This is a genomic window from Sphingomonas larreae, from assembly GCF_051400595.1.
Taxonomy (GTDB): Bacteria; Pseudomonadota; Alphaproteobacteria; order Sphingomonadales; family Sphingomonadaceae; genus Sphingomonas.
In genome coordinates this window covers 55746-970941 of record NZ_JBLFFI010000001.1, presented here as the reverse complement: position 1 = coordinate 970941, position 915196 = coordinate 55746, and the positions used below count along the sequence as shown (strand labels likewise).

General features: G+C 69.3%; 788 protein-coding genes, 8 tRNA genes, 1 other RNA gene, 8 pseudogenes and 1 other annotated feature (2 of these 806 only partly in view). Of the genes and pseudogenes, 457 read left to right on the top strand and 348 right to left on the bottom strand.

Annotated features, from left to right (window positions below; genetic code table 11):
- From ptsP (ACMGDM_RS04295) to ftsH, 5 genes are all read left to right on the top strand, one after another.
- Positions 1 to 411: the 3' end of a phosphoenolpyruvate--protein phosphotransferase gene (ptsP, locus tag ACMGDM_RS04295; RefSeq protein ID WP_436802872.1), read on the top strand. 1857 nt of this gene lie to the left of the window's left edge; only the last 411 of its 2268 coding nucleotides appear in the window; its start codon lies off the left edge, out of view; the stop codon is at positions 409 to 411.
- Positions 412 to 525: 114 nt separating this feature from the next.
- Positions 526 to 1407 (top strand): helix-turn-helix domain-containing protein, encoded by an 882-nt coding sequence (locus ACMGDM_RS04290; RefSeq protein WP_436802871.1) that lies wholly within the window; start codon positions 526 to 528, stop codon positions 1405 to 1407.
- Between the two features lie 301 nt (positions 1408 to 1708).
- A complete protein-coding gene (locus ACMGDM_RS04285; RefSeq protein ID WP_436803624.1) occupies positions 1709 to 2572 on the top strand; it encodes a YbgF trimerization domain-containing protein in 864 nt (287 codons plus the stop codon).
- Positions 2573 to 2579: 7 nt separating this feature from the next.
- Positions 2580 to 3578, top strand: coding sequence for a tRNA lysidine(34) synthetase TilS (gene tilS / locus ACMGDM_RS04280; RefSeq protein WP_436802870.1), 999 nt, complete (start codon positions 2580 to 2582; stop codon positions 3576 to 3578).
- Between the two features lie 64 nt (positions 3579 to 3642).
- Positions 3643 to 5625 carry an ATP-dependent zinc metalloprotease FtsH gene (gene ftsH, locus ACMGDM_RS04275; RefSeq protein ID WP_436802869.1) on the top strand — a complete coding sequence of 661 codons (1983 nt, stop codon included), beginning with the start codon at positions 3643 to 3645 and terminating at the stop codon, positions 5623 to 5625.
- A gap of 370 nt (positions 5626 to 5995) precedes the next feature.
- Here the strand turns inward: ftsH and ligA are convergent, their stop codons facing one another.
- Positions 5996 to 8137, bottom strand: coding sequence for an NAD-dependent DNA ligase LigA (ligA, locus tag ACMGDM_RS04270; RefSeq protein ID WP_436802868.1), 2142 nt, complete (start codon positions 8135 to 8137; stop codon positions 5996 to 5998).
- 91 nt (positions 8138 to 8228) lie between these two features.
- Positions 8229 to 8660 (bottom strand): RrF2 family transcriptional regulator, encoded by a 432-nt coding sequence (locus ACMGDM_RS04265; RefSeq protein WP_436802867.1) that lies wholly within the window; start codon positions 8658 to 8660, stop codon positions 8229 to 8231.
- Between the two features lie 45 nt (positions 8661 to 8705).
- Here ACMGDM_RS04265 and ssrA point away from each other — a divergent pair.
- Positions 8706 to 9046, top strand: a transfer-messenger RNA (tmRNA) gene (gene ssrA, locus ACMGDM_RS04260).
- Between the two features lie 58 nt (positions 9047 to 9104).
- Here the strand turns inward: ssrA and ACMGDM_RS04255 are convergent.
- The 4 genes from ACMGDM_RS04255 to ACMGDM_RS04240 all read right to left on the bottom strand — a co-directional run bounded on the left by ACMGDM_RS04255 (position 9105) and on the right by ACMGDM_RS04240 (position 11682).
- Positions 9105 to 9995: a bestrophin family protein gene (locus tag ACMGDM_RS04255; RefSeq protein WP_436802866.1), complete on the bottom strand. Its 891-nt coding sequence runs from the start codon at positions 9993 to 9995 to the stop codon at positions 9105 to 9107.
- Positions 9992 to 10282 (bottom strand): hypothetical protein, encoded by a 291-nt coding sequence (locus tag ACMGDM_RS04250; protein WP_436802865.1) that lies wholly within the window; start codon positions 10280 to 10282, stop codon positions 9992 to 9994. Before ACMGDM_RS04250 ends, ACMGDM_RS04255 begins: the two co-directional genes overlap by 4 nt.
- 201 nt (positions 10283 to 10483) lie before the next feature.
- A complete protein-coding gene (locus ACMGDM_RS04245) occupies positions 10484 to 10645 on the bottom strand; it encodes a hypothetical protein (RefSeq protein ID WP_436802864.1) in 162 nt (53 codons plus the stop codon).
- 248 nt (positions 10646 to 10893) lie between these two features.
- On the bottom strand, positions 10894 to 11682 hold the full coding sequence (locus ACMGDM_RS04240; RefSeq protein WP_436802863.1) for an SDR family oxidoreductase: 789 nt from the start codon (positions 11680 to 11682) through the stop codon (positions 10894 to 10896).
- 638 nt (positions 11683 to 12320) lie between these two features.
- On the opposite strand from ACMGDM_RS04240, the gene ACMGDM_RS04235 reads away from it, so the two are divergent.
- Positions 12321 to 12872, top strand: a complete 552-nt coding sequence (locus ACMGDM_RS04235) for a CHAP domain-containing protein (protein ID WP_436802862.1) — start codon at positions 12321 to 12323, stop codon at positions 12870 to 12872.
- A 19-nt stretch (positions 12873 to 12891) separates the two neighbouring features.
- Here ACMGDM_RS04235 and msrB read toward each other — a convergent pair whose 3' ends face one another.
- Entirely contained in the window at positions 12892 to 13413 is a 522-nt protein-coding gene (gene msrB / locus ACMGDM_RS04230; protein WP_436802861.1) for a peptide-methionine (R)-S-oxide reductase MsrB, read from the bottom strand.
- A 91-nt stretch (positions 13414 to 13504) separates the two neighbouring features.
- On the opposite strand from msrB, the gene ACMGDM_RS04225 reads away from it, so the two are divergent.
- From ACMGDM_RS04225 to ACMGDM_RS04170, 12 genes are all read left to right on the top strand, one after another.
- A complete protein-coding gene (locus ACMGDM_RS04225) occupies positions 13505 to 13777 on the top strand; it encodes a hypothetical protein (protein WP_436802860.1) in 273 nt (90 codons plus the stop codon).
- Between the two features lie 54 nt (positions 13778 to 13831).
- Positions 13832 to 15094, top strand: coding sequence for a glutamate-5-semialdehyde dehydrogenase (locus ACMGDM_RS04220; RefSeq protein ID WP_436802859.1), 1263 nt, complete (start codon positions 13832 to 13834; stop codon positions 15092 to 15094).
- Entirely contained in the window at positions 15091 to 15351 is a 261-nt protein-coding gene (locus tag ACMGDM_RS04215) for a CopG family ribbon-helix-helix protein (protein ID WP_436802858.1), read from the top strand. Before ACMGDM_RS04220 ends, ACMGDM_RS04215 begins: the two co-directional genes overlap by 4 nt.
- Before the next feature lie 43 nt (positions 15352 to 15394).
- Positions 15395 to 15790 (top strand): type II toxin-antitoxin system RelE/ParE family toxin, encoded by a 396-nt coding sequence (locus tag ACMGDM_RS04210; protein WP_436802857.1) that lies wholly within the window; start codon positions 15395 to 15397, stop codon positions 15788 to 15790.
- Complete coding sequence (locus tag ACMGDM_RS04205; protein WP_436802856.1) at positions 15787 to 16425, top strand: nicotinate-nucleotide adenylyltransferase; 639 nt, start codon at positions 15787 to 15789, stop codon at positions 16423 to 16425. Before ACMGDM_RS04210 ends, ACMGDM_RS04205 begins: the two co-directional genes overlap by 4 nt.
- A gap of 9 nt (positions 16426 to 16434) precedes the next feature.
- Complete coding sequence (rsfS, locus tag ACMGDM_RS04200) at positions 16435 to 16833, top strand: ribosome silencing factor (protein ID WP_436802855.1); 399 nt, start codon at positions 16435 to 16437, stop codon at positions 16831 to 16833.
- Between the two features lie 292 nt (positions 16834 to 17125).
- Positions 17126 to 17548: a 23S rRNA (pseudouridine(1915)-N(3))-methyltransferase RlmH gene (locus ACMGDM_RS04195; protein ID WP_436802854.1), complete on the top strand. Its 423-nt coding sequence runs from the start codon at positions 17126 to 17128 to the stop codon at positions 17546 to 17548.
- A gap of 4 nt (positions 17549 to 17552) precedes the next feature.
- Complete coding sequence (locus tag ACMGDM_RS04190) at positions 17553 to 18536, top strand: murein hydrolase activator EnvC family protein (protein WP_436802853.1); 984 nt, start codon at positions 17553 to 17555, stop codon at positions 18534 to 18536.
- A 159-nt stretch (positions 18537 to 18695) separates the two neighbouring features.
- Positions 18696 to 20057 carry a S41 family peptidase gene (locus tag ACMGDM_RS04185; RefSeq protein WP_436802852.1) on the top strand — a complete coding sequence of 454 codons (1362 nt, stop codon included), beginning with the start codon at positions 18696 to 18698 and terminating at the stop codon, positions 20055 to 20057.
- Positions 20054 to 20575: a disulfide bond formation protein B gene (locus ACMGDM_RS04180; RefSeq protein WP_436802851.1), complete on the top strand. Its 522-nt coding sequence runs from the start codon at positions 20054 to 20056 to the stop codon at positions 20573 to 20575. The genes ACMGDM_RS04185 and ACMGDM_RS04180 overlap by 4 nt, the downstream gene beginning before the upstream one ends.
- On the top strand, positions 20572 to 21105 hold the full coding sequence (locus ACMGDM_RS04175) for a demethoxyubiquinone hydroxylase family protein (protein ID WP_436802850.1): 534 nt from the start codon (positions 20572 to 20574) through the stop codon (positions 21103 to 21105). The genes ACMGDM_RS04180 and ACMGDM_RS04175 overlap by 4 nt, the downstream gene beginning before the upstream one ends.
- Before the next feature lie 11 nt (positions 21106 to 21116).
- Entirely contained in the window at positions 21117 to 21569 is a 453-nt protein-coding gene (locus ACMGDM_RS04170; protein ID WP_436802849.1) for a hypothetical protein, read from the top strand.
- A 137-nt stretch (positions 21570 to 21706) separates the two neighbouring features.
- On the opposite strand, the gene ACMGDM_RS04165 is transcribed toward ACMGDM_RS04170, so the two are convergent.
- The 5 genes from ACMGDM_RS04165 to ACMGDM_RS04145 all read right to left on the bottom strand — a co-directional run bounded on the left by ACMGDM_RS04165 (position 21707) and on the right by ACMGDM_RS04145 (position 27860).
- Positions 21707 to 22450 (bottom strand): MauE/DoxX family redox-associated membrane protein, encoded by a 744-nt coding sequence (locus ACMGDM_RS04165; protein ID WP_436802848.1) that lies wholly within the window; start codon positions 22448 to 22450, stop codon positions 21707 to 21709.
- Positions 22451 to 22666: 216 nt separating this feature from the next.
- Positions 22667 to 23674: a glycosyltransferase family 4 protein gene (locus ACMGDM_RS04160; RefSeq protein ID WP_436802847.1), complete on the bottom strand. Its 1008-nt coding sequence runs from the start codon at positions 23672 to 23674 to the stop codon at positions 22667 to 22669.
- Between the two features lie 200 nt (positions 23675 to 23874).
- Positions 23875 to 25464: an alpha-amylase family glycosyl hydrolase gene (locus ACMGDM_RS04155; protein WP_436802846.1), complete on the bottom strand. Its 1590-nt coding sequence runs from the start codon at positions 25462 to 25464 to the stop codon at positions 23875 to 23877.
- A gap of 279 nt (positions 25465 to 25743) precedes the next feature.
- A complete protein-coding gene (locus ACMGDM_RS04150; protein WP_436802845.1) occupies positions 25744 to 26502 on the bottom strand; it encodes an arginyltransferase in 759 nt (252 codons plus the stop codon).
- Between the two features lie 116 nt (positions 26503 to 26618).
- The gene (locus ACMGDM_RS04145; RefSeq protein WP_436802844.1) at positions 26619 to 27860 is read right to left on the bottom strand and encodes a threonine ammonia-lyase; all 1242 of its coding nucleotides are present in this window, start codon (positions 27858 to 27860) and stop codon (positions 26619 to 26621) included.
- A gap of 126 nt (positions 27861 to 27986) precedes the next feature.
- On the opposite strand from ACMGDM_RS04145, the gene ACMGDM_RS04140 reads away from it, so the two are divergent.
- The gene (locus ACMGDM_RS04140; protein WP_436802843.1) at positions 27987 to 29669 is read left to right on the top strand and encodes an amidohydrolase; all 1683 of its coding nucleotides are present in this window, start codon (positions 27987 to 27989) and stop codon (positions 29667 to 29669) included.
- A 22-nt stretch (positions 29670 to 29691) separates the two neighbouring features.
- On the opposite strand, the gene ACMGDM_RS04135 is transcribed toward ACMGDM_RS04140, so the two are convergent.
- From ACMGDM_RS04135 to ACMGDM_RS04120, 4 genes are read right to left on the bottom strand one after another with little or no spacing between them, the layout of a single operon-like run.
- Positions 29692 to 30174 carry a DUF4142 domain-containing protein gene (locus ACMGDM_RS04135; RefSeq protein WP_436802842.1) on the bottom strand — a complete coding sequence of 161 codons (483 nt, stop codon included), beginning with the start codon at positions 30172 to 30174 and terminating at the stop codon, positions 29692 to 29694.
- A 14-nt stretch (positions 30175 to 30188) separates the two neighbouring features.
- Complete coding sequence (locus tag ACMGDM_RS04130) at positions 30189 to 31274, bottom strand: alpha/beta hydrolase (protein WP_436802841.1); 1086 nt, start codon at positions 31272 to 31274, stop codon at positions 30189 to 30191.
- 58 nt (positions 31275 to 31332) lie between these two features.
- Entirely contained in the window at positions 31333 to 35448 is a 4116-nt protein-coding gene (locus tag ACMGDM_RS04125) for a translocation/assembly module TamB domain-containing protein (protein ID WP_436802840.1), read from the bottom strand.
- Complete coding sequence (locus ACMGDM_RS04120) at positions 35448 to 37436, bottom strand: autotransporter assembly complex protein TamA (RefSeq protein ID WP_436802839.1); 1989 nt, start codon at positions 37434 to 37436, stop codon at positions 35448 to 35450. The genes ACMGDM_RS04125 and ACMGDM_RS04120 overlap by 1 nt, the downstream gene beginning before the upstream one ends.
- Before the next feature lie 127 nt (positions 37437 to 37563).
- Here ACMGDM_RS04120 and ACMGDM_RS04115 point away from each other — a divergent pair, with 127 nt between their 5' ends.
- From ACMGDM_RS04115 to ACMGDM_RS04105, 3 genes are all read left to right on the top strand, one after another.
- Positions 37564 to 37731, top strand: coding sequence for a hypothetical protein (locus tag ACMGDM_RS04115; RefSeq protein ID WP_436802838.1), 168 nt, complete (start codon positions 37564 to 37566; stop codon positions 37729 to 37731).
- A 210-nt stretch (positions 37732 to 37941) separates the two neighbouring features.
- The gene (locus ACMGDM_RS04110) at positions 37942 to 40632 is read left to right on the top strand and encodes a TonB-dependent receptor (RefSeq protein WP_436802837.1); all 2691 of its coding nucleotides are present in this window, start codon (positions 37942 to 37944) and stop codon (positions 40630 to 40632) included.
- Between the two features lie 292 nt (positions 40633 to 40924).
- On the top strand, positions 40925 to 41182 hold the full coding sequence (locus ACMGDM_RS04105; RefSeq protein WP_436802836.1) for a hypothetical protein: 258 nt from the start codon (positions 40925 to 40927) through the stop codon (positions 41180 to 41182).
- A 45-nt stretch (positions 41183 to 41227) separates the two neighbouring features.
- Here the strand turns inward: ACMGDM_RS04105 and ACMGDM_RS04100 are convergent, their stop codons facing one another.
- The 3 genes from ACMGDM_RS04100 to ACMGDM_RS04090 all read right to left on the bottom strand — a co-directional run bounded on the left by ACMGDM_RS04100 (position 41228) and on the right by ACMGDM_RS04090 (position 43357).
- Positions 41228 to 41446, bottom strand: a complete 219-nt coding sequence (locus ACMGDM_RS04100) for a hypothetical protein (protein WP_436802835.1) — start codon at positions 41444 to 41446, stop codon at positions 41228 to 41230.
- A 71-nt stretch (positions 41447 to 41517) separates the two neighbouring features.
- Positions 41518 to 42240 (bottom strand): phosphocholine cytidylyltransferase family protein, encoded by a 723-nt coding sequence (locus ACMGDM_RS04095; protein WP_436802834.1) that lies wholly within the window; start codon positions 42238 to 42240, stop codon positions 41518 to 41520.
- A gap of 10 nt (positions 42241 to 42250) precedes the next feature.
- Positions 42251 to 43357: an inositol-3-phosphate synthase gene (locus ACMGDM_RS04090; protein ID WP_436802833.1), complete on the bottom strand. Its 1107-nt coding sequence runs from the start codon at positions 43355 to 43357 to the stop codon at positions 42251 to 42253.
- 129 nt (positions 43358 to 43486) lie between these two features.
- On the opposite strand from ACMGDM_RS04090, the gene ACMGDM_RS04085 reads away from it, so the two are divergent.
- Positions 43487 to 44356, top strand: coding sequence for a CDP-alcohol phosphatidyltransferase family protein (locus ACMGDM_RS04085; RefSeq protein WP_436802832.1), 870 nt, complete (start codon positions 43487 to 43489; stop codon positions 44354 to 44356).
- An 86-nt stretch (positions 44357 to 44442) separates the two neighbouring features.
- On the top strand, positions 44443 to 44985 hold the full coding sequence (locus ACMGDM_RS04080; protein WP_436802831.1) for a superoxide dismutase family protein: 543 nt from the start codon (positions 44443 to 44445) through the stop codon (positions 44983 to 44985).
- 174 nt (positions 44986 to 45159) lie between these two features.
- Here ACMGDM_RS04080 and ACMGDM_RS04075 read toward each other — a convergent pair whose 3' ends face one another.
- Positions 45160 to 46710: a spinster family MFS transporter gene (locus ACMGDM_RS04075; RefSeq protein WP_436802830.1), complete on the bottom strand. Its 1551-nt coding sequence runs from the start codon at positions 46708 to 46710 to the stop codon at positions 45160 to 45162.
- Between the two features lie 276 nt (positions 46711 to 46986).
- On the opposite strand from ACMGDM_RS04075, the gene ACMGDM_RS04070 reads away from it, so the two are divergent.
- The 4 genes from ACMGDM_RS04070 to ACMGDM_RS04055 all read left to right on the top strand — a co-directional run bounded on the left by ACMGDM_RS04070 (position 46987) and on the right by ACMGDM_RS04055 (position 51851).
- Complete coding sequence (locus ACMGDM_RS04070; RefSeq protein ID WP_436802829.1) at positions 46987 to 49056, top strand: prolyl oligopeptidase family serine peptidase; 2070 nt, start codon at positions 46987 to 46989, stop codon at positions 49054 to 49056.
- Between the two features lie 118 nt (positions 49057 to 49174).
- Positions 49175 to 50731 carry a sensor histidine kinase gene (locus ACMGDM_RS04065; RefSeq protein WP_436802828.1) on the top strand — a complete coding sequence of 519 codons (1557 nt, stop codon included), beginning with the start codon at positions 49175 to 49177 and terminating at the stop codon, positions 50729 to 50731.
- Positions 50728 to 51111 (top strand): response regulator, encoded by a 384-nt coding sequence (locus ACMGDM_RS04060; protein ID WP_436802827.1) that lies wholly within the window; start codon positions 50728 to 50730, stop codon positions 51109 to 51111. Before ACMGDM_RS04065 ends, ACMGDM_RS04060 begins: the two co-directional genes overlap by 4 nt.
- Entirely contained in the window at positions 51108 to 51851 is a 744-nt protein-coding gene (locus ACMGDM_RS04055) for a Crp/Fnr family transcriptional regulator (RefSeq protein WP_436802826.1), read from the top strand. Before ACMGDM_RS04060 ends, ACMGDM_RS04055 begins: the two co-directional genes overlap by 4 nt.
- 148 nt (positions 51852 to 51999) lie before the next feature.
- On the opposite strand, the gene rplA is transcribed toward ACMGDM_RS04055, so the two are convergent.
- A complete protein-coding gene (rplA, locus tag ACMGDM_RS04050) occupies positions 52000 to 52692 on the bottom strand; it encodes a 50S ribosomal protein L1 (protein ID WP_436802825.1) in 693 nt (230 codons plus the stop codon).
- Between the two features lie 4 nt (positions 52693 to 52696).
- Positions 52697 to 53128, bottom strand: a complete 432-nt coding sequence (gene rplK / locus ACMGDM_RS04045; protein WP_132909404.1) for a 50S ribosomal protein L11 — start codon at positions 53126 to 53128, stop codon at positions 52697 to 52699.
- A 478-nt stretch (positions 53129 to 53606) separates the two neighbouring features.
- Between rplK and ACMGDM_RS04040 the strand changes: the two genes are divergently transcribed.
- A complete protein-coding gene (locus tag ACMGDM_RS04040) occupies positions 53607 to 54401 on the top strand; it encodes an AraC family transcriptional regulator (RefSeq protein ID WP_436802824.1) in 795 nt (264 codons plus the stop codon).
- A 57-nt stretch (positions 54402 to 54458) separates the two neighbouring features.
- On the opposite strand, the gene nusG is transcribed toward ACMGDM_RS04040, so the two are convergent.
- The 6 genes from nusG to ACMGDM_RS04010 all read right to left on the bottom strand — a co-directional run bounded on the left by nusG (position 54459) and on the right by ACMGDM_RS04010 (position 60281).
- Positions 54459 to 54995: a transcription termination/antitermination protein NusG gene (gene nusG / locus ACMGDM_RS04035; RefSeq protein ID WP_436802823.1), complete on the bottom strand. Its 537-nt coding sequence runs from the start codon at positions 54993 to 54995 to the stop codon at positions 54459 to 54461.
- 17 nt (positions 54996 to 55012) lie between these two features.
- Positions 55013 to 55210: a preprotein translocase subunit SecE gene (gene secE, locus ACMGDM_RS04030; RefSeq protein WP_436802822.1), complete on the bottom strand. Its 198-nt coding sequence runs from the start codon at positions 55208 to 55210 to the stop codon at positions 55013 to 55015.
- 276 nt (positions 55211 to 55486) lie between these two features.
- Entirely contained in the window at positions 55487 to 55726 is a 240-nt protein-coding gene (locus ACMGDM_RS04025; protein WP_436802821.1) for a hypothetical protein, read from the bottom strand.
- A 94-nt stretch (positions 55727 to 55820) separates the two neighbouring features.
- Positions 55821 to 55896 (bottom strand) — tRNA-Trp (locus ACMGDM_RS04020).
- 61 nt (positions 55897 to 55957) lie between these two features.
- Entirely contained in the window at positions 55958 to 58273 is a 2316-nt protein-coding gene (locus ACMGDM_RS04015; protein WP_436803623.1) for a putative bifunctional diguanylate cyclase/phosphodiesterase, read from the bottom strand.
- Positions 58274 to 58529: 256 nt separating this feature from the next.
- Positions 58530 to 60281, bottom strand: a complete 1752-nt coding sequence (locus ACMGDM_RS04010) for a fatty acyl-AMP ligase (RefSeq protein WP_436802820.1) — start codon at positions 60279 to 60281, stop codon at positions 58530 to 58532.
- Here ACMGDM_RS04010 and ACMGDM_RS04005 point away from each other — a divergent pair.
- From ACMGDM_RS04005 to ACMGDM_RS03985, 5 genes and pseudogenes are all read left to right on the top strand, one after another.
- On the top strand, positions 60268 to 60918 hold the full coding sequence (locus ACMGDM_RS04005; RefSeq protein ID WP_436802819.1) for a RecX family transcriptional regulator: 651 nt from the start codon (positions 60268 to 60270) through the stop codon (positions 60916 to 60918). The two genes, ACMGDM_RS04010 and ACMGDM_RS04005, sit on opposite strands and share 14 nt — an antisense overlap.
- A gap of 89 nt (positions 60919 to 61007) precedes the next feature.
- Positions 61008 to 61580: a cold-shock protein gene (locus tag ACMGDM_RS04000; RefSeq protein ID WP_436802818.1), complete on the top strand. Its 573-nt coding sequence runs from the start codon at positions 61008 to 61010 to the stop codon at positions 61578 to 61580.
- Positions 61577 to 62074 (top strand): DUF192 domain-containing protein, encoded by a 498-nt coding sequence (locus ACMGDM_RS03995; RefSeq protein ID WP_436802817.1) that lies wholly within the window; start codon positions 61577 to 61579, stop codon positions 62072 to 62074. Before ACMGDM_RS04000 ends, ACMGDM_RS03995 begins: the two co-directional genes overlap by 4 nt.
- 99 nt (positions 62075 to 62173) lie before the next feature.
- The gene (locus tag ACMGDM_RS03990; RefSeq protein WP_436802816.1) at positions 62174 to 62569 is read left to right on the top strand and encodes an NADH:ubiquinone oxidoreductase subunit NDUFA12; all 396 of its coding nucleotides are present in this window, start codon (positions 62174 to 62176) and stop codon (positions 62567 to 62569) included.
- Positions 62570 to 62772: 203 nt separating this feature from the next.
- A pseudogene (locus tag ACMGDM_RS03985) lies at positions 62773 to 63006 on the top strand (DUF2155 domain-containing protein); the annotation flags it as partial.
- 35 nt (positions 63007 to 63041) lie between these two features.
- Here ACMGDM_RS03985 and aat read toward each other — a convergent pair.
- The 4 genes from aat to ACMGDM_RS03965 all read right to left on the bottom strand — a co-directional run bounded on the left by aat (position 63042) and on the right by ACMGDM_RS03965 (position 66335).
- Positions 63042 to 63767, bottom strand: a complete 726-nt coding sequence (gene aat, locus ACMGDM_RS03980; protein WP_496047870.1) for a leucyl/phenylalanyl-tRNA--protein transferase — start codon at positions 63765 to 63767, stop codon at positions 63042 to 63044.
- Positions 63764 to 64471: a ParA family protein gene (locus ACMGDM_RS03975; protein ID WP_436802815.1), complete on the bottom strand. Its 708-nt coding sequence runs from the start codon at positions 64469 to 64471 to the stop codon at positions 63764 to 63766. Before ACMGDM_RS03975 ends, aat begins: the two co-directional genes overlap by 4 nt.
- Positions 64472 to 64567: 96 nt before the next feature.
- Positions 64568 to 64954: a YajG family lipoprotein gene (locus tag ACMGDM_RS03970; RefSeq protein ID WP_436802814.1), complete on the bottom strand. Its 387-nt coding sequence runs from the start codon at positions 64952 to 64954 to the stop codon at positions 64568 to 64570.
- An 85-nt stretch (positions 64955 to 65039) separates the two neighbouring features.
- A complete protein-coding gene (locus ACMGDM_RS03965; RefSeq protein ID WP_436802813.1) occupies positions 65040 to 66335 on the bottom strand; it encodes a DNA polymerase Y family protein in 1296 nt (431 codons plus the stop codon).
- A gap of 306 nt (positions 66336 to 66641) precedes the next feature.
- On the opposite strand from ACMGDM_RS03965, the gene ACMGDM_RS03960 reads away from it, so the two are divergent.
- The 28 genes and pseudogenes from ACMGDM_RS03960 (at position 66642) to ACMGDM_RS03825 (ending at position 95955) form a co-directional block, all read left to right on the top strand.
- Positions 66642 to 66968 (top strand): Mpo1-like protein, encoded by a 327-nt coding sequence (locus tag ACMGDM_RS03960; protein ID WP_436802812.1) that lies wholly within the window; start codon positions 66642 to 66644, stop codon positions 66966 to 66968.
- Positions 66969 to 67014: 46 nt separating this feature from the next.
- Positions 67015 to 68004 (top strand): cysteine synthase A, encoded by a 990-nt coding sequence (locus ACMGDM_RS03955; RefSeq protein ID WP_436802811.1) that lies wholly within the window; start codon positions 67015 to 67017, stop codon positions 68002 to 68004.
- Between the two features lie 40 nt (positions 68005 to 68044).
- Positions 68045 to 68365, top strand: a complete 321-nt coding sequence (locus tag ACMGDM_RS03950; RefSeq protein ID WP_436802810.1) for a hypothetical protein — start codon at positions 68045 to 68047, stop codon at positions 68363 to 68365.
- A gap of 633 nt (positions 68366 to 68998) precedes the next feature.
- A complete protein-coding gene (locus ACMGDM_RS03945; protein ID WP_436802809.1) occupies positions 68999 to 69499 on the top strand; it encodes a division/cell wall cluster transcriptional repressor MraZ in 501 nt (166 codons plus the stop codon).
- A complete protein-coding gene (rsmH, locus tag ACMGDM_RS03940; RefSeq protein WP_436802808.1) occupies positions 69499 to 70476 on the top strand; it encodes a 16S rRNA (cytosine(1402)-N(4))-methyltransferase RsmH in 978 nt (325 codons plus the stop codon). Before ACMGDM_RS03945 ends, rsmH begins: the two co-directional genes overlap by 1 nt.
- A gap of 2 nt (positions 70477 to 70478) precedes the next feature.
- Positions 70479 to 71108: a hypothetical protein gene (locus tag ACMGDM_RS03935; protein WP_436802807.1), complete on the top strand. Its 630-nt coding sequence runs from the start codon at positions 70479 to 70481 to the stop codon at positions 71106 to 71108.
- On the top strand, positions 71105 to 72817 hold the full coding sequence (locus tag ACMGDM_RS03930; RefSeq protein ID WP_436802806.1) for a peptidoglycan D,D-transpeptidase FtsI family protein: 1713 nt from the start codon (positions 71105 to 71107) through the stop codon (positions 72815 to 72817). The genes ACMGDM_RS03935 and ACMGDM_RS03930 overlap by 4 nt, the downstream gene beginning before the upstream one ends.
- Before the next feature lie 10 nt (positions 72818 to 72827).
- A complete protein-coding gene (locus ACMGDM_RS03925) occupies positions 72828 to 74243 on the top strand; it encodes a UDP-N-acetylmuramoyl-L-alanyl-D-glutamate--2,6-diaminopimelate ligase (protein ID WP_436802805.1) in 1416 nt (471 codons plus the stop codon).
- 43 nt (positions 74244 to 74286) lie between these two features.
- Positions 74287 to 75657: a UDP-N-acetylmuramoyl-tripeptide--D-alanyl-D-alanine ligase gene (locus ACMGDM_RS03920; protein WP_436802804.1), complete on the top strand. Its 1371-nt coding sequence runs from the start codon at positions 74287 to 74289 to the stop codon at positions 75655 to 75657.
- Positions 75658 to 76728, top strand: coding sequence for a phospho-N-acetylmuramoyl-pentapeptide-transferase (gene mraY / locus ACMGDM_RS03915; RefSeq protein ID WP_436802803.1), 1071 nt, complete (start codon positions 75658 to 75660; stop codon positions 76726 to 76728). It begins immediately after the preceding gene.
- A 55-nt stretch (positions 76729 to 76783) separates the two neighbouring features.
- The gene (gene murD, locus ACMGDM_RS03910) at positions 76784 to 78256 is read left to right on the top strand and encodes a UDP-N-acetylmuramoyl-L-alanine--D-glutamate ligase (protein WP_436802802.1); all 1473 of its coding nucleotides are present in this window, start codon (positions 76784 to 76786) and stop codon (positions 78254 to 78256) included.
- Entirely contained in the window at positions 78253 to 79467 is a 1215-nt protein-coding gene (locus ACMGDM_RS03905; protein WP_436802801.1) for an FtsW/RodA/SpoVE family cell cycle protein, read from the top strand. The genes murD and ACMGDM_RS03905 overlap by 4 nt, the downstream gene beginning before the upstream one ends.
- On the top strand, positions 79464 to 80624 hold the full coding sequence (murG, locus tag ACMGDM_RS03900; protein ID WP_436802800.1) for an undecaprenyldiphospho-muramoylpentapeptide beta-N-acetylglucosaminyltransferase: 1161 nt from the start codon (positions 79464 to 79466) through the stop codon (positions 80622 to 80624). The genes ACMGDM_RS03905 and murG overlap by 4 nt, the downstream gene beginning before the upstream one ends.
- On the top strand, positions 80621 to 82039 hold the full coding sequence (gene murC, locus ACMGDM_RS03895; RefSeq protein WP_436802799.1) for a UDP-N-acetylmuramate--L-alanine ligase: 1419 nt from the start codon (positions 80621 to 80623) through the stop codon (positions 82037 to 82039). The genes murG and murC overlap by 4 nt, the downstream gene beginning before the upstream one ends.
- Positions 81994 to 82920, top strand: a pseudogene (gene murB / locus ACMGDM_RS03890) (UDP-N-acetylmuramate dehydrogenase); the annotation flags it as partial. The gene murC and the pseudogene murB, both read left to right, overlap by 46 nt.
- A 219-nt stretch (positions 82921 to 83139) precedes the next feature.
- A pseudogene (locus ACMGDM_RS03885) lies at positions 83140 to 84108 on the top strand (D-alanine--D-alanine ligase); the annotation flags it as partial.
- Complete coding sequence (locus ACMGDM_RS03880; protein ID WP_436802798.1) at positions 84105 to 85079, top strand: cell division protein FtsQ/DivIB; 975 nt, start codon at positions 84105 to 84107, stop codon at positions 85077 to 85079. The pseudogene ACMGDM_RS03885 and the gene ACMGDM_RS03880, both read left to right, overlap by 4 nt.
- 24 nt (positions 85080 to 85103) lie before the next feature.
- Positions 85104 to 86363, top strand: coding sequence for a cell division protein FtsA (gene ftsA, locus ACMGDM_RS03875; RefSeq protein ID WP_436802797.1), 1260 nt, complete (start codon positions 85104 to 85106; stop codon positions 86361 to 86363).
- 117 nt (positions 86364 to 86480) lie between these two features.
- Positions 86481 to 87992 carry a cell division protein FtsZ gene (gene ftsZ / locus ACMGDM_RS03870; protein WP_436802796.1) on the top strand — a complete coding sequence of 504 codons (1512 nt, stop codon included), beginning with the start codon at positions 86481 to 86483 and terminating at the stop codon, positions 87990 to 87992.
- Positions 87993 to 88294: 302 nt separating this feature from the next.
- The gene (gene dapB, locus ACMGDM_RS03865; RefSeq protein WP_436802795.1) at positions 88295 to 89023 is read left to right on the top strand and encodes a 4-hydroxy-tetrahydrodipicolinate reductase; all 729 of its coding nucleotides are present in this window, start codon (positions 88295 to 88297) and stop codon (positions 89021 to 89023) included.
- Positions 89020 to 89685, top strand: a complete 666-nt coding sequence (gene nth / locus ACMGDM_RS03860) for an endonuclease III (protein ID WP_436802794.1) — start codon at positions 89020 to 89022, stop codon at positions 89683 to 89685. The genes dapB and nth overlap by 4 nt, the downstream gene beginning before the upstream one ends.
- A 10-nt stretch (positions 89686 to 89695) precedes the next feature.
- Positions 89696 to 90082: a hypothetical protein gene (locus ACMGDM_RS03855; RefSeq protein ID WP_436802793.1), complete on the top strand. Its 387-nt coding sequence runs from the start codon at positions 89696 to 89698 to the stop codon at positions 90080 to 90082.
- 36 nt (positions 90083 to 90118) lie between these two features.
- Positions 90119 to 90195: transfer RNA gene (locus tag ACMGDM_RS03850), tRNA-Arg, on the top strand.
- Between the two features lie 286 nt (positions 90196 to 90481).
- Positions 90482 to 91426, top strand: coding sequence for a cytochrome c oxidase subunit II (gene coxB / locus ACMGDM_RS03845; RefSeq protein WP_436803621.1), 945 nt, complete (start codon positions 90482 to 90484; stop codon positions 91424 to 91426).
- A complete protein-coding gene (gene ctaD, locus ACMGDM_RS03840) occupies positions 91423 to 93948 on the top strand; it encodes a cytochrome c oxidase subunit I (RefSeq protein ID WP_436802792.1) in 2526 nt (841 codons plus the stop codon). Before coxB ends, ctaD begins: the two co-directional genes overlap by 4 nt.
- Positions 93945 to 94346, top strand: a complete 402-nt coding sequence (locus ACMGDM_RS03835) for a hypothetical protein (protein WP_436802791.1) — start codon at positions 93945 to 93947, stop codon at positions 94344 to 94346. Before ctaD ends, ACMGDM_RS03835 begins: the two co-directional genes overlap by 4 nt.
- Entirely contained in the window at positions 94343 to 94903 is a 561-nt protein-coding gene (locus tag ACMGDM_RS03830; protein ID WP_436802790.1) for a cytochrome c oxidase assembly protein, read from the top strand. The genes ACMGDM_RS03835 and ACMGDM_RS03830 overlap by 4 nt, the downstream gene beginning before the upstream one ends.
- Positions 94900 to 95955: a c-type cytochrome gene (locus ACMGDM_RS03825; RefSeq protein ID WP_436802789.1), complete on the top strand. Its 1056-nt coding sequence runs from the start codon at positions 94900 to 94902 to the stop codon at positions 95953 to 95955. The genes ACMGDM_RS03830 and ACMGDM_RS03825 overlap by 4 nt, the downstream gene beginning before the upstream one ends.
- A gap of 45 nt (positions 95956 to 96000) precedes the next feature.
- Here ACMGDM_RS03825 and ACMGDM_RS03820 read toward each other — a convergent pair whose 3' ends face one another.
- Entirely contained in the window at positions 96001 to 96654 is a 654-nt protein-coding gene (locus tag ACMGDM_RS03820; RefSeq protein ID WP_436802788.1) for a sulfite oxidase-like oxidoreductase, read from the bottom strand.
- Between the two features lie 36 nt (positions 96655 to 96690).
- Between ACMGDM_RS03820 and ACMGDM_RS03815 the strand changes: the two genes are divergently transcribed.
- From ACMGDM_RS03815 to ACMGDM_RS03780, 8 genes are all read left to right on the top strand, one after another.
- The gene (locus tag ACMGDM_RS03815) at positions 96691 to 97326 is read left to right on the top strand and encodes a uracil-DNA glycosylase family protein (protein WP_436802787.1); all 636 of its coding nucleotides are present in this window, start codon (positions 96691 to 96693) and stop codon (positions 97324 to 97326) included.
- Positions 97327 to 97497: 171 nt separating this feature from the next.
- Positions 97498 to 98631, top strand: a complete 1134-nt coding sequence (locus ACMGDM_RS03810) for a Gfo/Idh/MocA family protein (RefSeq protein ID WP_436802786.1) — start codon at positions 97498 to 97500, stop codon at positions 98629 to 98631.
- A gap of 10 nt (positions 98632 to 98641) precedes the next feature.
- Entirely contained in the window at positions 98642 to 99454 is an 813-nt protein-coding gene (locus ACMGDM_RS03805; protein ID WP_436802785.1) for a glucose 1-dehydrogenase, read from the top strand.
- Positions 99447 to 101252 (top strand): glycoside hydrolase family 15 protein, encoded by a 1806-nt coding sequence (locus ACMGDM_RS03800; protein ID WP_436802784.1) that lies wholly within the window; start codon positions 99447 to 99449, stop codon positions 101250 to 101252. The genes ACMGDM_RS03805 and ACMGDM_RS03800 overlap by 8 nt, the downstream gene beginning before the upstream one ends.
- Before the next feature lie 279 nt (positions 101253 to 101531).
- Entirely contained in the window at positions 101532 to 104084 is a 2553-nt protein-coding gene (locus tag ACMGDM_RS03795; protein ID WP_436802783.1) for a TonB-dependent receptor, read from the top strand.
- Between the two features lie 305 nt (positions 104085 to 104389).
- The gene (locus ACMGDM_RS03790; RefSeq protein WP_436802782.1) at positions 104390 to 106258 is read left to right on the top strand and encodes a PAS domain-containing sensor histidine kinase; all 1869 of its coding nucleotides are present in this window, start codon (positions 104390 to 104392) and stop codon (positions 106256 to 106258) included.
- Positions 106259 to 106265: 7 nt separating this feature from the next.
- Positions 106266 to 107450 carry an acyl-CoA dehydrogenase gene (locus ACMGDM_RS03785; protein WP_436802781.1) on the top strand — a complete coding sequence of 395 codons (1185 nt, stop codon included), beginning with the start codon at positions 106266 to 106268 and terminating at the stop codon, positions 107448 to 107450.
- Positions 107451 to 107539: 89 nt separating this feature from the next.
- Positions 107540 to 107851 carry a DUF6496 domain-containing protein gene (locus ACMGDM_RS03780; protein ID WP_436802780.1) on the top strand — a complete coding sequence of 104 codons (312 nt, stop codon included), beginning with the start codon at positions 107540 to 107542 and terminating at the stop codon, positions 107849 to 107851.
- 65 nt (positions 107852 to 107916) lie between these two features.
- Here the strand turns inward: ACMGDM_RS03780 and ACMGDM_RS03775 are convergent, their stop codons facing one another.
- Positions 107917 to 108525, bottom strand: a complete 609-nt coding sequence (locus tag ACMGDM_RS03775) for an NAD(P)-dependent oxidoreductase (RefSeq protein ID WP_436803620.1) — start codon at positions 108523 to 108525, stop codon at positions 107917 to 107919.
- A gap of 55 nt (positions 108526 to 108580) precedes the next feature.
- Here ACMGDM_RS03775 and ACMGDM_RS03770 point away from each other — a divergent pair, with 55 nt between their 5' ends.
- The 5 genes from ACMGDM_RS03770 (at position 108581) to ACMGDM_RS03750 (ending at position 115719) form a co-directional block, all read left to right on the top strand.
- Positions 108581 to 109015 carry a winged helix-turn-helix transcriptional regulator gene (locus ACMGDM_RS03770; protein WP_436802779.1) on the top strand — a complete coding sequence of 145 codons (435 nt, stop codon included), beginning with the start codon at positions 108581 to 108583 and terminating at the stop codon, positions 109013 to 109015.
- Positions 109016 to 109074: 59 nt separating this feature from the next.
- Positions 109075 to 110169, top strand: a complete 1095-nt coding sequence (locus ACMGDM_RS03765; protein ID WP_436802778.1) for a Gfo/Idh/MocA family protein — start codon at positions 109075 to 109077, stop codon at positions 110167 to 110169.
- Positions 110166 to 111179, top strand: coding sequence for an SMP-30/gluconolactonase/LRE family protein (locus ACMGDM_RS03760; protein WP_436802777.1), 1014 nt, complete (start codon positions 110166 to 110168; stop codon positions 111177 to 111179). Before ACMGDM_RS03765 ends, ACMGDM_RS03760 begins: the two co-directional genes overlap by 4 nt.
- A 352-nt stretch (positions 111180 to 111531) precedes the next feature.
- Positions 111532 to 113982 carry a TonB-dependent receptor gene (locus tag ACMGDM_RS03755; RefSeq protein WP_436802776.1) on the top strand — a complete coding sequence of 817 codons (2451 nt, stop codon included), beginning with the start codon at positions 111532 to 111534 and terminating at the stop codon, positions 113980 to 113982.
- Between the two features lie 339 nt (positions 113983 to 114321).
- Positions 114322 to 115719 (top strand): Gfo/Idh/MocA family protein, encoded by a 1398-nt coding sequence (locus ACMGDM_RS03750; protein ID WP_436802775.1) that lies wholly within the window; start codon positions 114322 to 114324, stop codon positions 115717 to 115719.
- Between the two features lie 236 nt (positions 115720 to 115955).
- Here the strand turns inward: ACMGDM_RS03750 and ACMGDM_RS03745 are convergent, their stop codons facing one another.
- The 9 genes from ACMGDM_RS03745 to ACMGDM_RS03705 all read right to left on the bottom strand — a co-directional run bounded on the left by ACMGDM_RS03745 (position 115956) and on the right by ACMGDM_RS03705 (position 126051).
- Positions 115956 to 116261, bottom strand: a complete 306-nt coding sequence (locus tag ACMGDM_RS03745) for a helix-turn-helix domain-containing protein (RefSeq protein ID WP_436802774.1) — start codon at positions 116259 to 116261, stop codon at positions 115956 to 115958.
- Positions 116262 to 116410: 149 nt separating this feature from the next.
- Complete coding sequence (locus ACMGDM_RS03740) at positions 116411 to 116593, bottom strand: YbdD/YjiX family protein (RefSeq protein ID WP_436802773.1); 183 nt, start codon at positions 116591 to 116593, stop codon at positions 116411 to 116413.
- Entirely contained in the window at positions 116590 to 118638 is a 2049-nt protein-coding gene (locus tag ACMGDM_RS03735) for a carbon starvation CstA family protein (protein ID WP_436802772.1), read from the bottom strand. Before ACMGDM_RS03735 ends, ACMGDM_RS03740 begins: the two co-directional genes overlap by 4 nt.
- Positions 118639 to 118703: 65 nt before the next feature.
- Complete coding sequence (locus ACMGDM_RS03730; RefSeq protein ID WP_436802771.1) at positions 118704 to 119453, bottom strand: DUF2243 domain-containing protein; 750 nt, start codon at positions 119451 to 119453, stop codon at positions 118704 to 118706.
- 110 nt (positions 119454 to 119563) lie between these two features.
- Complete coding sequence (locus tag ACMGDM_RS03725) at positions 119564 to 120742, bottom strand: Gfo/Idh/MocA family protein (protein ID WP_436802770.1); 1179 nt, start codon at positions 120740 to 120742, stop codon at positions 119564 to 119566.
- Positions 120743 to 120770: 28 nt separating this feature from the next.
- Positions 120771 to 122033: a Gfo/Idh/MocA family protein gene (locus tag ACMGDM_RS03720; RefSeq protein ID WP_436802769.1), complete on the bottom strand. Its 1263-nt coding sequence runs from the start codon at positions 122031 to 122033 to the stop codon at positions 120771 to 120773.
- Positions 122030 to 123163, bottom strand: a complete 1134-nt coding sequence (locus ACMGDM_RS03715; protein WP_436802768.1) for an FAD:protein FMN transferase — start codon at positions 123161 to 123163, stop codon at positions 122030 to 122032. The genes ACMGDM_RS03720 and ACMGDM_RS03715 overlap by 4 nt, the downstream gene beginning before the upstream one ends.
- Before the next feature lies 1 nt (position 123164).
- Positions 123165 to 124481, bottom strand: a complete 1317-nt coding sequence (locus tag ACMGDM_RS03710) for a Gfo/Idh/MocA family protein (RefSeq protein ID WP_436802767.1) — start codon at positions 124479 to 124481, stop codon at positions 123165 to 123167.
- 163 nt (positions 124482 to 124644) lie between these two features.
- A complete protein-coding gene (locus ACMGDM_RS03705) occupies positions 124645 to 126051 on the bottom strand; it encodes a 3-keto-disaccharide hydrolase (protein WP_436802766.1) in 1407 nt (468 codons plus the stop codon).
- 232 nt (positions 126052 to 126283) lie between these two features.
- Between ACMGDM_RS03705 and ACMGDM_RS03700 the strand changes: the two genes are divergently transcribed.
- The 6 genes from ACMGDM_RS03700 to ACMGDM_RS03675 all read left to right on the top strand — a co-directional run bounded on the left by ACMGDM_RS03700 (position 126284) and on the right by ACMGDM_RS03675 (position 135790).
- The gene (locus ACMGDM_RS03700) at positions 126284 to 127024 is read left to right on the top strand and encodes a FadR/GntR family transcriptional regulator (RefSeq protein ID WP_436802765.1); all 741 of its coding nucleotides are present in this window, start codon (positions 126284 to 126286) and stop codon (positions 127022 to 127024) included.
- 303 nt (positions 127025 to 127327) lie between these two features.
- The gene (locus ACMGDM_RS03695; RefSeq protein ID WP_436802764.1) at positions 127328 to 130399 is read left to right on the top strand and encodes a TonB-dependent receptor; all 3072 of its coding nucleotides are present in this window, start codon (positions 127328 to 127330) and stop codon (positions 130397 to 130399) included.
- 73 nt (positions 130400 to 130472) lie between these two features.
- Entirely contained in the window at positions 130473 to 131657 is a 1185-nt protein-coding gene (uxuA, locus tag ACMGDM_RS03690) for a mannonate dehydratase (protein ID WP_436802763.1), read from the top strand.
- Positions 131654 to 133066: a glucuronate isomerase gene (uxaC, locus tag ACMGDM_RS03685; protein WP_436802762.1), complete on the top strand. Its 1413-nt coding sequence runs from the start codon at positions 131654 to 131656 to the stop codon at positions 133064 to 133066. Before uxuA ends, uxaC begins: the two co-directional genes overlap by 4 nt.
- Positions 133063 to 134460, top strand: coding sequence for a mannitol dehydrogenase family protein (locus ACMGDM_RS03680; protein WP_436802761.1), 1398 nt, complete (start codon positions 133063 to 133065; stop codon positions 134458 to 134460). The genes uxaC and ACMGDM_RS03680 overlap by 4 nt, the downstream gene beginning before the upstream one ends.
- 55 nt (positions 134461 to 134515) lie before the next feature.
- Positions 134516 to 135790, top strand: coding sequence for an MFS transporter (locus ACMGDM_RS03675; protein WP_436802760.1), 1275 nt, complete (start codon positions 134516 to 134518; stop codon positions 135788 to 135790).
- Between the two features lie 191 nt (positions 135791 to 135981).
- On the opposite strand, the gene ACMGDM_RS03670 is transcribed toward ACMGDM_RS03675, so the two are convergent.
- From ACMGDM_RS03670 to ACMGDM_RS03655, 4 genes are read right to left on the bottom strand one after another with little or no spacing between them, the layout of a single operon-like run.
- Positions 135982 to 136320 carry a protealysin inhibitor emfourin gene (locus ACMGDM_RS03670; RefSeq protein WP_436802759.1) on the bottom strand — a complete coding sequence of 113 codons (339 nt, stop codon included), beginning with the start codon at positions 136318 to 136320 and terminating at the stop codon, positions 135982 to 135984.
- Positions 136320 to 137393, bottom strand: a complete 1074-nt coding sequence (locus ACMGDM_RS03665; protein ID WP_436802758.1) for a M4 family metallopeptidase — start codon at positions 137391 to 137393, stop codon at positions 136320 to 136322. The genes ACMGDM_RS03670 and ACMGDM_RS03665 overlap by 1 nt, the downstream gene beginning before the upstream one ends.
- Before the next feature lie 19 nt (positions 137394 to 137412).
- Positions 137413 to 138198 carry a hypothetical protein gene (locus ACMGDM_RS03660; protein ID WP_436802757.1) on the bottom strand — a complete coding sequence of 262 codons (786 nt, stop codon included), beginning with the start codon at positions 138196 to 138198 and terminating at the stop codon, positions 137413 to 137415.
- Positions 138199 to 138211: 13 nt separating this feature from the next.
- Complete coding sequence (locus ACMGDM_RS03655) at positions 138212 to 139201, bottom strand: hypothetical protein (RefSeq protein WP_436802756.1); 990 nt, start codon at positions 139199 to 139201, stop codon at positions 138212 to 138214.
- A gap of 282 nt (positions 139202 to 139483) precedes the next feature.
- On the opposite strand from ACMGDM_RS03655, the gene ACMGDM_RS03650 reads away from it, so the two are divergent.
- Entirely contained in the window at positions 139484 to 140470 is a 987-nt protein-coding gene (locus ACMGDM_RS03650) for an aldo/keto reductase (RefSeq protein ID WP_436802755.1), read from the top strand.
- On the top strand, positions 140467 to 141327 hold the full coding sequence (locus ACMGDM_RS03645) for an NAD(P)-dependent oxidoreductase (protein ID WP_436802754.1): 861 nt from the start codon (positions 140467 to 140469) through the stop codon (positions 141325 to 141327). The genes ACMGDM_RS03650 and ACMGDM_RS03645 overlap by 4 nt, the downstream gene beginning before the upstream one ends.
- Positions 141328 to 141340: 13 nt before the next feature.
- On the opposite strand, the gene ACMGDM_RS03640 is transcribed toward ACMGDM_RS03645, so the two are convergent.
- Both ACMGDM_RS03640 and ACMGDM_RS03635 read right to left on the bottom strand, forming a co-directional pair.
- Entirely contained in the window at positions 141341 to 141724 is a 384-nt protein-coding gene (locus tag ACMGDM_RS03640; RefSeq protein WP_436802753.1) for a hypothetical protein, read from the bottom strand.
- A gap of 211 nt (positions 141725 to 141935) precedes the next feature.
- Positions 141936 to 142997: a phosphatidylinositol-specific phospholipase C1-like protein gene (locus ACMGDM_RS03635; RefSeq protein ID WP_436802752.1), complete on the bottom strand. Its 1062-nt coding sequence runs from the start codon at positions 142995 to 142997 to the stop codon at positions 141936 to 141938.
- 194 nt (positions 142998 to 143191) lie between these two features.
- Between ACMGDM_RS03635 and ACMGDM_RS03630 the strand changes: the two genes are divergently transcribed.
- The gene (locus tag ACMGDM_RS03630; RefSeq protein WP_436802751.1) at positions 143192 to 146425 is read left to right on the top strand and encodes a glycoside hydrolase family 2 TIM barrel-domain containing protein; all 3234 of its coding nucleotides are present in this window, start codon (positions 143192 to 143194) and stop codon (positions 146423 to 146425) included.
- 981 nt (positions 146426 to 147406) lie between these two features.
- Positions 147407 to 149929: a TonB-dependent receptor domain-containing protein gene (locus ACMGDM_RS03625; RefSeq protein ID WP_436802750.1), complete on the top strand. Its 2523-nt coding sequence runs from the start codon at positions 147407 to 147409 to the stop codon at positions 149927 to 149929.
- 9 nt (positions 149930 to 149938) lie between these two features.
- Here the strand turns inward: ACMGDM_RS03625 and glf are convergent, their stop codons facing one another.
- The gene (glf, locus tag ACMGDM_RS03620; RefSeq protein WP_436802749.1) at positions 149939 to 152311 is read right to left on the bottom strand and encodes a UDP-galactopyranose mutase; all 2373 of its coding nucleotides are present in this window, start codon (positions 152309 to 152311) and stop codon (positions 149939 to 149941) included.
- Positions 152312 to 152490: 179 nt separating this feature from the next.
- Between glf and ACMGDM_RS03615 the strand changes: the two genes are divergently transcribed.
- The 3 genes from ACMGDM_RS03615 (at position 152491) to ACMGDM_RS03605 (ending at position 155830) form a co-directional block, all read left to right on the top strand.
- Positions 152491 to 154323 carry a family 1 glycosylhydrolase gene (locus ACMGDM_RS03615; RefSeq protein ID WP_436802748.1) on the top strand — a complete coding sequence of 611 codons (1833 nt, stop codon included), beginning with the start codon at positions 152491 to 152493 and terminating at the stop codon, positions 154321 to 154323.
- Positions 154324 to 154410: 87 nt separating this feature from the next.
- Positions 154411 to 155394 (top strand): methyltransferase, encoded by a 984-nt coding sequence (locus ACMGDM_RS03610; RefSeq protein WP_436802747.1) that lies wholly within the window; start codon positions 154411 to 154413, stop codon positions 155392 to 155394.
- A gap of 22 nt (positions 155395 to 155416) precedes the next feature.
- On the top strand, positions 155417 to 155830 hold the full coding sequence (locus tag ACMGDM_RS03605) for a VOC family protein (protein ID WP_436802746.1): 414 nt from the start codon (positions 155417 to 155419) through the stop codon (positions 155828 to 155830).
- A gap of 63 nt (positions 155831 to 155893) precedes the next feature.
- Here ACMGDM_RS03605 and ACMGDM_RS03600 read toward each other — a convergent pair whose 3' ends face one another.
- Positions 155894 to 156487, bottom strand: coding sequence for a cysteine hydrolase family protein (locus tag ACMGDM_RS03600; RefSeq protein WP_436802745.1), 594 nt, complete (start codon positions 156485 to 156487; stop codon positions 155894 to 155896).
- Positions 156480 to 156908: a hypothetical protein gene (locus ACMGDM_RS03595; protein WP_436802744.1), complete on the bottom strand. Its 429-nt coding sequence runs from the start codon at positions 156906 to 156908 to the stop codon at positions 156480 to 156482. Before ACMGDM_RS03595 ends, ACMGDM_RS03600 begins: the two co-directional genes overlap by 8 nt.
- 160 nt (positions 156909 to 157068) lie before the next feature.
- Between ACMGDM_RS03595 and ACMGDM_RS03590 the strand changes: the two genes are divergently transcribed.
- Positions 157069 to 159042 carry a glycoside hydrolase family 2 protein gene (locus tag ACMGDM_RS03590; RefSeq protein ID WP_436802743.1) on the top strand — a complete coding sequence of 658 codons (1974 nt, stop codon included), beginning with the start codon at positions 157069 to 157071 and terminating at the stop codon, positions 159040 to 159042.
- A gap of 153 nt (positions 159043 to 159195) precedes the next feature.
- Here the strand turns inward: ACMGDM_RS03590 and ACMGDM_RS03585 are convergent, their stop codons facing one another.
- Positions 159196 to 159399, bottom strand: coding sequence for a hypothetical protein (locus ACMGDM_RS03585; protein WP_436802742.1), 204 nt, complete (start codon positions 159397 to 159399; stop codon positions 159196 to 159198).
- Positions 159400 to 159893: 494 nt separating this feature from the next.
- Here ACMGDM_RS03585 and ACMGDM_RS03580 point away from each other — a divergent pair, with 494 nt between their 5' ends.
- A complete protein-coding gene (locus ACMGDM_RS03580) occupies positions 159894 to 160538 on the top strand; it encodes a PilZ domain-containing protein (protein ID WP_436802741.1) in 645 nt (214 codons plus the stop codon).
- Here ACMGDM_RS03580 and ACMGDM_RS03575 read toward each other — a convergent pair.
- From ACMGDM_RS03575 to ACMGDM_RS03565, 3 genes are read right to left on the bottom strand one after another with little or no spacing between them, the layout of a single operon-like run.
- Positions 160528 to 160902, bottom strand: a complete 375-nt coding sequence (locus ACMGDM_RS03575; protein WP_436802740.1) for a response regulator — start codon at positions 160900 to 160902, stop codon at positions 160528 to 160530. The genes ACMGDM_RS03580 and ACMGDM_RS03575 overlap by 11 nt on opposite strands.
- Positions 160899 to 162995, bottom strand: coding sequence for a sensor histidine kinase (locus tag ACMGDM_RS03570; protein ID WP_436802739.1), 2097 nt, complete (start codon positions 162993 to 162995; stop codon positions 160899 to 160901). The genes ACMGDM_RS03575 and ACMGDM_RS03570 overlap by 4 nt, the downstream gene beginning before the upstream one ends.
- The gene (locus ACMGDM_RS03565; RefSeq protein ID WP_436802738.1) at positions 162992 to 163603 is read right to left on the bottom strand and encodes a response regulator; all 612 of its coding nucleotides are present in this window, start codon (positions 163601 to 163603) and stop codon (positions 162992 to 162994) included. Before ACMGDM_RS03565 ends, ACMGDM_RS03570 begins: the two co-directional genes overlap by 4 nt.
- A 333-nt stretch (positions 163604 to 163936) precedes the next feature.
- On the opposite strand from ACMGDM_RS03565, the gene ACMGDM_RS03560 reads away from it, so the two are divergent.
- Entirely contained in the window at positions 163937 to 164356 is a 420-nt protein-coding gene (locus ACMGDM_RS03560; RefSeq protein ID WP_436802737.1) for a hypothetical protein, read from the top strand.
- 9 nt (positions 164357 to 164365) lie between these two features.
- Here ACMGDM_RS03560 and ACMGDM_RS03555 read toward each other — a convergent pair whose 3' ends face one another.
- The 5 genes from ACMGDM_RS03555 to ku all read right to left on the bottom strand — a co-directional run bounded on the left by ACMGDM_RS03555 (position 164366) and on the right by ku (position 172347).
- Positions 164366 to 165247, bottom strand: a complete 882-nt coding sequence (locus ACMGDM_RS03555; RefSeq protein ID WP_436803619.1) for a transglutaminase family protein — start codon at positions 165245 to 165247, stop codon at positions 164366 to 164368.
- A gap of 47 nt (positions 165248 to 165294) precedes the next feature.
- Positions 165295 to 167766 (bottom strand): circularly permuted type 2 ATP-grasp protein, encoded by a 2472-nt coding sequence (locus ACMGDM_RS03550; protein ID WP_436802736.1) that lies wholly within the window; start codon positions 167764 to 167766, stop codon positions 165295 to 165297.
- Positions 167767 to 167839: 73 nt separating this feature from the next.
- Positions 167840 to 168520 (bottom strand): hypothetical protein, encoded by a 681-nt coding sequence (locus ACMGDM_RS03545; protein ID WP_436802735.1) that lies wholly within the window; start codon positions 168518 to 168520, stop codon positions 167840 to 167842.
- Between the two features lie 213 nt (positions 168521 to 168733).
- Complete coding sequence (gene ligD / locus ACMGDM_RS03540) at positions 168734 to 171244, bottom strand: DNA ligase D (RefSeq protein ID WP_436802734.1); 2511 nt, start codon at positions 171242 to 171244, stop codon at positions 168734 to 168736.
- Positions 171245 to 171441: 197 nt separating this feature from the next.
- Positions 171442 to 172347, bottom strand: a complete 906-nt coding sequence (ku, locus tag ACMGDM_RS03535) for a non-homologous end joining protein Ku (protein WP_436802733.1) — start codon at positions 172345 to 172347, stop codon at positions 171442 to 171444.
- 117 nt (positions 172348 to 172464) lie between these two features.
- On the opposite strand from ku, the gene pdxH reads away from it, so the two are divergent.
- The 4 genes from pdxH (at position 172465) to ACMGDM_RS03515 (ending at position 175229) form a co-directional block, all read left to right on the top strand.
- Complete coding sequence (gene pdxH, locus ACMGDM_RS03530; protein WP_436802732.1) at positions 172465 to 173046, top strand: pyridoxamine 5'-phosphate oxidase; 582 nt, start codon at positions 172465 to 172467, stop codon at positions 173044 to 173046.
- Positions 173043 to 173996, top strand: coding sequence for a cation diffusion facilitator family transporter (locus tag ACMGDM_RS03525; RefSeq protein ID WP_436802731.1), 954 nt, complete (start codon positions 173043 to 173045; stop codon positions 173994 to 173996). Before pdxH ends, ACMGDM_RS03525 begins: the two co-directional genes overlap by 4 nt.
- A complete protein-coding gene (locus tag ACMGDM_RS03520) occupies positions 173996 to 174802 on the top strand; it encodes a PhzF family phenazine biosynthesis protein (RefSeq protein ID WP_436802730.1) in 807 nt (268 codons plus the stop codon). Before ACMGDM_RS03525 ends, ACMGDM_RS03520 begins: the two co-directional genes overlap by 1 nt.
- Before the next feature lie 187 nt (positions 174803 to 174989).
- Positions 174990 to 175229: a hypothetical protein gene (locus ACMGDM_RS03515; protein WP_436802729.1), complete on the top strand. Its 240-nt coding sequence runs from the start codon at positions 174990 to 174992 to the stop codon at positions 175227 to 175229.
- A gap of 437 nt (positions 175230 to 175666) precedes the next feature.
- On the opposite strand, the gene ACMGDM_RS03510 is transcribed toward ACMGDM_RS03515, so the two are convergent.
- Entirely contained in the window at positions 175667 to 176485 is an 819-nt protein-coding gene (locus tag ACMGDM_RS03510) for a DUF4336 domain-containing protein (RefSeq protein ID WP_436802728.1), read from the bottom strand.
- Positions 176486 to 176587: 102 nt separating this feature from the next.
- Here ACMGDM_RS03510 and ACMGDM_RS03505 point away from each other — a divergent pair, with 102 nt between their 5' ends.
- The 3 genes from ACMGDM_RS03505 to ACMGDM_RS03495 are packed head-to-tail and all read left to right on the top strand — an operon-like array spanning position 176588 to position 179576.
- Positions 176588 to 177709, top strand: coding sequence for an 8-amino-7-oxononanoate synthase (locus tag ACMGDM_RS03505; RefSeq protein WP_436802727.1), 1122 nt, complete (start codon positions 176588 to 176590; stop codon positions 177707 to 177709).
- Positions 177706 to 178329 carry a dethiobiotin synthase gene (bioD, locus tag ACMGDM_RS03500; RefSeq protein ID WP_436802726.1) on the top strand — a complete coding sequence of 208 codons (624 nt, stop codon included), beginning with the start codon at positions 177706 to 177708 and terminating at the stop codon, positions 178327 to 178329. Before ACMGDM_RS03505 ends, bioD begins: the two co-directional genes overlap by 4 nt.
- Entirely contained in the window at positions 178326 to 179576 is a 1251-nt protein-coding gene (locus tag ACMGDM_RS03495; RefSeq protein WP_436802725.1) for an adenosylmethionine--8-amino-7-oxononanoate transaminase, read from the top strand. Before bioD ends, ACMGDM_RS03495 begins: the two co-directional genes overlap by 4 nt.
- A gap of 140 nt (positions 179577 to 179716) precedes the next feature.
- On the opposite strand, the gene ACMGDM_RS03490 is transcribed toward ACMGDM_RS03495, so the two are convergent.
- From ACMGDM_RS03490 to ACMGDM_RS03475, 4 genes are all read right to left on the bottom strand, one after another.
- Positions 179717 to 181021: an MFS transporter gene (locus tag ACMGDM_RS03490; protein WP_436802724.1), complete on the bottom strand. Its 1305-nt coding sequence runs from the start codon at positions 181019 to 181021 to the stop codon at positions 179717 to 179719.
- Between the two features lie 217 nt (positions 181022 to 181238).
- Positions 181239 to 183008, bottom strand: a complete 1770-nt coding sequence (locus ACMGDM_RS03485; RefSeq protein ID WP_436802723.1) for an alpha-amylase family glycosyl hydrolase — start codon at positions 183006 to 183008, stop codon at positions 181239 to 181241.
- Positions 183009 to 183067: 59 nt separating this feature from the next.
- Entirely contained in the window at positions 183068 to 185551 is a 2484-nt protein-coding gene (locus ACMGDM_RS03480) for a TonB-dependent receptor domain-containing protein (RefSeq protein WP_436802722.1), read from the bottom strand.
- A gap of 174 nt (positions 185552 to 185725) precedes the next feature.
- Positions 185726 to 186721 (bottom strand): LacI family DNA-binding transcriptional regulator, encoded by a 996-nt coding sequence (locus tag ACMGDM_RS03475; protein ID WP_436802721.1) that lies wholly within the window; start codon positions 186719 to 186721, stop codon positions 185726 to 185728.
- A gap of 507 nt (positions 186722 to 187228) precedes the next feature.
- Between ACMGDM_RS03475 and ACMGDM_RS03470 the strand changes: the two genes are divergently transcribed.
- Positions 187229 to 187483, top strand: a complete 255-nt coding sequence (locus tag ACMGDM_RS03470) for a hypothetical protein (RefSeq protein ID WP_436802720.1) — start codon at positions 187229 to 187231, stop codon at positions 187481 to 187483.
- A gap of 337 nt (positions 187484 to 187820) precedes the next feature.
- Here the strand turns inward: ACMGDM_RS03470 and ACMGDM_RS03465 are convergent, their stop codons facing one another.
- The 7 genes from ACMGDM_RS03465 to cyoA form a co-directional block, all read right to left on the bottom strand.
- Positions 187821 to 188351, bottom strand: a complete 531-nt coding sequence (locus tag ACMGDM_RS03465) for a response regulator transcription factor (RefSeq protein ID WP_436802719.1) — start codon at positions 188349 to 188351, stop codon at positions 187821 to 187823.
- Positions 188348 to 189646: an ATP-binding protein gene (locus ACMGDM_RS03460; protein WP_436802718.1), complete on the bottom strand. Its 1299-nt coding sequence runs from the start codon at positions 189644 to 189646 to the stop codon at positions 188348 to 188350. Before ACMGDM_RS03460 ends, ACMGDM_RS03465 begins: the two co-directional genes overlap by 4 nt.
- Before the next feature lie 147 nt (positions 189647 to 189793).
- Positions 189794 to 190477 carry an SURF1 family protein gene (locus ACMGDM_RS03455; RefSeq protein ID WP_436802717.1) on the bottom strand — a complete coding sequence of 228 codons (684 nt, stop codon included), beginning with the start codon at positions 190475 to 190477 and terminating at the stop codon, positions 189794 to 189796.
- A complete protein-coding gene (gene cyoD, locus ACMGDM_RS03450; protein WP_436802716.1) occupies positions 190474 to 190878 on the bottom strand; it encodes a cytochrome o ubiquinol oxidase subunit IV in 405 nt (134 codons plus the stop codon). The genes ACMGDM_RS03455 and cyoD overlap by 4 nt, the downstream gene beginning before the upstream one ends.
- On the bottom strand, positions 190878 to 191510 hold the full coding sequence (gene cyoC / locus ACMGDM_RS03445) for a cytochrome o ubiquinol oxidase subunit III (RefSeq protein ID WP_183921149.1): 633 nt from the start codon (positions 191508 to 191510) through the stop codon (positions 190878 to 190880). The genes cyoD and cyoC overlap by 1 nt, the downstream gene beginning before the upstream one ends.
- A gap of 5 nt (positions 191511 to 191515) precedes the next feature.
- Positions 191516 to 193516, bottom strand: a complete 2001-nt coding sequence (cyoB, locus tag ACMGDM_RS03440; protein WP_436802715.1) for a cytochrome o ubiquinol oxidase subunit I — start codon at positions 193514 to 193516, stop codon at positions 191516 to 191518.
- 7 nt (positions 193517 to 193523) lie between these two features.
- Positions 193524 to 194663: a ubiquinol oxidase subunit II gene (gene cyoA, locus ACMGDM_RS03435; RefSeq protein ID WP_436802714.1), complete on the bottom strand. Its 1140-nt coding sequence runs from the start codon at positions 194661 to 194663 to the stop codon at positions 193524 to 193526.
- A gap of 113 nt (positions 194664 to 194776) precedes the next feature.
- Here cyoA and ACMGDM_RS03430 point away from each other — a divergent pair, with 113 nt between their 5' ends.
- On the top strand, positions 194777 to 196099 hold the full coding sequence (locus ACMGDM_RS03430; RefSeq protein ID WP_436802713.1) for an MFS transporter: 1323 nt from the start codon (positions 194777 to 194779) through the stop codon (positions 196097 to 196099).
- Positions 196100 to 196841: 742 nt separating this feature from the next.
- Here the strand turns inward: ACMGDM_RS03430 and ACMGDM_RS03425 are convergent.
- From ACMGDM_RS03425 to ACMGDM_RS03410, 4 genes are all read right to left on the bottom strand, one after another.
- Positions 196842 to 198632: an ATP-binding cassette domain-containing protein gene (locus tag ACMGDM_RS03425; protein ID WP_436802712.1), complete on the bottom strand. Its 1791-nt coding sequence runs from the start codon at positions 198630 to 198632 to the stop codon at positions 196842 to 196844.
- A gap of 448 nt (positions 198633 to 199080) precedes the next feature.
- Positions 199081 to 200421, bottom strand: a complete 1341-nt coding sequence (locus ACMGDM_RS03420; RefSeq protein ID WP_436802711.1) for an HlyD family type I secretion periplasmic adaptor subunit — start codon at positions 200419 to 200421, stop codon at positions 199081 to 199083.
- 1 nt (position 200422) lies between these two features.
- Entirely contained in the window at positions 200423 to 202180 is a 1758-nt protein-coding gene (locus ACMGDM_RS03415; RefSeq protein ID WP_436802710.1) for a type I secretion system permease/ATPase, read from the bottom strand.
- Between the two features lie 78 nt (positions 202181 to 202258).
- Positions 202259 to 204538: a TonB-dependent siderophore receptor gene (locus tag ACMGDM_RS03410; protein ID WP_436802709.1), complete on the bottom strand. Its 2280-nt coding sequence runs from the start codon at positions 204536 to 204538 to the stop codon at positions 202259 to 202261.
- An 88-nt stretch (positions 204539 to 204626) separates the two neighbouring features.
- Between ACMGDM_RS03410 and ACMGDM_RS03405 the strand changes: the two genes are divergently transcribed.
- Genes ACMGDM_RS03405 through ACMGDM_RS03395 form a run of 3 tightly spaced genes read left to right on the top strand, consistent with a single transcriptional unit; the run spans position 204627 to position 206822 of the window.
- A complete protein-coding gene (locus tag ACMGDM_RS03405; RefSeq protein WP_436802708.1) occupies positions 204627 to 204938 on the top strand; it encodes a hypothetical protein in 312 nt (103 codons plus the stop codon).
- A gap of 20 nt (positions 204939 to 204958) precedes the next feature.
- Positions 204959 to 206482 (top strand): PepSY-associated TM helix domain-containing protein, encoded by a 1524-nt coding sequence (locus tag ACMGDM_RS03400; protein ID WP_436802707.1) that lies wholly within the window; start codon positions 204959 to 204961, stop codon positions 206480 to 206482.
- Complete coding sequence (locus ACMGDM_RS03395) at positions 206475 to 206822, top strand: DUF3325 family protein (RefSeq protein WP_436802706.1); 348 nt, start codon at positions 206475 to 206477, stop codon at positions 206820 to 206822. The genes ACMGDM_RS03400 and ACMGDM_RS03395 overlap by 8 nt, the downstream gene beginning before the upstream one ends.
- Before the next feature lie 159 nt (positions 206823 to 206981).
- Here ACMGDM_RS03395 and ACMGDM_RS03390 read toward each other — a convergent pair whose 3' ends face one another.
- The 4 genes from ACMGDM_RS03390 to ACMGDM_RS03375 all read right to left on the bottom strand — a co-directional run bounded on the left by ACMGDM_RS03390 (position 206982) and on the right by ACMGDM_RS03375 (position 212539).
- Complete coding sequence (locus ACMGDM_RS03390; protein ID WP_436802705.1) at positions 206982 to 210374, bottom strand: chromosome segregation SMC family protein; 3393 nt, start codon at positions 210372 to 210374, stop codon at positions 206982 to 206984.
- A gap of 29 nt (positions 210375 to 210403) precedes the next feature.
- The gene (locus ACMGDM_RS03385) at positions 210404 to 211162 is read right to left on the bottom strand and encodes a thioredoxin domain-containing protein (protein WP_436802704.1); all 759 of its coding nucleotides are present in this window, start codon (positions 211160 to 211162) and stop codon (positions 210404 to 210406) included.
- A 190-nt stretch (positions 211163 to 211352) separates the two neighbouring features.
- Positions 211353 to 212030 carry a DsbA family protein gene (locus tag ACMGDM_RS03380; RefSeq protein WP_436802703.1) on the bottom strand — a complete coding sequence of 226 codons (678 nt, stop codon included), beginning with the start codon at positions 212028 to 212030 and terminating at the stop codon, positions 211353 to 211355.
- Positions 212027 to 212539 (bottom strand): DUF721 domain-containing protein, encoded by a 513-nt coding sequence (locus ACMGDM_RS03375; RefSeq protein ID WP_436802702.1) that lies wholly within the window; start codon positions 212537 to 212539, stop codon positions 212027 to 212029. Before ACMGDM_RS03375 ends, ACMGDM_RS03380 begins: the two co-directional genes overlap by 4 nt.
- 26 nt (positions 212540 to 212565) lie before the next feature.
- On the opposite strand from ACMGDM_RS03375, the gene mutY reads away from it, so the two are divergent.
- The 3 genes from mutY to nudC are packed head-to-tail and all read left to right on the top strand — an operon-like array spanning position 212566 to position 215827.
- Positions 212566 to 213609 (top strand): A/G-specific adenine glycosylase, encoded by a 1044-nt coding sequence (gene mutY, locus ACMGDM_RS03370; RefSeq protein ID WP_436802701.1) that lies wholly within the window; start codon positions 212566 to 212568, stop codon positions 213607 to 213609.
- Entirely contained in the window at positions 213606 to 214964 is a 1359-nt protein-coding gene (locus ACMGDM_RS03365; RefSeq protein WP_436802700.1) for a serine hydrolase domain-containing protein, read from the top strand. Before mutY ends, ACMGDM_RS03365 begins: the two co-directional genes overlap by 4 nt.
- On the top strand, positions 214961 to 215827 hold the full coding sequence (gene nudC, locus ACMGDM_RS03360) for an NAD(+) diphosphatase (protein ID WP_436802699.1): 867 nt from the start codon (positions 214961 to 214963) through the stop codon (positions 215825 to 215827). Before ACMGDM_RS03365 ends, nudC begins: the two co-directional genes overlap by 4 nt.
- Positions 215828 to 216314: 487 nt before the next feature.
- On the opposite strand, the gene ACMGDM_RS03355 is transcribed toward nudC, so the two are convergent.
- Entirely contained in the window at positions 216315 to 218438 is a 2124-nt protein-coding gene (locus tag ACMGDM_RS03355; protein ID WP_436802698.1) for a S9 family peptidase, read from the bottom strand.
- A 70-nt stretch (positions 218439 to 218508) separates the two neighbouring features.
- Complete coding sequence (locus tag ACMGDM_RS03350) at positions 218509 to 219417, bottom strand: prephenate dehydratase (protein ID WP_436802697.1); 909 nt, start codon at positions 219415 to 219417, stop codon at positions 218509 to 218511.
- 105 nt (positions 219418 to 219522) lie between these two features.
- Between ACMGDM_RS03350 and ACMGDM_RS03345 the strand changes: the two genes are divergently transcribed.
- Positions 219523 to 220224: a c-type cytochrome gene (locus tag ACMGDM_RS03345; protein WP_436802696.1), complete on the top strand. Its 702-nt coding sequence runs from the start codon at positions 219523 to 219525 to the stop codon at positions 220222 to 220224.
- A gap of 185 nt (positions 220225 to 220409) precedes the next feature.
- Here the strand turns inward: ACMGDM_RS03345 and ACMGDM_RS03340 are convergent, their stop codons facing one another.
- From ACMGDM_RS03340 to ACMGDM_RS03330, 3 genes are read right to left on the bottom strand one after another with little or no spacing between them, the layout of a single operon-like run.
- Positions 220410 to 221294: an LOG family protein gene (locus ACMGDM_RS03340; RefSeq protein WP_436802695.1), complete on the bottom strand. Its 885-nt coding sequence runs from the start codon at positions 221292 to 221294 to the stop codon at positions 220410 to 220412.
- A gap of 49 nt (positions 221295 to 221343) precedes the next feature.
- Positions 221344 to 222003, bottom strand: a complete 660-nt coding sequence (locus ACMGDM_RS03335) for an extensin family protein (protein ID WP_436802694.1) — start codon at positions 222001 to 222003, stop codon at positions 221344 to 221346.
- Positions 222000 to 222704, bottom strand: a complete 705-nt coding sequence (locus tag ACMGDM_RS03330; protein WP_436802693.1) for a DUF4328 domain-containing protein — start codon at positions 222702 to 222704, stop codon at positions 222000 to 222002. The genes ACMGDM_RS03335 and ACMGDM_RS03330 overlap by 4 nt, the downstream gene beginning before the upstream one ends.
- 138 nt (positions 222705 to 222842) lie before the next feature.
- On the opposite strand from ACMGDM_RS03330, the gene ACMGDM_RS03325 reads away from it, so the two are divergent.
- The 5 genes from ACMGDM_RS03325 (at position 222843) to ACMGDM_RS03305 (ending at position 228808) form a co-directional block, all read left to right on the top strand.
- Complete coding sequence (locus tag ACMGDM_RS03325) at positions 222843 to 223994, top strand: phosphoserine transaminase (RefSeq protein WP_436802692.1); 1152 nt, start codon at positions 222843 to 222845, stop codon at positions 223992 to 223994.
- Between the two features lie 109 nt (positions 223995 to 224103).
- Entirely contained in the window at positions 224104 to 225681 is a 1578-nt protein-coding gene (gene serA, locus ACMGDM_RS03320) for a phosphoglycerate dehydrogenase (protein WP_436802691.1), read from the top strand.
- Between the two features lie 224 nt (positions 225682 to 225905).
- Positions 225906 to 226295, top strand: a complete 390-nt coding sequence (locus ACMGDM_RS03315; protein ID WP_436802690.1) for an endonuclease domain-containing protein — start codon at positions 225906 to 225908, stop codon at positions 226293 to 226295.
- Entirely contained in the window at positions 226292 to 227395 is a 1104-nt protein-coding gene (locus ACMGDM_RS03310) for an ATP phosphoribosyltransferase regulatory subunit (protein WP_436802689.1), read from the top strand. The genes ACMGDM_RS03315 and ACMGDM_RS03310 overlap by 4 nt, the downstream gene beginning before the upstream one ends.
- 123 nt (positions 227396 to 227518) lie before the next feature.
- On the top strand, positions 227519 to 228808 hold the full coding sequence (locus ACMGDM_RS03305; RefSeq protein ID WP_436802688.1) for an adenylosuccinate synthase: 1290 nt from the start codon (positions 227519 to 227521) through the stop codon (positions 228806 to 228808).
- Positions 228809 to 228856: 48 nt separating this feature from the next.
- On the opposite strand, the gene ACMGDM_RS03300 is transcribed toward ACMGDM_RS03305, so the two are convergent.
- The 6 genes from ACMGDM_RS03300 to ACMGDM_RS03275 form a co-directional block, all read right to left on the bottom strand.
- Positions 228857 to 229312: a hypothetical protein gene (locus ACMGDM_RS03300; RefSeq protein ID WP_436802687.1), complete on the bottom strand. Its 456-nt coding sequence runs from the start codon at positions 229310 to 229312 to the stop codon at positions 228857 to 228859.
- A gap of 81 nt (positions 229313 to 229393) precedes the next feature.
- Positions 229394 to 230461, bottom strand: a complete 1068-nt coding sequence (aroC, locus tag ACMGDM_RS03295; protein ID WP_436802686.1) for a chorismate synthase — start codon at positions 230459 to 230461, stop codon at positions 229394 to 229396.
- 287 nt (positions 230462 to 230748) lie between these two features.
- Complete coding sequence (locus ACMGDM_RS03290; protein ID WP_436802685.1) at positions 230749 to 231291, bottom strand: GNAT family N-acetyltransferase; 543 nt, start codon at positions 231289 to 231291, stop codon at positions 230749 to 230751.
- Complete coding sequence (gene fabI, locus ACMGDM_RS03285) at positions 231284 to 232075, bottom strand: enoyl-ACP reductase FabI (RefSeq protein WP_436803618.1); 792 nt, start codon at positions 232073 to 232075, stop codon at positions 231284 to 231286. The genes ACMGDM_RS03290 and fabI overlap by 8 nt, the downstream gene beginning before the upstream one ends.
- A 28-nt stretch (positions 232076 to 232103) precedes the next feature.
- Positions 232104 to 233054 carry a YihY/virulence factor BrkB family protein gene (locus ACMGDM_RS03280; protein ID WP_436802684.1) on the bottom strand — a complete coding sequence of 317 codons (951 nt, stop codon included), beginning with the start codon at positions 233052 to 233054 and terminating at the stop codon, positions 232104 to 232106.
- Between the two features lie 5 nt (positions 233055 to 233059).
- Entirely contained in the window at positions 233060 to 233995 is a 936-nt protein-coding gene (locus ACMGDM_RS03275) for a DnaJ C-terminal domain-containing protein (protein WP_436802683.1), read from the bottom strand.
- 179 nt (positions 233996 to 234174) lie between these two features.
- Here ACMGDM_RS03275 and ACMGDM_RS03270 point away from each other — a divergent pair, with 179 nt between their 5' ends.
- The 5 genes from ACMGDM_RS03270 (at position 234175) to queE (ending at position 239210) form a co-directional block, all read left to right on the top strand.
- Entirely contained in the window at positions 234175 to 235368 is a 1194-nt protein-coding gene (locus ACMGDM_RS03270; RefSeq protein WP_436802682.1) for an aspartate aminotransferase family protein, read from the top strand.
- A gap of 144 nt (positions 235369 to 235512) precedes the next feature.
- Entirely contained in the window at positions 235513 to 236430 is a 918-nt protein-coding gene (argF, locus tag ACMGDM_RS03265) for an ornithine carbamoyltransferase (RefSeq protein ID WP_436802681.1), read from the top strand.
- A 198-nt stretch (positions 236431 to 236628) separates the two neighbouring features.
- The gene (hslO, locus tag ACMGDM_RS03260; protein ID WP_436802680.1) at positions 236629 to 237540 is read left to right on the top strand and encodes an Hsp33 family molecular chaperone HslO; all 912 of its coding nucleotides are present in this window, start codon (positions 236629 to 236631) and stop codon (positions 237538 to 237540) included.
- Positions 237541 to 237877: 337 nt separating this feature from the next.
- Entirely contained in the window at positions 237878 to 238576 is a 699-nt protein-coding gene (queC, locus tag ACMGDM_RS03255) for a 7-cyano-7-deazaguanine synthase QueC (RefSeq protein ID WP_436802679.1), read from the top strand.
- Position 238577: 1 nt separating this feature from the next.
- Positions 238578 to 239210, top strand: coding sequence for a 7-carboxy-7-deazaguanine synthase (queE, locus tag ACMGDM_RS03250; RefSeq protein WP_436802678.1), 633 nt, complete (start codon positions 238578 to 238580; stop codon positions 239208 to 239210).
- Between the two features lie 72 nt (positions 239211 to 239282).
- Here the strand turns inward: queE and ACMGDM_RS03245 are convergent.
- The 4 genes and pseudogenes from ACMGDM_RS03245 to lipB form a co-directional block, all read right to left on the bottom strand.
- Positions 239283 to 239396: pseudogene (locus ACMGDM_RS03245) on the bottom strand (PEPxxWA-CTERM sorting domain-containing protein); the annotation flags it as partial.
- A 515-nt stretch (positions 239397 to 239911) separates the two neighbouring features.
- A complete protein-coding gene (locus tag ACMGDM_RS03240) occupies positions 239912 to 240595 on the bottom strand; it encodes a hypothetical protein (RefSeq protein ID WP_436802677.1) in 684 nt (227 codons plus the stop codon).
- Between the two features lie 228 nt (positions 240596 to 240823).
- Complete coding sequence (locus ACMGDM_RS03235; protein WP_436802676.1) at positions 240824 to 241072, bottom strand: hypothetical protein; 249 nt, start codon at positions 241070 to 241072, stop codon at positions 240824 to 240826.
- A 90-nt stretch (positions 241073 to 241162) separates the two neighbouring features.
- A complete protein-coding gene (gene lipB / locus ACMGDM_RS03230; protein ID WP_436802675.1) occupies positions 241163 to 241837 on the bottom strand; it encodes a lipoyl(octanoyl) transferase LipB in 675 nt (224 codons plus the stop codon).
- An 81-nt stretch (positions 241838 to 241918) separates the two neighbouring features.
- Here lipB and ACMGDM_RS03225 point away from each other — a divergent pair, with 81 nt between their 5' ends.
- Together ACMGDM_RS03225 and ACMGDM_RS03220 are read left to right on the top strand one after the other, a co-directional pair.
- On the top strand, positions 241919 to 242734 hold the full coding sequence (locus tag ACMGDM_RS03225) for a hypothetical protein (protein WP_436802674.1): 816 nt from the start codon (positions 241919 to 241921) through the stop codon (positions 242732 to 242734).
- Positions 242731 to 243474 (top strand): hypothetical protein, encoded by a 744-nt coding sequence (locus ACMGDM_RS03220; RefSeq protein ID WP_436802673.1) that lies wholly within the window; start codon positions 242731 to 242733, stop codon positions 243472 to 243474. The genes ACMGDM_RS03225 and ACMGDM_RS03220 overlap by 4 nt, the downstream gene beginning before the upstream one ends.
- Here ACMGDM_RS03220 and ACMGDM_RS03215 read toward each other — a convergent pair.
- The 3 genes from ACMGDM_RS03215 to ACMGDM_RS03205 are packed head-to-tail and all read right to left on the bottom strand — an operon-like array spanning position 243447 to position 245360.
- Positions 243447 to 244037: a GNAT family N-acetyltransferase gene (locus ACMGDM_RS03215; RefSeq protein ID WP_436802672.1), complete on the bottom strand. Its 591-nt coding sequence runs from the start codon at positions 244035 to 244037 to the stop codon at positions 243447 to 243449. The two genes, ACMGDM_RS03220 and ACMGDM_RS03215, sit on opposite strands and share 28 nt — an antisense overlap.
- On the bottom strand, positions 244028 to 244867 hold the full coding sequence (gene hemF / locus ACMGDM_RS03210) for an oxygen-dependent coproporphyrinogen oxidase (protein WP_436802671.1): 840 nt from the start codon (positions 244865 to 244867) through the stop codon (positions 244028 to 244030). The genes ACMGDM_RS03215 and hemF overlap by 10 nt, the downstream gene beginning before the upstream one ends.
- 34 nt (positions 244868 to 244901) lie before the next feature.
- Positions 244902 to 245360 carry a tRNA (cytidine(34)-2'-O)-methyltransferase gene (locus ACMGDM_RS03205; protein ID WP_436802670.1) on the bottom strand — a complete coding sequence of 153 codons (459 nt, stop codon included), beginning with the start codon at positions 245358 to 245360 and terminating at the stop codon, positions 244902 to 244904.
- 182 nt (positions 245361 to 245542) lie between these two features.
- Here ACMGDM_RS03205 and petA point away from each other — a divergent pair, with 182 nt between their 5' ends.
- The 5 genes from petA to ACMGDM_RS03180 all read left to right on the top strand — a co-directional run bounded on the left by petA (position 245543) and on the right by ACMGDM_RS03180 (position 249649).
- The gene (petA, locus tag ACMGDM_RS03200; protein WP_436802669.1) at positions 245543 to 246127 is read left to right on the top strand and encodes a ubiquinol-cytochrome c reductase iron-sulfur subunit; all 585 of its coding nucleotides are present in this window, start codon (positions 245543 to 245545) and stop codon (positions 246125 to 246127) included.
- Between the two features lie 13 nt (positions 246128 to 246140).
- On the top strand, positions 246141 to 247427 hold the full coding sequence (locus tag ACMGDM_RS03195) for a cytochrome b (protein WP_436802668.1): 1287 nt from the start codon (positions 246141 to 246143) through the stop codon (positions 247425 to 247427).
- 30 nt (positions 247428 to 247457) lie between these two features.
- A complete protein-coding gene (locus ACMGDM_RS03190) occupies positions 247458 to 248300 on the top strand; it encodes a cytochrome c1 (protein ID WP_436802667.1) in 843 nt (280 codons plus the stop codon).
- A gap of 130 nt (positions 248301 to 248430) precedes the next feature.
- A complete protein-coding gene (locus ACMGDM_RS03185) occupies positions 248431 to 248961 on the top strand; it encodes an adenine phosphoribosyltransferase (RefSeq protein ID WP_436802666.1) in 531 nt (176 codons plus the stop codon).
- Between the two features lie 112 nt (positions 248962 to 249073).
- The gene (locus ACMGDM_RS03180; protein WP_436802665.1) at positions 249074 to 249649 is read left to right on the top strand and encodes a hypothetical protein; all 576 of its coding nucleotides are present in this window, start codon (positions 249074 to 249076) and stop codon (positions 249647 to 249649) included.
- Positions 249650 to 249653: 4 nt separating this feature from the next.
- On the opposite strand, the gene ACMGDM_RS03175 is transcribed toward ACMGDM_RS03180, so the two are convergent.
- Positions 249654 to 250286, bottom strand: a complete 633-nt coding sequence (locus tag ACMGDM_RS03175) for a DedA family protein (RefSeq protein WP_436802664.1) — start codon at positions 250284 to 250286, stop codon at positions 249654 to 249656.
- A 79-nt stretch (positions 250287 to 250365) separates the two neighbouring features.
- Here ACMGDM_RS03175 and ACMGDM_RS03170 point away from each other — a divergent pair, with 79 nt between their 5' ends.
- A complete protein-coding gene (locus ACMGDM_RS03170) occupies positions 250366 to 251160 on the top strand; it encodes an aldo/keto reductase (protein ID WP_436802663.1) in 795 nt (264 codons plus the stop codon).
- Between the two features lie 175 nt (positions 251161 to 251335).
- Here the strand turns inward: ACMGDM_RS03170 and ACMGDM_RS03165 are convergent, their stop codons facing one another.
- Both ACMGDM_RS03165 and ACMGDM_RS03160 read right to left on the bottom strand, forming a co-directional pair.
- Complete coding sequence (locus tag ACMGDM_RS03165; protein ID WP_436802662.1) at positions 251336 to 252745, bottom strand: UdgX family uracil-DNA binding protein; 1410 nt, start codon at positions 252743 to 252745, stop codon at positions 251336 to 251338.
- 192 nt (positions 252746 to 252937) lie between these two features.
- Positions 252938 to 254191 (bottom strand): putative DNA modification/repair radical SAM protein, encoded by a 1254-nt coding sequence (locus ACMGDM_RS03160; protein ID WP_436802661.1) that lies wholly within the window; start codon positions 254189 to 254191, stop codon positions 252938 to 252940.
- Between the two features lie 65 nt (positions 254192 to 254256).
- Here ACMGDM_RS03160 and ACMGDM_RS03155 point away from each other — a divergent pair, with 65 nt between their 5' ends.
- Positions 254257 to 255537, top strand: coding sequence for a hypothetical protein (locus ACMGDM_RS03155; protein ID WP_436802660.1), 1281 nt, complete (start codon positions 254257 to 254259; stop codon positions 255535 to 255537).
- A 233-nt stretch (positions 255538 to 255770) separates the two neighbouring features.
- On the opposite strand, the gene ACMGDM_RS03150 is transcribed toward ACMGDM_RS03155, so the two are convergent.
- Entirely contained in the window at positions 255771 to 256910 is a 1140-nt protein-coding gene (locus ACMGDM_RS03150) for a Gfo/Idh/MocA family protein (RefSeq protein WP_436802659.1), read from the bottom strand.
- A gap of 110 nt (positions 256911 to 257020) precedes the next feature.
- Here ACMGDM_RS03150 and ACMGDM_RS03145 point away from each other — a divergent pair, with 110 nt between their 5' ends.
- The 8 genes from ACMGDM_RS03145 (at position 257021) to ACMGDM_RS03110 (ending at position 264998) form a co-directional block, all read left to right on the top strand.
- Complete coding sequence (locus tag ACMGDM_RS03145; RefSeq protein ID WP_436802658.1) at positions 257021 to 257398, top strand: c-type cytochrome; 378 nt, start codon at positions 257021 to 257023, stop codon at positions 257396 to 257398.
- 17 nt (positions 257399 to 257415) lie between these two features.
- Positions 257416 to 258456 (top strand): sugar phosphate isomerase/epimerase family protein, encoded by a 1041-nt coding sequence (locus tag ACMGDM_RS03140; protein ID WP_436802657.1) that lies wholly within the window; start codon positions 257416 to 257418, stop codon positions 258454 to 258456.
- Between the two features lie 47 nt (positions 258457 to 258503).
- Positions 258504 to 259811: an MFS transporter gene (locus ACMGDM_RS03135; RefSeq protein WP_436802656.1), complete on the top strand. Its 1308-nt coding sequence runs from the start codon at positions 258504 to 258506 to the stop codon at positions 259809 to 259811.
- Complete coding sequence (locus ACMGDM_RS03130; protein ID WP_436802655.1) at positions 259808 to 260737, top strand: hydroxypyruvate isomerase family protein; 930 nt, start codon at positions 259808 to 259810, stop codon at positions 260735 to 260737. Before ACMGDM_RS03135 ends, ACMGDM_RS03130 begins: the two co-directional genes overlap by 4 nt.
- Positions 260738 to 260792: 55 nt before the next feature.
- A complete protein-coding gene (locus ACMGDM_RS03125; protein ID WP_436802654.1) occupies positions 260793 to 261362 on the top strand; it encodes a gluconate 2-dehydrogenase subunit 3 family protein in 570 nt (189 codons plus the stop codon).
- The gene (locus ACMGDM_RS03120; RefSeq protein WP_436802653.1) at positions 261359 to 262198 is read left to right on the top strand and encodes a sugar phosphate isomerase/epimerase family protein; all 840 of its coding nucleotides are present in this window, start codon (positions 261359 to 261361) and stop codon (positions 262196 to 262198) included. The genes ACMGDM_RS03125 and ACMGDM_RS03120 overlap by 4 nt, the downstream gene beginning before the upstream one ends.
- 24 nt (positions 262199 to 262222) lie before the next feature.
- The gene (locus tag ACMGDM_RS03115; protein ID WP_436802652.1) at positions 262223 to 263905 is read left to right on the top strand and encodes a GMC family oxidoreductase; all 1683 of its coding nucleotides are present in this window, start codon (positions 262223 to 262225) and stop codon (positions 263903 to 263905) included.
- A 61-nt stretch (positions 263906 to 263966) separates the two neighbouring features.
- Positions 263967 to 264998 (top strand): LacI family DNA-binding transcriptional regulator, encoded by a 1032-nt coding sequence (locus ACMGDM_RS03110; protein WP_436802651.1) that lies wholly within the window; start codon positions 263967 to 263969, stop codon positions 264996 to 264998.
- Positions 264999 to 265152: 154 nt separating this feature from the next.
- Here the strand turns inward: ACMGDM_RS03110 and wrbA are convergent, their stop codons facing one another.
- Positions 265153 to 265755, bottom strand: a complete 603-nt coding sequence (gene wrbA / locus ACMGDM_RS03105) for an NAD(P)H:quinone oxidoreductase (protein WP_436802650.1) — start codon at positions 265753 to 265755, stop codon at positions 265153 to 265155.
- A gap of 138 nt (positions 265756 to 265893) precedes the next feature.
- On the opposite strand from wrbA, the gene ACMGDM_RS03100 reads away from it, so the two are divergent.
- The 3 genes from ACMGDM_RS03100 (at position 265894) to ACMGDM_RS03090 (ending at position 268524) form a co-directional block, all read left to right on the top strand.
- On the top strand, positions 265894 to 266781 hold the full coding sequence (locus ACMGDM_RS03100; protein WP_436802649.1) for a LysR family transcriptional regulator: 888 nt from the start codon (positions 265894 to 265896) through the stop codon (positions 266779 to 266781).
- Positions 266782 to 266842: 61 nt separating this feature from the next.
- The gene (locus ACMGDM_RS03095) at positions 266843 to 268126 is read left to right on the top strand and encodes a Xaa-Pro dipeptidase (RefSeq protein WP_436802648.1); all 1284 of its coding nucleotides are present in this window, start codon (positions 266843 to 266845) and stop codon (positions 268124 to 268126) included.
- Between the two features lie 44 nt (positions 268127 to 268170).
- A complete protein-coding gene (locus tag ACMGDM_RS03090; RefSeq protein WP_436802647.1) occupies positions 268171 to 268524 on the top strand; it encodes a DUF3140 domain-containing protein in 354 nt (117 codons plus the stop codon).
- A gap of 16 nt (positions 268525 to 268540) precedes the next feature.
- Here the strand turns inward: ACMGDM_RS03090 and ACMGDM_RS03085 are convergent, their stop codons facing one another.
- Entirely contained in the window at positions 268541 to 269743 is a 1203-nt protein-coding gene (locus ACMGDM_RS03085; RefSeq protein ID WP_436802646.1) for a putative hexosyltransferase, read from the bottom strand.
- A gap of 275 nt (positions 269744 to 270018) precedes the next feature.
- Between ACMGDM_RS03085 and rpsL the strand changes: the two genes are divergently transcribed.
- From rpsL to ACMGDM_RS02950, 27 genes are all read left to right on the top strand, one after another.
- On the top strand, positions 270019 to 270390 hold the full coding sequence (rpsL, locus tag ACMGDM_RS03080) for a 30S ribosomal protein S12 (RefSeq protein WP_029936467.1): 372 nt from the start codon (positions 270019 to 270021) through the stop codon (positions 270388 to 270390).
- A gap of 43 nt (positions 270391 to 270433) precedes the next feature.
- Positions 270434 to 270904, top strand: coding sequence for a 30S ribosomal protein S7 (rpsG, locus tag ACMGDM_RS03075; RefSeq protein ID WP_132909132.1), 471 nt, complete (start codon positions 270434 to 270436; stop codon positions 270902 to 270904).
- 107 nt (positions 270905 to 271011) lie between these two features.
- On the top strand, positions 271012 to 273105 hold the full coding sequence (gene fusA / locus ACMGDM_RS03070) for an elongation factor G (protein ID WP_436802645.1): 2094 nt from the start codon (positions 271012 to 271014) through the stop codon (positions 273103 to 273105).
- A gap of 217 nt (positions 273106 to 273322) precedes the next feature.
- Positions 273323 to 274519, top strand: coding sequence for an elongation factor Tu (gene tuf, locus ACMGDM_RS03065; RefSeq protein ID WP_436802644.1), 1197 nt, complete (start codon positions 273323 to 273325; stop codon positions 274517 to 274519).
- Positions 274520 to 274786: 267 nt separating this feature from the next.
- Positions 274787 to 275095, top strand: a complete 309-nt coding sequence (gene rpsJ / locus ACMGDM_RS03060; protein ID WP_007406109.1) for a 30S ribosomal protein S10 — start codon at positions 274787 to 274789, stop codon at positions 275093 to 275095.
- Between the two features lie 292 nt (positions 275096 to 275387).
- Positions 275388 to 276140 carry a 50S ribosomal protein L3 gene (gene rplC / locus ACMGDM_RS03055; RefSeq protein ID WP_436802643.1) on the top strand — a complete coding sequence of 251 codons (753 nt, stop codon included), beginning with the start codon at positions 275388 to 275390 and terminating at the stop codon, positions 276138 to 276140.
- Between the two features lie 2 nt (positions 276141 to 276142).
- The gene (rplD, locus tag ACMGDM_RS03050) at positions 276143 to 276757 is read left to right on the top strand and encodes a 50S ribosomal protein L4 (protein ID WP_132909136.1); all 615 of its coding nucleotides are present in this window, start codon (positions 276143 to 276145) and stop codon (positions 276755 to 276757) included.
- Positions 276750 to 277064: a 50S ribosomal protein L23 gene (locus tag ACMGDM_RS03045; RefSeq protein ID WP_132909137.1), complete on the top strand. Its 315-nt coding sequence runs from the start codon at positions 276750 to 276752 to the stop codon at positions 277062 to 277064. Before rplD ends, ACMGDM_RS03045 begins: the two co-directional genes overlap by 8 nt.
- A 1-nt stretch (position 277065) precedes the next feature.
- On the top strand, positions 277066 to 277899 hold the full coding sequence (rplB, locus tag ACMGDM_RS03040) for a 50S ribosomal protein L2 (RefSeq protein WP_183921114.1): 834 nt from the start codon (positions 277066 to 277068) through the stop codon (positions 277897 to 277899).
- On the top strand, positions 277899 to 278174 hold the full coding sequence (gene rpsS, locus ACMGDM_RS03035) for a 30S ribosomal protein S19 (RefSeq protein ID WP_132909139.1): 276 nt from the start codon (positions 277899 to 277901) through the stop codon (positions 278172 to 278174). Before rplB ends, rpsS begins: the two co-directional genes overlap by 1 nt.
- A complete protein-coding gene (gene rplV, locus ACMGDM_RS03030) occupies positions 278174 to 278551 on the top strand; it encodes a 50S ribosomal protein L22 (RefSeq protein WP_132909140.1) in 378 nt (125 codons plus the stop codon). The genes rpsS and rplV overlap by 1 nt, the downstream gene beginning before the upstream one ends.
- Complete coding sequence (gene rpsC, locus ACMGDM_RS03025) at positions 278551 to 279258, top strand: 30S ribosomal protein S3 (protein ID WP_183921113.1); 708 nt, start codon at positions 278551 to 278553, stop codon at positions 279256 to 279258. The genes rplV and rpsC overlap by 1 nt, the downstream gene beginning before the upstream one ends.
- A gap of 11 nt (positions 279259 to 279269) precedes the next feature.
- Positions 279270 to 279704, top strand: a complete 435-nt coding sequence (gene rplP / locus ACMGDM_RS03020) for a 50S ribosomal protein L16 (RefSeq protein WP_022687059.1) — start codon at positions 279270 to 279272, stop codon at positions 279702 to 279704.
- A gap of 1 nt (position 279705) precedes the next feature.
- Positions 279706 to 279912 (top strand): 50S ribosomal protein L29, encoded by a 207-nt coding sequence (gene rpmC, locus ACMGDM_RS03015; protein WP_183921112.1) that lies wholly within the window; start codon positions 279706 to 279708, stop codon positions 279910 to 279912.
- Positions 279913 to 279925: 13 nt separating this feature from the next.
- Positions 279926 to 280198, top strand: a complete 273-nt coding sequence (gene rpsQ / locus ACMGDM_RS03010) for a 30S ribosomal protein S17 (protein ID WP_132909143.1) — start codon at positions 279926 to 279928, stop codon at positions 280196 to 280198.
- A 222-nt stretch (positions 280199 to 280420) separates the two neighbouring features.
- Positions 280421 to 280789, top strand: coding sequence for a 50S ribosomal protein L14 (gene rplN / locus ACMGDM_RS03005; protein WP_022687056.1), 369 nt, complete (start codon positions 280421 to 280423; stop codon positions 280787 to 280789).
- A complete protein-coding gene (gene rplX, locus ACMGDM_RS03000) occupies positions 280789 to 281106 on the top strand; it encodes a 50S ribosomal protein L24 (protein WP_436802642.1) in 318 nt (105 codons plus the stop codon). The genes rplN and rplX overlap by 1 nt, the downstream gene beginning before the upstream one ends.
- Entirely contained in the window at positions 281099 to 281686 is a 588-nt protein-coding gene (rplE, locus tag ACMGDM_RS02995) for a 50S ribosomal protein L5 (protein WP_436802641.1), read from the top strand. Before rplX ends, rplE begins: the two co-directional genes overlap by 8 nt.
- A gap of 35 nt (positions 281687 to 281721) precedes the next feature.
- Positions 281722 to 282027, top strand: coding sequence for a 30S ribosomal protein S14 (gene rpsN / locus ACMGDM_RS02990; protein ID WP_028966611.1), 306 nt, complete (start codon positions 281722 to 281724; stop codon positions 282025 to 282027).
- Positions 282028 to 282036: 9 nt separating this feature from the next.
- Positions 282037 to 282447 (top strand): 30S ribosomal protein S8, encoded by a 411-nt coding sequence (gene rpsH / locus ACMGDM_RS02985; protein WP_132909147.1) that lies wholly within the window; start codon positions 282037 to 282039, stop codon positions 282445 to 282447.
- Positions 282447 to 282980, top strand: a complete 534-nt coding sequence (gene rplF, locus ACMGDM_RS02980; RefSeq protein ID WP_132909148.1) for a 50S ribosomal protein L6 — start codon at positions 282447 to 282449, stop codon at positions 282978 to 282980. Before rpsH ends, rplF begins: the two co-directional genes overlap by 1 nt.
- Positions 282977 to 283327 (top strand): 50S ribosomal protein L18, encoded by a 351-nt coding sequence (gene rplR, locus ACMGDM_RS02975; protein ID WP_132909149.1) that lies wholly within the window; start codon positions 282977 to 282979, stop codon positions 283325 to 283327. The genes rplF and rplR overlap by 4 nt, the downstream gene beginning before the upstream one ends.
- A 3-nt stretch (positions 283328 to 283330) precedes the next feature.
- Positions 283331 to 284080: a 30S ribosomal protein S5 gene (gene rpsE, locus ACMGDM_RS02970; RefSeq protein ID WP_436802640.1), complete on the top strand. Its 750-nt coding sequence runs from the start codon at positions 283331 to 283333 to the stop codon at positions 284078 to 284080.
- 5 nt (positions 284081 to 284085) lie between these two features.
- Positions 284086 to 284265 carry a 50S ribosomal protein L30 gene (rpmD, locus tag ACMGDM_RS02965; RefSeq protein ID WP_132909151.1) on the top strand — a complete coding sequence of 60 codons (180 nt, stop codon included), beginning with the start codon at positions 284086 to 284088 and terminating at the stop codon, positions 284263 to 284265.
- A 96-nt stretch (positions 284266 to 284361) separates the two neighbouring features.
- Positions 284362 to 284895: a 50S ribosomal protein L15 gene (gene rplO / locus ACMGDM_RS02960; protein WP_132909152.1), complete on the top strand. Its 534-nt coding sequence runs from the start codon at positions 284362 to 284364 to the stop codon at positions 284893 to 284895.
- A 260-nt stretch (positions 284896 to 285155) separates the two neighbouring features.
- Positions 285156 to 286502, top strand: a complete 1347-nt coding sequence (gene secY / locus ACMGDM_RS02955) for a preprotein translocase subunit SecY (RefSeq protein ID WP_436802639.1) — start codon at positions 285156 to 285158, stop codon at positions 286500 to 286502.
- A gap of 40 nt (positions 286503 to 286542) precedes the next feature.
- Entirely contained in the window at positions 286543 to 287190 is a 648-nt protein-coding gene (locus tag ACMGDM_RS02950; RefSeq protein ID WP_436802638.1) for an adenylate kinase, read from the top strand.
- On the opposite strand, the gene ACMGDM_RS02945 is transcribed toward ACMGDM_RS02950, so the two are convergent.
- On the bottom strand, positions 287153 to 287380 hold the full coding sequence (locus ACMGDM_RS02945; protein WP_436802637.1) for a hypothetical protein: 228 nt from the start codon (positions 287378 to 287380) through the stop codon (positions 287153 to 287155). The genes ACMGDM_RS02950 and ACMGDM_RS02945 overlap by 38 nt on opposite strands.
- Before the next feature lie 515 nt (positions 287381 to 287895).
- Between ACMGDM_RS02945 and ACMGDM_RS02940 the strand changes: the two genes are divergently transcribed.
- The 19 genes from ACMGDM_RS02940 (at position 287896) to ACMGDM_RS02850 (ending at position 310885) form a co-directional block, all read left to right on the top strand.
- Complete coding sequence (locus ACMGDM_RS02940) at positions 287896 to 288141, top strand: hypothetical protein (RefSeq protein WP_436802636.1); 246 nt, start codon at positions 287896 to 287898, stop codon at positions 288139 to 288141.
- Between the two features lie 190 nt (positions 288142 to 288331).
- Complete coding sequence (gene rpsM, locus ACMGDM_RS02935) at positions 288332 to 288700, top strand: 30S ribosomal protein S13 (protein ID WP_132909157.1); 369 nt, start codon at positions 288332 to 288334, stop codon at positions 288698 to 288700.
- A gap of 101 nt (positions 288701 to 288801) precedes the next feature.
- The gene (rpsK, locus tag ACMGDM_RS02930) at positions 288802 to 289191 is read left to right on the top strand and encodes a 30S ribosomal protein S11 (protein ID WP_019516037.1); all 390 of its coding nucleotides are present in this window, start codon (positions 288802 to 288804) and stop codon (positions 289189 to 289191) included.
- A 92-nt stretch (positions 289192 to 289283) separates the two neighbouring features.
- Positions 289284 to 290348: a DNA-directed RNA polymerase subunit alpha gene (locus ACMGDM_RS02925; protein ID WP_436802635.1), complete on the top strand. Its 1065-nt coding sequence runs from the start codon at positions 289284 to 289286 to the stop codon at positions 290346 to 290348.
- A gap of 258 nt (positions 290349 to 290606) precedes the next feature.
- Positions 290607 to 291029 (top strand): 50S ribosomal protein L17, encoded by a 423-nt coding sequence (rplQ, locus tag ACMGDM_RS02920; RefSeq protein ID WP_436802634.1) that lies wholly within the window; start codon positions 290607 to 290609, stop codon positions 291027 to 291029.
- A gap of 321 nt (positions 291030 to 291350) precedes the next feature.
- The gene (gene guaA, locus ACMGDM_RS02915; RefSeq protein ID WP_436802633.1) at positions 291351 to 292904 is read left to right on the top strand and encodes a glutamine-hydrolyzing GMP synthase; all 1554 of its coding nucleotides are present in this window, start codon (positions 291351 to 291353) and stop codon (positions 292902 to 292904) included.
- Positions 292901 to 293932: a subclass B3 metallo-beta-lactamase gene (bla, locus tag ACMGDM_RS02910; RefSeq protein WP_436802632.1), complete on the top strand. Its 1032-nt coding sequence runs from the start codon at positions 292901 to 292903 to the stop codon at positions 293930 to 293932. The genes guaA and bla overlap by 4 nt, the downstream gene beginning before the upstream one ends.
- Before the next feature lie 87 nt (positions 293933 to 294019).
- Complete coding sequence (locus ACMGDM_RS02905; protein WP_436802631.1) at positions 294020 to 294778, top strand: 3-keto-disaccharide hydrolase; 759 nt, start codon at positions 294020 to 294022, stop codon at positions 294776 to 294778.
- A 75-nt stretch (positions 294779 to 294853) separates the two neighbouring features.
- Complete coding sequence (locus ACMGDM_RS02900) at positions 294854 to 295096, top strand: DUF6894 family protein (protein WP_436802630.1); 243 nt, start codon at positions 294854 to 294856, stop codon at positions 295094 to 295096.
- A 166-nt stretch (positions 295097 to 295262) separates the two neighbouring features.
- The gene (locus ACMGDM_RS02895; RefSeq protein WP_436802629.1) at positions 295263 to 297146 is read left to right on the top strand and encodes a Tad domain-containing protein; all 1884 of its coding nucleotides are present in this window, start codon (positions 295263 to 295265) and stop codon (positions 297144 to 297146) included.
- Positions 297143 to 297727, top strand: coding sequence for a TadE/TadG family type IV pilus assembly protein (locus ACMGDM_RS02890; RefSeq protein WP_436802628.1), 585 nt, complete (start codon positions 297143 to 297145; stop codon positions 297725 to 297727). The genes ACMGDM_RS02895 and ACMGDM_RS02890 overlap by 4 nt, the downstream gene beginning before the upstream one ends.
- Positions 297718 to 298419 (top strand): TadE/TadG family type IV pilus assembly protein, encoded by a 702-nt coding sequence (locus ACMGDM_RS02885; protein ID WP_436802627.1) that lies wholly within the window; start codon positions 297718 to 297720, stop codon positions 298417 to 298419. Before ACMGDM_RS02890 ends, ACMGDM_RS02885 begins: the two co-directional genes overlap by 10 nt.
- 159 nt (positions 298420 to 298578) lie before the next feature.
- Positions 298579 to 301017, top strand: a complete 2439-nt coding sequence (locus ACMGDM_RS02880) for a TonB-dependent receptor plug domain-containing protein (RefSeq protein WP_436802626.1) — start codon at positions 298579 to 298581, stop codon at positions 301015 to 301017.
- A gap of 43 nt (positions 301018 to 301060) precedes the next feature.
- Positions 301061 to 301137 (top strand) — tRNA-Arg (locus ACMGDM_RS02875).
- A 345-nt stretch (positions 301138 to 301482) separates the two neighbouring features.
- Entirely contained in the window at positions 301483 to 302373 is an 891-nt protein-coding gene (locus ACMGDM_RS02870; RefSeq protein WP_436803617.1) for a hypothetical protein, read from the top strand.
- Positions 302374 to 302384: 11 nt separating this feature from the next.
- On the top strand, positions 302385 to 302846 hold the full coding sequence (locus tag ACMGDM_RS02865; RefSeq protein ID WP_436802625.1) for a hypothetical protein: 462 nt from the start codon (positions 302385 to 302387) through the stop codon (positions 302844 to 302846).
- 40 nt (positions 302847 to 302886) lie between these two features.
- Entirely contained in the window at positions 302887 to 304029 is a 1143-nt protein-coding gene (locus ACMGDM_RS02860; protein ID WP_436802624.1) for a hypothetical protein, read from the top strand.
- Positions 304030 to 304128: 99 nt separating this feature from the next.
- Positions 304129 to 309120, top strand: a complete 4992-nt coding sequence (locus ACMGDM_RS02855) for a hypothetical protein (protein ID WP_436802623.1) — start codon at positions 304129 to 304131, stop codon at positions 309118 to 309120.
- A gap of 70 nt (positions 309121 to 309190) precedes the next feature.
- Positions 309191 to 310885, top strand: a complete 1695-nt coding sequence (locus tag ACMGDM_RS02850; protein ID WP_436802622.1) for a GH39 family glycosyl hydrolase — start codon at positions 309191 to 309193, stop codon at positions 310883 to 310885.
- A gap of 307 nt (positions 310886 to 311192) precedes the next feature.
- Here the strand turns inward: ACMGDM_RS02850 and ACMGDM_RS02845 are convergent, their stop codons facing one another.
- Positions 311193 to 311975 carry a 3-keto-disaccharide hydrolase gene (locus ACMGDM_RS02845; RefSeq protein WP_436802621.1) on the bottom strand — a complete coding sequence of 261 codons (783 nt, stop codon included), beginning with the start codon at positions 311973 to 311975 and terminating at the stop codon, positions 311193 to 311195.
- Positions 311976 to 312169: 194 nt separating this feature from the next.
- Between ACMGDM_RS02845 and ACMGDM_RS02840 the strand changes: the two genes are divergently transcribed.
- Both ACMGDM_RS02840 and ACMGDM_RS02835 read left to right on the top strand, forming a co-directional pair.
- The gene (locus ACMGDM_RS02840) at positions 312170 to 312373 is read left to right on the top strand and encodes a hypothetical protein (protein WP_436802620.1); all 204 of its coding nucleotides are present in this window, start codon (positions 312170 to 312172) and stop codon (positions 312371 to 312373) included.
- 204 nt (positions 312374 to 312577) lie between these two features.
- Positions 312578 to 314092 carry a S10 family peptidase gene (locus tag ACMGDM_RS02835; protein WP_436802619.1) on the top strand — a complete coding sequence of 505 codons (1515 nt, stop codon included), beginning with the start codon at positions 312578 to 312580 and terminating at the stop codon, positions 314090 to 314092.
- 188 nt (positions 314093 to 314280) lie between these two features.
- On the opposite strand, the gene ACMGDM_RS02830 is transcribed toward ACMGDM_RS02835, so the two are convergent.
- On the bottom strand, positions 314281 to 314787 hold the full coding sequence (locus ACMGDM_RS02830) for a MarR family transcriptional regulator (RefSeq protein ID WP_436802618.1): 507 nt from the start codon (positions 314785 to 314787) through the stop codon (positions 314281 to 314283).
- 26 nt (positions 314788 to 314813) lie between these two features.
- Here ACMGDM_RS02830 and ACMGDM_RS02825 point away from each other — a divergent pair, with 26 nt between their 5' ends.
- Entirely contained in the window at positions 314814 to 315953 is a 1140-nt protein-coding gene (locus ACMGDM_RS02825) for a branched-chain amino acid aminotransferase (protein WP_436802617.1), read from the top strand.
- A 36-nt stretch (positions 315954 to 315989) separates the two neighbouring features.
- Positions 315990 to 316064, top strand: a tRNA-Gln gene (locus ACMGDM_RS02820).
- Positions 316065 to 316220: 156 nt separating this feature from the next.
- On the opposite strand, the gene ACMGDM_RS02815 is transcribed toward ACMGDM_RS02820, so the two are convergent.
- The gene (locus tag ACMGDM_RS02815) at positions 316221 to 316826 is read right to left on the bottom strand and encodes a hypothetical protein (RefSeq protein WP_436802616.1); all 606 of its coding nucleotides are present in this window, start codon (positions 316824 to 316826) and stop codon (positions 316221 to 316223) included.
- A gap of 108 nt (positions 316827 to 316934) precedes the next feature.
- On the opposite strand from ACMGDM_RS02815, the gene ACMGDM_RS02810 reads away from it, so the two are divergent.
- From ACMGDM_RS02810 to ACMGDM_RS02800, 3 genes are all read left to right on the top strand, one after another.
- Entirely contained in the window at positions 316935 to 317594 is a 660-nt protein-coding gene (locus ACMGDM_RS02810) for a response regulator (RefSeq protein ID WP_436802615.1), read from the top strand.
- Positions 317591 to 318886 (top strand): ATP-binding protein, encoded by a 1296-nt coding sequence (locus ACMGDM_RS02805; protein WP_436802614.1) that lies wholly within the window; start codon positions 317591 to 317593, stop codon positions 318884 to 318886. The genes ACMGDM_RS02810 and ACMGDM_RS02805 overlap by 4 nt, the downstream gene beginning before the upstream one ends.
- Before the next feature lie 76 nt (positions 318887 to 318962).
- A complete protein-coding gene (locus ACMGDM_RS02800) occupies positions 318963 to 319943 on the top strand; it encodes a glycoside hydrolase family 43 protein (RefSeq protein WP_436802613.1) in 981 nt (326 codons plus the stop codon).
- An 8-nt stretch (positions 319944 to 319951) separates the two neighbouring features.
- Here the strand turns inward: ACMGDM_RS02800 and ACMGDM_RS02795 are convergent, their stop codons facing one another.
- From ACMGDM_RS02795 to ACMGDM_RS02785, 3 genes are all read right to left on the bottom strand, one after another.
- A complete protein-coding gene (locus ACMGDM_RS02795; RefSeq protein WP_436802612.1) occupies positions 319952 to 320782 on the bottom strand; it encodes an aldo/keto reductase in 831 nt (276 codons plus the stop codon).
- Positions 320779 to 321747, bottom strand: a complete 969-nt coding sequence (locus ACMGDM_RS02790; protein ID WP_436802611.1) for an SDR family oxidoreductase — start codon at positions 321745 to 321747, stop codon at positions 320779 to 320781. Before ACMGDM_RS02790 ends, ACMGDM_RS02795 begins: the two co-directional genes overlap by 4 nt.
- A gap of 414 nt (positions 321748 to 322161) precedes the next feature.
- Positions 322162 to 324039, bottom strand: coding sequence for a methyl-accepting chemotaxis protein (locus ACMGDM_RS02785; protein WP_436802610.1), 1878 nt, complete (start codon positions 324037 to 324039; stop codon positions 322162 to 322164).
- 200 nt (positions 324040 to 324239) lie between these two features.
- Between ACMGDM_RS02785 and ACMGDM_RS02780 the strand changes: the two genes are divergently transcribed.
- Together ACMGDM_RS02780 and ACMGDM_RS02775 are read left to right on the top strand one after the other, a co-directional pair.
- Positions 324240 to 324641, top strand: a complete 402-nt coding sequence (locus ACMGDM_RS02780) for a hypothetical protein (RefSeq protein WP_436802609.1) — start codon at positions 324240 to 324242, stop codon at positions 324639 to 324641.
- 88 nt (positions 324642 to 324729) lie between these two features.
- A complete protein-coding gene (locus ACMGDM_RS02775) occupies positions 324730 to 326763 on the top strand; it encodes a TonB-dependent receptor (RefSeq protein ID WP_436802608.1) in 2034 nt (677 codons plus the stop codon).
- Between the two features lie 246 nt (positions 326764 to 327009).
- On the opposite strand, the gene ACMGDM_RS02770 is transcribed toward ACMGDM_RS02775, so the two are convergent.
- Entirely contained in the window at positions 327010 to 327201 is a 192-nt protein-coding gene (locus ACMGDM_RS02770; RefSeq protein ID WP_436802607.1) for a hypothetical protein, read from the bottom strand.
- A 118-nt stretch (positions 327202 to 327319) separates the two neighbouring features.
- Here ACMGDM_RS02770 and ACMGDM_RS02765 point away from each other — a divergent pair, with 118 nt between their 5' ends.
- On the top strand, positions 327320 to 327529 hold the full coding sequence (locus tag ACMGDM_RS02765; RefSeq protein WP_436802606.1) for a hypervirulence associated TUDOR domain-containing protein: 210 nt from the start codon (positions 327320 to 327322) through the stop codon (positions 327527 to 327529).
- A 245-nt stretch (positions 327530 to 327774) separates the two neighbouring features.
- On the opposite strand, the gene ACMGDM_RS02760 is transcribed toward ACMGDM_RS02765, so the two are convergent.
- A complete protein-coding gene (locus ACMGDM_RS02760) occupies positions 327775 to 328530 on the bottom strand; it encodes an arylesterase (RefSeq protein WP_436802605.1) in 756 nt (251 codons plus the stop codon).
- 20 nt (positions 328531 to 328550) lie between these two features.
- Between ACMGDM_RS02760 and ACMGDM_RS02755 the strand changes: the two genes are divergently transcribed.
- From ACMGDM_RS02755 to paoC, 5 genes are all read left to right on the top strand, one after another.
- Positions 328551 to 329222 (top strand): ABC transporter ATP-binding protein, encoded by a 672-nt coding sequence (locus ACMGDM_RS02755; protein WP_436802604.1) that lies wholly within the window; start codon positions 328551 to 328553, stop codon positions 329220 to 329222.
- Positions 329213 to 331717 (top strand): ABC transporter permease, encoded by a 2505-nt coding sequence (locus ACMGDM_RS02750; protein WP_436803616.1) that lies wholly within the window; start codon positions 329213 to 329215, stop codon positions 331715 to 331717. Before ACMGDM_RS02755 ends, ACMGDM_RS02750 begins: the two co-directional genes overlap by 10 nt.
- Before the next feature lie 241 nt (positions 331718 to 331958).
- The gene (gene paoA / locus ACMGDM_RS02745) at positions 331959 to 332609 is read left to right on the top strand and encodes an aldehyde dehydrogenase iron-sulfur subunit PaoA (RefSeq protein WP_436802603.1); all 651 of its coding nucleotides are present in this window, start codon (positions 331959 to 331961) and stop codon (positions 332607 to 332609) included.
- A complete protein-coding gene (locus ACMGDM_RS02740; RefSeq protein ID WP_436802602.1) occupies positions 332606 to 333574 on the top strand; it encodes an FAD binding domain-containing protein in 969 nt (322 codons plus the stop codon). The genes paoA and ACMGDM_RS02740 overlap by 4 nt, the downstream gene beginning before the upstream one ends.
- A 4-nt stretch (positions 333575 to 333578) precedes the next feature.
- Positions 333579 to 335798 (top strand): aldehyde oxidoreductase molybdenum-binding subunit PaoC, encoded by a 2220-nt coding sequence (paoC, locus tag ACMGDM_RS02735; RefSeq protein ID WP_436802601.1) that lies wholly within the window; start codon positions 333579 to 333581, stop codon positions 335796 to 335798.
- Between the two features lie 34 nt (positions 335799 to 335832).
- Here the strand turns inward: paoC and ACMGDM_RS02730 are convergent, their stop codons facing one another.
- Positions 335833 to 336105 (bottom strand): hypothetical protein, encoded by a 273-nt coding sequence (locus ACMGDM_RS02730; RefSeq protein ID WP_436802600.1) that lies wholly within the window; start codon positions 336103 to 336105, stop codon positions 335833 to 335835.
- 67 nt (positions 336106 to 336172) lie between these two features.
- On the opposite strand from ACMGDM_RS02730, the gene ACMGDM_RS02725 reads away from it, so the two are divergent.
- From ACMGDM_RS02725 to ACMGDM_RS02705, 5 genes are all read left to right on the top strand, one after another.
- Positions 336173 to 339370: a TonB-dependent receptor gene (locus ACMGDM_RS02725; RefSeq protein ID WP_436802599.1), complete on the top strand. Its 3198-nt coding sequence runs from the start codon at positions 336173 to 336175 to the stop codon at positions 339368 to 339370.
- 194 nt (positions 339371 to 339564) lie between these two features.
- On the top strand, positions 339565 to 340275 hold the full coding sequence (locus ACMGDM_RS02720) for a SapC family protein (RefSeq protein ID WP_436802598.1): 711 nt from the start codon (positions 339565 to 339567) through the stop codon (positions 340273 to 340275).
- The gene (locus tag ACMGDM_RS02715; protein WP_436802597.1) at positions 340272 to 341297 is read left to right on the top strand and encodes a cupin-like domain-containing protein; all 1026 of its coding nucleotides are present in this window, start codon (positions 340272 to 340274) and stop codon (positions 341295 to 341297) included. The genes ACMGDM_RS02720 and ACMGDM_RS02715 overlap by 4 nt, the downstream gene beginning before the upstream one ends.
- Positions 341294 to 342793 (top strand): tryptophan halogenase family protein, encoded by a 1500-nt coding sequence (locus ACMGDM_RS02710; RefSeq protein WP_436802596.1) that lies wholly within the window; start codon positions 341294 to 341296, stop codon positions 342791 to 342793. The genes ACMGDM_RS02715 and ACMGDM_RS02710 overlap by 4 nt, the downstream gene beginning before the upstream one ends.
- A 106-nt stretch (positions 342794 to 342899) precedes the next feature.
- Complete coding sequence (locus ACMGDM_RS02705; protein WP_436802595.1) at positions 342900 to 344708, top strand: chloride channel protein; 1809 nt, start codon at positions 342900 to 342902, stop codon at positions 344706 to 344708.
- A gap of 219 nt (positions 344709 to 344927) precedes the next feature.
- Here the strand turns inward: ACMGDM_RS02705 and ACMGDM_RS02700 are convergent, their stop codons facing one another.
- Positions 344928 to 347999 (bottom strand): TonB-dependent receptor, encoded by a 3072-nt coding sequence (locus ACMGDM_RS02700; protein ID WP_436802594.1) that lies wholly within the window; start codon positions 347997 to 347999, stop codon positions 344928 to 344930.
- 236 nt (positions 348000 to 348235) lie between these two features.
- Here ACMGDM_RS02700 and ACMGDM_RS02695 point away from each other — a divergent pair, with 236 nt between their 5' ends.
- The 3 genes from ACMGDM_RS02695 to ACMGDM_RS02685 are packed head-to-tail and all read left to right on the top strand — an operon-like array spanning position 348236 to position 352290.
- On the top strand, positions 348236 to 348925 hold the full coding sequence (locus ACMGDM_RS02695; RefSeq protein WP_436802593.1) for a SapC family protein: 690 nt from the start codon (positions 348236 to 348238) through the stop codon (positions 348923 to 348925).
- On the top strand, positions 348922 to 349929 hold the full coding sequence (locus ACMGDM_RS02690) for a cupin-like domain-containing protein (protein ID WP_436802592.1): 1008 nt from the start codon (positions 348922 to 348924) through the stop codon (positions 349927 to 349929). Before ACMGDM_RS02695 ends, ACMGDM_RS02690 begins: the two co-directional genes overlap by 4 nt.
- A gap of 18 nt (positions 349930 to 349947) precedes the next feature.
- Positions 349948 to 352290, top strand: coding sequence for a glycoside hydrolase family 95 protein (locus ACMGDM_RS02685; RefSeq protein ID WP_436802591.1), 2343 nt, complete (start codon positions 349948 to 349950; stop codon positions 352288 to 352290).
- 165 nt (positions 352291 to 352455) lie between these two features.
- Here ACMGDM_RS02685 and ACMGDM_RS02680 read toward each other — a convergent pair whose 3' ends face one another.
- Positions 352456 to 354126 carry a glycoside hydrolase family 43 protein gene (locus ACMGDM_RS02680; protein WP_436802590.1) on the bottom strand — a complete coding sequence of 557 codons (1671 nt, stop codon included), beginning with the start codon at positions 354124 to 354126 and terminating at the stop codon, positions 352456 to 352458.
- 175 nt (positions 354127 to 354301) lie between these two features.
- On the opposite strand from ACMGDM_RS02680, the gene ACMGDM_RS02675 reads away from it, so the two are divergent.
- From ACMGDM_RS02675 to ACMGDM_RS02635, 9 genes are all read left to right on the top strand, one after another.
- Positions 354302 to 355504 carry an alpha/beta hydrolase-fold protein gene (locus ACMGDM_RS02675; RefSeq protein WP_436802589.1) on the top strand — a complete coding sequence of 401 codons (1203 nt, stop codon included), beginning with the start codon at positions 354302 to 354304 and terminating at the stop codon, positions 355502 to 355504.
- 466 nt (positions 355505 to 355970) lie between these two features.
- Positions 355971 to 358994, top strand: coding sequence for a TonB-dependent receptor plug domain-containing protein (locus ACMGDM_RS02670; protein ID WP_436803615.1), 3024 nt, complete (start codon positions 355971 to 355973; stop codon positions 358992 to 358994).
- A 116-nt stretch (positions 358995 to 359110) separates the two neighbouring features.
- On the top strand, positions 359111 to 359827 hold the full coding sequence (locus tag ACMGDM_RS02665; protein WP_436802588.1) for a GntR family transcriptional regulator: 717 nt from the start codon (positions 359111 to 359113) through the stop codon (positions 359825 to 359827).
- Between the two features lie 93 nt (positions 359828 to 359920).
- Positions 359921 to 361321 carry an amidohydrolase family protein gene (locus ACMGDM_RS02660; protein ID WP_436802587.1) on the top strand — a complete coding sequence of 467 codons (1401 nt, stop codon included), beginning with the start codon at positions 359921 to 359923 and terminating at the stop codon, positions 361319 to 361321.
- Positions 361318 to 362652, top strand: a complete 1335-nt coding sequence (locus ACMGDM_RS02655) for an MFS transporter (RefSeq protein WP_436802586.1) — start codon at positions 361318 to 361320, stop codon at positions 362650 to 362652. The genes ACMGDM_RS02660 and ACMGDM_RS02655 overlap by 4 nt, the downstream gene beginning before the upstream one ends.
- A 17-nt stretch (positions 362653 to 362669) precedes the next feature.
- Positions 362670 to 363914: an iron-containing alcohol dehydrogenase gene (locus tag ACMGDM_RS02650; protein ID WP_436802585.1), complete on the top strand. Its 1245-nt coding sequence runs from the start codon at positions 362670 to 362672 to the stop codon at positions 363912 to 363914.
- Positions 363915 to 363931: 17 nt separating this feature from the next.
- Positions 363932 to 365398, top strand: coding sequence for an NAD-dependent succinate-semialdehyde dehydrogenase (locus tag ACMGDM_RS02645; protein ID WP_436802584.1), 1467 nt, complete (start codon positions 363932 to 363934; stop codon positions 365396 to 365398).
- Positions 365395 to 367506 carry an outer membrane protein assembly factor BamB family protein gene (locus ACMGDM_RS02640; protein WP_436802583.1) on the top strand — a complete coding sequence of 704 codons (2112 nt, stop codon included), beginning with the start codon at positions 365395 to 365397 and terminating at the stop codon, positions 367504 to 367506. Before ACMGDM_RS02645 ends, ACMGDM_RS02640 begins: the two co-directional genes overlap by 4 nt.
- Positions 367506 to 367955: a c-type cytochrome gene (locus ACMGDM_RS02635; protein WP_258047720.1), complete on the top strand. Its 450-nt coding sequence runs from the start codon at positions 367506 to 367508 to the stop codon at positions 367953 to 367955. Before ACMGDM_RS02640 ends, ACMGDM_RS02635 begins: the two co-directional genes overlap by 1 nt.
- Positions 367956 to 367997: 42 nt before the next feature.
- Here ACMGDM_RS02635 and ACMGDM_RS02630 read toward each other — a convergent pair whose 3' ends face one another.
- Positions 367998 to 368774 (bottom strand): enoyl-CoA hydratase, encoded by a 777-nt coding sequence (locus tag ACMGDM_RS02630; protein ID WP_436802582.1) that lies wholly within the window; start codon positions 368772 to 368774, stop codon positions 367998 to 368000.
- Positions 368771 to 369958 (bottom strand): CaiB/BaiF CoA transferase family protein, encoded by a 1188-nt coding sequence (locus ACMGDM_RS02625; protein WP_436802581.1) that lies wholly within the window; start codon positions 369956 to 369958, stop codon positions 368771 to 368773. Before ACMGDM_RS02625 ends, ACMGDM_RS02630 begins: the two co-directional genes overlap by 4 nt.
- 161 nt (positions 369959 to 370119) lie before the next feature.
- Between ACMGDM_RS02625 and ACMGDM_RS02620 the strand changes: the two genes are divergently transcribed.
- On the top strand, positions 370120 to 372048 hold the full coding sequence (locus tag ACMGDM_RS02620) for an outer membrane protein assembly factor BamB family protein (RefSeq protein WP_436802580.1): 1929 nt from the start codon (positions 370120 to 370122) through the stop codon (positions 372046 to 372048).
- An 11-nt stretch (positions 372049 to 372059) separates the two neighbouring features.
- Positions 372060 to 372398, top strand: a complete 339-nt coding sequence (locus tag ACMGDM_RS02615) for a c-type cytochrome (RefSeq protein ID WP_436802579.1) — start codon at positions 372060 to 372062, stop codon at positions 372396 to 372398.
- Positions 372399 to 372587: 189 nt separating this feature from the next.
- On the opposite strand, the gene ACMGDM_RS02610 is transcribed toward ACMGDM_RS02615, so the two are convergent.
- From ACMGDM_RS02610 to ACMGDM_RS02590, 5 genes are all read right to left on the bottom strand, one after another.
- On the bottom strand, positions 372588 to 374534 hold the full coding sequence (locus ACMGDM_RS02610; RefSeq protein WP_436802578.1) for a sialate O-acetylesterase: 1947 nt from the start codon (positions 374532 to 374534) through the stop codon (positions 372588 to 372590).
- 106 nt (positions 374535 to 374640) lie between these two features.
- Positions 374641 to 375093, bottom strand: coding sequence for a YaiI/YqxD family protein (locus ACMGDM_RS02605; protein ID WP_436803614.1), 453 nt, complete (start codon positions 375091 to 375093; stop codon positions 374641 to 374643).
- A 63-nt stretch (positions 375094 to 375156) separates the two neighbouring features.
- The gene (locus ACMGDM_RS02600; protein ID WP_436802577.1) at positions 375157 to 377283 is read right to left on the bottom strand and encodes a patatin-like phospholipase domain-containing protein; all 2127 of its coding nucleotides are present in this window, start codon (positions 377281 to 377283) and stop codon (positions 375157 to 375159) included.
- A 110-nt stretch (positions 377284 to 377393) separates the two neighbouring features.
- Positions 377394 to 378470 (bottom strand): hypothetical protein, encoded by a 1077-nt coding sequence (locus ACMGDM_RS02595; protein ID WP_436802576.1) that lies wholly within the window; start codon positions 378468 to 378470, stop codon positions 377394 to 377396.
- 285 nt (positions 378471 to 378755) lie between these two features.
- Positions 378756 to 378830: transfer RNA gene (locus tag ACMGDM_RS02590), tRNA-Thr, on the bottom strand.
- Positions 378831 to 378916: 86 nt separating this feature from the next.
- On the opposite strand from ACMGDM_RS02590, the gene ACMGDM_RS02585 reads away from it, so the two are divergent.
- The gene (locus ACMGDM_RS02585; RefSeq protein WP_436802575.1) at positions 378917 to 379066 is read left to right on the top strand and encodes a hypothetical protein; all 150 of its coding nucleotides are present in this window, start codon (positions 378917 to 378919) and stop codon (positions 379064 to 379066) included.
- 45 nt (positions 379067 to 379111) lie between these two features.
- Here ACMGDM_RS02585 and ACMGDM_RS02580 read toward each other — a convergent pair whose 3' ends face one another.
- The gene (locus ACMGDM_RS02580) at positions 379112 to 380911 is read right to left on the bottom strand and encodes an aminopeptidase P family protein (RefSeq protein ID WP_436802574.1); all 1800 of its coding nucleotides are present in this window, start codon (positions 380909 to 380911) and stop codon (positions 379112 to 379114) included.
- 155 nt (positions 380912 to 381066) lie between these two features.
- Here ACMGDM_RS02580 and ACMGDM_RS02575 point away from each other — a divergent pair, with 155 nt between their 5' ends.
- On the top strand, positions 381067 to 381636 hold the full coding sequence (locus ACMGDM_RS02575) for an HNH endonuclease (protein WP_436802573.1): 570 nt from the start codon (positions 381067 to 381069) through the stop codon (positions 381634 to 381636).
- Positions 381637 to 381673: 37 nt separating this feature from the next.
- A complete protein-coding gene (locus ACMGDM_RS02570) occupies positions 381674 to 382102 on the top strand; it encodes an EF-hand domain-containing protein (protein WP_436802572.1) in 429 nt (142 codons plus the stop codon).
- 211 nt (positions 382103 to 382313) lie between these two features.
- On the opposite strand, the gene ACMGDM_RS02565 is transcribed toward ACMGDM_RS02570, so the two are convergent.
- Positions 382314 to 383270, bottom strand: coding sequence for a UDP-glucuronic acid decarboxylase family protein (locus ACMGDM_RS02565; protein WP_436802571.1), 957 nt, complete (start codon positions 383268 to 383270; stop codon positions 382314 to 382316).
- On the opposite strand from ACMGDM_RS02565, the pseudogene ACMGDM_RS02560 reads away from it, so the two are divergent.
- Positions 383269 to 383841 (top strand): annotated as a pseudogene (locus ACMGDM_RS02560) (acyltransferase family protein); the annotation flags it as partial. The gene ACMGDM_RS02565 and the pseudogene ACMGDM_RS02560 overlap by 2 nt on opposite strands.
- Positions 383842 to 384022: 181 nt before the next feature.
- Positions 384023 to 384430, top strand: a complete 408-nt coding sequence (locus ACMGDM_RS02555; RefSeq protein ID WP_436803654.1) for a hypothetical protein — start codon at positions 384023 to 384025, stop codon at positions 384428 to 384430.
- Here the strand turns inward: ACMGDM_RS02555 and ACMGDM_RS02550 are convergent.
- Entirely contained in the window at positions 384384 to 385568 is a 1185-nt protein-coding gene (locus ACMGDM_RS02550) for a glycosyltransferase family 2 protein (RefSeq protein WP_436802570.1), read from the bottom strand. The genes ACMGDM_RS02555 and ACMGDM_RS02550 overlap by 47 nt on opposite strands.
- Positions 385569 to 385854: 286 nt before the next feature.
- On the opposite strand from ACMGDM_RS02550, the gene xrtV reads away from it, so the two are divergent.
- Positions 385855 to 386745 (top strand): exosortase V, encoded by an 891-nt coding sequence (gene xrtV, locus ACMGDM_RS02545; RefSeq protein WP_436802569.1) that lies wholly within the window; start codon positions 385855 to 385857, stop codon positions 386743 to 386745.
- Positions 386735 to 387430, top strand: coding sequence for an exosortase-associated protein EpsI, V-type (epsI, locus tag ACMGDM_RS02540; RefSeq protein ID WP_436802568.1), 696 nt, complete (start codon positions 386735 to 386737; stop codon positions 387428 to 387430). The genes xrtV and epsI overlap by 11 nt, the downstream gene beginning before the upstream one ends.
- A 6-nt stretch (positions 387431 to 387436) precedes the next feature.
- On the opposite strand, the gene ACMGDM_RS02535 is transcribed toward epsI, so the two are convergent.
- A complete protein-coding gene (locus ACMGDM_RS02535) occupies positions 387437 to 387688 on the bottom strand; it encodes an XrtV sorting system accessory protein (RefSeq protein ID WP_436802567.1) in 252 nt (83 codons plus the stop codon).
- Between the two features lie 87 nt (positions 387689 to 387775).
- Between ACMGDM_RS02535 and ACMGDM_RS02530 the strand changes: the two genes are divergently transcribed.
- Entirely contained in the window at positions 387776 to 388621 is an 846-nt protein-coding gene (locus ACMGDM_RS02530; protein ID WP_436802566.1) for a SurA N-terminal domain-containing protein, read from the top strand.
- A 311-nt stretch (positions 388622 to 388932) separates the two neighbouring features.
- Here the strand turns inward: ACMGDM_RS02530 and ACMGDM_RS02525 are convergent, their stop codons facing one another.
- From ACMGDM_RS02525 to ACMGDM_RS02510, 4 genes are read right to left on the bottom strand one after another with little or no spacing between them, the layout of a single operon-like run.
- A complete protein-coding gene (locus ACMGDM_RS02525; protein ID WP_436802565.1) occupies positions 388933 to 389742 on the bottom strand; it encodes a CpsD/CapB family tyrosine-protein kinase in 810 nt (269 codons plus the stop codon).
- A 2-nt stretch (positions 389743 to 389744) separates the two neighbouring features.
- On the bottom strand, positions 389745 to 391217 hold the full coding sequence (locus ACMGDM_RS02520; RefSeq protein ID WP_436802564.1) for a GumC family protein: 1473 nt from the start codon (positions 391215 to 391217) through the stop codon (positions 389745 to 389747).
- On the bottom strand, positions 391214 to 392425 hold the full coding sequence (locus ACMGDM_RS02515; RefSeq protein ID WP_436802563.1) for a hypothetical protein: 1212 nt from the start codon (positions 392423 to 392425) through the stop codon (positions 391214 to 391216). The genes ACMGDM_RS02520 and ACMGDM_RS02515 overlap by 4 nt, the downstream gene beginning before the upstream one ends.
- On the bottom strand, positions 392422 to 393036 hold the full coding sequence (locus tag ACMGDM_RS02510; RefSeq protein ID WP_436802562.1) for a polysaccharide biosynthesis/export family protein: 615 nt from the start codon (positions 393034 to 393036) through the stop codon (positions 392422 to 392424). The genes ACMGDM_RS02515 and ACMGDM_RS02510 overlap by 4 nt, the downstream gene beginning before the upstream one ends.
- 148 nt (positions 393037 to 393184) lie before the next feature.
- On the opposite strand from ACMGDM_RS02510, the gene ACMGDM_RS02505 reads away from it, so the two are divergent.
- The 6 genes from ACMGDM_RS02505 to ACMGDM_RS02480 all read left to right on the top strand — a co-directional run bounded on the left by ACMGDM_RS02505 (position 393185) and on the right by ACMGDM_RS02480 (position 399247).
- The gene (locus ACMGDM_RS02505; protein ID WP_436802561.1) at positions 393185 to 394624 is read left to right on the top strand and encodes a tetratricopeptide repeat protein; all 1440 of its coding nucleotides are present in this window, start codon (positions 393185 to 393187) and stop codon (positions 394622 to 394624) included.
- A 66-nt stretch (positions 394625 to 394690) separates the two neighbouring features.
- Complete coding sequence (locus tag ACMGDM_RS02500; RefSeq protein ID WP_436802560.1) at positions 394691 to 396106, top strand: undecaprenyl-phosphate glucose phosphotransferase; 1416 nt, start codon at positions 394691 to 394693, stop codon at positions 396104 to 396106.
- On the top strand, positions 396096 to 396881 hold the full coding sequence (locus ACMGDM_RS02495) for a WecB/TagA/CpsF family glycosyltransferase (RefSeq protein ID WP_436802559.1): 786 nt from the start codon (positions 396096 to 396098) through the stop codon (positions 396879 to 396881). Before ACMGDM_RS02500 ends, ACMGDM_RS02495 begins: the two co-directional genes overlap by 11 nt.
- A gap of 4 nt (positions 396882 to 396885) precedes the next feature.
- Complete coding sequence (locus ACMGDM_RS02490; protein WP_436802558.1) at positions 396886 to 397434, top strand: hypothetical protein; 549 nt, start codon at positions 396886 to 396888, stop codon at positions 397432 to 397434.
- A gap of 353 nt (positions 397435 to 397787) precedes the next feature.
- On the top strand, positions 397788 to 398300 hold the full coding sequence (locus ACMGDM_RS02485) for an FxDxF family PEP-CTERM protein (protein ID WP_436802557.1): 513 nt from the start codon (positions 397788 to 397790) through the stop codon (positions 398298 to 398300).
- Positions 398301 to 398488: 188 nt separating this feature from the next.
- Complete coding sequence (locus ACMGDM_RS02480; protein ID WP_436802556.1) at positions 398489 to 399247, top strand: metallophosphoesterase family protein; 759 nt, start codon at positions 398489 to 398491, stop codon at positions 399245 to 399247.
- A gap of 31 nt (positions 399248 to 399278) precedes the next feature.
- On the opposite strand, the gene ACMGDM_RS02475 is transcribed toward ACMGDM_RS02480, so the two are convergent.
- The 4 genes from ACMGDM_RS02475 to ACMGDM_RS02460 form a co-directional block, all read right to left on the bottom strand.
- On the bottom strand, positions 399279 to 399806 hold the full coding sequence (locus ACMGDM_RS02475) for a CAP domain-containing protein (RefSeq protein ID WP_436802555.1): 528 nt from the start codon (positions 399804 to 399806) through the stop codon (positions 399279 to 399281).
- Positions 399807 to 399905: 99 nt separating this feature from the next.
- The gene (locus ACMGDM_RS02470) at positions 399906 to 400544 is read right to left on the bottom strand and encodes a L,D-transpeptidase family protein (RefSeq protein ID WP_436802554.1); all 639 of its coding nucleotides are present in this window, start codon (positions 400542 to 400544) and stop codon (positions 399906 to 399908) included.
- A complete protein-coding gene (locus ACMGDM_RS02465) occupies positions 400541 to 401209 on the bottom strand; it encodes a PEPxxWA-CTERM sorting domain-containing protein (protein ID WP_436802553.1) in 669 nt (222 codons plus the stop codon). The genes ACMGDM_RS02470 and ACMGDM_RS02465 overlap by 4 nt, the downstream gene beginning before the upstream one ends.
- 107 nt (positions 401210 to 401316) lie before the next feature.
- On the bottom strand, positions 401317 to 402228 hold the full coding sequence (locus ACMGDM_RS02460) for a LysR family transcriptional regulator (RefSeq protein ID WP_436802552.1): 912 nt from the start codon (positions 402226 to 402228) through the stop codon (positions 401317 to 401319).
- Between the two features lie 84 nt (positions 402229 to 402312).
- Here ACMGDM_RS02460 and ACMGDM_RS02455 point away from each other — a divergent pair, with 84 nt between their 5' ends.
- From ACMGDM_RS02455 to mmsB, 6 genes are all read left to right on the top strand, one after another.
- On the top strand, positions 402313 to 403854 hold the full coding sequence (locus ACMGDM_RS02455) for a CoA-acylating methylmalonate-semialdehyde dehydrogenase (RefSeq protein WP_436802551.1): 1542 nt from the start codon (positions 402313 to 402315) through the stop codon (positions 403852 to 403854).
- Between the two features lie 22 nt (positions 403855 to 403876).
- Complete coding sequence (locus tag ACMGDM_RS02450) at positions 403877 to 404374, top strand: hypothetical protein (protein ID WP_436802550.1); 498 nt, start codon at positions 403877 to 403879, stop codon at positions 404372 to 404374.
- Positions 404375 to 404388: 14 nt separating this feature from the next.
- Complete coding sequence (locus tag ACMGDM_RS02445; protein WP_436802549.1) at positions 404389 to 405534, top strand: acyl-CoA dehydrogenase family protein; 1146 nt, start codon at positions 404389 to 404391, stop codon at positions 405532 to 405534.
- Between the two features lie 180 nt (positions 405535 to 405714).
- Entirely contained in the window at positions 405715 to 406758 is a 1044-nt protein-coding gene (locus ACMGDM_RS02440) for an enoyl-CoA hydratase/isomerase family protein (protein ID WP_436802548.1), read from the top strand.
- 11 nt (positions 406759 to 406769) lie between these two features.
- Entirely contained in the window at positions 406770 to 407546 is a 777-nt protein-coding gene (locus ACMGDM_RS02435; protein ID WP_436802547.1) for an enoyl-CoA hydratase, read from the top strand.
- A 166-nt stretch (positions 407547 to 407712) separates the two neighbouring features.
- Positions 407713 to 408591: a 3-hydroxyisobutyrate dehydrogenase gene (gene mmsB / locus ACMGDM_RS02430; protein ID WP_436802546.1), complete on the top strand. Its 879-nt coding sequence runs from the start codon at positions 407713 to 407715 to the stop codon at positions 408589 to 408591.
- Between the two features lie 255 nt (positions 408592 to 408846).
- Here mmsB and ACMGDM_RS02425 read toward each other — a convergent pair whose 3' ends face one another.
- The 7 genes from ACMGDM_RS02425 to ACMGDM_RS02395 all read right to left on the bottom strand — a co-directional run bounded on the left by ACMGDM_RS02425 (position 408847) and on the right by ACMGDM_RS02395 (position 419117).
- The gene (locus ACMGDM_RS02425) at positions 408847 to 411501 is read right to left on the bottom strand and encodes a M1 family metallopeptidase (RefSeq protein ID WP_436802545.1); all 2655 of its coding nucleotides are present in this window, start codon (positions 411499 to 411501) and stop codon (positions 408847 to 408849) included.
- A 381-nt stretch (positions 411502 to 411882) separates the two neighbouring features.
- On the bottom strand, positions 411883 to 412695 hold the full coding sequence (locus ACMGDM_RS02420; protein ID WP_436802544.1) for a tryptophan 2,3-dioxygenase: 813 nt from the start codon (positions 412693 to 412695) through the stop codon (positions 411883 to 411885).
- Positions 412695 to 413888, bottom strand: a complete 1194-nt coding sequence (gene kynU / locus ACMGDM_RS02415) for a kynureninase (protein WP_436802543.1) — start codon at positions 413886 to 413888, stop codon at positions 412695 to 412697. Before kynU ends, ACMGDM_RS02420 begins: the two co-directional genes overlap by 1 nt.
- A 302-nt stretch (positions 413889 to 414190) precedes the next feature.
- Positions 414191 to 415735, bottom strand: a complete 1545-nt coding sequence (locus ACMGDM_RS02410) for a DHA2 family efflux MFS transporter permease subunit (protein WP_436802542.1) — start codon at positions 415733 to 415735, stop codon at positions 414191 to 414193.
- Positions 415736 to 416047: 312 nt separating this feature from the next.
- Entirely contained in the window at positions 416048 to 417235 is a 1188-nt protein-coding gene (locus tag ACMGDM_RS02405; protein ID WP_436802541.1) for an HlyD family secretion protein, read from the bottom strand.
- Positions 417232 to 418665 (bottom strand): efflux transporter outer membrane subunit, encoded by a 1434-nt coding sequence (locus tag ACMGDM_RS02400; RefSeq protein WP_436802540.1) that lies wholly within the window; start codon positions 418663 to 418665, stop codon positions 417232 to 417234. Before ACMGDM_RS02400 ends, ACMGDM_RS02405 begins: the two co-directional genes overlap by 4 nt.
- Positions 418653 to 419117 carry a MarR family winged helix-turn-helix transcriptional regulator gene (locus ACMGDM_RS02395; RefSeq protein WP_436802539.1) on the bottom strand — a complete coding sequence of 155 codons (465 nt, stop codon included), beginning with the start codon at positions 419115 to 419117 and terminating at the stop codon, positions 418653 to 418655. Before ACMGDM_RS02395 ends, ACMGDM_RS02400 begins: the two co-directional genes overlap by 13 nt.
- A gap of 129 nt (positions 419118 to 419246) precedes the next feature.
- Here ACMGDM_RS02395 and ACMGDM_RS02390 point away from each other — a divergent pair, with 129 nt between their 5' ends.
- Entirely contained in the window at positions 419247 to 422117 is a 2871-nt protein-coding gene (locus ACMGDM_RS02390) for a M16 family metallopeptidase (protein ID WP_436802538.1), read from the top strand.
- Between the two features lie 10 nt (positions 422118 to 422127).
- Positions 422128 to 422427: a hypothetical protein gene (locus ACMGDM_RS02385; protein ID WP_436802537.1), complete on the top strand. Its 300-nt coding sequence runs from the start codon at positions 422128 to 422130 to the stop codon at positions 422425 to 422427.
- Positions 422428 to 422538: 111 nt separating this feature from the next.
- Here the strand turns inward: ACMGDM_RS02385 and ACMGDM_RS02380 are convergent, their stop codons facing one another.
- Entirely contained in the window at positions 422539 to 423675 is a 1137-nt protein-coding gene (locus ACMGDM_RS02380) for an AI-2E family transporter (protein WP_436802536.1), read from the bottom strand.
- 168 nt (positions 423676 to 423843) lie between these two features.
- Between ACMGDM_RS02380 and ACMGDM_RS02375 the strand changes: the two genes are divergently transcribed.
- Entirely contained in the window at positions 423844 to 424455 is a 612-nt protein-coding gene (locus tag ACMGDM_RS02375) for an MSMEG_1061 family FMN-dependent PPOX-type flavoprotein (RefSeq protein ID WP_436802535.1), read from the top strand.
- A gap of 35 nt (positions 424456 to 424490) precedes the next feature.
- Here ACMGDM_RS02375 and ACMGDM_RS02370 read toward each other — a convergent pair whose 3' ends face one another.
- The 3 genes from ACMGDM_RS02370 to ACMGDM_RS02360 form a co-directional block, all read right to left on the bottom strand.
- Positions 424491 to 425564 carry a 5-(carboxyamino)imidazole ribonucleotide synthase gene (locus ACMGDM_RS02370; RefSeq protein ID WP_436802534.1) on the bottom strand — a complete coding sequence of 358 codons (1074 nt, stop codon included), beginning with the start codon at positions 425562 to 425564 and terminating at the stop codon, positions 424491 to 424493.
- Complete coding sequence (purE, locus tag ACMGDM_RS02365; protein ID WP_436802533.1) at positions 425561 to 426016, bottom strand: 5-(carboxyamino)imidazole ribonucleotide mutase; 456 nt, start codon at positions 426014 to 426016, stop codon at positions 425561 to 425563. Before purE ends, ACMGDM_RS02370 begins: the two co-directional genes overlap by 4 nt.
- 78 nt (positions 426017 to 426094) lie before the next feature.
- Positions 426095 to 427093: an LLM class flavin-dependent oxidoreductase gene (locus tag ACMGDM_RS02360; protein ID WP_436802532.1), complete on the bottom strand. Its 999-nt coding sequence runs from the start codon at positions 427091 to 427093 to the stop codon at positions 426095 to 426097.
- Between the two features lie 268 nt (positions 427094 to 427361).
- Between ACMGDM_RS02360 and ACMGDM_RS02355 the strand changes: the two genes are divergently transcribed.
- From ACMGDM_RS02355 to ACMGDM_RS02335, 5 genes are all read left to right on the top strand, one after another.
- Positions 427362 to 428027: a pyrimidine 5'-nucleotidase gene (locus ACMGDM_RS02355; protein WP_436802531.1), complete on the top strand. Its 666-nt coding sequence runs from the start codon at positions 427362 to 427364 to the stop codon at positions 428025 to 428027.
- Positions 428024 to 428851, top strand: a complete 828-nt coding sequence (gene dapD / locus ACMGDM_RS02350) for a 2,3,4,5-tetrahydropyridine-2,6-dicarboxylate N-succinyltransferase (RefSeq protein WP_436802530.1) — start codon at positions 428024 to 428026, stop codon at positions 428849 to 428851. Before ACMGDM_RS02355 ends, dapD begins: the two co-directional genes overlap by 4 nt.
- Positions 428852 to 428932: 81 nt before the next feature.
- Complete coding sequence (locus ACMGDM_RS02345) at positions 428933 to 430228, top strand: carbohydrate porin (RefSeq protein ID WP_436802529.1); 1296 nt, start codon at positions 428933 to 428935, stop codon at positions 430226 to 430228.
- A 176-nt stretch (positions 430229 to 430404) separates the two neighbouring features.
- Positions 430405 to 431370 carry a class II fructose-bisphosphatase gene (glpX, locus tag ACMGDM_RS02340; RefSeq protein ID WP_436802528.1) on the top strand — a complete coding sequence of 322 codons (966 nt, stop codon included), beginning with the start codon at positions 430405 to 430407 and terminating at the stop codon, positions 431368 to 431370.
- Positions 431371 to 431488: 118 nt separating this feature from the next.
- The gene (locus ACMGDM_RS02335; protein ID WP_436802527.1) at positions 431489 to 432106 is read left to right on the top strand and encodes a CPBP family intramembrane glutamic endopeptidase; all 618 of its coding nucleotides are present in this window, start codon (positions 431489 to 431491) and stop codon (positions 432104 to 432106) included.
- A gap of 18 nt (positions 432107 to 432124) precedes the next feature.
- On the opposite strand, the gene ACMGDM_RS02330 is transcribed toward ACMGDM_RS02335, so the two are convergent.
- The 5 genes from ACMGDM_RS02330 to ACMGDM_RS02310 all read right to left on the bottom strand — a co-directional run bounded on the left by ACMGDM_RS02330 (position 432125) and on the right by ACMGDM_RS02310 (position 439081).
- Positions 432125 to 432886 (bottom strand): ABC transporter permease, encoded by a 762-nt coding sequence (locus ACMGDM_RS02330; protein WP_436802526.1) that lies wholly within the window; start codon positions 432884 to 432886, stop codon positions 432125 to 432127.
- On the bottom strand, positions 432883 to 433812 hold the full coding sequence (locus tag ACMGDM_RS02325; protein ID WP_436802525.1) for an ABC transporter ATP-binding protein: 930 nt from the start codon (positions 433810 to 433812) through the stop codon (positions 432883 to 432885). The genes ACMGDM_RS02330 and ACMGDM_RS02325 overlap by 4 nt, the downstream gene beginning before the upstream one ends.
- 131 nt (positions 433813 to 433943) lie before the next feature.
- Positions 433944 to 434660 (bottom strand): DsbA family protein, encoded by a 717-nt coding sequence (locus ACMGDM_RS02320; RefSeq protein WP_436802524.1) that lies wholly within the window; start codon positions 434658 to 434660, stop codon positions 433944 to 433946.
- Positions 434657 to 436021: a M48 family metalloprotease gene (locus ACMGDM_RS02315; protein WP_436803613.1), complete on the bottom strand. Its 1365-nt coding sequence runs from the start codon at positions 436019 to 436021 to the stop codon at positions 434657 to 434659. The genes ACMGDM_RS02320 and ACMGDM_RS02315 overlap by 4 nt, the downstream gene beginning before the upstream one ends.
- Before the next feature lie 369 nt (positions 436022 to 436390).
- On the bottom strand, positions 436391 to 439081 hold the full coding sequence (locus ACMGDM_RS02310; RefSeq protein WP_436803612.1) for an Rne/Rng family ribonuclease: 2691 nt from the start codon (positions 439079 to 439081) through the stop codon (positions 436391 to 436393).
- Positions 439082 to 439513: 432 nt separating this feature from the next.
- On the opposite strand from ACMGDM_RS02310, the gene ACMGDM_RS02305 reads away from it, so the two are divergent.
- The 5 genes from ACMGDM_RS02305 (at position 439514) to thyA (ending at position 446041) form a co-directional block, all read left to right on the top strand.
- Positions 439514 to 440452 (top strand): N-acetylmuramoyl-L-alanine amidase family protein, encoded by a 939-nt coding sequence (locus ACMGDM_RS02305; protein ID WP_436802523.1) that lies wholly within the window; start codon positions 439514 to 439516, stop codon positions 440450 to 440452.
- Between the two features lie 70 nt (positions 440453 to 440522).
- A complete protein-coding gene (locus tag ACMGDM_RS02300) occupies positions 440523 to 443024 on the top strand; it encodes a penicillin-binding protein 1A (RefSeq protein ID WP_436802522.1) in 2502 nt (833 codons plus the stop codon).
- Positions 443025 to 443146: 122 nt separating this feature from the next.
- Positions 443147 to 444274 (top strand): peptide chain release factor 2, encoded by a 1128-nt coding sequence (prfB, locus tag ACMGDM_RS02295; RefSeq protein ID WP_436802521.1) that lies wholly within the window; start codon positions 443147 to 443149, stop codon positions 444272 to 444274.
- Positions 444275 to 445018 carry a class I SAM-dependent methyltransferase gene (locus ACMGDM_RS02290; protein WP_436802520.1) on the top strand — a complete coding sequence of 248 codons (744 nt, stop codon included), beginning with the start codon at positions 444275 to 444277 and terminating at the stop codon, positions 445016 to 445018.
- Between the two features lie 126 nt (positions 445019 to 445144).
- Entirely contained in the window at positions 445145 to 446041 is an 897-nt protein-coding gene (gene thyA, locus ACMGDM_RS02285) for a thymidylate synthase (RefSeq protein ID WP_436802519.1), read from the top strand.
- A gap of 23 nt (positions 446042 to 446064) precedes the next feature.
- On the opposite strand, the gene ACMGDM_RS02280 is transcribed toward thyA, so the two are convergent.
- On the bottom strand, positions 446065 to 447126 hold the full coding sequence (locus ACMGDM_RS02280; protein WP_436802518.1) for an SDR family oxidoreductase: 1062 nt from the start codon (positions 447124 to 447126) through the stop codon (positions 446065 to 446067).
- A gap of 101 nt (positions 447127 to 447227) precedes the next feature.
- Between ACMGDM_RS02280 and ACMGDM_RS02275 the strand changes: the two genes are divergently transcribed.
- From ACMGDM_RS02275 to ACMGDM_RS02245, 7 genes are all read left to right on the top strand, one after another.
- Complete coding sequence (locus ACMGDM_RS02275; RefSeq protein WP_436802517.1) at positions 447228 to 447608, top strand: winged helix-turn-helix transcriptional regulator; 381 nt, start codon at positions 447228 to 447230, stop codon at positions 447606 to 447608.
- 165 nt (positions 447609 to 447773) lie between these two features.
- Entirely contained in the window at positions 447774 to 449453 is a 1680-nt protein-coding gene (locus ACMGDM_RS02270) for a thiamine pyrophosphate-binding protein (RefSeq protein ID WP_436802516.1), read from the top strand.
- Positions 449454 to 449771: 318 nt separating this feature from the next.
- Positions 449772 to 450251, top strand: coding sequence for a dihydrofolate reductase (locus ACMGDM_RS02265; RefSeq protein ID WP_436802515.1), 480 nt, complete (start codon positions 449772 to 449774; stop codon positions 450249 to 450251).
- Positions 450252 to 450290: 39 nt separating this feature from the next.
- Positions 450291 to 451217, top strand: coding sequence for a bifunctional riboflavin kinase/FAD synthetase (locus tag ACMGDM_RS02260; RefSeq protein ID WP_436802514.1), 927 nt, complete (start codon positions 450291 to 450293; stop codon positions 451215 to 451217).
- A gap of 24 nt (positions 451218 to 451241) precedes the next feature.
- On the top strand, positions 451242 to 454067 hold the full coding sequence (gene ileS / locus ACMGDM_RS02255) for an isoleucine--tRNA ligase (protein ID WP_436802513.1): 2826 nt from the start codon (positions 451242 to 451244) through the stop codon (positions 454065 to 454067).
- Entirely contained in the window at positions 454064 to 454576 is a 513-nt protein-coding gene (lspA, locus tag ACMGDM_RS02250; RefSeq protein ID WP_436802512.1) for a signal peptidase II, read from the top strand. Before ileS ends, lspA begins: the two co-directional genes overlap by 4 nt.
- Positions 454569 to 455036 carry a DUF3035 domain-containing protein gene (locus ACMGDM_RS02245; RefSeq protein WP_436802511.1) on the top strand — a complete coding sequence of 156 codons (468 nt, stop codon included), beginning with the start codon at positions 454569 to 454571 and terminating at the stop codon, positions 455034 to 455036. The genes lspA and ACMGDM_RS02245 overlap by 8 nt, the downstream gene beginning before the upstream one ends.
- 253 nt (positions 455037 to 455289) lie before the next feature.
- Here ACMGDM_RS02245 and metC read toward each other — a convergent pair whose 3' ends face one another.
- Both metC and ACMGDM_RS02235 read right to left on the bottom strand, forming a co-directional pair.
- A complete protein-coding gene (gene metC / locus ACMGDM_RS02240) occupies positions 455290 to 456483 on the bottom strand; it encodes a cystathionine beta-lyase (protein ID WP_436802510.1) in 1194 nt (397 codons plus the stop codon).
- Positions 456480 to 457376, bottom strand: a complete 897-nt coding sequence (locus tag ACMGDM_RS02235; RefSeq protein ID WP_436802509.1) for a sulfurtransferase — start codon at positions 457374 to 457376, stop codon at positions 456480 to 456482. The genes metC and ACMGDM_RS02235 overlap by 4 nt, the downstream gene beginning before the upstream one ends.
- A 74-nt stretch (positions 457377 to 457450) precedes the next feature.
- On the opposite strand from ACMGDM_RS02235, the gene queF reads away from it, so the two are divergent.
- The 3 genes from queF (at position 457451) to ACMGDM_RS02220 (ending at position 461620) form a co-directional block, all read left to right on the top strand.
- Positions 457451 to 457897, top strand: coding sequence for a preQ(1) synthase (queF, locus tag ACMGDM_RS02230; protein ID WP_436802508.1), 447 nt, complete (start codon positions 457451 to 457453; stop codon positions 457895 to 457897).
- 123 nt (positions 457898 to 458020) lie between these two features.
- A complete protein-coding gene (locus tag ACMGDM_RS02225; RefSeq protein ID WP_436802507.1) occupies positions 458021 to 460294 on the top strand; it encodes a glycosyltransferase family 4 protein in 2274 nt (757 codons plus the stop codon).
- Between the two features lie 45 nt (positions 460295 to 460339).
- Positions 460340 to 461620: a glycoside hydrolase family 130 protein gene (locus ACMGDM_RS02220; protein ID WP_436802506.1), complete on the top strand. Its 1281-nt coding sequence runs from the start codon at positions 460340 to 460342 to the stop codon at positions 461618 to 461620.
- 153 nt (positions 461621 to 461773) lie between these two features.
- Here the strand turns inward: ACMGDM_RS02220 and ACMGDM_RS02215 are convergent, their stop codons facing one another.
- Positions 461774 to 463729, bottom strand: coding sequence for an OPT family oligopeptide transporter (locus tag ACMGDM_RS02215; protein ID WP_436802505.1), 1956 nt, complete (start codon positions 463727 to 463729; stop codon positions 461774 to 461776).
- A 436-nt stretch (positions 463730 to 464165) separates the two neighbouring features.
- Between ACMGDM_RS02215 and ACMGDM_RS02210 the strand changes: the two genes are divergently transcribed.
- Positions 464166 to 465452, top strand: a complete 1287-nt coding sequence (locus tag ACMGDM_RS02210; protein ID WP_436802504.1) for a homoserine dehydrogenase — start codon at positions 464166 to 464168, stop codon at positions 465450 to 465452.
- 37 nt (positions 465453 to 465489) lie between these two features.
- On the opposite strand, the gene ACMGDM_RS02205 is transcribed toward ACMGDM_RS02210, so the two are convergent.
- The 3 genes from ACMGDM_RS02205 to ACMGDM_RS02195 all read right to left on the bottom strand — a co-directional run bounded on the left by ACMGDM_RS02205 (position 465490) and on the right by ACMGDM_RS02195 (position 468037).
- Complete coding sequence (locus tag ACMGDM_RS02205; protein ID WP_436802503.1) at positions 465490 to 466008, bottom strand: hypothetical protein; 519 nt, start codon at positions 466006 to 466008, stop codon at positions 465490 to 465492.
- Positions 466009 to 466390: 382 nt separating this feature from the next.
- Positions 466391 to 466729 carry a DNA primase gene (locus ACMGDM_RS02200; protein ID WP_436802502.1) on the bottom strand — a complete coding sequence of 113 codons (339 nt, stop codon included), beginning with the start codon at positions 466727 to 466729 and terminating at the stop codon, positions 466391 to 466393.
- 57 nt (positions 466730 to 466786) lie between these two features.
- Positions 466787 to 468037 carry a multidrug effflux MFS transporter gene (locus ACMGDM_RS02195; protein ID WP_436802501.1) on the bottom strand — a complete coding sequence of 417 codons (1251 nt, stop codon included), beginning with the start codon at positions 468035 to 468037 and terminating at the stop codon, positions 466787 to 466789.
- Positions 468038 to 468147: 110 nt separating this feature from the next.
- Here ACMGDM_RS02195 and ACMGDM_RS02190 point away from each other — a divergent pair, with 110 nt between their 5' ends.
- A complete protein-coding gene (locus tag ACMGDM_RS02190; RefSeq protein ID WP_436802500.1) occupies positions 468148 to 469104 on the top strand; it encodes an isopenicillin N synthase family dioxygenase in 957 nt (318 codons plus the stop codon).
- Between the two features lie 235 nt (positions 469105 to 469339).
- On the opposite strand, the gene ACMGDM_RS02185 is transcribed toward ACMGDM_RS02190, so the two are convergent.
- The 5 genes from ACMGDM_RS02185 to hflK form a co-directional block, all read right to left on the bottom strand.
- Complete coding sequence (locus ACMGDM_RS02185) at positions 469340 to 469858, bottom strand: phosphoribosyltransferase (protein ID WP_436802499.1); 519 nt, start codon at positions 469856 to 469858, stop codon at positions 469340 to 469342.
- Between the two features lie 148 nt (positions 469859 to 470006).
- Complete coding sequence (locus ACMGDM_RS02180; protein WP_436802498.1) at positions 470007 to 471641, bottom strand: helicase HerA-like domain-containing protein; 1635 nt, start codon at positions 471639 to 471641, stop codon at positions 470007 to 470009.
- 175 nt (positions 471642 to 471816) lie between these two features.
- Positions 471817 to 473355 (bottom strand): Do family serine endopeptidase, encoded by a 1539-nt coding sequence (locus tag ACMGDM_RS02175; RefSeq protein ID WP_436803611.1) that lies wholly within the window; start codon positions 473353 to 473355, stop codon positions 471817 to 471819.
- A 111-nt stretch (positions 473356 to 473466) separates the two neighbouring features.
- On the bottom strand, positions 473467 to 474342 hold the full coding sequence (gene hflC, locus ACMGDM_RS02170) for a protease modulator HflC (protein ID WP_436802497.1): 876 nt from the start codon (positions 474340 to 474342) through the stop codon (positions 473467 to 473469).
- Entirely contained in the window at positions 474342 to 475457 is a 1116-nt protein-coding gene (hflK, locus tag ACMGDM_RS02165) for a protease modulator HflK (protein ID WP_436802496.1), read from the bottom strand. The genes hflC and hflK overlap by 1 nt, the downstream gene beginning before the upstream one ends.
- A gap of 72 nt (positions 475458 to 475529) precedes the next feature.
- On the opposite strand from hflK, the gene ACMGDM_RS02160 reads away from it, so the two are divergent.
- From ACMGDM_RS02160 to ACMGDM_RS02145, 4 genes are all read left to right on the top strand, one after another.
- Complete coding sequence (locus tag ACMGDM_RS02160; RefSeq protein WP_436802495.1) at positions 475530 to 476474, top strand: Mrp/NBP35 family ATP-binding protein; 945 nt, start codon at positions 475530 to 475532, stop codon at positions 476472 to 476474.
- Between the two features lie 237 nt (positions 476475 to 476711).
- On the top strand, positions 476712 to 477158 hold the full coding sequence (locus ACMGDM_RS02155; RefSeq protein WP_436802494.1) for a CoA-binding protein: 447 nt from the start codon (positions 476712 to 476714) through the stop codon (positions 477156 to 477158).
- Between the two features lie 58 nt (positions 477159 to 477216).
- Positions 477217 to 477483 (top strand): hypothetical protein, encoded by a 267-nt coding sequence (locus ACMGDM_RS02150; protein ID WP_436802493.1) that lies wholly within the window; start codon positions 477217 to 477219, stop codon positions 477481 to 477483.
- 105 nt (positions 477484 to 477588) lie between these two features.
- Entirely contained in the window at positions 477589 to 478986 is a 1398-nt protein-coding gene (locus tag ACMGDM_RS02145) for an amino acid permease (protein WP_436802492.1), read from the top strand.
- Between the two features lie 64 nt (positions 478987 to 479050).
- Here the strand turns inward: ACMGDM_RS02145 and ACMGDM_RS02140 are convergent, their stop codons facing one another.
- The 3 genes from ACMGDM_RS02140 to acnA all read right to left on the bottom strand — a co-directional run bounded on the left by ACMGDM_RS02140 (position 479051) and on the right by acnA (position 483992).
- Positions 479051 to 479602, bottom strand: a complete 552-nt coding sequence (locus ACMGDM_RS02140) for a DUF4142 domain-containing protein (protein WP_436802491.1) — start codon at positions 479600 to 479602, stop codon at positions 479051 to 479053.
- Between the two features lie 81 nt (positions 479603 to 479683).
- Positions 479684 to 480952, bottom strand: coding sequence for an MFS transporter (locus ACMGDM_RS02135; protein WP_436802490.1), 1269 nt, complete (start codon positions 480950 to 480952; stop codon positions 479684 to 479686).
- A 352-nt stretch (positions 480953 to 481304) separates the two neighbouring features.
- A complete protein-coding gene (gene acnA / locus ACMGDM_RS02130) occupies positions 481305 to 483992 on the bottom strand; it encodes an aconitate hydratase AcnA (protein WP_436802489.1) in 2688 nt (895 codons plus the stop codon).
- Positions 483993 to 484183: 191 nt separating this feature from the next.
- Here acnA and ACMGDM_RS02125 point away from each other — a divergent pair, with 191 nt between their 5' ends.
- The 6 genes from ACMGDM_RS02125 to queA all read left to right on the top strand — a co-directional run bounded on the left by ACMGDM_RS02125 (position 484184) and on the right by queA (position 488611).
- Positions 484184 to 484738 (top strand): hypothetical protein, encoded by a 555-nt coding sequence (locus tag ACMGDM_RS02125; RefSeq protein ID WP_436802488.1) that lies wholly within the window; start codon positions 484184 to 484186, stop codon positions 484736 to 484738.
- A gap of 232 nt (positions 484739 to 484970) precedes the next feature.
- On the top strand, positions 484971 to 485210 hold the full coding sequence (locus tag ACMGDM_RS02120) for an exodeoxyribonuclease VII small subunit (RefSeq protein WP_436802487.1): 240 nt from the start codon (positions 484971 to 484973) through the stop codon (positions 485208 to 485210).
- Positions 485207 to 486115, top strand: coding sequence for a polyprenyl synthetase family protein (locus tag ACMGDM_RS02115; protein ID WP_436802486.1), 909 nt, complete (start codon positions 485207 to 485209; stop codon positions 486113 to 486115). Before ACMGDM_RS02120 ends, ACMGDM_RS02115 begins: the two co-directional genes overlap by 4 nt.
- Before the next feature lie 5 nt (positions 486116 to 486120).
- Positions 486121 to 486627, top strand: a complete 507-nt coding sequence (gene coaD, locus ACMGDM_RS02110) for a pantetheine-phosphate adenylyltransferase (RefSeq protein ID WP_436802485.1) — start codon at positions 486121 to 486123, stop codon at positions 486625 to 486627.
- Positions 486628 to 486843: 216 nt separating this feature from the next.
- Positions 486844 to 487560: a peptidylprolyl isomerase gene (locus tag ACMGDM_RS02105; protein WP_436802484.1), complete on the top strand. Its 717-nt coding sequence runs from the start codon at positions 486844 to 486846 to the stop codon at positions 487558 to 487560.
- A gap of 25 nt (positions 487561 to 487585) precedes the next feature.
- Positions 487586 to 488611 (top strand): tRNA preQ1(34) S-adenosylmethionine ribosyltransferase-isomerase QueA, encoded by a 1026-nt coding sequence (gene queA, locus ACMGDM_RS02100; RefSeq protein WP_436802483.1) that lies wholly within the window; start codon positions 487586 to 487588, stop codon positions 488609 to 488611.
- A gap of 158 nt (positions 488612 to 488769) precedes the next feature.
- On the opposite strand, the gene ACMGDM_RS02095 is transcribed toward queA, so the two are convergent.
- The 7 genes from ACMGDM_RS02095 to ACMGDM_RS02065 form a co-directional block, all read right to left on the bottom strand.
- Positions 488770 to 489141, bottom strand: a complete 372-nt coding sequence (locus ACMGDM_RS02095) for a response regulator (protein WP_436802482.1) — start codon at positions 489139 to 489141, stop codon at positions 488770 to 488772.
- Complete coding sequence (locus tag ACMGDM_RS02090) at positions 489134 to 491425, bottom strand: PAS domain S-box protein (protein ID WP_436802481.1); 2292 nt, start codon at positions 491423 to 491425, stop codon at positions 489134 to 489136. The genes ACMGDM_RS02095 and ACMGDM_RS02090 overlap by 8 nt, the downstream gene beginning before the upstream one ends.
- 119 nt (positions 491426 to 491544) lie before the next feature.
- Positions 491545 to 492399 carry a transglutaminase family protein gene (locus tag ACMGDM_RS02085; RefSeq protein ID WP_436802480.1) on the bottom strand — a complete coding sequence of 285 codons (855 nt, stop codon included), beginning with the start codon at positions 492397 to 492399 and terminating at the stop codon, positions 491545 to 491547.
- A gap of 368 nt (positions 492400 to 492767) precedes the next feature.
- Positions 492768 to 493172, bottom strand: coding sequence for a hypothetical protein (locus tag ACMGDM_RS02080; RefSeq protein WP_436802479.1), 405 nt, complete (start codon positions 493170 to 493172; stop codon positions 492768 to 492770).
- Positions 493169 to 493933 (bottom strand): spermidine synthase family protein, encoded by a 765-nt coding sequence (locus ACMGDM_RS02075; protein ID WP_436802478.1) that lies wholly within the window; start codon positions 493931 to 493933, stop codon positions 493169 to 493171. The genes ACMGDM_RS02080 and ACMGDM_RS02075 overlap by 4 nt, the downstream gene beginning before the upstream one ends.
- Positions 493930 to 494211, bottom strand: coding sequence for a hypothetical protein (locus ACMGDM_RS02070; RefSeq protein WP_436802477.1), 282 nt, complete (start codon positions 494209 to 494211; stop codon positions 493930 to 493932). The genes ACMGDM_RS02075 and ACMGDM_RS02070 overlap by 4 nt, the downstream gene beginning before the upstream one ends.
- Before the next feature lie 24 nt (positions 494212 to 494235).
- Positions 494236 to 494442, bottom strand: a complete 207-nt coding sequence (locus tag ACMGDM_RS02065; RefSeq protein WP_436802476.1) for a cold-shock protein — start codon at positions 494440 to 494442, stop codon at positions 494236 to 494238.
- Between the two features lie 864 nt (positions 494443 to 495306).
- On the opposite strand from ACMGDM_RS02065, the gene ACMGDM_RS02060 reads away from it, so the two are divergent.
- A complete protein-coding gene (locus ACMGDM_RS02060) occupies positions 495307 to 495525 on the top strand; it encodes a hypothetical protein (RefSeq protein WP_436802475.1) in 219 nt (72 codons plus the stop codon).
- Positions 495526 to 495652: 127 nt separating this feature from the next.
- Here ACMGDM_RS02060 and ACMGDM_RS02055 read toward each other — a convergent pair whose 3' ends face one another.
- On the bottom strand, positions 495653 to 495967 hold the full coding sequence (locus ACMGDM_RS02055) for a hypothetical protein (RefSeq protein WP_436802474.1): 315 nt from the start codon (positions 495965 to 495967) through the stop codon (positions 495653 to 495655).
- Between the two features lie 85 nt (positions 495968 to 496052).
- Entirely contained in the window at positions 496053 to 496307 is a 255-nt protein-coding gene (locus tag ACMGDM_RS02050) for a hypothetical protein (protein ID WP_436802473.1), read from the bottom strand.
- Between the two features lie 381 nt (positions 496308 to 496688).
- On the opposite strand from ACMGDM_RS02050, the gene ACMGDM_RS02045 reads away from it, so the two are divergent.
- Both ACMGDM_RS02045 and ACMGDM_RS02040 read left to right on the top strand, forming a co-directional pair.
- Positions 496689 to 496895 (top strand): cold-shock protein, encoded by a 207-nt coding sequence (locus tag ACMGDM_RS02045; protein WP_436802472.1) that lies wholly within the window; start codon positions 496689 to 496691, stop codon positions 496893 to 496895.
- A 98-nt stretch (positions 496896 to 496993) separates the two neighbouring features.
- Positions 496994 to 497203, top strand: a complete 210-nt coding sequence (locus ACMGDM_RS02040; protein WP_436802471.1) for a hypothetical protein — start codon at positions 496994 to 496996, stop codon at positions 497201 to 497203.
- A 173-nt stretch (positions 497204 to 497376) separates the two neighbouring features.
- On the opposite strand, the gene ACMGDM_RS02035 is transcribed toward ACMGDM_RS02040, so the two are convergent.
- The gene (locus ACMGDM_RS02035; RefSeq protein ID WP_436802470.1) at positions 497377 to 497553 is read right to left on the bottom strand and encodes a hypothetical protein; all 177 of its coding nucleotides are present in this window, start codon (positions 497551 to 497553) and stop codon (positions 497377 to 497379) included.
- Positions 497554 to 497830: 277 nt separating this feature from the next.
- Here ACMGDM_RS02035 and ACMGDM_RS02030 point away from each other — a divergent pair, with 277 nt between their 5' ends.
- The 4 genes and pseudogenes from ACMGDM_RS02030 to ACMGDM_RS02015 all read left to right on the top strand — a co-directional run bounded on the left by ACMGDM_RS02030 (position 497831) and on the right by ACMGDM_RS02015 (position 500273).
- Positions 497831 to 498118, top strand: a complete 288-nt coding sequence (locus ACMGDM_RS02030; RefSeq protein WP_436802469.1) for a hypothetical protein — start codon at positions 497831 to 497833, stop codon at positions 498116 to 498118.
- A gap of 461 nt (positions 498119 to 498579) precedes the next feature.
- Positions 498580 to 498897, top strand: coding sequence for a hypothetical protein (locus ACMGDM_RS02025; protein ID WP_436802468.1), 318 nt, complete (start codon positions 498580 to 498582; stop codon positions 498895 to 498897).
- A 708-nt stretch (positions 498898 to 499605) separates the two neighbouring features.
- A pseudogene (locus ACMGDM_RS02020) lies at positions 499606 to 499720 on the top strand (S-adenosylmethionine:tRNA ribosyltransferase-isomerase); the annotation flags it as partial.
- 124 nt (positions 499721 to 499844) lie between these two features.
- Complete coding sequence (locus ACMGDM_RS02015; protein WP_436802467.1) at positions 499845 to 500273, top strand: hypothetical protein; 429 nt, start codon at positions 499845 to 499847, stop codon at positions 500271 to 500273.
- Positions 500274 to 500942: 669 nt separating this feature from the next.
- On the opposite strand, the gene ACMGDM_RS02010 is transcribed toward ACMGDM_RS02015, so the two are convergent.
- Entirely contained in the window at positions 500943 to 503219 is a 2277-nt protein-coding gene (locus tag ACMGDM_RS02010) for an NADP-dependent malic enzyme (RefSeq protein ID WP_436802466.1), read from the bottom strand.
- 39 nt (positions 503220 to 503258) lie between these two features.
- Positions 503259 to 503738 carry a methylated-DNA--[protein]-cysteine S-methyltransferase gene (locus ACMGDM_RS02005; protein WP_436802465.1) on the bottom strand — a complete coding sequence of 160 codons (480 nt, stop codon included), beginning with the start codon at positions 503736 to 503738 and terminating at the stop codon, positions 503259 to 503261.
- A gap of 247 nt (positions 503739 to 503985) precedes the next feature.
- Between ACMGDM_RS02005 and mutS the strand changes: the two genes are divergently transcribed.
- On the top strand, positions 503986 to 506562 hold the full coding sequence (mutS, locus tag ACMGDM_RS02000; protein ID WP_436803610.1) for a DNA mismatch repair protein MutS: 2577 nt from the start codon (positions 503986 to 503988) through the stop codon (positions 506560 to 506562).
- A 148-nt stretch (positions 506563 to 506710) separates the two neighbouring features.
- On the opposite strand, the gene ACMGDM_RS01995 is transcribed toward mutS, so the two are convergent.
- Positions 506711 to 507838: an aspartyl/asparaginyl beta-hydroxylase domain-containing protein gene (locus ACMGDM_RS01995; RefSeq protein WP_436802464.1), complete on the bottom strand. Its 1128-nt coding sequence runs from the start codon at positions 507836 to 507838 to the stop codon at positions 506711 to 506713.
- Positions 507839 to 508043: 205 nt separating this feature from the next.
- Here ACMGDM_RS01995 and stbB point away from each other — a divergent pair, with 205 nt between their 5' ends.
- On the top strand, positions 508044 to 508751 hold the full coding sequence (stbB, locus tag ACMGDM_RS01990) for a StbB family protein (protein ID WP_436802463.1): 708 nt from the start codon (positions 508044 to 508046) through the stop codon (positions 508749 to 508751).
- A gap of 142 nt (positions 508752 to 508893) precedes the next feature.
- Positions 508894 to 511638 (top strand): [protein-PII] uridylyltransferase, encoded by a 2745-nt coding sequence (locus tag ACMGDM_RS01985; RefSeq protein WP_436802462.1) that lies wholly within the window; start codon positions 508894 to 508896, stop codon positions 511636 to 511638.
- A gap of 6 nt (positions 511639 to 511644) precedes the next feature.
- On the opposite strand, the gene ACMGDM_RS01980 is transcribed toward ACMGDM_RS01985, so the two are convergent.
- The 3 genes from ACMGDM_RS01980 to ACMGDM_RS01970 all read right to left on the bottom strand — a co-directional run bounded on the left by ACMGDM_RS01980 (position 511645) and on the right by ACMGDM_RS01970 (position 514984).
- Entirely contained in the window at positions 511645 to 511794 is a 150-nt protein-coding gene (locus ACMGDM_RS01980) for a hypothetical protein (protein ID WP_436802461.1), read from the bottom strand.
- A gap of 161 nt (positions 511795 to 511955) precedes the next feature.
- On the bottom strand, positions 511956 to 513347 hold the full coding sequence (nhaA, locus tag ACMGDM_RS01975; protein ID WP_436802460.1) for a Na+/H+ antiporter NhaA: 1392 nt from the start codon (positions 513345 to 513347) through the stop codon (positions 511956 to 511958).
- Positions 513348 to 513619: 272 nt separating this feature from the next.
- Positions 513620 to 514984 (bottom strand): helix-turn-helix domain-containing protein, encoded by a 1365-nt coding sequence (locus tag ACMGDM_RS01970; protein ID WP_436802459.1) that lies wholly within the window; start codon positions 514982 to 514984, stop codon positions 513620 to 513622.
- A gap of 106 nt (positions 514985 to 515090) precedes the next feature.
- Between ACMGDM_RS01970 and ACMGDM_RS01965 the strand changes: the two genes are divergently transcribed.
- The 13 genes from ACMGDM_RS01965 to ACMGDM_RS01905 all read left to right on the top strand — a co-directional run bounded on the left by ACMGDM_RS01965 (position 515091) and on the right by ACMGDM_RS01905 (position 529235).
- On the top strand, positions 515091 to 516617 hold the full coding sequence (locus tag ACMGDM_RS01965; RefSeq protein WP_436802458.1) for an acyl-CoA carboxylase subunit beta: 1527 nt from the start codon (positions 515091 to 515093) through the stop codon (positions 516615 to 516617).
- Positions 516618 to 516659: 42 nt separating this feature from the next.
- Positions 516660 to 516944 (top strand): hypothetical protein, encoded by a 285-nt coding sequence (locus ACMGDM_RS01960; RefSeq protein ID WP_436802457.1) that lies wholly within the window; start codon positions 516660 to 516662, stop codon positions 516942 to 516944.
- Positions 516941 to 517156: a hypothetical protein gene (locus ACMGDM_RS01955; RefSeq protein WP_436802456.1), complete on the top strand. Its 216-nt coding sequence runs from the start codon at positions 516941 to 516943 to the stop codon at positions 517154 to 517156. Before ACMGDM_RS01960 ends, ACMGDM_RS01955 begins: the two co-directional genes overlap by 4 nt.
- Positions 517153 to 517590 (top strand): methylmalonyl-CoA epimerase, encoded by a 438-nt coding sequence (gene mce, locus ACMGDM_RS01950; RefSeq protein ID WP_436802455.1) that lies wholly within the window; start codon positions 517153 to 517155, stop codon positions 517588 to 517590. Before ACMGDM_RS01955 ends, mce begins: the two co-directional genes overlap by 4 nt.
- Complete coding sequence (locus ACMGDM_RS01945) at positions 517583 to 518368, top strand: enoyl-CoA hydratase-related protein (RefSeq protein WP_436802454.1); 786 nt, start codon at positions 517583 to 517585, stop codon at positions 518366 to 518368. The genes mce and ACMGDM_RS01945 overlap by 8 nt, the downstream gene beginning before the upstream one ends.
- Before the next feature lies 1 nt (position 518369).
- Positions 518370 to 520715, top strand: a complete 2346-nt coding sequence (gene scpA, locus ACMGDM_RS01940) for a methylmalonyl-CoA mutase (protein WP_436802453.1) — start codon at positions 518370 to 518372, stop codon at positions 520713 to 520715.
- Positions 520716 to 520873: 158 nt separating this feature from the next.
- Positions 520874 to 521236, top strand: coding sequence for a lysozyme inhibitor LprI family protein (locus tag ACMGDM_RS01935; protein WP_436802452.1), 363 nt, complete (start codon positions 520874 to 520876; stop codon positions 521234 to 521236).
- Positions 521173 to 522231, top strand: a complete 1059-nt coding sequence (gene bioB, locus ACMGDM_RS01930; RefSeq protein ID WP_436802451.1) for a biotin synthase BioB — start codon at positions 521173 to 521175, stop codon at positions 522229 to 522231. The genes ACMGDM_RS01935 and bioB overlap by 64 nt, the downstream gene beginning before the upstream one ends.
- A gap of 94 nt (positions 522232 to 522325) precedes the next feature.
- The gene (locus ACMGDM_RS01925) at positions 522326 to 524323 is read left to right on the top strand and encodes an ATP-binding protein (RefSeq protein WP_436802450.1); all 1998 of its coding nucleotides are present in this window, start codon (positions 522326 to 522328) and stop codon (positions 524321 to 524323) included.
- An 80-nt stretch (positions 524324 to 524403) separates the two neighbouring features.
- Positions 524404 to 525909 carry an efflux transporter outer membrane subunit gene (locus ACMGDM_RS01920; RefSeq protein ID WP_436802449.1) on the top strand — a complete coding sequence of 502 codons (1506 nt, stop codon included), beginning with the start codon at positions 524404 to 524406 and terminating at the stop codon, positions 525907 to 525909.
- Positions 525909 to 527303 carry an efflux RND transporter periplasmic adaptor subunit gene (locus tag ACMGDM_RS01915; protein ID WP_436802448.1) on the top strand — a complete coding sequence of 465 codons (1395 nt, stop codon included), beginning with the start codon at positions 525909 to 525911 and terminating at the stop codon, positions 527301 to 527303. The genes ACMGDM_RS01920 and ACMGDM_RS01915 overlap by 1 nt, the downstream gene beginning before the upstream one ends.
- Entirely contained in the window at positions 527293 to 528027 is a 735-nt protein-coding gene (locus ACMGDM_RS01910) for an ABC transporter ATP-binding protein (RefSeq protein ID WP_436802447.1), read from the top strand. The genes ACMGDM_RS01915 and ACMGDM_RS01910 overlap by 11 nt, the downstream gene beginning before the upstream one ends.
- On the top strand, positions 528027 to 529235 hold the full coding sequence (locus ACMGDM_RS01905) for an ABC transporter permease (protein ID WP_436802446.1): 1209 nt from the start codon (positions 528027 to 528029) through the stop codon (positions 529233 to 529235). The genes ACMGDM_RS01910 and ACMGDM_RS01905 overlap by 1 nt, the downstream gene beginning before the upstream one ends.
- Positions 529236 to 529349: 114 nt before the next feature.
- Here the strand turns inward: ACMGDM_RS01905 and ACMGDM_RS01900 are convergent, their stop codons facing one another.
- The 6 genes from ACMGDM_RS01900 to ACMGDM_RS01875 form a co-directional block, all read right to left on the bottom strand.
- Positions 529350 to 530024 (bottom strand): nucleotidyltransferase family protein, encoded by a 675-nt coding sequence (locus ACMGDM_RS01900; protein ID WP_436802445.1) that lies wholly within the window; start codon positions 530022 to 530024, stop codon positions 529350 to 529352.
- The gene (locus tag ACMGDM_RS01895) at positions 530011 to 530934 is read right to left on the bottom strand and encodes an XdhC family protein (RefSeq protein WP_436802444.1); all 924 of its coding nucleotides are present in this window, start codon (positions 530932 to 530934) and stop codon (positions 530011 to 530013) included. Before ACMGDM_RS01895 ends, ACMGDM_RS01900 begins: the two co-directional genes overlap by 14 nt.
- Before the next feature lie 302 nt (positions 530935 to 531236).
- Positions 531237 to 533441 (bottom strand): xanthine dehydrogenase family protein molybdopterin-binding subunit, encoded by a 2205-nt coding sequence (locus ACMGDM_RS01890; RefSeq protein ID WP_436802443.1) that lies wholly within the window; start codon positions 533439 to 533441, stop codon positions 531237 to 531239.
- A gap of 30 nt (positions 533442 to 533471) precedes the next feature.
- Positions 533472 to 535715: a xanthine dehydrogenase family protein molybdopterin-binding subunit gene (locus tag ACMGDM_RS01885; RefSeq protein ID WP_436802442.1), complete on the bottom strand. Its 2244-nt coding sequence runs from the start codon at positions 535713 to 535715 to the stop codon at positions 533472 to 533474.
- Positions 535712 to 536677 carry an FAD binding domain-containing protein gene (locus ACMGDM_RS01880; RefSeq protein ID WP_436802441.1) on the bottom strand — a complete coding sequence of 322 codons (966 nt, stop codon included), beginning with the start codon at positions 536675 to 536677 and terminating at the stop codon, positions 535712 to 535714. The genes ACMGDM_RS01885 and ACMGDM_RS01880 overlap by 4 nt, the downstream gene beginning before the upstream one ends.
- Positions 536674 to 537183 carry a 2Fe-2S iron-sulfur cluster-binding protein gene (locus ACMGDM_RS01875; RefSeq protein ID WP_436802440.1) on the bottom strand — a complete coding sequence of 170 codons (510 nt, stop codon included), beginning with the start codon at positions 537181 to 537183 and terminating at the stop codon, positions 536674 to 536676. Before ACMGDM_RS01875 ends, ACMGDM_RS01880 begins: the two co-directional genes overlap by 4 nt.
- Positions 537184 to 537304: 121 nt before the next feature.
- On the opposite strand from ACMGDM_RS01875, the gene ACMGDM_RS01870 reads away from it, so the two are divergent.
- A complete protein-coding gene (locus ACMGDM_RS01870; protein ID WP_436803609.1) occupies positions 537305 to 538270 on the top strand; it encodes a glycerophosphodiester phosphodiesterase in 966 nt (321 codons plus the stop codon).
- Complete coding sequence (locus ACMGDM_RS01865; RefSeq protein WP_436802439.1) at positions 538270 to 538548, top strand: hypothetical protein; 279 nt, start codon at positions 538270 to 538272, stop codon at positions 538546 to 538548. Before ACMGDM_RS01870 ends, ACMGDM_RS01865 begins: the two co-directional genes overlap by 1 nt.
- Before the next feature lie 322 nt (positions 538549 to 538870).
- On the opposite strand, the gene ACMGDM_RS01860 is transcribed toward ACMGDM_RS01865, so the two are convergent.
- The 16 genes from ACMGDM_RS01860 to ACMGDM_RS01785 form a co-directional block, all read right to left on the bottom strand.
- On the bottom strand, positions 538871 to 539164 hold the full coding sequence (locus tag ACMGDM_RS01860) for a GCN5-related N-acetyltransferase (RefSeq protein WP_436802438.1): 294 nt from the start codon (positions 539162 to 539164) through the stop codon (positions 538871 to 538873).
- 10 nt (positions 539165 to 539174) lie between these two features.
- The gene (gene lpdA, locus ACMGDM_RS01855; protein ID WP_436802437.1) at positions 539175 to 540575 is read right to left on the bottom strand and encodes a dihydrolipoyl dehydrogenase; all 1401 of its coding nucleotides are present in this window, start codon (positions 540573 to 540575) and stop codon (positions 539175 to 539177) included.
- A 19-nt stretch (positions 540576 to 540594) separates the two neighbouring features.
- Positions 540595 to 541089 carry a DUF1877 family protein gene (locus tag ACMGDM_RS01850; RefSeq protein ID WP_436803608.1) on the bottom strand — a complete coding sequence of 165 codons (495 nt, stop codon included), beginning with the start codon at positions 541087 to 541089 and terminating at the stop codon, positions 540595 to 540597.
- 21 nt (positions 541090 to 541110) lie between these two features.
- Positions 541111 to 542358, bottom strand: a complete 1248-nt coding sequence (odhB, locus tag ACMGDM_RS01845; RefSeq protein WP_436802436.1) for a 2-oxoglutarate dehydrogenase complex dihydrolipoyllysine-residue succinyltransferase — start codon at positions 542356 to 542358, stop codon at positions 541111 to 541113.
- Positions 542359 to 542437: 79 nt separating this feature from the next.
- Complete coding sequence (locus ACMGDM_RS01840; RefSeq protein WP_436802435.1) at positions 542438 to 545410, bottom strand: 2-oxoglutarate dehydrogenase E1 component; 2973 nt, start codon at positions 545408 to 545410, stop codon at positions 542438 to 542440.
- Between the two features lie 124 nt (positions 545411 to 545534).
- Positions 545535 to 546425, bottom strand: coding sequence for a succinate--CoA ligase subunit alpha (sucD, locus tag ACMGDM_RS01835; protein ID WP_436802434.1), 891 nt, complete (start codon positions 546423 to 546425; stop codon positions 545535 to 545537).
- 66 nt (positions 546426 to 546491) lie between these two features.
- A complete protein-coding gene (locus ACMGDM_RS01830; protein WP_436802433.1) occupies positions 546492 to 546788 on the bottom strand; it encodes a GIY-YIG nuclease family protein in 297 nt (98 codons plus the stop codon).
- Positions 546789 to 546841: 53 nt separating this feature from the next.
- Positions 546842 to 547807: a malate dehydrogenase gene (gene mdh, locus ACMGDM_RS01825; RefSeq protein WP_436802432.1), complete on the bottom strand. Its 966-nt coding sequence runs from the start codon at positions 547805 to 547807 to the stop codon at positions 546842 to 546844.
- 126 nt (positions 547808 to 547933) lie between these two features.
- Positions 547934 to 549028, bottom strand: a complete 1095-nt coding sequence (gene zapE, locus ACMGDM_RS01820) for a cell division protein ZapE (protein ID WP_436802431.1) — start codon at positions 549026 to 549028, stop codon at positions 547934 to 547936.
- A gap of 338 nt (positions 549029 to 549366) precedes the next feature.
- Positions 549367 to 550149, bottom strand: coding sequence for a succinate dehydrogenase iron-sulfur subunit (locus ACMGDM_RS01815; protein ID WP_436802430.1), 783 nt, complete (start codon positions 550147 to 550149; stop codon positions 549367 to 549369).
- A 116-nt stretch (positions 550150 to 550265) separates the two neighbouring features.
- Positions 550266 to 550757, bottom strand: coding sequence for a VOC family protein (locus tag ACMGDM_RS01810; RefSeq protein ID WP_436802429.1), 492 nt, complete (start codon positions 550755 to 550757; stop codon positions 550266 to 550268).
- Positions 550757 to 551536 (bottom strand): VOC family protein, encoded by a 780-nt coding sequence (locus tag ACMGDM_RS01805; protein ID WP_436802428.1) that lies wholly within the window; start codon positions 551534 to 551536, stop codon positions 550757 to 550759. Before ACMGDM_RS01805 ends, ACMGDM_RS01810 begins: the two co-directional genes overlap by 1 nt.
- On the bottom strand, positions 551533 to 552264 hold the full coding sequence (locus tag ACMGDM_RS01800; RefSeq protein WP_436802427.1) for a DUF1428 family protein: 732 nt from the start codon (positions 552262 to 552264) through the stop codon (positions 551533 to 551535). Before ACMGDM_RS01800 ends, ACMGDM_RS01805 begins: the two co-directional genes overlap by 4 nt.
- A complete protein-coding gene (locus tag ACMGDM_RS01795; protein ID WP_436802426.1) occupies positions 552261 to 552962 on the bottom strand; it encodes a glutathione S-transferase family protein in 702 nt (233 codons plus the stop codon). Before ACMGDM_RS01795 ends, ACMGDM_RS01800 begins: the two co-directional genes overlap by 4 nt.
- 166 nt (positions 552963 to 553128) lie before the next feature.
- Positions 553129 to 553257 (bottom strand): hypothetical protein, encoded by a 129-nt coding sequence (locus ACMGDM_RS01790; protein WP_436802425.1) that lies wholly within the window; start codon positions 553255 to 553257, stop codon positions 553129 to 553131.
- On the bottom strand, positions 553235 to 553666 hold the full coding sequence (locus tag ACMGDM_RS01785; protein ID WP_436802424.1) for a VOC family protein: 432 nt from the start codon (positions 553664 to 553666) through the stop codon (positions 553235 to 553237). Before ACMGDM_RS01785 ends, ACMGDM_RS01790 begins: the two co-directional genes overlap by 23 nt.
- 140 nt (positions 553667 to 553806) lie before the next feature.
- On the opposite strand from ACMGDM_RS01785, the gene ACMGDM_RS01780 reads away from it, so the two are divergent.
- From ACMGDM_RS01780 to ACMGDM_RS01740, 9 genes are all read left to right on the top strand, one after another.
- Positions 553807 to 554424, top strand: a complete 618-nt coding sequence (locus ACMGDM_RS01780; RefSeq protein ID WP_436802423.1) for a winged helix-turn-helix transcriptional regulator — start codon at positions 553807 to 553809, stop codon at positions 554422 to 554424.
- Positions 554425 to 554482: 58 nt separating this feature from the next.
- The gene (gene cobS, locus ACMGDM_RS01775; RefSeq protein WP_436802422.1) at positions 554483 to 555487 is read left to right on the top strand and encodes a cobaltochelatase subunit CobS; all 1005 of its coding nucleotides are present in this window, start codon (positions 554483 to 554485) and stop codon (positions 555485 to 555487) included.
- A 6-nt stretch (positions 555488 to 555493) separates the two neighbouring features.
- Positions 555494 to 555796 (top strand): nucleotidyltransferase family protein, encoded by a 303-nt coding sequence (locus ACMGDM_RS01770; RefSeq protein WP_436802421.1) that lies wholly within the window; start codon positions 555494 to 555496, stop codon positions 555794 to 555796.
- Positions 555780 to 556127: a HepT-like ribonuclease domain-containing protein gene (locus ACMGDM_RS01765; protein ID WP_436802420.1), complete on the top strand. Its 348-nt coding sequence runs from the start codon at positions 555780 to 555782 to the stop codon at positions 556125 to 556127. Before ACMGDM_RS01770 ends, ACMGDM_RS01765 begins: the two co-directional genes overlap by 17 nt.
- Positions 556127 to 557953, top strand: a complete 1827-nt coding sequence (cobT, locus tag ACMGDM_RS01760) for a cobaltochelatase subunit CobT (RefSeq protein ID WP_436802419.1) — start codon at positions 556127 to 556129, stop codon at positions 557951 to 557953. The genes ACMGDM_RS01765 and cobT overlap by 1 nt, the downstream gene beginning before the upstream one ends.
- The gene (locus ACMGDM_RS01755) at positions 557950 to 558216 is read left to right on the top strand and encodes a ribbon-helix-helix domain-containing protein (RefSeq protein WP_436802418.1); all 267 of its coding nucleotides are present in this window, start codon (positions 557950 to 557952) and stop codon (positions 558214 to 558216) included. Before cobT ends, ACMGDM_RS01755 begins: the two co-directional genes overlap by 4 nt.
- A gap of 56 nt (positions 558217 to 558272) precedes the next feature.
- Positions 558273 to 560687, top strand: coding sequence for a TonB-dependent receptor (locus ACMGDM_RS01750; RefSeq protein WP_436802417.1), 2415 nt, complete (start codon positions 558273 to 558275; stop codon positions 560685 to 560687).
- A 19-nt stretch (positions 560688 to 560706) separates the two neighbouring features.
- Positions 560707 to 561390 carry a Fe2+-dependent dioxygenase gene (locus ACMGDM_RS01745; protein ID WP_436802416.1) on the top strand — a complete coding sequence of 228 codons (684 nt, stop codon included), beginning with the start codon at positions 560707 to 560709 and terminating at the stop codon, positions 561388 to 561390.
- Positions 561391 to 561467: 77 nt separating this feature from the next.
- Positions 561468 to 561523 (top strand) — a sequence feature (sul1 is cis-regulatory element that is thought to sense ions involved in sulfur or methionine metabolism; They are found in Alphaproteobacteria).
- 56 nt (positions 561524 to 561579) lie between these two features.
- Positions 561580 to 563070, top strand: a complete 1491-nt coding sequence (locus ACMGDM_RS01740) for a SulP family inorganic anion transporter (RefSeq protein WP_436802415.1) — start codon at positions 561580 to 561582, stop codon at positions 563068 to 563070.
- A gap of 256 nt (positions 563071 to 563326) precedes the next feature.
- On the opposite strand, the gene ACMGDM_RS01735 is transcribed toward ACMGDM_RS01740, so the two are convergent.
- A complete protein-coding gene (locus ACMGDM_RS01735; protein WP_436802414.1) occupies positions 563327 to 567955 on the bottom strand; it encodes an NAD-glutamate dehydrogenase in 4629 nt (1542 codons plus the stop codon).
- 44 nt (positions 567956 to 567999) lie between these two features.
- Positions 568000 to 569238, bottom strand: coding sequence for a PAS domain-containing protein (locus ACMGDM_RS01730; RefSeq protein ID WP_436803607.1), 1239 nt, complete (start codon positions 569236 to 569238; stop codon positions 568000 to 568002).
- Positions 569239 to 569390: 152 nt separating this feature from the next.
- Between ACMGDM_RS01730 and ACMGDM_RS01725 the strand changes: the two genes are divergently transcribed.
- The 4 genes from ACMGDM_RS01725 (at position 569391) to ACMGDM_RS01710 (ending at position 571375) form a co-directional block, all read left to right on the top strand.
- Positions 569391 to 569466, top strand: a tRNA-Thr gene (locus tag ACMGDM_RS01725).
- Between the two features lie 94 nt (positions 569467 to 569560).
- Positions 569561 to 569845: a hypothetical protein gene (locus tag ACMGDM_RS01720; RefSeq protein ID WP_436802413.1), complete on the top strand. Its 285-nt coding sequence runs from the start codon at positions 569561 to 569563 to the stop codon at positions 569843 to 569845.
- A gap of 7 nt (positions 569846 to 569852) precedes the next feature.
- On the top strand, positions 569853 to 570680 hold the full coding sequence (locus ACMGDM_RS01715) for a hypothetical protein (RefSeq protein ID WP_436802412.1): 828 nt from the start codon (positions 569853 to 569855) through the stop codon (positions 570678 to 570680).
- A gap of 83 nt (positions 570681 to 570763) precedes the next feature.
- Entirely contained in the window at positions 570764 to 571375 is a 612-nt protein-coding gene (locus ACMGDM_RS01710) for a site-specific integrase (RefSeq protein WP_436802411.1), read from the top strand.
- An 860-nt stretch (positions 571376 to 572235) separates the two neighbouring features.
- Here the strand turns inward: ACMGDM_RS01710 and ACMGDM_RS01705 are convergent.
- Positions 572236 to 572424 (bottom strand): hypothetical protein, encoded by a 189-nt coding sequence (locus tag ACMGDM_RS01705; RefSeq protein ID WP_436802410.1) that lies wholly within the window; start codon positions 572422 to 572424, stop codon positions 572236 to 572238.
- 7 nt (positions 572425 to 572431) lie between these two features.
- A complete protein-coding gene (locus ACMGDM_RS01700; RefSeq protein ID WP_436802409.1) occupies positions 572432 to 572728 on the bottom strand; it encodes a chemotaxis protein CheB in 297 nt (98 codons plus the stop codon).
- Positions 572729 to 573072: 344 nt separating this feature from the next.
- On the opposite strand from ACMGDM_RS01700, the gene ACMGDM_RS01695 reads away from it, so the two are divergent.
- Positions 573073 to 573249: a hypothetical protein gene (locus ACMGDM_RS01695; protein ID WP_436802408.1), complete on the top strand. Its 177-nt coding sequence runs from the start codon at positions 573073 to 573075 to the stop codon at positions 573247 to 573249.
- Positions 573250 to 573365: 116 nt separating this feature from the next.
- Here ACMGDM_RS01695 and ACMGDM_RS01690 read toward each other — a convergent pair whose 3' ends face one another.
- The 3 genes from ACMGDM_RS01690 to ACMGDM_RS01680 form a co-directional block, all read right to left on the bottom strand.
- Positions 573366 to 574145, bottom strand: coding sequence for an SDR family NAD(P)-dependent oxidoreductase (locus ACMGDM_RS01690; RefSeq protein ID WP_436802407.1), 780 nt, complete (start codon positions 574143 to 574145; stop codon positions 573366 to 573368).
- A gap of 294 nt (positions 574146 to 574439) precedes the next feature.
- On the bottom strand, positions 574440 to 575846 hold the full coding sequence (gene phoA / locus ACMGDM_RS01685; RefSeq protein WP_436802406.1) for an alkaline phosphatase: 1407 nt from the start codon (positions 575844 to 575846) through the stop codon (positions 574440 to 574442).
- Positions 575847 to 575900: 54 nt separating this feature from the next.
- Positions 575901 to 578666, bottom strand: coding sequence for a TonB-dependent receptor (locus tag ACMGDM_RS01680; protein WP_436802405.1), 2766 nt, complete (start codon positions 578664 to 578666; stop codon positions 575901 to 575903).
- Positions 578667 to 579383: 717 nt separating this feature from the next.
- Between ACMGDM_RS01680 and ACMGDM_RS01675 the strand changes: the two genes are divergently transcribed.
- Positions 579384 to 580712: an MFS transporter gene (locus ACMGDM_RS01675; protein WP_436802404.1), complete on the top strand. Its 1329-nt coding sequence runs from the start codon at positions 579384 to 579386 to the stop codon at positions 580710 to 580712.
- A gap of 268 nt (positions 580713 to 580980) precedes the next feature.
- Here the strand turns inward: ACMGDM_RS01675 and ACMGDM_RS01670 are convergent.
- Positions 580981 to 581424 (bottom strand): annotated as a pseudogene (locus tag ACMGDM_RS01670) (ROK family protein); the annotation flags it as partial.
- Positions 581425 to 581806: 382 nt separating this feature from the next.
- Between ACMGDM_RS01670 and ACMGDM_RS01665 the strand changes: the two are divergent.
- The 4 genes from ACMGDM_RS01665 (at position 581807) to ACMGDM_RS01650 (ending at position 587564) form a co-directional block, all read left to right on the top strand.
- Positions 581807 to 584554, top strand: a complete 2748-nt coding sequence (locus ACMGDM_RS01665; protein WP_436802403.1) for a TonB-dependent receptor — start codon at positions 581807 to 581809, stop codon at positions 584552 to 584554.
- Positions 584548 to 585678 carry a hypothetical protein gene (locus tag ACMGDM_RS01660; RefSeq protein ID WP_436802402.1) on the top strand — a complete coding sequence of 377 codons (1131 nt, stop codon included), beginning with the start codon at positions 584548 to 584550 and terminating at the stop codon, positions 585676 to 585678. Before ACMGDM_RS01665 ends, ACMGDM_RS01660 begins: the two co-directional genes overlap by 7 nt.
- 219 nt (positions 585679 to 585897) lie before the next feature.
- Positions 585898 to 586980, top strand: coding sequence for a DNA polymerase IV (gene dinB, locus ACMGDM_RS01655; RefSeq protein ID WP_436802401.1), 1083 nt, complete (start codon positions 585898 to 585900; stop codon positions 586978 to 586980).
- Entirely contained in the window at positions 586977 to 587564 is a 588-nt protein-coding gene (locus tag ACMGDM_RS01650; protein ID WP_436802400.1) for an alpha-ketoglutarate-dependent dioxygenase AlkB, read from the top strand. Before dinB ends, ACMGDM_RS01650 begins: the two co-directional genes overlap by 4 nt.
- A 66-nt stretch (positions 587565 to 587630) precedes the next feature.
- Here the strand turns inward: ACMGDM_RS01650 and ACMGDM_RS01645 are convergent, their stop codons facing one another.
- The gene (locus ACMGDM_RS01645) at positions 587631 to 588533 is read right to left on the bottom strand and encodes an NAD(P)/FAD-dependent oxidoreductase (protein WP_436802399.1); all 903 of its coding nucleotides are present in this window, start codon (positions 588531 to 588533) and stop codon (positions 587631 to 587633) included.
- Between the two features lie 107 nt (positions 588534 to 588640).
- On the opposite strand from ACMGDM_RS01645, the gene ACMGDM_RS01640 reads away from it, so the two are divergent.
- Positions 588641 to 589093 carry an Rrf2 family transcriptional regulator gene (locus tag ACMGDM_RS01640; RefSeq protein ID WP_436802398.1) on the top strand — a complete coding sequence of 151 codons (453 nt, stop codon included), beginning with the start codon at positions 588641 to 588643 and terminating at the stop codon, positions 589091 to 589093.
- Between the two features lie 264 nt (positions 589094 to 589357).
- On the opposite strand, the gene ACMGDM_RS01635 is transcribed toward ACMGDM_RS01640, so the two are convergent.
- The 8 genes from ACMGDM_RS01635 to ACMGDM_RS01600 form a co-directional block, all read right to left on the bottom strand.
- The gene (locus tag ACMGDM_RS01635) at positions 589358 to 590383 is read right to left on the bottom strand and encodes a potassium channel family protein (RefSeq protein WP_436802397.1); all 1026 of its coding nucleotides are present in this window, start codon (positions 590381 to 590383) and stop codon (positions 589358 to 589360) included.
- A gap of 250 nt (positions 590384 to 590633) precedes the next feature.
- On the bottom strand, positions 590634 to 591623 hold the full coding sequence (locus ACMGDM_RS01630; RefSeq protein ID WP_436802396.1) for an alpha/beta hydrolase: 990 nt from the start codon (positions 591621 to 591623) through the stop codon (positions 590634 to 590636).
- Positions 591624 to 592001: 378 nt separating this feature from the next.
- Positions 592002 to 592808, bottom strand: coding sequence for an SGNH/GDSL hydrolase family protein (locus ACMGDM_RS01625; protein WP_436802395.1), 807 nt, complete (start codon positions 592806 to 592808; stop codon positions 592002 to 592004).
- Positions 592808 to 593959 carry a glycoside hydrolase family 76 protein gene (locus ACMGDM_RS01620; RefSeq protein ID WP_436802394.1) on the bottom strand — a complete coding sequence of 384 codons (1152 nt, stop codon included), beginning with the start codon at positions 593957 to 593959 and terminating at the stop codon, positions 592808 to 592810. The genes ACMGDM_RS01625 and ACMGDM_RS01620 overlap by 1 nt, the downstream gene beginning before the upstream one ends.
- Positions 593959 to 596745: a TonB-dependent receptor gene (locus ACMGDM_RS01615; protein WP_436802393.1), complete on the bottom strand. Its 2787-nt coding sequence runs from the start codon at positions 596743 to 596745 to the stop codon at positions 593959 to 593961. Before ACMGDM_RS01615 ends, ACMGDM_RS01620 begins: the two co-directional genes overlap by 1 nt.
- Positions 596746 to 596783: 38 nt before the next feature.
- On the bottom strand, positions 596784 to 598508 hold the full coding sequence (locus tag ACMGDM_RS01610) for a class I mannose-6-phosphate isomerase (RefSeq protein ID WP_436802392.1): 1725 nt from the start codon (positions 598506 to 598508) through the stop codon (positions 596784 to 596786).
- Positions 598495 to 599424: an ROK family protein gene (locus ACMGDM_RS01605; RefSeq protein WP_436802391.1), complete on the bottom strand. Its 930-nt coding sequence runs from the start codon at positions 599422 to 599424 to the stop codon at positions 598495 to 598497. The genes ACMGDM_RS01610 and ACMGDM_RS01605 overlap by 14 nt, the downstream gene beginning before the upstream one ends.
- Positions 599421 to 600758: a sugar porter family MFS transporter gene (locus ACMGDM_RS01600; RefSeq protein ID WP_436802390.1), complete on the bottom strand. Its 1338-nt coding sequence runs from the start codon at positions 600756 to 600758 to the stop codon at positions 599421 to 599423. Before ACMGDM_RS01600 ends, ACMGDM_RS01605 begins: the two co-directional genes overlap by 4 nt.
- A gap of 259 nt (positions 600759 to 601017) precedes the next feature.
- Here ACMGDM_RS01600 and ACMGDM_RS01595 point away from each other — a divergent pair, with 259 nt between their 5' ends.
- The gene (locus ACMGDM_RS01595; protein WP_436802389.1) at positions 601018 to 602205 is read left to right on the top strand and encodes an ROK family transcriptional regulator; all 1188 of its coding nucleotides are present in this window, start codon (positions 601018 to 601020) and stop codon (positions 602203 to 602205) included.
- Positions 602206 to 602495: 290 nt separating this feature from the next.
- On the opposite strand, the gene ACMGDM_RS01590 is transcribed toward ACMGDM_RS01595, so the two are convergent.
- Positions 602496 to 603926, bottom strand: a complete 1431-nt coding sequence (locus ACMGDM_RS01590; protein WP_436802388.1) for a glycoside hydrolase family 125 protein — start codon at positions 603924 to 603926, stop codon at positions 602496 to 602498.
- Between the two features lie 173 nt (positions 603927 to 604099).
- Here ACMGDM_RS01590 and ACMGDM_RS01585 point away from each other — a divergent pair, with 173 nt between their 5' ends.
- The 5 genes from ACMGDM_RS01585 to ACMGDM_RS01565 all read left to right on the top strand — a co-directional run bounded on the left by ACMGDM_RS01585 (position 604100) and on the right by ACMGDM_RS01565 (position 612408).
- Positions 604100 to 605551 (top strand): glycoside hydrolase family 125 protein, encoded by a 1452-nt coding sequence (locus ACMGDM_RS01585; RefSeq protein ID WP_436802387.1) that lies wholly within the window; start codon positions 604100 to 604102, stop codon positions 605549 to 605551.
- A gap of 383 nt (positions 605552 to 605934) precedes the next feature.
- Positions 605935 to 608616 (top strand): hybrid sensor histidine kinase/response regulator, encoded by a 2682-nt coding sequence (locus ACMGDM_RS01580; RefSeq protein WP_436802386.1) that lies wholly within the window; start codon positions 605935 to 605937, stop codon positions 608614 to 608616.
- A gap of 398 nt (positions 608617 to 609014) precedes the next feature.
- On the top strand, positions 609015 to 611138 hold the full coding sequence (locus tag ACMGDM_RS01575; RefSeq protein ID WP_436802385.1) for a putative bifunctional diguanylate cyclase/phosphodiesterase: 2124 nt from the start codon (positions 609015 to 609017) through the stop codon (positions 611136 to 611138).
- Between the two features lie 54 nt (positions 611139 to 611192).
- Complete coding sequence (locus ACMGDM_RS01570) at positions 611193 to 611432, top strand: hypothetical protein (protein ID WP_436802384.1); 240 nt, start codon at positions 611193 to 611195, stop codon at positions 611430 to 611432.
- Positions 611425 to 612408: a GGDEF domain-containing protein gene (locus ACMGDM_RS01565; protein ID WP_436802383.1), complete on the top strand. Its 984-nt coding sequence runs from the start codon at positions 611425 to 611427 to the stop codon at positions 612406 to 612408. Before ACMGDM_RS01570 ends, ACMGDM_RS01565 begins: the two co-directional genes overlap by 8 nt.
- Before the next feature lie 123 nt (positions 612409 to 612531).
- On the opposite strand, the gene ACMGDM_RS01560 is transcribed toward ACMGDM_RS01565, so the two are convergent.
- From ACMGDM_RS01560 to ACMGDM_RS01550, 3 genes are all read right to left on the bottom strand, one after another.
- Positions 612532 to 613803 carry an NAD(P)/FAD-dependent oxidoreductase gene (locus tag ACMGDM_RS01560; protein ID WP_436802382.1) on the bottom strand — a complete coding sequence of 424 codons (1272 nt, stop codon included), beginning with the start codon at positions 613801 to 613803 and terminating at the stop codon, positions 612532 to 612534.
- A 10-nt stretch (positions 613804 to 613813) separates the two neighbouring features.
- The gene (locus ACMGDM_RS01555) at positions 613814 to 614131 is read right to left on the bottom strand and encodes a 2Fe-2S iron-sulfur cluster-binding protein (protein WP_436802381.1); all 318 of its coding nucleotides are present in this window, start codon (positions 614129 to 614131) and stop codon (positions 613814 to 613816) included.
- A 117-nt stretch (positions 614132 to 614248) separates the two neighbouring features.
- Positions 614249 to 616693 (bottom strand): TonB-dependent receptor, encoded by a 2445-nt coding sequence (locus ACMGDM_RS01550; RefSeq protein ID WP_436802380.1) that lies wholly within the window; start codon positions 616691 to 616693, stop codon positions 614249 to 614251.
- Between the two features lie 214 nt (positions 616694 to 616907).
- Here ACMGDM_RS01550 and ACMGDM_RS01545 point away from each other — a divergent pair, with 214 nt between their 5' ends.
- The 3 genes from ACMGDM_RS01545 (at position 616908) to ACMGDM_RS01535 (ending at position 618759) form a co-directional block, all read left to right on the top strand.
- Positions 616908 to 617303, top strand: coding sequence for a hypothetical protein (locus ACMGDM_RS01545; RefSeq protein WP_436802379.1), 396 nt, complete (start codon positions 616908 to 616910; stop codon positions 617301 to 617303).
- A 108-nt stretch (positions 617304 to 617411) separates the two neighbouring features.
- Complete coding sequence (locus tag ACMGDM_RS01540) at positions 617412 to 617741, top strand: UrcA family protein (protein ID WP_436802378.1); 330 nt, start codon at positions 617412 to 617414, stop codon at positions 617739 to 617741.
- A gap of 172 nt (positions 617742 to 617913) precedes the next feature.
- Positions 617914 to 618759 carry an MBL fold metallo-hydrolase gene (locus ACMGDM_RS01535; RefSeq protein WP_436802377.1) on the top strand — a complete coding sequence of 282 codons (846 nt, stop codon included), beginning with the start codon at positions 617914 to 617916 and terminating at the stop codon, positions 618757 to 618759.
- Here ACMGDM_RS01535 and ACMGDM_RS01530 read toward each other — a convergent pair.
- The 17 genes from ACMGDM_RS01530 to ACMGDM_RS01450 form a co-directional block, all read right to left on the bottom strand.
- Positions 618756 to 619700 carry a Vgb family protein gene (locus ACMGDM_RS01530; protein ID WP_436802376.1) on the bottom strand — a complete coding sequence of 315 codons (945 nt, stop codon included), beginning with the start codon at positions 619698 to 619700 and terminating at the stop codon, positions 618756 to 618758. The two genes, ACMGDM_RS01535 and ACMGDM_RS01530, sit on opposite strands and share 4 nt — an antisense overlap.
- 8 nt (positions 619701 to 619708) lie before the next feature.
- Complete coding sequence (locus ACMGDM_RS01525) at positions 619709 to 620602, bottom strand: sterol desaturase family protein (protein ID WP_436802375.1); 894 nt, start codon at positions 620600 to 620602, stop codon at positions 619709 to 619711.
- A gap of 94 nt (positions 620603 to 620696) precedes the next feature.
- A complete protein-coding gene (locus ACMGDM_RS01520) occupies positions 620697 to 622280 on the bottom strand; it encodes a tetratricopeptide repeat-containing sulfotransferase family protein (RefSeq protein WP_436802374.1) in 1584 nt (527 codons plus the stop codon).
- A gap of 13 nt (positions 622281 to 622293) precedes the next feature.
- Positions 622294 to 623223, bottom strand: coding sequence for a response regulator (locus ACMGDM_RS01515; RefSeq protein ID WP_436802373.1), 930 nt, complete (start codon positions 623221 to 623223; stop codon positions 622294 to 622296).
- On the bottom strand, positions 623210 to 624673 hold the full coding sequence (locus tag ACMGDM_RS01510) for a hybrid sensor histidine kinase/response regulator (RefSeq protein ID WP_436802372.1): 1464 nt from the start codon (positions 624671 to 624673) through the stop codon (positions 623210 to 623212). The genes ACMGDM_RS01515 and ACMGDM_RS01510 overlap by 14 nt, the downstream gene beginning before the upstream one ends.
- On the bottom strand, positions 624670 to 626454 hold the full coding sequence (gene atzF, locus ACMGDM_RS01505; RefSeq protein WP_436802371.1) for an allophanate hydrolase: 1785 nt from the start codon (positions 626452 to 626454) through the stop codon (positions 624670 to 624672). The genes ACMGDM_RS01510 and atzF overlap by 4 nt, the downstream gene beginning before the upstream one ends.
- The gene (gene uca, locus ACMGDM_RS01500; protein ID WP_436802370.1) at positions 626451 to 630062 is read right to left on the bottom strand and encodes an urea carboxylase; all 3612 of its coding nucleotides are present in this window, start codon (positions 630060 to 630062) and stop codon (positions 626451 to 626453) included. Before uca ends, atzF begins: the two co-directional genes overlap by 4 nt.
- Positions 630062 to 630688, bottom strand: a complete 627-nt coding sequence (locus tag ACMGDM_RS01495) for an urea amidolyase associated protein UAAP2 (RefSeq protein WP_436802369.1) — start codon at positions 630686 to 630688, stop codon at positions 630062 to 630064. Before ACMGDM_RS01495 ends, uca begins: the two co-directional genes overlap by 1 nt.
- A 10-nt stretch (positions 630689 to 630698) precedes the next feature.
- A complete protein-coding gene (locus ACMGDM_RS01490; protein WP_436802368.1) occupies positions 630699 to 631508 on the bottom strand; it encodes an urea amidolyase associated protein UAAP1 in 810 nt (269 codons plus the stop codon).
- A complete protein-coding gene (locus tag ACMGDM_RS01485) occupies positions 631505 to 632296 on the bottom strand; it encodes an ABC transporter ATP-binding protein (RefSeq protein WP_436802367.1) in 792 nt (263 codons plus the stop codon). The genes ACMGDM_RS01490 and ACMGDM_RS01485 overlap by 4 nt, the downstream gene beginning before the upstream one ends.
- Positions 632293 to 633111 (bottom strand): ABC transporter permease, encoded by an 819-nt coding sequence (locus ACMGDM_RS01480; RefSeq protein ID WP_436802366.1) that lies wholly within the window; start codon positions 633109 to 633111, stop codon positions 632293 to 632295. The genes ACMGDM_RS01485 and ACMGDM_RS01480 overlap by 4 nt, the downstream gene beginning before the upstream one ends.
- A 174-nt stretch (positions 633112 to 633285) precedes the next feature.
- On the bottom strand, positions 633286 to 634383 hold the full coding sequence (locus ACMGDM_RS01475; RefSeq protein WP_436802365.1) for a putative urea ABC transporter substrate-binding protein: 1098 nt from the start codon (positions 634381 to 634383) through the stop codon (positions 633286 to 633288).
- A gap of 166 nt (positions 634384 to 634549) precedes the next feature.
- Positions 634550 to 635491 carry a LysR family transcriptional regulator gene (locus ACMGDM_RS01470; protein WP_436802364.1) on the bottom strand — a complete coding sequence of 314 codons (942 nt, stop codon included), beginning with the start codon at positions 635489 to 635491 and terminating at the stop codon, positions 634550 to 634552.
- A gap of 114 nt (positions 635492 to 635605) precedes the next feature.
- Complete coding sequence (locus tag ACMGDM_RS01465; protein ID WP_436802363.1) at positions 635606 to 636217, bottom strand: hypothetical protein; 612 nt, start codon at positions 636215 to 636217, stop codon at positions 635606 to 635608.
- Between the two features lie 44 nt (positions 636218 to 636261).
- The gene (locus ACMGDM_RS01460) at positions 636262 to 637242 is read right to left on the bottom strand and encodes a sterol desaturase family protein (RefSeq protein ID WP_436802362.1); all 981 of its coding nucleotides are present in this window, start codon (positions 637240 to 637242) and stop codon (positions 636262 to 636264) included.
- Between the two features lie 166 nt (positions 637243 to 637408).
- Positions 637409 to 638479 carry an alkene reductase gene (locus tag ACMGDM_RS01455; protein ID WP_436802361.1) on the bottom strand — a complete coding sequence of 357 codons (1071 nt, stop codon included), beginning with the start codon at positions 638477 to 638479 and terminating at the stop codon, positions 637409 to 637411.
- A gap of 32 nt (positions 638480 to 638511) precedes the next feature.
- Positions 638512 to 638985, bottom strand: a complete 474-nt coding sequence (locus ACMGDM_RS01450; RefSeq protein WP_436802360.1) for an AtaL-like protein — start codon at positions 638983 to 638985, stop codon at positions 638512 to 638514.
- Positions 638986 to 639087: 102 nt separating this feature from the next.
- Between ACMGDM_RS01450 and ACMGDM_RS01445 the strand changes: the two genes are divergently transcribed.
- On the top strand, positions 639088 to 639981 hold the full coding sequence (locus ACMGDM_RS01445; RefSeq protein ID WP_436802359.1) for a LysR family transcriptional regulator: 894 nt from the start codon (positions 639088 to 639090) through the stop codon (positions 639979 to 639981).
- A gap of 120 nt (positions 639982 to 640101) precedes the next feature.
- Here the strand turns inward: ACMGDM_RS01445 and ACMGDM_RS01440 are convergent, their stop codons facing one another.
- The 3 genes from ACMGDM_RS01440 to ACMGDM_RS01430 all read right to left on the bottom strand — a co-directional run bounded on the left by ACMGDM_RS01440 (position 640102) and on the right by ACMGDM_RS01430 (position 647462).
- Positions 640102 to 645873 carry a hypothetical protein gene (locus tag ACMGDM_RS01440; RefSeq protein WP_436802358.1) on the bottom strand — a complete coding sequence of 1924 codons (5772 nt, stop codon included), beginning with the start codon at positions 645871 to 645873 and terminating at the stop codon, positions 640102 to 640104.
- A 380-nt stretch (positions 645874 to 646253) separates the two neighbouring features.
- The gene (locus ACMGDM_RS01435; RefSeq protein WP_436802357.1) at positions 646254 to 646589 is read right to left on the bottom strand and encodes a hypothetical protein; all 336 of its coding nucleotides are present in this window, start codon (positions 646587 to 646589) and stop codon (positions 646254 to 646256) included.
- A 9-nt stretch (positions 646590 to 646598) separates the two neighbouring features.
- A complete protein-coding gene (locus tag ACMGDM_RS01430; protein ID WP_436802356.1) occupies positions 646599 to 647462 on the bottom strand; it encodes a TrmH family RNA methyltransferase in 864 nt (287 codons plus the stop codon).
- Positions 647463 to 647518: 56 nt separating this feature from the next.
- On the opposite strand from ACMGDM_RS01430, the gene ACMGDM_RS01425 reads away from it, so the two are divergent.
- Entirely contained in the window at positions 647519 to 647782 is a 264-nt protein-coding gene (locus ACMGDM_RS01425; RefSeq protein WP_436802355.1) for a hypothetical protein, read from the top strand.
- A gap of 4 nt (positions 647783 to 647786) precedes the next feature.
- Here ACMGDM_RS01425 and ACMGDM_RS01420 read toward each other — a convergent pair whose 3' ends face one another.
- The 6 genes from ACMGDM_RS01420 to ACMGDM_RS01395 all read right to left on the bottom strand — a co-directional run bounded on the left by ACMGDM_RS01420 (position 647787) and on the right by ACMGDM_RS01395 (position 653564).
- Positions 647787 to 648065 (bottom strand): UvrB/UvrC motif-containing protein, encoded by a 279-nt coding sequence (locus ACMGDM_RS01420; protein ID WP_436802354.1) that lies wholly within the window; start codon positions 648063 to 648065, stop codon positions 647787 to 647789.
- Between the two features lie 37 nt (positions 648066 to 648102).
- Complete coding sequence (locus tag ACMGDM_RS01415) at positions 648103 to 649755, bottom strand: Na+/H+ antiporter (protein WP_436802353.1); 1653 nt, start codon at positions 649753 to 649755, stop codon at positions 648103 to 648105.
- 292 nt (positions 649756 to 650047) lie between these two features.
- On the bottom strand, positions 650048 to 650602 hold the full coding sequence (gene dcd, locus ACMGDM_RS01410) for a dCTP deaminase (protein ID WP_436802352.1): 555 nt from the start codon (positions 650600 to 650602) through the stop codon (positions 650048 to 650050).
- Positions 650603 to 650824: 222 nt separating this feature from the next.
- Positions 650825 to 652138 carry a sensor histidine kinase gene (locus ACMGDM_RS01405; RefSeq protein WP_436803606.1) on the bottom strand — a complete coding sequence of 438 codons (1314 nt, stop codon included), beginning with the start codon at positions 652136 to 652138 and terminating at the stop codon, positions 650825 to 650827.
- A 52-nt stretch (positions 652139 to 652190) separates the two neighbouring features.
- The gene (locus ACMGDM_RS01400; RefSeq protein ID WP_436802351.1) at positions 652191 to 652910 is read right to left on the bottom strand and encodes a response regulator; all 720 of its coding nucleotides are present in this window, start codon (positions 652908 to 652910) and stop codon (positions 652191 to 652193) included.
- Positions 652911 to 652958: 48 nt separating this feature from the next.
- Positions 652959 to 653564 carry a hypothetical protein gene (locus tag ACMGDM_RS01395; RefSeq protein ID WP_436802350.1) on the bottom strand — a complete coding sequence of 202 codons (606 nt, stop codon included), beginning with the start codon at positions 653562 to 653564 and terminating at the stop codon, positions 652959 to 652961.
- Positions 653565 to 653642: 78 nt separating this feature from the next.
- Here ACMGDM_RS01395 and ACMGDM_RS01390 point away from each other — a divergent pair, with 78 nt between their 5' ends.
- The gene (locus tag ACMGDM_RS01390; RefSeq protein WP_436802349.1) at positions 653643 to 654314 is read left to right on the top strand and encodes an isochorismatase family protein; all 672 of its coding nucleotides are present in this window, start codon (positions 653643 to 653645) and stop codon (positions 654312 to 654314) included.
- 31 nt (positions 654315 to 654345) lie between these two features.
- Here the strand turns inward: ACMGDM_RS01390 and ACMGDM_RS01385 are convergent, their stop codons facing one another.
- Together ACMGDM_RS01385 and ACMGDM_RS01380 are read right to left on the bottom strand one after the other, a co-directional pair.
- Positions 654346 to 655035, bottom strand: coding sequence for a glutathione binding-like protein (locus ACMGDM_RS01385; RefSeq protein WP_436802348.1), 690 nt, complete (start codon positions 655033 to 655035; stop codon positions 654346 to 654348).
- Positions 655032 to 655193 (bottom strand): hypothetical protein, encoded by a 162-nt coding sequence (locus tag ACMGDM_RS01380; RefSeq protein ID WP_436802347.1) that lies wholly within the window; start codon positions 655191 to 655193, stop codon positions 655032 to 655034. Before ACMGDM_RS01380 ends, ACMGDM_RS01385 begins: the two co-directional genes overlap by 4 nt.
- 32 nt (positions 655194 to 655225) lie before the next feature.
- Here ACMGDM_RS01380 and ACMGDM_RS01375 point away from each other — a divergent pair, with 32 nt between their 5' ends.
- On the top strand, positions 655226 to 656068 hold the full coding sequence (locus ACMGDM_RS01375) for a helix-turn-helix domain-containing protein (RefSeq protein WP_436802346.1): 843 nt from the start codon (positions 655226 to 655228) through the stop codon (positions 656066 to 656068).
- Positions 656069 to 656087: 19 nt separating this feature from the next.
- On the opposite strand, the gene ACMGDM_RS01370 is transcribed toward ACMGDM_RS01375, so the two are convergent.
- Positions 656088 to 657323: a TetR/AcrR family transcriptional regulator gene (locus ACMGDM_RS01370; protein WP_436802345.1), complete on the bottom strand. Its 1236-nt coding sequence runs from the start codon at positions 657321 to 657323 to the stop codon at positions 656088 to 656090.
- Positions 657324 to 657466: 143 nt separating this feature from the next.
- On the opposite strand from ACMGDM_RS01370, the gene ACMGDM_RS01365 reads away from it, so the two are divergent.
- From ACMGDM_RS01365 to rimM, 8 genes are all read left to right on the top strand, one after another.
- The gene (locus tag ACMGDM_RS01365) at positions 657467 to 658738 is read left to right on the top strand and encodes an acyl-CoA dehydrogenase family protein (RefSeq protein WP_436802344.1); all 1272 of its coding nucleotides are present in this window, start codon (positions 657467 to 657469) and stop codon (positions 658736 to 658738) included.
- A gap of 64 nt (positions 658739 to 658802) precedes the next feature.
- On the top strand, positions 658803 to 659861 hold the full coding sequence (locus tag ACMGDM_RS01360) for a phosphotransferase family protein (RefSeq protein WP_436802343.1): 1059 nt from the start codon (positions 658803 to 658805) through the stop codon (positions 659859 to 659861).
- Between the two features lie 14 nt (positions 659862 to 659875).
- Positions 659876 to 660673 carry an SDR family NAD(P)-dependent oxidoreductase gene (locus ACMGDM_RS01355; protein WP_436803605.1) on the top strand — a complete coding sequence of 266 codons (798 nt, stop codon included), beginning with the start codon at positions 659876 to 659878 and terminating at the stop codon, positions 660671 to 660673.
- Positions 660674 to 660718: 45 nt separating this feature from the next.
- Positions 660719 to 663376 carry a valine--tRNA ligase gene (locus ACMGDM_RS01350; protein ID WP_436802342.1) on the top strand — a complete coding sequence of 886 codons (2658 nt, stop codon included), beginning with the start codon at positions 660719 to 660721 and terminating at the stop codon, positions 663374 to 663376.
- A gap of 424 nt (positions 663377 to 663800) precedes the next feature.
- Entirely contained in the window at positions 663801 to 665327 is a 1527-nt protein-coding gene (gene ffh, locus ACMGDM_RS01345) for a signal recognition particle protein (RefSeq protein WP_436802341.1), read from the top strand.
- A 97-nt stretch (positions 665328 to 665424) separates the two neighbouring features.
- Positions 665425 to 665814: a 30S ribosomal protein S16 gene (rpsP, locus tag ACMGDM_RS01340; protein ID WP_436802340.1), complete on the top strand. Its 390-nt coding sequence runs from the start codon at positions 665425 to 665427 to the stop codon at positions 665812 to 665814.
- Between the two features lie 71 nt (positions 665815 to 665885).
- Complete coding sequence (locus ACMGDM_RS01335) at positions 665886 to 666038, top strand: hypothetical protein (RefSeq protein WP_436802339.1); 153 nt, start codon at positions 665886 to 665888, stop codon at positions 666036 to 666038.
- A gap of 25 nt (positions 666039 to 666063) precedes the next feature.
- Entirely contained in the window at positions 666064 to 666507 is a 444-nt protein-coding gene (rimM, locus tag ACMGDM_RS01330; protein WP_436802338.1) for a ribosome maturation factor RimM, read from the top strand.
- Between the two features lie 241 nt (positions 666508 to 666748).
- Here rimM and ACMGDM_RS01325 read toward each other — a convergent pair whose 3' ends face one another.
- Complete coding sequence (locus tag ACMGDM_RS01325; protein ID WP_436802337.1) at positions 666749 to 667657, bottom strand: NAD(P)/FAD-dependent oxidoreductase; 909 nt, start codon at positions 667655 to 667657, stop codon at positions 666749 to 666751.
- A 52-nt stretch (positions 667658 to 667709) separates the two neighbouring features.
- On the opposite strand from ACMGDM_RS01325, the gene ACMGDM_RS01320 reads away from it, so the two are divergent.
- The 6 genes from ACMGDM_RS01320 to ACMGDM_RS01295 all read left to right on the top strand — a co-directional run bounded on the left by ACMGDM_RS01320 (position 667710) and on the right by ACMGDM_RS01295 (position 673313).
- Positions 667710 to 667997, top strand: coding sequence for an AbrB/MazE/SpoVT family DNA-binding domain-containing protein (locus tag ACMGDM_RS01320; protein ID WP_436802336.1), 288 nt, complete (start codon positions 667710 to 667712; stop codon positions 667995 to 667997).
- Positions 667998 to 668002: 5 nt separating this feature from the next.
- Positions 668003 to 668368, top strand: coding sequence for a type II toxin-antitoxin system VapC family toxin (locus tag ACMGDM_RS01315; RefSeq protein WP_436802335.1), 366 nt, complete (start codon positions 668003 to 668005; stop codon positions 668366 to 668368).
- Positions 668365 to 669093 (top strand): tRNA (guanosine(37)-N1)-methyltransferase TrmD, encoded by a 729-nt coding sequence (gene trmD / locus ACMGDM_RS01310; protein ID WP_436802334.1) that lies wholly within the window; start codon positions 668365 to 668367, stop codon positions 669091 to 669093. Before ACMGDM_RS01315 ends, trmD begins: the two co-directional genes overlap by 4 nt.
- Positions 669094 to 669097: 4 nt before the next feature.
- Positions 669098 to 669484 carry a 50S ribosomal protein L19 gene (rplS, locus tag ACMGDM_RS01305; RefSeq protein ID WP_132910575.1) on the top strand — a complete coding sequence of 129 codons (387 nt, stop codon included), beginning with the start codon at positions 669098 to 669100 and terminating at the stop codon, positions 669482 to 669484.
- 432 nt (positions 669485 to 669916) lie between these two features.
- On the top strand, positions 669917 to 672154 hold the full coding sequence (locus ACMGDM_RS01300) for a S9 family peptidase (RefSeq protein ID WP_436802333.1): 2238 nt from the start codon (positions 669917 to 669919) through the stop codon (positions 672152 to 672154).
- 85 nt (positions 672155 to 672239) lie between these two features.
- A complete protein-coding gene (locus ACMGDM_RS01295) occupies positions 672240 to 673313 on the top strand; it encodes an aspartate-semialdehyde dehydrogenase (RefSeq protein ID WP_436802332.1) in 1074 nt (357 codons plus the stop codon).
- 159 nt (positions 673314 to 673472) lie between these two features.
- Here the strand turns inward: ACMGDM_RS01295 and ACMGDM_RS01290 are convergent, their stop codons facing one another.
- A complete protein-coding gene (locus ACMGDM_RS01290; RefSeq protein ID WP_436802331.1) occupies positions 673473 to 674081 on the bottom strand; it encodes a YitT family protein in 609 nt (202 codons plus the stop codon).
- Between the two features lie 119 nt (positions 674082 to 674200).
- Here ACMGDM_RS01290 and ACMGDM_RS01285 point away from each other — a divergent pair, with 119 nt between their 5' ends.
- Together ACMGDM_RS01285 and ACMGDM_RS01280 are read left to right on the top strand one after the other, a co-directional pair.
- Positions 674201 to 674647, top strand: a complete 447-nt coding sequence (locus tag ACMGDM_RS01285; protein ID WP_436802330.1) for a GFA family protein — start codon at positions 674201 to 674203, stop codon at positions 674645 to 674647.
- Positions 674628 to 675389, top strand: a complete 762-nt coding sequence (locus ACMGDM_RS01280; protein WP_436802329.1) for an alpha/beta fold hydrolase — start codon at positions 674628 to 674630, stop codon at positions 675387 to 675389. Before ACMGDM_RS01285 ends, ACMGDM_RS01280 begins: the two co-directional genes overlap by 20 nt.
- Positions 675390 to 675505: 116 nt before the next feature.
- On the opposite strand, the gene ACMGDM_RS01275 is transcribed toward ACMGDM_RS01280, so the two are convergent.
- On the bottom strand, positions 675506 to 676357 hold the full coding sequence (locus ACMGDM_RS01275) for an ABC transporter permease (RefSeq protein WP_436802328.1): 852 nt from the start codon (positions 676355 to 676357) through the stop codon (positions 675506 to 675508).
- Between the two features lie 61 nt (positions 676358 to 676418).
- On the opposite strand from ACMGDM_RS01275, the gene ACMGDM_RS01270 reads away from it, so the two are divergent.
- The gene (locus ACMGDM_RS01270) at positions 676419 to 677150 is read left to right on the top strand and encodes a GcrA family cell cycle regulator (RefSeq protein ID WP_436802327.1); all 732 of its coding nucleotides are present in this window, start codon (positions 676419 to 676421) and stop codon (positions 677148 to 677150) included.
- 107 nt (positions 677151 to 677257) lie between these two features.
- Here the strand turns inward: ACMGDM_RS01270 and ACMGDM_RS01265 are convergent, their stop codons facing one another.
- Positions 677258 to 678124 carry an outer membrane protein gene (locus tag ACMGDM_RS01265; protein WP_436802326.1) on the bottom strand — a complete coding sequence of 289 codons (867 nt, stop codon included), beginning with the start codon at positions 678122 to 678124 and terminating at the stop codon, positions 677258 to 677260.
- 129 nt (positions 678125 to 678253) lie between these two features.
- Between ACMGDM_RS01265 and parE the strand changes: the two genes are divergently transcribed.
- From parE to ACMGDM_RS01250, 3 genes are all read left to right on the top strand, one after another.
- Entirely contained in the window at positions 678254 to 680245 is a 1992-nt protein-coding gene (gene parE, locus ACMGDM_RS01260; RefSeq protein WP_436802325.1) for a DNA topoisomerase IV subunit B, read from the top strand.
- Positions 680242 to 680901 carry a YoaK family protein gene (locus ACMGDM_RS01255; RefSeq protein WP_436802324.1) on the top strand — a complete coding sequence of 220 codons (660 nt, stop codon included), beginning with the start codon at positions 680242 to 680244 and terminating at the stop codon, positions 680899 to 680901. The genes parE and ACMGDM_RS01255 overlap by 4 nt, the downstream gene beginning before the upstream one ends.
- Positions 680902 to 681197: 296 nt before the next feature.
- Positions 681198 to 682754: a winged helix-turn-helix domain-containing protein gene (locus tag ACMGDM_RS01250; RefSeq protein WP_436802323.1), complete on the top strand. Its 1557-nt coding sequence runs from the start codon at positions 681198 to 681200 to the stop codon at positions 682752 to 682754.
- 209 nt (positions 682755 to 682963) lie between these two features.
- Here the strand turns inward: ACMGDM_RS01250 and ACMGDM_RS01245 are convergent, their stop codons facing one another.
- Positions 682964 to 683266: a UrcA family protein gene (locus ACMGDM_RS01245; protein WP_436802322.1), complete on the bottom strand. Its 303-nt coding sequence runs from the start codon at positions 683264 to 683266 to the stop codon at positions 682964 to 682966.
- 266 nt (positions 683267 to 683532) lie between these two features.
- Entirely contained in the window at positions 683533 to 684195 is a 663-nt protein-coding gene (locus tag ACMGDM_RS01240; protein ID WP_436802321.1) for an RBBP9/YdeN family alpha/beta hydrolase, read from the bottom strand.
- A 193-nt stretch (positions 684196 to 684388) separates the two neighbouring features.
- Here ACMGDM_RS01240 and ACMGDM_RS01235 point away from each other — a divergent pair, with 193 nt between their 5' ends.
- The 6 genes from ACMGDM_RS01235 to ACMGDM_RS01210 all read left to right on the top strand — a co-directional run bounded on the left by ACMGDM_RS01235 (position 684389) and on the right by ACMGDM_RS01210 (position 687951).
- Positions 684389 to 685123, top strand: coding sequence for a TlyA family RNA methyltransferase (locus ACMGDM_RS01235; RefSeq protein WP_436802320.1), 735 nt, complete (start codon positions 684389 to 684391; stop codon positions 685121 to 685123).
- Positions 685124 to 685199: 76 nt separating this feature from the next.
- Complete coding sequence (locus ACMGDM_RS01230; RefSeq protein WP_436802319.1) at positions 685200 to 685754, top strand: TspO/MBR family protein; 555 nt, start codon at positions 685200 to 685202, stop codon at positions 685752 to 685754.
- A 23-nt stretch (positions 685755 to 685777) separates the two neighbouring features.
- Entirely contained in the window at positions 685778 to 686056 is a 279-nt protein-coding gene (locus ACMGDM_RS01225) for an accessory factor UbiK family protein (protein ID WP_436802318.1), read from the top strand.
- Between the two features lie 31 nt (positions 686057 to 686087).
- Positions 686088 to 686594 carry a type III secretion system chaperone family protein gene (locus ACMGDM_RS01220; protein ID WP_436802317.1) on the top strand — a complete coding sequence of 169 codons (507 nt, stop codon included), beginning with the start codon at positions 686088 to 686090 and terminating at the stop codon, positions 686592 to 686594.
- Positions 686595 to 686600: 6 nt separating this feature from the next.
- Positions 686601 to 687389, top strand: coding sequence for a pyrroline-5-carboxylate reductase family protein (locus ACMGDM_RS01215; RefSeq protein WP_436802316.1), 789 nt, complete (start codon positions 686601 to 686603; stop codon positions 687387 to 687389).
- Between the two features lie 142 nt (positions 687390 to 687531).
- A complete protein-coding gene (locus tag ACMGDM_RS01210) occupies positions 687532 to 687951 on the top strand; it encodes a lysozyme inhibitor LprI family protein (RefSeq protein WP_436802315.1) in 420 nt (139 codons plus the stop codon).
- A 42-nt stretch (positions 687952 to 687993) separates the two neighbouring features.
- Here the strand turns inward: ACMGDM_RS01210 and ACMGDM_RS01205 are convergent, their stop codons facing one another.
- Positions 687994 to 688458 (bottom strand): Lrp/AsnC family transcriptional regulator, encoded by a 465-nt coding sequence (locus ACMGDM_RS01205; RefSeq protein WP_436802314.1) that lies wholly within the window; start codon positions 688456 to 688458, stop codon positions 687994 to 687996.
- A gap of 114 nt (positions 688459 to 688572) precedes the next feature.
- Here ACMGDM_RS01205 and ACMGDM_RS01200 point away from each other — a divergent pair, with 114 nt between their 5' ends.
- Positions 688573 to 688785 (top strand): DUF6356 family protein, encoded by a 213-nt coding sequence (locus ACMGDM_RS01200; protein WP_436802313.1) that lies wholly within the window; start codon positions 688573 to 688575, stop codon positions 688783 to 688785.
- Between the two features lie 594 nt (positions 688786 to 689379).
- Here the strand turns inward: ACMGDM_RS01200 and ACMGDM_RS01195 are convergent.
- Positions 689380 to 689523 (bottom strand): hypothetical protein, encoded by a 144-nt coding sequence (locus ACMGDM_RS01195; RefSeq protein WP_436802312.1) that lies wholly within the window; start codon positions 689521 to 689523, stop codon positions 689380 to 689382.
- Between the two features lie 148 nt (positions 689524 to 689671).
- On the opposite strand from ACMGDM_RS01195, the gene ACMGDM_RS01190 reads away from it, so the two are divergent.
- Together ACMGDM_RS01190 and ACMGDM_RS01185 are read left to right on the top strand one after the other, a co-directional pair.
- The gene (locus tag ACMGDM_RS01190; RefSeq protein ID WP_436802311.1) at positions 689672 to 689986 is read left to right on the top strand and encodes an I78 family peptidase inhibitor; all 315 of its coding nucleotides are present in this window, start codon (positions 689672 to 689674) and stop codon (positions 689984 to 689986) included.
- Between the two features lie 204 nt (positions 689987 to 690190).
- A complete protein-coding gene (locus ACMGDM_RS01185; RefSeq protein WP_436802310.1) occupies positions 690191 to 693337 on the top strand; it encodes a S8 family serine peptidase in 3147 nt (1048 codons plus the stop codon).
- Positions 693338 to 693385: 48 nt separating this feature from the next.
- Here ACMGDM_RS01185 and ACMGDM_RS01180 read toward each other — a convergent pair whose 3' ends face one another.
- The 3 genes from ACMGDM_RS01180 to bglX form a co-directional block, all read right to left on the bottom strand.
- Entirely contained in the window at positions 693386 to 694348 is a 963-nt protein-coding gene (locus ACMGDM_RS01180) for a 2OG-Fe(II) oxygenase (RefSeq protein WP_436802309.1), read from the bottom strand.
- A 73-nt stretch (positions 694349 to 694421) separates the two neighbouring features.
- Positions 694422 to 697496, bottom strand: a complete 3075-nt coding sequence (locus ACMGDM_RS01175) for a TonB-dependent receptor domain-containing protein (RefSeq protein ID WP_436803604.1) — start codon at positions 697494 to 697496, stop codon at positions 694422 to 694424.
- Between the two features lie 310 nt (positions 697497 to 697806).
- Positions 697807 to 700101, bottom strand: coding sequence for a beta-glucosidase BglX (gene bglX, locus ACMGDM_RS01170; RefSeq protein ID WP_436802308.1), 2295 nt, complete (start codon positions 700099 to 700101; stop codon positions 697807 to 697809).
- A gap of 116 nt (positions 700102 to 700217) precedes the next feature.
- Here bglX and ACMGDM_RS01165 point away from each other — a divergent pair, with 116 nt between their 5' ends.
- The 3 genes from ACMGDM_RS01165 (at position 700218) to ACMGDM_RS01155 (ending at position 705904) form a co-directional block, all read left to right on the top strand.
- On the top strand, positions 700218 to 701237 hold the full coding sequence (locus ACMGDM_RS01165) for a LacI family DNA-binding transcriptional regulator (protein WP_436802307.1): 1020 nt from the start codon (positions 700218 to 700220) through the stop codon (positions 701235 to 701237).
- The gene (locus ACMGDM_RS01160; protein ID WP_436802306.1) at positions 701234 to 704380 is read left to right on the top strand and encodes a TonB-dependent receptor; all 3147 of its coding nucleotides are present in this window, start codon (positions 701234 to 701236) and stop codon (positions 704378 to 704380) included. The genes ACMGDM_RS01165 and ACMGDM_RS01160 overlap by 4 nt, the downstream gene beginning before the upstream one ends.
- Before the next feature lie 84 nt (positions 704381 to 704464).
- On the top strand, positions 704465 to 705904 hold the full coding sequence (locus ACMGDM_RS01155) for a glucoamylase family protein (RefSeq protein ID WP_436802305.1): 1440 nt from the start codon (positions 704465 to 704467) through the stop codon (positions 705902 to 705904).
- A 232-nt stretch (positions 705905 to 706136) separates the two neighbouring features.
- On the opposite strand, the gene ACMGDM_RS01150 is transcribed toward ACMGDM_RS01155, so the two are convergent.
- From ACMGDM_RS01150 to ACMGDM_RS01120, 7 genes are all read right to left on the bottom strand, one after another.
- Positions 706137 to 708038, bottom strand: coding sequence for an alpha-L-fucosidase (locus ACMGDM_RS01150; protein WP_436802304.1), 1902 nt, complete (start codon positions 708036 to 708038; stop codon positions 706137 to 706139).
- A gap of 141 nt (positions 708039 to 708179) precedes the next feature.
- Positions 708180 to 710531 carry a GH92 family glycosyl hydrolase gene (locus ACMGDM_RS01145; protein WP_436802303.1) on the bottom strand — a complete coding sequence of 784 codons (2352 nt, stop codon included), beginning with the start codon at positions 710529 to 710531 and terminating at the stop codon, positions 708180 to 708182.
- Between the two features lie 137 nt (positions 710532 to 710668).
- Complete coding sequence (locus ACMGDM_RS01140) at positions 710669 to 712102, bottom strand: glycoside hydrolase family 125 protein (RefSeq protein ID WP_436802302.1); 1434 nt, start codon at positions 712100 to 712102, stop codon at positions 710669 to 710671.
- 139 nt (positions 712103 to 712241) lie between these two features.
- On the bottom strand, positions 712242 to 714761 hold the full coding sequence (locus tag ACMGDM_RS01135) for a glycoside hydrolase family 3 C-terminal domain-containing protein (protein WP_436802301.1): 2520 nt from the start codon (positions 714759 to 714761) through the stop codon (positions 712242 to 712244).
- A complete protein-coding gene (locus ACMGDM_RS01130) occupies positions 714758 to 717352 on the bottom strand; it encodes a beta-mannosidase (RefSeq protein WP_436802300.1) in 2595 nt (864 codons plus the stop codon). Before ACMGDM_RS01130 ends, ACMGDM_RS01135 begins: the two co-directional genes overlap by 4 nt.
- Positions 717352 to 719685 (bottom strand): beta-N-acetylhexosaminidase, encoded by a 2334-nt coding sequence (locus tag ACMGDM_RS01125; RefSeq protein ID WP_436802299.1) that lies wholly within the window; start codon positions 719683 to 719685, stop codon positions 717352 to 717354. The genes ACMGDM_RS01130 and ACMGDM_RS01125 overlap by 1 nt, the downstream gene beginning before the upstream one ends.
- Before the next feature lie 270 nt (positions 719686 to 719955).
- Positions 719956 to 722739 (bottom strand): TonB-dependent receptor, encoded by a 2784-nt coding sequence (locus ACMGDM_RS01120; protein WP_436802298.1) that lies wholly within the window; start codon positions 722737 to 722739, stop codon positions 719956 to 719958.
- A gap of 373 nt (positions 722740 to 723112) precedes the next feature.
- Here ACMGDM_RS01120 and ACMGDM_RS01115 point away from each other — a divergent pair, with 373 nt between their 5' ends.
- A complete protein-coding gene (locus tag ACMGDM_RS01115; protein WP_436802297.1) occupies positions 723113 to 723850 on the top strand; it encodes a GntR family transcriptional regulator in 738 nt (245 codons plus the stop codon).
- Positions 723850 to 726738 (top strand): beta-galactosidase GalA, encoded by a 2889-nt coding sequence (gene galA / locus ACMGDM_RS01110; RefSeq protein ID WP_436802296.1) that lies wholly within the window; start codon positions 723850 to 723852, stop codon positions 726736 to 726738. Before ACMGDM_RS01115 ends, galA begins: the two co-directional genes overlap by 1 nt.
- 188 nt (positions 726739 to 726926) lie before the next feature.
- Here the strand turns inward: galA and nagE are convergent, their stop codons facing one another.
- From nagE to ACMGDM_RS01080, 6 genes are all read right to left on the bottom strand, one after another.
- Complete coding sequence (gene nagE / locus ACMGDM_RS01105) at positions 726927 to 728627, bottom strand: N-acetylglucosamine-specific PTS transporter subunit IIBC (RefSeq protein WP_436802295.1); 1701 nt, start codon at positions 728625 to 728627, stop codon at positions 726927 to 726929.
- Positions 728624 to 731098 carry a phosphoenolpyruvate--protein phosphotransferase gene (ptsP, locus tag ACMGDM_RS01100; RefSeq protein ID WP_436802294.1) on the bottom strand — a complete coding sequence of 825 codons (2475 nt, stop codon included), beginning with the start codon at positions 731096 to 731098 and terminating at the stop codon, positions 728624 to 728626. Before ptsP (ACMGDM_RS01100) ends, nagE begins: the two co-directional genes overlap by 4 nt.
- A 29-nt stretch (positions 731099 to 731127) precedes the next feature.
- Complete coding sequence (gene nagA / locus ACMGDM_RS01095; protein WP_436802293.1) at positions 731128 to 732297, bottom strand: N-acetylglucosamine-6-phosphate deacetylase; 1170 nt, start codon at positions 732295 to 732297, stop codon at positions 731128 to 731130.
- Positions 732294 to 733352: an SIS domain-containing protein gene (locus tag ACMGDM_RS01090; protein WP_436802292.1), complete on the bottom strand. Its 1059-nt coding sequence runs from the start codon at positions 733350 to 733352 to the stop codon at positions 732294 to 732296. The genes nagA and ACMGDM_RS01090 overlap by 4 nt, the downstream gene beginning before the upstream one ends.
- Positions 733353 to 733423: 71 nt before the next feature.
- Entirely contained in the window at positions 733424 to 734158 is a 735-nt protein-coding gene (locus ACMGDM_RS01085) for a copper homeostasis protein CutC (RefSeq protein WP_436802291.1), read from the bottom strand.
- On the bottom strand, positions 734158 to 735177 hold the full coding sequence (locus tag ACMGDM_RS01080) for a glycosylasparaginase (RefSeq protein ID WP_436802290.1): 1020 nt from the start codon (positions 735175 to 735177) through the stop codon (positions 734158 to 734160). Before ACMGDM_RS01080 ends, ACMGDM_RS01085 begins: the two co-directional genes overlap by 1 nt.
- A gap of 181 nt (positions 735178 to 735358) precedes the next feature.
- Here ACMGDM_RS01080 and ACMGDM_RS01075 point away from each other — a divergent pair, with 181 nt between their 5' ends.
- The gene (locus tag ACMGDM_RS01075) at positions 735359 to 738397 is read left to right on the top strand and encodes a TonB-dependent receptor domain-containing protein (protein WP_436802289.1); all 3039 of its coding nucleotides are present in this window, start codon (positions 735359 to 735361) and stop codon (positions 738395 to 738397) included.
- 231 nt (positions 738398 to 738628) lie between these two features.
- Here ACMGDM_RS01075 and ACMGDM_RS01070 read toward each other — a convergent pair whose 3' ends face one another.
- The 6 genes from ACMGDM_RS01070 to ACMGDM_RS01045 form a co-directional block, all read right to left on the bottom strand.
- Complete coding sequence (locus ACMGDM_RS01070; RefSeq protein ID WP_436802288.1) at positions 738629 to 738922, bottom strand: hypothetical protein; 294 nt, start codon at positions 738920 to 738922, stop codon at positions 738629 to 738631.
- An 89-nt stretch (positions 738923 to 739011) separates the two neighbouring features.
- Positions 739012 to 740259: an N-succinylarginine dihydrolase gene (locus tag ACMGDM_RS01065; RefSeq protein ID WP_436803603.1), complete on the bottom strand. Its 1248-nt coding sequence runs from the start codon at positions 740257 to 740259 to the stop codon at positions 739012 to 739014.
- A gap of 2 nt (positions 740260 to 740261) precedes the next feature.
- On the bottom strand, positions 740262 to 741281 hold the full coding sequence (locus ACMGDM_RS01060; RefSeq protein WP_436802287.1) for an arginine N-succinyltransferase: 1020 nt from the start codon (positions 741279 to 741281) through the stop codon (positions 740262 to 740264).
- The gene (locus tag ACMGDM_RS01055; RefSeq protein WP_436802286.1) at positions 741278 to 742480 is read right to left on the bottom strand and encodes a hydrolase; all 1203 of its coding nucleotides are present in this window, start codon (positions 742478 to 742480) and stop codon (positions 741278 to 741280) included. Before ACMGDM_RS01055 ends, ACMGDM_RS01060 begins: the two co-directional genes overlap by 4 nt.
- Positions 742481 to 742517: 37 nt before the next feature.
- Positions 742518 to 743009: an RNA pyrophosphohydrolase gene (locus ACMGDM_RS01050; RefSeq protein WP_436802285.1), complete on the bottom strand. Its 492-nt coding sequence runs from the start codon at positions 743007 to 743009 to the stop codon at positions 742518 to 742520.
- Between the two features lie 488 nt (positions 743010 to 743497).
- Positions 743498 to 744499, bottom strand: a complete 1002-nt coding sequence (locus ACMGDM_RS01045; RefSeq protein ID WP_436802284.1) for an alpha/beta hydrolase — start codon at positions 744497 to 744499, stop codon at positions 743498 to 743500.
- A 57-nt stretch (positions 744500 to 744556) separates the two neighbouring features.
- Between ACMGDM_RS01045 and ACMGDM_RS01040 the strand changes: the two genes are divergently transcribed.
- From ACMGDM_RS01040 to ACMGDM_RS01030, 3 genes are all read left to right on the top strand, one after another.
- Entirely contained in the window at positions 744557 to 745606 is a 1050-nt protein-coding gene (locus ACMGDM_RS01040; RefSeq protein WP_436802283.1) for a histone deacetylase family protein, read from the top strand.
- A 156-nt stretch (positions 745607 to 745762) separates the two neighbouring features.
- Complete coding sequence (gene purF / locus ACMGDM_RS01035; RefSeq protein ID WP_436802282.1) at positions 745763 to 747220, top strand: amidophosphoribosyltransferase; 1458 nt, start codon at positions 745763 to 745765, stop codon at positions 747218 to 747220.
- A 5-nt stretch (positions 747221 to 747225) separates the two neighbouring features.
- Positions 747226 to 747933, top strand: a complete 708-nt coding sequence (locus ACMGDM_RS01030; protein WP_436802281.1) for an SDR family NAD(P)-dependent oxidoreductase — start codon at positions 747226 to 747228, stop codon at positions 747931 to 747933.
- A gap of 146 nt (positions 747934 to 748079) precedes the next feature.
- Here the strand turns inward: ACMGDM_RS01030 and ACMGDM_RS01025 are convergent, their stop codons facing one another.
- Positions 748080 to 749291, bottom strand: coding sequence for a class I SAM-dependent methyltransferase (locus ACMGDM_RS01025; RefSeq protein ID WP_436802280.1), 1212 nt, complete (start codon positions 749289 to 749291; stop codon positions 748080 to 748082).
- A 10-nt stretch (positions 749292 to 749301) separates the two neighbouring features.
- Positions 749302 to 750642 carry a cryptochrome/photolyase family protein gene (locus tag ACMGDM_RS01020; RefSeq protein WP_436802279.1) on the bottom strand — a complete coding sequence of 447 codons (1341 nt, stop codon included), beginning with the start codon at positions 750640 to 750642 and terminating at the stop codon, positions 749302 to 749304.
- Positions 750643 to 751078: 436 nt separating this feature from the next.
- Here ACMGDM_RS01020 and hisI point away from each other — a divergent pair, with 436 nt between their 5' ends.
- The 4 genes from hisI (at position 751079) to ACMGDM_RS01000 (ending at position 754291) form a co-directional block, all read left to right on the top strand.
- On the top strand, positions 751079 to 751459 hold the full coding sequence (hisI, locus tag ACMGDM_RS01015) for a phosphoribosyl-AMP cyclohydrolase (RefSeq protein ID WP_436802278.1): 381 nt from the start codon (positions 751079 to 751081) through the stop codon (positions 751457 to 751459).
- Positions 751456 to 751956 carry a hypothetical protein gene (locus tag ACMGDM_RS01010; protein ID WP_436802277.1) on the top strand — a complete coding sequence of 167 codons (501 nt, stop codon included), beginning with the start codon at positions 751456 to 751458 and terminating at the stop codon, positions 751954 to 751956. Before hisI ends, ACMGDM_RS01010 begins: the two co-directional genes overlap by 4 nt.
- Positions 751957 to 752052: 96 nt before the next feature.
- Positions 752053 to 752484 carry a MerR family transcriptional regulator gene (locus tag ACMGDM_RS01005; protein ID WP_436802276.1) on the top strand — a complete coding sequence of 144 codons (432 nt, stop codon included), beginning with the start codon at positions 752053 to 752055 and terminating at the stop codon, positions 752482 to 752484.
- A 4-nt stretch (positions 752485 to 752488) separates the two neighbouring features.
- On the top strand, positions 752489 to 754291 hold the full coding sequence (locus ACMGDM_RS01000; protein ID WP_436802275.1) for an acyl-CoA dehydrogenase C-terminal domain-containing protein: 1803 nt from the start codon (positions 752489 to 752491) through the stop codon (positions 754289 to 754291).
- Between the two features lie 398 nt (positions 754292 to 754689).
- Here the strand turns inward: ACMGDM_RS01000 and ACMGDM_RS00995 are convergent, their stop codons facing one another.
- Genes ACMGDM_RS00995 through ACMGDM_RS00985 form a run of 3 tightly spaced genes read right to left on the bottom strand, consistent with a single transcriptional unit; the run spans position 754690 to position 758337 of the window.
- A complete protein-coding gene (locus tag ACMGDM_RS00995; RefSeq protein WP_436802274.1) occupies positions 754690 to 756030 on the bottom strand; it encodes a cell wall hydrolase in 1341 nt (446 codons plus the stop codon).
- 22 nt (positions 756031 to 756052) lie between these two features.
- Positions 756053 to 756973, bottom strand: a complete 921-nt coding sequence (gene cysK, locus ACMGDM_RS00990) for a cysteine synthase A (protein ID WP_436802273.1) — start codon at positions 756971 to 756973, stop codon at positions 756053 to 756055.
- Positions 756970 to 758337: an MFS transporter gene (locus ACMGDM_RS00985; protein ID WP_436802272.1), complete on the bottom strand. Its 1368-nt coding sequence runs from the start codon at positions 758335 to 758337 to the stop codon at positions 756970 to 756972. The genes cysK and ACMGDM_RS00985 overlap by 4 nt, the downstream gene beginning before the upstream one ends.
- A gap of 174 nt (positions 758338 to 758511) precedes the next feature.
- Between ACMGDM_RS00985 and pdhA the strand changes: the two genes are divergently transcribed.
- A complete protein-coding gene (gene pdhA / locus ACMGDM_RS00980; protein WP_436802271.1) occupies positions 758512 to 759522 on the top strand; it encodes a pyruvate dehydrogenase (acetyl-transferring) E1 component subunit alpha in 1011 nt (336 codons plus the stop codon).
- 1 nt (position 759523) lies between these two features.
- Positions 759524 to 760966, top strand: coding sequence for a pyruvate dehydrogenase complex E1 component subunit beta (locus tag ACMGDM_RS00975; RefSeq protein WP_436802270.1), 1443 nt, complete (start codon positions 759524 to 759526; stop codon positions 760964 to 760966).
- 261 nt (positions 760967 to 761227) lie between these two features.
- Here the strand turns inward: ACMGDM_RS00975 and ACMGDM_RS00970 are convergent, their stop codons facing one another.
- Genes ACMGDM_RS00970 through ACMGDM_RS00960 form a run of 3 tightly spaced genes read right to left on the bottom strand, consistent with a single transcriptional unit; the run spans position 761228 to position 764366 of the window.
- Complete coding sequence (locus tag ACMGDM_RS00970; protein ID WP_436802269.1) at positions 761228 to 761881, bottom strand: TadE/TadG family type IV pilus assembly protein; 654 nt, start codon at positions 761879 to 761881, stop codon at positions 761228 to 761230.
- Positions 761878 to 762456, bottom strand: coding sequence for a TadE/TadG family type IV pilus assembly protein (locus ACMGDM_RS00965; protein ID WP_436802268.1), 579 nt, complete (start codon positions 762454 to 762456; stop codon positions 761878 to 761880). Before ACMGDM_RS00965 ends, ACMGDM_RS00970 begins: the two co-directional genes overlap by 4 nt.
- A complete protein-coding gene (locus ACMGDM_RS00960) occupies positions 762453 to 764366 on the bottom strand; it encodes a pilus assembly protein TadG-related protein (protein ID WP_436802267.1) in 1914 nt (637 codons plus the stop codon). The genes ACMGDM_RS00965 and ACMGDM_RS00960 overlap by 4 nt, the downstream gene beginning before the upstream one ends.
- Positions 764367 to 764421: 55 nt before the next feature.
- Between ACMGDM_RS00960 and ACMGDM_RS00955 the strand changes: the two genes are divergently transcribed.
- Together ACMGDM_RS00955 and ACMGDM_RS00950 are read left to right on the top strand one after the other, a co-directional pair.
- Positions 764422 to 765096, top strand: a complete 675-nt coding sequence (locus ACMGDM_RS00955; protein WP_436802266.1) for a squalene/phytoene synthase family protein — start codon at positions 764422 to 764424, stop codon at positions 765094 to 765096.
- A 66-nt stretch (positions 765097 to 765162) separates the two neighbouring features.
- Entirely contained in the window at positions 765163 to 765624 is a 462-nt protein-coding gene (locus ACMGDM_RS00950; protein ID WP_436802265.1) for an EF-hand domain-containing protein, read from the top strand.
- 288 nt (positions 765625 to 765912) lie between these two features.
- Here ACMGDM_RS00950 and trmFO read toward each other — a convergent pair whose 3' ends face one another.
- Positions 765913 to 767223 (bottom strand): methylenetetrahydrofolate--tRNA-(uracil(54)-C(5))-methyltransferase (FADH(2)-oxidizing) TrmFO, encoded by a 1311-nt coding sequence (gene trmFO, locus ACMGDM_RS00945; RefSeq protein WP_436802264.1) that lies wholly within the window; start codon positions 767221 to 767223, stop codon positions 765913 to 765915.
- Positions 767224 to 767282: 59 nt separating this feature from the next.
- On the opposite strand from trmFO, the gene ACMGDM_RS00940 reads away from it, so the two are divergent.
- On the top strand, positions 767283 to 767714 hold the full coding sequence (locus ACMGDM_RS00940) for a DUF488 domain-containing protein (protein ID WP_436802263.1): 432 nt from the start codon (positions 767283 to 767285) through the stop codon (positions 767712 to 767714).
- Positions 767715 to 767748: 34 nt separating this feature from the next.
- On the opposite strand, the gene ACMGDM_RS00935 is transcribed toward ACMGDM_RS00940, so the two are convergent.
- The 4 genes from ACMGDM_RS00935 to yajC all read right to left on the bottom strand — a co-directional run bounded on the left by ACMGDM_RS00935 (position 767749) and on the right by yajC (position 771123).
- A complete protein-coding gene (locus ACMGDM_RS00935; RefSeq protein WP_436802262.1) occupies positions 767749 to 768135 on the bottom strand; it encodes an Mth938-like domain-containing protein in 387 nt (128 codons plus the stop codon).
- Complete coding sequence (secF, locus tag ACMGDM_RS00930) at positions 768135 to 769106, bottom strand: protein translocase subunit SecF (protein WP_436802261.1); 972 nt, start codon at positions 769104 to 769106, stop codon at positions 768135 to 768137. Before secF ends, ACMGDM_RS00935 begins: the two co-directional genes overlap by 1 nt.
- A gap of 75 nt (positions 769107 to 769181) precedes the next feature.
- Positions 769182 to 770783: a protein translocase subunit SecD gene (gene secD, locus ACMGDM_RS00925; RefSeq protein WP_436802260.1), complete on the bottom strand. Its 1602-nt coding sequence runs from the start codon at positions 770781 to 770783 to the stop codon at positions 769182 to 769184.
- Position 770784: 1 nt separating this feature from the next.
- Positions 770785 to 771123, bottom strand: a complete 339-nt coding sequence (gene yajC / locus ACMGDM_RS00920; RefSeq protein WP_436802259.1) for a preprotein translocase subunit YajC — start codon at positions 771121 to 771123, stop codon at positions 770785 to 770787.
- A 180-nt stretch (positions 771124 to 771303) separates the two neighbouring features.
- Between yajC and ACMGDM_RS00915 the strand changes: the two genes are divergently transcribed.
- The 4 genes from ACMGDM_RS00915 to ACMGDM_RS00900 all read left to right on the top strand — a co-directional run bounded on the left by ACMGDM_RS00915 (position 771304) and on the right by ACMGDM_RS00900 (position 775529).
- Positions 771304 to 771380: transfer RNA gene (locus ACMGDM_RS00915), tRNA-Pro, on the top strand.
- 480 nt (positions 771381 to 771860) lie between these two features.
- A complete protein-coding gene (locus ACMGDM_RS00910; protein ID WP_436802258.1) occupies positions 771861 to 772169 on the top strand; it encodes a hypothetical protein in 309 nt (102 codons plus the stop codon).
- Positions 772170 to 772471: 302 nt separating this feature from the next.
- Positions 772472 to 773197, top strand: a complete 726-nt coding sequence (locus ACMGDM_RS00905; RefSeq protein WP_436802257.1) for a LuxR C-terminal-related transcriptional regulator — start codon at positions 772472 to 772474, stop codon at positions 773195 to 773197.
- 19 nt (positions 773198 to 773216) lie between these two features.
- Positions 773217 to 775529 (top strand): GumC family protein, encoded by a 2313-nt coding sequence (locus ACMGDM_RS00900; protein WP_436802256.1) that lies wholly within the window; start codon positions 773217 to 773219, stop codon positions 775527 to 775529.
- Positions 775530 to 775978: 449 nt separating this feature from the next.
- Here ACMGDM_RS00900 and ACMGDM_RS00895 read toward each other — a convergent pair whose 3' ends face one another.
- Positions 775979 to 777337, bottom strand: a complete 1359-nt coding sequence (locus ACMGDM_RS00895; RefSeq protein ID WP_436802255.1) for a lipopolysaccharide biosynthesis protein — start codon at positions 777335 to 777337, stop codon at positions 775979 to 775981.
- 143 nt (positions 777338 to 777480) lie between these two features.
- Here ACMGDM_RS00895 and ACMGDM_RS00890 point away from each other — a divergent pair, with 143 nt between their 5' ends.
- Both ACMGDM_RS00890 and ACMGDM_RS00885 read left to right on the top strand, forming a co-directional pair.
- Positions 777481 to 778344, top strand: a complete 864-nt coding sequence (locus tag ACMGDM_RS00890) for a hypothetical protein (RefSeq protein WP_436802254.1) — start codon at positions 777481 to 777483, stop codon at positions 778342 to 778344.
- Entirely contained in the window at positions 778345 to 779490 is a 1146-nt protein-coding gene (locus ACMGDM_RS00885; protein ID WP_436802253.1) for a glycosyltransferase family 4 protein, read from the top strand.
- Here ACMGDM_RS00885 and ACMGDM_RS00880 read toward each other — a convergent pair.
- Complete coding sequence (locus ACMGDM_RS00880; RefSeq protein ID WP_436802252.1) at positions 779457 to 781064, bottom strand: glycosyltransferase family 39 protein; 1608 nt, start codon at positions 781062 to 781064, stop codon at positions 779457 to 779459. The genes ACMGDM_RS00885 and ACMGDM_RS00880 overlap by 34 nt on opposite strands.
- Before the next feature lie 336 nt (positions 781065 to 781400).
- Between ACMGDM_RS00880 and ACMGDM_RS00875 the strand changes: the two genes are divergently transcribed.
- The 8 genes from ACMGDM_RS00875 (at position 781401) to ACMGDM_RS00840 (ending at position 794456) form a co-directional block, all read left to right on the top strand.
- Positions 781401 to 782882 (top strand): UbiA family prenyltransferase, encoded by a 1482-nt coding sequence (locus tag ACMGDM_RS00875; protein ID WP_436802251.1) that lies wholly within the window; start codon positions 781401 to 781403, stop codon positions 782880 to 782882.
- Positions 782879 to 783247, top strand: coding sequence for a DMT family transporter (locus ACMGDM_RS00870; protein WP_436802250.1), 369 nt, complete (start codon positions 782879 to 782881; stop codon positions 783245 to 783247). Before ACMGDM_RS00875 ends, ACMGDM_RS00870 begins: the two co-directional genes overlap by 4 nt.
- Positions 783244 to 784269 (top strand): NAD-dependent epimerase/dehydratase family protein, encoded by a 1026-nt coding sequence (locus ACMGDM_RS00865; RefSeq protein ID WP_436802249.1) that lies wholly within the window; start codon positions 783244 to 783246, stop codon positions 784267 to 784269. The genes ACMGDM_RS00870 and ACMGDM_RS00865 overlap by 4 nt, the downstream gene beginning before the upstream one ends.
- 10 nt (positions 784270 to 784279) lie before the next feature.
- Positions 784280 to 785401, top strand: coding sequence for an acyltransferase family protein (locus ACMGDM_RS00860; protein ID WP_436802248.1), 1122 nt, complete (start codon positions 784280 to 784282; stop codon positions 785399 to 785401).
- Complete coding sequence (locus ACMGDM_RS00855) at positions 785398 to 786678, top strand: O-antigen ligase family protein (RefSeq protein WP_436802247.1); 1281 nt, start codon at positions 785398 to 785400, stop codon at positions 786676 to 786678. Before ACMGDM_RS00860 ends, ACMGDM_RS00855 begins: the two co-directional genes overlap by 4 nt.
- 1 nt (position 786679) lies before the next feature.
- The gene (locus tag ACMGDM_RS00850) at positions 786680 to 788410 is read left to right on the top strand and encodes a hypothetical protein (RefSeq protein WP_436802246.1); all 1731 of its coding nucleotides are present in this window, start codon (positions 786680 to 786682) and stop codon (positions 788408 to 788410) included.
- Positions 788411 to 788743: 333 nt separating this feature from the next.
- On the top strand, positions 788744 to 793270 hold the full coding sequence (locus tag ACMGDM_RS00845; RefSeq protein ID WP_436802245.1) for a tandem-95 repeat protein: 4527 nt from the start codon (positions 788744 to 788746) through the stop codon (positions 793268 to 793270).
- Between the two features lie 19 nt (positions 793271 to 793289).
- Positions 793290 to 794456 (top strand): glycosyltransferase, encoded by a 1167-nt coding sequence (locus tag ACMGDM_RS00840; protein ID WP_436802244.1) that lies wholly within the window; start codon positions 793290 to 793292, stop codon positions 794454 to 794456.
- Here ACMGDM_RS00840 and ACMGDM_RS00835 read toward each other — a convergent pair.
- From ACMGDM_RS00835 to ACMGDM_RS00815, 5 genes are read right to left on the bottom strand one after another with little or no spacing between them, the layout of a single operon-like run.
- A complete protein-coding gene (locus ACMGDM_RS00835) occupies positions 794352 to 795581 on the bottom strand; it encodes an outer membrane beta-barrel protein (RefSeq protein WP_436802243.1) in 1230 nt (409 codons plus the stop codon). The two genes, ACMGDM_RS00840 and ACMGDM_RS00835, sit on opposite strands and share 105 nt — an antisense overlap.
- 28 nt (positions 795582 to 795609) lie before the next feature.
- Positions 795610 to 796155: a polysaccharide biosynthesis/export family protein gene (locus ACMGDM_RS00830; RefSeq protein ID WP_436802242.1), complete on the bottom strand. Its 546-nt coding sequence runs from the start codon at positions 796153 to 796155 to the stop codon at positions 795610 to 795612.
- 40 nt (positions 796156 to 796195) lie between these two features.
- Positions 796196 to 797062 carry a sulfotransferase family protein gene (locus tag ACMGDM_RS00825; RefSeq protein ID WP_436802241.1) on the bottom strand — a complete coding sequence of 289 codons (867 nt, stop codon included), beginning with the start codon at positions 797060 to 797062 and terminating at the stop codon, positions 796196 to 796198.
- Positions 797055 to 798323: a DegT/DnrJ/EryC1/StrS family aminotransferase gene (locus ACMGDM_RS00820; protein WP_436802240.1), complete on the bottom strand. Its 1269-nt coding sequence runs from the start codon at positions 798321 to 798323 to the stop codon at positions 797055 to 797057. Before ACMGDM_RS00820 ends, ACMGDM_RS00825 begins: the two co-directional genes overlap by 8 nt.
- Positions 798320 to 800329: a polysaccharide biosynthesis protein gene (locus ACMGDM_RS00815; protein WP_436802239.1), complete on the bottom strand. Its 2010-nt coding sequence runs from the start codon at positions 800327 to 800329 to the stop codon at positions 798320 to 798322. Before ACMGDM_RS00815 ends, ACMGDM_RS00820 begins: the two co-directional genes overlap by 4 nt.
- 302 nt (positions 800330 to 800631) lie before the next feature.
- Between ACMGDM_RS00815 and ACMGDM_RS00810 the strand changes: the two genes are divergently transcribed.
- The 14 genes from ACMGDM_RS00810 to ACMGDM_RS00745 all read left to right on the top strand — a co-directional run bounded on the left by ACMGDM_RS00810 (position 800632) and on the right by ACMGDM_RS00745 (position 813000).
- The gene (locus ACMGDM_RS00810; RefSeq protein WP_436802238.1) at positions 800632 to 801804 is read left to right on the top strand and encodes a glycosyltransferase; all 1173 of its coding nucleotides are present in this window, start codon (positions 800632 to 800634) and stop codon (positions 801802 to 801804) included.
- Positions 801801 to 802973, top strand: coding sequence for a glycosyltransferase family 4 protein (locus ACMGDM_RS00805; protein ID WP_436802237.1), 1173 nt, complete (start codon positions 801801 to 801803; stop codon positions 802971 to 802973). Before ACMGDM_RS00810 ends, ACMGDM_RS00805 begins: the two co-directional genes overlap by 4 nt.
- The gene (locus ACMGDM_RS00800) at positions 802970 to 803575 is read left to right on the top strand and encodes a sugar transferase (RefSeq protein WP_436802236.1); all 606 of its coding nucleotides are present in this window, start codon (positions 802970 to 802972) and stop codon (positions 803573 to 803575) included. The genes ACMGDM_RS00805 and ACMGDM_RS00800 overlap by 4 nt, the downstream gene beginning before the upstream one ends.
- Positions 803547 to 804452: a methionyl-tRNA formyltransferase gene (locus tag ACMGDM_RS00795; protein WP_436802235.1), complete on the top strand. Its 906-nt coding sequence runs from the start codon at positions 803547 to 803549 to the stop codon at positions 804450 to 804452. The genes ACMGDM_RS00800 and ACMGDM_RS00795 overlap by 29 nt, the downstream gene beginning before the upstream one ends.
- Positions 804453 to 804475: 23 nt before the next feature.
- Positions 804476 to 805153, top strand: a complete 678-nt coding sequence (locus ACMGDM_RS00790) for a PIG-L deacetylase family protein (RefSeq protein WP_436802234.1) — start codon at positions 804476 to 804478, stop codon at positions 805151 to 805153.
- Positions 805153 to 806112 (top strand): ATP-grasp domain-containing protein, encoded by a 960-nt coding sequence (locus ACMGDM_RS00785; protein WP_436802233.1) that lies wholly within the window; start codon positions 805153 to 805155, stop codon positions 806110 to 806112. Before ACMGDM_RS00790 ends, ACMGDM_RS00785 begins: the two co-directional genes overlap by 1 nt.
- Positions 806096 to 806797 (top strand): HAD family hydrolase, encoded by a 702-nt coding sequence (locus ACMGDM_RS00780; protein WP_436802232.1) that lies wholly within the window; start codon positions 806096 to 806098, stop codon positions 806795 to 806797. Before ACMGDM_RS00785 ends, ACMGDM_RS00780 begins: the two co-directional genes overlap by 17 nt.
- Before the next feature lie 147 nt (positions 806798 to 806944).
- A complete protein-coding gene (locus tag ACMGDM_RS00775) occupies positions 806945 to 807289 on the top strand; it encodes an ArsC family reductase (protein WP_436802231.1) in 345 nt (114 codons plus the stop codon).
- 5 nt (positions 807290 to 807294) lie between these two features.
- Entirely contained in the window at positions 807295 to 807708 is a 414-nt protein-coding gene (locus ACMGDM_RS00770; protein ID WP_436802230.1) for a hypothetical protein, read from the top strand.
- A gap of 22 nt (positions 807709 to 807730) precedes the next feature.
- The gene (panB, locus tag ACMGDM_RS00765) at positions 807731 to 808609 is read left to right on the top strand and encodes a 3-methyl-2-oxobutanoate hydroxymethyltransferase (RefSeq protein WP_436802229.1); all 879 of its coding nucleotides are present in this window, start codon (positions 807731 to 807733) and stop codon (positions 808607 to 808609) included.
- A 102-nt stretch (positions 808610 to 808711) separates the two neighbouring features.
- A complete protein-coding gene (locus ACMGDM_RS00760; protein WP_436802228.1) occupies positions 808712 to 809425 on the top strand; it encodes a tetratricopeptide repeat protein in 714 nt (237 codons plus the stop codon).
- Positions 809422 to 810744 carry a PQQ-like beta-propeller repeat protein gene (locus ACMGDM_RS00755; RefSeq protein ID WP_436802227.1) on the top strand — a complete coding sequence of 441 codons (1323 nt, stop codon included), beginning with the start codon at positions 809422 to 809424 and terminating at the stop codon, positions 810742 to 810744. The genes ACMGDM_RS00760 and ACMGDM_RS00755 overlap by 4 nt, the downstream gene beginning before the upstream one ends.
- 411 nt (positions 810745 to 811155) lie before the next feature.
- Positions 811156 to 812520 carry a ribosome biogenesis GTPase Der gene (gene der, locus ACMGDM_RS00750; RefSeq protein WP_436802226.1) on the top strand — a complete coding sequence of 455 codons (1365 nt, stop codon included), beginning with the start codon at positions 811156 to 811158 and terminating at the stop codon, positions 812518 to 812520.
- A 66-nt stretch (positions 812521 to 812586) separates the two neighbouring features.
- The gene (locus ACMGDM_RS00745) at positions 812587 to 813000 is read left to right on the top strand and encodes an Hpt domain-containing protein (RefSeq protein WP_436802225.1); all 414 of its coding nucleotides are present in this window, start codon (positions 812587 to 812589) and stop codon (positions 812998 to 813000) included.
- 90 nt (positions 813001 to 813090) lie between these two features.
- Here ACMGDM_RS00745 and ACMGDM_RS00740 read toward each other — a convergent pair whose 3' ends face one another.
- From ACMGDM_RS00740 to aroQ, 10 genes are all read right to left on the bottom strand, one after another.
- Positions 813091 to 814731: a methyl-accepting chemotaxis protein gene (locus ACMGDM_RS00740; protein WP_436802224.1), complete on the bottom strand. Its 1641-nt coding sequence runs from the start codon at positions 814729 to 814731 to the stop codon at positions 813091 to 813093.
- A gap of 728 nt (positions 814732 to 815459) precedes the next feature.
- On the bottom strand, positions 815460 to 815975 hold the full coding sequence (gene bfr / locus ACMGDM_RS00735; RefSeq protein WP_436802223.1) for a bacterioferritin: 516 nt from the start codon (positions 815973 to 815975) through the stop codon (positions 815460 to 815462).
- Between the two features lie 101 nt (positions 815976 to 816076).
- Positions 816077 to 816247, bottom strand: a complete 171-nt coding sequence (locus ACMGDM_RS00730) for a (2Fe-2S)-binding protein (RefSeq protein WP_436802222.1) — start codon at positions 816245 to 816247, stop codon at positions 816077 to 816079.
- Positions 816248 to 816322: 75 nt separating this feature from the next.
- Entirely contained in the window at positions 816323 to 817510 is a 1188-nt protein-coding gene (locus tag ACMGDM_RS00725) for a DUF418 domain-containing protein (RefSeq protein WP_436802221.1), read from the bottom strand.
- 201 nt (positions 817511 to 817711) lie between these two features.
- Complete coding sequence (gene purL / locus ACMGDM_RS00720) at positions 817712 to 819928, bottom strand: phosphoribosylformylglycinamidine synthase subunit PurL (protein ID WP_436802220.1); 2217 nt, start codon at positions 819926 to 819928, stop codon at positions 817712 to 817714.
- A gap of 267 nt (positions 819929 to 820195) precedes the next feature.
- Positions 820196 to 821620, bottom strand: coding sequence for a phospholipase D-like domain-containing protein (locus ACMGDM_RS00715; protein WP_436802219.1), 1425 nt, complete (start codon positions 821618 to 821620; stop codon positions 820196 to 820198).
- A complete protein-coding gene (locus tag ACMGDM_RS00710) occupies positions 821617 to 821952 on the bottom strand; it encodes an arsenate reductase family protein (RefSeq protein WP_436802218.1) in 336 nt (111 codons plus the stop codon). The genes ACMGDM_RS00715 and ACMGDM_RS00710 overlap by 4 nt, the downstream gene beginning before the upstream one ends.
- Positions 821949 to 823301 carry an acetyl-CoA carboxylase biotin carboxylase subunit gene (accC, locus tag ACMGDM_RS00705; RefSeq protein WP_436802217.1) on the bottom strand — a complete coding sequence of 451 codons (1353 nt, stop codon included), beginning with the start codon at positions 823299 to 823301 and terminating at the stop codon, positions 821949 to 821951. Before accC ends, ACMGDM_RS00710 begins: the two co-directional genes overlap by 4 nt.
- A gap of 5 nt (positions 823302 to 823306) precedes the next feature.
- Positions 823307 to 823798 carry an acetyl-CoA carboxylase biotin carboxyl carrier protein gene (gene accB, locus ACMGDM_RS00700; protein WP_436802216.1) on the bottom strand — a complete coding sequence of 164 codons (492 nt, stop codon included), beginning with the start codon at positions 823796 to 823798 and terminating at the stop codon, positions 823307 to 823309.
- A gap of 36 nt (positions 823799 to 823834) precedes the next feature.
- Positions 823835 to 824269: a type II 3-dehydroquinate dehydratase gene (gene aroQ / locus ACMGDM_RS00695; protein ID WP_436802215.1), complete on the bottom strand. Its 435-nt coding sequence runs from the start codon at positions 824267 to 824269 to the stop codon at positions 823835 to 823837.
- Between the two features lie 100 nt (positions 824270 to 824369).
- Between aroQ and thiS the strand changes: the two genes are divergently transcribed.
- Together thiS and ACMGDM_RS00685 are read left to right on the top strand one after the other, a co-directional pair.
- Positions 824370 to 825377, top strand: coding sequence for a sulfur carrier protein ThiS (gene thiS, locus ACMGDM_RS00690; RefSeq protein WP_436802214.1), 1008 nt, complete (start codon positions 824370 to 824372; stop codon positions 825375 to 825377).
- A 95-nt stretch (positions 825378 to 825472) separates the two neighbouring features.
- On the top strand, positions 825473 to 825673 hold the full coding sequence (locus tag ACMGDM_RS00685) for a CsbD family protein (protein WP_436802213.1): 201 nt from the start codon (positions 825473 to 825475) through the stop codon (positions 825671 to 825673).
- Positions 825674 to 825905: 232 nt separating this feature from the next.
- Here ACMGDM_RS00685 and ACMGDM_RS00680 read toward each other — a convergent pair whose 3' ends face one another.
- Positions 825906 to 827552: a thiamine pyrophosphate-binding protein gene (locus tag ACMGDM_RS00680; protein WP_436802212.1), complete on the bottom strand. Its 1647-nt coding sequence runs from the start codon at positions 827550 to 827552 to the stop codon at positions 825906 to 825908.
- Positions 827553 to 827890: 338 nt separating this feature from the next.
- Here ACMGDM_RS00680 and ACMGDM_RS00675 point away from each other — a divergent pair, with 338 nt between their 5' ends.
- The 18 genes from ACMGDM_RS00675 (at position 827891) to ACMGDM_RS00590 (ending at position 844464) form a co-directional block, all read left to right on the top strand.
- Positions 827891 to 828532: an HAD-IA family hydrolase gene (locus ACMGDM_RS00675; protein WP_436802211.1), complete on the top strand. Its 642-nt coding sequence runs from the start codon at positions 827891 to 827893 to the stop codon at positions 828530 to 828532.
- 15 nt (positions 828533 to 828547) lie between these two features.
- The gene (locus ACMGDM_RS00670) at positions 828548 to 829264 is read left to right on the top strand and encodes a CoA transferase subunit A (RefSeq protein ID WP_436803602.1); all 717 of its coding nucleotides are present in this window, start codon (positions 828548 to 828550) and stop codon (positions 829262 to 829264) included.
- Entirely contained in the window at positions 829261 to 830226 is a 966-nt protein-coding gene (locus ACMGDM_RS00665) for an HAD family acid phosphatase (RefSeq protein ID WP_436802210.1), read from the top strand. The genes ACMGDM_RS00670 and ACMGDM_RS00665 overlap by 4 nt, the downstream gene beginning before the upstream one ends.
- Positions 830226 to 830861, top strand: a complete 636-nt coding sequence (locus ACMGDM_RS00660) for a 3-oxoacid CoA-transferase subunit B (RefSeq protein ID WP_436802209.1) — start codon at positions 830226 to 830228, stop codon at positions 830859 to 830861. Before ACMGDM_RS00665 ends, ACMGDM_RS00660 begins: the two co-directional genes overlap by 1 nt.
- 4 nt (positions 830862 to 830865) lie before the next feature.
- Positions 830866 to 831555 carry a glutathione S-transferase family protein gene (locus ACMGDM_RS00655; RefSeq protein ID WP_436802208.1) on the top strand — a complete coding sequence of 230 codons (690 nt, stop codon included), beginning with the start codon at positions 830866 to 830868 and terminating at the stop codon, positions 831553 to 831555.
- A 384-nt stretch (positions 831556 to 831939) separates the two neighbouring features.
- Positions 831940 to 833367, top strand: a complete 1428-nt coding sequence (gene leuC / locus ACMGDM_RS00650) for a 3-isopropylmalate dehydratase large subunit (RefSeq protein WP_436802207.1) — start codon at positions 831940 to 831942, stop codon at positions 833365 to 833367.
- Between the two features lie 132 nt (positions 833368 to 833499).
- On the top strand, positions 833500 to 834129 hold the full coding sequence (gene leuD / locus ACMGDM_RS00645) for a 3-isopropylmalate dehydratase small subunit (RefSeq protein WP_436802206.1): 630 nt from the start codon (positions 833500 to 833502) through the stop codon (positions 834127 to 834129).
- Positions 834092 to 835093 (top strand): NADPH:quinone oxidoreductase family protein, encoded by a 1002-nt coding sequence (locus tag ACMGDM_RS00640; protein ID WP_436803601.1) that lies wholly within the window; start codon positions 834092 to 834094, stop codon positions 835091 to 835093. Before leuD ends, ACMGDM_RS00640 begins: the two co-directional genes overlap by 38 nt.
- Positions 835094 to 835427: 334 nt before the next feature.
- Complete coding sequence (locus ACMGDM_RS00635; protein ID WP_277979711.1) at positions 835428 to 835751, top strand: DUF1476 domain-containing protein; 324 nt, start codon at positions 835428 to 835430, stop codon at positions 835749 to 835751.
- 7 nt (positions 835752 to 835758) lie between these two features.
- Positions 835759 to 835992: a BolA family protein gene (locus ACMGDM_RS00630; protein WP_183920569.1), complete on the top strand. Its 234-nt coding sequence runs from the start codon at positions 835759 to 835761 to the stop codon at positions 835990 to 835992.
- 24 nt (positions 835993 to 836016) lie between these two features.
- The gene (gene grxD / locus ACMGDM_RS00625; protein WP_277979712.1) at positions 836017 to 836355 is read left to right on the top strand and encodes a Grx4 family monothiol glutaredoxin; all 339 of its coding nucleotides are present in this window, start codon (positions 836017 to 836019) and stop codon (positions 836353 to 836355) included.
- Positions 836356 to 836729: 374 nt separating this feature from the next.
- Positions 836730 to 837098 carry a BlaI/MecI/CopY family transcriptional regulator gene (locus ACMGDM_RS00620; protein ID WP_436802205.1) on the top strand — a complete coding sequence of 123 codons (369 nt, stop codon included), beginning with the start codon at positions 836730 to 836732 and terminating at the stop codon, positions 837096 to 837098.
- Positions 837095 to 838639 (top strand): M56 family metallopeptidase, encoded by a 1545-nt coding sequence (locus ACMGDM_RS00615; protein WP_436802204.1) that lies wholly within the window; start codon positions 837095 to 837097, stop codon positions 838637 to 838639. The genes ACMGDM_RS00620 and ACMGDM_RS00615 overlap by 4 nt, the downstream gene beginning before the upstream one ends.
- Before the next feature lie 78 nt (positions 838640 to 838717).
- Positions 838718 to 839581, top strand: a complete 864-nt coding sequence (locus ACMGDM_RS00610; protein ID WP_436802203.1) for an MBL fold metallo-hydrolase — start codon at positions 838718 to 838720, stop codon at positions 839579 to 839581.
- Complete coding sequence (locus ACMGDM_RS00605; RefSeq protein ID WP_436802202.1) at positions 839566 to 840273, top strand: DUF4230 domain-containing protein; 708 nt, start codon at positions 839566 to 839568, stop codon at positions 840271 to 840273. Before ACMGDM_RS00610 ends, ACMGDM_RS00605 begins: the two co-directional genes overlap by 16 nt.
- 37 nt (positions 840274 to 840310) lie before the next feature.
- On the top strand, positions 840311 to 841309 hold the full coding sequence (nadA, locus tag ACMGDM_RS00600) for a quinolinate synthase NadA (protein WP_436802201.1): 999 nt from the start codon (positions 840311 to 840313) through the stop codon (positions 841307 to 841309).
- 400 nt (positions 841310 to 841709) lie between these two features.
- The gene (locus tag ACMGDM_RS00595) at positions 841710 to 843794 is read left to right on the top strand and encodes a prolyl oligopeptidase family serine peptidase (RefSeq protein WP_436802200.1); all 2085 of its coding nucleotides are present in this window, start codon (positions 841710 to 841712) and stop codon (positions 843792 to 843794) included.
- A 250-nt stretch (positions 843795 to 844044) separates the two neighbouring features.
- Positions 844045 to 844464: a Dabb family protein gene (locus ACMGDM_RS00590; RefSeq protein ID WP_436802199.1), complete on the top strand. Its 420-nt coding sequence runs from the start codon at positions 844045 to 844047 to the stop codon at positions 844462 to 844464.
- A gap of 184 nt (positions 844465 to 844648) precedes the next feature.
- Here ACMGDM_RS00590 and ACMGDM_RS00585 read toward each other — a convergent pair whose 3' ends face one another.
- A complete protein-coding gene (locus ACMGDM_RS00585) occupies positions 844649 to 845836 on the bottom strand; it encodes a thiolase family protein (RefSeq protein ID WP_436802198.1) in 1188 nt (395 codons plus the stop codon).
- A 290-nt stretch (positions 845837 to 846126) separates the two neighbouring features.
- Here ACMGDM_RS00585 and ACMGDM_RS00580 point away from each other — a divergent pair, with 290 nt between their 5' ends.
- A complete protein-coding gene (locus ACMGDM_RS00580; RefSeq protein ID WP_436802197.1) occupies positions 846127 to 846879 on the top strand; it encodes a prepilin peptidase in 753 nt (250 codons plus the stop codon).
- Positions 846876 to 847343 (top strand): hypothetical protein, encoded by a 468-nt coding sequence (locus tag ACMGDM_RS00575; RefSeq protein WP_436802196.1) that lies wholly within the window; start codon positions 846876 to 846878, stop codon positions 847341 to 847343. The genes ACMGDM_RS00580 and ACMGDM_RS00575 overlap by 4 nt, the downstream gene beginning before the upstream one ends.
- A gap of 74 nt (positions 847344 to 847417) precedes the next feature.
- Here the strand turns inward: ACMGDM_RS00575 and ACMGDM_RS00570 are convergent, their stop codons facing one another.
- On the bottom strand, positions 847418 to 847576 hold the full coding sequence (locus ACMGDM_RS00570; protein ID WP_183920558.1) for a YdcH family protein: 159 nt from the start codon (positions 847574 to 847576) through the stop codon (positions 847418 to 847420).
- Positions 847577 to 847770: 194 nt separating this feature from the next.
- On the opposite strand from ACMGDM_RS00570, the gene ACMGDM_RS00565 reads away from it, so the two are divergent.
- The gene (locus ACMGDM_RS00565) at positions 847771 to 847980 is read left to right on the top strand and encodes a YdcH family protein (RefSeq protein ID WP_436802195.1); all 210 of its coding nucleotides are present in this window, start codon (positions 847771 to 847773) and stop codon (positions 847978 to 847980) included.
- Positions 847981 to 848047: 67 nt separating this feature from the next.
- Positions 848048 to 848509, top strand: coding sequence for a DUF1465 family protein (locus ACMGDM_RS00560; RefSeq protein ID WP_436802194.1), 462 nt, complete (start codon positions 848048 to 848050; stop codon positions 848507 to 848509).
- A gap of 419 nt (positions 848510 to 848928) precedes the next feature.
- Here the strand turns inward: ACMGDM_RS00560 and ACMGDM_RS00555 are convergent, their stop codons facing one another.
- Positions 848929 to 849900: an NAD(P)H-dependent flavin oxidoreductase gene (locus ACMGDM_RS00555; RefSeq protein WP_436802193.1), complete on the bottom strand. Its 972-nt coding sequence runs from the start codon at positions 849898 to 849900 to the stop codon at positions 848929 to 848931.
- 94 nt (positions 849901 to 849994) lie between these two features.
- A complete protein-coding gene (locus ACMGDM_RS00550) occupies positions 849995 to 850519 on the bottom strand; it encodes a gamma carbonic anhydrase family protein (protein WP_436802192.1) in 525 nt (174 codons plus the stop codon).
- A 96-nt stretch (positions 850520 to 850615) separates the two neighbouring features.
- On the opposite strand from ACMGDM_RS00550, the gene ACMGDM_RS00545 reads away from it, so the two are divergent.
- Positions 850616 to 850789: a hypothetical protein gene (locus tag ACMGDM_RS00545; protein WP_436802191.1), complete on the top strand. Its 174-nt coding sequence runs from the start codon at positions 850616 to 850618 to the stop codon at positions 850787 to 850789.
- A 381-nt stretch (positions 850790 to 851170) separates the two neighbouring features.
- Here ACMGDM_RS00545 and ACMGDM_RS00540 read toward each other — a convergent pair whose 3' ends face one another.
- The gene (locus ACMGDM_RS00540) at positions 851171 to 852466 is read right to left on the bottom strand and encodes an MFS transporter (protein ID WP_436802190.1); all 1296 of its coding nucleotides are present in this window, start codon (positions 852464 to 852466) and stop codon (positions 851171 to 851173) included.
- A gap of 131 nt (positions 852467 to 852597) precedes the next feature.
- Between ACMGDM_RS00540 and pgsA the strand changes: the two genes are divergently transcribed.
- Genes pgsA through ACMGDM_RS00525 form a run of 3 tightly spaced genes read left to right on the top strand, consistent with a single transcriptional unit; the run spans position 852598 to position 853849 of the window.
- Complete coding sequence (pgsA, locus tag ACMGDM_RS00535; RefSeq protein WP_436802189.1) at positions 852598 to 853164, top strand: CDP-diacylglycerol--glycerol-3-phosphate 3-phosphatidyltransferase; 567 nt, start codon at positions 852598 to 852600, stop codon at positions 853162 to 853164.
- A gap of 5 nt (positions 853165 to 853169) precedes the next feature.
- Positions 853170 to 853421 (top strand): molybdopterin converting factor subunit 1, encoded by a 252-nt coding sequence (gene moaD, locus ACMGDM_RS00530; RefSeq protein ID WP_436802188.1) that lies wholly within the window; start codon positions 853170 to 853172, stop codon positions 853419 to 853421.
- Positions 853418 to 853849, top strand: a complete 432-nt coding sequence (locus ACMGDM_RS00525) for a molybdenum cofactor biosynthesis protein MoaE (protein ID WP_436802187.1) — start codon at positions 853418 to 853420, stop codon at positions 853847 to 853849. The genes moaD and ACMGDM_RS00525 overlap by 4 nt, the downstream gene beginning before the upstream one ends.
- A gap of 142 nt (positions 853850 to 853991) precedes the next feature.
- On the opposite strand, the gene ACMGDM_RS00520 is transcribed toward ACMGDM_RS00525, so the two are convergent.
- Together ACMGDM_RS00520 and ACMGDM_RS00515 are read right to left on the bottom strand one after the other, a co-directional pair.
- A complete protein-coding gene (locus tag ACMGDM_RS00520; protein WP_436802186.1) occupies positions 853992 to 854666 on the bottom strand; it encodes an energy transducer TonB in 675 nt (224 codons plus the stop codon).
- Between the two features lie 260 nt (positions 854667 to 854926).
- Positions 854927 to 855829: a hydrogen peroxide-inducible genes activator gene (locus ACMGDM_RS00515; protein WP_436802185.1), complete on the bottom strand. Its 903-nt coding sequence runs from the start codon at positions 855827 to 855829 to the stop codon at positions 854927 to 854929.
- 144 nt (positions 855830 to 855973) lie between these two features.
- On the opposite strand from ACMGDM_RS00515, the gene ACMGDM_RS00510 reads away from it, so the two are divergent.
- Both ACMGDM_RS00510 and ahpD read left to right on the top strand, forming a co-directional pair.
- Complete coding sequence (locus ACMGDM_RS00510; protein WP_436802184.1) at positions 855974 to 856519, top strand: peroxiredoxin; 546 nt, start codon at positions 855974 to 855976, stop codon at positions 856517 to 856519.
- 124 nt (positions 856520 to 856643) lie between these two features.
- On the top strand, positions 856644 to 857165 hold the full coding sequence (ahpD, locus tag ACMGDM_RS00505) for an alkylhydroperoxidase, AhpD family (protein WP_436802183.1): 522 nt from the start codon (positions 856644 to 856646) through the stop codon (positions 857163 to 857165).
- Positions 857166 to 857210: 45 nt separating this feature from the next.
- On the opposite strand, the gene ACMGDM_RS00500 is transcribed toward ahpD, so the two are convergent.
- A complete protein-coding gene (locus ACMGDM_RS00500; protein ID WP_436802182.1) occupies positions 857211 to 857981 on the bottom strand; it encodes a sulfite exporter TauE/SafE family protein in 771 nt (256 codons plus the stop codon).
- A 197-nt stretch (positions 857982 to 858178) separates the two neighbouring features.
- On the opposite strand from ACMGDM_RS00500, the gene epsC reads away from it, so the two are divergent.
- Together epsC and ACMGDM_RS00490 are read left to right on the top strand one after the other, a co-directional pair.
- On the top strand, positions 858179 to 858865 hold the full coding sequence (gene epsC / locus ACMGDM_RS00495; RefSeq protein WP_436802181.1) for a serine O-acetyltransferase EpsC: 687 nt from the start codon (positions 858179 to 858181) through the stop codon (positions 858863 to 858865).
- Entirely contained in the window at positions 858865 to 859206 is a 342-nt protein-coding gene (locus ACMGDM_RS00490) for a DUF2794 domain-containing protein (RefSeq protein WP_436802180.1), read from the top strand. The genes epsC and ACMGDM_RS00490 overlap by 1 nt, the downstream gene beginning before the upstream one ends.
- Positions 859207 to 859330: 124 nt before the next feature.
- On the opposite strand, the gene ACMGDM_RS00485 is transcribed toward ACMGDM_RS00490, so the two are convergent.
- From ACMGDM_RS00485 to ACMGDM_RS00440, 10 genes are all read right to left on the bottom strand, one after another.
- Positions 859331 to 859789 (bottom strand): hypothetical protein, encoded by a 459-nt coding sequence (locus ACMGDM_RS00485; protein ID WP_436802179.1) that lies wholly within the window; start codon positions 859787 to 859789, stop codon positions 859331 to 859333.
- Between the two features lie 235 nt (positions 859790 to 860024).
- Positions 860025 to 860717 carry a phosphate regulon transcriptional regulator PhoB gene (gene phoB, locus ACMGDM_RS00480; RefSeq protein WP_436802178.1) on the bottom strand — a complete coding sequence of 231 codons (693 nt, stop codon included), beginning with the start codon at positions 860715 to 860717 and terminating at the stop codon, positions 860025 to 860027.
- Entirely contained in the window at positions 860717 to 861415 is a 699-nt protein-coding gene (phoU, locus tag ACMGDM_RS00475; RefSeq protein ID WP_436802177.1) for a phosphate signaling complex protein PhoU, read from the bottom strand. Before phoU ends, phoB begins: the two co-directional genes overlap by 1 nt.
- Before the next feature lie 17 nt (positions 861416 to 861432).
- Positions 861433 to 862200, bottom strand: a complete 768-nt coding sequence (gene pstB / locus ACMGDM_RS00470) for a phosphate ABC transporter ATP-binding protein PstB (RefSeq protein WP_436802176.1) — start codon at positions 862198 to 862200, stop codon at positions 861433 to 861435.
- On the bottom strand, positions 862200 to 863495 hold the full coding sequence (gene pstA / locus ACMGDM_RS00465) for a phosphate ABC transporter permease PstA (protein ID WP_436802175.1): 1296 nt from the start codon (positions 863493 to 863495) through the stop codon (positions 862200 to 862202). The genes pstB and pstA overlap by 1 nt, the downstream gene beginning before the upstream one ends.
- Positions 863488 to 864864 carry a phosphate ABC transporter permease subunit PstC gene (pstC, locus tag ACMGDM_RS00460; RefSeq protein ID WP_436802174.1) on the bottom strand — a complete coding sequence of 459 codons (1377 nt, stop codon included), beginning with the start codon at positions 864862 to 864864 and terminating at the stop codon, positions 863488 to 863490. Before pstC ends, pstA begins: the two co-directional genes overlap by 8 nt.
- The gene (locus tag ACMGDM_RS00455; protein ID WP_436803600.1) at positions 864864 to 865922 is read right to left on the bottom strand and encodes a substrate-binding domain-containing protein; all 1059 of its coding nucleotides are present in this window, start codon (positions 865920 to 865922) and stop codon (positions 864864 to 864866) included. The genes pstC and ACMGDM_RS00455 overlap by 1 nt, the downstream gene beginning before the upstream one ends.
- Before the next feature lie 103 nt (positions 865923 to 866025).
- Positions 866026 to 867225 (bottom strand): sensor histidine kinase, encoded by a 1200-nt coding sequence (locus ACMGDM_RS00450; RefSeq protein WP_436802173.1) that lies wholly within the window; start codon positions 867223 to 867225, stop codon positions 866026 to 866028.
- A complete protein-coding gene (locus tag ACMGDM_RS00445) occupies positions 867222 to 867632 on the bottom strand; it encodes a VanZ family protein (protein ID WP_436802172.1) in 411 nt (136 codons plus the stop codon). Before ACMGDM_RS00445 ends, ACMGDM_RS00450 begins: the two co-directional genes overlap by 4 nt.
- A complete protein-coding gene (locus ACMGDM_RS00440) occupies positions 867629 to 868297 on the bottom strand; it encodes an HAD-IA family hydrolase (RefSeq protein WP_436803599.1) in 669 nt (222 codons plus the stop codon). The genes ACMGDM_RS00445 and ACMGDM_RS00440 overlap by 4 nt, the downstream gene beginning before the upstream one ends.
- A gap of 73 nt (positions 868298 to 868370) precedes the next feature.
- Here ACMGDM_RS00440 and glmU point away from each other — a divergent pair, with 73 nt between their 5' ends.
- Both glmU and glmS read left to right on the top strand, forming a co-directional pair.
- Complete coding sequence (gene glmU / locus ACMGDM_RS00435) at positions 868371 to 869708, top strand: bifunctional UDP-N-acetylglucosamine diphosphorylase/glucosamine-1-phosphate N-acetyltransferase GlmU (protein ID WP_436802171.1); 1338 nt, start codon at positions 868371 to 868373, stop codon at positions 869706 to 869708.
- Between the two features lies 1 nt (position 869709).
- Positions 869710 to 871533 (top strand): glutamine--fructose-6-phosphate transaminase (isomerizing), encoded by a 1824-nt coding sequence (gene glmS / locus ACMGDM_RS00430; protein ID WP_436802170.1) that lies wholly within the window; start codon positions 869710 to 869712, stop codon positions 871531 to 871533.
- Positions 871534 to 871646: 113 nt separating this feature from the next.
- On the opposite strand, the gene ACMGDM_RS00425 is transcribed toward glmS, so the two are convergent.
- Together ACMGDM_RS00425 and ACMGDM_RS00420 are read right to left on the bottom strand one after the other, a co-directional pair.
- Complete coding sequence (locus ACMGDM_RS00425) at positions 871647 to 872825, bottom strand: winged helix-turn-helix domain-containing protein (RefSeq protein WP_436802169.1); 1179 nt, start codon at positions 872823 to 872825, stop codon at positions 871647 to 871649.
- A gap of 49 nt (positions 872826 to 872874) precedes the next feature.
- Entirely contained in the window at positions 872875 to 873783 is a 909-nt protein-coding gene (locus ACMGDM_RS00420; RefSeq protein ID WP_436802168.1) for an alpha/beta fold hydrolase, read from the bottom strand.
- Positions 873784 to 873930: 147 nt separating this feature from the next.
- Between ACMGDM_RS00420 and ACMGDM_RS00415 the strand changes: the two genes are divergently transcribed.
- The 10 genes and pseudogenes from ACMGDM_RS00415 to ACMGDM_RS00370 all read left to right on the top strand — a co-directional run bounded on the left by ACMGDM_RS00415 (position 873931) and on the right by ACMGDM_RS00370 (position 887109).
- The gene (locus ACMGDM_RS00415; protein ID WP_436802167.1) at positions 873931 to 874374 is read left to right on the top strand and encodes a MarR family winged helix-turn-helix transcriptional regulator; all 444 of its coding nucleotides are present in this window, start codon (positions 873931 to 873933) and stop codon (positions 874372 to 874374) included.
- Positions 874375 to 875289, top strand: coding sequence for an ROK family protein (locus tag ACMGDM_RS00410; RefSeq protein WP_436802166.1), 915 nt, complete (start codon positions 874375 to 874377; stop codon positions 875287 to 875289). It begins immediately after the preceding gene.
- A gap of 103 nt (positions 875290 to 875392) precedes the next feature.
- Positions 875393 to 877729, top strand: a complete 2337-nt coding sequence (locus tag ACMGDM_RS00405) for a sensor histidine kinase (RefSeq protein WP_436802165.1) — start codon at positions 875393 to 875395, stop codon at positions 877727 to 877729.
- Positions 877726 to 878190: a tRNA (adenosine(37)-N6)-threonylcarbamoyltransferase complex ATPase subunit type 1 TsaE gene (gene tsaE, locus ACMGDM_RS00400; protein ID WP_436802164.1), complete on the top strand. Its 465-nt coding sequence runs from the start codon at positions 877726 to 877728 to the stop codon at positions 878188 to 878190. Before ACMGDM_RS00405 ends, tsaE begins: the two co-directional genes overlap by 4 nt.
- The gene (locus ACMGDM_RS00395; protein ID WP_436803598.1) at positions 878187 to 879170 is read left to right on the top strand and encodes an aminoglycoside phosphotransferase family protein; all 984 of its coding nucleotides are present in this window, start codon (positions 878187 to 878189) and stop codon (positions 879168 to 879170) included. Before tsaE ends, ACMGDM_RS00395 begins: the two co-directional genes overlap by 4 nt.
- On the top strand, positions 879167 to 879922 hold the full coding sequence (locus ACMGDM_RS00390; RefSeq protein WP_436802163.1) for a nucleotidyltransferase family protein: 756 nt from the start codon (positions 879167 to 879169) through the stop codon (positions 879920 to 879922). Before ACMGDM_RS00395 ends, ACMGDM_RS00390 begins: the two co-directional genes overlap by 4 nt.
- Positions 879915 to 882911 (top strand): double-strand break repair protein AddB, encoded by a 2997-nt coding sequence (gene addB / locus ACMGDM_RS00385; protein ID WP_436802162.1) that lies wholly within the window; start codon positions 879915 to 879917, stop codon positions 882909 to 882911. Before ACMGDM_RS00390 ends, addB begins: the two co-directional genes overlap by 8 nt.
- Positions 882904 to 886359 carry a double-strand break repair helicase AddA gene (gene addA, locus ACMGDM_RS00380; RefSeq protein ID WP_436802161.1) on the top strand — a complete coding sequence of 1152 codons (3456 nt, stop codon included), beginning with the start codon at positions 882904 to 882906 and terminating at the stop codon, positions 886357 to 886359. The genes addB and addA overlap by 8 nt, the downstream gene beginning before the upstream one ends.
- 45 nt (positions 886360 to 886404) lie before the next feature.
- Positions 886405 to 886731 (top strand): annotated as a pseudogene (trxA, locus tag ACMGDM_RS00375) (thioredoxin TrxA); the annotation flags it as partial.
- Positions 886732 to 886824: 93 nt separating this feature from the next.
- Positions 886825 to 887109 (top strand): virulence factor, encoded by a 285-nt coding sequence (locus tag ACMGDM_RS00370; RefSeq protein ID WP_436802159.1) that lies wholly within the window; start codon positions 886825 to 886827, stop codon positions 887107 to 887109.
- Positions 887110 to 887331: 222 nt separating this feature from the next.
- Here ACMGDM_RS00370 and argJ read toward each other — a convergent pair whose 3' ends face one another.
- Positions 887332 to 888558, bottom strand: coding sequence for a bifunctional glutamate N-acetyltransferase/amino-acid acetyltransferase ArgJ (argJ, locus tag ACMGDM_RS00365; RefSeq protein WP_436802158.1), 1227 nt, complete (start codon positions 888556 to 888558; stop codon positions 887332 to 887334).
- Between the two features lie 135 nt (positions 888559 to 888693).
- Here argJ and ACMGDM_RS00360 point away from each other — a divergent pair, with 135 nt between their 5' ends.
- The 3 genes from ACMGDM_RS00360 to secA all read left to right on the top strand — a co-directional run bounded on the left by ACMGDM_RS00360 (position 888694) and on the right by secA (position 892203).
- Entirely contained in the window at positions 888694 to 889056 is a 363-nt protein-coding gene (locus tag ACMGDM_RS00360) for a c-type cytochrome (RefSeq protein ID WP_436803597.1), read from the top strand.
- 54 nt (positions 889057 to 889110) lie between these two features.
- A complete protein-coding gene (locus tag ACMGDM_RS00355) occupies positions 889111 to 889377 on the top strand; it encodes a hypothetical protein (RefSeq protein WP_436802157.1) in 267 nt (88 codons plus the stop codon).
- A gap of 90 nt (positions 889378 to 889467) precedes the next feature.
- Positions 889468 to 892203 (top strand): preprotein translocase subunit SecA, encoded by a 2736-nt coding sequence (gene secA, locus ACMGDM_RS00350; RefSeq protein WP_436802156.1) that lies wholly within the window; start codon positions 889468 to 889470, stop codon positions 892201 to 892203.
- A gap of 166 nt (positions 892204 to 892369) precedes the next feature.
- On the opposite strand, the gene ACMGDM_RS00345 is transcribed toward secA, so the two are convergent.
- The 6 genes from ACMGDM_RS00345 to moaA form a co-directional block, all read right to left on the bottom strand.
- Positions 892370 to 892975 (bottom strand): CC0125/CC1285 family lipoprotein, encoded by a 606-nt coding sequence (locus ACMGDM_RS00345; protein WP_436802155.1) that lies wholly within the window; start codon positions 892973 to 892975, stop codon positions 892370 to 892372.
- A 130-nt stretch (positions 892976 to 893105) separates the two neighbouring features.
- Positions 893106 to 894659 (bottom strand): tryptophan halogenase family protein, encoded by a 1554-nt coding sequence (locus ACMGDM_RS00340; RefSeq protein WP_436802154.1) that lies wholly within the window; start codon positions 894657 to 894659, stop codon positions 893106 to 893108.
- 42 nt (positions 894660 to 894701) lie between these two features.
- Positions 894702 to 897767 carry a TonB-dependent receptor gene (locus ACMGDM_RS00335; RefSeq protein ID WP_436802153.1) on the bottom strand — a complete coding sequence of 1022 codons (3066 nt, stop codon included), beginning with the start codon at positions 897765 to 897767 and terminating at the stop codon, positions 894702 to 894704.
- A gap of 478 nt (positions 897768 to 898245) precedes the next feature.
- Positions 898246 to 898320: transfer RNA gene (locus ACMGDM_RS00330), tRNA-Asn, on the bottom strand.
- A 66-nt stretch (positions 898321 to 898386) separates the two neighbouring features.
- Positions 898387 to 899166: an NAD kinase gene (locus ACMGDM_RS00325; protein ID WP_436802152.1), complete on the bottom strand. Its 780-nt coding sequence runs from the start codon at positions 899164 to 899166 to the stop codon at positions 898387 to 898389.
- Positions 899163 to 900170, bottom strand: coding sequence for a GTP 3',8-cyclase MoaA (moaA, locus tag ACMGDM_RS00320; protein ID WP_436802151.1), 1008 nt, complete (start codon positions 900168 to 900170; stop codon positions 899163 to 899165). Before moaA ends, ACMGDM_RS00325 begins: the two co-directional genes overlap by 4 nt.
- 85 nt (positions 900171 to 900255) lie before the next feature.
- Between moaA and ACMGDM_RS00315 the strand changes: the two genes are divergently transcribed.
- From ACMGDM_RS00315 to ACMGDM_RS00305, 3 genes are all read left to right on the top strand, one after another.
- Entirely contained in the window at positions 900256 to 901521 is a 1266-nt protein-coding gene (locus ACMGDM_RS00315; RefSeq protein WP_436802150.1) for an EAL domain-containing protein, read from the top strand.
- Positions 901518 to 901784, top strand: a complete 267-nt coding sequence (locus ACMGDM_RS00310; RefSeq protein WP_436802149.1) for a hypothetical protein — start codon at positions 901518 to 901520, stop codon at positions 901782 to 901784. The genes ACMGDM_RS00315 and ACMGDM_RS00310 overlap by 4 nt, the downstream gene beginning before the upstream one ends.
- Positions 901785 to 901906: 122 nt before the next feature.
- Positions 901907 to 902320, top strand: coding sequence for a YybH family protein (locus ACMGDM_RS00305; protein WP_436802148.1), 414 nt, complete (start codon positions 901907 to 901909; stop codon positions 902318 to 902320).
- Positions 902321 to 902620: 300 nt separating this feature from the next.
- Here ACMGDM_RS00305 and mfd read toward each other — a convergent pair whose 3' ends face one another.
- Entirely contained in the window at positions 902621 to 906076 is a 3456-nt protein-coding gene (mfd, locus tag ACMGDM_RS00300; RefSeq protein ID WP_436802147.1) for a transcription-repair coupling factor, read from the bottom strand.
- Positions 906077 to 906301: 225 nt separating this feature from the next.
- Positions 906302 to 906565: an FAD assembly factor SdhE gene (locus ACMGDM_RS00295; RefSeq protein WP_183944282.1), complete on the bottom strand. Its 264-nt coding sequence runs from the start codon at positions 906563 to 906565 to the stop codon at positions 906302 to 906304.
- Positions 906566 to 906685: 120 nt separating this feature from the next.
- On the opposite strand from ACMGDM_RS00295, the gene recG reads away from it, so the two are divergent.
- Positions 906686 to 908740, top strand: coding sequence for an ATP-dependent DNA helicase RecG (gene recG, locus ACMGDM_RS00290; protein WP_436802146.1), 2055 nt, complete (start codon positions 906686 to 906688; stop codon positions 908738 to 908740).
- Positions 908741 to 908962: 222 nt separating this feature from the next.
- Here the strand turns inward: recG and ACMGDM_RS00285 are convergent, their stop codons facing one another.
- The 3 genes from ACMGDM_RS00285 to tyrS form a co-directional block, all read right to left on the bottom strand.
- Positions 908963 to 913990 carry an autotransporter domain-containing protein gene (locus tag ACMGDM_RS00285; RefSeq protein ID WP_436802145.1) on the bottom strand — a complete coding sequence of 1676 codons (5028 nt, stop codon included), beginning with the start codon at positions 913988 to 913990 and terminating at the stop codon, positions 908963 to 908965.
- Positions 913991 to 914703: 713 nt separating this feature from the next.
- Positions 914704 to 915015 (bottom strand): PilZ domain-containing protein, encoded by a 312-nt coding sequence (locus ACMGDM_RS00280; RefSeq protein ID WP_436802144.1) that lies wholly within the window; start codon positions 915013 to 915015, stop codon positions 914704 to 914706.
- Positions 915016 to 915095: 80 nt separating this feature from the next.
- Positions 915096 to 915196 carry the end of a tyrosine--tRNA ligase gene (gene tyrS, locus ACMGDM_RS00275; protein ID WP_436802143.1) on the bottom strand. It continues 1126 nt past the right edge of the window, so 101 of the gene's 1227 nt are visible here — the last part of the coding sequence; its start codon lies off the right edge, out of view; it ends in the stop codon at positions 915096 to 915098.

Sequence of the window (915196 nt, the reverse complement as noted above, 5' to 3'; positions counted from 1 at the left end):
GTTCTGCTGCCGAACGTCGACTTCCTGTCTATCGGCACCAACGACCTCACCCAGTTCCTCTTCGCTGCCGACCGCGCCAACCCCAAGCTGGCGGACCGCTACGACTGGCTGTCGAGCTCGATCCTGCGCTTCCTGCGCCGCGTGATCGTCCCCGCGCGGGAGGCGGGGGTGCCGGTGGCGGTGTGCGGCGAAATGGGCGGGCGCCCGCTGGAAGCCATGGCGCTGATCGGGATCGGGCTCGACCGGCTCTCGATCACCCCCGCGGCGGTGGGACCTGTCAAGGCGATGATCCGCACGCTCGACCGCGCCGCGCTTGCGCGCTTCCTCGACGAGTTGCTGGTCCGCCCGCCGCGCGACATGCGCGGCGCGCTCGCGGGCTGGGCGAGCGAGCACGGGGTCGAACTGGCGTGACATCGCGACGAGCTGAGTCGAATCGTTCGAAGCCCGTCGGTTGACACTGTTGCTCGCGTTTGGAACACGAACGCACGCCCGCTCGATCGCAGCGGGTCCCGGGCGGAGAGAAGAATGAGCGACGGCGAGCAATCCGCACAGATGTCCCCGCCCGGTTCGGTCGGGGCGCGGTTGCGCGCCGCGCGGGAGGCGCAGGGCCTCTCGCTCGCCGAGGTGGCGGCGCGGACGCGGGTGACGCAGCGCTTCCTCGAGGCGCTCGAGACGGACCGGCTCGATCTGCTGCCTTCGCCGACCTATGCCTCGGGGTTCGCGCGCGCTTATGCCCGCGCGGTCGGGCTTGATCAGTCCGATGTGGGGCGCGCGATCCGCGGCGAGCTCGCGCGCGGCGCAATGCCGCTGCGCCAGCATCATATCGAGGAGATCGCGGACCCGTCGCGCGCGCCATCGCGCGGGCTGGTGATCGTCGCCGCGGGGCTCGCGCTGGCGGTGCTGGTGCTGGGCGTGCTGTGGCTCACCACCGGCATGTTCCGCGGCACGGCCGAGCAGGCGCCCGAGGCGACGGCAAGCGCGCAGGTCGCGTCCAGCAAGGCGGTGCCGCCGCCCGCGCCCACTCCCGCCGCCACCGGCAAGGTGGTGCTGATCGCACGCGGCGAGGTGTGGATGCGCGTGTATGACGGCGCCAAGCAGCGGCTGTTCGAGGGCACGATGAAGCCGGGGCAGACCTTCGAGGTGCCCGCGGGGACGGATCGACCGATGATCAACGTCGGTCGCCCGGACCAGCTCGCCGTGACGGTCGACGGCCGCGAGGTTGCGCCGCTGGGCGACGGCAAGCGCGCGATCAAGGACGTCGGCATCAGCGCCGAGGCGCTGGCGGCGCGCGGTCTGCCCGCCCCCGCGCCGAGCGCGAGCGCGACGCCGCCGGCCACCGCGGCGAACACGGCGACGGCGCCGGGCGACGCGAGCCAGCTGGCGGCGTTTCGTGACGTGGCACGGTGAGCGCAGGCGGATCGCTCAGGCGCTTGGGTGAGCCGAGCGGAACGAGACCCGGCTTCGCCGCCCTTCCGTCACTCCGGACGTGATCCGGAGTCCATAATGCCGCGACTGCAACGACCGCGGTGGTATTTGACGGAGGAATCCGGATCAGGTCCGGAGTGACGGTAGGGTGATGCGAGGGTGCGATCGCTGTCAGGTAGATCGGGTCGACGCTCGGCCGACATCGCCCATGTCGCGCTTCACCGTGGCGACAGCTCGATCCTATAGAGAGGTGCGAACAGGTGCGCACCGGGGACGGAAGATGATGGCGAAGTGGATGAAGGGCGCCGCGCTGGCGCTGGTGCTGGCAGGATCGGCCGCGACGCCCGCAGCGGCGCAGATCGAGGGCCGCGTCGGCAAGCTCGAGGCGGAGATGCGCGCGGTGCAGCGCAAGGTGTTCCCCGGCGGGGCGGGCGCCATGGTGGAGCCGCAGATCGCGCCCTCCACCGCGCCGGTCGATGCCGCGGGCGTGCCCGCCACCAGCGCGCTCACCGACATCACCGCGCGCGTCACTTCGCTCGAGCAGCAGATGGCGAGCATGACCGGACAGATCGAGCAGACGCAGTACAAGCTGCGCCAGCTCGAGCAGCAGTTCGAGGACTATCGCAAGGCGACCGACGCGAAGCTCACCCAGCCGGTCGCGCCCGCGCCGGGCGCCGGTGACACGGGCGTGATCGTGCCGCAGGCGCCGGCCGCGGCGCCCGCCGATGCCGGTGCGGGCGAGCAGCCGAGCAGCGGCGACCCGGCGGAGGACGCCTATCTCGCCGGCTATCGGCTGTGGCAGGCCAAGAACTATGCTGCGGCGGAGGCGCAGCTGAAGAAGGTGGTCGCCACCTATCCCAAGCATCGCCGTGCCAGCTTCGCGCAGAATCTGCTGGGCCGCTCCTATCTCGACGAGGGCAAGCCGAGCCTCGCCTCGATCGCCTTCTACGACAATTACAAGAAATACCCCGACGGCGAGCGCGCGCCGGACAGCCTGTATTATCTCGGCACCGCGCTGCTGAAGCTCGACAAGCCGGCGGACGCCTGCAAGGTCTATGGCGAGCTGACCGACGTGTACGGCGACAAGATCTCGCCCGGGCTCAAGGCCGATGTCGCCAAGGCGCGCACCGCCGCCAAGTGCAAGTGAGCTGATCGTGGCGCCGCTGCCCGCGGCGGCGGTGGCGCGCTTCGACGCCGACCTGCGCCGCGGATTTGCGCGCGCGCCTGGCGGGCCGGCGGTGCGCGCCGCGCCGCGGCTCGGCGTGGCGGTGTCGGGCGGGCCGGACTCGATGGCGTTGCTGCTGCTCGCCGCGGCCGCCTTCCCAGGCGCGGTGGTGGCGGCGACCGTGGATCACCGCCTGCGGGCCGCCGCGGCGGAGGAGGCGGCGATGGTCGCGGCGCTGTGCGGGCAGCTCGGCGTGCCGCATGCGACGCTCGTCCCGACGGGGCCGGTCGCGGGCAGTTCGCTCCAGCGCCGCGCGCGCGAGGCACGCTACGCGCTGCTGACGGAGTGGGCCGAGCGCGAGCGCGTCGACGCGCTGCTCACCGCGCATCATGCCGACGATCAGGCCGAGACGCTGCTGATGCGGCTCAACCGCGCCTCGGGGCTGGCCGGGCTGAGCGCGATCCGCGCAGCACGGCGGGAGCGTAGCACGCTGCTGCTGCGGCCGTTGCTGGCATGGCGCCGCGCCGAGCTGCGCGCGCTGGTCGAGGAGGCGGGCGCCCCGTTCGTCGATGATCCGTCGAACGACGATCCGCGGCACGATCGCACCCGCGTCCGTGCCGCGCTTGCCGCCACGCCGGCGCTCGACCCAGCGGCGCTCGCGGCGGCGGCGACCTATCTCGCCGAGGCGGAGGAGGTGATCGTGGGGCTCGCCGAGTCGCTGTGGCGCGAGCGCTGGCGCGGCCCTGATCGTCCCTTTGCTGCCACCGATCAGCCGCGCGAGCTGCGTCGTCGCCTGCTCCGCCGTGCGCTTCATGCGACTCGGGCGGCGCACGCGATCACGCGTCCGGATTTCACCGACGCGGCCAATATCGAGCCGCTGCTCGACGCGCTGGAAGCACGGCGCGGCGCGGTTCATGCCGGGGTGAAGGTGGAAGCGCATGATGGCGGCTGGTTTTTTTCTCCAGCACCCCTCCGTCGATCACTCTGAACGACGCTGTTCCATTGCCATTAACCCGTGGTGCCTTACATTGCCTTCGTTGGAAAGGTACCCGATGAACGACAACGACAGGCAGCGCGGGAACGGCGGCGGCGATAATGGCGGCGGCGGCAACCCTAACCCCTGGATGAAGAGCCTGCTGATCTGGGTCGGCGTGCTGCTCTCGCTGGCGGTCGTGGTGACGCTGTTCGACGGGCGCACCACTGCGGCGCAGGGCAATACCGTCGCTTATTCGACCTTCCTCGACAAGGTCGACGAGGGCACGGTGAAGGACGTCAACATCAGCCGCGACATCATCACCGGCAGCTTCTCGAACGGCGACAAGTTCCGCACCTATCCGGTGCAGGACTCGGGCCTGATCGAGCGGCTGCGCAAGGCGGGCGTCGAGGTGGCGGGCAAGCCGGAGGAGGGCCCGTCGATCTGGATGGTGCTGCTCTACCAGTCGCTGCCGTTCCTGCTGTTCCTCGGCATCGCCTTCTTCGTGCTGCGCCAGATGCAGAAGGGCGGCGGCGCGGGCGGCGCGATGGGCTTCGGCAAGAGCCGCGCGCGCATGCTGACGCAGAAGGAAGGCAAGGTCACCTTCGACGATGTCGCCGGCATCGACGAGGCCCGCGCCGAGCTCACCGAGATCGTCGACTTCCTCAAGGATCCCACCAAGTTCGCGCGCCTGGGCGGCAAGATCCCCAAGGGCGCGCTGCTGGTCGGCTCGCCGGGCACGGGCAAGACGCTGCTGGCGCGCGCGATCGCGGGCGAGGCGGGCGTGCCCTTCTTCACCATCTCGGGCTCCGACTTCGTCGAGATGTTCGTCGGCGTCGGCGCCAGCCGCGTGCGCGACATGTTCGAGCAGGCCAAGAAGTCGGCGCCTTGCATCGTCTTCATCGACGAGATCGACGCGGTGGGGCGCCACCGCGGTGCGGGCCTCGGCAACGGCAACGACGAGCGCGAGCAGACGCTCAACCAGCTGCTGGTCGAGATGGACGGCTTCGAGGCCAACGAGGGGATCATCATCGTCGCGGCGACCAATCGCCCCGACGTGCTCGACCCCGCGCTGCTGCGTCCGGGTCGCTTCGACCGCCAGGTGGTGGTGCCGCGCCCGGACATCGAGGGTCGTATCAAGATCCTCGAGGTGCATATGAAAAAGGTGCCGCTGGCACCGGACGTCGACGCGCGGGTAATCGCGCGCGGCACGCCGGGCTTCTCGGGCGCCGATCTCGCCAACCTCGTCAACGAGGCCGCGCTGATGGGGGCGCGCAAGGGCAAGCGGCTGGTTGCCATGGCCGAGTTCGAGGAAGCCAAGGACAAGGTCATGATGGGCGCCGAGCGCCGCTCCATGGTCATGACTGAGGACGAGAAGCGCATGACCGCCTATCACGAGGCGGGCCACGCGATCGTCGCGCTGCACGAGCCGGCGTCGGACCCGATCCACAAGGCGACGATCATCCCGCGCGGCCGCGCCTTGGGCATGGTGATGCGCCTGCCCGAGCGCGACAGCTACAGCTATCACCGCGACAAGATGTACGCGAACCTCGCGGTGGCGATGGGCGGACGCATCGCCGAGGAAGTGATCTTCGGCTATGACAAGGTGTCGAGCGGCGCGAGCGGCGACATCCAATATGCCACCGGTCTGGCGCGCGACATGGTCACGAAATGGGGCATGTCCGACAAGGTCGGTCCGGTGGAATATGCCCAGCCCGAGGGTGAGAGCTTCCTTGGTTATTCATCAAGCCAGCCGGTGCGGATGTCGAACGCCACCGCGCAGCTGATCGACGACGAGATCAAGGCGATTGTCGAGGGCGGGCTTCACCGCGCCAAGCAGGTGCTGACCGATCATATCGACCAGCTTCACACGCTGGCGGGCGCGCTGCTCGAATATGAGACGCTGAGCGGCGAGGAGATCAAGCGGCTGATCGCGGGCGAGGACATCGGCCGTATGGACCAGGGGCCGAAGGCGCCGCCGGTGCCCGCGGCGGGGACGTCGATCCCGAAGACCAAGCGCCCGTCGGGGCCGTTCGGGAGCGCCTCGCCCGCGGGGGCGTGAGCCGCTCACGAGCGAGGCGACGGGGAGGGCGGCCTGCGGGTCGCCCTTTCCTTTTGGGATAAGGGACCTGCCTCCCGCACGACCCGTCATCCCGGACTTGGTCCGGGACTCACCGGGCCGCACACTCATCGCCCGGTGGCTACGCGGACGAGTGGATCCCGGAACAAGTCCGGGATGACGGCAGTAAGGGGAGGAGGGGCGATCGCGCGAGCAGCGGTGTCCATCCAACCGGTGACGCAGCCGCTCACCACGTTCGATGGGCGCTCGCGCGTGCGGGAGCCCCGGGGCGTCAGCGACACCGCCGAAGGCGCTGGGCTCCTGCATCCGCAGGAGCACGGCAGCGGTGCCCCGCTCCCGCGGCCCTGACCTCTTAGCCCGCCGCGGCGGCGACGATCGCGATCCAGCCTGCCTCGTCGACGACGCGAATGCCGAGCTCGGCCGCCTTCTTCGCCTTCGATCCCGCGCCCGGCCCTGCGACCAGCAGGTCGGTCTTCTTCGACACCGAGCCCGAGACGTGCGCACCGAGCGACTCCGCCTGCGCCTTGGCCTCATCGCGACTGAGCGTCTCGAGCGTCCCCGTGAACACCACCGTCTTGCCCGACACTTCCGACGCGACCGTCTCGACGCGGAAGTCGGGCGGGGACACTGCGGCGAGCAGGTCGTTCCACACCGCGCGATTGTGCGGCTCGTGGAAGAAGTCGGCGAGCGCATGGCCGACCGCGGCGCCGACATTCTCCACCCCGATCAGTTCGGCCAGCGCCTTGTCGAGCCGGCTGCGCAGCCGGCCCTCGTCCTCGCCCAGCGCGGCCTGCGTGCGCTCGCGCAGCGCGATCAGCTCGGCCGCCAGCGCGGCCACCGCCGGCAAGGTGACATAATGTTTGAGCAGGTCGCGCGCGGTGACGATCCCGATATGGCGGATGCCGAGCCCGAACAGCAGCCGCGCCGCGTCGGGCTGGCGCCGCGCCTCGATCGCCGCGAGCAACGCATCGACCGACCTGGCCTGCCAGCCCTCGCGCCCGACCAATTCGTCGCGGTGCGCGGCGAGGCGGAAAATGTCGGCGGGCTCCGCGATCCAGCCAAGCGCGACGAACTCGACCAGTGTCTTCTCGCCCAGCCCGTCGATGTCGAGCGCGCCGCGGCTGACGAAATGCTTGAGCCGCTCGAGCCGCTGCGCCGGGCAGATCAGCCCGCCGGTGCAGCGCACGTCGACCTCGCCCTCCTCGGCCACCGCCTCGCTGCCGCAGCGCGGGCAATGGTCGGGAAAGACATAGGGTGCGCGCTCGATGTCGCGCGGCAGCACCTCCACGATTTGCGGGATCACGTCACCGGCGCGCTGGAGCAGCACGCGGTCACCGACGCGCGCGTCGAGCCGCGCGATCTCGTCGCGGTTGTGCAGCGTGGCGTTGGTGACGACCACGCCGCCGACCGTCACCGGAGTGAGTCGCGCGACGGGGGTGAGCTTGCCGGTGCGGCCGACCTGAATGTCGATCGCCTCGAGTATGGTCTCGGCGCGTTCCGCGGGAAATTTGTGCGCGATCGCCCAGCGCGGCGCGCGCCCGACGCTGCCGAGCCGCTGCTGATAGTCGAGCCGGTCGACCTTGTAGACCACGCCGTCAATGTCGAACGGTAGATCGGCGCGGCGATGCTCGATCGCACGATAGACCGCCAGCGCGGCCGCGGCGTCGTCGCAGCGCGCGAAGGCGTCGGCGATCGGGAAGCCCCAGGCGCGCAGCGCGGCGACGATCGCTTCCTGCGTCTCGCCCGGCACCGCGCTGGCCTCGCCCCAGCCGTGTGCGAGGAAGCGGAGCGGGCGCGCCTGCGTCACCGCGGCGTCCTTCTGGCGCAGCGAGCCCGCCGCGGCGTTGCGCGGGTTGGCGAAGCGGCGCGCCTCCTTGCCGCTCGCCTCCGCCTCGGCCGCGAGCCGCTGGTTGAGCGCGGCGAAGGCGGCCTTTTCCATATAGACCTCGCCGCGCACCTCGAACACGGCGGGCGCATCGCCCGGGAGGGTGCGCGGAATGTTGTCGATCGTCAGCACATTGGCGGTGACGTCCTCGCCGGTGGTGCCGTCGCCGCGGGTGAGCGCCTGGACCAGGCGGCGATCCTCGTAGCGCAATGAGCAGGACAGGCCGTCAATCTTGGGCTCGGCGGTAAGCGCGACCGGCTCGTCGTCGCCCAAGCGGAGAAAGCGGCGCACGCGCCGGACGAACTCCTCTACCTCCTCCTCGGCGAAGGCGTTGTCGAGGCTCATCATCGGCCGCGCGTGCGCGACCTTGGCGAGATGCGCGGCGGGCGCGGCGCCGACCTGACGGCTGGGCGAATCGGCGCGGATCAGCGCGGGAAAGGCGGCCTCTATGGCGGCGTTGCGACGGACCAGCGCGTCATAGTCCGCGTCGCTGATCTCGGGCGCGTCGTGGGTATGATAGCGCTCGTTGTGATAGGCGATCGTGCGCGCGAGCCGCTCAAGCTCGGCGTCCGCCTCGGTGTCGGTGGTGGGCAGCGGCGCGTCGGTCATGCCGCTCGGGGTAAGCGGCTGGTCGCAGCGGGTCCAGTACCCGTGCCGCGGCGGCGTGCGATCGCGCGCGGCCGTGACGCGGCCGCTCGGCTCAGGCCGCGGCGAGCTGGTTGGCGGTGGCGTCGGCCAGGCTGGTACCGTCGAGGATGCGCGCGGTCTCATCACGCACGCGCATCATCGCGTGGCGGATCGCGCAGTCGGCCTCGCTCTTGCAGTCCTTGCACGAGCGATAGGCGGTGCGGCTGACGCACGGCACCAGCGCGAGCGGCCCCTCGATCACGCGGATCACCTCGCCGAGCGAGATCAGATGCGCCGGGCGCGACAGCACATAGCCGCCCATCTTGCCGCGATGGCTGTGGAGCAGCCCGGCGTCGCGCAGGTCGGCCAGGATCAGCTCGAGGAACTTGCGCGGGACATTGGCCTCCGCGGCGATCCGCGTCATCGGGATCGGCGGCGATCCGGCCGGCGCGCCCGCCAGGAACAGCATGGAGCGAAGGGCGTAACGGGACCGCTGGGTGAGCATATCGCAGTATATACAGGGATATTGTGGCGGGCAAATGGCCAACCGGGGCTTTTCCCGGCGCGCGCGTCCTCCTATATGGCAGCTGTCGGGTTCTACCCGGCTATGGCGATAAACTGCGGCGTACAATAGGCGCAGCGGACCCGGGGGCAGTACCCGGCGGCTCCACCATCGCGGCTGCACGCAGCCGCGCTGACGGGGCCGAACCAGGATCGACGTGTGTTGAAAAGCGCTGTTTTCGCTCGGAATGGGACCACCGCAACGGCCCATTACACAAGTGCCAACGACAACGAAGCACTCGCGATTGCGGCGTAACTGATGGCCTAACGGCCTGACGTTACACCAAAAAAGCGCGGTTGGACCCCACCGGGCAACAGAAGGGGATTCCAGCGGTACGGGAGGCACCGGGCAACAGAAGCCTCCCACTGTCGCGCCATCCCGCCCCGCTCACCACAAGACGCTTCTCACCGGTTGAAGCGGCGCGGGCGCGTCGTAGCCGGCGGCCTGGAGCAGATCGATCTCGATCGTGCGGCACATCGCGCTCAGCGGCACGTCGTGCACGGTATTGGCGAACGGGTCGACGAGGTCGTCCGCCACGTGCAGCCCGGCGAGGAACATGAAGCCCGCCAGCGACGAGCCGATCGGGGTCGCCCATTCCAGCGTCTCCACCAGCCCGAACGGCAGCAACAGACACATCAGCTTGGCGAAGAATACCGGGAAGGTGCGGTATTGCGCAGGCAGCGGCGTGTTCTTGAGCCGCTCCATCCCGCCTTGCGCATTGGCGATGTCCACCATCAAGCGCTCGATCTGGGTCTGCTCGATCGTGTCGATCAATCCCTCGCGGCGGATGTCGGCGATCATCCGCGTGGTGCCATCAAGCAGCGCGTTGGCGGGGTTGGTACGCGCCAGCGCCGCCGCCGCCGCCTCGGCGCCGAGCAGCCGCTCGATCTCGGGCGCGGGATCCTGCCGCCGCAGCTGACAGCGCAGCGCGTGGACGTACGCGATCTGGCGCCGCACGATCAGCCGCTTCATCTGCGCCGCGGCGACGCTGTCGTCGGGCACGAAGCCGAGCACGGCGCGCGCGAGGCTGCGCGAGGCGTTGATCATCGCACCCCACAGCGTCCGCCCCTCCCACCAGCGCTGGTAGGCCGAGTTGGTGCGAAAGCCGAGGAATAGCCCGAGCACCGTGCCGAATAGGGTGATCGGCAGCTCCGGCGCGGCGAAGGGCATCGCGTAATAGAATAGGGTGACGGCCGAGTCCCACACGAACAGCACGGCGAGCGTGCGCCAGGCGGGGTAGAGCGTCTGGCGGATGCGCGGAGCAGGGCCGACGATCATTCGGCGGGCACGGCCTCGATGGAGCCGTCGAACGCGCCGGCGTCACCCCGCTCGTCGCCCAGCTCATCGTCACGCGCGATGATGTCGCCGAGGACCTTGCGCGCGCCGAGCAGGAAGACGAGCGCCAGCGCCTTGACGAATTCGGCCGACAGCGCCGGAGCGAGCTCCTGCTGCATCCGTGCGACCGCCACCAGCAGCAGCAGGGCAAAGCCGACGATCGGCAGCGCCTCGACATCACGCCAGCTGAGCGGCTCGTCATGCCGCGTGTCGACCAGATAATGGATCATGTGTCGATCTCCGAGAGCAGGTCGCTTGCTCTCGGTTGCATTGCAGCATCGGGTCAACGCCGGCGCGCGCGCGGAAACACTATGTCAGGCCAGGGCGCGCGGTTGTGTCCCGCGGCGCCGTTACGTGTCTGTCACGTTGCTGCGGCGCAGCGGGTTCATGTCTCGCGCGGCGGCGGAGCGTCGCCGCTGCGCCGTCGCGAATCAGTCACCGAGCAGCGACGACTTGCGCGGGATCGTCTCCTCTTGGGGCTGGCCCTTGTCGAGCGTCTCGCTGGGGCGGCGTGCGTCGCCCTCGCGCTGGTGCTCGGTCGAGAGGTTGGGGCGCTCGGTCACTTCGGTCGGCTTGATATCGTCCTTGTCCATGCCACGTCTCCTTCACGGGCACGAACGGGTGCGGGAGCGTGAGCGTTCCGGGGAGTGCCTTTGCTACAGCGCGTCGAACGACAACGTGAGTGCGCCACCCTGGCCGTTCACTTCGAGTAGCCGTCGCGCTTGCCGGAACGCCACGTCGAGAAGCTGCCGTTGACGCTTCCGATAGGCGCTCTCGCCACGCTCGATCGCTACCCAAGACGAACGGAGGGGAGGGGCGGAACGAGGCGCCGCGGCCCCGCTCACGCGTCGATGCTGCCGCCCGGCGCGGCATGGACCAGCCCGCCGTCCACCGCGATCGTCTCGCCCACGACATAGTCGCCGGCGCGGCTGGCGAGGAAGATCGCGGTGCCCGCCATGTCGTCCGCGGTGCCGATGCGGCGCGCGGGGATGCGCTGCGCCACCGCATCGCCATGGTCCCGCGCGGCGCGGTTCATCTCGCTCGCGAAGGCGCCCGGCGCGATCGAGGTGACGTGGATGCCGTCCTCCACCAGCCGTGCCGCCAGCCGCCGCGTCAGGTGGATCAACGCCGCCTTGGACGCGTGGTAGCTGTAGGTCTCCCACGGGTTGAGCCGTAGCCCGTCGACCGAGGTGATGTTGATCACCTTGGCCGGCGGGTGCGCCGCCGCGCCGGCGCGCAGCAGCGGATACAGCGCCTGGGTCAGGAAGAAGGGCGATTTCACGTTGAGGTCCATCACCTTGTCCCAGCCGACCTCGGGGAAGTCGGTGAACGGCATGCCCCAGGCTGCGCCCGCGTTGTTGACCAGGATGTCGAGCCGCTGCTCGCGCTCGCCGAGCGCCGCCGCCAGCGCGCGGCAGCCGTCGACGGTGGCGACGTCCATCGGCAGCGCGTGGCACCGTTCGCCGAGCGCGGCGGCGGTGGCCTCGCACGCGTCGGCCTTGCGGCTGGAGACATAGACGGTGGCGCCCTGCGCGACGAAGCCCGCCGCGATCATCCGCCCGATCCCGCGGCTACCCCCGGTAACGAGCGCGACGCGACCGTCGAGCCGGAACAGATGGTCGGTGTTCATGGACCTCTCCTAAGTGGTTGGTTGCGACGGTCGCTCGGTGCAGCGCCGCCGTCCGCGTTGCGGCGGGCTCCTGCGATACGCGTTCGCCCTCGCGGAGGTGACACAAGATCCACACCGTGCAACGTCTCACGAGCAAGCCGCACAATGGTCCCGCGCATGTCCGCCACGACGCCGTCGGGCACCGCATCCTCCATGTCCACCTGCGTCTCGCCTGATCGATCAGCGCGGCGAAGAGGTCAGGGTCGAAAGCCATGGCGGGCGACCGGCGATTGGGGCGGTCGGATCGTAGGAGGCGGGGTGGGCGGCAGCAAGACGGACGGCAGACCCGGGATCAGAGCATCGTCGTCGCTTCTGGCTCGCCGCAGCATAGTGGCGCGGGAACGTCGGCCTGCCGGCTGCACGACGGTGGCGGCGGCGAGGAAGCGACGTGCGTGATGGTGGCGATTCGTGGACGGAGAGGGGCGATTTTAACCCCTGATTCACACTCAATGTCAGCGAGGCTGCCCTAACTTCAAGGCGAGTGTTCGGCTCGTCGTCGCGGCAACTCGACTCGTCCGGAAAGGTTCCGGAAGCGTTTGTGATGGTGAGATTCGCCGCCTAGCAGAAGATAACAGTTTCGAGAGACCGGGGGGTCGCCCGTGAATTCCAAGACGCTGACGGCGCGTTTTGCGCTGATGGTATCGTGCGCGCTGATGACGGTCGCGCCCGCTCAGGCCCGTTACTTGCAGTGCGTGCCCTTCGCTCGCGAAGTGTCCGGCATCGCCATCCGCGGCAATGCCAATACTTGGTGGGGGCAGGCCGCCGGCCGCTACGAGCGCGGGCACGTGCCGCAAGAGGGCGCGGTGATGGCGTTCAAGGCGACGCGCGGGATGCCGGTCGGCCATGTCGCGATGGTGAGCCGCATCGTCAGCGACCGCGAGGTGCTGCTCACCCACGCCAATTGGTCGCGCCGCGGCGGCATTGAGCGCGACGTCCGCGCGATCGACGTCTCCCCTGCGGGTGACTGGAGCATGGTGCGTGTCTGGTTCGCCGGCAGTGGCGATCTCGGCACCACCAATTATCCGCTCGCCGGCTTCATCTATGCGGACAGGGCGCCGACGATCGAGGCGGAGGCGCCGCTCGCCCCCATGACGATCGCGACCACCGCGTCGGCCCCGGTCGCGGGCGCGCTGCCGGTCGACGCCGACTGAGGTGCCGCGCCGCGCGCCGCTACGCCGCGCGGAACGTCATTGCCACACCGTTCATGCAATAGCGCTTGCCCGTCGGCCGCGGCCCATCGTCGAAGACGTGGCCGAGATGTCCGCCGCAGCGCACGCAATGCACCTCGACCCGTGCCATGCCGAGGCTGCGGTCGGTGCGCGTCGCCACCGCGGCCCGCAGCGGCGCGTAGAAGCTGGGCCAGCCCGTCCCGCTGTCGAACTTGGTCTTGGACGAAAACAGCGCGTTGCCGCAGCCGCGGCAGGCGAACAGCCCGTTGCGATGCTCGTCGTTGAGTGGGCTGGAAAAGGGTCGTTCGGTGCCCTCATGCCGCAGCACGTCATAGGCGGTCTGGCCGAGCTGCTGGCGCCACTGCGCGTCTGTCTTGGTCACGGCGAAGTGCTCCGGCGCCGCGGCGGCGCTCCGGCCGCAGCCGACCAGCCCCACCGCGGCGGTGCCCAGCCCGGCGAGCGCGAGGATCTGACGACGATCGGGATGGGCAGGGCGGCGGTGATCGGACGAGGTCTGGCGCATGTCGTTGAATATAGGTGCCGGCGATGATCCCGCCAGCGCGGAACCAGGAAATCCTTGCATGGGTTAAGATTGTGCAACGGAGCCTTCTCTCATGTCCTTCCAGCAGCTCGACCCGCCGCTCCCGATGCACGTGCTCGATCGCGGCGCCGGCTATGCCTTCGCGATCATCGACTATGGGCAGGAGCACAATCTGATCTGGGTGACGGCAATCAACGACACCGGCGAGATCTGGTGCGCGCCCAACCCCCGTGTGCGTCTTCAGGCGAACTGGACCATGCGACGGGCGCGACCGCCGGCGATGGCGGGCACGCGCGAGGGCGCCTGCGTCGCCCCCGAGGTGCCGGTGACCGCGCACGTGGCATAAGGCGATCGCGCTCGGTGCTGGGCGTGTGCGCGTGCGCATGCTACCGCAGCACCTATGCTCGACCCGCAATCTCCCGCCGCCCTGATCGCCGCCATGGGCGAGCGCGCCCGCGGCGCTGCGCTCGCGCTCGCCGCCGCGACGGACCAGACCAAGGCCACCGCGCTACGCCGCGCCGCGGACTCGCTGCGCGACCAGGCGGCGGCGGTGCTCGCGGCGAATGCGGAGGACGTGGCGCGCGCGAGAGAGAATGCGCTGTCCGCCGCGATGATCGATCGTCTCCTGCTCGATCCGGCGCGGCTCGCCGCTGCGGCGGACGGCGTAACTGCCGTGGCGGCGCTGGCGGATCCGGTCGGGCAGGTGATCGATCGCGCGGTGCGCCCCAATGGGCTGGCGCTCAGCCGCGTTCGCGTGCCGATCGGGGTGATCGGCATCGTGTACGAGAGCCGACCGAACGTCACGGTCGACGCCGCGGCGCTCTGCGTCCGGTCGGGCAACGCCGTGATCCTTCGCGGCGGGTCGGAGGCGGTCGCAAGCAATCGCGCGCTTCACGCCGCGCTGGTGGAGGGGCTGGAGGCGGGCGGGCTGCCCGCGGACGCGGTCCAACTCGTCCCCACCACCGATCGCGCCGCGGTGGGGGCGATGCTCGCGGCCGAGGGAGCGATCGACCTGATTATCCCGCGCGGCGGCAAGAGCCTGGTCGCGCGCGTGCAGGCCGAGGCGCGCGTGCCGGTGCTGGCGCATCTCGACGGCATCAACCACGTCTTCGTCCACCGCTCGGCCGACGCCGCGATGGCGCACGCGGTGGTGATCGACGCCAAGCTGCGCCGCACCGGCGTGTGCGGCGCGATGGAGACGCTGCTGATCGACCGCGCCTGGCCGCATGCCGCCGTGCTGCTCGAGGCGCTCGCCGCAGCCGGGTGCGCGCTGCGTGGTGATCCCGCGGCGCAAGCGCTGCTTCCCGCGATCACGCCCGCCGACGCCGCCGACTGGGACACCGAATATCTCGACGCGGTCGCCGCCGTGGCGCTGGTCGATGACCTCGACGGCGCGCTGGCGCATATCGCGCGGCACGGCTCGCACCATACCGACGCGATCGTCGCCGAGGACGAGGCGGTGGCGGAGCGCTTCCTCGCCGCGGTCGATTCCGCGATCGTGTTGTGGAACGCCTCCACCCAGTTCGCCGACGGCGCCGAGTTCGGGCTCGGCGCGGAGATCGGCATCGCCACCGGGCGGCTCCATGCGCGCGGCCCGGTCGCGCTCGAGGGGCTGACGACGTACAAATGGATCGGGCGCGGCACCGGCCAGGTGCGCGGGTGAGCGCGCCACGCGCGATCACCGCCGAACTCGACGACGCCACCGTGGCGCTGGTGGACTCAATCGCGGCGGCACGCGGGATCACAAGCGAGGCCTTCGCTGCGTCGGCGATCCGCGATGCGGTGGCGCGTGCGGCGGCAGTGGACGCGTTCGTCCAGCAGGGCATCGATCAGGTCGAGCGCGGCGACACCGTGCCGCACGACGAGGTGATGGATGCGCTGGAGGCGATGATCGCGCGGCGCCGCGCGCAATGCGGCTGAGCGCGGCGACCGCGCGACTGCGGGTCGCGGCAGCGGCGCGCGCGTGAGGGACTGGTGGGGAGCGCCGTCCGCCCGCCGTCGCGCCAGCGCGCTCGCCCCGAGCGCGACGACGATCGTCTGGGCGCGCGCGGCGCTCGACGATCTGCGCGCGATCGACGCCTGGCTCGACGATCATGCCACGCCTGCGACCGCGCTGGCGATGGTGTCCGCGATCCGGCGGCGCGCCGAGTTCCTGCGCGATTTTCCTTATGTCGGCCGGCATCATCGCCGCGACACGCGCGTGCTTCGCGTACTCGGCACGCCCTATCTGATCCACTATCGGCTGGTCGGGCAGCGCTGCGAGGTGTTGCGCGTGTACCATGAACGCGAGGACTGGACGTCCGCGCCGGCGGCTCCGCGCCCGTCACCGCGGTCGGGCGACCCGGCGGGGCTGGCGTGAGCCGGCGTATCGGCCTGCTCGGCGGCTCGTTCAACCCGGCGCACCGCGGCCATCGCCATCTCACGCTCGCGGCGATCCGCGCGCTCGATCTGGACGAGATGTGGTGGCTGGTGTCGCCGGGCAACCCGCTCAAGCCCGCGCGCGGCATGGCGCCGCTCGCGGCGCGGCTGGCGTCGGCGCGCGCGATGGCGCGGCGCGCGCCGATCCGCGCCACCGACATCGAGGCGCGGCTGCGCACGCGCTACACCGCTGACACGCTCGCCCAGCTCACCCGCCGCTATCCGCGAACGCGCTTCGTGTGGATCATGGGGGCGGACAATCTCGCGCAATTTCACCAGTGGCAGCGCTGGCGGACGATCGCGCTGACGATGCCGATTGCGGTGGTGGCGCGTCCGGGTTATGATGCGCGCGCCCTCGCGGCTCCCGCGATGGGTTGGCTGCGGCGCTTTCGGCGGCCCGCACGCCAGGCCAGGAAGTGGACCGAGTGGAGTGTGCCAGCCCTGGTGCTGCTACGTTTCCGCCCAGACCCGACGTCCGCGACGCAGCTTCGCGCCGCCGATCCTGCCTGGCACGTTCGTTTCGCCGATCCCATATCCGCAACCATTACGCCCGCCGCAGCGTCCGCGGCATCCTGAGGAGCCACCTTGCCCGCCACTGACCCCGCTCACCGCACTGCCGACGCCGACCAGGTCGCGGCGCTGCACCAGCTCGTCCTGCAATCGCTCGACGACGACCAGGCGGTGGACACGATCTCGATCCCGCTCGCGGGCAAGTCGTCGATCGCGGACCATATGGTGATCGCCAGCGGGCGCTCGACCCGCCAGGTCGCCTCGATGGCGTCGAAGCTTGCCGAGAAGATCAAGGGCGAGACCGGCCGCCCGGCCCGGATCGAGGGGCTGCCCAGCGCCGACTGGGTGCTGATCGACGCCGGCGACGTGATCGTCCACCTCTTCCGCCCCGAGGTGCGCAGCTTCTACAATCTCGAGCGGATGTGGTCGTTCGGCGACGCCCCGCCCGCGACGGGAGCCGCAGGCGCGGCATAAGGGAGCGGCTTTCCCGATCGTTCCGTGCGTCGTCCATCGGGACGTACTCCGCGATCTCGAGTCAGGACGTTGAAAGTCCTCTTTCCCCCCGGAGAGAGGGGCTGGGTGAGGGGCGGGATTTCACCGAGACGAACCTCTCTGCGGGGCACCCTCCCGTCGCCCTGAACTCCGCGAGGAGAGAGGGCGTTCGCGCAGCGCCGTCTCCGCCGTCTCCGCCGCTTGCGCCGGAAGCCGCCTCGCTACGACTCACACGCCGGATGACGTCGTCGCGCGGCGCCGCTAACGTGTCGCCATGCTGCTCCATATCGTCGCGCGCGGACGGATCGGGCGCTCGCCCGAGGCCGAGCTGGTCGACCGCTATCTCAAGCGCATCGCCTGGCCGACGCGGGTGAGCGAGCTGCCCGACCGCGGCGGGCGCGAGCCCGACCGCCCCGCGCAGGGGCGTCGCGTGCTGCTCGACGAAAAGGGCGAGATCCTCGCGTCGACTGCGTTCGCCGCGACGCTCGCGCGCTGGCGTGACGACGGCGTGCGCGAGACGCGCTTCCTGATCGGCGCCGCCGACGGCTTCTCCGACGCTGAGCGCGGCGAGGCCGACCTGCTGCTGTCGTTCGGCCGCGCCACCTGGCCGCATCTGCTCGCGCGTGCGCTGCTGGCCGAGCAATTGTTTCGCGCCACCAGCATCCTCGCCAACCATCCCTATCATCGCGAAGGCTGACGTGGTGCGCGCCGCCCGCGTCGTCGTCGCCGTTCTCACGGTTGCGCTGCTGACGGCGGACGGCGCGGCGCTGCCCGCGGGAGCGCCGCGCGACGTCGCGCCGTTCGCTGGCGCGGAGGCGGAGATCGCGCTCGAGCGCGCCCGCGCCGCCGCGATCGCCGCGCGATTGGCACGGCAGCGCGCACGGCTGGCCGCCGAGCAGGGGGCGGTGGTGCGGCTGGTCGCCGCGGTGGCCGCGGTGGCGCGGCGACCGCGGCTGGCGCTGCTGACCCAGCCGGGCAATGTCGCCGATCTCGTTCATGTCGAGGCGGTGCTGGGCGTAACCGTGCCGCGGATCGCGCGCCGCACCGGCGCGCTGCGCGGCGCGCTCGCACGGACGCGCGCGCTGGCGGCGAGCGCCGCTGCGACCGAGCGCGACCTCGCCGCCGAGCGCGCCCGACTGGTCGAGGCGCGCGAGCGGCTCGCCACGCTCGACGGTGACGACGAGCGCGCGCTGGCGCTGGAGGAGAGTGCGCGCGACAGTGCCGACCGGATAGCCGCGCTCGGCGGCACGCAGGCGGTGCTTGGCGACCTCATCGCACTGGCTGGACCGCCGCGCACGGTTGCCGGGCGGGCGAGCGCGGCGCCGGCCTATCGGCTACCCGCGCGCGGACGGCTCCTCACCGGGCTCGGCGAGCTGTCGGGCAACGGCGTGCGCGCGCGCGGGCTGACGCTGGCGGTGCCGCGTGGCGCGACGCTGGTGGCGCCCGCTGGCGGGGTGGTGCGCTATGTCGGTGCGTTCCGCAGCTATGGCACGATCGTGATCCTTGACCATGGCGCAGGCTGGCAAACGCTGGTGACCGGCATCGGCGCCGCTACGGTGCGCCGCGGCGAAACGGTCGCGCCCGGCGCGCCGCTCGGCCACGCGCCCGATCGCGGCGACGCGGCGGTGACGGTGGAGCTGCGCCGCCGCGGCGTGCCGATGGACGTCGCGCAGCTGGTGGGGTGAGGACGCTCTCGCGCCCGCTTCGAGCGGCGCGGCCGCTCGGCCGTTTCCCCGCGGCGCAGCCTCCCCGCTCAGCCGCGGTTCAGCCGCGCGGGCGCTAGGATCGTCCGTGCAATTCCGCTACATCGCGGGATCGCTCTCACCGGGGTCTCGACCGTTCGCATGAAGTCCAAGCTGCTCCAGGCCGCCGCGCTGGTCACCACGATTGCGATGGTGCCGGTCGCCACCGGCGCGATCGCCGCCGCCGATACCAGCGCCTATCGCGAGATGGACACCTTCCTCGACGTCTATAATCGCGTGAAGGCCGATTACGTCGACAAGGTCACCGACGAGCAACTGATCAAGGGCGCGATCGACGGCATGCTCGCCGCGCTCGATCCGCACTCCAGCTACGTCGACGCCTCGGACTTCGACAATCTGCGCATCCAGACCGAGGGCAATTACGGCGGCCTCGGCCTCACCGTCTCGATGGAGGACGGCGCGGTGAAGGTCGTCTCGCCGCAGGAGGACACGCCCGCGGGGCGCGCCGGGATCAAGTCGGGCGACTTCATCACGCATATCGACGGCAAGTTGATCTACGGCGGCACGCTCGACGAGGCGACCGCGCAGATGCGCGGCAAGCCCGGCACCAAGATCTCGCTCACGCTTGTCCGCCCCGGGCGCGACAAGCCGATCGACGTCACCCTCATGCGCGAGGTGATCGTCCAGCGCCCGGTCAAATGGGAAGTGAAGGGCGACGTCGGCTACATCAACATCAACACCTTCTCCGAAGCGACCGGTGCCGACACGCGCGCCGCGGTGATGGCGATCGACAAGTCGCTCGGGCACAAGCCGCTCGGCTATGTCGTCGATCTGCGCGAGAATGGCGGCGGGCTGCTGACCCAGGCGATCGAGGTGTCCGACGCCTTCCTCGACCACGGCGAGATCGTCAGCCAGCGCGGCCGCGAGAAGGACGATATCGAGCGCTATTTTGCCAAGCCGGGCGATGTCGCCAACGGCCTGCCGATCATCGTGCTGACCGACTCGGGCACCGCTTCCGCCAGCGAGATCGTCGCCGGCGCGCTGCAGGATCACCACCGCGCGCTGGTGATGGGCGAGCGCAGCTTCGGCAAGGGGTCGGTGCAGACCTTGCTCCAGCTCGGCCCGCGTACCGCGCTGCGGCTCACCACCGCGCGCTATTTCACGCCGTCGGGGCGGAGCGTGCAGGAGGGCGGGATCGAACCCGATATCCGCGTGCCGCAGCTCTCCGACGCCGATTACAAGTCGCGCCCGGTGTTCCGCGAGGCCGATCTGCGGCGTCACCTGATCAACGAGATCAAGTCGCCCGACAATGCGGTGCTGGAGGAAGACACCAAGGACGATCCGCGCTTCACCGCCACGCCCGAGGCGCTCAAGAAGCAGGGGATCGCGGACTTCCAGCTCTGGTATGCGCTCAAGACGATCGCGCGACTGGGCGGGCCGCAGCAGGTTGCCGCGGTGACGCAGTCGATGGCGAGCAACCAGCCGATCGCGAGCAAGAAGTGAGTTCCGCAACGCTGGATCGCCCGTTCGGCGCGCGCGCGGGGCAGGGGCTGCGCAACGCGCGGCTGCTCGCGCTGCTGGTGCCGGCGGCGTTGCTGGCGGGTGCCTGGGCGTTCCAGCTGATCGGTGGATTATACCCCTGCGAGATGTGCCACTGGCAGCGCTGGCCGCATTATAGCGCGGTCGCGATAGCGGCGCTGGCCTTCGTGGTGCGCGCGCCGCGGGTGCAGGCGACGCTGGTGGCGGGCGCGGCGGCGCTGGTCGTCGTCTCGGGCGCGATCGGCGTCTTCCATGCGGGGGTGGAATATCATTGGTGGCAGGGCGTGACCGCCTGCACGCAGACCACCAGCACGGTCGGTCTCTCCACCGACCAGGCGCTCAAGGACCTGCTCGCCGCGCCGATCGTTCGTTGTGACGCGGCGCAATGGTCGCTGCTCGGCGTGTCGCTGGCGGGATGGAACGCGGTGCTCTCGTTTCTCGGCGCCGCGCTGATCGTATCGCAGATGTGGAGGCGCGCATGACGTGGAAGCCCGGAGACAAGCCCGCCGCGAGCGACTCGATGATCCGGGTCGACCAGGCCGGCGAGTTTGGTGCGATCCGGATCTATGCGGGGCAGCTCGCGATCATGGGGCAGCGCTCGCCGATGGCGCGCAAGATCTCCGCGATGGCCTTGCAGGAGGAGAAGCACCGCGCCTTCTTCGACCGCATGATCGTCGAGCGCGGCGTACGCCCCACCTTGTTCCAGCCGTTCTGGGACGTCGCCGGCTTCGCGCTGGGCGCGGTGACCGCCGCGATCGGGCCCGAGGCGGCCATGGCCTGCACCGCCGCGGTCGAGACCGAGATCGACAAACATTATGAGGAGCAGCTCGTCGCGCTGGGCGACAGCGACCCCGAATTGTCCGAAGCGATCCGCGAGTTCCAGGCAGAGGAGCTGGAGCATCGCGACACCGCGCTGGCGCATGGCGCCGAGAACGCGCCCGCCTATCCGCTGATGTCGGCGGTGATCCGGTTCGGCTGCCGGGTGGCGATCGCAACCGCCAAGCGGATCTGAGAGGAAGGTTGATGCGTCGTCGTGCCCCCGTCGCGCTGCTGCTGCTGGTCGCCTCGGCCGCCGCGAGCGCGCAGAGCGGTCCCCCGTCTCCCGATGCGGTGCGAGCGCCGCGCACCACCGCGGCCCAGGGCGTCTCGCGCAACGCGCCGGTGAACGGCGTGCTGGTGCTGTACGGCAACGAGCGCTGCCCCACGAACGCCGATGGCGCCGAGGTGGTGGTGTGCACGCGTCGCCCCGCCGAGGAGCAGTTCCGCATCCCCAAGGAGTTGCGCAACTTCGAGGTGACGCCGGAGAACCAGGCCTGGGCGGCCAAGGAGGCGGCGAACCAGAGCGTCGGCACCGTGGGCGTCGGCAGCTGCTCGACCGTCGGCGCGGCGAGCGCGACCGGCTGCGTCGCGCAGAACGCCACCCGCTGGAAACGCGAGCGCCGCGCCACGATCAAGGCGGAGCAGGACCAGCCGTAAAGTGATGAGTGCCTCCCCGGCGCAGAGAGGAAGCCGGGGGCGGAGGAGGTTGTCCGCAAACGCACCGGCGGGTGTGCGGAGAACTCCCCGTGGACAGCGCTGCGCGCTGCCACCCCGCTAGCGCGAGGGAACCAACATCACCCCCGCGCCATCCACAGCGCCATCGCGACCATCATCACGTTCTCGGTGAGCGACACGAAGCCCAGCGGCACCCGCGTCGCGCCGCCGACACAGGCGCATTTGAGCGAGCGGCGATCGATGTACACCGCCTTCACCACCGACACCGCCCCGACTCCGCCGATCACCAACGCGATCGGGACGGAGAGCCAGTCCGCCGCATGCGCCGCCATCAGCACGCCCGCCAGGCCCTCGGCATAGGGATAGACGTAGCCGTATCGCACCCAGCGGCGCGCGAGCAGGTCGTAGTTGAGGAACATGGTCGAGAAGGTCTCGACGTCCTGCAGTTTGAGCAGCGCCAGCACGCACATGCTGAAGGCGATGAACCACTCGCCCGCCCGTACGGTGAACGGCGTGCCGAACGCGGCGTGGCTCGCCGCCAGCGCCATCAGCGCGGTCATCGCGAAGACCGCGATCACTGGCCGGTAGCTGGTCTCGCCCGCCGCGGGGACGCGCTGGCCGAAATGTCGGCGCAGGTCGTCGTAGCCGCCGACGCGTTCGCCCGCGATGAAGGTCTGCGGCGTGGTCTTGACCCCATGCGCCGCCTTGAACGCGTCGGTCTCGGCGCGCGTGCGTAGCGGGTGGTCCTCGACCGTGTAGCCGCGGCGTTCGAGCAGGTCCTTGGCCTTGAGACCATAAGGGCAGGTGTGGTCGGGCAGGATCATGCGGTAGAGCGTGGCGTGGCGGTCGGTCGGGGCGGTCATGGGGAGGAGATAAGGGTCGCGCGGGCGGCTCGCCAGCGTGTGGCGGGTGCGGGTGGTGGGTGGTGGTGTTCGTCGAACGCGCCCTCTTCCGTCATCCCGGACTTGTTCCGGGATCCACCGATCCGCGCACTCGGCGGTCGATGAGAAGGTGGACGGGTAGATCCCGGAACAAGTCGGGATGACGAGACAGGAGCGAGACCGGGGACAATTCATCTCTTACCCGATGATGCGCCGGTACAGAGCGACATAGGCGTCCGCCATGCGCTCGACGCTGAAAAGCGCCTCCACCCGGCGCCGGCACGCGGCGCGGTCGAGCTCGCCGACATGCTCGATCGCCTCCACCGCCTGATCGACATTGTCGACGAGGAAGCCGGTGACACCATGCTCGATCAGCTCGGGCATCGCGCCGCGGCGGTTGGCGATCACCGGCGTGCCGCACGCCATCGCCTCCACCACCGAGAGCCCGAACGGCTCGTCGAAGTTGATCAGGTGGAGCAGCGCGCGCGCGCGGCCCAGCGCTGCGACCCGCTCGGCGCCACCCACCGCCCCGTGCCACGTCACCCCCGCACCAGCGAGCGCGGGTGTCACCGTGCGGTCGTGATAGCCCTGGTCCTGGACGATGCCGTACAGGTGGAGGTGGCGCCCGCTCGCGCGCGCCGCCGCAATCGCCTCCGCCGCGCCCTTGTCCGGATGAATCCGGCCGAAGAACAGCAGGTCGTCGCTGCCGCGCGGGTCGAACGCGAAGTCGTCGAGCGGGATGCCGTGGTGGATCGTCGCGGCGTAGCGCAGCGATGGGTGGCGATCGGCGTCGCTGATCGCGACATAATGGACGCGGTCCTGAAACGGCGCGTACATCGGCAGGATGCGATCCGAGGAGAAGCCGTGGATCGTCGTCACCAGCGGCGTGTCGACCAGCCGCGCGAAGGCATGCGCGGGAAAGTCGGCCTGATTGTGGATCAGGTCGAACTGGTCGGCCTGCTCGAACACATGCGCGAGGTGGCGGAACTCCCATACCTTCGCGTCGATCGCGGGGTCCTCCGAGTAAGGCGCGGGGACGACGCCGTCGAGCCGCGCCGCGGTGACGCTGTCGAGCGTGGCGAACAGGGTGACGTCAATGCCGCGCGCGACCAGCGCCTCGGTGAGCAGGTGCGTGACCAGCTCCCATGGGCCATAGTGGCGCGGCGGGGTGCGCCAGGCGATCGGGGCGAGCATGGCGATCTTCATTGGTGCTCCTTCGTCATGCGGCGGATTGGCGCAACCACCCTTCACCCCGTCATCCCGGACTCGTTCCGGACGCCATCGTGCCGCGAGCGCCGCGGCCGATGCGTATGCGGCACCATGGATCCCGGACCAAGTCCGGGATGCCGGGTGAGAGCTGCGCCGCGGCCTTCATCGAAAGGTCCTTTCGGATGTGCGCCGCACGGTCACCGCATCACCACGCCTTCGTTCGCACGCAGCACGCCATCGCTCGCTCCGTCGAGCGTCGACAGCAGCACCTCGCCGTCGAACGGCAGTGCGTGCGGTTCGCTCGACAGGTTGAGCGCGACCCGCAGCACCTCGCCGTCATGCCGCCGCTCATAGGCCAGCACGTCGCGGTCCGCCTCCACCAGCCGGAAGTCGCCGATCGCCAGCGCCGGATGCGCGCGTCGCAACGCGAGCAGGCGCCGGTACAGCCTCAGCATCGAGCGCGGGTCGCCCTCCTGCGCCGCGACGTTGCGCATGCGCCAGTCGGCGTTGAGCGGCAGCCATGGCTCCGCGGTGGAAAAGCCGGCGTGCGCTTTGGCGTCCCACGGCATCGGCGTGCGCGAACGGTCGCGCCCGATGCCGATCCCGGGCTGGCGCAGCTCCTGCGGGTCGCGCACGCGCTCGGGCGGAATGTCGACCTGCGCGATGCCGAGCTCGTCCCCCTGATAAAGCGTCGGCGTACCGCGCAGCGTCAGCAGCAGCATCGCCGCGACGCGCGCCTGCGCCTCGCCGACGCGCGCGGCGATGCGTGGCGCGTCATGGCTGCCGATCACCCAATTGGGCCAGCCGTGCGGCGGCAGCGACGCCTCATAGGCGGCGATCACGTCGCGCAGCGCGGCGGCGTCCCACGCATTCTCGATCAGCTGGAAGTTGAAGGGGAGGTGCACCTCGGGCCGGTCGACGCTGCCATACCAGCGCGCGTGGCGCTCGTTGGGCAGGAAGATCTCGCCGATCAGCACGCGTGGCTGTCCTTGGCTGCCGTAGCTGTCCGCCAGCGCGCGCATCTCGGCCGCGATCGCGTGCGCCTCGGGCTGGTCGGTCGAATGCTGCTGGATCAGCCGGTCGCGTTCGGTGATGCCGGGCCGCCAATGGGGGTTGGGCGGGTTGTCGGGCAGACCCTCCGCTTTAATGATATGCCACAGCACATCGATGCGGAAGCCGTCGACACCGCGATCGAACCAGAAGCGCATAACGTCCAGCATCGCCGCCTTCAGCGCCGGATTGCGCCAGTTGAGGTCGGGCTGCTGCTTCAGGAAGGCGTGGAGGTAATATTGGCCGGTGGCGGGGTCATAGTCCCACGCCGAGCCGCCGAAATCGCTGATCCAATTGTTGGGCGGGCCGCCGTCGGGAGCGGGATCGCGCCAGATGTACCAGTCGCGCTTCGGGTCGGTGCGGCTGGACCGGCTCGCCTGGAACCAAGGGTGCTGGTCCGACGAGTGGTTCGGCACGAAGTCGAGCAGCAGCTTGATCCCGCGCGCGTGCGTGGCGGCGAGCAGCCGGTCGAAGGCGGCGAGGTCGCCGAACATCGGCTCGACCCCGCAATAATCCGCGACGTCATAGCCGAAGTCGGCCATCGGCGAGGGGAAGATCGGCGACAGCCAGATCGCGTCGACACCAAGCGCGGCGACATGGTCGAGCCGGCGCTCGATCCCGGCGAGGTCGCCGATGCCGTCGCCGTCGCTGTCCTGGAACGAGCGCGGGTAGATCTGGTAGACGGTGCCGCCTTCCCACCACGGGCGCGCGTCAGGCGGGTCGCTGCGCTGGCTCATCGACGCGATAACCACCGCGCGAGGGAAGCGATCCGTGGCGGCGGACGCGCGTCCGTGTCCTGACCGTCTTTTGAGTCGGCTCGGTGACGGCGGGCCGCGGGTCGCGATCTCACAGCGACGCACTCCCCGTCATCGCGAACTTGTTCCGAGACCCAGCCCCGGCGAACGCAACGCTTCAGGAGTGCGCGGCACGGTAGATCCCGGACCAAGTCCGGGATGACGGAGAGGGGCGAAGGTCGCGCCCGGCGCGACGACGAATGCGCCTCGGCTCGCCGACGCTTAGGCCCGGGCCGCGACCGCTTCCTCGTCGGGCATGAGCGTCCAGCCGCGCGGTCCCAGCATCTCGATCGGGCGATAGCGCGTCTTGTACGCCATTCGGGCGGAGCCCTTCACCCAATAGCCGAGATAGACATAGGGCAGCCCCGCCGCGCGCGCGCGCGCGATATGGTCGAGGATGATCAGGTTGCCGAGCCCGGGGCGGGGGTCCTGATCGGTCGCGAAGAAGCTGTAGACCATCGACAGTCCGTCGACCTGCCGATCGGTGAGGCACGCGCCGACCAGCGCCCCGGGCCGGCCGTTCACGGACGGCTCGCGATATTCCACCACCACCGAGTTGACCGGCGACTGCTCGACCATGTCGGCATAGTCCATCTCGTCCATGCCGATCATCCCGCCGCCGGGATGGCGCGCCGCGAGGTAGCGCCGGAGCAGCTGATATTGCTCGTCGGTGGCCCAGGGCCGGCACGCGCTGACCTCGAGATCGGCGTGACGGCGCATCAGCTTGCGCTGCGACGCATGCGGCGCGAACTCATGCGTGACGACACGCACCGAGACGCAGGCGGCGCAGCCCGCGCAGCTCGGGCGATAGGCGACCGACTGGCTGCGACGAAAGCCGATCCGGCCGAGCGCGTCGTTGAGCTCGCTCGCGTTCGGGCCGCTCAGTTCGGTGAACACCTTCCGCTCCTGCCGGCCGGGCAGATAGGGGCACGGCTGCGGGCTGGTGACGAAGAAGCGCGGGAATCGAAATGGCGCGGTCACCGCCTCAGCCTCCTTGTTCGACTCCGCCCGGTGCGTAACCCCTCATATGTAGGGTCGTGCCGATGGTGAAAAGAAGATTCACCATCATTTCAGCGTGCTGCTCGGGACGAACCGGGTCAGGCGAGTTCCACTTCCTTCACCTCGTAGCCGGCCTCGCACAGCCCGTCGATCAGCCGGTCGAGGTGCGCACGATCGCGCGTCTCGCACTCGATGTCGGTGATCAGTCCCTTGGCGGGGAGGGTGGTGAAGACGCGCTGGTGCGAGATCTCGATGATGTTGACGCGCTCGCGATCGAACACGCGCATCACGTTGTAGAGCGCGCCCGGCTGGTCGCGCAGCTTGAGCCGCAGCCGTGCCATGCGACCCGAGCGCGCGAGATCGCGCAGCAGCACGTTGGCGAGCAGCCGCGTGTCGATATTGCCGCCGCACAGCACCACGCCGACGGTCCGCCCGCGGAATCGGTCCGGGTGCGCGAGCAGCGCGGCGAGTCCGGCGGCGCCGGCGCCCTCCACCACGGTCTTCTCGATCTGAAGCAGCAGGCTCACCGCCTCCTCCAGGCTGCGCTCCGATACCAGCACGATCTCGTCGACCAGCCGCGCGACCATCTGCGCGGTGATGCCGCCCGGTTCCTTGACCGCGATGCCCTCCGCCAGCGTGTCGCCCGCGCAGGCGAGCTGGGTCGCGTTGATGCGGTTGTACATCGACGGGTACAGCTCGGCCTGGACGCCGACCACCTCGATCGCGCGCGCGGCGGCGCGCGCCACCGTCGCCATGCCCGAGATCAGACCGCCGCCGCCGATCGGCACGATCAGCGTGTCGATGTCGGCATGGTCCTCGAGCATCTCGACCGCCACCGTCCCCTGCCCGGCGATGATGCGGGGATCGTCAAACGGGTGGACGAAGGTGAAGCCGCGCTCGGTCTCGAGCAGCCGCGCGTGCGCATAGGCAGCGTCGAACGTGTCGCCCTCCAGGATCACATTGGCCTTGTGCGCCTGGGTCTGCGTCACCTTCACCGTGGGCGTGTTGCGCGGCATGACGATCGTCGCGGGCACGCCGAGCCGGTGGGCGTGATAGGCCAGCCCCTGCGCGTGATTGCCCGCCGACGCCGCGATCACGCCCTTCTGCCGCGCCGCGTCGGACAGCTGCAGCAAGGTGTTGAGCGCGCCACGCTCCTTGTACGCCGCGGTGAACTGGAGGTTCTCGAACTTGAGATAAACGGTGGCCCCGGTCATTTCCGACAGCGTGCGGCTGATCAGCGTCGGCGTGCGCACGATCGACGGTGCGATGCGCTGGTGGGCGGCGTGGACGTCGTCGAGCGAGACGGGCAGAGCGGGATCGGACACGGGGAGACTGGCCATCGCGCGGTGCTAGCCTATGATCGAGGTGAGAGGAACACCCCCGCTCGCGCGCGACGCCGGGTGCGCGCAGCGCATGACGCGCGCACCTCTCGCCAAGATCGCCTGCCGGTCATATGGCGGACGCCTATGAAGCGCTTCCCGTCCACGCGCCTGCTCGGCGCGGCCGCCATCCTGACGGCCTTCGCCACCACGGCGCCCGCCGCCGCTGACGCGCTGATCGACAACGTCACAGGACTGACGCTCGATCGCGACCAGCGCGTCGTCCGGTTCAAGGCCATGGTGATCGATCCGCAGGGCAAGGTGGTCCGCCTGATCGCGCCCGACGAGCAGCCGCCCAAGCCGAGCAAGAAGAACCCCGGGCCGCGCTACGACTGGCGCGCCGACATGAAGGGGCGCGTGCTCGTCCCCGGCATGATCGATGCGCACGGCCATGTGATCCAGCTCGGCATCGCCGCGCTGACGCTTGATCTCTCCGACACGCGCACGCTCGACGCGGCCAAGGCCAAGATCGCCGCCTATGCGCGCGAGAATCCGGAGCGGCCGTGGATCGTCGGCCGCGGCTGGAACCAGGAAGTGTGGGGGCTCGGCCGCTTCCCCACCGCCGCCGACCTCGACGCCGCGGTCGCCGACCGGCCGGTGGTGATGACGCGCGCCGACGGCCATGCGGTATGGGCCAACTCGGCCGCGCTAAAGGCCGCGGGCGTCAGCGCGACGACGCCGAACCCGGCGGGGGGGCGGATCGAGAAGCCGCTCGGCACTTTGGTCGATCGCGCCACCGACCTGATGGAGAAGGTCGTTCCCAAGGTCAGCCCGAAGGACCGCACCGCCGCCTTCCTGAAGGCGCAGCAGATCCTGCTCGGCTACGGCGTCACCGCGATCGCGGACATGGGGACGAGCCTGGACGACTGGATGACCTATCGCCGCATGGGCGACACGGGCGCGCTGCGCCTGCGGATCATGTCCTACGCGCTCGGCATCGACACCGCGGTAACGATCGGCGGCACCGGGCCGACGCCGTGGCTGTACGACGACCGGCTACGACTGGACGGGGTCAAGCTCTACGCCGACGGGGCGCTCGGCTCGCGTGGGGCTTGGCTCAAGGCCGATTACGCCGACGCGCCGGGGCAACGCGGCCTCGGCTTCCTCAGCGACGACCAGTTGCAGAACATCATGAGCCGTGCCGCGATGGACCGCTACCAGGTCGCGGTGCACGCCATCGGCGACCGCGCCGACTCGCAGGTGATGGACGCCATCGCCGAGCTGTCGCACACCTACACCGGCGACCGGCGCTGGCGGATCGAGCATGCGCAGGTGGTCGACCCCGCCGACTTCAAGTCGTTCGGGCGGTACGGCATCATCGCCTCGATGCAGCCGACGCACCAGACCAGCGATCGCGTGATGGCGGAGGCGCGGCTCGGCCCGGCGCGGCTGGGGGGCGCCTATGCGTGGAAGTCGCTGCTCGACAGCGGCGCCAAGCTGGCGTTCGGCTCGGATGTGCCGGTCGAGCGGCCCGATCCCTGGGCGGGCTGGGCGGCGGCGTTCACGCGCACCGACGCCAACGGCGAGCCCGTCGGCGGCTGGCACGCCGAGCAGGCAGTGACGCGCGAGCAGGCGTGGTGGGCGTACACCGGTGGCGCGAGCTACGCCGGCTTCGCCGACGACCGGTTCGGCGTACTCGCGCCCGGGCAGCGCGCCGACTTCCTGATCCTCGATCGCGACCCCCTGCTCGCCGGCGCGACCGAGCTGCGCCAGACCAAGGTGCTGGAGACATGGATCGGCGGGCAGCGCGCGTGGGAGGCGGGCAAGTAGCACTGCCGCGCCGCGCCCGCGGTCACATTGCCTTCAGCGCCTCGGCGTGTCGCGCCACCGTCGGCACGATCCGCGCTGCGGCCACCCGCAGCGGCGCGGCGGTGCCGCCCGCGGCATAGGCCTGGTGGAGCGTCAGCACGCCGCCCTGCACCGCGCGCTGTTGCGCCAGATAGGTGGCATCGCGCGCCGCGCCGGTCTCGTCACGCAGCTCGGCGATCAGCTTGGTCTGGAGCGGGGTGAGCGCGGCGACGGGCACCCGGACCCGCGCGCGTGCCGCGGCGGCGCGCAGGGCCGCGGTGCTGCGCGCCTGATCCGCCAGCATCATCCGCGCAAGCTCGCGCACGCGCGGGTCGGTGGTGGACTCGATCACCATCTGGCTCGCGTCCCGTTCATAGCGGGCCGCCGCACTCGCGGCCTCGAGGTAGCGCGCGGGCGACATCGCCTGCGCCGCGCCGGCACCCGACACCAGCATCGCGGCCAGCCCCGCGATCACCCGCAGCGTCATTCTATTCTCCGTCCTCACAGGCCGAACGCCGACTTGAGCCGCGCCACCGCATAGAGTTCGGCGTCATAGGCGCCGCGCACCAGCCGGCCCATGCTGAAGAATTCGTGCGTCACGCCATTGTAGGTACGCTGCTGGACGCTGACCCCGGCACCGCGGAGCGCCTGCGCCAGTGTCTCGCCGTCGCTTCGCAGCGGATCGATCTGCGCGTTGACGATCGTCACCGGGGGCAGTCCGTGCAGGTCGGCATGGACCAGGTCGAGCCGTGGGTCGGCGAGCTGGTCGCGGGAGGCGGCATAATGATGCGCGAACCAGCCGAGCATCGCGGTGTCGAGCGGCCGGGCCGCGAAGGAGTCACGGCGCGAGGGCAGCGCGGGATCGCGGTTGGCGATCGGGTAGACCGCGAGTACGTGGAGCGGCCTAACGAGCGCATGGTCGCGCGCGTAGAGCGCGGTGTTGAGCGCGAGATTGCCGCCCGCGCTCTCGCCCGCCAGCGCGACGCGTGCCGGGTCCGCGCCCCAGCCGGCCGCGTTCTGCAGCGCCCATTGATACGCCGCCGCGGCATCGTCGTGCTGCGCAGGGAAGCGATATTCAGGCGCGTGGCGATATTCGACCGACACGACGATCGCATTGAGCTGCTTGGCGAGCAGGCGCGGCGTCGCGTCATAGGCGGTGACGTCGGCGAGCACCCAGCCGCCGCCGTGATAATAGACGATCAGCGGCAGCGGGGCGCCCGTACCCGCGGCGGCGCCGGGCCGGTAGACGCGCGCGAACTGCATCGCATCGGCACCATAAGCGAGGTCCTGGGTCGTCACCGTGGCATCGGGCGCGACCGACATCCCTGCCTTGTGGATCGCGGCGTTATAGGCGTCCGCTGCGCCTGGCTCGAGCCGCGCCTCCGCCGCGGTCAGCGCCTCGATCGGCCGCGCGCCGAGCAGCGGGAGCTGGTCGAGCACCGACTTCATGTCGTCGGCCAGTGCGGCGGGCGGCGTGGCCGCGGCGGTTGGAAGGGGCGGCGGCGGCGTGTTGAGCGCGGCGGGTGACTGCGCTGCGGCGCTGCCGCCGACCGCGAGCGCGACCGCCGCGCACCACATCATCCTCATCCCTGCTCCCCCGCTACGCTCACACTCGCCGGCATGCCCAGACCGCGCCCGGAGGCGGTCAGTAATCGCGCGACACGCGCACGTTGGCACTTTGTCGGCCCAGCGTCGAGATCGACGACAGCAGCGACAGCCAGCGCGTCACCTGGAACTCGACCCGGGTCGCCGAATAGCCCGCACCGTCGGTGATGATCTCGGCGTAGACGCGCCGCGTCACATATTTGCCCGCCGCGATCGACGTGCCCTGACCGGTCTGCGGGTCGGCCGGCAGGATGCGCAGCCGGTCGAGCCCGGCGGCGCGGCGCACCGCGTTGATCGGGTTGAGCCCGCCGCCACCGTCTTGCAACGCCGCCACCGCGGCCGCCAGCTGAAGCGCCTCGGGCGCGGAGAGATTGGTGATCGAGGTGCCGAACAGCAGCCGCGAGAGCAGCTCGTCCTGCGGCAGCGCAGGCGTGCTGGTGAAGCTGATCTCGGGCTTAAGCGCCACCCCGGTGACGCGGATCGTCGCGTTGAGTCCAGTGGTGTTGGCGTTCGCCTCGATGTCGAGCGCGGGATTGGCGGGCACCTCGCCGGCGAAGCGGATGATGCCGCGCGACAGCTCGAATTCGCGCCCGGCGAACTCATAATCGCCGCGCACCAGGTCGGCGCGCCCGGTCAGCGCGGGGTTGAGCGGTGTTCCCGCGATCTGCACCGTCGCGGTCCACTCGCTCGACAAGCCGAGCCCGGTGACCATCAGGCCATTGCGCGCGCGCGCGCGCAGGTCGAGCCGCCACGGCGCGACCACGTCGTCGTCGGCATTGTCGCCGCCGGGCACGTTGATCTCGCGCACCGATACCTGCGGCAGCGCGCTGGCCGCCGTGGCCTGGCCGAACCGGTAGCGGCTGCTGTCGAGCCGGACGTCGCCGCCGATCACGCCGCCCTCGCCGTCGGAGCGGAAGGTGATCGGGCCGGTGACGGTGGCGCCGATATCGTCGCGGTCGATCAGCACCGCGTGGTCCGCGTCGACGCGCAGGTCGAGCGCGACGCCGGTCGGGCGCAGGTCGAACCAGCCGCTGCCCACCACCTTGCCGCCACGCCCGGCATCGCCGGTGAAGCGGTCGAGCTGGAGCCGCGTGCCGCTGAAGCGCCCGCTCGCAGCGACGTTGGTGATCGAGGTGCCGGTGGTCGCGCTCTGGATCCGTGCGCCCGCCGCGCGCACCACGCCGCGCAGCTGCGGCGCGGCGGTGGTGCCGGTCACGTCGGCGGCGAAGGCGACCGGTCCGGTGAGATCGAACAACTCGATCCGCGTCAGCCGCCACAGCGTGTCGGCGGGGCCGCTGTAGCGCAGCTGCGCGAACAGCCCCGCGCGCGCGAGTCGCTCGACCAGATTGCCCGACCCGAGCGGCTTGAGCTGCGCCTGCGCACGGCCGACGACCCTGCCCGCCGACTGCATCACCACGCGCACCCCGGCATGATCGGGCGCAAGCACCGCCGCCAAACCCATGTCAACCGGTGTGGAGGAGGTGACCAGCCCCGATCGCGTCAGCCCGCGCACCGTCACGTCGGCGCGCCCGGTCGGCGCCGCGCCCGCGCGGGCGTCGAGCCGGAGCGACCCGCTGGAGTTGCCGCCGAGGCCAAGCCCGCTGTAGCCGATGTCGAGCACCGCCAGCGGCAGGTCGGCGAGCGTCGCGCGGAAACTCGTGTCGCCGTCGCCGAGCCGCCCCGATACCTTGGCCGAGCCGCCCGCGAAGCTAAGCTCGGTCGGCGCGAGCGTCCAAGCGTCACCATCGCGGCGCAGCACCGCGGGCGTGTCGAGCCGGATCGGGCGCTGGCCGATGCTGCCCCTCGCGCGAACCGTATAGCCGTCGGGCGTGACGGCGGTGACGGTCTGGACGCGGAAGCCGACCCCGCGCGAGCCGGCGATTGCGGCACGGATCTCGCCGCTCTCCCCCACCAGCGTGACCGCGCCGTCGAAGCGCGACACCGACAGCGCGCCGTGGCGCAGCCCGGCGCCGCGCGCGGTGGCGTCGAGCTTGGTGCCGGCGGGGTCGAGCAATGCGGTGAACTGCAGCTGTGCCACGCGCACCGAGGCAAAGCTGCCGACGCGGGCGCCGCGCGCCTGGAGCTGTGCGGCGATGCGCTGCACCTCGCCGACCGGGGCGAAGTCGAGCGCGCCGCTCCAGCCGCCGCCGTTCACCGCGAGCCGGCCGCGGAAGCCGCCGTCGACGATGTCGAGCGCGCCGGTCGCACGCGTGCCGCTGACGTCGAGCCGCTCGACGAGAATGCGCGACTGGCCGTTGCCGGGCGGCAGGACGATCTGTCCCGCGCCCGTGAAGGCGCCGAGCCGCGACCCGCCCGCCGCGGTGAAGGCGAAGCCCTGCGCGCTGGGATCGAGGCGCGCGCGCACCGCGGCGAGCCCCAAGGTAGCGTTGGGGCGCACGAAGACGAGGTCGAGTGTCGGCCGCTCGATCCTGCCGTCGAGCCGCAGCGTCACCGGGCCGTAGGTGCCCTGCGTGCCCGCGCCTTCGAAGAAGAAGGTGCCGTCGCGGCGGCGATAGCCGTTGCCGGCGAGCCGCAGCGTCGGCGCGGTGAGTACCAGCCGGGTGAAGTGGAGGATGCCGTCGGGCGTACGTTCCAGCTCGGTCTCGATCCGCGGCAGCCCGCCGGCGAGCGAGCGGAAGAAGGCGTTGTCGAGCCGCAGCACGCGCGCGGTGCCGCGCCCGATCACGCGCGTGCCATGGCCGTTCGGTCCGGGCACCGCCTGGAGCCGCGAGTCGACCTGCACCAGCCCGATGCCGGGGATGAGGTAGCGCCCCAGCCCGCCGCTCAGCGCGACGTCGTAGCGGCCGGTGCGCAGGTCGAGCCGGAGCCCGACCTCGCCGGCGAGCTGGTCCGAGCGTAGCCGCAGCCGGTCGCCGGTGACCTGGGTGGCGGTGACCTTGAGCAGGCCATCGAGGCTGAGGTTGCGCAGGATACCGCCGGCGACGTCGCCGACGCCGGTGACGCGCGCCGCGGTGAAGCGCGCCGGCACCAGCACCGGCGTCTTCGACCAGCGCCCGCGCCCCGCCGCGCGCGCCTGCTCGAAGCCGGTATCGTCGAACGCGAAGCGAGCGGCGGTGAGGCGATAGTCGAAGGTGAAGGTGCGGAAATTGCCGTCGAGGATGGCGCGCAGCCGCATGTCGCGCGCGGTCATGTTGCGGAACAGCGCCGCCGGGCGCAGCAGCCGCGCGCTGACCCGGACGTTGCGGAAGGCGCTGGCGGCGAGGTCCACCATTCCTTCCACCTCGGCGGCGATCGCGGGCGAGCGCAGCGACAGCGCGCCGTCGAGCCGCCGGTTGGCGAAGGTGGCGTTCCCATCCACCGCGACGCGTGGCGCGGTGAGCGACCGGAGCTTGCCGCCGCTCACCGCGCTCGGCGCCACCGTGCCGATCAATCGGTAACGGCCCTCGCGATTCGCCAGCGCGAGGTCGATCACGCGCGCCGCGCCGGCCTGCGCCACCGCGCGCCCGTCCCAGCGGTGCCAGTCGCCGTCGCCAGCGACGTCGAGCGCGAGCGCGCGGTTGAGCCCGGTCAGCTTCGCCAGTACCCCGCGCGAGGTGCCGCGCGCGCGCGCCTCAAGGTCGAACCGGCCCGCTTCCGGACGCGAGTCGAGCCTCAGGTCGAGCGAGTCGCTGCCCTGTACGAGCGCGGCGAGATCGACCAGCGCGTGGCCGTCGCGGATGTCGGCGCGTCCGCGCAACCGGCCGTAGCGCACCACGCCGGTGACGCGCGGCGCCACCACCAGCCGGTCGACCGCGAGCCGCTCGATCGCGATGTCGAACTTGGGCAGCAGCGGTCCGCTGCGCCCGGTGTCGCGCGGCTCGGGCAGCTTGGCGAGCGTCGCGGTGGCAATGTCGAGCGAGGCGATGTCGAGGCGGTTGTGCCACCACGCGAGCGGCGACCAGTCGAGCCGCGCGCGCGGCACCGTGAGGACCAGACCCTTGGGATCGTAGAGGCGGAAGTCGATCAGCTCGGCGCGGCCGTACAGCGAGCCGTCGATCCGCCCGATGCGGAAGCGCAGCCCGTTGTCGGGGCGCAGCGCATTGACCCGGTCGGCGACGAAGCGGTGCCCGATTCCGGTGTCGAGCACGAGGACGACCAGCAGCGCGAGCGCGACGAGCGCCGCGACGGCCCCGCCGACGATCCGCAGCCCGCGCATCAGAATGCCTGTCCCAGCGAGACATAGACCGCGAGCCGGCTATCCCCCCTCTGCGGGTTGATCGGCGTGCCGAGATCGACGCGGATCGGGCCGAAGTTGGAGTAATAGCGCACGCCGATGCCCGCGCCGTAGCGGAAGCCGGTGAGATCGGGCAGCCCGCCGGTGTAGATGTTGCCGCCGTCGAAAAAGGGCACCACGCCGAAGCTGCCGAACGCCTTGATCCGCGCCTCCAGCGCAAATTCCGCGAGGCTCCGCCCGCCGATCGGGTCGTTGTTGGGGTCGCGCGGACCGATCGACTGGAAGCCGTAGCCGCGCACCGAGGCGCCGCCGCCCGCATAGAAGCGCCGCGACGGCGCGATCTGGTCGCGCGGCGCGCCCAGGATCGTGCCCGCGCGCACCCGGCCCGCCAGCACGGTGCCGCTCGTTACCGGCTGGTACGCGCTCGCGTCGAGTTGCACGCGCGTGTAGCCGAAGGCGCGGTTCTGCAGTGACAGCTCGGGGCTGACCCGGCCGGCGAGGCGGAAACCGCGCGTCGGATTGAGCAGATCGTCCGAGCCGTCATAGCCGAGGCTGGTCGGCAGCGCGCCGATCAGGAAGGTGCGGCGGCGCGGCGCGCCGGTGGACAGGATCACGTCGCGCTCGTCCGAGGCGACCAGCTCGGCCCCGAGCGACCAGGTCCAGGTCTTCTGGAAGAAGATGTTGGTCTGCCGCTCGAGCGCCGCGGACAGCGACAGCGTGTTGGCCTCATAGGCGTCGCGCAGCAGGTGAGCGGCGGCGAACTGCGCGGTGAGCACGCGATCGCGGCCGTGAAAATTGTTGCGCCGGAAGGTGATCTGGCCGAGCTGCTCGCGCGTGCCCGCGACGCCGCGCAGCGTCACCGCGCCCTCGGGCGGGAACAGGTTGCGGTGCGTCCAGCTGACTTCCGAGCGGGCGCCCTCGCCGGTGCCATAGCCGAGCTCGACCGCGACCGTGCGCGGCGGCGCCGGCTGGAGCTGCACCGCGACGTCCACGACCGAGGGATCGCCCGCCGCGACCGCGCGCACCTCGGCGGTGGAGACCAGCCCGGTCTGCACCAGAGCGCGGCGCAGATCGTCGAGTTGCGAGGCCTGATAGAGGTCGCCCGTCTTGAAGCGCGCGATATCGGCGACGTGATCCGCGTCGAACACGTGATTGTCCGGGTTGGCGGTGATCCGGCCGAAGCGGCGCGCGGTGCCGGGGGCGACCTCTACCGCCAGTGTCGCGGTCTGCGCGGCGCGATCGACCACCACCTGCGGATCGCCGATCTGCGCGAAGGCGAAGCCCTCCTCGCCGGCGCGCGTGCGCAGCTGCGTCTCGGCGGCCGCGACCGCGTCGCTGTTGACCGGGTCCTCGGGGCGCACCGCGAAGGCGTCGCGCAGCGCCTGCGCCTTGGTGCCCGCCGCCTCCACGCCGGCGAGCGTCACCCCGGCGAAGCGGTAAAGCGTTCCCGGCGTCGCGGCCAGCACCACCACCGGTCGCTTCTCGGCGCGCTCGAAACGGGTGGCGACGGCGGCGTCATAATAGCCCTCGCCCTTGAGCAAGGTGAGCAGCAGCTCGGCGTCCTGCCGCGCGCGGCGATCGAGCTGCGCCGGGTTCGCCTCCTTGCCGTCGTTGCCGGCGAGCACCGACAGTTCCTGGAAGCGCTGGCGCAGCAGCGGCGTGCCCGCTGCGTCGAGCCCGTCGATCCGCCAGGCGTAGCGCGTGGTCGCGCCAAGCTGCGCATTCTCGGTAGCGGGGGCGCCCCTCGTGGCGGCGAGATCGGGCCAGTCGACGCCGATGTCGGGCAAGGGGGCGAGCGGCGCGCTGGGGTCGACGTCGTCGAGCACGGGAGCGGGCGGTGCGTCGGCCGGCGCGGCGGACCGCGACGCGGCCCCCGCCGGCGCTTGTTGCGCACGCGCCGGCATTGCTCCTGTCATCACGACGACCACGGCGCAGACCAGCGCGCCGCGCCGCCCCACGTCCGGCTTCATCCGCTCCGTCTAGCCGTGCGCGGGGACGAGAAGAAGGGGGGAAAGCTGCCAACATCCATCAGGATCGTACCTGCGGCACGGTCCGGCGCGACTGGCGCGGTGCGCCGTGACATGTCACAGCACGCGGATGGCGCCTTCCCCCCGTTCCCCGCTTGCCGGCGGCTTCCCGATCGCCGCGCTGATCCTCGGCGGCACGATCCTCGGTCTCGTCGCAGGCCAGCCGACGATCGGCTTCCTCGCCGGCCTCGCGCTCGGCGTTGCGATCGCGCTATGGCTGTGGTGGCGCGATCGCTGAGCGCGCATCACGGATACTGGCGCCGGGGACGGCAAGGGGGCGTGCGACGTGACGAACAAGTCACCATTATGCCAACGCTCGCCGGCGCTCCAGAGTGACCTAGTTTCGCCATAGTAACGAAAATGTCGCCAAAGCGTCGCGCGATTTACACCGTGCCTACCTAGAGGCCCGCGCCGAGACGGCACTCATGCCGCGCGGGGAAATACGTTCATGCCAACCTATCTCGGCCTGCTTCGGGCCTCGGTCGCGCTCGTCAGCGTCACGTCGCTCGCCGGCGCGGCGCACGCCCAGGCGAACACCGCCGCCACGGCGGCGGCCACGCCTCAGGCCACCGACGCGGCGAGCGGCACGGACCAGCCCGGCGAGGACATCGTCGTCAACGGCACCTACGCGCGCAGCATCGATGCCGCGGTGGAGACCAAGCGCCGCGCCGCGTACGGCGTCGATTCGATCAGCTCGACCGACATCGGCAAGTTTCCGACACAGAACGTCGCCGAGGCGCTCCAGCTCGTTCCCGGCGTGGCGATCACGCGGCCGCGCGGCGAGGGGCTGTACGTCAGCGTCCGCGGGCTCGGGCCGCAGTTCCAGAACACGCTGATGAACGGGCGCACTGTCGCGCTCAACGACCTGATCGAGAACGGCGGCGCCAACGGTCGCCAGTTCCGCTTCGAGATGCTGCCGGCCGAGTTTACCTCGCGGATCGACGTGGTGAAGACGCCCACCGCGGACATGAGCGAGGGCGCGCTGGGCGGCAACATCGACGTCACCACCTTCCGCCCGCTCGAGGTAGGCAACAAGACCACGCTCAACCTGCGCGGCACGTACACGACGCAGACCGAGAAGGTCCGCCCCAACGCGACGATCCTGACCAGCGCGACCAATGACAGCGGCACGTTCGGGCTGCTCGCGGGTGCGCAATATTGGGCCAAGTCGGTGCGCAACGACCGTTTCATGGGGTTCGGCTGGATCGCCGACCGCTACGCCACCGCGGCCACGGGCGGGCTGCCCAAGGGGCTCTACTCGCCGACGCGCACGCGGCCGACGGTGGAGACGGAGGATCGCGAGCGCGTGTCGGGGATCATCTCGGCGCAGTGGCGCCCGACCGCCGAGCTGGAGACGATCCTCGACGTGGTCGCGACCCGGCTCGACGTGAAGTACGACGAGTTCGGGCTCGACATCTATCCGGACGACGGCAAGAGCAGCTACAATCCGGCGGGGTCGTCGGTCGTCCCCGGCTCGGTTGTTACCGACGGCGACACGATCACCAAGGCGACGATCAACAACGTCCGCTTCATGGCGTCGCGCGAATATAGCCTCAACCGTCACGATCTGCTGACGGTCGGGCTCAAGCAGCGCTGGAATCCGGATCGCTGGCACCTGTCCGCCGACGTCAACTGGTCCGCGGCGCACAGCTTCCACCCGGATTACCGCCAGGGCACGGTGCGGAGCCGCGCGATCTTCATCGCGCCGCTCAGCTATGACGCCACCGGTGGCTACAAGGTGCTGCCGACGCTCACCACGCCGGTCGACGCCAGCAATCCGGCCAATTACAGCCTCTACACCTTCAACATCGCGCCCAAGGACAGCAAGGACTGGGACTGGTTCACGCGCGCCGACGTCGCGCGCGACCTGGACGGCTTCCTGTCCAAGCTTGCCGCGGGTGGGGAGTATCACTGGCGCAAGCGCGACTATTTCCGCCGCGACTTCCTGGTCAATCCGACGGCCGGCACGCCGCTGAGCACGCTCGGCAGCGGCGCCTATGAGCCGCTGCCCTTCGACGACTTCCTCAAGGGCGTGTCCGGCAACACGCCGCGGACCTTCCTGGTGCCGGTGACGAACGCCTATCTCGACGCCTTCTTCACCCCGCCGGTGGCGAACGCGCCGCTGTCGCTCGCGGACCGTCGCTCCACCTTCGAGGTGACCGAGAAGATCGCGGCCGGCTATGTCCGCGCCGATTATCAATTCCCGGTCGGCGCGGTGGCGGTGAGCGGCAACGTCGGCGTGCGCTACGTCCACACCGATCAGGTCGCGAGCGGGACGCTGACCGCGGGATCGGTCGCGACGCCGGTGAGCTATCCCAAGACCTTCAACAACGTGCTGCCCAGCTTCAACCTGCGCGCCGACCTCACCACCAAGCTGGTCGGCCGTCTCGCCGCCAGCCGCGTGCTGACCCGGCCCAACGTCACCGACGTCGCGCCGCGCATCACCGTCTCCACCGACGCGCCGACCGCGGGCGGCGGCAATCCGGAGCTGGTACCGTTCCTGGCGACGCAGTTCGACGGCTCGCTCGAATGGTATTTCGCGCCGTCGGGGCTGTTGTCGGGCGCGGTCTTCTACAAGAAGATGGACGACTATATCACGCAGAACAACATCGACATCGACATTCCCGGCCGCGGCACGGTGCGGCTGTCGACGCAGATCAACGGCGGCGACGCCAAGGTCTATGGCGCGGAGTTCGCGTACAGCCAGGTGTTCAGCTTCCTCCCCGCGCCGCTTGACGGGCTCGGCGTGCAGGCGTCGTACACCCATACCTCGGTGCAGGCGGATTATCGCGCCGGGGACCGCGAGATCCGCGACCAGCTGATCGGGCTGTCCAAGAACAGCTTCAATCTCGTCGGCTTCTACGACAAGGGGCCGGTGTCGACGCGGCTGTCCTATGTGTGGCGCGACCGCTATCTCAGCGGCACCGGCAGCACGGTGCAGGCACCCAGCTATGTCGCGCCGTTCGGCTCGCTCGACGGCAATTTCTCGCTGCGCGTCGCCCCCCGGCTGACGCTCAGCCTGGAGGGGATCAATCTCGCGGGTGCGCGGCAGAACACGTACAACGACAAGGAGCTGCGCTTCGGCGAGGTCAATTATTACGGCCGCACCATCCTGTTCGGGGCGCGCGCCGAGTTCTGAGCCGGGCGGCGCCGCCGAGGCGAGGCAGCGGCGGCGCCCATGTCGAAGTTCGATCCATCCAAGCCGACGCGTGCTCCCGCGCACGCAGGAGCGCGGGCTGGCAAGCGGGAGCGCTGGTAACCCTGGGCGCCGGCGTTCGCCGGAGCGCGCTCACGGGTTAGATGAGCTGGGTACGACCCTATACGGGCGATGGCAGCTGCGGCGCCCTGTTGCGCGATCGGCCGGCGATCGACCGCGGGGGAACGACGCGGGGCGGCGCGACGTTGCCGCGCTTCAGCCAACGGAGATTATCATGACCCGTATCCTGCCGCGCGCCGCCGTTCTCGCCGCGCTTCCGCTCGCCGTCGCGCTCGCCGGATGCGGCAGCGCGGACCAGACCGTCACTACCGACGAGAATGGCAACGTCGTCGCCAACCAGAGCCAGGCCGAGGGCGTCACCGCCTCGGGCAGTGCCGCCGGCGACAATGTCGCGGCGGACAATGCCATGACGATGGAGAATGGCGACACGCTCGGCGACCTCTCGAACGGCACCATGTCGGGCGCGCAGTGAGGGGCGCGGCCCGCCCGGATCAGCGGCGGGCCGCACCAGCGAGCGTCAGCGGCGCGGCATCGCCTCGTCGCCGCGCTCGGCCGCCAGCGCCATCGCGCGCGCGGTGCCGGTAGCGGGCTTGAGCCGCGTCGCCGACGCGTCACGGCCGTAGTTGAGGTACAGCACCGTCGCGATCAGCAGCGCGATAGCCAGCAGCGCGGGCCAGCCGGCGAAGCTGCGGTAGGAGAAGCCGTGCTTGTTGGTGTCCATGGCGATCCTCGTCATCGGGTCTCGCGGCTGGCAATGACATAGCGGGCGGACACGTTCCCGCTGATCGAGGTTACATTTTCTTGCTGTTAGGCGGCGCGGGGATGCGCGGCGAGCGCGGCCTCGGCCTGATCGAGCGCGCGCGGGTCGTCGACGTCGAGCCACCAGGCATCGCCGATGTCGACCACCTGCGCCTCGCCGCGCGCCGCCAGCGCTTCGACCCCGGCCGAGATCGAGCCGCTGCCACCGACCGCGATCGACTCCCGCAGCGCGTCGTGGAAGCGCGCGTCCACCGCGAACACGCCGGTGTCGTAGCAATCATAGTCGGGGAGGTGCTTGCCGATCGCGACGATGCGATCGCCGTCCGTACGCACCCGCGTGACGTCGTCGAGGTCGACCAACGGATTGTCGAGCCGGCGGTCGACCCCGAGCGTGAGCGCCGCCTCGGGCGCCGCGACGACGCGCGCGATCAGCGACGGGTCGAGCAGATGGTCCGCCATCATCAGCAGGTGGCGGCGTGGGCCGATCGCCTGGGCGCCGGTCAGCACCGAATGGCCGTTGGCGAGCGACCAGTCGGGGGTGCGCACGCAGCGCAGCGGTACGTGGAGCGTCGCCGCGACCAGAGCGAGGTGACGCTCGAGCCGCTCGCCCTCGTGGCCGGTGACGACCGTCACGTCGGTCACTCCGCCGTCGAGCGCGGCCCGCAGCACGCGCTCGATCAGCGGCACGCCCTGCACGAGCGTCAGCGGCTTCGAGGGAGAGACCGCGCGCAGCCGGCTGCCATAGCCGGCCGCGACGATGAGCGCGTGCAAGGGAGCGGCCTTACTCGGCGGCGAGGCGCGCGTCGGCGTGGATGAACTCGTTGGTCATCGCCGCCGCCACATCGTCGGTCACCTGCTGCGGCGGGTGCTTGCAGAAGAACGCCGACGGACCCTCGAGCGCGCCGGCGATGCCGCGCTCCAGGCCGAGCTTCACGCAGCGGATCGCGTCCACCACGACCGCGGCCGAGTTGGGCGAATCCTCGACCGACAGGCGCAGCTCGAGGTTCATCGGCACGCCGCCGAACAGGTCACCCTCGAGGCGGAGGAAGCACAGCTTGTTGTCGCCGAGCCAGGGAATGTAGTCCGACGGGCCGACGTGGATGTTCTCGTCCGCCAACCGCTCGGCGATCACCGCCTGCACCGCCTCGGTCTTCGACTCCTTCTTGCTCGCCAGCCGGTTGCGGTCGAGCATGTTCATGAAGTCGGTGTTGCCGCCGGTGTTGAGCTGATAGGTATGATCGATCGTCACGCCACGCTGGCCGAACAGGTTGGACAGCACGCGGTGGACGATCGTCGCGCCGACCTGCGCCTTCACGTCGTCGCCGATGATCGGCAGGCCGGCGTCGGCGAACTTCTTCTCCCACTCGGGGCGCGAGGCGATGAACACCGGCATGCAGTTGACCACGCCGAGGCCCGCCTCGAGCGCGCACTCCATGTAGAACTCGGTCGCCTCCTGGCTGCCGACCGGCAGGAAGTTGACGAGGATCTCGGCGCCCGAGCGCTTGAGCTCGGCGACGATCTCCGCCTTCTCCGCGTCGCGCGTGTCGTTGATCTCGAAACCGCGATCGTTGGCGGCGGTGAGCATGTGCGGCGCAACGCCGTCCAGCTTGGCGCCCATTTTCACGATCGTGCCGGTCTTCGGCACGTCGGCGTGGAACACCTTGGTGCAGTTCGGCTTGGCAAAGATCGCCTCGCCCAGATCGAGCCCGACCTTGCGCGAATCGACGTCGAACGCCGCGACGAACTCGAGGTCGCCGACCTTGTAGCCGCCGATTTCCTCATGGATCAGGCCGGCGGCGGTGTTGCTGCCGGCATAGTGGTATTTGCCCTGCACGAGGCTGCTCGCGCAGTTGCCTACCCCGATGACCGCCACCTTGATCGAAGCCATTCTACCCCACTTGTCGGCGCTTAGCCGAGCTGAAGACATATACGTTGCCGCTTCGTGACAGATACGTGGCAACTGTCAAGCGGAGCGATCGCCTGTATAGGCGCGCCGGGGCAAATGCACGAGGAACGCGTGAACGATTCCGAACCGGCTGTGGCGGGGAAGCCGCGCGAGCTACAAGGCTTTCTGAACAGGACGATCTATCACCCGCTGGCGCACCTGCTGGCGCGTGCGCTGGTGCCGACGCCGGTGACGCCGAACATGGTCTCGGTGTTCGGCGCGCTGATGGTGATGGCGGCGGCGGTGCTGTACGCGCAGGTGGGGACGCCCGCGGCGATCGCGCTCGGCTTCCTGCTTCACTGCCTGTGGCACGTGGTGGACGGCGCCGACGGTGCGCTGGCGCGGCTGTCCGGGCGCGCCTCGCCCTCGGGCGAGATCGTCGATGGGCTATGCGACTATGCCGGGCATGCGGTGCTCTACACGCTGCTGGGCGCGGCGATGGACGACCGCATCGGCTGGGTCGCCTGGCCGATCGTGCTGCTCGCCGGGGTGAGCCGCGCGGTGCAGTCGGTCTTCGCCGAGAGCCAGCGGCGCACCTACCAATGGTGGGCCTATGACGTGCCGTGGCTGCAGACGGCCAAGTCCGGCGGCGACGGCATCGGGGTGAAGCTGTCCGGCCTCTATCTCTGGGCGTGGCACAAGATGTCGGGGCCGACGCAGGTGGTGAACGCTTTGGTGGCGAGCGCCGCGGCGGACCCGCCCGAGCGCCGCCGCATCGCGCAGATCGCGCGCGAGGAGGGGCGCAAGCTGCTGCCCGCCGCCGCCGCGCTTGGCGCCAACCCGCGGACAATCCTGCTCGGGCTCAGCATGATCGCGGGAACGCCGTTGTGGTTCTTCCTGATCGAGATCGTGGTGCTCAACGTGGTGCTCGTCGTCGCGATCGCGCAGGCTGCCTATGTCGGGCGGCGGATTGCGCAGCTGATCGCGCACGGGCATCGGTGACCCGAGCCGGTCGGGCGCGGAACCGCGCGCGCGGCCCGCGGGTTGCCCGTGGCAAGAACATGGATCAACGGACAAGGGAGCGAGCGATGCGGCGGATCACGGCGGTGACGGGACTGGGGCTGGCGACGCTGGCGCTGGCGGCGTGCAACGACCAGGGCAAGATGGGCACGGGCGCGCCGGTCGCGGGCGGCGCCAGCGCCACCGCGTCGCTGGTCACCGCGACCGGGGCGCCGGCGGGCCGCGCGACCGCCACCGAGGTGGCCGGCGGAGTCCGCTTCACGGTGGATGCCAGCGGCATGCCCCCGGGCACCCATGGCGCGCACGTCCATATGGTCGGCCGCTGCGACGCGCCGGGGTTCGAGACCGCGGGCGGGCACTGGAACCCGACCCAGATGAAGCATGGCGCGACGAACCCGCAGGGGCCGCACCAGGGCGATCTGCCCAACCTCGTGATCGGCAACGACGGTCGCGGCACGATCGGCGCGACCATCCCCGGCGCGACGATGGCGGGGCTGCTCGACGCCGACGGCGCGGCGATGGTGATCCACGCCGGACAGGACGACCTCAAGACCGATCCGAGCGGCAACTCGGGCGCTCGCATCGCCTGCGGTGTGTTCCAGGCAGGGTGAGGGGCGGCACCGCCTGCTTCTCACTGGCGTCTTCCTGAGCTCGTCTCAGGATCCACCGCGCCGCGCCTCCTCAGGTGCCGACTGTCTCGCGGCACCGTGGGTCCTCAAACGGGTTCAGGATAACGCCGGAGGGTAGGGCGAGGAGAGGTAGCCGCCGCCCCGAGCCGGCTTACCTCACCCCAACTCCCCCGCGGCCCGCGCGCGCGCCTCGCGCGTCCGCTCCGCCTCCGGCACCAGCCGATAGGCCGCGGCCCCTGCCGCCACCCCGAGCGGCACCACCGCCAGCAGCGCGAGCATTCCGGTCGAGAGGCTGCCGCTCAGCGTCGAAATGCGGCCGGCCAGATACGGGCCGAGCGCCAGCCCGAGCAGCGTCGTGCCGATGAAGAAGGTGGCGGTGGCGGTGCCGCGCATGCGCGGCAGCACCAGGTCCTGCGTCGCCGCCGCGGCCGACCCGAGGCCCCAGCTCGCCAGATATTGGGCCGCGAACAGGCAAAGATAGAGCGTCAGCGGCGCGCCCGCGGTGAAGCCGGCGACGAGGAACGGCACCGGCAGCATGGTGCCGCACAGCACCGGCACCAGCCGACCCGACGGGTGGCGCCGCCGCAGCCGGTCCGCGATCAGCCCGCCGCTCGTCACGCCGAGGAAGCCCGACAGCGCCACGCCGCCGCCCAGGACCAGTCCCGCCTGCGCGGGCGAGACCGCGAGCGCACGCATCGCATAAGGCGCCGCCCAGAAGGAGGCGGCATAGCTGATGAAGGCGTTGAGCCCGTAGGCCACGACGACGCACAGGAAGGCGGGCGTGCCGACGATCAGCGCGAAGGTCGGCGGGTCGCGGTGGCGCAGCGCGCTCGCCCAGGAGAAGACCGCGTACGTCCCGATGCCGACCGCGATCCACTGCGCCAGCGGTTCGCCGCTGGCGTGCAACAATGCCACCGCCGCGACCATCGCCCCGAGCACGCCAATATTGATCGCGAGCGCGCCGACCCCGCGCCGCGCCGCTGCGATCAATGTGAGGGGCGGCAGGATCGTCAGCAATTCGCTGCCGAAGGCGCGCAACGGCGCCGGGTGGGGCGGCGGTGGGGGCAGCCCCTCGACCGCGCCGCGCACCGGCTCGCGCAGTGTCGCCACCAGCACCGCGAGGAGCAGCCCCGGCAGCCCGACCGCGAGGAAGGCCGCCTGCCACGCCGCCAGCCCGAGTGGCGGGTCGGTCGGGAAGGCGCGGTGCCAGTGCTGCACCACCAGCCCACCGACCAGCAGCGAGCACCCCCCGCCGACATAGATGCCGGCCGAGTAGATCGACAACGCGGTGGCGCGCAGCCGGCGCGGAAAATAGTCGGAGATCAGCGAATAGGCCGAAGGCGACGCGGTGGCCTCGCCGACGCCGACGCCGACCCGCGCGGCGGCGAGCTGCGCGCCCCCGCTGGCGAAGCCCGACAAAGCGGTCATCGTCGACCATAGCGCGAGCCCGACCGTCATCAGCCGCACGCGATGCGCGCTGTCGGCGAGCCGCCCGAGCGGGATGCCGAACAGCGCGTAGAAGACGCCGAACGCGGTGCCGTAGAGGAAGCCCAGGTCCTCGTCGCGCAGCTGGAGGTCGCGTTTGATGTCCTCGGCGAGGATCGAGATCACCTGCCGGTCGACGAAGTTGAGGATGTAGACGACGAACAGGACCGCGAGCACGTACCACGCATAGCCCCCCGCGCGCTGCTCGCCGTCCGGGGTCATCGCGCTTTCTCCTGCCGTCGTCCGTGGCGCGCGAGCCTACCAGAGGCGGGGTCGGAGGGAAGGGGGCGCCGCCGATGTGGGAGCCACCTGCGTCTTCCAGCTGGGCTCCGGCCCTCGCGTGGGGGCCGGTCGCGCTCGGGGCAGGTCGGGATTGCCCTGGAAGGAGGCTGCTCTCGCGTCCTCCCCCTAGCAAGCCTCACCCACGCGCATCATTGCGCCCGCGATACTTTCGTCCATGATCGCGCGCGTTCCTTCTTCCGCGGAGTCGATCCCATCGTGCGTCTTACGCTCTCCCGCCTCGCCGTCTGTCTCGCCCTGCTCGCCGCGCCCGCCAGCGCGCAACAGCCTGCGGCGGCGGCGGACGGCGCGTCGCGGCTGTTCACCGGCGCCGACCTGTTCGGCCTGTCGGTCGCAAGCGATCCGCAGATCAGCCCGGACGGCAAGACGATCGTTTACGTCCGCCGCACCGGCGACATCATGACCGATCGCATGGCCTCCGCGCTGTGGCTGGTCGATGTCGCCAGCGGTCGGCAGACGCCGTTCGCGACGTCGGGCTCCTCCCCGCGCTGGTCGCCCGACGGCACGCGCATCGCCTATGTCGCGGGTGACGGCGACCAGTCGCAGCTGTTCGTGCGGTGGCTCGCCAGCGGCAGCAGCGCGCGCGTGACGTCGCTGCCCGGCGACCCGAGCGCGCTCGCCTGGTCGCCCGACGGCACGCGGCTGGCCTATGTCGCGACTGTCGCGGGCGATTCGACCACGCTCGGCAAGCCGCCCGCCAAGCCCGAAGGTGCGAAATGGGCGCCCGGGCTCGAGGTGATCGATCGGGTGACCTATCGCAACGACGGCCCCGGCTATCGCAAGCCCGGCTACGCGCATGTGTTCGTAGTGGCGGCGGATGGCGGCGCGGCGCGCCAGCTCACCTTCGGCCGCTTCGACGACGACGGCCCGCTCGCGTGGAGCCCCGACGGCCGCCGCCTCCTGTTCGCCGCGATCCGCGCCGGCGATACCGAGCGCGAGGTGCTCAACACCGATGTCCAGTCGGTCGACGTGGCCACCGGCGCGGTCACCGCGCTGACCTCGCGGCAGGGACCCGACGCCAACGCGCGCTTCTCGCCCGACGGGGCGCGGATCGCCTGGATCGGTTTCGACGACCATCGTCGCGGCTACGAGGACGCGCAGCTCTATGTCGTCGGCGCGGACGGAGGCGCGCCGCGATCGCTCACCGCGGCGCTCGACCGCAGCATCGAGGACGTCCAATGGGCGCGCGACGGGCGCACCCTCTACGCCAGCTATGACGACCATGGTCAGCGCAAGCTCGCGCGCGTCGGCAGCGACGCGCGGCTCACCGTGCTCGCCGAGAATCTCCAGGGGAGCGGTCTCGACCGGCCTTATACCGGCGGCGATTTCTCGGTCTCGCGCGACGGCGTGATCGCCTACACCGGCGGCGACGCCGGCGCGCCCGCGGACGTGTGGGTGCTCGCCGGCGGCAAGCCGCGCCGGCTGACCCAGCTCAACGCGGTGTTGACCGCCGCCAAGACGCTCGCGCCGGTGCGCAAGTTGAGCGTCACCGCGCCTGATGGACGCGCGATCGACGCCTGGCTTGCCACCCCGCCGGCGCGCACTACGGGCCAGCGCGTCCCGCTGATCCTCGAGATTCACGGCGGCCCGCACTCGGCTTATGGTCCGACCTTCGCGAGCGACGTGCAGCTCTACGCCGCGGCGGGCTACGCCGTGCTGTGGGTCAATCCGCGCGGCTCGACCTCCTATGGCGCCGAGTTCGCCAACCTGATCGACAAGAACTATCCCTCCGCCGACTATGACGACCTGATCGCCGCGGTCGACGCCGCGATCGCCGACGGCACCGCCGATTCGGACAATCTGTTCGTGACCGGCGGCTCGGGCGGCGGCGTGCTGACCGCGTGGATCGTCGGCAAGACCGACCGTTTCAAGGCCGCAGCGACGCAGAAGCCGGTCATCAACTGGCTCAGCGAGGCGCTGACGATGGACAACACCACCTTCACCTCGCGCTATTGGTTCACCAAGCTGCCGTGGGAAGACCCGATGAGCTATTGGGTGCGCTCGCCGCTCAGCCTCGTCGGCAACGTCAAGACGCCCACCCTCGTGGTGGTCGGCAGCGAGGATTATCGCACCCCGGTGAGCGAGGCGGAGCAATATTATGCCGCGCTCCAGATCGCCAAGGTGCCGACCGCGTTGGTCAAGGTGCCCGGCGCGAGCCATGGCGGCCTCACGGCGCGCCCGTCGCAATCGGCCGCCAAGGCGGCCGCGATCCTGGCGTGGTTCGACCGCTATCGCGCGCGCGGCACCGCGGCGACGCCGGCGAACTAGCCGCTGCGCTGCGCCACGGCGTCGATCGTAACGACGTCGATTGCCGCAGGACATAGGTTAAGGTGTTTGATTTGGGCGATTGACGCGTCGATGCGTTGGCCGGCTGAGGGTAAGTACGATGAGGATGGAGCCTCGCGACGAGACCAGCCTGCTGGCCACGCTCGCGCGCAAGAACGCGGTGCTCGAGGGCATCAACCGGATCTTTCACGAGGCGCTGACCGCGCCCACGCTGGAAGCGCTCGGCCGCGTCTGCCTGCGCGTCGCGGAGGATGTCACCGGTGCCGCCTTCAGCTTCATGGGTGAGGTTGATCCGGTTACCGGCCTGCTCGACGAGATCGCGATCAGCGAGCGCGGCTGGCGGGCGTTCGAGGCGGCCGAGAGCGACTGGCCGGCCGGGCAGGTCCCGAGTGGGCTGACCATCCATGGCCTGTATGGCCGCGTGCTGCGCGGCGACAAGGCGTTGATCTTCAACGACGCGGCCGGCCACCCCGACCGCATCGGCCTGCCCGCGGGTCATCCACCGCTGGATAACTTCCTCGGCGTGCCGCTGCGTCGCAACGGCGCGCTGATCGGCATCGTCGGCCTGGGCAACCGTCCGGGCGGTTTTCGTGACGTCGATCTCGCGGCGGCGGAGGAACTGGCACCTGCCATCGTCCAGGCGCTGCGCAGCAAACGCGCCGAATTGGCGCTTCGGGACATTGAGGAGGAGCGCCGGCGCACGCTCGAGCTGGTGCCCGCCATGCTGTGGCGGGTCGACGCGGCGGGCGAGCGCATTGACACCAATCGGCAGTGGCAGGCCGCCACGGGGCAGAGCGACGAACAGGCGTCCAGCGGCGGCTGGATGGAGCTGATCCATCCGACCGAGGTGGGGCGGGTGACGCGCGCGTTTCGCCGCGCTTATGCGGCGGGCACGCCGGTTGCGGTGGAATGTCGGGTGCGCCACGCCAGCGGCGACTATCGCGCGCTGCTGATCCGCCAGGTGCCGGTGCGCGACGCCGACGGAGAGATCACGCATTGGCTCGGCGCGGCGACCGACATCAGCGACGTGCAATTGCTTCAGCAACGGCAAAGCGCGCTCGTCGCCGAGCTCCAGCACCGCGTCCGCAACATCCTCACGGTCGTCCGCTCGGTCTTCTCGCGCACGGTCGAGGCGGGCGGGTCGCTCGAGGATGTCGCGGATCATTTCCGCGGCCGTCTCGACGCGCTGGCCCGGACGCAGGTGAGCGCGACGATCAATGCCAGCGGCATGGTCGACCTCGAAAATCTGATCCGCGACGAACTGCTCAGCGTCGACGTCGCGGATGGGCCCGCGCTGCGCATTGAGGGACCCGACGTGGCACTTCCCGCCGCCACGGTGGAGCTGCTCGGGCTGGCGATCCATGAATTGGCAACCAACGCGCTGAAATATGGTGCCTTCCGGGTGGCGGGCGGGTCGCTCTCGATTACCTGGCATGTTATAGTGGATCAAACAGGTGTTCGCCGAATCGACCTTAATTGGACGGAACGGGGCGTTCCAGCGGTAGCAGTCCGCCCCGCGCATCAGGGATTCGGGACCGAGTTGATCGAGGAAGCGCTGCCCTATCGGCTTGGCGCCGAGACGCGGCTTGAGTTTCGGGGCGGCGGCGTCCGTTGCGCCATCATGTTGCCGCTTGGCGGCGACGAGCAAGGGGCATGACCATGCCGGGACGGCTCTCGGGCAAACAAATCCTCGTCGTGGAGGATGAATATTTCATCGCGTCGGACCTGCGCCGTGCACTTGGCACGGAGGAGGCGGTGGTGGTCGGCCCGGTGAGCGGTCTCGCCGCCGGACTGGAGCTTGCCAAGCGGGATGACCTCGATGCCGCGCTGCTCGACGTCAATCTCGAGGGCGACTCGTCGCTGGCGATCGCCGACCGGCTCACCACGAAGGGCGTGCCCTTCATCTTCGTCACCGGCTATGACGATTGGGCGCTGCCCGACGCCTATCGCCACGTGCCGCGCGTATCCAAGCCGTTCGCGGTGCCGACGGTGCTGCACGCGCTCAACCAGTTGCTCGCAACGGAGGACGTGCCATGATCCGCGCCGCCACCATCATCGACGATCGCCAACCCGCACTCCAGCGCCTCGCGAGTCTGGTCCCGCTCGATCAGGAGGGGCTCGATACGATCGTCGCCGCCGCCGCACAGGCGCACACGATCCGGTCGCGCCGCGAGCTGATCAGCGAGGGGCGCGAGGTGTCGGAGCCGCTGCTGCTGCTGCGCGGCTGGGCGGCGCGGGTGCGGCTGTTGCCCGATGGGCGACGCCAGTTCCTCAGCTTCCTGCTTCCCGGCGATCTGGTAGGGCATTGCCTGCAACCGCGGCCGATCGCGGTGACCACGGTGGTCGCGCTGACCGACGTGCTCGCCTGTGCGGCGCCGCCGGCGCCCGCGGGATCGGTGCTGGAAAGGGTGTATGCGGTGGGTGACGCGCTCGACCAAGCGTATGTGCTCGCGCAGGTCACCAGGCTGGGGCGGCTCAACGCGCAGGAGCGGATCGGCGATCTGCTGCTCGAACTGCACGAGCGGTTGACGCTCAACGGCATGGCGCGCGGCAACAGCTTCGACCTGCCGCTGACGCAGGAGACGCTTGCGGACGCACTCGGGCTCACTTCGGTTCACGTCAACCGGATGGTGCAGCAGGCACGGCGCGAGAACGACCTGCAATGGAAGGGCGGGCGCGTGACGCTGATCGATCCGCCGGCGCTCGCGCGCAAGATCGGGCGCATTCCGGTGCGGGTCTCCGCGACGGTCGGCCCGCAGCCGGTGCGCGCGCGGTAGCATCACCGCCGCGCCTGGCGGTTCTCAGCGCCGGTCGACCTGGGTTGGCGCCGCAATGCCTCGGCACCGCCCAGACGAAAAAGGGCCGGGATCGCTCCCAGCCCTTTTCCTCGGTTATCGAGATCGACCCGCCGGACCGGGCGCGGCGTCAGGCGCCCGCGACCTCGGCGACGTCGACCTTGATCCCCGGGCCCATCGTCGAGCTGACCGCGATCTTCTTGACGTACTTGCCCTTCGCGCCCGACGGCTTGGCCTTGACCACCGCGTCGACCAGCGCGTCGAAGTTGCGGCGCAGGTCCTCGGCGCCGAAGCTCGCCTTGCCGATGCCCGAGTGGATGATGCCGGCCTTCTCGACGCGATACTCGACCTGACCGCCCTTGGCGGCCTTCACCGCCTCGGCCACGTTCATCGTCACCGTGCCGAGCTTCGGGTTCGGCATCAGGCCCTTGGGGCCGAGCACCTTACCCAGGCGGCCGACCACGCCCATCATGTCCGGGGTCGCGATGCAGCGATCGAAGTCGATCGTGCCGCCCTGGACCGTCTCCATCAGGTCCTCTGCGCCGACCACGTCCGCACCCGCGGCGCGCGCCTCGTCGGCCTTGGCGCCGCGCGCGAACACGCCGACGCGGACGGTCTTGCCGGTGCCAGCCGGCAGCGTGACGACGCCGCGGACCATCTGGTCGGCGTGGCGCGGATCGACGCCGAGGTTCAGCGCGATCTCGATCGTCTCGTCGAACTTGGACGTCGCGTTCTGCTTCGCCAGCGCGATCGCCTCGTCGACGCCGTGCAGCTTCTCACGGTCGATCGTCCAGGCCTTCTGCTTTTTGCTCACCTTCGCCACGGCCTCAGCCCTCCACCACTTCGAGGCCCATCGCGCGGGCCGAGCCTTCGATGATGCGGGTCGCCGCCTCGAGATCGTTCGCGTTCAGATCCTTCATCTTGGTCTGCGCGACCTCGGCCAGCGCCGAGCGGGTGATCTTGCCCGCGGATACCTTGCCCGGCTCCTTCGAGCCCGACTTCAGATTGGCCGCCTTCTTGATCAGGAAGGTCGCCGGCGGCGTCTTCGTGATGAAGGAGAAGCTGCGATCGGCGTAGACGGTGATCACGGTGGGCAGCGGCGAGCCCTTCTCCATGTCAGCGGTCTGCGCGTTGAACGCCTTGCAGAATTCCATGATGTTCACGCCGCGCTGACCCAGCGCCGGGCCGATCGGCGGCGACGGGTTGGCAGCGCCCGCGGGCACCTGCAGCTTGATATAGCCTGTGATCTTCTTTGCCATTCGTCTCACTCTGTTACTGGGCGTGCTCGCGAACGGGCGCGCCCGGTTCAAGTTTAGCGGTCCGTCCGGGCGTGGCCTGCGCCGCGCCCTCCCGCCAAGGTTCCATCGGGTTGATACGGTGGAAGCCGGCGCCCCTAGCGCAACGGCGCGCGAATGGCAATGCCGTCACCGCCGCCGCCACGGCCCGCCTTTTTTGCCGTAACAGCGCCGAATTGTACGCAATTTCAGGGCTCACCCCCCAATTCGGTCGGGACAATGATTGCGGCGGCAGAACCGACGCCGTAATTCGCCAGTCATGGGTGACTTCATACCACGGACGGGGACTTCGCGCGACGGCGCACCTTTGTCGGTGAGCCGCGCGCCGGCGGATGATCTTGCGCCGTTCGTCGCCCGCTTCTTTGTCACCATCGTTGATCGTCAAAAGACCGCTGTTCTCGAAGATTTTCTTTTAAATGAAACGGCTTACATCCGTTTGCCGATGATCGGGCGCTGGTCCACGATGATCGACGGGCAGTGGCGCGACTATGAAGGACCGATGCTGTTCGGCGCGCAGCAACGCCGCTTTCCGGTGCGATGCGTCGGCCCGATCATCGCCGCCGGCTTCGCGATCCGGCCTGGCGGCTGGTTCGGCTTCTGCGATCGGCCGGCCGAGGCGCTGGCGGATCGGCTCGATCCGATCGCAGCCGGGCGCTGGAACGAGGCGCTGCGCTGGGCCTGCGCGGACGTGTTCGATCACGAGCAGACGTTCGACCGGCTGCAACAGGTCGTGCGCGAGCATCTGGTGATCCGCGCGGCTGCACCCGATCTGGTCAGCACGCGGTTCGAGCGCATCGCCCGCACCGACCCGACCCGACCCGTCACCGAGATCGCGGCGGAGTTCGGCCTGTCAGGGCGCCGGCTCGATCGCGCGGTGCGGCAACATTTCGGCCATCTGCCCAAGACGGTGATGCGCCGCAGCCGCTTTCTCGACGTGGCCGCGGTGATGCGCGGTCTGGCCGTGCCGAGCGCGGACGAACTCGCCGAGCTGCGGTTCTATGACGCCTCGCATCTCAATCGTGAATTCCGCGAGTTCGTCGGCATGACACCGGCGCAGTTCCGTCGCACGCCCACGACACTGTTCACGCCGGGATTGGAAGTGCGGCAGCAGCGCAAGCGCGCCGATCTCGCGCCACATGCGCCCGCACCATGGTTGGCCGAAAGCCAGCCGCTCGCACCTCAGCCGCTCGCGGCACCGTCACGTGGCTCGCACGACGGCAATCGCGCCTCTTCCTGAGCCCGTGCCGGGATGACCAAAGGAAGGGGGCGCTGCGGCGGCGCCCCCGTCGACCGCTTACTTGCTGCGCTCGACCTGTTCGAAGTCGAGTTCCACCGGTGTCGCGCGACCGAAGATGCTGACGGACACCTTGACCTTCGACTTGTCGAAGTCGAGCTCCTCGACGGTGCCGTTGAAGGTCGCGAACGGTCCTTCGAGCACCTTGACCGCGTCGCCGATCTCGTAATCGACCTTAACCTTGGTCTTGGGCGCGACCGCCGCCTCCTCCTTGGAGTTGAGCATGCGCGCGGCCTCGGTATCCGAGATCGCCTGCGGCTTGCCCGACGAGCCGAGGAAGCCGGTCACCTTGGGCGTGTTCTTGACGAGGTGGTAGACATCGTCGTTCATGTTCAGCTTGGCCAGCACGTAGCCCGGCATGAACTTGCGCTCCACGGCGATCTTCTTGCCGCGGCGTGCCTCGGTGACGGTCTCGGTCGGCACCTCGATCTGCTCGACCAGCTGCTCGAGCCCCATGCGGGTCGCCTCGGCCATGATCGAGTCGCGGACCTTGCCCTCGAACCCCGAATAGGCGTGGATGATGTACCAGCGCGCCATCGTCGTGCTTCCCGTCCTTACTTCGCGAGGCTCAGCAGCGCCTTCACCACGGCGTTGAAGAACGAGTCCACCGCCAGGAAGAACAGCGCCAGAACCGTGGTCATCACGACAACCATCACCCCGGTCATGAGCGTCTCGCGGCCGGTCGGCCAGACGATCTTGGCGGTCTCGGTGCGGACCTGTCGGATGAACTCGAGCGGGGTCGTCTTCGCCACGATACTGAGCCCTTGTTGAGCCTTGATAGAAATGTCCCCGCCAGCCGCCGGCATGGGCCCGCCACCGCTTCCCCGTCGATAAGGAGAAAGCGATGAGTGACCGTCCGCGCTGTCGGAAGTGCCAGCGGACATAGGATCGTCGCGGTGAAAAGGCAAGCGCGGCGGCATGATGCCGTACGGGGCCGCGGACGCGAAAAGGGGCCGGACGCATCGGCGCCGGCCCCCGTCTTGATCCTGGCTGTCGCCGTCCGGCCGCGAAGCGCGACCGCTGGGCGTTCAGTTGCTGTCCGAATCGTCGTGGTCGTTGACGATCGCGATCACGCCGATCGCAGCGATCCCGGCCGCGATCACCGCGCCGATGATCGCCCCGCCGGCGACCTGGCTGTCGTTCGCGGTGGTGGTGGCGGCGCGCGCACCGGCGACGGAGAGGCTGGCGGCGGGGTTGGCGGCCGGTGCGGCAAGCGCCGGCGTGGCAACGAGGCTGAGCGCGGCGGCGCCGGCAAGAATGGAACGCATGTGTCTACTCCCTTGGTGGTTGACCCGGACCAAGCGAATAGGCAGCCCCGATGCGCGCGCAAGCGCGATGCCAGGGGTCATCACCGATGTGGGTTGGCAGGAGTGGAGGGACTCGAACCCACGGCCCTCGGTTTTGGAGACCGATGCTCTACCAACTGAGCTACACTCCTGTGCCCGCGCGCTGTTGAACGCCGCGGCCGCGTTCGTCAAGGGCGGAACGCGCGATGTCGTTCAGGCGGCGCGCGTTGCGGCGGCGGAGGCGTCGGGGCGGCGGACTGCGATCGCCAGCGCGCGCGCCTCGGCTACCGGCAGCGGCCGTCCGAAATAGAAGCCCTGAATGCTGCCACAGCCGAGCTCCTGCGCAAGCCGCAGCTCGGCCTCGGTCTCCACACCCTCGGCGGTGGTGGCCATGCCCATGCTCTGCGCCATCGCCACTACCGCGCGAATGATCGCGATCGCCTCGGGCGTGCCGCGCGAGGCGGCCTGGACGAAGCTGCGGTCGATCTTGATCGACGAGAAGCGCGTCGCGCTGAGATAGCCGAGCGACGAATAGCCGGTGCCGAAATCGTCGAGGCTGAGCCCGACGCCGAGATCAAGCAGCTGCTTGAGCAGCCGCACCGCGCCGGTGCCCTCGCGCAGGAACACGCTCTCGGTGACCTCCAGCTCGAGCCGACGTGCCGGCAGGCCGCTCTGGGCCAGCGCCGCGGTGACCACGCCGACGAACTGCTGGTTGTGCAGCTGCTCGGGCGATACGTTGACCGCGATGCGCACGTCGTCGGGCCAGCCCGCCGCCTCGGCGCAGGCGGTGCGCAGCACCCATTCGCCGATCGGCGAGATCAGCCGCGCATCCTCCGCGATCGGCACGAACTTGGCCGGCGGGATGTCGCCCAGCTCGGGATGGCTCCAGCGCAGCAGCGCCTCGAAGCCGCGCACCGCGCCGTTGCGCGCGTCCACCACCGGCTGGTAGGCGAGGTGGAGCTCGTCCCGCTCGAGCGCGCGCCGCAGCGCGAGCTCGATCACGCGACGCTCCTCCGCCTCGACGTGGAACTGCGGGACATAGGCGTGATAGACGCCGCCGCCGCGATCCTTGGAGCGATACAGTGCGAGGTCGGCGGAGCGGATCAGCGTTTCTGCGGTGCGCCCATCGCGTGGCCCGGTCGCGACGCCAACCGAAGCGCCGATGTAGAGCGTGTGCTGATCGACCTCATAAGGGCGCGACAGCGTCTCGATGATGGTGTGGGCCAGCCGCTCTAGCCGTCCGGCATCGCTGGCGTCGCGCACCACCACCGCGAACTCGTCGCCGCCGAGCCGGCCGATCAGCTCATTGTCGGTGACGAGCTCGGCCAGCCGCTCGGAGACGCGGCGCAGCAGCCGGTCGCCGACCGGGTGACCGAGCGTGTCGTTGACCGCCTTGAAGCGGTCGAGATCGATCATCATGAACCCGCAGCGGGCGCGCCAGCGCTCCGCATCGCTCAGCGCACGGGTGAGCTCCTCGTTCACCGACAGGCGGTTGGGCAATCCAGTCAGGGCATCGAAGCGGGCCATGCGGTTGATCTTCTCGGCCGAGGTGCGCTGCTCGGTGATGTCGGACACGACGCCGCGATAGCCGGCGAAGCGCCCCGCCGCGTCCAGCCGCGGCGCCGCTGCGATCTTCCACCAGCGCGGTTCGCCGCGCATCGTGACGCGCAGCGCAATGTCGCTGAACGGCTCGCGCCGCGTCATCTTGTCGGCGAGCAGGCGCAGCTCGTCGCTCGCCGAGCCGCTTTCCCAGTCCGAACCGGCGAGCACCTGGAGCAGCGACGCGCCCTCGAGCGCCGCCGGGGTGACGCCACAGGCGGTGGCGAAGCGCTCGCCGGCATCGATGATGCGGCGCGCCGGGTCGGTCTCCCACAGCCAGTCGGCCTCCGCACCGTCGAACTCGCGCAGCAGCAGCCGCACCGTCGCCTCATGCTCGCGCAGCTCGGTCTCGGCCGCGGCGAGGCGTGTGAGCACGCGCGCGCGCGTCAGCACGGCGAGGGCCAGTACCAGCGCAGAGACGGCAATGATCAGCGCGGACAGCGGATGGCCGCTCCGCACGAGCGGCAGCGCGCTCGCCGCGGCGACGCCGCCGATGAAGACCCAGGCTGCCGGTGCGAGCGCCGCCAGCGACAGCGCGGTGGCGATCGTCACCGTGCCGAGCAGGAGGTGGAGCGGCTGCGCGCCAGGCACGCCGGGCAGCGCGGCGAGCGCCAGCGGCACCGTGCCCCAGGCCGCCGCCAGCGCTGCGCTGGCCAGCGTGGCACGGGCGGGCGAGCGCCGCCCGCCAGGCTGGTCGGGCGATGGGATGACGCGGGTAAGGCTCAGCGCCGCGCCCGCCACCGCCGCGCCCCAGAGCGCCAGCCAGGGCATCGCGATCGCGGACCGCAGCAGCGTGACCGTCACTGTCGCGGCCAGGCCATGGACCAGCAGCAGCGCTGGCGCGATGTGCCGCGCCGACGACCGCCCGCCGGTCAGGTCCCGCGGGAAACTGCCGCCGAGCCCGTGCCCGGATCGGGCGCGGACTGGCATCGTCGCCGCGGGCGAGGAAGAGTTTCGTGTCACCGCCGGTCCTTAGCAGGATCGTCGTTGACGAAGCGTTGCTACCGGCAGGTTTGCGCCGCTGACCCGGCATTGGGTTGCCGGGAGCAAATCATGAGCTAACAGGAGCTTGCGGGTCGCCCCACACGATCGCTCCGAAACGCAGGGCATAATGGAGCGAGAAAATGGCGCAACGATACCGATTGCGTGGTGCCGGCGCGCCTTCATCGCGGCGCCGGCCGCCCGGTTACGCGGCGAGATCGTAAGGCTTGATCTCGCCTGCGAGATAAAGATTGCGCGCCTTGGCGCGGCTGAGCTTGCCCGAGCTGGTGCGCGGCAGCGTGCGCGGCGGTATCAGTTCCACGACGCAATTCATGCCCGTGACCGAGCGAACGCGGTCGCGGATCTCGTCGCGCAGCCGCACGCGCTCGCGCTCGTCCGAGCTGCGGCATTGCACCAGCACCGCGGGGGTCTCTTCGCCGCCCGGCGTGGTGATCGCGAAGGCAGCGATGTCGCCGGCCTTGAAGCCGGGCAGCTGCTCCACCGCCCATTCGATGTCCTGCGGCCAGTGGTTGCGGCCGTTGATGATGATCATGTCCTTGGCGCGGCCGACGATGAAGATGTAGCCGTCAGACATGTACCCCATGTCGCCGGTGTCGAGCCAGCCATCGACGAGGCATGCCGCACTCGACTCGGGGTCGCGGAAATAGCCGACCATCACGCTCGGGCCGCGGCACCACACCTTGCCGATCGCCCCGTCGGGCAGCGGCGTGCCGTCCTCCTCGCGCACCGCAATCTCCATGTCGCGCACCGGCTTGCCGCAATTGACGATTGCGCGGTAGCGCTGCGGCCGGTCCTCGCCGTGCTGCATGCCGGAGAGCTCGGTCTCCTCGACCAGCTCGACGCGGATGCCCTCGCCCGGCGGCATCAGCGACACCGCCAGCGTCGCCTCGGCGAGGCCGTAGCTCGGCAGGAAGGCGGTCGCCTGGAAGCCGGCGTCGGCGAAAGCGTCGACGAAGGCCTGCATCACGTCGGGCCGGATCATGTCGGCGCCATTGCCCGCGACGCGCCAGCGCGACAGGTCGAAGCGATCCGACGCCTTGGTCTGGCTCGAAATGCGGCGCGCGCAGATGTCGTAGCCGAAGGTCGGCGAATAGCTCAGCGAGGTGCCGGGGTTGCGGCTGATCAGGTCGAGCCACGACAAGGGGCGACGCGCGAAATCCTCGGTCTTGAGGTAATCGGTCGAGACCTGGTTGGCGACCGGCGAGAGGAAGCAGCCGACCAGCCCCATGTCGTGATACCACGGCAGCCACGAGACGCAGCGGTCGGTCTCGATGATCTGCACACCATGCGCGTGCGCCGCGAGATTGCTCAGCAGCGCGCGATGCGTGATCGCCACGCCGTGCGGGAAGCGCGTCGACCCGCTTGAATATTGCAGATAGCACACGTCCTCGGCGGTGCTCGCCGGCAGCGCCGCCTCCGGGCCGGGATGCGTGGCGAACTCGACCCAGTCGACCCCTCGCACCCCCGCGCTCTCCGCGGCGGCGCCCGCCATCTGCGCGAGCTCGGGCGGGAACACCAGCATCACGGGATCGCAGCTGTCGAGCTGGACGCGAAGCTGGTCGATATAGGAATCGCGTCCGCCGAATGAGGTTGGCAGCGGTAGCGGCACCGGCCACGCGCCGGCGAGCACCGCGCCGAAGAACAAGGCGGCGAATTCGGCGCTGGTCTCCGCCACCAGCGCGACGCGGTCGCCCGGCGCCACGCCCGCCGCGATCAGGCGATAGGCGCAGGCGCGCGCATCATCACGCAGTGCGGTGAAGCCATAGGCGCGCACCAATGTGCCGCGCGCGTCGTGAAAGTTGAGCCCGCGGCCGCCCTGCGCGGCATAATCGAGCGCCTCGCCCAGCGTCGCGAAATCGGCGAAGCGGCGCGGCAACGGATCGGCCGTCGGCGTCGGAAGCGCCTGGGCGGCAATCGGGGCGGTGTCGGTCGTCATCCTGTGTTCCTGTCGCAGCGGTCACGCCGGTGCAATAGTTAAGCGGTTAAAGGCGTACTTTGGCCGAGCGTTCAAAATCGGATGCCAGTGTGGCACAAACATGGCCGTGTCGCTGCCCCATTCACCCGCCCGCCGCCCGCCGCCGCTCGACAAGGCCGCGCTGGAACGGCTCGCGCTCCGCTATGTCGAGCGTTTTGCCACGACGCGCGGGAAGCTTAGCGCGTATCTCGCGCGCAAGATCCGTGAGCGCGGGTGGGAGGGCGCGCCTGCCGATCCGGCCGCGATCGCGGCGCGGATGGCCGCACTGGGTTATGTCGACGATCGCGGCTTCGCCGAGCAGAAAGGCGCGGCCTTGGCGCGGCGCGGCTTCGGCGCGCGCCGGGTGGCGGAGACGTTGCGCGCCGCCGGGCTTGACGCCGAGGACGCCGCCCCGGTGATCGCACAGGCGCGCGCTGCCGCGCTGGAGAGCGCGCTGGCGCTCGCGCGGCGCAAGCGGATCGGGCCATACGCGCCCACGCCGGCAGATCCCGCGCAGCGCACCCGCCAGTTCGCCGCACTGGTCCGCGCCGGCCATGCGCCGCCGCTGGCGCGCCGCATCGTCGAGTCCCAACCCGGCGAGATTCCTGAACAGGAATGACGGATCGGCGCTTGCCAACGATCATTGTGCAGTGCACCGATAGTACGGCGTTAACGCTGCGACACGGCGAAAGGGGACGACGACGCGACGTGCGAGACGAGGCTTCCGCTACCGCCGGGGATCCGCACGATCCGGCCGGCCAGCCGCCGGCTGAGGTCGCGCCGGTAGCGGTATCGGGCGTTCTCAAATGGTTCGACGCGACGCGCGGGTTCGGCTTCATCGTCGCGGACGATCCCGCCCTTGGCGACATCCTGCTTCATTTCAGCGTGCTCCAGGCGTTCGGCCGGCGTACCCTGCCCGAGGGAGCGCGCGTCGCCGGCACCGCGATCCGCGGGCAGCGCGGCTGGCAGGCGGTGGCGATCGAGGCGATCGATCTCAGCGTCGCGCTCGAGACGATGCGCGATCGCGACCGCGACCGCGTCGAACCCGGCGCGCTCGCCGCCGAGGCGGGCGAGTGGGAGGAGGTGACCGTCAAATGGTTCAACCGCATCAAGGGATACGGCTTTCTGGTCGCGGTCGCGCGCGAGGGCGATATCTTCGTCCACATGGAGACGCTGCGCCGCGCCGGGATCGCGGAGGCGCAACCGGATCAGCGCCTGCGCGCCCGCATCATCCAGGGGCGCAAGGGGCCGCTGGCGGTCGCGGTAGGGGTGATCGAGTGATCCGCGCGGTCGTGCCGCTCGTGCTCGCCGCGCTGCTCGCGGCCTGTGGCGGCGGCGATCCGACCCCGGCGGCCAGCCCCGCCGCGATCACGAACACACCGGCCGGTACGCAGCGCCGCACGCTGCCCGTGACGATCGAAAGCCACGGTCGACGCCACACGTTCCGCGCCGAGGTGGCCGAGACCGCGGCGCAGCAGGCCCAGGGGCTGATGTTCCGCACCGACCTCCAGCCCGACGACGCGATGCTGTTCGCGCCTTATCCTGCGGGCGGCGGAGCGCCGCGGGTGGCGGAGTTCTGGATGAAGGACACGCCGCTGTCGCTCGACATCGTGTTCATCCGCGCGGATCACAGTATCGCTGCAATTGCGCAGAGCACCACGCCGCTGTCCGAGGCCAAGGTGAGCTCCGGCGAGCCGGTTGCCGCGGTGCTCGAGCTGGTCGGCGGGCGCACTGCCGCGCTCGGCATCGGCGTGGGCGACCGCGTCAGCTGGTGAGAGCAGGACGTGCCGATCCTCCCGTGTCGGGGAGGATCGGCATTGCGACCACACGCGGGCATTGAACCGCGCCGACGGGGCGGGTAAGCGCGAGGCACCATGGGCATCAACCTCAATCCCTTCACCTGGTGGAACGGCGCCAGCTGGGGCACCATCCTTTACGGGCTGCGCGGCAAGCGCCAGGTCGGCGAGGATTCGCTCGGCAACACCTATTGGGAGGGTGGCCGCGACACCGCAGGCAATCCGCGGCGCTACGTGATCTACGCCGGCTCGAACGACGCCAGCCGCGTGCCTCCCGAGTGGTTCAGCTGGCTGCACCATCAGGTCGACGGGGTGCCCGATCAGACGCTGCCGCCGCCGCGCCAGTGGCAGAAGCCGGCCGTGCCCAACCTGACCGGCACCGCGCTTGCTTATCGTCCGCAGGGCGCGCTCGAGAAAGGCGGCAACCGCGCCTCGGCGACGGGCGATTATGAGGCGTGGAGCCCCGACGCGTGAAGCGCTGGCTCGCGATCGGCGGGCTGATAGTGGCAGTGGCGGCGGCGATCTGGGCGGGCCTGGGCTGGCGCAGCGCGCGCCGCAGCGGCACGCCGGCGGTGAGCACCGCACTGCCCGCGCCGGTGGGCGCGCCGGCGCCGCGCGCCTCTGACGAAGTGTCGCTCGACTCGCAGGACGAGCCCGTCGATCTCGGTGCCACGCCGATGGCGCAGCGCGTGGCGGTGTTGGGATTGCTCAACAAACGCAACGGCGTCAGTCGCGAGATCACGCTCAAGCCCGGCCAGGCGGTACGCGCCGGCGACGTGATCGTGCGGCTGCGCGCGTGCGAGCAGACCGCCCCGTGGGAGCCGGAGCTGCTCACCGGCGCCTTCGTCCAGCTCGACGTCCGTTCGGTCGAGGGTGGCTGGCGCCGTGCCTTTTCCGGCTGGCTCTACAAGGAGCGTCCCGCCGCCAATGTGGTGATCCACCCGGTCTACGATGTCTGGACCAAGAGCTGCGCGATGACCTTCCCGGGCACCGCGCCGTCCGGTCCGGCGACGGCGTCGAGCGCACCGAAGACGCCCGCTCCGGCCTCGCGCGCGCCGGCCGACGCCGCGCCCGCCGCAGACGAGGCGGTCGAGGAGAGCGCCGCGCCCAGCAACGTCATGTAGTCGGCCCGGTCCACCTCGATCGCGCCAAGCGAGGCGAGGTGCTCGGTCATGAACTGACAGTCGAGCAGCGTGAAGCCACCCGCGCGCAGCCGCGCCACCAGCGCGGCGATCGCCACCTTGGAGGCGTTGGGCGCGCGGCTGACCATGCTCTCGCCGAAGAAGGCACGGCCGAGCGCGAGCCCGTACAGCCCGCCAACCAGCCGCTCACCGTCCCAGCATTCCACCGAATGCGCCAGCCCGAGCCCATGGAGCCGGACGAACGCCTGCTCGATCGACGCGTTGATCCAGGTGTCGGGGCGGTCGGCGGCGCTCTCGGCGCAGAGAGCGATGATGTCCGCGAAGGCGCGATCGGCGGTGACGCGGAAGCGGTCCGCCGCGATGACCTTGCGCAACGAGCGCGACAGGTGGAATCCGTCGAGCGGCAGGATCGCGCGGCGGCGCGGCTCCACCCAATAAACATCGGTCGCATCGCGACTGTCCGCCATCGGGAAGACGCCGACCGAATAGGCGCCCAGCAGCAGCGACGGGTCGAGCGGCTCGACGCTCAAGCGCAGCGCTGCTCCACCACGCGCCACAGCTGCGCGAAGGCCTTGGCCGCGGCGCTCTTGGGGGCGCTGACGCCGACCGGCAGCCGGTGCGCGGTGGCGGACTCGATCGCGCTCGCCGCCGGGATGGCGGGCCAGTCGGGATGACGCTCGGCCGAGGCGACGTGGAGCGCGCGGCGGCGGTCGACCATATTGTGCACCGGCAGGATCGCGACCTGCCCGCCGAACTGGCGCTCGACCGTGGCATAGGCGCGCTGTGAGAAAGCAGAGGGCACCACCGGCACGACGATGAGGTCGGCGGCCCGCGCGACCTGGTCGGCGGTCTCGGTCAGACCCGGCGGGCAGTCGAGGATGACGTGATCATAGTCGCCGAGATCCGCGATCAGCTTGCGCAGGCGGCGCTTCTTGTCGAGCTCGCGGAACAGATGGTTGAGGTCGCGCAGCGAGCCGTCGGCGGGCAGCAGGGCGAGCCGGTCGAAGCGGGTAGGGGTGACCAGCTTGGCGGGAGCGACGTCGCGCGAGAAGAGCGCCTGCGCGCGGTCGTGCGCGGCGCCGTCGCCGAGCACCCAGCTCGACGCCGCCTGGGGGTCGAGGTCCCACAACAAGGTGCGGCGGGCGCAGAGAGTGGCGGCGCACCAGGCAAGGTTGACGGCGAGCGTCGACTTGCCGACGCCCCCTTTCAGGCTGTAGATCGCGATCGTTGCCATCAGGTGCGCGACGCTACGGGGAGCCGCCGCTTCGAGCAAGACGTTGATCGAGGGGAGGCGCCGGCATGCCGCAGCGGCGTGCCGGTGCGGCTCAGCTCAGGCGTGGCAGGAGATCGCGCCCTTGCCGGGGCGGGTCAGCTCGATCTCGGTAGTCGAGCCGGTCAGCTTCCAGCCGCCGTCGGCTGACAGCGGCGCGGTGCCGCCCTCGCCCTTGAGCATCGTCGGCGTCCCGTTCTTCTCGGTGCGCACCACCGCCTGCTTGTCGCCGGCGAAGAAGGTCACGTAGACCAGGCTGCCGTCCTTGCAGCGCATCGTCTTGTCGGCCTTGATCGCGGGCGGCATCTCGACGGGCGCGGCATTGGCCAGCTGCGACGCCATCGGATCGGGGTTGGAGTCGAGTACCTGCGGCTGGGACGGCTCGGAATTGCACGCTGCGAGCGCGAACAGGGAGGCGGCGATTGAGAGGAAAGCGAGCTTTTGCATAGGCCCGCACGCTTCGCGCATGCGGAAAAGGTCGTCAACCCTGTCATATGAAAGTCATTGTTTCATTGGCTCGTTTTGACCGCCCTCATTCGTGGAATTCGCTCGCCTCGGGGATGCGACCGAAGGCGATCTTGCTGCCGACCCGGTCCAGTCGGCCGCCGTCGAGCGGGCCCACCGACACCGCGTTGCGGCCGAACCGCTCGTTGAGCCGGTCCATCGCGCGGCTGAGCGCCAGCGTGCGGGTCTCGCGCGCGAGCGGGTCGTCGGGGTCGAGCGCGGCGAACAGCGAGCCTTGTTCGGCGGCGACCGGCTCGATTTCCGCCAGCGTGACGCCGATCAGGCGGCAGCCGCTGCGGTGCGTCACGCCGGCCTCGCGCAGCCGCGGGAACAGCGCGTCGAGCCGCGCCAGCATCACGAAGCTGTCCTGCGTGGCGGGCAGCTTGACGCTCGCGCGCCACTTGCTCTTGTCGTCCTCGAAGCGCGCGTGAAGCACCAGCAGCCGCGCGCGATAGCCTTTGCGCCGCAGCCGGCTGGCGGCCTTGAGCGCGAGCCGCCGCGCGGTGAGCCGAACGGACTCGTAGCCGCGGTGGCGCGGCGACAGCACATGGCTATGCCCGATCGTCCGGCTCTGCGTCGGCTTCTCGGGCAGATCGACGCCGTGAAGCAGGTACCACAGCCGGTCGCCGTCGCTGCCGCCCCAGGCGTGGCCGGCGTCACGCGGGCGGCGCGCGAGCAGCTGGCGGATGTCATTGACGCCGTCGCGCGCGAGCCGGCGCTCCATGTTGGCGCCGATGCCCGCGATGTCGCGCAGCTTGAGCGGGTACAGCGCCTCGGGCAGCGCCTCCGCCTCGAACACCACCAGTCCGTCCGGCTTCTGCAGGTCGGAGGCGAGCTTGGCGAGCAGCCGATTGGGCGCGATCCCGATCGAGCAGGTGAGATACGTGCCGACCGCGCGCGCGAGCCCCTGCTTGATCCGCCCCGCCAATGCGAGCGCGGCGTCGCGGCCGTTCTCATTGTCGAGCAGCCGGCAGGCCACCTCGTCGATCGAGCAGACGCGCGTCACGGGCACGTGGCGCTCCACCTCGGCGACGATGCGATGGTGGTAGGCGACGTAGAGCTCGTGCCGCGCCGGGGTGACGACCAGGTCGCGGCACTTGCGCTTGGCTTCCCACACCGGCGTGCCCGTGGAGATCCCGTGACGCTTGGCCTCGCGTGACGCCGCGATCGCGACGGTGGTGTCGCTGTCGACCGGCGCGACGATCACCGGGCGCCCGCGCAGCGCCGGCTGCACCTGCTGCTCGACACTCGCGAAATAGCTGTTGAGGTCGAGAAACAGCCAGCGCAGCGGGCGGGGCGGCAGGCTGAGATCCGCGCTGGGCATCGGCCGGCGACTCGAAAGCAGGGGAAACGGAACGGGAACATGGCAGATGGCCGGCCGCTTGGCGAGCGGCGTGGTGCCGCTGTGCGGCTCTCGTGCCGCCGCTACCTTCCTCGCTTGCAACGGGAAGGGGGGAGGAAAGGCATACCCAAATGCTCCGGTTACGGAAGCAGCCCGCCCCGCTCCGGACCACCGGAGGCGCGTGCCCCGCTCGTCAGGTCGGGCCGGAGCTCGGTCCTTCGCTCTGTCGCGGAGAGAAGGCGCGCTCAACTTCCTATATGGTTCGGCAGAGAACCGGAGAGCCTCGCCATGACCCCGCGTACCTTCGCCGATTTCTGGCCCTTCTACCTCCGCGAGCACGCGCGGCCCGCCACGCGCGCGCTTCATTATGCCGGTACCGCGCTCAGCTTCGCTGCCGCCGCGCCCGCGCTGGCGTTCGGCGGATGGTGGTGGGCGGCGCTGCCGGTGGCGGGCTACGCCTTCGCCTGGGGGGCGCATGCCGCCGTCGAGCACAACCGTCCCGCCACCTTCCGGCACCCGTTCTGGTCGCTGCTCGCCGACTATCGCATGTTCTTCCTGTGGCTGACGGGGCGGCTCGCGCCGCATCTCGCCAAGGCCGGAGTGGCAGGACGATAGTTCTGCTCGCTTGCGCATCGCGCCTGCGCTCCGCATCTAGCGCCTCATGCATAACACAAGCGACACGCTGGCGCTGATCGGCAACACGCCGCTGGTGCGGCTCAAGGGGCCGAGCGAGGTGACCGGCTGCGACATCTTCGCCAAGTGCGAGTTCACCAACCCTGGCGCGAGCGTGAAGGATCGCGCCGCTCTGTTCATCGTGGAGGATGCCGAGGCGCGCGGCCAGCTCCAGCCCGGCGGCACGATCGTCGAGGGTACCGCGGGGAACACCGGGATCGGGCTGGCGCTGGTCGCCAACGCCAAGGGCTATCGCACCATCATCGTGATGCCCGACACGCAGTCCAAGGAGAAGATGGACACGCTGCGCGCGCTCGGCGCCGAGTTGGTGACCGTTCCCGCCGCGCCTTATTCGAGCCAATATCATTTCGTTCACACCTCGCGCCGCATCGCCGAGGAGACGCCCGGCGCGATCTGGGCCAACCAGTTCGACAACATCGCCAATCGCCGCGCCCATATCGTCGGGACCGCGGAGGAGATCTGGGCGCAGATGGAGGGCCGGATCGATGGCTTCACCTGCGCGGTCGGCACCGGCGGCACCTTCGCCGGAGTGGGGCTGGGGCTGAAGGCAAGGGACGAGCGTGTCTGTATCGCGCTGAGTGATCCGCACGGCGCCGCGCTCTACGATTATTATGCCTGCGGTGAGCTGCGCACGGAGGGCAATTCGGTCGCCGAGGGGATCGGCCAAGGGCGGATCACCGCCAATCTCGAGGGCGCGCCGGTCGACACCCAATTCCGTATCGCGGACCAGGAGGGCTTCGACTGGACCGAGCGGCTGCTGGCGGAGGAGGGGCTGTGCCTCGGCCTGTCGTCGGGGATCAACGTCGCCGGGGCGGTGCGGCTCGCGCGCCATCTCGGGCCCGGCAAGCGGATCGTGACGATCCTGTGCGATACCGGCTTTCGCTATCTCTCCACGCTTTATGACCCGGCATGGCTGGCGAGCAAGGGGCTGGTGCGCCAGCGACGTGACCAGGCGTGATCGACAGCGGCGCGACGATCGGTTAACGTTGCGCGACGAAATGAAGGCTTTGCAGAGAAAGAAGGCGGCCGCCGAGCGCCATGTCGCGGAGCAGGCACGCCAGCGGGTACGGGTCGGCATGGTCGGGCTGGCAATGGTGGTGCTGTTGATCGGCGTCGCCAGCGCGATCTTCTCGACCGTCGACCGCGAACGCCCCGTCGCGGTCGCCGGGGCGGCGCAGCCGGCGGTCGTGGCCAATATGAGCGTGCCGGGGCCGATCCCGACCGTGACGCCGACCAACGAGCCGCTCGCCGAACTCGGCGTCACCCCGAGCGCCGCCAACACCCCGCCGGCCGAAAAGCCCGCGCCCGAGCACAAGTGACCCGCCGCGCGCCCGGGCGTGGCGCGGTGCCTTGTAGCGGAAATCATTGCGCGGGTGGCAGCCCGCCCGGCCGCGCTTCACCGATCCCGTCTGCGGTGGCTCGCGTGCGGACGTTCCACAACAGCTCGCTTCATCCTGAAGTCGTTTCACTACCTTCCGTCCGGCGGGTGCCGGGCCGCGAGGTGTTTGCAGGCAGGTGGATGCTGAAGCGAGTTCGGGACAACGCCTTTGGCGGGCTGTCGCGCGCTAAGCGGCAAGCCTTCGCGCTAGCGGGATCGCAGAATCGCGAACGCTGTCGCGTGCCGCACTCCGGTCCTGCGTCCGCTTGGATAGCGGCGCCGCGCCGGGGAAGTTCGGGGACGCCGTGCCTCACACTCCGGGATCGGCTCGAATCAGGTGCCTCACGAGCGTCACCGCGTCCGCCTCCCGGCACGTAGCGTCAACGGAATCGGGCAAAATCCCGAGTATCCCCGACTGTCCCCGAATTTCCCTTCTCATCCCCAGGTAACCCTGATACGTAACCTCCACGACATTGGGGGCAGGACCACTGTTGTTGGCTGACGGGCAGCGTCGGCGGGCGGCGATGGCCGTTCGACGAAACAGGAGGTCGTGCGCTCCGAGTGTGAGGTGGGCGTGGTCGAAAGGGTGGACTATCAGGGAAAGGGGCTTGGTCTTGTCGACGACAAGGGCCGTGTCGCGATTCCCAACACCCTGCGCGCGATGCTTGCCAAGAACGCCCCGCGCGAGGACGGCAAGGACGGCGGCACCGTCATCATTGCGCCCCATCCCGAGCATCGCTGCCTGATCGCCTATGATCCCGGGTTCGTGCCGTTCTGGAAAGCGAAGCTGGAAGCGCTCGACGCTGCACAGTTCGAGCGTACCGGTCGCGTCGACTATAACATCCTCGACCGCGCCGGCGGCGCCGAGCCGCTGCCGTTCGACGGCTCGGGCCGCTTCATCATGCCCGCGTTCGAGCGTCGCTACGCGCGGATCGCGGGCGCGGCGGTGTTCCTGGGTGCGTTCAACTGGATCACGATCTGGGCGCCCAACATCCTGCTCGAAACTCCCGACATCGACCCCTTCCTCAAGGAATATGTCGAGTTCACCTGCGAGGAGAAGGGGATCGCGCTATGATGAGCGAGACCGCCCCGACGACCGGCCTGCCCCCCGGTCCCGCCGCCGCGCCGCACGTGCCCGTGCTGCTCGCGCCCGTGCTCGCTGCGCTCGCCCCCGCCCCCGGCGAGCGCCACGTCGACGCGACCTTCGGCGCCGGCGGCTACACGCGCGCCTTGCTCGCCGCGGGCGCGGAGGTGATCGCGTTCGACCGCGACCCTGACGCGGTCGCGACCGGTCGCGCGCTGGCGGCGGCCGAACCGCGGCTGACGATCGTCGCCGCCACCTTCTCGGCGCTCGCCGAGGAGCTGGAAACGCGTGGGCTCGTGCCGGTCGACGGCGTCACGATGGACATCGGCGTCTCCTCGATGCAGCTCGACCAGCCCGAGCGCGGCTTCTCCTTCCAGGGCGACGGGCCGCTCGACATGCGGATGAGCCAGGAAGGGCCGTCCGCCGCCGATTTCCTCAACACCGCCGACGAGGAAGCGATCGCCGACGTGCTCTACCGCTATGGCGAGGAGCCCAAATCGCGCCGGATCGCGCGTGCGATCGTGGCGGCGCGGCCGCTGACCACCACCGCGCAGTTCGCCGCGGTGGTGCGGCGCGCGCTCGGGCATCGCCCGCACGACAAGAAAGACCCGGCGACCCGCGCGTTCCAGGCGGTGCGGATCCACGTCAACGGCGAGCTCGACGAGCTGGAGCGCGGACTTGCGGCCGCCGAGCGCGTGCTGCGCCCCGGCGGCCGGCTCGCAGTGGTCAGCTTTCACTCGCTCGAGGATCGCATCGTCAAACGCTTCCTGCGTGATCGCGCGGGCGCGGCGCCGGGCGGCTCGCGCCACCTGCCGGCGGCGGCGCCGACGCGCGCAGCGACCTTCGAAATCAGCGGGCGCGCGGTGCGCGCCGATGCGGCGGAATTGGCGGCGAACCCGCGCGCGCGCTCCGCGACACTGCGCGCGGCACGACGGACGACGGCGGCACCCTGGGGTTTGGAGGCGTAACGATGGCGGCGATGTATCGGTTGAAGGGGCTAGGCTGGCTGACCAGCTGCGCGATGGTGGCGATCGGCTTCTACCTCGTCTCGTCGCAGGTCGCCGCCGAGCGCAAGCGGATCGAGCAGCTCGACCGCAAGATCGTCGGCGCGCAGCGCGACATCCGTGCGCTCGAAACCGAGTTCGACGTGCGCGCCAATCTCGCCCAGCTCGAGCGCTGGAACGGTGACACGCTGGCGCTCACCGTGCCGACCGCCGCGCAGTTCGTGCGCGACGAGGCAGCGCTCGCCGCTTTGTCGCCCAACCAGCCCGCACCCGTGCCGCTGCCTGGCAGCGCCGCCCCGGTGCAGACCGCGCAGCTGATCGTCCCCGCCGCCCCCGTCGTCGTCGCCGCGCCTGCACCCGCCGTTTCCGCCGCCTCCGCTACCGTTCGCACCGCGGCCGTCGCGACGGTGAAGGTGGCGGCGGCGAAACCGGCCGCCGCGCCCCGCCTGACGCCGGCGGTGGTGGCGGCGGCCGCACCCGCCACCGCCTCGGCGCGCGCCGCCAAGGTCGCGATGCTCGACCGCGCGCTGCTGAGCGAGACCACCGTGGGTGACCTGCTCAGCCGCGCGCGCACCGAACGCGGTCGCTTGCGGTGACCGCACTCGTCGCCCGTCCGGTCCGTGGCGCGCGCGCGGGCGACCAGCGCCAGCAGCTGCTCGCGACCCAGCATCTGCGCCTGATGGTGCTGATGCTGCTGTTCGTCGCCGGCGTGCTGGTGGTGATCGGCCGGCTCGCGATGCTTGGCGTGGTGGCGAGCGGCGACCGCAGCAGCGCGCTGACCGCGGCGGTGCCGCGCGGCGACATCGTCGATCGCAACGGCGCGCCGCTCGCGCGCACGATCGACGCCTGGACGATCGGCGTTCACCCCAAGAAACTGATCGGCGACCCCTCCGAGATCGCACGCCGCCTTGCCGAGCTGATGCCCGAGCGCGGCGATCAGTCCTGGTTCTACGCACAGATCACCAAGCCGGTGAGCTTCACCTATCTCAATCGCCGCGCCAGCCCAGCGCTGGTGGAGGCGGTCAATGCGATCGGCGAGCCCGGCATCGTGTTCGAGCGCGAGACGCAGCGGCTCTATCCGCAGAGCGCGCTGGCGGCGCACGCGCTCGGCTTCATCAGCGGCGGCCACGGCATGAGCGGGATCGAGCGCGCGCTCGACGACCGGCTGACCAACCCCGCCACGATCGGCCAGCCGGTGGCGCTGTCGCTCGATACCCGCGTGCAGGCCGCGCTGGAGAGCGAGCTGGGCCGCGCGATGACCACCTTCTCGGCGCGCGGCGGCGGCGGCATCGTGCTTGACGTCCATACGGGCGAGGTGCTGGCCATGGTGTCGCTGCCGACCTTCAACCCCAATCGCGTCGGCATGTCGGGCAGCGACCAGCTGCGCAACCTGACGACGCAGAGCGTGTTCGAACTGGGCTCGACGTTCAAGCCGATCACCATGGCGACCGCGATCGACACCGGCGTGGTCACCTCGATGGAGGCGCGCTTCGACGCGACGCACCCGCTCCAGATCGGCCGTTACACGATCCATGACGAGCGCGGTGATCCCAAGCGCTGGCTCAACATGGCGGAGACGCTGATCTATTCGTCGAACGTCGCCACCGCGCGGGTGGCCGACGAGGTCGGCCAGCAGCGCATGGAGACGATGTTCCGCAAGCTCGGGTTCGACACCCGGCCGGACATCGAGATCCGCGAGAAGGGCCGGCCGCTGTGGCCGCGCTACTGGGCGCGCACTACCACGATGACGACCGCGTTCGGCCACGGCATCGCGGTCACTCCGCTCCACCTCGCCAATGCGTATGCCGCTCTGGTGAATGGGGGAGTCTGGCGGCCCGCGACGCTGCTCAAGCTTCAGCCGGGGCATGCGCCGGTCGGACGCCGCGTGATCAGCGAGGCGACCAGCGCGCGAATGCGGCAGATGCTGCGGCTGGTGGTGCTGCGCGGCACCGGGCGCAAGGGCGATGCGCCGGGCTATCGCGTCGGCGGCAAGACCGGCACCGCGGAGGCCGCGGTGGCGGGCGGCTACGACCGGTCGCGCAACGTCGCCACCTTCGCGGCGGCTTTCCCGATGGATGCGCCGCGCTATGTCGTGCTCGCGATGCTCGACTCGCCGCAGGGAACGAAGGAGACCTTCGGGTGGAAGACCGCAGCGTGGAACGCCGCCCCGGTGGTCGGGCGCACGATCGCGCGCGTCGGCTCGATGCTGGGCGTGGTGCCCGACGATCACCGCGACGTCGACGTCTCGGACATCCTGCCCACGCTGTGGCAGGGCGACGACGCGCCGAAGAGCGGCGGGCAGTGAGGCGGGCACGATGAGGCTGGGCGCGCTCACCGGCGGCGACGAGGCCGCTACCGTCACCGGATTCGCGATCGACCATCGCAAGGTCGCCCCGGGCAACGTCTTCGGTGCGTTCGAGGGGCTGCGCGTCAACGGCGAGGATTATATCGCCGCTGCGGTGGAGGCGGGCGCGGTGGCGGTGGTGGCGCGGCCGCAGGCGCGCGTGGACGGCGCGGTCCATGTCGCCGATGACAACCCGCGCGAGCGCTTCGCGCAGCTCGCCGCGCGCTTCTACGCGCCGTTTCCCGCAACCGCGGTGGCGGTGACCGGCACCAACGGCAAGACCTCCACCGTCGAGATGACGCGCCAGCTCTGGCGCATGGCGGGGCATCACGCCGCCTCGATCGGCACGCTCGGCGTCACCACCGCGGAAGAGCGCGTGGTCACCGGGCTCACCACCCCCGACGTCGTGACCTTCCTGTCGAACGTCGCGGGGCTGGCGCGCGAGGGGGTGACGCACGTCGCGTTCGAGGCTTCGAGCCACGGGTTGAGCCAGTATCGCACCGAAGGGCTGCCGGTGCGCGCCGCCGCCTTCACCAATCTCGGCCGCGACCATCTCGACTATCATGGCGACATGGCGGCCTATTTCACCGCCAAGCTGCGTTTGTTCGCGCAGGTGCTGAGCGACGACGGCAGTGCGGTGGTGTGGGCGGACGATCCCCAGTCCGAGCGCGTGATCGACCTGGCGCGCGAGCGCGGCAACCGCGTCGTCACGGTGGGCGAGCACGGCGACGACGTCCGGCTGCTCGAGCGCACGCCGACCTTGCTGGGGCAGGGGCTGGTGGTTCGCGCCGGCGGCACCGAGCACCGCGTCCAGCTGCCGCTGATCGGCGGCTATCAGGCGGCCAATGCGCTGATCGCGGCGGGGCTGGTGATCGCCACCGGCGGCGACGTCGCGCAGACTATCGCCGGCCTGGCGCGGCTCCAGCCGGTGCGCGGCCGGCTCGAGCGCGCCGCGATCACCGCCACGGGCGCGCCGGTCTATGTCGATTATGCGCATACGCCCGACGCGATCGAGGCGGCCTGTGCGGCGCTGCGCCCGCACGTCGCCGCGCGCCTGATCCTGGTGGTCGGTGCCGGCGGCGACCGCGACGCGGGCAAGCGCGAGCCGATGGGCCAGGTGGCGGCGGCATCGGCGGACGTGGTGATCGTCACCGACGACAACCCGCGCTCCGAGAATCCTGCCGCGATCCGCGCCGATCTGCTCAAGGGCGCGCCGGGCGCGCGCGAGATCGGCGATCGCCGTGCCGCCATCGCCGCGGCGGTGCGCGAGGCGGCGGCGGGCGACATCGTGCTGATCGCGGGCAAGGGGCACGAGCAAGGGCAGATCGTCGGCGAGATGGTGCTGCCATTCGACGACGTCGCGGTCGCGCGGGAGATGGCGGCGTGAGCGGGGTGGTGGACAAAATCACCTCCGCTCGGGGAGGAGTGTCATGAGCCTCTGGACCGCCGCCGACATTGCGCGCGCGACCGGCGGCGCCGCCACCGCCGACTTCGCCGCCGCCGGCGTCGCGTTCGACTCGCGCGAGGTAGGGCCGGGCGACCTGTTCGTCGCGCTTGCCGGCGAGCATAGCGATGGCCACCGCTTCCTCGACCAGGCGTTCGCGCAGGGCGCCGCCGGGGCGATCGTGTCGCGCAATGGCGCACACCCGGCGGTCCGCGTCACGGACACCTTCGCCGCGCTGGAGACGCTCGCCCGCGCCGCGCGCGCGCGCGTGGCCGGCAAGGTGATCGGCGTCACCGGCTCGGTCGGCAAGACCTCGACCAAGGAGGCGCTGTTCGCCGCGCTCGATCGCTCCCCGAGCCGACACGCGCACCGCTCGGTGAAGAGCTACAACAATCATACCGGCGTGCCGCTCAGCCTGGCGCGGATGCCTGCGGCGAGCGACTATGCGGTGCTGGAGATGGGGATGAACCACCCCGGCGAGCTCGCCCATCTCACCACGCTCGTCCGCCCGCACGTCGCGATCGTCACCGCCATCGCGCCGGCGCACACCGAGTTCTTCCCGGACGAGAGCGCCATCGCGGACGCCAAGGGCGAGATTTTCCGGGGGCTCGAACCCGGCGGGATGGCGATCATCCCTTATGACAGCCCGCACCGAGAGCGGCTGATCGCCGCGGCGATGCCGTATGCCGCGCGGATCGTCACCTTCGGCCTGGACAAGCGCGCCGACGTCCATGCCGCCGAGGTGATGCCTTCGCCGCGCGGCGGCACCTTCGTCAGCGCCCGCGTCGGCGTACGCGAGCTCAACATGACGATCGCGCAGCCCGGGCAGCATTGGGTCTCGAACGCGATGGCGATACTCGCCGCGGTCGATGCGGTCGGCGCCGACCTCGCGCTGGCGGGGCTCGCGCTCGCCGAGCTTGGCGGGCTCGCCGGGCGCGGCGCGCGGCGCGACATCGCGGTTGGCGACGGCCGCGCGCTCCTCATCGACGAGAGCTACAATGCCAACCCGGCCTCGATGCGGGCGACGCTGGCGGTGCTGGCGCAGGAGCCCGGCCGTCACGTCGCGGTGCTGGGCGAGATGCGCGAGCTGGGCGACGGCTCGGCGGCCTATCACGAGGCGCTTGCTCCCGCGGTGACGGCGGCGCGCGTCGAAACGGCCGTGCTGGTCGGCGAGGCGATGGCGCCGCTCGCCGCGGCGCTTGAGGGGCAGGTCGATTTCGTCCATGTGCGCGATGCCGCTGCGGCGCTGGACCAGATCCGCGCCCTGCTCCGTCCGGGGGACGCGGTGCTCGTCAAGGGATCGAACGGGGTCGGACTGTCGCGGCTGGTCGCCGCGCTCGCCGACAAGGTGGATTGAGTGCTGTACTGGATCGCGGAGCATCTGGGTTTCCCCGGCGGGCTCAACCTCATCCGCTATCTCTCGTTTCGCGCCGGCGCGGCGGTGGCGACCGCTCTGTTCATCGGCCTGATCATCGGCCCGCGCTTCATCGGCTGGCTGCGCGTGCGTCAGGGCAAGGGCCAGCCGATCCGCGCCGACGGCCCGCAGACCCATCTCGCCAAGCGCGGCACGCCGACGATGGGCGGGCTGATGATCCTCACCGCGCTGACTTTGTCGATCCTGCTGTGGATGAACCTCGCCAACCCGTTCGTCTGGGCGTGCCTGTGCGTCACGCTCGGCTTCGGCGCGATCGGCTTCCTCGACGACTATGACAAGGTGCGCAAGGCGAGCACCGCGGGTATCTCGGGGCGGACGCGACTGCTGCTCGAGTTCCTGATCGCGGGCATCGCCGCCTGGATCATCATGCAGGAGAATGGCTCGGGGCTCTACCTGCCGTTCACCAACAGCTATTTCATCGATCTCGGCTATGCCTACCCGCTGTTCGCCGCCTTCACGATCGTGGCCTTCGGCAATTCGGTGAACCTCACCGACGGACTCGACGGGCTCGCCACCATGCCGGTGATCATCGCCGCGGTGGCGTTCATGATCATCGCCTATCTCGTCGGCAACGTGAAGTTCGCCGACTATCTCGGCATTCCGCACGTGCCGCGCGCGGGCGACATGGCGATCTTCTGCGGCGCGATGGTCGGGGCGGGGCTCGCTTTCCTGTGGTACAATGCGCCGCCCGCGGCGGTGTTCATGGGCGATACCGGCAGCCTCGCGCTCGGCGGCGCGCTGGGGACGATCGCGGTGGTGGCGCACCATGAGATCGTGCTGGGGATCATCGGCGGGCTGTTCGTGGTCGAGGCGCTGTCGGTCATCATCCAGGTGTTCTGGTACAAGCGCACCGGCAAGCGCATCTTCCGCATGGCGCCGATCCACCACCATTTCGAGCAGCTCGGCTGGAGCGAGCCCACGGTGGTGATCCGCTTCTGGATCATCGCCCTGGTGCTGGCGCTCGCCGGTCTCTCCACGTTGAAGCTGCGGTGAGGGCGATGTCGTCATCGCCCTCACCGCACCCCGGCGTAGGCCGCGGTCCCGAACAATGATCCTGGCGCGCGCCTGGGCGGGAAAACATTATGCGGTGCTCGGGTTGGCACGCTCGGGCGCCGCGACCGTGCGCGCGCTGCTCGCCGCCCGCGCGCGCGTGACGGCGTGGGACAGCGACGCGGCAAAGCGCGAGCAGATCCTCCCCGCTGGCGGGGAGAGGGACCGCCCGGCGCAGCCGGGGGGTGGAGGGGGCTTGCCTCATGGCGCAACGCTTGAGGAAGCCCACCTCCACCAGCCTGCGGCTGGCGGTCCCCAGCAGCGGGTTGACCATGCCCCGCATGGTCAAGGCTCGTTCGGGGGACGATCCGACCCGCTGCTCCTTGCCGGGGAGGATCTTCGGATCTCCGATCTCGCCACCCTCGACCTCGCCACCTTCGACGCGCTGGTCGTCTCACCCGGCGTGCCGCTCAACACGCACCCGCTCGCCGCGGCGGCGCGGGCCGCGGGCGTGCCGATCGTCGGCGACATCGAGCTGTTCGCGCGGGCGCGCGCCGAGCTGCCGCCGCACCGGGTCGTCGGCATCACCGGCACCAACGGCAAGTCGACCACCACCGCGCTGGTCCACCACCTCCTCGACGCCGCCGGCTTGCCCGCGCGCATGGGCGGCAACATCGGCCTGCCGATCCTCGCGCAGGAACCGCTGCCCGCGGGCGGCGTCTACGTGCTCGAGCTGTCGAGCTACCAGATCGACCTGACGCAGACGCTCGACTGCGATGTCGCGGTGCTGCTCAACGTCACCCCCGACCATCTCGACCGCTACGCCGGGTTCGAGGATTATGCCGCCAGCAAGGCGCGGCTGTTCGCGATGCAGTCGCCGCGACACCGCGCAGTGATCGGCACGGGTGATGCCGCTTCGGCCGCGATCGCGCAGGGCTTCGCGCACCGCGGGGAGACGATCACCACGATCGCGCCGGGCACGCCGCTCGACCAGTCGCGCTGGCCCTCGTTGCAGGGGCCGCACAATGCGCAGAACGCGCTCGCCGCGATCGCGGTGGCGGAGGCGCTCGGCCTAGACCGTGCCACGATCGAAGCGGGGCTCGAGACCTTCAACGGGCTGCCCCATCGCATGGAGCGGGTGGCGACGCTGGGCGGCGTCACCTGGATCGATGACAGCAAGGCGACCAATCCGGAGAGCGCCGCCCCCGCGCTCGCCGCCTATCCGCGCGTCCACTGGATCCTCGGCGGCCGCGCCAAGGGCGACGACCTGGACGCCTGCGTCCCGCATTTCGGCAACGTCGTGCGCGCCTATACGATCGGTGAGGCGGGGCCGCGCTTCGCGGCGCTGCTGCGCGACCACGTCCCTGTTGCGGAGGCGGAGACGCTGGAGCGCGCGGTGCGGATCGCCGCGGGCGAGGCGCAACGCGGCGAGGTGGTGCTGCTGTCGCCGGCGGCGGCTTCGTTCGACCAGTTCCGTGATTACGAGCATCGCGGCGCCGCGTTCCGCGCGGCAGTGGAGGCGCTGGCATGACCGACGTGAGCAGGGCACAGCGGGCGGGGCTGAAGGGGCGTGGCGGTCGCGGCGACCCGTCGCCGCTCGGCACCTGGTTCTGGGACATCGACCGCGTGCTGCTGTTGCTCGCCTTGTTCCTGATCGCGATCGGGCTGATCGCGGTCGCCGCAGGGTCGCCGGCGAGCGCGTCGCGTTACTCGGGCGAGCATCTCAAATTCGCACCGCTGCATTATTTCTGGCGCCAGCTGCTGTGGGCGGGCGTGTCGCTGCCGGTGCTGTTCGGCGTGTCGATGCTGCCGGTGACGGCAGCGCGGCGCATGTCGCTGATCGGCGCGGCGGTCTGCGTCGCGCTGCTGATGATCGTGCCGTTCGCGGGCGTGGTGGTGAACGGTGCGCGGCGCTGGATCGGCCTGGGCTTCGCGCAATTCCAGCCGTCCGAGTTTCTCAAGCCCTTCTTCGTCGTCGCGGTGGCGTGGCTGCTGTCGCTCAAGTCGCGTGACGAGGAGCTGCCGGTGACGATGATCACCGCCGGTCTCACCGGCTTGATCGCGGTGCTGCTGATGCTCCAGCCCGATTTCGGTCAGACCGTGATCTTCTGCTGCATCTGGCTGGCGCTCGTCACGATCGCGGGCACGCCGACGCGCGTGATCATGGGCTTCGTCGCGATGGTGCCCGCCGCGCTGGTGGCAGCCTATCTGTTCTACAGCACCGCGCGCGCGCGCATCGACGCCTTCCTGTTCCCCGGTTTGGAAGGCGAGGGCGCGGCGGACCATTTCCAGACCGACGCGGCGCATCGCACGCTTACCTCGGGCGGCTGGTTCGGCACCGGGCCGGGCGGCGGCACCGTCAAATACGGCCTGCCCGAGGCGCATACCGACTATATCTTTTCCGTCATCGGCGAGGAGTTTGGGCTGCTCGCCTGCATGGTGGTGGCGCTGGTGTTCCTCGCGCTGGTGGTGCGCGTGTTCGTCAAGTTGCTGGACGAGCAGGACCCGTTCAAGCTGCTCGCCGCCTCGGGGCTGGCGGTGCAGTTCGGCGCGCAGGCGCTGATCTCGATGGCGGTCAACACCGGGCTCGCGCCGTCCAAGGGAATGACGCTGCCGTTCATCAGCTACGGCGGCTCGTCGATGGTGGCGCTGTCGCTCGGCATGGGGCTGCTGCTGGCGTTCACGCGGCGCAACCCGTTCCTGCTGCGCAGCCCCTATATCACGCGATGGAACGCCGAATGACGCCCGTGCAGGACTTTCGCCCGCGCCACTTCGTGCTCGCCGCGGGCGGCACCGGCGGCCATATGGTGCCAGCGGCGGCGCTCGCGACCGAGCTGACCAAGCGCGGCCACCGCGTCGCGCTGGTGAGCGACGCGCGCGGGGTGCGCTTCCCGGGGTTGTTCGAGGACGTGCAGACCCACGTCATCCCCGCCGGGCGCTTCGCCGGCGGCCCGCTCGGCTGGGCCAAGGCGGCGCGGCTGATGATGCAGGGCCGCGCCATGGCGGCCGAGCTGTACCGGACGTTCAAGCCCGCCGCGGTGATCGGCTTCGGCGGCTACCCCGCTTATCCCGCGTTGTCGGCGGCGTTCGCGGCGGGAATCCGCACCGCGGTGCACGAGCAGAATGCGGTGCTCGGCCGGGTCAACCGGCTGGTGGCGGGCAAGGTCGACGCGATCGCGACCAGCTATGCCGAGACCGAGCGGCTGCGCCCGCGCCACCAGGCCAAGGCGCACCATGTCGGCAACCCGGTGCGCGAGAGCGTGCTCGCGCTGCGCGCCAAGCCCTATCCGCTGCTCGACGAGGACAGCATCTTTCGCGTGCTCGTCACCGGCGGCAGCCAGGGCGCATCGGTGCTGAGCCAGGTGGTGCCCGAGGGATTGGCGATGCTGCCGGTCGCGTTCCGCCGCCGCCTTCAGGTGACGCATCAGGCGCGGATCGAGGACATCGACGCCGCGCGCGAAACCTATGCGCGGCTGGAGATCGCGGCCGACCTCGCCACCTATCTGCCCGACCTTCCCGAGCAGCTCGGCTGGGCGCATGTGGTGATCGCGCGCGCGGGTGCCTCGACCATCGCCGAGCTGACCGCGGCGGGGCGCCCCGCCATCCTGGTGCCGCTCCCCAGCGCCACCGACGACCACCAGACCGCCAATGCGCGCGAGATCACCCGCGCCGGCGGCGCGCGCACGATCGCGCAATCCGCCTTCACTCCCAGCGAGCTCGCCAAGCAGATGCAGAAACTCGGGCTCGACCCGGAAGCGCTTCAGAACGCCGCCGCGCGCGCCCGCGCCTGCGGCACGCCCGAGGCGGCGAGCGACCTTGCCGATCTGGTGGAGAGCCTCGACTCGCCCGAGTCGCGGCTGCCGGTCGGCCGGGTCGTGCAGCGCAAGGCGTTCGCATGAGGGGAGTCGCCACCGATATCGGGACGATCCACTTCGTCGGCATCGGCGGGATCGGCATGTCCGGCATCGCCGAGGTGATGCACAATCTCGGCTATAGCGTGCAGGGCTCGGACGTCGCCGAGGGCTATGTCGTCGAGGGCCTGCGCGCGCGCGGCATCAAGGTGACGATTGGGCACGACGCCGCGAACGTCGCGGGGGCGGCGGTGGTGGTCACCTCCACCGCGGTGAAGCGCGGCAACCCCGAGGTGGAGGCGGCGCTGCAAAACCGCGTCCCCGTCGTCCGTCGCGCCGAGATGCTCGCCGAGCTGATGCGGCTGAAGTCGACCGTCGCGGTCGCGGGCACGCACGGCAAGACCACGACCACATCGATGGTGGCGGCGCTGCTCGACGCCGGCGGGGTCGACCCCACCGTGATCAACGGCGGCATCATCAACAGCTATGGCTCAAACGCCCGGCTCGGCGCGAGCGACTGGATGGTGGTCGAGGCGGACGAGAGCGACGGCAGTTTTCTGCGGCTCGACGGCACGATCGCGGTGGTCACCAACATCGATCCCGAGCATCTCGACCATTACGGCAGCTTCGACCGCGCCAAGGACGCTTATGTCGAGTTCGTCGAGAACGTGCCCTTCTACGGCGCGGCGCTGCTGTGCCTCGACCATCCCGAGGTGCAGGCGCTGATCCCGCGCGTGCGCGACCGCCGCATCGTCACCTATGGCTTCGCCGCCTCGGCCGACGTGCGCGGCGTCAACGTGGCGCCCTATCCCGGCGGCAACCGCTTCGAGGCACAGGTGCGCGCGCGCGACGGCGCGGTGCGCTCGATCGAAGGTATCGACCTGCCGATGCCCGGCCGCCACAATGTCCAGAACGCGCTCGCCGCGATCGGTGTCGCGCTCGAGCTCGGCATCGACGACGCGACGATCCAGAAGGGCTTCGAGCGCTTCTCCGGCGTCAAGCGTCGCTTCACCAAGGTGGGCGAGGTCGCGCTTGAGGGCGGCGCGGCGACGATCGTCGACGATTACGGCCACCACCCGGTCGAGATCCGCGCGGTGCTCGCCGCCGCGCGCGAGTCCGCGCCGGGTCGGGTGATCGCGGTGGTGCAGCCGCATCGCTACTCGCGGCTCGGCAATCTGATGGAGGAGTTCCGCGGCGCGTTCAACGACGCCGACCTCGTCTATGTCACGCCGGTCTATGCCGCGGGCGAGGCGCCGGTGCCCGGCGTCGACTCGGCCGCGCTGGTGGCGGGGCTGCGCGACCGGGGCCATCGCCAGGCCGAACTGGTCAAGGACGCCGCCGCGCTCGCCGCTGCGCTCGCGGGCGAATTGCGCGCGGGTGATCAGGTGGTCTGCCTCGGCGCGGGCGACATCACCAAATGGGCGGCGGGGCTCGCCGGCGCGATCGAGGCGCAGCGGCGGTGAGCGTCGCCACGCTCCCTTCGGTGCGCGGGCGGCTCACCGCCGGTGCCGCGCTGGCGCCGCTCGTGTGGTTCAAGAGCGGCGGCGCGGCCGACTGGCTGTTCGAGCCCGCGGACGCGGACGATCTCGCTGCCTTCCTCGCCGCGCTCGACCCGGGCGTGCCGGTGCTGCCGCTGGGGCTCGGTTCGAACCTGATCGTGCGCGACGGCGGCGTGCCGGGCGTAACGATCCGGCTCGGCAAGGCCTTCGCGCAGGTGGAACCGATCGGCGACTCGCGGCTGCGCTGCGGCGGCGGAGCGAGCGGCATCCTTGTGTCCTCGACCGCGCGCGACGCCGGCGTGGCGGGGGTGGAGTTCCTGCGCTCCATCCCGGGCACGGTCGGCGGCTTCGTGCGGATGAACGGCGGCGCCTATGGTCGCGAGACCGCCGACGTGCTGGTCGAGGCCGAGGTGGTGCTGCGCGACGGCACGCGGCGGACGCTGTCGCGCGACGAGCTGGGCTACAGCTACCGCCACTCGGCGCTGCCCGACGGGGCGGTGGTGGTGGGAGCGACCTTCCGCGGCATGCCGGGCGAGCCCGCCGCGATCCAGGCCGAGATGGACCGCATCGCCGCGGCGCGCGAGGCGAGCCAGCCGCTGCGGTCGCGCACCGGCGGCTCCACCTTCAAGAACCCGCCGGGCGCCAAGGCATGGGAGCTGGTCGACGCCGCCGGCTGCCGCGGGCTGCGCCGGGGCGACGCGCAGGTGAGCGAGAAGCATACCAACTTCCTCCTCAATCTCGGCGCGGCGAGCAGCGCCGAGATCGAGGCGCTGGGCGAGGACGTGCGCGCGCGGGTCAAGGCCGCGAGCGGCGTCGAACTGGAATGGGAGATACAACGCGTGGGTGACGGTATCATTCCTCCCCTGCAAGGAACAGCGGGTCGGATCTTCCCCCGGACGATCCTTGATCATGCGGCGCATGATCAACCCGCTGCTGGGGACCGCCGTGCGGAGCACGGTGGTGGAGGGGGCTTTCCACGAAGCGCTCCGTCCGCGGAAGCCCCCCTCCACCACCAGCCTGCGGCTGGCGGTCCCCCTCCCCGTGCCGGGGAGGATTATCGTCGCCTCCATGTCGCGGTCCTGATGGGCGGGTGGTCGGCCGAGCGCGAGGTGTCGCTCAACTCGGGCGCCGGCGTCGCCGAGGCGCTGGAGTCGCTCGGCCACCGCGTCACCCGCGTCGACCTCAGCCCGAGCGTCGCCGCCGATCTCGCCGCGGCGGCGCCAGACCTCGTCTTCAACGCGCTCCACGGCACGCCTGGGGAGGACGGCAGCGTTCAGGGCCTGCTCGAGCTGATGGGGCTGCGCTACACCCATTCGGGGCTCGCCACTTCGGTGATCGCAATCGACAAAGTGTTGACCAAGCAGGTGCTCGTACCCGCGGGCGTGCCGATGCCGGGTGGGCGCATCGTCCAGTCGGCGGAGGTGTTCGAGGCCGACCCGCTGCCGCGTCCCTATGTCCTCAAGCCGGTCAACGAGGGTTCGTCGGTCGGCGTCGCGATCGTCACCGAGGGCGGCAATTACGGCCTCCCGATCGGGCGCGACACCGCGGGGCCGTGGCAGGAGTTCGCCGAGCTGCTCGCCGAGCCCTATGTTCGCGGGCGCGAACTGACCACCGCGGTGCTCGACGGCGCCGACGGCCCGCGCGCGCTCGGCGTCACCGAGCTGCGTCCCAAGTCGGGCTGGTACGATTATGACGCCAAATACACGGACGGGATGACCGACCATCTCTTCCCCGCGCCGGTGCCGGACGAGATCGCCGAGGCGTGCGGTGCGCTGGCGCTCCAGGCGCATCGCGTGCTCGGCTGCCGCGGGTGCAGCCGCTCGGACTTCCGCTGGGACGACGAGCGCGGCGTCGACGGGCTGTTCCTGCTGGAGGTCAACACTCAGCCGGGCATGACCGCGCTGAGCCTCGTGCCGGAGCAGGCGCGCCACACCGGCATGAGCTACCCCGAGCTGGTGCAGGCGATCGTCGACGCCGCGATGCGGCTGCCCGCACCGAAAGCGGCCGTGCGGGCGAAGGACGCGGCGCGGTGAGCCGCACGATCAAGCGCGGCGCCCCGCCACCGCGGCGCGCGGTCAACAGCCGGCGGCGCGCGCCCAAGGCATCGATTGGCGACCGGCTGATCGCGCGCCTTCCGGTCAGCGAGGAGACACTGCGTCGGGCGGTGACCTGGACGCTGGTCGGCGGCGCGGGCGCGGCGGCGCTCTCGCTCGCGACGCTGCTGGGCGTGCCGCAGGCGATCGGCACCGGCATCGCCGAGGCGGCGGGCACCGCCGGGCTGAAGGTGGAGCAGGTCGACATCACCGGGCTCAAGCGGATGGACCGCGAGACCGTCTACGCGATCGCGCTGGAGGATCAGCCGAGCCGCGCGATGCTCCGCGTCGATCTCGCGCGCGTGCGCGAGCGACTGCTCGCTTATGGCTGGATCGCCGACGCTTATGTCGCGCGGCGGCTGCCCGACCGGTTGCTGATCCACATCACCGAGCGCGAGCCCGCCGCGATCTGGCAGGACAATGGCCAGCTTACGCTGATCGACGGGACCGGGCGGCTGCTCGCCCCGGTCGATCCCGCGCATATGCCCGATCTGCCGCTGGTGATCGGCCCGGGCGCGGACCGGCAGGAGGCGGGCTACCAGGCGCTGCTCGCCGCCGCGCCCGCGCTCAAGCCCCGCGTGCGCGCCGCCACCTGGGTCGGCAATCGGCGGTGGGACCTGACGTTCGACACCGGCGAGACGCTGGCGCTGCCGCAGGACGGCGCGGCGCAGGCGCTGATCAAGTTCGCGCAGCTCGACGGCGCGCGCTCGCTGCTCGGCAAGGGCTGGGTCCGCTTCGATCTGCGCGACCCCGCCAAACTGGTGGCGCGCAAGCCCGGGCAGGACCTGCACCAGCGCTTGCAGGACGATGGCACCGCCGATGCGGTGGCGGGCAATACCACCGATCAGGGCGGTGGCAACGAGACCACGGCGGCGCGCGCGAGGGAAGCGACGCGCGTCGTCGAGGCGTGACGACGAACGGATGAGGGGGACGACATGGCCAAGGCAGCACCGGACGGTTTGATCACCGCGCTCGATATCGGCTCGTCGAAAGTGTCGGCGATGATCGCGCAGAAGGGCGATGGCGGCGAGCTGGTGGTGCTCGGCACCGGCCAGCGCGAGAGCCGCGGCGTCAAACGCGGCTATATCGCCGACATGGACGCGACCGAAGTGGCGGTGCGCGAGGCGGTGGAGCAGGCCGAGCGGATCGCGGGCTTCAACATCGAGAACGTCTGGGCGGGCTTCTCCGCCGGCGGGCTGGTGAGCGACGAGGCCTTCATCGAGGCCGAGCTGGGCGGAATGCGGATCGAGCAGGCCGATATCGACGCCTTGCTCCAGGAGGGGCGCCAGTCGATCGATCCGCAGGGCCGCATGGTGCTCCACGCGCAGCCCGCGCTGTACACGCTCGACGGACTGACCGGGGTGAAGAAGCCGCTCGGGCTCCACGCCGACCGGCTTGGCGTCCATATCCATGTCATCGCCGCGGATGGCTCGCCGGTGCGCAACCTCGATCTGTGCGTCCGCTCCGCGCACCTCGAGGTGAAGTCGATCATCGCGGCACCGGTCGCCACCGGCCTGGCCTGTCTCAGCGCGGAGGAGCGTGACCTCGGTGTCGCGCTGGTCGAGATCGGTGCGGGGATCACCAACGTCTCGCTGTTCGCGGGCTCGATGCTCGTCGGGCTCAAGTCGATCCCCTATGGCGGCGCCGATATCACCGACGATATCGCCTCCGCCTTCGGCACGACGCGGCTTCAGGCCGAGCGGATCAAATGCTTCCACGGCTCGGCCAATGCCTCCCCGCGCGACAATCACGAGATGGTCACGATTCGGGAGCGCACCGACGACGAGGATTCGGAGGCGCTGCAGATCACCAAGGCGGCGCTGATCGCGGTGATTCGGCAGCGGCTGGAGCATCTCACCAGCGAGATCCAGGCCGCGCTCAAGGAACTGAAGTTCGAGGGGCCGGTCGGGCGTCAGGTGGTGCTCACCGGCGGCGGGGCGGAGCTCAAGGGCATCGCTGATTATGCGCAGCAGGCGCTGGGCCGCTCGGTCCGCGTCGGCCGGCCGCGCGGGTTGACCGGGCTGCCCGAGGCGCATTCCGGGCCGGGCTTCGCGACGCTGGCCGGGCTGGCCTTCTTCGCGGCGAGCGATCCGATCGATCTGCGCGGGCTCGTGCCGACGCAGCAGATGGTCCATCGCCAGCGCGGGCTGCGCGGCTTCTGGAAGCTCGTGCAGGCGGCCAAGGCAAATTATTGACGCGGCTACAGGGCGTTTCGCGGTGTTTCCTCTTTCACCCGGCGTCTCGTTGTTGCACATCGGTAGAAATTACCCCCGCGAGTGACGGCGGTGCGGGGCGGACGGAGTAAGCACGCGATGAGCATCGAATTCATCACCCCCGACCTCGACGATCTCACCCCGCGCATCACCGTCGTGGGTGTCGGCGGCGCCGGCGGCAATGCCATCGCCAACATGATGCGCGCCGACGTGCAGGGCGTGCAGTTCCTTGTCGCCAACACCGACGCGCAGGCGCTCAAACAGTCGGATGCCGAGCAGAAGATCCAGCTCGGCGCCAAGATCACCCAGGGCCTGGGCGCGGGCAGCCGCCCCGAGATCGGCCGCGCCGCCGCGGAAGAGACGATCGACGAGCTGTCGCGCCTGCTCGAGGGCAGCCACATGTGCTTCATCGCCGCGGGCATGGGCGGCGGCACCGGCACCGGCGCCGCCCCGGTGATCGCCAAGGCGGCACGCGACATGGGCATCCTCACCGTCGGCGTCGTCACCAAGCCGTTCAGCTTCGAGGGCAACCGCCGCGCCAAGTCGGCCGACGCGGGCATCGAAGAGCTGCAGAAGTTCGTCGACACGCTGATCGTGATCCCGAACCAGAACCTGTTCCTGGTCGCCAACGCCAACACCACCTTCAAACAGGCGTTCGAGATGGCCGACGAGGTCCTGCAACAGGGCGTGCGCGGCATCACCGACCTGATGGTCATGCCCGGCCTCATCAATCTCGACTTCGCCGACGTCCGCTCGGTGATGCAGGAGATGGGCAAGGCGATGATGGGCACCGGCGAGGCCGAGGGCGATGATCGCGCGCTGATCGCGGCGCAGAAGGCGATCGCCAACCCGCTGCTCGACGGCGTGTCGATGCAGGGCGCCAAGGGCGTGATCGTCTCGATCACCGGCGGCGACGACATGCGCCTGCTCGAGGTCGACGAGGCCGCCAACCATATCCGCGAGCTGGTCGATCCGGACGCCAACATCATCTGGGGCTCCGCGTTCAATCCCGAGCTGGAGGGCAAGATCCGCGTCTCGGTGGTCGCCACCGGGATCGAGAACAACGCCGCGACGGCCGCGCCGGCGAGCACCGCCACGGCGGAGCCCGCGCGCACCTTCAGCTTCTCTGCGCCGCGCCGCACGGACGCTGCGCCGAGCGCGGCTGCGCCGTCGCCTGCGTCGCAGCCGACCGCCGCGCCGACGCCGGCACCAGCGCCGATCCCCACCGCCTATCAGCCCGCCAGCGAGGTGCCGCCGCAGCAGCCGAGCGGCGCCGCCGCGGGCGCGATGGCGCACGGCGTGCCGCCGACCACGTCCGGTCCGATCGTCGAACCCGCTCCGGCCGCGCCGGCCGCCCCGGCGGACGACGAACTGCTGCTCGGCGCCGATTCGCTGATGCCGGCACCCCAGGCGTCGACGGGCGACGCCGCGCGCCGCCGCTTCCTCGCGCCGGGTGGCGAGAACGAGGAAGCGCCGCCGCAGCCGCGCGTCAAGCTGGGCGGCACGCTGTTCGAGCGGATGCAGAACGCCACGCGCAACGCCGGCGGCCGCACCGATGAGGGCGAGGGCGGCGACCTGCCACGCTTCCTGCACCGCCAGAACAACCAGTAAGCCGATTCGGCAGGGGGCGCCCCGCCGTGCCGGGGCGCGCCCTGCCGGCGCGGAAGCGGTGAAGGGGAGGCCCCACCCCCGTGTCGATGGCGTCGCTGCGCGGCGCGACGATCTGGACGATGCGCGCGGCGTCGGCGCGCTCCGGCGCTGCTGGCTGGGTCCCGCTCTCTGACCGTGTTTTTTCGCGCGCCGGCCCGCCGGTCGCCGCCGCCGTGGCTGTCCCGGCTTTGGTCACCGCGCGACTGTCATTCCCGCCTGTACCGTGCCAAGGCGCGTGCTCCGAACCCAATGAGTGACGCGACATGACCGCCATCGGCATCTATGGCAGCAACGGCCGGATGGGGCGCGCGATCGCCACCATCGCCGAGGCGGAGGGGTGCGTGATCGCAGGGGGCGTCGACGCCGGTGGCGATCCGCTGCCGCTCGCGCAGGCGGCGGACGTGCTGGTCGACTTCTCGACGCCTGCCGCGCTCGAGCCGCATCTCGCCGCCGCGGTGGCAGCCCGGACAGCGATCGTGATCGGCACCACCGGTCTGGGCGCGACCCATCACGCGCTGATCGAACAGGCCGCCGACGTCATCCCGGTGCTGCAGACCGGCAATACCTCGCTCGGCGTCACGCTGCTGCAAACGCTGGTGCGTGAGGCAGCGGCGCGACTCGGCGCCGAGTGGGACATTGAGATCGTCGAGATGCACCACCGCCACAAGGTCGACGCGCCATCGGGCACCGCGCTGCTGCTCGGCGAGGCCGCTGCGGCGGGGCGGGGCACGCGGCTGGCCGAGGTGCGCGTCGATAGCCGCGCCGGGCTGGTCGGCGCACGCAGCGAGGGCACGATCGGCTTCGCCTCGCTGCGCGGCGGCTCGGTGGTGGGCGATCATTCGGTCGTCTTCGCGGGCGAGGGCGAGCGCGTCGAGCTCAACCATCGTGGCGAGGACCGCAGCCTCTTTGCGCGCGGCGCGGTGAAGGCGGCGCTGTGGCTCGCCGGGCGCGCGCCGGGCCGCTACGCGATGGCGGAGGTGCTGGGGCTGTGACCCGGCGCGAGGTCGCCGAATTCTATCGGCGGCTGGCCGAGGCGAACCCTCATCCCGAAACCGAGCTCGAGTCGGTCAACGTCTACACGTTGCTGGTCGCGGTGGTGCTTTCGGCGCAGGCGACCGACGCGGGCGTCAATCGCGCCACGCGCGCGCTGTTCGCCGAGGTCGACACGCCCGCGAAGATGGTGGCGCTCGGCCTTGAGGGTCTCAAGCAGCACATCCGCACCATCGGGTTGTTCAACACCAAGGCCAAGAACGTGATCGCGCTGAGCGAGGCGCTGCTGGCGCAGCACGGCGGCGCGGTGCCGCGCGACCGCGCCGCGCTGGAGGCGCTGCCCGGCGTCGGGCGCAAGACCGCGAATGTCGTGCTCAACGTCGCGTTCGGCGAGGAGACGTTCGCGGTCGACACGCACATCTTCCGCGTCGGCAACCGGACCGGCCTGGCCCGGGGCAAGACCGTGCTGGCGGTGGAAAAGAAGCTCGACGCGGTGACGCCCGCGCCGTTCCGCGTCCATGCGCATCACTGGCTGATCCTGCACGGCCGCTATGTCTGCAAGGCGCGCCGTCCCGAATGCTGGCGCTGCATCGAGCATGATCTCTGCGCGTTCAAGCCCAAGACCCCGCCGCCGGAGGAGCGGATCGTGGCGCGGGCGGGCTGAGGAGGCGGCGATGCGCGGATGGTTCGCGATGGCGCTGGTGCTGCTCTCGGGCGCGGCGCTCGCGCGCGACGGCGGGCCGGCGGTCCCCGAGGCGGTCGCGGTGGGAGAGGCGCGCACCTGCGTGCCGATCGCCGCGCTGCGCGAGAGCCTGGTGCGCAGCGACCGCGTGATCGACTTCCACACCGTCGACAATCGTTATTACCGCGTGACCTTGCCCCAGGCCTGTCCCGGGCTCGGCTTTGAGCGGCGCTTCGGCTACGCTACCTCGATAGGGCAGTTGTGCGCGCAGGACATCATCACCGTTCTATATGCGACCGGCGGGATGCGCGGCGCAAGCTGTGGGCTGGCGCCGTTCCAGCCAGTGACGATCGCGCGCCGCCACGCGAAAAGCGGGTAGCGCGGCGCGGCGCACCCTGCTAGTCGCACCCGACCGGCACCCGTAGCTCAGCTGGATAGAGCGCTGCCCTCCGAAGGCAGAGGCCACAGGTTCGAATCCTGTCGGGTGCGCCAGCTTCTCCATCATTTTTGACGCTCGTTCCCCGCACACAGCGGTGCTCGGGTCAGTAATGGTGTGTAGCGTCCGCATCGTGCGCTCGTGCGGCGGTTCGCTGCGAGGGTCGTGGCCCGGCTTCCCGTCCGTCGTAGCGCACGTCTTCGCGCCGAGCACGCGAGTCTCATCAACGCCTCCCCCGAGCTCTCGGCCGCCGCCGAACACCGGTGAAAGCGTTTCGGTGTGATCACCTCGGAGCCCAGCAACACTTCGTCACCGCCGTAGCAGGAACAAAGCTCCGTCACGATCCTTCTCGACGAGGGGGACAAGACGATCGGCTCGGGGCGCCAATCCGCATTCACAACATTCGGCACGGAGGCCGCGTGGCTCGCCGGGCTGACCGGCTGGATGGTGCTCGGCGCGGTCGTGATCGCGCTGGCGCTCGCCGCGCTGATGGTCGCGGCGTCGCGCTCGCGCGAGGGCGCGCTGACCCACCGCCAGGGCATGCGGCTGGTGTTGTGGGCGGGCGGCATCGTGCCCAGCGTCGTGCTGCTCGCGCTGCTGATCGCCACGCTTCCCGCGATGCGCCCGATCCGCGCCGCTCGCGATGACCTGCGCGTCACCGTCACCGGCGAGCAATTCTGGTGGCGCATGGCCTATCAGCCCGCCGGCGCCGCCGCGGTGACCTCGGCCAACGAGCTGCGCCTGCCGGTCGGGCGTGACGTCGTGCTCGCGCTTGAGGGCGGCGACGTGCTCCACAGCTTCTGGGTGCCCGGGCTCGCCGGCAAGATGGACATGGTGCCGGGCCGCACCAACACGCTCGTCGTCCACGCGACGCGTACGGGGCGCTTCCGCGGGCAATGCGCCGAATTCTGCGGGCTGAGCCACGCGCTGATGGCGTTCGACGTGGTGGCGATGGAGCCCGCCGCCTTCGACGCCTGGCTCGCCGCCGAGCGCCGCCCGGTTACCACCGCCGCTGCGACGGGCGCGCGGCTGTTCGACGCCCACGGCTGCGGCGGCTGCCACGCGGTGCGCGGCACCGGCGCGGCGGGCGCGATCGGCCCCGACCTCACGCATCTCGGCAGCCGCGCGACGATGGCGGCAGGGATCCAGCCGCTCACCACCGCCAACCTCGTCCGCTTCATCCGCGACGCGCCGGCGGTGAAGCCCGGCGCGCGCATGCCCGCTTACCCGCAAATGTCCGTGCAGGACGCCGCCGCGATCGCGCGCTGGCTGGAGACGAATCGATGAGCCTCCACGCGCAGGACGATCCCGCGTTGCGCGCGGCGCAGGAGGAGCGGCTGCGCGCCGTCTGGGCGCCGCCCAAGGGGCTGTTCCTGCGCTGGACCGACACCAACAACAACCAGGTCGGCGTGTGGTACACGCTGACCGCCTTCGGCTTCATGCTGTTCGCCGGCGTGCTCGCGCTGATCATGCGCGTGCAGCTGGCGCAGCCGGGCAACGAGCTGGTCACGCCGTCGACGTTCAACCAGCTGTTCACGCTGCACGGCTCGATGATGATGTTCCTGTTTGCGGTGCCGATGTTCGAGGCAGTCTCGATCATCCTGCTGCCGCAACTGCTGGGTGCGCGCGACCTGCCGTTCCCGCGGCTCAGCGCGTTCGGCTATTGGAGCTTCCTGATCGGCGGCGTGTTCGTCTCGGGCTCGATCTTCTTCGACGCCGCGCCCGACGGCGGCTGGTTCATGTACCCGCCCTTCACCACGCGCACCGACCTGAGCGGGCTCGGCGCCGACATATGGATGCTGGGGCTGAGCTTCATCGAGGTGTCGTCGGTCGCCGCCGCGGTGGAGCTGATCACCGGTGTGCTCAAGTGCCGCCCGCCGGGCATGCGGCTCAACCTGATGCCGCTCTACGCCTGGTACATTCTGGTCGTCGCGGTGATGATCCTGTTCGCCTTTCCGCCGCTGATCGCCGGCGACGTGCTGTTCGAGCTGGAGCGGCTGCTCGGCTGGCCCTTCTTCGACGCGGCCAAGGGCGGCGACCCGATCCTGTGGCAGCACCTGTTCTGGATCTTCGGCCACCCCGAGGTCTATATCGTCTTCCTTCCATCGATCGCTTTGTTCGCGATGATCGTGCCGACCTTCGCGCGGCGGCACCTGCTGGGCTATCCCTGGATCGTGCTCGCCGCGGTGGGGACGGCGTTCCTCAGCTTCGGGCTGTGGGTGCATCATATGTTCACCACCGGGCTGCCCAAGATCAGCCTGGCGTTCTTCTCCGCCGCATCGGAAGCGGTGGCGATCCCGACCGGCATCCAGATCTTCGCCTTCATCGCCACGCTCTGGGCGGGGCGCGTGACCTGGTCGACGCCGCTGCTCTACGTCACCGGCTCGATCGCGATCTTCGTAATCGGCGGGCTGACCGGCGTGATGGTCGCGATCGCGCCGTTCGACTGGCAGGCGCACGACACCTATTTTATCGTCGCCCACCTCCACTACGTCCTGATCGGCGGCACGTTGATCCCGCTGTTCGGCGGCCTCTATTATTACTGGCCGCTGATCACCGGGAAGAAGCTGTCCGACCGGATCGGGCGCACCGCCTTCTGGCTGCTGTTCGGCGGCGCCAACCTCACCTTCTTCCCGATGCACTTCTCCGGGCTGATGGGGATGCCGCGGCGCGTCTTCACCTATCCGGAGGAGCTCGGCATCGGCGGGCTCAACCTCGCCTCGACGATCGGCTCCTGGGTGTTCGCCGCGGGCGTGCTGCTGGTGTGCGTCGATCTCGCGCTGAGCCCGCGCCGCTCCAAGTCGCCGCGCAACCCCTGGGCCGCGGGGACGCTCGAGTGGCTCGCCCATCCCGACGACGAGGATTGGGGCATCCGCTCGATCCCGCTGATCGAGAGCCGCTACCCGATTTGGGACCAGAAGAACTTCGTCGCCAAGGTGGACGAAGGCCGCTTCTTCCTGCCAGACGCGGAGGAAGGCCGACGGGAGACGATCGTCACCAGCGTGCTCGACGCGCGACCGGTGCAGGTGCTGCGGCTCGGCGGCCCGAGCGTGGTGCCGATGCTCACCGCGATCGCGCTGGGCAGCGTCTTCATCCTGACGACCTATCATCTCTACTGGGCGGCGCTGGTCGGCGCCGTCGTGACGCTGGCAATGGTGCTGTACTGGCTGTGGACCGGCACCGCCGAGATACCGGAGAAGGACTGCAAGCCGATCGGGCACGGCATCGCGCTGCCGCTGTATATCTCGGGTGCCTCGGCGAGCGGCTGGTGGGCGATGTTCATCACGATGATGGCCGACGCCACCGCCTTCTCGGGGCTGGTGTTCGGTTATTACTTCTTCTGGACGCGGCACGAAAACTTCCCGCCGAGCGGCCCCGGCATGGACGGACCGGGCAGCTTCTGGCCGATGCTGGCGATGGCGGTGATGCTGGCGAGCTGGGCGCTGACCGTCGCCGCGCGCGAGCTCAACCGGCGCGAGGCGGTCGGCGCCGCGCGCGCGGCGCTGGGGATGGCGGCGCTGCTGTCGCTCGGCGCGATCGGCTCCGGGCTGGCGGGGCCGTGGCTCAGCGGCTTGCAGCCCGAGCTCCACGTCTACCCCGCGATCGTGTGGACGCTGGCGATCTGGACCACCGCGCATTGCGGTGTCGGCGCGATCATGCAGCTCTATACGCTGGCGCGCAGCCTGGCGGGGCGGATGACGCCGCAGCACGACGCCGACCTGCGCAACATCACGGTCTACCAGCATTTCATGGCGCTGACCGCAGTGGTGACCTACGCCACGATCGGCCTGTTCCCGGGGGCGGCATGAAGCGCGACGCACCCCGCGGCCGGCAGAGCCTGGGCGAGCGCATCCGCGGCCTGCGCGTGACCTTGTGGACGCTGATCGTGCCGCCGACCGTCTGGGCGGTGCATTTCCTGTTCTGCTACCTCTGGGTGGCGGTGAGCTGCGCCAAGCTCGGCGCCTTCCCGCGCTTCCCCGTCGCCTTCGTGGTCGGCACGGGCGCGGCGCTGGCGATCATCCTCGGCTCGGGCTGGATCGCTTGGGTGCAGTCGCGCACGCCGGGCGACGACCCGCCGCACGACGAGGGTACCGACATCGACCGGCTGCGCTTCCTCGCCACCGCGACGCTGCTGCTGGCCGGACTGAGCTTCGTCGCGGTGCTGTTCACCGCCGCCCCCGCGCTGCTGCTGACGGACTGCCGGTGAAAGCCGCGCCCGGCCTCGCGCTCGCGCTCGGCGCCACCGCGCTCGGCTTCGCCGGGCTCGGCATGACCGGGCATATGGCGGCGCACATGGGTGCGGTCGCGGTCGCTGCACCGGCGCTCGCCGCCGCGCTGCCGCGGCGCCCACGTGGCGCGGGCGCGCCGCTGCTCTGGGCGATGATGGAGTTCGCGATCGTCTGGGCGTGGCACTTTCCCGCGCTGCGGGGGCTCGCCGACTCGCACGCCGCCGTCGCACTGGTCGAGCAGGCGCTGTTCCTCGCCGCGGGCGTCGCGCTGTGGCGCGCCGCCTTGGCGCAGCCCGCGGCAGGTGCGGCCGCGCTGCTGCTCACCTCGATGCACATGACGTTGCTGGGCGCGCTGATCGGGCTTGCGCCGCGCCCGCTCTACGCGATGATGGCGATGCACCCCGCGACGGGCCTCGACGCGCTCGCCGACCAGCAGCTCGGCGGCGTGGTGATGCTGGTGGTCGGCGGCGCGAGCTACTGCCTCGGCGGGCTGTGGCTGCTCGCCACCCTCTTGCGGGAGCCGCGCGCAGCATGACGATCCGGGTGACCTGGAAGCGGCTGGTGGCCGCGCTGGCGACGCTGGCGGCGGCGGGGTTGCTGTTCGCCTGGTCGGGCATCTTCAACATCGCCGCCTCGTCAGGCCATTGGGCAGTGACCGAGTGGTTCCTCCACTGGACCATGCGCAACTCGGTCAAGACGCACAGCTTCTTCGACTCGCCCGACGATCCGATCGCGCGCGACGGCGCGATGGTGAGCGCGGCGGGGCATTTCGCCGCCGCCTGCGCGACCTGCCACGGCGCGCCGGGACAGCGCCCCTCGCCGGTGATGCAGCAGGCGATGCCGCCCGCGCCCGATCTGTCGGTCAACGCCAGGCAGTGGACCGACAAGCAGCTGTTCTACATCCTTCGCCACGGCGTGAAATATAGCGGCATGCCGGCCTGGGGCGGAAAGGGGCGCGACGACGAGATCCGCCGCATGGTCGCCTTCGTGCGCCGCCTGCCGATGATGTCGGTCGCGGAATATCGCGTGCTGAGTGGCGGGGCGACGGGTGCGGGGACGACCGACGCGCGTGCGCTCGCCGGCGCCACGCTGGTGGGCTGCGTCGCCTGCCACGGCGCGGACGGACGCGGGCGCGGGCAGCCCGACATTCCGGTGCTCGGCGGGCAGCGCGCGGCCTATCTCGAGGCGGCGCTGGCTGCCTATGCAGACGGGCGCCGCCAGAGCGCGGTGATGGCCAATGTCGCGGCGGTGCTCACCCCCGAGCAGCGGCGGGCGCTGGCGGCACATTTCGCCGCGATGCCGGGGCTGGGTGCGGCGCCGGGGCGTGACGCACGCGCGCGCCTGATCGTCGAGCGCGGGCTGCCCGAGCGTCAGCTGCCGCCGTGCGCGAGCTGCCACGCGCCCGGCAAGCCGCAGCCGGTGCTCGCCGGGCAGCACGCAGTGTATATCGCGGAGCGGTTGCGTCACTGGCGTGGCGACGAGACGGTGATCGACGCCCGCCAGCCGCAGCAGGTGATGCCGGTGATCGCGCGCCGTATTCCCGAGGAGATGATCGAGCCGCTCGCGCGCTATCTCGCGGGGGAGTGAGGCGAGCGTCCACCAGGGCCGCGTGCTCGATAGCGGCCGCGATCGTCAACCGTAGCGCTCCGCCTTCCACGGGTCGCCGCGCATGTGATAGCCGTTGACCTCCCAGAAGCCCGGCGCGTCCGCACCGAGGACGTCGATCGCGGTGATCCACTTGGCGCTCTTCCAGAAATACAGGTGCGGGATGATCAGCCGCGCCGGCCCGCCATGCTCGCGCGTCAGCGGTTGGCCCTGCCACGCATAAGCCACCAGCGCTGCGGGCGCGGCGAAATCCTCGAGCAGCACGTTGGTGGTGTAGCCGTCCGCGCCGTGGAGCATGACCGCCTTGGCCTCGGCGCGCGGCACCACCAGGTCGAGCAGGTCGCGCGTGCTCACGCCGGTCCAGTCATTGTCGTAGCGTGACCAGGTGGTGACGCAGTGGATGTCCGAGCGCCGCCGCACCTCGGGCAACGCGCTGAACGCCGCCCAGTCGAGCGTGACGGGGCGCTCGACCAGCCCGGCGATCCGCAGCTGCCAGCGCGCGGTGGGGATGTCGGGCGTGACGCCGAGATCGAGCACGGGCCAGTTGGAAACGAGATGCTGGCCGGGTGGCAGCCGGTCCTCGCCGCGCGCCGCCGCGGAATCGACGAACTTGTGCTCCTCGGCCCACCGCCGCTTCGTGCGCGTGAGCTTGCTGTCCGGCGGCACGTCCTCGTCGTCCATCACTGCGATCTCCTCGCGCCGACCATGCCCCTGCGCGTGCGTAACGCCAAGCGTGGTGGCTACGGTTGCGCCGCGCGCCTGACCGCCTACGTCGCGGCGATGGAAACGTTCGACGAGCTGGTGGCGCGCGTCCGCGCTTGCGCCGCCTGTAGCGCGGCGCTGCCGTTGGGCGCGCGCCCGGTGATCCAGGTCTCACCCACCGCGCGCGTGCTGATCGCGAGCCAGGCGCCGGGCAGCAAGGTGCACGCCAGCGGGCGCCCGTTCGACGATGCCTCCGGCGACCGGCTGCGCGACTGGATGGGGATCGGCGCCGACACTTTCTATGACGCACGCCATGTCGCGACGCTGCCGATGGCGTTCTGCTATCCCGGCCGCGCCAGCGGGGGCGATCGCCCGCCGCCGCGCGCCTGTGCCGCGCTGTGGCGCGACTCGCTGCTGGCCGCGATGCCGGAGGTGCGACTGACGCTGCTGGTCGGCAGCTATGCGCAGGCGCATGTGCTCGGCCCCGGCGCGCTCACCCCGCGCGTCGCCGACTTCCGCGCCTATCTGCCGGCGCTGTTCCCGCTGCCGCATCCGTCGTGGCGGTCGCAGCTGTGGATGCGGCGCAACCCGTGGTTCGAAGCGGAGGTACTGCCCGAGCTTCGCGCGGCGGTGGCGACGGCGCTGGGGTGAGCGCGGTGGCGCCTGCGGCGCCGCCATCGCGCCGATCCGATGACAAGCGATCCTCCGCGACGATCGTCTCGGCACTGACCGACCGGCCCGTCTGACCACCACGCGTGACGGAACCTTCCCCCGCTCCCAAGCGGTTGCGGCGTTCCTCGATCAAACGCAGCGGAGACAGGCATGAGCATCGCGTCGGCACTCGGGCTGGGCGGGCGCAAGGTGCGCTACGCCATCGTCGGGCTGGGCGACATCGCGCAGGAAGCGCTGATGCCCGGCGTCAAGCACACTGGCAACTCGGAGATCACTGCCCTGGTCTCGGGTGATCCGGTCAAGCTCGCCAAGCTCGGCAAGAAATATGGGGTCAAGCACCTCTACGGCTATGAGAGCTTCGCCGCCCTGCTCGGCACCGGCGAGATCGACGCCATCTATCTAGCCACGCCCAACTGGCGGCATGCTGAATTCGCGGTGCCCGCGCTGGAGGCGGGTATCCACGTGCTGTGCGAGAAGCCGCTCGAAGTATCGGTGGCGCAGGGCAAACTGATCGCCGAGGCGGCCAAGCGCGGCGGCGCCAAGTTGATGACCGCCTATCGCCTCCACTTCGAACCCGCGACGCTGGACGCGATCCGGCGCATCCGCGCGGGCGAGATCGGCGAGCTGATCGCCTTCACCTCGCTCTTCAGCCAGCCGCTCGATCCCGCCAATCATCGCGCGCATCACGGCATCGAGGCCGGGCCGTTGTTCGACATGGGGCCCTATCCGATCAACGCGATCCGCTACCTGTTCGGCGCCGAGCCGGTCGAAGTGGTGTCCGCGGTCGGGGTGCGTCACGCGTCGGCCGGGCTGGGCGACCTCGACGACACGGTCGCGGTGACGTTGCGCCTGCCCGGCGATCGCCTCGCGCAATTCACCGTGAGCTACGCCGCCGACGCGGTCGACAGCCTCATCGTGGTCGGCAGCAAGGGCTCGATCGAGATGAATCCAGCCTATGGTTTCGGTCAGGGGCTGGAGCAGTTCCGCAGCGTGGGCGGCAAGGATGCGCACGAAACGTTCGCCGCGACCGACCAGTTCGGCGGCGAGCTGCGCTACTTCTCCGCCTGTATTCTCGAAGGGCGCGATCCCGAGCCCGATGCCGAGGAGGGGCTGGCGGACCTCGCGGTGATCGAGGCGGTGGTCGCGGCGATGCGCAGCGGCAAGGCCGAGCCGGTCAAGGTGATGCAGCGCTCGCGCCGGATCGATCCCGAGACGCAGCTGCAGACGCTGCGCGCGGTCTCGGCGCCCGAGCCGGTCAACGCCTCCTCACCGACGCGCGATTGAGGTGGCGGCGATGACCGACCCGGCACGGCCGCTCGCCGGCCATAGCGCGATCGTCACGGGCGCGAGCTCCGGCATCGGCCTCGCGGTCGCCGAGGCACTGGCCGGCGCCGGCGCCGCGGTGGCGGTGAACTATCGCTCGCAGCGCGCGCCCGCCGACGAGCTGGTCGAGCGGATCGAGGCCGCCGGCGGGCGCGCCGTCGCGATCGAGGCCGACATCTCGCAGGAGGAGGAAGTGATCCGCCTGTTCGACGAGACCGCCGCCGCCTTCGGGCGCGTCGACGTGCTCGTCGCCAATTCTGGCGTGCAGAAGGACGCCGCGGTCGCGGACCTCTCGCTCGACGATTGGAACGCGGTGATCGGCGTCAATCTCACCGGCCATTTCCTCTGCGCGCGCGAGGCAGTGAGACGCTTCCGCGCGCAGCCGAGCGAGGGGCGCCCGGCGCGGAGCGCGGGGACGATCATCGCGATGAGCTCGGTCCACGAGGTCATCCCCTGGGCCGGGCACGTCAACTACGCCTCGGCGAAGGGCGGTGTGCGGATGTTGACGCGCTCGCTCGCACAGGAGGTCGCCGCCGACGGAATTCGGGTCAATGCCATTGCCCCGGGGGCGATCCGCACGCCGATCAACAAGGAGGCGTGGGAAACCGAGGAAGCGCTGGAGAAGCTGTTGCGGCTGATCCCGTACGGCCGGATCGGCGAGCCCGAGGATGTCGCGCGCGCCGCGGTGTGGCTCGCGTCGGACGCCGCGGATTACGTCACCGGCACGACCTTGTTCGTCGACGGCGGCATGACGCTCTACCCCGAGTTCCGCGACAATGGCTGAGCCGCCGCGCACGATCGGCGACCGCGGCATCGTCGGCGATCTCGAGACCGCGGCGCTGGTCGCGCGGGACGGCACGATCGACTATCTGTGCTGGCCGTCGCTCGACAGCCCGACGATCTTCGCGGACCTGCTCGACGCCGGGAAGGGCGGCGCCTTCGCGCTGGCGCCGCGGCTGCGCGAGGCGCGCCGGCTTCAGCTCTACGTGCCCGACACCAACGTGCTGATCACGCGCTGGATGGCGGAAGAGGGCAGCGCCGAGGTGGTCGATCTCATGCCGCACCCGGATGCCGCCGCGACGCTGGGCGCACGCTGCGTGATCCGGCGCGTTTCGGTGACGCAGGGGACGGTCGGGTTCGACATGCGCTGCGCGCCGCGGTTCGATTATGCGCGCGAGGTGCCGCGCGTGACGGCCGAGGGCGGGACGGCGCGCTTCGTTGGCCGCGACCTGGTGATGCGGCTGCACGGCGCGATGCCGCTGGTGGCGGAGGAGGGGGCGGTCACCGCCGACTTCTCGCTGGCGGCGGGGGACACCGCCTGGTTCGTGCTTGGCGACGACACGCTTGCGCTGCCCGACAGCGCCGCGATCGCGGCGGCGATCGAGGCCACCGCCGCAGCATGGCGCGGCTGGCTCCGGCATGCCAGCTACAAGGGACGCTGGCGCGAACAGGTGCTGCGCTCGGCGCTCGCGCTCAAGCTGCTGACGTCGCGGCGGCACGGCTCGATCGCGGCGGCGGCCACCTTCGCGCTGCCCGAGGCGACCGGCGCCGGGCGCAACTGGGACTACCGCGCGACCTGGATCCGCGACGCCTCGTTCACCGTCTACGCCTTCATGCGGCTCGGCTTCGTCGACGAGGCCGAGCATTTTCGCCGCTGGGCGGGGCAGCGTGTGATGCATGCCGACGCGGCCCACCCGGTCCGCGTCATGTATGCGATCGACGGCTCCGAGGCGGCGGACGAACAGGAGCTCGATCATCTCGCCGGCCATTCCGGGAGCCGCCCGGTGCGGATCGGCAATGCGGCCCATGCGCAAACCCAGCTCGACATCTTCGGCGAGCTGCTTGACAGCACCTATCTCTCGAACAAATACGGTGCGGCGATCAGCCACGAGGGCTGGCAGCATGTCCGCGGCATCGTCGATTTCGTGATCGCGCACTGGCAGGAGCCCGATGCCGGCATCTGGGAGATGCGCTCGGCGCCGCGCCACTTCCTCCACTCGCGCGTGATGTGCTGGGTCGCGCTAGATCGCGCGATCCGGTTGGCGAAGAAGCGCTCGCTGCCCGCGCCGCTGGTCGCCTGGTCGGAAGCGCGTGACGCAATCGTGGACGACGTGTGGGCGAACTTCCGTCATCCGGAGCACGGCTATTTCGTCCAGGAGCGCGGCGGCACCACGCTCGATGCCGCGCTGCTGATGATGCCGCTGGTCCGCTTCGTCTCCTCGACCGATCCGGTCTGGCTGCGCACGCTCGATGCGATCGGGGACGAACTGCGCGACGACGGCCTGGTCTACCGTTACCGCAACGCCGACGGGCTCGAGGGCGGTGAGGGCGCGTTCACCACCTGCACCTTCTGGTATGCCGAATGTCTCGCGCGCGCCGGGCGGCTGGCAGAGGCGCAGTTGATGCTGGAGAAGGGCATCGCTTACGGCAACCACCTCGGCTTGTTCGCCGAGGAACTCGATCGCCGCGGCGAGGCGCTGGGCAACTTCCCGCAGGCGCTGACTCACCTCGCCTTCATCAGCGCGGCTTACTTCCTCGATCGCCGGCTCGACCCGAGCTACCGGCCCAACTGGCAACCCTAGGTATCAAGGGGGCGGCACTTCCGCGTCGATCGGACCGCCGCCGTCATCCTGAAGCGCGTTCGGGATGACGGAAGCGTTGGGGCTGGCGACGCTGGGGTCTTCAGGGGGCACGCTGTTGCGGCTTGAACGGTCCCGGACACCAGCGTCGCACGCGATATTGCCATGACAACGTCACCGTCACCGCGACGAAATCGCCCGCGTCGCCACAAGCACGATTGACGCCATCCCCGCCGCATCGCAGCATGCCGGTCACATAGCAGAAACAATGGGGGCATTGTGGTGGTGAGCTTCAAGCGTCGCATGCTGGTGCAGCTTCTCGCGCCGGCCGCGATCGTGTCCCCGGCGGCGGCGCAGACCGGGACGCCGACCGATCAGGTCGCCGCCACGCCGAGCGGCTCGGGCGAGACCACGCGCGCGGACGTGCCGCAGAACAGCAGCACCACCGATGGCGACATCATCGTCACCGCGCAGAAGCGCGACGAGAACATCCAGAACGTGCCGATCAGCATCCAGGCCATCGGCACGCGCCGGCTGGATCAGCTCAACGTCTCGAACTTCAACGAATATACCCAACTGCTGCCGTCGGTGGCGTTCCAGTCGTCGCAGCCGGGGGTCACCACCGTCTACATGCGCGGTGTCGCCTCGGGCGGCGACGGCAACCACTCGGGCTCGCTGCCCTCGGTCGGCACCTATCTCGACGAGCAGCCCGTCACGACCATCGGCGGCACGCTCGACATCCATATTTATGATGTCGCCCGGATCGAGAGCCTCGCCGGGCCGCAGGGCACGTTGTACGGCGCGTCGAGCGAGGCGGGCACGATCCGCATCATCACCAACAAGCCCGACACCGCCGGCTTCTACGGCCGCGTCGACGGCGAGGTGAACAGCGTCCACTCCGGCGGGATCGGCTATTCCACCGAGGGGATGCTCAACATCCCGTTCGGCGAGCGCATGGCGCTGCGTGTCGTCGGCTTCTACCAGCGCGATGCCGGCTTCATCGACAACGTGCCGGGCACGCGCAGCTTCCTGCCCCAGCCCGGCGGCATCACCGTCACCAACGACCAATTCGTCGAAAAGGACTATAACGACACCGAGACCTATGGCGGCCGCGCCGCGCTCAAGATCGATCTCGACGACAATTGGACCGCAACGCCGACCCTGCTCTACCAGGAGCAGCGCAGCCACGGGACCTACGCCTATGATCCTAAGGTCGGTGACCTCGCGGTGCAGCACTTCTACCCCGAATATCGCAAGGATCGGTTCGCCCAGGCGGCGCTGACGATCGAGGGCCAGCTCGGCAACTGGGACGTGACCTATGCCGGCGCCTATCTCGACCGTCGGGCCGAGCAGTCGAGCGACTATACCGACTATTCCGAGGCCTATGACTCGCTCTATTCCTCGGTCGGCGGGCTGGCGGGCTATTTCTATTATCAGGACGCTGCCGGGAACACGATCGACCCGCGCCAGCGCGTGATCGGGCGCGACCATTTCAAGAAGACCAGCCAGGAACTGCGCGTCGCCTCGCCCGCCGACCAGCCGTTCCGGCTCGTCGCCGGCGCCTTCTACCAGCGGCAGAGCAACCTGATCTTCCAGGACTATCAGATCCCGAACCTGGGTCCGGACGTGTCGGTCAACGGCTATACCGGCACGTTATGGCTGACGCGCCAGCATCGCGTCGACAAGGATTACGCGGTGTTCGGCGAGGCGAGCTACGATCTTACGCCCAAGCTGACGCTGACCGCGGGCGGGCGCGCCTTCATCTACGACAATTCGCTGGTCGGCTTCTTCGGCTTCGGCCGCAATCCCGGCGTCGATTCGGCCGACGGACGACCCTATACGGCCACGCCGTTCAACGCCGCGGGCAGCTCGCGCACCGGCATGGCGGGCTGCTATCTGGCCGGCGGCGGCACGCTGCGCGACGCTTACCTCAATGGCGGCGACACCAGCGCCTTTCTCACCACCAAGGACGTCGGCGCGACTCCCTGCGTCAATCTCGGCGTGGTCGAGGGTGGCAGGGTGGTGCCCAAGCGTGCCGATGGCCAGGGCGTGACCTATCGCTTTAACGCGACCTGGAAGCCGACCGACCTGCTGCTGCTCTACGCCACCTGGTCCAAGGGCTTCCGCCCCGGCGGGATCAACCGGCGCGGCGACGTCGGCGATTATGACGCCGACTTCCTCACCAATTACGAGCTGGGCTGGAAAACGACCTGGCTCGACGGACGCTTGCGGATCAACGGCGCGGTGTACCAGCAGAACTGGGACCAGTTCCAATTCTCGTTCCTCGGCGAGAACAGTTTCACGGTGATCCAGAACGGCCCGGACGCGCGCATCCGCGGCATCGAGATGGACGCCAATGTCAGCGCCGGCCCGCTCTCGCTGACCGCCTCGGGCGCCTATACCGACGCGAAGACGCGCACCGACCTGTGCGCGACCGTCACCTGCCTCGGCGACGGGAGCGACGTGCTTGCGCCGAGCGGGACGCGCCTGCCGGTGACGCCGCGGTTCAAGATCGGCGGCACCGCGCGCTACACCGTCCCGATCGGCGCGGCCAAGGCGTATCTGCAGGGGCTGGTGTCGCACCAGAGCTCGGCCGCGTCGGATCTGCGCGTCGCCAAGGCGGCGGCATTGGGGCGGATCGAGGGCTATACCACCGGCAACCTGTCAGCGGGGGCGGAATGGTCGACCTATACGCTCGAGCTGTTCGTGCGCAATCTATGGGACGAGCGCGGCCAGATCTCGCGCTTTCAGCAATGCGGCGCGTGCGACCAGCGCCCCTATGTGGTGCCGATCACGCCGCGTACGATCGGGCTGCGGCTGGGGACGAGGTTCTGACATCGCGGCCAACGCCCCGATGCGGCGACGAGCGCGTTCGAGGCGCGCCGCCGACGCGCCGTTGGTGGCGGCGTTCGCCCGACGCGATCGGAGCGAGGAGCAGCGCACCTAAGGCCTGCCGCACCCAAGCTGAACCACGCTCCCGCGCATACGGGAGCCCAGGCTACAGGCGGTAACGTCCGTCGCCTTGGGCTGCGGGGTTCGCCGGAGCACGCTGCCCCATCAGACGAGGTGGATCAGGCTCTAAGCCGCTGGCGGAGCGCTGCCCGGGCGGGTAATCTGCGTCAATGACAGGATCGTACGCGTTGTCATCGGAGCTGGACGAGGCGGCGCTGTTCCGTCGTGCCGCGGCGGCGGCGGATCACGCGATCGTCATCACGGAGGCCGCGATCGAGCCGCCCGGACCGGTGATCCGCTTCGCCAATGCCGCGATGGCGCGGCTCACCGGCTATGCCATCGAGGAACTGGTCGGCGGGACGCCGCGGATCGTCCAGGGACCGGCGACCGACCGGGCGGTGCTCGCCGAGCTCAAGGCCGCCATGCGCGCCGGCCGCGGCTATGCCGGCGAGACGATCAACTATCGCAAGGATGGCGCCGCTTATATCGTCGACTGGACGATCAACCCGGTCCACGCCGATGACGGCACGATCGACGCATGGGTCGGCGTGCTGCGCGACGTCACCGCCGAGCGGCGTCATCGCGCCGCGCGCGACGCGACCGACGCACGGCTGCGCGCGATCTTTTCCAGCGCATCGGTCGGCCTGTCGGAGGTCGACGAGAACGGTCGCTTCCTGCGGGTAAACCAGGAGCTGTGCCGCCTGCTTGGGCGCGGCAGTGAGGAACTGTTGCGGCTCAGCGTCGCCGACGTGACAGTGCCGTCCGATCTGGCACCCTCGGTAGCGGCGGTGCGCCAGGCGCTATCGACCGGGCGGACCGCGTCGCTCGACAAATGCTACCATCGCCCTGACGGCGCGACGGTGTGGGCGAACAGCAGCATCACGCCCCTGGGTGAGGCAAGCGAGCCGGTCCGCTCGCTGCTGGTGGTCACGATCGATCTCACCGCGCGCAAGCGCGCCGAGACCGCGCTGCGTGCCAGCGAGGAGCTGTTCCGCCAGTTCGGCGCCGCCTCGGCGGATGCGCTGTGGGTCCGCAACGCGCCCGATCTGGGTTTGATCTACGCCAGTCCTGCGTTCGAGCGGCTGTACGGCGTGTCGCTCGCGAGCGGTTCGTCGGACAGTCTGCGACGTGTCGCGGAGCGGATGCTGCCCGAGGATCGTCCCCGCGTGCTGGACGCGCTGCGCCGCGTGCGCGACGGCGCGACGGTAACGTGCGAGTTCCGGTTGCGCGCCGGCGCGGACGGGGCGGTGCGCTGGGTCCGCGACACCGCCTTTCCGATCCACGATGCGGAGGGCCGGCTGCACCGCATCGGCGGGATCAGCGAGGACGCGACCGAGGCCAAGACCAGCTCCGACCGGCTCGAGGTGCTCGTCGCCGAACTCCAGCATCGTACGCGCAACCTGCTCGGAGTGGTGCGCGGCCTGTCCAACCAGCTGGTGGCACGCAGCGGCTCGCTGGATGATTTCGCGGCGCGCTTCGACGACCGGCTGAGCGCGCTGGCGCGGGTCAACGGCCTGCTCGCGCGGCGCGAGGAGGGCAGCCGGATCGCCTTCGACGAACTGGTCCGCAGCGAGCTCGAGTCGCTCGGCGGCACCGATTGGATTGCGGCGGGCAAGGTGACGCTGGACGGGCCGCGCGGCATCCGGCTGCGCTCCAGTACGGTGCAGACGTTCGCGCTGGCGCTGCACGAGCTTGCCACCAACGCGCTCAAATATGGCGCGCTCTCCGGGCGCGGCGGGCGCCTCGCGCTGCGCTGGCGGCTGACGGATGGCGGCGGCCTGCCGCTGCTGGAGGTGGAGTGGATCGAGCGCGGCGTGGCGCTGGATCGTGCCCGCGTCGCCATCGAGGGCGGCGGCTATGGCCGCGAGCTGATCGAGCATGCGCTGCCGTATCAGCTCGGCGCGCGCACGCGGTTCGAGCTGCTCGACGACGGTGTCTTCTGCGAGATTGCGTTGCCGGCGTCGCGGGGATCGGAAAGCGCGCGCGAAAGTGTGCCGGCTGCGCTAGAGCCGGCTGCGGCACTCGGGTCCACCGGGCAGGCCAGCGGAGAGGATTGACGTACGCATGACCCAGATGGGCCGGTTCGATTGGGCAGACCCGTTCCTGCTCGACGATCAGCTGAGCGACGACGAGCGGATGGTGCGCGACACCGCGCGCGCTTACGCCGAGGACAAGCTCGCGCCGCGCATCGTCGAGGCGTTTGCCAACGAACATACCGATCCCGCCATCTTCCGTGAGATGGGCGCGCTGGGGCTGCTCGGCCCGACCATCCCGGAGGAATATGGCGGGGTCGGCGCCTCCTACGTCGCCTACGGCCTGGTGGCGCGCGAAGTGGAGCGGATCGACTCAGGCTATCGCTCGATGATGAGCGTGCAGTCGAGCCTCGTGATGTATCCGATCTACAGCTACGGCTCGGAGGAGCAGCGCCACCGCTGGCTGCCGGGGCTGGCGCGCGGCGAGCTGATCGGCTGTTTCGGGCTGACCGAGCCCGACGCCGGGTCCGATCCGGGCGGCATGTCGACGCGCGCGCGCAAGATCGACGGCGGTTATGTGATCTCGGGCGCCAAGACCTGGATCTCGAACAGCCCCATCGCCGACGTATTCGTGATCTGGGCCAAGAGCGACGCGCATGACGGCGCGATCCGCGGCTTCGTGCTGGAGAAGGGTGCCAAGGGCCTCGCCACGCTCAAGATCGAGGGGAAGCTCTCGCTGCGCGCCTCGATCACCGGCATGGTGATGATGGACGAGGTCGAGGTCGGCGAGGACGCGCTGCTGCCCAACGTGGCGGGGCTCAAGGGGCCGTTCGGCTGCCTCAACCGCGCGCGCTACGGGATCAGCTGGGGTGCGCTCGGCGCGGCGGAATATTGCTTCCACGCCGCGCGGCAATACGGGCTCGATCGCAAGCAGTTCGGTACGCCGCTCGCCGGGCGGCAGCTGTTCCAGAAGAAGCTGGCCGACATGGAGACCGAAATCGCGCTCGGGCTGCAGGCCAGCCTGCGCGTCGGGCGGCTGATGGACGAGGGCCGGTTCGCGCCCGAGATGGTCTCGCTGGTCAAGCGCAACAATGTCGGCAAGGCGCTCGACGTGGCACGCGCGGCGCGCGACATGCACGGCGGCAACGGTATCTCGGGCGAATATCAGGTGATGCGCCACCTGATGAACCTCGAGACGGTCAACACCTACGAGGGCGCGCACGACGTCCACGCGCTGATCCTCGGCCGCGCGATCACCGGCATCGCGGCATTCTGAAGACCAGATCCTCCCCGCTCGCCGGGAGGGTCTGGGAACCCCGCGTCGCTCGCCCCGGTTCTCGCCGCATCGCTTCAGGAGCGTGTGAGATGGCGAAGCAGAGCAAGGCGCAGCAGGAGACGGTCGAGCGCGTGATGCACGAGTTCGCGGAAGGCGAGCTGGAGACGAGCGCGGGACGCAAGGTCACCAGCCGCAAACAGGCGATCGCGATCGGGCTGAGCGAGGCGGGCGCGTCGAACCAGCAGACCCCCGCGCAGAACAAGCGCCGCAAGGGCGAGGCGGAGCGGCGCGAGCGTGGGCAGGGGCCGAGCAAGGCCGAGCTGTACGAGCGCGCGAAGAAGGCGGACGTGCCGGGCCGCTCGACGATGAGCAAGGCCGAGCTGGAGAAGGCGCTGGGTTGAAGGTGCTGGCCTGTCGCGAGTTGTCGCGCCGCTCCCCTAATCGCTGCCGTCATCCCGGACGTGTCTCAATACGCCGCGGTGAAGCGTGCGCGCGGGTGGCGGTGCTGCTCCAGTTCGTCGACCATCGCGATCGCGTAATCGGCGAAGCTGATCCGGCTCTGCCCCTCGGCGTCCACCACCAGCTCGTCGCCGCCGAGCCGGAACTGGCCAGTGCGCGGTCCTTCCTCGATCAGCGCGGCGGGCGAGAAGAAGGCCCAGTCGACGTCCTCCACCCCGCGGAGCGCCTCCAGGAAGCGGACGCCACCCATCGCCATGTCGCGCCACGCCGAGGGGAAGTCGGGCGAGTCGATCAGCCGGCCGCCATCGGCGGTGCGCAGGCTCGCCGCGCCGCCGGTGACCAGCAGCCTACCGACACCGGCAGTGCGCAGCGCGCCCAGCAGCGTCTCGGCGGTCACATCGAAGTGGAGCGCGCTGATCACCGCGTCGTGACCGCGGACCAGCCCGGCGAGCGTGGCCGCATCGTGCGCGTCGCCCGCCACCGCGGTGACGCCGTCGGCCGCGGGGATTGCCTCGGGATGGCGCGCGATCGCGGTGACCTGATGGCCGCGCCGCGCCAGCTCGCGCGTGATCTCCGCGCCCGCGCGACCGCTCGCGCCCAGCACTGCTACCTTCATCTCGATCTCCACGCCTGGTTTCCAACGGTGACCTACTTGGCTAGGACGTGGTGTCATGCAAGACGGCACCTCGGCCTCACCTGGTCACCCCGACGATACCGTTCGCGGCGACGTCTATGCCGCAGATTGCCCGACGCGTCGGCTGCTCGACCGCGTCGGCGACAAATGGAGCGTGCTGATCCTGCTGCTGCTCAGCGACTCACCGCACCGCTTCAACGCGCTCAAGCGCCGCATCGCCGGGGTGTCGCAGAAGATGCTGAGCCAGACGTTGCGCTCGCTGGAGCGCGACGGGCTGGTGACGCGCGAGGTCGAGGCGAGTGTGCCGGTGAAGGTACTTTATCGGATCACCCCGATGGGGCGCGAACTGATCGGAGCGCTGCGCCAGATGATTGACTGGGCGGAGACGCGGTTGGGCGCGGTCGCCGCCGCCCAGGCGCGCTACGACGCGCGCGGCGAGCGCTCGGCGGAGATGGTAGCGCTCTCCGGATGATGCTGTTACCCTTCCGCGCACGGGGCTGAGGCCACCGATCGGGGACAAGGGAGAGGATCATGCGCGAGGCCGACCGCCGCACCATCATCGCCGGGCTCGGGGTAGGGCTCGCCGCCGCGGCAAGCGGCGCCTGCGCCGCGCCCGCGCGCGACCGCAAGATCGGCTATGCCGTGGTCGGGCTCGGCCGCTATGCCGAGCTGATCATGTCGAAGTTCGCCGAGTGCGAGCATTCCAAGCTGGTCGCGCTGGTCAGCGGCACGCCCGCCAAGCTCGAGAAGTTCGGCGCGCAGTACAACATCCCCAAGACGCACCGCTACAGCTACGCCAATTTCGACACGATCCGCGACAATCCCGAGATCGACGTCGTCTACGTCATCCTGCCCAATTCGATGCACGCCGAATATGTCGTGCGCGCCGCGAAGGCGGGCAAGCATGTAATGTGCGAGAAGCCGATGGCGGTCTCGGTGGCGGAATGCGAGACGATGATCGCGGCGTGCCGCGCAGCCAAGCGCAAGCTGATGATCGGCTATCGTTCGCGCTTCCAGCCGCACAACATGCTCGCGATCCAGCTGGCGCAGAGCGGCTTCGTCGGGCCGACGCGGATCATCACCTCGGAGCACGGCTTCAACGCCCAGCCCAATCAGTGGCGGCTCGACCGGCCGCTGTCGGGCGGCGGCTCGCTGATGGACATCGGCATCTACAGCCTCAACGCCGCGCGGTATCTCGCCGGGGAGAACCCGGTCGAGGTCAGCGCGATCGAGTCGACCGACCGGTCCGACCCGCGTTTCCGTACGGTAGAGGACCGCATCTCCTTCCTGCTGCGCTTCCCCTCGGGGATCGAGGCGACCTGCGTGTCGAGCTACAGCTCGAACCACAACGCCTATCGCGTGATCGGCACCAAGGGCTGGATCGAGCTCGAGCCCGCCACCTCCTATGAGGGGCAGAAGATGCGGATCAACCGCGACGGCCGCACCGAGCCGCGCGACCCGCCGGCCAGCAAGCCGCAGCATGCGGCGCAGCTCGACCATCTCGCCGAGTGCATCTTCGACGACAAGGAACCGATCGTCGCGGGCGAGGAGGGACTGGCCGACCTGCGCGTGATCGAGGCGATCTACCGCTCGGCGCGCGAGGGCCAGCGCGTGCGGCTGGCATGACCGCGATCACTCGGCGCAGCGCGCTGGCGGGGCTGGGCGCGGGGCTTGGCGCGCTCGCGGCCACCGCCGCGCGCGCGGCCGAGCCGCCGCCGATGGGGGTGCTGCGGCTGGATCCGCGGCTCGATGCGATCATCCCGCGCGGCGCGACGATCGAGACGCTCGCCACCGGCTATCGCTGGGCCGAGGGGCCGGTGTGGGTCGCCAATGGCGAGTATCTGCTGTTCTCCGACGTGCCCGCCAACGTCGTCCACCGCTGGTCGCGCCGCGACGGCGCGCAGCCATTCCTCGACCCGTCCGGGTTGCAGACGCCGATCCCGCCTTCGATCCGCGAGGCCGGCGCGAACGGGCTCGCGCTCGATCGCCAGGGCCGGCTGATCGTCGCGGACAGCGGCACGCGCGCGATCGTGCGCGTCGACCTCGCGACCAAGAAGCGCACGGTGCTGGCCGACCGTTACCAGGGCAAGCGCTTCAACAGCCCCAACGACGTGGTCGTGGCGCGTTCGGGCGCGATCTATTTCACAGACCCGACCTATGGCTTCGCCGCCGGGCCGGACTCGCCCTTGCGCGAGCTCGACGTCATGGGGCTCTATCGGCTCGATCCCGGCGGCCGGGTGACGCTGCTCGACGGCGCGCGGCGCTTCCCCAACGGCGTCGGCCTCTCGCCGGACGAGCGCACGCTCTACCTGTCGTGCTCGGACGATGCGGCGCCGCTGGTATGGGCCTATGCACTCGACGCGCGCGGCCTGCCGACCGGCTCGCGCGTGTTCCGCGACATGCGCGTGGACAAGGCCAAGGGCTGGCCGGGCGCGCCCGACGGCATGGACGTCGCCGCGGCAGGCCATCTGTTCGTCAGCGGGCCGGGCGGGATGCACGTGCTCAGCCCGGCGGGCGAGCCGCTCGGCATCATCGGCAACGGCAAGCCGATCGCCAACGCCTGCGTGGGCGAGGGCGGCCGCAGTCTGTTCCTCACCGCGTCGGACCGGATCTGCCGCGTCGCGCTGGTGGGGTGAGGCTGCGCTCGCGAGTTGCCTGCCAGCCTCCCTCCCCTTCAGGGGGGGGGGGCAGGGGTGGGGCCTCGCCGCGGGCGCGCCGCTTTAGGGTTATGACCGGGCCGTGCCGTCTCTTCTGCTCGCCGAGATCGACGCGACCGAGTTATACTTGCGGGCCCAATCCCCGCGGAGAGGCCCCACCCCAACCCCTCCCCTGAAGGGGAGCGGCTGACACGCCGTACTGTGGCGCAGAAGCAACCCCTCACCGGCAACGATCCTCCGCCAGCCCGCCGCGTGTCGACACGAGTCCGAGCGCGACGTACATTCGTGGTTAACGGCGCCACCCGAGCGCCGCACCAGAGGGAGAAGAAGCATGCGGTCCATTCACGCCTCGCGGCTGCTCAGCGGCGCCGCCACCGTCGCACTGACGCTGCTCGCCACGCCCGCGCTCGCCCAGACCGGCGTTGCGCCCGACCCCGCGCAAGACACCGCCCAGCGCTCGCAGCCCGACACCGGCATCGTCGACACCAATGCGCCGACCGGCGACGACATCATCGTCGTCGGCACCGCGGGTGGCGGCACGCGGCGACAGGACGCCGCCTTCGCGGTCACCACGCTCAGCGACGACGCGATCGAGCGCGCGGCGCCCAACAGCACCGCCGACCTGCTCCGCACCGTTCCCGGCGTGATGGCGGAGAGCTCGGGCGGGCAGAACGGCGCCAACATCTTCGTCCGCGGCTACCCCTCGGGCGGCGACGCGCAGTTCGTCACCTTCCAGCTTGGTGGCGTGCCGATCTTCCCGCCCTCGACGCTGTCGTTCCTCGAGAACTCGCAGCTGATCCGGCTCGACGAGACGGTGCAGCGCGTCGAGGCGGTGCGCGGCGGCACCGGCTCACTCTTCTCCAACGGCCAGCCCGGCCTGACCGTCAACGTCGTGCCGCGCACCGGCGGCAGCGAGCTCCACGGCCTCGCGAAATTCTCGTACACCGACTATGACGAGGCGCGCGGCGACGCCTGGGTGTCGGGCCCGCTCGGCGAGAACACCGGCTTCATGATCGGCGGCTTCTACGCGCAGGGCAACGGCATCCGCGACCCAGGCTTCCGCGCCGAGAAGGGCGGGCAGGTCACCGCCAACATCCACCATGATTTCGAAGGGCGCGGCTCGGTCGAGGTCTATGCGCGCTATCTCAACGATCGCGGCCAGTGGCTGCTGCCGATCCCGGTGATCCAGGACGGGCGCAAGATCAGCGCCTATCCCGGCTTCGACGCGGGCACCGGCACCTTGCTCGGGCCGGAGACGCGGCTGACGCGCAACGTCCAGGGCAATACCGTCAACCTCGAGAACGGCCGCGGCGCCGACGTGATCAACACCGGCATCACCTTCGACTATGAGGTGGCCGACGGCCTGCGCGTGCGCGAGCGGATGAGCTATCTCGGCGGGCGCGCCGACACGGTCGGGCTCGTCCCCGACGGTCCGCCGACCGCCGCCTCGGCGCTGGCGACCACGTTGGGCGGCGCGGGCTCGACCGTCACCTCGCTCAGCTACGTCAATGGCGGCGGCGCGGTCGCCTCGGGGGCGGACACGCAGGTGATGCGCGCGGGCATCTGGAGCGTGCAGAAGAAGATCACCTCCTTCGTCGCCGACACCGCGCTGGAGTGGAAGGCGGGCGGCAACAAGCTGACCGGCGGCTTCTACTACGCCGATTACACCACGCGCGACCAATGGGCGCTGGGCAACCAGGTGCTGCTCACCGCCGAGCCCAATGCACGGCTGCTCAACCTGACGCTCAACGGCGGGCGCACCGCGACGCAGAACGGCTTCACCGGTGGCAACGGCTTCCTCGTCGACGCTTATTACAAAGGGTCGGATCTCGCCTTCTACGCGGTGGACGAGCTGCAGATCACGCCCCAGCTGCGCGTCGACGGCGGGCTGCGCTACCAGAAGCATATCGTCGACGGGAATCTGCGCACGCCGGCGGCGACCCCGGTCAACCTCGATGGCAATCCCAACACGCTGTACGACAATGCCGTCAACGTGTTCGGCGATCGGCGCACGCTCGACCCGTTCCGTGAAGGGCGCTGGTCGTGGACGGCGGGCGCCAACTACGACTTCACCTCGCAGGTCGGCGTGTTCGCGCGTTACAGCCGCGGCCACAGCTTCCCGCAGTTCGACAATCTGCGCGAGAACCTGACGATCGTCGCGCGGGTCGATACCTATGAAGGCGGGCTCAAGGTCTCGATGCCGTGGCTGAACCTGTACGCGACCGTGTTCCACAACAAGTTCGACGGGCTGGCGACGACGCAGCTGATCAACAACGTCGCGCTGAGCCAGGTCGGCGGCGCCAAGGCGACCGGCGTCGAGCTGGAGGGCGCGATCCGACCGTTCGCGGGCTTCAGCCTGGCGGCGGCGGGGACCTTCCTCGACGGCACCTACCAGGACTTCTTCACCGGCGGCGGCGCGATCGACAACACGGGCAACCGCGTGCAGCGCCAGCCGCGCTGGATGTGGCGCGTGACGCCGTCCTACGAGCTGCCGGTCGGCAGCCTGCGCCCGTCGCTGTTCGCGACGCTGCAATATACCGGCGACCGTTTCTCCGATCCGGAGAACCAGCAGCTGCTGCCGCGTTTCTACCAGCTCGACGCGGGCGTGTCGGTCGAGGTGGCGGAGCGGATCCGGCTCCAGGTGACGGGCAACAATCTCACCAACGAGATCGGGCTGACCGAGGGCAACCCGCGCATCATCGGCTCGCAGGGGACGGGGCCGGTGCTGGCGCGCCCGATCCTCGGCCGCTCGCTCCGCTTCAGCGCGGCGCTGAGCTTCTGAGGGGGGCGGGTCGCTTCTTCCGTCCGCCATCCCGGCCTTGAGCCGGGATCCATGGCGCCGCGAGAACAACGGCGCGGGTGTACGCGGCACCAAGGATCCCGGGTCGAGCCCGGGATGACGGGAGGAAGGTGCGACGCCCGCCCGCGAGTGGCCCGATCGACCCGTCCCGTTCCGCATACGTCAGCGCCGCTAACGTATCGGCTTGCCCCATCCCCCAACGTGCCGCATACAATAAGATAATTGCTTTCGAATGGCGCCACTCCCGGCGTGTAGCCAAGGCCGCGGCACGAGGGCGGTGAGCGCGCAAGCCTCTGCAACGACGCACGCGAAGGAGAGACGATGACGATCAGCGAGGGGATTAGCCGCCGCACGTGGTTGGCAGGCGCGGCGGCCACGGCGATGGCGGGGGCGGTGCCGGGCGTCGCGCAGGCGGCGCGGCGGCGCAAGGCGGGCGACAAGATCAACATCGCGGTGATCGGCGCGGGCGGCATGGGCGCCGCCAATGCCTCGCGGCTGACCGGCGAGAATATCGTTGCCGCCTGCGACGTCGATTTCGACCATGTCGCCAAGTCGCTGCTCGGCCGTAGCGGCAACACCAACCCCGAGCGGGTCGCGCTGCGCGCCGCCTATGACAAGGCCGAGCGCTTCAGCGACTATCGCCAGCTGTTCGACAAGCGCAAGGACATCGAGGCCGTCCTGATCGCCACCCCCGACCACCATCACGCGGTCGCGGCCAAGATGGCGATGGAGCGCGGGCTCCACGTCTATGTCCAGAAGCCGCTGACCTATACGGTGGCGGAGAGCCGAATGCTCGCCGATCTGGCGCGCAAGAACCCCAAGATCGTCACGCAGATGGGCAACCAGGGCCATTCGGGCGACGACGGCCGCCGCGTGGTGGAGCTGCTGCGTGGCGGCGCGATCGGCAACGTGCGTGAGGTCCACGCCTGGACCAACCGCCCGATCTGGCCGCAGGGCATCGCGCGCCCCGATCCGGTCGCCAAGCCCGCCAGCCTCGACTGGGACCTGTGGCTCGGGCCGGCCTCGGTCGACTGGGGCTACAACCCCGATTACGCGCATTTCAACTGGCGCGGCTGGACCCCGTTCGGCACCGGCGCGCTGGGCGACATGGGCGCGCACCTGCTCGACTTCCCTGTGTGGGCGCTCGAGCCCGGCCTGCCGACGCGGGTCGAGACGCGCCACTCGCGCTGGGCGTCGCGCGACCAGCCGGCGCAGCCGGGCAGCTGGCCGCTGGCGGGGCTGACCTTCTTCGAGTTCGGCAACGCCAAGGGCGGCCCGATCAAGCTCACCTGGTATGACGGCGGGCTGATGCCGCCGACGCCGCACGACCTGCCCGCCGAGGTGACGATGACGCCCGACGGCGGTGTGCTCTACGTCGGCGACCAAGGCATGCTGATGCACGAGACCTATGGCGAGAAGCCGGTGGTGTTCGGCGCCGGCGCGGCCGAGCGCGCCGCCGCGGTGCCGCGCTCGCTGCCGCGGATCGAGGGCGGGTTGCAGGGGCACGAGCGCAACTGGCTTGCCGCCATCCGCGGCGAGACGCAGCCATCGTGTCCGTTCGCCTACGCCACCACGCTCAACGAGACGATGCTGCTCGGCATGGTCGCGCTGCGTGCCGGTCGGCCGATCAGCTACGACGGCAATGCCGCGCGCATCACCGACGCGGCGGAGGCGAACACGATGCTGACGCGTCAGTATCGGAGCGGTTGGACGATCTGAGGCTGACGTACTCTCCCACATTGTTCGGGGAAGGCGCGCACGCGAGAACGATCCTCCCCTCCGAGAAGAGGTGGCGCGCGTAGCGCGTCGGAGGGGGGAAGCGGTCGGCGAAGGGCGATGGACTCACCACCCGCGACACCCCTCCGTCAGGCCTGCGGCCTGCCAGTGCGGGCTTTGGCTTGCCGGGGGCAAGCCAAAGCCCGCACTCCCCTCGCAGGGGAGGATTGATTCACCGCTCACGACGCCTGCGCAACAGCGGGGACGAGATACCAGGCGCCGTCCACCAGGATCACGCGCGACGCCGCGCCGTCCTTGTGCCCGTCGATGCCGCGCGGTCCGCCCGCTGCGACACGGCGCCGCGGCACGCGCTCGGTCATGATGATGTCGTACGACTTGATCAGCCGGTAGAGTGTCGTCCGCCCAATGCGCAGCCGCTGCGCCGCATGAGTGAGATTGTTGTCGGTGGCGAGCAGCGCCGCCAGTATCGCGTCGCGCTGGGCCGCGGCCATCGTACCACTGATCTGCCAGTCCGGAACACTCATTCGAGCCTCTGTCACCGCACCGGAACGGCCCAACAGGGCGCGCCTTTTGCCGGCCATCACGCTAAGCCGTGCCATAAGCGAGATCAACGCGCTATTAATCACCATTTCAGGTGAAATTCATAACGTGGTTGGGGAGGCCGCTCCCGCGTTCAGCAGCAGCGCCCGCCGCCGCCGCGGTATCGCGCCGCCTCGCGATCGCGGAAGAACTGCGCACGCGTCATGGGCTCGCGCTCGGGATGCTGCTCGGCGAAGTGACGGCGATAGGCGTCATAATCGGGCTGGCCGACCATCAAGCGCGCGGTTTGCGCCAGGCGACGCCACCATGAGCTCACGCCGTCGCTCCCGCCGGCGGGATCTCGCGGACGCTCGGCCGGTCGAGCCGCCGCGCCGCGGCGCAGGTGCGTACGGCGTAGAACAGGATCGCGCTCACCACTGCCAGGAACAGCGCGCACAGCGCCGCGTCGATCCGGTCGTTCCACACCACCCGGTTCATCTCGGCGAGCGTCTTGGCGGGCTTGAGCACCTCGCCGCGCGCAGCGGCGTCGGCGAAGCGTCGCGCGTGCGCGAGGAAGCCGATCGCGGGATCGGGATGTGCCAGCTTCATCACGCCCGCGGTTCCGGTGCACAGCACCAGCCAGGTCGCGGGCAGCACCGTCACCCAGGCGTAGCGCGCGCGCTTCATCCGGAACAGCACCACCGTCGCCAGCAGCAGCGCCACCGCGGCGAGCATCTGGTTGGAGATGCCGAACAGCGGCCACAAGGTATTCACCCCGCCGAGCGGGTCGGTCACCCCCTGGTAGAGGAAGAAGCCCCAGGCGCCGACGCACAACAGGGTGGCGATCAGGCCGGGCACGAAGCCGCTCGTGTCCCGGAAGCGCGGTACCGCCAGCGCGAGCAGGTCCTGCAGCATGAAGCGTCCCGCGCGGGTGCCCGCATCGACCGCGGTGAGGATGAACAACGCCTCGAACAGGATCGCGAAATGATACCAGAAGGCCTTCATCGCCGGGCCGCCGATCGCGTGCGAGAAGATCTCGGCCATCGCCACCGCCAGCGTCGGCGCGCCGCCCGCGCGGCTGATGATCGTGGTCTCGCCGACCTGGCGCGCGGTGTCGGTCAGCGCCTCGGGCGCGATCGGAAAGCCCATCGCCGTCACCGCCGCGGCGGCGGTGGCAGGGTCGCCCGCGGTGATCGCGGCGGGGGCGTTCATCGCGAAATAGATGCCGGGATCGAGGATGCACGCCGCGACCAGCGCCATGATCGCAACCGCGCTCTCCATCAGCATTGCGCCATAGCCGATGAAGGCGGCGTCGCCCTCGCTGGCGATCAGCTTGGGCGTGGTGCCGCTCGCGATCAGCGCGTGGAAGCCCGACACTGCGCCGCACGCGATGGTGATGAACAGGAAGGGGAACAGCGGCCCCGCCCAGACCGGGCCGCGCCCGGTCGCGGCGAAGTCGGTGAGCGCGGGCATGCGCAGCGGCGGCGCGAGCAGCACGATGCCGATCGCCAGCGCCGCAATCGCGCCGATCTTGAGGAACGTCGAGAGATAATCGCGCGGTGCCAGCAGCAGCCAGACCGGCAGCAGCGACGCCACCGCGCCATAGCCGATCAGACCGAAGCACAGCGCCACGGGGGTATGTGTGAACCACGGCGCGAGCGTTGCGCTGGTCGCGACCGACTGGCCGAGCAGGATCGCCGCGACCAGCCCGACCGCGCCGATCACCGATACCTCGCCGATCGCGCCGGGGCGCAGCCAGCGCGTATAGCCGCCCATCACCATCGCCAGTGGCACGGTGGCGACGACGGTGAACAGTCCCCAGGGGCTCTCCGCCAGCGCGCGCACCACGATCAGCGCCAGCACCGCGAGGATGATCACCATGATCATGAAGGCGCCGACCAAGGCGATCGTGCCGGGTACCGCGCCCATCTCCATCCGGATCAGCTCGCCGAGCGAGCGCCCGTCGCGGCGCATCGAGATGAACAGCACCATGAAGTCCTGCACCGCGCCGGCGAGCACCACGCCGGCGAGGATCCATAGCGTGCCGGGCAGATAGCCCATCTGGGCGGCGAGCACCGGCCCCACCAGCGGCCCCGCGCCCGCGATGGCGGCGAAATGGTGGCCGAACAGCACGCGCCGGTCGGTCGCGACATAGTCGAGCCCGTCCGCCCGCCGCACCGCGGGGGTGGCGCGCATCGGATCGATCGCGACGACCACGCGCGCGATATAGCGTGCGTAATAGCGGTACGCGACGAGATAGACCGAGAGCGCGGCGGCGATGATCCATAGCGCGTTGACCGGCTCGCCGCGCATCGACGCGACCACGCCGAGACAGCCCGCGCCGATGAGCGCGAGCAGGATCCACGGAAGGTGCCTGGTCATGGTCTCGCGCTCCTCGTCCTCGTCACCGCTCTATGCCTTTTAGCAGGGTGGGAGAGCAACGCGCGTCACCCGCTCCAGCCGGCGCAGCCGCCGGGCAGGCCGGCCCCCGCCACCAGCAGCGCGCCCGCCGCGTAAAGGCCGAGGCGACGTCCAGCGGGCACTGCCGCCACCACGACCTGGAGACGCGAATCGCTCCAAGCGATACGTGCGTCGGCGGCACGCAGTGCCGCGACCGCCGCGGCGGGGCTGACGCCGGGGGCGAACACGATCGTGGTCAGGCGCTGCGCCGGCACCGGGCGCAGCGACCAGGCTCCCGTGCCTGCGGCCAGCAGTGCTACCACCGCGAGCGGCCAGCGCGTGCTGGAGGCGGCGGCACGGCGGCGGAGCGCGTAGCCGGCCAGCATCGGCGCGAGCCCGAAGGCGGCGAGCCACAGCAGGTCCCAGCGCAGCGGATCGGGCACGTCGAGCCGGACGCGGTGGATGCCGAGCAGCCAATGCGAGAGCATCGCGTCGATCACGTGCCACGTGCCGAACCCGAGCAGCAGCGCGCCGCCGAGCCGCGCGCCTCCGTCCAGCCGTTCACGCGCGCGCCACAATGCCGCGAGCGCGGCGATCGCGATCGCGTACATCAACGCGTGAAAATAGCCGTCCCACAGCAATTGCGCACGCAGCGACGTCACCGCGCTCACCCGGCTGAGCAGATGATGCCATTGCAGGATCTGGTGGAGCAGGATGCCGTCAAAGAAACCACCCAGCGCGAAGCCGAGCGCAAGCGCGGCACGGGTCGGCGGTGACGGCGAGGTGATCGTGGGCATGGCGCGGCTCCGGCAGGAAGCGGGAAAGGTGGCGGAGCCGGCGCGCGGGCGCCTTCACCCGTGTCAGTATCGGGACGATCGGGTGGCTGGCGCCCACGTCCGTCGCCCCGTTATCCCCCCTGTACCGGCGGGCGCGACCCCGACAGCGTGCGCGCCTTGTCCTGCGCGCTCAGCACCAGCTCGGCGGCGAGCAGCGCCTGCGCCTGGTTCTGCGCCACCTCGGTGCGCTCGACCACGTCGGTGACGAACTGCGGCCCGAACGGCAGCGGCACCTTGCTGCAATCCATGTAGCGCGTGCCCTTTTTGTCCGCCAGGAACAGGTGGTTGCCGCCGGGCCGGCCCTCGATGTCGACGTATTTGCGCAGCTCGATATAGCCCTCGGTGCCGAGGATGAAGACGCGCCCGTCGCCCCAGGTCGGCAAGCCATCGGGCGTGTACCAGTCGACCCGGACATAGCCCGCGCCACCGTTGCCGGTCAGCATCATGTCGCCGAAGTCCTGGAAGCGCGGATGTTGCGGCGTGGCGAAATTGCCGACCTGCGACGCCACCACCGAGGCTTCGGTCGAGCCGGTGTAGAAGACGAACTGGTCGGCCTGGTGGCTGCCGATGTCGGTGAGGATGCCGCCGTAATGTTTGACGTCCCAGAACCATTCGGGACGCGTCGGCGCGCTGACGCGGTGCGGCGCGATGTTGATCGTCTGCACCACGCGGCCGATCGCGCCGGCATGGACCAGCTCGCCCGCCTTGACCGCCGCGCGCACCTCGAGCCGCTCGGAATACATGATCGCGAACTTGCGCTTGGTCTGCGCGATCGTGCGGCGCACCTCGGCGAGCTGGTCCAGGCTGGTGATGCCCGGCTTGTCCGACAGGAAGTCCTTGCCCGCGCGCATCACGCGCACGCCGAGCGGCGCGCGCAGGTTGGGAATAGACGCGCTGGCGACGACCTGGATCGTCTTGTCGGCGAGGATCTCCTCCTCGGTGCGCGCCACCTTCACGTCGCCGTAGCGCTTGCGGAAGGGGACGAGCTGCTTGGGGTCGCCCGCGTGCACCGCCACCAAGGTGCCGCCGCCTCGGATCAGCGCGTCGGTGATCGCGTAGATGTGCGAGTGGTCCAGCCCGATCACGGCGAAGCGCAGCCGATTTTTGGCGCTCGGGTCGGGGCCGGTCGGCGCGCCCTCGGCGGAAACGCCGTTACCGGCCGAGGTCGATTGCGCCCCCGCCGCGCTGGCGAGCCCGGCACCGACGAGCCCGGCACCGGCGAGCAGGAGGCGGCGATCGATCATGTCCATGGCAGCAGGTCCTTGGGAGAAGTAAAGGTCAGACGGTGACGAGGTCGGTCGGCCAGTCGAGCGCGCGGCCGGTGTCGATCGCCTGCTCGCCGAGCAAGGAGGCGAGGCTGGCGTAATAGGCCTGGGCGAGCAGCCCGGGCACCTCCTTGCCGCTGCGCACCGCCTCGCCGAAGCCCTCGAACTGGAGCATCGTCTCGTCATATTCGCCCCAGCCGAGCGAGTCGCCCGGCGTGGTGACGGGCAGCTCGGGGAACCAGGTGGCACCGCCGATGGGGACGGTGTTCTTGCGCCCGGCCTGGACGTCCTTGCGCATCTTGGCGAGCGCGGGGACAGCGGCTGGCTGGACCTCCTGGTAGATGCGGCCAAGCTCGGGCTCGATCGTCCCCTTGCTGCCCTGGATCTGCTCCTCGCAGCCGTAGCGCGCGTTGTTGAGCATCGAGGTGTAGATCACCTTTCGCCCGTCCGAGTAATCGTAGATCAGCGCGACCTGGTCGTAGACCTCGCGCCCGTCTTTCCAGAAGCAGATGCTGCCCGAGCCCATCACGCGCGTCGGCAGCCCGTCCATGAACCAATTGGCGACCTGGAGCTGGTGCGTCGCGAGCTCGGTCATCAGCCCGGCCGAGCGCGCGCGGTACAGCCGCCAGTTGATCTCCCGCTCCTGCCCGCCGGCGGGCACGTCGCGGCGCCAGCTGCGGTTGCGGTGCCAGCTCGCGCGGATCTGCGTGATCGTGCCGATGTCGCCGGACTTGGCGCGCTTCAGTGCGTTGAGATAGGTCGGGTTGAACAGCCGCTGGTGGCCGATCTGGAGCACCTTGCCGCGCTGGCGCGCGCGCGTGACCATCGCGCCGCAGTCGGCGATCGTGCGCGCCATCGCTTTCTCGCAGAACACCGGATAGCCGGCGTCGAGCGCGTCCATCGTGTGGCGGGCGTGCAGGTCGAGCGGGGTGGCGATCACCACTGCGTCGATCCCCTTGGCGTCGAGCAGCGCGCGGTGATCGGTGAAGACGGGCGTGTTGGCGGGCACCAGCGCGCGCGCCTTGGCCATATGCGGCGCGAACGGGTCGCACAGAGCGGCGACGGTGCAATTGCGCGTCTTGTTGATGTTCTGGATCAGCGCGCGGCCGCGGTCGCCGGTGCCGATCACGCCGAGCCGCACGCGCGGGCCGCTGGCGGGTTCTGCCGCGGCCAGCGCAGTCCAGGGCGCGGCGACGCTCATCCCCATGCCCGCCGAGGCGACCAGCACGCGATCGAGGAAGGAGCGGCGCGAGAGCGCGAAATCGTCGTCGGTCATGCGGTGAGTTCCATCGGTCGATCGGCGCGCGTCGGCGCGTCATGGGAGAAGAGGAAGCGGCGATCGGGTGCCGCGGCGCGGAGGCGGGCGAGCACGGGCGCGTCGGCGACGAGGAGCGCGGTGCTGAGCGCCTCGGCGTCGGCGCCGGTCGTCGCGACGGCGACGGCGGTGGCGGGGCGGGTGATGACGGCGCCGTCGCTGGGGCGCACCATCGCGGCGCGGCCGGGTTTCGCCGCACCGGCGCCAACCGTCGACGAGACCGAGAGCGAAGCGTCGCTGAGTTCGATTTCGGTCAGCCACACGCCGTTGATCTCGGGATGCGGGATCGCGAGCGGCCACGCGCCGCCAAGCGGATGTTCGCCGATCACCGCGATCGAGCTTTCGCCGGCGGAGAGGAAGGCGGAGGTGACTCCAGCGGCGCGCAAGACCGCGACGGCGCGATCAAGCGCGAAACCCTTGCCGAAACCGCCGAAGTCGAGCTCGAGCGGGTGCGCGGCGGCGACACGGCGGGTGGCGCGATCGATGCGGAGCGCGGACCAGCCGGGGAGGGGGGAGACGTCGCGGGCCTGGTGCGCGCTTGTGCCCCGGCGAAGGCCGGGGCCCAGTGGGGAAGGCGGACGTGACGACGCGCCAACGGCGGCCACGTCGCCGCTGGAGAAGCACTGGTGGGAGATCGTCTCGCCCCCCTCACGCTCCGCCCCGGCGGACGCCGGGGCCCAGGTGGTGGACGTCTCGCAAGAGCGACCAAGGCTTTCCCGACTGGGCCCCGGCGTTCGCCGGGGAACAGCGTTGGGGGAGGGGGTGCCCTCGTCTCTCGACCCGTGCAGCAGCTCCGGCCCATCCCTCACGCTCGGGTCGAACAATCCGCCCGTCGCCTGCCACGCGACATCCACTGCGAGCAGCGCCTCCCACAGCAGCGGATCCGCCGCCACCGTCTCGCCCCTCACCGCCAGCACCCGGTTGAGCGCCACCGCGGGTGACTCGCGCCGCACCGTCAGCGCGTCCTCCACCGCTTCGATGGCCGCGCGCGCAGCGGCGAGCGCGTCCGGGTCATCGCGGCCGAACAGGTGCAGCTCGACCCGCGTGCCCATCGCGGCGAACCGCGCGACGCTCGCCTCCACCCCGGTCACCTCAGGCGCGTACCTCCCAGCCGGGCTCATAGTCGACCGACCAGAGCTTCTGCGCCGCCGCCTCATTGGGCTTGCCCGTCGCCGGATCGACCGTGAGCGACCCGCCGGTGCGATAGGCCATGTTGCCGAGGTGGCACAATGTCGTGCTGATATGCCCCTCCTGGATCGGCGAGTGGAGCGCCTGCTCCTGCCCGCGCACCACTGCGAGGAAATTGGCGGCGTGGAGCACGTCGAGCGCGCCCTCGCCGACCGTGCCGGTGGTCTCCGACGAGGCCGCCGCCTTCACCTCGCGCAGCTTCTTGCCCGCCAGATCGTACAGCTCGAAGCCGTTGCGATCGACCACCGCGGCGCCCTTGGTGCCGAGCAGCAACGTGCCGCGCCCGCGACCGTAGCGCAGCATGCCGTTGCAGCTCTCGCCGTCCCAGCGGATCACCCGGCCGTCGTCATAGCCGAGCGTCAGCGCGAGCGTGTCGTACATCTCCCAATCGTCGCCGCGGAAGAAGCGGCGGTCGCCGCGCGCGGTCACCGTCTTGGGGTAGGTGACGCCCATCAGCCAGCGCGCGACGTCCAGCTCGTGCATGGCATTGTTGCAGATCTCGCCGGTGCCGTACTTCCAGAACCAGTGCCAATTATAGTGGACCAGGTTGGAGCGATACGGCCCGCGCGGGCGCGGCCCCTGCCACAGGTTCCAGTCCAGATTGGGCGGGGGCGGCACTTCCTGCCCCTTGCCAATCGACTTGCGGTTGTTGGCATACCAGGTCTGCGCCTCGTAGACGTCGCCCAGCTCGCCGGCGCGAATCAGGTCGAGCAGCTGGCGCGTCTCGATGCTGGAGCGCTGCTGGTTGCCGACCTGGAGCACGCGCCCGGTGCGCTGCTGGGTGGCGATCAGCGCCTCGCCCTCGGCGGGTGCGATGCCGATCGGCTTCTCGATATAGACGTTGCGCCCCGCGTCCATGCCGTCGATCGCGACCTTGGCGTGCCAGTGATCCGGCGTCGCGACGGTGACGACGTCGACCGCCTTGCGGTCGAGCAGCTTGCGATAGTCCCCGACGGTCTTCACCTTGGTGCCGGAGCGTTCGGCGAACTCGGCGGCGCGCTTGGCGAGCACGTCAGAGTCGACGTCGGCGAAGTGCGTCACCTGGACGTTGGGCTGCTTCGCGAAGGCGCTCATATGCGCCTGGCCGCGGCCGTTGACGCCGACGATGCCGACGCGGATGCGGTCGTTGGCGCCCTTGATCTGCGCGTAGCTCTTGGCGGTGAACGCCAGCGCGCCGATCGTCGCGGCGCCGCCCTTGATCATCGTTCGACGGTCGAACATCGTGGTGCCTCCCCTGGGGTGGTGGTGTTCCTAGCGCTTGATCGCCGCCCCGGCGAACGCCGGGGCCCAGTTGGGAAAGCCGTGGTGAGACTCACCGTCGTCTCCCACCTGGATCCCGGCGTGCGCCGGGGTGGTGGTATTTGTAGAAGTCATCGATCGATCATCAGAACGTCCGCAGCTTGATCGAGCGGAAGTCGACCTTGTCGCCATGGTCCTGCAGCAGGATGGCGCCGTCCGCGGTCTCGCCGAAGCCTGCCGCCTGCGCGAACTTGCTCTGCGCGATCAGCGCCTTCAGCTCGGCCGAGCCGCGCTCATATTCGACCACCTTGAAGCCGTTCAGCCAGTGCTCGACGTGGTTGCCGCGCACCAGCACGGTGGCGCGGTTCCACTCGCCCGGCGGGTTGGCGCGCTTGCCCGGGCTGTCCGGGTCCGAGAGGTTGCGCGCCGCAATCAGGTCGTAGAGCGAGGCAAGCGTGCGGTTGCCGTCGCGCCCCATCTTGGCGTCGGGGTGGCGCGCGTCGTCGAGCAGCTGATATTCGAAGCCGACGCTCGACACGCCGCCGTTCGGCGCTGGCGGCAGCAGATATTTGATCCCGCTGTTCGCGCCCTCGGACAGGCGGAAATCGACCGACAGTTCAAAGTTCTGATATGTCGCCGCGGTGGCGATGTCACCGCCGCGCGCCGCTTCGGTCGCGCTCTTCTCGACCGACAGCACGCCGTTCGCCATGGTCCAGCCGTGCGACGGGAAGCCGCCGCTCTTGGCGGCGCGCCAGCCCTTCGCGCTGCGCCCGTCCCACAGCAAGGTCCAGCCGGCACGGCGCTCGGCCGCGGTGAGCGCGTTGGACTTCCAGCCCTGCTGCTCGAGGCTGTTCTCGGGCGAGGCGTAGCGCTTGGGGTCCTGGGTGATGATGCGCAGGCCCTTGAAGCGAACCTCCGGCCCCTTGGCCGCAACCTCGTCAGGCAGCGCATGGACCTGGAAGGCGAGGAAGCCGCGCGCGTCGGTGTCGTCGACGATGTCCGCGGCGGGCACGCCGTTGATGAAGGTGCGCAGCCGGTCGCCGATCGCCTCGACGCGATAATGGTTCCAGTCGCCCGAGCGGAAGGCCTTGCGCGCCGCCTCGTTGCGCCCGAGCGTGTAGAGCCACTGGCGGCGCTGTTCGTCGTACAGGCCCGCGCTCCACGCGCGCGACGAGGGATCGATCTCCGCCTGGTAGCCGAACACCACGCCGTTGCGGTAATCGGGGCGGCTCTGACCGCGGATCATCATCCCCGAATTGAGCGTCGGATCGGTCTTGGCGTCGAACTCGACGATGAAGTCGCCGTAGCGCTGATCGGAGACGAGCCAGCTGTTGCCCTTGCCGATCACCGCGCGGCCGACGAGTTCGTCGCCGACCACCTCATAGGTGGCGTTGCCGCCGGTGCGGTGCCAGCCGGCGAGATCGGGCTTGGGCATGAGATCCTGCCACGGCGCGGCAGCGTCGCGTGACTGAGGCGGGGCAGCAAAAGCGGCAGCGGGGAGGATGCTCGACGGCAGTGCGGCGAATGCCAGCAACGCGAGTGTGCGAACCACGATCTCTCCCCTCGTCCATGTCCGGGCGCTCGTTCGTATCCGACTGATATCGGTGGAGGCGCTCTCGTGGCGACAAGGCGTAGATCGTGGTCGGACCACATGCAAGTCCGTTGTCAGGCATTTTCACGCGCCCATTGGCTAACGCATCTTGACGGGATCGTTGGCGGAGCCGAGGACAGGCGGGCCGCGGCAACGCATGGGGGATCGTCGCGGAGCGAGGGAGCCGACGCGCGTGGCCGAGCATGGCGGCAAATTGTATCGCAGGATCGTGCAGTCGATCGTCGCCGACATCGTCGGGGGGATCTATCCCGTCGGCGCGCGGCTGCCGGCCGAGCGCGACCTGACCGAACGGTTCGGCGTCAGCCGTCCCACCATCCGCGAGGCGATGATCGCGCTGGAGATGCAGGGGCTGGTGGAGGCGCGCAAGGGCTCGGGCGTGTTCGTGCTCGCCGCGGCGACCCCGCACGTCGAGCAGGAGCTCGACATCGGCGCGTTCGAGATCACCGAGGCGCGGCGGCTGCTGGAGGGCGAGGTGGCGGCGGTGGCCGCGACCGAGATCGATGACGAGCAACTCGCCGAGCTGCGCGCGCTGCTCGGCGAGATGGCGCGCGACGACGTAGCGGCGGCGGAGGATGCGGACCGCCGCTTCCACATCGCAATCGCGGAAGCGACCGGCAACGCGGTGATCATCTCGGCGGTGACCGACTTCTGGGACATGCGCTTCCGCTCGCCGCTCGCGCGCGAGGTGCTGCTCAAGGCCGGCAGCCTCGGCACCGAGAACCGGCTGGCCGAACATGGGCGGATCCTCAAGGCGCTGGAGGCGCACTCGCCGGTGGACGCACGCAATGCGATGCGCGACCATCTCAGCCGGGTGATCGACCATCTGCTCGACGTCACCGAGACCGAGGCGGTCGAACGCGCGCGCAAGGAGACCGACCAGCGTCGCCGCGCGCTGGCAAGGCGGACGGTGTAGGGCGACTAAGGTCCTCCCGCGATCGCGGGGAGGGACTGCGACCCGAAGCGGTGCGGTGGAGCGGCTTTGTGCAGGCGCCGCACTTTCGAATGAGCCCCTCCACCACCAGCCTTGGGCTGGCGGTCCCCGTCCCCGTGCCGGGGAGGAGCTTGAAGACGATTTCCTACAATCTGGTCAGGCCAGTTGCCAGACAGCTTTGCGGCTGATAGCCTCGTTCCATCAGCCGACCACCGCCTAGAGGGTGGCGGCGACACAAGCGCACAGCGAGCCTCAGACGAGCGTGCGCCCAATGGGAGAGGGGATGTGGGCATCTTCGGCCGCCACAAAGGCGCTTTGTTCGTGTCGTCCAGCGCGCTAGCCGTGCTGATCGCCGGTTCCGCCGCGGCGCAGACCGCGTCGCAGGACCAGCCACCGCCCTCGGCCACCGGCGATGTCGTGTCCGCCGGTGCGCCGGCCAGCCCGCCGGCCGCCGACGCACAGGGCGCGCAATCCCCGGTGCAGGAGGGCGGCGAGGCGCAGATCAACGACATCGTCGTCACCGGCTTCCGCGCCTCGCTCAACAGCGCGCTCAACCAGAAGCGCGCCGAGACCGCCGCGGTCGACAGCATCGTCGCCGAGGATATCGGCAAGTTCCCTGATTCCAACCTCGCCGAGTCGATGCAGCGCATCCCCGGCGTGGCGCTGTCCCGCGGCGACGGCGGCGAGGGGCGCAACATCTCGGTGCGCGGCCTTGGCGCGCAGTTCACGCGCGTCCGCATCAACGGCATGGAGGGCGTGTCGCAGGTCAGCGGCAGCGACATCCGCGGCGGCGTCGCGACCGGCCGGTCGTTCGACTTCGTCACCTTCCCGACCGAGATTTTCTCGGCGCTGTCGGTGCGCAAGACGACCTCGGCCGACGTCGAGGAGGGCTCGCTCGGCGCCACCGTCGACCTGCGCGCGCCCAAGCCGTTCGACCAGAAGAAGTCGTTCGTCTTCTCCGGCACCGCGCGCGGCATCTACAACGACATCAAGAAGGACGTCGACCCGCGCCTGTCCGCGCTCGTCTCCAAGCAGTTCGGCGACACGTTCGGCGTGCTCGCCAGCGTGGCCTATTCGAAGCGCCGCATCGACGAATATGCCTATTCGGCGGTCGATGTCGTGCCGACCACGGTCTACGGCCTCGCCCAGCCGACCGGCAGCGCCAATGCGGGCGTGATCTTCCCCTTCTGCACGCCCGCCGGCTATATCTACAAGGGCGGCGCGGTGACCAGCCCCGGCGTGGGCTATACCCAGCCGAGCGGCGCCGCGATCGGCTCGGACGCCAACAATTGCAGCACCAACAACCCGCGCACCGGCACCCAGGCGGCCTATGATTACATCATGAGCCGGACCGGCGTGAACGGCCGGCCGGGCGGCGGCGTCTACCTGCCGCGCCTGCCGCGCCCCGTGCGCAGCAGCCAGGACCAGCAGCGCATCGCCGGCTCGCTGACCTTCCAGTGGAAGCCGAGCGACAACACCGACATCTCGCTCGACGGGCTCTATTCGCGCTTCAAGGTCGACCGGCTCGACACCTATTTCGACGCGCGCTCGTTCGGTCGCGCGATCTCGAACAACGGCCAGCCGCTCACCTCGGTGCGCGAGATCGAGGTCGACGACAATGGCTCGCTGATCCACGGCCTGTTCGACGGGGTCGACCTGCGCTCCGAGATGCAGAGCGAGCGCTTCACCTCCGAGTACAAGCAGGCCAACCTTAACCTCGACCATCGCTTCTCGGACAGCTTCCGCGTGTTCGGTCTCGCCGGCATCAACGAATCGCGGCTGGACGTGAACCGGCTGCAGGTGGCGATCGACTCGAACGACAGCCGCAACTGGTCGATCGACTTCCGCGACAATCCCGACATTCCCAAGATCGGCTACGGCATCGACACGACTGACCCGACCTTGTTCCAATACGGCCCGCCGCTCGCCAACGGCGACCAGCGCGGCCAGCTCTCCAACTTCATCCGCCGCAACACGATCGTCAGCAAGACGTTCGAGCTCAACGGCGACTGGAAGCCGGCGCAGGGCTTCACCGTCCAGTTCGGCGGCCAGTATCGCACCAACAAATATACCGCGCGCGAGCGCCAGCTCGCCACCAACAACCCGCTGGCTTTGCCCAGCGGCGTCTCGCTCGCCGACATCACCTTCACCACCACCGGCATCGGCAAGAACCTCGACGGGCAGTTGCAGGACTTCGTCTCGATCGACCCGAACAAGTTCCGCGACGCGGTCGGGCTCGACAGCTACGTCTATTGCAGCATCGAGTGCGCCAAGGGCACCTACGGCGGCGTCGACGAGAAGTACAAGTCGGGCTATTTCATGGTGAAGTTCGACACGCAGGACATCCTGCCGGTCACGCTGCGCGGCGACGCGGGCGTGCGCTACGTCCACACCAGCCTCGACACCTACGGCCCGATCACCACCGCCGCGCCGGCGGGATCGCTCTACCCCTCGCAATATGTGATCTCCGAGGTGGGCCGCTCCTACGAGGACTGGCTGCCGTCGATGAACCTGGCGCTGGACGTCACGCCCGACCTGATCGCGCGCCTCTCGGCGGCACGCGTGATGTCGCGCCCGTCCTACGGGCAGCTGATCCCCTCGGGCTCGGCTAATCTGGTGATCCAGACCGCGTCGTTCAGCAACCCGTTCCTAGACCCGATCCGCGCCAACACCTTCGACGCCGCGCTGGAATGGTATTTCCGCCCGGGCTCGCTGCTGTCGGTGGCGTATTTCTACAAGAACATCGAGACCTACATCCAGACGACCAGCACCAGCGTGGCCTTCCAGGACATCGGCCTGCCGCTGACGCTGCTCAACGGCACGCAGCTGCGGCCGGGCGATCAGTTCACCGTCCAGCGCAGCAACAACACGCCGGGCGGCCCGCTGCGCGGCTTCGAGGTGAACGCACAGCTGCCCTTCACCTTTCTGCCGGGCTTCCTCAAGAACTTCGGCGCGCTGGGCAATTTCACGCGGGTGCGGTCGAACATCAACTATATCATCTCGCCGACGCTCTCGCGCACCGCGCCGCTGGTCGGCCTTTCCCCCGAGACCGCGAGCGGCACGCTCTACTATGAGGACAGCCGCTTCAGCATCCGCTCGACGGTGAACTATCGCTCGTCCTTCCTCACCGCGGTGCCGAGCGGCTCGGTGGACGCGGATTCGACGTCGAACGCCAGCTCGATCTTCGTCGACGCGTCCGCCTCGTACAACCTCACCGAGAACGTCAAGCTGATCGCGGAAGTGCAGAACATCACCAACGAGACCAACCGGCTCACCGTCGATACGGTGCGCAAGGACCCGCTCTACACCGCATATTTCGGGCGCACCTTTGCGCTGGCGGTCAATTTCGTGTTCTGACCCGAGCATGATGTTTCGAGACGATAGCAGAGGCGAACGAATGACGGCGCAGGACCACGGACGGATGCGATGGATGACGCAGACGATGCGCTGGTTCGGCCCGTCAGACCCCGTCCGCTTGCGCGACATCCGCCAGACCGGCGCGACCGAGGTGGTCACCGCGCTCCATGACGTGCCCAACGGTGCGGTGTGGAGCGCGGCGGCGGTGGCGGAACGGCGCGCCGTCATCGCCGCGGCAGGGCTAGGCTGGACCGTGGTCGAGAGCCTGCCGGTGCATGACGACATCAAGACCCGCGGCGCGCGCTGGGACGAACTGATCGACGCGTATCGCACCAGCCTGCGCAACCTGGCAGCCGAAGGCATCCGCGTCGTCACCTACAATTTCATGCCGGTGCTCGACTGGACGCGTACCGATCTCGGATGGGAGCTGCCTGACGGCGCGCGCGCGCTGCGTTATGAGCACGACGCTGCCGCCGCGTTCGACCTGTTCGTGTTGCGCCGCGCCGGAGCCGAGCGCGACTATGCCGAGAGCATGATCGAGCGTGCCGAGCGCCGCTTCCACGCGATGGACGCCGATGCGCGCCACCGGCTCGAGCGCACCATCATCGCGGGGTTGCCCGGCAGCGAGGAGAGCTTCACGATCGAGGACTTCCGCGCCGCGCTCGCCGGCTATGACGGGATCGACGCGGCCGCGCTGCACGCCAACCACGTCGCCTTCCTCGAGGCGGTCTGCCCGGTGGCGGAGGAGCTCGACATACGGCTGGTGGTTCATCCCGACGATCCGCCGTTCGCGCTGTTCGGTCTGCCGCGCGTGGTGAGCACCGAGGCGGATGTCACCGACCTGTTCGCGCGCGTGCCGAGCCGTGCCAACGGCCTGTGCTTCTGCGCGGGATCGTTCGGCGCACGGGCCGACAACGATCTGCCCGGCATGGTCGAGCGGCTCGGTACGCGCATCGGCTTCCTCCATCTCCGCTCGGTGCAGCGCGAAGGCGATGGAACGTTCCATGAGGCGGCGCATCTCGAGGGCGACGCGGGCATGAGCGCGATCGTCGCCGCGGTGCACCGGCTGCAACAGCGCGAGGATCGTGCGATCCCGATGCGCCCCGATCACGGCCACCAGATGCTCGACGATCTCGCGCGCGTGAGCAATCCGGGTTACTCGCTGCTCGGCCGGATGCGCGGGCTCGCCGAGCTGCGCGGGCTGGAGCGCGGAATTGCGCACGCGACCGTGGCGGCGCCGGCGGAGGTGATGGCATGACGCGCGCACTACGCCTCGATCCGGACCGGCTGTTCCCGAGCGACCCGACCCAGCGCGCTATCGCGCGCGCGCTCTACGCCGAGGTGGGCGGGCTGCCGATCGTCAGCCCGCACGGCCACACCGATCCGCGCTGGTTCGCCGAGGATTCGTCGTGGCGCAACGCCACCGAGCTGCTGCTGGCGCCCGATCATTACGTGTTCCGCATGCTCTACTCGCAGGGCGTGGCGCTTGACGATCTGGCGATCCCGTCGCGCGCGGGATCGCCGGCGACCGACCCGCGCGAGGCGTGGCGCACCTTCGCCGCGCACTACCATCTGTTCCGCGGCACGCCGTCGCGGCTATGGCTCGACCATGTCTTCGCCGAGGTGTTCGGCTTTGACGTCGCGCTCGAGGCGGGCACGGCCGATCTCTTTTTCGACACGATCAACGAGCGGCTGGCCACGCCTGCCTTCCGCGCGCGCGCGCTGTTTGATCGCTTCGGCATCGAGTTCCTCGCCACCACCGAGGGCGCGGACGACCCGCTCGACTCGCATCGCCGCATCCGTGAATCGGGGTGGCGCGGGCGCGTCGTCACCACCTATCGCCCCGACGGCGTGATCGACGTCGAGCACGAGCAGTTCCAGCCCGCGATGGCGCGCTTCGCCGAGCTGACCGGCGAGGACGTGTGGAGCTGGCAGGGCTATCTCGCGGCGCACCGCAAACGCCGCGCCGACTTCCGCGCCGCCGGGGCGACCGCGACCGATCACGGCCACGCCTCCGCGCGCACCGCCAATCTGTCGCCGGCCGAGAGCGAGGCGCTGTTCGGCCGCATCGCCGCGGGCAGGTGGGATGCCGCCGACGCCGAGCTGTTTCGCGCGCAGATGCTCACCGAGATGGCGAAGATGAGCGTCGAGGACGGCATGGTGATGCAGCTCCATCCGGGCTCGTACCGCAACCACAATCGCGCCTTGTTCGAGAGCCACGGGCGCGACAAGGGTGCCGACATCCCGGTGCGGATCGAGTTCGTCGAGGCGCTCCGGCCGCTGCTCGACGTCGTCGGCAACGATCCGCGCTTCACGCTGATCCTCTTCACGCTGGACGAGACCACCTACGCGCGCGAGCTGGCGCCGCTCGCCGGCCATTATCCCTGCCTGCGGCTCGGGCCGGCATGGTGGTTCCACGATTCGCCCGAGGGCATGATGCGCTATCGCGAGATGACGACCGAGACGGCCGGCTTCTACAATACCGTCGGCTTCAACGACGACACGCGGGCCTTTCTGTCGATCCCGGCGCGCCACGATGTCGCGCGGCGGGTCGACTGCCATTACCTGGCGCGGCTGGTCGCCGAGCACCGGCTGGAGGATTGGGAAGCCGCCGAGCTGGCGCGCGACCTCACCGTCGGGCTGGTGCGCAAGGCGTACAAGCTGTGAGCGGCGCTCCCGAGCCGCTTTCGTCCGCCACCGTCGATCGCCTCCCCGCGACCGTCGCGCGCCCCGGCTACGACCGCGACGCGCAGCAGACCGGGATCGTCCATCTCGGGCTCGGCGCGTTCCACCGTGCGCACCAGGCGGTCTATACCGACGCGGCGATGGCCGCGGGCGACCGCGATTTCGCGATCACCGGCGTGTCGCTGCGCTCCCCTGCGGTGGCGGAGGCGCTGCTGCCGCAGGACGGGCTCTATACGGTGACGCAGCGCTCCGCCGCGGGCGAGCAGATCGCGCTGGTCGGGGCGCTGCGCGACATGCTGGTGGCGCCGCGCGACGGCGAGCGGCTGCGCGCGGTGCTCGCCGCGCCGTCGACCGCGATCGTCACGCTCACCGTGACCGAGAAGGGCTATCATCGCGGCCCGGACGGCGCGCTCGACCTCGCCGCGGTCGCGGCCGCGGGCGGCACGATCTACCATCATCTCGCACGCGCGCTCGCCGACCGCCGCGACGCGGGCGCGGGCGGGCTGACGCTGGTGAGCTGCGACAATCTCGCGCACAACGGTGCCGCGCTCGCCGCTTCGCTCGGCGCGTGGCTCGACCATAGCGACCCCTCGCTGCGCGCCTGGTTCGAGGCGGAATGCGCTTGCCCCTCGACGATGGTGGATCGGATCGTGCCCGCGGCGCGCGACGAGGATCTCGCGCGCACCGCCGCCGCGATCGGCCTGTACGACGCCGCCGCGGTGACGACCGAGCCGTTCATGCAATGGGTGATCGGGGACCAGTTCGCGACGCGGCGACCGCGCTGGGAGCTGGCAGGCGCGCAGCTGGTCGCCGATGTCGCGCCCTATGAGTTCGCCAAGCTGCGCATGCTCAACGGCGCGCATTCGGCGTTCGCGTATCTCGGGCTCGAGCGCGGACACCAGTTCGTTCATCAGGCGGTCGCCGATCCGGCGATCCGCGCCACGGTCGAACCGCTGATGCGCGACGAGGCCGCCGCCAGCCTCACCCCGGCGCCGGGGCAGGATCTCGACGCTTACGCCGACGCGCTGCTCGCGCGCTTCGCTAATCCGGCGCTGCCGCACGCGCTGCTCCAGATCGCGATGGACGGCTCGCAGAAGATCCCGCAGCGCTGGCTCGCGACGCTGCGGGCGAGTGCCGCGGCGGGCCGACGCTGCCCCGCGACGCTGACCGCGCTGGCGGCGTGGCTGCGCCATGTCCGCGGCGACGGCGCGCCGGTCAACGATCCGATGGCGGAGCGGCTCGCCGCGCTGTGGCGCGAGGTCGGCGAGAGCGGGATCGTCGCCGCGTTCTTCGGCGAGCGCGGACTGTTCGCCGATCATTGGCGGGCCGATGCGGAAGACCGCGCGGCGCTCGACGCGAGATTGCGCGAAGGTTGAAGCGAGAAGGCGGCACGCGCCGCCGCGGGAGGGTTGAGTGAGTTCAGCAACTGAGGTGAGTTCGCCGGCAGTCAGGCCGCGCGGGCGCGTGCGCTGGACGATCTGCGCTTTGCTCTTCTTCGCCACCACGATCAACTATATCGACCGCCAGATCATCGGCATCCTCAAGCCGACCTTGCAGACCGAGCTCGGCTGGACCGAGGTGGACTACGGCATGATCGTGTCCTGGTTCCAGGCCGCCTATGCGATCGGGCTGCTCGCGTCGGGCGTGATCATTGATCGGGTCGGCTCGAAGATCGGCTATGCCGCCGCCATCGTCATCTGGAGCCTCGCCGCGCTGTTCCACGCGCTGGTGCGCAGCCCGAGCGGCTTCGCGCTGGCGCGGTTCGCGCTTGGGCTCGGCGAGTCCGCCAACTTCCCCGCCGCGATCAAGTCGGTCGCGGAGTGGTTCCCCAAGAAGGAGCGAGCGCTCGCCGCGGGCATCCTCAACGCCGGCGCCAATGTCGGCGCGATCGCGACGCCGATCGTCGTGCCGATCATCGCGCTCAGCTACGGCTGGCAAGCCGCCTTTATCATCACCGGGCTGCTCGGTTTCGCCTGGCTGGCGGCGTGGCTGGCCTTCTATCGCGCGCCGGCGCAGCATCCGCGCGTCTCGCCCGAGGAGCTGGCCTATATCACCTCGGACCAGCATGCCGACGAGCTCAACGCCGCGGCGCCGCGCCCGTCCTGGGCGTCGCTGTTCCGGCATCGCGGTACCTGGGCCTTCGTCGTCGCCAAATTCATGACCGACCCGGTGTGGTACCTGTTCCTGTTCTGGCTGCCCGACTTCTTCGCCAAGCGCCACGGGCTCGACCTCAAGACCTTCGGCCCACCGCTGATCGCGGTCTACCTCCTCGCCGACGTCGGCAGCATCGGCGGCGGCTGGCTCTCGTCCTGGCTGATCAAGCGCGGCTATAGCGTCAACGCCGGGCGCAAGCTGGCGCTGCTGGCCAGCGCGATCCTGGTGCTGCCGATCTTCTTCGCCACTGTCGTGTCGAGCCTGTGGGCGGCGGTGGCGATCATCGGCGTCGCGGCGGCGGCGCACCAGGGCTGGTCGAGCAACCTCTACACGATGGTATCGGACACCTTCCCGTCGCGCTCGGTGGCTTCGGTGATGGGGATCGGCGGCGCTGCGGGCGCGGTCGGCGGCATGATCATGGCGCGCTACGTCGGCGAGGTGCTGGAGCATGTCGGCAGCTACCTGCCGGTGTTCGTCTGGGCGGGGAGCGCGTACCTCCTGGCGCTGCTCCTGGTGCATCTGCTCGTGCCGCGGCTCGAGACGCGGGCATAAAGGAGCGGCGTCGAAGCGTTCAGGACGACGCATCGTCGCTCTCGCGAAGACAGGGAGCAGGACGCGAACAGCGCGGCGGCGTGGCCGCGTGACCTTCAAGCCCTCTCTCTTGGGAAGAGGGCTACGCGTTCAGGAAGATGGGGGTGGAAGGACAACGTCGCGCACCGCCACCGCGCGCGTGCGTGACCTACTCACCCCCGTTCGCGCGTGATCCGGCGCAACGTTGCGACCAGTTCGGCGAGCGCGGGGTCGCGGATCGGCTCCGCCACCTGCAGCTCGCGCGTCCGCCCGTCGAGCGTGAGCGCGATCGTGTAGGTGCGGGCGTCGGGGCGCGGCTGCGTCGGCGCGGGCTCGCAGTCGAAGAAGGCGGCGGCGTCAGCCAGCCGTGCCAGTTCGGCGCGATCGGGCGGGGGAAGCGTCGCGAGCGGTATCGCGCACTCGCGCGCCCGCCCGGGCAGGTGCGCGAACCCGCCCTCGACCCGCATCCGCGCCTCGCCGCACGCTGCTTCGCTCCCCGCCGTCTCCGCCATCATACCACTCCGACGCTGCTCCACGCTTCGGCCACCGCCATCGCCTCTGCGCCGCCCGCGCCGTACAAAAGCGCGGCAACGTCCTGCGTCACGCGCGCGAACGCCGCGAAATCGGTGTTCGCGCCCACGGCGGGGTCGCGCAACGCCGTGTACCAGATCATGCCGGCGCGCTCCCAGGCGTTTCCGCCGATCGCGGTGGCGGCGAGATAAAAGGCGCGGTTCGGAATGCCCGAGTTGATGTGGACGCCGCCATTGTCCTGATTGGTGCGGACGAACGCGTCCATATGCGCGGGCTGCGGGTCTTTGCCGAGCACGGGATCGTCATAGGCGGTGCCCGGCGCCTTCATCGAGCGCAACGCGCTGCCCTTCACCGCGGGCGTGAACAGCCCCGCGCCGATCAGCCAGTCGGCCGTCACCGCGTCCTGACCCAGCGCGTGCTGCTTGACCAGCGAGCCGAACACGTCCGAGATGCTCTCGTTGAGCGCACCGGATTGATTGACATAGGCCAGCCCCGCCTCATGCTCGGTGACGCCGTGCGTCAGCTCATGGCCGATCACGTCGAGCGCGAGCGTGAAGCGGTTGAACAGCTCGCCGTCACCATCGCCGAACACCATCTGTTTGCCGTCCCAGAAGGCATTGTCATAGTCCTGGTCGTAATGGACGGTGGCATCGAGCGGCAGCCCGGCATCATCAATCGAATCGCGCTGATAGGCCTGCCAGAAGAGCGCGAAGGTCGCGCCGAGTCCGTCATAGGCCTCGTCCGCCGCCGCATCGCCGGTGGCGGGATCCCCTTCGCGGCGCAGCACCGTGGTGCCGGGCGCCTCCGGCCGGCCACCGCCGTCGCGGATCGTGCGCTGCGGCGTGGGCGCGAGCAGCGGTGCGGTTGCGCCGCGGCGCACACCGCCGCGCGCCGGCGCGGCGGTGGTGGCGCGGACAATCCGGATCGACGGATCGACCAGCAGCGCGTGAATCGCCTTGCTGCGCAGCTCGGCCGGCCCGTGCTCGGCGATGCGCGACAGGATGTAGGGTGGCAGGATGCAATGGAGCGAGTGGCGGTGCGTCAGCGTGCACATCGTTGGTCTCCTCTGGCGATCAATGACGGGGGCGGCGCAGCGCAAGCGGCACGAGCGCGACCCAGATGATGGTGACGAAGGCGAGCCATTGCTGCGTCTGCGCGGCACCGCCGGCCAGATCGCCGAACCCGCCGAGCGTCGCGACGTAGAGCAGGAAGGAAGCGAGCGAGACCGCGATGGCCGCGGCATCGGGAACGCCTGCCGCGTCCTGCGTGCCGCGCCAGCGCACTGCGACGACGACCAGCGCAATGAGCGCGATCAGAAGCAGCCGCAGCGCACGATCCGTGCCCGCGATCGTGTCGGCGATCGGGTAGAGCATCGTCGCCTCGACCGGGAAGAGCTTGGCGAGGCTGGTATAGTAAGGCTCGGCCGGCGATGGCGCGGTATCCGCGACGAGCGCGGCGCCCGGGTGCGGGGCGCTGCCGGCCGGCGTTACCCGTAGCGCGCCGCGCAGCAGCGGCGCCGCCGGGCCGCGCGCGGCCTCGCCGGGCGGTCGCGCCCGCAGCGCCTCGGTCGCGCGGGTCACCGCGGCGGCGTAGCGCTCCACCGCGCCATCGTCGGGTGTCAGCCCCGCGCCCGTGGCGCGCGCGGCGGTGGCGCGGTCGAGCACGGTGGCGAACACCGCCGCGTCGCCCGGGACGGTGATCAGCGTCGCGGCGAACTGGTCGAGCGCGTCGCCCAGCGCGGTGCGCAGGCCGAACAGCCGGTCGAAATAGCGCGGCAGGAACCGTCCATCGGCGACATACGACTGTACCTGCTCGGCAAGCGCGTTGGCGGCGGCGAGCGCCTCGGCATAGCGGGTCATCGCGGTCTCCTCATCACGGGCGCGCGAGCGTGGCGACCAGCCCGAGCGCGCGCGCGATCCGGTCGAGGTTGAGCCGAGCGACGGCGCGACGCTGCGCCGCGGTCAATCGCCCCGACAGCGCCGCGCGCAAATCGGCCTGCGCAGTCGCGGCGAGAGCCAGCGCGTCCGCCACCGCGGCGGCGCGGTCGGGGCCGGTGCGCGCCGCCTCGCGGGCGGCGAACACGCGCGCGGCGAGTTGCTCGCGTTGCTCGGCGGTGAGGTCGGCGCGGTGGCGCAGATAGGCGCGGAACAGCGCGTTACCATAGAGGTCGTCGGCGCTGCGCGCGGCGGTGCGGCCCCAGCCGTCGACCTCGCGGCGCAGCTCGGCCAGCGCGCGATCGACCGTGTCGCCGCGCTGTTCGACCAGCGCACGGACCTGGCCCGCGGTTCGCGCCTCGCGCGCGAGCTCGGCGGCAAAGGCGGCAAGCGCGATCAGGCTTTCGCCGCGCGGCGTCGCCGGGTCGACCTCGGCCGCGCCCGCGGCGGCAGCGACACGACCGACCTGTTCGGCGAAGGCGGTCAGCTCGGCCGAGGCGTCGGTCTTGGGCGCGACGAGGAGCGTTGCCAGCGCTTCGACATAGTCGCCGACGGCGGCGAGCAGCGCGACGCGCGGCGCGAGCAGCGCGCGCGGGCTGGTGCCGACGTCGATGCGGAGCACGGCATAGCCCGGCGCGGGGGCGTCGCCCTCGGGGCAGAGCGGCGCCGGCGGCGCGGCGGCGCTTGTCGGTACCTGGATGCGCAGCGGCGTGGCAGGAAGGCAGCTGGCGTCGCTGGCGACCAGCGCCGCGGCGGCGTCGCGGCGGCGCTGCTCCACCGCGTCGAGGTAGGCGCCGGTCGCGGTGACCGCCTCGCGCCCGCGCGCGGTGACCTCGGTCGCGGCCTCGATCCGCACCGCATTGGCGGCGCATCCGGCGAGCAGCAGCGCGGCGGCGAGTGCGGCAGGGGGCGTGACGGATCGTCGCATGGCGGGGCGGCTTACCTCCATCTCAGCGCGCGAGATCACCGAATCGGGTCGCGCTATGTGCCTCATGTTCCACGCTTGTTCTGTGTAGGACAGCGCAAAGCGGCGGATCGTGACGGAAAAGCCGCGCCCGATCGATGGCGACCGCGGCGGATGGCGGAACAGGTGGGCGCGTGTCGCGCTTGCACATCGAAGAAAGCGTCCGGCACGCTGCTCCCTCGCGCCGCGCGTGAGAGGGGCGGAAGGTCGGTGACGCTCCTATCCACAACTCGCGCAGGAGCCGCTATGTCCTTTCATCCGCCCGGTCCGCTCGGCTTTGGCGGCGCGCCGCTCGGCAATATGTTCGACACCGTTGACGAGGCCACCGCCGCGGGCGCGCTGCGCGCCGCCTGGGACAGCGGCGTGCGCTATTTCGACACCGCGCCGCATTACGGCAGCGGCCTGTCCGAACATCGCTTTGGCGCGGTGCTGCGCGACTATCCGCGTGACGCGTTCACGCTGTCGACCAAGGTCGGTCGGCTGCTCCGCCCCGACGCGCGCCGGCCCGAGAACCCGCCGTTCAAGCAGGGCCTGCCGTTCCGCGTCGAGGCCGATTACAGCTACGATGCGACGCTGCGGTCGATCGACGACAGCTTGCAGCGGCTCGGCCTCGCCCAGATCGACATCGCCTTCGTCCACGATCTCGCCGCGGATCATCTCGGCGATGCTTGGGAAGCCGAGTTTGCGGCGGCCGAGCGCGGCGCGTTCCGCGCGCTGGCCGAGCTGCGCGATCAGGGCGTGATCAAGGGCTGGGGGCTTGGGGTCAATCTGGTCGAGCCGTGCGTGCGTGCGCTCGAGCGCGCCGATCCCAACGTCTTCCTGCTGGCGGGGCGCTACAGCCTGCTCAACCAGCCGGCGCTGGATCGCTTCTTCCCGCTCTGCGCCGAGCGTGGCGCGTCTGTGGTGATCGGCGGCCCCTATAATTCGGGGTTGCTCGCGGGCGGCACCACCTTCGAATATGCCGAGGCGCCGCGCGAGATGATGGAGCGGCGCGACCGGATCGCCGCAATCTGCGCGCGGCATGACGCCGACCTGCGTGCCGCCGCGCTGCAGTTCTGCGCCGCGCCTGCGGTCGTCGCCGCGGTGATCCCCGGTGCCAAGCGCGCCGAGAAGGTGCAGGAAAATGCGCGGCTGATGCAGGCGCCGCTGCCCGCGGCACTGTGGCAGGAGTTGCGCGCCGAGCGGCTGATCCCGCCGGGCGCGCCAGTACCGGGCGAAGGGGCGGACGCATGAAGATCGGGTTCATCGGACTGGGGCAGATGGGCAGCGCGATGGCGCGCAACCTGCTCGCGGCGGGGCATGAGGTGAGCGTGTGGAACCGCTCCGCCGACAAGCTGGCGTCGCTGGTCGAGGCAGGCGCGCGCGCGGCGACCTCGCCGGCGGACGCGGCGCAAGGCGATATCGTGGCGACGATGCTGGCGGACGATCGCGCGGTCGAAGCGGTGGTCTGGGGCGAGAACGGCATCGCCACCGCACCCGCGCTCCACGTCTCGCACAGTACGATCAGCGTGGCACTGGCGGAGCGGCTCGCGGCCGAGGCCGGCGCGGGCGGCTATGTGTCCGCGCCGGTGTTCGGACGACCACCCGCGGCGGCCGCCGGCAAGCTCTTCGTCGTGGTCGCCGGTGCGGCGGCGGCGCTTGACCGCGCGCAGCCCATGTTCGACGCGATCGGCCAGCGCACCTTCCGCGTCGGCGAGCGCGCGCCGGCCGCCAATCTGGTCAAGCTCAGCGGCAATTTCATGATCATGGCCGCGGTGGAGGCGATGGCCGAGGCGATGACGCTGGCCGAACGCGGCGGCGTCGAGCGCGCAACGCTGCTCGAGATCCTGACCGAGACGTTGTTCGGCGCGCCGGTGTATCGCACCTATGGCGAGCTGCTGGTAGAGGAGAAGTTCCGCCCCGCCGGCTTCCCCGCTCCGCTCGGGCTCAAGGACATGACACTCGCCGATGCGGCGGCGACCGCCTATCGCGTGCCGATGCCGCTGCTCGGGATCGTGCGCGACCATCTGCGCAGCACGATCGCGATCGAGGGCGAGGACATCGACTGGTCCGGGATGGCGCTCGCGCTGCGCCGCGGCGCGGGGCAGTGAGACGGTTCGCCCGCTACGCTGCCGCCGACTCCGCGTCCAGCAGCCAGGCTTCGGCCTGCTCGATCGTCTCGAAATAACAGGCGGCACGATCGGCCGCGGCGCGGCGGATCTGCGAGCGCGCGAGCGAGCGGGCCACCACAAAGCCGAGCCGGCGTGAGGCATGGCGCGGGTCGGCGAGCACGGCGCGGAACTCGGCGACGCTGCCCTGCGCCTGGATGTCCATGTCGCGAATGTCGACGAGCGTGACATGCGCGTTGGCGCCGCAGGTGAGCAGGGCGTGCGCGGCGTCGCGCGCGGCGACGAAGCGCGCGATCGCGGCGGCGTCGAAGAAGCCCGACATGGTGATGCGCACGAGCGCGCGCGGCACGTCGACCTGGATGAGGAAGTGCGCGGTCATCGCCGGGCGGCTTAGGCGAGGGCTGGTAAAGGTTGCGTTAGCTGCGTGGGGGATGGGCGAGACATCAGCCAAGAGCTGGCGTCATCCTGAACTCGTTTCAGGATCCACGTTGCGGCATGACCGAGCGGGTCGGTGCTCGCGGCCCGGTAGATCCTGAAACGAGTTCAGGATGACGCCGGAGGGGGGCTTAGCTCGTCTTCGTTTGCCCGCTTCACCGCTCGCCGATCGCGCACCCCTCCGGCCGACGCACCGGGTTGCAGCGCGCCACGCCGCCGCCGGGCAGCGCCACGTGATAGCCACCGGGGAAGCGCGGGTCGGGCCAGAGATAGTCGGTCGACACATATTGCGCCCCGCTCGCCAGCGCGGTGTCGCGGCGGCGCGTGTCGTTGCTGCGCGCCTCGCGCGTCTCGGCGTCGGCACGGGTGCGCACGAGATAATTCGCGGCAACGTCACGGCGGATTCGCGCCGCATCCGCCATCGTCTCGTTGAGCGTGAGATAAGCGGCGGCGGGCGAGTCCTCGTCGGTGTTGATGAAGAACACGCGCCCCTCGAGCGAGCGCCGCGCACCGCGGTACAGCGCCACCTTCGCCGGCGTCTCGTCCAGAGCGAACAGGATCTTGCCGCGCGCCTGCTCCAGCGACGGCCAGTTGTTCGCCAGCACCGCGTCGCGCAGCGTCGGGTAGCGGCCCTGGACGTCGTCGGGGGTGATCAGCTTGGACGGCGGCAGCACCGCACGGATCTCGGCGTCGAGCGCGTCATAGCCGGTCGCGTCGGGCACGACCGAGTCGATCCCGCCGCGTGCCGCATTCTGCTCGTCCTTGACGTTGAACATCAGCATGATCGGCACGTGGCGCGGGTGCGCGTCGGACCAGCGGCGGATGATCGTCAGACACTCGGTCAGCAGCACGCAACTGGACGAATTGTCGATGCCGGGGATGTGGAGCACCTTGTAGCCCGGGCGGCGTAGCGCCGGATCCTCCGAGCCGTGCGCATAATGGCCGCCCTGCGGATCATAGTTGACGTCGATTTCGAGCTGGCGCGCGCCCTTGTCGAGCTGCTCGCTGAGGTCGCGGTGCGCATAGTCGAGCGCGTCGGCGAGCTTCGGGTCGGCGGCGCGCAGTCGTGCCATGGTCGCGGCCGGCATCGCGCGTTTGTAGCTGTTGTGCGTGCCGATCACCTGCACGTCGTTGAGCCGCAGCGGCGCGGCGTCGCGCGCGACGGCGGGAGCGGAGAGGAGAGTGGCGAGCGCGAGCGCGCGGGCGAGGTGGATCATGCGTGCGCCGTAGGAAGCGCGCGTGAAAGTGGCGTGACACCGTCGGCAAGTCGCCGAGTCTCTGCCGCGCTCGGCAATGGTTTCCGCTCAACATCAGCGGCTTGCGCGAGATCGCTTGTGCCGGTGCGGCGTGGTATTATTGTCAGACAACAGCAGGGTGGCGACAGGCTGCCCGCAGGGGGAGGAAAGACGGAATGCGCTCGCTGTTGCTCGCTGGCGTGGCCGCCGCGTCGCTGGTGCTGCCGCTCGGATCGAACGCCGCGGCGCAGGAGCTGCCGCAGGTGCAGCCGGTGCAGGTCGATCCCTCCCGGCCCGACTGGGAAAATCCCGCGGTCAATGCGCGCAACAAGATCGCCGCGCATGCCACCGGCTTCCCGTTCGAAACGCGTGCGCTCGCGATTGCGGGCGAGGAGGCGCGCTCGTCACGCTACGTCACGCTCGACGGGACGTGGAAGTTCGCGCTTTCGCCCAGCTCGGACGACCTGCCCGCGGGGTTCGAGAAGCCCGACTTCGATGTCGCAGGGTGGAAGGACATCAAGGTCCCCGGCGACTGGCAGGCGCAGGGCTTCGACCAGCCGCGCTACAACAACGTCACCTATCCGTTCCCGGCCAACCGCCCGCTGATCCCGCACGCGACCAACCCGGTCGGCTCCTATCGCCGCGACGTCGACGTGCCCGCCGGCTGGCAGGGCAGCGACGTGATCCTCCACATCGGCGCGGCGGGCTCCGCCTACGAGATCTGGGTCAACGGCGAGAAGGTCGGCTATTCCGAGGACTCGAAGCTGCCGAGCGAGTTCGACGTCACCCGCTTCGTGAAGCCGGGGCGCAACACGGTGGCGATCCAGATCCACCGCTGGTCCGACGGCAGCTACCTCGAGGACCAGGACTTCTGGCGCGTCTCGGGGATCGAGCGCTCGGTCTATCTGCTCGCCGCGCCGAAGACGCGCGTGCGCGACGTGTTCGTCCACGCCGGGCTCGACGACGCCTATCGCGACGGCACGTTCGCGGTGGAGGTGGCGGTGGGCGGCACCGCGGCGGCGAGCGCGCGCTACGTGCTGATGGACGGCGACCGCGTGCTCCAGCAGGCGCGCGCCGAAGTGCCGGCGGGCTCGGGCGAGCGCAAGGTGACGCTGAGCGGCACTGTCGCGAACGTGCGACCGTGGACCGCGGAGACGCCCAGTCTCTACACGCTGCTGGTCGAGCTGTCTGACGCCAAGGGCGCGCTGATCGAGTCGAGCGCCCGTCAGATCGGCTTCCGCAGGGTCGCGATCATCGACGGCCGCGTGACGGTGAACGGCAGGCCGATCACGATCCGCGGCGTCAACCGCCACGAGCACGATCCGGAGACCTTCCACACGATCACGCGCGCGTCGATGGAGCGCGACGTTCAGCTGATGAAGCGCAACAACATCAACGCGCTGCGCATGTCGCACTATCCCAACGACCCGTATATGTACGAGCTCGCCGATCGCTACGGCCTCTATGTCATGGACGAGGCTAACGTCGAGAGCCACGCTTACATGGAGGCGGGCAACAACCACCCCGACGATCGCGCCAAGCTCCAGATCGGCTTCGACCCGGCGTGGAAGGACGCGCATGTCAGCCGCGTCACCAACATGATCGAGCGCGACAAGAACCACGCTTCGGTGATCTTCTGGTCGCTCGGCAACGAGGCGGGGATCGGGCCGAACTTCGAGGCGGGCGCGGCCGCCGCCAAGCAGCGCGACCCGTCGCGGCTGCTGAGCTATCTCGGCTGGGGCACGTGGGAGGGCGTCCACGACCATCGCCCCAATTACTTCGCCGACATCTATGCGCCTATGTACGACACGGTCGAGAAGATGCGCGATTATGCCGTCAACTGGCGCTTCAAGCAGCCGATGATCCAGTGCGAATACGCGCACATGATGGGCCAGACCGGCGGCAATCTAAAGGAATATTGGGACACGATCTACGCTCACCCCGACAAGCTGCAGGGCGGCTTCGTGTGGGACTGGGTCGACCAGTCGATGTACCGCTACGCCAAGGACGGGCGGCGCTATTGGGGCGATGGCAGCGAATATGGCGCCAACCCGGGCGGCGACATCGAGTTCGGCGACGGCCTGCTCCAGTCCGACCGCACGCCCAACCCGCAGCTGTACGAGCTGCGCAAGGTCTATGCGCCGGCGCAGTTCGACGGCTTCGACACAGCCACCGGCCGCGTGACGGTGCGCAACCGCCACGACTTCCGCGATCTGTCGGGTTTCAGCTTCGACTGGGAGCTGGCGGAGGACGGCGTGCCGATCGCCAAGGGCGCGCTGCCGCCGCTGGCGACACCGGCGCGCGGCGCGGAGGCGATCACGCTGCCGCTCGCCGGCTATCAGCGCAAGCCGGGGTCGGAATATTTCATCACGGTCAACGTCCACGCTAAGGAGGGTGCGATCCCCGGCGTGGCCGGCGGCACGCTGCTCGGCTTCGAGCAGTTCCAGGTTCAGCCCGGTACGGCGATCGCCCCGGCCGCGGCAGCGGGCGCGGTGGCGCTCCGGCAGGCGAGCGGCGCGGTGACGCTGTCGGCGAACGGCGCGACGCTGGTGATCGATCGCGCCACCGGGCTGGTGCGTGACTATGCGCAGGGCGGGCGGACCCTCGCGAGCGGCGGCGCGCCGCATTTCTGGCGCGCGGTGACCGACAATGACATCGGCATCGGCACCGACCGCAAGCTGGCGATGTGGAAGGCGATGAGCGACACGCGGCGGGTCACCGCGGTGCGCAGCGCGCGCACCGACGCCGGCGCCGAGGTCACGGTCGACTATGCGCTGGGCGACGGGGCCGCGACCTTCACCACGCGCTACGCCATGGCGGCGGACGGCAGCGTGGCGGTCGACGGCCAGTTCACGCCGGTGAAGACCGACCTGCCCGCGCCGTTCCGCGTCGGGCTCGCCTTCGCGATGCCGACCGACGTGACCGAGGTGGAATGGTATGGGCGCGGCCCGCACGAGAGCTATGTCGATCGCAAGACCTCGGCGCCGATCGGGCTGTGGCGCGGCAAGATCGCCGAGCAGAACCACGACTTCATCCGCCCGCAGGAGACCGGCAACAAGGTCGACGTGCGCTGGATGGAACTCTCGGGGGGCGGACGGGGCGTGCGCGTCCAGGGTGACCGGCCCTTGATGATGAACGCGCTGGCCTTCCCCTATGCCGACCTCGACCGCCATACGCCGGGCACGTGGAAGTCGACCGACGTCGTCCCGCACGGACAGGTGACCTTGCTGGTCGACTCGGCGCAATGGGGCGTCGGCGGCGACACCGAATGGAGTCAGGCGGGATTGCCGATGCCGCAATATCGTACCCGGCTTGAGCCGACGCGCGTGACGTTCCGCTTGTCGCCCTTCAGCGGCGAGGTCACCACGCCGGACCGTGCTCGTCCGGCCAGCGCCACGGGCGAGGAGTGAGCGAGGCCGGCACTCGTCGGCGGCGTGGTGCGCTGATGCCAAGCCGCCGCACGGCGGCATGATGATAAGAGCGGCCATGGCCACCAGCCTGAGCGAGAGGTGGCATCGGAAAGGCGCATGCTGCTCCAACGCGTCGAGCAGCATCCGTCCGCGGACGTGACCCGCCGGCGGATCGGAGTGCCCGAGCAGCTGGTGCTCACGCCCGTAGCGCTTGGCGGGAGAGGATAGCCGCTCAACCGAGCGGCCGTGCGGCTGGCGTTCGCTTGCGCCGTCGTTGCGCCACCCGCCTGCTGTGCGGCGCGTGAGCCATGTGCCACGGGGCCGATCGGGCCGGCCGCTGTCCCCCGGGGTCTGATCCATCTCGATGGAAATGCCAGCGTGCTTCGGCGAACGCCGCGGCCCGGGGCCATCAACGTGACCGCCCGTGGCTCTGACCCTCCGCATGCGCGGGAGTACGGTTGAACATGCTTTAGAACGGCGGAGGCACAAACGGTCACTTGGCCGGTCGCTGGGGCGCGGGGTGATTCGGCCGCGCCATGCCTAGCTACAATTTGGTTGCGCCAAATTTACTAAGCTATGTTGAGACGGGCCGCTGTTTGCGGACAATCCTACGCGCTGTCTTCTAACCTGATTCGGTGATACCAGCCGGAGCGGTTGTAGGCCGTAACCAGTATATCCAAACACTTAGCGTTAGTAGGCCAGAAGCGGACCTTTGCGCAAACGGATGACAACGTCGTCTTGCTTATCAATAGGGCGCCCCGACGAGATCACGGGACGCGCCATGGTATTGCAGACTGCCCTTTTTAGCACGGCGGCGGCGCTGTTGCTGTGGCCAACGGCCGGCCCGGTCGCGTCGGGCTTGCTCGCCGGGCTCTCGCGCTCGGCCTCGAACTCGCCCGGCGCGGTGCTCCCTCTCTGAGCGCCACGCGCGCTCCGATCAGACCGATCCGACACCTCCTTACATCACAGGACTTTTCATCAATGCGCGTGAAGACCTTCCTCCTGTTGGCGGCAGCGCCGCTGGCGATCGTGCTGTCCAGGACGGCCTCGGCCCAAGCCCTCGCCAGCGCGGCCGATGCGACCGACGCCACGGCGAGCCACAAGCAGCCTGAGGCCGATGCGCCGCGCCGCGATGTCGTGATCACCGCGGTGGCCCGCGGGCGCGACCGGCTCGACACCGCCGTATCGACCAGCCAGCTGCTCGCCGACGATATCGACAAGATCGCGCCGCGCTCGCTGGCGGAGGTGTTCCGCAACATCCCCGGCATCCGCTCGGAAAGTTCGAGCGGCGAGGGCGGCGCCAATCTGTCGATCCGCGGCCTGCCGATGGCCACCGGCGGCGGTAAATACTTGCAGCTGCAGGAAGACGGCCTGCCCGTGCTGGAATATGGCGACATCGCTTTCGCCAACGCCGACATGTTCATGCGGGCCGATCTCAACCTCGCCACGATCGCCTCGATCCGCGGCGGTTCCGCCTCCACCTTCGCGTCCAACTCGCCCGGCGGCGTGATCAACCTGATCTCCAAGACCGGCGAGACCGAGGGCGGCGCGGTGCAGCTGCTCGAGGGCCTAGACTATGGCGAGCATCGCCTCGACGTGGATTATGGCGGGCGGCTCGGTGACACGTGGCGCTACCATTTCGGCGGCTTCGTGCGCATCGGGCAGGGGCCGCGCCAGATCGGTTATCAGGGGAACCGCGGCGGACAGTTCAAGCTGAACATCACCAAGGAGTTCGAGGGCGGCTATGTCCGCCTGTACGGCAAGGTGCTCGACGACGGCGCGGTCGGCTATGCGCCCAACCCGGTGCGCGTGACCGGCAGCGACGCCGCACCGCACTACGAGAGCCTGCCGGGCTTCGATATCGGCCACGACGCGCTGTTTTCGCGTTATGCGCTGCGCGTTCCGACGCTCGACGGCGACAATCGCTACAGCGTCTATGACGAGCGCCAAGGCCGCCGCTCGACGGTGCAGTCGATCGGCCTTGAGGCGCAGGCGACGCTCGCCGGCTTCACCGTCGTCGATCGCTTCCGCTACAGCCATATCAACGGTCGCATCGGCGGCGATTTCCCCGAAAGCGTGGGCGCGGCGAGCGAGATCGCCGCTACCCTCGTCAAGTCTGCCGGCACGTTGCGCTACGCCACCGGCCCGAACGCGGGTGTCACGATCACGGACCCAACCGTGCTGGGCGGCGGCAACGGCCTGCTCGCCCGGATGATCGTCTTCAACACCAAGCTCAACGATCTCGGCAACGTCTTCAACGATCTGCGCGGCAGCCGCGTCGACCCGATCGGCCCCGGCGAGCTGACCAGCACGCTCGGCCTGTACAATTCGCGGCAGGATATCCACACCGACTGGCTGTGGGCCTCGCGCGTGATGGAGGTGCGCGGCGGCGGTAACGCGGCGCTGGTCGACGTGCTCGACGCCGACGGCGTCGCACAGACGCAGGACGGCGTGTACGGTTATGGCGCCAGCTTCTTCCAGGACTGCTGCCGCCGCCGGCACCGCGTCGACTATTTCACCAACGCGCCGTTCGGCTCGCTCAACTACAAGCTCGGGCGCGTTTCGGTCGGCGCGAGCGTGCGCTATGATCTCGGTCACGCGGAGGGGCTGATTGCGGGGTCGGACCTGTATCCCAAGCAGCCGATCCCACTGACGACACGCGATATGAACGGCGACGGCGTGATCGTCCCGGCGGAAACGCGCGTCGCCTATTTCCCTGACGGCTTCTCCGCGCCGGTCGATTACGACTGGCACTATCTGTCCTATTCGTCGGGCATCAACCTCCGCCTCGCCGAGCCGTTCGCGGTCTTTGCGCGCTACAGCCGCGGCGGGCGTACAAACGCCGACCGGCTGCTGTTCAACCCGAACGACATCAGCTTGAAGACGGGCCGGCTCACCAAGCCGAACGCCGCGGTCGATCGCGTCGAGCAGGCCGAAGGAGGAATTAAATACCGGCATGCCGGCGCCCGGCTCGATCTCACCGGCTTCTGGGCGCAGACGGGTGAGCAGAATGCGGAGAGCACGCGGCCCGGCGTCTTCGTCGATCGCGTGTACCGCGCGCACGGCGTCGAGGCGGAGGGTGGGCTCGACCTTGGCGTCTTCCGGCTCTCCGCCGGCGGCACCTACACCGACTCCAGGATCGTCGCCGACCAGATCAAGCCGATCACCATCGGCAATGTGCCGCGGCGCCAGGCGCGGTTCATCTACCAGGCGACGCCCGAGCTGGCGTTCGGCCGGGTGGAGCTGGGCGCCAATGTCGTCGGCACGACCAGCAGCTTCACCGACGACACGAACAAGCTGAAACTGCCCGCCTTCACCACCGTCGGCGCGTTCGCCACCTGGCATCTGGGCGGCCGCGTGCAGCTGTCCGTCAACAGCAACAACGTGCTCGACACGCTCGGCTTCACTGAATCCGAGAACGCGGCGATCCCGGCGAACGGGATCGTGCGCGCCCGCGCCATCAACGGGCGCACCACCTCGCTGGCGCTGCGCCTGTTACTGTAGCCGCCCCGGTCAGGCCGCCGCAGGGCGGAGCATCGGCTCCACCTGCGGCGCGCTCGGCTCACGCCAGCGCTCCGCCAGACGACGATACGTCGCCAGCGCCTGCCCGACGACCTGGTCCATGTTGTAATAGCGGTAGGTCGCCAGCCGACCGACGAAGCTGACGCCCGCCTCGGCGATCGCCAGCGCCTCGTAGCGCTTGAACAGCTCCTGATTTTCCGGACGCGGAATGGGGTAATAAGGATCACCCTCCGCGCTCGGATATTCATAGGTGATGCTGGTATTGGGCGCCTGCTGGCCGGTCAGGTGCTTATATTCGGTGACGCGCGTGTACGGCACATCGGGCGACGGATAGTTCACCACCGCGACCGGCTGGTGCCACTCCTGCGACAGCGTTTCGTGCTGGAACCGCAGCGAGCGGTACGGCAGCTTGCCGTAGCGATAGCCGAAATATTCGTCGATCGGTCCCGTGAAGACGAGATGGTCGTGCGGATAGGCGTCGCGCGCCTCGCAATAATCGACGCCGAGCAGCAGATCGATGTTGGGGTTGTCGAGCATCCGCTCGAACATCCGTGTATAGCCCTCCAGCGGCATCGCCTGGAACGTATCGGTAAAATAGCGATCGTCGGTGTTGGTGCGGGTCGGCACCCGCGCGGTGACCGACTTGTCGAGTTCGGACGGATCGAGCCCCCATTGCTTGCGCGTATAACCCTGGAAGAACGTCTCGTAGAGGTCGCGGCCGACGGCCGAGATCACCACGTCCGCCGAGGTGCGCACCACGTCGACCGGCTCGGCGCGGCTGGCGAGGAACGCAGCCGCGTCCTCCTCGGTCGCGAGGTCGAGCCCGTAGAGCGCGTTGAGGGTGGTGCGGTTGATCGGCATCGGCACCAGCGTGCCGCGCACGTCCGCGAGCACGCGATGCTCGTACGGGCGCCACTCGGTGAAGCGCGACAGATAGTCGACGATCTCGCTCGAGTTGGTGTGGAAGATGTGCGGCCCGTACTGGTGCATCAGCACACCGCCCGCGTCGAGATGATCGAACGCGTTGCCGGCCACATGCGGCCGGCGATCGACCACCAGCACGCGCTTGCCCGAGGCGTTGGCGAGCCGCTCCGCCATTACCGCACCCGCGAACCCAGCACCGACGACCATCACGTCGTAGCGCTCGCGCCCGCTCACCGGCCACACCGTCGGCGAGACGATCGGCTGGACGTGACGTCCGGCGGCGATCGCGCGATCGATCAGCGCGGCCATTTCGTGCTGCACCTGATCCCACGACCCGCGCGCGAGCATCGCGTCGACCGCGGGCAGCCAGTCGTCCGGCGTGCGCGCGAGCGCCAGCGCCTCGTCGCAGGCAGTGGCGAAGGCGGCGGCATCACCCGCCACGAACACGCCGCGCACGTCGCGATAGCTGCGCACCACGTCGGTCACCGGGGTGGACACCACGGGGCGGCCCGCGGCGAGATATTCGGGTGTCTTGGTCGGGCTGATGAAGCGTGTCGCCTCGTTGATCGCGAACGGCATCAGCGCCACGTCCCAGCCGCGCAGATCGTCGGGCAGCTCGGCGTAGCTGCGCCCGCCGGGGTAGTGCAGGTTGGGGCGACGCGGCAGATCGTCGGGCGCGATCTTCACCACCGGGCCGACGATCACGATGCTGTACTCGGGCCGCGCGTCCGCGAGCGCGGCGAGCAGATCGAGGTCCATGCGCTCGTCGATCACGCCGTAGAAGCCGAAGCGCGGGCGCGGCAGCCCCGCCTGGTCCGCAGGGGAGGCGCCGGGCGCCCGCGCGGCGGCGAAATGGGCGACATCCACGCTCGAGGGGAAGGCGTGCACCGCGGCGTGGCGGTCCCGCTTCGCCTCGTAGAGACTGTAGCCGCCAGTGAAGACGAGATCCGCCTGATCGATCAGCCGCTGCTCGAGCGGCAGCAGGTCGCGCGGCGCGTTCTTGAACTGCGACAGCTCGTCCATACAATCATAGACGATGCAGTCAGCCGCGAGATGCTCCGAGAACGGCAGCATCATCGGCGTATAGTACCAGCGCACCACCGGCGCGGGTGTGTCGCGCATCACGGTGTCGAGCAGGTCGCGCAGCGTGGCACAGACCGAATCTCCGTCGAGACCGGCAGGCAGATGCGGGGTGCAGACGATCACGCCGGTGGTGGCGCAGCGCGTCTGCTCGACCCGCGCCGCGGCAAGCGACTCCGTGACGATCGGCTCTTCCCAGAACAACACCTGTCGCGACGCCGCGAAGCGGCTCATCAGATGCTGCGGGCGCTGGAAGACGAAATTCCACCGCAGGTGGCTGAAGCAGACCAGCGTGCCCCCTTCCGCTTTGTCGGTCGCACGATGCTCCTGGTGCGGCAGGTGAGGCGGAGGCAGGGTCACGGAAGTGTCTCCCGGAGTTTCGGACATATTGGGAAACTCAGGAACATAGCCGCATGTTCCAGGGTAAGTATTTGACAAACATAGGTTTGAATAAGCCCTGCTCCGTCGCATTTTCGCGCCCCTAGGCAACGACGCGCGTTTCGAGACGTTGGCGGCACGGTCGAGCGAAGGAGCGGACGGTGCGCGAACTCGAACTTTGGGGCGGACTAGAGTGTACCGTGAATCGCGTCGGCGACTATTACGTCGATCAATTTGCGCTGCTCGGTCACCGCAATCGGCCTGACGATATCGAGCTGATCGCTGATGTCGGCATCACCAGTCTCCGCTTCCCGATCCACTGGGAAAGCGTCGCGCCGGAGCATCCCGATGAGCGTCACTGGCGTTGGTACGACGAGCGATTGGAGCGGTTCCGCGCGCGCGGGATCGCGGTGATCGCCGGGCTGGTGCATCATGGCTCGGGCCCGCGCTACACCGATCTGCTCGACCCGCGCTTCCCCGAGCTGCTCGCGGACTATGCACGCGCAGCCGCCGAGCGTTACCCGTGGATCGAACGCTGGACGCCTGTCAACGAGCCGCTCACCACGGCGCGCTTTACGGCGCTTTACGGTCATTGGTACCCGCATCGCCGCAACGAAGGCGATTTCTGGCGCGCGCTGGTCAATCAGGTCGATGCCACGTCGCGCGCGATGGCGGCGATCCGCTCCGTCACGCCGCACGCGGAGCTGATCCAGACCGAGGATCTCGGGCGGAGCTTCGGCACCGTGGTCACGCGCGATCAGGTCGCGTTCGACAATGTGCGGCGCTGGGCGACGTGGGACCTGTTGTGCGGGCGCGTCGATCAGCGTCACCCGTTGTGGTCACGGCTGGTCGGCTTCGGGCTGGCGGAGCAGCTCGCCCGACTGCACGAGGCGCCATGCCCGCCCGATGTGATCGGGGTGAACCATTATCTCACCAGCGACCGCTTCCTCGACCACCGGGTGGAGCGCTATCCTCGCCACACGCATGGCGGCAACGAACGCCAGCGTTTCGCCGACATCGAGGCGGTGCGCGTGCTTGAGCCGGGCGCGCCGGGGCTTGCGGGCGCATTGCGCGAAGCATGGGCGCGCTATCGCCTGCCGCTGGCGGTGACCGAGGTGCACAACGGCTGCACGCGCGAAGAGCAGATGCGCTGGATGGCGGAAGCTTGGGACGTCGCCGGATCGCTCCGGGAGGAAGGCGTCGACCTGCGCGCGGTGACCTGCTGGTCGCTGCTCGGCAGCCAGGGTTGGAACACGTTGCTGACCACCCCCGGGCTGTATGAGCCCGGTGTCTACGACGTGTCAGACGGGGTGCCGCGCGCCACCGCAATGGTGCCGCTGCTGCGTGCGCTCGTGTCCGGTGGTGCGCGCGATCCGCTGGTGCGCGCGCCCGGCTGGTGGCGCAGGCCGGAGCGGCTCGCTTATGCCGCGGTGCCGCGTCCCGCGCCTGTTGCGGCGCGTCACCCGCAGGGCGCGACGGGGGCGGATGACATACCTCCATTGCTGGTGGTCGGGCGCGACGACTCGCTCCTGCCCCACATGCTCGCCGCATGCGAGCAGCGCGCGATCCCGGTCGTGCTCGCGCAGTCCGGTACCGGCCCGGTCCCGTCCTGGGCGATCGTTGATCTCGGGGGTGACCACCTGCGCCCCGTCGCCGACCCGTCCGGTCCGCGGCTTCGCTTTGACCTAGCATGGAGCGACAGCACGCCGGCGACGCCGCGGCAGGATCAGGCGACGCTGGTGATCTACGCGCGCGACCTGTTCGCGGCCGAGCGACCGCTCGCCTCGACGGCGGCCGAGCCCACCTACGCGCCCGATCTCGTCCGCGCGGCGCTCGATCTGCTGATCGACCGCGCGACCGGCGCGTGGACGGTTCGTCACGGCGCCGCAGGACAGGACCGGCCCGAGCGCGGGGTGTTGCTGATGCGCCCGCTGGACGACGCGCTGGCCGACTATGACGCCGCGCGCGCCGCCGCACTGACCTGCGCCGCCTGATCCGAAAAGCCACTCACCCAGGTCAAGGCGCGGAAAACGCGTCGCGGTCCGGCGTTCTCCTGCTGAATAAAGGCACGGAGAGACAATATGTTGATCGATGTGAGCAAGGCCGATCAGCTGCTCGCCGCCCCCTGGGCGGCGGCGGAGCGACGTCCCGCGCTGCTCGCATTGCTGCGACTGCTCGACGCGCGCGGCTATGACTTCGTTACGGCCACGCCGGGAACGCACACACGCGTCCTCGCGCGCGCGCCCGACCAGCTCGCGCGTGACCTGCGTGATGTGCTGGGCTGGAGTCGTCGCTTCGAGCCCGCCTTGCTCGACGCCGAGCTGCGGGATGCGCTCCGCGCTGCCGGCGCCGTGGCGACGGAACCCGATGGCCGGCTGCGTCCTTTGCTGCGCGCCTCCCGCGTCGAGAGCCGGCTCTTTCTCCACTCGGCGTTTCCGACCGACGCGCCCGACTCGGTGTTCCTCGGGCCGGACAGCTATCGCTTCGCGCAGCTCATCGCGGCGCAGCTCGACCATCGCGCCACGCGCGTGCTCGATTATGGCGCGGGCGCGGGCGTCGGCGGGATCGTCGCGGCGTCGTGGCTCGACCGGGCGCATCTCACGCTCGCCGACATCAACCCGCGCGCGCTGGTGCTCGCCAGCGTCAACGCGGAGCACGCCGGCGTGAGCCATGCGACCGAGCGGGTCGAGGCGCCGCGCGATCTCGCCGGCTCATTCGACCTGATCGTCACGCATCCGCCTTTCATGATTGATCCCGGCCGCCGTGCCTATCGCGATGGCGGCGATCTGTACGGCGCACGATTGTCGCTCGAATGGGTGGTGCAGGGACTTGCGCTGCTCGCCCCCGGCGGACGGCTGGTCCTCCACACCGGGGTGTCGATCGTCGACGGGCGCGACGTGCTGCGCGAGGCGCTGCGGGAGCGGCTGCCCGCGATCGGGGTGCGGCTCGACTATCGCGAGCTCGATCCCGACATCTTCAGCGAGGATCTAGACCAGCCCGGTTATGAACGGGTCGAGCGGATCGCCGCAGTCGGTCTGGTCGTTGAGCGCACCGGCGCGGTTTGAGCGTCGCGACCGGGAGAGAAGGATGTTGCCGCTCAACGGAGTGCTCGAGACCGCATTGTACGTCGACGACAAGCCGCGCTCGATCGCGTTCTTTCACGACATGATGGGTCTGGCGATCCTGCGCGACGAGGAGCGGCTGACCGCGCTCGACGCCGGCGGTGGCAGCGTGTTGCTGCTGTTCACGCGCGGCCAGTCCACCGCCGGCGAGGACACGCCGCAGGGGCACATTCCGGGTCACGACGGCGCAGGGCCGCTACACATGGCGTTCAAGGTCGCGGCGGCGGACTATGACGCCTGGTGCGCGCATCTGCGGGAAGCGGCTGTGCCCGAGCTGAGCGAGATCCACTGGCCGGCGGGCGGGCGCAGCTTCTACTTCAACGATCCCGACGGCCATGTGCTGGAGATCGCGACGCCGGGGCTGTGGCCGAACTACTGACGCGGCAGGACGGCCGACGCGCGCAGATCCGGCGCCGCGATCGCAGGCACGCCCGCGTTTCGCTCAATCCGGTGCGCGCGCGAGCCAGTCGTCGAGCGGTAGCGCGTCCGACGCCGTGGTTTCGGCACACATGCTGTGGCGCATCAGCTCCAGCGCCCAGCGCTGATGTTCGTCCGCCTCGCTCGCGACGGTATCCTCCGGTACCCACAGGTCGTAGTCGCGCATGTGCGCGTCCGCGGCGGTGAACAGGACGCAGATGTCCGCCGCAACGCCGGTCAGGATCAGGCGGCTGACGCCGAGCTGCGGCAGCAACACCGGCAGGTTGGTCGCGTAGAAGCCAGAGAATTGCGGTTTGACGACGAAATAGTCGCGGTCACGCGGGTGCAGCACCGCAATCAGCGCGGCTCCACGGCTGCCGTCGCGGCGGCAGTGATCGACGATGCTCGAGCGCTCCGAGTGCCATTGGCCGAAATTGTCGTTGACGTAGATCACCGGCACCCCGGCGGCGTCAGCTCGGTCGCGCAGGTCGCGGATACGGTGCGCCGCCGCGATCGCCGCAGGCGCCAATTGCTCGCCGCCGTCGAACGCGAGGTCGTTGATCATGTCGATGATCAACAATGCGGTGGCGCCCGGCGACGGAGTCTCTGCGTCAGCCACCTTGCTCTCCTTCGACGACATAAGCGTGCGCCGTCCGCGACGACGCGGCGGGTAGCAGCTGTCGAACCGCTTCGACGATCTGGTAGGAGGCGAATGGCGCTAGCAGGCACGGCCGGTGCGCAAGATGCGCCGGGGGTGCCATTCCCGCCTCGCCGATCAGCAGCAGTGGGACACCCGCCGCTTCGATCGTATCCAGCAACGCCAACGCGGCGCCGTCCGCCAGCCGCAGGTTGACGATCGCGGCGGCCGGGCGTTCGCGCAGGTTGCCGAGCAGCGCCAGCCCTTCCGCGACGGCGCGGACCGGGCCGAGTAGCTGGTTGCCCGCGTCATGCAATGCATGGCGCAGATAATCGGCACGGAACGGCTCGGCTTCGGCCAGAAGGATCAGCGGACGCGTCGGCGCGGGAGGTTGCGGGAACATGCGTGCAATCTGACAGGTGCGCGCCGCGCCCGCGTTGATCTGGAGTGGTCATGGCGCTTTTTGCGCAAAACGCATTAATCTGCCAATTCGCTTTTCCTTATCGGGCCGCTTATGGCATCTTTCTGAAATAACGGGTGTATGACCCGAGCGGGAGAGAGACATGAGCAAGCTTGGCATCCTCGTCTTGGCGCTGTCGGGCGTGGCGACCGCATCGGTCGCTGCGGCGCAGACCGCGCCCGCGCCGGCGGCCGGCAAGGTCTATACCAGCGACCTGGTCACCCGTTGGGGGCGTGCGGTCACCCCGGCGAACGCGTGGCGCAGCTATCCCCGCCCGCAGATGAAGCGTGCCAAGTGGCTCAACCTCAACGGCCGCTGGGACTATGCGATCCGCCCCAAGGCCGCGCCGCAGCCGACGCAGATGGACGGCGCGATCCTCGTGCCCTTCGCGATCGAGTCGCGTTTGTCCGGCGTCGCGCGCGCGGTCACGCCCGAGGATCGCCTCTGGTACCGGCGCCAGTTCGCGGTTCCGGCCGACTGGCAGGGCCAGCGCGTGCTGCTGCACTTCGGCGCGGTCGATTATGAGGCGAGCATCCTTGTCAACGGCAGCCTGGTCGGATCGCACCGCGGCGGCTCGGACGCGTTCAGCCTCGACGTCACCGACTATCTCAAGGCCGGCGACAACGAGCTGGTGGTGCAGGTCACCGATCCGACCTCGGCAGGCGCGCAGCCGCGCGGCAAGCAGGTGCTCAAGCCCAACAGCATCTGGTACACCGCGGTCACCGGTATCTGGCAGACGGTGTGGCTCGAGCCGGTCCCTGCGCTTCACGTCGAGGACATGAAGATCACGCCCGACATCGATCGTGGTACGCTCTCGGTCGATGTCGCGCTCAACCGCAGCGCGGCGGACGACGACGCGGTGCGCATCACTGCGACGCAGAAGGGGCGCACCGTTGCCACCGCGCTGGTGCGCGGCAACCGTCCGGCCTCGCTGGCGATCCCCGACGCGCATCTGTGGTCGCCGGACGATCCGTTCCTGTACGATCTCAAGGTCGAGCTGGTGAAGGTGCGCGGTCCGTACACCGGCCCGGACAATAGCCCGCATCGCGAGCGCGGCGACTCGATCCTCACCGCGCACGAAGCAGCGCTCTACCGCGACGCCGCGGTCCAGGGCGGCGCGCGCGATTCGGTCGACGGCTATTTCGCGATGCGCAAGAGCTCGATCGGCCCGGGCAAGGTGCCGGGACAGCCGGTGATGATGCTCAACAACAAGCCGCTCTTCCAGAACGGCACGCTCGATCAGGGCTGGTGGCCCGACGGCCTGCTTACCCCGCCCTCGGAGGAGGCGATCCGCTTCGAGATCGACTATCTCAAGTCGTCCGGCTTCAACATGCTGCGCAAGCACATCAAGGTCGAGCCGGCGCAATATTATCATGAAGCCGATCGCATGGGCATCCTGATCTGGCAGGACATGCCCTCAGGCGAGGAGGACGAGAGCCTCGATCAGTTCGTCCGCCCGACGTCGCAGGGCGAGGCGCTGATGCCGCAGGCGGTCACCAACGAGTTCGAATATGAGCTCACCCGGATGATCAGCGATCTGCGCAACCATCCGTCGATCGTCACCTGGGTGGTCAACAACGAGGGCTGGGGGCAATATGCCTCGACGCGGCTTGCCAAGATGGTCCACGAGCTCGATCCCAGCCGGTTGGTCAACAAGGTATCGGGCTGGCTCGATACCGGCGACGCGGGCTCGGACCTCTTCGATATCCACACCTATGAGGACGTGCCCAAAGCGCCGACCCACCAGACGCATCGCGCGATCGTCATCGGTGAGTTCGGCGGGATCGGGCTGCCCATGCCGGGACATCTGTGGTTCCCGGCACGCAACAACTGGGGCTATCAGACCGCCAAGGACAAGAGCGACTATCAGGCGCGCTACCAGCGCAAATATGCCGAGGTGATCCGGCAGGCGCGCGAACTCGGGCTCAGCGCGGCGGTCTATACCCAGACGACCGACGTCGAGGGTGAGATCAATGGCCTGCTCACCTATGACCGCGCCGAGAGCAAGCTGCCACCCGCCACGTTCGCGCGCATCCACGCGCCGCTGCACGCAGCCGAGCCGGGCGCCGGCAAGTAGCGGCAACGGCAGGACGGGGCGGCGATCGAGCCCGGTTCGTCCGCGCCGCCATGCCGCTCCGCCGAAGCGGGGCGTCGTAGCGGAGCGGGCTCGTCGCTCCAGGCAATAACGCACACGCAAGCACGTCGCCCGCTTGGCGGCGGGCCGCGCCTGTCAGTCGCGCTGCCCGCCGCGCAGCAACGCCAGCCAGCGCCGCCAGCCACGCGGTCGGTGAAAGACGTCGAGCCCGCGATCGTCACTCGCGCGCACCAGGTCACGGGTGAGTGAGCGCAGCTGACGTTCGTTGAGCACCATGCTGACCCGATCATAGTCCTGCCGATGCGCGTGCCCGGCCGAGCGCGCCAGCTGCAGCGTCACGACGAAGCCATGCCGGGTCCGGTCGCGTTTCCAGCCTATCAGAATAGCGGGCGCGTCCGTCATCATACCCCCCGGAGTGTCCCGCGTCTCCGCCATGCCTGGCCGGTGCGCATCGGTCGCCCTTCGTTCCGATGCTGAGCGCTCGGCGTCCCAAGCGCAAGCCCCTGCCAGCTGCCGACTTTTACCGCCGGACAGGGTTGATGCGGTGGTCGGGTACGACTTCGGTCGATATGATGCGATGTCGGCGACGTTGCGGCGCGCTGGTTAACTATTTGGTTGCCAATCAGTCCTTTAAGGTCATCGTGACGTGGGGCGTAAGACTGGGCTGGCGGGCGAACGATGATCGCGATGGGGGCGGCGATGCCGGGTGAAGGCAGCGGGGTGGTCGGCGATGGATCGGCCTGGTGCGCGAGCGGTGTCGCCGCGGACGGAAACGGCGCGAGTCGCGCACGCGGCGGAACGCATGGCCGTTGCGCAGGGCGGGGGCAGGCGCGATGACGACGCAGGCGGCGCGCCAGAGCGCGACGACGGAGGACGTGATGGGGCAGGGGAGCGATCACGGGCCGCGACCGGTCGAGGAGCAGCGTGCGGCGCCGCGCGAGCGCACCTTGTACGCGCTCGGCCGGCTGATCGTCGCCGGTCGCCAGCACGTCTGCACCGTGCGCAACCTCGGGCCGGGTGGCGCCGCGGTCGAACTCGACCTTCCCCCCGCCGTGGGTACGGCGGTGACGGTGGAGACCCGCGGGCTGACCGCCTGTGCCGCCTCGGTGCGGTGGGTGCGCGACCGCGCGGTGGGTCTCGCGTTTGACGAGGCGCTGGGCGATGCGGCGCTTCGCACCGTCGCCGAGACGCCGCGAAGTCCGCGGTTCGACTATGACGGACCGGTCGAGCTGATCGTCGACGCGCGGCTCACCGAATGTCGCGCGTTGGACCTGGGGCTCGGTGGCATCCGCGTCGCGGGAGAGCCGCCTGCGCCGGTCGGCAGCGCAATCGAGGTCGTGATCGATGCCGAGCTGGTGGTGCGCGGACGGCTGTGCTGGGACAGCGGCACGGCGTTCGCGATCGAGTTCGCCGCGCCGCTGAGCGTGCGCCAGCTCTCCGGCGCCATCGCGCGGCGCGAGGCGGTGCTTAGCCGCTGAGCAGCGCGCGGACCTGCCGCGCAAGCGTCAGCGGCTCGAACGGTTTGACGATCACGCCGGCGGCACCGACGGCGCGCAGCGCTGTTACCTCGTGATCGCGACCGTGTGCGGTCATGAAGATCACCGGCAGCGCCGGTACGCGGGCGCGCATCGCCGCGAACAGCGTCGGGCCGTCCATGTCGGGCATCGTGACGTCGAGCAGCGCGGCGTCGGGCGCTGCTGCCGTCAGCGCGGCGAGGGCTTCAGCCGCGCTCGCCGCGGCGGTCACCGCCATCCCGGGGTCGAGCCCCAGCGCGAGCTGGACGATGGTCCGGATATCGGGGTCGTCGTCGACGAACAGCAGGTGAAGCGCGCCGATGATCATGCGTCGACCCGTGGACGTGATCGAGCCAGCATGCGCTGTACCGTCACGATCAGCTCGGCCAGGTCATGCCGCCCCTTTGTGAGCACCGCGTCAACGCGCGCCGCCAAGGGGGCAGGGATGTCCTGGCCCGAATAGATCACGACCGGGATCGCCGCGCCCGCGGCGTCGACCAGCTGGGGGATCAGCTCGGGGCCGTGGCCGTCGACCACCTGCATGTCGAGCACCGCCAGCTGCGGCGCACCGTCGCGTAGCGCAATGCGCGCCTCGGCGAGGCTCGCCACGGCGGTTACGCGCGCCACGCCCGCGAGTGCCGCCGCGACGGTGGCGCGCACGTCGGGATCGTCGTCGAGGTGGAGCAACAGGGGCCGGTCGCCTTCGGACACAGCGGGGTCGGGCACGATCAGGGCGCGGTGCGGCAGATCGAAGGCGAAGCGCGTCCCGCCGCCACGGCGGTCCTCGAACCAGATCGCGCCGTCGTGGCGACGCACGATCTCGCGCGAGATCGCCAGTCCGAGCCCGCTGCTCGGCGCGCGGCTGCCGCCCCGCGCGGCCTCGAACCGCTCGAACAGCCGCGGTCGCAGGCTGTCGGGCACGCCGTCGCCGCGGTCGTCCACCGTGACCATCGCGCGATCACCCGCACGGCGAGCCGCGAGCGTCACCGCCGCATCAGCGGGCGAGGCGTGGATCGCGTTCGAGGCGAGATTGGCCACGACCTGAAGCAGACGCCCTTCGTCGCCGGTGACCATGATCGCGCTGTCTTCCGACGCGTCGATCAGCGTGACGCTGCGGCTGCGCGCCAGTCCCTCACCGTCGAGGGTGGCCTGGGCAACGATGGCGCGCAGGTCGAGCCTTTGGCGTGACATCGCCAGCTGGCCCGACTCGATCCGGTCGATGTCGAGCATGTCGTTGATCAGCCGGATCAGACGCTGCGCATTATTGTCGGCGATATCGACCAGCCGACCGGCCTGCGGCGACAGGGCGGCGCTGGCGTCGCCGCGCAGCAGCGCCAGCGAGCCGATCACCGAGGTGAGAGGGGTGCGTAGCTCGTGCCCGATGGTCGAGATCAGCTCGTCCTTGACGCGTTCGATGCGCGCGCGCTCGGAGGCATCGCGCAGCGAGACGACGAGATGGTCACCGCTCGGCACGCGCATCACGCCGATCGCGACGTCGACGATCCGCTCGCTGCCGTCGCGGCGCCGTACCGCACGCGCGGTCAGCACATCCTGCCGCAATGTGCCGTCGCTCAGCCCGATGCGGGTGTGGAAGTCGCCCTGGCCCTCGCCGATGTCCAGCACCGTGGCGATGTCGCGCCGCTCCAGCTCCTCCGACGTATAGCCGAGCAGTGTGCTGGCGGCGGCGTTGATCAGCTCGATCGTGCCGCTCGGATTGAGGATCAGCAGCGCGTCGCCGGTGCTGCGCAGGATCGCCGCGTTGCGCTCGCTGTTCTCATACGCGACCAGCGCGGCGGCATAAGCATCGCGGCGCGATCGCCAGAGCGAGCGCAGCGTGATCGCGAGCAGGACGAGGAGCAGCACGGTGATGGCGAGCAGCAGCCGTCTGACCATGTCGCGCTGCTGCTCGGTGGCGGCGCGCTGCGCGGCGATGCCCGCGCGCTCCATGGCGCCGTCGCGCGCGAGCTCGTCGCGGAGGCGGTCCATGATCCGCCGTCCCTCCCCTCCGGCCACCGCACGGCGCGCCGCTGCGCGGTCGCCGGCGCGATGTAGCGCCAACGTCCGATCGAGTTCGGCGAACTTGGCCGCGATCAGCGCGCTCACGGTCGGGGTGGCGACCCCTGGCTGCTGACTCAGTGGCTCGGACGCGGCGCGCGCCGGCGCGTAGGGGCCGAGGAAATCCGGGTTGCCCGTCAGCAGATAGCCGCGCTGCGCGGTCTCCGCATCCTTCAACGCCGACAGGAGCATGACCTGCGCGCGCTCGCGATCGAACGATCGCGCAGTGGCAGCGCGCAGCCGGTCGGAGCGCGCGTCTTCCGCCTCGGTCCACACGATCAGCGCTGCTAGCAGCAGCGGCGCCGCCGCCGCGATCGCGAGGAAGCGTCCTCGCGACGGTGCAATCGGGCGCGCCGCGACGCTCAAGGCGCGGGCCGGCCGAGCATCGGCTGCATCGCGAGCAGCGCCTGCGCGCGATTGCTTACCCCCAGCTTGCGGAAGATGACGGTCAGATGCGCCTTGATCGTCGCTTCGGTGACGTCGAGGTCGCGCGCGATCTGCTTGTTCGCCCGCCCGTCCGCCAGTGCGAGCAGCACGCCGCGCTGTGCCGGCGAGAGCGACTCGACCCGGGCGCGCAGGTCCTTCAGGTCGGGAGCCGCGGTGTCGATCGTGGGGAAGATCACCGCGCCGTCGTCGATGCTGCGCAGCCGCTCCACCAGCACGTCAAGCGGCAAGCTCTTGAACAGATAGCCGGATGCGCCGAGGGCGCGCGCCGCCTCGATCAGGCTCGCGCGCTCGTTGGCGGTGACGAGCACGATCGGCGTCGTCGGCGCAAGGACCTGCAGCGCGAGCAGCCCGGAAAAGCCGTGCGCATCCGGCACGTCGTAATCCAGCAGGATCATGCGGAAGGACGTCCGCTCCGCTGCCGCGACCGCTTCCTTGATCGAGCCGGCGGTGACGACCTGCGTGCCGGGCAGCGCCGCCCGCGCCGCGAGCGACAATCCCTCCCGCGTGAGCGGGTGATCGTCGGCCACCAGGGCACGACCTCCAAGCTTTCGCTCGTGCATTGCTATCATACGGACTTGCTTATCTAATTCCTGCCACTGAGGTTCTGCGGCGGAGCACCTGCTGTCGAGCGCTTTTTACACCGTAATGGGGATAGTCTGATGTGCATCAGCCATCCAACCTGTCTCATCCTCGGGGAGGAGCCCGAGTTTGCGACGACCCTGATCGATGCCGGTTTTCACGTCGTCGAGGGTTCGCGTCGATCGGTGTGCGACTGGCCGGATGCCGAGCTGGTCGTCGCTTCAGGCGACGCGTCCGATGCGCTCTTGCCAGCAGTGATCCGTCGCGAAACGGAGCGACCCTTGATCCCCGTCGTCGCGGTGGCGAGCGCCGCCTGGATCGCGATCGCCGATTGGCGCGCGCTGGGCTATGACGGTGCGCTCGCGCGCAATGCCCCGCCGGCGGCGGCGAGCGCTGCGCTGGCCGAGTGGCAGCGTGCGGACACGCTGGCGACGGTGGCGCGGCTGCGCGCGCAGTTCGGCGCGGCGGAGATGAGCGCGCTGCTCCACGGCTTCCGCGACCTGCTGACGCGCGTGCGGGACGAGCTCGACGTCGACGCGACGGTCGCGCTGGCGCATCGCGTCGCGGGGATCGCGGGAACGCTCGGCTTCGCGCCGCTCGGGCGATTGTGGCTGCGCCTCGCCGACGGCGAGGTGGAACTGGCGGACAGCGCGCGCCGCGCCGCCGCTTATGCGATCTTCACGCTCGATCGCTGTGGCTGAGCACTCGCGTCATCCCGCCAGCGGGGCGACGTCGACGCTGACCTCCATGGCCTGCGCACCCGAGCCGAGCACCACGCCGTCCACCGGGGCGATCTCGCCATAGTCGCGCCCGACTGCTACGATCACATGATCGCTCGCCATCCAGATGCCGTTGGTCGGGTCGACCCCGATCCAGCCGCGCCTCGGCCCGCACCACAGCAGCACCCAGGCATGAGTCGCGTCGGCGCCGACCAGCCGCTCCTGTCCCGGCGGCGGGAGCGTGCGGATGTAGCCCGAGGCATAGGCCGCGGGCAGTCCCGCGGCGCGCAGCCCTGCGATCATCACCTGCGCGAAATCCTGGCAGACGCCGCGGCGCTGGCGGAACGCCTCGTGCGGCGGCGTGTCGACCAGCGTCGCGGCCGCATCGAAGGTGAAGTCGCGCTGGATCCGGCGCGCCAGCGCGATCCCCGCCTCCAGGGCGTTGCGCTGGGGCGCCAGATCGGCGCGGCAATAGTCCGCGATCGCGGGATCGAGCGGGATGAGCGGCGAGGGAAAGAGATAGGCGGCCGGGCCGGCAGCGGAGAGGTCGGTCGACGCGCGCGCGAGCGCCGCGACCTCGGCCAGCGTGGGATCGTCGGGCGCGGGGACGGGCACGTCGCGCGCGATCGTCACGCGCGCGCGGCTCTCGATCGTCAGCGAGCGGACCGGCTCCTCGATCACCAGCCGCTCGACCTGCGCCAGCCCCGCCTCGGCGCGCGCGGGATGCACCCGACCGGCGGGCGCGACGCTCAACGAATAGGATTCCACTCGCTGTCCGGGCCAGTCGATCGGCCGCAGCCGCAGGTTGCATCGCGCGAACTTGACCGCATTGCCATAGTCGAAGCGGGTGATGTGGACGATGTCGTAGCGCATGCCGCCGCCCACCTCGGGGTTCGGGCGGGCGGGTGCAAGCACCTCGCTCACGCCAGCGTCAGCCCGCCGGCGCGGAGCGGCTCGGCGCCCTGCAGGAAATAGCGCCGCGCGACCGCGTCCGACAGCCGGCCGAGCCGCTGCTCCACCGCCAGCAGCAGCTCGCCGGTGAGCGTCGCCGCCTGCTCGGGCGCCACCATCGCGTACAGTTCGGTCGCCTCGATCTGCTGCGGCTCGGCCATGCCGTCATCCTCCAGCACCGGCAGCCGCGCGAGATGCTCGCGGATCGCCTCGACCTGGAACATCAGCGCGCGCGGATTACCGGGATCGAGCGCCACCAAATCGAGCACGGGAACGCGTGCGATCCCCGTGAGATATCGCTGGCGGTAACTGATCTGGCTGTCGCCGAGATCGAGCAGGGTCGACAGATCGTCCAGCCCAGCGCCGACGGCGCCGAACACCCGCGCCGCGCGCGCAATCGCGGCGGCGCGCTCGATCCGCCGGCCGAGATCGTGGAAGCGCCACGCCGCGGTGCGACTCATGTGCTCGGCGGAAAGGCCGGCAATGGCGGCATAGCGGCGCTGGAGCGAGCCGGCGCGGTCGAGCAGCCCGCGGTGGCTGGGAAAGGGCGCATCGAGCAGCCGGATCATGTCCGCGGAGAGCCGGTCGCGCGAGCCGCCCGCGATCCGCTGCGCGTGCGCGTTGATCGCCGCCACCGACTGCCACCCGTCCGCGCGCGCCTCCATCGCGGTGCGCGCGAACTGGGTGAGATCGGAACGCCGCAGCGAGGCGGGCGGCGGCGCCGCGCCGGCGGCGACCAGCTCATTGACCAGCTTGGCGACCGTGTCGGCGCCTAAAGCGGCGCCCGCATCGGCGTCGATCGAATTGCCGAGCATGACGCGGATCACCGCCAGCATCGCCTCGCCGCGCTCGAGATAGCGGCCGAGCCAGAAGAAATTGTCCGCAACGCGGCTCGGCAGCGTGCCCGGATTGCGGCGGACGTGGAGCGTGTCGACCGCGGGCAGCAGCGACACCGGCGCGACCGGCTCGCTGCCATGGACGCAGACGTCCGCGGACCAGCTGCCCTCGCCCATTACCGCGGCGCGAGGGTCCGGATGCGCGCCGATCCGCGCGAACCCGCCCGGCATCACCTGCCAACGGCCGTCGCGGTCGCGCGCGGCGAAGACGCGCAGCGTGAAGGGGCGCGGCTCCATCCGATCCTCGATCACCACCGGCATGGTGGAGAGCCGCACGATCTCCTGCCCGACGAAGTCCTGCGGACGCAGCGCCATCGCATCGAGCAGCGCGGCACGCTGTGCGGCGGAAAGGTCGGCCCCCGCCACCGGCGCGTCGCCCGGCAGGCCGAGCGTACGGGCGCCGAACGCGGAGGAGAGCAGCAGCGACGGCAGCTCGGCGGCGACATGCTCCGCCTCGCGTGCCTGGCCGCACCACCAGGTCGCGATCTGCGGCAGGATCAGGTCGGCGCCGGTCAGCCGCGTCGCCAGCTGGGGCAGGAAGGCGCCGAACGCGGCGCTCTCGAGCACGCCGACGCCCGGGGCATTGGCGAGCACGACATTGCCCGCGGCCCAGGCGTCGATCAGCCCGGGCACGCCGATGCGTGAGTGCGAGTCGAACGCGAGCGGGTCGAGCAGCCGCGGGTCGAGCCGGCGCCACAATGCGTCGACGCGCTTGAGCCCGCCGATGGTGCGCACGTACAGCCGCTCCTCCAGCGCGGCGAGATCGTCGCCTTCCACCAGCAGCAGCCCGAGGTAGCGCGCGAGATGCGCCTGCTCGGGATAGCTCGGATTGTAGCGGCCTGGGGTGAGCAGCCCGATCCGCGGGTCGCTGCGGCGGCACGCGGCGGCGAGCCCGTCGCGGAAGGCGGCGAAGAACGGCGCGTGGCGGCGGACGTTGAGCCGCCGCTGCAGCCCGCCGAGCGTGCGGCTGACCGCCAGCCGGTTCTCCAGCGCATAGCCGGCGCCGGTGGGCGTGCGCAGCTGGTCGGCGAGCACGCGCCACTCGCCCGACGGTCCGCGCCCGAGATCGACCGCGACGAAGCGCAGATGGTGCCCGCCGGGTGGGGTCAGCCCGACCAGCGGGCGCAAAAAGTAGGGACTGCCGGTGACCAGGGTGGCGGGCAGATGGCCGCGCTGGACCAGCTGCGCCTCGCCGTAGAGATCCTGGAGGATGCGCTCGAACAGGTCGGCGCGCTGGACCACGCCGCGCTCGATGTGCGCCCATTCGTCCGCCTCGATCAGCAGCGGGATCGGACTGACCGGCCAGGGACGCTCACTGTCCTCGCCGATGATGCGGAAGCCGGTGCCGATGTCCGCCGCATGGCGCTGTACCCGCTCGCGCGCATGGCCGAGATCATCGCCCGCGACCGCGGCGAGCTCCTCCAGCATCGCCAGCGCGGCGGTTTCGTCGCCCGCGCGCATCGCGTCGTCCGCCGCGCCGGCATAATCGTCGAGCCAGCGGCGCGCGTTGGTCCCGGCATCGAACAGGGCAGGCTGGGTCGCCACTCGGTCCTCCGTGCGCGGGCAGCCGGGACCCTAGGCGATGCCGCCGGGCAAGGCAAAGCCGCGCTGGTAGAAATCAGCGGGCGACCGGCGGGGCGGGGAAGGCCAGCACCGCACCGGTGTAGCGCTCCACCACCGCGCTGACCGGCGACCCGTCCGGCAACAGCAGCACCGCGCGGTTCTCGAGCACGGTGGCGGGCACGTCGATCTCGCCGCGCAGCGGCCAGCGCCATCCTGGCAGAGTCTCCCAGTGCTGCGGCAGCGGCGACCAGAGATGGTGGCTCGACAGCGTGTAGCGGCGGAAGTGCAGCGGCTGCGCGGCGCGGCCGAACGGCGTTTCGGTGGTGTCGAGTTGGTGGTTGATGTCGGCGGTGAGGCGTGCGGGAACGTACCAATTGTCCGCGTCCGACAGGACATGCGTGCCGCATCTCAGCCGCACGTGACGATAGCCGAGCCGCTCGTCGGGCGCGACCTTGAGCAAAGCGCGAACCTCTGGCGGGGCGGTGCGCTCGTCGCCGTGCACCCGCTCGGCGACGATCTTGGGCTCGGTGGCCATATGATGCGCAGCGCACCAAGCGTCGAGCACCAGCGTCGCGCTGTCGCGCGCGGCGAGCTGATCGCTCAGGGCGTGGAGCGCGGCATCGGCCGCCAACCGGCCCTGGATCGTGTCGAACCAGCCGGTCGGCAGCGGCGTGGCGGACGCGGGCACGGCGGTGAACGTGAGGAGACAGGCGAGGAGACGGGGGCGGTGCGGCATGGCGGGTCCGGCGATGACGGGCGAAGGCTCCTCTCCATTATAGCCGGCCGAGGTCTACGCCGGGTGGGGAGCGGATCGTGGCGGTGGAGTGTGGCGGAGGCGGCGCACGGAGAACAGCCACTTAGAACGTTTGGCCCCTTCGTTGACCGTCATCCCCGTCCCGGAACAGGTCCGGGATGACGGGAATGGCACATGATCCGGCCGTACACACACTCACACCTCGGGCAGCACCTGGTCCGCCACGCCCCAGCCCTTGAGCGAGCGGCTGTTGGCGCGCGCGATCAGCTCGGCGGCATCGGTGACGTGCCAGCGCGCCGCGGTGTCGAGGTCGCGCAGCTCGGTCCAGGAGACCGGGGCCGCGACCGGTGCGCCCGCGCGCGCCCGGGCGGCATAGGGCATGATCGCGGTCGCGCCGCGCTGGTTGCGCAGATAGTCGATGAAGATCCGGTTCTTGCGCTTGGCCTTGCTCATGTTGGCGACGAACCGCTCCGGCTCCGCCTGCGCCAGCGCGCGCGCGAACCGTTCGGCGAAGTCGCGCACCGCCGGCCATTCCGCCGCGGGCGTGAGCGGTACGACGACGTGCACGCCCTTGCCACCCGACAGCAGCGGGAAGCTGGTCAGGCCGAGCTCGGCGAGCTGCTCCTTGATATGCTCGGCGGCGCGCTTGGTGTCGGCGAAGTCGAGCCCCTCATCGGGATCGAGATCGAACACCATGCGATCGGGCTGTTCGAGCGCCGCCACGGTCGAGCCCCAGCCGTGGAACTCGATTGTCCCCATCTGCACGCAGGCGACCAGGCCGTCGGCCGAGTCGACGTAAAGATAGTTCTCGGTCGAGCCGTCCTTCTCGCGGATCGGCACCTGGTGCACCGCCTCGCCGAACGAGCCGGCGTCGTGCTTCTGGAAGAAGCATTGCTTGGCGCGGCCTTGCGGGCAACGCACCAGGCTGACCGGGCGATGACCCGCCCAGGGCAGCATGATCCCGGCGACCGTGAGGTAATAGTCCGCGAGATCGCCTTTGGTCACCCTGCTCTCGGGGAAGATGACGCGGTCACGGCTCGATACCTTGATCGAGGTGGCGGGCACCGCCGCCGCGGCGCTGGCAGGCGGCGGCGTCGGGCGCTCAACCACCACCTCGCGCGCCGGCTTGTCGCCACGCAGCCCGAGGAAGCTGGGGTGGCGCAGCACCCCGTCGGGCGTGGTTTCGGTGAAGGCGATCTCGGCGACCAGCTTGGGCGCGACCCAATGCGCGCCGCGCACCGCGGCACGCGGCGCGCTCACCGTCGGCGTCTTGCGCTCGAGCCGTTCCAGCTGCGCGCCGAGCTCATCGATCAGCGCGGCGGAGAAGCCGGTCCCGACCTTACCGGCATAGCGCAGCGCGCCATTGTCGTGGACGCCGAGCAGCAGCGAGCGGAAGCCGCGGCGCTTGTCCGACGGCGTCCAGCCGACGATGACGAACTCCTGCCGCCGCGTGCACTTGACCTTGAGCCACGCCTGGGTCCGCTTGCCGCGATAGGGCGCGTCGGCCTTCTTCGAGACCACGCCCTCATAGCCCTCGCGGCACATCGTCTCGAACAATTGCTCGCCCGCGCCGACCACATGCTCGGCGAACTGGAGCCGCGCCTCGCCCGCACCGACCAGCGCGCGCAGTCGCTCCTTGCGCTGCACGGTGGCGAGCGGACGCAGGTCCTCGCCGTCCTGTTCAAGCAGGTCGAAGGCGAAGAGCGTCATCGCGCCGCCCGCCGATATCGCGTCCTTCAGCGTGGAGAAGTCCGGCCGCCCGTCCTTGAACGCGACGATCTCGCCGTCGATCAGCGCGCTGCCGACCGGGAGCGCGGCCGCGGCGGCGGCGACGCCCGCGAATTTGTCGGTCCAGTCGAGCCCGTTGCGGGTGTAGACCTTGGCCTCCCCGTCGGCGACGGCCACCAGCGCGCGATAGCCGTCATACTTGACCTCATGGATCCAGTCGCTGCTGCTCGGCACCGAGTCGACGAGGGTGCAGAGCTGCGGCGGCTCATACGGGGGAAGCGCGAGCTTGCGTCCGCGCTTCGCCGTCTTCGGCTTCGCGGGCCGGGACGTCGGCGCGGCGGCCTCTTCATGCGGCGGCGCGCCGTCGGCGATCTCCTGCATCGTGCGGCCGGTGGCGACGCTGGTCAGCGCGGTCTCGACCAACGTGTCGGTGCCGCCGGCATAAGCGTCGTCGATCTTGCGCAGCAGCCAGTTCTCGTTCTTTTCCTTCCCGCGCGGGCGCAGCCGGATCAGCAGCCACTCGCCCTTCATCCGCTCGCCGTCGAGTATGAAGTGGAGGTGGCCCTTGTCGAGGTCGCGCGCGCTCTTGCCCGCGATCGGCGCCCAGGTGCCGCGGTCCCACAGCATCACCGTGCCGCCGCCATATTCGCCCTTGGGGATCGTCCCCTCGAACGTGGCATAAGAGAGCGGATGGTCCTCGGTGCGGACCGCGAGACGCTTTTCGTCGGGGTCGAGGCTCGGGCCGCGCGTCACCGCCCAGCTCTTGAGCACGCCGTCGATCTCCAGGCGGAAGTCCCAATGCAGCCGGGTGGCGTCGTGTTTCTGCACCATGAAGCTGTTGCCGTTCCCCGGCGCGAGCGTGCCGGCGGGCTCGGCGGTGCGGCTGAAGTCGCGCTTGGCATTGTAGCGCGCGAGCGGGTCGGTGGCGGGAGCAGGGGCGGCGGCGGGTGAACCGGGCTGGTCCTTCTTCCTCGTCACGCGATGCTCTCCTCAACAAGCCCTGCGAGATCGAGCAAGGTGACGGATCCCACGACCGTCATGCCGGACTTGATCCGGCATCCATGGCGCCGCGAGCGCAGCTGCCGTGTCGTACGCGGCGGCATGGGCCTCGGATCAAGTCCGCGGTGACGAGGAAAGATGCGGACACGCAGGCTCCTGAACCACGGGCGCTCACCTCACGCGCTCTTCTTCGCCGCCGGCTTCCTCGCCGCGGGCTTCTTGGCGGGCGTGCGCTTCGCCGCAGGCTTGGCCGCGGCCTTGCTCGCGCCCGCATTCTCGTTCGCCGCGCCGCGCGAGCCTTCCATCGACTTCTTCAACGCCGCCATCAGGTCGACCACGTTCGATCCCGAGCGGGCGCCGCCCTCGTCATTGTCCTCGATGATCTTGCGCCCATGCGCCTTGCGCTTGCGCTCGATCAGCCCGCGCAGTGCGTCGACGTAGCGGTCGTGGAACTCCTGTGGGTCGAACGCACCGCTCTTCTTCTCGATCAGCGCCTCGGCGAGGTCGAGCAGCTCAGGGTCGGGCTTCTCGTCGGGGATGTCGCGGAAATAGCCCTGTGCCTTGTTGACCTCGTCGGCATAGCGCAGCGTCTCCAGCACGAGGCCGCGCCCGCATGGCTTGAGGCTGACGACATATTCGCGCCCGCGCATCGCCAGTTGCCCGAGCCCGACCTTCTTGGTCCGCCGAAGCGCCTCGCGCAACACGATGAACGCCTCCTCGGCGAGATCGTCGGCGGGCACGACGAAATAGGGCTTTTCATAATAGAGCACGTCGATCTCGCTGGCGTCGACGAACTGGGTGAGCTCGAGCGTCTTCTTCGACTCGAGCTTCACCGCGTCGATTTCATCCTGCTCGAGCAGGACATATTCGCCCTTCTCGACCTCGAAGCCCTTGACGATCTCGTCGGTGTCGACCGGTCCCATGCCGGGCACGACCTTCTCATATTTGATCCGCTTGCCGGACGGTTCGTGGATCTGGTGGAAGCTGATCTGCGCGCCCGACTTGGTCGCCGAGTAGATTTCCACCGGGATCGAAACCAGCGCGAGCCGGATCTGCCCCTGCCAATATGCCCGCGCGGCCATGTCACTTCCCTTGTTCCGGAGGCGATTCAATCATTTGCGAGGAAAGGGGTTCCGTGTGGCATGATATGGCATCGATCTGCCGTGGAAATCCCGGGGCATTTCGCCTAGATGCGCGCCATGGCCGACGATCCGATCGCCCTCTTCGACCGCTGGCTGGCGGAGGCGGAACAGAGCGAACCCAACGACCCCAACGCGATGGCGCTCGCCACCGCCGACGCCCGCGGGCGCCCGTCCGCCCGCATGGTGCTGCTGAAGGGGCACGACACCGACGGTTTCGTCTTCTACACCAACCAGGGCAGCCGCAAGGCAGAGGAACTCGCCGCCAACGCGCAGGCATCTCTGCTCTTCCACTGGAAGTCGCTGCGGCGGCAGGTGCGCGTGACCGGCGCGGTGAGCCAGGTGAGCGATGCCGAGAGCGACGCCTATTTCGCCTCGCGCGGGCGCGACTCGCAGCTCGGCGCCTGGGCGTCCGACCAGTCGCGCGCGCTCGACTCACGCGCGACGTTCGAGGCGCGGGTCGACGCCGCGCGCGCGCGCTTCGACGGGCAGGACGTGCCGCGACCGCCATTTTGGGGCGGCTACCGCGTCGCGCCCGACGAGATCGAGTTCTGGCAGGATCGCGCGCACCGGCTGCACGAGCGCCGCTTGTTCACCCGCGTCGATGGGGGTGACTGGAGCGAAGGTCTGCTGTTCCCATGACCAGCGAGGAACGCCGTCGCGCCGTGCCGCTGGCGATGCGGGCCGCGCTGGCGAGCGTCGCGATGGCGACCTCGCTGCTGGTGGTGAAGGCCTATGCCGCCTGGCACACCGGCTCGGTCGCGATGCTCGGCAGCCTCGCGGACACCGGGCTCGATCTGCTCGCCAGTGTCGTGACGCTGTATGGGGTGAAGCTCGCCGCCGAGCCGGCCGACCACGATCACCGTTTCGGCCACGGCAAGGCGGAGGCGCTCGCCGCTTTGTTTCAGGTCGTGCTGATCACCGCCTCCGCGATCGGCATCGCGGTGCGCGCGATCCAGCGCTTCTCGGCGCCTGCCGCCAATGAGGGCGCGGGGCTGGGCATCGGCGTCTCGGTGCTGGCGATCCTGGCCACGTTCGTGCTGCTCGCGTATCAGCGCCACGTGATCGGGCGCACCGGCTCGGTGGCGATCCTGGCGGACAACGTCCATTACCAGTCCGACGTGCTGCTCAACGTGGCGGTGATCGCGGCACTGGTGCTGGATCAATATGTCGGCGTCGCGGGCGCGGATCCGGTGTTCGGTATCGCGATCGCGCTGTGGCTCGCCTGGGGTGCGTTCCAGGCGTCGAGCCAGGCGATCGACATGCTGATGGACAAGGAATGGCCCGAGGACCAGCGCGCCGCCTTCATGGAGGTGGCAGCGCGCCAGCCCGGCATACGCGGCATCCACGACTTCCGCACGCGTCGCGCCGGCAGCCACGAGTTCGCGCAGTTCCACATGGAAGTGGACCCGAGCCTCACGGTGCGGGACGCGCACGACATTGTCGAGCGGGTCGAGGTGGCGCTGCGCCAGACCTTCCCGCGCGTCGAGACGCTGATCCATCTCGATCCCGAAGGCCATGTCGATACGGACAATCCGCTGGTGGAGGCCGATGTCATGCCGCACTGGTTCGGCAAGCGAGTAGGCTACTGATGCGCATCCCTTTTGCTCAGATCGACGCGTTCGCCGGAGCAGCCTTCGCGGGCAATCCGGCGGCGGTGATGCCGTTGGCGAGCTGGCCGGCGGACCCGCTGCTCCAGCAGATCGCGGAGGAGAACAACCTGAGCGAGACCGCCTTCCTGGTGCCCGACGCCAGCGGCGAGAGCGATTTCGAGCTGCGCTGGTTCACCCCTGCGGCCGAGGTCGCGCTGTGCGGGCATGCCACGCTGGCGAGCGGGCATTTCGTCCTGTCTTCTGACGCGGACCGCGCCGCGGTGCGCTTCCGCACGCGCCAGGCCGGGGTGCTCGAGGTGGCGCGCGCGGACGGGGCGATCGGCGCCAGCTATGCGATGGCGCTGCCGGCCTGGACGCCCGCGCCGAAGCCGCTGCCGGAGGTGGTCGCCGCACTGGGCGTGGAGGCGATCGAGACGCTGTGGCACGAGAAGGGCTATGCGCTCGTCATCGTCGCGGACGAGGCGGCGGTTCGTGCCGCGGCGCCGGACGGTCGCGCCGTGCGCGCGCTCGGCCCGATCGTCCATATCGTCGCCGCGCGCGGTGAGACCGCCGACGTGGTGAGCCGCGTGTTCACCGACTATTTCGACATTCCCGAGGATCCGGTGACCGGCTCGGCGCACGCAGTGATGGTGCCCTATTGGGCGGAGCGACTCAGTCGCGACACATTCGACGCGTTTCAGGCGAGCGCGCGCGGTGGTCGCGTCGGCTGCACGCTGGCGGGTGACCGCGTGATCCTTCGTGGTGAGTGCGTCACGGTGATCGAGGGTACGTTCCTTCTCCCCTGAGCGCGTTCTATAATAGACGGACAGGTAGCGCCGGCCGTGTCCGGAGACGCTGGGGCGTCGGTGCGGTCGTGTGCGCTCGCCTTTGCGGGTAAGTGACCAGCATCTACTCTCTTGTATTCCGATCTGCGTGGTGTAGATTGCTCCCGACGGTGCATGGCGCCGCCTATTTTGAAGGGGATCGGAGTTGATGAAGAAGATCGTCGCCGGTGTGACCGGGATGGCTCTGGCGCTGGCGCTCGCCGCCTGCGGTTCGAAGACCAGCAACGACACCGCCGCCAACGACACGCTGGCGAACGAGACGGTGCTCAACGAGGAACTGCCGGCTGACGGCAACTTCTCGGCGCTGGGCAACGGTGAGGACGTCGGTGCGCTGCCCGCCAACGCGACCGGTGACAACCTCAGCGCCACCGCGGGCAACACGCTCTGATTCAGGCTTTCGATACCCGGATCAGGGTATCGTCTCAGACCGTCTAGTGCTCCCTAGACCAACCTTCGCCCGGTGCTCTGCGCCGGGCGCTTGTTGTTGGGGCGGGTAAGATCGGGCGCGGCGTGGCGTGCAGGCGGCGAGGGCGCACGTCACAGCCGCACTCCAGCTGACGCGTTATCGCGGAAGCCTTTGGCCGGCACAGCGGCAGTCTCGCTGCAGGAGCTGCTACGCACCTCTCTCGTTATCCCGGCCTGCTCCGCGATCCACCATGCCGCGCACCCCTGTGGGTAGCCATCGCTGACGAGTGTGTCCCGGAGCAGGTCCGGGATGACGGGCGAGAGAGGGACGGGGCTCAAATCATCCCGGATCGCCGAACGGCGCAGGCGAAGCAGCCGGCTCGTGTATCGTGCAACCCGGGCCGCGCGTGCCCGTCAGAGTCAGACCCAGGCAAACGCGCGGCGCAATCGTGCCGCTCCGTCCCGCGCAAAGGGCGCGCCATGCGCCATCACCACCCGCTCGGGCCCGCGCGCGACCAGCGCGCGGATCGACTCACGGGTCGGCTCGCCGCCTAGCCGCAGCGCGGCGCGGAGGTAGAGCGGCGTGGTGCCGGCGGTGCCGCGCGTCGCACGCGTGACCAGCGCGGTCATGGTCGGAAGCCGCGCCGCGTCGAGGTTCTGCACCAGGTCGGTGAGCACGAGCGTTCGCGTCGCGCGATGGAGCAGCCACGTCTCGCGGAACCCGGCGCCGCCCGCCACGATCCCCTGATCAAGCGCATCGCGCCACGCCGCCGGCGCCTCCTCGCCCAGCACCGAATCGATGCGCAGTCCTGCGCGGCGCACCTGGGCGCGCTCCGCGAGCCCCGGTGCCGCCCACAGCGTCGCGCGCGGAAAGGCACGCTGCCAGCGCGGCAGGTAGGTCCAGTGCGCGACATTGGGCGCGACGAGGTGACGGATCGGTCCGAGCCGCTCGAGCTCGGCCGCCAGCGCCGGCGTGTAGGGCGTGGGCGAGTGGAGCAGGAGGCTGCCGTCGCCGAGGCGGATCACCGTCATGCGCACCGGCAGGACCAGCCCGCCCGCGTGGATCGGGCCGCTATCGACCAGCCAGATCCCGTCGGCGAACGGCTTGGGCACATCGAGCGGCGGGTAGCTGGCGGGCGCGGTGCCGGAGCGTCGGCCAGCATAGACGTAGCCGGCGAGCGCGCCGGCCACGGCGAGCGCGGCCAAAGCGGGCGCGGCGGGGTAGGAGCGTCTGGTCATGCGCGATGAACGCCGCTGGCGCCGTGACGTGCCGCATCCCGCCGCATCGCTGGCTCGCCGCACCGGCTGGCGTTCGCGCGCACGCCTTCTATAGCCGCGGTCATGTGGCTCGCCTCGCATCGTGATCAACTCGCCGCGCTCGCCGCGCGCGACCGGCTCCGCACGCTCGCGCCGCGTCGCGGCGTCGACTTTTCGTCGAACGACTATCTCGCGCTCGCCGACGCCCCGGGCCTGCGTGCCGCCGCGCGCGACGCGCTCGAGCGCGGGGTCGGGCTGGGATCGGGCGGATCGCGGCTGCTGCGCGGCAACGATCCCGAGCACGAGGCACTGGAGGAGGAGGGCGCGCGCTTCTTCGGCAGCGAGACGACGTTGTTCTTCGGCAGCGGTTACGCCGCCAACACGGCACTGTTCAGTACTTTGCCCCAGCGCGGCGACCTGGTCGTCTATGACGCGCTGGTCCATGCCAGCGCGCATGACGGGATGCGGCTTGGCCGCGCCGAGACCGAGGCCGCCGCGCACAACGACGCCGCCGCGGTCGAATCGGCGATCGTCGGCTGGCGTGCACGCGGCGGTACCGGCACGCCGTGGATTGCGGTGGAAAGCCTGTACAGCATGGACGGTGACCGCGCGCCGCTCGCCGATCTGCTTGCGATCGCTGCGCGGCACGACGCGATGCTGGTGATCGACGAGGCGCACGCCACCGGCGTGTTCGGCGCGCAGGGGCGCGGGCTCGCCGCCGCCTGGGAGGGGCGCGAGAACGTGATCACGCTCAAGACCTTCGGCAAGGCGCTCGGCTGCGAGGGCGCGCTGGTGTGCGCCGCCGCGGTGGTGCGCGACTTCCTGGTGGCGCGCGCGCGGCCCTTCATCTTCTCCACCGCGCCCGCGCCGCTCGCCGCCGCGGTGGCGCGCGCCGCGCTGCGGATCGTCGCGGATGAGCCCGAGCGGCGCGAGCGGTTGCTCGCGCTGATCGCGCAGGCGGGGGCTCGGCTCGGCCCGTGCGGCGCGTCGGTCACGGGCACGCAGGTAATCCCGCTGATCATCGGCGAAGACCGCCGCGCGCTTGACCTCGCGGCGACGGTGCAGCGCGCCGGCTTCGACGTGCGCGCGATTCGGCCGCCGACCGTGCCGGCGGGCAGCGCGCGGCTCCGCCTGTCGCTGACGCTCCACGTGACCGCGGCGGACGTCGACGGGCTCGCCACGGTGCTCGCCGGGGCGCGGTCATGAGCGCGGTGATCGCGGTGACCGGCACCGACACCGGCGTGGGCAAGACCGTGTTCGCGGCGGCGCTGACGGTCGCGCTCGGCGCCGCTTATTGGAAGCCGGTGCAGGCGGGTCTGGAGGACGGCAGCGACGCCGGGACGGTGGCCGCGCTCGGCGTGCCGCCCGGGCGTATCCTGCCCGAGGCCTATCGCCTGCGCACGCCCTGTTCGCCGCACCGCGCTGCCGAGCTCGACGGCGTGACGATCGATCCGGCGCGACTGGCGCTGCCGCGGGTCGACGGCGATCTGGTGGTGGAGGGCGCGGGCGGCGCGCTGGTGCCGCTGACGCGCGACTGGCTGTTCGCCGACCAGATCGCGCGCTGGGGGTGCCGGACGGTGCTGGTGGCGCGGACCGCGTTGGGCACGATCAACCATAGCCTGCTCTCGATCGAGGCGCTGCGCGCGCGTGGCGTGACGCTGCTCGGGATCGCCTTCGTCGGTGACGCGAACGAGGACAGCGAAGCCACCATCGCGGCGATCGGCGGCGTGCGTCGGCTGGGCCGCCTGCCGCTGCTGCCGCGGCTCGACGCCGCGACGCTGGCGGACGCGTTCGCCGGCGGCTTCGACGTGGCGTCCTTCCGATGAGCAATTCTCCGGTCTGGCACCCGTTCACCCAGCACGGCCTGGGCGAGCCGATCCCGCTGGTCGCGCGCGGCGAGGGCGCCATGCTCCACACCGCGGACGGGCGACGCGTTATCGACGCGATCTCGTCCTGGTGGGTGACGACGCATGGTCACAACCATCCCCGTATCGTCGCCGCGATCCGCGACCAGGCCGAGCGGCTCGACCAGATCATCTTCGCGGGCTGGACCCACGAGCCCGCCGAGGAACTCGCGCGCGGTCTCGTCGCGCTCACGCCTGCGGCGCTGACGCGCGTGTTCTTCTCCGATTCGGGGTCGACCAGCGTCGAGGTCGCGCTGAAGATGGCGCTTGGCTATTGGCACGCGCGCGGCGAGCCGCGGCATCGCATCCTGGTGCTCGAGCACAGCTATCACGGCGACACGATCGGCGCGATGTCGGTCGGCGCGCGCGGCGTCTTCAACCGGCCCTATGCACCGCTGCTGTTCAACGTCGGCACGATCCCCTTTCCCGTCGCAGCGGCGGAGCAGGCAACGCTCGACTCGCTCGAACGCGCCTGTTCGGCGGGGGCGGCGGCGTTCATCGTCGAGCCGCTGGTGCTTGGCGCGGGCGGAATGCTGTTCTACCCGCCCGCGGTGCTGGCCGAGATGCGCGCGATCTGCGCGCGCCACCATGTGCTGTTCATCGCGGACGAGGTGATGACCGGCTGGGGGCGCACCGGCACGCTGCTGGCGTGCGAGCAGGCCGCGGTGGAGCCGGATATCCTGTGCCTGTCGAAGGGGCTGACCGGGGGCGCGGTGCCGCTCGCGGTGACGCTGGCAAGCGAGCCGCTGTTCGAGGCGCATTGGAGCGACGATCGCGCGCGCATGTTCTTCCACTCGTCCAGCTACACCGCCAACCCGATCGCCTGCGCCGCGGCCTGCGCCAATCTCGCGATCTGGCGCGACGAGCCGGTGCGCGAGCGCGTGGCGGCACTGGCGGCGGCACAGGCGGCGCGTGTCGCGGCCCTGGCGACGCTGCCGGGGGTGAGCGGCACGCGCGCGCTCGGCACCATCGCCGCGTTCGAACTGGGGGAGGGAGCGGGCTATCTGTCCGATCGCGCGCCGCGGCTGCTGCGGTTTTTCCGCGAGCGGGACGTGCTGCTGCGCCCGCTTGGCGACACGCTCTACGTGATGCCGCCCTATTGCATCGGCGATGACGACCTCGACCGCGTCTATGCGGTGATAAGCGAGGCGGTCGCGGCGTTCGCCTGACGGGGCGCTTTCGTAGCCCCGCCGTCACCCGGCATTCGTTTCAGGACTCACGGTCCTGCTTGCGCCGCAAAACGAGAGTGCGCGGCACCCGAATCCTGAAACAAGTTCACGAGGACGGCAGGTGGCGACAGAACGCCGAATCAGGCCACCCGCCGCTCGCGGCCGACCGCCACGGTCGCCAGCGCGCCGAGCAGCATCAGCGCGCCCGCGAGCACCAGCACGGCGCGCGCGTCGCCGCGTAGCAGGTTGTGGTAGAACAGCGGGATCGACAGGCTCTCGATCATCATCGGTATGACGATGAACATGTTGAAGATGCCCATGTACACGCCGTTGCGCGCGGGCGGGATCATGTCGGTGAGCATGACATAGGGATTGCCCATCATCCCGGCCCAGCCGATGCCGATGCCGATCATCGCCACGAACAGCCACGCCGGCTCGCCGATGGCGGGGATCGCCAGCATCGCCGCGCCCGAGGCGGCGAGGCAGCAGGCGTGGACTCGCCTGGCGCCATGGCGTCGGGTCAGCGACACCAGCGCGAGCGCAGCGACGAAGGCGACCGCGTTGTAGAAGGCGCCGAGCTGCCCGACCGTCAGCGCGGTGTCGCGGAACGCCTGGCTGGTCGCGTCGGCGGTGCCGTGCAGCGAGCGCGCCAGCGCGAAGGTGATGAACTGCCAGTAGGCGAACATCGCATACCATTGGCACAGCATCGCCAGCGCGAGCTGTCGCATCGGCCGCGGCATCTCGCGCAACGCCATCCGCAGGTCGGCGAGCGCGCCGCGCAGCGTGAGCGGCGCGGCGGCGAGGCGCGCGCGTTCCTCGTGGGCGAGCGGCAGTTCGGGCACGCGCCAGACCGACCAGAGGATCGTCGAGAGCGACAGCACCGCGCCGATCACGAACGCCAGCCGCGTGATGTCGGGGATGCCGTTGGCGTCCACCGCATCCTTGTCGAGCCCGACCCACACCAGCAGGCTCGGCGCGAGATAGGAGAGTGTCTGCGCCAGCCCGGTGAAGGCGGATTGCGTCAGGAAGCCCGTGGCGCGCTGGTCGGGCGCGAGGCGGTCGCCGACATAGGCGCGATATGGCTCCATCGTGACGTTGTTGGCGGCGTCGAGGACCCACAACAGGCTCGCCGCCATCCACAGCGCGCGGCTGTACGGCATCGCGAACAGGCAGAGGCTGCACAGCACCGCGCCGACGAGGAAATAGGGTGTCCGGCGACCGAGGCGCGTGTCGGTGCGGTCGCTCATCGCGCCGATCAGCGGCTGGACGAGCAGCCCGGTGACCGGACCGGCGAGCCACAGCAGCGGCAGCGTCGCTTCATCGGCGCCGAGATAGCCGTAGATCGGGGCCATATTGGCCTGCTGCAGGCCAAAGGAGAATTGCAGCCCCAGGAAGCCGAGGTTCATCTCGACGATCCGCGCCAGCGAGAGGCGGGGGCGGGTCATCGCCTTGAGGTCAGGACGGGGCTGCCGTTCCTCCTCCACTTGACGGGCTCCGCCGCGCAACTTCCGGAACGCTCTTCACCTTCCGTCATCCCGGACTTGTTCCGGAATTCACTCTTCCGCGAGAGCGACGCTCGACGAGTGCGCGGCACGGTGGATCCCGGACCAGGTCCGGCATGATGGAAGAGTTTGGCAGATGGCGACCTATCTCTCCGCCGCCTCATCCCTCGTCCTCCAGCCAGATGACGCCCCAGCCCGGCGCGGTGTCACAGCCTTCGCCGGTCAGCCGGTCGCGTCCCGCTTCGGGCAGCGTTACGGGCGCGGCGCCGAAGTTGAGGAACACGCGGTCGCTGCCGCACCTCACGCCGAGCAGCGCGGGCGCCTCGGTCTCTACGAGCGCCGGCGCGCCTGCGCCACCGCTCGCCACGCGCGCGGCGCGCAGCGCGCGCAGATCGCCGCTGATGCGCCGCGCGTCGGCACCCTCGCGCGCGTCCCAGTTCAGCTCGGGACGATGCAGCCAGCGGCCCTCGTGCGCACGCTCCGGATCGTCGCGATAAGCGTAGTCGTTGAGCTGGCCGAGCTCATCGCCCATGTAGGTCGTCGCCAGCCCGCCGCTCGCGATCGCCAGCGCGTTGACCAGCGCGATGCGACGATAAGCGGCCTCGCGCTCGGCCGCTTCGCGCGCCGCCTCGAGCCCGGCGAGCGACGCCAGCGTGCCGTTGCTGCCGTGAAGCGTGGCGCCGTCGCTCTGGAACGGCGCGCCGCGCGCCCAGCCACCGTCCGCGCCCTCGATGAAGCGCGCCGCCGCGGTGAGCCGGCGCTCGGGCGCGGGGTCGATCGCGCGCAGGTCGCCGAGCACCGAGCCCCAGCCGATATCGTCGTGGCAGCGTGCGTAGCTCAGCCAGTTGGCGCCGCGCGGCAGCCCGCCGCTCGCCGCGACGATCGCGCGCGGCAGCGCCGCCGATTGCTCCGCCAGCGCGACCCAGCCCGCCACCATCAGCGAATTGTTGTACACCAGATGGCATTCGGGCTCGAAACCGTCACCTTCATCGCGGCCGAAATAGGGCGGAACGAAGGCGGTGGGGACGATCGCCTCGGCCTTGAGCAAGGTGGCGGGCGCGGCGATGTCGAGCGCGGCGCGCAGCGCGCGGACGATGTAATGCGTCTCGGGCAGGTTGCGGCAGTCGCTGCCGGGCTGCTTCCACAGGAAGGCGATGCTGTCGAGCCGGAACGCCTCGACGCCGCGGTTGGCGAGCCGCAGCGCGACGTCAAGGATCGCCAGGAAGACGTGCGGGTTGCGCCAGTTGAGATCCCATTGGAAGGGATAGAAGGTGGTCCAGACGTGCCCGCCCATCGCGGGAACATCCGTGAAATTGCCCGGCGCGGTGGCGGGGAACACCTGCGGCAGCGTGTCCTCGCGGGCGCGCGCCTCGGCCTCGTCGAGCACGATGTAAAAGTCGCGGTAGAACGGGTCGCCGGCGCGCGCCGCTGCGGCCCAGTGATGGTCGTCCGCGGTGTGATTGAGCGCGAGGTCGACGCACAGGCTGATCCGTGCCGCACGCAGCCGCGCGGTGAGCGCCTCGAGATCGTCGTTCGTGCCGAGCCGCGGCTCGACCGCGAGGTAATCCGCCACCGCAAAGCCGCCGTCGCTGTCGCCCGCGCGCGCCTTCAGCAGCGCGAGCAGGTGAAGGTAGCGCACGCCGAGCGACTCGAGATGGTCGACGCGATCGGCCAGACCCGCGACCGTGCCGGCGTAGCGGTCGACATAGGTGGAATAGCCCAGCATGTCGGGGCGGACGAACCAGTCCGGATCGTCGAGCCGCGCCGCGTCGAGCGCGCGCAGCGCCTCGGGCCGCTCGGCGTGGCGCTCGCGCAATAGCGTCTCGGTCGCGGCCCACAGCGCGTCAGTGTCAGCCTGCGTGCCGTAGAGCCGGTCGAGCTGCCGCCGCAGCCGCGGCGCAATCGCGGCGAGCCGCTCCTCCATCGTCATCCTTCCTGTCACATCGCGCACCATAGACCCGCCTAACGTCGTCGCCACGCCCGCGCGCGTCAGAAATCGAAGCGAACTGAAGCGGCGATGGTGCGCCCGTTGATCGAGCGCGCGCGCACGAGCCCGTTCGCGGGGATGCTGGCGTCCTCCGCCTCGGTGATGCCCCTCACGTCGAAGATGTTGTTGGCGTTGAGGTTGAAGCTGACGTTCTCGGCCGCGCGCACCAGCAGGAAGCCGTTGACCTGCGTATAGGCGGGCATCTTCAGGTCATTGACCGGCTGGGTATAGCTTGAGGTGGTGCCGATCACGTTGGCGCCGATGCTCACCCGCCCAAAGTCGAGCTGCGGCGTCGCCTGGTAGACGAACGCGGCCTGGCGCTGCGGGCGGTTGCCGTCGAGCGTCGCGTCGGTGGCGTCGCGCTTGATCTTGGCGTCGGTATAGGTGCCCGCCGCGGTCAGCGAGAAGGGGCCGGCGCGAAAACGGCCTTCCAGCTCGACGCCGGTCGCCTCGTAATCGCGGCTGGTGAACTGTTGCTGCGACAGCAGGTAATTGGTCTCCTGCGTGCGCGCGTTGAACACGGTGGCGTAGAGCGCCAGCGGTCCGGTGGAGAACTTCAACCCGCCCTCGGCCTGCTTGACGAAGTCGTACGGCTTGGCGCCGGCGACCAGCCCGCCCGTGGTGGTGTCGATCAGCGGGCCGAACAGCAGCCGGTCGGCGTTGACGCGACCGCCGCGGCTGTAGCGCGCGAACGCCGCGAGCGTGTCGCTGAGCCGGTAGTTGATGCCGGCCGAGTAGGAGAGATAGCTGTAGGTATAGTCGACCGGCGTGCGGTTGGCGGGGATGAACGCCACCGCCTGCTCGGCCGAGGAGAGGAAGCCGTTGCCGTCGATGTCCTGCCCGCGCGTGGTGGTCGCGCCGGGCAGGTCGCCGGCGATGCTGCCTTTGGCGCTGCCGAAGTCATAGCGCAGCGAGCCGTCGACGTTGAGCCGGCCGAGCTCGACACCGAGCTGCGCGAACGGCGCGTTGGTGGTGTAGCGCATGTCGTAGCTGCGGCGGCAGCAATTGCCGAAGAAGGACGCGGAGTAGAGCGTGCCCCCTCCGGTGCGCGCCACGCCGGTCGAGTCGCGCACGTCGACCAGCACCGATCGGCCGTCGCCCTGCACGGTCTGGTAGAAGCTGGTCCACAGCCAGTCGGTGACGATGTCCTGGCGCGAGTTGTAGATGCCCGCCGCCAGCGTCACCGCGCCGCCGCCGAGATCGACCTTGCCGTTGACGCGCAGGTCGTTGGTGATGTTGTTGAGGCTCTTCAGGTCGACGTCGAACAGCACCACGCTGGCGAGCAGGCCATTGCCGCCGAGCGTCGACGGGCTGGCGATGCGCTGCCCGGAGAGCGGCCCGCTCGCGTAATAGAGCTGCGCGCTCGGCCCGGCGAGCGCCTCGGCCGCGGTCTGCGCGTCGCCGACGGCGGCGGGGAAGGGCGAGACGAAGTCGCCCGAGATATCGGAGTAGCGGAACCGCTCGGTGACGTTCCACCCGTCCGCGATCGCGAACTGGCCCTCGAACCCGACGGACTTGACGTCGGGGTGCATGCCGTCGCCGATGTTGCGGCGCACGGGATTGTTGCCGCCGTCGAGCGTCAGCACCGAGCCGATGTAGCGGCTGTGCAGCGTGTTCTGGTTGATCGAGAAGCCGGGCACGTTGCTGTAGCTCGGATTCTCGCCGCTGCCGCTCACGCGCACCGGATTGGGCAGATAGGCGATGCTGCGATCGTCGAGATACTTGCCGTACAGCCGGATGTAGCCGCCGTCGAACTCGCGCGTGATGTTGGCCTTGATCTGACCGCCGCGCATCGCGTTATAGCCGACGTCGCGCGGGCCGTCGCCGAGGCGATAGAAGCCGCTCAGCTCGTAGCGCGTGTTGGCGTCAATCCGGCCGCCATAGACGAAGTCGGCGCGATACTCGCGATAGTCGAGCCCGGACGAGAGCTGGAACGAGCCGCCCTCCTGCTCGCCCGTCTTGGAGATGAAGTTGATGATGCCGCCGGGCGAGTTGCTGGCGAAGGTGGAGGCGGAGCCACCGCGCACCGACTCGATGCGCGCGAGCGACAGGTCGTTGCGGAGGAAAATGTCGGCGTTGCCAAAGAGGATGTCGCCGAACTCGAGGACGGGCAGGCCGTCTTCCTGAAGCTGGAGGAACTTGGAGCCGCCCGAGGCGACCGGCAGCCCGCGCACCGCGATATTGGCGTTGCCCTCGCCGCCCGACGCCTCGACGCGCACGCCGGGGAGATTGCGCAGGATCTCGGCGGTGTTGCGGGGCGGGATCTTGCTGGTGAGGTCGGCGTCGAGCGAGCTGACCGACACCGAGGTGTCGAGCCGGTTGCGCCCCTGCGCGACGCCGGTGACGACGATGTCCTCCGCGGGCGCCGGCGTGTCGATGGTGTGGTCCGCCGACGTCTCGGCCACGGGAGCGGCGGTTTGCGCCTGGGCGGCGGCGGCCAGCAACAGCGCCGGCACCCCGGCGAGCAGGCGATAACGTGCGATCATTCTATCCTCCCCGGCGGTGATCAGTCGTCTTCGCGACTAGTCGAGGGGCTGATGCACGCTACTGCAATCGATTGCAAGACAACTTTGCAAACGATTGCAAAAAGAGCCCGTGAGGGACCCTCGCGGTCCGTTAACACTCCTGTTAGTGCCTTTGCAGTCGCACCGGCGCGCCACTCACGTCGAGGCGCGCACCACAAGCTCGGGCGTGATCACCGCGGACTCCGCCGCCTGGCCGGCGACACGCGCGAGCAGCCGCTCCACCATCAGCGCCGCGCCGCGCGCGAGGTCCTGACGGATTGTCGTCAAAGGCGGAGAGGTATGCGTGGCGAGCGTCACGTCATCATAGCCGATCACCGCCACCGCACCGGGCACGTCCAACCCCGCCTCGCTCACCGCGCGCAGCACGCTCATCGCGGCCACGTCGGAGGCGGCGAAGATCGCGTCCGGCAGTGTGCCGACCGCGAGCCGGGTGCGCATCGCGGCATGGACGCGGTCCGGGTCCATCCCGGTGGCGAGCACCTCGGCGCGGCAGCCCGCCGCCTGCGCCGCCGCGGCGAAGCCGTCGAGACGGTCGGCGAACTCGGGCGGCATCGGATCGCCGACGAACAGCAGGCGGCGGCGCCCGCGCGCGAGCAGATGCTCCGCCGCGAGCCGACCGCCCGCGCGATTGTCCGAGCCGATGGCGAGATGGCGCTGTCCCGGGCGGTGCACCCCCCAGGCAACCAGGGCGCCATAGCGCGCCGCGACGCGCTCGATCGTGTCATATTGGTCCGACTGGCCGATCAGCAGCAGGCCGTCGATCCGTCCGGCGTCCACCAGCCGGTCGAGCCAGTCGCCGTTTTCCGGCAGCACGCGCGACAGCAGCACGTCGTAGCCGTGATCGACCAGCAGGTCGGCGAGATAGCCCAGCAGCGAAAGGAAGAACGGATCGGTGAGGTGCTGCGTGCGTGCATGGCCGAGCGGCATCGCCAGCCCGATCGCGCCGGTGCTGCGTAGCCGCAGGTTGCGCGCCAGCTGGTTGGGGCGGACGTCGTGCTCGCGCGCCAACGCCTGGATGCGCGCCTGCGTCGCCTTGCTGACCGACGGGTGACCGGAGAGCGCGCGCGACACGGTTGCGGTCGACACGCCCGCCAGCGCGGCCAGGTCCGCCAGCTTCGTCGGCTTCGACAACAACCCAGCCCCCCACGAACAATCACCGTCATCTAGCCTCCGCATGGTTGCCCCTGCAACCATGGAGACGCTCACGCGGCAGGATCGGCCGAGCGGGTCCGTGCTCGGCGACGTTGATCAGCCGCGCTTGGCTGATGCGTGAGGTCTCCCGCCGTACCAACGACTTGCGCGGATATCGTGAGGCTAGCCCGATCAGCGCCGGTGGGCCGGACTGTAAAGGGTGGGGGCGACGCTGTGCGCGTACCAGGATCGGGCGCGCAGCGACGCCGCCGGCACCGGCATTGAACAGTCCGTGTTGGCGAGACCGCGTCAGCTCCCGAGCGAGCGTCGCGAGCGGCGTACCGGTCCTTCGGTCCAGCGCCGGCCAGTGGCCGCACGGCGCCGACGTGACCGCCAATCGGTGGCGCCGTCGCGCTGCAAAGCGTCGGTCTGCGCCGAGGCGCAAACGTTTGCTTGCGATACGCGAGATTCGGCGTACTCTGTCCTCGAAAAGATGAGGAGAGAGCGATGCTGTCGAACGAGCGCGCTGGTGACGAGAGCATCGTCATCCTTCAGACTTTGCTATGCCTGATGCGCGAGAAGAACCTGCTGACGCGCGCTGACATCGAGGATCTGTGCGAGCGGGTTTCGGCGCGCGCGGCGCAGGCCGAACGCGATCCGATGCCGTGCTGCTCCGAGGCTGCCACCGCCGCCGCGCACGAAATGGAGCGGATCGGCAGCTACATCGGCCAGCGCTATGGCGGGAAGCACCGGCGGCTGTGAGAGCGGGCCGTCACCGCGCGCAAAAGCCGCGCTGGTGCTGGACCGACGAGCTGCCGCTGCTCGATCTCGCAGGGTTTCATGCGTCTCGTCTGAGCCGCCAGCGCGCTCCGGCGTAGGCCGAACGCCAGAGCCACCAAACGTCACCATCTAGCCTCTGGTCTCCCGCATGCGCGCCCAGCACGGTTCCGCTTGGGCGAAACAGGCTTTCTCCTCATCCTGAACTCGCGTCAGGCGGCACCGCGCCGCGTACCCAAGCGCCGCACGACGGGCGGAGCGTCGGCTCCTGCAATAAGGTCGGGACGACGTTGGGCTGCAATGGTCGCGGCTCACCCGCGCACTACAGATGCCGCTTGCCGAGCTTTCGCGCCAGCGTCCGCCGGTGCATGCCGAGCCGCCGCGCCGCTTCGGACACGTTGAAGCCGCAGTCCGCGAGCGTCTGGTGAATATGCTCCCATTCGAGCGTGCGCAGCGAGGTGGGATGCGCCACCAGTTCCACCGACGCGTCGCCCTCGCCGGAGGCCTGGAACGCGGCCTCGATATCGTCCGAATTGGCCGGCTTCGACAGATAGTTGGTCGCGCCGAGCTTCACCGCCTCGACGGCGGTGGCAATGCTGGCGAAGCCGGTGAGCACCACGATTCGCATCGTCGGGTCGAGCGCATGGAGCCGCTCGACGCAGGTCAGCCCCGAGGCATTGCCGAGTCGCAGATCGACCACGGCGTGATCCGGCTTCAGTTCGGCGGTGACGGTGTCGATGTCGTCAGGGTCGGTGATCGCGCGCACCTGATAGCCGCGCCGCTCGAACGAGCGCGCCAGCGTCCGCGCGAACACCGCGTCGTCCTCGATGATCAGCAAGCGGCGCGCGCTCATACGGTCTCCTCCGGGATCGAGATCGCGGCGAGCGGCAGCGTCAGCATCACCTCGCTGCCGCCACGCTCGCGGTTGCGCGCCGACACCGTTCCGCCCAGCGTGCGCAACACGTTCACCGCCAGGAACAGCCCGAGCCCGGCGCCGCGCCGCGTTTTGGTGCTGAGATAGGGCTTGCCGAGCCCGTCGAGGATGGCGGCAGGGAAGCCCGCGCCGTCGTCGCGCACCGCCAACACCAGCCGGTCGCCGTCCCACCAGGCGCACAGCGAGATCGTCCGCGCGCCGGCCTCGACCGCATTGTCGAGCAGGTTCGTGATCGTCTGCGCCAGCGCCTTGTCCGCGACGATGCGCGGGTCGCTCGTCATCAGATGCTCGTAGGTCGCCGTCGGTCCCTTGCTCTCGTTCCACGAGTCGACGATCCCGGCGAGGAAGGTGCGCAGCGTGGTGCGCACCGGCGCGTTGCCGCGCACCTCGCCCGAGGCGAGCAGCACCTGGCCGAGGATATCCTTGCAGCGCGTCACCTCGGCGCGCATGTCGTCGAGATCGGCGAGCAGCGCGGGCGAGCGCGCGATCGCAGGCTCGCGCCGCCAGTCGCCCAGCATCACCGCGATCGAGCTCAGCGGCGTACCGAGCTCGTGCGCCGCACCGCTGGCGAGCAGCCCCATGCGGACGATATGCTCCTCCTCGGCGGCGCGCTGACGCAGCGCGGCGAGGCGCGCGTCATGCTCGGAGACATTGCGCACGATGCGGGTGACGAACAGCGCGAGCAGCGTCGCGGTGAGGGTGAAGTTGAACCAGCTCGCCGCCACATAGGGGATCGAGAGATCGGACGCCCAGAAGCGCGGCAGCGGAAAGGGCGGGGCGGCCCAGGCGAGCCAGGCGAACAGCGTGCTGGTCAGCGCCACCATCGTCCAGCTGGTCCAGCCCCGCAGCAGCAGCGCAGCGATCACCACCTGGAGCAGGAACAGCGTGATGAAGGGATTGCTCACCCCGCCGCTGAGATAGAGCTGCGTCGTCAGGCAGGCGACATCGACCAGCAGCGTCGCGAACAGCGCGGCATTGGTGATCGGGCGGCGCTCGACCACCTGGCTGACCGCGACGTTGAGCGCCACCAGCACCGCCAATGCGCCGAGCATCGGAACGAGCGGCAGCCGCACGCCGATGACGAAATGGACGAGCAGGATGGCGGCGAGCTGCCCCGCCACCGCGAGCCAGCGCAGCAGCGCGAGCAGGCGGACGTTGCGTCCTCCCGGTCCACCGCGCGCGAGCGGCCCGAGCATATTGGCGAGGTGCGGCATGGGGCTGGACTAGCGTCTTTCACGTGAGAGCTGAACTCTCTTGGGTTTACACGTCGCGATGTCCCTGCGGGCGCACGAACCCAGGGACACGCACGAAGACGCTTGCGGCTCTGGGCTCCTGCGTATGCAGGAGCACGGGACCGGCGCTCACGCGTCCCGCGGCGTCCGCGCGATCCGGTACGCGAGATAGGCCATCATCGCCGCCAGCGTGAACCAGGTGAGCGCGTAGATCAGGTGCGTGTTGCGGAAGCGCACCATCGTCAGCCCGCCGCGCGGCCAGCCGGTCGCCCCGCTCGCGTCGGCGTCGATGAAATAGGGCGCGACCTCCCCCAGACGTCGGGCGCGCGCGATCGCGGCGGTGTCGCGCGAGTACCAGCGGTCGGCGGCGGGATCGTTGTCGCGGAGGAACGCGCCACCGGGCTCAGTGACCCGGAGCAGTCCGGTGACGTTCGCCACCCCGGCCGGCGCGCGGATCGCGGCACGGTCGCCGAGCGGGACGAAGCCGCGGTTGACCAGGATCGTGCCGCCAGCGGTGTCGAGCGGGGCGATCACCCAATAGCCGCCACCCAGATCGGTTACGGCCTGGACGAACACGGGGGTGGCGGCGCGCCAGCGCCCGGTGGCACGGACGCGGAGATAGGCGCTGTCATCGTCAATGCTGCGCCATGCCGCGTGCGGCGGGGCCGTGACCGGCGCGGCGGCGAGCCGGCGCTCCACCCGGTCGATCAGCGCGAGCTTCCACGCGCGCCGCTCGACCTGCCACACGCCCAACCCGGCGAGCAGCGCGGTGCCGAGCACCGCCAGCGCCAGGAAGACGTGCCGGCGCGTCACATGCCCGCGCTCGACATCTCCGCCTGCATCTGCGGCATCATGTTGAGGTTCATGTGATACATCACCCAGAGCGAGCCCGAGATCACGATCACCACGATGATGACGGTGAAGATCAGCGCCATCATCGTCCAGCCCGCCTCGGACTTGGTGTTCATGTGCAGGAAATAGATCATGTGGACCACGATCTGCACCATCGCGAGCGCCATCACGATGCCCGCCGTGACCCGCGGATCGGCGATGACCCCGGTCATCACCAGCGCGAAGGCGGGCGCGGTGAGCAGCACCGAGAGCAGGAAGCCGATCCAATAGCCCTTGCGCGAGCCGTGCGCGGCGCCGCCGTGCGGATCGTCGTGCCCGTGCCCGTGGTCGGCGGCGTGGCCGTGATGCGTCTCGGCGCTCATCAGCGCAGCACTCCCAGCAGATAGACGAAGGTGAAGACGCCGATCCAGATGACGTCGAGGAAGTGCCAGAACAGCGACAGGCACTGCAGCCGGCGCAGGTTGGCGTCGACCAGCCCGCGGCGCGACACCTGCACCATCAGCGTTCCCAGCCAGATCAGGCCGAAGGTGACGTGCAGCCCGTGCGTCCCCACCAAGGTGAAGAAGGACGAGAGGAAAGCCGAGCGCTGCGGCCCCGCGCCCTCGTGGATCAGGTTGCTGAACTCGTAGAGCTCGATCGCGAGGAAGGCGGCGCCGAACAGCGCGGTCACCGCCAGCCAGCCGAGCACCGCGCCCTGCTTGCGCTCGTCCGCGCTGATCATGGCGAAGCCATAGGTGATCGACGACAGCAGCAGCATCGTCGTGTTCACCGCCACCAGCGGCAGCTCGAACAGCTCGCGCGCGGTCGGCCCGCCCGCGTAGCTGCCGCCGTACACGCCATAGGCCGCGAACAGCATCGCGAAGATGAGGCAGTCGCTCATCAGGTAGAGCCAGAAGCCCAGCATCGTGCTGTGCCCCGGCGGGTGCTCGTGCTCGTCCAGGTCGTAGAAGACCGGGTTCTCCGCGCCGGGCGGGGTCTGCGTCATCGTGCTCATCGGTCTCAGATCCCCGCGCTCTGGAGCGCGCGGGTGCGCACGTCCTCGTTCTTCACGATATCCTCGGCGGGGATGTGGAAGTCGCGGTCATAGTTGAAGGTATGGCCGATCGCGACGGCGAGCAGCGCGACGAAAGCGAGCGCGGCAAGCCACCAAATGTACCAGATCATGGCGACACCGAAGACCGTCGACAGCCCGGCCAGGATGATCCCCGCGCCCGTGTTCTTGGGCATATGGATCGCGCGGAAGCCCTCGGTCGGCCGCTCGGCCTTGCGCTGCTTCATGTCGTGCCATGCGTCGAGGTCATGAATCACCGGCGAGAAGGCGAAGTTGTACGCCGGCGGCGGCGACGAGGTGGCCCATTCCAGCGTGCGGCCGTTCCACGGGTCGCCGGTGAAGTCGCGCAGCTTCTCGCGGTCGCGGATGCTGACGTAGAACTGCATCAGCATCGAGCCGATCCCAGCGGCGATGATCAGCGCACCGATCGCAGCGATCACGAACCAGATCTGCAGACCGGGGTCGTCGAAGGCGCGCAGGCGGCGGGTGACGCCCATCAGCCCCAGCACGTAAAGCGGCGTGAAGGCGACCCAGAAGCCCACCACCCAGCACCAGAAGCTGATTGTGCCCCAGAACTTCTCGAGCTTGAACCCGAAGGCCTTGGGCCACCAGTAATTCACACCCGCGAACATGCCGAACAGCACGCCGCCGATGATGACATTGTGGAAGTGCGCCACGAGGAACAGCGAGTTGTGGAACTGGAAGTCGGCAGGCGGCACCGCCAGCATCACGCCGGTCATGCCGCCGACCACGAAGGTCAGCATGAAGGCGACCGCCCACATCATCGGGAGCTCAAACCGGATGCGTCCGCGATACATCGTGAACATCCAGTTGAAGATCTTCGCCCCCGTCGGGATCGAGATGATCATCGTGGTGATGCCGAAGAAGCTGTTGACGCTCGCGCCCGAGCCCATCGTGAAGAAATGGTGCAGCCACACCAGATACGACAGGATGCAGATGACGATCAGCGCGTAGACCATCGACGTGTAGCCGAACAGCCGCTTGCCCGAGAAGGTGGAGACCACCTCCGAGAACACGCCGAACGCGGGCAGGATCAGGATGTACACTTCCGGGTGGCCCCAGATCCAGATCATGTTGGTGTACATCATGGGGTTGCCCCCACCGGTGTTGGTGAAGAAGTTGGTGCCGACGTAGCGGTCGAGGCTCAGCATCGCCAGCACCGCGGTCAGCACCGGGAAGGCCGCGACGATCAGCACGTTGGTCACCAGCGCCGACCAGGTGAAGATCGGCATCTGCATCAGCGTCATGCCCGGCGCGCGCATCTTGATGATGGTGGCGAGCAGGTTGACGCCGGACAGCAAGGTGCCGACGCCCGCAATCTGGAGCGCCCAGACGTAATAATCCACGCCCACATCGGGCGAATAGTCGATCCCCGACAGCGGCGCCATCGCGAGCCAGCCGGTCCGCGCGAACTCGCCGACGAACAGGCTCATCATCACGATAACCGCGCCGCTGACCGTCATCCAGAAGCTGAAATTGTTCAGGAACGGGAAGCTGACGTCGCGCGCGCCGATCTGCAGCGGGACGACATAGTTCATCAGACCGGTGACGAACGGCATCGCCACGAAGAAGATCATGATCACGCCGTGCGCGGTGAACACCTGGTCATAATGGTGCGCGGGCAGGAAGCCCTCGTTGCCACCGAAGGCGATCGCCTGCTGCGCGCGCATCATCAGCGCATCGGCGAAGCCGCGCAGGAACATGACCAGCGCGAGCACGATGTACATGATGCCGATCTTCTTGTGATCGACGCTGGTGAACCATTCCTTCCAGAGATAGCCCCACAGGCGGAAATAGGTCAGCGCACCGAGCAGCGCGGCGCCGCCGAGCGCCACCATCGCGAAGGTGCCGACCAGGATCGGCTCATGGATCGGGAAGCTCTCGATCGAGAGCCGCCCGAAGATCGTCTTTACGAGATCGTCCGACATGGTGTCCTCAAGCCCCCTGCGAGGCGTTGGCGCGCAGCGGCGCCGGAAGGTGGAGCTGGGTCATGTTGCGGTTGCTGTCCGCGCCCGGATCGTTCTGGCCCGGCGCCTCGCCGTGCGGTGCGCTGAGATGCGGTGCCTCGCCCTTCTCGGACGGTTCGCGGGTCAGCGCGCCCTCGGCTTCGCCGGCGCGCGGCGCGCGGTCGTTCACCGCGGGGCCGGCGTGCGACATTCCCTCCATACAATTGGTGCCGGGCTTGACGCAGATGCCGACGATGCGGCGGAACAGCGTCGGGTCCACCGTGCCGAAGCCGAGCGGCGGCACCTTCTCGGTCGGCTTCTCGAGCCGCAGATAGGTGGTCGTGTCGAGCTGCCAGCGATTGCGCTTCACCCCGGCAGCCCATTGCTCGAAGCGAGCGGGCGACACCGAATGGGTCCAGAAGGTCATGTGCGAGAAGCCGGCGCCGGAATAATTGGCTGAGCGCCCCGCGAACTTGCCAAGCCGGTTGAGCACGCCGTGGAGCACCGTCTCCATGCCCGGCATGGTGTAGACCATGCCCGCCATCGCCGGCACCCAGAGCGCGTTCATCACGGTTGACGAGGTCATCGTGAACTTGACCGGCCGGTTCACCGGCACGACGAGCTCGTTGACCGTGGCGATGCCCTGCTCGGGGTAGATGAACAGCCACTTCCAGTCGAGCGAGACCACCTGGACCTCGAGCGGGCGGTCCGCCGCGGCGACGGGCTTGCCCGGCGCGGTCCGCGCCAGCGGGCGGTACGGGTCGAGCGTATGCGTCGCCACCCAGGTGAGCGCGCCGAGCGCGATGATGATCAGCAGCGGCGCCGACCAGATCACCAATTCGAGCCCGGTCGAGTGATCCCAGTCAGGCTCGTAGCTCGCCTCGGTGTTGGTCTCGCGGTAGCGCCACGCGAACACCACCGTCAGCGCCATCACCGGCACGATGATCAGCAGCATCAGTACCACCGACCAGATGATCAGGTTCGACTGCTGGACGGCCACGTCGCCGGCCGGGCTCATCACCACGGTGTCGCAGCCGCCGAGCAGGGCGAGGGCGCCGAGTGCGGACAGGCGGGGGATGGCAGACGACGCGCGCCGCAGGGACGGCAGAAGGGCGGGCAGGGGGATCATGGGCGCGCAGCTAAGCTTTGCTGCGGCGCAGCGGAATAGGACATTTTGTCCCATCCCGGCGTTGTGGCACTTAGGCTAAGAAGCCGCGAGATACGTCCGATCGGGAACATGTAATGGCCACCGCACATTCCGCGCCGCTCGAGCGCGGCGCCCGCAACGTCAACACGCGGGACGACCATCAGGTCCGTCCCGGCGAGATCGCGATCGGCGTGATCATCGGTCGGACGTCTGAATTCTTTGACTTTTTCGTCTATGCCATCGCCTCCGTGCTGGTGTTCCCGGCGGTGGTGTTCCCGTATATGGAGCGGATCACCGCCACCATGTGGTCGTTCGCGCTGTTCCCGCTCGCGTTCATCGCGCGCCCGATCGGCACGCAGATCTTCATGTGGATCGATCGCCGCCACGGCCGCGGCACCAAGCTCACGCTCGCGCTCTTCTTGCTGGGCACCTCCACCGTGCTGGTCGCCTTCCTGCCGGGTTATGCGCAGATCGGCGGCTGGTCCGCGATCATGCTCGGGCTGCTCCGCATCGGCCAGGGCATCGCGCTGGGCGGCGCATGGGACGGGCTGGCCTCGCTGCTCGCGCTCAACGCGCCGGAGAAGCAGCGCGGCTGGTGGGCGATGGTGCCCCAGCTCGGCGCACCGCTCGGGCTGGTGGTGGCCAGCGCGCTGTTCGCCTTCTTCGTCTCGACCCTGCCGGCCGAGGATTTCATCTCCTGGGGCTGGCGCTACCCCTTCTTTGTGGCGTTCGCGCTCAACGTGGTGGCGCTGTTCGCGCGCCTGCGCATCGTCGTCACGCCCGAATATACCGAGCTGTTCAAGAGCCGCGAGCTCACGCCGTCGCCGGTCGGCGCGACGGTGAAGGCGCAGTGGCGCAACATCATCATCGGCGCGTTCGCGCCGCTCGCCAGCTTCGCGCTGTTCCACATGGTGACGGTGTTCCCGCTCTCCTGGGTCAATCTGTTCACCCGCGAGGACATCGCCACCTTCCTGCTGATCGAGACGATCGGCGGCGTGATCGGGATCGGCGCGATCGTGCTGTCGGGGCTGCTGGCTGATCGGATCGGGCGCCGCAGCGTGCTCGGCTACACTGCCGCGGGCATCGCCGCCTATAGCGGGTTCGCGCCGACGCTGCTGAACGGCGGCCGGGCGGGCGAGGTGCTGTTCATGGTAATGGGCTTCCTGCTGCTGGGGCTGTCGTTCGGCCAGTCCTCGGGTGCGGTGACGAGCAACTTCCCCAAGCGTGCGCGCTACACCGGCGCGGCGCTGACCTCGGACCTCGCCTGGCTGTTCGGTGCGGGCTTCGCGCCGCTCGCCGCGCTGGCGCTGACGCAGGCGTTCGGCCTGGTTGCAGCAGGGGCCTATCTGCTCTCGGGCGCGCTCGGCACGCTCGCGGCGCTGGGGCTCAACGTGGAACTGGCGCGCCGGCTCGACTAAGCCGCGCCGCGGCCTCGGCGATCGTCCGGCGATCGTCCGGGGCACCGCCGGACTGGTGCAGACATCGGTGGGCAGGGGTGCGGCATCGTCCGCACCCCAATCGGGGGCCGCTCGCGCTCGACCAGCGCGGCGGCCTCGCGCGCCGCACGGCCGGCGAGCACGATCAGCTCGAGACACGGCAGCAGGTGAAGCAGCGGCGGGGGGAGCGCGAGCCCCTCGGCGATCTCGCCGCAGCGGACCGGGCGATTGCGTGCGCCGGGGGATGGCCGTTCCACGACACCGCGTTCCACAGCAGGGTGTCACTGCGGTCGATCTCGGCCCCGTCGAGGAAGCGCTTGAGATTGCGCGACGTGCCAGTGGCTTGGTCGCGCGAGACGATCACCGGACCGTGCGCGCCGAAGTTTCCGGCAGGAGCAGCAGCCGCGTCGCGGCACCGCCGTCGTTCGGGTCAAAGCGGGGACGTCGCGGCCGCCGGTGCCGAGCAACGAGCGCCGATGTTCGAGGGCGGCGTACGCGACGGGGTCGGTGGACATCACCTGCTCCCCATCAGTTTGTTACGAGCGGCGTGACCCGGATCCTCCCCGGTTCGGGGAGGGGGAGCGCGCCCGAAGGGGCGTGATGGAGGGGGGCTCTCCATCTGGCGCAGCGTCCGCGCGAACCCCCTTCACCAGCCTGCGGCTGGTCCCCCTCCCCGCGAGCGGGGAGGATCTTTCCGGAGCCCACGCAGGGGCAGGCGGCTCCTTTACGCCGCCTTGCGCTCGCCCGTGTCGTCGTTGGCCGCGGGGACGGTGAGCCCGCCGTCGGCCGCGAGCTGGGCGAACGCACCGCCACGCGCGAGCAACTCGTCGAACCCGCCCTGCTCGACGATCTCGCCCTGATCGAGCACCACGATCCGGTCGGCGGCGCGCACCGTGGAGAGGCGATGCGCGATCACGAAGGTGGTGCGGCCCTGACGCAGCCGCTCGAGGCTCTCCTGCAACCGCGCCTCGGTGGCGACGTCGAGCGCGCTGGTCGCCTCGTCGAGCAGCAGGATCGGCGCGTTCTTCAGCAGCGCGCGCGCGATCGCGATGCGCTGGCGCTCACCGCCCGACAGGCCAGCGCCGCGGTCGCCGACCGGGGTGGCGAAGCCCTGCGGCTTGCGCATGATGAAGTCATAGGCGCCAGCGATCCGCGCCGCGTCCTCGATCTGCTCCATCGTCGCGTCGGGGTTGCCCATCGCGATATTCTCCGCGATCGAGCGGTTGAACAGCCCGGCCTCCTGGAACACCACGCCCGTCGCGGCGCGTAGCGAGGCGAGCGTCACGCCGCGGATGTCCTGACCGTCCACCAGGATGCGCCCGCTCTCCGGGTCATAGGCGCGCTGGAACAGGCCGAGCGCGGTGGACTTGCCCGAACCGGTCGGGCCGACGATCGCGACCGTCTGACCGGGCTCGACCTCGAAGCTGAGGTCGCGCACCGCGCCCGAGCCGGTGGGATAGCGGAAGGAGACGTTCTCGAACGTGACGCGGCCATGGCTCACCGCGAGCGGCTGCGCATCCGCGACCTCGCCGATATGGCTCTGCTGGTCGAGCACGTCGAAGAACTGGACGAGCGCAGGGAGACGCTGCGCCTTGTCGACGATGAAGCTGGTGATCGTCTCCAGCCGCGCAATCAGCAGCGTGGCGAACCCGACGAACGAAACGACGTCGCCGATCGTGGCAAGCCCGCGCGACACCAGCGCCGCGCCGAAGCCGAAGATCGAGACGATCGCGATCGACGAGGCGCCGCGCGTCAGCACCGCGGACACCGCCCACCAGTTAAGCACCGGATATTGCGCGGCGAGCAGGTCGTGGAGCGAGCGGCGGACGTTGCCCAGCTCGCCCGGCACCGCGAGGAAGCTCTGCAGCACCGTGACGTTGCCGAACAGGTCGCCGAGATTGCCCGAGATATCGGTGAAGCGGTCCTCCACCTGCGCCTGCCCGGTCGAGGTGTGGCGCATCACCACGAGGTTGACCGCCGTATAGACGATCATCAGCGCGACCAGCACCAGCGCGAGCCGCCAGTTGGTGGCGAGCGCGATCGGCAGCAGCACCGCGACGATGGCGACATTGGTGATCTGGTCGCGCAGCAGCGGCAGCCACAGGTTGAACAGCGCGTCACAGCCCGAGATCATGATGCGCATCAGCCGGCCCGAGCGCGCCTCCGTGTGGAACGACGGCGGCAGCGCGAGCAGATGCTCGACATAGCCCGACATGGCGGCGAGGCGGCGGCGGTGTGCCATGCGATCGGCGAGCAGCGAAATGACGACGCTGGCGAGGAACACCGCGACGCTGATGCCGCACCACATCGCGACATAGCGCATCGGCCCGGCGCCGGAGGTGAGCCCGTTGACCGCCTTGCCGAACAGCAGCGGCTCGCTGACCTGGAGCAGCGCGACGAGCAGCCCCGCGCCGATCAGCGATCCGGCCTTGAGCTTCTCGGGCCGCAGCAGCGCGAGCGCGCGGAGGAAATACAGGTGCGAGCGCTTGGGCTCGGCGGACATGGACTGGGCCATGATCGGTCTCGTCACTGGAGCTGATAGGGCGTCCCGCCGTCGCCACTTGCCGATCGTTCGGAACCCGCCCGCTTTACGTCCGTGATGGTTAACGCTTGATGTGCATGCGCCGAAGCGAGTCAAATCATCGATCAACCGTGCTGGCCGAGCGGAACCTTCTTCGGGCCGCTTCTCTCGCGGCGATAATCGTTCTAACGACGATCGTTCTAAACAATGCCGGGGCCGCATCGTGCTTCCCGTCATCCCGGACTTGGTCGGGATCCACGCTTCCGCAGAAGCGATGCTTTTGGCGCGCGCGGCACGAAGCATCCGAGCCCACCCTCCGGGTTGACGGAAGAGTTTGGCAGAAAGCTGCCCCATGCGGGGCGGAAGGGCGATGACGCGGGGTCGTTATTTAGGTCAAGAAGTCTTGGTCAAAGCCGAAGAAGCGCAACGTTCCTGGCCTCGCTCAATGCTCGCGGAACGAGGCCCAGAAGCCGCCGACCAGCGGCTCCACCGCATAGTCGAGCGCGGTACGCTTGCGCAGCGGGATCAGCACCTGCGCGGGCATGCCGGCGCGAAGCTGGAAATCCTTGCCGCGGAAGTTCGACAACAGGCGCAACTGCGATGGCGGCACGGTCACCTCACCGGTGAAATAGCTGCGGCCGGTCTTCTCGTCGGTGAAGCTGTCCGCCGACAGCCGCGTCAGCTCGCCGGAGAGTTCGGGCAGGTCGCGCTCGTGCAGGCTGGGGAATTTGACCAGCGTGCGCTGGCCGACGTTGAGGTCGTCGGCGTCGTCGGGCGAAATATGCGCTTGGATCCGCAGCGGGGTACGTTCGGGGACCACGTCCATCAGCTTCTGCCCCGGCGAAATCACGCCACCGGGCGTGAACACGGTCAGCCCCACCACCGCGCCGGTCGCGGGCGAGCGGATCTCGGTGCGCGCGAGCTGGTCGCGTGCCGCGCTCAGCTTGGGCAGCACGTCGCCCAATTTGGTCTCGACGTCGCGCAGATCGGCGGCGGTGCGCTCGCTGAAGGTGCGTTCGGCCTCGAGCCGCTCGATCTGGCTCTCGCGCGCCGCCTCGCGCGTCTGCGCCACGCTGGCGGCATATTGACCGCGCTGACCCTGAAGCTCGGCGCGCATCCGCTCCAGCTCGCGCAACCGCGTTTGCGAGACGAAGCCCTTGGCGGCGACGGGCCGCAGCGCGTCGAGCTGCGCGTCGAGCAGCTTCAATTGCTCCTGCGCCGAGACGACCTGTTCGCCATAGCCGCGGCCCTGCTCGCGCGACTGCGCACCACGCTGGCCGAGCGCGTCGCGTTGTGCCGCCAAGGTGGCGGTGCGCGCGCGCAGCTCGGTCTGCTGGAGGCGCATCGCGAGCGCGATCTCGGGACGGTCCTCCGCGGGCATCGACGCGAACTCGGCGGGCGGCGCGATCTGCGTCTGGCCGAGTTGCTCCGCCTGGAGCCGCGCGCGCTGCGCCAGCAACCGGATCGCCTGCGAGGCAAGCGCGCGCTCGGTCGCCAGCACCTCGGGCGAGGCGAGCCGGATCAGCAGCTGACCCTGCTGGACGCGCTGGCCCTCGCGCACGAAGATGCGTTGCACCACGCCGCCGTCGCGATGCTGCACCGTCTGGCGCTGGCCCGAGACCTGGAGCACGCCTTCGGCATAGGCCGCCGCATCGAGCCGCGCGAACGCCGCCCAGCCGAGGAACAGCACGAAGAACAGCACCGCGATGACGACGCCGGCGCGAATGTCGCGGCGCGGGTCGGCGGGGAGGTGAACGGTATCGGTGATCGGCAGGCTGGCCATGTCAGGCGCTCGCGGCGGGAGAGGGGAGATCGGCGGCGGGCGCGCCGCCGGCGGGAACGGGGCGAAGCTTCGGCGGTGCGATCCGCTGCAGCACCTCGTCGCGCGGGCCGAACAGTTCGACCCGACCGCCGCGCATCAGCAGCAGCTTGTCCACCACCGGCAGGATGCCAAGCTTGTGGCTGACCACCAGGATGGTGTGTCCGGCGCGTTTGTAATGGTCGATGGCGGCGAGCAGCGCAGCGTCGCCTTCCGAATCGAGGTGCGCGTTGGGCTCGTCCAGCACGAGCAGCGCCGGGTCGCCGAACATCGCCCGCGCCAGCGCGACACGCTGCGACTGCCCGGCGGAGAGTCCGCGCCCGCCCGGCTTGAGCAGGTGATCGAAGCCATTGGGCAGTCGCTGCACCAGCTCGCGCGCGCGGGCGCGCTCGGTGGCGGCGATCGCGGCGGCGTCGATCGCGGCCGCATCTTCGCCCAGCTCGCCGCGGAAGCGCGCGATGTTCTCCTTGATCGTGCCCGCGAACAGCGTCGGCTCCTGCGGCAGATAGCCGACATGCTGGGCAAGCCGCTCCGGGTCCCAGTCGCCAAGGTCGGCGCCGTCGATCCGCACGCGGCCGCGGTCGGGGCGCACCGCCCCGGCGATGATCCGCGCCAGGGTCGACTTGCCCGCGCCGCTCGGGCCGATCATCGCCACCACCTCGCCCGGTGCGATCTGGAGCGAGACGTCGGACACGATCGTGCCGTCACGCGCGTCGTTGAGCAGCGTCACCGCCTCCAGCACGATCGCGCCACGCGGGACGGGCAATTGCGTCGCCGGGGTGGCGTGCTGCGTCTCGAGCAGCAGCTTGTCGAGCCGGCGGTAGCTGCCGAGCGCCTGCGCGATGCCCTTCCAGCCCCCGATCAGCTGCTCGATCGGCGCAAGTGCGCGCGCGATCAGGAAGGACGAGGCGAAGATCGCGCCCGCGGAGATCTGGTTGTCGATCGCCAGCAGCGCGCCGAGCCCAAGCGCGAGGCTCTGCAGCGCGAGCCGGACGAACTTGGTGGCGGTAAGGTAATTGCCCCCGGTGAAGCCGGCCGCGGTCTGCTGCGCCAGCATCGCCTCGCGCAGGCGCAGCTGGCGTACCACCATGGCGCGGCGCATGCCCAGCGCGCGCACCGCCTCGGCACCCCCCAGCATCGCTTCCTGGCTGGCATAACTGTTCGCCGCCGAGACCTGTGCGCGCTCGAGCGCGGCGCGGGTCGCGCGCTCGTTGCGCCATGCCAGCACGGGCAGGATCGTGCCGCCCGCCAGCGCCACCGCGCCGATCGCGGGGTGCACCAGGAAACAGACGAAGACGTAGATCGGGGTCCAGGGCGCGTCGAACAGCGCGAGCACGCCCGCGCCGCTCAGCGTCTGCCGCATCGTGTCGAATTCGCGCAGCGCCTGGCGTGCCACCGGCAGGTCGGGCCGGCCCAGCGTCGAGTCGAGCAGCGCCGGCGCCAGTGCGGCATCGAGCTGGACCCCCGCGCGCACCAGCAGCCGGGTGCGCACGCGATCGAGCAGCGACAGCGTCACCAGCGCGAACAGCAGCACCAACGTGAGGAACAGCAAGGTGAGCTGCCCCTGCGTCGGCACCACCCGGTCATAGACCTGGAGCATGTAAAGCGTGGGCGCGATGTAGAGGATGTTGACCAGCGCGCTGAAGCCGAACGCCGCCATCACGTGGCGACGGCACAGCGCCACGGCGCGGCGCATCGGCGTCTCGGCAACAAGGTCGGTCATCGTCACGCTCCCATCGGCACGCGCATCATCGCCGATTTTGGTTAATGACGCTATAACTCGGCCGGGCGGCGCGCTCGGCTACCAATTAAAGCGCAGCGTTCCGACCAATGTGCGCGCCGCGCCGAAATAACAGCTGTTGTTGAAGAAGCAGCTGGCGGTATGGCGTTTGTCAAACAGGTTCGAGGCGTTGACGCTGAGGCTCAGCCCGTCCCAGCGGCGATCGAGCGCGCCGAGGTCATAGCCCAGCAGCGCGTCGGCCAGGACATAGCCGGGCGAGGCGAAGCGTTCCACCGATGTGGCGGCGCCGCGAGCGTAGCTGGCGGTGCCGTCCGATTCACCGACGTAGCGCACGCCCGCGCCGAGCGAGAGGCCGCCGAGACCGCCCGCGACCGCGTCGCCGAGATCCGACGAAACGAAGCTGGACGCGCTCCACCGCGGCACGCCGAGCGGGCGCGTGCCGGTGACGCCGGAGAGCTGGTCGCCGCTGCCGACCGGCACGGTGCCGCTGGTCACGAGCGGATCGGTATAGCTCGCCGCCAACGCCAGCGTGACGCCGCGCGCGACCGTGCCGCGCCCGTCGAGCTCGATGCCGCGCACCTTCACCTCGCCGACCTGGATCGAGAAGTTCGGGTTGGCGGGATCCGAGACGGGTACGTTCTGCCGCCGCAGATCGAACGCGGACAGCGTGAACAGCGCGCCGCCGCCGCGCGGCTGGAACTTGATGCCGGCCTCATATTGCCGGCCGGTCACCGGCACGAACGGCGCGCCATCGGCGCCCGCGCCGGTCTGCGGCTCGAAGCTCTTGGCATAGCTGGCGAACGGCGCGAGCCCCGCGCTGGTCTCGTGCAAGGCGCCGATCCGCGTGGTGAAGGCAGTCTGCGACGAGCGCGTCACCGCGCCGGTGGTGCGGTTGCGCGTCAGCTGGTCGTACCAGTCCCAGCGTCCGCTCGCGATCAGGTTGAGCCCGCCGAGCGAAAGCTGGTCCTGCACATAGGCACCGGTCTGGTCGATGCGGCGGAAGCTGCGCGTCTGCGTCAGCGCGAAGCCCGGCAGCGTGCCGTTATAGCGCGGGCGGAAGAGGTCGAAGTCGGGGATGCTGGTGACCGGATCGGCGGTTCGCCCGGTGTTGAACTGCTGGTCGTTGCGGCCCTCGTTGTGCGCGTAATCGAGCCCCGCGAGCAGCACATGGCGCACCGGCCCGGTGGTGACCTCCGCGGCGAGGCGATTGTCGAGCGTGATCGTGCGGAAGCGCTCGTCCGATCCGCCGCCACCGCGGACGATGGTCGAGAAATCTGTGGTGCGCGCCGCGCCGGTGCCGGTAGTGCGGAAGGCCGACAGATAGATCTGCCGATAATGGAGATCGACGTCATAGTAACGCGCGTTGGTGGTCCAGGTCAGCGCGTCGGACAGGCGGTGGCGGAACAGCAGCGTCGCGGACTTCTGCTTACGGTCGAACGCCTCATAGCCCGGCTCGGAAACGTTGAGATCGATCGGGAAGCGCCCGAACGGGTTGGGCAGCGCCGAGCCGTAGACCGGCACGCCGCTGTAGGACGCGGCCTCGGGATCGCGCTGGTAGGAGAGGATCAGCGTCACGCTGGTCGCGTCGTCGGGCGCGAAGCGCAGCATCGGGCGCGCGTAATAGCGCCGGTTGCGCGTGTGCTGGAGGAAGCCGTCACCCTGTTCGGCGCCCGCGATCACGCGGAACTGCCAGCGGCCGTCGCGGTCGAGCGGCTGGTTGAGGTCGATCGCGGAGCGCAGCAGCGCGAAATTGCCGCTCGCCAGCTCGATCCGGCTTCCCGCTTCGGCGCCGGGCAGCTTGCTGGTGAGATTGACCAGGCCGCCCGGCGTGCCGCTGCCGTAGAGCACCGACGCCGGCCCCTTGATCACGTCGACCGACTCGACGAGGTGGAAGTCCGTCTGCGGGCTCGAATAGACGCCGCCCTGCTGGCGCATGCCGTCCATGAAGACGCCGGGGGTAAAGCCGCGCAGGAACAGCTGATCGTAACGGGTCGCGACGTTGCCGCGCTGGTTGGGTGCGACACCCGCGACATAGCCGAGCGCCTGGTTGATCGACAACGCGTTGCGGCGCGTCAGCTCGTCCTGATCGATCACGGTGACGGTTTGCGGCAGGATGATGAGCGGCGTGTCGGTCTTGGCCCCGGCGCGGCCGTTGCTCCGTTCGCGCTCGCCGGTGACGAGGATGTCGTCGCGTTCGTCGTTCTCGTCCTCGTTCGCGGGGGCGGGCGGCGCCTCGGTCGCAACCGGCTCGAGCGGCCGCGCCCCGGCGGGCGCGGCGGTCAGTACGACCCCGCCGGCGAGCGTCGTCGCGAGCCGCCGCAGGGCGCTCTTGCTGTTCATACCGACCCCTTAATTCGCTATTGCTAGTGACTCGCAAAGACCGCTATAAGCCTCTTGTCGCTAGGGCAAGGGGGAAGGCGGAATGCTGATGCAGCGAGTGGAGGCGCCACCACGCCGGGTGCGGATCCGCCCCGGGGCGTGGGCGATGCTCGCGCGCTGCCTGACTGCGCTGCTCGGCGGCTATGCCGCGACCGCGGCGCTCGTCAGCCTCGCCGCACGCCTGCTGCCGCTGGCCAGCGTGGAGGCGACCACCTGGGCGATGATCGCGAGCTTCCTGGTCTATGCGATGTTCGGGCTGTGGTGTTTTCATGAGCCGCGACTCGCGCGCGTTGTCGCGCTGACCTGGGGCGTCGCGCTGATCGCCGGCGGGCTGACGTGGTTGATCGGTCCGCGTCCGTGAGCCGATCGCTGCGGCAATCGATGGCGTGGATCCATGGCTGGCTGGGGCTGCTGGCGGGCTGGATCCTGTTCGCGATGTTTCTCACCGGCACCGCGAGCTACTTTCGCCCCGAGATCACGCAGTGGATGCAGCCGGAGCAGCCGCCCAATCGCGTCGGCGGCGCGGCGGCGGCGCAGGCGGCGGTCGACTATCTGGCGCGGGTCGGCCGCGGCGACTCGCAATGGTATATCTACCTGCCCGACGATCGCACCGCGGTGACGCGCGTGTTCGCGATCCCCGGCGCGACCGCCAAGCCCCCCGCGCGGCCGCGTCCGCCGGAGCTGGAGCTCGACCCGCGCAGCGGCGAGCCGGTGCACGCACGCGCGACGCGCGGCGGCGAGCATTTCTACCGCTTCCATTTCCAGCTCCAGCTGCCGCATCCCTGGGGACGCTGGCTCGCGGGCGTGTGCGCGATGTTCATGCTCGGTGCGATCGTCTCGGGCGTGGTGACGCACAAGCGGATCTTCGCCGACTTCTTCACGCTACGCTGGAACAAGGGGCAGCGCAGCTGGCTCGACGCGCACAACGTCTCGGCGGTGCTCGCGCTACCCTATCATGCAATGATCACCTACACCGGGCTGATGACGCTGGTGCTGATGTACATGCCCTGGCCGATCGCCGCCAATTACCGCCAGCCCACCGATTTCGCGCGCGAGGCCTATGGCTATGTCACCGAGGGCGAGGCAAGCGGCCGCGCCGCACCGCTGGTGGCGGTGGCGCCGCTCGTACGCGACGCCGAGCGCCGGCTCGGCCAGCGCGCGCAGCGCGTGGTGATCCGTTTCCCGGGCGACGCGGCGGCAACGGTGGCGGTGGCGTCGGCCGGGGCGAGCGCGCTCAACGCACGCGGCGGCACGATCAGCTATGCGGGCGCGACCGGCCGCGTCACCGAGGCCGCGGTCGGAGCCGGCCCCGCGCTGGCGACCGCCGGGGTCATGCTGGGGCTGCACACGGCGCAGTTCGCCGGGCCGGCGCTGCGTTGGACATTCTTCGTGCTCGGGCTGACCGGCGCGGCGATGGTCGGCACCGGGCTGCTGCTATGGACCGCGGCGCGGCGGCGGCCGAATACGGCACCGTTCCTCGGGCTGCGGCTGGTCGAGCGGCTCAACATCGCCGCCATCGCAGCGCTGCCGATCGGCATGGCGAGCTACCTGTTGGCCAACCGGCTGATCCCGGCAGAGGCGGCGGGTCGCGCCGACACCGAGGTGGCGACGATGTTCTACGCCTGGGGAGCGGCGGCGCTGGTGCAGCTGGCGCGTCCCGCAAAGCGCGCGTGGCGCGAGCTGTTCGCTCTGGGGGCGCTGCTGTTCGCCGCGATTCCACTCGTCAACGCCGCGACGACCGAGCGCGGCTTCGTGGCGTCACTTCGCGCGGGCGACGGACTGTTCGTCGGCTTCGACGTGGCGATGATCGCGATTGCGGCGCTGCTCGCGCTGGCGAGCTGGATGGCCGGGCGCGAGCGGCAGGCAATGACACGCAGGAAGTTGGGGGAGTTGGCGCATGTGTGAGGGTTTCGTGCTGTGCGCGCTGGCGTTCGTGCTGATCGCGGCGGCGTCGCACCGCTTCCACCGCGATGCGGGCGCCACGTCGCCGGTACAGCGGCGCTGGCTTCGCGGCGTGGGAGCGGGGCTGATCACGGTGGCGCTGTTGCGCGCCGGCACTGCGATCGACGGCGAGCGCTGGGTGCGCCTGCTGTGCTGCGCCTCGCTCGCCGCGGTGATGGTGGTGCTGACGCTGTCGGTGCGCGCGCCCGCTCTGCTCTATCCGCTGCGGCGGCTGCTGACGCGCCGCGCGGCCGCGCCGGCGGTGGCGCGCGAGGTGGAGGTGCTGGTCGCGGCGCGGGGATGAGCGGGCGCTGACATTGCCCCTCGCCCTGCCGTCATCCTGAACTCGTTTCAGGATCCATCGGGCCGCAAACGTCGCGGCGGCGGCGTCTGCGGGAGGATAGATCCTGGCGCGACTTCAGGGCGACGCCGGGAAGGGAGGGGAAGCGCGCGCCCATGCCTCTCACTCCGCCGCGAGCAGCTCCGCCGCTTGCAGGTCGACCGACACCAGCCGGCTCACCCCGCGCTCTACCATCGTCACGCCGAACAGCCGATGCATCCGGCTCATCGTCACCGCATTGTGCGTGACGATCAGGTAGCGCGTGTCGGTCTCGCGGCTCATCTGCTCGAGCAGGTCGCAGAAGCGCTCGATATTGGCGTCGTCGAGCGGTGCGTCGACCTCGTCGAGCACGCAGATCGGCGCGGGATTGGTGAGGAATAGCCCGAAGATCAGCGCCACCGCGGTCAGCGCCTGCTCGCCGCCCGACAGCAGGGTGAGCGATTGCAGTCGCTTGCCCGGCGGTTGCGCCATGATCTCCAGCCCGGCCTCGAGCGGGTCGTCCGAGTCAACCAGCGCGAGATGCGCCTGACCGCCGTTGAACAAGGTGGTGAACAGCCGCCGGAAGTGGCCGTTGACCGCCTCGAAGGCGGCGAGCAGCCGCTGGCGTCCCTCGCGGTTGAGCGTGCCGATCGAGCCCCGCAGCCGGTTGACCGCCTGACCGAGTTCCTCGCGCTCCGCCGCGGTGGCGGCGCCGCTCGTCTCCAGCTCGGCCAGTTCGCGCTCGGCCACAAGGTTGACCGGGCCGAGCCGCTCGCGCTCGAGTGTCAGCCGCTCGTGCGTGGCCGATTCGTCTTGCGGCGACGCCACCTCGGCGCTGGCGAAGCCGATCTTCTCCGGCAAAACCGGGGCGGGACATTCAAAGCGCTCGCCCGACACGCGCCCCATCTCGACCCGGCGCAACTCATGGTTCTCGGCGCGCGCGGTGGCGCCGGCCCGTGCCTCGCGCGCGCTGGCCAGCGCCTCGGCGGCGCGCGCGTGCGCGGCATCCGCCGCGCGCATCGCCGCCTCGGCGGCGCGCTCGGCCGCCTGGGTCGAATCGGCGGCACCACGTGCGGCGGACACCTCGGTGTCGAGCGACGCGATCTCCGCCGCCAGCGCATCGGGCCGCTCCGCCAGCACCGCAAGCTCGCGCTCCAGGTCGGCGGCGCGCCCGTCCATGTCGGCGATCCGTTTCGCCGCCTCGCCCGCGCGGGTGCGCCAGCCCTGCGCCTCGCTTTTCCCCAGCGCGCGGCGCTCGCGCGCGTCCGCCACGTCGCGCTCGCGCGTCGCGCGGTCGGAGCGTGCGAGCGCCACCTTGGCGCGCGCCGCCTCCGCCTCGCCGAGCAACCGCGCGGTCTCGCCCGCGGCGGCGGCGCCGTCTGGCAGTGCGGCGAGCGCGTCGGCGGCACGGTCCTGCTCGGCCAGCGCTTCCGCGGCCTCGGCGGTGACCCGCTCGGCGCGTTGTGCGAGATCGGTGCGCTGTCCGGCGAGCCGTTCGAGCTGGGCCGCGGCGCGATCCTCGTCGCGCTGCGCCGCGCGGACGGCGGTCTCGCCCTGCGCCAGCAGCGCACGCGAGGATTGCGCCGCCGCGCGCGCGCGCGCGATCCGCTCGTCGATCTGCGCGCGGCGCTTTGTCGCCTTCTGCACCGCCGCCTCCGCCGCGGGGCGCTCGCGTTCCAGCGCGGCGAGCCGGTTGCGGCGTTCCAGCCGCTCGGCCGCGGCGACACCGCCGCTGGTGCTGACGTAGCCATCCCAGCGGCGCACGCGGCCCTCGCGCGTGACCAGCCGCTGCCCAGGGCGCAGCGGCTGGCCCGAATCCCCTTCAACCAGGAAGACCTGCGACAGCCGCCGCTCCAGCTCGAGTGGCGCGGTGACGCGCGCGGCGAGCGGCAGCGTACCGATCGGCGCGGGCGGATCGTCCTCGCCGATCGCGGAGCCATGCCAGTCGGCGAGCGCGCTCTCCAGCTCGTCGCCCAGCGCGGCGGCCAGCGCGCGCTCGAACCCGGGTTCGGCGCTGACCGAGTCGAGCAGTTTTTCCCCCTTCTGCTCGACCGCGCGCGCGAGCGCGGCGGCTTCGCCGTCCAGCGCGGCGAGCGCGGCGAGCGCCGCGGCGCGTGCCGCTTCGGCGGGATCGCGCTCTTCGCGCGCTTCGGTCTCGCTCGTCTCGGACCAGTCGAGCGCGGCGCGCGCCTTCGTTATCTGGCTCTGCGCTTCTGCCTGCGCCGCGCGTGCGGCGTCGCGCGCCGCCTCCAGCGCGGCGGGATCGTCGAGGGCTTCGATCGCCTCCGCCAGCCGCATCGCCTCGCGCCGCGCACGCTCGTGCCGCGCCGCCGCGGCGGCATGCGCGGCGGTGGCGACGCGGCGCTCCGCCGCTTCCGCCGCCTCCGCGGAAAGTGCCTGCGCGAGCGCGACCTCGACGTCGCGCGCGTGGCGCTCGGCGTCCGCCAGCGCGGCGTCGAGCGCGGGAAGCGCCGCGCTGCCTTCGGCGATCCGCTGGTCGAGCCGGTCGGCGTCGGCGGCGATCCGCTCCAGCGCGGCAGCGGCGTCGTGCGCGAGCGAGTCCTCGCGCGCGCGGTCCTCACCGATGCGACGGCGCGACGCTTCCATCTCCTCCAGCCGGCGTTGCACGCCATGGCGCTGCTCGCGCACGCGCGTCAGCTGGTGCGCAAGCTCGCCGGCACGATCGCGCGCCGCCAATGCCGCGGCGCGTGCCGTTGCCACCTGCTCGGCGGCCGCCCTTTGCGCGGCCAGCGTCGCCTGCTCCGCCTCGGTCGCGGCGGTGACCTGCGCCGCGGCGGCGTCGGCCTCCTGCTTGGCAGCGGTCGCGGCGGCGGCGGCGTCGCGCCAGCGCGCGAAGATCATCCGCGCCTCGGCGAGTCGGATCTGCTCGGACAGCAGCCGGTAGCGCTCGGCGGCGCGCGCCTGGCGGCGCAGCGCGGCGATGCGCGTGCCCTGATCCGCCATCAGCTCGTCGAGCTGCGCGAGATTGGCTTCGGTGGCGCGTAACCGCGTTTCCGCGTCCTTGCGGCGGACGTGGAGCCCGGCGATGCCGGCGGCCTCTTCCAGCATCGCGCGGCGCTCGCCCGGCTTGGCCGCGATCACCGCACCGATGCGGTTCTGGCTGACCAGCGCGGGCGAGTGCGCGCCCGTCGCGGCGTCTGCGAAGAGGAGCTGGACGTCCTTGGCGCGCACGTCGCGCCCGTCGAGCCGATAGGCCGAGCCGGCGCCGCGCTCGATCCGGCGCACGATCTCACGTTCCTGCGCGCCGTCGGGTGCGTCGATCTCGGCGAGGAGCGACACTTCGGCAAAGTCGCGCGGCGGCCGCGTCGCAGTGCCGGCGAAGATCACGTCTTCCATGCCGGCGCCGCGCATCGACCGGGCGCTGTTCTCGCCCATCGTCCAGCGCAGCGCCTCGAGCAGATTGGACTTGCCGCAGCCGTTGGGGCCGACCACCCCGGTCAGCCCCGGCTCGATGCGCAGGTCGGCGGGGTCGACGAAGCTCTTGAAGCCGGTCAGCCGCAGCCGCTTGATGCGCATCGAGGGTCAGCCTCGCCGCAGTACCCGGGTCAGGCGCCCGCGGACTTGAGCGCGGTCTCGATCGCCTGCCAGGTGACGCTGTTCTCCAGCTTGCGGCCGTTGAGGAAGAAGGTCGGCGTGCCGGTCACGTCCTGCTTCTCGGTGGCGTCCTGCGTCATCTTGGTTAGCGCCTCGATCGCCTTGGGATCGTTGAGGCAGGCACGCGCCTGCGCCTCGGTGATGCCGCGCTGCTTGACGAACTCGACATAGCCCATCTTGTCCGCCCAGGCGTTCGCCACCTGCGCCGGCGTGGCGTTCTGCGTTTGCTGGAGGAACGACTGGTCCTGCGCCGCCTTCATCTGCGCGTCGAGGAACTTGGGCTGGTCGATGTACATCTGCTCGAGGATCGGGAAGAACGGCGCGGCGCCGGCGCAGCGGCCGAGCAGCGAGGCCGCGAAATCGGGCGGGCCGTGGACGAGGAAGTCGCGGAACTCGTACGAGACCTTGCCGGTCTTGACATAATTCTCCTCGAGCGGGCGCATGCCGGTCTGGCCGAACGCGCCACAGGTGGGGCAGGTGCGCGAGCCATATTCGACCAGCTTGAGCGGGGCGTCGGGGTTGCCCATCACATAGCCGCCCTCGGGGGTCTGGCGGACCTGCTGGGTCCAGTCCGACCCCGCGGGCGCGGCGACCGCCTTGACCGAACCGGCGGGCGCGCTGGGTGCGCTGCCATTGCCGTCACCGCCGCTGCCGCAGCCGGCGAGCAGCGCCGCGGCGGCGAAGAGCAGGGGGGATGCGAGACGCTTCATTCGGTCACTCCGTTGATAAGACCGTATTGTTGTCACTAGATCCTCCCCTGGAAGGGAAGGTGCCGCGCGTAGCGCGACGGAGGGGTGTCGACGCCGGTGAGTCCCCGAACGCTCGCCACCCGGGTCACCCCTCCGTCAGGCCTTCGGCCTGCCACCTCCCCTTGCAGGGGAGGATCGAAGGGCGACATTCTCATCGCGCCCCAGCCGCGCGCAACTGCGGCTCGAGCTGCGCCCAGCCGACATTCTCGATCAGCCTGCCGTTGATCTCGAACGCGGGCGTGCCCTTCACCTTGCTGGTCGCCTCGGAGCCAGCGATGGCGCGCTTCACCTGCGCGTCGCTCGCGAAACAGGCGTCGATCGCCGCGGCGGGCGCGCCCGCCTGCTTGGCGATCGCGTCGAGCCCGGCGCCCTGCGCCACCGCCTTGAGCTGGTCGAGCTGGGGCCAGGACGCGATCCGCGCACGATTGCCCTCGCTCCACGCGGCGGCGCGCTCGTACCATTGCTCCTGCTTGGCGAAGAACGCCTCGTGCAGCGCGGGGAAGGCGGCGGGCCCGGCGCAGCGCGCCAGCGTGGCGGCGGCGAGGTCGATGCCGTCGTGGATCTGGTTACGCACTTCCACGCTGGTCGAGCCCGAGCGCACCATCGCGCCGAGCGTCGCGCGCGACTCGGCGGCGAAATGACCGCAGTGCGGACAGGTGTAGCTGACATACTCGACCAGCTTCACGCGCGCCTTGGGGTTGCCGATCAGGTAGCTGCCGGTCGCCACAGGAGACGCCACCGCGGTCCAGGGGCGCGGCGCGGCAGCGCCGGCGGCGGTGCCGAGCGCGAGCGCGGCGAGCGGCAGCAGGAGCGAGCGGAAGCGGGTCATCGTACCTTCGGCAGCGAGGGAGGATTGGCGGCGACGCCTGAGGCGAGCGCCTCAAGCACCGCCTTGAGCTCGGGATCGGCGATCGTCTTGAGGCTGCCGCCCAGCTCGGGGGCGGGGGCGAGCGACGGCGGCGCGCGGCGCTCGGGGCGCTTGCTCACCTCGCCGTGGCGGATCGCCACCTTGCACACTGCGGCATAGCCGAAGAAGCGGTTGACCCGCTCGATGATCTCGACCGTGAGGTGGCTCATCATCGGCGCGTGTGCGCCGCGGACGGTGAGTGTCAGCGTGCCGTCCTGCTTCTTGCCGACCGGAAAGCGGATCGACTCGGGCGTGCTCGCGGCGGCGAGCTTCTCGCCGACGATCTCGGGCCAGCGCGACACGATCGCGGACTGAACGAAGCCGAAGCGCCGGAACGCCGCGCCACCCACCGCCGGCAACAGCTCGGCGACCTGGCGCGACCGGTTCTGCCGCTCGGGAGGTTGGTCGGAGACGCGAGGGCGCTTGCTCATTCCCGTCCCCATGCCATAGCCGAGGCATGGACGCCAAGCGCCCGATCACTGCGGCCAAGCCGTTGCTTCACTGGTATGACCGCCACCGCCGCGCGCTGCCCTGGCGCGCGCTGCCGGGCGAGACACCCGATCCCTATCGAGTCTGGCTGAGCGAGGTGATGCTGCAGCAGACCACGGTGGCGACGGTGCGCCCGCGTTTCGCCGTCTGGGTGGCGCGCTGGCCGACCTTCGCCGACCTCGCCGCGGCCAACGAGGCCGACGTCATGGCGGCCTGGGCGGGGCTCGGCTATTACGCCCGTGCGCGCAACCTGCTCGCCGCCGCGCGCGCGATCGCGGCGGAGCACGGCGGCCGACTGCCCGACACCGAGGAAGCGCTGCGCGCGCTGCCGGGCTTCGGCGACTATACCGCCGCGGCGGTCGCGGCGATCGCGTTCGGGCGGCGCGCGGTGGTGGTGGACGCCAATGTCGAGCGCGTGGTGGCGCGGCTGTTCGCCATCGACGTGCCGCTGCCGGGCGGACGCCGCGCGATCCGCGCCGCGGCGGCGACGATCACGCCGGACGAGCGCGCGGGCGATTACGCGCAGGCGATGATGGATCTCGGCTCCGCGGTCTGCACCCAGCGCAAGCCGCGTTGCCTGCTTTGCCCGCTCTCGGACCAGTGCGCCGCCCTCGCGCTGGGCACGCCCGAGGCCTTCCCGGTGAAGAAGCCCAAGGCGGCGCGGCCGCATCGCTACGGCACGATCTTCTGGCTTGAGCGTGACGGTCACGTGCTGCTGGTGCGCCGGCCGGAGAAGGGGCTGCTCGGCGGCATGCGCGCGCTGCCGACCGGCCCATGGGAGCTTGCGCCGCCGGGGCTGCGCGACGCGCCCGCCGAGGCGGCGTGGCGCGTGCTGGAGCGACGGGTCGAGCACGGCTTCACGCATTTCACGCTGGACCTGGATGTGGCGGTCGCCGACACCGAGCGCGCGACCAACCTGGGTGAATGGTGGCCGGTGGCGACACTGGACGAGGCGGGGCTGCCGACCTTGTTCGCAAAGGCGGCAGCGCTGGCGAGGAGCAGACAGGCATGACGGTGTTCCGGTGGATCGGTACGGCGGCGCTCACCGCGCTGGTGGCGGCGACTCAGCTCCCGGCGCAACGGGCGCCCGCACCCGCGCCGCGTCCGCAGACGGCGCCACCCGCGCAGGGGACAAGCGCGCTCCAGGGGCTGCCGGCCGCGCAGATCCTGCCCGCGACTCAGGCGCTGTTCGACGGCTATGTCCGCGACAGGAAGATGCCCGGCATCGTCGGCGCCTTCGGGCTGGGCGACCTGCCGACCGTGTTCGTCAGTGCGGGCACGATCGCGACCGATCCCGGCGCACAGCCCACCGGCCCCGACTCGCTGTGGCGCGTCTATTCGATGACCAAGCCGATCACCGGCATGGCGGCGATGCTGCTGGTGGAGGAGGGCAAGCTGTCGCTCGACGACCCGCTCTCCAAATATTTCCCCGGCTTCGCTAAAATGAAGGTGCTGACCAGCCCCGACACGTCGCTGGAGACGCGGCCGGCGCGCGCGCCGATCACAATCCGCGAGCTGATGACGCACAGCTCGGGCATCGGCTACCAGATCAACGCGCAGGGGCCGCTGCTCAAGGAATATGAGCGGCTCGGGCTCGTCCCCTTCTCCGCCAACGCGCAGACCGAGGCACTGGCGCGCAAGACGCGGCCGACGTCGCTGATCGCCTTCGCCGAGCGGGTCGCGCAGGCGCCGCTGGTCGCGGAGCCGGGGACGGTCTGGCATTATTCGATGGGGCTCGACGTGCTCGCCGCGGTGATCGAGAGGGTTTCCGGGCAGAAGTTCGAGCGCTTCGTCCACGCGCGCATCCTCGATCCGCTCGGCATGACCTCGACCGACTTCCAGGTCGCGTCCGGCAATGTCGCGCGCTTCGCCACCAATTATGCCTTCGCGGGCGACCAGCTGATCCCGCTCGACCCCGCGGCGCGCTCGGTGTTCCTCCAGCCGCCGAGCTTCCCTTATGGTGGCGCGGGGCTGGTGGCGTCGGCGCGCGACTATGACCGCTTCCTCCACATGCTGCAGGACGCGGGCACGCTCGACGGCGTGACGATCATGAAGCCCGAGACCGCCCGGCTGGCGATGTCCAACCTGCTGCCGCCGGGCGTGAGCTATAAGAACAAGGAAGGCGTGGCGCAGGGCTTCGGCGCGGGCGGTGTGGTGTATCTCGCCGACGAGGCCGGCGGCGCGTCGAAGGGCAGCTACGGCTGGGGCGGTGCGGCGGGGACGGTGGCGATCGTCGATCCCGCGCGACGCTTCAGGGGGACGATCATGGTCAACTACTTTCCGGGCGAGCGCTACCCGCTCGCCAAGGAGACGTTCGCGGCGCTGGCGCGTGACGCGGCGCGCCTCCACCCCGGCGTGCCGCGGTGATCGCGACCGGCTTCACCGGCGGCACGCTCGACCGCGCCGACGCGCTGCGCCACGACGCCGACGGCCTCGCCGCGGCGGCGGCCGACCCGGCGGCGCGGCTGCTGGTGCTCGAGTCGTTCGAGCCGGTGGTGGGGGAGGGCGGTGCGCTGGCCTGGGCCCCGCTGTCCGCCGCGCCGGCGGATGCTGAGCTGGTGCTGCTCGGGCTCGACGCGGGCGCGCCGCGCTTCGCCGCGGTCGTGCCCGGCGCGGGTGCCCCGCCGCCGTTCCGCTCGCCCAGCCTCTTCGGCCTGCTCGACCAGCTGCGCGCGGGCGAGGCGGCGACCTTTGCGGCGGCGCGCTCGCTGCTCGACTGGCACGCGCGCCATCGCTTCTGCGCCAATTGCGGCAGCGCCACCGCTTTGTTCCGCGCCGGTTGGGGACGACGTTGCCCGACCTGCTCGGCCGAGCATTTCCCGCGCGTCGATCCGGTGGTGATCATGCTGGCGGAGCATGACGGGCGCGCGCTGATCGGGCGGCAGCCGAGCTGGCCTGCGGGCCGCTACTCGGCGCTCGCGGGCTTCTTGGAGCCGGGCGAATCGATCGAGGAGGCGGTCGCACGCGAGATCGCGGAGGAAGCGGGCGTGCGGGTCGGCGACGTGCGTTACGTCGCGAGCCAGCCCTGGCCGTTCCCGTCGCAGCTGATGATCGCCTGCGTCGCGCAGGCGACCGACAACACGATCACGCTCGACACCAACGAGCTGGAGGACGCGATGTGGGTGACGCGTGAGGAGGTGCGGACGGCGCTCGCGGGGGAGGGTGGGCGCTTCGTTGCGCCCCCGCCTTACGCGATCGCGCACACGCTGCTGCGGGCGTGGGCCGGCTGAGCCACCCGGGCGTGGCGTGAAGAAATGGTGGTCACGCGAAGACGCGAAGAGGTGCTCACGCGGACGCGCGGGGAGGTGAACAACGCCGCGTAGCGGCTTCTGCAAGTAGCCGCTGCGAGCGCGTTTTTGGGTGTGCTGTGCGTCGGTGCTCTCATGATCGGGAGCGCTGCTGAACCGCTCAACTCGCGTCTCTCGCCGCCGTGTTCCGGCGAAAGCCGGAACCCAGGGCCAAGCAAAACAACGCCTGCTGGTGTGTGCGTCACTGGGCTCCTGCTTCCGCAGGAGCACGGAGAAGAATGCCGCAACCATCCCGTTGTCAGGGTCGACACTCGTTACGAGCGGAACACCTCCGCGTCCCCGCGTGAATTACCTTCTTCACGGCTCGGCGTCTGCGCGTCAACGAACCCGCCACCGGTCTCGGCAGGCGAGATGAAGCGGAGCGAGCAAGTCTATGCTGAAGGAGCGCGGACCCGGCGCCCGCGTCGCCTCAGCCCGCCACCTTCAGCCGCTGCAGCGCGAACGCCTGCCATTCCGCGCCCTGGCGGTAGCGCTCGAAGCGGCCCGACTTGCCTCCATGGCCCGCCTCCATGTTGACGCGATAGACCAGCGGGTTGGCGTCGGTCTTCAATTCGCGCAGGCGCGCGACCCATTTGGTCGGCTCGTAATATTGCACCTGGCTGTCCCACAGCCCGGTGCTGACGTACATCGCCGGATAGGCCTTGGCCGCGACATTGTCGTAGGGCGAGTAGCTCAGCATGTAGTCGTAATAGGGCTTCTGCGCCGGATTGCCCCATTCGTCATATTCAAACGTCGTCAGCGGGATCGAGGAGTCGAGCATCGTCGTCACCACATCGACGAACGGCACCTGCGCGATGATCAGTGCATAGTCCTGCGGCGCCATGTTCGCGATCGCGCCCATCAGCAGCCCACCGGCGCTGCCGCCCATCGCGGCCACCCGGCCCGGCGCCGCATATTTCTGCGCGACGAGATAGCGCGTGACGTCGATGAAGTCGGTGAAGCTGTTCTTCTTGTGCAGCAGATGGCCGTCGTCATACCAGCCGCGCCCCATCTCCTGCCCGCCCCGGATATGCGCCAGCGCATAGACCACGCCGCGGTCGAGCATGGCGATCCGCGCCGGATCGACCGCCGGGTCCATCGAAAGGCCGTAGCTGCCATAGGCATATTGGAACAGCGGCGCGGTACCGTCGCGCTTTACGCCCTTGCGGTACACCACCGAGACCGGGACCTTGGTGCCGTCGCGCGCGGTCGCCCAGACCCGCTCGGTAACATAGTTAGAGGGATCGTAGCCGGGCACCGGCGCGACCTTGAGCACGCGGCGTTCGCCGGTCTTCGCATTGACCTCATAGGTGGTCGTCGGCGTCACCAGCGAGGCATAGGTGTAGCGTACCCAGTCAGTGTCGGGCTCGGCGTTGACTGCCAGCTGCATCTGATAGGCTGGCTCGTCCGCCTTCACCGGCGCCGAGCGGCCGTTGGTCAGCAGCCGGATCATGCGGTTGCCGCCCTCGCGCTGGTCGAGCGCGATGAAGCCGCGGAACGGCTTGAAGTCTTCGATGAAGACGCTGTCGCTCGCCGGCGTCAGGTCGCGCCACGCCCCCACACCGCGCGCGAGATCGCGGTCGGCGACGGTGATGAGCTTGTAGTTGTGCGCACCGCGGTTGGTGCGGATGATCCAGCGATCACCCATGTGATCCGCGCCATAGCGGAACTCGCGCGCGCGTGGCGCCACCAGGGTGAAAGCGGACGGCGCGGCGGCGGGGGCGCAGCGCTGCTCGTCGCTCACCGTGGCGGACACACCGATGCAGATGAAGCGATCGTCGCTGGTGCGGCTGATCCCCATCTGAAAGGTGTCATCCTTCTCCTCGTAGACGAGGCGGTCGGCGCTCACCGGCGTGCCGAGCACGTGCGCCATCACGCGATAGCCGCGCAGCGTCACCGGATCCTTGGCAATGTAGAAGAGCGTGCGGTTGTCGTCGGCCCAGACGAGGTTGGGCTCGACGTCGGTGACCGTGTCGGGCAGCAGCTGTCCGGTGGCAAGGTCCTTGACCCTGAGCGTGTATTGGCGGCGCCCGACAACGTCCTCGGCATAGGCGACGAGGCGGTTGTTCTGGCTTACCGTCCAGTCGCTCAGCGCGAAGTAACTGTGTCCCTTGGCCATCGTCGGCTGGTCGAACATCAGCTCGGCCGGCGCGTCGGCGGCACCCTTGCGGCGTTCGATGACGGGATAATCCGCGCCCGGAGCGAAACGCGTCTGATAATGATAGCCGCGCTCGCGATACGGGACGCTGCTGTCGTCCTGTTTGATGTGGCTGACCGTCTCGGCGTACAGCTTGTCCTGGAGCGGCTTGAGCGACGCGAGTGTCGCATCCGCATAAAGATTCTCGGCGGCGGGATAGGCGAGCATCTCGGGGTTCTTGCGGCTATCGTCGCGCAGCCAGAAATAATCGTCCTGGCGCGTGCCGTTGGCGGAGACGACCTGGTGCGGCTTCTTGGCGGCACGCGGCGGCTGCGCCTCACCCTGCGCGCCGGCGGGCGTGACGGGCCCACCCGCGACCACGGCCAGCGCGGCGCCCGCCAGCAGCAGCGTCTTCATCGTCGATCTTCCCCACCCTTGGCCGTCGCACCATACGATACGGCCGGGCGCGTCCGAGGCAAGGGCGCGATCAGCCGCGTTTGCGGGCCTGCCGGTAGGAACCCAGCACGCGCAGGTGCTTGGCGTGGAAGCCCAGTTCGGCCATCGCGCGGTCGAACGAAGCATCGCCCGGGCGCCCCTCCACGTCGGCATAAAATTCGGTGGCGGCGAAGCTGCCCCCGCGCTGGTAGCTCTCGAGCTTGGTCATGTTGACGCCGTTCGTCGCGAAGCCGCCCATCGCCTTGTAGAGCGCGGCGGGCACGTTCTTCACTTCGAAGATGAAGGTCGTCATCCATGCGGTGCCGCTGTCGGCGTCCGCCTCGCCGCCAGGCGTGACCGCGTCACGGGCGAGCGCGACGAAGCGCGTCATGTTGTGATCCGCATCGGCGATGTCGGTGGCGAGCAGTTCGAGCCCGTAGATCGCGGCCGCTCCTGGGGGCGCCAGCGCCGCCACGCTCGTGTCGCGCAGCTCGGCGACGACGGCGGCGGCCCCGGCGGTGTCAGGGTAGCTCACCGGCGCGATGCCGTGCGCGCGGAGCCAGTGGCGGCATTGCCCGAGCGCCTGGGGATGGCTCATCGCGCTGGTCACCGCCTCGCGCGGGCCGAGCCCGATCAGTGCGTGGCGGATCGGCAGGAAATGCTCGCCAATGATCACCAGCCCGGACTCGGGCAGCAGGAAGTGAATGTCCGCGACGCGGCCGTGGAGCGAGTTCTCGATCGGGATCAATGCCCGCGCGGCGCGCCCCTGCTTCACCGCGTCCAGTGCGTCCTCGAAGCTGAAACACGGCAGCGGCAGCGCGTCGGGAAAGGCCTCGCACACCGCGACATGGCTGTTGGCGCCGGGCGCCCCCTGGAATGCCACCGCGCGCTCGGGCGCGGCGGCGGCAGCCTCGGTCAGGCGCTTGACGATCGGCACGGCGGGGGCGGCGTAGCTGTCCATCTCGGCTCCGGCGCGTAGAAGAGCGCGGCGTGCCGCTCAAGCGCTTGCGGTGCGGTGGCGGCTTTTCTATGGATCGACCTAATTAGAGAGGGGCACACGGGCGACATGGACGATCGTAGCAACACGATTTTCGGCTGGGTCTTGGCGGGTGCCGGAGTCGCGCTGGGGCTGTCGATCGTCGGCAGCCAGATCTTCCACGGCGAACGCCCCGAGAAAATGGGCTATGCGATCGAAGGCGTGGAGGAGGCTGGCGCGGGCGGCGGCGGCGCCGAGGTGCCGATCGCGACGCTGCTCGCCAGCGCCGATCCGGCCAAGGGTGCCGAGGTGTTCAAGAAATGCGCCGCGTGCCACACGATCAACCAGGGCGGCGCCAACGGTATCGGCCCCAATCTGTACGCGACGCTCGGCGAGGGCGTGGCGCAGGGCAAGGGCGGCTTCGCCTTCTCGGACGCGCTCAAGTCCGTCGGCGGCACCTGGGACTTCGAGAAGATGAACGCCTGGCTGACCAGCCCGCGCAAGTTCGCCAACGGCACCAAGATGACCTTCGCCGGCCTGGGCAATCCGCAGGACCGGGCCAACGTGATCGTCTATCTCAACCAGCAGGGCTCGAACCTGCCGCTGCCGGCCGCGCCTGCGGCCGGCGCCGCGGCCACCACCGACCAGGCGGTAGCGAACGTCACCGAGAGCGCGAAGGGCGATACCGCCAATCTCGCCAACACCGGCACGCCGGCCTCGGGCGCCCCGTCGGTCGATCCGGCGGCGAAGGAGAACAAGGAACTCGGAGTAGTGCCGCCCGCTAAGCCGTAAGCGACGGTAATGCGCGTCATCCTGAATTCGTTTCAGGATCCACGGTGACGCATCACCGATGCTTGCGGCGCCGGCGGTGCGGTGAATCCTGAAACGAGTTCAGGATGACGGACGTGAGGGGCTGGAGAGCAACGCAGCGGCGAGCGTCGCACGGCTGACCGCGGCGACGCCCCTCGCCGCAGGCGTTACCGCGCGGCCTCGCCCTTCTCGTGGCGCTCGCGATAGAATTGCTGCACCACGGCCCAGCCTTCCGCCGCGCTCTCGACGTAGCGGAAGATGCCGAGGTCGCGCTCGGACACCACGCCCTCCTCGACCAGCGCCTCGAAGTTGATCACGCGCTCCCAGAACTCGCGCCCGAACAGCAGCACCGGGATCGGCTCGACCTTGCCGGTCTGGATCAGCGTCAGCAGTTCGAACAGCTCGTCGAACGTGCCGAACCCGCCGGGGAAGGCCGCCAGGGCGCGTGCGTGGAGCAGGAAGTGCATTTTGCGCAGCGCGAAATAGTGGAACTGCGTGCTCAGCGCCGGCGTGACATAGGGATTGGGCGCCTGCTCGTGCGGCAGCACGATGTTGAGCCCGATCGACTCGGCATGGACGTCCGCCGCGCCGCGGTTGGCCGCCTCCATGATCGACGGGCCGCCGCCCGAGCACACCACGAAGTGGCGCTTGCCGGCCTCGTCGCGCGGGAAGTTGGAGCAGAGCTGCGCCAGCTCACGTGCCATGTCGTAATATTTGCTCTTCGCCACCAGTCGCTCGGCAACGCGGCGGCTCTTCTCGTCGGTGGCGAGATCGAGCAGCGCCTGCGCCTTGCTCGGCTCGGGGATGCGCGCCGAGCCGTAGAAGACGAAGGTGGAGCCGATATGCGCTTGCTCGAAGATTAGCTGCGTCTTGAGCAGCTCGAGCTGGAAGCGGACCGGGCGCAGGTCCTCGCGCAGGAGGAAGTCCATGTCTTGGAAAGCGAGCCGATAGGCGGGGCTCTCGGTCTGCGGGGTGGACACGTTGGTCTTGGCGACCTCGGCATCCTGCTTGGCGCGCGGAAAGACGCGGCTGGGTACGCGGGTGTCTGTCATCGCGGATCGATAGGCCGGGATGATGACGGTCGCAAGAACATGGGCGCGGCTAGCGGCAGAAGCGCGCGCCGTCGTCCTCGAGGTGAAGGTGGTCGTGGTGGACCGCGTTGTAATCGGGCGACAGCACCGTGCCGAAGCGGCGACACGCCGAGGCATGCACCTTGTGGAGGAACTGCTGCACCGCCGGATCAGGCGAGCGCCAGTCGTTCACGATCGAGATGCGGCGGCCGTCCTTGAGCTCGAACGCGGCGATGTCGATTGCGTTGGCGAGCGCGTGGCCCGAGCGCCGCGCCGGCCCCTTGGTGCCGATCGTGTTGCGGCAGGCGTAGCTGCCCATGCTGACGATCCGCGACAGCTCCGACCCGAGGATCTGATAGGCCGCCGGCGCGACGCCGTTGCGCGCCCAGGCGGCATAAGCGCGCGCCTCGCCACAGCGCACCGCGCCGAGATTGGCGGTGGGCACGCCGATGTCGAGCAGCTTGACGGTGCCGATCAGCGCGCAGCCGCCGCCATATTGCTTGTCGGGCAGCGGCTGGAAATCGACCCCTAGTGCGCGCAGGTCGGCGAAACACTGGCGCGTCTCGCGCAGGCTCGGCCCCTCGACCTCGCCGCGCGCGCTGGGTGGGGAGGGTCGCTCGACCCGTCCGCAGCCGGCAAGCAGCAGCGTGACGAGGAGGATGCGGGAACGGTGGTTACGCCACGACGTCATCGGCTTCGTGTAACGGCGGAATGCGCCGAGCTAAAGCCGCGCGTTGCCGGAAGGAGAGGTGGAGGATGACGATGGTGAGCACGACGACGAGCGCGGTCTGCACCACTCCGCGCGCGGTCGTCAGCCATGCCAGGGTGCAAAGCTCGTCCTCCAGCCAGACGCTTTTCCCCCTTCATCCAGAGGCTTTCGCGGATCTTGGAAAGAGCATAGTCAATCGTCATGGCGAGCAGCCACAATCCCCACCACCAACGCAGCAGTGTGGGCACCGGTACCCGCGTCGGCGCGGCTGGGTCGTGGCTGATCCGCCAGAACTCCAGAACCACCTGAAAGGGACGGATGAGGGTGGCGAACGGCACGAAGAACCATATCACCGCCGAGCGCGGCTTGTATCTTGGCCGGTAGCGCGACGTCGCCGCGAGAAGATGCGCGTTACGATCGATGACATAGAGCCAGCGCAGCAGCGCTACCGCGGCGAGCGCGAAGAGCAGCAGGCCGAGATCCCCGTCCAGCGCCTGATGCAGCAGCCACGGTGACAGGGGTGGCAGCGGCAGGACATGGCCGCCAATCCCGCCGTGCCGTCTGATCGCCAGGAACGCCGCCATGGAGCGGATCACTTCATCGACAAGCCATGGCCATAATGCGCCAATCGCCGCAACGCCCCAGGCGATTTGATGACGCACCCGACCTTCCGTCTCGCTCACGCTGCTGCCCGCCCCGCCTGCCAAACCTTCCTAATTTAGACGATCATCCGGCTTGCCAGCGGCCCTGCACGTCTGTAGCGCGGTCGACGGGCCACGCGGTCCCAACGCCGCGCGTGCTCTCTGTAAGGAGAGTCAGACATGACTGATACGACCGCCGCCGACGCCACCCTCGCGCCCGCGACGCCCGCCACCCGGCCGGCGCGCCCGCATTTCTCGTCGGGCCCCTGCGCCAAGCCGCCCGGCTACGATCCCGCCAAGCTCGCCACCGACGTCCTCGGACGCTCGCACCGCTCGAAGCTCGGCAAGCAACGCCTGCAATATTGCATCGACCTGATGCGCGAGCTGCTCGACCTGCCCGACACGCACCGGATCGGCATCGTCCCCGGCTCCGACACCGGCGCCTATGAGATGGCGATGTGGACGATGCTGGGCGCCCGCCCCGTCACCGCGCTCGCCTGGGAGAGCTTCGGCGAGGGCTGGGTGACCGACGCGGTCAAGCAGCTCAAGATCGACCCGAAGGTGATCCGCGCCGATTACGGCCAGCTGCCCGATCTGGCGCAGGTGGACTGGAGCAACGACGTGCTGTTCACCTGGAACGGCACCACCAGCGGCGTGCGCGTGCCCAACGGCGACTGGATCCCCGCCGACCGCGAGGGGCTGAGCTTCGCCGACGCCACCAGCGGCGTGTTCGCCTACGACCTGCCGTGGGACAAGATCGACGTCGCCACCTTCTCCTGGCAGAAGGTGCTGGGCAGCGAGGGCGCGCACGGCGTGCTGATCCTCGGCCCGCGCGCGGTCGAGCGGCTGGAAAGCTACACCCCCGCCTGGCCGCTGCCCAAGGTGTTCCGCCTGGTCTCCAAGGGCAAGCTCACCGAGGGCGTGTTCAAGGGTGAGACGATCAACACGCCGTCGATGCTGGCGGTGGAGGACGCGATCTGGTCGCTCGAATGGGCCAAGTCGCTGGGCGAGGGCGGGCTGATCGCGCGCTCCGACGCCAACGCCGCGGCGCTCGACCAGATCGTCGCCGAGCGCGACTGGCTAGGGCACCTCGCCGCCGATCCGGCGTCGCGGTCGAAGACCAGCGTCTGCCTCACGGTCGACGCCGACGAGGCGGTCATCAAGAAGATGGTGGCGCTGCTCGAGGCGGAGGGTGCCGCCTTTGACATCGGCGGCTATCGCGACGCTCCCCCGGGCCTGCGCATCTGGTGCGGCGCGACGGTCGACACTGCCGATATCGAAGCGCTCGGCCCGTGGCTCGACTGGGCCTACGCCACCGCCAAGGCGGCCTGAACCGTCCGGTGCTCCTGCGAACGCAGGAGCCCAGCGCCACGAACGTGATCTTCCCTGACCCTGCTCCTGCGTGCGCAGGAGCACCGGCAGCTTTCGACAGGACCTTCCCATGCCCAAAGTCCTCATTTCCGACAAGATGGACCCCCGCGCCGCCGAGATCTTCCGCGAGCGCGGCGTCGAGGTGGACGAGATCACCGGCAAGACACCGGACGAGCTCAAGGCGATCATCGGCCAGTATGACGGCCTCGCGATCCGCAGCTCGACCAAGGTGACCAAGGACATCCTTGAGCACGCCACCAACCTCAAGGTGGTCGGCCGCGCCGGCATCGGCGTCGACAACGTTGATATCCCCGCCGCCTCGGCCAAGGGCGTGGTGGTGATGAACACGCCGTTTGGCAACTCGATCACCACCGCGGAGCATGCCATCGCGCTGATGTTCGCGCTCGCGCGCCAGCTGCCCGAGGCCGACGCCTCGACCCAGGCAGGTAAGTGGGAGAAGAACCGCTTCATGGGCGTCGAGGTCACCGGCAAGACGCTGGGGCTGATCGGCGCGGGCAATATCGGCTCGATCGTCGCCGACCGCGCGCTCGGGCTGAAGATGAAGGTCGTCGCGTTCGACCCGTTCCTCACCGAGGAGCGCGCGGTCGAGCTGGGCGTGACCAAGGTGACGCTTGACGAGCTGCTCGCACGCGCCGACTTCATTACGCTGCACACGCCGCTGACCGACCAGACGCGCAACATCCTCTCCGCCGAGAACCTCGCCAAGACCAAGAAGGGCGTGCGCATCGTCAACTGCGCGCGCGGCGGGCTGATCGACGAGGCGGCGCTCAAGGCCGGGCTCGACTCGGGCCATATCGCTGGCGCCGCGCTTGACGTGTTCGTGACCGAGCCCGCCAAGGACAGCCCGCTGTTCGGCACGCCCAATTTCGTCTCGACCCCGCACCTCGGCGCCTCGACGACGGAGGCGCAGGTCAATGTCGCGATACAGGTCGCCGAGCAGATGGCGGACTATCTCGTCTCCGGCGGCGTCACCAACGCGCTCAACGTGCCGAGCCTCTCGGCCGAGGAGGCGCCCAAGCTGCGCCCGTACATGGGGCTGGCGGAGAAGCTCGGCTCGCTCGTCGGCCAGCTCGCCACCGGCGCGATCGACCGCGTCTCGATCCACCGCGAGGGCGCCGCGGCGGACCTCAATCCCAAGCCGCTGACTAGCGCGGTGCTCACCGGCTTCCTGCGCCAGCAGACCGACACGGTGAACATGGTCAACGCGCCGCTGCTGGCGCGCGAGCGCGGCATGGAGGTGCGTGAGATCCGCACCGAGCGCGAGGGCGACTATCATACGCTGGTTCGCGTCGCGGTGCGCACCGCGGACGGCGAGCGCTCGGTCGCGGGCACCTTGTTCGGTGACTCGGCGCCGCGGCTGGTCGAGCTGTTCGGGATCAAGGTCGAGGCCGATCTCACCGGCGCGATGCTGTACGTCGTCAACGAGGACGCGCCGGGCTTCATCGGCCGCATCGGTACGCTGCTGGGCGAGGCGGGCGTCAATATCGGCACCTTCCACCTTGGCCGGCGCCAGGCGGGCGGCGAGGCGGTGCTGCTGCTCTCGGTCGACCAGCCGGTCGACGCCGAGCTGCTCGCGCGCGTCAAGGCGCTGCCGGGGGTGAAGACCGCGATGGGGCTGGCGTTCTAAGCCTCAGGGGCAGGTTGGTCTCGGTGGGACATCGGTCTCTCACTCAGACCAGTTCGGGGTGAACAGCGCCACGCGCTGTTCAGGCCATGCCGGGGGCATGGCCGACCTCGAACTCTCCTCCCGGGGGAGAGGACTGAAAGCGGGTCATTAGCCCTCTCCCCGGAGGGGAGAGGGTTGATTGAGGGGGATGCCCCGGACGGTGGGGCCCGGCGAGGTGGCTTCCCATGCAAACAGACCCGCTGCTGAAAGATCGCGCCCGCCGCCTCCGTCGCGAGATGACCGGGCGCGAGACGCGCCTCTGGCGCGCGCCGTGCAACCGGCGCTTCGTCAAGGTCAAGTTCGCGCCGCAGGTCATGGTCGGCGCGTACATCGTGGATTTCGCGGCTCGATCGCACCGGCTGATCGTCGAGGTTGACGGCGACACGCACAATGATCAATCCCGCGGCGAGAAGCGGACAGCATGGCTTGAGGCGCGCGGCTATCGGGTGCTCCGCTGCACCAGTGCGGACGTGATGATGAACCTAGATGGCGTGTTGCTTCACCTTGGCGTCGCGCTTGCCGCGGCCCCTCACCCCGGCCCGCTCCCCGTTGGGGAGAGGGAGCAGCGCGCATGACCGCTCTCCTCCCCGAAGGTCTCCGCGACCGTTTGCCCCCCGTCGCCGACGCGGCCGCGCTGCTCGAGGCGCGCGTGCTCGCCGCGATCCATGCGCATGGCTATGAGCGCGTCGACCCGCCGCTGGCCGAGTTCGCCGACGGGCTCGGCTCGCGGCTCAAGGCGGGCGGGCTGCAGGATGCGGTGCGCTTCGTCGATCCGGTGTCGCAGCGCACGCTTGCGATCCGTCCGGATCTCACCGCGCAGGTGGCGCGGATCGCCGCGACCCGGATGGCGCATCACCCGCGCCCGGTGCGGCTGAGCTATGCCGGCGCGGTGCTCAAGCTGCGCGCCAGCCAGCTCGCTCCCGCGCGCGAGACGCGCCAGATCGGCGCCGAGCTGTTCGGGCTCGACACGGTCGCTGCGGCGCAGGAGGTGGTGACCGTGGCGATCGAGGCGGTCGCAGCGGCGGGGATCGCGACGCCATCGCTCGATTTCACCTTGCCCGATCTGGTCGACACGCTCGCCGCCGGGCCGCTGCCGGTCGCGGCGGACACGCTCGACACGCTGCGCCAGCGGCTCGACGCCAAGGACGCGGGGGCGGTCGCGGCGCTGGCGCCGGACTATCTCCCGCTCGTCACCGCGGCCGGGCCGTTCGACCAGGCGATGGCGCGGCTGCGCGCCTTCGATCGCGACGGCGCGCTGACGTCGCGGCTCGACGCACTCGCCACGCTCGCGCGTGCGGTCGACGGCCGTGCGGTGCTGACGCTCGACCCGACCGAGCGGCATGGCTTCGAATATCAGACGTGGCTCGGTTTTTCGCTCTTCGCGCCCGGCGCCTCAAGCGAGGTCGGGCGCGGCGGCACGTACACGGTGATGCATGAGGGCGGCGCGGAAGAGGCAGCGACCGGCTTCTCGCTGTTCGCGGACCGGCTGATCGGCGACCCGCCCGCGATCGAGCGGCGCCGCCTGTTCCTGCCGTTCGGCACGCCCGCGAGCGACGGCGCCGCGATGCGCGCGCAGGGGTGGGTGACCGTCGCCGCGCTTGAGCCTGGCGACACGCCCGAAGCGCAGGTCTGCACCCATTTCTACGCGGAGGGCGCGGCGCGCGCGCTCGACTGAGGCGGCGCGGTTGACGCGGCGGACCCCCGCCGCTACCCGCGCCACCGACATCGCTGAACCACTCGCGCGCCGAGTCCTGTCGAAGGGCGCGCGGGTTCGCCCGGCAGGCGGAGACCTGTATCCATGGCCAACGTAGCAGTCATCGGCGCACAATGGGGCGACGAGGGCAAGGGCAAGATCGTCGACTGGCTCGCCGAGCGCGCCGATGTCGTCGTGCGCTTCCAGGGCGGGCACAACGCCGGCCACACGCTCGTCGTCGGTGACGCCACCTACAAGCTCTCGCTGCTGCCCTCCGGGATCGTACGCGGCACGCCCTCGGTGATCGGCAACGGCGTGGTGCTCGATCCCTGGGCGCTCAAGGCGGAGATCGAGCGGCTGGCGGCGCAGGGCGTCGTTGCGACGCCCGAGACGCTGCGGATCGCGGACAATTGCGCGCTGATCCTGCCGTTTCACCGCGATCTCGACGGCATGCGCGAGGACGCGAGCGGGGCGGGCAAGATCGGCACGACGCGGCGCGGCATCGGCCCGGCGTATGAGGACAAGATCGGTCGCCGCGCCATCCGCGTCTGCGACCTGGCGCATCTCGACGATCTCGGGCCGCAGCTCGATCGGCTCACCGCGCACCACGACGCGCTGCGCGCCGGTTTCGGCGAGGCGCCGATCGATCGTGACGCGCTGGTCGCCGAGCTGCGCGCCATCGCGGGTTTCGTGCTGCCCTTCGCCAAGCCGGTGTGGCGCGACCTCAACGCCGCCAAGGAAGCCGGCAAGCGCATCCTGTTCGAGGGTGCGCAGGGCGTGCTGCTCGACATCGACCACGGCACCTATCCGTTCGTCACCTCGTCGAACACGATTGCCGGCACCGCGGCGGGCGGGTCGGGGCTGGGGCCGGCGGCGGTCGGCTTCGTGCTGGGGATCGCCAAGGCCTACACCACGCGCGTGGGCTCGGGGCCGTTCCCAACCGAGCTCGAGGACGAGACCGGCGAGCGGCTCGGCACGCGCGGGCATGAATTCGGCACAGTGACCGGGCGCAAGCGGCGCTGCGGCTGGTTCGACGCGGTGCTGGTGCGCCAGTCGGCGGCAGTGGGCGGGATCACCGGCATCGCGCTGACGAAGATCGATGTGCTCGACGGCTTCGACGAGGTGCGGATCTGTACCGGTTACCGGCTGCGCGACGAGGTGATCGACTATTTCCCGGCTCATGCGGCGGACCAGGCTTTGGTCGAGCCGATCTATGAAACGGTCGACGGCTGGCAGGGCTCTACCGCCGGGGCGCGGAGCTGGGCGGATCTGCCGGCGCAGGCGATCAAGTACATCAAGCGCATCGAGGAGCTGATCCGCTGCCCGGTGGCGCTGGTGTCGACCAGCCCCGAACGCGCGGACACGATCCTCGTGCGCGATCCGTTCGCCGACTGAGACGCGCTCGGTCCCCGCGCCGGAGCGCGGGGGCCAAGGCGATCAGTGTTATTGCGGCGACTGCGGCGACGTCGCCGTCGGGTCGGCGCCGGTCGTGCGCGGGTTGTTCTGCGACGTCGGGTTGACCGTCGGGTCCGGGTTCATCGTCTGGGTCGTCGGATCCGGATTGGTGCTGCCGCTGGTGCCCGAATGGGTGCCGCTCGAGCGATGGCGCGACGAGCGGTTGGTCGAGCGCGGCGAAGTCGTCGACATCGTGTCGGACGACGTGCCCTGCGTCGACGTGCCGGTCGAGCCGGGCTGCTGCGTGGTGCCCATCGTGCCGGACTGACCCATCGTGCCGGACTGACCCATCGTGCCGGACTGGCCCATCGAGCCGGACTGGCCCATGCCGGTGCCCATGCCGCCGCCGGTACCCGCGCCACCGCCGGTGCCGCCCGTGGTCTGGGCCGAGGTGACGGCGGGCAGGGCGAGTGCGGCAGCGGCCGCGATCACGAGAATGCGCATGAGAACCTCTCCTTCAGTGTCCGCTCACAACGAGCCGCACGAAGCAGGTGTTCCGGGCACAATAGCCCTTAATTAACTAACTTAGCCACATTGTGCGCGGTGAAGCAAGGCCTGGTCGGCGAGCACCAGCGCCACCATCGCCTCCACCACCGGGACGCCGCGAATGCCGACGCAGGGGTCGTGGCGGCCCCTGGTGGCGATCTCGGTTGCGCTGCCCTCGCGCGTGATGGTCTCGACCGGCGTGAGGATCGAGCTGGTCGGTTTGAACGCGACGCGCACGCGAACCGGCTGGCCGGTCGCGATCCCGCCTGCGATCCCGCCGGCGTGGTTGGCGAGGAAGGCGGGACCGTCGGCGCCCGGGCGCATCGCGTCCGCGTTCTGCTCACCCGAGAGCGCCGCCGCGGCGAAGCCATCGCCGATCTCCACGCCCTTCACCGCGTTGATCGACATGCAGGCGGCGGCCAGCTCGCTGTCGAGCTTGGCGTAGAGCGGCGCGCCCCAGCCAGCCGGCACGCCGGTGGCCTCGCACACCACCACCGCGCCGAGCGACGAACCCGCCTTGCGCGCGGCATCGATCTTCTCCTCCCAGCGCGCCGCGGCGGCGGGATCGGGGCAGAAGAAGGGATTGGCGTCGATCGCGGCGTCGTCAAACGCGGCCGGGTCGATCCCGTCGCCGCCGATCGCCTCGACCCAGGCGCGGACGCGTACCTGCGGCACCACCAGCCGCGCCACGCCTCCGGCCGCAACCCGCGCCGCGGTCTCGCGCGCGGACGAGCGCCCGCCGCCCCGATAGTCGCGGACGCCGTATTTGGCGTCATAGGCGTAATCGGCGTGGCCGGGACGATAGGCGAGCGCCACCTCGCCATAATCCTTCGAACGCTGATCCACGTTCTCGATCATCAGGCTGATCGGCGTGCCGGTGGTGCGCCCCTCGAACACGCCGGACAGGATGCGCACCTGGTCGGGTTCGCGCCGCTGCGTGGTGAAGCGCGACTGGCCCGGGCGACGGCGCTCGAGCCACGGCTGGATGTCCGCCTCGCTGAGCGCGATCCCGGGCGGACAGCCGTCCACCACCGCGCCCAGCGCCGGCCCATGGCTCTCGCCCCAGGTGGTGAAGCGGAACACGCGGCCGAAGGTGTTGTAGCTCATGCGCGAGGGTCCGAATGTTGAGAAAGTTGAGACGCGCGCGGGTCAGCGTTCAACCTTCGCGGGCGGCCGGCGGGGGACATGGCGTGCGCTGTGCCAGATGCGGGAGGGTTAGGACAGAGGCGCATGAGGTCGCCTTGTACTCACGCGCCACCCCGGCGAACGCCGGCATTCGGTTGGGGCACGTATGTGAGACCCACGAAGCTTTTCTCAACCGGGCCCCGGCGTTCGCCGCGGCGGCTCACCGCGGCGAGCGCTCGTCACCGGAAAGCCGCGGCTGCCCCCGCTCACTATTCGCCGAGCAGCGCGAAGGCATCGGCGTGGCGCGCGTCGCCGCGGACGCCGCACGGCATGAGCCCGCCCTGGAGCGGCAACGCCAGCAGATGCTCGCCCGCATAGGGCGACGCGAAATGACGCGCATAATCCTCGTGAAACCCGAACCGGCGGTAATAATTCGGGTCGCCCAGCACGAAGCACAGCACCACCCGCTCCGCCTCGAGCCGCTCGAGCCCGGCCTGGACTAACGCTTCGCCCACGCCGCGACGACGATAGGCCGGCGCCACCGCGAGCGGTGCCAGCGCCACCGCGGGCACGTCCTGGTCGTTGACCGTCACCGCCATGCGGCTGAATGCCACCGCACCCACGATCGCGCCGCTGTCCGCTTCGGCCGCGGCCATCATCAGCACCATCGCGCCTTCGATGCACAGGCGGCGCACGAGATCCGCCTCGTCGGTGCGCGCGAAGCAGCTGCGCAGCAGCGCATCGATCCCTGCCACGTCCTCGCCCCGCGCGGGGCGGACGATCAGCTCGGCCGAGGCGTCCGCCTCAGGCAAGCGCGATATCCGGTGCGTCCTCCGCCTTCATCCCGATCACGTTGTAACCGGCATCGACATGGTGGATCTCGCCGGTCACCCCGCTGGCGAGGCCGCTCAACAGATAGAGGCCGGCGCCGCCCACGTCCTCGATCGTCACGGTGCGGCGCAGCGGCGAGTTCAGCTCGTTCCACTTCAGAATGTAGTTGAAATCGCCGATGCCGCGCGCCGCCAGCGTCTGGATCGGCCCCGCCGAGATGGCGTTGATGCGGATATTGTCCGGCCCGAGATCGACCGCGAGATATTTCACGCTCGTCTCCAGTGCCGCCTTGGCCACGCCCATCACGTTGTAATGCGGGATCACCTTCTCGGCGCCGTAATAGGTCAGCGTCAGGATCGCGCCGCCTTCGGGCATCATCGCGCGCGCACGCTGCGCCACCGCCACCAGCGAGTAAGCGGAGACGTTCATCGTCATGAGGAAATTGTCGAGCGTGGTGTCATAATAGCGGCCGCGCAGCTGCGACTTGTCGGAAAAGCCGATGGCGTGGACGACGAAGTCGATCGTTGGCCATTCCTGCGCCAGCGCGGCGAAAGTGGCGTCCAGCGCGGTCATGTCAGACACGTCGCAATCGAACAGCCGCGCCACGCCGAGCTGCTCGGCGAGCGGGCGGACGCGCTTCTCCATCGCTGCGCCCTGGTAGGAGAAGGCCAGCTCGGCCCCTGCCTCGCTGAGCTGCTTGGCGATCCCCCAGGCCAGCGACTTGTCGTTGGCGAGCCCCATGATGAGCCCGCGCTTGCCCGCCATCAATCCGTTCACGCCCTTACCCTGTTCATCATTCACCTTGTTCGGCCCCCTCTACAACCGCATCAGGCGGCTCCGCCAGTGCCGCGTTGAGGTGCGCGCCGAACACCAGGCCGAGGCCGATCAGATAGAAGAACAGCAGCATCACCACCACCCCGGCCAGGCTGCCATAGGTGAGGTCATAGCCGCCGAGCTGCGAGAGCGCCCAGGGAAGGCCCGCCGTCATGCTGACCCACCACAAAGTGGTGAACAATGCTCCCGGCCATTTCCTGCTGTCGCTGCGGCGATAGCGGCCGGGCGTAACCGAGTAGAACAGCATGTAGAGCGCACCGAACATCACCGCGGCCGGGATCAGGCGCGCGAGGTTGAGCCAGTCGGCGACATGCTGCGCGAACGGGAGGAGGCGATAGATGAACTGCTCGGCCGCGATCAGCAGACCCTGCACCAGGAAGGAGAACAGCGCGATCACCACCGAGCCGATGATCGCGACGCTGAGCCCCAGCCGCGCGCGCCACAGCGACTGCGACGAGCGCGTGCCATAGGCGCGGCGGAAGATGTCGCGGATCGTCTCGGCGAAGCTGCCGACCGTCCACAACCCGACCAGCGCGCCGAACCAGAGCAGCGATCCGGTGCGCGCCTGGAGCACGTTGTGGATCGGCTCGCGCAGGATCGTCGCCACGTCGCGCGGCAACACCGAAAGGAAGCTGGAGACCGCGCGCTGCACCTCATCGGTCTGTCCGAACAACGAGGCGATCGCGGTGGCGACGATGAAGAACGGGAATACCGTCATTAACGCGAGGTAGGCGAGGTTCCCGGCGTGGATGAAGCCATCGGTGTAGACGCCGACCGCGCTACGCTTGAGCACTTCCCAGCTGTAGCTGCCGGGGCGGACGCGCGCGAGCTGGCGGTCGAGCCGGCGCCGCGCGGCGCCGTGATGGCGTGCGCGGTCCTCAGGCGTGAGCGAAAGAGGGGCGTCCGTCACCCAAATCAGACGCCCATGTTGGCGCGCGGGTTCCCCGCGCCGGCCCAGCCCGCGACGAAGGATTTCAGCGCCGCGTCATCCGCGGGCACGTCGATCACCAGCCGGACGAGCTGATCGCCGCGCCCCCCGGCTTTGCGGTGGAAGCCCTTGCCTTTCAGGCGCAACGTCTTGCCCGAGGTCGATCCGGCGGGGACGGTGAGCATGACCGGCTTGTCGACGGTGGGCACCTTGACCGCACCGCCCTCCACCGCCTCCTTGAGCGTCACCGGCAGGTCGAGCCGCACGTCATCGCCATCGCGGGTAAAGAAGCGGTGCGGCTGCACCTCGATCGTCACGATCGCGTCGCCCGGGCCGCCCGCGCCGGGGTCGCCCTTGCCCGAAAGGCGCATCTGCGTGCCGGTATCGACACCCGCAGGAAGCTTGAGATCGATCGTGCTGCCGTCGGCGAGCGTCACGCGCTGCGGCGCGAGCGCGGCGGCGTCGGCGAACGGCACCTGCAGGCGATAGGCGACGTTGCCACCTTTCGGCGGCGGCCCGGCGTTGCGCCGGCCGAAGCCGCTGGCAAAGCCGCCGGCGCCGCCGGCACGTCCGCCGAACAGGCCCTCGAAGATATCGGACATGTCGGGCGCCTCGCCGCCCGTGTCGAACTGCTGTGAGCGGAACCCGCCCGCGCCACCCGGGCGCGCGCCGCCGGCGCCATAGCCGAAGGGGGCGGTGGGGTTGCCGTCGCCGTCGATCTCGCCGCGGTCGTAGCGCGCGCGCTTGTCCTTGTCGGTCAGCAGATCATAGGCGCTGGTGACCTTGCCGAACCGCTCCGCCGCCTTGGGATTGTCTTGGTTGCGGTCGGGATGCAGCTCCTTCGCCAGCTTGCGATAGGCTTTCTTGATGTCCGCCTCGCTGGCGCCGCGCGCCACGCCCAGCGTCGCATATGGATCGGCCATGGATTCCCCAAATGGTGTGTTACCTCCCTATGTGGGATAGTCGCGCGCCGATCGCAATCGCCGTGGCGACGCGCGCCCGTCCCTCGCGCGGTGTTGACCCGCCGCGGCGGGCCACCGTACAAGCTGGCCTCGGGGCGGTCCGAGCGGGCCGCCCTTGTTCTTTCCGAGGAGAAGGCCCCGTGTCGTCCACCCCTGCGCTGATGCCCGTCTATCCGCGGTGCGGCGTGCGCCCGGTGCGAGGCGAGGGCGTCTATCTCTACGGCGAGGACGGCGAGCAGTATCTCGATTTCGCCAGCGGCATCGCGGTCAACGCGCTCGGCCACGGGCATCCCAAGCTGGTCAAGGCGATCGCGGATCAGGCCGCGACGCTGATGCACACCAGCAACCTGTATGGCAGCCCGCAGGGCGAGCATCTCGCGCAGCGGCTGGTCGATCACACCTTCGCGGACACGGTGTTCTTCACCAACTCGGGCGCGGAGGCGGTGGAGTGCGCGATCAAGACCGCGCGGCGCTATCATTATGCCAATGCCAACCCGCAGCGGCACGACCTGATCACCTTCGACACCGCCTTTCACGGCCGCACGCTTGGCGCGATCTCGGCGACCAACCAGGCCAAGATGCGCGACGGCTTCGAGCCGCTGCTGCCCGGCTTCAAGTACGCGACGTTCAACGACCTGGCGGGCGCGCTCGCGCTGATCGACGAGCATAGCGCCGGCTTCCTGGTCGAGCCGATCCAGGGCGAGGGCGGCATTCGCCCCGCGTCGGAGGAGTTCCTCCGCGGCCTCCGCGCGGCGTGCGACGAGCACGGGCTGCTGCTGGTGCTCGACGAGGTGCAGGCGGGATACGGCCGCACCGGCAAGTTCTTCGCGCACGAGCTGTACGGTATCACGCCCGACATCATGGCGGTGGCCAAGGGGATCGGCGGCGGCTTCCCGCTCGGCGCCTGTCTTGCCACCGCCGAGGCGGCCAAGGGCATGGTGTTCGGCACGCACGGGTCCACCTATGGCGGCAACCCGCTGGCGATGGCGGCGGGCGAGGCGGTGCTCGACGTGATCCTGGAGGAGGGCTTCCTCGATCAGGTGGCGCGGATGGGCGAGCGGCTTCGCTCGTCCCTCGAGCAGCTGATCCCCAACCACGATCACCTGTTCGACCATGTCCGCGGCCATGGACTGATGCTCGGCCTCAAGCTGAAGAGCGACAGCCGCCGCTTCGTCGCGCACTGCCGCGACCAGCACGGGCTGCTGCTGGTGGCGGCGGGCGAGAATGTCGTCCGCGTGCTGCCGCCGCTGGTGATCGACGAGAGCCATATCGCCGAGTGCGTCGAAAAGCTGAGCGAGGCCGCGCGGGTCTACGTTCCGGTGGCCGACGAGTAGGAGCAATCCTCCCCGCTCGCGGGGAGGGGAACCGCTACGCGCCAGCGTGGTGGTGGAGGGGGAGCTCCGTGAACGACAGCGCTGGTGGAGGTTCCTCCATCTGTCGCTGATCGAGCGGCCTCTCCCATACCGCGGAGAAGTGACATGCGCCATTTCCTGAGCCTCAGCGACGCCGGTGGCGACGCGATCGCCGCCATGCTGGCCGATGCGCTCGAGCGCAAACAGGCGCGCGCGGGCTGGCCCAAGGGCCGCGCCGACGCCGATGCGCCGCTCGCCGGCCGCGTGCTGGCGATGATCTTCGAGAAGAACTCGACGCGCACCCGCGTCAGCTTCGATATGGCGATCCGCCAGCTCGGCGGCCAGTCGATCGTGATGGAGGCGGGGCAGATGCAGCTCGGCCGCGGCGAGACGGTGGCGGACACCGCGCGCGTGCTGTCGGGCTATGTCGATGCGATCATGATCCGCACCGATGATCACGCCAAGCTGGAAGAGATGGCGGTGCACGCCAGCGTGCCCGTGATCAACGGCCTCACCGACGAATCGCACCCGTGCCAGATCATGGCGGACCTGCTCACCATCGTGGAGAGCGGGCGCCAGCTGCCTGGGCTCAAGGTCGCCTGGCTGGGCGACGGCAACAACGTGCTCGCCTCGATTGTCGAGGCGGCGGCGCTGCTCCACTTCGACGTGGTCGCGGCGTGCCCGCAGGGGTTCCAGCCCGAGGAGGAGGCGATCGTCCGCGCCTCGGGCCGCGCGCGCGTCGTTGCCGACCCGCGCGAGGCGGTGGCCAATGCCGACGTGGTCGTCACCGACACGTGGATCTCGATGGGCCAGGCGCAGGCCGAGACCAAGCTGCGCGCGATGATGCCTTATCAGGTCGACGCCGCGCTGATGGCGGCGGCCAAGCCCGGCGCCGCCTTCCTCCACTGCCTCCCCGCGCATCGCGGCGAGGAGGTCACGCCCGAGGTGATCGACGGGCCGCAGTCGCTGATCTGGCAGGAAGCGGAGAACCGGCTCCACGCGCAGAAATCGGTGCTGCGCTGGTGCTTCGGCCAGATCGGTTGATCGCGGGCGCGCGACTTCCCAGATAGTCGGGACTAGACCGCCTACTCTCCGCTCTCCGTCAAGCCGGGCTTGACCCGGCATCCATGGCGCCGCGAACGCTACCGGCCGCGGCGTTCGCGGAACGATGGACCCCGGAACAAGTCCGGGGTGACGACAGGGCGGTGAGCCAGTCGCATCACTCGTCAGTACGAGGCAGCCTTGACCGACACGACCGCTCCCGACCTCGACCGCGCGCTCGGCTTCACCATCCCGGCGCGGCACGCGCGCGGGCGCGTGGTGCGGCTCGGGCCGACGCTCGACACCATCCTGGCCGCGCACGCCTATCCGCCCGCGATCGAGAAGCTGCTCGCGGAGGCGCTGACGCTCACCGCGCTGATCGGCAGCACGCTCAAGGATCCGCAGGGGCAGCTGACGATGCAGACGCAGACCGAGGCGGGCGTGGTCACGCTGCTGGTGTGCGACTATCGCGCCGGCGAAGTGCGCGGCTACATCCAGTATGACGCCGACCGGCTCGCCGCCGCGCCCGCGGAGCCGTCGCTGTTCGCGCTGTTCGGCAAGGGCTATCTCGCGATCACCTTTGATCTCGCCACCACCGGCGAGCGCTACCAGGGCATCGTCCCGCTCGACGGCGACACGCTGAGCGAGGCGGCGCAGAGCTATTTCTACCAGTCCGAGCAGATCCCGACCTTGGTGCGCGTCGGCATGCGCAAGAGCGCGGACGGGCGCTGTGTCGCGGGCGGTCTGCTGCTCCAGCACCTGCCCGAGGGCGAGGAAGGGCGCGAGCGGCTCCACACCAAGCTCGATCACCCCGAGTGGGAGCATATCGAGGCGCTCGGCCAGACGATGGGCGGCGACGAACTCGCCGATGTGGACGTGCCGCTGGAGACGTTGGTGTGGCGGTTGTTCAACGAGGAGGCCGAGGTGCGCGTGCTCGCCGGGCAGCCGCTGGTGAAGGGCTGCCGCTGCGATGTCGACTATATCCGCTCGGTGCTCGCGCGCTTCCCGCTGGAGGAGCGGCTCGCGATGGCGGACGAATCGGGCGTGATCGGGGTGGACTGCGCCTTTTGCTCGACCAGCTTTCCGGTGCGCGCGGACGAACTGGTGGGTTGAGGGCGGCTCCTGCGCCGCGACCCCATTCCGTTCGCTTCAAGTGGCCCTCAGGCTTGCCGCGACCGCATATCGAGGAGGAGTCGGAGGCGGCGCGCTCTCGCGACGCGCTCCCGAGAGGTTCGATCGCTACCCGAGCCGAACGGAAGGGGAGAAGACGGCGATCGGTAGGAGGGGCATCACCGTTAGTCCGACCTTAACCTTCATCCCCCATAAGCGTCCTCGTGCTGGTGATGCGGCACGCTCTCTCCCTAGCTTGACACCAAGCACCTTACGGGCCGCCCTCGGGCGGCCCTTTTTCTTGCGCTCGTGCGCGCGAAGGCCTAGCCCGCGCCGCATCATGACCCAATCGACTCCCGCGGTCGTGCTCGTCTCGGGCGGGCTCGACTCCCTGGTGTCCGCCGCGCTCGCGCGCGAGGCGGGCCACCCGTTGTTCGCGCTCTCGATCGACTATAACCAGCGCCATCAGGTCGAGCTGGCGGCGGCGCGGCGGATCGCGCATGCGCTCGGCGCGACGCGGCACGTCCTGTTGCCGATCGACCTTTCGGCCTTCGGCGGCTCGGCACTGACCGATCGCGCCATCGACGTGCCCAAGGGCGGCGTGGACGGCACCATTCCCGTCACCTACGTGCCCGCCCGCAACACGATCTTTCTCAGCCTGGCGCTGGGCTGGGCCGAGGCGGCGGGCGCGCGGGACATCTATCTTGGCGTCAACGCGCTCGACTACTCCGGCTATCCGGATTGCCGGCCCGAGTTCATCGCCGCTTATGAGCGGCTCGCCGAACTCGCCACCAAGGCCGGCGTCGAGGGCCAGCCGTTCCGCTTCCAGGCGCCGCTCCAGCACATGACCAAGGCCGATATCGTGCGCGCGGGCGCGCGGCTCGGGCTCGACATGGGGATGAGCTGGTCGTGCTACGATCCCGCGCCGGGCGAGCTGCATTGCGGGCGCTGCGACAGCTGTCGCCTGCGCCACAAGGGCTTCGTCGAGGCCGGGGTGACCGATCCGACCCGCTATGCGGTGACCCCGCCGGTCGACTGACATGAGCTACGCCGTCAAAGAAATGTTCCTGACGCTCCAGGGCGAGGGCGTGCAGGCGGGCCGGCGTGCGGTGTTCGTGCGGTTCGCCGGCTGCAATCTCTGGACCGGGCGCGAGCAGGACCGCGCGCGCGCGGTATGCCGCTTCTGCGACACCGATTTCGTCGGCACCGATGGCGCCGGCGGCGGGCGGTTCGCCGACGCCGCCGCGCTGGTGGCGGCGGCGGAGGGCTTTTGGGGCACGGACCGGGAGCGGCGCTTCGTCGTGCTGACCGGGGGCGAGCCGATGCTCCAGGTCGACGACGCCGTCATCGACGCCTTCCACGCTGCGGGCTTCGAGATCGCGATCGAGAGCAACGGAACGCTGCCCGTTCATCCCGGCATCGACTGGGTGTGCATCAGCCCCAAGGCCGGGAGCGACACGGTGCAGCGTTCGGGCGACGAGCTGAAGCTCGTCTGGCCGCAGGCCGGCACCGACCTGGACGCGGTGCAGGGCTGGGACTTCCGCCACTTTCTGCTCCAGCCGCTCGACGACGCGCGGGCGGAGGAGAATGTCGCCGCGGCAATGGCGCTGGTGATGGAGCGCCCGCGCTGGCGGCTGTCGCTGCAGACGCATAAGATGCTGGGTCTGCGCTAGCTCGGCAAGCGCAGCAGCGCGCGGGACGTCGCGTCGCCGGCGAGAAGCCGACGACCCCCGTCTCCATGTCGCTCAGACGACCGCCCCCGGCGCCTCGCGTCGCCGCGAGCGCACCGGGACGCCGATCAGCGCGAAGCCGATCAGCATCATCGCCCAGGTGCCGGGCTCGGGCACGGCGCTGAGCACCTCATCATGTCGAAGCAAGCGTGGTGCTCGCCCGAGTTCGTAATCGAAACGATCTTCAACGCGCATAGCATAGCGACTTGGAAAGAGCCTTGTCTGTGCCGGTGTCTGGCAAGAGCAGGAGGCGAGCCGCGGGGCGCGGTCGTTCGCCTTTCTTTTGAACGAGAACGTGACCAGTCAACGGAGCGGAACGCAAAGTTCAACGAAGACGAGAGGTTGACGTTTCCGCGCAGCAGAGGCCGTGGACAGGAGCAAGGCCGCATCATCCGATCACGGCGGCATGTTCTTCTTGAATCATGGTAAGGCCGCGTTGCGCCGCCGTCCCTACCTCGCCACCGCCGACGCGGGGGAGTGCGACGATCCACCGGTGTCGAAGCGACAAGCCTGCACCAGCGGCTCGGCAATCAGTCCCCGCACCCGTTCACCGCCCGGGCACAGCGCGGCGGAAGCGCCGCCACGCGCCGGCTCCGTCGAAGGTTGCTTTGGCGGGAGGGGCGCCTGCCCGGCGCCCTCGCGCCTCACCGCGCTGCGTACACCATCGGGGTGAGGGGCGCGCCGCACTTCTGCTCCATGAACAGGCCCTTCTTCCAGCAAGCCTCGTCGAAGCGGGGCAGCGTCGCGGGCAACACCTGGAGTGATGGGAATTGCTGCTCGCCATATGGCTTCAGGCTGTTGCGCAGCTCGCGCATCCGCGCCACCGCAACGGTGCCGAAGCCGCCGCGCGGCGCATAGAGCGCGTCGCGACCGATGCTCGCTGCGGTGGCGCAGAAGTTGAACTGCGCCGCCACGGTAGCGAAACCGGCATAGGTGCGGGTGCCGAATTGATCGAGCGCGGACTGACCTTCCTTCTTGGTCTTGGCAATGCGCGTGAAATACTTGCCCAGCGTGTCGAACGAGCTGGCCAGTTCGGCGCGATGATCGGCCAGGATCGCATTGTAGTTCTGCACGGTCAGCAGCGTCGGCTCGAACTGGCATTGCAGCGCGGCGACGTTGAGCGCGGCGCGCATGTTCCACACCACGCCAGCACGCAGCTCCGCGGGCGTCGCCCCCGGCAGCGGATGCCCCATGCCGTCCTCGTTGCCGACGATCGGTTCGCCGTGCAGATCCTTCGACTTGAAGAAAAACTGCGCCGACGCCGGCGCCGCCGCCAACACTCCAGCCGCCAGCGCCACCCATGCGCCGACGATCCCCACCTTCTGCATTCCCCAACACTCCTCGACGCGGCTACGGCCGCGCCACCCTTTTACGTCAAATCGGGTAAATCGCCCAAGAACATTCCATCGTACGAAAGATTCAGTCTGGCGCTGCGACAGGGAACCACCGCCTTGCTTGTTGAGGCGGCGTAACGACGGGAGGGTAATCCGGCCAAAACAAAGGGCCGCCCAGTTCCCCGGGCGACCCTTGTCAACACAATCGCCGGATGCGGCAGATTACATCGCGTTCGACATGTTCGACATCATCATGTCGTTACCCATGGTGTCGTTCGCCATCATGCCGCCGTTCATGGCGCCGTCAACGGCGGTCATGTTGTCGGTCATGGTGTCCATGCCCTCGGTGGCGTTCATGTCGGTGATCATGGTGTTCTCGCTGGTCTCGGTCTTCGAACCGCACGCCGAAACGGCGAGAGCGGCTGCCACGAGCGCCGAACCGCCGAGGACCTTGGTGATGACTGCACGCATGAATTTGCTCCCTAGACTGTGGATTAGGCGACCACCCGGCCGTTTTTTATCCCAAACCGGCGTAGACATTAATCGTAGATGACCGCCCTCTCAAGCCTCGTTTTCACCGACGCAAGTCAGGCTTTGCAGAAAGGCGTCGACGGTTAACGCTAGCGCGGCGTCGAAGGTTGCAGCGTCGTGCGGCGAGCCGAGTGCGGCGGCGCTGGTGACCGGGAACTCCGCCAGCCCGCATGGCACGATGCCGCCGAAGTGCGACAGGTCGGGTGCGAGGTTGATCGAGAAGCCGTGCAGCGTCACCCAGCGCCGCACCCGGATCCCGATCGCGCCGATCTTGGCCTCGGCGCCGGCGTGATCGTGCGTCCAGATGCCGACGCGGCCCGGCGCGCGGAAGGCAGCGATGTCGAGCCGCGCCAGCGCCGCGATCAGCCAGCCCTCCAGCGCATGGACGAAGCAGCGCACATCGCGTCCGCGCTTGTTCAGGTCGAGCATGAGATAACCGACGCGCTGGCCGGGGCCGTGATAGGTGTAGCGTCCGCCGCGCCCGGCCGGCACCACCGGAAAGCGCGGATCGACCAGCTCGCGCGGATCGGCGCTGGTCCCGGCGGTGTAGACCGGCGGATGTTCGAGCAGCCACACCAATTCGCGCGCCTCTCCCGCGGCGACCGCGGCAGCGCGCGCCTCCATCGCGGCCAGCGCCGCGGCATAATCGGTGAGCCCGGGCGACACGCGCCAATCCACGTCCTCGATCATCGCCGGCTGGTGCATCCGCGCCAGATGTGCGTCCGCGGCGCGGTTGGCAAGCGCCCGGCGGAGCGCTAGGCGGGCGGTTGAAGGGAACGTCGCGCGATGATCAGGATGGCCTTGGTGTGGGAGCGCACGGTCGACGTGCTGCGCGGTCGTGCCGCGATCCTCGCCGGCATCGCATTTGCCACGATCGTGATACCCTCCGTCCTCGAAGCCGCGGCGGCGAGCTTGCTCGCGCCGGGCCAGGGTGCGGCGCTCGTTCGGATGGTGGTGAACGTCGCCGCCGCGGTCCTGATGCTGTTCGGCATGCTCGCCATCACCGCGGTGGCGAGCGACCCGCGCGTCGATCGGGCGGCGGCTTATGGCATCGCGACGCGGCGGATCGGTGCCGCGGTTGGCGTCACCGCGGCGCTGGTGGTCGGGCTGGCCTTGACCTTCGTCCCGGGCGCGGCGGCGCTGATCGCTGCGGGCGCGACGGTGACCGCCGCCGGCATGGTGGACCTGCAGCGCGCCGCGCCCGGTCCGCTGGCGATCGGTGCGCTGCTCGTGCTGGTCGCCGCGGCGGTGCTGCTGTGGCTCGGTGCGCGCCTGGCGCCGCTGTTCGCGGTGGTCGTGAACGAGCGGCGCGGACTGGGGGCGCTGCGGCGCTGCTTCGCGCTGACCCGCGGCAGCGCGGCGCGGCTCATCGGTGTGCTGATCCTCTACGGCGTGCTGTTGATGGTGATCACCGTCGCGGTGCGCTCGGTGATAGGGGTCGCGCTTCAGTTGCTGCTCGGCAGGGACGCGGCGGTGTTGTTCGGCACGAGCGTGGCGCTGGCGATCGTCAGTGCGGGCGCGACGGTGGTGCAGAACGTCTTCTACGCGCAATTCTACGTCGCTGCGTGCGCGCGCGACGACGCCGCGGCGCTGCGCGCATGAGCCTCACCTTCGCCGGCCTGCTCTCGGTTGCGTGGCGGCTGTTCCGGCGCGATCGCGAGCTGGTGCTGCGGCTCGCCGCCCTGTTCGTCTTTCTGCCCGCCTTTGCCGCGCTGCTGCTGTGCGACCCCTTGCCGCCGCTGCCGCCGCCGCCGCGCGACGAGCTGATGATGCGCGCCTGGCTCGCCGCGGTGACCGTGTGGGGGCAGAGCAACGCTCTGTTCTACCTGCTTGCCGACCTGCTCGCCGCTTATGGCGTGGCGGCGATCGCGCTGCTGCTGCTCGATCCCGACCGGCTGACGGTGGGGCAGGCGCTCGGCCAGGCGCTGGCGCGGCTGTGGTCGTTCGTGCTGGTGACGATGGCGGTGGCGGTGCCGGTCGGGCTCGGGATGTGGCTGCTGGTACTGCCGGGCCTCTACATTCAGGCGCGGCTGATCGCGGCGCTGCCCGCGCTGGCGCGTCACCCCGCGCTGCGCGCCGGGCCGGCGCTGCGGCTGAGCTGGCGGCTCACCAAGGGGCAGGACTGGGCGATCACCGGCGCGCTGGTGACCTTGTTTCTGGCGCAATGGGTGGCGGTGTCGCCGCTGCTGGCCGCGGACGAGGCGCTGCGCGCGCCCGGGAGCGGCGATCCGGTGCTGCTCGCGCTCACCGACGCGCTGCTTGCCGTGATCCCCGCAGCCTATGCGGTCGCGGTGCTGCTGCTCGGCGTGGTGGTCTATCGCGCGGCGAGCAGGGGCAGCTGAGGCGCACTGTCGGCGGGGAGCGCGCCGGTTACGCGCGGGTCGGTGAAGGTTTCGATCGTGCGCCGCGTCGGGGTGAAGCCCTGCGCGCGGTAGAAGCCGAGCGCGCCGGGATGATCCAGTGTGCAGGTATGGAGCCACACGCGTGTCACTCCCGCGATCCAGGCGCGCTGGAGCGTCTCCGCCATCAGCCAGCGCCCGTGGCGCTGCCCGGTGAGCTCGGGCACCAAGGCGAAATAGCCGATCTCGCACGTGCCACTGGCACGGAAGTCGAGCTCGACCATCCCGACCTCGATGCCGCTTGGGTCGACCGCGGCGAAGACCTGCACCTGCGGGTGGTGGATGATCGCGGTGAGCGCGGCATCGTCCATGATGAGCCGCGAGAACCACAGCCAGCGCGCGCCGACGCGGCGAAACAGCGTGCGGTACTTCTCCGGCTCCGGCCGCGCCCAGCGCACCAGTCGCAGCGGTGAGTCCGGCGTGGGGCGCAGCGCCGGCCGACGACGCATCTCCAGCGAGGTGACCACGGTGGCGACCTGGTCGGCGGGAAGGTGGGTCAGCCCCATGTCGCCACCGGCGGCAAGCTCATCAGGATGGCGTCGACGTTGCCGCCGGTCTTCAGGCCGAACAGGGTGCCGCGATCATAGACGAGGTTGAACTCGGCGTAGCGCCCGCGCCATTCGCGCTGCTGCGTCACGTCCGCGTCGGTGAAGGGCAGGTGCATCCGCCGCCGCACGATCCGCGGGTATACGTCGAGGAAGGCCCGGCCGACGTCCTGGGTGAAGGCGAGGTCGGCGGCGAAGTCTCCTTCGAGATGGTCGTAGAAGATGCCGCCGACGCCGCGGTGCACGCCGCGGTGCGGGATGTAGAAATAGTCGTCCGCCCATTGCTTGAAGCGCGGGTAATAAGCCGCATCGTGGTGGTCGCAGGCGCGCTTCAGCGTGGCGTGGAAGTCGTCCGTGTCCTTGGCGATCGGCAGCGGCGGGTTGAGGTCGGCGCCACCGCCGAACCAGCGCTTGGTGGTGGCGAGGAAGCGCGTGTTCATGTGCACCGCGGGAACATGCGGGTTGGCCATGTGTGCGACCAGGCTGATGCCGGTGGCGAAGAAACGCGGGTCGTCGCCGGCGCCGTGGATCGTGCGCGCGAAATCGCCCTCGAACGTGCCGCCGACGGTGGAGACGTTGACCCCGACCTTCTCGAACACGCGGCCCTTCATCACCCCGCGCACGCCGCCGCCGCCGGGCGCGCCGCTCGGATCGGCGCGGTCCCAGGCGAGATAGTCGAAGCGCGCGTCGGAGCCCGCCTCGCGCTCGATCGCCTCGAACTCGGCGCAGATCAGGTCGCGCAGCTGCTCGAACCAGGTCCGGGCGGCGGTCTGCTGTTCGTCCAATATCATGGAGATGCGCTCTCGCCCGCGGAGAGGGCTGCGGTCAATCGGTCAATCTGTCCCACCCGCCGGTCTGGCGCAGCGCCTCGCCGAGGATCAGCGCGCCCGCGATCGCCACGTTGAGCGAGCGCAGCCCGGCGCGCATCGGCACGCGCACGCGCAGGTCGGCGCGATCGTGGACATGCGCCGGCACGCCCGCGCCCTCGCTGCCGAGCAGCAGCACATCGTCCGCGACGAAGCGCGCCCGCGACAGCGGCACGGCGGCCGCGGTGGTGGCGAGCACGACACGGCCCGCGACGGTGGCGAGGAAGGCGTCCCAGTCGGCATGGCGCCGCACCTGCACATGCGCGGCATAGTCCATCGCGGCGCGCGCCAGCGCGCGTTCGCCGAACGGGAAGCCCATCGGCTCGATCAGATCGACCGCGACATCGAGGCAGGCGCCGAGCCGCAGCAGCGTGCCGACGTTGCCGGCGATATCGGGTTGGAACAGCGCGATCCGCATCGCTGCCGCTCTACGCAGGTTGTTGCGCGACCGCAAAATGGGATTGGCAAAGCGCGGGGCCCGCGGCTATCACCCCCGCCAGACCGCCTCGGGGACGGGCAGGTCGGCGCGGGGAGGCGGCATGTCGCGACGGCATCGGATCGACCCGGCGGGAGAATGAAACGGGTAGAGGTTTGACGCGAATGGCGACGGTCGAGAACAATATTCCGCCGGGCGAGGATCCCGCGCCCTATCACGAGCCTGCCCACGACCCGCGCCGCCGCGACTTCATCAACATCGCCGCCGTGTCCTTCGCGGGGATCGGCGCGGTCGCGATCGTGCTGCCGTTGATCAACCAGATGAACCCCTCGGCCGACGTGCTCGCGCTGTCGACCACCGAGATCGACATCTCCAAGATTGCGCCGGGACAGGCGATCAAGTCCTCGTTCCGCAAGCAGCCGCTCTTCGTGCGCAACCTCACGCCGAAGGAGATCGGCGAGGCCAATGCGGTCGATGTCGGCTCGCTGCGCGACCCGCAGACGCTTGCCGAGCGCACCAAGCCGGGCAAGGAGAACTGGCTGATCACGCTGGGCGTCTGCACCCATCTCGGCTGCGTGCCGCTGGGCGCGGGCGAGGGCGAGAACAAGGGCCCGTTCGGCGGCTATTTCTGCCCGTGCCATGGCTCGGCCTATGACACCGCCGGGCGGATCCGCCAGGGGCCGGCGCCGCAGAACCTGCACGTGCCCGATTACAATTTCACGTCCGACACCGTCGTGACGGTCGGCTGAGGGAGAACGAGAGATGAGCTTTCCCTGGGCCAAGCATTATGAGCCGAAGCAGCCGCTGATGCGCTGGCTGGACGAGAAGCTGCCGCTGCCGCGCCTCGTCTACAACGCCATTGGCGCGGGCTATCCGGTGCCGCGCAACCTCAACTATTTCTGGAACTTCGGCGTGCTCGCCGGGGCGGCGCTGGTGATCCAGATCATCACCGGCGTGGTGCTGGCGATGCATTATGCCGCCAACGGCGCGGTCGCGTTCGGCTCGGTCGAGAGCATCATGCGCGATGTCAACGCGGGCTGGTTCCTGCGATACGCGCATGCCAACGGCGCGTCGATGTTCCTCGCGGTGGTCTACATCCACATCGGGCGCGGGCTGTACTACGGCTCGTACAAGGCACCGCGCGAGATGGTGTGGCTGCTCGGCGTGGTCATCTTCCTGCTGATGATGGCCACCGCCTTCATGGGCTATGTCCTGCCCTGGGGGCAGATGAGCTTCTGGGGCGCGCAGGTGATCACCGGCTTCTTCTCGGCGATTCCGCTGGTGGGCGAGACCATCCGCGTGTGGCTGCTGGGCGGTTTCGCGCCCGACAACGCCGCGCTGAACCGCTTCTTCTCGCTCCACTATCTGCTGCCGTTCGTGATCGCGGGCGTGATCATCCTGCACATCTGGGCGCTGCACATCCCGGGCTCGAACAACCCCACCGGCGTGGACGTGAAGGGCGAGCAGGATACGGTGCCGTTCCACCCTTATTACACCGCCAAGGACGGCGTCGGTGTGGCGGTGTTCTTCCTGATCTTCGCCACCTTCGTCTTCTTCTCGCCCAACCTGCTGGGGCATCCGGACAATTACATCGAGGCGAACCCGCTCTCGACGCCGGCGCACATCGTGCCCGAATGGTACTTCCTGCCGTTCTACGCGATCCTGAAGAGCTTCACCGCGGACTTCATCTTGCCGGCCAAGCTGTGGGGCGTGCTGGCGATGTTCGGCTCGATCCTGCTGCTGTTTTTCCTGCCCTGGCTGGACAGCTCGCCGGTGCGCTCGGCCAACTACCGGCCGACCTACCGCTGGTTCCTGATCGTGCTGGTGTTCGACGTGCTGGTGCTCGGCTATGTCGGCGGCGCCGAGGCGACCGCGCGTAACGTGATGCTGGGGCAGATCGCCGCAGCTTATTATTTCGCGCACTTCCTGATCATCCTGCCCTTGGTGTCGGCGGCGGAGCGGCCGCGGCCGCTGCCCAACTCGATCACCGAGGCGGTGCTGGAGAAGCACGGCGGTACCGCGCCCACCAAGACCGCGATGGCGGGCTGAGAACGAGACGAAGAGGGGATCTGACAGGCAATGGTTCGTCTCATTTCACTGGTGATCGGTGCGGGGTTCGTCTTCGTGCTCGCACTGGCGCTGTTCTTCACCGCAAAGGACGCGATTCAGAGTCCGGCGCCGCACACCGCCGAGCATGAGTTCCACCTGCATCCGGAGGACATTCACCTGTCGTCCGCAGGCTGGTTCGGCAAGTTCGACCGCCAGCAGGTGCAGCGCGGCTTCCAGGTGTACAAGGAGGTTTGCGCCGCCTGCCACTCGCTGAAATATGTCGCCTTCCGCGACCTGCAGCAGATCGGCTATTCCGAGGCCGAGGTGAAGGCGATCGCCAATCAATGGGTAATCGAGCAGCCCAGCGTGAACCCGGAGACGGGCGAGGCGGCGACGCGCAAGAACCTGCCGTCGGATCACTTCCCGTCGCCCTTCGCCAACGAGGTCGCCGCCCGCGCCGCGAACGCCAACGCGCTGCCGCCTGATCTGTCGCTGATGGCCAAGGCACGCGAGGACGGCAGCAATTATATCCATGCGCTGATCACGGGCTATCGTGACCAGCCGGCCGAGCTGCTCAAGAAGTTCCCTGATGCGAAGACGCCGGAGGGGCTGCACTACAATCCCTATTTCGCGAACCTCAACATCGCGATGCCGCCGCCGATCACGTCGGACGGGCAGGTGACCTATTCGGACGGCACCAAGGCGACCAAGGATCAGATGGCGCGCGACGTGGCGGCTTTCCTGACCTGGACCGCCGAACCCAACCTGGAAGCGCGTCATGCCGCGGGGCTGGCGGCGGTGATCTTCCTGATGATCTTCATCTATCTCACTTGGGGCGCCTATCAGAACGTCTGGCGCGAGGTGAAGCACTGAGGGCGCGAGCGCCGACCGCATGACGTTCCTCCGCGATGGACTTACGCGGAGCAACGGCTAGGAAGCGAACACGGCGATCGAGGCGCACGCCTCGGTCGCCGTTTCCTTGTCCGTCGCAGCGGAGCCGCGCATGAACGACGACCTTCGGGCCCTGATCCGCACCATCCCGGACTTTCCTAAGCCCGGGATCCAATTTCGCGACATCACCACGCTGCTGCTCGACGCTGGCGGACTGGCCGCCTGTGTCGAGCGGATGGTCGCGGCGGCGGACGGGCCGGTCGATCTGGTCGCAGGGATCGAGGCGCGCGGCTTCCTCTTCGCCGCGGCGCTGGCGGTGCCGCTGGGCGCGGGCGTGCTGCTGATCCGCAAGGACGGCAAGCTACCGGGCGCGACCATCGCGGAGGATTATGCACTCGAATATGGGCAGGACCGGATCGCCATCCATGCCGACGCCTGCGCGCCGGGCGCGCGCGTGCTGCTGGTCGACGATCTGATCGCCACCGGCGGCACCGCGCGCGCGGCGGTGCGATTGCTGCGCAAGGCGGGCGCCGAGGTGCGCCAGGCGCAGTTCGTCGTCGACCTGCCCGAGCTCGGCGGCGCCGACCGGCTGCGCGCGGACGATGTGGCGGTGGCGTCGCTGGTCAGTTTCGACGGCCATTGAGGCGGAGATGGCCGGCCGATCCGCACCGACCCGGAACCGTTCCGCGCCCCGCGCCGTTGCTTGATGATCGGCGGCGCGTATCGGCCGCTCACTCCGGCGTATGGAGCATCAGATGGGATGGACCCGCATCGTCACCGCAAGCCTGCTGGGCGGGCTCGCGATCATGACCTCCGCCTGCTCGACCGGCTATGGCTATAGCGGGGTCGGCTTCGGCATCGGCAGCGGCGGCTATTACGACGATCCATACGGCGGCTACGGCTATGCGCCGAGCTATTATGGCTGGAACAACGGTTATTATTACCCTGGCACAGGCGTCTACGTCTATGACCGCTACCGTCGCCCCTATCGCTGGAACGGCGACCAGCAGCGCTACTGGCAGCAGCGCCGCTACGGGCTGGCCGATCGCAACGTGCGTGACAATTGGCGTGATTTCCGCCGTGACGTGGGGCGCGAGCGGCGCGACTATCGCGGCGACCTTCGCGCCAACCGTGACGCCTATCGCGCCGGCACGATCACGCGCGACCAGTTCCGCCAGGGCAATCGCGCGGCGCGGCAGGAATATCGCGGCGACGTGCGGCGCGAGTATCGCGAGCTGCGCCGCGAGAACCGCGCCGACGGTTACCGCACGCCGCGGTTCGATCGCGGACAGCGCGGGCCCGGCCCCCGTCGCGGCGAACGCCCGCGCTGACGCGTCAGCCGTGCTTCTTGAGCCCGCGCACGCGATGCCAGACGTACAAGGCGATCGCCACGACCAGGACGACGCCGATCGCCGCGTCGGCGCGGTGGAAGAACGCCTTCAGCCGCGGGTCGCTGTTCCATTTGTCGCCCAGCGTCATGCCGATCCAGGCGAGCAGCAGGCAGAACGGCCAGGAGCCCACGAACGTATAGATGTGAAACGGGATCAACTTCATTCGCGCCATGCCGGCGGGGAAGGCGATGAAGGTGCGGATCACCGGTAGCATCCGCCCGATCAGGATAGCCCAGCTCCCCCAGCGATTGAAGAAGCGGTCGGCGAGATCGAGTTCGCCCGGGCCGAGCAGCACGTAGCGGCCGAACTTTTCCGCCATCGGCCGCCCGCCACGGCGTCCGATCTCATAGGCGACGACCGAGCCAAGATTGCACCCGATCGCACCCGCGGTCGCGGCGAGGAACAGGTTCAACTCGCCGGTGGAGACGAGATAGCCTGCGAACGGCATGATGATTTCGGACGGCAGCGGGATGCACGCGCTCTCGATCGCCATCAGCAGCGCGATGCCCCAATAGCCGCCGGCGGAGATCACGGCGATGGCGAAGCCGGCGAGTGCGGCAAGGATCTTCTCGACCATGGTCCTGCGCTTGCGTCACGCGGGTGCGAAAGGGAAGCGGCAAAGTGGAACTGTGCCGTCCAGCAACGGTTCGACGCACATGACCGATCTCACGCTCAACGACGGCCGTGCCATGCCCCAACTCGGGCTGGGCACGTATCAGATTCCCGATTCGCAGGTCGCCACGGTTGTGCGCGCCGGGCTCGATCTGGGCTTCCGCCTCGTCGACACCGCCGCTCTCTACCACAATGAGCGCGGCGTCGGCGAAGGGCTGGGGCATGACGACGTCTGGCTCACCACCAAATTGTGGCACGACCAGCATGGCGACGCCGAGGGGGCGCTCGACGCCAGCCTTGCGCTGCTCGGGCGTGACCATGTCGACCTGTATCTGATCCATTGGCCGCATCCCTCGGGCGGGCGCTTCATCGACGCGTGGAAGGCGCTGGTGACGCTGCGCGAGCAGGGCAAGGCACGCTCGATCGGCGTGTCGAACTTCCTGCCCGAGCATCTCGATGCGATCATCGACGCGACCGGCGTGGTGCCCGCGGTCAACCAGATCGAACTGCATCCGACGTTCCAGCAGCGCGAGGTCCAGGCGTACAATCGCGAGCGCGGCATCGTGACGCAGAGCTGGTCGCCGCTGGGTCAGGGCGAGACGCTGCGCGACGATCGCGTCGTCGCGATCGCCGAGCGGCTCGACGCCAGCCCCGCGCAGGTGCTGATCGCCTGGCACCTCGCCAAGGGGCTGTCGGTGATCCCCAAGGCCGGCAACCTCGACCATCTCGCGAGCAACTGGCGCGCGAGCGAAGTGCAGTTGAGCGAGGACGATATCGCCGCGATCGACGCGATGGACGATCCCGACGGTCGCATGGGACCCGACCCGCGCGAGCTGTAAGGGTGAGCGCAGGCGATTCCCCCGGCCACGAGGAGGGGATCGCCGCACGCAGCGCGGTGGCGGAGGGGGCGCCCCGCGGACGTGCCGACCCGCGTGTGGCGCATCCCCTCCACCAGCCTTTGGCTGGTCTCCCTTCCCGCCAGCGGGGAGGATGTCGCACCGGCAAGCGTTTCCCTCACCCCAGCGCGGCGTGCGCCATCCTGAGGTCCTCCACGAACCGCTCATATTCGCTTGCCTTGGCCGCCTCGTCCGGCAGGCGCAGCAGGTAGCTCGGATGAACCGTGATCCACGCCGCACCGCCGTCCGGCAGGCGCTGCTCGCGGCCGCGCTCGCGCCCGATCGTCATCACCTTGCCGAACAGGCTGCGCGCGGCGGTGGCACCCAGCGCGACCGTCACCTTGGGACGTAGCAGCATCTGCTCCTGCTCGATCCACCAGCGGCACGCCTCGATCTCGCCCGCGTCGGGCTTGGCGTGGATGCGGCGCTTGCCGCGCGGCTCGAACTTGAAGTGCTTGACGGCGTTGGTGACATAGGTCTCCGCGCGGGTGATCCCTGCCGCGGCGAGCGCGCGGTCGAACACCTGCCCGGCGGGACCGACGAACGGGTGGCCGGCGAGATCCTCCTGATCGCCGGGCTGCTCGCCGACGAACATCATCGTCGCGCCGACCGGGCCCTCGCCGAAGACGGTTTGCGTCGCCGGCTTGTAGAGGTGGCAACGCGTGCACGCCGACGCCTCGTCGCGTAGCGCCTCCCACGCCGCCTGCGCATTGTCGCCGACGACGCTCTCCCGCTCGCGCGCTTTGTCGATCATCCCGCTCTCCCGTGCCTGCGCGGTCGCCAGCAGCTGCGGCACCAGCGCGGTCTCCGGCATGTTCTTCCAATACTTGCGCGGCATCTCGCGCAGCATCGCGCCGACCTTCACCCGCGCCGGGTTGAAGATGCTGGCATAATAGGTCTTCCACACCTCCTCGGTCGGATCGCCCTCGGGCGCGTCGCCGCGTTGCGCGGCCGGACCTTCGTGCAGCGCGGACCCGTCCCAGTGGAGCGACACCTCGGGTGTCAGGATCGACCAGCGCATGCTCGCGAAGCGGTTGACGAAGAAGGCGGCATTGGCGCGGACGATATGGTGTTCGGGCTCGAACCAGGCGACGTAGCGCTCCGTCCCGTCATCGTCCGCGACGCTGCGGAAGCGGAGAAAGGCGCGCATCTTGTGAATGTCGCGTCGCACCGACTTGGCGAGTGTCTCGACGCGGCGAACGAGCGGGTCGGCGTGATCCTCGGTCAGCCGCGGCGTGTCGCGCAGTCGCCACAGCATGGTGTAGAGCAATGCGAACCGCTCGGGGTCGTCGTGGAGCGCGGCGCTATTGGCGAGATCGAGGAAAGCGCGCGGCACGCGGGTGGTCGGCGCGACCGGGTCGGGGCGCGGTGCGGTGGGCTGCGCGGGCGTCGTGGCGAAGAGGTCGGTTACAGCGCCGCCGACCTGCCAGACGACCGCGTCGGGCGCGACGTGATCCGCCAGCAGCGCGCGGGCTGCGTCGCGCCAGCCGTCGACGTCGTCGGGGGCGGAGAGGGTGATGACGCGCAAGGCTAGCACACCTCTGAGCCCCTCCCCTTGAGGGGAGGGGTTGGGACGGAGGCTCTCCGCACGTGCCGCGCTCGCGGAAACGCCCAGCCCTTGGAGGGGAGGGGGGATAAGCGCTTTACCGCTGGGCCACGTCGAACGATCACGCCGCGACAGCGCACCACCGCGGCGATCCGTTTCACCCGCGACTCACTCTCAGGCGGCGAACAGCTCGAGCTGCCGCGTCTTCGGCTTGGGTGCGACCAGCGGTTTCAGTTCCGCCCGGTCCGCCAGCACCACCGGGCGCCAATCCTCGCAGATGATGAACGGCCGCACCCGCCCGATCGAGACCGTCAGCCGCGCCACATCGTCGAGCCGCAGCCGCCGCCAGCGCCGCGCCGCAAGAATGCTCTTTACCGCCTTGGTGCCGAGCCCCGGCACGCGCCACAGCAACTCGCGCGGCGCGCGATTGACGTCGACCGGGAAGCGGTCGCGGAACTTGAGCGCCCAGGCGAGCTTGGGATCGATGTCGAGCGGCAGCATGCCGGTGGAATCGTCCGCCGCCGCGATCACCTCGTCAGTGGAGAAGCCGTAGAAGCGCATCAGCCAGTCGGACTGGTAGAGGCGATGCTCCCGCATCAGCGGCGGACGCTGGAGCGGCAGCACCGCCGAGGCGTCCGGAATCGGGCTGAACGCGGAATAATAGACCCGGCGCAGCGAAAAACGATCGTACAGCGTCGACGCCTTGCGGACGATGTCGCCGTCGGTCGCCGCGTCGGCGCCGACGATCATCTGGGTCGACTGGCCCGCCGGCGCAAATCGTGGCGCCGACTTGTAGCGGGTGCGCGCGTCAGCGGTGTCGGTAATCGCCGCCTTCATGTCGCCCATCGCACCCTCGATCCGCGCCTCGTCCTTTTCGGGCGCGAGGCGACGCAGTCCGCCGACGGTGGGCAGCTCGACGTTAATCGAGACGCGATCGGCATACAGCCCGGCGCGATGGACCAGTTCGGGATCGGCGTCCGGAATCGTCTTTAGGTGAATATAGCCACGAAAGTGGTGATCTTCGCGCAACGCGCGCGCCACCTCGACCAGCTGCTCCATTGTGTAATCGGACGACTTGATGATGCCCGAGGAGAGGAACAGTCCTTCGATGTAATTGCGGCGATAGAAAGCGAGCGTGAGCTTGACCACCTCGTCCGCGGTGAAGCGCGCCCGGCGAACGTTCGAGCTCTTGCGGTTGATGCAATAATGGCAGTCGAAGATGCAGCTGTTCGTCAGCAAAATCTTCAGCAGCGATATGCAGCGACCGTCGGGTGCGTAGGCGTGGCAGATGCCCATGCCCTCGGTCGAGCCGATGCCCTTGCCATCCGCCGAGTTGCGCTTGGCCGTGCCGGACGATGCGCATGACGCATCGTACTTCGCCGCATCGGCGAGTATTTCCAGCTTCTGGCGGACGTCGAGTTGCGCCATGTGTTCGATGTATGTTCGCATGCGCCGCTTGTCGAGGGCGAAGCGACCTGCCATGGATCAGTCGCGTGCGGAGGATCATTGATCGGCTCGGCCCCAACGGGCCGTACGGGGCGCTCTTGCTCACCTGCCTGCTCGGCTTTGCGTTCAAGGCGCATTGCGGCGCCGCATGGAGCGGCAGCGAGCAATATGTCACCGGCTGCTACAGCGACGCGATCCCCTTCTGGAGCGCGCGCGGCGTCGCGGCCGGGCAGGTGCCCTATTTCCAGGCACGGATGGAATATCCGGTGCTTACCGGTGCGCTGATCTGGATCGAGGGGCTGGTGGCGCATCTGATCGAGGGCGCGCGCGCCGATGCGGCGGACTTCCTCGTCTCGGTGTCTCTCGGCAACGCGATCCTCGCCTTCGTCGTGCTCGAACTCATCCGCGGCGCCGGGGCAGGGCTGTGGCGTCAGTATGCCTGGGCGCTGAGCCCGCCGCTGGTCCTCTACCTCGGGCATAATTGGGACCTGCTCGCGGCCACCTTCGCGATCGCGGCGGTACGCGCGGCGGCGCGCGGGCAATCGCCCCGCGCCGCGGCGTTCGCGGCGCTGGGTGGCGCGGCCAAGCTGTTCCCGGTGCTGCTGCTGCCGCTGCTCGGGCTCGGCATGTTGCTCGGGCAGGGTGACTTTCCCACGCGCGTGCGCCGCGCCGCGCTGCTGGTCGTGGTGGCGGTGGTCGGCTGGGGCGCGGTCAATCTGCCCGTGGCGTGGTTCGCGTTCGAGAACTGGCGCGAGTTCTACGCCTTCTCCCGGGAGCGCGGCGGCACGGCGGCGAGCCTGTGGGAGCTGCTGGCGCAGTTCGGCTGGTGGCGCTCCGATGTGCCGACGCGCAACCTGTGGTCGCTGCTGCTGTTTCTCGGCGGCGCCGCCAGCATCGTCGCGGTCGGCTGGCGGCGGCATGGCACGCGACCATGGCTGCTGTTCACCCCGGTGCTCGCCTGGTTCCTGCTGACCAACAAGGTGTACTCGCCGCAATTCGACCTGTGGCTGTGGCCGCTGCTGGTGCTCACCGGTACGCGGGTGCGGCCGATGGCCCTGTTCCTGCTCGGCGATCTCACCGCCTATTTTGCCGAATTCTGGCTGTTTGCGGGGATGGAGGGGGCGGCGATCTCCGCGACCCACAGCGACGTGCTCGTTGCCGCCGCGGTGCGCGCGGTGGCGCTGCTGTGGCTGATCCACGCAGCGGTGCGCGATCCGGCGCCGCGCTGGGTGCGGGCCGACCCTTCATCTCGTCACCCTGAACACGTCTCGGGAACCTCCTTCCCGCCAGCACCTCAGGCTCGGGAGGCGCAATACGGTGGATCCTGAGACGAGGTTAGGAATGACGGGGCGGCTGCCAGGTCTGATCCATTCGGGCCGAATGGTGCTCCGGCGAACGCCGAAGTCCAGGGCGCAAGGCAGGACGCTCGTGGCTCTGGGCTCCTGCGTTCGCCGGAGCACGCCGGCGCTTCCAGCCGGACGAAGCAAACTCTAACGATCGGCTCAAATCGGGGACCATCCCGGTCGGTCGGCGCGGAGGGGGAGCCGCCGAGCCGTCCGCCTCAGCCCAGCGCGCTCCACTTCACGTCCGACTGCGCGTTGGCCACCACCGCCTCGACGAACGCCATCGTGCGCACGCCGTCGTCCACGCCGGGATACCACATCGCCGGCGACGCGCCACGGATCGCGCCGGCGAAGCCGCGGTAGATGTTGGCGAACGCTTCGATATAGCCCTCGGGATGGCCGGCCGGCGTGCGCGTCCGTGCGGTCGCGCCGTCGCCCAGCCCGGGACCGCCAGTGCGCAGTATTTCTACCGGCTTGTCGAGCCAGCGGAGCGTCAGCGTGTTGGGCTCCATCTGCGCCCAGTCGAGCCCGCCCAGCTCGCCGTGAACGCGCAGGCGCAGTCCGTTCTCATCGCCTGCTGCCACCTGGCTGGCCTTGAGCACGCCGCGTGCGCCGCCCGCAAAGCGCAGCAGCACGCTCACATCGTCGTCGAGGCGGCGACCGGCCACATGCGTGGTCAGCTCGGCGCACAGCGACTCGACCCGAAGACCCGAGACATGCTCGGCAAGCTGGAACGCGTGGGTGCCGATGTCGCCGAGGCAGCCGCCGAGCCCTGCGCGCGCGGGATCGGTGCGCCATTCCGCCTGCTTGTTGCCGTCACGGTCGATCGCGCGCGCCAGCCAGCCCTGCGTATATTCCACCTGCACCAGCCGGATCGTGCCGAAGTCGCCGCGCTCGACGCGCGCGCGCGCCTCTTCCACCAGCGGATAGCCGCTGTAGGTGAAGGCGAGCGCATAATGCCGGCCGCTGCGCGCAACTGCAGCGGCGATCGCCTCGGCCTCCGCCAGGTTGAGCGACATCGGCTTCTCGCAGATGACGTGGAAGCCGGCGTCGAGCGCGGCGATCGACATCGGCGCGTGGAGATGGTTGGGGGTGACGATCGCGACCGCGTCGATCCGCTCGTCCTCGGGCAGCGCGCGCTCGGCGGCGAGCAGTTGCTCGAACGTGGCGTAGACGCGCGCGGGATCGAGTCCGAGCGACTCGCCGCTGCGCCGATTGCGCTCGGCGTCGCTGCTGAACGCGCCCGCCACCAGCCGCCAGTCGCCGTCGACTCCCGCCGCCATGCGGTGCACCGCGCCGATAAAGGCGCCCTCGCCGCCGCCGAGCATGCCGAGCCTGAGTGCGTGCTGTTGCGCCATCGTTCATCTCTCCCGTCGCAATGTCGCCAGGTGACGGTGCCACCAAGCGGGTTGATCCCCGCTTGTTTAGCGCTAAACATTCGTCAAACAACCAATTGGAGAGACTCGCGATGAAGCTGATCGCCGGACTGACCGCCCTTCCGCTTGTCGCTGGCGCGGCGATCGTCGCGCTGCCGGCGCCGCTCTCGGCGCAGGCCAGCAGCCCGCCCGCGTTCGCCGCCTGCAAGGCCTGCCATTCGGTCGAGAAGGGCGGCCCCAACCGCATCGGTCCGAACCTGTACGGCGTCGTCGGCCGCCCGGCCGCGTCCGCGCCCGGCTTCAACTATTCGGCCGCGCTGAAGGCTTCGAAGCTGACCTGGAACGAGCAGTCGCTGAGCGAATTCATCGCCGCGCCGGGCAAGAAGGTGCCGGGCACGCGCATGCCGATCGGCATGGCCGATCCCGCCAAGCGCGCCGCAGTCATCGCCTATCTCAAGACGCTGAAGTGAGCGGCGGCGCGGCAGCGATGCGCGGGCCGGGTGTCTTCCTCGCGCAGTTCATGGGCGAGGCGCCGTTCGACACGCTCGACAGCGCGGCGCGCTGGATGGCCGAGGCCGGCTACGAGGGCGTCCAAATCCCCACTTGGGATGCGCGCTGCATCGACCTCGAGCTTGCCGCCGAAAGCCAGACCTATGCCGACGAGCTGACCGGCCGCTGCCGCGAGGCGGGGGTGGCGATCACCGAGCTGTCGACCCACCTCCAGGGTCAGCTGGTCGCGGTGCATCCCGCCTATGATGAGCTGTTCGACGGCTTCGCGCCGCCCGAACTGCGCGGCAAGCCCGCCGAGCGCCAGGCGTGGGCGGTCGAGCGGCTGCGGCTCGCCGCCAAGGCGAGCCGCCGGCTCGGGCTGAGCGCGCATGCCACCTTCTCGGGCGCGTTCGTCTGGGGCTTCGTCTATCCCTGGCCGCAGCGCCCCGCGGGGCTGGTGGAAGAGGCGTTCGCGGAGCTGGGCCGGCGCTGGACCCCGATCCTCGACGCGTTCGAGGAAGAGGGCATCGACCTGTGCTTCGAGCTGCACCCGGGCGAGGACTTGCACGACGGCGTCACCTTCGAGCGCTTCCTCGACCAGGTCGGCGGCCACCGCCGCGCCAACATCCTCTACGATCCCAGCCACATGGTGCTGCAGGCGATGGACTATCTCCAGTTCATCGACATCTATCACGAGCGCATCAAGATGTTCCACGTCAAGGACGCGGAGCTCAACCCGACCGGGCGCGCCGGTGTGTACGGCAGCTATTCGGACTGGGTGGATCGCCCCGGCCGCTTCCGCTCGCTCGGCGACGGGCAGGTGGATTTCGGCGGCATCTTCTCCAAACTCACCCAATATGATTACTCGGGCTGGGCGGTGCTGGAGTGGGAATGCGCGCTCAAGCACCCGCAGGACGGTGCACGCGAGGGCGCACCCTTTATCGCGGCGCATATGATCCGCCGCCCGGAACATGCCTTCGACGATTTCGCCGGCGGCAGCGATCCCAGCGCCAATCGACGCCTGCTCGGCCTCGGCTGATCCCGCACCGCCGACGATAACGACAGAGAGACAAGGGAGAGGACCGAGTGGATCAGGCAGGAGTGAACCGCAGCCGTTTGTTCTGGCTCGGCGTGCTGGCACTGGCCACCGCCGCGATCAGCGCCTCGTTGCGCGCCGCGGTCGCCAGCAGCCTCAAGGCGGAGTGGATCGATCCCATCGCGCCGGTTCAGGCGGGTGAACTGATTGGGGCGGCGCTGGGTTCCGCCTTCCTCGGTTTCGCGATCACGGTCTTCGTCGTCAGCGCGCTGCTCGACAAGATCGGCGCCAAGCGCGTGCTGATCGGCTGCGGCATCTGCTTCCTGCTCGGCACCGGGCTGATCGTCGGCGCGGGGCATCTTGCCACCGGCATGGCGGTCTACAATCTCGTCTGGTTCGGCATGCTGCTGAGCGGGATCGGCTGGGGCCTCGCCGAGGCCTCGATCAACCCGTTGACGGCACGGCTCTACCCGGACGAGACGACGCACCGGTTGAACGTGCTCCACGCTTGGTATCCGGGCGGGCTCATCATCGGCGGCCTGGCCGGGGTGTTCCTCGCCGACGTGCTGCCGTGGCAGGCGATCATGGGCTCGGTGCTGATCCCCGCGGTCGGCGTGGTCGTGATCGCGGCCACCACCACCTTCCCGGCGCCCCCGGCCGAGGTGGAGGGCGCGGGCTTCGGCGAGATGATCGGCGAGGTGTTCCGCCGCCCGAGCTTCTTCGTCTGGTTCGGCGCGATGTTCCTCACCGCCTCGTCCGAGCTCGCGCCGGGCCAGTGGCTCGACGTCGCGCTGACGAACCGCGTCGGCATGCGCGGCATCCTGCTGCTGGTCTATGTCAGCGCGCTCATGTTCGTGTTCCGTCACTTCGCGGGGCGCCTGGCGAACCGCCTCTCCAACCCCGGGCTGCTGTGGATCTCGAGCCTGCTCGCGGGCATCGGCCTGTTCCTGCTATCGCTGGCGCAGTCGCCCGTCGCGGCGATCCTCGCCTCGACCGTCTGGGGCCTGGGTGTCTGCGCGATGTGGCCGACCATGCTGGCGTCGGTGGCCGAGCGCTACCCGCGCGGCGGTGCCTGGGCGATCGGACTGGTCGGCTCGGCCGGCGCGCTCGCCAGCTTCTTCGTGCTGCCGCTGCTGGGCGGGATGTTCGACGAGGCCAAGGTGGCGCTCGCCGGTGGGCCCGAGGCGTTCAAGCAGCTGACCGGCGCGGCGTTGCGCCAGGTCGAGGATGCGGCGGCGTCGCAGTCCTTCGCCAAGCTGGCGCTGTTCCCGGTGGTGCTGCTGTTCGTCTTCGGCGGCATCTGGCTGTCCGAGCGGCGCGCGCGTGGTGCCACGCTCGCGCGCGGCGACGCCGCGTGACGCCGACGCGCCGCTCGCTGATCGCCGCCGGAGCGGCGCTGCCGCTGGCGGCGTCCGCGGCCGCGGCGCAGCGCGGCGCGACCTCCAACGCGGCGCGCTTCTCGCTCGGCTTCGCGCCGCACGAGGGCAGCTTCAAGAGCCGCGGCGGCCTGCTCGAGCAGATCGCCTTCGCCGCGGACCAGGGCTTCCGCGCCTGGGAGGACAATGAGGCGCGGGCCCGGCCGATCGCGCAGCAGGAGGCGATGGCCAAGGCGCTGCAACAGCGCGGCATGGCGATGGGCGTGTTTGTCGTGAGCATGCCGAAATGGTCGGAGTTCCGCCCCATCTTCGGCAGCGACGATGGCGCCGAGCGCGAGGCCTTCCTCGCCGACGTGCGCGCCTCGATTGAGGTGGCCAAGCGCCTCAACACGCAGCGCGCGACGGTTGTCACAGGGTTCCTCGACCCGCGCGTGCCGGTGGAGATCCAGACCGCGCGCGTGATCGACCTGATGCGGCGCGCCGGGGACATCGTCGCGCCGCACGGGCTGGTGCTGGTGATGGAGCCGCTCAATACGCGGGTGAACCATCCGCACGTCTACATGCAGAGCTGGTCGGCGGGCTATGCCGTGGCGCGCGGGGTGAACAGCCCGGGGATCAAGATCCTGGCGGACTGCTATCACGAGCAGATCCAGTCAGGGAATTTGATCAACTCGCTCGTCACCTGCTGGGACGAGATCGGCTATGTCCAGTTCGGCGACAATCCCGGCCGAAACGAGCCGGGCACGGGCGAGATCAATTATGCCAATGTCGTCCGCTGGCTGCGCGATAAACGCTACGCCGGCGTGATCGGCATGGAACACGGCAATGCGCGCGAGGGGCGCGCGGGCGAGGAGCGGCTGATCGCCGCCTATCGCGCGATCGATCGGGTCGCAGGGGAGGAAGCATGACCAACACGAGCAGCGGCGCCCGCGCGGGCGCACGCGACCTGAACGGAGAAATCAAGTGATCGACCGCAGAGACGCGCTCGCGGGCATCGTCGCGATGTTCGGCAGCCAACTCTTCGCCCCCATCGCGCGCGCCGCCGGCGTCGCCTCGCAGCAGGCGTTCGGGGTGATCGACACCGGGCCGCCGTCGGTGCAGGTATTCACGCCGGCGCAGAAGGCATTGATGACCGCGCTGAGCGACCGCGTGATCCCGGCCACCGACACGCCGGGCGCGATCGCGGCGGAGGTGCCGCAATATATCGAGAAGCTGCTCGCCGACTGGTCCGAGCCGAAGGATCGCGTGCCGATCATCGCCGGGCTCGACGCGATCGAGGCGCGCAGCCGCGCCGATTACAAGAAGAGCGCCGCCGCGGTCACTCCGGCGCAGCAGGATGCGCTGCTGACGCTGGCGATGGAGGACAAGGTGCCGGGTGGCGCCGCCTTCTTCGAGCCGTTCCGGCAGATGGTGATCGTCGGCTATTACACGTCCGAGATCGGCATCACGCAGGAGCGCGAATATCTACCGGTGCCCGGCCAATATGACGGCGCCTTCCTCTACTCCAAGGTCAACAAGGTCTATTCCTCATGATGACGGACCGTCGCACGTTCCTCGCCGGCAGCGCCGGTCTCGCCGCCCTCGGTGTCGCGGGCGCGCTGCCCGCGTCCGCCGCGCAGCTCGGCAAGGTGGGCATCCAGCTCTACACCGTCCGCGAGCTGTTCCAGAAGGATCCGGTCGCCACGCTCGGGCAGATCGCCAAGATCGGCTATCGCGAGGTCGAGTTTGGCGGTGGGGGCTATGACAGCATGGACCATGCCATGCTGCGCCGGACGATGGACCGGCTGGGCCTGACCTCGCCCTCGATCCACGTCGGCTACGACCTGCTGCTCAACAAGTTCGACGCCAGCGTGAAGATGGCCAAGACGCTGGGCGCCGACACGATCGTGCTGCCGTACATGACCGACGAGCACCGCACCGCCGCGGCGTGGGAAGCGGCACTGCCGAACTTCAACAAGTTCGCGCGCGAGCTCGCGCAGGACGGCCTTGGCTTCGCCTATCACAACCATGATTTCGAGTTCACCCTCAAGCCCGAGGGCGTCAGCCTGTACGACCGCCTCATCAAGGGCACCGATCCGAAGCTGGTGAAGGTGGAGATCGACCTGTACTGGGCGATCCACGCCGGCGAGGATGCGGCCGCGCTCATCAAGCGGATGGCGGGGCGTATCTACGCCTATCACGTCAAGGACCAGCGCCCAGACGGCAACATGACCTCGGTCGGGCTCGGCACGATCGACTTCGGCAAGCTGTTCAAGCTCAACGGCATGGCCGGCGTGAAGCACTTCTACGTCGAGAACGACGAGTCGCCCGCGCCGTATATCCCCGACATCACCACCAGCTTCCAGACGCTGCGCAAGCTGCGCTTCTGACGACACTTATCCCGGGAGGGGATCATGGCAGTTACGAACAGGTTCGACGCGATCGTCATCGGCTCCGGGGTCAGCGGCGGCTTCGCCGCCAAGGAGCTGACCGAGAAGGGGATGCGCGTCCTGATGATCGACCGTGGGATCATGGTCGAGCACCAGACCGACTATACCTATGACGGCAAGCCCGCCTACGAGATCCCGGCGCGCGACTTGATGCCGCCGGAGCTGGTGAAGAGCGACTATTTCATTACCACGCACGGCTATGTCTCGCCGAGCACGCAGAAATATTACAACAACGACCGACTGAACCCGTATGCCTTTGACGAGGGCAGCAAGTTCTACTGGATCCGCCCCGCGGCGGTCGGCGGCAAGTCGATCATCTGGGGTCGCTGGTGCTTCCGCTGGAGCCCGGCCGACTTCGAGGCGAACAAGAAAGAGAATGTCGGCGGCGATTGGCCGATCCGCTACGACGACGTCGCGCCGTGGTACGATTATGTCGAGAAGTACATCGGCGTATCGGGCTCGCGCGAGAACCTGCCCTACCTGCCGGACAGCCAGTTCCAGCCGCCGATGCCGATGAACGTGGCGGAGAAGTGGTTCAAGCAGCGGCTCGAGGGCGCCTTCCCCGGGCGCAAGCTGATCAACACGCGCCTGTCGAACATGACCGAGGACAAGCCCGACCAGAATCGCAGCAAGTGCCAGGTGCGCAACCAGTGCGGACGCGGCTGCTCGTTCGGCGCCTATTTCTCTACCCAGGCGGTGACGCTTCCTGCCGCGCGCGCCACCGGGCGCTTCACGCTGCGCTCGGACGCGGTGGTGACCAACCTCGAATATGATCCGCAACGCAAGCGCGTGACGGGCGTCCGCTTCGTCGACGCCAAGACTGGTCAGGCCGAGACGGTCAGCGCCGACATCGTCTTCCTCTGCGCCTCGGCGATGGCGTCGAACCAAATCCTGATGAACTCGCGTCCGGCGGGCAGCGCGAAGAGCTATTTCAACACGAGCGGCACGCTCGGCCGCTACGTCATGGATCACATTTTCCGCGTCAACATCGCCGGCGAGATCCCGGGGATGGAGGAGTATATCGAGTTCGGGCGTCGCCCGGGCGGCGTCTACATTCCGCGCTTCCGCAACAACAACGGCGACGAGGGGCTCGGCTTCCGGCGCGGCTACGGCTATCAGGGCAGCGCGCGGCGCGACCCCGCCAAGCCGAAGGGCTTCGGCGCGTCGATGAAGCAGGGCATGCGCCAGTACGGCCCGTGGCAATTCTCGATGGGCGCATTCGGCGAGTGCCTGCCCTATGAGGACAATCACGTTTCGCTCCACCCCGACAAGGTGGACCGCTTCGGCGTGCCGCTGATGCGTTTTGACGTCCGCTTCCGCGACAATGAGCTGAAGATGATGACGGACGCGCGCCAGCAGGGCGAGGAGATGCTCCGCAAGGCCGGTCTGCTCAACGTCCGCAGCAGCGAGGAGGAGCACGTTCCGGGTGACGCGATCCACGAAATGGGGGGCGCGCGCATGGGTCGCGACCCGCGCGAGTCGGTGCTCAACGGCTTCAGCCAGTCGCACGACGCACCCAACCTGTTCGTCACCGATGGCGCGCAGATGAACTCGATTTCGTGCATCAACCCGTCGCTCACCTTCATGGCCCTCACCGCGCGTGCGGCGGACCATGCGGTGAGCGCCAAGAAGGCGGGGTTGATCTGACGATGCCGCGCCGCGTGCGCGCCTGAGCGATGCCGCCCGACCGCGTCACGGGCGAGCTGCCATGACGATGGAGCGGCGCGCCGAGCGCGGGGTAACCATGCGCGCGGTCGCGGCGCGCGCGGGCGTCTCGCCGATGACGGTCTCCAACGTCATCAACGGAGCGGGACGCGCCGGCGCGGCGACAGTAGCGGCGGTGCGCGCCGCGATTGACGAATTGGGCTATGTTCCCAATCTCAGCGCGCGCCAGCTCGCGCGGGCGCGTGCCACGACGGTAGGGCTGATCTACAGCGGCGCGCGCACGCCGTTCCTTGATGCGATCCTGACGGGCTCGCTGCGCGCCACCAACGCGCACGGGCTCCAGCTGCTGCTGCGCGAGGAGCAGCGGCTCACGCGCGACGCCGCGGAGGAGGCGGCACGCGCGCTGGTGCGCGGCGGCGCGGACGCGCTGTTGCTGATCCCGCCATTCGCCGAGTTGCTGAGCGAGGGCGGAGTGGCCGGCGCGCTCGGCGTGCCCGCCGCGGCGATCGCCACCGGCGGCACGCTGCCGGGCACCGCCACCGTGCGGATCGACAATCGCGCGGCGATGCGCGCCTTGACGCAGCGCCTGATCGCGCGCGGACACCGCCGGATCGGGTTCGTCGCCGGGCCGTCCAATCACTCGGATAGTTACGGCCGCGTCGATGGCTATCGCGAGGCGCTGGTCGCCGCGGCGATCCCGCTCGACGCGGCGCTGGAGTTCGAGGGGCGGTTCGATCACGGATCAGGCTGCGCCGCGGCGGAGACGTTGCTCGGGCTCGCGGCGCCGCCGAGCGCGATCATGTGCAGCAACGACGACATGGCGGCGGGGGTGATCGGCGCGGCGCATCGCCGCGGCCTGCGACTGCCGCGCGACCTGGCGGTGACCGGCTTCGACGATACGACGATGGCGTCGCTGATCTCGCCCGCGCTGACGACGGTGCGCCAGCCGATCCAGCAAATGGCCTATCGCGCCGCCGAGATGCTGATCCGCGCGGGGCGCCGCGGCGGTGTCGCGGCAGCGGAGGACGAGCTGGTCGACTATGAGCTGATCGAGCGCGAGTCGACCGCGGTCTGACGGTTGGTCCGCAAGGGTGCGAGCCCGGCTTCAAGGGATCGCTCGTGCGGCTGCCTACAGGATCGCTGCACGCTCAAACATTTCGGGTTGCTGGCAAACGCCCGTCATCCCGACTCAAGGCCGGGATGACGGCGGAAGCTTGTCGGCCCCGAGTTCAGCCCTTCAGCTTGGCTGCGGTCTCGGCGATGCGCTTGCCCTGATAGCGCGCGCCGTCGAGATCGACCTGGCTGGGCTGGCGGCTGCCATCGCCGTCGGCGAGCGTCGAGGCGCCATACGGCGTCCCGCCATGTACTTCCTTGACGCCCATCTGGCCCTGGAAGCCATAGTCGAGCCCGACGATCGTCATGCCGTGGTGGAGCAGGTTGGTGATGATCGAGAAGAGCGTCGTCTCCTGCCCACCATGCTGGCTCGCGGTCGAGGTGAAGGCGCCGCCGACCTTGCCGACCAGCGCGCCGCGCATCCACACGCCGCCGGTGGTATCCCAGAACGCCGCCATCTGGCTCGGCATGCGGCCGTAGCGGGTCGGTGCACCGACGATGATCGCGTCATATTGGGTGAGCGCGTCCGGACCTTCGATCACAGGGTGAGCGGTGTCGGTCTTGAAGTGCGCGGCGGCGGCCACCTCGGCGGGTGCGGTTTCGGCGACGCGACGGATGTCCACTTCCGCGCCGCCCGCGCGCGCGCCCTCGGCGACCGCGTCGGCCATCTGCTCGATATGGCCGTAGGACGAGTAATAAAGGACGAGGACCTTGGTCATGGCGATGGCTCCTGGTGCAGCGGGGACGGTAAGAGACGGGATCAGCCGCGCTCGACGCGAACCAACGTAGGTAAGCGACGCCGTCCGCGGAACCGAAACGATTGAAACGGATCGTTTCGGCCATTACGCCCGGCAGTGATGCGGCTCCCTGATCTCGAGGCCTGGGCGATCTTCGCGGCGGTGGCCGAGCATCGCTCGTTCAGCGCGGCGGCGGACGCGATCGGGCTGAGCAAGGCGACGGTCTCCAAGGGCGTGTCGCGACTGGAAGCGCAGCTGCAGCTGTCCCTGTTCCATCGCACCTCGCGCCGGCTCGCGCTGACCGAGGCGGGCCGCCCGCTGGCCGACCATGCCGCGCGGATCGTCGCGGAGGCGCAGGCGGCGGAAGAGGCGGCGCGGCACGGCGCCGCCGCCCCCGCCGGACGGGTCCGGCTGGCCGCGCCGATGAGCTTCGGGCTCAAGCATGTCGCGCCGGTTGTCGCCGACTTCCTCGCGGCGCATCCCGCGATTGAGATCGAGCTTCACCTCGCCGACTCGCGCGTCGACATCGTCGCGGAGGGGTTCGACGTGGCGCTGCGGATCGCGGACCTTCCCGACAGTTCGCTACGTGCGCGCCGGCTCTGCACGATCAACGCGCATGTCGTCGCGGCACCGTCGTATCTCGCCGCGCACGGCACGCCGACGCATCCCGCGCAGCTCAGCGCGCATCGGCTGCTGGGTTACACCAATGTCGCGGGGCCGTGGCGCTTCCGCGCGCGCGACGGCAGCGAGGTGTCGGTCAAGGCGCAGGGGCCCCTGTCCGCGAACAGCGGCGATGCGCTCGTGCCCGCGCTCGAGGCGGGGCTGGGAATAGCGCGGCTGCCCGGATTCATCGTCGGCGCGGGACTTGCCGCGGGCCGGGTGGTCGAGATCATGCCCGACTGGGCGCCCGCCCCGATCGGGCTCCACCTGCTCACGCCGCCGAGCGCGCTGCGTCCGGCGCGGGTAGAGGCGCTGATCGCCTTCCTGACCGAGCGGCTGCGCGACTGAGCGCGCCTTCTTTCCTCCCTGTCGCTCTTGCGCCATGGTGCAGGAAACAGGGGGAACATGCATGAAACTGACCGTTTTGCCGCGCGCCGTCGCGGCGCTTGCGGCGCTTGCCTGCACCGGCTCGGCCACCGCCGAGAGCGTGGTGGTGACCGCGGCGCGGATGCTCGACGTCGACAAGGGCGCGATCGTCAGCGACCCGGTGATCGTGGTCACCGACGGGCGGATCGCCGCCGTCGCTGCGGGCGGCGCCAGCCGGCCGGCGATCCCGGCGGACGCGCGCCGGGTCGATCTCGGCGACGTCACGCTCGTGCCGGGGCTGATCGACATGCACGTCCATCTCACCAGCCTGGCGGAAGTGGGCGGCTATCAGACGCTCAAATACACCGACAGCTTCTGGGGCGCGGTGGGCGTCGCCAACGCCGCCAAGACGCTGCGGGCCGGCTTCACCACGGTGCGCAACGTCGGCGCGGCCGACTTCCAGGACATCGGGCTCAAGGAAGCGATCGACGGCGGCTGGGTGATCGGCCCCCGCATCGTCCCGGCGGGCTATGCCATCGGCGCGACCGGCGGGCATTGCGACGACAATGCGCTGCCGCCCTCCTACGACAAGAAGCTGCCCTCGGTGGTGAACTCTCCCGAGGAGGCCCGCGCCAAGGTGCGGTGGCTGCACAAATATGGCGCCGAGGTGATCAAGATCTGCGCCACCGGCGGCGTCTTCTCGCTCGGCGACTCGGTCGGCGGGCAGCAGCTCAGCGAAGACGAGATGCGCGCGATCGCGGACGAGGCGCATATGCTCCACCTCAAGGTAGCGGCGCACGCGCACGGCGACGAGGGGATCAAGGCCGCGATCCGCGCCGGCATCGACACGATCGAGCACGTCAGCCTCGCCTCGGACGAGGCGATGAAGCTCGCGATCGAACACAAGACCTGGTTCGACATGGATATCTACAATGACGATTATATCCTCGCCACCGGTACCAAGAACGGCACCGAGCAGGAGAGCCTCGACAAGGAACGCGTGATCGGGCTCAAGCAGCGCCAGACCTTCCAGCGCGCCTTCCGCATGGGCGTGGCAATGACCTTCGGCACCGATGCGGGAGTCTATCCGCACGGCGACAATGCCAAGCAATTCGCCAAGATGGTGCAATGGGGCATGACCCCGCTCGACGCGATCCGCGCCGCGACCTCCAGCGCGGCGCGCGCGCTGGGTCGCGAACAGGACGTGGGCGCGATCGCGGTAGGACGGTACGGCGACATGGTCGCGGTGCGCGGCGACCCGCTGCGCGACGTCACCGTGCTGGAGCACCCGGTCGCGGTGGTGAAGGGCGGCGTCGAGCTGAAGTGAAACCCTTCGCTCTCCCCGCGCTTTCACCGCGCGAGGAGAGCGATATGGCCGAGCAGCACGACGATCACGCGGACACCGCGAAAGCCTTCAACGAGGCGGTCAACATGGCCCCGGCCGAGCTGGAGCACTTTCTCGACAGCGACGACAGCAATCGCGTCGGCTGGAAGGGGGAGGACGGCAAAGGCGACGGCGAGAGCGTCGGCCATCGCTCGGGGCGGCGCATCGTCGCCCTCAAGCGGACGAAGAAGGCCGATCTTACCGACGACGACTACGCGCACATGAAGAAGGTGGTGAGCTACGTCCACCGACACCTCGCGCAGGGCGGGCCGGCGGAGGACAAGGAGCATTCCGACTGGCGCTACTCGCTGATGAACTGGGGGCACGACCCGTTCAAGTGAGCGCGGTCGCCTCGGCTCACACCCGCACCGCGCGGCGCTGTCGCGCGGGCAGCAGCGGCATCCCGCTGCCGATCGGCGCCACCTTCTCGCTGAACTCGCGCAGGGCGAGCGCGAGCGCCGCGCTCATCACCAGCGCGCCGACGAACGCGCCGCCGGGCAGGTGGAGCAGGAAGGTGGCATAGGCGAGCAGCGAGGCGAGCTGCACTAGGAGTGCGAGGCGCATCGCCCGCACCGACGGCGCGACGATCGCGTAGGCGAAGGCGAGCACGTCGGCGAGGAAGAAGTAGCGGTTGTGCATTTTGGGCAGGAGATAGGGGACGAGCATCGCCCCGGTCAGCGCCACCAGCACCACGCGCCGCGGATCGTCGAGCCGGTCGCGTGCCGCCAGCGCCACCGCCACCACCGCGAGCGCCGCGAGTACCAGCCCGATCGCGACCCCGGGGCCATAGGGCAGCTGCGGCGCCAGCGCGCGCAAGATCTGCCAGATGTTGGGCACCGACCGCGCGAGATCGTGGAAATAGTCGCCCTGCGCGACATACAGCAGCGCCAGATCGCGCGCGGGCCGGCCGGCGACCCAGGCGGGCACCATCAGCGCGGCATAGGCGGAGGGCACCAGCGCGAGCGTCCACCAGCGCCCGCGTGCGGCGAGCAGCGTGGCGAGCAGTAGCGGCGCGACGAACACCGCTTGCAGCTTGAACGACACGGCGACGCCGGCGGCGAGCATCGCGGCGGCGACGCGCCCGCGCGCCACCGCGCCGATCGCGAGCAGCAGCCAGCCGGTATAGAGCGCGTCGCACTGGCCCCAGGCGGGGCCGTTGGCGATCACCGTCGGCAGGCACAGGGTCAGGAACGCGCCGCGCCGCGCGGTGTCCGCGTCGACGCAACTGGCGAGCAGCCAGCGCATGCAGCCCGCGAGGAAGAGCGTTCCCGCGATCGACACCAGCTTGATCACGGCGAGCTGCCCCGTCAGCGGCGCCAGCCACGTGCCGAGCGAAAGCAGATAGAGATAGGGCGGCGTGTATTCGGAGAAGGCCTGGCCGAGTGCGGCGAATCGGCCCTGCGCGATCAGATGGGCGGTCCAATGCAGCAGATGCTCGCGAACGTCGCCGTTGCTGAGCGGGATACAGCCGAGATAGATCAGACCCATACCCGCCATGAGCGGGCAGAGCCGGTGATCGCGCCCCGCCACCTGCGGCAGGCGCACCAGATTACCGAACATCCGACCCCGAAGCGTGATTCGCGTTGGCGGCGGTGTAGCCGCTGGCGTGACGGGGGCAAGCGTAGCACCGTCTGCCGTGGCGATTGACCGACGAGCCGAGCGCGCGTATAGGCGCCTCCGTTCGGGTGGAAGGTGACTTCCGCCCGGCAAGCTTGAACATTGCTGGATGCATCAAGGGCCCGAGGCCGCCGTTACCGGCTGCCGTACGGTCCTTTTCGTATTCCAAGTCTTGTCAGGGCTCCAGCAAAGTAACCTCCAGATAAGGTGAAGGCTTCATGCCGACGATCAACCAGCTGGTCCGCAAGGGCCGCGAGCCGCAGAAGGCCAAGTCCAAGGTCCCTGCAATGGAGCAGAACCCGCAGAAGCGCGGAGTCTGCACCCGTGTTTATACCACGACCCCGAAGAAGCCGAACTCGGCGCTGCGCAAGGTGGCCAAGGTCCGCCTGACCAACCAGCGCGAGGTCATCAGCTACATTCCGGGCGAGGGCCACAACCTGCAGGAGCACTCGGTGGTGCTGATCCGCGGCGGCCGTGTGCGCGACCTTCCGGGCGTGCGCTATCACGTGCTGCGCGGCGTGCTCGACACGCAGGGCGTCAAGGACCGCCGCCAGTCGCGCTCGAAGTACGGTGCGAAGCGGCCGAAGTAAGCCGCTCCCGTATTCTCACCAGCTGATTGAAAGGTAACATTACATGGCGCGTCGTCGTCGTCCCGAGAAGCGGGAAATCCTGCCTGATCCCGTGTACGGGGATGAGGTTCTCTCCAAGTTCATGAACTCGGTCATGCTCGACGGTAAGAAGTCGGTCGCCGAGGGCATCGTCTATTCGGCGCTCACCACCGTCGAGACGCGCGCCAAGCGCGAGCCGATCGGCGTGTTCCACGACGCGCTGAACAACATCAAGCCGGGCATCGAGGTCCGCAGCCGCCGCGTGGGCGGCGCGACCTACCAGGTGCCGGTCGAGGTTCGTCCCGAGCGCGCGCAGGCGCTGGCGATCCGCTGGTTGATCACCGCGGCGCGCGGCCGCAGCGAGAACACGATGTCGGCGCGCCTCTCGGGCGAGCTGCTCGACGCCTCGAACAACCGCGGCAACGCGGTGAAGAAGCGCGAGGACACGCACCGCATGGCCGAGGCCAACCGCGCCTTCTCGCACTACCGCTGGTAACGCCAATGGTGCGGACGCGGCCTGTCTTGGAAGCGTCTCAGAACTGACCTATATCGTGGGGAGCCGGCGGTACGCTGCGCTCCCCACATCGCTAAGGAAGCCCGATCATGGCCCGCAGCCATCCGCTCGAACTCTACCGTAACATCGGCATCATGGCGCATATCGACGCCGGCAAGACGACGACGACCGAGCGCATCCTCTATTACACCGGCAAGTCCTACAAGATCGGCGAGGTCCATGAGGGCACCGCGACGATGGACTGGATGGAGCAGGAGCAGGAGCGCGGGATCACGATCACGTCGGCCGCCACCACCTGCAAGTGGAAGGCCGAGGAGGGCAAGGGCCCCGAGCATCTGATCAACATCATCGACACGCCGGGCCACGTCGACTTCACCATCGAGGTGGAGCGCTCGCTGCGCGTGCTCGACGGCGCGGTCGCCTGCTTCGACGGCGTTGCCGGCGTGGAGCCGCAGTCCGAGACGGTGTGGCGCCAGGCCGACAAGTACGGCGTGCCGCGGATGTGCTTCGTCAACAAGCTCGACCGCACCGGCGCCGACTTCTACTTCTGCGTCCAGTCGATCATCGACCGCCTCGGCGCGAAGCCGGCCGTCCTGTACCTGCCGATCGGCATCGAGGGTGGCTTCAAGGGTCTCGTCGACCTGGTCGAGAATCGCGCGATCATCTGGCTCGAGGAGTCGCTCGGCGCGAAGTTCGAATACCAGACGATCCCGGACGATATGGCCGAGAAGGCGGCGAAGTATCGCAGCGAGCTGATCGAGCTCGCCGTCGAGCAGGACGATGACGCCATGGAGGCGTATCTCGAGGGCAACGAGCCCGACGCCAAGACGCTGAAGGCGCTGCTCCGCAAGGGTACGCTGAGCATGGCGTTCGTGCCGGTGGTCTGCGGCTCGGCGTTCAAGAACAAGGGCGTCCAGCCGCTGCTCGACGCGGTGGTCGACTATCTGCCGAGCCCGCTCGACGTGCCGGCGATCAAGGGCGTCAAGCTCGACGGCGAGACGCCGGACGAGCGCCCGTCGTCGGACGAGGCCCCGTTCTCGGCGCTGGCGTTCAAGATCATGAACGATCCGTTTGTCGGCTCGCTCACCTTCGCGCGGATCTACTCGGGCGTCCTCACCAAGGGCACCTACATGAACTCGGTAAAGGACAAGAAGGAGAAGATCGGCCGCATGCTCCTGATGCACGCGAACTCGCGTGAGGACATCGAGGAAGCACGCGCGGGCGACATCGTGGCGCTGGCGGGCCTCAAGGAGACCACCACGGGCGACACGTTGTGCGACCCGGCGCACCCGATCATCCTGGAGCGCATGGAGTTCCCGGAGCCGGTGATCGAGCTGTCGGTGGAGCCGAAGACCAAGGCCGACCAGGAGAAGATGGGCGTCGCGCTCAACCGCCTGGCCGCTGAGGATCCCTCGTTCCGCGTCTCGACGGACCACGAGTCGGGCCAGACCATCATCAAGGGGATGGGCGAGCTCCACCTCGAGATCCTGGTCGACCGCATGAAGCGCGAGTTCAAGGTCGAGGCCAACGTCGGCGCGCCGCAGGTGGCGTATCGCGAGTATCTCAAGAAGCCGGTCGACATCGACTATACGCACAAGAAGCAGTCGGGCGGCACCGGTCAGTTCGGTCGCGTGAAGGTGAAGCTGACGCCGGGCGAGCGCGGCGCGGGCATCATCTTCAAGGACGAGGTCAAGGGCGGTAACATTCCGAAGGAATATATCCCCGCGATCGAGAAGGGCTTCCGCGAGACCGCGGCGACCGGCTCGCTGGTCGGCTTCCCGATCATCGACTTCGAGATCACGCTGTATGACGGCGCGTATCACGACGTCGACTCGTCGGCGTTGGCGTTCGAGATCACCGCGCGCGGTGCGATGCGCGAGGCGGCGCAGAAGTCGGGCATCACGCTGCTCGAGCCGGTCATGAAGGTCGAGGTCGTCACCCCGGAGGATTATCTGGGCGACGTCATCGGCGACATGAACTCGCGTCGCGGCCAGATCCAGGGCACCGACACGCGCGGCAACGCGCAGGCGGTGACCGCGATGGTGCCGCTGGCGAACATGTTCGGCTATGTGAACTCGCTGCGCTCGTTCACCCAGGGGCGCGCGAGCTACTCGATGCAGTTCTCGCACTATGACGAGGTGCCGCAGAACGTCGCCGACGAGGTCAAGGCGAAGCTGGCCTAAGGCGCGCGGGGCGGAATTTCCGCTCCGAGACGCCGCAGGCCGGCCGGCCTCGGGCCTGCCCGAGGACCGACGAGGCGGAATTTGCTTCCGCCTCGGCTCGCCGGCTCAGGCCCTGACAGGGCTAGGGATTTGCGCAACGCGAATTGAGCCGCTATGGGGCCGCCTTCACGGCGAGTCCTGAGTGCGGCTCCAGTGGAAATCAGAAGGTAGGGAAACAATGGCTAAGGCTAAGTTTGAGCGGAACAAGCCGCACCTGAACATCGGCACCATCGGTCACGTCGACCATGGCAAGACCTCGCTGACCGCGGCCATCACCAAGGTGCTGGCGGAGAACGTCGCGGGCAACGCGGCGGTGGACTTCGCCAACATCGACAAGGCGCCGGAAGAGCGCGAGCGCGGCATCACCATCTCGACCGCACACGTCGAGTATGAGACCGCCAACCGCCACTATGCGCACGTCGACTGCCCGGGGCACGCCGATTACGTCAAGAACATGATCACCGGCGCGGCCCAGATGGACGGCGCGATCCTGGTCGTGTCCGCCACCGACGGCCCGATGCCGCAGACCCGCGAGCACATCCTGCTCGCGCGCCAGGTCGGCGTGCCGGCGATGGTCGTGTTCATGAACAAGGTCGACCTGGTCGACGACGAGGAGATCCTCGAGCTCGTCGAGCTGGAAGTCCGCGAGCTGCTCAGCTCGTACGAGTTCCCGGGCGACGACATTCCGATCATCAAGGGCTCGGCCACCTGCGCGCTGTCGGGTTCGAACCAGAAGCTCGGGCCGGACGCGGTCATGGAGCTGATGAAGGCGGTGGACGAGTACATCCCGCAGCCGGAGCGTCCGCTCGACAAGCCGTTCATGATGCCGATCGAGGACGTGTTCTCGATCTCGGGTCGCGGCACCGTCGTGACCGGCCGCGTCGAGACCGGCGTGATCAAGGTCGGTGAGGAAGTCGAGATCGTCGGCATCCACCCGGAGGTCCGCAAGACCACCGTCACCGGCGTCGAGATGTTCCGCAAGCTGCTCGATCAGGGCCAGGCCGGCGACAACGTCGGCGCGCTGATCCGCGGCGTCGCACGCGATGAGGTCGAGCGTGGTCAGGTGCTCTGCAAGCCGGGCTCGATCAAGCCGCACACCGACTTCTCGTCGGAGGTGTACGTGCTGTCGAAGGACGAGGGTGGCCGTCACACGCCGTTCTTCGCCAACTACCGTCCGCAGTTCTACTTCCGCACCACGGACGTGACCGGCACCGTTGAGCTGCCCGAGGGCACCGAGATGGTCATGCCGGGCGACAACGTCGCGCTCGGCATCAAGCTGATCGCGCCGATCGCGATGGACGTCGGCCAGCGCTTCACCATCCGCGAGGGTGGCCGCACGGTGGGTGCGGGCGTGGTGAGCGCCATCTCGAAGTAAGCCGTGCCGGGCCGGTCCGCCGGCCCGACGCGAAAGGTTCCGCCCGATGCGCCGAATGGTGCATCGGGCGGTTGCCTTTTTATGGGAGCGCGGTTATGGCCGCGCCTTCGCTTTGGGTTCGAGAACAGCAAGAGGTGCTCTCGTCCCGTCAGCCCGGTCTCGGCCGGGGTCTTGTGGTGGCAGCGTCAGCGCTAGCGTAGCAGGGCTTCGGTTTAGGCCGGAGTGACGGGGGAGGAAGTGCCCCGCTCTTTCGCATTGGTAGGGATCATGGACAGCAACATCCGCATTCGCCTCAAGGCGTTCGATCATCGCGTGCTCGATCAGGCGACCGGCGACATCGCCGACACCGCGCGCCGCACCGGCGCGCTCATCCGTGGCCCTATCCCGCTGCCGACGCGCATCGAGAAGTTCACGGTCAACCGTGGTCCGCACATCGACAAGAAGTCGCGCGAGCAGTTCGAGGTTCGCACCTACAAGCGCATGCTCGATATCGTTCAGCCGACCCCGCAGACGGTGGACGCGCTGATGAAGCTCGACCTCGCCGCGGGTGTTGACGTCGAGATCAAGCTCGCGTAATTGGCCGGCTCCCGCGGTTGACGTGAGTCCCGCGGGTTTTCCGTTTCGTGGCGTATCGCGCGAGACGGACGAGCGCACCGCCCGCCGGACGCTCCGACGACCATGAGATACCGCCGGCCGCCTTCGGGTGGCCGGGTCAGCGTCTCCCGTCTGTTTCCCTTCGGGGAAGCGCCCAGCCCGGGACGGGGGCACGCTTCGCATATTCCGGGCTGACCGATCCGTGCCGCCAGGCGCGGATCACAAGCACCGTGGGGATGGGCCTCGCGGTGCCTCTGTCAAGGAGCAAGGGATCATGCGTACTGGCGTGATCGCGAAGAAAATGGGGATGACCCGCCTGTTCCAGGACGATGGCCGCCACGTGCCGGTTACCGTCCTGCAGATCGAGGCGCTTCAGGTCGTCGCCCGTCGCGAGAAGGACCGTGACGGCTACACCGCCGTCCAGCTTGGCGCCGGTGTCGCCAAGAGCAAGAACGTCGCCAAGCCGCAGCGCGGCCACTTCGGCAAGGCCGAGGTGGAGCCCAAGGCGGTGGTGCACGAGTTCCGCGTGACCGAGGACAACCTCCTCGACGTCGGCGCCGAGCTCGCTGCCGATCACTATGTCGCCGGCCAGCTGGTCGACATCCAGGGCCGCACCCAGGGCAAGGGTTTCGCCGGCGCGATGAAGCGCTGGAACTTCGGCGGTCTGCGCGCGACCCACGGCGTGTCGGTGTCGCACCGCTCGCACGGTTCGACCGGCAACCGTCAGGATCCCGGCCGCGTCTTCAAGAACAAGAAGATGGCGGGCCACATGGGTGACAAGAACCGCACCCAGCAGAATCTCGAGATCGTCGGCACCGACGTCGAGCGCGGCCTGATCTTCGTGAAGGGCTCGGTGCCCGGCTCGAAGGGCGGCTGGCTGTTCGTCAAGGACGCGGTCAAGCAGGCTCGCCACGAGAGCGCGCCGTTCCCGGCGTCGATCAAGTCGGCGGCCAACAACAACAGCGCGGCGAACACGCCGGCCGATACGTCGGCCGATGCCCCCGCGACCGACGGCCAGGAGGGCTGAACGTGAAGGTCAAGGTTTCCTCCTTCGCCGGCACCGATGCAGCGGACATCGAGCTCAACGACGAGGTCTTCGGCCTCGATCCGCGCGCCGACATCCTGCACCGCGTCGTGACCTGGCAGCTCGAGAAGCGTCGCGCCACAGCGCGCGGCACGCGCGAGCGCGCCGACGTCGCCCGCTCGGGCAAGAAGCTTGGTCGCCAGAAGGGCGGCGGTGTGGCGCGTCACGGCGATCGCCGCGCCCCGGTGTTCATCGGCGGCGGTAAGGCGCACGGCGCCCGCGTCCGCGACTTCAACCCCGGGCTCAACAAGAAGATTCGCGCGCTCGGCCTCAAGATGGCGCTCAGCAGCCATGCCAAGGCCGGCTCGCTGATCGTGCTCGACGCCTTCGAGGTGCAGAAGACGAAGGAGCTCAAGGGCCACTTCGCCACGCTCACCACGGGCAAGCGCACGCTGGTGATCGACGGCGAGGCGGGCGAGAGCTTCCGCGCCGGTCGTAACCTGCCGGGCGTGGACCTGCTCCCGGCGGTCGGCGCGAACGTCTACGACATCATCAAGGCAGACACGCTGGTGCTGACGCGCGCGGCGGTCGAGAAGCTGGAGGCGCGCTTCAATGGCTAAGCCGGCAGAGGCGATCGACAACCGTCACTATGACGTGATTGTCGCGCCGCACATCACCGAGAAGGCGACCCTGCTCTCCGAGCAGAACGCGGTGGTCTTCAAGGTCGCCAACAAGGCGACCAAGCCCCAGATCAAGGCGGCCGTGGAGGCGCTCTTCGGCGTCAGCGTCACGGGCGTGAACACGATCGTCCAGAAGGGCAAGACCAAGCGCTGGAAGGGTGCGCCCTACCGTCGCTCCGATGTCAAGAAGGCGATCGTTACGCTCCGCGAGGGGCAGTCGATCGACGTCACTGAGGGGGCCAAGTAAGATGGCACTCAAGCATTATAACCCGACGTCGCCGGCGCAGCGCGGCCTCGTCCTCGTCGACAAGTCGGCGCTGTACAAGGGCAAGCCCGTCAAGGCGCTGACCGAGGGCAAGCGCAAGACCGGCGGCCGCAACAACAAGGGCCATGTGACCTCGCGCGGCATCGCGGGCGGTCACAAGCAGCGCTACCGCTACGTCGACTTCAAGCGGCGCAAGTGGGACGTCGAGGGCACCGTCGAGCGGCTCGAGTATGATCCGAACCGCACCGCCTTCATCGCGCTGGTCAAGTATCCCGACGAGGAGCTGGCCTATATCATCGCGCCGCAGCGGCTCGCGCCGGGCGACAAGGTGATCGCGGGCAAGAAGACCGACGTGAAGCCGGGCAACGCCATGGAGCTGGGCCAGATTCCGGTCGGCACCATCGTCCACAACGTGGAGATGAAGCCGGGCAAGGGCGGCCAGATCGCGCGTTCGGCCGGCACCTATGTGCAGGTCGTCGGTCGCGACCGTGGCATGGTCATCGTCCGCCTCAACTCGGGTGAGCAGCGCTACATCCACGGCGAGTGCATGGCGACGATCGGTGCGGTGTCGAACCCCGACAACCAGAACCAGAACCTCGGCAAGGCTGGCCGCTCGCGCTGGATGGGCAAGCGCCCGCTGACGCGCGGCGTGGCCAAGAACCCGGTCGACCACCCGCACGGCGGTGGTGAGGGCCGGACCTCGGGCGGCCGTCACCCGGTCACGCCGTGGGGCAAGCCGACCAAGGGTGCGCGCACCCGCCACAACAAGTCTACGGACAAGATGATCATCCGTAGCCGCCACGCGAGGAAGAAGTAATGGCTCGCTCTGTCTGGAAGGGCCCGTTCGTCGAACTGAGCCTGCTCAAGAAGGCCGAGGCCGCGCAGGACGCCGGTGGGCGCGCGCCGATCAAGACCTGGTCGCGCCGCTCCACCATCCTGCCGCAGTTCGTCGGTCTGACGTTCTCGGTCTACAACGGCCGCAAGTTCGTGCCGGTCTCGGTCAACGAGGACATGGTCGGCATGAAGCTCGGCGAGTTCGCGCCGACCCGGTTCTTCCCGGGCCACGCGGCTGACAAGAAGGGCAAGCGCTGATGAGCAAGCCTGCATCCCCCCGCAAGGTCGGCGAGAAGGAAGCCCTCTCGGTCGGCACGCAGATCCGCGGCTCGGCGCAGAAGCTGGGCCTGGTCGCGGCGCTCATCCGGGGCCGCTCGGCGGCCGACGCGATGAACATCCTCGCCTTCTCCAAGAAGTCGATGGCGGTCGACGCGCGCAAGGTGCTGGCCTCGGCCATCGCCAACGCCGAGAACAACCACAACCTCGACGTCGACGCGCTCGTCGTCGCCGAGGCGTCGGTCGGCAAGTCGATCACCATGAAGCGGTTCGCCACGCGCGGCCGCGGCAAGTCCACCCGCATCCTCAAGCCGTTCTCGCGGCTGCGGATCGTCGTGCGCGAGCAGGAAGAAGCCTAATGGGTCACAAGAGCAATCCCATCGGTCTGCGCCTGCAGATCAACCGCACCTGGGACAGCCGCTGGTACGCCGAGGGCGACGATTACCGTCGCCTGCTGCTGGAGGATCTCAAGATCCGCCAGTACATCATCAAGACGCTGCCGCAGGCGGCGATCTCGAAGGTGGTGATCGATCGTCCCGCCAAGCTGTGCCGCATTTCGGTTTTTGCCGCACGCCCCGGCGTGATCATCGGCAAGAAGGGTTCGGACATCGAGAAGCTGCGCAAGACGCTCGGCGCGATGACCAGCTCGGACGTCTCGCTGAACATCGTCGAGATCCGCAAGCCCGAGGTCGATGCCAAGCTCGTCGCGCAGGGCATCGCGGACCAGCTCGAGCGCCGTATCGCTTTCCGTCGCGCGATGAAGCGCGCGGTGCAGTCGGCGATGCGTCTTGGCGCGGACGGCATCAAGGTCTATTGCGGCGGCCGTCTCGGCGGCGCCGAGATCGCGCGCTCGGAGAGCTATCGCGAGGGCCGGGTGCCGCTGCACACGCTGCGCGCCAACATCGACTATGCCGAGGCCGAGGCGCACACCGCTTATGGCGTCTGCGGCGTCAAGGTGTGGGTGTTCAAGGGCGAGATCCTCGGTCACGACCCGATGGCGACCGATCGCCTCATGATGGAGGCCCAGACCTCCGGCGTGCGCCCCGCGCGCGATGACCGCCGCTAAGGAATAAGGCAATGCTGCAACCGAAGCGCACCAAGTTCCGCAAGGCGTTCAAGGGCCGTATCCACGGCGACGCCAAGGGCGGCACCTCGCTGAACTTCGGCTCCTATGGCCTCAAGGCGATGGAGCCGGATCGTATCACCGCGCGTCAGATCGAGGCGGCCCGCCGCGCGATCACGCGCCACATCAAGCGCCAGGGGCGTTTGTGGATCCGCGTATTCCCGGACGTGCCGGTGTCGAGCAAGCCCGCCGAAGTCCGCATGGGCTCGGGCAAGGGTTCGCCCGAATTCTGGGCCGCGCGGGTCAAGCCGGGCCGGATCCTGTTCGAGCTCGACGGCGTCGAGGGGCCGCTCGCCGCGGAGGCGTTCGAGCGCGCCGCGATGAAGCTGCCGATCAAGACCAAGGTCGTGGCGCGCCTCGGCGACACCTCGCACCTGGGAGGCGAGTAAGATGGCAAATACCACTGACTTCACCGGCCAGAGCGACGACCAGCTCGCCGAGAGCCTGGGCAACCTGAAGCGCGAGCAGTTCAACCTGCGCTTCCAGGCGGCGACCAGCCAGCTCGAGAAGCCGAGCCGCGTGCGTGAGGTCCGTAAGGACATCGCCCGCATCAAGACCCTGCAGGCGCAGCGCAATGCTGCGGCTGCGGCCAAGTAAGAGGACGACGCACATGCCGAAGCGCGTGCTGACCGGAGTGATCGTCTCCGATAAGGGCGAGAAGACGGTGATCGTCAACGTGGAGCGCAAGGTGAAGCACCCGCTCTACGGCAAGATCATCCGCCGCTCGAAGAAGTACCACGCCCATGACGAGGCGAACGAGTATAAGCAGGGCGAGACCGTGCGCATCGAAGAGACCGCGCCGATCTCCAAGCTGAAGACCTGGAAGGTCGTCGACCGCGTGAACACGCATGTCGCGCCCGAGCGGGTCGACGTCGACGCGTAAGCGTCGCTGAGTGCGCCCGCCGGCGTTTCGGGAAGGGTCCGCGGCCTGGCCGCGGAGACCAGCCGAGTGTGGCGGGAAGACGTGGGGGCAGGGCACTTGCCTTTCGCCCGCGGAGCGGCTAACCGGCCGCTCCCCTCGGTACGGCCATGCGCCTGCCGGGGGTCGTTTTTTTAGGCGGGGCTGGGTCGGTATCCACCCCAGGGGCGAGAAGGAAGCGGATCAATGATCCAGATGCAATCCAATCTCGACGTCGCTGACAACAGCGGCGCGAAGCGGGTGCAGTGCATCAAGGTGCTTGGCGGGTCCAAGCGCCGCACGGCCGGCGTGGGCGACATCATCGTCGTCAGCGTCAAGGAAGCGCAGCCGCGTGGCCGCGTGAAGAAGGGCGACGTTCACCGCGCGGTGATCGTGCGCACCGCCAAGGACATCCGCCGCGCTGACGGCTCGGTGATCCGGTTCGACGGCAATGCCGCGGTGCTGGTCAACAAGAACGAGGAGCCGATCGGCACCCGTATCTTCGGGCCGGTCGTGCGCGAGCTGCGCGGCAAGAAGCACATGAAGATCATCAGCCTTGCGCCGGAGGTGCTGTAATGGCCGCCGCGAAGATCAAGACGGGCGATCAGGTCATCGTCCTCTCGGGCAAGGACAAGGGCAAGACCGGCACGGTCACCCAGTCGATGCCGAAGGATAGCAAGGTGATCGTCGGCGGCGTCAACGTCGCCACCCGTCACCGCAAGCCGACGCAGGCGAACCCGCAGGGCGGGCTCGAGCGCATCGAGGCGCCGCTGCACGTCTCGAAGGTGGCGCACGTCACTGCCGACGGCAAGCCGACGCGCGTCCGCTTCGAGACGCAGGATGGCAAGAAGGTCCGCGTCGCGGTGAAGACCGGGGAGAAGATCGATGGCTGACGCCTACAAGCCGCGCATGAAGGCGATCTACGAGGATCGCATCGTTGCGGCGATGACCGAGAAGTTCGGTTACAAGAACGTCAACGAGATCCCGCGGATCGACAAGATCGTGCTCAACATGGGCGTCGGCGAGGCGACCCAGGACAAGAAGCGCGTCGACCAGGCCGCGTCGGAAATGGAGCTGATCGCCGGTCAGAAGCCGGTGGTCACCAAGGCGAAGAAGTCGATCGCGCAGTTCAAGCTGCGTGAGGGCATGCCGATCGGCGTGAAGGTCACGCTTCGCCGCGAGCGCATGTACGAGTTCCTCGACCGCTTCATCACCATCGCGCTCCCGCGCGTCCGCGACTTCCGCGGGCTGAACCCGAAGAGCTTCGACGGCCGTGGCAATTACGCCTGCGGCATCAAGGAGCAGATCGTGTTCCCGGAGATCAACTATGACCGCATCGACAAGGTGCGTGGCATGGACGTGATCGTGACCACGACCGCGAAGAGCGACGACGAGGCGCGCGAGCTGCTCCGTCTGTTCGGCTTCCCGTTCCCGATCGAGGACGAAACGACCGACGCGAAGAAGGCGGCATGACCGTCTCGCTGGTCTGATAAAGAGAGCTTAAGTCCATGGCGAAACTGAGTTCCGTGAACAAGAACGAGCGTCGCAAGAAGCTGGTGGCGCAATATGCGCCCAAGCTGGCGAAGCTGAAGGCGCAGGCGAACGATCAGTCGCTCGACGAGACCGAGCGTCTCATCGCGCGGCTGAAGATGGCTGAGCTGCCCCGCAACGCCAATCCGACGCGGATTCGCAACCGCTGCGCGCTGACCGGTCGTCCGCGTGCTTACTACCGCAAGTTCGGGCTTGCCCGTGTGATGCTGCGCGATCTGGCCAACAAGGGCCTGATCCCGGGTCTCACCAAGTCGAGCTGGTAAGGACGTACGATGGCAGTGACCGATCCCCTGGGTGACCTGCTCACCCGCATCCGCAACGGCCAGCGCGCGCGCAAGGACAGCGTGCTGTCGCCCGCGTCGAAGCTGCGCGTCCGTGTGCTCGACGTGCTCCAGCGCGAAGGCTACATCCGCGGCTATTCCGAGGAGGAGCTCGCGCTCGGCAAGGGCGCGTCCACCAAGGGCGTGCGCATCGAGCTGAAGTATTTCGAGGGCCAGCCCGCGATCAAGCATGTCGCGCGCGTCTCAAAGCCGGGCCGCCGCATCTACTCCGGCGCCACTGAGCTGCCGCGCGTGATGAACGGCCTGGGCATCACCATCGTGTCGACGCCGAAAGGCGTTCTGTCGGACGCCGAGGCGCGCGAGCAGAACGTCGGCGGCGAAGTGCTGGCGGAGGTGTTCTAATGAGCCGCATCGGCAAGAAGGCGGTCCCGATCCCGTCGGGCGTCACCGCCACCCGCAACGGCAACGAGCTGTCGGTCAAGGGCCCCAAGGGCACCCTGTCGATGCCGCTGTCGGACCTGATCAGCTACGACGTGCAGGGTGACTCGATCGGCGTGCAGCCGGCCAACGACACCAAGCGCGCGCGCGCCTTCTGGGGCATGCAGCGGACGCTGGTGCAGAACCTCGTCACCGGCGTGACCGAGGGCTTCACCAAGAAGCTGCTGATCACCGGCGTCGGCTATCGCGCCGCGGCACAGGGTCGTAACCTGCGCCTGCAGCTCGGCTACAGCCACGACGTCAACATCGAGGTGCCCGAGGGCATCGAGGTAAAGACGCCGGACGCGACCACCGTCGAGATCAGCGGTGCGGACAAGCAGCGCGTCGGCCAGCTGGCCGCCGAGATCCGCCGCTGGCGTAAGCCCGAGCCGTACAAGGGCAAGGGCATCAAGTACGACGGCGAGTATATCTTCCGTAAGGAAGGGAAGAAGAAGTGACCAAGGGTCTTTCGCTTTTCGACAAGCGGCGTCGCCGCAACCGCACGGCGCTGCGCGCGCGGGCCGGCACCCGTCCGCGCCTGTCGGTGCATCGCTCGGGCAAGCACATCTACGCCCAGGTCATCGACGACGCCAACGGCCATACCGTGGCTTCGGCCTCGACGCTGGCCGGGCATGAGGGCAAGACCGCGACCGTCGCGGCTGCGACCGAGGTGGGCAAGCGCGTCGCCGAGGCGGCCAAGGCCGCCGGTGTCACGCAGGTCGTGTTCGACCGTGGTGGCTTCCTCTTTCACGGCCGGGTGAAGGCGCTGGCCGAGGCCGCGCGCGAAGCCGGACTGGAGTTCTAAGACATGGCTGACGAGAACCAGCAGACGCAGGCGCCCGAGGCCGAGGCCAATGCGGCACCGGCGCAGGCCGCGCCGCAGGACAATGGCCCGCCTCGCGGCGCGCGTGGTGGCCGTGGCGGCGGCGGTGGTCGCGGCGGCAACGATCGTGGTGGACGCGGTGGCCGTGACGGTGGCCGTGGCCGCCGCGACGACCGTCGCAACAACGACGACGGCGGTGAGGAGCTGATCGAGAAGCTCGTCCACATCAACCGCGTCTCGAAGACGGTGAAGGGCGGCAAGCGCTTCGGCTTCGCGGCACTGGTCGTGGTGGGCGACGGCAAGGGCCGCGTCGGCTTCGGTCACGGCAAGGCTCGCGAGGTCCCCGAGGCGATCTCCAAGGCGACCGCCGCGGCCAAGAAGAAGATGGTCCGCGTGCCGCTCAAGGAAGGCCGCACGCTGCATCATGACGGCAACGGCCACTTCGGCGCGGGTCGCGTGACGCTGCGCTCGGCGCCGCAGGGCACCGGCATCATCGCCGGCGGTCCGATGCGTGCGGTGTTCGAGAGCCTCGGCGTTGCCGACGTGGTGACCAAGTCGGTCGGCACCTCGAACCCGTACAACATGATCCGCGCGACCTTCGAGGCGCTGAACACGCAGACCTCGCCGAAGGCGGTGGCGCAGCGTCGCGGCAAGAAGATCGCCGACCTGCTCGGCCGCGCGCATGGCGCGGACGCGGCGACCGCCGAGGCGGATGCCGCGGCAGTGGTGGAGTGAGCGAGATGGCGACCATCAAGGTGAAGCAGACCGGCTCGCCGATCCGGCGGACCAAGGACCAGCGCGCGACGCTCGTGGGTCTGGGCCTGAACAAGATGCACCGCGTCGCGGAGCTGCAGGACAGCCCCGAGGTGCGCGGCATGATCCGCAAGGTGCAGCACATGGTCGAGGTGGTGGAGGGCTGAGCCTTTCCCACCTGACTAGTGACACGACGAGGGAAGGGGGCTAACCGGCCCCCTTCCTGTTTTTCAGCGCGACAGAAGCGAAAGCGAGTGCATATCATGAAGCTCAACGAACTCAGCGACAACCAGGGCGCCCGTCACCGCAAGATCCGCGTCGGCCGCGGCATCGGCTCGGGCAAGGGCAAGACCGGCGGCCGCGGCGTCAAGGGCCAGAAGAGCCGTGAGGGCGTCAGCATCGCCGGCTTCGAGGGTGGCCAGATGCCGCTCCACATGCGGCTGCCGAAGCGTGGCTTCAACAACATCTTCGCCAAGGACTATGCCACGGTGAACCTCGGCGAGATCCAGAAGGCGATCGAGTCGGGCAAGCTGACCGGCACCGACCTGGACCATGCCGCGCTCAAGGCGGCGGGCCTGGCGCGCGGCGGCAAGGACGGCGTGCGGCTGCTCGGCAAGGGCGAGCTGACCACCAAGCTGAACTTCACCGTCGCGGGCGTGTCGGCGTCGGCGCGTGAGGCGGTCGAGAAGCTCGGCGGCTCGGTCACCGTGCCGGAGATCGTCCCCGCCGCGGACAAGCACAAGGCGAAGCACCGCACCGCGCAGGCCGCGCGCAAGCAGGCGCAGACGCAGGCGTAAGCCGCTCCGCTAACTCTCCCCGTCATCCCGGGCTCGACCCGGGATCCACGGCGCGGCCGCGACGTTCGTTGTGACCCGCGGCACGATGGGCCCCGGATCAAGTCCGGGCTGACGGGTAAGGGAGGGCGGACGCGCCTCATGTTCGCGCCGCGCGTGATCCGGACAGACCGGGTTAGACAAGGCGCCTGATGCGCCTATATGAGCGGCGGGGCGGTACAAACGCATCCCGCCGTTCTTCGTTTCCAGGATACACCGATACGATGGCATCCGCAGCCGACCAGATGGCGCAGAGCATCAGCCTCGCGAAGTTCGCGCAGGCGACCGACCTCAAGAAAAGGCTGTGGTTCACGATCGGCGCGCTGATCGTCTTCCGGCTGCTGAGCTACGTGCCGCTGCCGGGGATCGACCCCACCCAGCTCGGCGTCCTCGCCGAGCGGATGAAGGGCGGCGTACTCGATTTCTTCAACACCTTCTCGGGCGGCTCGCTGTCGCGCGCCTCGCTGATCGCGCTCGGCGTGATGCCGTACATTACCGCCTCGATCGTGGTGCAGCTTGCCACCTCGCTCAGCCCGCAGCTTGCCGCGATCAAGAAGGAAGGCGAGTCGGGGCGCAAGAAGCTCAATCAATACACCCGTTACGGCACGGTCGCGCTGACCGCGGTGCAGGGCTATTTCATCGCGCGCGGGCTCGAGGCGGGCGGCGCGGTGATCGAGCCGGGCATGGTGTTCCGCATCGGCGCGGTGATCTCGCTGATCGGCGGCACGATGTTCCTGATGTGGCTGGGCGAGCAGATCACCAGCCGCGGCATCGGCAACGGCGTGTCGCTGATCATCATGGCGGGCATCGTCGCGCATCTGCCGACCACCCTGGTCAACCTGCTCGAGGGCGGGCGATCGGGTTCGATGAGCGCGGTATCGGTGGTGCTGATCGTCGCCGTGGTCGCGGGGCTGATCCTGCTGATCTGCTTCATGGAGCGCGCGCAGCGCCGCATCCTGATCCAATATCCCAAGCGTCAGACGCAGCGCGGCATGCAGGCGGATCGCAGCCACCTGCCGCTCAAGATCAACACCGCGGGCGTGATTCCGCCGATCTTCGCCTCGTCGCTGTTGCTGCTGCCGCTGACGATCACGCAGTTCGCCGGCAACCGCGTCTCGGGCGAGAGCCGCTTCGGTGACATCCTGATCGGGCTGAACCAATATCTCCAGCACGGCTCGCCGGTGTACATGGCGCTCTATGCCGCCGGCATCATCTTCTTCTCGTTCTTCTACACGGCGGTGGTGTTCAACCCCGAGGAAACGGCGGAGAACCTCAAGCGCTACGGCGGCTTCATTCCGGGCATCCGCCCCGGCAAGAACACCGAGAGCTATTTCGACTATGTGCTGACCCGCATCACGGTGATTGGCGCGGCCTATCTGACGTTCATCTGCGTCGTCCCCGAGTATCTGGTGTCGGCGCTGTCGATCCCCTTCTATCTCGGCGGCACCAGCCTGCTGATCGTGGTCAACGTGACGATGGATACCGTCACCCAGATCCAGTCGCACCTGCTGGCGCACCAATATGGCGACCTGATCAAGAAGGCGAAACTGAAGGGCGCGCGCCGCCGCTGAACGCGGGGCGCGGGACGACGCGACAGGGAGGCGTTATCTCGTGAACATGATTCTGCTGGGGCCGCCGGGGGCGGGCAAGGGCACCCAGGCGCAGCGGCTGGTCGAGGAGCGCGGCATGGTCCAGCTCTCCACCGGCGATATGCTGCGGGCGGCAGTGAAGGCGGGTACGCCGGTGGGCCTCCAGGCCAAGGCGGTGATGGAGGCGGGCGAGCTCGTCTCGGATGCCATCGTCTCGGCGCTGATCGGCGAGCGGATGGACGCGGGTACCGGCGTTGGCGCGATCTTCGACGGCTATCCGCGCACGGCGGCGCAGGCCGACGCGCTCGACCTGCTGCTGGCGGAGCGCGGGCAGACGCTCGACCATGTCATCGAACTCGAGGTCAACGAGGACGCTTTGGTCGAGCGGATCGTCGGTCGCTTCACCTGTGCGGTATGCGGCACCGGCTATCACGACACGTTCAAGCGACCTCAGGTCGAGAACGTCTGCGATGTGTGCGGATCGAGCGAGTTCAAGCGCCGTCCCGACGACAATGAAGAGACGGTGCGGACGCGCATGGCCGAGTATCGCGCCAAGACCGCACCGATCATCCCGATCTACGAGTCGCGCGGCCTGGTCCGGCGAGTCGACGGCATGGCCGAGATCGGCGCGGTCACCGCCGCGATCGAGTCGATCCTCGGCGATCGCTGAGGCGCGGCGCTGTCGGGGCACGGCGCGCGGCGAGGACGATCGCCGCGCTGCCCGCCAGCACCGCGGCCACCATCCCGCCGATCGCGAGTAGCCCCGCGGGCGTCACCTCCACCGCGGCGCGGGCACGAAGATGCGGTGTCTCCAGCGAGGCATAGGCGCGTTGCAGTTCCTCCATCTCGTGTGAACGCATCGCTGCGGCGCGGGATGCGTCGGCGCGTCCGGACGCCAGCCCGCGTCAGCGACCATGATCCTATACGGTCGTATTTTCACACACATGACCGAAAGTTCATGCGCCTGACACGCTCCGGCAGCGCCGCAGCGGGTAGGAAGAGGGCACGGGCAGCGATGGTCGCCGCCCGATCGCCGAAGACAATACGAACTCGTCACCTTCTCTCCCGGTGGTGACGAGGCCGGCGGAGGGTTCCCTGTCTCCGCCGGCTCTTCGGGTGCTTGGCGCCATTTCGCCGCACCGGAACGGCCTGCGCGGCTCGCCATTCTCCTGACAGCCCGTCATCCTGAACTCGTTTCAGGATCCACGTTCCCGCAAGCGCCGCGGCGGACGTGTGTGCGGCGCCGTGGGTCCTGAAACGAGTTCAGGATGACGCGAGGCGAGGGATGTCGGTCGCGCTCCCCATCACCGCTCCCACAGGCGACTAAGCCACCAGCGCTCTGGTCCCCGCGCGTGCGATACGCCACACCCGCGGCATGGATGCGCTGACCCTCTTCGGCCTGTTCGCCGTCACTTTCATGCTGCTGTGCTATATGATGGAGGAGCGCGCGCCATTCTGGACGCTGCTGTTCGCGTTGGGATGCCTGATGGGCTCCGCGTACGGCTTCCTTCAGGGCGCGTGGCCGTTCGGGCTGGTCGAGCTCGCCTGGGTCGTCGTGGCGCTCCGCAAATGGGTCGCGTTGCGGCGGCTGGCGCAGCGCGACTCGGAACCGCTTGCTTGACAGTGCGTTCCCGCGCGCTTATCCGCCCTCTCTTCCAACCTCTCACCCGTCGGCGTCGCACTCGTGCGCACGTCGCGTTTCCTGCGTTCGGCGGGGAGCGACTCGGGCAGGCGGGGGCGCGGAAGGCAATGCGTTGAGATGGGATGCGTGCAGCCATGCCGCACCCCGTGGAGCACAGGAGACATAACACATGGCACGTATCGCGGGTGTTAACATCCCGACCAACAAGCGCGTGGTGATCGCGCTGACCTACATCCACGGCATCGGTCCGGCCAAGGCCAAGGAACTGACCGAGAAGCTGAACATCACGCCGGAGCGGCGCGTGCAGGACCTGACCGATCAGGAAGTGCTGCAGATCCGCGAGGCGATCGATGCCGGCTACACCGTCGAGGGTGACCTTCGTCGCGAGACCGCGATGAACATCAAGCGCCTGATGGACCTCGCCTGCTACCGTGGCCTGCGTCACCGCAAGGGCCTGCCGGTCCGCGGCCAGCGCACGCACACCAATGCGCGCACCCGCAAGGGCAAGGCGAAGCCGATCGCGGGTAAGAAGAAGTAAATCGTCCGCGGGACGATTTGCACTTCTTCTCCGCCGGAAGGCAGGCCCGAGGCTGACAGCCCGCCGCCCTCCGTCTTGGAAATTCAGGTCAGGAACACCACATGGCTCAGGCACCGCAGCGCATTCGCCGGCGCGAACGCAAGAACATCACCGCGGGCGTCGCTCACGTGAACGCAAGCTTCAACAACACCATGATCACCATCACCGACGCGCAGGGCAACGCCATCAGCTGGTCGTCCGCGGGCATGATGGGCTTCAAGGGCAGCCGCAAGTCGACCCCGTATGCGGCGCAGGTCGCGGCCGAGGACGCGGGCAAGAAGGCCGCCGAGCACGGCGTCCGCACGCTCGAGGTCGAGGTCAAGGGCCCGGGGTCGGGTCGCGAGTCGGCGCTGCGCGCGCTGCAGGCGGTCGGCTTCCAGATCACGTCGATCCGCGACGTGACCTCGATCCCGCACAATGGCGTGCGTCCGTCGAAGCGGCGTCGCGTCTGATCTGATGTTCTTCGCGTGGCCGCTGACGAGCGGCTGCGTCCATTACCCGGTCGGCGCCCGCCAGCGCCGGCCCAACCCCAGGGGACGAGAGCTTGTCTGTCAACGCAAAGAACTGGCAAGAACTGAAGAAGCCCAACCAGCTCGAGAAGAAGAGCGGTGACGGCAAGCGCAAGGCGACCTTCGTCGCCGAGCCGCTGGAGCGTGGCTTCGGGCTGACGCTGGGCAACGCGCTGCGGCGCGTGCTGCTCTCCTCGCTGCAGGGTGCCGCGGTGACCTCGATCAAGATCGAGAACGTGCTGCATGAGTTCAGCTCGCTCGCCGGCGTGCGCGAGGACGTCACCGACATCGTTCTCAACGTCAAGCAGATCGCGATCCGCATGCAGGGCGAGGGGCCGAAGCGCCTCCAGCTCTCCGCAACGGGTCCGTCCGAGGTAAAGGCGGGCGACATTGCGGTGTCGGGCGACATCGAGGTGATGAACCCCGAGCTGGTGATCTGCCATCTCGACGAGGGCGCGACGCTCAACATGGAGCTCACCGCCGACGTCGGTAAGGGCTATGTCGCCGCGGTCAACAACCGCCCGGCCGACGCGCCGATCGGCCTCATCCCGGTCGACGCGCTCTACTCGCCGGTGCGCCAGGTGTCGTACAAGGTCGATCCCACCCGCGTCGGGCAGGACCTCGACTACGACAAGCTGACGCTGACGATCGAGACTGACGGCACCGTCACCCCCGAGGACGCGGTGGGCTATGCCGGCCGCATCCTGCAGGACCAGCTGGCGCTGTTCGTCCACTTCGACGATTCCTCGGTAACGCGGTCGGCCCCGGTCGGCGTCGCGGCGCCGGTCGCGTCGGGCGGCGAGGTCGCGAGCGACACGGCGCAGATCAACCGCTACCTGCTCAAGAAGGTCGACGAGCTCGAGCTTTCGGTCCGCTCGGCCAACTGCCTCAAGAACGACAACATCATCTATATCGGTGATCTCGTCGGCAAGACCGAGGCGGAGATGCTGCGAACCCCGAACTTCGGGCGCAAGTCGCTCAACGAGATCAAGGAAGTGCTCTCGTCGATGGGGCTGCGGCTGGGCATGGAGATCCCCGGCTGGCCGCCCGAGAACATCGAGGAAGTCGCCAAGAAGCTCGAACAGGAGATCATGGGCTGATCGCAGCGGATTGGCGCGAGCTAATCCGCGTTGCGTCGATCTGCCCGGCCGGCGGGTGCCGCGTCCGGCACCCGACCGACGCCGCGGCTTCGCCGCGGCGCCACCCGGTCTCCTATCTTATAGAGGCTCCCGCGGGAGCGACGTGACAACGGTGGGCTCAAACGTCCCCACCAGGCCCGGGGTACCTGAGGGCACCCATCGAAGTGCGACTTCGATGGAGCCCGTTCACGGCCCCCTGACGAACGAAAGGAAAGACCCATGCGTCATAGAGTTGGCGGTCGTAAGCTGCAGCGCACCTCGGCCCATCGCCAGGCGCTGTTCCGCAACATGTCGGCCGCGCTGATCAAGCACGAGCAGATCACCACCACCGTCGCCAAGGCGAAAGAACTGCGCCCGTACATCGAGAAGCTGATCACGCTCGGCAAGAAGGGCGGTCTCAGCAACCGTCGTCTCGCGCATGCGCGGCTGCTCGACGACGCGCAGCTGGTGAAGCTGTTCGACGTGCTGGCGCCGCGCTACGCCTCGCGCAACGGCGGCTACACGCGCATCATCAAGGCGGGCGTCCGCGCCTCGGACGCGTCGCCGATGGCGATCATCGAGTTCGTCGACCGCGACGTCGCCGCCAAGGGCCAGGACTCGGGCCCGGTGACGACCGACGAGGACTTCGACGTCGCCGCCTGATCGCGCGCGCGTTGCACGATCGCAGGAGGGCCGTCCCGGGATGCCGGGGCGGCCCTCTTGCATTGGGCCCACATGGTCCGCGCGTCCCGGCGCTGTCCTACACGGCGCACGCCTGCGACAGTGGCGCGATGTTCCCGCCCGAAGTCGTTCCCTTACGCTTTGCCGCGAGGCGGCCGTCCCGCGCCCACCCGACGCGGCGGCGCGAACCTGCCCGCGCCTCAACATTGTCAACATTCGCCGCGCACGCACCCGGCGTGCGTCTCAACATTCTCAACATTCGCGCCCCTTCCAAGCCCGGGGCGCAGCCGCTACACGCCCGCCATGGAGCATCCCGACAGCATCCTCATCGTCGATTTCGGCAGCCAGGTGACCCAGTTGATCGCGCGCCGCGTGCGCGAGGCGGGGGTCTACAGCGAGATCGCGCCCTTCCAGTCCGCCGCCGACGCCTTCGCGCGGATGCGCCCCAAGGGCGTGATCCTCTCCGGCGGCCCCGCCTCGGTGGTGGACGCAGGCAGCCCGCGCGCGCCGCAGGCGGTGTTCGACTCGGGCGTGCCGGTGCTCGGCATCTGCTACGGCCAGCAGGTGATGAACGAACAGCTGGGCGGCAAGGTCGAGAAGGGCAATGCCGGCGAGTTCGGCGAGGCCTATGTCGAGGTCGACGCCGCCTGCGGGCTGTTCGACGGGCTGTGGCAGTCGGGCGAGCGCCACCAGGTGTGGATGAGCCACGGCGACCATGTCGCCGCGCTCGCGCCCGGGTTCGTGCCGGTCGCCTCGTCGCGGGGCGCGCCGTTCGCGCTCACCGCCGACGAGACGCGCCGCTATTACGGCATGCAGTTCCATCCCGAGGTGGTCCATACGCCGGACGGCGGCAAGCTGATCGCCAATTTCGCGCGCCACGTCTGCGGGCTGGCGGGCGACTGGACGATGGCCGAGTTCCGCGCCACCAAGATCGCCGAGATCCGCGAGCAGGTCGGCAGCGGGCGTGTGATCTGCGGCTTATCGGGCGGGGTCGACTCCGCGGTGGCGGCGGTGCTGATCCACGAGGCGATCGGCGATCAGCTCACCTGCGTCTTCGTCGATCACGGGTTGCTGCGCGCGGGCGAGGCCGACCAGGTCGTCGGCCTGTTCCGCAACCACTACAACATCCCGCTGGTGCACGTGAATGCGGAGACGCTGTTCCTCGGCGGGCTGGCCGGGGTCACCGATCCCGAGGCCAAGCGCAAGTTCATCGGCAAGACCTTCATCGACGTGTTCGAGGACGAGGCGCGCAAGATCGGCGGCGCCGAGTTCCTGGCACAGGGCACGCTCTATCCCGACGTGATCGAGAGCGTGAGCTTCACCGGCGGCCCGTCGGTGACGATCAAGAGCCACCACAATGTCGGCGGGCTGCCCGAGCGGATGAACATGAAGCTGGTCGAGCCGCTGCGCGAATTGTTCAAGGACGAGGTGCGCGCGCTCGGCCGCGAGCTGGGTCTGCCGGACGCCTTCGTCGGTCGCCACCCGTTCCCCGGGCCGGGGCTGGCGATCCGCATCCCCGGCGAGGTCAGCAAGGAGCGCTGCGATATCCTGCGCAAGGCCGACGCGATCTATCTCGAGGAGATCCGCATGGCGGGTCTGTACGACACGATCTGGCAGGCGTTCGCGGTGCTGCTGCCGGTGCGCTCCGTCGGCGTGATGGGCGACGGTCGGACTTATGACTCGGTGCTGGCGTTGCGTGCGGTGACCTCGACCGACGGCATGACCGCGCAGGCGTTCCAGTTCCCGGGCGACTTCCTGCCGCGCGTGGCGACCCGGATCATCAACGAGGTGAAGGGCATCAATCGGGTGACCTACGATTACACCTCCAAGCCGCCGGGCACGATCGAGTGGGAGTGACGCGGGAAGAGCGAGCAGCCGGGGGCTGCTCGCCTGCGTCATTCGGCGGCGCCAGCCGCCGCGCGGTGGCCGACGCGCGAGCAGCCGCGGGCTGCTCGTCCGCGTCATTCGGCAGCGCGAGCCGCCGCGCGGCGGGCGGGGAAAGGGCGGACGGTGGCCCGTCCGACGACGCCCCCGCGCCGACCGCGCGGTTATGGCGTGCCCTCGCACTGGCGGGCCTCGCGCTCGCCGCGCCAGCATCGGCCGCGTTCGACAGCCCACCCGAGTGGACCCAGCCGCGCGCGCCGCTGCCGCTGATCGGCCCGATTACCTATGTCGGCACCCGCGGGCTCGGTGCCTATCTGATCCGCACCAGCGCAGGGGCGATCCTCGTCGACGCGACGATGGAAGAGAACGTGCCCGCGATCGAGCGCAACATCCGCGCGCTCGGGCTCAAGCTCAGCGACGTCAAGCTCATCCTCGTCAGCCATGCGCACTTCGACCATGTCGGCGGGCTAGAGCGGATGCGCCGCGACACCGGCGCGCGCGTGCTCGCCGGCCGGGGCGACGTCGCCTCGCTGCGTGCCGGAGTGCCGCCGGGCGAGACCGATTATGGCGTGATGCGCTTCACGCCGGTGACGCAGGTCAGTCCGGTGGCGGACGGCGAGCAAGTGTCGCTGGGCGACGTCACGCTGCGCGCGATCGCGACGCCGGGCCATACGCCGGGCTGCACCAGCTGGGTGATGCACGTGGTTGATCGCGGCCGGCCGCTGGAGGTGGTGTTCGCCGGAAGCGTCACGGTGGCGGGCAACCGCCTGGTGGGCAATCGTCGTTATCCGACCATCGCGCGTGATTATCGCACCACCTTCGACCGGCTCGATCGCCTCCCAGCCGACGTGGTGCTGCCGATGCACCCGGAGAGCGCCGATGTGTTCGGTCGCGCGCGCGCCGGAACGCTGGTGGCGCCGCGCCTGCTGCGAACGATGGTGGCATCGGCGCGCGCCGACTTCGCGCGTGTCTGGCGCGCGTCGTCGCGCGCGGGCGGGTGAGCCGCAAGGGCGTTGCGCGCGGTGCGGGCATAGGCTTGAGTGAAAACAGGTCGGCGATGCCGGCGACAACGACAACGGAGAGAGCGGATGCGGAGATCGATAAGAGCAGGGCTGGCCGCGGCGGCGCTCGTGATGTCGGGTGCGCCGGCGCTGGCTCAGTCGGCCGCGAGCGCACCGAATACGCTCACCGCGCGGGAACGCGCGCAGGGCTGGCACCTGCTGTTCAACGGCCGCGACCTCACCGGCTGGCGCTCGTATGAGGGTGGCGCGCCCTCGCCGTCCTGGGTGGTGCGGGACGGCACGCTGATGCTCACCGCCGCCAGCGGGCAGATGAGCGGGGCCGATCTCGCCACCGCGGAGCAATATGGCACGTTCGAGCTGACGCTCGACTGGAAGGTGGAGCGCGGCGGCAACAGCGGCGTGATCTACCTCGCGCGCAACGTGCCGCAGACCAAGCGCAGCTACGAGACCGGGCTGGAGATGCAGATCCTCGACGATGTCGGTCATCCCGACGGCAAGATCCCGTCGCACCACGCCGGCGCGCTCTACGACATCACCGTGCCGCCGGCAGGCGTGTCGCGTCCGGCGGGCAGCTGGAACCACGCGCGGCTCCTGGTCGAGCCTGGGCGCATCCGCCAGTGGCTCAACGGCGTGCCCACCGCCGACGTCTCGTTCGGCGACGCGGCGTGGAAGGAGCGGGTGGCCAAGTCCAAGTTTGCGTCCATGCCGCTGTTCGGCACCTTTACCAGCGGTGTGATCGCATTGCAGGACCACGGCGAGCCCGTGGCGTTCCGCAACATCAAGCTGCGCCGCATCGACCCGGCGCGGGCCGCGGCAAAGCGATGAGGCCGGGCGGAGCGGCGCGCGGTGAGCGCGCTGCTCCATGATAGGGGCGGAACGATCGCTTCGTGCCGGACTTCTATGGCAATGGCGCTGTTTTACTTTCAGTTCTCCGGCCGTGATCGCGATGTGGTCGGTACCGAATGCACCGACTTGGCTGAGGCGCGCAACGATGCGGTGCGCCGCCTCGGCGTGTATCTGTCCGAACATCCCGGCTATGCCGACGAAGGGCATTGGCGCGTCACGGTCGAGGATACGCAGCGCCGACCGTTGCTCAACGTGATCGTGGCCACGGTCGGGGTACGGGGCGCCCCGACGGTCTGAGCGACCGACCGCCGATACGATTCCTTAAGCACGCTACTGTAAAAAGTTACGATGGAGTCTCAGGCTCCACGTCGTTGTCGCTCCGGTAAGACGGGGCCGCGGCGGCTGGCTTCCTTCGCCCGCTATGCGTCATCCACGCGTCGGGCATTGACGCGGTTGCAGGCGCATGACCCGTTTCTCCTGGCTGAACCGACTGGCGCGCGATCGTGGCGCGAACGTCGCGGCGATGATGGCCGTGGCGATGATCCCGCTCGCCGCGCTGGCGGGCTCCGGCCTCGACGTGTCGCGCATGTATGTGGTCAAATCGCGCTTGCAGCAGGCGTGCGACGCAGGCGTCCTGGCGGGTCGCCGGTCGATGGCCAGCGACAGCAACAGCACGCTCGACGCCAATGCGACGGCGCAGGCCAAGACGTTCTTCGCCAATAATTTCGCTGCTGGGTGGTTCGGCGCCGCCACGCCTACCTTCACGCCGGTGAAGACCAGCGACCAGCAGGTCGCGGGCACCGCCTCGGTCCAGTTGCCGATGACGCTGATGAAGATGTTCGCCATGCCGACCGCGACGCTGACGGTGACGTGCAAGGCCCGCTACGACATCGCCGACACGGACATCGTCTTCGTGCTCGACACCACCGGCTCGATGGCTTGCCGTCCGGAAGACACCGATGCGCAGTGTGACAGCTATACCCGGTCCAATCCCGCGCAGGCCTATACGCGGCCGGCGAGCGATCCCGACGCGGCGGCGGGTTATCCCGGCTCGACCGGCTATGCCGTGCCCGAGACCACGGCGAGCAATGGTTCGCGGATGAAGGCGCTGCGCCAGGCGGTGAAGGATTTTGCCGCGATCATCGCCTCCTCCGTGGATAGCGGCACGCGCGTCCGCTACGGTTTCGTCACGTATACCTCGACCGTGAACGCGGGGAGGGCGATCTATCAGGTCGCGCCGAATTATCTCGTTGGGGCGAACGCCGGCGAGAAGTGGTGGTATCAGACACGCAAGCCGGACGGCGAGGCCGTCGCAAGCTGGACGGGCACTCAGAACACCAAGACGGAGCCGAATTGCCCCACGCTGATGGGCACGCGCTCCTACGGCACGGCGGGCACGTTCAACGCTACCGCCAAGGCGACTTATACGGGCGGCCAGTTCTGGGACACCAACGCCTGCTACGGCGATGTTACCCGCAACATGGTGCCGACCTATAGTTATCAGGCGCTTGAGTTCGACGTATCCAAGTTCATCACCGGCGTCGCGGTGCCGGACCCCAGCAAACTGCCGGCGATCGGCGCCACGTCGAAGTGGGACGGCTGCATCGAGGAGCGCTTTACGCAGGCCGGGGTGACCAGTTTCACCTCGTCGTCATACGACCTCGATCCCGATCTTATCCCTAACGGCACGCCGGAAACACGCTGGCGGCCGATGTGGGCGGACGTCGAATACAATCGCGCCGGTAAGGCGTCCGAGACCGGTAAGGGTGAGGATCACACCAACCTCGGCAGCGTGAGCCAACGAAGCTCGGGATTTTACTCGTGCGGCAAGCCCATGCGTCGCTTGTCGGTCATGTCCCTGTCCGCCATCGCTGCCTATGTCGACGCTCCGGACTTCAAGCCACTCGGCGGCACGTATCATGACACCGGCATGATCTGGGGAACACGCTTGCTCGCGTCGTCAGGTATCTTTGCCGGGGACAATGCCGGGCGCACCGGCCAGCCCGCGCCGCGCAAGGTGATCGTGTTTCTGACCGACGGCGTCATGTCGCCGGTCAAGGACATCTACGGCCTCTACGGTCTCGAGAACGTGGATCAACGCGTCAGCGGCGGCAACATGAGCAACCTCGCTAGCTATCACAATGCTCGTTTCCTCTACGAGTGCGGCCGCGCGCGCCAGCTCGGCATCGACGTCTGGACCGTGGCGATCGACGACGCGCCGAGCAGCCAGCTGACGCAATGCGCGCGCAACAGCGCGCAGGCGCTGTACACCACGACCGGCAGCGGGCTGTCCTCGATCTTCCAGAAGATCGCCAAGCAGGTCGCGATGCTGCGGATCGACCAATGAGCGCGCGCGCAGGGATCGGGCGTGACCGGCGCGGTGTCAGCACGATCGAGTTCGCGCTGCTGGCGCCCGTGCTGTTCATCGTGCTGCTGGGTCTCTTCGATCTCATGTACGGCGTCTATGCGCGATCGGTGCTGGAAGGCGCGGTGATCAAGGCGGGGCGTGACAGCGCGCTCGAGAACAACGCCGCCGACCAGAGTGCGATCGACAACAAGGTGCGCACGATGCTGGCGACGCTCGGTAGCGGCATGACGGTCAGCACGTCGCGCAAGAGCTATGCCAGCTTCTCTTTGGTAAAGCCCGAAACGTTCAACGATCAGAACGGTAATGGCGTGCGCGACACGGGCGAGTGTTTCGACGACATCAACGGCAACGGCATCTGGGACGCGGATCCGGGCGTCGGCGGGCAGGGCAGCGCCAACGACGTCACCAACTACACGGTCACGCTCACCTTCAACCGCCTCTTCCCGATGGCGGGACTGCTCGGCTGGCCACCGACCCAGTCGCTGTCGGCCACCACCTTGCTCAAGAACCAGCCGTACAAGACGCAGACCAACACGGTGGTGAGATCGGTATGTACGTGACGCACGCGCCCTTGCTCACGCGGCTGCGGCGCGATCGATCGGGCGTGTCGATGATCGAGTTCGCGCTCACGCTGCCACTGGTGCTGACGCTGGGCTGCTACGCCATCGAGACGTGCAACCTTGCGCTCACCTCGCTCCAGGTCAGCCAGCTGGCGCTCAACCTGGCGGACAACGCTTCGCGCGTCGGCAGCATGCAAAGCGACAATTCGACGCAGCTGCGCGAGGTCGACATCAACGACGTGCTCACCGCGGCGCGGCTGCAGGGCGCCAAACTGGGGCTGGCGACGCGCGGCCGGATCATCGTGTCCTCGCTGGAGGAGAACGGCGGCAAGCAATATATCCATTGGCAGCGCTGTCTCGGCACGGCGAGCGGCGCGGCCTTCGACTCGCATTATGGCACCACCCCGGTGGACGCCGGAACACAGAGCGGCCCGGCCTATGCCGGGACCCAGGTCGCCGGGATGGGCGGCACCGGCGCGCAGGTGACCGCACCGCCCGGCACCGGGGTGATGTTCGTCGAGGTGAACTATCTGTACAATCCGGTGATCAGTGCACGCTGGTTGAGCGCGGGAGTGCAGCAGATGCGCTACACCGCCTCGTTCATCGTGCGCGATCGTCGCACCTTCGATCAGGTCTACAATCCCGCGCCGACCGCGCAACGCTATACCTGCGACCGTTACACGGCCACCTGAGCCGCAGTGGCGAGTGCGCGACCGTTCCGTCCTAAAGGGGAAGAAAAGCTTAGTTCGGTACAATGCAGATTTGAGCGACGGAGAGGCGAAGAAGCGTAAAGCGACCCGTAATAACGTACGACGCGTGAGCGCGTCGGCGCGACATAAAGGGACCTCGCCATGCATCGCTTCACCCGAAGCCTCCTGCTCACCAGCGCGCTGACCGCCTTCGCCAGCCCCGCGCTGGCGCAGCAGCCGCAGCCGCAGGACGAGCTGCCGCAGGCGCAGCCGGCGACGGAGGCGCAGGCCGCCCCGACGCAGGACAGCGCCGCCCCGCCCGCGGAAAGCGACGACATCGTGGTGACCGGCACGCGCGCCGCCGGACGCACCCGGCTCGACAGCGCATCACCCGTGGACGTGCTGAGCGGCGCCAGCCTCCAGCGGCAGGGCACCACCGAGGTGGCCGCGGCGCTGGCGAACGTGGCGCCCTCGGTGAACTTCCCGCGCGCCGCGGCAACCGACGCCACCGATGCGGTGCGCCCGGCGACGCTGCGCGGCCTCTCGCCCGATCAGACGCTGGTCCTCATCAACGGGGTGCGCGGCCATGCCTCGGCGCAGCTCAACACCAACGGCTCGGTCGGGCGCGGCTCGTCGGCGGTCGATCTCAACACCATCCCGGTGGCGGCGCTCGACCGGGTCGAGGTGCTGCGTGACGGCGCCTCGGCGCAATATGGCTCGGATGCGATCGCGGGCGTGGTCAATCTGCGGCTGCGCGAGGCCCGTTCCGGCGGCGGCGCCACCGTCACCTATGGCTTCTACGACACCGACATCGACACCGCACGTGGCAGCCGCCACGTCACCGGCGAGAACAATGTCACCGCCTCGGCCTGGCAGGGCATCGGCTTTGGCAGCGACGGCTTCCTCACGCTGTCGGGCGAGTATAACCGCCGCCAGCCGACCAATCGCGCCGACTTCGATCCGCGCGTCACGCCGACGCGCGTCACCGGGCGGTTCGGTGACCCGGCGCTGGAGCAATATACGCTGTTCGCCAACGCGGGCGCGTCGCTGACCGACAAGTGGAGCCTCTACGGCTGGGTCGGCTACCAGGACCGCGACGTGCGCGGCACGGCCTTCCCGCGGTTGCCGGGGGTGACCAGTGGTTATAACGTCAACACACTCTATCCCAACGGCTTCCTGCCGGTAATCAACACCAAGTCGACCGACCTCAACTCGGCACTGGGCGTGCGCGGCGAGGTGGCCGGCTGGAACGTCGATCTTAACGTCAGCTACGGCCGCAACCGGCTGTCGTTCCGCACGCGCGACAGCGCCAATTTCGCCGCGGGCAACGCCTCGCAGACCGACTTCTTCGACGGTCGGCTGATCTACGACCAATGGGTCGCCGGGCTCGACGTGGCGCGCAAGTTCGACCTGTTCCAGTCGCTCAACGTAGCCTTCGGGCTCGAGGGCCGGCGCGAGGGCTACAAGATCGAGGCGGGTGAGCCGGCTGGCCAGCCGGTATCGGGCGTGTCGGCGGGGGCGCAGGGCTTCCCCGCGCTGTCACAGTCGAACGCGCTCGAGCGCTCACGTCGCAACGGCAGCGCCTATCTCGACATCGAGGCGCAGCTCACCGACGCGCTGCTGCTCGGCCTCGCCGGGCGGTTCGAGGACTATTCGGACTTCGGGTCCACCGCCAACGGCAAGGCATCGCTGCGCTACGATATCGCCGACTGGCTGGCGCTGCGCGGCACCGTCTCCACCGGCTTCCGCGCGCCGTCGCTCCAGCAGCAGTTCTTCACCTCCACCGCTTCGGTGGTGCAGAACGGCGTCCCCTTCCTCACCATTACCACGCCCTCGACCAGCGGGCTCGGCAATGCGCTCGGCGGCGTGCCGCTCGATCCCGAGAAGTCGACCAACTTCTCGGCCGGCACGGTGATCCGTTTCGGCGGCTTCGATCTCTCGGTCGACGGTTATTACATCAAGCTGCGCGACCAGCTGGCCTTGTCCGAGAACATCAACGCCTCGTTCAGCCCCGGCGTGGCGGCGCTGCTCAACCCCTATGGCGTGACCGCGGCGCGCTTCTTCATCAACGGCGTGCGCTCGACCACCCAGGGCATCGACGCGGTCGCGCATTATCGCCTGCGCACCGCGCGAGTGGGCGCGTTCGACGTCACGCTCGCAGGCAACGTCAACAAGGTGAAGGTGACCGACGTGCCGACCTCCACCGCGACGCTCAACCCCGCGCCGACACTGTTCGCGCGCAGCCGCGTGCTGACGGTGGAGCAGGGCACCCCGGGCGAGAAGGTCACCGGCACGATCGACTGGTCGCTCGACCAGGTCGGCGCGCTTGCGCGCGTGACTTATTACGGCGACGTCAACCAGCCCGGCAGCACGCTGTTGGACGATGTTCGCACCGGCCGCCACGCGGTGACCGATCTGGAGGTGCGTTATCAGGCGCTGCCCGGCGGACAGGTCGCGCTGGGCGTGAGCAACCTGTTCGACGTCTATCCGGACCGCACCATCCCGCGCAACAATTCGACCGGGGTGATCGGCTTCCCTTATTACTCGCCGTTCGGCTTCAACGGTCGCTTCCTCTACGTTCGGGCCGGGCTGAGCTGGTGAGCGATTGACCCTGCTGACGCGAAAACCTACGGGGGCGAGCGGCGCCCCCGTAGCTCAGCAGGATAGAGCGACGGTTTCCTAAACCGCAGGTCGTGAGTTCGAATCTCGCCGGGGGCACCAGCGCCCCAGGCGGAGCGATGTCGTGCCAAGCCTGAGTGCCGCGGTCGCGAACCGCGCGATGTCTACTTTCGCCGCGAGCAAGGCTCACCGAGACCTTCGCTCGTCACCCCGGATTGGGGCAGAGACGAGTGCCGGTGCCGGGCGTCCGACGGGGGATCGCTCCTCCTTACCGATACCGCACCATACCGGATTAACCGTTAGACTTAGGTCGCAGCGGCAGTTGGTAAAGGCGCGTCGCTAGCATCTGCTTAACCAGATGAGCCGCTGGTCCTCCTCGCACACTCGCATGGGGCGAGGGCGGGGGGTCCGATGGCGGTCGCGCGGCGATGGTCGACAGGGGTGGCAATGGTTGCGGCGGCGTGGACGCTTGCGGCGCCGGCGCGCGCGGGCACGCCGGCTGGCACGCAGATCGTCAACACCGCTTGGTTGACCCTCGCCAGCGATGCGGACACGCCGCGCGCGATCGACAGCAACACGGTGACGGTCGCGGTCGATGCGCTCGTCGACGTCGCCATCGCTGCGGACCAGGCGAGCGTCACCATCGCCGGCGAGCCAACGCCCGTCGGCTTCACCATGATCAACCGCGGCAACGCACCCGGCGGCTATGTCGTGACCGCCACGATCGACGTGACCGGCGCCAGCATTGCCGCGATCGTCGCCGACGCGGACGGCGACGGCCGGTACGATCCGGCGCACGACCGCGGCGACGCGGCGGTGACGCTCTCCCCAGGCGAGAGCCGTCACGTCTTCGTGCTGGTCGCGGGCGCGGGGAACGGCGCGACCGTTACCGCGACCGCCACCGCGCGCGCGGGCACCGGCCAGCCCGGCACGCTGCTCGCGGGCGCCGGGCCCGCCGGTACGGACGCCGTGATCGGTGCCACCACAGGCCGCGCCAGCGCCAGCAGCAAGCTCATCGTGGGCGGTGCCGCGGCGCAACTCGACAAGGCGCAGAGCGTCGTGGCGCCCGACGGCAGCGCGCGCGCCACCGTCGGCGCGATCGTCACCTATACGCTGGTCGCGCGGTTCGCGCGCGACTGCCCTGCGGTGGAGGTGAGCGATGCCATTCCCGCCGGTACCCGCTTCGTCGCCGGCAGCATCACGCTCGACGACCAGCCGCTCAGCGACGGCGGCGACGCCGACACCGGCCGGCTCGACAGCGGCACCGTCCGCGTCGCGCTCGGCGACATGCCCGCCGGCGCGACCCGCACCATCCGCTTTAAGGCCATCATCCTGTGAGGAGTTTCTCGATGATCCGTTCACTCCTGCTGCTCGGCGCCGCGCTCGCGGCACCCGTCGCCGCCGCCGGCCCGCTCGAGGTCACCTCGCGCGTGCTCGTCGAGAGCAAGCAGCTCGCCGCGGATGGCACCACCCGCATCGCGCTGGTGCCGGCCAAGCGCGCCGTGCCCGGCGACCGCGTCGTCTTCGTGCTCGCGTATCGCAACACCGGCGCGCAGCCGCTCAGCAACATCGTGTTCGACAATCCCGTGCCGCAGGGCGTTGCCTATCGTGCGCCACTGGCGGGCAGCCCGGCGCCCGACCTGTCGGTGGACGGCCGACGCTATGGCGCGCTCGAGCAGCTGACGTTGGCCGCGAACGGTGCCACTCGCGCCGCCGCAGCCGACGATGTCACCCATGTCCGCTGGCGGCTCGCGCGTCCGCTGGCGCCCGGCGCGCGTGGCGAGTTCGCGTTCCAGGCCGCGCTCAAGTGACCTCCAGCATCATCACCGATCGTAACAGGAAGGACGTGACATGTTCGTGAGAAGGGCCGTCGCCGTGCTGCTGGCGGGTACCGCCGGTACGGGGATCGGCGGGGTGGCGCACGCCCAGGCACCTACCTCGGCCGCGCAGCTGACCACCGCGGGGACGCGCATCGATAATACCGCATCGGTGACCTACTCGGTCAACGGCACCAGCCAGTCGACCACCTCGACGACCGCGTCGTTCGTGGTGGACAAAAAGGTGAACTTCACCGTGGTCACCGCGCAGACTGGGCCGACCCAAGTGAACCTCAATGATCAGAACGCGGTGACGACCTTTCGCGTCACCAACCTGACCAACGACGTGCAGGACTTCCTGCTCGATCCCGACCAGCAGAGCATCTCGCTCGGGCTGTTCCCCGGCAGCGACAATTTCGATCTGACCAGCCTGCGCGCCTACGTCGATTCGAACGGCAACGGCCGCTACGACGCCGGCGTCGACACGCAGACCTGGGTCGACGAGCTGGCGCCCGACGCTTCGGTGACCGTGTTCATCGTCGGCAACGTGCCGGGGCAGGCCGGTGCGCAATATGCTTATGACTCGCTCCACGTGATCGCAGCGGCGGGCGGTCAGGCGGGGGCGCAGGGCAGCGCGCTGGTCGCCACCGACCTCAACCTCAACGGCGCGGACGGCACTGTCGACATCGTGTTCGCCGATGACGACAGCGACGGCGCGTTGCTCGGCGACGCTGGCCGCAACGGGCAGGGGCGCGCCTACTCTGGCTATTTCGTCGCAGTGAACAATGTGGCGCTGACCGTCGCCAAGTCGGCGCGCGTGCTGGCGGACGGGCTCGGCTCGGCCGTGCCCAAGGCGATCCCGGGTGCCACCGTGGAATATTGCCTGCGCGTGAGCAATGCGACCATCACCACCGGCGCCAACGGCGTGACGCTGAGCGACGTGATCCCGGCGAACACCACCTACGTGCCGGGCTCGATTTCGATCGGCACGCCGGGCACGCTCGGGGTCGCGTGTGTCGTCAACGGGTCGAGCGAGGATGACGACGCCGACGATGCCACGGAGACGGACGGCCTCTCCGCCTCGTTCGACAGCGTCGCCAAGAAGGTGATCGCCAATGTCGGCACGGTGAGCGGCGGCGGCTCGGTCGCGGCCTCGTTCAAGGTGACGATCAACTAGCGCAATCCTCGATCCGCTCCTGCCGTGCTCCCGCTCCGGCGGGAGCGCGCGCCCGACTGCATCCCCTGGCACGTGTCACGCGCCGGGCAGGGACTCTTCATGCCCAAGCCGCCGATCCTGGCTGTACCCGCTGCGCTGCGCTCGTTCGCGGCGGCGATGCTGTGCGCGCTGGCGCTCGCACCGGCGGCGAGCGGGCAGGTGGCGCGCGTCAGCAACACCGCGCAGCTCTCGTTCGGTGCGCCCGATGCGCGCGCGACGATCGGCTCGAACACCGTCGAGCTTGACGTCGATCGCATCAAGCGGCCGTCGTCGCTCAGCTTCCGCCTGCTGCCGGTCGGCTATCGGCTCAGCGGCATGCACTGCGAAACCGGATCTGACACGCCGCTCATCCCGGCGCCGATTGATGCCGTCGATCTGGCACGCGCCGCGCCGCTGCGCACCATCGACACCAAGCAGCCGATGATCATCGTGCTGGACGCCGCGTCGGACAACCACGATCCCGCGGCACGCGAGACCGACTGGATCGACGTGAGCACCGCGGGCCGCACCGTCAAGCTGCCGCTGCTCGAGACCGGGCCGAACACGGGCGTGTTCGCCGGCGGCGTGCCCGGCGGCGGCACCGCGCCCGAACTGGCCGGCTGCGATCCCTCGCGCGAACGCGGCGGCTATCTGCGCATGTCCTACGCCGGCAACACCTTGAGCTTGCCCGCGGCGGCGTCGCTGCTGGTCGATCCCGCCGGTTACGTGTTCGATTCGGTCACGGGTGCGCTGGTTGACGGCGCCGAGGTGAGCCTGCTCGACGGTGACGGCAACCTGGCGCAGGTGTTCGGCGATGATGGCGTCAGCGGCTATCCCGCGACCGTCATCAGCGGTGCCTCGGTGCGCGACGCGAGCGGGCGCCTGTATCAGTTCGGCACCGGCAACTACCGCTTCCCCCTGGTCGCGCCAGGAAGCTATTATCTGAGGATCGTTCCGCCCGGCAATTATGTCGCCCCCTCGACGCGGAGCCGGGCCGAGCTGGCGACGCTGCTGGACCCCGCCGGCAAGGCTTACCTGATCAACGAGGCGTCGTTCGGCGCCGCCTTCACGATCGCCTCGGCCGATCCCTTCTTCTCGGACATCCCGCTCGACCGTGTCGGCGATACCGTGCTGCTGCTGAGCAAGACCGCCTCCACCCGCGAGGCGTCTCCAGGCGACCCGGTGCAGTATCGCGTCACCATCACCAACCGCGGCGAGCGCGCGGCGCGTGCGGTGAGCATCACCGACCTGCTGCCGCGCGGCCTGCGCTATCAGCGCGGTTCGACCCGCGGCGTCGTCGAGCCGGTCCTCGCGCCCGACGGTCGGCAACTCCACTTCGACGTGCCCGAGATCGCCGCGCACGCCACCGCGGAGCTGCGCTACACCGTGGTGATCGCGCCGGGGGCCACGCCGGGCGAGACGGTCAACCGCGTGCTCGCCAGCGCCAGCGCGGGCGTGACCGGCAATGAGGCCGCGGCGGCGGTGCGGATCCGCCCGCTGCTGTTTTCGGACGGCTTCACGCTCATCGGCCGCGTCACCGAGGGCGATTGCCGCGACCCCGTCGCCCAGCGCCGCGGCGTGTCGGGTATCCGGCTGCTGTTGGAGGACGGCACCTATGTCGTCACCGACAAGGACGGCCTGTACCATGTCGAGGGCGTGCGCCCCGGGCGGCACATCGTCGCGCTCGACCGCGCCTCGGTGCCCGCGAGCCATGCGCCCGTCGCGTGCGACGCGGACACGCGCCAGGCGGGCAGCGCGGTCTCGCGCTTTGTCGAGAGCGAGGGCGGTCTGATCAAGCGCGTCGATTTCCAGCTGCGTCCGACCGGGGCAGCCGCCGCGGCCGCCGCCGCGTTGCCGGTGCCGGTACTCGTCGATGCCGTCGCGGCCGGCGCTGGCCGTGACTGGTTCGCCGGCGAGGCGCCGGGCGTCGCGTTCCTCTTCCCGGCCCCCGATCACAATCCGCGCGCACCCGCAGTCCGCGTGGTGGTCAAGCATCGCCCCGGCCAGCGCATCGCGCTGACCATCAACGGCGAGGCGAGCGACCCGCTTGCGTTCGACGGCACCGACTCCAGCCCCGATGGCACGATCGCGGTGGCGCGCTGGTCGGGCGTGCCGGTGGTGCCCGGCGACAACCGCTTGGTCGCGCGCGTGCTCGACGCCGGCGGCGCGACTGTGGAGACGCTCACCCGCGTCGTCCATGTCGCTGGTGCGCCCGCGCAGGTGGTGGCGGCGGCCGAGAAGAGCCGTCTGGTGGCGGACGGACTGACCCGCCCGCTGCTCGCGCTCCGCGCCACCGACGCGCAGGGGCGCCCGGTGCGCGCGGGCACGTTGCTGACGGTGCGGGTCGACGCGCCTTATGCGGTCGCCGAGGAGGTTGCGATCGCGCAGGAGCGTCGCCAGGTCGCCGACGGTGGGGCGCACACCGCACAGGTGGTGGGTGACGAGGGTTACGCCTTCGTCGCGCTCGAGCCGACGATGCAGAGCGGGGCGGTGCGCGCGCACGTCGAGCTCGCCGACCGCGACACGCGCCGCACCGTGGACCTCACCGGCTGGCTGGCGGCGCCCGCGCGCGGCTGGACCGTGGTCGGTTTCGGCGCCGGCACGATCGGCTATGACTTGCTGCGCCGCCACGCCGGCACGCTGCCTCCGGGCGTGCGCGGGGGCGCGGTGCGCGACGGCCAGCTCGCGCTCTACGCCAAGGGGCGGATCAAGGGATCGTGGCTGGCGACGATCGCCTACGACAGCGACCGTCAGCGCGACCGCTCGCGCGGGCTGCTCGGCACGATCGACCCCGATCGCTTTTACACCGTCTATGGCGACGGCACGCGCCAGGGCTATGACGCGGCGACGGATCGCAAGCTGTACCTGCGGCTGGAGCGCCGCGCGTTCTACGCCTTGTTCGGCGACTATGAGACCGGCCTGACCGCCACCAAGCTGGGGCGGTACAGCCGCACGCTCAACGGGCTCAAGACCGCGTACGACGGCGAGCGTCTGCTGTTCAGCGCCTTTACCGCGCACACCGACGAGCGCTATGCGCGCGACGAGATCGCCGGCAACGGCCTGAGCGGCCCCTATCGCCTCGCCGCCCGCGATATCGTGCCGAACAGCGACAAGCTCCGCATCGAGGTGCGCGACCGGTTCCGTCCCGAGCGGATCGTCGCCACCACGCAGATGACCCGCCATATCGATTATGACATTGACGTCGCCGCAGGCACGATCCGCTTCCGCGAGCCGGTGCTGACGCGCGATCCCGCGCTTAACCCCGTATATATCGTAGTCGACTACGAGACCTATGGCACCGGTCGCAAGAAGGTGGCGGGCGGCCGCGGCGCGGTACGTCTGGCGCGGGGCGCGGTCGAACTGGGCGCCTCCGCGCTCCATGACGAGACGACCGCGACAGCCGATCTGGTTGCGGTCGATCTCAAGGCGCATGCGGGCGCGGCGACCGAGCTGCGCGCCGAGGCGGCGAGCGGCGGACGCGGCGGTCTCGGTGTCGGGCGGGCGTGGCTCGCCGAGGCGGAGCACCACGGCGCACGCGGTGACCTGCTCGTCTACGCGCGCCAGCAGGATCGTGGCTTCGGCGTCTCGCAGCAGAACGTCGTCGAGGCGGGCGCGCGCCGCGTCGGGCTTGACAGTCGCGCACAGCTCACCGGCGCGCTCGCGCTCACCGCAACCGGTTGGTACCAGCAGCAGCTCGACGGCCCCGGACGGCGCACCGCGCTTGACACTCGGCTGGAGTGGCGGCGCGAGCGCGGGACGCTGTTCGCGGGCGCGCAGCTCGCGTCAGATCAAGGCATCGACGGCGGCCAACGCGACTCGCGGCTGCTCACGCTCGGCGGCACGCAGGCGGCGCTCGACGGGCGGCTGACGCTCACCGGGCAGACGCAGGTGGCGCCCGGCGGCGACAAGGCGAGCGCCGCTTTCCCGGCCCGCCACCAGCTCAGCGCGGCTTATCGCGTCGCGCCGACGGTGCGGCTGATCGGCGGCTATGAGGTGGCCCAGGGTGCGAGCTACACCGCGCAGACCGCGCGGCTCGGGTTCGACGTCGCGCCATGGACCGGCGGCAAGCTGATGAGCACGCTCAACCAGCAGGCGGTTGGGGGCGAGAACGCGCAGCGCGTGTTCGCGCAATATGGCCTGAGCCAGTCGCTGCCGCTCGGTCGCCGCTGGATCGTCGACGCGACGCTGGACGCGAGCAGCACCTTGCGCGGCGCCATCGCGGACGGCGCCGCTGTCGCTGCCTTCCAGTCGACCACTTCGGGCGTGACGGCGCAAGGCGATGGCGGGGGCGACTATGCCGCGATGACGCTCGGCGCGAGCTATCGCGCGCAGCGATGGTCGTGGAACGGTCGCGCGGAATATCGTACGGGCGGGCGCGGCGACCGGTTTGGGCTGACCAGCAACATGCTGCGCTCGCTCGGCGAGGGGCGGACGCTCGCGGCAGGGGTACGCTGGTACAGCGTCGAGCAATCCTCCGCCGCGCGTGCTTCCTCGCTCGCGGCGGACGCGGCGCTGGCATGGCGCCCACTCGACAGCCGCTGGTCGGTGCTCGAGCGATTCCAGCTGCGGCGTGACCGGGCGGACGCGGGCGTGACCGACCGCAACGTGCTCGGCATTGACGCCGGCGCTGACGCTTTTCACGCGACGCTGCGCGCGATCAACAACGTCGCGCTGAACTATCGCAGCGGCGCGGAAGGGGAGGGGCATGGCGTCGAGCTGACGCTGTACCACGGCCTGAGATGGGTGCGCGGCAGCTTCGGCGCGGACGATTACACCGGCGTCACCGAGGTCGTCGGTGTCGAGCTGCGGCGCGATCTCGGGCGCCGCTTCGACCTCGGCGTGCAGGGCTCGGTGCAGCACGGCGTCACCAGCCACACGCTGGCGTTCAGCGCGGGCCCGAGCGTCGGCGTGTCACCGGGGCGCGACCTGTGGCTGAGCGCCGGGTTCAACGTGAGCGGCTATCGCGACCGCGACTTCGGGCAGGACTGCTACACCCGGCGCGGCCCTTTTCTCACGCTGCGCCTGAAGTTTGATCGCGACAGCATGGGCGCGCTGCTGGGTCGCGCGCGGTAAGGAGGGACGCGGCGCGGCTTGCGCGCGCGCCGACGCCGCCGCATCATCGCGCGACAGGGGAGAGCGTGTGATGCGAGCGTTGATGACCGCGGTGTGTGTCGCAGCCGCGGCGTGGAGTCCGGCCGCCGGGATCGCGACAGACGCGGTGGCGCCGCCGTTCGCGGTCACGGTCGAGGTGGATGCCGCGCGTGACGTCGGCGCCGTGACGGACGAGTGGCGCTTCTTCGGTGCCGACGAGCCCAATTATGCGACGATGAAGGACGGACGCACCACGCTGGCGACGCTGGGCGCGCTCGCGCCCGACCGCGTTTATTTCCGCACCCATAACCTGCTCACCTCGGGCGACGGCACGCCCGCGCTCAAATGGGGCTCCACCGGCGTGTATCGCGAGGACGCGCAGGGCCGCCCGATCTACGACTGGACGATCGTCGACCGCATCTTCGACACCTATCGCGCGCGCGGGGTGAAGCCGTATGTCGAGCTTGGTTTCATGCCCGAGGCGCTGTCGACGCGCCCGCAGCCGTATCAGCACGATTGGCGCCCGGGCAGCGGCACGCTGCGGACCGGCTGGGCCTATCCGCCGCGCGATTACGCGCGCTGGGAGGAGCTGATCCACCAATGGGTGCGCCATTGCGTCGAGCGCTACGGCCGCGCCGAGGTGGCGAGCTGGTATTTCGAGACGTGGAACGAGGCCAACTTGCCGCAATATTATTGGGGCGGCACGCGCGAAGAGTTCTTCCGGCTCCATGATGCGGCAGTGCGCGGTGTTCGCCGCGCACTGCCCGAGGCGCGCGTGGGCGGCCCCGACAGCGCCGGAGCGGGGGACGATTTCCTCAGCGCCTTCATGGCGCATGCGCGCGCCGCGGGGACGCCGACCGACTTCCTCTCGTTCCATGCCAAGGGCCAGCCCAGCGTGATCGAGGACGGTGCCGGCCGCCACGTCCGCATGGGGCTCAGCACGCACCTGCACGCGGCCGATCATGAGTTCGCCGCGATTGCGGCCGATCCGATGTTCCGTACCAAGCCGATCGTCATCGGCGAGTCCGATCCCGAGGGCTGCGCCGCCTGCCAGGGGCCGGCCAACGCCTATCGCAACGGCACGATGTACGCGAGCTACACCGCGGCCTCGTTCCCCCGGCTGCGTGCGCTGGCCGAGCGGCGCCAGCTCAAGCTTGAGGGCATCCTGAGCTGGGCGTTCGAGTTCGAGGACCAGCCGCCCTTCGCCGGCTTTCGCCAGCTCACCTCGGCCGGGATCGACCTGCCGGTGATGAACGTGTTCAAGCTGTTCGCCAAGATGAGCGGCCGCTACGTGCGCGCCGCCTCGGACCACCAGGTGGCGCTCGACGCGGCGCTGGCGGACGGGGTGCGCGCATCGCCCGATGTTGGCACGGTCGCCAGCCGCGACGGTGATCGCGTTGCGGTGCTGGTCTGGCATTATCACGACGACGACGTGGCGGGCCCGGAGGCGGCGGTGCGGGTGCGGCTGCGCGGGCTGCCGCGTGCGTTCGCCCGCGGCGCGACGCTGGCGCACTATCGCGTCGATGCGACTCATGCGAACAGCTTCGCCGCGTGGCAGGCGATGGGGTCACCGATCGCGCCGAGCGACGCGCAGCGCGCCGCGCTGCTGAAGGCGGCGGCGCTGGCGCCGGATGAGGCCGCACCCACTCGGGTTGCGGTGGCGCGCGGCGGGGCGGAGGTGGCGTTCCGGTTGCCGCGTCAGGGGGTCACGCTGCTGGTGCTGACGCCGGCGGGGACGCCCCGGTAGCGGGTCTTGCGGGTCTGAACTGCCACCGTGTGCTTGCAGACGCGGGAGCGGAGGCGAGACCAACACCGCCGCCTGCCATGCAGGGCGCTCACATGCGCTCATCGCCGTCATTCCGCTGGTTTTCAGGATTCACCGTCCCGCACTCTCGGCGCGTGCGGCGCATGCGGGCCGGTGGATCCTTAGACAAGCGCAGGATGACGGCGGTGGGTTGGGCGGTCGGCGCGCAGGCCGGACCACGGGCACTCACGCCGTCAGCGGGTGAGGCCGGGTTGCGCCCTTTGGAGGAGCCCCGCCCCGCACCAGCGCGTCAGCCGCGCTCGGGCAGCTCGCGGATCCAGATGTTGCGGAAGCTGATCGGCGCGCTTGGGTCGCCGTGGTCCTGCAGCTTGATTGGCGCCTTGCCATGCGCCTTGTAGCTGGGCTTGCCGATGTAGACGGTCCCGCCGCGCACCTCGGTATGGTCCTGCACCAGCACGCCGTTGTAATAAGCGGTGACGTACGCCGGGCGCGTGACCGCGCCGTCCGCGCCGAAGCGCGGCGCGTCCCAGGTCACGTCGATCGTCTGCCACTCGCCCGGACGACGCGCCGGGTTCGCGAGCGGCGCCGTCTGCTTGTAGACCGCGCCGAGCTGGCCGTTGACGTAGGTCGGGTTGTTGTAGCTGTCCATTATCTGCAGCTCGTAGCCGTCGTCGCCCGGGCCGGTGGAGGCGAGGAACAGCCCGCTGTTGCCGCGCGCCTGCCCCTCACCGGTGATGCCCGCGGGAATGCGATATTCGAGGTGGAGCTGGTAACTGCCGAACGACTGTTTGGTCTGGATGTTGCCGGTGCCCTTCTTCACCGTCACCGCACCGTCCGCGACGGTCCAGCCGGCGGCGCCGCCGGTCTTCACCGCGCTCCAGCGATCGAGGTTCGTGCCGTCAAACAGCACGATCGCGTCGGCGGGCGCGGCCCAGGCGGCGAACGCGCCCGGCGCCACCACGGGTACCGCGGGCGACCATTGCTCGGTCGCCTTGGGATCACCCTGCTGGCCCTGCGCCATCACCGCGGACGAGGCGAGCGACAGCCCGACGCCCAGCACGATACCCTTCATAGCTCGCATCCTCTTCGATACTCCCGATCACAATGCGGTTCGCATCCATGACGCTGGTAACGCGTCCGCACGCAACCTCCTAGCCTCGCCGCGGCGAACCGACGTGCCGGGCGCGCGATTGAGCCAGATCAGCGCCATTCCCCGCCGCCGAAACGAGCCGTCGAACGTTCCCACTCTCGCCGAGGAGAGCCATCATGACCGATCGTCAAGCCGCCGAGCAACGAGTCAGGGCATTGCATGCGGAGGAAGAGCTGGAAAAAGCGCTCGCTCGCGACCTGCCGCCCGGCGACGAGCAGGACCGGCACTGGATGCGTGGCGAGCGCTTGTCCGACGAAGCATGGTCGATCGAGGAGCAGCATGATCTCGAGCCGACGCCTAGCGGGCTGTGGCCGGCGTGACCTTGCCGACGAGATCCCGATCGCGCCACTCGAGGTGACACGCGCGGCCGGGCTGTACGGCCTATAGTAAGGTTGGTGGGCTTGCCGGAGGCGGCGTGACGCGCCACCTTCGGCTCGCTGCGCGGCTTGCCAGTCGCGCCGGCGGGCTTGTACCGCTGCCGCCATCAACCGCGCCGTCGCCGCGGACGTACAGGGATCACTATCTTGGCTCGACCGCTCCGCCTGCTGCTCGCCACGCTGCTGTTCGGCACCAGCGGCGTCACCCACGCCCAGTCCGACAAGACGGACAAGACCGTCACCAAGGTGGAGAGCAAGAAGGAGGACGATGGCGTCAAGCTGCCGCCGCTGCCTGGCGACAAGACGATCAGCCAGAGTGCGCGGATCGGCGGGCGCACGATCAGCTACAAGGCAAGCGTCGGCACGATCGCGGTGCGCGACGAGAGCGGCAAGGAGATCGGCCAGATCGTCTACACCGCTTATGTCGTGCCCGGCCGCGATCCGTCACGTCCGGTGACCTTCGCGTTCAACGGCGGGCCCGGCGCGGCGTCGGTCTATCTTAACATGGGCGCGGTCGGCCCCAAGCGCGTCCAGTTCGGCGCGCAGGGCGACGCTCCCTCGGACGCGCCGATCGCACGCGACAATCCCAACAGCTGGCTCGATTTCACCGATCTGGTCTTCATCGATCCGATCGGCACCGGCTTCAGCCGTAGCCTGGTCGACGCCGACGCGACCAAGAAGGCGTTCTACGCCAACGACCCGGACATTCGTTACCTGTCGAAGGTGGTGTACGACTGGCTCGTCAAGGAAGAGCGGCTGCGCTCGCCCAAATATGTCATGGGCGAAAGCTACGGCGGCTATCGCGCGCCGCGGATCGCCTATGAGCTGCAATCGCAGATCGGGGTCGGGATCAACGGGCTGATCATGGTCTCGCCCTATCTCGATCCGGCCTCGGGCGACGACGCCACTGCGCTCTCGCCGCTGCCGTGGATGATCGCGCTGCCCTCGATGTCGGCGGCCAACCTCGAGCGCCAGGGCAAGCTGACTCCCGCCGCGATGGCGGAAGTGGAAGCCTATACCCGCGGCGATTTCGCGCGCGACCTGCTGCGCGGTCGCTCAGACCCCGAGGCGACCGGGCGCGTCGTCGGGCGGGTGACACAGCTCACCGGGCTCGAACCCGCGCTGGTGCAGAAGCTCGGCGGGCGCGTCGACACCGGAACCTATCTGCGCGAGATCCACCGTGGCGAGGGGACGATCGGCAGCGTCTACGATTCGAACGTCACCGCGTTTGATCCCTTCCCCTGGTCATCGCAGCAGCGCTCGAACGATCCGATCCTTGATGCGCTGATCGCGCCAACCACCAGCGCGATGGTCGATTTCGTCACGCGCGAAATCGGCTGGAAGACGGACGCGCGCTATAACGCGCTATCGTACAAGGTGAACGAGGCGTGGGACCGCGGCAAGCCGGCGGACACGCCGGTGACCGACCTGCGCAAGGCGATCGCCAACGATCCCAAGATGAAGGTGATGATCGTGCACGGCTGGGACGATCTGTCCTGCCCCTATTTCGCGTCGCGGCTGATCGTCGACCAGATGCCCGCGTTCGGCGCGGCGGAGCGTGTCCAGCTGCGCGTCTATCCGGGCGGACACATGTTCTACTCGCGGGGCGACAGCGGTGCGGCGTTCAAGGCCGATGCTGAGCGGCTATACGGCGCCGGGTGAGCGGACTGGCGGTCACGTCACGGCGCTTGGTTCGATCGGCGCCGTTCCCGTGCTCCCGCGCACGCGGGAGCCTAGCGGCCGCGAACGTTTCGATCGATTGTTCTGCTTGGCCCTGGGTTCCCGCGTGCGCGGGAACGCGGTGACTTGGCAGTAGCGATCGACGCAATGGCGCATCGGTCCCGTAGACCTTACCCGCGCAGCGCTTCGACCCGGCCCATCTCCTCGGGCGGGATCAGCCCCTCGAGCACCGCCCAGAAGCCCGTCACCGCACCCTGGCCCGCGCGCGAATAAGCGGCGGAGAGCTTCTCCCGCAGCGAATCGTACAGCTCGCTCTCCAGCGCGCTGCCCGCCGGCGTAAGCCGCAGCAGCCGCTGGCGGCGGTCGCGTTCGCCCGGACGGGTGTCCACCAGCCCGCGCTCGATCAGCTCGTTGAGCACGCGCCCGAGCGACTGTTTGGTGATCGCCAGCAGCGCGAGCAGGTCGCTTACCGGCATGTCGGGCTTGCGCGCGATGAAATACAGCGCGCGGTGGTGCGCGCGACCGAGACCCTGTTTGGCGAGCCCGCGATCGATCGACCGCGTGATGTGGCTGTTGCCGAAATAGAGCAACTCGATCCCGCGGCGGATCTCGGTCTCGCGGAGGAAGAGCGGCGAGGCGGAATGGGTTGGGGCAGCCATGTTGACCGGCTTTGCCATCGGCCCTAGGCCACCGCAACCCGGCAATGCGATTGTCTGTCGCGGCGCCCGCCAACGACCATCCTGCCGATCGGGAGCTGATTTCCGTGAATTTCGCGTTCGAGCCGCATCCCTCGCCCGTCTCCGCCAACGAGCGCGCCGCGCGACTGGTCGATCCGGGGTTCGGTCGCGTCTTCACCGATCACATGGCGATCCTGCATTATTCGGAAGGGCGCGGCTGGCACGACGGGCGCATCGGCGAGCGTGTCGCGCTGACGATGGACCCGGCCTCGTCGGTGCTCCACTATGCGCAGGAGATCTTCGAGGGGCTGAAGGCCTATCGGCTCGAGGACGGCGGACTTGCGCTGTTCCGCCCCGAGGCCAATGCGCGCCGGTTCAACGCCTCGGCGCGGCGCATGGCGATGCCCGAGCTGCCCGAGGAGCTGTTCCTCGAATCGTGCGAGCGGCTGGTGCTTACCGAGCGCGAGTGGATGCCCTCGGTCGAGGGCGGCTCGCTCTACCTACGGCCGTTCATGATCGCCTCCGAGGCGTTCCTGGGCGTGAAACCCTCGGCCGAATATCTCTACATGGTGCTGGCCTCCTCGGTCGGTGCCTATTGGAAGGGCGGAGCGCGCGCGGTGTCGCTGTGGGTCAGCCACGAGTATACGCGCGCCGCGCCGGGCGGCACCGGCGCCGCCAAGTGCGGCGGCAATTACGCCACCAGCCTGGTCGCGCAGCAGGAGGCGATCCGCCGCGGCTTCGATCAGGTGGTGTTCCTCGACGCCGCCGAGCGGCGCTGGATCGAGGAGCTGGGCGGCATGAACATCTTCTTCGTCTTCGAGGATGGCTCGCTGCAGACCCCGCCGCTGACCGGCACGATTCTGCCCGGCATCACGCGCGATTCGATCCTCCGCCTCGCGCGCGACGAGGGGCTGGTGGTGCGCGAGGAGCCCTATGCGCTCGACCAGTGGCGCGCCGACGCGGCGAGCGGGCGGCTGGTGGAGAGCTTCGCCTGCGGCACCGCCGCGGTGGTGACCCCGATCGGTCGCGCTGCCGGGCCGGACTATGAGTTCACGATCGGCAGCGGCGCTACCGGCCAGCTGACCGCGCGCTTCCTCGACCGGCTGAGCGCGGTCCAGCGCGGACGCGCGCCCGATCCGCACGGCTGGCTGCGACGTATCGGTTGAGTCTTGCGCCGCGCGCGGCTAAGCGCGCGAGCCTGTTGGGGCGTCGCCAAGCGGTAAGGCACCGGTTTTTGGTACCGGCATTCGCAGGTTCGAATCCTGCCGCCCCAGCCAGCAGCGCATCATTGCTCCGGAATTCGTCGCCTTCAGTGACGTCAGCTGTATGGAACGCGAGTCAGCAGCGCTCACGTCGCGGCAGGGCCGACATGCGTCTATGTAAGGTGGCGAGGCCTCGGATCGCTCCGAAGCCTCGCATTCTCCAACAGCGGTTCAGCGCGGCGTCGCTGCGGTGCCGGTGGGCGGCAGGGGCAGGGCTGCGCTCCCGTCGGGTGCCGGCACGCCCCCCGCGGCCGGCGGAGGCGGCGGCGCTCCCGCACCGGGCGGGGGCGGCGGTGCACCCGCGCCCGGCGGCGGCGGGGGAGGCGCTCCGGCACCCGGCGGCGGCGGCGGAGCCCCGGCACCCGGGACGGGCGGCGCGCCCGGGCCGCGCGGCGGCGGCGGCGGGCCGACCTCGCGCGCGCCCGCGCTGTCGACCAGGAAGCGCGCGCGCAACTGCCCTTCGTCGTAGCGGCCCTGCACCAGCACGGGCGCGCCCGCGCGCGGCGCCGAGTCGCGCCCGGCGTCCACCAGCGCGCGCCCGGTCGCATCCTCGACGACGAAGCGATCGCCGTACACTGCGGCGACGCGGCCGCGCACCGTGACGACGCCGCTCGACTGCGGCAGCTTGGCGACCGCGGTCGGCACGGTCGGCGCCATCTCGACCGCGGGGCGGGTCAGCGCCATCGCGCCGGCGCCACCCGCGGCGCCGAGCGCCAGCAGCGCCGCGCCCGCCAGAGCGAGGCGGCGTGGGGCGGTGACATGGGGTAGAAGGGTCATCGATCAGCTCCTCTGCTTGCGATGCACCGGCTCTACGCCCGGCCCTCGTCACCCGCGCTGAACCGGGCGGTTCAGTTTCGGTTTAAGCGCGGTGTATAGCCGCCTCTCATGCGTATCCTGCTTGTCGAGGATGACCGCGACCTCGGTCCCCGTATCGCGCGCGCATTGCGCGACGAACGCTGCGCGGTCGATCTCGTCAGCGACGGCATCGACGCCGCGCATCTCGGCGAGACCGAGCAATATGACGCCGCGGTGCTCGATCTCGGTCTGCCCGGGCAGGACGGAGTCGCGGTGCTGCGCGCGTGGCGCGCCGCCGGGCGCGACCTGCCCGTGCTGGTGCTCACCGCACGCGACGGCTGGTCCGACAAGGTGGCGGGCTTCAAGGCGGGTGCCGACGACTATCTCGTCAAACCGTTCCGCGTCGAGGAGCTGGTGATGCGGCTGCGCGCACTGGTGCGCCGCGCCGCCGGCCATGCCCAGCCATTGCTGCGCGCCGGCCCGTTGTCGTTCGACGCGCCGACCGGCACGTTCGAGCTCGACGGGCTGCCGCTCAAGCTCACTGCGCTCGAGTGGCGCGTGCTGTCGCAGCTGATGCTCCGCAAGGGCGCGGTCATCGAGCGGCTCGACCTGCTCGAGCGCGTCTACGAGGGCGACGCCGACACCGACTCGAACAGTCTCGAGGTGATCGTCGGCCGGTTGCGCAAGAAGATTGGTGCGGCGTTGATCGAAACGGTGCGCGGGCGCGGGTACCGGCTGGTGGGCGAGTGAGCGGCGCACGCGCACCGCGCTCGATCCAGGCGCGCATGCTGCTGGTGGCCGCGCTGGCAACGGGCGCGGCGCTCGTGCTCGCGGGCGCGGCGATCGCGGTGCTGCTCGGGCGGTTCGTGGTCGAGGGGCTCGACCGCCGGCTCGATGCCGAGGTGACGCTGCTCGCCAGCACGGTCGATGCCGACGGTCGCGTCGACCGGGCGCGGCTCGCGCGCGTGCGCGGCGCTTTGGAGGCGGGGCCGGACTGGCGCTGGCGGGTCACGGGGCCGGACGGCCGCGTCGGGACGGCGGACTTCCCGCCGCTCGATCCGCCGCCGCCGGCCGGGCCGGTCGGACCCGGCGGAGTGCGGCCGCGCGAGGGGCAGGGGGCGGTGCACGCGCGCGAGCTGGTGATCGCCTCTCGCCGCGGGCCGGTGACGCTCACCGCCGCGGCGCCGCGCGCGGTGGTGCGCCGTCCGATCGAGGGGGCGCTCGCGCCGCTGCTCGCCGCGCTCGCTGCGGTGGCGGCGCTGCTCACCGCCGCGCTGCTGGTGCAGCTGCGCGTCGGGCTCGCGCCGGTGCGTCGCCTGCGCGATCAGGTCGCCGCGATCCGCGCCGGGCAGCGCGCACGGGTAGACGAGGATCAGCCGGCCGAGCTGCTGCCGCTGGCGGCCGAGCTCAACGCGCTCGCCGCGGACAACGAGGCCGCGCTCGCCGCGGCGCGCGGTGCCGCCGCCAACCTGGCGCATGCGCTCAAGACGCCGGTCGCCGCGCTCGCGCTCGACCTGCGCGACCGGCCCGATCAGGCGGCGCAGGTCGATCGGCTGGACCGCACCATCCGGCACCATCTCGCGCGCGCCCGCGCCGCCGCGATCGACCATCGCGCCGCGACGCCGCTGCATCCCGCACTGACGGACCTCGCGGTTGCGGTCGGCGCATTGCACCGGGCGAAGCGGATCGCGCTGGACGTGGTGGACGATCTGGTCGTCGCGGTCGACCCGCAGGACCTGGACGAGCTGCTCGGCAATCTGCTCGACAACGCGGCGCGCCATGCCACCGCGCTGGTCACCGTGCGCGCGCGTCGCGACGGGCGCTGGCTGCGGGTCGAGGTGATGGACGACGGCCCGGGCATCGCGCCGGAGGCGCGCGCGCTGGTGGCACGTCCCGGCACGCGGCTCGACGAGCGCGGCGACGGCCATGGCTTCGGGCTCGCGATCGCGTCCGAGCTGGCGGCGCTGTACGGCGGCACGCTGACGCTCGACGCGGCGGCGAGCGGCGGGCTTTGCGTCAGACTGACCTTGCCGGCGGCGTGATCGTCGCTTGCCCCGCGACGAGGACCGCCTAAGCTGCCGATCTGATAGGATAGGAAGAGGATCGGTGCGCGTGCGGATGACGAGCTTTCTGGGCGTATTGGCGATGCTGGCGAGCGGTGCGGTGGCGGCGAGCACACCGGTGCCGGGATCGAACCCGCTCTTCCACGACAAGTTCACCGCCGATCCCGCGCCTTTGGTCGTCGGCGACCGGCTGTACCTCTATGTCGGGCACGACGAGGCGCAGCGCGACGAGATGTTCAACATGCGCGAGTGGCTGGTCTATTCCACCACCGACATGCGTCATTGGACGGCCCACGGTCCGATCATGAACGTCAAGGATTTCAAGTGGGCCAAGCAGGACGCCTGGGCCTCGCAGACGATCCGCAAGAACGGCAGATATTGGTTCTACGCCGCGGTCGAGCATGACGCAACGCACCCCGGCAAGGCGATCGCGGTGGCGGTGGCGGACAAGCCCACCGGTCCGTTCGTCGACGCCAAGGGCTCGGCGCTGATCACCAACGAGATGACGCCCAAGGGCACGCACAGCTGGGAGGACATCGACCCCACCGTGCTGACCGACGACGACGGCACCACCTGGATCGCCTGGGGCAACCGGCAATGCTATATCGCCAAGCTCAAGCCCAACATGATCGAGCTCGACGGACCGATCACCGAGATCACGCCGCCGCACTTCGAGGAGGGCCCGTGGCTGCACAAGCGCGGCAACCTCTATTACCTCACCTATGCCTCGCTCGATCGCAGCAAGCATCGTGATGAGAAGATTTCCTATTCGACGGCGCCGACGATCCGCGGGCCGTGGACCTATCGCGGCGAGCTCACCGGATCGGGCAAGTACAGCTTCACCATCCATCCCGGTATCGCCGAGTTCAAGAAGCATTGGTACCTGTTCCTCCACAATGCGACGCTCGCGATCGGCGACCTCAACGGTGCGATCGGGCGGCGTGCGGTAACGGTCGAGTATCTCCACTATAATCCCGACGGCACGATGAAGCCGGTGGTGCAGACCGAGGCGGGCGTCACCGGCCCGGCCGGCTGAACCGCGGCTTACAGCATCTCCAGCGGCACCGGTCCGCGCGGGCGCGGGAAAGCGCGGTCGAGCGCAGCGATCTCTTCGGCGGTAAGAAGGAGATCGGCGGCGGCGCGGTTCTCGCGGACATGGGCGATGCGGGCGGCCTTGGGGATCGCGATCGTCCCGTCGCGTGCGAGCAGCCACGCCAGCGCGACCTGCGCGGGCGTGGCATCGCGCGCCGCCGCCAGCGCGGCGAGCACGGGATGGCCGAGCAATCGACCCTGCTCGACCGGGCTGTACGCCATTGCCGGTATGCCATGGTCGGCCAGCCAGGGGAGCAAATCATGCTCCGGACCGCGCCGCGTCAGATTGTAGAGGATCTGATCGGTCGCGCAGGCCGCCCCGCCGGCGGCGACCAGCTCGGCCATGTCGTCGCGGTCGAGGTTGCTCACGCCCCAGCGCAGGATCTTGCCCGCGGCAACCAGCCGCTCCATCGCCTCCACCGTCTCGCCGAGCGGCACGCTGCCGCGCCAGTGCAGCAGGTAGAGGTCGAGCCGGTCGGTACCGACGCGCTCGAGACTAGCCTCGCACGCGGCCGCCAGCCGCTGACGCGACGCGTTCTGCGGATAGGCCTTGCTGACCAGGAACACCGCCTCGCGCTGCCCGGCGATGGCTTCGCCGACCACCCGCTCGGACTCGCCGTCCGCGTACATTTCGGCGGTATCGATCAGCGTCAGCCCGAGCGCGACCCCCTCGCGCAGCGCGGCGACTTCGGCAGCGCGCGCGTCGGCGCGCTCGCCCATCATCCAGCTGCCCTGGCCGAGCGCGGGCACCGACGTGCCGTCGCGCAGCCGCACCGACCTCATCGCGCGCGCCCGCGCCAGAGCGCGATGCCCGCGAGCGCCGCCAGCGCAGCCGCCCCGGCAGCGGCGGCCTTGCGACCGCGATGCGGGTCGCGGCGTCCGCCGTCCGGTCCGCTCGGCGCGGCGGGAGGCTCGTGCAGCGCGCCCGCGGTGTCGGCGCCGCGCGGCGCCCGCGCCGACCATACGTCCATGAAGCCGTTCATCACCGCCGCCATCAGGTTGGGCGCGGCGAACTGGCCGAGCTTGAGCAACAGCGCAGGCGCCCCCACCACCACGGTATTACGCGGGTGACGGGCGAGCCGCACCACCGCCTTCGCTACCGTCTCCGGAGCGAGCGCGCCGGGCGGCAGCGACAATCGCGCGCCCGAGTAATTGCCGGCGTGATCGATCCCGGGCGTGTCGACGAAGGTGGGATAGACGTCGCAGACGTGGATGTGCGCGTGCTTCGACAGCTCGCCGCGGAGCGCCTCGCTGAACCCGCGCAACCCGAACTTGCTGGCGGCATAAGCGGCGGCAAAGGGCGTCGCGACGAAGCCGCCGACCGAGATCATGTTAACCCAGGTGCCGCGCTCCTGCGCCAGGAAGATCGGCACCACCGCATGCGCCTCGTTCATGTGCGACAGCAGATTGGCCTCGACCACGCGCGTATGATCGGCGAGCGGCACGTCGTGGAAGCGCCCCACCACGCCGACGCCGACACAGCTGAACCACAAGTCGATGGCGCCGAGCGTCGCACGTGCCTCCTGCGCCAGCGCGGCGACCGCCGCGGCGTCGGTGACATCGACCACGCGCGTCTCCGCGCTGCCCCCGGCGCTGCGACAGCGCGCCGCGACGTCGTCGAGCCCGGCCGCGCCCCGCGCCGCGAGCACCAGCCGCGCGCCGCGTCGCGCAAAGGCGATCGCGGTGGCGGCGCCGATGCCGCTCGATGCGCCGGTGATGACCACCCGCAGCTGATCACGCTTGCCCATGTCGTTTCCTCTCGTCGCCCACGGCTGTGGACGATCGGGGGAAAGCGACGTTCCGCCGGGTTGGCGTGTCTCAACATTCGCGCGGCGCCGAGGCGGCGACGGGTGCCTGCCTCAACTGGCTGTGATGACAGGAAATTCGTTGAGCGTGACATCGCCTCGCCGGCGCCTGCCCGCCGCGAATGTTGAGAAAGTTGAGGCGCCGGCGCGGTTCGGGCCGGGGCGCGGCACGAATGTTGAGACGCGGGGCGCGGACCGGCGCCGATTGTCGATCCGATGAGCACCGGCGGCCGCTGCGCGCGACCGCCGGCGATGAGAAAGAGCGCTGAGCCGGGGTCGCACGACGCGGCGCGTGTAGGACAGGGCTTCCGGGCAGCTCGACGGCGGCGACCGCCAGCCCGATGGCCTATGCCGCGATCAGAACTCCGACCAGTCGTCCTGCGCCACCGCTACGGCGGCGCTGCTGCGGGTGGCACGCGCGCCCGCCGCGATCCGCGCGCCGGCCTGCGCCGCACGCGCTTGCAGCTGGTGTACCGGCGAGCCAGCGCCGGAGGCGGCGGCCGGCGCGGGCAGCGCTGACGGGGCTCGATCATTCAGCCGGAAGCGGGCGACCTGACGCGACATATTCTCGGTCTCCTCGGCGAGGCTGCGCGCCGCCGCGGTGGCTTCCTCGACCATTGCGGCATTCTGCTGCGTGACGCCGTCCATCTCGCTGACCGCGGTGTTGACCTGCTGCAGCCCGGTGGCCTGCTGCTCGGCCGCGGAGGCGATGTCCGAGACCAGCGCGCTGATCTCGCCGATCCGGCCGGTGATGCGTGTCAGCGCCTCGCCCGCCTGCGCCACCAGCGTGACCCCGGCGTCGACCTGCTCGGTCGAGGCGTTGATCTTGCTCTTCACGTCCTTGGCGGCATCGGCCGAGCGCTGCGCCAGCGCACGAACCTCGCTGGCGACCACCGCGAAGCCCTTGCCGGCATCACCCGCGCGCGCTGCCTCGACGCCGGCGTTGAGCGCCAGCAGGTTGGTCTGGAAGGCGATGCCGTCGATCACCGCGATGATCTCGCTGATCTCGGTCGACGAGCGCTCGATGCCGTTCATTGCGTCCACCGCGCGGCGCACGACATCGCCCGACTGCTCGGCATCCTTGCGGGTCTCGATCACCGCGCTGTTCGCCTTCACCGCGTTCGCGGCGGTGTCGCGCACCGTCGTGGTGATCTCGTGCATCGCGGCGGCGGTCTCCTCGAGGCTGGCAGCCTGCTGCTCGGTGCGGCGCGACAGGTCGTCGGACGCCTGGCGGATGTCGCCCGCGCCGTTGGTGATGCCCTCGGCGCTGGCGTTCACCGCGGTGAGCGTCGTCGCCACCGAGTCCATCGCATGGTTGAAGTCGGTCTTCAGCTTGGCGAACGGCCCGGTCAGCTCGGCGTTGATGCGTGCGGTGAGGTCGCCGCGCGCGAGCGCGTCGAGCCCGTTGCCGACGCTGTCGACGATCAGTGCGGTCTGCTGCTGCTTGGCGCGCTCGGCGGCGACAAGCTGGTCGCGGAAGGCGACCATCGAGGTGGCGAGTTCGCCCACTTCGTCGCGGCGCGGATCCACCGCCACGTCGGCGTTGAGATCGCCCGCCCCAAGCCGCCGCATCGTCGACGTCATTGCGGCGAGCGGGGTGGCGATGCCGCGGATCAGCGACAGCAACATGAAGACGGTGAGCGCGAGTGCAGCGACGGCGATGCCGATCGAGCTATTGCGCGACCAGCGATACAGGTCGCTGGCCGCGTCCATTTCGCCCTCCATCAGCTTGATCTGAATGGCTTGCATCTCGGCCGCGTCGTCGTTGCCGCGATCGAAGGCGCTCTTGCTAGCGCGATAGGAGGCAAGTGCCGCGTCGTTCTGATTGTTGTGCGACAGCTGCAGCGTCGCGCGAGACTGCGCCATATAGGCGGCCCAATGCTGACGGAAAACGCCGAGCGCCGCGACCGCCTTGGGATTGGTCAGTTTCTTGTCGAGAAGCGTGACGTTCTGATTGATCAGCGCGTCGGTGTTCGCCGCATCCTTTTCCGCCGCGCGGATCGCCTCGGGCTCGGTCGACAGAATGCTGGCCGCCTCTGCGACGCGATAATCCGACGTGCTGGTATTCACGGTGGCGATCGCGATCAGTTTGTCCCGCCGGTCGCGGCCAAGCGTCTCCGCCGCATCGTTCAACTTGCTTTGCGCGCTAATCGACATCGCCGCCATCACGACCAGCGCAGCGGCGAGGATGCCGAAGGCGGTGAGCAGCTTGGCACTAATCTTCAGGTTCTTCATGACACAGGCCTCATGATCTAAACCTGTGTATAGAACCTAGGAATTGCCAATATCTTAGCGAACGTTGCCGGCTAAACGCGATATTTACAATTGCCGCTTAGGATGGTTAGCCGATGCTTAAGGCCGGATCGCCCCGACGCACGACTCCCTGCCTGCGGTGCACCGGCGACACGCGGCGCGATCGCGGCTAGGCTGGCGGCATGGAGCGGTGGCGGCATCTGATCGAGCGACGACCGGCGCTGGCCGCCTGGCTGCTGCTCGCCGCGCTCGCGCTCCGCCTGCTCGCGCCACCCGGCTTCATGCCCGCCGCCTCGGCGCACGGCATGGTGCTGGTTGCATGCCCGGAGTGGAGCGACGTCGTGGTGGTGCCGTCGCCCCACGCCGGACATCATCCCACCAATCGCGATCCGCACACGCACGCCGAGACGAGCTGCGCCTTTGCCGGGCTCGGCCAGCCGACGCTCGCCGCCGGCGATCCCCTGCCGCTCGCATTGCCCATTCGGTCGCACTGGATCATCGCGGCGCTGCCCCGACGGGTGTTCCGCGTGGTTCCCGCGGCCCACACACGCCCCCCGCCGCACGCGCCCCCGACGCTGGCCTGATCGGACCAACCTCGCCGGTCGCCGCCCAGCGCGCGTCCGGCACCGTCAGCGGCAGCGCGCCCGCGGGTGCGCGAACGATCGGATCCCCATGTCACGCCTCCTTCTTCCCGCGAGCGCGGTCGCGCTCGCCTGTAGTCCCCTTGTGGCGCGCGCGCAGGCGCCCGCGCCCGAACCGCACGTCGCCCGCGATGACACCGCGGGCACCGGCCTCGCGATCGGCGACGTGGTCGTCACCGCCCAATCGATGACGCGCGCCACCAGCGACGTGCTCACCTCGGTTGACGTGCTCGGCGGTGATGTCGCGCAGCGGCAGAACGTCGATAATGCCTGGGAGCTGTTCGCGCGCTTGCCCGGCGTGGTGCTGACCGACTTCGGCCAGGGCACCACCTCGGGCCGCTTCTCGATCCGCGGCTTCAACGGCGAGGGCGAGCTCAACGCGGTGAAGCTGCTGATCGACGGCATTCCGTCGAACGACAATGCCGGGCGGATGGACTTCATCGATCTCGTCTCGCCGCTGGCGATCGGGTCGGTGGAGCTGGTTCGCGGCACCTCGGACCCGCGCTGGGGGCTTCACGCCATCGCGGGCAGCGCCAACATCGTGACGCGCACCGGCGGAACATACCTCGACACGCGTATCAGCGCGGGCGCGTTCGGCACCGCCGAGGCGCAGCTGGCGGCGGGCGCCGAGACGGGACGCCTGAGCCAGAATCTCGCGGTCGGCTATCGCAGGTCGGACGGCTATCGCGACCATGCCGGCTTCGACCGGCTGACGCTGTCGGGCAAGTGGCGCGTGGATCTCGGCGGCGCGCAGCTCGGGCTGATCGCGCGCCACAGTCGCGCCGCCGCGGACGAACCGGGCTATCTCACCGATGCGGACGCGTACACGGATCGGCGGCGGTCGTATCCCGTGTCGGCGAGCGACGGCGGCACGCGCGAGCTCGGCCAATATGCGGTGTCGCTCGACGCCGCGCCCACCGAGCAGGTGGCGCTGTCGCTCACCGGCTACGCCAATACCATCGACGACAATCGCTATGTGCGCTTCTCGGCGGGCGTGCCGCAGCAGCAGCGGCTGACCGAGGAGCAGCACTATGGCGTCATCGGCGCGCTCCACTGGCACGCCGCGTCCTGGCTGATGGCGGAAGCGGGCGGTGACGTGCAGTGGCAGCACAACATCAGCCAGCGCTGGACCACCGAGCGGCGGCGCGTCGTCGCGGCGACGCGCGACCAGGATGTCGATCTCACCGTCGGCGGCGGCTATGTCCAGCTGGTGGCGACACCGACGCGCTGGCTGCGCGTGACCCCGGCGTGGCGTGTCGACCGAGTCGGTGGCGAATACGTCAACCGGCTCAACGGGCAGCGCTACCCGGTCAATGATTATGGCACGATCAGCCAGCCCAAGCTGTCGGTCGCGGTCGAGCCGGTGGCGGGCGTCACCGGCTACGGCAATTACGGGCGGACCTTCCAGATCGGCGCGGGCTCGGGTGCGTTCCTGGTGCCGCCGCGCGCGCGCGACGTCGCCGCCTCGATCAATGAGGGCTATGAGGCGGGCGTGCGGCTGGCCCGCGGCGGATGGCTGACCGCGCGCGCCGCGGTGTGGCAGCAGACCGCGACCGGCGAACTGCGCCGCCGGCTCAACGATCCTGCGGGCGAGTTCGACAATCTCGGCGCGACGCGGCGCCGCGGGCTCGATCTCGAGGCGAGCGTGCGGCCGGTCGCCGGGCTGTCGGCCTGGGCGAGCTGGTCGCACCAGAAAGCGGTGATCCGCGTGCCCGACCCGGCGACCCCGTCACAGGCCGGCAACGCGATCGACCATGTGCCGGGCGACGTTTACACCGCCGGGGTGGAATGGGCGCCGCGCGCCGGGCGGTGGCGGGGCTCGCTATGGGGCAACGGCCAGTCGGCTTACGAGCTGACGCCGGCGAACGCGCAGGGTCGCTATGGTCGCTATTTCCAGCTGACCGCGGAGGCGGGCTATCGGCTGACGCGCGCGGTGGAGCTGTCGGTGCAGCTGCGCAACCTGGCGAACGATCGCTACGAATATGTCTGGTACGACGGGACGCAGCGGCTCCACGCGCCGGCGGATCCGCGCACGCTGGCCGGGGCGGTGCGGGCGCGGTTCTGAGCGGGGCGGGCGAGCGGGAGCCCGAGGTCAGCAACGTCGCGCGACATGGCCCGGACCGGCGTTCGACCCACCTCATCTTAGCCGTAAGCCTGCTCCGGCGCTCGCCGGAGTCCAGGCGCGCCGACGGTACGGTTTGCCGCTCTGGGCTCCCGCGGACGCGGGAGCACGGATCGGCTTGGATGGACCGGCCTCTGCCGGGTCGCTGCCGGGGGTAAAGCGATCGACGCTATCCCCGGCAGCACGTCCTCACTTCTCCGCCGCGGGCACCGGTGCGCCCAGCGCGCGAGCGACGCGCGCCACCTCTTCGTCGCTCGGCGGCTCGGGCAGGTCCTCGCCCGGCAGCAGCGCGTCGTCGGGGATGCCCGGCGCGGTGGTGGCGAGCGGTTCGTCGCGCGCGCGATCGTTGGCGCCGGTGGTGATCTTCTCGGGGTCCGTCATGATGCTCTCCTCGGTCGCGTGGCTCAACCCGCGAACGCGCGAAAGGCCGCATGTCCCGGCATATCGGAACAAGTGTGCGACTGATCCACTTTAGTCCGGCGATCGACAGGAGAGCGCCATGACCAAGAGCCTGAAAGCCGGTGACAAGGTGAAGTGGGACACGCCGCAGGGGCAGACCAGCGGCAAGGTGGTGAAGAAGGAGACCTCGACCACCAAGGCGGGCGGTCACACCGCCAAGGCCACCAAGGATGATCCGCAATATCGCGTGAAGAGCGACAAGTCGGGCAAGGAAGCGGTGCACAAGCCGGACGAGCTGAAGAAGGCGTGAGATCGGCGAGCGGGGCGTCGTCGCTGCGCCCCACCACTCCATCTCACTTCATCCCGGCCCTACCGTTTTTCCGGCTCACAACCGTGATCCCGCCCTCTACCGTCATCCCGGCGCAGGCCCGGATCTACGGTGCCGCACATCCGTCGGCCACCGAGTATGCGGAACGGTGGATCCCGGCCTGCGCCGGGATGACGGTAGTTTGTGCGACCGCGACGGTACTCGAAGTCTCACCACCATGCGCCGGCTCAGCGCGCGGGATCACCTCCGGCGTCCGTCGCCGCCAGCGCGGCCCGCACCAGCGGCGTCACTCGGTCCGCGATCCGCGTGACGCCGGTGGCGTTGGGATGCACGCCGTCGGGCAGCATGAGGGCGCGGTTGCCGAGTACGCCGTCGAGGATGAACGGGTACAGGGGCGCGTGATGCTGCTTCGCCAATTCGGGAAAGATGGCGTTGAACCGGCCCGCATAATCGGGACCCAAATTGGGCGGCGCGAGCATGCCGGTGAGCACCACCGGGATCTTGCGCCGGGCCAGCTCGTCCAGCATCGCGGCAAGATTGTCGCGCGTCACCTTGGGATCGAGCTGACGCAGCACGTCGTTGCCGCCGAGCCCGAGCAGCACCAGGTCGGGCGTCGTGCCGAGCCGGTCGAGCGTGTAGGCGAGGCGCCGGCGACCGTCCGCGGTGGTGTCGCCCGAGACGCCGGCATTGACCAGCCGCGCGTTGATCCCTGCGGCGCGCAACCGTGCCTGGATCGCGTCGGGCAGGCTCTGCCCGCGGCTCAGCCCATAGCCCGCGTACAGGCTGTCGCCGAACGCCAGCACCGTCCGCTCCGGGCCGCGTACCGGCACGGTCGCGATCGGCTCCGGGCCGGTGGCGGTGTCGTTGCCGCCCGCGCGCATCGTCTCGGGCGCGGCGTCGTCGGCGTTGGAACAGCCGCCGACCAACAGCGCGGCTTGGACAAGCGCCGCCGGCGCCGCATATGTCAGATATGATCTCGTCACGAACGCATCGGCTCCGCTGAATGTCGGCGCCGCATATGGTCATCGCCGCGCGCGATGTAAGGCTCACGCTCGGCGGCGCCGAGCCGGTCGAGATCCTGCGCGGGGTCGATCTCCAGGTTGCCGCGGGCGAGAGCGTCGCGCTGCTCGGTGCCTCGGGCTCGGGGAAATCGTCGTTGATGGCGGTCCTCTCCGGGCTGGAGCGTGCCACCTCGGGCAGCGTCGAGGTCACCGGGCTCGACTTCGCCGCGCTTAACGAGGACGCGCTGGCGGTGGCGCGGCGCGGCCGGATCGGGATCGTGCTGCAGGCCTTCCACCTCCTGCCGACGATGACCGCGCGCGAGAATGTGATGGTCCCGCTCGAGCTCCAGGGCGCGGGCGACGCCCGTGCGCGGGCGGAAGCGGAGCTGGCGGCGGTCGGCCTGGCGCACCGGCTCGACCATTATCCCGCGCAGCTCTCGGGCGGGGAGCAGCAGCGCGTCGCGATCGCGCGCGCGCTGGCGCCGCGCCCCTCGCTGGTGTTCGCCGACGAGCCGACCGGCAATCTCGACGCCGCGACCGGCGCGCGCGTGGTGGAGCTGCTGTTCGAGCGCCGTCGCGCCACCGACGCCAGCCTCGTCATCATCACGCACGATCCCGCGCTGGCGCAGCGCTGCGACCGCGTGCTCGAGCTCGCCGACGGGCGATTGGCGTGAGCGGCTGGCCGCTGGCGTGGCGGCTCGCCCGGCGCGAGCTGTCGCTACGCTTCAAGGGACTGCGGCTGCTGTTGCTGTGCCTGTTTCTCGGCGTCGGCGCGCTGGCGGCAATCGGCAGTCTCACCCAGGCGATCACCGGCGAACTGGCGGCACGGGGGCGGGTGCTGCTCGGGGGTGATGCCGAGTTCGCGATCTCGCAGCGCGTCGCGGACGCTGACGAGCGCGCCGCGATCGCGCGGCTCGGTCGCGTGTCCGAGACGGTGCGGATGCAGTCGATGGCGGTCGCGCGCGACGGCGCGACCGCGCCGGTCCAGCTCAAGGCAATCGACGCGGCCTATCCGCTCTACGGGCGGCTGACGCTCGCGGGTGGGCACGTCGCGCGCGCGCCGGCGGCGGACGTGGCGCTCGTCGCGCCTGCGCTGGCCGAGCGGCTCGGCCTGCGGGTCGGCGACCCGCTGCGGCTGGGTGCGGCGACATTCCGGATCGGCGGGGTGATCGCGGACGAACCCGACCGGCTGGGCGAGGGCTTCAGCTTCGGGCCAGTCGTGCTGGTGTCGAGCGCGGGGCTGGCGCGCACGGCGCTGGTCCAGCCCGGCAGCCTGTACGAGACCAAATACCGGGTCGCGCTCGGCGCGCGCGATCCCGCAGCGGTGGTGGCAAGCTTCGGCAAGCGCTTCGCCGCGGCGGGGTGGGAGACGCGCACGCGTGACCGTGCGTCGCCAGGGGCGAGCCGCTTCATTGCGCGGATGGGTGAATTCCTGACCTTGGTCGGGCTCGCCGCGCTGGTGATCGCGGGGATTGGCGTGGGCAATGGCGTCTCCTCCTATCTCGAGCAGCGGCGCGCCAGCGTGGCGATGCTCAAGGTGCTCGGCGCGACATCGGCGACGGTGACACGCGTCTACCTCATCCAGGTGCTCGCGGTGGCGGGGATCGGGATCGTGCTGGGGCTGGCCGCCGGGCTGATCGCGGTGCCGCTGGTCGGCGCGCTCGCCGGCGCGGTGCTGCCGGTGGCGCCCGGCTTCGTGGTGGCGCCGCTGCCGCTCGCGCTCGCCGCGCTCTACGGGCTGCTGATCGCACTCGCCTTCTGCGCGCCCGCCTTGGTCGCTGCCGGGCGCGTGCCGGCGGCGGCGCTGCTGCGCGGCGTCCACGATCGACGCGTGAGGGGCGGGCGCGTCGCGGCGGCGTGGATGGCCGCGGCGGGCGGCGCGCTGGTGGCGCTGGTGCTCGTGACCAGCGAGCGGCCGCTGTTCGCCGCCGGCTTCCTCGGCGCCGCCGCGGCGACGCTGCTGCTGCTGGTCGCGCTCGGCCATGCGGTGAGATGGCTTGCCGCACGCCTGCCCGCGCCGCGGCGCCCGCTGCCGCGGCTCGCGCTGGCCGCGCTCCACCGGCCCGGCGCGCGCACGGTCACGCTGGTGGTGGCGCTGGGCCTGGGCCTCACCCTCTTCGTGCTGCTGGCGACGATCCGCACCAGCCTCGACGGGAACATCACGCGCAGCGTGCCCGAGCGCGCGCCCGCTTTGTTCGTGCTCGACGTGCCGCCCGAGCGCGAGGGCGCGTTCCGCGCGACCGTCGCGGGCGCGGCACCGGGTGCGGTGATCGCGACGGTGCCGCTGATGCGCGGCACGATCACCGGCTATGCCAAGACCCGAGTCGCCGATCTCGCCGAGATACCAGAGGGCGCCTGGGCGCTGCGCGGCGAGCGCGGGCTGACCTTCGCCGCGGCGCTGCCCGCGGGGAGCACGCTCAGCGCGGGCCATTGGTGGAACGCGGCGGAGGCACGCCGGCCCTTGGTGTCGGTCGACGAGCGGCTGGCGCAGTCGCTCGGGCTCAAGATCGGCGATCCGCTGACGGTGTCGGTGCTCGGGCTGGAGCGCACCGCGACGATCGCGTCGTTCCGTCGCATCGCATGGGACACGCTCGGCTTCAACTTCGTGCTGGTGTTCTCGCCCGGCGCGCTCGCCGACGTGCCGCACAACCTCGCCGCGACGATCGACATGCCCGCGGCGCGCACCGGCGCGGTGACGCGCGCACTGCTGCCGCGCTTTCCGTCCCTGTCGGTGATCGAAGTCGGTGGCGTGCTCGCGCAGGTGCAGACGGTGGTGCGCCAGATGGCGACCGCGATCGCCGCCGCGGCGGGCGTGGCGGTGCTCGCCGGCGTGGCGGTGCTGGTCGGCGCGATCGCGGCAGCGCGCGCGACCCGCACCTATGACGCAGTGGTGCTCAAGGTGCTTGGTGCGACGCGGCGACAGGTGCTGGCGATGCAGCTGCTCGAATATGCGCTGCTCGCGCTGGTGGCGGCGGCGGTGGCGCTGCTGCTGGGTGTGGCAGGAGGCTGGTACGTGGTGGTCGAGCTGTTCGGGTTCGAGTGGCTGCCCGACTGGGGAGCGGTCGCGGTCACACTGCTGGTCGGCGTGGTGGCGACGGTGGCGATCGGCGTCGCCGGCAGCCTGCCGGTGCTGCGGGCACGACCGGCGGCGGCGCTGCGGGAGCTGTGACGGGGAGGCTGTTCGTGCGTAGCTCCGCGGCTATAAGCTCTCTCCCGCACAGGGGAGAGGGCTTCGAGCTCGGATACATCAGTTTGCTTGCTCAGGCAGGCCATCGCACGATGATGAACCTGATTCATCGCCTTCCTGAGTGAAACGACTGATCCACATCGGCTGCTGATACGTTAGGATTTGCGACAAGTCCGGACGGACTTGGGTCAATGCCTCACAGGGCGGGAAGAGAGACGCGGCGATGTCCGACACGGCAGATTTCACCCTATCGCGCCGCGGGGTACTCGCCGGTAGTGCGGCGAGCGCCATGGCCGCGGCGGCGCCCGCCGCGGCAGCCCCGCAGCGGACGCCGCCAAGCGCGATCGCCACCATGCCGGTGAACCTCACCGTCAACGGCGAGAAGCATGCGCTGACGCTCGATCCCCGCACCACCCTGCTCGACACGCTGCGCGAGCATCTTCACCTCACCGGCACCAAGAAGGGCTGCGACCACGGCCAGTGCGGCGCGTGCACCGTGATCGTCGAGGGGCGGCGGATCAACTCGTGCCTCAGCCTAGCGCTCCAGCACGAGGGCGACTCGATCACCACGATCGAGGGGCTCGGCACACCCGACAAGCTCCACCCGATGCAGGCCGCGTTCGTGAAGCACGACGGCTATCAGTGCGGCTATTGCACGCCGGGGCAGATCTGCTCGGCGGTGGCGGTGCTCGACGAGATCAAGCGCGACGTTCCCAGCCATGTGCAGGGCGACCTCACCGCCAAGGCGCGCTTCACCAACATGGAGCTGCGCGAGCGGATGAGCGGCAACATCTGCCGCTGCGGCGCCTATTCGAACATCGCGGAGGCGGTCGCCGAGGTGGCCGGGGTCAAGGGCGGGGGAGAGCGCGCATGAGGACCTTCACCTACGAGCGCGCGACCGACGCGGTGGCGGCGGCGCGCGCGGTCGCGCAGCGGCCCGGCGCCAAGTTCCTCGCGGGCGGCACCAATCTGCTCGACCTGATGAAGCTCGAGATCGAGACGCCGACGCACCTCGTCGACGTCCAGGACCTCGGCTTCGACACGATCGAGAAGACCAGGGAGGGCGGACTGCGCATCGGCGCGCTCGTCACCAACACCGATCTCGCCGCCGACGCGCGCGTGCGGCGTGACTATGGCGTGCTCAGCCGCGCGATCCTGGCGGGCGCCTCGGGGCAGTTGCGCAACAAGGCCTCGACCGCGGGCAACCTGCTCCAGCGCACGCGCTGCCCGTATTTTTACGACACCAACATGGCGTGCAACAAGCGCAAGCCCGGTGATGGTTGCGCCGCAATCGGCGGCTATTCGCGCCAGCTCGGCGTCATCGGGGTGAGCTCGTCGTGCATCGCCACCTTTCCCGGCGACATGGCGGTGGCGATGCGTGTGCTCGACGCGGTGGTGGAGACGGTCGACGCGAGCGGGCAGCGCCGCGCGATCCCGATCGCCGACTTCCACCGGCTGTGGGGCGACCATCCCGAGCAGGACACCAACCTGCGCCCGGGCGAGCTGATCACCGCGGTGGTGCTGCCCAAGCCGATCGGCGGCGAGCATTTCTACGAGAAGGTGCGCGATCGCGCCTCCTATGCCTACGCGCTGGTATCGGTCGCGGCGGTGATCCAGCGCGACGGCAGCGGGCGGGTGGCGTTCGGTGGCGTCGCGCCCAAGCCGTGGCGGGTCGCGGAGGCGGAGGCGCTGCTGCCGCAAGGTGCCGCGGCGGTGACCACGCGCGCCTTCCAGGGCGCGACGCCGACCGAGGACAACAAGTTCAAGCTGCCGCTGGCGACGCGCGCGCTCGCCGCGGTGCTCGCCCAGGCGGGCACGCCCGCGCAGAAGAAGGGCTGAGGCCATGAAGTTCGACACGCCCGCGGGCCCTAACCCGATCGACCGCATGACCGTGGTCGGTCGCGCGCACGACCGCATCGACGGTCCGCTCAAGACCAGCGGCACCGCGCCTTATGCCTATGAGCAACACCGCGAGGTGGCCAATCCGGCCTATGGCTATGTCGTCGGTGCGGCGGTGGCCAAGGGCCGCATCCGCACGCTCGATACCGCCGCCGCCAAGGCAGCGCCGGGCGTGATCGCGGTGGTCACCGCCGCCGACGCAGGCAAGCTCGGCAAGGGCAAGTACAATACCGTCAAGCTGTTCGGCGGCCCGGAGGTGGATCACTACCATCAGGCGATCGCGCTGGTGGTGGCGGAGACGTTCGAACAGGCACGCGCCGCGGCGGCGCTGGTACGCGTCGACTACGCGCGTGCGCCGGGGCGCTTCGACCTCGACGCCGCGCTCAAGACCGCGCCGCTCACTGGCGGCGACAGCGAGGAGGGGAGCGGCGCCCCGCCGATCGATCGCACCGGTCAGTTCGAGCGCGCCTTCGCCGCCGCGCCGGTCAAGCTCGACCAGCGCTACACCACGCCCGACCACAGCCACGCGATGATGGAGCCGTTTGCCTCGCTGGCGGCGTGGAACGGCGATGAGCTGACGGTGTGGACCTCGAACCAGATGATCAACTGGGGGCGCGGCGATCTCGCGCTCACGCTCGGCATTCCCAAGGAAAAGATCCGCTTCGTCTCGCCCTATGTCGGCGGCGGTTTCGGCGGCAAGCTGTTCCTGCGTGCCGACGCGGTGCTGGCGGCGCTGGGCGCGCGCGCGGCGGGGCGGCCGGTGAAGGTCGCGCTGGCGCGTCCGCAGATCGCCAACAATACCACGCACCGCCCGGCGACGCGCCAGCGCATCCGCCTCGGCGCCACCGCTGACGGCACGATCACCGCGATCGCGCACGAGAGCGGCTCGGGCGACCAGCCGGAGGGCAAGCCCGAGACCGCGGTCAACCAGACCAAGCTGCTGTACGCGGGCAAGAACCGGCTGACCGCGATGCGGCTTGCCGTGCTCGACCTGCCCGAGGGCAATGCGATGCGCGCACCCGGCGAAGCGCCCGGCATGATGGCGCTGGAGATCGCGATCGACGAGATGGCCGAGCAGCTCAAGCTCGATCCGGTCGAGTTCCGCATCAGGAACGACACGATGGTCGATCCCGAGAAGCCGGAGCGGCGCTTCTCCGAGCGCCAGCTGGTGCGCTGCCTGCGCGAGGGCGCCGAGCGGTTCGGCTGGGCGCGACGCAGCGCGACGCCCGCACAGGTGCGCGACGGCCGCTGGCTGGTGGGGATGGGCGTCGCCTCGGCGTTCCGCAACCACATCAACTTCACCTCGGGGGCGCGGGTGCGGCTCGCGCGCGACGGCCGCGTCACGGTCGAGACCGACATGACCGACATCGGCACCGGCAGCTACACCATCATCGCGCAGACCGCGGCGGAGATGATGGGCGTGCCGATGGAGCAGGTCACGGTGCGGCTGGGTGACTCGTCCTACCCCGTGTCGGCGGGTTCGGGCGGGCAGTTCGGCGCCGCCAACGCCACCGCGGGCGTCTATGCCGCCTGCGTCAAGCTGCGCGAGGCGGTGGCGCAGCGTGCCGGCATCAACTCGGCCGATGCGCAGTTCGTCGGCGGCAAGGTGGTCGCGGGCAACCGCGCGGTGGCGCTCGCCGAAGCAGCGGCACAGGGTGAGCTGACCGGCGAGGACAAGATCGAGTTTGGCGGGCTCGACAAGACGTGGCAGCTCTCCACCTTCGGCGCGCATTTTGTCGAAGTTGGCGTCGACGCCTATACCGGCGCGACGCGGCTGCGGCGGATGCTCGCGGTCTGCGCTGCGGGGCGCATCCTCAATCCCAAATCGGCGCGAAGCCAGGTGCTCGGCGCGATGACGATGGGGGTGGGCTCGGCGCTGATGGAGGAACTCGCGGTCGACAAGCGTTTCGGCCTGTTCATCAACCACGATCTCGCCACCTATGAGGTGCCGGTCCATGCCGACATCCCGCACCAGGACGTCCTCTTCCTCGACGAGGCCGACGACAAGGCGAATCCGATGAAGGCCAAGGGCGTCGGCGAGCTCGGCCTGTGTGGTGTCGGTGCTGCGGTCGCGAATGCGATCTACAATGCCACGGGCGTGCGGGTGCGTGACTATCCGGTCACACTCGACAAACATCTCGCGGATCTGCCCGCCCTGGTGTGAACCCGGGCCGGCGCGGTGTGAAGCCGTCGCGACATCAGCGGTCGATCATCGGCTCGTCGCCGGCGGCGTGCCGGCGATCGGCCGCGTCCACACGGCTGGCGCGCGGCAGGGCGCTATCGCTCTCGAAAATGGAGAAAAATGCGCCCTCTTCGGCGTTCGGGTCCGATGAAAACTGCCGCCACCAATGAAGATAATAAAAGTAAATAACAGAATAGTTGATTGGTCGTGGTAATTTCGTCGGATCAATCGGCGGAGAGATTATACCGAAACCGCAGTTGACACTTTTCCGCTCTTCGATAGCGTTCACAGCAACGGAGACCTCACAGAGGCTCTATCGTGCTGCGGTGAGGGCCGTGGTGACTATCGAGGGGGGGATGATGAAGCGTATTCCTATGTTGTCGAAGCTCGCGCTGTCCACGTCGCTGGGTGCGCTGGCGATTGCCGCTGCGCCGGCCTATGCGCAGGCGACCGGCGGAGAGCCATCGGCGACCAACGCGCAGCCGGGTGGTGGGCAGGCAGTCGATAGCGATACCGCCCGGTCGGCATCGGTCGCCGCGCAGGAAGATGGCGCGACCGACGACATCGTCGTCACCGGCGTGCGCGCGAGCCTCGATCGCGCGATCGCGATCAAGCGTGACTCGCCGGGCGTCGTCGATGCGATCTCGGCGGAAGACATCGGCAAGTTCCCCGACACCAACCTCGCCGAGTCGCTCCAGCGCATCACCGGCGTGTCGATCAACCGCGTCAACGGCGAAGGTTCGCAGGTGGCGGTGCGCGGCTTCTCGGGCGGCTTCAACCTCGTGACGATCAACGGGCGCCAGCTGCCGGCGACCAACATCGACACCAGCGGTGGTAACCTGTTCGCGCGCGGCGCCGGCCGTTCGTTCGACTTCCAGAACATCGCGTCGGAAGGCGTCAGCGGGCTGGAGGTCTACAAGACCGGCCGCGCCTCGGTGCCGACCGGCGGCATCGGCGCGACGATCAACATCAACACGCGCAAGCCGCTCGACTCGCGCGAGGACGGCGTGAGCGGCTCGATCGGCGCCAAGGCGCTGTACGACACGTCGGTGGAAAAGGCGGTCGGCGACAAGCACCGCGTCACGCCCGAGGTCTCGGGGCTGCTGAACTACAAGAACGACGAAGGCACGTTCGGCGCGGCGGTGTTCGGCAGCTACCAGCTGCGCTACTCGGCGTCGGCCCAGTCCAACCCGAACTATTGGAACGTCATCCCCACCGCGGACTTCTTCAACCCCGGCACGTTCATCAACTCGACGACGAAGCTGGACGGCGCCCGTCCGACCGCGCCGTATGTGCTGGTGCCCAACGACAGCCGCTACCAGTTCTCCGAGAACCGCCGCGAGCGCATCAACTTCCAGGGCGTGCTGCAATTCCGCCCGACCGATACGCTCGAGTTCACGGTCGACAGCCTGTTCGCTCAGAACCGCCTGCGCGAGCAGCGCAGCGAGCAGACCAACTGGTTCAACCGCCCGTTCAGCGAAGTGCGCTTCGACGATAACCCGAACATGGCGACCGCGATCTTCCTGCGCGACTATCTGCCGACCAGCCCCAAGGACGAGGGCTTCGAGCAGCAGCAGGCGGCGACCAAGGCGCGACTGGCGTCGGTCGGCCTGAACGCCAAGTGGGACTTCGCACCCAATTTCACGCTGACGCTCGACGGCCATCATTCGGAGTCGCGCTCGAGCCCGGACAACCCCAACGGCACCACCGCGACCACGGTCGCGCTCGGCGCACCGGTGATCCAGGGCCATTCGCTCGACTTCAGCACCGGCTTCCCGCAGCAGGCGCAGACCATCAACGATTGCTATCGCGCGCTGCCGACGGACACGCCCAAGGGCAACTGCAACGGCGTGCTGGATATCGGCGATCTGGGCGCCGCGCCGGCGCGCACCATCGTCTCGCGGCAGACGCAGCGGATCGATCAGGTGCAGGCGCGCCTCGGCTGGGATCTGGGTGGCGGCAGCCGCTTCGACGCGGGCTTCAACTACACCGACTCGAAGATGCACTCGACCCAGACGCAGACGCAGCAGACGCTGGGCGACTGGGGCCTGCAGAATCCGGGAATCATCCAGCAGCTCGCGCCCGAGCTGGTGTCGGCCTATTGCCTCACCTGCAAGTTCGACCATTTCAACCCGGCCTCCGAGGGGTCGTCGCTGATCGCGTTCCGCGGCAACGCGATCGACCTCTACAACGTGCTGAGCCCCTATTACTCGCAGCGTGGTGCGCCGCCGGCGCCCTCGGCCCCGGCCGACGACACGGTGCAGGAGAAGGTCTGGGCAGTGTTCGGCCAGTTCACCTGGAACGGCGAGGTCGCTAACCGTCCCGCCAACCTGGTGATCGGTGCGCGGTACGAGCAGACCCGCGTCGTCTCGGACGCGGTGCAGACGTACAACAACATCGTCTGGACCGCCGACAACGACTTCCGCGGCGACGCCAGCGGCGTGTTCACCGCGATCCGTCAGCGCGGCAAGTACGAGAACCTCCTGCCGTCGGTCGATTTCAGCATCGAGCCGATCACCAATGTGAAGGCGCGCGTCTCGTTCAGCCGCACGCTGGCGCGGCCGGACTATGGCAACCTGTTCGCCACCGCCTCGGCGGGCGCGCCGGGCCGTCCGACGCTGCTCGGCGGCATCCCGACCGGCAGCACCGGCAACGCCAACCTGCTGCCGCTGCTGTCGGACAATTTCGACGTGTCGCTGGAGTGGTATTACAAGCCGTCGAGCTTCGTTTCGATCGGCTTCTTCGACAAGCGCGTCGCCAACTTCCTCGGCACGGGCGTGATCAACCAGAACCTGTTCGGTCTGCGCGATCCGAGTTCCGGCGCGGCCGGCTCGCGTTCGGGTACTGCGGCGGCGTTCCTGCGCTCCAGCGGTTATGACCTGAGCGACGTCAACCTGTTCACCTACAGTGCGCTGTTGGTGCAGAACAACGGCAACCAGGCGGCGGCGACCACGCAGTTCAACGCCAATTACGTGCCGGGTTCGGGGCTGCAGCAGACGTTCGTCGACCAGGTGCTGTCGCAGATCGACATCTCCTCCGACGCCAACGATCCGCTGTTCAACTTCTCGGTGTCGCAGCCGATCAACAACCGCGAGGGCAAGATCCACGGCTTCGAGCTGGCGTGGACGAACTTCTTCGGCGACACCGGCTTCGGCTTCGCCGGCTCGTTCACCAAGGTGAGCGGCGACGTGAACGTCGACCCCTATGCCGATCCGACCGTCAACATCTTCGCACTGACGGGCCTCGGCAACAGCGCCAACGCCACCGCGATCTACGACAAGAACGGGATCTCGGCCCGCCTGGCCTACAACTGGCGCGACAAGTATCTCGCCGCGACCAACCAGGGCGGTAACCGCAACCCGCTGTTCGTGGCGCCGTTCGGTACGCTCGACGTCAACATCAGCTACGACCTGAACGACACGATCGCGGTCACGCTGGAAGGGATCAATCTCACCAGCGAGTCGGTGAAGACCTACGGTCGTACCGAGCGCAACCTGGTGCTGGCGCAGGAACTGAAGCCCCGCTTCCTGCTCGGCGCGCGGTACAGGTTCTGATCGCAGGGGGGCGCCGCTGCGTGGCGTCCCCTTCCGGCAACAAGATTATCGTGCATTTCGCCCGTCACTCTGGACCTGGTTCAGGGTGACGGGTCGTTTTTTTGCGAAGGGCGCCATCGCCAACTTCCGTCCCGTGTCGGGCTGGTGCACAACGGCTGCGGAGAGGGGCGGCGGGGCCGCATCGAGAAGGTGGCATGAACCGAGTCCTGCTCAACAACGTCGACCATGCCGATCTGCGGGTCGCCCCGCTGACGGGCGCTGCCTTTGGCGACAGCGTCAACCAGCTACCGATCTTCCCGGCGGAGTTCGAGGAGGCGCAGCGCGACTTCCCGATCGTGTTCCGCCGCAACGGCGACGCGATCGACGCCATGGTCCTGCTCGGCTTCGAGGCGGAGGAGAATCTGTTCCTCGGCGCGAGCGGCTGGAACAGCCGCTACGTCCCGGCGGTGCAGCGCCGCGGGCCGTTCTCGATCGCAGTCACCGCGGGAGGCGCGCAGGACGAGCCGATGGTCCATGTCGACCTGGACGATCCGCGCGTCGGGGCGGACGATGGTCTCCCCGTGTTCCTGCCGCACGGCGGCGACGCGCCCTATCTCCAGCACGTCGCCGCGGCGCTGCGCGTGATCTACCAGGGCACGCAGGAGGCGCGGGCGATCAATGCCGAGCTCGCCGCAGCGGGACTGCTGACGGAGGTCGTGATGCAGATCGATCTCGGTGACGACGGCGGCTACGACCTGCCGGGCGTGCTGACGATCGACACCGAGGCGCTCGCCGCGCTGCCCGAGGACTGGCTCGTCCGATTGCACCGCAGCGGGCTGCTGCGGATCGCGACGATGGCGGCGGCGTCGATCGCCAATGTGTCGCGCCTGATCGATCTCAAGAACCGGCGGCGCGCGGCGGCATGAGCGACGCGATCACCGCGCGACGCACCCGCGAGATCGCGGCGGGCGATCCCGAGGCGCGGGATCTCGGCGCTTTGGTCGCGGCGGGAGAGCCGGTGGTGGTGCGCGGGCTCGTCGCCGACTGGCCGCTGGTCGCCGCCGGCCGCGACGGCGCGCGTGCGCTGGCCGACTATCTGCTCGGCTTCTACAATGGCCATCCGGTCACCGGCTATACCGCGCGCGCGGAACTCGGCGGCCGCTACTTTTACGATGCCGAGCTGACGCGGCTCGACTTCGAGGGGGAGCGCGTGCGGCTCGACGACTATCTCGCGCGGCTGCTCGCCGCGGGCGATGGCGATGACGCTGGATCCTTCTACGTAGGCTCGACCGACCTCGACCAGTTCTTCCCCGGGCTCACCGCCGCCAACCCGCTGCCGCAGGCGGCGTTCGAGCGCGCGCTGCGCAGCATCTGGATCGGCAACCGCACCACCGCGGTGGCGCACCACGACATGTCGAACAACATCGCCTGCGTCGGCGCGGGGCGGCGGCGGTTCACGTTGTTTCCGCCCGAGCAGGTGGAGAACCTCTATCCCGGCCCGCTCGCGCCGACGCCGGGCGGGCAGGTCGTCTCGATGGTCGATTTCCGCGCGCCCGATCTGGCGCGCTTTCCGCGCTTCGCCGCGGCGATCGACGCCGCGCAGGTGGCCGAGCTCGGCCCGGGCGACGCGGTGGTGTACCCGGCATTGTGGTGGCACCAGGTCGAGGCGCTCGATGCCTTCAACGTCCTGGTCAACTATTGGTGGAACGATGCGCCCGCCTTCATGGACACGCCGATGAACACGCTGCTCCACGCGCTGCTCAGCCTGCGCGACCGTCCCGCGAGCGAGAAAGCGGCGTGGCGCGCGATGTTCGACTATTATGTGTTCGGCGACGCCGCGCGGCCGGCGGCGCACCTGCCCGCGCATGCGCGTGGCGCGCTCGCCCCGCTTGACGAACTCGGCGCGCGGCGGCTGCGCGCCGAGCTGCTGCGGAAGCTCAATCGATGAGGCCGGTGCGTCGCGTCGTGATCGCGGGCGGGGGCACCGCGGGCTGGCTCGCGGCGGCGCTGCTCACGCGCCAGCTCGGCACGATGGTGGCGGTGACGCTGGTCGAGTCCGACGAGATCGGCACCGTAGGCGTCGGCGAATCGACGATCCCGACGGTACGCGCCTTCCACCAGCTGATCGGGGTCGACGAGCACGAGTTCGTCCGCGCCACCGGCGCGAGCTACAAGCTCGGCATCTCGTTCGAGGGCTGGTCGCGCGCCGACGAGCGCTATCTCCACTCGTTCGGCACGCTGGGGCAGTCGACCTGGATGGCCGACTTCCACCATTTCTGGCTGGAGGCGCGCGCGCAGGGCGTCGAGGCGGAGATCGGCGCCTATTGCGTCGAGCATGAGGCGGCGCGCGCCGCGCGCTTCGCCGGGGCGCCCGACGCTGCGCTCAACTACGCCTTCCACTTCGACGCCGCCCGTTACGCGCGCTACCTGCGCGAGCGCGGCGAGCGCGACGGGCTGACCCGCATCGAGGGACGGATCGACCGCGTCGAGCGCGATGCCGCGGGCGATCTCGCCGCGCTGGTGCTGGCCGACGGGCGCCGCGTCGAGGGCGACTTCTTTCTCGACTGCACCGGCTTTCGTGCGCTGCTGATCGGCGAGACGCTGGGCGTCGGCTTCGAGGACTGGACCGAGTGGCTGCCGTGCGATCGTGCGATCGCGGTGCAGACCGAGGCGACTGGCCCCGCCATGCCCTTCACCCGCGCGATCGCGCATGACGCCGGCTGGCAGTGGCGCATCCCGCTGCAGCACCGCGTCGGCAACGGCATCGTCTACAGCGGCGCCTATCTGTCCGACGACGCGGCGCGCGCGCGGCTGCTCGACACGGTAGAGGGCGCGGTGCTGACCGAGCCGCGGCTGATCCGCTTCCGCACCGGTCGGCGTGAGCGCGCCTGGGAGCGCAATTGCGTCGCGCTGAGCCTCGCCGGCGGGTTCGTCGAGCCGCTCGAGTCGACCAGCATCCACCTCATCATGATTGCGCTGACGCGGCTGCTCCAGCTCTTCCCCTATGACGGCGCGACTCCGGCGCTGGCCGCGCGCTTCAACGACATGGCGCGACGCGAGATCGAGGGGGTGCGCGACTTCATCATCCTCCACTACCACCTCAACCAGCGCGACGAGCCGTTCTGGCAGCGGCTGCGCGAGATGCCGCTGCCCGCCAGCCTCACCGAGCGGATCGCGCTGTTCCGCGAGGGCGCGCAGGCGTTCCAGGCCAGCGACGAACTGTTCACCGTCACCTCCTGGGTGCAGGTGATGCTGGGACAGGGATTGGTGCCGCAGTCGCACAATCGCGTCGCGCGGATGATGCCGCCGGGGCGGCTCGCCGCGACACTGGCGGCCCTGGGCCAGGACGTGACGCGTCAGGTCGCGACCTTGCCGGCGCATCAGGCGTATCTGGATCGCCTGGCCGCGCCGGCGCCTGCGCCGGTCAAGACGGCCATGCGCTGACGCCGTACCGCGGCGTTCGCCGCGGTACGGCGACGCGCGACAGGCGTGACAGGCGGCGCGCACGCGGGCACAGCGACGCCATGGGCCGCATCGATCGACACCGCGGGTGACGCCGCGCCTGCTGCGTAGCTGGCGCGCCGGCGGGCGCGGGCTGGGCGCGCGCGTCCGCTCGATCGAGCTGCTGTTCGTGCTGGTCGCGGTGCTGGTCGGCATGGGCGCCGGGCTGCTGACCGTGGTGCAGGGGGCGCTCGCGCGGTCGCTCCAGCATATGCTCTATCATCTGCCCGACGCGGTGCGGCTGAGCGGCGCAGCCGCGCTCGGGTGGCGCGAGCTGCTGGTCCTGCCGCTGGGGGGCGCCGCGCTGGTGGTGTTCAACCGGCTGGTCGGCGCGCGGCAGCGCTCGCTGGTCGACGCGGTGGAAGCCAATGCGTTGCACGGCGGGCAGCTCTCCGCGCGCGACAGCGCGATCGTTTCGGGCCAGACGATCCTCTCCAACGGCGTCGGCGCCTCGGTCGGGCTCGAGGCGGCCTATGCGCAGCTTGGCGGGCTGATCGCCTCGGCGACCGGCCGGTGGCTGGCGCTGCGCCGAAGCGACGTACGCACCTTGGTGGGCGCCGGCGCAGGCGCGGCGATCGCCGCCGCCTTCGGCGCGCCGCTCGCCGGGGCCTTCTACGCGTTCGAGGTGGTGATCGGCGCCTATACGCCCGCCGCCGTCGCCCCGGTGGTCGCCGCGGCGCTGGCGGGTGCGCAGATCGCGCAGCGGCTCGGCACGGTGCCCTATATCGTCGCGGTGGAGCGCGGCCCGGCAATCCACAGCTTCGGCTATCTCGTTTACGGCCTTCTCGGCGTACTCTGCGCACTGGCCGGGATCGCGATCATGCGCGCGGTCGGTGCGGTGGAGGCGCAGACGCGCGCGCGCTTGCCGGGCTGGAGCCGCCCCATCATCGGCGGCGTGCTGATCGCGGGGCTGGCGGCGATCTCGCCGCAGGTGCTCTCCGCCGGTCACAGCGCGCTTCACCTCGACGTGACGGTGGCGGTGCCGCTCGCGTTTGTCGCGACCATCCTGCTGGTCAAGGCGCTGGCGTCGGTGGTGTCGCTGGGCTTCGGCTTCCGCGGCGGCCTCTTCTTCGCGTCGCTGTTCCTCGGCACGCTGATCGGGCACCTCTACGCCGGCGCGCTCGGCTGGATCGCCGGTACCTCGATCCTCAATCCCGGCAATGCCGCGATGGTCGGGATGGCGGCACTGGCGGTGGCGGTGATCGGCGCGCCCTTCACGATGACGATGCTGGTGCTGGAAGCGACCGGCAATTTCAGCCTCACCGGCGCGGTGCTGGCGGCGAGCCTGGTTTCGTCGACGATCGTGCGCCAGTTCTTCGGCTATTCCTTCTCGACCTGGCGGCTCCACCTGCGCGGCGAGACGATCCGCGGCGCGCGCGACGTCGGCTGGGTGAAGGCGCTCACTGCCGGCCGCATGATGCGACGCCAGCCCAACACCGTCGCCGATTCGCTGGGCGCGGGCGAGTTCCGGCTTCGCTTTCCGCTCGGCGCGACCAAGCGGGTGGTCGTGCTGGACGAGCGCGGCCGATATGTCGGCATCGTCGATCCCGTCGTCGCGCACGATCCGGCGGTGGAGGAGGATACGCCCGTGGGCGCGCTGGCGCAGGGGCAAAGCGAGGTGCTGCGGCCCGAAATGGATATCGGCGCTGTCATGGCCCGCTTTGACCTGGCGCAGCGCGAGGAGCTGGCGGTGGTCGACGCGCAGGGTCAGCTGCTGGGGCTGCTGACCGAATCGCACGTCCGACGGCGCTATGGCGAGGAGCTGGAGAAGAGCCAGCGCGAGCTGTTCGGCGAAATCTATCGCCCGATCCATGTCAGCCGAACCATGCTCCCGCGCATGCGGGAGCCCGGCCGGTAGGCGGTCGCGCTGGTGGCCCTGGCTCCGGCGTTCGGGAGCACGCTGGCGTGTCAAACGAGACGGATCAGGCTGTCGCATGAAAGGGCGCAGGTCGGCCTCGGTGCTCTGAACGGAAGGGCGCTTCGTTGGCGGCACCGCCAGAGGTGACACGCACAAAGAAAAAGAGGATGCCGGCGTGAGCCGACATCCTCCAGGTGGGGAAGCTCGTGAAAGAAGAGTTTAGAAGCGGACGTGTGTGCCGACAATGAAGCGGCGGCCGTAGTCAAACACGTCGAGCAGCTGGTTGTTGTACCGACCATGCGTGCTCTGCTGGTTGTTGTTCACATTCTCCGCCGCGGCGAAAACGCTGAAGTTCTTGCTGATGTCGTAGCTGGTCGAGAGATCGAGCTGGAGGCTCGAGTTGACGAAGGTCGGCTCGGCACCGAACTGGCTGGTGTTCTGGTTCTGTCCGAACTGGAGCAGATATTCGTCGCGCCAGTTGAGCGCGGCGCGGAACTGGAAGCCGTTCTTGTCATAGAAGCCGACGAAGTTCGCCGAGTTCGCCAGGCCGGTCACCGCGAAGCCGGTCTGCGAGATGTCGCTTTGATCGTACGGCTTGTTGGTGTCGACGAAGGTGGCATTGGCCTGGAAGCCGAAGCCGGTGTCGCCGAAGACCTGCTGCCACGCCAGCTCCACGCCGCGCACGGTCGCGTCAGGCCCGTTGACCTGCTGCGACACCGCAAAGTTCGCCGCGTTGCCGGTGGTGGGGTCGGTCACCCCGTTGATGCCCTGCCGCGTCACGCCCTGAACGATGAAGTTGCTGACGTTCTTGAGGAAGAAGTCGACCGACAGATAGGAGTTGCGCTTGTAATACCATTCCGCGGCGACGTCGAAATTGTCCGCGAGATAGGGCTGGAGCGACGGATTGCCGCCGCTCGCGGTGAGCGCGCCGACGCGCTGGCCGCTGCCCACCGCCAGCACCGGGTTGAGCGTGCTGAGCCCCGGACGCGTCAGCGTGCGCGACGCATCGAAGCGCAGCTGCAACTCGGGCGTGACCTCGAGCCGCATGTCCACCGTCGGCAGCAGGTACGAGTAATTGCTCTTGGCGCGGATCGGCGAGACCTCTCCGAAGGCGACGGTGAGAAGCGTCGGGTCGGCGGTGCTGGTGCTGATCGAGACGGGGAGACGGCCCTGACCGGTGGAGGTCAGGTGCGTGTTCTCGTTGCGCACGCCCGCCGCGAAGTGGAACGGCATACCCGCAATGTCCGCGGTATATGCGACATTGAGGTACAGCGACCAGGTCTTCTCGTTGATGTTCTGGAGGCTGTTGGGATCGACCTGCTGATCGAAGCTGCCGGTGAAGCCGTTCAGCCCGTCGGTGGTGTTGGTCGGATAGTTGAAGCCCGGGATACGCTGCGTCTGCGGGTTGCCGAGCGAGCTCAGATAGGCCTGGTAGGCGACCGGGCTGAACTTGATCAGCGACGGCGGCAGCGTGCCCTTGAATCCGGGGATGAAGTTGCGGCCGAGACCGATCGTGCCCTGGTAGAGCGACGCCGGCAGCGGCGCGATCCCGCTGCCCTGGCCCGAGGGTCCGCCATAACCGGCGTACGCCTGCCAGAAGTTGTTGATGAACGTGCTCTTGTTCGAGAGACGGAAGTCGTCCTCGACGTATTGGCCACCGGCGCGGATGGTCAGGTCGTCCTGCTTCCACGTCGCGGTGAAGCGTGCCTGCTTCAGCTCGTCGGTGTTCTGCTGGGTCTGGTTGACGGTGACGTGCGAACCGATCAGCGCCGGATCGGCGAAGCCCGCCGCATTGCCGTTCGGACCGACCACCGTGAGCGACGGGAAGCTGTTGTTGCTGTTGCCGTTGATCTGGAGCCCGGTGTTGTTGGCAAGATTGCCGCCATAACCGATGTCGCCGTTCTGGCTGCCGATCGTGTCGTGGTCGGGGTTGAGCCAGCTCTTCGCGTAGGAGAGGTCACCCTCCAGCGTGAAGTTCTCGCTGACGTCCCACTTGACGTTGCCGCCGATCTGGTTGGTGCGCAGGATCTGGGTGTTGAGCGCGGCGGTGAAGTCGGTCGGCGAGCCCGCCTGGGTGAAATCGATCGCGGTGCCGTTGTCGTCCAGCTCGACGTTGCGGAGCGCGCCCTGGTTGAACCACACGCCCAGCGCTGACGACTGCGTCTCGATCTTCTGACGCGAGTAATTGTCGTCGAGCGTGACCATCACGTCCTCGGACGGATGCCATTGCAGCGCAAGCCGTGCGTCGACGCGCTCGTCCTTGGTGGTCTGCTGGTCGATGACATATTGCTGCGGGAACCAGCCTACCACGGTCTGGCGCTGCGCCGCCGCGGCGCCGACGTTGCCGGTCGGGTTGCAGGTGGCGGCGGTGCTGCCCTGAAGCTGGCACGGCGCGTAGAAGCCACCCGCCCAGCCCGATACCGAAACGCGGTTGGTCTTGGTGTCGCGGCGCGTGTAGATCACGTCGGCGAGCACGCCCAGCGTGTCGTCGGCGAAGGTGTTGCTGAACAGCACGCCCGCGGTCGGGACGACCTTGCCCGAGCGGTCCTGAACCGAGCCCGAGGCGCTCGCGGCGACGCGCAGCCCGGGATGATCGAACGGCTTGGGAAACTGGATGTCGACGGTGGCGCCGATCGAGCTCGACGCCAGCGTCACGTCGGGCGTCTTGAGCACGCTGAGCTGCCCGATGAAGTCCGAGCCGACCGTCGAGAAGTCGATCTGGCGCCCGCCGGTGCCCGTGGAGATGCGACGGCCGTCGTACAGCGTGGTGTTGAAGTCCCCGCCGAAGCCGCGGACCGTGATGCCCGTCGCCTCGCCGCGCGTGCCCGAACGCTGGATCGAAACGCCCGGCAGGCGCTGCAGCGACGCGGCGACGTTGGTGTCGGGGAACTTGCCGATGTCCTCGGCCGAGATCGCGTCCACCACGCCGGTCGCGGTGCGCTTGATGTCGAGGTTGCGCTGGAGCGAGCCGCGCAAGCCGGTGACGATGATGTCGCGCGACGGATCGCCTTCTGCCGCGGTATTGGCGCCATTGGCGTCGGGCGCGCTGGACTCGTCCTGCGGGCGGCCCGCCTCACTGGCGCTGAGGCTATTGGCGGTGGACGGCACCGCCGGCTGCGCCGCGACGGGGGGCTGTGCCTGGCTGTTCTGGAGACTTCGCGGGTCGGCCTGCTGCGCGGCGACAGGTAGCGCGGCGGTCAAAGCGGCGATGCTGCAGGCGGCGACGAGGCCGCGCTTGGTGACCGCGACTCGGCCATGACCAACGGAACGAACGCTCTCAGGCTTACGCATAGCCCCTCCTCGAAGATGTGCCCGATCACGCCGGGCTTCTTATGCCTCCCTCGTGGCGTCACAACCGAGAACGGTCGTAATACGTCACGAAAGTAGCGCTAACATATCCGCTTTTCGGAAGCTGGCAAGCGGCGATAATCGTTTCGGTTAGCGCTAACTGCTGGCGCAGCGGCGCGCGACGCTTTACGCGAAGAGATGAGGCAGCAACGTGCCCGGCGAACGACGGAGAGGGAGTGATGGCGAGCTGGGAGCTGCTGGCAAGCGAGCGACATGCCGCGCTGACGATGCGGCGTGCCGAGGCGGCGGGTCGCCACTTCGTCCAGGTCGTGCCCGGCGAATTCGCCAAGCTGGCGACCTGCTGCCCGATCGTGCTGACCAAACATCCCGAGACGGGACGCTTCTATGCCGGTGCGCTGCTCGGCTTCCTGCCCGGCGAAAATCTGGCGGGTGATCTCGACGGCGTGATGCCGCTTGATCTCGAGCGCGAAGGCTTCTTCATCGTCGATGCCGACATCGCGGTCGATCTCGAGCAGCCGCGCTTCGCTGCGGCAAATATGGCGGCGGAGTCGGAGCGGCTGGCGCTCTTCGACGGTGACGGCGCGCCTTCGGCGCATCTGCGTCGCGTCCAGCGCGCGCTCGGGCTGCTTCATGCCGGTCTCCAGGAGAGCGAGGCGCTGGTACAGGCGCTGCTCGATGCGCGTCTGGTCGAGCCGATCGACGTCTCGCTGTCGTTCGACGATGGCGAGCGGCTCCGGCTCGAAGGGCTCTACACTGTCAGCCGCGACGCGCTGGCGGAGCTCGACGACGCGACCGCGCTTCGGCTGTTCCGCGCGGGGCAGCTCCACCACGCGCACACGCTGATCGACTCGCTTCAGCAGATTGCGCGGCTGGCCCACCGCCGCAACGAGCGGCTCGCGCTGGCGTGAGCGAGGCCGGGCGAGTCGCGGAACATGCGGCCGTTGACGTCGCCGCGCAGGCGGCCTTCGACGCGATCGTTGCGACGTGCCGTCCCGCCGTGATCCGCGGGCTCTGTCGCGACTGGTCGATCACGCGCGCGGCGGCCGACTCGGCGGACGCGCTCGCCCATTATGTCGCGGCGCTCGACGCGGGCCGCTCCGCCGAGGCGTTCGTGGGCGCGCCGACGATCGGGGGGCGCTATTATTACGAGGAGTCGCTCGACGGCTTCAATTTCGCGCGCGAGACGATCGGCGTCACCGCGGCGCTGCGTCGCGTAATCGACACCGCCGGGGTGGAGGGGGCGCCGACGCTCTATCTCGGCTCGCTCCCGACCGCGGCCTATCTGCCGCGCTTTGCCGACGACAATCCGCTGCCGCTGCTGCCCGCCGCGGCGCGTCCGCGCATCTGGCTCGGCCACGCCTCGGTGGTGGCGTGTCACCATGACAATTCGGACAATCTCGCCTGCGTCGTCGCGGGGCAGCGCCGCTTCACCTTATACCCGCCCGACGCCATCGCCGACCTGTACGTCGGGCCGATCGACCATAATATGGCCGGACAGCCGGTCAGCCTTGCCGCTGGCACGCCACCCGGGGACCCGCACTTTCCGCGGTTCGCCGCGGCGCGCGAGCGCGCGCTGGTGGTCGATCTCGCGCCGGGGGACGCGCTGTTCCTGCCCAAATTGTGGTGGCATCAGGTGGAGGCGACCAGCCCGGTCAACGTGCTGGTGAACTATTGGTGGGACGCGTTCGCGACCGGGCCCGACGCGCCCTATACCGCGATGCTGCTCGCCATCGCCGCCATCGCGGAGCGGCCCGAGGGCGAGCGCGCGGCGTGGCGCGCCTTCTTCGACCATTATGTGTTTCGCCCGGACGGTCACCCGCTCGCGCACCTGCCGGAGGAGCGCCACGGGCTGCTCGGGCGCGGGCAGGGGGGCAAGCTGCGTGCGATGGTGATGCGGCTGCTGCGAGGCTAAAGGGGACAGGAGAGCGGGATGGCACAGCGTGACGGATGGACGAGGCGCGGCGCGATGGGAGCGGCCGCGGGGTCCGCGGCAGTGGCGGCACTGCCCGCCCGCGGCGCGACGACACCGTCGACGCGGGCGCTGCTCTGGTATCAGCAACCCGCCGCGGTCTGGACCGAGGCGCTGCCGGTCGGCAACGGCCGGCTCGGCGCGATGGTGTTCGGCGGCACCGCACGCGAACGGCTCCAGCTCAACGAGAGCAGCCTGTGGAGCGGCGGCCCGTATGATCCGGTCAACCCCGAGGCGCGCGCAGCGCTGCCCGAGGTGCGCCGGCTGATCGCGGCTGGGCGCTATGCCGAGGCGCAGGCGCTGGCCAACGCCAAGATGATGGCCAAGCCGCTCAGTCAGATGGCATATCAGCCCGTTGGCGACCTGAGCCTGGAGCTGCCCGGGCTCGGCGCGATCACCGACTATCGACGCGAGCTCGACCTTGACGCGGCGGTGGCGACCACCCGCTTCGCTGCCAATGGGGTACAGTATCGCCGGCTCGTGCTTGCCTCGCCGGTCGATCAGGTCATGGCGATCGAGCTCAGCGCCGACCGTGCCGCCGCGATCGATCTCGACGTCGCGCTCACTACGCCGCAGCGCGCGACCGTAACCGCGAGCGGCGGCGCGCTGGCGCTCGACGGCCAGGCGCCGGACGACCATGGCGTGGCAGGACGGACGCGCTTCGCCGCGCGGGTGCGCGTGCTGCCGCGCGGCGGCACGGTGTCGGCGCAGGGCGATCGGGTCGCGGTGCGCGGCGCCGACGCGGTGACGATCCTCGTCGCGATCGCGACCAGCTATCGCCGCTTCGACGACGTCGGCGGCGACGCCGGTGCGACCGCCGCGGCGCAGCTCGACCACGCCGCGGCGCGCCCGTTCGCACGCATCGCCGCTGACGCTACCGCCGACCACCGGCGGCTTTTCCGCCGCGTCGCGCTCGATCTGGGGCGTACCGCCGCGGCGGACCGGCCGACCGACGAGCGCGTCCGCGCCAGCCAGCACAACGACGATCCCGCGCTGGCGCAGCTCTATTTCGATTATGGTCGCTACCTGCTGATCTGCTCGTCGCGCGCCGGCGGACAGCCCGCCAACCTGCAGGGGCTCTGGAACGAGAGCGTCAAGCCGCCATGGGGCTCCAAATACACGATCAACATCAACACCGAGATGAACTACTGGCCGGCCGAGCCGACGGCGCTGGCCGAGTGCACCGCGCCGCTGATCCAGCTGGTGCGCGAGCTGGCGGTGTCCGGCGAGCGTACCGCGCGCGTCATGTACGGCGCGCGCGGCTGGGTCGCGCATCACAATACCGATGGGTGGCGCGCCACCGCGCCGATCGACGGCGCGCAATATGGCCTGTGGCCCACCGGCGGCGCGTGGCTGTGCACGCATCTGTGGGAGCGCTACGACTACGGCCGCGACCTTGACTACCTGCGCTCGGTATACCCGCTGATGCGCGGCGCCGCCTTGTTCTTCCTCGATACGCTCCAGGTCGATGCGGCGAGCGGGCGGCTGGTGACCAGCCCTTCGCTGTCGCCCGAGAACGTCCACGCGCGCGGCACCGCCGTGTGCGCCGGCCCCGCTATGGACCAGCAGATCCTGCGCGACCTGTTCGACCAGACCGCGCGCGCCGCCGCGCTGCTCGGCACCGATGCTGCCTTTGCGGGCGAGCTCGCCGCGGCGCGCGCGCGGCTCGCGCCCGACAAGGTGGGCGCGCAGGGTCATCTGCGGGAATGGCAGGAGGATTGGGACGCGGCCGCGCCCGAGCCGCACCACCGCCACGTCTCACACCTTTACGGCCTTTTCCCGAGCACGCAGATCGACGTCGAGCGCACACCGGCGCTCGCCGCGGCGGCGCGGCGCTCGCTCGAGTTGCGCGGCGACGAGTCGACCGGCTGGGCGACCGCATGGCGCGCCAATCTGTGGGCGCGATTGCGTGACGGCGAGCATGCACACCGCATCCTCGCCTATCTGCTCGGCCCGGAGCGGACCTATCCCAATCTGTTCGACTCGCACCCGCCGTTCCAGATCGACGGCAATTTCGGCGGCACGCGCGCGATCGCGGAAATGCTGATGCAGAGCCGCGACGGCGAGATCCTGTTGCTGCCCGCGCTGCCGCGTAGCTGGCCGAGCGGGTCGGTGCGCGGCCTGCGTGCGCGCGGAGCGTGCCGGGTCGATCTCGCGTGGCGCGGCGGGACGGTCGAGGAGGCCACCGTCACCGCGGAGGTGGCGGGCAGCGTGACGGTGCGCGCGGGCGAGCGACGGCTAACCGCGCCGCTGGCCGCGGGCGAGACGCTGCGGCTGCGCGGGCCGACGCTCCGCCGGGTCTAGCGGCTGATCCACCCTTGTCGGAGCCGTCAGCGTGCTCCGGCGAACGCCGGAGCCCAGGGCCACCAACGCCACCGTTTGCCGCTCTGGGCTCCCGCGTCCGCGGGAGCAAAGCTTGGCTGGGATGGATCGACCTTCAGCGGCGGCCCGGTCGGCCGCCGCTCACCGTCACGGCGCGTCGACGAACGGGCCGATGACGGTGCCGACGAAGCCGCCCGCGCGCTGTGTGCTCAGCAGGCTCGCGTCGAGCCGGTCGCTGAGCGTCCGGCGCCGGCCACCGGCCGCATAGTCGAACGCCATCGTGCCGCCGTCGGCGCGAATCGTCAGCGTCACGGGACCGCGCGGGTCGATCGGCGCGGACGCCACGAGCGTGTCGCGATCGGCCTGGTCGCGCGTGTAGAGCGCCACCATCGGCTTGCCCGCGATCCGGGTCACAGCGAACGTGACCAGCGAGCGATCGTTCTGCACCGCGGCGAGCCCGGCGCGCGCGCCGTCGCGATCGGGAGTGAACCGCAGCGTGGTCGACACCGTGGCGACATGATGCTGCTGGCGACGCCCGACGAACCCGGGCACGCCGCCAAGGTCGCCGAAATGCGCGCCGGCGCGGAGCTCGAGCGCGCCGCCGGCGACACGGTAGAAGGGCTGCTTGGGCGTGCGGATACCGATCCACTGCATCGTGAGCGCTGATCCGTCGAACTCGTCGACGTAGCCGAAATCGCCGCTGGTCGGCAGCAGGGGGCGCGGCGCCGCGGGCAGCGCGGGGCGGGCGGCGATGTAGGGGATCGAGCGGCCGTGCTCGAGGATGTGCGGCCAGCCGTCGCGCCACGTGACCGGCAGCAGGAAGGTCTCGCGGCCGATGTTGTAGCGGCCGTCGGCGTAGGGACGGGTGGCGAGGAAGGTCGCCCACCAGTCGCCGTTCTGCGTCTGCACCAGCGTGGCATGGCCCGCGGAGGTGATCGGATGCGCGCGGTCCGCGGGGAGATCGCGTTGCGTCAGGATCGGGTTGCCGGCGTAGGGCACGAACGGCCCGCGCAGCGCGCGCGATCGGAACACCACCTGCGAGTGGTTGTCGGAGGTGCCACCCTCCGCCGCGGTGAGATAATACCAGTCGTCCTTCTTCAGCAGATGCGGCCCTTCGATCCACACCGGCTTGGCCGCGAGATCGACGCCGCCGTTGACGAGCTGCGTGCTCTCGCCGACCATCTTGCCGGCGCGCCAGTCATATTCCTGCACCCACAAGGCGCGATGCCCGTCGTAGCGCGGCGGCTCATGCGGCGCGCGATTGTTGACGATGAAGGCGCGATCGCCCTCCCAATAGATCGAGGGATCGATCCCCTCGAACGGCAGCCAGATCGGCTTGGACCAGGGACCGGCCGGGTTGCTGGCGGTGATGACGAAGTTGCCGCCGCACTGCACGCAGGTGTTGACGATGTAGAAGGTGCCGGCGTGAAAGGAGATGTCGGGCGCGAACACCGCTTCCGAGACGCGGCGGCCGGTGAAATCGAGCTGGTCGGGGCGATCGATCGCGTTGCCGATCTGCGTCCAGTCGATCAGGTTCTTGGAGTGGAAGATCGGCAGTCCGGGATAGTGCGCGAAGGATGAATTGACGAGATAATAGTCGTCGCCGACCCGGGTGACCGACGGATCGGGGTAATAGCCGCTGACGATCGGGTTGCGATATGCGCCGGCGGGGAGAGGCACCTGCTCCTGTGCGCGTCCCTGATAGGTGAAGCGCTCGAACCGCGCGACCTGTGCACTCGCCGGTGCAGGGAGGGAGAGCAGGAGTGAGGCACTGCCGATCGCCGCTAACCATCGTTGCTTCCTGCCGCGTCCCGTCATCGCGCTCTCCCATCGTCATCATTTATCGTCGTGGGAGAATAGACGTTACCGCTACCATCGCAATATGCGACAGCGTCGAAAGGTTCGGGTTGCGGCGCCGCCATATTGCTGTAAAACATATCAGATAGGATTTGCCGAGCCGTTCAGAGCATCGGGATCCACGGGAGAGGGGCCGATGAGAGTAGCTCTAGCCACCGCTTTGGCGTGCCTCGCGCTGGCGCCGGTTGCCGACGCGCAGACCGCCGCGCCGGCCGCTGCCGCGCCGACGAGCAACGCCAGCATCGCGGAAGACTTCAAGCCGTCCTCGCTCAACCAGCCGGGTCAGCTGTTTCCGCAAGTCAATTCGCAGGGTTATGTCCGCTTTCGCGTCGCTGCGCCGGACGCGCAGGCGGTGCGGGTGAGCCTCGGTCTCGGTGGGCGTGGCGGCACCGTGCTGACCAAGGGTGCCGATGGCGCCTGGACGGGCACCTCGGAGGGCCCGCTCGACGAAGGCTTCCATTATTATCACCTCACGGTCGACGGCGGCACCTTCAACGATCCCGGCACGCTCAACTTCTACGGTTCGACGCGGTGGGAGAGCGGGATCGAGATCCCCGCGCGCGACGCCGATTTCTACGCGGTCAAGGACGTGCCGCACGGCCGGGTCGAGCAGATCCTGTTCGCCTCGCCGAGCACGCGCACCCACCGCCGCGCCTTCGTCTACACGCCGCCGGGTTATGACGCCGCGAACGGCACCCGCTATCCCGTGCTGTATCTCCAGCATGGCTGGGGCGAGGACGAGACCGCCTGGTCCAACCAGGGCCATGCCAATCTGATCATGGACAATCTCATCGCCGCCGGAAAGGCGCGGCCGTTCATCATCGTGATGACCTACGGCATGACGAACGACGTGCGTCCCGGCAGTCCCGGTGGCCTCAGCAGCTTCAACATCACGCCGTTCCGCACCGTGCTGGTCGACGAGCTGATCCCCTATGTCGACCGGCACTTCCGCACCATCGCCGACCAGCGCCACCGCGGCATGGCGGGGCTGTCGATGGGCGGGTTCGAGACCAAGCTGATCGCGCCAAAGAACCTCGATACTTTCGGCTATATCGGCCTGCTCAGCGGCGGGACGATCTCGCCCGAGGACGTGGCGGCGTCGCCGGGTTACAAGGAGAAGGTGCGGCTGACCTTCGTCAGTTACGGCAGCCGAGAGCTGGAGAACGGGCGCACGCGCGGCTCGCCGGGCCGGCCGGCGACCGATCCCCGCGCCAATGCCGCGGCGCTCCAGCGCGCGGGGCTCAACAGCGTCTTCTACGTGTCGCCCGATACCGGTCACGAGTTCCTGTCCTGGCGGCGGAGTCTCCATGAGATGGCACCCTTGTTGTTCCGCGACTGATCGGTGTTGGGCGGCATCGCGATGTGACGCTAACGCATTGTATTTAGTAGAGTGCTGCGCCGCTAGTCGCTGACGTCGAAAGCTGCGCCGGCCCGCTCCGGTACGATGAAGTATCAAGGCAGCAACGGGAGAGTTGACACATGAGCATCGGCCATTAGGCTGCGATGGTAACGTTACCGTTCATGATCAGCGACGTGATTCGCGTCGTTGGCGAAGACCAGTCCGCGAACGGCGAAGGCGATAAGGGAGAGGAGAGGATTGCGCTCATCGGCTGATCGAGTGACGCGCAAAGCAAGGTAAGGTGCGGCACGTTCTCGCCGTGATCGGACATGATCACGAGCAGGGAATAGTGTTGCGCGGGAATGTCAGAGATTGCTGGGGATGGTGCGTTCGACCCGCTCGGGTTGGCGATCGGCCCCGGTCGTCTCATCGAGATCAACGAGAAACATGGTGGGAGTAGGGGATGATGATGACAGCAGTGATGGGCACGCGTCGCGCCTGGATGCGGAGCGGCGTCGCCGCCGCCGCTTTGTTGGCGGGTGGCGCCGGCGCGCTGACGGCGCAGGCACAGTCGGCGCCGGCCGGGCAGGAGGCGGGTGCCGCGACGACGCCGCCCGATGTGCCCGCGCAGCTCGAGACCACCGCGGGGTCGACCGCACAGCCCGATCAGTCCAGCGCTGGCGCGCCCGACAGAGCGGCGGAGGACATCATCGTCACCGGATCGCGCATCACCACGGGCGGCTTCACCGCACCGACCCCCACCACGGTGATCGACTCGGGGGCGATCGCGGCGAACGCGCAGCCCAACGTGTTCACCACCATCTCGCAGCTACCCTCGCTGCAGGGCTCGTCCGGCACCAGCGTCAACACCTTCAGCACGTCGAGCGGCGCGCAGGGGCTCAGCTCCTTCTCGCTGCGCGGCGTGGGCGCGATCCGCACGCTGACGCTGATCGACGGGCAGCGCGTCGTCGGCGCCAACGTCACCGGCGTGCCGGACGTCAGCCAGTTTCCGCAGCTGCTGATCAAGCGCGTCGACGTGGTCAACGGCGGCGCGTCGGCCTCCTATGGCTCGGACGCGGTCGGCGGCGTGGTCAACTTCATCACCGATACGCGGTTCAAGGGCGTGAAAGGCAACGTCCAGGGCGGTATTACCGATTACGGCGACAATGAGCAGGTGCTCGTCCAGCTCGCCGCCGGCACCAGCCTGCTCGACGATCGCCTGCATATCGTGGGCAGCACCGAATATGCGCGCGACGAGGGCGTCGGCGGCGGCGAGTTCGGCATCGGTCTCGCCGGCGGGCGCGACTGGTTCAAGCAGACCACGCTGGTCAACCGCAACGTCACCAACGACGGCTCGCCGCAATATGTGCTGCGTGACTTCGCGCAGTCGATCACCTTCACCAAATACGGTCTGATCACCGCCGGGCCGCTGCAGGGCACCGCGTTCGATCAGGCGGGCAATCCCTTCCAGTTCCAATATGGCTCGGGCGGCGTGCCGTCGCGCACATCGTCGGGCGCGGTGATCGGCTGTTTCGCCGGCTTCTGCCAGGGCGGCGATCTGTCGGGCAACGTCGACGCCGGCCGCTCGCTGTTGTCGGGGCTGGAGCGGATCAACAGTTATGGTCGGATCGGCTTCGACTTCGCGCCCAACAACGAGATCTACGTGACCTCGAACATCGCGCAGGTGAAGACCAACAACCAGCCGGTCGGCGGCCAGAACCGCCCCGCGCTGACGATCCAGTGCGCCAACCCGTACGTGCCCACCGCGGTCAAGGCGGCCTGCGCCACCGCGGGCATCACCAGCTTCCAGTTCGGCACCAGCAACGCGGCGCTTGGTAATACCCAGGTCCATACTGATCGCCGGCAGTATCGCTTCGTGGTCGGTGCCAAGGGGCGCCAGCCGATCCTCGGATCGGAGTGGAGCTACGACATCTACGTCGAGCACGGCACCAACAAGACCAGGATCGATGTCGACAACATCCTGCTGACGCAGCGGTATAACAACGCGATCAACGCCACTACGCTCAACGGCGTGATCGTCTGCGCCAACCCGGTTGCGCGCGCGGCGGGGTGCCAGCCGCTCAACGTGTTCGGCGGCAGCCCCTCGCAGCAGTCGCTCGATTATGTGATGCCCGCCAACGGCCCGCGCCAGCGCACGCGCCAGACGCAGGACGTCGCCAGCCTCAACTTTTCGGGCTCGCCATTCAGCTCCTGGGCGGGGCCGGTGTCGGTCGCGTTCGGCGGCGAGTTCCGCCACGAATTCTATAAGGTGACCGCCGATCCCTATGGCGCCGGCATCGAGAACGAGCCGTACAATGACACGTACCCGTTCGATCCGGTGCAGCTGCCCGCGGGCAACAACTGGTACGCCGGCAACTACAAGAACGGCTCGGGCAAATACAGCGTCAAGGAAGCCTTTGTCGAGGTCGACGTACCGCTGCTCAACGGCGACTCGGTCGGCCGGGCCAGCGTCAACGGCGCCGCGCGCGTGACCGATTACAGCACCTCGGGCACCGTCTGGGCTTGGAAGGTTGGCGGTACCTGGGACCTGCCAATCGACGGCTTCCGCCTGCGCGGCGTGACCTCGCGTGACGTGCGCGCACCCAACCTGTCCGAGCTGTTCGCCGCACCCGTGACGACGACGCAGCCGAACTTCTTCGACCCGTTCCGCAACGTCAACGTGCTCGCCATCCAGAACACGATCGGCAATCCCAACCTGACGCCGGAGATCGCGCGCAACACCACCGCCGGTATCGCTTTCTCGGGATCGAGCTGGCTGCCCGGGCTGAGCCTGTCGTTCGACTGGTATAAGCTCAAGATCACCGACGTGATCTCGAGCCTGGGCGCGGGCGACATCGTCGACCTGTGCTATCGCAACATCCTCCCCGAGACGTGCAGCGCCTTCAATCTCAACAACCAGGCGGGGCCGAACTTCATCAACGTCCAGTCGTTCAACCTGGCGTCGATCGATACCTCGGGCTTCGACATCGAGGCGAGCTATCGCTGGCAGCGGCCGCTGGGCCTGCCCGGACGTCTCACCGTCCGTGCGCTGGCGACGCACATCAGCAAGTTCGTCACCGACACCGGTCTCAACGGCACGATCCCCAACGACACCGCAGGCAACAACAACGGCAACACGCCCGATTGGAAGTGGCTGGCGGTGCAGACCTACGAGGGCGACGACTTCTCGTTGCTGGTGCAGGAGCGCTGGTTCAGCGACGGCACGCTCGGCAACCAATATGTCGTCTGCTCGCCCGGCACCTGCCCGGTATCGACCAACCAGCGTCCCACGATCGATCAGAACTTCATGCCTGGCGCCTTCTACATGGACGTCGGCGGGACGTATAACATCACCGAGGCGGTCACCGCTTATGCCAAGGTGGACAACCTCTTCAATCGCGACCCCGCCAAGTCGCCGTCCTTCGTCAACCCGGCGCTGTATGATGTGCTCGGGCGGACCTATCGGCTGGGCGTCCGCTTCAGCTTCTGACCAATGGGCGGCCCGCGCGCTTCTCGCGTGCGGGCCGCTGGTGGCGGCTACTTACCTTCGTCGTATAAAACCTATAGGATCGAGTTCGTTTTCCCTCTCGGACCGGCGAACCCCACTTGCGGCAGATCGACACGAAGAGCTCCGTTCCCATCTCCTCCCGCGCCGCACGACCGGCGCCCGGGCCGACGATGGTGGAGCGCGCCTATGACCATCTGCTCGACATGCTCATGAGCCTGAAGATCGCGCCCGGCGAGCGGATCGCGATCGACACCGTCGCGCGTCAGCTCGGCATCTCGCAGACTCCGGTGCGCGAGGCGATGAGCCAGCTCGAGGCCGAGAAGCTCGTCTACAAGATGCCGAACGTGGGCTACCGCGCCAGCCCGCAGATGACGCGCGACGAGGTGCGCGATCTCTACACGCTGCGCCAGCTGATCGAGCCCTATGCCGCGGCGCGCGCGGCGGAGGCGATGACCGACGAGGCGATCGCCACCTTGCGCGCGATCGATCGCGACATGTCGGACGTGGCCGATGGCGACGCGCGCGCCTATTCGCGCTTCGCCGAGGCGGATGCCGCGCTCCATCGGCTGATCGCGACGGGCAGCGGCAACCGACTGATCGCCGAGGCGATCGAGCGGCTGCACGCGCACCTCCACATCTTCCGTGCGCTTTATGCCACCAACGCGCCCCACGAGGCCGCGCGCGAGCATCGCGCCATCATCGACGCACTGGTCGCACATGACGCCGCCGCCGCCCAGACGGCCGTGCGCCACCATCTCGAATGCTCGCAGCAGCGGATGGACCACGTGCTCGCGCAGGGCGCTGCAACCAACTGACATCATTCGTGTTGAGCGCCGCTCCCGGCGCTTGACAGCCCCCCCACCCCTACTTAGTCAGATCATATAGGATATGACATGGAGGGGAAAGCGATGCGGCGGATTCGCCCAGGTCGCGCGCGGGCACTAGCCCGCGTCGGCGTCGCGTTGGCGGCTATGTGCCTCGGCGCGCCGGTCACGGCGGAGACAGTCGTGCTCGACCATGTCACGCTGTTCGACGGAACCGGCAGTGCGCCGCGCGCGGATCAGGCGCTGGTCATGACCGACGGGCGGATCAGCTGGGTCGGCCCGGCCAAGCGGCGCCCCTCTACCAAGGACGCCACCGTCACCGATCTCCGCGGCAAGTTCCTGATGCCCGGCCTGATCGACAGCCATGTTCACCTCGGGCTGGTCAACGGGGTCGATCAGAACTTCACCAAATATTATGATCGCGCCAACATCGATGCCCAGCTTCGGCTCTACGCGGCGTACGGCGTCACTTCGGTCTACACGCTGGGCACCGACGGCGACCTGATCCATCAGGTCATCGCCGACCAGCGCCGCGCCGGGCGGATCGACATGGCGCGCGCCTACACCGCCGGCCGCGGCGTGGTCTACAAAGGCAGCTACGGCGGCGTGCCGGGGCTCGACCAGTCGGTCGCGACCCCGGCCGAGGCGACCGCGATGGTCCAGCGCGAGACCGCCAAGGGCGACGACTTCGTCAAGCTGTGGATGGACGACGAGTTCGGCACGGTCGCGAAGCGCATGCCCTATCCCGTCAGCCAGGCGGTTATCGACGCCGCGCACGCCGCGGGCAAGAAGTCGGCGGCGCACATCTTCTATCACGACAATGCCGCCGAGCTGACGCGCGAGGGCGTCGACGTCTTCATGCATCAGGTGCGCGACCGCGTCGCCGATCCGGCGCTCGTCGGCGCGATGAAGGCGCGCGGCACGTGGCAGCTCGCCTCGACGCTGAGCCGCGAGGCGAGCTTCACCTACACGCTACTGCCATTCGTCGACGATCCGTTCTTCTCGCGCGGGGTTGCGCCGTCGACGATCGCCACGTTGAAGAGCCAGGAGCGCCAGCAGAAGCTCGCTGCCTCGCCGCTGTTCCCCAAATATCCGCCGGTGCTGCGCAACGCCATGGCCAGCCTCGCCGCCGAGGTGAAGGGCGGGGTGCGCTATGGCATGGGAACCGACAGCGGCCCGACCGCGCGCTTCCCCGGCTATTTCGCGCATTGGGAGCTGGAGTTGATGGTCAAGGCCGGCCTGACCCCGCTCCAGGCGCTCACCGCGGCGACTGGCACCAATGCCAGCTTCCTGCGCGAGAATGAGAGCGGCGTGCTGAAGCCGGGCAAGTGGGCCGATCTGCTCGTGCTCGACCGCGACCCGACGCGCGACATTCGCAACACGCGTGCGATCAACGCCGTCTATGTCGCCGGGCGCAAGGTGCCGACGATCTGGCAGACCTGCACCGGCCGCGCCGCCGAGGCGTGCGGCACGGCGCGCCCGTGAGCGCCTCGGGCACCTTCGCCGAGCCGGCGGCCCCGGTCCCGGAGGGGGCGGGCGAGCAGGCCGTGCGCCCGACACGGGTGCGCCACGCGGTGCTGTGGCTCACCGTGCTGGCCTATCTGATCACCTATATGGATCGCGTGGTGATCGCCACCGCAGCGCCGTCGATCCAGAAGGAATATGGCTTCTCGCTCGTCACGATGGGCTGGATCTTCGCCGCCTTCCAGTTCGCCTACGCGCTCTTTCAGATCCCGGGCGGCTGGCTCGGCGACCGGTTTGGACCGCGCCGCGCGCTCACCGGGGTGGTGGTGTGGTGGTCGACCTTCACGGCGGCGACCGCGCTGACCTGGTCGGCGGGCTCGATGATGGTGTGCCGCTTCCTGTTCGGCCTTGGCGAGGCGGGCGCCTTCCCGATCGCGACGCGCTCGCTGTCGCGCTGGATGCTGCCGGCGGAGCGCGGCTGGGCGCAGGGGCTCACCCATGCCGGCGCACGACTGGGCGGCGCGGTGACGCCGGTGTTCGTTGCGCTGCTGATCGTCGATTTTGGCTGGCGCATGCCGTTTCTGCTGTTCGCGGGTGTCGGTCTCGTCTGGGCGATTGCCTGGTTCGCTTATTACCGCGACACACCGCGCGAACATCGCCGCGTCAACGCCGCCGAGCGCGCGATGATCGAAGAGGCGCTCGGCACCGGGCCGGCACGCGCCAAGGTGCCGTGGCGTCGGCTGCTGTCACAGCCGCAGCTGTGGACGCTGTCGGCGATGTATTTCTGCTACGCTTATTGCATCAACATCTTCCTGACCTGGTTTCCCAAATACCTCCACGACGCGCGCGGCTACGACCTTGCGGTGATGGGGCTCTTCGCCAGCCTGCCGCTGATGGCGGGGGTGGTGGGCGATCTCGCCGGCGGCTGGACCTCGGACCTGCTGGTGAAGCGCGGTGCCGGGCTGAAGATGGCGCGGCGCTTGGTCGCGGTGGTCGGCTTCGTCACCGCCGCGGTGATGATGCCACTCGCCGCCGCGATCGACGCGCCCGTCGCCAGCATCATCTGCTTCTGCGTCGCGGTGTTCGGGCTCGAGCTGACCGTGGGCGTGTCCTGGGCGGTGACGCTCGACATCGGCGGCGAGTTCGCCGGCTCGGTCTCCGCGGTGATGAACACGCTCGGCAATCTCGGCGCGGCGATCGCCGCTGCGGTGACCGGCTATATCGTCACGGTCAGCGGCTGGTTCCCGGCCTTCATGGTGCTCGCGGTGCTGTGCGCGATCGCTGCCATCCTGTTCCTGCGGATCGACGCGTCGCGGCGGCTCGCCACCGCCGACGAGGTTGCCGCGGCATGACTTCTGGAGACACTCGAATGACGTCCGACCCGACCGTGCCAGCCCTGTTCGGCGCGGCGCGCCTGCCGCGCTCTATCCTGTTCGGGCGCGGCCAGCGTGCCGCGCTCGGCTCGGCCAGCGCGCGGCTCGGGAAGCGCGCGCTGCTCTGCACCGACGAGCGCCAGGCCGCCCAGCCCGAGTTCGCCGCGATGCTCGCGGACCTCGCCGCGCACGGGGTGGAGACGCGCGTGTTCGACGGCACCGTGCCCGACCTGCCGCTGCGCTCGATCGACGCGTGCGTCTCCGCCGCCAGCGGCTTCGACCCCGACGTCGTGATCGGCGTCGGCGGCGGCAGCTCGCTCGACCTCGCCAAGGTGGCGGCGGTGCTGCTTACCCATGGCGGCAGCGTGCGCGATTATTACGGCGAGTTCGCGGTGCCCGGCCCGGTGATGCCGCTGGTGGCGGTGCCGACCACCTCGGGCACCGGTTCGGAGGCGACCCCGGTGGCGGTGGTTGCGGATGAGGAGCGCGGCGCCAAGGTCGGCATCGCCAGCCCGCACCTGATCGCGCAGGTGGCGATCTGCGACCCCGAACTGACCGTCACCTGCCCGCCCGCGCTCACCGCTTTCTCTGGTGCTGACGCGCTGACCCACGCCGTCGAGGCTTATACCACCCTGGCGCGCCCGATCGACGCCATGCTGACCGAGCAGCATGTGTTCGTCGGCAAGAACGTGCTGTCGGACCATTTCGCCAAGCTCGCCGTGACCAACGTGTTCCGCTATCTCGAGCGCGCCGTGGTCGACGGCAGCGACATCGAGGCGCGCGAGGGCGTGATGCTCGCCGCGCTCGCGGCGGGCTGCGCCTTCGGCACCGCGGGCACCGCCGCGGCGCACGCGCTGCAATATCCGGTCGGCAATCTCACGCATACCGCGCACGGGCAGGGGGTGGCGACGCTGCTGCCCTATGTCATGCAGTTCAATCGCCCCGCCTGCGCCGACGGTTTCGCCGAGCTGGCCGAGCTGGTCGGGATCGCAGGGGCGACGCCGGCCGAGCGCGCGCAGGCGTTCATCGACGCGGTCGACGCCTTGTTCCAGCGGATCGCCATTCCGCGCTCGCTCGCCGACCTGGGCCTGCGCGCCGAGCAGCAGGACCATGTCGCCGAATATTCGCTCAACGCGGCGCGGCTGATCAAGAACAACCCGCGGCCGCTCGATCTGGCCGCGATGCAGACCATCACGCGCGCCGCCTTCGCCGGCGACCGCGCCACGCTCCTCCACGCCTGATGCACGGGACGCCTCCGATGACCAGCTACACCCCGCCCGGCGAAGGCCCCTTCGCCATTCCCACCGGCCTGCTGATCGGCGAGCGCTGGACCGCTGCCGCGAGCGGCGCGACCATTGCGGTCGACGATCCCGCCACCGGCGCGACCCTTACCGAGGTGGCCGACGCCGCGGTGGAGGAGGGGATCGCCGCGGTCGACGCCGCCGCGGCCGCCGCGGCGGACTGGGCCGCGACCGCGCCCCGGAAGCGCGCCGACGTGCTGCTCGCCTGTTTCCACGCAATGATGGCGCAGCAGGAGTGGCTGGCGCAGCTGATCTCGCTGGAGAACGGCAAGGCGCTGACCGACGCGCGCGGCGAGGTGGCCTATGCCGCCGAGTTCTTCCGCTGGTACGCCGAGGAGGCGGTGCGGATCCCCGGCGAGCTGGGGACCTCGCCGGCCGGCGGCAACCGCATCATGGTGCAGTATCAGCCGATCGGCGTCGCGCTGCTGATCACGCCGTGGAACTTCCCCGCCGCGATGGCGACCCGCAAGGTCGCGCCGGCGCTGGCGGCGGGCTGCACCTGCATCCTCAAGCCCGCCGCGGAGACGCCCCTGACGGCGCTCGCGGTGGCCGAGATCATGCGCCGCGCCGGCGTGCCCGCGGGCGTGGTCAATGTCGTCACCACCAGCCAGCCCGGCCCGGTGTGCAGCGCGATCCTGCACGACCCGCGCGTCCGAAAGCTTTCCTTCACCGGCTCCACCCAGGTCGGCCGCGTGCTGCTGCGCGAGGCGGCGGATCAGGTGATCAGCTCGTCGATGGAGCTCGGCGGCAACGCGCCGTTCGTGGTGTTCGACGACGCCGACCTCGACGCCGCGATCGATGGCGCGATGATCGCCAAGATGCGCAATGCGGGCGAGGCCTGCACCGCCGCCAACCGCTTCTACGTCCAGCGCGGCGTCCACGACGCCTTTGTCGCGAAGCTGGCCGAGCGGATGGGCGCGCTCAAGATGGGGCCGGGAACCGATCCCGCCACCCAGTGCGGCGCGATGATCAACCGCAAGGCGGTCGACAAGATCGAGCGGCTCGTCTCCGACGCGGTGGCCAAGGGTGCGGCGGTGAGGCTCGGCGGCGAGACGCCGGCGGGGGCGGGGTTTTTCTACCCGCCCTCGGTGATCGCGGACGTGAAGCCCGGCTCCGAGATCCTGCGCGAGGAGGTGTTCGGCCCGGTTGCCGCGGTGACCGCGTTCGACACCGCCGACGAGGCGGTCGCGCTTGCCAACGACACCGAATATGGCCTCGCCGCCTATGTCTATTCCGCCGACCTCAAGCGTGCGCTGGCAGTCGCCGAGCGGATCGAGTGCGGCATGGTCGCGGTCAACCGCGGGCTGGTGTCGGACGCCGCCGCGCCGTTCGGCGGCATGAAGCAGAGCGGGCTGGGACGCGAAGGGTCGCACCACGGCCTGCTCGAATATTGCGAGGCGAAATATATCGCGGTGACGTGGTGAGCGCGCCCGGTCTCACGCGCCGCCACCTGCTGGCGGGCACCGCCGCCTCGGCGCTGATCCTCGCGATCGATCCCGCGGCGCTGGCGGCGCCGATGCAGGACGCGGACGCGCCGGCGCCCGACACCGAGTGGCGCAACTATGCCGCCGACAAGGCGAACACGCGCTACTCGCCGCTTGACCAGATCAACGCCGACAATTTCAACGACCTCGAGATTGCGTGGAGCGTCAAGACCGACGTGTTCGGCGCGCGCAAGGAATATCAGTTCGAGCCGACCCCGCTGCTGGTGAAGGGGCGGCTGTTCCTCCCCGCCGGCTCGCGCCGCGACTGCATTGCGCTCGACGCGGCGACGGGCGAGCTGCTGTGGATGCATCGCGTCGACGAGGGACAGCGCGCGCTCAACTCGCCGCGCCAGCTCTCCGGCCACGGCGTGTCCTACTGGACCGACGGCACGATCGAGCGGATCCTCTATGTCACGATCGGCTATCAGCTGGTCTCGCTCGACGCCAACACCGGCATCCCCGATCCCAACTTCGGCACTAACGGCATCGTCGACCTGAAGAAGGACTTCGACCAGGAGCTTGATGTCGACACCGCCGATGTCGGCCTCCACGCCACGCCGATGGTGGCGCGCGATACGGTGGTGGTCGGCGCGGCGCATACCGCGGGCGACGTGCCGGCGGTGCGCAAGAACGTGAAGGGCTACATCCGCGGCTTCGACGTGCGCACCGGCAAGCGCAAGTGGATCTTCCACACCATCCCGCGCAAGGGCGAGTTCGGCTACGACACCTGGCTCAACGGCGACGCCGACGAGGCCGGCAATGCCGGTGCCTGGGCCGAGATGTCCGCCGACGAGGAGCTCGGGCTGGTCTACGTGCCCGTGGAGCTGCCGACCGGCGACGAGATGGGCATGTTCCGCCGCGGCAATGCGCTGTTCGGCGAGTCGCTGGTGGCGCTCGATCTCGAGACCGGCGAGCGCCGCTGGCATTATCAGCTGGTGCATCACGGCCTGTGGGACCGCGACATTCCCTGCGCGCCGATCCTGTGCGACATCCCGGTCGGCGGGCGCACCGTCAAGGCGCTGGCGCAGCCGACCAAGCAGGCGTTCCTGTATGTGCTGAACCGCGAGACCGGGAAGCCGATCTGGCCGATCGTCGAGCGCAAGGTGGAGCGCGGCGACGTGCCCGGCGAGTGGTACAGCCCGACCCAGCCGGTCCCGTCCAAGCCGCCGGCCTATGACGTGCAGGGGGTGAGCGAAAACGATCTCATCGACTTTACTCCCGAGCTGCGCGCCAAGGCGGTGGAGTTCGTGAAGTCGTACAAGATCGGCCCGCTCTTCACCCCGCCCACGGTGAGCAAGCCCGGCCGTTGGGGCACGATCTCGGCCCCGGGCGTCCAGGGCGGGACCAATTGGCCGGGCGGCTGCTACGATCCCGAGACGCACATGGTCTACGTCTATTCCAAGACGCAGCCCTCGCTGATGGGGATCGTGCCCAATGCCGATCCCAAAGTGTCGGAGTTCCCGCAGGTGCACGGCGTCGCCGGACGCGAGGCGCGCGCGATGCCAGCAATGGGCTCTGGCGGGCCGAGGATGCGCAACATGGAGGCGCCCCCCGCGGCAGCCCCTGCAGGCGGCAAGCCCGCCGGCGCGTCCAAGGGACCGCCGCCGGGGTTCCTCGCCGTCGACGGCCTGCCGCTACTCAAGCCGCCCTATGGACGGATCACCGCGATCGACCTGAGCAAGGGCGATCTCGCCTGGCAGGTCGCCCACGGCGAGACGCCCGACAATGTGCGCAACCATCCCGCGCTTAAAGAACTCAAGATCCCGCGCACGGGCCGGGCCGGCAATCTCGGTCCGCTGGTGACCAAGACTTTGGTGATCTGCGGCGAGGCGGGTTTCTACACCAACGAGTACGGCATCCGCGGTGCGATGCTGCGCGCCTATGACAAGGCCACCGGCGAGGAAAAGGGAGCGGTGTACATGACCGCGCCGCAGAGCGGATCGCCGATGACCTATCGCCTGAAGGGACGGCAGTATATCGTCGTCGCCACGGGCGGCGGCAACGCCAGCGCGGAGCTGGTCGCCTATCGACTACCGGGAGTAGCGTGATGATGGAGCGGACAACGCGATATGGCCTCTGGGCGCTCGGCGCGGCGGCGCTGACGCTCGGCAGCGCGGTGGTGGTGCGCGCGCAGGGGGGGCAGCGCGACGTGTGGAACGGCGTCTACACCGCCGAGCAGGCCGCGCGCGGCAAGGTGGCCTATGCGGAGAATTGCGCCGCCTGCCACGGCGACACGCTCGCTGGGATCGACGTCGCCCCCGCGCTGGTGGGGGGCGGCTTCCTCAACAACTGGAACGGCACCTCGGCGGGCGACCTGTTCTCGCGGATCAAGACGACGATGCCGCTGAGCGCGCCCGGCAGCCTCCCCGGCAAGACCGTCGCTGACATCCAGGCCTATATCTTTGAGGTCAACGGTTTCCCCGCGGGCAAGCTGCCGCTGCCGCCGAGCCAGCCGATGGCCGCCGGGATCATGATCGCGCCAAAACCGGTGGGGTAGGGGGCAAGCTCGGAACCCCCGTTCTGGGGCCGCGCCGCCGCATCACTCTCCCTGCCACGCCGGCACGCGCTTCGTCTTGGCGAGGAAATCCGCCACCCCGCGACGGAAGTCCGCGCTGCCGTACACCTGCGCGATCAGCGGCTCGATGTCGGGCAGCGCGTCGAAGGTCATCCGGCGCAGGGTTTCCTTGGTCACGCGCGTGGTCAGCGGCGCGTTGTCGGCGGCGCGCGCGCACAGTGCCGCCACCTCGGCATCAAGCGCGTCGCGCTCCACCACCTTCAGCAGAAAGCCGCTCGCGCGCAGTTCCTCGGCGTCGACGAACTCGCCCAGCAGCACCATCCGCCGCGCAATCGCCACACCGATCGCGCCGCCGATCCGCGCCACGCTCGCCGCCGACAGGCAGTTGCCGATCGTGCGTCCGATCGGTGAGCCGAAGCGCGCGTCCGGCGTGGCGAGGCGGAAGTCGCAGGCCGAGCTGATGTTGAGCCCGCCGCCGACCGCCCAGCCTTCCACCACCGCGATCGTCGTGCACGGGATCGCATCCACCGCCGCCATGCACTCGTCGATCTCGCGCTCATAAGCGACGCCCTGTGCACCCTCGGCATAGTCCGCGAACTTGGCGATGTCGGTGCCCGAGATGAACGCCTTGCCGCCGGTCCCGCGGAAGGTCACGACGCGCACCGACGCATCGTCCGCCACCGCGCGAGCGGCGTCGCGCAGCTGGAGCCACATCGCGCTGGTCAGCGCGTTGAACGCGGCGGGATTGTCGAAGCGGATGTGGACCGCGGCACCGTCGCGGGTGACGACGACGCCGCTCACGCCGCCGCCTCTTCCGCGGCGGGCAGCAGCCCGCGCTCGACCAGCTCGCGGCGGATCTCGGCGGCATGCTCGTTGAGCAGCGGCGGGGGCAGGCGCACCTCCTGCGGCGTGCCGCGCATCTTGACGGGGAAGCCGAGCGCCTTGAACTCGCCCTCGACCGGATGCGGCACCTGCATCACCATGTCGCGCGCGACCGCCTGCTCGCTCGCTACCGCCTCGCCATAGTCAAGGATCGGCGCGGCGGGGACGCCCGCCGCGAGCAATGCGTCGATCCATTCCTGGCTGGTGCGCGTCACGAAGGTCGGCGCCAGCTCCTCGATCAGCACCTCACGATTGGCGACGCGCGCGGCATTGGTGGCGTAGCGCTCGTCCTCCTGCAGCTCGGGCCGGCCGATCACCTGGAGCAGCTTGAGCCACAGGCCCTGGTTCGCCGCGCCGATCACGAACCAGTCGTCCGACGCCCGCACCGCCTGATAGGGTGCGGACATGCGATTGGCCGAGCCGATCGGCGTCGGCGCGCGGCCGGTGCCCCAGAATTCGGTCGTCTCCCAGATCGACAGCCCCATCGCGGCCTCGAGCAGCGACGCGTCGATATATTGCCCCTGTCCCGACGCCTGGCGCCCGATCACCGCGCTCAGGATGCCGTAGACCGAGAAGAGCCCGGCACCGAGGTCGGCCACCGCGATCGAGTTCTTGGCTGGCTCCATGCCGGGGAATCCGTTCGAGCTGAGCACGCCCGACATCGCCTGGGCGATCAGGTCGAAGCCGGGGCGCTGCGCCCACGGCCCGGTCTGGCCGAAGCCCGAGATGCTGGCGTAGATCAGCCGCGGGTTGAGCGCGGCGAGCGTGTCGTAATCGATGCCGAGCCGCTTCGCGACGCCGGGACGCGCATTCTCGACCACGATGTCGGCGGTCTGCACCAAGGCGTAGAGCACCGCGCGGTCACCCTCGTCCTTGAGGTCGAGCGTGATGCTGCGCTTGTTGCGGTTGAGCGCGAGGAAGCCCGGGCTGTCCTCGCCCTTGAGCCGGAAACCCATCGAGTGGCGCGTCGAATCGCCGGTGCGCGGCGGCTCGATCTTGATCACGTCGGCGCCCATGTCGCCCAGCAGCATGCAACAGAACGGACCCGCCATCACCTGCGATATATCGAGGACCCTCAGGCCCTTCAGCGGCAAGTCCGGCATGCGCAATCTCCTCTCCTGCGGTGTCGGCCGATCCACGTGGCCGATCATCACGGATCATATTGTATAGGATCGAGCGGCTTGCTAGCACCGTTGAAATGACAGGACAACGTTGCGGCTGCCTCGGGCAGAACGCAAGGCTGCCGAGCTAGGAGAGTGAGAGCGTGGCGAGCAGGATCGGGCGCCGTTTGCGGCGGATCGCACACGGCGGAGTGATGCTGGCGGCGGCCGGGTCGTTCCTGTCGGCAGGAGCCATGCCGCTGCTGGCGCAGGCGAAGGGCGACTGGCAGGGCTACGGCCGCGACGAGAGCCACGCGCGACACTCGCCGCTCACCGAGATCACGCCGACGAACGTTGCACGGCTGCGGCAGGTGTGGACCTATCACATGCGCCCGGCCGGTACGACGGGCGAGGCGATCCCGATGCCCGACAGCGTGCCGGCCAAGTTCCGCACCGGCTTCTCCGCCTCGGAGGCGACGCCGCTGGTGGTAAAGGGCGTGATGTACCTCGCTACCCCGTACAAGCGCGTGGTCGCGCTCGACGCGACCACGGGCAAGGAGCGCTGGGTGTTCCAGCTCCCGGGCAACGACCAGCCGTCGACGCGCGGCGTCGCTTATTGGCCGGGCGGCAAAGGTACGGGCGCGCGGATCGTGTTCGGCTCGCGCAGCGGCAAGCTGATCGCGCTGGACGCCGCCACGGGCAAGCTCGCGGCGGACTTTGGCACCGCAGGCGTGGTCGACATGAAGACGCCCGAGGTGATGAACGGCACGCGCGCGCCGCTCGGCATGAGCAGCCCGCCCGCGATCTACCGCGACGTCATCATCACCGGCTCGCGCGTGCAGGAGATGCCCGTGAAGGGCGCAGCCGGCGACGTGCGCGGCTGGGACGCGCGCACCGGCAAGCTGCTCTGGACCTTCCACACCATCCCACAGCCTGGTGAGCCCAATTTCGGCACATGGGAAGGGGAAAGCTGGCAGAAGCGCTCGGGCGTCAACGTCTGGACCTTCGTGCTCGTCGACGACAAGCGCGGCATCGCCTACCTGCCGGTCGGCGCGCCGACATTCGATCGCTGGGGCGGCGACCGCAAGGGGCAGAACCTCTACGGCAACTCGATCGTCGCGGTGGAGGCGGCGACCGGCAAGTATCTCTGGCACTTCCAGACCGTCCACCATGACATCTGGGATGTCGACCTGCCCACCGCGACGCTGATCGAGGTGCGTCGCGGCGGTCGCGCGATCCCGGCGATCGCGGTGATGAACAAGACCGCGATGATGTTCATTCTCGATCGCGTCACCGGCAAACCGCTGTACGACGTGCGCGAGATGCCCGTGCCGACCGACACCGACGTGCCCGGCGAGCAGCCCTGGCCGACGCAGCCGATGCCGGTGACGCCGCCGCCGCTCGCACGGCTGAGCTATGCCGCGTCCGATCTCGTCGACGGCCCTCCGGCGCATCGTGCCGCGTGCGAAAAGGTGGTCGGCGATCTCGCGGTCGCGCCGAGCAAGCCGTTCCAGCCGTTGCGCGCCGACTCCGCGGTCAACTTCTTCCCCGGCAGCCTGGGCGGGGTCGACTGGGGCGGCGGCGCGTTCGATCCCAAGACCGGGCTGTACGTCATCAACGTCAACAATCTCGCCAGTCCGCAGCAGCTCGCGCGCCAGCCCGACGGCAGCTGGGGGATGAAGGCCGGCTATGCGTATTTCCTGGATCCCGAAAGCGGCAATCCGTGCCAGAAGGGGCCTTGGGGCGAGCTGGTCGCGGTGAACGTCGACACCGGCGCAATCGCGTGGCGCAAGGTGCTGGGCAAGAACGACGATCCCGCCTTCGCCGACAACGGCGTGATCAGCGCGGGCGGGCCGATCACCACCGCGAGCGGGCTGACCTTTATCGGTGCGACGCGCGACGCCACGATCCGCGCTTTCGATACGAAAAGTGGCGCGCTGCTGTGGTCGTCGGCGCTGCCCGCCTCCAATTACGGCACGCCGATGACCTACCGCGCGGCCGATGGTCGTCAGATGCTCGCCACCGTCGCCACCGGTGGCTTCGCCTTCCAACCCGCGACCAGCGACCAGGTGGTCGCCTTCGCCCTCCGTTGAGGACTTCCGCGATGCCGCGTATCGATCCCGTCGTCCGTCTCGCCGCCGCCGCGGTGACCTTTGCTGCCGCCGCGCTGCTCGGCGCGGTCGCGCTCCCGGCGCAGCAGCCTGCCGCGCCCGCGCCCGCGCCCGGTCCGGGGCTGGAGCTGATCAACGAGCGCTGCGGTTTCTGCCACACGCCTAACCAGGTGTTCACCGCGAAAAAGACGGCGGCGGAATGGCCGGCGCTGGTCCAGTCGATGATCGACCGTGGCGCGGAACTGTCGCCGGAGGAGCAGAAGACCGTGAGCGACTATGTCGTCGCCAATCTCGCGACCGATCGCAAGGCTGCGGGCGCGACGGGGCATTGAGAGTCCTAGCCTCTCGCGCGTGAAGCGCGTTCCACCGTGGGAGTTGGGGTGAGAGGCAGGCGCCCGGCAGAGAGGTTCAACTCGGTGTGACGTCGGCCTCTCACCCCGTCCCTCTCTCCGGTGGGGAGAGGGCTTTAGCCGTGAACGGCGAGCGCGCCGCATGCGCACCGAGCCTGAGTCCAGCGTCTCTTAACGCACCGGCACGTCGAACGTCCCCACCGGCAGCTGCGCCTCGTCGAATAGGTTGATCACCGGCGTCTCCGCCCAGGCGTAGCGCACGTGCGTCACCGGCTGGCCGTCGCCTGCTAGCGTCACGTCGTTCCCGCTCACCCTGCCGGCGGCATAGCGGCACGATCCCACTGCCGCGCCGCATAGTTCGAAGCCGATCGCCTGCCCCGCGCCGCGGGCGCTGAGCGCGCCGGTCACGCCGCTGAACTGCAGCACCGCGCCGCCGTCCGCTCCCGCGCGCGCGGTGGCGATCGCCGGTCCCGCGGGCGCCACCGGCTCGCCGTAGCGGGCCGCCCGCATCGCGCGTGCCAGCCGCTGTCCCACCTCGTGCTTCTCGCCGGGATGGATGTCGAGCGCGTCGCCGAGATCAAGCGTGACCGCCAGCCCGGCGTGCGGATCGGCGGCGGTGACGCGGCGCTGCGCGTCCCGCACCATGCCCCAGCCGCTCTCGCCCGGTGCCTTGGCGCGCGTGCCGTAGCCGGCGAGCTGGACCACGGCGACACCCGTCTCGGCCGTCCCGAACCGCCGCCGCCAGTCCGCGATCAGCGCGGCGAGGCGCTTGTCATAGCCCGGCAGGCCGGTATCGGACTCGCCCTGGTACCAGGCGATGCCCGCCAGCTGGAGCGGCGCGAGCGGCGCGATCATCGCATTGTCGAGCGTGCCTGCGCCGTTGATGTCGTCCCACGGAACCCGCGGCGCCCCGCCGCCGACCCGCTTGGCCACCGCGTAGCGCCAGCCCTGATCGATCGCGACGCTGCTCCCGTCCGCGAAGGTCAGCCGCATGCGCTCGTTCGGCCCCGTCATCCCGCCCAGCGCATAGACGTCGTCGTCGTTGACGGTAATGACATTGCGCCCGGCGCGGAGCGTGCCCGCGGGCAGCGCATAGACGCGCGGCTGCGAGGCCAAGCTGCTCGCGCCGACGCCGACGCCGTTGACCCAGGTATAGTCCGCGTCATCGATCGTCCCGAGCGAGAGCGTCGCCGCGCCGCGCGCCTGCTCGGGGGTGAGGTCGACTGCACGCTGGTACCAGATCATGCCGTTGTAATCGGCGAGTTCGGGTACGCCCCAGGTCTCGAAGTTGGTGAGCGACGGCACCGCGCGCCAGTCGAGCGCGGCGTCGGGCTGCCAGGGTTCGCGGCCGCGCGCGTCGCCGCTCGCGGTGCGCCACCAGTCCTCCCACAGGCCGACGGCGCGACGCACCGCGGTCGCGGGATCGCGCGGGTAGAGCGCGAGCAGGGCGGCGGCGTCGCCGAGGCCGGCGGCGCGCAGCGCGGGATCGCTCATCCAGGCGCTGATCCGCGAGCCGCCCCAGCTCGAATGGATCGCGCCGATCGGCACCTTGGCGGTGCGCCGCAGCGCCTGCACCATGTAGAAACATGCCGCGGAGAAGCCGCCGGCCGTGTCCGGCCCGGCGATCTGCCAGCGCGGCGCGGTGCCGAGCCGGTCGAGCGGCGTCGCGCTCGCGTTCTTGGCGATCGTGAGCAGCCGCAGCTGTGGGTCGAGCGGCGGGTGCGCGTCGGCGAACAACGCCTGCGCATCGTCGACCGCCAGCTCCATGTTGCTCTGGCCCGAACACAGGAACACGTCGCCAACAAGGATGTCGCCGAGCAGCGTTGCCCCGCTCGGCGCCGCCACGCTCAGCTCATACGGGCCGCCCGCCGGCAGCGCGGGCAGCCGCGCGGTGAAGCGCCCGTCGCGCGCCGCGGTCACGCTGACGCTCCGGCCGGCGAGGCTGATCATCACCGTCTCGCCGGGGGTGGCGGTGCCGCGCAAGTCGATCGGCTTGTCGCGCTGGAGCACCGCATGTTCGCCGATCGCACCGTCGAGCCGCGGCGCGGCGAGCGCGGGCGCGGCACTGCCGAGCAGCGCGAGCAAGAGGGCGAGGCGACGCGAGGGACGGATCGACATGGGGCAGAATTCCATTGAGACGATCGGGAGGGAAAGGGACGCGATGGCGCCGCGCAACCCAGCTTGCGTCAGCCCGAGCCTGTGCGCAATCGCCCGCTATGAGGCGCTAGGTCGATCGGCGCGCGCGGAGGATCGCCGCGTCCAGCGCCGAGAGGAAGCGAGAGCGATCCTCCTTGGCGAAGGGCGGCGGTCCACCGATGCGGTCGCCGCCGGCGCGCAGGTCGCTCATGATCGCGCGCACCGCCACCGCGCTGCCGATCGAGCTGGTGGTGAACGCTCGACCGTTGGGGGCGATTACGGCCGCGGCATTTGCCTTGAGGCAGCGGTCGGCGAGCAGGATGTCCGCGGTGACGACGATCGCGCCGGCATCGACGTGATCGACGATCCAGTCGTCCGCGGCGTCGAACGAATCGTCCACGGTGACACGCGCGATCAGCGGATGGACGGGAATGCGCAGATGCGCGTTGCTGACGATCGTGACCGCCACCTCCAGCCGGTAGGCGACGCGGTAAATCTCTTCCTTCACCGGGCAGGCGTCGGCATCGACGAGAATGTGCACGCGCTGGACCATCGCGACGCCATGCCACCGGCGAGGCGCAGCGTCGCGTGTGATCTGCGTGCCTCAAGGGCGTTCCTGCCACGGATCCGAGTCGATCGCGGGCCGCAGCCGCAGCGTCTGCTTTGGTTTCGGCCCGCGCGACCGCGCGTTGACGTAATCGATCCCGTCCGCCGCGGGTGTCGGCGCAAGCGCGGCCAGTGCCTGGACCCCCGCGACCATGTCGAGCGCGAGGTCGCGCTGCTTTTCGTTGGCGAAGGGATAGCCGGGACGCGTCGGCAGGCGCGCTTCCGCCGCGGTGCCGGCCTCCTGGGTCATCCGCTCGATACTGGGCGACTGGTGGAGCGGATCGTTCGCGGATCGTTCGGCGCGGTCACAGTCCACGTCCCAGCCGGTGCTGAACCGCGCCGCACTGACCTCAAGTCCCGCGAGATACGCGCGGAAGCGCACGAAGCGGTGGTTGGCCCAGTTGAGCACCAGCGGCTCGCCGGGGAAAAGCGGATCGAGCAGCGTGTCCGGCACGAAGCGCGCCGCGATCACCGCGCCGGCGCGGGCACCGCGGCGCTGCAGATCCGCGATCGTCGCGGCATCCATCGCGACGTTGAAGCCGCCCTCGCCGTCGCGCATGCGGACGTGGACGATGCGGTCGCGATAGCCGGGCACGTCGATCAGCTGGTTGTCGCCCCATTGCCGCGCCGTGGTGATGATCCGGCCGGCAAAGCGCAGCAGCCGCGTCGTGGAGGCGCCGGCGGCGAGCCGGGTGTAGCTCGCCAGCCGCCCGCGGTTGGTGCGCAGCATATAGACCAGCTCCTCTGCGGGCGCGTCGGCCGCGGCGAGGCCGGGCTCGCGCGTCACCGCGCCGGCCTGCTCGGGCTGCAATTCGTCGTCATGGTAGAGGAGGTTGAGGCAGAAGGTCGGGCGCGTCGGGATCGGCGCGTCGAACAGGTGTAGCGGGAAATTGGACGTGATCCCGCCGTCCGCGATCCACAGCTCGGCGAGCTCGCGCCCGCCGCCCTGCGCGGCGGCACGCTCGCGCCGGATATACAGCCGCACCGCGCGGAACAGGAAGGGGAAGCTCAGCGACATTCGCACGCCGACCAGCACCGGGAGATCGGCCGGGCGCGGTAGCCGCACGATGTCGTCGCGAGCGAGGCCGTGAAGCTCCACCTCATCAAGCGTGTCGCGCGGATCGGTGGGCGTGCGCTGGTGCGCGACGATCCAGTCGACCACCGCGCACGGGAAGAGCGCCGCGAGATCGCTGCGGCGTGCGAACAGCAGGTCATCGCGGCGCAGGAACGGCAGTTGCACCGACTGGGCGCGGTTGATGTCCGAGGCGACAAGCGCGAGTTCGATGTCGCGCGGGATCGTGGCGAGCGTTGCCTCCGCCCCGCCCGGATCATCTGCCGCGGCCAGTGCGGCGGCGAGCGCCGCATCGCGATCGACTCCAGGGCGGCGGTGCGCCGCCGCCCACAGGTCGCCGAACGTCAGCGGCTCCGCCTCCGGTAAGCCGGCAAGCTCCTGCAAACGCGCGTGCAGCCATTCGGTAAGCGAGGGCAGCGCCGCGCCGGCGACCTCCGCCTGCGCCATGCCGGAGCAGAAGCCGAAGCCGTTCTCCGCGACCGCGCGCAGCCCGCGTCGGACCGTCGGGAACCAGAAGAGGGCAGTCAGCAGCAGCGTCAGCGCCGGCAGGCCGACCATCAGGAGCAGGAGCAGCGCCAGCGCGAGCGCGGTCGAGCGGGTCGGCTCCCACGCGATCAGCGCAGCGGCGACCAACCCGAGCATCAGCGCGGCCCACAGCAGCGCTGTACCGCTCAGCAGCGCGAGGACACCGGCGAGGCCGTGGGCCGCCGCGGCCGCCTGCGCGCGCTGGAGCAGGCGGAATAGCGGCGCGGTGGCGCGATCCGGCGTGAACAGATGCTGCAACAGCGGCGCGCCGCCGTGCAGTGCGCCCAGCTCCGGCGCCAGCTCGGCCAGCCGCTCCCGCGCGCGGGCGTGGCGCCCGGAGCGGCGACCGAATTCCATCGCGGCGGCGGCGGCGGCCCCGATGGCGCCGGCCGACGTGCCGCCGATGGAGCGCAGCCGATAGGTCGTTGCAATGGCGGCGATCGCGCCGGGATAGATGACGCCGCTGGTGACGCCGCCCTTCATGACGAGGTCGCATTCGAGCGGCGCGCGGTCACGGTCGATCGGCATCGGCACACCTCCGCCGCGCCGACCCTGGTGCGCGGCGCCTCAGCCTAGCCTATGGCGGGACCGCCGATAAGGGGCGGCGTGCCAGCTCGGCTGGTCGCGGCGAGCGCGACCTATTGTTTGCTCGCGAAGCTTCCCACGATCGTCAGTGTCAAGGAAGGGGTGACCGGGTCAGGCAGCGTCAGCGAGAAAGCGCCCGCTGCTTCCTCGGCGTGCGGGCCCGCTATGAACCCGCTCGCCACGCCGTCGCTCAACGTGGCCGACCATCTGCTTGCATCGGCGGACAGCGCGCCGCGCAGCGCGAATCGACCGAGTTCGTAGACGGTGCCGCCGTTCGCGCCGTCGGTGGCGGTCAACGTCAAAACTCCGGCGATCTCGTGGGTGGCATAGTCGACGGTGAGTTGGGCAGACCCGCTGATGTCATAAACCGATTGCTTGGGGTAGATGGACACGACCCCGCTGACACCTCGGCCTGAAACAAGGCCGTTATAGGCGATCGCACCGGAGACCGGAGCGGCGCCGGATGCGAGCGGCAGGCCGAAGGCGAGCGGACGCCAGTCGGTTTGAGAGTCGCCGAAGATCGTCGACCGAATGAAGCGGAAGGAGCCGAATGTCGCATAGCGGAGTTGGAGGCGATCATTGGCTGATCCAGGATTGAACACCTCCAACTCATACGCGTCGGGGGACATTCCGGCTCCGGACCGATGACGGTAAAGAGTGACGCTTGACGTAGATCTTTCCGTAACCTTCTGATCCGGTGTGAAGGTCACCACCGCGTCCTGCGCGTAGAAGCTGCCGCGTAATAGAAAGGCATAAGCCCGAGACGCGCTGATGTAGCTGAGTGAGTCGCTCGTCGCCGGCGCCCGCTGCGCATCGATCCGCAGCCCATCCTGAGCGCGAAACGTGTCCAGCCCGACTGTGGTCGTGACAAACGCCTGATCGGCGACCAGGGAGACGAGGTCTGTGTTCGTCGGCGCCGGGGCAGGCGTCGGCGAGGGTGCGGGCGTCGGTGTCGGGCTCGGCGCGGGGCTGCTGCTCGGCGTAGGAGCAGGCGTCACCGAACCGTTATTGTTTCCGCCGCACGCCGCGACAAACAGACATGCCGCCAGCGCTGTCACAGCCAGGCTCGCGCGCAGATGGGTTCCGCCTTGTGCTCTGTTGGTGGTCGGGGAGGCGTAACGATCGCGCATGGTTTCTCCAGCTCTGGCCCGGGTTCGTGGTCCCGCACGTACGTCGCGACGCGTTGCGATCTCGCATCATCTAACCGGTCTGGGGAGTGCCAGAAAGCTCGCTCGCCCCATTCAACGTGACAGGAGGAGGAGCCCCGTCGCCTCGAGCTGCTCTCGGCTTATCGCGGCAAGCGCGTCGAGCGGCGTGATCGGGTCGTGACCGTCCGACCGCTCGTTAGCTCATCATCCGCGCGGACATCGCTGCAGCATGTCGCCGGTCAGGCCGGCCCTATCGGCGGAGAAGAATGGTGCTGCCGGTGAGGATTGAACTCACGACCTCAGCCTTACCAAGGATGCGCTCTACCACTGAGCTACGGCAGCACTTCCGACCTCGTCGGGCGGAGGGCGCCTAAGAGACGAGGTGCCGGTGATTGTCAAGGCCGCTCGCGCGCTCTAGCGCGCTTTTCATGAGCGACAGCGACGAACGGGCGGCCCGGCTGGCGGCGCAACTGCGCGCCAATCTGCGGCGACGCAAGGCGCAGGCGCGCGCCGGTGGCGACGAGCCGGCGACGACACCAGCCGCGCCCGCCACAGCGCCGCGCGACGATCCCGCCTGAGCGGCGACGCGCCCGCTTGGCGGCTACGTCAGCGCGGCGTGGCCGTCAGCGCGCGAGCGGGCGACAGCGCGCCTCGAGCCACGTAGCGTCGTCAGCCGGCAGCAACGGCGCGAGCGCCGCCTCCACCCGCGCGTGATAAGCGTCGACCCAGGCCAGCTCGTCGTGGGTCAGCAGCGCGACGTCGATCAGGTCGCGGTCGATCGGCGCGAGCGTGAGCGTCTCGAAGGCGAGCATCGGCGCGTCGCCCCCCGCGACATCGCGCTCGATCACCAGCAGCAGGTTCTCGATGCGGATGCCATAGGCGCCCGTCTTGTAATAGCCCGGCTCGTTGGACAGGATCATGCCGGGCAGCAACGGCTCGTTCGGCCCGCCTCCGGGATAGCTCGGCTTGGCGATCCGCGCCGGGCCCTCGTGCACCGAAAGATAGCTGCCGACGCCGTGCCCGGTGCCGTGCGCGAAATCGAGCCCAGCCTCCCACAGGGGACGCCGCGCCAGCGTGTCGAGCTGGACGCCGGCGGTGCCGCGCGGGAAAACCGCGGTGGCGAGCGCGATATGCCCCTTGAGCACGCGGGTGAACCGATCGCGCATCTCGGCGGTCGGCGCGCCGATCGGCACGACGCGGGTGAGATCGGTGGTGCCGTCGGCATATTGGCCGCCCGAGTCGATGAGGTACAGCTGTCCCGGCTCAATCGCGAGGCTCGACTCAGGTGTGACGCGATAGTGCGGGATCGCGGCGTGGGCGCCTGTCGCGGAGATGGTGTCGAACGACAGGCCGCGCAGCACGCCGGTTTCCATGCGAAAGGCGCGGAGCTGCTCGGCGGCGGACCATTCGGTCACGCCCCCGCGCGGCGCCGCGTCGGCGACCCAGCGCAGAAAGCGCGTGACCGCGGCACCGTCACGCAGCGAGGCGGCGCGATGGCCGGCGATCTCCACCGCGTTCTTGGTGGCGCGCGGCAGCACGGCGGGGTCCCGCAGTGCCAGGACGGTGCCGCCGGCGCGCTCGATCCGGTCAGCGATCGCCGCGACCGCCAGCGCGGGATCGACCGCGACGCGCTTGCCAGCGAGCGAGTCGAGCGCCGCGACGAATGCGCTACGATCATGCACCCGCACTGCGTTGCCGAGATGTTCCGTCACCGCGCCGGTGACCTTCTCGGGCGCGACGAACAGGTCGGCGGTGCCGTCGTCGTGGACGATCGTATAGGCCAGCGCGACCGGCGTGTGGGCGACGTCGGCGCCGCGCACGTTGAGCAGCCAGGCGATCGAATCGAGCCCCGTGATCACGGTGGCGTCGGCGCCTGCCGCGGCGAGCCAATCGGCGACGTCGGCGCGCTTGGCGGCGGCGCTGCGCCCCGCGACCTGCTCGGGATGGACGATCAGCGGCGCGGGCGAGGGGGCGGGCCGGTCGTGCCACACCGCATCGATCGGGTTGGACGTGACCGCGATCAGCTCGGCGCCTGCCGCCCGCAGCGCGGCGCGTGTTTCCTCCACCCACGCGCGGGTGTGCAGCCACGGGTCATAGCCGATCCGCATCCCCGCATGCGCGTGGACGCGGAGCCACTCGGTCACGCTGCTCTCGGGCACGCCGACGAACTGCCACTCATCGCCGGAGACCTGCTCGCGCACCTGGAGGGTATAGCGCCCGTCCGTGAAGATCGCGGCGACGTCCGCCAGCACCACCGCGGTGCCGGCGGAGCCCTCGAAGCCGGTCAGCCACGCCAGCCGCTGTGCGTAAGCACCGACATATTCGCTCATATGCTCGTCCGTCAGCGGCACGACGAAGCCGGCGAGCTGGTCGCGCGCGAGTTGCTCGCGCAGCGCGCGCAGACGGGCGGAAGGGGTCGGCATGAGGCGAGATCCGGCTGACAGAGGCGAGGCCGCGACAGGTGCCACAGCCGCCCGGCGGCGACCAGTCTTGAAGCGGGAGAGTCGCGCTGTCATCATGTCGTCACGCCTGTGCGCGACAGCGCCGGCGCGAGTAGCGGCAAGGGGGACGTTTAAGCGTGTTCCATCCCGACCTGATCCGACATCCGGACAGCTGCCCGACGTTGGTGCTGAACGCCGATTATACGCCGCTGTCCTATTATCCGCTCAGCATCTGGCCGTGGCAGACCGCGGTGAAGGCGGTGTTCCTCGACCGCGTCGACATCGTCGCTCTCTATGAGCGCGAGGTGCGCAGCCCCAATCATGTCATGCGGCTGCCCTCGGTGATTGCGCTCAAGCAGTTCGTGAAGCCGTCGCAATTTCCCGCCTTCACGCGCTTCAACCTGTTCCTGCGCGACACCTTCTCGTGCCAATATTGCGGCAGCGGCGCGCGCGAGCTGACCTTCGACCATGTCGTGCCGCGCGCCCAGGGCGGGCGCACAACCTGGGAGAATGTCGTCACCGCCTGCGCGCCATGCAATCTCAAGAAAGGCGGCCGCACGCCGCGCCAGGCGCACATGCCGCTCGCGATCGAGCCGATCCGCCCGACCAGCTGGCAGCTGCAGGAACATGGCCGCCGCTTCCCGCCGAATTATCTGCATGAAAGCTGGCACGACTGGCTCTACTGGGACGTCGAGCTTGAGGCGTGACGCGTCGCGGGCGAGGGCTATGGGAGTGACGCGGCGCATGCGGTGGCAGTGGATGGTGGCGGGGGCGATGCTGCTCGCCGCCTGCTCGAAGGAGAATGCGGAAGAGGCGGCCGACCCGGCGGTGCTCGCCAATTACGTGCCGCCCTTCGTGATGTCGCGGCTCGATTACGGCGGGGTCGTGGAGCGCCGCTTCCGCCGCCTCGACGTCAACCATGACGATCACCTCACGCGCAACGAGCTGCCGCAGCGACTCGCCGACCGATTCGACGAGATCGATCGCGACAAGGACGGCCGCATTTCGAACGACGAGTGGAGCGCGTGGATGATCGCGCGCTTTGACCAGCAGGACGCCAATCGCGACGGCACCGTCACCAGCGACGAGCGCGAGCGTGCGCGCGAACAGAATAGGATGGACCTGCCGACCCCGAGCGAGGAGCCGGACAACAGCGCCGCGCCAGCCGGGTGAGCGGCGGGCGCGGTCGGGTAGGGGCGGGGTAGACCTGCGCCGGCGCGGCCGTGCCACGCTCATCCGTCGCCCCGGCGGAGGCCGGGGTCCAGTCGGGAAAGCCGCAGTGGGGCTCACGCCCGTCCCGCAGCCGGACCCCCGCCTTGGCCGGGGCGACGAAGAAGGTGTCGCTAAGGTAGCGAATGCAGCGCCGCCTGACGCCTCGCTGCGATCAGGCGGCGAACTCGCGAAAATAGTCGATCGTACGCTGTAAGCCCTTGCGCAGCTGAACCGTCGGCTCCCAGCCGAGCCGCGACTGAGCCAGCGTGATGTCGGGCTTGCGCTGCAGCGGATCGTCCTGCGGCAGCGGGCGATAGTCGAGCGGCGAGGACGAGCCGGTCAGCTCGATCACCAGCTCGGCGAGCTGGCGGATCGTGAACTCGTTGGGGTTGCCGATATTGACCGGGCCGGTGAAGCCCGGCTCGCTGTCCATCAGCCGCAGGAAGCCCTCGATCAGATCGTCGACGAAGCAGAAGCTTCGCGTCTGCGAGCCGTCGCCATAGAGCGTGATTGGTTCGTTGCGCAGCGCCTGCATGATGAAGTTCGAGACGACGCGGCCGTCCGCCGGATGCATGCGCGGGCCGTATGTGTTGAAGATGCGAACCACCTTCACGTCCAGCCCCATCTGGCGGTGATAGTCGAAGAACAGCGTCTCGGCACAGCGCTTGCCCTCGTCATAGCAGGAGCGGATGCCGATCGGGTTGACGTTGCCCCAATAATCTTCCTTCTGCGGGTGAACGTGCGGGTCGCCATAGACCTCGCTGGTCGATGCCTGGAAGATCTTGCATTTGAGCCGCTTCGCCAGGCCAAGCATGTTAATCGCGCCAATCACCGAGGTCTTGGTGGTCTGCACGGGATCGTACTGATAGTGGATCGGCGAGGCCGGGCAGGCGAGATTGTAGATCTCGTCCACCTCGACGTAGAGCGGGAAGCATACGTCGTGGCGCAGGAACTCGAAGCGCGGATTGCCGTGTAGATGGTCGATGTTGCGCTTGGCGCCGGTGAAGAGATTGTCGACGCACAACACCTCGTCGCCGCGCTCGAGCAGCCGATCGATCAGGTGCGAGCCGAGAAAGCCGGCGCCGCCGGTGACGAGCACGCGCTTCCGCGACTGGTAATTCCGCGACATGGTCGATGCTACTCCCGCTGAAATGCCGTGTTGTCCCGGACGGTGCGCCGGGGGCGCGCTTGTGCCAATGATCCCGCGCGGCGACAAGAAAGCTTTCAGCTGTCGCCGTCATCGTGCGACCGACACTGGCCAATCATGGGCACGAATGACTAAGGGAGGATTGATGCAGCGCATCCCGATCCTTGACGGCTGGCGCGCGCTGAGCATCCTGCTCGTCCTTGCAGGACACCTGTTGCCGCTCGGGCCGCATCGCTGGGGCCTGAACGGTGCGGTGGCGGCGAGCGGCATGGCGCTGTTCTTCACGTTGTCCGGATTTCTCATCACCCAGTTCCTGCACCATCGTCCCGAGGTGGTGCCGTTCCTGATCCGGCGCATGTTCCGGATCGCGCCGCTCGGCTGGGCTGCCATGATCGCGCTGGCGCTGGTGAGCCGTGCCGCCCCCAGCGACCTTGGTGCCAATCTCCTGTTCGTCGCCAATCTTCCACCGACCCGGTTGCTGCCGGGGGGCGAGCATCTCTGGAGCCTGTGCGTCGAGGTGCAATTTTACGTCGGGGTCGCCCTGCTGGTTGCGCTCGGTGGTCGCCGCGCTTTGTGGCTGCTGCCGCTGCTGTGCGTGGCGGTGACGCTCACGCGAATGGTGCAGCACGCGCCGATCAGCATCTTCACATGGCAACGCGTGGACGAGATCCTCGCCGGAGCGACGCTGGCGCTGGTCCACGCGCGCGCCGCGCTGGACCGCACGGCTGCCGCGCGTGCTGCCGCTGGCGTTGCTGCCGCTGGTCCTGGCCTCCGCGCACGAGGCAAGCGGTGCGCTGATGTACCTGCGGCCCTATCTCGCCGCGGCGGCGATCGGCTGCTCGATCTATGCCGCGCCGGCATGGCTGGAGCGACTGTTCGGCTCGGCGCCCGCGCGCTACGTCGCGGAAGTGTCGTACGCGGTCTACGTCTTCCACGCGATGTTCGCCGCGACCTGGCTCGGCAGCGGCGACACGCTGATACGCTACGCCAAACGCCCGCTGCTGTTCGCCGCCACCTTCGCCGCCGCGCACCTCTCCACCTTCCGCTTCGAACGGCCGATGATCGAGTGCGGCAAACGGGTCGAGCGGCGCTGGCTCAGCGCGCGCGCAGCCAGGCAGTCGGGCGCCCGCCCAGCAGCTTGAGGTAAAGCGGAATCTTCCACAAAACGTAGAGCGGCAGTCGCGCCGCCGCGCGCGCCGAGAGGAACGGACGGCCGTAGCGGCGCCATGCCACCCAGAGCGCCAGCGCCGCCGCGGTAAGCGCGCCGGCGAGAAGGAACGCGGGCCAAGGCGACGCACCCGCGAGCGTCAGCAGCCCGGTCACTGCCAGCGCGGCGAGATCGAGCATCAGCAGCAGGGTCAGCGGCGGGATGGCGAGGCTCAGCCCGGCCCACAGCGCACGCGGGTCGCCGCGGCGAAGCGCCGTCACGATCGCCGGCAGCGCGCGGGTGAGCGAGGTGGCGAGAAAGCCGCCCTCCCAGCGCGTGCGCTGCTGCAGCGTGCCCTCGGCATTGCTCGCCGCGCTCCATACCGTCGCCTGCGCGACGTAGCGCGGCAGCGTGCCGCGGCGGGCGAGATCGAGCCCGAGCGCCAGATCCTCGACGATGTCCGCGGTGGCGAGCGGCGCGTCGCGGAAGATCGGCCAGGGGAAGGCCATGCCGGTGCCCGTCAGATTGGCCCGCCCGGCCAGTCGCGCGAGCCCGGCCTGACGAACCAGGTTTTTGATGACGAACGCAAAATTCGAGACCTGCACCATCGGGGCGGCGGCGAGGTCGGGGGCCAGCAGGTTGGTGGCCTGGACGGGGTGCTCGGTGGCATGTGCCGCCATGGCCAGCAGTGAGGCGCGATCGGTCGCGCCGTCGGCGTCGAGCACCATCACTATATCGGGTTGCCCGGCTGCATCCCGCGCGGCGAGCGCATCACGTGCGTGCGCGAGTGCATAGCCTTTGCCGCGGCGGTTCGCATCGTCACGCCGCAGCACGCTTGCGCCCGCGGTGGCAGCAGTCGCGGCGGTGTCATCACGGCAATTGTCCGCAACCACGAGCAGCTCGAACCCGGGCGGCAGTTCGGGGAGCAGTCGCGCTACCGTGGCGGCGATGATCGGCGCCTCGTCGTGCGCCGGCATCACGATCACCGCGCGCGCCGTCGCGGCGCTCGGCGCCATGCCGCGCGGCGGGCGCAGCCCGGCGACGACCTCGATCACAAAGGCGAGCGTGAGCGCGAGCAGCGGCGCCGCCACCACGGCAGCGACCAGCGTCGCGACGATTTCGACTGCTGCCATCCGCTTCTCCGATCCCGATCCGTACCCGCGCCGCCGCTAGTAGCGCAGCCACGCGTGCTGGCCACTACCGCGCGCCCGTGAGCGCAAGGTAAACGGCAAATTCGCCTTGAACCGTGCCGTTTTCGTCAATCCGGGGCGCTACCCCTCGGTCTCGGTTGGTTGCGAGCAGAAGGTTTGACGTTTATGCAACGTTCCGCCGGAGGGGGGCGCCGGTGCCACGTCGGTATGTGCCCGTTGGTCGAGTTCGAACCAGGTGAATAGCCAGCCCAGTGCGACGATACCGGCCGTGGCGGAGCGCGAACGCCCGCGCGGGCGCCCGGCGCCACGACTCCCGTCGCTCACGCTGTCGAGTTGGCTGCTGTTGATCGGTTGCGTCGCGCTTGCCGCGCCGACGATGCTGACCGTGGCGCGGTTCAGCTGGTCGACCGAGCAGGGCGGGCATGGTCCGCTGGTGCTCGCCACCGGGCTATGGCTGCTGTGGCGCGAGGTGCCGCGCGTGTGGCCGCTACGGCAGCCCGGCGCGTCGTTGCTGGCCGCGCTGCTGCTGGTGCCATGTCTGCTGCTGTACGTCGTGGCGCATATCACCGGGATCATCGAGATCGAAGGCTTCGCGCTCTATGGCGCGTTGCTGGTGGCCGCTTATGCGCTGCTGGGCGGCACTGTGCTGCGGGAATTGTGGTTTCCGCTATTCTATCTCGGCTTCATCTTCCCGCCGCCTGATCAGGCGGTGGCGGTCATCACCCAGCCGCTGAAGATCGGCATCTCGGCGCAGGCGGTGAACCTGCTCTACGCGCTGGGCTACCCGATCGGCAGCTCGGGCGTGTCGATCCAGATCGCGCAATATGACCTGCTGGTGGCGGCGGCGTGTGCCGGACTGAACTCGATCATCAGTCTCACCGCGATCTGCCTGTTCTACATCTACGTCCGCCACCAGGCGAACTGGCGCTATGCTGCGCTGCTGATGCTCACGATCATCCCGATCGCGATCTTCGCCAACTTCATCCGGGTCATCTTGCTCATCCTGATCACTTATTACTTCGGCGACGCGGCGGCGCAGGGGTTTGCGCACGATTTCGCCGGCCTGGTCATGTTCCTGGTGTCGGTTCTCACCATCTTCGCGATCGATGCGCTGGCGACGCCGCTGCGTCGCGCGCTGGGGAACGGCCATGACGACTAAGGCGCATGATTCCCGGCTGCTCGATCGCCGCCGCGCCATCCTCGGCGGCGCCTTCCTGCTCACCGCGGGGGTGGCGACCGCGCGCGTGCCGGGAAATCACATCGACCTGCTCGGCAAGCGCAAGCTCGAGGCGCTGATCCCCACGCGCGTGGGACCATGGTCCTTCTATTCGAAGAGCGGCCTGGTTACCCCGCCGCCCGACCAATTGTCCGAACTGCTCTACTCGCAGCTATTGACGCGCGTGTACCTCGGCGCGGATCAGCTGCCGATCATGCTGCTGATGGCGCAGAGCAGCGGCCAGACCGGCGTGCTGCAGGTCCACCGCCCGGAATATTGCTATCCCGCGGGTGGCTTTGCGCTCACCGACAAGACTGTCCGCGGCGTGACGCTGCCGTCGAGCGTGCTCGATACGACCGTGATGACCGCCAGCGCGGACAATCGTGTCGAGCAGCTGATGTACTGGACGCGTGTGGGGCATGACATGCCGCTGTCCTGGGCGCAGCAGCGCTGGTCGGTGGCGCGCGCGAACCTGCGCGGCGACGTGCCGGACGCGATGCTGGTGCGGATTTCCACGCTCACGCACGATCGTGAGGCCGGCATGGCCACGCTCGAGGCGTTCACGCGCGCGCTGTTCGCCGCGGTACCCGTCGACGTTCGCCGCGTGCTCGACAGCGCAGCGGGCTGAGCCGCGTCAGGGCCGTCGGCTGGGCAGCTCGATCGGCTTCAATACCAGGAGAATGAAGATTGCATTCGCCACGATGAGGGCGATCGCGAGCAGATGATTGCCCGCGTTGCCGAAATAATTGGCGAGCGCGCAGATCACCGCACCGGCGAGATAGGCGAGCATCGAATCCTGCCGCTCGCTGGAAACTGATCGTTGTAGAAACAGCACGACAAGGCCGGCGAAAATGGCCAACGTCACCCAATCGTAAGCAGTTTGCATCCGGCGGTCCAATCCTCGACGACGAAGCGGTACATCAATTCGTCGCAGGGTGCTAGTTGGAGCGCTACCATGGGAAAGGGGAATAAGATGTTCAGGCGTGGGACTCTGATCGCAGCGAGCTCGCTCGCGCTGCTGGCGGCGGGGTGCGACCGTAAGCCGACCGGGCAGACCGTGGCGGTGGTGAACGGCGAGGAGATCTCGATCGGCGAGCTCAACGCCGAGCTGCAGCAGGCCAACGTGCCCGAAGGCGCCGACCAGAAGGCGGCGCGCGCGCAGCTGCTGCAGACGCTGATCAGCCGCCGACTGCTTGCGCAGGACGCGCGCAAGAACGGCGTCGACAAGACACCCGAGTTCCTCAGCCGCCAGCGCCGCCTTACCGACGAGCTGCTGATCGCGATGAACGCCGAGCGTCAGACGGGCAGCCAGAAGCTCCCCGATCAGAAGGCGATCGATCAGTTCATCGCGGCCAATCCGCAGGCGTTCGCACAGCGGCAGGTGCTCGCGCTCCAGCAGATCGTCATCGATCCGCCGAGCGATCCCAAGGCGCTGGAGCCGCTCAAGGACGCGCACTCGCTCGACGCGGTGGCGGCGACGCTGACGCGCCTCGGCCTTCCGTTCACGCGCACCAGCGGGCGGCTGGACACCGCCAGCGTGCCGCCTGAGGTGCTGAAACGCATCTTCGCGCTGCCCGCGACGGAGCCGTTTGTGCTGCCCGCCAACGGCAAGCTCTTCGCCAACGTGATCGTCGGTCGTGAGCCGGTCGCCATGTCTGCGGACGACATGCGCAAGGCCGCCGTGGCGGCGCTGCGCAAGGAGAATGAGGACAAGAGCATCAACGATCAGGTGAAGCAGCTGCGCGCCACCGCGAAGATCGAGTATCAGCCCGGCTATGCGCCGCCGGCGAGCGGGGCAGCGGCCGCCGCGAAGAAGTGAGGTGAGGGCGGCGGCGTCGCGTGACGCCGCCGCTGGCCTATCCCATGAGGCCTGACCGCAGACGGTCCGGGACAGCCAGCGCCGCTCTCACCGTTGCGGGTGGCTTGTCGCCTTCTCTGATCCCGGCGTGGGGTCGCTATCCGGTGCGCAGCGCACCTGTTGGCCGTTGCGTGGGTGGAAACACGGATCCCGGCTCGAGGCCGGGATGACGCACGGGTGTCGCGGAGAGGAAAGATCTCCGTGAGGACGGGCGCCCGAAGCGACCTCCTCTCCGAATAGCGCGTCGCGCAGCTACGCGCCGGTGCTTCGGCTTATTTGTAATAGTCCGCGTAACCCGCGCCATAGCCATAGCCATAGCTGTCCGCGAGCAGGCCGCCGTCGAAGCGGTTGAGCACCACGCCCGCGCAGGGCGCCTGATCGAGCACGTGGAGCGCGTCCTTCACCTGCTTCTTGGTGGTGCGGCCTTCCTCGACCACCAGAATGAAGGCGTCCAGCTTGGTCGTGACGATCGTGGCATCGTCATTGGCGAACACCGGCGGCAGGTCGCACAGGAAGATCGACGGCGTGGTGACCGCACGCATCGCCGCGATCACCTGCGTCATCTTCGCGGACGCGAGCAATTCGGCCGAATGTGCCGCGGCGCGGTCCGTCGGCAGGATCACCAGCCGCTCGCCTTCGGGATGGCGCGCGAGCGCACGCAGCGATTCGACGTCACCTTCGAGATAGTCGCGCATGCCCTGCTCAACCGACACGCCGAAATTGTGCGCGATCGAGCCGCGCCGCAGATCGAGGTCGACCAGATAGGTGTCCAGCCCCGGCGTGCGCGAGAGTGCGGCCGCGAGGTTGGTGGCGCAGAATGACTTGCCGACTGCCGGCGTCGCCGAGACGATGCCGAACAGCCGCCAGCCCTTGTGGCGCTGCAGCTTGAGCAGCCGCGACCGCAGCATGTTGAACGGGCGCGAGCGCACGTCGCGGCTGTCGAAGCCGTAAATGCCGCGCTGCTTCGCCTCGGCGCTGTTCCAGGCAAAAGCGACGCTGTCGTCGAGCGACGGCATGGTCTCGCCCGCGAACGCCGCGGTCTCGGGCTTGGTCATGGGAATGGCCTTGAGCATATCGGTCATCTTCACATCGCCCCGCCGGTGTCGGCAGCCAGCTTGGGTTTGCGACGGAACGGCAGCGCCAGGCGCCAGCGGCGGCGCTTCTCGCCGGGAGCGAGATCGGGCACGAACGTCGGCACCACGGTGAGCGTCTCGAGCCCGAGCGCCTTGAGCTGGTCCACCCCGCGGATCGGCCGCAGCAGGAACTCCAGCGCCAGCGCGAGCACCAGCCCGAGCCCGAGCCCGCCCGCGACGCCGCCGCCGATCAGCAGCAGGCGATTGGGCGAGACCGGCTTGTCCGGCACCGCGGGCGGATCGACCACGGACAGCCGCTCACCCTTCTGCTCCTGCGCCATGCGTGCCGAGTTCTGCGCGCGCAGCACGTTGCCGGTGATGTCCTTGAGCTGGTCGCGCAGCCCGTTGGCCCGAGCCTCGAGCTGGCTGACCTGCTCGAGCACGACCGGAGCGCGCGACGAATTGGCCACGCTGGCAGAGGCGCGCGCATTGTCGCTGGCGCGGAACTGCTCCAGCTGCGCGATCTGCGCGTTGTTGGCCTGGATCTGCCCCTGCACGAGCGAGGCGTCCGAACTGTCGCCTTGCGACGCGGCGATCTCCTGCGCCTGCGCCAGCCGCGCCTTGGCGCGGACCACGTCGGGATGGCTCTCGTTATAGACCGCGCGCGCGGCGACGAGCGCGGCCTTGGCCTGCTGCACCAGCGGGTCCTTGCCGCCCGAGCGGCGTGCCTGCGCCAGCAGGTTGCGGTTCTCGCTCTGCAGCTGCGCGATCTGCGCGCTATAGCCGCCGCTGTTCGACGGCATGACCATGCCACCCGAGGCGAGCGCGCTGCCGTTGCGCGCCTTCAGCGTGGTGATCTGGCCTTCGATCTGGCTGATCTGGTCCTGCAGCTTGCGCGACTGGTCCTGCAGGAAGTCGACCGTATTGGTCGCCTGCGCCGCCATGCTGGTGGCGTCGATCTCGAGGAAGCGGCTGACGATGCTCTGCATCACCGCCTGCGCCTTGGCGGGATCGGCATAATCGAAGCTCATCGTGAAGGCGATCGTGCTGGTGCCGCCCTGCTGTGCCTGCTGGCCCTGGCCGATGTCGCCGCTCACCGCTTGCACCGCGGTGGCCTTCTGCATGGTCTCGACGATCTCGGACAGCGGCTTGGAGCGGCGCTCCTTCTCGTAGAGCCCGTTCTGCTCGATCAGTGCGATGAGATCGCCGCGGCTGAGCACCTGCTCGCGGATCTTGGCGATGCGCTGGTCGATGATCGTGGTCAGCGGCGAGCTGACCAGCGTCGAGGGCAGTTCCTGCGATTCGACCAGCAGCGTCGCCGACGAGCGATACATCGGCGGCAGCAGCAGCGCGAGCGCCACCCCAATCGTGGAGAGGACCAGGAACGGGACGATAATCAGCCAGCGGCGCTGCCACAGGATCGTGGGGATATAGCCGAAGAAGCCGCCGCCGCCCTCTTCCTCGTTCGTGTCGACGTCACTCACCGCGTATCGCCCCATCTCGCTCGCACGAATACCTTGACGTTGACGTCCGACGGCCAATCCTGCCCACCGCCGGTCGCGCGCCGATAGCCACCCGCGACGCCACCGAAGAGGCGGCGCGAGAAGCCATGTTCGTAGCTTGCACCAGCATTGATGAAGGAGGCGTTGCGCGCCTGCAGAAGATTGGACGTCTCCTGCACCCGCGAGTAATCGGCCGACGCGCGCAGCACGTCATTCTCGCGCAGCTGGTAGGAATAGTCGATCCCCGCGCCCTGACGCTTCGAGACGTCGCCGAAGCCGGTCGGCTGCGCGTCCGAATAGGCACGAGCGCAGATATTGCTGCGCTGCCCGGCCTTGCAGGCGAAGATATTGCCCGAGATGCCGGTCGAGTGGGTCGTGCCGAGCGGCGTGCGCGAGGTGATGAACAGCGCCCCCACCGCCGCCGACAGCGAGACCGATTCGCTGAACTGGTGGGTGAGCGTTACCTGCGGCTGGTAGAAGGAACCCGAGGTGCGATCGCGATCGAAGTTCGACCATGATCCCGATCCCTGCAGCCCCACGCTGGTGCGCGCCGACACCGCATGCGACCAGCCGAGCGTTGCCGACTTGGTGGTGGACGAGGTCAGCAGGCCGCTGTCCCCGTAACTGATCCGGCTGGCGCGGACTTCACCGTTGATCGTGTCGCGCTGGCTGATGCGCAGGTCGGCGCCGATCGCCGCGGTCAGGCTCTTCTGGCGCTGACGCAGCCCCAGCAGCGCGATGTCGGGCGTGCCGAGATCGGGCGGCAGCGAGGGATCGAGCACGCCGACGAGGCCGTAGCTGCTCTGCCCGATGATCGAGCTGTCGTAGCTCACCACCGCATGCGCGTTGAACGTTTCGGTCAGCTGCCGGCGCGCGCGCGCCTCGACACCATAGCTGTCGGCTGAATCGTAGCGGGTGAAGTAGTCGGTGCGACGATAATAAGCGCTCAGCGCGGCCTCGCCCTTCTCGTCGAAGCGGACGAGCTGGGGTGAGATCGACAATTCGGTAAAGGCGCTGCCCGCGCCGTCGTCATTGACCAGGAAGGGATTGGACGAATAGCCCACCCCGGCCTGGCCATCAACGATGAGGCGCGTGGTCTGCGCGTCGGCAAGCGTGCACGGCAACGCGACCAGCGCGGCGCCGAGCGGCAGTGCGACACCGAGGCTGAGATGACGGCTGATCCGGCTCACGGTACGATCACCGTGTCACCGCCGCGCACCAGCGGGATCGACTCGCTCGACAGATTGTCGGTCGAGCCGCGCATCAGGTCGCTGATCCGCACGCGCACCGCTTGCGCGCCGGTCGGCGTCTTGCGCAGGATCACGACGTTGCCGAGCGAGGCGAACTCGGTCGGACCGCCGGCGAAGCTCAGCGCCTCGAGCACGTTGACGTAGCGGCCGGGGTTGAACGAGCCCGGCGAGCGGACCTTGCCGAGCACCGAAAACTGCAGCCCCGACGGCGTCTTCACAGACACGGTCACCTGCGGCACCGCGGTGCGATACTGGCCCTCCAGCCCCTTGGTGATGCGCGCCTCGATCTCGCTCGGCAGCGCGTTGAGCGCATCGACCTTGCCGACCAGCGGAAAGGAGAAGGTGCCGTCCGGCAGCACGCGCACGGTGCGTTGCAGTCGCTCCTCGCCCCAGACGAAGATGTCGAGCTCGTCGCCGGGGTTGATGCGATAGGCCGCGAGCGGCGCTGGCGCGCCGGCTGCCGCGGTCTGCGCCTCCGCCGGCGCCAGTCCCGGCGCAGCGGCCAACAGCACCAACGCCGTCGCCGCCCCGGACAGAAGCTTCTTTACCATCCCTTGAACCCCCAACTACTAAGGCCTGATCCACAAAGCGATCAGCGCGTGCCACGAGTTTATTTGCTCGTTTGTCCCATATCGAGTATCGGCGGCAGCGTCAGCCGCCTTACCGCATTTTCCTGACGTTGTACGCACGAGATTGTTGATGATGTGCAGCATTCTGGTGCGTCGATTTGCCGCTTGTAGTCGCCTTGCCGCACTGGGAGTGCTGGCCATTGTGGCAGCCTGTCGCCCGCCGCAGGAGCGCGCGGCGCGCTTCGCGGGCATGTATGAGGCGGCGCTGGCCGGCAACGACCCCTGGACCGCTCGCGTGGCGATGTCGCGCGCGGTCGCGATCGACGATTCGAATCCGCAATATTGGGCCGCGCTCGGCCGCGTCCAGCTGACGCTTGGCGACTATTCGGGGGCGTACGGCTCGTATTCGCGCGCGAACGAGCTCGATCGGTCGGATGCGGGCGTGCTCCAGACGCTGGCTGATCTGGCGGCGCTCAGCGGCCGCGTCGAGGATGCGCGCCGCTACGCCAATCAGGTCCTTCTGCTGCAACCCAGCGATCCGGCGCCGCAGGCGACGCTGGGCTTCGTCGCGCTGCACGAGCGCGATCCCGCGGGCGCGCTCCAGCGTGCGGACGCGGTGCTGGCGATCCGCCCCGCCGATTCGAACGCCACCGTATTGAAGGCACGCGCGCTTGCGTCGAACGGGGACGATGGCGCCGCGCTGGCGCTGCTGGAGCGGTTCATCGCCGACCATCCGCGCGACAGCGCCGCGCTCGACACGATGGCGACGATCGCGACCCGCTTCGGCCGAGCACCGGCGCTGCTGGCCGCGCGCGAGAAGCTGGTGGCGCTGCGGCCGCACGATGTCGCGCTGCGGCTCGCTTATGCAGATTCGCTGTACGGGCTCGGCCAGCACGATCGCGCCCGCGCCTTGACCGAGGCGCTGATCCGCAGCGGCGATTATGGCGACTCGCTGATCGACGCGCTGGCGCTGTGGCGCCGCTATGAACCGCGCGCGTGGAGCGTCCCCGTGGTCGGCGCGCTCGCCGCCACCGCCACGCCGCGCGACAAGCTGCGCTACGCCTATTTCCTGATGCTGGAGGGCGCGGCGGCGGAGGCGGAGGCGCTGGTGGCGCCGCTCGTCCGGCCGCCCGTCACCGCGGCCAATGCGTCTGCGCTGGCGCTGCTGGCGCAGATCCGCGCCGCGCAGGGGCGTAATCAGGCGGCGGAGACGTTGCTCGACCAGGTGCTCGCGTTCGATCAGGGCAATGTGGTGGCGCTGCGCGCACGGACCGACCTGTATCTCCGCACCGGGCGCGGGCAGCGCGCGGTGTTCGATGCGCAACGGCTGGTGGCGGCGAAATCGCGCGCTGCTGACGATCGCGTGCGGCTCGCGCGGGCTTATCAGCAGGCGGGCCAGACGCAGCTCGCCGAGAACACGCTACGCGGCGGATTACAGGACATTCCGGCGAACCCGCTGCTCTTCGACGCGTTGCGCCGCTTCCTCGTCGCGACCGGGCGGCGCGACGAACTCGACGAAGTGGGTCAACAATTTATAGAGCAGCAGCGCGTAGTACGGGCGCAATGGTGAGATTTTCTCGCGCGGGAAGGCAGCGGCGGGCGTGAGCAAGTGGCGACGATAGTGCGACCGACAAGGGTGAGACGGTTCACGTCCAACGTGATTCCGTCCCTGATCTTCGTTGTCGATCTGCTCTGCCTGCTGATCAGCATGCCGGCCGCGCTGGTGCTGTACCAGCTGTCGGTCGGGCTGTCGGTCGTGCCGGGGGTGCATACCGCCGCCGCCTTCATCGCCGGTGTGGCATTTTTCCTGATCCGACAGTCGCGCGGGGTATATAGCCAATCCTTGGCGCTGCTGCGGTCGAGCGACGCTGCGGTGGCGCTCGACTATCTGTTCGCGGCGCTGCTTAGCAGCGCGATCGTGTGGCAGTTCGGGCTGGTCGACGAATTCTCGCGCGGGCTGACGCTGGCCTATGTCGGCTCCTGCGTCGGATCGCTGCTGGTGAGTCGATTCGTGCTGCGCGCCTTGCTCCACCGGCTCGCGCGCGGCGGGCGGATTCGCCAGCGCGTGGTGCTGTATGGCGCCGACACCGCGATCGTCGAACGCACCTGTCGGATGCTCGACCTGCAGGCGCTACCCCAGCTCCTGCTGGTCGGCGTGGCGGACGATTATTCGCGTCGCTCGCGCGACGAGACGGTGGGGGATCTGCCTTTCATCGGCGGCTTCTCCGAGTTGCTCACGCTCGCGCGCGACGGCGAGGTGGACCAGGTGCTGATCGCGCTGTCCGACCTCACGCGCGAGCGACTCGACCTGATCATCGAGAAGCTGAGCGAGGTGGCGATCGACATCTCGCTGATCCCGCGCGAGGCGATCGCGCTGGCGCCGGACTATCGCGTCAATTTCGTCGGCGCGATCCCGGTGCTGACGCTGTGGCAGCGACCGATGCGCGATGGCGACACGCTGCTCAAGGATGCCGAGGATCTGATCATCGCCGGGCTGGCGCTGATCTTCCTGTCGCCGCTGCTGCTCGTCACCGCGATCGCGATCAAGGCGACCAGCCGCGGCCCGGTGCTGTTCAAGCAACCCCGCTTCGGCTTCAACAATCGTGAGATCCTGGTCTACAAGTTCCGCTCGATGTACGTCGATCGTCAGGACGTGTCGGGCGCCGAGCGGACGCGCAAGGGCGATCCGCGCATTACTCCGGTCGGTCGGGTGATCCGCAAGCTCAGCATCGACGAGCTGCCGCAGATCTGGAACGTGCTGCGCGGCGAGATGTCGATCGTGGGGCCGCGCCCGCACGCCACCCATATGAAGGTGGGCGACCATTATTACTTCGACGCGGTGAAGGGCTATGCCGCGCGCCACCGGGTGAAGCCGGGGATCACCGGACTGGCGCAGGTGCGTGGACTCCGCGGCGAGATCCAGACGATCGAGCGTGCCAAGCGGCGGATCGAGCTGGATCGCTATTATATCGATCACTGGTCCCTGACGCTCGACGTCAAGATCATCGTCCAAACGGTGGCCAACATCCTGTTCGACAAGAATGCTTACTGAAAGCACGGCGCCGCGCGGCTTCCTCGGCCTGCGCTTCGATCCGCTCGACACCGCGGGGGCGCTGGCGTGGCTGCGCGCCGCCAGCGTCGAGGCGCCGTTCCGCTACGTCGTCACCCCGAACGTCGACCATCTGGTCCGCCTCGACTCGATGGTGCGTAGCGAGCCGGCGGGCGAAGCGCTCTGGCGCGCATACGAGGGCGCCGCGCTGACGCTCTGCGACAGTCGCGTGCTGGCCCGACTGGCACGCTGGTGCGGGGTCGAACTGCCGGTCGCGCCTGGCAGCGATCTGACCGCGCGCCTGTTCAGCGAGGTCGTGCGCCCCGGAGACCGGATCGCCATCATTGGCGGTGATGCGCCGTTGCGTGCAGCGCTGGCACAGCGTTTCGGCACGCTCAATTTCGTCCAGCATATCCCGCCGATGGGACTGCTGCGCGATTCCGCGGCGCTCGACGCTGCAGCGCGCTTTGGCCGCGACGCGCAGGCGCGATTCGTGCTGCTCGCGGTCGGCTCGCCGCAGCAGGAGATCGTTGCCGCGCGGATCGCTGCGCTGCCGGGTGCGCGCGGGACAGGGCTGTGCATCGGCGCGTCGCTTGACTTCATCGTCGGTCGGCAGCAGCGCGCCCCGCGCATGGTGCAGCGCCTCGGTCTCGAGTGGGCACACCGGCTCGCCTCACAGCCGCGCCGATTATGGCGGCGCTATCTCGTGGAAGGGCCGCGTATCTTCCGCATGACGCGGGACTGGCGCGCGAACCGCGGCACTCCTGTGCCAGACTGACACATTGGGCGACCGATGGCATCCGCAGATCGGCGATCCTTCCGCGATCGGCTGGATCACGGTCGCTGCTTATCTGCTCGCCACTGGATTGTGCCTGGCGGCGCAACGCCAGGATGCAGCGGCCGCTCCGAAGCATTTCTGGACGGCCCTGGCGGTCGTGCTGCTGCTGCTCGGCATCAACAAGCAACTCGATCTGCAGTCGCTGCTCACGCAAGTCGCGCGTGATTGGACCAAGACGCACGGGGTGTACGAGCAGCGAAGCGCGCTTCAGGTTGCGTTCATCTTTGCGATCGCGGCGATCGGCGCGATCATGCTTGTGGTGACGTCCTATATCATGCGGCGGCAGGCGGCACCACGGAAGATCGCGCTCGTCGGTATGATCTTCCTGTATTCCTTCATCCTCATCCGCGCTTCGTCGTTCCACCACGTCGACTGGGCGCTCGGGCGATCGATATTCTCGGTTCGTCTTAATGCGGTGCTTGAGATCGGCGGCATCTCCATTGTCGCGAGTGCGTCTGCTCTAGTCTTGCGTTCGCGCGTCGCCGCCGATTAACCGAATCCGCAAGTTGTTCTTTCGACGTGTTGTGCGGCTCAATCGCGCCCGAACCGGGCCGATTGCGTCATGCCGACTTTGTTCCCTGATGCGCACGTCCCGTTTCTGGAAAAAGCCGTTGTTGCAGCAAGCGACTTCAGGCGCTTGATGAAGGGCGGGAAGGGTCAAGGCGGCTCACCCCCGAACTGACGTTTGTTACATTGTTCAGCTGTCCCGAAACAGTGCGGCGTTCCTCATTTTGGCGATGGTTTATATTCAGTAAACGGGTATCAGGCGAATCAGCGGTGGTGGACCACCCCCGTCAGGCAAGCGTCCGGGTCGTGGTGTTTCAGGGATCTAAGGGAGTTATCCACATGAAGAAGTTCGTTACCTCGGCACTCGTCGCCAGCGCGTTCGTCGCTGCGACTCCGGCGATGGCCGCCACGACCATCTCGCTCACGCAGAACGCGGATGGCAGCTACTCGGGCACCTCCGGCACCGTCATCCCGACGACCGCGACGTTCAGCGACGAGTATAATTTCTCGGTGCCGACGGCGGGCCTGGTCAGCGCCAGCGTGATTTCGCTTTCGATCACCGGTGGTTTCAAGCTGGTGTCGGGCACGCTTAACGGCACTGCGCTGACGCTCGGCAAGTTGAGCGACTACGTCTACACGCTGACGCTGCCGGGCGCGGGCGTGCCGTCGATCGCCAACCCCCAGAAGCTGGTGATCAACGGGACGTCGCAGGGCGGCGGCAGCTACACCGCGAACGTGACCTTCGCCGCGGTGCCGGAGCCGGCCACCTGGGCGCTGATGATCCTGGGCTTCGGCGTCGTCGGCTATGCGATGCGTCGCCGTCCGTCGGTGCGCTTCTCGCAGGCGATCTGATTGGTCGCGAGGCACACGCCTTGCGATCCAAGACCTCGCAGTCGATCGCGGCGGTCGCCCTTCGGGGCGGCCGCCGTTGTCATATGGAGCGGCATGAGCGGCGCTTGACCCGGCCGCTGCGCTGTTGTTCGACACGATGAGCGAGGCGCAGACATGCGGCGGCGCGTGGGTGAGGCGGCGGTGCGGCGATGATCGGGCGATGGCTGAGCCGTGACCGTCCGCCGCACTACCGCTTGCCTGACGGCGTGCGCGCCTATGCGGTGGGCGACGTTCACGGTCGTGCCGATCTGCTCGCGCCGATGCTCGACTGGATCCGCGAGGACAGCGACTCGCGTGGCGGCTATCCCGAGGTTCATGTCGTCTTCCTCGGCGACCTGATCGATCGCGGGCCGGACTCCGCCGCGGTGGTCAGCATGCTGGCGAGCGGGCGTGCCGCCTTCGGACAGCGGCACTTCATTCGCGGCAACCACGAACAGGTGCTGCTGGATATCCTCGAGGGCGACTGGGCGCGGATGGACGACTGGCTCGCGGTCGGCGGGGTCGAGACGGTGGCGAGCTACGGCGTCGATCCGGCGCTCTACCTGCGCGATCCCGCGGCGTTCCAGCGCGCCGTGCGCGACGCCATCCCGAGCCTCCACGTCGCCTTCCTCCGCCGCATGCAGAGCTGGATGCAGCTGGGCGACTATCTTTTCGTCCACGCCGGCATCCGCCCGGGCGTGCCACTCGATCAGCAAAGCGCGCGCGATCTGCGATGGATCCGCCGCGACTTCCTGCGCAGCCGCGTCGACCATGGCATGATGGTGGTGCACGGCCACACGATCAGCGACTCGGTGGACTTCCGCCCCAATCGCATCGGCATCGATACGGGGGCCTACGGCTCGCACCGCCTCTCCGTCCTGGGGCTGGAAGCGGATCGCCGCTGGGTGCTGACGAGCCGGCTTCAGTGACGAAAACGAGAGCGCATCGCCGCTGCGCGGATCAGAACGGGCGCTCGCCGAGGTAATTGCCCGCGTTCTTGTAGCGGCAGACGAGTACGTCCTCCTCGCGGCCGCGCGCCACCGCACAGCCGACCTCGTCGGTGTCGCGCCACATCAACTGGGTGTAATGGCCGACGTCGTCGACCCGCCCGGTCACGCTGTTGTACGGGAAGACGCCCTGACGGAAGAAGCGCTTCTCGCGGATCCAGCCGTTGACCATCGCCTCCGGGGTGAAATAGCCGCGCGTGCCGGCCCAGAGGTTCTCGCCCTCGGGGTCATAATGCCGCTCGGGCGCATGCTCGAAGCGGCCGGTGCTGGCGAGATAATCCGCCCAGCGCTGCGCCGACTGCACCAGCTCGCGGTTCCAGCGCAGCGCCGGCACGCCGATCGAGGCGCGCTCGTAATTGTGCGCGGCGAGGATGCGCGCGTCGAACGTCTGAGAAAAGCTCGCGGCGCCGCTCAGCAGCGGGGCGACGACCACCGCGGCGAGCGCGGCGATCAGCTTGCGGGGCGCATGAAAGCGCGGCATGTCCGGAACCCTTCCTGGTGTTCGATCCAGGAGAGCGGTTTAGCGGCGAGGCACTTGCCAGCCGGTCGACAGACATGGTTTACGCCAGGTAAGTTATATTCAGGCGGTGATGGTGACGAGGTCGCCACGAGCGCTGGCCTCGTAGACGTGCCGTGCGAAATCCTCGGGGATGCCGACGCAGCCGTGGGTTGCGAAGCCGCGTCGCACCGCGCTGGCGTGGATGGCGACGCCGTCGTTGGTCAGCCGTAGCATATAGGGCATTTCGGCGTCGTAGAGCGTCGACACGTGTCGGCGTGCGCGCGCAAGGATGGGGAAGGTGCCCGTTGGAGTCGGCTTGTGATCGGTGCCGTACAGGATCACGGCAGTCCCGATCTCGTGCCCGGCGCGAAAGACCGACATCAGCTGGCGCGAGAGGTCGACCCGGATCTGCGTGGCGCCGGACGCGGGCACGCCCTGCTCATTCCACACGAAATCACCGAATTTCATCGGCTCGTCGACGCGAAGCAGGCTGTGGACGAGCAACCGGCGACCATCCGGCGCCACCAGCGCCGGCTCCTGCCCGGCCGGATAGGTTACCCGTGTGCCGATGCTGCCGACCGTGGTGGCGAAGCGCAGCGGCGCGGCGGCAGGCGAGTCGTGACGTGAGAGCTGAGTCGTCTGGCGCGTCCACCACGCCATGCCCCATGCGCCGACACCCGCGGCGGCGAGCGCGACCGCCGCGCCCGCGACGCGGCTCATGCCGCTGGCTTGGCCTCCGCCGCGCCGCGTCGCCCAACCCGACGCAGCGCAGCGCCGACCATCAGGAAGCCCAGAATCATCGTCGCCCAGGTCGCTGGCTCGGGGACCGCCGGTACGGGCGGGATGACCTCGTCGCCACCGCCGCCACCGCCCCCGTTTCCGCCACCGCCGCCGCCAGGGACGAACGGCGTCGTCGGCGTGAAGCCGCCGCCCGGCGGCAGCGGTCCGAGCGCCACCGGCGTCAGCGGCACGTCACCGATCGGCGTGGCCGGACCGAATGCCAGCGGCGTCGCCGGCAACTCGACGTACGGCGGCGCCCAGCCGATGCTCGGTCGCTCACGGACGTTGCTCAGCACGCGCTCACGCGGCGCCGACGGCAACGGGACGCGCGGTCGCGACGCGAGTCGCTGCCTCGCCGGCTTCGTCGTGAACATCGCGCCGGCATCGCGTCCGCCGGGCGAGCGCGCGCCGAGGATCGCCGACGGATCGGGCAGATCGACCAGGCGCGCCACCTTGGCCGACGCATCGGCAATGCCCAGCCCACCGACCGTTCCGCCCAGCGCGCCATAGCTGCCGACCGCAGCCACGCCCACCAGGCCGCCGACGGCGACCCGGGCGAGCGTGAATTGCCACAACAGTGTGAGCGGACGACGCCAGCTATTCATCGGTGAGACCAACCCTGTTTCCGAACCGCGAACGGTTAAGGAAGCGCGATGATCCATGTGGACCGGAGCGGCCTCATGAGTCCAGAAAAATGTCCATGTTAAATAGGTTATCGCGGGACAGTGTTGCTATGCGGCAGCAGTCTATCGCGCTGCCGTTCGACCAATTCTATTAACCATTGGCGGAACGCACGGACTCGCCGCAATTGTCGCGTGTCGCGGTGCGTCACCAGCCAGAAGCTGCGAGTGATCGTCACGTCGGGCAGGATCCGGCATAACGTCGGGTCGCTGCCGCCGATGAAATGCGGCAGCACCCCCACGCCGGCACCCGCGGCGATCATCCCCGCCTGTGCGTTGATGCTCGAGCTCCGCAGCGTCGGCGTCAGCGCGTCGTCGAGCTCGTGCAGGTAGCGCAGCTCGGGCGCGTAGAGCAGGTCGGGGATGTAACCCACGAGGCGGTGGCGCACACCGAGCGTCTCGCGCGTCGGCGCACCGTCACGCTCGATCAACGCGCGCGCCGCATACACGTGCAGCGCGTAATCGGCGAGCTTGCTCGCCACCACCGGGCCGTGGCGTGGCCGTGCGAGCAGTACCGCCACGTCCGCCTCGCGGCGCGACGGGCTGAGAAAGCCCGAGTTCGCCACCAGGTCGAGCGTCAGCGCCGGGTGCGCCGCGACAAACGAGTCGAGATGCTGCGCGACCAGCCATGAGCCGAACCCTTCGGACACGCTGACGCGCAGCGTGCCGGTGAGTGCGCCGGGCGGGTCGGCGCGATCGCCAATCCGCTCGGCGGCCCGCGCCATTTCCTCGACCTGCACGAGCAGCGACTCGCCCGCCTCGGTGAGCACCTGACCTTCGCGTGTCTGCTCGAACAACGTGCGCCCCAGCCGCGCCTCGAGCCGTCGCAGCCGCCGACCGACCGTCGTGGCGTCGACGCCCAGCTGCGTGGCCGCCCGCGCAATCTGTCCGACGCGCGCCACGGCGAGGAAATCCTGAAGATCGTTCCACGAGAGCGGCTGCATGAATGCAGGTACGCCTTGCAGAATTGCCGCTTGCCTGCAACCGGGCCGCACCGCACAGCGAGCGGACAAGATAGAGGAGAGGCGATGCGCACCATCGACCATCACATCGCCGGCGCGGCAGCGACCGCGGGCGGCGGTGGCGCGGCTCGCACCGGGGACGTCTTCGACTCCAACACCGGTCAGGTGCAGGCGCGGGTGACGCTCGGCAGCGCTGCCGACCTCGACCGTGCGGTGGCGGCGGCGCAGGCGGCGCAGCCGGGCTGGGCGGCGACCAACCCGCAGCGCCGCGCGCGCGTGATGTTCCGCTTCAAGGAGCTGGTCGAGCGCGACATGGACTCGCTGGCGCGGCTGCTCTCGTCCGAGCACGGCAAGGTGATCGCCGACTCAAAGGGCGACATCCAGCGCGGGCTCGAGGTGATCGAGTTCGCCTGCGGCATCCCGCACGTGCTCAAGGGCGAGTACACCCAGGGCGCAGGCCCCGGGATCGACGTCTACTCGATGCGCCAGCCGCTCGGCATTGGCGCGGGCATCACCCCGTTCAACTTTCCCGCGATGATCCCGATGTGGATGTTCGGGGTGGCGATCGCCTGCGGCAATGCCTTCCTGCTCAAGCCGTCGGAGCGCGATCCGAGCGTGCCGGTGCGGCTTGCCGAACTGATGCTCGAGGCCGGAGCGCCCGCGGGCATCCTCCAGGTCGTCCACGGCGACAAGGAGATGGTCGACGCGATCCTCGACCATCCCGCGATCGCGGCGGTGAGCTTCGTCGGCTCGTCCGACATCGCGCATCACGTCTACCGTCGCGGCGTCGCGGCAGGCAAGCGCGTCCAGGCGATGGGCGGCGCCAAGAACCACGGCATCGTCATGCCCGACGCCGACCTCGACCAGGTCGTCGCCGATCTCGCCGGCGCCGCCTTCGGCTCGGCGGGCGAGCGCTGCATGGCGCTGCCTGTGGTGGTGCCGGTCGGCGAGCAGACCGCGGACCGCCTGCGCGACAAACTGGTTCCGGCGATCCGCGCGCTGCGCGTCGGCGTCTCGACCGACCCGGAGGCGCATTACGGGCCAGTGGTCAACTCAGCGCACAAGCAGCGGGTCGAGGACTGGATCGGCACCGCGGTCGAGGAGGGGGCGGAGCTGGTTCTCGACGGCCGCGGCTTCACGCTCCAGGGCCATGAGGACGGCTTCTTCGTCGGCCCGACCTTGCTCGATCGGGTCACGCCGCAGATGCGCTCCTATCAGGAGGAGATCTTCGGCCCGGTGCTCCAGATCGTCCGCGCGCCCGACTTCGAGACGGCGCTGCGGCTGCCGAGCGAGCATCAATACGGCAATGGCGTGGCGATCTTCACGCGCAACGGCCATGCCGCGCGCGAGTTCGCCGCGCGCGTCAACGTCGGGATGGTCGGCATCAACGTGCCGATCCCGGTGCCGGTCGCCTATCACAGCTTCGGCGGCTGGAAGCGCAGCGCCTTTGGCGACGTCAACCAGCACGGCACCGAGGGCGTTCGCTTCTGGACCAAGGTCAAGACGGTAACGCAGCGCTGGCCCGACGGCTCCGCGCTCCCCGGCGGCAGCGAGGACGGTGGACCCTCGCGCGTGCAGGACGCGTTCGTGATCCCGACGATGGGATGACGATATGCGGCGAAGCGGACAGATGGCGATGACGGCGGGGCTGGCGGCCATGCTCGCCGCCTGCGCGCCGGATGCGGCGGACTATAATCGCCACGAGGTGCCGGCGGACGAGGCGCGCGCGCAGGCCGCGATCGAGCGTGCCGCGGCGCAGAACGGCGTCGCCACCACCGCGCGCGCCGGCGTTCCGATTGCCGCGCCGCCCGAGACTGCGGCGCGATCGCGCGCCTTCCCGCCCGACTTTCTCGGCTATTGGGGCGCCAGCTACGACGATTGCCAGCTCGCCAATACGGACGCCGACGGGCGGATCAACGTCGACGCCGACACGATCCGCTTCCACGAGGCGAAGGCGCGCGTGCAGCGGCTGGAGCAGCGCTCGCCCTATGAAGTGGTGGCGGACCTCCGCTTCGACGGCGCGGGCGACTCCTCGTGGGAGCGGCGTGACCGCTTCACGCTCGAGCAGGGCGGCACCATCCTCGTGCGCAGCGAGGCACCCAACGTCCAGCGCTACCGGCGCTGCTGACCGCAAGGCAGGACATGACCGACCAGTTCGACCTCACTGATGACCAGCGCGAGATCCAGGAGCTCGCGCGCCGCTTCACCGCCGATCGCATCACGCCGCACGCGGCCGAATGGGACGAGACGCATCACTATCCCGTCGACGTGTGGAAGGCGGCGGGCGAGCTCGGCTTCGGCGCGATCTACGTCAGCGAGGCGTCGGGCGGCATTGCGCTCGGCCGGCTCGAGGCGGCGCTGGTCATGGAGGCGATGGCTTATGGCTGCCCGGCCACCAGCGCGTTCATCTCGATCCACAATATGGTGGCCTGGATGATCGACCGCTTCGGCTCGGCGGCGATCAAGAGCCGCTTCCTGCCCGGTCTCGTCACGATGGAGACGATCGGCAGCTACTGCCTCACCGAGCCCGGCTCGGGCTCGGACGCGGCGGCGCTGAAGACCAGCGCGCGGCGCGACGGCGAGGATTATGTGCTCAACGGCACCAAGCAGTTCATCTCGGGCGCGGGCTACAACGACCTGTACGTCTGCATGGTGCGGACCGGCGAGGAAAAGAGCCGCGGCATCAGCGCGATCGTGGTCGAGAAGGGCACGCCCGGCCTGTCCTTCGGCGCGCCTGAGCGCAAGCTCGGCTGGAACGCCTCGCCGACCGCGCAGGTGATCTTCGAGGACTGCCGCGTACCCGCCGCCAATCTGGTCGGCGCGGAGGGCGAGGGGTTCCGCATCGCGATGGCGGGGCTCGACGGCGGGCGGCTCAACATCGGCGCCTGCTCGCTCGGCGGCGCGCAGCGCTGCCTCGATGAATCGATCCGCTACACGCGCGAGCGCCAGCAGTTCGGCCAGCCGATTGCCGACTTCCAGAACACGCAGTTCACGCTGGCGGACATGGCGACCGACCTGGAGGCGGCACGCGCCTTGCTCTATCTCGCCGCCGCCAAGGTGACCGCGGACGCGCCCGACAAGTCGCGCTTCTCGGCGATGGCGAAGCGGCTGGCGACCGACAACGGCTCCTCGATCGTCGACCGCGCGCTGCAACTTCACGGCGGCTACGGCTATCTCAAGGACTATCCGATCGAGCGGTTCTGGCGCGACCTGCGCGTCCACTCGATCCTGGAAGGGACCAACCAGGTGATGCGCATGATCGTCGGCCGCGAGCTGACAGGGCAATGAGGCGCTCGACTCAAATCCTCCCCGGTACGGGGAGGGGGACCGCCAGCCGCAGTCTGGTGGTGGAGGGGGGCTTCCGCATGCGCGACGCTCGATACTCCTCCTCCGTCACCGGTAACGCTAGCCGAGAGCCCCTTTCACCATGCTTCGCATGGTCCCCCTCCCCGCGCCGGGGAGGATCTGATGCTTGACCTCATCGCCGAGACCGAGGGCGGCGTCGCCAAGCTGCGGCTCAACCGCCCCCAGGCGCTCCACGCGCTCACCGCGGAGATGTGCGCCGCCGTGCTCGACTCGCTCGAGCGCTGGCGCGGCGACGACACGATCCGCTGCGTCACGATCGACCATGCCGCGGGCCGCGGCTTCTGCGCCGGCGGCGACATCCGCCTGCTCGCCGAGAGCGGCGCGGGCGACGGCAGCGCCGCGCGCGCCTTCTTCCATGTCGAATATCGCATGAACCACCGCCTGTTCACCTATGCCAAGGACGTGGTGGCGTTCATGGACGGCGTGACGATGGGCGGCGGCGTCGGCCTGTCGCAGCCGTGCCGCTACCGCGTCGCCACCGAGAATACGCGGCTGGCGATGCCCGAGACCGGCATCGGCCTGTTCCCCGACGTCGGCGGCGGCTGGTACCTCTCGCGGTTGCCGGGACGGATCGGCCAGTATCTCGCGCTCACCGGCGCGCGCGTCGACGGCGCGGCCTGCCACGCGCTCGGGCTGGCGACGCACTATGTCGAGAGCGCACGGCTCGAGGCGCTCAAGCGCGACATTGCCGCGCGCCCGGCCGAGCTGCGCGCGGTGCTCGACGCTGCGCATGTCGCGCCCGGCCCTGCCGCGCTGCTCGACCAGCGCGAGGTGATCGACCGGCTGTTCGCCTCGGACCAGGTCGAGGCGGTGTTCGCGGCGCTGGAGGCCGACGATAGCGAGTTCGCGCGCGCCACGCTGGCGACGCTGCGCACCAAGTCGCCGCAGACGATGAAGGTCTCGCTTAAGCTGCTCAAGCATGGCGCGCGCATGGCCGATTTCGCCGACGAGATGCGGCAGGAATATGCGGTCGCCACGCGCGTGGTGCAGCGCCACGACTTCCTCGAGGGCGTGCGCGCGGTGATCGTCGACAAGGACAACACCCCGCGCTGGGAGCCCGCCACGCCGGAGGCGGTCAGCGACCATGTCATCGACCAGATCTTCGCCCCGCTGCCTGAGGCCGAGGCCTGGACTCCGCACGATTGAGGGACTGACCCATGGCCGAGTATGAGACGATCCTGGTCGAGCAACGCGGCGCGGTGACGCTGCTGACGCTCAACCGGCCCAAGGCGCTCAACGCGCTCAACACGCAGGTGCTCGCCGAGCTGCTCCGGGTGCTGGCGGACTATGACGCCGATCCGGCGCAACGCTGCGCCGTGCTCACCGGCAGCGAGCGCGCCTTCGCCGCCGGCGCCGACATCAAGGAAATGGCGGGGCAGGGCTTCGCCGACATGTACGCCGGCAACTTCTTTTCCGGCTATGAGCAGCTGACGCGGACGCGCAAGCCGCTGATCGCGGCGGTGGCGGGCTATGCGCTGGGCGGCGGCTGCGAGCTGGCGATGATGTGCGACTTCATCCTGGCGGCGGATACCGCGAAGTTCGGCCAGCCCGAGATCAAGCTGGGCGTCTCGCCGGGCATGGGCGGCTCGCAGCGGCTGGCGCGCGCGGTCGGCAAGGCCAAGGCGATGGAGATGGTGCTCACCGGCCGGATGATCGACGCCGACGAGGCCGAGCGCGCCGGGCTGGTCAGCCGCGTCGTGCCCGCCGCCGAGCTGCTCGACGAGGCGCTGCGCACTGCCGCGACGATCGCCGGGATGGCGCCGCTCGCCGCCATCGCGAACAAGGAGATGGTCAACGCCGCGTTCGAGACGACGCTGGCGCAGGGCATCCAGTTCGAGCGCCGGCTGTTCCACGCGCTGTTTGGCACCGCCGACCAGCAGGAAGGCATGGCGGCGTTCGTGGAGAAACGCGCGGGCCAGTGGAGCGGGCGTTAGATTCGCGCTCACCCCAGCCGTTCGCCTCGAGCAGTGATCGGGCTTGCCGAGATCAGGTGTCGAGAGGGCCACGTGCGCTGACCTCTCGATATGCCGTGTCGACAAGCTCGACGGCTATCCGAGGCGAACGGATGGGGATTAAGCCCCCGCGAGAAGGAGAGGGACAATGGCACGCGTCGCGTTCATCGGGCTGGGCAACATGGGCGGCGGGATGGCCGCCAACCTGGCGAAGCACGGCCATGACGTGCGCGCCTTCGATCTCTCCGCCGAGGCGCTGGCCCGCGCCGAAGTCGCGGGCTGCCTCGCCGTCGACAGCGCCGCGGCGGCGGTGGCAGGCGCCGAGGCGGTCGTCACCATGCTGCCCGCGGGGCGCCACGTCGCGCAGGTCTATGACGAGATCCTGCCGCTGGTCGACGCCGCGACGATCCTGATCGACTGCTCGACCATCGACGTCGCCACCGCGCGCGCGGTCGCCGAGCAGGCGCGCGCGCGCGGGGTCGCCGCGATCGACTCGCCCGTCTCGGGTGGGATCGCGGCGGCGACCGCGGGCACGCTGACCTTCATGGTCGGCGGACCGGCCGAGTCGTTCGAGCGCGCGCAGGCTTTCCTCGAGGCGATGGGCAAGGCGGTGATCCACGCCGGCGCGAGCGGCACCGGCCAGGCCGCCAAGCTTTGCAACAACCTGATCCTGGGCGCGACGATGATCGCGACCTGCGAGGGCTTCGTGCTGGCCGAGCGGCTCGGGCTCGACCCGCAGGTGTTCTACGACATCGCCAGCAAGGCGACCGCGCAGAGCTGGTCAATGACGAGTTACTGCCCGGTGCCGGGGGTCGGCCCGCAGTCGCCCGCCGACAACGACTATCGCGGCGGCTTTGCGGGCGCGCTGATGCTCAAGGACCTGGAGCTGGCGATGGCCGCGGCGGCGGACGGCGGCGCGACGCTGCCGCTCGGTGAACATGCGCGCGACCTGTACCGCGCGTTCAGCGAGGGCGGGCACGGCGGCGAGGATTTCTCCGGCATCATCCGGATGCTGCGGGGGGCTTGAGGCGTGCCTCTGCGCGTGTCGCGGGTGGCGGCGCGGCCAAGGGCTTAACTCGCGTCATAATAGGCGCGATTGCGGACAGGAGGACCTCTCCCCCCAGGGGAGGGGCAGGGGTGGGGCCTTTCCACGAACGTCCCGCTGGAGGAAGCGCCTTACCCCAACCCCTCCCCTAAAGAGGAGGGGCTTTTCGCGTCGGATCGGTCCTCTCCTTCACGTAGGCAGGCTGTCCCTGGGCCGGTGCGACAGATCGCCACCCCGTCACCGCAGCGCCGCCTCCACCTCCGCGCGCTTGGCCGCGCGCAGCGCAACGCACTGGCGGATCGCGCCGAGCGCCTGGCTCAGCTCGAGCGCGCCGCCGCCCAGCGTCGCCAGCCGCGGCCGGAACAGCGCCTCGACCGCGTCGGCCTTGTCCGCGCTGCAATAGCCGCCGAACAGCGTCGGGATGCGCGCGCGTGCGAAGGCGGGCACGCCCGCGATCGCGCCGTCGAAGTCGCGCGTGAACAGCGACAGCAGCGCGTCGCGCCCGAGCGGCTGGTAGGCGAGCCGTGTCATCAGCGTCAGCCGCTCGGTCGATTGCAGCGCCGGGTGGCGCGTCAGCTCGAGCGCGCGCGCCACCTCGGCAGCGCTGGTGGCGTGGCCGAGCGCGCGCACCGCGTGCGAGCGGAACAGAGGGTCGCCGCTCGCCGCCAGCGAGTCACGCAGCCGGTCCATGAAGGCGACGCCGCGGTCCTCCACCGCCACAGCGAACGCGAGCTCGCGATAGGACGGATCGACCGGCCGCGGCGTCGCGGCGAGCGCGCCCTCGGCCGCCTCGGCGAGCTGCGCCCGCAGCGCCGCGTCGCGCGCGGTCTGCGCGGCATAGTCGACCAGGTTCTGGCGCAGCAGGCTCTGCCCGGTCTCCTCGCCGGCATAGGCGCCGGGCGCGAACGACACCGCGCCGAGCGCGCGCAGCCGCGGCAGCGACAGCTCGCCCGCGAGCCGGCGCAGCCCCGCGGTCGCGGCGGGTGACAGGTCGAGCTGCTCGACCTCGGCGATCGCCTGCGGCAGCTGCAGCGTCGCGCTGCGCTCGCGATGCGCGGCGAAGGCGCGCGCCCCCGCGATCACGCGCGCGAAGCTGGCGTTGCCCGCGAGGAAGTCGGCCCAGAGGCTGTCCGCCGCCGCCATCGCCTCGCGCGCGGGCAGCGTGTCGGCACCCCGCAGCAGCCCGGCCCAGCCGGCCTCGTCGAGGCTGTAGCGCCAGTAGCCCGCGCCGTCGGCGTTGGGCACCGCCAGGCCGCTGCCGCGCAGCGCGAGCGTCCCGGTCGCACTGCCGAGGAGGGTGCAGCTGCGCGTCTCGCCCTGACGCGCGCAGACCGGCACCGTCCAGGTCTGCGGCGCGGGCTGCGCGGCGACGCCGATCGGGCGATAGCGCTGCTGGCTCAGCTGCCAGCGCCCGGCCGCGTCGGCGCGGATGCGGATCACCGGCACGCCGGTCTGCGTCACGAAGCTGCGGAATACCGGGACGATGCCGGGATCGCCCGAGCCCGTCGCCATCGACTCGAAGAAGTCGTCGGCGGCGGCGTTGCCGTAGCGGAAGCGGTTCAGATGGAATTGCACGCCGCGGCGGAACTTCTCCGCGCCGAGATAGCGCTCCACCATCGTCAGCACCTGACCACCCTTCTGATAGGTGATCGAGTCGAAGGCGCTGGCGATCTGGTCGTTGCGCGTGATCTCCTGGCGGATCGGGCGGCCGACCGCGCGGCTGTCGGTGTCCATCGCCGCGAACGCCTCGGCGAGCTGCGCCACGTCGGTGCCGAGCCCGGCCTGCCAGATCTCGCCGACGCGATTGCCCGCCCATTCGGCGAAACTCTCGTTGAGCCAGATGTCGGTCCACCATTTCGGGGTGACGAGGTCGCCGAACCATTGATGTGCCAGCTCGTGCGCCACCACCGTGCCGAAGCCGCGGCGCTGCGACGCCGGCGCGTCGGGGGCGAGCAGCAGCAGCGTGTCATTGTAGCTGACGAGGCCGGCATTCTCCATCGCGCCGCTCATCACCGGACCGGCGATCTGGTCGAGCTTCTCGTACGGGTAGGGGATGCCGAAATACTGCTCATGCAGCGCGAGGATCTTCGGCCCCTCGGTCGCGGCGAGCCGGAGCCGCTTGGCCTGGCCCTTGGTGGCGATGGCGCGATAGGGGAGCGCGGTGGTTCGCACCGCGTTGGCGGGCGCGTCGCCGGGCACGACGTCGAACGGCCCGACCGCAATCGCGACGAGATAGGTCGGCAGCGGCTTGGACGGGGCGAACATGTGACGGGTCAGCCCCGCGCCCGCGGGGGTGGCGGCGGTCTCGGGCGTGTTCGCGAACACCTTCTCCCCCCTCGCCGCGGTGACGCTGAGCGTGAAGGGCGTCTTGAAGCCGGGCTCGTCGAAGCCGGGGAACATGCGCCGCGCGTCGATCGGCTCCATCTGCGTCCACGCGTACCAGTTATCGCCGACCTTGGCGCGGTACAGCCCCTCGGCGCCGGTCATGAACGGCGCGTCATAGTCGAAGGCGAGCGTGACGCGGCCGGCGGGCAGCGGTGTCGCGAAGTCGAGCCGCGCCACGCCCGAGGCGTCGACCTGGGTGTAGCGCGCGGTCACGGTGCGGCCGCCGACGCGGGCGACGGCCGCGGTGACGGCGAGGCCGTTCCCGTGGAGGTAGAGCGAGGTGGTGGCGCGCCGGAGTTCGGCGTCGACCTCGGCGTGGCCGGTGAAGCGCTCCTGCTCGGGGCGGACGGTGAGGTCGATGCGATAGGCGCTCGGGCGTGCCGTATCGGGGAGCTGGCCGAGCGGAACGGGGCCGGGAGCGGCGGTGGCCGCGGGGGCGGGCGTCTGCTGCGCCAGTGCCGGGGTGGCGAGGAACAGGGCGGTGGTGGCGAGCAGCGGCAGTCTCATGGGCGCGACCTTCGTGGTGGTTGCCGCGGGCGTAGGACGGAACCGACCGAAGTGCATCCCCCGCGACGGCGCTCCTGCGACCCTCGCGCCCATCCCTTACCTTCTACCACCCCGGCGAACGCCGGGGTCCAGGTGCGAAGGCGGTTGTGGGTCTCACCGGCGTGCCCCGACTGGCATCGGCATTCGCGAGACCTTCGCAACACCCTCTCGTCATCCCGGACTTGTTCCGGCATCCACCGTCCCGCGAACTCATCGCGAGTTGCTCTCGCGGTGAAGTGGATCCCGGAACAAGTCCGGGATGACGGAAGATGAGGAACGTTCCGCGACTTTCACAAAGGTCTCGCGTTCGCGGGGTGGTAGCAGAAGTGGCGAGCCCCCCCCTCACAACCGCGTGCGCACCTGCCACAGCTCGGGGAACAGCTCGACCTCGAGCATCTTGCGCAGGTAAGCGACGCCCGCGGTGCCGCCGGTGCCGCGCTTCAGCCCGATCACGCGCTCCACCGTGGTGACGTGGTTGAAGCGCCAGCGCCGGAAATAATCCTCCAGGTCGACGAGCTTCTCCGCCAGCTCGTAGAGCGGCCAGTGCGTCTCGGGCGAGCGATACACCTGCTCCCACGCACCCACCACCGCTTCGCTCGCGACGTGTGGCGCGCGCCAGTCGCGCGCAGGGTCGGCGAGCAGCCCGGCGGCGTGGAGGCGGACCAGCGCGGCGTCGTAGATGCTCGGCGCGGCGAGGATCGCCTCAAGCCGCGCGAGCGTCGGCGCGCGGTGTCGGTGCGGCCCGAGCGTCGCCGAGACGCGGTTGCCGCACAGATATTCCACCGCACGATACTGCCACGACTGGAACCCCGACGACTGACCCAGCGCGTCGCGGAAGGTGGTATAGTCGGACGGCGTCATCGTCCGCAGCACGTCCCAGGCGCCGTTGAGCTGCTCCAGGATTCGCGCCACGCGCGCGAGCAGCTTGAACGCTTGCGGCAGCCGATCGGCCAGGATCGCGTCGCGCGCGCTCTCCAGCTCGTGCACTGCCAGCTTCATCCACAATTCGCTGGTCTGGTGCTGGATAATGAACAGCAGCTCGTCATGCGCGTCGCTCAGCGGGTGCTGCGCCTCGAGCACGCGGTCGAGCGCTAGATAGTCGCCATAGCCCATGCGCTCGGCGAAGTTCAGCTCGGCGTCGTGATGCTCGCTCATCACGTCACCGCGGCACGGGCGTGATGCTCGGGACGGTTCCAGGCGTTCGTCACGAGGATATCGGCAAGGATATCGACCGCGCGCACTACCTCCTCCTCGCCGAGGTAGAGCGGCGTGAAGCCGAAGCGCAGCAAATCGGGCGCGCGCACATCGCCGATCACGCCGCGCTCGATCAGCGCCTGCATCACCGCATAGGCCTGCGGGTGCGCGAAACTCACCTGGCTGCCGCGCGCGTGCGGGTCGCGCGGCGAGGCGAGCGTGAGCTGCGGGCAGCGCGCCTCCACCTCGGCGATGAAGCGCTGCGACAGGCGGATCGAGGCAGCGCGCAGGTCGGCCATGTCGACCCCGTCCCAGACGTCGAGCGCGGCGTCGAGCACCGAGAGCGCGATCACCGGCGGCGTGCCGATCCGCATCCGCTCCACGCCGGGTGCGGGCGAATAGCCGCGCTCGAACGCGAAGGGTGCGCGATGGCCGAGCCAGCCGCTCAGGATTGGACGCGCGGTCTCGGCGTGGCGCGGCGCGAGGTAGAGGAAGGCGGGGGCGCCGGGGCCGCCGTTGAGATATTTATAGGTGCAGCCGACGGCAAAGTCAGCGTTCGCGCCGGCGAGATCGACTGGCAGCGCCCCGGCGGAATGCGCCAGGTCCCACAAAGCGATCGCGCCGGCGGTGTGCGCGCGGGTGGTGAGCGCGCGCATGTCGTGGAGGCGACCGGTGCGATAGTCGACCTCGGTCAGCATCGTCACCGCGACGCTGTCGTCGATCGCGTCGGCTACGTCCTCGGGGGCGACGACGCGCAGTTCATGCCCCTGGCCGAGCGAGTCGAGCAGCGACTGCGCGATGTAGAGGTCGCTCGGGAAATTGCCGCTGTCGCTCAGTACCACGCGGCGGTCAGGACGGAGCGCAACTGCCGCGGCGAGCGCCTGGAACAGCTTGATCGAGAGCGTGTCGCCGGTGATCACGCTGCCCGCGGGCGCGCCGACCAGCCGCGCGATACGGTCGCCGACACGCGTCGGCAGCGCCATCCACTCGCAGTCGTTCCAGCCGCGGATCAGCCGCTCGCCCCATTGCTCGCGGATCACCGCGGCGGCGCGCGTCTCGGCCGCGCGTGGCAGCGGGCCGAGCGAGTTGCCGTCGAGATAGATCACGCCCGGCGGCAGATGGAACAGCGCGCGGGTGGCGGCGAAGTCGGTCATGTCCGCGTCTTAGCGCGCGGGACAGAGCGGGCCAATCGTCCCGCGCTCGGCGCCCGCTCCGCGCTCGCCACCGCCCCGGCCGGCGCCGGCGTCCAGTTGGGGGACGATGGTGAGACCCACGACGGCCTTCGCAACTGGACCCCGGCGTTCGCCGGAATGGCAAGAGGAATGGGGAGGGCCGATGTCAGCACGCCCCCTCTCATCGTTCCCCGGCGAAGGCCGGGGCCCAGTCGGGATAGCGGGAGTGGGTCTCACCAGCGTCTCCCATCTGGGCCCCGGCCTCCGCCGGGGCACCGGCGCCCTCAGTCCGCCGCGACCGGACCTGACGGCGCGCTCGGCCGGCGGCAGGTCCACACCAGCAGGATCAACCCCGCCGCGAGCCACGCGGAAAGGCGGAACAGGTCGACCGAGGCGAGCAGATAAGCCTGCCCCACCATCTGGCGCGTCACCGCCGCGGCGGCCTGCTGCGCGCTCATCCCCATGCGCTGCATCTGCTCGGCCGCCATCTGGTACGGCATGCCGTTGCCGATCGCCTCGGCGAGCCGGCTCTGATGGAGCGCCTCGCGCCGGTCCCACGCGGTCGAGATCAGCGAGGCGGCGAACCCGCCCGCGGTGATGCGGCAGAAATTCGAGATGCCGGTTGCGGAGGGCAGCCGCTGCGGCGGGATCTTGTCGAGCGAGATCGTCAGCATCGCGAGGAAGAAGGTGCTCATCGACACGCCCTGAACGAGCAGCGGCAGAACGAGGTCGCCGAAGGTCGCCTGCGCGGTATAGCCGGATCGCATCCAATAACTGATCGCGAAGCCGCCGAAGGCGACGGTGGCGATCAGGCGTGCGTCGACCTTGCCCGAGAGTCTCGCCACCAGCGGCGTCAGCGCCACCGCCACCACCCCGCTCGGCGCCGCGACCAGCCCGGCCCAGGTCGCGGTATAGCCCAGCTGAGTCTGGAGCCAGAGCGGCAGGATCAGGATGTTGGCGAAGAACACCGCATAACCGAGCGAAAAGCACAGGTTGCCGATCCAGAAGTTGCGGCGCGCGAACAACGTCAGGTCCACCGTCGGATTGGCGTCGGTCAGCTCCCAGATCACCCAGGCGACGAAGGCGACCGCTGCGGTGATGGTCAGCACCACGATCAGCGGATCGTTGAACCAGTCGGCGTTCTTGCCAAGGTCGAGCATCACCTGGAGCGAGCCGACCCACAGCACCAGCAGCCCGAGCCCGACCGTGTCGATCGGCAGCTTCATCGTCGGCGTCTCGCGGCTGCGCAGGTTGAACCAGCACACCAGCGCCGTGACGACGCCGAACGGCACGTTGATCAGGAAGATCCACGACCAATGGTAATTGTCGGAGATGTAGCCGCCGAGGATCGGGCCCATGATCGGCGCCACCAAGGTGGTCATCGACCAGATGCCGAGCGCGGTGGAGCGTTTGTCGTGCGGGAAGATCGAAATCAGCAGCGCCTGGCTGCCCGGCATCATCGGCCCAGAGACGGCGCCCTGGAGCACGCGGAAGATGATGAGCGAGGGCAGGTCCCACGCCACGCCGCACAGGAAGGAGGCAATGGTGAACAGCACCACCGAGGTGCAGAACACGCGCACCACGCCGAAGCGCCGCATCAGCCAGCCGGTCAGCGGCACCGCGACGCCATTGGCGACCGCGAAGGCGGTGACCACCCAAGTGGAATTGTCGCTCGACACGCCGAGATTGCCCGCGATCGTGGGCAGCGACACGTTGGCGATGGTGCTGTCGAGCACCATCATGAAGGTGCCGAGCGCCAGCGCGAAGGCGGTGACGCCGAGCTGGACGCCGCTCAGCGGCGCCTGTTCCTGCGGCGCGCCGCTAGCCATGATGGGGGTGCCTCAACCGTGTTCCTGTGAACGCAGGAAGCTTGAATGACGAACGCCGAGGGGCGCGGCCGATGATCGCGGCACGGGAGGAAGCGTGGTCCCACTCGCCACCGTCATCCCGGACTTGGTCCGGGATCCACCCGTCCGCGTGTCCAGCCGGCGTGGGGCTCGTGGCACGCTGGCTTCCGGAACCAGTCCGGGATGACGAAGACGGGGAAGCAAGCAGATCATGCCGTCGTCCCGCGCTCACCGGGGCGGAGACGCGCGGGAACAGCAGCGCGGTCGCTACCCCGAGCCGCTCCGCGACGCCGCTCACCGGTTGGCCGCCACGATGCGGCGGATCTCCGCCTCGACCTTCGGATCGGTGCCGACATTGGTGTTACCGCGGTAAGGCGACGCCGCGGTCTGCGCGAGCCGCGCGCCGCGCTGGTCGGCGGTGTCGACGGTGACGTTGACCGACAGGCCGACACGCAGCGGATTGGCGCGCAGTTCGCGCGGGTCAAGCGCGATCCGCACCGGCACGCGCTGAACGATCTTGATCCAATTGCCGCTGGCGTTCTGGGGCGGGAGCAGCGCGAAGGCGTTGCCGCTGCCTGCGGCGAGCCCGACCACGCGGCCGTGATAGACAATGTCGCCGCCGTACATGTCCGCGGTGAGCTTCACCGGTTGGCCGATGCGCAGGTCCTTGAGCTGGGTCTCGCGGAAATTGGCATCGACCCACAAACGGTCGAGCGGCACGATCGCCATCAGCGGCGTGCCCGCGTTAACCTGCTGGCCGACCTGCACAGTGCGCTGCGCCACCACGCCCGCGATCGGCGCGATCACGTGCATGTGGCCGCGCGCCACCGCGGCGCGGCGATAATTGGCGATCGCGGCGAGCACCGCGGGGTTGGTGTTGACGTCGGTGCCCTGCACCGCGCTCTGCGCCTGGCGGCGCTGCTCGCGCGCGAGCCGCAGGTTGGCGGTCGCCACCTTCACCGCGTCGGCGGCGTGGCTCAGCTCCTCGCCCGAGATCGCGCCCTGCTGCGCGGCGCCGCGGCGGCGCGCATAATCGTCGCGCGCGCGGTTGAGCTCGGCCTCGGCCTGGACGATCCCGGCGTCGGACTGGCCCACGCGCGTGAAGTCGGCGCGCGTCGAGCGCACGGCGCGGGCTAGCTCAGCGGCCGCGGCGGCGACGTTGACGTCGGCGGTGGTGGGGTCGAGGTCGATCAGCGGCTGGCCCGCGGTGACCGACTGGGTGTTGTCGGCGTGGAGCTGCGTCACCGTGCCGGGATCGCGCGCGGTGATCGCCACCACATCGCCCGCTACATAAGCGTCGTCGGTCTCCTCCTCCGGTGGTGCGAAGAAGAAGTGCATAGTCGCCCAGATGATCAGCACCACCAGCAGCACCGCGCCGAGGATCAGGAAGGCGCGGCGGCGCGCCTTCGGCTTACCCGCGGGCGTGGGTGTGGGCGTCGGGGCGGGAGCGGGCGACGGCGTAGGGGCGGCGGTGTCGGTCATCGGGACAGGTCCTGGGCGCCGGTGGCGGGAAGGGGGGTGGCGGGCGTCGGCAGCGCGAAGCCGCCGCCGAGCGCAGTGGCGAGTTGCGCGCGCGCCGCGAGCGAGTCGATCGCGAGATTGGCGTCGGCCAGCTCGGCGTCGAGCAGGCGGATGTCGGTGTTCACGAGGTCGAGCCGGCTCGACAGCCCGCTCTGCACGCGCACGCCGTTGAGCCGGTTGGTCTCGGCGAGTCCGGTCACCACCTCGCGCTGGCGCACGCGCGCGGCGTCGGCGGCCTGGACGCGCGCGATCGCGTCGGCGGCGTCGCGCGCGGCGGCGACGACCGACTCATTGTACTGCGCGGTGGCGACGTCGACCGCGGCGGTGGCGCCGCGCAGCTCGGCAGTGCGCCGCCCGCTGTCGAACAGCGGCAGATGGATGGCGGCGCCGCCGCCCGCGATCCCCGACGACAGGTCGACGAAATTGCCGAAGCCGATCGCCTGCAGCCCGACCAAGGCCGAGAGGTTGATGTTAGGGTAGAAAGCGCGGCGCGCGACCTGGCGCTGCGCCGCGGCGGCGGCGATCCGCGCCTGCGCCGCGGCGACGTCGGGCCGGCGCGCGAGCAGGTCGGCGGGCAGTGTCGCCGGCACCGGCAGCGCCGCATCGGCGGCGAGCCGGGTGGGCTGGAGCGCGCGGGCATAGTCGCCGCCGCGCCCTGCCAGCGCCGCGAGCGCGTCGGCGGCGATAGCGCGCGCGCCCTGCGCCTGCACCAGCGCGAGCCGCGCCTGCGACACGAGCGTCTGCGCCGCCGTGATGTCGATGCGGCTGGCGAGCCGATTGCGCTCGCGCACCTCGACCAGCCCGAGCGACTGCTGCCGCGTCGCGATGGTGCGCTCGGCGATCGCAGCCTGGCGCTCGGCGCGCGCGAGTTCGACATAGCTCTGCACCACCGCGCCGGCGAGCATCAGCCGCGCAGCGGCGCGGTCATATTCGGCCGCCTGGAGCTGCGCCGCGGCGCCCGCGATCGCGGCCTTCTGCCGGCCGAACAGGTCGAGGTTCCAGTTGAGTCCGGCCTGCCCGGTGCCGAGCGCGCGCACCGTGCCCGCGAAGGGCGGGGGAATGATATAGTTGCTCGACAGCCGCTGGCCCTGGACGTTGACGTCGAGCGCGGCATCGGGGCGCAATTCCGCGTCCTGACGAGCCAACGCGGCCTGCGCCTGACGGACGCGCGCCGCGGCGGCGTCGAGCGAGGGATTGCCCGCGAGCGCGTCGGCGACGAGGCGGTCGAGCTGCGGGTCACCGATCGCGCTCCACCAGTCGGGCGCGAGCGTCACCGACGGGCCGGCGAGCGCGAGGTCGGGCGCGGTCTTGGCGACCGTCACCGGCGGCGAGCCGGGGACCGCGCAGGCGCTGGCGAGCAGCGCGGCGGCGAGCGGGATCAGTCGGCGCATGCGTCGTTTTCCTCCAGCGTCTGGCGCAGCTTGCGAAGCTGCGCGAGGAACTGCTCGACCTCGGTGGTGCTCCAGTCGGCGAGATGACGGTTCCAGCACTCGATTGCCTTGTCGCGGCAGCGCATCGCGGCGTCGCGCCCCGCCTCGGTCAACGCCAGGTTGACGACGCGGCGATCGTCCTCGCTGCGCGTGCGCTCGACCAACCCGCGTGCCTCGAACACGTCGATCATGCGGGTCATCGCGCCTTTGTCATAGGTCAGGTCGCGCGCCAGCGAGGCGCAGGTCGCGTCCGGGTCGAGGTGGATGGTGAGCAACGTCGACCATTGCGAGGCGGTCAGCTCCTCCTCGGCGAAGGTCCGATCGAGCAGCGCCAGATTGAGCTGGTTGCACCGCTTGATCAGATAGCCCGCCGAGTCATCGGGCATGAAATTGTCACGATTGTAGAACGACATTCTGTTGCCTTAGCAACCATTGCCGGCGCAGTCAATATTTGTATCGTCATGTTGCTGGGCGCGGCGCTTGCGAGTGGTCGCCGGCCCGCTATGGTCGCCGCCGTCACCATCCCGCGGGAGCATCATCCGTTGACCTATCGTGCGTTCCTGGCGGCCGGCGCGGCGCTCGCGGTCCTCTCTGCTCCCGCCCACGCCCAGACACCCGTAGCCCGCTCCGGCGCGCCGCTGCCCGCCGCCGCCCCGGTGTCCGAGTTGGTCAAGGCGATCGACATCCCCTATCAGCAGTTCACGCTGAAGAACGGCTTGCGCGTGATCGTCCACACCGACCGCAAGGCGCCGATCGTCGCGGTCAGCGTCTGGTACGATGTCGGCTCCAAACACGAGCCGCAGGGCAAGACCGGCTTCGCGCATCTGTTCGAGCATCTGATGTTCAACGGCAGCGAGAACGCGCCGGGCGACTTCTTCGAGCCCCTCCAGCAGGTCGGCGCGACCGACTTCAACGGCACGACCTATTTCGACCGCACCAATTATTTCGAGACGGTGCCGACCGCCGCACTCGACCGCGCCTTGTTCCTCGAGTCGGACCGGATGGGCTACCTCACCGGCGCGATCACCCAGAGCGTACTCGACGAGCAGCGCGGCGTCGTCCAGAACGAGAAGCGCCAGGGCGACAACCAGCCCTACGGTCTGCTGCGCTACAAGGCGACCGAGGGGCTATTCCCCGCGAGTCACCCGTACGGCCACACCACGATTGGCTCGATGGCCGACCTCGACGCCGCCAGCCTCGCCGACGTGAAGGAGTGGTTCCGCAGCCATTACGGCCCCAACAACGCCGTCCTCGTGCTCGCCGGCGACGTCGACCTCGCCACCGCGCGGGCCAAGGTGGAGAAATATTTCGGCGCGATCGCGGCTGGCCCGAAGAGCGTCGCGCCGCCCGCGCCGGTGCCCTCGTCGCTGCCGGGCAAGGCCAGCGAGATCATGAAGGACCGCGTCGCCGCGACCTTGGTGATGAAGGAATGGGCGGTGCCGGGTCTCAACGATCGCGACGCGCCCGCGTTGGAGGTGGCGGCCGGCGTGCTCGGCGGGCTGGCCAGCTCGCGCTTCGACAATGTGCTGGTCAAGGGCGAGAAACTCGCGGTGCAGGTGTCGGCGGAATATGAGAGCTTCGCGCAGGTCGGCACCTTCCAGCTGATCGCCATGGTCAGGCCCGGCGTTGACGCAGCGCAGGTGCAGGCCCGGACGGACCAGCTCGTCGCCGACTTCATCAAGAACGGCCCCAGCACCGACGAGGTCGCGCGCTACGTCACAAGCACGGTCTCGTCGCGGATTGGCGGGCTCGAGGCGGTCGGTGGCTTCGGCGGCAAGGCGGTGGCGCTCGCCGAGGGTGCGCTCTACTCGGACGATCCCGGCTTCTACAAGAAGCAGCTTGCCGCACTCGCCGCGCAGACCCCCGCGAGTGTCCGGGCGGCCGCGGCCAAGTGGCTGACGCGGCCGGCCTATTCGCTCCAGATCGTCAACGGGCAGCGTGATGCTTATGCCGAGAGCAAGGTGCCGCCGCCCGCGCCGGTGAAGGAAGCGCCCGAGCAGCCGCCCAAGGGCACGCGCGGGCCGCTGCCCGACGTTGGCCCGATCGGCGCGCTCAGCTTCCCCAAGGTGGAGCGCACCCGGCTGTCGAACGGGATCGAGCTGGTCTACGCGCAGCGTACCATCGTGCCGATCACCCAGGCGGTGCTCAGCTTCGATGCGGGCATCGCCGCCGACGTCGACGACAAGCTTGGCACGCAGCAGCTGACGCTGGCGATGATGGACGAGGGGACGCGCGAACTGAACTCAATCCAGATCGCGGAAGCGCGCGAGCGGCTCGGCGCGTCGATCTCGAGCGGCAGCAGCGCGGACCGCACCACGCTCGGCCTGCGCGTGCCGAGCGCCAATCTCAACGCCGGCGCAGCATTATGGGCGAGCATCGCGCGCGAGCCCTCGTTCGCACCGGCCGAGCTCGGGCGCGTCAAGACGCAGCAGCTCACCGCGATCGCGCAGGAGCTGACCAGTCCCAATGGTCTCGCCCGGCGCGTGCTGCCCAAGCTGGTGTCGCCCGGCTCGCCCTACGCCAAGGCGCAGGGTTCGGGCGATCCCGCCGCGGTCGAGGCGCTGACCCGCGCCGACCTGCTCGCCTTCCGCCAGGCGTGGCTTCGACCCGACAAGGCCAAGATCTTCGTCGTCTCCGATCGTCCGCTCGCCGAGGTGAAGCAGGTGATGGAAGCGCGTTTCGGCGACTGGCGCGCCGCGGGGGTCGCCGGCGCTAAGACGTTCCCGGCGCAGATCACCTCGGTGAGCCCGCGCATCGTGCTGATCGATCGACCCGACAGCCCGCAGTCGCTCGTCACGGGCGGTGTGCAGACGGGGCTCAAGGGCACCGACGAGCTCCTGCCCGTCGAGGTCGGCAACGACGCGCTCGGCGGCAGCTTCCTGGGACGGCTCAACATGGACCTGCGCGAGGACAAGCATTGGTCCTACGGCGTCGGCGGCTATTTCAGCCGCAACGCCTTCGCCGCACCCTATGTCGTCTCCGCGCCGGTGCAGGCGGATCAGACCGGTCCGTCGCTCGCCGCGCTGCGCGCCGACATCGTGCAATATCTCACCGCCAAGCCGATGACACAGGCAGAGTTCGCGCGCGCGGTCAACGCGGGCACGCGCTCGCTCTCGGGTGATTTCGAGACGTCGGACAACGTGCTCGGCGCGATGCAGTCGAACGATCTCTATCGCCGGCCCGACGACTATTACGCGACGATCACGCAAAAGTATCGCGCGCTGACGCTGCCGCAGGTGACCGCGGCGACCAGAGCGGCGATCGACCCGAACAAGTTCGTCTGGGTGGTGGTGGGCGAGGCCGCCAAGGTGAAGCCTCAGCTTGACTCCTTGGGGTTGCCGGTGGAGGTCATGGCGGCATCCGCGGTCGCGGGCGCGTCGTCTGCGGCGGCTTCCCCGACCGCATCGAAGTGAGGAGAGCGTGATGGCCGGAGTCGACGGAACCTACGATTGCACCGTGAAGTCGCCGCTGGGCGACCAGAAGCTCACGCTGACGGTGACGTCGCAGGGCGACAGCTTCACTGGCCAGGCCTCGGGCGCGATGGGTGCGTCCGACGTGCAGGGCAAGGTCGACGGCAACACGCTGGCGTGGAAGCAGCAGATGACCTCGCCCATGCCGATGACGCTCGACATCGCCGCGACGGTGGACGGCGACACGATCACCGGCAGCGTCGGCGCGGGCGCGTTCGGCAGCTTCCCGCTCTCGGGCACGCGCGTGGGGTGAGGTGACTTGAGCCCCTCCGCTGTAGGGGCGCGAGGTCGGCCATGCCCCCGGCATGGCCTGAACAGCGTGGGGCGCTGTTCACCTCGCGCAGGGTTGGGGTGGGGCGTCTCCTCAGGCGCGCCGGTCTTGGTGAGACGGCGACGCCCCACCCCGGCCCTCCCCTGAAGGGGAGGGAGCATCGTCCGCAGCCCGCTGCGCCATTCGCTGCTCGGTCAGCATCTGCCAGCCGGTGATGAACAGCGCTCCCGCCAGCGGCCCGATAACGATCCCGCTGAGACCGACCAGGTCGATGCCCCCCAGCGTCGTCACCAATACCAGCCAATCGGGAATGCCGGTGTCGCGTCCCACCAGGATCGGGCGCAGGATATTGTCGGCGAGACCGATCACCAGCACGCCCGACAGGATCACCACCACGCCCTGCCAGATCGCGCCGGTGGCGAAGAGATAGAGTGCGACCGGTGCCCAGATGATCGCCGGCCCCACCGCGGGCAGCAGCGCGGCGATCGCCATCAGAATGCCCCAGAGCAGCGCCGCGGGCAGTCCGACGATCCAGAAGGTCACCGCGCCGAGCGCTCCCTGCACGATCGCCACCACGCCGGAGCCCTTGATCGTGGCGCGCACCACCGCGACGAACTTCTCCGCGAGCCGCGTCGCCACGTCTTGCTCGAGCGGCAGCGAACGTACCACCGCCGGGCCGATCCGGTCGCCGTCGCGTAACAGGAAGAAGGTGACATACAGCCCGACGCCGAACGCCAGCAGGAAGGCGGCGGCGTTGGCACCGATCGACAGCGCGCGGCGTGTCAGCGTGCTGGCGCTGTTGCTCACCGCGTTGCTGAGTTGTGCCTGCGCGCGCTCGAAGCTGGCGAACCCCGAGTGATCGAGCATGCCCTGGAGACGGCGCGGCAGCGCGTCATGCACCTGCTGGAAGTAGGTCGCGAAATTGATCTGGCCGCCGCGCAGCTGCGTGTAGACCCCCGCAGCCTGATCCACCACGAGGCTGCCGATGATCAAGGCGGGGATCACCACCGCCACGGTGATGATCAGCAGGGTGACCGCGGCAGCCATGTTGCGCCGGTCGGGCCAGCGCCGCAGCAGGCGCTGGTAGAGCGGCTGGAACAACAGCGCGGCGAGCGCCGCCCAGAGCAGCGCGCCAAGGAAGCTCGACACCACCGCCACGAGCGCGACGCTGATCAACAGCAGGAACAGGAGCAGTCCGCCATTCTCGACACGGCGCCGCGGGATCGTCATTCGCCAAACCTCGGAGAAGAAAAGATCGTTACGCGAGTGCAACCCGCCGCACGCCGCTTTGCTCCGCCGGGCGCAGCATCCAGCCACCGCCGAACCCCATCGTCGGTCAGCTGATGCTGGAGCCCCGCGCGGGTCGGGTTAGGAAGCAGGCCTCAGTCGGAGACATGCATGCCTGATCTCACCGCCGCTGACCTCGACCGCCTTTATGCGCCGCCCGCCGAGTCAATCCAGCGGGCGGTTCTGCCACGATTGGCCGACTTCCACGAAGCCTATCTCGCGCAGGCGACCTTCTTCTGCCTCGCTACGGGCCGCGCGGAGGGGCTGGACGCGTCGCCTCGCGGCGGGCCGCCGGGCTTCGTCAAGGTGCTCGATCCGGGACATGTCGCATTTGCCGATTGGCCGGGCAACAATCGCATCGAGACGTTGCGCAATCTGGTCGAGGACGAGCGCGTCGCGTTGCTGTTCCTGTCTCCGGGGCTCGACGTTTTCCTGCGCATCAACGGGCGCGGACGCGTGTCGGACGAGGCTGCCTTGCTCCAGCGGCGGAAAGAAGGGGACAAGCTACCAAAGACGGCGGTCGTCGTGATGATCAACGAAGTGCTGTTCCATTGCGGCAAGGCGCTCCATCGCGCGCGCTTGTGGTCGCCGGAGGCGCGGCTCGATCGCGCCAGCGTGCCGTCGATCGGGAAGATGAAGGCGGCGCTGAGCGGCAGCTCGCCGGCCGATGCGGCGCGGCTTGACGCAAACTATCGCGAGGCGATCCGAACGAATTTATATTGACGTCGCCGACCGGCCGGCCTGACGCCGCGTCGCGCTTAGCGGCCGATGCGGGTGACGTGCCCCATCTTGCGCCCGGCGCGGCTCTCGCGCTTGCCGTAGAGGTGGAGATAGGCGCCCGGCGTGGCGACGATCTCTGGCCAGCGCTCCCACTCGTCGCCGATCAGATTTTCCATCGTGATGTCCGCCGCGGTCAGCGCGGTGTCGCCGAGCGGTAGCCCGCAGATCGCGCGGACATGGTTGGCGAACTGTGAGGTCACAGCACCCTCGATCGTCCAATGGCCGCTGTTGTGGACGCGCGGCGCCATTTCGTTGAACACCGGGCCGTCCGCGCTCGCGAAATATTCGCAGGTGAGCACGCCAACATGGTCGAGCGCGTCGGCGATCCGTCCGGTGAGCGCGGCGGCCTCGGTCCACTGCCGCGCGATCTCGGGTGGGGCGGGAAGGGTGGAGCGGTGCAGGATGCCGTCGCGATGCTCGTTCCATGGCGGCGGATAGCTCGTCATCGTACCGTCCCGGCCGCGCACCAGCACGATCGAGAATTCGTGGCTGAACTCGACGAACGCCTCGAGCACGGCCGGGCCCCCGATCGTCTCCCAGGCCGCGTCGGCGTCGTCCGGAGAGGCGAGCCGCGCCTGGCCCTTGCCGTCATAGCCGAAGCGTGTCGTCTTGAGCACCGCGGGACAGCCGATCGTAGCGATGGCGGCGGCGAGCTCCTCGCGCGAGGCGACCGCCTGCCAGCGCGCCGGGCGACCGCCGACCTGCTCGACGAAGCTCTTCTCCTTGACGCGATCCTGCGCCACCGCGAGGCTCTTCGGTCCGGGGAAAACGGGAACGCGCTCGGCCAGCCACTCGACCGGGCCGGCGGCGACATTCTCGAACTCATAGGTGACGACGTCGACCTGCGCGGCGAAGTCGGCGAGCACCACCTTGTTGTGATAGTCCGCGCGCGTCAGCGACGAGGCAGTCTGCGCCGCGACGCTTTCGCGGTCGGGCGCGAGCACGTGGGTGCGATAGCCGAGATCGGCGGCGGCGCTGGCGATCATGCGGCCGAGCTGGCCGCCGCCCAGGATCCCGATCGTGCTGCCGGGCGGGATCGGCCAGTCGCTCATGCCGGCTCGTCCGCTACGCCGTCGGTCTGCTTGGTGCGCCACGCCTGCAACCGTCGCGACAAATCTGCGTCTTCGAGCGCCAGGATCGAGGCGGCGAGCAGTCCGGCGTTGATCGCGCCGGCCTTGCCGATCGCCAGCGTGCCCACCGGCACGCCGCCGGGCATCTGCACGATCGAGAGCAGGCTATCCATGCCCTTCAGCGCCTTGGATTCGACCGGCACCCCGAGCACGGGGAGGTGCGTCATCGCCGCTGCCATGCCGGGCAGGTGCGCCGCCCCACCCGCGCCGGCGACGATCACCTGGATGCCACGGGCGGCGGCGCCGGTCGCATAATCGTAGAGCCGCTGCGGGGTGCGATGCGCGGACACCACCTTGGTCTCGTGCACGATGCCGAGCGCGTCGAGCGTCTCGCTCGCGTGGCGCATCGTCTCCCAGTCGGAGGTAGACCCCATGATGATGCCGATGCGCGCCATCGCGTGCGGTTAGCGGCGCCGCGCGGGCAGGGCAAGGCCATGCGCACGCGGCGGCGATCACGCCGCGAGCTTCACCTCCGCCATCGCGTCCGCCGCCAGCGCGATCGAGCGGCGGCGCGCCTGATGGTCGTACACCGCGCTGGTGATCATGAGCTCGTCCACACCGGTGCGGGCGACGAAGGCGGCGATGCCGCGCGCGACCTCATCGCGTGTGCCGATCGCGCTCGCCGACAAGGCGTGATCGAGGATCGCGGCGTGCTGTGGCGGCAGCGAGGCGCGATAGCCCGGCACCGGCGGCTTCATGCGGCCGGGATTGCCGGTGCGCAGCGCGACGAACTGCTGCTGCTGCGAGCTGGCGATCAGCTCAGCCTCCTCGTGCGTGTCAGCGGCGAAGACGTTGAAGCCCGCCATGGCATAGGGCCGCTCCAGCGCCGCGGACGGGCGGAAGTCGCGCCGGTAGATCGCCAGCGCCTGGTCGAGCGCGTCGGGTGCGAAATGCGAGGCGAAGGCATAGGGCAGACCCAGCATTGCGGCGAGCTGCGCGCCGAACAGGCTGGAGCCGAGGATCCACATCTGCGGTGCGGCGCCGGCACCGGGCGTGGCGGTGATGCCGGTGCGGCCGTCGTCGGCGAAATAGCTCTGCAGCTCGACCACGTCGCGCGGGAACTCGTTGGCGTCGCTGCTGAGGTTGCGGCGCAGCGCGTGCGCGACCCGCTGGTCCGAGCCGGGGGCGCGGCCGAGACCGAGGTCGATGCGGCCGGGGAAGAGCGCGTCGAGCGTGCCGAACTGTTCGGCGATCTGGAGCGGCGCCGAATTGGGCAGCATGATGCCGCCCGCGCCGACGCGGATCGTGCTGGTCGCCTGGCCGACATGCGCGATCACCACCGCGGTCGCCGCCGAGGCGATCCCGGTCATGCCGTGATGCTCCGCGACCCAGTAGCGATTGTAGCCGAGCGCCTCGGCGTGCCGCGCGAGATCGGCGGCGTTACGGAGCGACTCCGCGACCGAGCCGGACTCGGTGACGGGGACGAGATCGAGCAGCGAGTAGAGCGTCATGAGTAACAGGTGGGGAGGCGGGAGACGCTTCGCCAGACGAATGTCGCTTGGCGCGGGCGAAGCGTGGCTTGGGGCACGAGCCGGGCGTTCCCTCGTCGCCGTGATCCCGGACTTGGTCCGGGATCACGGTGCCGCATACTCGCGGCGCGTTGCTCTCGCGGAAGGCTGGATCCCGGATCGGGTCCGGGATGACGGTGGAGGGAACGGCGTCCCGCCGAACAGCGCACGAGGGATGACGCGCCGCGGCAAAGCCACTACAGCCCCCGCCATGCTGCCAGCGCTCGCGCACATCGATACCTGGATCTTCGATCTCGACAACACGCTCTATCCGGCCAGCGCCGACCTGTTCGCGCTCATCGACCGGCGCATGACCGCCTTCGTCGCCGACCTGCTCGGGCTCGATGCGGTGGAGGCGCGGCGCGTGCAGAAGGATTATTTTCTCGGCCACGGCACCACGCTCGCCGGGCTGATGGCCAACCACGAGATCGATCCCGCCGCCTTTCTCGCTTATGTCCACGACATCGAGATGGACGCGCTGGAGGAGAACGCCCCGCTCGCTGCCGCGCTGGCGCGGCTGCCCGGGCGCAAACTGGTCTTCACCAACGGCGACAAGCCCTACGCGCTGAAGGTGCTCGATCGGCTCGGGCTCGGCGCCAGCTTCGAGGCGGTGCACGACATCACCGCGATGAATCTCGTGCCCAAGCCCGCGCCCGCCGCCTATCAGGGGCTGTGCGAGGCCTTCGGCATCGATCCCACACGCGCTTTGTTCGTCGAGGACATGGCGCGCAACCTCAGACCCGCCAAGGCGATCGGCATGGCGACGGTGTGGGTCGACAACGGGTCCGAGCAGGACCACGACGCCGACCGCTCCTACGTCGACTATCGCGTGACCGATCTCACCGCCTGGCTCGAGACCCTGCTGGAGACCCCATGACGACCGATCTCGCCGCCACCATCGACGCCGCCTGGGAGCAGCGTGCGGAACTGGGCCTTACCACCGCGGGCGAGATTCGCGTCGCGGTCGATCGCGCGCTAGCGCTGCTCGACGCGGGCGAGGCGCGCGTCGCCGAGCCCGACGGTGCCGGCGGCTGGCGCGTCAACCAATGGCTCAAGAAGGCGGTGCTGCTGAGCTTCCGCCTCAACGACAATGCGCTGATCGACAATGGTCCGGGCGCCGGTCACTGGTTTGACAAGGTGCCGAGCAAATTCTCTGGCTGGAGCGAGGCCGAGTTCCGCGGCGCCGGCTTCCGCGCGGTGCCGGGCAGCGTGGTGCGGCGCGGCGCCTTCGTCGGCAAAGGCGCGATCCTGATGCCCAGCTTCGTCAACATCGGCGCCTATGTCGGCGAAGGGACGATGGTCGACACCTGGGCGACGGTCGGCAGCTGCGCGCAGATCGGGCGCAACGTCCATCTCTCGGGCGGGGCGGGGATCGGTGGCGTGCTCGAGCCGCTTCAGGCGGATCCGGTGATCATCGGCGATGGCGCCTTCATCGGCGCGCGTGCCGAGGTGGCCGAGGGCGTGCGCGTCGGCGAGGGCGCGGTGCTGTCGATGGGGGTGTATCTGGGCGCGTCGACCAAGATCGTCGATCGCGAGACCGGTGAGATCTTCCGCGGTGAGGTGCCTCCCTTTGCGGTGGTGGTGCCCGGCTCGCTCGGCGGCGGCGACGGAAAGCCGGCGCTCTACTGCGCGGTGATCGTCAAGCGCGTCGACGCACAGACCCGCAGCAAGACCAGCATCAACGACTTGTTACGGGACTGACCCGCACAGGGGAGAAGCGACACACCATCGGCCGCGTAGCGCGCCGATCGTCCCATGATGGCTTCATAGAAGAAGCTGGGGATGCGCGTGGTCGTCGGGAAGAAAGTGGCGGTCATCGCCACGGGAATGTTTTGCCTGGGCACCGCGCAGGCGCAGCCCGCCTATACGGTCGCTGCGCCGCGGCGCGTGGCGGCCGGCTGCCATCACCGTGGGCCGGCCGCACGGCGCTGCCTGGGCGCGGTGACGCTGAACGCGCATTATGTCTCCGAGACCGCCTATAACCCGATCGGCGGCGCACATTCGCTGGTGCGCGAGGCGTCGCAGCTTTCCACCGGGGCGACCATCGACATGGAGCGGCTTGCCGGCGTGCGCGGCGCGACGGTCAGGACGACGCTGACGTGGCGGCGCGGACGCAGCCTCGGCCCGGCCGCCGACGTCCGTGTGCTACAACAGGTGCAGGAAGTATTCGGTCGCGGCAATGTCGTCCGGCTCACCCAGGCATGGTGGGAGCAGCGGCTCGGCGCAGGCGCGTCAATGAAGCTGGGGCGCACCCAGCCGGGCGACGACTTCGCCGTCTTCTCATGTGACTTCATGAATTTGGCGTTCTGCGGGGCGAGCCCCGGCGCGCTCGCCGGCGAATATTGGCAGAATTGGCCGATCGGCCAATGGGGCGGGCGTCTTCGCGTGGCAGCGGGGCGCGGCGGTTATGTCGCGGGCGGCGCCTATGAGATCAACCCGCGCAACCTCGATACCGGCTTCGCGCTGGCGCACTTCCATGGCGCCACCGGCGTGCTCGTGCCGGCCGAGATCGGTCTGGTCCGCGGTGGTGATGGTGAGAAAATGGGTACGTACAAGGTCGGCGGCTGGCTCGCGACCGCCGACGGCGACGACGTGCTGCTCGATCGCGATCACCAGCCCCGCGCGCTGACCGGCGCCGCGCCGCTTCGCCGCACAGGGCATCACGGCCTGTATCTATCGCTGCAGCAGCAGGTCTCGGGTGCGGCGGCGGGTGGCAAGGAAGTGTCGGGGCTTAGCCTGTTCTTCAAGGTCACCGAGCTCGACCGTGCCACAGCGCGAAACAGCAGCCAGGTGGCGCTCGGCCTGTTCTGCCACGAGCCGCTGCCGGGTCGCACCGGCGACGTGATCGGACTGGCGGTGGCGCGCACCGGGGTAAACCAGCGGCTCGCGCGCGGCGAGGCGCTGCTGAACGGCGCGACCCCGCGCGACGCTGAATATACCGGCGAACTGTATTACAACGTCCATCTCGCGCGCTGGCTCGACCTGCGCCCCAATCTGCAATGGGTGCATCAACCCGGTGGTGTGACTGCGGCGCACGATGTCGGGGTGATCGGCCTCAAGGCGTCAGTCGGTCTCTAGAAAGCAAGCCGCTTCGCGGCGGCTGGGGTCGGCACTACCGGATTAGTGCCATGGCCGCGTGGCTGACCTGACCTGTGTAGCCCGCGCATCAGCTGTTGAACATGTAAAACATTCTGCCTCGACAGCGTCATGCGCGCGCCGTATCGAAGAAGCATCACGTCGCAGGAAGGTAACTCATGCCGCAGCCCAGCAAGGTTCTCGACCGTGTCCTCGTGCTTGAGATGGTGCGGGTCACCGAAGCGGCGGCGATCGCCGCCTCGACGCTGACCGGGCGCGGCGACGAGAAGGCGGCGGACGCCGCGGCGGTGGAGGCGATGCGCGCCGCGCTCAACGAGCTCGACATGGACGGCACGGTCGTGATCGGCGAGGGCGAGCGCGACGAGGCGCCGATGCTCTACATCGGCGAGAAGGTGGGCAGCGGGCAGGGGCCCGCGATCGATATCGCGCTCGATCCGCTCGAGGGCACCACGATCTGCGCCAAGTCCGGGCCGAACAGCCTGGCAGTGCTGGCGATCGCGGAGGCGGGCGGACTGCTCAACGCGCCTGACGTCTATATGGACAAGCTCGCGGTCGGACCCGGCCTGCCGCCCGGCGTGATCGACCTCGATCGCACGCCGAGCGAGAACGTGCAGGCGATCGCCGCCGCCAAGGGCGTGCGCCCGCAGGACATCGTCGCCTGCGTGCTCGACCGCCCGCGGCACGAAGCGCTGATTGCCGAATTGCGCGGACTGGGCTGCGGCGTGGTGCTGATCGGGGACGGCGACGTCGCCGGAGTTATCGCGACGAGCGATCCGGACACGACGATCGACGTCTACATGGGCTCGGGTGGCGCGCCCGAGGGCGTGCTCGCCTGCGCCGCACTGCGCTGCGTCGGGGGTCAGTTCAAGGGGCGCCTGCTGTTCCGTAACGACGACGAGCGCGCCCGCGCGCGGCAATGGGGCATCGCCGATCTTGACCGTCAATATGACCTCAAGGATCTCGCTCGCGGTGACTGCATCTTCGCCGCGACCGGCGTGACCGACGGCTCGCTGCTGGAAGGGGTCAAGCGCCGGCGCGACAAGATGACGACCGAGAGCGTCGTCATGCGCGCCTCGTCGGGCACGGTGCGCTGGGTCAAGGGGGAGCACCGCCTCGATCGCTGACGCGCTGACGGCCCGGCTTGCGGCGGGGTTATGGCTGGCGATCGCGCTGGCGAGCTTCGCGCTGTTTCTGCGCGGCGGCACGCGCCATTATCGCTGGCTCTACCGAGACGGCGAGGGTGTGCGCCGACGCCGCTTCGTGCTGCGCATGGCGCGGCCCACGCTGCACTTCGCAGCGGTGACGCTGGTCGCGCTTGTCGCCATCGGCCGTAGCGACGCGCTGGCGACGCTCCCGCCTGAGTTCGCACCGGCGCGTGACGCGGCGATCGCGCTGGCGGGTGGCACGCTGCCGCTTGATCTGCTCGCCTGGTCCACCATCGGCGGGCTCGTCGTCGGCGGCGTGGTCGTCGGTCTGATCGAGCGCTGGCGCGGCACGTCGCTGACGCTCGGGGATGTCGAGTCGGTGCTGCCCGCTACCTGGGGTGAGCTGCCGTGGGGCGCCCTTCTATCTGTGACCGCGGGGGTGACCGAGGAGCTGTTCTTCCGCTTGCTGCTCCCGCTGCTGCTGGTGCGGTGCGGCGTGCCGGCGCTTGTTGCGGTGGCGCTGGCGTGCATCTTCTTCGGCGTGGCGCACCGTTACCAGGGTGCAGCCGGCGTCATCGCGACCACGTTGGTGGGCGCGGTGCTGACGCTCGCCTATCTGTTGAGCGGTTCGCTGGTCGCGGCGATGCTTCTCCACATCGCGATCGACCTCAACGCGCTGGTGCTGCGGCCGATACTCTCGGGCCGGCTACGGTAGCGCGCCCTAAATCGTCGCTCAGCTCTTCAGCCGCCAGCCCGTACGGAAGATCGCCACCACCGCCGCCAGGCAGACCGCGCCGAAGCCCGCCGTCACCGCCACACAGGCGAGCACGTCGACGTCGCTGATGCCGAAGAAGGTCCAGCGAAAGCCGTTGATCAGATAGGCGATCGGATTGAACAGGCTGACCGTGCGCCACGGCTCGGGCAGCACGGACAGCGAGTAGAAGGCGCCGCCGAGGAAGGTCAGCGGCGTGATCACCAGCAGCGGGATCACCTGCAACTGCTCGAAGCCGTTGGCCCAGATGCCGAGGCAGAAGCCGAACAGCGAGAAGCTCGCCGTCACCAGCAGCAGATAGAAGAGCATCAGCACGGGATGCGCCACGTGCAGGTCGACGAACAGATGCGCCGTGGCGAAGATGACGAGACCGATCACCATCGATTTGGTCGCCGCCGCGCCGACATAGCCGATCACCGTCTCCACCGCCGACAACGGCGCGGAGAGCAATTCATAGATCGTGCCGGTGAATTTGGGCATGTAGATGCCGAGGCTGGCGTTGAAGACGCTCTCCGAGAAAATTGTCAGCAGCATTAGCCCGGGGACGATGAAGGCCCCGTAGGGCACGTCACCGATGTTCTTCATCTGCGACCCGATCGCCGAGCCGAAGACGATGAAATACAAGGTGGTGGTGATCACCGGCGTGGCGAGGCTGGTCCAGATCGTGCGCCCGAACCGCGCCATCTCGAACCGGTAGATCGCCCAGATGCCGTGCAGGTTCATGCGCGTTGCCCCACCAGGTCGACGAAGATGTCCTCAAGGCTCGACTTGCGCGTCTCCAGGTCCTTGAAGGCGATGTGCTGTTGCGCCAGCGCGGCGAGCAATTCGGGGATGCCGGTGTTCTCCGCCTTGGCATCGAAGACGTAGCGCAGCGTATGCCCGTCATGCTCCAGCGTCGGCGACCAGCGCGCCAGTGTTTCGGGCACCGCCGCGAGCGGTTCGACGAGCGTCAGGTCCATCTGGCGCTTGCCCAGCTTGGCCATCAGCGCGTCCTTTTCCTCGACCAGCAGCAACTCGCCGCGCGAGATCACGCCGACGCGATCGGCCATCTCCTCGGCCTCCTCGATATAATGAGTGGTGAGGATGATCGTCGCGCCCTGTTCGCGCAGACGGTGAACCAGCTTCCACATGTCGCGCCGCAGCGCCACGTCGACGCCGGCGGTGGGCTCGTCGAGGAACAGGATCTCGGGCTCGTGCGCCAGCGCCTTGGCGATCAGCACACGGCGTTTCATTCCGCCCGACAGGTCCTTGATCTTGGCGTGGCGCTTCTCCCACAGCGAGAGATCGCGCAGCACCTGCTCGATATAGTCGGAGTGACCCGAGCGGCCGAACAGCCGTCGCGAGAAGGTGACGGTGGCGAGCACGCTTTCGAACTGATCGGTGGCGAGCTCCTGCGGCACCAGCCCGATCGCGCGCCGCGCCGCCTTATAGTCGCGCACCACGTCATGCCCCGCCACGGTGACGCTGCCCGAGGAGGGGGTCACGATGCCGCAGATGATGCTGATCAGCGTGGTCTTGCCCGCGCCATTGGGGCCGAGCAACGCAACGATCTCGCCGCGATTGACGCTGAGGTCGACGGTCTTGAGCGCGGTGGGACCGTCCTTGTAGGTCTTGGACACGCCGGCGACGGTCAGGATCGGTTCCGGCATGTCGTCTCCCTGGTTCGCGCGTCAGTTAGGGAGCGACGCGGGAAGCGGCAAGCGCGGAAGCGGTGTTTCGGCATGAGGTACGAGGACGCCGTTCGCGCCATTGCTTCGGGATGAGGGTGGAGCGAGTGGGCCTAGGACGCCCGCGCCTTGGCGATCGCGTCCTTGAGCCGCTCGATCGGCAGTGCGCCCGAGAGTAGCTCATCGCCTACCACCCAGCTCGGCGTGCCGGTGATGCCGAGCTTCTGCGCCAACTCTAGATTGGCGCGGATCGTCGCATCGGCATCCGCAGGCAGGTTGGTGAGATCCACTCCGGTAGCCTTGGCCGCGGTCGCGATCGTCTCCTCGCTCACCGGTCCGGCAGCGTAGAGCGCGTCGTGGAACGGCTTGAAGCGCCCCTGCGCGGCAGCCGAGAGCGCGGCGCGCGCGGCGAGCCGGCTGCTGTCGGCGAGCACCGGCAGCTCCTTGAACACGACCCGCACATTCCTGTCCTCGGCGACCAGCTGGTCGACCGTCGCCAGGCTGGCGCGACAGAAACCGCAATTATAGTCGTAATATTCGACCAGCGTGACGTCGCCTTTGGGATTGCCGATCCAGGCGCCGGCATAGGGCTCCTCGATCGCGCCACGCGACGCGGCGATCGCGCGGGAGGCGTCGCGCGCCTGCAATCGCTCGATTGCCTGCGGGATGATCTCAGGGTTAGCGAGCACATAATCGTGCACCACGCGCTCGATTCGCGCGCGGTCGCCGCCGCCGAGCGGGGCCGGAGCGACGCGGTTGGCGAGCCACATGCCGGCCGCACCGAAGAAGGCGCCCAGCACCACCATGCCGAGCAGCCACAGCCTGTTCACCGACGCTTCTTCCTGTTTTTGTCGAGCCCGTTCTGCGACGTCATGGCGATGTCCTGCGCGCGGATCCAGTCGGGCGTGTTCTTGGGCAGCCCGGCCATTGCGTAACGAGCGCGATCCGCGGCGGTGCGATCATCGCCCATCATGCTGGCACGTTCGGCGCTGGCGAGCGCGGCGCGCGGCTCGTCGCCGGTCAGCTCGTAGACGGTGCCGAGCTGGAACCAGGCAAACGGGTTCTCGTCGTCGCGCCCTACGGCCGTCTTCAGGATGCGCTTGGCCTCGTCATAGTTCTTGGGGTCCTCGGTCGCGATCAGCGCGTGACCATAAGTGGTGGCGATCAGCGGGTCCGAGCGCGAACCCTCGGTGGCGCGCCGCAGCGGCTCGATCGCCTGCTTCGGCTTGCCCGCCTCGAGCAGGATCTGCCCCATGATCTCCTGGAAGTAGGGATCGTTGGGCTCCTTGGCGACCAGCGCCTCGGCCTCGGCGTCGGCTTTGTCCGGATAGCCCGCACGGTGATAGGCATAGGCACGCGCGTAATGCGCGTAGACCGTCTGGTCGCTGTCGGGATATTTCTGGAGCGCCTGTGGCGGGGGCAGCAGATAGCCGTCGAGCTTGGCGCGAATGCGCTTGAAGCGCTCCTCGATCGCCGGGTCGAGCGGCTTCTTCCACGCCGGCGACCCCTGGAGGTCGGCGGTCATCGTCTGGATGCGCGTGCCCGACAGCGGGTGCGACTGCATGAAGGGATCGATGTTCTTGGTGCCGTAGCGGAATTCCTGTTGCTGGAGCTTCTTGAAGAACTCCAGCATGCCGCGCCCGGTGATACCGGCGGTGTTGAGGTAGCGCACCGCCGAGGCGTCGGCAGTGGCCTCCTGCACGCGGCTGAAGGCGAGATATTTGCCCATCGCCGCCTGTTGCCCGGCGGAGAGGATGCCCGCGCCCGCCTCGCCGCCGCCCGCCGCCATCGCGGCCAGTCCGAGCACCATCGACAACAGGTAGATGCCCATCGCGGGGCGCTGGCCCTCGCTGGCATTGACGACATGGCCGTCAGCGATGTGGCCGAGCTCGTGCGCGATCACGCCCTGTACCTGGTTGGCCGTATCGGCCGCCTGGATCAGCCCGGAATGAACGTAAACGGTCTGGCCGCCGACGACGAAGGCGTTGATCGAATCGTCGTTGATCAACGCAATCTGGACGTCGCGCGGGCGCAGCCCGGCGGCGGTGACGAGCGGCGCCGACATGTCGCGCAACAGCGCCTCGGTCTCGGCATCGCGCAGGATCGACTGGGCATGCGCGGGCTGGGCGAGGAGGAGGATCGCGGTCGCCGCGGCGGTAACGAGGCGGTGCCAGCGGGGGGCGGCGCCGATGGACGTGCGCGCCCCTCGCCACCTCCCGTCATCCCGGACTTGTTCCGGGATCCACCGTGCCGCGACCTCTCCGGTCGGCGAAGGCGCGCATGCCTGGACCTCGGAACAGGTAAGGGGTGACGGGGAAGGAGCGCGCGACTCGACCAGTCGCGCCGCGCGGGCCAGCGTTCGAGACGAACTGCGCCTGCCTTCGTGGTCCTGGGTTCCTGCGTTCGCAGGAACACGGCGCGCTTCGCCAGGAGAGATCACGGCGCTGCTCTCCTTTCGATCGTCGGAGGGCGTCGGACCGGCGGATGACATCGATGCGGGCATGCGCCGGGCGTCCTGCCGCGGTTCCACTGAACCGCGGCTGAAGCCCGGCGCATGACGTCAGGCGCCGAAGGTACGCTGCCACCAACCGCGGCGCGGCGTGGCCTCGCCATCGGCGGGCGCAGCGTCTGCCTCGGCCGCGGCCTCCGGCTCTGGTGCCGCGACCTCCTCCGGCTCGGCCGCCGCAGGCGCCTCGGCGGCGGGCGCGACATCGGCCTTCTTGCGGCGCGTGCGTTTCGGCTTGGCCGGCGCCTCGGTCGCCTCGGGCTCGACCGCGTCGGGTGCCGGCAGCCCGTCGTTGACAGGGCCAGCGTCGGCCGCGTCGGCGATTGGCTCGACCGGCTTCTTGCGGCGCGTGCGCTTCGGCTTGGCGGGCGCCTCCTCGGCGACGGGTGCCGTGACCGGTGTGTCCGCCTCAGGCTGCTCGGGCTCAGCCTCGGCCTCGGGTGCAGCCTCCGTCACCGACGCGCTCGCGGCGCGTGCGCGCGGGCGGCGGCGGGTCTTGGGGACCGCCGCTGGCTCGGGCTCAGGCGCGGCAACCGCTTCCGGCTCGGCGTCAGGCTCATCGGTCACCTCGGCCGGCGCCTCTACCGGTGCCACGGCCTCCTCGACCCGGTCACCCTCGCGGCGACGATTGCGACGGCCGCGACGACGGCGACGGCCGCCCTCGCGCTCACCCGCCTCGGCCGGTGCCTCGGCGTCCGTCTCGACGGCCTCCTCGCCCTCAACGGAGCCAGCGTCGACGACTTCGTCCTCGTCCTCGCCCTCGGCTTCGCCGGACTCGACCTCACCCTCGCCCTCGCCCTCTGGCCGGCTACGACCGCGGCGACCGCGACGGCGCCGCCGGCGACGATTGCCGCGGCCGCCTTCGTCATCGCCCTGGTCGGCGCGCTCGCGCGGTTCGGCGGCGGCGGTCTCCTCGACCTCCTCGTCCTCGAACTCCTCCTCGACCTCGTCCTCGATCAGGTCGTCCTCAACCTCGACGATCGGCCGCTCGAACTTGGGCGCGTGCGCGGGCGGCGGGCCGTTGGCTTCGACCGACATGCGCGCGCCTTCCTGCTCCTCGTCGGGGATGATCTCGACCTGGACGCCGTAGCGGTCCTCGATCTCCGCGATGTCGGCGCGCTTGCGGTTGAGCACGTAGAAGGCCGCTTCCTGGCTGCACCGCAGCGTCAGCAGCGAGCCGCGCCCGCGCGCTGCCTCGTCCTCGATCAACCGCAGCGCCGAGATGCCCGACGACGAGGCGGTGCGGACGAAGCCCGTGCCCTCGCAATGCGGGCAGGGGCGGGTGGACGCCTCGAGCACGCCGGTGCGCAGCCGCTGGCGGCTCATCTCCATCAGGCCGAAGCTGGAGATGCGGCCGACCTGGATGCGCGCGCGATCGTTCTTGAGCGCCTCCTTCATCGCCTTCTCGACCTTCCGGACATTGGAGCCATTGTCCATGTCGATGAAGTCGATGACGACCAGGCCCGCCATGTCGCGCAGCCGCAGCTGGCGCGCGATCTCATGCGCCGCCTCGAGGTTGGTCGCGGTCGCGGTCTGCTCGATATTGTGCTCGCGCGTCGAGCGACCCGAGTTGATGTCGATCGAGACGAGCGCCTCGGTCGGATTGATGACGAGATAGCCGCCCGACTTCAGCTGCACCACCGGGTGGTACATCGCGGCGAGCTGCTCCTCCACGCCGGCGCGCTGGAACAGCGGCACCGGATCGCTGTAATGCTTCACCTTCTTGGCGTGGCTCGGCATCAGCAGGCGCATGAACTCCTTCGCCTGGCGATACCCGTCGCCGCCCTCGACGATCACCTCGTCGATGTCCTTATTGTAGATGTCGCGGATCGCGCGCTTCATCAGATCGCTGTCGCCGTAGATCAGCGCGGGTGCGCTGCTCGACAGCGTCTTCTCGCGGATCTCGTCCCACAGCCGGGCAAGATAGTCGAAGTCACGCTTGATCTCGGTCTTGGTGCGCTGCAGCCCCGCGGTGCGAACGATGCAGCCCATCGAGGACGGCAGCGCCAGCTCGGCCATGATCGACTTGAGCCGCTTGCGATCGCCCGCGTTCGAAATCTTGCGACTGATCCCGCCGCCGTGCGACGTGTTCGGCATCAGCACGCAATAACGGCCGGCGAGGCTGAGATAGCTGGTCAGCGCGGCGCCCTTGTTGCCGCGCTCCTCCTTGACGACCTGGACCAGCAGCACCTGGCGCCGATGGATGACATCCTGGATCTTGTAGCGACGGCGCAGCGACATGCGGCGCTGGCGCAAGGCCTCGACCTGATCGTCGTTGACGCTCGATCGGCCCCGCCGGCGTCGCGACTGGCGCGGTTCGCCGCCCGCGTCGTCCTCGGCGGACTCGTCACCGGTGTCGTCCTGATCGTCGCCGGCGTGATCGTCGCCCTCCAGGTCGTCCTCGTCACCGTCGAAATCGGCATCGTCGAACGCGTCCTGCTCGGCGCGCAGCGCGGCCTCTTCGGCGGCGTGCTCGGCCTCCTCGCGCAGCAGGGCGTCGCGATCCTCCTTGGGGATCTGATAGTAATCGGGGTGGATTTCGCTGAAGGCGAGAAAACCGTGGCGATTGCCGCCATAATCGACGAATGCCGCCTGCAGCGACGGCTCGACGCGCGTCACCTTGGCAAGATAGATGTTACCCTTGAGCTGCTTGCGCTCGGCGCTCTCGAAATCGAATTCCTCGATCCGATTACCCTTGACGACGGCGACCCGGGTTTCCTCCCGGTGGCGTGCGTCGATCAGCATACGCATGGTCATTGAACGGTCTCCACGCGCCGCCATGCCCGACGAGGGCGGCGGCGCGACGATAAGGCGCGGCCGGTCGCCCGTGAGGGCCGGCGGCGCGGATGGTGATGGGTGCTGCTGTCGCGGGCCGCGCTGCCTCGCACGTCGTGGCGAAGCGACCCGCGACCGCGCAACCGCCGGCAGAGGCCGGGCGGGGCAGCGATCGGGCGGGATGCGGCATTGCGAGCGTCAACCTGATGGCCCGGGGCCGGCGTCGCGCCGGTCGGGCAGTGGTGCCGGAACAGCGTGGCGCGTGCATCGCGCAACATTCCGGTCATGATCTCGGTAGCATCGCCGAACCGTCGCATCAACCGGCACGATTCATGTGGCTATTCCCTCGCGCCCACGGTGCCGTTAACCACGGGGAGAGGTTCGGCGCGATAAAGGGCGGAGATGACACCGCGAACGTACCGCACGAGGCGCAAGGGAGCATATGGCGGCGTCGCGCTGGCGCTCGCCGCGCTGGCGCTCGTCGTACCCACCGCCGCGGCGGCGCGGCGCGCCGCCGAGGCTGACGCCGACGCACCCAGGCTCGACTTCCTGCCGTGGAAATCGCGCGAGGCACGCGACGGCTACAAGGTCTCCGTTCCGGTGCCGCCGCCCGCGCGCGGGTTGCGCCTGCCCAGGGTCGTCGGGGCGGAGGGGCGCCCGCTGGTAGTGATCGACGCCGGGCATGGCGGCGCCGATCCGGGCGCGATCAACCCACATGCTGCGCTGCGCGAGAAGGAGGTGACGCTCAAGATCGCCAAGGCGATCCGCGACGCGCTGGTGGAAGGCGGACGGGCGCGGGTGGCGCTCACCCGCGACGATGACCGCTATATCCCGCTGCGCGAGCGGTTCGGGATCGCACGGCGGCTGCGCGCCGACCTTTTCATATCAATCCATTGTGACAGCGTCGGCACCGGCACGCCCACCGGCGCAACTGCCTACACGCTCTCCGACGTCGCCTCCGACAAAGAGGCCGCCTTGCTCGCCGCGCGCGAGAACAAGGCCGATGTGATCGCGGGCGTCCGGCTCGGGCGCGACGCCGACGTCACGTCGATCCTGATCGATCTCGCTCAGCGCGAGACGATGAACGCGTCCGCGGGCTTTGCGCGCTTGCTCGGCCGCGAGGCCCGGCCGTTGATGCCGGTGAAGACGAATTTTCATCGCACCGCCTCGCTGATGGTGCTCAAGGCACCCGACATGCCCTCGGTGCTGTTCGAGACCGGCTATATCTCCACGCCGGCGGACGCCGCCTTTCTCGACAGCAGCGACGGACGCGAGAAGATCGCCGAAACGGTGCGTCGCGCGGTGGAGGTCTATTTCGCGCGCCGCTTGGCGGTGCGCTGACCCGCTGCTGACCCGCCGCGCACCGCGCGCGGCTTCCCCCGCGCCGCGAACCTGCTAAACGCCGTGCGCGATGGCTTCCGATCCTCTCGATGTACGTGACGAGGCGGCCCCGAACGGCGGTCGCTGGCGCGGGCTGTGGCAGCGCCGGCTGGTGCGCTGGTCGACCTATCTGCTCGCATTGCTGGTGGTCGCATTCGGCGTGTTCTGGCTGGTGTTCGCGCGCGACCTGCCGTCGGTGGAGAAGCTCAAGGCCTATGAGCCGCCGCTGCCGACCAACGTGCGCGGTGCCGACGGCGCGCCGGTCTATTCCTACGCGCGCGAGCGTCGCGTCGAGCTCGCCTATAACGAATACCCGCCGCTGCTGGTGAAGGCGTTCCTCGCCGCCGAGGACCGTACCTTCTTCGAGCATCACGGCGTCGACTTCCCCGGTCTGGCCGGCGCAGTGGTCGATTATGCGCGCAAGTTCGGTAGCGGCCAGCGCGCCAAGGGCGGCTCCACGATCACCCAGCAGGTCGCCAAGAACCTGCTGATCGGCAACGAATATTCGCCGACTCGCAAGATCCGCGAGGCGCTGCTCGCGTATAAGATCGAGGAGACGCTGACCAAGCAGCAGATCATCGAATTGTATCTCAACCAGATCTTCCTCGGCCGCAATGCTTACGGCGTCGAGGCTGCGGCGCACGCCTATTTCGACAAGGAACTCGACGAGCTGACGTTGGGGCAGATGGCCTATCTCGCCATCCTGCCCAAGGGCCCGTCCAACTACGATCCGTTCCGCGATACCGATCGCGCGCTGGAGCGGCGCAACTACGTCCTGCGCGAGATGGTGCGCAACGGCTTCGTCACGCAGGAGCAGGCGCGCGTCGCGGCGGCGGAGCCGATCGGTGCGATCACCCGGCGCACCCCCAAGTTCGAGCGCGTCGGCGGCTATTTCGTCGAGGAGGTGCGCCGCGAGCTGATCGATAAGTTCGGCGAGACGTCGCAGGACGGGCCGCACAGCGTTTACGCCGGCGGGCTGTGGGTGCGCACGTCGCTCGACAAGCGGATCCAGGAATATGCCGCGGACGCGTTGCGCAACGGACTGCTGCGCTTCGACAGCGGCCGTGGCTGGTCCGGCCCGCTCCGCCACGTCAGCATCGACGGCGACAAATGGTACGGCGCGCTGCTCAACACCAACATCATGCTCGATTACAGCGACTGGCGCGCCGCGATCGCGATCGCGCGCGACGGTGCGGCGTGGCGGATCGGCTTCGCCGACGGCACCACCGGCGAGCTGCCGCGCGACGCCGCGCAGATGCCCGTGCGTAACGTCGGCGGCGCGGCGTTTGACGCGATCGCGCCGGGTGACATCATCGCGGTGGCGCCGGCCGGGGGCAGCTTCGCACTGCGCTCGGTGCCCAAGATCTCGGGCGGCTTCGTCGTGCAGGAGCCGATGACGGGGCGGATCCTGGCGATGCAGGGCGGCTTCGATGCCAGCGTCCAGTCGTTTAATCGCGCGACACAGGCGATGCGGCAGCCCGGCTCGACGATCAAGCCGATCGTCTATTCCGCGGCGCTGGAGAACGGCATGACGCCGGCCTCGATCATCGTCGACGGCCCCTTCTGCGTCTATCAGGGCGCGGCGCTCGGCAACAAATGCTTCCGCAACTTCGGCAACTCGCGCGGGGCGGGGCCGCACACGATGCGCTGGGGCATCGAGCAGTCGCGCAACCTCATGACGGTGCGCACCGCGGCGCAGACCGGCATGGGTAAGGTGGTCAAGCTGATCAAGGCGATGCAGATCGGCGACTATGCGCCCTATCTCAGCTACGCGCTGGGCGCTGGCGAGACCACGGTGGAGAAGATGGTCAACGCTTATGGCGTGCTCGCCAACTGGGGCCGCTGGCACGACCCGACGTTGATCGACTTCGTCCAGGACCGCCGCGGGCAGGTGATCTGGCCGGAGAACTGGCGCGCTTGCGACGGCTGCAACATGCCGGACTGGAACGGTCGCGCGATGCCGCGGCTGCCGATCCGGGGGCATCAGGTCCTCGATGCGATGACCGCTTATCAGATGGTCCATATCACCGAGGGCGTGATCCAGCGTGGCACCGCCACCGCGTTGCGCGACCTGGGGCGTCCGATGTTCGGCAAGACCGGCACCAACAATGGCCCCACCGACGTCTGGTTCATCGGCGGCACGCCGCAGATGATCGCCGGCCTGTACCTCGGCTTCGACACGCCGCGCAGCCTCGGTGGCTATGCGCAGGGCGGCACGGTGGCGGTGCCGGTCTTCAAGGAATGGGCGCAAAAGGCCTATGCCGGTCTGCCGGTGCTGCCGTTCCGCGCGCCGCCGGGGATCCGCATGGTACGAATCGACCGCGCCACCGGTCGTCCCGTGTACGGCACCTTCCCGACTGGCGACGATCCCAAGCCGGCGGTGATCTGGGAGGCGCTCAAGCCGCAGAGCGAGGCGCGCCGCGCGCGTCGCGCCGCCCCGGCCGTCGCACCCACCGCCGCGCCCAGCGCCGGGACGAGTGGCCCGCCGCCCAGCGACAGCGACTTCTTGCAGAGGCAGGGGGGCATCTACTAAGTCATCGCGCTGAACATTCTTTCGTCATCCCAGCGTCGGCCGGGATCTCCGGCCGTGATGCGATCCCCGTGCCGCGCGAGATTCCGGCGCCTGCTGGATGACGTGACCGCTGGAGATACCCTATGCGCGCCGAAGCGCAGGCTCATGTCGACACCATCAACGCGGCGTTGGCGCTGCTGCGCCAGTCGCTCGACTGGGACCGCGCGCTGCGCCGGCTCGACGAGCTCAACGCGCGCGTCGAGGACCAGTCGCTCTGGAACAACCCCAAGGAAGCGCAGGACGTGATGCGCGAGCGCCGCCGCCTCGACGAGGCGATCGGCGCGACCCGGGCGATAGAGCGCGAGCTGGCCGATACGGTCGAGCTGATCGAGATGGCCGAGGCCGAAGGCGATGCCGAGATGGCGGACGAGGGCACCGAAGCGCTCGCGCAGCTCGCCGACCGCGCCCAGGCCGACAAGGTGAAGGCGCTGCTCTCGGGCGAGGCCGACGCCAACGACACCTATCTCGAGATCAACGCGGGCGCGGGCGGCACCGAGAGCCAGGACTGGGCCGAGATGCTCCAGCGCATGTACACGCGCTGGGCCGAGCGCCACGGCTACAAGGTGGAGCTGGTCGACTATCACGCCGGCGAGCAGGCCGGGATCAAGTCCGCCACGCTGCTGGTGAAGGGCGAGAACGCCTATGGCTATGCCAAGGTCGAGTCGGGTGTCCACCGGCTGGTGCGGATCAGCCCCTACGACAGCGCGGCGCGCCGCCATACGAGCTTCTCGAGCGTGTGGGTCTATCCGGTGATCGACGACAATATCGAGGTCGAGATCAACGAAGGCGATCTGCGCATCGACACTTATCGTGCGTCGGGCGCGGGCGGGCAGCACATCAACACTACCGACTCCGCGGTGCGCATCACGCACTTGCCGACCGGGATCGTGGTGCAGTGCCAGAACCAGCGCTCGCAGCACAAGAACAAGGCCGAAGCGTACAACCAGCTGCGCGCGCGCCTCTATGAGCGCGAGCTGGCCGAGCGCGAGGCGGTCACCAACGCCGAGAACGCCACCAAGACCGACATCGGCTGGGGTCACCAGATCCGCTCCTACGTGCTCCAGCCGTATCAGCTGGTGAAGGATCTGCGCACCGGCGCCACCTCGACCTCGCCGGGCGACGTGCTCGACGGCGACCTCGACACCTTCATGGCCGCCGCCTTGTCGCAGCGCGTCACCGGCGAGAAGGTCGCGGTGGAGGACGTCGACTAAGTGGCGCGCCCGCGGGCCCGCTCGGCGCTGCTCGCCGCGACGCTGCTGCTGGCGGCCTGCGACGGCACACAGCCACTGATCAAGCACGAGCCGAAGCAGCCCGGGCCCTTCCCCGAAGCGGACCGGCCGGTGGCCAGCATCGTCTCGGCGCGCTGGTCGACCGAGGAAGCGCGCGACCGGCTCAACGAGGCGAGCCGAGTGATGGACCTGGCGGACATCCACAAGGGCATGTCAGTCGCGGATCTCGGCGCCGGCGAGGGCTATTACACCACCCGCCTGGCCAGTCGCGTCGGGACGGAAGGACGCGTGCTGGCCGAGGACATCGTCCCTACGGTGCGCGACACGCTGGCCGAGCGCGTAAGCCGCGAGCGGCTGGAAAACGTCAGCGTGCGGCTGGGCTTGCCGGCAGACCCGCGGCTGCCGGCGAACAGCTTCGACCGCATCATGATGGTGCATATGTACCACGAGATCGCGCAGCCCTACGAGTTTCTGTGGCGGATGCGTCCGTCGCTGCGCCGCGACGGGCTGGTGGTGGTGGTGGACGCCAACCGCTCGACGCGCGATCATGGCACGCCACCGGCGCTGCTGAAGTGCGAGTTCGCCGCGGTCGGCTATGCGCAGGTCGATTATCGCGAGATGCGCTCAGCGGGCGGCTATTTCTCGACCTTCCGCGCGGCGGGGCCGCGGCCAGACCCGGCGGCGATCCGCGCCTGCCGGATCAACGACGAGGCAAAGGCCGGGTAGGGGCTGCGGTCGTCCTTTCCTGGCTATTTTCCCGGCCAATGCCGGGGCACAAAGTTGCTTAGGGCCGTGCCGATCACAACCCGCGCCGGGATGACGCCCGCTCTCGCATCCGCTACCACCCGCGCCATGCCCCATCCCGAGCAGCCCTATCTCGACCTAATGGCGCAGGTGCTGGAGCACGGCGACGAGCGGCTCGACCGCACCGGAGTCGGCACGCGATCGCTGTTCGGCGCGATGCTGCGCTTCGACCTCTCGGCTGGCGCCGCGCCGATCCTCACCACCAAGCGGGTCTATTGGAAGACCGCGGTGCGCGAGATGCTGTGGTTCCTCACCGGCGGCACCAACATCCAGCCGCTGTTGCGCGACAATGTCCGTATCTGGACCGACTGGCCGCTCGAGGCTTATCGTCGCGCGACCGGCGAGACGATCGCGCAGGAGGAGTTCGAGCGCCGTATCGTCACGGACGACGATTTCGCCGCGCGCTGGGGCGAGCTCGGCCCGGTCTACGGCAAGCAGTGGCGGCGGTGGCTCGGCGCGGACGGACGCGAATATGACCAGATCGCCGACCTCGTCCGCACGCTGCGCGAGAATCCGGCGAGCCGGCGCATGCTGTTCCACGCCTGGAACGTGCCCGAGCTGGGCGCGATGGCGCTGCCGCCGTGCCATATGGTCTATCAATATCATGTGAGCTCGGCCGGGCGGCTCAACTGCCTGCTGTACCAGCGCTCGGTCGACCTGCTGCTGGGCGCGCCGTTCAACTTCGTCGGCGCCGCTGCGCTGCAGCTGATGCTCGCGCAGCAGGCCGATCTCACGCCGGGCGAACTGGTCTGGGTCGGCGGCGACGTCCACCTCTATCGCAACCACCTCGACCAGGCACGCGAGCAGATTGCGCGCGCGCCCGGGTTGGTGCCGACGATGCGGCTGACGCGTCGGCCCGACACGATCGACGGCTACCGACTCGAGGATTTCGCGGTGGAAGGCTATGCCCCGCAGGCCGCGATCAAGGCCGACGTCGCCGTCTGAGACGAAGGCGCCGGCCTGCTGCATCACGGGATCAGCCGCTCCGCGCGCAACTGCTCGAACAGCGCGAAGAAGGCGTCGTCGGTGGGTTGATAGCCGGTGAAGCCAAGCCGGCGGCTCTTGCTCATGTCGGTCACTACCTCGATCGGGCGGCCGAGATCGGCGTCGGTGTGCCAGGGGGAGGCGAGCCGCGCGAGCTCGGGCTCGGCCAGCCCCTCCCGCAGCGCGAGCTCGCGCCACAGCGGCGCGTCCGCCGCCATCTGCTGCTCGAGCGGGCGAACGGTGCCGTCGAACGGCGCCGCCGCGACGCCGAACCAGCCCGCGATCCGCTCCCACATCCATTGCCAGCGGAAGACGTCGCCGTTGACGACATTGAACGCCTCATCGTGCGCCGCCTCGGTCTCCGCCGCCCACAGCAGGTGCCGCGCGAGCAGCCCGGCGGCGGTCATGTCGGTCAGCCCGGACCATTGCGCCGCCGAGCCGGGGAAGGTGAACGCGCGGCCGAGTTCGCGGCACAAGGTCGCGTAAACCGCCAGCGTTGTCCCCATGTTCATCGCGTTGCCGACCGCCTTGCCGATCACGGTATGCGGGCGGTGGACGCTCCAGCTGAAGCCGTCGCGCGCGGCGGCGGCGAACAGCTCGTCCTCCTGCGCATAGTAGAAGTTCTCGACGTCGAGCCGGCCCTGCTCCTCGCGGAACGGCGTCTGCGGCAGCGTGCCTTTGCCATAGGCCTCGAACGGCCCGAGATAATGCTTCAGCCCGGTGACGAGCGCGACGTGGCGCGGCGCCGTCGGCGCGGGTAGCGCGTCAAGCAGGTGGCGCACCATCGCGGAGTTGACGCGGATGTTCTCCGCCTCGCTGTCCTGGCGCAGCCAGGTGGTGATGAACACCGCGTCGGGCGCGAGCGCGCCGATCGCCGCGCGCGTCGCCGCGGCGTCACGCAGGTCGGCCGCGACCGGGGTCACGCCAGGCAGGTCGACCGCGCGGCGCGCGAGCCCGTGCACCGTCCAGCCCTGCTCCACCAGCAGCGCCGCCGTCGCGCCGCCCACGATCCCGCTCGCGCCCACCACCAATGCCGTCTTCGCCACGTCAGATCCTTTCGCTTGTCGAGCCTTGCCAGGGAGCTAGGCAGCCGGGGCAGCAGCTTCTAGACGGCACCCGAACGTGCCCTAGGCACCAGGAGGTGACCATGCACGCCGGCAGCCCCGACGAGGAATGGCGTGAGGATTGCGCGCCGCGCCGCGTGCTCGAGCTGTTCGCGACGAAATGGACCAGCATGGTGCTGCACACGCTCCACGCGCGCCACGGCGGCGCGGCGCGCACCGGGGTGCTCCAGCGCAGCCTGCCCGGCATCTCCAAGAAGATGCTGACCCAGACGCTGCGCGAGATGGAAGCCAGCGGGCTGATCACGCGGCACGTCGAGACGGTGGTGCCGCCCGCGGTGGAGTACCGGCTGACGCCGCTGGGGAAACGCTTCGTCGTGCCGGTCGAGCTGCTCTACGCCTGGGGGCGCGACAATGCCGACGCGCTCGACACTTTGGTGCCGCGACCGGGCTCGCGGCGGCGCTGAGGGGGCGCGGAAGGCGCGCGCAACGCCCGCGACGGCGTCATCCTGAAACGAGTTCAGGATGACGGAAGGGAGAGGCGGTCGCACACTCCGCTCTGCCCCATCACCGATCCGGGCACTCCCACGATCCCAAGGCGTTAGGGCGCAGTACCCGCCAGGAGATGCCGTATGCCCAACGTCGCCGAACTGCTCGTCGACACGCTCGCCCAGGTCGGCGTGCGCCATGTGTTCGGGATCGTCGGCGACGCGCTCAATCCCTTCACCCACGCGATCGAGCAGGACGACCGGATCGATTGGATTGGCGTGCGCCATGAGGAGGGGGCCGCGCTCGCGGCGGCGGGGCAGGCCAAGCTGACCGGCCAGCTCGCGGTGTGCTCCGGGACCACGGGTCCGGGTGGCAACCATCTCGTCGCCGGGCTGTACGAGGCGCGCAAGGATCATGCCCCGGTGCTCGCCATCACCGGCGGGGTGCCCGGCGCGCACCGCGGCACCGATTATCTCCAGGAGGACTCGCCCGACCTGCTGTTCCGCGATGTCGCCGCCTATACCCAGACGGTCGCGGCGGCGGAGCAGGCGCCCGCGGTGTTTCACCAGGCGATCGCCGAGGCATATGGCGCCCGCGGCGTCGCGCACCTCAGCATCCCGCCCGACGTGTTCGCGGCGAGCGCCCCCGGCGCGGTGCCGAGCCTCGCCACCCTGCGCCCGCTGCCCGAGGTGGCGCCCGCCGAGCCCGACGTCGCCGCCGCGGCCGCGCTGATCGCTGAGGCCAAGAGCGTCGCGATCTTCTGCGGCGCGGGCTGCCGCGGCGCGTCCGAGGAGTTGCGCCAGCTCGCTCAGCGGCTCCAGGCGCCGCTGCTTCACACTTATCGCGGCAAGGAGATCATGGCCTATGACGAGCCCTATTGGATCGGCGGCGTCGGACTGATCGGCGGCACTGCGGGCACAGACGCGGTGCAGCAGGCCGATCTGCTCGTGATGCTCGGCACCGATTACCCCTACGTCGACTTCCTGCCCAAGCACGGCAACGTCATTCAGGTGGACGAGCGCGCGCTGGCGATCGGGCGGCGGGCGCCGGTCAAGCTCGGGGTGGTCGGCTCGGTGCGCCCGACGCTGCGCGCGCTGCTCGAGCGGCTGCCGCAGCGCACCGACACTGCCTTCCTCGACCAGGCGCAGGAGCGCCGCGCCGCCTGGGACCGGATGCTCGACGAGCGCGCCGATCCCGCGCGTTCCGGCGACAAGATCCACCCGCAGGCGGTAGCGCGCGCGGTGAGCGACCGCGCCGCGACCGACGCGATCCTCGTCACCGACACCGGCGAGGTGACGCTCTGGGCGGCCAACTGGCTGCGCCAGACCGGGCGGCAGCGGATCACCGGCTCGTTCAACAACGCCGCGGTCGGCACCGGCATGGGCATCGCCAACGGAGCGCAGCTGCTTGACCGGCAGCGGCAGGTGATCCTTCACGTCGGCGACGGCGGGCTGACGATGCTGCTGGGCGAGTTCATGACCGCGGTCGAGCACGCGCTGGCGGTGAAGGTGGTGGTGTACGACAATTCGGGCTGGGGGCTGGTCCACCTCGAAATGGAGGGAGCGGGGTTGCCAGCGGCCAAGGGCACCGGCTTCCCCAACCTCGACTTCGCCGCCTTCGCACGCGCGTGCGGCGCGCAGGGCTTCACCGCGCGCGACGCTGCCGCGCTGGACGCGACCGTGGCCGAGTTCCTCGCGGTGCCGGGGCCGGCGATCCTGCACGCTCTGGTCGACCCGGCCGAGGTGCCGGCCATGCCGCACGTCGACGCCAAGCAGGCGCTGCGCTTCGGCATCGCCAAGGTGCGGGAGCTGATCGGGCGGTGAGGGGGTGGGTCGAGGCGCGGCACAGGTGCGCGCCCCCACCCACCGCCGTCATCCCGGACTTGGTCCGGGATCCACCGAGCCGCGTTCTCCACCAGCGTTGGTGCGCGCCGACGGGTGGGCCCCGGAACAAGTCCGGGGTGACGGAGAGGAGCGGCTGGCCCATCCTCCCGTCTTCCTCGTCATGCCGGGCTTGACCCGGCATCCATGTCGCGGCGAGCGTCACGCACGTCAGCCTGCCCTGCACCATGGATCCCGGCTCGAGGCCGGGATGACGAAGGTCGCTGGCCTCGCCAGCGGCCGCCCGCTACCACCCCACGGATGATCACGTTCGTTCTCGCGCGCGCCGACAACGGCGTCATCGGCGTCGACGGGCGGCTGCCGTGGCACCTGCCCGTCGATCTCAAGCGCTTCAAGGCACTGACCATGGGACAGGCGATGGTGATGGGGCGCAAGACGTTCGATAGCTTTCCCGCACCGCTGCCCGGCCGTCGCCATATCGTGCTCACGCGCGACCCGGCGTGGCACGCCGCGGGCGCCGAGGTGGCGCACACGCCCGACGTCGCCCTCGCGCTCGCCCGCGCCGGCGACCTGGACGCGCGCGTCGCGGTGATCGGCGGCGCCGAGATCTTCGCGCTCCTGCTCGACCGCGCTGACCGGATCGAGCTCACCGAGGTCCATGTCGCGCCCGCGGGCGACGCGATCGTCCCGGCCTTCACCGGCTGGCGCGAGCTGGCGCGCGAGTCGCACCCGGCCGAGGGCGATCGTCCCGCGCATGACTTCGTCACGCTGGCACGGTGACGCTGGCACCGGGCCGGCCGAGCCGCTAAGGCGCCGCGCATGGAGCGGCTTGACGGCGGCTCGGCGGTGCCGGCCGGGCTGGCCGGCGGGATCGTCGCGCTGGGCAATTTCGACGGTTTTCACCTCGGTCACCAGGCGGTCGTCGGCCGCGCGGTCGAGCGCGCGCGCGCGGAAGGGCGGCCCGCGCTGGTCGCCACCTTCGACCCGCACCCGGTGCGTTACTTCCGCCCTGAAACACCGCCGTTCCGCCTCACCACGCTCGACCAGCGCGCGCGCCTCTTCGCCGCGGCAGGGGCGGACGCGATGGTGGTGTTCCACTTCGACCAAACGCTCGCCGGGCTCCACGCCGATGCCTTCGTCGCGGAGCGGCTGGTCGGCGCGCTGCGCGTCGGCGGCGTCGTCACCGGCGAGGACTTCACCTTCGGCCACCGCAAGAGCGGCGACATCGCCACGCTGCGCGCCGCCGGCGCGGCGAACGGCTTCTCGGTCGATACCGTCGGCGCGGTGATGCTCGACGGCGAGCCGGTCTCGTCCACGCGCATCCGCGCCGCACTTGGCGCGGGGGACCCGCGCGGCGCCGCGCGGCTGCTCACGCGACCGTTCGCGATCGAGGGGGTAGTGCAGCACGGCGACAAGCTCGGCCGCACGATCGGCTATCCCACCGCCAACCTCGACATGGGCAAGTATCTGCGCCCCGCCTATGGCATCTATGCGGTGCGCGGACGGCTGGCGGACGGGCGCGTGCTCGACGGCGCGGCCAACCTCGGCATCCGCCCCAGCTTCGACCCGCCCAAGGAACTGCTCGAGCCGTATTTCTTCGATTTCTCAGGCGATCTCTACGGCCAAATGCTCGAGGTCGAGCTGATCGATTATATCCGCGCGGAAGCGAAGTTCGACACGCTGGACGCGCTGGTCGCGCAGATGAAGCGCGACTGCACCACCGCGCGGGCGTTGCTGGCGCGCTGACGCGGCGCTAAGGCCATGTCCCACATGGCCGACGCATCCGACACGCCGCGCGACTGGCGCGCCACCGTCTTCCTGCCGAAGACCGACTTCCCGATGAAGGCGGGGCTCGCGCAGAAGGAGCCCGCGATCCTCGACCGCTGGAAGCGGATCGGGCTGTACGATCGCCTGCGCGAGCAGCGCCAGGGGCGCGAGCGCTGGATCCTCCACGACGGCCCGCCCTACGCCAATGGCGACATCCACATGGGCCATGCGATGAACAAGGTGCTGAAGGACGTGATCGTTCGCAGCCGTTCGCTGATGGGCTATGACGCGCCCTACGTGCCGGGCTGGGATTGCCACGGCCTGCCGATCGAGTGGAAGGTCGAGGAGGCGTATCGCGCCAAGAAGCTCGACAAGGATCAGGTGCCGGTCGCGCAGTTCCGCGCCGAGTGCCGCGCCTATGCCAACAATTGGGTGCAGATTCAGAAGGAGCAGTTCCAGCGGCTCGGCGTGATGGGCGACTGGGACAATCCCTATCTCACCATGCGCTACGAGGCCGAGGCGGTGATCGCGGGCGAGCTGCTCAAGTTCGCCGAGAGCGGCCAGCTGTATCGCGGCGCCAAGCCGGTGATGTGGAGCCCGGTGGAGAAGACCGCGCTCGCCGAGGCCGAAGTCGAATATGAGGACGTCGTCTCGACGCAGATCGATGTCGGCTTCGAGGTGATCGACTGCCCCGAATATCCGGGGCTCGCGGGCACGCTGGCGGTGATCTGGACGACCACGCCCTGGACGATCCCGGTCAACCAGGCGCTCGCCTACGGCTCGGCGATCGATTACCTCCAGTTCGAGCACGAGGGGCGGCGGTATCTGGTCGCCGAGCCGCTGATGCCCGCCTTCACCAAGCGCACCGGCATTCCGATGGGCAAGATCGTCGCGCTCATCAAGGGTCCGGTGCTGGAGGGCGCGACCGCGCGCCACCCGATGCATCACCTCGGCGGCTTCTTCGCGACGCCGCGGCCGTTCCTCGAGGGCGAGTTCGTCACCACCGATGCGGGCACCGGACTGGTCCATATGTCGCCCGATCACGGCGAGGACGATTTCCTGCTGTGCAAGGCCAATGGCATCGAGCCGGTCTTCGCGGTCGACGCCGCCGGCTTCTACCGCGCCGACTGGGCCTGGCTCGGCGGGCAGGGCAGCGTGATCAACAAGAAGTTTGTTGCCAGCGAGGGGCCGATCTGCGCTGATCTGCGCGCGGCGGGCGCGCTGCTCGGCGCGAGCGACGACTTTCAGCACAGCTACCCGCACTCGTGGCGCTCGAAGGCGAAGGTGATCTTCCGCGCGACGCCGCAGTGGTTCATCCCGATGGACGTGGCGAACGGCGCGGCGGCGGGTGACTCCGCCACTGCCGGGGCGGGTGCGGCGGACGAGGCCGAGCGCGGCAACGCACCCACGCTCCGCCAGCTCGCGCTCGACGCGATCGCGCGGACGCAGTGGGTGCCGCCGCGCGCGGAGAACCGCATCCGCTCGATGGTGGAGGGCCGCCCCGACTGGGTGATCAGCCGCCAGCGCGCCTGGGGCGTGCCGATCGCGCTCTACGTGAACCGCGCCACCGGCCAGTATCTCAACGACCCGGCGGTCAACGCGCGCATCGTCGCCGCCTTCCGCGACGGCGGCGCGGATGCCTGGTTCACCGCCGACCATCAGATGCTGCTCGGCGATGCGCACGACCTCGCCGACTATGAGCCTGTCAACGACATCCTCGACGTGTGGTTCGACTCCGGCTCGACCCACGCCTTCGTGGTCGAGGCGCGCTACGGGGAAGGCACCCGCGCCAACCTCTACATCGAAGGCTCGGATCAGCATCGCGGCTGGTTCCAGTCGTCGCTGCTGGAAAGCTGCGGCACGCGCGGACGCGCGCCCTATGACGCGGTGCTCACCCACGGCTTCGCGCTCGATGGGCAGGGCCGCAAGATGTCGAAGAGCCTCGGTAACGTCGTCGATCCGCTCAAGGTGATCGGCGAATCGGGCGCGGACATCCTGCGCCTGTGGGCGGTCTCGACCGACTATTTCGATGATATCCGCATCGGCAAGGAGGTGCTCGCCACCGCCTCGGATTCGTATCGCAAGCTGCGCAACACCTTCCGCTACCTGCTCGGCGCGCTCGACGGCTTCGCCGAGGAGGAGCGCGTGCCCGTCGCCGAGATGCCCGAGCTGGAGCGCTATGTGCTCCACCTGCTCCACGCGCTCGACATGGAACTGAGGGAGGCGGCGCGCGGCTTCGAATTCAACCGCTACGTCCGCCTGCTCGCCGACTTCGCCAATGAGGACCTCTCGGCCTTCTTCTTCGACGTGCGCAAGGACTCGCTCTACTGCGACGCCGCCGACGACGTAAAGCGGCGCGCCTATCGCACCGTGCTCGACGTGCTGTTCCACGCTCTGGTGCGCTACGCCGCGCCGGTGCTGGTCTTCACCGCCGAGGAGGTGTGGCAGGCGCGCTTTCCCGACGAGGCGAGTTCGGTCCACTTCCTAGAGTGGCCGCTCCTGCCCGAACCCGCCGCCGAGGACATCTCAGCGCGGTGGCAGGCGGTGCGCACGCTGCGCGTCCGCGTGACCGAGGCGATCGAGCCGCTGCGTCGCGAGAAGACGGTGCGCTCCAGCCTGGAGGCCGAGGTGACCGTGCCCGACCTGCCGCTCGACGCCGCGCAACTCGCCGAGGCGTTCATCGTGGCGAAGGTGACGCCGGCTGGGAGCGTCGACGTGACCCGGACCGACTATCACAAATGCGGTCGCTGCTGGCGTCACTTGCCGGAGGTGACGGTTGACGAGGCGCTGTGCGGCCGCTGCACCGCGGTGGTGGGGGAGGAAGCGTGAAGCGATCGCTGCCGCGCCTCGGCCTCGCCATCGCCTTGGCGGTGTTCGCGGTCGATCAGCTGGTGAAGTGGATCGTCACCGGTCCGCTCGCGATCGATTTCCTCGGCGCCTATCGCGAGATCCTGCCGATCTTCGACCTGCGCTTTACCAAGAACGAGGGCGTGTCGCTCGGGATGCTGCGCGCCGAAACCAATATGATGCGCTGGCTGCTCGTGGCGTTCACCGGTGCGATCGCGGTGGCGGTGGCCGTGTGGATGGTGCGCGAGGAAAAAACCGGCGAGCAGGCCGCGCTCGGCCTCGTGCTCGGCGGTGCGCTCGGCAACATCCTGGATCGCGTGCGGCTGGGCTATGTGGTGGACTTCGCCGATCTCCATTTCGGCGAGTGGCGACCCTTCCTGGTGTTCAACGTCGCCGACGCCGCGATTACGATCGGCGTGCTGATTCTGCTGGTGCGCGCGCTCCTGATCCGCGAGAAGCGCCCCGATCCTTCGGAGAATGTCCATGCGTAAGTCTGTCGTCGCGGTGTCCGGTATGGCGGTGCTCGCCCTGCTCGCCGGCTGCGGCAAGCGCGGCTACGACCGCGCCCGCCCCGACGAGTTCGCGGTGGCGCGCCAGGCGCCGCTGATCATCCCGCCCGACTTCGCGCTGGTGCCGCCGCAGCCGGGCGCCGCGCGCACCCAGGGCAACAACCCGCAGGCGCAGGCGATCGACGCGCTGTTCGGCGGCCCGGCGCAGCGCAGCGCGGCGGAGGCCGGCGTGGTGGATCAGGCCGGCGGCACCGGCGCGGCGCCCGCGGGCATCCGTTCGGAGGCGGGCGACCCGCAGACCAACGTCGTCGACAAGGGCCAGACAACGCGCGACATCATCGCCGCACCGCAGGGCGACGGACAGGACGCGCGCGCCAGCGCGGGTGCGGCGGCGAGCGCGCCGGCGACGCCAGCGCCGGCCACGCCGACACCGCAGCAGTAAGGCGCGGGGAGCTCCATCTCAACCGCGGAGCCCAAGGCCGCAGGAGTAACGCCCGTGGCTCTGGGCTCCTGCGTGCGCAGGAGCACCGGAGTGGTCGGCGCGGCCGCTATCGCATTCGTCATGCCGGGCGCGACGCGGCATCCATCGTGCCGCGAGGGTCTCGTCCGGCGCGTGAGTGGCACCATGGATCCCGGCTCAAGGCCGGGGTGACCGTTACCGAGGTGGCCGCCGAATAGCCGGGCCGACCGACCCTCTAACCCGCCATCACCCCGCGCCATGCCGCGAGCCCGCGCTCCAGGTCGGCGATGAGATCAGCCGGATCCTCGAGCCCGATCTGCAGCCGCACCAGCGGTCCCTCGAACGCGCATTCGGTGGCGCTGCGGTGACGCTTCGGGTCGATCGGCACCGCCAGGCTCTCGAACCCGCCCCAGCTGTAGCCGATGCCGAAATGGTCGAGCGAGTCGATCAGCACCGTGCGCGCCGCGTCGTTGCCGCCCGCCAGCACAAACGAGAACAATCCCGACGCCCCGGCGAAGTCGCGCCGCCACAGGTCATGCCCCGGACAGGACGGCAACGCCGGGTGGAGCACGCGCGCCACCTCGTCGCGTCCTTCGAGCCAGCGGGCTACCTCCAGCGCGCTGCGTTCGTGCTGCGCCAGCCGCACCGCCATCGTGCGCAGCCCGCGGCTGCCGAGGAAGGCGTCGTCCGCGCTGATCACCTGACCGAGCTGGAAGCTGGTGTCGCGCAGCGCCGCGAAGCGACCGGGTGCGGCGGTGACCGAGCCCATCATCACGTCCGAGTGGCCGCCGACATATTTGGTGCAGGCGAGCACCGAGTAATCGACTCCGAGCCCGATCACCGGAAAGAGCAAAGGCGTCGCCCAGGTGTTGTCGATCACGGTCGCGACACCACGCGCCTTCGCGGCGGCGACGATCGCGGGCACGTCCTGCACCTCGAAGGTGAGGCTGCCGGGGCTTTCCATGAAGATCACGCGGGTGCGGTCGCCGATCAGCTCGGCGATGCCGGCGCCGATCATCGGGTCGTAATAGCGGGTGGTGATGCCCATCCGCGCGAGCATCTTGTCCGCCAGCGCGCGGGTCGGGTCATAGGCGCTGTCCACCAGCAGCAGCTCGTCGCCCGGCGACAGCAGCGTCAGCAGGCAGGCCGCGATCGCCGCGACGCCCGAAGGATAGAGGAAGGTCGCCTCCGCGCCCGGCTCCAATTCGGTGAGCGCGTCGGCGAGGCTCCACTGCGTCGGCGTGCCGCGGCGACCGTAGAACAGGCGATGATGCGTGTCGCGCGCGCCGGTGGCGCGCAGGTGGGCGACGTCGTCGTAGAGGATCGTCGAGGCGCGCCATACCGGCGTGTTGACGATCCCGCCGGTCCATTCGTCGCGGCGCCCGGCCTGGACGACGCGCGTGGCGGACTTGAGCGGCTCGTCCTTCATGCGGCGCCGGTCGCTTTCGCGGTGGTCGGGTCCGCCCCCCATTCGGTCCAGCTGCCGTCATAGACCGCGGCGTCTCGGCCGAGCAGGTGCGCGCCGAAGGCGAGCACGCTGGCGGTGATGCCCGAGCCGCAGGTCATCACCATGGGACGATCGAGGTCCACGCCGGCGTCGCGGAAGGCGGCGGCGAGCGCCTCGCCGCGCTTCCAGCGGCCGTTGGCGTCGAACAGGCGCTTGTAGGGCAGGTTGCGCGCGCCGGGGATATGACCGGGCGCGACGCCGGCGCGCGGGTCAGGTTCCTCGCCGGTGAAGCGAGCGGCGGAGCGCGCGTCAACGATCTTCGCGGTCCCCTCACGCTGGATCGCGCGCATCGAGTCGAGATCGACGATACCGTCTCGCCTGTCTGCAGGGAAGAAAGCGGGGGCCGGTGGCGCTTTCGCGGACAGGTCCTGGGCCCCGGCATTCACCCCCGACCTGTCGCTTGCGGGGAGCGGAGGGTCGCGCGTCTCGAGCGCGCGCCATGCCGCCATCCCGCCGTCGAGCAGCGCCACGCGCTCATAGCCGAACGCGCGCAGCATCACCCAGGCGCGCGCGGCCGTGTAATGCGGCGCGTCGTCGTACAGCACGATCCGGTTCGCGGTGCTCACCCCCAGCCGCGCCATCCGCTCGGCAAAGCGCGCCGCGTCGGGCATGGTCGAGGGCAGCGGCGCAGCCGGATCATGGAAGCCTGCCAGATCCATAAAGCGCGCGCCGGGGATGTGACCGGCGGCGAACTCGGCGGCATGATCGCGCGGCGGCTCGCCGGGCAGCAGCGCGTCGTAGCTGGCGTCGAGCACCACGAGATCGGGCGCGCCGATCTCGGCGGAGAGCCATTCGGCGGAAACGAGCGGTTCCATGCGCTCGTCATAGCCGCGCGCGGCGGCACGGCAACAGGTCGCATTCCGCAGCGCGTGTGCCTATGTGCGGGCGCATGACCCCGATGCACCTTGGCCAGAACAGCCCGCTGCCCGCCTCGCCGCAGGAGGCGGTGCTCGATTATGTCCCCAACCCGCGCCCCGGCCAGACCTATTTGGTGCGCTTCACCCAGCCCGAGTTCACCTCGCTCTGCCCGGTGACCGGCCAGCCCGACTTCGCGCATCTGGTGCTGGACTATGTGCCTGGCGAGACGATCGTCGAGTCCAAGTCGCTCAAACTGTTCCTCGGCGCGTTTCGCAACCACGCCGCCTTTCACGAGGATTGCACGGTCGGGATCGGCCAGCGGCTGTATGAGGAGATGCGCCCGCGCTGGCTGCGCATCGGCGGCTATTGGTATCCGCGCGGCGGTATGCCGATCGACGTGTTCTGGCAGTCGTCCGCGCCGCCGGCCGATCTCTGGCTGCCCGATCAGGGCGTAGCGAGCTATCGCGGGCGCGGGTGATCGCGTCCCGCCGCGCCGGGTATCGTGCAGTGCAGCATAGCTGCAACCATTCCGCTCATGGCTGGTTCATACCATGAGCCGGGAGGCGGGTGGCCTCCTTGCTGCATGAGCGAAGGCGTAGGGATGAATCAATCGGCTGTTCCGCAGGACGTCAACCACATCGCCCTGATCGGTAACTTCCTGCCGCGACAGTGCGGCATCGCGACCTTCACGACCGATACGTACAGCGCGCTGCGCGCGCGCTTCCCCGATGTCCAGGTCGACGTCTATGCGATGGACGATCACCCGGGCCGCTACGATTATCCCGCCGCCGTCACCGCCGCGATTCCGCAGCACGATCGCGCCGCTTATGTCTCGACCGCACGCCGGATCGAGGAGAGCGGTGCGCAGGTGCTGTGGCTCCAGCACGAATATGGCATCTATGGCGGCGACGCCGGGGCGCACATCTTCGCGCTGCTCGATCGGCTGACGCTGCCGCTGGTGGTGACGCTCCACACCGTGCTCGAGAAGCCGAGCGCTGCCGAGCGCACCGTGCTGGAGGGGCTGCTGCGCCGCGCCTCCAAGGTGATCGTGATGGCGGAGCGGGGCCGCGAGATCCTCGAGCGCGTCTATGGCGCCAGCCCCAAGTCGATCGCGACGATCCCGCACGGCGTGCCCGATCGCGCCTTCGCGGACCCGAACGCGTTCAAGTCGCGGTTCGGCTGGGACGGCAAGCGCGTGATCTTCACCTTCGGGCTGCTCGCCCCCGGCAAGGGGATCGAGACCATCGTCGAGGCGATGCCGGCGGTGGTCGAGAAGAATCCCGACGCCATGTATATCGTGCTCGGCGCGACCCACCCCAATCTGGTGGCGCATGAGGGCGAGAAGTATCGCGAATCGCTCAAGGCGCGCGCGACCGAGCTCGGTGTCGGTGACAATGTCGCCTTCATCGACGCCTTCGTCGATCACGACGACCTGATCGACTATCTCCAGGCGGCGGACATTTACGCCACCCCGTATCTCAACCCGGCACAGATCACGAGCGGCACGCTCAGCTACGCCGTGGGCGTCGGCAAAGCGGTGATCTCGACCCCCTATGTCCATGCCACCGAAATCCTCGCGGACGGGCACGGGGTGCTGGTCGACTTCCGCGATTCCGCCGCCTTCGCGCGGGAGATCAACAATCTCCTCGGCAGCGCGCGCAACCTCGAACGACTGTCGTCGCGTGCTTATGCGCGTGGCCGAACGATGATCTGGCCTCGTGTAGTGGAGCAAGCAATGGACGAGATCGCGACGAGTATCGCGACCAGGCCGCATCGCCTCCGCGGCAGCGGGGACACCGACACAAAGGTGTTGCCTCCCGATATCGCGGCCGTCGAACGGATGAGTGACTCGACCGGGATGCTGCAGCACTCAATCTACTCGGTGCCCGACCGGCGTCACGGCTATTGCATCGACGATAATGCGCGCGCGTTGATGCTGATGAGCGCGGTGCCCGACCTGGAGCCGGCGACGCGCGACAAGTGGATGACGATCTACGCGTCGTTTGTCCAATATGCGTGGAACCCGGAGGCGCGGCGCTTCCGCAACTTCATGAACTTCGACCGGACATGGTGCGAGGACGTTGGCTCCGAGGACTCGAACGGCCGCACGCTCTGGGCGCTCGGCGTCACCGCGCGCGATGCGCACGAGCCCAAGCATCGCGACTGGGCGCGCGCCATGTTCGACTCGACCGCGACGCTCGCGCTCGAACTGCACAGCCCGCGCGCGCAGGCATTCGCCATGCTGGGCGCGGCGGCGATGCTGGAGGCGTCGCCGCGGCACGAATTGGCGACGCAGATCCTGCGGCGGTTCCCGGAGGAGCACCTCAAGCTGCTCGACGCGGCGCGCCGGCCCGAGTGGGGCTGGTTCGAGATCGTTCTGGCTTATGACAATGCGCGCCTGCCCGAGGCGATGCTGCGGGCGGGCGTGGCGCTCGATCGCCCCGACCTGATCGCCTGCGGCGTCGACACGCTCGCGTGGATTATGGCGAAGCAGACCGCGCCCGAGGGTCACTTCCGGGCGGTGGGCTCGGAGAGCTTCGGCCGTGTCTATGCCGAGCCGCTGCCGTTCGACCAGCAGCCGCTCGAAGCGCAGGCGACGATCGATGCCTGCGCCGCCGCGTTCGACGCCACGGGTGACGCGCGCTGGTACGACGAGGCCAAGCGCGCCTATGATTGGTACCTCGGCGTCAACGACCTCGATCTGCCGCTGGCGACGCAGCGCGACGGTGGCTGCTTCGACGGGCTGATGCCGACCGGGCTCAACCGCAACCAGGGAGCGGAGTCGATCCTCGCCTTGCAAATGGCCTCGTGCGCGATTTCGGGGCTTTCAAAGCGCGCCGGAAAAGTGGCAGGGGCACAGCGCGACGTCGCCTGAGCGGCGACGCGCGCGTACCGACGTCCACTATCGCGAGGCTGGTCCTTGGAGCTGTTCAACCACCGGCTGCGCCTGCATGCCGATCCGTCGCGCGTCGTGGTGCGCCCGTTCCACATCGGCTGGATCGCCAACGCCAACGGCGTCAGCCGCTCGCAGCGGCTGATCAGCGAGGTGCTCGACATGTCGCCGCAAGAGGCGCGCGACCAGCTCGACCTGGTGCTGAAGGACTTCGAGGCGCGCCACTGGCAGACGCGGCGCGTGTTCATGACCCGCTATGACGAGATCGCGGCGGCGCATGACCTCGACGGCAGCCGCATCAGCGACGAGAAGCGCCAGCTGATCGGCGCCTATTTCTGCCACGAATATAGCTACGCCGCCGCGGCGCTGATGAACCCCAGCGCGGTCGCGCATCCCGATCAGAGCGGGATGGAGGAGGGGGCCCAGCGCATCCTGATGAGCCTGCGCGCGGTCGGCGAGGGGCATATTTCCTCCGTCGCCTTCCGCGAGGGGATAATCACATCGGACAATGAGCTCAAGCTCGCGCCCGAGCCGCCGTTCGCGACCGCCACCGACGCCACCGGCACCGACGAGGAGGCTCCGCCGACGGGGCCGGTGACGGTCCATCGTCATCGTGACAGCACGCTCTCGGGCACGGTGATCTTCCCGATCACCGATGCGCAGTCGAAGGGGCTGGAGGATCTGCGGCTGGTCCAGTTCCATCACGACGACGGCACGATCGAGTGGCTGGGCACCTATACCGCGTATAACGGCGCCACGATCCAGTCCGAGCTGCTGCGCACCCGCGACTTCCGTGCCTTCGACCTGGTGCCGATGACCGGCAGCGCCGCGCGTAACAAGGGCATCGCTTTGTTTCCGCGCAAGGTGAACGGCCAGTATCTGTCGATCGGTCGGCAGGACGGTGAGAATCTCTATCTGCTCAAGACCGACGATCTCACGCACTGGGACGACGGCGAGCTGATCCTCAAGCCCGTCTTCCCCTGGGAGTTCGTCCAGATCGGCAATTGCGGACCGCCGATCGAGATCGACGAGGGCTGGCTGCTGCTCACGCACGGCGTCGGTGCGATGCGCAAATATTCGATCGGCGCCGCGCTGCTCGACAAGGACAATCCCGCGCGCGTGATCGGTCGCACCCGCTCGCCGATCCTCGCCGCCGCTGACCAGGACCGTGAGGGCTATGTGCCCAACGTGGTCTACACCTGCGGCGCGATGAAGCACGGCGACAAATTGTTCATGCCCTATGGCATCGCCGACAGCTCGGTCGGTTTCGCCTTCGTCTCGATCAGCGAGCTGCTCGCCAAGATGTAATTGGGCGGGGCGGGGCGGGGCGAGCCGCGCGCCCTCCGCCAATATCCCCGTCATCCCGGACTTGATCCGGGATCCATGTCGCCGCACGAACAACGCTTGCTGCGTGCGCGGCGCGATGGATCCCGGCTCAGGGTCGGGACGACGGCCCGAGACTCACGCGACGGCGAGACGACGCGCCCGACGGTACAGCATCCACGCCGCCGCCGCGAACAGCAGCGTTCCCGCCACCAGCGCGATCTGCTCGTGTCCGCTCACCAGCGCGAGCGGTGCGTCGGTGCCGCTCTCATAGACGATGCCCGCGAAGACGACGTTCCACAGGCTCTCGCCGACGATCATCCCGGTCGCGGTGAGCACGCCCAGCCGCTTCGTCGCCTCGACATCGGCGGTGCGCTCGGCCCAGCGATCGTAGCGATGGCCGATGATCGCGCCGATCACCACGGTCAGCGTCGCGGACATGGGCAGGTAGATGCCGAGCCCGACCCCTAGCGGCGGCAGCCGCAGCTTGCCCGCGCGCCCCAGCGCCTCGTCGAGCAGCACGAACACCGCGCCCGCGGCGGCGCCCCAGCCGATCATCGTCCAGTTCAGATCGCCGCCCAGCACGCCCTGCGCCAGCGCCGAGATCAGCGCGGCCTGCGGCGCCGCCAGGGCGTTCGGGCCGGCGCCCGGCATGCCCGCGAAGCCGAACGAGGTGTAGAGCAGCTGCATTACCGGCGGCACCACCAGCGAACCGAAGCATACCCCGATCACCAGCGCCACCTGCTGCTTCCATGGCGTCGCGCCGACCAGCTGCCCGGTCTTGAGGTCCTGCAGATTGTCGTTGGAGATGGTGGCGATGCCGAAGACGATACCGGTCACGATCAGCGCGTAAGCGACCAGGGCTTCGGTTTCGCTCTGCCCGCCGCCGCGGCCAAACCAGCCCGCCAACAGCGTCGCCGCGGCGAGCACCGACAGGATGCCGATTCCCGAAACGGGCGAGTTGGACGCGCCGATCAGCCCGGCCATATAGCCGCACACCGCCGCGATCACGAGCCCGACCACCAGCACGAACAACAGGCTGCCGGCGATCAGCAGCCATTCGCTCCCCGCCAGCGGGCCGCCCGCGATCACGCTGTGGAGCAACAAGGCGACCGGCACCAGCAGCGCCAGCGTGCCCGCGGCGACCACCGCGAATGGCAGGTCCTGCTCCTCGACCGCCATGCTCGCGCCGCGCTTGGCGCCGAGCGAAGCGCGCAAGCCGGCGCCAACCGGCGCGGCGATGCGCAACAACGTCCAGATCGCGGCGACCCCGATCACCCCGGCGCCGAAGAAGCGCACGTCGGTGCGGAACACGTTATTGGCCCAGACGGCCACATCGCCCGCCTGCGGTGCCATGGCGGTGAGGATCGGCAGCACCAGCCACCAGCCGACCGCGACGCCGAGCAGGATCGCCATGCCCGCCGAAAGGCCGATCAGATGGCCCGCGCCGAGCAGCGCGAACGACAGCCCGCCCGTGATCCCGGTCGCGCCCGCGCCGACGCGGAAAAAGGTGGCCGCCTCGGCCGCGACCAGCCGCGTCTGGGTCATAATTGCGAAGGCCGCGGACGCCAGCGTGCTGCTGAGGATGGCGGCGAGCCCGCGCGCGCTCTCGCTGCCGCCGGTGCGGCTCTCCTCGCCGACCTTGAGTACCTCCGCGGCGGCGCGTCCCTCGGGATAGGGCAGCGGTGTGTCGACGACGAGCGCGCGGCGCAGCGGCACCGAGAACATCACGCCGAGAATGCCGCCGGTGGCGGTGATCGCGGCGGTGGTGAGGAAGGGGAAGCCCTGCCAATAGCCGATCATCACCAGCCCGGGCAGCACGAAGATGATCGCTGCCAGCGTTCCCGCCGCCGATGCGACCGTCTGGACGATGTTGTTCTCGAGGATCGAGGCGCCGCGAAACGCGCGCAACACTGCCATTGAGATCACCGCGGCGGGGATCGAGGTGGCGAAGGTGAGCCCGATCTTGAGCCCGAGATACACGTTCGCGGCGGTGAACAGCAGCGTGATGACGCCGCCGAGCAGGATGCCGCGAAGGGTGAGTTCGGCGGCAGCAGTGGCGGCACCACCGAGATCAGTGGAATGTTGGTTCATCCCGCGACCGTGGCACAGCGCGGCGAGTGATGACAGAGGTCGAGAAGGCCGTTCGAAGAACCTGTCGCAGTCGAGGACGATGGCCGGCCCGTTCCCGCCCGGGAGGGAGCGGCCCTGCGCCGCTCCCTCCGCTCGCATGCCGGTTCGACCGGCTGCATCCTATCCATCCTGCCCGCGCATTTTATTTTGTCGAAGAGGTGCGGCGACTCGGACCCTATCCGAGGTGCGGACCAAAAAAAAGGCCGGGCAGAGCCCGGCCGAAAAGTTTTTAGGAGAGGATGCCTGAAAGGCACGGCTTTTGTGCATCGCACCACGCCATGACGCAAGTGCAATATTTCCAACTCTAGTTGCATTAACTGCAATCGGGTGGGCGCCGCCTCGCCTCGACAGTCGTGCCGGCACCGCCTAGCAAGCGACAGCGAACGGAGGGATCAGGATGGCGCAGGCGTTGCGGGTGGCATTGGCGGGGCTGGGTACGGTCGGCGGCGGCGTGATCCGCGTGCTCGAGGCCAATCGCGAACTCATCACGCGTCGCGCCGGTCGTTCAATTGAGGTCGTGGCGGTGTCCGCGCGCGACCGCAGCAAAGACCGCGGCGTCGATCTGACGCGCTTCACCTGGGTCGACGACACCGCCGCGCTGGCCGGGGCGGACGCCGATGTCGTGGTCGAGCTGATCGGCGGCGCCGACGGCCCGGCGCTGACGCTCGCGCGCCGTGCGCTCGGCGCCGGACGCCATCTCGTCACCGCCAACAAGGCGATGCTGGCGCATCACGGGCTCGAGCTGGCGCGCGCCGCCGAGGCCAACGGCGCCGCGCTCAAGTTCGAGGCGGCGGTGGCGGGCGGCATCCCGGTGATCAAGGGGTTGCGCGAGGGCGCCGCAGCCAATGCGATCGCGCGCGTCTACGGCATCCTCAACGGCACGTGCAATTTCATCCTCTCCAAGATGGAGGCGGAGGGGCGCGACTTCGCCGATGTGCTCGCCGAGGCGCAGGCGCTCGGCTATGCCGAGGCCGACCCGTCGTTCGACATCGACGGGGTGGATGCCGCGCACAAGCTCTCGATCCTCGCCAGCCTCGCCTTTGGTACCGCGCCCGCCTTCGCGCAGGTCGCCGCCAGCGGGATCCGCCACGTGCTCGCCGCCGACATCGCCGAAGCCGCGGCGCTCGGCTATCGTATCCGCCTCGTCGGCGTCGCCGAGGGCAACGGCGCGGGACTGTTCCAGCGCGTCCACGCGCATCTGGTCCGCGCCGATCACCCGCTGGCGCATGTCACCGGCGCCACCAACGCGGTGGTGGCGGAAGGCAATTTCGTCGGCCGGCTGCTGTTCCAGGGGGCCGGAGCGGGCGAGGGGCCGACCGCGAGCGCGGTCGTTGCCGACCTGATCGACATCGCGCGCGGCGAGTTCGGTCCGCCCTTCGCCATGCCCGCCGCCGCGTTGGCCGAGGCCGCGCCGGCGCCCAGCGGCGAGCGCCGCGGCCGTGCCTATCTGCGCTTCGCGGTCGCCGATCGCGTCGGCGTGCTCGCCGAGATCGCAGCGGCGATGCGCGACGCCGGCGTGTCGATCGAGAGCCTGATCCAGCGCGGCGCGCTCGCGGACGGCAGCGTGCTGGTCGCGATCGTCACCCACGAGGGGCCGGAGCGCTGCGTCGCCGCTGCGCTCGAGCGGCTCCGCGGCTCACAGAGCCTGCAAGGCGAACCGATGTGGATGCACATCCTCGATTGAGGCGGTGACGCCACCCGGCGTCAGCCTTGTTCCATGCTCAAGGGTGGACGCGCCCGGTCAGGTCGGGCGCGTCGAGATCGATCGCGATCCGTTGACCCTTGACGGGCTTGCGGCGGAACGCACTGGCGATGTCGTGGACGAGCCGGCGGGTGTCGGTCGCCTCGCCAGGCGCCTCGCAGCGGCTACCGGGTGCCACCAGCTTCTGGACGCCGCGCACCAGTGCGGTGCCAAAACCGAGCAGATCGACGCCGGTCGTGCAACCCCATTGGCTGGCTCCGCAGGGCGTCGCCTCCGCCCGCGCGGCACCCAGGCCGGTCCGGTCACGGTTGATCGGGATGGGACCCGGTGGCGCAGCTTCTTCCGGCAGCGGCAGCGACTGATCGGGCACCGCGCCGGCGCACACGACCACCTCGCGCTCCCCGTCACGGTGGTCGCGCGTGCACGATTCGTCGGCGACCGGCACGAGGATTGAGATGCGATCGGGCGGTGCCGCAGCGGGCGTCGCCGCCTGAAGCGCGAGGAAGAACAACATCGGCGGCAAGGGTGCGCCTGGCACGGGCGTGGCGTCAACCCGGCCGCATACTCATCCGCGCAATGCGTAGATACAAGCGATTGAGCGCACGAGAGTATTCGCGACAGGTGGCGGTGTCTGCTCGCTTACGGGCAAGGCGCCACTCCGGGCCGGTTGAGCGCCCGTCCCGTTCATGCCCTTGGTCAGCATGCTAGCGGCTGATCCATTTCGTCTGACGTGCCAACGTTCTCCGACGAACGCCGGACTCTGGGGACACCAACGTTAGCGCCTCTCGCCTGCGCGGGAGCCCGGTTCAGCTTGGGTGAAGCAGCCTCCGGCAGCCTCACCACGGCATCGCGCTATCGGACGTGTCGCGGCACCGGCCTGCTCGGGCGAGCGCGTCAATCGCGCCCGCCCGTGCGTCTGGTCAAGGGTTCAGCGCAACATCGTCGCGGTCGTCAAGCTCGTCGTCGTCGACGCTGCCGTCGTCGAACTCTTCCTGCACCTCATCCTCTTCCACGTCGGCCTCGTCCGGATCGGCGTCGCTGTCCTGCTCGGCGACTTCGCCGTCGACCATCTCCAGCTCGTCCTCGTCTTCCGCCTCGTCGTCCTCGCCGACATCGGGGTCGAGATCGGTGATGATCGTGCCGTCGCTCGGGCCGTCACGGGTAGCCTCGAGGATCTCGGCGCGCTGGCTCTCGTCGTAGCCGTCCTCGTCATAGCCGTCGTCGCCGGGACCCTGACCGTGGATATGCTGTCCGCCCATGCCGATCTCCTCATCTACGATGCCGGGACGAACGGCAGGCGAGGGCGCACGGTTCCGTCAGCGCGCCGCGAACAGCCGCCCGCGCTCGGTCACCAGCACGTTCGCCAGCGCGGCGACGCCGGCGCAGAGGAAGCCCGCGTTGAGCGGCACCGTCGTGCCGTCGAACTGCTGGCCGATCAGCGCCCCGATCGCGGCGCCGATGGTGACGCTGATGAAGCCCTGCACGCTCGAGGCGGTGCCCGCGATATGCCCCATTTTCTCCATCGCCATCGCCGAGAAGTTCGAGCTGGAGAGGCCGAAACAGCCCATCGCCACCGCCTGCAGCACGGCGAACCCGACGAGCGTCTCGTGCCCGCTCAGTGCCAGCAGCAGGTGCAGCCCGGCGACGAGGATCAGCGTCACCACCGCGGCATGGCCGAGCCGGCGCGTGCCGACGCGCATCACCAGCCGCGCGTTGGCGAGATTGGCGACCGCCATTGTCCCTGCGGTGGTGGCGAAGATCAGCAGCAGCAGCCGCGGCCGACCGAACACGTCCGCCATCACCTGCTGGATCGAGTTGATATAGCCGTACAGCGCGCCCATCAGTGCGGTCGCGGCGAGCGTGTAGCCGAGCGACGAGCGATCGCTGAGCGTGAGCTTCCATCCCGCGGCTAGCCATGCGAGCGAGAACGGATGGCGGTCCTCGGCGTGCAGCGTTTCGGGCATGCGGAGCGCGAACCAGCCGAGCACCAGCAAGGTCACGCCGCCGACCGCCCAGAAGATATCGCGCCAGCCGCCGAACAGCAGCACGATGGTGCCGAAGCCGGGCGCCAGCACGGGGACGATCATGAAGACGATGAAGGTCATCGACATCACCCGCGCCATCGCGCGCCCCTCAAAACAGTCGCGCACGATCGCCACCGTCGTCACCCGCGCCGCCGCGATCGCCAGCCCGGCGACCACGCGCGCGGCGAGCAGCAGCGCGAAGCTGCCGGCCAGCGCACACAAGGCGTTCGCCACGGCATAGACCGCCAGCGCGGCCAGCAGCGAGCGGCGCCGGCCGAACCGATCCGCGAGCGGGCCATGCAGCAGCTGCCCCGCGCCGAACGCGATGAGGAAGGCGCCGATGACATATTGCCGCTCGTTCGCGCCCGGCGCGCCGAGCGCCGCGCCGATCGTCGGCAGCGCGGGCAGCATCGAGTCGATCCCCAGCGCGGTGAGCGCCATCAGCGCCGCGATCAGCGCGACAAACTCGGGCAGCGGGATCGGCGGTGCGGCGACGGAAGACGCGGGGTGCGGGGTGGGAGGCGAGGCGGGGGGCGTCGACATGCCGCGCGGCTTAGGTGGCGGGCGCCGCGGTGTCACCTCGCCGCGCGCGCGGGTAGCAACCCGGATCGGGAAGGTTTATTGCCCGCCCATCAACCGATTGGACCGACGTCATGCTCGATACTCCCGCCGCCGCGGTGCCCACGCTCAGCCTCGCCGACCAGGACCGCGACCCCGACGGCTTCGCTGCCGCGCTGGGAGGCTCGTTCGAGCGGTTCGGCTTCGCCATCGTCGCCGACCATGGCGTGCCGCAGGATCTGATCGAGCGCGCCTGGGCCGAGACTGCGGCGCTGTTCGCGCTGCCGGAGGCGGAGAAGCGCGGCTATCACGTCCCCGGCGCGGGCGGCGCGCGCGGCTACACTCCGTTCAAGACCGAGATCGCTAAGGACGCCAAGCACGTCGACCTCAAGGAATTCTGGCACGTCGGGCGCGAGCTGCCGGTGGGGCACCGCTACGCCGCGGACATGCCGGCCAACGTCTGGCCGGCGCGGCCCGAAGGGTTCAAGGATACGTTCCTCGCGCTGTTCGAGGCGTTCGACCGCGCCGGCGACCGGCTGCTCTCGGCAATCGCGCGCCACCTCGGGCTGGCGCCGAACTGGTTCGATCCGGCGGTCAAGGACGGCAATTCGGTACTGCGCCTGCTCCATTATCCGCCGATCCCGGCCGACGCCGAGGGCGTGCGCGCGGGCGCGCACGAGGACATCAACTTGATCACGCTCTTGCTCGGCGCCGAGGAGGCCGGGCTGGAGCTGCTCGAGCGCGACAGCGGGCGCTGGCTCGCGATCAAGCCGCCGGCGGGAGCGATGGTGGTCAATGTCGGCGACATGCTGCAGCGGCTGACCAATCACGTGCTGCCCTCGACCACGCACCGCGTCGTCAACCCGCCGCCCGAGCGCCGCGGCCACTCGCGCTACTCGATGCCCTTCTTCCTGCACCCCGCGCCCGACTTCCTGATCGAAACGCTGCCGCAGACGATCAGCGCGGAGAACCCGAACCGTTACGCGACGCCGATCACCGCCAACGGCTATCTGCACGAGCGGCTGGTCGAGATCGGGCTGATCAAGAAATAGGAGGGGCGCGGGCGTCTCGTCGCTTCGGCGACGTGCCGTACTCCCTCGGGCTAGCGTCATTTTGAACTCGTTTCAGGATCCACGGCGCCACCTACTCAGCCGCTCGAAGGTTCGCGGCACGGCGGATCCTGAAACAAGTTCAGGATAACGTTCGAATTGAACCGTCGGTGTCTTTCGCGAATGAGCGAGGGCAGGCTCGGGCGCGCGACGTCTTGAGCGAAGGTCGTCCCCGTCCTCAGGCGATCCGCTCGGGGCGCTCCGCTGCATCGGCGGCGATCGCGCTGTCGGGCGCCATCGCCTCCCACGGAAAGACGAACCAGTCCTTGGTCACGGCGCGGTCGATCACGCGCGCGGCATAATCGACCCGCTGCGCCGAACCGACATTGTCGATCAGCGTGGCGAAGCGGACGGTGCCCTCCGTCGCGCCGGCGCGCGCGAGCATGTCGCGCAAATGGCCGATGGTGCGACCCGAGTCGTTGATGTCGTCGATGAACAGCAGCGGCTCGCCCGCGCGGGTGCGCGCCGCCAGTCGCTCAATCGCGTCGGCAGCGAGCGCCTCCGACTGGGAGGAATAATCCACCGCCAGCATCGGCAGCCCGGTGGCATGACTGAGATAGACCGCGGGGATCAGGCCGCCGCGACCGATGCCGATGAGATGGGCCGGCACCCAGTCGGCGGCGGCGGCGAGCGAGTCGGCGAGCGCGCGCACGGCGGCGACGAGCTCGGCGTGGGTGATGGCGGTGTAGGTCGGCATCGCGGGCGTGTAGCGCTGATGGCGCGTGGGGGCGAGGGGGCAGGCCCGATCGCAGGCGTCGCCCCTCCTCACTCGCATCGCCCCGGCGAACGCCGGGGTGAGAGCGTTCCGATGCAACACCGGGATCGCTGCCTAGATCATCGCCCCCTTAGCGCCGCAGCAAGCCCCCCAGCACCCCGCGCATCACCGAGCCGAGCAGCCCGCCCGAGGCGCTGCCGCCGCGCCGTCCGCCGCCAAGCACCGCCTTGGTCACTTCATTGGCCACCGTCCGCCCGAGCGCCGACGACGCCGAGCGGGTCGCCGAGGTCAACGCGCGGTTCCACGGATCACTGGCGCGCTCGCGCTCCTCCGCCCGCTGGATGCGCTCGGCCTCGCGCTGCGCGGCGACACGCTCGCGCGCGGCGCGGGCCTCCGCCTTGGCCTGGAGCGCCGCGGCCTTGCTCGCCTCATCCTGCGCGGTCGCGGCGGCACGCGCGGCGGCCGCCTCCTGCGTCTTGGCGGCGAGCAGTTCCTCGGCCGACTCGCGGTTCACCAGCGTATCGTAGCGATCACCGATCGCGTCCGTGGAGAGCAGGAGCGTGCGCTCCTCCGGCGTCACCGGACCGACGCGGCTCGACGGCGGCCGCACCAATATTCGCTCAACCGCGCCGGGCGAGCCGTCCGGCTGGAGCAGCGACACCAAGGCCTCGCCGGTCTTGAGCTCGATGATTGCCGCCGCCACGTCGAGATCCGGATTGGCGCGGAAGGTCTGCGCCGCTGCCTGCACCGCTTTCTGGTCGCGCGGCGTGAAGGCGTTGAGCTTGTGCTGCACGCGGTGGCCGAGCTGCCCGGCGACCTTGTCGGGGATGTCGATCGGGTTCTGCGTGATGAAATACACGCCGACACCCTTGGAGCGGATCAGTCGCACCACTTGCTCGATCTTGTCGAGCAACGCGTCAGGCGCATCATCGAACAGCAGATGCGCCTCGTCAAAGAAGAAGCACAATTTAGGCCTGTCGAGGTCGCCAACCTCCGGAAGCTGTTCGAACAACTCGCTCAGCAGCCACAGCAGGAACGTGGAATAAAGCTGCGGTGCGGCCATCAGCTTGTCGGCCGCCAGGATGTTGACGATGCCATGGCCCTGGTCGTCGTGGCCGAGCAGGTCGGTAAGCTCGAGCGCGGGCTCGCCGAAGAAGTGGCTCGCGCCCTGGCTGCGCAACTGGAGCAGCGAGCGCTGGATCGCGCCGACCGACTGTTTGGAAACGTTGCCCCAGCGTGCGGTGAGTTCCTGCGCACGCTCGGCGACATGCGCCAGCACCGCCTGGAGGTCGTCGAGGTCGAGCAGCAGCAGATGCTCGTCGTCGGCGAGCTGGAAGGCGATCGTCAGCACGCCCTCCTGCACCGCGTTGAGCCCCATCAGCCGCGCGAGCAGCAGCGGCCCCATCTCGCTCACCGTCGTGCGCACCGGGTGACCCTGCTCGCCGAACAGGTCCCAGAATTGCACCGGCGTGGCGGCATAGCTCCAGTCGGTCAGCCCGATCTCGGCCGCGCGCGCGGCGAAGGCGGCGTGCGTCTTGGCGGTCGGGGCGCCGGGCATCGCGAGCCCGGCGAGGTCGCCTTTCACGTCCGCGACGAAGCAGGCGACGCCCGCGCGCGAGAAGCCCTCGACGATGCCCTGGAGGGTGACGGTCTTGCCCGTGCCGGTCGCACCGGCGATCAACCCGTGCCGGTTGGCCCGCGCGAGCGGGAGCCATCGCGGATGTTCGCCACCCGCGCCCGCACCGATGAAGATCCCGTCCGCCAAGGTCGTCGCTCCTGCCGCTGGTGGCACCTGACCTATGCCATAGGGTGCGAGACGTGCGGCGTCACGAGGTCTGCCGACCCAGCGCGCGGGGAGGCGGCCAATGTGGCCGATGCCAACGAGAAGGCCGCCGCGCCTCGCGACGCGGCGGCCCTGGCCGTTACCGATGCGGCTCGGCTTACTTGATCTTGACCGCGATGAAGCCGCCGCCCTGGCGACCACGCGTAATGTTGAGCAGCACCTGCGGCCGCCCCGCCGCCTTGGCTGCCGCCACCACGCGCGCAACGTCCGCGGCCGAGCGCACCGGCTGCGAGTTCACCGACGAGATCACGTCGCCGCGACGCAGCTTCTGCCCGGCGTCGCTCGACGGATCGGTCGCCGCCACCACCACGCCCTGCACGGTCGAATCAACCCCGATCGAGCGCGCGATCTGCGGCGTCAGCGGCTGGACGGTGAGACCGAGCGAGTTCGACGCAGGCGCGGCCTGCTCGCCGTCATCGCCGCCGCCGAACGAGTCATCGTCGTCGCCGCCGGCGCCGGTCAACGCTGCCATCTGGTCTTCCGACGGGCGCGTGCCCACCGTAGCGTTGAGCGTCTGGCGCTTGCCGTCGCGGATCACGTCGAGCCGGATCGTCGACCCCGGTGCGGCGTTCGCTACGAGGTAGGACAGCGTCTTCTCCGGCGTCACCGCCTGGCCGTTGATCGCGGTGACGACGTCGCCCGCCCGCAATCCCGCCCTGGCGCCGGGGCCGCCGGGCTCGACGCGGCCGACGATCTCACCCGAATCCTTGGGCAGGCCGAGCGCCGCTGCCATGTCGGCGTTGACCGGCTGGATGCTCACGCCGAGATAGCCGCGCTTGATCGGCTGCCCCTTCATCAGCGTATCGATGATCGGCTTGGCTTCCGTCGCGGGAATGGCGAAGCCGATGCCGATATTGCCGCCCGACTGCGAGTAGATCTGGCTGTTAATGCCGATCACCTCGCCGTTGAGGTTGAACATCGGCCCGCCCGAATTGCCCTGGTTGATCGCGGCGTCGGTCTGGATGAACGTGTCGAACGGTCCGCCACCAGTCGAGCGGTGCACCGCCGAGACGATGCCCGCGGTGACCGTGCCGCCGAGCCCGAACGGTTGGCCGATCGCGACCACCCAGTCACCCACGCGCGCACGGCTCGAGTCGCCGAGCCGCACGAACGGCAGCGGGGTGGCTGAGGTGATCTTGAGTACCGCAATGTCGCTGGTCGGATCGCGGCCGACGAGCTTGGCGGTGTATTCCTTGCGGTCCTGCAGCGTGACCGTGATCGACTCCACGGTGGCACCGCGCGAGGCGGGCGCGATCACGTGATTGTTGGTCACGACATAGCCATCGGGCGAGATCAGGAAGCCCGAACCGAGCGACGTGCCCTCGCGCGTCACCGGCGCGCCGCCACCGCCGCCGCCGCCGAACTGGCCGAACAGGTCGCCGAACGGCGTGCCCGCGAACGGGTTGGCCGATTGCTGGACCGTCACCTTCTGCGTGGTGGAGATGTTGACCACCGCCGGCTGCAGCTTGGCGACCAGATCGGCGAAGCTCATCGGCGCGCCAGCGCGCGGAGCGGAGGCGCTCATCGAGCCCGGCTCGTTCTGCGCGACCTGCGCGGTCGCCGGGTTCTGCAGCGTCAGCGACGCCGCGGTGCCACCGAGCAGAAGGGCGCCGGTCAGGGCGTAGGCATAACGCACTTTCTTCATGTCCTCTGGATCACCCTGTCGAATAAAGCGGGAACACAATGTGCTGTGACGAACAGGCGATGAACGTCGTTTGAATATGAACGCGCGACACCGCCGCTGGTTCTATCGGCGCCCGCCCTCGAACTCGCGGAGATAGCCGTTGTTCGGGCTCATGATGATATTGGTGCTGCCCTCGGGCTGCGGCCCGCCGTCGGCACCGAACGTGTGGCGATAGCTCTGCATCGCCCGATAGAAATCATAGAAGTCGGCGTCCTTGCTGAAGGCGTCGGCGTAGATCCGAGCCGCCTGCGCGTCTGCTTCGGCGCGGACGATCTGCGCCTGCTTCTGCCCCTGCGCGCGGATGGTATTGGCCTCCTGCTGGCGCGCGGTACGCATCCGTTGCAACGCGCTCTCGAGCGGGCTGCCATCGGGCAGATCGGCGTGCTTGATCCGCACGTCGACGATCTCGGCACCATATTGCTTGGCGGAGCGACCGAGCGACTCTTGGATCTCGTCCATCACGCGCCCGCGCTCGGGGCTGAGCAGCGTCGCGAACGGCACCTTGCCGAGCTCGTTGCGCAGCGCGGTGCCGAGCAGCGGCCGGAGCTGATCGGCGACCCGCTCCTCGGTGTTCGAGGTGCTGCCGGTCGAGGTCACCGCACGCAGCGGATCGACGATGCGGAAGCGCGCGAAGGCATCGACGTTGAGGCGCAGCTGGTCGGTCGAGAGCACCAGCGTGTTGTCGAGGTCGGCGTCGAGCACGCGCTTGTCGACCCACACGATCTTGTCGACGAACGGGATGCGCGCGATCACGCCGGCGCCGGTGCGGCCGATCGACTGGCCGGGCTGCCATTGATTGACGAGTCGAACCGGGTTGTTGAGCCGCAGCACGACGGCCTGCTGCGTCTCGGGCACGATCGCGAAGGTTGCCGCGGCGACGATCACCAGCGCAAGCGCGAGGAGCCCGGCGGCGACGGGGTTGCGGAGCCAGACGGGCATCAGCGCTGCCCCCCGCTGGTCGGCGGCGTCGTCGTGGCCGCGGGTGGCGTGGTCTGGCTGGTCGCGCCGGGTTCCTGCAGGCGGCGCGCGCGGTCGAGCGGCAGATACGGGGTCACGCCCGGAGTCTCGACGATCGTCTTGTCGGTCTTGGCCAGCACGGCCTCCATCGTCTCGTAATACATGCGGCGGCGCGTCACCTCGGGCGCGAGGCGATATTGCGCGTACACCTGGTCGAACGCCGAGGCCTCGCCCTGCGCGCGCGCGATCACCTGCTGCGAATAGGAACGGGCGTTGTTGAGGTTGCCGACCGCCTCCTGCTGCGCGGCGGTCACCGCGTTGAAGTCGTCGGCGAGCTGCGACGGCGGCGCGGCCTGTTTGATCGACACGCCCTGCACCTGGACGCCAGCCTGATAGCTGTTGAGGATCTGCTGCATCGTCTCGGTGACCCGCGCCTCGATCTCGGTCCGCCCCGCGCCGATCGCCTGGTTCAGCGTGGTGGTGGCCAGCACCGCGCGCATCGCGCTCTCGGCGGTGGCGCGCACCGTCTCCTGCGGGTCCTTGATCTCGAACACATAGTTGCGCGCGTCCGAGACGCGCCAGCGCACCGTATAGGCGAGATCGATGATATTCTGGTCGCCCGTCAGCACGGTCTCGCCGCCGTCGCGCGGAAACTCGTCGGTGCGCACCTGCTCGACGTCCACCTTGGTGACGTTGACGATCGGCGCAGGCAAGGTGACGCGGATACCGGGCTCGAGCATCCCCGAGTAGCGCCCGAAATAGGTGACCACGCCGCGCTGCTGTGGCCCGATCTGGTGGAACGAGGTGAGCAGCAGCCAGATCAGCACCAGCACGCCGACGCCGAGCAGCCACAGCATGCGTGGGCTGGTCCCGAGCGGCAACTGCGGCCCGCCGTCACCGCCGCTGCCTCCGCCGCCGCCGCCGCGCGCGCGGCGGATGAACTCGTCCAGCGCGGTCGGCTTGGCGCCGGCGCGCTTGGCGCCGGGCGGGACCGACCACGGGTTGCGCGGGCCGACATTGTCGTCGTTGCCCCAGGGTCCGTTACTCTGTGCGGCGAGGGGGATGGGGCGCCGAAGCCAGCGTCGCGAGATGATCATCCCGCCTTTATAAGTGCGGATCGGCCGAAAAACAGTGGCAAGCCGCGACACGGGGCGTAACGGATCATGTCCATGGACGAGAATGACGTTAAACAGGCGGTCCGCGCGGTCGCCGGGGAGCGTGCCACGGTGCGCATCGAGGGGCAGCGCATCGGCGTGGTGATCGACGCCAGCGGCCTCGACGCGCCCTCGCGCGACGCGCTCGAGGCGGCGGTGCGGATGGCGGCGGCGCGGCCGGGCTATGAGGTCCGCACGGTGGTCACCGCCGAGCGTGCGCAGCGCCGGCTGGTGGCGGTGGCGAGCGGCAAGGGCGGCGTCGGCAAATCGACGCTCTCGGCCAATCTCGCGATCGCGCTGGCGCGAACCGGCCGGCGCACCGGGCTGGTCGACGCGGACATCTATGGCCCGTCGCAGCCGCGGCTGATGGCGGTGGAGGGGACGCGGCCCGAGGCCCGCGACAAGGTGCTGTTGCCGGTCCCGACGCCCTATGGCGTGCCACTGCTGTCGATGGGGCAATTGGTCGAGCCCGGGCGCGCGATCGCATGGCGCGGGCCGATGACCGCGGGGGCACTCGGGCAGCTGGTCGATGCCGACTGGGGGCTCACCGACACGCTCGTGGTCGATCTGCCGCCGGGCACGGGCGACGTCCAGCTCACCATGGTGCAGAAGCATCGCCCCGCCGGCGCGGTGATCGTCTCCACCCCGCAGGATCTTGCACTGATCGACGCGCGGCGGGCGATCGATCTGTTCCAGAAGGCGGGCGTGCCGATCATCGGACTGGTGGAGAATATGGCGGGCTATGCCTGCCCGCATTGCGGCGAGGTGTCGGACCCGTTCGGTCGCGGCGGTGCCGAGGTGGCGGCACGCGAGGCGGGGATCGCGTTTCTCGGCCGGGTCCCGCTCGACGTGTCGATCCGAGTCGCGTCGGATGCGGGCGAGCCCCCGGCGGCGCGCGACGACGACCGCGTGTTCGCGCCGATCGCGGCGCAGGTGGCGGAGTGGCTCGCGGCGAATTGAGTCGCGTGTGATGCTGGCGGGGCTACTCACCCTTTCGTCATACCGGGCTTGACCCGGCATCGATCGTGCCGCGCACGCCACGAGCGTTCCCTTCGAGGGATCATGGACCCCAGCACAAGGCCGGGATGACGGACGGGGCGGCGAGTTGCGCCGGCCCTGCTTGGCCCGCGCAACCAGCACCGGGGTCCGTTCGTTCGTCGGCCAGCATGCGTTGTGCCACGATCAAGGAGAGCGCCGATGCCGCTGACCGCCGATGACGACATCCGCACCTTGCTCGAGGAGACCCGTACGATCGCGCTGGTCGGCGCCTCCGACCGGCCCGACCGCCCCTCCAACGGGGTGATGAAGACGCTTCAGGCGCATGGCTACCGCGTCATCCCGGTCAACCCGCAGCTCACCGGCGAGCATATTCACGGCGAGTTCGTCTTTCGTGAGCTGGCTCAGCTCGGTGACGCCATCGACATGGTCGACATCTTCCGCCGCTCCTCCGCCGCGGGCGAGGTGGTCGACCAGGCGATCGCGATCGGCGCCAAGTCGGTGTGGCTTCAGCTCGGCGTGATCGACCAGGCCGCTGCGGCGCGCGCCGAATCGGCCGGGCTCAAGGTGGTGATGGACCGCTGCCCCGCAATCGATCTGCCGCGGCTCGGTGTCCCGCGGCTAGGCGGGCGCGTCGCTGAGGCGTAGCCTATGCTCGCGCGACTCGGGCAAGGGACTGTAGCTGCGCGCGAAAAGGGGAAAGCGGATGGTCGCGTCGCTCCTGATCTTGGTTGCCGCGCAAGGGGCTGATCCCACGCCTGCGACGCTGCTGACCACCGCGCGCGAAAAGCTCTCGGTCGGCGACGCAGCGCAGGCCGACCCGTCGACGCGCTATCGGGTCGACGCCGAGCCCGTGCGCGACGACGCCAAGGCGCGCGCGCTTGGCACCACCGGCGGCCAGTGTCAGGTGGTCGGCGCCCGCATGTGCACCAGATCGCCACGCACCTGGCTCAAGACCCCGCTCGGGAGGTAAGCCCCCACCCCGGGTCAAGCGCTCGCTGGCGCTGACGCGCGCAGCGCTCGACCCTTCCCAGGTCGTTGTCGCGTCTGTTACGACCCGGCAGCAGAGGGAGGGTCCATGTCCACATTGTTCCGGCGCAAGCCGGCCGCGATCGATCACCGCGGCGGCACCGTGCTCGCGCGCACCTTGTCCTGGCCGCATCTCGTCGCGCTCGGCGTCGGCGCGATCGTGGGCACCGGCATTCTCACGCTGATCGGGGTGGGTGCAGAGCGCGCCGGCCCCGCCGTGATCCTGTCGTTCGTCATCGCCGGCGCGATCTGCGCCTGCGCCGCGCTTGCTTATGCCGAGATGGCGACGATGATCCCCGCCTCGGGCAGCGCCTATACCTACAGCTATGTCGTGCTGGGCGAGGTGATCGCCTGGGTGATCGGCTGGTCGCTGATCCTCGAATATTCGCTGGTGGTATCGACCGTGGCGGTGGGCTGGTCGGGCTATGCCTCGGCGTTGCTCACGCCGCTCGGCTTTCCCGCCGCGCTGACGCAGGGGCCGGCGCTGGGCGGCGTCGTCAACCTGCCCGCGGTGTTCATCATCGCGGTGGTCGCGGCGTTGCTCTCGCTGGGCACCAAGGAGAGCGCGACGCTCAACGCTGTGCTGGTCGGCGTCAAGCTGGTCGCGCTGGCGGTGTTCGTCGCGGTGGCGCTGCCGCATTTCGACGGCGCCAACCTCGAGCCGTTCATGCCCTTCGGCTTCGTCAAATCGGTGAGCGCGGACGGCGGCGAGCGCGGCGTGATGGCGGCGGCGGCGATCATCTTCTTCGCCTTCTACGGCTTCGACGCGATCTCCACCGCGGCAGAAGAGACCAAGAATCCCGCGCGTGATCTCGCGATCGGCATCGTCGGCTCGATGCTGGCGTGTGTGGTGATCTACATGGGCGTCGCCGTGGCCGCGGTGGGCGCGCTGCACTTCTCACGCTTCGCCGACTCGCCGGAGCCGCTCGCGCTGATCCTGCGCGGGATCGGGCGACCGGGCTTCTCGACCTTCCTCGCCGCCAGTGCCGTGATCGCGCTGCCGACGGTGCTGCTCGGCTTCCTGTTCGGGCAGAGCCGCATCTTCTTCGTCATGGCGCGCGACGGGCTGCTGCCGCAGGCGCTCGCCACGGTATCGCGGCGCGGCACGCCGGTGCGGATCACCTGGCTTACGGCGGTGCTGGTGGCGGTGATCGCGGGCGTGATGCCGATCGACGCCATTGCCGCGCTGGCCAATGCGGGGACGCTGGCGGCATTCGTCGCGGTCTGCGTCTGCATGCTGGTGATGCGGCGCCGCGCGCCCGACGCCGAGCGGACTTTTCGCACCCCGGCGGCAACGCTGGTCGGCACGATCGGCGTGCTCGGCTGTGCCTATCTCTTCTTCAGTCTGCCGCAGCGCACGCAGCTCTACTTCCTGCTGTGGAACGTGGCCGGACTGGCGGTGTACCTGCTGTGGGGACGCCGCCGCGCCGCCATCGCGTCAGCATGAGCTGATGCGCACGAACACCGGGGAAGCAAGCTACACTCCCACGGGTTCGTGCGCATCGATCGGCTTACATGCCTGCGTTCGCCGCACCGCTGCTCGACTGGAGCTTGGTCGCCTGGTCGAGATGGCGCTTCACGATCGGCGCCGTGGTCTTCGCGTTCGCCTTGAGCGGGGCCTTGTCACCGCCTGCGGCGTAGCTCTGCTGCAAGTCGAGCGCCGCCTGGTGCGCAGGCACCTGCTGGCCGAGGTACAGCCGGTCGAAGTCGGCGCCCGAAGCGGTCTGCAATTCGTTGATCGACGCGGTCGCGCCGGGGTCCAGCGCTGGCGGCGGCGGGTTGAGGCCGGCCTTCTGCGCCGCCTTCATCGTTGCCGCCGTGGTCTTCTGATGATGGTCGATCATCATCTGCGCAAACTTCTTCACCGCCGGGTTCTGCGACTTCTGCAGCGCGACCTGGCTCGAGTTGATCTCGTACAGATCGCTCTTGCCCGAGGCGGCGACATAGGCGTCCGCGGTGGTCTTCGCCTCGGCCGGCGGCGGCGGCGGCGGGGTTTGCGCGCTGGCGATCACCGGCGCGGCGAACAGCGCGGCGCCGAGCAGCAAGGGAACGGAACGGTTCATGGCATCTCTCCTAGCGGAACTCCGCCGAAAAGCTCCGGTGCGCAGGCAAAGTTCCGTTTTGATCCAGATGCTTGCTCTCAATCAGTCGGTTCGGTCGCGCGTCTCCGGCAGCGCCAGCGCGTAGAGCAGCCATCCGCCACCCGCGATCGCCGCCAGCGTCAGAAACGTCGGCGCATAGCCCGCCCGGACGATGATGGTTCCCGCCAACGACGCGCTGAGTGCGGCGCCGAGCCCCTGCGCGGTCGCGACCGCGCCTTGGGCGACGTTGAACCGGCCGCTGCCACGCGTCAGGTCAGCGACGACGACGGGGAACAAGGCGCCAAAGATGCCCGCGCCGACACCGTCCAGCGCCTGCACCGCCACCAGCCACCAGGGGTCGCGCGACACGGTGTAAAGCGCGCCGCGAACCGCCAGCATGGCAAAGGCCGCTAGGAACAACGGCTTGCGTCCCCAGGCATCGGCCTTGCGCCCTACCAGCAGCGCCATCGGCACCATCACGAGCTGCGCCGCGACGATGCAGGCGGCGGTGAGCGAGGTCGCCTGGTCCTTGCCGACCGTGCGCGCGAGCAGCTGGCTCACCGAGGTGAGCATCGCGGCGTTGGCGAGGTGGAACAGAAAGACGAGCGTGGCGAACAGCAGCAGCGTCTTTTGCTCGAGCAGCACGCGCCAGCCGGGGGACAGGTCGCAGTCCGCCTCGGCGCCGTGGGGCGCGCGGTCGAGCCCGCGCGCGACCTCGTCGTCGATCTGGCGCGGATCGATCCGCCGCGCGGCCAGGACGCTCGCTACCGTCAGCCCCGCCATCAGGTAGAAGACCACCACTGGCCCGAAGCGCCACGCCAGCACCCCCGCGAGCGCGGCCGAGACCGCGTTGCCGGCGTGATTGAACGCTTCGTTGCGCCCCACCCGTGCGGAAAAGGCGCGCGCGCCGAACAGTCCGAGCGTGATCGCCGCGATGGCGGGCGCGAACAAGGCGCCTGCCGCCGCGGCGAGCGACTGGGTGACCACCACCGCCCCGAAGCCATGGACGAACGGTAGTGAGACGCTGCTGAGCGTGACCACCAGCGCGGCGACGACGACGAGCGCCGGCTTCCGCGTCGATCGGTCGATCAGCCAGCCGGCCGGAGTCTGCGCCAACAGCCCGACGATCCCGGCGATGGTGAGTATCATCCCCGCCGTCGCCTCGTTCCAGCCGCACGTCGGCCCGCGCACCGCGACGAGATAGATGGCGAGATAGGGGCCAAGCCCGTCGCGCACGTCGGCGAGGAAGAAGTTGAGCGCGTCGAGCGCTCGTCCGGGCGGGCGTGACGGCACGGCCGGCGGAGCGGGAGGGACGGCGGCGAGCGTGGCCACGCGATCCGGGCTCCGCGGAAGGGTTCGCGGGCAACGATCCGTCACGAAGCGCGATCCCGCGGCGCCCGGGCTTGCGCTAGGTTAGGAGAGGGAAGTGGTCGAGAAGTGGCGGCAAGTATTTTTGCGCGCAAATCCTCCGCGCCCCCGGCAAGGGGGACCGCTCGCCGCGGGCGAGTGGTGGAGGGGGCTCTCCCCGGCGCGCAGCGTCTGCTGAGAACCTTCTCACCAGCCTGCGGCTGGCCACCCCCCCCGTGCCGGGGAGGATCTGATCACGGCTCTCGTCGCACCCATAGGAAAAGGGAGGGTCCCTCGCGGAACCCTCCCTCTCTCATGCCTTCGCTGACGCCCCGCCTCAGGCGGCGAGCTTGCGCAGCACGTACTGGAGGATGCCGCCGTTAAGGAAGTATTCCAGCTCGTTGACGGTATCGATGCGGCAGCGCGTCTCGAACGTCTCGGTCGAGCCGTCGGCGCGCTTCAGCGTCACGGTGACGTTCTGGCGCGGACGCAGCGCCGCCACGTTCTCGATCGTGAAGGTCTCGTCGCCGGTCAGCCCGAGCGACTGGCGCGACACGCCCTCGGCGAACTGCAACGGCAGCACACCCATGCCGACCAGGTTGGAGCGGTGGATGCGCTCGAAGCTCTCCGCGATCACCGCGCGCACGCCGAGCAGGTTGGTGCCCTTCGCCGCCCAGTCGCGCGACGAGCCCGTGCCGTACTCCTTGCCCGCGACCACCACCAGCGGCGTGCCGTCGGCCTTGTGGCGCATCGCCGCGTCATAGATCGGCATGACCTCGCCGTTATAGCGGCTCATCCCGCCCTCGACGCCCGGCACCATCTCGTTCTTGATGCGGATGTTGGCGAAGGTGCCGCGCATCATGACCTCGTGATGCCCGCGGCGCGCGCCATAGCTGTTGAAGTCCTGGCGCGAGACCTGGTGCTCCTGCAGCCACGTCCCCGCCGGGCTGTCGGCCTTGATCGAGCCGGCCGGCGAGATGTGATCGGTGGTGATTGAGTCGCCCAGGATCGCCAGCGGCTTGGCGTCGACGATGTCGGTCGTCGGCTTGGGCGTCATCTCCATGCCCTCGAAATAGGGCGGGTTGGCGACATAGGTCGAGCCGGCGCGCCAGCTGTAGGTGTCCGAGCCGGTGACGTCGATCGCCTGCCACTTGTTGTCGCCGGCGTAGACGTTGCCGTAGCGGGCGCGGAACATGCCGTCGTCGATATTGGCCGCCATGAGGTCGGCGACCTCCTGGTTGGTCGGCCAGATGTCGCGCAGGTAGACGTCGCCGCCGTCCTTGCCCTGGCCGATCGGCGTCTCGTTCATGTCGGTCGTCACCGTGCCCTTGAGCGCATAGGCGACCACCAAAGGCGGCGAGGCGAGGAAGTTGGCGCGCACGTCGGGCGACACGCGACCCTCGAAGTTGCGGTTGCCCGACAGCACCGAGGCGGCGACCAGGTCGTTCTCGTTGATCGCCTTGCTGATCGGTGCGGCGAGCGGGCCCGAGTTGCCGATGCAGGTGGTGCAGCCGTAACCGACCAGGTTGAAGCCGATCGCGTCGAGGTCCTCGGACAGGCCGGCCTTGTCGAGATAGTCGGTGACCACCTGCGAACCCGGCGCGAGGCTGGTCTTGACCCAGGGCTTGGGCGCGAGGCCCTTCTCGCGCGCCTTGCGCGCCACTAGCCCGGCGGCGACCAGCACCGAGGGGTTGGAGGTGTTGGTGCAGCTGGTGATCGCCGCGATCACCACGTCGCCGTCGCCGATGTCATGGCCTCGCTCGTCGACCGCGACGCGCGCCGGCTTCTCCTTGTGGTAGAGCTTGAACAGGTCGCCGTTGAACACCTCGTCGACGGTGTCGAGGCTGACCTTGTCCTGCGGGCGCTTCGGCCCGGCGAGCGAGGGCACGACGGTGCCCATGTCGAGCTCGAGCGTGTCGGTGAAGACGGGATCGGGGCTGTCGGCGTAGCGCCACATGCCCTGCGCCTTGGCATAGGCCTCGACCAGCGCGATCACCTCGTCGGGGCGGCCGGTCAGGCGCATATAGTCCATCGTCTTGTCGTCGACCGGGAAGAAGCCGCAGGTCGCGCCATATTCGGGCGCCATGTTGGCGATCGTCGCGCGGTCGGCGAGCGTCATCTGGTCGAGGCCGGGGCCGTAGAACTCGACGAAGCGGCCGACCACGCCCTTGGCGCGCAGCATCTGCGTGACGGTCAGCACCAGGTCGGTCGCGGTGATGCCCTCGCGCAGGGATCCGGTCAGCTTGAAGCCGACCACCTCGGGGATCAGCATCGAGACGGGCTGGCCGAGCATCGCCGCCTCGGCCTCGATCCCGCCGACGCCCCAGCCGAGCACGCCCAGGCCGTTGATCATCGTGGTGTGGCTGTCGGTGCCGACCAGCGTGTCCGGGTAGGCGATCGTCGCGCCGCTCTTGGCGTGGTCACCGGTCTCTTCCGACGCCCACACCGCGTTGCCGATATATTCCAGGTTGACCTGGTGGCAGATGCCGGTGCCCGGCGGCACCACCTTGAAATTGTCGAGCGCCTTGGAGCCCCACTTGAGGAACTCGTAGCGCTCGGCGTTGCGGGCGTATTCAAGGTCGACGTTTTCCTCGAACGCCTTGGGCGTGCCGAACTCGTCGACCATGACCGAATGGTCGATCACGAGGTGGACGGGCACCTGCGGGTTGATCTTGGCGGCGTCACCGCCGAGCTTGGTGATCGCGTCGCGCATCGCGGCGAGGTCGACCACGCAGGGCACGCCCGTGAAGTCCTGCATCAGCACGCGCGCGGGGCGATACTGGATCTCGCGGTCGCTGCGGCGCTCCTTCTGCCAGTCGACGATCGCCTTCACGTCCGCCTCGGTCACGGTCACGCCGTCCTCGAAACGCAGCATGTTCTCCAGCAGCACCTTCATCGAGAAGGGCAGGCGCGAGATGTCGCCGAACTTCGTTTCCGCCGCCTTCAGTGCGAAATAATCGTAGGTCTTGCCCCCGGCCGTCAGCGTGGTGCGGGCGTTGAGCGTGTCGTGGCCGATGGCCGTCATGGGCAGCTGTCCTTCCTCGTGGGAGCCTCGCGCCCGCGGCGATGCGGCACGGCCGCGTGCGCGCGGGTGCGGGCGAAACTCTCGATCGCCGCGGGCGATAGCAGCGGGGGACCGGGCGGGGAAGGGTGCAACGGCGTGCGCACGTAAGCGATTGTGGCCGCGGGCGCGGGGCCGCCTTGGAGGGGCGAGGGATGGCGCGCAAGCTCAAGGTATTCCGCACGCCCGCCGGGTTCCACGACGCTTATGTCGCGGCGCCGAGTCGCAAGGCCGCGCTGGCCGCTTGGGGCGCCGACGCCGACCTGTTCGCGCGTGGCGTGGCGGAGGAGGTGACCGACCCGGCGCTGATGGAGGAGCCGCTGGCGCGCCCCGGCGAGGTGGTGCGGCGCTCGCGCGGCAGCGCGGCGGAGCAGCTCGCCGCGCTACCCCCGGACCGGCCAAAGCGCGCACCGGCGGCGCAGGATGAGGACCAAGCGCCGCGACGGATGGCGGCGGAGGCGAAAGCCGCAAGGAAGCCGCCCGCGCCTCGCCCGAGCCGTGCCGAGCTGGAGGCGGCCGAGGCAGCACTGGAGCAGGAGGAAGCGCGCCGCCGCGACGAGGAGAAGGCGCTGGCCGAACGCCAGGCGGCGCTCGACCGCGAGCGCCGCGAGGCAGGGCGCCGGCACGAGCGCGAACGGGCAAGGCTGGACGCGGCGCGCGAGCGGGCGGCGGCCGCCTATGCGGCGGCGGTGGAGCAGTGGCGGCGGTAAAGGACCGTGATCGACCCGCCCCTTGCTCTGCTGGCGTCATCCTGAACTCGTTTCAGGATCCACTTGTCCGCCTACCCAGCCCGCCGCTGCATGCGTGGCACGGTGGATCCTGAAACAAGTTCAGGATGACGCAGGAAAGGGGTGAGCCCCGCCACCCCGCCGACCCGCACCCGCCACCCCGCACCACCCCCATCGCCTTGACCCAGCGCACCCCCCATCGCATAGCCGGCTGATGGAGCAGGACATCGAGACGCTGTCGTTCGAGGCCGGCCTACGCGAGCTGGAGACGATCGTCGCCCAGCTCGAGTCGGGCGATACCCCGCTGGAGGAGGCGATCCGGCTCTACGAGCGCGGCAGCGCGCTGCGGCAGCGCTGCGCCGACCGGCTCGACGCCGCGCAGGCGCGGATCGAGGCGATCCGGCTCGGCGCCGACGGCCGCCCCGCCGCCACCGAGCCCTTCGCCGCGGGATGACCATCACCGCCACCGCGTCGCCCAAGCTCCAGGCCGCGCTCAAGGAAGTCGCGGCCGAGATGGACCGTCGCTTCGACGCGCTGCTCCCGGTGCCCGACGATCCCCGCGCCGATCTGTACCGCGCGATGCGCCATGCCACGATCGGCGGCGGCAAAAGGCTGCGCCCGCTGCTGGTGTTCGCCACCGCGCGGCTGTTCGACGTGGCGCGCGACGGCGCCGCGCGCGCCGCGGTCGCGCTCGAGGCGATCCACGCTTACTCGCTGATCCACGACGATCTGCCGGCGATGGACGACGACGACATGCGCCACGGCAAGGCGACCGTCCACAAGGCGTTCGACGAGGCCACCGCGATCCTGGCAGGCGACTGCCTCCACGCGCTCGCCTTCGAGGTGCTCGCCGATCCCGCCACACATGCCGACCCGTTCGTCCGCGCCGAGCTGGTCGCCGATCTCGCGCGCGCCTCGGGCCCGAGCGGCATGGCGGGCGGCCAGGCGATGGACCTCAAGGCCGACGGCGCCGCCTTCGATCTCGGCACCGTCACACGCCTCCAGCAGATGAAGACCGGCGCGCTGATCGGCGCGGCGGTGGAGGCGGGCGCGATCCTCGGCCGCGTGCCGCCCGAGGGGCGCCGCCACCTGCGCGGCTATGCGCACGACCTCGGCCTCGCTTTCCAGATCGTCGACGACCTGCTCGACGTCGAGGGCGACGAGCAGCTCGCCGGGAAGAAACTGCGCAAGGACGGCGAGGCGGGGAAGGAGACGTTCGTCTCGCTGCTCGGCGTCGACCGCGCGCGGCAGCAGTCGCAGATGCTGGTCGAGCAGGCGATCGATCATCTGCGCAGCTACGGCGACGAGGCCGAGCTGCTGCGCGCGATCGCGCGCTTCGTCACCGAACGGCGCGGGTGAGCGGCGTGGCCACGCGCGTCGGCGTCTATCCCGGCACGTTCGATCCGATCACGCTCGGCCACATGGACATCATCCGCCGCGGCGCGAAACTGGTCGATCGGCTGGTGATCGGCGTCACCACCAACCCCAGCAAGTCGCCAATGTTCAGCGTCGCCGAGCGGATGGCGACGGTGCAGCGCGAGGTCGCAGCGATCGGCGGCGAGATCCACGTGGTGGAATTCGATTCGCTGCTGATGGACTTCGCCGAGCGCGAGGGCGCGACGATGATCGTGCGCGGGCTGCGTGCCGTCGCCGACTTCGAGTACGAATATCAGATGGCGGGGATGAACCAGCAGCTCAACGACCGGATCGAGACCGTCTTCCTGATGGCCGACGTCGGACTGCAGCCGATCGCCTCCAAGCTGGTCAAGGAGATCGCTTTGTTCGGCGGCGACATCCGCAAGTTCGTCAGCGCCGCGGTGTGCCAGGAAGTGGTGGATCGGGTGGCGCTGGTCGGGCGGCGCGGCGGGTGAGGGTAAGAGGCTCCGGGCGTCATGCTGCCTCACTCTCCCGCCATCCACTCGCTTCTTCCGTCATCCCGGACCAAGTCCGGGATGACGGAGGGGGGATGACGACAGGATAGCCCCGAGCAGGGATAGCCGCACCGCCTCCGCCATTCAGTTTGGCGCAAGCGTGAATCTGGTCTAGACGCCGGCGCTGAGACCTTCCCGACAGACCCGAAAGCACCGATGCGCCCGTCCGCTCTCCTGTCCGCCCTTTTCCCCGCCGCGACGCTCGCTGCCGCTTTACTCACCGCCGCTCCCGCTACGGCGCAGGAGCGGCTCGCGCCGCCGCCGCTGGGCGACAAGACCAACATCTGGCTGCTCGACCTTTCCACCGGCGGCCGGGTGGAGATCGCGCTGCGCCCGGACGTTGCGCCCAAGATGGTCGAGCGGATCAAGACGCTTACCCGCCAGCATTTCTACGATGGGCTGGTGTTCCACCGCGTGATTGACGGCTTCATGGCGCAGGGCGGCGACCCCAAGGGCGACGGCACCGGCGGCAGCCAGCTGCCCGACCTGCCCGCCGAGTTCAACTATCTGCCGCACGTGCGCGGCTCGGTCGCGGCCGCGCGCGCCGACAAGGAGGATAGCGCGAACAGCCAGTTCTACATCGTCTTCCAGCCGCGCTTCGCGCTCGACAAGAAATACACCGTGTTCGGCCGCGTGATGTCCGGGATGAACTACGTCGACGCGATCGAGCGCGGCGAGCCGCCGGCGAACCCGTCGCGCATCGTCCACGCCTATATCGCCTCGGACAATCCGCCCGCCTACCAGCCGCTGCCCGCCGCCGCGCCCGCCACGCTGCCGACGCTCCCGGGGACGACGCCGACCCTACCGGGTACGACCAACCGCGCGACGCCGGCGCCGCGCGCGACCCCGACGCCCGCGCCGCGCCGCCGCTGAGCGGGCGCGCGCTTACGCGACGCCGATGAACGTCGACCTGTTCGATTTCGCGCTGCCGCCGGAGCGGATCGCGCTGCGTCCGGCCACGCCGCGCGATGCCGCGCGGATGCTCGTGGTGCGCGACGAGGCGCTCGACGACCGCTCGGTCGCCGACCTGCCGGCGGTGCTGCGCGCGGGCGACCTGCTGGTGTTCAACGATACGCGCGTGATCCCCGCACAGCTCGAGGGAATGCGCGGCAATGCCCGCGTCGGCGCGACGCTGCACAAGCGCGAGGGGCCGCGGCGGTGGCGGGCGTTCGTGCGCAACGCCAAGCGGCTGCGCGACGGCGACGCGATTGACTTCGGCGCGGGCGTGAGCGCCACCGCGCGCGACCGCGCCGACGATGGCAGCTGGGCGCTCGACTTTGCCGGCGACGAACCGGTCGAGCTGCTGCTCGAGCGCGCCGGGCGCATGCCGCTGCCGCCCTATATCGCGGGCAAGCGCGCCGCCGATGCGCGCGACGCCGACGATTACCAGACGATGTTCGCCGCCGAGCCCGGCGCGGTGGCGGCGCCCACCGCGGCGCTGCACTTCACGCCCGCGCTGCTCGAGCGGCTCGCCGCGGCGGGGGTCGAGCATGCCACGCTGACGCTCCACGTCGGCGCGGGCACCTTTCTGCCGGTCAAGGCGGAGGATACCGCCGACCATAAGATGCACGCCGAATGGGGGCGGATCGATCAGGCCACCGCCGACCGGCTCAATGCGGTGCGCGCGCGCGGCGGGCGCGTGATCGCGGTGGGCACCACCTCGCTGCGCCTGATCGAGAGCGCCGCGGGGGAGGACGGTATCGTCCGCCCGTTCGAGGGCGACACCGCGATCTTCATCACGCCGGGCTATCGCTTCCGCGGCGTCGACGGACTGATGACCAACTTCCATTTGCCGCGCTCGACCTTGTTCATGCTGGTCTCGGCGCTGATGGGTCTTGATCGGATGAAAGCCGCTTACGCCCATGCCATCGAGAATGGCTATCGTTTCTACTCTTACGGGGACGGGTCGCTTCTCCTTCCGTAAGGCGCTTCCGATGGGTGGCCGGTGGAAGCTTTGTGGAGAGCGTACGGAAGCCACCAGCCATGAACCCAAGAGATTCTACGCCTGACCGGTACCAAGGCGGGAAGCACGTCATGTTTGATCGAGCGCTCCGCCTGATGAGAGAAAACGACGGTTGCCGGTCAGGAGTGTAGCGCTTGATCAACAGCCTGCACCAAGCGCCTTCCAGCGAAAGGCTTTTCGCACAGCGGCACGCCGCTGAAGCGGCTAGGGAGAGCAGACTTGTCGTAGCCGGTCGTCAACACGATCGGGACACCACTCTCGATCAACAGGTCCGCGGCGGGGAAAATCATCTCACCACCGAGGTTGACATCGAGGATTGCCGCATCGATCCGTTCCCCACGCTGGATCAATGCTATTGCGTCGGCGAGGTCACCGATTGGTCCGATAACGACGGCACCAGCCTCCTCGAGCGCGGTCGTAAGCTCGTCCGCAAGCAGGTATTCGTCTTCTACGACGAGCACGCGGCACTCTCGTAGCGCAGGTTCAGCCATCTGCTCTCTCCGCTACGGTCCGGGTCGCTGATACTGGAAGCGAAATGGTGCAGTGGACACCATCGGGGCTCAACTCGAAGGTGGTTCGGGCCTTGAGCTGGTACGGCAAGGCTCGTTCGATCAATTCGCGGCCCTGGCCACCGCCTCTCGGCGTCGAACCGGCGCTCGGCATGGTCACACCGCTCTCGCGCCAGTCGATATGAAGCCATGAGTCGTCGGCCGAACCATTCTGCCGCTCCAGTGACCACTGTATTCGCAACTTGCCGCTCGGCTGCGCGAGAGCGCCATACTTTACCGCATTGGTGGCAAGTTCATGTAGAGCCATCGCCAGCGTCTGCACCGTCGACGAGCGAAGCCGCACGCCAGCAGGTCCGTGCAGACTGACCCGCTCGGCCGAGCCGTCCAACGCTTCGAGTTCAGCACCAATCAGCTCGTCGAACGTCACACGGTCATGATCGTTCAGGCGTGACAAGAGGCCTTGGACCCGCGAAAGAGCCTCCAGCCGATCGCGGAAGCGATCACGGAAGTCAGGGATATCGGAGCTCGCGCGAGCCGTCTTCTCCGACATCGAGCGCACCACGCCCATGAGGTTTCGCGTGCGGTGCTGAAGCTCGGCGACAAGCACCTGCTGGCGCTCTTGTAGGTCGCGCATGTCATCGATGTCGGTGGACGTTCCGAGCCATTCGGTGATCGAGCCGCGATCATCGCGCACAGGTGCAGCGCGCGTCTGAAACCAACGGTACTGGTCCGCCGCAGCATGGTAGATCCGGGCCTCAACCTCGAGGTTGCCCCTCCCGGACGCTTCCTCCCACGCGCGCCGGGCGGCGTCGCGATCATCGGGATGATACGCGTCCAGCCATCCCCAGCCGATGCTTTGCTCAGGTGCAAGGTCGGTGAGTTCACCCCATTGTGGGCTAGACCAAGTCCATGCACCGCCGTCAACAGCGCGCCAAACGAGTTGGGGGATACCCTCCATCAGCACCTGGAGGCGAAGCTCTGCCTCGCGAAGTTCGGTCAGGTCATGGCCCACGCCAGCGATAAGGGCGACCTCGCCGTTCGCTCCGGCGATCGGAAAATCGGTATCTCGCAGCCAGCGGATCTCGCCGTCCGCGGGGCGGATGATGCGGTAGTCAAACGTGACCTGCTCACCCTTGCGAACGCGCTCGGTCGCTTGAGCTGCCTGTTCGCGATCTTCCGGCACGATGAGGTCGAGCCAGGTGCAATAATTGTCGCCGCCCAGAGCGTCCTCTCGGCTCATCCCGTACACGGACTCAAAAGCAGGCGTCAGATACTGCCACTGGAGCGTGTCGACGTCTCGCATCCACAGAATGTCGTGAGACGCCTCGCCGAACCGCCGCAGCCGCTCCTCGCTTTCGCGCAGCGCCGCCTCTGTCCGCACCCGTTCGGTGACGTCCTGCCCGATCTTCAGATAGCCACGGAGGCTGCCAGCTCCGTCCTTTAGCGCTATCGTCTGGCCATCGAGAAAAACCTTCGTCCCATCCTTCCGCTGGTGCCAGCGAACGTTGGGGAAGGCCCCCCTCTCTCTCGCGCCGCAGAGCTCGCGGTTTGGAATCCCTGCTGCGCGATCTTCCGGGGTGAAGATCATGTCACTCGGCATGCCTATCGCTTCAGACGATGACCAGCCTAGAATTTGCTCAGAGCCGCCTAGCCAATCGGTAATCCGATCCTCAGCATCGCTGACAATCAGGATGTATGCCTTGGCGTTATCTACTATGAGCCTCAGTCGCTCGTCCGTCTCCTTGAGAGCCGCAGCTTTATGAAGGCGATCAATAGCAGGACCGAGTATCATCGCATAGGTCTTGAGGAACTCGATATCCTCTTGGTCGAAGTTCCGAGGCGCCCGTGCGTCTACCTGCAACACCCCGAAAGGTTTACGGCCCGGCAGCAGAATCGGAACGTTCGCTAATGCAACGACACCATGATCAATAAGGAAGCGCGGGAAATCGAACCGTTTCTCGTGTCTGACATCATTCGTGATGACAGGCTCGGTTCTCTCGATCGCGAACGCTTCCGACGAGCGTTCCGTGAGGCTGACACGCTCATGACCAACGATCCCCGGTTCCCAGCCGATGCCGGCGCGGACGAACCCCGTCTCTGTGTCTCGATCGATCTCGATTACTTTTGCCAGATCGACACCCAGCGCCTTCGCAATCAGCCGGCAGCCCTCGTTGAGGACATCGTCGACATCGTCGTGGTCGAGCACGAAATCGCCGAACTCAGATAGGACGCGTTGGCGTCTCACGGACTCTTGTTGGTCGGCCATTTCGGCTTAACGTTCATGTCCCGACTACGTGCCGAGGTGAAGGCGCATGTTCTCTAATGAATTCAGTTAACTAGGTTGAGGCTCGACGTGCCAGCTGGGTTGCCGCTGGTGCGAGTGGCCTATACGGGCCGCACGCTGACCCGCACGTCCATGTTCCTGAAATCCTCAGGCGCTCCGACGAAGCCGCCGCTGATCGGCATGATCTGCGCGTTGCAACGCCCGACGGCCACAGCGACGAGATTGGCCGATCCCACCCGCTGATGCGTTGGATCGAAGGTGATCCACCCGGCACCCGGCAGATAGACCTCTGCCCAGGCGTGGGTGGAGCCTGCATCGTCCTGCGTTGCATCAGGGTCCAGGAGATAGCCTGACACCGCACGAGCGCCAAATCCAAGTTGACGCACGGCATCGATAAACAGAGCCGCGATGTCACGGCATGATCCGCTTGCCAGGGATAAAGTTTGCGCTGGATCTTGTGTGCCCTCCTCGTCCCGCGTGCGGTAAGCTACGAAAGTCAAAAGGCCGTTGTTGATGTCCTTGAGGAGAGACAGCGTGTCTGTTTGAGATGAGTATACGAAATCGTCTGCCCAGCGGCGTACTACCTCTCCAGAGTCCTGATGCTGGGGCGTCGCCAAGTGACCAAGGTCGAGTAGCTCCGCCTCCGAGTAGAAAAACGGGTAAGAATGAGCGCCGGGCGCGATTGGGAAGATCGGCCACGCCGGTGCACATTGCTCAACAATCAACTCGCTGCTGATCACGAGCTCACTTGCGCTCTCGGCGAAGCTGGCGGTAGCGACCATATTCCCGAAAACGTCCTGGCTCCAATTCAACGCCGCACTGGGCGTGCACCGGATAGCGCTGCTGAGAACGCGAAGCTCATGGCTCCCGCGTGGGAATAGCAGCAGGTGGTGGAGCTGGAACGCTACCGGGCGAGCGTAATGATAGGTGGTGCTATGGCGGATGAGGAGCTTCATGGGTAGCTCAACTCACGAAGGAGCCTTCTAGATCGCCGCTCTACGAAAAGCGGGGAAATGGCCGATAGCTGACCATCGTCGAACCTCCAACTCAGGGAAGGGACGTCGTCGCAAGCCGATGCGGGTGAGACGGCCAGGAAATCACAGATGATAAAGGCGCGCCTGCGTCAGCTTTCCGCATCGACGCGCCCGATAGCTGCCGATCTGCCAGGTCCTCACTTGTTATCATTTCACGGCTGACCGTCCGCCGCCGTGTCGAGCGGGCACGAATGTGTGTCTGAAGCTGGGACGCGCGCTACCATGCCCGGGAGTCGTCCTGTGGCCCACGATGGTAGGGCGGCTGCATGGCGCGCAACGTCGAGACTCGTTCAGCGCTGGGCTTGTAATCGGCTCGCGTTTCCCGTCGCGGCGGCATGTATTGGTGCTAGCGCCCGTCCGGCAGCGCCGATGGCGTGATGCCGGATCCGTGCTGACGATGCGGCAGCGCCCTTTGCAGATCGCGAAGATCGCAACATCTCGGAGCCAATCGCCTGCATGTCTCGCGTGATGGAGAGGCCGGCCTGCAGAAAGACCTCGGTCTTTTCCGCCACCATCTTGTGGAGTTCGGTCCAATTGCCGGTGAGCGGGTCCAGTGCGGCAGCCCCGATCATCGGCATGCGCGCGTTGACCACTATTGGCACAGCGGCCATCGTCTCGAATAGAAGAAGGCTGTTGGTGCAGCCTTCCATCCACAGGTCGAACCAAATGGACGGCGAGGACGTGCGGTTCGTCATGCCCCAACTTCGACCGTGGAACCAGCTGTGCCGGCACTGCCCGATCCTTTGCCAGATTGGCCGGCAGTGGCGAGCCAAATCGTGTGGTCTGGGTTTTCCTCACTGCCGTCAGTGTCGATGCTGATCTCCTCGACCTCGAAGCCAGCGGCGCGGAGGCGATAGGTGAAGCTGTGATCCGGATAAGCCGACCAGATGGCCAGTATTCCGTTGGGTCGGAGCGCCAACCTCGCCGCGCGTAAGCCCCAGTCCGAGTAGAGTCGCTCGTTGGCGAGGCTGATCAGCCCATCTGGGCCATTGTCGACGTCGAGTAGGATCGCATCAAAGCCGGCAGGCTGTTCGACAATCAGATCGTGTACGTCCGTTACTTCGACTGACACCCGCAGATCGCTTAGGGAGCTGCCGAAGAGGTGGCGGAGGTGACCGCCAGCCCATGCCACGATCTTGGGCACTAATTCTGCAACTATGATGCTTGCGTCCATCGGGAGAGTGGCCCGGGCCGCGGCGAGGGTGAAACCCATCCCCAAGCCGCCGATCAGAACCCTCGGCTCTCTACCCAGTCCGCGAAGGGCAAGCGTCGCCAGCGCCTCCTCCGACCGGTAGGACCAGCTCCCCATCAGCTGCTCGTTGCCGAACATGATCTCGAAATGCGTCCCATGACGCAGCAGGCGCAGTTCCCCGCCGCCCGGTATCTCGGCCGTGTCAACCAGCAAGCCTGCTTGCTTCCGGGCGCCGCCGCTGACGGCGGCATCGCGTGTCGTCAACGTTCGGTATCGCTAGGAACGGGTGCAGCAAGGCCGCCGTCCGGGTTCTCGCCCGTGTCGGCCAACAGCTTGTCCAATTCGGCCTTGATGCGCGCCGCGTCTGCTCGTTCGCTTCGGACCGCCAGTTCGTCCCAGGCTTGCGCGGCGGGGTTGCACGGCTGGCGTGCGCTTCGAAAGGCGAAGGCCTCGACGGCCGAGCGCTGACGAGCGGCTTCAATGCGGTGAAGTGGTAAGGACACGACGGCTCCTGCGCAGAAGGGTGGTTCGGCGAAGACCAACGGGGTCTCCGCCGATCGACCCGGTTAGGCAGCCTGGAGGTTCACCGCGGACGACTTGCCGCGACGATCCGTCTCCAGTTCATAGGAGACGCGTTCATCCCTGTTCAGCGTGCGCATGCCGGCACGTTCGACGGCAGAGATATGAACGAAGGCGTCTGTGCCGCCGTCCTCAGGCGCGATGAAGCCGTAGCCCTTGTCGTCATTGAAAAATTTGACGGTGCCGGTGATCATAGGGGTATCCTTTGTCCCATGGGTGGTCGGGCATGCGCCAACAGCGGCACATCCCGGCTTCGTGAGGCTAGAAAGGGACAAGGGGAGCCTAAGCGGCCCAATATCCGCCGCAGGCGACGTTTAGCCGGATTGATATAGGTAGCTGGTGACGGAAAAGATAGTGCGAGTGTGCTAGAAATTGCTGCTGATCCGGCACGCCGGCTGATGCGTTCGGCCGGGCATAAGTTGTCGTATCCGCCTACAGCCACCTGCCGCTTGTCGCCGGCTGGTGAAGGCTCGGGTGCAACAGGCTGCTGCTGAACTATGCCTTCCTCGTCGCGCGCGACGTACGAGATCAGCGCCAATTATCGGCGTTGATGCCTTTCAGTGCTCCAGCGAATCCCATTGCACCAAGGCGACGAAAGTCCTCTGCCCGCTGTCTCAATGCGTCGCTGTTGTTCGGATATGTGACATGCGCATCACTCCAGGTCGAGGACCTGGCGAGCGGATCTCGCGCAAACGCAGCATCGATCGATGCGGTCCGAACGAAATCGGCCGCGTTCAACGAAAGGTCATGCGATGGCGGCGGTGAGGATCCTTCCTGTGTTGTTTGGTCTGCCCAAGCGGCGACCTCCGCCAGGACAGTATGGAATCCTTCGCTGCTGACCGCGGCCCGATCTATCCGGCTCGTCGCAGCGCTGGGTAGGTGTAGGAAGGCCGTAGCGGCGTTCGGGTCGAGTAGTTTCCATACCAACAGCGTGATGCTCGCGTGCCGCACGACAGCACCGGGTGCGAGGCGCACGAGCGTGAGGCGGATCCTCAGCATCCCGCGGCCCGGAGGCCTCGGCAGCGTTTTGTGTCCCCAGATCGATCGCCTGATCGAACATGAGCAGCCTGCATGCGCCATATCAGCGCGCAGCTGACCGCGCGAGCATCACGGCTGGTTCGCAGTGGGCCATCCAATTGTCAGCGGCGCCCTTCGGCAGCGAGCGCCAGCACGGCTCAGTCATCCTCGCCAGCGCACCGATCGAGCGCTCGCCTCAGTTCATCCTTGTACTCACGAACGAAGGCCAAGCCGATGTCGCAGGCGGCGCCGGAACATAGCGGAAGACCATCGTCCCGAGACCATCCTGACTTTCATGCATCGTGCTCGTACGGCGTCTGGCTACCAGATCCTTCCCCTGGTCCGTCGTAGGCGGATAAGGGGTCGACCCGCCCGCGCCGGGGCGTGTCAGAAATCTAGACCCCGGCGCTGCACCTCGACCGAAAGGACGTCGCTCTCGCGCGCACCAGGATCGGCAGCATTCTCCCGGAATGCCGTTAGCAGATCGTTGTCGCGTTCCGGTACGAGCGCGCTGCTGCCGTCGGACGTATGCACGAGCAGGTAGGGGAACTGCGACATGGCGGGCGCCCGCTGGTAAGGAGCGACGAACGGTGCGGTGATGCTCTCGTCATAGACGACATGCCGCACGACCCCCTCGTCAAGCGACACCAGCTTGCCGGCATCCGGCCCACCATAGGCCTTGACGATCAGTTGGTCCGCCATCGGTTCTCAGCTCCTCCTGTGATCGCATGGCTCCGCGCGTAAAGGTGAGAAAACCAAATCACCGCCATAGCGACCTAAGTTCAAGTCACGCCCTGGGCGGCGCCATGCCGAAATCCTCGTTCGCTGACACGAGAACGGCACGATCAGCGCGCCGGCCCTTGACCTTTTCGATCGCCCGCGTGGCCGAGAAACGCTCCTCGGCACTCGCGTCGAAATGCTTGATCCGAGCGGCGTAGCCTGAGGCGAGGCAGCTATGTGAAAAACGCGCCTCGGGCGTGGCGGCCGCCGCGGCCATGCCGACGGAGACCTGTTGACGACGGTGAAGCTCAGTGAGGTTCATGGCGGCTCTCCACACGTAAGCGGGAGCGCTGCGTCTCTCAGCCGATGGCGCTTACCAAAGACGTGCCAGCGATAAGCGGAATATGGGGCTGGCGCGTGTTTCTACAAGAGACGGATCGAGGTTGATGTCAGCAACAATTCTCAGATGTTCGGGCCTGGACCTGCGTTGCCATCCAAGATGACGCCGCAATCTCATCGGCACCTGACCTCTCCGTATTGGCGCTTCCAATCGCGGCAAATCAGCCTATATCCGATGGGCTGACGTGGCATGTGACGGATATACGGGCTGACCTCGTCGCCTTCTTGTCCCGTTCGAGCATAACCGAGGCCGGGACGCGCTGCTTCTGGTGCATGCCTGTCAACACCTGGGCAGGATAGTGCTATGATCAGCGGCACCGTGAAGTTTTCTAGCAGTGAGATAGGCGACGGCTTTATAGCGCTCGGGAGTGGCGACAATTTTGCGTTGGTTCACATCTCGCCTGTCGAGCGTGCAGGCATGCAGACGCTGCACAAGGACCAGCGGGTCACTTACGAACTCCAGACCGATCGGCGGAGCAAGACCTCCGCATCCAATCTGCAGGGCGCCTAGGATGGTTGTGGCCCGCTAACAGCCCTGCCACCTGATGGTTCGCATGGCGCGTACGCCCGCGATTGCTATTTCTGCCCGACAACCCGGAGTCACAAATCATGTCCAGGATCATTCCCAAGCCGTTTCTGATCGCCAAGGATGATGAAGGCGCCTTTCGGCTTACACTTCGGCAAGTTCGATACAACTCACAGCATTACCCGATCGTGACATCGACGCTTCAGCCGGAAAGCTTCGAAAGCGCCCATGCTGCGCGAACGTTCGCGAAGCAGCATCACGGAGCAATTGCGGGTGATTTCGCCGCGAAGTAGATACGGCTCACGGTCACCCGGTCATCACTTCTGGTGACCTGCGCGCCGGCGCGTCAGGTGATCGAGTAAACAGCCCGTCGACCAGCCGATGACTGATACTATTGCCGTCGCACGTCGGAGGGCGGTTCGGCTGTGAGACTCGCGGGCGTCTGTCATGCGCGGTAAGCGCGTTCTCACTCGAGGGGATCGGATTTGCGATCCGTTTCCTCGATCTCGGCGGCGACATACTGACCCTCGGTATGGTAGCGCAACGGTTCGTGCTCGACGCGATCGTCGTACGCGTTTGCACGATGCTCGCGATTGGCGGCGTCAAGCCGCGCCCGAAGGAGCTTCTGCTCACTTCTTTTCATATGTGTTCAATCTCTATCTGCATCCGGCCAGGTGCCCAACACTGCCGAAGTGTCTAGTAGCCGATTTCTCGATGTGAGGCGCTTGGTGACAGGTGAGCCCGAGCCGATGGCATGGCGAACGAAGCTTCATGGCTTGCGTGGTTCAGACGCCTTCGGCCAAGCTACTAAGATCGTGACAGAATCGCTGTGCGTCCAGCTTGCGCCGAGATGTGACGGATAGCCAGCGATCCTCCGCCGACAGGAACAATCCCCACTTGGCACCCTCACCGAATTCTGGGTGCATTCCAACAATGATGGTGCGGGTCGTTCTCATGCCGAACACAGTCATTTGGCGTTTGAACGGGTGTCGCTGACGAAGGACAACTCAGCCAGCCTCCGCGGGACTGAATGTCAGATTGAGGCGCGCGGCCATCCGCGAGAGATCGGTACCCTCTCGGTCGAGCAGCTTTTCCAGCGCACCGCTTCCATGCCCCGCGAGGATGCCACTCCGGAGGGCGGTGATGTCGCTCTGCGTCCATCGCCGATGAGCGATGCCGAATGCAATCGCCATCACGAGACCAGGTGACGTAGCAGCCATCCCCGTGCTCGCGGCGACGCCAAAGAGCTGAGGTAAAGCATGATGATCAGAGCGCTGGGCAAGATCCAGATGACGCTAAGAACGAGCAGCAGCCAGATCACCGCTGATCACCCGGAACCGAGTTGGCCAAAATAGAATCAACGGGGGCGGCCGCATTCCCAGCCAAAGCATGGCCCAGCATGGATCGCCCATCGAAACGAGCAACAAGAATCTTGACGTGGTCAGTATTGCCGGATGCGAAACGGCGATCTGACGACCGGGCTTCAGGCAACGAAACTGGCTCGGTCTGACCAGCCGACATCTGCTCGTGCCGAGTTATCTCTGTGAGGTTCATCTATGTCGCTCCGCGCGTAAGCGGGAGCCCATTGTCTCTCAGCCGCTGACGCTTACGAAGCGAATGTCAACGATTGTGGAGACATGAACCTTTGCGCGGTCACATACAAGAGCTTTTGGCAGACGCGCAGCTCAATAACGCAATTATGATTGCTAAAGACGGCTCGCGTCGAGTCATCCGGCCACAATTGATCGGTATTGGCGGCTTCCCAGATGTAAGCGTGGGCGGCTGTGAGACCAGCGCGCTCCCGCTTATGATCGAGCTCATTGCCCAGGATGGCTCGAGGTTGGCCGTCGAGCCGGCGGTTGTGTGGCACGTCCGAGCCGCCAATCAGGAGCAGGCCGCCATCTACGTAGCCGACGGCGCGGCGCTCTTTGTCATGGAGGCTTGCCAAGAGCTTATCCGCCGCTTCAACGCCGGTGAATGGTCATGACGCAGGAAGTGGATACTTCAAGCAAAGTGTGGAGCGTCGCCGTTTAGAAGCGTTTTGGCGGAACTCGTAAATGCGAGATCGCCGGCTTCATGCCGAAGCAATCCGGCCGGCGCGAGGCGCGCTTGCCTCGAGAGCCGCTGTTGAAAGCTCCTAAGCCAAGCCGGAGACACAAAAATGCGCGTCCGGAGTTGAGAGGCGGCGCAAGCCGTCTGCCGAAAAAGCCTGGTGATTGGACGCAAACAGTATGTCGATCTCTTTCGTGATATGCTGGATATGCAGTTCACGCCCGCCGTCACTGCCGGCACCAGCGCCGACCCGCATCGCAGCGTGGCTTGCTTCCTGCAGAAGCTAGTGACAGGGCCTACCGTCTTCGTTGTGAATCTCGTTCGGGTACGAACACTATAGGACGGCAAGCCGAGGGCCATCGGCCAAGGACCGGAATATCGCGAGCTTCACGAAGACGCCGATGTCGCCTGCGTATCGGTCCTGCACGTTGCCTCCACTCGCTCGATCGCCGGTTGGCCGCTCTACCTTTGAGTGGCGGGCTGTGGGCCACTTTCAGACGAGTTATCGAGCTAAAGTGTATCCGGTTGGGCGCGTGCCTCAGGGTGCAAGCGGCGCGTTTAGGAACTTGGTGGGAGAGTGGACAAAAGAGGTGCTAGAGCAAGCTAGAGGGCTTGGAAATCCTCGCCTTTTCCCCGGCCTAAGCTGAATTTGTTCATGCTGGTCTCGGCGTTGATGGGGCTCGATCGCATGCAGGCGGCCTATGCGCACGCGATCGCGCTTCTACAGCTACGGGGATGCGTCGCTGCTGTTGCCGTGAGCGTGTCGGTCTCCGCTCAGGCAGCTATCCGCTCCTGGCGGCGCGAGCATCTGGCTCGCGTTAAGGGAGCGGTAGCGCCCTGACGCTATCGCTCCCCGCTCGTCGAAGCGCGGAAAGATCCTTTGTGGCGCATCATCTGTCGATCCGGCTGTTCGCGGCGCTGTTCGCGCTTAGCCTGCTGCTCTCCGCGGCGCTTGCCTATCAGCTCACCAGCACGATGCATTTCGCGTTCGAGCTGCCACCCGAGGCGGCGGCGACGCTGATGACGCGCATTCAGCTGATCCGCACCGCGGGCCTGGGACTGGCGCTGTTCCTGATGATGCTGGTGGTGTTCGGCGCCAGCCGCGGCGCGCGCGGGGCATTGGCGTGGCGCTGGCTGCTCAGCGTAGCCACCAGCCTCGCCTTCCTGCGCGGCGCGGGGCTGGTCGCGCCGCTGCCCGATCAAGACGCGCTCGTCGTCGCCGCCTCGGCGGTCCAGCTCGGCGTCGAGGCGCTGGCGATCGTGCTGCTCTACGGCGAGGACGCCACCGCCTGGTTCGCGAGCACGCGCTAGGGTCTGGCTTGCCACGCTGATCCGCGCTCCTGCGCATGCGGGAGCGCAGAGCCACAGGCGCAACCTTGTTGGCCCCCGTATCCGGCGTTCGCCGGAGCACGCTTGTGGTTCAGCTTGGATGAGTCAGGCGCTACGGTCGGCTTCATCCCGGCGAAACCGTGCTCGGGCGTATGCCGGCGCCCGGGCCGCGAGCGTGATACGCGTGGCTCTCGGCCCCTGCGTGCGCCTGAGCGCGCTTGTGGTCGGAGAGGGGATCGGACGGTGCCGGTCTGTCCTACACCGCGCGCAATGTGGCAGGAACGTCGACGCTCTGTCTCATCGTCGGCGCGCGCGCCGTCGCCTGTTCTCATGACGATCGCCGCGCGTGCCGCGACACACGCGCCGGCGTCTCAACATTCTCAACATTCGCGCTCGGTGACGTCGCGGTTGGCCGAGCGAAGCGGCGCAGGATCAAGCACGTGCCATTTTCAGCGCGGGCGCAGCGGGGCGCGCGAATGTTGAGGAATGTTGGAAGCGCGGGCGGCCCCGGCCGCGAATGTTGCGGAATGTTGGAGCCGGCCGCCGGTGCAGCCCGCCAATGTTGAGGCATGTTGGAGCGCCCGGCGCCCGGCGCCCGGTCCAGCGCCACGGCTCGACCCGCCGGCGCGACCCACGCGCCGGCGTCGCGGCTCAGCGCGCGATGCCGCCCGCGGCGAGCACCGCCAGCGTCACCAGCTCGCTCGCGGTGGAGGTCATCGGCGCGATCTGCACCGGCTTCTCCATGCCCACCAGCATCGGCCCGATCATGTCGTCGCCGCCCAGCTCGCGCAGCAGTTTGGCCGAGATGTTGGCCGATTGCAGCCCCGGCATGACGAGGATGTTGGCCGGCCCCGACAGCCGCGCGAACGGGTAGTTCGCCAGCTGCTTGGGGTTGAGCGCGACGTCGGGTGCCATCTCGCCCTCATATTCGAAGCTCACCTGGCGCTGGTCGAGCACGTTGACCGCCTCGCGGATATTGTCGAGCCACTGGCCGGTCGGGTTGCCGAAGGTGGAATAGCTCAGGAAGGCGACGCGCGGTTCGTGCCCCATCTGACGCGCCACAGTCGCGGTCTGCTCGGCGATGTCGGCGAGTTCCTCCGCATTGGGGCGCTCGTTCACCGTCGTGTCGGCGATGAAGACGGTGTGCGACTGGCCCACCAGCACGTGGATGCCGAACGCGGTGCGGCCCGGCGCCGGGTCGATCACGCGCTTGATCTCGCGCATCGACTGCGCCCAGGGGCGCGTCACTCCGGTGATCATCGCGTCCGCTTCGCCGAGCTGGAGCAGCACCGCGCCGAAGATGTTGCGGTCCTGGTTGATCATCCGCTCCACCTCGCGGCGCAGGAAGCCGCGGCGCTGGAGCCGCTGGTAGAGGAAGTCGACCATTTTGGGCACCAGCGGCGAGACGCGGCTGTTGTGCAGCTCATATTCCTCGGGATTCTCGATGCCGAGCGCGCGCAGATTGTCGTACACGTCCTCGCGCCCGACCAGCACCGGCGTGCCGTAGCCGCCCTCCTTGAACGCGATGGCGGCGCGCAGCACCACCTCTTCCTCGCCCTCGGCGAAGAGGACGCGCTTGGGGTTGGCCTTGGCGCCCTCGTAGGCGAGGCTCAGCACCGCGGTGGTCGGGTTGAGCCGCGCGCGCAGCGCCTCGCGATAGGCGTTGATGTCGGTGATCGGTTTGCGCGCGAGCCCCGAGTTCATCGCCGCCTGCGCCACCGCGACCGAGACCATCTCCATCAGCCGCGGATCGAACGGCGCGGGGATGATATAGTCGGGGCCGAAGGTATGGCGCGTGCCATAAGCCGCGGCGACCTCCTCGGGAACGCGGTCGCGCGCCAGTTCGGCGATGGCGTTGGCGGCGGCGATCTTCATCTCGTCGTTGATGCCGGTGGCGCGCACGTCGAGCGCGCCGCGGAAGATGAAGGGGAAGCCGAGTACGTTGTTGACCTGGTTCGGATAGTCCGAACGGCCGGTGGCGACGATGGCGTCCGGCCGCGCCGCCTTGGCGAGCTCGGGACGGATCTCCGGCTCGGGATTGGCCATCGCGAAGATGATCGGCGCGGGCGCCATGTCCTTGACCATCTCGGGCTTGAGCGCGCCGGCGGCGGAGAGGCCGAGGAACACGTCCGCACCGTGCAGCGCCTCGGTCAGCGTGCGGCGATCGGTGTTGGCGGCGTGCGCCGATTGCCATTGGTTCACATCGTCGCGACCCTGGTAGATCACGCCGGTGCGGTCGCAGATCAGCACGTTGTCGGCGCGCACGCCCATGGCCTTGATCAGCTCGGTGCAGGCGATCGCGGCGGCGCCGGCGCCGTTGACGACGACCTTCACCGAGGAGAGCTGGCGCCCGGTGAGCAGGCAGGCGTTGATGAGGCCGGCGGCGCAGATGATCGCGGTGCCGTGCTGGTCGTCGTGGAAGACCGGGATGTTCATCCGCTCGCGCAGTGTCTGCTCGATGATGAAACACTCGGGCGCCTTGATGTCCTCGAGGTTGATGCCGCCGAAGCTCGGCTCCATCAGCTCGACCGCGTCGATGAAGCGGTTCACGTCCTCGGTCTTCAGCTCGATGTCGATCGAGTCGACATCGGCGAAGCGCTTGAACAGGACCGCCTTGCCTTCCATCACCGGCTTGGAGGCGAGCGCGCCGAGGTTGCCGAGCCCGAGGATGGCGGTGCCGTTCGAGATCACCGCGACCAGATTGCCCTTGGCGGTATAGTCGTAAGCGGTGTCCGGATCCTCGGCGATCGCCTTCACCGGCACGGCGACCCCGGGCGAATAGGCCAGCGCGAGATCACGCTGCGTCGCCATCGGTTTGGACGCGACGATCTCGATCTTGCCGGGGCGTCCCTCCGAGTGGAACAGCAGCGCCTCGCGCTCGGAGAACTGGTCGTGGCGCGTCTCGGTGGAAGTGCGATCGTCGGTCATGTCCCTTCCTCTAGGGAAGGCTGGCGCGTTTGGGAACCTTCACCAACGTTGCTCGTGCGCGAGCAGCTGTTGCTTGGCGGCGAGTCCGCCGGCGAAGCCGGTGAGCTTGCCCGAGGTGCCGATCACGCGGTGACATGGCACCACGATCGGCAGCGGATTGCGCCCGTTGGCGGCGCCGACCGCGCGACTGGCGGTGGGGCGGCCGATGGCGCGCGCGATGTCGGCGTAGCTGCGCGTCTCGCCGTGCGGGATGGTGGCGAGCGCGGCCCAGACCGCGCGCTGGAACGCGCTGCCGCTGGGTGCGAGCGGCAGGTCGAAGCTGCGGCGCGCGCCGGCGAAATATTCCGCCAGCTGGATCCGGGCGGCGGCGAGCACGGGATGGTCGGCACGCTCGTCGGTGGCGGCGAGGCGGACGCGGCCGGGCGCGTCGTCGGGCCACAGCACCGCGACGAGGCCCTGATCGCTGGCGACCAGGGTGAGCGTGCCGACGGGCGAGTCGATGGTGGTGCGGTACAGCATGCAACCGGGTGTAGCCGGCGCCGCAAGGGCGTGCATCCCGCGGGTTGCGGTCAAAGCGCCGGCGGCCCGCCCGGGTGGCAGATCGCTCGCCGCCCGGCTATGCCCCGTTCGATGTCGAGTCTTTCCAGCCGCCCGTTACGCCAGCGCCGGGGCGTCGGTCGCTCACGATGAACGATGCGTGCCGCCGAACGGCCCGACTCGTCCCCGCCCGCTCACCGGACGACAAGAAATGACCGCCCCTACGCCGATGATGGCGCAATATCTCGCGCTGAAGGCGGAGGCGGCGGACTGCCTGCTGTTCTACCGCATGGGCGACTTCTTCGAGTTGTTCTTCGACGACGCGCGCGTCGCCTCGCAGGTGCTCGACATCGCGCTCACCTCGCGCGGCGAGCATGCCGGCGAGAAGATCCCGATGTGCGGCGTGCCGATCCACGCCTCGACTGCCTATCTCCAGCGGCTGATCAAGGCCGGCCACCGCGTCGCCATCGCCGAGCAGACCGAGACGCCCGAGGCGGCGCGCAAGGCGCGCGGTTCCAAGGCGCTGGTCGAGCGCGCGATCGTCCGCGTCGTCACCGCCGGGACGCTGACGGAAGAGACCCTGCTGGATTCGCGCGCCGCCAACTGGTGCGTCGCCATCGGTGAGGCGGGGGGCGCGGTGGCGCTCGCCGCGGCCGATGTGTCGACCGGCCGGTTCGAGGTGATCGTGTGCGATCGTGCCGGGCTCGATGCCGAACTCGCGCGCTTGGGCGCGGCCGAGGTGGTCGCGGCCGAGGGCAGCGATGTCCCCGCGACCGTTTGGCGACCACGCGGCGAGTTCGACAGCGGCGCGGGCGAGGCGCGGCTGAAGCGACTGTTCGGCGTGGCGACGCTCGACGGCTTCGGCCAGTTCAGCCGCGCCGCGCTTGCCGCGACGGGCGGGCTCGTCGCCTATCTCGATCACACCGCCAAGGGGCAGCTGCCGTTCCTGCGACCGCCGGTGCTCGCCGCCGCGCGCGACGCCATGGCGATCGACGCCGCCACGCGCGAGAGCCTCGAGCTGACCTGCACCGCGGCCGGGCAGCGCAAGGGCAGCCTGCTCGACGCGGTCGACCGCACCGTCACCGGCGCCGGCGCACGATTGCTCGCCGCCGACCTGGGCGCGCCGCTGATGGCGCGTGACGCGATCGAGGCACGGCTCGACCTCGTCCAGCTGCTCCACGATGATGCCGCTCTGCGCGAGCGGGTCCGCGCCGCGCTGCGCGCGCTGCCCGACATCGGCCGCGCGCTGGGCCGGCTGGCGGCAGGCCGCGGCAGCCCGCGCGACCTCGGCCAGCTGCGCGACGGGCTCGACGGCGCCTGGACCATCGGCGAGCGGCTCGGCGCGCTCGACGCCGCCCCCGCACTGTTGCGCGAGCTGGCGCCGCGGCTGCGCGGGCACGGCGCGCTGATCGACCTGCTCAAGCGCGCGCTCGTGCCCGCACCGCCGATCGAGGCGAGCGAGGGCGGCTATATCGCGTCGGGCTATGACGCCGCGCTCGATGCGCTGCGCGATACCGGCAGCGGCGGGCGTCGCGCGATCGCGGCGCTGGAAGCGACGTTCCGCGAGCGGACCAGGATCGCCGCGCTCAAGATTCGCCACAACGGCGTGCTCGGCTACCATATCGAGGTGCCCGCGCGCGCCGCCGACCCGCTGATGCGCGCGGACTCAGGCTTCACGCACCGCCAGACGCTCGCCGGCGTCGTGCGCTTCAACGCGCCCGAGCTCCATGAGGTCGCGGCGAGCGTCACCCAGGCGGGGGCGCACGCACTGGCCGCGGAGGCGGCGCATCTCGAAGAACTCACGTCCGGCGCGCTTGCACAGCGCGAGGCCATTGCCGCGACCGCGGACGCGCTCGCGCGGCTCGATGTCGCCGCGGGGCTGGCCGAGCGCGCCGCAGAAGGGGCGTGGGCGCGTCCCGCTTTCGCGGAGGACGCGTGTTTCGACGTGCGCGAGGGACGCCATCCGGTGGTGGAGGCGGCGCTGGCGAGGAGCGGCGACCGCTTCGTCGCCAACGACTGCGCGCTCGGCGGCGAGGCGGCGCGGCTGTGGCTCGTCACCGGTCCCAACATGGGCGGCAAGTCGACCTTCCTGCGCCAGAACGCGCTGATTGCCGTGCTGGCGCAGGCCGGTGCCTATGTGCCCGCCGCGGCGGCGCGGCTCGGGCTGGTCGATCGGTTGTTCAGTCGGGTCGGCGCATCGGACAATCTCGCGCGCGGGCGCTCCACCTTCATGGTCGAAATGGTCGAGACCGCCGCGATCCTGGCTCAGGCGACCGAGCGCAGCTTCGTGATCCTCGACGAGGTCGGCCGCGGAACGAGCACCTATGACGGGCTCGCGATCGCCTGGGCGGTGGTGGAGGCGATCCACGAGGACAATCGCTGCCGCTGCCTGTTCGCGACGCACTATCACGAGTTGACGCGGTTGGCGGAGCGGTGCGAGTCGCTGTCGCTCCACCACGTCCGCGCGCGCGAGTGGAAGGGCGATCTGGTGCTGCTCCACGAGGTCGCCGACGGGCCCGCGGACCGCAGCTATGGGCTGGCGGTGGCACGGCTCGCGGGCATGCCGCCCGCGACGGTGCAGCGCGCCAAGGCCGTGCTCGCCAAGCTGGAGGCGGGGCGCGCCAAGACCGGCGGGCTCGCGGCCGGGCTCGACGACCTGCCGCTGTTCGCCGCCGCGGCGCAGGCGGAGGAGGCGCAGTGCGACGCGATCCGCGCCGCGGTGGAGGCGCTGGACATTGACGCGCTCACCCCGCGCGAGGCGCTCGATACCTTGTACCAGCTGAAGGCGCTGGCGCGAGAGGGATAGAGAGGGTGCAGCTGCGTTCGGTGTTCCGGCTTATGCAGGAACCCGGGGCGTCAGGGCGCGGCGCTCGTGGCCTGGGCTCCCGCGTGCGCGGGAGCACGGCGTGGCTGAGCGACGCCCACTCCCTGCCGGTTCGCGCCGCCGAAATGCGCTACTGGCCGCCCTCGTAGAGCCCCACTGCGCCGAACAGCGTCGTCAGCCCGGCGCGTTCCGCTACGGTGAGCTCGGGCCGCCACACCTCGAACAGCAGCACCACCCTGGCTTCGTCGCTGTCGTTCCACGCTTCATGTTCGATCGAGTCGTCGAAAATCATCAGCTCGCCCGCGCGCACGGCGCGCTCCTCATTGCCGACACGCAGGCGGCAATAGTCGGGGACGATCAGCGGTAGGTGAACGATCAGCCGCGTGTTGAGCATTCCGTTATGGGCCGGAATATGCGTGTGCGGCCGCAGCACCGAGAAGAGCGCCATCGGTGAGCGCCCGGCGATCTGTGGCAGCGGTGCGTGCGCCAGAGCGGCGAGCGTCGCCGGGCACCGCGGCGCGTTGTCGGGATGAGGCACGCCGTTCTCGAGCAGGTGGAAGGCGCTCCAGTTCGGATCGTTGAGCAAAGCGTGGCCGCGGCTGGCGCGAGTGGGATCGGCCTGAACATAAGGCGCGGAGCCGCTGCCACTGGCGATCAGCGCTTCCAGCTCGGCGCGGATGGCGGGTGCGGCGGCGACGAGCGAAGGCGCCCAGTCGAACTCCTCCGCGGCAAAGAACTGGCGATGCGCCAGTCCCGGGAAGAAGAAACTGGTCGGCTGCTGCAGGTAAAGCTGCTTCTCGCCCGTGACCAGCGCCACCGCCTCGGCGAAGCGCGTGCCCGCGTCGGCGGCGGCGACCTGCGCTCTTAGATGGTCGGCGAACCGCCGCGACGCCGCCGCGAGCCGGTCCTGCGCGGCGCGCAGCAGTGGCTGCGCGCGTTCCGTCTCGGAAGCTCCCGACAGCGCCAGCGCATAAAAGGAACAAGCGGCGCGATCGTCCTCGGCATGGTCGCCGCGCAGCACCAGCGCCTGGCGGTGGCGCGGCTCGACCGCGAGCACATGATCCAGCGCGGCGGCGACGGCGGCGCGCTCGGCCGCGGTGGCGGCGCGCGCCTGGGCGAGCAGCAGCCACAGCTGCGGCGTCGCGACGCCCGCCGCGGCCACCGCCTCGAACGCCTCGCGTGCCGTGCCATGATCGCCGCGCTGCCACGCCGCCCACCCCGCCTGTGCCCGCCGCGCGTGCTCGCCGTCCGTCGCCATGGCCCCAGCGTAGAGCGAGAATGGCTGCGATTGAAGCTGGCTGATCCTTGGTGCCGCACAATGTGCGCCGACCTGCCGCATGGCGTCGCCATGCCCTCTACAAATGGTGTGGCGAAGGCGGGAGGGGCGCATCACACTGAGGTCCGCACGCGCTCGGCGGCGATCTCGGATCGCAGCCACCGTCACGAGATCTGGGGGATTACGGGTGAGAGTGGCGGTCATCAACTATACGGGCACCGTGGGCAAGACGACTGTGGCCGCGCACCTGCTCGCACCGCGGATGGGCGGCGCGAAAATCTTCGCGATCGAGAGCGTCAACCAGACCACGTCCGATCTCGGCCTCGAATCGGAAGCGATGAAGGGCGAGAAGTTTGGCGTGCTCTTCCGCAGGCTGCTGATGCTCGAGTCGGCGATCATCGACGTGGGCGCCACCAACGTAGAGGATTTCCTCGACCGCATGATCAAATATGAGGGCGCGCAGGAGGAGATCGATTTCTTCGTGGTTCCGGTCGTGTCCGGCGGCAAAGAGCAGAGGGAGACGATCCAGCTGGTCGACGCGCTCTCGGCCGCCGGCGTATCGCGCGAGCGTGTGCGGATTCTGTTCAACCGGGTCGACACTGACGTGCGCGAGGAGTTCGGCCCTGTGCTGCATTATGCCAAGCAGCGGCAGACCTGCATCGCCAATCCCGCCGCCGCGCTCCACGAGACCGAGCTCTTCGACCTGCTCGCAGCAAAGCGGCTGTCGATCGGCACGTTGATGGCGGACGAGACCGACTATCGCGAGCGGCTGCGCACGATTGACAAGGCGGACGCCAAGGCGATCGCGCACTTCTCCGACATGCACGCGCTTAAGCTGCTCGCCAAGGCAGCGGCGCCGCAGTTCGACCGGGCGTTCGACGCGCTGTTCGCCTGAGCCCTCGGCGGCTCGGTTCCCAGCGCCGAGCGCCGGCGACATCGGGTGACTTTCCGCAGCGCGGGCGAGCTCGCGGGCCGGCGGCGTATCATGCGGTGCGTCGGGGGGCGACGCGGCGGCGCGTTTGACCTATCTGGCCCGTATGATGGGGCGTTTCGATCATCTTCCGCACCGCCGCGCGATCGTTGATCGTCGCGCGCTCGCCGAGGCCGCCGCGGCGCTGCCGGGCGACGATCCCGCTACGCTGCGACGCGGGCTGAGCCAATTGCTGCGCGCCACGCTGGACGCGGGCCGTGCCGAGATCGCGCGTCGGCTGGAGGCGACGCCGTCGCGCGGGATCGAGGCGGCCAACGCGCAGGCCTATCTGATCGACCAGCTGCTGATCGTGCTCGCCGACGTGACGACGCAGCGGCTCCACCCGCTCGCCCATCCGACCGCGGCGGAGCGGCTGCTGCTGATCGCGGTGGGCGGCTATGGCCGCGGCGAGATGGCGCCCTTCTCGGACGTGGACATCGGCTTCCTCACGCCGGGGAAGCAGACGCCCTGGGCCGAGCAGGTGATCGAGTCGATGCTCTACACCTTGTGGGATCTCGGGCTGAAGATCGGCCATTCGAGCCGCTCGCTGGACGAGATGGTGCGCCAGGCGAAAGCGGACGTGACGGTGCGTACCGCGCTGCTGGAAGGGCGCTACGTCTGGGGTGACGAGACGCTTTACGCCGCGGCGAGCAAGCGCTTCTCCGATGACGTCCGCCACGGCACCGAGCGCCAGTTCATCGCCGACAAGCTCGCCGAGCGGAACGCGCGCCACGTGCGGATGGGCGACACGCGCTACGTCGTCGAGCCCAACGTCAAGGAAGGCAAGGGCGGGTTGCGCGACCTGCACGCCCTGTTCTGGATCGGCAAATATGTCTTCGACGTGCAGCGTGCCGCCGAGCTGGTCGACATCGGCCTGTTCACCCGTGCGGAGTATCGCGCCTTCCATCGCGCCGACAATTTCCTGTGGGCGGTTCGCTGCCATCTCCATCTGATCGCGGGACGCGCCGAAGACCGGCTGACCTTCGACTATCAGCGCGAGATCGCCGAGCGGATGCGCTATGCCGCGCGACCGGGCAAGCGCGCGGTCGAGCGCTTCATGCAATTCTACTTCTTGCAGGCCAAGGCGGTGGGGTCGCTGACCGGGCTGTTCCTCGCGCATCTGGAGGAGCGCTTTGCGCCGCGGCGGCGCTACGGATTGCCGCGCCTGCGCCGCGCGCCCCGCAAGCTCAACGGCTTCGTCGTCGACAGCGGGCGGATCGCGCTGCCTGATGACGATTATCTCCGCGCCGACCCGGTGCGGCTGGTGGAGGTGTTCGCGCTGGCGGCGCAGCACGGCATGGAGATCCACCCGCTGGCGATGCGCGCCGCGAACCGGGACGCCAAGCTCGCCGCGACGGTTCGCCGTGACGCGCGCGCCAACGCATTGTTCCTCGACCTGCTCGCGGGCCAGGCCGATCCCGAACTTGCGTTGCGGTGGATGAACGAGACCAGCGTGCTCGGCCAGTTCGTGCCCGATTTCGCGCGCGTCGTGGCGCAGATGCAGTTCGACATGTACCACCATTATACGGTGGACGAGCATACGATCCGCGCGCTCGGGCTGCTCAGCCGGCTCGAGCACGGCCGGCTCGCCGACGAGCATCCGCTGCCCAGCGCGGTGATCGAGCAGATCGTGTCACGCCGCGTGCTGTACGTCGCGGTGTTCCTGCACGACATCGCCAAGGGGCGTGGCGGCGATCACTCGATCCTCGGCGCGGAGGTGGCGGAGCGGCTCGCTCCACGCTTCGGATTGACCCCGGCGGAGACCGAGACGGCGGCGTGGCTGGTGCGCCACCATCTGCTGATGAGCGCCACCGCGTTCCGCCGCGATCTCACCGACTTCAAGACTATCCTCGACTTCGCGGAAGTGGTGCAGAGTCCCGAACGCCTGCGGCTGCTGCTGGTGCTCACCGTGGTGGACATCCGCGCGGTCGGTCCGGGGACATGGAACGGCTGGAAAGGCCAGCTGCTCGGCGACCTCTACGATCGCGCCGAGGAGGTGCTGCGGCTCGGCCACAAGCAGAAGGGCAGGGGTGAGCGGCTGCTGGCGAAGCAGGACGGCCTGCGCGACGCCATGGGCTGGAGCGACGACGAACTCGCCGCTTATGCGCATCGCCTGCCCGAGGCCTATTGGATCGCCGAGCCCGCCGACGTGCTCGCGCACAACGCGGCTTTCGTCGCGCGCGCGGGCGACGCGCCGTTGTCGATCGACGCGCAGGTCTATCCCGAGCGCGGTGCGACGCTGATCACCGTCTATGCGGCCGACCATCCCGGTCTGTTCAGCCGCATCGCGGGCGCGATCCATGTCGCCGGGGGCAACATCATCGACGCTCGTATCCACACCACCCGTGACGGCATGGCGCTCGACAACTTCCTCGTCCAGGACCCGCTCGGCCGGCCGTTCGCCGAGGCCGGGCAGCTTGAACGGCTCAAGACCGCGATCGAGGACGCACTCGCCGGACGCGGCAAGCTGACCGACCGGTTGCGCGCCAAGCCGCTGCCGCGCGCGCGCGCCGATGCCTTCCGGATCGAGCCCAGCGTGCTGGTCGACAACAAGGCGTCCAACCGTTTCACGGTGGTGGAGGTGGCGGCGCGCGACCGCCCGGCGCTGCTCAACCAGCTCGCGCACGCGCTGTTCCTGTCGAAGGTGACGATCCACTCGGCGCATGTCGCTACCTATGGCGAGCGCGCGGTCGACGTCTTCTACCTGACCGATCTCACCGGCGACAAGCTGGCCCCCGGGACGCGGCTGCGCGCGCTGGAGAAACGGCTGCTCGCCGCTGCGGCGGGAGTCCCCTACGAGGAGGCGGCGTAGCGACGATCAGTCGCGCTCGTCCTCGTCGAGCGCGTCCGGCTCCTCCTCGGCGCCCTCGCGCGCGGCGAGGTCCTCGGTGGTCGTGCCGCTATTCTGCTGATCGACGTCCTTGGCGGGGTCGGCGCCCTCGTCGGCATTGGCGCGATGGTCGGACATGGTGCGGGCTCCTGCAGCTATACGTGGTGAACCAGCGACCGGCGCGATCGGGTGCGAGCGGGCGTGAACGGACGTGCTGCCGTGGGTTAGTCCGTTGCTGTTGCGATACGTCGCATGAGCGCGCGCGTCGCCGTGACGCACCGACGCGAAAGACCGTAGCCCTATTCCTTGGCTTCCGCCGCGGCAGCCGCGCGCCACAGCACCATATAGCCGAACAAACCCGACACCAGCGACGCCGCCAGCACTGCCAGCGCGGCCATCTCGGTCAGCTCGTCGCCGGCGAAGGCGAGCTCGGCGATGAACAGCGAGATGGTGAAGCCGATACCCGCCACCGCGCCGATCCCCAGCACCATGTTCCACGTCACGCCATCGGGCAACCGCGCTTGGCCGAGCCGTGTCGCCGCCCAAGTGGCGGCGAGAAAGCCGGCCGGCTTGCCCAGCGCGAGCCCGACGACGATGCCCAGCGCCAGCGGCGAGTGCAGCGCGTCGCCGACCAGCGCGGCCGAGAAGTGGATCCGCACATTCGACAGCGCGAACAGCGGCAGCACGATGTACGACACCCAAGGCGTCAGGATACGGACGAGGCGCTCCGCGGCCTCGTCGGTCGCCGCCGCCATCTCGTGGAGATAGCCAAGCCGCTGCTGGGCTTTCTCGCGATGCTGTTCGGCCTCCTCTTCGTCGTTCGCGCGGTCGGCGGCGCGTTGCGCCGCCTTGAACTGGTCGACCGGCTTCTGGACGCGCTCGGCGAAGCGTTTCTCCGACAGGCGCGAGCTGGTCGGCAGCAACAGGCCGATCGCGACGCCGGCGATGGTCGGGTGGACGCCCGACCCGAGCACGCCGACCCACACCACCAGCCCGCACGCGACATAGAGGATCGGGGCAACCCAGCGCAGCTGCAGCAGCAGGATCATGGCGCCATAGCCCGCGGCGGCGAGCAGCAGGAACCAGGGATGCAGCGCCGCGGTGTAGGCTAAGGCGATCACCAGCAACCCGAACACGTCGTCGATGGCGGCGAAGGCCAGCAGCACCGCACGCACCGCCGGCGGCAATCGCGTCGTGAACATGGCGACGATGGCAAGGCTGAAGGCAGTGTCCATCGCCGCCACCACGCCCCAGCCATGCTGCGTCGGCGTGGCGTAGTTGAACGCGAGATAGAGGCCGACCGGCACCACCAGCCCGCCGATCGCGCCCGCGACGGGAAAGATCGCGGTTTGCCACGACGCCAGCGCGCCCTTGACGAACTCGCGCTTCACTTCGGTGCCGATGATCAGGAAGAACAGCGGCATCAGTGCGTCATTGACCCATTCGGCCACCGAATGTTCGATTGCCCAGCTGCCGTAGCTGATCCGCAGCGGCCGGTCCCAGAGCCGCGCGTACTCCGCGCTCCACGGCGAGTTGATCGCGATCAGTGCGACCAGTGACGCGATCAGCAGCGGCCCGCCCGAGACCTGCCCGATCGCGAAGAACGGTTCGATCTTGCGCAGCAGCTTCGCGGCGGGCGAATGATGCGCGCGTGCCGCGACCTGGCCGGAAAGGCGCGGGCTGAGCGCCATGGATGCGTTCCCCCGCGGGTAAGTGGTCGAGAGGATACGGGCGAGCGGGGCGGGGCGTTCCCTGCGGCGCCGACGGACTGACTGGGATCAATGAGTAAGCCCCGGTCTCTTCTGTCCGACCGTGATCCCGGACTTGGTCCGGGCTCCATCGTGCCGCTTGCTGAGATCGCGCTACTCTCGCAAGTCAATGGATCCGGAATAAAGACTGGGAGACGCCCTACCATAGCAGGCCGCGGCCCCAGCACTCGCTTACTCGTTGCCGATCGCACCCGTCACATCACCCGATACGGGACCGCGCGGCGCTCCGCCGGGTCGACCAAGATCGCTCGGTCGGTCGGCGGAAAGGCGCGCTGGTCGCAGTCGACGCGCGGGCAAAGACGGCAGCTGATGCCGATCGGTGTCGCCGCCCCGCCGCGATCGACCGCGTCGGCATAGACGAAGTCGGCGGCGTGGCGCGCCTCGCAACCGAGCAGGACGGCATAGCGCCGCGGACTGCGTGCGAACTGCCCCGACGGCTTGACCAGCCCCTTGGCAAGCGAGACGTAGCGGGCGCCATCGGGCGTCTCGGCGAGCTGCACCAGGATGCGGTCCGGGATCGCGGCGGCTTCGTGGACATGCCACAAGGGACAGGCGCCGCCGAACCGGGCGAATTGCAACGGCGTCGCCGAGTGCCGCTTGGTGATATTGCCTGCCATGTCGACCCGGCAGAAATAGAATGGAATGCCCTCCTCACCGGGGCGCTGGAGCGTCGAGAGGCGATGGCAGGTCTGCTCGAAGCTGGTGGCGAAGCGGCGCGCGAGCCGGTCGATGTCGTGGCGCACGCGGCACGCCTCGGCGCGGAACGCGCCATAGGGCATCAGCAGCGCGCCCGCTGCGTAATTGGCCAGGCCCGTGGCGAGCAGCCGCCGCGCCTCCTCCTGCACCAGCGGCGCGGCGCCGACGATCGCGGCGATCGGCGCATCGAACGCGAGGGCGGCCAGCCGATGCGCGATCAGGAAGCGCCGGCTCTCCGCGGGCAGCGCCGCGGCGAGCGTCAGCCGGGCGCCGTCGAAGCGCGCGAGCGGGGCATCGTCGTGCTGGTCGGTGACGATCGTCACCCCGCGTTCGCGAAGCGCCGCCTCGACCCACTCGCCTCCGCTCTCTCGGGCGAGCGCCTCCGCGGCGCGGTCGAGCGGGTCGACATAGTTGCCGGCGTCGTGGAACCAGTCACGCACCGCCTCCCATGGCAGCCGTGCGCCCGCGCCGGCGGTCATGGCCTCCTCGGCGAGCGCGGCACGCGCGTCGGCGGCGCGCTTGGCGGCGTGGAGTGCGATCAGCCGGTCGGCGAGGTCGGGGCTCTGCTCGGCGAGCCGCGCCACCTCGTCGGCGGACATCGGCGCAACCGCGGGATCGGCGAGCGCCTGCGCCAGCGCGGTGAGCCGGCGGGCGGGCACCTCGCCCTCGATCTGCGCCAGTGCGGCGGGAAAGTGGCGCGCCAGCGCGGCGAGTACCGCGCCGGTGAGCGGACGCTCGTCGCCCTCAAGCTGCGAAAGATAGCTCACCGACAACATCAATCGCTGCGCCATCGCGCGCTGCGTGAGCCCGGCGGTGCGGCGCAGGTCGCGCAGCGCGGCGCCGGCGTAGAGCCGTTGCCTCATCGCTCCCGCCTAGTTCGCAAGACAATGCTTCGCAAGTTCGCAACTTCGCATTTGCGCGGGCACGCGTCGCCGGGCAGGACGACGCCGCACGTCACGGGAGAGCTGCATGTCCTCGACCATCGCCGAGCTGGAACGCTGTCGCGCCGCCGCAAGGGCTGGCGGTGGCGAAAAGCGCGTCGCTGCGCAGCACGCCAAGGGCAAGCTGACCGCGCGCGAGCGGCTCGACGTGCTGCTCGACGAGGGTAGCTTCGAAGAAGTCGACATGTTCGTCGAGCACAATTGCGTCGACTTCGGCATGGCGGAGCAGGTGATTCCGGGGGACGGCGTCGTCACGGGTTCGGGCACGATCAACGGGCGCCTGGTCTTCGTGTTCAGCCAGGATTTCACCGTCTTCGGCGGCTCGCTGTCCGAGCGGCACGCGCAGAAGATCTGCAAGATCATGGACATGGCGATGAAGGTCGGCGCGCCCGTGATCGGTCTCAATGACAGCGGCGGCGCGCGCATCCAAGAGGGCGTCGCCAGCCTCGGCGGCTATGCCGAGGTGTTCCAGCGCAACGCGCTCGCCAGCGGCGTGGTGCCGCAGCTCAGCCTGATCATGGGCCCGTGCGCAGGCGGGGCGGTCTACTCGCCGGCGATGACCGACTTCATCTTCATGGTGAAGGACTCGAGCTACATGTTCGTCACCGGCCCCGATGTGGTGAAGACCGTGACCAACGAGGTGGTGACGCAGGAGGCGCTCGGCGGCGCGGTCACGCACACCACCAAGACCAGCGTCGCTGACGTCGCCTTCGAGGACGATATCGAGGCGCTGCTCGCCGCGCGCGATTTCATCGACTTCCTGCCCGCATCCAACCGCGCGCCGCTGCCCGAGCGCCCCACCGCCGATGCCTGGGACCGGATCGAGCCGAGCCTCGACACGCTCGTCCCCGCCAATGCCAACCAGCCGTACGACATGCACGAGCTGATCCGGAAGGTGGTCGACGAGGCCGACTTCTTCGAGATTCAGCCGGCGCATGGCGGCAACATCCTGTGCGGCTTCGGGCGCGTCGAAGGGCGTACCGTCGGGATCGTCGCCAATCAGCCGATGGTGCTGGCGGGCGTGCTCGACATCAACGCCAGTCGCAAGGCGGCGCGCTTCGTGCGCTTCTGCGACGCGTTCGAGATCCCGATCGTGACCTTCGTCGACGTTCCCGGCTTCCTGCCCGGTACCGCGCAGGAGCATAACGGCATCATCAAGCACGGTGCCAAGCTCCTCTTCGCCTATGCCGAGGCGACCGTCCCCAAGATCACCGTGATCACGCGCAAGGCCTATGGCGGCGCGTACGACGTGATGGCGTCCAAGCATCTTCGCGGCGACCTCAATTACGCCTGGACGACTGCCGAGATCGCGGTGATGGGGGCGAAAGGGGCAGTGGAGATCATCTTCCGCGGCCGCACGCCTGAGGAGATCGCCGAGCGCACCGCCGAATATGAAGCGCGCTTTGCTAACCCCTTCGTGGCGGCGAGCAAGGGCTTCGTCGACGAGGTGATCCAGCCGCACTCGACGCGCCGCCGGATCGCGCTGGGGCTGCGCAAGCTGCGCGGCAAGTCATTGGAGAACCCTTGGAAGAAGCACGACAACATCCCTTTGTGAGCGGTGCTCCCGCACATCATGAGCTTATGTGAAGAGGTGCCGATGCAAACCGAGCGGATCACTTTTCTGACCATCCCGCATCACAAGGCCGCCTTCGACGCCTTCGCAGCGCGAAGCGGCATGTCGGTCGGTCACGTCGTGCGCGAGGCGATCAGCCGCTACATCGCGCAGGAGCGCGATAAGGAAGCTGAACTCGCCGCCTTGGTCGAAGAAGCCAACATTGCGGCACCGAAGTGGTGTGCCTCGATCGACCACATGATCGATACGCTGCAAGGGACACATGAGCACGTCGATCGCACCCTGCGGCCTATGGGCGCGCGGTCGTGAGCGCGGTCAGTGATGCGCTTGCGGCGTTGAAGAACGTCGTCTTGCTGCAGGAGAGGCTGGACGTGATGAGGGGTGACCTGGCGCGAACCGCCGGCGATCTGCGGGCGCTGACCGACAAAATCTGTACCGTCGACAGCCGTGTCCTGCGGATCGAGGCGATGATCGAGATGTCGCGCGGCGGAACCACGGTTCCACCCGGGATCACGGCATGACCGGCCGCCTGTGCCTAGGCCGCCTCAACCACGTCGGCATCGCGACGCCTTCGATCGAGCGCTCGCTCGAGACGTACCGCACCTTGCTCGGCGCCGAGGCGATCGGCGAACCCTTCGACCTGCCCGCGCAAGGCGTACGTGTCTGCTTCGTCGATGCGCCCAACACGCAGGTCGAGCTGATCCAGCCTTACGACGAGAACTCGCCGATCGCCGGCTTCCTGCGCAAGAACCCGGCGGGCGGGCAGCACCACGTCTGCTTCGAGGTGGCCGACATCCACGCCGCGGTGGCGCATCTCACCGCGCAGGGCGCGACCGTGCTGGGCGAACCGCGGATCGGCGCACATGGCACGCCGATCGTGTTCGTCCACCCGCGCGACATGGGCGGCGTGCTGGTCGAGCTGATGGAGACGCCACACGGAGACCCGCATGACTGAGCCGGCGATGATCTTGACCGAGCGGCGTGGCGACGTGCTCATCCTCACGCTGAACCGGCCCGACCGGCTCAACGCCGCGCCGCCCGCGATGTTCGAGAGGATCACCGCCGCGTTCGCCGATCTGGCCGGTGCGCGCGCGGTTCTCCTCAGAGGAGCGGGGCGCGCCTTCTGCTCGGGCGCGGACGTCGGCGCGAGTGCGCTCACCAGCGACGATCCCGGCGCGGCGACGCACGCGGCACTGACCGACTCCTACAATCCCGCGATCCTCGCCGTTGCCGAGGCCCGCGTGCCGGTGGTGAGCGCGGTACGAGGACCAGTGGCGGGGATAGGCTGCAGTCTCGCGCTCGTCGCGGACTTCTGCGTCGCCAGCGACACCGCCTATTTCCTCCAGGCTTTCGTCAACATCGGGCTCGTTCCCGACGGCGGCGCGAGCTGGCTGCTGCCGCGGTTGATCGGGCGCGCGCGCGCGGTGGAGATGATGCTGTTGGGCGAGCGGGTGCTCGCCGCCAAGGCGCTCGACTGGGGCATGATCCACAAGCTGGTCGCCGATGTCGACCTCGACGCCGCGGCCTTCGCGCTGGCCGAGCGGCTCGCCGCCGGGCCGACCGTGACGCTCGGCACGATCCGGCGCGGGCTCCACGCCGCGATGGAAAGCGACCTCGCGACCGCGCTCGCCCGCGAGGCGGACGACCAGCGCGCGATGCGCGGCACCGCCGATGCGATCGAGGGCGGCACTGCTTTCCTTCAGAAGCGCGCACCCACCTTCAAGGGCGCCTGACATGGCCGAGATCGAGACCAACCTCGGCGAGGACGCCGGCAGCACCCGCGCCGCCGCCGCTACGCCCGAGCCGACGCCGCAGCCGACGCTCGCCGACTGGCAGGTCGCCGCGGCCAAAGAGGTAAAGAACAGGGACCTCACCTGGCACACGCCCGAGGGGATCGACGTCAAGCCGCTCTACACGGAGGCCGATGTCGCCGGCTGGGACGCGGGCCTGCCCGGCTTCGCGCCGTTCACGCGCGGCGTACGCGCGTCGATGTATGCGGGTCGGCCGTGGACGATCCGCCAATATGCCGGCTTCTCCACGGCGGAGGAGTCGAACGCCTTCTACCGCCGCAACCTCGCGGCCGGGCAGAAGGGGCTGTCGGTTGCCTTCGATCTCGCCACTCACCGCGGCTATGACAGCGATCACCCGCGCGTCACCGGCGATGTCGGCAAGGCGGGGGTCGCGATCGACACCGTCGAGGACATGAAGATCCTGTTCGACGGCATCCCGCTCGATCAGATGTCGGTCAGCATGACGATGAACGGCGCGGTGATCCCGATCCTCGCCTTCTTCATCGTCGCGGGCGAGGAACAGGGCGTCGAGCGCGCCAAGCTCGACGGGACCATTCAGAACGACATCCTCAAGGAGTTCATGGTCCGCAACACCTATATCTACCCGCCCGAGCCGAGCATGCGGATCATCTCGGATATCTTCGCCTATACGAGCCGCGAGATGCCCAAGTTCAACAGCATCTCGATCAGCGGCTATCACATGCAGGAGGCGGGGGCGACGCAGCTCCACGAGCTCGCCTTCACCATCGCCGACGGCATCGACTATGTGAAATACGGTGTCGCCAGCGGGCTAGACATCGACAAGTTCGCCGGGCGGCTGTCGTTCTTTTTCGCGATCGGCATGAACTTTTTCATGGAGGTGGCGAAGCTGCGCGCCGCGCGCGTGCTGTGGCACCGCGCAATGACGCAGCTCGGTGCGAAGGACGAGCGCTCCAAGATGCTGCGCACCCACTGCCAGACCAGCGGCGTGTCGCTGACCGAGCAGGACCCGTACAACAATGTGATGCGCACGACGATCGAGGCGATGGCGGCGATGCTGGGGGGCACCCAGTCGCTCCACACCAACGCGCTCGACGAAGCGATTGCGCTGCCTACCGACTTCTCCGCCCGCATCGCGCGCAACACCCAGATCGTGCTGCAGGAGGAGACGGGGATGACCAAGGTCGTCGATCCGCTTGGCGGCAGCTATTACGTGGAAAGTCTGACCAGGAGCCTGGTCGACGGCGCGTGGGAGATCATCGAACGGGTCGAGCGCGAGGGCGGCATGGCCAAGGCGGTCGCCGCCGGCTGGCCCAAAGCGATGATCGAGGAAGCAGCGGCGGCGCGCGCGGCACGGGTCGACCGCGGCGAGGACGTGATCGTCGGCGTCAACAAATACCGGCTGGCGGGCGAGGCGCCGATCGACATTCTCGACGTCGACAATGTCGCGGTGCGCGAGGCGCAGGTGCGGCGCCTCGCCGCAGTGAAGGCCGCGCGCGACGAGACGGCGTGCCAGCGTGCACTCGATGCGCTGCGGGAGGGCGCGCGAGCGGGGCGAACTCCTTCCCTGCAAGGGGAGGGGGACCATGCGCAGCATGGTGGAGGGGGACTTCCTCAGGCGGACTCGTCTGCGCAAGCCCCCCTCTGTCAGCCTGAGGTTGCCGCCTCCGCGTCCCGGAAGGGATTCGCAGAGACCAACCTCCTCGCGCTCGCCGTCGAGGCCGCGCGCGCACGCGCTACGCTTGGCGAGATCTCCAGCGCGATGGAGGACGTGTTCGGCCGCTTCGGCACGCATCCGACACCGGTGCAGGGCGTGTATGGCGGCGCCTATGCCGAGGACGAGCGCTGGGCGCGCCTCGTCCGCGGCGTCGAGGCGACAGAGCGCCGGCTCGGCCGTCGCCCCCGGTTGCTGGTCGCAAAGATGGGGCAGGACGGCCACGATCGCGGCGCCAACCTCGTCAGCAGCATGTTCGGCGACCTCGGCTTCGAGGTGGTGCCGGGGCCGCTGTTCCAGACGCCGAAGGAGGCGAGCGAACTCGCGTTGGCGAAGGACGTCGACGTGGTCGGCGCATCCAGCCTCGCCGCAGGGCACAAGACGTTGATACCGGAGCTGATCGGCCACTTGCGCGACGCCGGCCGCGCCGACATCAAGGTGATCGCGGGCGGCGTCATCCCGGCGCAGGACTATGACATGTTGCGCGAGGCCGGCGTGCAGGCGATCTTCGGTCCCGGTACCAACCTGATCCAGGCGGCGGAGGAGGTGCTGCGCCTGCTCGGCCACAATATGCCACCCGGCGAGGAGGCCGCGTGATGTTCTCTCTCCCTCCATACGGTCATGCGGCAGGCCGCCTCATTTCCTACGGTCATCCCCGACTTGTTCCAGTATCCACCGGGCCGCGTAGGCGCCGGCTTTCGCGCTGGCGGTACCCAGGATTCCGGGTGAAGCGCGGGATGGCGGGGACAACTGTCGTGCTGTCGCTCCTAGCGCTCGTCGCCACCCCCGTCGCGGCGCAGACCCAGGCGCAGATGAACCAGCAGGCCGGAGCCGCGTACAAGCAGGCGGACGCGCAAATGACTCAGGCGTGGCGCGTGCTCTACGCCGAGATGAAGAAACGTGACGCCGCCGACACCTCGCGCGGCGGCGGCGTCGGCTATGCCGCGGCGGCACTCGCGAGCCAGCGTGCCTGGCTGCAGTTTCGCGACGCGCAATGCGTGCTAGAAGGTGCTGAGTTCGCGGGCGGATCGCTTCAGCCGATGGCGCAGGCGCAATGTCTGGCGAAGGTCACGCGCGCGCGGACGCAGCAGTTGAAGGGGATACGGTGGACGAAGTGACGGGCGCGGTACGCAACGACTGGAGGCGGGACGAGATCGCCGCCCTCTTCGACCTGCCCTTTGACGAGCTGATGTGGCAGGCGCAGAGCGTGCACCGCTCGCACCACGTGCGTGGTCAGGTACAGCTCTCCACGCTGCTGTCGATCAAGACCGGCGGCTGCCCGGAGGATTGCGGCTATTGCTCGCAGTCGGTCAGTGCCGACAGCGGCGTGAAGGCGACCAAGCTGATGGACGTGCGCGCGGTGCTGCAGAAAGCGGCGCAGGCCAGGGACAATGGCTCGACCCGCTTCTGCATGGGCGCGGCGTGGCGCAACCCCAAGGACCGCGACATGGACGCGATCGTCGCGATGGTGGAAGGTGTCCGCGCGATGGGCATGGAGACGTGCATGACGCTGGGCATGCTCGAGCCGCACCAGGCCGATCGGCTGGCCGCCGCGGGGCTCGACTATTACAACCACAATATCGACACCTCGCCCGAGCGCTACGGCGACGTGATCACGACCCGGACCTTTCAGGAGCGGCTCGACACGCTCGACGCGGTGCGCTCGGCCGGGATCAACGTCTGCTGCGGCGGGATCGTCGGCATGGGCGAGACGCGCGACGATCGCGTCGGCTTCGTCCACGCGCTCGCGACGCTGCCCGAGCATCCCGGCAGCGTGCCCGTGAACGCGCTGGTGCCGGTGAAGGGCACGGTGCTCGGCGACATGCTGGCGGACACGCCGCTCGCCAAGATCGACGACATTGAGTTCGTCCGCACGGTGGCGGTGGCGCGCATCACGATGCCGCGCAGCATGGTGCGGCTGTCGGCGGGGCGCGAGAGCATGTCGGAGGCGACCCAGGCGCTGTGCTTCATGGCCGGCGCGAACTCGATCTTTACCGGCGACAAGCTTCTGACCGCGGGCAACGCCGGTGACGACAAAGACGCCGCCCTGTTCGCCAAGCTCGGCGTGACGCCGATGCCGGCCGAGTATCGATTGGCCGAAGCGGCGGAGTGAGGCACCGGGCGCGCGACGATCGTCGCCGCGCCTGGCATTGTACGCGCCCGCGGCGCCGGTCCTCGACCAGCACCGGGAGAGAAGCGAGGAGAGGTTGTTGTTCAACAAGATCCTGGTCGCGAACCGCGGCGAGATCGCGTGTCGCGTGTTCCGCACCGCCAAGCGGATGGGGATCAAGACGGTCGCGGTCTATTCCGACGCGGACGCGCGCGCGCCGCACGTGCTGATGGCGGACGAGGCGGTGCGGCTCGGACCCGCGCCGGCCAGCGAGAGCTATCTCAAGGCCGAGCTGATCCTGCTCGCTGCGCGCGAGACCGGCGCCGATTGCATCCATCCCGGCTACGGCTTCCTCTCCGAGCGCGAGAGCTTCGCACAAGCCTGTGCCGAGGCGGGCATCGTCTTTATCGGCCCGCCGCCGCACGCGATCGCGGCAATGGGCGACAAGATCGAGTCGAAGAAACTTGCCAAGCAGGCGGGCGTCAACGTCGTGCCCGGCTATTTGGGCGAGATCGCGGACACCGAGGAGGCGGTGCGGATCGCCGGCGAGATCGGCTACCCGGTGATGATGAAGGCCTCTGCCGGCGGCGGCGGCAAGGGCATGCGGCTGGCGTACAGCGAGCAGGACGTGCGCGAGGGGTTCGAGGCGACCAGGCGCGAGGGGCTGGCCAGCTTCGGCGACGATCGCGTCTTCATCGAGAAATTCATCGGGAGCCCGCGCCACATCGAAATTCAGGTGCTCGGCGACCAGCACGGCAACATCGTCTACCTCAACGAACGCGAATGCTCGGTTCAGCGGCGCCACCAGAAGGTGGTGGAGGAGGCGCCCTCGCCGTTCGTCACGCCGGCGATGCGGCGGGCGATGGGCGAGCAGGCGGTCGCGCTCGCGCGCGCGGTCGGCTATCATTCCGCCGGCACCGTCGAGCTCATCGTCTCGGGCGCAGACACGACCGGCGAGAGCTTCTACTTTCTCGAGATGAACACGCGGCTCCAGGTCGAGCATCCCGTCACCGAGGAGATCACCGGCCTTGATCTGGTCGAGCAGATGATCCGGGTCGCGGCCGGAGAGCCGCTCGACTTCACGCAGGCGGACGTCGGGATCAACGGCTGGTCGGTCGAGAACCGCGTCTATGCCGAGGATCCGTACCGCGGTTTCCTGCCCAGTGTCGGGCGGCTGGTGCGGTACCATCCTCCCGCGCCAGAGCAAACGCCGGTCCGCGTCCGCGTCGACGACGGCGTCGCCGAGGGCGGCGAGGTCTCGATGTTCTACGATCCCATGATCGCCAAGCTGATCACCTGGGCGCCGACCCGCGAGGCGGCGATCGATGCGCAGATCGCCGCGCTCGATGCATTCGAGATCGAGGGGCCAGGAACCAACATCGATTTCCTCTCCGCGCTGATGCAGCACCCGCGCTTCCGCGCCGGTCAGCTCACCACCGGCTTCATCGCGGAGGAATATCCGGACGGCTTCCACGGCGCGCCCGCCACGCCGGAGCTGTTGCGCGAGCTCGCCGCCATCGCCGCCTTCGCCGCCACCGCGCAGGCGGATCGCGCGCGTCGCACCGACGGGCAGCTCGGGCAGCGGCTGTATCCGCCGGCCGACTGGGTGGTACGGATCGCCGGCGCCGACCACACGGTCCATGTCTCTCCGAACGCCATTCGGGTCGACGCCGAGCCGATCGAGATCGGCATCGCCTATACGCCGGGAGACCGGCTGATCGAGGCCGAACTGGCGGGCGAGCGGCGCCTCGCGGTCCGCATCGCGCCGACGCGGACGGGCTTCCGGCTCACCACGCGCGGGGCGAGCCATGTCGCGCGCGTGTTGCCCGCGCATGTCGCGCCTTATGCCGCGCACCTGATCGAGAAGGTGGCGCCCGATCTCTCCACGTTCCTGATCGCGCCGATGCCGGGACTGCTCGTTCGGCTCGACGTCACGGCGGGAGACCGGGTCGAGGCGGGGCAGCCGCTCGCGGTGATGGAAGCGATGAAGATGGAGAACATCCTGCGCGCGGAGAAAGCCGGCACGGTGAAACAGCTCAGCGCCGGCGCGGGCGACAGTCTGGCGGTCGATCAGGTGATCCTGGAGCTGGAGTAGCCTATCGTCGCAACCCGCGAGGACAAGTTGCGACACATTAAGGCTGGACGCGCTCGGCGGGCAGGGTCATGCATCGCAGCATGAGGCGTGCGACCCTTGCGACGACCCTGCTCGCGCTGGCGGGCTGCACCGTCGGCCCCGACTATCATGCGCGATCGGCAACCGAGCTGGGCGTGCCCGTCGCCTATTCGGTACCGGTGCCGCCGACGCGCGAGGATCTGACGCGCTGGTGGCAGCGGTTTGACGATCCCGTGCTTGGTGAGCTGGTGGAGCAGGCCGCGGCGGCCAACCTGGACGTCGCGCAGGCGATCGCGCGGCTGCGGCAGGCGCGCGAGGCGCTGGTGCAGAGCCGTGCCGACCTGTTGCCCTCGCTGAGCGGCAACACCGGTTACAGCCGTTCGGAAACGCTGCGGGGCGGCGGGCAGACGATCACCTTGCCGGACGGCACGGTGCAGAATATCGGCGGGGGCGGCGCCGACAATTACTCGATCGGGCTGAGCGCGTCGTATCAGCTCGGGTTGTTCGGCGAGGTGCGCCGCACGATCGAGGCGAGCCGCGCGCAATATCAGGCGTCCGGCTTCGATTACGTCACCACGTTGCTGTCGGTGCAGCAGGAGGTGGCGCGCAACTACGTGCTCGCGCGGCTCTACCAGGCGCAGCTCGCCAATGCGCGCGCCAGCCTGGCGCTGCAGGACGACAATCTCGAGATCGCGGGCTTCCGGGTGCAGGCGGGGCTGGTCTCGTCGCTCGACCAGGAGCAGGCGCGCCAGCAGCGCGCGCAGACCGCCGCCACGATCCCCTCGCTCGAGCAGCAATATAACGCCGCGGTGTCGCGCATCGGCGTGCTCACCGCGCAGGCGCCGGGTGCGCTCAAGCCGCGGCTGGCGGCGGCGCGGCCGATCCCGGTCGGCGCGGCGCCCTCCGGCATCGGCATCCCCGCCGACGTGCTGCGCCAGCGCCCCGACGTGCGCGCCGCCGAGCGCTCGCTTGCCGCGACCACCGCGCAGATCGGCGTCGCCGAGGCGGCGCTCTATCCCAATCTCGCGATCACCGGGAACATCAACACGCGCGCGGGCGGCGTCGGCGGGTTGCTCGACACCGTCACGGGCGGGCTGTTCGCGGGCATCACCCAGGCGATCTTCAACGGCGGCCGGCTGCGCAGCCAGGTTCGCGGCCAGGAGGCGGCGGCGGACGCCGCCCTGGCGGCGTACAAGTCAACCGTGCTGACCGCGCTGGAGGACATTGAGAATGCCGCGGTCGCGCTCGATACGGCGCGACGCCGCGAGGAGCAGCTGACGATCGCTTACGAGGCCGCGAACAACGCCGCGATCCTGTCGCGCAGCCAGTATCGCACCGGGCTGACCGACTTCACCACGCTCAGCCAGCAGGAGGCGACGCTGCTGAGCACGCGCAACAGCGCGGCGCAGGCGCAGGCCGACGCGGCGACCGCACTGGTGCAGCTGTTCGGCGCGCTGGGCGGCGGCTGGGACTCGGCCGCGGTCCCCGAGGCGCCCCCGCGCGCCGCAGCCGCGCCCACGCTCGTGCAGCCCGCCCCCACTACCACGCCCAGCGACGGACAGCCCTGATGCCCGAGACACAGCTCGACGACTTCCTGGGCGTCCAGCCGCAGCCGGCGTGGCGGCGCTGGGCGAAGTGGGTGCTGGTGCTCGCCGGCCTCATCGTGGTGCTGCTGCTGCTCTCGCGCTGCGTCTTCGGCGGCGACGAGCCGGTGCGCTACGCCACCGCCACGGCCAAGCGCGGTGACCTCACCGTCACCGTCTCCGCCACGGGCAAGCTCGCCCCGACCAACCAGGTGACGGTCGGCTCGCAGCTCTCCGGGCTCGTCACCAAGGTGGTGGTCGACGTCAACGACCGCGTCACCGCGGGCCAGCCGCTCGCGCTGATCGACCCCGAGCAGATCGACGACCAGATCCGCGCCGGCCAGGCGCAGCTCGCCGCCAACGAGGCGCAGGTCGCGCAGGCGCGTGCGACGGTGGCGGAGTCGCAGGCGCAGCTCGCCCGCCTCAATGAAGTGTTCAAGCTCTCCAAGGGACGCGTCCCGTCGCGCACCGAGTTGCAGACGGGCCAGGCCGACGCGCAGCGCGCCACCGCGGCGCTGCGCGTCGCCGAGGCGAATGTCGCCGCCGCGCGTGCGACGCTGTCGCAGTCGCAGACGCAGCGCGCGCGCGCGATCATCCGCTCGCCCGTCAACGGCGTGGTGCTGGCGCGCCAGGTCGATCCCGGCCAGACCGTCGCCGCCTCGTTCAACACGCCGACGCTGTTCGTGATCGCGGAGGACCTCTCCAAGATGAAGCTGGAGGTGGCGATCGACGAGGCCGACGTGGGCGAGGTGCAGGTCGGGCAGAAGGCCAACTTCACCGTCGACGCCTTTCCTGGCCGCAGCTTCCCGGCGACGATCACGCGCGTCGACCTCGGCTCGAACCTGACGGTGAGCAGCGCCACCGCCTCCTCATCGTCGTCGACCAGCTCGACGTCGAGCACGAGCGGGCAGGTCGTCTCCTATGCCGCGGACCTGACCGTGGCGAACCCGACCCTCCAGCTGCGCCCGGGCATGACCGCCACCGCGGACATCGTCACCGCGGACAAGCGCAACGTGCTGCTCGTTCCCAACGCCGCCTTCCGCTTCAAGCCGAGCGCGCAGGGCGGCGGACGCGGCGGGATCACCGGCACGATTCTGATGGGGCCGCCGCGGCGCGCGCGCGGCGAGCGCAGCGCCACCGTCGGCCGCGGAGCGTCGCAGACCGTCTACGTCAAGGGCGACGACGGTACGCCGCAGCCGATCCAGGTCACCACCGGCGACACCGATGGCACGCAGACCGAGGTGCTGTCAGGTGGTCTAAAGCCCGGCATGGAGGTGATCACTGGCCAGCTCGCCGCGGGCACCGACCAGGCCGGCGCCGCCAGCGCGAGCGGGCGCGGGCGCCGCAGCGGAGGAGGGGGCGCCGCGGGTGGCCAGTGACTCGCCCCTGATCAGCCTGCGCGGCGTTACCAAGGTCTATGGCGAGGGCGCGACGCAGTTCCAGGCGCTCAAGGGCGTCGACCTCGACATCGCCGCTGGCGACTTCGTCGCGGTGATGGGACCGTCGGGCTCGGGCAAGTCGACGACGATGAACATCCTCGGCTGCCTCGACGTACCGAGCGGGGGCACCTTCTTGTTCCAGGGGCACCATGTCGAGACGCTCGACCGTGACCAGCGCGCTTTGCTGCGGCGCCGGCACCTCGGCTTCGTGTTCCAGGGCTTTAACCTGCTCAGCCGCACCACCGCGCTGGAGAATGTCGAGCTGCCCTTGCTCTACCGCGGTGACGAGAAACGCGCGCGGCGCCAGGCGGCGATGGCGGCGCTGGAAAAGGTCGGCCTCGACCAATGGTGGGACCATACCCCCGCCGAGCTGTCGGGCGGGCAGCAGCAGCGCGTCGCGATCGCGCGCGCGATCGTCACCGCGCCCGACGTGCTGCTCGCCGACGAGCCGACCGGCAATCTCGACTCCGAGCGATCGATCGAGATCATGGAGCTGCTCACGGGACTCAATCGCGACAGCAACATCACCGTGCTGATGGTGACGCACGAGCCCGACATGGCCGCCTTCGCGCGCACCGTGATCCACTTCAAGGACGGGTTGGTCGAGCGGATCGAGGCGCACCACCGCCCCGGCGAGACGCCCGAAGCGGTGGAGGCGCGCTGATGCTGGGCACCACCTTCCTGCTCGCGCTGCGTTCGATCCGGCGGCACATCCTGCGCTCGTTCCTGACGATCCTCGGCATCGTCATCGGGGTCGGCGCGGTCGTGACGATGGTGACGCTGGGCAAGGCGACCACCGCCGCGGTGCAGTCGCAGATCGCGGCGCTCGGCACCAACATCCTCCAGATCCGCCCCGGCCAGGGCTTCGGCCGCGGCGGCGGCGGCCCGCGCCCGCCCGACTTCAAGCCCGAGGACGTCACCGCCATCGCCGCGCAGATCGCGGGCGTCACCGCGGTGGCCCCACAGGCGCAGGCGAGTGCCACCGCGATTTACGAGGGCGCCAACTGGTCGACGACGATCAACGGCACCACCGCCGCCTATTTCCAGGTCCAGCCCTGGCCGCTGGTGAGCGGGCGGCAGTGGACGGTGCAGGAGGAGCAGGCCGGCAAGGCCGTCTGCATCATCGGCAACACGGTGCGGCAGAACCTCTTCCGCGGCGGTGAGGCAGTGGGCGAGCGCTTTCGTCTCGGTGACGTCAGCTGCGACGTGATCGGCGTATTGTCGACCAAGGGACAGGCCGGGTTCGGCGGCGATCAGGACGACATCGTGATCATGCCGATCAAAACGGTGCAGCGCCGCTTCACCGGCAACCGCGACGTGCGGCTGATGCTGGTCGGGGTCGATCAGGCCTATGCCACCAGCACCGTCCAGGCATCGATCACCCAGCTGCTGCGCGAGCGCCGCACCATCACCGACGGGCGCGAGGACGATTTCAACATCTTCGACACCAAGCAGATCAGCGACACGCTGACCGGCACCACCACCGCGCTGACCCGGATCGTCGCCGCGGTGGCCGCGATCAGCCTGGTGGTCGGCGGGATCGGCATCATGAACATCATGCTGGTGTCGGTCACCGAGCGCACGCGCGAGATCGGCATCCGGCTCGCGATCGGTGCGGTGGCGCGCGAGGTGCTGCTGCAATTCCTTGTCGAAGCCGTGGCGCTGTCGTGCCTCGGCGGATTAATTGGGTTGGTGCTGGCGCAGGCGGTGATCGCCGGGCTCACCCCGTTGCTCCAGGTGCCGTGGACGTTCGATCTCAGGATCAACCTGGTCGCGTTCGCGATCTCCGCGGTGATCGGCGTGGTGTTCGGCTATTTCCCCGCGCGGCGCGCGGCGGCGCTCAACCCGATCGACGCGCTGCGGCACGAGTAGATCTTGTGCCGTCATCCTGAACTTGTTTCAGGATCCACCGTGCCGCGCAATCCGTCGCTGGAAAGCATGCGGCGCGGTGGATCCCGGACCAAGTCCAGGATGACGGAACGTCATTTATTGTTGCAACCCGGCACGCAGCGCCGCCAGCGCCTCCGCATCACCACCGCGCAACACGTGCGAGTCCGGTCGGGACAGCGCCTCGGGCGCGTGAACCAGTTGACGGAGTGCCTCGAGCTCTTCCGGCGTGTCGACGTCCATCAGCTCGGCCGCATTGGCAACGACGTGGCGGCCCGATTGGATCAGGTCGCGCGCGCCCTGGTCGCCGTTGATCGCGAGCAACTCGTCGAAGCGCGCGCGGCCGAACAGCGCGGGCGGCCGCGGCGAGTGTCCATCGCTCGACGCTACCACCGCCTGCTCGCCCATCTCGCTGGCGTCGAACAGCCGACAGATGTGCGCCGCGGTGACGCGGGGCATGTCGGCCAGCGCGATCAGCACCGCCTTGGCGTCGTGCGCGCGCGCGCAATCCACCCCGATCCGCACGGAAGACGCCATGTCGCGCTCCGGATCGTCGTTGTGCGTGACGAAAAAGCCGAATTGCGCGAAGTCGATCTTGCACCCGTCGACCACCGCGATGCGCTCGCGAAAGGGCATGTCCTCCAGCGCCACGGCGACATGCAGCCCGAGCGGGCGCGACAGGAAGGGCTGATCGAGCTTGCTGCCGATGTCGCCGAACCGCTGCGAGCGGCCCGCGGCGAGCAGAACGAGTACGGTATCCTCAACGGCGATCATTAAAGGCTCCCACCATCGCCGCCGCGATCGACAATGCGATCTCGGACGGGCCGATCGCGCCGATGTCGATGCCGACGGGACCGTCGATCCGGTCGAGTTGATCCGCGTCAACGCCCGAGGCGGCGAGCCGCTCCCGCCGCGCCGCATGACTGCGGCGGCTGCCGAGCGCGCCGACATAGCCGGCATCACTCGCCAGCGCGGCGATCAGCGCGGGGTCGTCGATCTTGGTGTCGTGGCTGAGCGTCACCACCGCGGTCGCAAGGCCGGGCTTCCATGCCGCGACCGCCTCATCGGGCCAGCGATCGTCGAGCGTGACCCCAGGGAAGCGCTCTTCGGTGAGGAAGCGCCCACGCGGATCGATCACCACCGTCTCGATGCCGAGCGCCTGGGTCAGCGCGGCGAGGCTCTGCGCGATCTGTACCGCGCCGACGATCAGCAGCCGCCGCGGCGGATCGTAGCGGTTGGCGAACACCTCGCCGGTCTCGAGCGGGCGCAGGTCGGAATGGCCGGTGACGAGATCGGTGGTGACGATCAAGGAGCGGCCATCGCCGCGCGCCTCGGCGATGCGGTCGAACAACTCGGGGTCGAACCCTTCTGCGGATACGGGCTGGACCATCACGCTAATCTCGCCGCCGCACGGCAGGCCGACCTCCCAGGCGCTGTCGTCGGCGACGCCGTAGCGCTTGAGCTGGAAGGGTGCGCCCGCGATCACCTGCGCCGCGGTGTCGAGGATGTCGCCTTCGACGCAGCCGCCCGAGACCGAGCCTTCGAACCGCCCGTCGGCGTGGACCAGCATGTGGCTGCCGCGCGGTCGCGGCGCCGAACCCCAGGTCGAGACCACCGTGGCGAGCGCGAGCGGGGCGCCCTTCCAGTTCTGCGCGGCGGCGAGGACGGTATCGTTGTCGGCCATGGGTCAGGTGATCCTAGGATGCCTTATGCTCCTGCGCACACACGAGCCCGGGGTGTCGAGCGCGGCGCTCGCGGCCCTGGTTTCCTGTGTGCGCAGGAACACGGGGGGCAACGGTCGGGCAACGCACTTGCCTTCGGGAGTGAGTGACTTCAGCGCATCGCTTGTCATCGTCATGCCGGGCTTGACCCGGCATCCATGGTTCCGCGCACGCCTCAATGCGCTGCTCTCGCGGGAGGATGGATCCCGGCTCGAGGCCGGGATGACGAGAGGAAGACACGCAGCCATGTAGCGCATGCGGCCACTCACACCGGCGGCAGTGCGACGAGCAACGTGTCAAGCGTCGCGGGGACGTCGCGCACGCGCACGCCGGTGGCGTTGTGGATCGCGTTGATCACCGCCGCGCCCGCGCCGGAGATGCCGAGCTCGCCTACCGCCTTGGCGCCGGTCTGGTTGGCGGCGTCGTCGATCTCCTCGATGAAATGGCATTCGATCCGCGGCACGTCGGCGTTCACCGCGACGTGATACTCGCCGAAGTCGGGGTTCACGAAGCGACCCGAGCGCGGGTCAACCACCGCGGCCTCGCCCAGCGCGTAGCTGATCCCCCAGATCATGCCGCCGACCAGCTGGTTGGTCGCGGTGGCGCGGTTGAGCACGCGGCCAACGTCGAAGACGCCCACCATCCGCCGCACGCGCACTTCGCCGGTGACCGCGTTGACCGCCACCTCGGCGAAATGCGCGCCATGGCTGGCCTGGCTGGTGCGCTTGGCCTGCTGCCCCGGCGTGCTGCGCCCGCGCGCGACGATCGGTGCGTCGCGGACGAGGTCGGCGAGCGGCACCGCGCGCGACCCGGCGCTTACCACGCCGTCGCGCAGCAGGAGTTCCTCGGGCGCGGCGTTCATCCGGCGCGCCAGCTCGGCGAGCACCTCCTCGCACGCCAGCGCCGCGGCGGAGGTGGCGCTGCCGGCGCCGAACGAACCGCCCGACCCGGCTGTCGGCGGAAGGTCGGTGTCGCCGAGCCACACCGTCACCGCGGCGGGCGCGAGGCCGAGGATCTCGCCGACAGTCTGCGCCAGGATCGTGTAGGTGCCGGTGCCGATATCGGTCATGTCGCATGAGACGGTCGCGGCGCCGCCGGCGTCGAGCCGCACCTCCGCCTCGGCGGAGACGGTGAAATTGCCGCGCAGCGCGGTCGCCATGCCGATGCCGATGAGCCACTCGCCGTCGAGCGTGGTGCCGGGATCGGGCAAGCGCTCGGGCCAGCCGAAGCGCCGTGCGCCCTCGTCATAGCAGTCGAGCAGCCGGCGGGTGGAGAAGGGGCGCGAGGTCGTCGGATCATAGGCCGGCTCGTTGCGGCGGCGCAGCTCGATCGGGTCGAGCCCGAGTTCCTCGGCGAGCTCGTCCATCGCGCACTCGGTGGCGAAGGTGCCGATTGCCTCGCCAGGCGCGCGCACCGCGCCGGTCGGCGGCAGGTTAACGCGAACGAGGTCGGTCGTCATCCGCCGTACGGCGCCGGCGTAGAGCGGGATCGTCCCGAACGGCACCGGCTCGACGAAGCCCGAGTCGTCGTTCTGCTGCGCGATGCTCTCGTGCGCGATCGCGCTGATATGCCCGTCGCGGTCGCAGGCGATGCGGACGCGCTGCGTCGTCGGGCTGCGATGATGGACCAGATAAGCGGTGTCGCGTCGCGGCAGCGCCACCTTGACCGGACGGCGCAGCCGCTCGGCGGCGATCGCGGCGAGGATCACCTCGGGGCCGACGCCGGTCTTGCCGCCGAAGCCGCCGCCGACATAGGGCGCGAGCACGCGCACCTTGTCGGGCGACATGCCGAGTGCGGTGGCGATCGTGGTACGCGCGGCGCCGACGATCTGGTTGCTCGAGCGGACAATGAGTATGTCGCCCTCCCACCAGATCGTCGAGGCGTGCGGTTCGAGCGCGGCGGGGAAGTGCGCGGGGGTCGTGTAGGTGCGGTCGAGCACCACGTCGGCGTCGCGCAGCGCGGCGTCGAGGTCACCGGTGTCGACGGGCGCCAAGAAGGCCGACTTGGGCTGGCGCTCGATCGGCAGGTCGGCGGCGTCGTAGCGGCCCGGCGCTGGCTCCGCCTCGACGCGGACCAGCGCGGCCGCCTCGCGCGCGATCACCTGCGTTTCGGCAACGACGACCGCGACCGGCTGGCCGTAGTGGAAGACGCGATCGGTGCCCTGATGCGGCATCGCGCGCGAGTTGGCCCCGCCAGCGGGGAGCCGCGGGTCGTCATCGATCACCGCAAGCACGCCGGGCAGCGCGCGCGCGGCTGCGGCGTCGATGCGGCTGACCTGCCCGGCGCCGACCGGGGCGCCCACTACCGCGGCGTAGACGACCCCCTCCGGCGCGCGCTCATAGGCGTAGGTGGCGGCGCCGGTGACCTTGAGCGGTCCCTCGACGCGCGGCACGGCGGCACCGAGCACGCCCTGCACCGCGCGCGCCAACCCGCCCGGCCGCTCCGCCGTGTCGATCGCCTGTTCGATCATCCTGCCCGTCCGAATTATCCTGCGTTATCCTCAGTCTGGCAGGCCGGGGAGGAGTTTGTCGAGCGTGATCGGATAATCGCGCACGCGAACGCCGGTGGCGTTGTAGATCGCGTTGGCGATCGCCGCGCCCGCGCCCGAGATGCCGAGCTCGCCGATGCCCTTGGCGTGGATCGGATTGGCGTGGTGATCCCGCCCGTCGAGGAACTCGACCTCGAGTTGCGGGATGTCCGCGTTGACCGGGACGTGATATTCGGCGAGATCGCGGTTCACCACCTTGCCGTTGCGACGGTCATGGACCAGCTCCTCGCTCAGCGCGGCGCCGATCCCGAAGGTCATGCCGCCGAGACATTGCGACCGCGCGGTCTTGCGGTTGAGGATGCGCCCTGCCTCGAACACGCCGAGCATCCGCACCACCCGCACCTCGCCGGTCACCGCATTCACCTTCACCTCGGCGAAGTGCGCGCCGTAGCTCGCCTGCCGCACCAGCTTCTCCTGGTGCCCGGGCTGGATCGTGCCGACCACCTTCATGCCGTCGCCGACCAGCTCGGTGATCTCGACGGCGCGGTTCTCGGCGATGGCGCGGCCGTCCTTGAGCGTCAGCTCGTCGGCGTCGACGCCCATCGCCTTGGCCAGCTTCTCGCGCAGCGCTTCGCAGGCGACATAGACCGAGGAGCCCGACGAGCCGGCGCCCCACGAACCGCCTGAGCCCGCCGCGGGCGGCGCCTCGCCGTCGCCAAGATGGACGATCACGCGGTCGAGCGGCAGGCCGAGCGTCTCGGCGGCGATCTGTGCCAGGATCGTGTAGGTGCCCGTGCCGATGTCGGTCATGTCGGTCGACACGATCGCGCGGCCGTCCTTGGTGAGCTCGACCGAGGCCGACGACTTCTGCAGCATGTTCGAGCGCACCGCGGCGGCCACGCCCATGCCGTGGAGCCACTCGCCGCGGCGGTCGCCCGCGGTCTTCTTGCGCGCGGACCATCCGAACGCCTCCGCCCCCCGATCCAGGCACGGCACCAGCTGGCGGCTCGAGAAGGGCACCTTCTTCTCGGGGTCCTGCTCGGGCTCGTTGCGGCGGCGCAGCTCGATCGGGTCGATCCCGATCACCTCCGCCAGCTCGTCCATCGCCGCCTCGAGCGCGAGCATGCCGACCGCCTCGCCCGGCGCGCGCATCGAGCCGGAGAGCAGCCAGTTGAGCCGTACCAGCTTGTGATCGGTCAGCCGGTTCTCCGCGGCGTAAGCGAAGTGCGTGCCGATCCCGGCGGGCTCGAAATAGTCTTCGCCCGGCAGGTTGCTGGCCAGCGTCTCGTGCGCGATCGCGGTAAGCTTGCCGTCATGGTCGGCGGCGAGACGGATGCGCTGCTCGGTGTTCGAGCGACGCACCGTGGCGTCGAACACCTGCTGGCGCGCCATCGCCACCTTGACCGGCCGGTCGAGCCGCTTCGCCGCGATCGCGGCGGCGACGCTCTCGGGCGCGATGCCGAGCTTGGAGCCGAACCCGCCGCCGACGTAGCGCGAGATGATCCGCACCTGATCGTTGGCCACGCCGAGCGCCTGGGCGAGCTGCATCTGGTCCGACGCGACCATCTGGTACGAGCCGTGGAGCGTCAGCTTGCCGTCCTTCCACTCGGCAATCGAGGCATGTGGCTCCATTGCGGCGGAGTTCTGGCTCGGCGTGGTATAGGTCTGGTCGACCGTATAGGCGGAGGACGCCATCGCCGCGTCGACGTCGCCCTGGCTCGACTTGGGTGGGATCTGGTCGGGCGGGGGCCGATCGGCCTCGTCGCGATGCTCCTCGAAGACGAACGCGCCCTCGGCCGGCTGATAGGCGACCTTGACCCGCGCGGCGGCGTCGCGCGCCGCCTCGAACGTCTCTGCGACGACGATCGCGACGATCTCGCCGTGATAGTCGACCTTCTCCACCCCCTGGGTCGGCGCCTTCTTCTCGCCGCCCTGCTGCGGATTGCGGATGAAGCTGGGGTAGTCGGTGATGACGTCGATCACGCCCGGCAACGCCTTCGCCTCGGCCGCGACCACGTCGGTGATCGTGCCCGAGCCGAAGGGCGCGCGCACCAGCACGCCGTAGCTGAGCCGCTCGGCCGGGTATTCCGCCGCATAGGTGGCGCGGCCGGAAACCTTGAGCGGCCCCTCGACGCGGTCGATCGGCTGGCCGATCACGCCCTGCGCGCCACGGTCGAGCAGGCTGTCGGGGAGGGGCTTGTCCATGCGGAGCGAGCGGTGCTCGTCGCGGCCCAGGACCTTGTCGATCAGCGTCATTGCGTGAGATCCCGGAGCGTGGCGATGAGGACGCGCCGCACGAGCGGCAGCTTGAAGTCGTTGGTGCCGAAGCCCTTGGCGCCGTCGAGCAGCGCGTCGGCGGCGGCCTCGAAGGCGGCGGTGCCCGGCGCCTGGCCGACCAGCGCGGCCTCGACGGCGGGGTTGCGCCACGGCATGTGCGCGAGGCCGCCGAAGGCGAGCGCGGCGGAGGCGATCCTGCCGTCCTCGACCGCGATCACCGCGGCGACCGACACGAGCGCGAAGGCGTAGGAGGCGCGGTCGCGCACCTTGCGGTAGGTCTGCTTGCCCTTTGGCGGGGCGGGCAGCTCGACATGGGTGATCAGCTCGCCCGGCTCGAGTACGTTCTCGATGTGCGGCGTGTCGCCGGGCAACCGGTAGAAGTCTGCGATCGGGATGCGGCGCTTGTCACCGTCGCCGCGCTGGGTGACGATCACCGCGTTGAGCGCGCGCATCGCCACCGGCATGTCGCCAGGATGGGTGGCGATACACTGGTCGCTGGTGCCGAGGATCGCGTGGATGCGGTTGAAGCCGCCGATCGCCTCGCAGCCGCTGCCTGGCTCGCGCTTGTTGCAGCCCGCGGCGGTGTCGTAGAAATAATAGCAGCGCGTGCGCTGGAGCAGGTTGCCGCCGGTAGTCGCCTTGTTGCGCAGCTGACCGCTCGCGCCGGCGAGCAAGGCGCGGCTGAGCACCTCATACTTCTCGATTACGCGCGCGTCGGCGGCAAGGTCGCTGTTGGGCACGAGCGCGCCGATGGTGAGCCCGCCGTCCTCGCGCTCCTCGATCTGGTCGAGGTCGAGGCGGCTGATGTCGACCAGCTTCTCCGGCGTCTCGACCTGGAGCTTCATCAGGTCGAGCAGATTGGTGCCGCCCGCGATGAAGCGGCCACCTGCCTGCACCGCTTCCGCGACGCTGCCCGCCCGCGCATAGTCGAACGTCTTCATGCCGTCACCTCGCGCTGCTCGGCAGCGACCTCGCGGATCGCCTCGACGATATTGGGGTAGGCGGCGCAGCGGCAGATGTTGCCGCTCATCCGTTCACTGATCTCGCTTTCGTCAAAGGCTGGGTCGGTGAGGTCGGCGGAGGCGTGGCTGGGCCAGCCCTTCTTCACCTCGTCGAGCATGCCGACGGCGGAGCAGATCTGCCCCGGCGTACAATAGCCGCATTGATAGCCGTCGTGCTTCACGAAGGCGGCCTGGAGCGGGTGGAGGTTCTCAACCGTGCCGAGACCCTCGATCGTCATGATCTCGTCATCCTGGTGCATCACCGCGAGGGTGAGGCAGGCGTTGATGCGGCGACCGTTCACCAACATGGTGCAGGCGCCGCACTGGCCGTGGTCGCAGCCCTTCTTGCTGCCGGTGAGCCCGAGATGCTCGCGGCACAGGTCGAGCAGCGAGGTGCGGACATCGACGTCGGCCTCGTAGGATCTTCCGTTGATGGTGAAGTGCATGGACCAGCCCCTGACTAACATGTGCGAAACGTCGCGGCCGCTCGCCGGGTCCGTGCGAACGATTCTCATGGGCCTGGCGGTGGTGCTGGCGCCGGGCGCGGCGCTGGCGCAGAAGGCGGGGATGACCGCCCCGACCCACCCGCTCATCATCGCGCACCGCGGCGCCAGCGGCGAGCGCCCCGAGCATACGATCGCCAGCTATATGCGCGCGATCGAGCAGGGCGCCAACGTGATCGAGCCCGATCTGGTGCCGACCAAGGACGACGTGCTGGTCGCGCGCCACGAAAACGAGATATCCGAGACCACCGACGTCGCGCAGCATGCAGAGTTCGCTGACCGCCGCACGACCAAGACGATCGACGGTCAGTCGCTGACCGGCTGGTTCGTCGAGGATTTCACGCTGGCTGAGCTGAAGACGCTGCGGGCGAAGGAGCGGCTGCCGCAGCTGCGTCCCGCCAACACCGCATGGGACGGCAAGGAGGCGATCCCGACCTTCGCTGAGGTGATCGCGCTGGCCAAGCAGCATCACGTCGGCATCTATCCCGAGACCAAGCACCCGACCTACTTCCGCTCGATCGGGCACCCGACCGACGCGCTGCTGGTCGCACAGCTGCGTGCCGTTGGCTGGGACTCGCACGAGGCGCCGGTGTTCATCCAGTCGTTCGAGGTCGACAACCTCAAGCGGCTGGCGACGATGACGAAGGTCCGGCTGATCCAGCTCGTCGCCGCCAACGGCGCGCCGGCGGACGGCGCCGCGCCGAGCTATGCCGCGATGGTGACGCCCGCTGGCCTGCGGGCGGTCGCGCGCTACGCGTACGGCCTCGGGCCGGAGAAAGCGATGCTGTGGTCGGGCGCGACCGCGACGCCGCTGGTGCGCGACTCGCACGCGGCGGGGCTCAAGGTGCACCCCTGGACCTATCGCGCCGAGAACGTCTTCCTCGACCCGCGCTTCCGCCGCGGCGAGCAGCCCGCCGTGCACGGCAATCTGGTCGGCGAGATCCGCGCCGCATTGGCGCAGGGCATCGACGGGTTCTTCACCGATTTTCCTGCTATCGGGGCGGAGGCACGGGGGGCGGAGACGAAGTGATGCGAAAGGTTCTGATGGTGATCGCGGCGCTGCCGCTGATGGCGACGGGCGCGTGCGTGCGCACGGCATGGAATGTCGCGACGCTGCCGGTCAAGGCGGCCGGCAAAGGGGCCGACATGATGACGACCAGTGCGAAGGAGCGCGACGAGAAATACGTCCGCCAGCAGCGCAAGCAGGCCGAGCGCGACGAGAAGGAGCGCCGCGAGCGCGAGCAGGCGTGCCGCAAGCATCCGGACCGTTGCCAAGCGGAGCCGGGTGCCGCTGGGGCGGGGCGCTAGAGCGGTCGATCGCCGCGGATGAGGCGAGGGGAGCGCGTCATCTCCGGTGTTCCTGCGCAGGCAGGAACTCAAGAACGCGAGCGGCGCGCTGGGTAACTCTGGGCTCCTGCGTGCGCAGGAGCACGGCTGTGTATATGGCGGGGTCATCTTACCAGATGTCGCCCCGACGAAGGCCGGGGCCCAGTTGGGAAGGCAGATGTGAGATCCACCGCCGTCCCCAACTGGACCCTGGCTTTCGCCGGGCCGACGCTTGGTTGTGGTGGGTTGCGGGGCGATCCGCTGGCAATGGCAAGGCGTGGAGATCGCGTGCGCGAGTTGCGCGCTAGCCCTTTCCCCGCCACGCCAGTGACTGTCGGTTCAGCGCCGCAAGGTCCGCCTCGCCCGCCACGACCGCCTCACCGAGCGCGACGGCGGCATCCAGCTGCGCGTCCGTGGCGTGGCGGTAAGCCGGGCGCGCTCCAATCGCGTCATACCAGCGCCCTCCGCAGGCATGATCGAGCAGGATGCGCTGGAAGCAATGATCCGCGCGCACCGGCCAGCTGCGCTCGCGTGCCAGCCCGGGCATCACCTCGCGGGTGAGCGCGAGCCAGCGGCGCTCGCGCTCCCCCCGCGTCATGCCGGCCGGCTCAGATGTGGATCGGCTTGCCGGTGACCGCCATCGCGGCCTCCTTGATCGCCTCCGAGTGCGTCGGGTGCGCGTGGCAGGTGTAGGCGATGTCCTCGCTGGTGGCGCCGAACTCCATCGCCTGCGCCGCCTGCGCGATCATCGTCCCGCCGACCGTGGCGATGCACCACACGCCGAGCACACGGTCGGTCTGGGCGTCGGCGATCACCTTCACGAAGCCGTCGGGTTCATGGTTGGTCTTGGCGCGGCTGTTGGCCATCATCGGGAACTTGCCGACCTTCACCTCGCCGCGCTCGCGCGCGACCTCCTCGGTGAGGCCCACGCCCGCGATCTCGGGCCAGGTGTAGACCACCGAGGGGATCACGTCGTGGTTCACGATGCCGTGCTGGCCCGCGATGTTCTCGGCCACCGCGATGCCCTCGTCCTCGGCCTTGTGCGCGAGCATCGGGCCGGGGACGACGTCGCCGATCGCCCAGATGCCATCGACCTTGGTGCGGAAGTCGTGGTCGATCTCGACCTGGCCGCGCTGGTTGGTGGCGAGCCCGGCGGCCTCGAGGTTGAGCCCGTCGGTATTGGGGCGCCGCCCGATCGACACCAGCACGCAATCGGCCTCGAGCGTGCTCGCCTCGCCGCCCTGCGCGGGCTCGAGCGTCAGCACCGCCTTGCCGCCCTCGACCGCGACGTTGGTCACCTTGGTCGAGAGCTTGAATTCGATCCCCTGCTTCTTGAAGATCTTGTTCGACTCCTTGCGAATGTCGCCGTCGAAGCCGGGCAGGATCTGGTCGAGGAACTCGACGCAGGTCACCTTGGCGCCGAGCCGGCGCCACACCGAGCCGAGCTCTAGGCCGATCACGCCGCCGCCGATGACCACTAAATGCTCGGGCACGCGCGGCAGCTCGAGCGCGCCGGTCGAGTCGACCACCACCTGCTGGTCGATCGTCACGCCGGGCAGCGCGGTGACCGACGAGCCGGTCGCGATCACGATGTTCTTGGCGGTGACGCGCTGGTCGCCCACCGTAACGCTGTGCGCGTCCTGGAACGCGGCGCGACCCTTGAGCCAGGTCACCTTGTTCTTCTTGAACAGATATTCGATGCCGCCGGTGAGCTGCTTCACCGCATCGCGGCGCTGCCCGTGCATCGTCTCGAGGTCGAGCTCGACCTGGGTCTTGATCCCCAGCTTGGCCATCGCGCCGTTGGCGGCATGGTCGTACAGCTCGGAGGCGTGGAGCATCGCCTTCGAGGGGATGCAGCCGACGTTGAGGCAGGTGCCGCCCAGCGTCTCGCGGCTCTCGGCGCAGGCGGTGCGGAGCCCGAGCTGCGCGGCGCGGATCGCGGCGACATAACCGCCCGGCCCGGCGCCGATCACGAGGACGTCATAGTCGTACTGCTGTTCGTCAGCCATGTTCGCTTTCCCGCATCCTTCAGCTGAGGACCCGAAGGGCCCCGTCGCCGGCCGCCGCACCATCCGCGGCCCATTGTCTCAGAGCCGGTACGCTCTGCATGATGTAATCAAGTGCATCCGACCCTTCATCTAGGAAGTCGTCGGCCAGATACACCTCGGCCGCGGCCATCGCCGCAGCGTCGTATCGCTCCCGCAGCGTCCTATCGTCTACCTGCGCCAACGCGGCAGCGAAAACCGCTAGGCGCTCGGGCGTGACGATCGAGAACTCGAACGATCCGACCGGTCCCGTTCGAATAAACGGCGTCTTCTCGGCGATCAGGCCGAGCGGATGATCGCCGCTCGTCGCCCCCTCCGTGAGAAGGAAATGCAACGCGTCCCACGCCTTGTCGAAGTCGATCAGCGCGGCGTCGTTACCTTCGCCCTCGTCGGGGAAGAAGAACGGCTCGGCCGACGCCGGGTCGGCGCTGAACCGCTCGATCTCCGCCGGTGTGGCCCGGCGCAGGTACATCACCATGCCCACCGGCGCCGCCTCCCATCACAGGTCGATCAGAATCCGCGTCGGGTCCTCGATCGCGTTCTTCAGCGCGACCAGGAAGGTCACCGCCTCGCGGCCGTCGATCAGGCGGTGGTCGTAGCTCAGCGCCAGGTACATCATCGGGCGCACCACCACCTGGCCGTCGCGGACCACCGGGCGCTCCTCGATGCGGTGCAGGCCGAGCACCGCCGACTGCGGCGGGTTGATGATCGGGGTCGACATCAGCGAGCCGAACACGCCGCCGTTCGAGATCGTGAAGGTGCCGCCCTTCATCTCGTCCATCTTGAGCGTGCCGTCCTTGGCGCGCTTGCCGAAATCGCCGATCGTCTTCTCGATGCCCGCGACCGACAGCGCCTGCGCGTCGCGGATCACCGGCACGACCAGCCCGTTGGGCGCCGAGACCGCGACCGAGATGTCGGCGTAATCGTGGTAGACGATCTCGTCGCCCTCGATCGAGGCGTTGACCGATGGGATGTCCTTCAGCGCCATCGTCGCGGCCTTCACGAAGAAGCCCATAAAGCCGAGCCGCACGCCGTGCTTCTTCTCGAACAGGTCCTTGTACTTGGCGCGCGCCTCGATCACCGCGGTCATGTCGACGTCGTTGAACGTCGTCAGCATCGCGGCGCTGTTCTGCGCTTCCTTCAAGCGCTTGGCGATCGTCTGGCGCAGCCGCGTCATCTTGACGCGCTCTTCCTTGCGGCCGCTCGACGCCGCGACCGAAGGCGGCTGCGGCGCCGGCGCGGCGGGCGCGTCGGCGGGCTTGGTCGAGGCGGCGGCGGCGACGTCCTCCTTGGTCAGGCGGCCGTCCTTGCCGGTGCCCTTCACGGTCGAGGGATCGACGCCATGCTCGAGCACCGCGCGGCGCACCGACGGCGACAGCGCGGCGGGCGCGTTGGTGGTCACCGGCGTCTCGCCGTGATTGCCATAGCCGCCCGCGACCGGCGCGGCCGCCTGCGGCGCGCTCGCGGCCGGGGCGGGAGCAGGGCTGGCCGACGCGGCGGCGGCGCCGTCGCCGCTCTCGATCGTCGCAATCAGTGCGCCGACCTCGACCGTGTCACCCACCTTCACCGCGTGCTGGCCCATCACGCCCGCAACGGGGGAGGGCACCTCGACCGAGACCTTGTCGGTCTCGAGGCTGGCGATGGGCTCGTCGGCGGCGACCGCCTCGCCCGGCTGCTTCAGCCACTCGCCGACCGTGGCCTCGGTGATCGACTCGCCCAGCGTGGGGACCAGAACTTCGGTTGCCATTGTGTACCTCGTCATCCCGAGCGCGGGGTCTAGCATCAAACGGGGCGCCCCGGCACGATGCCGGAGCGCGGGGATCGGATCAGGAGGAGGGCTGCGCCGCCTTCTTGGTGGTGTCGAGCTCGCGCGTGCGGCGGATCTCGTCGCGCACGTTATGCCCGAGCGCGTCGGCGATCAGTGCACCCTGCTCGGCCTGGTGGCGCTTCATCAGCCCGGTCGCGGGCGACGCGGCGGCGGCGCGGCCGGCGTAGCGCGGGCGCGCCACGCGCGACTTCGCAAGCCCAAGCGCCTCCTCGATCAACGGCTCGACGAAGAACCAGTAACCGTTGTTGCGCGGCTCCTCCTGCGCCCAGATCACTTCCTCCAGCACGGTCAGGCGCGACAGCCGCTCGGCCAGCGCGTCGGTGGGGAACGGGTAGAGCTGCTCGATGCGGACGATTTGCGTCTCGGTGTCACCCGCCGCGTCGCGCGCCTCGATCAGGTCGTACGCCACCTTGCCGGTGCACAGCACCAGCCGCTTGGTCTGCGCGTCGGGCGCGCCGTTGGTGTCCGACAGGATGCGTCGGAAGTGCGTGTCGCCGACGAAGTCCGCCGCGCTGCTGACCGCCAGCTTGTGCCGCAGCAGCGACTTGGGCGTGAACACGATCAGCGGCTTGCGGAAGTTGCGGTGCATCTGCCGGCGCAGCAGGTGATAATAATTCGCCGGGGTGGTGCAGTTGGCGACCTGGATGTTGTCGCCCGCGCACAGCTGGAGGAAGCGCTCCGGACGCGCCGAGCTGTGCTCAGGGCCCTGGCCCTCGTAGCCATGCGGCAGCAGCATCACCAAACCGTTGGCGCGCAGCCACTTGGCCTCGCCCGCGGCGATGAACTGGTCGATCATGATCTGCGCGCCGTTGACGAAGTCGCCGAACTGCGCCTCCCACAGCACCAGCGTCTTCGGGTCGGCGAGCGCATAGCCGTACTCGAAGCCGAGCACGCCATATTCGGACAGCGGGCTGTCGAGCACCTCGAAGCTGCCGTGCGGCACGGTCCAGAGCGGCACGTATTTGTGCTCGTCATTCTGGTCGACCCACACCGCGTGGCGCTGCGAGAAGGTGCCGCGGCCCGAGTCCTGGCCAGACAGGCGCACGCCATAGCCCTCGTGGAGCAGCGAGCCGAACGCCAGCGCCTCGCCGGTGGCCCAGTCGAAATTCTCGCCGGTGGCGAACATCTGGCGCTTGGCGTCGAGCACACGCGCGAGCGTCTTGTGGATCGTGATGCTGTCCGGGACGGTCGTCAGCGTGCGGCCGATCGAATCGAACAGTTTCTGCTCGATCCCGGTATCGACGCTGCGGCGCGAACTCTCCGCGTCGGCCGGCGCGTGCAGCCCCGACCAGCGGCCCGCGAACCAGTCCGCCTTGTTGGGCTTGTAGCTCGCGCCCGCCTCGAACTCACCCTCGAGCAGATTGGTAAACTGGCCGACATTGTCGTCGATGAACGCCTGGTCGACCACGCCCTCGGCGATCAGCCGCTTGCCGTAGATCTCGCTCACCGGCGGATGGCTGCGGATCGCCTTGTACATCAGCGGCTGGGTGAAGCCGGGCTCGTCGCCCTCGTTGTGGCCGAAGCGGCGATAGCACCACATGTCGATCACGACGTCGCGGTGGAACTTCTGGCGATATTCGATCGCGATCTTGGTCGCGAAGGTGACCGCCTCGGGATCGTCGCCGTTGACGTGGAAGATCGGCGCCTGGACGCCCTTGGCCACGTCCGACGGATAGGGCGACGAGCGCGCGAACTGCGGGCTGGTGGTGAAGCCGATCTGGTTGTTGATGACGAAGTGGACGCAGCCGCCGGTGTTATAGCCGCGGATGCCCGAGAAACCGAAACACTCCCAGACGATGCCCTGGCCCGCGAAGGCGGCGTCGCCGTGGATCAGCACCGGCAGCGAGCGCGCGTGCGTGTCGAGGTCCTTGGCGATGGTCTGGATCGCGCGGATCTTGCCGAGCACCACCGGGTCCGCCGCCTCGAGGTGCGACGGGTTGGCGACCAGCGACATATGGACGTGGTGCCCGTCGAACTCGCGATCGGTCGAGGTGCCGAGGTGATACTTCACGTCACCCGAGCCGCCGATGTCGTCGGGGTGCGCCGAACCGCCCGCGAACTCGTGAAAGATCACGCGCAGCGGCTTGGCCATCACGTTGGCGAGCACGTTGAGCCGGCCCCGGTGCGCCATGCCGAACACGATCTCGTTGACGCCCGCGGCGCCGCCGTACTTGATCACGCTCTCGAGCGCGGGGATCATGCTCTCGCCGCCGTCGAGCCCGAAGCGCTTCGTGCCGACGTACTTGCGGCCGAGGAACTTCTCCCACTGCTCGGCCTCGATCACCTTGGTAAGGATCGCCTTCTTGCCGGCGGTGGTGAACTCGACGCCCTTGTCCTTGCCCTCCATCCGCTCCTGGAGGAACTTGCGCTCCTCGACATCGGCGATGTGCATATACTCGAGGCCGACATTGCCGCAGTAATTGGCGCGGAGCGTGTCGACCACCTCGCGGATCGTCGCCCATTGCAGCCCGAGCGAGCCGCCGAGATAGACGGGCCGGTCGATGTCGGCGTCGGAGAAGCCGTGATAGTCGGTCTTGAGGTCGGCGGGCAGCTCGCGCGCCGAAGACAGGCCGAGCGGATCGAGGTTGGCGGCGAGATGCCCGCGCACGCGATAGGTGCGGATGAGCAGCTGCGCGCGGATCGAGTCCGCCGCGGCCTTGACGATCGCGTCCTGCGACGGGGCAGGGGCTGCCGGCGCGGCGGGCGCGGGCTTGCCGCCCTTGGCGGGCTTGGGCGCTGGCTCCATCTGCGTCGGGTCGAGCCCGGCGGTGAGGTCGTCGGTGGTGGTGAGCGGCCAGCGCTTGCTCTGCCATGACGGCGCGTTCATCGACCCCTCCAGCCCCTCGAAGAAGCTGCGCCAACCGGTCTCGACCGAGTCGGGCGATTCCTTGAAGCGGGCGTACAGCGCGTCGATGAACGCCGGGCTGACGTTACCCGCGATATCGCTGAAATCCTGGCCTTCGTAGCCCATGTCACGCATCCTCGACCGCTCGACTATTGGGGTCGCCACCCCGGCGCGAGGCCGGGGTCCAGGGCCGCGAACGGCCCGCTGGCCGCCCTGGATCCCGGTCTGCGCCGGGATGACGTCAGTTCAATTACTTATTGAGCACGCTCAGCAGCGTCGAGCCCAGCTCGCTGGGGCTCGCCGCGACCTTGATGCCGGCCGCTTCCATCGCCGCGATCTTGTCCTCGGCGCCTCCCTGGCCGCCCGAGACGATCGCGCCCGCGTGGCCCATGCGGCGCCCCGGGGGCGCGGTGCGGCCCGCGATGAAACCCGCCATCGGCTTGCTGCGGCCGCGCTTCGCCTCGTCGCGGAGGAACTGCGCCGCCTCTTCCTCGGCCGAGCCGCCGATCTCGCCGATCATGATGATCGACTGGGTCGCCTCATCGGCGAGGAACAGCTCGAGCACGTCGATGAAGTTGGTGCCGTTGACCGGGTCGCCGCCGATGCCCACCGCGGTGGTCTGGCCGAGCCCGGCGTTCGAGGTCTGGAACACCGCCTCATAGGTCAGCGTGCCCGAGCGCGACACGACGCCGACCGAGCCCTGCTTGAAGATGTTGCCCGGCATGATGCCGATCTTGCACTCGCCCGGGGTCAGCACGCCGGGGCAGTTCGGCCCGATCAGCCGTGACTTGCTGCCCGACAGCGCGCGCTTGACGCGGACCATGTCGAGCACCGGGATGCCCTCGGTGATCGCGACGATCAGCGGCACCTCGGCGTCGATCGCCTCAAGGATCGAGTCCGCGGCGAAGGGCGGCGGCACGTAGATCACCGACGCATTGGCGCCGGTCTTGGCGACCGCCTCGGCGACGGTGTCGAAGTTCGGCAGGCCGAGCTCCTCGTGCGTGGTGCCGCCCTTGCCGGGCGTGACGCCGCCGACCATCTGCGTGCCATAGTCCAGCGCCGCCCTGGTGTGGAAGGTGCCGGTCTTGCCGGTCATCCCCTGGGTGATGACCTTGGTGTTCTTGTCGACGAGGATGCTCAAGTCCGTCTCCCTAGATCGGGCGATGTTCGTGCCCCGGCGAAGGCCGGGGCCCAGTTGCGATGGCGGTCATGGCGACGCGATGCGATCGTACAGGTCGTCCCAATCGGGATTGAGTCCTTCGATCTCGCGCAGCTTCCACGCCCGCTTCCACTCCTTCATCTGCAGCTCGCGATGCCGGGCTGCCTCGATGCTCTCATGCGCCTCGTACCAGACGAGACGATGACAATAATGCTTTTTGGTGAAGCCGCCGATGACGCCGCTGCGATGCTCCCAGATGCGTCTGGGCAGGTCGCTGGTGACGCCGATGTAGATCGTGCCGTTTCGTCCGCTCGCCATGATGTAGACGAAGCCGGCCTTCTCCACCTCGGGACTTCTCCCAACTGGGCCCCGGCCTTCGCCGGGGCACAGCTAATCGTTCAGGCCCCCAGCGAGCCGTCGATGCCCTTGCACGCCACGAGCAATTCCTTGACCGCGTCGACCGAGACCTGGAGATTGGCCTTGGCCTCGTCCGACAGCGAGACCTCGACGATCTTCTCGACGCCGGCTGCGCCGATCACCACCGGCACGCCGACGTACAGGTCGTCCACGCCGTACTGGCCCGAGAGATGCGCCGCCGCGGGCAGGATGCGCTTCTGGTCGTAGAGATAGGCCTCGGCCATCGCGATGCCGCTGGTCGCCGGCGCGTAATAAGCCGAGCCGGTCTTCAGCAGCGCGACGATCTCGCCGCCGCCGCCGCGCGTGCGCTTGATGATCTCGTCGACCTTCTCCTTGGTGGAGAAGCCCATCGCGATCAGGTCGCTGACCGGGATGCCGCTGACGGTCGAATATTCGAGCACCGGCACCATCGTGTCGCCGTGGCCGCCGAGCACGAACGTGTTCACGTCCTTGACCGACACGCCGAACTCCTCGGCGAGGAAGTGGCTGAAGCGCGCGGAGTCGAGCACGCCCGCCATGCCGACCACCTTCTGGTGCGGCAGGCCGGAGAATTCGCGCAGCGCCCAGACCATCGCGTCGAGCGGGTTGGTGATGCAGATCACGAAGGCGTCGGGCGCGTTGTCGCGGATGCCCTCGCCAACCGCCTTCATCACCTTGAGGTTGATGCCGAGCAGGTCGTCACGGCTCATGCCGGGCTTGCGCGCGACACCGGCGGTGACGATGATCACGTCGGCGCCGGCGATATCGGCGTAATCGTTCGAGCCCTTGATCGAGGCGTCGAAGCCCTCGACCGGGCCGCACTGGCTGAGGTCCAGCGCCTTGCCCTGGGGAACGCCCTCGACCACGTCGAACAGGACGATGTCGCCGAGACCCTTGAGTGCTGCGAGGTGCGCGAGCGTGCCGCCGATATTACCGGCGCCGATCAGCGCAATCTTCTTCCGGGCCATCCCATCCCTCTCTGATGCCGAGCCGTGAATGGAACAGCCGCCTACGCCCTTCGGGCGCATCCGGCAACCCGCTAAAACACCGCGGCTCAAACTAGTGCTGCAATTCGTTCGCAGGAGCAATAAGCTTCAGCCGGTGCCGTGACCCTCGCTCAAGTAGCTCTCCGATCGCATCTCCTCGAGCCGGCTGGCGGTGCGGCGGAACTCGAACGCGCCGTCGCCGCGCGGGTAGAGCTGATCGGGCTCGGCGTCCGCGGCGGCGAGCAGCTTAACCTTATGTTCGTACAGCGCGTCGATCAGCGCGACGAACCGCGCCGCCTCGTTGCGGTTGTCCGGACCCAGGATCGGGATGCCGACGAGGATCACGGTGTGGTAGCGCCGCGCGATCGCGAGATAGTCGGAGGCGCCACGCGCCTCGCCGCACAATTTCTTGAAGGCGAAGACCGCCACCCCCTTGAGCGTCTTGGGGACGCGCAGCGTCCGGCCCTGCACCACCAACTCCTCGCTGGGGACGTGATTGCGGTCCTCGGGCGGATAGTCGGTGAGGCGGTAGAAAGCGGCGGAGAGCTCCGCGGTGGCCTGCTCACCGTTGGGGACGAGCCAGGTCTTGTGCGCGCCCAGCCGGTCGCGGCGGTAATCGACCGGGCCGTTGAGCGCGAGCACGTCGAGCCGTTCCTCCACGAGCGCGATGAAGCCGAGAAAATGCTCCCGGTTCAGTCCGTTCTTGTAGAGGTCGGCGGGCGCGCGGTTGGAGGTGGTGACGACGGTCACGCCGGCCTCGATCAGCGCGGTGAACAGCCGCGACAGGATCATCGCGTCGGGCGAGTTGGTCACCATCATCTCGTCGAAGGCGAGCAGCTGCGCCTCGTCGGCGAGTGCCTCGGCGACGGGAAGGATCGGATCGCCTTCCTCCTTGCGCCGCTCGACCGCGATCCGCGCATGAACCTCGAGCATGAACTCGGCGAAGTGGACGCGTCGCTTCTTCGCCACCGCGACATTGGCGAAGAACAGGTCCATCAGCATCGACTTGCCGCGGCCGACGTCGCCCCAGAGATAGACTCCCGTGGCGGGAACGCGACGACGCCGGAACAGGCCGATGGTGCGGGGCTTCTCGAGCTCCTGCGCGAGCGCGTCGAGCCGGAGCGCGGCGGCTTCCTGCTCGGGATCGGGGCGGAGTTCGTCGTCGGCGATGAGGCGCCGGTATGCGTCACTTACTTTACCCATCGTCACCCTTTGCGGCGCTGCACCGCAGCATAGTGACGTCTGTGGGGATAGCAGACGAGGGGATCAAGCCTCGCGACGGTGACGTTATGTGACGGCGGTGGAGCGGCACCTGACCCGCGACGGGGGTGACGCGTTCGATGCTGCCTTCTTGTCTCCCGTCACGACCACCCCGGCGAACGCCGGGGTCCAGGTGGGAGGCGGTAGTTAAATTTACGATGGCCTTCCCTACTGGACCCCGGCGTTCGCCGGGGTGGTCTGGAAAAGGGGAAGGCGCATCTAACGATACAGGAGGGGCTGACCTCACGAACAGCGCGGCCCGCCGCGCCCGGGCCCTCCGATCAGACGATCCGCTCGACTTCCATTTTCTTGATCTCGGCGATCGCCTTGGCGGGCGACAGCCCCTTGGGACAGACGTTGGCGCAGTTCATGATCGTATGGCAGCGGTAGAGGCGGAAGGGGTCCTCCAGCGCGTCGAGCCGCTCGCCGGTCATCTCGTCGCGGCTGTCGGCGAGCCAGCGATAGGCCTGGAGCAGGATCGCGGGGCCGAGGAACTTGTCCGAGTTCCACCAGTAGCTCGGGCAGGAGGTCGAGCAGCAGGCGCACAGGATGCATTCGTACAGGCCGTCGAGCTTGGCGCGTTCCTCGGGTGACTGCAGCCGCTCCTTGCCCGCGGGCGGCGGCGTCACCGTCTGCAGCCACGGCGTGATCGACGCATATTGAGCGTAGAAGCGCGTAAAGTCGGGGACGAGGTCCTTGATCACGTCCATCGCCGGCAGCGGCGTGATCTTGATCTCGCCCTTCACGTCCTCGATCGCGGTGGTGCAGGCGAGGCCATTGCGCCCGTCGATGTTCATCGAGCACGAGCCGCAGATGCCCTCGCGGCACGAGCGGCGGAACGTCAGCGAGCTATCCTGCTCCGACTTGATCTTTATGAGCGCGTCCAGGACCATAGGGCCGCACTCGTCAAGATTGACCTCGAACGTGTCGTAGCGTGGATTTTCGCCCGAGTCGGGGTCGTAGCGATAGACCTTGAAGTTGCGCATCGTGCCGCCGGGCTGCGGCGACGGGTGCTTGCGACCGCCCTTGATCTTGCTGTTCTTGGGGAGCGTGAACTCGGCCATGCGCGTCTCTACTTCATTGGGCCGTCGGCGCGCAGGAGGCGCACCGGCGCCGTTCGTGGGCGGGTACACGATCGCGGCGCTGGCCGCAAACGTGACCAATGCCGCCTACCTAGAGATTATGGCCGCGCGCTCAAGAGGCGATCGCGCGCTCCAGTGCCGCGACATCGATCCGCACCATCGCCATCATCGCCATCATCGCCTGCATCGCGCGCGCCGTGCACCGGATCCTGCATCAGCTCACCGAGGCGGCGCGGCACGATCTGCCACGCCACGCCCCAGCGATCCTTGATCCAGCCGCACGCCACCTCGGTGCCGCCGTTCGCCAGGATCGCGTCCCAGCAGCGGTCGACCTCGGCCTGGTCGACGCAGTCGATCTGGAGCGACATCGCCTCGCTATGCGCCGGACCGGCACCGCCGTTGAGCATCGCGAACGACCGCCCCGCGAGCGTGAAGGTGACGGTGCGCACGTCGCCCGCCTTGCCCGCAGGATAGTCCGCCGGCGCGCGCGACACCCCCGTGATCGCGCTGCCGGGGACCAGCCCGGTGTAGAAGGCGGCCTGCTCCTCCGCGGTGCCGTCGCACCACAGCCACACCGACACCTTGTCCATCACGCCCGCCGCTCGCCGACGAAGCCGAACGCCGCGCCCTCCGGATCGACCGCGACCACCGAAAAGCTGCCGCCAGGGATCTCGTCCGGCCCTTGGACAACGCGACCGCCCGCGCCGGTCAGCCGCTCCACCGCGGCGTCGACGTCGTCGACCATGAAGTAAAATTGCCAGCCCGGCCCTTTCTCGGCGAAGCTGTTCATCGTCGCGCCGAGACAAATCGTGCCCGAGTGGACGAACTTATAGTCGCCAAGCGCCCCCATCGGCATCGCGCCCTCGTGTCGCCAGCCGAACAGCCCGGCGTAGAAGGCGAGCGCGGCGTCCTGATCGGGTGCGGTGAGCTCGTTCCACACCGCATGGCCGGCCGTAGCGGTGTCGGCGTCGCGGAAGGCGCGCGACTCATCCTCGCCGCTCGCGCGCATGACGTAGAAGGGCGTGCCGTCCGGGTCCGCCACCAGCGCGATCCGCCCGACCTCGGGGATGTCGGTCGCCGACATCGCCACCGCGCCGCCTGCGGCGGTGACCCGCTCCACCGTGGCGTCGACGTCGTCGGCGGCAAGGTAGAACAGCCAGCCCGGTGCCATCGGCGCGTCCGGCGGCACTGCCATCAGCCCTGCCACGCCGTCGCCGTCGGACGCGGCGAGCACGCGATAGTCCGGGACGGCGGCAAGCTGTGGCCGTTCCACTGACCAGTTCAGCACGTGCGTGTAGAAATCCTCCGCCGCGTCGGGGTCGCGCGCCAGCAGCTCGTACCAGATCGGCAGTCCCTCTCGATCGGTCATCCTCTCTCTCCCTCAGCCAGATGGAGCGGCGCGAAGCCGCCGTAGATCATGCGCTTGCCATCGAACGGCAGCGGCGTCGGCAGGTTCGCCATGCGCTCGTCCGCCATCACCAGCGGGGTCGCGCGGTCGCGCGTGGCGCGGTCGGGCCACTCGACCCAGGAGAAGATGACGGTCTCCTCCTCCTGCGCCAGCGCGGCGCGCCGGAAATCGACCGTCTCGCCGGCAAGGAGGTCATCGCCCCACGCCTCGACGTGACGGATCGCGCCATGGTCGAGGAACACCGGCGAGGAGGCTTCCGCCAGCGCCACGTAATCGGCGCGACGCGTCAGCGGCACCGGCAGGACATAGCCGTCGACGAAGCCGGGCGCGGCGCCGCGCCCGGTGTCGACGATCACCTCGAAGCCGCCGCGGATCATGCGCGAGAAGTCGAACGGCGGCAGGCCAAGCGCGGCGAGCCGCGCGTCGGTGACGATTGTGTGGCCGAAAGCGTCGCGCGCGGCGCGGTCGGCGAACTCGATCCAGCCGAGGCTGGGCGTCTCGTCGGCGCCGAGCCGCACCGCGCCGGCGATGTCGTTGCGCTCGCACGCGGGCACGTCCTCGCCCCAGGTGTCGACCACGCGGCAAGCGCCATGCTCGCGCACGATCGTCGCGGCGACGCGCGCGTGCTCGGCGAAGCGCTGGCGCGCCGCGATGGCGACCGGGGTGATGAAGCCATCAATATAGCTCATGCGAGCTGCTCCGCGCGCGCCGCCCGCTTGGCGATCCACTCGGCGAAGCCCGGCGGTGGGCTGCCCGTGAAGCCGGCGAGCTGATCGGCGAGCGCGCGGCGGAAGGCCGGGCGCGCCTCACCGCGCGCGACATAAGCGGCGAGCGTCGGCTGCGCGGCGAGCAATGGGTGGTCGCGCAGGATGCGCAGCACCCCGACCATCAGCAGGTCACCCGCGGAGAAGGCGCCGTCATACCATTCGCGCTCGCCCAGCCGCGCCGCCACCTCGCTCAGCCGTTCGGTGATCCGCGCCTCCACCGCGGGGAGGCGCGGCTTCGACCAGGGCTGGTCCGCCTCGAACAAGGTGGCAATCGCGTGATCCATGATCGGCGGCTCGACCGTGTTCAGCGCGGCGAAGGCCCATTCGGTGGCACGCGCGCGGCCGACGCGATCGTCGGGCAGCAGCCCGTCGCGGCTGTCGGCGAGATGCAGCACGATCGCGCCCGACTCGTAGAGCACGAGCTCGCCCTCCTCATAGGTCGGCACCTGGCCGAACGGCTGGCGCGCGCGGTGCGGTGCCGCCTTCTGCTCGCCCTGCGCGAGATAGCGCACGCGATAGGGCTGGCCGACTTCTTCCAAGGCCCAGCGCACGCGCAGGTCGCGCACCTGGCCGCGCGCGAAATCGGGTACCCAGTCGAACGCGGTGATCACGGGTTGCATGGGAGCCTCTCCTTGATCTTCTTCAACGAACCGCTCGCGACACCAAGCTTATGCTCCCGCGAACGAGGGAGCCCAGTGGCCGAGAAAGCTTCGAGCCGTTGCTCTGCTTGGCAGTGGATCCCCGCGTTCGCGGGCAAACACGGGGCGCGCCGTCGCGGGGGATCGGCTAAGCGGTCAGCGCCGCCGCCTGCCACAGCAGCGCGGCGGTCAGCGCGAAGGCGGCCAGCCCGAGCGGCAGCGGCCGATCGAGTGCGCGCCGCGCGGCGCCGCGGCTAGGCCGGCACCGCAGCGTCATGCTGCTCGGCCGGCTTTGCGTTCGGGTCCATGTGCATCACCTCCCAGCCGTGGCCGTCGAGATCGTCAAAGGCGCGGCCGTACATGAAGCCCCTGTCGTCGGCGCCGTGCAGCTCGCGTCCGCCCGCCGCCAGCGCCGCCGCGCCGAGCCGGTCGACCTCGTCGCGCGAGGCGCAGGACAGGCAGAGCAGCGCCGCGCTGGTGGTGCGCGTGTCCGCGATCGCCTTGGGCGTGAAGGTGCGGTAGAAATCGTGCCCGAGCAGCATCACCCAGATCGAGTCCGACCAGATCATGCCGGACGCCTGGTCGTTCGAGAAGTCCGGGTTCCGCACGAAGCCCAACGCCTCGTAGAAGCGGGTCGACGCGGCCACGTCGGCTACCGGCAGGTTCACAAAAATCACCCTCTCCATGGTGCGATCTCCCTCGCTCGTCCCTTGTGCGATCCTGCTGCGCATGGTTATTTAAAGCAACCATGAAGTTAGAAAATGTAACAAAAAGGCCTGTCGCTCGCGAGCGTTGGTACGATGACGCCTGCGGGACCGCTTTGGCGATGGAACTGCTCGGTGAGCGCTGGGCGCTGCTGATCGTGCGCGAGCTGATGTTCGGGCCGCGCCGCTTCACCGAGTTGCGCGCCGGCCTGCCCGGGATCAGCGCCAACGTGCTGACCCAGCGACTCGAGCGGCTCGCGGCGACGGCGGTGGTGGAAAAGGTGGAGCTGCCCGGCCGCGCCACCGGCTATGCGCTAACCGAGTGGGGCTATGAGGCCGAGCCCGCGATCATGACGCTGGGGCGCTGGGCAGCGCGTTCGCCCGACCACGATCCGACGCTGCCGCTGTCGGCCGCCTCGATGATGATGTCGCTGCGCACGATGCTCGATCTCGCGCGCGCTCCCGCGCCGATGACCATCGGCTTCCTGTTCGGACGCGACTCGTTCGTGGCGCGACTTGCCGACGGCGCGCTGCCGATCGAGCGCGCGCCCGCCACCGGCGACGCCGTGTTCGACACCGATCCGCAGACCATGGCCGCGATCGTCTACGGCAAGCTGCCGATCGCCACGGCCGAGGCGGCGGGCAGCCTGCGCTTCGATGGCGATCGCGCCGCGGCGGAGGCGTTCATCGACCTGTTTCACCTGCCGGCCAAGGCAACCGCGGCGCCCGCGGCGGGTTGACGCCGGCGCGTTCCGTTCCCACTGGAACGGCATCCTCCAGCGAACGGCGTGCCCGCGAATGACCGATCTGCCCAATACCCAGCCCGACAGCCGCGACACGACCATCCTCGACGCGCCCGACAAGATGGTCAGCGTACGCGACGTCTTCGGGATCGACAGCGACATGCAGGTGCCGGCATTCAGCGAGGCGGACGAGCGCGTCCCCGACCTTGATCCCGCCTATGTGTTCGATCCCGACACCACGCTGGCGATCGCCGCGGGCTTCGCGCACAACCGCCGCGTGATGGTGCAGGGCTATCACGGCACCGGCAAGTCGAGCCATATCGAACAGGTGGCGGCGCGGCTGAAATGGCCGTGCATCCGCATCAATCTCGACGCGCACATCAGCCGCATCGACCTGGTCGGGCGCGACGCGATCGTGCTGCGCGACGGCCAGCAGGTCACCGAGTTCCGCGAGGGCCTGCTACCCTGGGCGCTGCAGACGCCGACCGCGCTGGTGTTTGACGAATATGACGCCGGCCGGCCCGACGTGATGTTCGTGATTCAGCGCGTGCTGGAGACCGAGGGCAAGCTGACGCTGCTCGACCAGAACCGCGTAATCCGGCCCAACCCGTGGTTCCGGCTGTTCGCGACCGCCAACACGGTCGGGCTGGGCGATACCAGCGGGCTCTATCACGGCACGCAGCAGATCAACCAGGGTCAGATGGACCGATGGAATGTGGTGGTCACGCTCAACTATCTGCCCGCCGTGACCGAGGCCAACATCGTGCTCGCCAAGTCGGGCGAGTATGACAAGCCGGAGGGCAAGAAGCTTGTCGAGAACATGGTGCGCGTCGCCGACCTGACCCGCCGCGGCTTCGTCAACGGCGACATCTCCACCGTGATGAGCCCGCGCACGGTGATCAGCTGGGCGCAGAACGCGCTGATCTTCGGCGATGTCGGCTTCGCCTTCCGGCTGTCGTTCCTTAACAAGTGCGACGAGGCCGAGCGCGCGCTGGTCGCCGAATATTACCAGCGTGTGTTCGGCAAGGACCTGCCGGAGAGCGTGGTGGCGAAGGCGTGAGGTAAGGTGAGGCGGGGCGAGGCGATCGATCTGCTGCGCGCGCGGGAGCAGGAGCTGCGCGCGCTCGGCATCCGCACGCTGTCGCTGTTCGGCTCGACGGCGCGCGATGAGGCCGGCGAGCAGTCGGATCTCGATCTCGCCGCCGCAATCGACTACGACACGGTGCACGCCGCTGGTCCCTTCGCCTTCTTTGGGCTGAGTGACACCATCGCCGGGATGATTGGACGGCGGGTCGATCTCGTTACCGAGCCGGCGCGCAAGCCCGCGCTTCAGGCGGAGATCGACCGGGATCGTGTCCGTGTCTACTAAGGACCCGGCGCGGCGATTGCGGGACATCGTCGACAATGCAGACCGCATCGGTGCTTATGCCGCCGACCTCGACCTCGCGGGCTTCGCTGCGGACTCCCGGACGATCGACGCGTGCGAGCGCTGCCTTGAGCGCATCGCCGAAGCGGTGGTGAAGCTTGGTCCCGAGCGGTTCGCGGCGATCGCGCCGGACGTCCCGTTCGCGCGTGTGCGCGGGCTCGGCAATGCGTTGCGCCACGCTTATGATGATATCGACGTGACCATCCTGTTCGGGCTGGTCCAGAATGAAGTGCCCGCGCTGCGCCAGTCGGCGCTCCGCGCGTTGGAGGGCTGATGGCCACCGATACACCGCTCGACCGCTTCAAGTCCGTACTCGGGGGGGCCGCGCGTGCGCTCTCCGACGAGGCCGAGGTGGAACTCGCCTTCACCGCCGACTCGCCGGCGCAGTCGGGCAAGCATCTGCGCGTGCCCATGCCCGCCCGCACGCTGCCGGCGGATCAGGTGGCGGAGGCGCGCGGCTTCGCCGACTCCTTCGCGCTGCGGCTGCGCCACCACGATACCGCGCTGCACGCCCGCGGCGCGCCCGACGACGCCACCGCGCGTTCGGTCTACGACGCGATCGAGGACGCGCGCGTCGAGGCACTCGGCAGTCGCGGCTATCAGGGCATTACCGACAATCTCGCCACGGCGCTGGACGTGCGGCTGCGCGCCGACCCCATCCTGCGCGCGCGCAACCGCAGCGAGGTGCCGCTGTCGACCGCGCTCGGGCTGATGGTGCGCGAGGCGCTCACCGGCGAGCGCCCGCCTGCGGCGACGGAGCCGGGGCTCGCGCTGGTGCGCGAGTGGGTCGAGCAGCGCGCCGATTTGCCGGCGCTGGCGCTCGCGCTTGATGACCAGCGTGCTTTCCAGAGCCTCGCGCGCAAGCTGCTCGAGGACCTCGAACTGGTGGAGGGTGATCGCACCCCCGAGCAGAGCGACGAGGGGGGCGAGGAGGAGGAGGCCGAGGAAGGCCAGGACACCGACCAGCCCGATGAGGGCGACGCCGAGGGCAGCGAGGGCGAGTCCGAGGTGGAGGCGCGCGGCCAGCAGCGCGACGACGAGTCGAGCGAGGGCGAGAGCGAGCAGCTTGACGGCGACGACCTCGACGACGACGCCGAGGGCGAGCCCGGTGAGGACGGCGAGGAGGGGATGCAGCCGGTGCGTCCCAATCGCCCCGGTGCCGACCTCGGCCCCGACTTCGACTATCGCGTCTGGACCAACGCCTTTGACGAGGTGATCGCCGCGACCGAATTGTGCGACAGCGACGAGCTGGCACGGCTGCGCGGCTATCTCGACCAGCAATTGGTCCACCTGCAATCGGCAGTGTCGCGATTGGCCAATCGGCTGCAGCGGCGACTGATGGCGCAGCAGTCGCGCTCGTGGGACTTCGACCAGGACGAAGGCCTGCTCGACGCCGCGCGCCTGGCGCGCGTGGTGGTCAACCCGACGCAGTCGCTGAGCTACAAGGTCGAGCGGGACACCGACTTTCGCGACACGGTGGTGACGCTGCTGATCGACAATTCGGGCTCGATGCGCGGACGCCCGATCTCGATCGCGGCGATCAGCGCCGACATCCTTGCGCGCACGCTGGAGCGCTGCGGCGTGAAGACCGAGATCCTCGGATTCACCACCCGCGCGTGGAAGGGCGGACAGAGCCGCGAGACCTGGCTCGCCGCGGGCCGCCCGCCGCAGCCCGGCCGGCTCAATGACGTGCGCCATATCGTCTACAAGAAGGCGGACGAGCCGTGGCGGCGCGCGCGCAATGCGCTCGGGCTGATGATGCGAGAAGGGCTGCTCAAGGAGAATATCGACGGCGAGGCGCTGCTGTGGGCGCACGCGCGGATGGTCGCGCGCCCGGAGGAGCGGCGTATCCTGATGGTCATTTCGGACGGCGCACCGGTCGACGACTCGACGCTCAGCGTCAACACCGGCTCCTATCTGGAGCGCCACCTGCGCCAGGTGATCGGCTGGATTGAGAAGAAGTCCTCGGTCGAGCTGGTCGCGATCGGCATCGGCCACGATGTCACGCGCTATTACAGCCGCGCGGTGACGATCATGGACGCGGAGCAGCTCGGCGGCACGATCATCGAGCAGCTCGCCGCCTTGTTCGACGCGGAATGATCAAGGCGCCGCCGGGCGGCTTCGCGCCGCCGGTGAAACGCTCGGTGACAATCGCAGGCCATGCCACCTCGATCAGCCTCGAGCCGATCTTCTGGCAGGCGCTCGAACGCGCCGCTGCGGCGCGCGGGCTGCCGCTCTCCGCACTGGTGGCGCAGGTGGACGCCTTGCGCATCCGCGTGGAGGAGGCACCCAATCTCGCCAGTGCGCTGCGGACATGGCTGCTGGCTCAGGCTGGGGACGGGGATGCGATCGGCTCGCATTAGCATTGACGGTGCGAGTGTTTCGCAATAGCTGAACCTCAACAAAAGGGGATCAGCTTATGTCGTCGTCGTCCGCGCCATTCCTGGCGCTGTCATGCATCGGGTTCATCGCCACCGCGCCCGCCGCCGCCGAAGCGCCTGCCCGCGCGGCCGGTGCTACCGCGCAGGATGGTCGAGCTGCGATCGAGCGTGACGATGTCGTCGTTACCGGGAAGGCCGATGCGCCGGTCCGGGTGGAGAGCCCCAAGGCGACTGCGGCGCTGATCGACACGCCGCAGACCATCACGGTTATCCCCGAGCAGGTGCTGCGCAAGCAGAACCTCATGACTCTGCGGGACGCGCTCCAGATCATCCCCGGCATCACCTTCGGCGCGGGCGAAGGCGGCGGCGGTTACGGCGACTCGATCAACCTGCGCGGCTATTCGGCGAGCAATGACCTCACCGTCGACGGCGTCCGCGACAGCGCGCAATATAGCCGCACCGATCCGTTCAACCTCCAGCAGATCGAGGTCTACAATGGCGCCAATTCGGTCTTCAACGGCTCGGGCTCGGTCGGCGGGACGATCAATCTCGTCAGCAAGGAGCCGCTTGCCGAGGATCTGACGATCGCGCAGGCCGCGCTCGGCACCGACAATTACTACCGCGCGGCGCTCGACGCCAATGAGCGTGTCACCGACGATATCGCGGTGCGGCTCAACGCGATGTACCACCATAATGACGTGCCCGGTCGTGACGTGGAGAAGTACAAGCGCTGGGGCATCGCGCCCGCGGTGACGATCGGGGTGGGCGGGCCGACCAGCCTGACGATCGCCTATCTTCATCAGGAGGACGAGAGCACGCCGCTTTATGGCGTGCCGTATTATCGCGGCACCGCGGCGAACGGCATTCTGCCCGGCATCGATCGCAGCGACTATTACGGGTATCGCAACCTCGACCGGCAGGACGTGACGGTCGACCGCCTGACGGTGACGCTGCGCCACGCGGTGAGCGACCATGTCTCGGTGCGCAACCTGTCGCGCTGGCAGCGCGTCGGCCAGTATAGCGTGACCAGTGCGCCACAGGGCACCTTCTGCCTTGACACCACCGGCAGGCAGCCGGTCGCGACCAGCGCCAGCGACGTCACCGGGCTGGTCTGCCCGACCGGGCTCGCGCCGGGGCAATGGCTGCCGTCGGGGCCGCGCGGCCTGGTTCGCGACCAGGAGAACCAGCTGCTCGCCAACCAGACCGATCTGCGGCTGGAGCATGGCGCGAAGGGCGGGATCCGCAACGTCGCGAACCTGGGCGTCTCCGCGCTGGTGGAGGATTATGCGATCGTCACCGGGTCGCTGCTGCGCAACGCCAATGGCGCGGCGACCACGCCGCTGCCGGCGCTGTCGATCTCGGATCCGGACACCACCTATCGCGGGCCGATCAACTATGTGACGACCGCCCATTCGCGCTCCACCAGCGGAAATGTCGCTGTCTACGCGTTCGACACGCTCGAACTTGGCCGCTTCTTCGAGCTCAACGGCGGAGCGCGGTGGGAACGGCAGCGCGCCACCTTCCGCGCCGTACCGCTCACGGTGCTTGCGCCCGGGGTGACGCAGCCCAACGCGGCGCTGCTGCGACAGGTGAACGACGAGCGGCTGTTCTCCTGGCGCATCGGCGCGGTGGTGCACCCCGTGCAGGATGTGAGCCTCTACGCGGGCTATGGCAATTCGCGGACACCATCGTCGGCGAGCGTCCGCGCGGGATGCGTCAGCGTCTCGGGCGCGGTGGTGACCGATACCTGCGACGTCGCGCCGGAGACCGCGAAAAACTATGAGGCCGGGATCAAGGCGGGGCTGTTCGCGCGCAAGCTCGAACTCACCGCCGCGGTGTTCCGCAACGAGCGTACCAATTACCGCATTCCCTCGAACGACCCTGCGCTGCCGACCATCCAGGTGCTCGACGGTCGCAGCCGCGTCGATGGCATCGCGCTTGGCCTGTCCGGCAGCATCACGCCGGCGTGGACGATCTTCGCCAATTACACCTATCTCGACAGCGAGGTGCGCCAGTCGGTCTCGAATTACTGCCTGGGCTCGCCCGGCGCGACGGGGTGCGGCAACAGCGTCGCGAACCCGGACCCGCAGCGCGGTTTCGCGCTGGTGCAGACACCGCCGCACTCGGGTAGCCTGTTCACCACCTACAAGCTGCCCTTCGGGCTCGAGCTGGGCTACGGCCTGACGTACCAGGGCCGCTTCACCACCTACGTTCCGACGGTGGCCAACGCCACGCCGCTGGAGGTGAACGATTACCTGATCCACCGCGCCTATGTCGGCTATACCTTTCGCGAAAACGTGACGCTTCAGCTCAACGTCCAGAACTTCACCGACGAAAAGTATCTCACCAACGTCCGCAACAACGTCAACGCGACCACCGGTGTGGTCACCGGCGGCTGGGCGATGCCTGGAGACCGGCGGCAGGCGGTGCTCAGCCTGTTCTACCGGTTCTGACGCGGGTAGAAGCGTCGCCATGCTGATCGCGATCCCCGAGGTGCTTGACGCCGCCGCGCTCGCCCGCGTGCGCGCGCTGATCGACCGCGCCGAGTGGGTCGACGGCAACGCGACTTCGGGGCCGCAGGCGGCGCTTGCCAAGCGCAACGAACAGCTGCCCGAAGAGAGCGCGGCGGCGCGCGAGGCCGGCGCGATCGTGCTCGACGCGCTCGGCCGCACCCCCTTGTTCGTCGCCGCGGCGCTCCCGCTGAAGGTGTGGCCCCCGCTGTTCAACCGCTACGCCGGGGGGCAGGACTTCGGCCTCCACGTCGATAACGCCATCCGGCTGCGGCGCGGCAGCGACTTTCGCCTGCGCTCCGATCTCTCGGCGACGCTCTTCCTTGCCGAGCCGGACAGCTACGATGGCGGCGAGCTGGTGATTGAGAACCAGTTCGGCGAACAGCGCGTCAAGCTGCCCGCGGGCCATATGGTGCTCTATCCCGCCTCCAGCCTCCATCGTGTTGAGGCGGTGGCGCGGGGCGTACGCGTCGCGAGTTTCTTCTGGATCCAGTCGATGGTGCGCGACGACGGCGCGCGGCGCCTGCTGTTCGAGCTTGATCAGGGTGTGCAGGAGGTGGCGGCCGCGCAGGGGCAGGGCGCGAGCGCGACCGTGCGGCTCACGGGCGTCTATCACAACCTGCTGCGCCGCTGGGCGGACGCCTGAGCGATCGCGGACGCGCGTCGCTATTCGCCGTGGCGGTTGCGTTCGTCGGGCGCCGCGGCTAAGCGGACGCGCATTCGCATGGACCCGGTGAGATCCCGGGTGGCTCTTCCGGCCGCCGATCCGCCGGACAACAACACGCACTGACCCTGATGCGCCCATCGTGGCGCCGTGCCCTGTTGTGGATCAACGATGACATTCGACCTTCATAATTACCGTCGCCAGTGGTTCACTGACGACGCGGCTGCCCGACGCGACATCATGGCGGGGATCGTCGTCGCGCTCGCGCTGATCCCCGAGGCTATCGGATTCTCGATCATTGCCGGGGTCGACCCGCGCGTCGGTCTCTACGCCTCGGTGGCGATCGCAATGACGATCGCGCTGATCGGCGGCCGACCCGGCATGATCTCCGCCGCCACCGCCGCGGTGGCAGTGGTGGTCGGTCCGCTCGTGCGCGCGCATGGCGTCGACTATCTCCTCGCCGCCACGATCCTGATGGGGCTGATCCAGATCGTCGCGGGACTGTTGCGGCTCGAGCTGGTGATGCAGTTCGTCTCGCGCTCGGTCATCACCGGCTTCGTCAACGCGCTGGCCATTCTCATCTTCCTCGCGCAGTTGCCGCAGCTCACCGGTGTCGGCTGGCCGACCTACGCGATGGTCGCGGGGGCGCTGGCGATCATCTACGGCCTGCCGCGACTGACCAGGGCGGTGCCGTCGCCGCTCGTCGCGATCCTCGTGCTCAGCACGCTGAGCATCGCGCTTGGCCTCCACGTCCGCACGGTCGGCGACATGGGCAAGCTGCCCGCCGGGCTGCCCGTGCTCACCGTGCCGCACGTCCCGCTGACGCTGGAGACGCTGCGCATCATCCTGCCCTTCTCGCTGACGATGGCCGCGGTCGGCCTGCTCGAGTCGCTGCTCACCGCGCAGATTGTCGACGACATGACCGACAGCGAGAGCGACAAGCGCCGCGAATGTGCGGGGCAGGGGGGCGCCAACATCGTATCGGCGCTCTTTGGCGGCATGGGCGGCTGCGCGATGATCGGCCAGTCGGTGATCAACGTGACCTCGGGCGGGCGCGGGCGATTGTCCACGTTCGTGGCGGGCGTGTTCCTGCTGTTCCTGCTCGCGGTGCTGGGCCCTTGGGTGGGGCGCGTGCCGATGCCCGCGCTGGTCGCGGTGATGATCATGGTGTCGATCGGGACGTTCAGCTGGAATTCGATCGCCAACCTCCGCCGCCACCCGCCGACCTCGTCGGTGGTGATGTTGGTGACGGTCGCGGTCGTGGTGGCGACGCGCGATTTGTCGCTCGGTGTGCTTGCCGGCGTGCTGCTGTCGGGCATCTTTTTTGCCAGCAAGGTGCAACGCCTGTTCGCGGTGGAGCGCGAGCCGGCCGGCGACACTGCGGTGTACCGCGTGACTGGCGAGATCTTCTTCGCCTCGGTCGAGCGCTTCACCCGCGCGTTCCAGATCGAGGATCGCGCGCGGCACGTCACGATCGACGTGGGTGGCGCGCATTTCTGGGACATTTCCGGCGTGGCCGCGCTCGACAAGGTGGTGGCGCGGCTGCGACGTGACGGTCGCAAGGTCGAGGTGATCGGCTATAATCGCGCGAGCGCCGACCTGATCGACCGCTTCGCGCTGCACGACAAGACCGGCGTGGAGCTGGGCGCAGTGCCGCACTGAGGGCGGCGGACGGCCGGTCGCCCTGTGGACGACAGAAGTGTCGGGCCCAGCGCGACGGAAGGATGTCGTTCGCGGGAAATGACCGCGTACTCGTCCGTCTCCCCGTGGGGCCTGCGGCGCGACCCCTCTGCTTGCAGAGTCTCTCTATGAAGTCGTGGAACGCTGATCACCTCCCGTCATCCCGGAGCGAGCCCGGGATGACGGTGCACCACACCCTGGGGTTCCTGTAAGCCCCACCATCCCCGGCTCCACTGTCCTACCGCCCCAGCAGCACGCGCGCCTGGCTTGCGATCTGCGCCAGCATCGCGGCATTGGGCGCCTGCGCGTTACGGGCGCGCTCGATCACGGAGCGAAATTGCCTCACCCGCGCCTCGTTGCGCGCGAGCCATTCGCCGACCAGCGCCTCCGGGTCGCCGCTCCCGCCACGTCCGAGGAAGTCGAGCCGCAACTGCTGGAAGTCGCGCGCCAGCCCCGCGATCAGCAGCCGCTCCCATGGATCACTCGAGCCGATGCGGGTGGCGGTGGATTGCGCCCAGTCGAGCCCGAGCGCTTGTCCCAGCCGGGTGAAGGCGCGCGCGAGCCGCGTTTCGTCGATGCCGGCGCGCTGTCCCAGGTCGGCGAGGCCGATCGCGCCGTCCAACTCGAACAGACGCACAACCTGGGTGGCGAGATCGTGCGGCGCACCCGTCTGCTCCAGCGTCTCGGCGATGCGACGCGAGTGCGCGCGCGCCTCGTCGAGCAGCAACTCCCCGGTGGCGGCGTCAAGCCGCTCGATCCCGGCGGAGAGCCGCGCCAGGATCGCCGACGGCGGTGTGGCGGGCGCCGCGGTACGCAGCAGGTCGGCGATCTGTGACCGCACCGCCACCGCAACTTCCTCGAACAGCGCCAGCCGCCCACTCTCGGGCATCGGCGCGGTCTCGATCGTCTGCCACAGAGCGGCGAGCCCGAACTGGCGCTCCACCACGACGAACATCGCGGCAATGTCGGCCAGCGTCGCGCCTTCCTCCTCGGCCAGCTCGAACGGGTGAAGGATGCCGATGCGGTTGATGATGCGATTGGCCAGCTTGGTGGCGACGATCTGCGGCCGCAACCGGTGGGCGTCGATCGCCGCGGCGAAGCGCTCGCGCATCGCCGGCGGGAACGCCGCGTTGAGATCGTCCGCTAGCGCGGGATCGTCGCTCAGCGTCGCGTGCTCGATCGCGTCCTGCAGCGCCAGCTTCGCGGTGGCGAGCAGCACCGCCAGCTCGGGGCGCGTCAGCCCGCGCGCGTCGCTGCTGCGACGAAGCAAATCCGTGTTGCTGCCAAGTCCCTCGACGCGGCGGTCGAGCCGGCCGCCTTCCTCGAACACCTCGATCAGCCGGACGTAGCTGGGCAGTGCCTGCACCCCGCCGCCCTCGGCGATCGACAGCGCAAGCGTCTGAAGGCGATTGTCCTCCAGCACCAGCCGCGCGACGTCGTCGGTCATCGCGCCGAGCAACGCGTTGCGGTCCTCGAACGCGAGCCGCCCCTCGATCATCTCGCGGTTGAGCGCGATCTTGATATTGACCTCATTGTCCGAGCAGTCGACGCCGGCCGAATTGTCGATGAAGTCGGTGTTGATCCGGCCCCCACGTGCGGCAAAGGCGATCCGCGCTGCCTGGGTGACGCCGAGGTTCGCGCCCTCGCCGATCGCGGTGGCGCGCAGCTCCTCGGCGTCGACGCGCAGCCGGTCGTTGGCGGGATCGCCGACCGTGGCATTGTTCTCGGACGCGGCCTTCACATAGGTGCCGATGCCGCCGAACCAGATCAGGTCGACAGGGCTCTTGAGGATCGCGGCGATCAGCGCGGCCGGCTCGAGCCGGTCCGCCGACACCCCCAGCGCGGCACGCACCTCGGGCGAGAGCGGGATGGATTTCATGTCGCGCGCGAACACGCCACCCCCCGGCGAGATCAGCGCGGTGTCATAGTCAGCCCAGCTCGATCGCGGCAGCGCGAACAGGCGCTCGCGTTCGGCCCAGCTCGCCGCCGCGTCCGGGTCGGGGTCGAGGAAGATGTGGCGGTGATCGAAGGCGGCGACCAGCTTGACCGCCTTGGACAGCAGCATGCCGTTGCCGAACACGTCGCCCGACATGTCGCCGCAGCCGACGACACGGATCGGCTGCGACTGGACGTCGACGCCGCGCTCGGCGAAATGGCGCTGCACCGAGACCCAGGCGCCCTTGGCGGTGATCCCCATCGCCTTGTGATCGTATCCGTGCGACCCGCCGCTGGCGAAGGCGTCGCCGAGCCAGAAGCCGCGCTCGAGCGCGATCGCATTGGCGATGTCGCTGAAGGTCGCGGTGCCCTTGTCGGCAGCAACGACGAAATACGGATCCTCACCGTCGTGGATGACGACATCGGCAGGATGGACCACCTCGCCGCCGACGATATTGTCCGTGATCGAGAGCAAGGTGCGGATGAAGATGCGATAGGCTTCGGTGCCCTCCGCCAGCCACGCGTCACGGCTGGACGGCGCGGGCAGCTGCTTGGCATAGAAGCCGCCCTTGGCGCCGGTCGGCACGATCACGGCGTTCTTGACGCGCTGCGCCTTCATCAGCCCGAGGATCTCGGTGCGGAAATCGTCGCGCCGGTCGGACCAGCGCAGCCCACCGCGCGCGACCGGCCCGGCGCGGAGGTGAATGCCCTCGACCCGCGGCGAATAGACCCAGATCTCGCGCCACGGCAGCGGTGCGGGCAGGCCCGGTATTTTGGCGCTGTCGAGCTTGAACGCCAGCGCCTCCCGCGCCGCGGCGGTGTATGCATTGGTGCGCAGCGTTGCCTCGATCACCGCGCGAAAGGCGCGCAGGATGCGGTCGTCGTCGATGCCGGTGATCGCATCGAGCCCGGCGTCGATCGCCGCGGTCGCAGCCGCCGGGTCGCCGGTGCGCGCGGGATCGTGGCGCGCGGCGAACAGGTCGACCAACGCCTGCGTCACCGTGCGGGCGCGCGTGAGCGTCTCCACCACGGTCGCCATGCCATAGCTCATGCCGGCCTGGCGCAGGTAGCGGAACCAGGCGCGGAACAGCACCACCGCGGAGGGCGACAGCCCCGCCTCGAGCATCAGGCGGTTGAAGCCGTCGTCCTCGGCGCGTCCCTCCAGCACCTGCGCGATCGCTTCCTGCAGCGTCTCCGCGGCGGCGAGCACCGCCGGCACGTCCGCTCTGGTCTCGAGCGTGAAGTCGTGGATCGACGAGCGCTCCTCGTCGGTCAGCGCAGTCGGCATCTCCTCGATCACACGGAAGCCAAAATGCTCCAGCGCGGGTACCGCGTCGGACAGCGCCAGCGGCCCACCCCGGCGATAGACCTTGAGGTGGAGCATGCCATCGCCGCCCGCGGTGAAGCGGACCTCGCGATCGGCGTCGTCGACGAGGTTGGCGATCGACACGATGTCGCGCGCCGCTTCGTCGGGTGTCGCGCCGGTGCGATAGCGCGGCGGGAAGGCCGCGGCGTGGCGCAGCGCCAGCCGCGCCGCGCGTGCCGGCCCGACCTCGTCGGCGAGCGCGGCCTCGATCGAGGGCGCCCAACCGCGCACCATCTTCTCCAGCCGCGCGTCGAGCAGCGACGCGTCGGGCAGGCGTCCGGCGCCGCGCAGGTCGATGGTGTAGCGCAGCAGCGCGGTGCGGCTGTCCTCGACGCTGGTGGTCCAGTTGAGGATCTGGCCATTGGCCTCCTCGGCAAGCATGTCGCCGATCGCGACGCGGCGTGCGGTGGTCAGCTCGTCGCGCGGCAGCCACACAAAGGCATAAAGATGGCGGCCGAGCGGCGAGGGGACCAGCACCAGCTTGGGCCGCGGCCGGTCCGCCAGGCTCATCGCGGTGAGCGCCAGCTCCTCCATCGATGCCGCGTCGACCGCGATCATCAGGTCGTGCGGGAGCGTGGCGATCGCATGGGTCAGCGCCTTGCCGGTGTGGCCGGCGGGGTCGAAGCCGAACTTGGCCTCGCTCGCGGCGAGCCTTTGACGCAGCACGGGAACGCTGCGCGGCGGCGCGTTGAGCGCGGCGGAGGTCCACAGCCCGGCGTGGATCGACAGGCCGGTCACCTTACCCGCCGTGGCCAGCGGCACCACCAGCAGGTCGAGCGGAACGCGGCGGTGCACCGGCGAGATCAGGCTCGACTTGAGCAGCAGGGGCGCGCTGTTTCCCGCCGCGAAAAAGTCGATTGCGAGCCGGCGCGAGCGCTCGGCGAGGATCGGCACGTCATGTGCGTTGCGCGCGATACCGAGCGGCGCGGCGGCGTCGGCATGGCCGTCGGCGTGCCAGCGCTCCTGGCCCAGCAGGGTGAAGTGGCGATCAAGGAACCAGCGCAACAGGTTGGCGCCCTCCGGGTCATGCCCGGTGTCGTCCAGCATGCCGGCGTCTGCGGCGAGCGCGGCCTGCATCTGGCGCCAGTCGCTTACCGCGAGGCGCACGTCCTGCAGCAGCCGCTCGATCTCGTCGATCAGCGCGCGGCGATCCTTGGCGTCGACGCGCTCGAGCTCGACGTAGATCATCGACTCGGCGCTGCCACCCGCTTCCTCGATCGCCATCAGCGTGCCGGCCGCGTCGCGCGCGACGCGGATCACCGGATGGATCACGCGATCGACCGCGATGTCGCGATCGCCGATCGCGGCGGCGACCGAGTCGACCAGGAACGGCATGTCATCGTTGACGATCGCGAGCCGCATCCGGCGACGCGCACCGTCGCCCGGCAATTGCTCCAACGCGAGCGCGGCGGTGCCGGGGGCGCGATGCGCCGCGGTCTCGGCGAGAAAGGCCGCTGCCTCCGCCTGCTTGTCCTCGCCGAAACCGGCAATCTCGCCCGGCAATGCGCGATGGGTGAGCCGCGCGGCGAGCGCGGCAGACAGTTTCTGCAGAGACTTCTCGACCATAGCTGCGCTATGCGCCGCCCCTGGGCCTAGCTCAACCCCTCGGCTCAGCCGAGCCGGCGCAGCACCTGCGCGGCGAGCCGCGCGTCGTCGCCGATCGTGCCGATCACCGCGATGCCGCCCGCCACCGCGCGGCCGAGCAGCACCACCGGCGCGCCCTCGGCGAGCCCGCTGTCGAGCGCGACTTCGGCGAGCGCAGCGCGCGCGTGTAGCGGGGCGGCGGGGCGCGGGACGGGACGGCGTGCGGCGCGCTCGTCCGCGACGATCCGCTTGATGCCACCCTCGGTCGCGTCGAGCACGCGGGCGAGTTCGCCCTCGGCGACGCCGGTGCGCGCCGCCCAGGCGAGGACGGTGGCGACTTCGGTCGACCGAGTCTTGTCGTGGGCCACGCCGAAGATCAGCTTGGCGATCGCGGTCATCGGTGCGCGCGCCTGCACGCGGATCGCCGCTTCCTCGAGCAAGGCGGCGAGCCGGGGCGCATCGTCCACCGCCGCCAGCGCGAAATCATGCGCGCGACCGAGCGCGCGATACAAGGCAGTGTGGCTCCGCGCCGCCGCTGCCTGCGCCGCGGCGGCACTCTCCCGTGCCGCCACCAACCGCTCGTCGAGCGTCGCGCCGGCGGTTGCCTCGGGCCAGTCGACCGGCGCGAGCGGTGTGACGTCGGCGCCGGGCCCGTCCGCCCAGATCGCCGCGGGCACCGGATCGTGTCTCGGCGCGTGCACCACGTCGGCCAGTTCGCGATCGAGCGCCGCCTGCGCACCAGCGCCGACCAGTTCCTTCCAGTTGATCACGCCGTAGATGAAGTCGATCGTGGTGCCGTCTGACGAGAAGGGCATCAGGATGCCGCGGTACAAGGTGGGATGGCCGCGCGTGCCGACGAACTCGGCCTCGAACCCGATCGGCGCCTGGTTGGCGATGATCTGGAGGTAATGGTCGGTGAGCCGCGACAGCAGCGAGCGCGCGGGCACATCGCTGATCCGGGCGATCGCCTGCTCGACCCCGCATTCCTCGCGCAACGCGCGCCCAATGAACTGTACCGAGGGATCCTCGACGCCGGCGGAGAAGTCGAGCAGCACACTATTCGCGCCGAAATCGGCGATGGTGGCGGGGTCCAGGTCGGCTATTGCGGGATAGGGTCGGTCGCGCAGCAGCGACACCCAATGATGATAGGCGCGGACGTGCATGCGACGTTCGTCGCCACCGATTGCCAGCAAGGCTTCGCCGACTCCGCCCTCGGTCGGGTCGGCATCGTGGCGGAGGTCGTCAAAACCGCGCGGCGTGTCCATGCTCATCGTCCCAGTGACGGCCGTAGAATCGACCGCTTACGCCCGATCTGCAACACGGATGGTAAACTCCACGTAAAGGCGGGAAGCGCTTGCCAGCGCGACAGGGCGCTGCTAAGCGCGCGCTCCACGATGCACCCCGCGGGGCGCGATCGGCCGCTTTAGCTCAGTTGGTAGAGCACATCATTCGTAATGATGGGGTCACAGGTTCGAGTCCTGTAAGCGGCACCACGCCTCCCGAGAGTGGGAGATTTCCGCTAGAATCACAGTTTGCCAAGCTTTTTGCCTCCTTCAGCGTACATAGCGAAGGTACAAAAACGCTGCTATGCCGATGGTCGTGAAGCACACCAAGGTCAACCCGTCAGGCCGGGTCGAAGACCGGCGAGCGTTCCCGGAGCACCTTCGACCCTTCACGGGCGGTAAGGACGTTGCGCCCCGTCGCGAGCACAAAGTCTCCTTGGGCCTTCCCAGCACCCCCGGCTTCATGGCGCGATACGAAGCGGCGGCGGCTCAGTACGAGGACATCGTCGTCAAGGCTCTGCGCCGCCACGATGGGGCATTTGCCGTCCTTGACGCTCCCATGATCTGCTTGGTTGGCAGAGACCTTTAGATTGGAGATGCTAGAGAACGACGACGCAGCGCGGTGGGACGAGACCGGAGCCGAGTTGCGCCGTTCGGTAGCGGCGGACCTGAAAGCGCTGGGGGTCCGCTTTCAAAGCAGTGAAGGCCGGAGCGAGCGAGCGGAGTGGGCTGAGCGGTCCAGGACGCGCCTTCAGGAGGAGTTGCCGTTCCTGAAGCACCTCAGGGCGCAGGGTGAGCTAGACCTGATCGTCTACCACTGGGCCACGGACGTCTTCGGCCTCATCGAGGCGCAAGGTAAGATGTTTGCCCCCGACGCTTCCGGCGAATTCCGCCAGCTCTGCCGGGCCATCAACGACGCGGCGATCGAAGCGGGCGAGATGCGCCTGAAGCGCCTCGACGGGGAGCGTGTGCCTACGCCGCCGCCACCGCTCGAACCGTATCGAGAGGCTCAGCCGGTCGCCGAGAGGTCGGGCCCTCTCAGGGCCAAGGTGCCCCTCTTGGCGACGTTCGATGCCTATGCGGACGCCAAGTCCGTGACACCCGCCGTGCGCTCGGAATGGCGGAACTACATCGCCAAGCTTGTCGAGTTCCTGGGGCACGATGATGCCGCTCGGGTCAGCTCCGATGACCTGAGAAAGTGGTGGGACGTGCTGTTAAGCGAGACCGACGCACAAGGGCCGGTGAGGGCGCCCGTGACGGTCCGAGACAAGTACATCACCTCTGCTCGGGCTGTGCTCACCTACGCGCTCGATGAGCGGCTCATCCCGTCCAACCCCGCTGAAGGCGTCAAGGTGTACGTCCCCAAGAAGGTGAAGCTGAGGGAACTCGCCTTTAGGCCGAGGCGATCCTGGCGGCAACCCTGAAGCCGGTGGAGAGCCGCTTGGCTCCAGGCCATGCTCTTGCTCGTAGGTGGCTACCATGGTTGCAGGCGTACAGCGGTGCGCGGGTGAACGAAGTCAGCCAGCTTCGTGCCGAGGACGTGCAGGAGGTGGAGGGTGTCTGGGCTCTCCGGATTACTCCCGAGGCGGGCACCGTGAAGACGAAGACCGCCTGCCTGGTTCCTCTGCACTCCCACATCATCGAGCAGGGCTTCCTTGACGCGGTGAAGGCGAAAGGGCCGGGTCCGCTCTTCTACGATCCGACGAAGACGCGAATGCAGGCCGACGGCAATCGGCACTTTAAGAAGGTCGGCGAAAAACTCGCTCAATGGGTGCGAGAAGAGGTCGGCATCAGCGATCCGGACCTTCAGCCGAACCACGCGTGGCGGCACCTCTTCAAGTTCATGTCTTACGACCTCGGCATCGAAAGCGCATGGCCGATGCGATCCAAGGACATGCTCCAACCACGACCGCACGGGGCTATGGCGGACCGCCGTCGATCAAGGCCAAGGCGGAGGCGATCGGCCGTATCCCGCGCTTCTTGGGCGGCGCCACGGGCTGAGCCGTCCCCGCCGCCCCCCGTACTGAAGGACGTGACAAGCCTCATAGAACTTCAGGCCCTTCACGCCCGCTCGACATGCCGCCATCCACGACCATCTCACTCGACCGACGGCGCCTAATGGGGGCGATCAGTCCTTCGCGGCTCTCGCGGCGCAGTGGCGTAGGTCGTCGAACCGAACGCCCTCTAAGCCCGCCTTACGGCCAGCGCTCTCCATAGGCCACCGGAGCTTCTCAATCGACATGTGAAGACGCGGTCGTGCAGTCGCTCCAAGTCCCTTTGGATAGCCACAGCTCACTCGCTCAGCGGCACCGTGCGGGGCTTGTGGACCTTCGTGCCACTGAGGTTCCCGAGGCCAGCCTCCAAGTCCAGGTCGTCCCAGCACAAGCCGAGCAGCCCCCCTCGGCGTAGCTCGACTCTCTAGAGATGGGATCCGGGTCTACGAGTTGGCGCTGCTCGAACGCGGCCTGCCGATCCTAACAGAGCATCGGGTCTGACCAGTCGAGGAGCTTCCGGTAGGCGTACGAACTTGTCGGCGCAGGCCGTGGATGACGTGAAGGTCCGAGCGGCAGCACGGCGCTCGCAGCGAAGCCGTCAGTCGCGAGTTGGACCCGGCCCGGCGCCGCTGAGATCACGCCTCGCGGCCCGGAGGGACCCGCGAGCATTCGCATTTTCGCAGGATTTCTGTGGATTGCGGGCCGTCAGGGTGGACCGGGGCTAGTTCGCTTCCCTCGTGGTGCCCTGGAGTGCTGGAGGGGCTGATCGGGGCGCGAGGACTTGGCATCGAGCCGAGATTCATCCTCCCCATTAGGCAACATCTACCAGCCACGCGCCGCGCTCGTCCGCCACCTTCGCCATGCCGAGGTGATGGAGTCTACCACCCGCGATATGCCCGCTCCGCTATCAACGTGAGCGCGATTAGAACCAGCAACGTGGCGAAAACTCGCTCACGCCAGGTCGATCTCGTCTCACCACGCCGCCTCACGCGGCGTTCGAGCGGACGGCAGCGCCCAGCAGGTGACCGGCAGGCTCGCCGCCCTGGTGCTTCCACACCCACGCACGGCCCTCGCCGAACCCCCGAAACCACAACAATCGCAGGCCGAACGCCTCGTGTCCGTACGGGTTCTCGCTGCCTTTGCAGGACAGGTCGGCGCCTGCCTGCTCGCCCATGGCCTAGCTACTTCACGCTCCTCGTCAAGTTTCCGTTCAACAGCAGGAGGTGGCGATCCGGCGCCGCGACATAGACCCGACCCCGCTCTACCGGCTGACCGTCCACTGCCTGCGATACGGGCAAAGAGGACGAAGATCCAAGAACATCTGCAAGGAGGCTTGGAGAGTGAGAGGGGATGTGAGTGCTGACGAACACGCTAACACCTAGATCGCGCGGCAAGTCACTCAAGACATCTTTCAGTACAGCGCTGCTATCAGCCGATCCGCCGATAACGATGATGTCGTGTTTGTTTCCGTCAGCCACTTAAAATACCTTTTCGTAGTCGGAACGAGGAGGGCGGGAGTCATGTTCGATTGGCACTTGAGAGAAGCGCAGATCGGCAACCAAGGTTATGAACTGCCGGCGCCCAAGCAAGCGCGTAGAAGCGGCCCTCTTTCATGAACGTCCGTGTCAAGTTGGACTTCTTGCCGTCTCCTCGATTGCTCGACCACGGAGACACTCTGGCCTGCCACCAAGGTACCGGCTTTCTCGTCGCGTGGAACGATGCGCAGGCGGCCGCGCCCGCGCGACCGATCGTGTGGGAACATGGTGCAGGATCCCGCGAGCGAGGCCCGCGTTAGACGGCCGCTGGATCAAGGAGCAGACGCATGGCCAAATTGGCGAAGTTCACGATTGAGCCCAAGGACGACGAATATCTGTTGCTCATCGAGAGCGACGACGGGGAGTCGCTCGAGCTGGTCGCTTCCCTGGAGCAGCTCGACCTGCTCGGCGAGGCAGTTGATCAATTACTGGAGCAGGAAGACGCCGCTGCCGAGGATGAATAGCGCATCGTGATGCCGCTCACGGCCAAGACGGGCCGTGACGCTAGCGCATGACGACAAGTTGCCGGACCGCCGCGTCGGTCCGGCGCTTGGGCCGGAGCCGGATGGTCACGGAGACGCTAACCCGCGTTGCCATATTCCGGCCAGACCGCCTGCGAAAACACGCCACCATCGACCAGCAAGGTCTGCCCGGTGACGAAGGCGGACTCGGGCCCGGCGAACCAGACCACGGCGGCAGCGACATCCTTTACCGTGCCGACGCGCCGAAGCGGGGTGATCGGCGACCAGCGGCCGGCATAATCGTCCACTTCGGCGCGGGTGCGATCGGTTTCAATGGCGCCCGGCGCCACGCAATTGACGCGAATGCCGTACGGCCCGAGTTCGAGCGCCGACACTTTGGTCAATTGCTCTATGCCGCCCTTGGACGCCGTGTAGTCGACCAGACGCGGGAAGGCGAGCAGGTTGCACCCAGAGCCCAGGTTGACGATGGCACCGCCTGCGTGCGCCGCTACCATCCGCCGGGCAGCCGCCTGGGTGTGCAGGAAGCAGCCTTTTAGGTTCGTACGGATCACCCGGTCCCAGTCTTCCTCCGCGAGCTCGAGGAGCGGCGACCATGTCTGAACCCCGGCATTGTTGACCAGAACGTCAGGGGTTCCACCCCAGGCGTCCAAAGCAGCGTAGAAGGCATCAACGTCAGCTTTAACGCCGACGTCCGATCGATGCGCGAGGGCGCGCCGCCCCATCGCTTCCACCGCCGAGACAAGCGTCTTTGCGCGATCTTCCCCCGTCAGGAAGTTGAACGCCACGTCCCAGCCTCGCCGGGCCAGCGCCAGCACCATCTCGCGCCCGAGACCGTCATTGCCACCCGTGACCACCGCCGTTCGTTCCGGCCCTACCATTTCCTCATCCTTCTCTTGCGCTAAGATCAGTACCGCGGCGTCCTCCCCATGTCGTATAGTGATCGTTCGCCTAAGCGAAGCACCGGCTGCGAGAGGGCGGGATCACAACCGCCCCGAGGCGTACAAGGCGTTTGACGAGCGGCAGCCGGGCTGGATCAAGGTCGAACTCGAGCCGGCCGCCTGACCATGCTCACGTTCGCGTTCGACGCGTCGGTCAACGGCCTTTGTACCTGATGGAGCAGGTCACCTGAAATCGAACGAGCACCAACAGCTGGTCGCGGCGACGCGCGTCGCTCATCTTAGGTGCAGGGCGTGGCGAATGATATAGTGCAGGTCGGTCTGGTCGAGCAGCCCGCTCACGTTGACGGCGCGTGGGCCATAAGCGGCGATGCGAAGCTGCGTACCGGTATGGCCCTGTGAGCCTTCTTCGGCCGTGCCGTAGTTGACCGTGATCACGCTGCCTTCGCGCGTCGTGAGCGCGGCGGTGAGGCCGGGTGCGCGCGTGCCGTTGCCGACGATCTGGCTGGTGTGGGCGTGATCGGCGGTGACGATCACCAGCGTGTGGCCGTCCGCCTTGGCGAAGGCGAGTGCCTCCTGCACCGCTTCATCGAGGTCGACCGTCTCGCCGATCTGGCCGCACGGGTCGGCGGCATGGTCCTGCTTGTCGATCGAGGCGCCCTCGACCTGGAGGAAGAAGCCCTTGGATCGCCCCCGCAGCAGCGCGATCGCCTTTTTCGTCATCGCCGCGAGCGTCGGCGTCGTCGCGGTGCGCTCGGCGTTCGGCTGGCAGGTGGCAGGCGGGCGATCGATGTTGCCGTGGTGGGTGGCGCGCGGCCCGGTCCAGCGCACCGGCATGTTGCCTGGCGCAAAAAGACCCAGCAATGGCTGCCGCGCGTCCGCACGAGCGACGGCATCGAGTTCGGCCGCGGTACGGACGATCTGATAACCGCGCGCGCTCGCCTGATCGAGCAGCGTCTTGCCCTTGTAGGCGCCGGCGCGCGCGGTCTCGGCGAAGCTTTCGGCGCCGCCGCCGAGGACGAGGTCGGCGCGCGTCGCCAGCAATTGCTCGGTGATCGAGCCGGCGCCGCCTTGCTCTAGCGCGTTCTGCGGGCAGGTCCGGCTCGTCTCCGCCGGTGCAAAGCAGCTGCGATGGACGACGTGTGCGAGTTGCGCGCCCGGCGTCGCATCCTGGATCGCGGCGGTGGACACGTCCCCGGTGGCGAACCCGGCGGCCTTGGCGCGCTCGATCAGGGTCGCTTGGGGAGCCCCGCGGATGTCGACGCCGATGGCACCGTTGTAGCTTTTCACACCGGACGCCCAGGCGGTCGCCGAGGCAGCGCTGTCGGTCACGTAATTGGGCTTACCCGTGGTGCGATCGAGCGAATAGTGCGTGTACTGGCCCGTGAACGGCAGCGCGTCGATCCCTTTGAAGTAACCGCCGGCGCCCTCGGCGTAATCGCGCGCCAGCGTGATCTCGGAGTCGCCCATGCCGTCGCCGATCAGCAGGATGACGTTGCGCACCTCGCCCTCCGCCGCCAGCGCGCGATAGGCGGCGCGCATGTCGCCGCGCAGCCGGCGCGCGCCACCCGGCTGGCTGAGGTCGCCCGCGGCGGCGCGCGACAGGTCGGGCGCGGCGTGCTGCGCCAGCGCCGGCTGAACGGTGCCGGCAAGCAGCGCGGCGAGGGCGAGGCGCGGGAACATGGTGTTTCTCCTGGAGGTCACGGCATTTTGCGGCATCGGCATGGTCGCGCGGCGTCAGAGCTGGGCGCGCACGCCAAGGCTGATCCGGCTGCCCGAGAATTCGTACATCGTCGGAAAGGAGGGATCCATCGTATAGCCGGTGGTCTTGGCATTGCCGACGTTGATGCCCTGCAGCTCCACGCGGACGTTGGCCGTGAGCTGGTAGCTCGCCGCCACGTCGAACTGGCCGTAGGCGTCGCGGTACACCGGGTACATATTACGCTCGATCCGCTCCACATAGGCGCCCTTGCGGTTATACGAGACGCGCAGCGACAGGGGACCTTTGTCATAGAAGACAGTGGCGTTGTACGTCCGGTCGGCGAGCCCGATCGGCGCGGTGGCGATGTCGAGGTCCGATTGACCCGTCAGCGAGCTGTCGAGGAAGGTGACATTGGCGTTCACGCCGAATCCGTCGAGCCCGTCGGTGAGCAGCGAGAAGGGCACCACCGCGTTGAGCTCGACGCCGCTGATCGTGTACGAACCCTCGGCGTTGACCGGCTGGTAGACGTCGAAGTCATACACGCCGTCAATCGTGCCGTTGGCGTTGTACTTGGTCACATCGGGCACCACCGCGGTGAGCTGGTTTTGAATAACGCCTTTGATCTTCTTCCAGAAGTAGGATCCGGCCAGGATCCCGCCGCGACCAAGATACTGTTCCGCGCCAACCTCCCACTGATCGGCGAAGGTCGGCTTGAGGTTGGGATTGCCGTCAGTGAAACGGAAATCGTTGAAACTGGCGGTTCGCTTATAGGCAAGATCGGTGAGAGCGGGGCGGATCAGCGTCTGTGAGGCCGCAGCGCGCAGGTACAGGGATCCGGTCACTTCGGCATGCGCGTTGAAGGAGGGCAGAAACTTCTCGTAGTGACCGCCGCTGGCGATCGGCGTGTCGCTGTAACCGGTTGAGCCGTCCGGATTCTGTACCTGGTGAAAGCCCGCCGAGCGGATGGTGGTTCGCAGGTAGCGTCCGCCGAGATTGACAAAGATCGGCAGCGGCGCCTCGACCTTGAGATCGAGCATGGCGAAGCCGGCGATCGTCTCCTCGCGAACACGGTAATATTGGCCATCGTCGAATGGCGTGACGAAACCGTCAGGGCGGAAGATGGCGCGCGCGTCGTCGTTTGACACCTGCCACCAGTCCAGGTCGCGCGCCTGATAGGTCTTGCCGCCGACGATCTCGGTGACGCTGTGCAACGGACTGTCGGCCAGAGTGCGCCGGTTGACATAAGCGGTGCTGCCGCGGGTCGGCCCTTGGATCTTTTCCTCGCCGTAGCGGCGCTCGTTCGTCTTGTTGGTGTATCTCCCTCCGAGCGTGACCTTCTCGAGCAGTGGCGCGACGCCGGTGAGGTCATAGGCCGCGCTGGCCTGGGCGGCGTATTTGTCGTCGCGGATGCGCTCGCGCGTCGTTTCATATGCCTCGAAAAGATAGGATGACGGCGCGTCGTACATGTCGATCGTGCGCGGCGCGTCGCTCGGGATCGTCTCGCCGCCCGTCCTGGTATAGCGGGTGCGAGAAGGAGCAAAAGCGACGTGCTTCAAATTGGCGGAATCGCGCGTCTTCTTCGCCCCGGAATAGCCACCGAGTGCGTTGATCTTCCAGCGCCCGGTCTCCCAGTTCAGTTCGCCGCCGAACTGACGGTAATCGGTCTCGTTGAGATATTGTTTGCTCAGGAATTCGTGCTGCGTGTTGGTGTACGACACGTCGCGCAGCACAGTGATGCCGTCATCGCGCAACGTGCTGGCATCGAAGGCGTGGATCGTCTGCAATGTCGAGTTGCTCGAGGCCGCATAGCCGGCGGCGTCATACTCGTCCTCGGTGGTGTCATAGGAGCCGACGAACGCGTCCAGTGCCACGCTGAAGCTCTTGCTCGGCTGATATTGCACCGAGCCGGACAGGCCGAGCCGATCCTGATCGTTCTGGTAGACGCGGTCACCCACTTTATCGATGAACACGATGCGGTTCTTGTCGGCGTCCGTGAAGGTGATTCCGGCGTCGCGCTGCAGTACCGCGATCGCCTGGTTGCGGTTGTTGCCGCTGCGATCGGTCCAGCGCGAGATAGGGCGAAAGTTGATACCTGAGTTCGAGTCGGTACGATTGGTGCGCTGCTGCCGCGCGGCCGAGAAGAGCACGCCGAAATCACCGAAGGTCTGACTGGCCAGGAAAGAGAAGTTCGGGTCGATCTTCTCCGAGATGGAATTATAGGCACCCTCGACGCTGCCGACGAGGCGCAGGCCGGGATCGTCGAACGGTCGAGCGGTGCGAATATAGACCGAGCCCGCAATGCCGCCCTCCTCGTCAAGAGCGGTCGGCGACTTCTGTACCGTGACCGACTGAACCAGCTCCGACGCGAAGGTCTCGAACTCGACATCGCGGCCGCCCGAACCAGAGGCGGTCGCCAGCTTGTTGATCGACACGAAGGTGAACTCGCTCGGCAGGCCGCGGACGTTGACGCGCGTCCCCAGGCCCCGATTGCGTTCGATCGTCACGCCGGGCACGCGCTGCAGCGCTTCCGAGAGGTTCTGCTCGGGAAAGTCGGCGATGTCCGTGGCGACAATCGAGTCGGAGAAGCCGATCGTATCGCGCTTGATGTCGATCGCTTCCTGCAGGCTGCGGCGATAGCCAGCGACGACGATCTCCTCGCCGGGGGCCTGCTCCTCCACGCGTGTGCTCGCGACCGTAGCGGGAGCAGGAGCCGTCTGCGCCGTGGCGGGGATCGCCAGGCCGCTTACGGCGGCACCGAGCAGGTAGGAGATCGACAGATTGTTGCTGCTACGATGAGCCATTTATTCGTCCCCTTGTCGTTCTCGTCGAAGCCTGCAAGATCAAGGCAAGCGGCATCGCTCCTCGGAGCTTGATGGCGTGAAGATCAAAAGATTTGCATTATGCTCAGAATTTCACCAGCGCGGCTAATCAGCCGTACTGCTCGCGCCTTTTCCCTGCATGATCATCCCACAGGCGCACTTGCAGTACAGGTGCTGCGGTAGCGTAGTACCGTGACCTTTGCCTGAGCGATCGTCTTTGGAAGAGCTTCGTCCCTGGTGCCCATGTAGACCCGGTGGCCGACGCTCATGACGTCCCTGTTACGATGCTGGCGTATTTCTCATCGAATTGGCGCACCTGGCCCGCCGAAGTTCAAGTATTTTGTATCATGTTGTTTCCGGTGAGCGCGGGCCCGCTCTGGTAAGGCTGCACGGTCCGAGCGCCCCCTCTGCGATCGCGACCCGCCGCCGCCCTGCCGTCACCGATGATCCTGGTCAGGGCTGGCGCGGGGCGTTGCTAGCCTTGCTGGATAAGAGGGAAATCAGCTTGACCGACCGTCGCGCTGATGCAGTTGGTGCTCGTCTGCCGTGAGGCGAAGACCTAAAACCGGCATGAAAGGACAGTAAGCTGCCGTCAGGCGACAGCCTTCTTGAAGCCAACGGGTAGATCGGTTGCATGGTCGGGCAGTGACGCAAAGGAGGCAAAGCGCGACCGCTCGGCCGCCCGACACATGGGGCTATTTGCTCGCGCATTTTGCCAAAAGTCAGTTGTGGCATGCCAGCACCTTGCTGTTCGGCTTCTTTCTGACCGAGGCGTGCGGGCTTGGCGCTCGCACCATGGGGTTGGTGATGGCCGCGTCCCTCGCGGTCAATGCGGTGACGGACGCCGCCGTGGGACTGTGGTGGAGCAGCATGGCGACAACGATCGCCACGGCAATGCGGCGGCAGGCACTAGCCGCACTCGCAACCTGCCTGTTCTTCCTGCTGTTCTGCGCGACGCCGTTGTTCGGGATGGAGCACCGGCCATGGTGGGCGATGACGACGCTGATGGCGTTCCGGATCGCCTATCCCTTCATCGATGTGCCGCAGAACGCGATGGTGGCCTGGATCGCACACGGGCCCGAGGCGCGCTACCAGCTGCTCGCACGGCGCAACATCGTCTCGGGGCTGGCCAGCCTGGCGGTGGGGATATGGGCGGCACCTTTGCTCATCCACGGCGCGAGCATGTCCGGCTGGCTGATTTGGGCAACCTGCGTGTCGCTGCTCGTCTGCGTGAGCGCATGGCGGCTGAGGGGATGGACGGGCGAGCCAGCAAAGGAGCTGCCATTTGATGAAGCCGGCGAGGAAGCGCGCATTCCCTTCGCGCTCTTGCTGGCCGCGTTGGCGGTGATGATGATCGCGTCTTCGATCTTTCGCTCGCTCGAACCCTATTACGCTGCGTTTGCCGGCAAAGGCGTGGACTTATTATGGTGGGTGGCGATTTGCGGCATGGTGAGCCAGCCATGCTGGAACGCCGTTCGGCGCCGTACCGGCGGATCCGTCATGCTGACGATGGCGGCGGTGCTGCTGCTGCTCGCCGTGATCGTCCTGCTGGGGTCGTGGCGCGCGGCGCCGATCGGCGCTGCCATGATCGGCCTTGGTTTCGGCGCCGGGGCGAGCGGATTATGGCTGATGTTGTGGGCAGCGATGATGGCGCGCGCGGCGACGAAACGCGCTTCCGCTCATGTCGGCGTCTTCACCTGCGTCTCCAAACTGGCGCAGGCAGCGGCCATGCTGCTGCTGGGGCAGACATTGGCGCTCTCGCCCTATCGTGACACGCTGGCCGACCCATGGTCCGCGCCATCGCTGCTGATGGTCGCGGCGCTGATCGCGATCGCGGGGGTAAGCCTTGCCCCGGTGCCGGACTTCCTGCCGATCAGTCGAACAGCGTTCCGTGGAAGACCAGTGAAGCAGCACCGAGCGGTCCCGCCAGATCGGGCGGCAGAGCGGCGACGTCGAGCCGGGTCGCCGGCGCCCGCACGTCGCGACGCGCGGGCCATGCCGCCTCCGGCCATGCCGCTGCCGCGATGATCCGCTGCGCCAGGGCGCGCGGCAGCCGACCGCCCAGGATCAGCGCCTCGGGATCGAGCGTGAAACGCAGCGCGCCGAAGATCTGGGAGAAGGACGACTGATGTTCCTCCAGCCACGCGGACACGCCGGGCCAGTCGGGGTTGAACCGCGCCACCATGTCGGCGATCCCCGTCGTTTCCGCGCCATGATCGGTGAGGCAGGCGCGCAACGTGGTCAGGTTCGGCGTGGTGCGACCCATAAGCGGGAACAGGCCCGCGATCTCACCACTATTACCATGATGCCCACGCATCAGCAGACCATCGACGACGATGCCCGCGCCAAATCCGGCCGCGATGTTCAGGTAGCAGAAGCTGCGGTAGCGCGAGCCGACGCCTAGCAGGCGCTCGCCGAGGGCGGAGGCGCCAGCGATATTCTCCACCGTAACCGGCAGCGCGAGCTGGCGCGAGGCCACGTCACGCAGGTTGAGCAAGGCCCAATCCTCCAGTTCGTCGCTTGGATTGACGGTGCCGGGCGAGACGAAGAAGCCGGCCATGGCGATCCCCAGGCCCTTCAATCGGGTTTGATCGATCTTCATCCCGGCCAGTGCGTGCCGGCCGAACGTCACGGCCGCGTCGAGGATCGCCTCGCGCGGCATGCCGGGCAGCGTGACCTCCTGCCGGGCGCGCACGGTTCCGCTCAGATCGAGCAGTATCACGTCGGCACGATCGGTCATGATCGACAGCCCCAGCGCAAAGGCTGCCTCCGGCTCGATATGGATCATGGTGCTCGGCTGCCCGCGACCTGCTGCGACCGCTTCGCCCGCACGCACCAGTCCGGCCGACGCCAGTTCCTCGGTCGCGCGGAAGATCGCGGTGCCCGACAGGCCGCTCTGCTGGATCAGCGCGGATCGCGAGACGCTGCCATGTCGCCGAATTGCGGCGAGTACGGCACGTGCCCTCCCGGAGATATCTGCGCCCCTTGCCACCGTTCGCCCCTGCAACAAGCCGCTGCCTTACTCAAAGCGGCGAAGTCCGACCACCTACAAGCGTCTGTCAAATAAATATCACACCGAACGATATATGGAGTGTCGCGAGAAAATGGGGGAATGATTCGCGATGCGCTACCGGAAACAAGGGACGTGGGTGCTGTTGGCCGGAACCATGCTCAGTGCCGGACCGGCGTGGGCACAGGCTCCAACGTCCGCACCTGTCGAGGCGTCGTCTCAGACGACCAGCGACGGCGGCGAGGGCGAGGATATTGTGGTCACCGGTTTCCGTGCGTCGCAGCGGTCGGCCACCAAAGCCAAGCGTGACTCCGCGGTCATACTGGATGCGGTGTCGCAGGACGATGTGGGGCGCCTGCCCGATCTCAATATCGTCGAGGCCAGCCGGCGCATCACCGGCGTATCCGTGGTGGGCGGCGCGGACGCGACCAAGAACCGCGATATCTATCAACGCGCCACCATTCGGGGGCTCGATCCGCGCTACAATCTCGTCACCATCGACGGCATCCCGCTGGCATCGCCCGACTGGGTCTATCGCGGTGCGCGGCTGGAGATGCTGCCGGCCTCGCTGGTATCCCGGATCGAGGCGATCAAGAGCGTCACGGCGCAATATGACCCGCATGCGCTAGGTGGGCAGATCAACATCGTGTCCAAAAGCGCGTTCGACGGTCGCGGCGAGCGCTTCTTCATCGTCAACGCCAACACTGGCTATAACGACACGGCCGGCAAGCTGGTCCGCAGCGGCGGTCCCGCGATCCGTACCGACGCGACCGCGGCGACCCGCTTCGGCCCCGGCGACCAGTTCGGGTTAGTCGCTTCCGTCGAATACCAACGACTGCCGTCCACCGCCCGCGCCGAGCTGCCCGGCGACACCAACGGCGCCGGCTGGAGCTACTTCACTGCCGCCGGCGCTCGCACGGCGTTCCCCATCCTGTCGACCGGCCATCTCGTCCCGGTGCGCAACCAGGACTATTTCTTCGAGAACATGCGCACGCGCCTCAGCGGCAACCTGAAGCTGGAATGGCGGCCCGACGACGCCACCGAGCTGGCGCTGTTCGGCGGCTATTATCACGACAGGGATACGGAAAGCCGGTACGAGGTGCTGACCACGCCGACCGGCGCACCGACCGCGGTGACCGCCACCAGCGGCCAGTTCGCGCTGGGCGATCTGCAACAGGGCCTCACCTATCAGCCGGTCACGCGCGACACCTGGCTGATCGACGCCAAGGGTCGGCACGACTTCGGTAACGGTCTGGTGCTCGACGCCACGCTCGCCCGCTCCAAGGCGGACTATCGCGAGCAGCGCGAGATGATCAAATATGACACCAGCCCACGCGCCGGCACCGCGTCCACCGGCTTCCTGCCGCAATACGGCTATAGCTATACGCTGATCGACGGCCGCCCGCGGCTCTCGCTCAACGGCATTGCTGCCGGGACCGATCCGGCCAGCTACAAGGCGCTCTACTACCGCGAGATCGCGCGCGACCTCAATTCAACCGTCGACTTTGCGCGGGTGAACCTCGGTGCCAACGCCACCGCGCAGGATCGTGGCTTCGGTGGCAACATCGGAGCCTCGGTCACGCGCACCGACCTGTCCTATGATCAGCGCTATCAGGAATGGGTGCCCGGCAGCGTGGCAGGCCAGCAGGCGGTGGGCGGCCTCGGCGCGATCATCCATAGCCAGCGACCGGCCACCTATATGACACCGGGCGTGCCGTATCTGCTGATCGACCGTCCTGCCGCCTGGGCGTTGTTCGACGCCCGTCGCGGGTCGTTCGTGGCCACCAACCAGATCGCCAACAACGCCGCCGACGATTTCCGCGATCTGGAGACGACCAAGTCGGGCTATATCCAGGCGCTGTTCCGCGCCGACCGGTTCGACGTTCAGGCCGGCGTCCGCTACGATGCCACCGACCTCGTCATCGACACCTTCCAGGCGCCGACCACGAAGGGGGCCAGCGCCTATGAGCCGGTCCGCCGCACCACCGGTTACGGTTACTGGCTGCCCTCGGCGCTCGCCACCTATCAGCTCGACGACGCAATGCGGGTGCGCGCGGGTGTGTCCAAGACGATTGGGCGGCCCGATTACAACCAATATGCCGCGCGCACCTCGTTCGGGATCGGCACTGACGGCACCCTGACGATCAACACCGGCAATCCCGCGCTGAAGCCGCGCGAGGCGTGGAATTACGACCTCTCCTACGAATGGTATATGGGCGATGCGGGCCTGTTGTCGGTGGCCGGGTTCATCAAGGACATCAGCAACGAGATCTTCACCAGCAGCCAGGAGGGGCCGGTCACGACGTTCCAGGGCGTGACCTATCAGCGCGTCTTCGTCAGTACGCCGCGCAATGCCGCCGGGGCGCGGGTGAAGGGGATCGAGCTGGGCTATACGCAGGACCGGATTGCCGCCTTGCCGGGGCTCGGCCTGAACGCCAATTTCACGTTGCTGGACGGCTCCTACGACCAGCCGGTCAGCCCGGCGGGCGTCGCGTCTGGGTTGCCGGCTATCCGGCGCGCCAGCGGGCTGATCCAGCAGCCCGACTATATCGCCAACTTGACTGTTTTCTACGCCACCGGGCCGGTCGAGTTGCGTGCCTCCTACAACCGGATCGGGCGCGCATTGCAATCGGCAGACGGCGATACATCGACGCGCGACCTCTATCAGGAACCGCGGCAGCAACTCGACCTTCAGGCGCGGTACACGATGGCGCCAGGACTGGAGCTGGTCGGGCAGGTACAGAATGTGACCAAGGAGCCGTTCGTCGTCCGTCAGGGCATCCGGCGCGAGTATGTGAACTATTATTTTCCAGTCGGCCGCATCTTCTGGCTCGGCCTGTCGTGGAAACCGCAATGGTGATCGGCCGGTGGATCGCTGTTCTGGCAGCAGCGGGAAGTCTGACCCTGCCGGCAAGGGCGCAATCGCGCGACCCGGTGACGGTGGTGCTGAAATTCGTCAAGCGCGGCGCACCCGACAGGGCAATAGCGCGCTTCGATCCGGCGTCCTGCCACGCCTGTGCGCCAGTCACCACGCCGCTCTATAATGCGGAAAACGCCCGCGAGACGGTGGTGGCGCTGTCCGTTCCGCGCCAGCGTTCGCTGGAACTGCGTTTCACCGGTCCGGCTGCCGCAGTGCGCCGCGTTATCCTCGAAGGCGGCGACGCACCGTTCCGGCGTGAGCGCGGCGCTACGATCGTCGAGGTGCCGCCGCTCGCGGGCGACGCGATTACGGCTGCCGAAGTCGCGACGCACATCGTCGAGCCCGGCATGGTGCTTCGCTTCGAACATGCCGATCCGGCCCGCCGCGCCGGCATGTACGCGACCGGCCGGTTTCCGGTGACGGAGCGGCGCGCCGCCAATGTGCTGGAGTTGGCGCAGCGAGAGGTGATCCGCACCTTGGGGCTGGGCGAAGAGGCCGAGCGTCGCCACCTCGGGCGTATCCAAGTGATGGGGTTCGACATCAACGCACCCCACGGCCATGTCGATGCACCGCCTCATATCCATATGCACCTGCGCTGGCCCGGCAATACCGGCACCCAGATCGGCCATTATTATATCGGCCCGGATGGTTTGCTGACCCACAACCAGGTCGGCGTGAAAGGCAGACCGGGCGGCGAGCGGCGGTTCGCTCGCGGGGAGACGTTCACCACGGTGAGCCCAGACGGGCAGGGCTTTTACTTTCATCGCATCACGCAGGCCGGTTGGCTTGAAATCGGCAGGCCGGGCGGCGTCTCCTGCCTGATCCGACCGTCCTCCGCCGGCGGTTTTCAGGACGGTGCCCTGATCGGCTGCGGCGACGCCGCCCCCCGGCACCTCAGCGTCGAGGACAGGATCACGGACGGAGTCATGACGGTCATGACTGACGCGATCGTCGAGACCTTCCGTTATGATCCCGACACGGGTCAGCTCCTATCCCCCGCCGCGCCCCCGCCGGTGACGCCCTCCAATGTCGTACCGGAAGCATCGAACACGGCCGTTCGCTAGGGCTCAACCCCGATCAGCGGGGCGAGGCGGCGGCGGGAATTCATCGAGTGATCGCGATCGGGCCGTCGCCATCGGGCGAAACTGTCGGTCGAGCGGTTAGCGAAGGACATCGCCTCGGCTTATCCCGTCCCAACCGCAGATGGAGCGTAACCAAAGCTGGCTATGTTCCTGTGCTCGCGGGCGTGTTCACAATTCGTTCCGTCTGCGCTAAAAGGCATTATGCCGGTGCGCAAGATCATCCACGTCGACATGGACGCCTTCTTCGCGTCGGTGGAGCAGCGTGACGATCCGTCGCTGCGTGGCAAGCCCGTCGCCGTCGGCCATGCCGCGGCGCGCGGCGTGGTGGCGGCCGCCAGCTACGAGGCGCGTACGTTCGGCGTGCGCTCCGCCCTGCCTTCCGTCACCGCGCTGCGTCGCTGCCCCGACCTGATCTTCGTACCACCGCGCTTCGAGGTTTACCGCGCCATCTCGCGCCAGATCCATAACGTGTTTGCACGCTACACCGATCTCATCCAGCCGCTCTCGCTCGACGAGGCGTATCTGGACGTCACAGCCGACAAGTGTGGGCTGGAGACCGCATGGCTGACCGCCAAGGCGATCCGCGCCGACATCCTGGCGGAGACCGGGCTGACCGCGTCGGCCGGCGTCTCGTACAACAAGTTTCTCGCCAAGCTCGCCTCGGACCACCGCAAGCCCAACGGTCAGTTCGCGGTCACGCCCGATATGGGCGCGGCGTGGGTCGAGACGTTGCCGGTGAGCCGCTTTCACGGCGTCGGGCCGGTGACGGCGGAGAAGATGAAGCGCCTGGGCATTGAGACGGGGGCGGATCTCAAGGCCCGATCGCTGGCGTTCCTGCAGCAGCATTTCGGTAGCGCCGCCGGATGGTATCACGCCATCGCGCGTGGCGAGGACGATCGTCCGGTCAACCCCGATCGCGTCCGCAAGTCGTCTGGATCGGAGACCACCTTCGACCGCGACTTGACCGAACCGAGCGAAATTGAGGCCGGGGTGCTGAAGATGGCGGACGATGTCTGGCACTGGTGCGAAACGCGGCAGGCGTTCGGCCGGACCGTGACGGTCAAGGTAAAATATGCCGATTTCCACCAGATCACGCGGCGCCGCAGCCAGCCCGTGGCGGTCACCAGCTACAACGCCCTTCGCCAAGCGGCACTCGAGCTGATCCGATCAGTCCTGCCGACGGAAAAAAGCATTCGGCTGGTCGGCGTGACGGTGTCCAATTTTGTCGAGGTGCAGGCTCCTGGAATGATCGAGCTGCCGATCTTCGTGGAGGCGGCGGCATGATGCTCGATCTGTTCGATGCCCCGTTGCTGCCAGGCTTCACCGCGCGTGCATCGCTGATCACGGCAGATGAGGAGCAGATGCTGATCGAGCGCATCGACGCGACCGACCTCGAGCCGTTCCGCTTCCAGGGCTGGACCGGCAAGCGCCTGACAACGTCGTTCGGATGGAGCTATGACTTCGATGTCGGGCGGCCCAAGGACGCGCCCCCGATGCCGGACTGGCTGCTGCCGCTTCGGGAAAGGGCCGCCGACGTCGGTCGGCTTTCGCCCGAGGCTCTGATCCAGGCATTGCTCATCCGCTATGACCCTGGCGCCGGGATCGGTTGGCATCGCGATCGCCCAGTCTATGGCGATGTCCTCGGCATCTCGCTGGGCGAGCCGGCGGTGATGCGCTTCCGCCGCCGACGTGCCGACGGCTTCGACCGCATATCGGTGCCGCTCGACCCGCGCGGCGGCTATCATATGAGCGGGCCTGCGCGACATGAATGGGAGCACAGCATCGCTCCGATGGAGCATCCACGCTGGTCGATCACCTTCCGCAGCCTGGCGGAGCCACGAAGACCAGGCAGGCAACCAAGCGACTAGCGGCGAACGCGCGCCGCGCCGAACCAGACCGGCCGGACCTGCGCTCCTCGGCCCGGCGAACCATCGTCACTCCGCTGCGGATCGCACACCGGCCTGATGCGCACCGATACCGGCCAAGACCCCGGCGGCCGATGCGAGCGTTGCATTGTGCATGGGGGTCGCGGCGTCTCCCGCTGCCCATACGCCCTGCACGGAGGTGGCACCCCATTGATCGACCTTGATGTAGGGCCCGGATGGTCCGTCGTCATGTTCGCACCCGAGCATGGCGGCTAGCGGCGTCGTCGGTGTTGTACGCGGTGCTGTGAACAGCGCTGCGACCTTCAGCACGCGCCCGTCTGCCAGCCGGACACCCTCGAGTGCCGGAGCGTCGCCGAGCAGTTCGACTACCGGTGTCCGCTCGACCGCCACACCTCGCTTGGCGAACGCCTGGAGCTCGGCCGGTTCGGGTTCGAATTGTCCCTGGGTGAAATACGTGGTCGTGCCCCAATCGGGGATCAGTAACGCTTGGTGTGCCGCCATGGGATGCGCAGCAAGGACCGCGAGCGGCCGGTCGCGCACCTCATAGCCGTGGCAATATGGACAATGCAGCACGCTCGCGCCCCAACGCTCGCGCATGCCGGGGATGGAGGGCAGCGTGTCCGTGACGCCCGTCGCCAGCACAAGACGGCGGGTTCGTTCGTTCCCGCCCGAGGAAAGGCGAACGACAAAGCCGCCGTCCGACGCTTTGACCTCACTGGCCTTGCCTGTCCGGATCTCCACCGTCGGGTAGCGAAGGAGCTGACAGCGGGCGTCTCGCAGGATGGCGGAGGGTGGCCGGCCATCGTGACCCAGCAAGCCATGGGCTTCGTCGGCAAACCGGTTTCGCGGCAGCCCGGCATCGATCACCAGGACCTGCTGCCTCGCACGGACAAGCTGCAAGGCCGCGGACAGGCCCGCGAAGCTGCCACCCACCACGATCACATCGTACATCGCGCTGTCCTCAAAGCACTGTGGATGTTACATGAGTGATCGCTGGCGCTTTTGCAACAGTGAAAGTGGCGTGATAACGTAAGAAGGTATGGAAGAGGAGCGATGCCTTGGACGCGCGCCTGTCGAGAATGCTGCACCTGCTGATCCACATGAGTCGGATGCCAGGGCCACTGACGTCGGAGGCTGCCGCCACTATGTTAGGGACCAACCCGGTTGTTATCCGCCGAACGATGGCGGGCCTGCGCGACGCGGGCTACGTCCGCTCGGTCAAGGGCCATGGAGGCGGGTGGTCGTTGACCCGAGATCTCGACGACATCACCATGCTCGACGTCCATCGTGCGCTGGGGGAGAACCGCATTTTCGCGCTCGGCCCTGCGGATCCGGCGCCGGCCTGTTTGGTGGAGCAGGCCGTCAACGCGTCTCTCGACGATGCGCTACGTGAAGCGGAGGCACTGCTGCTGCGGCGGTTGGGCGACGTCTCCCTCGCAGATATCGCCGCAGACTTCGATCGGCGGGTCGCTGAGGTGCGGCCGGGCGAACGCAAGGCGGTGACAGGGTAGCTGCCGGATACGTCGAGCGTCCGACTCTGGTTTGCTGAATACGGACGGTTCGATCGCGTGTCGTGCTACTGCTGCTAATCGACCTGAGCGCCGCCGGGTTCGAAGCTGTCGCCAATCTTCCTTGTGCCGAGCGCCTTCTTCATCTTGTAGCGGTATGCGAAAAGATCGAGCGCTCAGTCGAGGCGTCGCGCATCGAGACGAACGAGCGATCGAGATGCGGAGCTGGAAAGCGGGCTGTCATCGGCCGCTCTGGGTTCGATGTCGCTATCGTCCCTCGACCAACTCGATCACCCAATCTCCTGCAAGCAGACGCTGCTCGTTCGCCTGGGCTACCTCGATGACCTCGTCGTCGCGGTAGATCCGGACGATCTGGCTTCCTACCGCATCACGCGGCAGTGTGCCGATCTCGTCTGCCCGTACGGCACGTTCCCGCAGCTCGATCCGACCAGCGCGCGTGACCAGGTCAGTGACGTAATCAGCGACATGCGGACCCGTGGTGCATTGTGCGAGCAGCTGCCCACCGAAGCTGACCGGATTGACGATGATGCTGGCACCTGCGTCGCGCGCGAGCAGCTCATTCTCGATCGCGGCAATCGAAACGGCGATGCCCGCATGCGGAGCAAGCCGACGGCAGGTAAGGATGATGAGAACGGCGGTATCGTCACGCCCGGGGCAGACGATGACGTTGCTGGCGGCCTCGACCTTGGCGATCTCCAGCACCCTGTTGTGAGTCGCATCACCCTCGACGGTGGCAACGCCCCATTCCTCCGCGAGCCGCAAGCGACCGCTATCCTCGTCGACGACGACAATCCGTTCGGGAGAATGACCCCGCTCGAGCAGCTCGCTGACCGCGGCGGAACCCGATCTGCCATAGCCGCAGACGATGACATGATCCTTCAACCCATGTCTGACGAGGCGCATACGCCACCGCTCCCATCCTTGCCTCAGCATGAAACTGTAGGCGCTACCCAGAAATATGAGAAAGACGAAGATACGGATCGGCGTGACGACGAACGTGTCGAACAGGCGCGCCGAGTCGCTCACCGGCACGATGTCGCCGTATCCCACCGTCGTAACCGTGATGACGGTGAAGTAGACGATGTCGAGGAAGCTCACCGCGCCATCCGTATTGTCGCGGAGCCCGCTGCGATCGATCCAGTGTCCGCCCAGCGCGATGCCGACAAGCAGCAGCACCGCGACGCCGCGGATCGCCAGGGTGGTGAGTGGGCTGAGCCGTCCCGGACGGTAGAAGCGCGGGCGTATGTCGACTGTCGCGGATCGCGCCGCCATCCGCCCCGGGGTCAAGGCGGGCTGTCCTGATCGGCGATGTCTCACTGATGGGGGGCAGGAGCGAAGTGGATCATGCCGTCATCCTCGATGAAGAGCCCATGCGGGAGCAAGGCTTTTAGTATCTCGTGTGTCGGGGGCCCGAGTTCCTTGGCCGCCGAAGGCCGATTGTCCGTTCAACCCGCGCTCGGCCTCCGCGGCGCCCGGTCGTTCTGGACCGCAGGTGACCAGTAATGTGGCGCAGGCGCACACGTCAGGTGCGTGAGAGCCAGCGGTGCACGAAGCGGTGGACCTCGCGCGAAGCCTCTCGATCCTCCGGCGCGCCGCCGAACCCGCCATGGGGCATGGCCTCGAACACGTGGAGCTCCGCCGGCACGTCCGCAGCAAGAAGCCGGCGATGCATGCGAACCGTGTTCGACAGGAACAGGTCACGCGTGCCCGTCAGAAGGAGCGTCGGCGGAAATCCGGTGACGTCGCCGAAAAGCGGAGAGAGATAGGGATCGGCAAGATCGGCGCCGCCGGCATACAGGCGGTTGTTCGCCATCAGCGAGCCCGGCAGCATGACGTCGACCCCGGCGTTGACGGCGAAGCTGTCGCCGCTCTCGGTCAGGTCGACCTCGGGCGACAGCAGCACCAGCCCGGCGGGCATCGGCAAGCCGTGGTACTTGGCGCGCAACAGCATCGCTGCGGCAAGGTTGCCACCGGCGGAGCGCCCTCCGACGACAAGGCGTCGAGCAGGATAACGCTCCAGCGCTGCCTGGTAGACCGCCATACAGTCGTCGAGCGCCGCCGGGTAACGATGCTCGGGTGGCAGGCGATAGTCGATGCTCCAGACCGTCACCCCCAGCTGATCGGCCTGCACGCGCGCGCCGTGACGACAGGCATCCCCGCCGCCGAACACCAGCGCGCCCCCGTGTAGCTCTAGGTACACCGCGTCCGTGGCGATCGCCGCGGCCGGCGTGGCGACATGGACCACCGCGTCGTCGAACCGCGTCGTCTCGACCGCCGCCTGCGGCACCTCGGTCGCGCTCGCGAGCAGGCGCGCGTAATTGGCATCTGCCGACGCTTTGACCTTTTCCCATCCGGCCACGTCGTCGTGCGCGGGCATGACGAAGAGCGCGTGGATCGGCACGCCGTCCGGCCCGATCAGTCGTTCCAGCGCTACGCGTGCTTCGGCACTGATCGACGCGGGTGACGCTATCGTGCGCGCTTCGAGCCGAAGCGACCGTTCGTCCGTACTCATCTGCTGCTCCGATCCTTTCGGCGAAATGCTTGGCAGCACGAGGCACACGCGCTCGCATCACCGCGATCATAGGTCGAGCACCGCCTGCACGAGGTAGGTGCCTGGCGCCAGCCTCGCGCAACTGGCGGGGAGGGGCCGCCCGCGCTCGATCGTCACGGGGCGCCCCGCGCCGAACCCCGAAGCATGGCGCGCCGCAACCCAGATACGTCGGCCGCGCACCAGGTCGATCGCGGCGGATCCCGCCCGTGCCAATCGCAGGCGTCGTTCTGCCCGACCAGCATCATGATCTCGGTACGGCCGAGGATCACCGCTTCGGCCCCGGAAGCGACGAGGCGCGCGATCTCGCAGTCGTGCGTCGAAGGTAGGTGTGCGCGACGATCAGCGTCTTCCGCTCAGCAGACGGACGAGCGCCGCGGCGATCGCTTCATGTCCCGCCGCGGTCGGGTGCCACGACGCCCCGGTGTCGGAGCGGCCGACGGCATAAGGCGCGGCCGAGCAGGAGTCATGGCCGCGCGAGAGCGCGCCGACGCGCAGCAGCGTCGTGCGCTCGCGCCGCGCGACCGCCGCTGTGACGCGCGCGAGGCGGCGGAAGGTTGCCCGCGCCCCCGCCAGCCCCGCGGCGTCGTAGGGGACCGAGGCGCAGGGACGCGCCGGCAACATGTCGAGATAGTCGACGAAGATCAGCCGCGCGCGCGGCGCACGGCGGTGCACTTCGCGCGCTACCTGGGTCAGGTTGCGTTCCAGTCGCGCCCATTCCGCCGCGGTCGGTGCGGGAGCGCGGCCGCAACGGCCAGGCTCGCCGTCGCGCGCCGGGGTGCACTCGGCGCGGGCGAGGTCGCCCACGAGATGGACGTCGTTTCCCCCGATCGTCACCGTCACCAGCCGGGTCGCGGATGTCAGGCGGTCGAGCTGCGCGGGCAGCTCGTCCCAGGCGTGGAGCAGATGCTCGGTCGTAGCGCCGCCGCAACTCGCGTCGACGAGCTCGAGGTGGAGCCGCGCTGCGACCAGCCGGGGGTAATTGTTGACGGTCTGGCCGCATCGCACCGGCGTCGACGGGGCCGGCGCGCCGATCCGCGCTCCTGCCGCATAGGAGCTGCCGAGCGCCACGTAGCTCGACCCCGGCGGGAGCGCGGTGGGGGGCGCCGGCGCCACGGCGAAAGCGAGCAGCGCGACGGCACCGCGCATCAGTACAGCATCGCCCAATCGGTCGGGCGCCACGCCGACACCGCCTCCACCTGCACCAGCGCGGCGGTGTCGATCAACTCGGCGCGGCGGCCGGCGAACTGCACGAGCCCGGCGGCGTTGCGCCGGCGTCGCCACATGCGGTCGGCGTAGCCACGCATCGCGTCGAGGTCGCGACGGTCGCGCGTGGCGTCGGCGAGCAGCAGCAGGTTCTTGAAGTAGATCGCGTTGAAGGGCGGGGGCTGGTCGTCGAGCTGCCCGGTTGCGACGAGCCGGGCGCGGCTCGCCGCGGCGATGCGGCGCGCTTCGGCGAGGTAGCGCCCCTCGCCAGTGGCGCGCCACAGCAGCACGTTGACGCCGACCGGTACGCCCTGGTTGTAGCTCCACACGCGCGGCTCGATCGTGCCGTCGCGCTTGATATGGTCGGCGTAGAGTCCGTCGCGTCGCTGCAACGTCGCATTGGTCCATCGATAATATCGCAGCCCATCGTCGAGATAGGCGCGCTCGCGCGTGATCAGGTACAGCCGCACGCCGAGCTCTGCCGCGGGCATGTTCGACACGGTGTTGCGGTCGCCGTTGTCGCTTTTCTGCGTCCACACCACTCCACCCGGTGAGGGCAGCCCCTTCTCCTCGGACCAGCCCGAGCGAATGAGCGCGAAGATCGCGCGCGCGCGGCGCAGCGACTCGGCGTCGCCCCGGAAGAGGTGATGCTGCACCTCGGCGAGCCCGACCCACTCATTGTCGTCGTAATAGAGATCGTCGCCATGGCCGAGCGGCGCGACCACCTTGGCAAGATGCCCAGCGACGCCGGTGGTCGAGGTGGTCGACCAGTAACGCTGCTGCGCCGCGCGCGCCTTGGCGAGCGCGGGCGCGAAGCGGCGGCCGGCGGCGCCCGGCATCATCGTGAGGTCGAGCAGCGCGACATGCGCCTGCGAGAAGGGCCATTCGGTCGAATAGCGCTCGTCGCCCGCGCGGGGCGGGTGGTACTCGCGGTAGAGCCCGGTGCCGTCGCCGACCGCGAACGCCTTCTCAAGCGCCGCGTGCCAGGCGAGCGCGCGCGCGCCGGGTGCGGGGGCGGTCGCCGCCGTGCCGCGCGTGCCGGCGAGCGCCAGCGCGCCGCCGACGAAGGCGCGGCGCGTGGGATGCGCCGCCATCAGAAGCGGAACCGCGCGCCGAGTGCGAAGACGCGGCTCTCGTAGCGGACGTCGCGCGGGTAGCTCGCATTGGCCAGACCCGGCACCGCGCGCAACGCGCGATAGGGCGACCCGGTAATGTTGCTGACGTCAAAGGTCAGCGTCACCGCCTCGATCGCGGCCACCGACAGCGAGAAGTCGAGCCGCTCGATCGGCCGGTTGAACTCCGCGCCGATCAGCTGGCCGGCATTGTCGGTGGCGAAGAAATTGGTCACGCGCGAGCGCCAATTGTACGCCAGCCGCGCCGACACGGGCCCCTTCTCGTAAATGCCGACCGCGTTGTAGCTCCACTTCGACACGCCGGGGATGTCGCTGTCCTGCCCGGCCTCGCCGAGCGCGATCGGCAGCGCCTGCGAAGCGTCGATATAGGTGGCGTTGAGCTGGGTGCCGAAGCCGCTCAGCACGCCGGGCAGGAAGTCGAAGAAGGTCTGGAACGCCACCTCGGCGCCCTGCAATCGGCCCTTGCCGCCGTTCTCGGGCCGGTTGACCGTCACCGGCGTGGCGAAGCCGAGGTCGACCTGGCTGTTGAGGTTGGTGATGAAGCCCTGCACGTCGCGGCGGAAGATCGCGCCGGTCAGCGAGCCCGTCTTGGAGAAATACCATTCCAGCGACGCGTCATAGTTGGTCGACAGGATCGGTTGCAGGTCGATGTTGCCGCTGTTGCCGGTGATCGGCGTTGCGCCGGGGCTGCCGATCGTCACCGCCGGGTTGAGCTGGTTATACTCGGGACGGGTGCGGGTTTCGGTCGCGGAGAGGCGGAGCTGGAGCTGGTCGGTGAACTTGGCGCGGAACGAGGCGCTGGGCAGCACGTCGACATAGTTCTGCCGCGAGGTGGTGGTTCGAAGCTCCCCGCCGACCAGCGCATTGCCGGTCAGCTGCGCCTTGGTGTTGACGATCCGCGCGCCGACCACGCCGTCGACCGGCACGCCGCCGATATCGAAGCCATAGTGGAACTGGCCATAGAAAGCGTAGGATTTCTCCAGCGCGTCGAGCCGCTCGTTCTGAACATAGGCGGGAATGTCCGAGTTCCACAAAGCGCGCTCGCCCTGCGCGCTGGCGGTGCCGATCTGGTCGAGACCGCTACGCGCGAGATCGCGCAGCGCCTCGATATTGTCGACGATCCCCGCGCGCGTCGGCGCATACCACTGGCTCAGCCCGGGCGCCTGGCCGCCGCGGAAGCCGCGGTCGATCGGCGTACCGGTGTCCCCGCCGGGGATGTCGGAGAGGCGCAGGCCGAGCGGGCGCAGCGTGGCGTAGCGGCCGCCGCTCTGCAGCCGCGCGTCGCGGTCGGTCAGGCGGAAGCCGACGTCGACCTGGGTGATGACGGGCAGCTCGGTGTCGAGCTTGAGGTCGACGCGCCACTGGATGCCCTTGCCCGTCGCCAGCGAGCGGCGGTCGTAGATGCCGCGCAGAATGTAGCTGTTGGGGTCGTTGGCGGCGAAGCCGGGCAGGCCGAACTGGGCGCCACCGTCCTGCCCGCCGATATCGAAGACGAGGTTGGCAGACTGCGCGGTCGCGGGCGCGAAGTCGACGTTATAGTCGGTATATTCGGCCTTGGAGTCGGTATAGGCGAAGTCGGTCGTCAGCGTCGCGCGACCGGTCTTCCACGATCCGCCGATCGCGCCCTGATAGGCGTTGGTGCGACCCGCGCGCGTGCTGCGCGAGAAGTCGATACCGCGGCCGTTGGCGAAATCGGGGGTGACGGTGACGCTCTCGAGCGTGCCGGGCTCGGCGGCGTTGCGCACGATGTTGGTCAGCGCCGGGTTGTTGTTGACGAGGTCGAAGCCGGCGAAGTCGTTGGCGACGTCGGTCCGTGCGCCCTGGAACAACCCGTCGACGTAGAATTCGAGGTTGGGGGCGGGGCGCCACTGGATCGTGCCGTTGACCGACGGCCGCCAGCGCTTGCCGCGGTCGTAATAGACGCCGGCGCTCTCGGGCAGCACGAAGTCACGCGGGCCGTCGACCGGCTGGTTCGCGCCGGGGCTGACGATGTTGCCGTTGATGTAGCGCGACGAGGTGAGATAGTGGAGCTGGGTGTAGGACACGTTGACCAGCGCGCCGAGCTCGCCGATCGCGGTGTCCCAGCGATCCGTCACCAGCACGTTGAAATTGGGATCGTACTTGCGTGCCTGGTCGCCGTAGGTGCCGCGCACCGCGCCCGCGATCTGGAAGCCGTCGAAGTCGAACGGACGGCGCGAGCGCACGTTGATCAGGCCGGCGATGCCGCCCTCGATCAGATCGGCGCTGGTGGTCTTGTACACCTCCAGCCCGGCGAGCGCGCCCGCGGGGAAGTCCTGCAATGCGACGTTGCGCAGCTCGGCGGTGAACATCTCGCGGCCGTTGTAGGTGGTGGTCAGGTTGGGCAGGCCGCGCACCTGCACGCCGCCGGCCTCGTCGCTGCTGCGGTTGACCTGCACGCCGGTGATCCGCGCCAGCGCCTCGGAGGCGTTGTTGTCGGGCAGCTTGCCGATGTCCTCGGCCACCACCGCGTCGACGATCTGGTCGGAGTCGCGCTTGAGCGCCTGCGCGGTCTGGAGGCTGCGGCGCAGCCCGGTGACAACGATGTCGCCCGAGCCGGGCGTCGCGGCGACGGCGCCGTCCGCCGCGGCGGGCGGCCCGGCCTCGGCGGGTGCCTGGCCCTGCGGCGTCGCGGGCGGCGCGTCCTGCGCCACGGCCACGGCGGGCCACAGCGAGGCCGCGGCGAGCGCAAGCGCGGAGGTCCGCGCGAGCTGGTTCAATCGGATCATGGTCACTCTCCCCTGCTTTTTTGTCGTTGCAGTCTTTTTCACTGGTCGGTCGGGCGCACCCAGGCGCGCATCACCGCGCAGGTCGCGCCGGGCGGCCCGAGCGAGCGCAGCCGGTAGCGGCCGAGCGCCGCCGGGATCACGAAGGTCTCGGCATAATGAACCTCGAACGGCGCGAAGGCGTCGGTCGGGCTCTCCACCACCGCTGCGGTGCCGGCGACGAGGTTGAGGACGTTGAGCGTGCCCGCCGTGTCGAGCTCGACGCTCGTCTCGAACCAGGCGCGCTCGGTCTCGATGAACTCGAGCGGGTGGAGCCCGGTGCGCTCGCGCCGCCAGTCACTCCCGCTCGCGACGGGGCTGACCTGGTTGACCAGCTCGGTGCGAGTCACCGTCTGGCGGCGGGACCAGTCGATATTGGCGAGGCCGTGCTCGAGGTGGATCGGGCGCGGGCGACCGTCGAGCCCGACGCGGCCCCAGTCCCACAGCTTGAAGGTGAAGATATACGGTGTAGCGCTGATCTCGAGCACCATCGCGTCGCGCCCGGAGCAGTGGACCGTGCCGGCGGGGATAAGGAAATGGTCGTGCGCGCGCGCGGGCAGGCGGTTGACCAGCGCGTCCACGTCGGGCGCGGGCCCGCTCGCCTGTGCCGCGGTCAGCGCCTCGGCGACGTCGGCGGGCTCGGCCGCGTCGGTGAGCCCGAGATAGACGCAGGCGTCCGCCCCGGCGTCGAGCAGATAATAGCTCTCGTCCTGGGTGTAGGGCAGGCCGAAGGCGGCGCGCGCGTAGTCGGCGCGCGGGTGGACCTGGAGCGAGAGGTTGCCCCCCTCCATCGTGTCGAGCAGGTCGAAGCGGATCGGGAACTCGGCCCCGAAGCGCGCGACGATGTCGCCGCCGAGCAGCGCGTCGGGACGGAGCCGCACCACGTCGAGCGCGGGGAGCTCGAATGCCTCCTCACCGAAGCCGAGCAGCAGGCTGTTCTCCTCGGGCACGCAGTCGAAGCACCAGGCGTAATTGGGCGGGCCGTCGGGCAGGTCGAAGGTGCGCCGCATCCACTGCCCGCCCCACGGCCCGGCGTCGAAGAAGGGCACGACGCGGAACGGGCGCGCCGCGACGGCGTCGAGCGCGCGGTGGTAGGTGTCGCCCGCGATCATCCGCGGCACCGGCCCGTTCGCCTCCACCACGAAGTCGGCCTCGGGCAGCAGCGCGTATTTGATGGCGTCGCCGACACGCCAGTCGACAAAGAAGGCGCGACGATAAAGGTCTGCCGCGCGCGCTTGGCGTTCGCTTCCCCCGAGGTTGGCGATCTCACCGCGGCGCTGGCGCTGCTGGAGCTCCCAGCGCGCCATGGCGACATAGACCAGCCGGTCGCGCGCGGGCAGGACGGTCGCGGCGCCCGGGCCGACGACGATCGCGCGGCGCCCCCGCGCGCGCCCCGCGCGCCACGCCGCGACCTTGACCTCGTCGAGAAAGTCGGCGATGCCGATCGACGGGAAGCGAGCGAACACCGGGTCGTCGCCGAGCACTGCGTCGATCTCGGCGTCGAGCACCGCGGGATCGCGGAACAGCACGCCGGTGTCGACCACCTCCGCCTCGGGCCACGCCTGCCGCAGCACCGCGACGATCGCCGCGACCGGCGCGCCGGGATAGCATTCGACGCAGAGGTCGCGCGCGGCGGCGAGGTGCGGCAGGATCGCGTCCCACCCGACGTGGCAGGCGTCCGCCGCGTCGTCGACCTGGACGACGGGCCGCTTGTCATAGTTGGTCACGGTGGCTCTCCCACAGCGGCGTGGCGGCGAGCAGCGCGGCGTCGGCGCCGAGCGCGCCGCGCAGCACCAGCGGCGGCTCGCCCAGGCACCAGGCGTGGCGCCGCACATGCGCCTGGATGAAGGGCACCACCTCCGCCGCCGCGGCGACCCCGCCGGTGACCAGCACGCGCGTGGCGTCATAGGCGTGGACGAGGTTGAGCGCGGCGGCCGACCACGCGGCGAGGCAGGCGTCGCGTACCGCCACCGCGCCGTCGTCGCCGCCGCGCGCGAGCTCGAACACCGCCTTAAGGTCGGGCGCGGCGAGGTCGTGGAGCGCGCCGCGCCGCGGCAGCGCCGCGATCAGCCGCGGCAGCGCCCAGCTCGACGCCAGCGCCTCGGCGCAGCCCAGGTTGCCGCACAGGCACGCGGGCCCGTCGATCGCGACGGTGAGATGGCCGCCGAGCACCGACGCATGCCCACTCCGCCCCCGCACCACCGCACCCTGCATCAGCGCGGCCGAGCCAATGCCGGTGCCGAGGCTGAGCAGCACCGCGTCGTCGGCGTCGCGCAGCGCGCCGTAGCGATGCTCGCCGAGCAGCGCCATGCGCCCGTCGACCTCGAGCAGCAGCGGAAGGCCGAGCCGCGCGCGTGCCCAGCCGGCGAAGTCGAAACCGACCGCGTCCTCGAACTTGCCCGCCGGGGTCGAGACGACGCGGCCCGAACCCGGGTCGACCAGGCCGGGAAAGGCGACCGTTACACCGCCGGCTGGTTCGCTCCCGCGCAGCGCCGCCAAATGCGCCTCCAGCGCCGGCAGCACTGCTGCGAGCGAGGTCGGCGCGGTCACTTTTAGCTCGCGCCGTCCCTCTACCGTTCCGCCACGGACACGCGCGCAGGCGATGTGCGAGCCGCCGACGTCGACCGCGAGATAGGCGGTCATACCGCCGGCTCCGGCTCGCCGCGCATCTGCCGCTCGATCTGCTCGAGCGACCCGCCGCGCGTCTCGGGGAACCAGCGGAACACCAGCACGCACTGCGCCGCCATGCACGCCGCGAAGAACAGGAACGGCGCGGCCGGTGACGCGGCGGCGGCGACCGGGAAGATCGCGGCGACCAGAGCGTCGAACAGCCAGATTGTGCCCGCGCCCAGCGCCTGGCCCGCGGCGCGCGCGTGCGCCGGGAAGATCTCGCTGAGGTAGACCCAGATCACCGCGCCCTGCGAGGTGGCGAAGGCGGCGATGAAGCCGACCAGCACCGCCAGCATCAGCGCGCGCGGCAGAAGGCCGAGCATGATCGCGGTCGCGGCGAGCAGCAGCACCGCCATCGCGGCGCCACCGGCGAGGAGGAGCGGGCGGCGACCGAGCCGGTCGATCAGCGCCATGCCGACGAGCGTGAAGATAAGGTTGGCCGCGCCCACCGCGATCGCCTGCAGGTCGGCGGAGACCTGGCGAAACCCGGCCGCCGCGAAGATGTCGTTGAGATAATAGAGGATGGCGTTGATGCCGGTGAGCTGGTTGAGCGCACCCAGCACGATCGCCAGGATCATCGGCCGCGGCGCCTCGCGCCACAGCGACGCCAGCGATATCGCGCGCGACGGCGGGGCAGGGGGCACGTCGACCGTCTGATCTCCGTGGAGCAGCAGCGCCGCCGCAGCGGCCTCGTCGCGCCGGCCGCGCAGCATCAGCCAGCGCGGACTGTCGGGCACCGCGACGAGCAGCAGCTGGAACAGCGCGGCTGGCAAAGCGGTAAGGCCGAGCTTCCACCGCCACGCCGTCGCCGCGTCCGCCAGCAGCGCGCCGACCGCGGCGTTGCTGGCGTAGGCGAGCAGGATGCCGGTGACGATGCTGACCTGGAAGCTGCCGACGATCGCGCCGCGGCGCGCGGGCGGCGCCACCTCGGCGAGATAGACCGGCGCGAGCACCGACGAGGCGCCGATCGCGATGCCGGCCATGACGCGGAACAGGATCAGCGCGCCCCAGTCCCACGCCAATGCGCAGCCTAGGCCGGAAACGAGGTAGAGCGCGGCGGCGAGCCGCAGACCCGCGCGCGCGCCGCGGCGGTCACCGTACACGCCGGCCAGTGCGGCGCCGACCATCGTGCCCAGCAGCGCGAACGAGACTGTCGCGCCCAGCGCGGCGGGCGAGAGGCCGAACTGCGCGCGCAAGGCGCCGGTCACGCCGGCGATCACCGCGGTGTCGAAACCGAAGAGCAGCCCGGAGAGCGAGACCGCGAAGGCGGTGAACAACAGGCGCGCCCGCGACGCTGCATTGCCCATGGCACGCTCCTCCCGACCGGAGGCGACGCGAGGCCATCGCGCCACCCTCTCCCTCCTGCCTCGCCGTGTCGTGCTTTGTGTCACGCCCGCGAAAGGCGCCGCGATCGGGGCAGTTGCCGTCCTTTCCCGCGAACCAGCGCGAACGTCAATTAGAAAAGAAAGTAGGTGTAAGTTTGATGCGGGGCAGCAGTTGTGCGTGGTGCTTGCGGCGTTTACCTGTGAAAGAACGCTACCCTCGCACCCGCTCCGGAGACCCTTGTTGCCCCTGCCACCTCATGCGACGGGAGCGAGCGGGACGGCTCAGCGGACGCTGCACGGCACCAACCCGGCGCGTGCGGGCGAGCGCAACGAACGCCTCGTACTCGAGGCGATCCTGCGCGCGGGGGAGTCGACGCGCCTCCAGCTCGCGGAGCAGACCGGCCTGTCGCCCGCGGCGATCGCGAACATCACCCAGCGGCTGAGCGATCGCGGTTTCGTGTTCGAGAAGGGCCGGCGCACCGGCGTGCGCGGCATGCCCGCGATCCGCTTCGCGGTGAACCCCGACGGCTGCTTCAGCTACGGCGTCAACATCGATCGCGACCATATCACGCTGGTCGCGCTTGATCTCACCGGCGCGGTGCGCGCGCGCTACACGCAGGAGATCGACTTTGCCGCGCCGCGCGCCGTCACCGCCTTCATCGGCGACGCTCTCGCCACGTTGCGGGGTGAGCGGTTGATCGAGCGCGATCGCGTGCTCGGCATGGGCGTCGCGCTGCCGGGCGGGCTGGGGCACGTCGACCTCCCCGGCCTGCCGCGCGCCTACGCCGAGTGGGACAGCGTCGACCTGGCCTTGCTGCTTGCGCCGCTCGGCACATGGCCCGTGATCACCGAAAATGACGCGGCCGCGGCCGCGATCGGCGAGGCGCGCTTCGGCAGCGGGCTGACCCACCGCAGCTTCTTCTACGTCCTGCTTTCCGCGGGACTGGGTGGCGGCATGGTGGTCGCCGGCAACTATCACCACGGCGCGACCGGCCGCGCGGGGCGGATCGGCTTCCTGACCGATCGCGCCGGCGCGTCGTTGCAGTCGATCGTCTCGCTTTCGGCGCTCAAGGCCGACCTCGCCGCGCAGGGCATCGCGCCGATCCCGCCTGCCGAACTGGCGAGCGCCGACGCCCCCGCTGGTGCGGTGATCAGGGACTGGATCGAGCGCGCCGCCGCGGCGCTGGCGGGGCCGGTCGCGACGATCAGCTGCCTGATCGATCCTGGGGCGATCGTGATCGGCGGGCGGCTGCCGGTGCCGCTGATCGACGAGCTCACCGCCGCGGTGGTGCGCCACCGCGACACGGTGGACGATCCGGTGGTGCCCGCCGCGCCGGTGCTGACCGCGCAGCTCGCCGCCGATGCGCCCGCAATCGGCGCCGCGATCCTGCCGTTCAACGACCTCGTCTTCCTGTCCGCGATCCACTGAGCCGAGCGGACCTAAGTTCGACCCAGACTCTCCGAAGCGATAGTGTGCTCCGGCGAACGCCGGAGCCCAGAGCCACGAACGTGACCGCTGGTCACTCTGGAGCCCCGCCGCTGCGAGACCTTTGCGTAATCGACCCGTCAATACGGGCTTGACCCCGGATCTATCGTGCCGCGTTCGCCGAGGTCATTGTTTTGCGGCGCCATGGAGCGCGGCTCAGGGCCGGGATGACGGTTACTCTCGAAGAGGTCCCGCGTGCGCGGGAGCACGGGTCGGCTTGGATGAACTAGACTCTAGAAGCGCTCGGCGAGCAGCTGCGGGTAGCGCGCGGCGACCGCGCCGATCATCTGCCCGAACATGCCATTCACCCAGGCGAACCAGGCGCGGGTAAAGCGTGCCGGATCGTCCTTGTGGAAGGATTCGTGCATGAAGCCGGTACCCGCGTGGGTCGCCTTGAGCGTGCGCAGACATTCGCGCACCACGCTTTCGTCGCGCGTCACCATGGCTCGCGCGATGATCGCCATCGGCCACACCTTGTCGAGTCCCATGTGTGGACTGCCGATCCCGCTTGCTGCGCCCCCCTGCACGAAGAAGGGATTGCGCGGGCTCCACGCCAGCGCGGCGGTGCGCTGGTAGAGCGGGTCGTCGATCGTTGCCGCCTCGATCAGCGGCAGGCCGTACAGGCTGGGGATGCCGGCGTCGTCGGCGAACAGCCAGTTGCCGAAGCCGTCCACCTCATAGGCCCAGACCTGCCCGCCGCGCCCGTCGGGCACGATCGCGTGCGCACGCAATGCCGCCTCGACCTCGCTCGCCAGCGCCTCCGCCTCGGCCGCGGCGGCGGCATCGCCGCGCGCCTCGCGGTGAACGCGCGCGACCTGGCGCAGGCTCGACACCGCGAACAGGTTGGCGGGCACGAGGAAAGGGTAGACGCAGGCGTCGTCAGAGGGGCGGAAGGCCGAGTGGATCAGGCCGACCTTGTTCGAGGGCGGGCCGTAGCCGTCGAGCATCAGGCTGTCAGTCGGAATCTTGGTGAGCCGCTGGTAGCGGTACCGGCCCGGCGCCTCCTTGCGCTGCTGCACCCGCAGCGTCTCGACGATCAGCGCGGCCGAGCGGCGCCACAAGTCGTCGAAGGGCACACGGTCGCGCGTGGTCACCCAGTAATCGTGCGCGAGCCGCATCGGGTAGCAGAGCGAGTCGATCTCCCATTTGCGCTGCGCCACGCCGGGCCGCATCTCGGTGTCGTCGAGCGTGGCCGAGTCGAGGTTTGACCGCGCGTCGGGGTCGCGGACGAAGGCATTGGCATAAGGATCGATCAGGATGCAGCGCGCCTGACGCTGGATCAGCCCGTGCAGCATCTCGCGCAGCCGCCGGTCGCTTCGGGCGAGGGGAAGATAGGGCTCGACCTGCACCGCGCTGTCGCGCAGCCACATGGCGTCGATGTCGCCCGTGATCACGAACGTGTCGGGCTTGCCGTCGATCGTGCCGATGAAGACGGTGGTGTCGAGCGTGTTGGGATAGCAATTCTCGAACATCCACGCGAGCTCTGGGTCGGCGATCCGCGCCTTGAGGCGGCTGAGCTCGCGCTCCACCGCGGCGCTGACGAAGCGGCGCTTCGCTACCGGTGGTCGCTGACTAACGAAGCTGCCCGGGGCGGCGGCGCCGGTCGGTGCGCCGATCGTCAGCGCGGCGGCGCCTCCCATCACGGCGCGTCGCGTCGGGTGCATGTCTCTCTCCTGGTCTGCTCCGGTAGTGCCGGTGGCCGAGCGATGTGCCATGCAGACAGAGACTCAGCAATCAAAAAGAAAGTAGGTGGAAGATTACGGCGCAGCTATGCTAGTTGGGCGAATGAGAAGCGCGCGCCGATGCAGTGCGGGCTGGCAGACGAGGAGGGTTGAGCATGGACGGTCGACACGGCGCCGGAGTGGGCGCGACTCTGGGCATCGATCGACGCACCCTCCTGGCCGCGCCAGCCGCGCTTGCCGCCGCGCGCCCCGCCTGGGCCGCGGCGTCGGCGCGTCCGTCGAAGCGCCCGCCGCCGTCGGCGCGGCGGTTCCACAGCGTTTCGGTGGAGCGCGAGATCGTGCGGGTGAAGCGGCTGATCGCCGACCCGAAGCTCGCGTGGATGTTCGAGAATTGCTACCCGAACACGCTCGACACGACGGTGCTGTCGGTCACCGGCGACGACGCCTTCGTGATTACCGGCGATATCCCATGCCTGTGGCTGCGTGATTCCTCGGCGCAGCTGCGCCCCTATCTCCACCTCGCGGCGGGCGATCCGGCGCTGACCAAGCTGTTCCGCGGGCTGATCGCGCGCCAGGCGCGCTGCGTGCTGATCGATCCCTATGCCAACGCCTTCCTGCAGGACCCGAGCGGGCGCACCGACCTGGATTCGTCGCAGCACGACCAGACGGAAATGAAGCCCGGTGTCGCGGAGCGGAAATGGGAAGTCGATTCGCTCTGCTATGTCCTCCGCCTCGCCTCGAGCTACTGGCGCGCGACCAAGGACCGCTCGCCTTTCACCGCGGAATGGGCGCAGTCGGCACGCGCGATCGTCCGCACCTTCCGCGAGCAGCAGCGCCGCGACGGTGCCGGTCCATACCGCTTCCAGCGCAGCAGCGTGCAGCCGACCGAGACACAGCTGTGGAGCGTCGGCAATCCGACGCGCAAAGTGGGGCTGATCCACTCCAGCTTCCGCCCGTCCGACGACGCGACGATCCTGCCGTTCCTCATCCCCGCTAACATCTTCGCCGAGCGCACGCTGCGCGAGCTCGCCACGGTCGCGGCGGAGGCACGCGGCGACACCGCGCTCGCCACCGATGCCGCGGCGCTGGCGGCGGAAATCGAGGCCGCGCTCGCCGCACACGGTCGCATGCGGCTGGCGGACGGGAGCGAGGTCTGGGCGTTCGAGGTGGACGGATTCGGCAACGCGCTCTTCATGGACGATTGCTGCGAGCTGTCGCTCTCGGGATTGGCGTTTCTCGGCTGCGCCACGCCGGACGATCCGCTCTGGCGTCGCACCGAGGCGGCGGCGTGGAGCGAGCGCAATCCCTGGTTCGTTCGCGGTCGCGCCGGCGAGGGGCTGGGCGGGCCGCACGCCGGCTTCGACCTGATCTGGCCGATGGCGACGCTGGTGCGTGCCGCGTCCAGCCGCGACGATGCGCTGATCCGCGCCTGCCTCAAGTCGATCCGCGACACCGACGCGGACACCGGCTTTGTCCACGAGACCTTCCACAAGGACGATCCCACCCGCTTTACGCGGCCCTGGTTCGCCTGGGCGAACGGGCTGCTGGGCGAACTGATTGTCAGCCTAGCGCGAGACAGACCGCAGACGTTGCAACAAGCACTCTGAAGGCATGGGCTCACCAGAGACGGACGATGTGGAGGCTCTCAACGCTGCGTTGACGTCGCCCGATCCTGGATCGCATCGTCGGACGATGCGGCTCAGGTCGTCGATCCAATATGCGCGCGTGCCACCGCTCGTCGGGCGCACTGCCTTTCCGCCGAGCGAGCCACACTTCGTCAGCGGCGCCATGGCAGCCTTCCCAACCTGGATCTCAGCCGATGCGACCGGCACCGCCATGCGGCGTTCCCAACTCACTTGAGAGGCTCTAGCTATGTGCCTGGGCTTGACGACAAGTATAGAGTCGTAGGTAGCTGGGGCGGGCGCCCTCGGGCTGACCAAAACGACCGAGGTTAGCTGAGGGCAGGCCCGTGGACTCGATCGAACGCCGCATGGACGCCATCGTGACCAACACGACGATGGCCATCTTCCTGATGGATGAGCATCAGCACTGCGTCTTCATGAACCAGGCGGCGGAAGAGCTGACGGGCTACCGGTTGGAGGAGGCGCTTCACCGGCCGTTGCACGATGTGGTGCACCATCAGCATCCCGACGGCAGCCCTTACCCGATCGAGGACTGCCCCATCGACCAGGCCTTTCCCGAGCGCAGCCGGATGCAGGGGGAGGAGGTTTTCGTCCACAAGGACGGCCACTTCTTTCCGGTGGCCTTCACGGCCTCACCGATCGCCGGCGACAATGGCCAGCCAGTCGGCACCATCATCGAGGTGCGCGACCTTACCCAGGAAAAGGCGCGCGAGGCAGCGTTGACCGAGAGCGAGAGCCGGTTCCGCAATCTGGCTGACCATGCGCCGGTCATGATGTGGGTCACCGATCCCAGCGGCTACTGCACCTACCTCAACCGCAAATGGTATGAATTTACCGGCCAGACCGCCGAGCAGGCGGAGGGTTTCGGCTGGTTGGAGGCGACGCACCCGGACGACCGCGCACGTGCCGGCGAGGCGTTCGCGGCGGCGAACGCCAGTCCAGCGCCCTTCCGGGTGGAGTATCGGTTACGCAGTGCGTCGGGTGCGTACCGCTGGGCGATCGATGCTGCCAGCCCGCGCTTCAGCGACAGCGGCGAGTATCTGGGCTATGTCGGTTCCGTCATCGACATCGACGAGCGGCGCGAGGCGGAGGAGAGGCTTGCGCTTAGCGAAGAGCAGCTGCGCCTCGCCACGGACGTCGCGGAGGTCGGCCTGTGGGACGTCGACCAGGCGAGCGGGACCATGTTCTGGCCGCCGCGGGTCAAGGCCATGTTCGGCATCTCGCCCGACGTGGCGGTCACGCTGGACGATTTCTACCACGGTGTGCATCCGGACGATCGTGAGCAGACGCGACGCGCTTATGAGTCCGCCAGCGATCCTGATCTTCGCGCACTGTACGACGTCGAGTACCGCACCGTCGGCAAAGAGGATGGCCTGATCCGCTGGGTCGCCGCGAAAGGCCGGGGGCTGTTCGATGCGGAAGGCACGTGCATCCGGGTTATCGGTACGGCGATCGACATCACCGCGCGGAAAGCCGACGAGATCCGGCTTCAGCAGCTGAACGAGCGCCTCGAGCAGGAGGTCACGATCCGCACTGCTGAGCGCAACCGGGTGTGGGAGATGAGCCGGGATCTGCTCGCGGTGATGGGCTTCGACGGCTTCCTCAAGGCAATCAATCCGGCCTGGGAGACGACGCTCGGCCGTGACACCGCGACGCTGCTCAGTCTTTCCTTCCGCGAGCAGGTGCACCCCGATGACCACGGGCCGGTGATGGAGGCGGTGTCCAAACTTCTGCGCGGTGAGACGATCGAGCGTTTCGAGGATCGGCTGGCACATGCCGACGGCTCATGGCGCTGGATCTCGTGGACGCTCGTGCCCGAAGGCGACGTCTTCTACGCCGTTGGCCGCGACGTAACCCACGAGAAGGAAGCCGCCGAAGAGCTGGAGCGGGCGCAGGAAGCGCTGCGTCAAAGCCAGAAGATGGAGGCGATGGGCCAGCTCACCGGCGGCGTGGCGCACGACTTCAACAATTTGCTCACGCCGATCGTCGGGTCGCTGGACCTGCTTCAGCGCAAGCGTGTGGGTGGCGAGCGCGAGCAGCGGCTGATCGAGGGCGCGATCCAGGCTGCCGACCGGGCGACGACGCTGGTGCAGCGCCTGCTGGCGTTTGCCAGGCGTCAGCCACTGAAGACCGTCGCGGTTGATATCGGACGGCTGGTGGAGGGCATGGCCGACCTTCTCGCCACCACGACAGGCCCGCAGATCCGCGTCATGGTCGATGTGGCGGAGGACCTGCCGCCCGCTCAGGCCGACCCAAGCCAGCTCGAGATGGCGATCCTCAACCTCGGCGTGAACGCGCGCGACGCCATGCCGCAGGGTGGCACGCTGCGGATCAGCGCGATCCGCGACAGCGTCCGCACGCCACATGGTGCGCTCAAGCGCGGCCATTATGTGCGGCTGTCGGTTGCCGACAGCGGTGTCGGCATGGACGAGGCGACGCTCGCCCGGGCGATTGAGCCATTCTTCTCGACGAAGGGGATCGGCAAGGGAACCGGTCTTGGCCTATCCATGGTGCACGGCCTCGCGGCTCAGCTCGGCGGCGCGCTGACCATCACGAGCCAGGAGGGTGCCGGCACGACCGTCGAGCTATGGCTCCCGGTCAGCGCGTTGATCCCGATCGCTGATGATGCGTCTGGCGCTGCCGCGGCGGAGCAGCCGGCCCGTGGGCTGGTGCTGCTCGTCGACGATGAAGACGTGGTTCGAACCAGCACGGCGGATATGCTGGAAGAGTTCGGGTATGAGGTGCGTGAGGCCACCTCAGCAGAAGACGCACTGGCGCTCGTCGCCGACGGCCTGAACCCCGACCTGCTCGTAACCGACCACCTCATGCCCGGCTTGACAGGCGTGGAGCTCGCCTCGGCGCTTCGCAAGACGCTTCCCGGCCTGCCGGTACTCGTCGTGTCGGGCTATGCGGACGTCGAGGGTCTCACGACCGACCTGCCCCGCTTGGTCAAGCCATTCAGAAGCGCCGAGCTGGCGTCAAGCATCTCTCAGCTCGCCCGACCAGGCATGCGGGGTCTGCCCGAGTAGCGAGCAATCGTGCGCAGCGCTGCCTGTGGCGGCCGGAGTGCGGTACGGCACCTTCGTTGAAGCCGTGCGGGCCGCTTGCAGGGCGATGTTGTTATTCGCCTGGTGGCGCCGCCGACGCCGGCGCCGACGCCGCCGTCACGAGCCGCAAGCCGCTATCCTGCCGTCGTGGACTGCCCGCAGCCGTTCAGGCTGCGTCACCCCATGCGAGCACTCGCGGCCGCGATACATGGAGCAAGCCGCCGCGCGTAAGCGACGTCGCTCTGCGCTACGGAGTCTAAATCGCTGTGCTTTAACGACTTTCTTCGGGTTGCGTGGCAATCTGCTGATGCGACAAGTGGAGTTGCGGCGTGCAGTGTGTTGACCAAGGGCAGCGAGGGAGTGGGGGCAGGAGCGCAGGTTTGGCGGCGGCGACTCCGCGTGCCGAGTGCCTGACCGCCTGGCGGCGCGAAGCCGAGCATTACCGCACCAGCGTCGAACTGGCGCGGCATATCAGCTGGAGCGCCGACGCACACGGCTCGATCCGGACGGTCAGTGCTCGGTGGGAGGAGGTCACCGGCATCAACCGCGCGGAAGCGCTCGATCGTGGCTGGATCGACGCACTCCATCCAGCTGACGTCCAGCCGACGTTGCGCGCCTGGGAACACGCGCTCGCGCAGCTCTCGCCCACCGACGTCGAGTATAGGCTCCGCACGCCAGCCGGGACCTACAGGTGGTTCCGTTCCTGCGCGTCGCCACACCTCGGTCAGGGCGGCGAGGTGCTCGCCTGGTTCGGAACGCTGGAGGACATCGACGACCGCAAGCGTGCCGAGGCAGCGCTGGTCGCGAGCGAGGAGCGCTTTCGCCTCGCCGCGCAGGCTGCCGGCATCGGTATTTGGGACTATGATGCGCTGCTCGGACGGCGGCTATGGTCCGACGAGTTCCGAGACATGTTGGGGCTGGATCGGAACGCCCCGGCTGAGCCGGACATCGCGCTCGCTCTGGTCGTCCCTGAGGACAGACCGTTGCTGCGAGAGCTGGTGGAGTCCATCCACCAAGATGACACGCACGCGCGCTTCGACGTGACGTTGCGGATCCGGCGCGCCGACACGGCCGAGCTGCGCTGGGTCCAGACGAGCGGTTGGCGGGTGACCGCGGCAAACGGCCGTATCGAGCGCGTACTCGTCACCATCCGTGATGTCACGGAGCAGCTCACCGCTGAGCAGCGCATTCGCTGGGCAGCGGACCATGACTCGCTCACGGGTCTTGCCAATCGCGCGGCGTTCAATCGGCTGCTCGAGCAGGCGATCACGCGCTGCGGTGACGCGGATGGCAAGGTGCTGACGCTCGCGCTGTTCGACGTCGATCATCTGAAAGAGATCAACGATACCGTTGGGCATGACGCCGGCGACTTGCTTCTGCGCACGGTGGCGACCCGGCTGGCCGCCGCACTCGGCGACGGTGCCGTCGTCGCCCGGCTCGGAGGGGACGAGTTCGCCGCCATCGTCGAGGCGGCGCCGGGCAGCTCGTCTCATTGCCGCTTCGCGGCCGCACTCCGGACGCTGCGGCAGCCGCTCGCTACGGACGAACAGTCTCTTGATTGTCAGGCGACGGCGGGTACGGCGACATTTCCGCGCGATGGTCGCGAGGCGCACGAACTGCTGAAAGCGGCCGACATAGCGCTCTACGTCGGTAAGGCGACCGCACGTGGCGAGCTGTCCCAATTTCGCCCGGAGATGCGGGCCGGCGTTCAGCGCCGCGCGTCAATGCTGTCGGTGGCTCGCACGATCGTGCGGGACGATCGGGTGATGCCCTTCTACCAACCTCAGGTCCGGCTGAGCGACGGCACGCTTTCGGGCTTCGAAGCGCTACTTCGCTGGAAGCATGATACGCTGGGCGTGCAGGGACCGGATACGATTGCGGCAGCCTTCGACGACCTTGCGGCGGCGAGCGCACTCGGCGAGCGCATGCTCGAGCAGGTGTGCGCAGACCTGGCACATTGGCGTGACTGCGGGCTACCGCTCATGCGGGTTGCGGTGAACCTATCACCTGCCGAGTTCCGCAGGGCCGATCTGTTCGATCAGGTGATGCGGCAGTTGCATCGACACGGGCTGCCGACCTCTCTCCTCGAGCTCGAAGTGACGGAGACGGTGTTCCTCGGCCGGGGTGCGGACACGGTGGGAGAGACGCTGGCCGCCTTCCATCGGGCGGGAGTAAGTATTGCCCTTGACGATTTCGGGACCGGCTACGCGTCGCTGAAACATCTGCGCGAGTTCCCGGTCGACGTCATCAAGATCGATCGCAGCTTCGTCGCTGAGCTGGCGGAGAATGCGGGCGACGCCGCGATCGTCGACGCGGTGTTGGGGCTGGCGCAGCGGCTCGGTATCGCGGTGGTCGCGGAGGGGGTGGAGACGCCTCAGCAGGCGGAATGTCTGCAGTCGCGTAACTGCGCCTTCGCGCAAGGATTTTTATTTGGCCGGCCGATGCCGGCTGTGGAAGCTGCCGCGCTCCTCGCGAGACCGCAGAACCGCCGGAGCGAAAGATAGAAGCTGTTAACCATTTCGGCCTAAAACCTTCATGGGCAGCCGGGGAGATCAAACGTGCGCGTCGACGAGCTGGAACCAACCCCGAGCAACGCTGAGCCGCTCGAGATCCCGGGTGAGCTTCTCGCGAGCGTCAATCGGCATCAAGCCAATCTTGCTGCGCTTGTCGCAAGTCTGCGCGCCGCAGGCGTGCAGGAGCAAATGGTGGAGAGCAGTGTTCGCACGCTGGTCGACAGCTATGCCGACGAATTGACGATGGCGATCCGGGAGTTGGTCAAGGACCGTCCACATGGGTGACATCCTTCTGGTAGATGACGAAGCACGCGTCGCAGCGCTGCGCCGGCTCGATGTGCTGGACACAGCGGTGGAGGGACCGTTCGAGAAGATCGTGACGCTGGTGCGGACGGTCCTGGCAGTTCCGATGGCAACCGTCAGCCTGGTGGATCGTGATCGCCAGTGGTTCAAGGCGAGGCGCGGTATCGTCGCGCAGGAAACCCAACGATCTGGGTCGTTCTGCACCCACACGATCCAGCAGCGTGAGCCCTTGATCGTGGAGGACGCGCGGCTGGATCCCCGTTTCGCCAACAGCCCGCTCGTCGTCGGCGAGCCATATATCCGTAGCTATCTCGGCGTACCGTTGCGAACGGCCGAAGGCTATAACGTCGGGTCGCTCTGCGCGATGGATCACCGTCCGCGATCGTTCAGCCCGGCCGACGTGGCGATCCTGTCGAACTTCGCCAACATCGTCTCCGACGAACTCGAGCTTCGCATCATTGCGCAGGTCGATCATCTGACCGGCGCGCTCACCAGGCGCGGCTTCGTCGAGCAGGCTGAACGGGAGATCACGCGAGCCCGCCGGTATCATCGCCCATGCTCGCTCGTGATGCTCGACCTCGATCATTTCAAGCGCATCAATGACTCACATGGACACGCCGCTGGTGACCAGGTGCTGCAGCAGGTCGCAGCCCTGACGGTGGAGGCGTTGCGCCCGAGTGATCTGTTCGGCCGATTGGGCGGCGAGGAGTTCGCAATACTGTTACCCGAGACCGACGCCCAGGCCGCGGTGATCGTCGCGGAGCGGCTGCGCGAGGCCATTGCAAGCCTGCCTGTCGAGTTACCCGGCGAGGTGAGGCTGAACGTAACCGCCAGCTTCGGCATCGCCCCGCTGACCTCGCACATCCAGTCCTTCGCCAGTTGGATGGAGCGTGCCGACAAGGTGCTATACGAGTCGAAATCGGGCGGCAGAAATCAGACGCGGGTGGTGAACGACTGACGCATTTGCAATCGAGCTAGCGGATAGGCTCGACCCTGAATCGGCAGGTTTGCGTCCTGAGACCGTTCTTTCGAGATTGTCCCGCGGGCGGAGTGCCGGACGGATCGTCGGAGGGCGGATACATCAGGCCGCATGGGGTGGGCGAACCCCATCGTGGTGCAGCAGCTGCGACAAGGGGATGGTCGTGTCCGCCACCATTGCGGGCGCGACGTCGGCGCCCGCCTCGACGAGCTTGCGCCCCTGCACATAATCCTTGGTCGCGTTGATGCAGTCGAGCGCGATCACCCGACCTTGGCGGAGATAGACCACCGCGAAGGAGCGGCGCGCGACGTCGCCGCGCATTACAGTCAGGTCGTGCCCGCTCGACAGCCCCACCGTCTGCAGGCGCAAATCGTACTGATTCGACCAGAACCACGGCACCGCGTAATAAGGGTGGGCGACGCCAACGATCGAGCGCGCCACCGTACCTGCCATGTCGTTGGCATTCTGTACCGATTCCACCCTGATCCGCGCGCCGTCGGCGAAGGCGTTGGCGTGCGCCGCGCAGTCGCCGATGGCGTAGACGTCGGGCACCGTCGTCCGGCACAAAGCGTCGACCTCAACCCCGTTCGTGCCGCGCGCACCGGCGGCGATGAGCGGTTCGACGGCTGGTACGATGCCGACGCCGACGATCACCATGTCTGCCGCCATCACCTCGCCGGAGGCAAGGCGCACGCCGCAGGCATGCCCGTCGCGTCCCTCGATGCATTCCACAACGGTATCCAGCCGCAGGTCGACGCCGCGTGCGCGATGTTCGGCCTCGAGAAAGCGCGCCAGCATGCTGCCCGACACCCGTGAGAGCACCTGTTGCTGCGCCTCGATCAGCGTGACGTGCTTGCCGGAGCCGATCAGCACCGCCGCCGCTTCGAGCCCGATATAGCCGCCGCCGATCACGACCACCCGCCGCACGTTCGGCAGCTCCAGCGCCAGCTGATCGGCGTCCGCGCGCGAGCGCACCGAATGGACGCCGGCCAGCGCCGCGCCCGGACAGTCGAGCCGGCGTGGTGCGCCGCCGGTGGCCCAGACCAGCTTGCGATAACCCAAGGTCGCGCCATCCGCAGTCGTGACCCGATGCGCCGCCGGGTCGACCGCGATGACGCGGCACCCCGGCCTGAGCACGATCGCCTTGTCGTGCCAGAACGCGGCCGGCCGGATCAGCAGCCGATCGAAGCTCTTCTCGCCGGCGAGATACTCCTTGGACAAGGGCGGTCGCTCGTACGGAAGCTCGGCATCATCCCCGACGAGCGCGATCGTGCCGTCGTAGCCGAGCTGGCGCAACGCAATGGACACTTGCGCGCCGGCGTGTCCGCTTCCCACGACGACGACATCGAAGTCGCTCCTGTCGGGCGTGCTCATCGATGCGCGCTCATGCCTCGGGCGCAATCGTCACGGACAGGCCGTCGTACTGCGGCTCGAACGCGATCTGACAGCTGAGACGCGACGTCGGCGTCAGATGGTCGAGCCCTTCGAGAAGATCGCGCTCGGCTTCACTCGCCGGGGGCAAGGTCATCGCCTGCGCCGGATCGACGATGACGTGGCAGGTCGCACAGGATAGCGAGCCGCCACACGCCGCCAGCAGCTCGTCGATGCCGCCGTCGCGGATCACCTCCATCACCGAGAAACCCGGAGCGGCCGCCAGCGAGCGGGTCTCGCCCTCGCGCGTGGTCACGAACAACGTTGCCATGATGATGCCTTTGCTGAGTTGATGCGGTGGCCGGCGCGCCCGATCGCGCCGGCGATATGATCATAAGGACACGCGGGCGCCGCCGGCGTTCGACGGGCGCGGCGGCCGCGTGCCGGGTCAGTAATGAAACCTGAAGTCGATGCCGACGCGGCGAGGGGTCAGGACGCCGCGCGCGTAATAACGTTCGACCACATCGGTGCGGACCTGATTGAACGAGGAGATGTCGTTGCTGATCGCGGTCACGGCGTATTTATTGGTGAGATTGTCCGCGAACAGGCCGATCTCGAACCGCTTGGTCACATAGTTCAGCGACGCGCTGTGGGTCACGTAGCCGGGGATCGCCTCGCCGTTGCCGCGCAGGCCGACCCGCGAGTAGATCTCGCCGCGATAGATGGTCGCCCAGATCGCCTCGATCTTGCGGTCCTGGTCCAGCGCGTGGCTGTAGATGATCTGCGCGCTGCCCGAGTTCTTGGCCGAGCCCGGCAGGCGATCACCATCCGACGCATCGAACCGCTCGCCCTGGCTGACCACCAGCCCAGCCACATTCTGCGTGAGGTGCGCGTCGACGTAGGAATAGGTCCCGATCACCGTCAGCTCGGGGACCACCCGCAGCGTACCCTGGATGTCGAAGCCGCGCGAGACCGCGTCCGCACCATTGACCGTGATCCCGATCGCGCCGTTGACGGTCTGGCTCGGCACCTGCACGCCGCTCCAGTTGATTTCAAAGCCGTCGACCGTCAGCTGGAGCCGCTTGTCGAACAGGGTCGCGCGGACGCCGATCTCCTTGTTACGCGTCCGGTCGGGGCCGTAGACGAGCTCGTTCGGCAGCGCGCAGAGGTTCTGCCCGGCGGGCAGGGGTTGCAGGCAGGGGACGACGCGGTTGACGCCGCCGACGCGATAGCCCGTCGAGTAAGTGGCATAAGCGAGCAGCCCGTCGCTGAACTTGTACGAGGTATTGGCCTTCCACACGACCCCGTCCTTGCTGGTGGCGCCGGTGCGGATCCGGCTCGGGTCGATCGTGAAGGAGGGATAGGGCATGCGCGTCAGCCCGCCGCCGAACAGCGGAGTGTCGGAGCCGCCGCTGACGTCCGCGTCATATTTGAAGTAGCGCAGCCCGCCGGTCACCTGCCAGGCTTCGGTGAGATGCAGCGTACCCTCGCCATAGACCGCCTTCTCGACGGTCTTGCTGTTGACCTGGGAGATATATTCGAGGTTGTCGGGGCGGGGGATGTCGGCGAACTCAGCAAAGCCAGGCGTATATTCCTGGCGATTGCTGTCGAATTTGAGGCGATTGTAGAAACCGCCGATCACCCAGTTGAACGGTCCGCCGTGCGTCGACACGAGGCGAACCTCTTGGTTGAACTGCTTATAATGCTGCTCGTTGTTGGCGTAGGATGAAAATTGCGGAAACGCCTCGTAGCCGTAATCGAGGTCGAGCAGCAGGTCGGTGTTGTCGTCGACCGAGGTGATATGCTGTTTGGTATAGGCGGTCGTGCTGACAAGCTGGGCGATGCCGCCGAGATTGATGTCGAACTCGGCAGAGAACAGATCCGCGTTGCGCTCGACCGGCTCCAGATAGCGCCACGGTCCCTCATACCGGCCGGTCCCGAGCACGCCCGCGCCGTTGGCCTGGCGACCGCCCGTCTTGGTGTTCTGATGCGCGTAGGTCAGATACGCCTTGATGTCCGGATTATACTCTAACAGCAGCTGGTTGCGCGTGGTGAACGTGTGCTCGTAATTGACGTCCCTCTTGCGCGTGAAGTTGCTGTCGTCGTTGCCGGTGTCGAGCGAGCCGGTCGACGTCTCGGTCGCGCGGCCGGGCTGCGGGTCCGAGACGCCGGGTTCACTCAGCAGGTAATTGTAGTCGATGAAGCCAGCATTGTCGTAATAGCCGGTCGACGTGCGAAAGGCGACGTGATCGCGGAGGATCGGGATGTTGATCGCGACGTCGCCCACCGCGCCGATATCGCTGGAATGCGACTGCGCGTAGCCGCGGCCGTGGACGTCGAGCGAGAAGCGGTCCGTCTCCGGGCGATTGGGGAGGTAGCGCACCGCGCCCGCCAGTGTGCCGAGGCCGTAGAGCGTGCCCTGCGGTCCTTGCAGCACCTCCACCCGGTTGATGTCGATGAGCTTGAAGTCGAGATAGAGCGGCACCTCGCCAAGGTAGACGCCCACCGCATTGCCGGTGTCGGCGCCGCCGACGCTGGTGTCGCCCGAAGCGATGCCGCGCAGGATGATCGCGCCGGTCGAGGCCGGCCCGGTATCCGCCACGGTGACACCCGGTGTAAACGAGGCGAGCGAGCGGATGTCGTCGAGCCGCTGCGACGCGATCGTCTCCGCGGAGACCGCGCTGATGTTGATCGGCGCGTCCTGCAACGTCGTTCGCCGGCGGCTGCCGGTGACCACGATCTCATTTGCATCGATCGCCGCGGCGGAGTCGCCGGTGCTGTCGGAGGAAACGTCGGAGCCCGTGGTAACCTCTTGCGCCAGCGCCGGTCCACCCACGACGCCCATCAGCGCGGTCGCGCACAGCAACCCTGCGCGTGAGAAACGTCCTGCCATCAATCCCCCCAATAGGTACGTTGAACTCGTCGCCCCTCCGCGACTGCCGGCTGGCGTCGGCGCCTCGAATGGGGCCGATCACTGTGGCAGGAAGAGTGTTGGCAGCGGCGGCAAACCGATATGGGGTGTTTGACGTAACCGGCCGCGCCGCGCGGCGGGTCTACGTCAAACGGCGCATGTCGGTGCCGCGCGCGTCCGCGATATGCCCGAGGTCATGCTCCGTCGTTTCCCGCTCGCTGCAATCGCCCGTGCCGCCGCCCTGCTCTGCGTGGTGGGGACGACCGCACCGGCTCGCGCCGAGCGGCCGATCAGCGCAAGGCTGGTTCATTGCGGGACGGAGACGTGCCTGCGGCTCTCCGGTCATCGCAGCGGCCCCGCAGTCGCGATCCGGGTGGATGGCCGCGACCTCGACGTGGCGGGCGATCGCGCATGGCAGGCGACGGTGACGCTCGCCGAGGCACGGCGCTGGCGGATCGTGCGCGGGTATGCGCTGTCGGTGACCCTGGCCGACGCGGCGGCAGGGACGGAGCGGGTCGAGCACGTCGCCGTCCCGCCGGGTGCGCTCGGCACGCGCATGGAGCTGGCGTCGCTGATCGTTCGCGCGCGCTGACGCCGATCTCCTCGGCTCAACCGGTGCGCTTGTGATCGCGCCGGGTCGGTCCTACATGGCTGCGACGTGATCGCCGAAGAGCGATGCGCAGCACCGTAGGAGATGATGATGAAGATCGGTCTGGCCGCCTGTGTCGCCGTCCTGATGGCAACCCCCGCCGTCGCCGCCCCGGGCGCGGATCCGCTCTCGGCGGAGAGCACCGTCCTCAACCTGCGCGGAATCGACCTGACCAGCGTCGAGGGGCAGCAGCGGCTCGCCATCCGCATGGATCAGGCGGCCACCGCCGTATGCGGGCAAGGCATGAGCAGCGTTCATCTCGCGCTCGCCGCGCAGGCGCGGGAGTGCCGCAGCGACGTCATGGCCGATATCCGCACCCGTATCGCCGTCGCGACCGCAGCGCGCGAACGCGGCCACGCCACCGAACTCGCGATGCGCTGATCGCAGGCGGGAGCGGTCGTTTGCTCGATCGCTCCCGCACGTTCGTCAAACGGCGTATGGTCGGGGGAGGCGGCGCGGCTAGCGTCGCTCCATGACACGAACATTCCTGAGGCGCGGGCGCCGCGCCGTGGCTGTCTGCGCTGCGATGGTTCGGGGCGCGGGCGCGCTCCTGTTGGCCGGGTCCGCACCGGTGGATCGCGGACCGGCCTTCACGCACTGGATGGACGGCACCACGGACGAACCGGCGACCCAGGTCCAGCGGATCGACCCTGACACTTTCGTCATCCGCCAGTCGGTCCGGACCAACTTCGAGGCACCCTTCCTGTATCTGCTGTTCGGGCGGGAGCGCGCGCTCCTGATCGACAGCGGGGCGGGCGGGCTCGCTATCCGCCCGACCATCGACCGGGTGATCGATGACTGGCGCGCGCGGCACGGTGGCCGATCGATCCGCCTGATCGTCGCGCATTCGCATGGCCATGGCGATCACCATGCCGGCGACGCCGAGTTCCGCGGTCGCCCCGACACGGAGGTGCTGGGGCTGGCACCGGCGCAGGTCGCGGCCTTCTTCGGGATCGCCGACTGGCCGGACCAGATCGGCCGATACGATCTCGGCGGGCGCGTCCTTCGCATCCTGCCGACGCCCGGACACGAGCCCGCCCATATCATGGTCTATGACGCGCGGACGCGGCTGATCTTCTCGGGCGACATGCTGTACCCGGGCCGCCTCTACGTCCCACGCGACCAGTGGACCGTCTTTCGTGCGAGCGCGGATCGGCTGAGGCAGTTCGCGCGCGACCATCCGGTCCGCGCGCTGCTCGGCGCGCATATCGAGATGACCCGCACGCCGGCGCAGGACTATCCGATGCGCGCGCCCACGCACCCGGACGAGCATGCGCTCGCGCTGCCGCCGACGACGATCGCGGAACTCGATCGTGCGGTCACTGCCGCGCGGTCATCGGCGGCAATTGACCGTCACGCCGACTTCATCGTCTATCCGATTGCGCCCAAGCCTCGCTAATTCCCGATCCGGCTGGGCTTCTTCCACCACGACAGCGTGTGCGCGTCGTGCGCGCTGGTCCAGATGCCGGCGCGCGTGTAGCGCAATGCACCGCTGCCCGCGGCCTGGCCGACGCGCGCGGTGATCGCGAGCGAGACCGGATCGATCACCACGAAGCTTTGGCCGGCCGTCGTGCGCAGCCAGACCTTGCCGCCGCCCGCGTCGATGTCGCCGTATTTCAACGTCTCGTCGACCTTGACGCGCCCCGAGACGGTGCCGGTCACCGGATCGACCCGCGCCACCGTGCCGTCGCCCTGTTCCTGCACCCAGACCGCGCGCTCGCCCGCGACGAGAAAGCCGGGTTCGCGTCCCAGGGCGGTAGTGAGGACAACCCGGTTGCTGGCGGGGTCGATCTTCTGCAGACTCTGCCGCGGCGCGCTGACGGCCCAGAGCGACCCCAGGCCGAACGACAGATAACAGGTGCCGGGGTCGACCTTGATCGATGCGGTCACCGCGTCCGTCGCGGGGTCGATGCGCGCGATCGCGCCTTCGGCGTCGCTCGCCACCCATACCGAGCCCGCACCGGCGACGACATTCAACTCGCCCGCTGGATTGGCGATGCCGGTGGGGACGACGGCGGTGATCGTGGCCGTCCTTAGATCAATGCGGTTGACGCTGCGGGTCGTGCAATCCGCGACCCAGAGCGATCCGAACGCCACCGCCATGGCGCCGCACGGCCGCGCCATCGCCACTTCAGCGTGCTTGCCCTTGCGCGACCAGCGCTCGACCCGGCCCTTGTTGGTTGCCCAGACCGTCTTGCCGTCCACCGCGAGGAAATCCGCGAAGCCGGGGACGCTGAGCACCTGCTCGCTGGGGCCGGCGGCCGAAGCCGGCGTCACTGCGACGCCGCCGCCGATCGCGGCCGCGAGCCATGCCGCCTTCAGCGCTACACGCCAAGTCATGCCGCGCCTCATGCCGCCGCCTCGGCGGACTCCGCCGCAGGTTGGTCGCGCCGGGCCTTGAACCGCGCGATCAGGGGCCGGGCGGGGAACAGGAACTGTTCGCCGATCGACAGACGGCGGCGATCGTCCTGCCCGACGATCTCGGCCTCGCCATCGCTGTAGGTGCCGAAGAGCCGATCGAGCAGGATCAGCGAGTTGCCGTAGTTGGCGCGCGTCGCCTCATAGCTGGTCGAATGATGGAGGCTGTGGTGCTGGATGGTGGTGAAGACGAAGGCGTACCAGCGCGGCGGATCGAAGCGCGTGTTGGCATGCGCGAAGGTGGAGACCACCGCCAGGATGTTGAGCCCGCAGAACATGGCGGGTTGGGGCAGGTCGATCAGCGCCAACACGCTCAGGCTGATCAGGAACAGTTCGATCGGATTACCGACAGCCCCCTTCATCGCGTTCAGCTGGGTCAGGTGGTGGTGCGGCGCGTGGGTCGACCAGAAGAAGGCCTGATTGTGCATCAGGCGGTGCATCCAATATTGGCCGAATTCGACCAGGACGATCACCAACGCGACCTGTAGCACGAATGGCAGGTGCATTGCCCAGGGCGTGGCGATCCCGAGCGCGTGCTTGAGCGCGGTGAGCGGCTCGTCCGCGAGCGTCTTCGAAGCCCAGGCGATCACCGTGTAGCTCAGCGTGACGTAGAAGACATCCGTGAAGAACTCGCGCCAGGTGAGCCGCCAGCTGGAGTGACGCTCGTTGGCCCATTCGAGCGCCTGGATCACGGCCGTGGTTGCCAGTGTCGCGATCACGATCGACCAGGCGCTGCCGGTCCAGGCGGCGGGAGCCCAGGCCCAGAACAGCAGCACCGCCGCGACCATCAGCGGCTGCACATAGCTTAACAAGGTCCTCTTCATCGTACCGGATCCGCTCCCGCCAAAGCTTCTGCGCGGGAGGCTACCGCAGCGCCGGACGCCTCGAAGGTGGGCGAATGACGTAGCCGCGGGCCATTCATTCGACCGCGATGCCATGGCGTTCGAGAAAGTCGCGCGCGGGCGCCAATGCGTCCGCGTGCCGGCGCCAGCGCTCCACCGCGTCGCGGTATATCGGGCGGCGCACCTGCGCGGCGCTCGGGGTCGACACCGGCGCCGCATTGGCCTGAAAGTCGAGACAGGCGTCGGACCAGTCCAGGCCGCAATGAGCGAGGAGGCGGCGGGTCTGACCCTCCTGATCGGCGACCAGCGCCTCATAGCCGAGCTCGAGTACGCGGCCCGGCAGTGCCTCGCGCCAGAACGTCATCAGGCGGTCGAAGCGGTAATAATAGGCAGCGGTGTCGAGCAGGTCGTAGCTATAATCGTAATAGCGCGAGCTGATCGCGAACAGGTTGCGGTAGTTGGCGAGGATCGTGTCGAGCGGATTGCGCCGCAGGCACACGATCGCGGCGTTCGGAAGCGCCTGCGCGATCAGGCCGAGGTACTGGAAGTTGCCCGGGAACTTGTCGACGAAGCGGAGCTTGCGACCCGGCACGTGCGCCGCCGCGCGCGCGAGATAGTCGCGTCCGATCGCGCTAGGATCGACGCGCGCCGCGGCGCGGATCGTCTCGGGATCGAGCACGTCGCGGCTGCGCGTGCCCGCCGCGGCTTTGACGGCCAACGGCAGCGCCTGCAACTCCCCCGCACTCTCCCCCATCTCGTGCGAGGACAGGATGCGATCGACCAAAGTGGTACCGGTGCGGGGCATGCCGACCACGAAGATCGGCGCCGCGTGTGGCGCGCCGGACGTCATGGGTGCGTCCGAGGGGCGCCAGCACGCCTCGATCGCGTCGAAGCGGGCGGCATCGTCCGCGAAGCGATAGCGCAGGGTGGCGCGATGCGCGCGGTTCGTCTCCGCCAGCACGGCGAAGGCGCGCTGCGACTCGGCGAGATCGTCCAGCTCCTTGGCCAACGCATAGCCCAGCAACAGCCGGTCGCGCGGCGCCTGCGCCCCCGCGCGGGTCGCGGACAGCCGCGCGACATGGTTGCGCTCGGGCGTCTGGCGCCGAAGCCCGGCGAGCAGGTGGTGCGCGCGCGCGTCCGCCGGTGCGATGGCGAGCAGCGCCTCGAGCGCGCGCTCCGCTTCGTCCTGCCGCCCAAGGAAGCTCAGCGTGGCCGCGTGATTGTAGCGGAACCCGGTGTTCGCCGGTTCGCGCCGGATCGCCGCGGCGAAATGCGGCAGCGCGGCGGCATGGTCGCCCAGCCGCGCATACACGCACCCGATCGTGTCGCGGCTGAGCGCATCCTCGGGGAGCGCGCGCTCGGTCTCCGCGAGCACGGCCGACGCGTCGGCGTCGCGTCGCACCAGCGTGTACAGGCGGGCGAGCTGCGCGCAATATTCGCCTCGGGCGTCCCGCTCGACCGCCTGCTCGATCAGCCGGATGCCGTCGCCCACGCGCCCCAGCATTGCCGCCGCGAGACCGCCGAGGAAGAACGCTTCCGCGGCCTCCGGCGTGTCATCGCGCCAGCGTGTTGCCGCGGTCAGCGCGTCCTCGGCCTGCCCGCGCGCGAGCGCGTGGCGGATCGCCGCGGCACGAGGATCGGGAGGGAGCAGCGGCGCCAACCGACCGGTCGCGCTATCGGGTGAGCGTGGTGACCGCGATCGCCGTGGCCGACGCGCGATTCTCCACTCCCATCTTCTCGAAGATCTGTTCGAGGTGCTTGTTCACGGTTCGCGGACTGATGTGAAGGATCTCGCTCACCTCGCGGTTCGGCTTGCCGCGGCTGATCCACAGCAGCACCTCCGCCTCGCGCGAGGTGAGCCCGTGCTGCGCGGCGAGCAGCGTCTTCTCCTCGCCCTCGTGTCGTTCGGAAAGGCGGAAGACCCATTGCGCGGCGGGAGTACAGCGCAGGAACCCCGCCTCCAGCGTGCGCTCGCCCACCGACACGGTGATCCGGGCGCCGGGCGCCGGCGCGCTCGCCTGCAGCCGGCGCAGCGCTGCGACGAAGGGCTCGGGCAGCGTGCCCGAGGCTGCGGTCCAGTCCGGGAACAGCCGCTCGAGCATCGCTCCGGCGGCCGGGGTCAGCCACTGCGGCTCGCCGGCGCGGTCGACCGCCAGCGCGGGCCGCCCGCTCGTGTCGAGCGCGAGCTGGCTGCCGTGCGCCACCCGTGCGGTCGCGAGATGGACCCGGATGCGCGCGAGCAATTCGTCGATGACGATCGGCTTGCTGACGAAGTCGACACCGCCGGCGTTGAGGCCGCGAACCACGTGCTCGGTCTCGGTCAGCCCGGTCATGAAGATAATCGGCAGATGCTGGAACGCGGGATTGGCCTTGATCTGTCGCGTCGTCTCGAAACCGTCGAGCCGCGGCATCACCGCGTCCATCAGGATCAGGTCGGGGGTAACGCGGGTGAGCAGATCGAGCGCGGCGAGGCCATCGATCGCGATCAGCACGCTCATGCCCGCGCCCTCCAGCGTGCTGGTGAGAAAGCGCAGCGCCTCCGGCGTGTCGTCCACCACCAGGACGACCGGACGCGGCGTGTCGGCGGGGTCAGCGCGTCGCATCGTCGATCGTGCCGAGCAGCGAGCGCAGATCGAAGTCGCCGAGGTGGCGCCGAAGCGCGGCCACCAGCATGTGCGCAGCGGGAATGGCCGCGTCGAGCTCGTCGATCGCCTGTTCGACGCCGCGGATGTGGCCGACCTTGGCGAGCGCGTGAACGCGCTGCAGCAGCGGTGCCGCCTCCGAGGGAAGTTCGAGAGGGAAGGATGCGGGATTCGCGGCGGTGACCGCCTCGGCCTCTTCCCAGCGCAGATCGAGCTGCGTGCCGATCAACGCGACGAGCGTGTCCAGCTCGACCGGTTTGGTAACGAATGCGTCATGGCTGCTGTGCCCGTCGCCACCAGCCTTGAAGGCATGCGCGTCGGCCGAGACCATGACGATGCGCAGCGTAGTGCCATGCGCGGCGCGCAGCCGATCGGCGGTGACCCAGCCGTTGGTACCGGGCATTTGGATGTCGAGCAGGACGATATCGGTCGCTACGCGGGCGGCGAGCGCGATGCCTTCCGCACCGTCCGCCGCGGTGTGGACCACGAAGCCCAGGCCACCGAGCAGCGCGCGCATGATGTGGCGTTGTGCCGGATCGTCGTCGATCACCAGCACGGTGCGAGGAGGTCCCTTGTAGCCGGTGATCCGCCCGCGCGCGCTGCTGGTCCGCGCCGGTGCCATCGGTGAGGGCAGCATGGCGCGGAAGCGGAAGACGCTGCCGGCCCCGGGCGTGCTGGTCACCGCAATGTCTCCGCCCAGCACGCGCGCGAGCACGCGGGTGATCGCGAGACCCAGTCCGATCCCGGGCTGCAACTGCGCCTCTGCCAGGCTGCCGCGATCGAACGGTTCGAACACGCGCTCCAGGTCCTCCGCGGCGATGCCGATCCCGGTGTCGCTCACCTCGATGTCGGCGACCTGGCTGCGATAGCGGACGGAGAGCGTGACATGACCGGCGGGCGTGTATTTGATCGCGTTGGAAACGAGGTTGATGAGGATTTGGCGCAGGCGCTTCTCGTCCGCCTTGACCTGGTCCGGCAGCGGGTCGCGCACGTCGAGCGTCAGCGTCAGCCCCTTGGCGCTCGCCTGCATCCGGAACATGTCCACGACGTGCTGGAGCAAGGCGCGCAGGTCGACGAGGTCCTGCCGGATCGTCAGCACGCCGCTTTCGATGCGCGAGATCTCGAGCAGCCCTTCGACCAGATTGGTGACATGCTCGGCCGAGCGGCGGATGATCGTTCCCGCCTCCGCGCCCGAGATGCTGTCGTCGCGCTCCAGCAGCTGCGCGTAGCCGTAGATAACGTTGAGCGGCGAGCGGATCTCGTGGCTGACCGCGACGAGATAGCGCGTCTTGGCCTCGTTGGCCGCCTCGGCCGACTCCCGCGCGCGCCGCAGCTCGGCCAGCGCGCGCGCGTGCGCGGCGGGCTCGGCGCCGAGCGGCGCGGCGTCGAGGGGGTCGGCCGAGGAAGTCACGCCCCGGCCGGGCGCGACAGGCCGTCGATATAGGCGCGCCAGCCGCCGAGTGCGGTGATGTCGTGCGCGCCGTCAATCGCGCGCGGCTCGGCGACGAAGCCCTTCACAACCGATCCGTCCGCGAGCGTCACCGAGCCGATCGCGAGCGGTGCGGGCACCTCGACCACGAAGCTGCCGAAGGCGGCGACGTCGAGCTCGTACACTTCCACCGCGATCGCGGCGCCGTCGGCGGCGTGGACCAGCGCCGGCTTGGGTGGGGTGCTGTTCGCCATCGCGTACAGCCGGTAGCTCGGCGCAGTGGTGGTGGCGGCGACCAGCCGCGCGTCGCGCGAGGTGAGTTGCCAGTGCAGCGGCATGCCCTCGAGATGGGCGCCGACGACGGCGAGCTTCACTGTCTCCATGCGATCCTCGATGTGGAGTGGAGGGGGAGGTGGCAGCGCGGCGGCGTCGAGATAGGCCTGCCCCGCGTCGAGCAGGCCCGTGTCGCTCCACGCCGGCGCGATCAGCGTGACGCCGAAGCCGGTGCCATTGTCGCGCCAGCCCGCCGGCACGGCCAGCGCGGCCATGTCGAGCAGGTTCACGAAATTGGTGTAGAGCCCGAGGTTGCTGTTGAGCACGACCGGCGCGGCGCGCATCTCGGTGATGCGATAGATCGTCGGCGCGGTGGGCAGTGCGAGCAGGTCGACGCGCTGCCACATCGCCTCCGCGGCGCGCTGCAGCTCGGCAAGGCGGTACTGGCCGCGGAACACGTCCATGCCGCTGGTCGCGCGCCCGTCGTCCAGGATGGCGCGGACCGTCGGGTCGAACGCCTCGGGGCGCTCGTCGAGCAGCGGTAGCGCCGCGGCGACCCGCTCCGCTACCCATGGACCGCCGTAGAGCAGCATCGCCGCCTCGCGCAGCAGCGTCATGTCGAGTTCGACCAGCTCGGCGCCCTGCACGGCGAGCGTCGCCAGCGCTCGCTCGTACAACCGCTCCGACGCGGCGTCGCCGAGGAAGAGCCGCTGATCGGGCCGCGGCACGCCGATGCGGCGCGGCGCGAGCGCGCGCTCCCCGCCATCGCGCGAGTAGGAATCGGCCGAGTCGAAGCCGGCGACCACCGCGTCGACGATCCGCGCGTCCGCGATCGTGTGAGTGAGCACGGTGATACAGTCGAGCGTGCGGCAGGCGGGAACCAGCCCCGTCGTGCTCCACCGGCCCTTGGTCGGCTTCAATCCGATCAGCCCGTTGAAGGCCGCGGGGACGCGGCCCGACCCGGCGGTGTCGGTGCCGAGCGCGAAGGCGACCAGCCCCGCCGCGACCGCCACTGCCGAGCCCGAGCTGGAGCCGCCGCTGACATAGGCGCGATTGAACACGCAGGCGGGCGCGCCATAGGGGCTGCGCGTGCCGTTGAGCCCGGTGGCGAACTGGTCGAGATTGGCCTTGCCCAGCGGCACGGCGCCCGCGGCGATCAGGCGCGCGACCACCGCTGCGGACTCGGCGGGCGTGTAGGCGAAGTCGGGGCAGGCAGCGGTGGTCGGCACCCCGGCGAGATCGATATTGTCCTTGATCGCGAAGGGAACGCCCGCGAGCGGCAGCGTCTCGCCCGCGGCCACGCGCGCGTCGACCGCGGCGGCGGCGCGCAGCACCGTCTCCTCGTCCAGCCGCGTGATCCAGACGGCGGGCTGCACCTCGGCATAAGCGGCGATCCGCGCCAGCGCCTCGCGCGCGACCGCGACCGCGCTGGTCGCGCCGGCGTTGACCGCGGCAGCGAGCGGGGCGACGTGGAAGCGGGTGTCGCTCATGCCACCTCCACCGCCAGCATCGCGCGCCCGGGGGAGAGCGCCTGTTTCTCCTGCACGTAGATGCCGCGCACGACCCCGCTGACCGGGCTGATCACCGCCGATTCCATCTTCATCGCCTCGATGATCGCGATCGTGTCGCCCGCGCTCACGCGCGCGCCGTCGGCGACGAGCAGCTTCCACAGGCTGCCGCCGAACGGCGCCTCCACCATCTCGCAGCCCTCGGGCAGCACGATCTCGGTATCGCTCGCGGCGGAGTCGGCCTCCTCGGTCAGCGCGGCGACGCGGTCGAACTCGCCGTCGCGCTCCCAGGCGGCGCGCTCCGCGTCGAAGGCGGCCTGGCGCCGCGCCTGGAAGGCCGCGATCGTCCCGGCGTTGTCGGCGAGGAAGGCGCGATAGTCGGAGAGGCGGAACACCTCCTCCTCGATCCGGATCGCGCGCCGGCCGAGCGGGAAGTCGCGTCGCCACTCGGTCAGCTCGTCGTGGCTGACCGGAAAGAAGCGGACGCGGTCGAAGAAGCGCAGCAGCCAGGGCTTGCCGTCGCGGAAGGCGTCGGTCTGCCGCCACGCGTTCCACACCTGGATGGTGCGGCCGAACAGCTGATAGCCGCCCGGCCCCTCCATGCCGTAGATGCACATATAGGCGCCGCCGATCCCGACCACGTTGGGCGGGGTCCAGGTCCGCGCGGGATTGTATTTGGTGGTGACGAGGCGATGGCGCGGGTCGATCGGGGTGGCCACCGGCGCGCCGAGATAGACGTCGCCCAGCCCCATGACGAGATAGTCGGCGTCGAAGACGATCCGCTTGACCGCATCGATGCTGTCCAGCCCATTGACGCGGCGGATGAACTCAATGTTGTCGGGGCACCAGGGCGCGTCGTCGCGCACCGACTCCATATATTTGTCGATCGTCTGGTAGATCGCCGGGTCCTGCCACGACAGCGGCAGGTGGACGACACGCGAGGGGATCTCGAAATCGTCGAGCCCGCCGAGCCGCTCCTCCGCCGCGACCAGGGCGTCGAGCAGCGCCGCCTGCGACAGCAGCCGGCTGTCATAGTGGAGCTGGAGCGAGCGGATCCCCGGCGTCACGTCGATGATGCCCGGCAGGGCGCTCCGCTCGACCTCAAGCATCAGCGCGTGGACGCGCAGGCGCAGCTCGAGGTCGAGCGAGATCGGGCCGTATTCGACCAAGAGGTTGCGGTCGCCCTGCTGGCGGTAGGTCACCGCCGGGCGGACGCCCTCCGCCGCGATCCGGTGCAGCACCGGCGAGCCGAGCGCGTCGTCGCGCGGCGCGGGCTCCTTCGCCGCGCCGGTGAGCGTGGCGACCAAAGCATCCTGCGCGCGCTCGGCGGCGGCGGCGGCGGCCTCGTCGATCGGCGCGAAGCGCACGCTGTCGCCGGGGGCGAGCTGGCCGACCTTCCACAGGTCCGCCTGCGCGACGACGAACGGGCAGACGAAGCCGCCGAGCGACGGCCCGTCCGGCCCGAGGATGATCGGCATGTCGCCGGTGAAGTCGACCGCGCCGATCGCATAGGCGTTGTCGTGAATGTTCGACGGGTGAAGCCCGGCCTCGCCGCCGTCCGTGCGCGCCCACTCGGGCTTGGGGCCGAGCAGGCGGACGCCGGTGCGGTTGGAGTTATAGTGCACCTTCCACGCCGTCTCGCGCAGCATGGCGATGTCGTTGGGGGTGAAGAAGTCGGGCGCGCCGTGCGGGCCGTAGAGCACCCGCAGCGTCCACTCGCGCGTGATCGCGGGGCGGTCGGCGGGGGCGAGCGCGCCCGCGTCCGGCAGATCGACCGGGGTGCGGGCGAGGTGGAGCGTGTCCCCGGTCATCACCGCGCGCCCGGCATGGCCGCCGAACTCCCCCAGCGTGAAGGCGCTACGGCTGCCGAGATACAGCGGCACGTCGAGCCCACCCGCGACGAGGATATAGCCGCGCATCCCGGCGCCGGTGACGCGCCCGATCTTGAGCGTCTGCCCCGCGGCGACGTCGACGGGCGCGTAGCAGCCGAGCGGCACCCCATCGAGCGTCGCGCCGAAGTCCGCGCCGGTCAGGCAGACGCGAGCGGGCGCATTGAACAGCAATGTCGGTCCGGCCGCGGTGATCTCCAGCCCGGCGGCGTCCTCGGCGTTGCCGACCAGCCGGTTGCCGAGCCGGAAGGCGAGCGAGTCCATCGGCCCTGAGGGCGGCACGCCGACGTGCCACAGGTGGAGCCGGCCGGGATAGTCCTGCACCGTGGTCGAGGCGCCGCCCGCCAGCACGCGGATCGTGCGCGGCGTGTAGGCGATCTCGGCGAGCGCGCGCGTCGACACCGCGCCGCTGGTGAAGACATCGGAGCGCACCACCGTGCGCAGCCAGTCGAGGTTGGTCTCGATTCCGGAGATGCCCGTACGGTCGAGCGCGTCCTGGATCGCGGCGACTGCGGCGTCGCGCGTCGGCGCGGTGACGATCAGCTTGGCCAGCATCGGGTCGTACCAGGCGGACACCTCGGTGCCCGCCGCGATCCAGGTGTCGACGCGCGGCCCCTCCGGGAAGGTGACGCCGACGAGCCGGCCCGAGCTCGGGCGATAATCCTGCGCCGGATCCTCGGCGTAGAGGCGCACCTGGATCGACGCGCCCTGCGGCGCCGCGACGAACCCGTGGAGGAAGCCGAAATCACCCGCGGCGCCGCGCACCATCCACTCGACCAGGTCGACGCCGGTGACCTGCTCGGTGACGCCGTGCTCGACCTGGAGCCGCGTGTTGACCTCAAGGAAGAAAAAGTCGTCGCGCTCGGCGTCGTAGAGGAACTCGACCGTGCCGGCCGAGCGGTACGACGCGGCGGCGGTGAGGCGCACCGCGGCGTCGATCAGCGCCTGCCGCGTCGCGGGCGGGAGCAACGGGGCGGGGGTCTCCTCGACCACCTTCTGGTTGCGCCGCTGGAGCGAGCAGTCGCGCTCGCCGAGCGCGACGACATGGCCCGCGCCGTCGCCGAACACCTGCACCTCGATGTGGCGCGCGCGCGCGACATAGCGCTCGAGGAAGACGCCGCCGTCGCCGAAATTGCCCGCGCCGAGCCGCGCCACGGTGGCGAAGCCGTCGCGCACGTCGGCGGCGTCGGCGCACACCTTCATGCCAATGCCGCCACCACCTGCGGTCGCCTTGAGGATCACCGGGTAACCGATCTGCTCCGCCGCGGCGAGCGCGGCGGCCTCGTCGCGCAGCAGGTCGGTGCCGGGGGCGAGCGGGACGCCGTGCGCGGCGGCGAGGTCGCGCGCGGTGTGCTTGAGCCCGAAGGCGCGGATATTGTCGGGCGTCGGGCCGATGAAGACGATTCCGCGCGCGGCGCAGGCCTCGGCGAAGGCGGTGTTCTCCGAGAGGAAGCCGTAGCCGGGGTGGATCGCCTCCGCGCCGGTGGCTTCCGCCGCGGCGAGGATCGCCGCCACGTCGAGGTAGCTTTCCGCCGCGGGCGCGGGGCCGATGCGGACCGCCTCGTCGGCCTGCGCGACATGCGCCGACCCCGCGTCGGCGTCGCTGAACACCGCGACCGAGCCGACGCCCATGTCCTTCAGCGTGCGGATGATGCGGCAGGCGATCGCGCCGCGATTGGCGATCAGGACCTTGGTGAACATCAGCCGATCACCTGCATACGCACCGGCGTGGGATTGAAGCCGTTGCAGGGATTGTTGATCTGCGGGCAGTTGGAGACGACGACGATCACGTCCATCTCGGCGCGCAGCTCCACCGTGAGCCCCGGCGCGGAGATGCCGTCGACGATCCCGAGTGTCCCGTCGGCCTCGACCGGCACGTTCATGAAGAAGTTGATGTTCGACACCATGTCGCGCTTGCCGCGGCCGGCGCGAGTGTTGGCGTCGAGGAAATTGTCGACGCAGCTGTGCTGCGCCTTGGTGTGGTGGCCGTAGCGCAAGGTGTTCGACTCGCACGAGCAGGCGCCGCCGATTGTGTCGTGGTAAGCGACGCTGGTGGCGGTGATCGTCATCATCGCGCGTCCCTCGTTGGACAGCAGCACCGCGCCCTCGCGCAGGAAGATGTTGCGCTGCGCCGCGATCGTGTCCTGCGCGCTGTAGCGCTCGGCGTCGTCGTCCGCGGCGTACATCAGGAAGTCGACCGCCTGGTTGCCTTCGAGGTCGATGATGCGCAGCGTCTCGCCGGCGTCGACGCGGTGCATCCAGGGCGCGCGTGCGGGCACGACCTCGTCGTGGCGGAGCGTGCCGGGGAGGGGAAGGTCAAGGCTCATGTCGCTCCCTTCAGCGCGCGTAGAGATCGTCGGTGTTGAGAAAGGCGCGCTCGCCCTCGGGCGTGGCGAGGCGGATCGGATCGTCCGCCGCGGCGGGCGCGCCGCGCCACGCGGTCGCGCGCAGCGGCGTGACGGTGTAGTCGGCGCGTGGGTCGAGCACGTGCGGGCAGTTGGCGAGCACGACGATCACCTCCATCTCGGCGCGCAGCAGCAAGGTTCGACCCGGCGCGAAGGGGCCGATCTGCGGCTCGGTTGCGCCGTCCGCCCCGACGCGGACGCCCTTGAACCAGGTGACGCAGGGATGGACGTCCTTGCGGCCCAGCCCGTGCTTGGCGACCGCGAGCATGAAGCGGTCGCGTGCGTTGGGGTGCGGCCCGTAATTGACGCCGTCGCCATAGGCGCGCGCGTTCGAGGCTGCAGTCGAGGTGCCGCAAAAGGCGTCGTGCGTGCCCGCCTCGTCTTCCAGGATCGTCATCATGACGCGACCGAGGTCTGAGAGCAGCAGTCGGCCGGCGCCGAGATAGCCGTTCCACTGCACCTTGAGCGTGTCCGCGACATTGAGCCGCTCGGTCGGCATGTCGGCGTTGAACAGCAGCATCGCGGCGCAGGCGTCCCCCGCGACATCGACCAGCCGGAGCCGCGTGCCGCGCGCCAGCCGCCGCGCCGCATAGCCGCCCGGCGCAATCGTCTCCTCCCACACCAAACCTTCGGGCGCGTCGTCGGCCGCGGCGGGGAGCGTGGGCATGGCCTCGACGCGGGTGCCCGCCATCGCGCGGGCGTGGTCGCGGGCGCCGGCAGGATCGGCGGTGCTGGTCGTCATGCAATGTCTCTCTGCGGAAGGTCATCGCCGCCGAGCGCCTCGACCAGCGCCGGCGGCGGCAGGGTCTTGCGGTCGAGCGACAGATCGTAGGTGACGGTGGCGCCGAAGCGGTGCGGCGCGTGCGGGTCGTGGCGGCGCTTGTCGAACGCGAGCACGCGCGTGCCGAGCTTGAACGCCTCGCCGATGTCGTGGGTGACCATCAGGATCGTCAGCCCGTGCTCCTGCCACAGCCGCGTGATCAGCGCGTGCATGTCGAGCCGGATGCCGGGATCGAGCGCGCCGAACGGCTCATCGAGCAGCAGCACGCGCGGATGCTTCACCAACGCCTGCGCGATTGCCAGCCGCTGCTGCATGCCGCCCGACATCTGCGCGGGATAGACGTGCAGGCTATGCTCGAGCCCGACCGCCGCCAACATCTCGGTTGCCGTGTCGCGCGCGGCGCGGCGGCGCCCGCCGAACAGCCGCGCGGTCAGCGGCGCCGCCGCGCACTCGATTCCGAACAGCACGTTCTGCAGCGCGGTGAGATGCGGGAATACCGAATAGCGCTGGAACACCACGCCGCGGTCGGGCCCGCACTCGGCGCGCATCGGGGTGCCGCCGAGCAGCACCTGCCCGCGCGTCGGTGCCTCCTGGCCGAGGATCAGGCGCAGGAACGTGCTCTTGCCCGCGCCCGACGGGCCGACCACCGCGACGAAGCCGCCCTCGGCGAGCTGGAGCGAGACGCGCTCCAGCACGATCTTGTCGCCATACTCGACCCAGACGTTGCGGAGCTCGACCAGCGCGCTCATCGGCCACCCCCGTGCGCCCAGGGGAAGGCGCGGCGGCTCAGCAGCAGCAGCATCGCGTCGGCGGCGATCGCGAGCAGCGAGATCCAGGCGACATAGGGAAGGATGATGTCCATCGCGAAATAGCGCCGGACCAGGAAGATGCGGTAGCCGAGCCCGACGTCGGCGGCGACCGCCTCGGCCGCGATCAGGAACACCCAGGCTGGCCCCAGCGACAGCCGCAGCGCCTCGATCAGCCGCGGCATCAGCTGCGGCAGCGCCACGCGCACCGCGAGCTGCCAGCTGTTGGCGCCGAGCGTCTGCGCCTTGGCGATCTGCTCCGCCGGCAGCCCCGTGACGAAGCCGGTGAGGTCGCGCGTCATGAACGGCGCGACACCGATCGCGATCAGCGCGATCTTGGACGCCTCGTCCAGCCCCAGCACGATGAAGAGGATCGGCAGCACCGCCACCGGCGGGATCACCGCGATGATCGCGATCACCGGACCGAGCAGCGCGCGGGCGAGCGGCACCACGCCGAGCAGCAGCCCCAGCACCAACGCGCTGCCGGTGGCGATGGCGAGCCCAAGACCGAGCCGGTACAGGCTCGCCAGCGTGTCGGCGACGATCACGATCCGGTCGCTGGCGGGATCGCGGTCGGTGCTAAAGCCGTGGATCGCCTCCGCCATGGCGGAGAAGGTGGGCAGCAGCTTGTCGGCGGGGTTGGCGGCGTGGCGCGCCTGCGAGGCGACCAGATAGACGAGCAACAGCGCCAGGATCGGCACCGCCCCGAGCAGCAGGCGCGCGCCGCGCCGGGGGCGCAGGTCGACCAGCCGGGTCACGCGCGATCCGCCCGGGGCGCGGTGATCCGCCGCCCGTTGCCCGATCCGTCGCTGTGGTCGCGTCCTACGCTCATCTCATTCCCGACTTCGCTCGCGCGTGATGCGCGGGCATGGTTCCTCGATCGCCGCGACCCTCTGTTCCGGCGCGCATCGTTCGATCGTCTGGTCGTGCGGCTACAGCTTCCCGTCCGCCGCCATCTTCATGTAGCTGGGATCGAATCGCAGCTTCACGTTCTTCGGATCACCGAGCGACTTGCCGCCGGCGAAGCTGATGCCGATCGCGTCCACGGATTTCGCGCTCGGCCCGAACAGCCCGTGCGCGAAGCTGAACTGGCGCACGCGGTCGGTCACGGTCACGAGGTCAGGGTTGGCGGCATAGGCCGCGGCGTCCTGCGCGCGCGCGTAGAGGTGCGTGGTCTTTAGCTGGTCGTCGAAGCTCTGCGGTGTGGTGCCGGCGGCCTTGGCCATCGCGGCGCGCGCAGCGCGGCCCGCCGCATCGTCACGGGTCATGATCGCCATCGTCTCGTACCAGATGCCCGCCAGCGCCTTGCCCAGGTTCGGGTTGGCGCGCAGCGTGTCGGTGCTGACGTTGAGCGTGTCGAGGATCTCGTTGGGGATCTTGGAGCTGTCGAACACCTCGGTGGCGCCCTTGGTCGCGCGGATCGTGGCGAGCTGGGGGTTCCAGGTGGCGACCGCGTCGACGCTCGGCGAGGCGAAGGCGCCGACGATGTCCGCATCGCCGGTGTTGACCGTCTTCACGTCCGACAGCGTCATTCCGCTCAGCTCCAGCCCGCGCGCGAGCAGGAAGTGCGAGACCGACAGCTCGACCAGCTTGACCGAGCGACCCTTGATGTCGGCCATCGAGCGCGCGTTCTTGAGCACGACGCCGTCGTTGCCGTCCGAATAATCACCGATCAGCAGCACGGTGGTGTCGCGGCCGCCGGCGGCGGGGATGGTGAGCGCGTCCATCGTGGTCGACACCACGCCGTCGAGCTTGCCGGCGGCATATTGGTTCACCGATTCAACGTAGTCGTTGACCTGGACCAGGCGAATATCGATGCCGTATTTGTCGGCCCATTTCTTCACGATCCCGGCCTGTTGCGCGTACGGCCACGGCATCCAGCCGGTATAGATCGACCAGCCGATGGTGAAGTCCTTCTTCGCCGCCCCTGCCGTCTCGCCGCCAGCCCCTGCCGGCCCGCTGCCGCAGGCGGTCAGCGTGAGGGAGAGCGCGATTGCCGCTACGCCGCTGAACCATCGTCGTGCTGCCATCCGCAAAACCCCCGTCATCGCCTCGCCGCCGTCACCGACCCGCCAATCCCATTGAGAAGGGGACCGAAAGCGGCGGCGAAACCGTGGCGGCATCGTCAGGAGCACGTTGCCGGTCAGCTGCTCATCGATGAAGATCGAAAATGATGATGAAAGCCATCAACCAAATCTATGAGCGGTGCTGCGCCCGCCGTCGCCGCAGCACCTCGTCGAGGAACAGCTGGGTGGGGGTGTCGCGTGTTCCCTCGGCGCGGGCGAGCAGGAAGATGTCGTAGAACGGTTCCATGTCGGCGTGAAGCAGCGGCCAGAGCTGGCGTTGCTCCACTGCCTGCCGCGCCGCCATCACCGGGAGGAAGCCGATGCCGACACCCAGCGTGATCAGGCGCTTGGCCTCGTTGATATCCTCAGCGCGGCCGGTCGCACGCGAGCCGAGCCGATAGCGACGGCGCAGCCGCGTGACGGTGTCGAGCTCGTCCTCGCCGGTGAGCACGAAGCCCTCGTCCTTGAGCTCGCCGAGCCGCTCGACGCGGTGGCCGAACAGCGGATGGCTGCGCGCGCAATAGAGTTGCTGCCGCTCCACGAACAGCGGCTCGTAGAGCAATCCGCCGCGCACGTTGCTGTCATAGCCGACGCCGATCTCGGCCTCGCCCTGCTCGAGCGCGTCGAGCACGGCGCGCCACGGCGACACGCGCAATTCGATGTGAATGTGCGGGTTGCGGCGATGGAAGCTGGCGATCGACTCGTCGAATTCGGGCGAGGTGACCGCCGAGATCAGCTGGATGCGGACCGCGCCCTCGACGCGCCGGGTCGCCTGCGCGACCTGGTGCGGCACCAGGCGCGCGGTCTCCAGCATCTCCTCGCACAGCCCGAGCAGCGCGGTGCCCGCCGCGGTCGTCTTGATCCCGGTCGCGGAGCGTTCGAGCAGCTGAACGCCGACCTGCTCCTCGAGCCGCTTGAGCGCTGCGCTGATGCTGGGCTGCTGCTTGTGCAGTTTTCGCGCCGCCGCGCCGATCCCGCCGGCGCGCACGATCTCGACGAACGTGCGCAGAAGGTTCCAGTCGACCCGGTTGGCGAAGTTCTTGTCCAACACCGCCCCACGATCGACCAACATTCCGCTCCCGCACGCCTTCGACCGCTTATCCTTAGCGGCACGCGGACCCGGCGCAACGCGGGCGCCGCTCAGCTTCAACGGGGAAGGCGGGTGTCGTTCCCTGATCGACGGCGATTACACCCCGAGCAGGTGCGTGCGGAACAGCCGCTTCACCAGCCTGGCCTGTCCGACCCGGCCGAACAGATACAGCACCGTGAAGATACCGGCGAAGACATAGGCCGGCGTCGCCGAGGGTTTGCCGTCCTCCTCCGCGGCCTTCTTGTCCTTCTTCTTGGGCTTCTCGGGCGCGGGAGCCCCGAGGAACCGGTCGATCGCGCTCATCGGCAGCTCGGCCTTCTCCTTCTCCCGTTTCTCCTTGGCCGCGATCTCGGCCGCGGTCGGCTTGTGGTGCCCGCCGACGACAAGCGTGAGCTGCGCCACCAGGAGGAACATCAGCGGCGCGAGGAAGCAGAAGAGCAGCGCCCGACTCGTCAGATGGTAGCGCAGCACCGGCGCCACCGCGCCATCCTCGACGCACAGCACGCCGTCGTCGAACACCGCCATCCTGTCCTGCGCGGCCTGATCGCGCTTGCTGAAGTGCAGCCTGCTGCCGGCGCGATCGCGCGTGGTACCGGGTTGGCGGAAGAGCGGGTCAAGCCGGTGGAAGACGTCGTCGCTCGTCTGCCCGGGGGCGAGCGGGAGGCTCCCGCGGACATGCCAGATCCAGTTCACGAGACGCTGGTTCATTCAATTCCCTCTGTTCGCATCCGGCAGTCCAGCGGCGGCGCGCGTCACTCGGCGGGCATCACCGAGTGACGGGCGAACTTCTCCTTCAGCGTCCTCCAGCTGTCGGCGAAGGGGTAGACCATCGTCTCGCGGATCGACATGCGGCGGCCGCCTTCCATTCCCAGCAACTCGGCCTCGCCGTCGACGCAGGTGCCGAACATCCGGTCGATGATGATCCATGTGTTCGAATAATTGCTGCGGCTGGCTTCGTAATCCTGCGAGTGGTGGACGCTGTGATGCTCCGTGGTGTTGAACAGGAAGCGCCACCAACGCGGCGAATTGAAGCGCACGTTGATATGCTGATAGGTGCCGACCGCCAAACCGAAGGTGCCGGCGAGAAGCGCGGCGCGCGGCAGGAAGTCGAACATGCCGCCGACCCCGAGCCCGATCAGGAACAGCTCGACCGGGTTGCCGACCGCGCCTTTGTTGACGTTGAGCTGGGTGATGTAATGATGCGGCGCATGCGTCACCCAGAGAGGGTACCAATTGTGCATGCCGCGATGCATCCAATATTGGCCGAAATCGAAGACGAACGAGATCAGAAATGCCTGGAGCAGCAGCGGCAGCCCGATGAACCAGGTGAGCTTGTGCCAGTCGAACGAACCCTGCACCGCCTCGATCAGGGCGTCGCTGCCAATATAGCCGTCGATCACGCGTAGCACGGTATAGCCGAGGCTGACGTAGAAGAGATCGACGGTGAGCTCCTTCCACGTCAAGCGCCAGCTCTCGTGCCGCGGCGCGAGCCATTCGAGGCCGAGCAGCAAAACCTTGAAGCCGATACCGATGCCGATCGCGGTGGACGTCTTGGCGATCGCGTTCGGCGCATAATACCAGAAGGCGATCAGCGCGAGCAGCATGGTGGGCTGGAACCAGGTGAAGAAGAAGCGCCGTGCGGGGCCTCCTTCCACCTTCGGGATGTTCTCCCATCCCACCGTGACCGGCGCCTGCGTCCCGATGATCCTCTTGCCGACCCGAACTCCGTCCATCTCGTCCTCGCGTCATCAAGCTTCGGGCAAACTTGACGAAAAACCGGCGCGAGCGTGATACGTCATCGGACGTATACGCGCGCCGGAGCGCTGCGCGATGCGCCGCTAGCGCGAGCTGACGGCGCCTCCCGGCGGTCGAGTGAGAGGCTGGCCACCGCGCCCCCGTTCAGGCCGGATTGAGCGTCGGGTAATCGGTATAACCCTCCGCTCCGCCACCGGCATAGAATAGCGCCGGTCGCGGCGCGTTGAGCGGCGCGTTTGTCATGAGCCGGGCGACCAGATCCGGATTGGCAAGTGCCATCGTGCCAAGCGCCTCGATGTCGGCGAGGCCGGCGGCGACGTCAGCGCCGATCCGCTCGCGCCCTCGTCCCGGACGATTGAGGACGATCGTGCCGCCAAAGGTCGCGCGCAGATCGGCAAGCAGCGGATCGGTGCCGCGCGCGATCAGGAGATGGAGATAGGCGAGACCGATCGTATCGAGCTCAGCCGCCAGATAGCGGTAGAGATCGTCGTTGGCTGACCCTTCGTCTATTCCGCCGGTCGGCACGCCGGGCGACAGGCGGATCGCAGTGCGCGCCGGGCCGATCGCCTCGGCCACCGCGCGCACGACCTCGAGCGCGAATCGAGTGCGGTTCTCCATCGTGCCGCCGTATCGATCGCTGCGCCGGTTCGAGCCAGGCGCGAGGAACTGATGCACCAGATAGCCATTCGCGCCGTGGATCTCGACGCCGTCCGCGCCGGCCTCGATCGCGCGCCGCGCCGCGTGGGCGAAGTCGGCCACCGTCTGCTGTACCTCATCCGTGGTCAGCGCGCGCGGCTCGGGCACAGGTTGCATGCCCGTCGCGGTGAACATCTCCTCGCCGGGCGCGATCGCGGACGGAGCGACGGGCTGACGATGGTGCGGCGTATTGTCGGGGTGGGCGCGGCGGCCGACGTGCATCAGCTGGACGACAAGTTGCGCACCCGCCTCATGTACCGCATCCGCGACCGTGCGCCAGCCGGCGACATGCGCGTCCGTGTAGATGCCCGGAGTCGCGAGATAGCCCTGACCGTCGTCGGACGGCTGCGTGCCCTCGGTGATGAGCAGGCCCAGGCTGGCGCGCTGCGCATAATAGAGCGGCGCGAGCGCGCCCGGCGAACCGTCGGGCCTGGCCCGGCTGCGGGTCATCGGTGCCATGGCGAGGCGGTGCGGCACGTGCAGGGTGCCGGCGGTGATCGGCGTCCAGATGTCAGTCATGTCGTGGCTCCGGTGGAGAGGGGCAGGGGGGATCAGAGCCGGCCTGCGGCCAGCAGTTCGCGCGTGCGCGTCAGCGTGGAGAGCAGCGCGGCCTTGTAGCCGCGCTCGCCGTCGAACTGCGCCTGTTCGGCTTGCTCCTCCGACCCGCCGGGTGCCCGGTCGCGCAGCCCGAGATAGCAATAGAAGCGCAGCAACAGCGCGCCGGTGTCGTCCTCGAAAAGCTCGTTGACGATCGCGCCCTCGCGGGGGCCGCTCGCCTGAAAAAAGGTGACCTTGCGCTGCGGCTCGAGCGTGATGATCTCGCGCAGGTCAGTGCCGGCGATGGTCGCCTCGCGGACGAGATGCGTGGCGCTCTCCTCGACTACCTCGCAGCGGGTGCACAGGCCCTCGGGGAGGAACAGCCGGGCGTCGCGCGCCTTGGCTTCCAGTCCCTTCCAGACCTGATCGCGGCTGAGCGGCGTCTCGCCTTCCGGGTTCACGGTGACAGTGGCGGTGGAGTAGATCATGGTGTGCTTCCTCGTGGATGGTGTTGACCATTCGGAAAATAGTGATCCATCGACGCGCCAATAGCCGCTATATCGGGACGCACCGTCTCACGGGTGATACGCATGGACCTGCTCGCGCTCGCCGACTTCAACCTCGTCGCCCGGCACGGCGGCTTCGGAAAGGCGGCCCGCGCCGCGAACCGCCCCAAGGCGACCTTGTCGCGGCGGGTCGCGGAGCTTGAGGCGGCGCTGGACCTGCGGCTGTTCGAACGCGGCGCGCGCGCGCTAAAGCTCACCGAAGAAGGGCGGACGTTGTTCGAGCGCACCAGCCAGTTGCTGACCGAGCTGGAGGAGACCGCGGCGGCGATCGCCTCGACTGGCCATCGCCCGCGCGGTCGCTTGCGGATCAGCGCACCGCTCCTGTTCTCACAGGCGGCGATGGGCAAGATCGCTGCCGCATTTGCGCTACAACATCCCGAGGTGCGGCTGGAGATCCTGGTCGAGGATCGCGCCGTGGACATGATCGAGGAGGCCTATGATCTGGTGATCCGGGTCAACCCGCAGCCGGACGTCAGCCTGGTCGGGCGCGCCTTCCTGCATGATCGGCACGTAGTGGTGGCAGCGCCGAGTCTGGTTCTGCCGGCGCCGGATGCGTCGGTGCCCGCGCTGGTGCGCGGCGCGATCGGCGCGGCCGACACGTGGAAGCTGATCACCGCCGCGGGGCCGCTCGACCTGCCGGTGGTGCCGGTGCTGGCCATGTCCTCGAACATGATGTTGCGCGACGCGGCGCGCATGGGCGTGGGCGCGGCGCGCCTGCCGTTGTCGCTGGTCAGCCACGATATCGCCGACGGTCGCCTGATCCTGTGGGGCGACGTAGCGGCGGCGGAGGTGGCGCTCTGGGCGCTCTATCCGTCGCGGCGGCTGCTCAGCGCGCGCGTATCGGCGTTCCTTGACTTCCTGAAGGCGGCGTTCCCCAACGGCACGCCCGAAGAGCTCGCCGCGTTTCTTGACGGCTGAACGCCGGGCAAGACCACGTCCGGATCACCGCCGTCATGCTCGCCGCCGGGCGGCAGCGCGCCGCCGGGTGCCGCCTCGTCAGCGGCGCCCGACGGCGCGTGTCCGCCCGTGCGCCGCCGATCAGGCGAGCAGGAAGTCGCTCGATGTCAGCGCGTGCGCGGTCTGCGTGGTGACGTGGAGCACGAAGTCGGCATGACCGTCGCCGGTGGTGTCGCCGAGCACCAGCCAGTGCGACCCGTCGCTGAAGGACGTATCCTGCCGCGCGATCAGCTCGCCCGCCTTCGCGCTGAAGCGGCCACCCTCCACGAACGAGAAGTGATCGATCGTGCCCGGCGCATTGCCGGTGATCGCGTCCAGGTGGGACAGGTCAATCGTATCGCCCTGCGCCGCGCTGAAGTCAGTGATGGTGCCATGCGCGCCACCGGTGATCACGAACCGATCCGCGCCTTCGCCGCCGGTATAGATGTTCGTGCCCGTACCGCCACGCAGCACGTCATTGCCGGCGCCGCCCGACAGGATGTCATTCCCGCCGTTGCCGTCGAGCACGTCGTTGCCCGACCCACCGATGAGCCGGTCGTCGCCACCGAGGCCGACCAGGTGGAACCGATCCGCGCTCGCGCTCTTGTCGAGCGTGTCGCCTGCCGCGCTGCCCTGCGCCAGCGTCAGCGTGCCGTCGATCTGCACCGAATAGACCGACGTCGGGCTGGTCGTGCCATTGCTCGACACGGCATAGGACACGTCGACATAGGCATGCTCGCCGACGTGAAGCAGTTCCGCCACTTTCGCCGTGTCGAGCGTCAGCACGCCGTTGACGATCGAATAGGCGGCAGCGTCGACGGCGTGCAGGACATGCCCTTCGGAGTCGACGAGGTTCACCGTCGGCGCGCCGGAGATGGTCGCCTTGCCGCCGCCCGCCGGCGCGAACTTCAACAGGCTGGTCTTCACCATCGCCTGATCGCTCGCCTCGACATATTCGTGATACGACTTGGTGCCGTCCGCCGCGGTTCGCGTGGCGAGCAGTTCGCGACCCTCCGAGTCGTAAGTCTCGATCAGCTTCGACGAGTCAGCGTAATAGGTGGCCTTGTAGTCGTACGTGCCGTCGGCGTGGTAGCGCGTCACCACGCTGGTCCTGCCGCCTGCGGCCTGAACGATATAGTCGGAGGTGTAGCTCTCGCCGGTGATGCCATAATGCCAGACCTCGCCGCTCTTGTCGGGGTTGACGATCGTCTTGGTCTTGAGCGCGCCGGTGGCCGCATCGAAGCTGGCATTGGTCCACACCCCCGCCGCGCTGGTCTCGGTGCGGCTGATGAGATGCCCCGTCGCATCGTAGGCAAAGTCGGTCGTCGCGCGCGCACCGTTGCTCGCGACGACCACTTCCTGCGTCTTCAGCCCGTTGGTCGCGAACGTGTCGATCACGCGGCTGCCATCGTTCTGGAGCACGGATGAATAGGCCAGCTTGCCGCTCGCGTAGTAGCGCTCGGTGGAGACCAACGTGCCGCCCGCCGCCTTGACGATATGGTCGGAGGTGTAGCTCTGGCCGGTGATGCCATAGTTCCAGACTTCACCGCTCTTGTCGGCGTTGACGATCGTCTTGGTCTTGAGCGCGCCGGTGGCTGCGTCGTAGCTGGCATTGCTCCACACGCCGTTGGCGCTGGTGTCGGTGCGGCCGACGAGGTGCCCGGCGGCATCGTACGTGAAGTCGGTCGTCGCGCGCGCACCGTTGCTCGCGACCACGACTTCCTGCGTCTTCAGGCCATTGGCGGCGAAGGTGTCGATCACGCGGCTGCCGTCGTTCTGGAGCACCGACGAATAGGCCAGCTTGCCGTTGGCGTAGAAGCGTTCGGTGGAAACCAGTGCGCCGCCCGCCGCCTTGACGATATGGTCGGAGGTGTAGCTCTGGCCGGTGATGCCATAGTTCCACACTTCGCCGCTCTTGTCGGCGTTGACGATCGTCTTGGTCTTGAGCGCGCCTGTGGCCGCGTCGTAGCTGGCATTGGTCCACACGCCATTGGCGCTGGTGTCGGTGCGGCCGACGAGGTGCCCGGCGGCATCGTACGTGAAGTCGGTGGTCGCGCGCGCGCCGTTGCTCGCGACGATCACTTCCTGCGTCTTCAGCCCGTTGGTCGCGAACGTGTCGATCACGCGGCTGCCATCGCCCTGAAGCACCGACGAATAGGCCAGCTTGCCGTTGGCATAGTAACGCTCGGTCGAGAGCACCGCGCCATTGGCCGCCTTGACGATATGGTCGGAGGTGTAGCTCTGGCCGTTGATGCCATAGTTCCACACCTCGCCGCTCTTGTCGGGGTTGACGATCGTCTTGGTCTTGAGCGCGCCAGTGGCCGCGTCGTAGCTGGCGTTCGTCCACACGCCATTGGCACTGGTGTCGGTGCGGCCGACGAGGTGTCCGGCGGCATCGTAGGCGTAGTCGGTCGTCGCGCGCGCGCCGTTGCTTGCGACCAAGACTTCCTGCGTCTTCAGGCCGTTGGTCGCGAACGTGTCGATCACGCGGCTGCCATCGCTCTGAAGCACCGACGAATAGGCCAGCTTGCCGTTGGCGTAATAGCGCTCGGTCGAAAGCACCGCCCCATTAGCCGCCTTGACGATATGGTCGGACGTGTAGCTCTGGCCCGTGATGCCATAGTTCCAGACCTCGCCGCTCTTGTCGGCGTTGACGATCGTCTTGGTCTTGAGCGCGCCGGTGGCCGCATCGAAGCTGGCATTGCTCCAGACACCCGTTGCACTGGTTTCGGTGCGGCTGGCGAGGCGGCCCGCGGCATCGTACGCAAAGTCGGTGGTGGCGCGCGCGCCGTTGCTCGCGACGGTAACCCCTTGGGCCTTCAGCCCGTTGGCGGCGAAGGTGTCGATCACACGGCTGCCGTCGCTCTGGAGCACGGACGAATAGGCCAGCTTCCCGTTCGCATAATAGCGCTCGGTGGAGATCACCGCGCCGCCCGCCGCCTTGACGATATGGTCAGACGTGTAGCTCTGGCCGGTGATGCCATAGTTCCACACTTCGCCGCTCTTGTCGGCGTTGACGATCGTCTTGGTCTTGAGCGCGCCGGTGGCCGCGTCGTAGCTGGCGTTGCTCCACACGCCATTGGCGCTGGTGTCGGTGCGGCCGACGAGGTGCCCCGCGGCATCGTACGTGAAGTCGGTGGTCGCGCGCGCACCGTTGCTCGCGACGACCACTTCCTGCGTCTTCAGCCCGTTGGTCGCGAACGTGTCGATCACGCGGCTGCCGTCGCTCTGGAGCACCGACGAATAGGCCAGCTTGCCGTTCGCGTAGAAGCGTTCGGTGGAAACCAGTGCGCCGCCGGCCGCCTTGACGATATGGTCAGACGTGTAGCTCTGGCCCGTGATGCCATAGTTCCAGACCTCGCCGCTCTTGTCGGCGTTGACGATCGTCTTGGTCTTGAGCGCGCCGGTGGCCGCGTCGTAGCTGGCATTCGTCCACACGCCATTGGCGCTGGTGTCGGTACGACCGACAAGGTGCCCCGCGGCATCGTACGTGAAGTCGGTGGTCGCGCGCGCACCGTTGCGTGCGACGATCACTTCCTGCGTCTTCAGCCCGTTCGTCGCGAACGTGTCGATCACGCGGCTGCCATCGCTCTGAAGCACCGACGAATAGGCCAGCTTGCCGTTGGCATAGTAACGCTCGGTCGAGAGCACCGCGCCATTGGCCGCCTTGACGATATGGTCGGAGGTGTAGCTCTGGCCGTTGATGCCATAGTTCCACACCTCGCCGCTCTTGTCGGCGTTGACGATCGTCTTGGTCTTGAGCGCGCCAGTGGCCGCGTCGTAGCTGGCGTTCGTCCATACGCCATTGGCGCTGGTGTCGGTGCGGACGACGAGGTGCCCGGCGGCATCGTACGTGAAGTCGGTGGTCGCGCGCGCACCGCTGCTCGCGACGACGACTTCCTGCGTCTTCAGCCCGTTCGTCGCGAACGTGTCGATCACGCGGCTGCCGTCGCTCTGGAGCACCGACGAATAGGCCAGCTTGCCGCTGCCGTAATAGCGCTCGGTGGAGACTACCGCGCCACCCGCCGCTTTGACGATATGGTCGGAGGTGTAGCTCTGGCCGGTGATGCCATAGTTCCACACCTCGCCGCTCTTGTCGGCGTTGACGATCGTCTTGAGGCTGAGCGCCCCGGTGCGCGCGTCGAAGCCCTGGTAGGTAGTGGTTCCATCGGGCGCGACGGTGCTGGTGCTGACCTTCTGCCCGGTTTCGTCGTACACCGCCGTCGACCTGCCGTCTGCGCCCACGGTCTGCTCGCGCCGGAGCACGCCGCCGATCCACCAGTAGTCGCTGGTGCCGCCATCGACGAAGTCGGTGTGGACGCTGCGCTGCCCCGAGGCGGACTCGACGATCGAGCGGGTCGCGGTCAGCTTGCCGGTGTGATCGTATAGCGACTGCTGCTCCCAGCCGTCGCCCGTCTTCGCGATCATGAAGGTATAATCGCTCTGAACTAGGGCGAGGACGTCGCCATAATGTTCCAGCACGTCGGCAAGGGTGTCGACCGAGGCGATCTTGAGGACATGGTCGCCGGTGAGCGTGATCTCCTTCAGGCCGGTCATGTGCGACAGCTCGTCGAGCTGCGCGACGAACTGCGCCTCGGTGAAGCGCATCGACGGGCTCGAGGCGAGCGGCGCCTCCAGCTGGAACGGCTGGCTCGCGCCCAGCTCGACGATGAGCGGCGTGTCCGAGAGCGGGAGCGTGATGCTCGAGACGTTCTCATAGGTCGCGATCGGGTTGAGGCTGTCGACCGGGCTGTAGACATAGACCTTCGCCTGGACGTCGCTGAAGGTTACGGTGACGAGATCGGGTCGCACCGACGCGGCGGTGCCGGTGCGTGCATCCCAGGCGGACACGTCGCGCCAGAGGATCAGATCGGTCGCGCCCGACGCCTTTGCGACGTTCATCGAGTGGCCGTCGGCGCCGAGCCCCGCTACCTGCGCAGAGCCGACCATCGCCTGCCCCTGGTCCGCCTGAAGCAACGTGGTCAGGTTATGCACCGCCTCCGCCGCCTGCTTGGGCGTGCCGTCGGCGCGGAACATGCCGAAATAGTTGTTCGTCTCGCGCGCTTCACCGCCAGGCGTATCGAACAGCGAGTAGATATAGGTCTTTACCGCGCCATTGTCGTAGCCGGACAGCATCTTCGCCAAGACCATCTTGGCCTGCGCCGTCTCGTCCACGCTCAGCGTGGATCCCGCCAGGGTCGGCAGGCCGGTCTCGGTGATGATCAGCTTGTTGCCGGAGGACGCCGCCGAGGCGAGCGCGATCGTATAGGCGTCGCGCGCCGCGATATCGCTGGCAGGGCCGGAATAGACGTGCGCATTGGCGAAGTCGCTATAGGCCGACATGTCGCCGATCGCCTTGTACGCGTCGATGTCGTTGTGCGCGACCGTGAGGTTGATGACCCCGACGCCCGACAGCACGTCGTTCGATTTCACCGCATTGTAGAGCAGCTTCTGCACCGCCGCCGCGGCGGCGAGCGACGTGTCGCCGCCGAGGTTGGTGCCATAAGCGTTGACCTCGTTCTGGCCCTCGATCGTGGTGACCGCGCCGGGATAGGCTTTGGCGAAGGTCGCTACCTGGTCGATGTAAGCCTGCACACCGGCCGCGCCGATCTGCGCGATGCTGTTGGGTGTGACGACGTCGAACTTGATCCCGGCATCCGCCATTGCCGTCAAGACCTGGCCGGGCACACCGTACGTACGGATGCTCTCGCGGACCGAATCGATATTGAGGTAATTGAGCGAACGGATGATCAGCGCGGAATTGTGATACGCGTTGGACGTGTCGAATGACGCCTGCGTATTGATGCCGAAGCTGTTGACGAGTTGTGCGGCAGACAGCGCGTCGCCGCTCGAGTAAGTCACGTTGCCAGTCACAGCTTTCCCCCGACGTGCGCGACCATCTGCTCCCGACCGGACATTGCCGGGAACATGACCGCAGCGCGTTCAACCGCGGGCGCGATCGCCCGCGTTGAAATCGTTCCTCCCCATTAGGTTAGCCCCACCTTCCCGCTCCCTAATCATCGAGGTTACCGGGATGATAAGCAATCACGCCGCGATCGGCTCATCGTCGGAGCGCCACGACGAGGCGCATCTGTTCTTGCCGGAACTTCGTTATCGGAAGCGGGTAGGGGTTGCGTCAGGAAGCACCGGCGCGTCTCGGCGACGCGCGTGGACGTCCCTGGAGGTCATCGTGCCGGTGCGTGCTGCGGGGATGATGCCGCCATCACGCGGGAATGGCGGCCGCGTCGCTCGGCTCAGTCGTTGCCTTCGACATAGGCGCCGCTGTCGCCTTCGATCCGGTGAACGATCTTGCGCCCACGCCCGGCGGCGACCTGCACCTTCTGCGCGGAGGCACGCGCCGTGTGGATCACGCGGGTGCGCCCGTGCACGACGAGATTGTAGCCGACGAACCACAGCGCGGCCGAAAGCAGCAGCGCCGCGCCGACCATCCCGCGCTTGCGGCGCCGACCGCGACCGCCGTGGGTCAGCAGATGCGCGTCGCAGCGCGCGCAGCGGTGGACAGTGGTGCCCGGCCGCGCGGTCGCGCTGCTACGCCAGCGATGCAGTCCCAAGGCGCACAGGAACGTCATGCCCCGCGCTTATCTCCCGTTCCCTGCCAGCGGGCAAGCGGGCGCATGGCCGTCGCGCTCCCGCATCGGGGCAGATGGCGCGGCGCTGGCGAGATGATGCAAGACGATCCCCGAGGTGGTGGCGACGTTGAGCGAGTCGAAACCGTGGGCCATTGCGATCCGCACCGTTCGGGTCCGCGCCAGCAGCGCCGCCGACAATCCCGGCCCCTCCGCGCCGAGCAGCACCGCGGTGCGTCCCGCCGGCCGCCACGCGGACAGGGTCTCCCCGCCGGCGGGGCTGAGCGCGACCGGCGCGATTCGGTGCCGCGCGAGCAGTGCCAGCGCATCCTCCTCGCGCCCAAGCCGTGCGAACGGCGTGGTGAGCGCCGCGCCGACCGAGACCCTGATCGCCTTGCGGTAGAGCGGGTCGCAACAGTCCGGGTCGAGGAGCACCGCGCCGATGCCGAACGCCGCAGCATTGCGGAAAATGCCGCCCATATTGTCGTGGTTGGCGATCCCGCACAGCAGCAGGATGTCGCCGCTTACGCCGCCGAGCAGCGAATCGGCGCCGAGGTCCGGGGCGCGTCGTCCGATCGCGAGGACGCCGCGGTGGAGCGGGAAGCCCGCGATCACGTCGAGCACCTGTGGCGCGGCGCGATACACCGGCACGTCGTCGGGCAGCCGCGACCACAGCGGCGCGAGCGCGTCGACGCGCTTGTCCGCGATCAGCAGCGACAGCGGGCGATGGGTGGTGCTGTCGACCAGCTTCTCGAGCACCACCGTGCCCTCGGCCACGAACAGCCCGCGCCGGCCGACTAGATCGCGCTCGCGGATGTCGCGATACGATTCGACACGGGGATCGGCGGGATCGACGATGGGGATCAGTTCAGGCACGGCAGGCGCCCTATAGCATGACGCGGTGATGGCCACCCCTGGCGGGCGGAGGAGTGATGGCAGTGAGTGACGAACATGCGCGCGGCCAGCGCGACGGGCTGCGGCTCGCGCTCGCGATCCTCCAGGCGGAGGAGGCGAAATGGGGCGCGCTGCTCGGCGAGAGCCGGTCGGGGCGAACCAACGCGATCCGCGCGACGCGGCACAAGACGCTGCAGGTGGCGCAGCGGCGCGTCCAGACCGCGCTCAACCGGCTGAGCCCCAAGCACGGGGAGGCGATCGATCCCGAGCTTGCCGCCGCGCTCGATACGATCGGGCTGTGACGCGTCAGCGCCGCCGCGACCCGCGCCCGCGCGTCATCGGGTCGGGGCGCGGCGGCGGGGTCCAGCCGGGCGGCGGCTCGACTCGCTGCTGGCTGGTGCCGAGCCCCATTGCGCCGGGGCGCTGACGCGCGACGCCGCTCAGGTCCGCGGCGGCGGCCTCGTCTGCGCTGGCGCCGCCGCGCAACAGGTTGATGCGATCGCGCAGGCGGCGCGCTTCCTCGAAGTCGAGCGCGGCGGCGGCGGCAGCCATCCGCGCGTGTAAGGCGTCGATCGTGTCCGTCATGCCAGGCACAACGCGCCAGCGGCGCGGGCGATCAGCGTCACAGCCCCCTTCGCGTGAGCCGCGCGTCGGCGAGGTCGAGCTCGCGGCCGAGCTGTTCGGCCAGGGTCAGCCCGATCTCGCGCCGGCGCGCCAGCTCGAACAAGGCCTGACGCTCGGCGCGCACCGCGGCGAGGCGGAGCCCGCGCTCGATCTCGGCGTCCTGCAAGCGCTCGTCACGCGCGCGCGTGTCGTCGTCGAGATGCGCGATCCGCTCGCGATATTGCGCCATCACCCGGGCCGCCACGTCGGTGTAACGGTCGGCGTCGCCGCGATCCTGCGCCATTGCGTGCTGCGCCCGCTCGATCTCCGCGATCGCCGCCTCCGCGGTGACGACGCGCGCGCGATCGCGCTCGCCCGCAATGCCTTCCTCTGCCGGGAAGGTCAGCCCGCGCAGCAGCAGCGGCAGGCCGCCCGCGGCGATCGCAAGCGAGGCGAGGATCACCCCCGAAGCGAGCAGGATGACGAGGTCACGCGCGGGGAAGTCGGCGCCGCTCGGCAGGGCGAGCGGCAGCGTGAGGGCGCCCGCCAGGGTGATCGCGCCACGCGCCCCCGCCACCGACATGGCAGCGATCACGCGCCGCGGTGGACTGCCGGCGCGGCCCTCGCCTCGCTGCTCGGCGCGGTAGAGCGTGAGCTGCAATGCCACCCATACCCAGCCGAACCGCAGCAGCGCGAGCACCGCCACGATCGCGGCGACATAGCCGAGCAGCCACCAGCTGCTGTCATGTCCCGTACCCGCCACGGCGGCGCGCGCGCCAGCGAACAGCGCGGGCAGTTGCTCGCCCAGCAGCACGAAGATCACCCCGTTGAGCGTGAACTGCAACATGTCCCACACCGCGCGACGGCGGATACGGGTGGCAGCGCTCACCGCCACGCCGCTGCCGACGAAGGTCATGGCGATGCCGGCGGCGGCGGCGGCGAGCACGCCGGAGGCGTGAACATGCTCTGCCGCAAGATAGGCGCCGAACGGGATGAGCAGGCTGACGAGGATGTTCGATCCCGCGTCGTCCCCGCCGGTGCGGCGGGCGATCAGCGCCTTGCCGCCGATCGCCAACCAGGTGACGCCGGCGCCGAGCGTGATACCGGCGAACGCCATCCACGCGAAGGTGCCGAGTGCCTCGCCGAGCGAGAAGGTGCCGCTGAGCGTCGCGGCGATGGCGAAGCGCAGACAGACCAGCCCCGACGCGTCGTTGAGCAGCGACTCGCCCTCAAGGATGTGCATCATGCGGTTGGGGATCGGCACCTTCTGCGCAATCGCGCCGACCGCGATCGGGTCGGTCGGCGACACCACCGCGGCGAGCGCGAACGCCACCGCGAGCGGCATGGTGGGGATCAGCCAGTGGACGAACAGTCCCAGCCCGAGCACGGTGAGGAACACCAGTCCGAGCGCGAGCCCCAGCACCGCGCCGCCGTCGCGCAGCAACTCGTCTTTCGGGATACGCCAGCCGTCGAGGAATAGCAGCGGCGGCACGAGCAGCAGGAAGAACAGCTCGGGATCGAGCTCCACCCGAATGCCCGCGAAAGCGCCGATCAGCGCGCCGAGCGCGATCTGGACCAGCGGGCGGGGCAGAGCCGAAGGAAGAAGTCGTGAAACGATGCCGCTGACCACCACCGCCAGCAGCAGGAACAGGCACAGGGTGACGACTTCCAAGTTCAGGCTCTCCCGCTGAGACTCGTTTCTAAGACGCGCGCGGCGATGGGGTTCCGTTCGCCGCGCAGAAGGTGGGAAGCGCCCGAGCCGCGCGCGCTTCCTCGACGCCATGATGGCGCGGCTGGCTTCGCCACGGGCGTGACCTGTTCCCCGGCGAAGGTCGGGACCCGGTCAGGAAGGCTGTGACGAGACTTGCGAGCGTCCTCCAACCGGGCTCCGGCCTTCCCCGGGGAGCAGCATGAGGTACGGTCCCGAACGAGAGAGGTGACGGCGTGCTCCGCCGCGCACGCCCTCACAACCGTGGCAGCGTCACCCCGCGCTGTCCCATATATTTCCCCGCGCGGTCGGCGTAGCTGACCTCGCACGGCTCGTTGCCCTGAAGAAACAGGAACTGGCACGCGCCCTCGTTGGCGTAGATCCGAGCCGGCAGCGGCGTGGTGTTCGAGAACTCGAGCGTGACATGGCCCTCCCAGCCGGGTTCGAGCGGGGTCACGTTCACGATGATGCCGCAGCGCGCATAGGTCGACTTGCCGAGGCAGATCACCAGTACGTCGCGCGGCACGCGGAAATATTCGACCGTGCGCGCCAGCGCGAAGCTGTTGGGCGGGATGATGCACACGTCGGTCTTGCGGTCGACGAAGCTGTTCGAGGCAAAGTCCTTCGGATCGACGATCGCATTGTCGACGTTGGTGAAGATCTTGAACTCGTCGGCGACCCGCGCGTCATAGCCGTAGCTCGACAGGCCGTAGCTGATGCACCCGTCACGGCGCTGCGCCTCGACGAACGGCTCGATCATCCCGTCGGCGCGCGCGCGCTCGCGGATCCAGCGGTCGGACAGGATCGACATACAGGCTCCCCAGGTGAAGCAGCCGCTTTCGGCTTTGGGCCGGGCGAGCGCAAGGGGGCGAGGTGATGTGCTCCTCTTCCCGTTCGCTTCGAGTAATCGTCGCGCCGGCCGAGACGGTGTTATCGAGAAGGCGCGGAGGTAACGCGAGCTCGATCGCCACTCGAGCCGAACGGAGGGGAGCGAAAGTAGGAAGCGAGCGCAACGGCAGGGTTCAGCTCCGTCTCACCCGCGCGGCAGCGTGATCGTGGCCACCAGCCCGCCGCCGTCCCGCGCGGCAAGCACGATCGCGCCGCCGGCCTCCTCGACGATCGCGCGCGCCAGCGCGAGCCCGAGGCCGATCCCGCCCGTCTCGCGGTTGCGCGAGGTCTCCAGCCGGATGAATGGGGCGAAGACGTCATCGAGCCGGTCGGCGGGGATGCCCGGACCGCGGTCCTGCACCACGATTGCCGCACTGCGCTCGCCTGCGCGGAGCGACACCTCGGCGCTGCCGCCATATTTCACCGCATTCTCGATCAGGTTCCGTACCGCGCGGCGGATCAGCGAGGGCCGCAGCCGCATCCGCAGCCGCGGCGCTTCCTCGAAGGCGACATCGTCGCCGAGGTCGCGGAAGTCCTCCACGACCGCGTCGACCAGCGCGGCCAGATCCACCTCGGTCTCGGGCTCGCTCGGCCGCCCGAGCCGCGCCAGCGACAGGATGTCCTCCAGCGTGCGGTTCATCTCCGCGATCGTGTCGGCCATGCGCGCACGGTCCTGCTCGTCCTCGACCGACTCGATCCGCACGCGAAGCGCCGCGAGCGGAGTGCGCAGGTCGTGCCCGATCGCGCCGAGCATGCGGTCCTTCTCGTCGAGCATCGCGGTGACCCTCAGGCTCAGCGCGTTGAACGCCGCGATCACCGCGGCGACATCGGGCGGCCCCTCCTCGTCGAGCGGGCGCGGCGGGGTACGGGGTGAATAAGCCCGCGCGGCGGCGGCGAGCTCGCGCAGCGGCCGCGAGATCCGCCGCGCCACCCACAACACGGGGAGCAGCACCATGCCGTAGAGGATCAGCGTCTGCGCGAGCAATCGCCAGAACAGCCGCGTGTCGCCGCGCGGCAGCCCGCCGGCGAGCACCAGCCAGCGCCCGCCGGGCTGCTGCGCAGCAACGACGATCGTCTCGGGGGGCGGCTCCGGGCCGTGGCGCGCCGCCATGCGCCGCTCGAACCGGCTGAGCGGCACCTGGTACGTGCCCGGCGGCGCGATCGCGACCTCGACCCGGCGCATCCGCACGCCAAACTCATCCAATTGCGCCCTGATCTCACGCGCCATCAGCGGCTGCGGCGCCATCGCGTCGGTAATCGGGCTGCGCGCGGCGACCCGCACGCGACCGCGGTCTGGCGTGATGCGGCGACCGCTTGCTTCCTGGTCGAGCGCGTCGGCAAGCCGGAAGGCGGCCGGGCGCGACGCCTGTGCGACGCGGAAGCTGCTCCGTTCGCGCAGCAGCAGCGCGAGATTGATCGCCTGCGCCACGAACAAGGCGAGCGCGACCAGCAGCGCCATCTGCCCGGCGAGGCTGCGCGGCCAAGGCAGGCGGCGCGGCGTCACGCGGCGCTCACAGCCGTGTCACGTCGGTGGAAAGCGCGTAGCCGCCGCCCCACACCGTCTTGATGATCTCGGGCGTCTTGGGATCGGCCTCGATCTTGCGCCGCAGCCGGCTCACCTGATTGTCGATCGCGCGATCGAACGCCGCCGCCTCGCGTCCCTGGGTGAGATCGAGCAGCTGGTCGCGCGTGAGCACCTGGCGCGGGCGCTGCACCAGCGCGAGCAGCAGATTGTACTCGCCGGTGGACAGCGGCACCGACACGCCCTCGCGATCGACCAGCGCGCGCTCGCCGGTCTTGAGCAGCCAGCCGGCAAAGGCATAAGCGCCGCTCTCCGGTGCGTGCTGGCGTACCGCGCCGCCCGCGGTGCGACGCAGCACCACCTTGATCCGCGCCGCCAGTTCGCGTGGCGAGAAAGGCTTCACGACATAATCGTCTGCGCCCATTTCAAGCCCGACGATCCGCTCGGTCTCTTCGCTCTTGGCGGTGAGCAGGATTACCGGCGTTTCTCCGGTGGCGCGGATGTGGCGGCACAGCGACAGTCCGTCCTCGCCCGGCATCATGATGTCGAGCACGACCAGATCGATCGCATAGGCCGCCAGCCGCGTCCGCGCGCTCTCCGCATCGCCCGCCTGGGTGACGCGGAAACCCTGTTTGGTCAGATAGACTGCGAGCGGCTCGCGGATCGAGCGCTCGTCGTCGACCAACAGCAGGTGAGGGGTATCGCCCATGTCGTCGGGGCCTGCCATAGCTGATGCCTCGAAGGGAAGGGGCGTGGCTCAGTCGCGCTCGGGCGGCGGGCCGCGACGCCCGTCGCGCAAATCCCCGTCCGGGCCGATCCGGCGCGCACGCATCAGCAACTGCACCGCGGCGCGCTCCTGCTGGTCGACGCGTCCGTCATGATTGGCGTCGGCCCGGTCGAACAATCGCACCGCGCGTTCGCGAAACTGCGCGCGCGTGATCTCGCGCGGCTCGCGCGGGTGATGGCGATGCGCGGCATCGTCGCGCCCGTCACGGTCGCGCTCGTGGCCGCGCGGCGGCGGCGCCGGCGCATCGCCGGGCAGCGATGACGGCGCGGCGTTGCGTGGCGGCGACATGTCGCCGCGTGGCCCCGGGCGATGCGGCCGCGCGGCACGGCGCTCGTCGCGGTCGATTGTGCCGTCGCCGTTGCTGTCCATCGCGGCGAAGCGGCGGTCGGCGGCAGCCGCGGCCTCCTCGCGCGTCACCACTCCGTCATGATCCGTGTCGGCGGCGGCGAGCAGGTCGCGCGGCGGTGCGTCGGCCCGAGGGACTGGTGGGGTGACGGCGGGATCCTGTGCCAGCGCGGGGCTGGCGCCGGCGAGCGCCAGAGCGCCGAGCGCCGCGGCGGCGAGCAAACTGTTCATGTGATAACCCCTCGGCTCGGAGCGCAGGGCTCGGGCCCTGCCAGTCGCGCCTTCTTACGTCGCCGATGTCGCGCGCGGATGTCGGATCGCGGGGGATTTGTCGCGAAGTGTGTCAGGCCGCCGGCCCCGGGGATCGCCGCATTGCGCCAAAGCACCATCGCGGGGCGTGAAAGCGGCGCGGCAAGCGGCTCGGTGGCGCGAGCGTTCTATGAAGCGGGTGTGCCGCGACGAGGAGCCGGAATGAAGCGCACCCTGTTGGTGATCGACATCCAGAACAACTACTTCACCCGCGGAGCGCTGCCGCTGTGGCGCGCCGAGGTGGTGGAGGAGCGGATCGTCGCGACGATCATGGCCGCGCGCGCGGCGGGCGATCAGATTATTCTGGTCCGCCATATCAGCGCGAACGGCCTGTTCGCCGAGGACGACCCCGGCAGCGTGATCCGTCCCGCGATCATGGCGGCGGCGGACGGCGCAGCGATCATCAACAAGAGTTTTCCGGATTCCTTCCAGGAGACGGACCTCGGCGCGCACCTGCTCGACACCAGCGAACTGCTGATTTGCGGGATGATGACGCAGAATTGCGTGACCTATACCGCGCTAGCGCCCGAGGCGACGCTGCTCGAGCGCCGCGTGATCGGTGAACTTTGCACGGCGCCGACCGAACTCGTCCATCAGGTCGCGATCGCCGCGCTGGCCTCGAAAATGCCGGTGATCACTGCGGCCGAGGCCTGGGCGGCGCACGCAGAGTAAGCTCGCGCGCTGCCGCCCGGGCGTGCCGCGATCAGCGCGTGCCCTGGCCGAAGAGCACCCGCCGCTGCTCGTCGTTCATCTCGACCGGCTGCGCCTGCACGCGCGCACCCTGCTCATAGGCGCGCACCACCGCCGGGCGTGCTTTGATGCGGGCGTGCCACGCCGCCAGGTTCGGAAAGTCGGCCATGTCCTGCCCCTGCGGCTCGGGGAGGATCCAGGGGAAGCAGGCCATGTCCGCGACGGTATATTCGTCGCCGGCGACATAGTCGCGACCCGCGAGCCGCCGGTCGAGCACGCCATACAGCCGGTTGGTCTCCTTGAGATAGCGCTCGATCGCATAGGGCAGCCGCTCCGGCGCGTAGCGCGTGAAATGATGGTTCTGCCCGAGCATCGGGCCGAGTCCGCCGACCTGCCACGCCAGCCATTCAAGCACCTCGACGTGCGCGCGTGGCGTCGCGCCGCCGAACTTGCCGGTCTTGTGCGCCAGATAGAGCAGGATCGCGCCGCTCTCGAACACGCTCAGCGCGGCGCCGCCGTCGGTCGGCGCATGATCGACGATCGCGGGCATGCGGTTGTTGGGCGAGATCGCGAGGAACTCGGGACGAAACTGCTCGCCCTTGCCGATATTGACCGGGTAGATGGTGTAGTCCAGCCCGGCCTCTTCCAGGAAGATCGTGATCTTGTGGCCGTTGGGGGTGGGCCAATAATGCAGGTCGATCATCGCGCGTCTCCGTTGCTGGCGCGAAGGGTGGGGATGCCGGGCGCCGCGATCAATGCCGCCGCGCCGATCCGCGCCCGCAGGGTGCTGCGGCGTGCTTCCATGGCGCATAGTGGCTCGAAACGGGACAGAGGCTTGCGGCGCGGCGCGGCTGCGGTCATGACATGTAAATAACGGTTGCTGGGGGGCAGCGATGGGGGACCAGGAGAGCGTCGGGGTGGCCTATCACCCTCCCGCCGCGGCGCTGAAAAGCTATGCCACCGGCTATCACCGGTTCGCGGCTCCGATCGTGCCGGGACACGTCTTCCATGACGCCTTCTTCCCCAGCGTGGCGACGATCCGGGTCACGCTGGCGGGCGCGCCGCCCTGGTCGCTGCGAATCGGCAGCCGTACCTTCGACCCCATGCCCGTTGTCGCGTTAACCGGTCCGACCAGTTACGCGGGCTATGTCACCGGCTCGGGCGGTACGCTGGTGGGCGCGGGGCTGCTGCCATATGGTTGGGCGCAACTCTTCGGCGGCGACGTCTCGCGCCTGTCGAACCGGGTGGTGCCGCTCGGCGAACTCGATCCCGGCGCGGAGATGCTGCGCGAGGCGCTCGAATCGGGCGATCCTTTCCATCAGGTGTTCGACGCCTGGCTTGAGGCGCGGCTGCAGCGCCGCGGCCCTGCCGACCCGCGCATCGATCGCCTCTGCACGATGCTGCGCGACCCGGCGACGACGCGGATCGAGGCGGTGGCGGAGGCGCTCGAGATGACGCCGCGCGCGCTGGCCGCGCTGACCCGCTTCAACTTCGGCTTCACCCCGAAGCTGCTGCTCCGCCGGACGCGCTTCCTGCGCGCGCTCAGCGCAGTGCTCACCCACCCGGAGGCGGCGCCGGTCGCGCTGGAAGAGGCGGGCTATTGGGACCGGTCGCACTTCCTGCGTGACAGTCACCTCTTTCTCGGCTGCTCGGTACGCGAGTTCTCGCGCCGCCGTGGACCGCACAACCAGCTCGCCATCCGCGCTCGGACGGAGGCGCTCGGCACGCCGGTGTGAGGGGCTGCGAGCGACCGGTTCACGCGGTCAGCAGGCGGTCGTCGAACATGCCGAACAGCAGCGTTGATGCGTAGAGCCCTACCGCGCGGTCGCGCGGCATGGTCGCGGCCCAACGCCGCATGTCGAACGCGGCGTTGAGCAGCGCCATCAGCGCCTGGCTCGCGATCAGCGCGTCCGCGGCGCGCACGGTCTGCTCGGCCATGCCGTCCATCAGCGTGCCCGCGAAGCGTCGCGCGATCCGGGTCGAGCGATCGACCATCTGCTGGCGCTCGCCCGCGGGCAACCCGCTCAGCGCGGTCGTGCGCAGCAACGAGCCATCCTCCGAGAACTGCACTGCGACCAGGGTCGCCACCGCGTCGCACAGCCGCTGCCACTGCGAGCCGCCGCGTGCGTCCGCGCTGCGCTGCGCCGCTGCGATCGTGTCGAAGCTGCGACGGTAACAGGCCGCGACCAGATCGTCCTTGGCGTCGAGATGGTGGTAGAAGCTGCCCTTGGTCACGTTGAGCTCGGCGGCGATGCGCTGCACCGACGCGCCGCGATAGCCCAGCGCGTTGATCAGCCGTGTCGCGGCGAGCAGGAACGCCTCCCGGCCCGGCACGCTGTCGTCGCGTGGCAGATCGAGCTGTCGGGGCGCCCAGGACGCACCCGGCGCGGCGAGACCATGCCGGAACAGGTCGAGCAGGCGCTCGGCAACACGGGCATATTGATCGGCGTCGTAGCGCGGCAGCCAGACCGGCAGCCAGAACATGTTCTCGAGCAGCACGTGCGCGCGCGCGCCGGCGAGATCGGTCGCGCCGCGTGCGTGCGGCTCGCCCCATAGCGAACGGGTGCGGCGAAAGACCTCGCGCCACCGCCCCATCAGGCGCGCGCGCACCGGTTCGTCCATCGCGCGAAGATCGGACAGGACGGCGAAGGCGCGTTCTTCGCCACGCTCGATCCGTGCCAGTCGCGCGACGTTGAGCGCTACCAGCCGCTCGACCCGCGCGACCGGAGTCGGCTGCGCGGCGGCGTCGTCCAGCATCGCCAGCAGGTAATCCAGCGTGTGCTCGAACGCGGCGGCGGCGAGATCCTCCTTGCGCTTGAAGTAATAGGTGACGCTGGTCGTGTTGAGCCCGACGCGCCGGGCGACGTCGGCGAAGGTCATGCCCTTGGCGCTCTGCTCGTTGATCGCGTCCGCGGCGGCGGCGAGGATGGCCTCGCGCTTCTCGCGAAAGCGACGGGTGGCGGTGGTGGCGTCGGTGCGGCTGTCCCCCATGGCGCGCAGGTAGCACGGTGCTTTCGAAGAAACAGTCCTTTTTCCGTGATCTTCGTCGCGGGTACGACAGAACCGCGCCTCGGCTTTACCGAATAACGGGTATGGCCTAGGTTGAGGCACGGCACGATATGCGGAGGATCGCGATGGACTTCACGCTGAGTGAGCGCGAGACCGCCCATCGCGACCGCGTGCGCAGCTTCATCGCCGAACATATCGCGCCGCGTAACCACGAGTATGAACAGCAGCTCGCCGCTGGCGAGCGCTGGAAGATCATTCCCGTGATCGAGGAGGTCAAGCGCGAGGCGAAGGCCGCGGGCCTGTGGAATCTCTTCATGCCGCCGCATTCCGGCCAGCAGCACGTTGACGACACGTTCGCATTCGCCGGCATTCAGCTCACCAATCTCGAATATGCGCTGTGTGCCGAGGAGATGGGACGGATCGGCTGGGCGAGCGAGTGTTTCAACTGCTCCGCGCCCGACACCGGCAACATGGAGGTGCTCCACCGCTATGGCACGCGCGCGCAGAAGGAGGCGTGGCTGCGGCCGCTGATGGACGGCGAGATCCGCTCGGTGTTCCTCATGACCGAGCCGGCGGTGGCCTCGTCCGACGCGACCAACATTGAGACGCGGATCGAGCGGGACGGGGATCATTATGTCGTCAACGGCCGCAAATGGTGGTCGTCGGGCGTGGGCGACCCACGTTGTCGCATCGGCATCCTAATGGGCAAGACGAGCGCCGACGCGCCGCGCCACCAGCAGCAGAGCCAGTTGCTGATACCGATGGACACGCCGGGCGTGAGGATCGAGCGGCTGCTCCCGGTCTACGGCTATGATCATGCGCCGCACGGGCACGGCGAGGTGAGCTTCACCGACGTGCGCGTGCCGCTGGAGAACATGCTGCTGGGCGAGGGGCGCGGGTTCGAGATCGCACAGGGCCGGCTCGGGCCGGGGCGGATCCACCATTGCATGCGCACGATCGGGGTCGCCGAGGTGGCGATCGAGAAGATGGCGCGCCGGCTGCTCGATCGTGTCGCCTTCGGCAAGCGCATCGCGGACCATAGCGTGTGGGAACAGCGCGTCGCGCGCGCGCGGATCGACGTGGAGATGACGCGGCTGCTGTGCCTCAAGGCTGCCGACATGATGGACAAGGCGGGAAACAAGGAGGCGCAGCAGGAGATCGCGATGATAAAGGTGCAGGCGCCGACGATGGCGCTGCAGATCCTGGACGACGCGATCCAGGCGTTCGGCGGGGCGGGCGTCGCGGAGGACGCGGGCCTCGCGCACGCCTGGGCGTCGATGCGAACGCTGCGCTTCGCCGATGGGCCGGACGAGGTGCATTGCCGGGCGATCGCGCGCCACGAGTTCGGCAAATATGGCGCGCGTGGAGGAGACGGCGCCGGCGGAGCACGCCGGTGAGGACGGCGGACGGACCCGGTGCGGCACGCAGCGGCGACCGGGCGTGCGGCACGCCCGCGTCCGCATGAGCGACGATCCCATGCTCCAGCGCGAGCTGGCCGCGCGCGATCGCCTCGACCTCACCCGGCTCGGCCCCTGGCTCGAGGCGCATGTCCCCGGTGCCGCGGGGCCGCTCGACTATGTCAAGTTCGCGGGCGGCCAGTCCAACCCGACCTACCGGCTCGACACGCCCGGTGGCCGCTACGTGCTGCGCCGCAAGCCGATGGGTGAGCTGCTGCCCTCGGCGCACCAGGTCGAGCGCGAGTATCGCGTGATCGCCGCGCTCCACCCCGCCGGCTTCCCGGTGCCGCGCCCCCTTGCGCTGTGCGAGGAGCCGGCGGTGATCGGGTCCGCCTTCTACGTCATGGAGATGGTGGAGGGCCGCACGATCTGGGACGGCGCCATGCCGGGGCTGACCGCGACGGCGCGGCGTGCGCATTATCACGCGATGATCGACACTTTGGCCGATCTCCACAACCTCGACCTCGACGCGCTCGGACTTGGCGACTTCGGGCGCCCGGGGAATTATTTCGAGCGCCAGGTGGCGCGCTGGACCAAGCAGTATCGCGGCGCCGAGACCGAGACGATCCCCGCGATGGAACGGCTGATCGACTGGCTGCCCCGCACCGTCCCGCCGCAGACGCGCACGGCGATCGTCCACGGCGATTATCGCGTCGACAATCTGCGATTCGGTGCCGGCGAGGAGCCGCGTGTCGCGGCGGTGCTCGACTGGGAGCTGTCGACGCTCGGCGATCCGGTGGCCGACCTGACCTATTATCTGATGAGCTGGGTCACCGCGCCCGATGGTCGCTCGGGCGTGATGGGTCTGACCGGCGACGCCACCGGCATCCCCACGCTCGATGAGACGCTGGCGCGCTACGCGGCGCGCACCGGGCGCGACGAGCCGATCGCGATCGACTGGTATCTTGCGTTCAATTTCTTTCGGCTGGCAAGCATCGTCCAAGGGATCAGGAAGCGCGTGCTGGTCGGTACCGCCGCCAACGCGCGCGCGCAGGAGACCGCGGCGCAGCTGCCGACGCTGGTCGCCGCGGCCTGGGCCCTGGCGGAGCGTGCGGGCGCGTGAGCGGGGAAGCCGGGATGCGGTTCGCGGGCAAGTCGATCGTGGTCACCGGGGCGGGCTCGGGGATCGGGCGCGCCGCGGCGCTGCTGTTCGCGCGCGAGGGCGGCCGCGTCATCGCCGCCGACGTCAGCGGGGGCGCGGCCGCGACCGTCGCGGCGATCACCGGCGAGGGCGGCGAGGCGGCCGCCTTTCACGGGGACGCGGGCGACGAGGGTGACGTTGCGCGGCTGGTCGCGCTCGCAGCGGAGCGGCACGGCGGCGTGGACGTGATGTTCGCCAATGCCGGCATCTCGGGCGGGCTCGCCAATCTGTTCGATACCGATGTCGCGCTGATTACCGAGGTGCTGCGCGTCAACCTGATCGGGCCCTTCCTCGCGATCAAACATGCCGCTCCGCTGATCGCGGCGCGTGGCGGCGGGGCGATCGTGCTCACCGCCAGCGTTGCAGGGCTGCGCTCGGGCGCGGGTTCGCCGGCCTATTCGGCGAGCAAGGCGGGGGTGATCAACCTCGCGCAGGTGGCGGCGCAGCAGCTCAGCGGCAGCAACGTCCGCGTCAACGCGATCTGTCCCGGGCTGACCGAGACCGGCATGACGCGCCAGACCTTCGATCACGCGCGCGACACGGGCAAGCTCGATCGGCTCGGCCGGCTCAACCCGCTGCGCCGCGGTGCGCGACCGGAGGAAGTGGCGGAGGTGGCGCTGTTCCTCGCCAGCGAGGCGGCGAGTTACGTCAACGGGCAGGCGATCGCGGTCGACGGCGGGCTGTCGTCGAGCCATCCGGTGACCCGGCAGGACTATGGCAAGACCGCGGTGTGAGGCGCGGTCTTCCCTTTTGGCGCGACGCAAGATAGCCGCCGGGCCATGACCGAGCTCGCCAAGACCTTCGACCCCGCCGCGATCGAGCGCCGCTGGTACACGCATTGGGAAGACAAGGGCCTGTTCCGCCCCGACCGCCCGAACGCCGAGCCCTGGACGATCGTCAACCCGCCGCCCAACGTGACCGGCTCGCTCCACATCGGCCATGCGCTCGACAACACGCTGCAGGACATCCTGACGCGCCACGCCCGGCTCAAGGGCAAGGACGCGCTCTGGGTGGTCGGCACCGACCATGCCGGGATCGCCACGCAGATGGTGGTCGAGCGCCAGATGGCGGCCAAGGGCGAGAAGCGCACCGATCTGTCGCGCGAGGACTTCGTCGCACGCGTGTGGGCGTGGAAAGCGGAGAGCGGCGGCGAGATCACGCGCCAGTTGCGCCGGCTCGGCTGCTCGATGGACTGGGCCAATGAGCGGTTCACCATGGACGAGGGCTTTTCGCGCGCGGTGCTCAAGGTGTTCGTCGAGCTGCACCGCCAGGGGCTGCTCTATCGTGACAAGCGCCTGGTCAACTGGGACCCGGGTCTCGGCACCGCGATCAGCGACCTGGAGGTCGAGACGCGCGAGGTGCGGGGCAGCTTCTGGCGACTGCGCTACCCGCTCGCGGACGGCTCGGGCTCGATCGAGGTGGCGACGACGCGGCCCGAGACGATGCTCGCCGACATGGCGGTGGCGGTGCACCCCGAGGACGCGCGCTACACCGCGCTGGTGGGCAAGCAGGTTCGGCTGCCGATCACCGGCCGGCTGATCCCGATCGTCGCCGACGAGCACGCCGACCCGGCGCTCGGCTCGGGCGCGGTGAAGATCACGCCGGGGCATGACTTCAACGACTTTGAGGTCGGCCGCCGCGCCGGAATCGAGGCGCGCGACATGCTCAACATGCTCGATGCCAAGGCGCGCGTGGTGCAGACCGCGGACGGGCTGATCCCGGCTGAGTTCCTCGGCCTGCCCGGCAACGATGCCACGGCCGAACAGGACGCGCGCCGGCTGGTGATCGCGCAGCTCAAGGACGAGGGCGTGCTGATCCCGCACGTCGACAAGGACGGCGTCGCGCACGACGCCGAGCCGCGCGTGATCCAGACGCCGTTTGGCGACCGCTCGGGCGCGGTGATCGAGCCGTGGCTGACCGACCAATGGTATGTCGACGCCGCGACGCTGGCGAAACCCGCGATCGAGGCGGTGCGCTCTGGCGCGATCAAGCTGGTGCCCAAGTCGTGGGAGAAGACCTTCTTCAACTGGATGGAGAACATCCAGCCGTGGTGCGTGTCGCGGCAATTGTGGTGGGGTCACCAGATCCCGGCGTGGTTCGACGCCGACGGCCGCGCCTATGTCGCCGAGACGGAGGCAGAGGCGCAGGCGGAGGCTGGCGCGGGCGTGGCGCTGACGCGCGATCCCGACGTGCTCGACACCTGGTTCTCCAGCGCGCTCTGGCCGTTCGCGACGATGGGCTGGCCCGATGCCGCGGACCGCACGCTCGGCGGCCGCTACCCCAATGACGTGCTCGTCTCGGGCTTCGACATCCTGTTCTTCTGGGATGCGCGGATGATGATGCAGGGCATGCACTTCATGGGCGAAGTGCCGTTCCGCACGCTCTATTTGCACGGCCTGGTGCGCGCCGCCGATGGCGCCAAGATGTCCAAGTCCAAGGGCAATACGGTTGACCCGCTGGGGCTGATCGACCGCTACGGTGCCGACGCGTTGCGCTTCTTCATGGCGGCGATGGAGAGCCAGGGGCGCGACATCAAGATGGATGAGAAGCGGGTCGAGGGCTATCGCAACTTCGCCACCAAGCTGTGGAACGCCAGCCGCTTTGCCCAGGCCAACGGGATCGGCGGCTCGACCACGCTGGAGCCGCCGCTCGCCTCTAACCCGGTCAACAAGTGGATCCTCGCCGAGACGGTGGCGACGGTCCAGGCGGTCGACCTCGCGCTCGCCGATTACCGCTTCGACGCCGCCGCCAACGCGATCTACCAATTCGTGTGGAGCCGCTTTTGCGACTGGTATCTGGAGCTCATCAAAGGACAGGTGGACGAGGAGACCAAAGCGGTCGCGGGCTGGGTGCTCGACCAGATTCTGGTGCTGCTCCACCCGTTCATGCCCTTCATCACCGAGGAGCTGTGGCACGCGCTGGCGCCGCGCGAGCACGAGCTGATCGTCGCGCACTGGCCAATGGCGGATGCACGCGCGCTCGACCCGGCGGCGACACAGGAGGTCGAGCGGCTGATCGAGCTGGTCGAGGTGGTGCGCGGGGCGCGCGCCGAGCTCAATGTGCCGCCGGGCACGCGCATCGCGCTCCACACCGGCGCGGGCAGCGTGCCGGCGACGATCGCGCCGTACGTCGAGCGGCTCGCGCGCGTCACGCTGACGCCGGGCGAGGCGAGCGGCGCGCGCGCGCCGATCCTGTGGGGCGCGGAGACGTTCGCGCTCGCACTGGAGGGCGTGATCGACCTCGAGGCGGAGCGTCAGCGCTTGCAGAAGTCGCTCGCTGCGGCGGAGAAGGAGCGCGACTCGCTGGCCGGGCGGCTCGGCAACGCGAGCTTCGTCGAGCGCGCCAAGCCCGAGGCGGTGGAGAAAGCGCGCGGCGACCATGCGGAGAAGGCAGCCGACGCGGAGCGCTTCGCCGCGGCACTGGCGCGGCTGGGGTGAGGGGCGGGGCGGCTGCCAAGCCCGAGGTCGTCGGACCACCTTCGGCGAGCACGCCTGCTCTCCACGACATCCTACCGTCATCCCGGACTTGTTCCGGGATCGACCCATCCGCGTGCATCACGGCTGTTGCGGGCGCGGCACGGTGGATCCCCGAACAAGTCCGGGATGACGTAGTGGGGGTGAGCGGCTGACGCCACAGGGAGGGGCGAGTGGCCGAAGCGGTCTCTGCCGGCGGAATAGCCACTCGTCGCCTGTCCCGACCACAGCCCCACCGCCACCTTGCATCCCGACGCCACTTCCTCTAAGAGCCGCGGCACGTTCCACCGTTGAACGCGATCGACATGCGCCCATGTGGTGCCCGCTGGCCGGCGAGGTTTCGCCCGCCGGCGCTTTTGCGTTTGGCGGCGGATGGGAAGGATATACGATGTTCGATAGCCTCAGCGATCGTCTCGGCGGCGTCTTCGACCGGTTGCGTGGCCGCGGCGCGCTGACCGAGGCGGACGTGCGCGCCGCGATGCGCGAGGTGCGCGTCGCGCTGCTCGAGGCCGACGTCGCATTGCCGGTCGCGCGCGCCTTCGTCGACGAGGTCACTGAGGAAGCAGTCGGCCAGAACGTGCTGCGCTCCGTCACGCCGGGGCAGCAGGTCGTCAAGATCGTCAACGACGCGCTGGTGCGGATGCTCGGCGGCGACGATCCCGCCGCGGCCGAGCTCCAGCTCAATGTCGCGCCGCCCGCGGTGGTGATGATGGTCGGCCTGCAGGGCTCGGGCAAGACGACGACGACGGCCAAGATCGCCAAGCGCCTGTCGAGCAGCTCGATGACCGGGCGCTCGGCGAAGAAGGTGCTGATGGCGTCGCTCGACGTCAACCGTCCCGCCGCGCAGGAGCAGCTCGCCACGCTCGGCACGCAGGTCGAGGTGGCGACGCTGCCGATCGTCGCGGGCCAGCAGCCGGTCGAGATCGCGCGCCGCGCGCTCCAGGCCGCGAAGCTGCAGGGCTTCGACGTGCTGATGCTCGACACCGCCGGCCGACTCCACGTCGACCAGGCGCTGATGGACGAGATGAAGGCGGTCGCGGAGGTGGCGGCGCCGCAGGAGATCCTGCTCGTCGTCGACTCGCTGACGGGTCAGGACGCGGTCAACGTCGCGCAGAACTTCTCCGAGCAGGTGCCGCTTACCGGCGTGGTGCTCACCCGCATGGACGGCGACGCGCGCGGCGGCGCCGCGCTGTCGATGCGCGCGGTCACGGGCAAGCCGATCAAGTTCGCCGGCGTCGGCGAGAAGCTTGACGCGCTCGAGGCGTTCCACGCCTCGCGCGTCGCAGGCCGCATCCTTGGCATGGGCGACGTGGTCAGCCTTGTCGAGCGAGCCGCCGAGTCGATCCAGCAGGAAGACGCCGAGCGCATGGCGAGCCGGCTCGCCAAGGGCCAGTTCGACATGAACGACCTGCGCGGCCAGCTCGCGCAGATGAAGCGCATGGGCGGATTGGGCGCGCTCGCGGGCATGCTGCCGGGCATGAAGAAGGCGCAGGCGGCGATGGACTCGGTGCCGGGCAGCGACAAGATGCTGGTCCATCTCGACGCGATGATCGGCTCGATGACGGTCAAGGAGCGCGCCAAGCCCGAGCTGATCAACGCCAAGCGCAAGATCCGCATCGCCAAGGGTTCGGGCACGACCGTGCAGGAGGTCAACAAGCTCCTCAAGATGCACCTCGAAATGTCGACCGCCATGAAGAAGATCAAGAAGATGGGCGGGCTCAAGGGCATGATGGCGATGCTCGGCAAGGGCGGTCTCGGCGGGCTGGGCAATGCGATTGGTGGCGCCGACATGGGCGACATGATGGGCAAGCTGGGCGGACCGGGCGGTGGTCCGGGGCTTCCTGGGCTCCCCGGCGGCGGTCTGCCCGGCAACATTCCCGGCGGCCTGCCGCCCGGTTTCCGGTTCAAGAAGTAACGGTGCGCGTCGCCCCGGCGGCGCGGACCCGACGACATTTACCTAGACGATCCCGGCGCAGGCCGGGGCACAGACACACAGAAGGAAGACGAACACCATGGCACTCAGCATTCGCCTGTCGCGCGGCGGCTCGAAGAAGCGTCCTTACTACCGCATCGTCGTCGCTGACGCGCGCAGCCCGCGCGACGGCAAGTTCATCGAGAAGATCGGCAACTACAACCCGCTGCTCGGCAAGGACGACGAGAAGCGCATCGTGCTCGATGCCGAGCGCGCCAAGCATTGGCTGGGTGTCGGCGCGCAGCCGACCGACCGCGTCGCCCGCTTCCTCGACGCCGCGGGCGTGAAGGAGCGCGTCGCGCGCAGCAACCCGAAGAAGGGCGAGCCGGGCGAGAAGGCCAAGGAGCGTGCAGAGGAGCGCGCCGAGAAGCTGAAGGCGCAGCAGGAGGCCGCCGCGGCCCCGGCCGAGGCTGAGGCGAGCGCGGAGTAAGCCGGCCGGGAAGCCGATCGTCCGCTCGTGCGTTACTCTCGGCTCCGAACGAGACCCGAGAGGACCGCACGATGACGATCGACCCCGACCCGCGCACCGCGCCCGACGACAATGACGACTCGACCACCCAGGACGCCACCAACCAGGGCGTCTCGAGCCAGCAGCCCGCCGAAGGGGACGACGACGCGCCCGCCGGCGGCGCGGACTCGCCCGACCAGGCCTGAGGCGGCGCCGGTCGACCCCGACGCGGTGGTGCTCGCCGCCGTGACGGGGGCGCACGGCATCGCGGGCGAGGTGCGCCTGAAGGTGTTCGCCGAGGCGCTCGAGGCGCATCGCACGTTCAATGGCGGGGCGCTCACGCTGGTGAAACTGCGCGACGGCACGATCGCGCGCTTCGCCGAGGTGACCGACCGCACTGCCGCGGAGCAGCTCCGCGGCACGTTGCTCACCGTCGCGCGCGCGGACCTGCCGCCGCTCGGCGAGGGTGAATATTATCACGCCGACCTGCTCGGTCTCGCCGCGGTGTCGACGGACGGCGAGCCGATCGGGCGCGTCGTCGCGGTGGAGAATTTCGGCGCGGGTGACGTGATCGAGATCGAGCGCGACGGGGGCAAGCGCTTCATGGTGCCGATCAACGCGGTGCCGGAGTGGGACCGCGCGCGGCTGGTCGTCGAGGCGGCATTCGTGGAGTGACGGGAGGGGGCGTCGCTCTCCTTCTTTCCTTCCGCCGTCATCCTGAACTCGTTTCAGGGTCCACCGTCCCGCAGGCGCCGCCGCACCTGAGTACGCGGCTCAGTGGATCCCGAAACGAGTTCGGGATGACGGGAATGAGGAGGCGGGCTCTCGAAGCACGCCGTGCTCCTGCGCACGCAGGAGCCCGGAGCGACGGTCGCCCGCCTCACCACGCGGGGTTCCTGCGTTCGCAGGAACACGCTCACCGCCGCAGCGGGCGCTGCTCCGCCAGCAGATTGCGGATCGTCGTTGCCGCGACGCCGGCCTCGCCCATGGCGTGGCTGATCTGGTCGAGGCCCTTCACCACATCTCCCGCCGCGAACAGCCCCGGCACGCTGGTGCGCTGGTGATCGTCGACCTCGAGGCAGCCGTCCTCGCTCGCGCGCGCGCCCGCCTCGATCGCGAGATGCGAGCGGATGCGTGAGCCCAGCGCTGGGTAGACGCTGTCGAACGCCATCCGCCCGCGCGCGGTGTCGAGCGCGAGCTGCTCGCCCTCGATCGCATAGCCGCCGCACGGGCCGTCGACTCGCACCACCCCGGCGTCGTCGAGCGCCGCGGCGCAGGCAGGATCGAGCAGATGCTCCGCCTCGGGCGCGATCAGCGTGATGTCGCGAGTGAAGCCGCGCAGGAACAGCGCCTCTCGCATGCCGCGGTCGCCGGTGCCGATCACCGCCACTCGCTTGTCCGTGACCTCATAGCCGTCGCACACGGGGCAGTAACGCAGCAGCCCCCGCGCCAGCGCCGGGTCGTGCACTTCGGGGAGCAGCCCGTGCGGGCGGTGGTTCACCACCCCGGTCGCTAGCAGCACGGTGCGTGCGCGATGCGTGCCCTGGTCGGTGGTGGCAACGAAGCCGTCGCCGTCTTGCGCCAGCCCGGTCACCTTCACCGCCTCGCGCCGAGCACCGTATTTCTCCGCCTGGGTGAGCATCAGCCGCAGCAGCTCGGTGCCCGCGATCCCGTCGGGATAGCCGGCGTGGTTGTGCGTGCACGGGATCATCGCGGCGCGGCTCGACCCCGAGTCGAACAGCCGGATCGAGAGATGATAGCGCGCCAGATAGATCGCCGCGGTCAGCCCGGCGGGCCCGGCACCGATGATGAGGCAGTCGTCCATCTTGCTGTCGTTCCCGCGTGTATATACATCCCGTGCATACGGGAGGTCGGCGATGAGTAACGAATATCGCGCCAAGGTGTTCAAATCCGGGAATTCCGTCGCGCTGCGCCTGCCCAAGGCGCTGGGGCTGAAGGAGGGTACGGAGATGGTGGTTCGCGAGGAACGCGACCATTATGAGTTCGCGCCCGTGGTAAGGGACGATCGACTCGATCTCACGTCGATATGGGGCAAGTGTCCGGGGCTCACACCACGCCCCGCTGAAGAGCGCGCGTTCGAGCCGTCGCCCCGCGCCTGGGACGATCCTGACTGGACTGGCTGGGGGGCAGAAGCCGACCGGTGAGGTACATGCTCGACGCCAACATCGTCATCGCGCTGCTCGCGGGCGAACCCGCCAAGTTGCGTGCGCGGATCGAGCGCTGTCGCCGCGGCGATATCGTCATCTCGTCGATCGCCTTGGCAGAGGTGGCCCTGGGTAGCGCCAGCGGCAAGCGCCCGTCGTCAGCGATCCTGGAGCAGTTGACTCGCCTGTTCGACGTGCTCGCTTTCGACGCGACGGCATCATGGGCCTATGCCCGGCTGCCGTTCCGGCGCGGCAGTTTCGACCGGCTGATCGCAGCGCACGCCTTGGCCGCGGACGCGACCCTCGTCACCAACAACGAGCGCGACTTCGCCGGCATCTCCGGCCTCGCCGTCGAGAACTGGACCCGATGACCTTCCGCGCCACGATCCTGACGCTCTACCCCGAGATGTTCCCGGGCCCGCTCGGCACGTCGCTCGCCGGACGCGCGCTGCGGGAGGGGAGGTGGACCTGTGACCCGGTCAACATCCGCGACTTCACCGAGGATCGCCACCGCACGGTGGACGACACGCCCGCGGGCGGCGGCGCGGGGATGGTGTTGCGTGCCGATATCGTCAGCCGCGCGGTCGACGCGCACGCCGACGGACGCCCGCTGGTCGCGCTCACGCCGCGCGGTGCGCCGCTCACCCAGCGGCGCGTCCGCGAGCTCGCTGCCGGCCCGGGCGCGGTGCTGCTGTGCGGGCGGTTCGAGGGGTTCGACGAGCGCCTGTTCGAGGCGCGCGACATCGAGCAGCTGTCGATCGGCGACTATATCCTCTCGGGCGGCGAGATGGCCGCGCTGGTGCTGCTGGACGCTTGCGTTCGGCTGATTCCGGGGGTAATGGGCGCGGCTTCGAGCGGGGACGAGGAGAGCTTCGAAAGCGGCCTCCTCGAATATCCGCATTATACCCGACCTGTCGAATGGGAAGGGCGCACGATCCCCGAGGTGCTGCGATCGGGGGATCATGCGAGGATCGCGGCGTGGCGTCAGTCACAGGCCGAGATCGACACACGGCTACGGCGGCCGGACCTGTGGGAGCGTCACGAGGGCGCTCGGGTCGGCTCGCCCTCTGGCGCGCGGCACGGAAGTAAGGATTGACGCGATGAACCTGATCCAGACGCTCGAGGCCGAGCAGATCGCCAAGTTCCACGAGAGCAAGAAGCTCCCCGAGTTCCGCCCCGGCGACACGCTGAAGGTCGGCGTGAAGGTGGTCGAGGGCGAGCGCACCCGCGTCCAGAACTTCGAGGGCGTGTGCATCGCGCGCTCGAACAAGGGCATGGGCTCGTCGTTCACCGTCCGCAAGATCAGCTTCGGCGAGGGTGTGGAGCGCGTCTTCCCGCTCTACTCGCCCAACGTCGACTCGATCGAGGTGGTGCGCAAGGGTGCGGTGCGTCGCGCCAAGCTCTATTACCTGCGTGGCCGCACTGGTAAGTCGGCGCGCATCGCCGAGCGCCGCGACAACCGTCCGCAGGCGCAGGCCGCCGAGTAAGCGACACCCGGTCCCGACCGGAGCGCAAGGGGCGCGGTGGGAGACCACCGCGCCCCTTTCTCGTTGGGGGGCGTCGCACCGACAGCTTGCCTTAGCTGGCGTCATCCTGAGCTCGTCTCAGGATCCAGCCATCCGCGAGCACCACCGGCACTTGGGCGCGCGGCACAGTGGATCCTGAAACAAGCTCAGGATGACGCCAGTGGGATAGGACATGCCTTACGTCTCTAGGTGCCACCCCGGCGGACGCCGGGGCGGAGCGCTTGTAGTGACGGAGCGCCCGCGTCGTCGCCGGCGCTCGCGCCCACGTAGGCATCAGCGTTTCACCGGAAGAGGCCCCACCACCACGACAGCAAGGGTGCCGCTTTACCTCGCCGCCTCCCGCCGCGATAAGGGCGGCGCGCCCGGTCCCGGGTCGCGATCCCGGAGGAATGGATGCGTTCATGGTTGGCGGTGGTGGCGCTTGCGACGGTAGCAACAGGGGCGCTCGTGGCTGACGCCGCCCAGGCGCAGGCCAGCGCCACCCGACCTGCGGCGCAGCGGCTCACGCTCGAGCGCATCTTCGCCGCGCCCGACCTCGGCGGCCAGCAGCCGCGCTCGCTCAAGCTCTCGCCCGACGGGCGGCTGCTCACCTTCCTGCGCCCGCGCGCCGACGATCGCTTCCGCCTCGACCTGTGGGCGCGCGACACCGCCACCGGGCAGGAGCGGATGCTGGTCGACAGCACGCGCGTCGGCAGCGGCGCGGCGCTGTCGGAGGCGGAGAAGATGCAGCGTGAGCGCGCGCGCATCGGCGCGCTGACCGGGATCATCCGCTACGACTGGTCGCCCGACGGGCGCCAGTTGCTCGTCCCCGCCGACGGCGACCTCTATCTCGCCGGCGTCGACGGCGCGACGCGCCGGCTCACCGAGGTGAAGGGCGGCGTGCTCAACGGCGAGGTCTCGCCGCGCGGCGGCTTCGTCAGCTACGTGCGCGACCAGAACCTGTGGCTCCAGCCGCTCGCCGGCGGCGCCGCACGCGCGCTCACCCAGGGCGGCGGCGGCACGGTCCATTTCGGCGAGGCCGAGTTCGTCGCACAGGAGGAAATGGATCGCCGCACCGGTTATTGGTGGAGCCCCGACGATCGCTATGTCGCGGTCGAGCGGTTCGACGAGGCGCCGGTACAGGTCTTCACCCGCGCCGCGATCGGCGCCACCGGCACGAGCATCTACCAGCAGCGTTATCCCGCCGCGGGCATGCCCAACGTCGCGGTCGAGCTCCACGTGATGCGCGCCGACGGCAAGGGGCAGGTGAAGGTCGATCTCGGCACCGACCCCGACATCTATCTCGCACGCGTCGACTGGCTGCCCGACGGCTCGGCGCTGCTCGTCCAGCGCGAGAACCGCGCGCAGACCCGGCTGGACGTGCTACGTGTCGACCCCGCCACGGGCAAGGCGACCCTGCTGTTCAGCGAGACGGCGGCGCCGCGCAGCTGGATCAACCTGACCGACAGCTATCGCGCGCTCGGCGACGGCGGGCTGCTGTGGCGCTCCGAGCGCGACGGCTATGGTCACCTCTGGCTGCTGCGCGGCGATCGGTGGACCCAACTGACCAACGGGCCGTGGGTGGTCACCGGGCTGGTCGCGGTCGACGAGGCCGCGGGCAAGGTCTATTTCATGGCCAACAAGGACGACGTGCTCGAGCAGCAGCTGTACGTGGTCCCGCTCGCCGGCGGCACGCCCGAGCGGCTGACCGAGCGCGGCTGGCAGAACAGCGTCACCGCGGACGGCGCGGCACAGCGCTTCCTCGTCACCCGCTCCAACCCGAACCAGCCGCCGCAGGTCTATCTCGCCGACGCCGCCGGCAAGAGGCTCGCCTGGGTCAATGAGAACCGGGTTGCGGGCGACCATCCCTACGCGCCCTATCTCGCCGCGCACCGCCCGGTGACGTTCGGGACGGTCAAGGCGGAGGACGGCACCGATCTGCACTGGCAGATGGTCACGCCCAGGCTCGAGCCGGGCAAGCGCTACCCCGTCTTCTTCCAGCATTACGGCGGGCCGGGGCCGCAGAATGTCGCACGCGACTGGAAGAACCCACTGATCCAGCACATCGTCGACCGCGGCTGGATCTATTTCGAGCTCGACAATCGCGGCTCGGCCAACCGAGGCGTCGCATTCGAGAGCGCGATCTGGCATGCGATGGGCACGGTGGAGGTCGCCGACCAGCGCGCCGGCGCGACCTATCTGACGACGCTCGGCTATGTCGATCCGAAGCGTATCGCCACCTATGGCTGGTCCTACGGCGGCTATATGTCGCTCAAGATGATCGAGGCCGACCCGGGCCGCTACGCCGCCGCGATCTCGGGCGCGCCGGTGACCGACTGGCGCCTGTACGATACGCATTACACCGAGCGCTACATGGGCGACCCGCGCACCGACGCGGCCGCTTATGACGCGTCGCGCGCCGTCCGCGATCCCAGGCGCATCACCACGCCGCTGCTGCTGATGCACGGCATGGCCGACGACAATGTCTTCCTCGACAACAGCACCAAGGTGGCGGCGGCGCTGCAGGGCGCGGACATGCCGTTCGACCTGATGTTCTACCCCGGCAAGACCCACTCGGCGGTACGCGACATCCACGTCTGGACCACGATCGAGCGCTTCCTCGACGCGCACGTCGGCAGCGGGCCCAAGTAAAGCTTGCTGTCGCGTGCGCGGCGGGCGCATTAGGGCCGCCGCGGGGTAGACATGCGCGCACCGAGCGCGCCGGGAAGGACGTAAGATGGGCTATCGGGTGGTGGTGGCGGGGGCCACGGGCAATGTCGGGCGTGAGATGGTCAACATCCTCGCCGAGCGCGAGTTTCCCGCCGACGAGATCGCGGTGCTGGCGTCGTCGCGCTCGGTCGGCGACCAGATCGAGTATGGCGACACCGGGCGCATGCTCACCGTCAAGAACATCGAGCATTTCGATCCGACCGGCTGGGACATGGCGCTGTTCGCGATCGGCAGCGAGGCGACCGCGGTCTATGCGCCCAAGTTCGCCGCCGCGGGCTGCACCGTGATCGACAATTCGTCGCTCTACCGCATGGACCCGGACGTTCCGCTTATCGTACCCGAGGTGAACGCCGCGGCGATCGACGGTTATCGCATCAAGAACATCATCGCCAACCCGAACTGCTCGACCGCGCAGATGGTGGTGGCGCTCAAGCCGCTGCACGACGCCGCGACGATCAAGCGCGTGGTGGTGGCGACCTACCAGTCGGTCTCGGGCGCGGGCAAGATCGGCATGGACGAGCTGTTCGAGCAGAGCCGCAACATCTTCGTCGGCGATCCGGCCGAGCCGAAGAAGTTCACCAAGCAGATTGCCTTCAACGTGATCCCGCACATTGACAGCTTCCTCGACGATGGCTCGACCAAGGAAGAGTGGAAGATGGTGGTCGAGACCAAGAAGATTCTCGACACCAAGATCAAGGTGGTCGCCACCTGCGTGCGCGTGCCGGTGTTCGTCGGCCATTCCGAGGCGCTCAATATCGAGTTCGAGAACGAGCTCTCGGCCGAGGATGCGCAGCGACTGCTGCGCGAGGCGCCCGGGGTGATGCTGGTCGATAAGCGCGAGGACGGCGGCTATGTCACCCCGATCGAGAGCGCGGGCGACGACGCCACCTATGTGAGCCGCGTGCGCGAGGACCCGACCGTGGAGAACGGGCTGGCGCTGTGGTGCGTCAGCGACAATCTCCGCAAGGGTGCCGCGCTCAACGCGGTGCAGATCGCCGAGCTGCTCGGCCGTCGCCACCTCAAGAAGGCGGACGAGACCGACGACGCCGCGTTCGACGCGGTGTTCGCCGGCGACGAGTGAGCTAATCCGCAGCGAGCCCCCTCCCCTTCAGGGGAGGGGTTGGGGTGGGGCCTTTCCGCAAGCGCGGCGTGCGCTGAAACGCCCCACCCCCAGCCCCTCCCCTCAAGGGGAGGGGAGAAGCAGTAACGGCGCTCCGACGCTACGCAGCGTCGGAGCGGCTCAATACCCCGTGTACCGCCCCGGGCGGTGCCACGCGATCAGGATGCCGCTGATCGCCGCCGCGGACAGCGCCGACCACGCGACCCGCTCCACCGGCAGCGCCACCAGCGACACCAACAGGATCACCGCGTCGATCGCGATCTGCGTGCGTCCGGCGTTCCAGCCGCGGCGCTGCTGGAGCCACAACGTCACCACGCCCGTCCCGCCGATGCCGGCATGATGCCGCGCCAGCGCCAGCGCACCGAAGCCGATCACCGATCCGCCGGCCAGCGCGGCGAAGGCCGGATCGATATAGGCGATACTCAGCCCGTAGCGCGTCACCGTGCCGAGCGCCGCCACGCCGATCCCGACCAACGCGGTGCGCAAGGTGAAGCGCCGTCCCATCGCGCGCCACGCCAGCCAGAAGAAGGGCAGGTTGAGCAAGGTGAACAGCACCCCGCTTGGCAGCGGCACCGCATAGGAGAGCAGCAGCGCTACCCCGGCGATCCCGCCGGTCACCAGCCCGGCGGCATGGAGCAGCGCCAGCCCGAGCACGACGAGGATGCAGCCGAGCGCGAGCGCATAGGCGTCCTCGATCGCGCTATGGGGAAGGGAGGGCGGAAGGGTCACGCTCGCGCTGTGCCAGCGACGCGCGGTGGCGTCGAGTGCTGCGTTGCAACATGGGTCATGCGTTTACCTGCGCGATCCGCCGCGCTAGGCCGCAGCGCTCAGCAGCGGGAGCGCGGGCCATGGCGCAGGAGATGATCGGCGGGTGCCAGTGCGGCAGCGTCCGCTACGCAGTGCAGGTAGACGACGATGACGCCTATCTCTGCCACTGCCGTATGTGCCAGCGCGCCACCGGCGGCGTCTTCGCCGCGCTCAAGCAGGTGCGGCGCGACGCCGTGACATGGACGACTCGAGAGCCCGATCGCCGCGCGTCCTCACCGATCGCGCGCCGCGGCTTCTGTCGGGAGTGCGGCACGCCGCTCACCTATGAGGGGAACGATGCCGACAAGCTCGACCTCACCGTCGGCAGCTTCGACGATGCTGCGCGCCTCCGCCCCACCGGCCATTTCGGCGTCGAGAGCCGCCACGCCGCGTGGTGCGACACCGGCGGTCTGCCCGAGAAACGCACCGACGAACTTCCGCACATCGTCAGCAAGTGGATGGAAACGAGTGGCAAGCTCCCCGACTGAGACGCGCTTCTTCGACAGTTTCGACGGCACCCCGATCGCCTGGCGCGAGCTGGGCGAGGGGCGGCCGCTGGTGCTGATCCACGGCTATTTCTCGGACGCGCGCACCAATTGGTTGCGCTACGGCCATGCCGCCGCGATCGCCGCGCGCGGCGTGCGCGTGATCATGCCGGACCTGCGCGCACACGGCGAGAGCGGCAAGCCGCACGAGGCCGCCGCTTACCCGCCCGACGCGCTGGCTCAGGACGGCGAGGCGCTGGTGCGTCACCTCGGGCTGACCGATTATGACCTCGGCGGCTACTCGCTCGGCGCGCGGACGGTGGTGCGGATGCTGGCGCGCGGCGCGACCCCGCGGCGCGCGGTGCTCGCCGGCATGGGGCTGGAGGGGATCGTCGGCGCCGAGCGGCGCGCCGATCATTTCCGCCACATCCTAACGCGGCTCGGCCAGCACGAGCGCGGCAGCCCCGAGTGGCTCGCCGAGGCCTTCCTCAAGACCACTGGTGGCGATCCGGTCGCGCTGCTCGGCGTGATCGACACATTTGCGAGCACGCCGGCGGAGGTGCTGGCGACGCTCGACCGGCCGACCCTCGTGCTCAGCGGCGTTGACGATCACGACAACGGCTCGGCCGCGGCCCTCGCCGACGCGCTGCCGAACGCACGCTACGCTGAGGTGCCGGGCAATCACATGAGCGCGGTAACCAAGCCCGAGCTGGGGCAGGCGATCGCTGATTTCGTAGCCAAGTAGTGGTTGACCGGTCTCCTGCGGACGCAGGAGCCTAGGGCCGGCAGCGACGACGTGCGTGGCTCTGGGTTCCTGCGTTCGCAGGAACAGCGCTTCGTGCCACACTAGATCGTGGCGTCTCAGCTCTTCAGCTTCCACCCGCGCTTGAGCAGGACATAGCACAGCACCCCCAGCGCGACGTCGATCGCCAGGATCACCACGCTGCCCACCGCCACCGGCGAGTCGGCGCTGCCGAGGAAGCCGTACCGAAAGCCCGAGATCACGTAGAAGAACGGGTTGACGTGGCTGAAGGCGCGGAACGCGGGCGCGAGATGATCGACCGAGTAGAAAGTGCCCGACAGCAGGGTGAGCGGCGCGATGAGGAAATTGGTCACCGCCGCGGCATGGTCGAACTTGTCGGCCCAGATCGAGGTGAGCACGCCCGCGAACGACAGGAACATCGCGCCGAGCAGCCCGAACCACAGCACCGCGAGCGGGTGATGCGGCGTCACGTGCACCCCCGGCCACAACGCCATCGCCAGCCACACCGCGCAGCCGACGCAGAAGGCGCGCGTCACCGATGCGCCGACCAAGGCGGCGAGCAGCTCGCTGGTGGAGAGCGGCGGCTGGAGATAGTCGACGATATTGCCCTGGATCTTGCCCACCAGCAGCGAGAAACTGGCGTTGGCGAAGGCGTTGTTGAGCATGCCCATCACGATCAGCCCGGGCGCGATGAAGTCGGCGAAGGCGACCGGCGCGCCGCCGACGTTGACCGGGCTGCGCGCGCCGTTGGCGACGGTGAAGATGACGAGGAACATCAGCGTCGTCACCGCCGGTGCCCACACCGTCTGGAGCTGCACCTTGAAGAAACGGCGCACCTCCTTCACATAGAGGGTTCGCAGGCCACCCCAATTGACGTTCCGGATCACCGGTTCGCCGGGGGCGTGCCTGATGGCTGACGGAATATGACCGGTCGGGGGCTGGCTGCTCATCGCTTGTGCGGGTAACCGCTGCGGCGCGCGCCCGCAACCGGAACGCTAGAGGAAGACACGGATGTCCTGGACCGACGAGCGGATCGACACGCTGAAGACGATGTGGGAGGCGGGCCAGACCGCCAGCCAGATCGCCGAGGCGCTCGGCGGTGTCAGCCGCAACGCCGTGATCGGCAAGGCGCATCGGCTCGGGTTGCAGTCGCGACCGTCGCCGGTGACGCCCAAGGAGGAATCGCGCACCACCGAGCCGGCGGCCACCGCTGCCGCACCCGCTCCTGCGCCCGCGCCCAAGGCGACACCCGCCCCCGCGCCTGCGCGCGCCGCCGCGCCGGCACCCGCACCCGCCGCACGCCCGGCGCCGCCGCCTTTTGCCACCGAGTCGGCTGCGGCGACGGCGTCCGCGCCGAGTGACGTCGACGACGAGGCGGATGAGGGCGCCAGCGCGCCGCCGGTCAAGCGCGAGCCGGTGTTGCGCTCGGTCGGTCCTGGTGGCTTCGTGCGCCAGGCGCCCGGCGAGCAGCAGCCGCCGATCGCGCCCGCGCCGCCGCGCCGGCTGGTGCCCGCGCGCACCGCACCCGAGTTCGCCAACAAGACCTCGCTGCTCGATCTCAACGACAAGATCTGCAAGTGGCCGCTGGGCCATCCGGGCGAGCCGGACTTCCACTTCTGCGGCGACAAGGTGAACCCGGGCTTCCCTTATTGCGTGGCGCATTGCGGCCATGCCTATCAGGCGCAGCTGCCCCGCCGCGACCGGCGCGCGCCGCCGCTGCCGTTCGGCGGCCCGCGGCGCTGAGCCGGGGCGCCCGCCGCGGCGCTTGTCGCTAGCTTATCGTGCCACCCCGGCCTGCGCCGGGGTGGTCGACAAGGGACGGCGACATCAACCATCGCCGGCCCATCACCTCAGAAGCGGAATGCCGCGGTCGCGCGCAGGCTGTGCCAGCGGAACGTGTCGTCCGAGCGGCGGAAGTCGGTGCCCTCGATTGTCCCGCCGTTGGCGGCGTTGGTGAAGGGCGTGCCCGCCGCGCCGGCGGCGCGGACGCGGTAGTCGTTGTCGCGATACTGGTGATAGACATATTCGAGCCCGATCGACAGGTGCTCGCCGAGGCGCTGCTCGATGCCGCCGCCGCCCTGGAAGCCGAACTGATCCTGCCGCCCGCGCGCGGTGAAGCTGTTAGTGCTCTGGCTCGATGCAAATTCGCTGTCGATCCGCGCCAGCGACGGGCCGGCGGTGCCATAGAACAGCGTCGTGTCATTGGGCGTATAGCCGACGCGCGCGCGCACCGCCGCCTCCCAATTGACCTGGCGGTACATCACGTAATTGGCCGGGGTGGAGGAGAAGCCGGTGGTGCTGTCGTTGATGTGCGTCCGCCCGAACTCGCCGACCACGCCATAGACGATCGGCCCGCTCTGCAGGTCGAAGCCGGCACGTCCGTAATAGCTCCACGCGTCGCGGTCCTGCGCGCAGCCCGGGCCGCCGTTGCGCGGTCCCTGCGCCGCCTGGGCGCGGCCGCCGCAGAAGCCGGGCGCAAAGGCGTTCGCGCCGGTGCCGGTGAGCACCGTGTCGCCGAACTGCCCGTCGAGATTGCGGTCGAACTCGACCCGTGCATTGCCGTCATTGGGCTGCACGTCATAACCGCCGGCGGCGCCGACATAGACGCCCGCAAAGCCGCGCCGTGGCGAGGAATCGCCGTCGGCCATGTCCTGCGCCAGCGCAGGCGCGGCCGTCAGCAACACCGCGGCGGTGGTGGCGGCAAGATACGCTTTCATTATGTCACTCCCTGATCGAACAGCCCGGGAACGAGGCTTATCTGCGTTAGGTTTCGTGAGGAATCATTGCCGATGCGAGCGTCTCCAGGGGCGCTTGGGTCAGCGGCTCGGCGCGGTTATATGATGCGCATGGCCGATCTCTTCGCTTCCCCTACCGCCGGCGCCACCACCTACGACGCGTCCTCGATCGAGGTCTTGGAGGGGCTCGAACCGGTGCGCCGCCGCCCGGGCATGTATGTCGGCGGCACGGATGAGCGCGCGATGCACCATCTCGCCGCCGAGGTGCTCGACAATGCGATGGATGAGGCGGTGGCGGGGCACGCCACACGCATCGAGATCACGCTCGACGCCGGCAATCGGCTGACGATCGTGGACAACGGCCGCGGCATGCCGGTCGACCCGCACCCGAAATTCCCGGACAAGTCGGCGCTCGAGGTGATCCTCTCGATGCTTCACTCCGGCGGCAAGTTCGCGGGCAAGGCCTATGCCACCTCGGGCGGGCTCCATGGCGTCGGCGTCTCGGTGGTCAACGCGCTGTCGAGCGACACCGTCGTCGAGGTGGCGCGTGACCGCCAGCTCTATCGCCAGCGCTTCAGCAAGGGACAGACGCTCGGCCCGTTGGAGACGGTCGGCGCCGCGCCCAATCGCCGCGGCACGTCGGTGGCCTTCACTCCCGATACAGAGATCTTCGGCCCCGAGCTGCTGTTCAAGCCGGCGCGGCTGTACAAGCTGGCGCGCTCCAAGGCGTATCTGTTCGCGGGCGTCGAGATCCGCTGGAAGTGCGCGCCCGCGCTGATCGGGGACGGGGATCGCGCAGGCGGTATTCCGGACGAGGCGGTGTTCCAGTTTCCCGGCGGGCTGTCGGACTATCTGCGCGAACAGATCGCCGGCCGCGAATGCGCCACCGCCGACTTCTTCGCCGGCCAGCAGGATTTCCCGGAGGCGCAGGGCAAGGTGGAATGGGCGGTCGCCTGGCCGCTGTGGAGCGAGGGCAGCTACAGCTGGTATTGCAATACGATCCCCACACCCGACGGCGGCACGCACGAGCAGGGACTGCGCCAGGCGCTGGTGCGCGGACTGCGCCAGTTCGGCGATCTCGTCGGCAACAAGCGCGCCAAGGAGCTCACCGCGGACGACGTGATGGTGGGCAGCGAGCTGATGCTCAGCGTCTTCATCCGCGAACCCCAGTTCCAGTCGCAGACCAAGGACCGGCTCACCTCGCCCGAGGCCGCCGGGCTGGTCGAGAAGGCGATGCGCGATCATTTCGACCATTGGCTCGGCCAGAACATCGATCGTGGCAAGGCGCTGCTCGGCTATGTGCTCGAGCGGATGGACGAGCGGCTGCGGCGCAAGGCCGAGCGCGACGTCAAGCGCAAGACCGCCACGTCCGCGCGCAAGATCCGGCTGCCGGGCAAGCTGACCGACTGTGCCGCGGACAATGCCGACGGCACCGAGCTGTTCATCGTGGAGGGCGATTCGGCGGGCGGCTCGGCCAAGCAGGCGCGCGACCGTAAGACTCAGGCGATCCTGCCGATCCGCGGCAAGATCCTCAACGTCGCCTCGGCCACCTCGGCCAAGATCCTGGCCAACCAGGAGATCGCCGATCTGGTCCAGGCGCTGGGCTGCGGCACGCGCAAGGACTGTCGCCCCGAGCAGCTGCGCTATGACAAGATCGTCATCATGACCGACGCCGATGTCGACGGCGCACATATCGCGACGCTGCTGATGACCTTCTTCTTCCAGGAAATGCCCGAGCTGGTGCGGCAGGGGCACCTCTATCTCGCGCAGCCGCCGCTCTACCGCCTGACCGTCGGCGCCAAGTCGCTCTACGCGCGCGACGACGCGCATCGCGCCGAGCTGGAGCGGACCGCGTTTCGCGGCAAGAAGGTGGAAGTGGCGCGTTTCAAGGGCCTCGGCGAGATGAACCCGCAGCAGCTCCGCGAGACGACGATGGACCCGGCGAAACGCAGCATGATCCGCATCACGCTGCCGCAGGAATATGAGGAACGCGCCGGCGTGAAGGATCTGGTCGATCGGCTGATGGGCACCAACCCCGCGCATCGCTTCGCCTTCATTCAGGAGAATGCGGCGCGGATGGACGAAGAAGCGATCGACGCGTGACCCGGCATCCCAGACGAGAATGGTGGCTCGCCATCGCGCTAGCGGCGCTGGCCGGCTATATCGACGCGATCGGCTATCTTCGGCTCAATGGCCTGTTCGTGTCGTTCATGAGCGGCAACTCGACCCGGCTGGCGGTGGCACTGGCGGGCGCCTCGCCGCTGGCGCTCACCGCGGCGTCGCTGATCCTCGCCTTCGTCGCGGGTGTGGTGGTGGGCGCCACGGCGGGGGAGGCGCTCGGGCGCTGGCGCGGGCCCGGCGTGATCGTGCTGGCGGCGGTGCCGATTGCGGTGGCGGCGGCGCTGCCCGAATTCGGCGCGCTTGGCGCGCTGGGTACGGTGCTGCTCGCCGCCGCGATGGGCGCGGTCAACACCGTCTTCCAGCGCAACGGCGAGGTGAGCGTCGGGGTCACCTATATGACGGGCGCGCTGGTGAAGTTCGGCCAGCATGTCGCCGCCGCGCTGATGGGCAATGGCGCGCGCTGGGACTGGCTGCCCTATCTGCTGCTATGGGGCGGGCTGATCGCGGGCGCGTTTCTCGGCACCGCCGATTACGCGCTCCCCGATAATGCCGCGCTGTGGCGCGCGACGGTGGCGGCGCTCGGCGTCGCGCTGCTCGCCGCCGCCACGACAGAGCGGAGGCGCACACCGCCGGCGTGAGCGACGGGGCAGGTGGGGCGAATCATGGGGCGAGGGCGTGGCCAAGGCAGGGGCGAGCAGCGGACGGGGCACCTTTGCCCTGGTGCGCCCCCTGCGTCCGCCCGGCTCCTGTCACGTCCTTCCCCCACGGTCTTCCGTCGTCCCGGACACGTTCCGGGATCCACCGTCCCGCAGGCGCGGCCACAGCTCGATGAGCGGCGCCATGGATCCCGGAACAAGCCAGGGATGCCGGTGAGGCTGGTGATCGGGCTGGTCGCCGAGCCTGTGACCGGCTGCTCCATCTGCCGCCGTCACCCATGATCGATCTCGCGCGCGAGCCCGACTTCGACCTCGCCGGGCTCACGGTGCGCCCGTCGCTGCGCGAGGTTGTGGCGGAGGCGCGCAGCGAGCTGCTCGAGCCGCGGGTGATGCAGGTGCTGGTCGCGCTAGCGCAGGCGGATGGCGCGGTCGTGTCGCGTGACGCGCTGGTGGCGCGTTGCTGGGGCGGGCGGATCGTCGGGGACGATGCGATCAACCGCGTGATCGCGCGGCTGCGACGCGTCGCCGACGGAGTCGCGGCGGGCCGCTTCCGCATCGAGACGATCGCGCGCGTCGGCTATCGTCTCACCGCAGTGGGCACCGCCACCGCGGCGGACGGTGCATCGGCCACGCCGCGGTCGGCGAGCCACGCTTCTCGCGCTGCGCCGCTCGCCCGCCGCGGGTTCGTCGTGGGTGGCGGGATCGCCGCCACCGCGCTGGCTGGCGGCGCCTGGTGGTGGCACCATGCCCGCCCGGCGCCGCGCTCCGCCGAGGTGAGCGCCTTGATCGCGCAGGCCCGCGGCGCGCAACGCCAGGCCGATCGCGACGGGCTGTGGCAGGCGATCGGGCTGTTTCGCCGCGCGGTGTTGCTCGCTCCCGATGACGCCGACGCCTGGGGCCAGCTCGCGCTATGCTGCGCGGTGGCGGCGCGGATCGCGGCCCACGGCGACCGTGCCCAGTTCGCGCAGCGCGCGCTCGCCGCCGAACGGCGTGCGGAGGAGATCGACCCGGGCAATGCTTATGCCGCGCTCGCGCGGATGCGGCGGGCGCCGCTGCTCGGCAACTGGCTGGCGCAGGAGCGCGTGGCGCGCCGCGCCGCGTGCGCACATCCGGACGATGACATGCTCGCCGACGCGCTCGGCCGCCTGCGCCAGATGGTCGGGCGGATGCGCGAGTCGATCGACGATTATACGCGCGCGCTGGCGATCGGCGGCCCGTCACCGATCGCGATGTATCAACGCGTGGTTTCGCTGTGGAGCGCGGACCGGTTGGAGGAAGCGGATCGCGCGATGGACGAAGCCTGGGGGCTGTACCCGCTCCATTATGCGGTCTGGTTCACGCGGGCGTGGCTGCTCAGCTACACCGGGCGCGGCGGTGAGGCGCTGCGCATGATCGAGGACGCGGATCATCGCCCGAGCAATATCGAGGAGCCCAGTTTCGCGCTTGCGGCGGGCGTCGCGCGCGCGCTCCAGACCCGGGCGCCGCGCGACATCGACGCCACCGCCGAAGCGTACCTGGCGGCGGCGCATCGCGGCACCGGACATGCGGAGAATGCGATCCAGTTCCTCAGCGCCACCGGCCGGCTCGATCAGGCGTTCGCAATCACGGAGGGTTATTTCCTTGGCCGCGGCTTCGCGATTGCCTCACTGCGCTTCTCACCGCGGCAGGGGACCTATACCGCGCCAGACCAGCGCGTCAGCTGGTTCCTCTTCGCGCCGCCCTGCGCCACACTCCGCCGCGACACGCGCTTCGGCGCGCTGGCGCGCGCCATCGGGCTGGCTCGCTACTGGCGCGACGCGGGGATTGGCCCCGACGATCGTGCGGTGGCGAGGTAGGAAGGCAGCGTGTCCCCGATTGCTATCCTGAGTTCGTCACAGGATCCACGTCGCCGCGAGATCGGCAGCTCCGACAACTTCGTGCCGGTTATCCTAAAACAAGGCGAGGCTGACCGCGGCGGTTAAGCATCGCGCGCCGCGCAGATGACCGACGTGCAATAAGCGCGAGCGACCAGAACCCAGCTGGCGGCATACGTCATCGGCCCGCGTCAACGCTTCGCCAGCGCGGTGGCGTCGCGTTCGGCCAGCGCGAGCCGGAGCGGGGGCGATCGTCGCGCCGCTCCGTCGATCGTGGCGGTGACGCAGGCGCGACGATCCACCGTGACAGGCTCATGCTCGCACAGTTTCGCCGCGGCGCGCTCCACCCGCGCTAGCATCGCGGCGCGGCCATCGCTGGTGCGCTGGTCAAGGTCACGCGCAACGATGTGATAGCTGTGATCGCCAACGCGCCAGCTCTGCGCGGCGGCGGGGATAGCGCATATGGCGGCGAGGATGAGGCTGAGGGGACGCATAAGGGCTCTCCGATCTCGCGACGGGGATCGTCGCTGGGTCGGAGTCTCGCTGGTGTCGGTCGCGCGGTCGCGGTGGTGGAGCCGATCTTCTGCCGATCAATCGCCGATCACGAGGCAACACGATGCCTTCTCACGCCCTCCCGGACTCATCTCGGCACTCACGAATGCGAAGCCGAACGCCCTCTCCACCGCGGCAGAGGGGGGCCGACTCCAGTCGGCCAGGTTGACCTTCAGGCTCGCGGTACGAACCATCCGTCCGCCCCGCGCTACACCCGCAGCGCGGGGCGCTCCTCACGCCGCCGTGCCAGGATCGCGCGCGCGTCGCCGGGCGTGCGCGCCTCGCCGTGCGGGCCGCCTGCAGCGGCGATCACACGATCGAGCAGTTCGAGCCCGTCCGGCCAATGGCCGAGCCCGCTCGCCGCATTGATATGCCCGCACGCGCCATAGTCGATGAAGTGACTGCCCCAGTCCACCGCCAGGCTGTGCGCGCGATCGAGCGTGACCCAGGGATCGTCGCTCGAGGCGACCACGATCGAGGGGAAGGGCAGCGGCTGCTTGGGTGAAGGCGCAAACGGCGCGAGCTCGGGCGCGACCCCGGCGCGGTCGACGTCCGCCGGCGCCACCAGCAGCGCGCCCGCGACCGGCCAGCCATAAGGCTGCGGGCTGAGCGACGCCCACCACGCCACCGCGACGCAGCCGAGGCTGTGCGCCACCAGGATCACCGGTGCGCGCGCGCTCGCCACCGCCTGGTCGATCTTGGTGACCCAGGCGTTGCGATGCGGACGGTCCCACATGCCGAGCTCGATTCGCGCGGTGTCGGGCCGGCTCTTTTCCCACAATGTCTGCCAGTGCGACGGTCCCGATCCGCCCAGTCCCGGGACGGTCAGAACGGTCGGCTGCACCGACAGATCGAACGCGGAATGTCCCATGACACACCTCCTTTTGGTGAGGCCGCGGCGATCAGTCTAGGGGTCGGCAGTGCCGCGGCCTCTGCACTCTAGGTATAGCCTACTAAATCGATCGGCAATCCCGCGACGCAGCATTTGACGCGAACGGAGGCGCGGCGGCGACGAGCGGAGATGGACGGTTGCGGCGCGCCGCGCGCCCGGCGATAGCGGCGCCATGCCCAAGCAACGTGTGGACCAGATGCTCGTCGATCGCGGCCTCGCCGAGTCGCGCACCCGAGCGCAGGCGTTAGTGATGGCGGGGCTGGTGTTCGCGGGCGAGCGCAAGGTCGACAAGCCCGGCCAGACGCTCGCGGACGACGTGGCGCTGGAGGTGCGCGGGCGCGACCACCCCTGGGTGTCGCGCGGCGGAGTCAAGCTGGCGCACGGGCTCGATCACTTCGGCTGGGACGTGACCGGCGCGGTGGCAATCGACGTCGGCAGCTCGACAGGCGGGTTCACCGACGTGCTGCTCACGCGCGGAGCGGCGCGGGTCTATGCGGTGGACAGCGGCACCAACCAGCTTGCCTGGAAGCTGCGCCAGGACGCGCGCGTGATCGTGCAGGAACAGACCAGCGCGCGCCTGCTCACCGCCGCGCATGTGCCCGAGCCGGTCGACCTGGTGGTGTGTGACGCCAGCTTCATCGGGCTGGCCAAGGTGCTGGAGGTGCCGCTCGGCTTCGTCCGCGCCGGCGGGCGCGTGCTGGCGCTGATCAAGCCGCAGTTCGAGGCGGGCCGGAGCGAGGTCGGCAAGGGCGGGGTGGTGCGTGATCCCGCGGTGCACGCGCGCGTTTGCGCCGAGGTGGTGGCCTGGCTTGAAGCGGGGGGCTGGCAGGTCGAGGGCGTGGCGGAGAGCCCGATCACCGGGCCGGAGGGCAATGTCGAGTTTCTCGTCGCCGCGGCGCGGGGGTGAAATTGGTGCAGGCGCCATTTACCTGCGTTGGGCGTTGGGGCAGCTAGGCCGGAGCGGACCGATCGGGGAGAAGGCGATGGGCGAGGTCGCGTCGAGGGAACAGTTGCGCATGTCGTTCCTGCGCTGGGCCGCGGTGGCGGTGCCGGCGGTGCTGCTGCTCGGCTTCCTGTCGGGGCGGACGGTGCCCTCGGGCGATGCCAACGCCTGGTATCGCGCGCTCGCCAAGCCCGAGCTGACTCCGCCGGGATGGCTGTTCCCCGTCGCCTGGTCGCTGCTGTACGTGATGATGGGGGTGGCATTGGCGCTGGTGCTGAGCGCGCGCGGCGCGCGGCTGCGCTGGCTCGGGGTTGCGCTGTTCACGGCGCAGCTCGTCGGCAATCTCGCCTGGACGCCGCTGTTTTTCGGCGCGCACCAGGTGTCCGCGGCATTCCTGTTGATTGTCGCGATCCTCGGGCTGACGATCCTCACCACCTTTGTCTTCGCGCAGGTGCGCCGCCGCGCCGCGTGGCTGCTGGTGCCTTATATGATGTGGCTGGGGTTCGCCGGCGCGCTCAACTGGCGTATCGATCAGCTCAACCCCGACGCGGAACGGCTTGTGTCGCCGGCCGCGGCGTCCCAGATGGTTGGTTGAGCGCTCTTACGGGAAGTTACGTCATGCAGTCCGAGAATCACCTGTTCGGCGACCTCGCCAAATTGTTCAACGGCGCGGCCGGCACGCTCGCCGGGGTCGGGCGCGAGGCCGAGGCCAATGCGCGGGCGCGGGCGCGCGAGTGGATCGGCGGGCTCGATTTCGTCGCGCGCGACGAGTTCGAGGTGGTTAAGGCAATGGCCGCCGCGGCGCGCGACGAGAATGACGCGCTGCGCGCGCGTATCGAGAAGCTGGAAGCCGCGCTCGCCGCCGGCGCCGCCGCGCCGACCCCCACCGAGGGATGACGCGTGTCGCGCAGCGTGCGATAAGTCACTGATGCTGGACGAAGCTGACCAGGACACCGCGGGCGAAGCACCGCTCGACATGCTCGAGGCCTATTTTCTCGCGCATGGCTGGCCGTGCGAGCGCGGTGAGGACGAGATCACCGCCTCGATCAAGGGCAGCTGGACCGAATATGAGCTGCGCGCGCTGTGGCGCGAGGAGGACGGCGTTCTCCAGCTGCTCGCTTTCCCCGACGTGAAGGTGGCGGAGGGCCGCCGCGCGCCGGTGTACGAGGTGCTCGCGCTCGTCAACGAGCAGCTGTGGATGGGGCATTTCGAAATCTGGTCGAGCAGCGGCATCCTGCTGTATCGCAACGCTACCGCGATCGAGGCGGAGGAGGGCGAGGCGAGCATGGCGCTGAGCACCGCCGAGCTGCTGGTCGAGTCCGCGATCGACGAATGCGAGCGCTTCTACCCCGTGTTCCAATTCGTACTGTGGGGTGGCAAGTCGCCGAGCGAGGCGATCGCCGCGGCGATGGTCGAGACCGCGGGCGAGGCCTGACGCGCGGTGCGGCTGTGGATCATCGGCTGCGGCAACATGGCGTCCGCGATGCTGCGCCGCTGGCTCGCCAGCGGCGTGATCGCTGCGGAGGACGTCGACGTGGTCAACCGGCAGCATCGCGTGCTGCCGATCGGGGTGCGCCAGGCGCGTGCGCTGCCCGACGCGCCGCCGCCCGACGCGGTGATCCTCGGCATCAAGCCGCAGCAGCTCGACGAGGTCGCCCCGGTGCACCGCGCGCGTGTGGCGGACGCGCCGCTGCTGGTCTCGATGCTCGCCGGCGCGGACCCGGCGCGCTTGGCGGCGGCCTTTCCCGGCCCGGTCGCGATCCAGACCATGCCCAACCTGCCGGTCGAGCTCGGCCGCGGTGTGGTCGCGGTGCACGCGCCCGCCGCGCCCGCACCCGCGCGCGCAGTGGTGGACCGGCTGCTCGCGCCGCTCGGGCTGGTGGAGTGGTTCGACGACGCCACACGCTTCGCCGCGGCGGGGGCGCTGTCGGGCACCGGCCCGGCCTTCCTGTTCCGCTTCGTCGACGCGCTGACCGCGGGCGGTGTCGCGACCGGGCTCGCGCGCGAGGAAGCCGCGGCGATCGCGCTGGCCACGGTTGAGGGTGCGGCGGCAATGGCGGCGGCGAGCGACCGCGTCCCCGCCGCGCTCGCCGACGCGGTGGCCAGCCCGGGCGGGATGACCCGCGCCGGCCTTGACGTGCTGGATCGCGAGCGCGCGTTGGCCGCGCTGCTCGAAGAGACGCTGCGCGCGGTGGCGCGGCGCGGCGCAGAGATGGCCGCGGGAAAGTAGAGGCTGACCCGAAGCGGCGGTCACTCCTGCGTCAACCTGTGACACGGCGCTATATGAGCTGGTGCGAACCTTCCTCTCACGGGGCGATGCTGATGACCACGCGCGGAACAGGCCGCCGGATGAGCGGCGATCGGGATCGGTCATGCTGATACTTGCCGCCATGGTGGCGCTGACCGCGCCTCACCAAGGATCAGAATGCTCCGGGACGACGAGTCTCGAGATCGACGCCTGCCTCAACGAGACATTGCGTCAGGCCAGCGCCGATATGGAGCGCTATCTGGCTGCCGCCGCCCGGCGCGCCGCAAACGACGGGGGCAGGACGCTCGCCCAGTCGATGGAACGCTCGCAGCGAGCCTGGATCCTGTACCGTGACCGGGAGTGCAATGCGGTCTTCGACTTTTGGAGTGGTGGGACGTCCCGGATCGCCGCGGATCGTCTGTGCGCGATCAGGCTGACACGACATCGCACGCACGATATTTGGGCGAATTGGCTGATGTTCGTCGACAGGACGCCGCCGCTGCTGCCGGAGCCCGGCGTCGAGCAAGCCGGCGAAGCGAGATGATCGGCCGCCACGATCGGGCTGCTCGGTCCGCCCCCGCCCTCCTCACAGCGGCAGTGCGGTGGTCGACTTGATCTCCTGCATCGCAAAGGAGGAGCTCACGTCGTGGAGCGGGGCGACGCGGATCAGCTTGCGGTAGATCCGGTCGTAATCGGCGATGTCGCGCGCCACGACCTTGAGCAGGTAATCGACCTCGCCGCTCATCCGGTAGAATTCGACCACCTCGGGGATACGCGCCACGCCCTCGGCAAAGGTCTGGAGCCATTCGTCGCTGTGCTGCGTGGTGCGCACCGCGACGAACACCGTGACGTCGAGCCCGAGCGCGGCGCGGTCGAGCAGCGCGACGCGGCCACGGATCAGCCCGCCGCGCTCGAGCCGCTTGACCCGCTTCCAGCACGGTGTCGGCGAGAGACCGACGCGCTCGGCGAGATCGGCGATCGCGAGCGTCGCGTCGTCTTGCAGCAGCGCGAGCAGCCGCCGATCGGTCGGATCGAGAACAACATTCTCCATAGAAGCGGGATAGTAGCATGTTCTGGCGCGATACACGCTGAATTCGTGGTGCAGAGAGGGGCTAATTGCGCCGCGCCGGCGCTATCATGCTGTTTCACAGGCGGAGGAAGATCGATGCTGGGCCGGATGTTCGTCAATCACCCGCGCGCGGTGGGGGAGAGCTACGCGACACACGCGCGCGTCGCGGCGCGCTTCGGCGCGACCATGCTGCTCGCCGGAGCGGCGTGCCTCGTGCACGCGCTGATCCCCGGCCTGTTCTGCACCACCGGCAGCCGTGCGATCGAGCGACTGTCTCGCGAAATGGCCGCGCGCCACCGCTGCGACTGAACGCCCGCGTCGGTCCGCGCTCTGGCGGCCGGCCTGTCCTACAGGCGGGGTGAGCGGGCACAGGGTCGAGGTGCGCTCTTTATCATCCCTGTTGATTCCGTCGTGCAACGGCGGGCATCGCGCCATCCCGCCCGAAGGCTCAACTTTCTCAACATTCGCGCGTGTGGCGCGGCCCGCTAGCCGCGAGGCACTTCGCCACGAACCCAACGAAGACAATCGGTTCTGGCGTAAGCCGACATCAGCGCGAACGTTGATAGGTGTTGGAGCGCCGCGCCGAATGTTGAGGAATGTTGGATGCGGACCCGAAAGGTCGCTCGGCGAAAGGCGGTCATTCCGGGCTCGATCCGGAGTCTATCGTGCGGCATACACCACGAGCGTTGCCCGGGTGGCTGCATGGATCCCGGCTCAAGGCCGGCATGACGGGCAGGGGACCTTAGCAGCCACACGTCTCATCATTATGCAGCTTATGGGTCCGGACCGGTGAGTTCGGAAACGCTCATCCTCGTCGGCAAGGTGACCGCAGCGATCCCTTCGTCGCCGCATAGGGACCGCACCCCCGGCGCCGCGCCAGCGCGCTCGGCACGGCGCGCCGGCTCAATGGCCGTAGCGCTTGATTCCCCGCCGGCGCAACTTCTCGCGGTGGCGCCGACGCAGCATGACGATCACCGCGGGTGCGGCGATCAGGACGACTGCACCAATGATGGCATAGGCCAGAAGTTCGCGAGTCAGCTCGGGCATGCGCGGGCCTCTGACACACCAAAGAGCAGCTGTCATCTTGCTTGAACGACTGGGAAAATCGAGCAGCCCGTTTCGGCGAGCGGGCCCGCTTTCCTTCATGCGGCCGCTTGCGCTATCACCGGCCTGCTTCGTTCGCGGAGGAACCGTTATGCTTGTGCTGCTCACCGCCGGGGCCATGCTGATGACCGATCTCCCCGACCCACCGGCGCAAGCACGCTCGCGTCTCCCGGCGCCGGGAAGCCAGCGCCGCCTCGCCGGTGCGGGGGCGGCGCCGGGCTGTGCCGGCGCGAGCCTCGTCGGCCAGCGCTGGAGCGAGGACATGCGCGCGCCGCTGCTCGGCGCGGCGACGCGCGAGGTGCGCGTGCTGCGCGTTGGCCAGCCGCGTACGATGGACCTGCGCGAAGACCGTCTCAACGTCATCCTGGATGCGGACGGCCGCGTCGTGGAGATCACCTGCGGCTGAGGCCATCCCGGCGTTTGTTGCGAAAGATGTCGGCGTTGCAATACGGCGCCTTGCCAGTCGGTAATCGCGTGGTTAACCTCGTCGACGCTCGAGCAACAATGTGCGTCCGACCGATCAGGGAAGTGACGACCGACCTACGGCGGCATCACCGCCGTGTGCTCGTGCATCCCTGGCCGGCCGACCTTCACCGGGAGTGAGACAGGCATGGCATCGAAGCTGAACACCGTGTTGCGGGCGAACGGGCGCGCTCATCAGGGCACTGACGGTCCCACCGACATGGCGGCGCTCTCCCCCGGGCGTGGTGCGCTGGCCCCGTCCTACACCACCGCCGGGCCGCTCGACTCCCGCCCGCTCCAGGCACCGGCGCTGGCGGCGCCCGCGGCCGCGGTGGCGGCGGGGCCGACCCCCGCCTTCGACCTGTCGACCGGCAAGGCCGTCACCACCGCGTTCAAGCTTTACTCGATCGACGTCGCCGACCCGCTGGCGAAGGACCAGTGGCATCTCCAGCGACTCGGTGACCTGCAGACGGTGTGGAAGGATTATACCGGCAAGGACGTGACCGTCGGTGTCTACGACTCGGGCGTGCAATATGCGCACTGGGATCTCGACGGCAATTACGATGCCTCCAAGCAGGTCGTCGTCGACGGCAAGGTCTATGACGGCGACTATCGCCCCGCGTCCGGTCCGCACGGCACCTCGGTCGCCGGGCTGATCGCGGCGGAGCGCAACGGCGCGGGCGGGGTGGGCGTCGCCTATGGCGCACACGTCACCGGCGTGAACATCTTTGATCCGTATTCCGAGGACGATGCCAAGGAGGGGATCTTCGTCAACGGCGCGGATCTGACCAAGTTCTTCGAGGCGGTGAAACAGTCCGCGCGCTATGACGTCACCAATCACAGCTGGGGCGGGCTGGACTATATCAGCACCGCCGCGGCGCGGACCACCGCAGGCTCGTTCGCCAACGGCATGGTGACCGCGCTCGGCTATGGCAGCAGCGAGGGCCGCGGCGGGCTCGGCACCATCCATGTCGCCGCGGCGGGCAACGACGTGATCGACGGCCAGGCCGACAGCTGGAAGACCGACCGCCACGTCGTCACGGTCGGATCGTACCGCGAGGTGGACGGCAGTTCGTCGCAATATGTCGACAGCGGTGCGCATCTGCTCGTCGCCGCGCCGTCGAACGATTATGCCGAGCTCGGCGGCACAGGGCAGGTGACGACCGATCTGCTCGGCCGTGACGGCTATAACACGATCGCCAAGCCCGGCGGCGCGGAGGATTATACCGACTCGTTCGGCGGCACCTCGGGCGCGACGCCGGTGGTGAGTGGCGTGGTCAGCCTCATTCTCGACGCCAACACCGATCTGGGCTGGCGCGACGTCAAGGACATTCTCGCTGCCTCGGCCAAGATGCCGGTGGCGTTCGAGACCGGCCAGACCGCCGCCACCTCCACGATCAGCGGGCTAACCTATGTGCTCAACAACCGCCAGTACCAGCTCAACGGCGACGATGCCGGCTGGAACGGCGGCGCGATGCACTACAGCAACGATTACGGCTATGGCGCGGTGGACGCCTATAATGCGGTGCGGCTCGCCGAAGTCTGGTCGCTGTTCGGCGCGGCCAAGACGAGCGACAACGAGGTCAGCGCCACCACCGGCACGATCCGGGTCGGCAAGACCTCGGTCGCGACCAAGGCCGACACCGCGCTGACGCAGTTCCACGATTTCCTCGGCACGCCGACCAGCTTCCAGTTCCGCGTCACCCAGGACGTGGACGTCGAGCATCTGGATCTCACGCTCAACTTCTCGACCTTGCTGGGCGACGGCACCTCGTCCTTCAACGCGAGCGCGGTGGGGCTCAAGATCAAGCTGATCGCGCCCGATGGCACGCAGGGCTATATCGATCTCGGCGACACCAATGCCACCACCGTCTCTGCCGCGTCGCAGACCTTCACCTTCGGGCTCAGCGGGTTCCGCGGGGTTGATACGCTCGGCACCTGGACGCTCCAGTTCGAGCAGACGCAGGACGTGTTCGGCGAATATGACGACAACCGCACGACGGTGAACACGCTCAAGCTCGATCTGTACGGCGCCGCGCCCGCGGCGGGCGACGTCTACACCTATACCAACGAGTTCTTCACGATGGCGGCGATCGCGGGCGAGAGCGCGCGCCGTACGCTGATCGACACCGACGGTGGCACCGACTGGATCAACGCCGCGGCGATCGCCAGCGACGTGGTGATCTCGCTCAGGCAGGGCGGGGTCACCAGCTTCGGCGGATCGAGCGCCTTCACGATCGGCGCGAGCACGCGGATCGAGAATGCGGTGAGCGGCGACGGCAATGACACGCTCAACGGCAACGTGCTCGACAATGAACTCCACGGCATGCGCGGCGACGACAGCCTGTTCGGCGATGCCGGTAACGACACAATGTTCGGCGGGCTCGGCAACGACCGGCTCAACGGCGGCAGCGGCGCCGATGTGCTGCACGGCGAGCAGGGCGACGACACCTATATCGTCGACCAGCGCGGCGACGTCGTGATCGAGGCGGCCAACCAGGGCAACGACACCGTCTACACCGGCGTCGATTACACGCTGACCGCCCAAGTCGAGAACCTGCACCTCACCGGCGCGGCGCGGCTGGGCACCGGCAACAACCTCGACAACGGGCTGTACGGCACCAACTTCGCGGACACGCTCCATGGGCTGGACGGCCAAGACGTTCTGAAGGGCTGGGACGGCGACGACCGGCTGTACGGCGACGCCGGCAACGACAGCCTGTACGGCGGCAATGGCAACGACTGGCTCGACGGCGGCCGCGGCGCCGACACGCTGCAGGGCGACGGCGGCAATGACACCTATGTGGTCGACCACACCGGCGATCGGATCACCGAGTCGCAGGCAGGCGCCGCCGGCGGCATCGACCTGGTCATGTCCTCGATCGACTATACGCTCGGCGCCAATCTCGAGAATCTGACGCTGACCGGCAGCGCCGGTGTCGCGACCGGCAATGCGCTGGCGAACGTGCTGCGCGGCAATGCGGTGGCCAACACGCTCAACGGCGGGGGTGGCAACGACACGCTGGTGGGCGGCGCGGGCGACGATCTGCTGATCGGCGGCGGCGGTGCGGACCGGTTCGTCTTCGCGACCGGCTCGGGGAAGGACGTGATCCTCGATTTCGGCAGCGGCGACACGATCGACGTGGCGGGTTATACGCTGAACGGCGAACCGCTCGTCAGCGATCTCGGCGCCGACACGCTGATCGATCTGGGCGGCGGCAACACGATCCTGCTCAAGGGCATCCAGCCGGCGCAGCTGGCCTTCACCGGCGACGCCTTCGGCTATTCGGGGTGAGCTGACGGCGGCGGCGGCGGTAGCGGCAGCGCGCCCGCCGCCGCCGCATCAGCTGATCGTCCAAGGATCCACGGTGGTGGCGCGAATCCATCGCGTCGCCAACCATTTGCTGCCGTGAGTGACGGGCAGCCCAGCGTGGCGGGCGGCGGGATCCGGACGGCTGTCTGGGCTGGTGTTGACGAACACCAGGGCGTCACCGCCGCGCGGGGTGACGGTGACCCGCGGTACGGGAAACTCAGTCTCGCCCCCGCCGAATCCTTCGTTGAGATACAACAGCACGGTGATGACGCGCTGGTTCACCGCGCCCTGTATCGCATCGTGATGAAGTCGATATTGCTGGCCGGGCTGGTAGCGTAGCACCGTTAGGGGCTCGCCTTGGTCGATCCGCGTGTGGGTGATTGCCGCAATGCGATGATTGATTGCGCGCACCACCAGATCCTCGCGCGTGGGCCCGATCGCGCCGCCGTCGGAGGTGCGGACCGGATGGGCCACCCAGGCCCCGCTGCGCGGATCGATCACCCGCGCCGGCTCGAGCACCGCCGCCCCGACCGATGCCAGATGCGCGCATTCGGTCGGGGAGAGCAGGGCACGGTAGCGCAGGATCGCGGGCGCTGCGCTGAGCCGCTCGGGTTCGGGCACGCGCGTCGGTGCGCCGCGTTCGTCGAGCGCCATCGCAGCGAGGATCGCGAGCTGCCGCGCCGCGACGGGGTCGCGCCGTGCCGCGGCCTGAAGCAGCGCTAGCGCACGCGACCAGTCCGCCGCCGCGCCGCTGCCATTCGCCACCAACGCGATCTCCGCCAGTGCCGCGTCGACATGCCCGATCTCGACCGCACGACGCAGCCACGTGCGCGCCGCGGCGAGGTCACGGCGGAGCGGCGTGCCCCGCAGCAGCCACACCGCCAGCAGCATTGCCGCCTCGGCGTCGCCCTTCCGCCCGGCGGCGTCGAGCTGCCGTGCCGCGGCGGCGACGTCCCCCTGCACTGCCAGTCGCTCCGCCGCTGCCACGTTCATCGTCAACTCCGTCTCATAGCAGAAGGGGCCGGGCTCACGCCCGACCCCTCCGGTCAACGCAAGGCTAGATCGATCAGAACTTCGCGGTGAGGCCCATGTAGAAGAACCGGCCGCGGTTGTCGTAGATCGCCGATGTGGTGCCGATGTTCGACACGCCGACGCCGGTGAGCCCATACGGCGGGTTGACGTCGCCGATGTTGGTGACGCCGCCGTAGAAGTTGAACATGTCGGTCACGTCGAGCCCGAAGCGCACGTCGTTGTAGGTCACGCTCGGATACTTCTCGATCGTCGCGTAATCTAAGTTCTGCGGCGGCAGACCGTTGACGCCGTTATAATCTTCCCAGGTGTTCACATACATCTTGTCGATCCAGCGCAGCGTGTGGCCGATCGTGAAGTTGCCGAACTTCAGGTTCGTGCTGATGTTGAACCGGTCCGACGGCGTGCCCAGCTCGTCGTTGAGCACGTCCTTGAAGTTGGAACGCGAAGGGTCGGTGAAGTCGTCGCGCTGGATTGCATGGGTCCAAACGCCCTCGACCGAGGCACGGACGATCCCGAAGTCGTGGTTGTACGCGACTTGGGTGTCGATGCCGCGCGCGCGCAGCTGCGCGTAGTTGCGCGGCGCGTCCTGATACGAACCCTCCAGGATTTGATAGGGCTGCTCGTTTCTGGGACCACCGTCGGCACCGGCGCGCTGGAAGAGCGCGCAGAACTGGTTGTCGAGCGACGGCGCGTCATAACAGGCGTTGAGCGCCTGCTGCACCGACGGCGAGGTGATCACGTTCTTGACCTTGATATCGTAGTAATCGACCGAGATCGACAAGCCAGGAACGTAGCTGGGCTGGTACACGCCACCCAGGGTCAGCGACTTCGACGTTTCCGCCTCGAGGTCACGGTTGCCGCCGCTGCTGATCTCCAGCGACTGGGTGTAGACGAAGTCATAGCTTGTCGGGATGCCCTGAGCGGCGCAGTTGGCAGCTCGGTTTGCCGAGCCGGTACCGATATTGCGCGCCGAGCACGGATCGTTGGGAGCAGGGGTAAAGTTCTGCCCCGCCGCTGCATAGGCTTCGCCCAGATACGGCGAGCGCACCGACTTGGCATAACCGCCGCGTAGCTGCAGGTCGTTGATCGGACGCCATACCGCCTGGCCGTTCCATGCGTACACGGTGCCAACCGAGCCCTTGTAATCGGCGACCCGCGCCGCGCCCGAGAGCGTCAGTTCCTTGATCAGGAAGACGTCCTTGATCAACGGCACCGACAATTCGCCAAATGCTTCCTTCACCTCGAACGAAGGTGCGCGGAAGCTCGGGATCGCGTTGTAGAAGTTATAGCCTGCCTGGGTGAGCGGATCGAGATCGTAGGACAGCGTCTCGCGCCGATACTCGCCACCCACCGAGAAGCCCACCGGGCCGCCCGGCAACTCGAACAGCTGGCTCAGATCACCCGCGACGAAGGCGTTCGCTACGAACTGCGTCGCTTTGCCCTTCGCAGTCGTCGGCGCGATCAGATAGGCGCGCGCCGCATCGCTGACCGAGCCCTGGCCGAAGGGGTTGATCGGGACGCACGCGGCGACGTCGGCGGCGAGCCGCGCCGGATCGCCGCCGATATCCTCGCCCGCATAAGCGGGATCGATCTGCGAACGGCAGACGATTTGCCCGGCTGCGTTGCGCGTGCTGTCCAGTGCGAGCAGGAAACGTTGAGTGTTTACGTTGCCCGTGATGGTGCTGCGTTCGTTGTGCTGGCCATAATTGGCCGAAACTTCATAGTGCCAGTCGTCATTGAAGTCGCCGCGCACGCCGACCACTGCGCGATAGGTGTCGCGGTTGAGCCGCTCGTCACGCGTGCCGAGATCGACCCAGTTGCGGCGCAGTGAGAAGCGGTAGGTGCCGGCGGCGATTTGCGCCAGCGCCGCGGCGCGATTTGCGGCCGCGCTGGCGCCAGAGAAGGCGGCGCCGGTGTTGGGGTTGACGCCGGAGTTCACCGAGGCCGCCAGCTGTGCCGCGATGGTGGCGCGGGCGCTTGCGTCGAGGAACGGGTTGTCGAGCCGGATGCCCTCGCGGTTAGTGCCCGCGGCGCCGCTGTTCGCGTAGGAGCGATCCGCGAAGCCGCCGTCGATCGCGTCGCCCAACGTGGTGCCCTGCGAGAAGAACGGTCCGCTCTGCGAACCGAAGGCCTCGGTGCGGACGTACTTGGCCTCGAAAAACGGTACGAACGCGCTCGACACTTCGAAATGACCCAGCGCGTTGATGACGTAGCGCTTCAGATCGGGCGAGAGCACGACGAGCTTGTCCTCGCGGCTGGTGGTGCCGTTGCCGCCGAGAAAGTTGCCGTTGGGCCCGAGACCGACGCGCGTGCCGGCCTGCGGCGTCAGCGTACCGCCGGGCTGGAACAGATACGCGCAGGTGAACGAATTGCCCACCGAATCTGCGCCGCACGGTGCGGTGCCGGCGCCGTAGCGGAAGCCGAGCTGGCCGCCGAGCGAGATGGTCGCCCCGCGAACGTCACGGTAGAAGGTGCGATCGAACACGCTGTCCGATGGCGCGCCCGCCGCATCGGTGTCGGTGACCACGAACGTGTCGTTCTGGCGCAGGTTGCGGCGGCCTGAGGCGTAATAGTCCTGTTGGTGCGCGAACTCGGCGTTGATCGCGATGTTGCCGCGACCGTCCGCGAAATTCTTACCGGCGAGGACGGACACATATTGGTTACCCGCGTCGCCATGAGTGCTGACCCCGTTCTGACCGTGCAGCTGAAGACCGTCGAAATTGTCCTTCAGCACGAAGTTGACGACGCCCGCGATCGCGTCCGAGCCATAGACCGACGACACGCCGCCGGTGACAATGTCGACCCGCTCGACCAGGTCGGTCGGAATTGTGTTGATGTCGACCGCGTTGCCGTTGTTGATGATGTCGGCGGAGACATGGCGCCGACCATTGACCAGCACCAGCGTACGGGCGCGGCCGAGGTAACGCAGATCAAGGAAGTTGAGCCCGCGGGTGCCAAGTCCGGAGGTCGAGTTCTGCGAGCCAAGCGACGGGTTGAGCTGAGGCAGCTGATTCAGCGTGTCGCCGATCGAGATTCGCCCGGTCTCGAAGATGTCCTGCGCCGTCACCGTGGTGATCGGGATGGGCGAGTCATCGTTCGGCCGACGGATACGCGAACCGGTGACGACGACGTCCTGCCCGCCGATTTCGGTGGTGCCGGGCGCAGTGGCGTCCTGCTCGGTGGTGGGCGAGCCGGCCTGCGCGAACGCCGCGCCGGGCAGAGCGATGGCGGCACTCGCAAGCGCGGTTGCGCACAGGAAACGCGACATCTTCATGGTTTGCTGACCCCCTTTTGAATGTGAGTCACACACACCAGTCGGGCGCATTGGCACAAGCCTTGTCGCGCGATTGCAACAACGCAGTAAGAAATTTGCAAGACCGTGTGACATTCTTACAACGGGGTAATGAACGGCTATGTCGTCAGGGCAGTGCGAAGATGGCGCTCAATCCCTCCGCTTCGGCCGACGGCGCTACCCACAGGCGGAACCCGCCCGGCTCGACCGTTCGCTGCAGGTCGCGCCCGACGAACAGCAGATCGTCGCGCCGTAGCGTGAAGGTAACCGTCTTCCGTTCGCCCGGTGCCAGGGCCACGCGCTGGAACGCTTTGAGCTCGCGCACCGGCCGGGTGACGCTCGCGGCGACGTCGTGGATGTAGAGCTGGACCACCTCCTCGGCGGCATGAGCGCCACGATTGGCGATGCTGGCGCGCACCGTCAGCGTGCCGTCGGGCGACAGCCGCTTGCCGCTGAGCGACAGATCTTCATAGTCGATCGAACCATAAGTGAGCCCGTGTCCGAATGGGAACAGCGCGCTCTGCTCGAACTCGCGGTAATGCGCCTTGAACGGCTGGAGCGGTCCCGCCGGGTTGGGGCGTCCAGTCGACTTGTGCGCATAATAATAGGGCACTTGCCCGGTCGCGCGCGGGAACGAGACCGGCAGCCGCGCTGACGGTGCCACCGCGCCGAACAGCATGTCCGCGACCGCCGGTCCGTCCTGCGAGCCGAGGAACCAGGTTACTGCGATCGCACGCGCACCGAGCACCGCCTCGTCCAACGCGAGCGCGCGTCCGGTCCGGAGCAGCACGACCACCGGCGTGCCCGTCGCCACCACCGCGTGCGCCAGCGCGAGTTGCGGCTCCGGCACGACCACGGCCGAACGCGACTGCGCTTCCCCCGACATGTCCTGCGCCTCACCGATCGCGAGCACCGCGACGTCCGCCGCGCGCGCCGCTGCGACCGCCGCCGCAATGCCGCCCGGCAGCGGCGTGCGGACCGACGCGCCCGGGGTGACGCTCACCTGCGCCGCGTCCGCGACCGCGGCGCGCACGGCGGTGGCGAGGTCGACCGCCTCGGCGTCGCTGCCATAGACGTTCCACGGTCCGATCAGATCGTGGCGCCCGCTCGCGAACGGGCCGATCAGGGCGATCTTCCTGCCCGCGCGCGGCAGCGGTAGCAGCTGGCGATCGTTCTTGAGCAACACGATCGAGCGCGCGCCCGCCTCGCGCGCCAGCGCCAGCGTCGCGGGGGTGCGCACCTCGGCACGCTCGCGCGCGGGATCGATGCGGCGGAAGGGATCGTCGAACAGCCCGAGTGACAGCTTGAGCGCGAGCACGCGCCGCACCGCCTGATCGAGCCGCGCCAGCGGCACCTCGCCACGCGCGACCAGATCGGGCAGGTGCTTGAGGTAGAAGCCGCTCTGCATCGACATGTCGACCCCGGCGAGGAACGCCAGCCGGGTCGCCTCGCGCGCGTCAGCGGCGAAGCCGTGCGCGATCAGCTCCTCGTCGCCGGTGTAATCGGACACCACCAGCCCGGCGAAACCCCATTGCCGGCGCAGCACGTCGCTGAGCAGCCAGTCATTGGCGGTGGCGGGCACGCCGGACAGCTCGTTGAACGACGCCATCACCGTCGGCGCGCCCGCCGCCAGCGCCGCCTCGAACGGCGGAAAATAGATCTCGCGCAGCGTCCGCTCCGAGACGTCGACGCTGTTATAGTCCAGCCCGCCCTCGCCGGCGCCATAAGCGACGAAATGCTTGGCGCAGGCCGCCACCGCGCGCGGGTCGGCCAGCCCGTTCTCGCCCTGGAAGCCGCGCACGCGCGCCGCCGCCATCAGCCGTCCGAGCAGCACGTCCTCGCCCGCGCCCTCGACGCCGCGGCCCCAACGCGCGTCGCGCGCGATGTCGACCATCGGCGCGAAGGTCCAGTCGATCCCCGACGCCGCCGCTTCGGCGCCGGCGGCGCGCGCGGTGCGGCGCGCCAGTTCGGGGTCGAAGCTCGCCGCCTCGGCGAGCGGGACGGGGAAGACGGTGCGATAGCCGTGGATGATGTCGGCGGCGAACAGCAGCGGGATCTTGAGCCGTGACTGGCGCACCGCGGCGCGCTGCATCCGCTGCGCCATGACCGCGCCGTTGCCATTGAACACGCCGGTCAGCCGACCGCGGCGGACCTCGCCGAGCTGTTGCTCGAAACTCGCGCCGGTCGCAGCGGGGTTGAGCGCGGTCGCCGCGCCGCCCGCCCAGGCCGCCGCCATGAGCGTGAGCTGGCCCGCTTTCTCCTCCACCGTCATGCGTGCGACGAGCGCCTCGATCGTCGCGGGCAGGGGGGCGGCCGCCGCGCGGGCGAGCAACGCGCGCGCCGGGCTGGCCGCCCAGGCGAGCGTCGCACCAGCGCCCAACAGCCAGGCCCGGCGTGACGGCTGTCGTGGATTGCGTGTCATGCCCCTCCCCTCATGTACCAGCAGGATTGATCGTTCCGGATGATACGTGTAAACGGTTACATGAACGACGGCAATGCGTACGGCACCGTCACCGGGAGAGGATGCCAGGTCCGGCGATGCCGAATGCCACGATCCGCGACGTCGCCCGGGAGGCGGAGGTGTCGGTCGCCTCGGTGTCGCGCGCGCTCAACGGACATGAGCGGGTGCGGCCAGAGCTTCGCGCGCGCGTGCAGGCGGTGGCGGCGCGGCTCGGCTATGTCCCGCATGCCGGCGCGCGCAGCCTCAGCCTGGCGCGGACCTCGGCGATCGGCGTGGTGTTGCCCGACCTGCACGGCGAGTTCTTCTCCGAGCTGCTGCGCGGGATGGATCGCGAGGCGGCGGCGCAACAGCTCGCGCTGGTGTTGACCGTTTTACAGGACGGGCGCGGGCTCCACACGTTGGCGCGGTTGCGCGGGCAGGTCGATGGGCTGGTGGTGATGGCGCCGCAGCTGGGTGCCGCAGAGCTGCGCGCGCAACTGCCCGCGGCGCTGCCTGCGGTGTTCCTCAACTGCGTGCCCGAGCTGACCGGCGCGGCGCTGCGCGTCGACAATGCGGCGGGCGCCGCGGCGATGGTAGACCATCTCGTCGCCGGTGGCGCCCGCGCGATCGTCCACGTCGCCGGTCCTGCCGGTAACGTCGATGCGGACGAGCGGCGCGCCGGTGCCGTGGAGGCAGCAGCGCGCGCCGGCGCCACGCTCAGCGTCTTTCAGGGCGACTTCTCGGAGGCGAGCGGCGTCGCCGCGGCGGAGCGGCTCGCGAGTGGCGCGATCGTGGCGGACGCGCTGTTCGCCGCCAACGACGCGATGGCGATCGGCGCGCTGGTGACGCTCCGGCGACGCGGCGTCGCGGTGCCCGATCAGGTGCGCGTCGCGGGTTTCGACGACATTCCGATGGCGCGGCTGGTGACGCCGGCGCTGACGACGATGCGGGTCGACATTGCGGCATTGGGCGCGCGCGCGGTGCGGCGGTTGGCGCGGCGGATCGTCGTGCCGGATGAGGGGTTGGTGGAGGTCGGCCCGGCCGATGCGGAGGCGATCGTCCCGCGTCTGGTGGTGCGCGACACGACAACAGAAACGGACAGGGAGATACCGTCATGATCATGAGCTCGAACCGCCGCACGACAATGCGCGCAGCACTGGCGCGCGCGACCGCGCTTGGCGCCTTCGGAGCGCTCGGCGTCACCCTCGCGACCGCCTGGAGCGCCCCCGCGGCGGCGCAAGTGGGGCAGGCGTCGCTGCGCGGCGTCATCCGCTCGACCCCCGACAATCCCGTCACCGAGGTGACGATCGTCGAGGTGGCAACCAATTACCGCCGTTCCACCGTCGTCGGCCCTGATGGCAGCTATAATTTCGCCTCGCTGCGCGCAGGCGCCTATCGGCTCGAGATCCGCACCAAGGCGGGCGTGCGCAACTCGGATCAGTTCACGCTGCGGGTCGGCCAGAACGCCGGGCTCGATCTCGATCTTTCCACACCCGCCGCGCCGGCCGCAGGGGCGGAGGCGAACGGCAGCGCGCCGCAGCAGGGCGCCACGGGCGACGCCGCGACCGAGGAGCCCGGCGGTGCCACGCCGCAGGCCGAACCGGGCGACATCATCGTCACCGGCAGCCGGCTGCGCTCCCTCTCCGGCGGTCAGGTCGGCATCAACGTGACCCAGCGGCTGATCGAGCAGTTGCCGCAGAACAGCCGCAACTTCCTCGCCTTCGCCGACCTGGCTCCGGGCGTGCGCTTCATCGAGAGCGCCGACGGCAGCTCGCGTATCCAGGGCGGCGCGCAGGGCAGCAACTCGGTCAACGTGTTCATCGACGGCGTTAGCCAGAAGGACTATGTGCTGCGCGGCGGCCTTACCGGCCAGGACAGTTCGCCCGGCAATCCGTTCCCGCAGCTCGCGATCGGCGAGTATCAGGTGCTGTCGTCGAACTATAAGGCGGAATTCGATCAGGTCGGCTCGGTCGCGATCGTCGCGGGCACCAAGTCCGGCACCAACGAATTTCACGGCGAAGGCTTCTTCGACTATACCAACCAGAACCTGCGCGACCGCCGCCCGACCGAGATCTTTCCGGCCACGATCGACAAGGTTCCGTCCACCGACAAGCAGTTCGGCGTCGCGCTCGGCGGGCCGATCGTCAAGGACGTGGCGCACTTCTTCCTCAGCTACGAGGGCAAGCGCCGCGAGATCCCCGTCGACATCTTGCCGGGCAACGGCATCGCGGTGACCAGCCTGCCGGCGCAATATCAGGACCTGTTCGGCTCGTTCAACTCGACCTTCAAGCAGGACCTGTACTTCGGCAAGATCGATCTGACGCCGACCGACAAGGATCTGTTCGAGCTCACCGGCAAGTATCGCAACGAGTCCGGCTATCAGATCAGCAACGGCGTCGCGGCTTTCTCCACCGCGACGCTGACCAAGGTCGAGGAAATCCGCGCCATGGGCCGGTGGCAGCACAGCGAGGAGAAGTGGGTCAACGACTTCCGCGTCTCCTACGAGGACGTCAGCTGGTCGCCGCAGCCGGCCACCGACGGCATCAGCCAGCAGTTCCGCGCCAGCTCGCGCACGCCGACGAGCGTGAGCACCTTCAACCTGTTCCGCAACGGCGCCGGGCTGAGCCTGCAGGACAAGGGGCAGACCGGCTGGACCGTGCAGGACGATTTCACCTGGACCGGCTTCGAGGGACACACGATCAAGGTCGGCGCCAAGGGCAAGTGGGTGAAGCTCAACTCGCTCGAGCAGAACCTGATTAACCCGCTCTACTCCTACGATACCACGCTGCCGACCGGCAGCGGCTTCAACGACACGATCCCGTACAGCCTGGAGTTCGGCGCGCTCGGGCCGCTCGGCGATCCGCGGATCCGCTCGAACAACTTCCAGTTTGGGGCCTACATCCAGGACGATTGGGATGTAACCGATCGGCTCACGCTCAACCTCGGCGTGCGCTGGGATTATGAGCGAACGCCGGCGTTCCTCGATTATGTCACCTCGGCGGAGGATCTCGCCGCGGTTTCGCCGGCCAACTATCGGAATCTCGTCAACGCCGACTACGACATCAACGACTATATCTCGACCGGCAACAACCGGAAGGCGTTCAAGGGCGCGTGGCAGCCGCGCGTCGGCTTCACCTACCGGCTTGATGAACAGGGCCGCTTTACCGTCTTTGGCGGCTATGGCCGTTCGTACGACCGCAACCAGTTCGACTTTCTCCAGCAGGAACTGTCGAACGGGCGGTTCCAGCGGCGCCAGTTCCTCTTCCAGGGCGCCGACACGGTCAATCCGTGCACCCCGAGCGCAACCTGCATTCCCTGGAACGACGTCTATCTGACGGAGGCGGGGCGCCAGCAGCTGGCGGGCAACGGCGTACCGGGTGGGCGTGAGTTCCGCTTTATCAAGAACGACCTGAAGATCCCCTATTCGGACCAGTTCAGCCTCGGCGTCCGCGGCCGCTTCAACCCGGTCGAGGTCGAGCTGGGCTATACGCGGATCGTCAGCAAGGACGGCTTCGTCTACCTGCTCGGCACGCGCCGCCCCGATGGCTCGTTCTTCGCGCCCTCGCCGACCACTGGCGCGCCGCAGGGCCCCGACGTGTCGTTCGCGCCCTCGGGTTACGGCGCGATCATCATCGGCGACAACGGGCTCGAGACCAAGGCGGACTCGGGCTATGTCAAGCTGACCAAGACCTACTCGGCGGCGTCGCCGTGGAGCCTCGACGCGACCTATACTTTCACCGCGGCGACCGACAACCGGCCCAACAACGACCAGGCGGCGTACTTCCTGCTCGATTTCCCCAGGGCGTCCGACTATCCGATGCTGCGTTCGGGCGTGGTGCCGCGCCATCGCTTCGTGATCGCGGGCAGCGCCGACACGCCGATCGGCGTGACGCTCTCGGCCAAGTTCCAGATCGAGTCGCCCACCTTCCAGCGCGCCCTGCTTGATACGGCCTCGCCCTATGAGCGGCGTATCGTGGGCAACGAAGTGTTCGGGCTGGGGGATCGCTGGGGCCGACGCCAGCTCGATCTGGCCTTCACCAAATATGTCCCGCTCGGCTTCCTCAGCGACCAGACCCGCGTGCGGCTTCGGGTCGACATCCTCAATGCCATGAACGATCGGAATTATGTCGATTACAACAACGATCCGGCGGACACGACGCGGACCGCCTCGTCACCGAGCGTCTACCGCGAGCGCTCGACCTACAGCATCGGCGGCAATCCGCCGCGCACGGTGAAGCTGTCCGCGGGCTTCAGCTTCTGACGCCCGCTGCGCCGGACGGTCCGCGCGGCCGTGCCGTCCGGTGCTTTCGACATCCAGGAGGCGCCTGTTCTCGATCGACGTGACATGCTGCGTGCCGCCGCGCTGGGTGGCGCGGCGCTCGCCGGCGGGTGCGCCGCGCCTGCGCCGCGGGTGCCGCGGCTCGCCTTTCCGGGGGTGCTCCCGGAAGTCGGCACCACCCCCGCCTCGGCGAGCGATCCGCTGATGGACGACATCCAGAAGCGCACCGTCAGCTTCTTCTGGAACACCACCGACCAGCGGCTGGGGCTCGCGCCCGATCGCTGGCCGACGCCGAGCTTCGCCTCGATCGCGGCGGTTGGCTTCGCGCTGACCACTTATCCGATCGCGGCCACGCGCGGCTGGATCACCCGCCCGGCCGCGGCGGAGCGGACGCTCACCACGCTGCGCTTCTTCGCCGAGGCGCCGCAGGGGCCGGGCGACGACACCAGCGGCTACAAAGGCTTCTTCTACCATTTCCTCGGCACCACCAAGGGCTACCGCTTCGCGCGCTGCGAACTGTCGACGATCGACACCGCGCTGCTGCTCGGCGGCATCCTCTTCGCCCAGACATGGTTCGACGATCCCACCGACCCGCGCGAGAAGCAGATCCGCGACCTCGCCGACCAGATCTACCGCGCGGTGGAATGGGACTGGATCACGCCGCGCGCGCCGTTCGTGGCGATGGGCTGGCACCCCGAGAGCGGCTTCATCGGCTCGGACTGGAACATCTACAACGAGAGCCTGATCCTCTACGTGCTCGCGCTCGGCTCGCCGACGCACGCGCTGCCGCCGACCACCTGGGACGAGTGGACCGCGCGGTTCGACCCGTCATGGGACGAGGAGTACGACAACCCCTTTACCGCCTTTCCGCCGCTGTTCGGCCATCAATATAGTCAGGTGTGGCTCGACTTCCGCGGCGTTCGCGACGCTTATTCAATCCGGCGCGGGCTCGACTACTTCGAGAACAGCCGCCGTGCGACCTATGCGCAGCGGCGCTATTGCATCAACAACCCGCCGGGATGGCGCGGCTATGACGAGAATGTCTGGGGTCTCACCGCGTGCGACGGCCCCGGCGATTTCGTGCGCGAGATCGACGGGCACAACCGCGAGTTCTTCTCTTACTCGGCGCGCGGCCCCGGCGATCGTGACGACGGCACGATCGCGCCGACCGCGGCGCTCGGCTCGATCGCCTTTGCGCCCGAGATCGTGCTGCCGGCGGCGCGCGAGATGTACCAGCGCTACGGCACCGCCATCTACGGGCAGTACGGCTTTCACGACAGCTTCAATCCGACGCTGACGCTCCCGAACGTACCACTCAAGCACGGCAAGGTGATGCCCGGCATCGGCTGGGTGGCAAGCGACTATCTCGGCATCGACCAGGGACCGATCGCCTGCATGATCGAGAATTGGCGCAGCGGTCTGATTTGGAAGACGATGCAGCGCAACCCGTACATCCACGCCGGGCTGGAGCGCGCGGGGTTCAAGGGCGGCTGGATGGGGAGCTGAGTGAGGCGGCTCGCGCGGAGCGGTTTGGTCGGTCGCGTCGCTCGTGAAGTCGCCGCTTCCGCTCCGTTCGTGCTGAGGGGGGCACTGAGCGAAGTCGAAGTGCCGTCTCGAAGCATCGCCACGCCCACCCGGCGGGGGTGCTTCGAGACGAGGCTTCGACAAGCTCAGCCTCTCCTCAGCGCGAACGGGGGGCGGGTCAGTTCTAGGGATAAGCGGTGTGCGCCTCCACCGCCTACCCCCCGAACGCCCCGATCTCCGCCACCGTCAGCTGTGACGCCGGCAGTGCCACCGCGTCGAAGGTCACGCGCAGGTAACGTGCACGGCGCGGCGTGAACGCCACGCGCTGCGTCGACAGCGCATAGGCGATGTTGCCGAACTCGCCACTGGCCGCGGGCTGCCAGGTCGTGCCGTCCGCGCTGGTCTCGCAACGATAGCCGCGCGGCGGCGCGGTATCCTTCGCCACGGTGCGCGAGGGCGTGAGGCTGAAGCCGGTCAACGTCAGCGCCGCGGCGAGATCGATCGTCACGCTCGCGGGCGCGGCGGACGAGGGGGCGGGGACGGTCCAGCGCGTCGCCGCGTCGCCGTCGATCAGCGCCTCGGCACCGGCGCCGCTCGCCGCGACGATGCGCCACTTGTCCTTGGCGAGCACGGTTGCGTCGGATGAGCGCACCGGCGCCACCCAGACCGGCGCGACCTGACGGAATAGCGCAATCTCGCTGATCGCGGGGCAGGCGGGCGCCTCGACCACGCGCAGCCGCAGCCGCCGCGCGTTGCTCAGCCGCGGCAAGCGGATGAGCCGTTGCGCGCCGATACACTCATGCTCCGCGACGGTATGCCAAACCCCGCCTTCCTCCAGGTCGACCGCGAAGCGGGTCACCCGCACACCGAGCGGGAGATGCTCGCGCAGGCGGATCACGTCGAACCTGCGGCCCGGCGGCAGGTCGAGCGTGAGTGCCGGGGTGGTGATCGCGTCAGGGGTCGACCAGTAGGTGTCACGCCGCCCGTCGAGCACGCGTGCCGCGGCGAACGCCGGTGCGCGCTCGGCACTGGCGTGCGCCACCGCGCCGCGTGCGAGATCGGTCGCATAGGTCGCCGCCTGCGCGTCGCCGAAGCTCTTGAGCACCGCAACATCATGGTCGTGTAGTCGGCCGCGACGATCGGGCGGCAGGTTGAGGTTGAGGTTGGTGCCGCGCCCGACCGACTCGTCATAGAGTCGCAGCAGCCGCACCGGGTCCTTGACCTTGGCGTCCTCGTCAGCGTGGTAGAACCAGCCCGGACGGATCGAGACGTCGGTTTCGGCGGGCCACCACAAAGGGGCGCCCCGCACGCCCGAATTGCCCTCGCTCTGCACATACGGGTGGTTGGGCATGGTCGGCCAGCACGGGTCACCCGCGACGCCGTCCTCGTTGCCGACCCAGCGCACGTCGGCGCCGAGCGGGTCGAAGGTGCACGCCATCGGCTGGTGCTGGTGGACCAGCGCCACGATCGAGGGCCAGTTATAATATTTCGGCGCGTCGATCTTTCGGGCCTCACGCGCGCCGCCATAATAACCGTCACCGCCGTTGGCGCCGTCGAACCAGAATTCGAACAATTCGCCATAGCCGGTGCAGAGCTCGACCACCTGCTTGCGGAAATAGTCGATATAGCCGGGGCGACCGTACTCGGGATGGTTGCGATCCCATGGCGAGAGATAGAGGCCGAAGGCGAGCCCGGCACGCCGTGTCGCCTGCTCCATTTCGCGAACGATGTCGCCGTTGCCCTGTTTGTACGGGCTGTTGCGGATGCAATGCTCGGTCAGCTGGGTCGGCCACAGGCAGAAGCCGTCGTGGTGCTTGGCGGTGAGAATAATGCCGCGCATGCCGCCCGCCTTGGCCGCGGCGACGATCTGGTCGGCGGAGAAGTCGGTCGGGTCGAAGAGCTTGGGGCTCTCGTCGCCATAGCCCCATTCGCGGTCGGTGAAGGTGTTGATCGAGAAATGAACGAAGGCATATTGCTCGCGCCCGTGCCAGGCGAGCTGACGCCGCGACGGCGTCGCGCCCCAAGGCCTGGGCGCGCCGGTGCGCTGCGCGGCGGCGGGGAGCGCGGCGGTGGCGGCACCGGCGGCGAGCAGCCCGCGGCGGGTGAGGTCGGTCATCAAAAGTCTCCATGTCTCACGCAGCTGTTACCCCGGCGCAGACCGGGGTCCAGCCTCGCCGCTGGAGCGACCGCGGTGATCGTCACGCCGCCTGGACCCCGGCCTGCGCCGAGGTAACGGGAAGAGACGGGTAGGCGCCGCTCACTCCGGCACCCGCCCGAACGACGGCGGCCGATCCGCCATCGCGCGGCCGAAACCGGGCACCGGCGTCGCGCTCATCGCGAAGCGCAACGTACCGCCCTTGACCAGCTCGGCGTGGCTGATCCAGCTCTTGCTCCACGGCCGCCCGTTCCACGTCACCGCGGCGACATAGGGCGTCTCGGCGCGATTGCCGGGCGCCTCAATCACCAGCCGCTTGCCGTCACCTACGCGCAACGTCGCGCGCTCGAACAGCGGCGAGCCGAACACATAGGCCGCCTCGACCGGATCGAACGGGTAGAAGCCGAGCGCCGAGAACACGAACCAGGCGCTCATCTGCCCGCAATCGTCGTTGCCGATGACGCCCTTGGGGGCGTTCTGGTACATTTCCACGCACAGTCGCCGCACCATCGCCTGCGTCTTCCACGGCGCGCCGACATAGGCGTAGAGATAGGGCGCGTGCTGGTCGGGCTCGTTGCCGTGTGCATATTGGCCGACCAAACCCGCGATGTCAGGCGGCGCGTTGGCCGGCAGCGTCGAGGGCGCGGTGAACAGCGCGTCCAGCTTCGCCTCGAAGGCGCGGTCGCCACCGAGATGGCGGATCAGACCATAAACGTCGTGCTGGTTGAGGAAGGTGGCCTGCCAGCCGTTCGCCTCGGTATAGTCGCGCCACCAAGGCTTCGGCATATGGCCGAGCTGGATCGGGTCATAGGGCGTCCACCAGCTGCCATCGGCAAAGCGCGGGCGCGCGAAGCCGATGCTCGGATCGATCACGTTGCGCCAGTTGCCCGAGCGCTTTTCCAGCCGCTCGGCGTCCGCGCTCTGCCCCGCGGCGCGCGCGAGGTGCGATGAGGCCCAATCGTCATAGGCATATTCCTGCGTGCGGCTGACGCTCTCGAACCAGACGTCGGCGGGGACATAGCCCTTGGCGTCGTACAGGTCGCGACCCTTGCTGTTGTCGAGGTCCGGCGCGGCGAAGTCGAACGAGCGCTTCCTGATCGCCGGCCAGGCCGCGGCATAATCGGCCGGGATGCCCTTGGCCTGCGCCTCGGCGAGCACCGACACGCCGTGCCAGCCCATCATCGTCCCGGTCTCGACACCCTGCAGCGGCCAGACGAGCGGGCCATAAGGGCTCTGCTGCGTCTGGCGGACGAGGTCGCGCACCAGCGCGCCGGCCTGGTCGGGCGCGACGAGCGTCAGCAGCGGATGGAGCGCGCGATACGTGTCCCACAGCGAGTAGGTAGAGAAGGCGCGCTCGCCAGCCGGGACCCGCTGCGTCTTCCGGTCGAGGCCGATGTAGCGGCCGTCGACGTCGGAGAAGAGCGTCGGCGCCAGCATGGCATGGTATAGCGCGGAAGCCATGATGACGCGCTGGTCGGCGCTGCCCCCTTCGACCGCGATCGCGCCGAGCTGCTCGGCCCAGCGGCGCGCGGCGGCGCGGCGGACCGCGTCGAAGTCCCAGCTGCGCGCCTCGGCCGCGAGGTTGGCGCGCGCGCCGGCGACGTCGACTGCGGAGATGCCGCAGCGGATCAGCAATGGTGCGCCGCCCGCCTCGTCGAAGTGGAGCACCGCCTTCACGCGCTTGCCCTGAACGCCGGTCGCTTGGGCGGGCTGCTCCTCGTCATCGTCGCCGTAGAAGGTGACCCGGTCGGCCCGGCGCGAGAGCTGGAGCGCGAAGTGGATGCGGCGGCCCTTGGCCCAGCGGTGGACGCGGCGGCTGCCGGTCAGCGTGCCCTCCGCGTCGAGCGCGAGCGACGCCTCGTCGATCAGCGGCTTGGCGTCGCTCTTGTCGAGCACGAGGTGCGACAGGTCGATCAGCACGTGCGCCGCGCCTGACGGGAAAGTGTAGCGGTGCCAGCCGGTGCGCTCGGTCGCGGTGAGCTCGGCGAGCACGCCGCTCTCCAGCTTGACGCGGTAATAGCCGGGCTCGGCGCGCTCGTCCGAGTAACGCTGGCGATAACCCGCTTCGGGGTTAGCGAGCGGGCCGGGGGTGAGCTTCACCTCGCCGCGTGTCGGCACCAGCAGCACGTCGAGCATGTCGCCGATGCCGGTGCCCGAGAGGTGCGTGTGGCTGAACCCCATGATCGAGCTGTCACCGTGGTGATAGCCCGAGCAGGTGTCCCAGCGCTCGACGTCGGTATCGGGCGAGAGCTGCACCATGCCGAAGGGCAGCGTGGCGCCCGGATAGGTGTGGCCGTCGCCGCCGGTGCCGACGAAGAGGTTGGGTGCGGTCCGCTGGACGCGCGCCGCGGCGGCGAGGGGCAGCGGCGCCGCGAGCGCGCTGCCCGCCGCGGTGGCGAGCAGCGCGCGGCGGCTGAGCTGGAGATGCGGTGGGCGCGGCGCTTCGTCACTCACCTCGCCCGTACCCCGGCGAAGGCCGGGGCCCAGTTGGGTAGGCCGTAGTGACTCTTGCGCAGCGCTCCCCAACTGGGCCCCGGCCTTCGCCGGGGCACCGGTGACCGCAGCGAGGGTCCCAACCACATCGCGCCCCATCACAGCGCCCCCGCGAGCAACGCAGGCTGCGTCGTCGCCAGCCGCACGATCAGCTCGCCGAACAGCCCGTTGGCCCAGGCGAACCAGTGGCGCGTCCACGTGTTCGGATCGTCCTGGTCGAAGCTTTCGTGGATGAAGCCGGTGCCCGCGTCGGTGTCGCGGACCATCCTGAGGCAGGCGCGGATCACCGCCGGATCGGTGGTCGACAGCGCGCGCACGATCAGCGACATCGGCCAGATCTGGCGCATGCCCGCGTGCGGCCCGCCGATCCCCTCGCCGGCACGACCGCGGAAGAAATAAGGATTGTCGTCGCTCCACGCCGCCGCCTCGGTGCGGCGCCAGAGAGCGTCGTCGGGCGCGACACAGCCGAGATAGGACAGTCCCGACAGCGACGGCACGTTGGCGTCGTCCATGAAATAGGCGTTGCCGTAGCCGTCGACCTCATAGGCCCAGACCTCGCGGCCGTCGCGCAGCTTCATCGTGCCATAGGCGCGCAGCGCGGCGTCGACCTCGTCGGCGAGCGCGCTCGCCTCCTGCGCCAGCGCGGCATCCTGCTTGGCCTCCTTCGCCACCGTGGCCAGCCCACGCAGCGCGCTCACCGCAAAGATATTGGACGGGATCAGGAAGGGGTATTGGCAGGCGTCGTCGGAGGGTCGGAAGCCCGAGACGATCAGCCCGACCGGCTTCATCGGATTGCCGTAGCCGCTGAGCGGCATTGTCTCGGTGTTGCGGTCCGACACGCGCAGGAAGCGATACGGCCCCGGCCCCTGCTTGCGCTGCTGCTCGCGGAAAGTGCGGATGCTCGCACGCGCGCCCTCCGCCCAAGTGGCGTCGAACGGGCGCGCGTCACCCGTCGCCCGCCAATATTGCAGCGCCAGCCGCATCGGATAGCAGAGCGAGTCGATCTCCCATTTGCGCTCGGCCACGCCCAGCTTGAGCTCGGTGACGTCCTTGAGCGACCATTCCAGCGTCGTCTTGGCGGTCGGGTCTTCGAGATAGGCGTTGGCGTAAGGGTCGATCAGGATGCAGCGCGCCTGGCGTGCGATCAGCCCGCGGAACAGCTCGGCCAGCCGCGGGTCGGCCTTGGCGAGATGGACATAGGGCGCGACCTGCGCCGAGCTGTCGCGCAGCCACATCGCATCGATGTCGCCGGTGATGACGAAGGTGTCGGGGCGGCCGTCGACCGTACCCAGCCGTACGGTGGTGTCGAGCGTGTTGGGATAGCAATTGCCGAACATCCAGCGCAGCTTGGCATCGCCGATCTTGGCCGAGACGCGCTGCATCTCCTGTTCCACCGCGCGGCTGGTGAAGCGGCGCTGGCCGAGCGGCGGGCGCTTGCTGGCGAAGGTGGCGGGGGCGGCGGCGCGCGCGGCCGCTGGAGCGGCGGCCAGCGCCGCGGCGGCGCCCACGAAGGTGCGGCGGTCGATCGTCATGTCATCTTCTCCTGAACCGTCATCCCGGACTTGGTCCGGGATCCACCGTGCCGCGCACGCCGCGATCGCGAGATGCGCTGGGAGGTAGGCCCCGGAACAGGTCCGGGGCGACGAGGTGGAATGGCGAGGTGATGCCCTCTCACTTCGGCAGGTCTTTGTCCTCGCCGGTCATCGTCACGTCGATCCAGCTTCCCTCTCCATCGCCCGGCTGCCCGCCGCCGACCCAGACGCGATAGGCGCCCGGCGGCACGTGGCGGCGGCCGTCGCGCTCGACCACGCTGAGGAAGCGCGGGTCGATCGTGAGACGCGCGATGCCGCTCTTGCCCGGCTTGAGCGCGATCCGCTGGAAGCCGGCGAGCTGGCGCTGGAGCACCGGCGCCGTGAAGCTGCCGCTCTTGGCGGCGGGCGGCACGACATAGGCCTGCACCACCTCCTCGCCAGCGCGCTGCCCCTGGTTGGTGACCCGTGCGGTGAGCGTCAGCGGCGCGCCGGCGGTGAGCGTGGCAGGCGCGCTGACCCGGTCATAGCCGAAGCGGGTGTAGCTCAGCCCATGGCCGAAGCTCCACAAAGGCATGCCGGTGAAATAGCGGTAGGTCCGCTCCTTCATGCCATAATCGACGAAGGCGGGCAGGTCGGTGGTCGCCTTGTAGAAGGTCACCGGCAATCGGCCCGACGGGTTGGTCACGCCTGAGAGCACGTCCGCCAGCGCGGTGCCACCCGCCTCGCCGGGGTACCACAAAGCCACGATCGAGTCCGCCACCGCGGGATCGACCGCCACCGCGCTGCCGCTGGCGAGCACCAGCACGATCGGCTTGCCCGTCGCCTTGAGCGCGGCGAGCAGCCGCTGCTGCGGTGCTGGCAACGCGATATCGGTGCGATCGCCGCCGACGAAGCCGGGCACCTGCACCTGGAGCGCCTCGCCCTCGAGGTCGGGCGAGAGCCCGCCGACCACCACCGCCACGTCGGCGGCGCGCGCGGCGGCGACGGCCTCGTTCAACAGCGCGTCGCCGGGCGGCAGCCACAGCAGGCGGAAGCTGTCGTCCTCGCTGCGATGGTCGAGCACCAGCTCGAGCGGTTGCGCGCTGCCGTCGCTGTCATAGTCGATCTCGACCCGCCCCTTGGGCAAAGCGCCGTCATGGAGCACGCGCCCGCCGATCGTCAGCCGCGCGCTGTCGTGCGTGGTGCAGTTCTTCCAGCATTGCGTCTGGTCGAGCACCAGCCGGTAGCGCCCCGCCGCGGGCGGCTGGAGCGAACCCGTCCAGCGCGCGACATAGCCGACCGGCGGCAGCTCGGGCGCGGGGGCGGCGCGGTTGAGGTCGAGGTCGATCGTGCGCGCCGGCGCGGCGGCGACGGTGCGGTCGCCCGCGGTATAGCCGACCGTCAGCCCCTTGAGCGCGGTCTCGGGCAGCACCACCGGCGCGCCGTCCGCCAGCACCGAGCCCTGCGCGTAGGTTGCACCGGGGAAACGCGTGCGCACGCCCTGGAGCGGCGTCACCGGCCGCGCCGCGGTGCCGTGGTAATTGCCCTGGAGCACACCGAGATCGTCGGCGTTGGCACCGATCACCGCCACCTTGGTGCCCGCCGCGAGCGGTAGCCGACCGGCGTCGTTCTTGAGCAGCACGATCGCCTTGCGCGCCGCTTCCAGCGCGATCGCGCGGTGCGCCGGCGTGCCGACTTCGCTTGGCGCGATCTTCGACCAGGGGCTGGTCGCGCCGAACGCGATGCCGAGCGCGCGGCGCGCCTCGAGCGAGCGGATGAGCGCGCGATCGACCTCCTGCTCGCTCACCAGCCCGCGCTTCACCGCCTCGGGCAGCGCGTCATAGGTATTGCCGCAGTTGAGATCGTCACCGCCGCGCACCGACACCGCGGCCGCCTCGGCGGCGTCGAGCCGGTAATGGTGGAAGAGGTGGACGTTGGCGACCGCGTCGCAGTCGGAGACGGTGAAGCCGGTAAAGCCCCAGTCGCGCCGCAGCCGGTCGTTGAGCAGCGGCGAGGAGGCGCAGGCGGGTACGCCGTGGATCGAGTTGTATGCGCACATCAGCGAGCGCGCCTTGCCCTCGGCGATCGCGAGCCGGAAGGCGGGGGTATAGGTCGCCTCCAGGTCCTGCGGGCTGGGATCGACGTCAAAGCTGTCACGTCCGGCCTCGGGGCCGCTGTGGACGGCGAAATGCTTCGGGGTGGCGATCACCTTGGGGTAGAGCGGGTTCGGCCCCTGCAGGCCGGTGATGAAGGCGACGCCCAGCTTGCCGGTGAGATACGGGTCCTCGCCATAGGTCTCCTGGCCGCGGCCCCAGCGCGGGTCTCGGAAGATGTTGATGTTGGGGGACCAGATCGTCAGCCCCTGGTAGATGCGGCGGTCGGCGTCGACGGCTCGCGCGTTGAAGCGCGCGCGCGCCTCGGTGGCGACCACGTCGCCGATGCGATGGACCAGGTCGGTGTCCCAGGTCGCGGCCATGCCGATCGCCTGCGGGAAGACAGTGGCAAAGCCGTTGCGCGCCAGCCCGTGCAGCCCCTCGTTCCACCAGTCATAGGCGGGCAGCTTGGCCTTGGCGTCGGCCGGCGCGGTGCTCTGCAGCTGCGCCGCCTTTTCCTCGATCGACATCGTCGCGACGGTCGCGGCCACCGGGTCGGCGGCCTGCGCGAGTAACAGCCAGATCACTTGCTTCCTCCCAGCGAGCGCAGCACCAGCGCGCGCTTCAGCGCGGCGGGGGATGACTCGGATTCGATCGTGATGGTGCGGCTCTCGCCGGGCAAGAGGTCGAAGCCGTCGTCGGACGGTTGCGCCGCGGTGGCGCCGAAGTCGAGCATCACCGCCTGCGCCAGCTTCTGCGCGGTGACGGTGACGCTGCGCCCGTCCCAGCGCGCGCTGAGACCCGGATCGGGCCAGCGCATCGCCTTGGGCAGCACGCGCTCGATCACGCGGCGGCTCACCACCGCATCGCCGATCATGAGCTCGGCCACGGCGTAGCTCGCCTCGGCGGGCGCGGCGGCAAACAGCTCCGCGTCGGCGATCGAAGCGACTTCCGCGGCGGCGAGTGGCGCCAGCGTGAGCTCGCCGCCGCGCTCGCCCAGCGCGCTGCCGTCGGTGGCGAAGGCGCGCACGCGCCAGCGCGCCGCGATCGGCTGGGTTGCGTCGGACACCACCGCGACGCGCAGCTTGCCGTCGCGATGCTCCGCGACGATCGCCTGCGGCACGAAGAAGCGGCGTGCGGCGTAGTGGAGCAGCTTCCACCGCCCCGAATGGTCGATGCTGGCCCAGGAGATCGCGGGCCAGACGTCGTTGAGCTGCCAATAGAGCGAGCCCATGTTGGTCGGCCGGCAGGCGCGGTAATGCAGCGCGGCCAACTCGATCGCCTGCATCTGGTTGACCTGGGTGAGATAGACGAAGTCGGCAAAGTCGCGCGGCTCGCCGAGGCGCTCGCGCAGGTAGAACATCAGCCGCTCGTTGCCCTCGCCGGCGAGAAACTTCTGGTGCGCGCGCATGACCGGCGCGTCCGGGGTGAGCTTCAGCGTGCCCGCGAAGTCCTTGATCGTGGCGAGGTCGGGTGCGCCCTGGAAGCCGTACTCGCTCATGAAGCGCGGACAGCTGTTCAGATAATTCTCGACCGGCTTTGAGCCGGACCAGACGTCCCAGAAGTGGCGATCGCCCGCGGCATCGGTGTCGACCGGGCCCTCGTAGCCGGTCGACGGCGAGCCTGGCCAATACGGGACCGCCGGATCAAAGTCGCGCACCGCGTCGCGCAGCACGCGATCGAACAGCACCGCCATGCCAGTGCCGATCCGCTCCTGCTCGTCGGCGCCGACGCGCTTCTTGAACGCCTTCCGATCGGACCAATTCTCCCAGCCCGACAGCACCTCATTGCCGCCCGCCCACAGCACGATCGAGGGGTGGCCCGAGAGACGCGCTACCTGCTCCTCGACCTCGACGCGGACATTCTCGCGGAACGCCGCGTCGGGCGGGGTGACCGAGCCGCCGAACATGAAGTCCGACCAGATCATCAGCCCCATCTCGTCGGCGGCGTCGAAGAAGGAGTCGGGCAGATAATGGCCGCCGCCCCAGATCCGCAGCATGTTCATGTTGACCGCCTTGGCGTCGCGCAGCAGCCCGCGCATCGTCTCGGGCGTGACGCGCGACGGGAAGCTGTCGAACGGGATCACGTTCGCGCCCTTGGCGAAGATCGGGATGCCGTTGACGCGGAAGCCGAAGGCGCCGTCACCACGGATCAGCTCGACGGTGCGCAGGCCGATCCGCCGCTCGGCGCTGTCGCTGGCGGTGCCGTCCTCAACCAACAAGCCGCTGACGCGGTACAGCGGCTGCGCGCCATAACCGACCGGCTGCCAGCGCTGCGGCGAGGTGATCGCGAGCGGCACGGTGACGCGGTTGAGCCCAGGGGCAAGCGAGACGTTCTGCTCGGCAGTGATGGTCTTACCGTCCGGCCCTGCCACCTGCGCGCGCAGCGTCGCGGTGCGCGCGCGATCGGCGATCACCTCGAACTTGGCGGCGAGCCGCGCCTCCTGATCGTTGAGCGCGACCTGCTCGACCAGCATGCGGTCGAGCCGCGCCTCGTCCCACGCCTCGAGCCGCACGTCCTGCCACACGCCGATGTTGACGATGCGCGGACCCCAGTCCCAGCTGTAATGGTACTTCGGCTTGCGGATATAGGGCGAGGTCTGCTTGCCCTTGGGCTCGTCGCCATAGGCCGAGTCATACTCGCCGGGCAGCGGGTTGGCCTCGGCGAGCACCATCGGCTGGAGCTTCCTGATCGGGGAGGCGAAGGCGATCGTCACCTCATTTCGCCCGGCCCGGAGCCATTTCTTGCCATCGACCCGCCAGCGGCGGTGCGCATTGTCTGCGGTGAGCGCGACCTGGCCGTTGATCGAGACGGTGGCGAACGTGTCGAGCCCGTCAAAGACGAGGTCGAGATGGTCGCGCTCCAGCATTGCGGGCGTCACGTCGAGCGCGCGCTGATACTGCCAGGCAGTGAGCCCGGCCCATTGGATCGCCGCCTCGTTGGTGCGCAGGAACGGGTCGGGCACCTGGCGTGTCGCGATCAGGTCCTGCTGGACGCTGCCCGGCACCGTCGCGGCGAACCATCGCGCGGCGCGGGGATGCGCCCTGGCCGCGGTGGCGTCGGCGGGGTCGATCCGCACGCGCCAGCCGGTGTCGAGCGGAGTGACGGTCTTGGGAGCGGCGGCCGCGGCGCCGGCGACGAACAGGAGCGGCAGGCAGAGGAGGGCAGTGTGACGCATCAACGACGGTCCGTGAGGCTGACCCGCTCGACCGCGTAGAGCGGCTCGGTGAGCGGCGAGGTGAACTGGAAGCAGAGGTCGCGGTCGCCGTCCATCGCCGGCAGCGTGCCGGTGAAGCGGAGCCGCTGCGGCGCGCTCGCGGGATCGGGCAGCGGGAAGCTCGCAGCGATTGCTGGCCTCGGCGCACCCGGTACCGGCTTGCCGTCCTTCATCGCGGGGCAGCCGACCAAGACCAATAATTCGCCGTGCGGCGTCACGTTGAAGTGGCGGCGCACCTTCTCGAAATCATGCGCGAGCCCATGGTTGCGCGCCAGTCGCGCCACCTCGACGGTGAAGCCGCCCGCCACGTCCAGCGGGGCGGCGGGATAGACGGTGCACAGGTTGAAGATGTTGACGTCATAGGTCGGCGCGCTGGCGGTCGCGTCGGTGGTGAGCGGCACGCGCAGTCCGCGTGTCTCGCCCGGACAGGCCGCCAATTCGCCCGAGACGCGCGTGAGCAGCGCCGGGCGCCCGGTGTCGAACGCGCGCGGCGCGGCGAGCGGCGTTCCGCCGCCGTCGAACGGCGCGGCGCGGACGGTCTGCCCCGGGGCGAGCGTCAGCGCGCCAGCGTAGCGGCGCGACGAAGCGCTCGGAGCGGAGCCGTCGAGCGTGTAGCGGATCACGCCCTGCGCCGCCTGCTGGCCGAGCGCCAGGCGAACCGTGTTGGCGCGCAGCGCGTCGCCGCGAGTGCCGGCGAGCGTATATTCCACCGCGGCGGCGCTGTCGGCGACCTCGACGCCACCGCGCTTCCAACGTGCCACTTGCGGCTGAAGCCGCGTCAGGAAGCCGGCGAAGTCGCGCGGACGGCTGATCCAGCTGTTCTCCGCCAGTGCGGCGAGCCGCGGGAAAATCGAATGCTGATACTGGTATGGCGTGACCAGATATTCGCTCCAAAGATTCATCTGCGCGCCGAGCACGTGACCGGCCTTCGCCGGGTCGAGCCCCTTGGGCATCGGATCATAGGCGTAGGTGTCGGCAAGCGTCTGGATCTGGAGCGGCCCGGGCGGCTCGTCGGCATGGCGGCTCTGGAGATAGTTGATGTACATCGTCGGCGCGGGCGACAGCACGACGTCGTGGTTCTGATTGGCCGCGTCGACCGCGCCCTTCTCGCCGCGCCACGACATCACCGAAGCGGATGGGGGCAGGCCGCCCTCGAGGATCTCGTCCCAGCCGATCAGCCGCCGCCCCTTGCCCGACAGATAGCTGCCGAGCTCATCAATCAGCCAGCTCTGCAGCGCATTCTCGTCCTTGAGGTTGAGCGCCTTGATCTGCGCCTGCACTGCGGGGCTGCGCTCCCACTGGTCCTTCACCGCCTCGTCGCCGCCGAGATGGACATAGGTACCGGGGAAAACGTCGATCAGCTCGTCGAGTACCTGCTTGACGAAGGCGATACCCTTCGGCCCGGGGTTGAGCAGATAAGGGAAGATGCCCCAACCGTTGCCCGTTACCGGCTGATCGCCGAGCACGCCGAACTCGGGATAGGCCGCCACCAGCGCCTGGGCATGGCCCGGCAGGTCGATCTCGGGGACGATCGTGATGCCGCGGTCGGCGGCGTAGCGAACGAGGCCGCGCAATTCGTCCTGCGTGTAGAAGCCGCCATAGCGCTGCGTCGGCGCCGCGCCGCCGGTCGACGGCGGGGTGCGCCACGCGCCGACCTCGGTGAGCTTGGGATAGCGCTTCACCTCGAAACGCCAGCCCTGATCGTCGCTCAGATGGAGGTGGAGCGTGTTTAGCTTCACCGCCGCCATCTGGTCGACGATCTTCTCAATCTCCGGCAGCGGCAGGAAATGGCGCGCGGTATCGAGCATCAGCCCGCGCCAGGCGAAGCGCGGCGAGTCCTCGATCGTCACCGCCGGCACGCGGACGGACTGGCCGAAGCGCGCATCGGGGCTGAGCAACTGCACCAGCGTCATCGCGCCGTGAATGAAGCCGGGCGCGGCGGAGGCGGCGATACGGATGCCATCGCGTGCGACGGTGAGGCGGTAGGCCTCGTCGCCCTTGATCGCGGGGTCGGCGACGAAGCGGATGCGGGCGGTCGCGGCCTCGGCGGGGGAAAGCGCGATCCCGCGCGCGGTGCGAACGTGATCAACCAGCAGCCTGGCGGCGGTCTGCGCGAGCGGCGTGTCCGCGGCGACGCCGGTGCCTGCGGCGACGGCCAGCGTCCCCGTGCCGCGCGTGATCGACTGCGGCAGCGGCAGCAGCATGGGCAGGGCGTCGCCGCGGCGCTGCGCCCATGCTGGAGTCGCGATCACCAATGCCGCCCCGATCGAGGCCCCCAGCGCGCTGCGGATCATGCCCACCCCTTGGTTACGTTTTGGTATTAAGAGGTATCATGACCGATGCACTGCCGGTCGTCCATGCCTCGGCCACAAAAAGAAAGGGCATGTGGTCCCGGGATCGCACGGCCGGGTGCGGACAGGCGTGGGTGGCAGGAGGAGCGCGGATGCGCACCGATCTCCGCCTGGTGAGAGCCGGACTTCAGTTGAAGGTCGTCGAGGCGCCCCCGCCGGCTTTCTCCACGCTGCCCCGGCTTTCGCCGGGGCAGCGGCAAGGGGCGGGTGCTGTCACATCCGAAAAGACACGCTTCCCACGAAGGTGCGGCCGTTCTTGTAGAAGGCCGAGGGCCGGTTGCGCGTGTTGCTATACTGGAGATAGGTCTCGTCCAGTAGGTTCTGCGCGTTGAAGGTCAGCGTGACGTTCTTGTTGAGGTTGATCGAGGCCGAGGCGTCGAGCTGGCTGTACGGCGCCACCTTCTCGGGCGAGCCGAGGCGACCGATCGTCCGGAAATAGTCGGTCCGGTAGTTGTAGCTCACCCGCGCCTGGAACGGTCCGCTTTCGAAATAGGGGATGACGTTGACGGTATGCTTTGACAGGTAAGGCAGGTCGAACGTCGCATTGACGCCGGGAACCGGATCGGTGCTGCTATCCTGGTAGGAGTAATTGGCCTGGATGCCAAACCCACCCCAGATCTCGGCCTGTCCGTTGACCAGCACGCCATTCACCTTCGCACTGCCGGCATTGACCGGGCGCTGGACGGTGTAGGTGTTGATCACGCGGCCCGCGAGCGCGTTGTAGAAGGACTGGTTCTGCTCGCGGACGTACAGGATATAGTTGGAGATGTCGCGACGGTACAGCTCAAGCGAGAGCAGGGCGCCGGGTGCGGGATAATATTCCGCGGTGATCTCGTAGTTGGTCGCCTGATACGGTTTGAGCGTCGGATTGCCGCCGCCTGCATCGAACGTGACGTCGTTCTGCGACGTGGTCGCTGCCAAGTCCTGGTATCGCGGACGCGAGATCACGCGCCCCGCCGCGCCGCGCAGGATCAGCTGCGGCGTGACTTCCCAGGCGATGTTCACATTGGGGAGGAACTTCAGGTAATCGGTCGAGGTGCTGGTCGGCAAGGGCTTCACCGGGGCGGTGCTGTTCGGATCGGTCACCAGCGTCAGCGCGTAACGCGAGATCGTCTTGGTATAGACCATGCGGCCGCCGATGTTGCCGCGCACCGGGCCCTGATCGAAGTTGAGCTGGATGTAGCTCGCCGCATTGCGCTCCGTCACGCTCGTCGAGGCGCCGACTTTCTCCACCATTGGCGAGTTGATCGCATTGGCGAGGATGTCGATCACCGCTTGCTCTGACAGGTTGAGGAAGCGGGTGGCGTTGCCGTTGCCGCCGGTGCCGTCGAAGATGCCATCCGGAGTCACGCCCGTGCCGACGCCAAGCTCCGAGCCGAGACGCGACTGCTGCAGGTAGGTGTTGATCCCGCGTGCGTCGATGCGGTTGACGTGATCGGTCACGCGCGCGCCGAGCAGCACCTCCTTGAAGACGCCACCCAGCGGGATGGTCGCGTCGAAGCCGCCGTAGATGTCGCGGTCGTTGGTGACGCTATAGTCCAGCCCGCCGATCTGCGCCGCCACCAGTTGCTGGCCGTTGACGGTGACCGGATTGCCCTCGATGAAGGCGTTGTTGTTGTTCGGATTGCTGAAATAGGCCGCCGGGTTGGTAATATCCTGGGTGAAGTTGACGGTCGCCGAGTTGGGCGTGAAGGAATAGCTGAACGGCGACTTGGTCTGGACGTTGAACAGATATTCGGGGTTGCGCCCGCCAGTCGCCTTGCTCCAGCCGCCCGCGAACGACACCTTCGCGCCGTCATCGCCCTCCCAGTCAGCGTAGAAGTTGAGGTTATCGGTCTTCAGCTTGGTCTTGCGCACCAGCGTATCGATCTGCGCGCTCTGACTGGTGGCGCCGGCGAAGGTAGCGTCGGTCACGACGCCGTTCGCGATCGTCGCCGATTGCAGGACATCGCCGGTCCAGGCACCGGGGATGGTGTACATCGCCTGGCTGTAGTTGTTGTAATTGCCATCGATGTGCAGGCCGTTCAGCGTCAGCGTCAGTCTATCCGCGGGCCGGAACTGCACCGTTCCTGCGACGCTCGCACGTTCGCGCTGCTGCTGAAAATAGGCGTAGTTGATGCCAAACGGCGAGGCGGCCTTGTCAAGATCGGCCGCCGTGCCGCCGGTGATTACGGCGTTCGGATTCTTGAGCACGCGCTGCTTGGCGGCGTTGGTCGTCAGGAACGGGCTGCCGCTGCCGTCGGCATTGTCGTAGCCGAAGAACTCGACGCCTGAACGGACGAGGTTCTGCTTGTCATAGGTGGCGGCGATCAGGAAGCCGAAGGTTTCGGCATCGTTCTTCCAGCTGTACAGTCCCGAACCTCGGATGCTGCCCTTGTCGGCGCGATCGTTGTAGGTGTAGCCGCCCGACGCGAAGACGCTGTTCTTCTCCAGCTCGAGCGGGCGGCGCGTCCGCACGATCACGGTGCCGCCCAAACTGCCCTCTTCGATCCGCGCTTCGGGCGACTTGTATACCTCGAGCCGGTCGACCAGCTCGGGTGCGAGCAGCGAATAGTTGAAGGTGCGGCTGCTCGGGTCGTTGTCGTTGCCGCCCCAGTCGGCCGAGGCGAGCCCGTGACCGTCGAGCAACATGCGGTTGAGCGCCGGATCGGTGCCGAGGATCGCGACCTTCTCGCCCTCGCCGAAGCGACGATCAATCGACACGCCCGGGATGTGCGACAGCGATTCGGCGACGTTGCGGTCCGGGAACTTGCCGATGTCCTCGGCCGAGATTGCGTCCACCACCGCGTTTGCGCTGCGCTTCACCTCGATCGACTGGCGGAGGCTGCGCGCATATCCGGTAACGACCACGTCCTCGCCGGTCGCGTCACTCTGCGCGTCGACGGCGGGCGCTGCCTCGCTCGGCGCGGTGGAGGCGGGGGGTGTCTGCTGCGCGTGAGCGTTGCCGGCGAGGCCGGCGAGAGCGGTCGACACCAAGGCCAAATGCCGGAAACGCATGACGTTCTTCTCCCCTCTGCGGGCAGCGCGCCGGGGACGCTCGCCCGATGTGACACTTTGTTCAGCCCTGCGACCGCATCGACGGCATTGCCCGCTCCAGCGTGTCGAACCGGCTATAACCAAAGTATACCAAAAGAGCGACAAAGAATTTCACTTCGGTGACAATCGGGAGAACGCGGCCTAAGTTCTTTGATCCCAGGCACTTGGCTGAAGAAGGGCAGTGCGGCGGACGGCGAGGGCGGATTGTCGCGTCCCGATCCGGGCGAAAGGTGCGGAAGTGGTTCTATCGTGCGGACGGTGACGATTGTGACCGGAAGCCCGTTCCGTTACGCTGTTATGGTCCGGTGGGGAGAAGCCGGTAGGGGAGAAGGGCATGGGGTTCGCCGAAGAGATCGGGAAGTTCCGGCGGGGCAATGCGGCGCCTCTCTATCTTCAGTTGCAGCAGGTGATCCGCGACGGCATCGGCGGCGGCAAGTTGCAGCAGGGGGATGCCATCCCGGCCGAGCGCGATCTCGCGGTCGAATATGACGTGTCGCGCATCACGGTACGCAAGGCGATCGGCGGCCTGGTCGAGGAGGGATTGCTTACGCGGCGTCGCGGCGCCGGCACCTTCGTGGCGGGGCGCGTGGAGAAGAGCTTTTCCAAACTCTCCTCCTTCACCGAGGACATGGCGGCGCGCGGCAAGGTCGCGTCGAGCCAGTGGATCCTGCGGGCGGCAGGCACGGTCAGCCCGGAGGAATCGATGGCGCTCGGGCTCTCGCCCGGTGCCGCGGTGTACCGCTTCCACCGGCTGCGCAGCGCCGACAACGAGCCGATGGCGCTCGAATTGTCGACCATCGCCGGCTATTGCCTCCCGTCGGTCGAGGCGGTCGGGGACTCGCTCTACACCGCGCTCCAGGCCGCGGGCAGCCGGCCCGCGCGCGCGCTCCAGCGGCTCCGCGCCGTGCCGTTCGGCGGCGAGCATGCGCGCATGCTGGGGGTGGAATCGGGGCACGCCGGACTGCTGATCGAACGCCGCGGCTTCCTGCGCGACGGACGCGCCGCGGAGTTCACCCGGTCCTACTATCGCGGCGACGCCTATGACTTCGTGGCCGAGCTGTCGGACCTCTGATGCATCGTCGCGATCTGCTCCGTGGCACGGCCGCGCTCGCGGCGGTCGCGGGGGCGCCGCTTGCGGCTTTCCCCGCGGCCGGTCGCGCGGGCGGCGACGGCCTGCCGATGCCGGCGCCCACGGACATCCTGCCGCCGGCGACCTTCGTCGGCGATCCGACGCGGACGCGGCTGGAGCAGGGCTGGCTGTTTCACGAGGGCGACATCGTGTCGCCGGTGCTCGACACGCACAACGCGACCTATCTCAGCGTCAAAGCGGGCAACGCCCAGGGCGCTGCGGCGATCGACTACGACGATTCCGATTGGCAGCGCGTCCGCGTGCCGCACGACTGGGCCGCGGCGCAGCCGTTCGTCGAGACCGCCAATGTCGCGCAGGGCTATCGGCCGCGCGGGATCGGTTGGTACCGACGCCACTTTGCGCTCGACGCGGCGGATCGCGGCAAGCGGCTCGAGCTCCACTTCGACGGGATCGCCACCAACGCCACCATCTGGGTGAACGGCAGCGTCGTCGCGCATCATTGGTCCGGCTATACCAGCGTCTACGTCGACCTGACGCCGTTTGCGCGCTTCGGCGACGAGCTCAACATCGTCGCGATCCGCGTCGACGCGAACGCGATGGAGGGTTGGTGGTACGAGGGTGCCGGCCTCTATCGTCACGCTTGGCTGGTGCGCCGACCGCCCGTGTCGATCGCGAGCGACGGCATCCACTGCGATCCGCGGCGCGGCGACGACGGCGCTTGGCATGTGCCAGTCGCGGTGACGCTGACCAGCGTGGCAGACGGAGATCGCGCGCTGAGTGTCGCGGCGCTGCTCCTTGATCCGAACGGACGCGAGGTGGCGCGCGCCGCGACGGAGGCGCATGTCACCGCGCTCGACGAGACGGAGGCGCGATTGACGCTCGCCCCCGCCACGCCGGCCTTGTGGTCGGTCGAGCGTCCGACGCTCTATACCGTCGTCGTGCGCATTTCGGACGAGGGGATCGCGGACGAGCGCCGCGTCCGCGTCGGCTTCCGCAGCGCGCGCTTCGACGCCGAACAGGGCTTTTTCCTCAACGACCGTCCCGTCAAGCTCAAGGGCGTGTGCCTCCACCAGGACCATGCGGGCGTCGGCGTCGCCATGCCCGATGCGCTGCACCGCTGGCGGCTCGAGCGGCTCAAGGCAATCGGCTGCAACGCGATCCGCTGCTCGCACAATGCGCCGGCGGCGGAGTTCCTCGATCTATGCGACGAGCTCGGCTTTGTGGTCATGGACGAGAACCGCCAGTTCAACCCGGCGCCCGACTATATGGCGCAGCTGCGCTGGCTGGTACGGCGTGACCGCAACCACCCGTCGGTGATCCTCTGGTCGGTGTTCAACGAGGAGCCAATGCAGGGCACGCCGGCCGGCGTCGAGATGGTGCGGCGGATGGCGCACGCGGTGCGCGCGCTCGACGACAGCCGTCCCGTCACCGCGGCGATGAACGGCGCCTTCTTCGAGCCGGCCAGCGTCTCCAGCGTGGTCGATGTCACCGGGTTCAATTACTATCAGGGCGATTACGACCGCTTCCACCGGCTGTTCCCGACGCGCGCGATGACCAGCTCGGAGGATACCAGCGCGTTCGAGACGCGAGGCGCCTTCGCCAGCGATCCGTCGCGCCACATCCTCTCCTCCTACGACGACGAGGCGGCGAGCTGGGGCGACACGCATCGCAAGACGTGGCGGGCGATCGCCGAGCGGCGCTTCGTGGCGGGCGGGTTCACCTGGACCGGCTTCGACTATCACGGCGAACCGACTCCCTATGCCTGGCCGACGGTCTCGAGCTTCTTCGGCATTATGGACCTCTGCGGCTTCCCCAAGACCGCTTATGACGTGCATCGCGCGCATTGGGTCGACGACGCTGCGGTGGTGGCGATCGCGCCGCATTGGACTTGGCCGGGACGCGAGGGGCAGGCGATCCGCGTGCTGGTGATGAGCAACGCGGAGGAGGTGACGCTGTCGCTCAACGGCCGCTCGCTCGGCACGCAGCGGGTCGACCGGATCATGGGCAATGAATGGCAGGTGCCTTACGCGCCCGGACGGCTGGAGGCCGTGGCGCGGCGCGCCGGCCGCACGGTCGCGCACGCGGCCCACGAGACCGCGGGCGCGCCGGTGGCGCTGCGGCTGACGCCGGCACGACGGACGATGCTCGGCGACGGCGAGGATGCGCAGCCGGTGACGGTGGACGCGATTGACGCGCGTGGGCGGCATGTTCCGATCGCCAACCTCCCGGTGACATTCGCGGTCCGGGGCGCCGAGATCATCGGTCTCGGCAATGGCGACCCCAACAGCCACGAGCCGGAGAAGGGCAATGCCCGTCGTCTGTTCAACGGGCTCGCGCAGGTGATCGTGCGCACGCTCGCGGGGGACGGGGCGGTGACGCTGACGGCAACGTCGCAGGGGCTGCGCGCAGCGAGGACGAGCGTGGCGCGACGTGGCATCACGCCGCCCGCGAACTGGCCCGAGCAGCGCCGCGCACAGCCGCTCGCCGAGTGGCGCCGCTCCCCCGCGCTGCGCGCGCGGCCGGCGGCCGATGCGGCGCCGCCCGACGGTGATAACAACAGCTGGGCGTTCGTCCGCGCCGGCGCGCTCGTCGGCGCGGAGGCTGGTGGCCGCTGGCGCGCGTGGCGCGCGGTGGTGCGGCCGTGGCGGCACGTCGGCGCCGAAGGCGGCGTGATCCGGTTCGACCGTGTGGTCGGTCGCGCCGAGCTGCGCGTCGACGGCCGCGCGATCGCCACCAAGCGCGACGCTGCCGCCGGTCCGATCGAGGCGCGCGTGCCCCCCGGGGCGGGAGAACGCATCGTGCTGTTACTGGTCGAGGGCGACGACACGCCCGCCGGGATCGCCGGCAAGGTGACCCTGGCGGCGGAGTAGGTCACGTGCCCTTACAGCGCGGTACCTCTGCCTTGCCTCTCCGTCAGCCTGAACTCGCTGCAAGGTGCACCGGGCCGTGCAGCCGCAGCGTGAGGCACCGGCGCTACGGTATATCCTGGAAGAAGGTCAGGATCACGGCCGCAGCGGGTAGAGGCCGCGGCGCCGCGACGGTCTCGCGCGCCTCTCGATCAGCCCAGCAAGGTTTCCGGCGCACGCGCCAACAGGTGGACCACGCCCGCGCCCGGCCGTGCTACCTGCCGCACGCCCGCCTCCCGCAGCCCCGCCTCATCGATCGCGCCGCCGCCCAGCTCGACGCGCACGCGCCCGGCATGGACGCTCGCGCCCCGCACGTTCGCCGCGCCACCCAGCGCCGCAACCAGCGCCGGCGCCAGCGTCACGGCCGCGTGCGGCACCGCGGCGTCTTTCGCCGTCACGACGACCGTGTCGCCGCCAGCCGCGAGCGCGTCGCGGATCTCGACTGCGACACTGTCCGCGATCGGTCCCAGCACTACCTGCAACGCGGTCGGTGAGGGGCGGATCACCCCGCGCGCGCCGAGCGCCTTGAGCGCCGCCTCGTCGACCGCTTCCTGGTCGCGCACCCCCAGCCGCAGCCGCGTCGTGCAGGCGCCGACGTTGGTGAGGTTCGCGCCGCCGCCCAGCGCGCGCGCAAAGGCGGCGCCGCGCTCGCCCGCCACGATCGGCGCGGCGGCCGTGACGGGAGCGTCGTCGCGGCCCGGCGTCTTGAGGTCGAGCTTGGCGATGAAGAAGCGGAACAGCCCGTAATAGAGCGCAAAATACACCGCGCCGACCGGCAGCAGCAGCAGCGGCCGAGTCGCTTTCGAGAAGTTCAGCACATAGTCGAGCAAGCCCGCGGAGAAGCCGAACCCAAGCTTCACCCCCAGCGCCGCCATCAATGCCATCGACAGCCCGGTCAGCACCGCGTGCACCGCGTAAAGCACGGGCGCGAGGAACATGAAGCTGAACTCGATCGGCTCGGTCACCCCGGTCAGCGCCGAGGTGAGCGCAAGGCTGAACAGCATGCCGCCGATCTCCTTGCGTCGTGTCGGCGGGGCGGCGTGGTACATCGCTAGGCATGCGGCGGGCAGGCCGAACATCATGATCGGGAAGAAGCCCGCCATGAACGCTCCCGCGCTCGGGTCGCCCGCGAAGAAGCGCCGCAGGTCGCCGTTGGCGCCGTGATAGTCGCCCATCACGAACCAGGCGATGTTGTTGATCAAATGGTGCAATCCGGTGACGAGCAGCAGCCGGTTGAGCAAGCCGAACAGGAACAGCCCGACGCTGCCCGCGCCGGTGATCGCGTAGCTCAGCTGGTCGATCCCGCTGCTGATCCCAGCGAAGCCGAGCCCCACCGCGACCGCGAGCAGCAGGCCGGCGACGCCGCTGACGATCGGCACGAACCGCCGCCCGCCGAAGAAGGCGAGATATTCGGGCAGCTTTACGGTCGAGAAGCGGTTGTAGAAGCCGCCTCCGACCAGCCCCGAGATGATCCCGATCGGCACGTCGAGACGGGCGATCGCCTTGGCCTTCCACGCCGCGACCGCGAGATCGACGCTCGCCCCGCTCAGTCCGGCGGTGACCTCGGGCGGCACGGTCAGCAGCACCTTGGACGCCTCGGTGGCGACGAGGAAGCACACCATGCCGGCGAGGCAGGCAGCACCGTTGCCGTCGCGCGCGAAGCCGGTGGACACGCCGATCGCGAACAGTAGGCCGAGATGATTAAAAATCGCGTCACCCGCCGCGCTGACGAAGGCGATGTTCAGCAGATCGGGCTGGCCGAGCCGCAACAGCAGGCCTGCAATGGGCAACACCGCGATCGGCAGCATCAGCGCGCGGCCGAGCGGCTGGAGCGTTCCCAGGATCGACTTCATCGAGCGAACTCCCGTGCGAGCTGGCGGACCTCGGCGGCGCCGGCGCAATCGAGCGCCGCGCGGGCATGATCGCGCGCGCGGATCATGTCGAGGTCGCGCACCAGCGCCTTGATGTCGGCGACCGCGGCCGGCGCGACCGACAATTCGGTGACGCCGAGCCCAATCAGGATCGGCACCGCAAGCGGGTCGGACGCGAGCCCGCCGCACACGCCGGTCCAGCGCGCGTGGCGCGCACCGCCGGTGACAGTCTGCTCGATCAGGCGCAGCACCGCGGGATGCAGCCCGTCGAGCGCGCCCGCCACCGCCGCGTTGCCGCGGTCCATCGCCAGCGCGTATTGGGTGAGGTCGTTGGTGCCGATCGACAGGAAGTCGGCCTCGCGCGCGAGCTGCGAAGCGGTGACCGCGGCGGCTGGAGTCTCGACCATGATGCCGAGCTCGACCCCGTCACCACCACCGACGCGATCGAGCGCGGCGCGCACCTGGCGCAGCTCGTCGAGCCCCACCACCATCGGTATCATGATGCGGCACTGGCCGGCGGGCCGGACCGCGAGGATCGCGCGCAGCTGGTCGTCGAGGATATCGGGGTGCGCCAGCCCGACGCGGATGCCGCGCAGGCCGAGCGCCGGATTCTCCTCCGGCCCGATCGGTAGATAGGGCGCGGGCTTGTCGCCGCCGACGTCGAGCAGTCGCACGATCACCGGCTTGCCCGCGAGCGCGTCGGCGACCGCCTGATAGGCCGCGGTCTGCTCGGCGACGTCGGGGGCGGTGGCGCGGTCGAGAAATAGCAATTCGGTGCGCAGTAGACCGCAGCCCTCGGCACCGTTGGCGGCGGCGACGCGCGCGTCCTCGGCCGAGCCGCAATTGGCGACCACCTCGATTCGCGTGCCATCCGCGGTGCGGCATTCCTCGGCGGCGCGCGCGTGCGCGGCGGCGCGGCGCTGGGCGACCACCGCGAGGCGCGCCTCCGCGTCAGCGACCAGCTCGGGCGACGGCGCGACGTGGAGCAGCCCCTCACTCGCGTCGAGCACGACCCGTGCCCCCTCGGCCAGGTCACGCGCTGGCGCACCGAGTGCCACCAGCGCGGGCAGGCCGCGCGAGGCGGCGAGGATCGCTACGTGCGAGGTCGGGCCACCGCGCTCGATTGCCAGCCCCGCGACGCGGTCCAGGTCGAGCGCCATCAGCTGCGACGGCAGCAGGTCGTCGGCGAGCAGGATCGCACCGTCGGGCAGCGTCGCCACCTCTTGCTCCACCCCCATCAGCCGCGCGATCAGCTGGCGCTCGAGGTCGCGCATGTCATCCGCGCGCTCGGCCAGCCGCGGGTCGCCGCCGGCGCGCAACGCCTCGGCCAGCGGACGCAGCGCATCGCGCCACGCCGTCGCGGCACTCGCGCCGCCCGCGATCGAGCGGTGGGCGGCGTCGATCAGCGCCGGGTCGGCGAGCATGTCGGCGTGCGCCTGGAAGATCGCGCGCGCCGCGCCGGTCGCACCCGCCGAGCGCGTGGCGAGGTCGCTGGCGAGCGCAGCGCGCGCGGACTCGAAACACGCCTCCTCGGCGGCGATGCCGGCGCCTGTGGCGGGGACGTCGAGGTCGCGCACCTGCCAGCGCACAATGGCGCCGATCGCTAAACCAGGGGAAGCGGTGACGCCAGCGATGGCGCCTGCCGGCACCGTGCGGGGCGTGACCGCGGCGTAAGCGGAGCGGTCAGCGGGTGCACCCTCGTCATGGTCGGTGGCGAGCAGTTCCGCCACGGCAGCGACCGCCTGCTCGGCGTCCGCACCGCGCGCCTCGATCGTCACTTCGTCCTGATGCGCGACGATCAGCGACAGCAACCCTACCGGACTGCGCGCGCTGGCACTGCGCTCGTTCTTGGTGATCGTCACGTCGGCGGCTAAGGTCTTGGCAGCGGCGGCGATCTTCGCCGCCGGACGCGCGTGAACGCCATGCGCGAGCGCTACCTTCAGGGTACGCGTCGCGACCGGCCCGTTGCTCGTCGTCTCGGCTGCCGCGGCCTCCCGCGCCACCAGCGTCAGCAGCGGCGCGCCTAATCCGATCGCGCCCGCTTCGGCGCGCCCGGCGATGGCGAACTGCTCACCGTTGGTGACGATCACTGGCGTGATCGCCGCCTGTGCCTCGCGCACGATCAGGTCGAGGTCGAAGCGGATCAGCGGCTGGCCGCGCGTCACCGTCGCCCCCGCCGCGACCAGCGGCTCGAAGCCGCGGCCGCCGAGCGCCACCGTGTCGATGCCGAGATGGATCAGCAGCTGCGCGCCCTCGGGCGTCTCCAGCGTGATCGCGTGGCTCGTCGGCTGCACCACCAGCACGCGCGCGTCGCACGGCGCCACCAACGTGTCGCCGGTCGGGTCGATCGCGATACCGTCACCCAGCATCCGCTCCGCAAAGACCGCGTCGACGACGTCGTCGAGCGGACTGGCCCATCCTTCCAACGGTGCGGTCAGCGAGATGGTGGCCATGGATGCTCCGGACGGCGAAGAAGGAAAGATCAGGCGACGGTCTCGCCGGGCGCGGGCTGCGGGATCGCGATGCTCTCCTCGCCGCCGATCCAGGTCCCGAGCGGCTGCAGGTCGGCGTCAAGCCGCACCCAGTCGCCGCGCAGTCCCACGGCAAGCGCGCCGTATGTGTCACTCAGGCCGAGGAAGGCGGCAGGGCTGGTCGCAGCCATTGCCGCGGCCACTGCCGGCGTCACGCCGAGCCGGACCACGGCGTTGCGCATCGCGCCGGCCATGTCGAGGTCCGAGCCGGCAAGCGTGCCGTCGGCGCCGACGCAACGGCCGCCCTCGACATGGATCGGCTGGCCCTGAAGCACGAAATCCTTCTGCGCCGCGCCGACGCAGGGCATCGCGTCCGACACCAGCATGAAGCGGTCGACCGGGCGCGCGCGCAGCGCGATGCGCAGCGCGGCATCGTCGACATGGAAGCCGTCGACGATGATACCGCACCACGCGCGCTGATCGTCCAGCGACGCGCCCACCACGCCGGGCGCGCGATGCACCAGCGGCGACATCGCGTTGAACAGGTGGGTCACGCCGGTCGCACCCGCGGCGAAGGCGGCGGTGGCGGTGGCGTAATCGGCGTCGGTATGGCCGAGGCAGACGCGCACGCCCGCCCGCGCCAGCGTCGCGATCTGGTCGGCGCTGACGCGCTCGGGCGCCAGCGTCACCATCACCACGCCGCGGCGCGGGCGGAGCAGCAGCGCCATCAGCTCATCGTCAAGCGGCTGGAAGCGCGCGGGATCGTGGATGCCTTTGCGCGCGAGGCTCAGCACCGGTCCCTCGACATGCGTCCCGAGCACGCCCGGCACACCCGCGGCGATCGCCTCGTCAGTGGCGTCGAGCCCTCGCGCGATCACCGCCGGGCGGTCGCTGATCAGTGTCGGCATGAAGCCGGTGGTGCCATAAGGGCGGTGCGCCGCGCCGATCGCCGCGATGCCGTCGACGGTTGGCGTATCGTTGAACAGCACGCCACCGCCGCCATTGACCTGCGTATCGATGAAGCCGGGCATCACCCAGCCGCCCGCGAGGTCGACCGCGTCGCGCTCGGCGCTTGCGCGCAGCGCGGTGATCATGCCGTCGTCGCCGACCTCGATCGTCGCCGCGTCGAGCACGCCGTCGCGCGTCGCGATCCGGCCGTTGCGGAAGCTGTGCGTCGTCATAGCGTCTTGGTGACCTTGCTGAGATGGCGCGGGGAGTCGGGGTCGAGCCCGCGGGAGACCGACAGCGCGTTGGCCATGCGGTAGAAGCTCTGGATCATCAGCACCGGCTCGAGCGCTGGGTGGTCGCGCAGCGCAGCGGGGCTGGTCGCGCCGTCGGCGGCGGCATCGGCGAGCGCGACGCGCGCGTCACGCGCGGTGAATTCCGCTGCCGCCTCGCGCACGCCGTCGCCCGCCTGGTCGGAGGTGGCGAAGGCGATCAGCGGGAAGCCGGCGTTGACGATCGCCATCGGGCCGTGGCGGACCTCTGCGCTGCTGAACGCCTCGGCATGGAGCGCGCAGGTCTCCTTGAGCTTGAGCGCCGCCTCCTGTGCGATGCCGAAGCCAAAACCCCGGCCGATCACGAACAGGTTGCTGGCGTCCTGCAGCAGCGCGACCACGCCGCTCCAGTCGAGCGCCCAGGCCGCGGCGAGCCGCTCGGGCAGGCGATCGAGCGCCTCGGTGAGCGCCGCATCCTCGCTCCACGCGGCAGTGAGCAACGCCAGCGCCGCGAGCGCGGCGATGTATGATTTGGTCGCGGCGACCGAGCGCTCGGGCCCTGCCATCAGCGGCACCAAAGTGTCCGCGGTGTCGGCGAGCGGCGAGGTGGTGTCGTTGACCAGCGCCACGATATGCGCGCCCGCCGCCTTCTGCGCGGCGACGCTGGCGAGCAGGTCGGGGCTGCGCCCGCTCTGCGAAATCGCAATACACAAGGCGCGGGATGGCGCGACATCGGCGGCATAGACCGAGGCGACCGATGGCGCCGCCGAGGCGACGGGTACGCCGACCAGCGTCTCGACGAGATATTTGCCGTAGGTGGCGGCATGGTCGGACGAGCCGCGCGCGCAGGTGACGACGACCGCGGGCGGAGCGGTGCGCAGTCGCTCGCCGAGCGCGAGCAGCGTGGCCCGATTGGCCTCAAGCATGCGGGCGACCGCAGCGCTCGCTTCCGCGGCTTCCGCGTGCATCAGCGTCGCGGCCGCGTCTTTCGCCTGGGTCTGATCGGTCGTGGCGGTCATGGCTGGGCTCCCCGGCCGCGCAGAGCGCGCGGCGGCAATTTCGAGAAGGTTAAGTTATATATTGGTATTGTTCAAGTTGCATGATCACGCAGCATGGTGGCGAGGTTGGCAACCGTCGCCTGGTCCGTGACGTAGCGCGTCTCCGCGGCGAAGCCGAAGCGGCGCAGCGTGTCGCTCCCTTCCGTCGCGAGCGTCACGCGGCACGACGCATGCACTTCCCGTGCGCCGGTAGTGAGCAGCGCAGGCAAGGTCGCGGGCGATACGCCGCTGCCGACCAGTATGATGATCCGCTCGCCCGCGGCGGTGACGAGCCGGGCGAGCATGTCCACCGCGTCGATCGCGCGCGGCGCGCCGCCCGAGGTGAGCACGCGATCGAAACCGAGCGCCACCGCCTGTTCGAGCGCGGCGAGCGGGTCGGGGGTCAGGTCGAAGGCGCGGTGGAGGGTCAGCGACAGCGCGTGTTCGCGCGCCACCGCCGCCCAGCGGGCAAGGCACTCGGTGTCTAGCTCGCCGTCGCGCGTGCTGGCGCCGATCACCACGCCCGCGAGCCCCGCGCCCGCCGCGGCACGGATGTCTTCCTCCACCAGCCACCGCTCGCCCCCATCATAGACGAAGTCGCCGGCACGCGGACGGGCCAGCAGATGAACCGGCAACGGCGCGGCCGCGGCGGCGCGGATGAGCGAGGGCGGTGGCGAAAGTCCGCCAACATCGAGCGCGGCGCACAGCTCGATCCGGTCGGCGCCGCCCGCCACGGCCGCGGCGATGCCGCGTGCGTCCTCGACGCAGACCTCGAGCAGCCGCCGCATCAGGCCGGGAACAACGCGGGGGCGGTGTGGACCTGGGTCCTGCCGCGCGCGTCGGTCACCGCATAGGTGAAGCCGGGCAGCAGGCAGAAGGCGCCCACGTCGCCACGCGCGCCGAGCGCGAGAAAGCCGACCTGCACGCCCTTAATCGCGTCGCCGCGCAACGTCGCGATGTGACGAACGACCTCTTCGCACGCCGCTTGCGCCGAGCGGCCCGCGCGCATCGAGGCGACCACGCGCGCACTGCCCGCGACGCGCGTGACTTCCTCGCCGACTCCGGTGGAGGTGGCGCCGCCCACGCCACGCTCGACGTACAGCCCGGCGCCGACCTGCGGCGAATCACCGACCCGCCCGCGCATCTTAAAGGCCATCCCGGACGTGGTGCAGGCGCCCGCCATCCGTCCGTCGGCGGTGCGAGCGAGCAGCCCGATGGTGTCGTGATCGAGCGCGCCGCCGGGCGTGCGATGGCGCGCGCCGGCGCCATAGGTGCCCGTCTCGCTGTTGGCGATCGGCTGGTATGTCGCGGTCCTGAGCCATTCTCGCCATGCCTGCTCGGCCTCAGGGGTAAGCAGGTTCACCCGCTCGAACCCCTCGTCGCGCGCGAACCGCGTGGCTCCCTCTCCGACCAGCAGCGTGTGCGGCGTCTTGTCGAGGACGCGTCGCGCCACCGAGATCGCGTGCACCGTGTCTTCCAGTGCGGCGACCGCGCCGACCCCGCCGGCGTCGTCCATGATCACGGCGTCGAGCGTGACGTGACCGTCGCGGTCGGGATAGCCGCCATAGCCGACCGAGTGGTTGCTGGGATCCGCCTCGGGGACGCGCGCTCCGGCTTCCACCGCGTCGAGCAACGAGCCGCCCGCGCGCAAGCGGGCGAAGGTGGCGTCGTTGGCCGCTGCGCCGAAGTCCCAGGTGGAGAGCACGCGCACGTCGGTGGCGCGCCGCTCGGCCGCGACCGCGCGCGCCAGCGGCAGTGCGCTACCCAGCGCGCCCAGCGTCGCCAGCAGGGATCGTCTCGTGGTCATGGCTTCCCCTCGGCGCGCTTCCATGCGGCCGGCCGCAGGACAAGCACGGATCGGTCGCGATTGGCAACCTGTGCCGACATTGGTCAGGTCAGTGGTACGGTCAGGTATTGACCTTTGTGTCAGAATGATGAACGTCAGCAAAAGCGAACTTTACCAATGAAAACAAATTAGAGGGCTTCCAATGACGCCGCAGCACCATGTCTCCCTTGCGGCGCTCGCCGCGGCCCTGCTGGCGGCGTCGCCGGTCGCCGCCCAGCAGGCGACCACGCCGACGGAGAGCACGCAGACCGCGGGGCAGGCGACCGCCGACCGGGCCGACGCGATCGCGGGCGAGCAGGGCCAGGCCGCTGCCGCCAGCGCACCGGGCGACGTGGTGGTCACCGGCACGCGCATCCAGCGACCGAATGTCACCTCCGCCGCGCCGATCACCTCGGTGACCACGCAGGACATCCGCGCGCAGGCGCCGGTGAACGTCGAGGACGTGCTCAACCGGCTCCCGCAGATCGCGCCGGACAGCCAGCAGACGTACAACGACTCCGACGGGCGCCAGCGGATCAAGCTGCGCAGCCTCGGCTTCGAGCGCACGCTGGTGCTGATCGACGGCAAGCGGCTCGGCACGCAGAACGGCCAGGATACCGGCATCATCCCGACCTCGCTGCTCGAGCGCGTCGACGTGCTGACCGGCGGTGCCTCGTCGGTCTACGGCTCGGACGCGGTCGCGGGCGTGGTCAACTTCATCCTGCGCAAGGACTTTGAAGGCCTGCAGCTCGACGCCAACTACAATTTCTACAATCACCAGAATAAGAACACGATCGTGTCGCCGCTGGCGCGTGCGGCCGGGTTCAGCAGCCCGCGCGGGCTCACCAACGATGGCGGTCGCGCCGACGTCACGCTCACCGCGGGCAAGAAGCTGTTTGACGGCGCGCTGCGCGTGAGCGGCTTCGTCAATTATCGCCACACTGACGAGATCGCGATGACGTCGCGCTCGAACGCGGGCTGCTATCTCACCCAGCTCACGCTCAACGGCCCGCTCTCGTGCGGGCTGACGCCAAGCAGCTCAACCAGCGGCCTGATCACCCCGGGAGCGGGCGCCAACAAGGGCGCGCAGTTCGTCAACAACCCCGATGGCAGCCGTACCTTCGTGCCGTTCGGCACGGGCCAGGGCAACGCCTCCAATTACTTCAGCGGCTACGCTTATCAGCGGCCGTCGGAGCGGGTGAACGCGGGCGGCTTCGCGAGCCTCGACCTCGGCTCTGATACCGAACTCTACACCTCCGCGATCTGGTTCCGCGACAAGTCGTACAACAATTATCCGACGATCGCGGGCGGCACGGTCAACGTCAATTGCACCAATCCGTATCTCTCGGCGGCGCAGGCCGGCGTGATCGGCTGTGGCGCGGGCTTGACCAGCGTGCCGATCGATCTGCGCTATCGTCTTGGCGAGAACAGCGACCGGCCGGACACCTATATCAATACCGGCCTGCGGCTGACCGGCGGCGTGCGCGGCAAGGTGGGCGACGCCTGGACCTATGACATCGGCGGCGTCTACGCGCGCAACCATCAGGATTATACGCCCAGCTTCACCATCCCTGGGCGGCTGCAGGATGCGGTGAACGTCGCTGGGACGGCCGCTTCGCCGACCTGCGCGAGCGGGGCGGCGGGCTGCGTGCCGTTCGACATCTTCAGCCCCGGCAACAGCGATCCCGCGCTGATCAACTATCTGTTCGGCACGGGCACGTCGGCGACCACCGGGACGCTGTACGACATCCAGGCCAATATGACCGGCGACCTGGGCAAGTACGGCATCACCTCGCCGTTCGCCGAGCAGGGACTGGCGATCGCGCTGGGCACCGAATATCGCAAGGATACGCTCAAATCGACCGCGGACGGCGCTTATCGCGCCGTGCTCGGCGGCAATGACACCTATCTCAGCCAGGACGTCTGGGAAGCCAATATCGAGGTGCAGGCGCCGCTCGTCGAGCACAAACCCTTTGCCGATCTGGTGCAGCTCAACGGCGGTTTCCGCGTCTCCAAGTACAGCAGCAATCCCAAGACCTTCAACACCTGGAAGGTGGAGGGCGTCTACGCGCCGATCAGCGACCTGACCTTCCGCGCCTCGTTCAACAAGGCGCAGCGCGCGCCGACCGTGGTGGAGATCCGCCAGGCCACCAACATTGAGTTCGCCTCGGGCGGCAGCGGCACGTTCAACGACTTCTGCGCGCCCACCGTCACCAATGGCGCGAACGGCGTTTCTTATGGCGCGCCGATCGCCTCGCGCGAGGTGTGCCGCGCCACCGGGCTGTCCGACGCGCTTTACGGCAGCCAGACCTTGTTGTGCAGCAACGGCAGCACGCCCAACGGTACCGCCGCCTGCTCGGTTCGCTCGGGCGGCTTCACCGCCGATCCGGAGACCGCTTACACCCAGACGTACGGGCTCGTGGTGAAGCCGCGCTTCCTGAAGCGCTTCATCTTCTCGGTCGATCGTTACCGCATCAAGATCGACAACTCGCTGGGCTACAACGACTACAGCTATTACACCGACGGCTGCCTGCGCTCGGGCGGCGACCAGTTCTTCTGTCAGGGCATCGTGCGCAATCCCAATGGAACGTTGTTCTCGGCGGCAGGGCCAGACACCGGCTACATCCGTCAGGGTACGACCAATTATTACTCCTCGATCGCGCGCGGCTGGGACTTCCAGGCGCAATATACGGTCAACCTGGAGACGATCGGCCGGTTCGACATGTCGTTCAACGGCTCGCTCAGCACCTTCGCCGGCGGGCAGGACTCGCCGGTGCAGCCCGAGCGCAATTGCGCCGGCTATTATGGCAACGGCTGCGGTCAGCTGATCCCGAAGTGGAGCCACGGCCTGCGCGGCACCTATACCACCCCGGACCAGAAGTTCGGCGCGTCGCTCAACTGGCGCCATGTCGGCTCGCTGACCAACGCCAACAACTCGGGCGACGCGGCGATCGGTGGCACGCCCGAGCGCGCGCTGACCAACTATTATCGTGTCGACCCGGCCGACTATTTCGATCTGGCGCTGAATTTCGCCGTGTCGAAGCAGTTCTCGCTGCGTCTGATCGCCAACAATCTGCTCGACAAGGCGGCGCCGATCGTGCCGGACTCGTACAATATCAGCCTGGCGCGTAGCAACACGATCCCGCAGCGCTACGACTCGCTGGGCCGCAACATCGCGATCGCCACGACGATCAAGTTCTGATCGCGACGGGAGCTGTCGAGGCTCCCGCGAACGGCGCAGGCCGGGGCCCAGGTGGAAGCGTACGTGACCGTCACGGCGCCTTCCCAGCGGAGCCCCAGCCTGCGCCGGGATGGCGGCGATGATGGGGGTGAGTTATCGAAATGCGCCTGGCGCGCAGATCGTCCCTATCAGCTGCGAGCCGGGTGACGTGCAGCACGAACGACGTCGACCGGAGCTGTCGCTCTGGCGCTGTCATACCTCACCAACGCCGGCATCGCGGTCGTGTTCGTCACGATCCACCGCGTCGATGATCTTGCCTCCCGCGATGAAGACCACTCCGGTGCACGCGGCGAACATGAGCCACCCGCTTGCTCCGGGCAGCCGATGGACATAACCGAGCCCGCGTTCGGTCGCCCCCGTCGCCAGAGCGTAGATGACGAGGAAGGCCTCGAACTTCGTCTTGACCGCGAAGAGCCGCTTGAACCGGCGCCACGTACCGAGGACGCGGCCCGATCGGCGGCGGAGGGGTGTTGTTTCGCGAGTCACCGCTCCGTCCTACGTCCCAGTGCTGAACAAGCTTGCAACGTCAGCAGCGTTGCGGATGCGATCGTTCGCCCCGACGTGCTCCGGCGCGCTTATCCCAACTCGTCCAGCCCCAGAAGATCCAGCAGCGCGCGCCGTGCCGTCTCGATGCGCGCCAGCAACTGCGGGTCGCCGATGGCGTCGGGGGCGATCGAGTCGGGCCAATGACGCTCGATCACCGCGGCAAGCGCGTCGAGCCGCGCCGCATCGACCAGGAAGCGCGGGTCGACCGTGGCGGGATCGCAGACGACGCGCAGCCGCAGGCACGCGGGGCCGCCGCCGTTCGCCATCGACTCGCGCACGTCCACCACCGTCACGCGCCGGATCGCGCTATTGCCGGCGAGGTGGCGCTGGATCCAGCGCCACACGCGCGGGTTGGCGCGCGCTTCTTCCGGCACGATCAGCGTCGTCGTACCGTCCGGCGGGGTGACGAGTTGAGCGTTGAACAGATAGGAGCCGATGGCGTCTGCCAGGCTCACCTCGGCGGCGGGCACCTCGACGATCTCGACATCGGGCAGCAGCGTACGCAGCGCATCATAGACACCCGCACCGTCGGCGAACGCCTGTTCGTGCGCCAGCAGCACGCGCTCGTTCGCCACCGCGACGACGTCGTTGTGGAACGCGCCCGCGGCGATCGCGGCCTCGGCCTGTTCCACAAACAGCGTGCGCGCCGGATCAAGCTGGTGCGCGCGCGCCACCGCACGGCTCGCCTCGAGGTGCTGGCGCGCAGGAAAGGCGCCCCCCGCCGAGCCGTAGACGAACACCTCGATCGCGGCGGCATCGTGTCGGACGCCCAGCCGCATATGGTTGGCGGCGCCCTCGTCGCCGAAGGGGGCGGGAATGGGCGGATGGACCACGAAGGCGGGATGCGCGAAGGCGAGGCGGAGCTGTGCCAGTGTCGCCGGCCACTCGTGGCTGCGATGCGGCATCGTCAACAGGTTCGCGACGGTGAGATGACAGCGGCCGTCCGCCGCGTCCGCGGCGGGCGAGACGGTGGCGGCGTTGGCCGCCCACATCGCCGAAGCGGACAGCGAGCGCGCCCGGAGGAACGGCGCGGCGGACGCGTAATCGGTGTGGAGCGCCTCCAGCCAGACGTGATCGGGGCGCGGATGCGGGAGCAGCACACCCTGCACCAGCCCGAGCGCGAGGTTGGCGCGCATCTTGGCCAGGCCCTGCAGCGCCGCGGCACGCGGATGTGCCACCGCACCCGCGTTGGCGGTGGCGGCGAGATTGCCCGGGCTGAGTCCGGCGTAATTGTGGCTCGGGCCGACGATCCCGTCGAAGTTGATCTCGCGCACCATCGTCATATCCGCCGGCTCCAGCTGACCGTGGCGCCGGTGGTGACCCCCAGCGCGGCGGCGCAGGCAGGATCGAGCGCAACTCCGCCATCGACCTCGCGCACCGCGCCATAAGCGCAGCGGAAGTCGCCCAGCCGCGCGGAGGCGACCAGTGCCTCCACCCCGCCATCGCTCTCGGCGATCGCCACCACGGTCGCGTCGCGTGCGTCGCGCACGGTGCGGATCTGGTCGGTGCGCGCGGTCATGGTCGGACCGCCGTCGAAGATGTCGACGTAATTCTCGAAGGCGAATCCTTCATGCTCCAGCATCCGCATCGCCGCGCGGCCGGACGGGTGCGGCAGCCCGATCGCGGCGCGCGCGCCCTCGGTCAGCATCGCGGTGTAGATCGGGTGTTTGGGCATGAGATCGGCGATGAACTGGTGGCCGTTGATGGCGTTGAACTCGTCGGCCTGCTGGAAGCTCATCCCGAAAAAGCGCCCGGCCAGTCCGTCCCAGAACGGCGAGCCGCCCGCCTCGTCGATCACCCCGCGCAGCTCAGCGAGGGTGCGCTCGGCGAAGCGCTGGCGGTGCGCGCGGATGAAGAGGTAGCGGCTGCGCGCCAGCAGCAGACCGAGCCCGCCGGCGCGCTCGCCGGGGTGAAGGAACAGACCGCCGACCTCGCTCGCCCCCTCCAGGTCGGTGGCGAGCGTCAGCATCTCGGCGCGGAAGGTGCGTTCCAGCTCGCGGCTGTGCTGGGTCAGCGTGCCGATGCGATAGCTGTAGAACGGGTGCTTCTGGCCGACGTGGGTGATCAGCTGACACGTCCCGCGGACCTCGCCGGTGGCGGTGTTCTCGAGCATCAGCACGAACAATTCGTCGCGCAGCGTGGCGTCGTCGCGGCCGAACGCCTCGGCGCAGCGCGCCAGCTTGGCGCCGAGCGCGGTGCGGTCGGGCGGCAGGTTGGTGAAGCCGCCGCCGGTCAGCTTCGCCATCTCGTACAGGTGCCGCAGGTCGCCCGCGCGCGCGGCGCGGATCACGAAGCTCATGCCAGCGCCCCTTCCGCAATCCGCAGCATCGTCACCGCAGACAGCGCCGCGCGCTCTCCCAGACTGTCGACGATCAGATATTCCTCCGCCGAGTGGATCGCGCCGCCGCGCGCGCCCATCGTGTCGACCACGGGCACCCCGCACGCGGCGATGTTGTTGCCGTCGCACACCCCGCCGGTGTCGCGCCATGCGATCGCCTGGCCGAGGTCGGCGCCGCTCGCGCGCACCAGCTCGAACAACCGCGCCGCGCCCGCGTCGATCGGCTTGGGCGGGCGATTGAACGCGCCGTGCACCGCGACGCTCACCTCGTGCACCGCGGCGACCTCGGCGGCGGCACGCTCGACCAGGGCCTGGGCGCGGGCGATCTCGCCGGCGCCGGCGGGGCGGAAGTTGACGCGCAGCACCGCCAGATCGGGGACGACGTTGTTGGGGCCGCCGCCGTCGATCCGCGCCGGGTTGACCGCCAGCCGCGGCGAGCGCTCCGCGTGGAGCCGCAGCGCCAGCGCGCTCGCCGCCACCACTGCGTTGCGCCCGTCGGCGGGGTTGCGCCCGGCATGCGCGGCGCGCCCGCGCACCACGATCGAAAAATTGCCGGTGCCGCCGCGCGCGCCCGCCAGCGTCCCGTCGGGCAGCGCGGGCTCAAAGGTGAGCGCCGCGACCTTGCCGCGCGCCGCCTCTGCCAGCAACGCGGCGGAGGACAAGGATCCGGTTTCCTCATCCGCATTGATCACGACCTCATAGCCGAAGCGCGCGCCCTCCGCCTCGACCGCGAGCAGCGCTTCCAGCATCAGCGCGAGCCCGCCCTTCATGTCGGCGACGCCCGGACCGTTGAGCACGCCCGGCTCGCGCCACGCCAGCGACTGGAACGGATGGTCGACCGGATAGACGGTGTCGAGGTGCCCGGTGAGCAGCAGCTGGACGGGTGCGTCGGGCCGCACCGTCACGCGCAGGTGGCGACCATGCTCCAAGGCGGTGACGCTGCCGTCCGCGGCGACGCTCTCCGCCGCGCCCGGTTCGACCAATGCGACCGCGCCGGGCAGCGCGGCGAAGGCGTCCGCGAGCGCGTCGGCCATCGCGGCGCAACCCGCCAGGTTGCGCGTGCCGCTGTTGATTGCCGCCCAGCTCTCGACCCGCGCCAGCATCCGCGCCGCGTCGAGCCGCTCGGTGGCGCCGCGTTCCGCTCTCGACAATTCCCCCATGACGCGCAGCCTAGCCGGGTCGGCCGCGCCTGGCCAGTCAGCCGGCGGGCAGATCGAGATGCGCAGCGAAGGCGTCGAGCACCTCGCGGTACAGCTGCCGCTTGAACGGGACGATCAGCTCGGGGAGGTCGGCCGGGTCGGCCCAGCGCCAGGCGCGGAACTCGGGGTGCGGCGTATCGATGCGGATGTCCGTATCCTCGCCCTCGAAGCGGAACAGGAACCAGCGCTGGCGCTGGCCGCGGTATTTGCCTTTCCACACCTTGCCGATCATCTCGGGCGGGATGTCGTAGAAGAGCTCGTCCGGCGCCTCGGCGACGAGCGTCACCTTGTCCGCGGTGACGCCGGTCTCCTCCCACAATTCGCGCACGGCGGCCTCCCGCGCGTCCTCGCCCGGATCGATCCCGCCCTGGGGCATCTGCCATGCTTCCAGCACGTTATCGAGCCGCTGGCCGACGAAGACGCGGCCCTCGCGGTTGAGCAGCATCACGCCCGCACAGGGACGGTAAGGGAGGTCGGTGGGATCGGTCATGCGATCCGCTGTAGCGCGGCGCGGGCGCGGGTTGAAGCGCGCGTGCGCGGCGCGAATGTTGAGAATGTTGAGGTGCGGCGCGGGTTCGCGCTGGAGCGACGGCGTGGCGGCGCGAGCGCGGAGCCATGCGAAAATCGTCGCGGAAGCAGTTGCTTGACGCACGGCGCCGCCGCGATTTGATGGGTTGAGGCGCGATGACGGCGCTGCCGAATGTTGAGGAATGTTGGAGCGCCGCGACGCGGGCGCGGCGCGAATGTTGAGGGATGTTGGAGCGATGGCGCGTCATCAGGCGCCACGTCGCTTGAACACGGCGCGGAGTTGTTGGTTGACGGTGAGACAGAGCGTGGCCGGCATGGCACGCGAACGTCGCGTAGGACAGGCTGACCCGACACTCGGCTGCGTGGTCGGGCGGCGGCAGCGACGGCGAGGATGTACGTGGAGTCTGCTCGTTGAAGGGGGAGCGAAGCAGGGGCGGCACCCGCCGCCTCTTATCCTGCCGCCTGGCGCAGCACGCGCTCGCCTTCCGCCTCGGTGATCGCGGCGCGCACCGCGGCGAGGAAGCCGGCAACGTCGCCCTGCGACGAGGGGATGGCGCGGCGCAAGGTGATGAAGCCGTGGATCATGCCCTGCGCCTCGCGGAAGGTCACCGCGACTCCGGCCTGCGCCAGTGCGGCGGCATAGGCGCGGCCCTGGTCACGGATCGGGTCGAGCCCGGCGGTGACGATCACTGCACGCGGCAGCCCCGCCACGTCAGCCAGCAGTGGCGAGAAGCGCGGGTGCGTCGGGTCGCCGGCATAATGATCGTTGAACCAGATCATGCTCGCGCGGGTGAGCAGATAGCCCTCGGCAAAGGCATCGAACGAGGGATAGGGCCGGCTCGCGTCCGTGGCAGGGTAGATCGGCGCCTGTACGATCACCGGCACCGCCGCGGGCGCGTCGCGCAGCGCTGCCGCGACGATGATCGCGAGATTGCCGCCCGCGCTGTCGCCCGCCAGCACCAGCGCGGTGACGCCGCGGCCGAGCGCTTCCGGCGCGGACGCGACCCAGCGCGCCGCCGCCTCGGCGTCGTCCGGCGCGGCGGGCCAGCGCGCCTCGGGCGCGAGGCGGTAATCGACCGAGATCACCGGCAGGTCGAGCTGGCGCGCCATCTCCGCGGCGAAGCTGGCATAAGTGTCGAGGTCGCCGATCACCCAGCCGCCGCCATGGTAGAACACCACCGCCGGCCCCGGCGCGCGCGTCGCGCACGCATCGAACAGCCGGGCGCGAACCATGCCGGCGGGGCCCGGAAAGGTAAGGTCGCGCACCACCGCCAGCTCGCCACGCGGCAGGTCGGCGACGTCCTTCATCGCCACCATCATCGCGCGTGCCTCGGCGGGCGGCAGCTCGTGCATTTTCGGACCCGGGACGTTGTTCAGATAGGCCAGGAAAGCCGCCACGTCGGGGCGGACGAACGGCGCGCCTTCGGTGGCCGGGGCAGGTCGATCGATCATGTGCGTTCCTTCCGCGGGCGCGATGGCGCGCCGCGATCCTCGCCTTATCTTAGGCGGATGATCCGGGTCGTCCACCATCCTGCCTATGTCACCGAGGCGCCCGCGCGCAGCACCTACCGCTGGGGCAAGAACGGCGCGATCCGCGACCTGCTGCTGGAGCGCGGCGCCGCGGTAGCGTGGCATGAACCAGCGGCGATGCCGCGCGACTGGCTCGAGGCGACGCACGATCCCGACTATGTCGCGGAGGTGCTCGCCGCCGCGGTGCCGCGCGAGAAAGAGCGACGCATCGGCTTTCCGGTGACGGCGGTGGTGGCGCGCCGCGCCGCGCTGGTGCCGGGCGGCACCTATCTGGCGGCGCGGCTGGCGCTGGCGCACGGCTTCGCCGCCAACACCGCGGGCGGCAGCCATCACGCGCTCGCGACGACGGGGGCGGGCTATTGCGTGTTCAACGATCTCGCGGTGGCAGCGGTGCGGCTCGCCGCCGAGCGCGCGGCGGAGCGGATCCTGATCGTCGACGTCGACGTTCACCAGGGCGACGGCACCGCCGCGCTCACCGCCGGTCATGCCGGGATCGCGACCTATTCGATTCACGCCGAGAAGAACTTCCCGGTGCGCAAGGCGTGCTCGACGGTGGATGTGGCGCTGCCCGACGCGGTGGGCGACGACGATTATCTGGCGCGGCTGGAGGAGACGCTGGTGCCGCTGCTCGACGAGGTACGGCCCGACCTGATCCTGTACCAGGGCGGGGTGGACCCTTTTGCCGGCGACCGGCTCGGTCGGCTCGCGCTGAGCGACGCGGGGCTGGCGCGGCGCGACCGGCTGGTGGCGGGGCTGGCGCTGGCGCGCGGCGTGCCGCTGGCGAGCACGGTGGGCGGCGGCTACGGCGATGACGTGATGGCGATCGCGCGCCGCCACGTCGCGGTAATCGAGCGGCTGGCGGCGGTTTATGAGGGAGCCGGGTCACTCGCGGCGGGAAGACCCGATACTGGTCGCCCGTATGCCTCGCCATCCTCCGTCATCCCGGACTTGGTCCGGGATCCACCCTCCCGCGAGAGCGGCGGCGTCGCTGTACGCGCCACCCTGGATTCCGGAACAGGTCCGGGATGACGGAGAGGGGTAGGCAGGGGTTCTGACGCGATCGGGGATCGGTCGGTGCCCACGCACGCCCGAAATACCACTTGGTTCCGCCGCAAGCGCCCACAGCCGGATGACATTCGCGCGACAGTCGCTATATGCGGCCGCGCACCAGGCGAGCCTCCGCACATGCTGACCACGAACCCGTTCGACGACGACCATCTGCACGAGGAGTGCGGCATCTTCGGCGCCTCCGGCTCCGAGGGCGCCGCGGCGCTGGTGGCGCTGGGGCTGCACGCGCTGCAGCACCGCGGCCAGGAGGCCGCGGGCATCACCAGCTTCGACGGCCATGACTTCCACACGCATCGCGCGATGGGTCATGTCGCGGGCAATTTCGACCGCGACGACATCATCCGCGCGCTCGCGGGCGAGGTCGCCTGCGGCCACGTGCGCTACTCGACCACCGGCGAGACCGCGCTGCGCAACGTCCAGCCACTCTACGCCGAGCTCCAGTCGGGCGGCTTCGCCATCGCGCACAACGGCAACATCTCCAACGCGATGCGGCTGCGGCGCGAGCTGGTGCGGCGCGGCTCGATCTTCCAGTCGACCTCGGACACTGAGACGATCATCCACCTCGTCGCGACCAGCCAGTATCGCACGCTGCTCGACAAGTTCATCGACGCGCTCAAGCAGATCGAGGGCGCCTATTCGCTTATCGTGATGACGCCCGAGGGCATGATCGCGTGCCGCGACCCGCTCGGCATCCGCCCGCTGGTGATGGGCCGGCTCGGCGACGCGGTGATCTTCGCTTCGGAGACGGTCGCGCTCGACGTGGTCGGCGCCGAGTTCGAGCGCTCGGTCGAGCCGGGCGAGCTGGTGATCGTGCAGAACGGTCAGGTGCGCTCGATCCGTCCCTTCGCCAAGCTGGCGGCGCGACCGTGCATCTTTGAATGGGTGTATTTCTCGCGCCCCGATTCGATCGTCGACGATCATTCGATCTACTCGGTGCGCAAGGAGATCGGCGCGCAGCTCGCGATTGAGTCGCCGGTGGACGCCGATCTGGTGATCCCCGTGCCCGATTCGGGCGTCCCCGCCGCGATCGGCTATGCGCAACAGTCGGGCATCCCGTTCGAGCTCGGCATCATCCGCTCGCATTATGTCGGGCGCACCTTCATCCAGCCGGGGGACAAGGTCCGCCACCTCGGCGTCAAGCTGAAGCACAATGCCAATCGCGCGCTGATCAAGGGCAAGAAGATCGTGCTGATCGACGATTCGATCGTGCGCGGCACCACCAGCCTCAAAATCGTCCAGATGATGCGCGAGGCCGGCGCGGCGGAGGTGCACATGCGCATCGCCTCGCCACCGACGCGGCACAGCTGCTTCTACGGCGTCGACACGCCCGAGCGCGCCAAGCTGCTCGCGGCCAAGCACGACCTCAGCGGGATGACCGACTTCATCCATGCCGACAGCCTGGCCTTCGTCTCGATCGACGGGCTCTACAAGGCGCTGGGCGAGAGCCACCGCGCCGATATCCGCCCGAAATATTGCGACGCCTGCTTCACTGGCGACTATCCCACCACGCTGACCGACCATGACGAGAGCAGCGCGGTCGACCAGTTCGCGATGCTGGCCGAGCGGGTGAACTGAGCATCGTGAGCAAGCCACTGACGGACAAGCTCGCGCTGGTCACCGGCGCGAGCCGCGGCATCGGCGCCGCCACCGCGATCGCGCTCGCCGCGGAGGGGGCGCATGTCGTGCTCACCGCGCGCACCGCGGCGGGGCTGGAGGAGGTCGAGCAGGCGATCTTCGACGCCGGCGGCTCGGCGACGATCGCGCCGCTCGACCTCGCGCAGAGCGACTCGATCGCGCGGCTCGCCACTGCGATCGGCGAGCGCTGGGTGGCGCTCGACGTGCTGGTGCTCAATGCCGCGATGCTCGGCTCGCTCGCCGCGGTGCCCGCAATCGACGCCAAGGAACTGGCGCAGGTGCTGACGCTCAACGTCTCCGCACAAGTGGCGATGATCCAGGCGTTCGATCCGATGCTGCGGCGTTCCGCGGGCGCGCGGTTGATCGGGGTGACCTCATCGGTGGGGCGCACGCCGCGGGCCTTTTGGGGCGCGTATGGCGCGTCCAAGGCGGCGTTCGAGACGCTGCTCGAGGCTTATGGCGACGAGATGGCCGAGGTGAGCAAGGTACGCGTCGCGGTGCTCGATCCCGGCGCGACACGGACCAAGATGCGCGCGCGCGCCTATCCGGGCGAGGACCCCGCCTCGGTCAAGCCGCCCGAGGCGGTCGCGGCGCGGATCGCGGCGCTGGCGATCGACGGGTTTGCGGCGAACCATCGCGAGCGGGTGGGGTGATCTTCAGGTTAGCCCCGCCGCAACACTCTTCCGTCATCCCGGACTTGTTCCGGGATCCACCCGACCGCCGATCTCACGAGCGTGGGGCGCGCGGATAAATAGGCTCCGGAACAAATCCGGGGTGACGGGGAAAGGCTGCCGCCGCACTAGTTTCTAACCAGCGTGACCTGCAGCACGTCGATGCCGCCGCCACGGAAGCCGCCCTCGCAATACATCAGATAATAGCGCCACAGCCGCTGAAACCGCGCGTCGAACCGCGCCGGCAGCCGACCCTCGGCGGCGGCGCCGTCGAAGCGGCGGCGCCACTCGAGCAGCGTCTCGGCATAGTCGGGCCCGAACCGCTCCTCGTCCTGCCACGCCAGCCCGTGCGCCGCGGCGATCGCCTTGAAGCGGCTGACCGACACCAGCGACCCGCCGGGGAAGATGTAGCGCTGGATGAAGTCGACCCCGCCGGCATAAGCGTCCCACACGTCGTCCGCGATCGCGATCAGCTGGAGCGCGACGCGGCCACCCGGGCGCAGCACGCGCGCGAGCGTCGCGCAATAGGCCGGCCAGTAATCCGGACCGACCGCCTCGACCATCTCGATCGACGCGACCCCGTCGTACACGCCGGTGACGTCGCGATAGTCGCACAGCGCCACGCTGACGCCGGGCAGCCCGCGCGCGGCGACATGGTCGCGCTGCTCGGTCGAGAGCGTCAGCGCGTGGACGCCGACGCCCGCTGCCGCCGCGGTCGCCGCGAACGAGCCCCAGCCGCAGCCGATCTCGAGCACCTGCTGGCCCGCGGCCGCCCCCGTGCGCGCGAGGATCGCCGCCAGCTTTCGCCGTTGCGCCGCGGCCAGCGGCTCGTCCGGCGCGTCGTAGCGCGCGCTCGAATAGGTCAGCGTTTCGTCGAGCCACTCGCGATAGAAGTCGTTGCCGAGATCGTAATGCGCCGCCACGTTGCGCCGCGCGCCGCCGCGATCGTTGCGGCGCAAGCGGTGGAACAGCCGTGCCGCCAGCTTCGCCCCACGCTTGGCGCGCGCGACATCGCCCAGCGCGGCGCGGTTGCGCATGAACAGGTCGAACACGGGAACGGGATCGGGGCTGGTCCAGTCGCCGGCCTCCCAGCCCTCATACCAGCCGATCGAGCCCGCGCTGACCAGCCGCCACAAGGCGCGCCAGCGCACCACCCGCACCGCGGCGAAGGGGCCGGGCTCCTGCCCGCCGAGCAGCCGCCGCGTGCCGTCGGGCAGCTCGGCCTCGATCGCCCCCGTCACGAGCCCGCGGTCGACTCGGTCGAGGATGCGGTGGAACAGCGGCGACAGGATCCGGGTGCCGAGATCGGCGGGGGGAGGGCGGGTCGTCGCGGCGTCCATGCCGCGCCGCCTATCGCACCTTCTTTCCCGCCGCCAGCGCGCGTTCGCGCGCCTCGCGATGCCCGATCAGCATCGCCGGATAATCGCTCGGCCGACAGCCCGCCGCTTCGGGATCGTGGATCGCGGCGTCGGGCAGGTGCTCCAGTTCGGGCACCCAGCGGCGGATATAGTCGCCCGCGCCGAACTTCTCGGACTGGCCGATCGGCGCCATGATCCGCCCGAACATGTTGGCGTCCACCCCCGTGCCCGCGATCCACTGCCAGTTGACCGAATTGTTGCCGTAATCGGCGTCGACGAGGCAGTCCCAGAACCAGCGCTCGCCCTCGCGCCAGTCGATCAGCAGGTGCTTCACCAGGAACGAGGCGGTGATCATCCGCACGCGATTGTGCATCCAGCCGCTCTGCCACAGCTGGCGCATGCCGGCGTCGACGATCGGATAGCCGGTGCGCCCGCGCTGCCAGGCGCGCAGGTCGCGCTGCGCCGCCTCGCCGCGGCGCCACGGCAGCGTATCGTAGCGGCGGCGACCGTTGACATCGGCGTAATCGGGCAGCGCGCTCACCACGCCATCGGTGAAGTCGCGCCACGCCAGTTCCTTGCGAAACGTGATGTCGGCGCCCTCGGTGGCGTGCCAGACCGTGCGTGGCGACACCTCGCCGAAGTGGAGGTGCGGCGAGAGCCGCGACGTCCCTTCCTCGCCCGGCAGGTTGCGGCGCTCCTCGTAGCCGTTGAGGGCGAGCTGCTGAACTTTGCGGAGCGCTTCCGCCTCGCCGGGCGTCCAGTCGAACCCGCCCGACCAGTCGGGCGTGGTCGGCAGCAACGCCCAGTCGGCGAGCGAGTCGCTTTTCGGCCAAACGGCTGGCGCGGGGATGGTGTCCGGTGCGGCGAGCGGCCGTTCCGGCGGCAGCTGGGGCTGTAGCCCTTTCCAGAACGAGGAATAGATGCGGTAGGGTGCGCCGCTGCCGGTGGTGACCTCCTCGATGCGCGTGAGGTGATTGCCGTCATACAGGCAGAGCCGGTCGCCGAGCGCTGCCTCGGCATCACGCCACCAAGGCTCATAGTGACGAACGGCGTGGACGCGCTCGCCGCCGGTCTCGTCGAGCAGCGCCGGCAGCACAGCGGCGGCCCTGCCGCGGCGCAGGATCAGCCGGCTGCCCTTGTCCTCGAGCGAACCCGCGAGCGCGGCGAGGCTGTGGTGCAGCCACCAGCGCTGCGCCCCGCCGATCTTCCACGCACCGGGCGCCTCGTCGTCGAGCACATAGACGGGGATCACCGCACCGCTGTGCGCAGCAGCGACCAGCGCGGGCTGATCGTGGAGGCGGAGATCCTGGCGCAGCCATAAAAGGTCGGTCATCGCGAGGGTTACGTTCCAGGGCGGAGGCTGGTTCCTGATCCAGGTTGGGCGGTGGAGCTCGGCGCCTGCATGGCTCGTGTCCCGGTGAAGATCGGGGTTCAGGTGAAAACGCCTAGGTGGCTTGAACGGGTGGCTCGCCACGCGAGCTGGCAGGATTGCTCCGCAAACGCCTTGTGCTCCCGCGCACGCCGGAGCCCAGGAGTCCGGAACGCCGCGTGCGGTTGTCTGCTTGGCCCTGGGATCCCGCGTCCGCGGGAAAACAGCGGAGAGGCGAGCGGCAACAAACCCTTGCAGAAAACCGCTGGCGGGAAGAGCCGGTCCTACCACTCACAAAGACCTTCCCCCCTGGACGCCCGCTTCCGCCGGGGCACCAAGCACGACCCAGGATGCACATCGCTGCTTCAAACCGGGCGCGTCCCGCTCTACGCGGTTCCACATGAGCGACACGCGCGAGACCGGCAGCGACTTCCTGCCCAAGTTCGACTCCGCCGGCCTGGTCACCGCGGTGGTGACCGACCGGACCAGCGGCGAGCTGCTGATGGTGGCCCATATGAACGCGGCGGCGATCGCCGCCACGCGCGCCACCGGCGAAGCCACCTTCTACTCGCGCAGCCGCAAGCGGCTGTGGAAGAAGGGGGAGACCTCGGGCAACGTGCTGCGCGTCGTCGCGCTGCGGGTCGATTGCGACCAGGACGCCTTGTGGCTCATCGTCGATCCCGCGGGGCCGGCCTGCCACACCGGCGCGCGCAGCTGTTTCTACCGCGAGGTCGCGCTCGGCGACGAAGGCGGAGAGGGCGCGCTGAGCCCGGTGGCGTGAGCCGGCGCGCGCTCGCACTTGTGACGCTGCTGCTCGCCGGCTGCGAGCGCGCGACGCCGACGCCCCCGTCTCCCCCCGCCGGCGCCGCGCTGGAGCGCGCCGCGGCCAGCGCCGGGCTGGTGGCCGCCTCGGCGCAGTCGCGTCCGGTCGGCCTCTTCGCCGCGGAGGCGGCACGGCTCTGTCTCGCCCCGCGCCCGGACGGGTCGGTCCGGGTTGGCGCAAGCGTCGATTATGGCGCGGGGCAGCGCTGCGTCGCGCGCGGGATCGGCCGGGTCGGCGCGGCGCTGACCGCGGATCTCGGCGCCGGCTGCACGGTGACGTTGGCGTTCGACGGCGATTCGCTGCTGGTCCCGACGACCCTGCCGACGGGGTGCGACTCACGCTGCTCGGGGCGTGCCGCGCTCGCGGGGCTGCGGCTGGAGCGATGGAGCGACTCGGCCGCGGAGGCGACCCGCACCCGCGGCGCCGACGGGCGGCTGCTGTGCGGAAACGAATAGGGCGAGCGGCTCAACACGTCGTCGCATCCCTGATCGGGCGCCCGTCCGCTCGCCGCCCGGTTGACGTTCACGTAAAGGGAAGCTACCTCGCTCGTCATGAGCGACCTTGCCGACGCGTCTGCCGCTTATGCCGTCGTTCCGCCGCGCGTGGACCGCGATCATTTCACCATCACGGATCTCTCGGCCGAGTTCGGCGTCACGCCGCGCGCGCTGCGCTTCTACGAGGACGAGGGGCTGATCGCGCCCGAGCGGCGCGGAACGGTCCGCATCTACTCGCACCGTGACCGCGCGCGGCTGGCGTGGATCCTGCGCGGCAAGCGCGTGGGGTTCAGCCTCGCCGACATCCGCGAGATGATCGACCTCTACGACGTCGGGGACGGGCGGCAGAAGCAGCGCGCGGTGGCGATCGAGCGCTGCCGCGAGCGCATCGCCGCGCTCCAGCAACAGAAGCACGATATCGACGCCGCGATCACCGAGCTGGCCGAGTTCCTGACGGTGGTCGAGGGTGGCAAAGCGAAGGAAAGCTGAGACGATGCCGCAATATACTCCCCCCGTGCGCGACACCCGCTTCGTCCTCGAGCAGGTAATCGGGCTCGATCGCTACGCCAACGTCCCCGGCTTCGCCGCCGCCACGCCCGACACGGTCGAGGCGGTGCTGGAGGAGGGCGGGCGCTTCGTCGCCGAGGTGCTGTTCCCGCTCAACCAGTCGGGCGATCAGGAGGGCTGCACCCGCCACGCCGACGGCAGCGTCACCACCCCCAAGGGGTTCAAGGAGGCGTACCGGCAGTTCGTCGAGTCGGGCTGGGGCACGCTGAGCGCGCCCGAGGCGTTCGGCGGGCAGGGGATGCCGCACGTCGTCTCCACAGCCTTCCAGGAATATATGATCTCGGCGAACATGGCGTTCGCGATGTACCCCGGCCTCGCGCACGGCGCGATCGCGGCGCTGGTGGTGAAGGGCAGCCCCGAGCAGCAGCAGAAGTACCTGCCCAAGATGGTGTCGGGCGAGTGGGGCGGCACGATGAACCTCACCGAGCCGCAGTGCGGCACCGACCTTGGCCTGATCCGCACCCGCGCCGAGCCGCAGGCCGACGGCAGCTACAAGATCACCGGCACCAAGATCTTCATCTCGGCGGGCGAGCATGACCTGACCGACAATATCATCCACCTCGTGCTGGCCAAGACGCCGGGCGCGCCCGACAGCTCCAAGGGCATCTCGCTGTTCGTGGTGCCCAAGGTGCTGGTCGAGGACGACGGCTCGCTCGGCGCGCGCAACGCGGTGACGTGCGGCTCGATCGAGCACAAGATGGGCATCCACGCCAATTCGACCTGCGTGATGAACTATGACGGCGCCACCGGCTGGCTCGTCGGCGAGGAGATGAAGGGGCTCGCCGCGATGTTCATCATGATGAACGCGGCGCGGCTCGGCGTCGGGCTGCAGGGGCTCGGCGTCGCGGAAACGGCGTATCAGAACGCGGTGCAGTACGCGAAGGACCGGCGGCAGGGTCGCGCGCTCACCGGCCCGGCCGAGCCGGGCGAGAAGGCCGACACGTTGTTCGTCCACCCCGATGTGCGGCGCATGCTGATGGAGGGCAAGGCCTGGACCGAGGGGCTGCGCGCTCTGTGCCTGTGGGGCGCGCTCCAGGCCGATCTCGAGCATTACGCTCCTGACGAGGCGGATCGCCAGCTCGCGGGTGACCTGCTCGGGCTGCTCACGCCGGTGATCAAGGGCGTCGGCACCGATCGTGGCTATGAGATCGCGACCAACGCACAGCAGGTCTATGGCGGCCACGGCTATATCGCCGAATGGGGCATGGAGCAGTATGTCCGCGATGCGCGGATCGCGATGATCTACGAGGGCACCAACGGCGTGCAGGCGATGGATCTGGTCGGGCGCAAGCTGGCGCAGAACGGCGGCCGCGCGGTGCAGGCGTTCGGCAAGCTGGTGATGGAGGAGATCGCGGCGGGCAAGTCCGAGCCCGCCACCGCCGATCTCGCCGTGCGGCTGGAGAAGGCCGCGGGCGAGCTGCAGGCGGCGACCATGTGGTTCCTGGCCAACGGGATGAAGGATCCCAACAATGTCGGCGCCGGGGCGGTGCCGTACATGCACCTCGTCGGCGTGGTCGCGGTCGGGCTGATGTGGCTGCGCATGGCGGGGGCGGCGGCCCGGCTGAAGGCGGAGGGATCGGGTGACGTCGCCTTCCTCGACGCCAAGCTGGTGACCGCGCGCTTCTTCGCCGAGCGCGTGCTGCCCGAGGCCGGCGCGCTGCGCCGCAAGATCGAGGGCGGCGCCGAGGCGATCATGGCACTGCCGCCGGAGATGTTCGCGGCGGCGTGAGGGTGCGGCTCTCAGATACCCCCCGGCACCGGGAGTGCGGCTTTGGCGTGCCCCCGGGCAAGCCAAGATGGTGCCCGGGGGACACCATCTCGCCCGCACTGGCAGCGCGTCAGCGCTGACGGAGGGGGGGCTCCGCTCGCGGGCCGGTGCGTTCGGGGTGAGCCCCCTCCACCACGCCCTGCGGGCGCGGTCCCCCTCGCCGCGGGCGGGGAGGATTGGCGCGCATCTTTCCCTGACCCTGCGGCGGATCGTTGCGAAGTCGCCGAACTCGCGTGTTGTGTACCCGTGTTCCGGCGAACGCCGGAACCCAGAGCCAAGCAGAGCAAGTCCTGCTGGTGCATGTGCCTCTAGGCTCCTGCGTGCGCAGGAGCGCAGCAAGGTGTCGAGCAGCGACGTCTTTAGGGGAGGGGTTGAGGGTGGAGCTTCGCCGTGACGGCGGCGTTCGTGGGGCCGCCAGCTTCCGGTCGGTCAGACCGCGACGGCGCGGGGCGCAGTTCACCTGTCGCTCCTGGTGAGGAGAGGCTTCTTCCACCCGCTCCCTCGCGCCGCCGCACGCCGTCGAGCGGCTCCGGCCCCGCCGGGAGCGCGCCGGACGGCGGCGCGAGCTGCGGAATCGGCTGGCGGCGCATGCACAGCCCCGGGCCGGTGCGCGGGAACTCCTTGCAGTTCCACAGCATCCGCTCGATGCCCGCATCCTTGTTACGGAGATAGCTGAACGACATCGCCGCGATCTGCTGCGGCGTCATCGTCGCCGATCCCGGCAGCTGCGCGCGGTCGGTCCAGCCCATGAACTTGCACCGCGCGCGCTCGCCGCACGCCGCGCGCGCGGCGTCGACGTAGCGCTCGGGCGAGTCGCCGCCCAGCACCATCGCAAAGGCGTCGTCATCGCCGGGCAGCGGTGTCGCCGCCGGGGCCGGAGCGGGCGCGCCCGCCAGCAGCGGCGCCGCCGCCGCGGTGGCGGCGTCCGCCTCGGCCAGCGCGCCGCCCAGCTGGTGTGCCGGCGACACCGCGGCGAGCGCGGCGATCACCGGCTCGGCGCTCGATACCGTGCGGCGGAAGGCGGGCGGCGTGCCCCACCATCCCGTCCAGCGGAAGAACAGATGGGTGTGGACCTCGGCGATCTTGTCGAGGCTGGAGCTCCAATAGGGCACCACCCAATCGGTGTGATAGTGGGTGGCGTAGCCGATCTTCTTCTCGACCTTGCCCGCCAGCGCGTCCGCCGCGACCTTGCGCGCGCGATCCCACGCGGGTGCGCCGGGATGACGCGCCAGCGCGCCGTCGCAGGTGAAGGTGAACTGGCAGCCGGTGCTGCGCTCCGACCCCTGGAACACCACCCCGCACACGGTTTTGGGAAACGCGGGATGGCGCAGCCGGTTGAGCACCACCTGCACCACCGCACGCTGCCCGGAGGGATCATCTCCCGCCTCGTACCAGGCCGCGGCGGCGAGGCAGTCGGTCGCGCGCGCCAGCGCCGCCGCGTCGCCGACGAAGCGGAACGGCTGCGCCGCCGGCCTGGGCCCGCGCACGAACGGGATGCCCGCGTTATAGGCGCGCGCCTCCTCGGCGGTGAGGTCCTGCAGCTCGACCGGCTCAACCTCGGGCAGCTCGGTCGGCGGTGCGACCCGCTGCGGCGGTCGTACCTTGGCCGCGATCGCGCGCGGCACCGCCGGGGTGCGCTGGATCACCACCAACGGTCCCGCGATCGCCAGCAGCGCAATGCCGCCGAGGATCGCGCCCAACCGCGCGCTGATGCCGCTCAGCTCAATTCTCCGGCAGGAAGTCCGGCACCGAGAGGTAGCGCTCGCCGGTGTCGTAGTTGAAGCCGAGCACGCGCACGTCGTCGGGCAGGTCGGGCAGTTTCTGCAGGATGGCGGCGAGCGTCGCGCCCGAGGAGATGCCGACCAGCATGCCTTCCTCACGCGCGGCGCGCCGCGCCATGTCCTTGGCCACCGCGGCGTCGACCTCGATCACGCCGTCAAGCGCCTGGGTGTGGAGGTTGGCGGGGATGAAGCCGGCGCCGATGCCCTGGATCGGGTGTGGCCCGGCCTGACCGCCCGAGATCACCGGCGAGGCCTGGGGCTCGACCGCGAAGACCTTGAGGTTTGGCCACTCCTTCTTCAGCGTCTCGGCCACGCCGGTGATGTGCCCGCCGGTGCCGACGCCGGTGATGATGACGTCGATCGGGGAGTCGCGGAAATCGTTCAGGATCTCCTGCGCGGTGGTGCGGACATGGACGTCGACGTTGGCGGGGTTCTCGAACTGCTGCGGCATCCACGCGCCCGGCGTCTGCTCCACCAATTCGAGCGCGCGCTCGATCGCGCCCTTCATCCCCTTCTCGCGCGGGGTGAGGTCGAACTGCGCGCCATAGGCGAGCATCAGCCGGCGGCGCTCGAGGCTCATGCTCTCGGGCATGACCAGGATCAGCTTATAGCCTTTCACCGCGGCGACCATGGCGAGGCCGATCCCGGTATTGCCGCTGGTCGGCTCGACGATCGTGCCACCGGGCCGGAGCGCGCCCGACGCCTCGGCTGCCTCGATCATCGCCAGCGCGATGCGGTCCTTGATCGAGCCGCCGGGGTTCGACCGCTCGGACTTGATCCATACTTCCGAGCCCGGAAAAAGCTTGCGGACTCGGATATGCGGCGTGTTGCCGATCGTCTCCAGGATGGTCTGGGCCTTCATGGCTGCGCTACTCCGTGCTGGGGTTCGGTCTCTAGCATCTCGGGCGGGTCAAAGGTCCGCGCGTTCTTGAGTTCCGGGAAGAGCCGCGACCATAGCAGCGTGATCGCGATCGCGCCGACGCCGCCGAACACCACCGCGCCCACGGGCCCGAGCAGCGACGCCATCAATCCGCTCTCCGCCTCGCCGAGCTCGTTCGAGGCCGAGATGGTGAGCTGCGACACCGCGCTGACGCGCCCGCGCATCGAATCGGGCGTGTGCAGCTGGATCAGCGAGGTGCGGACATAGACCGACACCATGTCCGCGCCGCCGGCGATGATCAGCCCGGCGAGGCTGAGCAGGAAGTCGGTCTGGAGCACCGGCCGCCCCGCGCCGAGCGCGACATGGGTGATGCCGAGCGCGTCGGTGACCTGGGTCGCCACGCCGAAAGTGAGAATGCCGAGCCCGAAGACGATCACCGACGTCAGCATCTTCACGCCCACGTTGCGCTTCATCGGGCGGAACGAGAACCAGATCGCGGTGCTCGCCGCGCCGATCCCCATGCCCGCCGCCAGCACGCCCAGCCCCGAAGCGCCGACGTGGAGGATGTCGCGCGCGAAGATCGGCAGCAGCGCGGTCGCGCCCGCCAGCAGCACCGCGAACAGGTCAAGCGTGATCGCCGCAAGCACCAGGCGGTTGCGGCGGACATAGGAGAAACCGTCGAGGATGCGCTGGAGCGGGCGGCGATCCTTCTGCGCCGGCGGCTGCGGCACCTTGCCGATCAGGAACATCAGTCCGAGCGCGAGCAGCAGCAGGCCTGAGATCACGCCATAGGCCACGTCCGGGTGGATCGCGAAGAGCAGCCCGCCGACACTCGGCCCCGCGATCGTCCCGAACTGCCACGCGATCGAGGAGATCGCGATCGCGGTCGGCAGGCTCTCCTTGGGGACGAGATTCGGCGCCAAAGCGGAATAGGCCGGTCCCGAAAAGGCACGCGCGATACCGATCAGCACCGCGGACACGAAAAGATACGGAAGGCCGAGCTGGCCCGACCAGGTCAGCAGACCGAGCGTGGCGGCGTTGAGCACCAGCAGTGCGGTGGTACCGCGCACGATCCAGCGCCGGTCGACCGTGTCCGCCACCAAGCCGACGACGGGGGTCAGCAGGAACAAGGGAATGAACTGCACCAGCCCGATCATGCCCAGGAGAAAGGCGGCGTCGCGGATGTCCATGGTCTGGCGCGCGAGGCTGTAGACCTGCCAGCCGATGATGATCGCCTGCGCGCTGATCGCGATCGTGCCCGCGAAGCGCGCCAGCCAGTAAGCGCGGAAGTTGGCGATGCGTAACGGGTGGCGCGGCGCGGCCGGCGGGTCGATCGGGGCGGGCATCGGAGCAGCGGCGTAGACCCGCACTGAAACCCTTGCAACCCGGTGGGGTTTGCAGTCCGACGCGACCCGCGCCTATAGGCCCCCATCTCCCCAAGGAATGAGGTCCTGTCCATCGTGGCAAAAGCCCCAGCACGCAGCCCGGCAATCGCCGGCGATACGCCCCCCGCCGACCCGATGAAGACGAATCGCGAGCGCCCGTCGGACCCGCGTCCGTATGAGGCGAGCAAAGAAGAGCTGCTGAAGTTCTACGAGGACATGCTGCTGATCCGCCGCTTCGAGGAGAAGGCCGGGCAGCTTTATGGGCTCGGGCTGATTGGCGGCTTCTGCCACCTCTATATCGGCCAGGAAGCGGTCGCGGTCGGGCTCCAGTCGGCGCTGACCGATGCCGACTCGGTGATCACCGGCTATCGCGACCACGGCCATATGCTGCTGTGCGGGATCCCGCCCAAGGACGTGATGGCGGAGCTGACCGGGCGTCAGGCCGGCATCTCCAAGGGCAAGGGCGGCTCGATGCACATGTTCAGCGTCGAGCATAAGTTCTACGGCGGCCACGGGATCGTCGGCGCACAGGTGTCGCTCGGCGCCGGTCTCGCGTTCAAGCACAAGTACAGCGAGGACGGCGGCGTCTGCCTCGCCTATTTCGGCGACGGCGCGGCCAATCAGGGCCAGGTGTACGAGGCCTTCAACATGGCCGAGTTGTGGAAGCTCCCGATCATCTTCGTGATCGAGAACAACCAATACGCCATGGGCACCAGCGTCAACCGCGCCTCGTCCGAGGACCAGCTGTACAAGCGCGGCGAGAGCTTCCGCATCCCGGGCCTGCAAATCGACGGCATGGACGTGCTGGCGGCGCGCGGCGCGGCGGAAGAGGCGCTCGCCTGGGTGCGCGCAGGCAAGGGGCCGATCATCCTAGAGATGAAGACCTATCGCTATCGCGGCCACTCGATGTCCGATCCGGCCAAGTATCGCTCGCGCGACGAGGTCCAGGCGGTGCGCGACAAGTCCGACCCGATCGAGGCGGTGAAGCGCGTGCTGACCGAGACGCACGGCGCCAAGGAAGACGATTTCAAGGTGATCGAGCAGCGCATCCGCAAGCAGGTCAACGAGTCGGCCGATTTCGCCGAGAGCACCCCCGAGCCGGATCCGGCCGAACTGTATACCGACGTCCTGGTGGAGAAGTATTGAGATGGCGATCGACATCAAGATGCCGGCGCTGTCCCCGACGATGGAGGAGGGCACGCTCGCCAAGTGGCTCGTCAAGGAAGGCGACACGGTGAAGTCCGGCGATATCATGGCCGAGATCGAGACCGACAAGGCGACGATGGAGTTCGAGGCGGTCGACGAGGGTACCGTCTCCAAGATCCTGGTGGCCGAGGGCACTGACGGGGTGAAGGTCGGTACCGTGATCCTGCAACTCGCCGGCGAGGGCGAGGAGGCGGGCTCGGCGGACTCGGCCGGCGCCGCCGCGACCAAGGACGATTCGCCGCGCGGCGACGCGCAGGCCGACGAGCAGAAGAAGCCCGACACGGTCGAGGATTCGGCGCACCCCGCGCAGGAGAAGGTCGACACCGGAGCGCGGCAGCTGTTCGAGGCCGCGTCGCACACGTCCGAGGTGAGCGATCCGGCCGTGCCTGAGGGCACCGAGATGGTGAAGCAGACCGTCCGCGAGGCGCTGCGCGACGCCATGGCCGAGGAGATGCGCGCCGACGCGCGCGTCTTCGTGATGGGCGAGGAGGTCGCGCAATATCAGGGCGCCTATAAGGTGACCCAGGGCCTGCTCGACGAGTTCGGCGACAAGCGCGTGATCGACACCCCGATCACCGAATATGGCTTCGCCGGCGTCGGCACCGGCGCGGCGATGGGCGGGCTGAAGCCGATCGTCGAGTTCATGACGTTCAACTTCGCCATGCAGGCGATCGACCACATCATCAACTCGGCCGCCAAGACCAACTACATGTCCGGCGGCCAGATGCGCTGCCCGATCGTGTTCCGCGGCCCGAACGGCGCGGCGAGCCGCGTCGGCGCGCAGCATTCGCAGAACTATGGCCCGTGGTACGCCAGCGTCCCCGGCCTGATCGTGATCGCGCCCTATGATGCGGCCGACGCCAAGGGCCTGCTCAAGGCGGCGATCCGCAGCCAGGACCCGGTGGTTTTCCTCGAGAACGAGCTGCTCTACGGCCGCTCGTTCGAGGTGCCCAAGCTGGACGACTGGGTGCTGCCGATCGGCAAGGCGCGCGTGATGCGACAGGGCAAGGACGTGACGATCGTGAGCTACTCGATCGGCGTCGGGCTCGCGCTCGAGGCGGCCGAGAAGCTGGCGGGCGAGGGCGTCGACGCCGAGGTGATCGACCTGCGCACCTTGCGCCCGCTCGACACCCAGACGGTGCTCAAGAGCCTCGCCAAGACCAACCGCCTGGTGGTGGTGGAAGAGGGCTGGCCGACCTGCTCGATCGCGTCGGAGATCGCCGCGGTGGTGATGGAGCAGGGCTTCGACGACCTCGACGCGCCGGTGCTGCGCGTCACCAACGAGGACGTGCCGCTGCCCTATGCCGCCAACCTCGAGAAACTGGCGCTGATCTCCGCGGACAAGATCGTCGCCGCGGTGAAGAAGGTGACTTACCGCAAGTAAGCGGCCGCTCCCTCTCCCCGCGCGGGGAGAGGGGCGCCTCACGGAGAGGCAGTTCGCGACGACGTTCGCGATGGCCGGAGTTGGCGCTCACCATCGTACATGCCCGTCATCCCGGACGTGATCGGGGGATCACGGTGCCGCATACGCCAGGGGCGTTGCTGACGCAGAACGGTGATCCCGGACCAAGTCGGGGATGACGCCGTGTTTCGGGCAGGCGCCGCTCTCGTCAGCTAGTCCGTACGGGGGGCGGCTGCGGCTCTCCTACAAACCGTCCACCGTGGTGCACTTGCTCTTGGCGGGAAATTGAGCAACCGGCGAGGGCGTCTGAAATTGCGTGCTGCGTGCGCGATAGGTCGCGTTGCGCGTGATCGCGGTCGACAGGTTGAGCCAGCCGAATGGACGGCGGCTGAACAGTGGCTGATAGTCGTACGTCACCTGGACGTGAAACAGGATCTCGTCCAGCGGCAGCACGCGCCCTGCGGGCAGCAGCGCCAGCGGGTTGGTCCGCGCGCAGCCGAGCAGCGGCGGCGCGGCGATGTAATTGCCGTCGAAGCGCTGCCACAGGAAGCGGTTCTCGATTACGCCGTCGACGTCGTCATCGGTGCCCTTGACGCTGCTGATCACCACGCGGCCGAAGTTGCGCAGGTCGTATGGCTGGGCGGTGATGTCGATCGCGCTGAACAGGTCATAGATCTGTTTCTCGCTTGCGCCGACCAGACCGACCCCGCTCTGCGCCACGAGGTCGGCAGTCATCGACGCCAGCCGCTGCGTGCGATTGTTCGCCATCACCCAATTGGCGAACTCAAGCCCAGCGAGCACGAAGCCGAGGAACAGCGGCAGCGACAACGCGAGCTCGAGCATGGCGATGGCGCGGCGCTCGCGCCACAGGCGCGACCAGATCGTGCGCGCGCTCACGAGCTGCGGCTCACGGCTTCGTTGCGCACCACCGTGGTGGCGGACAGGTTGACCAGCGACCCCATGGCCCATTGCGTGCCGAGAAAGCCGAACAAGACCTGCTTGGGATAACGCACCGTGATGCTGAGCACGTCGCCCGCGCCGCCCATCGTGCCCGTGATCGGGGTCGCCGGATCCCATTGCCCGTTGCGATTGCGATCCACGAAGGTCTCGCCCAGGTCGTACTTTCCGTTGCGATTGGCGTCGGTGTATACCTCGGGATAGGCCGTGCTGAAGTCGGCGAAGACGCGCGTGGTGATGCTGATCTGCTGGCCGGTGGCGAGCGGAAAGCTGCCCATCGCGGCGGTGATGCTCTGCCGCATCACCGTGTCCCGCGCGCTCTGGCTGTTGTCGATCGTAGCAGTGGCGATCCGCGCCGCCTCCACCACCGCGCCGTCGAGCACCAGACGCGCGATGAGCAGGTGGCCCAGCTCGATCGTGCCGCAGATGGCGGTGAGCAGCACCGGCAGGACCAGCGCGAACTCGATTACGGTGGCGCCGCGCCGATCGCGGAGCAAGGTGGGCGCGCGCGTCATTGCGTCAGATGCAGATCGACGAGCTCCGCGGCGACGTTCTGGAACGCGGCATTGAGCTGGATGGCGTTGGTTGTGCGATACACGCGGCCGGGCGCACAGGCATCGAACGCGGAGCTGATATCGGCGCTGTTGGCCACCAGCGCGATGATATAGACCTGCGGAGCATTGTCCTCGCGCTGGATATTGGCGCAGGTCTTGGCGAAGCGCCGCAGCATCTGCGTCTTGACGACGCCGGCGTCGTCCGACGAGGACAAGGTCTTGTCGGACCAGCGGCCATACCAGGTGAAGGTGCGATCGATATAGCCGTTCTGGTTGTGCCCGACCTCGTTGATCCCGTCCGTCATGAAGACGATCGCGCGGCGCGGCTTCTCCGCCGTCAGCCCGGGCGGGCGTGGGCGCAGGAACACGTCGTCACGCACCATCAGCCGATAGGCCCAGAGCAGGCCGGCGTGGTGAATAGTGCCGTTGGCCGGATAGATCGCCGCATTCGAATCGCGGATATATGCGGCATAGTCGGCCTTGTGCCGGTCGTAGAGCGGCAGCATCGCCTCTTCAGGGCATTGCCAGTTGGGGCTTTTGCCCGGCGTGGTGTTTTGCCCACCGTTGTCGGTAATGCCGCCGTTCGGGTTCACCCTCGAGGTGCCCGGCTTCATCGCCCATTTGGCATAATAATTCGGGATCTGCTTCCAGTCGATGTACCAGTTGGCGGACGTGCGGTCGCCCGTGGTCGGGTCGTAATAGCCGTTCTTCGGGCTGCTGAGCCGGACCACGTCGTCGTCGCTGGTCGCGCTGCCGTTGTTGAGCCCGATATAATAATCGTACAGCCAGGACCGATAGGCGGTGCTGTTCGCCAGATAATCCGCGCCTGCGTCGCCGTACGAGGTGGTGTCGAGCCGGTACAGATTGTTGCTCGGCTCACCGCCGTAGACATTGTAGAACTCGCCGGCCTTGTTGGCCTTTTCAGCGATGGTCGCGTTGCTTTTGACCAGCGCGGGCACATACATTGGCGGGACGAAAAACGGCATCACCGGCTTGTTGCCGCCTTCGCCGGGCAGCGTGCGCGTCACGTCCCAGGCGTCGGGCTCGGACACCGTACGGTCGGCGCTGAGGTCGCGCACGGTCGCGTCGTCCATCACGCAACCCTTCCAGTAATACGGGTTGGTCGGCCACGTCCCGTAGCTGTTCGCCTCGACGGTGGTGTTGAAGCCGTTCACCTGCGCCACCGCGCCGGGCCGGCGCGCCGCCAGCAGGTTGCCGACGTTGACGGTGATGTCATAGGGCACGAAGCCCAGCGCGAGGTCCTTGCGCTGGGTGCCCCCCTGGAAAAGGATATCGACGAAGCTGTTGGCGGCGTCCTTGAGCGCGGTGATCCGCGTCTTGCCGTTCGACAGATATTCTCTCATCGAGCCGGTGTTGTCCATCACCACCATGACCTCGAGCGAGCGCGGCTGGAGCTCGGCCTTGGCCACCGCGCGCATCGTCACCTCGCGGAAGCCGAACAGCCGCATGAACGACATGTCGAGCGTCGCCGCGGCATTGACGGTGGTGACGTTGACGCCGTTCACCACGGCGAAGGTTGGCACAACGGTGACATTGGTGGTGCCCATATAGGCGGGCGAGCGCGGGAAATTGCCGTCGAAGTAGGAATCGACCTGCCGGGTGCGGCTGTTGGCGCTGGTGTCGGTGACGCCGAAGGCGCGCGCGCCTGCCAGCGCGGCGGCGTCCACGCCGGCCTGCAACTGCGACTTGACGATATACATCCGCCCCGCGTCGATCGCACTGCCGAGCGATCCGATGCCGACGACGAGCGCCGCCGCCATGATCCCGACGGTGGAGCCGCGGCGGTCGCGAAGTAGCCCGGTGTGATCGGGCGTGCGAGGACCGGGGAACAAGCGTAAGCGGCTGCGCATCTCGTGTCTCTCGGTTCGCTCGCTCGGCCGCGAACTGGGTGGAGCCCGCGCTAACGTGACCAAGGTTGATATTTCGCCAACGATGTTCGGCCCCGAGCGCGCGCTGGCGCTCGGCTACGCGGCTGCGGCGGCGCGCGCGGGGCTCGCCGCACTCTTCGCGCTCGACGAGCGGCTGGCGGCCATCCTGCGGACCACGCGCGAGCCGCTCGTCGGGCAGATGCGGCTGACCTGGTGGCACGAGGCGCTCGCCGCGCTCGACCACGCGCCCCCGCCGGCCGAGCCGGTGCTCACCGCGCTCGCGCAGACCGTCATCGTGCGCGTGCCCGGCGCGACACTGGCGCGGCTGGTGGAAGGCTGGGAGGCGTTGCTCGACGTGCCGCTGGACGAGGCCTCGCTCGAGACGCATGCCGCCGCGCGCGGCGCCGGCCTGTTCAACGCCGCGGCAACGCTGCTCGGCGTCGCGCCTGATGCGATGATCGCGCGCGCGGGGGAGGGGTGGGCGTTGGCCGATTTGGCGCGCCACCTGAGCGACGCTGCGCTCGCCGACCGCGCACGGACGCTAGCGCATGCGCGCCTGTCCGCCGACGATCGCACGCGCTGGCCGGTCGCCGTGCGCGCGCTGGGCGCGCTGGCGCGACTCGCGCGACTCGATCTCGCCCCCGCGCCGCGTCCCGTCGGCCATCCGGCGCGCGCCGCGCGATTGCTTTGGCACCGCCTGTCAGGACGATAGGCGCGCGGGCTTGCACCGCCGCCGCGGCGCTCGATAGCCTCGCCGCGAGCGGGCGGAGGAACGAGGATGTGGCGGTATCTGGTGGGTGGCGTGGCGGCGCTGCTAATGGTGGGCGGCGGATGGCTGATCGTCGGCGGGCAGGCGCGTTCGGACGCACCGCTCACCGCACCTGCGCCCGCCCCGCGTGCCAGCGATACCGCCATCGCCACGACGCCGCCGCCCGATCTGCCCGAGGCCGGCGAGGCACGTCGCGCCCAGGCGCGCTTCACCCGCTTCGATCGTGACCGCGATGGCAAGGTGAGCCGCGCCGAATTTCTCGAGCCGCGGCGCAAGGCGTTCGCCAAGTTGGACCGCGACGGCGACGGCAAGCTGACGTTCGACGAATGGGCGGCGCGCACGGTAGATCGGTTCGCCGCAGCCGACCGCGACCATTCCGGCACGCTCGATCCGCATGAATTCACCGCCACCGCACCCAAGCGCAAGCCGCACCGCGAGTCGCGCTGCGCAGAGCCGTCGCACGACGAGTGATGCGCGGCGCGCTGGGGCGTATCGACGCTGCAGGCCACCGATCGTCTTCCCTGCCGCACAGGGTATATCCGCGACGTCGCAACCACTCGCGCGCGCGGCCGCCCGACCGAGTTCGACGCAGCGTGTAGCGACGCTGGCCAGCCCATTCTCCGTGTTCGGAAGAAACGCAGACAAGCCGATCAAAAGCGCGAGCCAATCGGCAAGGCGCGCGCTGCGCGAAGTAGATGTTCGGTACGACCTGCGACGTTGCGGTCCGCGTCGCGCCGCCGAGCGGGCGCGCTCCCTATGTTATGCCGCCATCCACGCCGCCAGCGCGGTGCGCGCGCGATCGGTGTAGAGCTTCTTGCGGTCGGCCTTCTTGGTACGGCCGGGGATCGGCGGGAACAGGCCAAAGTTGACGTTCATCGGCTGGTAGCTCTCCGCCTCGGCGCCGCTGGTGATATGACCGAGCAGCGCGCCCAGCGCGGTCTCGATCGGCGGCGGCGTCATCGCCCTGCCGCGCAGCTCGGCTGCGGCGAAGCGCCCCGCCAGCAGCCCGATCGCGGCGCTTTCGACATAGCCCTCGCAGCCGGTGATCTGCCCGGCGAAGCGCAGGTGCGGGCGCGAGCGCAGCCGCAACTGCGGGTCGAGCAGTTCGGGCGAGCGGATGAAGGTGTTGCGGTGGAGCCCGCCCAGCCGCGCGAATTCGGCATTCTCCAGCCCGGGGATGGTGCGGAACAGCCGCACCTGCTCGGCGTGCTTGAGCTTGGTCTGGAAGCCGACGATGTTCCACAGCGTGCCCTGCGCATTGTCCTGGCGCAGCTGCACTGCGGCATAGGGCCAGCGTCCCGTGCGCGGATCGTCGAGCCCGACACCCTTCATCGGCCCAAACCGCAGCGTCTCACGGCCGCGCTCGGCCATCACCTCGATCGGCATGCAGCCCTCGAAATAGGGCACGTTCTCCCACTCGCGATATTCGGTCTTCTCGCCGGCGAGCAGCGCGTCGACGAAGGCGTGATACTGGTCCTGGTCGAGCGGGCAATTGATGTAATCGGTGCCCTCGCCCTTGTTCCACCGGCTCTGGAACCAGGCGGTGTCGAGGTCGATCGAGTCGCGGTGGACGATCGGCGCGATCGCGTCGAAGAAGGCGAGTGCGTCGCGCCCGGTCTCGCCCGCGATCTGCTCCGACAGCGCGGGAGCGGTGAGCGGGCCGGTGGCGATGATCGCCGGCGTCTCGGGCAAAGTGTCGACGCGCTCGCGCGCGATCGTCACGTTCGGGTGGGCTTCCAGCGCGGCGGTGACCCCCGCGGCAAAGCCGTCGCGGTCCATCGCCAGCGCCGAGCCGGCGGGGACGCGGTGGCGATCGCCCTCGCGCAGGATCAGCGAGCCGAGCGCGCGCATCTCCTGGTGGAGTAGGCCGACCGCGTTGCTTTCGGCATCGTCGGAGCGGAAGCTGTTCGAGCAGACCAGCTCGGCGAGCTGATCGCCGTGGTGGGCCGGGGTGGTGTCGGCCCCGCCGCGCATCTCGGACAGGCGGACGCGGAGCCCCGCCTCGGCGAGCTGCCACGCCGCCTCGGACCCGGCAAGTCCCCCGCCGATCACGTGAATGTCATGTTCCATGCGGTGCGCGATAGCGGCTCGCGCTTGCCTTGTCAGGTGTGCGCGCCCAGCGTGGCGCGATGACGATCTTCACCATTGGCTATGAGGGCGCGACGGTCGACTCCTTCCTGGCCGCGCTCGCGCGCGCCGGCGTACGGCGCGTGATCGACGTGCGGGCGCTGCCGCTGTCGCGCCGTCCAGGTTTCTCCAAGTCGTCGCTCGCCGCGGCGCTGAAGGAGGTCGGCATCGACTATGTCCATCTCAAGGCGCTTGGCACGCCCAAGCCGGGGCGTGACGCGGCGAAGAAGGGCGACGTCGCCACGCTCACCGCGGTGTATGATGCGCAACTCGCGCTCCCCGAGGCGCAAGTGGCGGCGGCGCGGATGCTGGAACTGGCGGACGACACGCCCAGCGCGCTGCTGTGCTTCGAGCGCGACCCGTGTCATTGTCATCGCACCCTGTTACTGCGCGAGGCGGCGGCAGGGCGCGAGGTGGTCGATCTATACGCTTGAGCCTGGTCGGTCGCGACTACGATCGGGCGAGCGGTCAATGATCCAGCGGGTAGAGCGCGGCGGCGATCTGGCGCTCCTCGGCGCGGAGCACGCCCCAGGCGCGCGCGGCGGCGCGGCTGTCCATCGCCTCGATGCCGATCCCTTTGGCGTCGAGCGCTGCCACCAGCGCGCGCGGAGCACGGCGCAGCGTCGCGCCGGTGCCGAGCAGCAGAAATTCCAGCGGCTCGCCCAGCAGTGGCGCCAGTGTCGCCTCATCGAGCGCCTCGAGCGCGGGCGGCACCCAATTGTCCGCGCGGGTCGCGGTGAGCAGCAGCGCGGGGTAGACCCCCATCGTGCCGTCGGGCGCGTCGACGCGATAGCCGCCCGCGCCGAAGCCGCGGACGAGCGGCCCGGCAGCCGGCCGGTCGCGATCCATCCGCATCAGCTGCGCGGTCCGACGCGCTCGGCGTTCTCGATCCCGCCGCGCTTGGGCGCTGCGGCGCCTTCGGGCTCGGCGCGCAGCCCGAGCGAGATCAGCAGCGACGACGACACGTAGATCGACGAATAGGTGCCGACCACGATGCCGAGGATCATCGCCGCGGTGAAGCCGCGCAGCACGTGTCCGCCGAGGAACAGCAGCGCCAGCAGCGCGAGCAGGATCGTCAGCGAGGTCATCACCGTGCGGGGGAGGGTTTCGTTGACCGACAGGTTGATGATCTCGCGCATGTCCATCTTGCGGTAGCGCCGCATATTCTCGCGGATGCGGTCGTCGATCACGATCTTGTCGTTGATCGAATAGCCGATGATCGTGAGCACCGCCGCGACGATGTTGAGATCGAACTCGAACTGCGTCAGCGCGAAGAAGCCGAGCGTCATCAGCAGGTCGTGCACGATCGCGACGATCGTCGACACGCCGAACTGCCATTCGAAGCGGAAGATCGCGAACAGCCCGATACCCAGGATCGCCAGCACCACCGCGAGGACGCCGTTGCGGATCAGCTCGCTCGACACCTTGCCCGACACCGTGGAGTAGCGAAGGAACGTGGTGCCGGGGAATTTGGCCGCCAGCGCACCCTCGACCTTACGCACCGCGGCGTTGGTCGCGCCCTCGTCGCCGCCGCGCTGGACGGGGAGGCGGATCGTCAGCAGCGTGCCATCGCCCACCGGCTGGATGTTGGCGTCCCCAAGCCCCTGCGCATCGACCACCGAGCGGACGGTGTCGATCGCGGGCGGCTGCGCGAACTTCTCCTCGATCATCAGGCCGCCCTCGAAGTCGACGCCGAAGTTGAGGCCCTTGTAGACGGTGATGCCGACCGCGAGCACGCTGAGCAGCAGCGTCAGCGCGAAGGCCACGCCGCGCAGCCGGACGAAGTCGATATTGGTGTCGTCGGGGACGAGCTTGAGCAGTTTCATATTACCTCGTCACCGCGCGGGGCGCGGGTGCCGTGCGAGTGTCGGTCGGGCGCGGCGTCATCGGTCCGGACGCCGTCATATGTTGATCGTCTTCGGCTTGGTGCGGCGCAGCCAGCCGGCGACGAGCATGCGCGTGAAGGTCACCGCGGTGAACACGCTGGTGGCGATGCCGATCAGCAGCACCACGGCAAAGCCCTTCACCGGGCCGGAGCCCAGCAGGAACATGATGATGCCCGAGATCGCGTGGGTCACGTTCGCCTCGAAGATCGTGCGGCTGGCCTCCTTATAGCCCAGCTCCACCGCCTGGACGACCCCGCGCCCGCGGTGCCGCTCCTCGCGGATGCGCTCGTTGATCAGCACGTTGGCGTCCACCGCGGTGCCGATCGTCAGCACGAAGCCGGCGATGCCGGGCAAGGTCAGCGTCCCGCCGATCAACGCGAGCACGCCGAGGATCACGAACACGTTGATGACCACGGCGAGGTTCGCGTAAAAACCGAACCGGCCATAGGTGACGAGCATGAACGCGACCACCAGCGCCACCGCCACCGCGGAGGCGAGGATGCCGGCATGGATCGAGTCGGCGCCGAGGTCGGGGCCGACCGTCGATTCCTCGACGATCTTGAGCGCCACTGGCAGCTTGCCCGAGCGCAGCGCGATGGCGAGCTGGTTGGCGCTGTCGACCGTGAAGCCGCCGTTGATTGCGGCGCGCCCGCCGATGATCGGCTCGTTGATGTTGGGCGCCGAGATCACCTGATTGTCGAGGATGATCGCAAACGGCTTGCCGACATTCTCCTGCGTCACGCGGGCGAAGCGGCGGCCGCCCTGGCTGTCGAAGGTGATCGAGACCTGCGGCGCGTTGGTCTGCGGCTCGAACTCCTGGCGCGCGTCGGTCAGCATGTCGCCGGTGAGGATCGCCTGGCGCTTCACCGCGATCAGCGGGAGTCCGGCAGGATTGCCCGGATAGGGCAGCACCTGGCTGCCCGCGGGCGCCTGACCCTTGGCGAGCGACTGCGGATCGGCGTTAAGGTCGACCAGCTTGAACTCGAGCTTGGCGGTCTTGCCGATCAGGTCCTTGAGCGCTTGCGGGTTCTGTAGACCCGGCACCTGGACGACGATGCGGTTGGTGCCCTGGCGGATGATCGTCGGCTCGCGCGTGCCGAGCTCGTCGATGCGGCGACGCACCACCTCGGTGGCGTCCCCCATCGCGGTGTCGACCGCTTGCGCGAGCCCCGCCGCGGTCGGCGTCAGCACGAAGCGGCTGGTGTCGACCACCTGGATGTCCCACTGGCGCTGCCCGGTCATGCCCGCGCCGGTGCCAGTGATCTGCAGCAGCCGCTCGCGCGCCGCGTCGACCTGGCTGGGATCACGCAGCAGGAACGAGAGCTGGCCGTTGCGGCTCGAGATCTCGCCGATCTCGATGCGCGGCGTCTGGCGGCGCATCTCGGCCTGGACCTGCTCGCGCATCGCCTCCACGCGGGTCGCGGCGACGTCGTTGGTGTCGGCCTCGAGCAGCAGATAGCTGCCGCCGGCGAGATCGAGCCCGAGATTGATCCGCGCGGGCTTGAAGCCCCAGCCCTGCGTCATCCGCTCGGGCAGGAAGCTCGGCACCGACAGCGCCACCAGCGCCGCCAGCACGAGCCAGATACCGATCACCTTCCAGCGGGGAAAGTCGAGCATGTCAGTCGTTCGCCGGCTTGCCGCCGAGCGGCGTCACTTCCGCCAGCGTCGCCTTGACGACGCGCACCCGCGTGTTGGCCGCGATCTCCACCTCGACGAAGGCGTCCTCCACCTTGGTGACGCGCCCCACCAGCCCGCCGGCGGTGACGACCGAGTCGCCCTTCTTTACCGCGCCGATCGCGCCCTGGAGCGCCTTCATGCGGCTCTGCTGCGGCCGGATCATCAGGAAGTAGAAAACGACGAAGACCAGCAGCAGCGGCGCCAGGCTGATGAAGCCGGCGAGGCCGCCGCTTTGGGCGGCGCCGCTGGCCGTCTGCGCGTAAGCGGGAGAGATGAGCATCGGATTCCGTGCATGACATTGGGGCGGCCGAAGCCCGGCCGCACGAAGCCGCTGCCGCTATCATCGCCGGCGCCCCGGCGCAACACGGGCTCGCCCCGCTGCGGCGCGGGTCCGTCCTGCACGGGCTGCGGGTAGCCGCTTGCATTGCCTGCAGACCGCGCGTAGAGGCGCCCCCTCGGTCGGGGCGTAGCGCAGCCTGGTAGCGCATCACACTGGGGGTGTGGGGGTCGCAGGTTCGAATCCTGTCGCCCCGACCAATCAATCAGGTCACATAGCTAGGGCCGTATGGCCCGCTCACTGTTGATCAGTAAGCACATAGCACTCACCGTGATGCCGGCAGCAAGGCCCGGCTAGCCGGATCATTCCATGGCGATGCTCCTAGCCGTGGCTCATGGGCTCAGTGTCGCGAAGGGCCGGGCACCGATGGCGAGGCGAGCGAGCTATGACAACGCCGTTTCGCCGCGTCGGAACGCCCTGCCGGCCTCCGGGGCTGGCGGTTCGGCGATCCGGTATCGAGCATGCCCGCGCTCCCGGACGAATGCGTTCCAAAGGGTTAATCGATCGTAGCCGTTGACGGTCAGCGGCATGCGGCGCAGCCTGTGCCTTCATCTCCTCGGACCGCGGCGGGGTATGCGCGCGCCAGACCATCTACGCTCGACCGAGCCGCGCGCGCGACCGCGCCACGTGACTGGCACCGCCCAGCGCGCTCGCTGCGTCGACCGGTTTGGCGAGCGGCGATGATCATCAGCTTCGAACCGTTCCCGGCGGCAGCGCAGGGCGATCCCTGTACGACCGTCGTCCGCGCGGGGGAATGGACGATCGCGATCCTCCGGCTCGAGGGGGCGGCGGGCCGGAGCAACGCGCGCTGGGTGATTGCCGACGCGTTCGGCTACCTCGCGGGCGACGAAGGCCTGGCGTTCGCGACACTGTTTCACGCGCGCTGCTGGTTCATCTGTCGGCTCGCGCAGTCCGGGCAGACGCTGCTGCGCGGACAGGTGGCCGAGAAACCGGCCCGTCGCGGGGGCGAGGCGCGGGCGATCCACTAATCATGAAGCGGCGGATACTCCCTTGGGGTTACTACTAATTCGTAAGTCGTGCCTGATGTTACTGACGAGAGCATTTGCATCGGCAAGTCCTCACCGACATCGATGATAGACCTTATACCCGACCGCTTACGTCAAGATCGCTCGATTACTCCGCATGTCCTGATTCGGGTCAATTGTAATTTTGCCGCCATTCACTTGAGGAGGATCAAATAATATTACGTAGAGCGGGTCGCGACATTACGTACAAACGATCGTGGGGGGCGGTGCGGAGACACCGGACGATCGGCTCACAGGGGGAGCAGATGAGCGGACGGATCGGCCTGTTGATTGTGTCGCCGAATGAGATCGAAGGCGAGGGACTTCGTCGGCTGCTCGGGGGTGAGCGGTTCGACGTCATCGGGGTGGCACGCAGTTGCGCGGCAGCGTGCGATGCCCCCGTCCCGGATCTGGTGCTGTTGCGCGCACCGCCCGGCGAGGCGACGGGGATGTGCCGCGACGCGCGCGCGCGCTGGCCGCAGGTTCGCCTCGCGGTGATGGCGCGCGCGTGCGAGAGCGCCGCGGTCGCCCAGGCGATCCGAGCGGGGGCGGACGGCTATCTCAGCATCGAGACCTCGGTTGCCGGACTGACCGAGATGCTCAAGCTGATCGTACTCGGCGAGAAGCTGGTGCCGTCGCAGGTCGTCAACGAGCTCGCCTCGCTGCGGCTCGAGACCGGCGCGGCCGAGCCCGAGATCGACCTGGGTGACGTCAACGTGTCCGAGCGCGAGCTCGAGATCCTGCAGGGGCTCATCCAGGGCGAGCCCAACAAGGTGATCTCGCGGCGGCTCTCGATCACCGAGGCGACCGTCAAGGTCCACGTCAAGTCGATCCTGCGCAAGCTGCACGTGCTCAACCGCACGCAGGCGGCGGTCTGGGCGCTCAGTCGCGGGCTGGCGCAGCCGAACGAGGGCGCGGTGTCGCCGCGCGTCGCCGCGGCGGCCGAGCCGCACGGGCGCGAGCGCGCAGCGTCGCACGAGATGCAGCTCTAAGCAGCCGAAGGGGGCTCCGATGCTCGAACTCAGCACGCCCAACGCGGCGCCAGCGGTGGTGCGGCATGGCGACATCGACCCGGGTGAGCAGGGCTGGGCCGACGCCCGCTCGGCGCACCCGGGGACACGGTCGGGCTATCTCAACCTCGCCTCGATCGTGCGCATCCTCTATCGGCGCGCGGCGCTGATCGCGCTGGTGGTGCTGCTCGGCGTCGCCGCGGCGCTCTTCGTCGTGCTGCGCACCACGCCGGTGTACAGCGCCACCGCGACGATCATCGTCAAGCCCGACGACGCCAATACCACCGGCGCCGCGCTGCCCACCGCGATCGTCAGCCCGAGCCAGGAAACCGCGATCGAGACCAAGGTCGAGCTGCTGCAGTCGCGCAATCTCGCGCGCGAGGTCGCCGCCACGCTGCGCCTCGGCGACGACCCCGAGTTCGCGCCGCCGCGCGACGCCCGGCCTGGCCTGGTCGACCGCGTGCTCGGCTGGATCAACCCGCCGACGGTCACCGCCGCGGTCACGCCGCAGGCGGTCGAGCGCGCACGCAACGAGGCGGTGGTCGACCGCCTGATCGAGCGGCTCGACGTCAGCCGCGTCGCGCGCTCGAGCATGATCAACATCACCGCCTCGTCCGCCGACCCGCGCAAGGCGGCGCTGATCGCCAACCGCGTTGCCGACACCTACATCCGATCGCATCTGGCGGAGTCGACCGACTCGCGCGTCGCCACGATCGACGATCTCAGTGCGCGGCTGGCGCAGTCGCGCGATGCCGTGGTCGCGGCCGACCGCGCGGTCGCCACCTTCCGCCGGTCGCACGGCCTGCTCGTGTCGCAGCCCGAGGTGGGCGCGGCGGCGAGCGCGTCGCAGCTCGCCGGGCTCGTCGGCCAGACCCGCGCCGACGGCATCGCCGAGGCGCGTCGTGCGCAGGCAGGCGACTCGGCCAGCTCGCCGCTGCTCGCCGGCCTGCGCGAGCAGGAGGCGACGCTGGCACGGCGGCAGAGCGAGCTGACGGGCTTCTACGGCCCTGGCTATCCCGAGGTGGCCAAGGTCAACGCCGAGATCGCTGCACTGCGCACGCGCATCGATCAGGAGAGCGCGCGCATCCGCACCGATCTCAGCGCACAGGCAGGGGCGAGCCAGGCGCGCGCCGCGGCGATGGCGGCGAGCGCCTCGGGGATCCGCGGCGCCGCGCTGGCGCAGGGCGCCGCCGCGGTGCAGCTGCGCGAGCTCGAACGCCGCGCCGAGACCGCCAACGCGCTCTACAGCTCGGTCGCGGCGCTGCTCAACGGCAAGCTCAGCCTCGACCCGCAGACCAAGGCCGACATCGCGGTGGTGTCGCGCGCGCCGATCCCGGACACGCCGAGCTCACCGCTGCCCAAGCAGGCGCTCGGCATCGCGCTGCTCGCCTCGGTCGCGCTCGGCGCCGTGCTGGCGCTGGTGGTCGAGATGATGGACATCAAGCTGCGCACCGCCGAGCAGGTCGAGCGCTTGCTCGGCGTGCGGACGCTGGCGATGGTGCCCGACACACGGCTGGAGGACGATTCGGGCGCAGCGAGCCACGAGCTGGTCAACCGGCGGCCGCGCTCGCGCTTTGCCGAGTCGATGCGCAACCTGCTGATCGAGCTGGAGGGGCGCCGCACCAGCCCATCGCACGTGGTGGTGATCACCTCGCCGCTCGAGGCCGAGGGCAAGAACACGATCGCGAAGAGCCTGGCCGCGACCGCGACGCGCGTCGACCAGCGCGTGGTGGTGGTCGACTTCGACCTGCGCCGTCCCGAACTCGCGCTCGGCAGTGCCGCGCCGGGCGAGGCGCCGCAGACCGGCGTGGTGGCGTATCTCGCCGGCGACGCCTCGTTCGACCAGCTCAGTGTGTCGCACGACGGCCAGCCGTTCGCGTCGCTCGGGGCGGGGCAGGCGCCGATCGATCCCGGCGCGCTGCTGAGCTCGCCGCGGCTGCCACGGCTGATCGCGCAGCTGCGCGAGCATTACAGCCTCGTGATCCTCAACGCCCCGCCGATCCTGCCGGTGCGCGACGCCAAGATGCTCGCCGACGTGGCGGACTCGACATTGCTGGTGCTGCGCTGGGGCAAGACCGATCCCGAAGCGGCGCGGGTCGCGGTGCAGGTGTTCGGCCGCTCGATCACCGGCGCGGTGATCAACATGGTCGACGTCGCCGCGCACGCGGGACGGCGCTACGGCGACATGATCCACCATGTCGCGCGCTCGTCGAGCTATTATGATCGTGCGATGCCGCGACGCGGCTGGCGCCGCGTGAGCGGCGGCGCGCGCCGCCTCGCGGCCAACGCGGCGACCTCGCTGCATCTGAACTGAGCGGAGCGGCGCGGGGGTGAGCGGGCTTTCGCGCGGGAGCCTCCGCGGCGCGTCGACCTGACGCCATCGTCCGGTCGCCTTCGCGAAGGGGGCGTCAGGCTCGGACATTCTGTCCAAGCCGGCCGGGGTGGAAGCCCTGTGATCCGGTCAAGCGTAATCATGCGCCGGCGCACGCCGGAGTCGATGGCGCTATCGGTCGGTGCGCGTGGCGTCGGGCTGCTGCATGCGGAGGAGGGCGGCGATCCCGCCGTCGCGCTTCGTGCGCTCGCAGAGGATCTCACCCCCGTCGTTCCGGCCTTGCGCCGGATCCATGCTCCCGCAACAGCGACAACCGGCGCGTCGGTGGCACCATGAGCCCGGCGCCACGCCGGACGACGAGGCTCCGGGCAGGAGCGCCTCGACGACGAACGTAGCCGGCTCGCGGCGGGAGCTCCACCCGCCCCGGCCACTCAGGCGACTGCCGCCGCGCGGCGCGGCAGGCGGCGGAGCGCTAGCGTCAGCCCGGCCAGCCACACCGTGCCGAACAACACGTGCGCGATGTTGGCGCCCATCGCGCCGATCCACAGCACCAGGAACGGAGCGGTGAGATAGAAGGTCGCGGTCGCCGCGCCGACGACCCGCAGCACCGCCGACTGCGCGCCCTTGGCGAGCAGCGCCGCACGGCTCGCGGCGCCACTGATCGTCAGCGACACGGCCACGATCTGCACCGTCAGCAGCGGCGCCGCGGCGGCGAAGCCCGGCCCGGCGGCGAGCCGTAGCAGCGTCGGCGCGAGCAGCAGCGCGCCGAGGAAGCAGGCGCCCCCGAACGCCGCCAGAATCGCCTCGGTTTGCCACAGCACACGATTGAACTGGCGCTGCTCGCCCGCCGCGGCGAGCCGGCTGAGATCGGGGTAGACCACCGACTCGACCTGGCTGCCGACCTGCTGGACGACCCGGCTGATCCGCTTGGCGATGTGGAACAGGCCGGCCGAGACCGGGTCGGCGAGCCAGCCGACCAGCAACGTATCGACCTGCTGCGCGCTGGCCCACAGGCTGAGCGACAGGTTCGAGCCGAGCGCGAAGCGCCACAGTCCCGGGAAGCGCTCGCGCAGGCCGGACAGCGAGGCGCGCCACAGCCGGTGTCGCCCCGTCCGCCGCAGCACTCCCCACGCCACCGCGAAGTTGGTGAGCGAGCCGAGCGCCTGCGTCACTGCCCAGATCAGCACGAAGCTGGCCAGCCCGGCGCCGGCGCCATAAGCGGCGGCGACGCAGGCGAGCCGCACCAGCGCGTTGACCACCTGCACGCGCGCGACCAGCCGGAACTGGCCGGTCAGGCGGAAGATCGCGGTGCTGATCCCGTTCAGGTTGAACAGTAGCGACACCATGTACGCCAGCGCGAGCAGCATCGTGCTCGCGTCGAGGTGGAACAGCAGCCGGCCCGCCAGCACCAGCAGGCTCGCCACCGCCCAGGCCAGCGCGCCCCCGGCCAGGTCGAGCAGCAGGCCGAACTTGAGCAGGCTGCGATAGTCGCGCTCATGCTCGGGCCCGTCGAGCGCGGCGCCGTAGCGGATCAGCGGCTGCCACGACTGGAAGCTCAGCAGCCGCTCGCACGCCTGGCCGAGCGTCAGCACCAGTGCGAGCACGCCATAGCCCGCAGGCCCGAGCGCGCGCGCGGCGAGACCGACGGTGAGAAGCGTGATCGCCACCGTCGCCGCGGTGCCGGTGAGCAGGTGACCGACCGCGCGCACCCGCCGCTCGCCCAGCAGCGCGCGCCACCGCGCCGGTGTGAGCGCCCGTCTCGCCGCCGTCCGCAACCGCTCGCCGTTCACGCCAGATCCCCCCTTCTTGTGCGCCCTTTCTAGCGCAAGCGGGCGGTCGCGGCGGCGACCCGCGGGCGTAATCCCGAATCGCCGCGCGATCGCCGCGGCGGCTGCGCTAGAATTGCGACCAACCCGGGGGATTCAACATGCCGATGACCGCAGCGCGATTCTTCGCGGCCGATCCGAAGGAGATCTGGCCCGCGCAGGAGGACAGCTTCTTCAACGAGCTGCGCACCAGCAACGCGACCTACAAGACGACCGCGCACGATCGCTTCGCCGATCTCGACGCCGCCTGCGTGGCGCTGCTGCGCCAGTCGGCGCGTCCGATCCGCGAGGTTCTCGACGTCGGCGTCTCGTCGGGCACGACCACGCTGGCGCTCTACGACCGGCTGCGCGAGGCGGGGATCGACGCGCGCGTGACCGGGACCGATCGCTCGGTCAGCGGCCATCTCGTCCGCGTGCTGCCCGGCGTGCGCACGCTGCTCGACGACGGCGGAGCGCCCATCCAGCACGACCTGTTCGGCCTGCCGGTACGCCCGTGGTTCCGCCGTGCCGACCGCTATACCGGCATGCGCGGCGTCCGCAGCGCGCTCAACGCGACGCTGGGCGCGCGCGCGCGCCGGCTCGTGGCGTCCGGGGCGTCGGGGGCGAGCCCCGTACGGTTGGTCAGCCCGCGGCTGGCCGAGCGCCCGCGGGTGACGATCGAGTGCAACGACATCTTCGCGCCGACCGTGGCCTATCACCGCCGCTTCGACCTGGTGCGCGTCGCCAACCTGCTCCACCCCGGCTATTTCAGCGTCGAGCAACTGCGCCTCGGCATCGCCCACACGGTGAGCTACCTGTCCGGCCCCGGCGCGTGGCTGCTGCTCGCGCGCACGCTGAAGCGGCGCCACGTCGCGACGTTGTTCCGCGTCTCCGACGACGGCGCGCGGCTCGAGATCGCCGACCGTTTCAACGGCGGCGCCGAGGCCGAGTGGCTCGCGCTGGAGGCGCCGCTGCCGACCTGGTGTGCGTGAGTGGCGACGGTCTGTTTCCCGTTCGTCGGTGACCTGATCGGCGGCAGCCACGTCTCCGCGGCGGGGCTGATCCGCCGGCTTGACCGCGCCCGCTACACGCCGCTCGTGCTGCTGCAGCACCCCGAGGGCGCGATGGCGCGCTTCTTCGCCGAGGCTGGGATCGCGACCGAGCCCGCCCCGCTGTCACCCGAGCTGGCGCACGGCCGCGCCGTCTCGCCCGTCGGCGCCGCGCGGCTGGTCGCGACTTCGCTGCGCCTGCGCGACTATCTGCGCGCGCGCCGGATCGGTATCGTCCACAGCAACGACGGGCGCAGCCACGCCACCTGGGGACTGGCCGCCAAGCTCGCGCGCGCGCGGCTGCTGTGGCACCACCGCGGCGCGCCCGACGCGATGGGGCTACGCGTCGTGGCGCCGCTGCTCGCCGACCGGGTGGTGTCGGTCTCGTCCTTCTCGGCGCCGCGGCCGGGGCGATACTCCGCCGCGACGCGCACGCGCGTGATCCGCAGCCCGTTCGATCACGACATGCATCACGATCGCGCCGCGGCACGCGCCGCACTGGCAGCGCTGGTGCCGCCCGGCGGGGGGAGCCGCTACGTCGCCTATGCCGGAGTGATGATCGAGCGGAAGCGCCCGCTGCTGTTCGTCGACGCGATCGCGGCGCTGCACGCGCGCCACCCCGAACTCGACGTCGCCGGCGTGATGTTCGGCGAGGCGCTCGACGGTATGGGCGAGCAGGTGCGCGCGCGGGCGGCAGCGTCGGGTGTCGCTGAGCGGGTCCACCTGCTCGGTCACCGCACCCCCGGCGGTTACTGGCTGGCGGCGAGCGACGTGCTGATGGTGCCCGCGGTCGACGAGCCGTTCGGCCGCACCCTGGTGGAGGCGATGCTGGTCGGCACGCCGGTGGTCGCGACCCGCTCCGGCGGCAACGTCGAGGCGATCGTGCACGAGCGCACCGGGCTGCTGGTGCCCGCCGAGGATGCAGACGTGCTCGCCAACGGCTGCGCACGCCTCCTCTGTGACGCCGCGCTGACGGCACGGATCGCGCGCGACGCCGGGGCGGACGCGCGCGCGCGGTTCGGCGAGCAGGCGCACGCGGACGCGATCATGGCGCTCTACGACGAGATGCTCGCCGTCGGCGCCAGGTAGAGCGTGCCGCTGCCGTAGCGGTCGCGCAGCCACGGCAGCACCACCGCGCGGTAATTGCGCGACCGCGCGAACGAGGCGAGCGGATCGTCCAGCTTGCCCTCGAACCCGACCAGCACCGCCGCGGGCGGCGACGCCGCGAGCAGCGCGTCGATCGTGGTCGGCGATACCCAATGAGCGTAGTGTCGGCGCTGGCGCAGCGGCACATAGTCGCCGACGCGGTAGACGAGCGGCCCGGTGGCCAGCGCCGCCGGCACCGTCAGCCCGCCCTCGACTGCGTAGAGCGGCGCCAGCGTCGCGACCGTGCCGGCGCGGCGCTCGACCCGCAGCAGCGCGGCGAGGCGCTGTCCCTGGTCGTGCGTGATCGTGCCGGTCCAGCGCGCGCTGCGCACCGCGTCGGGCCAGCCTAGCGCCAGCCGCGGCGCCGACAGCAGCAGCGCACTCAGCAGCAGCAGCAGTGCGGCGGCGCGCGCGCGGCCCTGCAGGCGCGCCACCAGCGACACGGCCAGCACGATCGCGAACGGCACCGGCGGGGCGTAATATTGCGGGAAGGCGGGGCTCGGTACGAAAGAGACGAGCACGCCGCCGAGCAGCAGCGCGACGATCAGCCGGTGCGGCCAGCGCATCCGCGCCGCGCCGTAATCGCGCAGCCGCCACGACGCGACCGCCGCCAGCGCCAGCGCGGCGGCGACGAGCCCGGCGGGCGAGATCAGCCACACCTTGGCGGCGAGCACGAGCTTGCCCGGCAGATCGAGGACCTTGGCGCCGTCGAGGTCGGCGTTGGCGCTCCAGTAAGCGACGTGGGGGCCGCTGTGATAGCCGAGCACGTGGGTGACGAAGCCGCTCGGATCGCTTAACAGATAGGCGAGCGGCGGCAGCGCGCCGACGATCCCGCCCGCGACGAAGGGCAGGGTCACGCCGCGCCGTCGCGTCGCGGGCGACAGTCGCGCGGGGGCAAGCAGCGCCGCGAACGCGAACGGCGGCAGCGCGAACACGTAATTGGCCTTGAAGCCCGCCGCGATGCCGAGGCACAGGCCACTCGCCGCGACCAGCAGCGGGGCGGGAGTGTCGCGATCGGCCCCGTCGATCAGCAGATAGGTCGCCATCAGCACGAAGGCGAGCGGCAGGAAGTTGTTGGTCACCAGCATTCCGGCCGGGCCGAGCAGCAGCGGGTGGGTCAGCAGCAGCAGCGCGGCGAGCGCGCCGAGCGGCCAGGAACGGGTGAGCCGCCGCACCAGCAGCAGCATCGCCGCGACCGCCACCAGCCAGCCGGCGAAGATCGTCAGCCGCCCGGCGAGCAGCACCTGCTCCGCGCCGGTGACGCGCAACACCGCCTGCATCAGCAGCGGCAGGTTGGGCAGGTTGTTGAAGCCATAATCGTCGTAGAGCCGCCCGTGTGCCAGCATGGTGGCGATCGGCAGGTACATCTGCTCGTCGTGGCGCAGCTGATAGGTCATCAGCCGGCCGAACAGTCCAACCAGCGCCAGCGCGAGCGCGATCAGGGCGGCGGGCAGCGCGCGCGACCGTGCCGTCCCGCCCGCGCGCGCCGGTACTATCGCCGCAGCCACACTCGCCATTGTCCGCCCCCCTTCCAGCCTCATCGGCCACGTCGCCCGCGCTCGCCGTCTACCCCGCCGCCGCGGCGGGAGCGCCGGCCGCGCGCCAGCCGTCCCGCACGCGCGATCGAGGCTGCCGAGTCCGGCCCGGCCTGACGGGAGAGCGATCGTGGCGACCACGTATCTATCCAATGCCGCCGCGGAACAAAGCGCGCGGGCGAAGCGGGCGCGCGATCATTGGGGGTAGCCGCGGCCGATCGCATTAGCCCGGTTGCGCTGCACGCTACCCGCCTGACCGTGCGACTTCGCCGGCGCGATCCCGCATCCTCGCCCGGGCCGAAGGTTCGGGGGCAGCGGATGGACGACGTGACGACTCTGGCGCTGACAGAGGGGCGGGGTGATGCGCCGGCATCGTGCCGGCCGCTCGTCGTCGATCTCGATCACAGCCTGGTGCGCACGGACACGCTGCACGAGTGCCTGGTGACGCTGGCGTTCCGTTATCCGCGGCGCATGCCGGTGGTGGTGGGCGCGCTCGCGCAGGGGCGCGCAGCGTTCAAGCGCGCGGCGATGCTCCAGGCCGGGCTCGACTGCGAGGCGCTGCCGCTCGACGCGGCGGTGGTAGAGGCAATCGCGCAGCGGCGGGCCGCGGGTGGCGCGGTGCATCTCGTCACCGCCGCGGACCAGCTCATCGCCGACGGGGTCGCCAGCGCCACCAACCTGTTCGACAGCGCGACCGGGAGCGACGGCGCCGACAACCTGAAGGCGGACGCCAAGGCGGAGGCGCTGGCGCGTCGCTTCCCCGACGGCTTCGACTATGTCGGCGACAGCGTCGCGGACGTGCCGGTGTGGCGCCGCGCCGCGGGCGTGCTGCTCGCCGGCGAGCGACCCCGCGTGGCCCGGCTGCTGGCGCGCGAGGGGATCGCACCCAAGGTGCTGCCGCGCCGCACGGCCCGCGCGCGCGACTGGGTCAAGGCGCTGCGGCTGCATCAGTGGAGCAAGAACCTGCTCGTGCTCGCGCCGATCGTGCTGAGCCACGAGTTCCTCGCGCCGGCGCTGCTGCTCCAGGCGCTTGCTGCCTTTGTGCTGTTCGGCGTCGTCGCCTCGGCGACCTATCTGATCAACGACCTGGCGGATCTCTCCGCCGACCGCCGCCACCCGAGCAAGCGCTATCGCGCGCTCGCCGCGGGGCTGATCCCGCTCGCCATCGCGGCGCCGCTCGCCGCCGCGCTGCTGAGCGCCGGGCTGATCGGCGGCTGGCTGCTCACCCCGGCCTTCGGGGCGACGCTGTCCTGCTACGCCGCCCTGACGCTGCTCTACTCGTTTCGGCTCAAGCGCGAGCCGCTGGTCGACGTCGCCGCGATCGCCGCGCTGTTTACCTTGCGCGTGGTCGCCGGCATGGTGGTGATCGGCCACCCGGTCTCGCTGTGGCTGGCGACCTTCACCGCCACCTTGTTCCTCTCGCTCGCGCTGGCGAAGCGCTCGGCCGAGCTGGTCCAGGCGGCGCGCAGCGGCCGCCCGGTGCACGGCCGCGGCTATCTGCCGGGCGACGAGCCGCTGACGCTCGCGCTCGGCGTCGCCGCCGGCGTGGTGTCGGTGCTGGTGATGGTGATGTACATGTCGGTCGACGCGATGCCGAGCGGGCTCTACGCGTTCGACGGCGCGCTGTACGTCATCCCGGCGGTGCTCTGCCTGTGGGTCATGCGCGTGTGGCTGCTGGCGCACCGCGGCGCGCTCGACGACGATCCGGTGATCTTCGCGCTGCGCGATCGGGTGAGCTGGTGGCACGCCGGCGCGGTGGCGGGGCTGTGGCTGGTCGCGGTCGGGGGGCGCTTCGCGTGACGTTGGCGCTGTTTGCCCTGATCGTCGTCAGCGTCTCGCTCAACGCGCTCGCCCAGGTGGCGCTGCGCAAAGCGATGACCTTTCGCGTGCTGCCAGCGCTGTCCGAGCCGCTCGCACTCGGCACCAGCCTGGTCGTCAACCCGTGGCTGTGGGCCGGCATGGCCTGCTATGCGGCGAGCATCGGCCTGTGGCTGGTGGTGCTGAGCCGGACGCAGGTGAGCGTCGCCTATCCGATGCTGTCGATGGGCTATGTGCTCGCCGCGGTGCTCGGCGTGCTGTTCCTCAGCGAGACCGTCGGGCCGGCACGCGCCGCCGGGATCGCGCTGATCTGCCTCGGCGTGCTCGTCGTGGGGAAGACCGCGTGACCCGCCGCCACGTCATCACCGGCGGTGCCGGCTTCCTCGGCGAGCGGCTCGCCGCCGCGCTGACGGCGCGCGGCGAGCGCGTCACCGTGTTCGACCAGGTCGCGCCGCGCACCGCGGTGGGCGAGGTGGTGCTCGGCGACGTCGCGTCGGCCGACGACCTCGCGCGGCTGCGGCTCGGCCGCGACGACGTCGTCCATCATCTCGCCGCGCGCCAGTTTCACGGCGCGGTGCCGCGGCACGACCGCGACGGCTGGTTCGCCGCGGTCAACGTCGCGGGCACGCGCGCGCTGCTGGGGGCCATGCGCGCCGGCGGGGCGCACCAGCTGCTCTTCGTGTCGACCGACATGACCTATGGCGTGCCGGTCCATACGCCGGTGCCGCCGTCGCACCAGCAGGTGCCGATCGGACCCTATGGCCGCAGCAAGGTAGACGCGGAGCATTTGATCGCGGCGGCGGCGAACGAGTTCGGTCTGCGCGCTACCGTGTTCCGCCCGCGGCTGATCGCGGGGGCGGGGCGGCTGGGCATTCTCGCCAAGCTGTTCCGGCTGATCGCGCTGGGGCTACCGGTGCCGATGATCGGCAGTGGGCGCAATCGCTACCAGATGATCGCGGTGGAGGATTGCGTCGCCGCGCTGATCCGCGCCGCCGACCGCGGGCTGCCGCCGGGGCCGTTCAATCTCGGCTCGAGCGGGCCGCCGACGGTGCGCGAGCTGCTGCGCTCCCTGATCGCGCGCGCGGGTTCGCGCTCGGTCGTGCTGCCGACCCCGGCGAGGCTGGTGCAGCGCACGCTGGCGACGATGGACCGGGCCGGTGTCCCGCTGCTCTACCCCGAGCAGTTCGCGATCGCCGACGCGGATTACGTGCTCGACACCGCCGCGACCCGCGCTGCGCTCGATTGGTCGCCGAGCCGCCGTGATGCCGACATCCTGTTCGACGCCTATCGTCACTTCCGCTCGCAGTCCGCGCGCGCGCACGACGCTCCGGCGGTGTCGCTCGCCGCGCCCAGCCGCGGCGTCAGCTAGGAGTGCGCGCGTGAGGTCGGCGTCGGTCGTGGGGAAGGGAGCGCGCGGCGAGCATGTCGTCGCGGCGCACGGGCTGCGCGGGCTCGCCTCGGCGATGGTGGTGTTCGCGCACATCATCGGCGGCCCGGCCCGCCACGTCTACGCCGACAACGCGACCTATGTCGCGCTCACCCGCGCGCCCTGGCATCTCGCCACCTTCGGGGTCATGCTGTTCTTCGTCATCAGCGGCTTCGTCATCCTGCCGAGCGCGCTGCGCTACGCGCCGGGCGAGTTCGCGCTGCGTCGCGGGCTGCGGCTGTACCCGCTGTTCGCGGTACTGTCGGTGCTATTCGTCGCGCTCAATGCGGTGACGAACGCCTATCCCAAGATCAACACGCCGCTGGCGGTCGTCGCGGGCTTCACCTTCACCAACCTCTTCACCGGCACCGACCAGCTCACCCCCAATGCGTGGAGCCTGAGCTACGAGGTGATGTTCTACGCGCTCACCTGCGCGGTGGTGACCTTGGCGGTGAAGCGGCGCGACCGGCTGACCGGGACGCTGGCGGTGGCGGCGGCGCTGGCCTTCGTGCTGGCCTTCCCGATCGCGCTCTATTTCGTCGCCGGCGTTGCGATCCGGCTGCTGCGCTGGCGCTATCCCGACGGCAGCCGCGCGACGCGCTGGGTCGAGCTGCTCGCCTTCGCCGGCATGACCGCGCTGGCGAGCCACGCGCATTACGAATATTGGTGGCGCGATTTCCGCGACCCCGTGGTGGTGCCGCTGATCCTCTTGACCGCGACTTATTTCTACTGCGCGGTGGCGCCGGAGAGCTGGACCGAACGACTGCTCGGCAACCGCGTCTTCGCCTATCTCGGCACGATCAGCTACAGCCTGTACCTGGTCCACCCCTATATCTATCTCGCGCTGCGCAAGCTGTTCGTGCGCCACGGCCTGTTCACCGACGATTGGCTCCTTTCGATGCTGCCCTTCGCGCTGCTGGTCGCGGGCGGGTCGCTGGTGGCGAGCCATGTCGTCCATCTCTGGCTCGAACGCTGGCCGTACGAGCGCTTCTTCCGCCAGCGTATCTACCGCGCCGACCGGATCGCGCGTGGTGATCCGGCGACCGACGCCACCATGACAGCGCAGCGCGCGTGACCGCCGCCGCGCTCCCGATGCCGCGGTTGCGGGCCGTGACGGCCGCCGAGGTGCCGCGGCCGATCATCCTGGCGGTGGCGCTGTCCTCCTATCTGTCGTGGCGGCCCTCGCTCGATATCATGTTCACGCTGAGCGATCTGCTGTTCCTGCTGGGGCTTGGCCTGCTCGCCTCGCGCCACCGCCTGCCGCTGCAGCCGTTCGGCGCGCTGCAGCCGGCGTGGCTGATGTCGTTCACGATGATGATGGCGGGGCTGCTTGTCGCCTCGCTCGGCGCGCGCGATCCGTCGCGCTGGCTGATCGTGGCGATGCAATATGCCTTCGCCTGGGCGGTGCTGCCGTTCGCGATCGCCGGCCACGGCCGCGCTTATGCGACCACGCTGGCGCGCGCGCTGGTGGCAGGCATGGTGGCGATGGAGGGGTTCGGCATCCTCATCTACGTCAGCTTCCAGGCCTCGTTCGAGGTCGCACGCAAGGTGCTGGGCCTCGACTTCCTTTCTGGCAATCGCCGGCTCGGCGTTTTCGCCACCGACGCCAACTGGAACGGTGCCGCTATCGCGATGACCTTGCCCTTCGTCCTGTTCCTGTGGCGCGCCGGGCGGCTGCGTACCGCGGCGATGCTGGTGGCTTTCGCGGTGCTGCTGATCGCGCTGCTGCTGACCGCCTCCTTCACCGCTTTCTCCAGCGCCGCGATCGGGCTGGCGATCTTCGGCGTGATCGCGGGCATCCGGCTGCCGCGCTGGGTGGTGGGCGGACTGTTCGCGGCTGCGCTGGTGGTGAGCCAGACCGGGCTGATGCTGCCCGAGACCTTCAACAAGCGCGTCGCCGGCGCGATCGAGAGCGGCGACATCAGCGAGGCCGGCACCTTCACCGGCCGCGTCGCGCTGATCGACGATGCCTGGTCGATGATCGCGCAGCATCCGTTCGGCGGCGTCGGCGTCGACCAGCATCGCGTGGTCAGCAAGCTGAAGGCGCCGGTACATAACATGTACCTTCTGGTGTGGGTCGAGGGCGGGCTGGTCGCGCTGCTCGGTTGGTTCGGCATGCTGGTGGTGCTGGTGATGGTGGCGCTGTCGACGCTGCGGCGCGAGCGCGACGTCGCCGGGCTGGTGCTGGCGGTGCTGGTGACCTTCCTGATCTTCTCCGCCGCCAGCCCGCATATGTACGCGCGGCTCTGGTCGGTGCCGGTGATCCTGTCGCTGGCGATGGCACATGGCGGTGCGGTGCGGCCGACGCCACGCGTGCTGGGCGCGCTGGTTTCGCGCCGCGTCGAGGCGTGAGATGACGCGGATGCGCGTCCTGCTCGTCGCCGCACTGCTGCTGCTCGGCGCGCTGCTGCTGCCCGCTGTCGAGAGCGGGGTCGCGGTGCCGGCGGCGGCGGAGGAGAGCTTCCCGGTCGACTGCGATACCAGTGACGCGCCCCACACGCTGCCCGCCTTCCCGGGCGCGCAGGGCTTCGGCCGCTACGCGCGCGGCGGACGCGGCGGGCGCGTGTTCGCGGTGACGACGCTCGCGGACTCTGGCCCGGGCTCGCTGCGCGACTGCGCCGAGGCGAGCGGGGCGCGTACCTGCGTGTTCCGCGTCAGCGGCACGATCGTGCTGCGCGACTGGATCAAGGTGACCCAACCGTTCCTCACCATCGCCGGGCAGACCTCGCCGGGCGGGATCGCGCTGCGCAACGGTGCCTCGGGCAATGCGCCGATGCTGGTGCGCACGCACGACGTGGTGCTGCGCCACTTCCGCCTGCGCCCGGGCGCTTCCCCGCGTTCGTCGGACAACGTCGACACGATCCAGATCAGCGGGGGCGCGCACGACGTGATCCTCGACCACCTCTCGACCTCCTGGCCGACCGACGAGGGGATCAACATCGTCGGCGCGGGGCATGACACCGGTCGCTGCGGCCAGACCCGCAACGTCACGGTGCAATGGTCGATCCTGGCCGAGGGGTTGAACCGCGCCAACCGCGGCCCGCACAGCCGCGGCACCTATTTCGGCTATGGCGCGCGCGCGGTGACGTTCCACCACAATCTTATCGCCAGCAACGTTCGCCGCAACCCGCTCGTCAACCTGCGCGGGCAGTTCGACATGATCGACAACGTGATCTTCAACTCGGCGCGCTACAACGCCGAGCTGTACACGCGCTTTGGCGACCTCGACGTCAACGCGATCGGCAACAGCGCGATCATGGGCCCCTCGTCCGAGGCGACGACGCAGCTCTACCTGCTCAACTACTTCCGCGACTATCCGGCGCAATTCCGGATCCACCTGCGCGGCAACCTCGACGTCCACCGTCCCGAGGACCGCGGTGACGAGCGGCTGGTGCTCGAGCCCGGTGACCGGCGCTACGTCTCGGCGGCGCCGATCGGCACGCTTTCGATGGCGGCAAGCGAGATCGACGACGCCGGCACCGCCTACCGCCGCGTCGTCGCCGCGGTGGGGGCGACTCGGCCGCGGCGTGACGCTGCCGACGCGCGCGTCGTCGCCGGCCTGGTCGCATGTCGCGGCGCGGTGCTCGACGACCCGGCGCAGGTCGGTGGCTGGCCGGTGCTGAGCGGCGGCGCCGCGCCGACCGACCGCGACGGCGACGGCATCGCGGACGAGTGGGAGGTCGCGCACGGCCGGTCGCCGTCCAACCCGAACGATCGCAACATGCTCGGCGGCGACGGCTATACCAAGCTGGAAGCCTATCTCTCCAATCTCGCGGGGGATCGCGCGACCGTCATGGTGCAGCCGTCGCTGGTGCCGCACCCCGCCTGCGGCCGCGCGATCGCGGACCCGGGGCCGCTGCCGTCGATTGCTCTCAGCGCGGATCCGGCACAGGTCGCAGCGGGCGGCGCGGTGACGCTACGGTGGAGCGGCGAGAACATCCGCTCATGCAAGCTCGACGGCGCCGCGGCCGCCGAGACGGGTGCGCGCGTCGTGAGGGTCAAGGCGACGCGCGCCTATGAGATCGACTGTATCGGCCGCTACGGCGGCGACGCGATCGATTCGGTGCTGGTCACGGTGCGGTAGCGGCCGTTCGTCGCAACACTCCGCCCTACCGCTGCAAAGCCCTCATCCTCCCGTCACCCAGGACTTGTTCCGGGGTCCACCCTGCCGCGAGCTTAACCTCCGGCGAGAGCGCGGGACGGTGGATCCCGGAACAAGTCCGTGATGACGGGGGAACTACGCGCGGACGTCTCGGCGGTCAGCTGAGATCCATGAACGCCGCCTGATGACGTCGAAGGGCTACCTCTTCCGAGTGGCCGCGCTCACCGATGCCCCACTACCGGCCGTCCCGCTGCGGACCTAGCTTCCCGTTGCCGGTCACGCTGCGGCGGACGGCGCTTTTCGGGGGAGGGGCGTATGGCGAACGGCGCGTTCACGAGCGCGGGCAGCGAGTTCCGTGTCAACCCGACATGGACGGGGGTGCAGACCGACCTGTCTTTCGCCGCGCTGGCGGACGGCGGCTTCGTGGCGATCTGGACCGACTCGGGCGGCAGCGGCGGCGACTCGTCGGGTACCAGCGTGAAGGCGCAGCGCTTCGATTCGACTGGCGTCGCGGTCGGGGCCGAGTTCCTGATCAACAGCGCCACCGGCAACAACCAGGATCGCGCCAGCGTCACCGCGCTCAAGACCGGCGGGTTCGTCGTGACGTGGAGCGACGCCAGCGGGCTCGGCGGTGACGCCGACCGCGGCTCGGTCAAGGCGCAGATCTACGACGCCGCCGGCGCGCGCGTCGGCGGCGAGTTCCTCGCCAACACCACGACGGTCGCGGGTCAGTCGGACTCGACCATCACCGCACTCGCGGGCGGCAATTTCATCGTCAGCTGGGTCGATGCCAGCGCGACCGCGCCCGACGCCAAGGGCAGCGGCGTGCGCGCGCAGATGTTCTCCTCCACCGGCACCAAGATCGGCGGCGAGTTCCTGGTCAACAACACCATCACCGGCAGCCAGGTCGCACCGGCGCTCGCCGGGCTGGCCTCGGGCGGCTTCGTCTCGACCTGGATCGACTATAGCGGGCTGGGCGGCGACTCGAGCGGCACCTCGATCAAGGCGCAGCTCTTCTCCAGCACCGGCGCCAAGCTGGGCGGCGAGCTGCTCGTCAACAGCACGACGCTGGGCGCGCAGGACCAGCCGGTGATCACCGCGCTCGCCGGCGGTGGCTTCGCGATCGTGTGGCGCGACAGCAGCGGAACGGGCGATACCAGTGCCTCGGGGCTGCGCGGCCAGATCTACGATGCCGCCGGGGCGAGGACGGGGGGCGAATTCCGCGTTAACACCACGACCTTCAACGCGCAGGACCAGCCAAGCATCGCGGCCACCGCCGACGGCGGCTTCGCGGTGAGCTGGCGCGACAACAGCAACATCGCCGCGGACGCCAGCGGCTTTGGCATCAAGACTCAGCTGTTCGACTCGCTCGGCCAAAAAATGGGCGGCGAGTTCCAGGCGAACGAGGTGGTGAGCGGCAATCAGGAGATGCCCGCGGTGACGGTGCTCGCCTCGGGCGCGCTGCTGGTCGGCTGGACCGACTACAGCACCGCCTCGGGCGACGTCGACGGCGGGCTCAAGGCACGGCTGTTCGCGCCGACGACGCCGGCGATCACCGACATCGAGGTGTCGCGCAACGCGCTCTCCGAGACCGAGGTGGAGAACAGCATCGTCGCCGTCTTCTCGGGCGTGGGCGCACTCAACGCGAGCTACAGCTACCGCCTCGTGGACGATTCGACCGGCGGCGCGTTCGCGATCGAGGGCAACAAGCTGATCGTCGAGGACAGCCTCGCGCTCGACTATGAGACCAACCCGGTCGTGTCGATTACGGTGCGCGCCACCGACACGTTCGGCGACACGTTCGACAAGACCTTCACCTTCGGGCTGACCGACGCGGTCCACGAATATCGCTACTCGGGCGCGCCCGAGGTGCTGGCCAACACCAACATCGCGGCGAGCCAGCTCGCTCCCGCGGTGGCGACCTTGGCCGACGGTCGCTCGGTGATCGTCTGGACCGACGGCAGCGGCGTCGGCGGCGACTCGAGCTCGTTCGGGATCAAGGCGCAGCTCATCGCCGCGGACGGCAGCAAGATCGGCGGCGAGTTCCGCGTCAACGCCCAGACGTTGAACGCGCAGGATGCGCCCGCGGTGACCGCGCTCGCCTCGGGCGGCTTCGCGGTGACCTGGAGCGACGCCAACGCGGGCAGCGACGGCTCTTCCAGCTCGGTCAAGGCGCAGCTGTTCGACGCCAGCGGCGCGGCGGTGGGCGGCGAGCTGCTGGTCAACACCGCCGCGCTCAACGCGCAGAAGGCGCCGGTGATCGCCGCGCTGGCGAACGGCGGCTTCGTCGTGTCCTGGACCGACGCGAGCCTGCAAGGCGGCGATGCCAGCGCCACCAGCGTCAAGGCGCAGGTGTACGATGCCGCGGGCAACCGTGCCGGCGGCGAACTGCTCGTCAATACCGCCACCGGCGGCGCGCAGGATTCGTCCGCGGTCACCGGGTTGCAGGGCGGCGGCTTCGTCGTGACGTGGCGCGACGGCAGCCTGCAGGGCGGCGACGCCAGCAAGGACGCGGTGAAGGCGCAGCTGTTCGGCAGCGACGGCAGCAGGATCGGCGGCGAGTTCCTGGTCAACACCGAGACGGCGGGCTCGCAGCAGGCGCCCGTGGTGGCGGCGCTGTCGACCGGTGGCTTCGCGATCGCCTGGGCCGACAACAGCGCGCGCGGCGGCGACGCCGATTACTTCGGCATCCGCTTCCAGCTGTACGATGCCGCCGGCGGTCGGGTTGGCGGTGAGACGCTGGCCAACACGACGACGCTCGCGGGTCAGCTCGCGCCGTCCATCAGCGCGCTCGCCGGCGGCAATTTCGTGATCAGCTGGGCGGACTATAGCGGCGTCGGCGCCGAGGGCGGCACCGCCGGGATCAAGGCGCAGGTGTTCGCCAGCGACGGCGCCGCGGTGGGCGGCGAGTTCCTGGTCAACCATCAGACGCTCGGGAGCCAGGTCGACCCGGCGATCACCGGCACCGGTGACGGCGGGTTCCTGGTGAGCTGGACCGATTATGGCGGGCAGGGCGGCGACGATCAGGCGACCGGGGTCAAAAATCGGCTGTTCGATCCGCTCGCCTCGCAGGGGACGCCGCCGGTGTTGATCGCGCGCGCCGACACGGTCGCCGCGACCGAGGACCAGGCGACGGTCATCACCGCCGCGGCGCTGCTGGCGAACGACACCAACCGCAACGGCGCGTCCTTCGCGCTGACCGGGGTGGCGGCGCTGTCGGGCGGCACCGCCACGATAAACGCCGACGGCAACGTCGTCTTCACGCCTCTGGCCAATTTCGCCGGCACCGCGCTGCTGACCTACACGATCGCCGACAGCGCGGGTGAGACCGCGATCGGGCGGGTCAACGTCCAGGTCGCCAACGTCAACGACGCGCCGGTGGCGGTGGCGGACCCGCTCTCGATCGACGAGGGCGTGACGAGCATCGCCGCGGCCGCGCTGCTCGCCAACGACCGCGACATCGATCCCGGCGACACGCTGCGACTCGCCTCGGTCGCAGGCACCACCGCCAATGGTCTGGCGCTGACGCTCGCGGGCACGACGATCCAGGTGGCGACGCCAGTGAGCTACCAGGCGCTGCGCGCGGGCGAGACGGTGGTGGATCGGTTCGCCTATACCGTCGCCGATCGAGCGGGGGCGACCTCCACCGCCTCGGTTACGCTCACCTTCGTCGGCGCCAACGACGCCCCCTCGGCGCTGACGCTCGATCGCACCCGCGTCGACGAGAATGCTGCGACGGGCACGGTCGTCGGCACGCTCAGCGGCTATGACGTCGATCACGACGAGACGCTGCGTTACCGTCTGCTCGACGACGCCGGCGGGCGCTTCGCGGTCGATGCGACGACCGGCGCGGTAACGGTCGCGAACGGCGCGCTGCTCGATTATGAAACCGCCACCTCGCACCTGATCCAGACGCGCGTCACCGATGCCGCGGGCGCGACCTTCGACGCCAGCTTCACGATCTCGCTCCACAACCTGCCCGAGCCGAAAAGCTACACCGGCAGCAACAGCGCCAACACCTTCATCGCGCCGACCAACGACCTGTGGACGATCCGCGGGCTCGGCGGGAACGACGTGCTGACCGGCAACGCCAGCTCGGACGTGCTGTACGGCGACGCCAACAACGACATATTGGACGGCGCCGGCGGCGCCGACCTGCTGTACGGCGGGGTCGGATCCGACACCTTTTACGTCGACGACGTGGGCGATCGCGTGATCGAATATTATGGCGAGGGTACCGACCTGGTCTACACCAGCGTCGACTTCACGCTGGAGGCCAATGTCGAGCAGCTTACCATGCTGGGCAGCGCCAACCTCAGCGCCACCGGCAACGACTTCGCCAATACGATGACGGGCAACGCGGGCGACAATGTCATCCGCGGCGGGCTCGGGGGCGACCTGCTGATCGGCATGGACGGCAGCGATATCCTCTATGGCGAGGCCGGCGGCGACTATCTCCAGGGTGGGGCGGGAGCGGACACGCTCGTCGGCGGCGCCGGAAGCGACGAGTTGATCGGCGGCGCGGGGGCGGACCGCTTCGTGTTCGACTATCTCGGGGCCGCGAACGAGCGCGACACGATCAAGGACTTCATGGCGGGCGAGGACAGACTGGTGCTTGCGGGCGCGGTCTTCACCGCCTTCGCCGGGCGCACCGGCGCGATCGCGGTGTCCGAGCTGGCGATCGGCGGCGCGGCGACCACCGCCGACCAGCATCTCGTCTACAACCAGACCACCGGCGCGCTCTACTATGACGCGGACGGCGCCGGCGGGGCGGCGATGGTGCAGGTCGCGCTGCTGTCGACCAAGCCAGTGCTGGGAGTGACCGATTTCCACATCATCTGAGCCGCGCTCGATCGTCTTCGTGCTCGCCGGCCTCGGTGCCGGCGGCGCCGAGCGCGTCGTCGGCCTGATCGCCGCCGCCCTGGTGCGCGGCGGCGACGAGGTGACGGTGGTGAGCTTCGACCGCCCCGCCGACCCAGTATTCCACGCTTTCCCTGCGGGCGTCCCGCTGGTCCGGCTCGACCTGCCGCCCGGATCGGCGCCGGGGCCGCTGCTGGTCGCGCGCCGCGTCGCCGCGCTGCGCGGCACGCTGGGCGAGCTCCGCCCCGACGTGGTCGTGTCGTTTCTCACCAAGATCAACGTGGTGGCGCTGCTCGCCTCGCTCGGGCGGCGGCACCGGCTGATCGTGTCCGAGCGCAATAACCCGCGTGCGCAGCCGGCGAGCCGCGCTTGGGGCATGATGCTGCGCGCGCTGCTGCCCCGCGCCGACGCGATCGTCATGCAGACACGCGCGAGCCTGAGCCTGCTCGACGCGCGCATGCGGCGCCGCGCGCGCGTGATCGGCAATCCGATGGCGGTACCCACGCGCGAGCGCCGACCGGGTCGGACGATCGTCGGCGTCGGCCGGCTCGATCACCAGAAGGGCTTCGACCTGCTGATCGACGCCTTCGCTCGGCTCGCGCCGACACATCCCGAATGGAAGCTGGTGATCTGGGGCGAGGGGCCCGGGCGGCCGACGCTCCACGCGCGCATCGACTCGCTCGGCCTCGGAGCGCGCGTCACGCTTCCCGGCAACAGCGCGGTACCGGGCGGCTGGCTCGACCAGGCGGGAGTGTTCGCTTTGTCGTCGCGCTACGAGGGCATGCCCAACGTGCTCGGCGAGGCGATGGCGGCGGGCATCCCCGCGGCGGCCTTCGCTTGCGCCTTCGGGCCGGACGAGATGATCGCGCACGGCGAGACCGGGCTGCTCGCCCCCACGGGTGACGTCGCCGCGCTCGCCGCCGCCCTGAAGACGTTGGTGGCGGACGCGGCCATGCGCGAGCGGATCGGGGTCGCGGCGCGCGCCGCGTCGGCGCGCTACGCCCCCGCCGCGATCACCGCTGAGTGGCGCGCGCTGATCGACTCGCTGCTCGGCGCGCGCGCCTCAGTAGGTGAGCCGCAGCCCGAGCGTCGCGGTCCAGCGGCTGAACCGCTCGATCGGCTGGTCGGCGTCGCGCCGGGTGAAGCTGCCGTTGCCCAGCACGGCTAGGTGACGGTTGAGCAGGTAGGTACCCTCGAGCTCGGCGAAGCGGAAGCGCTGGTCGCGGTCGATCGCGCCGCGATAGGCGATGTCGCGGATCCCGACCGCGGCGCGCGCGAGGATGTCGTGGCGCAGCTCCTGGTCGATTGCGAGGCTGAGCCGGGTATCGACCCGCCCGATCGCGCCTGCGCGGATCGTCGCAACGTCGCCGCGGAAGGCGTCCAGCGTGATTGCGGTACGCACGCGCGGCTGCCAGGTGAGCTGCCCGCTCGCGGCGAGCCCGGAAAAGGCGCGCAGCGTCGGGTCGGACGGGTCGGAGCGGAAGGCGCCGATCCCGAGCTCGCCCTGCACGCGCGAGCTGACGTCGAACGAGACGCCGGCGAGCGCGCCCGCGGTCGCGGCGTCGCGGTCGACGCCATAGCGGTCCACGCGCAGCCGTGCGTCGCGCCGCACCGCATAGCCCTGCAGATACACGCTGGTGCGCCCGCTCACCGCATAGGAGCCGCGCAGCGCGACGCGATAGACCGCCAGGTCGCGGTCGGCGTCGGCGGCGGGGAGGAAGTTGTAGTTGGTCGCGGTCGCGCTCGCGAGCATGCCGAGCCGCGCGCCGGTGTAGCGATAGTCGAGCCCGGCCTCGGCGATGTCGATCAGCGTCGGCCGACGGCCGGCACCGAAGTCCGCCTCGGGGTCGCTGCGGCGCTGGTAGCTGCGGTCGAACGAGGCGCGCGCGCGGATCGACTGGCGCGGCGCGACGTCGCCGCGCCAGTCGGCGAGGCCGCGGAAGGTGGTGACGTTCTCGCGGTCGTAGCGAGCGTAGCGGATGAGGTTGGCGTTGGCGGCGAGCCGCAGGTCGCTGCTCGTCGTCTGGCGCCGGCCCTCCAGCGCGGGCTGGAGGTTGAACACGACGTCGCCGATCTCGCCGGTCCGTGTCGCGAAGATGTTGTCGTTGTAGGTCGCGCCGAGATCGACCCGCGGCGTCACCACGATACTGCCGAGCGTCAGCGTGCGCGGCTCGTAGCCGGGGCGGGGCAGATCGGCGATGGCGGTGGAGCGCTGCGGGTCGGCGGGCGATTGCGCGCAGCACATCGCCCCGCCGGCGGTGAGCATCACGCAGCGCAGCAGCCTCAGCGACACGGCGGCGCTCCCGCCCCGCACGATGCCGTCACAGCGTGCTCTCGGCCACGGTGACGACATCGCCCGGCAGGATGCGCGCGTCGGGCTGCGCCACGCCCTTGCTGCCGGCACGGCGCACGACCGCGCGGTTCGTATCGGCGCGGAAGGTGTAGCCGCCCGCGATCGACACCGCGGTCATCAGCGTCATGCCGGGCACATAGGCGTATTGGCCCGGCTTCTGGACCTGGCCGGTGATGAAGAAGGGGCGATAGCTCTGCACCTGCGCGCTGACGCGCGGCTGGTTGACGAGCTGGCGACGGCTGATCTCGGCGGCGATGGCGCGCTCGGCCTCGCGCACCGTTTCACCACTCACCGCGATCGGCTCGAGCAGCGGCAGCGCGATCGCGCCGGTGTCACTCACGATATAGGTGTTGTTGACCGCGTCGAGCCCGAAAACGCTGACGCGCAGCTCGTCGCCCGGTCCGAGCCGATAGTCGCTCGCCGCCACCTCGGGCAGCGGCGCCAGCCCGCGATACTCGCTCGCACATCCCGCCAGCGACAGCCCAGCCGCTGCCAGCCCCAGCCACGTCCGCATCCTTCATCCCCCCTCACGCGTCACTCGGTCGATTGTCCGGTCAGGACGCCGCCGTCACCCGATCGTCATTGGCCCCCGCCGCGGCGCCCGCGCGCCAGCGCGACAGGTCGCGCCCGATCATCGTCTCCAGGCGCAGCACATCGTCGCGATAATAGTCGCGCAGCAGCGCGCGCAGCTCCGCGGTCAGCGGTGGGTAGCGCACCGGTCGCGCCATCGTGCCGCGCAGCCGCGCCAGCAGCGGGTTGCTCCGCAGCGGGTCGAGCAGCGGGCGCATCGGACGCAGCACGCGGCGAACGGGCAGCGGCAGCATCGCCGCGGCGCCGTCGTTGCGGCGGCTCGCCACCGCGGCGGGCTCGATGTGCGGGACGACGCCGATATGCTCGCACACGCGCGCGATCACGCGCTCGGGCTGCTCGATCACGTCCTCGAAGAGGAACACCGCGATCCGATCGCGCGCGTGATGCGCGTGGAAGCGCGCGAGATGCTGGGCGTAGAGCCCGCCGTCGAGAAAGCGCGCGCCGGCCGGGTCGCGCTTCTCGAGGTAACGGCGCGGATCACCGGCGACGCGACCGTGCCGGAAGAGCATGCAATAGTCCGAATAGGCGCGCTCGACCGGGTCGCGCAGCTGGACCACCATCGGCACGCCGGGCAGCACCGCCGCGATGCGCGCGGCGGCTTCGGGATGCGCGAGATAATCGGCTGATTTCTCTCCGATCCGCCGCCCCGCCGGCGCGGGCGCGAACAGCGAGCGGTAATGGTCGATGCCGCGCTCGTATTCGGTGCTGAAGAAATGCGGCTCGGCGTCGGGCAGCCACAGATCGGGGTGGCAGCGCAGCTGGTGCGAGATCCAGGTCGTCGCGGCCTTGACCGCGCCGATGACCAGGAAGCTGGGCAGACCCTCAACCATGCGCCGGCCCTACCGCCTCGAGCGCGATCGCGCGCAACGTTTCGGCCATGTAGCGGCATTCGTTCCCGTCGAGCGTGGGGTCGACCGGCAGCATCAGGCTGGTCTCGCCGAGCATCTTCGCCACGGGCAGCGAAGTGTCGCGGCCGAGCCCCCGCTCGATGAAGGCGCGCTCGCGATAGATCTCGGGGCAGCTGCCCGTGAGGCAGGGCACGCCGCGTGCGACCGCCTCGGCGGCGATCCGGTCGCGCGACCAGCCCGGCGCGAGCGCATCGGGCCGGACGAACGCGTAGAATTTGTAATAAGCGTGGCCCACCTCGGCCGGCGGCTCGACCAGTCGGATGGCGGCGAGCCCGCGGAGCGGGGCGAGGATCGCTGCGGCGTTGCGCCGGCGCGCGTCGAGCCACGCCGGCAGCTTGGCGAGCTGCGCGACGCCGACGGCCGCCTGCATCTCGGTGAGGCGATAGTTGCTGCCGACCTCGTGGTGCAGCCAGCGAAAGCCCGTGTTGCCACCCCCGCCGCCGATGTCGCGCACGTCCTTGCCATGGTCCTTCATCGACCAGGCACGACGCCACGCCGCCGTGTCGCGCAGCAGCAGCAGCCCGCCCTCGCCGCCGGTCGACATGATCTTGTCGGTGCAGAAGGAGAAGGCGGCGGCGTCGCCGAAACCGCCGACCGCCCGGCCGTCGATCGTGGCGCCGTGCGCCTGGGCGCAGTCCTCGATCAGCAGGAGCCCGTGGGCCCGTGCCAGCGCCACGATTGGCGCCATGTCCGCCGGCCGACCACCGAGATGGACGACGATGATCGCCTTGGTGCGCCGCGTGAGCTGCGCGGCGATCGTCTCGGCTGACAGCGCCTGCGTGTCCGGGTCGACGTCGGCGAACACCGGGGTGGCGCCGCGCGTAACGACGCAGCTCGCCGAGGCGACGAAGCTGCGCGCTGGCACGATCACCTCGTCGCCCATGCCGACGTTCAGCGCGTACAGCGCGAGCTCCAGCGCGAGCGTGCCATTGGCCAGAGCGATCGCGTGCGGCATGGCGCAGAGCGCCGCGAAGCCGTCCTGCAACAGCGCATTGTGCGTGCCGTGGTGAAGCGCGTTGACCCTGCCCGAGCGCAACACCGCCTCGACCGCGGCGACCTCGTCGGCCTCGTAGCGTGGCCAGCGGCTCGCGATCGGCGCGGGGACGGCGTGGAGCAGCGCCGCGGATGTCGCCGGGAGCAGCGCGGCCGATGCCGCGGCGGCGTGGTGGAGCGCGGCGCTCATGCGGCCGCCCCCTCGCGATTGCCGTGGAGCGAGCGCACCACGGTGCCGGCATGCTCGTCCGCGGCCTTGGCGGCGATGATCCGGTCGGGGTCGAGCAGCTCGAACAGCAGAGCGCGCGCGAGGTCCTGGTCATGCTCGCCGACCGCCTCGGCCAGAAGCGTGAACTGCGCCTGGAGCGCGGGCAGGGGAACCGGGATCGGCTCGGCCTCGAACACGCCCTCGATGGCGGAGGGTAGCCGCTGCTCGCGCGCGTCGAACAGCTCCTCGTATAGCTTCTCGCCCGGCCGCAGTCCGACGATATGGATCGGCACGTCGCGGTCGGGTACCAGCCCGGCCAGCTTGATCATGCGCCGGGCGATGTCGAGAATCCGGATCGGCTCGCCCATGTCGAGCACCACGATGCGCCCGCGCTGCACGTTGCGCTCCATCGTGCGCGCGGTGCTGTGCAGCACCAGCTGCACCGCCTCGTGTACGGTCATGAAGAAGCGCGTGATCTCTGGGTGAGTCACGGTCAGCGGAGCGCGGCGCGCCAGTTGGCGCTGGAACAGCGGGATCAGCGATCCGCTCGAGCCCAGCACGTTGCCGAAGCGCACCGTCATGAAGCGCGTGCTGTCAGGACGACCCGCGCCCTGCAGGTCCATTGCCTGGACGTACAATTCGCCGAGCCGCTTGGTCGCGCCCATCACGCTGACGGGATTGACGGCCTTGTCGGTCGATACCTGGACGAAGGCGCGTGCGCCGAAGCGCAGCGCGGCGTCGGCGACGTTGCGCGTGCCGATCACGTTGGTCATGATCCCGGCACAGACGTTCAGCTCGACCAGCGGCACGTGCTTCAGCGCGGCGGCGTGGAAGACGTAGTCGGGCATATATTGCTCGAACACCGCCATCACGTGCTGGCGCTGGCGGATCGAGCACAGCACCGCGGTGCACGGCACCTGCGGGTAATTCTCGCGCAGCTCCATTTCGACGAGGTAGAGGTTGTACTCGCCGCAATCGACCAGCACGATGTCGGACGGGCGCATCGCGGCGATCTGGCGGGTGAGCTCGCGCCCGATCGTGCCGCCCGCGCCGGTGACCAGCACGCGCTTCCCCTCGATCGCGCGGGCCGCAACCGCGGCGTCCAGGTCAGTGGCGGGGCGCTCCAGCAGGTCGGCGAGGTCAATCGACTCGGCGTCGAGCGACTGGCGCACGCTGGCGTCTGGGGTAGCGCTGCGCACCGAGAGGTGCAGCGCCTGCGCCGCGTTGACGAGCTGGACGCGCCGTGCGCCGGGCAGCCCGCCGCTGCCGTTGCGCCCCTCGGCGATGATCACGACGCTGGGGCGTTCGTTGCGCGCGGTGAGCGTGTCGACCGCGTGGTCGATCGCGTCGACCATGCCGAGGATCGGCACGCCGCGCAGCCGCAGCGTGGCGTCGTGGCTGTCGAGGTCGAGGATGCCGACGGGCAGATAGGCGGGACTTTCCTCCTGCTCGATCTGACGCAGCAGCACCTCGACGTCCTCGGGCCGCCCGACCAGCAGCGCGCGCTGCTGGCTGACGATCGTCGCGGCGCCGCGCGGCGCGGCCGAGGCGGCGCGGGCGCGACGCGGCAGCTCGCTGGCGACACGGCGCCACAGCCGCGCGCCGGCCATGATCGCGGAGAGGACGAACCAGTGGATTACCGGCACCGACAGCGGCAGCCACAGCGCATGGCCGGTGACCGAGAGCAGCCCGACCGAGAGCGTCACCGCCAGCGCGGCCGCCCCTACCAGCAGCAGCGCGTCGGGCAGCGAGGCGAGCCGCCAGACGCGGCGGTAGATGCCGGTGGCGTTGAACACCAGGAACCCCACCGCGATGAAGACGGGCGCGCTCCACGCCAGTCCCTCCCACATCGTCGCGGGCACGGCGCCGCTCATGCGCAGCAGCAGCGCGAGCGCGAGCGAGGCGACAATCGCCACCGCGTCGAACAGCTGGTTGGCGGTGCGACGCACGCGCCGGGAGTAATGCTGATAGTTCAAGATCCGCGGCATAAGTTCCCCCTGCCTGCCCCCAAGCGCCGGACGCGATCGCAGCAGGATAGCCGGGTGCGGCGCAGCATGGCGGGGCGCATCGGGCGATGCCGCGCGTCGATTCCGGCGCGGGCGCGGCTGTCCCTTCGCGCTGCGTGGCCGACCGATGGGGCATCGTCGCCGCCCTTCCGATCGCCAGTGCCTCCCCCGAAGGAGTGATATGCCCAATCGCCACCGCGCCGCGGTCTGCGCCGGGGCTAGGATGCGCGGCATATGGGGGAGTGTGACGGCTTGGCGGGAAGACGAAGCGGGCGGTGCGGCCGGTGAGGGTGCTGCACGTCATCACCGGGCTGGACGTCGGCGGGGCCGAGACGATGCTCGCGCGGCTGCTCGAGCACGGGCGCCGCCACCCGCACCTGTGCTCCGAGGTGATATCCCTGATACCGCCAGGCCGCGGCGGCGCGCGGGTCGCGGCGACCGGCACGCCGGTGGCGGATCTCGGCATGGCGGCCGGGATGCCGTCGCCGCGCGCGCTGCTGTCGCTCGCGCGCGCGATCGCGGTGCGGCGACCCGACGTGATCGTCGCCTGGATGCACCACGCCCAGCTCGCCGCGACGCTCGCCGCCGCGCTGGCGCGGCCGTGGCTGCGCGTGCCGGTGATCTGGAACGTGCGCCACTCGATTGCCGACCTCACCGAGGAGAAGCCGCTGACCCGGCTGGTGCTGCGCATGCAGGCGCTGCTGTCGGGCGGCGCGCGCGCGATCGTCTACAACGCGCACGCTGCGGCCGATCAGTACCGCCGGCTCGGTTTCCGCGCGCGCGACCAGCGCGTCATACCCAACGGCTTCGACCTGGTCGCGCCGGTGCCGCGCGAGGCGGCGCGCGCGGTGCTGCGCGAGCGGCTCGGCGTGGCGGGTGGCGGTCCGCTAATCGGCATGGTGGCGCGCGCCGCGCCGATGAAGGACGCGCCCAACCTTCTGCGCGCGGTGGCGATCGCGCGCGCGCAGGGGCTCGCCGCGCGCGTGCTGCTGGTCGGCAAGGGGATGGACGAGGATCCCGCGCTGGCACCTGCCAGCTACGGCCTGCCCGCGGACAGCGTGGTCCGGCGCGGTCACCGCGGCGACGTCGCCGACTGGCTCGGCGGGCTCGACCTGCTCGCGCTCCCCTCGGCCTGGGGCGAGGGCTTCCCCAACGTGGTCGGCGAGGCAATGCTGGCCGGCGTGCCCTGTGTCGCTACCGACGTGGGCGACTCGGCCGCGCTGATCGGCGACACCGGTGCCGTGGTGCCACCGCGCGACGCCGCGGCGCTGGCGGCGGCGCTGGTGCGGCTAGGCACGCTGCCGGCGGAGCGGCGCGAGGCGCTCGGTGAGCGCGCGCGCGCGCGCGTCCGCGCGCACCACGACATCCGCGACGTCGTCGATCGCTATGCCGCGCTCTACCGCGACGCGGCGCGCTTCGCCCCGACCGCGCGCGACTGGGCGAGGGCGCGAACGTGAGGGTCGTGGTGGTGGCGAGCCTTGCCTACTCGCTGGTGAACTTCCGCGGGCAGCTGCTCGCCGACATGGTCGCGGCCGGTCATGAGGTGATCGCCTGCGCGCCCGACGACGACCCGCCGGTGCGCGCGCGCCTTGCCGCGTTGGGCGTGGCGCTGCGCCGTGTGCCGATGGCGCGGGTGGGCCTCAATCCGCTGGTCGATTTCGGCACGCTGCGCGCGCTTGTCGCGCTGCTCCGCGCCGAGCGACCCGACGTGGTGCTCGCCTACACGCAGAAGCCGATCATCTACGCCGGCTTGGCGGCGCGGCTGACGCGCACGCGCTTCTACGCCATGGTGAGCGGCCTCGGCCACGTCTACGGCGAGGACGCGTCGGCGCGGATGCGGCTGCTGCGTCGCGGCGTGTCGATGCTCTACCGCGCGGCGGTGCGCGAGGCGCGCGCGGTGTTCGTGTTCAACCGTGACGACCGCGCTGAAATGCTGCGACATGCCATCGTCGCGCCGGGCGCGCGCGTGATCCAGGTGCCGGGTTCGGGCGTTGACGTCACCCGCTTCATACCCGGTCCGCCGGCGCCTGGCCCGGTGTTCCTGATGATCGCGCGGCTGCTCCGTGCCAAGGGCGTCGACGACTATGTCGCCGCGGCGCGCACGGTGCGCGCGCGTTTCCCGAAGGCGCGCTTCCACCTGCTCGGGCCGACCGACCCCGGGCCCGACGGCGTGACAGGCGCCGAGATCGCGCGCTGGGCCGAGGAGGGCGTGATCGACTATCTCGGCGAGACGCGCGACGTCCGCCCTTTCCTCGCCGGCGCGAGCGTGTTCGTGCTGCCGAGCTGGTACCGCGAGGGGCTGCCGCGCACGATCCTCGAGGCGATGGCGAGCGGGCGCGCGGTGATCACCACCGATCGCCCCGGCTGCCGCGACCCGATCGATCAGGGCGAGAACGGGCTGATCGTGCCGGCGCGCGACCCCGCCGCGCTCGCTGCCGCGATGGAGCGGTTCTGCGCCGATTCCGCGCTGGCGGCGCGGATGGGGGCGACGGCGCGGCGGGTCGCGACCGAACGCTATGCCGTGGAGCGGGTTAACCGGCTGCTGCTCGACACGATGGAGCTGTCGCCGGCCTCCTCGGGCACCGCGCCTCTTGCTGAACCGGTGTTGGCGGAGGCCGCAGCGTGACCCCGCGGCGAGCGGTGGACATCGTCGTAGCGGCGGTCGGACTGGTTTTCGTCGCGCCACTGCTGCTGCTGCTCGCGCTGGTGCAGGCCGCCGTGGCGGGGCGACCGATCCTGTTCGTGCAGGCGCGCTCGGGCCTGGCACAGCGACCCTTCCGGCTCCGCAAGTTCCGCACGATGAGTGATCGTCGCGACATCGCCGGCACGCTGCTGCCCGACGCGCAGCGGCTGTTGCCGACCGGGCGCTTTCTCCGCGCCACGCGCATGGACGAGCTGCCGCAGCTGTGGAACGTGCTCCGCGGCGAGATGAGCCTGATCGGCCCGCGCCCGCTGCTGCCGGTGACGATCGCCGCGGCGGGCGAGCAGGGTGCGGCGCGCGCGCGGGTGCGCCCGGGGCTGACCGGCTGGGCGCAGGTGAACGGCAACACGCGGCTGAGCGAGGCGGAAAAGCTCGCGCTCGATCTGTGGTACATCGAGCATCGCGGGCTGCGGCTCGATCTGGAAATCCTGTTCCGCACCCTGCTCGTCGCCGGCGGCGGCGGCGAGCGGCGCAACGCGGACGCCATACGGAGTGCCTATGCGGGCGATCCTCGTCGGCGCGGTTGAGAGCACGCGCGTGGCGCTGCGCGCGCTCGCGGCGGCGCCGGACTGGACGCTCGCCGCACTGGTTACGCTGCCGCCCGAGCTCAGCGCGCGCCACTCAGACTTCATTGACCTGACGGAGGAGGCGCGCGCGCGCGGCGCCGAGCTGATTCACGCCGCCAACTGCAACGAGCCCGCGGTGCTCGAGCGGCTGCGCGCGCTCGCGCCCGACGTTATCCTGGTGATCGGCTGGTCGCAGCTGTGCGGCGCCGATTTCCGAGCCGTCGCGCCGATGGGAACGGTCGGCTACCATCCCGCGCCGCTGCCGCGGCTGCGCGGGCGCGGGGTCATTCCGTGGACGATCCTGCTCGACGAGCCGATCACCGCGGGTAGCCTGTTCATCATCGATGCGGGCATCGACAGCGGTCCCATCCTGGCGCAGCACTTCTTCCACGTCGCGCCCGACGAGACCGCGCAGACGCTCTATGACAAGCATATGGCCGCGCTCGCCACGATGCTGCCGCCGCTGCTGACGCGGCTCGCCGCCGGTGACGCCGCGGGCACGCCGCAGGACGAGCGCTACGCCACCTATGCCGCGCGTCGCCGTCCCGAGGACGCCGAGATCGACTGGCGCGACGACGCGGCGACGATCGAGCGGCTGATCCGCGCCTGCGGCGAGCCCTATCCGGGCGCGCGCACGCGCTCGGCGGGCGGCGCGGTGACGATCCTGGCGGCCGAGCGCCGGCCCGGCCGCGGATACGACGCCGCCTTCGCCGGGCAGGTGGTGGCGCGCGACGAGACCAGCTTCACGGTGCGCTGCGGTGACGGCGAGCTGCTGCGCGTGTCGCGGTGGCAGCGCGACCGGCCGGGCGCGCCGCCGCTCCACGTGCGGCTGGGATAACAGGCGTGGGCAGAGGGGGAACGATGCTGGACCGGATCGAGCGCGCGCTGGTGCTCGCGCCCCATCCCGACGACGAGGTGCTCGGCTGCGGCGGCACGATGGCGCGGCTGACTGCGCTGGGGCGCCACGTCGAGGTCGCGGTGGTGACGCGCGGCACCGCGCCGCGCTTCGCCACCGAGCAGGTCGCGGCGGTGCGGCGCGAGGCAGCCGCGGCGCACGCCCTGCTCGGCGTGGCGGCGACGCACTACCTCGACCTGCCCGCGGTCGAGCTCGACCGGGTGGCGCAGGCCGACATCAACGCTGCGATCCGCGCCGCGCTGGTCGCGGCGCGCGCCGACACGCTGTTCGTCCCCTTCGTCGGCGACCTCCACCGCGACCACCAGCTGATCTTCGACGCGGCGATGGTGGCGGCGCGGCCGCGCGGCAGCGACTATCCCGCGCGCGTCCTCGCTTATGAGACGGTGTCGGAGACCAACTGGGCCGCGCCTTATCTGGCCCCGTCGTTCCAGCCCACCGTCTTCGTCGACATCGCCGACACGCTGGAGGCCAAGCTCGACGCCTTCCGCTGCTTTGAGTCGCAGCGCCACGCCTTTCCCGACGAGCGTTCGATCGAGACGCTGCGCGCGCTGGCGATGGTGCGCGGCTCGTGCGTCGGGCGTCACGCCGCCGAGGCGTTCGTGCTCGTCCGCGAGGTGGGGTGATGGCCGACCTCCGCCTGCTGCTCGGCTCGGCTGGGCGCCGCGTCGCGCTGCTGCGCTGCTTCCGCGAGTCGGCCGCGGCGCTGGGCGCGACGCTCGAGGTCCATGCCACCGACCTCGCGCCCGAATGGAGCGCCGCCTGTGCCTCGGCCGACGCCGCGCATGCCGTGCCGGCGGCGACGACCCAGGCCTATGTCGAGGCGACGCTCGCGATCTGCGCGCGTGAGCGGATCGACTTGCTGGTGCCGACGATCGACACCGAGCTCCACGCGCTGGCGCTCGCGCGCGACCGATTCGCTGCGATCGGCACGCATGTCGCGGTGGCGGACGCCGAGCTGGTGGCGATGGCGCGCGACAAGCTCGAGACCGCGCGCTTCCTCGATCGCGCCGGTGTGCCGACCCCGGCGACCGCGGCGGCCGAGGCGGTCGACGCCGGCTGGCGCTGGCCCGCGATCGCCAAGCCGCGCGGGGGCAGCTCCAGCCGCGGGCTGGCGCGGCTCGGCTCGCTCGCCGAGCTGGCCGCGCTGCCGCGGCCCGAACCCTATATCGTCCAGCACCTGCTCGGCGGGCAGGAATATACCGTCAACCTGTTCTTCGACGCCGCCGGTACGCTGCGCTGCGCGGTGCCGCACCGTCGCGTCGCGGTGCGCGCGGGCGAGGTCGAGAAGGGGGTGACCGAGCGCCACGACGCGCTGCTCGCGGTGGCGCGGCGGCTCGGCGACGCGGTGCAGGGGCGGGTGCGCGGCGCCTGGTGTTTCCAGGCGTTCGTCGACGCCGAGGGTGCGCCCTCGGTGTTCGAGATCAACGCCCGCTTCGGCGGTGGCTATCCGCTGGCACATCGCGCCGGCGCGGCCTTCGCACGCTGGCTGCTCGAGGAGCGGCTCGGTCGCGCGACGAGCGCGGATGATGCATTTGACGCGGGCGTGACGATGCTGCGCTTCGACGATGCCGTCTTCCTCTGAGCCGCGCCAACCGCGACGCCCGCCCGAGCGGGTCGTGGTGTTCGACCTCGACGACACGCTCTACCTCGAGCGCGACTATGTCGTCAGCGGCCTCACCGCGGCGGGCGACTGGGCGCGCGCGCGGCTCGGGCTCGATCGGCTCGGACCGCTGATGCTGGAGCGCTTCGAGGCGGGCGCGCGCCAGCGGATCTTCGACGACGCGCTCACCGCGCTCGGGCAGCCTGCGAGCCCCGCGCTGGTGGCACGGCTGCTCGCGGTCTATCGCCAGCATCGCCCGCGGATCACGCTGGCGCCCGACGCTGCGCGCTACCTCGCCCGGCGCGACCCGGGCGCCGCGGTGGCGATCGTCACCGACGGCTTCCTCGACGCGCAGCGCCGCAAGCTGCGCGCGCTCGACCTGTTCCGCCGCGGCGTGCGCCAGGCGGTCTGCACCGATCGCTGGGGGCGCGAGGCGTGGAAGCCGAGCCGCCGTGCCTTCGACCATCTCGAGGCGGCGTTCGGGCTGAGCGGCGCCCATTTCACCTATGTCGCCGACAACCCGTCGAAAGACTTTGTCGCGCCGCGCCAGCTCGGGTGGCGAACGGTGCGGATCGTGCGCCCCGCCGGGCTCCACGCCGGCGCGCGCGCCGCCCACGCCGCGGACGAGGCAGAGCGTGTGGTGCACGACCTCGATTCGCTTGACTGAGTCGCTGCTCAAGCCGGATCGCGCCGGAGAGGTATGTCACGGTGAGCCGTCGTGTCGGGGGAGGGGGCGGAGGTTCGCGTCCTGCGCACGGCCGCCCCGTCCGCGCAGGACTTCCCTTGCGCCTCGCGCTTTGCCACGGAGCGGCGCATGATCACGCTTCACGGCATCCCGAACTGCGACACGGTGAAGAAGGCGCGCGCGTGGCTCGCTGGCCATGATGTCGCGCATGGCTTTCATGATTTCCGCAAGGACGGGCTCGACGCCGCGCTGCTCGACGGATGGATCGATCGACTCGGCTGGCAGGTGTTGCTCAATCGCGCCGGCACGACCTTTCGCAAGCTGCCCGAGGCGGATCGTGCCGACCTTGATCGCGCGCGCGCGGCGGCGCTGATGCTGGCGCAGCCGGCGATGATCAAGCGACCGGTGCTGGTGCATGACGACGGTATCGAGGTCGGCTTCAAGCCCGAACGCTATGAAACGTTGTTCGGTTGAGCGTAATGCGGAGGCCGCTCTGGTACTGCCTGCTTGTTGTCGCGCTGCTGCTCTGGGCGTTCTGGTCTGGCTATGCCTGTATCGTCCAGCTGCGCGCGGGCGCGGCGCTGGCGAGCGACCCGGCCGACCGGGCGCTGCTCGCCGCGCTGCCGGGCTGGTACTGGCTCGACTATGCGGTGGCGAGCCTCGGCCTGCTGCTCGGCGCGGCGGCACTGCTGCTGCGGCGCCGCGTCGCGGTGGCGGCGCTGACCGTCTCGCTGGTGGCGGCGTTGATCCAGTTCGGCTGGTTGTTCGCCACCACCGATCTGCTCGCGCGTCGCGGCGCGGGGGTGCTGTTTGCGTCGCTGTTGATCCTGCTGGTCGGCGCGTCCGCGCTCCAGCTCGCCCACCTGGCCGCGCGACGCCGCTGGATCGGGTGAGCGCGCCGGAGTAGCAGGGCGCATGTCCACCACCTTCACGATCGACGCCGCCACCAGCCGCGCCACCCCCGTTGCCGCGCCGATGAAGCGCCTCACGGTTCCCGCGATCCGCCAACGCAAGGCGGCGCTCGCGGCGGGGGAAGGCGTGCCGCTGGTGATGCTCACCGCCTATACCGTGCGCATGGCGCAGCTGATGGACGCGCACTGCGACCTGCTGCTGGTCGGCGACAGTCTGGGGCAGGTGATTTACGGCCTGCCCTCCACCGTGCCGGTTACGCTGGAGATGATGGCGGCGCACGCCGCTGCGGTGGTGCGCGGCAGCTATCACGCGCTCGTCGTCGTCGACATGCCGTTCGGCAGCTACGAGGCGTCGCCGCAACAGGCGTTCGAGAGCGCGGCGCGGCTGCTCAAGAAGAGCGGCGCGGCGGCGGTGAAGCTGGAGGGCGGCACCGCGATGGCGCCATCGGTCGCGTTCCTCGTCGAGCGTGGCGTGCCGGTGGTCGGGCATGTCGGTCTGACCCCGCAGGCGGTCAACACGCTGGGCGGCTATGGCGCGCGCGGGCGCAGCGCGGCGGAGGCGGCCAAGATCGTCGGCGACGCACGCGACATCGCCGCGGCGGGCGCGTTTGCGGTGGTGATCGAGGGCGTGGTCGAGCCGATTGCGGTGGAGATCACGCGCACCATCGCGGTGCCCACGATCGGAATCGGCGCCTCGGCCGAGTGTGACGGACAGGTGCTCGTCACCGAGGACATGCTCGGGCTGTTCGAGCGCACCCCGCGGTTCGTCAAGCGCTATGGCGACATGGCCGGCTATGTCGCCGAGCGCGTCGCCGCCTATGCCGACGAGGTGCGCACGCGCGCCTTCCCCTCCGCCGACCAGGTGTACGCGCCGCGGGATTGACGCCGCGCGCCGAACCCGGGACACCCCCGTCGCGGCCGCTCTTTCGTTTCGCGGGGCGAGCCGCTACAGCGCTGCGGTTCCCCATCAGGCCCGGAGTGATCGGTGGCTCTTACGCCGCAAAACAATGAAGCGTTCCTGCGCGAGGTCGACGACGAATTGCGTCGTGACCAGGCGATCAACGTGTGGAAACGCTACGGGCGCGCGATCATCGCCGCCGTGGTGCTGGCATTGGTCGCGCTGGCCGCGTTCCTGTTCTGGCAGCATCGCCAGCAGCAGGTGGCCGAGCGGGAGGGCGAGCAGCTCCAGCAGGCGTTCGACGCGCTCGCGGCGCAGGATACCAAAAGCGCCGCGGCGCCGCTCGCCGCACTCGCCGACTCATCGCGCGACGGTTATCGCGCCGCGGCGCGCTTCACCGAGGCGGACGTGCTGCTCCAGAAGGACGATCTGCGCGGCGCCGCGACCGCCTTCGCTCGCATCGCGGAGGATGCGTCGCTGGCGCAGCCGTTCCGCGATCTCGCGCTGATCCGTCAGACCAGTGCCGAGTTCGACCAGCTCAAGCCGGCGGTGATCGTCGAGCGGATGCGCCCGCTCGCGGTGACCGGCAACGCCTGGCTTGGCAGTGCGGGCGAATTGATGGCGGCGGCCTATCTGCGTGAGGGGCGGCGCGATCTCGCGCAGCAGACGTTCGCGCGCGTCGCGGCGGATCCGGACGTGCCGAGCTCGCTGCGTCAACGTGCGGTTCAGATGGCGGGCGTACTGGACACCAAGGCACCCGTCGCGGCGCCGGGCAAGAATGAAGGTGTGAGCAAGCGATGAAGACGAGGTTCGCGACCGGCGTGGCGATCGCCGCGCTGGTGGGGCTGAGCGGCTGCGGCATCTTCAAGAGCGCGCCCAAGAAAACTCCGACGGTCGGGCAGCGCGTGCCGATCCTGGTGTCGGAGAACCCGGCCGAGATCGACAAGGGGCTCGCCGATGTCCAGGTGACGCTGCCGACCCCAGCCGCCAATGACAGCTGGACCCAGCCCGGCGGCAACGCCGCCAAGTCGATGGGCCATCTGTTGCTCGCCACCGCGCCGACCAAGGCGTGGAGCGCGGAGATTGACGGCGGCAGCAACCGCGCCCGGCTCGCCGCCATGCCGGTGATCGCCGACAACAAGCTCTTCGTGGTTGACGTCCAGGGCGTGATCAACGCCTTCACCGCCGATCGCGGCGCCAAGCTGTGGACGCGCACGATCAGCGAGGGTGACGACAATCGCGCCGCGCGCTTCGGCGGCGGGGCGAGCTACGACGACGGCAAGGTCTATGCCACCGACGGGCTCGGCGGTGTGCTGGCGGTGAACGCCGCGGACGGCGCGGTGCTGTGGCGGGCGAAGCCGGGTGGCCCGCTGCGCGGCGCGCCCACGGTGGCCAACGGCCAAGTCTATGTGCTGAGCCAGGACAATCAGATTGTCGCGCTCAACCAGGCCGACGGCAAGGTGGTGTGGACGCAGACCGCCAGCCTCGAGACGCAGGGCGTATTCGGCGTCGCCGCGCCCGCGGCGAGCTCCGGCACGGTGGTAGCGGGCTTCTCCAGCGGGGAACTCAACGCCTATCGCTACGAGAACGGCCGCTCGCTGTGGCAGGACGCGCTGTCGCGCACCTCGATCACCACCTCGGTGTCGAGCCTCGCGGACATCGACGCCGACCCGGTGATCGAGGACGGTCGCGTTTATTCGATCGGGCAGGGCGGTCGCATGATCGCGCTCGAGCTCGCAACCGGCCAGCGGCTGTGGGAGCAGAACCTGGCCGGCATCTCGACACCGTGGATCGCGGGCGAGTGGATCTTCGTCGTCACCGACGACGCCCGGCTGGTGTGCCTGTCGCGCGCCAATGGCAAGATCCGCTGGATCAGCCAGCTGCGCGCCTACAAGAACGAGGAGAAGCGCTCGGACCCGTACAATTGGTTCGGGCCGGTGCTGGCGGGCGAGCGGCTGTGGCTGACCAACTCGCGCGGCGAGCTGGTGGCGCTGTCGGTCGCCGACGGCAAGGTACAGACCACGATCCGCGCCGGCGACAGCTTCTCGCTCGCGCCGATCGTCGCCAACCAGACGCTGTACACGCTTGACGAGAAGGGCGTGATCACCGCCTGGCGGTGAGGGTATCGGACGACTCGTGCTCTCGCGTAGGCGAGACCTTTGCGGAACCACCTCGTCGTCCCGGACTTGACCCGGGAGCTATTGGGCGGTGTACGCTGCGGCGGTTGTAGTGGCGCCATGGATCCCGGCTCAGGGCCGGGATGACGGCGATCACGCAGTTCGGCAAAGGTCTCGCGTAAGCGGGAGCCTAGGGCCACGAACGGTAGGGCGCGGGGCCCTGGGTTCCTGCGTGCGCAGGAACACGGTGGCGGCGCTATCGCCTCGATGAAATTGCGGGTAGAGCGACCTCAACTTCCCTCCCTGCAAGGGAGGGGTCGGGGGTAAGGCGTGCCGCGAGCACATCGCCCGAGGAAGCGCCCTACCCCAAACCCCTCGCCGGACTCTTGCTCGAAGCGCTTAGGTCTCACCCAGATGTCTCGTCTCCCCACCGTCGCGATCGTCGGTCGCCCCAATGTCGGCAAGTCGACGCTGTTTAATCGCCTCGTCGGCAAGCGGCTGGCGCTGGTGGACGACCGCCCCGGCGTGACGCGTGACCGCCGCGAGGGCGACGCGCACCTGCTCGGGCTCGACTTCCGCGTGATCGACACCGCCGGCTACGAGGACGAGGATCCCGACACGCTGCCGGGACGGATGCGGCGCCAGACCCAGGCCGCGGTCGACAGCGCTGACGTCGCGCTGTTCATGATCGACGCGCGCGCCGGGATCGTGCCGCTCGACGAGGAAATCGCGCGCTGGCTGCGCGGCGCCTCCACGCCGATCGTGCTGGTCGGCAACAAGGCCGAGGGCCGTGCCGCCGAGGCCGGGCTGATCGAGGCGCTGTCGCTCGGCTTCGGTGACGCGGTCCAGCTGTCCGCCGAGCATGGGGAGGGCGTCGCCGACCTGTTCGAGGCGCTGCTGCCCCACCTCGAGGCGCTCGAGCCAGAGGAGGTGGAAGAGGACGACGAGAGCCCCGACGCGCCGCTCAAGCTCGCCATCGTCGGTCGCCCGAACGCGGGCAAGTCGACCCTGGTCAACCGCATTCTCGGCGAGGACCGGATGATCACCGGGCCCGAGGCGGGCATCACGCGCGACTCGATCGCGATCGACTGGGTCTGGCACGGCCCCGACGGCCCACGCGACGTCCGCCTGATTGACACCGCGGGCATGCGCAAGCGCGCCAAGGTGCAGGACAAGCTGGAGAAGCTCTCCGTCGCCGACGCGCTTCACGCGGTCGACTTCGCCGAGGTGGTGGTGCTGCTGCTCGACGCGACGCTAGGTCTGGAGTCGCAGGACTTGCGCATCGCCGATCGCGTGCTGGAAGAGGGGCGCGCGCTGGTGATCGCGCTCAACAAATGGGACGTCGCCGAAGACCCCTCCAAGCTGTTCAATGGCGTGCGCACCGCGCTGGACGAAGGGCTGGCGCAGGTGCGCGGTGTGCCGCTGCTCGCGGTCTCGGCGGCGACGGGCAAGGGGATCGACCAGCTGATCGGCGCGGCGTTCGCCACGCGGGAGGCGTGGTCGCGCCGCGTCGGCACCGGCGAGCTCAACCGCTGGTTCGAGCGCGCGATCGAGGCCAATCCGCCGCCCGCGCCCGGCGGCAAGCGGATCAAGCTGCGCTATCTCACCCAGGCGAAGACACGGCCACCCGGCTTCGTGCTGTTCGGCACGCGCGTGGACGAGCTGCCGATGAGCTACCAGCGCTACCTGATCAACGGCATCCGTCGTGACCTGGGCTTCGGCGCGGTGCCGGTGCGGCTGATGCTGCGCGCGCCCAAAAATCCGTTCGCCGGGAGCTGACGCGTCACGCTTACCTCCTTTTTACCTTTCAGGCGCTAGGTCCCTGGGCCCGAACAGGAGGCGCATGTGGCGGACGGAGCGGTGGATCTGGTGGACCGGGCGGCGCTGGCGCGCGCGCGCGCCGAGCTGGGCGCCGGTTTCGCCCGCATCCTCGGCTATTTTCGTGAGGACGGCGTCAAGTCGCTGAGCGCGATCGAGGCAGCGATGCGCCAGGGGCAGGCCGCGGCGATGGTCATCCCCGCGCACACGCTCAAGGGGGAGGCGCGCCAGTTCGGCGCGATCGTGCTCGCCGCCTTGGCCGAGAAGATCGAGGATCACGCGCGGACCTGCGTCGAGCATCATGAGTCACCGCAGGACGCGATCGAGGACGTGGTCGCGCTGCGCCCGCTCTTCCTCCGCACGCTCGCGCTGCTGGAGGCCGAGGGCGCCACTCCCGTCGCGATGCGGCGGCCGGGGGGCTTTGGACGGCGGGTGGCGTAACGCATCCGCCATCCCGCACGCGATCAATCGATGCGTGACAATGACGATCGCTGCGCGGCGTTATTGCCCCGGCGGCGTCGACTGACGTGATCAGCCTTTCCGCGCCGGCGCATCCACGCGCTCGTTCGTCTCCGCCTTGAAGAAGGCGATGGCGGCTTGCAGCTGTTCGGCTTGGCGGAGCAGCGCGCGGGATGTCGCAGCAACTTGTTCCGATCCGGCGGCCGTCTGTTGTGCGGCGTAATCCAGTCGTCCGATCGCCTGGTTGATCTGCGCGGTTCCGAAATCCTGTTCGCGGCATGCGGCGGTGATCTCGTCGAACAGCTCGGCGGTTCGGCCGATGTCGGGTACCACCTTCGCCAGCATCGTCCCGGCATCGATCGCGGTGGTGACCGTCTTCTGCGACAGGATGCCAATCTCGACGGCGGCGGTTCGCGAGCGCTCGGCGAGTTGGCGGACTTCCGCCGCCACCACGGCGAAGCCGCGGCCGTGCTCACCCGCGCGCGCAGCCTCGATGGCGGCGTTGATCGCCAACAGGTCGGTCTGCTGGGCAATCTCTTGAACAACGGAGACTTCGCGCGCGATCGTCGTCATAGCGTCAACGGCTGCTGCGACCGCGGCACCACCGGCCGTCGCATCCTCGGCCGAGCGACGGGCGAGCTCCCTCGTCTCGCCGGCATTGTTTGCGGTCTGTTTGATGTTCGCCGCGATCTGCTCCATCGACGCCGAGGCTTCCTCGCTGGCCGCGGCCTGTTCGTTCGAACCGTCCGCCAATTGTTGGGCTGCCGTCCATAATTGCCGACTTCCGGCGGCAACATGAGCAGACGCCGTCATCGTATCGGTGACAATGGTGCGCAGCTTGCTCACCATGGTTTGCAGGGCCAGCCCCAACGTGTCGCGGTTCGATCGCGGGACGGCGGCGATCGTCAGGTCCCCGCTCGCAACGGCACGCGCGATATCGGCGGTGGCGTTGAGATGGACGATCACGCTGTTCAACGCTCTGGCGAGTTGGCCGATCTCGTCGCGCCGCGTGGTGCCGTCCACCTTGATCGCGAGATCGCCTAATGCCAGCCGCTCCATCACCGCAATCTCGGCCTGTATCGGCACCGTGATGCTGCGCAGCGTCCAGAGCCCCACGGTGACCATCACCGCGGTCGCCGCGAGGGCCACCGCCAGGGTGACGCTCCATGCCGTGTCATAGGCGCCCGCGGCGCGGTGAGCATCGTCGACCGCGGCGTCATCCTTGATCTGGATGATCGCTCCCAGCTTGTCGAAAGCCGCCACCAATGCGTCGCGGGCACGGGGGACCGCCGCCACGGCGGCCGCCTTCTCGTCGCGCGACAGGGCGGTGACGATCGTCGCGCGTATCGCAAGATAGCTGTTCCAGCTGCTGGTGAAGGCGGCGAAGGCGGCGGCTTCGACAGGGGAGTGGATCGTCGCGCGGTACGATCGTAGCAAGGTCGGGAAGGAGGTGTCCATCTCGACGAACTCGTCGTCGAGGCTCCTCTGCTCGAGCGGATCGGTGGCGATGATCTTTCGGATCGTCGTCGTATGATAACGCAAGAGCATGAACCGGATATCGTCGAGCATCGTCGTTTTCGGAAGAATCACATTCTTCGCGTTGGAGGCGGACAGATACACCGTATCGATACGACTCAAGGTAAAAACGCTGAGACTGGAAAGAGTTAGTACGGCCAGCCCGAGCAGTAAGAAGAGCTTTGCCGAAATCTTCATGTCTCTGGATCTCGCCGTCTACTATCAAGTATTTAAGCATAATAACTAGATGGCATCGATCCTGACCTGCGGCGATGGTAATGCTTTCCAGCGGACGCGGCGGTTGGGACACCTAGCTGCTTTATAGCAGGTCGGCGGCAGAACTCGTTCGCGTAGCCACGCACGCCCGTGTCAGCCTCGGACACGTCTTGGCAAGGTCAGCTGTGCGTCTCCGTCATCAACGACGATGAACGTGCTCATGTCAGGCGGCGAAGGGCTGGTGACGATCTCGCTTCAGCCACGGGGCTCACCCCGGCGGCCTCTTCGTACAGACAAGGGCTGGAACGATCACGCAGCGGTCGCGGACCAGGCGGACAGGGCAGACGGGCACGCGCGCGGCGGGGGACTAGCGCGGGAAGGCGGCTCGCCGGAGAGGGGCTTGTCAGCCGGCCGGTGGTCGTTCCAGACGTGCGATCTGGATCGTTGCCATCACTTAGCAGGGATCGTCCGGTGCGGCTCGGGCGTGTCAGCGCATGTGACCAGGGTCTGATTTCATTCGTCGAAAACGCCAGCGTGCTCCGGCGAACGCTGAGCCCAGGGTCACCAACGTTACCGGCTGTGGCTCTGGGCTCCCGCGTGCGCGAGAGCACGGTTCAGCTTGGGTGAGGCAGGCTGTAGAAGGATTGGCGCCTCGTCCCGGGATCGCGAACACGATCGATCCCGGGGCCGGGCTGAGAGCGGCGCGAGCCTCACCCCTTCAGATAGGGGGCGGCGCCGCTCTCGGGCTTGTCATGCTCGCTCACCGAGTTGAGCTGGATATAATTGTGGATACCCATGCGCTCGATCATTTCGAACTGGCGCTCGAGCGTGTCGACATGCTCTTCCTCGCTGGCGAGGATGCGCGCGAACAGCTCGCGGCTGACGAAGTCCTTCACTTCCTCGCAATAGGCGACCGCGGCCTTGAGCTGCGCCACCGCCTCGATCTCCATCGCGAGATCGGCCTTGAGCGCCTCCTCGACGGTTTCGCCGATGCGGAGCCGACCGAGCAGCTGGAAATTGGGCAGTCCGTCCAGGAACAGGATGCGCTCCGCCAGCCAGTCGGCGTGCTTCATCTCGTCGATCGACTCGTGACGCTCGAACTCGGCGAGCTTGTACACGCCCCAATGATCAAACAGGCGGTAATGCAGCCAATATTGATTGATCGCCGTCAACTCGTTCTTCAACGACTCGTTGAGAAAGTCGATGACCTGGGGGTCGCCCTTCATGCCGGTCTCCAAGGATTAGATCGGCACGCCGAATAGCCCGGAGCGGAGCCCGGCGAAAGACATAAAGTGTCGAGCGGTCGGTCGGTTACTTGCTGCGAGCGCTACGCAGCCGCACGTTCCTCATCGATAATTGCGCGAGCATATTGAACACATTGGCCGCATTTCGGTGAACGGCCGAGGCACCGGTACGCCTGGCAGGGGGTGGCAGCACCCGATCTTGCCGCCTCGCGCACCTGACATTCACGGATAGCATTGCACACGCAGACGACCATGTGGCCTCCCTCTCGGCTGCGAGTCGTGTAGCGGCGTTGCGAACCGTTCGCAAGGGAAATGCGACGCGTTCGCATCTACGAGCGTCGGCGACGCAGCGGCTGTGCTGCGCCGCGTGCCAGCGAGCGCCAAAGCCACTCGGCCGGGCCATAGTGGAAATGCCGGAGCCAGGCGGGCGACCAGAGCAGTAGCAGGCCCCATAGCGGCGGCAGCACCGCATAGGCCTCGGCGCGACCCCAGCGCGCGAACTGACCCGCGCCCCAGCCGTAGAAAAACGCGGCGAGGAGCAGGCTGGACAGGAGATAGTTGCTCAGCGCCATCTGACCCACCGCGGCGAACCGGTCGGTCAGCCGCGACGGCGGGCGCCAGAGCAACAGTGCGGCATAGCCGGCGACCATCGGCGCGTGGATCAGCGGGCCGAGCGCGAACGAGGCGGTGACCACTGCTGTCGTGCCGAATTGGCGTGCGACAAGGTGCGCCGCCAGCGCGCCCTCCAGCACCAGCCCGAGCGGCAGCGTCGCCGCGGCGACCCAGCCATAGCGCGCGCGCGGCCACGCGCCGGTGACGAAGCCGGTGCGAAACGCGGCCATGCCAAGCAGCATGTAGCCGAGCGTCTCCGGCCCGTTGGCGAGCAAGCCGCCGACCGCGCCGGCGTCGTGCCGCCAGCGCCAGACCATTCCGTCCGCGAGCGGGCCGCGCAGCGCGGCGATCTCGTCCAGCAGGAGGTGTGCGGGTGGGCGTCCGAAGCTCTGCTCGATCGCGGCGTGGGTCGTCGGCGCGACGGCGGCCTGAACGAGCGCGATGCCGCCGATCGTCGCGAGCAGCAGCGCGGACGCGGCAGCGAGCAGCAGCACCCGCACGGGCGCGTGGACGAACAGCAGCGCCCCAATGCCGACCAGCGCATAATGGTGGAGGATGTCGCCGTACCACAGCAGGTACAGATGCGCGGCGCCGATCAGGTACAAAACCCCCATGCGGCGGAGATGCACCGCCGCGCCATTCTCGCCGGCGGCGTCGGCGCGTCCGATCACCAGCAGCAGCGAGGCGCCGAACAAGGCCGCGAACAGGCCGCGCATCTTGCCCTCGATCACGACGAAGGTGAACGCCCAGGCGGTGATGTCGGCGGGCGTGGTACCGCCCGCGGCTAACGGCGAGAAGTAGGCGGCCTGGGGCAGCGCAAAGCCGGGCAGGTTGGCGAGCGTGATTCCCAGCACCGCGACGCCGCGCAGGAAATCGAGCGCGACGAGGCGTTTGGCGGCGATCATGGCGAACGCGTGCTAGGAGCGTAGCCGGGAACTGGCAACGGGCGAGATCCTCCCCAGCCACGGGAAGGCAGACCATCGCGCAAAGCGCGATCGTGTAGCGGGATGGCGGCATGCGAGCCGATGCGCGTGTGGCGAGCCGCCTCAACCACCCAGCCATGGCGGGCGGTCCTCCTCCCTGTGAAAGGGAGGAGTCCGTCAGCGCTAGATCGCCGCTTCGCCCGCCATCAGCTTCGGGAAGAAGCCCTCATGCGCCGCGCGCAACTGATCGAGCGGCACGCAATAGTCGCCGTCGCGCAGCTCGAAGATCACGCGCGTGCCGATCGTGCGGCCGAGCGGGTCGGCATCGACCCCGGCGTCGAGCGCGGCCTGGAGGAAGTCGAGCAGCGCATGGTCGTGGACGGTTACGATATAGACGCCCTGCTCTTCGGCGAAGAGCGCGGCGGCGGTCTCGAACGGCAGCGCGCGATCGATCATCGCGCCGATGTTGCCCGCCAGCGCCATCTCCGCGATCGCCACCGCAACGCCGCCATCGGCGACGTCATGCACGGCGCCGAGGCGTCCGGCGTCGATCTGTGCGCGGATGAAGTCGCCGGTGCGGCGCTCCGCCTCCAGGTCGACGCGCGGCGGCGGGCCTTCCTCGCGCCCGTGCAGCTCGCGCAGCCACAGCGACTGGCCGAGATCGCCGCGGCGCGTGCCGACCACGACAATGACGTCACCGGTCTGCTTGAACGCGATCGTCGCGCTCTTCTGCCAGTCCTTGAGCAGCCCGACGCCGCCGATCGCGGGGGTCGGCAGGATCGCGGAGCCGCCGCCGGTCGCCTTGCTCTCATTGTAGAGGCTGACGTTGCCGCTCACGATCGGGAAGTCGAGCGCGCGGCACGCCTGCGCCATGCCGTCGAGGCAGCCGGTGATCTGGCCCATGATCTCGGGGCGCTGCGGGTTGGCGAAGTTGAGGCAGTTGGTGATCGCCAGCGGGGTCGCGCCCACCGCGGTGAGGTTGCGCCACGCCTCGGCCACCGCCTGCTTGCCGCCCTCGACCGGGTCGGCGAAGCAGTAGCGCGGGGTGCAGTCGGTCGTCATCGCCAGCGCCTTGTCGGTGCCGTGAACGCGCACCACCGCGGCGTCGCCGCCGGGGCGCTGCACCGTGTCGGCGCCGACCATGTGGTCGTATTGCTCCCAGATCCAGCGCCGGCTGGCGATGTCGGGCGAACCCATCAGCGCGAGCAGGTCGGCCGCAGGATCCTTGCAGTCGGGAATGTTCACGAGCGCCTTGGCGGTCGGGGTGGGGACGTGCGGACGGTCGTACAGCGGGGCGTCGTCGGCGAGCGGCGCAAGCGGGATGTCGCACACGGTCTCGCCCTGCCACTTGAGCACCATCCGGCCGGTATCGGTGACATGGCCGATCACCGCGAAGTCGAGCTCCCACTTCTCGAAAATCGCGCGCGCGAAATCCTCGCGGCCGGGCTTGAGCACCATCAGCATGCGCTCCTGCGACTCAGAGAGCATCATCTCGTACGGCGTCATGCCGGTCTCGCGCTGGGGCACGTCGTCCATCACCAGCTCGATGCCCACGCCGCCCTTGCTCGCCATCTCGACCGAGGAGGAGGTGAGCCCCGCCGCGCCCATGTCCTGGATCGCGACGATCGCGTCCGAGGCCATCAGCTCGAGGCACGCCTCGATCAGCAGTTTCTCGGTGAAGGGATCGCCGACCTGGACGGTGGGGCGCTTCTCGTCCGCATCCTCGCCGAAGTCAGCGGAGGCCATGGTCGCGCCGTGGATGCCGTCGCGCCCGGTCTTGCTGCCGACATAGACGATCGGATTGCCCACGCCCGAGGCGGCCGAGTAGAAGATCTTGTCGGTATCGGCGACGCCCACGGTCATCGCGTTGACGAGGATGTTGCCGTCATAGGCGGGGTGGAAGTTCACCTCGCCTCCCACCGTCGGCACGCCGACGCAATTGCCGTAGCCGCCGATGCCGTGGACCACGCCCGAGATCAGATGCCGCATCTTCGGGTGATCGGGCCGGCCGAAGCGCAGCGCGTTGAGGTTCGCCACCGGGCGCGCGCCCATGGTGAAAACGTCGCGCAGGATGCCGCCGACGCCCGTCGCCGCGCCCTGATAGGGCTCGATGTACGAGGGGTGGTTGTGGCTCTCCATCTTGAAGATGACCGCCTGACCGTCGCCGATGTCGACCACGCCCGCGTTCTCGCCCGGACCGCAGATCACCTGCGGGCCCTCGGTCGGCAGCTTCTTGAGGTGGATGCGGCTCGACTTGTAGCTGCAATGCTCCGACCACATCACCGAGAAGATGCCGAGCTCGACGAGGTTGGGCTCGCGGCCCAGCGCGTTGAGCACGCGCTCATATTCATCGGGGGACAGGCCGTGCTCGGCGACGATCTCGGGCGTGATGGCGGTCATGGCTGGCGCGCATAGCGGCTGTGTGTCGCGGTGGCCAGACGGTGTGGGGGGAAGCCGGACGAGATCAGCGCCGCCGTGCTCCTGCGCACGCAGGAGCCCAGGGTTATCAGGCGCGACGCTCGCGGCTCTGGGCTCCTGCGTGCGCAGAAGCACGGCGGTCGCTCGTCACTGCGGACTTGATCCGAGGTGCATGGTGCCGCGCACGTGACGTGGGTGGCGCTCGCGGGGCTATGGATGCCGGGTCAAGCCCGGCATGACGGGGCTGGGTTAGCGCCGCTTCCTTCTCAGCCGCCGCAGCAGCCCGCGCTTTTCAAACGCCTCGAACATCTCGCCCGGTCCCTCGGGATCGAGCACCTCATTGTCCGCCAGCCATTTCTCGACCGAGTTGAGGTCGTCCACCTCATAGGGCACCAGCGTCCGGCCGCTGCCGCGCAGCGCCTCGATCGTGGCGATCAGCCCGTCGCGCGCGACCCGCTCGCTCACCAGCGCGGGGTCGACGCCGAGATGCTCTGCGATCAGGTCGTCACGAATCGCCGTGATCGTCGCGGCCCCGTCGGTAATGGTGACGTCGCACTCGGTGTCGAGCCGCAGCGAGCGGTTGTTGAAGTTGGACGAGCCGATCCGGATCGCCTGGTCGTCGATCACCGTCACCTTGGCGTGGCAGTAGATCGGCGTGCCCTTCTCGTTGATCGGGTGATACATCCGGAAGCGGCCGCGATGGTCGCGCCGGCGCAGCTCGGTGACGAGCCGCGCGCGTGCCGTGTCCATCGCGATCGGCTCGAGCCAGCCCTGCGCGGTCACCGGGTTGATCACGACGATCTCGGGCGGATCGTCTTCCACCAATCTTGCCGCGATCGCCTCGGCGATGCGGCGGGACGCGAAATATTGGCTCTCGGCGTAGATGCGCTTCCTCGCCGAGGCGATCAGCGCGAGGTACAGCCGCTCGATCTCGAGGATCTCGTCCTGCCCGTCAAAGTCGGGCTGCGAGCGCGACACCGCCACGTCGACATCGGCGAAGACGGGCGTGAGCGACTCGGGCCAGCAGCTGCCCTCGCGCGGCGGCGGCGGCGCGATCTCGGCGCCGCCCGCGATCGCCCAGCGCGTGCGGCACAGCTCGCCCAGCGCTTTTGCGATCGGCCCCTGGAGGGCCGTCGTCGCATCGTGCCACGGCTTGTACGCGCGGCCGCTGGGGGAGGTGCGGCGCGGATCGTCATCGACGTGCGCGCGCGTGTCCCAGCGCTCGTCGGTCATGTCGATCCCGCCGCAAAAGGCGAGGCAATCGTCGATTACCACGATCTTCTGGTGCTGCGAGGCGGCAACCGGGTGATGACCGTCGAGCAGCAGGTGGATGCGCGGCTGGCGGTAGCGCCAGTTGAGCAGGGTCCACAGCGTCTTGCCGCGCCCGAGCGTCTTGATCGCGCCTTTGTCCCAGCGAAGGATATGGACCTGCAGCCCCGGTGTGCGGTCGACCAGCCAGGAGATGAACGCGCCGACGTCGGTGGGCGCCTCGGGATGGTCGTCGTCATAGGCGAGATTGATTCGCGCGTCGAAATCCCAGCCGACCAGCAGGATCTGGTGCTGGGCGCGCAGCATCGCCTGCCGCGCGGCGCGGAAATAGGCGTCCGCGTCGATCACCACCGCGGCCTGGGTGGCGCGCTCGACGCGCCAGCGCGTGTTTTCGGGGAGGATCACAGGATCTCGAACACCCGCTCGGGCGGTCGCGCGAGCCGGACGCCCTTGTCGGTCTCGACCAGCGGACGCTCGATCGTGGCGGGATCGCGCGCCATCAGGTCGAGCGCGGCCGCGTCGCCGGCGACCGGCGGTGCGTTGCGGCGGAGCGCGTCGCGCAGTGCGATCCCGCCGCGCGCGAGCAGCGCGGCCAGCGTCTCACGCGAGGGCGGCGTCTTGAGATACTCGATGACGGTCACGTCGGCGCCCGCTTCCTGCAAGAGCGCGAGCGCCTGGCGCGACTTGGAGCAGCGCGGGTTGTGGTAGATCGTCGCCGCGCCCCCCGCCACCGTCACGCGTCCTGGCGCGCCAGCCACTCCTCCAGCCATTTGATCGTGTAGCTCCCCTGCTGGAACTCCGGGTCGTCGAGCAGCGCCTGATGGAGCGGGATCGTGGTCTTCATGCCCTCGATCACGAACTCCTCCAGCGCGCGGCGCAGGCGACGCAGCGCGCCCTGCCGGGTGGTCCCATAGACGATCAGCTTGGCGATCATGCTGTCATAGTAAGGCGGCACCATATAGCCCGCATACAGTCCCGAATCGACGCGGACGTGCATCCCGCCCGGAGCGTGATATTGCGTCACCCGGCCTGGCGAGGGCGCGAAGGTGCGCGGGTCCTCGGCGTTGATGCGGCACTCGATCGCGTGGCCGCGGAAGACCACGTCCTCCTGGCGCAGCGTCAGCGGGTGCCCTTCGGCGACGCGGATCTGCTCGCGCACCAGGTCGAGCCCGGTGATCGCCTCAGTCACCGGATGCTCCACCTGGAGTCGGGTGTTCATCTCGATGAAGTAGAACTCGCCGTTCTCCCACAGGAACTCGATCGTTCCTGCGCCGCGATAGCCCATATCGGCCATCGCCTTGGCGACGGTTCCGCCCATCCGCTCGCGCTCCTCGGCGGAGATCACGGGAGAGGGCGCCTCCTCCAGCACCTTCTGGTGGCGGCGCTGGAGCGAGCAGTCGCGCTCGCCGAGGTGGATGGCCTGGCCGTTGCCGTCGCCGAACACCTGGAATTCGATGTGGCGCGGATTGCCGAGATACTTTTCCATGTAGACGGTGGCGTCGCCGAACGCCGCCTTTGCCTCGGTCCCGGCCTGCTGCATCAGCGTCTCGAGCTGATCGGGCGACTGACACACCTTCATGCCGCGACCACCCCCGCCGCTCGCGGCCTTGATGATGACCGGATAGCCGATCCGCTCGGCCAGCGCCTGCGCCTCGGCCACGTCGCTGATCGCGCCGTCCGAGCCCGGCACCAGCGGCAGCCCCAGCGCGCCCGCGGTGCGCTTGGCCTCGACCTTGTCGCCCATCACCCGGATATGCTCGGGCTTCGGGCCGACGAAGATCAGGTTGTGCAGCTCGACGATCTCGGCGAACTTGGCGTTCTCGCTGAGAAAACCATAGCCGGGATGGATCGCGTCCGCGCCGGAGATCTCCGCGGCGGAGATGATGTTGGGAATGTTGAGATAGCTGTCGGTCGCGGCCGGCGGGCCGATGCAGATCGCCTCGTCGGCGAGGCGGACGTGCATCGCGTCGGCATCGGCGGTGGAGTGCACCGCCACCGTCTTGATGCCCATCTCGTGGCACGCGCGGTGGATCCGCAGCGCGATCTCGCCGCGATTGGCGATCAGCAGCTTCTTGATCTGGGGCAAGGGCGTTACTCGACCACCACGAGCGGCTGGTCGAACTCGACCGGCTGGCCGTTCTCGACCAGCACCGCCTTGACCACTCCGGCGCTCGGCGCGGTGATCGGGTTCATCACCTTCATCGCCTCTACGATCAGCAACGTGTCGCCCGCAGCGACGCTCTGACCCACCGCGGCGAACTGCTTGGCACCCGGCTCGGCGGCGAGATAGACGGTGCCGACCATCGGCGAGCGCACCGCATTGGCGTGCGACGGCGCCGAGGGCCCAGCGGTGTCGACCTGCGGCGGCGCCCCGGCGCCCGGCGCGGCGGCGGCAGGCGCCGGCGCATAGTGCATCGCCGGCGCGGCATTGACCGCCGCTGCCTTGCGCGCGACGCGGATCTTGCGCTCGCCGTCCTCAACCTCGATCTCGGTCAGCTGGGTGGTGTCGAGCAGCTCGGCGAGCTGGCGGACCAGATCGACGTCGACCTGCATCGCGCCGCCGTTGTGAGAGATGTCAGCCATGCAACCCTGTTTCCCCTAGATAGGGCGCGCTCCCTGTCAGAAGCGGGCCGCAGCTTCAAGCGCGAGCGTGTACGACATCGCGCCGAAGCCGGTGATGGTTCCCTTGGCGGCGCTGCCCACCAGCGAGACGTGGCGGAAGCTCTCGCGCGTGTGCGGATTGGACAGGTGCACCTCGATCACGGGCGTTTTGATGGCCTTGATGGCGTCGTGCAGCGCCACCGAGGTGTGCGTGTACGCCGCGGCGTTGAGCAGCACCGCGCGCGCGTCCACCGCCTGCGCCTCGTGCAGCCACTCGACCAGATGCCCCTCATGGTTCGACTGGCGCAGGTCGACCCGCAGCCCGAGCTCGCGGGCGCGATCCTCGAGCTGGCCGGCGATGTCGTCGAGCGTGTCATGGCCGTAGATTTCCGGCTCGCGCGTGCCGAGCAGGTTGAGGTTGGGGCCGTTGAGGACGAAGACGATGTCGGTCATGCTTTTCCCTGGGGCTGCTGCCCTTCGTGCAGGCGTCATTGCATCCGCGGCGCGCGCGCGCAACGTTGCCCCTGCGGCCGTGCGGTCCTAGATGGCGCGCATGGCACATTCCGACGGCACCATCACCATCACCCTCAACGGCGAGCACAAGCGGGTTCCTGCCGGGCTCTCGATCGCAGCCTTGGCGGAATCGCTCGGGCTGGTGCCCGAGAAGCTCGCGGTCGAGCGCAACCTGGAGGTGGTGCCGCGCTCGACGCTGGGCGAGGTGCAGGTCGAAGATGGCGACGAGCTGGAGATCGTCCACTTCGTCGGCGGCGGCGACCATGCCGCGCCGCTCACCGACGACAGCTGGACCGTAGCGGGGCGCACCTTTCGTTCGCGGCTGATCGTCGGCACGGGCAAGTACAAGGATTTCGCTCAGAACGCCGCCGCGCTCGAGGCGTCGGGCGCGGAGATCGTCACCGTCGCGGTGCGCCGCGTCAACGTCAGCGATCCCAGCGCGCCGATGCTGACCGACTTCATCGATCCCAAGCGCGTGACCTACCTCCCGAACACCGCGGGCTGCTTCACCGCCGAGGACGCGATCCGCACGCTGCGGCTGGCGCGCGAGGCGGGCGGCTGGGACCTCGTCAAGCTCGAGGTGCTTGGCGAGGCGCGCACGCTCTACCCCAATATGCGCGAGACGCTGAAGGCCACCGAAGTGCTCGTGCGCGAGGGCTTCAAGCCGATGGTCTATTGCACCGACGATCCGATCGCGGCGAAACAGCTGGAGGATGCCGGGGCGGTCGCGATCATGCCGCTGGGCGCGCCGATCGGCTCGGGGCTGGGCATCCAGAACCAGGTGACGATCCGGCTGATCGTCGAGGGCGCGAGCGTGCCGGTGCTGGTCGATGCCGGCGTCGGCCAGGCGAGCGACGCCGCGGTGGCCATGGAACTCGGCTGCGACGGCGTGCTGATGAACACCGCGATCGCCGAGGCGAAGGACCCGATCCTGATGGCGGCGGCGATGCGCTCTGCGGTGGAGGCGGGGCGGATGAGCTACCGCGCCGGCCGCATGGGCAAGCGCCGCTACGCCGACCCGTCGAGCCCGCTGTCGGGGCTGATCTGAGCCGTGGCGAATTGACGTAGGTCAAGCACGCGGCGGAACATCGCCGTTCTGGGTCCGTTGTTCTGTCACCGGGTTACACCAGACGGAGAATGACGATGGGCGAGCTCACCGACAAGATCAAAGGCAATGTCAACGAGCTGGTCGGCAAGGCCAAGCAGGCGGTGGCGGACAAGGATCCGGCGGATCGTACGGCCGCGGACGATCGCCTTGCCGCCGAGGGCGCGGCGCAGGAGACCAAGGGCAAGGGCCAGCAGTTCGCCGGCAAGGTGAAGGGCGCGCTTGGCGACGATATCTGATCGTTCGAATCGAGTGACCGAGGGCCGTCGCGGGAGACCGCGGCGGCCCTCCTCATTGGGGTGTTGAGCGGGCGACGATCCCCGTCACACGGCGTCGTCCTGAACTCGTTTCAGGATCCACCGCGCCGCAGACCCAGCAGCGCGGAAGGCGCTCAACCGTGGACCCTGAAACAAGGTCAGGATGACGCCAGTCGGTTTGAAAGCCGGTCGCCGACCCGGCGACCCGCTTGCCTTAATTCTTCCGCAGCGCGCTTAGTGTCAGCCCTGCGGTGATTTGCTCGACGTCGGTGCGGCAGTGGAGCAGCCGGACGCCGCGCTCGGCGAGCGCGCGGTCGAGCGCGGGGGCGAAATCCTCGGTACGCTCCACCGTCTCCGCCCAGCCGCCGAAAGCGCGTGCCAGCGCGGCGAAGTCCGGGTTGACCAGTCGCGTCGCCGACGGGCGGCCAGGGTATGCGCGCTCCTGGTGCATCCGGATCGTTCCGTACGCGCCGTTGTCGACGAGGATCACGAGCATGTCGGCGCCGTGCTGGACCGCGGTGGCGAGTTCCTGGCCGTTCATCAGGAAGTCGCCGTCGCCCGCCAGCGCGACCACGCTGCGCCCCGGCCGCCGCAGCGACGCGGCGACCGCAGCGGGCACGCCATAGCCCATCGCGCCCGCGGTCGGCGCCAGCTGTGTCCCCGGTCCGGCGTAGCGCCAGTAGCGATGCCACCAGCCCGAAAAATTGCCAGCGCCGTTGCAGATGATGGTGTCAGCCGGCAGCTTCTCGCGCATCGTCGCGACGCACGGGCCGAGGTCGAGCGCGACGCCGTCGCGGGCGCGCGGCGTGCTCCACGCCTCATAGGCGGTGCGCGCCTCCGCGGCGTGCGGGTGAACGCCGCCGTCGAGCGGCACCAGCGCCTCTGCGAACTCGGCCATGCCGGCGCAGATTGCGAGGTCGGTGGCGTAGGTACGCCCCAGTTCCTCGGGATCGGGATGAACGTGGACCAGCCGCTGCCCCGGGTGATCGGGCGTGACCAGCTGATAACCGTCGGTGGTCGCCTCGCCGAGCCGCGCGCCGACGACGACCAGCAGGTCGGCGCCGCGCACGCGCTCGACCAGTGCCGGGCTGGGGCCATAGCCGAGGTTGCCGGCATAGGCCGGGCAGTCGTTGGCGATCGCGTCCTGGCGGCGGAAGGCGGCGGCGAGCGGCACGCCGGTGCGCGTCGCCCAGTCCGCCATCGCCGCCGCGGCGGCCACGTCCCAGCCGGCGCCGCCGACGATCGCGAGCGGGTTTTCGGCGGTGGCGAGCAGGTCGCGCAGATGCTCGATCGAGTCCTCGTCGACCGCCTGGGCGACGCGCTCGACGCGCGCGCGATCCGGAGCGGTCACGCTGTCGAGCAGCATGTCCTCGGGCAGCGCCAGCACCACCGGGCCGGGCCGGCCGTTGATCGCGGTGGCATAAGCGCGCGCGACATATTCGGGGATACGCTTAGCGTCGTCGATCCGCGCCACCCATTTCGCGATCGGCGCAAACATCGCCTGGAAGTCGATCTCCTGGAACGCCTCACGGTCGCGCGTCGAGCGGTCGACGTCGCCGACGAACAGGATCATCGGCTGCGAGTCCTGCATCGCGACGTGGACGCCGATCGCGGCGTTGGTCGCGCCGGGGCCGCGCGTGACGAAGGCGATGCCGGGGCGGTGGGTCAGCGCACCGTCGGCGCAGGCCATGAACGCGACGCCGCCCTCCTGCCGACACGTCACCACCTCGATCGCGGGCGTGTCGTGCAGCGCGTCGAGCACCGCGAGGAAGCTCTCCCCCGGCACGGTGAAAAGACGGTCGCAGCCCTGCGCGACGAGCTGGTCGACGAGCAAGCGTCCACCGGTGCGGGGTTCGGTCATGCGGCGAGCCTAGCCGCGACGAAGGGCCTCGCGATAGAGGGTATTAGTTCCCAAGCGACGCGGCTTCCTTTCCGCTCGCGGGATCCCGTTACGAGACTCGGGAACGCTCCTCACCTTCCGTCATCCCGGACTTGGTCCGGGATTCACTCCTCCGCGAAAGCGACGCTTTCAAAGCGTGCGGCACGGTGGATCCCGGACCAAGTCGGGGATGACGGCTTGGCTTGGGAAAGTTCTCGTCGCAGGAGACGACGATCCCATTCACTCGCGCACTCACCACCGTACCAAACCCATCGCACACCCGATTGCCTTCGCCGCGCCGACCGCTAAGGATCCCGCCCATGCGGGACACGGTGATCTTCGACTTCGGCGGGGTGATCACCTCCTCGCCGTTCGCGGCGTTCAACCGGCTGGAGCGCGAGCGCGGCCTGCCGGTCGACCTGATCCGCCGCCTCAACGCCACCGATCCGGACAGCAACGCCTGGGCCCGCTTCGAGCGCGCCGAGATCGACGCCGCTACCTTCGACCGCGACTTCGCCGCCGAGGCCAAGGCGATCGGCCATGAGCTGCGCGGGCGCGACGTGCTGGCGCTGCTCTCCGGCGACGTCCGCCCGCGCATGGTGCACGCGCTCGACTGGCTCAAGCGCGCGGGCTTCCACATCGGCTGCATCACCAACAACGTGCCCGCCGGCGACACGCCGCGCGACCCGCAGGCGGTCGCCGCGGTGGCTGCGGTGCTCGCGCGCTTCGATCACGTGGTGGAGAGCAGCAAGGTCGGCATCCGCAAGCCCGACCCGCGCATCTATCTTATGATGTGCGAGACGCTCAGCAAGCGCCCCGACCAGTGCGTCTACCTCGACGATCTCGGGGTGAACTGCAAGGCCGCCGCGTCGCTGGGCATGGCAGCGATCAAGGTGACCGGCGAGGGGCAGGCGCTTGACGATCTGTGCGCGGCGCTCGGCGTCACGCCGGGCCATTTCTGAGGGAGACAGCGGGTGGTGGACAAGCTCTACGACAGCGCCGCGGCGGCGCTCGACGGGCTGCTGTTCGACGGCATGACGATCTGCGCCGGCGGCTTCGGTCTGTGCGGCATTCCGGAGCGGCTGATCGACGCGATCCAGGCTGCGGGCGTGACCGGGCTGACCGTCGCCAGCAACAATGCCGGGATCGACGGCGAGGGGCTCGGCAAGCTGCTGCGCACGCGCCAGATCGTCAAGATGATCTCGAGCTACGTCGGCGAGAACAAGGAGTTCGAGCGCCAGTATCTCAGCGGCGAGCTGGAGGTGGAGTTCTGCCCGCAGGGGACGCTGGCGGAGCGCTGCCGTGCCGGCGGCGCGGGCATCCCCGGCTTCTACACCAAGACCGGCGTCGGCACGTTGGTGGCCGAGGGCAAGGAAGTGAAGTCCTTCGATGGCGAGGATTATATTCTCGAACGCGGTATTCGCGCCGATCTGTCGATCATCAAGGGCTGGAAGGCGGACACCAGCGGCAACCTCGTGTTCCGAAAGACCGCGCGCAACTTCAACCAGCCGATGGCGACCGCGGGCAGGATCTGCGTCGCCGAGGTGGAGGAGGTGGTGCCGGTCGGCGCGCTCGATCCCGACCACGTCCACCTGCCGGGCATCTACGTGAAGCGGATGATCGTCGGCGCACCCTATGACAAGAAAATCGAGTTCCGCACGACGCGCCCGCGCGCGGAGGCCGGTGCGGCGTGACGTCACGGCTGCTGGTATCGGGCGCGGCGGCGGCGCTGCTCGCCGGTTGCGCGACCGCTCGCCCCGAGCGTCCGCCACCACCCGTCGCGAGTCTCGCGACCGAGGCGTCGGCGCCGGCCGCGCTGCCGGCGGGCGCAATGGCCTATCTTTATGGCTCGGCCGAGGCCGCGGCGCTGAGCGAGCAGACCTTCAACGCGCTCACCGCCTATGTTCGCGGCATGATCGAGCGTTCGCGCGACCGCCACGGGCGGTTGCCGAGCGAGCGCCGGGCCGGCACGTTGCCGCGCTGGCCGCAATCGGCGGTGCTCGTGCCGGGCGCAACCGCGGCCAGCGCCGAGACGATCCCGTGCAGCGGGTTGCCGCCTGCGGTGGTCCTCGACATGGACGAGACCGTGGTGCTCAACCTCGGCTATGAATATAATGACGTGCGCACCGGCGCGGCTTATGACGCCAAGCGCTGGGATCGCTGGGAGCGGACCGGCGCCGACAAGGTCGTCGCGGTGCCCGGCGCGGTCGCGGCGTTCCGCCAGTTACGTGCGCTCGGCGTGACGATGGTGATCAACACGAACCGCTCGGCGGACAACGCCGACGCCACGGCCGCGGCGCTGCGCGCGGCTGGCCTGGGCGAGTTTCGCCACGGCGACACGCTCTACCTGAAGGGCGATGTCGACGGTCGCTCGGGCAAGGACGCGCGACGGCTCGAGATCGCCAAGCATTATTGCGTCCTCGCGCTCGTCGGCGACCAGCTCGGCGATTTCGCCGACCTGTTCAACCCGCCCGGCCCGGCGCCCGCGCTCGGTCGCCGCGCGCTCGCCAGCGTGGGGCCGATCCAGGCGCGCTGGGGGCAGGGGTGGTTCGTGCTGCCCAACCCGGTCTACGGCACGGGGCTCGGCACCGACTGGGACGAGACCTTCCCGCAGAACAAGCGCTGGGGCGACGCCCCGGCCGAAGGAGCGAAGTGATGAGCTGGGATCGCAACGCCATGGCCGCGCGCGCCGCGCGCGAGCTGCGCGACGGCTATTACGTCAATCTCGGCATCGGCATCCCGACGCTGGTGGCCAACAACATCCCCGACGGCATCACCGTGACGCTGCAGAGCGAGAACGGCATGCTCGGCATCGGTCCGTTCCCCTATGACGACGAGGTCGATCCCGATCTGATCAACGCGGGCAAGCAGACGATCAGCGAGCTGCCGCAATCGGTCTATTTCGGCAGCGAGCAGAGCTTCGCGATGATCCGCGGCGGGCACATCGACCTCACCGTGCTCGGCGCGATGGAGGTGTCCGAGCGCGGCGACATCGCCAATTGGATGATCCCGGGCAAGATGATCAAGGGCATGGGCGGCGCGATGGACCTGGTCGCCGGGGTCAAGAAGATCATCGTCGTGATGGAGCATGTCGCCAAGGACGGCGCGCCCAAGTTCCTCCCGTCGTGCACGCTGCCGCTGACCGGGCGCGATGTGGTCGACATGATCGTGACGGATCTGGCGGTGTTCCAACGCCCCGACCATCACAGCGCCTTCCGGCTCATCGAGCTTGCGCCGGGGGTGACAGCGGACGAGGTCGCCGCCAAAACGAGCGCGCACTACGAGGCCTGACACGATGGCGTATACGCTGATCACCGCCAACCGGAACTACTCGAGCTGGTCGCTGCGGCCGTGGCTGCTGATGCGCGCGCTCGGAATCGCGTTTGAGGACCGCTTCGAGCCGTTCGCGACGCTGGACAATTACGCGGCGTTCCGTGCCTTCTCGCCGACCGGGCAGGTGCCGGTGCTGTCCGACGGGGAGCGCGTGGTGTGGGACTCGCTCGGCATCGCGCTTTACCTCGCCGAGCGCCACCCCGGCGTGTGGCCCGCAGACGAGGCGGCGCGCGCCTGGGCGGTCTGCGCGGTGGCGGAGATGCACGGCGGCTTCGGCGCGCTGCGGCGCGAGCGGACGATGACGGTGGGACAGCGGATCGCACCGACGCGCGGCTCGGACGCGTTGGCGCGCGACGTTGCGCGGATCGCCGAGCTGTGGGGCGAGGGGCTGGCGCGGTTCGGCGGACCGTGGCTGGCAGGCGAGCATTTCACCGCGGTGGACGCTTTCTACGCGCCGGTGGCGTTCCGCGTGCGCGCATGGGGGATCGACGTCGGCGCGGCGGGCGCGCGCTGGGTCGAGACGCTGCTGGCGCAGCCGGCGACGCGCGAGTGGGAGGCAGCCGCTTTGGCCGAGACCTTCCGCGAGGAAGGACATGAGGCCGAGGTGGCCGAGTATGGCGAGGTGACCGAGGATCATCGCGCCACGGCGTGAGCGGGTTCTTTCAACGCGCCGCGGTGCTCCTGCGCCGGCAGGAGCCCAGGGTGACCGAGCGGGGCGCTCGCGGCGCTGGGTTCCTGCGTGCGCAGGAACCCGAGGCGTTCTGTAGCAAAGGCTCCCCGCCGAGCGGCGTCATCCTGAACTCGTTTCAGGATCCACGGTGCGGCGTACTCAGGCGCGGAGACGCTTGCGGGACGGTGGATCCTGAAACGAGTTCAGGATGACGCCAGTTGGGGGGGGGCGACCTTTTCAGACCCATTCCACTGGAGAGGGCCACTTACGCACTTACCCATTCTGCCGGTCTCCGGCCAAAACCCGCGACATTTCCTATCGCTCTGCCTTGGAGGCACAGACCTTTTCGGTTAACAGCCGCAGATTATGCCAAGTCCGCGCACCTTGTACGAGAAGGTCTGGGACGCTCACGTAGTCGAGCGCCGAGACGATGGTTCCTGCCTGGTCTACATCGACCGCCACCTTCTCCACGAGGTGACCAGCCCGCAGGCGTTCGAGGGCCTGCGCGCCGCCGGTCGTCGCGTGCGCCGGCCCGATCTCACGCTCGCGGTGCCCGACCACAACCTGCCCACCACCGCGCGCACCGATGCCGTCGGGCAGGAGCTGCCGATCGCCGACCGCGAGAGCGCCGAGCAGCTCGCCGCGCTGCGCCGCAACGTCGCCGAGTTCGGCGTACCCTATATCGATGCGCTGTCGGCGCGGCAGGGGATCGTCCATGTCGTCGGCCCCGAGCAGGGTTTCACGCTGCCGGGCACGACGATGGTGTGCGGCGACAGCCATACCTCGGCGCATGGCGCGCTGGGCGCGCTCGCCTTCGGTATCGGTACCAGCGAGGTGGAGCATGTGCTGGCGACGCAGACGCTGATCCTCTCGCCCTCCAAGACGATGGAGGTGCGCGTCGACGGCACGCTCGGCTATGGCGTCAGCGCCAAGGACGTGGTGCTCGCGATCATCGGCAAGATCGGCGCGGCGGGCGGCACCGGCCATGTCATCGAGTTCACCGGCGAGGTGATCCGCGCGCTGTCGGTCGAGGGGCGACTGACGATCGCCAATATGTCGATCGAGGGCGGCGCGCGCGCGGGCATGATCGCGCCCGACGAGACCACTTTCGCCTATCTCAAGGGCCGCCCGATGGCGCCGCAGGGCGAGGACTGGGTGCGCGCGGTCGACTGGTGGCGCACGCTGCCGAGCGACGCCGGCGCGCGCTACGACAAGGTCGTGCGGCTGGAGGCGAGCGACATCGCGCCGGCGCTCACCTGGGGCACCAGCCCCGAGGACGTCGTGCCGATCACCGGCAGCGTTCCCGCGCCCGACAGCTTCGCCGACGCCTCGAAGCGCGCGGCGGCGCAGAAGTCGCTCGATTACATGGGGCTCACCCCGGGCATGCGGATGCAGGACGTGTCGATCCAGCACGTCTTCATCGGCAGCTGCACCAACAGCCGGATCGAGGACCTCCGCGCCGCCGCCTCGGTGGCGAACGGCCGTCATGTCGCCGATGGCGTGCGCGCCTTGGTCGTGCCCGGCTCGGGGCTGGTCAAGCGCCAGGCCGAGGCGGAGGGGCTCGACCGGATCTTCACCGCCGCCGGCTTCGAGTGGCGCGAACCGGGCTGCTCCATGTGCCTCGCGATGAATCCCGACAAGGTGCCGGCGGGCGAACGCTGCGCCTCGACGTCGAACCGAAACTTCGTGGGAAGGCAAGGACCTGGGTCGCGTACCCATCTGTTGTCACCGGCGATGGCGGCCGCGGCGGCGGTGACCGGGCGGCTTGCCGACGTCCGCGAGCTGATGGGCTGACGCACAAGAAGCAAGGGGTTGCGTGATGAAGAAAGTGCTCATGTTCCTGATCGCCGGCTCGGTGCTGAGCGGCGTGGCGGCCTATGCGGCGATCGCCAAGCCCGCGATCCCGCCGAGCAACCCGGCGCGCTGATGCAGCCCGTCACCCGCGTCAGCGGCACCGCTTATCCCTGGGGCGCCAAGAACGTCGACACCGACGTCATCATCCCGGCGCACTGGCTCAAGACGATCACGCGCTCCGGCCTCGGCCGCGGCGCGTTCGAGACGGTGCGCGCGCAGCCCGGCAACCTCTTCGACGACCCGCGCTACGCCGGCGCGCCGATCCTGATCGCGGGCGACAATTTCGGCTGCGGCTCGAGCCGCGAGCATGCCGCCTGGGCGCTGGCCGACATGGGCGTGCGCGCGGTGATCGCGCCGAGCTTCTCCGACATTTTTTCGGGCAATGCGTTTAAGAACGGCATCGTCACCGTGGTGCTGCCGCAGGACGCGGTCGACCGCCTCGTCGAGGTGGCGAAGACCGATCCGGTCACCGTCGACCTCGAGACGATGACGGTCACCACGCCGTACCAGGATCGCTACACGTTCGAGCTCGACCCCTTCCGCCGCCGCTGTCTGATGGAGGGGCTGGACGAGGTCGGCCTCACGCTGGCAAAGGATACCGTGATTTCGAAATTCGAGGAGCGGCTCGGCGTCGAGCGGCCCTGGATCGGCGGGAGAGCGGATGATGCGGGCCTTGCTGTCGAGGGCGCCCGGCGGACCTGACACGCTGGAGATCGGCGATTTGCCCGATCCCATCGCGGGTGCGGGCGAGGTGGTGGTCGCCGTAAGGGCCTGCGCGATCAACTATCCCGACGTGCTGGTGATCGAGGACCGCTACCAGATGCGTCCGACGCGCCCCTTCGCGCCGGGCGGCGAGATCGCCGGCGTGGTCGAGGCGGTCGGGGAGGGCGTCACCCGCTGGCAGGTCGGTGACCGCGTGATGGGTAACACGATGATGGGCGGGCTGAGCGAGCGGTTGCGCTTCGCCGCGGACTCGCTCCACGCCGTGCCCGATGGGCGCAGCTTCGAGGAAGCCTCGGCGCTGCTGCTCACTTATGCGACGACGATCCACGCTCTGGTCGATCGCGGCGCGATCGCCGCGGGCGAGCGGCTGCTGGTGCTGGGCGCCGCGGGCGGGGTCGGGCTCGCCGCGGTCGAACTGGGCAAGGCGCTCGGCGCGCACGTCGTCGGCGCGGTGTCGAGCGAGGCCAAGGCGGCGGCGGTGCGCGCGGCCGGTGCGGACGAGGTGCTGGTCTACGATCGCGCGCCGTTCGACAAAGACCAGAGCCGGGCGTTGGCGGACCGCTTGAAAGCGGCGGCGGGGCCGGACGGTTTCGATCTCGTCTTCGATCCCGTCGGCGGCGACTATGCCGAGCCGGCACTGCGCTCGCTCGGCTGGGAGGGGCGCTACCTCGTGGTCGGCTTCCCCGCCGGCATTCCTAGGCTGCCGCTCAACCTGACGCTGCTGAAGAGCTGCGACGTGCGCGGCGTCTTCTGGGGTGCGTTCGCCGCGCGCCATCCCGAGCGCAACCGCGCGCACATCGCTCGCCTGCTCGAGCTGTGGGGCGAGGGTAGGATCGCGCCGCGCGTCACCGAGGTGTTCCCGTTCGAGCGCGGCGGCGAGGCGATCGCGCGCCTGGCCGCGCGCGAGGCGGTCGGCAAGCTGGTGGTGCGGGTGGGCGCTTAGGTTGCACCGTCGCCGCAGCCATGTCGCCAGGTGCCCCGTATCGTCGTGAGCAACGGCGGCGGTGTGCGCCCCGACCGGCCCTTTTGGATGGCGCCATCATTCGGGGGATCAGGTACCACCGCCCCCATCCGTCATCCCGGACGTGTTCCGCGATCCGCTGCTCCGCGTTCTTACGTCCCGGTGGGCACGCGGCACGTTGGATCCCGGAACAGGTCCGGGATAACGGAAGAAGAAGCAGGCGACTGCCTCGACCTCCCACGTGCCCCGGTCGCCGGCCCGTTGCGCCGCGCCCCGGCGCGCACTATCCCGAACGGATGTACCGTGGGGAACCAGCATGACCGCTTTCGAGGACCGCCAGCGCGCGTTCGAAGCCAAGTTCGCGCGCGACGAGGAAGTGGCGTTCCGCATCGTCGCGCGCCGCAACCGCCTCGTCGGGCAATGGGCCGCCGAGCTGATGCAGCTCACCCCCGCCGAGACCGATGCTTATGCCAAGGCGGTCGTCCAGGCCGACTTCGAGGAGGCCGGCGACGAGGACGTGGTGCGCAAGGTGTACGGTGACCTCACCGCCGCCAACGTCGACGTCGAGGAGGCGGCGGTACGCCGCGCGCTCGAGGAGAAGACGATCGAGGCGCGGCGCCAGCTGCTGCAGTCGGAGTAAGACGGACATGCCGATGGAAGGGGCGGAAATCGCCGCGCTGATCAAGGCAGGCATCCCCGATGCCGAGGTGGAGATGACCGATCTCGCGGGCGACGGGGACCATTGGTCTGCGCGCGTCGTGGCGCCGTCGTTCGCGGGCATGCCGCGGGTCAAGCAGCATCAGGCGGTCTATGCCGCGCTGGGCGGGCGGATGGGCGGCGTGCTGCACGCCTTGCAGTTGACCACCGCCGTCCCGAAATAAGCGCGGTACAAGAGGGTTGAAGCGATGACCGACGACACGAACGCCCGCATCGACGCGGTGGTGAAGAACAATCCGGTGGTGCTGTTCATGAAGGGTACGCCGCTGTTCCCGCAATGCGGTTTCTCCAGCCGTGCGGTGGCGATCCTGGAGCGGCTCGGCGTGACGTTCGAGAGCGTCGATGTCTTGCAGGATCAGGCGATCCGGCAGGGGATCAAGGGCTATTCGGACTGGCCGACGATCCCGCAGCTCTATGTCGGCGGCGAGTTCGTCGGCGGCTCGGACATCATGATGGAGATGTACGAATCGGGCGAGCTGGCCGAGCTGTTCCAGAACGCCGGCGCCGCGGCGGCCGAGGCGAAGTAGCAGACTGGAGGGGGGCACACACTCCCTCGTCGAACATGTTCTTGTCACCCCGGTGCAGGCCGAGTCGAGATGGGAAGGCCGTCGTGAGTCTCACGTGCGTCCCCCAGCTGGACCCCGGCCTTCGCCGGGGTGACGCATATGTGGAGCGTCATGCTCTCCTACATTTCGGCGAACACACGCCTGGTCCGCGCGCGTCGGTTCTCGGGTGGCGCACCCGCGCGGCTCTTGATCCCGCGTGCCGGCGCTCCGCGCAGGATGAGCACGCCGCACATGCTTAAACGGGTGTAAGAAATACCACGCTCCTCAACTGCGTAGCGGCATTGACTACAAGCGTAATCGAAACGATTACAGCCGTAATCAGTGAGGAGCGAGTCGTGGCCGAGCGGATCAGCGATGCCGAGCATGCGGTGATGGAGGTGCTGTGGGACGACAGCCCGCTCACTGCGCAGGACGTGGCCGAGCGGGTCGATCCCGCGCGCGGCTGGAGCGCCGCGACGGTGAAGACGCTGCTCGGCCGGCTTCTCGCCAAGGAGGCGGTGCACCACGAGGTCGACGGGCGGCGCTATCTCTACACGCCGGCGGTGCAGCGCGAGGATTATGTCGCGGGCGAGTCGCGTCGGCTGATCGATCGGCTGTTCGGCGGCCGGCTCACCCCTTTGGTCGCGCACCTCGCCGAGCGCGACGCGCTCACCGAGCAGGACATCACCGACATCGAGGCACTTCTGCGGGAGTTGAAGCAATGATCGCCTGGGCCATGGAAGCGCTGCTCGCGTCGGCGCTGTTGATGTTGGCGGTGCTGGTGCTGCGCGCGCCGGTGCGGCGGACCTTCGGGGCGCCGGTTGCTTATGCTCTATGGGCGATCCCGGCGCTGCGGCTGCTGCTGCCGCCGCTGCCCGCGGGGTGGCGCGGCGAGGCACTGCCGACGCTTTCGTCGCTGCCCGCCGCCGAGCCATTCGCGCAGGTGCTCGAGCCGGTCGCCGCGCTGCCCGCGCTCGTGCCCGAGACGGCGTCGCTGCTGCCCGCGATCGTGCTCGGCACCTGGGCTGCGGGCGCGGTCGCGCTGCTGTTGTGGCAGATCGCCGATTACTGGCGCTTCCGCTACCGGCTGCTGCGGCAGGGTATCGCGCTCGACCAGATCGGCGGCATTACGATCGTGCAGAGCGAGGCGGCGAGCGGTCCGGTGGCGTTCGGCGTGTTCGACAAGGTCGTCGCCTTCCCGCGCGACTTCGCCGCCCGCTTCGACGCCGAGGAGCGCGCGCTGGCGCTTGAGCATGAGCTCGGCCATCACCGCCGCGGCGATCTCGTCGCCAATTGGGTGGCGCTGGCGGTGCTCGCGCTCCACTGGTTCAACCCGCTCGCCTGGATCGCCTTCCGCGCCTTCCGCGCCGACCAGGAGATGGCCAATGACGCGGGCGTGCTCGCGCGGCTCGGCGGCGCATCGCGCCACGCCTACGGCTGCGCGATCGTCAAGGCGGCGCACGGCCGCGCCGTCACCGCCACCTGCCATCTTCACACCGTCAAGGACCTGAAAGGGAGATTGCGCATGCTGGGCAGGACGCGCGCCTCGCGCACCCGCACGACGCTCGGCGTCGCCGCCACCGCCGTGATCGCGCTCGGCGCGCTGGGGCTCACCGCCTCGGGCACCCAGGCGGCGGAGCGGATGCGCGGCGGGGTCGAAGAGGCGGTCGGGATCGACCCGCATGACTTCGGCGACGCGCTGTCGCTGATGGCGTCCTTCCCCGCGCCGCCCGCCGCGCCGGCGGTGCCGAGCGTGCCCGCCGCACCAGCAGCCGGCCGTCATGGCCAGCGCGTGACGATCGTCCACGACGGTCGGGTGGCCACCTACGAGGATCAGGAAGCGGCCGACTATATCGCGGCGCACCCGGTGCCGACCCCGCCGCTGCCCCCGCTCGCGCCGCTGCCGCCCGAGCCCGCCTTCGCTCCGGTCCCCCCGGTCCCGCCGGTACCGCCGGTGGCCAGCCGCCGCTGCGGCGGCGCGCCGACGCGCTTCGTGATGAACGCGACGGAGGGCGGCCAGCGCGTCACGGTGATCTGCACCGATCATGTCGAGCGTGCCGCACGCGAGGCCGGCCGCGCGGCGGCGGCGGCGCGTGGTCAGCGCGTCACTGCGATGCGCACCGCACTTGCGAGCCTGGAGCAGACCCGCGCCCAGCTTGCCGCCAATCGCGACATGCCCGCCGAGGCGCGACGCGACGCCGTCCGCGGAGTCGAGGAAGCGATGCGCGAGGTGCGCGACGAGATGACGCAGCGCGACGACGACTGAGCCGCGCCGCTCGCTTCGCCCCCGCTCGCTTCGCCTCCCGCTTGCTTCGTCGTCGCGCAGCCGCCATCTGGTGGCGCGATGGCGAAGCCTCCTCCCACCGGCGTGGCCGTGCCGCTCGAGCCGCTCGTCACCCGCGTGCTCGCCCCCAACGCCTCGGCCTATACCTACACGGGCACGCAGACCCATATCGTCGGGGGTGACGATGTCGCGGTGATCGATCCTGGGCCCGACGACGCCGCGCATCTCGCCGCACTCGACGTTGCGATTGCCGGACGCCCGGTCCGCGCGATCCTGATCACCCACCATCACCGCGACCATTCTCCCGCCGCGCGCGCGCTCGCCAGAGCGACCGGCGCACCGATCGTCGGTGCCGCCGCCGCGGTCCGCGGCGAGGCGGGCGAGGGCGGTGCGGTCGACGCCGCGTTCGATCGCGACTATGCCCCCGATCGTGTCCTCGCTGACGGCGACCGCGTCGCCGGCGACGGCTGGACGCTCACCGCGCTCGCCACGCCGGGCCATACCAGCCAGCATCTCGCCTATGCGCTGGAGGAGAGCCAGGCGCTCTTCTCGGGCGATCACGTCATGGGCTGGGCCACCAGCGTGATCTCGCCGCCGGACGGCGACATGAGCGAGTACCTCGCCAGCCTGGAGACGTTGCTCGCGCGCGACGACCGCGTCTATTACCCCGGCCACGGCGAGGCGGTGGCACGGCCGCGGCGGCTGTTGCGCGGCATGCTCGGGCATCGCAAGCAGCGCGAGGGGCAGATCGTCCGGCTGCTCACCACCGCGCCGCACAGCGTCGCCGCGCTGGTCGAGCGTATGTACGTCGGGCTCGACGCTGGGTTGGCGGGAGCGGCGGCGCGCTCGGTGCTGGCGCATCTGATCGATCTGGAGCGGCGCGGCGTGGCAGCGCAGGAGGAGGGCGCGTGGCGGATCATCTGACGGGGCTGGGCAAGCTGCTGGTGTCGCTGGCGATCGCCACCGCGATCCTGGTCGCGACCTTCGTCGGCTACCGTTACTATACCGAGCGCTACACCGCCTCGACGGACGACGACGGGGTGGCGGTGGCGCGCGTGGTCGCCGGGCGGCTGTACGGCAGCAGCGATCTGCGCGTCAGCCATCTCGCGGGCACGGTTCAGTCCACCGCGGCCACCACGCGAATGTTCGGCTGGCTGCGCTACGTGCGGCTGATCAAGGCGCCGTATGACGTCGACTATTTCGTCGACCTCGGCGCGCTCGCGCCGCGCGACTTCCGCTATGACGCGCGCCGGCGCACCTTGCTGGTCGAGGTGCCCGACGTCGTCGTCGGCAATCCCAACGTCGACGAGAGCCGCGTCACGCTCGACACCACCACCGGCTTCCTGCCGCCGCGCGGCGCGATGGCGGAGCTGCAGAAGATGGTGTCGGCCAAGGCGACGAATGTGGTCGCCGCCAAGGCGCGCGAGCCCGAGAACATGCGCAAGGCGCGCGAGAACGGCCGCGCCGCGCTGGAGCGGCTGTTCGCCGGCAGCCTCGACGCCGCGGGCCTGCCCGTAACCGTGACGGTGCGCTTCGCCGGCGAGCCGCGCGACGGTAACAGCGAGCGCTGGGACCTGACCCGCTCGCTCGAGGAAGTGCTCGGCAACAGCAGCTGACTTGATCCGGCGGCGTTGCCGGGCCATCTGCGCAGCCATGGACCAGCCGACCAACCTCGCCGGGCTCGACCTGCGCGCCGAGATCGACCGCCTCCGCAAGGAGCGCAACGCCGTGATCCTGGCGCATTATTACCAGAAGCCCGAGATCCAGGACCTGGCCGACTTCGTCGGCGACAGCCTCGATCTCAGCCGCAAGGCGCAGGCGACCGACGCCGACGTGATCGCCTTCTGCGGCGTGCGCTTCATGGCCGAGACCGCCAAGATCCTGTCGCCGCAGAAGACCGTGGTGCTGCCCGACATGGATGCGGGCTGCTCGTTGGAGGACAGCTGCCCGCCCGAGCAGTTCGCCGCCTTCCGCGCGCAGCATCCCGACGCGATCGCGCTGACCTACATCAACTGCTCAACCGCGGTGAAGGCGCTGAGCGACGTCATCGTCACCTCCTCCTCGGCCGAGACGATCCTCGCCAAGATCCCGGCCGGGCAGAAGATCATCTTTGGCCCCGATCGCAATCTCGGCGGCTATCTCGCGCGCAAGACCGGGCGCGAGCTGATTCTGTGGCCGGGCGTGTGCATCGTCCACGAGGCGTTCAGCGAGACCGAGTTGCTCAAACTCAAGGCCGAACATCCCGGCGCGCCGGTGGTGGCGCATCCGGAATGCCCCGCGGTGATCCTCGACCATGCCGATTATGTTGGTTCGACCCGCGGCATCCTCGAATATGCGATGGCGATGCCGGGCAACACGCTGATCGTCGCGACCGAGCCGCATATCATCCACCAGATGGAGAAGGCGCTTCCGACCAAGCGCTTCATCGGCGCGCCGGGCGCGGACGGCAACTGCAACTGCAATATCTGCCCGTACATGGCGCTCAACACGATGGAGAAGCTGTACCTCGCGCTGCGCGACCTTACCCCGCGGATCGAGATCGAGGAGGGGCTGCGGCTCGAGGCCAAGAAGAGCCTCGACGCGATGATGAGCCTGGCCGGCGCAACGGTGGGGCAGGGCGACCTCGGCAAGGTGAAGGTGACGGGGGATTGAGGGCGCCGGGGCGCGGTCATCTTCCTTCGTCATCCCGGCCTTGAGCCGGGATCCAGGGCGCGGCGCACACCACGCTCGTTGCTCCTGCGGAAACATGGATCCCGGCTCAAGGCCGGGATGACGGCGGTGAGGAGGAAAGCGTGGCGACTCACCACTCGCACCACCACCTCCGTTGCTCTCCTCCTTCCGTCATCCCGGACTTGGTCCGGGATCCACCCGTCCATGTTCTCACCGGCACCTGGGTGCGTGGAACAGTGGATCCCGGAACAAGTCCGGGATGACGGCTGATATCGGGTGAAGAGGGTACAGAGCGGCTACTCCTCTTCCGCCCTCCTCCTCCACCATCGCATGTCACCCGGCCGCTTCCCCTCCGTCGTCGCCGCCGTTACGCAGGGCGGCGATGAAGACCTTTCTCCCGCTCGCCCTCCTGCCGCTGATTGCCGCCGCCGCACCCGCTGCCGATCCCTATCGCTGGCTTGAGGACATCGAGGGCACGCGCGCGCTCGACCAGGTCAAGGCGTGGAACGCCGAGACCGAGGCGGCGCTTACCAGGGATCCGCGCTTCCAGCAGGACCGCGCCCGCGCGCGCGAGATCGTCGACGACGAGGCGCAGATCGCCGACCCCGACGCGGTGCTCGGCCAGCAGGTCACCAACCTGTGGCGCGACGCGCGCAACCCGCGCGGGCTGTGGCGCGTGTCGCCGCTCGCCGACTATCGCGCGGGCAAGCCCCAATGGCGCACGCTGATCGACGTCGACGCGCTCGGCAAGGCGGAGGGCAAGAGCTGGGTGTGGCACGGCGCGAGCTGCCTGGAGCCGGCCTATACACGCTGCCTCGTCAGGCTCAGCAACGGTGGCACCGATGCGCAGGTGGTGCGCGAGTTCGACCTCGCGACCGGCCGCTTCGTCGAGGGCGGCTTCGTCGTGCCCGAGGCCAAGAACGACGCTACCTGGATCGACCGGGACACTTTGCTGGTCGCGACCGACTGGGGCAGGGGCTCGCTGACCGAGTCGGGCTATCCGCGCATCGTCAAACGGTGGAAGCGCGGCACCCCGCTCGCCGACGCGCGCCTGGTGCATGAGTCGCCGGTCACCGCGGTGGAGGTGACCCCGCTCACCTTCGTCGACGCGACGCGCCGCTGGCCGATGATCAGCGTCGGGCGCAGCTTCTTCGACCGTGCCCTGCTGCTCGGCACCGACGACGGCCGCTTCGTCCCGCTCGGCCTGCCCAAGAACGCCGACGTGATGGAGGTCATCGACGGCCGCGTCGTCGCGCGGCTGAGCCAGCCCGCGCTCCGCTTCCCCGCCGGGGCGCTGGTCGCCTGGTCGCTCGCCGACATCGCCGCCGGTCGCCGCGCGACGCCCGAGCTGGTAGTTGCGCCGACCGAGCGGCAGGCGATCGAGGAGGCGGGCGCGAGCGATCACGTGCTCTGGGTCAAGCTGCTCGACGACGTCTCGGGCAAGCTGCTCGCGCTGCGTCGCGGCGGCGATGGCACATGGGTGCAGCAAGCGGTGGCGCTGCCGGGCAACAGCACGGTGCATCTCGCGACCCAGATCGGGGCCAGCGACGAGACCTTCGTCTCGGTCGAGGGCATGCTGACGCCGCCGACGCTGTACCTCGCGGGCGAGCGGGGCGCACCGCGGGTCGTCCAGTCGCTGCCGGCGCGCTTCGACGCCAGCCAGTTTGCGGTGACGCAGCGCTTCGCCACCTCGCGCGACGGCACGCGCGTGCCATACTTTCTTGTCACCAAGAAGGGAGCGACGGCACCCGCGCCCGCGCTGATCCACAGTTATGGCGGGTTCAAGCTGGCGCAGACTCCGACCTATCTCACCGGCCAGCCCTATCGCGCCGGGCCGCTGGCGCTCTTCTGGGTCGAGCAGGGCGGCGCCTATGTGCTCGCCAATCTGCGCGGCGGTGGCGAATATGGCCCGCGCTGGCACCAGGCTGGGCTGCGCGAGAAGCGCCAGAACGTCTACGACGATCTCCACGCCGTCGCCGAGGATCTGGTCCGCACGGGCGTGTCGGCGAAGAAGAAGATTGCGGTGTCCGGGCGCTCCAACGGCGGGCTGCTGGTGGGCGTGGCGCTGACGCAGCGGCCCGATCTGTACGGCGCGATCATCGCTGGCTCGCCGCTGGAGGACATGAAGCGCTACGCGCACCTGTCCGCCGGTGCGTCGTGGATCGACGAATATGGCGATCCCGACAAGCCCGCGGACTGGGCCTTCATCCACCGCTATTCGCCGTATCAGAACGTTCGCGACGGTGTGCGCTACCCGCCCGCCTTCTTCTATCTCTCGACCAAGGACGATCGCGTCCATCCCGGCCACGCGCGCAAGCTCGCGGCGCTGCTCAAGGCCAAGGGCAATCCGGTCTATTTCCACGAGTACCTCGAGGGCGGCCATGCCGTCGGCGCGGACCATGCCGAGGACGCCCACCGCGCCGCGCTGCTCGACGCCTTCCTGCGGCGCGAGCTGATGGGGAAATAGGGGAGTGTGCCCCGGCGAAGGCCGGGGCTCTGGTGGGTGACGCCCGTCGCTGCCCGCCCTCCACCCCGGTGAACACCGGGGGGCAGGCGGGGAACGCCTGTGAGTCTCACGGCGGGCGACCCACCTGGACCCCGGCCTTCGCCGGGGTGGACGGCTTGGATGGCGCACCGTCACTTATCCAAATACCTTGACTTGCCCCCGCTCGCTTCCAGACAAGGGTGCCTTCCAAGACACTTACGGGAGCAAGCGCGTGGAGAGCAGCCGGCGGGACCTGATGATGATGATGGCGCTCGGCGGTGCCGGTGCGGCCGCCGCGACCGGCGCGGCGAGCGAGGCAGAGGCGGCCGCCCCCGCGATCCCGGCGAAGGTGGTCCATCACGTCTTCTTCTGGCTCAAGAACCCCGGCGACGCGACCGACCGCGCCAAGCTGATCGCGGGGCTGCGCACGCTGGCGGGCATTCCCGCGCTGCGCGGGCTCCATATCGGCGTACCCGCGCCGACCGAGCAGCGCGACGTGATCGACTCGAGCTGGGACGTGTCCGAGCTGATGTTCTTCGACAACGTCGCCGACCAGAAGGCCTATCAGGACCACCCGATCCACCGCGCCTTCGTCGCCGCGTGCGAGCCGCTGTGGCGCAAGGTGACGGTGTACGACGTGCTCAGCGCGTGAGGTGAGGGGGCGGGAAGCAGTGGCCTAGCCCCTCACACGTGCCGCGCCGGCGGTCGCCGGGGCCCAGGTGGGATGGCCGATGTGAGGCCACAAGCGTGCCCCACCTGGACCCCGGCGTGCGCCGGTGCGGAAGCTGGCGGGAGCGCGCGCGCCTTGAGCCGCGCGAGTCTTCCTCGCCGCCCCCTCAGTTCATCAGCTCGACCGCCATCGCCACCGCCTCGCCGCCGCCGATGCACAGCGAGCCGACGCCGCGCTTCGCCCCGCGGTTCTCCAGCGCGGCCAGCAGCGTCGCCAGGATGCGCGCGCCCGAGGCGCCGATCGGGTGACCCAGCGCGCAGGCGCCGCCGTTGACGTTCACCACCTCGTGATCGAGCGCGAGCTCCTGCATCGCCACCATCGCGACGCAGGCGAAGGCCTCGTTGACCTCCCACAGGTCGACCTCGTCCTTGCTCCAGCCGGCCTTTTCCAGCACCTTCTTCATCGCCGGCACCGGGGCGGTGGTGAAGCGCGCGGGGCGATGCGCGTGCGCGGCGTGCGCGACGATCTGCGCCACCGGCTTGATCCCCAGTCTCTCCGCCACCGACAGCCGGGTCAGCACCAGCGCGGCGGCGCCGTCCGAGATCGACGAGGCGTTGGCCGCGGTGATCGTACCCTCCTTGGCGAAGGCCGGCTTGAGCGTCGGGATCTTGGTGATGTCACCCTTGCTCGGCTGCTCGTCGGCACTCACCGTCGTCGTGCCCTTGCGCCCGACCACCTCGACGCTGACGATCTCGCGATCGAACGCGCCGCTCTGCTGCGCCGCCTGCGCGCGCTGGAGCGAGGCGATCGCGAAATCGTCCTGCGCCTTGCGCGTGAACTGATATTCCTGCGCGGTGTCCTCGGCGAACACGCCCATCGCCTTGCCCGGCTCATAGGCGTCCTCGAGCCCGTCGAGGAACATATGGTCGAACAATCGGTCGTGGCCGATCCGCGCGCCGCCGCGATGCGCCTTGGAGAGATAGGGCGCGTTGGTCATGCTCTCCATCCCGCCCGCGACGACGAGGTCGACTGAGCCGGCGGCGAGCGCATCGCTGCCGAGGATGGCCGCCTGCATGCCCGAGCCGCACACCTTGTTGAGCGTGGTCGCCTCGACATGCTCGCCCAGCCCGGCGCGGATCGCGGCCTGGCGCGCGGGTGCCTGGCCGACGCCGGCCGAGAGCACGTTGCCCATGTAAATCCGCTCCACCACAGCGGCATCGACCCCGGCACGCTCGACCGCGGCCTTCACCGCTGCCGCGCCGAGCTCGCTCGCGCTCATCCCCGCCAGGCTGCCCTGCATCGAGCCCATCGGCGTGCGCGCGTAGGACAGGATGACGACGGGATCGGTGGCCATGGCGGGATTCCTCTCGTTCCGAATGGTGCGCCGCATCTAGGCCCTCGCAGGGTGCTTTACAAACCGCTAGGCGGCGCGGGTGACCAGTGCGGCGATCGTGGGCGAGTGGGACAGGGTGGTGAAGCCGAGCGTCGGTTCGCGGGAGTCTGCCTCACTTTCGCGGCCCCCCCGGCGGAAGCGGGAGCCCAGGCGGGAAACGCTGGATATAAGCCGCCACGGCCCTCCCAACTGGCCCCCGGCCTTCGCCGGGGTGACGACCAGGGATCGGCTGACGCCGCGACACCAACCCCATGGCTGACGCGCTCGTCTGGCCCGCGCTGCTCGGCGTGCTCGGCGCCATCGTCGGGAGCTTCCTCGCGACGATCGCGGTGCGCTGGCCGGCCGGGCGCTCGGTGCTGACCGGCCGCTCGGCGTGCGACTCGTGCGGGCGGACGCTCGCCGCGCACGAGCTGGTCCCGCTGATCAGCGGTGCGGTGGCGCGCGGGCGCTGCCGCCGCTGCGGCGCCGCGATCGACCCGCGGCACCTGCTCGTCGAGGCGGGCTGCGTCGCGATCGGCGTCGCCGCCGGGCTCGCCGCGCCGGGGTGGGAGGGTGCGGCGGGGGCGCTGTTCGGCTGGCTGCTGCTCGTGCTCGCGATCCTCGACGCGAGCGCCTTCTGGCTGCCCGACGAGCTCGTCGCGGCGCTCGCGCTGGGCGGCGCGGTAACCGCCTGGTGGTGCCCGCCCGATCTCGCCGAGCGCGCGATCGGCGGCGTTGCGGGCTTCGCGTTGCTGTGGCTCGTCGCGGCGGGCTATCGCGCCTGGCGCGGACGCGACGGTCTGGGCGGGGGCGACCCGAAGCTGCTCGGCGCAATCGGGCTGTGGCTCGGCTGGCGGCTGCTGCCGGTGGTGGTGCTGGTGGCGGGGCTGGTCGGGCTCGGCTGGGTCGCGTTCCAGTACCTGCGCGGGCGCGGGCTCGCGCGTGACGACGCGCTGCCGCTCGGCACGCTGCTCGCGATCGCGGCTTATCCCGCCTGGCTGGTCATGGTAGCCTCGGCGCCATGACGTTCGCCCTCCTGCTGGCGCTGGCGCAGGTCGCCGCTGCCCCCGCCGCGCCCCCGCCCGACTCGATCGACGGCCTGCCGCTCGGCACGCTGCCGCGGCAGGAATTGCCCGCGCGCGGTTGCGCCGCTTATCTCTTCTCGACCGGACAGACGCGCGTGCTCGCCGCGATGGTCACCGCCGACCCGGCGACGCTGCGGATCGTGCTCGACGGCACCACCCGCGACCTCGCCCGCGCGGGCGCGACCGGCAATGCGTCGCTCGGCTTCAACGCGGAGACGGTCTACCGCGGCGGCGAGGTCACCGCGACGGTGCAGCTCACGATCGAGCCGCGCCCCAATCTCAACAACGGCGCCGCGGTGCCGAGCGCCACGCTGCGGCTCGATCGCGCCGGGCAGGACACATTGGTGGTGCCCCTCGCCGGGCTGGTCGGCTGCGCGCCGGGCGCGACCGCGACGTCACGCTGACACTCCCGCGTAACAGAAAGACCCGGCGGAACGTGTCCGCCGGGTCCTCCGCGCTCATGCTGCTGACGCGCGCGTCAGTGCAACGAGTCGATCTCCTCTTTCAGCCTGAGCTTCTGCTTCTTCAGGTCCGCGATCACGATCGTGTTCGGCGCCGGTCGCTGCGATTCGCTGGCGATGCGCTGTTCGAGCGTCGCGTGCTTCGCTTCCAGGGCCGAGAGGTGCGCGGTCTGCATGGCAGTAGCCTCCATCTTGGTTGAACGGAACTGGGGAGTGAACCACGAAACAGCGAAGAAGTCGCGTGTCATTTGATGGCGGACGCTCGATCGCGACAAAGATGCGATGACTCGTGCGCGACGCGCGAAATCGGCCAAGCGCGCCGCGGGCGTCGCTGCTATGCCGTCGGCGCGACAAAAGGGGTGGGCGGTTGATGCAGGCGGATCCGGATGAGGCGGCGATCGCGGCGCGGCTCAACATGCTCCGCGTCGAGCACCGTGATCTCGACGATGCGATCGCCGCATTGGGTGAGGGCGGCAGCACCGATCAGCTCCAGCTGATGCGGCTGAAGAAGCGCAAGCTGCGGCTGCGTGACGAGATCGCGCTGCTGGAGGACCAGATCGTCCCCGACATCATCGCCTGACCGCGCGCCCGGGAAAGATGGTCAACGCGCTTGGCGCCGCCGAGCGGTTCGTGGCAGAATCAATGACATGGCACAGCTACTTGACGCCGAGCAGATGCAGCGCCGGCTGATCGACACGGTCTATATGGACGCAATGGTACTGGCCGACGAGGCGCGGCATTATTTCGACGAGGGCGGCCGCGCCGAGCGCGAGTCGCTCACCCCGATCGAGCGGGTGACCTTCAGCTGCGAGTCGCTCAAGGTGACGACGCGGCTGATGCACGTGATCGCCTGGCTGCTTACCCAGCGCGCGGTGATCGCGGGCGAGCTGAGCGCGGCGCAGGCGATCGAGCCGGGTCGGCGGCTCGGCGCCGCGCCCCCGACCGCGGCGAGCGAGATCGAGACCTTGCCCGAGCGCGCGCGCGCGATGATTATGGCGAGCAGCGAGCTGCACCGCCGCGTCGAACGGCTTGACCGCGCGCAGCTCGCCGATGCACCGATGGCGAGCCCGGCGCGCTCGATGCTGGACCGGCTCGCGACCGCGTTCTGAGGGCGGCAACTCCCCTCGCTGGAAGGGCCGGACCTCGGAAGGACCGCCCCGTGAGACCCGCTGACCCACCCCCAACCCCTCTCTTCCAAGGAGGGGAGTGAAATAGCGCTCCTGTTCTGCCGGTTGGTGATTCGGGCGTAGCGGGTGAGATCTCCCGTCTGCGAGCGAGGCTCTCCCCAAAGCTCGTCCGTCATCCCGGACTTGGTCCGGGATCCACCGTGCCGCGCATGCCCGAAATGTTGCTCTTGCGGTGCGGTGGATCCCGGAACAGGTCCGGGATGACGGATGACGGATGACGGATGACGGATGACGGATGACGGATGACGGATGACGGATGACGGATGACGGATGACGGAACGCGTTCCTCGAAGTCCCGGACGCCCTCGAGCAAATGACCGGTCAGGCCGGGCCGCGCCGATTCACACCCGCAGCCGAGTGCGTGCCGCCTCATATTCGCGCTCGAGCCGCGCGACGCGCTCCGCCACCGGCTCGATCCGGTCGACCGCGCCGATGCCCTGACCCGAGCCCCAGATGTCCCGCCATGCCTTGGCCTTGGCGCCGCCAGCGTTGTTCGACGCCGAGCCGAAGTCCATCGTGCGATAGTCGCCCTGCGGCAGCGCGTCCGGATCGAGCCCGGCGGCCACGATCGAGGCGCGCAGATAATTGCCGTGCACCCCGGTGAACAGGTCGGTGTAGACGATGTCCGCCGCCGCGCCGTCGACGATCCCCTGCTTGTAGCGCGCGTCGGCATTGGCCTCGGCGGTGGCGATGAAGGCGGAGCCGATATAGCCGAAGTCCGCGCCCATCGCCTGCGCCGCCAGCACCGCGCCGCCGGTGGCGATCGCGCCGGACAGCGCGAGCGGGCCGTCGAACCAGGCGCGGATCTCCTGCACCAGCGCGAACGGTGAGAGCCGCCCGGCATGTCCGCCCGCACCCGCGGCGACCGCGATCAGCCCGTCTGCGCCCTTCTCGATCGCCTTGCGTGCGTAGCGGTCGTCGATCACGTCGTGCAGCGTGATGCCGCCCCAGGCGTGGACCGCATGGTTGAGGTCCTCGCGCGCGCCCAGCGAGGTGATGGTGATCGGCACCTGCCATTTCGCGCACACCGCCAGGTCACGCTCGAGCCGGTCGTTGGAGCGGTGAACGATCTGATTGACCGCGAACGGCGCGGCGGGACGCTCCGGATGCGTGCGGTTGTGCGCTGCCAGCTCCTCGGTGATCCGATGCAGCCATTCGTCCAGCATCGTCTCCGGTCGCGCGTTGAGCGCCGGGAAGGAGCCGACGATTCCGGCCTTGCATTGCGCGATCACCAGCTCCGGTCCCGATATGATGAACATCGGCGAGCCGATGATCGGGAGCCGGAGACGCGACAGGAGCGGCGGGATCGACATGCGCGCTTTTATGTGGAGGCATCGGGACGCTGGCAAGCATGACGCCACGTCAACCGCGCCGCTGTCATCTGCGCCACGATCGACCGGTCCGACGTCAGGCGATGGGAGCGAGCGTCGCCGCGGCCGCGTGTGCGTTCTCGACATAATGCGCCGCCGAGGCACGCAGCGCCGCCACCGCGGCCTCGTCGAGTTCGCGCACCACCCGCGCGGGGCTGCCCAGGATCAGGCTGCGCGGCGGAAACGTCTTGCCCTCGGTCACCAGCGCGCCCGCGCCGACGAGGCAGTCCTCGCCGATGACCGCGCGATTGAGCACGATCGCGCCCATGCCGATCAGCACGCGATCGCCCAATGTGCAGCCATGCAGGATCGCGCGATGCCCGATCGTGCAGTCCGCGCCGATCGTCAGCGGCGCGCCCGGATCGGAGTGGAGCGTGCAGCCCTCCTGCACGTTGCTGCGCGCGCCGACCACGATCGCGGTATTGTCGCCGCGGATGGTCGCGCCGAACCACACGCCGACATCCTCGCCGAGCTGCACGTCGCCGATCACATCGGCGCTCGGCGCCACCCAGGCGCGCTCGGCGAGCGTCGGCTGCTGTCCCTTGAAGGCGTAGAGCGGCATCGTCGTGTCCCTTCTGTTGCTCGTGTCCCGCGGCGGGAAGCCGGCGCGACACGATGGTCGTGGTCGAAGAAGTAAAGATTGCGTTAAGACATGGCTATGGATCGCAGACTCGTCCTCACCAATGAAGGCGCACGCCACCCCTTCCGTCGGCTGCTCCCGCCGCCCGCGCCGCTCGTCGCCGCGGCGGCGCGGCGCGGCAGCGAGGACGTGAAGCTGTTCGCGCTAAGCTTCTCCGCCTTCTTCACCTGTTTCTATACGCTGATCGCATAGCCGGCGGGGCGGGCGAGCGGCCCGTTTCGGCTGCCCTGGTCGACGTCAGGAGGGGGCAGCGCGGGCGCCCGCCGATCGCTCGGCCGCTCACCCGTCGCTGTCCTACACGCGCGTCATCTGCCACGCTGCGGTCGGCGCTCTCTCTCATCGCCGGCGGTCGCGCGCAACGACACACGCCGGTGGCCAAACGATTTCCTCGGGGCGCACCCGCGGGCCGAACCGCGCTGGCGCCTCAACTTTCTCAACATTCGCACCCACGCCGCGCGGCGAGGCAGCGCCCCGCGCCTCGCATTTACCCAGCGACTACAGTCACTTCAGGTGCGAACCCGAGGTTCCGCCTCACGCCCCGCGAATGTTAAGGAATGTTGGAGCTGGCCCGGCTCAGTCGCAGGCGCGGTGGAGCCGTTGCGCGATCAAGGCCGAGACGACGCACATTCCCGCCACCAGCAGCAGCAGCTGCGACGGAGTCACCCCCGCTGCGGTGATCGCCGCGACCACGATCGAGCCGATCGTCATCGCACCGGCGTTGACGACGTTGTTCGCCGCGACCGTGCGCGCGGTATGATCCTTTGTCACCGTGGTGGTGAGAAAAGCGTAGAGCGGCACCACGAACATGCCGCCGAAGATCGCCACGCCGAGCAGCGCGAGCAGCACCAGTGACGCGTGCGGCTGGTGGAGAAAGCCGATCATGTCGAAGCGATGCCCCGCCGGCGCGGGCGTCCACAGCCCCACGGCCCAGCGGAACGCCAGCACCGCGACGCCCATGGCGATCACCGAGATCGGCGAGTAGCGCGCCGAGATCTGGCCGCGCAGCAGCAGGTTGATCACCACCGAGCCGATCGCGACACCGACCGAGAAGACCGCCAGGACGAGGCTGGCAACGCTCGCGTCGGCGGTCAGCACGTTCTTGACCAGCGGCGGGAAGACGATGATCAGCACCGACCCGATCGTCCAGAAAAAGCTGATCGCGCAGATGGCGAGGAACAGCCGCGGGATGTGCATCGTCCCTGCGATCAGTCGCCACGAGGCGCGCAGCGGATTGAGGTCGAGCGCCAGCTTGGGGCCGAGCCGCGGCGCCGGCGGCACCGCCCGCGCGGTGAGCCAGCCGAGCAGCGCGACCACGATCGTCAGCCCGGCCACCACGGCGGTGGAGCGATAGACGAACCCCGCCACGATCGTGCCGAGCAGGATGGAGAGATAGGTGCCCGCCTCGACCAGCCCGGTGCCGCCGAGCACGTCGTCCTCGTCGAGGTGCTGCGGCAGGATGGCGTATTTGATCGGGCCGAAAAAGGTGGAATGGACGCCCAGTCCGGTCACCGCGGCGAGCATGAGCACCAGCGGCAGTGTCACCGCGCCGGTCCGCGCCAGCAACAGCCCGGCGGTGCCGACCGCCATGATGGCGATCTCCACCGTCTTGACGATGCGGATGATCCGCGCCTTGTCCATCGTGTCGGCGAGCTGCCCGGCGAGCGCCGAGAGCAGGAAGAAGGGGAGGATGAAGAGCGCGGCGCTCAGCGCGTTGAAGAAGCTCTCCTGCGTTTCGTCGGCGAAGATCTCATAGGTGGCGAACAGCACCATCGAGGTCTTGAACAGATTGTCGTTGAAGGCACCGAGGAACTGGGTGGTGAACAGCGGCAGGAAGCGCCGCCGCTTGAGCAGCCCGAGGGCATTGATCATGACGCGGGACCGGGCCCTTCGGATTGTTGGTACTTGTCGCGGCCATAGCGGGTGGGCGCGCGCGTTCCAAACGCTGTTTTTCGCGTCCTGGTGCTTGCGCCGGCGCGACCCGCGGTCCACGTCGGCAGGCGATGCTGTCACTGCCCAACCTCCTGACGCTGTCGCGGATCGTCGCGGTGCCGCTGCTGGTCGCCTTGCTGTGGTGGCCGAGCTGGCAGGCCGGCTTCGCAATCGCCTTCTGCCTCTACTGCCTGATGGGCATCACCGATTATTTCGACGGTTATCTGGCGCGTGCGCAGGGCACCGTGTCCAAGCTGGGCGTGTTCCTCGATCCGATCGCGGACAAGATCATGGTCGCCGCGGTGATCCTCATGCTTGTCGGGACGCGCCACGACGACATTGCGGTGATCACCGGCGTCCATATCATCGCCGCGCTGGTAATCCTGTTGCGCGAGATTGCGGTGAGCGGGCTGCGCGAGTTCCTCGCCGGGCTGCAGGTGTCGCTGCCGGTGTCGCGGCTGGCGAAGTGGAAGACCACGCTCCAGCTGGTGTCGCTGGGCGCGCTCATCCTGTCCGGCGCCGTGCCGGCGGCGGTGTGGGTCCACCAGATCGGGCTCGCCAGCCTGTGGGGGGCGGCGGCGCTGACCATCGTGACCGGCTGGGATTATCTCCGCGTCGGCCTGCGGCACATGGATTGAGCGCGGTGCGGCTGTTGTATTTCGCCTGGGTGCGCGAGCGCATCGGTGTCGGTGAGGAGGAGGTGACGCCTCCACCCACGGTCCGCACCGTCGCCGAGCTGGTCGCGTGGCTGGCTGCAGGGAGCGAGCGCCATGCCGCCGCCTTCGCTGCGCCCGAGCGGCTGCGCGCGGCGGTCGACCAGGCGTTCGTCACGCTTGACGCGCCGATCGCGGGCGCGCGCGAGGTGGCGCTGTTCCCGCCGGTGACGGGCGGATGATCCGCGTCGTTGTCTCGCCCGCGGTGATCGACGTCGCCGCCGAGTTCGTCGTGCTCGAGCACGACGGTGCGGTGGCGACGTTCACCGGGCTGGTGCGCGGCGACGACGGGGTCGCCACGCTCGAGCTGGAACATTATCCCGGCGCGACCGAGGCGGCGCTGGAGCAACTGGCAAGGGCGGCCTGTGCGCGCTGGACGCTCACTTCGGCGACGATCGTCCACCGCGTCGGGCCGATGGTGCCGGGCGAGCGGATCGTGTTCGTCGGCACCTGCGCACCGCATCGCGCCGCCGCGCTGGAAGCCTGCGCTTATCTGATCGACCGGCTCAAGACCGATGCGCCCTTCTGGAAGCGCGAGACGGTCGACGGCACCGCGCGCTGGGTGGAAGCGCGGGGGAGCGACGATGCCGCAGCGGCGCGCTGGGGCTAGCGGACGCCCACCCATCTGATCGTCGCCCCGACGATGGCCGGGGCCCAGTTGCGAAGCGGTCGAGGGAAACTCACCGCCGTCCCGCAGCTGGACCCCGGCCTGCGCCGGGGTAAGGAGAAAGTAAGCGAGCGCTCTGCTCAGCTCACCGCGGCAAGACCCAGTGCACGCGATCGGTGAACGTCGCCGCGGTCGGCGTCCCCGCCGCGTCGAGCGCGGCGGTGAAGCGGCCGCGGCGCTGGTAGAGCCGACAGGTCGCCTGATCGAGCGCGCCATAACCGCTGGACGCGGTCACGCTGCAGCCGCTGACCTTGCCGGTGGCATCGACCTGCACCGCAATCGCGACGACGCCTTGCTCTCCCGCCCGGATCGAGGAAGGTGGGTAATCGTCGGTCGATATCCATTGGGTGCGATCGCCGCGCGCGCGCACGCCGACCGCCTTGTTCACCGGTGCCGGCGGAGCGGTGATCTCGACGGCGCCGGTACCGGCGGCGTTCGGGGTGATCGGAATGATGGGAGGCGCCGGCTCGATCGTGAACGGCTTTTCCGTCGCGTTCACCTCCACCAGCGGCTTGGGGGTGACGATGTTCGGCACGGTCGGCTGCTGTTTCGGCGCGATCTGCGTCGGTGTTGGCGCGGGATCGGGCGGGGGCGGCGTCTCGATCGGCACGTTATGGGTGGTCAGCTCGGTGGTGATTGTCGTCACGAAGCTGGCCGCCATGCCGCTGACGAAAACATAGCCGATCAGGCCATGGATCGCGGCGACCGCGGCGATGGTGGTGAGGCGTCTCGAACCGGGGACCTGGTCTGCATAAGCCATGCGACTACCCTCCATCCTGGAGTGCCCTGGCGGCCATCTTGCCCGACCATCGGCGAGCTCCGGACGAAGAAGGCTGCGCCTCGGCCGGACAGCGGTCAAGCCGCGGGTCGACCCGGTTTGGCGGCAAAGTGGGACAGGTGCGGCGACGCGCTGCGCCTTGCTGGATGCGTCTCGGGGCTCACCGAGCCGGACGGTGCGAGCGGCATCGCAGATCCTGAACCACGTTCAGGACGGCGCAGCGGAAAAAAGGGCCACCCCCATTACGCCGCCGCTTTCAGCACGTCCCCGAGCAGCTGGAAGTCGCGCTCACGCGGCGAGGCGCGGCGCCATACCAGCGCCAGCGTGCGGACCGGGTGCGCCGCGTCGAGCGGACGCGCGGCGACATGGGTATGATCGAGGATCCCCGCGTCGAGCGCGATCTTGGGGAGCATCGTCACTCCCAGGCCGTTGTCGACCATCTGCACCATCGTATGCAGCGAGGTGCCCAGCATCGTCGCTTCCGCACGCAGTTCAGCGCGGTTGCACGCTGCCAGCGCATGTTCCTTGAGGCAGTGACCGTCCTCGAGCAGCAGCAACCGTGTCTCGTCGATCTCGGCCGGGCTCACCGCCGCCGAGGAGGCGGGCATCTCGCCCTCGGGAAAGGCGAGAAAGAGATGATCGTCGAACAGACGCAGCGTGGTCACCTCACCGCAGGAATAAGGCAGGGCAAGCAGCACGCAGTCGGTTCGCCCGTTGTGCAGCGCCTCGCACGCCGGACCGCTCGGCTCCTCGCGCAGGAACAGCTTGAGATCGGGATAATCGCGCCGCAGTCGCGGGAGCACCCGCGGCAGCAGGAAGGGCGCGATCGTCGGGATCACGCTCATCCGCATCTCGCCCGAAAGCGGGCGTCCCGCGGCGCGTGCCATATCGCCCAGTTCTTCCGCCTCGCGGAGCACGGTACGGGCCTTGCTCGCGATCTGTTCGCCCAGCGGGGTGAAGCGTACCACTCGTCGCGTGCGCTCCACCAACGTGACACCGATCAGCGTCTCCAACTCGCGCAGCCCCGCCGACAGCGTCGACTGGGTAACGAAACACGCCTCCGCGGCGCGGCCGAAATGCCCGTGGTCCTTAAGCGCCACGAGATATTGCAGCTGCTTGAGCGTGGGTAGGTAGGTCGCCGCCATTCATCGCCTCTCTCGATCAGCTGGCGCGTAATAACCGACTTGATCGATCATGCGAAGCACCTTATCAAAGGAACAAGCGAGAGGCGGCACACCGCCCGACAGTGAGAGGATGGCTGGAAACCCCAATCTTTCCAGGAGGCTTCCATGCTGACCATCGGCGATCAATTTCCCGCCATCACCGTTCCCGTCCAGCAGGGCATCAGCGCGCTGCCCGCCGGCGAGACGCTCGATCTCACCACCGCTTACCCCGGCAAGTGGAAGGTGCTGTTCTACTGGCCGAAGGACTTCACCTTCGTGTGCCCGACCGAGATCGTCGGCTACAGCCAGATCAAGGGCGACTTCGAGGACCGCGACGCGGTGCTGATCGGCGCCTCGACCGACACCGCGCACGTCCATCTGGCGTGGCGCAAGTCGGATCCGGACCTCGCTGCGGCCGACTTCCCGTGGCTGGCGGACAACGGCGCCAAGCTGGCCGAGGCGCTCGGCATTCTCGACAAGAACGAGCATGTCGCCTTCCGCGCCACCTTCATCGTCGATCCGGACAACGTGATCCAGGCGGTGCAGGTCAACGGCCTCAATGTCGGCCGTAATCCGGCCGAGACGCTGCGCGTGCTCGACGCGCTGCAGACCGACGAGCTGTGCCCGTGCAACTGGAACAAGGGCGACGACGTCCTCCAGGTCGCGGCCTGATCGATCCGGGGGCGGGGCCCCGCGTCCCGCCTCCTCCACCCTCGCGTCGCCCCAGCGGCGGCTGACCCCTCGCGCCCTCGCGAGGGCCGGTCGCGCTGGGGCGATTCACGTTCGAGAGAGAGACATGGCACTCAAGGAATTCGCGGGCACGCTGCCCGATTACGCCAAGGACATCCGGCTCAACGTCGGTTCCTTGCTCAACGAGACGGTGCTCAACGACCAGCGCAAGTACGGGCTGCTGCTCGCCTGTGCGCATGGCTCGGGGCACAAGCCGCTGGTCGAGGCGACCGAGGCCGAAGTGGCCGACAAGCTCTCGCCCGAGGCGGCCAACGCCGCCCGCGCCGCGGCGGCCGTCATGGCGATGAACAACGTCTATTATCGCTTCACCCATCTCGCCGGTAACGACGAGTATCAGCGCATGCCGGCCAAGCTGCGCATGAACGTGATTGCGGCGCCCGGGATCGACAAGGTCGATTTCGAGCTGTTCAGCCTGGCGGTCAGCGCGATGAACGGCTGCGGCATGTGTATCGACAGCCACGAGCAGGTGCTCAAGAAGGCCGGGGTCACCGCCGAGGTGATCCAGTCGTCGGTGCGCGTCGCCTCGGTGATGAAGGCGGTCGCCACGGTCCACGCCGTCAGCGCGTGATCGCGTCGTGCGGGGGGCGGGCTGCGCCGCTTCCCCGCCATGCCGTCACATCAGGACGGCGCGTACGAAGCCGTAGGTGCTGGTGATCGTCAGCACGGTGCCGACCAGGACCAGCATCAGCTTCATCGGAATGCGCTTGGCGAACAGCGCACCGAGCGGCGCCGCCGCCACCCCGCCGATCAGCAGCCCGACCGTGGCGGTGGCAAAATCCTTCACACCGAGATGGTAGATGAAGGTGGCCGAGACGATCGAGGTCAGGAAGAACTCCACCGCGCTCACCGTGCCGACCACCTTGCGCGGCTCGACCCCCTGTACGAGCAGGTTGGAGGTAACGATCGGTCCCCAGCCGCCGCCTCCGGCGGCATCCATGAAGCCGCCGATCAGGCCGAGTGGCTCCACCACCCTGGGCTTGCTCACCGTCGGCGGGAACATCAGCCCGCGCACCAGCAGGTAGATGCCGACCGCGATCAGATAGCCGAGCACGAAGGGCTTAACGGTGGCGCCGTCAATATTGGTCAGAACATAGGCGCCCGTGACTCCGCCGATCACTCCGGGGATGAGCAGCCGGAGGAACAATCGCCGATCGATGTTGCCGTGTAGGGCGTGGCTGATCCCCGACACCGCGGTGGTGAAGGCCTCGACGATATGGACATTGGCCGAGGCGCGCGCCGGTGCCACGCCCATCACCGCGACCAACAGCGTGTTGCAGATCACCCCAAACGCCATGCCGAGCGCACCGTCGACGAGCTGGGCGCCGAAACCGACCGCAACGAACGGCAGAAGGCCGGCGATGTCCAGCTGTGCAAGTGCCTGCATGTAACTTCCTGATCCGGCCGCTGAACGCGACGATCCTAGGGCGTTGAGCCATTGTCCACAACACGGGTAGAGAATTCGAGTTTGGCGCGGCCAAGCGCTGCTTATGGAAACCATCGCGCGAGCGTCTTATCTGAGACGATCGAAAGCGTGCGACCGGCCGAGTCTGCCGGCGCGACAAGGGGCCGGCGGGGACAGGAATGGCGCGACTGACCGACTATCTCGACTCGATCCGTGCGCGCGATCCCGCCCCGCACTCGCGACTTGAGATCATGACCTATCCCGGCGTGTGGGCGCTGGCCTTCCATCGCGTCGCGCATCGCCTGTACCGCGCGCGCTTCTTCCTGGGCGCGCGAATCGTCAACCACGTGGCGCGGATGCTCACCGCGATCGACATTCACCCGGGCGCGCGCATCGGTCGCAATTTCTTCATCGATCACGGTTTTGTCGTCATCGGCGAGACTGCGGAGATCGGCGACGACGTCACCATCTACCAGTGCGTCACGCTGGGCGGCACCAGCCCGGACAATGGGGTGGCGGGGAAACGGCATCCGACCATCGCGGACGGCGCGATCATCGGCTCGGGCGCGCAGGTGCTCGGTCCCATCCTGGTCGGGCCGCGCGCGCGTGTCGGCGCCAATGCAGTGGTGACGCGCGACGTACCAGCGGGCGCGGTGATGGTCGGTATTCCCGCGCGTCCGACGATGGTGGAGGGCGGCGCCGCGCCCGAGCCGCGATTCGTGCCTTATGGTACGCCGTGCAGCGACGTGTTCGATCCCGCGACCCAGAAGGTCGAGATCCTGCGGTGCGAACTCGAGATCATGAAGAAGCGTCTGGACGCGCTAATCGCCGAGCAGGACCGCCCGCCCGAGCGCGATCGCGCCTGATGGGGATCGTCACGCCTTTCCCCGGCGGCGCGCAGCCGAACCAGGTCGGGTTCGGCCGGCTTGAGCTCAATCGCATCCTCGATCTGTACGGACGGATGGTCGCGGCCGGGCATTGGCGCGATTATGCCATCGATCTCGGCCGCGACGCCGCCGTGTTCAGCGCCTTCCGCCGCACCGCCGAGCGGCCCGAGTTCCGCATCGAGAAACGTCCCGTGCTGCGGCACCGACAGGGCATGTGGGCGCTGATGGGCGAGGCCGGGCAGGTGATCCGGCGTGGTCACGAGCTCGGCCCGGTGCTCGCGCCCGTGGAGCGACGGCTGATGAAGCTGGTCGAGGAATAAGGCCTCAAAGCCGGCGAAGCGACGGGCGCCCAGGCGTCGAAAAGGAAGGAGGCGCTCCTCAGCATCGAGGAGCGCCTCCTCTCGTCACGCGCGCGGTAAACAGGCGGCCTGACGTGCGTTCACCTCAGCGACGGCGTGCGCGCACGCGCTTCTTGCCGCCGGCGTCGCTCGCCTGCATGCAGCCGTCATACTGGCCCTTCTTGCAGATCGGATATTCCGACTTGGCCGCCGGCGCCGGATAGGCCTGGTCGGGCGAGGGCGCCGGCTGGAAGCGCACGGTCGCGCCTGGCTGCGGCGTGCCCGACAGCGCCGGCTGCGACGGCTGATAGCCGCCGGCGGTCTCGGTCCCCGCCGCGCCGCCGGCAGCGGGCTGCGGCGACGCCGGACTGGCCGACGGCGGGGTTGCCGCGTCGCCGGTCGACGGCGGAGTCTGTGCCGTGGGATCGGCCGCGGTGTCCGCCGATGGGGCGGGCGCCGCATCGGCCGGGGCCGTCGCGTCGGGAGCGGCCGGCGCGGTCTGCTGTGCGATCGCCATCGACGGGATGGCGATGACGGCGGCTGCTGCCAGAAGGATCGTCTTCATATTCTCTCTCTCCTGCCTGCGTTCGGACAGAAACGCGTTAAGTCACGCGGGTCGGCCAACGATCCGGACATGAGAAAAGGTCCATCGTTGCGAAGCCGCATCGAAGAGGAGACGGTGTTCCATCCGAGGACCGCTCGGGTTCCCACGAACGCGGGAACCCGGAAGGATCAGCGCAACGCTTGAGCAGCCTCTGTCTCTACGCCGGCGAAAGCCTGCTAAGTCTTTGAGCGAACAATCAATGCCCCGTGTCGAGCGCATAGCCGGCAGAGCGCACCGTTCGGATGATGTCGGGCCGGCCGCCCTCGTTGATCGCCTTGCGGAGCCGCCGGATGTGGACGTCGACCGTCCGGCTTTCGATGTCGCTGTCGTGCCCCCAGACGCTGTCGAGCAGCCGCTCGCGCGAGAAGACATGGCCGGGATGTTCGAGGAAGTGCTTGAGCAGCCGAAACTCGGTCGGCCCGAGCGCGACCACCTCGCCGCCGCGGCGCACCTTGTGGCCGACGGTGTCCATCTCAAGGTCGGCATAAGTGAGCTGCTCGCCCGCCAGCGCGGGGCGGACGCGGCGCAGCACCGCCCCGACGCGCGCGACCAGCTCGCGCGGCGAGAAGGGCTTGGTGACATAATCGTCGGCGCCGGTTTCCAGCCCGCGAACGCGATCCTCCTCCTCGCCGCGCGCGGTGAGCATGATGATCGGCACGTTCTGCGTCTCCGCAGCGCGGCGCAGGCGGCGGCACACTTCGATCCCCGAAATCCCCTCGACCATCCAGTCGAGCAGCACGATGTCGGGCGGCGTCTCCTTCGCCATCAGCAAGGCTTCCTCGCCGTCGATCGTGTGCTGGACCGTGAAATGCTCGCGCGTGAAGTGCCACACGAGCAGTTCGGCGAGGCTGGCGTCGTCCTCCACCAGCAGCATGCGGGCCTTGGCCATCAAATGGTTCCCCCGTGATGAAGCTTGTCGCGCTCGGTCAATCGCGTCCCCGTCGCCGCGAAATAGACCATCTCCGCCACGTTGGTGGCGTGATCCCCGATCCGCTCCAGGTTCTTGGCGACGAACAGCAGGTGCGCGCACTGGCTGATCGTCTTCGGATTCTCGACCATGTAGGTCACGAGCGTACGGAAGATGCTGTCGTAGAAATCGTCGAGCGCACGGTCGCTTTCGCATACCGCCAGCGCCTTGTCCGGATCGCGCGCGGCGAAGGCGTTGAGCACCTCGTGCACCATCTCGGAGGCCATCTTGGCCATCGCCGGCAGGGTGGAGATCGGATCGATGCGGTGCTCGCTCTCGATCTGCGGCACGCGGCGCGCGATGTTCTTGGCATAATCGGCGATGCGCTCGACCACGCCGGCGATCTTGAGCGCGGCGACCACCTCGCGCAGGTCGTCCGCCATGGGGGCGCGCAACGCGATGATCCGCACCGCGGTGCGCTCCACCTCCGCCTCGAGCGCATCGATCCGCCGGTCTTCAGCGGCGACGCGCGCGCCGAGTTCGGCGTCGCCGCGCTGGAGCGCGACCATCGCCTCCGCGATCGCGCTCTCCGCCAGCCCGCCCATCTGCGAGATCAGCCCGCGCAGCTGGCCGATGTCCTGGTCGAAGGCCTTGACCGTATGTTCCTGGCTGTTCGCCATCCGTCTCGTCCCGTCCCTCAGCCGTAGCGCCCGGTGATGTAATCCTTCGTCCGTTCCTCGCGCGGATTGGTGAAGATGTCGGACGTGTCGCCATACTCGACCAGCTGGCCGAGGTGGAAAAAGGCGGTGCGCTGGCTCACTCGCGCCGCCTGCTGCATGTTGTGGGTGACGATCACGATCGCGTAGCGGCCGCGCAGCTCGTGGATCAGTTCCTCGATCCGCGCGGTGGCGATCGGATCGAGCGCGGAGCAGGGCTCGTCCATCAGGATCACCTCGGGGTCGACCGCGATCGCGCGGGCGATGCAGAGCCGCTGCTGCTGACCGCCCGACAGCGCGGTGCCCGAGTCGCCGAGCCGGTCCTTGACCTCGTTCCACAGTCCGGCGCGGGTAAGCGAGCGCTCGACGATCTGCGCGAGATCCGCCTTGGAGCGCGCCAGTCCGTGAATGCGCGGGCCATAGGCGACATTCTCGAAGATCGATTTGGGGAAGGGGTTGGGCTTCTGGAAGACCATGCCGACGCGCGCGCGCAGCTGCACCACATCCATCGCCTTGGCGTAGACGTCCTCGCCGTCGAGCCGCACGTCGCCAGAGACGCGCGCGCCCGGGATCGTGTCGTTCATGCGGTTGAGCGTACGCAGGAAGGTCGACTTGCCGCAGCCCGACGGGCCGATGAAGGCGGTGACGTCCTCCTGGCGCACGTCGATGCTGACGTCGCGGATCGCCTGCTTGGCGCCGTAGAAGACGTCGACGCCGCTCGCGGTCATCTTGGGCGGGGCGTTGCTCATCACCAGCGGGTCTCGAAGCGGTTGCGGAGGTAGATGGCGAGGCCGTTCATCGCCAGCAGGAACACGAGCAGCACGATGATCGCGGCCGAGGTCTTCTCAACGAAGCCGGCCTGCACGTCGTCGGACCACAGGAAAATCTGCACCGGCAGCACCGTCGCCGGATCGGTAAGCCGGTCGGGCGGGGCGGCGATGAAGGCGCGCATGCCGATCATCAGCAGCGGCGCGGTCTCGCCGAGTGCGCGCGCCATGCCGATGATCGTCCCCGTGAGGATGCCGGGCAGCGCCAGCGGCAGGACGTGGTGGAACACCACCTGCACCGGCGAGGCGCCGAGCGCGCGCGCGGCGTCGCGGATCGAGGGCGGCACCGCGCCGATCGCGTTGCGCGCGGCGATCACGATCACCGGCGTGGTCATCAGCGCGAGGGTCAGCCCGCCGACCAGTGCAGCCGAGCGCGGCATGTGGAAGGTGCCGAGCAACACCGCCAGCCCGAGCAGCCCGAAGATGATCGAGGGCACCGCGGCCAGGTTGTTGATCGACACCTCGATCAGGTCGGTCCAGCGGTTCCGCGGCGCATATTCTTCGAGGTACAGCGCCGAGAACACGCCGATCGGAAAGGCGAGCAACAGCGTCACCGCCATCGTGAGCAGCGAGCCCTTCAACGCTCCCCAGATGCCCGCGCGAGTCGGATCGGTCGAATCGGCACCGCCGAGGAAGTCGAGGTTGAGCCCACGCGACAGCGAGGGTGCGAGCGCGCGTGCGGTGGCGCGCGTCGCCGCGGTGCCGCCGCCCTTGGAAGCGATGTCGATTGGCGAGGCGACCGGGACCGGGATCACCGCGGCCCGGTGGAGCAGCGACGGATCGAGCTTCACCGCCTCACGAACGCACAGCCAGGCCGCGTCGGACAGGAGCGCGGCGCCACCCGCGCGGGGAAAGGCCGCGTTGGCGGCAGCGTCAACCGCGCCCTCGAGACCGGCGCCCGCGAGCGCGAGATCGGCACGCTCGCCGCGCAGTTGCGCGGGCGAGACCGCCAGCCCGGCGCGCCCGAGGTCGAGCGGCAGCGCGATCCTCGTCTCTACGAAGCCGCCCGCACCCTGCGCTACCATCGACGCGATCAGGAACAGCAGGAAGGCCGCCGACGCGATCACCGCGCCGAGCCCGAGCAGCCGGAAGCGCCGTTCCGCGGCATAGCGCGCACGCACGCGCCGCTGCATCGAAGCGGTGCGCCAGTCGGTCGGGCGCCGCTCGGCCGGTGCGGCGGCACTCACCGGCGCCTCGGGGACGAGTGACCTACTCATAGGCTTCGCGGTAGCGCCGCACCACGATCAGCGCGACGACGTTGAGCAGCAGCGTAATGACGAACAGGGTGAGGCCCAGCGCGAACGCCGCGAGCGTCTTGGCCGAGTCGAACGCCGCCTCGCCGGTGAGCAGGTCGACGATCTGCTTGGTGACGGTGGTGGTGCTGGCGAACGGATTGAGCGTCAACGTCGCCACGCCCGAGGCCGCCATCACCACGATCATCGTCTCGCCGATGGCGCGGCTCACCGCGAGCAGCACGCCGCCGACCACACCCGGCAGCGCCGCGGGAACGAGCACGCGCTTGATCGTCTCCGAGCTGGTCGCGCCCATCGCCAGGCTGCCGTCGCGCATCGACGCGGGCACCGCCGACAGCGAGTCGTCCGCCATCGAGGAGACGAAGGGAATGATCATGACCCCCATGACCGATCCGGCCGCGAGTGCGCTCTCCGACGAGGCCCAGCTCACCCCCAGCGCGACGCCGAGGTCGCGCACCGCTGGCGCGACCGTCAGCGCGGCGAAATAGCCGTAGACCACGGTGGGCACGCCGGCGAGGATCTCGAGCAGCGGCTTCATCCAGCGTCGCGTCCGCGGCTGCGCATATTGGGTCAGGTAGATCGCGCTCATCAGCCCCAGCGGAATTGCCACCGCCATTGCGATCACCGCACCGATGAAGAACGTGCCCCAGAACAGCGGTACGGCGCCGAGCGTCGCGCCGGGGTCGCGCGGGTCGATCACCTGCGGGCTCCAGTGAGTGCCGAACAGGAAGTCGGTGATCGGCACGATGCGAAAGAAGCGCATGCTCTCGAAGAGAAGCGAGGCGACGATCCCGAACGTGGTGACGATCGCGATCAGCGAGGCGGCGAGCAGCAGCGCCATGATCACGCGCTCGACGTGGCTGCGCGCCGAAAAGTCGGGGCGGACGTGCAGGAAAGCGAAGGTGCCACCGACGAAGGCGAGCAGCAGCGCCAGCGCGGTGGCGATCCAGTCGTAGCGCGACTGCGCGGCGGCGTAAGCGGGCGCGAGCCGTTCGGACAGCGGGTGGAAGGCACCGTAAGAACGCCCTGCCGCGAGATTGCGTGCCTCCGCCAGGATCGAGGCGCGGTCGAATCCGGGCGCGGGAAGCTGCACCGCGGCGGGCATGGCGAGCACCGCATCGGTCACCAGCGCAGGCGCGGTGACGTGCCAGATCGCGAGGAACAGCAATGCCGGCAACAAGGTGCCCATCGCCACGAACCAGCCATGGTGCTGCGGCAGCGAGCTGAACCGACGCCTGCTCGCGCGGCGGAAGCGCGCGGCGCGCGCGCGCGCGGTGACCCAGCCGATCAGCGCCAGCGCGGCGATCACGAAGGCGAGCGCGAGCGGTGCCATCAGGAGAGCTCCGCCGGATCGAGCGGTGCTTCGGTCGCGATGACTGCTGTGGCGCGGCGCTGCACTGCGTCGGGCGCGGCGATCAGCCCACGTCGCACCAATGGGCCCTGCCGCCCCCACAATGCGGCATATTGGCGCAGAAAGGCATGCAGGCCCGGGATGGCGCGCAGATGCGCCTTTTTGACATACAGGAACAACGGCCGCGCGCCGGGGTAGCTGCCGTTCGCGATGGTGGCATAGGTCGGCGCCACGCCGCCGAGCGCCACCCCGCGCACCGCTCCCGCATTCTCCTCGAGATAGGCATAGCCGAAAATCCCGATCGCATCCGGGTTGGCCTGCAGCTTCTGCACGATCAGATTGTCGTTCTCGCCAGCGTCAACATAGGGGCCGTCGTCACGCAGGCGGTGGCAGCGCGCGGCGAAGAGATCGGGCGCGCGATCGCGCAGCACGCGCGTGTCGGGCTCGACCGCTTCGCAGCCCGCGCCCATGATCAGCTCGGCAAAGGAGTCGCGGGTACCGCTGGTCGCCGGCGGACCATAGACCTGGATCGGCGTCGCGGGCAGCGCCGGATTGACGTCGCGCCAGACGCGCGCCGTGTTGCGACGCCCGCCCGGCGCGGCCGCGAGCGCACGATAAAGGTCGCTCGTGGTCAGCGTCATGCCACGGCCGCGCTGCGACTCCGCCAAGGCGATGCCGTCGATGCCGATCTGAACCTCGAGCACGTCCGTGACGCCGTGGCGGGCGCAGGCGTCATATTCGCTACGCCGCATCCGGCGCGAGGCGTCCTCCACATCGGGGTGCGCCGCCCCGATGCCGCCGCAGAACAACTTCATCCCCGCGCCGGTGCCAGTCGATTCGATCACCGGCGGCTTTGCGCCGGGCGTGTTGGCGAGGAACTGCTCGGCCACCAGCGTGGTGAACGGATACACGGTCGACGAACCGACGATACGGATCTGATCGCGCGATCCCGCGCCGCCGCCAGCCGCTTCGTCGAGGCAGCCGCCCAGCGCCAGCAGCGCCGTCGCTGCCAGCACGGCGTGCGGCAGCGTGGCCGGCATCCTGGCCGCGAGCGCGTTGACGAAGCGCGACATCAAACCCCCGAGCGGGCGGCCCATGTGGCGGCCCCGGTGGCGCCGCCAATGTGACACGTGCGTTACGCCTTCATGACAGTGGCATCGGCGCCGCGGCCGGCAGCGTGACCGCGACGCGGGTGCCGACCCCGACCGCGCTGGTGATGTCGAGTCGGCCGCGATGGCGTTCGACGATATGCTTGACGATCGCGAGCCCCAGCCCCGTGCCGCCGAGCGAGCGGCTACGCCCGGGATCGACGCGGTAAAATCGCTCGGTGAGGCGGGGCAGGTGCTCGGGCGCGATGCCTTCGCCCTGGTCGGTCACGACGAGGCAGACGTTGCGATCCGCCGCACTGAGCAACACCTCCACCGGCGTGCCGGCGCGGCCGTACTTCATCGCATTGCCGACGAGATTGTGGATCAGCTGCGAGAGCTGCGCCTGATCGCCGAGGACGTGCGCGACGTCGGCGAGATCGAGTCGGATATCGTCGCCGCGGTTGCCGTGCGTGGTCCGCAGCGCCGCGCAGGCGTCCCGTACCAGCGCGGCCACGTCGACCTCCGCACGCGGCAGGCGGAACTTCTCCGCCTCGATCCGCGAGAGGCTCATCAGGTCCTCGACCAGCCGCTCCATCCGCCGCGCCTCGTCGAAGACGATGCCGAGGAAGCGCTGGCGCAGCGCGGGATCCTCGCCGGCGGCATCGGCGAGCGTCTCGACATAACCGAGGATCGAAGCGAGCGGGGTGCGCAGCTCGTGGCTCGCATTGGCGACAAAGTCGACCCGCATCCGCTCGGCGGCATATTGCCCGGTCTGGTCGACGAGATGGACGAGCCGCAGCGCGGGGCCGAGCGCAGCGGTGCGCATCTGCCAGCGCTGGTCGAGCGTGCCGATACCGACGAGGTCGACCGGGTGCTCGGCACCGTCCGCGAGATGCTCCGCGGCGCCGGGGTGACGAATCGCGACGCGCGCGTCCTCGCCCAGGATATGTTGCCCAAGCAGTGCGCGGGCGGCGGCGTTGGCCACCACCACGCGGCCCGCGCGCAGCACCAGCACCGGCTCGGCAATCGCCTCGAGCGCCGCCTCATAAGGCACTTCCGCCCGGGTCGGCTCGGGCGCGGCGTCGGCGGGGAGTTCCTCGGGGATGGTGGCGATGATCACCACCAGCGCGGCGCCGCCCGCCAGCGCGGCAAGCGCGGTCTGGCCGTCGCCGCCGGAGAGCACCAGCACCACCGCCGCCGTCGCCACCGCGATCGCGACCGCCAGCCAGGTGCGGAGCGGTATCTCGTCGATCACGTGCCGCGGTGTAGCGCATCGGGCCGCGCCTGGGCAGGGGTCGCGGCCACGCCGCTGCGCCGCGCCACCACCACCACCAGCAGCACCGCGACGATGATGATCGTATCCGCGATCCAGTCCTTGATGTCGCAATCGCGGTGGAGTGACGGGATCGACTGGAGCACCTCGATCATCGCGCCAAGGAATGACAGCCGCTCGCCGATCCGCAGCAACGACGCCGCCGGAAAGGCGAGCGCCGACAGGATCGTCAGCGTGCCGAACGCGAACATGTGCTGCCACTTGTCGCTGACATGCGTGACCTCGGGCGGATGCGGCATCAGCGCCAGCGTCACCGCCCCGATCGTGGCGGCAATCAGCGCGAGCAGGAACAGCAGGCGCACCCGCGCCGGCAATGTCGTGTCGGTCATAGCCGCTCCAAGGTGGGGAGGAGTTGGTCGAAGCCGTGGATGACCGCGTCGGCGCCAAGCGTTTCCACGGGCTGCATCAGAAAGCCAAAGCTGCACGCCACCGCGGGGAGGCCGGCGGCATGGGCGGCCTGGATGTCGTAGATCGAGTCGCCCACGAAGGCGGCGCGCCCGCCGCCGCAGCGCGCCACCATCGCGTCGATCGGCAGCCGCGACGGTTTGCCGTTGCCCGGCCCCATCGTGTCCCCGCCGATGATCGTGACGAAGCGGTCGGTCAGCGCCAGCGCGTCGAGCACCTGGCGCGCGAGATGTTCGAGCTTGTTGGTCACCACCGCGACGCGCACATGGCGTGCGGCGAGATCGTCGAGCGCCTCGATCACGTGCGGATAGGGGTGCGTGTAGACGGTGAGGTGCGCCTCATAAAAGTCGAGCAGCCGGCGGTGCTGCACCGCCAGCTCCTCCTCCGAGCAACCACCGGTCGCCGCCATGCCCTGCGCGAGCATATGGCGTGCCCCGCCGCCGATCATCGGCTTGACCTGCTCGACCGTCAGCGTCGGGCGGCCGGCCGAGGCGAGCGCGTGGTTCACCGCGGCGGTGAGGTCGCCCGAGGTGTCGAGCAGGGTGCCGTCGAGATCGAACCCGACGATCGAGAAAGGGAAAGCGGTCATGCGCGCCCCGCGTTGCCGCGCCGCACTGGAATTGGCAAGCAAAGGGTGGCAGGGCGCGGTCATGTCGAGCCACATGCCCGTCGCCATCGTCGTCCTCGCCGCGGGCAAGGGCACGCGGATGAAGTCCGATTTGCACAAGGTGCTGCACCCCATAGCGGGGCGGCCGATGCTGCTCCATCTGCTCGCCAGCGCGGCGACGCTGGCGCCCGAGCGCACCGTGGTGGTGGTCGGCGCGGGGCGCGAGCAGGTCGAGGCGGCGGTGGCGCCGCTCGGCGCGGCGGCCGCGCACCAGGCCGAGCAGCTCGGCACCGGCCACGCGGTGATGCAGGCCGAGGCGGCGCTGGCGGGCTTCGCGGGTGACGTGCTGATCCTCTACGGCGACGTGCCACTGGTGAGCGCGGCGACGATGCGCGCGATGCTCGACCGGCTCCACGCCGCCGACTCGCCCGAGGTGGTGGTGCTCGGCTTCCGCCCCGCCGACCCCGGAGCCTATGGCCGGCTGATCGTCGCAGCCGATGGTGATCGGCTCGAGAAGATCGTCGAGTATAAGGATGCCAGCGCCGCCGAGCGCGCGGTCGACCTGTGCAACACCGGGCTGATGGCGGTGCGTGGCGAGCGGCTGTTCGCGCTGCTGGCGCGGCTCGGCAACGCCAATGCCGCGAGCGAATATTACCTCACCGACGTGGTCGAGCTGTCGGGACAGGCCGCGGTGATCGAGGCGGCGGCGGACGAGGTCGCGGGCGTCAACAGCCGCGCCGAGCTCGCCGCGGTGGAGGCGACGTGGCAGCAGGCGCGCCGCGCGCAAGCGATGGCCGAAGGGGCGACGCTACTCGCGCCTGAGACGGTGTGGTTCGCGCATGACACGGTGATCGGCCGAGATGTAACGATCGCGCAGAACGTGGTGTTCGGCCCCGGCGTCGAGGTAGCGGACGGCGCGACGATACACGCCTTCAGCCATCTCGAGGGCGCCACGGTGGCGAGCGGGGTCGAGGTCGGCCCCTATGCACGACTTCGCCCCGGCGCTTTGCTGGAGCCCGGCGCAAAGGTCGGCAATTTCGTCGAGGTGAAGAATGCGGTGCTGCACGCCGGCGCCAAGGCCAACCATCTCAGCTACATCGGTGACGCCGAGGTCGGCGCCAAGGCCAATATCGGCGCCGGCACGATCACCTGCAACTACAACGGCTATCTCAAGAGCCGCACGATAATCGGGGCTGGCGCGTTCATCGGCTCCAACTCGGCGTTGGTCGCCCCGGTGACGATCGGAGATGGTGCCATCGTCGCGGCAGGGTCCGTTATTGTCCGGGATGTTACGGAGGATTCACTTGCCCTCGGGCGCGCTCGGCAGGAAGAACGCGCGGGCTGGGCGGCGCGCTTCCGCGCGTCGATGAAGGCGAAGAAGGGCGGCCAATAGCATGTGCGGTATCGTCGGTATCCTCGGCCACGACGACGTGGCGGATCGCCTGCTCGATGGGCTCAAGCGTCTCGAATACCGCGGCTATGACTCGGCCGGCATCGCTACCGTGGTGGGTGGCGCGATGGCGCGCCGCCGCGCCTCGGGCAAGCTGATCAACCTCCAGCGCGAACTCGCCGCCGATCCGCTGCCCGGTCACACCGGCATCGCGCATACCCGCTGGGCCACGCACGGAGGTCCCACCACCAACAACGCGCACCCGCATGCCACCGGCGAGGTGGCGGTGGTGCACAACGGTATCATCGAGAATTTCAAGGCGTTGCGAGATGAGCTGATCGCGCGCGGTCGCGTCTTCACCAGCGAGACCGACACCGAGGTCGTCGCGCATCTGATCAGCGAGAAGGTCGAGGCCGGCGCGGCGCCGCAGGACGCGGTGCGCGAGGTGCTGCCGCGGCTCCACGGCGCTTTCGCGCTGGCGATCCTGTTCCGCAGCCACCCGGAGCTGCTGATCGGCGCGCGGCTCGGCTCGCCTTTGGTGGTCGGCCATGGCGATGGCGAGACCTATCTCGGCTCGGACGCGCTGGCGCTGGCGCCGCTGACGCAGCGGATCGCCTATCTTGAGGAAGGCGACTGGGTCGTCTGCACGCGCGACGGCACGCAGGTGTTTGATCGGGACAACGCGCCGGTCGACCGGCCGGTGACGATCTCGGGCGTGACCGGCGCGCTGATCGACAAGGGCAACCACCGCCATTTCATGCAGAAGGAGATCTACGAGCAGCCGATCGTGGTCGCCCAGACGCTGCGCAGCTACCTGCAGCGATTCGAAGGGCGGATCGTGCTGCCGATCCCCGACTTCGACCTGTCGGGCATCCGCCGCGTCACGATCGTGGCGTGCGGCACCAGCTTCTATGCCGGCATGGTCGCCAAATATTGGTTCGAGCAGTTCGCGCGCGTGCCGGTCGACCTCGATGTCGCGAGCGAGTTCCGCTATCGCGCGCCGGTGATGGAGGAGGGCGGCCTAGCGCTCTTCATCAGCCAGTCGGGCGAGACCGCGGACACGCTCGCCGCGCTGCGCCACGCCCGCGCCGAAAAGCAGACGATCGCGGTGGTGGTCAACGTGCCCACCAGCACGATGGCGCGCGAGGCCGACCTGCTGCTGCCAACCCACGCCGGGCCGGAGATCGGCGTCGCCTCCACCAAGGCGTTCACCTGCCAGCTCGCGGTACTCGCCGCGCTTGCCGCCAACCTCGCCAAGGCTAAGGGCCGGCTGACCGAGGCGGAGGAGCGCAGCATCGTTCGCCAGCTCGCCGAGGCGCCCGCCGCGATCAATGGCGCGCTCGCTTATGACGAGTCGATCGAGGCCATCGCCGGCACCGTCGCCGGCGCGCGGGACGTGCTTTACCTTGGCCGTGGCACGGACTATCCGCTGGCCCTGGAGGGCGCGCTGAAGCTCAAGGAGATCAGCTACATCCACGCCGAGGGCTATGCCGCGGGCGAGATGAAGCACGGGCCGATCGCGCTGATCGACGAGCATGTGCCGGTGGTGGTGATCGCGCCGACTGGGCCGCTGTTCGACAAGACCGTCAGCAACATGCAGGAGGTCCAGGCGCGCGGCGGGAAGGTGCTGCTGATCAGCGACTATGACGGCGTCGAGGCGGCGGGCGAAGGCTGCATCGCGACCATCACCATGCCCAAGGTTCACCCGTTGATCGCGCCGCTGGTCTATGCGGTGCCGGTGCAGCTGCTCGCCTATCATGTCGCGGTAGCGAAGGGGACCGACGTCGACCAGCCGCGCAACCTGGCGAAGAGCGTCACGGTGGAGTGAGGCAAGGCGCCGCCGTGCCGCTCCGTTAAGCGCCGGAGCGCGCGGCCGGCCGAGGCTCTGTCCCGCCCTCACCACCCGCAGGGGTTGGGGCGTGTTCCGTTCACACCACCGCCTCAGTCACCGCTCACCAGCTCGCCCAGCACCACGCGCTCGAGGCCCAGCCACGCCGCCATCCGCTCCAGCTCGGCGATGAGGCGCGGCATCGTGTCCGCAGGCGCCTGCGGCTCTAGCGTCACGCGTCGCGCCGCTAGCACGCCTGCGGCGCGTTCGGCCTTGAGGTCGACGCGCGCGACCAGCGCCTCCTCGAGCAGGAAGGGGAGGACGTAATAACCGTGCTGCCGGCGCTCCTGCGGCACGTAGATCTCGATCCGGTAGCGGAAGCCGAACAGCCGCTCGGTCCGCCCGCGCTCCCACACCAGGGGGTCGAACGGCGCCAGCAGGGCGGCGCCGCGCACGCGTCGCGGTGGTGCGGCGTCGCGATGGAGCCATGCGCGCTGCGACCAACCCTCGACCCTCGCTGGTAGCAGCATGCCGGCCTCGGCCAGCGTCGTGATGGCGTGATCGCCTTCCGCAGGGCGAAGCCGGAAGTAGTCGCGCAAGTCCGCCGCGGTGGCGACACCCAGCGCGCGAGCGGCGCGGTCCACCAGCCCGACGTGCGCTTCCTCGGGCGAGGGCGTCGGCAGCGCCAGAAGCTGCGGGGGCAGGACGCGTTCGGGCAGGTCGTAGACCCGTGCAAAGCTGCCGCGCCGGGTCGCGGTGGTGATGCGACCGGACCAGAACAGCCATTCGAGCGCGTGCTTGGTGCCGCTCCACTCCCACCAGCCGCTGCGGCTCGCGCCATTCTCGAAGTCGGCGGCGGTGAGCGGGCCTTCGGCGGCGATCCGTTCGAGCACCGCCATGGCCTGGGCGCGACCCTCGCTCGCAAAGCGGCGCAGTCGCAGATAGCCGGTCTCTCCACGCTCGGCGCGCGCCATGCGCCAGCGCAGCAGCGGATGGAGGTCAAGCGGCAGCAGCGACGCCTCATGCGCCCAATATTCGAACAGCCGCCGCTGCCGTCGCGGTCCCCAGGCATCGCGCTCCAGCAGCCCGCGGTCATAGCCGCCGAGCCGCGCGAAGGCGGGAAGGTAGTGCGCGCGCGTCAAGACGTTGACGCTGTCGATCTGGAACAGACCAAGGCGATCGACGGTGGCGCGCAACCCTGCCGCGCCGGGGCGAAATGGTTGCCGTCGCGCGAACCCCTGCGCCGCCAGCGCGATGCGGCGCGCCTCCGCCTGCGACAAGGTAAGCGTCATATCCGTGGCTTGACGTGGGTGAACCGGCGCCGTCAACCGCCTCGGACGCTCAGGCGGCGCGCGCCACGTGCGCCGTGGCACCGACGCGCACGTGATCGTCGATCGCCTCGACGATCGGGGTGATCAGTTGCGAAGGCAGCGTATGCCCCATGCCCTCGATCTCGAGCAGCCGCGCACCGGGTATGGCGCGCGCGGTCTCGCGTCCGCCCGCCGGCGGCACCAGCGGATCGTCGCTGCCGTGGATCACCAGCGTCGGCGCCTTGATCACGCGCAGTCGCTCGGTACGGTCGCCATCGGCTACGATCGCCGCCATCTGGCGCAGGAAGCCGGTCGGGCAGCGGTTGCGCAGCGTCTCGGCGCGGATCCGCTCCGCCATCAAGGCGTCCTCCATCGGAAACCGCCCGCTCACGGCGCGCCCGGCCAACGTGCCATGCGCGACGATCGCCTCGATATCGTCGCTGCGCGGATGGCGCAGCAGCAAGGCGGTGGCACGCATCGACGGGCGCGAGCAGGCGGGATGGCCGGTGGTCGACATGATCGAGGTGAGCGACGCCGCGCGATCGGGCCAACTGGCGGCGACGAGCTGCGCGATCATCCCGCCCATCGACGCGCCGACGAGATGCGCGCGCTCCACGCCGAGCGCGTCGAGCACGCCCACCGCGTCCGCCGCCATGTCGGTCAGCGTGTAGGGCACCGCGGGAACGCGCCCGAACTGCTTCTGCATCACCGTCCAGACGATGCTCGGCACGCCGGCATGGTCGAACTTGGCCGAGAGGCCGACGTCGCGATTGTCGAACCGGATCACGCGATACCCGCGATTCGCGAGCGCATCGACCATCGCCGGCGGCCAGCGGACCAGCTGCGCGCCAAGCCCCATCACCAGCAACAGCGCCGGCCCGTCGGACGGGCCGCTCTCCTCCACGTCGATATCGATCCCGTTCGCCGTCACCAAGGTCATCGCTCGCTCCGTCCCGCGCACCTCCTCGTGGCGCCCGCCTGCCCATCTCTTAAGGGCCGTCTTACAGCTGTCATAGCGCAGTCATGTGAATGCAACATTTCTACGCCGGTTCCGCTGGCGCCTGTCCCGTGTTAGCGCACCCTTTCCATGGCCGACCGCCTCCATCTCGATCGCTTCCTGCCCTACCTTCTTTCGGTCACCTCGAACCGGGTGAGCGATCGGATCGCGCGCGCCTATGACGCGCTGTTCGGCCTATCGATCCCGGAGTGGCGCCTGGTCACGCTGATCGCGGAACACGCGCCGATCACGCAGGCGGAGCTCGGCGAGCGCAGCCGCATGGACAAGGTAACGGTGAGCCGCGCCGCGATCGCGCTGACGGGGCGCGGGCTGCTCGAGCGCAGCCCCAACGACACCGACCGCCGCTCGCATCATCTGCGGCTGAGCGCGGCGGGCGAGGCGCTGTATGCGCAGGTCGCGCCGGAGGCCAAGGCGCTCGAACGGCGCATCTTCGGTCGCTTCTCCGCGGCCGAGCTGGAGCAGTTCACGGACATGCTGCGGCGGATCGACGCCGCGGTCGAAGAGGAAAGTTGAATGGCGGAACTGCCGCTGATCGCGGGCGTCGAACTCGGCGGAACGAAGTGCATTGCGGTGCTGTCGCGCGGGCCCGACGCGATCCTGGAGGAGGTGCGCGTCCCCACGACGCGGCCGGAAGAGACGCTGCCGGCGCTCGAGGCTGCGCTCGATCAGTGGCGCGGCTTCGAGGCAATCGGCGTGGCGAGCTTCGGCCCGGTCTCGATCGACCCGCACTCGGGCGATTACGGCCGGATCACCTCCACGCCCAAACCACACTGGGCGAACACCGATGTCGCGCGGCGGCTGGGTGCGCGGTACGGCGTGCCGGTCGGGTTCCATAGCGATGTCGTTGGCGCGGCGCTTGCCGAGGCGCGCTGGGGTGCGGGCAAGGGGCTGGGCGAGCTGGCGTACGTCACGGTCGGCACGGGCGTCGGCGCGGGCATGGTCGCGCACGGGCGGCCGGTCGACGGGCTGACCCATTCCGAATTCGGCCATATTCGCCCGCCGCGCCTCGCCGGGGACGATTGGATCGGCACCTGCCCGTTTCACGGCGCCTGCGTCGAGGGGCTCGCGGCGGGGCCCGCGATCGCGGCGCGCACCGGTGTCAAGGGCGAGGATCTCGGCGCGGATCATCCGGTCTGGGACACGGTGGTGGGGGCGCTGTCCACATTGTTCGCGACGCTGACGCTCACCGGTGTGCCGCGTCGCATCGTGCTCGGCGGCGGCGTGATGGTCGGCAATCCGTGGCTGCTGCCGCGGCTGCGCGCGGCCACCGCGGCCAGCCTCAACGGCTATGTCGCGCTGCCCGAGGTCGCGGACATCGACACCTTCATCGTCCCGGCCGCGCTTGGCGGTAACGCCGGGCCGCTCGGCGCGGTGCTGCTAGGGGCGCTCGCGGTAGAGGATCGGCGAGCCGCGGTGATAGCGGAATAAAGCTCGCAGGCGTCCTCCTTTTCCTCCCCTAAGTGGTTTTCGCGCAGGAAGGGCTTGCTAAAATCCGGCACATGCCGTCCCTGCAGACCATGGTGCAGCGCCCATGATCACGATCGCTCCCGCCACCGCGGTGATCGTCGGCGTCGTCGTGGCGCTGCTGCTGATCGCTGGTGCGGTGCTGCTGGCGGTCGGGTTGCGGGCGCGCGCGGCGGCGTCGGGGGCGATCCGCGGGCGCGACGCGCTCGAGTCGCTGCTGTCGGCCGCGCCCATGCAGCCGGTCGTCATCCACCCCGACGGTCGCGTCGAGATGGCGCGGCGCGTCGCCGACTGGCTCGGCCTGTCGGGCGTTCCCGGCTATCTTCAGGAACTCGAGGCGGTCGGCTGGGGGATGGACTCCGGCGACGCCGAGGCAATGGCGCGCGAGTTGGCGGCGTGTCAGCGCTCCGCCCGGGGGTTCACGCGCAGCCTGCACGCGCGCGACGGTCAGCGCACGCTCACGGTGCAGGGCGAGCGGCGCGGCAGCGCGATCATCCTGTGGTTCTACGATTCCACCGTCAGCGAAGGCGAGCGCCGCCGGCTCCGCGCCGAATATGCCGAGCTGTCCGACGCGTTCGACGCGCTCACCGGGCTGGTCGAGGCGGCGCCGCTGCCGATGTGGTACCGTGACAGCGACCTGCGCATCGCGATCGTCAATTCGGCCTATGTCGCCGCGGTGGAGGGCAATGACGCCGCCGAGGTGGTCGGGCGCGGTCTCGAGCTGGTGGACGGCTCGGGGCAGGGTGGGCCGAGCGCGGGCGCCGCGCTCGCGCTGACCGAGGCGCGCCCGCAACAGCGCGTGCTGCCCGCCACGATCGGCGGCGCGCGACGGTCGCTGCGGATCCACGACGTGCCGCTGCCCGTCGGGGGCGTGGCGGGCTATGCGATCGACATCGAGGAGCTGGAGCAGAGCCACACGCGCGAGCGGCGCTTCGCCGAGGCGCAGCGCGCGATGCTCGATCGGCTGTCCGCCGGCGTGGCGCAGTTCGGGCGCGATCGCAGCCTCGTGTTCTGCAACCAGCCGTTCCGCCGGCTGTTCGCGATGCGGCTCGAATGGCTCGCCGACCGACCCGAATTCGATCGCGTGCTGGAGCGGATGCGCGAGGCCAATCGCGTGCCCGAGGTGCGCGACTTTCCGGGGTGGAAAGCGGAGCGGCGCGGCTGGTTCGTCGACGCCGAGGGCGCGATCGAGGAGAATTGGCACCTGCCCGGTGGCACGCATTTGCGCGTCGTCGCGCAGCCGCTGCCCGATGGCGGGCTGCTGCTGATCTTCGAGGATCGCACCGAGCAGGTCCAGCTCGCCAGCGCGCGGGACACGTTGCTGCGGGTCCGTACCGCCACGTTCGACAATCTGTTCGAGGCGCTGGGCGTGTTCGCGGCGGACGGACGGCTTCAGCTGTGGAACAACCGCTTCCGCGCATTGTGGGACCTCGAGGAGGACTTTCTCAGCGGCCATCCGCGCGTCGACGTGATCGCGGAGAAGGTGGCGGCCAAGCTCTCCAATCCGCGCCGGGCGCGCTCGATCGCCGAGCTGGTGCGCGTCGCCACGGCGGAGCGGCAGCAGCGCGCCGGGCATATCGCACTGGCGGACGGTCGCAACTTCGAGTTCGCCGCGGTGCCGCTGCCCGACGGCAACGCGCTGTTCACGATGCTCGACGTCACCGACAGTCGCGCGATGGAGCAGGCGCTGCGCGACCGCAACGACGCGCTCGAGGCGGCGGACCGGGTGAAGACCGCCTTTGTCGCCAACATGAGCTATGAGCTGCGGACACCGCTGACCTCGATCAGCGGGTTCGCCGAGATGCTGCACGGCGGCTATGCCGGTGAGCTCACCCCCGATGCGACCGCGTACCTTGACGCGATCCTCGACTCGGTCGATCGGCTCGGTCTGTTGATTGACGACGTGCTCGACCTGACCTCGACCGATACCGGCGCGCGCCCGTTGGAGCGCGGCGACGTCGATCTCGCCGCGGTCGCGCGTGCCGCCGCGGATTCGGTGCGCGCCGCGGCCAAGCGGCATCACGTCGAGCTGGTGGTGGAGGTGCAGCGCTCCGCCGGACGGTTGAGCGGGGACGCGCGCCGCATCCGCGAGGTGATCGAGCATCTGCTGCGCCACGCGGTTGGCGCTGCGCCGGCGGACGGGCGCGTGCTGCTCCACGTCGACGGCAACGCGAAGAGCGCGCGGATCGTCGTGTCGGACGACGGCGCGGGCATGTCGCCCGAGCAGGCGGCGCGCGCCTTCGACCGCTTCGCGCAGAGCGGCGTATCGGCGGGCAGCGAGCGCGCGCTCGGGCTCGGGCTGCCGCTCGCCAAGCAGTTCGCCGAGGCGCACGGGGGGACGATCGCGCTGGTAAGCGAACCGGGCGAGGGCACGCTGATCACGGTCGAGCTGCCGCGGCGATGAGCGCGGACACGGGCACGGTGCGGCTGGCCGACCCCGCCGCCACGCTTGCGCTCGGTGCCACGCTGGCGCCGGTGCTGCGCGCGGGGGACGTGGTGACGCTCTCAGGTGGGCTCGGCGCGGGCAAGACCAGCTTCGCGCGCGGCGTGCTCGCGGCTCTCGGGCTCGCCGAGGAAGCGCCCAGCCCCACCTTCGCGATCGTCCAGCCCTATGCGCCGCCGGAGGTGACGCTGCCGCTCCTCCACGTCGATCTCTATCGGCTCGACGACGCAAATGAGGTGGAGGAACTCGGCCTTGATGAGGCGCGGCTCGACTCGGCGCTGCTGATCGAGTGGCCGGAGCGCGCCGGCGCCGAGCGCTGGCCCGATGCATTGGCGCTCGCCTTCGTCGTCGCGGCGGACGGCGCGCGGCGCTTGACTTGGACGGCGCCCCCCGCTTGGGGAGCGCGATGGCGACCCCGATGACGCCGCCGGCGGACGCCGCGGCTTTTCTCGACAGCAACGGCTGGCACCAGGCGCGCATCGACCCGCTCGCGGGCGATGCCTCGTTCCGACGCTACTTCCGCGTCGTCGCGGGCGAGCGCCGTGCCATCCTGATGGACGCTCCGCCGCCACATGAGGACCCGCGCCCGTTCCTCGACATCGCGCACTGGCTCGCGGAGCGCGGTTTTGCCGCGCCCGCGGTGCATGCCGTCGATCTCGCACGCGGGCTGGTGCTTCTGGAGGACTTCGGCGACGAGCGGTTGCGCGAGACCGCCGACGCCGATCCTGTCGCCGCGGTGCCGCTCTACGAGGCGGCGACCGACCTGCTCGTCGCCCTGCGCGCGCATCCCGCCGCCGCGGTACGCGCCTATGATCGCGCCGAGCTGTTGCGCGAGGCGGCGTTGCTCACCGAATGGTATTGCCCGGCGATCGGGATCGCGGTGGACGACGCCGGCTATCGAGCCGCCTGGGACGAGGTGCTCGGCCACGCCGAGGCGGCGGTGCCTGTCACCGTGCTGCGCGATTATCACGCGGAGAACCTGATGCTGCTCGGTCGCGAGCGCGCGTTGGGCCTGCTCGATTTCCAGGACGCGCTTGCGGGTCATCCTGCCTATGATCTCGTGTCGCTGTTGCAGGATGCACGGCGCGACGTCGATCCCGCGCTCGAGGAGCGGATGCTGGCGCGCTATCGCGCCGCCACCGGCGAGGGAGACTCGTTCATGCGGGCCTATCACGTGCTCGGCGCGCAGCGGAACGCCAAGATCATCGGTATCTTCACGCGGCTGTGGCAGCGCGACGGCAAGCCGCGCTACCCCGCGCTGTGTCCGCGCGTATGGGGGTATCTGGAGCGCGATCTCGGGCAGCCGGTACTGGCACCCGTGGCGCGCTGGTTCGCCGACAATCTCCCGCCCGAGTTGCGCGGCGATCCGATGCTGATCGCCGCGGCCGGACGCGACGCATGACCCGGCCGCACTACATCCGCCCCGATCCGGGCGGGCGTGTGCCGCGCACCGCGATGGTGATGGCGGCGGGAATCGGCAAGCGCATGCGTCCGCTCACCGCAACGCGGCCGAAGCCTCTGGTGGAGGTGGCCGGTCGGGCGCTGCTCGATCATGTGTTTGACCGTCTTCGCGCCGCCGGTGTCGAGCGCGCAGTCGTCAACGTGCATTATCTCGCGGATGCGCTGGAGGCGCACCTGCGTCACCGCGTCCACGGCATCGAGGTGATCGTGTCGGACGAGCGCGCGCGGCTGATGGAGACGGGCGGCGGGCTGGTGCACGCGCGCGCCCTGTTGGGCGACGAACCCTTCTTGGTCGTCAACAGCGACAATTTCTGGCTCGACGGTCCAACCGACGCGATCCGGCAGCTCGCGGCGCGCTGGGACGGCGCGGCGATGGACGCACTGATGCTGATGGTGCCGTGCGCGCACGCGCACAACCACGGCGGGCAGGGCGACTTCCACCTGGCGCCGGACGGGCGCGTCAGCGGCCGGCGCAAGCCGGGGCGGGTCGCCCCGTTCGTCTACACGGGAGTGCAGATCATGGCACCCGCGCTGATCCGCGACTGGCCCGACGGGCCCTTCTCGACCAACCTCTTCTGGGATCGCGCGATCGCGGCCGGGCGCGCCTATGGCTTCGTCCACCAGGGGCTCTGGTCGGAGGTCAACGTGCCGGGCGCGATCGCGCGCACGGAGGCGCTGCTCGCCGATGTCTGACGCGCCCGCGCATCAGCGCGGCCTGCGGCTCTACTCGATACCGGCGCATCGTGCCTTCGCCGACGCGCTCGTCGCCGGGCTGCTGCGGCGGTACGGCGGCGACCGGATGGCGCTGGCGCGCGGGCTGGTGCTCGTCCCCAACAACCGCGCCGGTCTGGCGATCAGCGACGCATTTGTGCGCGCCAGTGGTGGTGCGCTGCTGCTGCCCCGCATCGTCGCACTAGGCGGGGACGATCTGGAGGCGGCGGTTGGCGCCGCGCTCGACCCCGCCGATGCGGTGCCGCCGTTGCCGCCTGCGATTGACCCGCTCCAGCGTCGCATGATCCTGGCGCGGCTGGTGAGCGAGGAGCGTGCCGCCGCGGGTCGCGCGGTCGATGCGGCCGAGGCGGTGCGGCTCGCGGGCGAACTGGCGCGTACGCTCGACCAGCTGATCGTCGAGGAGATCGCGCCCGAGAAGCTGGCCGCGATCGATCCGGGCGAGGGGCTGTCGGACCATTGGGAAGCGTCGCTGCGGCTGTTCCGGCTACTGCTCGACCGTTGGCCCGCCGAGCGCGAGCGCCTCGGCCGGGTCGACGCGGCGTGGCGGCGAGGGCAGTTGCTCGATCGCCAGGCGGCACGCTGGCGCGACACGCCGCCTGCCACGTTCGTGTGCGCCGCCGGCGTCACCGACCCGGCCCCCGCAGTGGCGCGACTGCTGCGGGTGGTCGCGGGCCTGCCCGAGGGCATGGTGGTGTTCGCCGACCTCGACCTGCAGCTGCCCGCGGCGGAGTGGGACTCGCTTGGTCCGCACCAGCCCGATCCGGTCACCGGTCTCCGCCGCCGCGCGACCGAGGTGCACCCGCAGTTCCACCTCAAGCTCTTGCTCGAGCGGATCGGTGCGGCGCGCGCCGAGGTGACGCGCTGGGGTGCCGCGAGCGAACATGACGCGACCGCCGCGCGCGGCCGCGCGATCGCCAACGCGCTGGCGCCGGCCGCTTTCACCGCCAAATGGACGCGGCTCGACGCCGCCGACCGGCGGCTCGCCGGGGTCGAGGCGGTCGAGCTCGCGACGCCCGCCGACGAGGCGCAGGCGATCGCGCTCAAGCTGCGCGAGGCGGTCGAGACGCCCGGTCGCACGGCGGCGCTCGTCACGCCCGATCGGGCGCTGGCGCGTCGCGTCGCCGCGCATTGCCGGCGCTGGAACATCGACGTGGATGACAGCGCCGGCCGTCCGCTGACGATCCTGCCGCCCGGCACGTTGCTGGCGGCGATCGTCGAAGCGGCGGCGCAGGGCTTCGCGCCGATGGCGCTGCTGACCCTGCTCAAACACCCGCTGGTCCGCGCCGGCAGCGAGCGTGGCGCGTGGCTCGACGGGGTGCGGCGGCTCGATCGCGCGCTGCGCGGACCGCGGCCGGGGCCGGGCCTCGCCGGGGTCGACCGCCATCTCGCCGGAGGCAGCGAGCGGGAACGCGCGATCCGGGCACCTGCGGCGGACTGGTGGAGCGAGGCGCGCGCGCTGCTCGTGCCCGTGGCGGAGGTGTTCGGCGACGGCGACCGGCCGCTTGCCGCGCTGGTGGCGGGACTGCGCGAGGCGGCGCAGCGGCTGGCGGGCGACGAGGCCTGGCGCGGGCCGGCCGGGCGCGCGGCGGCGGACCTGCTCGGCGCGCTGGAGGAACAGGCGCCGCGTGGTCCGGTGCGAGTCACGCCCGCGAGCTTCGCGACGATGCTGCGGCTGCTGATGGACGAGACCGCGATCCGCCTGCTGCCGCGCGAACGGCATCCGCGGCTCGCGATCTACGGCCTGATCGAGGCGCGGCTACAGTCCGCCGACCTGATGATTCTCGCCGGACTCAACGAGGGCGTCTGGCCCGGCCTGCCCGCGCCGGACCCATGGCTCGCGCCGCGGGTGCGCGCCGAGCTCGGACTGCCGGGGCTGGAACGCGGGATCGGCGTCGCCGCGCATGATTTCGCGCAGGCGCTCGGCGCGCCGCAGGTGGTGCTCACCCGCGCGCGACGCGACCAGCGCTCCCCCGCACTGGCCTCGCGCTTCTGGCTGCGGCTGGAGGCGATGGCGGGCGAGCGCTTCCCGCGCGCCCATGTGCTCGCCGACTGGGCGCGCGCGCTCGATCACGGCGGCGTGCCGCGCCCGGCAGTACGACCCGCGCCGCTGCCGCCGCCCGCGCTGCGCCCGCGCGCGATCTCGGTGACCGAGGTCGACCGCCTCAAGGCGGATCCTTTTGCTTTCTACGCGCGCCGCATCCTCAAGCTGCTGCCGCTCGATCCGGTCGACGCCGATCCGAGTGCGGCGTGGCGCGGTACCGCGGTGCACGCCGTACTGGAGGCGTGGGCGCGCGACGATCGCTGCGCGCCCGAGGCGCTGCTGCCGCGCGCGCGGCGGCTGCTGGAGGACCCGGCGGCGCACCCGCTGCTACGCGCCTTGTGGCAGCCGCGGCTGATCGCGGCGTTCGAGTGGATCGCTGAGCGCACGCTGGCCGATCGCGCCGAGGGACGCGAGGTGCTCGCGGTTGAGGGGCGCGGGCGTGCCGAGCTGTCGGGGATCGCACTCGACGGCCGCTTCGACCGGATCGATCGCATGCCCGATGGTGGCATCGGTATCGTCGACTACAAGACCGGCAAGGCGCCATCGGTCGCCGCGGTGCGCGGCGGCTTCAATCTCCAGCTCGGCCTGCTCGGCGCGATTGCGGAGGATGGCGGGTTCGCGGGCGTGCGCGGCGCGGCGACCGGCTTCGAATATTGGTCGCTGGCGAAAAAGGGCGAGACGTTCGGGGCGGTCAGCTCTCCCGTCGAGCCGTCCGGCAAGGGAGGGCGGATCCCCACCGGCGAGTTCGTCGCTGCGGCGCGCGCCAGCTTCGGCGAGGCGGTGGCGCGCTGGCTCACCGGCGACGAGGCTTTCACCGCCAAGCTCCACCCCGAATTCGCCCCTTACGCCGAATACGACCAGCTGATGCGCCGCGACGAATGGTACGGCCGGGAGCAGGCGCGTGGCTGAGCGCGTGGTCGGGCCGCTGCCGTCGCTGCGCGGTGAGCAGCTGCGCGCGAGCCGGCCCGAGGCGCATGTCTGGCTCTCGGCCTCGGCCGGGACGGGCAAGACACAGGTGCTTGCCGCGCGCGTGTTCCGGCTGCTGCTGCGCGATGTCGATCCGTCCGCGATCCTGTGCCTCACCTTCACCAAGGCAGGTGCGGCCGAGATGGCGGGACGGATCAACCGCCAGCTTGCCGCCTGGGTGCGGATGGCCGAGACCGAGCTCGCCGCCGATCTGCTGGCGCTCGGCGAGCGCACCACGCCAGCGCTGATCGCGCGCGCGCGCACCTTGTTCGCCAAGGTGCTCGACGCGCCCGGCGGCGGGCTGCGCATCCAGACCATCCATGGCTTCTGCCAGGGACTGCTCGCATCCTTTCCGATCGAGGCCGGGCTGGTGCCCGGCTTCCGCCCGCTCGAGCCGCGCGAGGAAGCGCTGCTGCGGCGGCAGGCGCTGTCGGACCTGCTGGTCGGGGCCGAGCGCGCGGGACGTGCGGCGCCGGTCGAGACGATCGGGCGGCTCAGCGTCCGCCTGGGTGAGCAGGGAGCCGAGCAGTTCCTGATCGCCTGCGCGCGTGCGGGCTCCGCGCTGGAGGCGCTGCCGAGCGGCATCGGTCCATTCGTCCGCGCCGCGTTGGGCGTGCCGCTCGGCGACCTTGACGCGCACGTCGATGGCGCGTGCGCCGACGCCGCGATCGACCGTGCCACGCTCGACCAACTCGCCGCGCTGAACCGCGCCTGGGGCACCAAGAGCGGCATCGAGCGGGCTGAGGCGATCGGGGCGTGGCTCGCCGGCGACGCCGCGCACCGGGCCGCGACGCTGGATCAGCTCCATCTCGTATGGGCGCGGAAGGATGGCGAGCCGCAGTCGTTCGGCAAGGGACGGGCGCCCACCCACGCCGACTATGCCGAGCATGCGCTGCGGCTCCACGGTTGGTGCGGCGAGCTGCTCGCGCTGCGCACCCGCGCGGCCTACGCCGATCTGCTCGGCGCCGCGCTGGAGGTCGGCCGCGACTATGCGCGTGGCTATGCCGCCGCCAAACGCCACGCCGGCGCGGTTGACTTCGACGACCTGATCGGCGCGGCGGTCGCGCTGCTGCGGCAGGACGGTATCGGCGAGTGGATCCGCTACAAGCTCGACCAGCAGACCGAGCACGTCCTGGTCGACGAGGCGCAGGACACCAACGTCGCGCAATGGACGATCGTGCGCGCGCTGGTAGACGAGTACTTCGTCGGCCGCGGGGTGTTTGCGCCCTCGGTGCGAACCTTGTTCACCGTGGGTGACCACAAACAGGCGATCTTCGGCTTTCAGGGCACCGACCCGACGACGTTCCTGGCCGCCGAGCGCCACTTCGAGCGCAAGGCGGGCGAGGTGGCGGGCAACGACGACATGCCCGACGACGAGCGCGGCCTGCCGTTCGACCGCCTGTCGCTGACCGAGTCGTTCCGCTCAACCGCTCCGGTGCTGGCGTTCGTCGACGCCGCAATCGAGGTGCTCGGGCCCGAGGCGCTGGGGTCGCTCCAGACGATCCCGGCGCACGCGAGCCGCGTTGACGGGCCCGGTGCGGTGACGCTGTGGCCCGCAGTCGCGGCGGGCACCGACGCGGCGGAGGAGGACGGCGAGGAGGGGTGGACCGACGATGCGGTGCGCCGCAACGCCAGCAACATCGCGCGGCAGGTGCGCGCGTGGCTCCGCCCGGTCGACCAGGGCGGCCTGCTGCTCGGCAGCAAGGGGCGGCGCCTGCGCCCGGAGGACGTGATGATCCTGGTCAAGCGCCGTGGCGAGCTGGCTCAGCTGCTCGTCGCGCGGCTGTACGCCGAGGGCGTGCCCGTCGCCGGGGTTGACCGATTGCGGCTCTCCGCGCCGCTCGCGGTGCAGGACCTGCTCGCGGCGATCCGCTTCGTGCTCCAGCCGGATGACGATCTCAGCCTCGCCAGCCTGCTCGTCTCCCCGCTGATCGGCTGGTCGCAGGACGAGCTGATGGCGCGCGCGGTGCCGCGCGAGGGCGGGCTTTGGCGGCACCTGCGGCGCACGTGTGCGGACGCAGTCGCGCCGGTCGCAGCGCTGCTGGCGAGCGCGGACTTCGACACGCCGTACCGCTTCCTCGAGCAACTGCTCTCCGGACCACTTGACGGGCGGCGCAAATTGCTCGCGCGGCTCGGCGAGGAGGCGCGCGATCCGATTGAGGAACTGCTCAACGCCGCGCTCGACTTCGAGCTGGACACGACGCCCTCGCTCCAGCGCTTTCTCGACTGGTTCGAGCGCGATGAAGTGGAGATCGTGCGCGACGCCGCCGCGCCGCTCGACGCGGTTCGGGTAATGACCGCCCACGGCGCCAAGGGCTTGCAGGCGCCGCTGGTGATCCTCGCCGACGCCACCGCCGATCCGGACGCGACGCCGCGCAGCACCGTCTCGTGGAAGCCGGAGGGGCTCGATGCGGCGATCCCCGTGTTTCGTCCGCGTGCCGCCGAGCGCGCCGGCGCGATCGACGCAGCGCTCGTGGCGGCCGAGCAGCGCGAGCGCGAGGAGCATTGGCGCTTGTTCTACGTCGCGGCGACGCGCGCGGAGGAGCGTCTGGTGATCGCGGGCTCGCTCAGCGCAAAGTGGCGCGGCGAACCGCCTCCGGCGAGCTGGTACGCCGCGGCAGCGCGGACCTTCGACTCGCTCGGCGTGGCGCGGGCGGCGGACGGCGGCGAGCGCAGCTTCGTGGGCGACGCGACGGTGGCGGCGGTCGCGGCGAGGCGCGCCGCGGTCGAGCCGCCCGCCACGGCGCCGCTGCCTGCATGGACGAGACGCCCGGCGCCGGAGGACGCCAGGCCGCCGCGCCCGCTCACGCCATCCTCGATCGGCGACGATCTGGTCGCCGATCCGCCGCCCACACCCAGCGACGGCGCCGCGGCCGAGCGCGGACGACTACTCCATGCGCTGTTCGAACGGTTGCCTCCGCTCGCCCCCGAGCGACGCGCGCACGCGGCGGCGGCGTGGCTGACCCAGCGCGGCGTGGCCGATCCCACCCCGCTGGTGAGCGCGGTGCTTGCCGTGCTCGACGATACCGCGCTGGCGCCGCTGTTCGGCCCCGAGTCGCTCGCGGAGGCGCCGATCAGCGCCACCTTGGCCTCTGGACGCGTGATCTCGGGCACGGTCGACCGGCTGCTGATCGGCGATAGGGTGGTGCGCGTGATTGATTATAAGTCGTCGCGCGTCGTTCCCGACAGCGCCGACGACGTGCCCGATTACCACCTTCGCCAAATGGCGGCCTATGCCGCCGCCCTGGAGGTGATCGTGCCGGACGCTCGGGTCGAGGTGGCGCTGCTTTACACCGCGGGAGCGCGGCTGATCACCTTGCCCGAGGCGCTGCTCGCCCCGGTCAAGCGGCGCTTGGCGGGACCGGAGCAAAGCTTGGGGCTGGACGGTTGAGCGCGCGGGTGTCGCGTCTTAGCTAAGGCACGACGAAGGAGAAAAGACATGGCCACCAAGACGATCACCGACGCCAGCTTCCAGAGCGACGTGCTCCAGGCGGACAAGCCGGTGCTGGTCGATTTCTGGGCGGAGTGGTGCGGGCCGTGCAAGATGATCGGCCCGTCGCTGGAGGAGATCAGCGAGGAGCTCGGCGAGCAGGTGACGATCGCCAAGCTTAACATCGACGATAATCCCGACGCGCCCGGTCGTTATGGCGTGCGCGGCATCCCGACGATGATCCTGTTCAAGGCAGGTGCGCCTGCCGCCACCAAGATCGGCGCGGAGCCCAAGGGGCGGATCAAGGCCTGGCTCGAGGGCGAGCTCGCCTGAGCGATCGATCACCGGATCGGGTCAGCGCGGTCTCCCCGCGCCCGATGCCCGCGCTTAGGAATAGGCGCGGGCATCGGCATTTCAGGGGGATGAATGTACGCGATCGTGTTCGACCTCGACGCGACCATCCTCGAGCGCCGCTATCCTAGCCCCTCGCTGCGTGATGCCTATCGCGAAGTGAGTGACATTCTGCAGCAGCACGGTTTCCACCAGCGCGATGGCGCGAGCCTCTATGTGAGCGAGGCGGCACACGCGGTGGATTGCGTGCTGGCGGTGCAGGACCTCAGCCGATTGTGCGCCTGGTTCGCGCCCTCGGTTCTCGACATCCGCATGCTGCGTATCGACGAGGAGAGCGATCTCTCGGCGGCGCTGCGATGAGGATGCGAGGGGAGGCGCGCATGCGAATAGATACCCTTGCTACGTCCGTCGCACGCGCTTGCTAGTCTCCTATCGTCATCCCGGACTTCGTCCGAGATCCACAGGCGGCGAACTTAACGACCGCTGGTACGTGGACGGGTGAACCCAGGACCAAATCCGGGATGAACGCAGTTGATGCGATGGAGCGCGCCTCTCAACCAGCCCGCCCGAGGGGGCGCACCGTCAGCTGCGATAATCGGCGTTGATTGAGATATAGCCGTGCGTCAGGTCACAGGTCCACACCGTGGCGCGGCCTTCGCCAAGGCCGAGATCGACACCGATCTCCACCTCCTGACCCTTGAGATGCGCGGCGACCGGCGCCTCGTCATACCCCTCCACCGCCAGGCCGTCGCGCGCCACTTGGGTGGCGCCGAAGCGGATCGACAGTCGGTCGCGCTCGGCCGGCTCCCCCGCCTTGCCCACCGCCATGACGACGCGCCCCCAATTGGCGTCCTCGCCCGCGATCGCGGTCTTCACCAGTGGCGAGTTGGCGATCGACATCGCCACGCGATGCGCCGAGGCGCCGCTCTCGGCGCCCTCCACAGTCACCTCGATCAGCTTGGTGGCGCCCTCGCCGTCGCGCACCACCAGCAGCGCGAGCTGGCGGCACACGTCCGCGAGCGCGGCGCGGAAGGCGTCGGCCCCCGAGCTGTCATCATCAGCGAGTGGTGTATTGCCCGCCGCACCCGTGGCGAAAGCGAGTATGGTGTCGCTGGTCGAGGTGTCGCCATCCACCGTGATGCACGAGAAGGTGCGCGCGTTCGCCGCGGCGAGCGCGGCCTGGAGGAAGGGCGGCTCCACCGCGGCGTCGGTGAAGATGAAGCCGAGCATGGTCGCCATGTCGGGCGCGATCATGCCCGAGCCCTTGATGATGGCTGCGATCGTTATCGTGCGCCCGTCCACCACCGCCGTAGCGCTAACACCCTTCGGATATGTGTCGGTGGTGCCGATCGTTTCCGCGGCCTCGCGCCATGTCGCCGTGGGTGCGGCAAAGGCCGCGGCGACGCCCGCTTGCGCCTTGTCGACCGGAAGCGGCACGCCGATCACCCCCGTGGAAGCGACGAACACGTCGGACGGCTGGCAGCCGAGCTGCGCCGCCGCCTGCGCCGCGATCGCCTCCACCGCCGCGCGCCCGCGATGTCCGGTGAAGGCGTTGGAGTTGCCGGCATTGACGACGAGCGCGCGCGCGTGGCCGAGCACCAGCGCGGCGCGACACCATTCCACCTCGGGCGAAGGGCATTTCGAACGGGTCAGCACGCCGGCAACGGTGGTGCCGGGAGCGAGTTCGGCGAGCGTGAGATCGGTGCGGTCCCACGTCTTGTAGTGCGCGCGCGCGACGCGCAGCGTCACGCCCGCGACAGTCGCCATATCGGGGAAGGGAGTGGCGAGCGGAGAGATGGACGTCGACATGGCGCTCTCTTAGGCGCGGCGGGGGGACAGGCAAAGGGGCGCCGTGGTGAGGCATCTCGTCGTGCGCTCCTCGCTGTCCGGCTGGATCGCCGGAGCGCGAGGAGCGCGACTCGCCGCGCGACATGCTGGGCCTTGATGGGCGCCACCGCTCTCCGCGGCGCTTCGCTCGATAACGGGCTTCGGCTTTATGCGGAGCGATGCGCCATGTGCCACGGCGCCGACGCGCGTGGCACGGGGCCGCTGGCGCGCAAGAGCCATCCGCCTACGCCCGACCTGACGACAAAAGCCTTCAAGACGCGCCTAGCCACCTATCCCGGCGTCATCGTGTCTTCTATCATTCTACAGCCAAGCGGTCACTTGATACCTCGGACTCTACGGGAAAATAATGTGCGTGTCCCGCCGCACAGCTGGACGGTGCGCGACCTCCGGGACATTGATGCCTATTTAAAGAGCATCATCGCCGCCGCGCGGTTACGCGATGGACAGGGCAAGCGCTGACAAATTGATGGTTGACGTTTGAGCGGCCGGTGGACGGGCGGTTCGTCTCGTCTTATGTCCAAGTCCGTGAATCTGTTGCTGCTCCTCTCGGCCCTGCTCTCCGCGCTGACCGGCGTGGGGGCCAGCGCGCGTCAGGCGCAGCCGGCGCAGGCTGTGGCGCAGCAGACGCATGCCGCCGCGATCGTTTCCGCGGCGCGCCGCGTCGCGATGCGTCCCGAGCAGGCGCTCGCCGTGCTGATCACGAGCGCCGCTGCGCCGCGTGTCATCGCCCTTGCGCTCATGCCGCGCGAGCCGATCTTCGCGGGCCGCCGGCGCGTATAGCGCCACGCCGCTTCCGCTCTCTCCCGATTAGATCAGCGTGCGCGCGTCGACGATCGACGCCGCGCCGCTCCCCAATACAGGATCAAGCCCATGTTCGGCGGCCTAGCCAAGACCCTCTTCGGTTCGTCCAACGACCGCTACGTCAAATCGCTCAACCCGATCCTCGCCAAGATCGCATCGTTCGAGCCGACGCTGCAGGCGATGGACGACGACACGCTCGCGCAGCAGACCGTGCGTTTCCGCGAGCGGCTTACGAACGGCGAGACGCTCGACCAGCTTCTTCCCGAGGCCTTCGCCACGGTGCGCGAGGCGGCGAAGCGCGTGCTCGGCCAGCGCCACTATGACGTGCAGATGATCGGCGGCATCGTGCTTCATCGCGGCGAGATCGCCGAGATGCGCACCGGCGAGGGCAAGACGCTGGTCGCCACGCTCGCCACCTACCTTAACGCGCTGCCGGGCGACGGCGTCCACGTCATCACCGTCAATGACTATCTCGCCAGCCGTGACGCCGACTGGATGGGTCGCGTCTACCGCTTCCTCGGGCTGACCACGGGCGTGATCGTGCCCAACCTCACCGATGAGGAGCGCCGCGCGGCCTATGCCGCGGACATCACCTACGGCACGAACAACGAGTTCGGCTTCGACTATCTGCGCGACAACATGAAGTATGAGCGCCAGCAGATGGTGCAGCGCGCCTTCGCGATGGCGATCGTCGACGAGGTCGACTCGGTGCTGATCGACGAGGCGCGCACGCCGCTGATCATCTCGGGGCCGACCGACGACAAGTCCGAGCTGTACATCAGCGTCGACGCGATCGTGAAGCAGCTCGTCCCCGACGATTACGAGAAGGACGAGAAGCAGAAGACGATCGTGCTGACCGAGGACGGCACCGAGCGCGCCGAGCGGATGCTCGAGGCCGCCGGGCTGCTCCAGGGCGCCAACCTCTACGATTTCGAGAACACCCAGGTGGTGCACCACCTCAACCAGGCGCTGCGCGCCAATGTGATGTTCAAGCGGGATACCGATTACATCGTCAAGGACGGCAAGGTCGTCATCATTGACGAGTTTACCGGGCGCATGATGGACGGTCGCCGCTGGTCGGACGGCCTGCACCAGGCGGTCGAAGCCAAGGAGGGCGTGCAGATCGAGCCCGAGAACCAGACGATGGCCTCGATCACCTTCCAGAACTACTTCCGCATGTATCCCAAGCTGGCGGGCATGACCGGCACCGCCGCGACCGAGGCGGCCGAGTTCTACGATATCTACAAGATGAACGTGGTCACCATCCCGACCAACAAGCCGGTGCACCGCGTCGACGAGGAAGACGAGTTCTACAAGGACACACAGGACAAGTTCCGCGCCATCGCCAAGAAGATCCGTGAGCATTCCGAGATCGGCCAGCCGGTGCTGGTCGGCACCGTCTCGATCGAGAAGTCCGAGCTGCTGAGCGAGTTCCTGCGGCAGGAAGGGGTCGATCACTCGGTCCTTAACGCGCGCTACCACGAGCGCGAGGCGCATATCGTGGCACAGGCGGGTAGGCTCGGGGCGGTGACGATCGCCACCAACATGGCGGGCCGCGGCACCGACATCCAGCTCGGCGGCAACCTCGAGATGCGCGTCGAGGACGAACTCGCGGGCATGCCCGAGGGCCCGGAGCGCGACGCGGCGATCGAGCAGATCCGCGCCGAGATCGCGGTGGAGAAGCAGAAGGTGCTCGAAGCGGGCGGGTTGTTCGTGCTCGCCACCGAGCGGCACGAGAGCCGGCGTATCGACAACCAGCTGCGCGGCCGCTCGGGGCGCCAGGGCGATCCCGGCCTGAGCCGCTTCTATCTCTCGCTCGACGACGACCTGCTCCGCATCTTCGGGCCCGATACGCTGTTCGCCAAGATGATGCGCAGCAACATCGCCGATGGCGAGGCGATCGGCAGCAAGTGGCTCACCAAGGCGATCGAGACCGCGCAGAAGAAGGTCGAAGCGCGCAACTACGACATCCGCAAGCAGGTCGTCGAATATGATGACGTGATGAACGATCAGCGCAAGGTGATCTACGAGCAGCGCGCCGACATCATGGACGCCGAGACCGTCGGCGAGGTGGTGAGCGACATGCGCGCCGAAACGGTCAACGCCATCGTCGGCGAGGCCTGCCCGCCCAACTCCTATCCGGAGCAATGGGATATCGAGGGGATGAAGGCGCGGCTCGCCGATATCCTCAACCTCGAGCTGCCGATCGACGAGTGGCTCAAGGAGGACGCGATCGACCCCGAGATCGTCACCGAGCGCGTTCAGGCGGAGGCGGACGCCGCGGTGGCGAGCAAGTCGGCCGACCTCGAGCCCGAGACCTGGACCCAGGTCGAGAAGTCGATCCTGTTGCAGAACCTCGACCATCACTGGAAGGAGCATCTCGCCACGCTCGACGCGCTGCGTCAGGTGGTGCACCTGCGCGCCTATGCGCAGAAGACGCCGATCAACGAATATAAGCAGGAGGCCTTCAACCTCTTCCGGCGCATGCTCGATGCGATCCGCGAGGACGTGACCAAGACGATCGCGCATGCCTCGTTCCGGATGCAGGCGCCGCCGCCGCTGCCCGAGCTGCCCGACTTCATCACCACCCACTTCGACCCGTTCACTGGTGAGGACAATTCGAACGACATCGACGCCGGCACGCTCGGGCTCGTGACGACCCAGCTGCCGCCATTACAGATCCCGCAGCCGTCGGCGGCCGATCTGGGCGCCGATCCGGCGGGCTGGGAGGGGCAGGTGAGTCGCAATGCGCCATGTCCGTGCGGCTCGGGTCGCAAGTACAAGCATTGCCACGGCGCGGCGTAACGACGGGCGTTCTCGTCTCGGGGCGGCGTCGTCATCCCGGCTCAAGACCGGGATGACGAAGGTCAATCGATCGTCACGGCACATGAACTACGTTCCGCACGATGCGAAACAGAAAAGGGGCCGCGACCAAGCCGGGCGCGGCCCCTTTCGTCAACGATATGCCGGATCAGGACGCCTTGGGGAGCCTGACCGTCGGCCCGACCGTCTCAACCACCTGGCGCGCGTTGAAGGCGCGGACGTTGCCCGGCTCCGGCGAGCCCTTGAACATCACGATCTCGGCGGACGCCTCGTAGCGGTCGACGGTGCGAATATCGGCGCCGCCGCCGAAGCCGCCCCACGGGCCACCCCAGAACGGATCCCAGGCGCGATAGCCGAAGCCGCGGCCGTAGAAGCCCCAGCGCGGCCCCCACAGCCCGCCACCGAACGCACCGAAGCCCGGACCAAACCCGCCATAGCCCGGCGTGGAATAGGTACGGGCCTGACGGTCGGTGTCGCGATCCGCCATGACGAAATAATCATAGCCGTTCTGCAGCGTCAGTTCGGCCGAGCGGAACAGCAGGTAACGCTCGACGACGTCACGGTCAGTGACCGTGTTGCCCGCGAAGGTGACGCGGAACCGGTTCGGCTCGATACGGGTGTCGCTATAGCCGGTGCGATAGAAGCCCGATCCGGTCGCCGGGCGGTAGGCAGTCTCGGTCGCGCACGCCGCGACCAACGTGGTGCTGGCCGCCAGCGCCATCAAAGCGGCGGTGCGGCCCCATTTCTTCAACATGGCGAGTCACTCCAATCGCACCAGGGCGGCACGACTGGCGTCGTGTAGCCGAGGCGAGTGGAACGAGCGATGAACGGAAACGCTCCGCTTGCCAAGCAGGTGGCAAGCACGCCGGGCGCCGGATCGCTTCCTAGGCCGCGGCGCTGCCCAGCCCATGCCGCTGCGCGACGTCGACCAGCGTGCGGTGGGTGGGCAGATGAGCGAGCGCCACGTTGGTCTGGCGCTTTACCTCCGCGAAGGCGCGGCGGGCGTCGTCGGCGTAGCGCAGCGCACCGGCGCGCGCGCTCAGGTCGGTGTGCCAACCCATGCCGTAGAGGACATATTGCCAGCTCGCCTCGGTGAAGATGTCGACCTGCGGATCGATGTCGAGCTCGTTGGGCCAGCGATAGCGCCACCGGTCGAGCAGTTCGAGAAGACTGTCGGTGTTCGACAAGTCGGCGACATTGTCGCGCCAGAAGGCAGTGTCACGTCGCTCGGAGAGGCAATAATGCAGCTTGATGAAGTCGAGCGCGCGCTCGTAGCGGCGCAGCAGATTGGCATTGAACTGGCGTGCCGAGGCCTCATAGTCGCCGCCCCAGGGGAACAGGTTTGCGATCATCGCCGCGGACACCTCGGCAAAGGCGATCCCGGTCGCCTCGAGCGGCTCGAAGAAGCCACTCGACAGGCCCACCGCGACGCAGTTGCGGTGCCAGTTGATCTCGCGAAAGCCAGCCTCGAAGCGGAAGCTGCGCACCTCGGCGGAGGCGCCGCGCGGACCGAGATAGTCGCGCAGCACGCGCTCCGCCTCGGCCTCGTCGCTGTGCGCGGAGGAATAGACGTGGCCGATGCCGCGGCGCCGGTCGAGCCCGATGTCCCAGGTCCAGCCCGCGGGCTGGGCGGTCGAGATGGTGTAGGAGGCGATCGGGGCGTCCGGCGTCGCATAGGGTAGCTGCGCGGCGAGGGCGCGGTCGCAGAACAGCACGTCGCGGCACGAGCGGAACGGCACCCCCATGGCACGGCCGATCAGTTCGGCGCGGAAGCCGGTGCAGTCGATGTAAAGATCGGCGGTGAGCGCGCCATTGCGCTCGGTCTCGACGCGCTCGATCGCGCCGGAGTCGTCAAGCGACACAGACGTGACGGTGTCGACCAGATGCGTCACGCCGTTGGCAATGGCATGCTCGCGCAACAGTCCCGCCAATGCGACCGCGTCGAAATGGAAGGCGTAGTTAAGCGGGCCGACATAGTCCGGGTGAGTCGGCAGCTTGGGTGCGCGGCCCGCGTCGGCGACGGCTTTCTGCGGCGTGGCGATCTCGTCCCATTCGACCGCACCCGCGGCGCCGCTCAGCCAGTAAGGCAGCAGCTCGAGCCCGCCCGGGGCTTCGGCAATCTGGAACGGGTGCATGTAGTGGTCGCGCCCGGCCGTGCCGGGCGGGTGGCGCCAGTGGACGAAGCTGGCGCCCTGTTTGAACGTCGCCCCGCAGCGGCGGATGAGATCGGCCTCCGGGATGCCGATCGTCGCCAGCGTGCGCCGGATGGTGGGAAAGGTCCCCTCTCCGACGCCGAGCACGCCAATGTCCTTCGACTCGACGAGGGTGATGTCAACGCCGTCGCGAAGGTCGGCGCCGAGCCGCTTGGCGAGATAGCCGGCGGTGAGCCATCCGGCGGTGCCCCCGCCCACAATCAGCACGCGCTTGCGCATCATCATGTCCTTCGCTGCCCCGCTGCCGGGGCGGGGCAGCGCCTTGTATCAGAACGACAGGTTGATGCTCGTGCTGATCCGCCGATCGCTCTGGAACCAGCTGCGGCTGACGAGGCGGCCGTTCGGATAGCCTCCCATCAGTGTCCGCTGGGTCGCTGCAGTGAGGTTGGTGCCCTGCACGCCGAAGGAGAAATTGTCCGTCACCTTGAAGCGGATGCCGGCGTCGAGCGAGCCGTAATTGCCGCCGTAGATCGGCAGCGCGATCTGAGTGCTGGTGTTCGGACCACCGTCGAGATCGGTCAGCACGCCGGCAGCGCTGTAGTAATTGTACGTGCCGTTGGTGCCGTTGCTGTTGGTCGACAGCAGGTATTTGGAACGCCACGAATAGGCCACACGCAGCGAGAAGGGGTTGCGCTCGTACAGCAACGTCGCATTCGCATTGTGCTTCGACAGGCCGACGAGTGGGGCGTCGTTGCGCAGCTGGCCGCGGATGTCGCGATACAGGTCGCCCGGGTTGCTGCTCTCGATGAAGGTGTAATTGCCTTCGAAGCCGAACCCGCTGAGGAAGCCCGGCAGCATATCGAGGAAGAAGCGGCCGCCGACTTCGACGCCCTTCACCGTCGCCGCCTTGTTCGAGTTAATATAGTCGGACGCGGTCGCGGTAACGGTCTCGTTGCTGCCGTCGGTGAAGATGACGTTCACCTGCCGCTCGGTGATCGAGAAGATCGGCAGGTTGGTAAGGCGCTTGTAGAACGGCGCGATATGGAAGGACGTGCCGGCGCGCGCATAATATTCCACCGAGATGTCAAAGTTGTTCGACAGCGTCGGCTTGAGCAGCGGGTTGCCGGTGTCGGCGGTGAAGTTGGCGAAGAGCGGCTGCAGCGCGGTGCCGCCCGGATTGGTGTTCGTCGCCACGCCGACCGAGCCCGACGAACGCAGCGCGTTGAAGCTCGGCAGGTCGAGCGTCACGTTGTAGCTGCCGCGCAGTTTCACCTTCTCCGCGGGGGCCCATTCCAAGTTCACCGACGGAAGAACGCGGGTAAACTCCGCTTTGCCGCCGCGCGGAACGAAGGTGTTGGCCAGCGTCTGCGACACGCCGTTGCGCAGATAAGCGGTGCCGCCGTTCTGCTGAATATAGCCGCTGCCCTCGTTCTGGATGTTGACGACGCGCACGCCGATGTTGCCGGACACGCCGGGCATGTTGTCGCGCGGGCCGAAGCGCAGCAGCGCATAGCCGGCGATGTTGCGCGTGCGGTTGTCGACCTGATCGCCGGGCAGCACAAAGCCCACCGGGCGGATGCCGGACGCGCCGCCATAGCCGCTACCCGCCGGCAGCGGCCCCGCCGCCGAGCAGTCGTTGAACAACGGATTGGGCTGCGCGTCCGTCGGGGCGGCGCCGCAGAAGCCCGCCGGCGGCGACTGCACCAGCCCGGTCCGGTCGCGGTTGTACCGCGACGCCAGCCCCTGCGAGGCGAACATCAGGTTGCCGGGCAGGACCGTCCGGCCGCGGAAGAAATCGTCAAAGGTGTGAACGCCAACATCGCCTGGCGCCGCATTGGCGTAGGTGAGCTGCGGGTCGCCGTTCCAGCCGCGGCCGAGCGCGGTCCAGTTGTAACCGTTCGCGAAGTCGCGCTCCTTGCGCTCCGCCGCGCGGCCGCCAAACTTCACCGAGCGGAAGAAATCGTCGTCGAACGTATATTCGACGTCGAGCTGCGCGGAGTCGAGCCGGCCCTTGTTGTTCTCGTTGTGCGGCATGGACGCCGACCAGAAATAATTGGCCGGGTTCGCGAAGGCCGCGCGCGTGTCGGCGCCGACGCTGATCGCGGGCAGGTCGTCGGTCAGGTCGATGCCGTAGCTGTTGCCGAACCCCAATTCGCGGAAAATGTCGATCCGATCATAGACCTGATGCGAGTCGACGCGCTGCAGCGAGCCCTTGATCGACAGCGGACCGCCGTCGGGTTCCCAGGCGAACGACAGCGAATAGTCGCGCGTCACCGTGTTGCTCTGGACGAAGCCCTTGTTGCCGCTGCTGGTGATCGCGGCGTTGGTCGGCGCGAACGTGTCGGTGTTGCGGTTGAACAGCGCGTCGGTGGACAGCAGCAGGCCGTCGCTGTCGAAGCGGCTGGTCGCCGGATTGACGGTCAGCGATTGCGAGTCGAGCTGCGTGCCATAGTCGCTCGACTGGCTCTTGTAGCGCGACTGGAAGAAGCTGCCGGTGAAGGTGAGCGAGTCGCTCGGCGCCCACTGCACCGCGCCGTAGATGCCGTAGCGGCGATACTGGAACGCCTCATCGCCGTAGGCGAAGCCGCTCGGCACGTATTTGTCGCTGCCGTCGCTCAGCCGCGTCAGGAAATAGGGGCTGGTGCGGATGAATTGCGACAGCGAGCTGAACTGGCTGAACGCGACGTCGGCGAGCACGCCGATGCGGCCGATGCCGGTGTTGAAGCTCTTGGTCACCAGGAACGAGCCGGTCGGATCGGCCTTGTTCGCCATGTCGCCCAGCGCGAGCTCGCCGGTGCCCGCGACATGGAAGCCGCCGTCGAAGTCGAACGGCATCTTGGTGCGCAGATCGATCTGGCCGCCGGTGCCGCCCTCGATCAGGTCGGCGGTCGACGCCTTGTAGACGTCCACCGCCGCCATCAGTTCGGGAGTGACGTCGCTCCACAGGATGGCGCGGCCGTTATTGGCGCTGAAGATCTCGCGACCGTTGAGGCGCGACGCGACACCGGTGAGACCGCGCACCTGCACGCCCGACCCCTGGACCGAATAATGGTCGGGATCGCCGAGAGCGGCAAAGCGGACGATCGACACACCGGAGACGCGCTGCAACACCTCGGTGATCGAATTGTCGGGCAGCTTGCCGGCGTCGTCGGCCACCACCGAATCGATGATGGTCTCGCTGCGGCGCTTGCGGTCGTCTGCCGCCTGGAGCGCAGCGCGGCGACCGGTGACGACCACGTCGCCGGCGTCGCTCGCGCCCGGCTCGCCCTGATCCTGGCCCGGAACGGCGGCCTGCGTCGCGTCGGGAGCGATCGGCTGAATCTCCGCCTGCGCCCAAGCGCTGCCGCTCACGCCGAGCGCGAGCAGCGCGGCAAGCGACGCACCCGAGCGCATGGCGCGCCGGTGAACGTTAACAGATGCAGCGAAACGACGATGATCTTTCATGATCCCCCCCAACGCCCACCGCGCTGTGCGGCCGGGCCAATGGTGCGCCTTGATGAGCGCTACCACGAGGCTTGTAGCTCCGGCAGTTTGTCGGATCAATGTGAAACTTCTGACACTTGGATGGCCACCAAAGTGTAAGCGGTTTCTCAACCGCAGAGGGCGGCGAGTTACAAATGTTGGCAGACCGGACGGCACGGGGCAGCGATAGACGTGCTGCGGCCACGAATGTGGCGCGCGCAAAGACGCGTAAGGTCTTCTGTCCCAAACGCTCCGTGGTAGCGTTAACGACGATCGCTCCGCGCAGCTATGCGCAGAATGCCGACGTACACAGAACTTGTCGGCGCGAGAGGCGAGGAGAGTGCGTGCGCACAGATCCAGCCCGAACAGCGCCTACCGGCTGCCGGCTCGATCATCGCTGATGTGGAAGTGGCTCCCCGAGTTGGATTCGAACCAACGGCCGCTCGATTAACAGTCGAGAGCTCTACCGCTGAGCTATCGGGGAACGCTGTGGAGGGCGTCTATAGCCGCGGATTCGCGCGACGCAATCCCCTTTGTGACGCTTCCGCGCTCAGGCGACGAACTGCTCCATCGCGATCCGGTCGTCGAGCGCGTGCTCGGGGTCGAACAGCAGCGTCAACTCGCGCGCACGATCCATGGCGATGTCCACCTGCGCCACGTCACGCACCTCGCGCTGGTCGGCCACCGCCGAAACCGGGCGCTTGTTCGAATCGAGCACGCGCAGCGACACGCGCGTCCGGTCGGGCAGGATCGCGCCGCGCCAGCGCCGCGGGCGGAACGCGCTGATCGGCGTCAGCGCGAGCATCTGCGAGCCGAGCGGTAGGATCGGCCCGTGCGCGGAGAGATTGTACGCCGTCGAGCCGGCCGGCGTGGCGACCAGCACGCCGTCGCATGACAATTCATCCATCACGATCCGGTCGTTGATCTTGACCTCGATCTTGGCGGTCTGACGGGTTTCGCGCAGCAGCGACACTTCGTTGATCGCAGGCAGCGTATGCACTCGGCCGTCGACCGCGGTGGCGGTGGCGGTGAGCGGCGTGACCTGGAAGGCGCGCGCACGCTCGATCCGCCCGTCGAGATCATGGCGTCGCCACTCGTTCATGAGGAAGCCGACCGTACCGAGGTTCATGCCGAACACCGGAACCACCGCGCGGCGTCGTTCCAGCAGCGTGTGCAGCGTCTGCAGCATGAACCCGTCGCCGCCGAGCGCGACCACCATGTCCGCTTCCTCGAGCGGGCACCAGTCCCACGTGTCGGCAAGTTCGGCGCGCGCGGCCTGCGCGGGGCTGGTGGGCGAGGCGACCAGCGCTCGCCGTGGATAGCGGCTCATCCGCCGGTGACGCTCATATGGCGGCTCACCGCGGGGGCGGCGTCGCGCTCGATCCGGAAATCGTGCCGTTGCGGCTTGGTAAGCAAGGCGTCGCCGATCGCGGCATCGAGCGCAGCGACGCCGCCCTCGCGCAGGGCGGCGCGCAGGTCACGCTGGTCGTCATGACCAAGGCAGGTGTAAAGCCGTCCCTCGGTTGTGAGGCGGACGCGGTTGCAGCCGTCGCAAAAATTGGCGGTGAGCGGCGAGATCAGCCCCAGCTTGGTCCGCCCCCCGTCGACGCGCCAGTAACGCGCCGGCCCGCCGGTGCCCGCCGCGTCGCGGTTCAACGCGAACTCGCGGTCGAGCTGCTCCTTCACCACGGTAAGCGGCAAGAACCGGTCGGTACGATCCTCGTCGATCGCGCCGAGCGGCATCGTTTCGATCAGCGTGAGATCATGCCCTTCAGCCACGCACCAGCGCAACATCGGCGCGATCTCGTCCTCGTTGAGGCCCTTGAGCGCGACCATGTTGATCTTGACCGCAAGCCCGGCGTCGCGCGCGGCGGCGATGCCGTCGAGCACCTCGGCGACATCGCCGTGCCGCGTGATGTAGCGGAAGCGCTCGGGATCACGCGCGTCGAGGCTGACGTTGACGCGGCGGATCCCCGCGGCGACCAGATCCGCGGCATGGCGACGCAGTCGCGTGCCATTGGTCGTCATCGTCAACTCGTCGAGCGCACCACCGACATGCCGGCCGAGGCGTTCGACCAGCAACATGACGTCGCGACGCACCAGCGGCTCGCCCCCGGACAAGCGAATCTTGTTCACGCCGCGCGCGATGAAGCGCTCGGCAATGATCGCCAGCTCTTCCAGCGACGCGATCTGCTCGCGCGGGAGGAAGGTCATGTGCTCCGCCATGCAATAGCGACAGCGCAGATCGCACCGATCCGTCACCGAGACGCGCAGATAGCGGATGGTGCGGCCGAACGCGTCGACAAGGGGCGCGGGCGCGAGAAGGGGGTCCATGGCTGGCACAACGAGAGAGCTAAGGAGTCGTTCACGCCAGAGCAAGATCATTGCCGTGAGCCACCGCGCACCGTACCAAGCGCGGATGGAGCGGCGGTCACGGGCGATGCAGCGGGGCGGGCGGCGCCCGGGAGAGAGCGCGGCCAGCGCCGAGCAGCTTCGGCTGATCGAGGCGCATGCGGCGCGCGGCGTCACCGCCATCGTGGCCGCGCCGACCAGCTTCGAGATCGTCAACACCGCTTACGGCCGCGCCGCGGGTGACCGGCTGGTCGAGGCCATGGCGGAGCGGCTCGCCGCCGAACTGGCCGGCCACGACATCGCCGCGGTGCGCGGCGGTGCCACCTTCACCATCGTGGTCGCGGGCGACCCGGCGACCGGCGACCGCGCGGTCAGCCTGGTCGAGCGCGCGCTGGAGCGACCGTTCGTGATCGACGGCGAAACGATCCACGTTGGCGCCCGGATCGGCGTCGCGCGGATGACCGAGGACGAGCCCGCGGAGCATCTGCTTCGCCGCGCCGCCGAGGCGCTGGCACGCGCGCGCGCCAGCGATGGTGCTACCACCCGGGTCGCCAGCGAGCACGAGGGCGTGCCGCTCGCGGCGCTCGCCGCCGACCTCCATCGCGCGATCGAGCGCGGCGAGATCGACGTGCACTTCCAGCCGCAGGTGCGCCTCGCAGATGGCGCGATCACCGGGGTCGAGGCGCTGGCGCGGTGGCAGCACCCGCGGCTGGGCGCACTCGGCGCGGAGACGCTCCTCGCCGCCGCCCACCGGGCCGACCTCGGCGTCGCGCTGTCCGATCAGCTGCAGGCGCTCGCGCTCGGCCGGGCGGCGCGCTGGCCCGCTCGGTTGGCGACGCTCCGCATCGCGATGAACGTGACCGCGGCAGACATGGCGCGCGCGCCGTTCGTCGAGCATTTCCTCGCGCGGGTGCGCGCCTCCGGGATCGCCTACGGTCGCGTGACCGCGGAGGTGACCGAGACCGGGCTGATCGACGATCTCGACGGCGCCGCTACCACCCTGACGGCGCTGCGTGCCGCCGGCTGCCAAGTGGCGCTCGACGACTTCGGTACGGGCTATTCGAGCCTGTCGTACCTCACCCGGCTGCCGCTCGACTATCTCAAGATCGACCGCAGCCTGGTGCAGACGATCACCGGCGAGGCGCGCGACCGCGTCGTGGTCGAGGGCGTGATCGCGATGGCCGCCGGGCTCGGGCTCGAGACGATTGCGGAAGGGGTGGAGAGCGAACGTGAGCGGAACCTGCTCGCGCAGCGCGGGTGCACCTTCTACCAGGGCTTTCTCTGCGCCGGGCCGCTCGATGACGCGGCGTTGCAGGCCCGGCTCGCGGCGTGACCGATCCGCGCGACCTAGGCGGCACCTGGCACGGCCGCTACGAGGGCGGCGGGGTGCTATCGAACAGCTTCATCGCACGCCTGCGCGAGCGCGACGGGCAGGTAAGCGGCACGATCAGCGGACCTGACGACCTCGGATGGAAAGCGGTGCGGCGTGCCGTGGTGAGCGGGCGGCGCGACGGCGCGGCGGTGACCTTCGTCAAACAATATGACGGGGAGGTTCTGGTCCATGCGGTCGACTATCGCGGCGCGTTCGACCCGTAGGGGACCGAGGTACGCGGCGGCTGGTCGTTCGCAGGCTATGCCGGCACGTTCGTGATGACGCGCGAGCGCTTCGCCGTGGAGGATTTGGCCGATGAGCGGTTGAACGAGGTGGAGGTGACAGGATGAGCGCGGCGGCGATGATCTGGGTAGCGGCCGCGGCGGCGGGGGTGACGCCGCAGGCGCAGGTGGAGGCGGCGATGGCGGACAGCGCCGCCGGGTGGAACGCGGGCGATCTCACCGGCTTCACGGCGATCTATGCGCATGACGCCGTCTATGTCGCGGGCGACGCGGTGGTGCGCGGCAAGGACGCGATCGCGGCGCGATACGCCAAGAGTTTCGCGAACGGCGGCAACACGCGCGGGCGGCTGAGCTTCCAATCGGTGATGTGGCGCCCGCTGAGCGCGGTCCACCTGCTCCATGTCGCGCGCTGGACGCTGACGCCGACCGCAGGCGCAACGCCGCAGACCGGGCTGACGACCTTGCTGTTCGAGCGGCGCAAGGAGGGATGGCGCATCATCTCGGATCACAGCAGCTGAGCAACGAGCAGCTAGCGGTTGAAGGAGACAACTTCCACGTCGCTCACCCAGGACGTTCTCCGGCCAAGGCCGGAGTTTAGTTGGTGGGACGGCGGTGAGTCCCACCAGGCCTTCCCCACTGGGCCCCGGCCTTCGCCGGGGAACGAAGGTGGGAGGGCGGGTGCGGAGCGACGCCGAGGTCCTGATTGAGCGAAATGGAGGGGCTCACCGCGGCCTTCCCACCTGGACCCGGCGTCCGCCGGGGTGACAGGCAGGGGTTGGGGGTGAGCCATCACAGCAGCGGCAGCGCGCCGCTGCTCCTCACGCCGCCGCTTTGGCCAGCCCCTTCGACAATTGCAGCGCGCCGTGCAGCCGCGCCTTCGGATCGCTCCAGGCGCGCGACAGCGCCAGCTTGCTGTCGGGCCGCAGCTTGGCCACGCCCCCCAACCGCTCGACATAGGCGAGCAGCCCCGGCACGTTGGGCGGCGTGTCGTCGTGGAAGGTGACCAGCGCGCCCTTCGGCCCTACGTCCAGCTTGGCCACGCAGGCGGTGCGCGCGTTTAGCTTGATCTCCATGACCTTGACCAAATTGTCGGTCGCCTCGGGCAAGGCGCCGAACCGGTCGATCATCTCGGCGGCGAAGCTCTCCAGCCCGGCTACCTCGTCGATCTCATTGAGGCGGCGGTACAGGCCCATGCGGAGGTCGAGATCGGGGACGTACTCCTCCGGGATAAGGATCGGCGCGTCCACGCTGATCTGTGGCGAGAAGTCGCGCTGGCGCTCGCGGATGCCGCCGGCCTTGGCCTCCATGATCGCCTCTTCCAGCATCGACTGGTAAAGCTCATAGCCGACCTCCTTGATATGCCCCGACTGCTCGTCACCGAGCAGATTGCCCGCGCCGCGGATGTCGAGGTCGTGGCTCGCAAGCTGGAAGCCCGCGCCGAGCGAGTCGAGGTCGCTCAGCACCTTGAGGCGCTTCTCCGCGGCATCGGTCATCTGCCGCTCGGGCGGCGCGACCATATAGGCGTAGGCGCGCGTCTTGGAGCGGCCGACGCGCCCGCGCAGCTGGTAGAGCTGCGCCAACCCGAAGCGATCGGCGCGGTTGACGATGATCGTGTTGGCGGAGGGAATGTCGATCCCGCTCTCGATGATCGTGGTCGAGACGAGCACCTCGAACTTCTTGTCGTAGAAGGCGCTCATCCGCTCCTCCACCTCGCTCGGCGCCATCTGGCCGTGCGCGACGACGTAGCGGATCTCGGGCACCTCGCGGCGCAGATAATCCTCGATGTCGGGCAGATCGGCGACACGCGGGGTGACGAGGAAGCTCTGCCCGCCGCGATAATGTTCCCGCAGCAGCGCCTCGCGCAGCACTACCGGATCCCACGGCATGACATAGGTGCGCACCGCGAGCCGGTCGACCGGCGGGGTCTGGATCACCGACAGCTCGCGCAGCCCGCTCATCGCCATCTGCAGCGTGCGCGGGATCGGCGTCGCGGTGAGCGTGAGCATGTGGACGTCGGCGCGCAGCGTCTTCAGCCGCTCCTTGTGCGTCACGCCGAAGCGCTGCTCCTCGTCGACGATGACGAGCCCCAGCCGCTTGAAGTCGATCGTCTTGGCCAGCAGTGCGTGGGTGCCGACGACCACGTCGATCCCGCCGCTCGCCAGCCCGTCCTTGACCCGCTTTGCCTCTGCCGCGGGCACGAGCCGCGAGAGCCGGCCGATGTTGATCGGGAAGCCCTCGAAGCGCGAGGTGAAGTTGTTGTAATGCTGGCGCGCCAGCAGCGTCGTCGGACAGACCACCGCGACCTGCATCCCCGCCATGGCGGCGACGAAGGCGGCGCGCAGCGCGATCTCGGTCTTGCCGAAGCCGACGTCGCCGACGATCAGCCGGTCCATTGGCTTGCCCGCGGACAGGTCGGCCAGCACCTCCTCAATCGCGCGGTCCTGGTCGTCGGTCTCGGTATAGGGGAAGCGGTCGACGAAGGCGGGATAGCCCGCGCTGTCAGGCTCGGCCACCTCGCCGGGGCGCAGCGCGCGCTCGGCCGCGACCGCGATCAGTTCACCCGCGATCTCGCGGATTCGCTCCTTCATCCGCGACTTGCGTCGCTGCCACGCCTCGCCGCCGAGCCGGTCAAGCGCCGCGCCTTCCTCGGACGAGCCGTAGCGCGACAGCACCTCGAGATTCTCGACCGGAATGTAGAGCTTGTCGCCGCCGGCATATTCGAGCGCGACGCAGTCGTGCGGCGCGCGCGCGACCGGCACCTGCGTCAGTCCGACATAGCGGCCGATGCCGTGATCGGTGTGGACGACGAGGTCGCCCGGCGACAGCGTCGCCAGCTCCGCCAGGAAGGCGTCGGCCGACTTGCGGCGCTTGGCGCGGCGCACCAGCCGGTCGCCCAGCATGTCCTGCTCGGTGAGCACCGCCACGTCGGGCGCGGTAAAGCCGTGGTCGAGCCCGATCACCGCCATCGCCACGCCGCGGTCAGCCGCGCCGAGCGACTCCTGCCACGTCTCGGTCAGCCGCGCGCCGGTGAGGCCGTGATCCTCGAGCAGCGAGCGCAGCCGCTCGCGCGCGCCGACCGAGTAGCTGGCGAGCACCGGCTTGCGCCCGTCGCGGCGCAGCTTGGCGATATGCGCCACCACCGCCTCATAGACGTTGGCCTGCGCCGCGCGCTCGGGGGCGAAGTCACGCGGGCCGTCCACCTGGAAGTCCAGCACAGTGGCGGACTCGGGCTCGTGGAAGACGGTGGCGAGATGCGCCGGCATTTCCGCTACTTCGCGGGCCCATTCGTCGGCATCGAGGTAGAGCGTCTTGGCGGGCAGCGCGCGATAGCTGCCGGGTTCGGCCGCCTCGGCGCGCTTGCGGTTCTCATAATAGTCCGCGATCGCATCGAGTCGGCCCTCGGCCGCGGCGGGCGTGCCGCTGTCGCGCACCACCACCGCATCGGCACCGAGATGGTCCCACACCGTCGCCAGCTTTTCCTCGAACAGCGGCAGCCAATGTTCCATCCCCGCGAGACGGCGGCGTTCGCTCACCGCCTGGTACAGCGGGTCGCCGGTTGCGGTAGCGCCGAAGGTCTCGCGGTAGCGCGTGCGGAAGCGTTTGACGCTGTCGTCGTCGAGCAAGGCCTCTGAGGCGGGGAGCAGCACGAAGCCGTCGAGCCGACCGGTGGTGCGCTGATCGGCGGGGTCGAAGCTGCGCACGCTCTCGATCTCGTCGCCGAAAAAGTCGAGTCGCAGCGCCTGCTCCTCGCCGCTGGGGAAGAGATCGACGATGCCGCCGCGCACCGCATATTCGCCCTGATCATGGACCGTGTCGGTGCGGACATAGCCGTTGGCCTGCAGCAGCGCGGCGAGCCGGTCGCGGTCGATCCGGGCGCCCGGCTTGAGCTCGGCGACGAGCTGGCGGATGCGGAAGGGGGTTAGCGTGCGCTGGGTCAGCGCGTTGACCGTGGTGAGCACCAGCTGCGGGGCGCGCGGCTTCTGCTGGAGACGGTGGAGCGCGCCGATCCGCTCCGCCATGACGCGCAGCGTCGGCGAGGCGCGATCGTAGGGCAGGCAGTCCCAGGCGGGGAGCTGCACCAGCTCAAGCTCGGGCGCGAAGAACGGCGCGGTGGCGGCGAGCCCGCGCATCTGCGCCTCGTCCGCCGCGACGAACACCGCGCGCAAGGGCGCCGCGCGTGCGAGATCGGCGAGCAGCGCGGGCAGGAAGCCGGCGGGCACGCCCGCGAGCGTCAGCGGCGTGGTGGCGCGAAGGATCTTGCTGAGGTCGGGCATTCGGTTCCTTGGTCGGGCGGGGCGGTGGGCTACGCCTCCGTTGTGCGGTCTCGGCGTCTCAGACTTCGGCCGCCTCACATTCCACCGTCATCCCGGCCCCTGAGCCGGTATTCATGGTGCCGCGAGCGCAACGTGCGTGGTGTTCGGGGCGCCATGGATGCCGGGTCAAGCCCGGCATGACGGGGGAAGGAGGTCGGGTCGGCCCGGCATCACGTTGTGCGGACCTCACGGGATCGTCACAAAGTCCACCCGCCGCATCACCTCCATCATCTCGCCCTCCCACTCGGGCGGGCAGGGCAGCGAGCCGATCGCCCAGCCCATAATGTCGACGTCCTGCTCCTCCAGCAGCCGCTCGAACCAGTCGAGCTGATCCGGCGTCCAGCTGGCGGCGTGGGTGTCGAAGAAGCCGCCGATCATCAGATCGGCCTCGCGCGTGCCGCGATGCCAGGCGCGGAAACGCAGGCGCTTGAGCCGGATGTCCTGATCCACGTGATCTCCCGTCGGCCGCACGCGGCCCGTCTATGCCATAGCGGAGCGCTGCCACGACGCCGGGCGCAAGCTTTCGCTGGCGCGGCGGCGGGAGGCAGAATAGTCGGGCGCTACATAGTCATGCGACCCGAGATCCTCAATCCGCTGTTCGCCGAGGTGGCCGCGCTCAAGGGCGTCGGTCCGGCGCTCGCCAAGCCGCTTGACCGGCTCGGCATCGCGCGCGTGGTCGATCTCCTGTTCCATCTGCCCTCGGGCTGGGTCGACCGGGTGGCGCGCGACGAACTCGACGAGGCCGACGTGGGCCGCACGATCGCGATCACGCTCACCCCGCGCGACTATCGCAGCGGCTCCAGCCCGCGCGCGCCGACGCGCGTGCAGGCGAGTGACGCGGCGGGCAATTACGCGAGCCTGGTGTTTTTTGGCGGCGGCTCGGGCTGGGCGCGCAAGCAGCTGCCGCTCGGCGAGCCCAGGCGAGTCTCGGGCCGGCTCGACCGCTACGGCGACACGCTCCAGATCGTCCACCCCGAGATCGGCGGCGAGGAGGACGGCTTCCGCGCGCGCGAGGCGATCTACCCGTTGAGCGAGGGGCTGACGTCGCGCCGGCTCGCCGCCTTGACCGAGCAGGCGCTGGCGCGCGCACCGGCGCTGGACGAGTGGATCGAGCCAAGCCTCAAGGCGCGCCACGACTGGCCCGACTGGCGCGAGGCGGTCGAGCGCATCCACGCCGACCCGGCGGACGCGGTGGCGCGCGCTCGCCTCGCCTATGACGAGATCTTCGCCAACCAGCTCGCGCTCTCGCTGGTGCGCGCCGACACGCGCAAGCGTCGCGGTCGCTCGTTGCAGGGCGACGGTCGGCTACGCGAGCTGCTGCGGCTACCCTATCAGCTCACCGGCGCGCAGGCGCGCAGCGTGCGGGAGATCGAAGGGGACCTGGCGCAGAGCGCGCCGATGCTGCGGCTGCTCCAGGGCGATGTCGGCGCGGGCAAGACGCTGGTGGCGGCGATGGCGCTGCTGATCGCGATCGAGGCGGGGGCACAGGGCGCCTTGCTCGCGCCGACCGAGATCCTAGCGCGCCAACACTATGACACGCTGCGACGGCTGCTCGCCGGCCTGCCGGTCGAGATCGCGGTGCTGACCGGGCGCGACAAGGGCCGCGCGCGCGAGGCGACGCTGATGGGGCTGGCGGGCGGCTCAATCCAGCTGCTGATCGGCACGCATGCGATCTTCCAGGAGGCGGTGCGCTACCGCGACCTCGGGCTGGTGGTGGTGGATGAGCAGCATCGCTTCGGCGTGGCGGAGCGGATGCTGCTCCAGGCCAAGGGCCAGACGCCGCCGCACGTGCTGGCGATGACCGCCACCCCGATCCCGCGCACGCTCACACTCGCGCTCCACGGTGAGATGGACCAGAGCCGGCTCGACGAGATGCCGCCCGGTCGCGAGCCGATCGAGACCCGCGTCGTCTCGGAGGAGCGCATCGATGAGGTGGTCAACGCGCTCGGCCGCCATCTCGCCGACGGGAAACAGGCCTATTGGGTCTGCCCGCTGGTGGAGGAGAGCGAGACCAGCGACCTTCAGGCAGCGGAGGCGCGCGCGGCCTCGTTGCAGGCCCGCTTCGGCGACCGCGTCGCGTTGGTCCATGGCCGCATGCGCGGCGCCGAGAAGGACGCGGTGATGGCGCGCTTTACCGCCAATGAGGCGGGAGTGCTGGTGGCGACCACGGTGATCGAGGTGGGTGTCGACGTGCCCAATGCGACGCTGATCGTGATCGAGCATGCCGACCGCTTCGGGCTGGCGCAGCTCCATCAGCTGCGCGGGCGCGTCGGGCGCGGTGCAGGCAAGTCGGTGTGTCTGCTGCTGCGCGGCGGGTCGCTGAGCGAGACCGCGCGCGCGCGGCTGGCGCTGATGCGCGAGAGCAATGATGGCTTCCGCATCGCCGAGGAGGATCTGCGGCTGCGCGGCGCGGGCGAATTGCTCGGCACGCGCCAGTCGGGCGAGGCAATGTTCCGGCTCGCCACGCCCGAACTGCTCGGCGAGCTGCTCCCCGCCGCGACCGACGACGCGCGGCTGCTGCTCGACCGCGACGGCGGACTGGAAGGAGCGAGGGGGCAGGCGGCGCGGGTGGCGCTCTATCTGTTCGAGCGGGATGCCGGGGTGGCGCTGCTGCGATCGGGCTGAGAGGGCGAGGGCGCCGGGTCGTATGATCGAGACCGGTCGTCCGTCTTCGCCGAGGAAAGTACTTCGTAGCGCACCGGTGTCCGGCAACGGGCAGACCCAGGTGCGAGCTGATACTGCTTCGTTCTGAACAGTGGGGAAATGCTTCGTAACTTCGTAACTTCGTGACTTCGGCCGGGATGGGGTGGGCGCCCGCGCTTACGCGCGCGCCCACCCCGCGAAGGCTCAGAAGCGGGCCCGGACCCCCGCGGTGATCGACTCCTGATGATCGTCGCGGCCGGTCTGCGCCGAGGCGCCCGCGAAAATCTCGATCGCGTCGTTCGGGCGATAGCCGATCCCCGCGCTGGCGGTGCCGACCAGTTCGGCGCGGCTGGCACCGATGCCAGCGAGCGTCAGCGGCCCGTCGGCATAGCCGGCGAGGGCGCGCACGCCTTGACCCTGGAGCTGGTAGCGCGCGCCGAGCGTCACATACGGACGCCACGGCTCGGCAGAGGCGTCGCTGCGCGCCAGAGTGATCGCGCCATCGGCGAAGCCGGCGGTATGGTGCTCCGACTTGACGTCGAGCCCGAATACGCTGCCGCCCTGCTCCTTCGCGCCGCCGCGCACGGTGTGGACGTAGGTCAGGCCGGCACGCGGCGTGAGCGTCCAGTCGTGGCCGGTATCCAGCGCGTAGAACACCGAGAGGTCGCTCACCATGCTGTTCAGGTCATAGTGGCTCCAGGCGCGGCGCCCGTCGGGGAGCCACCGGTGCGTGCGGGCGCGCCCACCGTCGAACGTGATCGACGAGGAGAAGCCGAGCCCGCTGCCGCTGCTGTAGCGGCCATGTGCGCCGGTCACCAGGCTGCCCACGCGGGTCTCGCTGCCAAGGCCCGGGACTTGCTGATGGTTGGTCAGATTGCCGGCAAAGGCACCAACAACCCAGCCCGCGTCGGCGAAGCCGATGCCACCGATCGCACCATAAGCGCGGCTGATCGCCGGTGCACTGCCGGTCGTCGGATCGGCGCGCAGCGTGTGCCAGCCACCCAGGCCCTGGCCAAAGGTGAACAGCCCGCTGTCTTTCGCATAAGGCGCGAAGGCGGATCCGCGGGTCGCCTGGCTCAGCGTCAGCGCATTGTCTACGCCGATCTGCGTGGCGGCCGCATAAGCCTCAGGAGTGAGCCGCGCGAACGCGTTCGGCAGCGAGTTGCCGTCAGCGTCGTAGAGGTCCGACCAATGCGCAGAGAGTGCTGCGCTCGGCTGGCTGAGGAGGCGCTGGTTGGCATAGTCAATCGAGCCGTTGACGAGCGGGCTGAAACGCGTGCTGCGCCGGAACAGGCTGATTGCATCGATCTGATCATTGCTCTGGATGATCGAGAAGGCGAGTGCGTCGGGGGTCTCGATCGTCGTGTATCGACCGGTGATCCCCTGCGAAGCGGTGATCAGCGTGTACGCCGTGCCCGGCTTTGCGACCGAGCCGGAAGCGAAGGTGAGCGTCGCACCCGGATCGATGCCCAGCTTACCGTCGACGACGAGCTTGTCCTGCGAGGTGCTCATCAGCTCGAATAGCGAGCGCGAGCCATTCTGGAGCGTGACATTGCCCGTCACGTGCATCGTGCCGGGCGAGGCACCCGGCGACAGCGTGCCCGCAACGATTACGTCACCCGTGACCGAACCGGCCGAGCCGAAGGTAGCGCTCTTGCCGACGTTCACCGTGCTGGTTTCGATCGACGAACCGGCGAGACCGACGAGTGCGCCCCCGGTCAGGTCGATCTGGCCGACCCAAGCATGATCGGCAATCGTCGCCTTTCCGCCGCTCACCTGAAGCGAGGCGACGTCCTCGATGGTGTTGAAGGCGGACACCGGGCTAGCGGCGCTGGCAACCACGCTGACCACATTGTGCCCGGCGCCACCGTAGACGCCGCCTGTCACCAGGCCGCCGGCGGCGGTGAACAGATTGTCGCCGTCGCCGAGGATCACGTCGCCGTCGATCGTGCCGCTGTTGGTGATCGTGTCGTTGCCCGCACCGAGCACGATATCGCCGACGATCTTGCCCTTATTGACGATCGTGTTGTCCGCGTCGGAGGCGAGGATCGCAATCGGGCGGGAGTCCGAGGTGTCGGTCAGCGCCGCCTGAATGAGACCGGCGTTGCTGACGTTAAGCTTGATGCCGTCGGCGGCGATCGCAACGGGCGCGAGGCCGGTGGCGTTGATGCTGCCCGCGCTGTTGTTGGTGATCGTCGCGACGCTGCCATCAGCGCCCTCCGCAAGAATCGCGTAGGTGCTCGCCGCCGGGTCCGAAGCGTCGTCGCTCGAGGCGGTGCTACTTGCGATCAGGCCGTCGTTGGTGACGGTGATCGAGTGGACGGTGCCGTCACGCGGCGGCGCATCGCTGTCGGCGAGGGCGAGCAGCGCGATACCACCCCCCTGCCGCTGGATTGTGCCGCTGTTGCTGACCCGCACCGAGGTGGTGGCGCCTCGATGATCGGACGACTGAACGGTCGCCGTCGCGGACGCCAGCGGATCGCTTGAGACCAACGTGCCCGTGTTGCTCAGCGACGCCGAGATCGGCTTGCCGTCGGTCAAGCTGTTGCGGGCGAGCAGCAGCGTGCTGCCTTCGATCGTGCCGCTGTTGCTGGCGATGATGTCGCCCGCGGTGTGCAGTTCCACCGCGTCAGCCCGCTCGGGCGCGTGCGTGATCGTGCCATTGTTGACGAAGACGAGGTCGTCGTCGAGTTCAATGTTGACCGCGCTGGTCTCCGCGGCGGTGATGCTGCCGTTATTTTCAAAGCGCTTCACACTGCCGAGGAATCCGCCACGCAACGTACCGTCGTTCACGAAGCTCGCAAGCACGGTGTCAGCGGGCAGGTCTTCCGCATACCCCGTACCGACCGCGCCGTTGATCTGCGCGGTGTTGACGATGTTGCCGTCGCCGTTGACGATCAGTTCGCGATCGATCGGCGCGGCCGCGCCGATTGTCACGGTGGTGTTGGCGCCGAGCGCGCGGACACCCTCATATTCGAAGTTGGTCGGCAGGTCGGCGCCCAGCGTTACCGTGCCCGAGGTCTTGCGCGCGTGATAATAGCGGTCAGTCCCGTCACCGCCATCGACGACGCCGGTCACGCTGCTGCCCTCGCCCTCGATGAAGACGTCGTCACCGCTTCCCATGCTGACGTCGCCGTCAATCGAGCCGCTATTGATGATCGTGTCTTTACCGCCGCCGAGCACGACGGCACCGACGATATTGCCGGTGTTGACGATCGTGTTTGCCTCGTCCGACGCCAGGATGGCGATCGCTTGATAATCAGACGCATCGGTCGATGACGCCTGAATAAAGCCTGCATTGTTGAGGTTCAGTGCGGTGTTGTCGCTTGCGATGGTGGTGGGGGCATCGCCGGTGGCGATTATACGGCCAGCGCTGCTATTGTTGATCGTTGCTACGCTGCCATTCGCGCCCTCGGCGACAATTGCATAATTGCTCGAAGCAGAGCTCTTGTCAGCGGCCGACGCTCCGTCGCTCGCGATCAAGCCGTCGTTGTTGACAGTGATGGAGCGGACGGCACCGTTCAACGGAGCCGCGTCGCTGTCCGCTGATACCAAGAGGCCAATGCCGCCTCCGATACGCTGGATCGTGCCGCTGTTGACCACCGATACGGTGGCTGCGGCACCTTTGTGATCGAACGACTGGACGATGGCAGTGGCAGACTCCCGAGGATCGGTTGAGACAAAAGTGCCGCTGTTGGTCAACGAAGCGGCGAGCGGCGTGGCGGTCGTATCTGGCACGTTGTTGCTCGCGAGCAGCAACGTAGAACCGTTCACTTGTCCGCTGTTCGTTGCGGTGATCGCGCCAGAGAAGGCAAAGAGGTTCACCGCATCTGATGTGTCGGCGCCGTGCGTGATAACCCCGCTATTGTTGAAGGCGAGAGACCCGCGGGCTTCGATATGAACAGCGCTGATGTCCTTGGCGGTAATCTGACCGGCATTGTCGAAGCGCGCGACGCTGCCATAAAAGCCGCCGTTCAGCGTACCCAAGTTGTTGAAGGCGGTGAGGATGGAACCCTCGGGTAAGTCGATCGGGCGCGCGGCGGCTACGACACCATTGATCTCCGCCGTGTTGATGATGCTGCCGTCGCCGTTGACGATCAGGGGATGATCGATTGGCGCTGCGGCGCTGATCGTCACCGTCGTATTGGCGCCTACCGCCCGAACACCTTCCAGTTCGAACGAAGGTGGCAAGCCGCCATCGAGAGCGATCGTGCCGGAGGTGTTTCGTGCATGATAATAGGCGTCTATGCCGGTACCAGCTAAAACTGTCCCGGTGACGCTGCTGCCTTCGCCCTCGACGAAGATGTTGTCCCCGTCACCAAGCCTGACGTTGCCGTCGATCGACCCCCAGTTGCTGACAATATTTTCCCCGCTGCCAAGTGCGATGTCGCCGATGATCTTGCCGGTGTTGTTGATGTGGCTATCGCCGCTGCCGACTTTCTGAATGGCAAAATGTTCATGATCAGCGATCGCGACGGCCGAGATGGTTCCGGCGTTGGATAAGTTGAGATCCCGGCCAAAGTAGATGATCGCGTCGGCGTCTCCACCCTTGGCCGATATGACGCCGCCGGCATCATTGGTGATCGTGGCCGTTGCCAATCCCGCCGGATCGTTCGCCACGATCCCAAAGCTGAGCACCTTCGGATTGGCGGCCGGATCAACCTCAGCCGCGATGGTCCCGCTATTGTGAACTTGGAAAGACGTGGACCCGGGAGTTACACCACTCTTGACGTCCCGCCTGATCAGGACTGCTGCCAGAGTGCCCGACGAGAAGGGCAAGCTGTTGACGATCGACTGACTGTTGTCGAGTGTGAAGGTCGCGTCGGCTCCCTTTGCGTCAGTCGCCTGGAGCGCCGCGAGCCCGACGATCGAGCCGGAGTTGACGAGGCTGAATGTTAGCGGCCCCTTCGCTGCCGCGTCGCGATTGTTCCCGCTGACGTTCGTCTCGCCGAGAATGGCTCCATTATTGGTCGCCATGACGCTCCCGGCGGTCGTCCACAGGTCGACAGCCAACCCCGTTTTCGGATCGGCGCCGATCGTGTCATTGTTCGACCAATTTATCGGGTTGCTTTCCTCGATCGATACTGGTGGCAACGCCGTCGCAGCCGTGGTTCCGTCACTCGCCGGGCGAGCGCTTGCTGCCGAGGCGTTGACGAGCACCGCGAGCGCGAGTGCTGTCGTTTGCAGGGCGCGGGCGCGGACGCGTCGCGAACAATCCACCTTGTCGTGCATATTCTTCCCTTTGGGTGATGGTTTCCAGCCTTCGCCTTATAGAAACCGGGAAGATAATCTGTGGTGCTCAATGACCCAAATAAGGGAAGGTCATAGAATAAACCGCAGGCAGAATTGAGAACGGTTGCAAGTTTTGGCGAGTAAGATGTTGATTTACAGAAACGATCGCCTTTGGTTGTCGGGACAACTGTGACGTTCTTCGTGCGACCCGGGCGCCGTACGGCGTTGCCCGTGGGGGTAGAAGCTGACCCTTATCGATCGCGAGGACGCCATGGCCAGGCTCCTGCAGCTGCTCCTCATCATCCTCGCCGGCATCCGCATCGCGCTGCCGCCACCGACCAACCCCGCTTCAACCAAGACGAGTGGGTTCGTGTGCTCGCCGAGCGCGAGTCGTTCGCGACCGATATGGCCGTGTTGCTGGCGGTGTGGGGCGCAGCAGAACGCATGTCGCTGCCGGCGCTCTGATCCGGGTCGCGATGCGGCTGGTTCGCCGGGCTCTATGGCGCGGCGTTCGTTGCCGCGCTGGCGTTCGCGACGCCGCGGTGCAGGCGAGCGGTGACGCTCACGCTCGCAGTCCAGCCAGCACATCACTGCGCTTTCGCAAACGGTTGCAGCAGGCTCAGCCCACCCCAGCAGCCTTTATCACCGCGCGGGTCGGCGGGCTGGCGCTGGTGCTCGTCAGTGCGGTGCTGATGCGGGGCGGCTGACGCCCCTCAGCGCATCTCGCCGAGCGCGCAAGGATAAAGCGCCGCGGGCAGTTCCTGCGCGAACTTGCCGCCGACGCGTCCGCCGAGCGACCAGCGGATTTCGGCGGTACGATCGCCGACGACCGGCAATGTGAGCACCACGCGCTCGCCCACCGCGAGCGGTGCCTCGGTACGCGCCATGAAGCCGTTGAGCGAGAGGTTGACGACGGTGACGGTGTGACGCGCCCCGGCGGGATCGAACAGCCAGGTACGGCACAATGTCTCGTCGCGAGGCTCGACGCGATCCTCATACGCCATCATCGCAGTACGCGCGACCATGGGTCTTCTCCCGCTACCAAGTCCCGCGGTATAGGGCAGGGCGGGTTAACGCCGAATGAGCACGCGCTGACGGTTCGTGCTTAACCCGGGTTCACCATGCCATGGTGCTTCTTGCCGGCCGAGACGCGCACCGGCGCGCCGGCCAGCGCGATCACCGCGGCCTCGTCGCTGACCTTCTCGC

Excerpts from the sequence above, each read along its gene's own strand:
- ACMGDM_RS02795 (WP_436802612.1), bottom strand. The coding sequence starts at position 320,782 with ATGAGGTCGGTGCGGCTGCGCGACGGCACGTCGGTGCCCGCGCTCGGC.
- secD (WP_436802260.1), bottom strand. The coding sequence starts at position 770,783 with ATGCTCGACTTTCCCCGCTGGAAGGTGATCGGTATCTGGCTCGTGCTG.
- ACMGDM_RS01895 (WP_436802444.1), bottom strand. The coding sequence starts at position 530,934 with ATGGCCGACAACGATACCGTCCTCGCCGCCGCGCAGAACTGGAAGGGC.
- ACMGDM_RS01230 (WP_436802319.1), top strand. The coding sequence starts at position 685,200 with ATGGGCGAGGTCGCGTCGAGGGAACAGTTGCGCATGTCGTTCCTGCGC.
- ACMGDM_RS00405 (WP_436802165.1), top strand. The coding sequence starts at position 875,393 with ATGATCACGATCGCTCCCGCCACCGCGGTGATCGTCGGCGTCGTCGTG.
- mce (WP_436802455.1), top strand. The coding sequence starts at position 517,153 with ATGACCGGCCGCCTGTGCCTAGGCCGCCTCAACCACGTCGGCATCGCG.
- ACMGDM_RS03805 (WP_436802785.1), top strand. The coding sequence starts at position 98,642 with ATGACCGACCCGGCACGGCCGCTCGCCGGCCATAGCGCGATCGTCACG.
- ACMGDM_RS02155 (WP_436802494.1), top strand. The coding sequence starts at position 476,712 with ATGCCGCTGACCGCCGATGACGACATCCGCACCTTGCTCGAGGAGACC.
- paoC (WP_436802601.1), top strand. The coding sequence starts at position 333,579 with ATGAAGTTCGACACGCCCGCGGGCCCTAACCCGATCGACCGCATGACC.
- ACMGDM_RS02725 (WP_436802599.1), top strand. The coding sequence starts at position 336,173 with ATGATGAAGCGTATTCCTATGTTGTCGAAGCTCGCGCTGTCCACGTCG.
- ACMGDM_RS00875 (WP_436802251.1), top strand. The coding sequence starts at position 781,401 with ATGGACGACGTGACGACTCTGGCGCTGACAGAGGGGCGGGGTGATGCG.
- ACMGDM_RS00640 (WP_436803601.1), top strand. The coding sequence starts at position 834,092 with ATGCGGGCCTTGCTGTCGAGGGCGCCCGGCGGACCTGACACGCTGGAG.
- ACMGDM_RS01885 (WP_436802442.1), bottom strand. The coding sequence starts at position 535,715 with ATGACGCTGATCGACAAGGTCCTGGGCCGCGACGAGCACCGCTCGCTC.
- ACMGDM_RS02525 (WP_436802565.1), bottom strand. The coding sequence starts at position 389,742 with ATGACCGATATGCTCAAGGCCATTCCCATGACCAAGCCCGAGACCGCG.
- rplN (WP_022687056.1), top strand. The coding sequence starts at position 280,421 with ATGATCCAGATGCAATCCAATCTCGACGTCGCTGACAACAGCGGCGCG.
- rplP (WP_022687059.1), top strand. The coding sequence starts at position 279,270 with ATGCTGCAACCGAAGCGCACCAAGTTCCGCAAGGCGTTCAAGGGCCGT.
- ACMGDM_RS02195 (WP_436802501.1), bottom strand. The coding sequence starts at position 468,037 with ATGTCGACGCCCCCCGCCTCGCCTCCCACCCCGCACCCCGCGTCTTCC.
- ACMGDM_RS01625 (WP_436802395.1), bottom strand. The coding sequence starts at position 592,808 with ATGCGCGGTGCCGTCGCGCTGCTCGCTTTCGCCGTGGCGCCGGCGCCC.
- ACMGDM_RS00540 (WP_436802190.1), bottom strand. The coding sequence starts at position 852,466 with ATGATCAATGCCCTCGGGCTGCTCAAGCGGCGGCGCTTCCTGCCGCTG.
- ffh (WP_436802341.1), top strand. The coding sequence starts at position 663,801 with ATGTTCGATAGCCTCAGCGATCGTCTCGGCGGCGTCTTCGACCGGTTG.
- ACMGDM_RS01335 (WP_436802339.1), top strand. The coding sequence starts at position 665,886 with ATGACGATCGACCCCGACCCGCGCACCGCGCCCGACGACAATGACGAC.
- ACMGDM_RS01690 (WP_436802407.1), bottom strand. The coding sequence starts at position 574,145 with ATGGTAGGGCCGGAACGAACGGCGGTGGTCACGGGTGGCAATGACGGT.
- ACMGDM_RS02005 (WP_436802465.1), bottom strand. The coding sequence starts at position 503,738 with ATGCTGTACCGCACCACCATCGACTCGCCCGTCGGCACGCTCACCCTG.
- rpsE (WP_436802640.1), top strand. The coding sequence starts at position 283,331 with ATGGCTGACGAGAACCAGCAGACGCAGGCGCCCGAGGCCGAGGCCAAT.
- ACMGDM_RS03240 (WP_436802677.1), bottom strand. The coding sequence starts at position 240,595 with ATGCAGAAGGTGGGGATCGTCGGCGCATGGGTGGCGCTGGCGGCTGGA.
- ACMGDM_RS00770 (WP_436802230.1), top strand. The coding sequence starts at position 807,295 with ATGCGGAGGCCGCTCTGGTACTGCCTGCTTGTTGTCGCGCTGCTGCTC.
- ACMGDM_RS02505 (WP_436802561.1), top strand. The coding sequence starts at position 393,185 with ATGATGTGCAGCATTCTGGTGCGTCGATTTGCCGCTTGTAGTCGCCTT.
- ACMGDM_RS04105 (WP_436802836.1), top strand. The coding sequence starts at position 40,925 with ATGACCCGTATCCTGCCGCGCGCCGCCGTTCTCGCCGCGCTTCCGCTC.
- ACMGDM_RS01750 (WP_436802417.1), top strand. The coding sequence starts at position 558,273 with ATGTCGTCGTCGTCCGCGCCATTCCTGGCGCTGTCATGCATCGGGTTC.
- ACMGDM_RS01020 (WP_436802279.1), bottom strand. The coding sequence starts at position 750,642 with ATGACCGACCTTTTATGGCTGCGCCAGGATCTCCGCCTCCACGATCAG.
- ACMGDM_RS00825 (WP_436802241.1), bottom strand. The coding sequence starts at position 797,062 with ATGGTTGAGGGTCTGCCCAGCTTCCTGGTCATCGGCGCGGTCAAGGCC.
- ACMGDM_RS03315 (WP_436802690.1), top strand. The coding sequence starts at position 225,906 with ATGCAAACAGACCCGCTGCTGAAAGATCGCGCCCGCCGCCTCCGTCGC.
- ACMGDM_RS03110 (WP_436802651.1), top strand. The coding sequence starts at position 263,967 with ATGACGATGGAGCGGCGCGCCGAGCGCGGGGTAACCATGCGCGCGGTC.
- ACMGDM_RS02435 (WP_436802547.1), top strand. The coding sequence starts at position 406,770 with ATGGCCGAGTATGAGACGATCCTGGTCGAGCAACGCGGCGCGGTGACG.
- ligA (WP_436802868.1), bottom strand. The coding sequence starts at position 8,137 with ATGACCGACGCGCCGCTGCCCACCACCGACACCGAGGCGGACGCCGAG.
- ACMGDM_RS02035 (WP_436802470.1), bottom strand. The coding sequence starts at position 497,553 with ATGAAAAGAAGTGAGCAGAAGCTCCTTCGGGCGCGGCTTGACGCCGCC.
- ACMGDM_RS03495 (WP_436802725.1), top strand. The coding sequence starts at position 178,326 with ATGAGCAATTCTCCGGTCTGGCACCCGTTCACCCAGCACGGCCTGGGC.
- ACMGDM_RS01900 (WP_436802445.1), bottom strand. The coding sequence starts at position 530,024 with ATGATCGCCGTTGAGGATACCGTACTCGTTCTGCTCGCCGCGGGCCGC.
- ACMGDM_RS01370 (WP_436802345.1), bottom strand. The coding sequence starts at position 657,323 with ATGGGGGACAGCCGCACCGACGCCACCACCGCCACCCGTCGCTTTCGC.
- ACMGDM_RS03595 (WP_436802744.1), bottom strand. The coding sequence starts at position 156,908 with ATGTTCCCGCAACCTCCCGCGCCGACGCGTCCGCTGATCCTTCTGGCC.
- ACMGDM_RS01490 (WP_436802368.1), bottom strand. The coding sequence starts at position 631,508 with ATGACGACCAGCACCGCCGATCCTGCCGGCGCCCGCGACCACGCCCGC.
- ACMGDM_RS03970 (WP_436802814.1), bottom strand. The coding sequence starts at position 64,954 with ATGCAAAAGCTCGCTTTCCTCTCAATCGCCGCCTCCCTGTTCGCGCTC.
- ACMGDM_RS03410 (WP_436802709.1), bottom strand. The coding sequence starts at position 204,538 with ATGAACAGCAAGAGCGCCCTGCGGCGGCTCGCGACGACGCTCGCCGGC.
- ACMGDM_RS02870 (WP_436803617.1), top strand. The coding sequence starts at position 301,483 with ATGGTTGCGGCGGCGTGGACGCTTGCGGCGCCGGCGCGCGCGGGCACG.
- ACMGDM_RS00725 (WP_436802221.1), bottom strand. The coding sequence starts at position 817,510 with ATGATCGCCGCCAAACGCCTCGTCGCGCTCGATTTCCTGCGCGGCGTC.
- rplK (WP_132909404.1), bottom strand. The coding sequence starts at position 53,128 with ATGGCAAAGAAGATCACAGGCTATATCAAGCTGCAGGTGCCCGCGGGC.
- ACMGDM_RS02300 (WP_436802522.1), top strand. The coding sequence starts at position 440,523 with ATGGCTTCCGATCCTCTCGATGTACGTGACGAGGCGGCCCCGAACGGC.
- ACMGDM_RS01530 (WP_436802376.1), bottom strand. The coding sequence starts at position 619,700 with ATGACTTGGCGTGTAGCGCTGAAGGCGGCATGGCTCGCGGCCGCGATC.
- cyoB (WP_436802715.1), bottom strand. The coding sequence starts at position 193,516 with ATGTCGGACGATCTCGTAAAGACGATCTTCGGGCGGCTCTCGATCGAG.
- ACMGDM_RS01485 (WP_436802367.1), bottom strand. The coding sequence starts at position 632,296 with ATGAGCGCGCTGGTCGAGCTCCGCAACGTCTGGGTCGAGTATGGCGAC.
- ACMGDM_RS01985 (WP_436802462.1), top strand. The coding sequence starts at position 508,894 with ATGATGGGGCGTTTCGATCATCTTCCGCACCGCCGCGCGATCGTTGAT.
- ACMGDM_RS02140 (WP_436802491.1), bottom strand. The coding sequence starts at position 479,602 with ATGAACCGTTCCGTTCCCTTGCTGCTCGGCGCCGCGCTGTTCGCCGCG.
- bioD (WP_436802726.1), top strand. The coding sequence starts at position 177,706 with ATGAGCGCGGTGATCGCGGTGACCGGCACCGACACCGGCGTGGGCAAG.
- tsaE (WP_436802164.1), top strand. The coding sequence starts at position 877,726 with ATGAGCGCGGACACGGGCACGGTGCGGCTGGCCGACCCCGCCGCCACG.
- trmD (WP_436802334.1), top strand. The coding sequence starts at position 668,365 with ATGACCTTCCGCGCCACGATCCTGACGCTCTACCCCGAGATGTTCCCG.
- ACMGDM_RS03645 (WP_436802754.1), top strand. The coding sequence starts at position 140,467 with ATGAAGATCGGGTTCATCGGACTGGGGCAGATGGGCAGCGCGATGGCG.
- ACMGDM_RS03510 (WP_436802728.1), bottom strand. The coding sequence starts at position 176,485 with ATGACCAGACGCTCCTACCCCGCCGCGCCCGCTTTGGCCGCGCTCGCC.
- ACMGDM_RS02595 (WP_436802576.1), bottom strand. The coding sequence starts at position 378,470 with ATGCGCGATCGTTACGCCTCCCCGACCACCAACAGAGCACAAGGCGGA.
- ACMGDM_RS03170 (WP_436802663.1), top strand. The coding sequence starts at position 250,366 with ATGACCGATCTCACGCTCAACGACGGCCGTGCCATGCCCCAACTCGGG.
- queC (WP_436802679.1), top strand. The coding sequence starts at position 237,878 with ATGACCCAATCGACTCCCGCGGTCGTGCTCGTCTCGGGCGGGCTCGAC.
- nagA (WP_436802293.1), bottom strand. The coding sequence starts at position 732,297 with ATGACGACGCACAGCTTCCGCAACGGCCGGATCGCGACGCGCGACGGC.
- rplX (WP_436802642.1), top strand. The coding sequence starts at position 280,789 with ATGGCCGCCGCGAAGATCAAGACGGGCGATCAGGTCATCGTCCTCTCG.
- ACMGDM_RS00730 (WP_436802222.1), bottom strand. The coding sequence starts at position 816,247 with ATGGTCGTCTGCGTGTGCAATGCTATCCGTGAATGTCAGGTGCGCGAG.
- ACMGDM_RS04125 (WP_436802840.1), bottom strand. The coding sequence starts at position 35,448 with ATGCGCGGGCTGCGGATCGTCGGCGGGGCCGTCGCGGCGCTCGTCGCG.
- rpsN (WP_028966611.1), top strand. The coding sequence starts at position 281,722 with ATGGCGAAACTGAGTTCCGTGAACAAGAACGAGCGTCGCAAGAAGCTG.
- ACMGDM_RS01460 (WP_436802362.1), bottom strand. The coding sequence starts at position 637,242 with ATGGACGGAGTTCGGGTCGGCAAGAGGATCATCGGGACGCAGGCGCCG.
- ACMGDM_RS01720 (WP_436802413.1), top strand. The coding sequence starts at position 569,561 with ATGCCGATGGTCGTGAAGCACACCAAGGTCAACCCGTCAGGCCGGGTC.
- ACMGDM_RS02850 (WP_436802622.1), top strand. The coding sequence starts at position 309,191 with ATGCGAGCGTTGATGACCGCGGTGTGTGTCGCAGCCGCGGCGTGGAGT.
- paoA (WP_436802603.1), top strand. The coding sequence starts at position 331,959 with ATGTCCGACACGGCAGATTTCACCCTATCGCGCCGCGGGGTACTCGCC.
- ACMGDM_RS01525 (WP_436802375.1), bottom strand. The coding sequence starts at position 620,602 with ATGAAGAGGACCTTGTTAAGCTATGTGCAGCCGCTGATGGTCGCGGCG.
- ACMGDM_RS02050 (WP_436802473.1), bottom strand. The coding sequence starts at position 496,307 with ATGAACCTCACTGAGCTTCACCGTCGTCAACAGGTCTCCGTCGGCATG.
- ACMGDM_RS01165 (WP_436802307.1), top strand. The coding sequence starts at position 700,218 with ATGCCGAATGCCACGATCCGCGACGTCGCCCGGGAGGCGGAGGTGTCG.
- rplV (WP_132909140.1), top strand. The coding sequence starts at position 278,174 with ATGAGCAAGCCTGCATCCCCCCGCAAGGTCGGCGAGAAGGAAGCCCTC.
- ACMGDM_RS01795 (WP_436802426.1), bottom strand. The coding sequence starts at position 552,962 with ATGCAACCCGTGATCACCGCGTTCGACTGGGTACCCGATTTCGCGCGC.
- ACMGDM_RS02395 (WP_436802539.1), bottom strand. The coding sequence starts at position 419,117 with ATGTCGTTCTACAATCGTGACAATTTCATGCCCGATGACTCGGCGGGC.
- glmS (WP_436802170.1), top strand. The coding sequence starts at position 869,710 with ATGTGCGGTATCGTCGGTATCCTCGGCCACGACGACGTGGCGGATCGC.
- secY (WP_436802639.1), top strand. The coding sequence starts at position 285,156 with ATGGCATCCGCAGCCGACCAGATGGCGCAGAGCATCAGCCTCGCGAAG.
- ACMGDM_RS03785 (WP_436802781.1), top strand. The coding sequence starts at position 106,266 with ATGACCCAGATGGGCCGGTTCGATTGGGCAGACCCGTTCCTGCTCGAC.
- ACMGDM_RS02405 (WP_436802541.1), bottom strand. The coding sequence starts at position 417,235 with ATGACCGACACCGCCGCCCCTACGCCGTCGCCCGCTCCCGCCCCGACG.
- ACMGDM_RS02475 (WP_436802555.1), bottom strand. The coding sequence starts at position 399,806 with ATGCCGCGCTTTCATGCGCCCCGCAAGCTGATCGCCGCGCTCGCCGCG.
- ACMGDM_RS00510 (WP_436802184.1), top strand. The coding sequence starts at position 855,974 with ATGCTGACCATCGGCGATCAATTTCCCGCCATCACCGTTCCCGTCCAG.
- mutY (WP_436802701.1), top strand. The coding sequence starts at position 212,566 with ATGGACGCCAAGCGCCCGATCACTGCGGCCAAGCCGTTGCTTCACTGG.
- ACMGDM_RS01475 (WP_436802365.1), bottom strand. The coding sequence starts at position 634,383 with ATGGCAGCACGACGATGGTTCAGCGGCGTAGCGGCAATCGCGCTCTCC.
- ACMGDM_RS03115 (WP_436802652.1), top strand. The coding sequence starts at position 262,223 with ATGGCAGTTACGAACAGGTTCGACGCGATCGTCATCGGCTCCGGGGTC.
- nadA (WP_436802201.1), top strand. The coding sequence starts at position 840,311 with ATGGACCAGCCGACCAACCTCGCCGGGCTCGACCTGCGCGCCGAGATC.
- ACMGDM_RS01605 (WP_436802391.1), bottom strand. The coding sequence starts at position 599,424 with ATGACCGCCTATCTCGCGGTCGACGTCGGCGGCTCGCACATCGCCTGC.
- ACMGDM_RS00780 (WP_436802232.1), top strand. The coding sequence starts at position 806,096 with ATGCCGTCTTCCTCTGAGCCGCGCCAACCGCGACGCCCGCCCGAGCGG.
- ACMGDM_RS02145 (WP_436802492.1), top strand. The coding sequence starts at position 477,589 with ATGTCCACATTGTTCCGGCGCAAGCCGGCCGCGATCGATCACCGCGGC.
- ACMGDM_RS03810 (WP_436802786.1), top strand. The coding sequence starts at position 97,498 with ATGAGCATCGCGTCGGCACTCGGGCTGGGCGGGCGCAAGGTGCGCTAC.
- ACMGDM_RS03390 (WP_436802705.1), bottom strand. The coding sequence starts at position 210,374 with ATGCGCATCAAGCGGCTGCGGCTGACCGGCTTCAAGAGCTTCGTCGAC.
- ACMGDM_RS01470 (WP_436802364.1), bottom strand. The coding sequence starts at position 635,491 with ATGTTGGTCGATCGTGGGGCGGTGTTGGACAAGAACTTCGCCAACCGG.
- ACMGDM_RS00975 (WP_436802270.1), top strand. The coding sequence starts at position 759,524 with ATGGCGATCGACATCAAGATGCCGGCGCTGTCCCCGACGATGGAGGAG.
- ACMGDM_RS03935 (WP_436802807.1), top strand. The coding sequence starts at position 70,479 with ATGGCGGCGATGTATCGGTTGAAGGGGCTAGGCTGGCTGACCAGCTGC.
- ACMGDM_RS02225 (WP_436802507.1), top strand. The coding sequence starts at position 458,021 with ATGAATCAATCGGCTGTTCCGCAGGACGTCAACCACATCGCCCTGATC.
- ACMGDM_RS01130 (WP_436802300.1), bottom strand. The coding sequence starts at position 717,352 with ATGCGTCACACTGCCCTCCTCTGCCTGCCGCTCCTGTTCGTCGCCGGC.
- ACMGDM_RS02045 (WP_436802472.1), top strand. The coding sequence starts at position 496,689 with ATGATCAGCGGCACCGTGAAGTTTTCTAGCAGTGAGATAGGCGACGGC.
- ACMGDM_RS02580 (WP_436802574.1), bottom strand. The coding sequence starts at position 380,911 with ATGCCGACCCCTTCCGCCCGTCTGCGCGCGCTGCGCGAGCAACTCGCG.
- ACMGDM_RS00680 (WP_436802212.1), bottom strand. The coding sequence starts at position 827,552 with ATGACCGAACCCCGCACCGGTGGACGCTTGCTCGTCGACCAGCTCGTC.
- ACMGDM_RS03605 (WP_436802746.1), top strand. The coding sequence starts at position 155,417 with ATGTTGCCGCTCAACGGAGTGCTCGAGACCGCATTGTACGTCGACGAC.
- ACMGDM_RS00515 (WP_436802185.1), bottom strand. The coding sequence starts at position 855,829 with ATGGCGGCGACCTACCTACCCACGCTCAAGCAGCTGCAATATCTCGTG.
- ACMGDM_RS02645 (WP_436802584.1), top strand. The coding sequence starts at position 363,932 with ATGACCAGCTACACCCCGCCCGGCGAAGGCCCCTTCGCCATTCCCACC.
- ACMGDM_RS01420 (WP_436802354.1), bottom strand. The coding sequence starts at position 648,065 with ATGACGGACACGATCGACGCCTTACACGCGCGGATGGCTGCCGCCGCC.
- ACMGDM_RS01455 (WP_436802361.1), bottom strand. The coding sequence starts at position 638,479 with ATGACTGACATCTGGACGCCGATCACCGCCGGCACCCTGCACGTGCCG.
- ACMGDM_RS00635 (WP_277979711.1), top strand. The coding sequence starts at position 835,428 with ATGACCGCTTTCGAGGACCGCCAGCGCGCGTTCGAAGCCAAGTTCGCG.
- ACMGDM_RS00455 (WP_436803600.1), bottom strand. The coding sequence starts at position 865,922 with ATGCCGGCCACGCTGCCGCACGCCGTGCTGGCAGCGACGGCGCTGCTG.
- ACMGDM_RS03090 (WP_436802647.1), top strand. The coding sequence starts at position 268,171 with ATGGCCGAGCAGCACGACGATCACGCGGACACCGCGAAAGCCTTCAAC.
- ACMGDM_RS03835 (WP_436802791.1), top strand. The coding sequence starts at position 93,945 with ATGAAGCGCGACGCACCCCGCGGCCGGCAGAGCCTGGGCGAGCGCATC.
- ACMGDM_RS03420 (WP_436802711.1), bottom strand. The coding sequence starts at position 200,421 with ATGGCCAGCCTGCCGATCACCGATACCGTTCACCTCCCCGCCGACCCG.
- ptsP (WP_436802294.1), bottom strand. The coding sequence starts at position 731,098 with ATGGCCACCATCTCGCTGACCGCACCGTTGGAAGGATGGGCCAGTCCG.
- ACMGDM_RS04130 (WP_436802841.1), bottom strand. The coding sequence starts at position 31,274 with ATGAGGATGATGTGGTGCGCGGCGGTCGCGCTCGCGGTCGGCGGCAGC.
- ACMGDM_RS03045 (WP_132909137.1), top strand. The coding sequence starts at position 276,750 with ATGGCTAAGCCGGCAGAGGCGATCGACAACCGTCACTATGACGTGATT.
- ACMGDM_RS00285 (WP_436802145.1), bottom strand. The coding sequence starts at position 913,990 with ATGCACGACAAGGTGGATTGTTCGCGACGCGTCCGCGCCCGCGCCCTG.
- ACMGDM_RS02780 (WP_436802609.1), top strand. The coding sequence starts at position 324,240 with ATGGAGCGGTGGCGGCATCTGATCGAGCGACGACCGGCGCTGGCCGCC.
- ACMGDM_RS03635 (WP_436802752.1), bottom strand. The coding sequence starts at position 142,997 with ATGATCCACCTCGCCCGCGCGCTCGCGCTCGCCACTCTCCTCTCCGCT.
- ACMGDM_RS01210 (WP_436802315.1), top strand. The coding sequence starts at position 687,532 with ATGCTGATACTTGCCGCCATGGTGGCGCTGACCGCGCCTCACCAAGGA.
- ACMGDM_RS00325 (WP_436802152.1), bottom strand. The coding sequence starts at position 899,166 with ATGAGCCGCTATCCACGGCGAGCGCTGGTCGCCTCGCCCACCAGCCCC.
- ACMGDM_RS03975 (WP_436802815.1), bottom strand. The coding sequence starts at position 64,471 with ATGGCAACGATCGCGATCTACAGCCTGAAAGGGGGCGTCGGCAAGTCG.
- ACMGDM_RS03415 (WP_436802710.1), bottom strand. The coding sequence starts at position 202,180 with ATGACCGACCTTGTTGCCGAGACGCCGATGCGCCGCGCCGTGGCGCTG.
- ACMGDM_RS03350 (WP_436802697.1), bottom strand. The coding sequence starts at position 219,417 with ATGGACAGCTACGCCGCCCCCGCCGTGCCGATCGTCAAGCGCCTGACC.
- epsI (WP_436802568.1), top strand. The coding sequence starts at position 386,735 with ATGACGACTAAGGCGCATGATTCCCGGCTGCTCGATCGCCGCCGCGCC.
- ACMGDM_RS01865 (WP_436802439.1), top strand. The coding sequence starts at position 538,270 with ATGCGAAAGGTTCTGATGGTGATCGCGGCGCTGCCGCTGATGGCGACG.
- ACMGDM_RS02720 (WP_436802598.1), top strand. The coding sequence starts at position 339,565 with ATGAACCGAGTCCTGCTCAACAACGTCGACCATGCCGATCTGCGGGTC.
- ACMGDM_RS03590 (WP_436802743.1), top strand. The coding sequence starts at position 157,069 with ATGAGCAAGCTTGGCATCCTCGTCTTGGCGCTGTCGGGCGTGGCGACC.
- hflK (WP_436802496.1), bottom strand. The coding sequence starts at position 475,457 with ATGATCATCTCGCGACGCTGGCTTCGGCGCCCCATCCCCCTCGCCGCA.
- prfB (WP_436802521.1), top strand. The coding sequence starts at position 443,147 with ATGCGCGCCGAAGCGCAGGCTCATGTCGACACCATCAACGCGGCGTTG.
- ACMGDM_RS01355 (WP_436803605.1), top strand. The coding sequence starts at position 659,876 with ATGCGGTTCGCGGGCAAGTCGATCGTGGTCACCGGGGCGGGCTCGGGG.
- ftsA (WP_436802797.1), top strand. The coding sequence starts at position 85,104 with ATGGCCAAGGCAGCACCGGACGGTTTGATCACCGCGCTCGATATCGGC.
- ACMGDM_RS01585 (WP_436802387.1), top strand. The coding sequence starts at position 604,100 with ATGGACGGTCGACACGGCGCCGGAGTGGGCGCGACTCTGGGCATCGAT.
- ACMGDM_RS00935 (WP_436802262.1), bottom strand. The coding sequence starts at position 768,135 with ATGCGGATGGATCGCGACCGGCCGGCTGCCGGGCCGCTCGTCCGCGGC.
- ACMGDM_RS02385 (WP_436802537.1), top strand. The coding sequence starts at position 422,128 with ATGGCCGGAGTCGACGGAACCTACGATTGCACCGTGAAGTCGCCGCTG.
- rpmD (WP_132909151.1), top strand. The coding sequence starts at position 284,086 with ATGGCGACCATCAAGGTGAAGCAGACCGGCTCGCCGATCCGGCGGACC.
- ACMGDM_RS01905 (WP_436802446.1), top strand. The coding sequence starts at position 528,027 with ATGCTGGGCACCACCTTCCTGCTCGCGCTGCGTTCGATCCGGCGGCAC.
- ACMGDM_RS03425 (WP_436802712.1), bottom strand. The coding sequence starts at position 198,632 with ATGGCCCAGTCCATGTCCGCCGAGCCCAAGCGCTCGCACCTGTATTTC.
- ACMGDM_RS01200 (WP_436802313.1), top strand. The coding sequence starts at position 688,573 with ATGCTGGGCCGGATGTTCGTCAATCACCCGCGCGCGGTGGGGGAGAGC.
- fabI (WP_436803618.1), bottom strand. The coding sequence starts at position 232,075 with ATGGCGGGCAAGCGCGGGCTCATCATGGGGCTCGCCAACGACAAGTCG.
- ACMGDM_RS00440 (WP_436803599.1), bottom strand. The coding sequence starts at position 868,297 with ATGACCGCTTTCCCTTTCTCGATCGTCGGGTTCGATCTCGACGGCACC.
- ACMGDM_RS00370 (WP_436802159.1), top strand. The coding sequence starts at position 886,825 with ATGTACGCGATCGTGTTCGACCTCGACGCGACCATCCTCGAGCGCCGC.
- ACMGDM_RS01025 (WP_436802280.1), bottom strand. The coding sequence starts at position 749,291 with ATGGACGCCGCGACGACCCGCCCTCCCCCCGCCGATCTCGGCACCCGG.
- ctaD (WP_436802792.1), top strand. The coding sequence starts at position 91,423 with ATGAGCCTCCACGCGCAGGACGATCCCGCGTTGCGCGCGGCGCAGGAG.
- ACMGDM_RS03345 (WP_436802696.1), top strand. The coding sequence starts at position 219,523 with ATGGACGATCGTAGCAACACGATTTTCGGCTGGGTCTTGGCGGGTGCC.
- ACMGDM_RS01360 (WP_436802343.1), top strand. The coding sequence starts at position 658,803 with ATGAGCGACGATCCCATGCTCCAGCGCGAGCTGGCCGCGCGCGATCGC.
- ACMGDM_RS02190 (WP_436802500.1), top strand. The coding sequence starts at position 468,148 with ATGCTCGATACTCCCGCCGCCGCGGTGCCCACGCTCAGCCTCGCCGAC.
- ACMGDM_RS03375 (WP_436802702.1), bottom strand. The coding sequence starts at position 212,539 with ATGAGCAAGCGCCCTCGCGTCTCCGACCAACCTCCCGAGCGGCAGAAC.
- ACMGDM_RS01000 (WP_436802275.1), top strand. The coding sequence starts at position 752,489 with ATGCCGCAATATACTCCCCCCGTGCGCGACACCCGCTTCGTCCTCGAG.
- trmFO (WP_436802264.1), bottom strand. The coding sequence starts at position 767,223 with ATGGAACATGACATTCACGTGATCGGCGGGGGACTTGCCGGGTCCGAG.
- ACMGDM_RS00390 (WP_436802163.1), top strand. The coding sequence starts at position 879,167 with ATGACCCGGCCGCACTACATCCGCCCCGATCCGGGCGGGCGTGTGCCG.
- ACMGDM_RS02090 (WP_436802481.1), bottom strand. The coding sequence starts at position 491,425 with ATGGCCGACCAACAAGAGTCCGTGAGACGCCAACGCGTCCTATCTGAG.
- pstA (WP_436802175.1), bottom strand. The coding sequence starts at position 863,495 with ATGAGTAGGTCACTCGTCCCCGAGGCGCCGGTGAGTGCCGCCGCACCG.
- ACMGDM_RS00485 (WP_436802179.1), bottom strand. The coding sequence starts at position 859,789 with ATGAAGACGATCCTTCTGGCAGCAGCCGCCGTCATCGCCATCCCGTCG.
- ACMGDM_RS01960 (WP_436802457.1), top strand. The coding sequence starts at position 516,660 with ATGCAAACCGAGCGGATCACTTTTCTGACCATCCCGCATCACAAGGCC.
- ACMGDM_RS02355 (WP_436802531.1), top strand. The coding sequence starts at position 427,362 with ATGCTGCCAGCGCTCGCGCACATCGATACCTGGATCTTCGATCTCGAC.
- rplS (WP_132910575.1), top strand. The coding sequence starts at position 669,098 with ATGAACCTGATCCAGACGCTCGAGGCCGAGCAGATCGCCAAGTTCCAC.
- ACMGDM_RS04285 (WP_436803624.1), top strand. The coding sequence starts at position 1,709 with ATGGCGAAGTGGATGAAGGGCGCCGCGCTGGCGCTGGTGCTGGCAGGA.
- ACMGDM_RS02085 (WP_436802480.1), bottom strand. The coding sequence starts at position 492,399 with ATGAAGCTCCTCATCCGCCATAGCACCACCTATCATTACGCTCGCCCG.
- ACMGDM_RS00445 (WP_436802172.1), bottom strand. The coding sequence starts at position 867,632 with ATGACCGACACGACATTGCCGGCGCGGGTGCGCCTGCTGTTCCTGCTC.
- ACMGDM_RS03625 (WP_436802750.1), top strand. The coding sequence starts at position 147,407 with ATGCGCGTGAAGACCTTCCTCCTGTTGGCGGCAGCGCCGCTGGCGATC.
- ACMGDM_RS01265 (WP_436802326.1), bottom strand. The coding sequence starts at position 678,124 with ATGAAAGCGTATCTTGCCGCCACCACCGCCGCGGTGTTGCTGACGGCC.
- ACMGDM_RS03960 (WP_436802812.1), top strand. The coding sequence starts at position 66,642 with ATGACCCCGCGTACCTTCGCCGATTTCTGGCCCTTCTACCTCCGCGAG.
- ACMGDM_RS02830 (WP_436802618.1), bottom strand. The coding sequence starts at position 314,787 with ATGGCAAAGCCGGTCAACATGGCTGCCCCAACCCATTCCGCCTCGCCG.
- rpsS (WP_132909139.1), top strand. The coding sequence starts at position 277,899 with ATGGCTCGCTCTGTCTGGAAGGGCCCGTTCGTCGAACTGAGCCTGCTC.
- ACMGDM_RS02360 (WP_436802532.1), bottom strand. The coding sequence starts at position 427,093 with ATGACGCTCTACTCGCTGCTCGATCTCGTCCCCGTCACCGAGTCCGGC.
- ACMGDM_RS03205 (WP_436802670.1), bottom strand. The coding sequence starts at position 245,360 with ATGCGGATCGCGCTGTTCCAACCCGATATCGCCGGCAACGTCGGCACG.
- bfr (WP_436802223.1), bottom strand. The coding sequence starts at position 815,975 with ATGAAGGGCGACCCCCAGGTCATCGACTTTCTCAACGAGTCGTTGAAG.
- ACMGDM_RS02865 (WP_436802625.1), top strand. The coding sequence starts at position 302,385 with ATGATCCGTTCACTCCTGCTGCTCGGCGCCGCGCTCGCGGCACCCGTC.
- ACMGDM_RS00985 (WP_436802272.1), bottom strand. The coding sequence starts at position 758,337 with ATGCCCGCCCCGATCGACCCGCCGGCCGCGCCGCGCCACCCGTTACGC.
- ACMGDM_RS01385 (WP_436802348.1), bottom strand. The coding sequence starts at position 655,035 with ATGATCGACCTGCATTATTGGCCCACCCCCAACGGCCACAAGATCACG.
- ACMGDM_RS01400 (WP_436802351.1), bottom strand. The coding sequence starts at position 652,910 with ATGGGCGATACCCCTCACCTGCTGTTGGTCGACGACGAGCGCTCGATC.
- ACMGDM_RS03220 (WP_436802673.1), top strand. The coding sequence starts at position 242,731 with ATGAGCCTCACCTTCGCCGGCCTGCTCTCGGTTGCGTGGCGGCTGTTC.
- grxD (WP_277979712.1), top strand. The coding sequence starts at position 836,017 with ATGACCGACGACACGAACGCCCGCATCGACGCGGTGGTGAAGAACAAT.
- ACMGDM_RS02755 (WP_436802604.1), top strand. The coding sequence starts at position 328,551 with ATGTCGGCGCCGCATATGGTCATCGCCGCGCGCGATGTAAGGCTCACG.
- ACMGDM_RS00755 (WP_436802227.1), top strand. The coding sequence starts at position 809,422 with ATGAAGACGAGGTTCGCGACCGGCGTGGCGATCGCCGCGCTGGTGGGG.
- ACMGDM_RS04240 (WP_436802863.1), bottom strand. The coding sequence starts at position 11,682 with ATGAACACCGACCATCTGTTCCGGCTCGACGGTCGCGTCGCGCTCGTT.
- rplB (WP_183921114.1), top strand. The coding sequence starts at position 277,066 with ATGGCACTCAAGCATTATAACCCGACGTCGCCGGCGCAGCGCGGCCTC.
- ACMGDM_RS01195 (WP_436802312.1), bottom strand. The coding sequence starts at position 689,523 with ATGCCCGAGCTGACTCGCGAACTTCTGGCCTATGCCATCATTGGTGCA.
- ACMGDM_RS01790 (WP_436802425.1), bottom strand. The coding sequence starts at position 553,257 with ATGACGCTGCGGTGCCGGCCTAGCCGCGGCGCCGCGCGGCGCGCACTC.
- ACMGDM_RS03355 (WP_436802698.1), bottom strand. The coding sequence starts at position 218,438 with ATGAAGACGCTGCTGCTGGCGGGCGCCGCGCTGGCCGTGGTCGCGGGT.
- ACMGDM_RS02810 (WP_436802615.1), top strand. The coding sequence starts at position 316,935 with ATGCGTATCCTGCTTGTCGAGGATGACCGCGACCTCGGTCCCCGTATC.
- ACMGDM_RS03465 (WP_436802719.1), bottom strand. The coding sequence starts at position 188,351 with ATGAGCGCGCGCCGCTTGCTGATCATCGAGGACGACGCGGTGTTCGCG.
- ACMGDM_RS03120 (WP_436802653.1), top strand. The coding sequence starts at position 261,359 with ATGATGACGGACCGTCGCACGTTCCTCGCCGGCAGCGCCGGTCTCGCC.
- ACMGDM_RS03745 (WP_436802774.1), bottom strand. The coding sequence starts at position 116,261 with ATGAGTGTTCCGGACTGGCAGATCAGTGGTACGATGGCCGCGGCCCAG.
- leuC (WP_436802207.1), top strand. The coding sequence starts at position 831,940 with ATGCCAAGTCCGCGCACCTTGTACGAGAAGGTCTGGGACGCTCACGTA.
- ACMGDM_RS01840 (WP_436802435.1), bottom strand. The coding sequence starts at position 545,410 with ATGGGCTACGAAGGCCAGGATTTCAGCGATATCGCGGGTAACGTCAGC.
- ACMGDM_RS03580 (WP_436802741.1), top strand. The coding sequence starts at position 159,894 with ATGACGACGCAGGCGGCGCGCCAGAGCGCGACGACGGAGGACGTGATG.
- ku (WP_436802733.1), bottom strand. The coding sequence starts at position 172,347 with ATGGCCGCGCGGGCATATTGGCAGGGGCAGATCCGGCTCGCGCTGGTT.
- petA (WP_436802669.1), top strand. The coding sequence starts at position 245,543 with ATGGCGACGGTCGAGAACAATATTCCGCCGGGCGAGGATCCCGCGCCC.
- ACMGDM_RS02055 (WP_436802474.1), bottom strand. The coding sequence starts at position 495,967 with ATGGCGGACCAACTGATCGTCAAGGCCTATGGTGGGCCGGATGCCGGC.
- cysK (WP_436802273.1), bottom strand. The coding sequence starts at position 756,973 with ATGAAGGCCCAGACCATCCTGGAGACGATCGGCAACACGCCGCATATC.
- ileS (WP_436802513.1), top strand. The coding sequence starts at position 451,242 with ATGGCCGACGCATCCGACACGCCGCGCGACTGGCGCGCCACCGTCTTC.
- ACMGDM_RS04220 (WP_436802859.1), top strand. The coding sequence starts at position 13,832 with ATGCTCGACCCGCAATCTCCCGCCGCCCTGATCGCCGCCATGGGCGAG.
- purL (WP_436802220.1), bottom strand. The coding sequence starts at position 819,928 with ATGACCGCCATCACGCCCGAGATCGTCGCCGAGCACGGCCTGTCCCCC.
- ACMGDM_RS01295 (WP_436802332.1), top strand. The coding sequence starts at position 672,240 with ATGGGCTATCGGGTGGTGGTGGCGGGGGCCACGGGCAATGTCGGGCGT.
- ACMGDM_RS01390 (WP_436802349.1), top strand. The coding sequence starts at position 653,643 with ATGTCGGATCGCGGGGGATTTGTCGCGAAGTGTGTCAGGCCGCCGGCC.
- odhB (WP_436802436.1), bottom strand. The coding sequence starts at position 542,358 with ATGGCAACCGAAGTTCTGGTCCCCACGCTGGGCGAGTCGATCACCGAG.
- ACMGDM_RS01880 (WP_436802441.1), bottom strand. The coding sequence starts at position 536,677 with ATGAAGACGTTCGACTATGCGCGGGCGGGCAGCGTCGCGGAAGCGGTG.
- ACMGDM_RS01445 (WP_436802359.1), top strand. The coding sequence starts at position 639,088 with ATGGACCTGCTCGCGCTCGCCGACTTCAACCTCGTCGCCCGGCACGGC.
- ACMGDM_RS01300 (WP_436802333.1), top strand. The coding sequence starts at position 669,917 with ATGCGTTCATGGTTGGCGGTGGTGGCGCTTGCGACGGTAGCAACAGGG.
- ftsH (WP_436802869.1), top strand. The coding sequence starts at position 3,643 with ATGAACGACAACGACAGGCAGCGCGGGAACGGCGGCGGCGATAATGGC.
- rplF (WP_132909148.1), top strand. The coding sequence starts at position 282,447 with ATGAGCCGCATCGGCAAGAAGGCGGTCCCGATCCCGTCGGGCGTCACC.
- ACMGDM_RS04015 (WP_436803623.1), bottom strand. The coding sequence starts at position 58,273 with ATGCCAGTCCGCGCCCGATCCGGGCACGGGCTCGGCGGCAGTTTCCCG.
- ACMGDM_RS01580 (WP_436802386.1), top strand. The coding sequence starts at position 605,935 with ATGGACGCCATCGTGACCAACACGACGATGGCCATCTTCCTGATGGAT.
- ACMGDM_RS02565 (WP_436802571.1), bottom strand. The coding sequence starts at position 383,270 with ATGTCGCGGAATTACCAGTCGCGGAAGCGCGTGCTCGTCACCGGCGGC.
- ACMGDM_RS01395 (WP_436802350.1), bottom strand. The coding sequence starts at position 653,564 with ATGAACAGTTTGCTCGCCGCCGCGGCGCTCGGCGCTCTGGCGCTCGCC.
- ACMGDM_RS03430 (WP_436802713.1), top strand. The coding sequence starts at position 194,777 with ATGGCCACCGCACATTCCGCGCCGCTCGAGCGCGGCGCCCGCAACGTC.
- yajC (WP_436802259.1), bottom strand. The coding sequence starts at position 771,123 with ATGCTCATCTCTCCCGCTTACGCGCAGACGGCCAGCGGCGCCGCCCAA.
- ACMGDM_RS01540 (WP_436802378.1), top strand. The coding sequence starts at position 617,412 with ATGAAGATCGGTCTGGCCGCCTGTGTCGCCGTCCTGATGGCAACCCCC.
- ACMGDM_RS01245 (WP_436802322.1), bottom strand. The coding sequence starts at position 683,266 with ATGCGTCCCCTCAGCCTCATCCTCGCCGCCATATGCGCTATCCCCGCC.
- ACMGDM_RS04175 (WP_436802850.1), top strand. The coding sequence starts at position 20,572 with ATGACGTGGAAGCCCGGAGACAAGCCCGCCGCGAGCGACTCGATGATC.
- ACMGDM_RS02700 (WP_436802594.1), bottom strand. The coding sequence starts at position 347,999 with ATGCGTAAGCCTGAGAGCGTTCGTTCCGTTGGTCATGGCCGAGTCGCG.
- ACMGDM_RS01150 (WP_436802304.1), bottom strand. The coding sequence starts at position 708,038 with ATGACCGACCTCACCCGCCGCGGGCTGCTCGCCGCCGGTGCCGCCACC.
- rpsG (WP_132909132.1), top strand. The coding sequence starts at position 270,434 with ATGGCGCGTCGTCGTCGTCCCGAGAAGCGGGAAATCCTGCCTGATCCC.
- ACMGDM_RS03085 (WP_436802646.1), bottom strand. The coding sequence starts at position 269,743 with ATGTTCGGTAATCTGGTGCGCCTGCCGCAGGTGGCGGGGCGCGATCAC.
- ACMGDM_RS02635 (WP_258047720.1), top strand. The coding sequence starts at position 367,506 with ATGATGGAGCGGACAACGCGATATGGCCTCTGGGCGCTCGGCGCGGCG.
- ACMGDM_RS02530 (WP_436802566.1), top strand. The coding sequence starts at position 387,776 with ATGTTCAGGCGTGGGACTCTGATCGCAGCGAGCTCGCTCGCGCTGCTG.
- ACMGDM_RS02885 (WP_436802627.1), top strand. The coding sequence starts at position 297,718 with ATGTACGTGACGCACGCGCCCTTGCTCACGCGGCTGCGGCGCGATCGA.
- ACMGDM_RS01945 (WP_436802454.1), top strand. The coding sequence starts at position 517,583 with ATGACTGAGCCGGCGATGATCTTGACCGAGCGGCGTGGCGACGTGCTC.
- ACMGDM_RS02535 (WP_436802567.1), bottom strand. The coding sequence starts at position 387,688 with ATGCAAACTGCTTACGATTGGGTGACGTTGGCCATTTTCGCCGGCCTT.
- ACMGDM_RS03185 (WP_436802666.1), top strand. The coding sequence starts at position 248,431 with ATGAACGACGACCTTCGGGCCCTGATCCGCACCATCCCGGACTTTCCT.
- ACMGDM_RS00940 (WP_436802263.1), top strand. The coding sequence starts at position 767,283 with ATGACGATCTTCACCATTGGCTATGAGGGCGCGACGGTCGACTCCTTC.
- dinB (WP_436802401.1), top strand. The coding sequence starts at position 585,898 with ATGCCGGTGCGCAAGATCATCCACGTCGACATGGACGCCTTCTTCGCG.
- metC (WP_436802510.1), bottom strand. The coding sequence starts at position 456,483 with ATGAAGGACGAGCCGCTCAAGTCCGCCACGCGCGTCGTCCAGGCCGGG.
- ACMGDM_RS01045 (WP_436802284.1), bottom strand. The coding sequence starts at position 744,499 with ATGATCGATCGACCTGCCCCGGCCACCGAAGGCGCGCCGTTCGTCCGC.
- argJ (WP_436802158.1), bottom strand. The coding sequence starts at position 888,558 with ATGTCGACGTCCATCTCTCCGCTCGCCACTCCCTTCCCCGATATGGCG.
- ACMGDM_RS02585 (WP_436802575.1), top strand. The coding sequence starts at position 378,917 with ATGAGCGACAGCGACGAACGGGCGGCCCGGCTGGCGGCGCAACTGCGC.
- ACMGDM_RS01235 (WP_436802320.1), top strand. The coding sequence starts at position 684,389 with ATGCCCAAGCAACGTGTGGACCAGATGCTCGTCGATCGCGGCCTCGCC.
- ACMGDM_RS04245 (WP_436802864.1), bottom strand. The coding sequence starts at position 10,645 with ATGGACAAGGACGATATCAAGCCGACCGAAGTGACCGAGCGCCCCAAC.
- ACMGDM_RS01055 (WP_436802286.1), bottom strand. The coding sequence starts at position 742,480 with ATGGGGGAATTGTCGAGAGCGGAACGCGGCGCCACCGAGCGGCTCGAC.
- ACMGDM_RS00660 (WP_436802209.1), top strand. The coding sequence starts at position 830,226 with ATGAGCTGGGATCGCAACGCCATGGCCGCGCGCGCCGCGCGCGAGCTG.
- ACMGDM_RS02455 (WP_436802551.1), top strand. The coding sequence starts at position 402,313 with ATGCGCACCATCGACCATCACATCGCCGGCGCGGCAGCGACCGCGGGC.
- ACMGDM_RS04060 (WP_436802827.1), top strand. The coding sequence starts at position 50,728 with ATGACCATGCCGGGACGGCTCTCGGGCAAACAAATCCTCGTCGTGGAG.
- ACMGDM_RS03925 (WP_436802805.1), top strand. The coding sequence starts at position 72,828 with ATGAGGCTGGGCGCGCTCACCGGCGGCGACGAGGCCGCTACCGTCACC.
- ACMGDM_RS04055 (WP_436802826.1), top strand. The coding sequence starts at position 51,108 with ATGATCCGCGCCGCCACCATCATCGACGATCGCCAACCCGCACTCCAG.
- ACMGDM_RS01805 (WP_436802428.1), bottom strand. The coding sequence starts at position 551,536 with ATGACCGATCGAGAGGGACTGCCGATCTGGTACGAGCTGCTGGCGCGC.
- ACMGDM_RS03150 (WP_436802659.1), bottom strand. The coding sequence starts at position 256,910 with ATGGCGCAACAGCACGCACTCAGGCTCGGCATGCTCGGCGGCGGCGAG.
- glpX (WP_436802528.1), top strand. The coding sequence starts at position 430,405 with ATGCCGCAGCCCAGCAAGGTTCTCGACCGTGTCCTCGTGCTTGAGATG.
- ACMGDM_RS02815 (WP_436802616.1), bottom strand. The coding sequence starts at position 316,826 with ATGACCCTTCTACCCCATGTCACCGCCCCACGCCGCCTCGCTCTGGCG.
- lipB (WP_436802675.1), bottom strand. The coding sequence starts at position 241,837 with ATGCACCAGCCGGCGATGATCGAGGACGTGGATTGGCGCGTGTCGCCC.
- ACMGDM_RS01545 (WP_436802379.1), top strand. The coding sequence starts at position 616,908 with ATGCTCCGTCGTTTCCCGCTCGCTGCAATCGCCCGTGCCGCCGCCCTG.
- ACMGDM_RS01285 (WP_436802330.1), top strand. The coding sequence starts at position 674,201 with ATGGCGCAGGAGATGATCGGCGGGTGCCAGTGCGGCAGCGTCCGCTAC.
- cobT (WP_436802419.1), top strand. The coding sequence starts at position 556,127 with ATGGCCACCGATACACCGCTCGACCGCTTCAAGTCCGTACTCGGGGGG.
- ACMGDM_RS02485 (WP_436802557.1), top strand. The coding sequence starts at position 397,788 with ATGAAGAAGTTCGTTACCTCGGCACTCGTCGCCAGCGCGTTCGTCGCT.
- ACMGDM_RS02095 (WP_436802482.1), bottom strand. The coding sequence starts at position 489,141 with ATGGCTGAACCTGCGCTACGAGAGTGCCGCGTGCTCGTCGTAGAAGAC.
- ACMGDM_RS00560 (WP_436802194.1), top strand. The coding sequence starts at position 848,048 with ATGGCACAGCTACTTGACGCCGAGCAGATGCAGCGCCGGCTGATCGAC.
- cyoC (WP_183921149.1), bottom strand. The coding sequence starts at position 191,510 with ATGAGCACGATGACGCAGACCCCGCCCGGCGCGGAGAACCCGGTCTTC.
- ACMGDM_RS01085 (WP_436802291.1), bottom strand. The coding sequence starts at position 734,158 with ATGCGGCGGCTGCTCGAGGTCTGCGTCGAGGACGCACGCGGCATCGCC.
- ACMGDM_RS00420 (WP_436802168.1), bottom strand. The coding sequence starts at position 873,783 with ATGACCTTGGTGACGGCGAACGGGATCGATATCGACGTGGAGGAGAGC.
- rpmC (WP_183921112.1), top strand. The coding sequence starts at position 279,706 with ATGGCAAATACCACTGACTTCACCGGCCAGAGCGACGACCAGCTCGCC.
- ACMGDM_RS01315 (WP_436802335.1), top strand. The coding sequence starts at position 668,003 with ATGCTCGACGCCAACATCGTCATCGCGCTGCTCGCGGGCGAACCCGCC.
- fusA (WP_436802645.1), top strand. The coding sequence starts at position 271,012 with ATGGCCCGCAGCCATCCGCTCGAACTCTACCGTAACATCGGCATCATG.
- ACMGDM_RS01465 (WP_436802363.1), bottom strand. The coding sequence starts at position 636,217 with ATGAACCAGCGTCTCGTGAACTGGATCTGGCATGTCCGCGGGAGCCTC.
- ACMGDM_RS02860 (WP_436802624.1), top strand. The coding sequence starts at position 302,887 with ATGTTCGTGAGAAGGGCCGTCGCCGTGCTGCTGGCGGGTACCGCCGGT.
- ACMGDM_RS01785 (WP_436802424.1), bottom strand. The coding sequence starts at position 553,666 with ATGGAGAGGGTGATTTTTGTGAACCTGCCGGTAGCCGACGTGGCCGCG.
- pstC (WP_436802174.1), bottom strand. The coding sequence starts at position 864,864 with ATGGCACCGCTCGCGCTCGCCTTCGTGATCGCCGCGCTGGCGCTGATC.
- ACMGDM_RS01405 (WP_436803606.1), bottom strand. The coding sequence starts at position 652,138 with ATGGCGCTGCTGGTCGCGCTCGCCTTGTTCGTGGCGCAGGCGATCAAT.
- hisI (WP_436802278.1), top strand. The coding sequence starts at position 751,079 with ATGAGCGACACGCGCGAGACCGGCAGCGACTTCCTGCCCAAGTTCGAC.
- ACMGDM_RS00345 (WP_436802155.1), bottom strand. The coding sequence starts at position 892,975 with ATGTTGAAGAAATGGGGCCGCACCGCCGCTTTGATGGCGCTGGCGGCC.
- cobS (WP_436802422.1), top strand. The coding sequence starts at position 554,483 with ATGACCGATCTGCCCAATACCCAGCCCGACAGCCGCGACACGACCATC.
- ACMGDM_RS02625 (WP_436802581.1), bottom strand. The coding sequence starts at position 369,958 with ATGCCGGACTTGCCGCTGAAGGGCCTGAGGGTCCTCGATATATCGCAG.
- ACMGDM_RS03760 (WP_436802777.1), top strand. The coding sequence starts at position 110,166 with ATGACCGCGATCACTCGGCGCAGCGCGCTGGCGGGGCTGGGCGCGGGG.
- ACMGDM_RS01050 (WP_436802285.1), bottom strand. The coding sequence starts at position 743,009 with ATGACCGATCCCACCGACCTCCCTTACCGTCCCTGTGCGGGCGTGATG.
- dapB (WP_436802795.1), top strand. The coding sequence starts at position 88,295 with ATGACCGCCATCGGCATCTATGGCAGCAACGGCCGGATGGGGCGCGCG.
- ACMGDM_RS01375 (WP_436802346.1), top strand. The coding sequence starts at position 655,226 with ATGGGGGACCAGGAGAGCGTCGGGGTGGCCTATCACCCTCCCGCCGCG.
- ACMGDM_RS00410 (WP_436802166.1), top strand. The coding sequence starts at position 874,375 with ATGGCGGAACTGCCGCTGATCGCGGGCGTCGAACTCGGCGGAACGAAG.
- queF (WP_436802508.1), top strand. The coding sequence starts at position 457,451 with ATGACCCCGATGCACCTTGGCCAGAACAGCCCGCTGCCCGCCTCGCCG.
- ACMGDM_RS00890 (WP_436802254.1), top strand. The coding sequence starts at position 777,481 with ATGACCGCAGCGCGATTCTTCGCGGCCGATCCGAAGGAGATCTGGCCC.
- phoA (WP_436802406.1), bottom strand. The coding sequence starts at position 575,846 with ATGTTCCCGCGCCTCGCCCTCGCCGCGCTGCTTGCCGGCACCGTTCAG.
- ACMGDM_RS01965 (WP_436802458.1), top strand. The coding sequence starts at position 515,091 with ATGTCCTCGACCATCGCCGAGCTGGAACGCTGTCGCGCCGCCGCAAGG.
- ACMGDM_RS01620 (WP_436802394.1), bottom strand. The coding sequence starts at position 593,959 with ATGGCGGCGCATCCCACGCGCCGCGCCTTCGTCGGCGGCGCGCTGGCG.
- ACMGDM_RS01365 (WP_436802344.1), top strand. The coding sequence starts at position 657,467 with ATGGACTTCACGCTGAGTGAGCGCGAGACCGCCCATCGCGACCGCGTG.
- ACMGDM_RS02380 (WP_436802536.1), bottom strand. The coding sequence starts at position 423,675 with ATGACGATCCCGCGGCGCCGTGTCGAGAATGGCGGACTGCTCCTGTTC.
- murG (WP_436802800.1), top strand. The coding sequence starts at position 79,464 with ATGACGCCCGTGCAGGACTTTCGCCCGCGCCACTTCGTGCTCGCCGCG.
- ACMGDM_RS03215 (WP_436802672.1), bottom strand. The coding sequence starts at position 244,037 with ATGGGGCTGACCCACCTTCCCGCCGACCAGGTCGCCACCGTGGTCACC.
- pgsA (WP_436802189.1), top strand. The coding sequence starts at position 852,598 with ATGCTGTCACTGCCCAACCTCCTGACGCTGTCGCGGATCGTCGCGGTG.
- ACMGDM_RS03800 (WP_436802784.1), top strand. The coding sequence starts at position 99,447 with ATGGCTGAGCCGCCGCGCACGATCGGCGACCGCGGCATCGTCGGCGAT.
- ACMGDM_RS02765 (WP_436802606.1), top strand. The coding sequence starts at position 327,320 with ATGACCAAGAGCCTGAAAGCCGGTGACAAGGTGAAGTGGGACACGCCG.
- ACMGDM_RS00360 (WP_436803597.1), top strand. The coding sequence starts at position 888,694 with ATGGGCGCCACCGCTCTCCGCGGCGCTTCGCTCGATAACGGGCTTCGG.
- ACMGDM_RS01060 (WP_436802287.1), bottom strand. The coding sequence starts at position 741,281 with ATGAGCTTCGTGATCCGCGCCGCGCGCGCGGGCGACCTGCGGCACCTG.
- ACMGDM_RS03820 (WP_436802788.1), bottom strand. The coding sequence starts at position 96,654 with ATGGACGACGAGGACGTGCCGCCGGACAGCAAGCTCACGCGCACGAAG.
- ACMGDM_RS01425 (WP_436802355.1), top strand. The coding sequence starts at position 647,519 with ATGGCAGTGAGTGACGAACATGCGCGCGGCCAGCGCGACGGGCTGCGG.
- galA (WP_436802296.1), top strand. The coding sequence starts at position 723,850 with ATGCATCGTCGCGATCTGCTCCGTGGCACGGCCGCGCTCGCGGCGGTC.
- rplO (WP_132909152.1), top strand. The coding sequence starts at position 284,362 with ATGAAGCTCAACGAACTCAGCGACAACCAGGGCGCCCGTCACCGCAAG.
- ACMGDM_RS00355 (WP_436802157.1), top strand. The coding sequence starts at position 889,111 with ATGTCCAAGTCCGTGAATCTGTTGCTGCTCCTCTCGGCCCTGCTCTCC.
- secF (WP_436802261.1), bottom strand. The coding sequence starts at position 769,106 with ATGAAACTGCTCAAGCTCGTCCCCGACGACACCAATATCGACTTCGTC.
- ACMGDM_RS00740 (WP_436802224.1), bottom strand. The coding sequence starts at position 814,731 with ATGAAGATTTCGGCAAAGCTCTTCTTACTGCTCGGGCTGGCCGTACTA.
- ACMGDM_RS03720 (WP_436802769.1), bottom strand. The coding sequence starts at position 122,033 with ATGACCGACGACGATTTCGCGCTCTCGCGCCGCTCCTTCCTCGATCGC.
- ACMGDM_RS03825 (WP_436802789.1), top strand. The coding sequence starts at position 94,900 with ATGACGATCCGGGTGACCTGGAAGCGGCTGGTGGCCGCGCTGGCGACG.
- ACMGDM_RS00960 (WP_436802267.1), bottom strand. The coding sequence starts at position 764,366 with ATGCGCAGCCGCTTACGCTTGTTCCCCGGTCCTCGCACGCCCGATCAC.
- ACMGDM_RS01745 (WP_436802416.1), top strand. The coding sequence starts at position 560,707 with ATGCTGATCGCGATCCCCGAGGTGCTTGACGCCGCCGCGCTCGCCCGC.
- ACMGDM_RS02895 (WP_436802629.1), top strand. The coding sequence starts at position 295,263 with ATGACCCGTTTCTCCTGGCTGAACCGACTGGCGCGCGATCGTGGCGCG.
- ACMGDM_RS02400 (WP_436802540.1), bottom strand. The coding sequence starts at position 418,665 with ATGCGCCGACTGATCCCGCTCGCCGCCGCGCTGCTCGCCAGCGCCTGC.
- thyA (WP_436802519.1), top strand. The coding sequence starts at position 445,145 with ATGCCCCATCCCGAGCAGCCCTATCTCGACCTAATGGCGCAGGTGCTG.
- ACMGDM_RS04170 (WP_436802849.1), top strand. The coding sequence starts at position 21,117 with ATGCGTCGTCGTGCCCCCGTCGCGCTGCTGCTGCTGGTCGCCTCGGCC.
- ACMGDM_RS00305 (WP_436802148.1), top strand. The coding sequence starts at position 901,907 with ATGAGCGCGGCGGCGATGATCTGGGTAGCGGCCGCGGCGGCGGGGGTG.
- ACMGDM_RS00555 (WP_436802193.1), bottom strand. The coding sequence starts at position 849,900 with ATGTCGATCCCGCCGCTCCTGTCGCGTCTCCGGCTCCCGATCATCGGC.
- ACMGDM_RS02345 (WP_436802529.1), top strand. The coding sequence starts at position 428,933 with ATGCGCGTGGTCGTCGGGAAGAAAGTGGCGGTCATCGCCACGGGAATG.
- ACMGDM_RS02215 (WP_436802505.1), bottom strand. The coding sequence starts at position 463,729 with ATGAACCAACATTCCACTGATCTCGGTGGTGCCGCCACTGCTGCCGCC.
- ACMGDM_RS01755 (WP_436802418.1), top strand. The coding sequence starts at position 557,950 with ATGATCAAGGCGCCGCCGGGCGGCTTCGCGCCGCCGGTGAAACGCTCG.
- ACMGDM_RS03650 (WP_436802755.1), top strand. The coding sequence starts at position 139,484 with ATGTCCTTTCATCCGCCCGGTCCGCTCGGCTTTGGCGGCGCGCCGCTC.
- ACMGDM_RS04010 (WP_436802820.1), bottom strand. The coding sequence starts at position 60,281 with ATGACGACCGACACCGCCCCGATTGCCGCCCAGGCGCTTCCGACGCCG.
- ACMGDM_RS01220 (WP_436802317.1), top strand. The coding sequence starts at position 686,088 with ATGCTGGACGAAGCTGACCAGGACACCGCGGGCGAAGCACCGCTCGAC.
- ACMGDM_RS00340 (WP_436802154.1), bottom strand. The coding sequence starts at position 894,659 with ATGATGATGCGCAAGCGCGTGCTGATTGTGGGCGGGGGCACCGCCGGA.
- argF (WP_436802681.1), top strand. The coding sequence starts at position 235,513 with ATGCGCCATTTCCTGAGCCTCAGCGACGCCGGTGGCGACGCGATCGCC.
- ACMGDM_RS04090 (WP_436802833.1), bottom strand. The coding sequence starts at position 43,357 with ATGGCTTCGATCAAGGTGGCGGTCATCGGGGTAGGCAACTGCGCGAGC.
- ACMGDM_RS01115 (WP_436802297.1), top strand. The coding sequence starts at position 723,113 with ATGGGGTTCGCCGAAGAGATCGGGAAGTTCCGGCGGGGCAATGCGGCG.
- ACMGDM_RS01065 (WP_436803603.1), bottom strand. The coding sequence starts at position 740,259 with ATGGTGCGCGAGATCAACTTCGACGGGATCGTCGGCCCGAGCCACAAT.
- ACMGDM_RS02480 (WP_436802556.1), top strand. The coding sequence starts at position 398,489 with ATGATCGGGCGATGGCTGAGCCGTGACCGTCCGCCGCACTACCGCTTG.
- ACMGDM_RS03520 (WP_436802730.1), top strand. The coding sequence starts at position 173,996 with ATGCGCATCCCTTTTGCTCAGATCGACGCGTTCGCCGGAGCAGCCTTC.
- ACMGDM_RS01160 (WP_436802306.1), top strand. The coding sequence starts at position 701,234 with ATGATCATGAGCTCGAACCGCCGCACGACAATGCGCGCAGCACTGGCG.
- ACMGDM_RS03325 (WP_436802692.1), top strand. The coding sequence starts at position 222,843 with ATGACTGATACGACCGCCGCCGACGCCACCCTCGCGCCCGCGACGCCC.
- ACMGDM_RS02785 (WP_436802610.1), bottom strand. The coding sequence starts at position 324,039 with ATGAAGAACCTGAAGATTAGTGCCAAGCTGCTCACCGCCTTCGGCATC.
- ACMGDM_RS02670 (WP_436803615.1), top strand. The coding sequence starts at position 355,971 with ATGATGACAGCAGTGATGGGCACGCGTCGCGCCTGGATGCGGAGCGGC.
- wrbA (WP_436802650.1), bottom strand. The coding sequence starts at position 265,755 with ATGACCAAGGTCCTCGTCCTTTATTACTCGTCCTACGGCCATATCGAG.
- ACMGDM_RS02450 (WP_436802550.1), top strand. The coding sequence starts at position 403,877 with ATGGCGATGACGGCGGGGCTGGCGGCCATGCTCGCCGCCTGCGCGCCG.
- ACMGDM_RS01695 (WP_436802408.1), top strand. The coding sequence starts at position 573,073 with ATGGCCAAATTGGCGAAGTTCACGATTGAGCCCAAGGACGACGAATAT.
- ACMGDM_RS01090 (WP_436802292.1), bottom strand. The coding sequence starts at position 733,352 with ATGACCGCCACGACCGATCAGACCCAGGCGAAAGACGCGGCCGCGACG.
- ACMGDM_RS00795 (WP_436802235.1), top strand. The coding sequence starts at position 803,547 with ATGCGGGCGATCCTCGTCGGCGCGGTTGAGAGCACGCGCGTGGCGCTG.
- ACMGDM_RS02940 (WP_436802636.1), top strand. The coding sequence starts at position 287,896 with ATGGATGCGCTGACCCTCTTCGGCCTGTTCGCCGTCACTTTCATGCTG.
- ACMGDM_RS04065 (WP_436802828.1), top strand. The coding sequence starts at position 49,175 with ATGAGGATGGAGCCTCGCGACGAGACCAGCCTGCTGGCCACGCTCGCG.
- ACMGDM_RS03955 (WP_436802811.1), top strand. The coding sequence starts at position 67,015 with ATGCATAACACAAGCGACACGCTGGCGCTGATCGGCAACACGCCGCTG.
- ACMGDM_RS01660 (WP_436802402.1), top strand. The coding sequence starts at position 584,548 with ATGGTGATCGGCCGGTGGATCGCTGTTCTGGCAGCAGCGGGAAGTCTG.
- ACMGDM_RS02600 (WP_436802577.1), bottom strand. The coding sequence starts at position 377,283 with ATGCCGATCGACCGTGACCGCGCGCCGCTCGAATGCGACCTCGTCATG.
- ACMGDM_RS03525 (WP_436802731.1), top strand. The coding sequence starts at position 173,043 with ATGACCAGCGAGGAACGCCGTCGCGCCGTGCCGCTGGCGATGCGGGCC.
- rplE (WP_436802641.1), top strand. The coding sequence starts at position 281,099 with ATGGCTGACGCCTACAAGCCGCGCATGAAGGCGATCTACGAGGATCGC.
- ACMGDM_RS02440 (WP_436802548.1), top strand. The coding sequence starts at position 405,715 with ATGCTTGACCTCATCGCCGAGACCGAGGGCGGCGTCGCCAAGCTGCGG.
- ACMGDM_RS03780 (WP_436802780.1), top strand. The coding sequence starts at position 107,540 with ATGGCGAAGCAGAGCAAGGCGCAGCAGGAGACGGTCGAGCGCGTGATG.
- ACMGDM_RS02420 (WP_436802544.1), bottom strand. The coding sequence starts at position 412,695 with ATGAGCGAGCATCACGACGCCGAGCTGAACTTCGCCGAGCGCATGGGC.
- ACMGDM_RS01450 (WP_436802360.1), bottom strand. The coding sequence starts at position 638,985 with ATGATCTACTCCACCGCCACTGTCACCGTGAACCCGGAAGGCGAGACG.
- ACMGDM_RS02040 (WP_436802471.1), top strand. The coding sequence starts at position 496,994 with ATGTCCAGGATCATTCCCAAGCCGTTTCTGATCGCCAAGGATGATGAA.
- ACMGDM_RS02825 (WP_436802617.1), top strand. The coding sequence starts at position 314,814 with ATGCGATTGTCTGTCGCGGCGCCCGCCAACGACCATCCTGCCGATCGG.
- ACMGDM_RS03275 (WP_436802683.1), bottom strand. The coding sequence starts at position 233,995 with ATGGCCGATCCATATGCGACGCTGGGCGTGGCGCGCGGCGCCAGCGAG.
- ACMGDM_RS01850 (WP_436803608.1), bottom strand. The coding sequence starts at position 541,089 with ATGGTGATGTACCTGCGCCGGGCCACACCGGCGGAGATCGAGCGGTTC.
- ACMGDM_RS03180 (WP_436802665.1), top strand. The coding sequence starts at position 249,074 with ATGGGATGGACCCGCATCGTCACCGCAAGCCTGCTGGGCGGGCTCGCG.
- ACMGDM_RS02060 (WP_436802475.1), top strand. The coding sequence starts at position 495,307 with ATGAGCAGCCTGCATGCGCCATATCAGCGCGCAGCTGACCGCGCGAGC.
- ACMGDM_RS02615 (WP_436802579.1), top strand. The coding sequence starts at position 372,060 with ATGCCGCGTATCGATCCCGTCGTCCGTCTCGCCGCCGCCGCGGTGACC.
- ACMGDM_RS02310 (WP_436803612.1), bottom strand. The coding sequence starts at position 439,081 with ATGCTGATCGACGCACGCCACCGGGAGGAAACCCGGGTCGCCGTCGTC.
- leuD (WP_436802206.1), top strand. The coding sequence starts at position 833,500 with ATGCAGCCCGTCACCCGCGTCAGCGGCACCGCTTATCCCTGGGGCGCC.
- dapD (WP_436802530.1), top strand. The coding sequence starts at position 428,024 with ATGACGACCGATCTCGCCGCCACCATCGACGCCGCCTGGGAGCAGCGT.
- ACMGDM_RS00815 (WP_436802239.1), bottom strand. The coding sequence starts at position 800,329 with ATGCCGCGGATCTTGAACTATCAGCATTACTCCCGGCGCGTGCGTCGC.
- ACMGDM_RS02080 (WP_436802479.1), bottom strand. The coding sequence starts at position 493,172 with ATGACGAACCGCACGTCCTCGCCGTCCATTTGGTTCGACCTGTGGATG.
- ACMGDM_RS01730 (WP_436803607.1), bottom strand. The coding sequence starts at position 569,238 with ATGGACACGCCGCGCGGTTTTGACGACCTCCGCCACGATGCCGACCCG.
- uxuA (WP_436802763.1), top strand. The coding sequence starts at position 130,473 with ATGACGCAGACGATGCGCTGGTTCGGCCCGTCAGACCCCGTCCGCTTG.
- secA (WP_436802156.1), top strand. The coding sequence starts at position 889,468 with ATGTTCGGCGGCCTAGCCAAGACCCTCTTCGGTTCGTCCAACGACCGC.
- ACMGDM_RS02270 (WP_436802516.1), top strand. The coding sequence starts at position 447,774 with ATGCCCAACGTCGCCGAACTGCTCGTCGACACGCTCGCCCAGGTCGGC.
- purF (WP_436802282.1), top strand. The coding sequence starts at position 745,763 with ATGCTGACCACGAACCCGTTCGACGACGACCATCTGCACGAGGAGTGC.
- ACMGDM_RS02770 (WP_436802607.1), bottom strand. The coding sequence starts at position 327,201 with ATGACGGACCCCGAGAAGATCACCACCGGCGCCAACGATCGCGCGCGC.
- ACMGDM_RS04040 (WP_436802824.1), top strand. The coding sequence starts at position 53,607 with ATGATCGGGCGCTGGTCCACGATGATCGACGGGCAGTGGCGCGACTAT.
- ACMGDM_RS02650 (WP_436802585.1), top strand. The coding sequence starts at position 362,670 with ATGACGTCCGACCCGACCGTGCCAGCCCTGTTCGGCGCGGCGCGCCTG.
- ACMGDM_RS03190 (WP_436802667.1), top strand. The coding sequence starts at position 247,458 with ATGGTTCGTCTCATTTCACTGGTGATCGGTGCGGGGTTCGTCTTCGTG.
- mmsB (WP_436802546.1), top strand. The coding sequence starts at position 407,713 with ATGGCACGCGTCGCGTTCATCGGGCTGGGCAACATGGGCGGCGGGATG.
- ACMGDM_RS03460 (WP_436802718.1), bottom strand. The coding sequence starts at position 189,646 with ATGCCGCACCTCGCCAATATGCTCGGGCCGCTCGCGCGCGGTGGACCG.
- ACMGDM_RS03640 (WP_436802753.1), bottom strand. The coding sequence starts at position 141,724 with ATGACCGCGCACTTCCTCATCCAGGTCGACGTGCCGCGCGCGCTCGTG.
- ACMGDM_RS03305 (WP_436802688.1), top strand. The coding sequence starts at position 227,519 with ATGGCCAACGTAGCAGTCATCGGCGCACAATGGGGCGACGAGGGCAAG.
- ACMGDM_RS03610 (WP_436802747.1), top strand. The coding sequence starts at position 154,411 with ATGTTGATCGATGTGAGCAAGGCCGATCAGCTGCTCGCCGCCCCCTGG.
- ACMGDM_RS01155 (WP_436802305.1), top strand. The coding sequence starts at position 704,465 with ATGCTGCGTGCCGCCGCGCTGGGTGGCGCGGCGCTCGCCGGCGGGTGC.
- ACMGDM_RS03235 (WP_436802676.1), bottom strand. The coding sequence starts at position 241,072 with ATGCGTGCAGTCATCACCAAGGTCCTCGGCGGTTCGGCGCTCGTGGCA.
- ACMGDM_RS03095 (WP_436802648.1), top strand. The coding sequence starts at position 266,843 with ATGAAACTGACCGTTTTGCCGCGCGCCGTCGCGGCGCTTGCGGCGCTT.
- acnA (WP_436802489.1), bottom strand. The coding sequence starts at position 483,992 with ATGACGGCCATCGGCCACGACACGCTCAACGCCCGCACCACGCTGACG.
- ACMGDM_RS00900 (WP_436802256.1), top strand. The coding sequence starts at position 773,217 with ATGCTCGAACTCAGCACGCCCAACGCGGCGCCAGCGGTGGTGCGGCAT.
- ACMGDM_RS03480 (WP_436802722.1), bottom strand. The coding sequence starts at position 185,551 with ATGATCGCACGTTATCGCCTGCTCGCCGGGGTGCCGGCGCTGTTGCTG.
- ACMGDM_RS04290 (WP_436802871.1), top strand. The coding sequence starts at position 526 with ATGAGCGACGGCGAGCAATCCGCACAGATGTCCCCGCCCGGTTCGGTC.
- ACMGDM_RS02375 (WP_436802535.1), top strand. The coding sequence starts at position 423,844 with ATGCCTGATCTCACCGCCGCTGACCTCGACCGCCTTTATGCGCCGCCC.
- ACMGDM_RS02245 (WP_436802511.1), top strand. The coding sequence starts at position 454,569 with ATGCGTAAGTCTGTCGTCGCGGTGTCCGGTATGGCGGTGCTCGCCCTG.
- ACMGDM_RS01800 (WP_436802427.1), bottom strand. The coding sequence starts at position 552,264 with ATGAGCTATATTGATGGCTTCATCACCCCGGTCGCCATCGCGGCGCGC.
- ACMGDM_RS03575 (WP_436802740.1), bottom strand. The coding sequence starts at position 160,902 with ATGATCATCGGCGCGCTTCACCTGCTGTTCGTCGACGACGACCCCGAT.
- ACMGDM_RS02660 (WP_436802587.1), top strand. The coding sequence starts at position 359,921 with ATGCGGCGGATTCGCCCAGGTCGCGCGCGGGCACTAGCCCGCGTCGGC.
- ACMGDM_RS04160 (WP_436802847.1), bottom strand. The coding sequence starts at position 23,674 with ATGAAGATCGCCATGCTCGCCCCGATCGCCTGGCGCACCCCGCCGCGC.
- ACMGDM_RS01780 (WP_436802423.1), top strand. The coding sequence starts at position 553,807 with ATGGAACTGCTCGGTGAGCGCTGGGCGCTGCTGATCGTGCGCGAGCTG.
- mutS (WP_436803610.1), top strand. The coding sequence starts at position 503,986 with ATGATGGCGCAATATCTCGCGCTGAAGGCGGAGGCGGCGGACTGCCTG.
- uca (WP_436802370.1), bottom strand. The coding sequence starts at position 630,062 with ATGTTCACCAAGGTCCTGATCGCCAATCGCGGCGCGATCGCCTGCCGC.
- rpsL (WP_029936467.1), top strand. The coding sequence starts at position 270,019 with ATGCCGACGATCAACCAGCTGGTCCGCAAGGGCCGCGAGCCGCAGAAG.
- hemF (WP_436802671.1), bottom strand. The coding sequence starts at position 244,867 with ATGATATTGGACGAACAGCAGACCGCCGCCCGGACCTGGTTCGAGCAG.
- ACMGDM_RS00595 (WP_436802200.1), top strand. The coding sequence starts at position 841,710 with ATGAAGACCTTTCTCCCGCTCGCCCTCCTGCCGCTGATTGCCGCCGCC.
- ACMGDM_RS00570 (WP_183920558.1), bottom strand. The coding sequence starts at position 847,576 with ATGCAGACCGCGCACCTCTCGGCCCTGGAAGCGAAGCACGCGACGCTC.
- ACMGDM_RS02945 (WP_436802637.1), bottom strand. The coding sequence starts at position 287,380 with ATGCGTTCACACGAGATGGAGGAACTGCAACGCGCCTATGCCTCGCTG.
- kynU (WP_436802543.1), bottom strand. The coding sequence starts at position 413,888 with ATGACCGACTTCGCCGCCACCCGCGCGCTGTTCCATCTGCCGCCGGGC.
- ACMGDM_RS03730 (WP_436802771.1), bottom strand. The coding sequence starts at position 119,453 with ATGCCCACGATCACCTCGCCGTCACCGCCGACCCGTGCCGCGCTTGCG.
- ACMGDM_RS02465 (WP_436802553.1), bottom strand. The coding sequence starts at position 401,209 with ATGAATAGCTGGCGTCGTCCGCTCACACTGTTGTGGCAATTCACGCTC.
- tuf (WP_436802644.1), top strand. The coding sequence starts at position 273,323 with ATGGCTAAGGCTAAGTTTGAGCGGAACAAGCCGCACCTGAACATCGGC.
- ACMGDM_RS02470 (WP_436802554.1), bottom strand. The coding sequence starts at position 400,544 with ATGAGCCGCGTCGCGGGCGCGGCGGTCGCGCTCGCCGCCGCGGGTGTC.
- ACMGDM_RS02410 (WP_436802542.1), bottom strand. The coding sequence starts at position 415,735 with ATGGCTAGCGGCGCGCCGCAGGAACAGGCGCCGCTGAGCGGCGTCCAG.
- ACMGDM_RS00775 (WP_436802231.1), top strand. The coding sequence starts at position 806,945 with ATGATCACGCTTCACGGCATCCCGAACTGCGACACGGTGAAGAAGGCG.
- ACMGDM_RS01665 (WP_436802403.1), top strand. The coding sequence starts at position 581,807 with ATGCGCTACCGGAAACAAGGGACGTGGGTGCTGTTGGCCGGAACCATG.
- ACMGDM_RS03195 (WP_436802668.1), top strand. The coding sequence starts at position 246,141 with ATGAGCTTTCCCTGGGCCAAGCATTATGAGCCGAAGCAGCCGCTGATG.
- bioB (WP_436802451.1), top strand. The coding sequence starts at position 521,173 with ATGTCTGGCGAAGGTCACGCGCGCGCGGACGCAGCAGTTGAAGGGGAT.
- ACMGDM_RS03555 (WP_436803619.1), bottom strand. The coding sequence starts at position 165,247 with ATGCGCTACGACATCGTCCACATCACCCGCTTCGACTATGGCAATGCG.
- ACMGDM_RS01680 (WP_436802405.1), bottom strand. The coding sequence starts at position 578,666 with ATGGCTCATCGTAGCAGCAACAATCTGTCGATCTCCTACCTGCTCGGT.
- ACMGDM_RS01185 (WP_436802310.1), top strand. The coding sequence starts at position 690,191 with ATGGCATCGAAGCTGAACACCGTGTTGCGGGCGAACGGGCGCGCTCAT.
- murD (WP_436802802.1), top strand. The coding sequence starts at position 76,784 with ATGATCCTGGCGCGCGCCTGGGCGGGAAAACATTATGCGGTGCTCGGG.
- ACMGDM_RS03670 (WP_436802759.1), bottom strand. The coding sequence starts at position 136,320 with ATGGCGGAGACGGCGGGGAGCGAAGCAGCGTGCGGCGAGGCGCGGATG.
- lpdA (WP_436802437.1), bottom strand. The coding sequence starts at position 540,575 with ATGGCTGACGAACAGCAGTACGACTATGACGTCCTCGTGATCGGCGCC.
- ACMGDM_RS00490 (WP_436802180.1), top strand. The coding sequence starts at position 858,865 with ATGGGGATCGTCACGCCTTTCCCCGGCGGCGCGCAGCCGAACCAGGTC.
- ACMGDM_RS01040 (WP_436802283.1), top strand. The coding sequence starts at position 744,557 with ATGATCCGGGTCGTCCACCATCCTGCCTATGTCACCGAGGCGCCCGCG.
- ACMGDM_RS00790 (WP_436802234.1), top strand. The coding sequence starts at position 804,476 with ATGCTGGACCGGATCGAGCGCGCGCTGGTGCTCGCGCCCCATCCCGAC.
- ACMGDM_RS00910 (WP_436802258.1), top strand. The coding sequence starts at position 771,861 with ATGATCATCAGCTTCGAACCGTTCCCGGCGGCAGCGCAGGGCGATCCC.
- ACMGDM_RS00880 (WP_436802252.1), bottom strand. The coding sequence starts at position 781,064 with ATGGCGAGTGTGGCTGCGGCGATAGTACCGGCGCGCGCGGGCGGGACG.
- rpsM (WP_132909157.1), top strand. The coding sequence starts at position 288,332 with ATGGCACGTATCGCGGGTGTTAACATCCCGACCAACAAGCGCGTGGTG.
- ACMGDM_RS02105 (WP_436802484.1), top strand. The coding sequence starts at position 486,844 with ATGCGCCCGTCCGCTCTCCTGTCCGCCCTTTTCCCCGCCGCGACGCTC.
- ACMGDM_RS03755 (WP_436802776.1), top strand. The coding sequence starts at position 111,532 with ATGCGGTCCATTCACGCCTCGCGGCTGCTCAGCGGCGCCGCCACCGTC.
- ACMGDM_RS01515 (WP_436802373.1), bottom strand. The coding sequence starts at position 623,223 with ATGCGACGCGCTGACCCCGCCGACACGCCGCGTCCGGTCGTCCTGGTG.
- ACMGDM_RS02510 (WP_436802562.1), bottom strand. The coding sequence starts at position 393,036 with ATGGTAAAGAAGCTTCTGTCCGGGGCGGCGACGGCGTTGGTGCTGTTG.
- ACMGDM_RS02855 (WP_436802623.1), top strand. The coding sequence starts at position 304,129 with ATGCCCAAGCCGCCGATCCTGGCTGTACCCGCTGCGCTGCGCTCGTTC.
- ACMGDM_RS01550 (WP_436802380.1), bottom strand. The coding sequence starts at position 616,693 with ATGGCAGGACGTTTCTCACGCGCAGGGTTGCTGTGCGCGACCGCGCTG.
- ACMGDM_RS01435 (WP_436802357.1), bottom strand. The coding sequence starts at position 646,589 with ATGACGTTCCTGTGCGCCTTGGGACTGCATCGCTGGCGTAGCAGCGCG.
- ACMGDM_RS02065 (WP_436802476.1), bottom strand. The coding sequence starts at position 494,442 with ATGATCACCGGCACCGTCAAATTTTTCAATGACGACAAGGGCTACGGC.
- der (WP_436802226.1), top strand. The coding sequence starts at position 811,156 with ATGTCTCGTCTCCCCACCGTCGCGATCGTCGGTCGCCCCAATGTCGGC.
- ACMGDM_RS01615 (WP_436802393.1), bottom strand. The coding sequence starts at position 596,745 with ATGATCCGATTGAACCAGCTCGCGCGGACCTCCGCGCTTGCGCTCGCC.
- ACMGDM_RS01275 (WP_436802328.1), bottom strand. The coding sequence starts at position 676,357 with ATGAGCAGCCAGCCCCCGACCGGTCATATTCCGTCAGCCATCAGGCAC.
- ACMGDM_RS04185 (WP_436802852.1), top strand. The coding sequence starts at position 18,696 with ATGAAGTCCAAGCTGCTCCAGGCCGCCGCGCTGGTCACCACGATTGCG.
- ACMGDM_RS02150 (WP_436802493.1), top strand. The coding sequence starts at position 477,217 with ATGGTCGCGTCGCTCCTGATCTTGGTTGCCGCGCAAGGGGCTGATCCC.
- uxaC (WP_436802762.1), top strand. The coding sequence starts at position 131,654 with ATGACGCGCGCACTACGCCTCGATCCGGACCGGCTGTTCCCGAGCGAC.
- ACMGDM_RS03400 (WP_436802707.1), top strand. The coding sequence starts at position 204,959 with ATGGCGTGGATCCATGGCTGGCTGGGGCTGCTGGCGGGCTGGATCCTG.
- ACMGDM_RS00830 (WP_436802242.1), bottom strand. The coding sequence starts at position 796,155 with ATGCGGACGTGGCTGGGGCTGGCAGCGGCTGGGCTGTCGCTGGCGGGA.
- ACMGDM_RS01250 (WP_436802323.1), top strand. The coding sequence starts at position 681,198 with ATGATCGATCTCGCGCGCGAGCCCGACTTCGACCTCGCCGGGCTCACG.
- ACMGDM_RS01205 (WP_436802314.1), bottom strand. The coding sequence starts at position 688,458 with ATGGAGAATGTTGTTCTCGATCCGACCGATCGGCGGCTGCTCGCGCTG.
- ACMGDM_RS02905 (WP_436802631.1), top strand. The coding sequence starts at position 294,020 with ATGCGGAGATCGATAAGAGCAGGGCTGGCCGCGGCGGCGCTCGTGATG.
- ACMGDM_RS00785 (WP_436802233.1), top strand. The coding sequence starts at position 805,153 with ATGGCCGACCTCCGCCTGCTGCTCGGCTCGGCTGGGCGCCGCGTCGCG.
- ACMGDM_RS00335 (WP_436802153.1), bottom strand. The coding sequence starts at position 897,767 with ATGCGCTCGGGTGCGTCGCTTGCCGCGCTGCTCGCGCTCGGCGTGAGC.
- ACMGDM_RS02445 (WP_436802549.1), top strand. The coding sequence starts at position 404,389 with ATGACCGACCAGTTCGACCTCACTGATGACCAGCGCGAGATCCAGGAG.
- ACMGDM_RS02010 (WP_436802466.1), bottom strand. The coding sequence starts at position 503,219 with ATGACCGACGATCGCACTTCCACCGAGACGCGCCACGACCAGTTCTCC.
- ACMGDM_RS01495 (WP_436802369.1), bottom strand. The coding sequence starts at position 630,688 with ATGAGCCTTGACCTTCCCCTCCCCGGCACGCTCCGCCACGACGAGGTC.
- ACMGDM_RS00905 (WP_436802257.1), top strand. The coding sequence starts at position 772,472 with ATGAGCGGACGGATCGGCCTGTTGATTGTGTCGCCGAATGAGATCGAA.
- ACMGDM_RS03710 (WP_436802767.1), bottom strand. The coding sequence starts at position 124,481 with ATGTTCGACCGTCGAACGATGATCAAGGGCGGCGCCGCGACGATCGGC.
- ACMGDM_RS02840 (WP_436802620.1), top strand. The coding sequence starts at position 312,170 with ATGACCGATCGTCAAGCCGCCGAGCAACGAGTCAGGGCATTGCATGCG.
- atzF (WP_436802371.1), bottom strand. The coding sequence starts at position 626,454 with ATGAGCGACACCCGCTTCCACGTCGCCCCGCTCGCTGCCGCGGTCAAC.
- ACMGDM_RS01240 (WP_436802321.1), bottom strand. The coding sequence starts at position 684,195 with ATGGGACATTCCGCGTTCGATCTGTCGGTGCAGCCGACCGTTCTGACC.
- ACMGDM_RS03380 (WP_436802703.1), bottom strand. The coding sequence starts at position 212,030 with ATGACCCGCTTCCGCTCGCTCCTGCTGCCGCTCGCCGCGCTCGCGCTC.
- mfd (WP_436802147.1), bottom strand. The coding sequence starts at position 906,076 with ATGCCCGACCTCAGCAAGATCCTTCGCGCCACCACGCCGCTGACGCTC.
- ACMGDM_RS02710 (WP_436802596.1), top strand. The coding sequence starts at position 341,294 with ATGAGGCCGGTGCGTCGCGTCGTGATCGCGGGCGGGGGCACCGCGGGC.
- ACMGDM_RS03405 (WP_436802708.1), top strand. The coding sequence starts at position 204,627 with ATGCAGCGAGTGGAGGCGCCACCACGCCGGGTGCGGATCCGCCCCGGG.
- ACMGDM_RS01270 (WP_436802327.1), top strand. The coding sequence starts at position 676,419 with ATGTCCTGGACCGACGAGCGGATCGACACGCTGAAGACGATGTGGGAG.
- ACMGDM_RS01555 (WP_436802381.1), bottom strand. The coding sequence starts at position 614,131 with ATGGCAACGTTGTTCGTGACCACGCGCGAGGGCGAGACCCGCTCGCTG.
- dcd (WP_436802352.1), bottom strand. The coding sequence starts at position 650,602 with ATGTCGATCCTGTCCGACCGCTGGATCCGCGAGCGCGCGCGCGCCGAC.
- ACMGDM_RS00845 (WP_436802245.1), top strand. The coding sequence starts at position 788,744 with ATGGCGAACGGCGCGTTCACGAGCGCGGGCAGCGAGTTCCGTGTCAAC.
- ACMGDM_RS02790 (WP_436802611.1), bottom strand. The coding sequence starts at position 321,747 with ATGGGCAAGCGTGATCAGCTGCGGGTGGTCATCACCGGCGCATCGAGC.
- ACMGDM_RS01890 (WP_436802443.1), bottom strand. The coding sequence starts at position 533,441 with ATGATCGAACAGGCGATCGACACGGCGGAGCGGCCGGGCGGGTTGGCG.
- ACMGDM_RS03395 (WP_436802706.1), top strand. The coding sequence starts at position 206,475 with ATGTGTGAGGGTTTCGTGCTGTGCGCGCTGGCGTTCGTGCTGATCGCG.
- aroQ (WP_436802215.1), bottom strand. The coding sequence starts at position 824,269 with ATGACCGACATCGTCTTCGTCCTCAACGGCCCCAACCTCAACCTGCTC.
- ACMGDM_RS04250 (WP_436802865.1), bottom strand. The coding sequence starts at position 10,282 with ATGATCCATTATCTGGTCGACACGCGGCATGACGAGCCGCTCAGCTGG.
- ftsZ (WP_436802796.1), top strand. The coding sequence starts at position 86,481 with ATGAGCATCGAATTCATCACCCCCGACCTCGACGATCTCACCCCGCGC.
- thiS (WP_436802214.1), top strand. The coding sequence starts at position 824,370 with ATGGCACATTCCGACGGCACCATCACCATCACCCTCAACGGCGAGCAC.
- ACMGDM_RS01125 (WP_436802299.1), bottom strand. The coding sequence starts at position 719,685 with ATGATCCGCAGCGCGCTGGGGGCCTCGATCGGGGCGGCATTGGTGATC.
- ACMGDM_RS04025 (WP_436802821.1), bottom strand. The coding sequence starts at position 55,726 with ATGCGTTCCATTCTTGCCGGCGCCGCCGCGCTCAGCCTCGTTGCCACG.
- ACMGDM_RS01995 (WP_436802464.1), bottom strand. The coding sequence starts at position 507,838 with ATGGCGACGGACGGCGAGCACGCGCGGCGGGCACAGGCGGGGTGGGCG.
- ACMGDM_RS01740 (WP_436802415.1), top strand. The coding sequence starts at position 561,580 with ATGACATTCGACCTTCATAATTACCGTCGCCAGTGGTTCACTGACGAC.
- pdhA (WP_436802271.1), top strand. The coding sequence starts at position 758,512 with ATGAAGACGAATCGCGAGCGCCCGTCGGACCCGCGTCCGTATGAGGCG.
- ACMGDM_RS02740 (WP_436802602.1), top strand. The coding sequence starts at position 332,606 with ATGAGGACCTTCACCTACGAGCGCGCGACCGACGCGGTGGCGGCGGCG.
- ACMGDM_RS02160 (WP_436802495.1), top strand. The coding sequence starts at position 475,530 with ATGGACGAGAATGACGTTAAACAGGCGGTCCGCGCGGTCGCCGGGGAG.
- msrB (WP_436802861.1), bottom strand. The coding sequence starts at position 13,413 with ATGCGCCAGACCTCGTCCGATCACCGCCGCCCTGCCCATCCCGATCGT.
- ACMGDM_RS00685 (WP_436802213.1), top strand. The coding sequence starts at position 825,473 with ATGGGCGAGCTCACCGACAAGATCAAAGGCAATGTCAACGAGCTGGTC.
- ACMGDM_RS02900 (WP_436802630.1), top strand. The coding sequence starts at position 294,854 with ATGGCAATGGCGCTGTTTTACTTTCAGTTCTCCGGCCGTGATCGCGAT.
- ACMGDM_RS04155 (WP_436802846.1), bottom strand. The coding sequence starts at position 25,464 with ATGAGCCAGCGCAGCGACCCGCCTGACGCGCGCCCGTGGTGGGAAGGC.
- ACMGDM_RS00565 (WP_436802195.1), top strand. The coding sequence starts at position 847,771 with ATGCAGGCGGATCCGGATGAGGCGGCGATCGCGGCGCGGCTCAACATG.
- ACMGDM_RS01180 (WP_436802309.1), bottom strand. The coding sequence starts at position 694,348 with ATGAACGTGGCAGCGGCGGAGCGACTGGCAGTGCAGGGGGACGTCGCC.
- ACMGDM_RS03310 (WP_436802689.1), top strand. The coding sequence starts at position 226,292 with ATGACCGCTCTCCTCCCCGAAGGTCTCCGCGACCGTTTGCCCCCCGTC.
- aroC (WP_436802686.1), bottom strand. The coding sequence starts at position 230,461 with ATGAGCTACAACACCTTCGGCCGCGTGTTCCGCTTCACCACCTGGGGC.
- ahpD (WP_436802183.1), top strand. The coding sequence starts at position 856,644 with ATGGCACTCAAGGAATTCGCGGGCACGCTGCCCGATTACGCCAAGGAC.
- pstB (WP_436802176.1), bottom strand. The coding sequence starts at position 862,200 with ATGAGCAACGCCCCGCCCAAGATGACCGCGAGCGGCGTCGACGTCTTC.
- rpsP (WP_436802340.1), top strand. The coding sequence starts at position 665,425 with ATGGCACTCAGCATTCGCCTGTCGCGCGGCGGCTCGAAGAAGCGTCCT.
- ACMGDM_RS03750 (WP_436802775.1), top strand. The coding sequence starts at position 114,322 with ATGACGATCAGCGAGGGGATTAGCCGCCGCACGTGGTTGGCAGGCGCG.
- parE (WP_436802325.1), top strand. The coding sequence starts at position 678,254 with ATGGCCGATCTCTTCGCTTCCCCTACCGCCGGCGCCACCACCTACGAC.
- ACMGDM_RS03765 (WP_436802778.1), top strand. The coding sequence starts at position 109,075 with ATGCGCGAGGCCGACCGCCGCACCATCATCGCCGGGCTCGGGGTAGGG.
- ACMGDM_RS03725 (WP_436802770.1), bottom strand. The coding sequence starts at position 120,742 with ATGGACATGATCGATCGCCGCCTCCTGCTCGCCGGTGCCGGGCTCGTC.
- ACMGDM_RS01600 (WP_436802390.1), bottom strand. The coding sequence starts at position 600,758 with ATGGGCAATGCAGCGTCGCGGGCGCGCCTGTTGTTCACCGCCTTCGCG.
- nusG (WP_436802823.1), bottom strand. The coding sequence starts at position 54,995 with ATGGCGCGCTGGTACATCATCCACGCCTATTCGGGGTTCGAGGGCAAG.
- phoB (WP_436802178.1), bottom strand. The coding sequence starts at position 860,717 with ATGGCCAAGGCCCGCATGCTGCTGGTGGAGGACGACGCCAGCCTCGCC.
- ACMGDM_RS03340 (WP_436802695.1), bottom strand. The coding sequence starts at position 221,294 with ATGACAGACACCCGCGTACCCAGCCGCGTCTTTCCGCGCGCCAAGCAG.
- ACMGDM_RS02305 (WP_436802523.1), top strand. The coding sequence starts at position 439,514 with ATGACACCGCGAACGTACCGCACGAGGCGCAAGGGAGCATATGGCGGC.
- ACMGDM_RS04100 (WP_436802835.1), bottom strand. The coding sequence starts at position 41,446 with ATGACGAGGATCGCCATGGACACCAACAAGCACGGCTTCTCCTACCGC.
- ACMGDM_RS03385 (WP_436802704.1), bottom strand. The coding sequence starts at position 211,162 with ATGAAGCGTCTCGCATCCCCCCTGCTCTTCGCCGCCGCGGCGCTGCTC.
- ACMGDM_RS02275 (WP_436802517.1), top strand. The coding sequence starts at position 447,228 with ATGCACGCCGGCAGCCCCGACGAGGAATGGCGTGAGGATTGCGCGCCG.
- ACMGDM_RS04080 (WP_436802831.1), top strand. The coding sequence starts at position 44,443 with ATGCGGCGGATCACGGCGGTGACGGGACTGGGGCTGGCGACGCTGGCG.
- ACMGDM_RS04135 (WP_436802842.1), bottom strand. The coding sequence starts at position 30,174 with ATGACGCTGCGGGTGATCGCGGGGCTGGCCGCGATGCTGGTGTCGGGT.
- ACMGDM_RS01705 (WP_436802410.1), bottom strand. The coding sequence starts at position 572,424 with ATGGGCGAGCAGGCAGGCGCCGACCTGTCCTGCAAAGGCAGCGAGAAC.
- ACMGDM_RS02125 (WP_436802488.1), top strand. The coding sequence starts at position 484,184 with ATGGCGCGCAAGCTCAAGGTATTCCGCACGCCCGCCGGGTTCCACGAC.
- hflC (WP_436802497.1), bottom strand. The coding sequence starts at position 474,342 with ATGCCCGTCTGGCTCCGCAACCCCGTCGCCGCCGGGCTCCTCGCGCTT.
- ACMGDM_RS01325 (WP_436802337.1), bottom strand. The coding sequence starts at position 667,657 with ATGGACGACTGCCTCATCATCGGTGCCGGGCCCGCCGGGCTGACCGCG.
- rpsH (WP_132909147.1), top strand. The coding sequence starts at position 282,037 with ATGGCAGTGACCGATCCCCTGGGTGACCTGCTCACCCGCATCCGCAAC.
- ACMGDM_RS02685 (WP_436802591.1), top strand. The coding sequence starts at position 349,948 with ATGGCACAGCGTGACGGATGGACGAGGCGCGGCGCGATGGGAGCGGCC.
- ACMGDM_RS01815 (WP_436802430.1), bottom strand. The coding sequence starts at position 550,149 with ATGGCCGAGTTCACGCTCCCCAAGAACAGCAAGATCAAGGGCGGTCGC.
- ACMGDM_RS00520 (WP_436802186.1), bottom strand. The coding sequence starts at position 854,666 with ATGGCTTATGCAGACCAGGTCCCCGGTTCGAGACGCCTCACCACCATC.
- ACMGDM_RS00850 (WP_436802246.1), top strand. The coding sequence starts at position 786,680 with ATGACGCGGATGCGCGTCCTGCTCGTCGCCGCACTGCTGCTGCTCGGC.
- ACMGDM_RS02260 (WP_436802514.1), top strand. The coding sequence starts at position 450,291 with ATGGAGCGGCTTGACGGCGGCTCGGCGGTGCCGGCCGGGCTGGCCGGC.
- accB (WP_436802216.1), bottom strand. The coding sequence starts at position 823,798 with ATGGCTGACATCTCTCACAACGGCGGCGCGATGCAGGTCGACGTCGAT.
- ACMGDM_RS03770 (WP_436802779.1), top strand. The coding sequence starts at position 108,581 with ATGCAAGACGGCACCTCGGCCTCACCTGGTCACCCCGACGATACCGTT.
- ACMGDM_RS03990 (WP_436802816.1), top strand. The coding sequence starts at position 62,174 with ATGGGCATCAACCTCAATCCCTTCACCTGGTGGAACGGCGCCAGCTGG.
- ACMGDM_RS01080 (WP_436802290.1), bottom strand. The coding sequence starts at position 735,177 with ATGACCACGAGACGATCCCTGCTGGCGACGCTGGGCGCGCTGGGTAGC.
- ACMGDM_RS02235 (WP_436802509.1), bottom strand. The coding sequence starts at position 457,376 with ATGGAACCGCTCGTTTCCGCCGAATGGCTCTCCGCCGAGATCGGCGCG.
- mdh (WP_436802432.1), bottom strand. The coding sequence starts at position 547,807 with ATGGCCCGGAAGAAGATTGCGCTGATCGGCGCCGGTAATATCGGCGGC.
- ACMGDM_RS00580 (WP_436802197.1), top strand. The coding sequence starts at position 846,127 with ATGGCTGACGCGCTCGTCTGGCCCGCGCTGCTCGGCGTGCTCGGCGCC.
- ACMGDM_RS01190 (WP_436802311.1), top strand. The coding sequence starts at position 689,672 with ATGCTTGTGCTGCTCACCGCCGGGGCCATGCTGATGACCGATCTCCCC.
- ACMGDM_RS00395 (WP_436803598.1), top strand. The coding sequence starts at position 878,187 with ATGACGCCGCCGGCGGACGCCGCGGCTTTTCTCGACAGCAACGGCTGG.
- pdxH (WP_436802732.1), top strand. The coding sequence starts at position 172,465 with ATGGCCGACGATCCGATCGCCCTCTTCGACCGCTGGCTGGCGGAGGCG.
- ACMGDM_RS02890 (WP_436802628.1), top strand. The coding sequence starts at position 297,143 with ATGAGCGCGCGCGCAGGGATCGGGCGTGACCGGCGCGGTGTCAGCACG.
- glmU (WP_436802171.1), top strand. The coding sequence starts at position 868,371 with ATGCCCGTCGCCATCGTCGTCCTCGCCGCGGGCAAGGGCACGCGGATG.
- ACMGDM_RS02715 (WP_436802597.1), top strand. The coding sequence starts at position 340,272 with ATGAGCGACGCGATCACCGCGCGACGCACCCGCGAGATCGCGGCGGGC.
- ACMGDM_RS01560 (WP_436802382.1), bottom strand. The coding sequence starts at position 613,803 with ATGAGCACGCCCGACAGGAGCGACTTCGATGTCGTCGTCGTGGGAAGC.
- ACMGDM_RS00500 (WP_436802182.1), bottom strand. The coding sequence starts at position 857,981 with ATGCAGGCACTTGCACAGCTGGACATCGCCGGCCTTCTGCCGTTCGTT.
- rpsK (WP_019516037.1), top strand. The coding sequence starts at position 288,802 with ATGGCTCAGGCACCGCAGCGCATTCGCCGGCGCGAACGCAAGAACATC.
- scpA (WP_436802453.1), top strand. The coding sequence starts at position 518,370 with ATGGCCGAGATCGAGACCAACCTCGGCGAGGACGCCGGCAGCACCCGC.
- ACMGDM_RS01380 (WP_436802347.1), bottom strand. The coding sequence starts at position 655,193 with ATGACCGCAGCCGCGCCGCGCCGCAAGCCTCTGTCCCGTTTCGAGCCA.
- ACMGDM_RS04195 (WP_436802854.1), top strand. The coding sequence starts at position 17,126 with ATGCTGCTCCATATCGTCGCGCGCGGACGGATCGGGCGCTCGCCCGAG.
- ACMGDM_RS04265 (WP_436802867.1), bottom strand. The coding sequence starts at position 8,660 with ATGCTCACCCAGCGGTCCCGTTACGCCCTTCGCTCCATGCTGTTCCTG.
- ACMGDM_RS03950 (WP_436802810.1), top strand. The coding sequence starts at position 68,045 with ATGAAGGCTTTGCAGAGAAAGAAGGCGGCCGCCGAGCGCCATGTCGCG.
- ACMGDM_RS01650 (WP_436802400.1), top strand. The coding sequence starts at position 586,977 with ATGATGCTCGATCTGTTCGATGCCCCGTTGCTGCCAGGCTTCACCGCG.
- ACMGDM_RS01645 (WP_436802399.1), bottom strand. The coding sequence starts at position 588,533 with ATGTACGATGTGATCGTGGTGGGTGGCAGCTTCGCGGGCCTGTCCGCG.
- ACMGDM_RS03140 (WP_436802657.1), top strand. The coding sequence starts at position 257,416 with ATGCGCGGGCCGGGTGTCTTCCTCGCGCAGTTCATGGGCGAGGCGCCG.
- ACMGDM_RS02845 (WP_436802621.1), bottom strand. The coding sequence starts at position 311,975 with ATGAAGGGTATCGTGCTGGGCGTCGGGCTGTCGCTCGCCTCGTCCGCG.
- queE (WP_436802678.1), top strand. The coding sequence starts at position 238,578 with ATGAGCTACGCCGTCAAAGAAATGTTCCTGACGCTCCAGGGCGAGGGC.
- ACMGDM_RS02330 (WP_436802526.1), bottom strand. The coding sequence starts at position 432,886 with ATGAACCTGCACGGCATCTGGGCGATCTACCGGTTCGAGATGGCGCGG.
- ACMGDM_RS02185 (WP_436802499.1), bottom strand. The coding sequence starts at position 469,858 with ATGCCGACCTACACCGCCATCACCCACGCCGAGCTCGTCGCCGCCGTG.
- ACMGDM_RS01715 (WP_436802412.1), top strand. The coding sequence starts at position 569,853 with ATGCTAGAGAACGACGACGCAGCGCGGTGGGACGAGACCGGAGCCGAG.
- epsC (WP_436802181.1), top strand. The coding sequence starts at position 858,179 with ATGGCGCGACTGACCGACTATCTCGACTCGATCCGTGCGCGCGATCCC.
- ACMGDM_RS03145 (WP_436802658.1), top strand. The coding sequence starts at position 257,021 with ATGAAGCTGATCGCCGGACTGACCGCCCTTCCGCTTGTCGCTGGCGCG.
- ACMGDM_RS02570 (WP_436802572.1), top strand. The coding sequence starts at position 381,674 with ATGCGGTGGCAGTGGATGGTGGCGGGGGCGATGCTGCTCGCCGCCTGC.
- ACMGDM_RS00550 (WP_436802192.1), bottom strand. The coding sequence starts at position 850,519 with ATGCCGCTCTACGCCTTCAAGGGACAGCAGCCGACGCTCGCCGAGCGC.
- ACMGDM_RS00950 (WP_436802265.1), top strand. The coding sequence starts at position 765,163 with ATGTGGCGGTATCTGGTGGGTGGCGTGGCGGCGCTGCTAATGGTGGGC.
- ACMGDM_RS03160 (WP_436802661.1), bottom strand. The coding sequence starts at position 254,191 with ATGGCGCAACTCGACGTCCGCCAGAAGCTGGAAATACTCGCCGATGCG.
- ACMGDM_RS01565 (WP_436802383.1), top strand. The coding sequence starts at position 611,425 with ATGGGTGACATCCTTCTGGTAGATGACGAAGCACGCGTCGCAGCGCTG.
- ACMGDM_RS00965 (WP_436802268.1), bottom strand. The coding sequence starts at position 762,456 with ATGACGCGCGCGCCCACCTTGCTCCGCGATCGGCGCGGCGCCACCGTA.
- ACMGDM_RS03335 (WP_436802694.1), bottom strand. The coding sequence starts at position 222,003 with ATGACGTCGTGGCGTAACCACCGTTCCCGCATCCTCCTCGTCACGCTG.
- rpsC (WP_183921113.1), top strand. The coding sequence starts at position 278,551 with ATGGGTCACAAGAGCAATCCCATCGGTCTGCGCCTGCAGATCAACCGC.
- ACMGDM_RS00655 (WP_436802208.1), top strand. The coding sequence starts at position 830,866 with ATGGCGTATACGCTGATCACCGCCAACCGGAACTACTCGAGCTGGTCG.
- ACMGDM_RS04225 (WP_436802860.1), top strand. The coding sequence starts at position 13,505 with ATGTCCTTCCAGCAGCTCGACCCGCCGCTCCCGATGCACGTGCTCGAT.
- panB (WP_436802229.1), top strand. The coding sequence starts at position 807,731 with ATGTCCACCACCTTCACGATCGACGCCGCCACCAGCCGCGCCACCCCC.
- murC (WP_436802799.1), top strand. The coding sequence starts at position 80,621 with ATGAGGGGAGTCGCCACCGATATCGGGACGATCCACTTCGTCGGCATC.
- ACMGDM_RS02370 (WP_436802534.1), bottom strand. The coding sequence starts at position 425,564 with ATGAGCGACTGGCCGATCCCGCCCGGCAGCACGATCGGGATCCTGGGC.
- ACMGDM_RS03655 (WP_436802756.1), bottom strand. The coding sequence starts at position 139,201 with ATGCGACGATCCGTCACGCCCCCTGCCGCACTCGCCGCCGCGCTGCTG.
- ACMGDM_RS01875 (WP_436802440.1), bottom strand. The coding sequence starts at position 537,183 with ATGCACTTCACCATCAACGGAAGATCCTACGAGGCCGACGTCGATGTC.
- ACMGDM_RS01075 (WP_436802289.1), top strand. The coding sequence starts at position 735,359 with ATGACGCCGCAGCACCATGTCTCCCTTGCGGCGCTCGCCGCGGCCCTG.
- ACMGDM_RS02880 (WP_436802626.1), top strand. The coding sequence starts at position 298,579 with ATGCATCGCTTCACCCGAAGCCTCCTGCTCACCAGCGCGCTGACCGCC.
- ACMGDM_RS03515 (WP_436802729.1), top strand. The coding sequence starts at position 174,990 with ATGAAGAAGATCGTCGCCGGTGTGACCGGGATGGCTCTGGCGCTGGCG.
- ACMGDM_RS02120 (WP_436802487.1), top strand. The coding sequence starts at position 484,971 with ATGGAGCAGGACATCGAGACGCTGTCGTTCGAGGCCGGCCTACGCGAG.
- ACMGDM_RS04140 (WP_436802843.1), top strand. The coding sequence starts at position 27,987 with ATGAAGCGCTTCCCGTCCACGCGCCTGCTCGGCGCGGCCGCCATCCTG.
- ACMGDM_RS02265 (WP_436802515.1), top strand. The coding sequence starts at position 449,772 with ATGATCACGTTCGTTCTCGCGCGCGCCGACAACGGCGTCATCGGCGTC.
- rsmH (WP_436802808.1), top strand. The coding sequence starts at position 69,499 with ATGAGCGAGACCGCCCCGACGACCGGCCTGCCCCCCGGTCCCGCCGCC.
- ACMGDM_RS02775 (WP_436802608.1), top strand. The coding sequence starts at position 324,730 with ATGTCACGCCTCCTTCTTCCCGCGAGCGCGGTCGCGCTCGCCTGTAGT.
- addB (WP_436802162.1), top strand. The coding sequence starts at position 879,915 with ATGTCTGACGCGCCCGCGCATCAGCGCGGCCTGCGGCTCTACTCGATA.
- ACMGDM_RS01225 (WP_436802318.1), top strand. The coding sequence starts at position 685,778 with ATGCAGTCCGAGAATCACCTGTTCGGCGACCTCGCCAAATTGTTCAAC.
- ACMGDM_RS03920 (WP_436802804.1), top strand. The coding sequence starts at position 74,287 with ATGAGCCTCTGGACCGCCGCCGACATTGCGCGCGCGACCGGCGGCGCC.
- ACMGDM_RS04255 (WP_436802866.1), bottom strand. The coding sequence starts at position 9,995 with ATGATCGTCGGCCCTGCTCCGCGCATCCGCCAGACGCTCTACCCCGCC.
- purE (WP_436802533.1), bottom strand. The coding sequence starts at position 426,016 with ATGGGGTCTACCTCCGACTGGGAGACGATGCGCCACGCGAGCGAGACG.
- ACMGDM_RS02675 (WP_436802589.1), top strand. The coding sequence starts at position 354,302 with ATGAGAGTAGCTCTAGCCACCGCTTTGGCGTGCCTCGCGCTGGCGCCG.
- ACMGDM_RS00610 (WP_436802203.1), top strand. The coding sequence starts at position 838,718 with ATGGCGAAGCCTCCTCCCACCGGCGTGGCCGTGCCGCTCGAGCCGCTC.
- ACMGDM_RS03905 (WP_436802801.1), top strand. The coding sequence starts at position 78,253 with ATGACCGACGTGAGCAGGGCACAGCGGGCGGGGCTGAAGGGGCGTGGC.
- ACMGDM_RS00545 (WP_436802191.1), top strand. The coding sequence starts at position 850,616 with ATGGATCGCAGACTCGTCCTCACCAATGAAGGCGCACGCCACCCCTTC.
- moaA (WP_436802151.1), bottom strand. The coding sequence starts at position 900,170 with ATGGACCCCCTTCTCGCGCCCGCGCCCCTTGTCGACGCGTTCGGCCGC.
- ACMGDM_RS03855 (WP_436802793.1), top strand. The coding sequence starts at position 89,696 with ATGCGCGGATGGTTCGCGATGGCGCTGGTGCTGCTCTCGGGCGCGGCG.
- rplC (WP_436802643.1), top strand. The coding sequence starts at position 275,388 with ATGCGTACTGGCGTGATCGCGAAGAAAATGGGGATGACCCGCCTGTTC.
- ACMGDM_RS01590 (WP_436802388.1), bottom strand. The coding sequence starts at position 603,926 with ATGCACCCGACGCGACGCGCCGTGATGGGAGGCGCCGCCGCGCTGACG.
- bglX (WP_436802308.1), bottom strand. The coding sequence starts at position 700,101 with ATGACACGCAATCCACGACAGCCGTCACGCCGGGCCTGGCTGTTGGGC.
- ACMGDM_RS04115 (WP_436802838.1), top strand. The coding sequence starts at position 37,564 with ATGGCGCCTTCCCCCCGTTCCCCGCTTGCCGGCGGCTTCCCGATCGCC.
- ACMGDM_RS00415 (WP_436802167.1), top strand. The coding sequence starts at position 873,931 with ATGGCCGACCGCCTCCATCTCGATCGCTTCCTGCCCTACCTTCTTTCG.
- ACMGDM_RS03490 (WP_436802724.1), bottom strand. The coding sequence starts at position 181,021 with ATGACCCGCCCCCGCCTCTCGCTGGCGCGGATCGTCGAGATGAACCTC.
- ACMGDM_RS01980 (WP_436802461.1), bottom strand. The coding sequence starts at position 511,794 with ATGTCCGACCATCGCGCCAATGCCGACGAGGGCGCCGACCCCGCCAAG.
- ACMGDM_RS03965 (WP_436802813.1), bottom strand. The coding sequence starts at position 66,335 with ATGCCCAGCGCGGATCTCAGCCTGCCGCCCCGCCCGCTGCGCTGGCTG.
- ACMGDM_RS01915 (WP_436802448.1), top strand. The coding sequence starts at position 525,909 with ATGCCCGAGACACAGCTCGACGACTTCCTGGGCGTCCAGCCGCAGCCG.
- ACMGDM_RS01860 (WP_436802438.1), bottom strand. The coding sequence starts at position 539,164 with ATGACGCGGGGGGAGCGCGAGCGCCGCTGGCTCGCGCTCACCCGCGAG.
- zapE (WP_436802431.1), bottom strand. The coding sequence starts at position 549,028 with ATGGGTAAAGTAAGTGACGCATACCGGCGCCTCATCGCCGACGACGAA.
- ACMGDM_RS00615 (WP_436802204.1), top strand. The coding sequence starts at position 837,095 with ATGATCGCCTGGGCCATGGAAGCGCTGCTCGCGTCGGCGCTGTTGATG.
- rplQ (WP_436802634.1), top strand. The coding sequence starts at position 290,607 with ATGCGTCATAGAGTTGGCGGTCGTAAGCTGCAGCGCACCTCGGCCCAT.
- ACMGDM_RS02550 (WP_436802570.1), bottom strand. The coding sequence starts at position 385,568 with ATGGCAGCAGTCGAAATCGTCGCGACGCTGGTCGCTGCCGTGGTGGCG.
- ACMGDM_RS00820 (WP_436802240.1), bottom strand. The coding sequence starts at position 798,323 with ATGAGCGCCGCGCTCCACCACGCCGCCGCGGCATCGGCCGCGCTGCTC.
- cyoA (WP_436802714.1), bottom strand. The coding sequence starts at position 194,663 with ATGATCCCCCTGCCCGCCCTTCTGCCGTCCCTGCGGCGCGCGTCGTCT.
- guaA (WP_436802633.1), top strand. The coding sequence starts at position 291,351 with ATGGAGCATCCCGACAGCATCCTCATCGTCGATTTCGGCAGCCAGGTG.
- ACMGDM_RS02695 (WP_436802593.1), top strand. The coding sequence starts at position 348,236 with ATGGCGAGCTGGGAGCTGCTGGCAAGCGAGCGACATGCCGCGCTGACG.
- ACMGDM_RS03660 (WP_436802757.1), bottom strand. The coding sequence starts at position 138,198 with ATGACCCGCTATGCCGAGGCGCTCGCCGCCGCCAACGCGCTTGCCGAG.
- ACMGDM_RS04120 (WP_436802839.1), bottom strand. The coding sequence starts at position 37,436 with ATGAAGCCGGACGTGGGGCGGCGCGGCGCGCTGGTCTGCGCCGTGGTC.
- ACMGDM_RS01970 (WP_436802459.1), bottom strand. The coding sequence starts at position 514,984 with ATGAGGCAACGGCTCTACGCCGGCGCCGCGCTGCGCGACCTGCGCCGC.
- ACMGDM_RS04145 (WP_436802844.1), bottom strand. The coding sequence starts at position 27,860 with ATGGCCAGTCTCCCCGTGTCCGATCCCGCTCTGCCCGTCTCGCTCGAC.
- ACMGDM_RS02680 (WP_436802590.1), bottom strand. The coding sequence starts at position 354,126 with ATGACGGGACGCGGCAGGAAGCAACGATGGTTAGCGGCGATCGGCAGT.
- ACMGDM_RS02800 (WP_436802613.1), top strand. The coding sequence starts at position 318,963 with ATGACGAGCTTTCTGGGCGTATTGGCGATGCTGGCGAGCGGTGCGGTG.
- ACMGDM_RS04165 (WP_436802848.1), bottom strand. The coding sequence starts at position 22,450 with ATGACCGCCCCGACCGACCGCCACGCCACGCTCTACCGCATGATCCTG.
- ACMGDM_RS02460 (WP_436802552.1), bottom strand. The coding sequence starts at position 402,228 with ATGCAGCCGCTCTCGTGGAACGATCTTCAGGATTTCCTCGCCGTGGCG.
- ACMGDM_RS02210 (WP_436802504.1), top strand. The coding sequence starts at position 464,166 with ATGGCGCAGGCGTTGCGGGTGGCATTGGCGGGGCTGGGTACGGTCGGC.
- ACMGDM_RS00280 (WP_436802144.1), bottom strand. The coding sequence starts at position 915,015 with ATGGTCGCGCGTACTGCGATGATGGCGTATGAGGATCGCGTCGAGCCT.
- ACMGDM_RS00315 (WP_436802150.1), top strand. The coding sequence starts at position 900,256 with ATGGAGCGGCGGTCACGGGCGATGCAGCGGGGCGGGCGGCGCCCGGGA.
- ACMGDM_RS01320 (WP_436802336.1), top strand. The coding sequence starts at position 667,710 with ATGAGTAACGAATATCGCGCCAAGGTGTTCAAATCCGGGAATTCCGTC.
- ACMGDM_RS01810 (WP_436802429.1), bottom strand. The coding sequence starts at position 550,757 with ATGGACAAGGTGTCGGTGTGGCTGTGGTGCGACGGCACCGCGGAGGAG.
- ACMGDM_RS03505 (WP_436802727.1), top strand. The coding sequence starts at position 176,588 with ATGTGGCTCGCCTCGCATCGTGATCAACTCGCCGCGCTCGCCGCGCGC.
- ACMGDM_RS03735 (WP_436802772.1), bottom strand. The coding sequence starts at position 118,638 with ATGACCAGGCACCTTCCGTGGATCCTGCTCGCGCTCATCGGCGCGGGC.
- ACMGDM_RS03665 (WP_436802758.1), bottom strand. The coding sequence starts at position 137,393 with ATGTGCACGCTGACGCACCGCCACTCGCTCCATTGCATCCTGCCACCC.
- cyoD (WP_436802716.1), bottom strand. The coding sequence starts at position 190,878 with ATGAGCGCCGAGACGCATCACGGCCACGCCGCCGACCACGGGCACGGG.
- ACMGDM_RS01350 (WP_436802342.1), top strand. The coding sequence starts at position 660,719 with ATGACCGAGCTCGCCAAGACCTTCGACCCCGCCGCGATCGAGCGCCGC.
- ACMGDM_RS04110 (WP_436802837.1), top strand. The coding sequence starts at position 37,942 with ATGCCAACCTATCTCGGCCTGCTTCGGGCCTCGGTCGCGCTCGTCAGC.
- ACMGDM_RS00425 (WP_436802169.1), bottom strand. The coding sequence starts at position 872,825 with ATGACGCTTACCTTGTCGCAGGCGGAGGCGCGCCGCATCGCGCTGGCG.
- ACMGDM_RS03485 (WP_436802723.1), bottom strand. The coding sequence starts at position 183,008 with ATGACGATGGAGGAGCGGCTCGCCGCGATTGCGCCGCGGCTGCGGCGG.
- ACMGDM_RS03100 (WP_436802649.1), top strand. The coding sequence starts at position 265,894 with ATGCGGCTCCCTGATCTCGAGGCCTGGGCGATCTTCGCGGCGGTGGCC.
- ACMGDM_RS02325 (WP_436802525.1), bottom strand. The coding sequence starts at position 433,812 with ATGCCGGAACCGATCCTGACCGTCGCCGGCGTGTCCAAGACCTACAAG.
- ACMGDM_RS00585 (WP_436802198.1), bottom strand. The coding sequence starts at position 845,836 with ATGGCCACCGATCCCGTCGTCATCCTGTCCTACGCGCGCACGCCGATG.
- ACMGDM_RS03365 (WP_436802700.1), top strand. The coding sequence starts at position 213,606 with ATGACGGTGTTCCGGTGGATCGGTACGGCGGCGCTCACCGCGCTGGTG.
- ACMGDM_RS00675 (WP_436802211.1), top strand. The coding sequence starts at position 827,891 with ATGCGGGACACGGTGATCTTCGACTTCGGCGGGGTGATCACCTCCTCG.
- ACMGDM_RS01120 (WP_436802298.1), bottom strand. The coding sequence starts at position 722,739 with ATGCGTTTCCGGCATTTGGCCTTGGTGTCGACCGCTCTCGCCGGCCTC.
- ACMGDM_RS02200 (WP_436802502.1), bottom strand. The coding sequence starts at position 466,729 with ATGGGCGGACAGCATATCCACGGTCAGGGTCCCGGCGACGACGGCTAT.
- ACMGDM_RS03545 (WP_436802735.1), bottom strand. The coding sequence starts at position 168,520 with ATGCCGCACCGCCCCCGTCTCCTCGCCTGTCTCCTCACGTTCACCGCC.
- ACMGDM_RS03225 (WP_436802674.1), top strand. The coding sequence starts at position 241,919 with ATGATCAGGATGGCCTTGGTGTGGGAGCGCACGGTCGACGTGCTGCGC.
- ACMGDM_RS02610 (WP_436802578.1), bottom strand. The coding sequence starts at position 374,534 with ATGTCGATCCGTCCCTCGCGTCGCCTCGCCCTCTTGCTCGCGCTGCTC.
- ACMGDM_RS00630 (WP_183920569.1), top strand. The coding sequence starts at position 835,759 with ATGCCGATGGAAGGGGCGGAAATCGCCGCGCTGATCAAGGCAGGCATC.
- ACMGDM_RS03630 (WP_436802751.1), top strand. The coding sequence starts at position 143,192 with ATGCGCTCGCTGTTGCTCGCTGGCGTGGCCGCCGCGTCGCTGGTGCTG.
- ACMGDM_RS00525 (WP_436802187.1), top strand. The coding sequence starts at position 853,418 with ATGATCCGCGTCGTTGTCTCGCCCGCGGTGATCGACGTCGCCGCCGAG.
- ACMGDM_RS02425 (WP_436802545.1), bottom strand. The coding sequence starts at position 411,501 with ATGAGACTGCCGCTGCTCGCCACCACCGCCCTGTTCCTCGCCACCCCG.
- queA (WP_436802483.1), top strand. The coding sequence starts at position 487,586 with ATGAACGTCGACCTGTTCGATTTCGCGCTGCCGCCGGAGCGGATCGCG.
- ACMGDM_RS02115 (WP_436802486.1), top strand. The coding sequence starts at position 485,207 with ATGACCATCACCGCCACCGCGTCGCCCAAGCTCCAGGCCGCGCTCAAG.
- ACMGDM_RS04075 (WP_436802830.1), bottom strand. The coding sequence starts at position 46,710 with ATGACCCCGGACGGCGAGCAGCGCGCGGGGGGCTATGCGTGGTACGTG.
- ACMGDM_RS03470 (WP_436802720.1), top strand. The coding sequence starts at position 187,229 with ATGCTGTCGAACGAGCGCGCTGGTGACGAGAGCATCGTCATCCTTCAG.
- recG (WP_436802146.1), top strand. The coding sequence starts at position 906,686 with ATGCGACCCGAGATCCTCAATCCGCTGTTCGCCGAGGTGGCCGCGCTC.
- ACMGDM_RS00575 (WP_436802196.1), top strand. The coding sequence starts at position 846,876 with ATGACGTTCGCCCTCCTGCTGGCGCTGGCGCAGGTCGCCGCTGCCCCC.
- ACMGDM_RS01140 (WP_436802302.1), bottom strand. The coding sequence starts at position 712,102 with ATGACGATCGACCGCCGCACCTTCGTGGGCGCCGCCGCGGCGCTGGCC.
- nagE (WP_436802295.1), bottom strand. The coding sequence starts at position 728,627 with ATGAAGTCGATCCTGGGAACGCTCCAGCCGCTCGGCCGCGCGCTGATG.
- rpsQ (WP_132909143.1), top strand. The coding sequence starts at position 279,926 with ATGCCGAAGCGCGTGCTGACCGGAGTGATCGTCTCCGATAAGGGCGAG.
- ACMGDM_RS01920 (WP_436802449.1), top strand. The coding sequence starts at position 524,404 with ATGAGGCGTGCGACCCTTGCGACGACCCTGCTCGCGCTGGCGGGCTGC.
- ACMGDM_RS01635 (WP_436802397.1), bottom strand. The coding sequence starts at position 590,383 with ATGGCGGCGCGATCCGCGACAGTCGACATACGCCCGCGCTTCTACCGT.
- ACMGDM_RS01870 (WP_436803609.1), top strand. The coding sequence starts at position 537,305 with ATGACCGCCCCGACCCACCCGCTCATCATCGCGCACCGCGGCGCCAGC.
- ACMGDM_RS02495 (WP_436802559.1), top strand. The coding sequence starts at position 396,096 with ATGCTTACTGAAAGCACGGCGCCGCGCGGCTTCCTCGGCCTGCGCTTC.
- serA (WP_436802691.1), top strand. The coding sequence starts at position 224,104 with ATGCCCAAAGTCCTCATTTCCGACAAGATGGACCCCCGCGCCGCCGAG.
- ACMGDM_RS03300 (WP_436802687.1), bottom strand. The coding sequence starts at position 229,312 with ATGCGCATTCTCGTGATCGCGGCCGCTGCCGCACTCGCCCTGCCCGCC.
- ACMGDM_RS03175 (WP_436802664.1), bottom strand. The coding sequence starts at position 250,286 with ATGGTCGAGAAGATCCTTGCCGCACTCGCCGGCTTCGCCATCGCCGTG.
- ACMGDM_RS01005 (WP_436802276.1), top strand. The coding sequence starts at position 752,053 with ATGAGCGACCTTGCCGACGCGTCTGCCGCTTATGCCGTCGTTCCGCCG.
- nhaA (WP_436802460.1), bottom strand. The coding sequence starts at position 513,347 with ATGGCGCTCAGCCCGCGCCTTTCCGGCCAGGTCGCGGCACGCGCGCAT.
- ACMGDM_RS01630 (WP_436802396.1), bottom strand. The coding sequence starts at position 591,623 with ATGAGTACGGACGAACGGTCGCTTCGGCTCGAAGCGCGCACGATAGCG.
- ACMGDM_RS03775 (WP_436803620.1), bottom strand. The coding sequence starts at position 108,525 with ATGAAGGTAGCAGTGCTGGGCGCGAGCGGTCGCGCGGGCGCGGAGATC.
- phoU (WP_436802177.1), bottom strand. The coding sequence starts at position 861,415 with ATGGCGAACAGCCAGGAACATACGGTCAAGGCCTTCGACCAGGACATC.
- ACMGDM_RS01735 (WP_436802414.1), bottom strand. The coding sequence starts at position 567,955 with ATGGTCGAGAAGTCTCTGCAGAAACTGTCTGCCGCGCTCGCCGCGCGG.
- rpsJ (WP_007406109.1), top strand. The coding sequence starts at position 274,787 with ATGGACAGCAACATCCGCATTCGCCTCAAGGCGTTCGATCATCGCGTG.